The following is a 904,954-nucleotide window of genomic DNA, read 5'->3' as shown; positions in this document are numbered from 1 at the left end:
ATCGGTTCAGCTCCCCAGCATTGCGGCTGCCTGCCGGTACCAGGTGTTGAGATAGGGCGGGATGTAGAGGCCCAGCATCAGCCCCAGGGCGAGGTGCGCGAACACCGGGACCAGCGCTGGCGGATGCGCCAGCGGCTTGAGCGTGGTGTCGCCGAAGACCATCGGTTGCACCCGGCTGAACACCGCGGCGAACGCCAACCCGAGGGCTATCAGCAGGAAGGGCGTGGCCCACGGCTGCTCGCGCATGGCGGTGGTGACGATCAGGAACTCGCTGGCGAAGACCCCGAACGGTGGCATGCCCAGGATGGCGAGTGCGCCGACCGTCAGGCCCCAGCCCACGGTGGGGCTGACACGGATCAGTCCGCGGATGTCGTCCATGACTTGCGTGCCCGCTTTCTGCGCGGCGTGGCCGACGGCGAAGAAGATCGCCGACTTGACCAGCGAATGCACTGTCATGTGCAGCAGGCCGGCATAGCTGGCGATCGGTCCGCCCATGCCAAAGGCGAAGGTCATCATGCCCATGTGCTCGATGGACGAATACGCAAACATGCGCTTGATGTCGCGCTGCCGGATCAGGAAGAAGACCGCCGCAACCACCGATACCAGGCCGAACCCCATCATCAGGCGGCCGGTGAGATGGTTGCCCAGTGCCCCATCGGTCAGCACCTTGCAGCGCAGCACGGCATAGAGCGCCACATTGAGCAGCAGCCCGGAGAGCACGGCGGACACCGGGGTCGGGCCCTCGGCGTGGGCATCAGGCAGCCAGTTGTGCAGCGGGACCAGCCCGACTTTGGTGCCATAGCCGATAAACAGGAAGGCGAACGCCAGCGTGATGATGTTGGGATCGAGCTGGCGCTTGACCGCGTCCAGATTGGTCCACAGCAACGCGCCCCCCTCCGGGCCGATGACTTTCTCGGCGGCCATGTAGAGCAGCACCGTGCCGAACAGCGCCTGTGCAATCCCCACCCCGCACAGGATGAAATACTTCCATGCCGCCTCGAGGCTGGCGGCAGTGCGGTAGACACTGACCAGCAGCACCGTGGTCAGTGTAGCGGCCTCCATCGCAACCCAGACGATGCCCATATTGTTGGTCGTCAGCGCCAGCAGCATGGTAAAGGTGAAGAGCTGATACATGCTGTGGTACAGGCGCAGCCGCGGCGGCGTCATCTTGCCGTGGTCATGCTCCACGCGCATGTACGGCCGCGAGAAGATCGAGGTGGTCAGGCCCACGAACGCAGTCAGCGCAACGAGAAAGACGTTCAGGGAGTCGATGTAGAACTCCCGGCCCCATGCCAGCATGGGGCCATCGGCAACGATCTGCCCGGTAAGCATGCAGGCGGCGAGGAACGTGCCCAGGCTGAAGGCAACATTGATATCGCGTGCGCGCTCGCGATGTCCCACCAGCGCCAGCACCAGCCCGCCGGCGAGCGGAATTGCGAGCACTAGTGCCAGCGCAATCAACTCAATCCTCCTTCAGCTTCTCAAGGTGACGGATGTCCAGGCTGTCGAACTGCTCACGGATCTGGAACATGAACACGCCCAGGATCAGCACGCCGATCAGCACATCCAGCGCGATGCCCAGCTCGACCACCATCGGCATGCCATATGTTGCGGCGGTGGCGGCGAAGAAGAGGCCGTTCTCCATCGCCAGGAAACCGATGACCTGTGGCACCGCCTTGGAGCGCGTGATCATCATCAGGAAGGACAACAGCACGCAGGCCAGCGCAATGCCCAGCGTGCCGCTGGCCAGCTTCAGCGACAGCCGCGAGATCGGCATGGTGAGATTGAAGGCAAAGATCACCACCAGGATGCCGATCAGCATGGTGGTGGGAATGTTGATCAGCGTCTCGACGTCCCGGCGGATCTGGAGACGATCGATAACGCGGTGCAGCAGGTAGGGGATGAGCAGCACCTTGAGCATGAGGGTCAGGCCGGCCGACAGGTAAAGGTGCGGCTGGCCCGTCACGTAGCCGACGACGGCGGTGGCCACTGCCAGCGTCGCACCCTGTAGCGTGAACAGGTTAATCAGCGACAGGATCCGTCGCTGCGAGATCATGGCGAAGGCGAGGATCAGCAGCACCGCGCCGAGCAGGTTGACGAACTGGGTGAGGAGCGCAGTCATTGCCTTGTTCGTCAGCGCGTCGTCAGTGAGCCAGCAGCAGATGGACCAGCATGCCGATCACCGCCAGCAGAAAGGCGGTGGCGAGGAACTCAGGCACGCGGAAGATGCGCATCTTGGCGCTCGCCGTCTCCAGCGCCGCGAGCAGGATTCCACCCACGATGAGCTTGAACAGCAGCGCGGGCAGTGCCAGCAGCATGGCCAGGGGGGCTTGCGCTTCAGCGATTCCCCACGGAAAGAAGAGCGCCAGGCCCATGCAGGAATAGGCAAACAGCTTCAGGCTTGCCGCCCACTCAAGGAGTGCCAGATGCCGGCCCGAGTATTCCAGGATCAGCGCCTCGTGGATCATTGTCAGCTCGAGGTGGGTGGCGGGGTTGTCGACCGGTACACGGGCGTTCTCCGCCAGCGACACCATGGTGAACGCAACGCCTGCAAATGCCAGTCCCGGGTAGATGGCCAGGTCGCGGTGAGCAATCGTCTCGACAATGGTGGTGAGCGAGGTCGACTTTGAGACCAGCGAGGCGGAGAACAGCACCATCAGCAGCGCCGGCTCCGCCAGGAAGCCGATCAGCATTTCGCGCCGCGCACCCAGGGTTCCGAAGGCGGTGCCGACGTCCATCGCCGCCAGTGAAATGAAGACCCGCGCCAGGGCGAACAGGCCGACCAGGGCGATCGCGTCGGCGGCCGGTGCCAGTGGCAGATCGGTGGACACGGTAGGGACGATCGAGCAGGCCAGCGCCATGCAGCCGAACACGACGTACGGGGTGGCGCGGAACAGTGGCGACGCGTTGTCTGCGACCACCGATTCCTTGTTGAAGAGCTTGTGCAGCATTCGATACGGCTGCCAGACGCTGGGCGCCGATTTGTTCTGCAGCCAGGCACGCCACTGATTGACCCAGCCGGTCAGCAGCGGCGCCAGCGTGATCGAGATCACGATCTCGAGTAGCTGTGACAGGGCCCCGGTCAGGATCATGCAACCCTCATCGCATCACGGCCATCAGCGTGGCGGCCAGGGTCAGGAAGCTGTACAGCAGGTACGCCGAGATGCGTCCCTGCTGCAGCAGGCCAATCAGCCGGGCCAGATACGACGCCAGATCGATCACCGGGACGTACAGCCAGCGCCAGAAATGGTCCGCCACCGTGACCCGGTAGCCCGGCTGTTCATCGAATGGCGTCGGCAAGTCACGGCGCATCAGGAAGAAAGGTTCAAAGATCTGGCGGATCGGCTGACCGAACCCCTCGGCCGTGTCCTGCATGCGTGCAGTGCCCCATGGGAAGCCGCATGCCCAGGGGGGGCTGCGGCGAACGCGGCCATGATAGAAGCGGCGCACCAGCAGGTAGGCAAGCGCAAAACTGGCCAGGATGCCCAGCAGGAAAATGACCGGCCCATAGCTGGCCTGTGCCAGGCTGCTCGGCGCCAGCAGCCAGCCGCTGGCCGCGGTCCGGGCGCCGAGTCCGCTCGCCACCAGCTGCTGCGTCACCGGATCGATCAACTGGACGAATTGGGTCGGTAGCAGGCCAAGCGCGAGGCAGCCCAGCGCCAGCCACAGCATGCCCGCTCGCTCCCAGCCGCCGGCGTCGTGCGCGCGGGCCAGCTTGGGCTCACGGGGCTGGCCGAGGAAGATCACGCCAAAGAACTTGACCATCGTATAGCCGGCCAAGGCCGCCACCAGCGCGATCAGCGCGGCGACCACCGGGATCAGCATGGTCAGTATCGGCTCCGGAAGACCCGGCGTGAACAGGAAGCTTTGCAGCAGCAGCCACTCCGAGACGAAACCGCCGAGCGGAGGCAGCCCCGCGCTGGCCAGCGCGCCCAGCAGCGTAAGCCAGCCTACCCATGGCATATAGCGAATCAATCCGCCCAGCTTGCCGAGGCTTCTCTCCTCGGTGGCATGCAGCACGCTCCCGGTTCCCAGAAAGAGCAGGCTCTTGAAGAAGGCATGGCTGGCGACATGGTAGAGCGCGGCCGTGAGGGCCAGGGCGGCGATTGGCTTCATGCCGTAGGCCGAAAACAGCAGCGTCAGGCCCATGGCAACGAAGAGCAGGCCCATGTTCTCGATCGACGAATAGGCCAGCAGCCGCTTCATGTCGGTCTGTACCGCGGCGAAGACCACGCCGAACAGTGCGGTGGCCAATCCGAGGGCCAGCAGCAATGCGCCCCACCACCACAGCCGCATCTGCAGCAAGTCGAAGGACACGCGCAGCAGGCCGTAGATGGCAGTGTTGAGCATGACGCCGCTCATCATGGCCGATACCGGCGACGGCGCTGCCGGATGCGCCTCCGGTAGCCAGATGTGCAGAGGCAGGATGCCGGCCTTGGCACCGAACCCGAACAGGGCCAGCAGGAAGCCGGCGGAGGCCCAGAACGGCGTCAGCCCCTGGGCGCGCATGTTGGCAAAGGTATAGTCGCCGGTGTTGGCCTGCAGCACGCCAAAGCACAGCAGGATCGCGATCGCCCCGATGCGCGCCATCGTGATGTAGAGATAGCCGGCGGCGCGCACTTCGGCGATGCGGTGGTTGGCGGTCACCAGGAAGAACGAAGACAGCGCCATGGTTTCCCACATCACCATGAACGAGTAGGCGTCGTCCGCCAGGATCACCCCGGCCATGCTGGCGAGAAAAAGGTGGTACTCAAGGCAGAGGAGGCCCGGCGGCGTGCCTTCCCCCTTGCGGAAGTAGCCTGCGGCAAACGCCGAGATGCCGGCCGCCGCCCCGCCCATGACCATCAGGAAGTAGGCGGACAGGCTGTCGAGGCGGACGTGGAACGGCAGCGCGGGCAGGCCAATGGGCAGTACGGCGGCCTCGGGCGTGCCGAACACACCGTGGAGCGCCAGACCGAACAGCGCCAGCCCCGACAATCCGCCAATCGGGAACAGCACGCGGGATACCAGGGCGAACCGATGCAGAGCCAGCACACCTGCCACGCCGACAAGCAGCCAGGCCCCAACCACAACAAGCATCCAGTCCAGATGGAGCCATTGCGTGAGAGGGGGCACGCTGCTCATGGATCAGGCTCCGCGGCGGGTCGCACGACGCTTGGCAGGAGGTTTCGCGTCGCGCCGCGACGGCGCGCTCACCGGTGCCTTCTCTTTGCCCATGGCGTCCGCTTTGTCCGTGCCCACGCCGCTGGGGACGTAATGGACGCCATGCTGGGCGAGGTATTCGCGGATAAAACGCCGTATCACCTGCGAGGCAGTCAGATCCTGCTGTGCGCAAAGGCGCTCGAAAGCGGCCTTCTTGTTGGGATCGATGAGCAGCGTAAGCCGGGCGGTCTTTTGCTCCATGGGAGCCTCAGGATGTCAATACGATGATGACATGAATCACATCATAGATGATGGGCATGTGAATCCAAAGGGCGAGACCCTGGCTCCTGACGTCACTAGGTCTGCTGCCGCAGCGGCCGGTCCTGCAAAGTCTTCCCGCCAGTTGGCATTCGATGAGCGTAGCGCGCAATCGGGAAGTCGAAGGTGCCGCGGCACGCCAGGCCCAGGCTCGGCCCTGTCGCAGTAACGGTCGGAGCCGGGTACAAACCGCCTCAACCCGTATAATGTCCCCCCGTTTCACCCCAATCCCTCCCGCCACCATGCCGTCGCCCTCCGAATCCGCCCCGCTCCGCCCTGAACCGGACCACGGCACCACGGATTCCGCGCTGTCCGAGCGTCCGGACAGCCCCTGCATCGGCATCTGCTCGACGCTGTTCGACGAGATCTGCCAGGGCTGCGGCCGCACCGCGGCCGAGGTCAGCAATTGGGTCTTCTTCAGCGATGAGGAAAAACAGGTGGTTTGGGAACGCATCACGCGCGAAGGCACAGGGAAGCGTTTCCGCCAGGGCTGAAGCCGCAGCGCTCAGCCGCCCGCCAGGCGCCGCTCCATATCCTCGGTTTCGCGCCGCTCCACACGCTGCCGGGCGAGCTTGCGCCAGTTCTCGGCCAGCGGCGCCAGCGCTGACATTTCCGCAAGCGCGGCATAGTCCAGCCGGTCGACATAAAGCACCTGCAGCAGGCGCTGCAGCGACCACAGCGGACAGGGACGCGCCACCAGTTCCAGCGTATCACCCGCCGCCACCTCGCCAGTCTCCAGGACACGGTAGTACCAGCCGGTGCGCAGGCTTTGCTGCACGGCGCGCGACATGCCCGCATGGCCGAAGCGATGATTGAGCTTCCAGCACGGCTGGCGTGCCTGCGATACCTCCACCAGAGCCGTGCCCAGCCGGAAGCGGTCGCCGATGCAGACATCGGCCTCGGTCAGCCCGGTGGTGCTCAGGTTCTCGCCGAAAGCACCCGGCCCGTCGAGGACGCCGTTGCCTGGCGCGCCCTGCGCGGCCAGTTCCTCGCGCCATGCCGGGTAGTAATCGAAGGCGTAGTGGTGCAACGCCTTTTCCGGACCGCCGTGATGGCGTGGATCGCCCTGCCCGTCGCCGTCGAGTCCAAGCGTGGTCACTCGGACCCGCGCGTGAGCCGCGGTCTTGGCAATGCCGCTGGGCACGCCGTTGGGCCCGAACGGGCGCACCTGTCCTGTCAACACGGCGCCGATCACCGCGCGCACAGCGGATACCGGCTGGCTCATAGCCCGGCTTCCTCCAGCCAGCGCGCGAACATGCGCTCGCCGGCGGCCGCCACCGTGGCACCGACTTCGGCCGTACGCGCGCGGATGGTGCGGGGATCGATGCCGGCCTTGGCCAGTTCAACCGTATGGCCGATCAGCCAGGTTTCGATATCGCGGGGCATGACCTCGGGGTGGAATTGCAGCGCCAGCACCTGGTTGCCGATCGCATAGGCCTGGTGCTGCACCGCCGCGGTGGAGGCAAGCAATTGCGCGCCGGGTGGCAGGTCGAAGGTATCGCCGTGCCAGTGCAGCACTTCCCAACGGGCCGCCGCCAGTTCGGCTAGCGCCGAGTCCTGCCCGGCAGGCGTTGGCGAGATCGGCGCCCAGCCGATTTCGCGCGTGCCCGGGTAGACCCGCGCGCCGGCGGCGCGCGCGATCAGTTGCGCGCCCAGGCAGACGCCGATCATCTTGCCGCCCGCCGCGAGGCGCTGGCGGATCAGGGCAATCTCGGCCTCCAGCCAGGGGTAGGCTTCGGTTTCATAGACGCCGATGGGGCCGCCGAGGACCAGCAGCAGGTCGGCGGGTTCGTTGTTAACGGGCGCCAGATCGTCGACACCGGCCTGGAACACCTGCAATGCGTGCCCGCGCGCGCGCAAGGCGTTGCCGATCACGCCCGCATGCTCGAATGCGACGTGCTGGATCACATGGGTGGTACGCGTTGCCATCGGGGACTCCTGTCGGTCGAAGGGTCAGGAACGTCAAAAGGGTCCCCATAGTAGCGTCAATTGCCGAATCCTGCGAAGACCACGGCAGGATATCGCCAATTTATGAATTTTCTCAGCACAGCCTGTCGTGGCCCGCGCTATTTTGCCGCAGCAGGAACCAGCACCAGCGCTGCCGCCGCGGCCTGCGGCGGCAGCGATGGCATGGGCGGGATGGTCACGTACTCGACCGCCGCCCATTTGCCGGTCCAGTCGCGGTAGCGCGGCAGCAGTGCATTGCCGGACTGCCCGGTGGAGTCCATGAAACGCGACGCCGCCAGGTCGGACAGGTCATAGAGCGCGCGCACGCTGGCGGCGTGGGTGTTCTCGAACGGTGCCTTGTCGTCGCGCAGGTTGTGCCGGCCAACGTTGACCGTGTAGGTATCGCCGCCGGTCGGCACGCGCAGGTTGAACAGCGGCGCCAGGTACGCGACCTTGCCGAAGGGCTTGTGCTCGGAACGGGCCGTGTGCGCCTTGCCCCAACGCCAGCGCGAGGGATTGTCCCCGTACCGGCGTGACAGATCGGCCATGGCCTGCGTCCACGCGTCGGCAATGGCGTCGTCGCAGGTCTCCACCGGACGCGTGTGGGGACGGTCGCACCAGAACGCGCCCAGCGTGCGTGGATCGCGCAGGATGTTGAGCATGGGCTGCTGCACGTTGCGCTGGTCCCACAGGCGGACAAAGATCGCCTCCCCCGTCCTCTCTTCGAACAGCCGCCGCGACAGCTCGCGCAGCCAGGCAGTGACCACCAGCGGCTCGGCCCGGTCCGGGTCCATGGTGCCATCCCAATTGCGCAAGGCATCCAGCAAGGCGCGCTCGCGCTCCGGCCGTGCGGCATCGTGGCTGACGGGCGCGGCCAGCAGCAGCGGCAAGGCATCGCGCACGGCCAGCGAGACCACGTCTTTCTGGATCGCCGCGAAGCTGTCGAGCGTGTGCTTCGGCGTGGCGGCCAGCAGCGTCCGGATCCGGTCGAACCGATACGGCACCGTCCATTCGCTGGTGATGAAGTACGGGTAGTCCGGCGCCACGATGCGCTGGTTGGCCGTCACGATCACGCCCGCGGCGGGGTTGTACTGGTGCGGCAGCGCCTCGAACGGGATAAAGCCGGTCCAGTCGTAGCGCGCGTCCCAGCCGGGCGCCGGGGCCAGCCCCTTGAGGTCGTTGTCGGCGCGGCGCAGCGGCACGCGGCCGGGCGCGTAGAAGCCGATATTGCCGTCGACGTCGGCATAGACGATGTTCTGCTGCGGCGAGTGGAAGTCGCGCAGCGCTGCAGTGAAACTGGCCCAGTCGCGCGCCTCGTTCATGCGCAGCCCGGCCTGGAACGTGCGGTCGTCCGTGCGCAGCGCCGTCCACTGGAAGGCAACGACATACTGTGCGCCCAGCGGTGCCGCGGCGGCCGACAGCGGCTCGGCCACGTCGGAGATCACCGGGCCGTGGCGCGTCGTACGGATCTTCAGCACCACGTCCGGGGCGCCCTTGACGCGGATGGTCTCGGTACGGGTCTCGAGCGCGGCCCACCCGCCGGGAGTCAGGTACTGGGTGTCGTTGCCGGGCCGCAGCCGTTCGATATACAGGTCCTGCACGTCCGGAGCCGTGTTGGTCAGCCCCCACGCAATGCGGTCGTTATGTCCCAGCACGACCAGCGGCATGCCGGGCAGCGTGGCGCCGGTCACGTCGAGCCCGGGTGCGGTCATGCGCGCGAAATACCATAGCGCCGGCGCCTGCAGGCCCAGGTGCGGGTCGTTGGCCAGCATCGGCTTGCCCGATTGCGTGTGCGCACCCGACACTACCCAGTTATTCGAGCCCATACCCTCGACATAGCCCGGCGGCGCCTTGTCGCCGACGCTGGCCATCGCGCTCGCCAGCGGCGCCAGTTGCCGGTACAGATGGCCGTAGTCCATGGTGCGCACCGGCTGCTCGCCCGGATACGGCGCCAGCAGCTCGCTGATGCGGGCCACCGGCAGCACTTGCGCCAGCCGCATGCGCAGGGTCTCCTGGGTCCAGTTGCCGCCCAGGTCCCACGCCATCATGGTCTGCCAGCCCAGCGTATCGGCCGGCTCCCAGTGCTCGGGCTGCGTGCGCAGCAGCAGGAATTCAGGCGGCAGCGGGCCCTTGCGATGGTCGATCCAGGCGTTGACGCCGTCGGCGTAGGCCTGCAGCGCGGCACGCGTTTCGGGCGAGGCCTGCGCCAGGATGGCCTCGGCGTTGCGCCGCACGCCCAGCGTGCGCAGGAACTTGTCGGTATCGAGCGCGGACCGGCCCAGGATCTCCGCAAGCCGGCCGGCCACGACACGCTTGTTCATCTGCATTTGCCACAGCCGGTCCTGCGCGTGGACGTAGCCCAGCGCAAACCAGGCATCCGCCTTGCTGGCCGCGCGGATGTGCGGCACGCCGTGACCGTCGCGCACCACCGTGACCTTGTCGCGCAATCCCGCCAGCGCCTCCTGACCGGAGCCAGGCGGTTGTGCCGCATGGCGATACCAGGCCAAGGCCCCCGCGGCGACGGCCACCGCCAACACCAGCAGTGCCATCACAAGCCTGGCCAGCCGACCGATCCAGCGCATCGTTGCCCCCTATTACCCTTATCGTTATGTTGTGCGTGTTGCCCGCGAAAGCGCCGCACGAGAAAATGCCCGGACCAGCCGGGCATTTCCAATTTTGCACCAACGCCGCGTCAGGCGGCCGGCTTCTTCAGCTGCAAAGACTTGTACTCGAGGAATTCTTCCAGGCCGTACTTGCCCGCTTCGCGCCCGTTGCCGGACTGCTTGTAGCCGCCGAACGGCGCCTGCATATTGAACGGGCCGCCGTTGATATCGACCTGGCCGGTGCGGATGCGGCGCGCCACGCGGATCGCGCGTGCCTCGTCGCCCGACCAGACCCCGCCACCGAGACCGTAGATGCTGTCATTGGCGATGCGCACCGCGTCTTCCTCGGTGTCATAGCAGATGATGGACAGCACCGGCCCGAAGATCTCTTCCTGCGCCACGGTGGCGCGCGGCTCCACGTTGCCCAGCACGGTAGGCTTGACGAAGAAGCCCTTGTCCAGCCCTTCCGGGGTCTCCGGTCCGCCGGCCACCAGCTCGGCGCCCTCGTCCAGCCCGCGGCGGATATAGCCGGTCACGCGGTCCTTCTGCACGGCGGAGATCAGCGGTCCCAGCCTGCTGGTTTCCTGCAGCGGGTCGCCCACGGTAAAGCCCTCGACCACCTTCTGCGCAATCGCCTTGACTTCGGCGTAGCGGGTGCGCGGCACCAGCATGCGGGTGTGCGCCGAGCAGGTCTGGCCGGAATTCAGGAAGCAGGCATTGATGGTGCCCTTCACCGCCGCCGGCAGGTCGGCATCGTCCAGGATCACCGAGGCCGACTTGCCGCCCAGCTCCAGCGCCACGCGCTTGACGGTCTGCGCGGCCAGTTCCGACACACGCTTGCCGGCGCGAGTCGAACCGGTGAACGACACCATGTCGACTTCGGGATGGCTGGCCAGGACCTCGCCCACCACCGGGCCATAACCGGTCACCAGGTTGAACACCCCCGGCGGCAGGCCGGCGGCCTCGATCACCTCGGCCAGCACGAAGGCATTGAGCGGCGCCACCTCGGAGGGCTTGATCACCACGGTGCAGCCGGCGGCCAGCGCCGGCGCCACTTTCAGCGTGATCTGGTTGAGCGGGTAGTTCCACGGCGTGATGGCGCCCACCACGCCCACCGGTTCGCGCACCACCAGCGAGTTGCCGACCTCTTCCTCGAAGCGGAAATCGCCCAGCATCTTGGCCGCCTGGCCCCAGTTGTAGACCGGCCCGCCCACCTGGATCGCGCGCGCCAGCTTGATCGGCATGCCGACTTCGCCGGCGATCAACTGGGCCAGCTCTTCGCTGCGCGCCTTCAGCCCTTCGGCGATCCTGGCGATATAGCCGGCCCGCACTGCCGGCGGCGTTGCCGACCAGCCGTCGAAGGCCGCGCGGGCAGCCTGGATGGCATCCTCGGCATCGCGTGCCGAACCTTCGGGAATCGTCCCCATCACCGCTTCCGTGGCGGAATGGATGACCTCGATCTTGCCGTTGCCGTGGGGAGCGACCCACTTGCCGTTAATAAAGAATTTGTCTCGTTGTTGCATGGCCACAGTTCTCGGTTTGGTGAATTGGCAATTGCAATTTTTTTGTTACTTTTATGGTGCACGCACATTGTAGAGCGGATTCGGGACTATGTTTTTGCGCCGCGGAAAGCGGCGCATGCCGCTCTATACACGAAAATGGCGATAATCGGCCGCCCGCAACAGGCGGCCGGACATAACAAGGGGGGAGACATGGTCGATCCGATCTACCGCAAGACGGAGGCGGGACAGGACGAGATCCGGACGCGTGCACGCAAACTCGACCAGAAGCTGCGCGCGCTGCTGCTGATGGTCAATGGGGAGCGCCGCCGGCAGGAATTGCTGGCACAGGTAGCCGGCATGGGGGTGGGCCCCGAGGCCATGGCGGCACTGCTGGCACAAGGCCTGGTCGAAGCCGTGCCCGAGCCGGCACAGTCCCGCACTACCCCGATTCAGGCACCGGCACGTGCCACCCCGGCGGCGGCCGACACCAATATGTTCTCCGTGTATGCGATGCGGCACGCACCGGCCACCGAGGTGCCGAAGGTGGCGCAGGTGCCGCAACCGGCCGATGCTGCGATGTTTTCTCCCGCGGACATCGCGGCCTTCGAAAGCCTGTATCACTTCTACACTGACGTGATCGGGCAACACCTTGGCCTGCGCGGCTACATGCTGCAGGTGAAGGTCGAGAAGGCCACCGACCTGCCCGCGCTGCTGGCGCTGCGCGACCCGCTGCATGCGGCGCTGCTCAAGGCCAAGGGCGACATCACCGCGCGTGCCATCACGAACCAGCTCGACCAGCTCGCCGATCGTATCGCCGCCGGCTGAGTAGGGTCTGTTCACATATAAAACGTACGCGCGCACGCTAGACCCTAGGCCTGGCGCCGCATCTCCTGCAGCAGCGTCGGTACCAGTTCCGATACCGTGGGATGGATGTGCATCGCACGGCTGATGGTTGTATAGGGCGTCTTGGCATACATGATGTCGAGCAACGCATGGATAACCTCGTCGCCGGTCAGGCCCAGGATCGCGGCACCCAGGATCATCCGGGTGTCCGCGTCGACCACGACTTTCATAAAGCCCAGGCTCTCGCCCTTTTCCACGGCTCGGCCGACGCGGCTCATGGGGCGAGTGCCGACCAGCAGCTGGCGCCCGGATTGCCGGGCTTCTGCTTCCGTCATGCCGGCGCGGCCAAGCGGAGGATCGATGAACATGGCATAGGCTACGATGCGGTCACTCAGCTTGCGGGGATCGCCGTCGAGGAGGTTGGCAGCGACAATCTCATAGTCGTTATACGACGTATGCGTGAACGCACCGCGGCCATTGCAATCGCCCAGCGCCCAGATGCCGGGGACGTTGGTGCGCAGCTGTTCGTCCACCTTGATATACCCGCGCGCGTCAGTTTCGACCCCAGCCTGGTCCAGCCCCAGGTCTTCCGTATTGGGCACGCGCCCGACCGCCAGCAGCAGGTGCGAACCGTGAACGTCGCGCGACCCATCCGTGCAATCCAGTCCGACGGCAATGTGATCGCCCTCCCTGCGCGCGGTCAGGCAGTTGGCATTCAGCCGGATTTCGATCCCCTCGGCCTCCAGGATCTCGCGCACGGCTTGCGACACATCCTCGTCTTCGCGCTGGATCAGGCGCGGGCCTTTTTCGATAACGGTCACCCTGGCACCAAAACGCCGGTACATCTGGCCGAACTCGAGGCCAATGTAGCTGCCGCCAACGATGATCAGGTGCTCCGGCAGGAAATCCACCTCCATCATGCTGGAATTGGTGAAGTACGGTACCTGATCCAGCCCGGGCATGGGCGGGACCAGGGCCCGGCCGCCAACATTCACAAAAACCTGGTCGGCCTCCAGCAGTTCGCCATTGACCCGCACGCCGTGTGCGCTCTCGAAGCGGGCATGCCCCCGATAGACCGTGCTGTTCTCCAGGTTGCGCATCCACTGTTCCACACCGTGGCTGGATCGGCCGGAGATCTCGTCCTTGCGCGCCTTCACCTGCTTCATGTCGACAGCGACCGGCCCGCCGATCGTGACACCGTACTCACTGGCCCGCCGCGCCAGATGGGCTGCGTACGCGCTCGCGATAAGCGTCTTGGTGGGAATGCAGCCCGTGTTCACGCAGGTACCGCCAAAACGCGCGCGCTCGATGACGGCCACTTTCATGCCCGCGCCGGCCAGCCGCGCGGCAAGTGCGGGCCCGGCTTGTCCGGTGCCGATAATGATCGCGTCGAAACGTTGAGCCATCACCGATCCTCCTTGCCTGATACCGTGCGCATTGCAATACGCATGACAGGAACCACAGCCACAAGCTACTGTAGGTGGTCAGACGCTGCCCTGCCAGCTACGCGTAGGCGTCGGCGCCCGGTACCAGCAACCTGGCCAGGCGCAGCGCCAGGAAACAAAAAGGGCCGCCCGAAGGCAGCCCTGATTGTTTGCAACGGTTCCCGCCGCTCAGCCGTCGATACCCTGCGACTGCAGGTACTCGTCATACGTACCCAGGTAGTCGGTCAGCGTGCCGTCGGTGCGCACTTCAATCACGCGCGTCGCCAGCCCGCTGATTAACTCGCGGTCGTGCGAAACGAAGATCAGGGTGCCCTGGAATTTGTCCAGCGCGATCTGCAGCGATTCGATCGACTCCATGTCCATGTGGTTGGTCGGCTCGTCCATGGCCATCACGTTATGGCGGCCCAGCATCAGCTTGCCCCAGATCATGCGGCCCTTCTCGCCGCCGGACAGCACCTTGACCGACTTCTTGATGTCGTCGGCCGAGAACAGCAGCCGGCCCAGCGTGCCGCGCAGCGAGGTTTCGTCATCGCCCGCCTGCGTCCACTGGCTCATCCAGTCCATCACGTCGCGAGCTTCCGGGAATTCCTCGTACGTGTCCTGCGGCATGTAGCCGACGTTGGCGTTCTCGGCCCACTTGACCGTGCCGCGGTCCACTTCCACGCCGCGCTGCACGCCGGTCTGCACCGCGCCGTTGAGCAGGCTGCGCAGCAGCGTGGTCTTGCCCGCGCCGTTTTCGCCGATGATCGCCACGCGCTCGCCGGCCTGGATCGCCAGCGACAGGCCGTCGATGATCTTGCGGTCGTAGGTCTTGGTGATGTTCTCCACTTCCACGGCCAGGTTGTGCAGCTTCTTTTCGAACTCGAAGCGGATGAACGGGTTCTGGCGCGACGACGGCTTGATGTCGTCGACCTTGATCTTCTCGATCTGCTTGGCGCGCGAGGTGGCCTGGCGGGCCTTGGACTTGTTGGCCGAGAAGCGGCGCACGAAGTCCTGCAGCTCGCTGATGCGCTCCTTGGCGCGCGCGTTGGCGGCCACCTGGCGCTCGCGGGCCTGCATCGACGCTTCCATGTAGTCGTCGTAGTTGCCCGGGTAGACCTTGAGCGTGCCGTAGTCCATGTCGGCCATGTGGGTGCAGACCGAGTTCAGGAAGTGGCGATCGTGGGAGATGATGATCATGGTGGAGTTGCGCTCGTTGAGCACGGCCTCCAGCCAGCGGATGGTGTTGATGTCCAGGTTGTTGGTCGGTTCGTCCAGCAGCAGCACGTCCGGGTTCGAGAACAGTGCCTGCGCCAGCAGCACGCGCAGCTTCCAGCCCGGGGCGACGTCGCTCATATTGCCCTGGTGCTGGCTGGTGGGGATGCCCACGCCCAGCAGCAGTTCGCCGGCGCGCGCCTCGGCCGTGTAGCCGTCGTATTCGGCGTACTTGGCCTCCAGCTCGGCGGCCTTCATGTAGTCTTCGTCGGTGGCCTCGGGGTTGGCGTAGATCGCGTCGCGCTCCTGCGCGGCGCCCCACATCTCGGTGTGGCCCATCATCACCACATCCAGCACGCGCATGTCTTCATAGGCGAACTGGTCCTGGCGCAGCTTGCCCAGGCGCACGCCCGGCTCCAGCATGACGTTGCCCGCCGACGGCTCGAGGTCGCTGCCCAGGATCTTCATGAAGGTGGACTTGCCACAGCCGTTCGCGCCGATCAGGCCGTAGCGGTTGCCCTCGCCGAACTTGACCGAGATATTCTCGAACAACGGCTTGGGGCCGAACTGCATGGTGATGTTTGCGGTAGAAAGCACGTCTGGAACCTTGTCTGGAGATTGTGGCGCCGCGGCGCTGGCCGCGGCTTGCCGGTTTTGCACTCGGGGCGCACCCCCATGCCGCTCAGGATCGCTCAGGGACGGGCCTTGCCGGAGATGCATCGCGCTGGCCAGGGATACTCCGGCGGCCATTGCTGGCGATGCGGCTTGGGCCGCGCCCGGTTCATGCGTGAACCCGGCAGGAAGTCAGGAAATAACCGCACATTCTATCATCCGGACGCATTCCTTGCGACCCGGATGCGCGGTATACAGCCGGCAGCCGCTCAGGCCAGCGCCGGCAGCACCGGATAGTCCGAGAACGCCATGCTGAAGCCGTCGGCACGTGCGGCCAGCCGCACCTGGGCACCGACCGGCAGCGTCAGCTTGCGCGCGCAATGCCCGAACGGCAGCCCGGTCAGCACCGGCACCGTCAACTGGTCGCGCAGGTAGTCCACCACGGCGTCCATGTCGTAGCCGTTGTCGTAGTCGGTGACCCGGTAGTTGGAGAAGTCGCCCAGCACGATGGCGCGCTGCTCGCCCAGCACGCCAGCCTGCTGCAGCTGGACCAGCATGCGCTCCACCCGGTACGGCGGCTCGTTGATGTCCTCCAGGAACAGCACCCCGCCCTCTAGCTGCGGCATGAATGGCGTGCCCAGCAGGCTGCACAGCATCGCCAGGTTGCCGCCCCAGAGCGTGCCTTCCACACTGCCGGAGAACGGCTGGCCGCCCGACTGCGGGGCGGCGATGTCGACGCTGTAGGCAGGGTTGCGCAGGATGCCTTCGAAATGCTCCCACATGAAGGCATCGACCAGCTCGGCGCCAAAGTCAGCCAGCAGCATCGGCCCGGCAAAGGTGACGCCGCCGGTGGCGGCCAGGTAGGCCAGCTGGAACGCGGTGAAGTCGCTGTGGCCGACGATGGGCGTGCCACTGGCGCGGGCCTGGTCGGCAATGCGGGCAAAGTCCAGCTGCGCCAGCAGGCGCGCGATGCCATAACCGCCGCGCACGGCCAGCGTCAGCTCATGCGGCGCGCCCGTGCCAATGGCGTGCAGGTCGGCCAGCCGCTCCGCATCCGTGCCGCCGAAGCGCAGATAGCGCCGCGCCAGCACGTCGGGGTTGGTCATGTGGTAGCCATGATGCTTGAGCCAGGCACACCCGCGCGCGGCGATGGCGATGTCGTGCGGATACCCGGACGAGGCGATCAGTCGGACTTCGGTATGCGGCGGCCTGCTGTTCGGCGTGCTCATGCTTCGGTGTCGTTGTCGTTGTTCTTGCCGGAATCGGTGACTGGCGCGGCGGCGCCTTGCTGCGCGGCCTTCTGCGCCGCCTTCTGGACGCGGCGCCGGGCGCCGAAGAAATCTTTCAGCATCTGGCCGCAGGTGTCGGCCAGCACCCCGCCGGCGATGGTGGTCTGGTGGTTGAGCTGCGCCTGTTCGAACAGGTTGAGCACGCTGCCGGCGGCGCCGGTCTTGGGATCGGTCGCGCCGAACACCACGTGGCGCAGCCGCGCGTGCAGGATCGCGCCGCTGCACATGGCGCACGGTTCCAGGGTCACGTACAGCTCGCACTCGGGCATGCGGTAATTGCCGATGACCTGGGCGGCGGCGCGCAGGGCCCGCATCTCGGCATGCGCGGACGGGTCGACCGAGCGGATCGGCAGGTTGTGGCCGCGCGCGATGATGGTGTCGTTCCAGACCACCACCGCGCCCACCGGCACTTCGCCGGCGGCTTCGGCCAGGCGGGCTTCTTCCAGCGCGGCGCGCATGTAGCGCGCATCGCGCTCGGCGGCCTCGGCCGGGTCGTCAGGCAGCGCGCGCGGCGCGCGCACGGGCAGCGGCGGCGTTTCTGTCATCGTCCCCGCTCAGTCCTGCGCCGGCGGCACGGCGGGCGCGCTGACTTCGGCCCAGCAATTGGGTGTTTCGAACAGCACCAGCCTGGTCAGCTGCAGGTGGTGGCCGAAGCAGTCCTTGAACACCGGCGCCAGGATGTCGAACGCGACCTGCGCCAGGTTCTCGACCGTCGGGATCGCGTCCAGCACCACGGTCTTGTGCCCTTCCATCGATTGCAGGAAGTTCAGCAGCGCGGTGTCGCCGCGGTAGATCAGGAAGGCATGGTCCCACTTGTTGACCAAGTGCTCGTTGGCGAGCGCCTTGATGTCGCCGAAGTCCAGGATCATGCCGTCATCCGACGCGCCTTCGCGATGCAGGACCTCGCCCGACAGCGTCAGGTCCAGCCGGTAGCGGTGGCCGTGGATATTGCGGCACTGGCCACAGTGGTTCGGGATGCGGTGGCCGGAGTCGAACTCCAGCCGGCGGGTAATGGAAACTTGTTTGCTCATGTGTAGCGGCGCCATGCCGGCCGCCTGCGTTGGGACGGACGCCGCGCGCGCGTCCGAAGCCTGTATTGTGTACGTTTTGCCGCCCGTTGGGCGAGCAATGGATGCCTGCCGCTCAGCGGATGCCCAGCAGCTTGTGGGTCTGCAGCGACAGCCGCCAGCGCGGATGGCGCTGGCAGAACGCCACCGCGGCGGCGGTATTTTCCCTCGCCAGCGGGCCATCCATGGCTTGCACCAGGAAATGGCGGAAATCAAGCTTCTCGTATGCGGCAAAGTCCTGCCCGTCCTGCGGGATCACCACCTTCAGCTCGTCGCCGCGCGTGACCACCAGTTCCGAGCCCATCTTGGGGCTGACGCAGATCCAGTCGATACCCGGCGGCACGGCGATGGTGCCGTTGGTCTCGATGGCGATCTCGAAGCCCTGCGCATGCAGCGCGTCGATCAGCGGCGCATCGAGCTGCAGCAGCGGCTCGCCGCCGGTGCAGACCACCAGCGGCTTGCCGCCGGCGCCCTGCGGCCATTCCGACGCGACCACGGCAGCCAGCTCTTCGGCAGTGCGGTACTTGCCGCCGCGGGTGCCATCGGTGCCGACAAAATCCGTATCGCAGAACTGGCATACCGCACTGGCGCGGTCTTCCTCGCGGCCGGTCCACAGGTTGCAGCCGGCAAAGCGGCAGAACACCGCGGCGCGGCCGGCGTTGGCGCCTTCGCCCTGCAGCGTATAGAAGATTTCCTTGACGGCGTAAGTCATGCGTGGGGTCTCTCTGGGACCGTAAACGGACAATCGGCAGCGCTTTGCTGGCCGGGGTTCAGTAAAGGGTGGGCAGGGCCGGTGCCGGATCTCGCGTCTTGCCGCGTCCTTGGTCGCGTCTCGATGTGGACCGTTGGGTATCGATCGGGCGGCATTGCTGACGGCACGCACGGATTGCATCCGTGCAAGGCTCCGGGCGCTGCCGGAGGGGCCGTCCTGGCCTGTCGCAGGCTGCGTCCGGCACGGGACCGAACGTACTGCAAGTATACCAGAGGGCTCAGGGTTTTCGCTTAGCCGCCATCGGGGCACGGTCGGGCTCGCCTGCCAGGTTGGCGGCCAGGAAGTCCAGGAAACAGGCAATCCGTGCCGACAGCTGCGTATTCAGGTAGTACACCGCGTGGATCGATTGCCGCACCTCCACGGTCGGGTCCACCAGCACCTGCACCAGGTCACCCGCGCGGCGGTCGGCCTCGGTCATGAAATCGGCCAGGCACACCAGCCCCTGGCCCGCCAGCGCCAGGTGGCGCAGGGTTTCGCCGCTGGAAGCCGCCAGATGTGGCCGAATCGGCAGCTCCATGCCAGCTTCGGTCCGCAGCGGCCAGCGGTTCAGCCCCTCCGGCTGGGTGAAGCCCAGCAGCGTATGCCCGGCCAGGTCGGCCACCCCGCGCGGCCGCCCGTGCGCTTTCAGGTAGGCCGGGCTGGCCAGCACCCGCAGCCGCGAGGTGCCCAGCGCACGCGCATGCAGCGTCGAATCGCGCAGCACGCCGATGCGGATGGCGACGTCGGTGCGGTGCTCGATCAGGTCGATGATCTGGTCGTTGGTATTCAGTTCCAGCTCGATGTCGGGATACAGGCGCCGGAATTCTCCGACCAGCGGCACCACCGCGTGCAGCATGAACGGCGATGCCGCATTGACACGTAGCTTGCCGGCCGGGCGCTGGCGCCGCAGCGCCATCTGCTCTTCAGCCAGGTCGGCCGCGGACAGGATGCCGCGCGCATGCGCCAGCATGGCGCCGCCCTCTTCCGTCAGCTCCAGCCGGCGCGTGGTCCGGCGCAGCAGCGTGGTTTCCAGCTTGTCTTCCAGGCGGCTCAATGCGCGGCTGATGCCCGAAACAGTCTGCCCGAGCTGCTCGGCAGCGGCCGTGATCGAGCCGGTATCGACCACGGCGACAAAGGCGGCAAGTTCTTCCAGGGTCAGCTTCATTCTTGAATTTTAGTCAAATATCTTCTGCAGATCACCGGGTTTTTCTGCAAGAACACCCACGGCACACTGCGCCCTGTTCCTGATTCCTTTTTCCGTTGTTGCCCGCTACCGGAGGCTGCATCATGCCCATTGCCCTGTTCGCGCTGACCATCAGCGCGTTTGCCATCGGCACGACCGAGTTCGTGATCGTTGGCCTGATCCCCACCATTGCCGCAGACCTGCGCGTATCCCTGCCATCGGCCGGGCTGCTGGTCAGCCTGTATGCGCTCGGCGTCGCCGTCGGCGCGCCCGTGCTGACTGCGCTGACCGGGCGCATCCCGCGCAAGCTGCTGCTGCTGTCGCTGATGGCACTGTTTACGCTCGGCAACCTGCTGGCGTGGAAATCACCCGGCTACGAATCGCTGGTGCTGGCGCGCGTGCTGACCGGCCTCGCCCACGGCGTGTTCTTCTCGATCGGCTCGACCATCGCCACCGGCCTGGTGCCGCGCGAGAAGGCCGCCAGCGCGATCGCCATCATGTTTACCGGCCTGACCGTGGCGCTGGTGACCGGCGTACCGCTGGGCACCTTCATCGGCCAGCACCTCGGCTGGCGCGAGACCTTCCTCGCCGTCTCGGCGCTGGGCGGCGTGGCCTTTGTCGGCAGCCTGCTGTTCGTGCCGCGTACCATCGCGCATACGCCGCCGGCGTCGCTGCTGCAGCAGGCGCGTGTGCTGGCCGAGCCGCGGCTGCTGCTGGTGTACGCCAAGACCGCGATCGGCTATGGCGGTTCGTTCATCCCCTTCACCTTCCTCGCCCCGATCCTGCAGGACGTTTCCGGCTTTAGCGCCGGCGCGGTCGGGCTGGTGATGCTGGTGTATGGTGTCTCGGTTGCCGCCGGCAATATCTGGGGCGGCCGCCTGGCCGACCGCCGCGGCCCGATCCCCGCGCTGAAGCTGGTGTTCCTGCTGCTGTCCCTGGTGCTGTTCGTGCTGACCTTTACCGCGCCGCATCGCTGGCTGGTGGTAGCGACCGTGCTGGCCTGGGGTGCCGTGGCCTTCGGCAACGTGCCCGGACTGCAGGTCTATGTGGTCAAGCAGGCGGAGCGCTTCACGCCTGACGCCGTGGATGTGGCCTCCGGCCTGAACATCGCCGCCTTCAATCTGGGCATCGCCGGCGCGGCCTGGGCCGGCGGCCTGATCGTGACCCACCTGGGTCTGATGCAGACCCCGTGGATCGGCGCGCTGGTGGTGCTGGTGGCGCTGGCCCTGACCGAACTGAGCGGGCGCCTGGACCGCGCCGCGGGCTTCGATGCCCGCAGCGGCAGCATGCCGCCCAGTGCCATGACGCATTGATCCGCGCCCGGTACCGACTCTTCCCGAACACCCTGCAAGCCAAGGAGAACATCATGCAGATTCCCGCCATCGGCCTCGGCACTTTCCGACTCAAGGGCCAGCAAGTCATCGACTCGGTGCGCACCGGCCTGGAACTGGGCTACCGCCATGTCGACACCGCCCAGATCTACGACAACGAGGCCGAAGTCGGCCAGGCCATCGCCGCCAGCGGCGTGCCGCGCCAGGACCTGTTTGTCACCACCAAGATCTGGACCGAAGCACTGGGCCGCGACCGCCTGCGCGCCAGCCTGGAGCAAAGCCTGGAAAAGCTGCAACTGGACCAGGTCGACCTGACGCTGATCCACTGGCCGTCGCCCGGCGATGCCATCCCCGTGCAGGAATACATGGAGGCACTGGCCGAAGCACGCGCCGCCGGCCTCACCCGCGCCATCGGCGTGTCGAACTTCACCATCGGCCACCTGCAGCAGGCTATCGACGCCATCGGCGCCGGCCAGATCGCCACGCAGCAGATCGAGATGCACCCGTTCCTGCAGAATCGCAAGCTCGCCGATTTCACCCGCGCGCAGGGCATCCACATCACGGCCTATATGCCGCTGGCCTACGGCAAGGTGATGCAAGACCCGGTGCTGCAGCGGATTGCCCAGGCGCACGGCGCATCACCCGCGCAGGTCGCGCTGGCATGGCTGCTGCAGCAGGGCTATGCGGTGATCCCGTCGTCGACCAAGCGCACCAACCTGGAGAGCAACCTGGCGGCGGCGTCGCTGCGCCTGTCGGAGCGGGAGATGGCAGCCATTGCGGGACTGGACCGCGGCGAGCGGCTGGCAAACCCGGGCTTTGCGCCGGAGTGGGACTGAGCGCGGACCCCGCCCCAAATGAAAAGCCGGGCGCGCATGACTAAATCTTGATAATCGGACTTCGAGTAGATAATCCCCCGATTCTTACATTCGAAAGAGATCCCTTTCTCCGCGACGCCCCCTCCGAGGGGGCGAGTCCACTGGGTGGGCTGAGTGGTCTGCGCGGTGGTGCGTAGATTTTCGTCTGAGAAAAGCAGATAGTTATTAATGTAGCGATGCTGGCGTGGTACGAATTGCAATCTGCCTGATCTGCCCGCGCGCACGAATCGTTCGAGTCACTTGAAGGCTACTAGCGGACCGCAGCGCTACCTCTCGCCACGGCAACAATAAGCGCTGTTTGTGTAGGCTAGGGAATCGCTGATCAATGAGGTTTGCGCTTGATGTTGCACAAGCCAAGGATTTCGGTTTTCGCAACGCGGGAGAGATGGGCCGATTCAAGCCATTTTTCTCTCGTTTGGCACCATTTCTGGCGCGCTTTGCGCGCTCAGGACGGATTGCTCCCCTGTGAGGCCAACAACAGCTTCCTGCCGAGCACCAGATTCGCCAGACCAAACAGGCTGAACAACTGTGCCGTGTTCTTGACCAGGCCCTTGTAGCGAACCTTGCGATGACCAAACAGATTCTTGATGACGTGGAACGGATGCTCGACCCGCGCCCGAATCTGGGCCTTGGCCCGCTCGACAGCGATCAGCAAGTCCTTGACCGCACCGTCACGCATTGCCTTAATCTTGCCGCGCTTGACGGCCACGTGCCACTTCACGGACTTGCCTTGCATCTCCTTGCGCTTGTCCACGCCCGTGTAGCCCGCGTCGCCAAACGCGTGCTCTTCGTAGCCATGCAGCAAGGCATGCGCCTGCGACACATCCGACTCGTTGGCCGCCGTGCCCACCACGCTGTGCACCAGCCCCGAAGTCGCATCCACGCCGAGATGCGCCTTCATGCCAAAGTGCCATTCATTACCCTTCTTGGTCTGGTGCATCTCCGGGTCGCGGCTCTTCTCCTTGTTCTTGGTCGATGGTGGCGCCTCGATGATGGTGGCATCCACAATCGTGCCTTCCTTCATCATCAGCCCCCGCTCGCACAGCATGATGCCGATCTCGTCAAACAGCTTTCGCGTCAGTTCATGCTCGACGAGCAGGCGGCGAAACTTCAGCAGCGTGGTCGCGTCTGGCACCGCTTCGACCGCCAAGTCGATCCCGGCAAATGCCCGCATCGCCATGCTGTCGTACAGCGCGTCTTCCAGCGCCTCGTCCGACAGCCCGTACCACTGCTGGAGGAAGTAGATGCGCAGCATCCGCTCCAGACCGATCGGCGGCCGTCCACGTTTTCCCTTGGGGTAGTACGGCTCGACCGCCTCAATCAGGCGCGACCACGGCACCAAACTCTCCATCTCCGTCAGGAAGCGCTCGCGTCGCGTCACCCGCTTCTTGCCGTGGCTCTCGGCTTCCGCAAAACTGATCTGTCGCTTCATCTCCGACTCATATCGTGGGCATGCACATGACAACGCTTGCACGCCAGTCAACGATGACTGCCGCGCTGATTAAATCAGTCTTTCCCTAGAGAATGCCGCGCGAAGATTGCGACGGCGTCCACGCCTTAGCCCACCTCCCAACTTCCAGTGCCGCGTCAGGGACCGTAACGCCTGGTCGACACGACTCTACGCGGGGACGCCATGGAAGACGAAAAAGACGGACGAACCCCACAGCGAATACCGAGACACCTGTGGGCGATGTTGCGAGTGCGGGTCAGCGAATGGTTCATTGGCGGCGTCCTCCTGGCGATCACCGGCTTCGCGCCGCAGGAATTCATCGCTCAACTGATCCGCTCTATTGCGGCGCCGGAGAGGGTGGAGCATTTGTCGCGCCTGGCGCTCGATGCCCGGCCGGTGATTGTCCTTGTTGGCATCGCAATCATCGTGGCTGACGGGCTGTATCGGAACCGGCACCGACCGGTCACCGCTGTCCCGGGAAGGCCGCCGCTCACCAAGGATGGCGCGGAGCGTTTGCAACCTGACGGCAGGGCGCCGGTGGAAAGCGAACCGAGTGAACCGGAAGCATTACCGCGCCCAAATAATCCACAGCTACCGGAGGGGCGATTGATACTGGTCGTGCTTCCGTTCGAAAGTCTCGGTGGCGGCGACAAATATGATTACTTCAGTGAGGGCTTGACTGAGGACATGATCACCCAGCTTGCCCGGCTCAGCCCGGAGCGCCTGGGTGTAATCGCCCGGATTTCGGCGATGCGCTACAAATCCACGACCAGGACCATTCATCAGATCGGCCAGGACCTCGGGGTGTCCCACGTGCTTGAGGGAAGCGTGCGGCGTGCCGGAGACCGGGTACGGGTTGCGGCGCAGCTGATCCGGGTAAGCGACGAAACGCACCTTTGGGCCGAGACCTACGAGGGAAACCGGCATGACATCCTGGCACTCCAGATCGAGGTGGCGAAGGCAATTGCCCGCGAAATTGAGATCAAGCTCACGCCGCACGAGCAAGGGCGTCTGGACCGCACTCATGCCATCGATGCGCAGGCGCACGAAGCGTATCTCAAGGGGCGTCACTTCTGGTCCACGCGCACCGAAGAAGGAATGCGAAAGAGCATTGAGTATTTTGAGCTCGCTATAGAACACCAGCCGGACTTTGCGGCCGCCTATGATGGCGTGGCCGATGCCTACACGATGCTTGCATGTCGCGGCGTGAGCCCTGCGCGCGAAACGTTTCATAAGGCAAAAATGGCAGCCAGGAAAGCGCTGCAGATTGAGCCTGATTTGGGTGAAGCTTATGCGTCACTGGCCCATGTGCGTTTGCACGATTGGGATTGGGTCGATCTGGAACAGGATTTCCTGCGCGCCATTGAACTGAATCCAGGACACGCGATCGCCTATTACTGGTACGCGGAATATCTCATGATGGCAGGCAGAGCCGACGAAGCCATTGCCAGGGTCAGGCAGTCCCAACAGATGGATCCGTTGAATTCAGTGCTGAATTCATCTGTTGCCATCATCTTGTACCTTGCTCGGCGATACGACCAGGCACGGGAAGAACTCCGTAAAGCCCTGGAAATCGATCCAAACCACTTTCTGCTTCACTTCAGGCTGGGATTGGTTTACCAGCAACAGAAGTTGTTCCATGACGCAATCGAGGAGATGCAGAAGGCTGTAACGCTTTCCGGGAGGAGCACAGAGGCGCTGACGGGGCTGGCCCAGACCTACGCTGCCGCCGACATGAGAGCGGCCATGCAGCAGATCGTGGATGCGCTGGAGACGGAATCCGAAAAGCACTACGTCCACCCCTACAACATGGCGAAAGTATTTGGTTCGCTCGGGGACAAGGAGCAGACCCTCGCCTGGCTGGAAAAGGCCTACGTTGAGCACAGTCCTGACTTCATCGAGCTCAGGACAGAACCTGCCTTCGACAGCGCTCGTTTCGATCCCAGATTCTCTGGACTGCTATCCCGCGTCGGGTTCAACCAGATCTGAACGACGACGCTGATGGGCGCCAGGGCAAGTGGCTGCGCATGACTCCGGCTGCAGTCGCTGAATCGGCGTCTCCCCCTGACGCTGTCGCGTCGGGGGGAATGGCTGGGAGCCATGCGCGCATGGATGTTGCTAACGGCCAGGCGCGAAGCCCGGCTTTTTCCTCTCCGGCCTGCCGGTCTTACTTGAGCCCCAGGTAATCGCGCTTGCCGATCTGCACCCCCTTGTGGCGCAGGATGTCGTAGGCCGTGGTCACGTGGAAGTAGAAATTGGGCAAGGCAAAGCCCAGCAGGTAGGACTTGCCGTCGAACCGCACCGCCCCTTGGCGCAGCTTCAGTTCGATCACCCGCTGTTCGCTGCCCTCCAGCTGCGCGGGCGTGATCTGCTCCAGGAACACGATGGTGCGCGCGATGCGGTCCTGCAGCTCGGCAAACGTGACCTCGGTATCGGCAAAGGAAGGCGCCTCGATACCCGCCAGCCGCGCGGCGCAGCTCTTGGCGGCATCGCTGGCGCGCTGCACCTGCGCCGACAGCGGGTCCATATCGGCAATCAGCCGGGTCTGGATCAGGTCGGCCGGGTCCATCCCCTGTGCCTGCGCGTGCGCCGCGCCCTTGACGAGGATCGCGTCCAGGTTGCCGAATGCGCGGATAAACGGGGGAATCGAAACGTCGTACATCGAGAGTGCCATGGGGGTCTCCTGTGCAGGGCTTGGCTGGCTTGTCGTGGGGGCTCCGGTTTTCGGGCCACACCGCAGCCGCGAGCATAGACCGGATCGGCAATTGCTGCTGGACCAGGCCGGCTCCATTTGCCCTGACTGCATCGGCCCATGTCGAGCCACTGGGCTGAACCCGGCGCCGCGGGCAGCGGGAAGGCCGGCGCACCGGCCGGGGGAAACCTGATTTAACATATCCGGCCATCGCCCCCGCTATCTTGCGGCCTTGTGACCGCGCCCCACATGAACGCGCCGTTCCCTCTTCGCACGGAATGCCCGCCTGGCGCCTGCATCTGCGGGCGCGAAGCGCTGCTGAGTGACCCCGACGCCGACTTGCGCGTGCTGCGGCTCACCCGTGCCGAGGAAAAGCGGCTGGTCGAGCGACTGGAAAGCCTGACCAGCCTGGCCGAACTGCAGCGGATGGAAAGCCTGATGCAAACCCAGCTGGGCATCGTGCTGACCATCACGCCGAGCGCGCGCGGCGTGCGCACGGTGCGCGGCATCAGCATCCAGGTGCAGGAACAGCCCGGCCTGTGCCGCAAGATCCGCCAGTCGATCCCGGCCGCCATCCGCCGCAGCATGGAAGAGCATCCCGAGATCGCCTACGCGATCGTGGATGCCCACGACCTGCTGGGCGGCATCTGAGCGGGACGCCGAAACCGGTCAGGCGTTGCTGTCCGCAAGGCGCAATGCGTGATCGCGGACATCCACGGGCCATGCCGCGATCCGCTGTGCAAAGCCCGCCACATCGCCCGCGAACAGCGACCGCGCGGCTTCCTCGAAGCCGGGCAGATCCCCGGCCATCGCCACCATGAAGTGATAGGCCCGCTCGCTTGCAAGGCGGCTGCGGTCCTTGTCGGCGTTGTCGCGGCGCGCCTGCTCGACCAGCTTGCGCAGGGCGACGGACGCCCCGCCCGGCTGGGCCGCCAGCCATTCCCAATGGCGCGGCAGCAGCGTCACCTCGCGCGACACCACGCCCAGCTTCGGGCGCCCGCGGCCCCGGGGTCCGGCGATATCCGCCGCGTCGTCCTTTTCGTCGTCCCTTTTGCCTGCCGGCTGCCTCGCAGACTCAAGCTGGGCAGCGCGCTCAGCAGTCCGCGCCAAGACGGCCGCCTCCGTCCCGCTGGTATCCAGGTCGATCGCCCGGCCCGTGCCGTCGTCGAAGACCAGCACCGGCCCGGCCGCGCCAGCCTCCAGCGCTCGCTTGAGCGCCAGCGCATTGGATTGCAGCGAACCCGAGGCGATGCGCCGGTGGCCGTCAAAGGTCGAGTAGGTATGAGACGTTGCGTTGGTCATGGGAATGCTCCTGAGAGACGATCCCCAAATATTACCCGGATAAAATAAATTGTCAATATTACCTGGGTATAAATGTACGGCTGCCACCCATCCCTTCAGGCACCCCGCCCTGTGATCCGCGCCAGGGTCTGCTCCAACTCGCGGCGATCCGCCTGCCGCTTGGCTGCGGAGCGCTGGGCCAGGTTATGCAGCTTGCGCCGCACGCCCGGCAACTCACCTGCGTGCGGAAACCCTATGAGCGCGAAATCCGGCTTCTCGTCCTCCACCGACCCGAGAAACGCACAGGATGGTTTGTCCAGCCACCCCGCCACCCTTGCCAGCAGGCGCTCGCGGCTTGCCAGCAGGGCTTGCGCACTGACCGGCTCGGCGGTCATGCCCTTGAAATGCGCGTCGAACGTTGCCGCAAAATCCGCTGGGACCCGAGGGGCCAGCATCTCCCAGGCAGGTTTGGGGCTGCACGTCAGGTACACGAGGAAAGTCCGCCAGAGCCGCTCATCCGCGCGCTCGTCCTCCAGCAGCAGGCTGACGTCGAACAGATCGCGCGGATGCTGCCGCGACAAGGCGGCGGCCAGCTTGCCGGCATAAAGATCGGCGAAATCCAGCACCTGCATGGAGGCAAAGCCGAACGCCTCTTCCACCTTCGGCCTGACCACCATGCTGCGCACCGGATGCACTGTGCCGCGCATGACCGGTGTGGTCTCGATCTGCACGCGCGCGCGGCCACGGCTGGCCACCAGCCGCGTCACCGACCGCGTCCCTTCGCCGGCCGACGACTGCACCTGCAGTTGCAGCGGCCTGGCGCGCAGCGCATCGGCCAGTTGCTCCAAGGCCGCAGCGATCAGGGCCGCGTCCTCGGCGAAGTCATGTACTGGCAACCACGCCAGGTCGATGTCCACCGACAACCGCGGCAGGTCATGCTCGAACAGGTTGATCGCCGTGCCCCCTTTAAGCGCGAAGCGCGGCTCTTTCGCCAGGACCGGCAGGATCTCGACCAGCAATTGCACCCGGTCGGTATAGCGCTTATCCCAGATGCTCATCCAGGTCTACAGGCAAAGTAATCTGATAGGTCGGGTGCAGGCGCCCACCGGGCACCAGCGCGCGCTTGCCTCGGCCCAGATCGACCCCGTCGAGCGGGACATGCGCCAGCCATGCATGCCGGTGGCGTTCAGCGAGCGCCAGGAACAGGCGCTTGGCCTTGATGCTGCGGCAATGGCGCAGCAGCATGCCGACGCGCTGCGGCCGCAGCGTCGTCATCGCCTGCATCAGCGCATCGACCTCATAGACCAGGGCCGCATTTGCCACGCCATCGCATAGTTCCAGCATGGCCCGCTCGGGCGTGGCACAAGCCAGGGCATCGGTGCCCGGACTGATCTCGTGCCACGTCAGTCCATGATCGAGCAACGCCTGCTCCGGCAGGTCGGGCGTGAAGCGCAACGCCGGCAGGTCGAAAGGCCCCTTGCCGTGAAATTTGAAGTGCTCGTTCAATGGCAGCTTGCCCACCCAGCCCGGCAGCCGTTCCGGCCCGTAGAGCGTGATCGTGGCGGCTTCGCCCAGGCGCAGGTAGTGCTCATGCCCCTGCATGGCCAGCGCAAAGCGCCCGCCAACGTGCAGCGGCAATGCCTCGTTGGCCTGGAGGCTATGGACCACGCCTTGCCATTGCAGGCGGCCACCCTGCCTCATGTAGACGCCGCGCGCTGGCGAAACCATCCAGCCGCTGGCCACATAGCGCGCGACAAGGCTGTTGGAATACCCATGCGCCCGCAGCCACCGGCTGGAGACCAGGGTGGTGTCGCCTAGCGTTGCGAGGAGCTGGTTTAGTTTTCCGTGATTTTGATCACCCATAGTGTTCAAAATACACATTTGGCAAACCCTTGCCAAGTAGAGGTTTAGCCAGGGGCCAATATGATCACTTTCAATGTTCTTTTTTCAACAAAATTAAACCTGGCCGCCGGCGCCTGTCATTGCCAGTGCCGCCGCAATGCCCGCCCACCGCGCCGCGCCAGCCAGGTCGTCCCCCGCGGCCAAGCGCGCAAGCCATGCGCCATCCAAACAATCCCCTGCGCCGGTTGCATCCAGCCACGCTATCGAAGCGCCGGGTACTTGCCATGTCAGCCAGCCGGGCCAAAGTCGAGCAGCACCTTGCAGCATTCGCGCGGATTGCGCTCGGCCAGCGCGAAGGCGTCGGCAACATCGCGGAAACCGACGTGGTGCGTGACAATTTGCCCGGGATTGACCAGGCCTTTCGCGATCCAGTCAAGCACCGTCGGGAACATCGCGCAATTCAGCCGCGAGGCATACAGCGTCAGTTCCTTCTTGGTGAGTTCCTGCTGCGGGATCGCCGATGGGGTTGATGAAAAGCCCAACACACCGATACGCCCGGCCGGTGCCGCGATGCGCACGGCCTCCTCCAGGATTGCCGGATGGCATACGGCGTCATAGATCAGCGTTGGCCCGCCTGCCACGCCTCGCGCCGCCAGCGCCTGTTCGATCGGCTCGCGCGCGGTGTTGATGACCTCGTCCTCACCGGCACCGCATTGCCGCGCGAGCGCCAGGCGCTCGTCGAGGTGATCCGTGATGTAGGCGCGGATGCCATGGACTCGCTTGAGGACCTGCATCAGATTGAGCCCGACTGCCCCCGCGCCATAGATCAACGCCACATCCTGCGCGAGCACGCCGGTGCGGTGCGTCACATTGGCGGCCACGGCAAACGGCTCGATCACCGAAGCGCTGGCTTCCGGCATGCCGTCCGGGATCACATAGGCATTGCCGGCCGGCACGCAGGCGTACTCGCTGAAGCCGCCGTCGCGGTGCACCCCGATCACCTGGAGCCGGCTGCACACGTTCTGGCGGCCAATCCGGCACGCGTGGCATTGCCCGCAACTGATGACCGGATCCGCCACCACGCGCTGACCGATGCGTGACGCGTCGACGCCGGCACCGACGGCATCGATGGTGCCGACGAACTCATGGCCGATGACGCGCGGATACGCCACGAACGGATTGTGACCGCGGAAAATATGCAGGTCGGAGCCGCAGATGCCGGCATAGCGCACGCGCACGCGCACCTCGCCAGCGGCAGGCTCCGGCATCGGCCGCTCGCAGACGGCCATGCTGTTGGGTTCTTCGACAACAATGCTGAGCATCGGAAACTCCGGCTACCAGTGCCACATGGAGCCATCCGCCAGCCGGGCGACCGGCAGGTAGGCACGTTCGTACGGATACTTCGCGGCCAGCGCCTCGTCGATATCGACGCCCAGGCCCGGCACCTCGTCCATGACCAGGTAGCCGTCTTCGAAGCGGTAGTTGTGCGGAAAGACCGCATCGGTCAGTTCGCTGTGCGGCATCAACTCCTGGATGCCGAAGTTGGGCACCCACAGCCCGAAGTTCACCGCGGCCGCCATGCACACCGGCGAGAGGTCGGTCGCCCCATGGAACCCTGTCCGTACCTGGTACATGGCTGCGAAGTCCGCGATGTGCCGCACGTGGGTGATGCCGCCCGCATGGACGATGGTGGCGCGGATGTAGTCGACCAGCTGCTCGCTGATCAGCGTCTTGCAGTCCCAGACCGAGTTGAAGATCTCCCCCACGGCCAGCGGCGTGGTGGTGTGCTGGCGGATCAGCCGGAACGCCTCCTGGTTCTCTGCCGGGGTGGCGTCTTCCAGCCAGAACAGGCTGAAGGGCTCAAGCGCCTTGCCGAGCCGCGCGGCCTCGACCGGCGTCAGGCGGTGGTGGGCGTCGTGCAGCAGGTGGGGTCCGAAACCCACGGCGTCGCGCACCTTGCGGAACAGTTCGGGCGTATGGCGCAGGTAGAGCGAGGTATCCCAGGGCTCTTCCGGCGGCAGGCCTTTCTCGGCGGGTTCGTAATGGCCGCCCCCCTTGCCCACGCCATACACCTTGCCCAGACCCGGCACGCCGGACTGCACGCGGATGGCCTTGTAGCCCTGCTCCACGTGACGCTGCACGGCCTCCACGGCCTCGGCATGGTCGCGCCCGTTGGCGTGGCCATACACCATCAGTCCCTGCCGGCTCCTGCCACCCAGCAACTGGTACACCGGCATGCCGGCCAGCTTGCCCTTGATATCCCACAGCGCCATGTCGATGGCGGCGATGGCCGTCATCGTCACCGGGCCACGGCGCCAGTAGGCGCCGCGATACAGGTATTGCCAGATATCTTCGATATTGCGGGGATCGCGCCCGATCAGGCACGGGATCACGTGCTCGTCCAGGTAGGCCTTGACCGCCAGTTCCCGCCCGTTGAGCGTGGCATCGCCCAGGCCGTAAACGCCTTCATCCGTCATCACCTTGACCGTGACAAAGTTGCGCCCCGGACAGGTGACAATGGTCTGTACTGATTCGATCTTCAAGTCGCGTTCCCCCCGCGAGGTCAGTCAGTGAAATAGCTCTCCGGCGCTTGCTTGCGCAGCGCCTGGAGATGCTCGGTGATGTGGTTGATATGCGAGGCGACGCTGGCCCCGAGGCCCGCGACATCGCGCGCCGCCATCTGCGCCAGCATCTGTTCGTGCTCCTGCAGCGCGCGGCTGGCGTGGTCGGCCACCCGGCCCAGCAGCAGCCAGCGCACCCGGTCGAAATGCCGCTTGATGGGCTCGAGCATGGCCCAGACATTGTGCCGGCCCGCAAACTCGAACAGCCTGCGGTGCATCAACTCATCCAGCTCCGAGAACAAATCCGTCTGGTTGCCGGCGACCGCAGCGCGCTGGCGCGCGACGATGCTGCCGAACTCGGCCAGCTGCTCGCTCGTGATGGACAGCGCCAGTTGCACGTGATTGGCACATTCCAGCGTGCAGCGCACGAAACGCCCCTCTTCGATCAGTGCGGTGCGTACCGGCGCGACGATCGTGCCGACCTGCCGGTAGATCTGCACCAGTTGTTCGTCGGCAAGCATGGCCAGGGCTTCGCGCACCGGTGTGCGGCTGACTTCGATCGCCTGGGAAATTGCCGCCTCGGACAGCGCCATGCGCGGGGGCAGCGTGCCGCGCACGATGGCGCGCTGGAGCACCGCGTGGACCTGGGCGGTATAGGAACGGTCCTTTTCGAGCTGGAACCCGGCCAGCGCACGGGCCAGGATCTCATCGGGATTCAGGGCTTCCTGGGAGTTTTCGCGGACGAGCGAGATACGGGAGGCGCGCATTTGGGGTCGGATATTTGAATGTTACTGCCATGGTAGCACGTCAATGTTTTGGACATGTTTCGGCGTAAACCCGCATGGATTCATCGAAACGTCACCGCTACAGTGCATAACACCGCCGCACTACCATGGTAGATTGCAAGGGAATGTGATTCTTTATAGATATGCAACCGACTTCCGCCATGGCAGCAAGCCATCTTCGCCTGTCACAACGCACCCTCCTCAAGGTGCGTGCCAGGGTCGAGCGTCCTCGCTACGAGCGCGCCCGCCTGAGCGCAGGCATCGTGCATCTGGGTCTGGGCGCATTCCACCGCGCCCACCAGGCGCTGTACACGGAAGCTGCCCTGGCACAGGGCGACCCCCGATGGGGCATTGTCGGCGTGAGCTTGCGCAGCCCCGCCACGGGCAACATGCTGCAAGCCCAGGACCATCTCTATTCCGTCACCGAGCGTCACGGCGATAGCAGCCACACCCGGATCGTCGGCGCTGTCGTCGCATCGCTGTATGCGCCGCAGGCCCTGCAGCAGGTCATCGACGCCATCGCTGACCCGGCGGTCTGCGTCGTCACCAGCACCGTGACCGAGAAGGGCTACAGCCAGCACCCGTCCACGGCCGGGCTCGACCTGGACGATGCCGACATCCGCCACGATCTGGCCAACCCGGAGCGCCCCCGCAGCACCCTCGGCATCCTCGCGGCGGGCATCCGCCGCCGGCCGCGCGGCGCCCCGCTCAGCGTGGTGTGCTGCGACAACATGGCGGACAATGGCGACACCCTGCGTCGGCTGCTGATGCAGTTCGCCGAATTGTCCAACCCGGAACTGGCCCGGCGCATCGAAGACAACATCGCGCTGCCCAACTCCATGGTCGACCGGATCGTGCCGGCCGCCAGCGCCGCATCGCTCGACCTGGCCAGCCAGCATCTCGGCGTGCGCGACGAAGCCGCCGTCGTCTGCGAGCCCTTCACGCAATGGGTCATCGAAGACCGTTTTGCCGGGCCGCGGCCCGCATGGGAAGCCGGTGGCGCGCTGCTGACGGCCGATGTCCGGCCCTATCAGGCGATGAAGCTGCGCCTGCTCAACGGCACCCATTCGGCAATGGCTTATTCCGGACAGCTGTGCGGATTCGCCAGCATCGCGGATGTCATGGCAAATCCCGCTGCCGCAGCCTTTGCGCGGGGCGTGATGGCAGACTTGCGCGCCACCGTTGCGGCACCGCCAGGCTATGACGTCGAGCGCTACTGCCGCGCACTGCTGCATCGCTTCGAGAACACCGCGCTGGCGCACCTGACCGCGCAGATCGCAACGGATGGCACGCAGAAGATCCCCGTACGCTGGCTTCCCGCCTTGCGCGAAAGCTGCAGCGCAGGCATCGAACGCCCATTCCTTGAGCGTGCGCTGGCGATGTGGCTGCATTACCTGCGAACCGGCCGCAGCGACCACGGCGACGTACTTGTAATCGGCGACCCTGGCGCCGCTGCATTGGCCTGTCGCCTGCGCAGCGCAGGCAGCGACGCCGAGGCTGTCCGCCAGGCGCTGGGGCATGCCGCCGTATTCGGCACAACGCCGTGGCCGGCGCCCCTTGCCGCCCGCCTTGCCGCTTACCTGGCGGTACTGGCACACCGGGGCGCGTCCGCATTGCTGCCCAGGCCGCCAGGTCAGTAGAGCGACCAACCTTCTGATACAGGAGCGAACACCACCATGACTATTTCCCTGACACGCCGCCAGTTCGGCGCGCTGGCAGCCGGCAGTCTCGCGCTCGCGTTGCCGCTGCGCCATGGCCTGGCCCAGGCCACCATCCGGCTCAAATACGGCACGGCGTTTCCGGCGGACCACCCCGGCACCTTGCGCATCAAGGAAGCCGCGGAAGCGATCCGCAAGGATACCGGCGGCAAGGTGGACCTCCAGGTCTATCCGGCGAGCCAATTGGGCAGCGAGCCCGACATGATCTCGCAGACCCGCGCCGGGGCCATGGATTTCATGTCCACCGCCGGCACCAACCTGCAGACGCTGGTGCCGACCGCCGGCATCAACGGTGTCGCCTTTGCCTTCAAGGATTACGCCACGGTCTGGGCGGCCATGGATGGCGACGTCGGCGCGCACGTGCGGGCCGCGCTGGGCAAGGTCAACCTGCACGTGTTCGACAAGTGCCTGGACAATGGCTATCGCAATATCACGTCGGCCAGCAAGCCCGTCCAGACCCCCGCGGACCTGAAAGGATTCAAGATCCGCGTGCCCGGCATCCCGCTCTGGATCTCGATGTTCAAGGCGCTTGGGGCCTCACCGACCGCGATTCCGTTCGGCGAGCTCTACTCCGCGCTGCAGACACGCGTGGTGGACGGCCAGGAGAATCCGCTCGCCCTGATCCGCAGCGCCAAGCTCTATGAAGTCCAGAAGTTCTGCTCGCTCACCGCGCATACCTGGGATGGCCACTTCATCTTCGGCAACGCAAAGAAGTTCCAGGCACTGCCCAGGGAAGTGCAGGCGTCCATCGCCACCCATTTCAACAGCGCGGCGCTGCGCCAGCGCGAAGACATCGCCAGGCTGAATGTCGACGCGCAGGCGGAACTGAGCAAGCTGGGCATCACACTGAACCGGCCCGATCCCGCGCCCTTCCGGCAGTTGCTGCAAAGCGCCGGCTTCTATACCGAGTGGAAGAAGAAGTACGGCGAGGAAGCCTGGGCCAAGCTCGAGAAATACGCGGGCCGCCTGGCCTGATGCCGCAACACCAGACCGCACGAGACGCCGCGCATCAGCGCGTGCCGCATGGAGACACGACGATGGAGCACACTGCCGAAACCTTCGCTGCCGCGCCGCGCAAACCAGGCGCCGCCCTTGCCTGCTGGGGCCGCGCCATGCGCTGGGCCGTGGAGATTCCGGCCGCGCTGATCGTGCTGGCGGAGATCGCCATCCTGGGCGGCGGTGCGTTCGCGCGCTATGTCCTGCATGCGCCAATCCCCTGGACCGATGAACTGGCCAGCATCCTGTTCCTCTGGCTGGCGATGCTGGGTGCCATCATTGCGCTGCAGCGCAGCGCGCATATGCAGCTGACCACCTTCATCAAGGACCTGGCGCCGGCCAGGCGCGCGTGGCTCGATGCCTTCGGCATGTGGCTGGTGGTCGCGTTCCTGCTGCTGCTGGTCTGGCCGGCCTGCGAGCACCTGAGTGAACACATCGACGTCTCGTCGCCAACGCTGGAGATCAGTGAAGGCTACCGCTCCGCGGCAGTGCTCGCCGGCACCCTGCTGATGCTGGCGACGGCCGTCATCCGGCTGGTCGCGCAGGCCGACTGGAAGCGGGTTCTCGTCAGCGGCGTGGCGGTGGGCGTTGCGGGGGCAGTGTTGTGGGCCCTGTCCCCGGTGCTGGCGGAACTCGGCAACATCAACCTGGTGATCTTCTTCCTGATCATGCTGGTCGTCTGCGTGGCCATTGGCGTGCCGATCGCCTTTGCCTTCGGCCTGGCCACCATGTGCTACCTGGCCTTCACCACCACGACCCCGCTGTCGATCGTCCCGAACCGCATGCAGGAAGGCATGTCGCACCTGATCCTGCTGGCCGTGCCGCTGTTCGTGTTCCTGGGCGCGCTGATCGAGATGACCGGCCTGGCGCGCGCCATGATCAGCTTCCTCGCCAACCTGATCGGGCACGTGCGCGGCGGCCTGCAGTATGTGCTGCTCGGCGCCATGTATATCGTGTCCGGCATATCCGGCGCGAAAGCCGCCGACATGGCAGCAGTCGCGCCCGCGCTGTTCCCCGAAATGAAGCAGCGCGGCGCCAGGGACGGCGACCTGATCGGACTGTTGTCGGCATCCGGCGCAATGTCCGAAACGATCCCGCCCAGCATCGTGCTGATCACGGTGGGATCGGTCACCGGCGTGTCGATCACCTCGCTGTTCATCGGCGGCCTGATGCCGGCTGTCGTGGGTCTGGTCATGATGGCCTGCGTGGTCTGGTTCCAGACGCGCAAGGAAGACATGAGCGCGGTGGTGCGCCCGTCGCGCGCCGTGATCGTGAAATCGCTGCTGGTAGCCCTGCCGGCGCTGGCCTTGCCTGTGATCATCCGCACCGCCGTGGTTGAAGGCGTGGCCACGGCGACCGAGGTGTCGACCATCGGCATTTTCTATGCCGTGCTGGCCGGCATTCTTGTCTACCGGCGCTTCCACTGGCGCAGCATCTACCCGATGCTGGTCGATACCGCCGCACTGTCCGGCGCGATCCTGCTGATCGTCGGCTGCGCCACCACCATGGCATGGGCGCTGACGCAGTCGGGCTTTGCCGACGACCTGGTGAAGATCATGTCCGCCGTGCCGGGCGGCAAGACCGGCTTCCTGCTGGTGTCCGCGCTGGCCTTCGTATTACTGGGCAGCCTGCTGGAAGGCATCCCGGCCATCGTGCTGTTCGGCCCGCTGCTGTTCCCGATCGCAAAGATCGTCGGCGTGCATGAAGTCCACTACGCCATGGTGGTGATCTTCGCCATGGGCCTGGGGCTGTTTGCGCCGCCGTTCGGCGTCGGCTTCTATGCGGCTTGCGCGATTGGGCGAGTGTCGCCCGACGTGGCCATGCCCCGGGTCTGGCCGCATATGGCGGCGCTGCTGGTGGCCTTGCTGCTGCTGACGCTGGTGCCGTGGTTTTCGATTGGGTTCCTGTAAAACGCCAGATGGCCGATAAACAATATCCGCGCCAAGGCGCGGCCACTTGCACCGACGGTGAACGTGGCGTCTGGATCACTACTTGACCAGCCGCTTGCCGCGCACGCGCTTCGGCGCGGCAGAGACGCGCTCACAACGTGCAGGCCTGAACCGAATCCCGGCTATGCCATTTCTGCATAACCATGCACTGCACCCCGACACCCCATGAAATCTTGGCATCGGACGTGGTGCAGGCGCGGCCGATTCCCTAGACTCCGGCAGAATTGCTGATACCAATTTACGCGAGGAGCGTAACCATGACTGCCGGAATCTTCAGAACCGAACATGACCTCCTGGGCGACCGCGAGGTCCCTGTCGAGGCCTACTACGGCGTGCATACCTTGCGCGCCGTCGAGAATTTCCCGATCACGGGCACCCCGATCTCCATCTACCCGGAGCTGATCAAGGCGCTGGCCGCGATCAAGCAAGCCGCGGCGCAGGCCAACCATGAGCTGGGCCTGCTCGACAAGGCGCGCTGCGACGCAATCGCCGGTGCCTGCCAGGAGCTGATTGCCGGGAAGCTGCACGACCAGTTCGTTGTCGATGTGATTCAGGGCGGTGCGGGTACCTCGACCAACATGAACGCCAATGAGGTGATCGCCAACCGCGCGCTCGAACTGCTTGGCCATCAGAAGGGCGAGTACCAGCACCTGCACCCGAACGAGCACGTCAACATCGGCCAGAGCACCAACGATGTCTACCCGAGCGCGCTGAAGGTCGCTACGTGGTTCGGCATCGCCGGCCTTGTGGACGCCATGGCAGTGCTGCGGCGGGCCTTTGAGGCGAAGGCCGACGAGTTCGCCCACATCATCAAGATGGGCCGCACCCAGCTGCAGGATGCCGTGCCGATGACGCTCGGCCAGGAGTTCAGCACCTACGCCGTGATGCTAGGAGAGGACGAGGCGCGCCTGCGCGAAGCCGCGATGCTGATCTGCGAGATCAACCTCGGTGCCACCGCGATCGGCACCGGCATCACCGCGCATCCGTCGTATGCGCCGGTCGTGCTGCGGCGCCTGCGCGAGATCACCGGCATTCCGCTCGAAACCGCCCCCAACCTGATCGAGGCCACGCAGGACTGCGGCTCGTTCGTGCAGCTCTCCGGCGTGCTGAAGCGCGTTGCCGTGAAGCTGTCGAAGACCTGTAACGACCTGCGGCTGCTGTCCAGCGGTCCGCGCGCCGGCCTGGGCGAGATCAACCTGCCGCCGATGCAGGCCGGCTCCAGCATCATGCCCGGCAAGGTAAATCCGGTGATCCCCGAAGTCGTGAATCAGATCGCCTTCGAAGTCATCGGCAATGACATCACCGTCAGCTTTGCGGCCGAGGCCGGCCAGCTCCAGCTCAATGCCTTCGAGCCGATCATCGCGCACAGCCTGTTCAAGAGCGTCAGCCATCTGCGCAACGGCTGCCTGACGCTCGCCGAGCGCTGCGTCAAAGGCATCACCGCGAATCCCGACCGGCTGCGCGCCACGGTCGAGAACTCGATCGGCATCGTGACCGCGCTCAACCCCTACATCGGCTATGCGAACGCGACCGCTGTTGCGCAGGAAGCGCACGCCACGGGTGGCAGCGTCTATGAAATCGTCCTGCGCAAGGGCTTGCTGTCGAAAGAGGAACTCGACCGCATCCTGCGCCCCGAGACGCTGACCCAGCCGGTGCCGCTGGACGTGCATGGGAAGCCGCACTGAGCGGCGGACCCGCGCCGCAGGTCAACGCCGACCGCTTCGATCCGACGCCACCATCGCCTGCGTCGCCACGCCGATATGGTCGGCGAGCCGGCTCGCGACTGGCTGGCGGCTGTGCCGGGCACGTTCGACCAGCCCCACCTCGCGATAGAAGGTGTCGTCGCCCAGCGGCAGTGCCGTCACGCCCGGCGGCCGCGCGCCACCGGCCAGCATGCGGGGCAGCAGGCCCACGCCGAGCCCGCGCGCCACCAGTTGCACGATGCCTTCGAGTTCGTCGAGCTCGATGGCTTCCTGCGGCACGATCCGTTGCTTGCGCAGGAACTGGTCGACCAGCCTGCCGCCGAAAGAAGCCCGGTCATAGCGGATAAAGGGTGCCGTGGCGATTGCGTCCCGCCAGTCCATGCCGGCCTGGCCGGCGGGCACCAGCAGTTCGAAAGGCTCCTCCAGCAGCGGGCGCCACTCCAGTTCGGCGGGCAAGGCATAGGGCGGCCGGATCATGACGGCGATGTCGATCTCGCCGGCGTCGACCTGGCCGAGCAGGTTGAGCGAGACGCCAGGCACCATGCGCACACGGCAGCCGGGCAGTTCAGCCCGGAATGCGGCAATGGCATCGGCCAGGAAGGTGGCTTGCGCCGAGGCGATGGCACCGATGCGCACCATGCCCGAGCCCTGGATGTCGAGGCCCTGGTGGCCGATCCGCTCGTACAGCACGACCAGCTCCTCGGCCAACGCCAGGGTTTCGCGCCCGGCCGTGTTCAGGCGCGCCGAACGGCCGGTGCGGTCGAACAGCGCGAAACCAAGCTCTGACTCCAGCCGCTGGATCTGCGCGCTGACGGCCGACTGCGTCAGGCCGATATGCGCGCCGGCGTTGGCGAAGGTGCCGTGGCGGGCAACGGCGATAAAGGTGCGCAGTTCTCGCAACATTTCGATTCATCAATTTTCGTGGAGCTAATGTCAAAAATATATCGCTTTTATTAATTTTTCACCATACATAGACTCTGGTTCCAGGGCGGTACGTTGCTGCGTGCCGCACGCCCCAACCCCATATCCATTGCCAAGAGTCTCCACACCATGAGCGAATCCACCGCAGTCCTGCCCCCGTTCCACCTGGCCTTCCCGGTCCACAGCATCGCCAGCGCGCGCGAATTCTATGGCGAGCTGCTGGGCTGCCCCGAAGGCCGCAGCTCGGAAGACTGGGTCGACTTCAATTTCTATGGCCATCAGATCGTGGCCCACCTGGCGCCGGAAGAATGCGGCCACCGCAAGACCAGCGCGGTGGACGGCGATGCCGTGCCGGTGCGCCACTTCGGCGTGGTGCTGCCGATGCACGACTGGCAGGCGGCTGCCGACAAGCTCCAGGCCGCCGGCATGCAGTTCATCATCGAACCGCATATCCGCTTCAAGGGCGAGGTTGGCGAGCAGGCCACCATGTTCTTCCTGGACCCGTCGGGCAATGCGCTGGAGCTGAAGGCGTTTGCGAATATCGCCTCGCTGTTCGCCAAGTAAGTCTGAAAAAGCGCGGCCACACCGCGCCTCGACCGGCCCGCAGGCCGGCACTGCACGCGGCGCCGAACCAGCGCCGCGTGTCCGCCCCCAAAGCAGCAAGAGTCTGACATGCGAAGAATCCTGGTAGCCAATCGCGGCGAGATTGCCTGTCGCATCATCCGCGCCGCGCAGGCGCTTGGCATCGAGACCGTGGCCGTGTATTCCGAGGCCGACGCCGGTGCACTGCATTGCCAGATGGCCGACGTGGCCGTTCCCATCGGCCCGGCCCCCGCGGCACAAAGCTATCTGAATACCGAAGCCGTCCTGGCAGCTGGGCTGGCGCATGGCGCCGGCGGCGTGCACCCGGGCTATGGCTTCCTCTCCGAGAACACGGCCTTTGCCCGGGCCGCCGAGGCCGCTGGCATGCGCTGGATCGGCCCTTCGGTCGAATCGATCGAGAACATGGGCGACAAGAACCGCGCGAGAGAGATCGCTGCCGCCTGCGGGGTGCCGGTGCTGCCGGGCAGCATCCGCTTCCTGCCCGGTGAGCTGGCCGGGCTGGAAGACGCCGCGGCGCAAGTGGGTTATCCGTTGCTGGTCAAGGCCGCGGGCGGTGGCGGCGGCATCGGCATGAAATGCGTCGACGGCCCCGACACGCTGGCAGCCACCGTCGCCTCCACGCAGGCGCTCGCGCTCAAGGCCTTTGGCGACGGCAGCGTTTACCTGGAACGCTACGTCGCACGCGCACGCCATATCGAAGTCCAGGTCTTCGGCTATGGCGACGGCACGGCCGTGCATCTGTTCGAGCGTGAATGCTCGGTGCAGCGCCGCTTCCAGAAGATCATCGAAGAAAGCCCGGCGCCCGGCCTGCCGCCCGAGGTGCTGGCACGCATGACCGCCGCGGCCGTCGCGCTGGCCGAATCGCAACGCTACCGCGGCGCCGGCACGGTCGAGTTCATCGTCGATGCCGACAGCGGCGAATTCTTCTTCCTCGAGATGAATACCCGCATCCAGGTCGAGCACGGTGTCACCGAGATGGTCACCGGCTGGGACCTGGTGCAGGCGCAGATCCGGCTGGCGGCCGGCACCCTCGCGCCCGTGGCGCAAGCCGACATCCGCCGCCAGGGCGCGGCGATCGAGTGCCGGCTCTATGCCGAAAACCCGGCACGCCACTTCATGCCGTCGCCGGGCAAGCTGTCGGCCTTTGCGCTGCCAGCGATGCCGGCGTTGCGCGTCGACACCGGCGTGCGCGCGGGCGACACCATCACGCCCTACTACGACCCGATGATCGCCAAGCTGATCACGCACGGCGCCGGGCGCGAGTCTGCGCGCCAGGCGATGCTGGGCGCGCTGGCACAGACGCGCATTGAAGGGATTCGCCATAACGTCGAGTTCCTTGGCAACGTGCTGGCGCACCACGACTTCCGCGCGGGCCAGGTCGATACCGGCTTCGTCACGCGCGAAATCGCCCAGCTGATCGGCACGAGCGCGGCGCCGCACGCGGCTACGCCCGCCGTCGCCGGCGAGGTGCAGCCCGAGGTGCAGCCATGAGCGCGCTGCCTGTCGACCTGGCACCCGCCGCGGCCATCCCGTGGCGCATTGAACCGTCTGGCGACCGCCTGCTCGTGGTGGCATTCGACGCCGGCCGCGATGCCGCCGCATTGCGCATTGCCAACCGACAAGCGTGCGCCGCGGCGGCGCGCATTGGCGCGGCCGCACTGCCGGGCGTGACCGATGTCGTGCCCGCGCTGGCGACCGTCGGCATCCACTACCACCCGTCCGCCGTTGGCGCCGCGCCAGGCACGGCACCGTTCCAGGCGCTGAGCGCAGCGCTGTCCATGCTGCTGGCCGAGCCACTCGGCGCGTTGGCCGCCTCCGCTCGCGTGGTCGACATCCCGGTCTGCTACGGCGGCGACCACGGGCCTGATCTCGACGAGGTGGCCGCAAGTTGCGGGCTCGCACCCGAGGCGGTGATCACGCTGCATAGTGCGGCGCCGGTCGATGTGCTGATGCTGGGTTTCGCGCCCGGCCACCCGTACGTGGGCAAGTTCGACGCGCGCCTGGCCCCGCCACGGCGCACCACGCCGCGCACCGCCGTGCCCGCTGGCTCGATCGGGCTGGCCAACTGCCAGTCCGTGATCTATCCGATGGTGCTGCCCGGCGGCTGGAACCTGATCGGGCGTACGCCGCTGACCTTGTTCGATCCGCACCGCGATGCGCCTTGCCTGCTCAATGCAGGCGACCAGGTGCGCTTCGTGCCGGTCTCGGCCGCGCAGTTCGACGACATTGCCGCATCGCAAGGCACCCTCTTACCGGCCCATGGAGCGATTCGATGACCACGATACCGGTACCACCGGGCGGCGCCGCCATCGCGGTGCTAAAACCCGGGGCGCTGAGCACGTTCCAGGACCTCGGCCGCGTCGGCTATCAACAGCTCGGCGTGCCCGCCAATGGCGTCATGGACGAGCGCGCGCATCGGCTGGCCAATGCGCTGGTCGGCAATACGCAGGACACCGCGACGCTGGAGATCACGCTGATGGGGCCCACGCTGCGCTTTGACGCGGCCACTGCCGTGGCGGTCTGCGGCGCCGATCTCGACGCCAGCATCGACGGCACGCCGCTGCCCACCGCGCAGGCATGCGTGGTGCCGGCTGGCGCGACGCTGAGCTTCGGCAAGCGCAAGAGCGGGCTGCGCGCCTACCTGGCGGTGGCCGGCGGCTTTGCGCTGGACCCGGTCATGAACAGCCACAGCACCTTCGTGCGTGGCGGATATGGCGGCATGCAGGGCAAGCCGCTGCGCAAGGCCGATGTGATCGGCTTGTGCGTCCCGCGTGCCGCGCTGCCCCAGGCCCTGCCGCAGGCGCGCTTCGCCGCCGGCATCGTCGCAGCCCCCGACGCCCCGCTGCGCGTGGTGCGCGGGCGCGAGTGGGATGCTTTCAGCGCCGCCGCGCAGGCGGCATTCACCAGCGCGGCGTTCAGTATTGCCGCCCAGTCCGACCGCATGGGCTACCGCCTCGAAGGTCCCGCGCTGGCCCTGTCCTCACCGCGCGAGATGTGGTCCGAAGCCGTGGCATTCGGCACCATCCAGGTGCCGCCCGACGGCCAGCCGATCGTGCTGATGGCAGACCGCCAGACCACGGGCGGCTATCCGAAGATCGCCCACGTCTGCGCCGTGGACCTGCCGCGGCTGGCGCAACGCATGCCCGGCGAGAGCGTGCGCTTCACGGTGGTCGAGATGGAGGAGGCGCAACGGCTCGCGCAGTTGCAGGATGCTGCCTTCGCGGCGCTGGAGCGCGGCCATGGCTGAGATCGATTTCAACAGCGACCTGGGCGAGAGCTTTGGCATTTACCGCCTTGGCGATGACGCGGCGGTGCTGCCCCATATCAGCTCCGCCAACATCGCCTGCGGCCTGCACGCCGGCGATCCGCAGACCATCGCCGCAACGGTGCGGGCGGCGGTGGCGCAGGGCGTGGCGGTAGGCGCGCATCCCGGCTTTGCCGACCTGCAGGGCTTCGGCCGCCGCGCCATGACGCTGTCGGCGGGCGAGATCTACAACCTGACCGTCTACCAGGTCGGCGCGGTGCAAGCCTTTGCGCGCGCCGCCGGCAGCCGCCTGGCCCATGTAAAAGCCCATGGCGCGCTGTACAACATGGCGGCGCGCGATGACGGCATGGCGCGAGCGCTTGCCGAAGCCGTGCGCGATGTGGATCCTGCCCTGGTGTTCTTTGGCCTGGCCGGCTCTGCCTTGGTGCGCGCCGCGCGAGAGGCCGGCCTGGCGGTCGCCGAGGAAGTATTTGCCGACCGCAGCTACCAGGCGGACGGATCGCTGACGCCGCGCGGACAGCCCGGCGCCATGATCACCGACGTCGGCACCGCGGTGGCGCAGGTGCTGCGCATGGTCCGCGACGGCGTGGTGCGCTCGCAGCAAGGCACCGACGTGCCGGTGCGCGCCGGCACGCTGTGCATCCATGGCGACCAGCCCGGCGCCGCCGGCTTTGCGCGCGATATTCGCACCGCGCTCGAGGCCGAAGGCATCACCGTCCGCGCCCCGCGTACCACCGCGCTTCGCTGACGTTTCCCGCCCCATCCACATCAACAAGACCAGAGCCCCCATGCCAGACCAACCGAACGCCTTGCCCATCGTCGCGGAGACCACCGGTACCTTGTGGAAGATCGTGGCCGCGCCAAATGTTGCGCAATCGCGCGATGCCACGCTGGTGATTATTGAATCGATGAAAATGGAAATTCCCGTGGAAGCGCCCGCCGACGGTTATGTGGCCAGCTACCTGGTCGATGAAGGCGAGCCGGTCGAGGAAGGCCAGATATTGGGCGCTTTTATTCCGGCAGGCTGATTTTCAAGGCAAGCCTTGCCCGGCAATGGCTCGCGATTAATCCAGGACACGATCATCGCTGGCGGCCAAAAAGCCGCGCAAGACCTCGAAATTAATATGCTGCCCGTGCTTTGGCGAAATGAACAGGCAGCAATAAGACAGTAGCGGCGGCAATAGTGCATGCCGTGCCCCGCAAGGGAACACGGTATGCACCGGGCCAGCTCATTCTGGCGCAGCCGAATAAAAGGAGACAGCAAAATGCATGGTCATCACCGGCCAGGACAAGTCGCGTTTATTCCCACGGATTTTCACAGTTGATTTTGACTGGCACGCTTGTTGCTCAATAAAAATCAGAGCTTCCAGGCGTGCATTAACGCTGTGAATGCAGCAAGGACTGACCTGAAAAAACAGGCAGTCGATTAACAACAACAGGTACGCAGCCGCAATGACCGCGGCGCAGCGTACCGGGTATTCATGCTCAGACCCCGGGACCCGCCGGCTGCCACCCGCAGCCGGCGCGGCTTCTTTCACCCTGCTTCTGGAAACGTGACCATGTCCAACGCCCCCACTTCCACCCTGCCGCTGGCGGATGCCCCCGCCTCGGCTCCCGCGACCGGCAACGTCGCCGTGGCCCGCAAGGCCGCGGTAGCCGCCGCTGCCGGCACCGCCATCGAGTACTACGAGTTCGGCATCTATGGCTACCTGGCCGCCACCATCGGGCCGCTGTTCTTTCCGGGCGACAACGCCACCGCGTCGCTGCTGGCGATCCTGGCGGTGTTCGGCAGCGCCTTCCTGATGCGCCCGATCGGCGGCATCGTGCTGGGGCGGCTCGGCGACCGCATCGGCCGCCGCGCCGTGCTGCTGGTCACCGTGATCGGCATGGGCGTTGCCACCGCCGCCATCGGCGTGCTGCCCGTTGCCGCGAGCGCGGGCCTTGCGGCCCCGCTGTTGCTGTTGCTGATCCGGCTGGTGCAAGGGTTCTTCGCCGGCGGCGAAGTCACGGGCGCGGCGGCGTACGTGGCCGAATCGGCGCCATCCGGCAGGCGCGGCTTCTTCGGCGCGTTCACGCCGGTGGGCGTGGCCATCGGCGGCGCCCTGGCGGCAACCGTGTGCGGGCTGACCACCTCCATCCTGGGCAGCGAAGCCATGACCGCATGGGGCTGGCGCATCCCGTTCCTGAGCGCCATCCCGATGGTGATGATCTCGTTCCTGGTGCGCAGGCGCGTGGAAGAGTCGGTGGCGTTCCAGCAGTTCCAGCAACACAACGAACCGCCCAAGGCACCGCTGAAGGAGGTGTTCAGCCAGCACACGCCCGCGGTGCTCAAGGTGCTGGTGTTGTCCTTCGGGCAGAACGTGGGCTACTGGGTGGGCCTGGTGTTCATGAACATCTACATGACCACCTACCTCAAGTACGACAAGGCCACTGTCTACTGGATCATGGCCCTGGTCAGCCTCACCATGGCGGTGCTGATGCCGTTCTGGGGCGGCCTTTCCGACCGCCTGGGCCGGCGCAAGGTGCTCGCCATCGGCTTTGTCGGCTATACCGTGCTGGTGGTACCGATGATGATGCTGATGGACCAGCGGAGCATCGGCCTGGCCTTCCTCGCCATGCTGATCGTGGCGCTGCCGATGCCGATCGTGCAGTCGGTCGGCTATCCCACCTACGCCGAGCAGTTCCCGACCCGCGTGCGCTATTCCGGCATGGCCTTCAGCTTCAACCTTGGCGCCATCCTCGGCGGCGGCGTGACGCCATACGTGGCGACCGCGCTGATCGGCGCCACCGGCAACCTGCTGTCGCCCGCGTACCTGCTGATGGGCGGCTCGGTCATCGCATTGCTTGGGCTGCTCAGCGTCAGGGAAACCGCGCGCGAAGCGCTGCGCTAAAGCGACACCGGCCTGGAGCGACCCGACATGCATGACGCTACCGTTGCACTGCCCGGCTGGGCAGCCAGCCCCGCCACCGCGCGCGCCGCCATCCGCAGCGGCGCCTGGCGCGGGCACACTGCCGGCATGGCGCCCGGCCGGGTGCAGGGCAACCTGATGATCCTGCCGCGCCAGTGGGCCGACGATTTCCTCGGCTACTGCCGTGCCAACCCCGTGCCCTGCCCGCTGATCGGTATGACCGAGCCTGGCTCGCCGCTGGTGCCGGCGCTGGGCGAGGATATCGACCTGCGCACCGACCTGCCGCGCTACCGGGTCTGGCGCGATGGCAAGCTGGCCGCAGAGTGCGGCGACATCGCCGCGTTATGGCGCGACGACTTTGTCGGCTTCGTGCTGGGCTGCTCGCTGTCCTTCGAAGACGCGCTGCAGCGCGCCGGCCTGCCCGTGCGGCACGTCGACGAAGGCAAGGTGGTGCCGATGTACCGCACCAGCATTGAAACCACGCCGGTGGGGCCGTTCCGCGGACCGATGGTGGTGTCGATGCGCCCCTATACGCCGGCGCAGGCCGCACGCGCCAGCGAGATCTGCGCCGCATTGCCGGCAGCGCATGGCAAACCCGTGCACGCCGGCGATCCGGCAGCGATCGGCATTGCAGACGTCAACCGTCCCGACGAGGGCGAGCCCACCGTCATCCTGCCAGGCGAGATCCCGGTATTCTGGGGCTGCGGCGTGACACCTCAGGCCGCGGCCGTGCAGGCGCGGCTGCCGCTGTGCATCACGCATGCGCCCGGCTACATGCTGGTGGGCGACGTGGCGATCGAGGATGTCACGCTTATCTGAGGTCTCTGCCGGCGTTTCGCCGCTTGCCGCCCCGGGGGCCTTGCGGAACGCTCAGCCCTCGGCGCGCGGTCGACCGCGGAGATCCTTTGGCTACATCGCTTCCTGAGCGCTGATGGCGCCGCTGCTGAGGATCTGCTCCATATGCAGCTTCGAGATACCGGCATCGAAGCGGGCCCGGTTGCCGCCGAGAATCTCGGTTGCCTGCCCGGCGGCCTTCAGCAGCGTTGCCACGGCCGCGAACATGGTCGGCGCGGCGCCGAGCCTGAGCTTCGGCCCGGACAATGTCAGGGCGCCTACCAGTTCGCCGGTGGCACCGAATACAGGCGCCGAGGCAGCGGCGGTTTCGGCATCCCGCTCGCCATATGACACGGCCCAAAGGCCCTCGCGCACCTCGCGCCAGCGCTGGTCGTCGGGCTCGCTGAAGGCGAGCAGCACCTTGCCCGAGGCGCCGCGGTCGATGGGAAATTCATCGCCGACACCGATTGACACGCGCACGGCGCGCGCCGGTTCGACGCGGTACAGCACAAGTCGCCGATCCCCCTGCCGGACGTAGAACGACGCGGTCTCGCCGAGCTCGCGGCTGAGTTGCTCCAGCAGGTGCTCGATGACGGGACCGACACGGAACGAGCGCTGATAGATGGCCGCCAGCCGCAGCGGCTGCGGGCCGATCGCATATTGCCCGTCTTCCAGCTTGCGGATAAAGCCACCGTGCTCCAGGGCCGCCAGCAGTCGCAGCACCGTGCTCTTGTAAAGATTCGTGCGGCGCGACAGCTCCGTCAGCGTCAGGCGCTCATCGGCCGGGCCGAAGGCGCCAAGGATGGCGAAGGCGCGGTCCAGGACCGCGACGCCGCTGGAACTCTCGGGTGCCGCAGCGTCGGCCCTGTCAGGCGACCCGGATACCTGGTTCTCGTCCATGGGAATGCTCTCCAACTAGTTCTGCCTAGTAGAACACAAGTCCACGATGGTCGTAAGACGCGGGTATACCCTGCTACTCACCGTCGACACGTGGCACTAAAGTTCTCCTCCATAGAATCATGTTCTATCTGAAAGAACTACAAGGCAGAATCTCCGGGGCAGGCGGCAGACTGAAGCCCCTTCCGGCCGGCAAACCGCGCAGCGCGCCATCCCAAGCATTTTTTAACCAGAGCGAACGCTCGCCGGACGGACACATGGGGCCGTCTGAACAGGAGACGACATGAACCACGACTTCTCTTATCACCGGATCGCCGCGGCGCCTGGGCCTTCCCTTGCCCGCGCCCTGCTTGGGTGCGCCTTGTCGGCGCTGCTCGCGGCTGGCGCCACGGGAGCGGTCGCGGCCGATGCCTATCCCTCGCAGCCGGTCCGCCTGATCGTGCCATTCCCGCCCGCCGGCGGCACCGACGTGCTGTCGCGGCTGGTGTTCAACAAGGTCGGCATGGCCACCAGGTGGAACGTGGTGGTGGAGAACCGCGCCGGCGCCGGCGGCAATATCGGGCTCGATAGCGTGGCCAAGGCAAAGCCCGACGGTTACACGCTGGGCATGGGCCAGACCGCCAACCTGGCGATCAACCCCACGCTGTACCCGAAGATGCCCTACAACGCGCAGAAGGACTTCACGCCGGTGGCGCTGGTGGCGGCACAGCCGGTGGTGCTGATCGTGCGCAATGACGCGCCCTACAAGAACGTTGCCGACCTGGTGGCCGCGGCCAGGGCGAAGCAGCTGTCGATGGCATCCGCCGGCACCGGCACGGTCGGGCACCTGACCGGCGAGATGTTCGCGCGGCGCGCCGGCATCAGGATGCTGCACGTGCCATACAAGGGCGCCTCGCCCGCGCTGACCGACCTGCTGGGTGGGCAGACCGATTTCTATTTCGCCACGCCGCCGATCGCCATGCCCATGATCAAGGCGGGCAAGGTCCGCGCGCTGGCGGTGACCTCGGCCAAGCGCCTGCCATTGCTGGCGGCTGTGCCTACCATTGCCGAATCAGGCTACGCCGGCTTCCAGGCAGAAGACTGGAAGGCACTGGTGGCACCGGCCGGCACGCCGCCGGAAGTGGTGGCGCGCCTGAATGCCGAGGTCAACAAGGCGCTGGCGCAGCCGGACACCGTCAGCAAGCTGCGTGAAGAAGGCAGCGAGCCGCGCGGCGGCTCGGCCAGGGACCTCGGCGCCTTTATCCAGACCGAGAACACCCGCTGGGGCGAAATCGTGCGCCAGTCCGGCGCGCGTGTCGAATAAGCGATCCCATCGGAAACCTGTCATGCAAAAGCCCCTGCGCAATATCCGCGTGCTCGACCTCACCAACGTGCTGGCCGGGCCCTTCTGCTGCCACCAGCTTGCCCATATGGGTGCCGAGGTCATCAAGGTCGAGAGCCCCGGCACCGGCGACCTGGCGCGCCAGCTCGGCGCCGATGCCGAACTGAACCAGCGCCTGATGGGGGTGTCGTTCCTGGCGCAGAACCCCGGCAAGCAGTCGATCACCATCAACCTCAAGCATGCGCGCGGCAAGGAAGTGTTCCGCAAGCTGGTGCGCAGCGCCGACGTGGTCGTCGAAAACTTCCGGCCCGGCGTGATGGACCGGCTTGGCCTGGGCTACGAAACACTGAAGCAGGACAACCCGCGCCTGATCTACTGCGCGATCTCCGGCTTCGGCCAGGACGGACCGCTGGCGGAACTGCCGGCCTACGACCAGATCATCCAGGGCATGGCGGGCGTGATGAGCATCACCGGCGATCCGCAGACCGCACCGTACCGGGTCGGGTATCCGGTGTCGGACACCATCGGCGGCCTGACTGCGGCCTTTGCCGTGGCGGCGTCGCTGGCGGACCACCAGCGCACCGAGGGCTATTTCGTCGACGTGTCGATGCTGGAGGCCACGCTGGCCACCATGGGCTGGGTCGTCTCCAACCACCTGATCGCGGGCAAGGACCCGGTACCGATGGGCAACGAGAACATGACCGCGAGCCCGTCCGGCACGTTCCGCACCGGCGACGGCCTGCTCAATATCGCCGCCAACAAGCAAGAGCAGTTCGAGGCCGCGTGCCGCGTGGTGGGCAAGCCCGAGCTGGCCACCGACGAACGCTTTGCCCAGCGCCAGGCGCGGCTGGCCAACCGCGCTGCGCTGACCGCGGCGCTGGAGGCGGAACTGGCCAGGAAGCCGGCCACGGACTGGTGGCCGCTGCTGAACGACGCCGGTGTGCCGGCAGGCCCGGTCCTGAGCGTGCCTGACACGCTGGCGCACCCGCAGGTGCGCGACCGCGGCATGATCGGTGGCTTCGCCAATGCCCCCGGCGTCGGCCGCGACATCCGCGTGGTGCGCACCGGCTTCAAGCTCAACCGCGAGGCGCCGGCAGTCGACACGCCGCCGCCCGAACTGGGCCAGCATACGCGCGAGATCCTGGGCAACCTGGGATACAGCGACGCCGATATCCACCAACTCAGCGAGGAGCGCGCGATATGAGCAACGAGATGCGCGGCATCGACCAGGACGCCAACGCCGGCGACAGCACCATGGACCCGGGCCAGCGCCTGTCGCAGGACTGGTGGCGCACCGAAATCATCGACATGCGCCCGGGCGAGATCCGCTACCGCGGCTATCCCATCGAGCAACTGATCGGCCGCGTCTCGTTCGCGCAGATGATCTGGCTGATGCTGCGCGGCGAGCTGCCCGGCCCGGGCCAGGGCGAGCTGCTCGACGCGGCGCTGATGGCCGCGGTCGACCATGGTCCGCAGGCGCCCAGCATCGCCATTGCGCGCATGGCCGCGACCTGTGGCGTCGGGCTGAACAATGCGATGGCCTCGGCCGTCAACGTGCTGGGCGATGTGCATGGCGGCGCCGGCGAACAGGCGGTGGCGCTGTATGAGGACGTCGCTGCCCGCATCGACGCCGGCAGCGCGCTGGGCGATGCCGTCGCCGCCGCACTGCAGCACTATCGCGACCATCATGGCAAGTTCGTCTCGGGCTTCGGCCACCGCTTCCATCCGGTCGATCCGCGCGCTCCGCGCCTGCTCGCACTGGTGGAGCAGGCCGCGGCCGACGGCGTCGTGAACGGGCGCTACGCGGCCATCGCCCGGGCCATCGAGGACGCGCTGGCGGCGGGCCGGAGCAAACCCATCCCGATGAATATCGACGGCGCCACCGCCGTCATCTACGCCGAACTCGGCTTCCCCGCGCCCCTGGCGCGCGGCCTGTTCTGCCTGTCGCGCTCGGTCGGCATCCTGGCGCATGCCTGGGAGCAGACCAACCAGGGCGGCCGCAACAAGGGACCGATCCCGCGCCAGTTCCTGTGGACCTACGACGGTACGCCGCAGCGCGATATGCCGGAAGTGCCGCCGCGCCAGGAGCACGATGACCTCTCTCGATGAGCGAGACGGCAGCATCGCTATGTATTGAAGAAAAGCCTGGGAATCCGGCGCAAGGAAGTATCGACTTCAAGTCATTGGTCAATTGCATCCGGAAAAAGCACGAATGTTCGTTACCCCGGCATGGAACGATTTTGGTTGCCTTTCGCGCTCTCCTCGTTATTTCTCTCACAACAAAGGACTGATCCCAAGTATCGTTAACCGGGCGCTGGCACGTCATCCAAAAATGGACGTGAACGGTGAGCGCCAGCCGAGCAGTCGCGATAGCCCAGAGTTTCCAATCATCCACTAACAAGGAAAGTGTTATGAAGATGAAATGGATTGCCACCATCGCTGCACTGGCCGCTGGCGGTGCATATGCCCAGTCGAGCGTGACGCTGTACGGGATCGTTGACGCCGGTGTCGAATATCAGAATAACCAACCCGGGGGCGGCCACAGCGTGACCCGCCTGACCTCGGGCAACCTGTCGGGCAGCCGTTGGGGCCTGCGTGGCGCGGAGGATCTGGGCGGTGGCCTGAAGGGCGTCTTCGTGCTGGAAAGCGGTTTCAATATCGACACCGGCACCTCGGCCCAAGGCGGCCGCCTGTTCGGTCGTAACGCTTTCGTCGGTCTGCAAAGCCCGTGGGGCGCCCTGACCCTGGGTCGTCAACAGACCCCGCTCTATGACTTCGGTCTGCAGTTCGACCCGATGGCCATCTCCACGAACTACTCGATCATCGGCCAGGACGCAGGCTTCACCAGCCGGGCTGACAACTCGGTCAAGTACGTCGGCACCTTCCGCGGCCTGACCGCCAGTGCCCTCTACAGCTTCGGCTCAAACACCGGTGCCGGCTCTTTTGGTGAGGTCCCCGGCAGCCCCAGGATTGGCCAGGAGTACAGCGCCGGCCTGACCTACGCAGCCGGACCGTTAGCCGTCGGCGGTGTCTACGACGAAACCAACCTCGGCCTGGCCACGTCCGGTGCCCTGACGGGTGCCAAGATCCGCCGCGCCACCCTGGCTGGTTCGTACCTCTTCGGCCCCGCCAAGATGTACGCCGGTTATCGTTGGGCCAAGGCTCTGGACGGCGCCACGCTGCCGGGCAACCTCGGGGCCAACAACGTCTCGAACCTGTACTGGCTGGGCGTGGGCTATCAGCTGATCCCGGCACTCTCGCTGACCGGCGTTGCCTACTACCAGGACTTCCGCGGCACCAAGGCTGATCCGTGGAGCTTCGTGGCATCGGTTGACTACACATTGTCCAAGCGCACCGATGCCTACCTGAACCTGGGTTACGCCAGGAACAAGGACGGTTCGAACCTGGGTCTGACCGCGGGCGGTACCGGCGCGATCCAGGGCAGCGGCTTCGGCACGGTCAGCGGCTCGGAGAACCAGTTCGGCGCGGTCCTTGGTATCCGTCACAAATTCTAAGCTGAGGTGCCCTGTCTGCCGAGGACACCTCAGTCCGTGGGCACCCGGACTGCGTTGTCCATCGACAACCATCCTTCCGGCATAGCGGCGTGGAAATCCCCAGGTAATGACAGGGGTCCGACATAGTCGAGTACGCCAAAGAGAGCGACCGCGCTCCCGGCAAATCCCCCATGCTCGACAGGCCGCTGGTGTCAGTCCACTAGGGAAATTCAGCTCATACCGCATGGAAAGTCCAGCGCCCTGTCCGCTCGCCGCCGGCCAATAGCTTCACACCGGCTTCACGCGCTTACGTTCCCGGGTCTAATATTCGAGACCGAACGCAGCCGGCTAGCTTCGCGCAAGCAGCCAAGGTGGCGGGGCAGACCTGCCAAGACCAACCATGGAGCGGATCCCGATGGAGACAACCGTAGCAACCACGGCAGGAATGACGCTGCCCCGTATCCTGCAACGCCTGGCGGCAGCGGGCGCGCTTGCCGCCATCGCCGTGACGATGGCGGTCCCGGCCATCGCCCGGGCCGAGGACTGGCCAGCCAAACCGGTGACGCTGATCGTGCCCTATGCGGCGGGCGGCACGGTCGACAAGGTCGCCCGGCAGGTCCAGGACGCCTTGCGCAAGCGGCTGGCACAGCCTGTGATGATCGACAACCGCGCCGGCGCGGGCGGCACCATCGGCACCGGGCAGATTGCGCGCAGTCCGGCGGATGGCTATACCGTCGGCATGGTGTTCGATGCCTTTGCCACCGAGCCCTTTATCTATCCCAGGCTGCCGTACGCCTCGCACAAGGACCTGACCGGCGTCTCATACATGGTGCGCTCGCCGATGGTGCTGGTCGTCCCCGCTGCTTCGCCTTACAAGACCCTGCAGGACTATGTTGCCGCGGCAAAGAAGCCGAACACGGTGTCCTACGCATCCGTGGGTGCGGGCAGTTCCAACCAGCTGGTGGCCGAGCTGTTCCACGAAGCGGCCGGCACCAGCGGGATCCACACCCCTTACAAGGGCGGCGGACCCGCGCTGAATGACCTGCTGGGCGGCCATGTCGATTCGATGATCGCCAGCCTGCCGCTGGTGTTGCCTTACGTGCAGGCCGGCAAGCTGCGCGCGCTGGCCGTCACCGCGCGGCAACGCGATGCGCGCCTGCCGGCCATACCCGCAGTGGCCGAGACCTACAAGGGATTCGAGGCATACTCCTGGGTGGCGATGATCGCGCCCGCAAAGACGCCGCCCGACGTGATCGGCAAGCTTGCGGCCAGCGTCAATGCCACGCTGCGTGATCCGGCGATCGCGAAAGTCCTTGCCGACAGCGGCTTCGAGGTGATCGCGGGCGATTCCGCACAGGCCAACAAACTGATCCGCGACGAGGCGGCACGCTGGGGCCGGTTGATCAAGGACCGGCATATTTCAACCGACTGAGCACGCATCGATCATGCAGCCCTTTATCTACCAGACTCACCCGCAACGCATCGTTTTCCGCTCCGGCGCGCTGGCGGCGCTGGCGGATGAAGTCGATTTGCTTGGTGCCGGCAAGGCGCTGGTGCTTTGTACACCGGGGCAGCGCGGCCTGGCCGAGCGTGCCGCGGCGGTGCTGGGCGCGCGCTGCGCCGGCATCTTTGACGGCGCCGTCATGCATGTGCCGGTGGAACAGGCGCGCCTGGCAAGGTCGACCGCGGCTGCGCTGGGCGCGGATGCGGTGGTGGCGATCGGCGGGGGCTCCACCATCGGGCTTGGCAAGGCCATCGCCCTCGAATCGGAACTCCCGATCGTTGCCATTCCGACCACCTATGCCGGATCGGAGATGACGCCGATCTACGGCATGACCGAGGGTGGGCTCAAGCGCACCGGCCGCGATGCGCGCGTGCTTCCGCGCACCGTGATCTACGACCCCGATCTGTCCCTGGGCCTGCCGGTGCCGGTCAGCGTAACCAGCGGGATCAATGCCATCGCGCATGCCGCCGAGGGCCTGTATGCCACGGACCGCAGCCCGGTCAGCGAATGGATGTGCCGCGACGGCATCGCCGCACTGGGCCGCGCCCTGCCCGTCATCGCGCGCGGCAGCGGGCCGGCAGTGCTGGCGGCGCGCGGCGATGCGCTCTACGGGGCCTGGCTCTGTGGCGCCGTGCTGGGCAGCGTCGGGGTGGGCCTGCACCATAAGCTTTGCCACACCCTCGGCGGCACCTACAACCTGCCCCATGCCGAGGTCCACACGATCGTGCTGCCGCATGCGCTGGCCTATAACGCACCGGCAGCGCCGCAGGCCATTGCAACGGTCGCGGCTGCGCTGGGGCGCGAGGATATCAGTGGCGCCAAGGCGGTGTTCGACCTTGCGGCGTCGCTTGGCGCACCGGTTGCGCTGCGCGACATCGGCATGCGCGAGGAAGATCTCGATCACGCCTGCGAACTGGCGCTGCGCGACCAGTATCCCAATCCGCGTCCGCTGGACGCGCACGGCATCCGGCAATTGCTGGACGATGCGTTCCACGGGCGGCGGCCGGGGTGAACCGGACAGGATCCGCGGCGCGATTTAATCTTCAAAAAATCTGAATAACTTGTCCGGAAGCTCTCCGTGTATCCGCTGGATGGCGATCCTATAGTTTTGAACATGGACACGACTCAAGCAGCCAAGTCAATGTCCATCACCGTTCAAATCAACTAAACGATTGCCCCCGGAGAGAAATCATGACCAACACTTCCGCCCTGAAGAAGCTTGCTTCCACCGTTGTCCTGTCCCTGGCCGCGCTTGGCGCCGCCCACGCAGGCACCGCGCCCGCCGACAAGTACGGCTATGATTTCCGCAGCGGCGTGCCGGCGGATCAGTACGGCTACCAGTTCCGCTCGAGAGTGCCCGGAGACCAGTACGGCTACGAGTTCCGCTTCCACGATACCTTCACCGACGGCGCGCGCGCCGGCAGCCCTGCCCCGTTTATCGACGGCGCCGGCAAGGTGGCGGGCCTGGACAAGGTCGGCGTGTCCGCCGAGCCGGCCCGCTCGTTCGACCTCTATCTTGACGGTGCCCGCGCATGACCGGTGACCCGCGTCGCAAGCAAGGCGTTACGTAGTCCGTAACGCCTTTTTTGTTGTCAGCGGTCGGCCTTGCACAGGCCGAGTTGCTGCGCCATCAGCACCAGATCGGCAAACGTCCGCGCCTTCATCTTGCGCATGGCCTGTCCGCGGTGGATCTTGACAGTGACTTCGCTGATGCCGATCTCGCCGGCAATCTGCTTGTTCAGCAGACCGGACACCGCCATGGCCATGACTTCGGCTTCACGCGGAGACAGCATGGCGTAGCTGGCGCGAATTTCGTCGACCCGGCTCATCGCCTGCCGACGGTGGCGGTCCTTCTCCAGCGCCGCGGACACGGCGTCAAGCAGGTCCTGGTCGCGAAAAGGCTTGGCCATGAAATCCTCGGCACCCGCCTTCATGGCCGCCACACTCATGGCAATGTCGCCATAGCCGGTCATGAAAATGATGGGAATGTGAACGCCCATCTGCGCCAGGCGCGCCTGCAGATCCAACCCGCTCTGGCCACGCAGCCGTACGTCCAGCACCAGGCAGCATGGCGCGTCGGGCAGCTTGTACTCAAGCAGCTCGGCGGCCGAACCGAGCAGCGCTACCTGCATGCCCACCGAACGGAACAGGTTACCCAGCCCGTTGCGCAGCATGGCGTCGTCATCGACGATCAGCACCAGCTGCTCATCCTCCGCACTGGTCCTGGCAGGTTCGCCACTGGTGGCGGTCACGGCTGACTCTCCCCTTGCTCTTGCTGGCATGATTCGTCGGTAAGCTCACCGGTGTTCCGGCGATGATATTTGGCTGGATTGACTGCTCAAAGGTGTGGCGGGCCGACCCGCACTGTTCCTCGCCGCAAGCGTTTCTAGCACAGTCGGCCGCCGCTTGCTACTCATATCGTTGGGTAACCGGACTGCACCATCATGCCTGACGATATTGCCCCGACCGCGCAGCGCCATTCGTTGTTGAGCTTATTCCCGCACCGCCTAGAATGACAAGCAGTGCACAATGCCTCCGGCGGTGATAGTATTTTCGCCCGGCGCGTCACCTGACTGCCGGAGGGCTGGCGACGTCCCGGAGGCAATGCATTTTCAGTGAAATCAGTGAAGTAAGCCGCCCTGTCGTGCCTGGCCTGGCGCAACGACCTCGATCACCGCATGCAATTGCCCCCTTCCCCCCACGAACCTGCCGGGCCCGCCCTGTTGCGCGACTCATTGGGCTGCGTGTCGGAGGCCTTGCGCTACGACCACGCGCTTGCCGCCGGCGACCTGTGCTTCTTCCGCAAGGGCTCAATGACCGAGCGGGTGAGCCAGGTGATAACGCCGGCCTCGGCAAGAGGGTTCCTGGCGGGCGTGTCCCTGGTGGAAGGCCATCGGCGCCGCATCTTCCATCTGAATCAGGCCGACACCCATCTGTTCGAGGCGGGCTCCATCTATGTGCGGAACTTCCAGGATGACTACAAGGCCGACCTCTCCGGCGCGTTTGATTTCGTACTGATCGAACTGCCGCCCCAATTCATCGAGCGGACGGCGCTGGAACTGGGCTGTTCGCCAAGTCTCGAGCTGCGCCACGCGGCAGCGCAGCGAGATCCGGTGCTGGCCCATCTCGCCCAGGCACTCCTGCCGGCCCTGGCGCAGCCCCACAGTGCCAGCAGGCTGTTTGTCGATCAGCTCGGACATGCGATCGGCACACACCTGGTCGAACACTATGGCGGCGTCAATCCTGGCCGCATTCGCCGCACGGGCCGGCTTCCCCCTCGGATACTGGCGCGGGCGCAGGATTATCTGGCGGCGCGGCTGGACGGCACCGTGTCCATTGCCGACGTCGCTGATGCCTGTCACCTGTCCCGAAGTCATTTTTCCCGGGCATTTCGGCAGAGTACGGGCAAGACACCACATGAATGGCTGCTGGAGCGTCGCCTCGAACGCGCGGTCGGGCTGCTGCGCACCACGGATCTGCCGATCGCCGGGATTGCCATTTCCTGCGGCTTCGCCGACCAGAGTCACCTGACGCGCAGTTTCTCGAAGAAGCTTGGCCTGACTCCGGGTGACTGCAGGCGCACTCGAGGGGATTAGGGCCTGTTCCCATATAAAACGTACGCGCGTTGGCCCGAGCCGGGGTCAGCTACGCGAAGGGCGTCGCCGCAAAGGGTCATTCCCTTTGCAAGGCGCCCGACAAAGTAGATGGCCCCGGCTCGGGCCAACCCGCAGGGCAAGGGGGATACGCGGCGCATGGCGTCGTTGCCAGCCGCTTGCTTGGAATGACCAAGCGGCGCGACTGGCGCCTAGCCCTGCGCCGCGTATCCCCCTTGCGCGCGCACGTTTTATATGTGAACAGGCCCTAGGCCTCCCGGTTTTCCGGTTGGGCTTTTGTGCGCCGCGCCATTGCCTGAATCCGTTCTGCACACAATCGGACAAACGAGAGCACAGGCGTTCAAGCCAATGGACTGACCGTGCACGTACATTGGTGCAGGGGCGCGGTACAACTCCAGCTCGGAGTCAGTACAACCTGCGCCTTCCACGAATCCCAAGTAAAGGCCCCCCGTGACTGCCACCCTGCGCGGACTGACCCCGGTCTTCGGCTCATCCAATGATGCCAGCTTCGACGAGGCGCACTTTGAGCGCTATTCCGACCAGGCGCCCGGGCCCGCGTTCGCGCCCCGCTGCGGCGAGGCGCAAGCGCCCGCCCCGACGACATCGCCAGGGGTACCCGTCGAACACCTGGACCTGGCCACCGTCATTGCCGTGTCGCAGGCCGTGTCGGGCGAGGTCGAGCTGGACAAGCTGCTCGACAGCCTCATGCGCACCGCGATTGAACTGGCCGGCGCGCAGCGGGGATTGCTGATCCTGCCCCGGGGCACCGACCAGCGCGTCGTCGCCGAGGCGGCGACCTGTGGCGATGCCGTCGCTGTGCATCTGCGCGACCAGAGCGTGACAACAACTGAGCTGCCGGTATCGATGCTCCGGCATGTGCTGCGCACCCGCGAGAACATCAACCTTGACCATGCCACGGCACTGAGCCCGTTTTCAGCCGATCCGTACATCCTGCGGCGTCACCCCCGATCGATGCTTTGCCTGCCATTGCTGATCCAGGCCAGGCTGGTCGGGGTGCTCTACCTGGAGAACTTCCTTGCGCCCCAGGCCTTCGCGCCGAAACGGACCGCGGTGCTGAAGCTGCTCGCCTCGCAGGCGGCGATCGCGCTGGAAAATGCCTATCGGTACCGCGACCTGAGGCAACGCGAAGCCACGATCCAACGCCTGGTCAAGGCCAACTTCATCGGGATCTTCATCTGGCGCCTGGATGGCCGCATTCTCGAGGCCAACGAAGCCTTCCTCGACATGCTGGGCTACGACCGAGATGACCTCGCGTCGGCTGGCCTCAGTTGGGCAGACCTGACGCCCCCGGAATGGCACGAGCGCGACGCAAGGCTGGCGCAGGAATTCAAGCTGAACGGGGCTGTGCCGCCGTTCGAGAAAGAATTCGTCCATAAGGATGGCAGCCGCGTGCCGGTGCTGATCGGATCGGCAACTTTTGAAGCGGGTAAGGACCAGGGCTTGTCCTTCGTGCTCAATCTCACCGAGCGCAAGCGTGCCGAGGATGCGTTGCATCAGGCGCAGGCGCAGCTCGCCCATGTCACGCGCGTGACCACGCTGAGCGCGCTGACCGCCTCGATCGCCCACGAGGTCAACCAGCCCCTGGCCACCATCGTCACCAACGCCAACTCGGCCCTGCGCTGGCTCGACCGCCAGCCGCCCGATCTTGCCGAGGTACGGGACGCGGTGGGAAGCATCGTCCAGGCCGGGCATCGGGCCGGCTCGGTGATCGGGGGAATGCGCGCGCTGTTCAGGAAGACGACCGCCGCCACTGTGCGGCTGGACCTGAACGGGCTCATCGAAGACGCCAGGGCCCTTGTCCACGGCGAGTTGATTCGCCATCAGATCCTGGTTCGGACCGAGCTGGCACCTGACCTGCCGTCGGTGGCCGGCGATCGGGTGCATTTGCAGCAGGTGCTGCTGAACCTCATGTTGAATGGCATCGAGGCAATGAAAGAGGTGACGGGGCACCCCCGGGAACTGCTGATCCAGTCGCGGCGCGACGCCTCCGGGGCCGCGCTGGTCGCGGTTCAGGATACCGGCATCGGGCTCGCGCCAGAGTCCCTGGAGCGGATGTTCGAGGCGTTCTACACCACGAAGGCGGAAGGCCTGGGCATGGGCCTGGCGATCTGCAGATCGATCGTAGAGGCGCACCGGGGCCGGCTGTGGGCGCGCGCGAATGCGCCGTTCGGGGCCGTCTTCCAGTTCGTCCTGCCGGCTCAAGAGGACCAGATCTGACACGAACCACGGAGCGGCCGGACCCTGCCCCTCCCGCCGGCGCCCCTTGTCTCAGGGCGGCGGCTCGCCCCCGCGCGCCAGCAGGGCTTGCTCAATGCATCGGATGATGTCCGTATCCTGAAACGGCTTCCTGAGAAAGCAGGCCGCGCCCGCTGCCAGCGCGCGCTGCTCGGAGCCCTCTTCAGCAAAGCCGGTCATGAAAATGACCGGCTTGTCGAAGCCGCGTGCGCGCAATGCTTCGAAGAGTGCGAAGCCGTTCATGCCGGGCATGACCACATCCGTGATCACGCAGGCGATTCTGTCCAGCGCGGCAGACTGCAACAGGTCCAATCCGCCACTGAATAGTTCGGCGCCGAAATCATAAGAGCGCACCAGCCGTCCCATGGCATCTCTGACGGAAGCATCGTCGTCAACGATCGCGATCACGGGTGTAGCAGTCACACGAAATCCTCACTTGGTCATCGCGGTGACGGGAAACGCCGAGCCCTGGCCACCGCTAGCCTTCAGCATACTGCCGTCGACCGCGGCGCCCAATAGTACTGAAGTATTGTCCAATACCGCCGTACCTAGAAATTGTGCCGCATGCCCAGCGCCAGCGTCTGCGGAACGGCACCAGCGTGAATGCCCAGCTGATTGATGGCAAAGTCGTAGATCGCATTCTTCTTGTTCTCGATCCGGCTGTAGTACGTGTACAGCGCCGTGCGCTTTGACAACGGATACTCGTACCCTATCGTGAACTGAATGGCGCCTGTTTGCGCTCCGCTGCGGAAATTGCCGATGGTCTGCGTCGATGTACCGGTGCCATTGGCCGCATAAGCGAAGCCAATGCGCGCACTGCCGGTACCAAGTTGCTGCACCAATGAGGTATAGAACGCATTGCGCTGGAGGCTGCCGGTGTCGGTTCGGTAGTGCAAGTGTTCGTAGACCGCGGCGACACGCGTGCCGGAAAATATCTGGTAGGCCAGGCCAAACTTCAGGGCATCGTCGTTGCGGCCGGCAGCCTGGTAATTGTGGTGGACTTCGTACGCCACGGTTGCATTCAGAGGACCGCGGTCGAGGACAAGCGCAGCTGAATACAGCGCGGGATTGCGCGGGACCGTGAGTTTTTCCTCCGGCACCCCGACGCCCAGCCAAAGGCTGGCGCCTGCCAGCCGTGGTGAACGGTACTGCACAATGTTCTGCTGGCGGCGGTCGAACGAGCTGGTGTCCTGCACGTTGTTGGAGCTCGACGTGGAACCGTTCCCGATCAACGCCATGTAGCCGGCCGTGGTCGGGTAGTACGGATCGTAAGCCATGGTGGCCTCCGTATACGGTGTATGCCAGTGCCCCATGAAAAAGAGGCCATAGTCGCCTTGCAGGCCGATGCGAGAGTTGCGGCCGGCGATCTGGCCCTGGCCCGTGTCCAGGGACAGGTTGCTCTCGATCTGCCAGACCGCCTTCAAGGAGCCACCCAGCCCTTCCTCGCCGCGCAGGCCCCACACCGAACGATAATTGGTCTGCCGAACGACACTACCTGACGACGTGCCATCGGTGGCGGTGCTGGCACGCGAGTATTCGAGCGCAGTGTTCAGGCGGCCATAGATGGTCACGGTACTTTCGCCGAATGCAGATGTGCTCAACAGGAAAAGCACCGTGCAAAGGCAGGGTTGCAGACTAACGCGCGGCATTCTCGCCATTCGTATTGCTCTCAGCAGTCAGAGTCGGACCAGGCGTGCCGGTGATCTTTGGCATGCATTCCTTGTGGAACCATGCCACGGTAACCGGCTCGCCGGCGATCATGCGCTTGATCGGCGGCACCACCTGCTCGCCGATCAGCATGCCGAGCAGGCCGATCAGCGCCACAACGGGCGGGGCCGGCGAGCGGACCTGCATCAGCGCATAGATGATGCCGACCAGAATGCCGGCAGCCAGGGAAACAAGATAGAGCTTCATACGGGCCTCTCACTACGGAAACGGAAACATGATCAGGAGGTTCAGTGCTTGTCCGGGGGCAGTCCTACGCCCAGCAGATGCCGTACGCGCGGGGGCTCGGCGCCGGCGTGAAAGCCAGTCACTTCGCGCTGCAGATCGGCGTCGGCGTTCGGTACGCGCCGGTGCTGGCGCAAGTGCTCGGCCCATGACTCGACCAGGAACCACTCCGTCATGAGCTCGGGATTGCCCGGATCCTCCATCACGCCCCAGCTGAACGCGCCATCACGCAATCGCTCCTCGGAGAGCTTGTGCACGGCGTGCAGGAATCCGTCGCGATTGGCCGCAGGAATGCGGTACTCGATCAGGATCATCACCGGGCCGCGATCGTGCCCGATCTCGTCGGCCATTTCCGGCTCGGGCCAGTGGCGCGCGGGGCCGAGGTCTTCCTCGCCACGCGGCAGCCGCAGGCGGTGCAGCGCCAGGGCCGCGACAACCAGTCCGGCGCCGGCGATCAACAGCGCCTGCGGGGTGCCGAGCCCCTGCGCGACAAAGCCCCAGAGCAGGCTGCCGCCAGCCAGCGCACCGTTGAAGACCATCTGGTAGACCGCCAGCGCGCGACCGCGCACCCAGTTGGGCAGAATCGCCTGCGCGACGCCGCCGAATGTGGTCAGCGCCATGATCCACGCGGCGCCCAGCAGCAAGAGCAGCAGCAGCGCCAGCCACACCGGCGGCGCCAGGGACAGCGCCGCCATCACCAGTGCCGTCGCGATGGCGGACAGCAGCACCAGCCCGTCGGCGTCGAGTCGTCTCTGCAATGCCGGCATCGCCAGCGCGCCGAGGATGGCGCCCGCACCCACGCCCCCGAGCATCACGCCATAGAGTCCGGCGCCGCCGTGAAGCAACTGCCGAGCAACCAGTGGCAACAGCGCCCACACGCTGCTGCCGAAGGCGAAGTGCACGGCGGTGCGCGCCAGCACCACGTGCAGTTTGCGGTGCGCGCGCGTGAAGCGCATGCCGGCACGGAAGGCGCTGAAGAAGTGCTCGCGCAACGGATCGACCGGCCGCTCCGGGCGCCGCCACCAGATCAGCGCGGCGATCACGAAAACATAACTGAACAGGTCGACGCCGTAAGTCGTTGCCGCGCCGAATGCCGCGAGCAGCAGGCCGCCCGTTGCCGGCCCGATCGCACGCGCGATGTTCACGCCGAGCGAGTTGAGCGCCACGGCCTGGCGCAGCGCATTCTGCGGGACCAGTTCCGGCACGATCGACTGCCAGGTCGGCCCCATCATCGCCGCGCCGATGCCGCCCGCAAACGCCAGCGCGACCAGGACCTCGATGGTCAGCGCCTGACGCCAGGCCAGCAGCATCAGCGTGCCGCTGACCAGGGCCAGGCCGATCTGGATCACGATCAGGAAGCGGCGGCGGTCGAGGATGTCGGACAACACCCCGGCGGGAATGGCGAGCAGGAACACCGGCAGCGTCGATGCGGCCTGGATGGTGGCGACCGCAGCCGGCGAACTCGACAGGTCGGTGGCCAGCCATGCGCTGGCCACGTCGCGCATGAAGCTGCCGACATTGCCGAGGATCGTGGCGACCCACAGCACAGCGAAGGTGGGCCGGGCCAGCGGGGCGAAGGTGCCGCCCGGTGCCTGGTCCAGGGTGGTCGCAGCGGATTGCGTCACGGCCGCCCCGGTGCGCGCAGGTCTTCCCACGCCACCAGCACGAAAGCGCCGACCAGGCCCAGGTGCTCGAAGAACGCATTGGCCAGCATGAACCGGGCTTCGGGCGGCGCGCTCCAGAAGCGGTTGGCCATGAACGTCGCCGCCAGCGTGAACGCGGCCAGCGCCAGCGCGCCAAGCCAGCGCCAGCGGCCGAGCAGGATCATCACTGAGGCGCCGAGCTCCAGCACAATCGTTGCCGCGGCCAGCGGCGCCGCCGGTGACAGGCCGAAGTGCTGCATCTCGGCCACCGCGCCCGGGAAGTCAAACAGTTTGACCAGGCCGCCCTGGAGGTAGGCCGCGCACAGCAACAACAGCGCGATCCAGCGCAGCCAGCCCGGCAGGTGCCGTGGTGCTTCGCCGACGGTTGCCAGTGAAGGCGTCGAAGGTTGCATGCCCGGTCTCCGTTCAGGTTGGCGCGCGCTCAGAATGCCCAGCAGGAGCAGCCCAGCGCGCCCCAGAACGTGCTTTCATCCGAGGCCGGCACGTTCGAGGTCCAGGCTTTCGCATGCGCATGGCCATGCACGCCGCACGAGGAAGCACAACCGCAGGCCGTATTCAGCGCCAGTGCGCGGGCCTGGGCCTGTGGGCGCGGCTGGTACTGGCTGCCGTGGCGGGCCGGCGACCAGTCCGGCATCGCCGGCGGGATCTGCGGCGAATGCCTGCCAAACTCGCTGTCGCCGTAGACGACCTTGCCGCCGAGCACGGTCAGCACCGACGTGATGTCCTGGATGTCGTCGCCGGGCACCGCGAAGTAGTCGGCGGACAGCACCGCCAGGTCGGCCAGCTGGCCCGCCTTGATCTGGCCCTTCTTGCCGGTTTCGGACGAGAACCAGGTATTGGCCTCGGTCCACAGCCGCAGCGCGGTCTCGCGGTCGAGCAGGTTGGCCTGCGGGTACATCGCCATGCCGCCCACGGTCTTGCCGGTGGTCAGCCAGTAAAGCGACACCCACGGGTTGTAGGAGGCCACGCGCGTGGCGTCGGTGCCGGCGCCGACCTTGACGCCCTTCTCCAGCATTTTCTTCACCGGCGGCGTCGCCTCGGCGGCGCGCGCGCCATAGCGCTCGACGAAGTATTCGCCCTGGTAGGCCATGCGGTGCTGCACGGCGATACCGCCACCAAGCGCGGCGATACGGTCGATATTGCGGTCGGAGATGGTTTCGGCGTGATCGAAGAACCAGTTCAGGCCGCTGAACGGGATGTCGCGCGCCACCTTCTCATAGACATTGAGCGCACGCGAAATGGTCTCGTCATAGGTGGCATGCAGCCGCCACGGCCAGCGCTTCTCGGCCAGCAGGCGGATCACCGGCTCCAGATCCGCCTCCATCGACGGGGGCATGTCCGGTCGCTCGACGCGAAAATCCTCGAAGTCCGCGGCCGTATAGACGAGCATTTCCCCGGCGCCGTTGTGACGATACAGGTCGTCGCCCTGGCCCGGCCTGACCGCCGACGTCCACGTCTTGAAGTCATTCAGTTCCTCCTTGGGCTTCTGCGTGAACAGGTTGTACGCGAGCCGCACCGTGAGCTGGCCTTCCTTGTGCAGTTCCTCTATGACGCTGTAGTCCTCGGGGTAGTTCTGGTAGCCCCCGCCGGCATCGATCACCCCGGTAACACCAAGGCGATTCACCTCGCGCATGAAATGGCGCGTCGAGTTCTTCTGGTACTCGAGCGGCAGCTTCGGGCCCTTGGCCAGGGTGGCATAGAGGATCGTTGCGTTGGGCTTGGCCAGCAGCAGGCCGGAGGGATTGCCGCTTGCGTCCCGCACGATCTCGCCGCCCGGCGGATTGGGCGTGTCCTTGTTGTAGCCCACCGCGCGCAGCGCGGCGCCGTTCAGGATGGCGCGGTCGTACAAGTGCAGGATGAACACCGGCGTGTCCGGCGCCACCGCGTTCAGTTCCTCGATGGTGGGCAGGCGCTTCTCGGCGAACTGGTGCTCGGTGAAGCCGCCCACCACGCGCACCCATTGCGGCGCCGGAGTGCGATCCACCTGGGCCTTGAGCATGCGCATGGCGTCGGCCAGCGACCGCACGCCGTCCCAGCGCAGCTCCATGTTGTAGTTCAGGCCGCCGCGGATGATATGCATATGGCTGTCGATCAGCCCGGGAATGACCCGCCGGCCATTCAGGTCGATCACCGTGGTCTGCTTCGACGCCAGCTTCATGATCTCCTGGCGCGCGCCCACGCTGACGAAACGGCCTTCATGGATGGCGACGGCGTCGGCTTGCGGATTGGCGCGGTCCAGCGTGGTGAACTTGCCGTTGACAAGGATGAGATCGGGAGTCGGGGTCGGTGACATGGCGAGAAGCTCCGAAGAGGCTGCCGCGCCGATGGCGGCGGCCGAAGCGATGAATTGCCGGCGGGTGACTGACATTGGCTTATGCGTTCAGGAAGGCCAGCAGGTCGGCGTTGACCTGGTCGGCGTTGATCACGCACATGCCGTGCGACGCGCCCGGGTACACCTTGAGCGTGGCGTTCCTGACAATCTTTGCCGACAGCCGGGCCGAATTGTCGATGGGCACGATCTGGTCGTCATCGCCATGCAGGATCAGCGTTGGCACCGTGATCTTCTTCAGGTCCTCGGTGTAATCCACCTCCGAGAACTCCTTGATGCACGCGTACTGGCCCAGGATGCCGCCAGCCATGCCTTGCGCCCAGAAGGTATCGATGGTGCCCTGCGAGACCTTGGCGCCCGGGCGGTTGAAGCCGAAGAACGGCACGGCCAGATCCTTGTAGAACTGCGACCGGTTCTCGGCCACGCCCTTGCGGATGCCATCGAAGACGTCCAGCGGCAGGCCGTTGGGGTTGGCCGCTGTCCTGGCCATGATTGGCGGCACGGCGCCGATCAGCACGGCCCCGGCAACCCGCTTGGTCCCGTGGCGGCCGATGTAGTGCGCCACCTCGCCACCGCCGGTGGAATGGCCGACCAGCGTGGCACCCTTCAGGTCGAGTGCGTCCATCAGCGCGGCCAGATCGTCGGCGTACGTGTCCATATTGTTGCCCTGCGCCGGCTGGCCCGAACGGCCATGGCCGCGACGATCGTGCGCGATCACGCGGAAGCCCTTGCCCACGAGAAACAGCATCTGGGCATCCCACGCATCGGCATCGAGCGGCCAGCCGTGCGAGAACACGACCGGACGCCCGGAGCCCCAGTCCTTGTAGAAGATCTGGGTACCGTCCCTGCTGGTGATGTAGTTCATCTGTCCTGGTCCTCCGGAATGGCGAGGCGCGCCCGTCTTGCCGGCTGCATTGGCATCGGGGGCGCCGAAAGTCGTGACGGCGGCCACGGCGGCAGCACCGACCGTGCCCGCGCCGGAGACGAGCACCTTGCGCCGCGACGGCGAGTGTCCCGCTTCCTGTGTGTTCTTGTCTGCGTTCATGCAAATGGCTCGTTTGGCGTGCGAATGATCAGCGGGCCGGGACCGGGGCCAGCGACTCGTGCGGTGTGGCGGTGCGCTGCGCCGCCTTGTGGACCATCGTGTAGGCGTAGTCCACGCCCATGCCGTAGGCACCCGAGTGCTCCTTGACCAGCTTCATCACGGCATCATACGTATCGCGGTGGGCCCAGTCGCGCTGCCATTCGAGCAGCACCTGCTGCCAGGTCATCGGCGCGACGCCGGCCTGCACCATGCGCTGCATCGCGTAGTCGTGCGCTTCCTTGCTGGTGCCACCCGAGGCATCGGCCACCATGTAGATCTCGTAGTTGCCTTCCAGCATCGCGCACAGGGCGAAGGTCGTATTGCAGACTTCGGTCCACAGCCCGGCCACGACGACCTTGTTGCGGCCGTTGGCTTTCAGCGCGTCACGTACCTTCTGGTCGTCCCACGAGTTCATCGAGGTCCGCTCGAGCGTCTTCGCATTCGGAAAGACATCGAGGATCTCCGGGTATGTGTAGCCCGAGAACGACTCGCTTTCCACCGTCGTGATGGTGGTCGGGATATTGAAGATCTTCGCGGCCTTGGCCAGCCCCACCACGTTGTTCTTCAGCGCCTGGCGGTCCATCGACTGCACGCCGAAGGCCATCTGGGGCTGATGGTCGATGATGATGAGCTGGCTGTTTTGCGGGGTCAGGACTTCGAGCTTGGGGTTCGACATGGTCTGATTCCTCTATCACGGTTGGGGGCGAAGAGCGGGCGTCGCAGCATGCGCTGGACGGTCCGCCGGATGGCTTCGAAGCGCGGTCTTCCCGTCAGCGGGAATCGCACGATGCCACCGGGTGCAAGACTAGACAGCCCTCGCCGCGGCGGCCATCAGCCTTTCGTATTAGTTGCCGGTACGTTCCGCTGATTGATGCGAATGCTCAGCGTATGCCGGCGCGGCTTTCAGTTGCGTGGTGTAGTTCGCGGGAAGCCACTGGAAGCCGTGCGCATTGGTGGCGATATGGCCAAGGCCAGGGAAAGCGATATGCGCCGCCGCAACCCAGTAGCCTCGCTGCGCGGCGTCCGCGAATAGCCGCAGGCGCTGTTGCGCGGCCTGTGCAGCGTCGCTGTCGTAGCGCACAGTCACGCCCGGATCGGGAAACTGCACCGGCGCTACATGCACAGTGTCGCCCCAGACCAGCAAGACCTGTCCCGTACTCGTTACCCGATAGATGCTATGGCCCGGCGTGTGGCCGGGATCGGCTTCCGCGCGGATGCCGGGTACGATATCGGCGTCGGCATTGAATGTCTTCAACCGTTGCGCCGCGACATAGGGCCTGAGCGACGCCATGGCGCCATCGAACATCGGCAGCAGAAAGGCTGGCGCGTTCGCGCGAATGGCCGGGCTCAGCCAGTAATCGGCATCGCGCTGGGCAACATGGATCGTGGCATTGGGAAATGCCATGCGGCCATCCTTGACGATACCGCCGACATGGTCGGCGTGCAGATGAGTCAATAGCACGTCGTCTATCTGCCCCGGCAGATAGCCCGAGGCCTCGAGGCTTGCGAGAAGATGCCCGCCTTCTGCGCCATACAATGTACCGGCGCCGCTATCAATCAACACCAGGCGCCTTCCGGTGTTGATCAGGAAGGCGTTGATCGATCCTTCGACCGGTGCGGACAGATGCGCCGCGGCCAGCAGTGCCTCGGCCTCGCCTGGGCTCGCCTGCGCCAGCGACACCTGCGCACGGCTGTCGGGAGCGCCCGAAGGCCGGCTCAGCACCTGCTGTGCCGGAAACGGGTGGGTGCCGTCGAGCAGTGCCGTGATCTCAAAGTCGCCGAGCATCATGCGGTAGAAGCCAGGGGCCTGGAAGCGGGCCTGTGGCGCGGCTGCGCACACGATGCCAGGCGCAAGCAGGTCTGCAAGCCCGGCGACGATCAGGAGAATTGCGCGGACGCACATGAAACGGGGGCGGGCCATTGGCGTAATCTCATTGGTTGGAAGCGCACGTGGCGCAGATGCCCGATTGCGACTTCGCCATAGACACCCCTACAGGGTCGTCGCCAGGCTCGCATCCAGGGGATGATCGCGCCTTGCCAGGTCGCTGGCATTAACACCATGGTATGGGTGGTATGCCTGCGGGAGCTGTGCTCCAATTCGCGCGATCGGGAATGACGGGCAGCGCCACCAGTGAACTGGGACGACACACGCATCTTTCTGGCGATACATCGCCAAGGCACGCTGCGCCGCGCCGGGAAAGCGGCGGGTGTGGACCAGGCCACGGTGGGGCGAAGGCTGGTCGCGCTGGAGCACGCGCTGGGCGCCACGCTGTTCTTGCGGACATCGGGGGGCTATGTGCTGACGCCGGCCGGCGAGAAGGTGCTGCGTTCGGCGCAGAAGATCGAAGAATTCGCCAACGAGTTGGTGCGCCAGGCCCAGGGCGGGGACAACCGGCTGGCCGGCGAGGTCAAGGTGACCACCACTGACTCGCTCGCGCTGGAGTTCGTGATTCCGGCCATCGCCCGACTGCATGCCGGGCACCCGGAGGTGCGCATCATGCTCAATACCTCCACGCAGATGCTCAGCCTTGCCAGGCGCGAGACCGACATCGCCATCCGCAATATAAAGCCCGAGAGCCCCGATCTGGTGGCGAGGCGGCTGGCGCGTTGGCCGATCGGGCTCTATGCGTCGCAAGAATACCTGGCGCGCCACGGCGAGCCGACGCCCGGCGAGGGTTTCGCAGGACATGACCTGGTCTTCTACGAACCGTACCTGGCAACCAGCCGCCCGCCCACGCTGGTGGGCGAGTCCATTCATGCGGGGCGGCTGGTCTCTGGCGTCAATTCGAGCCTGATGCTGCGCACGATGATTCGCACAGGCATGGCAATTGGGGAAGTACCGACGGCGCTTGCCGAGCGCGACGGGCTGATCCGGATCTGGCCCGGACACGAGCGCACGGGCGGATATGAGGTATGGCTTGTGACTCACCAGGACCTTCGACATACAGCGCGGGTCCGCGCCGTCATGGACGTCGTGGTTGAGGCCTTCCGCAACACGCCGTGATGCAAATTTGCATTGGACCTCCGGCAAAGTGCCGCATCCAGACCGTTTCGGGCATTCCTATACTGGCCACATCGTGACCTTTGATGGTCGCTTCTGGAAAAGTAAAGGTGCCCAATGAGATTCCGTACCGCCCCTGCGGCGCTGGCGGCTACGCCGGACGCTCCGCGCGTGTGGCAATACATCATGGCTGGATTTGCCGCCAGCCTGGTCAGCATCGGCCTGGCCCGTTTTGCCTATGCACCCCTGGTGCCGCCGCTGATTGAGGCGCACTGGTTCTCGCCGTCGAAAGTTGTGTTCCTGGGTGCCGCCAACCTGGCGGGTTACCTCATTGGTGCGCTGATCGGCCATCCTTTGGCGCGGCGTCTGTCAAGCGTATCCGCGCTGCGCTCCATGATGGTGATTGTCACGATTGCGTTCGTTGCCTGTGCCTGGCCGTTGTCTGTCCCATGGTATTTCACGTGGCGACTGCTCTCGGGGATCTCCGGAGGCGCAATCATGGTGCTCGTTGCCGCTACAGTGTTGCCCCATGTACCCCGTGAGCGGCGCGGCGTCGCCGGAGGCGCCATCTTCCTCGGCATCGGCGCAGGCATCGCCGGTTCGGGCACCATCGTGCCCGTCCTGCTCGATTTTGGCCTGCGCACCACCTGGCTCGGCCTGGCAGCGATTGCCGCTGCCTTGACCGCTGTCACGTGGTTTGCCTGGCCCGAGCATCATGCCCGGCAGCGTGCCCCGCATGGCCCGCAACGCGGCGCCGCCATGGACGCAAAAGTCGTGCTGCTGTTTGGACAATACGGACTGATGGCAGTCGCACTGGTGCCGGCGATGGTGTTCCTGGTGGACTTCGTGGCGCGGGGTCTCGGAGCAGGCGCCCATGCCGGTGCGCGCTTTTGGGTCATCTATGGCGTGGGCGCGATGATGGGCCCGCCGCTCTATGGCTGGCTGGCGGATCGCCTCGGTGCGCGCGCGGGCTTGCGGATCGTGTTGCTGGTACAGTCGGCGGCCGTGGCTGTGCTCTGGCTGGCAAATCATCAGACCTGGCTGGCCATTGCCACCTTGTTTATCGGCACGTTTCCGCCGGGCATCGTACCACTGGCGCTGACGAGGATTCACGAGCTGATTCCGCACGATGAGCATGCCCAGAATCAGGCTTGGAGCCGCGCGACCATAAGCTTTGCGACATTCCAGGCCGTGGCTGGCTATGCCTACTCCGGGATCTTCGCGGCAACGGGCGGCCACCATCGCGTGCTGTTTGGCATAGCCGTGGCGGCACTTGCGATCGCACTGCTGGCAGAACTGGCTGGCCTGAAGCGCTTTACGCGCGGCGCTCGCGACACCCGACCGTGACGCTTGTCCTGTTCCGGATCTGGAGGAGACCATCTGATGGCGGCGGGCAGGGGCGCTAATATCTCGGTATTATACGAAGCGCAGTCCGACGGGGCTATGCTGTCCAGGCGGGCAGTGGACGCGTTGGAATCCCTGTCATCGGCCATGACTATTGAAAGATTTCGCGTGACAGCCATTCCCGTGTTCGCCATTGTCACCGACGACGTTTGCGTCAGCCATGCCACAGGACAACACGTGCGCCTCCTCGACCTGGCCACCCTCAGCGCCGCACCATGACGACCGACAATATCGGCCAGCCAGACGCTATCGCGTTATCCGACTATCGTTTCGAGACGATCCATCAGGATGGCATCGTCGCCTTCTCGCGCGGCATTCATGCATCCACTGGCGGGAGCGTATTGATCGCGCATGCCGCGTCGAACCAGGTGGAATGCGATGCCGCGCACCGTATCCGAAACGAATACGCGCTGCGCACGCTGCTGCGCGATGACTGGGCGCTGGTTCCGCGCGGCATCAGCCACTACCGGAGCGGCATAGCCTCGCTTTATGACGATCGCGCCGACGACCCTTTGGTCAGGTTGCTGCCAGGGCGCCAGACCGTGGGACGCGTACTGGGCATTGCACTCGGCGCCACCGCCGCGCTGAAATCCACGCATGAGAGCGGCCTGATCCACCGGGCGGTGACCCCGTCCAGCCTGTTCATCGATGCGGCGGGTCAATGCCGTATCGGCCATTTCGGCTTTGCGGTGCGCCAGTCCGGTGGGCCGGGTCACCATGACGCCAGCCACGCGCAGCCCGCGGCGATGATGATGGGTGGCGAAGCGCCGGCCTACATGTCGCCAGAGCATACCGGCCGTACACGCCATGCCATCGATGCCCGCAGCGACCTGTACTCGCTTGGCGTGATCCTCTATCAGTTGCTGACCGGGCAGTTGCCGCTCGTCGCCAGGAATCCGGGCGACCTGGCTGAATGGATCCACAGCCATGTGGCCAGTGCGCCGGTGCCGCTCCACAAGATCGTCCCGGAGATTCCGGAACCCCTTTCCCGCGTCGTGCTCAAGCTGCTCGACAAGAACCCGAGCCGCCGCTACCAGTCGGCCGCCGGGCTTGAGGTCGACCTGCGGCGCTGCATGGCAGCGTGGCAGGCGACCGGGGACATCGCGCCTTTCGCGCCCGGCGAGCGCGATCAGCCCGCCGGCCTCGACCTGCCCGATGGCCTGTTTGCGCGCGATGCCGCCTTGCACCAACTGTCCGCGGCGTTTGGCCGCGTGATCACCGCCAAATGCTCCACGGCGGTGGCGCTGACGGGCCCGTCGGGGATCGGCAAATCCGCGCTGATGCAGGCCTTCGCCAGGTCGCTGCGGCCGCAGCGCGCATGGTGCGCCCTTGGCAAGGCCGACCAGTTCCGCCAGGACGTGCCATACGCGCCAGTCGCCGAGGCCTTCCAGGGGCTGGTCCACCAGATCCTTGGCCTGCCCGAGGACGAAGTCCGCGCGTGGCAAGGACGCCTGATGCATTGCCTGGGCGCCTACGGTGAACTGGCGTGCAGCATTGCGCCGGCGCTGCGACTGCTGGTGAACGATTTCCCGCCGCTGCCCGCCTCGGAAACCACCGACGCCGATGTCCATGTCGATCTTGCGATGCGCCAACTGGTGAGCGCATTCTCGCGCCCGGACTGCCCGTTCGTATTGCTGATCGACGATTGCCAGTGGCTGGACACACCGTCGCGGCATCTGCTTGCCCGGCTGGTGCGTCACCCTGCCCCGCCGCCGCTGCTGCTGGTCTGCAGCGCACGAGCCCCCGGGGCCGATGCGCTGGTACGCCTGCGGCAAAGCGTGCCGGTACACGACGTGGTGCTGGACGGGTTTTCCGAGGCGACCGTGGCCAACCTGCTGGCGGAGACCTTGCGTACGCCGGCGCGGGCACTTCTGCCGCTGGCCCGGCTTGTACATGACAAGACGCTAGGCAACCCCTTCTTCGTCATCCAGTTCCTGACCACGCTGGTCGATGACCGGCTGCTCGTGTTTTCGTCCGATGCGGATGGCTGGCAGTACGATCTCCCACGCATCGCGCAGCATGCGCTGACCGATAACGTGGCGGCGCTGGTGCTGCAGCGCCTGGGCCGCCTGCCCGATGCAACCCGCCGATTGCTGGGCGGCATGGCTTGCCTGGGCCGTCGCGCCGAAATATCCCTGCTGTGCGGAACCTTCGCCCTCAACGAACGCGCGCTGCACGCCCGGCTGGCGCCGGCCCGTGCCGCCGGCGTGGTATTGCTGGCGCAAGACGGCGCCTATGCCTTTGTGCACGACCGCGTCCAGGAAGCGGCGCACGCCGGACTGGCGGCCGCCGAGCATGCCGATGTCTGCCTGCGCGCCGGCCGGCTGCTGGCGGCCCGGGTGCGCGACGATGTCGGCGACGAGGTGCGCGACGACGTACTGTTCCGTGCCAGCGGCCTGCTGGCGCAGGCCGAGGCACTGGTCACGACGCCGGAGGAGGCGCTGGAAGTGGCCTGGTTGTTCCACACGGCCGCATTGCGCGCCCGGCGCGCGGCGGCGTATGGTGCGGCGCTGGGCTATGTGGAAGCCGGCATGGCCTTCGTGCGCAAGGCCAGCGCACAGCCGGATGCTGGCCAGGTCCTGCACTTTGCCTTGCTCGAACAACAGGCGACCTGCTGGTTCCAGCTAGGACGCCTCGATGAGGCGCTGGCGCTGGCCTCCCGGCTGATCCACCAACCGGCGAGCCTGCTGCAGCAAGCCGGCGTCTACCGGCTCAAGATCGAAATGCATACGCGCCGCTCGGAGAACACGCTTGCCGTCGAGACCGCGATCGCCAGCCTGCGTCCGCTCGGCATCGCGCTGAGCCCGCACCCGGGCGCGGCGGTATGCGACGCGTCGTACAACGCGATCCGCCCGCTGCTGGCGCCGGACCAGCTGCCCGGGATCATCGCGCTGGCACAGGTTCGCGATGCAGAGACCGAGGCCGCGATGAGCCTGCTGTCCGCGCTGCTGGTACCGGCCAGCTTCACCGACGAGAATCTTGCCTTTCTCGGCCATTGCGAAATGCTGCGGCTCACGCTCGCGCACGGCATGGCCGCACCCTCCACCGCATCACTGGCGTGGCTGGGGGTCATGGTCTGCCACCGCTACGGCGCCTTTGCCGACGGCTTCCGCTATGGGGAAATGGCCCGCCGGCTGGTCACGCATCATGGCTACGCCGCCTACGAAGCCCGCACGCTTCTGCCCCTGGACCAGCTCAGCGTATGGACCCAGCCGCTGTCGTATTCGATGGAGTGCGCGCGCGCGGGCCTGGCCTCGGGCATGGCCCACGGCGACCTGACCACGGCATGCTACGAGTGCTGCCACATCGTCGCCATCATGATGGTTCGCGGGGACCGCCTGGACGAAATCCAGGCCGAGATCGGGCGCGGGCTGGAAGTGGTGCGCCGTGCCGGCTTTCATGACGTCGAGCAGATCCTGCAGTTGCAGCAGCGCTATGTCGATGGCCTGCGCACGGCGGGATTTCCATCCCAGGACGCCCCCGCGCTCGATTTCGATGCCGCGGACGGCGCTGCCGGCGAACGACTTTCGACGTCCGTGTTCTGGCACTGGCTCTATCGTGCCACGATCCTGTTTCTCGCGGATCAGCCTGAGCTGGCAGCACAGTGCCTGGACCGGGCAGCGCGCCTGGCCTGGTCGGCGCCGGGCCACATCCACCAGCTCGACTTTCACCTGTACCGCGCGCTGGCCATCGCCACCCTGCCCGGCTCGCCGGACCCGGCGGCATGGCAGACGCTGCGCGCCGATGCACGCCAGATCCGTACCTGGGCCGATGCCAACCCGGCGATGTTCAGCGACAAGGCGCTGCTGGTAGAGGCGGAACTGGCAAGGCTGGAAGGCGACGCGCTGGGCGCCATGGCCGGCTACGAAGCGGCGATTGCGCAAGCGGCGGCACAAGGATTCGTGCAGATCGCCGCCCTGGCCTATGAGCGGGCGGCGCGGCACTGCAGCACGCTGGGACTGGGATCGGCGGCACGGGCGCATCGGCGCGCTGCCCGGGATCACTATCTGCGCTGGGGCGCCACCGGCAAGGTCGCGCAGATGGAGGCGCAGCATCCCGATCTTGTCGACACCGCAGCGCCGCGCACCTGGTACCTGGGCGGCGGTCAGCAGTCAGTTGACGCCGAAAGCGTGATCAAGGCGTCGCGGGCGTTGACCGAAGAAATCCGGCTGGACCGCCTGATCGACAAGCTGATGACGGTCGCGCTGGAATATGCGACCGCGCAGCGTGGGCTGCTGATACGCATCCAGCCCGAAGGACCATTGGTGGAGGCGTGCGCCGACACCTCGACAGAGGGCATACGCGTGCATCTGGTGCAGGACCGGCTGGCGCCGGACGCGCTGCCGCTGTCGATGTTCCATACGGCCATCCGCTCGGGCCAGGTAGCCATGCTGGGCGGGCCTCAACCCGCTGACGCGTCCGTCATGGATCCCTACCTCCTGGCGCATCCCGAGTGCTCGGCCGTCTGCATTCCGATGCTGCGGCACAACGAAGTGATCGGCGCGCTCTACCTGGAAAACCGCCTGCTCCGCGACGCCTTCACGCTGGATCAGACGCGGCTGCTGGAGCTGATCGCCGCACAAGCGGCGATTTCGCTGCGCACCGCGCGTCTGTACGACGACCTGCTCTCCGAAAACGAACGGCGCAAAAGCGTGGAGCGTGATTTGCGGGCCAGCGAGGCTTCGCTGGTCATGGGCGAGAAAGTGAGCCACACCGGCAGCTGGCGCTGGGACCTGCGCCAGGATCGCTTCCATTGCTCGGAAGAGCTGCGGCGCATCTATGAGCTCGACCCCGCGCAGTCCGAGATCGCCTTCGAAGACTTCGTCGCACGCATGCATCCCGAAGACAGGGCTGCGATCCGCAAGGTGGTGACGACGCATGTCGAACAGTGGCTGCCGATCCGCGTCGAGCATCGGATCGTCCGCACGGATGGTTCCATACGCCACCTGGAAGCCGTGGGCGAGCCCCTGCCGGCGGAAGACGGCACGCTCGTGTATGTCGGCACGGTCACCGATATCACCACACGCCGGGAAGCCGAAGACGCCGTGCGCAGCGCGCAGGCCGACCTGGCTCGCGTGGCCCGTGCCACCACAGTCGGACAGCTTACCGCGTCGATCGCGCACGAGATCAACCAGCCGCTGATGTCGATCGTCTCCAACGCCGGCGCCGGGCTGCGGTGGCTGACCCGCCCCGTTCCCGATATTGCCAATGCACGCGAAAGCCTGGAGGCCATTGCCAGCGAAGGCCAGCGTGCCGGCGACATGATTCGCAGCTTGCAGTCGCTGACGCGCAATGCCGCGCCCGTGCTTGCACCGGTGGACATCCACGAGGCCGTGCGGCATATCCTGGTCATTTCGCGCAGCGAGATCGAGCGGCGCCACATCGCCGTCAAGCTGGCGCTGCATGCCGAACATCCGACCGTGTTCGGCGACGGCATCCAGCTCCAGCAGGTGATCCTGAACCTGGTGGTGAACGCCCTGGACGCAATGAGCGAGCGGAACGACCGTCCGCGCGTGATGCATATCGTCACGCGCCTCGTCGACAGTGCCGCGCTGGAGCTGAGCGTGGCCGACACCGGCGTGGGCATTGGCGACAACCTGATTGAACAGGTCTTCCAGCCCTTCTACACGACCAAGGCCAACGGCATGGGCATGGGGCTGTCGATCTGCCGGTCGATCATCGAAAACCACAAGGGACAACTGCGCGCGGCGCCGCTGGTGCCGTACGGCAGCATGTTCGCGTTCACCATACCGATCCACGGCGGAGTCTAGCTTTCCGCCCGAGACCGGGGTACATGCCGCAATATGGCGTAAGCCGCGCCGGATCGGTCTCAGGGCGGCCAATCAGCCGGCCCCTGCGCCTATTGCGAACTGGAAAGCGCCACTGCCGCGCCCGGCCCTGGTGCTTTCTCGGCCGCCTCTCGCGTGTGCGTGCTGCCTACGAACATGTACATCGCCGGCACCACAAACAACGTCAGCAGCGTGCCGATGCCAAGGCCCGCGAAGATCACCAGCCCCATGTCGTGGCGGCCCGCGGCGCCGGCGCCGGTCGCCCACACCAACGGCGCCACACCCAATACCATGGCTGCCGTGGTCATGAGGATGGGGCGAAGGCGCACTGCCGCCGCCTCCTGGATCGCCTCACGCTTGCTTCGGCCGGCGCGCTGCAGTTCGTTGGCAAACTGCACGATCAGAATCCCGTGCTTGGTAATCAACCCAAGCAGGGTGACCAGGCCGACCTGGGTGTACACGTTGATCGAGGCGAATCCCGTGGTAATGAAGGCGAGCGCGCCAAAGAGCGCCGGCGGCACCGAGAACAGGATGACCACGGGATCGCGGTAGCTCTCGAACTGGAAAGCAAGTGCCAGGTAGACGATCAGGACCGAAAACAGGAGCAGACCCAGGAAGCCACCGGACTCCTGCACAAACTGACGTGATTCTCCCGCGTAGTCGGCCGAATAGCCTTTTGGCGCAACCTTGCTCAGGATGGCTTGCAACCTGGGCAGCAACTCGCCCTGGGAGAGCCCGCTGACACCCGAGATCGTGGCTGAATTGAGCTGCTGGAAGTGATTGATCGACTGCGGCTGGACCGACGTCTCGACATGGGCCACGGTGCGCGCGGGAACCATGGCTCCGGACGGCGTGCGGATGTAGTTGTCGAGGACTTGATCCGGATTGAGCCGGTCGACCTGCAGGATTTGCGGAATCACCTTGTACGAGCGCCCGGCAATCGAGAAATAGTTCACGTAGTTGCCACCGAGCGCCGCTGACAGCGCAGCACCAAAATCCGCCTCCGTCATTCCCATGGCGGCGAGCTTCTCACGGTCGACAACCACCTTCGCCTGAGGCTTGTCGAGCTTGAGATCGAGGTCCGAGAACCAGAAGAGTTGCTGATTCTGCGCCTCTGCCATCACCGCCCTGGCGACCTCGTTCAGGTTCTCGATCGGCTCGGTCGTGGTGATGGCGAACTGAACCGGCAACCCCTGCGACCCGGGCAACGAGGGCAGCGGAAACGCGGCAATCTGCGCGCCAGGGACGTTGTTCCACTTACGCTGGAGGTCAAGCACGAGGTCAGCCTGCGTGCGGTCACGTTGCGCCCACGGCTTGAGCAAGACCCCTCCCAATCCCTGATTGAGCGAAGGTACGCCCGTCAACTGGAACATCTGGCTGTATTCGGGTTCCTTGCGTGCGATCTGATAGGCCTGGTCAGCGATCCGCTGCATCTGCCCGGGCGAAGCATTGGCCGCACCCTTGATCTGCATGAACACCAGGCCCTGGTCTTCGGTTGGAGACAGTTCGCTCTTCGCGGTGAGCGCGGCCGCCCCCGCCAGCAGAAAGAGGATGAATCCGAATGCGACCAGAACCGGCCAAACGCCGACCGCTTTGGCAAGAATGAAGTGATAGCCGCCGCGAAGCCGGTCGAAGTAGCGGTCCAGCAGCAGCGCGAAGCGCCCCTCCTCCTGACCGCTCCTGAACATGCGCGACGTCATCATCGGGGAGAGCGTGAGCGCCACGACAGCGGAAACAACGACCGCGCCCGCGAGGGAGAAGCAAAACTCCTTGAACAACGCGCCAGTCAGGCCGGTTCGCAGGCCGATGGGAACGTACGCCGCCACCAGGACCACGGTCATGGCGACAATCGGGCCACCGAGTTCGCGAGCCGCAATGAGTGCCGCTTCAAGTACACCCTTGCCTTCCTCCTTGATATGGCGGTCGACGTTCTCCACCACGATGATGGCGTCGTCCACGACGAGCCCGATCGCAAGCACCAACGCAAGAAGCGTCAGCAAATTGATGGAATAGCCGAGAACGAACATGATGAAAAACGTACCGACCAGCGAAAGCGGTATCGCCACCAGCGGAACGATGACGGCGCGGAACGAGCCAATGAACAGGTAGATCACGATCGTGACGATGACCAGCGCTTCGGCCAGCGTCTTGACCACTTCCTCGATCGACGTATTGATGTATTCCGTCGAGTCGTAGACGATGGCGCCGGTAACGCCGGAGGGTAGCTGCGATTGAAGCTCCGGGAAGATCGAGCGGATCTTTGCGGCGACAGTCAGGATGTTGGCGTTCGGGGCAACCTTGATGCCGACGAATACAGAGCGCTTCCCGGAGAAGGCCACGCTGGTGTTGTAGTCCTCGGCCCCGAGCGTCACGGTGGCCACATCCTGGAGGTGCACCAGCGCGTCCCCGCTCTGCTTGACGATGAGCTGCCTGAATTCTTCAACGTTATGCAGGTCGGTGCCGGCCGTCAGATCCACCGTGACCATCTGGCCCTTGGTCGAACCGAGCGCAGACAGATAGTTGTTGCTCGACAACGCGGCATAGACATCCTGCGCGGAAACGTTGTGGGCCGCCAGCTTGGCCGGATCCAGCCAGGCGCGCAGGGCGAACTGGCGCCCTCCCAGGATCTCGGCTGTCTGCACCCCTTCGATCGAATCGAGCTTGGGTTTTACGACCCGGACCAGGTAATCGGTGATGTTGTTGGTGGGCAGAGTGTCGCTATAGAAGCCGATGTACATGGCATCGGTGGTCTGGCCGACAGCGACGGAGAGCACCGGCTGCTGCGCCTGGGCCGGCAACTGGTTCCGAACCGAAGTGACCTGGGTGTTGATCTCCGTCAGGGCCTTGGTTGCATCGTAATTGAGCCGCAGCGTCGCGGTGATCGTCGAAACGCCCAACACGCTCGACGAGGAGAGATAGTCGATCCCCTGAGCCTGGGCAATCGCGGATTCGAGCGGCTGTGTAATGAATCCCGCGACGGTCGCCGCATCGGCACCGTAGTAATTGGTCGTAATGGTGACGACCGCATTCTCGGTGCGTGGCCACTGCGCGACGGGAAGGCTGGAGATGGCGCGCATGCCCAGAATCAGGATCAGCGCTGAAATGACGACTGCCCAGACCGGCCGCCTGATGAAGATGTCTGTGAATTTCATGGCAGCCTCACTTTTCCTGCGGCGTTGGGGTCGCCTCATTCGCCGGCTGGTTGCTGTTGTCGATCTTCACCGGCGAGCCATTCTTGAGCTTCATCTGGCCACTCGTGATCACCATGTCGCCTTCCTTCAATCCGCTCAGTACGGCGACCTGATCGCCGCGCGTCGCCCCGGCCTGGATGAAGGTTTGCTGCGCGGTCAGCACGCCTTGCCCCTGCGCATTCCTTTTCATGGCGGCGATGAAAACGGTGGTGCCATAGGGGTTATAGGTCACGGCCGTCTGCGGAACGGTCAGATGGCGCTGAGGGGATCCCGATGTGACGACGGCACGGGCAAACATCCCGGGCAGCAACAGCTGCTGCGGATTCGGGACGGTCGCCTCCACCGTCACGTTCCGCGTGGTCTGATCGACTTTCGTGTCGATGGCCGTCACCTGGCCAGAGAACATCTGCCCGGGAAGCCCTTCCGTGCTGACAGAGACGGTCTGTCCCAACGCAATCTGGGACTTCTGACCCTGGGGCACGTTGAAGTCGATGTAGATCGGATCGAGCGTGGTCAGGGTCGCAATCTTGTCGCCGGGATTGAGGTATTGGCCAGGGTTGATGCTGGTGATGCCGATACGTCCTGCAAATGGCGCGGTGATCGACTTTTTTGCGATCAAGGCACGTTGCTGCTCGACCGCGGCGTGCCTGGATTTCCAGTCGCTCTCATCGGCATCGACCTGTGCCTGGGAAATGGCGTTTTCCTTGAGCTGCGCCCTGTCCCGCTGCAGAACCGTGGCAGCCAGATTGGCCGTCGCCTCCAGCGAGCGTAGTTGAGCAAGATCCGTGTCTGCATTGAGTTGCAGGAGGACCTCGCGGGCGGAAACGTCCTGCCCCGATTTGAAGGCGATGGCGCGGACAATGCCCCCGACTTCGGTGGTCACGTCAACGCCACGGTAGGCCTTCATGGACCCCACGGCTGAAACACTGGGCTGCCAATCGGCGAACCGGGCAGCCATGGCGGTCACCGCAGCCGGAGGCTGAGGGGCCTTCGCCTGCGCGATCACCCTGGAGATCTGGACAAATTTTGTTCCGGCGATGATCAGCACAATGACCAGGACCGCGCCGAGCATGATCAACACTGGCCGCAGCAGGCGGCGCCTGGAACGTGCGCCAGAGGTTTCCACCCGGGCGGAGGGATTAAGCGTGTTATCTGACATGGGTATTCTCACGGATTCCGTTGCTCAACGCGGGGCGAAGAAGTCGTTTCGCTTGCCACCTGTGCAAGCGCTTCGGTACGGTTCCACCAGCCGCCGCCCAACGCCTGGAACAGCGCAACGGTGTCGCTGTAGCGGCTGGCCTGAGCCCGGACGCGTGCCAGGATGGCGTTCTGGTAGGTTTGCTGGGCGTTCAGCAGATTGACGTAACCCACCGCGCCGAGCCGGTACTGGGTCTGCGTGAGGTTCAGGCTATCGCGCGCCGCGCGCTCGGCTGCCACCTGTTCCTTGAGGGATTCCGCATCGGTTTCGAGTGCTCGCAGTGCGTTGGCGACGTCCTGGAATGCACTGATGACCGTGCCGCGGTACTGCGCCGCGGATGCGTCGAAAGCGGCGTCCGCCGCCAGCTTGCGATGCCTGAGCGCTCCCGCATCGAAGATCGTTTGCGTCACCGAGCCGACCAGGCTCCAGATGCCGGTCCCGGACGAGAACAGATTCGCAAGACTGGATGCATTGCTTCCCAGCGAGCCGGTAAGGCTGAACTGCGGCAACTGGTTGGCGATGGCAACGCCGACGTTGGCGCTGGCCTGGTGCAAATGCGCTTCCGCGGCGCGTACATCGGGGCGCTGCTCCACGATCGCCGATGGCAGGCTGACAGGCAGCTCGTCCGGCAGATGAAGCCCCGCCAGTTCAAAGTGCTCGACCCGCTCCTGGTTGGGGAAGCGCCCCAGGTAGGCGGTCATCTGGTTGCGGGCCTGGTCAAGTTGCTTCTGCAGCGAAGGAAGGGTCGCCCGCGTTTGCGCTAACGCGGCTTCCTGCGCAAGGACGTCGACATTGGATACTGCCCCCAGTCGAAGACGCGACTTCACCAGGTCGAGCTGCGCTGTCTGGAGACGCACGATTTCCTGCGTCGCGGCAATCTGATCCCGAATCGATGCGAGTGTCACCGCGGTATTGACGACATTGGCCGTCAACGTAAGGTACGTCGCCTCCAGCTGAAACCACTCGTACTCTGCCTGCGCCGACGCTGATTCGATCTGGCGGCGCGTGCCGCCGAACACGTCTGGCGCATAGGAGACACTCAGCGATGCGGTGTGAACGGTCAGTAACTGGGGGGCAAACCCGCCAAAGGAGGTCTTTTCCCTGGTGGAGGACGCGCTTGCACCCACCGTCGGAAAGAGCGACGCGCGATCGGCGTACACCAGTTCGTTTGCCTGACGCAGCGAAGCCTGCGCGGCCGCGACGTCCGGGTTGGCGCGCATCGCCTCTTCCACGAGTTCATTCAGCGCGGGCGACCGGAACAAGGTCCACCAAAGCCCCGGAATGTCCTTGCCGGCGACCAGGCGCTGGGAATTGCCGCCCGACACATCGGCGGATGCGGTGGCGACCGGAAGCTCGTCGCGCGAGTAACCGGCGCCTTGCGCGGTCGTCGGCCGGACGTAGTCGGGCCCGACAGCGCAACCCCAAAGCAGGATGGCGCCCAGCAGGCTCAATCGTGGTGTCCAGAGACGCGGTGCGGAAAACTTCATTGCGGGGCCTTGTCAGGAGTGTCAGACTGCTTTGCGGCGAGGCCCGCCATCAGGAGCGCGCTGGTACGGGCCTCGATCTGATCACGGCCTGGGCTAGGGTGAGCCCTTGACGCGCACACGCGCTGGGCGCAGGCGACCTGACGAATGGATCGGTTAGTTCGTTCTGAGTGGGAAAGCTTCGCTACCCCGGGCGTTATGCGAACCGCCGGCGCGCGGGTAGCCGATATTTCTGGACGAGTCCCATGCGGAAACCCGACAGGACTCGCGGTTCATGTTCGGTCAGTAGGGCTCTGTCGCCGCCGCATTGCCGGTTGTGGCCGCGGGGCCGGCTGTCGTCACGCCGTGACCCTCAGCAACCGGTCGCACGCCGGCGCCGCCTGGCTGCCCAGGACGCAACAGCAAACCACCCAGCACGCCCGCCGCCGCCGCGAGGACCGCGCCGAACAGAAAGGCCACGTGATAGCCGCTGTTGAGCGCCGCCGTGGCGCTTCCGGAAGCCTGCATCGCATCGCTGCGCGCGGCCGCGAGACTAGCGAGCACCGCGAGGCCGAGTGCGCCCCCCATCATCAATGAGGTATTGACGATACCGGACGCAAGGCCCGAATCGCCCGGATCGACGTCGCTCATGGCAGCCAGCAGCACGGCATTGAATGCAATGCCAGCACCGAAGCCGAACAGAATCATGCCGGGCAGCACGTCAAGCACGAAGATGGCGTTCTCCGGTGCGCGTGCGAACAGCGCGAGGCCACACGCGGCGACGAGCAGCCCGACGGCAAGCGGAAGGCGCAGACCGAAGCGCATCACCAGGCGCGCCGACAGGCCCAGCGAACAGAAAGCCATGAGCAGACTGGCTGGCAAGAATGCGAGCCCGACCTGCAGGGGCCCGTAGCCGAGCACGCGCTGCAGATACAAGGCGGAGATGAAGAACCACGCGAACATCGCCCCCGCCCAGAGTACGCCGACCACATTGGCAGTCGCGACATTGCGCAGGCGGAACAGGCCGAGCGGCATCAACGGATGCCGCACGCGCGCTTCGATCACGAGAAACACGGCCAACAGCGCCAGCGCGGCGACCAGCAGGCCCAGCGTCTGCGCCGAAGTCCAGCCCGCTTCGTTGCCGTTCACGACCGCGTACACGGCGAGCATCAGCGAAGCCGTCACCGTGGCCGCGCCGGCCACGTCGAGGCGTTCGCCATGTGCATGGCCGCGTGCTGACGGCAAGAGCGAGACGCACAGCGCATAGACGGCAATGCCGATGGGCAGGTTGACGAGAAAGATCCAGTGCCAGCTCAGCAGGTTGGTCAGCAGACCGCCGAGCAGTACGCCGATGGTGCCGCCCCCCGCGCAGACGAAGCCGTACACGCCCATCGCCTTGGCCCGCTCGCCGGGCTCGGTGAACAGATTCATGATCAGCGACAGCGAAACCGCGGAGACGACCGCGCCGCCAAAGCCCTGCACGGCACGTGCGCCGACCAGCAGGATCTGCGAATTCGCCATGCCGCATGCGAGCGACGCCAGCGTGAACAGCGTAATGCCGCCGAGGAACAGCTTGCGATGGCCGTAAAGATCGCCCAGCCGGCCGCCCAGCAGCAGGCAGCCCCCGAAGGTCAGCATGTAGGCATTGACCACCCACACCAGCGAGGTCTCGCTAAAGCCGAGGTCCGCGGCGATCGACGGCAAGGCAACATTGACGATCGTCGTATCGAGCACGATCATGAGCACGCCGAGGCACAGAACGATCAGCGCCAGCCAGCGTTTGTCGCCGTGGATGGAATGGGTCATGCCGGGGCTCCTTTGTCCTGGTCAATCGGGTGCGGCCGGTGCTATGTCACGCAGCGAGCGCGGCGGTCTCTTTCTTCGCCGAGGCAATGGCCCCGCTGCGTGCCTCCGGACCCATCGCCACACCTTCCGCGCGAATGAAGGTGATATCCGTGATGCCCAGAAAGCCGAAGGCCGCCTTCAGATAGGTCTCCTGGTGATCGAACATGGCGGCGGGCGAGCCTTCGCTGTAAACCCCACCGCGCGACGAGGCGATGATCAGCTTCTTGCCGCCACACAGTCCCACCGGGCCGTGCTCGCCGTAGCGGAACGTCTTGCCGGCGACAGAGATGCGGTCGATCCAGGCCTTCAGTTGAGACGGCACGCCAAGGTTGTACATCGGCGCACCGATGACCACGGTGTCGGCGGCCAGGAACTCCTCGAGCGCGGTCTGGCCCACGGCGATGTCGGACTTCAATGCCTCGTCGACCGGAGCGCCTTGCGCGGCCGCGAGGTGCGCTGCCGTCAGATGGCCGATCGGTGTGGCGGCAAGATCGAGACGCGTGATGACAAGGTCAGGCTGGCTGGCCCGGAAGGTGGCGACCACCTCTGCCGACAGATCGCGGCTGACGGAACCTTGCCCGAGGATGCTGGAATCTACGTGTAGCAATTTCATGAGATTTATCTCCGAAGTGGCAGACGATGCGTTTGCCGGAAACCCGCGCGACAGGCTTTGACTAACCATTCAGCGCTGATGCAGGTGATGATTTAAATGCTAGATGGACAACGATCTCTTGCATATGTCCTATGATCAAACGCATCATTGCCATCAATAGAACGATAAGAAGATATTGAGTCCTGCCCATGCGCGCAATCCGTCACCCGAGAACCCATTTCCTCACGGGTTTTGCTGCAATAGCGCGGTCCGCGATAACGTGCGGAACAGAATGGACAACTAAAGTCGCGAGGACGGCGCGCGCCGCAAAGCGGTGGTTTACTGCTTGAGCGCTTCGGCCGTAATCAGCAGCTTGGTCTTCATATTGAAGCCGTACGCCTTGCCGAAATCGACGCCGAAGTCGGCGCGATCGAATTCACCCGCCGCGTCGACGCCGCATACCTCGCGCTTGAGCATCGGGTGCGGCATGCATTTGAACGCGTTGATCTTGAGTGTCAGCGGCCTGGTCACGCCGTGCAGCGTCAGGTTGCCGACGACCGAGGCCGGCTTGTCGCCGTCGAACTTGATCGTGCCCTTGTAGGTCGCTTTCGGGTATTTCGCCGCATCGAAGAACTCGGCCGTCTGCAGCTGCTCGTCGAGCGTGGTGTTGCCGGTGCCGACCGACGCGATGTCGGTCGTGACCTCGACAGCGCCGCTCTTCGCCGCGCGATCCAGCGTCACCGAGCCCTGCGACTTGTCGAACTTGCCGCGCCAGACCGACAGGCCGCCGAGGTGGTCGGCCTCGAAACTCGGGTACGTGTGGGTCGAGTCGAACTGGTAGGTCGCGACATCGGCGAATGCCGGGAACGACAGCGAGGCGGCGAGCGCACTCGCCGCAATCACAAGATGCTTCTTCAAGTCAATCTCCTTGGAATCATTGCCGCGCTCGCGCGCGGGTCCGATGATGTGACGTTGCCGCGCTTATTTCGCGGCGACGATATGAAACCTGATCTGCACCTCGTCGGCGACCACCGCGGTGTCTTTCCACTCGCCCGTGCCGATGTTGAATGCCGAGCGTTTGATCGGCAGCACGCCGTCGAAGGTCTGCGACGCACCGCTCTGGGTAATGGTGACCGGCATCGTGACGGTCTCGGCCTTGCCTTTGATCGTCAGCTTGCCGGTCACGCTGTACTTGTTGCTACCCGCGGGCGCGATCGCCGACGACACAAAGGTCGCCTGCGGATACGTCTTCGCGTCGAACCAGTCCTTGCCGGCGACCTGGTCGTTGTACATCTTGTCGCCAAGGTCGTAGCTGGCGACGTCGATCGTCACCTGCGCGCTGCCCTGCGCGGCCGCCGCCGGATCGAACCTGACCTGTGCCGCGAATTTCTTGAACACGCCCTCTGTCGGCACGTTCATCTGCTTCGATACGGCGGACACCTTGCTCTTCGCCAGATCGACGTCGGCCAGCGCCGCGCCCGACGCGGCGAACGCGACCGCGGCGAAAGCGGTCAGCATGGAGCGGGAAAGAGACACCTTCATAAAACCCTTCTCATTTGGCAAAAGGAAGCATCCGCGACAGCAGGCCATCACGGTCCAGCAGCTGGTGCTTGGCGGCGGCGAGCATATGCACCGCGACGAGCGCAAGCAGAACGTAATTCAAGGACATATGGAGCGTCTTGAAGCTTTCCTTCAGCACCGGATCGGGATCGATCAGGCGCGGCAGCGGCAAGATGCCGAGGTACACGACAGGAATGTTCGACGCCGAGCTGTACACGTAGCCTGTCGCCGGGATCGCGAGCATCAGCACGTACAGCAGCCCGTGCACGCCATGGGCGCCGATCCGCTGCGGCAGCGACATGCCGGCCGGCAGCGGCGGCGGCATATGGGTCGCGCGCCATAGCACACGCACGATCGCAAGCGCGAACACGGTCACGCCGATCCACTTGTGCCATGAGAAGTACCTGAGCTTCGCCGGCGTGAAACCGGGAATGTCGGTCATCACCCAGCCTAGTGCAAAGCCGCTGACGATCAGCAGCGCGATCAGCCAATGCAGCGTAACCGCGGTCCGCGTATAGCCGCGCGGCGCGGCCGGCAGAGCATTCAATGCCATGGGTTCCTCAGTACAGCGCAAGTTCCAGTGGCCGAAATATAGATGGCGGCAGATTCGATTACCAGACGGTATAATGGGATGCACTCGTGCAAAAATGGGTGGAATCGATGATGGATCTGAATGACATCGCGCTGTTCGTGGAGGTTGTGCGCGCCGGCAGCTTCGCCGAGGCCGGTCGGCGACTCGGGATACCGCCCAGCACCGGCAGTCGACGGATCCAGCAGCTCGAGCGCCGGCTCGGGGTCCGGCTGATGCAGCGTTCGACGCGGCGTCTGGCGCTCACGGATGCGGGACATACGTTCTTCACGCAGTGCGCCGAACAGGTCGACGCACTGACGCAATCGGCACAGGAACTGATCGACGCCGGCAAGGCGCCGGCAGGAAAGGTTCGCGTTGCCGTGTCGGTCGACTTTTTCAGCTGGTTCCCCCTCGATCTGATCGCCAAATTCCTGGCGGAGCATCCGGGCGTGCGCCTGGAATTCGAGTTGAGCGACGCGCGCGCCGACCTGCTCCGCGATGGCATCGACGTGGCGCTGCGCGCAGGGAAGACCGTCGAGCCGTCCCTGGTCGCGCGGCAGATCGCCTCGGGCCGAGTGACGATGGTGGCAAGTCCGGCCTATCTGGCGGCACACGGGGCGCCAACGGCGCCGCAGGAGCTCTCCGGGCATGACTGCATCACACAGCCGACGCGTACCGGGGCGCCCGCCATCTGGCGGCTCGACGGTCCGGATGGAAGCACGGAGGTGTCGGTCAGCGGCCGTTTTCAGGCCAACACGACCCAGGCACAGGTCGGCGGCGCAGTCGCCGGACTGGGTATCGCGCTGCTGCCGACATTGATGACGGCCCCCTATGTTCAGCAAGGCGAGCTGCTGGAGGTACTGCCCGGCCACGGACTCGAAGACGTGGGCGTGTATTTCGTCTACCTGAGCCGAAAACAGATACCGCGTGCCGTGCGCGCCTTCACCGAATTCGCGATGGCGGCCATGCTCCAGCGAAAACTGACGCCCGCGGCGTCCACCAAGGGCGTCAAACCGGCCGGAGTCGGGCGCTCGGGCCGTCGGCATCGCGCCTGACCGGCAAGCGGGCCTGGCGACGCCGAGTGTCTGAACCGGCCCGGAACTTGCCGCCAGGCACCACGGCATTGCCCGCGCTGCCCGGTCGCGACCCGCGGCGGGCACCCGCTGCTCGGGGCATCCCACTCATACCAAGGTCTGACAGGGCACCCACCACCCGGTAATTGCCGGCACCCCACCCCCCTCCTACGCTTCCCATCAACAAGCGTGAACGCCGGGGAGGCCCGAACCATGAAGGTGCAAAATCGGTGGATCCCCATGCTGGCGGTCGCCGTCGTGGCGGTGGCGGGCGTTGCGCTCTACCTGATGTGGGAGACGGCGATGGCCCCCATCAAGCCACCGGCACCGTCCTCCTTCGACGAGCCGCTGACGCTGCGCGGTGCGCGCGTGGTTGCCCTGGGAGACTGCGCGGTCTGCCATACCGCCCGCGACGGCAAGCCCTATGCCGGCGGGCTGCCATTGTCGACGCCGTTCGGCACCCTCTACTCCACCAACATCACGCCCGATCCTGCAACCGGCATCGGCACGTGGTCGCTGGAAGCCTTCACGCGCGCCATGCGCCGCGGCATCTCGCGCGATGGACATCAGCTCTATCCCGCCTTCCCGTATATCCATTACACGCGCATGCCCGACGAGGACATCGCTGCAGCCTATGCCTACCTGATGCGCCGCGACCCGGTGGTTGCCAAGGCCCCGCCCGACGATCTCATCTTTCCGCTGAACTTCCGGCCGCTCGTGGCGTTCTGGAATGTCCTGTTCCTGCGCACCGGCCCCGAGGCCCCGGACAGCTCGCGCAGCGCGCAGTGGCATCGCGGCCGCGAACTCATGAACGGCCTCGGCCACTGCGCCGCCTGCCATACGCCGCTGAACCTCATCGGCGGCGAGACATGGGGCAAAGCCTTCGAAGGCGGTGTGATCGACGGCTGGGAGGCACCGCCCCTGACCCGCCTGGCGCATGGCCCGGTGCCGTGGACAGAGGCGCAGCTTGTCACTTACCTGCGCACTGGCATTTCGTCCGCGCATGGCGCCGCCGCCGGGCCAATGCTACCGGTCACGCAGGAGCTGGCGACCGTGCCGCAGGCCGACGTGGAAGCCATGGCCACCTATCTGTTCTCGCTCCAGCAGCCCGCCCGCGCCGAAAGCGCCGTTGCCGGCGTGCCGGCGGCGGACCAGGCGGCGATCCGGCGCGGCAGCGTGCTGTTTGCCGGCGCCTGTGCCTCCTGCCATGGCGACAGGGCACCGATGCAGGGCATCGGCAACCGTCCCGGCCTGGCGACCAGCAGCGCCATCCATGCCGCCACACCGCGCAATGCGATCCAGATGATGCTGGCAGGCGTGCCCTGGCAAGGCGAGCAAGCGCTGCATTACATGCCCCCATTCAATGAAGCCATGGACGACGCGCAGATCGGCGACCTGGCAGCCTACCTCAGGGCCACCTATTCCCGTTTGCCGCCGTGGGATGGCGTCACGCAGGCGGTGGCCGGTATTCGCCAGGGAGACGCAGCGAAATGATCCAGCTCACAGTCAATGGCGTCAGCCACTCGCTCGACATCGATCCTTCGACCCCTTTGCTCTATGCGCTGCGCGAGGACCTGGACCTGCATGGCGCCAAGTTCGGCTGCGGACTGGGTCAATGCGGCGCCTGCACCGTGCTGGTGGCCGGCAAGCCCACCTTCTCATGCCTGTTGCCGGTATCCGCGATAGGCAAGCGGCCGGTGCGCACGATCGAAAGCCTGGGCACGGCCGAACGGCCCGGCCCGCTCCAGAAAGCGTTCATCGAGCACCAGGCGGCCCAGTGCGGCTACTGCATCGCCGGAATGATCATGCGTGCGCAAGCGTTGCTGGAAGCCAACCCGCATCCCACCGATGCCGAAATCCGCAAGCATATGGAGCCGAACCTGTGCCGCTGCGGCACCCACATGCGCATTCTTGCCGCGATCCGCGCGGTCAGCGGAACCCCCGCCGGCACAGGCAAACCCGCGACGGAGACCGTGCGATGAGCCCCGACGACAAGAGACTCCCGGACAACCCCGCGCGCCGGGCCTTCATGGTTTCCGGCTCGCTCGTGGTGGGCTTCACTTTGCTGCCGGGCAGGCAGGCGCTGGCCGAGATGGTCCTGGCCGACGAAGGCGCCGCCGTGCGCGTGGCCAGGGATTTCGAGAAGCTGACTGGCAGCCTCAAGACCAACCCCTATCTGGATGCGTGGATCCGGGTGGCACCGGACAACCGCGTCACGGTCTGCACCGGCAAGGTCGAACTGGGCACGGGCGTGCGTACCGCGCTGCTGCAGGTGGCCGCCGAGGAACTGCAGACCGACCCTGGCCAGATCACCTTCCTGACCGCCGACACGGGGCGCTCCCCGGATGAAGGCCTGACCGCGGGCAGCCATACGATGGCGGACAGCGGCAGTGCACTGCTCCATGCCGCCGCGCAGGTAAGGGGCCTGCTTACCGACGCGGCCGCGCGTACGCTGCACACGGACCGTGCGACGCTTACCGTGCGCAATGCGCGTGTGCATGCCGCTGACGGCCGCTCGAAGTCATTCGCCGAGTTGCTTGCCGACGTCAACCTGCACGTCGTGGCGCGGCCCACGTCCGCGCTGCGGGACCCGGCTTCGTTCACGGTGATCGGCACCGCGCTGCCCCGGCTCGACATCCCGGGCAAGGTCACTGGCGGCGCCAGCTACGTGCAGGACCTGAAGATGCCCGGGATGGTGCACGCACGCGTGGTGCTGCCACCCGCCTATGACGCGCCGCTGCAGTCCGTTGACGAATCCGGCGCGCGGGCCACGCCGGGCTTTGTCGCCATCGTGCGCGATGGCAACCTGCTGGCCGTGGTGGCGCAGCGCGAATGGCAGGCGGTGCAGGCCCAGCGCGCACTTTCCGCCGCATGCCGCTGGGGGAGCGGCCGCGCACTGCCGCAGCCCCGCCAGGTGACCACGCAGCTCAGGCAGATTGCCACCGAGCGCATCGTCATCGCCGATACGCGCATGCAGCGCGTGCCGATGGCTGCGCCGGTCAGGACCCTCGAAGCCACCTACACCAAGCCATACCTGATGCACGGGTCGATCGGGCCGTCGTGCGCGGTAGGTCATTGGCAGGACGGCGTGCTGACCGTATGGACGCATTCGCAGGGGGTCTATCCGCTTCGCGACGGGCTGGCCGAGATGCTGTCGATGCCCAGGGACAAGATCCGCTGCATCCACGTGGAAGGGTCCGGCTGCTATGGCCACAACGGCGCCGACGATGCGGCGGCGCACGCGGCCTACCTGGCGCGCGCGCTGCCGGGCCGGCCGGTGCGCCTGCAATGGATGCGCGACCAGGAGAACCTGTGGGACCACTACACCCCGGCAATGGTCGCGCAGGTCAGGGCCTCGCTGTCGGCCGACGGCACCATCGTCAACTGGGATTACGCGCTCTGGAGCAGCTCGCACAATGAGCGCGTGGTCAACGCCGGCCGCCTGCTGCCCGCCACGCATCTGGCCAGGCCCTTCACGTCAGCGCCGTCGGTGCCGATGACGCAGCCCGAGGGCGGCGGCGACCGCAATGCCATTCCCCTCTACCGTCTGCCAAACCGCCATATCGTCAACAACTTCTCGCCGACGATGCCGCTGCGGACCTCGGCCATGCGTTCGCTGGGCGCGCACCTGAACGTGTTCGCGATCGAAACCTTCATGGACGACCTGGCCCACGCCGCAGGCGTGGACCCGGTGCAGTTCCGCCTGCGCCATATGGACGAGCCCCGCGCGCTGGACGTGATCCGGCTGGCGGCGCGCAAGTTCGGCTGGCCGCAGCGCGCCCGCAAGCCGAGGCACGGCGCCGGCTTCGCCTTCGCCCGGTACAAGAACCTGATGGGCTACGTGGCGATGGCGGTGGAAATCTCGGTGGAGCGCGACACGGGCCTGGTGCGCCTGGAGCGCGCCGAAGTGGCTGTCGACTGCGGCCAGGTCGTGAACCCCGATGGCGTGCGCAACCAGATCGAGGGCGGCATCCTGCAATCGGCCAGCTGGACGCTCTATGAACAGCTGCGCTTCGACGCGGCCGGCATTCGCGGTTTCGACTGGGGAAGCTACCCGATCATGCGCTTCTCCACCGTACCCGCGCAGATCAATGTGCATCTGATCGACCGGCCGGGTACGCCATTCCTGGGCGTGGCGGAAGCCGCCATGGGCCCGACCGCCGGCGCCATCGGCAACGCCTTGTTCGATGCCACCGGCGTGCGCGTGCGCGACATGCCGCTCGGCGGCGAACGGCTGCGGGCCAGGATCGCGCCCTGAGCAGCCCGCCGGGGCAACCCGATTCACCCTTGCAGGAGCTCCCATGACCTCATCGCAACGACCCCGCGCCCTTGTCATCGGCGGCTCGCTCGGCGGGCTGTTCAGTGCCGTCTGCATGCGCGCGATCGGCTGGGACGTCGACATCTTCGAGCGCTCGCCCCAGGAGCTGGACAGCCGTGGCGGCGGGCTGGTGCTGCAGCCCGCCGTGCTCGACGCACTGGACTTTGCCGGTGTGCCGCACGGCGACGATTTCGGCGTGCCGTCGCGCGACCGCGTCTTCATCGAGCGTGACGGCACGTTCCGGCGCGTGTATATGCCGCAGACGCAGATCGCGTGGAATGGCCTGTACCAGCGCATGCGGCGCCACCTCGGCGATCTGGCGCTTCATGCGGGCGAGATGCTTACCGGATTCGAGCAGGACGGCAGCCGTATCACTGCGCAATTTGCTTCCGGCCGCACGGCGCAGGGCGACCTGATGATCGGCGCCGACGGCCCGGTATCCGGCGTGCGCGCCCAGCTGCTGCCCGGCCAGGTGCCAGCCTATGCCGGCTATGCCGCATGGCGCGGCGTGTTGCCCGAACGTCTGCTGTTTGCATCCACCCGCCAGCTCCTGCGGGACGCGTTTGCATTCCAGGATGGCAGTGCCCACCAGTTCCTGACCTACCGGATCCCCGGCGAAGACGGCAGCGTCCGCGAGGGTGAGCGGCGCCAGAACTGGGTCTGGTATCGCAGGATCGCATCGGGCCCCGCCCTCGATGCGCTGCTGCAGGACCGCACCGGCAACCGGCACAGCTACTCGCTGCCGCCAGGCGCGATGCAGGACACCGAGATCCGCGCGCTGAAGGTCGCCGCGCTCGACGTCCTGGCGCCCGCGCTGGCTGGCCTGGTCACGGCGACGCCCGATCCGTTCCTTCAGCTGATTCACGACTATGAGGCGCCGCGGATGGTATTCGGCCGCGTGCTGTTGCTCGGCGACGCGGCCTTTGTGGCGCGCCCGCACACCGGCGCGGGGGCCGGCAAGGCCGCCGCCAATGCGCTGACCCTGGCGCGCGCGCTGCAGGGTCACGCCGCCGATATCGACGCCGCGCTGCTGCAGTGGGAACGCGATCAACTGCCGGCGGACCGGCGCCTGGTGCGCTGGGGCATCGCGCTTGGCCACCGGATCATGGACGTGGCCCCTGGCCTGTAATTGCCATCCCCGAGCGCGGTGGCGCAGAGATCCCCAAGTGGAAATCCAGCCGCTTCCCGAGAAAAAACTGCCCTGCGCAGCACTCCCTGCACGGACGGCGTTGCGCGCCACGCAACGCTGACTTGCTCCCCGTTGTGATTCAAATTGCTCTTTCGCGCGCCTAAGCTTTGAGCACCCCAACCTGACACCCGAAGCCATGAAAACCACCCTCTCTCCCACCGCCAGCAGCGTCGGCCATGAGGCCGCGCCAATGTCCGCCGCGCTGGTCGCCCTGTTCTCCCTGTGCGCCGGGGTACTGGTCGCCAACCTCTACTACGCCCAGCCGATCATCGAGCTGATCGCGCCGGCCGTAGGCCTGTCCGCCCAAAGCGCCAGCGTGATCGTGTCGCTGACCCAGATCGGCTATGCCGTTGGCCTGTTCTTCCTGGTGCCGCTGGCCGATCTGCTCGAGAACCGGCGCCTGCTGATGATCAGCGGCGCAGCCGCCGCCATCAGCCTGGTGGGCGCCGCCGTCTCGTCGCAGCCAGGCGTATTCCTGCTGGTCTCGCTGCTGCTGGGCCTGAGCTCGGTCAGCGTGCAGATCCTGATCCCGCTGGCGGCGCACCTGGCGCCCGAAGCGCTGCGTGGCCGTACCGTCGGCACGATCATGGGCGGCCTGCTCTCGGGCATCCTGCTGTCGCGGCCACTGTCGAGCATGCTGGCGCAGTACTTCGGCTGGCGCGCAGTGTTCTATATCGCCGCCGCGATGACGCTGGCCACCGTGGCCATCATCGCCACGACGCTGCCGCGCCGCGTGCCGGAGCATCGCGCCACCTATGCCAGCCTGCTGAGCTCGCTGTGGCATCTGTTCACGCGCTACGCGGTGCTGCGCCAGCGATCGCTGTACCAGGCGCTGCTGTTTGCCACGTTCAGCCTGTTCTGGACTGCCGCACCGCTGGAACTGGCCAGGCACTATGGCCTGTCGCAATCGCAGATCGGCATCTTTGCCCTGGTCGGCGCGTTGGGCGCGGTGGCGGCACCGATCGCCGGCCGGCTGGCAGACGCGGGCCGCACGCGCATTGCCTCCTATGTGGCGATGATCGCGGCAGCCCTCAGCTTTGCGCCCGGACTTGTCGGCGGCACGGGCGGTGTGTACTGGCTCGCACTGACCGGCATCGTGCTCGACTTCGCCGTCCAAATGAACATGGTGCTGGGCCAACGTGAGATCTATGCGCTGGATGCCGCCAGCCGTGCACGCCTGAACGCGCTGTACATGACCGCCATCTTTGCCGGCGGCGCGGTGGGATCCGCACTGGCCAGCGCGCTCTACACGCACTTCGGCTGGTCCGGCGTCGTCGCTACCGGCAGCGGCCTGGCCCTGGTCTCGCTGGTGGCCCTGGTGCTCGCTTCGCGACGCTGAGCCAGTCAATGTTCAGAATCCGTCAACAGGAGTCGCTGTCATGACATCCCATCTTTTTGCGCCCATCCAAATCGGGCCATTGCATCTGAACCACCGGGTCGCCATGGCGCCGCTGACGCGTTCGCGCGCAGGCCAGCCAGGCAACGTGCCCACCGCCATGAACGTGGAGTACTACCGGCAACGTGCATCCGCGGCCCTGATCATTTCCGAAGCCACGCAGATTTCCCAGCAAGGCCAGGGCTACGCCTGGACCCCAGGCATCCACACCGCCGAACAGATCGAAGGCTGGCGTGCCGTGGCCGACGCCGTGCATGCCGAAGGCGGCCGGATCTTCCTGCAACTGTGGCATGTCGGCCGTGTTTCGCACCCGTCATTCCAGCCCGGCGGCGCGCTGCCGGTAGCGCCCAGCGCGCTGCCGGTGCCCGGCAAGACGTTTATCGCCGACGCCGAAGGCAACGGCGTATGGAGCGAAATCCCGACACCGCAGGCGCTGACGGCCGACGGTATCGCCGCGATCGTGCACGACTACCGCCAGGCCGCGCGCAATGCCATCGAAGCGGGCATGGACGGCGTGGAAATCCACGCGGGCAATGGCTACCTGCTGGACCAGTTCATCAACTCGGAAAGCAATCACCGCACCGACGCCTACGGTGGCAGCATCGAGAACCGCGCGCGCTTTCTGCTGGACGTGGTGGAAGCCGTGACCGCAGAGATCGGTGCGGGACGCGTAGGCGTACGGCTCACGCCGATGGGCCGCTTCATGGGTATGGGCGATGCCACGCCCGAAGCCACCTTCGGCTACATCGCACGCAGCCTCGGCGCCTCGCCGCTGGCCTACCTGCACCTGGTGGAGCCCGCGATGGTCGGCACGGTCAGGGACGAAGCTGCCGACCCGCGCTGGGACAGCATGATCCGCACGATGCGTGCCGAATACCGCGGCGTGCTGATGCTGGCGGGCGGCTACGATGGCGCCTCCGCGGAGCGGGCGATTGCCGACGGGCGCGCCGACATGATCGCGTTCGGACGGCCGTTCATCGCCAATCCGGATCTGCCGCACCGCCTCAGGACCTCGGCTGCGCTCAATATGCCCGATCCGGCCACCTTCTTCGGCGGCGCGGCAACGGGCTACACGGATTATCCTGCGCTCGCCTGAGTACTGAAGCTGGCTTGCCCGGACCGCCGTGGCAATGTTCGTGGGGCGCACCGCGCCGGGTGTCATGAGTCATGACGTCCGGCGCGGTGCGCCCTTGCTTCTTGCGCGTGGCCTGGCCCCGGTGGATCGTCGCGGGTGCCAGGCTTCGTTGCCTGCTGCACAGGCCATACAGATGGCCGATCAGTCCGGTGAGGGCGCGTCGAGCAAACGGGCGGCATCGCTAATCACCGGGCTGGACGCGATTGGCGAGTTCCTCGACGATCGATGCCTGCAGTCTGTCACGGGACATCCTGAGCGGATTGCGAGCCGCGGGCGATACCATCCGGCGCTTGCAGTCGGCGCTTGCAGTCGGCGAACGCAGTTGGACTGCTTGTCCGCGTCCGAGCAATCCGAGCCGGAATCCATCTTGTTTCAGTACAAGACAGCCATATGCCTGTTTGATACTGAAACTCTCAAATGCGCTTCCGGCGGCGCAGGTAGCGCGAGTCCGCGGGCACGCCCGCAATGCAAGCGGGCGGCGCCAAAGGCGCCGCCCGACCGTCAAACCTGACACCGGGCAGACTCCACTGCCCGATCCTGCGTCAGGATCAAGCCTGCCCCGGCGTGGTCCGAATCAGGACTGCCGGATACCCATGATGCGATCGCCCATGCCGATGCCCCACTGAGTCATCTGCATGCCTTGCGCCAGGCGGTCCTGCTGCCAGTTCGCCAGAGCGCCATCGAGATCCGGCGCCCCTGCCAGGGCCTTGGCGAGAGCCACCGCGTCGGCGGCCGCCTTGGCCGTACTGCCGGCAGTATGGGGGCGGGGAATGAACGCGGCGTCGCCGGTCAGCAGGACTCGCCCAAAGGTCATGCGGGGAACCTGCAGGTCCAGGATCTGCTGGACAAAGATATCGTCGGTGTTCTCGATCAAGGCCTGGAACGCCGGGTTGGCGTGCGCCGCCCCCATCTGGCGAATCCAGCTGTCCTGCCCGACAGCGAGCGAGCCCGGCGGAACGGAATGGCTGCGCCGCTTGCCGTCGCGGTCTGTCAGCACGCGGTCAAGCTCGGCACCGGGCGCTGCCTTCAGGTACCAGAGCCAGTTGAAGCGGCGGTGACCGGGGGTGGTCGAGCCATCGGCACCGGGAACCATGTACTGCAGCATCAGGGACTCCGGCTCCTGCTGGAACACGAAATTCTCATAGAGCAGCGGCCGGGCGGCATCGGGCAACTGATGCTCTTCGATCAGCCCACGCCAGACCACGTAGCCCGCATAGGTCGGCGAGACGTCGGGGAGCATGAGCTTTCGTACCGTGGAGTTCGCCCCATCGGCACCGACCAGCAGATCGCCCTGTAGCCGCCGGCCATCGGCAAGCGTCGCAATGACGCCGTGATCGTCCTGTGCCACGCCGGTCAGCCGCGCATCCCGGTGATAGTTTTCCATCGGAAAGCGCCTGAGCAGCGCGGCATAGAGCGTATTCCAGGAAGTCTGGGTCTGCGGCATATGTTCGCGGTGGCGGATACCGCCGCTACGGTCCAGATAGAGCCTGTCGTGCGAACGCACGCCAAGGGCACCACCCGGGTCGATCCCGGCGAACGAGAATGCACGGATAACCTCTGGCTGCAGAACAATGCCGCCGCCACGGCTGGTGAGGCTGGAGGGCGAACGCTCGAACACCTCCACCTCCCACCCGACCGCGCGCAGTGCGGTTGCCGCAAACAGTCCGGCCAAAGACCCCCCGACGACCAGTGCCTTGCCCGGGCCTGCAGCGGCAGGCCGGGCGCCTGTGACGGGGGCCATCGATTGGGCATCGAGGGCTTGATTCGCTTCCATGTCGTGCTCCGATATGCGAGTAGATGGAGGCATGGTAGAAGGCCCGGTGCGATCGCTGAATGGGGCGGCCATGCAACAGCGCTTTGCGGAGCAAGCAACGGGACGGGCAGGCGGCCTGATCAGTGTCCCCTCTGCTTCACGCCACGTTGCGTCAGGCGCAACGCCGGGTTGCGTGGGCATGCCATTCAGATTCCGCCCGGTTCAACCTAAGCTTCCTGCATCGAAAACGCATCGCGTTGAACCTGGAGAACCAATATGGACAAGCAAGCGACCCTGCACTACGTCTATGACCCGTATTGCGGATGGTGCTACGGCCTGGCGCCGCTGGTATCGGTCGCCGGCGAGATGGAAGGCCTGAAGGTGGTGGCGCACTGCGGCGGCATGCTCGCCGGCGCGCAGGCGCAGAGGATGTCCGCCGAGTGGCGCGACTTCGTCCGTCCGCATGAAGAACGCATTACCGCGCTCAGTGGCCAGAAGTTCAGCGAGGCGTACCAGGAAGGAACCCAGTTCGACTACGACGTGCAGCTCGATTCCGGCCCGCCGACGGCGGCGATGCTCGCAGCGGAGTCATTGGCCGGCGCGGGCCTGGACATGCTCAAGCGGCTGCAGACCGCGTACTACGTCGAAGGCCGCCACATCTCCGAACGCGAGACGTTGCTCAGCATTGCCATCGAACTCGGGCTGGATGCGCAGGCATTTTCGACGGCCTATGACCAGGCCGTGCTCGATCTCGGGGAACACTTCAGCCATACGCAGGAGTTTCTCGCGGCATTGGGTGGCCGAGGCTACCCGACGCTGGCGATTGAACAGGATGGCAAGCTGTCGCGGCTACCCCTGGGCCGATACTTCGGCAAGCCCGAGCTCTTCCGCAAGGCGCTCGCGGACCTGCTGGCGCCAGCGCAGGCAGCGCAGTGAGCTGGCATGGCGGCGGACGCGGAGGCTGGATTGCCCGTATCCGCCGCCAGCGGGTCAGTCCTGGCGCCGTGTCGGCCCCGGCAGCGTGGCCAGGAATTCCAGGAACGCAGCAATCCGCCGCGAGCCGCGCTGGTTCGGCAGGTACAGCGCGGAGATCGCGGAGCTTGCCTGGTCGGGATTGACTGACCATGCGTCAAACAGCGCCGTCAGCCGGCCAGTGTCGATATCGTCGTCGACAAGCCAGTCGGGCAACAGGCCGACGCCTGCGCCCGCCAGCGCGATCTCACGCAATACCTCGGCGTTGTTGCTGCGGAAACGACCGCCGACCGGAACCGTTGTCTCGCTGTCGCCCTGGCGGAAGGTCCAGATCTGGTCCCGTGCGCCATAGCTGAAGCGCAGGCAATGATGATTGACCAGTTCAACCGGATCGGCGGGGATACCCTGGCTGTCCAGATAGGCCGGGCTGGCGACCACACGACGGCGGAAGCGGCCGATCTCCCGCGCCACGACGTTGTCATAGGATGCGGGGCTGCCCAGCCGTACGGACAGGTCGATGCGCTCGCCGATCAGGTCGACGATGTCGTCGGTCAGCGTGACTTCGACCTCGAGCTGGGGATACTTCGCGAGCCAGTTGCCGAGATACGGGGCAATGCAGCGGCGCCCGAAGGCCACCGGCAATGACACCCGCAGCTGCCCGACCGGCACCTCGCCCCGATCCGCGATCAACGCGTCGGCTTCTTCCACTGCATCCAGGATCTTGCGGGCCCGCTGATAGTAGGTTGCGCCGGCTTCCGTGACGGTAATGACCCGTGTCGAGCGATTCAGCAGGACCGCCCCAAGCGAAGTCTCAAGCCCGTCGAGCGCGCGCGTGACAGACGAGGTGGCCAGGTCCAGGCGTCGCGCCGCGGCAGAGAAGCCCTTGGCATCCACGGTTTCCACGAACATCTTCAATGCAAGCAGCTTGTCCATCTTTGCTGTAACCCCTGGTTCGCCCGGATCTGGCTCATGACCGCGCGAATGCGGCGTTCAGGAGCGCGTTTCCTTCTTCCGGCTTGAGGCCTGTGCCTGACGGCACATTATGCCCGCAAACCCGCTTGCGGCGTCCTGACAGCGGCGTCATCCGGTCGATGCCCCGGACACGATCATCTGGCGTCATTCGCATGAAAGGCGGGCAGAACCGTCGCGGCGAGTTCGTCCAGCACTTCCGGCACCGGCCGCTGCGAATCGGTGATATTGAAGGCCACGTGATGGACGCCGGCGGCGCGCATCTCTTCGAGGATCGCCACCAGATGCTGCGTTCCCGTCCTGTAGCCAAGGTTCAGCGCCGTGGGCGGCTCCGATGCGCGCTCGCTCAGCTCCAGGCGCACAGCCACCCCAAACGCGCGGAAGCTGCCCGGCGCCGCGCGATCGCACGCTGCGCGCCACATGCTGTGCCGGTCGTGCTGGGTTGCCGGATCGCGGTGATAAGTCATCCAGCCGATGGCGTGCCGGGCAATCCAGTCGACGCTCTGCCCGGCCGAGCCAACGGCAAGCAACGGCACCGCGGTGCGCTGGCGCGGCAGCATGTAGAACTCGGTCCCGTCGTCGGGCTGCCGATCCGCGATGACACGCGACGGCACGCCTACCGCCGCGCTCACGACTTCCCAATGGTCGCGGAACAGGTCTCGCCGCGCATTGCCGTCCTGCCCGAACGCGGCATACTCCGGCGGCCTGTCGCCCGAGCCCATGCCCAGCACGAAGCGCCCTCCGGACAGTTCATGCGTGGAAATGGCCGCCTTGGCGATATGCAAGGGATGGCGCAGGGTAAGGACCACCGCCCCACTTACCAGTGCGGCGCGCCGCGTGCGCACGGCAAGTCCGCCCAGCAACACCCACGGGTCGAGATGGCCGACAGGGTCGGGATAGCCGGCACTGTTGAGCGGTACGTCGCGTACCCACAGGGCACGGAAGCCGGCCGCGTCCGCGCGCTGGGCCAGGTCGAGCTGCGCGGCATAGTCCACCACCGTCTGGCCGGCGCCGAGCAGCGGCAAGACCAGGCCGATGGATAGCTCATGCTCGCGAAACAGCGCGGGGGCCGCGCTGGGCTGTGCGCTGGGATGTGATAGCGGAGTGCTGAAGTTCGACATGGTCCATTCGACACGATTGCATTCCGGCAGATGATGCCATTGCCCGTTCCGCGCTGCTGTGCGCAGCCAGGAGCGATGTCATGCCGCCTTGTATCCGCAGCATCACTTTCCGGTGGCGCGGCGCCAGAACTCCGCATCAGGGTAAATACCACCCTTCACGACCTTGGCCTGCCGAGGCTTCCGCCCTATTATTTATCAACCGATCACTGATCGATCGATAATTTAAGGAGGCAGCGATGGCACTGACCAGGCTTGCACATTTTTCCATCCGCACCACCGACCTGGAGCGGTCCTGCGCGTTCTACGAACGCATCCTGGGCTTGCGGCGTGGTTACCGGCCACCGTTCGACTTTCCCGGCGCCTGGCTCTATCTGGGCGACGACGAGCGTGACTACGGAACGGTGCACATCATCGGCGTCGATCCCGCCAACCCTTCGGGGCTGTCCGCTTACCTGGGCGACAAGTCCCTGCCCGCGTCCGGCACCGGGACGCTCGACCACATCGCCTTTCTGGCCACCGGCGTCAGGCAGATGTGGGAAACCCTGCGCGCGGAGGGAATCCCCTGGCGCGACCGCACCGTCCCGAGCCTCGGCCTTCACCAGGTATTTATCGAGGACCCCTCGGGCGTCACGATCGAACTCAATTACCCCGCCACCGAAGTCGCAGGCCTGGACTTGCCGAACGGGGCGCAAGCAAGCACCGGAGTGATGGCATGAAAACCGTACTGCATCAGCAAGCAAAGGCGATCGTCGTGGGCGGTTCTCTTGGCGGGCTGTTTGCCGCCAATATGCTCAGGCGTGATGGCTGGAACGTCGAGATCTTCGAGCGCACGCCCGAAGCACTGGCCGGACGCGGCGCCGGCATCGTCACGCATCCGGAACTGTTTGACGCGCTGGCCGCCGCCGGCGTAGTGGTCGATGACAGCATTGGCGTGCACGTCAACACCCGGATTACGCTCTCGCGCGACGGCTCGACAGTCTCCGATCGCGAAATGCCGCAGACACTGACCGCTTGGGGCAAGATGTATGACGTGCTGAGCAGGGCGTTCACCGGCACCTATCGCACCGGCGCCACGGTGACCGCAGTCGATTCGCACGCCGACCATGCGGTCGTCACGCTCCAGGACGGCTCGACGCACCGCGCCGACCTGGTCATCGCCGCCGACGGCTTCCGCTCGGGTGTGCGCGAACGGCTGCTGCCTTCGGTCGGCCTGGAGTACGCCGGCTACATCGCCTGGCGCGGCCTGGTCGATGAAGCGCAGGTTTCATCCGCCACGCACGCGGCGATCTTCGACAAGTTCGCCTTCTGCCTGCCGCCCAGCGAGCAGATCCTCGGCTATCCGGTGGCGGGGGATGGCAATCGCACCGAGCCCGGCCACCGCCGCTACAACTTCGTCTGGTACCGCGCCACGCGCGAGCACGACGAACTCCCCGACCTGCTCACCGACGCCAGCGGCAAGCATTGGGCCAACGGCATCCCGCCCGGCCTGATCCGCCCCGACGTGCTCGCCAACATGGAAGCCGCTGCAACGGAACTGCTTGCGCCGCAGTTCGCCGAGATCGTCGCAAAAACCGCCCAACCGCTGTTTCAGCCGATTTTCGACCTGACCGTGCCGCGCATGGCCTTCGGCCGGATCGCACTGCTCGGCGATGCCGCCTTTGTCGCGCGCCCGCATTGCGGCATGGGCGTGACGAAAGCCGCGGGGGATGCCATCGCGCTCGCCCGGGCGCTTGCCGGGCATCAGTCCGTCGAGGCCGCACTCGACGCGTACAGCGCCGAACGCGTCCAGGTGGGACAAGCCGTCGTCGAGCACGCACGTCATCTCGGCGCCTATATGCAGGCGCAGCTAAGGAGCGAGCACGATCGAGAGATGGCCGAACGCTACCGCACGCCCGAGGCGGTCATGCGCGAGACCGCCGTGTCGCGCCGGTTCTGACCGCCCCGGGAAACCACCACACGGAGACATCACCATGCCCCAAGCCGCCCCCTACCCGGCGAATCTCGGCCTTGCCGAGATCGACCCGCCAGTGGTTCCACACCCGATGCTCAGCCAGCCGCGCTTCGAGCACCTGCAACGCGCGCGCCGCCGCTTCTCGTGGTCGCTCACCGCCGCCATGCTGCTGGTCTACTTCGGCTTCATCCTCACCCTGGCGTTCCGCCCGGATCTGCTTGCCCTGCCCCTGACACCGGGCCAGCCCATGAGCATCGGCATCCCCATCGGGTTCGGCATGTTCGCCTTCACCTTCGCACTGGTGGCCGTCTACGTGCATCGCAGCAACACCGTCTACGACAAGATGATCGCGGAGATCCGCAAGGGAGAACAGCCATGAAGCGCGTACTAGCCGGGGTTGCCCCCCTTGTCGCTGCCACCCCTGCCCTGGCGGCCACGCCGCTGGTCGGCCAGGGCCTGAACCTGATCGCCATTGCCATGTTCGTGGTGTTTGTCGCCGCCACGCTGGTCGTGACCCGCTGGGCGGCCAGGCGCAACCACAGCGTGGCCGACCACTACGCCGCCGGCGGCAAGATCACGGCCTTGCAGAATGGCTGGGCGATCGCCGGCGACTACATGTCCGCGGCGTCGCTGCTCGGCATTTCGGCACTGGTCTTCACCAGCGGCTACGACGGCCTGATCTACTCGATCGGCTTCCTGGCCAGCTGGCCGATCATCCTGTTCCTGATCGCCGAGCCATTGCGCAACCTGGGGCGCTACACCCTGGCCGATGTCCTGTCATACCGTCTCAGGCAACGGCCCATCCGGGCCTTCTCGGCATCGAGCTCGATCGTGATCGTGCTGCTGTACCTGGTCTCGCAGATGGTCGGCGCCGGCAAGCTGGTGGAGCTCCTGTTCGGCTTCAACTACACCTCCGCCGTGGTCCTGGTCGGCGTGCTGATGGTCGTCTATGTGTTCTTTGGCGGCATGCTGGCCACCACGTGGATCCAGATCATCAAGGCGGTCATGCTGCTGGCCGGTTGTGCGTTCATGGCCTTCATGGTCATGAGCCGCTTCGGCTTCAGCCTGAACAGCCTGTTCGAGCACGCCATCGCCGCCCACGGCAAGCACGACGCGATCATGCGCCCCGGTGGCCTGGTTTCCGACCCGGTGTCGGCCGTTTCGCTGGGCCTGGCACTGATCTTCGGCACCGCGGGCCTGCCGCATATCCTGATGCGCTTCTTTACCGTCAATAGTGTCAAGGCTGCACGCAAGAGCGTGCTCTACGCCACCGGCATCGTCGGCGCAGGCTATGCCATGATCATCGTGATCGGCTTCGGCACGATCGCGCTGGTGGCCCAGGATCCGCTTTACCACAACGGCGCCGGCGCCGTGATCGGCGGGGTCAACATGGTCGCCGTGCACCTCGCGCACGCGGTTGGCGGCAACGTGTTCCTCGGCTTTATCTGCGCCGTGGCCTTCTCGACCATCCTCGCCGTCGTCGCCGGGCTGACCCTGGCGGGCTCTTCCGCGATCTCGCACGACCTGTATGCAACGGTGATTCGCCAGGGCAAGGCATCCGACAAGGACGAGATGCGGGTGTCGCGTATCACCACGCTGGTGCTGGGCGTCCTGTCGATCCTGCTCGGCATCCTGTTCGAGAAGCAGACCATCGCCTTCATCGTCAGCCTGACCTTCTCGATCGCCGCCAGCTCCAACTTCCCCGTGCTGCTGCTGTCGATCTACTGGCGCGGGCTGACCACGCGCGGCGCGGTGCTCGGCGGGATGATGGGGCTCGTCACAGCCGTCGTGCTCACGATCCTGAGCCCCACGGTCTGGGTGCAGGTGCTGGGGCATGCCGCGGCGATCTATCCCTACGAGTATCCGGCCCTGTTTTCGATGCTGGTGGCGTTTGCCGGGATTTATGTGTTCTCGGTGACGGACCGTTCGGCACGGGGTGAGTGGGAGCGCGCGGCCTATCAGAACCAGCGCGTGGATTGTGAGCTGGGGATCGGCCACCAGAGCGCCAGCTAGCGCTTGCAGCCCCCGTCGGGAACGGGCGACGCAGACGCTCTGCGGGCGCCCGTCTTCTCATTTATCGGGCGATTGGTAGAATCCGGACATGATCCCCATCGCAACCGCGAGAGAGAACGTCATGGAGTCAGGCACCGCACCGGCCAGAGAGGACGCCGCCGTCAAGGGCACCCGACGGCTGCTGCCCGAAGAACGCGAGCAGCAGATCGTCGACAAGGCGATCGAACACTTCACCCGGAATGGCTTTGGGGGCAGTACCCGAGAGCTGGCCCGGCAGATCGGTGTGACGCAACCCCTGCTCTATCGCTATTTCGAGAGCAAGGAAGCCCTCATCGAGCGCGTCTACAACGAGGTCTTCCAATGGCGCCCTGACTGGGACCGGCAGATCACCGACCGCTCGATGCCCCTGACGGAGCGGCTCTATGCCTTCTACCTCGACTACTCGTCGGTGATCCTCCGCGAAGAATGGATCCGGCTGTTCATCTTTGCCGGCCTGACCCACGAAGGCATCAACAACAAGTACCTCAGCAAGCTGCGCAGCAAGGTCTTCCTGCCGGTGCTGGCCGAGGTCAGGGACGCCTTCGACATTGAAGCACCGCGCAATGCGGCAGAGACCGAGGCCGAGATCGAGATGATCTGGAGCCTGCACGCGGCCATCTTCTATATCGGCATGCGCAAATGGGTCTATGGGCTCAAGGTGCCGACCGACATGGAAGCCGCTATCCGCCAGAAGGTAGACATGTTCCTGCATGGCGCACCGGCGGCGATACGCGCCATGCGCGCGGGTGCCCGCTAAGCGCCGGCCACACACACGCAAGCTTCAGCACGGCGGCCTCTTCGGCGCCAGCCGGCCATTGCCGCCGCGCCGCCTTGCGTCGGATGCAACGCTGGGTTGCGCTGCGCCCCCATTCTAAATCCCGGACCGGTGCCTTACCTTTGGGTCATCGCTGATTCAGCGTGCAACCGGAGTCTTTCATGGCACCCATTGACATCGATATCACCTATGACTTCATTTGCCCCTGGTGCTGGATCGGGCATCAATCCCTGAAGGCTGGTCTCGAGCAGGCAGGGATGGCCGACCGCGCCAGGTTCCGCTACATACCCTACGAACTCAACCCGGATATGCCGGTACCCAGCGTTGACCGCAAGGAATATCGCAGTCGCAAGTTCGGAAGCTGGGCACGCTCGCAAGCCCTCGACGCAGACGTCGCCGCGGCCGGCAAGCGCGCAGGCCTGACGTTCAACTATGACCGCGTGCAGATCACGCCGAATACGCGGCGCGCGCACCGTCTCATGCGCTACGCACAGGAGCAGCAGGATGCCGCACGTGCGGACCGCCTGTTCGACGCGGTGATGCAGGCCTACTTTACGCAAGGACAGGACATCGGATCGATCGAAGTCCTTGTCGACATCGCGGCAGGGCAAGGCTATGACGCAGCCAGGGCACGCGAATACCTGAGCGGCACGGCAGGCGAGGCGCAGGTTGTCGCGCAGGAACTTGAGGCGCAACTGGACGGCATCCGGTCGGTGCCTTCGTTCCTCATCGGCAAGCATCGCGTGAGCGGTGGTCAACCGGCAGAGCACTTCACCAGGGTGTTGCAGGCCGCGGCCACCAAAGCCGGAAATGTGTGAATGGCCGCCAGATATCGGCTGCCTGCGCCGGAATGCCCTATGCAGCACCCCGCAGTCCGAGGATTGGCAGCCGATCCCCAACGCGCCTGAGACAGTGCCTCAAATGCAGGTCAGCGCAGTGCCGAAGGATCCACAATCGCGCCTGCAACTAGTGCTTCCCCCAGAGCACGCCAACGAATCCGGAGGTATCATGGGTGTTTTGCAAACGTTTGCATTATATGGACAGCCCCCAATGAGGATTCAGGAGATACATCTATGGCCAAGGATCGACTCATTCGCATCGTTCATGGCAGTTTCGGACGCGCCACGCTTCATCTGATCGAAGGAGCGCTTGTCGCACACGCTCATGCCGAATTTCATCTGATCTTCAAGCTGGGCGGCTCGGACGCTCGCTTCAGGGTGGATGACAGTACGGTCACGGTGTCTGACAACCGCGCACTGCTGATCAATCCGTGGTCGACACACGCCAAGCTGGATCAAGGCCCCGAACCGTCCCTACTGCTGGCGCTCCTGCTCGACCCCGGCTGGCTTGGCACCACCCTGGACATCGAGAATGCTGCGACCGGGCTGCAGTTCAAGGAACTCGCCGCTGCCGTGGATGGCGAGATCGCGACGGCACTCGCCGCGCTCAGCGGTTGCCTCGCGCACGGTGAAACCAATGCGACCACTAGTTGCGAGATGGCCGTGGCCCAACTGGTCAGGGCAACCTCGGCACGGTATGCCAGGCTTCGTTCCATGACCGAGGTCCTGGCCACATCAAAGCCGCTTGACTATCGAATCAAACGCGCTGCGGAGTTCATCCGGAACCATGCGTGGGACAACCCGAATGTGGAAACCGTGGCAAATGCAGTGGGCATGTCGCGAAGCCGTCTGTTTGACCAGTTCAAGGCTTGCATGGGGATCTCGCCCCAGCAGTACCTCGACTGGGTCCGCGTGAGTCATGCCACCCGGCTGCTGACAGAGCGCCACACCAGCATCGGCGAAGTGTCGCACCAGTTGGGCTTCAGCGCGCAAAGCCATTTCACGCGCTTCTTCGTCCAGCATCTGGGGATCAGCCCATCGGAATTCCGTCGTACGGGTATCGTCGCTGGCGTGCAATCCGAGTAGGAGTGCGCGCCAGCCATCCGCAAGCGGCGGTCAGGATCGCAGGGAATCCGAGATCTTTAGCCTGATTCCGGCTTCGAACACGGATTTCGGCAGCATCCCATGCACGGTCTTGGCCGGGATGGAACTGTAATTGCTGGCGGTCTGGTTCGAATACTGGGTAATGCGGAAGTTCGCGGCGATACTGGCAAGCGAGTAGACATCCTGCGCATCCATGCCGGAAGCTGCGCTCAGCCAGTTGATCATCTGGCGCAAGCACGCCGTCAGGGCATCGTCCAGGTTCTTGCCGAATCCCAGCGCAATCCAGTGTGACGGCGTCTCTGCCATGGGCAGCGCGAGGGCATTTCGCTTGTGCAGGAAGTATTGGATCTGCATGTCCTCCATCGCGGTTTCAATCGCAGTCTGGTTGACTACGCCATCGCCTTGCGCCGCATGAGAGTCGCCGGTCCAGACCATCCCGCCCGGGCGCTGCACCGGCAAGAACAACGAGGTGCCCTCGACGAGTTCCCGCAACACCAGGTTGCCGCCATACGGTCCGCTGAGGATGCCGCTGACGGGCTCTTCTGAAGCGGGCTGGACTGCCATGACGCCTTGAAACGGCGCGAGCCTGATGCGAATGCCCGGCGCGAATTCGGTGTATTTGCGCGACTCGTCAAACTGGAAGTAGCGCAGGTATGGCTTGTCAAAGTCATTCGGCAGCGCACCCACCCCCTTGGGCGCCGAGTTCCAGCCCCACCCGATCGGGCGCAGCCGGACCATATGACATTCGATCACGTCTCCGGGCATGGCATCCTTGATTTCGACCGGACCAATGTTCGAGTAAGGTCCTTGCGGAAACCGCTTGCGCACCGGTTCCCGATCCGCATAGCTCATGCCATAGCTGGCGCCGTTGGCCCAGTTCACCCAGGTATTCGGGTATGCGACCAGATCACCCGATTCGATGGTTGCGACGGGCGCGACCTTCGGATCCAGTATGCCGACCTTCACGGTGTCCGATGTCGAAACGATACGATGAATCCGCCCGGGCTTGCGTACGGGGAGAGGGAAACCCGCCGCATTGTCCCCTACCCCTTTTTCCACTGGCGGCACGGTGACTGGCGCCTTGGCCAATGCCCTTGCCGATCCCGCACCGATTCCGGCGAGGGCGGCTGCCTTCAGTAATTGCCTTCTGTCGATCAACATCTTCTATGCTCCTCCTTATGGAAACCCGGACCTTCGTTCTTGCCAACAAGCGGCTTTCCGCCTCAATGCAGTTGCGCGACATACTGGGCAACGGCCTCGATCTCCCCATCGCTCATCAACGGCACAATCAGGCTCATCAACTTCCCCGGCCCGCCTCGCAAGCCCGTCCTCCAGGCGTGCAGCTGCTTTGCCACGTACTCGGATTGCTGACCACCGATCCGCGGAAAATCGGGAGCAATGCCTTCGCCGCCCGGCCGATGGCAAGAGACACACGCCGGCAATCCATTGGCCGGATTACCCTTCCAATAGATCACGCGACCCGGCTCAACCAGGTCCGCGGAGACCGGTTGGCTTCGTGCCGGCGGCCGCTGGCTGAAGTAGCGGGCGAGATCCTGCATGGCGCTGTCATTGAAGGGCTCCATCACCGCGCGCATCACTTCGTTATTACGTAGCGGCTTCTCACCAGGGGTCCCCCTGAATTGCCGCATTTGCTTAAGCAGATAGTCGGCATTCTGTCCCGCAAGGCTGGGATACGCTCCCTGGCTGCTTTGTCCGCCCACGCCATGGCACGCCGCGCATACCTGCTCCGCGACACGCCGCGCCTCCGACAGGTCCCGCGCTCCGGATTCAGGTTCGCCCCGGGCCTGCGAGGCGAGCACAAGCCAGGCCGCGATCAAGGCAGCGTGGGTTCGGCGTGTCGGACGGCGTCTCACGATGATGCTCCCCGGAACATTGACTGGTTCAATTCAGATAGGCCCCGGTCTTGGCAACAATGCCCCTGGCGCGCTCGGTCTCGCTGGACAAGCGACTGGACAGGGCGTTGGCGCCAGACTGGCTGAAGGCGATATCGACACTCAGTTCAGCCATGTGCTTGCGAACTTCAGGATCATTCATGATGGTCCTGGTTGCTTCGCGCAGCCGTTCCAGGACTGGCGCGGGAGTGCCCTTGGGTGCGAACAAGCCATACCAGACCGTGATGTCGTAGCCCGGGATGGCTTCGGCGATCGTTGGCACATCGGGCATGGACTTCAGACGAGCCGGGGTTCCGACTGCGAGCAGCCGCAATTTGCCGGACTTCACATGGGGCATGTATTCCAGCAGCGGGCCGGTTGCCAGGTCAATGTGGCCTGCAATCATGTCGTTGATGGTTGGACCGCTACCCTTGTACGGGATATTGGTGATATCAACGCCAGCCATGGTCTTGATCATCTCGAGCGGGTAGCTCGTGGGGCCTCCGTAGTTCACCTTGCCTGGGTGCGCCTTGGCAAACGCAATCAACTCCGGAACAGACTTGTACGGCGCGTGTGGATTGGTCGCCAGTACCAGCGGAGATTCCCCAAGCGGGGCCACAGGGGTCAGATCGCGCGTGACGCTATAGGGCAGCTTCCTGTAGAAGGCAGCGTTGACTGCATGAATGCTGTTGAGAATGCCAATCGTCTGCCCGTCCGGTGCGGCGCGCACAATGGCCTCGGCACCGATGTTCCCACTTGCGCCGGGCCTGTTCTCCACCACAACGGGCTGGCCGAGCACATTCGACAAGCGCTGCGCCAGCGTTCTGGCCAGCACGTCATTGATGCCGGCGGGAGGGAACGGAACAATGAAGGTAACGGGCTTTGCAGGCTTCCAGACGGCCGACGCAGGTTCGGCAGCCGATGCCGCGCTCTTGCTGCCAGGCAGGACACCAAGCAGCGCCGCTGCCAGACCTGCAAGTACGGCCAGCCTGCCTGATGCCACCCGCGGCGCCGGGGTTTTAAGACTCAACATATGATCATGTCTCCTTGATTTCGTGATGCCTGTACGCACCGGTTACGTCTTGCCCCCACTTTACCGACCTGATGAAATGGCGTTTCCCTAACCGGCTAGCCATTTACCAGGAAGTCCACCCATTTTTGCCTGGCAGGCTTTCCCGGACATTTACCGAATCCTCCGCAAAATGCGCCGTGCGCGCTCGCAGGCGATATCTGCTGGTGCAGGATTCAGCTCTGTCCATCAGGAAAAGAGGAAAATAAATGGATACGAAAGACCTTGTGTTAGTTGGCCATGGCCCCATCCATGTGATCGCCTTGCATGGCTGGTTCGGACATGCCCGAAGCTGGGGACATTTTCCAGGTGAAATCGATGTAGAGACCTTCACCTACGCTTTCATCGACTATCGCGGCTATGGCTCCCGTCGCGATCGTGAAGGCACCTTCAGCATCGGCGAAATCGCCAGGGACACGCTGGCCCTCGCGGATGAGCTTGGATGGCGCCGCTTCGCCCTGCTCGGCCATTCGATGGGTGGGAAGGCAATGCAGGCCGTCGCCCTGCTGGCCCCCGAACGCATTACGGCACTGGTGGGTATCACACCAGTGCCACCAACCCCAGTCGAATTCGACGCCCCCACGCGAGCGCTATTCGAGAGCGCCGCCTCCAGCATCGAAGCCAGGATCGGGATTATCGACACCACCACCGGTAACCGGCATGGGCGGGCCTGGCTCGCGCGCATGGCGCGGGATTCCTTCGAGCACTCCGAGGTCGCGGCGTTTGCGGCCTACTTTCGGGCATGGGCGGACACGGACTTGTCCACCCGCATTGCAGGCATCGACATTCCCACACTCTTGCTGGTCGGCGAGCATGACCCCTCGCTGACCGAGGCGGTGATGGAGCAAACCTATGGCAGGCTGTTCCTGAACGCGGATATCCAGGTCATTGATAACGCGGGCCACTACCCCATCAATGAAGCGCCAGTCGATCTGGCTACGCGCGTCGAGAGCTTTCTAGCCTGTTTTTCTGGCAGGAACTAAGGCCAGAAACGCCGGCCGCATGCAGTACGGCCGGCGCCCTGGCCAATCACAGGCTTCGCGACGTCTGCCTTATGGCGTTTCGGTTGCACCGATCGCAGCGATGCCACGCCGCCCCGCCTCCTCGTCCATATCCGACGGCCCCCCGCTGACACCAACCGCACCAGCGAGTTTCCCGCCGATGTAGATCCCGAGGGAGCCTTGCGACGGAAACAGGGGACCTCCATAGACCAGGGAACTCATCTGCCCGAAGACAATGGGATTGGCCCGATAGCGCTGGGCCAGTTCAGCACCGGATGCCCCGCCGGTGGCCGCCGTCGCCAACGCCTTGCCGCGCGCGACATCGAAGGTCCCAAACGGAGCTCCGTCCATCCGCACGCCAGCCACAAAGTGGCCCGCGGCATCCACCACCACAATGCTGACGGGTGTCTTCTTCTGCTCGGCGAACTGCGCCGCCGCACTGACGAGATGACTGGCGCTTTCCAGGCCAAATCCCTTTCCTTGTACCGCGAGCTCCGCAGCAGCCGGAAAAGCGCAGCACAGCTGCACCGCAGCCGTCGCCAGCAATAGGTATCGCATCGTTTGTCTTCCCCAACGGGCAAGGCTGCCGAAAAGAGGCAGCCGGTCAGCATCAAAAAGCTCGCAAAGGCCGAACGGATGGCTGGAGCGGCTTCGTCCAGTCGGCCACGCCAGGGCCAACTATCTCCCTGGCTGCGAGAAGCGTTTTATCGGATCGTCCAGTTTTTGCGTCAGAACAGCTGGCGCATGCCAAGCATCACGCCCTGCGGGTTGGAAGCGCCTGCGGGGGAGACGTCATTGGGGAAGTTCGAGAACGTGTAGTTGGCCTGGCCCTTGTTCCAGATCTTGCTGGCGTTTGCATACAGCGTCGTGCGCTTGGACAGATTATGCTGGTAGCCCAGCGATGCCTGGTCGCCCCGGTTCGACGTACCAACCGTACGCTGCATGCCATACGCCAACAGCACCAGCCCGCTTGGACCCACAGGCACGGAAACGCCGACATGGAAGCCGCGGTCCTTGATCGTGGCCTGCCCTGGATTCCAGCGCGTTGCCTGGCGTCCGTTGACGAATACCTTCAGCCACGGAAACTCATACGTTCCCCCGATGGCACGCTCGTCCCGATCGGCGTCCGCGACACCGCCCATGCTGTAGGTTTTCTCATAGGCCAGGCCGAGCCAGAGCGGCCCTCTGCCATAGGTAAGTCCGACCGCCTTCAGCCAGTCAGCGTCGCGCGGTGGCGCCGTGCGCTCGGCCCCGAACGAGAACAGCAGGCTACCCTGGAACCCCGCCAGGTCCGGGCTCTCATACCGGATGGAATTGTCGGCCCGGGCGGTCAGGCTGCTGCCGGCGGGGCCGCTGTTCTGCAAGCGCCCAAGCGGGCCATACGGCGAGAAGCCAAAGGCCGATGCCTGCCCCTCGATGTAGTAGATGGGAGTATTCTGCCGGCCAAATGTCACCGCCCCCCATTGCGTGCTGCTCAGGCCCACCCAGGCCTGCCGGCCAAACAGCCGGCCACCCTGCTGGACCGTGCCGGTGTCCAGCGCGAGGCCGGTTTCAAGGGTAAAGACGGCGGACATGCCGGAACCCAGATCCTCCTTGCCACGCAAGCCCCAGCGGGACTGGTAGAGGCCACCGTCCTCCACGCGCGCAGCGTGCTTGCTCCCGGACTTGACGTATTCCATATACTGGTCGGCCACGCCATAGAGCGTGACGCTGCCCTGTGCGCTTGCCAAACCCGGTGTGGCAGCTGCTCCCGCCAACAACAATGCTCCCAGCTTCTTCATGCTCTCTCCTTGTCCCAGCCACCGTGCGCAGCGGTGTGGTAGTTCACGCGGTCAATTGCCGCGCTGCAAGGGTACGAGCCAGAGGAATGGAGGTATTAACCCAATCGTCCCGCCAATTGCAATCAAGTCCGGAAAGGCACTGGGGCAGGCAAAAGGTCAGGCAAAGACGTTAGTCGTGCAACGCGCAGGCAGTGCTGCACCGGCAGGTGTACTGCCAGTCCCGACTTCGGCTCCCGGCGGGCGCCTGGCATTTTTAGCAAGCAAATCCCTCCCGCGGGCCGCAAGGACCCGCCAGGAGCACGAGGGTGCGGCCTTCAGCGCCGCACGCTAGAGATTTTTGCTCAGCTCATAGTTGTACGGATCGCTCGTGAATCGTTGCGATTGCTCTGCGCTGACAATATGGCTTGCGCAGCCAAGCACGCCAAGCGTCAGTGCGGTGAGGATCGCTGCCGCGAGAATTCTTGTCATGATATTCCTCGGCGAGGGAGTGCCCTTGCGGGCGGGAGTTCCAAATTTAATTCTAGTTCTTGCGGCTCCTGATGCGATGCCTCCGTCTGACCTCCCGCCATGCAGCCCAAATAGTCAAATTCTTTGAATGATATTTCCCCCAAGTAACCGGCAAAGGAGCGCTGCCTCTGGAAGATACCTGGTCGAGCGCTCCATTGGAGACAATCAGGGAACAAGGATCATCGCGCCGGTGCGCAGCCGTGCTTCGATGTCTTCGTGGGCTCGCGCCGCCTCCGAGAGTGGGTAGCGAGCCACTTCAGGCTCTCCCAACACCCCCGTCCGATAAGCATCAAAGACGGCAGCGATGGCCACCTCCCGCGCGCGGCCATCAAGATACTGTGCCATGGGTCCGCCGACGACCCTGATCTGGCGCGCCTCGAGCGCCGCCTGGTCAATGGCGGGTTGGCCGGAAGCGGCGCCGATCGTTACGATCGTTCCGCCGTCGCGGACCCCTGCCACCGATGCTCCGAAGGTAGCCTTGCCAACGAATTCGTACACCACGTCAACGCCATCCGGCGCGATCCGCCGGATCTGGCCGGGCAGCGCCAGATCGCCAGACAACAGTGCGTGATCCACGGATCCGGTCAGGCGGCCGCGCTTTGCTTCCGAGCCGGCGGTCCCGATCACCGTAGCGCCGAGCGACCTGGCCCAGCGTGCGAGCAGCAAGCCGACGCTGCCGGAAGCGCCTTGCACCAGCACCGTGTCGCCCGCCTTCACCCGATGGAATCCGTGCAGGCCCGCCCAGGCCGTCAGGCCCTTGGTCAGAATCGTGGCTGCCTGTTCGAACGTGATGTCGTCAGGCAACGGCACCAATGCTTCGGCGGAAATCAGGCGCACGTCAGCGTAGCTGCCGGGAGCAAGGTAATAGGCAACGCGGTCGCCGGCCTGGAAGTCAGCCACGCCCGCACCGACTGCCTCGACAACGCCAGCCCCTTCCACACCCGTGACGCCCGGCAACGGCATCGGGAAGACGCCCTTGCGGAACATCGTGTCGATGAAGTTCACACCGATCGCCGCGTGACGAAGGCGTACCTGCCCCGGCCCGGGGGCGCCAACGGTGTCTTCTTCGACCTTGAGGACAGCTGGTGCGCCGTACTGATGGAAACGAATGGTGGTAGTCATGATTTTCTCTAGAAACGGTTATCGGTTTGCCCGATCGGCTCATATCGCCGCGCGGGTCTGGCAACGGGATTGGTTGGGTACCTGGACAGGGCCAGGGCTTAGCGGATACGGCCTTGCGCCCGAAGCTGCTCGCCGATCTGCGCAATCCGCGACTCGCCCTGGTGCAGTGCCTCGGCATGGGTGTGCACGGAGTAGTGACCGAGCACCAGGTCATGGTCGTGTTTGCGTGCCGATGCAAGGATGAATTCGGCAGCATCGTGCGCCACGATATCGATCGCGCCGTCGGACTCATCGAATACTACGAGCTCGTTCTGCACCAATGTACCGGCCATGCGCGGCGCACCCGCGCTGACGTGCGCCCAGGCGACGGTGTGGCCAGCGGGTGGGACATAACGCCAGCGTTGCCCGGCTTCCAGCCGGACATGCAGGCACGCCATCCCGGCAGGTGCATGCACCGGGCTGCGGACCCCGCCGTACTGCCCCAGAATGACGCGTGCAGGTCCGACCGAGGCCACTGCCTCGGGAGGCAGGTACTGGCTTGAAGGGGGGCTATTCTCCATCTCCGGCGGCAAGGCGACCCACAGCTGGTAGCCGCGAAAGCGAGTGCGGTCGAAGGGCGATGCATCATGCCAGACCCCGCCACCGGCGTTCAGCCATTCGATACTGCCCCCCTCGAGTACACCGCTGGCGCCCGTGGTGTCTTCATAGACCATGTTGCCCGACAGCAAGATCGTGGTTGTCGCGATACCCGAGTGCGGATGCATCGGAAACATGGCATCGCCTTCCGGCGCGAAATCGAAATAGTCGAGGAATACAAACGGTCGCGTCAGGCCGCCGATGTCCCCCGGACTCATAAGCCGGGTGACCGGTCCATGCTGCCTGCCCTTTGTACGCATCACAACGCGTCGCGGTGAGTCCGGGGCCGCGGCATCAGCCGCTGCGGCGCCGCTGTGTTTGCCCGGCAATTGCGTGACGTCAGTCATCTCGCTTCCTTTCGTTCAGTTCCATGCAACGAAGTCTAGGATGCGGAGATGTAGCGGGATAGCCTATATCTTTCGATGGGATCCATCAGTCGGAGCGATGGATCGCAGCTCCGGCGCAGAGAATGACTGGCCTGCAAGCCCGGGCAAAAAAGCCGAGCGCTGCCCTGTGCAGCCATGGCAAACAACGCCATGCGCAACCGGCTGAACCGCTCAGACCTGGTCAGCCAACGCGCGCGTTGGCTCGTTGCTTGAAGAGATCGACCAGCCAGCGCCCTGCCGGACCGGGGGGAGAATCCTTCCGGTACACGGCAAACATGGCAATGGGCGGCGTCGCGGGCTGAAAGTTCTCGATCCGGAGCGGCACCAGTTCCCTGGCGTCGATATCCTTGCGGACCATCGCTACCGGCATGTGCCCCCAGCCGAATCCGGCCCGAAGAAACGCATGTTTCGCGCCCAGGTCCGCAAGGCGCCAGATCAGCGGCGAAAGCACACCAAAGCTCTGGCCGTCCGTCAGCGCCGTACGATCGGTCAGCACCAGTTGCACATGCCGTTCGAGTTCCCGCGTCCGGATCACGCCTTTACGTGACGCCAGCGGATGATTCGGCGCAGCCACCGTGATCATGGGAACGTCGAGCAGCTTTTCGGCGTCCACCTCATCCGGAACCGCGGGCATCGAACCGACAATGCCGAGCCGGCAGACACCGTCGATGACCGGCTTGACCACCGCGCCGAGCGCCTCCACATAGAGCCGCAATGGGGTATGCGGAAACGCCTCGCGGAATGCGCCGACCGCGGCGATGAGTGAGTCCATCGGATACATCACGTCGATGGCGACCGACAGTTCCGGCTCCAGGCCCTCCGCGATCGTTCTCGCACGCGCCTTGAAGCCATCCATCCCGTGGACGACCGCGCGGGCTTCTGGCACCAGTGCGCGTCCCTGTTCGGTGAGTTGCGGATAGCGCCCGCTGCGGTCAAACAACTGCACGCCAATCTGACCCTCGAGATTGGCAAGCGTCTGGCTGACCACGGATTGCGCGCGCCGAAGGCGGCGGCCGGCGGCGGAGAAGCTTCCTTCGTCGACCGCGGCGATGAACGTCCGCAACTGGTCCATGGAAATCGCATCTAACACCTATCGCTCCCGGCGATGGATTTCAACTGAATATATAGGCTCCTTCCGGGGTTCGCAAGGATCGACCCTTTGCATGCCCGCCGCCTCAGTCCAGCGTGGCGCGAGCCAGGAAGGGAGCGAGTTGCTCGCGGGCCATCTCCGGCGTCACGACGTCGGCCGGGGCAAGCTTCTCGTAGGTGTAGCTCTCCGGGTCATCGTAGATACGCTCGGCAATAAGCTTGGGTCTTGGCTCGTTTGTGTAGGTGAATATCTGGAACAGGTGGTGCGTCATCAGGTAGTGCGCCGCGGGGTCTGCGTCGATGTCATGGTCCTTCAGGCACACCCCGGGGATGACGTGGGTCCATACCGCTTCGGTGGTGATGCCATAGTCGTCGACCCCCATGTTCATGGTCCGTGCGCCCATCACATTCTGACGCGTTTCAGCGACTTCGCGATAGAAACCTTCGACAGCTTCCTTGCCAGTCAGAACCAGCATCTGGCGGCGGTCGCCGACACGGTACATAGGCTCATCGACGGTGAGCTCGGGAACGATGATCTGGTCCCAGTAGCCTGCCACTTCCAGCAGCAAGTGGCGGAGGTAATTCTTCAGCATGGCCCGGTGATGGGGATTGGTGGTCTTCTGTAGAAACGCCTCGACCTCCCCAGGCCATTTTGTCACGTCGAACTTCGCGGGGACGTGCATCAGTGTCAGTGCGTCAGCGGTGGGCATTTCCCGGCCTTCGACCGCCAAGGTAGCGTACTTCATAACCAGCTCCGATAAATTGTAGAAACGTGGATCAAATTACGTGTGGCCTTGAAGACCAGCGACGTCCTCCCCCTTCTTGTGACGCAGCCGCGCGGGAGCCGTTTCCTTTAGCGCCATGACTGCGATGGCTCCGATGCCGATCGCCCACAGCGGCATGGTCACCGCATGCTCAATGCCGAAATGCTTGGCCAGATAACCGGCGAACGCTGGCGCCACGCCCCCGCCGAAGATCTCGCCGATACCTATGATCATGCCCGAGGCAGTCGACATCAGCCGCCCCGGCACTGCCTCCGCGGCAACCGGACCGACCGTCAGTGTGATCAGGCTATACAGGCAACCCATCGCAACCATGAGGCACACGAACAAGGGGATCGGTGCCGCGCCGGTTCGCAGGAAAAACCAGAGTGAAAGAAATACGCCAGCGGCTGACAGAAGCATGACCGGCTTGCGACCGACCCGATCAGACAGTGCCGGCAGCACGAGCGCACCGATCGCCCCGCCAAAACCGAGCGACGACAGCACGAAGCCCATCTGCTGCATGTCGAGATGAAGGTAGTCGAACAGATAACTGGGAAACAGCGCCGCAATCACGATCTGGCAGGCAAGCCAGCACAGCATGCAGATGATGCCAAGCGGCACGTTGCGATAACGGAATACCTCATACCAGCTATGTCGCCCGGTATCATGCGTCACCGTGTGCTTTGCGATGTCAGCTGGCGACGGCCGGCGCAGCACCCGCTGCGCAAGAAATGCCACGATGAAGCCAGGCACTGCCACGAGCAGGAAAATCCACGGCCAGTCCATCACCTTGAGAAGCTGCGTCACCACGATTGGTGTGAGACCAAGCCCGAGCAAAGCCGGCATCATCTGCTGAATGCCGACATTGCGGCCATGCCGGCCCGGTGGCGACGCATCCATGGTGGCGATGATGCTCGCGGGCGTAAAGGCGCCTTCAGCCACGCCCATCAGTGCACGGATGGCGATCAGGCTGCCTACGCCTGTCGCCAGTCCACCTAGTCCTGCCAGCAACGAAAACCCGATCATGGCCGGTACGATCACTCTCTTGAAGCCGATCCTGTCCGAGAGATTTCCCGTCAGCAGCGCCGACAGACCCCATGCAAGGGCCAGGGCGCCGGTGATATGCCCGAGATCCTGGTAGTCGAGCTTCAGGTCTCGCATCAGCACCGGCATCAACGGCACAATCAGGAAGCGATCAATACCTACCAGCCCCATGCCAAGGGCCATCAGCGTCACGGCTTTCCATTCATAGCTCGTGGACGGCTCGGCGTGTGATGGCGCAACCGTTGTGGGCGCCGCGGGGGGTACGACATTCATTCGAAGTCCTTTTGTTTAGCCCGCATTGCGCGTGGGAATGCTGGCATGGTGAGCGCAGGACCCGCAACGATTGGATCGGTGTCTCCTGCTGGTATTCTTGTTTTTTGCTTACTATCGGCTCGGGCCTGATCGAAGTCCAACGATAAAAATAGACCAGGTGATCTCGAAAACTGATCACCAATCCGATCCACATATCACGCGACGGCGCAGAGTGATCACCGACTCGCTAATTCACCGCCCATTGCGTACAGCGGCGCAGTTGTTATGAACAAGTCACAGCAATAGCGTAGTTTTTACCTCGCACGCAGGGAGCCTCGATGGCTTTACCATTTGCCCCAAAACCGCAACGGTCTGTCCTGATCAGCGCCGCTAACCCGTACTGGTTTTCCCTATATACTGCATTCGTGAGTTGCACACATGCGATGTCTGCAGCATTAACCGGAACCCCGAGGAATTCATCATGAAATCCCTGATCAACGCTTTAATCGCGGCCTCAGTCGTGGCCATGCCTGCTGTAGCCTTCGCCGAACAATCGAGTGCGCCGTTGACGCGCGCGCAAGTGCGCGCCGAGCTTGCCCAACTCCAGAAGGCCGGCTATCAAGCCGCCGCCCCTGGCCCGTATTACCCCGCCAATCTTCAGGCTGCGATGGCGCGGGTCGCCGGGCAGAGCAGCATCGAAAAGGAGGCAACCGGCAAATCCGATTCGTCTGCGGTCGCCCCCTCGCGGCAGTGAGGGCCGCTGAGCTCGATTCATTCGCGCGCTACTGCTGATCTATCGAATACACACTGAGCCTGTTTTCTACCGACGAAACGCCAGCAACACCTTTCGCAACGTCACCAGCGCGATCTACCTGGCTCTTATCTGGCACCGCTCCGGACAAGGTCACTACGCCGTCATTCGCGTAGACGAACAGGTGTGTCATCGGAATTCCTTTTGCTTTCACCAGGGCAAGACGCACGCTCTTCGCTAACATGCGATTGGCCGCCCTGCTCTCCCTGGGGTTCGATGCGCGGCCCTCAGTCGACGATCCTGTCACTGCATGGCTGCTATCGTCTTGCGCGGCGGCCAGAACTGACACGATAGCCAAAGCCAGAAGGACCGAAGCGCCAATCAGACGGATTCTTTTCATTTCATTTCTCCTTCGGTCCTAGAACAAGTGGCGAATGCCGATCTGCGCACCAGTCTGACCACTGCCTGGCGCCGCCGTTTTATAGGCAGCAGCCGTGCCGTTGAACGAATCAAAGTTAAGTGCCGAGTGATGCGAATAGCCGGCAACCAGATACAGGGCCATCCGCTTCGACAGCAAGTAGTCAGCGATAGCCATGACCTGGTATGGACTGGCAGGATTTGTGACTTCGCCGTTCATCCCGGTTGCACGGTGAATGTGATCGTAGTAGTAGGCAATCGTCAGTAGCTTGTCGACTGCAAACTGATAGCGAGCACCCGCCCAAAAGAAATCATCGCGCGCGGCATGCCCCGGGGCCGGATCGTTCTGGCCGAAGCGATAGCCACCCATCACCTTGAGCCGGGCAGTTGAATACGTGACAGCGATTGCCGCCTTTTCGAAACGCGCATAGCTGCTGCCGACGCCAGTGGGGCTATGAAAGTTGTCATAGGCCGCGCTGACAGTCGCAGTGCCGTTATCGTATAGCGCGGCCGCACCGTACCCGGATCCGTTTGAAAACTGGCCCACGGCATTGCTAAAGGCATAGTCGCCAATGACGGTGAGTGGCCCAAATGCGTTCTTGTATTTGACAACGTTGCTTTCCCACAGGTTTGCACCGGTCTCAGCAACGACCGGCTCGTACGTACCTGCCAGGTCCGTCGGTGACGAGGGATACAGGGCATCCAGGAGCGATGTGTACTGCCGACCGAAGCGAAGCGTGCCCGCCTGGGGTAACGTCAGGCCGATCCATGCCCCACGGCCAAACAAGTTCTGCGAAAGCGCGCCGTTTGCAGCCAGAAACCCGCTCTCCAGCACGAACTCCGATTTCATACCGCCCCCGAGATCCTCCTTGCCCGTCAGGCCCCAGCGCGAGCCCCCGGAGCGAGCCCCGTCCGACATCGACCAGCGGTTCCCCGTCGCCCCTGGGTTGGTGGGACTGGCCGGCCAATGGTTGGTGAACTCGATCCCGGTGTCGAGAATGCCGTAGAGCGTTACACCCTCACCATGCGCACAAGCCGCAATCGTCCCCACTACCAGTCCGGCGAACATCTGCCTCTTCATTGAAAGTCTCCTCCACTTGAAATCCTTCCGATCGATCAAGCAATCTGCCCACCCCACGTCTGGTCGCGCTTCCCGGGGCGGGACACTCGTTCCGTTACTCAGTCGGCTCATGCACAGCAAGGGCTACACAGACCCCGGAGGCGTGGCGCCCCAACAAGACATCGGATACCCACCGCACACACGCAGTCATCCGCCGCCAGACGGGGTCGCCTGGCGTCCTTGATTTCCAGATCGCTGAGTGCCCACCGACAATGGGCAAATGAAGTCGCCGGGATCGTCCGGCCTCAGGCAAGGCGATAGCGCAGGCCTGAATAACAGCGTCGTCACATGATGGCCACCGATCTTCTTTGCGTTGCCGCAAACTATCGGCACAGCTGTGATCGCTGTCTAATGATTAAAAATATCCACGCAATCTGAAATCGCAATCACGGTGCAGTCGTCCTCGACGCAGACTCCGTCGTCGGCAGGGACAGGTCTCGCCGTCGGTCACCCAATCCCCAGCCACCGTGCACGCAGCCGTCGGCAGACCGCGCAGCTTGTTGCGGGCCAGAACCCCGACGAAGGGACAGTTGGACGATTTTGCTCACCAGCTGTGGATAGTGGTAATGCGCAGCCATCGCCGCTCACGGAGATGCCGCCGGATCATCCATCGCTCCGGACGATGGATTCCATCTAAACATATAGGCTTCCGCTGAGGGCAGTCTGCTCCTAACCTTCATCCGAGTCACCCCCGAAGGAATTCTCCAAGGCAGCCGACGCAACTGATGTTCTTGATGCGGCCAGCCTTGTTGTCCGGGCAACCGATCTATCGCGCAGCATTGTTGTGCGCATGCGGGGGCGTCGCCAGCTGTCCAGCAAATCCTTAAAACCTTTTAATCGAGTGCCAACGAATCCACCATGAACTCAATCTCTTTCAACTCAAATCAGACCCTTCCGCTGATCGGCCGCATTCTTATCGCCGCCATCTTTCTCGTCAGCGGTCTCGGCAAACTTGCAGCGCCGGGGGCGACCATCGGCTACATCGGATCACTGGGACTGCCCGCTCCAATGCTTGGCTACGTGGCCGCAATGACGCTCGAACTGGCTGGCGGCGTGCTGCTGATCATCGGCTATCGCACGCAACTCGTTGCCGCATTGCTGGCCGCCTATTCGCTCATTACGGCGCTGATCTTTCACCACGCGCTCGGCGACCAGAACCAGATGTTCCACTTTCTCAAGAACCTTGCGATGGCCGGCGGGTTGATCCAGGTCGTGGCCTATGGTGCGGGCGCATTCAGCCTCGACAGCCGTCGCATGACATCTGTCGCACCCGCCACCCGGTAACCACACTCAGGACGGCGCTGAAGTCGTCCTGGGCGTCATCGCCCGGCGCGATTCGCGCGCAGATCACTCACCAGCCAATCCCCGGCATAAGTACGCCAGATGAAGGAATGTCATGACAGATGATTTCAACGGCAAGGTTGTGCTGGTGACCGGCGCTGGCTCCGGCATCGGTCGGCACGCCGCACAGGCCTTCGCCAGCCGCGGCGCACTTGTCTACGCCGCCGACATCAACGAGCAGGGCCTCGCCGGGACACGGGAGTTGATCGTCAAGGCCGGTGGGAAGGCCACGGTCGCGCGGATCGATGTGGCACGCGAGGACGACATCTCGGCGCTGCTCGCGCGTATCGACAAGGAAGCCGGCCGGCTGGACGCGGCGTTCAACAACGCCGGCATCACCGGCGGTACCCACCGGATCGAAGACTATCCCACGGAAGACTTCGACAGGGTTCTCAGCGTCAATCTTCGCAGCGTATTCCTCGGCATGAAGTACGAGTTGCCGCTGATGAAGCGAGGCGGTGGCGGCGCCATTTGCAATACCGCCTCCGTCGCCGCGCTGACCGGTCCCGGCGGAATGAGCGCGTACGCGGCATCGAAGCACGGCGTGCATGGACTGACCCGTGTCGCGGCCATGGAAAACGCCGCGCATGGAATCCGCGTCAACGCATTGGCCCCCGGATGGACCGAGACGCCGATGGTGGCCGCGAACAGCATCCAGAATCCTGCCTTCGCCGAACTCGCCCGCACCGCGATCCCCGCGAAGCGCGGAGCCCAGCCAACCGAGGTCGCCAATGCGGCGGTCTGGTTATGTTCTCCGGCGGCGAGCTATGTCATCGGCCAGATGCTCGTGGTCGATGGCGGGATGACCATTGGCGGCTTCGAGCTGCCGTGACCGGCCAATACTGTTTTGAACTGACAACCCCTCTATCTTCATCCGTTCTGGAGCATGACATGACCCACAGCACTGCCAGTGAAGCCGCGAAAGCCGTCGTCCGCCGTAATACCGAAGAGGTTCAGGGTGGTGGCAACTTCGACTTGTTCGAAGAGCTGTTTGCGGACGATTTCCTCGACCATACACCGCAACCGAACTGCAGCCCGGACAAGGATGGCGCGCGCGGCCTCTACCACGCGCTGCGCGCCGCATTTCCGGATTTCCACGCGGACATCCATTGGCAGACTGCCGACGGGGATCTGGTGACGACCTACAAGACGTATCACGGTACGCATGAAGGGACATTCCTGGGTGTCCCCCCGACCGGTCGAAAAATCCACTTTGAAACTGTCGACGCAATGCGCGTGCGCGACGGCAAGATCACCGAGCACTGGGGTGTCGCCAATCTCTTCTCCCTGATGCAACAGCTCGGCGCATTGCCCGCCGGGGCCAATGGCGCTTGAAGAAAAGGGATCCGAAAATGAGCGACATCCTCAAGGACAAGGTCGTGCTGGTCACAGGCGCGGCGAGCGGCATCGGCCGCGCCATAGCGATTGCCTCGGCACGCCATGGTGCGAAAGCAGTGATCGTCTCCGACGTCACCGAAACGCCCCACGAGGGCGGCACGGCGACGACTGCAGCAATCGAAGCACTGGGTGTTCCCGCACGGTTTCAGCGCGCCGACGTGACGCAGCACGCGGAGGTCGACGCACTGGTCGAGGCAGCGGCCGAGTTCGGCGGCGTCGACGTGATGGTTTGCAACGCAGGCATCACGCTGCGCGAAGATGGCCCCGACGTTGCCGAAAGCGACTACCGGCGCCTGATGGCGGTCAATCTGGACGGCGTGCTATTCGGTGCGCAGGCCGCGGCACGGCAGATGAAGGCGCGCGGCAAGCCCGGCAGCATTGTATTGATGGCAAGCATGGGCGGCATCGCGGGCGCGGGCATGACGATTGCCTACTCGACCAGCAAAGGGGGCGTCGTGTTGATGGCCAAGGCCCTCGCCGACGCGCTCGGCCCCGACGGCATCCGCGTCAACGCGGTCTGCCCCGGCACGATCGATACGCACTTGCTGCGCACGAATCCCGGCATTGCCGCGGCTTCTGAAGGCTTCCGGCAACGCACCCCCCTGCGCCGCCTCGGGAAGCCATCCGAAATCGGTGACGTCGTCGCGTGGCTTGGCTCGGACATGTCGAGCTATGTCACCGGCATCGCCTTGCTCGTTGACGGCGGCCTGCTTTCCGTCATCTGAGATCGAACCCTCGCCCAACCGGCTTGTCGCCGCAGCACTCGTCTATCAAGCGAACTGTCGACTTCAACAGTCGCCCGGACAATGATTGGATACGGCGCCGAAACCTGGCTAGCGCAGCAGAATAGTTGAGTACCGATCATGGATCTGCGTAGACTTCGATACTTCGCCGCCGTCGCTGAGGAATTGCATTTTGGCCGGGCCGCTGAGCGCATGCATGTTGTCCAGTCAGCGGTGAGCCATCAGGTCAAGCTTCTTGAAGAGGAGCTGGGGTTTCCGCTTCTGGAGCGCTCACGCCACAAGGTTCGGCTGACGGTTCCGGGCGAGATCTTCCTGCCCGAGGCGCTCGATCTTCTTCGTCGGACTGATGAAGCCGTGCATCGTGCGCGTTCGTCGGCCGAAGGCGCGGTCGGCCGCCTGGCCATCGGCTTCGTGGACAACGTGCTCTGGTCGATGTTGCCGCCGATGCTTCGGGACTTCCGCAAGCAGTGGCCGAACATCAAGCTGACGTTGCACCCGCTCGACCGGGCGGAACAAATCGAGGCACTCCGCGCTTCAGTCATCGATTTCGGAATCATCCCTTCGCCCTCGCCCGGTCATCCGCTCAAGACTGTCGCACTCGGAGCGGCCCCCTTGATGGCGGCAATCCCGGACGGCCATCCGCTCGCCTCACGGTCCGCGCTGTCCATTATCGACCTCGCCAACGAACCGTTTGTTCTGTTCCCCCTGAGGATGAACAGCCGGATCCTGGAAGTCATCATCGCGTGCTGCGCTTCTGCCGGATTCACGCCACGAGTCGCTCAGGAGGCCGGACAGCTCCATACCCTGCTTGCGCTCGTCAGCGCGGGCCTTGGGGTTACGCTGGTGCCGCAGTGGGTGGCACGCGTCCGGCAGCCCGGGGTCACCTACATGACCGTCAATGACCTGTCGACGCCTTATGAGTTGATCGCGGCATGGCATGCCGGCACGGACAATCCGGCGGTTGCGAATTTTCGAGAGATTGCGACCTCTATCGCCGGCCAGGCGCTGCACCAGCCGGCAGGCTGATAGCCAGCGTCACGCAAAGCCGGCTCGAAAGGCAATTTTCACTGCCCAGCGAATCAGCTTATCGTCTTCCTGGCAAAAAATAAGGCGCCGCGAAGGCGCCCTGATTGCTCGATCGGGAATGACTGTCAAGTCACTCCCACTCGATCATCAACAGATCTCGCAAACCCGCATGGTTAAAGGGTTTCGCTGTGATCGACATTGGCCTTTACCGTCGCTTTTACCGTCTGAAGCGCGCATCTTTTGCTGGCGCGGGAGATGGAGCGATTTGCGGGGCGTCAACACTTTCAGGCTGATTATCGATCTGAGTACATCTTAGCGCGCAGCAGACCGCCTGGAAACGACCAGGCTTTCCAGCTACGCTGCCATCCTGCCGAGTGCCTTTGCGGCCTCCTCAAGCCCGCCCAGAATGGCGTCGGCGACACGCGGTGAGAAATCCCGCGGCAGGTCGGCTTGCACTTCGGCAATGACCGCTGGCGTACGGGCAAGGAGTTCTTCAACGATCGGCTCAGCGGTCGGGGCAAAGCCGACTTGCTGTGCGGTGCTGTTGAAGTGCCTGCGCTGGATGCCGTGCATCTCGTAGTGTCGGTTCTTGCCGAGCAAAGCCATCGCCAATTTGATTTCGTACGGCGACCACTGGCTGGGGCCGTCTCCCAATACCGGATAGGCCGACATCACGTCGTACAGTCGGGTTAACTGAAAGCGGCCACGCGGCAGAAGCTGGATGCTAAAGTTCTTGGCGTGACCATCGGGCGCTCGCAGCAACCAGAACAGCACCTGCGCCGCCATCAACGTTTTCATGTCGGCCTCGGCGTTCATTGACTGCCGTAGCGTGGCGAACATGGCCTTGAGTCCTGGACCACCCTCGTTCTCGTACTTGCGAAGCGGCGAACAACCCTCGACCTGGCAGAAATCTTCCTGTGGCAGACGCATGAGCCACTGTCCATTAGGCGCGACGCGTCGGTCGAAGCGCTCCACCACGAGCACGCGCTGCTGGCCGAAGGTCGCGATACGGGCGTCGGCGACATTCAGCCCATAGGCTTTCAGCAGCCGCAAGCACAGCCATTCGTTGTCGACGGAAGTGCTGAAATCTGCACGCCGCCCGCCCATCAAACCCAGCGGGAGTTTGCAGATGTGGCTCGTCGGCGTGGCGCCACGTGGTGCGAGCCACTGCCCGCCCCACCACAGGAACGCTGTTTTCTCCTGCGCACCGGCCAGAGAGATTCGGAAGTCCTCATCCGGGTCCCGGCCCGCAGCGAAGGCTTGCAGCGAGACGGTTTCGATCAGGTGCCGCTCGATGTCCTCTTCGGACAGGGGCACGCCCTCGATACGATCGAAGTCCTTCGGTACCTCGTCCTCGTCCAGGATCTGCACTGCCCCCACGCAATCGCGCCCAATGGCTTTCAGCAGATCGAAGGGGGCGGTCGATCCTGTCTTGAATCGCTCGGCCACTCGCCTGCGAATGGCATCGCTGTCCGGAAGCAGGTTGTCGAAGTAGTTGGCAACCCTCTCGCCCTTGAGCGGCAGGTTCTGCAAGTTGAATGGCAGCGACAACGAAAGCGGTCGGCCAATGTCGGCACCGACCCAATCCGCTTCGTAGCGCAGTTCCATCTCTCCGCGAGCAGGAATCGTCCATCGCCCGACGCGAACGCCGTTGGTCCAGATAGACAAGCTGCGGCTGTGCGATTGACGGCCCATGTCACCAGTCCATCTGCAAGGTGGAGGACGCCACAGGGCTGCCGCGGGTCCCAATGGTCAACTCCAAGCCCAACGCAGCGCACCAAGCCAGGAGTTGCCCCACGCTCAACTCCTCGGCGTTCAGTTCCAGATGGGAGACCCGCGACTGGCTCAGGCCGATACGTCCGGCCAGCGCCGATTGGGTCAGGTCTTGCGCCTTGCGCGCCGCCTGCAGTACCGAGCCAAGTTGGACGGTAGTGATCAGCACATGTGATGTTGGCAGCATATAGAATACTCGAAATTCAGCTAAACGTACAATAGCTGAAACACAGATATTCGTCAAATATCTGGAAAACAACTATAAGCGCAATGCTAGGTCTTCATCCCACCCAAACTCGTTCCACGGGCGACAACGCCGGTCCGCCCCCTCATTCTTCCGCTGTGGGCCTTACTTGCGGATATGTCTGGCAGCTAAAGCTAATATCATGACGGGGCGTAACAGAGCGTAATGCGTGTTACGACAGGGGGCACCACCAAGGGATTCCATGGACGAGACACAACCAGAAGGTTCGGCCACGGCTGCCGAACTGAAGATCGACATTACCCTGATCGCCAAGTTGAACTTAGCGGACTTTCAGAATGCGATCCCGCTGGTCCGGGACCTCTGCCTAATCAACGAGACCGACCAGACGCATGAGCAGGTCGAGTTGATCCTGAATTCCGACCCGCCCTTTCTCAAGCCGCATCGCTGGCGTATTGATGCGCTGGCAGCGGGCTGCCGATATCCGATCCGCGATCTGGATCTGAACCTGGACGGCGGATTGCTGGCTCGGCTGACCGAAGCCGAGACGGCCACGGTCTCACTACCACTGCGCTCCATGGGCGCGGATGCGTCCACCCCTGCCCTCGCACAACACGACAGCCATCCGGAGTTATTGCCACGCAATCAATGGGGCGGCATCTCGCATCTGCCCGACTTGGTCGCGGCCTTAGTCGCCCTTGCCCAGCGTGGCTGGCAAGTCCAGCCGCAGATCGGAGCCTCCTCGTTCTGCGTCGACCTCGGCATCGTCGATCCCGACGCACCAGGGCGCTACCTGGCGGGCGTGGAATGCGATGGCGCCACTTACCATCGCAGCGCAACCGCGCGCGACCGGGACAAAATACGCGAGCAGGTCCTGCGCGGCCTGGGATGGGAAATCGTGCGGGTCTGGTCCATCGACTGGTGGATCGATCCAGCCGGTACGCTCGACAGGCTGGACGCACGGATGCAAGCCTTGCTCACAGTCCAGCGCGAGCGGCGTGCCGAACAGGCCAAGCGCGAAGCCGAGGCCGAGCGCTTGGCGCAAGCTGCTATCGAGCAAGCCATGGCGTCAGCAACGGAGCTAGACAAAGGCCCCACCGCGCCCATCTCGGCTACAGCCCCGATCGCACCGAAAGCTCCTGCGAAAGTTCGATCGCAGCCAGCGGAGGAAGTCTTTGCGCGACAAGCCTCTGCAGCGCCAGTCAATAGCGATGCTGCGGAAACAGCGCCATCAAAAGAATCACGCTATCAGGTCACCAATCCCGCCGAAGCTGTCGCGGGAGCAGATCCCGATCGCTTCTTCGACAGTAATTACACCGACATCCTCTCGGCCATGATTGCCTCATGTCATCGATCATGAGGGGCCTGTGCTTGACCCCCTCCTGGCTCGCCGCATCGCCCGCGCCCACGGCTGGCTGCGCACCGGTGGACGCATCCGCGAGCGCGTGTTTCAAATCACTCGGGCCCGCTATCGGACGACAGATGAAGAAGTTGGTACGTTCTACTGGCCCGAACATCTTGATCCCGCAGCGGAACCTCCTTTCCGGGGCGCCTGCCGATGAGGACAGCGTGCGGGCGGCCGACGAGATCAGTCTTCCGGAACTGGCTTCGCTGGCCCGCACAGTAATCACACAAGAGACGGAAGGCGAAGCAGTATATTACGCAATGGCGCGGAAACTGGGCCTCCAGCAGCCGCGTGCCTCCAGCCGAACGCGCTTGGAGCAAGCCTTGCAGTCGACAGGGCACTAAGTAGACGTTCTCAGGAGGGAGCAGTGCCGCACCAGGAAGCGACATCGTTGGACTCGAAACAGGACCTTGCGTCGCACGAGATAGTCCCGGCTGAGCCTGGACCACTGGCATCCTCCGAGGGCAGAGTGCGATTGAATGGTGGCTCCGCAGACCTGCTGGACTTATCGCGTCAGCAGCGCAACCTGCTGCTCCTCCGGCCCATCTTCCAACTCGAGCGCTATAAGACGATGCTTGGTGACGAGGGCGGAGCGGACAGGACACTGTTCCACGGAATCGACACCCACTACCTCGCATTATCTGCCCTTGACCTGATGATGGAGGCGACGACAGTCTCCGGCGGGAGCACCTCGGTCGAGGTTGTGACCCACCTGGGGTACGTCGCCGGTCGCATGAAGCCTAGCCTCACGTCGCCTCAAGCGCGCCGCATCGCGGAAGTTGTCCTCGACGCGCTCGACAACAAGGCCAACAACCACAGGGAGTTCACAGCGGAGTTCTTCGACGCGTCTACAGGCACAACTAAGTCGGTCCGATACCGACTGGTCCGCTTCGAACCAGACGCTGATGACATCTACCGCTACCGACCCACCGCCGAAGGCTACCTCGTCTACTTGGGGATGCTCGACCTCGCGCCGGAGGACTCGCAAGAGCTGATGGAGAAGATGCTCGACCTGCTTGTGCGCCGCGGCCGGTTCGAAGCAGCCGTCGAGATTGCCCGGCGAGCCCGGAAGTACTCCATCGAGTACCGCCAACTGATTCGTGACCGGCTCTATCAAGCCTATCGAGCGCCAGGCAGCGTCAACTGGAGCCGCGACATGGCTGGGCGGCTCGACGAGGCACGAACGCACGTGCGTCAGCGCCAAGCCGAAGACGCCCGGATGGAGGAGGCCGTTGGCGAGGCCCTGCTTGGCGCCGATGAACCGAAGACGCGCGAGAGCCTCGTGCAGTTGAAGGAAACCATCCGTAGCGCCAGCCTCATCCGACTGCAGCTTGTCACTGACATCAACGTAGCGCCCGAGCGTTTCATCGAGGCGCAGCGCGCCGTCTTCCGTGCACGCAAACCCACCGGTCTCCCAGACCTTGAGCCGCAGCTCCTTCCGCAGCTCGTCAACCTTCCGACCCAAGTGCTCTCGGCAGAGGCGGACGTCTTTATTAGTGCACTGTATCCACCGGTTTGTCCGAGGGTGTACGACCTGAACTCGGTGTTCGCCCTGCTACTGGAGCAGCGTGGGGAAGACGCAGAGGTCGAAACTGACCCAGGCTCCATTGAGAAGCTCGAACCCCTGCCCGACCAGTTTTCAAAGGAGCTCGTGCAACGCGCCAACTACTGGCTGACAGGCAAGTTCTCCACGGGTCAACGGCAGCGCATCGACCAACTGCTGGATGCCGCGGAGGATGAAGGCCTGGACCGGACGACGCGGCGGTGCCTCGTTCTCATTCTGTTCCGCTCGTTCGCGCGGTCCGAGAGCGAGTTCAAGAACGTGAGCGTCGAACTCACGGGAGACACCTTTCATCTCGATATCGCCCAAGGCAGTACCCTCGAGTTCGTTCCCCAGGGAGAGTCCGAATGAACACTGAATCTAACGTTCGCAACGCTGCGCGACTGACCTACAAGGCGCTGCACACGACGCTGTCGCCCATCAACGACTCGGAGTACCGCGAGCTACTTGCCCTGTGCAGGGCGGACCCGATGTTCAGACGACACGTCGAGGATATCGCGGCCGGCATGGAGCTGCAGATTCTCGACTTAAGCGAGCAGCGCGGGCTCATCGTAGTTCCGGCCTCCAAGGACAGCCGCTTCGCAGTGCGTCTCACAGATATCCGCAGCGGCATGACTCCAGACCAGAAGGCCGCACTCGTGCTTGCCCACATCGCCATCGCCTCGGTCTTCTTCCCAACGACTGATGGACTGGACGACGACAACTACTCCCCGCCCCCGGCGTCCGTAGCCACCTGCCGCGACACGCTCTATGCACTGGCGCGACGCCTGAAGGAGACTTCCGACCTCCCGCCAGACGTGCCACCTGAGCTCGCTCCTGGCTGGGAGACGATTTCAGCACTGCCAGTAGCAATCCCGTCCGGTCAACGGGCGTCGCACGCTTCGGTCGTCGGCGTCGTCAAGATTGCGCTGAACCAGATGGCGCAGAACGGCCTTGTTCGGCTTGACCGCGACGCGGAAGACGAGGCGGCAGCGACCTACACGCCCACCTTTCGCCTGCGTGTGCAACTGCGAGAACTGGCACTGCGGCGACTCTACGAGATGGCGCAATTGGCCACGACCGAGCGCAAGGTGGCGTGACCATGCAGAAGATATCCCGCATCCACCTGGGCAACTGTGGTTACCGCACCGCATGGTACGAAGGGATGACCTTCGAGCTGACTGACCCGGACAGTGGCCAACCCACCGACACGCTCATCAACCTGGAGAACGGCGGCGGCAAGACCACGCTCATCGGTCTTGTGTTCTCGTGCTTCGAGACCGCTCAAGAGAAGTTTCTCAAGCATATCCAGAGCAAGCACAACACGTTCTCTCAGTACTTCACTCACGATGGCGCGCCTGGTTTCATCATCGTTGAATGGCTCATGCCGTCCAGAACGGCAGGGGGCAAGTCCTACCGCCTGGTGACCGGTCAGGCGGTCGCGGTAAGGTCGCACACCGAGCCACCTGAAGTCGACCGCATGTTTTTCTCATTCGAGGAGCACGCCGACCTCGGCCTGGCGGACATCCCGGCTCCCAGTCTGGCGCAGCCCACGCCGACCTCCATGCAGGAGTTTTCGCGCTGGCTACACGCGCAGCAGAAGAAGTACCCGGGTGATGTCTTCATCAGCCACAACCGCCAAGCAGAGTGGCAGCGGCACCTGAAAGACGAGCGGCTCATTGACCTGGACATGCTGCGCATGCAAGTCAACTTCTCGGCCCAGGAAGGCGGTTTTGACACGGGCTTCCTCGACTTCAAGACGGAAGGCGAGTTCCTGCGCAAATTCCTGCATCTGACTAGCGACACCACGAAGGCCGACGAGGCGCGCAAGCTCGTGGTTGCGGTATGCGAGAAGCATCGCCGCAAGCCTCAGTTCCAGAGGCGTCGTGATGAGCTGACCAAGTTCCGGGCGTCGCTGAACGCTTTCGCCGAAGCTGCCCAGCTGTACCTCGAGACGCTGACTGCGCAGCGCTCAATGTTGATTCGGGGCGCTCAGATGGTCCAGGCTCTGCAGGCCCGCGCCGTCTCATTGCGCCTCGACCACGCCCGAGAGGCGGAATTCGAGCAGACCCAGCGACAACTGGCTTCGGCTGCGCTTGCGGACTCGGCATTCCACACGAAGGAGCAGGCGACGGTCACCTGGGCTTGGCATCAGAAGCGCAGTGCGCAGGCAAAGGCGCGCAAGGAGGCTGCAGATGGCCGGGTAAAAGACCTGGAGCGGGACGAACGGCTCATCCGGGCCGCACGGCTTCAGACGGAAATCGTCGGCATCGACGAAGAGCTCAAGGAGCTTGACGCGCTGGCCGAAGCCGAACGGGCAAATCTCAAGCCAACGAAGGATCATGCCGAGATTCAAGGAGCGCTGCTCCGTCGTGCACTGTTCAACGAAGAGCAACGGCTTAAGGCGGCACTCCAAGCACTCGACGAAAGGGCTCGCGTACGGGACAACGAGCGAACATCTCTTCGCAACCAGCGGGCCAACGCCGAAGCCGAAGAGATTCGCTACGTGGAGGAACGCTCAAAGCTTCAAGCGGCTGAGGAATCCTATGCCCGGCGCCGTGAAGCATTGGAAGCGGACAAGACATTTCGGGGACCAGAAGAGACGACGGACGAGGCGCTCGAACGCCTTGATACTGAAGCTGCGACTGCGGCTGCTGAGCGTGACGTGCATCGAGCATCCCGGGAACGCTGCGCCAAGGAGGCGCGGGAGCATCGACAGTCCGCCGCAGCGGAACACGTGCGTGCAGCCGAGTTGTCTGGCAAGGCTCGGGCACTCGGCGAGTTCATCGCACGAGGAGAGACCGAACTCGAACGACTGGCTCAGTTGCCTGCCCTTCTGAACGCCGTCGAATCCGACCGCGTCGACCCGCTGTCTCTAGCCCTGCCTGCTCGCCTGCGCGAAGTCGTCGCTGATTCGGCAAAGCAGGTATCGCAGGGAGACGTTCGGCTTGCGGAGTTGCGCGCCGCCAAACAGGCTATTGAGGAGACCGGGGTTGCCGGCTACAGCGCCGACGTCGCACTCGTCGTCCAGGCGCTTCTACAGGCAGGAGTGCGCTCGGCGAAAGCCTATAACGAGTACATCTCTCGTGCGCTGCCGGATGCCTCCAAAGCGCGAGCGCTCGTAGCGAGCGACCCAGCCCGCTTCCTTGGTGTCTCCGTAGCGTCCACGGAACTTGACAAGGCCAAGGCCGTCGCCTGGGCGACGCGCCTGCCCACGCGCCCCGTGGTCGTAGCTGCGGCAACACTTGAACCAGCAGCGCATATAGCGGAGCGCGTGGTCGTCCCTGCCGAGGATGATTCGGCCTTCAACGTCGAGGCTGCTGCGAAGCTGAGCGTTTCCCTCGAACTCCGCGTCGCCGACGAAGATGAGCGCCGGTCCGCGTATCGGGAACGCCACGACCAAACGCTGCGGGCAACTCACGAGCTGGATGCGTACGCGAAGGAGTTCGGCGACGGCAAGCTTGGGCAGGCGCGAGCGGACAAGACAGCCCTGGAGGAAGACGTCGCCACGGCGAAGGAACGGGCCGAGTCCCTCGAGTCGCTGGCCCTTGAACTCGATGAGAAGGCGCAAGGGCTGGAGCAACAAGCACAGGCAGCCGATATCCGACGCCAGGCCGCAGTCCTGTCCACGTCAGCAGTCAGCAGCTTCCAGAATGAGCACGAATCCGGCCATGCAGAGCGCGTCCGGCGAATGGCGGAGGTAGTGCAAGACATCAGCGCAGCGCAGGCGAGAAAGTCGGCAGCGGACGAGAACCTCGAACAGCTGCAGGAGGAACACGACCGCGACCAGGGCTTGCGCGTGAGCACGGACCATGAGCTCAGGCTCGCCGGCGAAGAGCGGGCGGGCGTCGCTCACTATGACAAGGACTATCCGGCCCAGGAACAGTTACTGCAGAACCCACGGCCAATGGAGACATTGCGCCGCATTTATCGCGACGCCCAAGCTGCCTACTTGGCCGAGGAAAAAGAGCGACTAGGGCTGTTGGCGCACAAGCTGGAGGATACGCGAAAGCGCCGCGAGGACAAAGCCAAGGAGTTCACCCGCGAGTTCAAGGGTGTGCAGATGGCGGACCTTAGGCCCTTCATGAATGCGAACCATGAAGAAGCATTGGCCAACGTCACGGCAGCGCTGGAGGCGGCCAAGCCAGAGCAAGTAAACGCCGCTTCGAATCTGCAGGTCGTGAACGGCGAGTCAAAAAAGTGGTTCGACTCAAACAAGACGAACGTCGGACCTGTGGTACCCGCTCACGAGGCTTTGGACCTGGATGCCCTGGCCGCGCTCATGGACGAGGCCGCGAACCGCGTGAACGAGGCGCTGGAGCGAATGCGAAGAGCCAACGAAGTTGCAAACCAGGCTGCGGACCGAGCCAATCGGCAGCGCGCAGCAGCGGAAGCCGACGGGAAGATTGAGGTGCTGCTGCGCAGCAGCATGGGGTTTGAAGACAAGCCCGATCCTGTGCTCATCGCAGCGGAAATCGGCGCCCAAGTGGGAATGACCTTGGAGGTGCCGGACCCCGACAGCCTTGTTCTCGAGACCGACGCCAGCAACCAAGTCAACGCGCTGCTGCAGGACTACACAGGGAAGAACCAAGGCGTCAGCAAACTGCAGACGAAGGCCCGCGCTGCCTTCGACCTCGTCAAGGTGGCTGCGTCGGAGCAAGCGTTCCGCGAGGTTGACCCCGATGTTGCGCAGCAGATGGTCGCCAACGAGTTCGGTGCCGCGTGCACGGATGCCAAACGCCTACTGGAGCACCTGGACGACCGCATCGCGACGACGGAGGCAACGCTGAGGTCGATGCAAGCCGACTTCGACGCCTGCGTCGAGGAGGTGCTCGCCGTTGTCCGCTCGGCCATCGCGACGCTCAATCGCGCGACGAGCAAGGACAAGTCAGTGCCGGTGGGCGCCCCATACGTCGGTGGCAAGCAAGTCCTGAAGATGCGGGCAAACTTCGGCACGGTCCCAGTCGAGACGCGACGCCAGACCCTCGGCGCCTACCTCGACACGTTGGTTGATACGAACGTGTTCCCTCAGCGCGGTACAGACCTCATCGCCGACGCTGTGGCGCGCGTTTATGGGCGTCCGCTGGGACTGCAAGTCCTGAAGATGTCCATTGAGGAGACCGAGCAGTACGTACCGGTTGAGCGGGTTTCGAACTCCGGGGGCGAAGGCGTCGTCATGGCGATGTTCCTGTACCTGGTCATCAACCAGTTGCGGGCTGAGAACCACGCACAGGTACATCGTATCGCCGGTGGACCGCTCATCCTCGACAACCCGTTCGCGAAGGCCACCAGCCCCGCCATGTGGCGCGCCCAACGACTGCTGGCCGAGGCCATGAACGTCCAGTTGATATTCGCCACGGCACTTCAGGACTTCAACGCTCTCGGCGAGTTCCAGCGGTTCATCCGCCTGCGCCGCGCCGGACAGAACAGCAGGACGAGACGCTGGCACCTCGAGTTCGCGAACTTGAAGCTCAACGACGTACCCGAGGAGTTGACGGCTTGAGCGCGTTCCTTGAAGCGCTGCTGTCGTCGCCGCGCAAGCGTGTGCCGCTCGACGAGCTGCGCCGGCACTATTTCTCGCTGTACCCAGATGTCCAGAACAGCCCAGACCGCGGTGCGATGCTGCTGAGGGCGCTGAAAGAGCTGGAAGCTGGCGGCGCCCTCTCGCTGCCGGCTGCCGGAAGTTGGGAACAGGCTGGCTCGCCCGCTCTTCCACTTTGGGTCACGCTGAAGAGCTCACCTCGTTCCAAGGTTGCTGTGAACCATGCCGACGTGACCTGGGCCCCGGAGCTGGGGTTCTGGCCGGAATTGAGACCATCGCAGTTGTCAGCACTACAGCCCATCAACGACTTCCTACTCCGACGCCGAGGGGCTTTCTCGTCGGTTCCCATCAAGGAGCGTTCCTTGGAAATCTTCGGCGATGAGAAGCGGCTCGACAACATGTGCGCCGGAGACTTCCTCTTTGGCGGGCGGCTTCCACTCTCCGTCATCGGTTGCTTCCGGGTACCCCAGCCGCTGCCGTATCGCAAGGTTGACGCACCTGGAAAGTCCGTACTCATTGTCGAAAACCACAACACGTACTGGAGCTTCGCCGAATGGAACGAGGCCACGCGACGATACACGGCGGTCATCTATGGCGGAGGTGAAAACTTCAGGCTCACTGGGCGAGCGCTGCACCAAGCGATTCAGGAAACAGGAGCGTCTTCAGCGGAATACTTCGGCGACCTGGATCCGAAGGGCTTAGCGATTCCAGTGGACTTCAACCGTTCCGTCGAGCCAGGCTATCCGACCGTTTCTGCGGCGCTTCCGTTGTACCGCTGGTTGCTTGCAAACGGGATACGGCGAGACAAGCCCGAGTGTGCAACATATGCAACTGGACTGGCGGCCGCCTGGCTCGGAGCCGAGCTGGCAGCAGAACTAGAAGCAGTTTGGTCTGCGGGCACGTGGCTACCTCAGGAGGCGCTGGGCACTGAGCAACTCCACGCTGGAGCCATTAGCACCGTGGCGGCTCAGCAGGCCGCTACGATAAAGCTCGCCTAGCTACGCTGTAACCCTCCGGCCCACTCCATCATCAACAGGCCTTCCAAACCCGCACGGTTAAAGGGAATGGCTATGATCGACAGGGGGCCTTGCCGTCGCTTTTACCGTCAACCGCGCAGGGCATTTGCTGGCGCGAGAAATGGAGAGATTTGCGCGGCGACGACTCTGGCAACACCATTGTCAATCAACTCAAAGGATACAGAAAGCCAGGCGCCTCGTCCGCTCGCTGCTGGGATCAGTGCTTTACGGCGCGTTCGACAACGAGACCGCAATCGCCGAAACTGTCGGACCAGGCGAGAACCGACGTTATGCAACACTAGGACACTTTCGAGCTTTGCGAGAGCTACGCGTGATCGATCTCACGACTTTCCCGAGGCTACATAGCATCTTCGAGGAAAACACGCGAGTGCGACGAGAGGGCATCCAGTTCTTACGCGAGTTCCTGGGTGACTTTCGAAAGCCTGTGAAAAAAGACGGGAGAGAGCATATCGAGTACGTTCTCTACGCAAGTAGTCGCCGAGTACGGTGGGCCCATTGCCCTATGCGCTCGCCAGACTCGGCCTAAGCGTTCCGGCTAGCTCGGCGACAGGAAGGGATTGATAACCGTTAGCCGGTCGAATATGACCTGGCCGTGCTGCATGTCCTCGCTATAGAGCACCTCACATTGCTCGCTCAGCGCGAACGCCACGATGCACGCGTCGTAAAACCGAAAACCGTATTGCTCAGCTATGCGCCGGGCTTCCTTGTGGATTTCCAGCGTAACTGGCACGACCTCGCAGAACTCCTCGACATCGCTCATCAAAGCGTTGATCTCAGGCCACTCAAGGCTCATCTTCCGTCGCAGCACGAGCGTGACCTCGTTCATGACTTGTATGCTGATCACCGGCTTAGGCTCAGTCAACAGAATCGCCTCTGCCCTATCCGCCTTCGCCGCGTCACCTGAGAAGAGGTACGCGATGACATTGCTATCGACTGCAAACCGCGTGGGAATCTCAACGCTCATTCAACGATTCCCGGTCGAATTTGAAGTCCGCGGGTAGACGCCCCCGATAGCTGCGCAGCCGCGCGATACGCTCGCCCGCAGTGGGTTTCTTGCTAACAGAGAACGCGCCGGACTGATCGGCGCAAATTTCGATGTCATCGCCTTCTTTCAGGCCGAGCGCCTCGACGACGCTCGCGGGTAGCCGGACGGCAAGGCTATTGCCCCACTTCGCCACTTGCATGATCCACTCCTTTGATATACATCCATTAAATTGTATATCCGGACAGGAAAAATGCAAGCTTGCGGCCCTCGCCGGAGAGGCAGGATTAGTCACTCGGCGCCTGAATTTACCCCACAAAATGAACGTGATCTGCGGACTGCGCCGCAGGACGCGCCTTCCTTGGACCGGGGAAGGTGCAGCAATTTATGGGCGAGCGGCTCCGTTCGCCCAGGAAGAGTCGTTCGATGAGGGCGTGCTCTGACATTCAGGCGTCAGTTCCGCAAACGTCAACTGGGGCAACAAGCCGTAATTTGGAGGCGTTACCGGCCCGGTGCGATTTCTGTTGCATCGCGCTTCGGCGCGTCGGAGTCCTCCGTGCCGTTCATCCGCTCCACACGCCCCTTCGCCGGGCTCGAATTGGCGCTCAGGATATTCGAACAGCGCGCGCCCGAACTGCGTGCAGCCGCGGCCTTCGGCGCTGTCTTTGGCGTTGACGCGGAAGATGCCGGCCTTGTCGGAATAGAACGCCAGTGGCTTGCCGTGGCGCTCGACATAGGTGCGCGTAGCGGCGAAATACGCCGGTGTCGACTCGATCGGTACGAAGAGCAGTTGCATCAGCTGCCCGGTCGCGTCATCGACAAACACCAGCGGCGTGCAGGCCGGTGCCCGGTCCTCGAACCAGGCGTGGTCGGAGCCGTCGATCTGCACCAGCTCGCCCAGGCAGGCGCGACGGTTGCGCGGCTGGTGGACCTTGGGCGGGCGTAGCTTGCGCGGCACCCAGAAACCGGAGTCGATCATGATGCGGCGTACGCAAGCCGGCGAGATCTCGATGCCGTGGCGCTCCCGTAGCTTCTCGCAGGCCAGCGTGGGCCCGAAGTCGGGATCGCTGTCACGGATCAGGCCGCGAACACGGGATTCCAGGCCGGGCGGCAATTGCCGGTTACTGGGACGGCCGCGCTTGCGAGAGACTAGTCCGCTGGCACCGTCCTCCAGAAGCCGCAAAACGAGCCGTCCGACATGCCGTGCACTGATACCCAGGCGCTCAGCTCCTTGCCAACGCGCCAAATGTCCACCGGCTACAGCCTGAATCACCTTCATGCGGTCAACTTCGCGCATGCTCATGGTCACCAATCCCTGTTCGTGCATGGCTGCCTCCCCGTAGCGCCCGACGAAACTCGGAGCGTACGAGGAGTCAGCCTCAGGTGACATCTCTAATCATCGCAAAGGTGACATTACTAATAACGGTCGACAGCCTTTTTTCTGAGATTAAGGATTGTGTTAATCATTGATTCCTCTGAATCTGACAACCGACGCTCCTGCGTATCCGCTACTCGGTCGCGCGGGCCTCTCAGAGGGACCTTGAACAAGGTCCAATAGATCCGCGCCGATTTCTGCAGGAACCGCATCACGTGCTCGCGCTTCGGGAACGTGCGCGCCGCGTGCCTTCCGGGTGCCGCTGCTAGCGCTGCGGCGCCGAACGCAGCACGGCTGTGGCGATCTCGCCGGTCAGTTGTCCCACTGCGGCCAGTTCGGCATCGGTCAGTCCGCCGACTATGCGCGTTGTACCCCAGTCGCCGCAGATCATGGCGACGCAGCGGTTGCGAACCTTGACTGGTACCAGCAGCACAGAACGCGTGTCCGGCATGGCGTCGCGATACCAGCGCGGGACGCGATGCGACACGGCCTTGTCGCGCAAGTCCTCGATCAGCAAAGGCTTCGGCGCGATCATTGCGAAATGGAACATGTCCGGCACGAAGCCTTCTTCGAACGACAGCTGCTCGAGCTTGTCGCGCATGCCGTCGCCAAAGCCGAGGCGCGCGCCGAAGCGCTTGGTCGTCGGGTGCAGCAGCATCAGGAAACAGTGCGAACAATTCAGCGCGCGCATGGTCGACTCGAGCACCAGCGGGGCAAGCTGGGATACGGTCATCCCAGCGCCCTCCTGTCGGACTTCTTCCAACGCCCGCTGCAGCCGCGTCAGCGTATCGGCCGGCTTGCCATCCTCGTCAAGAAGGCTGCCCCCCTCTGAGTCCGGCGTTTCCGAGCGCGCCATCGACGTCTTCAGCGTGCCGGCCTGCTGGATGGCCACGTTGACGTGGGATGGCTCCAGCCCCAGCTTTTGTGCATGGGCCAGCAGCGGTTCCAGGACGACTTCCTCGGGCTGCTCGGCGAGGATCGACGCTGCCGCGTCGGAAGACAGGCGCGCAACGGCACCAAGCCAGTCGGCATGGGTCTCCAGCACGGTCTCTTCGTCAAGCTCGCGCCCCAGCATGCCGTCCGCGATCAGGGCCGGCAGGCGCCACCGGAAGGCGGCCGCCTTGGCGATTTCGTCGAACGAAATGCCGATGACTTCGCGGCAGGCGTCGCTTTCGCTCATGGCGCCATCCGCCGCCAGCGCCGCGATGCGGTCCCATTCGTCCGGGAAATAGAAGATCACGAGCAGGCGGCTGACATGGTGCATCAGCGTGCAGACGACGCCCTCCTCCCCGCCGAGGATGCCGCGCGCATCGTTCAGCGCGCGCGTGATCTCGCCGGCCATGATGGCTTGCTTGAGCGCCCTCGCCGCCTGGGGACGGTTCGGCGCGACGCCCTGGAAAAAGTCGAGTACCTGGACGCCCAGCGTCAGGTGCGTGATTGTGTCCACGCCCAGCACCATGATGGCGCGGGATACGGTGGTAACCTCGCCTCCGAACGAGCGGTACATGGCGGAGTTGGCCAGCCGGATAACTTTCTGGGACAGGCTGAAGTCCGACAGGACGGTACTGGCCATTTCGCCAACGCTCAGGTCGCTGTTCAGCGTCTTGAAGACATTGTCGATGCAGTACTGGAGCGTCGGGAAATCGCCCTTCTGGGCCATCCTGGCCCACAGTTGATCGAGGAACTGTTTCTTTGCCATGGACTCAATCACGCGGACAATGCGTCCGCGGCGTCGATCTGGAACCTGCCCGTGCGGACAGCGTTCTCGAAATCATTGGGACCCATTGCCCGGGCGAAGCGCCAGCCCTGTGCCAGCTCGCAGCGTTGGGCAGCCAGCAGGTCGCATTGCACCTCGGTTTCGACGCCTTCCGCAATCGCCACCAGCCCGAGTTCGCGCGCCAGCGACAGCACTGCGGAGACAATGGTCCGGGCGTGCGGGGAATCGACCATGTCGGCCACGAAGCTGCGGTCGATTTTCAAGGCCGACAAGGGGAAACGGCGCAGGTAGGACAAGCTGGAATAGCCCGTGCCGAAGTCATCGACGGCAAAGCGGATGCCCAGTGCCCGGAGTTCGGTCAGCAGGTCGCCTGCCGCCTTGGGGTCGGTCATCAGCGCGCCTTCGGTGATCTCCAGCACCAGCCGGTGCGGGCTGATGCCGGTGTCGCGGATGGCAGTGCGCACGCTGTCGATAAAGCCGGGATGCCTGAACTGCACCGGCGATACATTGACGGAGATGTAGCCAAGGTCCACCCCGTTTGCATCCCAGGCCGCCAGTTGCGCGCACGCGCAGCGTATGGCCCAGGCGCCGAGATGGTTGATCAGCCCGTTGCTTTCGGCCAGCGGCACGAACACCTCGGGGGAAATGGAGCCAGCCGGATGTTCCCACCGCATCAGCGCCTCGACCGCGCAGACGGTGTCCGGGCCGACCCGGAAGATCGGCTGGTAGTGCAGGAACAGTTCGCCGTTGAGCACAGCCTCGAACAGGTCCTGCTCGATGCGGAACTGCTCGTTCAGACGATGATCGAGTTCCGACGAATACAGGCAATAGCGGTTGTTGCCCTGTGCCTTGGCCTCGTACATGGCCCGGTCGGCCCGCCGCAGCAACTGCGCCTCGGTCTCTCGCACGCCCGACGCGAACGCCAGCCCGATACTGGACGTGACACGGACCTGGCAGCCGGCGAGATGGAAGGGCTGTCTGCAGACGCGCATGATCTGCTCGAGTATCCCGACCGCGGCGTCTTCCGAGCTCACGTCATCAAGCAGAATCACGAACTCGTCGCCGCCAAGGCGTGCCACGGTGTCGCGCGAGCGCACGGTTCCGGCAAGGCGCAGGCTCAATTCCTTCAGCAGGATGTCGCCAACCTCATGGCCGAGCGAATCGTTGACCTTCTTGAATCCGTCAAGATCCATCAGCACGATGGCAAAGGGCCCGCGCTGCGTGGCATCGCCGGTGAAATACGCTTCCACCCGGTTTCGGATCAGTGCGCGGTTTCCGACGCCTGTCAGCTGATCGGTGAGCGACTGTTCCGTCAATCGATCGAGTTTCTGGGCCCATTTGGTAACGTCGGCACCAAACAGCAGCAGCAAAGCCCTGCCATCCGCAGTAACATGCCGGCAAATGCGCAGGTCGATCCAGCGCGTGCCGGTAATGGCGTTGGCAAAACGGATTTCGGCTTGTTTAGGCAGGCCGTCGCGAAAACAGGCTTGCAACAGATGGGCTGCACGCTCGCGTTCGTCGAAGGCAATAATGTCCTTGATCGAAGCATGCAGCAGATATTCGCGCGGAAAAGCCAGCAAATCGGCCGAAGCGCTCGTGGCCTGGAGAATATTTCCGCTCTCGCTGACCTGCAGCGCCAGCCCGCCCCATGCCTCCAGCAGCGCCCAGGCACTCCTGTTGCTGGCAGGAGCCGTCGCTCCGGCAACGCCGCCGGAACGGACCGGTTCCGCCGCATTGCCTGCCTGCACAGCATCATACGTGAACGACGTCATGTGGTCTTTGGCCTAGCCTGTTTGGCGACTGCACCTTGCCGATCCCTGTGGGTCGGCGGTACCGCAGGGAAACCCGGTAAAAAAGACAGCATTAATGGTCCGAAAACACGCTTTGCCGCCATGCGTGGATCGACGGGAATCCAATTCTATTACGGCCGCGAAGGATCACGCTGCAAAAAAGCAGTCACGGCATTGAAATTCACAACGCATCATCCCGTGTTACTAGCGCGTGGGGTAGACAAAACCCTTGATCTATGGAAGCGCCTAGTTATCACGCTGCCCGGGCAAGGGTAAAGATTTCGGTACAAGACACCGTTATCGTGTCTTATCGCCGCTTCCCGGCAACGCCGGTCTCCCGTTCTTCCTGGCCCACACGCTGCGGCTCACCGTTGCTGGCCAGGATGGCAGAAGCGCAACGGCGGTAGCCGGCCAGTACAGGCACGTGGCAAATCGAAGCGAACGTGATGCAAAACGTCATCGAACCGGGCATCTCCGTCATCTCAGGCTGGCAAGGGGTCTCTAGATTGGTGTCCGCCTCTGCCTCCAGTCCGGTCGTTGGCAAACGGAGTGCGATCGTATGAGAAGGCTCGCCAACGACCCTCTCAGCGAGGTTTGCCATCATCTCCTAATCGAGGACTTGCCAACCAACTTGACGAGGCGAGCGGCGGTTCCCTCGTGCAAGCGGTCGTTACGGTGGCGCGAGTCCAAACGGCGGTTTAGGGTCAAGCGCCGTTCGCGTCGACGAGCAGCAGACGTGCATCGGCCCGCTATGCCGTCTGCGGCAGGCTCTTCATTCCGCACAATCGAGGTCATGCATTGACGAACTCGTCGCCGGCCATTTTGTCGAATTAACGTGGCTGGAGTTCATCTCATGAGACCCTTTCGCACTACCGTTGCCCTGGTCGTGCTCGCTGCCGGGTGCTCGTCGGCGCCCACCAACAAGCAGATCGCCCAGCATATCCCGCCAGACACGCATACATGCGTCCTGCGCGCTGACTCCACGTCAGGGCCACCGGTGCTCAGCGTCGGTGTTAGCGATCCCTATACGCAATTGATTCTGCCTTGGTTCCTCACTGACATCATCAACGCAGTTAACACGCACGAATCTGTCAGCGACTTGCTGCACACGATAAGAAGCGGCTTCTGACCACCCTCTTTCAGGCGGGCGATGCGAATCCAAAGATCTCCCAGAACGTTGGAATGCGACAAGGACGGGATGGCACAAGCCCGGTCGCATTGCCAGCAGGAATGAAGGGAAACGTGGTCGAGGGTAATGCCACCGGATCAGTGAACGTGGTGAGCGAGAGCGCGCCAAATCGGGGGCTGACTAAGCGGCAAGGCGGTGGCCTTCTTCTGCGGCGATGGACGGATTCCAGCGCTCAACGTAAGACCGGAGTTGGTTATTGAGCACGGCGGTCCGGATTTGCAGCAGGTTGTGCGCGTGCCGAGGCCACCAGGCCATCTGCCGTTTGACGAATCGCTTGCTGACCACCTGGTTGACGGCCGACTCGACAAAACCTGATGCAATGGGCTCCCCATGCCGATAGCGGTCACCGTAGTTCACGATGAAGCGCCGATTGTTGTCGAGGTAGACAATGAACTCCTCGAGCTTGCCAAGGAGTTTGGCTTCCTCGGGGCTGGCCTCAGCTTGCAGATCCCAACCCAGGCTTTCCAGTCGGCGCAACGCCGGATGGGGGCAGTCGTGCCACAGGTGCCACTTGGCGCCATGCAGCGCCTTGATCAAGGCTGCGTTGCCAGGACCGTCACAGTGTGCCAGCCGGCCCTTGATCATCTGTTCGAGGTTCTGTACCCGCATGGCGATGTGGAGCCAATCGAGAACGTACTCAGCGCGGCAGTCCGGTCGTCAGCCCCCGCTTTGGCGCGGTCTCCGGCTAGCCCTACCTTAAGGCGGCGCAAGCTTCGGCGTCGAAATAAAAAGGGCCGGTAGCTTGTCGGCTTCCGGCCCGCCTGGTGCGATCGGGTCAATCAGGCTTGATTCAGCGCGTCAGTGAATCTGCATGCCACGCATGGCGTGGATGCGTTCGTGATACTTATGCACGCCCTGGTACTGACGCAAGAGCACCGAGCGGATTTCCTCTGGCATGTCTTTCGTCAGCGCCGAGCGGTACTCGCGCCTGACGGCCTCTTCCTCGCGCTCGCACAACTGCAGCACCGCGTCATCGTTGTGCGGCGCAATGATGTGCATCACCTCCATCCAGCCGCGATGCATCGTGCCGGCTATGGAGCCACGGTCGCGCGGCACCGCGCCCAGGGAGCTGACCAGGGCCTGCAATTCGGTCACCGAATTGCGGCAGGTCTCTGCGGTGCCGGTCAGGATGCCGCGCATATCGGCGTCGTACACTTCACGGGCGCCGGTCATGCAAGTGAGTTCGCCGTCCTTGCCGACTTCGATCAGGTGGTTCAGGGTGAAGACGAGTTGTCCTTGAGCATTGGCCATTGAAAATCTCCTTGCCCGAATCGAGGCAAATGTGAAGCTGCGAGGACATCCACGCCGGGCGGGTGGTGCCGGGCTGGCTCACGTGGGATTGGCCAGGATTAAGGTCTCGATTCCCGCTATTGGCGTGCACCACCGTGGACCGCGAGTCTCGCACTGTCGTAATGTCAGTATAGAAGCGCAGCAGGGCCGGCCAGTGATGCTAGTGGAGAAGCACTTCAGCTTTTGGCGAACAAACCATGTGCCAGGCAATAGAATCCCTTCTTTTGCCCCTGTCCGGGCGCACGCGCGGGATCGCGCATTGGCAACTTGCCCCGAGCCCACCAGCGTGACCACAACGAAATTGCTTGTGCAAAGCGCGATCGCTCAGCGAACGGCCGTTCAACCAGAAACTGGCCTCCGAGGTCATGACAAGTTGTATGGCTGCAACGGGTCGATCTGGGCCCGCCGCAGTTTCGCGGCGGGCATCCGTCCGAGACCGGCCATTCTCCGCCGTCGCGCACCCGCAGTGCGGACGTCCGTTTCCGCCCCCCCCTAACGGCCAACCACTTAATGCTCATTGAGCTAGTGGCGTCCCTCGCGACGTGCGGCGCCGGTCCCATCGTATCGGCCAATTTGGAGCGGATCGTCGCAAGTCGAGCGCCGACGTTGTCGAAGCTTCGAATTGCTGAGGTGTCGGAGGCTCACCGTGCGATGCACGGCATGTCAGATGTACACACCTATTTCATTTCAAGTACGACTTGATCACTTGCATGACTGCATCGAGATCCTGCTGGCGCTGCTCTTCCGCAGGCTCCTTGACCACGTGATCGGTCAAATGGCCCTCAATCACGGCCGCCATCAGTCCGTTCACCGCCCCACGGATCGCAGCGATTTGTTGCAACACTGCCGTGCAATCCTCCTCTCCATTGAGTTGCGTCTCCAGGGCAGCAGCTTGTCCCTGGATGCGCCGCACGCGCGCCAACAACTTGGCCTTGTCACGAATGGTATGTGGCATGAATCGGGGATCGATGTGGTTCGTCAGCGACGGAGGGTAGCATCAATATACTAGGGGGGAGTATAATTCGCCGGCGCAAAATGTCTAGCGATCGTCGACCATGACTGAGTTCTCCCCCCTATTGCAGCAGGGCAACGCCTGGCTGTTCATTCCCAGCGCCATCCTGCTTGGCGCATTGCACGGCCTGGAACCTGGCCACTCGAAGACCATGATGGCGGCGTTTATTGTGGTTATCCGGGGGACGCTGACGCAGGCCGTTTTGCTTGGGCTCTCGGCAACGATCTCCCACACAGCCGTGGTCTGGGCAGTCGCCATGGCTGGCCTGTACTTCGGTCGGAACTGGAGCGCAGAGACAACTGAGCCGTATCTCCAGGTCGCCTCCGCCGCTCTCATCATCGGTGTTGCGGTGTGGATGGTCTGGCGAACGTGGCAGGGGCAGCGACTGGCGCACGCCCATGACCATGACCACGATCACGACCATGACCACCGGCGCGACGACGCCAAGTCAATCGACACGGGTCACGGCGTGGTCCGGCTGGAAGTGTTTGAGGACGATGTGCCACCTCGCTTCCGGCTCTATCCCGAGAGTCCGCATGGCCATGTCTGGCCGGCGAGCGATGTGCGCATCGAGACCGAGCGCCCTGACGGTGCCCGGCAGTCTTTCACGTTTGAACAGCGCGATGGATTCCTGGAATCCGCACAGACGATCCCTGAACCGCACGAGTTCGTTGCGCGCCTGAGTCTGGGACACGGCCACCACAGCCACGACTACGACGTCGAGTTCGTCGAGCATGATCACCATCATCACGTGATCAAGGACTATGAAGCCCTGGATGTCTCCGCGCCCGGATACCAGGATGCTCATGAACTAGCGCACGCGAACGACATCCGCCGTCGCTTCGCCAACCGGCAGGTAACAACTGGCCAGATCATCGTCTTTGGCCTTACCGGCGGCCTGATTCCGTGCCCCGCATCCATCACGGTGTTATTGCTCTGTCTGCAACTCAAGAAGATCACGCTGGGCGCCACACTTGTACTGTGCTTCAGCATTGGCCTGGCCATGACGATGGTCGCATCCGGAGCCTTGGCCGCGCTGAGTGTCAAGCATGTATCCCGACGCTGGGGCGGCTTCGGTGACTTTGCGCGCAAGACGCCGTACTTGTCCGGCGCCCTGATCGTGCTGGTCGGACTGTATGTAGGTTGGCAGGGTATGCAGGGACTCAACAAGCCGACTGCCACACCGGCACTGGCGCACACGACTAAGCTGCAGACTGCTAGCCGGCCTTGGCAATCATGAAGCGCCTCCCGGCTTTGGCCAGCCAACTTATGGCAGCCGCTGCGCTATGTGCGATTGTGCCCGCTGCGTCGCACGCACATGGCATCGCCGGCAACCGCTTCTTTCCAGGAACGCTGACGTTCGACGATCCTGCCGTGGCCGACGAGTTTGCCGTCACGCCTGGATTCTTGCGTCAATCCGCCAATGGCAATGCCGTCACAGACCAGAACGTGACAGTGTCATTTGCCAGGCTGCTGACATCGGACCTATCCATCGGGTTCGATAGCGGCTTTACGCGACGCACTTGGGATGGCGCCCGACAGTCGGGGGCATCCAGAACCAGCATCACACTCAAATCCAGACTTTACGAAAACGATCTCAATGAGACCCTCGTCGCGGGATCGCTGATCTTCGCCTTGCCGCACTGTGGAGCCCAGCGGATCGGCGCAAATGCACCTGCCATCATTGCACCAAGCCTTTACGTAGGCCAGGGTTTTGGCGCGTTGCCAGAATCCCTGTCGTGGCTGCGCCCGTTCGGCGTGACAGCGGGCGTCAGCGTTGCCGTCCCTACTGGCAACGAGTCCGACAACTTGAACTACAACCCCACTGCTCGCCAGTTCAACAGTGTCAGAACGAGTAACGTCACCACCGTCCATTGGGGTTTTGCAGTCGAGTACAGCACGCTTTACCTGACCGATCGCTTCGTTCCAGGTGTGCTGCCAAAGGAAGAACCGCTTCACCAGTTCATTCCACTCGTGGAATTTGCATTTGACTCGCCGGTTGGCCAACGGACCAGAGGCACGGTCAACCCTGGCATCGCCTACGTGAAGGATACCTGGCAGGTCGCAGCGGAGCTAGTTCTTCCGCTGACCCACGGATCGACTCGCGGAGTCGGCGCAAACATCCAGGTACTGTTCTTCCTGGATGACTTCTTGCCCTCATTGTTCGGCAAGCCACTGCTGGATCGATAGCAAACGGCTGAAGCGGCCGAGCCACGGTCGCCTGCTGACCGCTTTGGTGGGGTAACCGGCCTATCGATCAGCAGTAGCGAACGGCGCAAACGAGCGGCCATCGCCTCCAATAGTCGGCCCACTCCTGCAGCATGTGGCGCCGCTGGTCTGCGTACTCGCCTTGTTGTAGACCGAGCGCGACGAACGTCCCTCTTCGTGCGCCAGGCACTTCTCGATCCAATCGCAGTTGAAGCCGACCTCATTCAGCAGCGTTGAGCCGGTACGGCGTAGGTCGTGGACGGTGAACGGCTCCAGCGGCAGGCTGCGGCCTTCGCACGCTCGGCCACAACTGCGTAGTTGCCGTCGACATGCAGGGTTGGCATCGTAGCGCGACGGCAAGACGAACTTGGAGCCGGCTGCGCAAGTGTGCAGCGCTACCAAGATGTCCAACGCCGGGCGCGGAGGCAGGCGAGATGCCGCCGAAACCATAGCGGCCGATGGTCAGCATCTCGCGCCGGCCATTGATGCGATAGTCGTACCGGAAAGAAATGGACCCGGTCGGTCAGATGGCCACATACACACCATCGCGATCTGCGACCTTGTAAAGGATCGTGCGAGGCTTGAGGTTCCGAAGGGCGAGGTCTGTGAGCATGGAACTGGTCTCCTGATCGAGACGCCGATTGCCGTCACCCATCACGAGACCCAAATATTTCGCGAACCCGCATGAAACCCAGCTTCTGAGATCGATCTCTACCGTCACGGCCGGTATTGCCGTAGCGGCATTAGCTAGGCCTTGCCGGAAGAGCTCGTTCGTACCGTCAGCTATACCGTCAAATTCGTCACTCGAGGGCAACGAAAGAGTAAAACCCCATATACAAAGCCATTTGGAATCAACAACTTAGAAGAATCGCTTTCCAATTAACTATCTTCGAGCGTTTTTCTAAGCTGTTGATTTTTATGAGAAAATCCCTGCCCCTCACTCCCACTCAATCGTCGCCGGCGGTTTCCCCGACACGTCATACACCACCCGGTTCAAACCACGCACTTCGTTGATGATCCGGTTCGAGCAACGCCCCAGCAGCGCATACGGCAGGTGCGCCCAGTGCGCGGTCATGAAGTCGGTGGTCTGCACCGCGCGCAGCGCGACGACGTAGTCGTAGGTGCGGCCGTCGCCCATCACGCCCACGGACTTGACCGGCAGGAACACGGCGAAGGCCTGGCTGGTCAGGTCGTACCAGCTCTTGCCGACCTGGTCCGGCTCGCACAGGCCCGCGGCGGCGTCCTGTTCGGTGGCGATGGTCTTGCGCAGTTCCTCGATGAAGATGGCATCGGCGCGGCGCAGCAGGTCGGCGTAGTCGCGCTTGACTTCGCCCAGGATGCGCACGCCCAGCCCGGGGCCCGGGAACGGGTGGCGGTAGACCATTTCCGGCGGCAGGCCCAGGGCCACGCCGAGTTCGCGCACTTCGTCCTTGAACAGGTCGCGCAGCGGTTCCAGCAGCTTCAGGCCCAGCGTTTCGGGCAGGCCGCCGACGTTGTGGTGGCTTTTGATGGTGGTGGCCTTCTTGGTCTTGGTGCCGCCCGATTCCACCACGTCCGGGTAGATGGTGCCCTGCGCCAGCCACTTGGCGTTGGTCAGCTTCTTCGCCTCCGCCTGGAACACTTCAACGAACTCCCGGCCGATGATCTTGCGCTTCTGCTCGGGGTCGGTGACGCCGGCCAGGTGGCCGAGGAACTGGTCTGACGCGTCCACATGCACGACCTTGGCGTGCAGGCGGCCGACGAACATTTCCATCACCAGCTTGCCTTCATCCTGGCGCAGCAGGCCGTGGTCGACGAACACGCAGGTGAGCTGGTCGCCGATGGCCCGATGGATCAGCGCCGCGGCCACGGACGAATCGACACCGCCGGACAGGCCAAGGATGACTTCTTCATCGCCGACCTGTTCACGGATCCTGGCGACCGCTTCCTCGATATGGTCGCGCATGACCCAGTCGGGCTCGCAGCCAGCGATCTGCAGCACGAAGCGCTCCAGCATCTGGCGGCCCCTGACGGTGTGCGTGACCTCCGGGTGGAACTGCACGGCGTAGTAATGGCGCGCCTCGTCGGCCATGCCGGCGATCGGGCAGCTCGGCGTGGAAGCCATCAGCTTGAAGCCCGGCGGCAGGCCGGTGACCTTGTCGCCGTGGCTCATCCAGACCTTGAGCATGCCGTGGCCTTCCGGCGTGCGGAAATCCTCGATGTCCTTGAGCAGCTCGGTATGGCCGTGGGCGCGCATCTCGGCGTAGCCGAACTCGCGCTGGTCGCTCCACTCGACCTTGCCGCCCAGTTGCACGGCCATGGTCTGCATGCCGTAGCAGATGCCCAGCACCGGCACGCCCAGGTCCCACACAGCCTGCGGCGCGCGCAGCTGGTGGTCTTCATAGGTGCTGGCGTGGCTGCCCGACAGGATGATGGCCTTCGGGGCGAACTCGCGCACGAACGCGTCGGTGACGTCGTTCGGGTGGATCTCGCAATAGACGTGCGCCTCGCGGACGCGGCGGGCGATCAGCTGCGTGACCTGCGAGCCGAAATCAAGAATGAGGATTTTGTCGTGCATGATGGGCCGATGGCGTGTCTTCCGGGATGGGCTCGGTCACGACTTCCGTGCCGGGGCCATAGCCCGGCGGCGGCGTGATGACCGGCTCGCGCCGGTATTCTGGGGTATTCGTTTGGCGCGCCGCGGGGGCGACGCCGGGTTCCTTGCGGACTTCTTTCCTGTTTTCCTGTGCCTGCAGTGCGCGTTCGGCTTTCAGCTGCCGTTCGCGGTCGCGCACGCGCCTGGAAGCAGGGATCTGCACCAGCGCGAAAAACGCCAGCACCGCTGCCATCACCGGCAGCCAGATCTTGCCTGCGCCTGCCAGCGGCAAATCCATGAACACCATCCAGGCAATGATCAGGATGGCGCTGGCCAGGTTCACGTAGCCGGCGGTGCGCGCCACCGGCACGGTCAGCTGGCCATTGAACGCGGCCTGCCACAGCAGCACTGCCAGGCCGACCAGCGCCACGCCCAGCAACTGCCCGAACAGGGCGGGCTGTGGCTGCGGCAACTGCAGCGCAGCGTACAGCGTGGTAAACGGGGACATCAACAACAGGATGCCCAGCAGCAGATCCACCAGGGCATCGAAAAACAGCACGGCTCGCAGCAATACCTTCATTGGCGCTCCTCGTCATGGGCCCGGCCAATGGTGCGGCTGGCTGGTGCGGCCCACTGCAGGCGGCCCACTGTCAGGCAACACCGGCTTGGCGAGCGGCCGGGCCGGATGGCATTCCGGTCAGGCGAAGGCGCCGCCCGCGGCAGTGCGCCCTCGCCCCGACGATCTCGCGGCGGCGCACCGCCGCGAGGCGACGGGCGCAACCGCTGCGCGTCAGTCGATATGGTAGTTCGGCGCTTCCTTGGTGATCTGCACGTCGTGCACGTGCGATTCGCGCATGCCGGCTGCCGTGATCTGGACGAACTGGGCGCTCTCGTGCCAGTCGGCAATCGACTTGCTGCCGCAATAGCCCATCGAGGCACGCACGCCGCCGGTCAGCTGGTGGATGATCGCCATCACCGAGCCCTTGTACGGCACGCGCCCTTCAATCCCTTCGGGAACCAGCTTGTCGACGTTGGCGGTGTTGTCTTCCTGGAAGTAGCGGTCTGCCGCGCCATCCTTCATCGCACCCACCGAACCCATGCCGCGGTAGCTCTTGAACGAACGGCCCTGGAACAGGAACGTTTCGCCCGGCGCTTCCTCGGTGCCCGAGAACATGCCGCCCATCATCACGGTGTGAGCCCCGGCCGCCAGGGCCTTGGCCACATCGCCGGAGTAGCGCACGCCGCCGTCCGCGATCAGCGGCACGCCGGTGCCCTTGAGCGCTTCGGCCACATTGGAAACCGCCGTGATCTGGGGCACGCCCACGCCGGCAACGATACGCGTGGTGCAGATCGAGCCCGGGCCGATACCGACCTTGACGCCGTCGGCGCCATGCTCGACCAGTGCGCGCGCGGCATCGCCGGTGGCGATATTGCCGCCAACCACTTGCACCTGCGGGAAGTTCTGCTTGACCCAGCGCACGCGGTCCAGCACGCCCTGGCTGTGGCCGTGTGCAGTATCCACCACAATCACATCGACACCGGCCTTGACCAGCAGTTCCACGCGCTCGTCGTTGTCCGGGCCCACGCCGACTGCCGCGCCGACGCGCAGCTGGCCGTGGTCGTCCTTGCTGGCCAGCGGATTGTCCACTGCCTTCTGGATGTCCTTCACCGTGATCAGGCCGCGCAGCTCGAAGGCCTGGTTGACCACCAGCACGCGCTCGAGGCGGTGGCGGTTCATCAGGCGCTTGGCTTCTTCCAGCGGGGCGCCTTCGGCCACGGTCACCAGCTTTTCGCGGGGCGTCATCTTGGCGCGCACGGGGGCGTCGAGCTCTTCCTCGAAACGCAGGTCGCGGTTGGTGATGATGCCGACCACGATCTTGCCTTCCAGCACCGGGAAGCCGGAAATACCGTGTTGCTGCGACAGGGCCATCACATCGCGGATCTTCATGTCCGGCGAAATGGTGATCGGATCACGCAGCACGCCCGACTCATAGCGCTTCACGCGCGCGACTTCGCGGGCCTGGTCAGCGGGCTTCAGATTCTTGTGGACGATGCCGATACCGCCGGCCTGCGCCATGGAGATCGCCAGGCGGGCTTCCGTCACTGTATCCATCGCCGCGGATACCAGCGGGATGTTCAGTTCGATGGAGCGGGTCAGGCTGGTGCGGAGGGAGACATCCCGGGGAAGGACGGCCGAATAGGCCGGGACGAGCAGCACGTCATCGAATGTGAGTGCTTTCTGGACAAGACGCATAGCAAATCCTCTAGGCGCAAAACCGAATTATACAGGAATGCGCGCTTTGCTGATGCACCGCAACGGTCTTTCCCACTTGGCGTCTGCTATGCTCGACGTCTTTTTCCGCGGGCGAAGCAAAGCATGGGAATCGGCGTATTGTGCGGGCTGCTGGCAGGCGCCTTCTGGGGCATGGTCTTTATCGCCCCCAAGCTGCTGCCCGTGTTTTCGCCGTGGGAGCTGGCCATCGGCCGCTACCTGGCCTACGGGCTGGTCGCTATCGTGGCCGCCCTGCCGCTGATGAAGCGCATCGCCCGCAAGCTGACCCGGGCAGACTGCGTGGCGCTGCTGCGCCAGGCCTTTACCGGCAACCTGCTCTACTACGTGCTGCTGGCCTTCGGCGTGCAGCTGGCCGGGGTGGGCCCGACCTCGCTGATCATCGGCATCCTGCCGATCTCGGTCACCATCATGGGCCGGCGCGACCACGGCGCGGTGCCGCTGGCGCGCCTGGTGTGGCCGCTGCTGGTGGTGGCCGCGGGCATCGCCTGCATCAATATCGACCTGTTCGGCGGCGGCCAGAGCGCTCATGCGGCGGCAGCCGGCGCGGCGGTGCGGCCGGTCTGGCAGAAGCTTGCCGGGGTCTGCTGCGCGGCGGGCGCGCTGGTTTGCTGGACGCTCTACGCGGTGGACAACGCGCGCTACCTGCAGCGCAACCCGCACTACAGCGGCAATGAATGGTCGGCCCTGTACGGCTTGTCGACCGGCGCGGTATCGGCGGTACTGGCCGGGCTCGGCTGGCTGCTGGCGGGCGACACCCTGACCGCGGCCGACAGCGGCCGCGACTGGCAGTGGTTCTGGATGGTCAATGCCGCGGTGGCGCTGGGCGCGTCGCTGATCGGCAACAACCTGTGGAATATCGCCAGCCGGCGCCTGCCGCTGACGCTGTCGGGCCAGATGATCGTGTTCGAGACACTGTTCGCGCTGGCGTATGGCTTTGTCTTCGACCACCGCTGGCCCCGGCCACTGGAAATCGCCGCCATTGTGTTGCTGATGGTCGGCGTGGCCTGGTCCGTGCGCTTGCACGCCACCGACAAGTCTGCGTAGACTAGCGAACGATGGCGCGGGGGTCACACGCGCCACGAAAAACAGCATCACCCAGGGTCAAACCGGCGCCACGCACCTGATACCAGGCGGGCGCCCAGCCATCGCCGCGGCTGTCCTGCCGTGGCATTGCCATGCGCGCAGCCGGCGGCCCAGCACGATTCCAGCCGCATCAGTAACGTCTGAGTCACTTTGAGACGCCTCGCCATGAAACGATTGTCCGCGCTGTGCCTGCTAGCCGCCGCCACCGTCGCGGTTCCCATCCACGCCCTTGCCTACTGGCAATGGCGCGACGCCAACGGCCGCATGGTTTACAGCGACTTGCCGCCGTCGGCGGAGGCCGCCAGTGCGCTGCGCGCCCCGGGCCGCTCCGCCGGCGAGTTCCAGCCGGTGCAAGCCGCCAGCGCCCCGACGGCAGCCCCTGCCGCCCCGGCTCCGGCAAAAGCCCTGGCAAAGCCCGCCGCGGCTCCGCCACCGACGGCCGAGGAAGCCTTCCGCAAGCGCCGCGAGGCCAGCCTGAAAGCCGCCGCCGAGGAAGCCCGCAAAGAAAGCGAGGCAGCCGAGCGCGAGGCCCGCTGCGCGCAGATGCGCAATTACGCCTATGGCCTGCAGCAAGGCATGCGCGCGGCTGTCGCTGGCCCGGACGGTTCGCTGCAGCGCCTGACCAGCGAACAGCGCGAGGCCGAGCTCCTCAAGACCAACGCCAGTCTCGAGCAGAACTGCAACTGAAGCCAAAGAAAAACGGGGTGCATGCACCCCGTTTTTCCTGACCGGCAATCCTGGCTCACGTGCTGCCGCGCAACCATTTCTGGCCTTCGCGGGTGCCGCCCGCGCGCTGCTTCTGCACCCGCCTGCGGCGCGCCTGCTTGGGATCGGCCGTCAGCGGCCGGTAAACCTCGACGCGATCACCGTCACGCACCACCGTCTCCGGCGTCTTGAGCTTGCCGAAGATGCCAACCCGCATGGTGGACGGGTCCACCTCCGGACAGGCCTGCTGCAGCCCGGAACCGACGATGGCCGCGGCGATCGTGGTTCCCGCCGGCACGTCGATCTCTTTCAGGAAGACGGTATCCGGCCGCGCATAGCAGACCGCGACATGCACCGTCCCCGCGCCGGCTTCAGTTGGTGCCATACACCACCTCGGCCCGCTTGACGAAGGCATCGACGAAGGTATTGGCGATCATGCTGAAGACCGGGCCGATGAGCTTTTCCAGCAGCAGGCTGGAAAACTCATAGTGCAGATGGAATTCGATCTTGCAGGCGTCTTCGCGCAGCGGTGTGAAGCGCCACGCGCCGTTGAAGGTCTTGAACGGCCCGTCGGCAAAGGTCATGTCGATGCGCGTGGGGCGTTCCTGCGTATTGCGCGTGTGGAAGAACTGCTGGATACCTTTGAAGTGGATATGGATCTTGGCGTCGAGCATGGTATCGGTCTGCTCGAACACCTCCACGCCGCCGCACCATGGAAGGAACTTGGGGTAGTCCTCCACGCGCGTGACCAGGTCGTACATCTGCGCGGCGGAGTAGCCGAGCAGTACGGATTTATGGACGTCTGCCATGTATGGGAAAATCTGGCTTTCGGCCATGCTGCGCGCGATGCGCGGCGGGCATGCGCCGGTGCCGGGGCTGGTTTGCTAGAATCCCGATTTTAGCCGACACGCGCGCCCCGCGGCATTCCGCCATGTGGCGCTGCAGCGAATCGGCCGAATTCCACCCTACCGCACCCCACCCGCACGCATGACCATTGCAGATAACAAAAAGGCCTTCTTCGACTACTTCATCGAGGAACGCTATGAGGCCGGGATCGTGCTGGAAGGCTGGGAGGTCAAGGCGATCCGCGCCGGGCGGGTCCAGATCAAGGAAGGCTACGTGGTGGTGCGCGACGCCGAGATGTTCCTGATCGGCGCCCATATCAGCCCGCTGCAAAGCGCCTCCACCCACGTCACGCCCGACCCGGTGCGCACCCGCAAGCTGCTGCTCAAGGCCGACGAGATCAAGAAGCTGATCGGCAAGGTCGAGCAGCGCGGCTATACGCTGGTCCCGCTGAACCTGCACTACACGCGCGGCCGCGTCAAATGCGAGATCGGCCTGGCCAAGGGCAAGAAGCAGTTCGACAAGCGCGAGACCGAGAAGCAGCGCGACTGGCAGCGCGAGAAGGCCCGCATCATGAAGGGCGACGCCAAGGACTGAGCCCCGGCGCCGCGCTGGCCGCGGTGTGCCCTCAATCCATTCAGGCAGCCTTCTGCTGCCCCTTCACGATCTGCAGGGCGGACGCGATCATGCTGCTCATCTCGCCCATATTGCCCGGCACGATCAGCGTATTGCCCTGCTTGGCCAGGTTGCCGAAGGCGGCCACGTATTCCTCGGCCACCTTCAGGTTGACCGCATCCATGCCGCCTTCGGTGCGGATCGCGTTGCCGATCTTCTGGATGGCCTGGGCATTGGCCTCGGCCACTGCGAGGATCGCGGCCGCCTCGCCCTGCGCCTTGTTGATCGCGGCCTGCCGCTCGCCCTCCGACTTCTGGATCGCTGCCTCGCGCGCACCCGTGGCCAGGTTGATCTGCTCCTGGCGCTTGCCCTCCGATGCCGCGATCAGCGCGCGCTTTTCGCGCTCGGCGGTGATCTGCGCCTGCATCGCATGCAGGATCTCCTTGGGCGGGGTCAGGTCCTTGATCTCGTAGCGCAGCACCTTGACGCCCCAGTTGGAGGCCGCTTCATCCAGGGCGTTGACCACGCTGTGGTTGATGAACTCGCGCTCCTCGAAGGTCTTGTCCAGCTCCAGTTTGCCGATCACCGAGCGCAGCGTGGTCTGCGACAGCTGCGTGATGGCGACCACGAAATTGCTGGAGCCATACGATGCCTTCATCGGGTCCGTGACCTGGAAATACAGCACGCCATCGACCTGCAGCTGCGTGTTGTCCTTGGTGATGCAGACCTGGCTGGGCACATCCAGCGGGATTTCCTTGAGCACGTGCTTGTAGGCGACGCGGTCCACGAACGGCACCACGATCGACAGCCCCGGCGTCAGCGTGGCGTGGTAGCGGCCCAGGCGCTCAAGCACCCAGGCATGCTGCTGCGGCACGATCTTGATGCCCTTGGCAATCAGCACGATAACGGCGATGAGGATGATCAGCGGCAGCAAACCAAGCTGAGATGCGAGCATGTAACGACCCTCCAGACAGAACACAGCAGGACGGAGCCGCCAGGCGGCGGCAGGCGAATCGCAGCGCGGCAATTGCCGCGCTGCGCAACAAGAACCGGATTCAGCGGGGAGATACCACCAGCGTGCTGCCGCGCACCGCAACGATGCGGTAACGACCCGGCGCGGCGGCGCAATCGGGCGCCAGCTCGACGTTCCAGTCCGCGCCGCGGTATGGCACGCGGGCGCACCGGTTGACATCCCAGGCCGGCACGTCGAGCTCCTGGCCGATATCGATATTGACGTCGGGATCAGAGGCGGCAGTGCTGCGCCGCAGCTTGCCGAAGCGCGTGCGGCGCAGCCCGGCGATCAGCACCGCCGCGACCAGGGCCGCGACCAGCGTCTGCGCGCCCGGCGACAGGCCCAGGAGTGCCCCCACCCCGCCGGCGGCCAGCCCCACCGCCACCATCAGCAGATAAAACGTGCCGGTGTTCAGTTCGACGATCACCAGCGCGACCGCTGCCACGAACCAGATGTAGTACGCCATCCAAGCTCCCGTTCGTCCAGAGACATCCCGAAATGCAAAAACCCCGCAGCGCCTTGTAGCGTCTGCGGGGCAGTAGCAACACCTGACGCAGGGCCGGTGCCTGCCGGCTGCCAGAAGGCGCCGGCAATATCGTTATTGTGACGTCAAATGCTTCAGGAAGCCAGCTTTTGCCAGGTCTCGACCACCGAGTCAGGGTTCAGCGAGATCGACTTGATGCCTTCCTTGGCCAGCCACTCGGCAAAGTCCGGATGATCCGAAGGACCCTGGCCGCAGATGCCGACGTACTTGTCCAGGCGGATTGCCGTGGAGATCGCACGCTGCAGCATGAACTTCACCGCCGGATCGCGCTCGTCGAAGTCCTTGGCCAGCAGCTCCATGCCCGAGTCGCGGTCCAGGCCCAGCGTCAGCTGGGTCAGGTCGTTCGAGCCGATCGAGAAACCGTCGAAGTACTGCAGGAACTCTTCAGCCAGGATCGCGTTGGACGGCACTTCGCACATCATGATGATGCGCAGGCCGTTCTCGCCGCGCTTCAGGCCGTGCTTGGCCAGCAGCTCGATGACCTTGGCAGCCTGGCCGAGCGTACGCACGAACGGCACCATGATCTCGACGTTGGTCAGGCCCATTTCGTCGCGCACGCGCTTCATGGCCTTGCATTCCATCTCGAACGCTTCGGCGAAGTCGTCGGCGATGTAGCGCGAGGCGCCGCGGAAGCCCAGCATCGGGTTTTCTTCGTCCGGCTCGTAGCGCGAGCCGCCGATCAGCTTCTTGTACTCGTTGGACTTGAAGTCCGACAGGCGCACGATCACGGGCTTCGGGTAGAAGGCCGCGCCGATGGTGGCGATGCCCTCGGCCAGCTTGTCGACGTAGAACGCACGCGGGCTGGCATGGCCACGGGCCACGCTTTCCACGGCCTTCTTCAGGTCGGCATCGACTTGCGGGTAGTCGAGGATGGCCTTCGGGTGGACGCCGATGTTGTTGTTGATGATGAATTCCAGGCGGGCCAGGCCGACGCCGCAGTTCGGGATCTGCGCGAAGTCGAACGCCAGCTGCGGGTTGCCCACGTTCATCATCAGCTTGACGTCGATTTCCGGCATGTCGCCACGCTGGACTTCGGTCACTTCGGTTTCCAGCAGGCCGTCATAGATGCGGCCTTCGTCGCCTTCGGCGCACGACACCGTCACCAGGGTGCCGTCCTTGAGCATGTCGGTGGCGTCGCCGCAGCCGACCACGGCCGGCACGCCCAGTTCACGCGCGATGATGGCCGCGTGGCAGGTACGGCCGCCACGGTTGGTAACGATGGCCGAGGCACGCTTCATCACCGGCTCCCAGTTCGGGTCGGTCATGTCGGCCACCAGCACGTCGCCGGGCTGCACCCGCTCCATTTCGGACGGGTCGTTGATCACGCGCACCGGGCCGGTACCGATCTTCTGGCCGATGGCGCGGCCGCTGGTCAGCACGGGGGCGGTGCCCTTGAGCTTGAAGCGCAGTTCGGCCTTGCCGGCGGACTGGCTCTTCACCGTTTCCGGGCGGGCCTGCAGGATGTAGATCTTGCCGTCCTTGCCGTCCTTGCCCCACTCGATGTCCATCGGGCGGCCATAGTGCTTCTCGATGATCATCGCGTACTTGGCCAGCTCGGTCACGTCGGCGTCGGTGATCGAGTAGCGGTTGCGCAGTTCGCCCGGCACGTCGACGGTCTTCACGCGGCCGGCTTCGCCCGGCTTGGTGAATTCCATCTTGATCAGCTTGGAGCCGATCGAGCGGCGGATGATCGGGTACTGGCCGGCTTGCAGCGTCGGCTTGAAGACGTAGAACTCGTCCGGGTTGACCGCGCCCTGCACCACCGTTTCGCCCAGGCCGTAGCTGGAGGTGATGAAGACCACGTCGGGGAAGCCGGATTCGGTGTCGATGGTGAACATCACGCCCGAAGCGGCCAGGTCCGAACGGACCATGCGCTGGATACCGGCCGACAGCGCCACCACGTCGTGGGCGAAGCCCTTGTGCACGCGGTAGGAAATGGCGCGGTCGTTGTACAGCGAGGCGAACACGTGCTTGATCTTGTCGAGCACGTCGTCGATGCCGCTGACGTTCAGGTAGGACTCCTGCTGGCCGGCGAACGAGGCGTCGGGCAGGTCTTCGGCGGTCGCCGACGAACGCACCGCGAACGAGGCTTCGGCGCCTTCGCGCTCGGCCACGCGGGCGTACGATTCACGGATTTCCTGTTCCAGGCGCGGCTGGAACGGTGCGCTGGCGACCCAGCCGCGGATCTCGGCACCGGCCTCGGCCAGGGCCTTGACGTCGTCGACGTTCAGGGTCTTCAGGCGCTGGGAGATGCGCTCGGTCAGTTTGTTGTGGGCAAGGAAGTCGCGGAAGGCGAGCGCGGTGGTGGCAAAGCCGCCGGGAACCCGGACGCCGGCTTCCGCCAGCTGGGAGATCATCTCGCCCAGCGACGAATTCTTGCCGCCGACGATTTCCACGTCAGCCATGCGCAACTGCTCGAACGGCAGCACATAGGCGCCGTTATCTGCCTGGTTAGTCATGAGAGCCTCAAAACAAAGTAGAAAACTTGTCGCGCGTGACCGGTATGTTCTTGGTGTTCTGTTCCCGGACTGATCGCTTGGCTAAGCAACCCCGAACTGGCGCTGCGGACCTGGCGCTACGGCTCTCATCGCGTAGCGCGCATTGTCGACAATTCCGGGCCCGGATTGTTGCACCGGCGGGCACCCAGCGGAATTGCTTAGCGAAAAGATCGCCGCTATTCTACCGTGCTGCGCCGCACTTTTCTGCGGAAGATTGAATCTATTTATTAAATGCGCCATTCCCATGTGCGCCACCCCCATGTCCCTGCCAGAAGCGCCCGGAACGGCGACACCCGGGCCTCAGCCTGGAACGCAGCCTGAATCCCCCTCCGCTGCCGCACCCCATGCCAACGAGCGTCCCGCGATCCGCACCGTGTTCATCGTCTCGGATGGCACCGGCATCACGGCGGAGACCTTCAGCCACTCCATCCTGGCCCAGTTCGAGATGCGCTTCCGCAAGGTGCGCATGCCTTTCGTCGATACCCCGGAAAAGGCACATATCGCCGTCGGCAAGATCAACGAAGCGTTCCACAACGAAGGCGTGCCGCCCATCGTCTTCACCACCCTGGTCAACCAGGAAGCGAACAAGGCACTGCGCCGCGCCAAGGCGATGATCCTGGACATGTTCCAGACCTTCATCGAACCGCTCGAGAAAGAACTGGGCCTGAAGTCCACCCATGCCATCGGCCGTTTCCACCAGAATGCGGACACCGAGGCCTACAAGAACCGGATCGAGGCGATCAACTTCTCGCTGGCCCATGATGACGGCCAGTCACACAAGAACCTGGAAGAAGCGGATGTGATCCTGGTGGGCGTGTCGCGCAGCGGCAAGACCCCGACCAGCCTCTACCTGGCCATGCAATACGGGCTGAAGGCAGCCAATTACCCGCTGATTCCCGACGATTTCGAGCGCGGCAAGCTGCCGTCGGCGCTGTATGCGTTCAAGTCAAAGATCTTCGGGCTGTCGATCGATCCGCACCGCCTGACCGAGATCCGCAACGAGCGCCGTCCCGGCAGCAAGTACGCTGCGCTGGAGAACTGCCGCTACGAGGTCAACGAGGCCGAGGCGATGATGCGGCGCGAAGGCATCAAGTGGCTGTCTTCGACGCACAAGTCGATCGAAGAGATCGCGACCACGATCCTGCAGGAGATCAAGGTCGATCGCGACAACAATTACTAAAAAAAAAAGCGGCCGCCGGGTAGGACCGCTCAGAAGCCGTATTAAGGACAAGCGAGGCCATTCCCGGGGAGTGGTCCCGTTTGTTTTTTCCGATGCCGGAATCAGGTGTCGTTCAGTGAGCGAGTGCGCTCTTGGTAGGAAGTTGCAACGATCGTGCCTGCCGGGCACTGGTGCAGTATTGCGCACGGCGCCGGGCTGGCGTGATGCCAACACCGCCGGGCGAGCGACGTGGTGTTGGCCGGGGCCGTTCACCCGCGCCCAAAGGGATGGCGCCGGACCAACACCGGCGCGCTGTCTCGCAGCCGGCGTCGCTTCAGCCGGCGCGCCGCTGGCGTACTGCCTCGAACAGGCAGATCGCGGTCGCCGCGGCCACATTCAGCGATTCCAGCCCACCGGGTTGCGGGATGCCGACCTTGCGCGTGACATGCGCCATCCAGCCATCGCTGACCCCTGCCCCTTCGTTTCCAACCACCCAGGCCACCGGCCCGCGCAGGTCGGTATCGAATACGGCCGCATCCGCGTGCGACGACGTCGCCAGCAGCGGCACCGCCAGACGCGGCGCCAGCGACTCCAGCGTGCAGTGCTCGACGATATTCAGGTGGAAGTTCGCGCCCATGCCGGCGCGCAGGGTCTTGACCGACCATGCAAAGGCGCACCCCGTGGCCAGGAAAGCATGCCGGATGCCCGCCGCGGCGGCGCTGCGCAGGATCGAGCCGACGTTGCCCGCGTCCTGCACACCGTCCAGGATGATGCAGTCTTCTTCAATCCGCGCCGGCAGGTGGCCGACCGGGGTCTCGATCACCAGCATCAGGTCGATGCCATTGACCACGCCGCTGATCTGCGTGAACAGCGTATCGGCCAGCACCACCACGCGCTCGGCGTCGACCTGCGCCAGCAGCGGCGCCACCTCGGCGTGGTCGTAGTGGCGCTCCGACACGATGCAGGTGACGGGCTGGCCGCGCGCGGCCACGTAGGCCTGCGCCAGGTGCACGCCGTCCAGCAGCGACTGGCCGGCCTTGCGGCGCTGGTGCGTGGAACCGGCAAGCGCCTTCAGGTGCTTGAACAGCGCGTTGTCGCGCGAGGTGACGTGCTTCACGATGCGGAGAGGGTCAGGGTACGCTTCACTGCGCGGCCGCGGCAGTGGCCGTGGTCATGGCGACAAACATGGGCCGCTGGGCCAACGCCTCGCGCACGGGCCTGAACGACCGGCGATGGTGCGGCGAGGCGCCGAACTGCGCCAGCGCTGCCAGGTGCTGCGGGGTGGGATAGCCGGCGTGCGCGTCAAAGCCGTACTGCGGGTAGGTCTCGTGCAGCACCAACAGCTCGCGGTCGCGCGCCACCTTGGCCAGGATCGATGCCGCCGAGATGGCCTTGACCAGGGCATCGCCCTTGACGATGGCTTCCACCGGAAACGGCACCTCCGGGCAACGGTTGCCGTCGACCTGCACCAGGTCCGGCACCGTGCCGCTGGCGGCGAGGCCCCGCACGGCTCGCTGCATCGCCAGCATGCTGGCGTGCAAGATGTTGATCGTATCGATTTCCTCGACCGTGGCGAAGGCAATATGCCAGCCCAGCGCGCGCTCGCGGATCTCCTCGTACAAGGCCTCGCGCTTCGCGGCGGTCAGGATCTTGGAGTCCGCCAGGCCACGGATCGGCCGGGCCGGATCCAGCACCACGGCGGCGGCATAGACCGGCCCCGCCAGCGGGCCGCGGCCCGCTTCGTCGACGCCGCACAGGCGCTGCACGGCCGATGCGGCCGGCGCCAGGTCCAGGCCCATCTGCGGCGAAGCTGCGTTGCGGCGCGCCATCAGACGGTCCCCCGGCTGTGCATCAGGTCCACCACCACATCGGCGGCCAGTTGCGCGGTATTGCACTTGAGCGTCTCGTGCATGCGGGTGAAATGCTCGTACAGGAAGGCTGTGTTGCCCTCGTCGTTGAGCTGCAGCAGCGTTTCGCGGGCCAGTGCCTCGGGCGTGGCGTCGTCCTGCAGCAGCTCGGGCACGACAAAGCGCCCTGAAAGGATATTAGGCAATCCAACGTAAGGCAGATAACCCTGACGCTTCATGATCTGCGCGGTCAGCCAGGGCACCTTGTACGAGATCACCATCGGCTTCTTGTACAGCGCCGCTTCCAGCGTGGCGGTACCGCTGGCCAGCAGCACCACGTCGGCGGCTTCCATTGCCTGGTGGGACTTGCCGTCGACGATGGTCAGGCGCAGTTCCGGATACTGCGCGTGCAGGTCTTCGACAATGGCGCGCAGCGGCGCGCTTGCCGCCGGCAGCACGAACGCCAGGTTCGGGTCCATGCGCTGCATGCGCGCCATCGCCGCAAAAAAGGTCGCGCCGAGATTGCGTACCTCGGACTGGCGGCTGCCGGGCAAAACGGCCACCACCCGATGCCCCGCGGGCAGGCCGAGCTCGGCGCGCGCACCGGCCACGTCAGGCACCATCGGGATCACGTCGGCCAGCGGATGGCCCACGTAGGTGGCCGGGATGCCGGCCTTGGCGTAGATCTCGGGCTCGAACGGGAACAGGCACAGGATGTGGTCCACCGCGCGCGCGATGGTGCGGATGCGTCCGCCGCGCCAGGCCCAGATCGACGGGCTGACAAAGTGCACCACCGGAATGCCGGCACGGCGCAGCGGCACTTCCAGGCCGAAATTGAAATCCGGGGCATCAACCCCGATAAAGCACAGCGGCGGATTGGCCAGCAGCCATTCGCGCACCGCGCGCCGCGTCGCCAGGATCTCGCGCAGCGAGCCCAGGACCTCGACATAGCCGTTGACCGACAGCGTTTCCATCGGCCAGCGCGAGGTGAAGCCCTGCGCCATCATGCGCTTGCCGCCGATGCCGGCGTATTCGACCGTATCGCCCAGGCGGGACTGCAGCCCGCCCATCATCAACGATGCCAGCAGGTCGCCCGAGGCCTCGCCGGCCACCATGGCGATGGTGCCGCGCGTGCCCGCGGCGCTACCGTTGCCCGTGGGCAAGCCACCCCGAATCGCGGCGTCCACCATGTGCGCCCGGTCTCAGCGCACGATGCCGCGCTGGGTGGCGGCAAGGAAGTCGACAAACGCCTGCAGCGGAACCGCCGTGCCGGCATCAACCTGGGCCAGCAAGGCGGCGATCTCGCTGCGCGCCTCGTCGAAGCTGAGGTCGGACTTGTACAGCAGCTTGTAGGCTTGCCGCAGCGCGGCGATCTGGCCGGCGTCGAAGCCGCGGCGGCGCAGCCCTTCGACGTTGACGCCATGCGGCGTGGCCTTGTTGCCGTTCTTGTCGCTGGCCGCGATCACGAACGGCGGCACGTCCTGCACCAGCGCCGAAGCGCCGCCCAGCATCGCATGGGCGCCGATGCGCACGAACTGGTGCACGCCGCTCATGCCGCCCAGGATGGCCCAGTCGCCCACTTCAACGTGGCCGGCGATCTGCGCGTTGCTGGAAAACACGGTGTGGTTGCCGACCATGCAGTCATGCGCGATATGCACGTAGGCCATGATCCAGTTGTCGTTGCCGATGCTGGTCAGGCCACGGTCCTGCACCGTGCCGGTGTGGATCGTGGTGAATTCGCGGATGGTGTTGCGGTCGCCGATCTCGAGCCGGGTCGGCTCGTTGCGGTACTTCATGTCCTGCGGCACGCCGCCAACCGACGCATAGGGACCGATCTGGTTGCCCGCGCCGATCGTGGTATGACCCTCGACCGTCGTATGCGAGCCGATCCGGGTGCCGCTGCCGATCCGCACATTGGGGCCGACGATGGAGAACGGGCCGACGCTTACGTCGGCTGCCAGTTCTGCCTTCGGGTCGACCAGTGCGGTGGGGTGGATTTGCGTCATGCGTCCTGTCCTGTGGTGGGTCTGGTGAAGGATGGGCCAATGCGCGGGGCAAAGGTTCCCGTCCGGGCCGTCAGCCCCCGCTTGCACGGGAGCGCGGCAGTCAGCCGGCGGCGCCGCCGCCGGCCGCGGGCGGCCTCACTCGGCCTGCTTCACGGTGCACATCAGCTCCGCCTCGCAGGCGACCTTGTCGTCGACCGTGGCAAACGCCTTGAACTTCCAGATGCCGCGGATATAGCGTTCGACCGTCACGTTCATGTGCAGCTGGTCGCCCGGGTACACCACCTGCTTGAAGCGGGCGCCGTCGATGCCGACGAAGTAGTACAGCGCGCCTTCCTTGCGCTCCATGTCGGCGCCGAAGGTGAGCAGGCCGGCAGACTGCGCCAGCGCTTCCAGGATCATCACGCCAGGCATCACCGGCTGTTCCGGGAAATGGCCCTGGAAATACGGTTCGTTGATGGTGACGTTCTTCAGCGTCTTGATCCGCTTCTGCGCCTCGAACTCCAGCACGCGGTCCACCAGCAGGAACGGGTACCGGTGCGGCAACAGCTTGAGGATCTTGCGGATATCGATTTCGGCCGCGCTCATGATGATTTCTCTTTAGTCTTGTGAGGTTTGGGACCCGGCGGCCTGGCCGCGCAGGCGGCGCTCCAGCGCCACCACCCGTTCGCGCAGCTTGCTCAGGCCGCGCACGATGGCTGCATTGCGTTCCCACTCGCCATGCGGCAGGAACGGAAAGACGCTGGTGAAATGCCCCCCGGGCTTGGTAATGGATTTGGTGATCGAGGTGCCGCCCGACACCGTGGTGCGGTCGGCAATGTTCAGGTGGCCGGCGAAATTTGCCGCACCGCCGATCACGCAGAAGCGCCCGATGCGCGTGCTGCCCGATACCGCCGCACAGCCTGCAATCACCGTATGGGCCCCGACCCGCACGTTGTGCGCGATCTGGACCTGGTTGTCGATCTTGCAGCCGTCCTCGATCACGGTGTCGGCCATGGCGCCGCGGTCGATCGCGGTATTCGCGCCGACCTCCACGTCATTGCCCAGCACCGCGCGTCCCGTCTGCGGGATCTTTACGTATTCCACGCCGGTCGCGCTGATGTCCGGCGCAAAGCCGAAACCATCGGCACCGATCACCACGCCGCTGTGCAGGATGGCGCGGGCGCCGACCACGCAGTGGTGGTAGACCGAAACGTTGGCATAGAGCAGCGAATCGTCACCGATCTCTGCGTGTGCGCCGACATAGCCGTTGGCCAGGATGCGCACGCGCTCGCCCAGGCGCGCACCGGCTTCAATGACCACGTTGGGGCCGATGTAGCACGACGCCGGCACCACCGCGCCAGGCGCCACGGTGGCGCGCGCATCGATGCCGGTGCGGGTATCGGTGTTGGCCGCGCGGTCGAAACGCTGCGCCACGCGGGCAAAGCAAACATAGGGATTGCGCGCCACCAGCCAGTTGCGGCCATCGGCCCTGCCCTCGGCGCGCACGCGCTCGAGGTCGGCGGCCGAGACGATCACGGCACCGGCCCTGGAATCCAGCGCCTGCTGCAGGTAGAGCGGATTGGACAGGAACGAGAGCTCGCCCGGTCCGGCCTGGTCCAGGGGGGCCAGGCCCGAGATCGCCAGGTCGGGGTCACCCACAACCTGCGCGCCGTTCTCGGTGGCGAGCTGACCCAGTGTGGGTGTCTGCATGGCGGTACTTCCTGATGAAAAAACGGGAACGAAGAAACGGCGGCGGCTTACTTGCTGCCGGCGTTCAGCGCCTTCATCACGTCGTCGGTGATATCGATGCGCGGATTCACGTACACCGCTTCCTGCACGATCAGGTCGTACTTGCGCTGCTCGGCCAGCTGGCGGATCACGCGGTTGGCGCGCTCCAGCACCTGGGCCAGTTCCTCATTGCGGCGCTGGTTCAGGTCCTCGCGGAACTCACGCTGCTTGCGCTGGAACTCGCGGTCCTGGTCAGCCACTTCGCGCTGGCGGCGCTGGCGGTCGGAGTCGGCCAGCACGGCCGTGTCCTTGTCCAGCTTGTCGGCCATGGCCTTGATCTTCTGGGCCAAGTCCTGCAGCTCGCGGTCGCGCTTGGAGAATTCCTGCTCCAGCTTGACCTGGGCCGCCTTGGCCGGCTGCGAATCGCGCAGGATGCGCTCGGAGTTCACGGCGGCAATGCGCGCCTCCTGGGCCGAAGCCGGCACCGCGGCGCAGATGGCAGCGGTAGCGAGCGCGGCGGCGCCCAGGGATTTGACCAGTTTGAATTTTGTAGTCATGAAAACAGATCCTTTTTCAGAATCAGAATGCCGTGCCGATCTGGAACTGGAAGCGCTGAACCTTGTCGTTCACGTCCTTCTTCAGCGGGAAGCCCATGCTGATCTTGAGCGGCCCGATTGGCGACAGCCACGACATGCCGACGCCAGTCGAGTACTTCAGCTCGCTGAAGAGCAGCGGCTGGCCTTCCTGATAGACGTTGCCGAAGTCAAAGAACGTGAACAGGCGCAGCGTGCGGTCCACGCCCGAGCCTGGCAGCGGGAAGATGAATTCGACGTTGCCGATCATCTTGGAGGCGCCGCCCACCGGGTTGCCGTTCTGGTCCTTCGGACCCAGCGTGCTGGTCTGGTAGCCGCGCACCGAGCCGATACCGCCGGCGTAGAAGTACTTGAACACCGGGAACGGCGTATTGCCGTAGCCGTGGCCGTATGCGACTTCACCATTCAGTGCCAGCGTGAAGGACTTCGAGATCGGGTAGAAGTACTGCTGCTGCAAGCTGGCGCGGTAATACTGCGTATCGCCGCCCGGAACGCCGACTTCCAGGTTGGCCTGGGTGTACGGGCCCTTGGTCGGGACCAGCGCGCTGTCGCGGCGGTCACGTGCCCAGCCGATCGTGAACGGGATGTTGTTGATGCCGTCGCCGCTGCCCTTGCCGATCTTGCTGAGCCAGTTGGTGTACTGGCTCGGCGTGTTGACCGACGTAAACACCTGGGTCCGTTCATAACCGATGCCGAAGAACACCGTATCGACTTCCGAGAACGGCACGCCGAACTTGAAGCCGCCGCCCATCGACACGATCTTGTAGTCCTGGTCGCCCGTGTAGTACAGCGGGCGGGACGTACGGTAGTAGACGTCGGTCGAGCGGCTGATGCCGTCCACCGTGAAATACGGGTCGTACTGCGTCAGCGCGATGGTACGGAACGACTTGGCGGTGTTCACGTCCAGGCCCAGGCTGGTGCCCGAGCCGAACACGTTATCCTGGCGCAGGCCAGCCTGCAGCACCAGCTTGTCGGTGGACGAGAAGCCCACGCCCAGGCTGATCTGGCCGGTCGGCTTTTCAGTCACGTTGACGTTCACATCGACCTGGTCGGGCGCGCCCGGCACGTCCTCGGTGGTGATGTTGGTGTCGGTGAAGTAGCCGGTACGGTTGATACGCGCCTGCGACTGCGTCAGCTTCTCGCTGTCGAACCACGAGCTTTCCATCTGGCGCATCTCGCGGCGCACCACTTCGTCGCGGGTCTTGCTGTTGCCCACCACGTTGACGCGGCGCACATAGACACGACGGCCCGGGTCGACCATCAGGGTCAGCGCGACTTCACGCTTTTCCTTGTCGATCTGCGGTTGCGGGTTGATGGTCGTGAACGCGTAGCCGTAGGTGCCCAGCAGGTCGGTGATGGCCTTGGTGCTCTGCGTCAGCTTCTCGGACGAGAAAATATCGCCCTTCTTCAGCTGCAGCAGTTTGTCCATTTCGTCCTGCTTGCCCAGCAGCTCGCCCGCCAGGCGCACGTCGGATACCTTGTACTGGTCGCCTTCCTTGATGTTCAGGGTCAGGAAGATGTCCTTCTTGTCCGGCGTGATCGACACCTGGGTCGACTCGATCGCGAACTCGAGGTAGCCGCGGTTCAGGTAGAACGAGCGCAGCGCTTCCAGGTCGGCGGTCAGCTTCTGCTTCGAGTACAGGTCGTTCTTGGTGTACCAGGACAGCCAGTTCGGCGTGGACAGCTGCATCTCGTCGCGCAGCGTGCCTTCCTTGAAGGCCTTGTTGCCGACGATATTGATCTGGCGGATCTTGGCGACCGGGCCCTCGTCCACGTTGAACACGACCGAGACTCGGTTGCGGTCCACCGGCGTGATCGTGGTCTGCACGTCGGCGGCGTAGTAGCCGCGCGCGACGTACTGGCGCTTGAGCTCCTGCTCGGCCTTGTCGATCAGTGCCTTGTCGTAGTACCGGGCTTCGGCCACGCCGACGGCACGCAGCGAACGGCGCAGCGTGTCCTTGTCGAATTCCTTGATGCCGACGAATTCGAGCTGCGAGATCGCCGGCCGCTCTTCGACCTGGACCACCAGCACGCCTTCCTCGGCGCGGATCTGCACGTCCTTGAAGAAGCCGGTATTGTAGAGGGCACGGATGGCGTCGGCGCCTTTGTCGTCGGTGAAGGTTTCACCAACGCGCACTGGCAGGTAGCCAAACACGGTACCCGGTTCGACGCGTTGCAGTCCCTCAACGCGGATGTCCTTGACCACGAACGGATCGGCAGCCCAGCCCGCCGGGCTCCAGGCTGCAATAACGGCACTCGCCAGCAAGCCCAGCGAAATGCGCTTATGTCTGATCAATGTTGATCCCCTCTTTGATTCCATCCAGGATTGCGCTCCGATGCCTCATTGGACTGCGCCTGGCAAATGACGTCCCTGGCGACGGTGTCCGACGACACCACCGCCCCCTTGCCGACACACGTTTCTAGCCGTTCGCCAGAAACATTCGGCTGACGTCATTGAACAAAGCGAGCGAAGTCAGGAGCAAGATGCAGGCGATGCCAACCTTCTGCAGCATTGCCTGCCAGTGGTCTGGGACGGGCCGGCCAGTCAAAAATTCCACGCAATAATACAGCAAATGCCCCCCATCCAGAACCGGAATGGGTAACAAATTGAGTACGCCAAGGCTGACGCTGACCAGTGCCAGGAAGCTGACAAAGGCCTGCAGGCCAAGGTTGGCGGCGCGCCCGGCGTAGTCCGCCACGGTCAGCGGCCCGCTCAGGTTCTGCAGCGAAGCCTGCCCCACCAGCATCTTGCCCAGCAGCTTGAGCGACAGCGCGCTGGTGTCCCAGACCTGGCCGACCGCGCGCGCCAGCGCCTCGTCAGGACGGTAGCGCACGGTTTCCATCTGGACGGCCTGGCTCAGCGCCGCGCCCAGTTTGCCCGACGGCGCCGGGCTGGCGCCGCTCGCGTCCCTGGCGCCGTCCTTGGTCGCGGCGGTATCGAGGGTGACCGGCACGTCCAGGCGCTTGCCGTCGCGCTCGATGCCCAGGGTCACGCTCTGGCCCGGCTGGCTGCGCACCGCCTTGATCAGGGTGCCGGCCTGGGTGAGCGGGCTGCCCTGCCAGGCCACGATACGGTCGCCCTTTTTCAGTCCGGCGCGCTCGGCGGCCGAGTCCGGCAGCACCTCGGTAATCGTCACCGGCCCGCCTTTCAGGCTCAGGCCGAGCGTGGCCAGCGGATCCTGTTCCGGATTGCCCCCGGTATTGGGCAGGCGCGGCAGCGTCACGTCGCGCTCGGCCCCGTCGGCGCCGCGCACACGCAGCACCGCGCGGGCATCGCCAAAGCCTTCGGCAAAGACGGCCATGCGCAGGTCGTTCCAGGAACGCACCGCCTCGGTATGGCCGCCGGCGGTCAGCGACAACACCCGGTCGCCTTCGCGCACGCCGGCCTGCGCCGCCATGGTGCCGGCCGCGGGCGCGGCCACCACCGGCGCGGGCTCGCGCATGCCACCGGCGAACAAGGCGAAATACAGCACGATCGCCAGCGCAAAATTGGCCAGCGGGCCGGCTGCCACGATCACGAAGCGCTTGCCCACCGGCTGGCGGTTGAAGGCCCGCGGCAGCTCGGCCGGATCGATAGGCGCGTCGCGCTCGGGATCGATCTCGCGCTCGTCCAGCATCTTGACGTAGCCGCCCAGCGGAATCGCCGCCACCGTCCACTCGGTCCGGTCGCGGCCTTTCGAGATCCAGCGCAGCAGGGGCCGTCCGAAGCCAATGGAGAAACGCAGCACCTTCACGCCGCAGGCGCGCGCGGCAAGGTAGTGCCCCATTTCATGCACATAGATGAGCACGCACAGGGCAACGACGAAAGCGAGTACGGTTTGCATGAGGCGTCGGGACGTCGGTAACGATGGCTGGGCTGGCGCGCCGGCTCCGAAGGGACCGCAGCCAGCGTAAGCGCTATTGTCGCAGATGCGGCAGGCCGCCCCGCCGCTTTAGCGCACCGTTGCCCGCGCGGCCACGCCGGCGCGGGCCGCCTCGCGCGCCATGGCATCGGCCGCCAGCACGGCTTCAAGCGTATCCGCGGAGCCATTGGGTGATGCCTCAAGCACCTCACGGACGATGCCGGCAATATCGGTAAAGCGCACCCGGCCGTCCAGGAATGCCTCGACCGCCACTTCGTTGGCGGCATTGAGCACCGCGGGCGCCACGCCTGCGGCGCGCAGCGCGTCAAAAGCCAGCCCCAGGCACGGGAACCGCACCAGGTCCGGCTTCTCGAAGTGCAGGCCGCCGGCCACCGTCAGGTCGAGCGGCGTGACGCCGGCATCGATCCGGTCCGGGTACGCCAGGCCATAGGCAATCGGCGTGCGCATGTCCGGGTTGCCCAGCTGCGCCAGCACCGAGCCGTCGGTGTAGGCCACCATCGAATGCACGATGCTCTGTGGGTGGATCAGCACCTCGATGCGCTCGGCGGGAGCGGCAAACAGCCAGTGCGCCTCGATGACCTCGAGGCCCTTGTTCATCATCGTGGCCGAGTCGACCGAGATCTTGCGGCCCATGACCCAGTTGGGATGGGCACAGGCCTGGTCGGGGGAGATATCGTGCAGCGTGGCCGGGTCGCGCGTGCGGAACGGCCCGCCCGACGCGGTCAGCAGCACCTTGGCCACGCCGCGCCCATAGCGCGGATCATCGGCCGGCAGGCACTGGAAGATGGCATTGTGTTCGCTGTCGATCGGCAGCAGCGTGGCGCCGTGCTCACGCACCGCATCCATGAAGATGCGGCCGGACATGACCAGCGCTTCCTTGTTGGCCAGCAGCACGCGCTTGCCCGCGCGTGCCGCCGCCAGGGTCGGGCGCAGGCCGGCGGCGCCGACGATGGCGGCCATCACCGCATCGGTCTGCGCATCGGCCGCCACCGATTCCAGCGCGGCTTCGCCGTAGCTGACCTCGGTCTTCACGCCGGCGTCGCGCAGCAGCATTTCCAGTTCACGCGCCGCCTCGGCCGTCCCCACCACGGCGCGCGCCGGGCGGAACTCGATGCACTGGTCGGCCAGCTTGCGTACCTGCCGGTGGGCGGTCAGCGCATGCGCCGCGTAGCGGTCAGGATGGCGCCTGATCACGTCCAGAGTGCTTTCGCCGATGGAGCCGGTGGCGCCGAGAATGGTAATGCAATGCATAGCAGACGGCTTCAGAGAAAAATGAGCATCAGGGCGGCCAGCGGGAACACCGGCAGCAAGGCGTCGATACGGTCCAGCACACCGCCATGCCCGGGCAACAGCCGGCTGCTGTCCTTCATGCCGACCTGGCGCTTGAGCAGCGATTCGAACAGGTCGCCGACCACGCTCGCCGCGACCAGCAGCGTGGTCAGCACCGCCACGTAGGCCAGGCCGCCACGGTCGCCGGCGCGATCGCCCATCGCCGAGAACCACGTCGGTGCAAAGGCATGGGTGGCGCCCAGCGCCAGGCCGATCACCAGCGCCAGCAACCAGCCGCCGATGGCGCCCTCCCAGGACTTGCCCGGGCTGATGCCAGGCGCCAGCTTGCGCCGGCCGATGGCCTTGCCGGTGAAATACGCGCCGATATCGGCCGCCCACACCAGCACGGCCGCGGTCAGCAGCACGCCGATGCCGGCACCGCGCAGGATCATGGTGGCATGGGCGAAGGCGGGCAGCATCACCAGGCCCAGCACCGCGCCCAGCGCCGTGAACGCCGGCGTCGCGGTACGCACGCCGCGTGCCAGCAGCATCACCGCCACGCCCCAGCACACCACCGCCGCTTCCAGCAACCAGGTCGTGGCGTGGCGCAGCGGCAGGTCATGCCAGGCAATGGCGGCGATCAGGCAGGCCAGCGCATAGACATAGGGCCACGGCCCGCGCAGCCCGATCAGGCGGCCGAATTCCCAGCCGCCCAGCAGCACGATCACGCCAACCAGCCCGGCCAGCGCCGCGGGCGGCGCCAGGAACAGGATCGGCAGGATCAGCAGCAACAGGCACAGGGCAGTGATGACGCGGGTGAGGAGCATGCGCTGCAAGTCCCGTGAGAGGTTGGAGTAACCAGGCTCAGGCCGTACCCGAAAGTCCCGGAGCAACCAGCTGCGCGCTGGTGCGGCCAAAACGGCGTTCGCGATGGCGGTACGAGGCAAAGGCCTTGTCGAGTTCCGCGGCGTCGAAGTCCGGCCAGAAAACGTCGGTGAAATACAGCTCGGAATAGGCCAGCTGCCACAGCAGGAAATTGCTGATGCGCTGTTCGCCGCCGGTGCGGATGAACAGGTCCGGCTCAGGCGCGTAGGCCATCGCCAGGTGCGGCGCCAGCATCGATTCGTCGATCGATGCCGGGTCCAGCATGGGCGAGCGCGCCAGCATCTTGCGCATGGCTTGCAGCAGGTCCCAGCGCCCACCGTAGTTGGCGGCGATGGTCACGGTCAGGCCGGTATTGCCGGCGGTGCGTGCCTCGGCATCGCGGATCATTTGCTGGATGCGCGGGCTGAAGCGGCTCAGGTCGCCAACCACCCGCAGGCGGATGTTGTTGGCGTGCATCTTCACCACTTCGCGCCGCAGCGCCATCATGAACAGCCGCATCAGGAACGAGACCTCGTCGACCGGACGGCGCCAGTTCTCGGAGCTGAACGCGAACAGCGTCAGGTACTGAACGCCCCGGGCGGCACTGGCTTCCACCACCGCGCGCACCGCGTCCAGCCCCCGGGTATGCCCGGCAACGCGCGGCAGGTGCCGCTGGGTCGCCCAGCGGCCGTTGCCATCCATGATGATGGCAACGTGGCGGGGCACGTAGGAGGTATCGGGAACGTCGAGCGTTGAACTGATGTGCTGCATGATGGCAGACGGTCACTGACTGTCCCGGCTATGCCGGGACAGGGTCAGACCGTCATGATCTCCTTCTCTTTCTCGGCGACCATCTTGTCGATCTCGGCCACGTACTTGTCGGTCAGCTTCTGCACGTCGTCCTGGCCGCGGCGCTCGTCGTCCTCGGAGATGGTCTTGTCCTTGACCAGCTTCTTGAACTGCTCGTTGGCATCGCGGCGCAGATTGCGCACGGCAATCTTGGCGCCTTCGGCCTCGCCCTTGACGACCTTGGTCAGCTCCTTGCGGCGCTCTTCGGTCAGTGCCGGCATCGGCACGCGGATCACCTCGCCCATGGTGGCCGGGTTCAGGCCCAGGTCGCAGTCGCGGATGGCCTTCTCGACCGCGCCCACCATCTTCTTTTCCCAGGGCTGCACCGAAATGGTACGCGCATCGGCCAGTCCGACCGCCGCAACCTGGCTGATCGGCACCATCGAGCCGTAGTAGTCCACCTGGACATGGTCGAGCAGGCCGGTGTGGGCACGGCCAGTGCGGATCTTCGCCAGATCGGCCTTGAAGGCTTCGATCGACTTCTGCATTTTCTGCTCGACGCTCTTCTTTGTGTCGGCGACGCTCATTTTTACCTCCGGAAATCAGCCAACCATGATCCCGCTGGGGGATCGAAAATGAATCATTCTACTCTTTGCCCGGCCGGATACCAGCGCGGCGGCGCAGCATCCGTTGCCGGACTCACACATGCACCAGGGTACCCTCGTCCTCGCCCAGGATCACCCGCTTGAGCGCGCCCGGCTTGACGATCGAGAACACCTTGATCGGCAGCTTCTGGTCGCGGCACAGCGCGAAGGCGGTGGCGTCCATCACCTGCAGGTTGCGGGAGATGGCCTCGTCGAACGTGATGGTGGTGTAGCGCGTGGCGCTGGGGTCCTTCTTCGGGTCGGCGGTGTACACACCGTCCACCTTGGTGGCCTTCAGCACGATCTCGGCCCCGATCTCGGAGCCACGCAGCGCGGCGGCGGTATCGGTGGTGAAGAACGGGTTGCCGGTGCCGGCGGCGAAGATCACCACCTTGCCCTCTTCCAGCTGGCGGATCGCGCGCGGGCGAATATAGGGCTCGACCACCTGGTCCATGCGCAGCGCGGACTGCACGCGGCCCTCGATATTGGCGTGGCGCATCGCGTCCTGCAGCGCCAGCGCGTTCATCATGGTGGCCAGCATGCCCATGTAGTCGGCCGTGGCGCGGTCCATGCCGGCGGCGCCGCCCGCGACGCCGCGGAAGATGTTGCCGCCGCCGATGACCACCGCCACCTGCACGCCGAGCTTCACGATCTCGGCAATGTCGTTCACCATCGCTTCGATGGTGGAGCGGTTGATGCCGAAGGCATCTTCGCCCATCAGGGCTTCACCGGACAGTTTCAGAAGGACGCGCTTGTAGGCTGGCATGTTCACCCTCGGACAGGAGCAGATCGCTCGGTTGAGACAATCTTGAGACGTATGTTTTGGCACCGGCGGCACGGATCATCGTGCCGCCGGCGGAAGAAAGCCGGTTTTCGTGGTACCCCGGCCTGCGCCTGGACCACCACGAAAACAGGCTGCTGCAGCGCAGCGCGACTTTCGCCGCGCCCCACTACTTGTGCAGAGGGGCACCTTACGGCGCCCCTGCGGCATTATAGGCGCCCGGACCAGCCCGAATGGGCAGTCCGCGGCGCCCCGGACATCAGCCCTTCTGGGCAGCGGCCACCTGGGCGGCCACTTCAGCGGCGAAGTCGTCCTGCTTCTTCTCGATGCCTTCGCCCACCACGAACAGGGTGAAACCCTTCACGGTCGTGTTGGCGGCCTTCAGCATCTGCTCAACCGTCTGCTTGTCGTTCTTCACGAACGGCTGGTTGAACAGCGAGACTTCCTTCAGGTACTTCTGCACCGAACCCTCGACCATCTTGGCGACGATCTCGGCCGGCTTGCCCGACTCGGCAGCCTTCTGCTCGGCGATGCTGCGCTCCTTGGCGATCAGGTCGGCGGGGACCTGTTCGGCGGACAGCGACACCGGCTTCATGGCAGCCACGTGCATGGCCACGTCCTTGGCGGCGGCTTCGTCGCCGTCGAACTCGACCATCACGCCGATGCGGGTGCCGTGCAGGTACGAAACCAGCTTGCCGCCGTTGGCGTAGCGGGCAAAGCGGCGGATCGTCAGGTTCTCGCCGATCTTGCCGATCAGGGCGGTACGGGTGGCTTCGACGCTCACGCCGTCGATTTCCAGCGCGGCCAGGGCAGCCACGTCGGCCGGGTTCTGCTTGGCGATCAGTTCAGCGATCTTGGCCGAGAAGGCCAGGAAGTCGTCGTTCTTGGAGACGAAATCGGTCTCGCAGTTCAGTTCGACCAGCACGCCGTTGGTGCCGTCGATGAACGACGCGACCACGCCTTCGGCGGTCACGCGCGAGGCGGCCTTGCTGGCCTTGTTGCCCAGCTTGACGCGCAGCAGCTCTTCGGCCTTGTTCAGGTCGCCGTCGGCCTCGGTCAGGGCCTTCTTGCATTCCATCATCGGCGCGTCGGTCTTCGCGCGCAGTTCTGCAACCATGCTTGCGGTAATTGCCGCCATTTGTCACTCCTTGAATGGTTCGCGCCGGCTGCCGTCAGTCGCCCGCGGCACCCGGTCGGTGGGTCTACAGCACACCCGCGGCAGATGCTGCCTGCGGCGGATGACAACAATTCAATATTCAAAAAAAGGGGGCGCCAGATGTGCCCCCTTTTTTATTGCCCTTCCTGCCGGCTGCCGGCGTACCCCGGCTTTCGCCTTGCACGCAGCCCGTCGTAACGGGCTGCAAGCGTTGCTTGCCTGTCTGGTGACGATGCGCGCTATCGGTTCCTTTCCGGCAACGGGGCGGCGGGCAATCAGCCTTCCTGCACTTCGACGAATTCGTCGTCGCCGCGGGCGGCTTCAACCACTTCCTGCACCGCATTGGCACGGCCTTCCAGGATCGCGTCGGCCACGCCACGCACGTACAGGGCCACGGCCTTGCTCGAGTCGTCGTTGCCCGGGATCACGTAGTCGATGCCTTCCGGCGAGTGGTTGGTATCCACCACGCCGATCACCGGCACGCCCAGCTTGTTGGCTTCGGTCACGGCAATCTTGTGGTAGCCGACGTCGACCACGAAGATCGCGTCCGGCACGCCGCCCATGTCCTTGATGCCGCCGATCGACTTTTCCAGCTTCAGCATCTCGCGCTCGAACATCAGCGCTTCCTTCTTGCTCATGGTTTCCAGCGCGCCGGCTTCCTTGGCGGCTTCCATGTCCTTCAGGCGCTTGATCGAGGTCTTGACCGTCTTGAAGTTGGTCAGCATGCCGCCGAGCCAGCGGGCGTCGACGTAGGGCATGCCGGCACGGCCAGCTTCTTCAGCCAGGATTTCGCGCGACTGGCGCTTGGTGCCCACGAAAAGGATGGTGCCGCGATTGGCTGCCAGCTGACGCACGTACTTCATTGCGTCCTGGAACATCGGCAACGTCTTTTCGAGGTTGATGATGTGGATCTTGTTGCGATGGCCGAAGATGAAGGGGGCCATCTTCGGGTTCCAGAAGCGGGTCTGGTGGCCAAAGTGGCAACCGGCTTCCAGCATTTCGCGCATGGTAACGGACATGTAAATCTCCATAGGGTTAGGTCTGAAGCCCGCCCCGACATTCCTGAAAAGGAACACCCCGGATAGGCGGGCCAGCGATTTCAAACGACAGCAGGAAAATCCTGCAAAATAGCCGAGCTGGCGGGTGCAATGCTGCGCCGCAACCAGATCAGCCCGCTATTGTAGCAACAAAAGTGCCGCCCGCTCAAGCCGCCCCCTGGGGCCGCCCGGCGCCCCGCCGGCCCGCGAACCCGGCTGAACGCGGCCCCGCATAAGCTGCGGTCTGGTCCCGATGGTGCGATAATCCCACATTGATCTTTCGATTCCGGCGCGGCCAGTGGCCTCGCCATCACTTTTTGGCGACGCAGCATGAGCATTTACCTGAACACCGCCGAAGACATCGCCCAGATGCGCGTGGCTTGCCGCCTTGCCTCCGAAGTCCTCGACTACATCACGCCCTTCGTGCAGCCGGGCGTCACCACCGGCGAACTGGACCGCCTGTGCCACGCCTATATGCGTGACGTGCAAGGCACCGTGCCGGCGCCGCTGAACTATGCGCCACCGGGCTACCCGCCCTTCCCCGGCGCGATCTGCACCTCGGTCAACGACGTGATCTGCCACGGCATCCCCGGTGAGCGCGTGCTCAAGAGCGGCGATGCCATCAACCTGGACATCACCGTCATCACCAAGGAAGGCTACTACGGCGACACCAGCCGCATGTTCATCGTCGGCGAGGGCTCGATCCTGGCCAAGCGCCTGGCGCAGGTGACGTATGAATGCATGTGGAAGGGCATCGCACAGGTTCGCAACGGCGCCCGCCTGGGCGACATCGGCCATGCCATCCAGGTGCACGCCGAAGCCGCCGGCTACAGCGTGGTGCGCGAGTACTGCGGCCACGGCATCGGCAAGAACTTCCACGAAGACCCGCAGATCCTGCACTACGGCCGCCCCGGCACCGGCACCGAAATCAAGGCCGGCATGATCTTCACGGTGGAGCCGATGATCAACGCCGGCAAGCGCGATATCCGCACCATGCCCGACCAGTGGACGGTGAAGACCCGCGACCGCAGCCTGTCGGCGCAGTGGGAGCACACGGTGCTGGTTACCGAGACCGGCTACGAAGTGCTGACGGTGTCGGCCGGCACGCCGGCCCCGCCGGCCTTCGCCACCGATTCCGTGGCGGCCTGAAGCCGCACTGAAGCCAGGGGCGCCTGACCGGGCGCCCTTCTTTTTCCAGCCGTGCCCACGAACCTTTCCGCGACCCCCATGGACACCACGCCGGAACTGCTGCTGGCCGCGCGCGTGCGCGACAAGCTCAAAGCCGACAAGCAGGCGCTGTTTGCCGCCTTCAACGCCAGCGCCAACGTCGGCACGCTGATCACGCGGCTGCGCCGCGCGGTCGACGCCGCGCTGATCGAGGCGTGGCGCGGACTGGAAATGCCCGCGGGCGCGGCACTGGTGGCGGTGGGCGGCTACGGCCGCGGCGAACTGTTCCCGTATTCGGACGTCGACGTGCTGCTGTTGCTGCCCGCCGAGCCCGACCGCGACACCGCCAGCCGGCTGGAGCGCTTTATCGGCCTGTGCTGGGACCTGGGCCTGGAGATCGGCTCGGCCGTGCGCACGGTGGACGACTGCGTGCGCGAATCGCGCCAGGACGTCACCATCCAGACCTCCCTGCTGGAAGCGCGGCTGCTGACCGGCAACCGCAAGCTGTTCGACGCGCTGCGCACCCGCTACCAGGCCGACATGGACCCGGCCGCCTACTTCCAGGCCAAGCTGCTGGAAATGCGCCAGCGCCACGCCAAGTACCAGGACACGCCCTACTCGCTCGAGCCCAACTGCAAGGAAAGCCCCGGCGGCCTGCGCGACCTGCAGGTGATCCTGTGGATGACCAAGGCCGCGGGCCTGGGCGACAGCTGGAAAGAACTGTTCGAGAAGGGCCTGCTCACGCGCCGGGAAGCCCAGGAACTGGCCCGCAACGAGCGCCTGCTGAAGACCATCCGCGCGCGCCTGCACCTGGTGGCAGGGCGCCGCCAGGACGTGCTGGTGTTCGACCTGCAGACCGCGCTGGCCGAGTCCTTCGGATACCGGCAGAACGCCAACAAGCGCGCCAGCGAACAGCTGATGCGCCGCTACTACTGGGCCGCCAAGGCGGTCACGCAGCTCAACAGCGTGCTGCTGCTCAATATCGAGGCGATGCTGTTCCCGAGCGAGTCGCAGGTGACGCGCGTGCTCAACGAGCGCTTTGTCGAGCGCCAGGGCATGCTGGAAATCACCAGCGACGACGTGTACGAGCGCGATCCCCACGCCATCCTGGAAACCTTCCTGCTGTACGAGCGCACCCCCGGCGTGAAGGGCCTGTCGCCGCGCACGCTACGCGGGCTCTACAACGCGCGCACGGTGATGAACGCAACCTGGCGCAACGACCCCGAGAACCGGCGCCTGTTCCTGGCGATCGTGCAGGAGCCGCAGGGCATCACTCACGCGCTGCGCCTGATGAACCAGACCAGCGTGCTGGGCCGCTACCTGATCAACTTCCGGCACATCGTCGGCCAGATGCAGCACGACCTGTTCCACGTCTATACCGTGGACCAGCACATCCTGATGGTGGTGCGCAACATGCGCCGCTTCGCCATCGTCGAGCACACCCACGAGTTCCCGTTCTGCAGCCAGCTGATGGCCAGCTTCGACAAGCCCTGGGTGCTGTCGGTGGCGGCGCTGTTCCACGACATCGCCAAGGGCCGCGGCGGCGACCACTCGAAGCTCGGCACCGTCGATGCGCGCCGCTTCTGCAAGCAGCACGGCATTGCGCGCGAGGACACCGACCTGATCTGCTGGCTGGTCGAGCACCACCTCACCATGAGCCATGTGGCGCAGAAGCAGGACCTGACCGACCCGGAAGTGGTCCACGCCTTCGCGCGCCTGGTCGGCAACGAACGCTACCTGACCGCGCTCTACCTGCTGACCGTGGCCGATATCCGCGGCACCAGCCCCAAGGTGTGGAATGCGTGGAAGGGCAAGCTGCTGGAAGACCTGTACCACATCACCCTGCGCGTGCTGGGCGGCGCGCGCGTGGATTCGCATTCACTGTGGTCGCAGCGCAAGGAAGACACCATCTCCGAGCTGCGCCTGAAGGCATTCGACCCGGCGCTGGGCAAGTCCTTGTGGGCGCAACTCGACGTGGCCTTCTTCCTGCGCCACGATTCGCACGATATCGCCTGGCTCACGCGTCACCTGTACAACAAGGTCGACAGCCCCACGCCGGTGGTCAAGGCGCGCGTCTCGCCCGCCGGCGAAGGCCTGCAGGTGGCGGTCTACGTCAAGGACCAGCCCGACCTGTTCGCGCGCATCTGCGGCTACTTCGAGCGCAAGGCGTTCTCGATCCAGGACGCCAAGATCCACACCACGCGGCACGGCTACGCGCTGGACACGTTCCAGGTCACCGACCCGGGCATGGCCGGCGACGGCGGCAACTACCGCGACATCATCGCGCTGGTCGAGCACGAACTGTGCGACCGCCTGCATCAGCAGGGCGCCCTGCCCGAGCCCACGCAGGGACGGCTGTCGCGCCAGTCGCGCAGCTTCCCGATCAAGCCGCGCGTCGACCTGCGCCCGGACGAGCGCGGCCAGTATTACCTGCTGTCGCTGTCCGCCAACGACCGCACCGGCCTGCTGTACGCCATCGCCCGCGTACTGGCACGGCATCGCGTGTCCGTGCATACGGCACGCATCAACACCCTGGGCGAACGCGTCGAAGACGTGTTCCTGGTCGACGGCAGCCGCCTGGCCGCCGACAACCGATTGCAGATTCAGCTTGAACAGGACTTGCTCGCCGCCCTCGCCATCTGAGGCGGGCGGGCAGCATCAACATATGACCGACAGCAATTCGCCGAAGCGCAAGACGCTAGGCATCAAGGCCGCCAGCGACACCGGCACGGCCGCGCGCAAGACCGGCACCCGCCCCGTGCGCGTGTCCGACCTGAACCGCAAGCGCGTGCAGGCCGTCTCCGAAGGCATCAAGCGCGCCCAACAGCGCGCCGGCGGCAAGACTGGCGGCCGTCCGGCCCAGGGCGAACCGCAAGCCGGCGCCGGCGAGCCGCGCAAGCCCCGCGCGCCGCGTCCCGCTGACGGTGAACGCCAGGCACGTCCGCGCCGCCCCGAAGGTGGCGAGGCACGCCCGCGCCGGTTTGAAGGCGGCGAATCGCGCCCGCCGCGCCGCTTTGGCGACGACGACAACCGTCCCCGCCGTTATGGCGACGATCGCGGCGAGGCACGCCCGCGCCGGTTTGAAGGCGGCGAGTCGCGCCCGCCGCGCCGCTTCGGCGATGACGACAACCGTCCCCGCCGCACTGGCGACGATCGCGGCGAGGCACGCCCGCGCCGCTTCGAAGGCAGCGACTCGCGCCCGCCGCGCCGCTTCGGCGACGATGACAACCGTCCCCGCCGCACTGGCGACGATCGCGGCGAGGCCCGTCCGCGCCGTTTCGAAGGCGGCGAATCGCGCCCGCCGCGCCGCTTCGGCGATGACGACAACCGTCCCCGCCGCACCGGCGACGATCGCGGCGAGGCCCGTCCGCGCCGTTTCGAAGGCGGCGAATCGCGCCCGCCGCGCCGCTTCGGCGATGACGACAACCGTCCCCGCCGCACCGGCGACGATCGCGGCGAGGCCCGTCCGCGCCGTTTCGAAGGCGGCGAGTCGCGCCCGCCGCGCCGCTTCGGCGATGACGACAACCGTCCCCGCCGCACCGGCGACGATCGCGGCGAGGCCCGTCCGCGCCGTTTCGAAGGCAGCGAATCGCGCCCGCCGCGCCGCTATGGCGATGACGAGAACCGTCCCCGCCGCTTCGAAGGCGCCGACTCGCGTCCGCGCCGCTATGGCGATGATGACAAGCGCCCGCGCCCCGCGCCGTCGGGTGAGCGCCGCCGCGAAGGCACCGCGCCGGCACGCCGCTTCAGCGACGCCGCCGACCGCGTCCGCACTGCCGGCCCGGCACGCCAGCAGGCACCGGCCGCGCGCCAGGAAAAGCTCGCCCCCGCCCGCGCCGAGTCCAGCCACGACGACGGCCTGGTGCGCCTGTCCAAGCGCATGTCCGAACTGGGCCTGTGCTCGCGCCGCGAGGCTGACGAATGGATCCCGCACGGCTGGGTGCTGGTCGACGGCAAGCCCGTGACCGAACTGGGCAGCCGCATCCGCCCCGACGCCGAGATCGAAATCATGCAGGAAGCGCGCTCGGAACAAGGCGAGCGCGTCACGGTGCTGCTGAACAAGCCGGTAGGCTACGTCTCCGGCCAGGCCGAAGACGGCTACGAGCCCGCCGCGGTGCTGTTCACCGCCGAGAACCAGTGGGAAGGCGACGCCACGCGCAAGCGCTTTGCCCCGTGGCAACGCAAGAGCCTGGCCCCCGCCGGCCGCCTCGATATCGACTCGACCGGCCTGCTGGTGCTGACGCAGGACGGCCGCGTCGCGCGCGCGCTGATCGGCGAAGATTCGACTGTCGAGAAGGAATACCTGGTGCGCGTGGTCTGGCACTCGCCGCAGGGTCCGGTCGAGCGCAACATCAGCGCGGAATTCCCCGCCGATGATCTGGAACTGCTGCGCCACGGCCTGTCGCTGGACGGCGTGCCGCTCAAGCCGGCCAAGGTGAGCTGGCAGAACGAGGAGCAACTGCGCTTCGTGCTGCGCGAAGGCCGCAAGCGCCAGATCCGTCGGATGTGCGAGCAGGTCGGGCTGCAGGTGGTGGGCCTGAAGCGCGTGCGCATGGGACGTGTCGTGCTGGGGGACCTGCCGCCGGGCAAGTGGCGGTTCCTGGGGCAGTTTGAGAAGTTCTAATGTGAAGGGCGGCCGGAATGGCCGCCCTTTTTGGTTAACGCGACCGTGCGCGCTGACTGCTCCTGGATTCCGCCCGGCCTGCCATTGGAGCGGACCCACATCAGGTCCTTCAATCGCGCATTCCGCGCCCTGCATTCTCGATCTCCGGCGGAAACTTCGGCTCCACGCAGAGCAGCATCGCAATCCAATGTAGAAGTGCCCGCAGCAAGTCGAACGGCGCTAGTGCAGGAAGGATCAGCCACCACAGCGGACCACCGTGAATCAGGCGCTCGGGATAGAGGTAAAACATATTGAGCAGCGAATACTGCGGCCAGGCGCCCTTCCACAAGCGCGGGAATGGCTTCGGCACGATGTCCGGACCTTCCTCCATATAGCGGCGGATGTACTCCCACCAGGCTCGCCCCTTGGCGGCGTTGCCCGCTGGCCGGCCAACGAATACGAGGCCCAGTGCCTTGCGCGCCTCAACATCGAGCCACCCCATAATCAGGCGCCCGCTACCGCAGTTCGCCTCAGCTTCGCTCACAGGAACTGGGGACATGGCCGCCTTGTTATCTAAAGTGGCCTGCGTTGAGTCCCAGTTGAATCGCTTGATGCCCCCGGCAAATTGGGGGGTATGAAGGTACACCTTTCGTGTAATGCGGTTGAATCGAATCAGTATTCTGCGGCTTGAAGTAGTCCTTGCGCAGAAGAGGCATTGCTATCCTTCTGAAAAGCCATAGTAGAAACATCAGCATTCCGCCAACAAACGGAATACCTATATACGTCGACATATCGTTAGGTGCACCGCTAGCACTGGAGCCCCGAATCACATCGCGCATCACAAGACAGAACATGAAAGTGACAAACAACAATAGAGCAATAGGAATGATCGCCGTCGCAAAACCCAGAAGACCCCGCTGCGCCTCGAACTGCCCGCACACCTCGAGAAAGACTTCGTTCTTCTGGTAGACGGAATAGTTGCTAATCGCCCGATCTGACGCACGCTCACCAAGAGGCATCCCCCCCGCGACCGATTCATCGTCCTTGAGGTAGAACCCTGCCTCCATACCTTCGTTGATTGCCTCCTCAACCCACATCAAAGGCTCCTTACCAATGCAAGATCAAACGCCTTCATTTCCTCATCCAGGCTCAAATACGAATTTCCCGCATCCTTGTCGTGAACAACAGTCCCCCAAAATCCGCCGTATTCCGCTTTTGACTTTCTGAACTTGCAGCGCGTCAACCACACCTGCAGTAAATTGTCCGACACGCCCAAAACAGCTAGCTCACCTATTTGCTCAACAATCAAGGCCCAACCCACAAAGCCCATTACGGCCTCTGCCGCGACGCGCACAGTCGCCTTTACACCGAAGATCACCGCTTCAGCAGCTGCGCGCCTAGCCACCGCGACCCCCAATTCGGCTACAGCTCTTCCAGACCAACCCTCACCAATGATCATGCCGATTCTCTGGAGCAACGGGCCACTGTACAAGACGCCGATATAACCGGAGCCCACAGCGGCAACAGCGTTCAGCGCAGCTTTACTCATCAGAAAGTAGGCTGCGTAACGGCGATCACTCTGAAATGCAGCGTTTGCATCGATGCCGCTTTCAATTGCCATGACTCCTGCCGAGAATGCTCCCAACACACCGCTAGGGAAAGACTGATTTAATCAGCGCGGCAGTCATCGTTGACTGGCGTGCAAGCGTTGTCATGTGCATGCCCACGATATGAGTCGGAGATGAAGCGACAGATCAGTTTTGCGGAAGCCGAGAGCCACGGCAAGAAGCGGGTGACGCGACGCGAGCGCTTCCTGACGGAGATGGAGAGTTTGGTGCCGTGGTCGCGCCTGATTGAGGCGGTCGAGCCGTACTACCCCAAGGGAAAACGTGGACGGCCGCCGATCGGTCTGGAGCGGATGCTGCGCATCTACTTCCTCCAGCAGTGGTACGGGCTGTCGGACGAGGCGCTGGAAGACGCGCTGTACGACAGCATGGCGATGCGGGCATTTGCCGGGATCGACTTGGCGGTCGAAGCGGTGCCAGACGCGACCACGCTGCTGAAGTTTCGCCGCCTGCTCGTCGAGCATGAACTGACGCGAAAGCTGTTTGACGAGATCGGCATCATGCTGTGCGAGCGGGGGCTGATGATGAAGGAAGGCACGATTGTGGATGCCACCATCATCGAGGCGCCACCATCGACCAAGAACAAGGAGAAGAGCCGCGACCCGGAGATGCACCAGACCAAGAAGGGTAATGAATGGCACTTTGGCATGAAGGCGCATCTCGGCGTGGATGCGACTTCGGGGCTGGTGCACAGCGTGGTGGGCACGGCGGCCAACGAGTCGGATGTGTCGCAGGCGCATGCCTTGCTGCATGGCTACGAAGAGCACGCGTTTGGCGACGCGGGCTACACGGGCGTGGACAAGCGCAAGGAGATGCAAGGCAAGTCCGTGAAGTGGCACGTGGCCGTCAAGCGCGGCAAGATTAAGGCAATGCGTGACGGTGCGGTCAAGGACTTGCTGATCGCTGTCGAGCGGGCCAAGGCCCAGATTCGGGCGCGGGTCGAGCATCCGTTCCACGTCATCAAGAATCTGTTTGGTCATCGCAAGGTTCGCTACAAGGGCCTGGTCAAGAACACGGCACAGTTGTTCAGCCTGTTTGGTCTGGCGAATCTGGTGCTCGGCAGGAAGCTGTTGTTGGCCTCACAGGGGAGCAATCCGTCCTGAGCGCGCAAAGCGCGCCAGAAATGGTGCCAAACGAGAGAAAAATGGCTTGAATCGGCCCATCTCTCCCGCGTTGCGAAAACCGAAATCCTTGGCTTGTGCAACATCAAGCGCAAACCTCATTGATCAGCGATTCCCTAGACAACATCAAATGCTCAAACCACGCCGACGCCGACTTGACCACCTTGCTGAAGTTCGCAACGGATACCGAAATAGCAGCCGCCGTCGACGCGCAAGCGGCGTACAGCTCCCAGTTCTCCCGGCTGCCACGCAACTTGCCGTCCGCCGCGTTGTACTTGCGCACGAGATTCCAACTCTCTATCGCCGCCAGGACGACGCCAAACCGCATCGCCACAAACTCGCTCCTGTTCGCGGCCATCGCGTTCTTGAGCGCCTCGCGCTGTCGCTGCGCCTCAGCGACGGATAGCTGGCGTTGAAGATGCCGATCACGGCATCGGCCGATCCCTGCAGGAACGCCCTGGCGCCGCCGCGCATGTACAGGACAAAGGCATACAGCTTGTCCACTGCCGCGCTCGTCGTGGTGAACGCTGCCTGGCCCAAGGTGGAGACGAACAAGGCACCGCCCAGCAGCTTGGCCGGCGCGCCGGCAGCTAGTGCCGGTACGCGTCCGTTCTCAGCCAGTTGCGCAATGGCATTCGACTTATCCATCACGCCGACGGTGTTCGCCACCATTTGTTGCAGGACGGCGGTGTCGACGTCAGCCTTATCTTTTAGCTTGCTCGCGGCCTTCCTGAATTCTTCGATGGCCGCCTTCTGATTGAACAGCATCTGCCGGATCAGCAGGTTGGCGTTCGTCGCTTCGGCGTCCCGCGCCCAATCACGCAGCAGCGCTTCACCGCCCTTTGACGTCGCCAGCGCATATGTGCATAGCGACGCCTGGTATTCAAACAGCAAGCCGCATTCGATATTGTCCGAGTGGTAATGTTCGAATGCGCTGGTCAGCGCCCAGCTGGTCAACCACGCCTTGAGATCGGCGAAGCGCTTCTCGACGTCCGCAAACCAAGGGGCGAGTTTTGCCTCCACCGTCCGGACGGCCATCGCCCGCTTCTCTTCGTCGTAGCACGACACATAGCGTCCCCAGGCCGACTCCTGGTTGCGCTTCACCCAACTCTGCGGATCGCGCTGCCATGTCAGATACTCCGGATTGATGCCAACCTTGCTCAGGAGCACGGGATTGGTAGGCAGCTTCTGCGGCGGTATGGCAGCCTGGCTCATCACACGCTGCTTCAGCCCCACGATCCGCGAGGATGTCTCCAGTTCCCACTCGTGTGGCTTCATCGCCTGGCGCAATTGCACATCCAGCGAGCGATGGCGGAAGTTCAGCTCCTGCGTGATGCCGATCGCGTCCCACAGCACGAATGCCGGGCTCTTCATTTCCCCGAGCCTCTTGACCAGTGCCGTCAGCCGCTGCTGGTGCGGGTCGAAGCGGGGAGACTTTTCACCGGGACCGCCCATCAACGGGAACAATTGCTGTGTAAAAGGTGCCCGGCCGGCGATCTTGGGGTCGCTGACCGATATCGTGCCCATGCCGTCCGTATTGAGCTTGAACTCGGCTACCCATTGCTGCAGCTCCTGCGCCGCAAGCACATGGGGCTGCCCGCGCCAGTTGTGCGCGGGCAGCGCCTGCATGCCGCGCCTGTCCTTCTCCCGCTGCTCCAGAATCTCGACCGCCAGCACGTCGGGAGAGAACAGCACATGGATCGACCTGACCTGCTCGATCCGTTCAATCGCGACGAATGAAGCGCCCACGCCGTCCGTTGCCAGATCGCACGTAAACACCGGCGGCACAGGGAGTGGATTGCCAATCGGGAAGCTGACCAGCATCCCGCCAGCCGTCACCGCATAAGCCTGCCACTGTGGACTGCATCCCTTGCGCTCGACCAGCACGTATACGAAGCCTTCGCGCAGCATGCGTACGGTGTAATGCGACGTGACGAGTTTCTTGTCCGCCACGCCTTCGCCGAGCGGGTATGCCAGCGCGGGCCACATCGACGCGTGGGCTGCGTCCACGCCACACACGACCGCGTAGCGCAGGGGCAGGAACTTGAAACCCTCAGGCTTGCAGAACGTGCAGTCCTTCTTTCCCGTCGATGTCTTCGACGGGGCCATCAATCGGATCGTCTTGTTGATTTGCTGTGGGGTAATCATGCGCCAACGGTCTCCGGCTTAAGGTCCTTCAAACCACCAACGGTGCAGTGGCAGTAGCCGCCGCAAGGTAACCGTTATTCGTTGAGGCCGGAATCCCTCTTCGTCAAATATGGCGCTCTATTGAAGTCAATAGAAATTTCCCAAAGAAATTCAGGCAATGCCTATATCGCTGGATTATCAAATATGATTGGAAATCGCATCCAGGTGGCTTACTGAGGCAAAAAGAAACGGGCCGGTTCAGTGAACCGGCCCGTTTCCTTTCCGCTGCTACGGCAGACTTCAATCGTCACTATTCGGCGGCAAATCCGGAAACAGCACCTCCGTAAACCCAAACTGCCTGAAGTCCTTGATCCGCATCGGATACAGGATCCCCAGCAAGTGGTCGCACTCATGCTGCACCACGCGTGCATGGAAGCCCTCAGCCACGCGCTCGATGCGGTTGCCCGTCAGGTCGTAGCCGCTGTACTTCAGACGCAGGTGGCGCGGCACCACGCCGCGCAGGCCGGGGACTGACAGGCAGCCTTCCCAGCCGTCCTCCATTTCGTCGGACTGCATTTCCAGCACCGGGTTGATCAGCACCGTCTTGGGCACGGTGGGGGCGTCCGGGTAGCGCGGGTTGCGGTCGAAGCCGAAGATCACCACCTGCAGGTCCACGCCGATCTGCGGGGCGGCCAGGCCGGCGCCGTTGGCGTGGTCCATGGTGTCGAACATGTCTTCGATCAGCGTGCGCAGCTCCGGCGTATTGAAGCGCTCCACCGGCCTCGCCACCTGCAGCAGGCGCGGATCGCCCATCTTGAGAATCTCGCGGATCATGGTTGTTTCCCCGGTTATTCCTGGGCCGGCGCGGCGCCGGCCTCAGCCAGCAGTGCCAGCATGCCGGCCTCGTCCAGCACCGGCACGCCCAGTGCCTCGGCCTTGTCGAGCTTGCTGCCTGCCTCTGCGCCCGCGACGACGTAGTCGGTCTTCTTCGATACCGAACCCGCCACCTTGGCGCCAGCGGCTTCCAGCATTTCCTTGGCGTCCTCGCGCGACAGGGTGGGCAACGTGCCCGTCAGCACGAAAGTCTTGCCCGACAGCGGCGCCGGGGCCTTGGCCACGGGCTCGCTTTCCGTCCAGTGTACGCCCGCGGCGCGCAGTTGTTCGATGACCTCGACGTTGTGCGGCTCGGCGAAGAAGTGCGCGATCGACTGCGCCACCACCGGGCCCACGTCGTTCACCTCCAGCAGCGCCGCTTCGTCGGCCGCCATCAGCGCATCCAGCTTGCCGAAATGCTTTGCCAGGTCCTTGGCGGTGGCTTCGCCCACATGGCGGATGCCGAGCGCGAAGATAAAGCGGTTCATGGTGGTCGCGCGCGACGTGTCAATCGCCGCCACCAGGTTGGCTGCCGACTTGTCGGCCATGCGCTCCAGCGCGGCCAGCTTGGCCACGCCCAGCTTGAACAGATCTGCCGGCGTGCGCACGATGCCCTGGTCGACCAGTTGTTCGACCAGCTTGTCGCCCAGCCCTTCGATATCCATGGCGCGCCGCTGTGCGAAATGCAGCAGCGACTGCTTGCGCTGCGCCGCGCAGATCAGGCCGCCGGTGCAGCGGGCGATGGCTTCGTCCTCGAGCTTCTCGATATGCGAGCCGCACACCGGGCAGGCGGTCGGCATCACGAAGGCGCGCGCGTCGGCCGGGCGGCGCTCGGTCACCACGCCGACCACTTCGGGAATCACGTCGCCGGCGCGGCGCACGATCACGGTGTCGCCGATATGCACGTCCTTGCGGCGGATCTCGTCCTCGTTGTGCAGCGTGGCGTTGGTCACGGTCACGCCGCCGACGAAGACGGGCTTGAGCCGCGCCACCGGCGTGATCGCGCCGGTGCGGCCGACCTGCACCTCGATGTCCTCGACGATGGTGGTCATTTCCTGCGCCGGGAACTTGTGCGCCAACGCGAAGCGCGGTGCGCGCGAGACAAAGCCCAGGCGCTCCTGGTCGGCCAGTGCATTGACCTTGTAGACCACGCCGTCGATGTCATACGGCAGCGCGTCGCGGCGCTGGCCGATATCGCGATAGAAGTCCAGCAGCCCCTGCGCGCCCTTCACCACCGCGCGGTCCTTGCACACCGGCAGGCCCAGCGCGGCAAAGCCGTCGAGCATGGCGCTGTGGGTGGGTGGGCGGTCCACGCCCTGCAACTCGCCCAGGCCGTACGCAAAGAACGACAGCGGCCGCCTGGCGGTGATGCGCGGATCGAGCTGGCGCAGGCTGCCCGCGGCGGCGTTGCGCGGGTTGACGAAGGTCTTCTCGCCAGCTTCTGCCTGGCGCTCGTTGAGCTTGTCGAAGTCGCGGCGGAACATGAAGACCTCGCCGCGCACTTCCAGCACCGCGGGCGCCTGGCCGCGCAGCTTCAGCGGAATCGCCTTGATGGTGCGCACGTTGACGGTGACGTCCTCGCCGGTCTCGCCATCGCCGCGGGTGGCGGCCTGCACCAGGCGGCCATCCTCATAGCGCAGCGACATGGCCAGGCCGTCGAACTTCAGCTCGCAGGCGTACTCGACCGCGTCGGCGGAGCTGAACAGGTCCGGCTCGCCGGTGGCGGGCGCGGTGCGCCCCAGGCCCTGCGCGCAGCGGCGGTCGAAGTTCAGCACGTCCTCGTCGGCGAAGCCGTTGTTGAGCGACAGCATCGGCACGCGGTGGCGCACCGAGTCGAAGGCTGACAGCGGCTCGCCGCCGACGCGCTGCGTGGGCGAGTCCGGCGTCTGGAGTTCGGGATGCTCCAGCTCAAGGCCCTGCAGTTCGCTGAACAGCGCGTCATATTCCGCATCCGGAATGGTCGGCGCGTCGAGCACGTAATACTGGTAATTGTGGCGGTCGAGTTCGTCGCGCAGCCAGGCCACGCGCCTGGCTGCGGCTTCGGGCGGCAAGGCGCCGACGGGCGCGGAGGCATCTGCCTGCGCGCCGCGGTGTGTTGCGGTCATGGCAGGCTCCGGCTAGTTGCTGAACAGGCGCAGCGCCACCGACGACCCGGCCGGCATGCCGCGCGCTTCCAGCTTGTTGTACAGCGTTTCAAGCTGGCTGAAGATCGCGACGAACGAGGCTTCGGTCAGCGGCCGCATATTGTCGTCGACCAGCTGCGCGCCCATGCGCTGGGCCAGCGTGTGGCCGTACTCGCACACCGTCTTGAACGGCTTGGCGGCCTGGTCGGCCACCGGCACGTCGAGCAGCAGCGTGATCTGGCGGCCAGCCTTGACGGTCAGGTCGTCGCGCAGGAAGTTGGTGTCGCCGAACTGCAGCGTGAACAGCGGACGCTGCACGCCCTCGGCGTTGGCCTGGTAGCGGATAAAGCGGGTGCCGTCGCGCGACAGCACCAGCCCGTCCTGCGTGGCTACGTTCTGCACATAGGCCGCCGACCACGGCGCGCCATCCGAGATCACGTTGACGCCCAGCTGCACGTCGCAGCCGGCGGCAAAGCCATCCAGCTCGCGTGCATTGGCCACGGTCTCGCTCATGTCCGGCAGGTCGGCGGAGGCGTCGAGCGATTCGGCCAGCGACTCCACCGCAGTGACGAATTCCGAGAACTCGAGCGCGTTGAGCGGGCCGCCGCGGTTGGCCAGTTGCACGCCGACCTGCAGGTCTTCGTACTGATGGCCGGCGGTCACCGGCTCCCATGCATTGGCTTCGATGCGCAGGCCCTCGATATGGACCGGCTTGGTGCCGGCGCGGCGCAGCCGGCCGGTCAGCGGCAGGATGCGGTCGCCGGAAGCCTTGCGCTCCAGGTGCAGCGGCACGATGCAGTCGATCAACGGATCGACCACGGCCGGCGCGGGCTGGCCGTCCGGCACGGCCGCGACCGGAGCCGGCGCGGGGGCTGGGACAGGCGCTGGCGTGGGCGCCGGGGCCGCTGCAGATTCAGCGTCGCCTTCGTCGTCACCCACGTGCGACGCGGCGGCCGCGACCGCCACTTCTTCGGCGACGGTTTCGTCGGCATCGGCCGTGCTTGCGGCGGCCGCAGCGGCGGCGGCCACACGGTTGTTGTCAGTCACCGCCGCGGCGCTGGCCTTGGCTGTCGCCTGCGACAGTGTCGGCTCGCGCCGCGGTGGCTGCTCGGCAGCGGCTTCATGCAGGCGCGCGGCGGTTTCCGGCGCGGTGCTCTGCCCGACCACCGGCTCGCGCATCGGCGGCAGGTCGTCTTCTGGGCTCAGCTCGCGCGGGCGGCGCGCCTTGCGGATCTGCCACTGGTTGTAGCCGAACACCAGTACCACGAAAACCACGCCCGCGACGATCAGTGCGGTCTGCAGGTCCATGTTCAGGTTCATGCTGCCTCCGCCATCGAAACCGCCGCGTCCATATCCACGGCCACGATACGCGAAACGCCTTGCTCCTGCATGGTCACGCCAATGAGTTGATGAGCCATTTCCATGGCAATCTTGTTATGTGAGATGAAAACGAATTGAGTCTTGTCCGACATGCGCGCCACCATATTGGCGTAGCGTTCGGTGTTGGCGTCGTCCAGCGGTGCGTCCACCTCGTCCAGCAGGCAGAACGGTGCCGGGTTGAGCTGGAACATGGCGAACACCAGCGCGATCGCGGTCAGCGCCTTCTCGCCGCCCGACAGCAGGTGGATGGTCGAGTTCTTCTTGCCCGGGGGCTGCGCCATCACCTGCACGCCGGCGTCGAGGATTTCCTCGCCGGTCATGATCAGGCGCGCCTGGCCGCCGCCGAACAGCGACGGGAACAGCTCGCCGAAATGGTGGTTGACCTGGTCGAAGGTGCCCTGCAGCAGCGCGCGGGTTTCCTGGTCGATCTTGGCGATCGCGTCTTCCAGCGTGTTGATGGCGTCGTTCAGGTCGGCCGACTGCGCATCGAGGAAGGTCTTGCGCTCGCGCGCCGCGGCCAGTTCGTCGAGCGCGGCCATGTTGACGGGGCCCAGCGCGTTGATGGCGTTGTTGATGCGCGTGACTTCGCCCTGCAGGTACGACGGCTTCAGGTCGCCGGTCAGCTTGTCCGCCAGCGCAGCCTCGTCCACCTCGGCCGTGGTCAGCTGCTCGCTGAACTGCTCCTGGTTCAGGCGCGCGGCCTGCTCCTTGAGTTGCAGTTCGGTGATGCGGTCGCGCAGCGGCTGCAGGCTGCGCTCGGCGGCCAGGCGCTGTTCGTCGAACTGGCGCAGCTGTGCCGACAGCGCATCCAGCTCGGTGCGCGCGATGGTGAGCTTTTCTTCCTTCCCGGCGCGGCGCTCCAGCGCTTCCTGCAGGCCGGTATGCGCGGTCTGCTCGTTGATGGTCTCCAGTTCGGCGCGCGCGTTTTCCAGCGATTCGGCAATGCGTTCGGCCTGGTCGGCGGCGACCTGGATATTGCGGCGCAGCTCGTCGATGCGGCTGGCCAGGTTGCGCTCGGCAAAGAGTGCTTCCTGCGCGGCGCGTTCGAAGTCGCGCAGCTGGTGGCGCGCGCCCGAGAGCTTGCTGTCCAGCGCCTCGAAGGCCATCTGCTGGTCTTCGTGGGTGGCCTGCATCTCGGCCAGCGCGGCGTCGTGCTGCTCGAAGCTGGCTTCTGATTCGGCGCGGATGGCGCGTTGCTCTTCGATCTGCGCGTGGATCTCGTCCAGTTCCTCGCGGATCTGGCCGCTGCGCGCGGAATAGCGCTCCATTGCCTGCGACAGCTTGAGCACGTCCATCTGCAGCGCGTGCACGCGGCGGGTGGCCTGCTCGGCGCGGCTGCGGGCATCGCCCAGGCCCTGGCTGGCCTGAGTGTAGGCCGCTTCGGCACGCACGGCCTGGGTCTTGGCTTCGTCGGACAGCAGCAGTTGCGCGCGTGCCTGCTTCTGCAGGTTTTCGATTTCCTGCTCGCGCGCCAGCATGCCGGCCTGTTCGGAATCGGCGGCGTAGATCTGGATGGCGTTGCGGCCCACCACGTGGCCCTCGGCCACGACAAACGACGCACCGTCAGGCAGCGTGTTGCGCGCGGCCAGTGCCTGCGCCATGTCGCTGGCGACGTAGATATCGGCCAGCCAGTCCTGCATCACCGCGCGGATGCCCGGCTCGGTGATCTGCACCAGCGACATCAGCGGGCGCAGGCCGGCAGGGGTCTCCAGCGGACGGGCCGCGGACGGCGGCGAATAGAACGCCAGCTTGGCGGGCGGCGCGTCGGACAGGAAGGCCTTGACCCAGTCCAGGTTCGACACTTCCAGCGCGGCCAGCTTCTCGCGCAGCACGGATTCGAGCGCGTTTTCCCAGCCCGGCTCGATATGGACCTTCTTCCACAGGCGCGGCAGCTCGGCCAGTTCATGCCTGGCCAGCCACGGCTGCACCTTGCCGTCGGTCTGCACGTTCGCCTGCAGCTGGCGCAGCGCCGACAGGCGCGCCTCCAGCGTGGCGATGGCGGCGGCTTCGCTGTGCACGCGTGCCTGCGCGGCGCGGCGCTCTTCGTCCAGGCGCGGCACGCTCTCTTCAGCATCGGCCAGCACGGCCTGTGCTTCTTTGACCAGCGCTTCCTGCTCGGCCAGCTCGGCGCGGGCCTGCTCCAGGCGGGTCTCGTCGGGGCGGTCCAGGCCCTTTTCTTCCGCCGACAGGCGTTCGCGGCGCTGTTCCAGCTGCTGCAGCATCTGGTCGGCGCTGCGCTGCTGCGCGGCTTCCAGCTTCAGCGCCTGCTCGGCCTGCATGATGCCGGCACGCTGCTCGTTCAGCAGTTGCTGGGCATCGCGCCATTGGGATTCCAGCGTCGGCAGTTCGTCGTTCTTGTGGGCGACGGCTTCCTGCGCCTCGACGGTGCGGCCTTCGGCCACGGCCAGGTTTTCCTCGGCCTGCGCCAGTTCGTCGGTGGCCTGTTCGGCCTTGCCCTGCCACTGCTCGCGTTGCGCGGTCAGCGCGGCGATCTGGGCCTGCACGCGGTTGCGCGATTCCACCACGTAGCGGATCTCGGCTTCCAGCTTGCTGACTTCGGCGTTGGCTTCGTACAGCGCGCCCTGCGCGGCGTGCATGCCGTCGGATGCGGCGTAATGCGCGGCGCGCATGGTTTCGAGTTCGGCCTCGACATGGCGCAGCTGCGCGGTCTGCGCTTCCAGGTCGATCTGGGCCTGCTCGATGGCGCGCTGGTGGCGTTCCTGCTCCTGCAGAGCCTCGCGCTTGCGCAGCAGCCACAGCAGGTGCTGCTTCTCTTCGCCGTCGGCCTGCAGCGTCTTGAAGCGCTGTGCCACCTCGGCCTGGCCTTCCAGTTTCTCGAGGTTGCTGCCGAGTTCGCGCAGGATGTCTTCCACCCGGGTCAGGTTCTCGCGCGTGTCGGACAGGCGGTTCTCGGTCTCGCGGCGGCGTTCCTTGTACTTGGACACGCCCGCGGCTTCTTCGAGGAAGATGCGCATGTCATCGGGCTTGGCCTCGATGATGCGCGAGATCATGCCCTGCCCGATGATGGCGTAGGCGCGCGGCCCCAGGCCCGTGCCCAGGAAGATGTCCTGGATGTCGCGCCGGCGCACCGGCTGGTTGTTGATGTAGTAGGACGAGGTGCCGTCGCGGGTCAGCACCCGCTTGACCGCGACTTCGGCGTACTGGCTCCACTGGCCGGCTGCGCGGCCCTCGGCGTTGTCGAACACCAGCTCGACGCTGGCCCGGCCGGCCTGCTTGCGCGCGGTGGAGCCGTTGAAGATGACGTCCTGCATGGATTCGCCGCGCAGCTCGGACGCGCGTGACTCACCCAGCACCCAACGCACCGCATCGATGATGTTCGATTTGCCGCAGCCGTTGGGACCTACGATGCCGACCAGTTGGCCGGGTACTTGAAAATTGGTGGGATCGACGAATGACTTGAAGCCCGCCAGCTTGATCGAGGATAGTCGCACGGTTTCTCGTGTGGTATCGGCCATCCGGTATAGGAACCGGACCTGGCCTGGTATCGGGGCTATTGCACTGTTCAGAAAGCCGGGCTGCGCGGAAGCCGGCGCGGCGTGACGCCAGCACCTCAAAATACCCCTCGAGCCCGAGAATTGGGGCTAATCATACCATCGCAGATGCCTTCGCCGGCCCGTTTGCCGGTCGCCCCGGCGTCATATCCCATGGCGGATTTCCCTTGCTATTCCGCCCCTTACAAGCGATTGCGCAAGCACTTTGGCAGGCGCCGCAAGCAACGTCAGCCGACATCGCCCGTCAATCGTTGGGAAACTAACTAGGGTAAATGCTAGTCTGTGATCAGACGGCGTGACTTCGGATGCCCTCCTAAGCCGCACGCCCGTCAATGCGCCCCTCGCAGCCTTTGGCCAACCAGGAGGACAGAGCATGAGTGAACCGTCAGCGGCCGCCCGGCCGTGGTCCGTCAGCGACATCGATTACCAGGCGATCGACGTGGAGCGCGTGCGCGGCGACCGCGACCTGTTCTACCTGCTGGTGTCGGCCTCGTTTATCGAGAGCGGCTCCGACACCTATGCCGGTAACCTCGCCACTTACTACGCCCGGGTGCCGGACGCCGCCGGCTGGCTTGCCGAGCACTGGGAAGCCGAGGAATTGCAGCACGGGCTGGCGCTGCGGCGCTATGTCGAGCATGTCTGGCCGGAATTCGACTGGGAGCGCGGCTATGCGCGCTTCTTCGACGAGTACAGCAAGACCTGCTCGATCGACCAGTTCGAGCCGACCGAGGCGCTGGAAATGGCGGCCCGCTGCGTGGTGGAAACCGGCACAGCCGCGTATTACCGCGCGCTGGAACAGGCCAGCGACGAGCCGGTGCTGCGCGACCTGACACGGCGCATCGCCAACGACGAGGTGCGGCACTACAAGCATTTCTTCCAGTTCTTCAACCGTTTTGCGGCATCGGAGCGGCTTGGCCGGCTGCGGGTGCTGGGCGCACTGGCGCGCCGGCTGCTGGAGATCAAGAACGAGGACGCCGCGATCGCACTGCGCAACGTGCTGCGCATGGAGCGCGGCGTGGAGACGGTATCGGAAGCCGAGGTGCGCGCGCTCAATACGCGCGTGTCCGGCGTGATCCGGCGCAATATCCCCATCGAGATGACGGTGAAGATGCTGCTGCGGCCGCTGCATCTGCACCGCGGCGTGGAGCGCGCGGTGCGGACACCGCTGGTGGCGATGGTGTCGCGGGTCATGCTGCACTGACCCGCGCGAGATTAGTTACACGCAGCTGCCTCGACATGCACCAGGGCCGGCGCCGAGGAGCGGCTGCGGTGCACCAGCCCCGACAAGGCGCCGGCGGCGATGATGCACAGGCCGCCGGCGGCCTCCTTCCAGCTCAGCACCTCGGTCGCCAGCCACCACGACGACGCCGCGGCAATCACGATCTCGAACAGCATCAGCAGCGACACGCGGTTGGCCGGCAGCCGCTGCAGCCCGTACTGCACCACCGAGTTGCTGACCACCAGTACCGCCGCCAGGCCCAGCACCAGCAGGCCCACGCTGACCTGCGCCCCCGGGACGATCGCCACCGACGGGCCATCGAGCAGCAGCGCGGCCGGCACCCCGACCACCGTGCAGCCCAGATAGACCACCACCGTGCGCACGCGCGCGTCCATCTCCGGAAAGCGCTGGCCGGCGCGGCGCGACAGCACGTTGTTGACGGCAAAGCCCATGCCGCCGATCAGGCCCGACCATTCGGCGGGGGAGCCCGGCAGCGGCACGCCGACCTCGGGCGTCCACAGCATCAGCCCGGCGCCGAACAGGGCCAGCGCCACCAGCGACAACCCGGCCGCCGACAGCCGCTCGCCCAGGAACAGCCGGGCGAACAAGGCGGTCCACACCGGGGTCAGGTAGAACAGCAGCAGCACGCGCATCACATGGCCGTTGACGCTGCCCCAGACGAAGCCGGCATTGGTCACCCCCGCGGCCAGCCCGATCGCGACGAACAGCCAGTGCGGGCGCAGGCCTGCCAGGTGCCGGCGGAAGGCCAGCAGCGACAGGACCGCCGCGACCGAGCTGACCAGCGCCGCCGCGTGCATGCCGCCAAGGCCCCAGCCCGCCAGCACACGGTATGGGAACCAGGCGATGCCCCAGACCGAGGCGCCGATCAGGATGGAAAGCGATGCCTTGACCGCATGGCGGTCGGCCAGCGCATGCTGCGCCGCAACAGTATTTGTGCTCATGAAGGGAATCCGTACGAGGCGAGCCGGGCCGCCGGCCAATGGCAGGCAGGGTCCGGACGGCGCCGGCGGCATCACCAGGGCGTGATGCCCGCCATCCATGCCCGCGGCCGGCCCCGCGGGCCTGGCCGGCGCACGGAAACCCGCGCCGTTCCTCTATAATGCGTCGTTTTAACCGGCCCCGACTGACACTGTGAATCCGCGCCTCGACCTGCTCCAGCCCTACCCGTTCGAGAAACTGCGGGTGCTCTTTGCGCAGGTGAAGCCTGCCGACAAGCCGGCCATCGGCTTTGGCATTGGTGAACCCAAGCACCCGACGCCTGAATTCATCAAGCAAGCGCTGGCAGAGTCGCTCGCGGGGCTGGCGAATTATCCCACAACCGCCGGTTCCGATGCACTACGACAGTGCATTGCCAGCTGGCTGGAGCGCCGCTACGGCCTGCCCAAGGTCAACGCCGCCACCGAGGTGCTGCCGGTAACCGGCTCGCGCGAGGCGCTGTTCGCCTTTGCCCAGACCGTGGTCGACGGCACCCGCCCGGGCGCGCTGGTGCTGTGCCCCAACCCGTTCTACCAGATCTATGAAGGCGCGGCGCTGCTGGCCGGCGCCACCCCGGTATTCGCCAACAGCGACCCGGCGCGCAACTTCGCCCCGGCCTTCGACCGCATCGCCGACGAGGTCTGGCAGAAGGTGCAACTGCTGTTCGTGTGCACCCCCGGCAACCCGACCGGCGCGGTGCTGTCGCTGGAAGACTGGAAGCAGCTGTTTGCACTGTCGGACCGCTACGGCTTTGTGATCGCCTCGGACGAGTGCTATTCCGAGATCTATTTCGACGAAGGCCGCGCGCCGCTGGGTGCGCTGGAAGCCGCGCACAAGCTGGGCCGTGGTTTTGAGCGGCTGGTGATGTTCTCCAGCCTGTCCAAGCGCTCCAACGTGCCGGGCCTGCGCTCGGGCTTCGTCGCCGGCGATGCCGCGCTGCTGAAGAAATTCCTGCTATACCGTACCTATCACGGCGGCGCCATGAACCCCGCGGTGCAGAGCGCCAGCATCGCCGCCTGGAACGACGAGGCCCACGTGCGCGAGAACCGCGCCGCCTACGTGCGCAAGTTCAGCGAAGTCACGCCGATGCTGGCCGAAGTGCTGGACGTCGCGCTGCCCGATGCCGGCTTCTACCTGTGGGCCGATGTCTCGCGCACCGGCCTCACCGATACGGAATTCGCCGCGCGCCTGCTGGCCGGGCAGAACGTGACCGTGCTGCCCGGCAGCTACCTGGCGCGTGAAGCCGACGGCATCAACCCCGGCGCCAACCGCGTGCGCATGGCCCTGGTGGCCACGCCCGAGGAATGCCTGGAGGGTGCGCGCCGGATTGTCGAATTCTGCCGCGCGCTCGGCTGAACGCCATCCAAAATCCGCGGCGCGGCCTGACCGCTGCGCCTTTATCCGATAACCACTGAAGAAACGCATATGACGCAAGCTCTGCAAGCCCTGATCGACCAGGCCTGGGAAGACCGCACCAGCCTGTCGCCCAAGTCCGCCCCCAACGACATTCGCGAAGCCGTCGCCAACGTCATCAGCCAGCTGGATTCCGGCGCGCTGCGCGTGGCCGAGAAGCAAGGCAAGGACTGGATCGTCAACCAGTGGATCAAGAAGGCCGTGCTGCTGTCGTTCCGCCTGGAAGACAACGCGCCGATGAGCGCCGGCGGCTTTGCCCAGTTCTACGACAAGGTGCCGACCAAGTTCGCCAACTGGAGCGCCGACGACTTTGCCAAGGCCGGCTTCCGCGTGGTGCCGCCGGCGGTGGCCCGTCGCGGTTCGTTCATCGCGAAGAATGCCGTGCTGATGCCGTCGTACGTCAATATCGGCGCCTACGTCGATGAAGGCACCATGGTCGACACCTGGGCCACCGTCGGTTCGTGCGCGCAGATCGGCAAGAACGTCCACCTGTCCGGCGGCGTGGGCATCGGCGGCGTGCTGGAACCGCTGCAGGCCAACCCGGTCATCATCGAAGACAACTGCTTTATCGGCGCCCGCTCGGAAGTGGTCGAAGGCGTGATCGTGGAAGAGAACTCGGTGATCTCGATGGGCGTGTACCTGGGCCAGTCGACCAAGATCTACGACCGCGAAACCGGCGAGATCCACTATGGCCGCGTGCCGGCGGGCTCGGTGGTGGTGGCGGGCAACCTGCCGTCCAAGGATGGCAAGTACAGCCTCTACTGCGCCGTGATCGTGAAGAAGGTCGACGCGCAGACCCGCGCCAAGACCAGCCTGAACGACCTGCTGCGCGGCGACTGATCGCGCCTGGCGCAGCCCGCAACGGCTGCGCCGCCCGCCCCGGGGCCCGGCTCCGGGGCAGTATTTCCGTTGTCACCCCGCCTGGCCAGGCTGAACATGCCTTCCCTCCGCAAGCGACTCATGGCCCTGGATCCCACCACCGTCAGTACCGTGCTCTCCCTGCTGCCCACCATTCTCGAGCAGGCCAACAAGACCATCGAGAAACTGAAGAAGAACAAGCGCAAGGATGGAATGCCGGAAGGCGCGGTGGCCGACACGCGTGATCCCGCCGCCCGCATCGCCGAGCTGGAAGCCGCCGCCGTGCAGCAGGCCGAGGCCGTCAAGCTGCTGGCCGAGCAACATGCCATCACCATCGATGCGCTGCGCAAGGAAGCCGCCCGGCTGGACCGCCGGCTGCGCCTGATGACCGCGGTGGCGATGGGCGGCGTGGCACTGGGCCTGGGCGGCCTGGTGATTGCGCTGAATTTGTTGTTCCGCTGATTCCACTCCATCAAGACTAGCCATGACCGTCCTGCTCTACGGCATTCCCAACTGCGATACCGTCAAGAAAGCCCGCACCTGGCTGGATGCCAACGGCGTGGGCTATACCTTCCACGACTTCAAGAAGCAGGGCGTGGATGAAGCCATGCTGCGCGGCTGGCTCAGGCACGTCCCGCTGGCCACGCTGCTCAACCGCAAGGGCACCACCTGGCGCGCGCTGTCGGATGCCGACAAGGCCCGTGCCGAGCAGGAAGCCGGCGCAATCGCGCTGATGCAGCAGAGCCCGTCGCTGATCAAGCGCCCGGTGCTGGCCCACGATGGCAAGGTGATGGTCGGCTTCTCGGCCGACCAGTACGCCAGCCAGTTCTGATTTCCCTTCCCGTAGTCCCATGACCGCCACCCCCGCCGCCACCCTCGCCGCCACCCTCGCCCTCACCGAAGACCTGATCCGCCGCCGCTCCGTCACGCCCGCCGACGAAGGCTGCCAGGCCATCCTGGAAACCCGCCTGAAGGCGCTCGGCTTCGACTGCGAAGCGCTTGTCAGCGGCCCCGACGATTTCCGCGTGACCAACCTGTGGGCGGTGAAGCGCGGCACGCTGGGCAAGGACGGCAAGCTGCTGGTCTTCGCCGGCCATACCGACGTGGTGCCGACCGGCCCGCTGGAGCAGTGGCATTCGGACCCGTTTGCGCCGACGCACCGCGACGGCAAGCTCTACGGCCGCGGCGCCGCCGACATGAAGACCTCGATCGCGGGCTTTGTGGTGGCGGTGGAAGAGTTCGTCAAGGCGCATCCGGCGCATGCGGGCTCGATCGCCTTCCTGATCACCAGCGACGAAGAGGGCCCGGCACACGACGGCACCATCAAGGTGGTCGAGGCCCTGTCCGCGCGCGGCGAGCGCCTGGACTACTGCGTGATCGGCGAGCCGACCTCGGTCGACACGCTCGGCGACATGGTCAAGAACGGCCGCCGCGGCTCGCTCTCGGGCAAGCTCACGGTCAAAGGCATCCAGTGCCATATCGCCTACCCGCACCTGGGCCGCAACCCGATCCATGAAGCCGCCCCGGCGCTGGCCGAGCTGGCCGCCGAGGTCTGGGACCACGGCAACGAGTACTTCCCGCCGACCAGCTGGCAGATGTCGAACATCCACGGCGGCACCGGCGCCACCAACGTGATCCCGGGCCACGTCACCATCGACTTCAATTTCCGCTTCTCGACCGCCAGCACGCCCGAAGGCCTGAAGGCGCGCGTGCATGCGATCCTGGACCGCCACCAGCTCGAATACACGCTGGACTGGACCCTCGGCGGAGAGCCCTTCCTGACCCCGCGCGGCGAGCTGTCCGATGCGCTGTCGTCGGCAATCGAGGCCGAGACCGGCGTCAAGACCGAGCTGTCGACCACCGGCGGCACCTCGGACGGGCGCTTTATCGCCAGGATCTGCCCGCAGGTGATCGAGTTCGGCCCGCCCAACGCCAGCATCCACAAGATCGACGAGCACGTTGAAGTCCGCTTCATCGAGCCGCTGAAGAACGTTTACCGCGGCGTGCTGGAACGCCTCGTCGCCTGATTGATTTCCCGCCGAAAGACACCCTACATGGCAACGCCCTCCCCCCTGCGCACCGTGCGCGACCTGCTGCGTCTCGCAGTCTCGCGCTTTACCGCCGCGCGCCTGTCCTTCGGCCACGGCAGCGCCAACGCCTATGACGAAGCGGCCTACCTGGTGCTGCATACGCTGAACCTGCCGCTCGACACGCTCGATCCCTTCCTGGATGCACGCCTGCTGCCCGAGGAAGTCGATGCGGTGCTGAAGGTCATCGACCGCCGCGTCAACGAGCGCGTGCCGGCCGCCTACATCACGCACGAGGCCTATATGCATGGCCTGCGCTTCTACGTGGATTCGCGCGTGATCGTGCCGCGCAGCTTTATCGGCGAACTGCTGCAGGAAGGGCTGGAGCCGTGGGTCGGCGAGACCGACAGCATCGGCCCGGTGCTGGAGCTGTGCACCGGCTCCGGCTGCCTGCCGATCGTGGCCGCGCACGTCTGGCCGAACGCCAGCATCGACGCCGTCGACATCTCGCCCGACGCCCTCGCCGTGGCGCGCCGCAACGTGGCCGACTACAAGATGGACGACCGCATCCGGCTGTATGAAGGCGATCTGTACGCGCCGCTGCCGCATGGCGCCACCTACGACGTGATCCTGACCAACCCGCCCTACGTCAACGAATCCTCGATGCAATCGCTGCCGCCGGAATACCTGGCCGAGCCGCGCATCGCCCTGGCCGGCGGCGACGACGGCATGGACGTGGTGCGGCGGATCATCGCCGGCGCCAAGGCGCGCCTGAACCCGGGCGGCGTGCTGGTGGTGGAGATCGGCAACGAGCATGCCAACGTGGAGGCTGCGTTCCCTGAGCTGGAAATCGTCTGGTTGCCGGTCAGCGCGGGGGATGAGCAGGTATTCCTGCTGACGTATGACGCGTTGCCGGGGTAGTTCCCCGGCCAATGCTTTGCTCCCCTATCCCGCTAGCGCGAGAGGGGGGCAAACAATCAGCAGTCGTGCTGCTTGCACCACGCGCAAATTGGGCGAACACCGGCCATCCCACGGCCACGAATAGCGCGCCCGCTCTACACTGGCTGCAGATACAGCCCTCGGCACGTGAAGTGCCCGCCAGGGTATTCCCCCAACCACAGCGCCTTCGCCCCGCAGCCAGTGCGGCGGCAAACCCCGAAGCCGTGACCGCCAGCAACACCCGCCACCCCGGTTCGCCCGATGCCGTGCCCGCCGATGCCCCGGCAATGCAGGCCGCGCGCGGTATCGCCCTGCTGACGTTCGCCTTCGCGCTCAGCCAATTCTTCCGCTCCTGCCTGGCGGTAATGGCGCCCGAACTGCAGCATGACTTCGGGCTGTCGCCGGCGGGCTTTGGCGCGTTGTCTTCGTCGTTCTTCCTCGCCTTTGCGGTGGCGCAAATCCCGGTGGGCATCGCCTTCGACCGCTATGGCGTGGGCCGGCCGACCGCGCTGCTGCTGGCGGTGGGCGCAGTGTCGTCGATCCTGTTCGTGCTGGCGCCCAACGGCGCGGCGGCCACGCTGGCGCAGGTGGGACTGGGGCTGGCGTGCGCGCCGGTCTTCATGGGCCTGCTGCATTTCGCCTCCGAGCAACTGTCCGAGCGCGACTACACCCGCGTGGTCAGCCGCTCCAATGCCATGGGCATGATCGGCGCGCTGTGCGCCACGGCACCGCTGGGCTGGGCCATCTCGGTGATCGGCTGGCGCCCGTCGATGGCGGTGTCGGCCCTTGGCATGGTGGCGGCCTGCTATGGCGTGTGGCGCTTCGTGCGCGACCAGGGCCATGCCGAGGCGCGCAGCGCATCATGGCCGGCGATGCTGTCGGAAAGCATGCAGCTGCTGAAGCTGGCGCCGCTGTGGACGCTGATCCCGCTGTGCGTGGCGATGTCCGCCGGCACGGCCTTCCGTAACGCCTGGAGCGGCCCTTACCTGGCCGACGTGTTCGGCCTGGGCTCGGCGCCGCGCGGCGTGGCGCTGACGCTGCTGAGCCTGGCCGGCTTCCTGACCGCGTTCCTGCTGCCGGTGCTGGTCCGGCGCAGCAGCCTCAAGACCACCATCGCCGGCTGGTCGTGCTTTGCCATGTCGGGCTCGGCCCTGCTGACGCTGTGGCCGGACAACGGTATCGGCTACGGCGTGGCGATGATGGCGCTGCTGTCGACCATCGGCATGCTGCACCCGCTGGTGATGGCACAGGGCCGCGGGCTGATCCCGCCGTCGCGGCGCGGGCGCGGGCTGGGACTGCTCAATACCTTTGTGTTCCTGGGGTCGGCGCTGACATCATGGGGGTTCGGGCTGATCGCCAATGCCGGCCATGTGCGCGGCTGGCCGCAGCCTTCCACCTATGCGGCGATCTTTGTGTCAGCGGGCTTGCTGATCGCCGCCGCGCTGGTGCCCTACTGCTTCAGCCCGCCGCATCCCACCAATCCATAGGAACAGGCGGATTCAGGCCCTGGACAGTACCCGCATGTGATGCTGGCCACCAGCACCCGCTCAGCCATGCTGGCCGCCTCCCGCAGCGGCGGCGCGCCGGTTGTGGCTGCGCGCGTCACGCCGTACCGCTTCGCCGGAAAAAAGCCAGACTTATCGAATTAAGAATTCCGCTGACGGGCTGACACCTTTACCGTTTGTGACACCGAAGCCCCAGTCCAACCATCCCCCTCGCTCATCCTGCGCCATCAGGCCGGCGCCCGCCCCCTGCCGAACATGACCCCACCGACCCCGCTCCAACGCCCCTTCACCACCATGTCCGTGCTCGTGCGCGAGCACGCCGCGCAGCGCCCCGCGCAGCACGCCCTGATGCATGGCGAGCACGTGCTCGACTATGCCGGCCTCGACGCCGCCATGGACCGCATCGCCGCGGCGCTGGCCCGTGACGGCGTGCGCCCCGGCGAAGCCATTGCCATCTGCGCATCGTCCTCGATCGAATACGCCGCGGTGTACCTGGGCGCGGTACGCGCCGGCGTGGTGGTGGCGCCGCTGGCGCCGTCGTCCACGCCGGACAGCCTGGCCGGCATGATTGCCGACGCGGGCGCGCGCATCCTGTTCGCCGACGCCACCGTGGCCGACGTGCTGCAGCCCGTGCGCGGCAAGCTGGCCGCCACGCCCATCGTCACGCTGGACGGCAGCGACGCAGGCCAGCCTTACCAGGCCTGGCTGGCGCCCGCCGGCACGCCGGTGTCGGAGCCAGAGATCCGCCCGGAGATGCCGCTCAATATCATCTATTCGTCCGGCACCACCGGCGCGCCCAAGGGCATCGTGCAGTCGCACGGCATGCGCTGGGCCCATGTGTCGCGCGGCGCCGCCACTGGCTACGGCACGCATGCGATCACGCTGCTGTCGACGCCGCTGTATTCCAACACCACGCTGGCCAGCTTCTTCCCGACCATCGGACTGGGTGGCACCGCCATCCTGATGGCCAGGTTCGATGCGGGCCAGTACCTGGCGCTGGCGCAGCAGCATCGCGTCACGCATACCATGCTGGTGCCGGTGCAGTACCAGCGGCTGCTCGCTCATCCGGAGTTCGACCACCATGACCTGTCGTCCTTCCTGCAGAAATTCTGCACCAGCGCGCCGTTCAACCCGGCCCCGAAGGCCGAAGTGCTGCGGCGCTGGCCGGGCGCGCTGACCGAGCTGTACGGCATGACCGAAGGCGGCGGCAGCTGCCTGCTCTGCGCCGACCAGTTCCCGGACAAGCTGCATACCGTCGGGCGCCCCGCCACCGGTGCCGACGTGCGCATCATCGACGACGAGGGCCGCGAACTGCCGCCGGGCAGCACCGGCGAAGTGGTCGGCCGCTCGGCGGCAATGATGAACGGCTACCACAACCTGCCCGAAAAGACGGCCGAGACCGAATGGCACGACGCGCAGGGCCAGCGCTTTATCCGCACCGGCGATATCGGCCGCTTCGATGAAGACGGCTTCCTGGTGCTGATGGACCGCAAGAAGGACATGATCATCTCCGGCGGCTTCAACATCTACCCCAGCGATCTCGAGGCGGTGGTGCGCGACCACCCGGCAGTGGCCGATGTGTCGGTGGTGGGCGTGCCTTCGGAGCGCTGGGGCGAGACCCCGGTAGCCTTCGTCGTGCTGCGTGCCGGCGGCGGCGCCAGCACGCAGGACGTGCTGGCCTGGGCCAACGAACGCCTGGGCAAGACCCAGCGGCTGGCCGCGATCCATGCGGTGGAGAGTCTGCCGCGCAGCGCCATCGGCAAGGTGCTCAAGCGCGAACTGCGCGACCGCATCGCCAGCGCCTGACGCGCTGCGCACGGCACAAGCGCAGGCAACCACGCAAAAAGTTCGCGGGGGTGCTTGCGCAATCGAAAAGGCGTCTCTATAATTCGCGCCTTCGCTAGGCTCGTAGCTCAGCTGGTTAGAGCACCACCTTGACATGGTGGGGGTCGTTGGTTCGAGTCCAATCGAGCCTACCAACGCACAACGGAATACGGACGGTACGCATCGCGCACCGTCCGTTTTTCTTTTTGGCCGCGCCAGCGGCTGCTCCGGGGCCGGTACGCGTACCGGCCCGCGTTACCGCCAGGGTTCAGGGCAGCAAGTGCGTATCGCCGGCAGCCTGCGGCGGCAGCTTGATTGCCAGCGCCTTGAATTCCCCGCTGGTGGCGACCGAACCCGCATGCGCGGCGCCCTTCGGGATGATGATCAGGTCGCCGGGGCGGACCTCGCGCTGTTCGTTGCCCAACCAGAATGTGCCCGTGCCCGAGATGACGTACTGGATCTCGTCGGCGCTGGTGTGGTAGTGCTTCGGCACGTTGCCCGATTGCACGGCAATGGTCCCGTTCGGCGTCGCCACCAGTCCTTTCGTGCGCAGCGTGCCCATGTTGGGAACCTGTGGCCCGATGTCTTCACTGGTCATGGCGGCCAGGTTGATGATCTGCGGCGCCAGCGCGGCCGGCGGGGTCTGGGCGTGGGCCAGCGGCAGCCCCGAGTGGGCGGCAAGGTAGCCGCAAGCAAAAGCGACCGGGACTGCAGCAAGGACGGCAAAGCGATGCATGTCTTTCTCCCTTCGGTTGGCCTGCGGTCATGGCATCGCCACGAAGCCTGAGCCGTGCGACACGGCTGGATTGTCTCACCGCGAGCCACGCTCAGAAGTGGGGAAAACCCGTCCCGGAGCCAGCCTTCCGGGGCATGCCGCGCGCTCCTGTCTCCCCCCGCCCCCCTTATGGCGCCGTTGCGCCCGCGATGCCGAATTCCGCCAGCACCGCATCCGTATGTTCGCCCAGCAGCGGCGCCACACCGAGCGGCCGCGCGGCGCGGGCCTGCCCGGGCAGGTTCGCCCAGGGCAGCTCCCCCAGTCCGGCCTGCGCCACCTGCGCAAAAACACCCGCCTCCGTGCACTGCGCGCTGCCGCGCAAATCGCGCGGATGGCCGATGCGCGCAAACAGCACATCGTGTTCGGTGAAGATGGCCTCCCAGTGCGCCAGCGGATGCGTGCGCAATGCCGCCGCCACGCGCCGGCTCAGCTCCGCCGCGCGCGGCAGGCGTCCGGCACTGGTGCGCAGCCCGGCATCCGCCAGCCAGTCGTCAAACCCGAGCAGCGCGGCAAGCCGGCTGAACATCGCATCGTTGAGCATGCTGAGATAGAGCTGCCCGTCGGAGGCCTCGAACATGCCCGTCGGCGCATTGGCCGCGGCGAGTTCCGCATCCGGGAACATCGCGTCATCCAGCACCAGGTATGACTGCAGCGCGGCGCTCGCCTCCAGCAACGACACCTGCACATGCCGCCCCTTGCCGCTGCGGGCAGCCTTGTACAGCGCTGCCGAAGCACTCTGCGCCGCGTACAGGCCGGTGCTGAGATCGACCAGGAAGAAGCCGATCCGCCGCGGCTGGCCGGCGCTGTCGCGGTTGATATGCATCAGGCCGCTGAACGCCTGCATGGTGGTGTCTACCGCCGGCATCGCCGCCATCGGCCCGGTGCGGCCATAGCCCGAGATCGACACATAGACCAGCGCCGGATTGCGCGCGGCCAGTTCCTGGTAGCCCAGGCCCATCCGCTCGGCCACACCGGGACGGAAGTTCTGGATCACCACATCGGCACGTTCGGCGAGCGCACGCATGGCCTTGCGCCCGCTTGCAGTGCGGGCGTCGAGCACCACGCTCTCCTTGCCGGCGTTGTAGGCAATCGAAATCGCGGTCTGGCCTGCGCGCGCTCGCCCCATCTGCCTGGCCCAGTCGCCGACCGGCGGCTCTGCCTTGATCACGCGCGCGCCCTGCTGGCGCAGGATCAGGCCGCAGTACGGGCCGGCGATGCCCTGGCTCAGGTCCAGCACGGTCAGTCCATCAAACATGGCATCGTCGCTTGCCGCTAGTGCATGGTGCATGTCGTTCGCTCCGTTCAGATATCCAGCATGACCTTGCCGATGGCGCGGCGCGACATCGTGGTGTCGACGGCGTTGAGCCAGTCGCTCAGCGGGAAGTGCTGCAGCACCGGCGGCGCCAGCTTGCCGCTGGCCGCCGCCTGCATGATCTCGGCCACCATCGCCTGCACCGGCTGCGCAAAGCGCCGGCGCTCGTCGGTCAGGCCCCAGCCGATGTAGTAGCCATAGTTGAAGCCGATCAGCGTCAGGTTCTTCACCAGCAGCAGGTTGGCCGGCACCTCCGGGATGTGCCCGCTGGCATAGCCGATCGACAACAGCCGCGCGCCCGGCGCCGCGCAGCGCAGCGAGGCGTCGAACAGGTCGCCGCCGACCGGGTCGAACACCACGTCGGCGCCGCCCGCCGGGCACAGCGCCTTGACCGCTGCCGCCAGCGTGGCCGCGTCGGACGGCAGCGCATGCGCGGCACCGTTACGCAGCGCCGCCTCGCGCTTGGCCTCGGTACTGGCGGTGGCGACCACGTGCGCGCCCATCAGGCGGCCCACTTGTACCGCGGCCGTGCCCAGCGCGCCGCTGGCGCCGTGGACCAGCATGGTTTCGCCTGGCTGCAGCGCGGCGCGCCAGGCCAGCGCGGCCCAGACCGTGCCATAGGTGATGGGCAGCGCGGCCGCCTGCGCCAGCTGCAGCCCGTCGGGCACCGGATAGACCGTGTCGGCGGTGGCCACCGCTTCCTCGGCAAAGCCGCCCCAGTCCAGCGCCGCGGCCACGCGCTGGCCCGGGTGCAGCCGCGTGACATCAGGCGCCACCTCGATGATCTCGCCCGCGGCCTCGGTGCCGGGGGTAAACGGCAGCGGCGGCTTGCGCTGGTACTTGCCCGAGACAAACAAGCTTAGCGCAAAGCCCACGCCAGCATGCCGCACGCGGATCCGCACCTGGCCCGGCGCCAGCGGCTGGCGCGGGATGCGTTGCAGCGCCAGCTCGCTCCAGTGGCACCAGCGGGAGCAGACCAGCCCCAGGTAATCGTTGGCTTGCATCGGGACTCCTGTCATTCCAGCGTGATGCCGACAGCGCCGATGATGCGGCTCCATTTGTCGCGGTCGTTCTTCATCACGGTGGCGAAGGCTTCCGGCGTGCCGCCCACCGGCACCAGGTTCAGGTCCTGCATCTTCTTCGCGATCTCCGGCAGGCGCACGATGCGCGCGACCTCGCGCGACAAGGCATCGACCCGCGCCTTCGGCACGCCGGCGGGGAACAGCAGGCCCATCCAGGCATCGGGCTCGAAGCCCTTGTAGCCGGCTTCGCGGAAGGTCGGCACCCCGGGCAGCAGCGCCGAGCGCTCCGCGCCGGCAATTGCCACCGGCACCAGCTTGCCGCCCTGCAGCAGCGGCATGGCCGTGCCCACGGCGATAAAGCCCAGCTTCACATGGCCGGCCGCCAGGTCGGTGGCCAGCGGCGCGCCGCCCTTGTAGGCGACGTGCTCCATCTGCAGCCCGGCCTCGCGCCTGAGCAGTTCGCCCAGGATATGACCGGTCGTGCCCGCGCCATACGACCCGTACGGATACTTGCCGGGATTAGCCTTGAGCAGCGCCACAACCTCCGGCAGCGTGCGCGCCGGAAAGTCCGGCGACACCGCCAGGATGGTAGAAGAGATCGCCACCTCGCTGACCGGCGTGAAGTCCGCGATCGGGTCATAGCCGATGCCCCGGTACAGCGACGGGTTCTGCACGTGCGCGGTGAACGTCAGCAGCGCCGTGTAGCCGTCCTTTGCCGCGCGGGCGACGTACTTGGTACCCGTGGTGGTGCCCGCGCCGGGCTTGTTGTCGACGATGACCGGCTGGCCCCAGGTCTTGGTCAGTTCCTGCCCGATCAGCCGCGCCACGGCATCGTTCACATTGCCCGCCACCGACGGCACCACGATGGTGAGCGGGTGCGACGGATAGGGTTCGGCAGAGGCGGAATCGGCTGCGGAAGCTACCGCCGGGATCGCCGCCAGCAGGATGGCGGCCACGGCTGCGCGCAGCCGTGCGGAACGGTGTTGCATGGGTGTGTCTCCTGTTCTGGCCCCTTCTGTGGTGCCCGCGGAAGTGCGGTGCGCGAGGGATGCAACGCAGTCTAGGCCAGCCCCCCGCCCGGCGCGATTCCCGCGCGGCGCGGGCCAAGTCCTGTCAGGCATGGCGCAGTGCCGCATTGCCCTACCCCTGCCCGCTGACACGGCGCCGGTGTTGGGCGGCGCTACAATGGCCCGCACCTTCCCCGTGCCATTGCCGAGCCGTCACGCCCCCATGCGATTCGAGGATCTAGAAGCCTTCCTGGTTGTCACCGAGCACGGCAACCTGCACCGCGCCGCCGACACCCTCGGCATGACCCAGTCGGGCCTGTCCAAGACGCTGGCGCGGCTGGAAGGCGAAGCCGGCATGCCCTTGTTCGAGCGCACCCCGCGCGGGCTGGTGCCGACCAGCGTGGGCCGCACCCTCGCCGCCCACGCGCGCCGGATCTCGCTGGCTGCCGGCGACATGCGCAACGAACTGGCCGAGCAGCGCGCCGCGCGCGCGGGCTCGGTACGGCTGGGCGCCATCCCCTATCTGCTGCCGTCGCTGCTGTCGCCGCTGCTGGCCCGCTTCTTCCTCGACCGCCCGCTGGCCACGTTCTCGATCGAAACCCACCTGAGCGCGCGCCTGATGGCAATGCTGCAGGACGGCGACGCCGACCTGATCCTGGGCGCGCGCCCGACCAGCCTGCCGGCGGACATCGCCTGGCTGCCGCTCGGGCCCCTCACCATGCAGATTGTGTCCCGCTGCAGTCATCCGCGCCGCGAGAGCTTCCGTACGCTGGCCGACCTGAGCGGCGAGCGCTGGGTGGTGCCGGCCAGTTCGCTCTACCTGCGCCAGTGGCTGGAAGAACGGTTTACCTCGGTCGGGCTGCCGCCGCCGCGCGTGGCGGTGGAAAGCACGGCGTCGCCGGTGGCCTTTGGCGAACTGCTGCGGCACTCCGACCTGCTCGGCATCATGCCGCCGCGCATGCTGCGCCAGGCCGAGGGCCAGGGGCTGGCGGCGATCGAGGCGCCGGGCATGTCGTGGCAGCACGAGCTGGCCGTGCTGTGGCGTGCCGATGGCTACCTGTCGCCGATCTGCCAGGACTTTCGCGATGCAGTGGTGATGTGGTGCGAGGAGATGGAACTGTAAACCCGCTGGGGCTCAGGGCACCCACTAGCATGTGATATGGAAGAACACCGGCGCGGCGAACACCGGCCATCATGGGTCTCGAATTGCCGCTCCAGCGACCGGCGCATCGACACTCGCTCCATCGTGCTACTCCACAGAGCGGGACTTGGCCTCGGCAATGCCACGGCGCACCCGGTTGGCAATCGTGAACAGCGACAACAGCGACAGCAGCAGCCACAGCCAGCTCGCGGCCGCGCCAAAGCCCAGCCCGAGGCCGGCCCACAGCGCAATCGCGCCGACCGCGAAGGCGCGGTCGCTCTTGCCAAGCGGACCGTCATAGCGCCGGCTGGCGCCGACCTGCGGGCCGATCAGGCCGGCGGCCTCGACAATGACCGCCAGCAGCGCGAAGGTGCCGACCTGCCCCAGGCTGAAGCCCGGCAGCGCGGCCAGCGGCAGGATCAGCGCCAGGTCCGAGACAATGTCGCCAAGCTCGTTCAGGTAAGCACCCAGCACGCTCTGCTGGCCATGCTCGCGCGCCAGCATGCCGTCGATGGCATTAAGCGCCATGCGCAGGAACAACCACAGGGGGAACAGCAGGAACAGCACCGGGGCCGCTGCCACCAGCATGGCCAGCGCGGCCAGCACGCCCACCGCCAGCGAGCCCCCGGCGGCGGCCAGCGTGACCTGGTTGGCGGTCACGCCGCGCTGCGCCAGGTCCTCCACCATGGGGCGCAACCAGGCCTGGAACCTGGGCTTCAGTTCGTAGAGCGTCATCACACCGGCCTCCCTGCCGAGCTGATGCCGGAAGCGGCGTTGTGCGCCGGGTCGCGGCGGTGCATGCGGCCGCGTGTCCTGGCCTGCCCCGACCTCTTCCGTCTTGTTCCTGGTTATATGCTGACTGCTGCCCGGCTGCGGCCGATGCCGGCCAAGGCATGGCGGCAGTGTGCCTGGCTCGGCACTCTACCGCCAACATCGAGACATTACCAGACGGCGCTTGCTGCCTGAGTGCTTGCCCAATCGTCCGCCAGGGTCTGTGAGCGGACCCTAGGCCGAGGCAATGGTGTCCCGCACCGCGTCGGTCACCTGTGCCACCACGCCGTCGCGCCAGTCGTCGGCATCGCCATAGAAGGCGCACCACATGGCGTGGCGGACCAGCGAGCGCTGGTTCTCGTCGGCTTCGGGGTGCTGGTGCAGCCAATGGTCGCCGCGCAGCGCGTCCAGCACCTCGCCCACCGGCAGCGTGCCGAACTCCAGCGCGATGCCGGCATAGTCCACCGTGGGCAGCGTCTGCGACACCGCTTGCCAGGCCAGGCCGGTAAGGTTGGGCGAGGTCGACGAGCCATCGTAGATCGAGGTCACCCGTTTGCCCCAGATCGCGCGCGTGCGCGTGATCGACTCGGGCGTGTCCGGCCCCATGTGGATGGGCTCGCCATAGCCCCACGGCCCGAGGCCGGTATGGACGTCGATCCAGCGCAGCGCCTCGCGCCCGGCGCCGAAGCGCGCCAGGATGCGGCATAGCGTGTAGTTGCTCCAGGTGGCCTTGTCGCCGCCGTAGAACATGCCCACCGGGTCCTGGTACTGGCCGCGGCTGACCGCCGCCTGGTACCACGCCATGCCGCGCTCGGCCACGGCCTTCATCAGTTGCGCCTGGTCGGTGTCGGACGGCGGCCATTGCGGCGGCAGCAGCAGCGGTGCGATCTCGGCATAGGCCGCGTTCTCCGGCAACGGCTGCGTGAAATCCATGAAATTGCGGTTCAGGTCGACGTTGTCCTCGTTGACCCGGCGCAGGTGGGAAAAACCGTAAGGATTGATCGCATGCACCAGCAGCAGGCCGGTGTCCGCGGCGGCGCAATCGGCAAGCAGCGCGGCGTCGTGCAGCAATGCCACCTGCGCCCCGGAGCCGGCAAAGCCCTCGGCGCCATGCGTGCCCGAGGTCACCATGATGCAGCGGCGCGCCTCAGCCGGGCCCGCCAGCGCCACGTCGATCGCCAGGTCTTCGCCGGCACTGCCGCGCTTGGTGGGATGGGGGAACTGCGCCAGGGCGGCGCCCGCCATGCGGGCGGCGTCCAGGAACTTCTTGCGGGCTTCGGCGTAGCTGCGAGAGAAATGGCTCATGGCGTCATCAGCGGATGCGATGCAGGCATTAGACGCCAAATCCGCGGGTCTCGCCAGTCGCCACTAGAACAGCGAGCCCGACTGGAATCCCGCCGAGGCCGGCGGCGGCTCTGTGTCAGGCCCCCAGATGCCGGACGACGTAAACGCCTGCGGATGCATCTCGATCCCGGCCGCGGCCAGCTGCCCGGCGGTCAGCACCAGGTGACGGGCCAGCCAGTCGTGCAGGCTGCGCAGGAAGCGGATGTTGTCCACGCTGTTGGATGCCGCGATCAGCCGCTCCAGCTTCACATGCGCGGTATAGACATCCAGCAGGTTGGTCGCGCGCAGCCGCGGCGGCGTGGACGGGCTGCGCTCGATCGCCAGGATGCGGCGTACCTGCGCCATGCCGATGTCGCCGGTGCGCTGGTACTGTTCGTAGACGCCCTCAAGCGCCGGGAAGCGCACTGTCGGTTGCACGCGCGGCACTGCGGCCACCTTCTCCATGCGCAACACCAGGTAGCGGATCGCGGCGGCGCGCTCGGCGGCTTGCGCCTGGGCCGGATCGCGCCGGCGGGCCGGGGGCGGCACCTCGGGCAAGGCCGTGCGCGGCACCACATCGCGCTCGGTATAGTCCGGCACCTGCAGCAGCAGGCCCGGATGCGGCACCGCCGCACGCGCGCAGTCGTCGCCAAAGGGATATTCGTGTCCCGCGGCGTCGCGCAGGATATAGGCCTGCCCGGAGGGAAAGCCATGGTGGCGGCGGCTCGCGCCCCGCGCATGGCAGCGCGTGGCGAGGTCGACGAAGTCCTTGCGTACGGGGATCCAGCCCCCGTCGTGTGCCTGGGTCATGCGTTGCAGTATTGCCTGGGTATTGCTCGACCCGCCATTGTCGCCGATCCGCGCGATCGCCCCATCAATCCGCCCCGCCCCCGGGACTACTTCAGCATGAACGACATCGCCGACAGGCAGTTCAGCATGCGCACCGCTGCCTGGACCGAATCGGCCTGGAAAGACAGCGTGACGCCGTCGCACCGCTCCAGCGTCGGCCACTGGCAGAAGAGGTCGGCGTGCGCGGGTGTCAGTGTCTGCAAGGTGCAAGCCACCGGCGCGCCGATGCGCAGGCATTGCGCCTGCGCGCGTTCGCGCACCGCGGTTGCGGCCGCCGCGGCAATGGCCTCGCGCGCCGCCGCCGGCGACAGCGAGGTGCCGCTGCCGAAGCCGCCCGCCGACTTGGTTTCGACAAAGCGCACCCACCGCATCAGCACGCGGGTCTCCTGCACGAAGACGTCGTCGCCGCTGGCCATCAGCACCGGCGCGCCAAATTCGCCCGCCAGCGCGGCGTACAGCCCGGCCTCGCCGAGTTCCGTGTCGTTGAGCCAGACCCGCGCAAAGGCGCCACTGTTGATGGTGTGCGCCAGCACGCCGCGGCTCTGGGCGCGGCCGTGGTAGCCGATCATCAGCACGCCGTCGACGCCCGCCTCGACGCCGGCCATCATGCCGAGATAGCGCGGCTTGCCCAGCACCACCCGCGCGCGCGGATCGAGCTGGTCGGGCAACAGGTTGCGGAAGCCGCCGTGCGAGTCATTGACCAGCACCTCGGTGGCCCCGCCGGCAAACGCTCCTTCAATCGCGGCATTGGCTTCGCCGGTCATCCAGGCCCGGGCGCGTTCGTATTCGCCGTTGCCGGGGCGCGTCTGTTCGGCGTGGAAGACGCCGGCCACGCCTTCGATATCGGTGGAAACAAGGATCTTCATCAGGCGGTCAGGCCCAGTTCGGGCATCACATCGAGGAGTGCGCGCCGGCCGTGGCCGTCGCGGCCCGGCACCGATGCGGCATGCCACAGGGCATGCAGGATGGCTTGCTCGACGCTGTCGGCCGCGGCGCGGAACATCGGGTCGAGCCGGGTTTCATGGAGCATGGCGACGGCGGGCATCGGCCGGGCGGCGTCGTGCGGCACGGTATACGCGGTCGAGAACGCGAGTGCGATATCGCCCGAGCCATGCCCGAACACCGAGCCCGTGCGCGCCAGCCCGGCGCCGGCGCGCAACGACAGCCGGCGCAGCTGGCGCGCGTCCAGCGGGGCGTCGGTGGCGAGGATCATGATGATCGAGCCCTTTTCCGGTTGCGCCACGGTGTCGGGCTGCGCGAGCCGCCGCACCAGCTCCGGGCCGACCAGCCGGCCGGCCACGGTCAGCGACTCCGGCGTGCCGAAATTGGCCAGCACCAGCGCACCCACGCAGTAGCCGCCGGCCAGGCGCGAAGCGGAGCCGATGCCGCCCTTGACGCCGAATGCCGACATGCCGCGCCCGGCGCCGACCGCGCCCTGCACGACGTCCTGCCCGGCACCGGCCAGCGCCGCCTCATAGTGAGCGCTCTGCACCGCCATGCGCTGGATATCGTTCAGGTAGCCGTCATTGCATTCGAACACCAGCGGATTGACCGTGGGCAGCGCGCGGCCGATCTCCGGATTGGCCGCCACCGCCGCGCGGATCTGTGCCTGCGCTACCGCACCGACCGAAAAGGTATTAGTCAGCGCCACCGGCGTTTCCAGCACACCCAGCTCGTCCACCTGCACCAGCCCGATGCTCTTGCCGAAGCCGTTCAGCACGGTGGCCGCGGCGGGCACCTTGTCGCGGTAGGGATCACCGGCGTGCGGACGGATCACGGTGACGCCGGTCTGCACGGCGCCGTCGGCCAGCGTGCAGTGGCCGACGGTCACGCCGGCCACGTCGGCAATGCTGTCCAGCGGCCCCGCCGGAAGGCTGCCGACGCGCGGCAGGCCCGTTGTCGATGCGGTCATGTTCAGCGGCCCGGGTTCAGCGGCGGTCGATCTTGGGGTCGAGCGCGTCGCGCAGGCCGTCGCCCAGCAGGTTGAAGGCCAGCACGGTCAGGAAGATCGCCAGGCTCGGGAAGATCGCCACGTGCGGAGCGGTCACCATGTCGGCGCGGGCTTCGTTGAGCATCGCCCCCCATTCCGGCGTCGGCGGCTGCGCGCCCAGCCCGAGGAACGACAGGCCTGCGGCGGTGATGATCGAGGTGCCGATACGCATCGAGAAATACACCACGATCGACGACACCGTGCCCGGCAGGATATGGCGCATCAGGATGGTCCAGTCCGACGCGCCGATGCTGCGCGCGGCTTCCACATAGGTCAGCCGCTTGAGCATCAGCGTATTGCCGCGCACCAGCCGCGCGAACGCGGGGATGCTGAAGATGGCCACGGCAAAGATCACATTGGTCATGCCGTTGCCCAGGATGGCCACGATGCCGATCGCCAGCAGGATGCCGGGGAAGGCAAAGAGCACGTCGGAGATGCGCATCACGATGCGGTCCCACCAGCCCTCGTAGTAGCCCGCCAGCAGGCCCAGCACGGTACCGATCACCGCGCCGAGGATCACCGACAGGAAGCCCGCGGCCAGCGAGATGCGTGTGCCGGCCAGGATGCGGCTGAAGATATCGCGCCCGAGCGAATCCACGCCCATCCAGTGCGCGGCCGACGGGCCCGCGTTGAGCGCGTCGTAGTCGAAGAAGTTCTCCGGGTCGTAGGGCACGATATGCGGCGCGACGATGGCAATCACCACCAGCACCAGCACGAATGCGCCGGCGCCCAGCGCCAGGTGCTGCTTGCGGAATTTGCGCCAGAACTCGGTCCAGGGCGTGCGCACGGCCTCCGGCACGGGGGCGGTGGCGGTTGCCGCTTGCGCTGCGGTGGGCGTGGAAAGCTCAGTCATGCCGGCCTCACTTGTAGCGGATGGTTGGGTTGATCACGGTGTAGAGCATGTCCACGACCAGGTTGATCAGGATGAATTCGAGCGAGAACAGCAGCACCTCGGCCTGGATCACCGGGTAGTCGCGCATCTCGACGGCATCGACCAGCAGGCGCCCCAGGCCCGGCCAGTTGAATACCTTCTCCACCAGGATCGAGCCACCCAGCAGGAAGCCGAACTGCAGCCCCATCATGGTCACCACCGGGATCATGGCGTTGCGCAGGCCGTGCTTGACCACCACCAGCGTCTCGCGCACGCCCTTGGCCCGGGCGGTACGGATAAAGTCTTCCTGCAGCACCTCGATGAACGAGGCGCGGGTAAAGCGCGCCATCACCGCCGCCACTGCGGCGCCCAGCGTGACCGACGGCAACACGTAGTGCTTCCAGGTGTCCGCGCCGATCGACGGCAGCCAGCCCAGTTGCACCGAGAACACCTCCATCAGCAGCATGCCCAGCGCAAAGGCGGGAAAGGAAATCCCCGAGACCGCCAGCGTCATGCCGAAACGGTCCGGCCAGCGGTTGCGCCATACCGCCGAGCCGATGCCGATGGCCATGCCGAACACCACCGCCCACACCATCGACGCCACCGTCAGCAGCAGCGTGGGCATGAAGCGGTCGCCGATCTCCTCGCTGACCGGGCGCTTGGTGCGCAGCGAATTGCCGAACTCGCCGCGCAGCGCATTGGAAAAGAAGTGGACAAACTGCTCGTGCATCGGCCGGTCCAGGCCCAGGTCCTTGCGCACCAGTTCGACCGTGGCCGAGTCAGCTTCAGGCCCCGCAGCCAGCCGCGCCGGATCGCCGGGCAGCAGGTGGACGAACAGGAACACCAGCACTGCCACGATCAGCAGCGTGGGGATCACGCCCAGCACACGTTTGAGGAAGTAATTCAGCATCACACACCATGAGGAAAGACCGCAGGCCGCCCGCCTGCGACCCCGCGACGCGGGCAGGCGGCCACCTCGGCTTACTGCTTTACTGCTTACTGCTCGTTGAATGGGACAACGTAGATCGGGCCAGGCCAATGCATGCGCCGTCCCTCACCTCACCCCCCATTACTGCTTGATATCGATGTCGTCGAAATTGAACGACCCGTCCGGCATCACATAGGCACCGGACAGCCGCTTGCTGCGCGCAAACAGCACCTTCTCGGTCACCAGGAAGGCCCACGGCGCATCCTTCCAGATGCGTTCCTGAGCGTCCTTGTACAGCTTCGCCTTTTCTCCACGATCCGTCGTGCGCAGCGCGCCCGCGATATCGGCGTCGACCTGGTCGTTCTTGTAGTACGCGGTATTCAGCAGCTTGGGCGGCATCGATTCCGAAGCCAGCAGCGGGCGCAGCGCCCAGTCCGACTCACCGGTCGACGACGACCAGCCCACGTAGTAGATGCGCACGCCAGCGTCTTCGGGCTTGGGCACGCTTTCCACGCGTTCGACGCGCTGGCCGGCTTCAAGCGCCTGCACCGAGGCCTTGATGCCCACCTGCTGCAGCTGCTGCTGCACGAACTGGATCACCTTCTGCGCCGTGGTGTGGTTATAGGCCGACCACAGCGTGGTCTCGAAGCCATTGGGGTAGCCGGCTTCCTTCAGCAGCGCGCGCGCCTTGGCCGGGTCATACGGCCACGGGCCCAGCTTCTCGGCATAGTCCACGCCCGGCGGCACTACGCCCTCGGACGGCACCGCGAAGCCGGAGAAGGCCACCTTGGCAAGCGCGTCCTTGTTGATGGCGTAGTTGATGGCCTGGCGCACCTTGGGGTCGTTGAACGGCTTGACCATGGTGTTCATGGACAGGTAGCGCTGGATGATCGACGGCGCGGCGATCAGCTCCACCTTCGGGCTGCTCTTCAGCACCGCAGCCTGCTCGAACGGGATGCTGAAGGCAAAGTCGGCCTCGCCGGTCTGCATGATCGCGGCGCGGGTGTTGTTGTCCACCACCGGCTTCCAGGTGATGGTGTCGATCTTCGGGTAGCCGGTCTTCCAGAAGCCGGCGAATTTCTTGCCCTTCAGGTGATCGGGCTGCTTCCATTCGACAAACTCGAACGGGCCGGTCCCCACCGGGTGGAAGGCAATGTCCTTGCCGTACTTCTGCAGCGCGGCCGGCGAGATCATCACCGCCGACGGGTGCGCCAGCACATTGATGAATGGCGAGAACGGCTCCTTCAGCGTGACCTTGACGGTATTGGCGTCGACCACGTCGGTCCTGGCCACACGGTTGAACAGCGTATAGCGCTTGAGCTTGTTGGCCGGATTGGTGACGCGGTCCAGGTTGGCCTTGACGGCGGCGGCGTCAAAGGTGGTGCCGTCGTGGAACTTCACGCCCTTCTTCAGCTTGATCGTGTACGTCAGCCCGTCCTTGCTGACCTCATAGCTTTCCGCCAGCACGTTGACCAGCTTCATGTCCTTGTCCATGCCGAACAGGCCCTGGTAGAAGGTCTTGCCGACGGCCTGCGACAGCGTGTCGTTCGCATCGTACGGATCGAGCGAGGTGAAGGTCGAATATACGGCCATCACGGCATCCTTGGCCGCAAAAGCCGGGGCCGAGACCAGCATGCCCAGCGCGCCGGCGGCAAACGCGCCAGCGAACATTCGGGGCGAAACCATACGTGCAGACATCGTCGATTCTCCTTGGTAACTGCTGTAGTTCCAGAACATCAATAGGCGCCGCCGACGGCGTGCCGGGCGACATAGTGGCCGAGCGACCCGCTGCCGGCGACGGGCACCAGCGGCTGCACCACCGGCTCATCGCCGACCGCGCGGATCGGGCTGGGGATTTCGTCATTGAGCGGCTCGCGCCGCAGGTGGCGCCGCGCCGGATCGGCGATCGGCACCGCCGACATCAGCTTCCTGGTGTACGGGTGCTGCGGGTTTTCGAAGATCGCGCGGCGCGGGCCGATCTCGACGATCTGGCCCAGGTACATCACCGCCACGCGGTGGCTCACGCGCTCCACCACCGCCATGTCGTGCGAGATAAACAGGAAGGCGATGCCCAGCTCGCGCTGCAGGTCCAGCATCAGGTTGACGATCTGCGCCTGGATCGACACGTCCAGCGCCGAGACCGACTCATCGGCCACCACCACCTTGGGGTTCAGCGCCAGCGCGCGCGCAATGCAGATGCGCTGGCGCTGGCCGCCGGAGAACTCGTGCGGATAGCGCGCCGCGTGCGACGGGTCCAGCCCCACCTTGTCGAGCAGCCAGGCCACGCGCTGCTCCGCCTCCTTGCCGCTGGCGACCTTGTGCACCAGCAGCGGCTCCATGATCGAATAGCCCACCGGCACGCGCGGATCGAGCGAGGCGAACGGGTCCTGGAAGATGAACTGGATATTGCGGCGCAGGGTCTGCAGCGCCTGGCCTGCCAGCTTGCTGATGTTCTGCCCGGCAAACTCGATGGTGCCGCTCTGGCTTTCCACCAGGCGCAGCAGCGAGCGGCCCGTGGTGGACTTGCCGCAGCCGGATTCGCCGACCAGCGCCAGTGTCTCGCCGGGATAGAGGTCGAAGCTGACCTGCTCGACCGCATGCACGCGGCGCGTCACGCGGCCGAACAGGCCACCCGGCACGTCGAAGCGCGTCACCAGGTCCTGTACACGCAGGATGGGAGGAACGCCCGGGGCCACGGTATCCTGCGGCGCGACCGGTTCGGCGTTGGCGCTGTCCAGCTGCAGCAGCGGGAACTTGGCCGGCAGGTCGGTGCCGCTCATGGCGCCAAGGCGGGGCACCGCCGACAGCAGCGCGCGCGTGTACGGGTGCGCGGGGGCACGGAAGACATCGTCCGAGGTGCCCTCTTCCACCTTCTCGCCGCGGTACATCACCAGCACGCGGTCGGCCACTTCGGCCACCACGCCCATGTCGTGGGTGATGAAGACCACACCCATATGCATCTCGGCCTGCAGGCCGCGGATCAGTTGCAGGATCTCGGCCTGGATGGTCACGTCCAGCGCCGTGGTGGGCTCGTCGGCAATCAGCAGCGCCGGCTTGCACGACAGCGCCATGGCGATCATCACGCGCTGGCGCATGCCGCCGGAAAGCTGGTGCGGGTAGCGCTCCAGCACGCGGCGCGCTTCGGGAATGCGCACCAGTTCGAGCATGCGCAGCGCCTCGGCGCGCGCCGCCGCGCGGTTCTTGCCCTGGTGCAGGCGGATCGATTCCGCAATCTGCTCGCCCACCGGGAACACCGGGTTGAGCGAGGTCATCGGCTCCTGGAAGATCATCGCCACATCGGCGCCGCGCACGCCGCGCAGCGTGGCGTTATCCGCGCGCGCCAGGTCGATCACCTCGCCGCCGCGCCGGCGCAGCGCCATGCTGCCGGAGACGATCTTGCCGCCGCCATGCTCCACCAGCCGCATCAGCGCCAGCGACGTCACCGACTTGCCCGAGCCCGACTCGCCCACCACCGCCAGGGTCTCGCCGCGGTCGACATGGAAGGACAGGTTGCGCACGGCCTCGACGGTGCGCTCGGATGTGGCAAAACGCACGGTCAGCCCGTCGACCGATACCACCCGCTGCGGCGGCAGCACGATGCCGGACCGGGAGGCTTGCATAGGGGATGTAGCCACTGGAACTCCTTGTAATACCGGGTGATGCGGGGAGATGGTGCTCAGCCGTAGATCGATACGTTCACGGCCTCGCCCACCCGGGCAAAACCGCGGTACATGCCTTCGGTATTGAATGGCAGCGTGACGTTGCCGGCGCGGTCCACCGCAATCAGGCCGCCGCGGCCCTTGATCGCGGGCAGCTTCTCCATCACCACGCGCCGCGCCGCTTCCTCGAGCGGCAGGCCCGCATAGCGCATCTGCGCGGCCACGTCGTGCGCGGCCACGGTGCGGATAAACATCTCGCCGGTGCCGGTGGCGGACACCGCCGCCACGTCGTCCGCATAGCAGCCCGCGCCGATCACCGGGGTATCGCCCACGCGGCCCACCTGCTTGTTGGTCACGCCGCCGGTGGAGGTGGCCGCGGCCAGGTTGCCGCGGCTGTCGCAGGCGACTGCGCCAACGGTGCCGAACTTGTTGTCGGGGTCGATCGGGTCGCCCAGCCGGATCTCGCCTTGCGCGGCCAGCGCGGCGGCGTCGTGGTCCAGCAGCGCCATGCCGGCGTTGCTGAGCGCGCGCTGCCACTGGTCGTGGCGGGCCTGGGTGAAGTAGTACTCCGGCGCCACCAGTTCCAGCCCGTGTGCCTGCGCGAAAGCCTCGGCACCGGCGCCGGCAAAGAGCACATGCTCGCTGTGGTCCAGCACCGCGCGCGCGGCCAGCACCGGGTTGCGCAGGCGCGTGACGCAGGCCACCGCGCCGGCGTCACGCGTGGCGCCGTCCATCACCGCGGCATCGAGTTCATAGGTGCCGGCATGGGTCAGCACAGCGCCCTTGCCGGCGTTGAACAGCGGGCATTCCTCCAGCAGGCGCACGGCCTCGGTGACTGCGTCGAGCGCGCTGCCGCCCTCGGCCAGGATGCGCTGGCCGGCTTGCAGCACGCGCTGCAATGCTTCGATGTATTCGCGTTCGCGGGTGGGATCCATCGCCGCGCGGGTGATGGTACCGGCGCCGCCGTGGATGGCAATGACTGCTGATTGCATAAGGTAAGGAGGCTCAGGACTTCCGGGTATTGGTGGATCGGCCGCGCGCGGCGCCGGCCTTGACTTCGGTGGGCTGCACGGTCGCGGGCGCGGACCGCCGGGCCGGTTCGGCGTCCGGGGTGCCATACAGCCATGGCAGCAGGAATTCGGTCATTTCGGCGGCGGCCTTGACCGGGCGTTCGGCCCGGTGCGCCACCGCGCCGCACAGCGCCTCGATCAGCGCCAGCACGGTGGCATCCGAGTTGGCGGATAGGCGGTTGCCGGCCTGTGCATACAAGGCGATATCGGCCAGCGGCGCCAGCGGCGAGGTCGGTCCGTCGGTCAGCGCCAGTACCTGGCCGCCGCGCGACTTGACGCGTTCAGCCAGTTCGATGCTGTCCGTCACATAGCGCGGGAAGGCAATCACGATCAGCAGGTCGTTCGGCTGCAGCTTGAACAGCTGCCGCGCCGCATGCGAGGCGCCGCCGACACTTGCCACCGAGGTCACCATGCGGCAATGCATTTCCAGCCCGTGCTGCAGCAGGCCTGCCAGGAAACCGCTGGCGCCGAAGCCGGCCACGTACACGCGCTGCGCCGCCAGGATCGCCGAGACTGCGCGCTCGCAGGCGTCCGGGTCAATGCCGCGCAGCGTGGCTTCGGCATTGGCCGCGGCATCTTCCAGCGAGGCCGCGAAGACCTCGGCCACGGTTGCGGGCCGCTCCAGCTCGCTGCGCAGCCGCTCCACCGGCGCCAGCGTGGCCTCGAAGCCGCGCACCAGCTCGGCCCGGAACTGCGGATAGCCGTCGAACCCCAGCGCCCGCGCAAAGCGGTTGGCCGTGGCCACCGACACCTCCACCGCCGCGGCAAATTCGTCGATGCGCATGGTCGCGGCGCGGAACAGGTTGGCCAGCACGTATTCCGCCATGCGGCGGTGCGCCGGCGTCAGCGCCGGCAGGCTGCGCGCAATGCGGTCTGAGATCGAATGGCCCTTAGGCATGGTGAAAGCGGTTGGCCAGGACGCCGTGTCGTGGCCGTCGTCATGGCGGTCGTTATCGTGAAAATGAATTTACACGTAACGAGCGCACAAGAAAATAGAGTTTTGCGAGACCAAGGGTAATCCCTGAATACGCGCGCCATGAAGGCACATTGGCGGTGCAGGTTGCCGGGCCGTCCTGCACCGCGACGGCGTGCGCCGCACCGGAAACGCTACAATGCCGGCCAGCGCACCAGACCCGGCGGTTGCCCGCTTTCTCTGCGCTTTTTCTGTTTTTCACTCAGGCATTTCCCCTCTCGTGATCCGAATCGACCAGCTAGTCCTCCAGCGCGGCACCAAGGTGCTGTTCGACCACACCAGCGTGACGCTCAACCCGGGCGAGCGCGTGGGCCTTGTCGGCGCCAACGGCAGCGGCAAGTCGACGCTGTTCGCGCTGCTGCGCGGCGAGCTGCATCCGGACGGGGGCGATGTCAGCGTGCCGGCGCAGTGGCGCGTCGCCCATGTGGCGCAGGAAACACCCGCGGTCAACCGCACCGCGGTTGACTATGTGATCGATGGCGACACCCGCCTGCGCGAGATCGAAGCCGCCATCGCCGCCACGCAGGCCAGCGGCGACGGCAGCGCCGAGGGCGAAGCCCACGCCGCCTATGCCGACGCCGACGGCTACACCGCTCCCGCGCGCGCCGAGGCCCTGCTGCTGGGCCTGGGCTTCACGCTGGCGCAGGTATCGCAGCCGGTGGCCTCGTTCTCGGGCGGCTGGCGCATGCGCCTGAACCTGGCGCAGGCGCTGATGTGCCCGTCCGACCTGCTGCTGCTCGACGAACCGACCAACCACCTGGACCTTGATGCCATCGTCTGGCTGGAAGACTGGCTGGCGCGCTATCCCGGCACACTGGTGATGATTTCGCACGACCGCGAATTCCTCGACGCGATCTGCAACGTCACCGTGCATATCGAGAACCAGCAGTTGCGCCGCTATGGCGGCAACTACACGCTGTTCGAGACGTTGCGGCTGCAGCAGATGGCGCAGCAGCAATCGGCCTACGTGCGCCAGCAGAAGGAGATCGCGCACCTGGAGTCGTTCATCACCCGCTTCAAGGCCAAGGCGACCAAGGCGCGCCAGGCGCAGAGCCGGGTCAAGGCGCTGGAGAAGATGGAGCGTCTGGCGCCGGTGCACGTGGCCGCCGGCTTCGCCTTCGAGTTCCGCGAGCCCGACGCCGCGCCCAATCCGATGATGGTGCTCGACGGCGTGGACTGCGGCTATGCCGAGGCCGAGCCGCCCGTCACCATCCTGCACAACCTGGCGCTGTCGATCCAGACCGGCCAGCGCATCGGCCTGCTGGGCGCCAACGGCCAGGGCAAGTCGACCCTGGTCAAGACCCTGGCCGGCACGCAGGACCCGCTCACGGGCAAGCTGCGCCTGGGCAAGGGCCTGCAGATCGGCTATTTCGCCCAGCACCAGCTGGAAACGCTGCGCGACCACGATTCGCCGCTGCAGCACCTGGCACGCCTGGCGCCCGACACGCGCGAGCAGGAGCTGCGCGACTTCCTGGGCAGCTTCAACTTCCGCGGCGACATGGCCACCGCGCCGATCGAGCCCTTCTCCGGCGGCGAAAAGGCCCGCCTGGCGCTGGCGCTGATCGTCTGGCAGAAGCCCAACCTGCTGCTGCTCGATGAACCGACCAACCACCTGGACCTCGATACCCGCGAGGCGCTGACCATGGCGCTGGCGCAGTTCGAAGGCACGCTGATCCTGGTCTCGCACGACCGGCATTTGCTGCGCGCCACCGCCGACCAGTTCATGCTGGTGGCCGACGGCACCATCAAGCCCTTCGACGGCGACCTGGACGACTACCGCGACTGGCTGCTGCAACAGGCCGCGGCCAAGCGCAATGCCGCCACCGCCGCGCACCAGGCGGAGAGCGCCGGCGATGCCGCGGCTGCGGTCAACCGCAAGGACCAGCGCCGCGCCGAAGCCGACGAGCGCCAGCGGCTGTCGGCGCTGCGCAAACCGCTGACCAAGGAACTGGAGAAGGTCGAAAAGCGCATGGCGGTGCTGCAAACCGCCAAGGAGGAGATCGACCAGTTCATGGCCGATGAAAGCAGCTATGCCGAGGCCAACAAGGCGAAGCTGATGGACATGCTCAAGCGCCAGGGCGAGGTCAACGGCGAGCTGGGGACGCTGGAAGAGAAATGGCTGGAACTGCAGGAGCAGATCGAGCAGATTGCGTGAGGGGATGACGTCAGCCGTCGGTCTGTGGGCCTGTGGACTCTGCCGCGCGCGTCATAGCCTGCGTCGCCCCTGGATCGATGGCAACCAGAACGCTGCATGGCACCTTGTCCAGCAGCAAGCCGTGGCCCTGGCCTGCCCACCAGCGCTCCAGCAATCCACACCGCCGATGCCCCAACACGATCAGATCCACATTTAGCTGCGTTGCCACCTGAGAGATCCGGTCAATCGCATTACCGGTCGCCAGGTGCCCAACTGCTGCCACACCGCAGGCCTGGAGTTTGCTCACGCCTTCGGTCAGGATTTCACGGGCGGATTGTTCTTCTATCGATGCTGCTTCTGCCGCGAGGGCATCGAAGCCGCGGATCCAGTAGGCATTGTCGAGCACCGCCAGCAGATGCGTCTCCGCCTGGCGTTCCCGCGCCAGCTCGGCGCCGTAGAGCAGTGCCCTGCGTCCTTCCCGCGTCCCGTCGTAGCACAGCAGAATTCTCGAAAAAATGGCCATCATCTGTCTCCTCGCCTGTCATCGGTGCGCGCCCTTGGCTCACGAGAGTCAAGCTACGGTGACCTCGCCAGCTTCGCAACGCTGAAGACCGAACCCAACAACTTGAGTTCGGACTTGTGCAGCGCTGCCAGACGCGCCAGGCATCGTTCGCCCCGCTCGCTCAAATGCACTTCAACCTGACGGTGGTCGGCCTCGTTCTGCAGCCGGATGACCAGGCCGGCAGCCTCACAACGCGACACCAGTGCGACGACGCCATTTGGGGCGGCCTGCAAGCGTTCCGCCAGTTCACCGATCGTGGCCCAGTCGCGGCCAGGGAACCCCTTGATATGCAATAGCAGCAAATACTGCAAGAGCGTGATCCCCTCCGCGCGCGCTGCCACTTCGGAGAATCGCAGGAAGCGGCGTAGCTGATAGCGGAACTCGGACAAGGCTTCAAAGTTTTGCTTCGTTACGTCGTCGCCCCTGGCAGGATGCATATGCGACTCCTGGCTGGTCAAGCGTTGCCCTGCAATCGGCCCGAAACCTGCGTCCTGAGCAGCAGCAAGGGGGATGCCGGGCCAGGTCATCGCGTGGATTTGCGTTGCACCAGATTGCCCAGCTTGTTTCCGAGCTTCATATAGGTAACGCCGGCCACCAGTCCGAACACGAGGTGTGTCATGAGGCTGGCAGCGCCGCGTGCATCGCCGAACCAGGGGAACACCCGAGTCATGCCGTAGAAATCAAGCCAGTAGACGGCCAGACCGAAGATGACCCCGGCTAGCGCATTCGCTTATACACAAGTCATGACTCTTCCCGCAGTGCTTGAATGGTGAGCGCGGCGTCCATGGTTCGCTGCATGCCGATCCAGATCGTCTTAGCGCCGGGCTCGCCGTCGCTCTTCCGCCCAAGGAACCCACCCAGGGAAGCAACCAACCGAATCATCTGATTGAGTGTGACCGGTGTCTTCGGGCGGGCCTTCTTGGCGAGCACGTATGCTCCCCGAATCTCGTCGGCGTCGAAGAATAAGGACGCATCCAGATCCGGACAAGTTCTACCCAGTCGCATCAGGCGGGCAATGCGCCACGCCACCACCATATACAACGCCAAGGCCCGCTCCACACGATCCATGTGCGATAGCTGCAGCGCTTCGACCTTGCAGCCGGTCTTCAGGACATGGAAAAACATGGCTCTTTTGAAAAATGAGTGGGTTATGCGGCATGCGGGTTGATCGAGGAAAAGTCGAGCTTTCCGGCGATCAGGAAGATCACGGTGCGCATGGTTTTGAAGCTCACATAACCGCGGGCCTTGCGCTTGGCGGCTTGGAACAGGCCGTTGAGCGCCTCCAGGAAGCCATTGGTCTGGCGCGTCTGGGTCCAAGCAACGATGCCGTCGAAATGCTTGCGGATCATGCGCGCGACCTCCTTCATTGGCTCGACCTTGGATCGCATGACGTTGGTGCACCACTGCTCGAGCATTGCGGAAACAACGTTGATCTGCTTGCGCCCAAGGATGTCGCGCAACTGCTCGCGATACAGCCAGGCACGGGCGGTGCGTTTGGTCGTGACGTTGGCGATCAACGCGTCGAGATCGGCACGCTGTGCGGCTGGCAAGCCGTCCCGATCCTTGAGCAGCGTCCAGCGCAGGCCTTTGAGGCTTGGATCGGTCTTCTGTTCGATACGCCGGGTCTTGTCCACGGCTGCCGAAGCGTGCGCCACGACATGGAACTTGTCGAAGGTGATGCGCGCGTTGGGCAAATGCTCGCTGACGCCCTTGATGAACGCCGGCGACATATCGATACTGACCACGCCGATCTGCTCAGGCGCAGCGTTGTGCTCGCGCAGATGTTCAGCGAACTTGCCAACCGTGGCAGCATCCTTGCCTTCGGTCACAAACACGACGTTACGCGCGTCGGCATCAGCGACAAGCGTCAGGTAGTTGTGACCGCGCCTGTAGGACGTTTCGTCAACGGCGGCAGCGGTCATGCCGGCCAGATCGAGTTCGGCCACCGCGAGGTCGACATAGCGCTCGCAGATAGCGTACACGCGATGCCACGACTCCCCCACCGTTCTGGCCACAGCAGAAAACGGCATCTGCTGCGCAAGCGCCACCACCATGGCTTCAAACAGCAACGTGAAGCCAGAGAGCTTGCCAGCCCAGTCCGGCTCGACCAACGCCACGCGGCCGTCGGGAAGCTTCACGCGTGGCGTGCGGACTTCCAGATAGCAGTCGTGCTCGAAGAAGTTCAGGTGCCGATAGCGTTTGGTCACCGTGTCGTGAACCGGGTGCCCACCGGCGATCTCCGGGTGGGAAAAGCGGCTGCCGGCGACAAAGTCAATCTGGATCGTCAACGTCTTGGTTTGCGCGTTGAAGTCGACCTCCCGGACGAACCACGGATCGCTTACGCCAAGGGCTGCTTCAAACAGTTTGCTATGCATCGCTCGTGTTGCTCTTTACCTGAAACCCGCCACGATACCACCCACTTGAAATTCAAAAGAGGCAAAAACATCTCCACCTCCCATCGGGCTCGGTACCAGTCGACGAGTTCGATGACAGCATCGGCGTCCTGCGCTTCTCGGTTCGTCAACAACCGCCAAACCACTGGCTTGACGCCTGCGGGCGCTCCGATCTCCCTGGCCTCTACACAGGTGAGCTCCGCGCCGACCAGACCCGGCAGCTTCACACGTTTTGCGCGTAGCTCCTGTTTGACCTCGCGCGCCTTCTGCCCTGCACGCCCTGGCAAGATAAAGGTAATTTTCCCGAGCACCGGGCTGGCGCCGACGCTATCCCACAACTTGCCGCTCTCAGCAAGGTTGCGGTTGTGTTGGCTGCGGATCAACCAGTCGGCTGGCTGGCCGAGTTCCTGGGCGCGCACCATCAACTCGGCAATATCACCCTCGCGGTCCGTCACATACACCAGCCGTGTCTTGGGCAATAGCGCGGCTTGCTCCGCCACCCGTTCATACCCTTCAATCCAGCGTACGCTTTCCTTGATCCCGCCGCGGTTGCCGTCGGCGTCCTTCGGTTCCCGAGCCCACATCCAGGCATCGATCACCCCAAGCGGTTCACGGTCAGGCGTCACCGCGTAGGTCGGATGCAAAAACATGCCCCGCTGGGCTTCGTAGCTCAGCGGCCCCAACCCCTCCATCTCCTGGCCATTAAAGTTCAACTCGGTCGAATCAGCGATGCACAGCACTACCGGAAACTGCGCGGCTCTGTCCGCCGTGCGCTCCCAATGCGGCTGCATCACGTCCCGCCAATCGATCTGCTCATTGCCGAGAAACCGATATGCCCCAATGGTTTGCGACCAGTCATCGCATGCACCGGGGATGCTCGCCGTGGGCAGGGCCGCAAACCGCTTGAGCAATTCCTTGGCGCGCCGATCCCGCCGCGGATCACCAAGATCCAGACCCTCAAATTCCTCGTCCACCCATGCCCCCGACTCGTTGCTCATTGCTGCGCGAAAATCCAAGAGTAAACGCGAGTCTGGCGAAGTTAACAACCCCTTACCTCGAAATTCCGCAGCCTCCGGCTACATGCTCCGCTGCCGAGACGGTCCTACTTGTGTATAAGGGAATGCGGCTAGCGTGGCCATCCCGATACTCGAGTCAAAGCTGAACATAGCCATGATGGCCGCCAGGACCAGACCAAACAGCACTGACAGAGAAAAGTGCACCACCAGCGCTACCAGCGCGATGCCCGGGCCGATGGTGGTCGCCGGTGATGCGACACCGTGCCCCATGAGAATGGCCGCCGTCATGCGCAACGGCTCCCATGGGCTAGCTCCCATCATCCAGGTCGCAGACACCTCCAGTATCAGGAAAAGCCCCCCCGCGACAAGGCCCGCAAAAGCGGCCGCGCACCAGTCCGGCGCCCTGCGCGCAAAGTGGTGCGAATGCAGATGAAGATCCATGGTGTCCTCCAACAGTCAAAGCAATGTGGCGGCACCGTATCCGGTCAACATGCCAGAAAGCACAATGAATCCCGCCAACGCAGACAGGTTCAGCCTTCCGAAATCAAACTCAAGTACCCGTTTCCCGCAGCAGGCAGAGTCCGTCCTTGCAGTTAAATTTATATCATGTCGTGATATATTCAAGTTACCAGGCGATGAACCTGACAGGTCAGATCGGCAGCAGCATGTCGGTATTTTTTCGCGCTGCACGTATTCAGACTGGCAACAGGTTGCAGCCCGCTCAGGCAAGGAACTGCGAGCGCTGGTAGCGAAGGCCGGAGAACAGGTGGCGCTGCTAATCCTGCGTGACAACACTCGAACCTTTACTCTGCTTGAGCCTGGATGAACTGACTGTTATCCGCCGGACGAGTGATGCGTGAGAGGTCGCACGATGAATGCCATGGACGAAGGGTTCAGCCTGCGCCGTTGGAAGTTCGAACATTGGTTCATCACCACATGCTCGGGCGATCCGGCGCAAGGTGTTATGCGCGCGCCCGATGGGAACTATTCTGATCCGCGAGCCGCCCTTGCCTGGCAGGCGTGGCGGGAAGCCATCGAGACTGTCACGGACATCCCCCCGGAGTGGGAACTGAGCGTTGCCGCCGACAGCCAGCTTGCTTATGAGTTCAAATGGCTCTTCGGCATCCACACCGCCGCTGAACTGGCGCGCAGACTGGCGCGCAGACTGGCGCACGAGCCCAGACTTTTCGAAATGGCGATTCGTCGAGGATACTTGCACCTGAAAGAACCCACAGTGGCGGGCAGCGACGTTGCGAATTCAGGCTTCAACGTGGCGCGGTAAGCGCAGGTCGCGCATTGTTGCGATCCGCCAATCGCCCGCGATTGGAAGGATGGGGGGCTGGTGCAAATCGGAAGATCCGGCAGGCTGCGCTCGGCGCTCGATTTACGCATCAACATCGTCTGCAGCCGCAAACAAAAACCGGCGCCAATGGCGCCGGTTCGCAATTGAATACCCGCAAGCCTCAGCGGAAATTCTTCTCCCGCCGGATCAGGCCCACCGCCAGCGTCAGCGTCAGGACAAACAGCCAGATCAGCGACCACACCGGCACCGACAGCCCCAGCACCGGCGGCAGCGGCGCGGTGCACAGGCCGTCGGCATAGAACACCTGCGGCAGCACCTTGGCCGTCGGCAGCGCGTTGACCCAGTTCTCCAGCGGGTCGATGCCGCAGCTGGCCTTGGGATTGAGCAGCAGCGATACATGGTAGACCGCCACCGCAATGCCGGCGATGCCCGACAGCATTCCCAGCCCCTGCCACAGCGAGCGCGTGTTCTGCGCCACCACGGCCAGCAGCGAGAAGATGCCGATGCCGATAAAGGCAAAGCGCTGCATCACGCAGAGCGGACAAGGCTGGTAGCCCTTTTCAAACTGCAGGTAGAGCGCAACGCCGACCAGGCCAAAGGAGACGATGGCGATCAGCAGGAAATAGGCGCGGGAGTTGGCTTGCATAGTTGGTGATCAGGTGTTCCGGCAAATGGTGCCGTCAGGGTGCCGTCAGTGGATGGCGCGGCGTTGCTGCGCATTATTACCTATTTTGCAGCGCCTGCAGTTGGCGCCACACGCAGCGCAAGCCCCCTGCCCTGTGGCGGATTGACGCAGGGGCCTCAGGCGCCGGATGCCTGCCACGCCGTGCGCGGCAGGCGATACAGGCAATGGGGCCGCAACGGATGTCCCGGCGGCAAGGCGGGATGCTCGAAGCCCTCGCGAGCCTCACGCATGCCGAGCCGTTCCATGACCGCCCGCGAGCGGAGATTGGCGAGTGCCGTGAAGGACACGATCTCGTCCAGCCCCAGGTGGCCGAAGCCATAGGCGAGCGCGCCACGTGCCGCCTCGGTCGCATAGCCGCTACCCCAGGCGTGCCGCGCCAGGCGCCAGCCGATCTCCACGCACGGCGCGAACGGCAGTGCGGCAGCGGGTTCGTGCAGTCCGACAAACCCGAGGAAAGCACCGTCGGCCTTGCGCTCGGCAACCCAGAAGCCCCAGCCCTTTGCCGCGATCAGGCTGCGGCAGCGGTCGGCCACCGCGTCGCTTTCAGCACGCGTCAGCGGCGCAGGGAAATAGCGCATCACCCCCACGTCGGCATTGAGCGCGGCGAACGGCGCATAGTCCGCCTCGCGCCACTGGCGCAGCCGCAGGCGTTCCGTTTCGACGGCGATGCCTGCGCCCATGGTCAGTCCAGGTGGCGCACGCGGTCGATGGCCTGCTCGATGCGTTCCACCGCGATCACTTCGAGCCCGTCGATCTTCTGCTTGGGCGCATTGGCCTTCGGGATCACGGCCAGCGTGAAGCCCAGCTTGGCGGCTTCCTTCAGGCGCTCCTGCCCGCGCGGGCTGGGGCGGATCTCGCCCGCCAGGCCGACTTCGCCGAACACCACCAGGCCGCGCGGCAGCGGCTTGTTGCGCATCGACGAGTGGATCGACAGCAGCACCGCCAGGTCGGCGGCCGGCTCAGTGATCTTGACGCCACCCACCGCATTCAGGAACACATCCTGGTCAAAGCAGGCGATCCCCGCATGCCGGTGCAGCACCGCCAGCAGCAGCGCCAGCCGGTTCTGCTCCAGCCCGACCGCCAGCCGGCGCGGGTTGGGCACGTGGGCGGTATCGACCAGCGCCTGGATCTCCACCAGCAGCGGGCGCGTGCCTTCCTGCGTCACCAGCACGCACGAGCCCGGCACGGTCTCTTCGTGCTGCGACAGGAACAGCGCGGACGGGTTGCTGATGCCGCGCAGGCCCCGTTCGGTCATGGCAAACACGCCCAGCTCATTGACCGCGCCGAAGCGGTTCTTGAAGGCGCGGATCAGCCGGTGCGACGAATGGGTATCGCCCTCGAAATACAGCACCGTATCGACGATATGCTCCAGCACGCGCGGACCCGCCAGGCTGCCTTCCTTGGTCACATGGCCGACCAGGATGATGGTGATGCCGCTGCTCTTGGCAATGCGTGTGAGCTGCGCCGCGCATTCGCGCACCTGCGCCACCGACCCCGGCGCCGAGGTCAGCGCCTCGGAGTACAGCGTCTGGATCGAGTCGATCACCGCCACTTCGGGCTTTTCCACTTCCAGCGTGGCCTGGATCTTCTCCAGCTGGATTTCGGCCAGCAGCCCCAGCGACGGGCTTTCCACGCCCAGGCGCTGCGCGCGCAGTGCGATCTGCGCACCGGACTCTTCGCCGCTGACATAGAGCACGCGGCGCTGGCCGGCCAGGTTGGCCAGCGCCTGCAGCAGCAGCGTGGACTTGCCGATACCGGGATCGCCGCCGATCAGCACCACGCCACCCGACACCAGGCCGCCGCCCAGCACGCGGTCGAACTCGTCGATACCGCTGGAGAAGCGCGGCACGTCGGCGGCATCGATCTCCGACAGCTTGCGCACCGTGGCCGATGCGGCCAGCGGCTGGAAGCGCTTGTTCGCGGCGGACTCGGCCACCGTCTCCACCAGCGTGTTCCACTGCTGGCAATGCGGGCACTGGCCGGCCCAGCGCGGCGTGGTGCCGCCGCATTCGGTACAGGTATAGACAGTCTTGGTCTTGGCCAACGGAATGTCCTTGCAGGAAAAAACGGGCCGGGCCCTGAAGTGGCCCGGCCGGCAGATGATGGCAGAGGGTAATCCGCGCGGGCCTGTGCCCGCACCAACCGCTCGGATCAGGCCACGGCCGGCGCGGCGCTGTCCGACGCGGTGATGGTCGCCACCGTGGTCGGCACGCGCGGCGCCAGCGCGCACATCAGTTCATAGCCGACGGTACCGCTGGCCTGCGCCACTTCGTCGATAGGCAGGCCCTGGCCCCACAGCGTGACCGCGCTGCCAACCCTGGCCTTCGGGCACGGGGTCAGGTCCACGCACAGCATGTCCATCGACACACGCCCCACCAGTTCGGTACGCACGCCGTCGACCAGCACCGGCGCGCGCTGCTCGCCCCAGCCCGACGCATGGCGCGGGTAGCCGTCGGCATAGCCGCAGGCCACCACGCCGATGCGCATCGGCCGCTCGGCGGTGAACAACGAGCCATATCCGACGGTATCGCCCGCCTGCAGGTCCTGCACCGAGATCAGTTCGCTGTGCAGCGACATGGCGGGCTGCAGGCCGGTGCCGGCGATATCGGCGTCGCGGCCCGTGGGCGAGGCGCCGTACAGGATGATGCCCGGACGCACCCAGGCGCGGTGCGCCTGCGGATGCCACAGCACCGCGGCCGAATTCGACAGGCTGGCCTCGCCCGGCAGGTTGGCCGTGGCGGCATCGAATGCCTCGACCTGGTGGGCGATGCCGCGGGCACCATCCGCATCGGAAAAATGCGTCATATGGACAATGCTGCCCACGCAGGGCATGGCGCGGGCGCGCTCCCAGGCGGTGCGGTACGCCGCCGGCTGGAAGCCGAGCCGGTTCATGCCGGTGTTGAGCTTGAGTTGGATCGCCAGCGGCCCCTTGGGACGTGCGCTTTCCAACATCCGCAGCTGCTCGTCGCAATGGACTGCGGTGGTCAGCCGGTATTGTTCAATCACGGCGACATCCTGCGGCTGGAAGAAGCCCTCCAGCAGCAGGATCGGGCCCTGCCAGCCGAGGTCGCGCAGCAGCACGGCCTCGTTCAGGTCCAGCAGGCCGAAGCCGTCGGTACCCCGCAGTGCAGCAAAGACGCGGCGGATACCGTGGCCGTAGGCGTTGGCCTTGACCACCGCCCAGATGCGCGAATCCGGCGCCTTGCGGCGGATGACGTCAAGGTTGTTGGCCAGGGCGGGTTGATGGATGACGGCTTGGATGGGTCTTGGCATGGGAGTCACATCTCGGAAGCAGACGAGCACGCAGGCAGCGCGGGCGGCATGTGCGGCCGGCGCGGGCGCTGGCAGGACGGCTCGGTCTCAGTGTCGATGGCGCAAACGTCACCTGTCGGTGTGCCGCAGCACGTTGGGGCGACTGGCATGCGGGATGCCCACAATTGGCACGCCCATGTTTCCCAGTCACCATATATCGGTCAGGCCGCGCACCAGATCAGGGAAGACCCGGTCGACCGGCGGCGGCCGCAGCCGTTATTTGAACACATTCGGATGCTGTTGCCGGAGGTCATCGGGGAATCGGCACGGCAATTTGCTGTCAAAAAGAGCCCATGCCGGGGTTCGGGAATGTCATGTTTTCGTGATATAAAGCCGGACGCTCGGCCATGTTCTAAAAGCGAAGCATTATGTCAATGACTGTCAGGCAGGCCTCACGGCGCCGCCGCGTAGCACCACCGACACAATTCGACACGGCTGCGGCACCGGGTTCCCTGCAAACCATGGCCTCGCCGGCGGACACCAGCCTGGCCAACCTGAGCGGAGCTCGTGATGGAGAGAAAGTCGACAGCATGAAGAAGGGTTTTTACACCATCATGGCCGCGCAGTTTTTTTCTTCGCTGGCCGACAATGCCTTACTGATCGCCGCCATCGCCCTTCTTACCGAGCTGCATTCCCCGCAGTGGATGACCCCGCTGCTCAAGCTGTTCTTCGTCCTCTCCTACGTCGTTCTCGCCGCCTTCGTCGGCGCCTTTGCCGACTCGATGCCCAAGGGGCGGGTGATGCTCATCACCAACGCCATCAAGGTGGTCGGCTGCGCCATCATGATGTTCGGGCTGCACCCGCTGCTGGCGTATGGCATCGTGGGATTCGGCGCGGCGGCGTACTCGCCGGCCAAGTACGGCATCCTGACCGAGCTGCTGCCGCCCGAGAAGCTGGTGATGGCCAACGGCTGGATCGAGGGCCTGACGGTGGGCTCGATCATCCTGGGCACCGTGGTGGGCGGCGCGCTGATCTCGGTGCATATCTCCAGCATCCTGCTGCGCTTTGACATGCCCTATATCAATACGGGCATCGACACGCCGGCCGAGGCCGCGATGGTGGTGATCATGCTGTTCTATGTGGTCGCTTCGGTCTTCAACCTGTTTATTCCCGACACCGGCGCCCGCTATCCGGCGCAGGAAAAGAACCCGATCAAGCTGATTGCCGAGTTCGGCGACTGCTTCGTCGCCCTGTGGCGCGACAAGCTGGGCCAGATCTCGCTGGCGGTGACCACGCTGTTCTGGGGCGTGGGCGCCACGCTGCAGTTCATCGTGCTGAAGTGGGCAGAGAAATCGCTGGGCCTGAACCTGTCCCAGGGCGCGCTGCTGCAGGCTGTGGTGGCCGTCGGCGTGGCCGTGGGCGCGATCCTGGCCGCTGCGCGCATCCCGCTGCGCAAGTCGCTGTCGGTGCTGCCCTTCGGTGTGGCGATGGGTGCCACCGTGATGCTGATGGCGTTCTACACCAAGGACGCGATGCCCCAGGTCACGCTGGACGTGCTGGGCATGCACATGCCGCTGTACATGGCCATCGCCTATGTGTTCCTGATGGTGGTGGGCGCCATGTCGGGCTACTTCGTGGTGCCGATGAACGCGCTGCTGCAGCATCGTGGCCACGTGCTGCTGTCGGCCGGCCACTCCATCGCGGTGCAGAATTTCAATGAGAACGTCTCGGTGCTGCTGATGCTGTGCCTGTACGCGCTGCTGATCAAGGTGAACGCGCCGATCGGCCTGGTCATCATCGCGCTGGGCCTGTTTATCGTTGTAACCATGGCGCTGGTGCTCAAGCTGCACAAGTACAACGTGCGCACCTTCAACTCGCTGGCGATGATCGGCGAGGACAAGCACCACTAGTCCTGCCTTCCCTGCCTGGCGCAGCCAGGCTCAGGCCGCATCCTGCGCGGCCTGCGGTCCCGGCCTGGGCGGCTCCGCCGCCCGCGCCAGCGCCCGTTCTTCCCACCCCGGCGGCACCACGAACCCGCGCGAGCATTCGCGCCACCAGCCCGGCGCCTGCGGCCCGGCGGGCTCCAGTTCGCACAGCATCACCGGCGACTCGCGCCGCCAGCCGTGGTCGTGGCGCGGATCGGCGAAGCGCTGCGTCAGCATCGCGTGCAGCGCGGCCACATCCTCCGTGCCCGACTCAGGCACCTGTGCGCCAGACAGCCACCCGGTACGCGGCAGGCGGCACCAGCGCAAGCCCGGCCGCGCCGCGGCGCGGGCGGCCCAGCCGTCGAGCGTGGTCCACCAGCCGTGCAGATGGTCTGGCGCGATGCCGAGCACATCCAGCCCCAGGGGCACCCGCCCGTCGCGATAAAACAGCCAGCCTAGCAGGTAGACCTCGCTGCGGTCGACCGTATGCCCCAGCAAGGCCTGCGCCTCCGCCGTGCACCCCAGCGGAAGCTGCCGGTGCACGATGTGGCCCAGCTTGTCGCCAAGGCGGTCGACCAGGTTCGGGCCGACAAAGTCCTGGGCGCGCGCAGCCTCGCTGTCGCCGGGGGCCATCAGGTAGAACTTGGCCGCCATCTCCCAGTGGACCACCGCACCGGATGCCTGCTCGCGCCAGACGAAGTCCAGCTCGCCCAGCGTGCGCACGCCGTGCCGGCCCGCGCGCCGCACCGGCACGTTGGCGGCGAGCAGCGACAGACCCTGCATGTGGCGCAGTGCAAAATGCAGCAGCCGCTCGGCGTGGCGGCCCAGGCGCAGGCTGCGGCTGGCGGGGTCCTGGTCGGGATCGTCGGCCGAAGGGGCGGCGTTGCCGTCGGCCAGTTCGTCGATGGTGGCGGGCAGCGTGGCAGGGTCCGCGGTTTCCAGCCAGTGCTGCCAGGCGGCCAGCGTACCGGCAGGCCAGCGCGCCAGGGCGGCGCCCGGCACCTCTGCCAGCAACGGCGGCGACAGCGTGGTCCAGGCCAGGTCGCGCGTGCGCGCCGACGCGGCGCGGCGCCACAGCGGCGGGCCCGACGGCCCATGGCCGTCGCCGCCGCGGGTCAGAGAGAGGTCAGGCCCCAGCTCCCGCACGATCATGGACCTCCCGGGCCAGGCACAGGTCTTCCCAGGCGCGCGCCTTGTCGGTCAGGGTGCGCAGCAGGTAAGCCGGATGGTAGGTCACCACCACGGGGATGCCTTCATAGGTATGCACGCTGCCACGCAGCTTGCCGATGGGCGTGGTGGTGCGCAGCAGCGACTGCGCCGCGAAGCGGCCCAGCACCACGATCACCCTGGGCCTGACCAGCGCGATCTGCCGGCGCAGGAAGGGTTCGCACTGCGCCACCTCTTCCGGCTCCGGGTTACGGTTGCCGGGCGGGCGGCACTTGAGCACATTGGCAATGAACACATTGCGCCCGCGCGCCAGCCCGAGTGCGCCCAGCATATTGTCGAGCAGCTTGCCGGCCTGGCCCACGAAGGGCTCGCCCTGCAGGTCCTCGTTCTCGCCGGGGGCTTCGCCCACCAGCATCCATTCGGCCTGCCGGTCGCCCACGCCGAACACGGTATTGGTGCGGGTCTGGCACAGGCCGCAGGCGGTGCAGCCGGCCACGGCGGCATCCAGCGCCGGCCATGCCATCGCGGCGATGGCCGCTTCGCGGTCTGCTTGCGCCGGGTTGGGCGCCGGATTCGCGGGAACCAGCGACGGGACGACGGGCGGCCGGGAGACAGTCGGCGCCACTGGCGCCGGCACGGCCTCAACGGGATCGGCGACCGCTGCGGCAACCGCTTCGGCAACCGGAACAGCCGTTTGCGCCACAAGCGCCTCGACCACAGGCACTACTGCCTGCGCCGCCGCCATCTCAGGCGCGGCTTCTGTCTGGGCGTCCTTGCCCTCCCGCGGCACCCACTCGGTCGAGATGCCCAGCACTTCCAGGAACTGTGCGCGGCGGCTCATGCCTTGCCCTCCGTGCCTTCATTGGCGGCGGCCTGCTCCGGCCAGGCGCGGCGCAGCACCAGCGCGTCTTCACGCTTGCCGCCGTGGGCCGGGTAATAGCCCTTGCGGCGCCCGATCTCGGCAAACCCCGCGGCCTGGTACAGCGCGATCGCCCCGGTATTGGACGGCCGCACTTCCAGCAGCATGGTGTGGATGCGGTGCGCGTGCGAGGTGGCCAGCACCACCGCCAGCATCAGCCGCCCCAGCCCCTGGCGCTGGCGCCGCGGCTCCACCGTGATATTGAGCAGGTGCATTTCATCGACCACCGGCATCAGCACGGCGTAGGCCACCAGCGTGCCCGAGGGGTCGCGCAGCGTCAGGCCGAGATGCCCGGACTTGACCGAGTTCTCGAAATTGCCGCGCGTCCACGGATGGCTGTAGGCGCGCGCCTCGATGCCCGCCACCGCTTCCAGGTCCAGCGCGCTCATGCGGCCCAGCGCCCAGCCGTCCGGCAGCGCCGGCATGGCGGGCACCGCCGGCCAGTGATTGCGCTCATCGAGCGGATAGGCCGCGCTCACGATGCGCTCCCGGCTTGTGCCGCGGCACGTGCGGCAGCGGCGGCTTCGCGTTCGGCGATGGTCTGGGCGACCTTGTCGCGCAGGTAGATCGGCATGGCCTGGTCGGCGTCGATGGCCGCGCCGCGCGCCAGTGCGCGCAGTGCGATGGCGACCATCGGCTGCGCATGGGGCATTGCTTCCGGCAGCACGCGCGCGGCGCGGGCCAGGCCCGCCAGGCGCTCGCCAAAGACGGTGGCGGCATTGCCGGCCAGCCAGAACCCGCCGTCGGGCAGCGGCACGGTTTCCGGCGCGCCGACCTGCATCGGCGTGAGTTCCGCCCATTCGCCCGCACCGGCATGCCAGCGGAAGGCCGCGGAATAGGCCTCGTCCATGCGCGCGTCCAGCGCCACCAGCACAGCGGTATCTTCCGGCAGCGCCGGCGTCGCGGCACGCGCGCGCTCGGCGCAGGTCATCAGGGTATTGACCGGAACCACCGGCAGCCCGGCGCCGAACGCCAGCCCCTGCGCCACGCCGCAGGCGGTGCGCAGGCCTGTGAACGAGCCCGGCCCGGCGCCAAAGGCGATGGCGGCGCAGTCGGCCAGCGCGATGCCGGCTTCGGCCAGCAATTCACCGGCGGCCGGCAGCACCCGTGCCGACGAGCGTGCGCCGGTGTGCTCATGGCGCACCAGGCACTCGATTCCGGCACCGGCCGCACGTCCGAGCGCGACCGAGCACCACTCCGTAGAAGTTTCAACAGCAAGAATCCAGGACATGCCGCGATTGTATCCGGTGATGCCCGGAATCGAGGGCTTCTTCGGTTTTATACGGACGGCGCGGGGCCGCCGGGCGGCTATCATCGGCCTCTCACTTTCGCAATCCAGACAGCACATACGGAGGAACCCCATGAGCGACCTGCAGGCACGCTTCGACCAGGCCCAGATCGAAGTCAAGCAACTGAGCGAGCGCCCCAGCAATATGTCCCTGCTGCGCCTGTACGCCCTGTTCAAGCAAGGCAGCGAGGGCGACGCCCACGGCGACAAGCCCGGCATGACCGATTTTGTCGGCCGCTACAAGTTCGAAGCCTGGGAAGCCCTGCGCGGCACCGCGCGCGAACAGGCGATGGAGCAATACATCGCGCTGGTGGAAGAGCTGCGCAGCGGCGCAGCCAGCTGACCAGGCAGACCCGGCGCCGTCAGGCCGCCGGCACCGGCCGCGGCCGGATCCGCCATGCCGCGAGCATTGCAGCGGCGATCACCACGCCCACGGCCAGGAAGGTTTCATCGAAGGCACGGATGCGCGCCGCCTGCACGGCGGCGTCAACGCCGTGGCCCAGCACCGCGCCGTGCTCGGCCAGCCGCCATTGCAGCCCCACGCCGGCCAGGCTGACGCCGATGGCCCCGCCCAGCTGGCGCAGGAAGTTGATGCAGCTCGATCCCTGCGCGATCAGCGTGAAGTCCACACCCCGCATCGCCCCCAGTGTCAGCGATGGCAGGATGCAGCCCAGCCCGATCCGCCCCAGCACCGCCAGCGCCACCAGCAATAGATAAGGCGTGGAGCGCGAGCCCAGCGCCATCAGCAGGAACGACAGCGACAGCAGCGACAGCCCGAACGACACCTGGATATGCGGCGAGATCCGCTGCGTGAAGCGCCCCGCCACGGCGATCGTCAGCGCCAGCACCACGCCCGCCGGGAACAGCACCAGGCCAGCGCGCGACGGCGTGTATTCCAGCGCCATCTGCATGTAGACCGGCAGCAGGTAGGTCGAGCCGAACAACCCCGCGCCGTAGATAAAGGCCACCACCGCCCCGGCCGCGAACTGCCGGTAGCTGTAGAGCCGCATATTCATCAGCGGATAGGCCGCGCGCAGCTGCCACATCACGAACGCCGCCAGCATCAGCACGCCGAAGCCCAGCAGCGCCATGCCCGCCGGCACGCTCTCGCGCATCTCCACCACGCCATTGAGCAGGCTCACCGTGGCAATGCCGGCCAGGCCCAGACCGCGCCAGTCCAGCGGCTGGCGCTCGCCCATCATGGTCGAATCCACCGCCATGAAGCGCCGCGCCATCAGCACGCCGACCAGCGTCAGCGGCACCACCACGAAGAAGATCGAACGCCAGCCGAAGGCCTCGACCAGGAAGCCGCCCAGGCTGGGCCCAAGCGCCGGCGCCAGCACCACGCCAAAACCGAACATGCTGACCGCCTTGCCCTGCTCGCGCTCTTCGAACACGCGCAGGATCAGGATATTGGGCAGCGGCTGCATGATGCCCGCGGCAATGCCCTCGACCACGCGCATCGCGATCATCACGCCGTAGGTCGGTGAAAAGCCGCCGAACAGCCCGCCCGTGCCCAGCAGCACCAGCGCTCCCAGGAAGGTGCGCCGCAGCCCGTAGCGGTTCAGCAGCCAGGGCGTCAGCAGCATCGACAGCGTCATCGCGATCATGAAGCTGGCGGCGACCCATTGCGCGCGCTCCTGCCCCAGCACGAAATGCCGGCTCAGGTCCGGAATGGCGACATTGATAATGGTGGACGAAACGATCGACGAGACCGTGCCCAGCATCAGCGTCACCAGCACCAGCCAGCGCAGCCGGTCGCCGTAGCGCGCACGCAGCGCCTGCCGGGTCGGCAGCCCCGACCGCTGGCCGGAACCCTCCGGCGTGACGGAGCCCTCGCTCACCCCAGCCGCCCGGTGTCGGCGATCTCGCGGATCTTGCGGACGGTGTCGATGTCCGCCGCGTGGTAGGCAGACTTGACGATCTCGGCGTAGCGGTCGTCGCCGCGGTCATCGACAGCCGGCATGGTGGTGTCGTAGATAAAGCGCAGCAGCAGCGCACCCGGTCCCGGGGTCTCGATTGCCATGGTCAGCGTGCCGCCGGCATGGTCGGCGGTGGCCGCGGTTTCATAGCGCACCAGCCGGCGCGGCTCGTAGACCACGCGGTCCTCGATCGACGCTTCGCCAAAATGCAGCACACGGTCGATCCAGTTGTCGCCGCGGCCCACCACCTCGGCGCGGTCCAGCCCCAGCACGAAGAGTTCGGGAGACTCGGCGCGCAGCACCAGGCCTTGCCACAACTGGTCAGCCGTCAGCGGATCCAGTTGTGGATTGCCCGGATCGTTGATCTCAACCAAGTGCTCGAAACGCAACTTCATTCTCCCTGTCTGCAATAACTCGATATTATGAAGTCTCCGCGTATTCGGGAGACCTTTTTGTCTACGCGGTGCAACACGGCTTGACACGGGCCGTTGCCCTTTATCGACCAATAATGACGCCGACTGGAGTCCCGCATGAGCACCGCGCCGCTGGCTGAAACTGATCCCCTGCAGGTCCTCGTCTACGCCGATTCGCTGTCATGGGGCATCGTGCCCGGCACGCGCCGGCGCCTGCCGTTCCCGGTGCGCTGGCCCGGCCGGCTGGAGTTGGGCCTGAACGCCGACGGCGGCGCTCCGGTGCGCATCATCGAAGACTGCCTGAACGGCCGCCGCACGGTCTGGGACGATCCTTTCAAACCCGGCCGCAACGGCCTGCAAGGGTTGGCGCAACGCATTGAAATCCACTCGCCGCTGGCACTGGTGGTCCTGATGCTGGGCAACAACGATTTCCAGTCGATGCACCCGCACAACGCCTGGCACGCCGCCCAGGGCATCGGCACGCTGGTGCAGGCCATCCGCGCCGCGCCGATCGAGCCGGGCATGCCGGTGCCGCCGGTGCTGGTCGTCACCCCGCCCCCGATCCGCACCCCGAGCGGCCCGCTGGCGCCCAAATTTGCCGGCGGAGAACATAAATGGACGGGCCTGCCGCAGGCCGTGGCCGAGGTCTGCACGCAGCTGAATTGTCCGCTGTTCGACGCCGGCACCATCACCCAGAGCAGCGGGGTCGACGGCGTGCACCTGGATGCCGACGCCCACCTGGCGCTGGGCGACGCGCTGCGCCCGGTCGTGCGCCAGTTGCTGCACGGCTGAAGCGCCGTCCCTGCCCCCCCTGCCTGACGCCGGCTGAAACATCACTCCTGACGGCAGTTGTCAGGAGACCCGGCGCACAATGCGGCCGCTCTCACACGGAACGCCGCCAGGAGGCTGTCATGGAGTTGCTGATCAATATCGATGTCGATGACCTGCCGCGCGGCATCGACTTCTACGCGCAAGGGCTTGGCCTGAGGCTGAACCGCAAGCTGTTCGACGGCACCGTCGCCGAGATGCTGGGCGGCAATACCCCGATCTACCTGCTTGCCAAGCCCGCCGGCACGCGCCCCACCACCCGCGCCGATACCCGGCGCGACTACCGCCGCCACTGGACGCCGGTCCACCTCGACTTTGTCGTCGCCGACCTGGAACAGGCCATCGAACGCGCGCTGGAAGCCGGCGCCGAGATCGAGGACTGGCCGCAGGACTTTGCATGGGGGCGGCAGGCAACGCTGTCGGACCCGTTCGGGCATGGGTTGTGTTTTATCGAGTGGAAGGGGCAGGGGTATGGAGCGGGGACTGCCTGAGCCTGCTGCGCCGGTGCGGGCCGCGCTCGCGGTTTTCGGACTATTCGCGTTTCCCCGGCGTCCCCAGGATGTCACATTTCCATGCGGCATCGCGCTTGCCTGTTTCTTTGACGCCCGCCTTGTAATAACATTGTGCTGACGCCAATACTGGTCACCACCATGAGGGACAAGAAATGAAAGCGACGATCCGCAAGATGGGCAACTCACAAGGTGTCCTGATCCCCAAGGCAATCCTGGCACAGCTAGGTCTGGAGAATGAAGTGGAAATGGAAATCGTGAATGACGCACTGGTGCTCCGGCGCCCCAAGCAAGCACCGCGGCAAGGCTGGGCGGAAGCCAGCCAGGCGATCGCCGCGGCCGGTGACGACACCCTCGTATTGGGCGACTTCCCCAACACCGACGACGCAGAGCTGAAATGGTAGCGCGCGGCGACGTCTGGCTGGTTGCGCTTGACCCGACGGTCGGCAGCGAGATCAAGAAGACACGCCCCTGTGTCATCCTCTCGCCGCCGGAGATGCACGACTACCTGCGCACGGTCACCGTGGCGCCAATGACGACCGGCAGCAGGCCGGCGCCGTTTCGGGTCCCGGTGACTTTCCAGCGCAAGACTGGCCTGATACTGCTCGATCAGCTCCGGACCGTGGACAAGTCCCGGCTGGTCAGGCGGGCGGGCGGCCTGAGTGACAGGGTTGTCGAAGACACCTTGCGGACATTGCGCGAAGTCTTTGCAGACTGAGCCGTGGGACAGAAGCATTTAATGCCGGCATTCTGGCGTCACTTGGATTCATAAGCTTATGAAAAAGAAATAGACGCCAGATTCATTCCCGCTGCGCCATCTGGACGCAATTGCGTTAATCTGTGGCCCTCGCCCCGGTCAGGCGATCCCTGCCCAGGCGACTGTCTCACTCGCCACATAACCAGAATATTTCCAGAACTCCTATGCGCAGCACGTCTCTCATCAAGCGTCTGGCGGTCGCAGTATCCGCCCTTGGTTTTATCGCCGCCGGCAGCGTCTCGGCCCAGGAACAGACCATCCGCGTCGGCACTGTCAGCGGCCCCGACGCCGAGGTCTGGCAAGTCGTCCAGAAGGTGGCCAAGCGCAATGGCCTGAACGTCAAGGTCGTGGAGTTCAACGACTACGTGCAGCCCAACGCGGCGCTGGACGCCGGCGACCTGGACGCCAACAGCTTCCAGCACCAGCCTTACCTGGACAGCCAGGTGAAGCAGCGCGGCTACAAGATGCAGAGCGTGGGCTACACCTATATCTCGCCGTTGGGTATCTACGCGAAGAACCTCAAGTCAGCGAAGGACCTGCCGCAAGGCGCCAAGGTGGCCGTGCCCAACGACCCGTCGAATGAGAACCGCGCCCTGCTGCTGCTGCAGGCGCAAGGCGCGATCAAGCTGAAGGCCGGCGCCGGCACCAACGGTGTCAACGCCACCCCGCTGGACGTGGCCGAGAACCCGAAGAAGCTGAAGATCGTGGAACTCGACGCCGCCCAACTGGCCCGCGCCCTGCCCGATGTCAGCGCCGCCGTGATCAACACCAACTACGCGCTCGCCGCCGGCCTGCAGCCGACCAAGGACGCGATCGCGCTGGAAGACATCCACAGCCCGTACGCCAACATCATCGTCGTGCGCACGCAGGACAAGGACAAGCCGTGGGTCAAGAAGCTGGTGGCTGCGTACCAGTCTGAGGACGTGCGGCAGTTCATGAAGGCGCAGTACAAGGGCGCGATGGTGCCGTCGTTCTGATCGCCGTGGGCGCGGCCGGATCGCTGCTGACAGCGGTCCCGCAAATTTTTTTGTGCGATGCCCTCGCAGGGGCTTGCAAATTCCGCCGCCTTCGGTAGAATTCGCGGCTCACCACCGGCCCAGGTGGCGGAATTGGTAGACGCACTAGGTTCAGGTCCTAGCGGTGGCAACACTGTGGAGGTTCGAGTCCTCTCCTGGGCACCAGAGTTTCAAGCAGAAAGCCCGCACGAAAGTGCGGGCTTTTTGTTTTTGCCACAGCGAATGCTTCAATCATCCGCGCGCAGCTTTCCTGCCGTCTGGTCCAACCGCGCCTTCACCATGGCCAGCAGCGAATACACGTTGTGGCAGCCCTCCGAACGCTCGCTCTCGATTTCAACCAGCAACAGGATGGCACTGAGCCCGGCGCTGATCTGCTCAAAGGATTCGATCGTGCTGGCCGGAACGATATGCCGGGCATCGGCAGGGTGATGGGTAGACATTTGCATCGTGTTATCTCCTACTAACCAGAGAAAGCCCGCCTGCCCGGATGAGATAAAGGTGGCGGGCCTGAAAACGGGAGTGACATACCGGGGAACCTCAGGAAAAAGACCCGGCCAGCTTCGCAGCTGCCCCGCCCGGCCCGCCATGGAAACAGCTTGTCCGTGCGACTCTGAATAGAACGAGATCAAATTTCCTAAGGTTCTTTCGGGTTGTCACCCCCGCTCACCGAACCCTTCGGTGAGGTCTGCAGTTTCCCGCTTCCGCCATCGTGCGGCGATAAGACCTTTCGCATTCGCCACTGCCGCACCGATCGCGTACAGTATCCCCACCAATCACAGCAATCGCACGGGATGCCGAAGGAGACTGGCACATGAATCACTGGCTGACAAAGTTCGTTGGCGCGCTTGGCTGCGCACTGGCATTCCTGGCAGGTCCGGCGTGCGCCGCGGACCCGGCAACCCTGACCATTTCGGCAGGCACGCAGCAGCGCAGCTGGACCCGCGACGAGTTGCTGCGCGATCCACGCCTCGCCGACGTGACGGTGGATGACGACAACCTGAAGCGCCGCCTGACATTCAAGGCCATCGCCCTGACAGCCCTTCTGCGCGGCATGCCGGTCAACGACAGTGCCAGTGCCACGACCGCGGCCAGCGATGGCTATGTCTCCCACTTGCCGATGCGCCTGCTGCTGGCCGAGCGCGCCGACGGGCCACGCGCGTGGCTGGCGGTCGAGAACCCTGCCGCGCCGTGGCCAAGGCTCAAGGACCAGGATATCGGCCCGTTTCGCCTGATCTGGACAGTGCCGACCGGAGGTGCCGCCACGACGATCAACGAGAGCCACTGGACCTACAGCATCGTGCGCATCGATATCACCGCGTCGCCCGCCGAGCGCTATGCAGCCATCCGGCCCGCCGCCGGACAGCCTGCCGATGGGCCGGTCATGCGCGGCTTCGCGACCTTCCAGCGCGTCTGCTTCTCGTGCCACTCCCTCAACCGGGTCGGCGATGCCAACCTTGGCCCGGACCTGAACGTGCCGTACAGCCCGGTGGAGTACCTGGGCGACGACAAGCTGGCCAGGCTGATCCGCGACCCGCAGTCATTGCGCTGGTGGCCCAACTCACGCATGTCGGCCATCGACGAACAAACGCTGTCCAACGCGGACATGAAGGACTTGCTGGCCTACCTGCGTCATATGGCCGGACGCAAGGCGGCAGCACCCGGCGGCGGGTCCTGACGCCTTGCGGGCAGACGCCGCCGGCTACTCGATGGTCACCTTCCCATCCTTCACCAGCCTGGCGAACTTGACGGTCTCGTCCTGGATGCGCCTGGCAAACTCCTGCGGCGTGCTGGCCATCGGTTCCGCGCCCACCGCCAGCATGCGCTGCTGGAAGTCCGGCGATTTCACGATCCTGACGATCTCGGCATTCAGCCGCGTCACGATCGGCGCGGGCGTGGCGGCCGGTGCCAGTACGCCGAACCACGTGCCGATATCAAAGCCCTTGAGCCCCGACTCCTCCAGCGTGGGCACATCGGGCAGGACGGTGGAACGCCGCGCGGTGGTCACAGCCAGGGCGCGCAGCTTGCCCGACTTGATATGCTGCAGCACCGGCGTCATGGTGTCGAACGACATCGTCACCTGTCCGCCGAGCAGGTCGGTCGTCAGCGGGCCGCTGCCCTTGTAGGGCACGTGCAGCAGCGGCGCACCCGTCGCGGTCTGGAACTGGGTGCCGATCAGGTGCTGCGCGGTGCCGTTGCCATTGGAGCCATAGGCAAACTCCGGCGACGCCTGCTTCGCCAGCGCCACCAGTTCCGTGACGTTCTTCGCCGGGGTCCTGGCGGCATTGATGACCAGCACGTTGGGGACCATGGCGACCGTGGCGATGGGCGCCAGGTCCTTCTGGAAGCTGTAGGGCAGCTTCTTGTAGACGCTGCTGGCAATGGTATGGTGGACCGCGCCCATCAGCAGCGTGTAGCCATCGGGCTTGCTCTTGGCGACATAGTCCGCGCCCACGGTGGCGCCGGCGCCGGGCCGGTTCTCCACGATCACGGGCTGGCCCAGGCTCTTCGACAACTGGTCGCCCAGCGCGCGGGCCAGCACGTCGGTGGTGCCGCCAGAGGGGAACGGCACCACCAGGGTGACCGGCTTGGCCGGCCACTCCTGCGCCAGGCACGTGCCGCTGAAGATCACCCCCGCAGCCAGCAAGGCCGCCCCAAAAGTACGACGCCCGAGTTCAGTACCACGCATGTTTTGTCTCCTGATTGTTCTATGTTTTGCAGCCGGCTCCCGGCTGTCTGAAGCCCTACTTTCCCTGCGAAATCGCCTGCCTTCCGGCAAAGGTTGCCGCGCAACCCAGCTCCGCTTCGATAAACAGCAGCCGGTTGTACTTGGCCACGCGGTCGGAGCGGCTCAGCGAGCCGGTCTTGATCTGCGTGGCCGCGGTGCATACGCTCAGGTCGGCAATGGTGGTGTCCTCGGTCTCGCCGGAGCGGTGTGACATCACCGATGCGTAGCCGGCGCGCTCCGCCACCGCAATGGCCTGCAGGGTCTCGGTCAGCGTGCCGATCTGGTTCGGCTTGATCAGGATGGCGTTGGCCACGCCTTGCGCGATGCCTTCCTCAAGGATCGCGGCATTGGTCACGAACAGGTCGTCGCCCACCAGCTGCACGCGCGCACCCAGGCGCTCGGTCAGCAGGCGCCATCCCTGCCAGTCCTGCTCCGCCATGCCGTCCTCGATGGTGACGATGGGGTATTGGCGCACCCAGCTGTCGAGCAGGTCGACAAAGCCTTGCGCGTCGTAGCTGCGGCCCTCGGACTGCAAGGCATAGCGACCCTCTTCATGGAACTCGGAGCTGGCCACGTCCAGGCCCAGCGCGATGTCGCGGCCGGCCCGGAAGCCCGCGGCTTCAATGGCCTGCATGATGACCTCGAGCGCGTGCTCGTTTGAAGCGAGGTCCGGCGCAAATCCGCCTTCATCGCCAACGGCGGTGGCAAACCCTCGCGCCTTCAGCACACCCTTGAGCGTATGGAATACCTCCGCGCCCCAGCGCAATGCTTCGGAGAAGCTGGGCGCGCCGAGCGGCAGGATCATGAACTCCTGCATGTCGACACTGTTGTCGGCATGCGCACCCCCGTTGATGATATTCATCATCGGCAGCGGCAAGCGGGTCTCGATCCTGCCGGCGCTGAGCGACCGGTACAGCGGCAAGCCGGCCGAAGCCGCCGCGGCCTTGGCGCTGGCCAGCGAAACGGCCAGCAGCGCATTGGCGCCAAGGCGCGACTTTTCCTGCGTGCCATCGAGGCGGATCAGGCAGGCATCCACCTCGGCCTGGTCCGTGGCGTCCAGGCCATTGAGCGCGCGCGCGATATCGACGTTGATGTGCTGCACCGCCTTCTGTACACCCTTGCCGAAATAGCGTCGCTTGTCGCCGTCCCGCAACTCCAGCGCTTCACGCGATCCTGTCGATGCACCGGACGGTGCGGCGGCGAAGCCCTCCGCGCCATCGGCCAGCACCACCTGGGCTGCCACCGTCGGGTTGCCCCGGGAATCGAGCAACTCGTAGCCGCGGATTTCCCTGATTGCAGTCATGTGTGTCCCCTTACTGGACCTGCGCGATGCGCAGCAGGTTGGTGGTGCCGGCCACGGTGAACGGCAGGCCGGCCGAGATGACGATCTGCTGCCCGGCCACGCCGAACTGCTCCTTCAGCACGGTGCGGCTGGCCAGGTCGGTCATCTCCAGCACATCGACCACTTCATGGCAGAGCACCGCATGCACGCCCCAGGCCAGCGCCAGCCGGCGCGCGGTAGCGACGCGCGGCGTCATGCCCAGGATCGGCACTTCGGGCCGTTCGCGCGCCATGCGCAGCGCCGAGTAGCCTGAGCTGGTGTAGGTGACCGCTGCCGGCACGCGCAGCAGGCTGGCCACATGCCTGACGGCATAGCCGATGGCGTCGGCGGCTTCGGCGCGCGGTTCCGAGTGCGAGGCCTGGATGGCTTCGTGGTAGTGCGGGTCCGCTTCGGTGCGCGTGATGATGCTGTCCATCATCCGCAAGGCTTCCACCGGGTAGCTGCCCGACGCCGATTCGGCGGACAGCATCACGGCGTCGGCGCCGTCGTAGACGGCGGTCGCCACATCGGAGGCCTCGGCGCGCGTCGGCACCGGCGCGCCGACCATCGATTCCAGCATCTGGGTGGCAACGATCACCGGCTTGCCGGCCTTGCGGCAGGCGCGCACGATGCGCTTCTGCAGCGACGGCACCTGCTCGGCCGGCATCTCCACGCCCAGGTCGCCGCGCGCCACCATGACCGCATCCGATGCCGCCACGATCGCTTCCAGGCTCTGGATGGCGGCGGGCTTTTCCAGCTTGGCGACGATGCCGGCGCGGCCGTCAACGATCTGCCGGATCTCTTCGATATCCTCGGCGCGCTGCACGAACGACAGCGCAATCCAGTCCACGCCCAGCGACAGGCCAAAGTCCAGGTCGCGCCGGTCCTTCTCGGTCATCGCCGACAGCGGCAGCACCACGCCCGGCACGTTGACGCCCTTGCGGTCGGACAGCGTGCCGCCGTTGACCACGGTGGTTTCGGCGTACTCCGGGCCGCACCGCTCCACGCGCAGCCGCACACGCCCATCGTCAACCAGCAGTTCCGCGCCCGGCTGCAGCGCCGCGAAGATCTCCGGATGCGGCAGGCTGACCCGCTGCGCCGAGCCCGGCACGCTGGCATCCAGATCGAGCCGGAATGCCGCCTGCGCGGCCAGTTGCACCGGGCCGTCGGCAAAGGTGCCGATACGCAGCTTGGGCCCTTGCAGGTCCAGCAGCACGCCGATGGGCCGGCCGCGTGCCTGCTCGATGGCGCGGATGCTCTGCAGCCGCTGCTGGTGGTCGGCATGGGTGCCGTGGCTGAAGTTGAGGCGGAACACATCGGCGCCCGCGTCAAAGAGGCGTTCGATGGTGGCCGGGTCTGTGCTGGCGGGACCGAGCGTGGCCACGATCTTGGCATTGCGAAGGCGTCTCATGCGGAGGCTCCAGAAGCGCGCGTCAGCAAGATCGCGCGAAAGTCGTTGACATTGGTCAGCGTGGGACCGGTGATGACGGCATCCCCCAGCGCCTCGAAAAATCCATGGCCGTCGTTGGCGGCCAGCGCATCCTGCGGACGCAGGCCGGCTCGCCAGGCACGGTCCAGCGTGTCGGGACCGATCACGGCCCCTGCGATCTCCTCCTGGCCGTCGACACCATCGGTGTCGCCCGCCATCGCATGGATGCCGGGTTCGCCGCGCAGCGTCAGCGCCAGCGACAGCAGGAACTCCACGTTCCTGCCGCCCCGCCCGGCGCCGCGCACCGTGACGGTGGTCTCGCCACCGGACAGCAGCACGCACGGCGCGGCAAACGGCTGGCCATGCCTGGCGGCTTCCAGCGCGATGCCGCCCAGGACCTTGCCGACATCGCGGGCTTCGCCTTCGATGGCGTCGCCCAGCATGTGCACGGCATAGCCTGCGTCGCGGCCCACCTGCGCGGCGGCTTCCAGCGCCAGTCGCGGCGTGGCGATGAACTCGGTGCGGATGCGCGGCAGGCGCGGGTCGCCGGGCTTGAGTGTCTCGGCAGCATCGGACGCCAGCACTGCCATCACATTGGCCGGCAGCTCGATTGCATACCGTTTGACAATGGCCAGCGCATCGGCGCGCGTGGTCGGGTCGGGCACGGTCGGGCCCGATGCGATATCGATCGGGTCATCGCCCGGCACGTCGGAAATCAGCAGGTTCAGCACCCGCGCCGGATAACACGCCGCGGCCAGCCGCCCGCCCTTGATGGCGGACAGGTGCCGGCGCACGCAATTCATCTCCGCAATCGTGGCGCCGGACTTCAGCAGCGCGCGGTTGACGCGCTGCTTGTCGTCGAGCGTGAGGCCGGGAAGCGGCAATGGCAGCAGCGACGAGCCGCCGCCCGAGACCAGGCAGATCACCAGGTCGTCCTCGCCCAGGCCCGCCACCATCTCCAGCATGCGCTGCGAAGCGGCCAGCCCGGCGTCGTCCGGAACGGGGTGCGCGGCCTCCACGATCTCGATGCGCGAGCATGGCACCGCATAGCCGTAGCGCGTGACGACCAGGCCTTCAAGCGGCCCAGGCCATGCCGCTTCCAGCGCGCTCGCCATGGCCGCCGACGCCTTGCCGGCGCCAATGACGAGGGTGCGTCCGCGCGGCGGCGGCGGCAGGTGCCGCGCCAGGGTCCTGGCCGGCTGGGCGGCGGCGACCGCCGCTTCAAACATGCGCCGCAGCAGCACGGCGGGCTCGGAATATGGCTTGGTCACGTCGGCCCCTCAGTGCATCAGGTTGGCGTGAGCATCCGCCGCAGGGCCGATGCGTGCGCGTACCGGGTTGTCATCCTTGTCCTGCGGCACCACCGCGGCAGCTTCGTCATCGAGCTTGCCGTCCAGCGCATCGGCCAGTTGCTGGCGATCCACCGCCCCCACCCATCGTGCAATGGCCAGCGTGCCCACGGCATTGCCGATGGTGTTGGTGATGGCGCGCGCCTCGGACATGAAGCGGTCGACACCCAGCAGCAGCACCATGCCGGCAACCGGGATCTTGCCCAGCGACGCCAGCGTCGCCGCCAGCGTGATGAAGCCGGAGCCGGTCACGCCCGCCGAGCCCTTGGAGGTCAGCAGCAGCACGCCAAGCACGATCAGCTGGTCCATCAGCGTCAGCGGCGTGTTGGTTGCCTGGGCCACGAAGATCGCAGCCATGGTGTAGTAGATGCACTGCCCGTCCGGGTTGAAGGTCAGGCCGGCAGGCACCACCAGCCCCACCACCGGCTTGCTGACGCCGGCGTTCTCCAGCTTGCGCATCAACTGCGGCACCACCGATTCCGACGAGCTGGTGCCGAGCACGGTGAAGAGTTCGTCGCGGATGTACTTCAGGAACTTCCACAGGCTGAATCCGGACAGCCGGGCCACGCCGCCCAGCACGATCACCACGAACAGGACGCAGGTGATGTACATGGTGCCCATCAGCTTGCCCAGCGACACCACCGAGCCCAGGCCGTACTTGCCCACGGTAAAGGCCATGGCGCCGAACGCCGCGATCGGCGCCAGCCGCATGATCATCCCCACCACCGTGAAGATGCCGTGCGTGAACGAGTCCAGGAAATCCACCACCGGCCTGGCGCGCGCCCCGATATGCGACAGCGCAACGCCGAACAGCGTGGCAAAGACCAGGATCTGCAGGATGTCGTTCTTGGCCAGCGCATCGACAATGCTGGTCGGCACCAGGTTCATCATGAAGTCGATGAACGTATGCGGTTTCTCCGCGGCATGCGTGTAGCTGGCGATGGCCTTGGTGTCCAGGTGCGCCGGATCGATATTCATGCCATGGCCCGGCTGGACCACGTTGACGACGAGCAGCCCCAGGGCCAGCGCAAACGTCGACAGCACCTCAAAGTAGATCAGGGCCCGCACGCCGACGCGGCCGAGCTCCTTCATGTTCTCCATGCGCGCGATGCCGAGCACCACCGTCGCAAAGATGATGGGCGCGAACACCATCTTGATCAGCTTGATGAATATGTCGCCAAGCGGCTTCAGGTCACTCGCGATATCGGGCGCCCACACGCCCAGGGCAACGCCGGCGCTGACGCCTAGCAATACCTGGACGTAGAGCTTGCCTAGCAGCCTGTGAATCATTGCTGTCTCCTGCTATGTCTTTAAGGCAAAGCGCTCCCGGCGCAGCTCTGGATGGCTGCTCTCCATGCCGGAAGGCGGTGCGGGCCGGGCAGGCCCGCGGGGTGTGGCCCGGCCGTGGCCGGGCTCATGTGGCCTGGCCGTCAGGCCGCCTTAGCCTGCTGCCCGGCGGCGAGGAGGTCGCAGACCGCCTTGGTCACTTCAGCGGTGGTCGCCTTGCCGCCCAGGTCGCCGGTATGCAGCGCCGGGTTGGCGGTCACGGCTTCGACCGCCTGCATCACGCGCTGCGCCGCCTCGTTCTCGCCGAGGTGTTCCAGCAGCATGACCACCGACCAGAAGGTGCCGACCGGGTTGGCCAGGCCCTTGCCCATGATGTCGAAGGCCGAACCGTGGATCGGCTCGAACATCGACGGGTAACGGCGCTCCGGATCGATATTGCCGGTCGGGGCGATGCCCAGGCTGCCGGCCAGCGCCGCGGCCAGGTCGCTCAGGATGTCGGCGTGCAGGTTGGTGGCGACGATGGTGTCGAGCGACTTCGGACGGTTCACCATGCGCGCCGTGGCGGCATCGACCAGCTCCTTGTCCCAGGTGACATCCGGGAACTCCCTGGCCACTTGCACGGCCACTTCGTCCCACATCACCATGGCGTGGCGCTGCGCGTTGGACTTGGTGATCACGGTCAGCTGCTTGCGCGGACGCGATTGCGCCAGCTTGAAGGCGAAGCGCAGGATGCGCTCGACGCCGACGCGGGTCATCATGCTGACGTCGGTGGCTGCCTCGATCGGGTGGCCCTGGTGCACGCGGCCGCCCACGCCCGAGTACTCGCCTTCCGAGTTCTCGCGCACGATCACCCAGTTCAGGTCTTCCGGGGCGCAGCGCTTGAGCGGCGCATCGATGCCGGGCAGGATGCGCGTCGGGCGCACGTTGGCGTACTGGTCAAAACCCTGGCAGATCTTCAGGCGCAGGCCCCACAGCGTGATGTGATCGGGGATATGCGGGTCGCCGGCCGAGCCGAACAGGATGGCGTCCTTGTCGCGCAGCGCATCCAGGCCGTCGGCGGGCATCATCACGCCGTGCTGGCGGTAGTAGTCGCCACCCCAGTCGAAGTCTTCGAATTCAAAGCGGAAGTTTGCGCCGGCGGCCGCCAGAGCCTCCATCACTTCACGGCCGGCCGGCACCACCTCCTTGCCAATGCCATCGCCCGGGATCGTTGCAATGCGGTACGTCTTCATCTGTGTCTCCTGGTCTGAATCGCGTTGAGTGCGTGGGGCGGATTCTGGGCCGTGGACAAGGTTTTGGATCGCTTGTAGAGTTAAACCATTCTTAACCTGAAATTAAAGATGGAATGGCGTCTTCGTCGGGTATCCAGCCGTCCGAACTGGGCTTTTTCACCTCTGTCGCCACTGCCGGCAGCCTGAGCGCGGCCGCACGCGACCTCGGGATCACAACGGCCGCGGTCAGCAAGCGGCTGGCGCAGATGGAGGCGCGCATCGGCATGCCGCTGGTAACCCGCACCACGCGGCGCATGAGCCTGACGCCGGAGGGCGAGGTCTACCTGGAGCACGCCCGGCGCATCCTCAGCGAGATCGACGACCTGGACCAGATCCTGACCCGCTCCAAGGGCCGGCCGAGCGGCCTGCTGCGGGTCAATGCCACGCTCGGGTTCGGGCGCATGCATGTGGCGCCGGTGATCTCCGAGTATGTCGCTGCCTACCCGGAGGTCGACGTCCAGCTCCAGCTGTCCGCCGACCCGCCCCCGCTGACCGAAGACGCCTTCGACGTCTGCATCCGCTTCGGCCAGCCGCCCGACGCGCGCATCGTCGCCAGGAAACTGGCGCCGAACCGGCGCCTGCTGTGCGCCTCGCCCAGATACCTGCGCAGCCACGGCACGCCGCATACGCCCGCCGACCTGCGCAAGCACAACTGCATCGGCATCCGCCAGGGCAGCGACGCCTACGGCGTATGGCGCCTGACCTCCGGCAAGGGGGCCAAGGCGCGGACCGAATCGGTCCACGTGCGCGGCAACCTCACCACCAATGACGGCGAGATTGCGGTGAACTGGGCGCTGGAAGGCCACGGCATCGTGATGCGCGCCGAGTGGGATATCGAGCGATTCCTGCGCAGTGGAAGGTTGGTGCAGGTACTACCGCAGTACGCAACGCCGGAGGCGGACATCTATGCCGTCTACCAGCAGCGGCACCAGTTGTCGTCGCGCATCCGGCTGTTCGTTGAATTCCTGGCGGCGAAGTTCAGTGAGTTCGGGAAATAGAGGCTGCGAGTAGTCGGGCGTTGACGGCAGCGAAAGAGGCTCAACGCCAGGCACGACAAGAATCATGATGACTTTTCTCTTGCTGACTTTAAAGGTCTCCAGGGGATTCCTTGCCTGGTGGACGGACTCTGCCCTGTTGACTCTCGATCCACTGAATGGCGAACCGCATCAGCGCCTTGTCGTTACGCAATATCCAGCATTTCCTTGACGTTGGCCAAATGTGCCTACGGACCTTCCGCAATGGCTGCAAATCCTTGCCAATTTACAGGCTGAAGACGTGGGCGAATCGCGTTGAGCGTGGCCGGCTTGCCTTAGGGCAACAGAACCTTCTTCATTGATGGTGCGGGATGTAGCATATAGTTCTCTCGCTCATAGAACGGAATGGCGTCCGGCCGCGCGTCAAGAAATATCGCGGTCATACCACGAGCACGGGCGTCGGCTTCGGCATATTCCATCAAGGATCGGCCAACACCACTCCCTCGGCCCGAGGCATCGACCACGAGGTCATCGATATGAAGGTGTGCCCCGCGCGCCAAGGTGTGGACGGGTCTCATGCCTATCACTCCGATAATTTTCCCATCATGGAATGCTGCCACCAGCTCGTAGCCCGAATACGATTGCAGGCGGGTCCGCTCCAGGAATTCGGGTTCTTCAAGGGACCGAAGTTGAGCGATGACAGGGTATGCCTGCATCCATTCGGGCGGCGACAACCTTCTGATTTCCAACCTGCTGCAGCGATGTTCAGTCATGGCTCAAGTCGATCCTCATTCGAAAGATCCAGATTGTTGCACGGAGCCGCGTAGCGAGGTTTCTCGATGGGTTGGGAATTCGAAGGTCCGCTTCCGAGAATAACGACTGGCGGCTCCGGGTCGGGAAGTGCCGGCAGGCGCCATCCCCCTCGGGTAACCCATGCCGGCCATCTCCTGTCGTTCGCCGGCGCATTCGAGCAGTCACCCTAACGTCTGGTCCGCCCAGACGGCGGTCATGTGCAAAAGTGATTAGCGTCGTCGTATTCAACGTTGCTGTAGTTGGGCAGTTGCGCCGTCCATGTAGCCTTCCAGCGACGTGGCGCCTTACCTCCGGCACGCCCTAAGGGAACATCGCATTACCCGCCCCATAACACGTTAGGCCACACAAACAGCACCGACCTCAACCGAAGGACCGAACGATGACGAAATACCTTATCTCCTTTCCTGGAAGTGCGATGGAAGTCCCAGCCGAGGACTTCGCCGCCGTGGGCGAAGCTGCGCACGAGGTCATTCGCGAAGCGAAGGCTGCAGGCGTATACGTGTTCGGTGGCGGTATCAACGAGGATGTCGCACCACTCATGGTCGCCTCAGACGGCACGGTCACAAACGAGACCTATCCCCAGACGAAGGAGTTCGACGGCGGCTTCTGCGTCCTGGAGCTCCCGTCGCGCGAAGCCGCCATCCTGTGGGCTGCAAAGATCGCCAAGGCTTGCCGCTGCTCGCAGGAACTCCGCGAGTTTGGGTATGACCCCGAGAGCTGACTGGCAGGGCCAGTACCCACTGCGATCGATGACACTCTCCCGCATCTACTTTCTTCATCGCCATGATCTTCAATCAGGAAACAGTCATCTCCGGCCTCCTAACCGGCTGCCTACTTGCTCAAAGCCTGCCTCGTCCTCGGGGGCGTCGTGAGGCCTAACTAACCGCTGCAGCCGACGCCGCTACGCGGCGCGGCTGAGCTTGCTCGTTGAACGGCAGCTTTGTGACAAAGCGAATTTTCGCTATGGGTCGATCAGGAAACGCGCGCTGTCATCGAACAGTCGCACACCGATCTGGCCCTCCAGGTTGGCAAGCGTGTGGCTAACGACGGACTGCGCCCTCCGTAACTTGCGGCCCGCCGCGGAAAAGCTCCCTTCGTCTGCGGCAGCAATGAAGGTACGGAGTTGATCCAGCGAAACGGCGTCGAGTATCTATCTATTCCGTAGATGGAAAGGATCTAGAAATATAGGCTACCGAGGTGGATCTCGCCCGCTCTGGCGCGGAGCATGGGCGGCCATGTAAGAGGAAAAGTGATTCTGGATGTGGCCGCGCAGGACGTGCCTATGTGCCGAAGCGGACCGCCGGCGAGAGCGTGAACGACTCCCGCATGTCGCGCACTTCTTCGACCGGCGTCCGGCCAAACAGGCGCTTGAACTCCCGGCTGAACTGGGACGCACTCTCGTAGCCGACGCGCCCTGCCGCCGCTGCAGCGGTCACACCATCGCGGATCATCATCAATCGCGCCTGATGCAGGCGGGTGGACTTGATGTACTGGATCGGCGATGTCTGCGTCACCGTGCGAAAGTTGGCATGAAACGCCGGCACGCTCATGCCGGCTTCCTCGGCAAGACGCGCGACATTAAGCGGCGTGGCGTAGTCGGCGTGAATCCGCTTGAGGGCCCGCGCCACACGTCCGAACCTGCCGTGATGAGCCAGCGCGGCACGCAACGCCCCGCCCTGCTCGCCCGTCAGCACGCGATAGCAGATCTCCCGCACGATAGCCGGCCCCAACACCTGCGCATCGAGTGGCATCGTCAAAGCTTCCAGCAACCGTATCGTGGCGTCGGCCAGGTCGCCCTCCAGCAGTGTGGACACCATGCCTGCCGGCGGCCCTTCGGGATGGTGCCCGGCGTCACCGATCTGCGTAATCAGGTCGCTCAGCTCGATCAGATCCAGACGGATGGATATCGCGAGCATGGGCTCCTCTGGCGAGGCCTGCGTCTCTGTCGAGAATGGCAATGGCACCGACAGCACGAGGAAGTGTTGCGCGTCATAGACATATACCTCATTGCCCAGGAACCCGAGCTTTCTCCCTTGACAAACGATCACGATGCTTGGCTCGTAGAGCACGGGGGTGCGCCCAAGCGGGCGATCCGAACGCATCAGACGCACGCTGTCGAGCGCCGATTGGGTGTAGCCCTCGTTGGGCGCCAGTCGTTTCAGCAGACGGACCATCCGAGTTGAGGCGGCATTGCGGACATTCGACACCGCTTTCTCCTGTTGTCGCGACGGCCCCCATTCTAGCCCTGCGAAATCCTCGCCACCATCCAAATCAATAGAAATAGGCAATAACGGCATCGGACCGTGTATTCGCCTCGGGGCGTGTCGTCCCTACCATTCATTCACCTGCCGACGAAACCGTATCACTTCATTGCAGGCCGCAACCGGCAAGTCCGATCCGCTCGCAATCGCGGACAGAGGCTGCCAAGTCCGAACCAACAATAGGAGTATGCAAGATGGCAATCCCATCCACCGAATCGAAGGTCATCCTGATCACCGGCGCCAGCAGCGGTATTGGCGAGGGCGCCGTTCGTCTGCTCGCCGCACAAGGCCATCGGCTTGTGATTGGCGCGCGCCGCACCGACCGGCTCGCCGAGCTGACCGATGCGCTGCAGGCCACAGGCGGCAAGGTCCGCTATTGCGAACTCGATGTCACCTCGGCGGATGATGTCGCGGCATTCGCACGCTTCGCGCTCGATACCTTCGGCCGCATCGACGTGCTCATCAACAACGCTGGCGTGATGCCGCTCTCGCCGCTGAACGCACTGAAGGTCAGCGAGTGGAACCGGATGATCGACGTGAACGTCCGCGGCGTACTGCACGGCATCGCTGCCGTCCTGCCGACGATGGAGCAGCAAGGCCAGGGGCAGATCATCAATATCTCGTCGATCGGTGGCCTTTCCGTATCGCCGACCGCAGCGGTCTACTGCGCCACCAAGTTTGCCGTGCGCGCCATTTCCGATGGGCTGCGCCAGGAGACGGACAAGATCCGCGTGACGGTGATCTGCCCGGGGGTCGTGGAGTCCGAACTGGCCGACTCGATCTCCGACGATACCGCACGCACGGCCATGCAGGAGTTCCGCCGCGTCGCTATCACGCCCGATGCCATCGCTCGCGCCATCGCCTACGCCGTGGAGCAACCGTCCGACGTCGACGTCAGCGAGATCGTCGTACGACCCACCATCAGCCCGTTCTGAATACCTGCCACGTATCACGCAACCCGAGCAAGGAGACCATCATGACAACACGCAATCCAGCCACCGGCGCCTTCGCAGGCAAGGTCGCCATCGTTACCGGCGCGGCCAGCGGCATTGGCCTGGCCACGACGGAGCTGCTACATGCCGAGGGGGCGAACGTGATCGCCGTTGGACGCAGCGCCAATGTCGAGGCCCTCGGCCGCCCCGGCATCATCCCCCTTGTGGCCGATGTGGCACGCGAGGACAGCGCAGTGCGGGCCGTAGCGACCGCGATCGACCAGTTCGGCAAGCTCGACATCCTCGTCAACAACGCGGCGATCATCATCAACAAGCCCGTTGTGGACATGTCGCTCGAAGACTGGAACAGCATCCAGGCGGTCAACGCCACGGGCGCGTTCCTGTTTTGCCGCGAAGCCATGCGCGCGATGGTGCCGGCCAGCTCTGGCGCCATCGTCAACGTGGGTTCATACGCGTGCTATCAGGCGTTCCCGTTGATCGCGGCCTACGCGGCTTCGAAGGGTGCACTGGCCCAGTTGACGCGGGCGTTGTCGCTCGAAGCCATCGAACACGGCATTCGCGTCAATGCGGTGGGTTCCGGTGACGTCATCACCAACATCACCAACCACATCCATGCCGACGGCCAGGCATTCCTGGAGGAGCACGGCAAGAAGGCACCCATCCGACGGGCAGCCCAGCCGAAGGAGATCGCCGAAGTGATTGCGTTTCTGGCATCGGAAAAGGCCAGTTTCGTCGTCGGCGCAGTCGTCATGGCGGACGGTGGCATGAGCGTCGCGCTGCCCTGAAAGCGTTGCCTGACCTGACACCAACCCACAACCCCTAAAGGATCCCTATCATGAAAACAGCATCCCGTACCTGGTTTATCACCGGCGCATCGAAGGGCGTCGGCCAGAAGCTCGTCAAGCACCTTCTTGAGCAAGGCCATCGCGTCGCGGCAACATCGCGCACCGCGGCTTCACTGAAGAAGGTATTCGGTCATGAATCTGACAGCTTTCTTCCGCTCGAGGTGGACCTGACCAGTGACCAGAGCGTCCAGCATGCCATCGCGAAAGCCGTGCAGACGTTCGGCGCCATCGACGTGGTCGTAAACAACGCGGGCTACGCGCAGCAGGGGACCGTCGAGGCATTGTCCGACGACGAGCTTCGCCAGAATTTCGAAGTCAACTTCTTCGCGCCGATGTTGGTACTGCGCCATGCACTGCCGCACCTTCGCGGCCAGCGCAGCGGGCACATCATCAATATCTCGTCCATCGTCGGCTACCAGGGCGGTTACGCTGGCTGGGGCAGCTACGTCGCGAGCAAGTTCGCGCTGGCGGGCCTCACCGAGTCGCTGGCCGCGGAAGTCGCCGAATTTGGCATCCGCGCCACGGTGGTATATCCCGGCCCGGTCCGCACCGATTTCCTGTCGAGCGGCGCGCTGGCAGTCGCCAAACGCCAGATCGGCGAGTACTCGGAGGCCAAGGCTTCGCTCAACTTGCACCTTGACACACTTCACGGTCATCAGGCCGGGGATCCAGACAAGCTGGCACTGCTGATCATCCAGGCCGCCAGTGTCGAGTCGCCACCGTTGCATCTGTTTGCTGGCAAGATCGCCAATGAACTTGCTGCAGACAAGGCCAAGGCCGTCGCGAAGGATCTCGACGCGTGGAGGGGTTCTTCCGAAGCCACCGATTTCGTGGATTGAACTCGCCAATTGGTTGAGACGTATGCAAATGCCCCGGCTAACTGCCGGGGCATTTCCTCGGAAGCGCCAGAACATAGCGTGCGTGCTAGATGGAGTACGCCCCGGTTCTCAATATAGCCATCATGGATGGGCACCATAACGGGCGCCGGACTGGGGCGGCAGCTCAGGGCTCGGCTTCGGCCATTCGCCGCGATCACTTCAGGCGTCCCTAATGGGTCGGTCAGAGATGGCCGCAGTTTCCGGCGGACATCCGACCGAGACCGGTAAAGCAGGGATGTGGCGCGTGACGCGCCGCGCCTTTAACGACTTGCCTTCGCTTGAGCGATGTCGCGCCTCACCGAACTAGCCGTCGCGCTTCCGAAAAGCGGCCTCTCCGGCATCTGACACCTCGACCCACTTCGGGTCGGGCGCTGCGTCGGGGACGTAACTGTCGTTCCAGTTCCACCACTTATACGGTTGGCTCTGAGGGTAGCCCTCCGGCGAGTCCTCCCACGCCTCCTGACGCCCGAGCGCCGTCATGTCGAGGTAGCTCCAGGTAGTGCCCATCGCCTCGTCGCCGCGGCTGTTGATGAAGTAGGTGCGGAACACGCTATCGCCGTCGCGGATGAACGCGTTGTGGCCGTGCCACTGGTCTACGCCGAAGTCGGCGTCGAAACTGTCGGTGATCGTGTACCAGGGGATCTCCCAGCCCATCCGAGCCTTCAGGCGCGCGATGTCAGCCTGCGGCGCACGTGAGGCGAAAACGAGGGTGGTGTCGCGGGCGTTCAAATGGGCAAGGTGGGCGACGTGGTCGGCCACCATGGAACAGCCGATGCAGGCATGCTCGGGCCAGCCGTGCACGCCAGGTTCGAAGAAGGCGCGATAGATGATCAGTTGGCGGCGACCGTCGAACAGGTCGAGCAGGCTCGCCTTACCCTCGGGCCCGTTGAACACATAGGCTTTTTCAACGGCAACCCAGGGCATCCGCCGTCGCTCGGCGGCCAATGCGTCACGGGCGCGGGTCAATGCCTTCTCTTTGACGAGAAGCTGCTCGCGCGCAGCGTCCCACTCTTGTGGCGACACAATCGGCGGCGTTTTCATGGCGTGCCGCCCTTCCTTACCGCCCTTTTCGGGTGACGTAGTCGTGGTCATTGCTACCTCTGAATTAGAGCGAGCTCGCATGTTCTCGGGCCGGAGCGCAATACGTTCACTGCCGATCGCTCGCTGTTGGTCATGAGGTAGTTTTAGTCGCCCGACGTCAAATGGTGGGAGTGACAAGTGTGGCGCGATTCAGTCTGGGCTTGAGCGACCGCTTACCCGGTGCGGATTCAACCGGGCTAGCCGTCGCTTCCCGGCCAGATATTGTCGTTCGATCGTTCGCGTTCCAATGGCGGCCTTGTGGCCGGTTTCAGCCACTATCCGTGGCCGGCCGCTCAATGGGAGCGTTGCCGGTCCTCTGTGCTCTATAGATCGCGTCTGCATCTAAACGCTTGTTTGCGTGGCGACGCCTTGCCCATGAGCATTAGGAATGGAATAGCCAATCAGAGACGGTCGCGTCGCTAACCTGGGGCGGGCACTGACTGAGGCCGGTCGGCCAGGAGCCGTCATTCACCGCTATGTTCGCTGGCCCCGCAGCCGAACGCCGGGTGCGCCAGGGGCCCCTTGCTTTGTGGCCAGTGTTCGCCGTAAAGCGTTGCGGCCAGAAAAGAGACAGCCCTGCACGTCCGGTCGGCTATCATGCCAATCCCCTCCGAAGTGGCTCCCTATGATTTCCGTCCGTAATGTCACGCTGCGTCGCGGCGTCAATGCCGTGCTCGACCGCGCGTCCGTCACCTTCAACCCCGGCGAAAAGATTGGTCTTGTCGGCCGCAATGGCGCCGGCAAGTCGTCCTTCTTCGGCCTTCTCAACGGCACGCTGCACGAAGACAGCGGCGAGTTCTCGATTCCCGCTGCGTGGAAGATGGGCCAGGTCGCGCAGGAAATGCCGGAGACCGAGCAGAGCGCGACGGACTTCGTAGTCGAGGGTGACACCGTGCTGTTGGCCGCGCAGGCCGAAGTAGCCGCCGCCGAGGCCAGCGACGACGGCATGCGCATGGCGCACGCCTACATGGCCCTGCACGACGCCGGTGCACACGATGCCCCCGCACGTGCTCAAGCGCTGATCCTGGGCCTCGGCTTCAGTGCGGCGCAGCTTAGCCAGCCGGTCAACAGCTTCTCCGGCGGCTGGCGCATGCGACTGCAACTGGCGCGCGCGCTCATGTGCCCGTCCGACCTGCTGCTGCTCGACGAGCCGACCAATCACCTCGACCTCGACGCGCTGGTCTGGCTGGAAGCCTGGCTCAAGCGCTATCAAGGAACCCTGGTCGTGATCAGCCACGACCGTGAGTTCCTCGACGCGGTGACGCAGGTGACGGTGCATGTCGACAACGCCAAGCTTGTACGTTATGGCGGCAACTACAGCAAGTTCGAAGACATGCGCGCCGAGCAGCTCGTATTGCAGCAGGCCGCGGTGGCCAGGCAGGCCGACAAGATCGCCCACCTGCAGAAGTTCATCGACCGTTTCAAGGCCAAGGCCTCGAAGGCGAAGCAGGCGCAGAGCCGGGTCAAGGCGCTCGAACGCATGGAGAAGATCGCACCGGTGCTTGCCGACGCAGAGTTCAACTTCGAGTTCAAGGAGCCGCTCAACGTCCCGAATCCGCTCTTGTCGATGCTGGACGCGAGCTTCGGCTACCCGGCGCCGACCGGCGCACTGCCGGGCACGCCGCCCACGGTCATCGTGCGGGGCATCAACCGTTCCGTGCTGGCCGGGCAACGCATCGGCATTCTCGGTGCCAACGGCCAGGGCAAGTCCACGCTGGTGAAGACGGTGGCGCACGCGCTGGCGCCGATTGCCGGCGAAATCAGCGAAGGCAAAGGCCTGAATATCGGCTACTTCGCACAGCAGGAACTCGACGTGCTGCGCCCGCTCGACACGCCGATGGAACACATGATCCGCCTTGCCAGGGACACGCCGGCTCACATGCGCGCCCCCGGCCAGAGTGGAACCGAACAATCGCTTCGCACCTTCCTCGGCACCTTCAACTTCAGTGGCGACATGGTCCATCAAGCGGTTAGCACGATGAGCGGCGGCGAAAAGGCGCGGCTCGTGTTGTGCATGATCGTGTGGCAGCGCCCCAACCTGCTGCTGCTCGACGAGCCGACCAACCACCTCGACCTGGCCACACGCGAGGCGCTAGGCATGGCGCTCAACGAATTCGAAGGCACGGTGATGCTGGTCAGTCACGACCGGGCCCTGCTGCGCGCCGTATGTGACGAGTTCTGGCTGGTTACCAAGGGCGGCGTCGAGCCCTTCGACGGGGATCTGGACGATTACCAGCAGTTCCTGCGCGACGAAGCCCGTCGCATGCGCGAGCAGCCTGCCGCAGAGGACAAGGTCATCGCCTGAATCAGCAGGATTGCGGTGGCGTCGGCCGCCGCCACGCGCCCGGTCCCCGTGCGCGGACCAGCGTCTTCACTTCCTGGCGGGCGCCGCATCCAGGCTACGCGCGTTTTGGACAAGCCCGAATCCGCGCTGTTATATTGCGTGCATCGCTCCTGCTCCGACTGTTATGGCACGCACGCTTTTGCCCGCCGCGCTGGCGGCATCGCTCTATGGCTGCGCCGGCGCTCCGTCCTTCAGCCTGTTCGGGGCCTATTTCCCGCTCTGGCTCCTGAGCGCGGTGCTCGGCATTGCCGGCGCTGTCGTGTCTTATCGGATCTTTATCAAGACGGGCTGGGCGGAAACGGTCCGCTACCAGCTTCTGGTCAACACGGCGATCGGCGTCATGATTGCTGAAATCGTCTGGCTACTGGGTACGGGACACTTCCTATGAAAATGGCCGGCCTCCGCAAAAGCCCCCTGCGCGGCAAACTGATTGCCCTGGCCATCGTCCTGCTGGCCGCCCTGCTGTCCTTCTACGCCTACCATCGCACGCTGAGCTTCCCGGCCTCGGACGATGCCTCGCTCGATGCCGACCTGGTCCACGTAGCGTCGCCGGTCGGCGGCCGGATAGCGCGCATCCATGTCACCGACAACCAGCAGGTGGCCAAGGGCGATGTCTTGTTCGAGATCGACCCGGTACCCTACCAGCTGGCCCTGGCCCAGGCCCGCGCCGACCTGGAGCTGGCGCAGGCCACGCTTGGCACGCGGCGGCGCACGATTACCACCGAGCAGGCTACGGCGGCGGTGGCATCGGACCAGATCGCGCGGGCCGAGCAGAACTACGCGCTTACGGCGCGCACGGTGGAACGCTTGCGCCCGCTGGCGGCGGACGGCTATGTGCCCAAACAGCAGCTCGACCAGGCGCAGGTGGCACAGCGCGACGCCGCGGTGACGCTGAAGCAGGCCAACATACAGCGCGCCGCCACGGCAAAGGCGGTCGGCGATGAAGCCGGCGCCATCGCCACCGTGCATGCGCGCGAGGCGGCGCTGGCGCTGGCGCAGCGCGCGCTGGACGACACCGTGGTGCGCGCCCCGCATGCCGGCCGCGTCAGCGGGCTGACGGTGCTGTCCGGCGAAGTCGTGCTCCCCAACCAGTCGCTGTTCCTGCTGGTGCATACCGGCGAATGGTTCGCGGTGGCAAACTTCCGCGAGACCTTCCTGGCGGATATCCATGCCGGCGATTGCGCCACGGTCTACTCGATGATCGACCGGCGCCAGGCCATCCGCGGCACCGTCGAGAGCATCGGCGTCGGCATCACCGATACCGACCGCATCAACCTGCCGCGTTCGCTGCCCTATGTCCAGCCGTCGGTGAACTGGGTGCGCGTGGCCAAACGCTTCCCGGTGCGCATCAAGCTGGCGGATCCGCCGGAGGCGCTGGCCAGGGTGGGCGCGAGCGCAACCGTCGAGATCCGGCATGGCGCAGCCTGCCGCTGACAAAGTGCGCCTGGGCCTGGCGGACATCCGCGCCCTGCTGGCGCCGATCCCCGGCCGCGCGGCGGCCACCACGCGCATCACGGTGGCCTGCACCCTGACGGTGCTTGTGACCAGCATCTACGGCACCCCTGAGGCGGCCATCTCCGCCTACGTGGTCTTCTTTGCCAACCGGGCCGACCGCACCTCCAGCATCGTCATGAGCGTGGCCGCGCTGGTGCTGGTCAGCCTGATCATCGGCCTGGTGCTGTGGCTGGCCGATCTCAGCGTGGACGACCCGATGCGCCGCGTGGCGTGCATGGCGGCGGTGTCGGCAGCCATGCTGTTCCTGACCTCGGCCAGCAAGCTGCGGCCGATCGGCGGCATCGTGGCGATGATCATCGGCTTTGGGCTCGATGAACTCGGACTGGTGCCGTCCGGCGAAATCGCCACGCGTGCCCTGCTCTATACCTGGCTGATGGTGGCGATTCCCCTCGGCGTCAATGTGGTGGTCAACCTTGTGCTGGGCCCGTCTCCGCGCCGGCTGGCGACCGACCGCCTGGCCCATTGCCTGCGGCTGGCATCGCGCAGCCTGCGGGCACCCGATGGCGACCCCGATGCGCTGCATGAAGCGTTGCGCGGCGGGGTCCAGCCCATCGCAGGCTGGCTGAAGCTGGCCAGGATCGAAGGCAGCGTCAATGCGCAGGATCTGCCGGCATTGCGCCAGGCAGCGGCATCGACCATGGCCATCCTGCTGGCGGCAGACGTCGCCCGCCGGCAACCCGGGGCGCAACTGCCGGCAGCCATTGCCGCGCCGATCGCCACCACGCTCGACGACATGGCGCGCATGCTCGATGCCGGCGGCTATCCGGTGGAAATCGGGCTGAGCCTTGCCGGCCTGGAAGCGCTTGCGCCCGTGCAGCAAGCGGTTGCCGCGGCACTGGCCAGCGCCATCAACCGCTATGCGGAGCCGCACGAGTTGGACGAGCAGGCGCCGCAAGCGCATGCCGACAAGGCGCACGGCGGCTTCCTCGATGCCGACGCGTTCTCGAATCCGCTCCATGTCCGCTACGCCCTCAAGACCACCGGCGCGGCCATGTTCTGCTACTTCCTGTACCAGCAGCTGAACTGGCCCGGCATCCATACCTGCTTTATCACCTGCTACCTGGTATCGCTTGGCACCGCGGCGGAAACCGTCGAAAAGCTGTCGCTGCGCCTGGCGGGCTGCATGGTCGGCGCGGTGATCGGCACGGCGGCCATCGTCTACTTGGTCCCCTCGCTGACGTCGGTGGGCGGGTTGCTGCTGCTGGTGTTTGCCGGCACGTGGATCTCGGCATGGGTGGCGCAGGGCTCGCCGCGCATTGCCTACGCAGGCTTCCAGATCGCGTTTGCGTTCTACCTGTGCGTGATCCAGGGCGCTGGCCCGGGTTTCGACCTGACCATTGCGCGCGACCGGGTGATTGGCATCTTGCTGGGCAATCTGGTGGTGTACCTGGTCTTCACCCGGATCTGGCCGGTCAGCATTGCCGGCCGCATCGAGGCGGCACTGGCGGCACTCGTCGCGCAATGGCAGCAACTGACCACCGCGGGCCAGCCCGGCGCACGGCGCGGCCATGCCGCAAGCGCCATGGCATTGCACGGCGAGATCACCCAGGACCTGATCCTGGCAAACTATGAACCGGCCCCGGTCGGCCCGGCGCGGGACTGGATCGACGACCGGCGCCGGCGCCTGGCCGTGCTGGATGCGATTGCGGGGCCCATGTTCCTGCTGGCGGAACGCGTTCCGGGCGACCCCGAAATGGCAAAGCGATTGCATGCGCTGCAGGCAACCGGAGCCGTACCGCCATCCGCGCAAGCTGCCGAGGGTACCCCCGATAGTCAGGCCGACAAGGTCCGCCAGGCCCTGCTGGCCATTGTCGACCGGCGACTGGCGGAAACCCCGGCCGACGCCCCGGTTGCGACCTCTCCGACTTCCATCCATGCGCAAACCTGATTCGCTGGCGATCCCGCTGACACTGGCGACCTTGACGCTGGCCGGATGTGCCACCGCGTCGCTCGACCTGGCCCCGCCGGCCTCCGACCGGCCCTGGCAGCCCGAGACCACCGCGTCCGGCGAGATTGTGCCGGGCGCGGCCAGCAAGCCGGCGCCGGCAACCCGGCCCTCCGACTACACGCTGCCGGCCAACTCCGCGCTGGCATCCGTGCCCCCGCCCGCCGCACTCGATGCCGCGCACGCCTACACGCTGCCCGAACTGATCGACCTGGCCGAGTCCACCAACCCGCTGACCCGCATTGCCTGGAACGACGCGCGCAATGTCGCGCTGGCCGCCGGCATCGCCAGGAGCAGCTACCTGCCGTACATCTCGGCGGCGGCAATGGGCGGCTATCAGAACGGACATAGCGCCACGTCCACGCCGCTGGGCACGCTGGGCGCCAATGCGTCGACGCATGGCGCGGTCTCGGTGCTGTCGCTGCAGTGGCTGCTGTTCGATTTCGGCGAGCGCGCGGGCATTGTCGATGCCGCTGAACAGGCATCAGTTGCCGCGAACATCGGCTTTACCGCGGCACACCAGAAGATCATCCACGAAGTCAGCATCGCGTTCTATCGCTACCAGGCCGCGCGTTCGCGCGCCACCACCGTGCTACAGGCGATGCGCAACGCCGATGCCGTGCTTGCCGCGGCCAGGGCGCGCTACCAGCGCGGCATTGGCACCGTGGTGGAAGTCGCCCAGGCCACCCAGAACCGTGCCCAGACCAACCTGGCCATGGTCCAGGCGCAAGGGGCCGAGACCGATGCCTACCTGGCGCTGGTCACGGCCATCGGCATCTCCCCGCTTTCCAAACCCCGCATTGCCGAGATGCCGCTGCGGCCATTGTCGCCAGCCATGCGCAGCTCGATCGAGCAGATCGTCGAACGCGCGATCGCAAGCCGGCCTGACGTGCTGGCAGCCTATGCCATGGAACGCGCCAGCCAGGCCAAGGTAAGGGCCGCCGAGGCCGGCTTCATGCCCAAGGTATTCCTGTCGGCATTCACGTCGTACGCGTCCGGCGGCTCGGCCATCACCGCGATTCCGCCGATCGGCCAGCAGCCGCCCACCGTCAACCTGAACGGCTACCGCTACGGTGCCAGCGTGTTCCTGGGCGTGACGGTGCCGATCTACGACGGCGGGGTGCGCTCGGCGGTGCTGGCACAGGCGCGCAACGATGCCGACAGCGCGTCGGCCAGGCTGACGCGCGCCAAGGAAGAGTCGGTACGGCAGGTCGTGGTCAGCCAGAGCGCGCTCGAATCGAGCCTGGCCGCCTACGATGCCGCCAGGGCACTGGCCGAAGCCGCGCAGACCACTTATGACGCAGCCTTCGCCGCCTATAGCAAGGGCGTGGGGTCTGTCACCGAAGCCAACCTGGCGCAGAACCAGTTGCTGCTGGCACGGAATGCATCGGCCGACGCCTATAACGGCGCGCTGGCCGCGGCGGCGACATTGGCGCTGGCGACCGGGTCGGTTGGCGCGGCGACCGATGGGGGTGGCTGGCCGGTGCGGTGACGCGCGCCGCCCTGGCCGATCTGGCGCGCCGTTCTGCGGCTACCACGCTGCGTCGGGCTTCCGTCGGCCATTAACAATAGCTTACATACCCGGAGATCCGGTTGAATTATGCTCCCGCCCTATTGATGGCCCCCGGGCCTTACAACTCAGAAAGCAGGCGCCCATGAAAATCCTCCACCCGATCTCCCTGATGGCCTTGGCCATGCTGACTGCCGTCTCAGGCGCTGCCCACGCGCAGCATGTTGTTGGCGGGATGGGTGAGGAAGTCCGGATCGGCGCATTCTCCGGCCCGACGCACCGCATCAACGGCCGGGATGCGGGCGAAGGCCGCAGACTTGATTCGTCAAAGCCGGGCAAAGGCCTCCGGCAGAGCGCCACCCAGCATGCCGCGCGCCCGGGCGGCGCGCGCGGACCTGTACCGACATTGCCTGGCAGGCATTTGCCCTGAGCGGCAGAGGCGCTACGGAATCGCGCCAGGCAGCTCCGATGCCCGTATCCGACCCGGCTTTACGCCCGAGGGGGATACATAACCCGCCAGCTATGATCAACTCGGATAATGCGCTACCCAGGACGGGTGTCGCAGCCCGCCCTCGTTGCTAGCTGGAAGTGACAGGCTCTTCTTGACTTCCACAGATCGGGCTGCTTATATGTAGATCCATAGCCAGCCAGTTATCAATGCAAGATGCCGATCGCTCACGACGTGCTTTTCAGAACGCTCGGCGACCCGACCCGGCGGGCCATCTTCGAGCGGCTGTGCCGCGACGGAGAGCAGACCGTGGGGGCGCTGACGGCACGGGCCGGGATTTCGCAACCGGCCGTCTCCAAGCATCTCGGGGTCCTGAAGCAAGCCGGGCTGGTGCGCGACCGCCACGAAGGCCGCCAGACGCACTATAGCGCCCAGCTCGGTGCCCTGGCCCCGCTGATCGACTGGACCAGCCAGATGGCCGGCTTCTGGCAAAGCCGGTTTGATCGTCTCGAAGACCTGCTGAAGAGGATGGATCAATGAACAAAGCATCGGACGAAACCCTTTCCGTCGTGGTCGAACGCGACCTGCCTCATCCGCCGGAGAAGATCTGGCGCGCGCTCACGCAACCGCAGCTGATCCAGGAGTGGCTGATGGCGAACGACTTCCAGCCTGTCGTGGACCACCGCTTCAAGCTGAGCGCTGACTGGGGCGCCGTGGATTGCCAGGTCCTGGCAGTCGAGCCGCACAAGACGCTGACTTACACCTGGGACGCGTATGGCCTCGAAAGCGTCGTCACCTGGACGCTTACCCCGACGGGCACTGGCACCCTGCTGCGCATGGAGCAAGCGGGCTTCCGCCCCGACCAGCGCCAGGCCTACCAGGGCGCCAAGGGCGGATGGCCGAAGTTCCTTGCGGCCCTGGAGCAGGTCTTGGCGCGCATCGAATGATGGCGGAACATCCCGCGAAAACAATTCGAGGAGCAAGCATCGATGAATCCGTCCGAACATATCGACGAGCTGATCGCAGGACTCGCTGACTGGCGCGGCAAGACCCTCGCCAGCCTGCGCAAGACCTTCCTTGAGGCCGATGGCGAGATCGTCGAGGAATGGAAATGGATGGGCAGCCCGGTATGGGCTCGCGACGGCATGATCGCCGTCGCCAACGCCCACAAGGAGAAGGTGAAGGTCACCTTCACCAACGGCGCCAGCCTGCCGGATCCCGACAACCTCTTCAACGCCGGCCTTGACGGCAACAAGTGGCGAGCGATCGATCTGTTCGATGGCGACAAGGTCAACACGCGCGCGCTGAAGAACCTGGTCCGTGCCGCGATTGCATTCAATCAGAGCAAGCTGAAGAAGAAGGCGGCTGCGGGCGCTCGGACGAAAGTCAGCAAGCGTGCAGCGGCATGAGGCAATAGCTGTATCGCGCTTTCAGCAACGGATTGGAATCAGCTTCGGCCACTGCGTCAATCCACCCCCCGGTCATCCACGGACGGCGCCCCCCCCGGCGCCGGATGAACACAGCCAATCACCTCCCACCTGGGTCGTCATCGCCATCGTCGCCGCGCGCGGCCGGCCACGGCAAAAATGCGGCGTTGCCACTTGCGTGAAGTAGCCGGGCACCGTCTTTGCTGGCTATATTTCAAGAACGATTTTCCGCCGTCCCCCAGCCTGCCGACGGCGAAGTCCATGTGACGCGTACCAAATCCGCTCAGCGCCGGGAGGTGGATCATGAGCGCCGTGCCAGAGCCGCAGATCGCCGACCGCACTTCGGCCCGAAGGGAACGCATCGCCACCTCCACCCGGCACGTGTGGACCCGCTTCTGGGTCATTGCAAAACCCTACTGGGTCTCGCACGAACGATGGACGGCCGCTGGCTTGCTGTTGCTGCTGGTCCTGCTACTGTTCGGCCAGACCCAGGCCGAAGTACTGATCAACGAGCAGACCGGCGAGTTCACCTCGGCATTGGCGGCCGGGGACGCTGACCGCTTCTGGGCCTCGATCCGGCTCTGCCTGTACATCCTGATCGTCGCAATCCCCCTCTACGCGGTCTACCACTACATCAGAAACCGGCTGGGGCTGCTCTGGCGGCGCTGGATGACCCACCATTACCTGGACGGGTATTTCAAGAACCGCATTTTCTACAAACTCAACTCGGATACCGCGATCGACAACCCCGACCAGCGGATCGCCGAGGATATCAACACCTTCACACGGCAATCCCTCTTCTTCCTGTCGATCGCCATCGGCGCACTGCTGCAGCTCATTGCCTTCAGCGCCGTCCTCTGGCTGATTTCCAGGGAGCTGGTCTACTTCCTGGTGGTCTACGCCATCGCCGGCACCTTTGTATCGATCTTCTTCTTCGGGCGCGTGCTGATCGGCCTGAACTTCTTTCAGCTGAAGCGCGAGGCGGATTTCCGCTTCAGCCTGATCCGCGTTCGCGAGCACGCCGAATCCATCGCCTTCTATCGGGGTGAACCGCAAGAGTCTTCGCACGTGCTGGGCCGTTTTGCCAGGGCGTTCCAGAACTTCAACCGGCTCATCAGGTGGCAGCTGGGCCTGAATATGTTCCGGTACGGATATGCCTTCCTGACCATTCTGCTGCCCAGCGCCATCGTCGCCTCACGCGTGCTGGATGGCGAGCTCGAAGTCGGCAGCGCCATCCGCGCCGCCGGGGCGTTTACAGCCGTGCTCAACGCGCTGACGGTAATCGTCGACAACTTTGAAGACCTGAGCCGGTTCGTGGCAGGGCTGGACCGCCTGGACACGTTCGCCAACACCCTGACCGGCAAGCCGGCAGCATCGCTGAAACCAGCCAGCACGATCGAAGCCATCCGTGATTCCCGCCTGGCGCTGGAACACGTCACCCTGCGAACGCCGAACCAGGAGCGAACGCTGGTCACCGACCTCAGCGTGTCGATCAACCCGGGCGAAGGGCTGCTCATCGTCGGCGCCAGCGGCGGCGGCAAGAGTTCACTGATGCGGGCCATCGCCGGATTGTGGAACAGCGGCACGGGCTGCATCGTGCGGCCCACGCCACAGGAGATGCTGTTCCTGCCGCAGCACCCTTACATGGTGGTCGGCAGCCTGCGCAGCCAGTTGCTATACCCGAACCACCTTGGCCGGAAGATCCCTGACGATGACCTTGTGCAGCTGCTGGAGACGGTCAACCTGCGGGACATTGCCGGCAGGTTCGGCGGCCTGGACACGGAAGTGGACTGGAGCAAGGTGCTGTCCCTTGGCGAACAGCAACGGCTGACCATCGCGCGCGTGCTGCTCGCAAAGCCGCGCTATGTAATGCTGGACGAAGCCACCAGTGCCCTGGATATCAGCAATGAGGAGGCCCTGTACCAGTTGCTGGCCGACACGCAGGCCACGCTGGTCAGCGTCAGCCACCGGCCCACGTTGCTGAAGTATCACCACCAGGTGCTGGAACTGCCCGGCAATGGCAAATGGTGGCTGCATCCGACCAGGGACTATCGCTTTGGCTGGTAGCCGTCGCGCTGCTACCCACGGGAATCCCCGGCGCCGATGGCGTAATCCTCAACCATCACCGTGGTGTGCTAACGTCACGCGAAGCACATTGGATGGGGAGGAAGTTTGCATGCAAGCGGGCATTGTCGAGTCCGGCTATGGCTCGGATCCGGTCGGTCTGGTCAGCGGTTTCCTGTTCGAGCCCGGCGCTCCGGTGCGCGAGATCGATTCCCATGCCGCGGCAGCGTGGCTGCGGCAGAATCCGTCGGCAGCGCCGGACCAGGCACACCAGCGCCCCTTTCTGTGGCTGCACTTCAACCTGTCGCACAGCGCCTGCGAACGCTGGATGAAGGGCCAGCTGGCCCTGCCGGAAGAATTCTTCGAGGCCCTGCGGCAGGGCTCCCGTTCAACGCGGATCGAGCGCCTGGACGCCGCGCTGCTGGCCGTCGTCAACGACGTGATCTATAACTTCGGCGTCACATCCACGGACATCTCCACCTTGTGGGCTCACGCTGACCACCGCCTGCTGGTGACGGCCCGCGCCCGGCCACTGCGTTCCGTGGACCGTCTGCGCGAGGCGGTGCGGCGCCGCGAGGCCTTCCGCTCGCCGCTGGACCTGGTGGTGCACCTGTTGCGCGACCAGGCTGATGTGCTGGTGCAGATCGTGCGCGAGACGGGCGTGAACGTCGACCAGATCGAGGACCAGTTGCTGTCGCAGCGCCTGCAAGGCAACCGGGCCGACCTGGGTTCGATGCGGCGCGGACTGGTGCGGCTGCAACGGCTGCTGGCGCCCGAGCCCGGCGCCCTCTTCCGCCTGCTGAACCGGCCGCCGGCCTGGCTGCAGGAAACGGACCTGCAGGAGCTGCGCGAATCGACCGAGGAATTCTCGCTCGTGCTCAACGACCTGGCCGCGCTGGTCGAACGCATCAAGCTGCTGCAGGAAGAAATCGCCGCCAAGCTCAACGAGCAGACGAACCGCACGTTGTTCACGCTGACGCTGGTCACGGTCCTGGCACTCCCGATCAACATCGTGGCCGGCTTCTTCGGCATGAACGTGGGCGGCATCCCGCTGTCCGATCACCCGCACGGCTTTTGGGTGCTGGTGGCGCTGGTAGCCAGCTTCACGGTGCTGGCCGGGCGCTGGGCGTTCCGCAAGCAGGCCGGGTAGGCAGCGCCGGGGCGACGCACTGCCCCGCGCGAAGTAAGCTATGCTGAACTAGTTCGCATCCGCCGCACTTTCCGGAGTCCGATCATGCGCCATCGCCTGTCCTTCTGGCTGGCCGCCACGGCCGCAACCCTGCTGTGCGCTTGTGCCATGCTCCAGCCCGTGGAAACCGCCCAGAAGATGCTCGGCAGCCCGCAAAGCGCCGTGCGCGATACCTTCGGTACGCCATCCGAGACCTACCAGCTCGCCAACGGCGCCAGCCGGTGGATCTACTCGAAGCAGCCGCTGGGCTTCGAGGTCTATGCGGCAGACTTCGACGCCGGCGGCAAGCTGACCAACTTCCGCCAGATGCTGACCGAGAAGGAAATCTACGAGGCCCGCCCAGGCGTCTGGACCAAGCAGGACGTTGCCGAGCACTTCGGCAAGCCGCGCGAGCCGGTCCAGTACTATCCCCTGATGAAACGCGAGGCATGGTCCTACCGGCTCTACGCCGGCGCGTATCAGCCGGCGCACTTCAGCGCGTACTTTGACGACCGGGGCGTGCTGGACCGGACCATGATCATCGTCGATCCGCTTGGTGGGGACGCGCGCGACGGCAGCAAGTAAGCGCTGCCGGCCAAGGTCAGTCCGCCGTGATTTTCCCCACCTCGATGACCTGCTTCCAGCGGGCGAACTCCGAGGCCTGGAACGCGGTGAACTGTTCCGGGGTATTGGCCACAATCTCAAAGCCGACGTCGAGCAATCTTGACTTGACTGCCGGATCATTGAGCGCGGCCACGGTCGCGGCATGCAGCTTCGCCTTGATCTCCGCGGGAAGGCCTTTGGGCGCAGCAACCGCCTGCCACGAATAGACCGTCACCCCCTTGATGCCGGACTCGTCCATGGTGGGCACGTCGGGCAGGATCGGCGATCGCTTCGCACTGGTAATGGCGAGCGCGCGCAGCTTGCCTGCCCGGATATGCGGGACCGCGGTATTGATGTTCATGAAGGTGGCGTCGACCTGTCCGCCGAGCAGGTCGTTCATCGCCGGCGCGCCGCCCTTGTATGGAACGTGGACACCGGTCGTGCCGGTTTGCTGCCAGAACAATGCTGCGGTGAGGTGGTCACTGGTGCCGTTTCCGGCGGAGGCGAACGTCATCTTGTCGGGATTGGCCTTCTCGAAGGCGATGACGTCCTGGATGGTCTTGAAGCGGGAACTGGCAGGCACCGCCAGTACATTCGGCGCCTGCACCGCGACACTGATGTAGTCGAAGTCCTTGAGCGGATCATAGCCGGCGTTCTTCGACAGATGCGGGCCGATGACCAACGGCCCCAGCGACGAGACGAAAACGGTGTAGCCATCGGCCGGCGCACGCCTGACGGCAGCGGCACCGATCATGCCGGCCGCTCCGGGCCGGTTGTCGACCACGAAACTGCCGCCGAACTGCGCCTGGAACTTTGCGCTCAATATGCGTGCGACATTGTCGGTTGAGCCGCCTGCGGGGAAAGGGACCACCAGGGTGACGGGCTTCTCGGGCCACGCCGCCTGCGCCCCGGTCATGGCTACCGTCATCAGCATGGACGCAATCAGCTTTTTCATGTTTTGTCTCCTTTGTCTGGGGGATGGCGGCGCCCGTCAGGCGCGGTCACCGAATTCGGCCTGGTGGCGCGTCCAGGCGCGGGCCTGCTCATTGATGGTGACGCCCAGGCCCGGCCGTGTCGGCACGACGATCCGGCCGTCCCGGATCTCCAGCCGCTCGTTGAACAGGGGCTCCAGCCAGTCGAAGTGCTCCACCCACGGCTCGCGGGGATAGGCCGCGGCAAGGTGCACGTGCAGCTCCATGGCAAAGTGCGGCGCGATCATCAGTCCGGCATGTTCGGCCAGGGCCGCGACCTTGAGGAACGGGGTGATGCCCCCCACGCGCGGCGCATCCGGCATCAGGTAATCGGCGGCGCGATGGCGGATCAGGTCCCAGTGCTCGGCCGCGCTCGTCAGCATTTCGCCGGTGGCGATCGGGGTATCGAACTGCGCCGCCAGCGCGGCATGGCCCTCGTGGTCATAGGCGTCGAGCGGCTCCTCGATCCAGACCAGGTTGAAGGACTCGAAGGTCCGGCACATGCGTTGCGCCGTGGGGCGGTCCCACTGCTGGTTGGCGTCGACCATCAGCGGCACCGCATCCCCCAACTGCTCGCGCACGGCCGCCACGCGCTTGATGTCGAGTGCCTGATCGGGCTGGCCCACCTTCAGCTTGATGCCGCCGATACCGCGCTCGACCGAGGCTGCCGCATTGACCAGCAACTGGTCCAGCGGCGTGTGCAGGAAGCCACCGGACGTGTTGTAGCAGCGCACGGCGTCCCGGTGGGCACCCAGCAGCTTTGCCAGCGACAGGCCAGCCCGCTTTGCCTTCAGGTCCCAGAGCGCCACATCAAACGCCCCGATCGCCTGCGTCGACAAGCCGCTGCGCCCGACCGAGGCGCCGGCCCAGCACAGCTTGTCCCACAGCTTGGCAATGTCATTGGGATCCTCGCCGATCAGCGCCGGGGCAATTTCACTGGCATGCGCAAACTGCCCCGGACCGCCGGCGCGCTTGGAATAGCTGAAGCCGATGCCTTCATGGCCCTGCGCCGTGCGGATTTCGGCAAACAGAATGGCCACCTCGGTCATTGGCTTCTGCCGACCCGTCAGGACCTTGGCGTCGCTGATCGGCGTGGCCAGCGGCAGGTAACACGATGAGAGCCGGATCCAGGCAATGGCGTCGGCGGATTGAGCGGTAGGAGTGGTCATGGCATGCCCTGCAAAGGAAAAGATGTGTCGCGCCAGCGCTGCCGCCTACATCAGAATGACAACGTTATCATTCTTGGGCGAACAAGATTGATATAATCCATCCGTCATACGCTATTTCGGGCAGCACCAAGTTCCTGTCAGGCAAGGAATCGCCCTTGCCGTGAAGAATGGACGAATGCTAACGTTGTCATTTTGGCGCGTCAACGGTCCGGAGCGACGTTGCCGCTAGCGATTTACCCTGAGTCAGAACCCGCATGACGAATACCACCCCGCCGAAATCCGTGACCTTGCATGACGTCGCACGCGAAGCCGGTGTCTCACTGATCACCGCTTCGCGCGCACTCAGCAATCCCGGCATGGTGTCGGAGAAGACCATCGCGCGGGTGCGGCAGGCCGTGGAAGCGACCGGCTACATCCCCAACCTGCTCGCCGGCGGCCTGAAGTCGAAGCGAAGCCTGATGGTGGCCGCGCTGGTGCCGAATATCGCGGTGGCGCAGTTCCTGCCAACGGTCAAGGCGCTGACCGACGCGCTGGACGCGGCCGGCTACCAGTTGATCCTGGGGCAGACGGGCTACGACCACGCACGGGAAGAAGCCTTGCTGGGCACCATGATCAGCCGCCGCCCGGACGGCATCGTTGTCACCGGGCTGGTCCACTCCCCGGCTGCGCGCGAGCGCTTGCGCCGGGCGGGCATCCCGGTGGTCGAAACCTGGGATCTCAGTGACCGCCCGGTCGACATGACCGTGGGCTTTTCGCACGTGAAAGTCGGCAGCGCCATTGCCGGCTATTTCCTCAGCAAAGGCTGGCGCCACCTGGGCATTGCCACCGGCGACGATCATCGCGCATCCGTGCGGCGCGAAGGCTTTATCTCGACGGTTGGGCATGACGTCCCCACCGTGGTCGTGCCGGCACCGAGCAGCCTGGCCCTGGGCCGCCAGGCGCTGGCCGGGCTGCTGGAACAGGATCCGCGCATCCAGGCCATCTACTGCAGCTCCGACCAACTCGCGCAAGGCGTCATGGTCGAGGCGCTCGCGCGCGGCCTGCGCATTCCCCAGGACCTGGCGATCTGCGGCTTCGGCGATGCAGATTTCGCGGCACACCTGAATCCGTCGCTGACGACCGTGCACGTGGACGGGGCCGCCATCGGCGCACTGGCGGCGCGCCTGTTGCTGGACCGTTGCCACGGCAAGACCGTTTCCCAGCCCGTTATCGACGTCGGCTTTCGCATCATCGAACGCGGGTCGACGTGAGGCGTCGTCGACGCTGGCCTGGAAGACGGGTCCATCAACGTCGAGTCCTGGGAAGTGCCTGGCTATCTACGCAAGCGCTGCGCCCCCCAAATGAATACTCAATGGCCGGACTAACGGCCCGGCCATCTTCAGCATTCGCACCATCCCACCAATATCCCGATAGCGCTGATCCTCGCTATCGCGGCCCTCGCGCACCCGCGCAATTTGTAAATCTGAAATTTCAGCACGTATTTGCGAATTAATCCTATCGACTAACCACGGCCCGTGTCGATAGGCTCGCTGGTGTATGTGGATGCGCGGCTTTCTGCCGGATCAAGTCTCCCGAAATATCGCGGTGGAATCGCGAGATTTAGGACAAATCCTAGAGACATAACGGCAAACGAGGTCGTTAAATCCTGCACTCTGGGCATCGCCTTATGTTCTAAATTTCGCCCCGATGGTTGACCCCACTCGTTTGGATTCCCGCCTGCTGTTGCCTGCTGCGTGCGATCTGAATTCAAAGAAAAATCAGCGTGAACACCAAGCTCTATCGTCTCGTCTTCAATGCCGTGCGTGGCATGCTGGTCGCCGTACAAGAATGCGCCACTGGGCGCGTCAAGGGCCACCACGCCAGCGCGTGCGGCGGCTCGGCGACCATATTCCTGCCGGTGCTGTGGTTCACCACTTTGACGGCGGCGATGATGGGGCTGCCGGTGCTGGCGCAGACGCTTCCAATCCAGGTGGACAAGAGCGCGCCAGGCGCGCATCCCTATGTCACCAGCGCCGCGAATGGAACGCCCATTGTGAACATCGCACCACCGAACCGTCCCGGTGGTTCCAGCGTTAACAACTTCATTCAGTACAACGTCGGGCCTTCCGGCGTGGTGCTGAATAATTCGGGGGGAAATAGCCAGACGCAGATTGCCGGCTGGGTGCAGGGAAACATGCAGCTAGGAAATAGCTACGCGGGGACCATCGTGCAGCAGGTCACCGTACCCAACCCGTCGCAGATCCTTGGCATGCAAGAAATCGCCGGGAACCGGGCCACGCTCGTGATCGCTAATCCTGCCGGTATTACCTGTTCGGGATGTGGCACGATTGGCGCCGACCGCTTCACGCTTTCAACCGGGCGCGCCTTGTACGGCCCCGATGGCAGCCTTGCAGGCTTTGATGTGAAGCAGGGCAATATTGCCATTGACGGCCAGGGCCTGGCCAGTCCGCAGGCGCAGGTAGACCTGCTCTCACGCTCGATTACGATCAACGCGCAGGTGTGGGCTGACCACCTGAACGCGATCACGGGTGCCAACCAGATCGACCATCAGAGCCTGACCACCACACCGCAGGCGGGCAACGGCTCCGCGCCGGTGCTGGCGCTCGATGCCTCGGCGCTGGGGTCGATGTATGCGGGCGCGGTGCGCCTCATCGGCACGGAAAAGGGCCTTGGTTTCAATATCGGCGGAAATGTGGTGGCAAGCACCGGCGACATCCTGCTCGACAACAACGGCGAAGTGCGTATCGTGCCGAGCGGTCGCCTGCAAGCACAGGGCAATGCCTCGGTATCGGGGACCAACGTCGACAACGCCGGCACCGTCACCACGCGCGGGGGCATCAGCACCAGTACGCCGGGGCAGTGGACGAACAGTGGCGTCATCGCCGCCGGCACCGATCTGCTGGGCATGGCCGACCGCATTGCCAACCATGGCACGATCGGCGCCGGAGTGGACGCCAACGCCAACGTGACCGGTCCCGGTACGGCCAACATCGCCGCGCGCATTGCCATCCAGTCCGCCGGCACCATCGTGAGTGGGGCCGATTCGAACCTGTCGGCACCGAACCTGAACCTGGCCAACGGCAGCATTGTTGCGCACGGCACGGCCAACCTGTCGGCCTCAGGTGACATCCAGCATCAGAATGCGCGCCTGGAAGGTAATGCCGTGCAGGTCCAGGCCGGCGGCACACTCGACAACCGCAATGGGAGCATCGTGGCGGGCGCTGGTGGCGGCACGATCCAAGGCGCCAACCTACTGAACCAAGGGGGCACGGCCACCAGCGGCGCTGGCCTGGTGGTCGATGCGACGCAAACCGTGCACAACACCGGCGGCACGATTGCCGGCACTGGCGCCACCAGCATATCAGGGGCCAGCATCATCAACCGGGGAGGCTCTCTGGGCTCGACACAAGGCAGCCTGACGGTTCAGGGCGCATTGGACAACACCGCCGGCAACGCACTTGCCACGGGCGATCTCAGCGTGGCCGGGGGCGCCGTCACCAACGACCAGGGCCAGATGACAGGCCAGAACGTCTCGCTCGACGCGGGCAATCAGGCACTCAGCAATGCCGGCGGCAAAATCCAGGGCGGCACCGGCGCCACGTCGATTGCCGGCGCCAGCCTTCAGAACGCGAGCGGCTCAGTCACCAGCGCCGGTACGCTGGACGTGCATACGCTCGGCACCGTGAATAACCAGGGGGGAACGCTCGCCGCCAACGGCGCCACAATGGTCGGCGCTACCCAAGTCAACAACCAGGGCGGCAACATCGGCTCAGCACAGGGCAGCCTGACGATTCAGGGGCCATTGGACAACACGAACGGCAAGACGCTGGTGGCCACGGACATGACGCTGACCGGCGGGCTGATTACGAACACTTACGGCCAGATCGAGGCGGCCCAGAACCTGTACGTCGACATCGGCGGGCAGGCGCTGGTGAACTCCCATGGCGTCATCGCAGGCACCAACGTGCAAGCCAGCACCGGCACCATCAATAACCAGGCAGGCGTCGTGCAGGCGACCGGCACGATGGCAGTCGATACCCACGGCCAGACCTACGACAACAGCCAAGGCGGGCTAACGGTGGCCAATGGGGCCATGAGCCTCAACACCGGCGCCCTCAACAATGCGGCGGGCATGATCTCTGGCCAGCAGGCAGTCACCGTGACCGGAACAACGCTGGGCAACACCGGCGGCACGGTGGTGGCTGGCGGACTGCTGGCGCTCACCGGCGACAGTCTGGCTAACGTAGGAGGCAAGGTCGCTTCCAATGCCGACGCCACATTGCGCATCACGAACACCCTGAACAATACTGCCGGCTTCACCCATGCCGGCGGCACGCTCGATGTGCAAGCCGGCACGGTCATCAACCGCAACACACTGGCTGGTACCGACACAAATCGGCTCGGCATGGAAGGCGGCACGGTCAAGGTGGCCGCCAACAGCATCGACAACACCCAGGGCGCCTTGCGCGCCGATACTGGCCTCACCGCCACGACCAACAGCCTGGACAACACTGGCGGCGAAGTCACGTCGGGCGGTACCGCGCAGCTCAACGTGGGCGCCACCACCAACACCAACGGCCTGTTATCGGCCAATCAGACGCTCGGCGTGACCGGCACGAGCCTGACCGGCGACGGCACGGTACGGTCGCAAGGCGACGTGAACGTCAAGCTCGTCAGCGACTTCAACAATACGCAGACCATTACCGCCGGCAAGAACCTGACGCTGGGCACCACGGGTGACGTGAACAATGCCGGCACCATCGGCGCCGGCCAGGCCCTGGACGTGCACGGGCGCAACCTCAGCAACTCCGGCGAGTTGTACGGCCAGTTGTCGAATACCCTGCGGGCCGATCAGGCGGTCTCCAATAGCGGGCTGATCGACGGCGGCGCGGTGCGCATCGAAGCCGGCACGACGGTCACCAACTTGTGACCGCATCTTCGGCGATTCGGTCTCCGTCGGCGCCGGCCAGGAGATTCTCAACGACGTGAACCCGGCTACTGGCAACGGTGGCGTCATCGCCTCGCGCTCGGGCGACGTGAATCTGGGCGCCCCCGATATCGTCAACCGCGAGCACGCGCTGATCTATTCGTCGCAGGACCTGAACGTGAGCGGTGCGCTCGATGCCAGCGGAAAGGTGGCGGGCCAGGCCAACACGCTAACCAACGCTTCAGCCACCATCGATGTGGCGCGGGACGCCAACATCAACGTCGCGGCCCTCAGCAACCTGAACAACCACTTCAGCACGACGGTGACCGATACCGGCACCATCACTGCTCTCACCTATCGGCTGAACGGCTCGACGCAAGATGTCGCCGCCTCCGACGTCATCTTCTACCAGTACAACAACGGCACCTGGTCGCCTGGGGCTGATCCCAGCTTCCTCGGCGATGACGACAAGAAGGTCATGGTCCTGCCCTCGGCACGGTACCCGTTCTCGCAGTTCGGACCGCCCTTCGACTGGTCGCGCACACCGCCCCCGAACGTGCCGATGTGGTTCGGGATGCAGAAGCCCATTGGCGCCGCCTACTATCCGTACAGCTATGTGCCGGATGCCAACGGGGACGTGCAGTTTGGGCCGGAGGTCTTTGTGTATCAGCCCGGCGATGCTATCTGGAGCAAGCTCGGCGTGCAGTCGCCGACCGCGGCACCGCCGCAGCCCGTGCCGTGCGACGCCATGGCGCCGCCCGCCTGCAAGACCCAATACAACGCCGACCAGGCGGCATACGATACCTGGCGAGCCGCCGCCAAGCCGCTCTACAACCAGTTGGATGTCAAGATCACAGCATTCAATAACGACTTCAATGGCCGACAGGTCAAGGAATGGTGGATCTACAAGACCAACACGCAGATCCAGGACGAAAAGGTAGCCAGCACCGACCCGGCCAGGATTCTGGTCGGCGGCAATGCCAGCTTTGGCGGTGCCGTGACCAACGACAAGAGCCAGATTCTGGTGGGCGGCAACCTGAGTATTCCGGCCCCGGTGCAGAACCTGGCGTACAACGCGACCGAAATCCAGACCGTCACCGGCACGCGCGATTGGACGTATATCAAGAGCCACACCTTCAGCGGCGATGACCGGCGTTACGACACGTATGCGCTGGACCCGGTGAATATCAACATTCCAAAGACGCTGGAGGCGGCGGTCTCGCAGTCCAACCTTGGCACCATCGGCCATGACGGCAGCGCGCCGGCCACCGGCCCCGGCCTGGCGCCGATCCCGACCGCGCCGACCATGGTCGAACTGCCGTTGCCCGGCAAGGCGGCGGGCAACGGCGCGGCGCTGGCGGCCAATACGCCGGGTGCCCACCTAGGCGGCGACTCCATCCGCGTGGTAACTGCGGCGCTGGCGATGCCGCGTAATACCCTCTTCACCGTCAACACCCAGCCCGGTGCGCACTACCTGATCGAGACTGACCCTCGCTTCACCGACCAAAGCCAGTGGCTGTCGAGCGACTACTTGCTGACGCAGCTCGGCCAGTACCCCGACAACGTGCTAAAGCGCCTGGGTGACGGCTTCTACGAGGCCCGCCTGGTAGCCGATGCGGTGATGCTCGGCACCGGACAGCGCTTCGTCGGGGACTACACCGACAACGAAAAGCAATACATCGGCCTGATGAACGCCGGGGTGCAATTCGCGCAGCAGTATCACTTGAACGTCGGCTCCGAACTGACCGCCGAGCAGATGGCTGCCCTCACGAGCGATATCGTCTGGCTGGTTAAGAGGACCGTGACCCTGCCGGACGGCACGACACAGGAGGTGCTGGTGCCGCAGGTCTACCTGATGACCCGCGTGGGCGATCTCAAGGGCGACGGGACGCTGATCGCGGCCAACAACACGGTCATCCAGACCACGGGGGACATGACCAATACCGGCACGATTGCCAGCCGTAACGTGGGCCTGATCGATGCCAACAACATCAACAACAACCGTGGCACGCTCAATGGCGCCACGCTGGTACTCAATGCCCAGCAGGACATCAACAACCTGGCCGGCAAGATCTCAGGCGGCACAGTGTTTGCCCAGGCGGGCCGAGACCTGAACCTCAACAGCACCACGTCTACCGGCAGCAGCAAGACCGGCAGCAACACGGTGCTGGCGGGCGTATCGACTATCGAGGCGGACAACGCCACCCTGCTAGCTGGCCGGGACGTCAACGCCGATGCAGCCAGCATCCAAACCACCGGCAAGGTGGGCATCGGGGCGAGCGGTGACATCAACCTGGGCGCGGTGACGGTGGCGCAGGATGAGCACTTCGGGAAGGATGCGCAGAACAACAGCAGCCTGTCGCGCTCAACCCAGATCGGCACTCAGATCAGTTCGGGCGGCGACACCACCATGGTGGCGGGCCGTGACGTCAATGCCACGGCAGCCTCTGTCAATGCGGATGGCGCGCTCGGCGTCGGCGCAGGCCGTGACATCAACGTCAACGCCGGCCAGGGCTCGGCCTCGGTGCGCGACGAGCACCACACGCAGTCCGCTGGCATTCTCTCGTCCAAGTCCACGCACTCTATCGATGAAAGCGCGGGCACCGAGGCGCTAGGCAGTACCTTCTCCGGCGACACTGTGACCATGAACGCCGGCCGGGACCTGACGGTGGCCGGCAGCACCGTGGCGGCCACGCACGACGTGAACCTGTCGGCCACGCGCAATCTGGACATCACGACAACCGAGACGCAATCGTCTGCCTATAGCTTCAAGGTAGAGAAGAAATCCGGCTTTGGCGCGACCGGCAATGGCATCTCCTACGGCAACCGCGACCAGAAAGACACTACGCATGATAGCGGGACGCAACAGCTGGGCAGCCTCGTCGGCTCGACCGACGGCAGCGTGCTCCTGAATGCGGGCAGCACCCTCACGATCAAGGGCAGCGACCTAGTCGCCAGGCAGGACATCACGGGCATGGGCGCGGACGTCAATATAGAAGCCGCGCAGAACGCGCAGCACCACGATGAAACCCATGAAGTGAAGCAAAGCGGCTTCACACTGGGCGTGTCGGGTGGTGCCGTTGGCGCAGCGGTGAATGCCGCCAACAAGGTCGAATCGGCCAGCAAGAGCCAGGACGGGCGGGCCTCTGCCCTGTGGGGCATGGCCGCCGGCCGGGATGCGGCCGATGCGGGCATGGCAGTTGCCAAGGATGGCCTGACCGGCGGTGCCGCAGTCACGCTGTCGTTCGGCAGCAGCCAGAGCAAGCAGACCCTCACGCAGGACAGCACAAACCACAATGGCTCGAATGTGCGGGCCGGCGGCACTGCCGCCTTCGTTGCATCCGGGGTGGACGCCAACGGCAATGCGATGAAGGGTGACCTGAACATCGCAGGCTCGAACATCGATGCCAACAAGGTCGCGTTGGGCGCAAAGCACAACATCAACATCGTGTCGGCCACCGATATCGACGAAAGCCACAGCACCAACAAGTCCAGCAGCGCGAGCGTTGGCGTCTCGTTGGGTACCCAAGGCTTTGGCGTCTCGACCTCTGCCTCCCAGGCCAAGGGTAATTCGGACAGCCAGGGCACGACGCAGGCCAACAGCCATGTCACGGGCAAGGAATCGGTCACCTTCGTGTCGGGCAACGATACCAACATCCTGGGCGCAACGGTCGGTGGCGGCAAGGTAGTTGGCGACGTGGGCGGCAACCTGAACATTGCCAGCCGGCAGGACACGGAGGAGATGCGGGCCAAGCAAGGAAGCATGGGCGGTGGCTTCAGCATCAGCCAGGGCGGCGGCTCGACCAGCTTCTCGGCCTCCAAGGGCAACGCCAGCGGCATCCATGCGAACGTCGGCGAGCAATCAGGCATCTATGCCGGCCAGGGCGGCTTCGACATCAATGTCAAGGGCAATACCGACCTGAAGGGCGCGGTGATCACCAGCGACGCCACCAAGGACAAGAACAGCCTGACCACGGGCACTCTGACCTTCAGCGACATTCAGAACCACTCGGACTACAGCGCCACGTCGATGGGTGTTTCTGCCGGAGGTGCCATGGGCAGCCCGGTCGGCCAGTCCAACAGCGGTTCCACCTCGGGCAAGAACACCGGCGGCATCAAACCGACTATCCCGCAGCACGAGAGCGGCAGCCAGGACCGGACCGCGCACAGCGCCATCGCGAACGGCACCATCACGATTCGGGACCAGGCCAACCAGAAGCAGGACCTGGCGGACCTCAAGCGGGACACGGCGGGCAGCAACACCACGGTGGGCAAGACTCCCAATCTGAAGAACGTCCTTGACAAGCAATCAGACATGATGACCGCTGCCCAGGCGGCGGGTGAGGCGGTTGCCAAGACAGTAGGCCAAGTCGCTAATACAAAGGAGCGTGAGGCCCGCGCAGAAGCCCAACAGGCGCACGATGCAGGTAATCTGGAACTTGCAGCGCAGTATGAAAATGACGCCAAGAAGTGGGAGGAAGGCGGTGCGTATCGGGCGGCGCTCCACAGCGCTGGCGGAGCACTGGTCGCTGCCCTGGGTGGCGGCAGTGCCGTTGCAGGTGCAGCAGGAGCTGGCGCTGCATCGCTCGCGGCCCCTCTCGGCGACAAAATTGCAGTTGCAGGATCGGGCGGCGCCGGCACCGGAAACGCCAACCTGGATGAAGCCATCGGCAATGTGGCAGCTAACATTGCGGCAGGTGGAATTGGCGCCGTCGTTGGTGGCGGTTCTGGCGCAGCGACCGCGGCAAATGCGGACAGGTTTAACCGCGAGTTGCGCGTCACCGAGAAGAATCTGATTCAGGCAGCCGCCGCAGATGACAATGACAAGGCAGACCGACTGACCAAAGCGGCATGCTATGAAGTGAAATGCTGGTCGCAGTACCCGGAAGGCAGTCCGCTGTACAACGCTAACTTCGTGAGTACGCCAACCGCTGCGTCGCTCGCAAGTGAACGGGCCTGGATCAAGGATCAGCAGGCACAGGGGTTCTTTACGTATACGACGATGGATAGCATAGCCGACAAGAAATCCGTGTTCTTTGGGATGACCAGAGATGCTTACAACGGCTTACCTTGGGAGCGCGCCAATGATCCGAAGCCTGGTCAAAGCGGTATGAGTGACTTGGTGCCGACTCGTGGTGGTTGGGCAGATGATCAACACAAGAACGCGGTTCGTGAAGGCGCGGCTGATACTGCTGGCTTCATTGGGAGTCAGGCGGGTCGAATCTCTGCTGCTGCAACAGCTGCTGCAAGCATTCCTGGCCCGCATGTGCCGCTTGCGGAAGCCGTCGCCCTTGGCGGAACGACGGTGAACCTCGGATCGATAGCTGTCACCCAAGCACTAAAGCCAAACACCGGTCAAATGGTGGTGGAAACAGCAACTTCGCTTGGCGCGGAACTTGCCAACAAGATTCCAATCGTCGGCCCTGTCCTCGTCCCTGGAGTCAATGAGACAATGGAATTATTTAAAAACTCGAAACCCGCAAATAACTTCCAAGATTGGATAAATAAATAGTCATCAACCGCTATGAAATGGTTAATTAAGAACGACAATCTCACCGGCTTCGGATGCGGTCTATTTTTTGCGGCAGGCCTATGGATAATTTATCTCTCAGTGGAATATTCCAGTAACTACTCCACAAAGATGATTGGCCTGTCCCTAGGGATGGCGTTGATGGCTATTGGAGGATATTCGGCAAAAGCGGCGACCCTTCATCTCCGTCCCTTCGGAAAGTCCCCGGGGCGGATTGCAAAGGAAACCTACAAGGATTCCCCCAAAGAAGCTCCTGATTCGAGCAAGTCCGACTCGGACGACCACAAGTCGTAACACCGCAAACGAATGTTCTACAGTTCAATGAACGCGCGCCGCAAGGCGCGCGGTGTCTCCCCTTTTGTCCCGTTCATCCTGACACTGCCCTCGCTGGCGGTCGCCCAGGCCATGCCCTTCTTCCCGCCGGTGACTCCGAACGCCGCCATCGAGCGCCGCCAGGAACAGCAGCAGGAGGCCGCGCGCGAGCGCGCCATGGCCCGCCCCGATGTGCTCACGGCTTCGCCCACGGAGCCTGCCAGTGCGGGACCGTTGATCCTGCCCGCCGAGTCGCCCTGCTTCCCGATCAAGACCGTGCGCTGGGAGAGCGCCAAGGATTTCGAATGGCTGCAGGCCGAGGCTGGCATCCTTCCTACCCAGTGCGTGGGCGGCAAGGGGCTGGAAGCAATCAAGGACTACTTCTCTGCACGCCTCGTCGCCCAGGGCTACGTGACCACCCGTGTGCTGATCCCCGAGCAGAACCTGTCCACCGGCACGCTGCGCCTGCGCGTGGTGGCCGGGCGCATTACCGGCATCAAGGCCGACGGCACGCCCGGCTGGTGGCGCACGGTGCTGCCGACCGGCCCCGGCGGAATGGTGAACCAGCGCGACCTCGACCAGGGCATGGAGAACATGCGCCGCCTGCAAGGCCAGGCCGATGCCAGCATCGACCTCGTGCCCGGTGAGACACCGGGCGCCACCGATGTCGTCATCAGGCCCGGCACCGGCAAGCGCTGGCACGCCCTCGTCACGGGGGACAACGCCGGACTGGAGAACACGGGCAAGTACCAGATGGGCGGTACGCTGACGGTGGATTCGCCGCTGTTCCTCTATGACAGCCTGACCGTCTCCGGCAACACCAACGCCAATGTCGGCAACGGCTCGGCCGGCACGCGTTCGTCAGCCATCAACTACAACATCCCGTTCGGCTACTGGAACGCCTTCTTCAACGCCAACCAGTCGCGCTACAAGCAGACCGTGGCGGGCTTCGACGGTGATCTCGTCTACGGCGGGCGCAACACGCAGATTGAGGCGGGGCTTGGCTACGTGCCGTTTCGCAACGCGTCGGGCAAAACCAGCCTTTACGGCAAGGTGTTCCGCAAATCCGCCAGCAGCAGCATTGATGGGCTGGACCTGGCCGTGCAGCACCGCGATTTCGTCGGCTTCGAACTGGGCGCCTCGCATCGTCAGTACTTCGGCAGCAGCATCTTCGATATAGGAGCGGCCTGGCGCCAGTCACTGCCAGACCATTCCAAGGCACCAGGCTTCGTGCTGAGCGATCCGAGCTGGGATGGCCGTTCGCAGATCCTGCTGGGCAATGTTGGACTCATTGTCCCCTTCCAGATGGCCGGGCAGCGACTGCGCTTTCAGGGCTCGGTACGCGGCCAATACGCGCCCACGCGTATCCTGCCGTCAGATTACTTCGTCATCGGCAACCGTTATTCGGTACGCGGCTTCGATGAACAGTTGACGCTGGCCGCCGAGAACGGCGTCACCATGCGCAACGACCTCGCCTGGCAGATCGGCAACACCGGCCAGGAGGCGTTCGTCGGCTTCGACATGGGACACGTCAGTGGCCCATCCGCCGCCTTCCTGGTAGGCCAAAGCCTCATGGGCGCCGTGATTGGGGCGCGCGGTCGCTGGCGCCTGGGCAGCCTGGCGGCGCTGTCATATGAGGTAACCGTCGGCACCCCCGTCAGGAAGCCGGACCACTTCCGCACGCACAGCACCAACATCGCGGCACAACTTGGATTGGAGTTCTGACAGCCAAGAAGTCACTGAAGTCCCTCGCGGGAATTGGCATGCTCGCCGCCGGGCTTATCATGCAAGCCTGCGGCCTCAAGGCGCCGACCTGGTCAGGTCGGCTTCGCCTGCCCCGCCGTCGCCGCACCAGGCTTGCGCAGCATCTTCTCGACCTCACCCGCATGCAGTTCCTCCAGCTGGATCAGCTGCCGCGCATACTCCTCCAGTGCGACGGAGCGGCCTTCGACCAGGCCCAGCAGTTCACGGTACAGCGCCAGGGCCTGCATCTCCGTCGCCAGCGATTCGCGCAGGATCGTGCCAATATCGGTAGTGTGGCTGTCCAGCAGTTCGCCGATGCCAAGCGATGGATAGGCGCCGAGGGTCGTGATCCATTCCCCCGCCTGGTGCGCATGCAGCAGCGACTCATTCGCCTGCTCGCGCAGCCACGACACGATGGGAATGCGGCCGAAGCCGAAGATCAGGAATGAGTAGTGCGTGTAGCGCACAACCCCGGCAAGCTCGGCCTCGAGTATCCGATTGAGCACGCCGACGACCTTGTCCTGTTCGAGTTCCGTCATGGCATTTTCTCCCTTAGGTAGGGTTCGACGGCAAGCCTTGCACCGTGGCCGGAGCGCTGCGCGCTCCCGTCGCTAGCGGTAGACGAGAACAGGGATCCGGCAGTGCGTGAGCACCTTCTGGGTTTCACTTCCCACCAGCAGGCCCTCCAGCCCCCTGCGGCCGTGCGACGCCATGAAGATCACGTCACACCCGTGCCTCGCGGCGGCATCGATGATGCCTCTGTACGGTATGTTTGTCGTCATATCCGTTTCGCAGGTCACGCCTGCCGCCTTGGCTGCTGCGACAACCTCCTGCAGCAGCGTGCTTGCCCGCTCGGCCTCGTGCTCCTCGAAGACCTTGCGCCTGGGATGGCCGGCATCGCCTGTCACCAGGTAGGGATACTCCTCCATGCACGTATAGACAGTCAGCCTGACGCCACCGGCTTTGACAAAACCGATAGCCGCCTCCATCGCCATTTTTGAAAGTTCTGAGCCGTCGGTGGCCAGCAAGATGTGCTTGAACACGATTACCCCTCCATACGCGGTTGTTCCCGGCGGAATGCGTCTGTCCGCCAGTCAAAGTTCAGTATGGACAATAATCCGTGTCCCGGCAGGGATGCTGCGACGGCACCGGGCCCGGCGCTTGCGCCTCGCCGCTTCGGGGGAACAGGTTCGCCGAAGCGGCGAGCACGATGCCGGTCAGCCTTACTGCATGTGCTGCCCGCCGTTAATCGCAATATTGGACCCGGTCACGTAGGCCGCATCCTCGGAGCACAGGTAGGCAATCAGCGCCGCGACTTCTTCCGGCTTGCCGACGCGGCCAACCGGAATCTGCGGCAGGATCTTGGTTTCCATGATTTCCTTGGGCACGGCGTTGACCATCTTGGTGGCAAGGTAGCCCGGCGAGACCGTGTTGACCGTCACGCCCTTTCTTGCCACTTCCAGCGCCAGCGACTTGGTGAAGCCGTGCATCCCGGCCTTGGCGGCGGCATAGTTGGTCTGGCCGAAGGCGCCCTTGGAGCCATTGACCGACGAGATGTTGATGATGCGGCCCCAGCCGCGTTCGACCATGCCCTCGCAAAGCGGCTTGGTGAGGTTGAATACCGAATCCAGGTTGGTCCGCATCACGGCATCCCAGTTCGGCTTGTCCATCTTCTTGAAGGCCATGTCGCGGGTAATGCCGGCGTTGTTCACCAGGATATCCACGCGGCCCACGTCAGCCAGGATCTGCGCCGCGCAAGCCTGGCACGCGTCGTAGTCGGATACGTCGACCTCGTAGGCACGCATCTCGCGGCCGGTGGCGGCGATCGCGGCCAGCCAGTCCTGCGCGTTGGCGTTGCCCGGCGAGTACGTCACGACCACGGCATAGCCAGCGTCGTGCAATTTGATGCTGATGGCTTCTCCCAGCCCACCCATGCCACCTGTTACCAGTGCGATTCTCTTCGTCATGCTGCGTGTGTCTTAGTCGTAAGGTTAAAAGGCCCGTGCCTTGCCGGAATGGGCCTCTCCCCCGATTGTTACTGGCAATTTCCCGTTGCCCTGGCGCGAAAAAAGCGCGGGCCAGCCGGACCGGATAATCCGGTCCGGCTTTGCAGATGTCTTCGGGAAGGTTGGCGTCGCGGTGCCGCAAGCCAGGGAACCTGACGTCCCCGGCCGGCAAAGCCCGCGATTTCTGTTCAGCGCGCTGGCATGGCCTGCATGGCCAGCGGTACGCCGTTACTGCTTGGAAGCGCGGGACGCTGCCTGCTGTGCCGCGCCGCTGGCGGCCGCGGCTGTCGTGGCAAAGTTGGCCTTGGCAACTTCGGCCGTCTGCTTTGCCGCGTTCTGGAAGGACTGATAGGTGCTGCTGGCAGTCGCCACGCTGGATTGCAGCAGCGCAGTGAGCGCTTCCGAGCCCGCCGGGGCGTTCTTCACGAAGGTGTCAACGAAGGCCTGCACATTGCGGTTGTGCTGCTCGTACTGGGCCTCGACCGCCTTGGACAGTTCCGCCTGCGTGTTCGACGCGATTTCGTACACATTGCGCGCATAGGCAACGGCCTTCTCCGCGGCAGGCTGACCCAGATTGCTCTGCACGGCGAGCACTTCACGCAGGTCCTTGCCGGCCAGCACCGCCTGGACATTTTCCTGGCCTTCGGCAAGCGTCGTCCTGGCTGCCTGCAGGTTCAGCTCGGTCAACTTCTGGAAGCCGTCAAAGGCCATGTTCGTCAGCGCGAACAGGTGATTCAGATTCGACTTCTGCACCGCAGCAAATTGATCGGGCGTAAAAGGTGACATGCGTATCTCCTTTGGATTGATCGCACGGATTGCCGCAGCAGTGCTGGCAATCCGGCAAGGTCAGGGTTTCCGGACTGGCAGCGCCGCCAATCCTGCAGCGCACCATCCGAGTACGAATCCTAGAGGGTTTCCTCTAACTTAATCCCTAGGTACAAACCCAAAAAGTATTAAAAATAGAACATCAAAAGTGACTTATGAGACATTAAATTTACATGTACTTACGTAGAAATGGTGCAATGCATAACAGATGTCAGGCAGGCTTAACTCGGCAGATCGGACTATCCCGTCAACCAGCGAAACATCGTTGCGGGCTGGAAACAGTACCTGTGCCGTCGACCGACGTGCAGACCGGGACGGGAACCTTGCGGGAACTGGCCGCCCCCGGCTGCGCCGCGCACCGGTGCGACGCGCTGCCGCAGTGGTGAAGCTGCCGGGTGGCGCCGAACACTGCTATATTGCTCGCCAAAACAGGCACCGCTCTCGTGGGTAAATCGCATCGCCGGCCATGGTTCGCCGGCCTTCTCCTCGTTGTCTTCCTGGCAGCTCAACTGGCAGCGGCGGCGTACGCCTGTACCGGCAGCCGCTACCAGATGGAGCACAACGACACGATGGCGGCGATGACCGGGTCCTGCGCCGATATGGCGGCCAGCGACGGTGACAAGGGTCTCGACCAGAGCGGACTTTGCCTCGCGCATTGCCAGGCCGATTCCAAGCACGCCGACCATGCTTCACCGCAGCTTCCGGCCTTCATGCCGGTGCTGATGCGCGTGATCGAGCCAACGCGCGTGGCCATGGCAGAGGTTCGCGTTGCGCTACGCACCGAGACAGAGCCGCGCGGCCCGCCACCGCTCAACATCCTTCACTGCAGTTTCCAGACCTAGCCTCCGGTCCGACGTCATCTCGTCCTGCCCGCTTCCATGCGGGCAGCAGTCGTCGTTCCTGGAGGCTTTATGTTTTTTCTACGTCACCTGACCGTGGCGCTGCTGAGCGCGCCCGTGGTCGGCCTGGCAGCGCCGCAAGAGGCGCCCGGGCAATCCGGCCCGTCCCTTTCCCTTGAGGAAACCGTCGCGATCGCGAGCGCCCATGCCGGCGATGCCGAATCGTCGCGCGGCGCGGTCGAAGCCGCCGGGCAATTGGCGGTCGCCGCCGGCCGTCTGCCCGACCCCGTACTCAAGCTCGGCATCAACAACGTGCCGGTCAATGGCCCGGACCAGTTTTCGCTGAGCCGGGATTTCATGACCATGCGCTCGATCTCCGTGATGCAGGAATTCACGCGCGCGGACAAGCGCCGCGCCAGGGCCGCGCGCTTCGAAGCCGAAGCCGCCGCTGCCGACGCGCAGCGCGCGGTGGGGCTGGCCGGCGTACAGCGCAATGCGGTCAATGCCTGGCTCGACCGATGGTATGCGGAGCAGGCCGGCGTTCTGCTCGGCCACCACGGCCATCCGCTTGAGCTGGCGCTGCAGGCAGCCACCGCGGCCTACCGCAGCGGGCGCGGCTCGCGCGCGGACGTGCTGGCGATGGAGCTGGAAATCCAGAAGCTGCACGACCGCGAGGACGAGAACCGCGCCGCGCTGGCAACCGCCACGCTGAACCTGGAGCGCTGGATCGGCGCCGCGGCCGGGCGCCCGCTGTCGGAGCGGCCGCCGCTTGAAGTGCCGCCAGGCGCCCGGCAACTGGCCAAGGGAGAGTTCGATGCCGTTCCCGAACTGTCGGCAGCGCAGCGCGACGTGGCGCTGGCCGAATCGGAGATCCAGGTGGCCACGGAAGCCCGCAAGCCGGACGTGACGGTCGAGCTGATGTACAGCCAGCGCGGCTCGGCCTACTCGAACATGGGGTCGCTCAATGTCAGCTTCCCGCTGCCGTGGGACCGGGGCAACCGCCAGGACCGCGAAATCAGTGCGCGGCTGGCGCAGGCCAACGACGCGCGGGCCAGGCTGGAAGTGGTCCGGCGCAACACCCAGGCCATGGTCGGCGCCAGGCTGGCCGAGCTGCAGCGCAACCTTGACCGGCTGCGGCGCTACGACGACAAGACCTTGCCGCTCGCCCGGGCGCAGGCGGATGCGGCGCTGACGGCTTACCGCGCCAACACGGGTTCGTTGCTGGCCGTCGCCGAAGCCAATCATCGCGCCATCGACACGGCCATGGAACGGCTGCTGCTTGAGGCAAAGACCGCGAAGCTGTGGGCGGACCTGAACTACCTGGTTCCGCTTCCTACCGCCCAGACCGAAGTCGCAGTGAAGGAGGCAAAATGAAGAAGCACGCCATGGCAGCAGCGGCCGGTCTGGCCATCGTCTGCCTCGCCCTCTACGGCGCATACCGCTTCGGGATCTCGCGCGGCGCGCAGGTTGCGCAACCGTCGAGCACGGTTCGCTCGGAATCCACCGCGCTCAAGGCCGGTGACATCGATCAGCAGACCGGCAAGAAGATCCTGTACTGGCACGATCCCATGGTGCCGGGCCAGCGCTTCGACAAGCCCGGCAAGTCGCCCTTCATGGACATGCAGCTGGTGCCGGTCTACGCGGACGGCGATGGCAGCGGGAGCGGCGTCACCGTCGACAGCCGCGTCGCGCAAAACCTCGGCATTCGCACGGCCGAGGCAAAGCCCGGACGGCTGGCCGCGATGCTGCAGGCGCCAGGCAATGTCGCCATCGACGAGCGCAGTGTGCAGATCATCCAGGCGCGTACCAATGCCTTTGTGCAGCAGGTTGGGGTCAGGGCAACGCTTGACCCGGTCCGGCGCGGCCAGGCGCTGGTCACCCTGTATTCGCCCGACTGGGTGGCGGCGCAAGAGGAATACCTCGCCGTATCGCGCATGCCGGGAAGCGAGCATCTGGGCGATCTGCGCGGTGCCGCCAGGGCGCGCATGCTGCAGGCCGGCATGACGCCGGGCCAGGTCAGTGCGGTCGAAAGATCCGGCAAGCTGCAGGCCAGTGTTGCCATCGCGAGCCCGGTCGATGGCCTCGTCACCGAGGTGGCGGTGCGCGAGGGCATGACCGTATCGCCGGGCGTGACCCTCTTCCGCCTGGCTGACCTCAGCCAGGTCTGGGTGATTGCCGAAGTGCCGGAGGGCCAGGCCGGCACCATCCGTCCCGGCATGGCGGCGACGGTGCTGCAGAGCGCCGCGCCCGGGCCCATTGCCGGCAAGGTCGACGCCATCCTTCCCGACGTCAACCCGGCGACACGCACCATCAAGGTCCGCATCGTCCTGCCCAACCCGGGCAGGCGCCTGCTGCCGGGCATGTTTGTCACGGTCAGCTTCGACAGCGGCGTACAGAGGGAAGCATTGCTGATCCCCTCGGAGTCGGTCATCCGCACGGGCCAGCGCAATATCGTCATGGTCGATGGCGGGCAGGCAGGGTTCGTTGCGACCGATATCAAGACCGGCCGCGAGGCCGACGGCATGGTGGAGGTGCTGGACGGGCTGGCGCCGGGGCAGAAGGTGGTCACGTCCGGCCAGTTCCTGATCGACTCGGAGGCCAGCCTGCGCGGTAGCGCGGATCGGATGACGGCAACGCCCACGGCGCCTGCTCCCGCCGCACCAGCCGCCGAGCATGAGGGCACCGGCCGCATCGAAGCCGTGAACGGCAGCGAGAGCCTGACCATCTCGCACGGCCCCATCCCCTCGGCACAGTGGGGCGCGATGACCATGGACTTTGCCGCGCCACCGGAGGGCCTGCCCAAGGGACTGAAGCCCGGCGACCGCATCCGCTTCCGCTTTCACCTGGACCGCGATGGCGCGGCCACGCTGTCGTCGGTCGAGCCCGCCGGCAACGCCCAGGGAGCCCGGCCATGATCGCGCGCCTCATCCTGGCTTCGATCCGCCACCGCTTCCTGGTCCTGCTGGCCACGGTGATGCTGACCGCATGGGGCCTGTGGGCGGTGCGGAGCACGCCGCTCGATGCCCTGCCCGACCTGTCCGATGTGCAGGTGATCATCCGCACGCCATTCCCCGGCCAGGCACCGCAGATCGTCGAGAACCAGGTCACGTATCCGCTGACCACCACCATGCTGTCCGTACCCGGCGCCAGGACAGTTCGGGGTTACTCCTTCTTCGGCGATTCCTTCGTCTACGTGCTGTTCGACGATGGCACCGACCTGTACTGGGCGCGCTCGCGGGTGCTGGAATACCTGAACCAGGTGCAGTCCCGCCTGCCCGCCGCGGCCAGGCCGGCGCTGGGGCCGGACGCCACCGGCGTTGGCTGGATCTACGAGTACGCGCTGGTGGACAAGACCGGCCAGCATGACCTCGGCCAGCTGCGTGCGCTGCAGGACTGGTTCCTGCGCTTCGAGCTGAAGTCCCTGCCCAATGTGGCCGAGGTCGCATCGCTGGGCGGCATGGTGAAGCAGTACCAGGTGGTGCTGATGCCGGACCGGATGCGCGCCTACAACCTGTCCCAGGGCAAGGTGCTGGCCGCACTCAAGGGCGCCAACCAGGAGGCCGGCGGGTCGGTGCTGGAAATGGGCGAAGCAGAGTATATGGTCCGCGCCAGCGGCTACCTGAAGACACTCGACGATTTCCGGCAGATCCCGCTGGCGACCAGCGATGCCGGCATTCCGGTGCGGCTGGGCGACATCGCCACCGTGCAGCTTGGCCCGGAGATGCGGCGCGGCATCGCCGAACTCGACGGCCAGGGCGAGGTCGCCGGCGGCGTGATCGTGATGCGCTCGGGCAAGAATGCGCTGGAAACCATCGAGGCGGTCAAGGCAAAGCTCGCCACGCTGCAGAAGAGCCTGCCGGCGGGCGTGCAGATCGTCACCACCTACGACCGCTCCGCCCTGATCAACCGGGCGGTGGAAAACCTGACGCACAAGCTGGCCGAGGAGTTCATCGTCGTCGCGCTGGTGTGCCTGCTGTTCCTGTTCCACCTGCGTTCCGCGCTGGTGGCCATCGTCTCGCTGCCGCTGGGCGTGCTGGCCGCCTTCCTGGTGATGCGCTACCAGGGCATCAACGCCAACATCATGTCGCTGGGCGGCATCGCCATTGCCATCGGCGCCATGGTCGATGCCGCGGTCGTCATGATCGAGAACGCGCACAAGCACCTGGAGCATTGGCATGCGGACCATCCCGGCCGCGAGCTGAGAGGGAACGAACGCTGGGGTGTGATCGGCCGGGCCGCCAGCGAGGTCGGGCCCGCGCTCTTCTTCTCGCTGCTGATCATCACGCTGTCGTTTATCCCGGTCTTTACGCTGGAGGCGCAGGAGGGCCGGCTGTTCTCGCCGCTGGCCTTTACCAAGACCTACTCCATGGCGGCGGCGGCGGGCCTGTCGGTGACGCTGGTGCCGGTGCTGATGGGCTACATGATCCGCGGCAGGATTCCTTCGGAGCAGTCCAACCCCTTGAACCGATGGCTGATCCGCGCCTATCGGCCGGTGCTGGCGCGGGTGCTGGCCTACCCCAAGACCACCCTCGCGATCGCCGCGCTGCTGCTGGCCGCGACGGCGTGGCCGGTGATGCGTACCGGCGCCGAATTCATGCCGCCGCTCGACGAGGGCGACCTGCTCTATATGCCGTCGGCCCTGCCGGGCCTTTCGGCCGGCAAGGCGACGCAACTGCTGCAACAGACCGACCGCCTCATCAAGACCGTGCCCGAGGTGGCGACCGTGTTCGGCAAGGCCGGCCGTGCCGATACCGCGACCGATCCGGCGCCCCTGGAGATGTTCGAAACCACTATCCAGTTCAAGCCGCGCGACCAGTGGCGTGCCGGCATGACCCCCGACAAGCTGGTGGAAGAGCTGGACCGTGTGGTCAGGGTGCCGGGCCTGTCCAACATCTGGGTGCCGCCGATCCGCAACCGCATCGACATGCTGGCCACCGGCATCAAGAGCCCGGTCGGCATCAAGGTGGCTGGCGCGGACCTGAAGGAGATCGATCGCCTGGCAACGCGCATCGAGGAAGCCGTCAGGACGGTGCCGGGGGTGACGTCTGCGCTGGCCGAGCGGCTGAGCGGCGGGCGCTATGTCGACATCGACATCGACCGCGTCGCTGCCGGCCGCTACGGGCTGAACGTGGCCGATGTGCAGAGCGTGGTGTCATCGGCCATCGGCGGCGACAATGTGGGTGAGGTGGTCGACGGGCTGGCGCGCTTCCCGATCAATGTCCGCTACCCGCGCGATTACCGCGACTCGGTGGAGCAATTGCGCAGCCTGCCCATCGTCACCGACCGGGGCCAGCAGATCGTGCTGTCCGACGTGGCGCGCATCCAGGTGGTGCAGGGGCCGCCGATGCTGCGCAGCGAAAACGGGCGGCTGTCGGGCTGGGTGTATGTCGACATTCGCGGGCGCGACCTGCGCTCAGCCGTCCGGGACATGCAGGCCGCTGTCGCGAAAGCGGTGCCGATTGCGGCCGGTTATTCGCTGAGCTGGTCTGGGCAGTTCGAATACCTGGAGCGGGCCGCTGCAAAGCTGAAGGTGGTGGTGCCGTTCACGCTGCTGATCATCTTCGTGCTGCTGTACCTGGTGTTCGGCCGTCTCGACGAAGCCCTGCTCATCATGGGCACGCTGCCGCTGGCGCTGATCGGCGGCTTCTGGCTGCTCTACCTGCTGGGCTACAACCTGTCGGTTGCCGGCGTGGTCGGTTTCATTGCGCTGGCAGGCGTGGCGGCGGAATTCGGCGTGATCATGCTGCTCTACCTGAAGCAGGCATGGGCCGCGCGCGAGATCCACGGCGACGCCAGCACGTCCGCGCTGCTTGAAGCCATCCAGGAAGGCGCGGTGCTGCGCGTGCGTCCCAAGGCAATGACCGTCGCCGTCATCCTTGCCGGCCTGGTGCCGATCATGTGGTCGCATGGCACCGGCTCCGAAGTCATGCAGCGCATTGCCGCGCCGATGGTGGGCGGCATGCTCACCGCGCCGTTACTTTCACTGTTCGTGGTGCCGGCGGTGTATTTGCTGATACGCAGGCGCCAGACCAGGCCTCAACCTGTTTCCACCCACCCCTCACTTCAGAAGGAACCGCAATGAAACTCATCAAGACACTCGCCCTCTTGCTTGCTTTCTCGACCACTCCAGCCGCCTTCGCTGCGGGCTCGATGGACGGCATGGACATGAAGCCGTCCGCACCCTCGCAGCAGGCGCCGCAACCCGTGGCGGCCGAGATCAGGAAGATCGATGCGCAGGCGGGCAAGGTCACGCTCAGGCACGGACCGATCACCAACCTCGGCATGGGTGCGATGACCATGGCGTTCCCCGTCAAGGATCGTGCATCGCTGAAGGATTTCAAGGAGGGCGAAGCGGTCTCCGTGACGTTCGACAATGTTGATGGCAAGCCTACCGTCGTGGAAATGCGGCGCAAGTAAGGCGGACCTTCGCGGCAGGTGATGGCGCGTTCGATGCGCAATCACCTGCCGGTCCGCAAGCGACGCGAGCGAGCAGGCAGCCCCGGCGGGTTGGACCGGGGCTGTCAGATTGCTTAGTGCAGTTGGCGCTTCAGATCGGCAAGTTCCGAATGCATCGAACTGACTGCATCCTTGACCTTTGCATCGAGACCGCCGGCCTGCTGGCAAGCGCGGTCTGCACGATCACCGATCCGTTCGAGATCATCGACCCACTGCCGGATCCGATCCTGATCCTTGGAGGACGCGACCTTCGATGCCGATTTGCACTCCTTGTCGAGTTCATCCACCCAGTTCATCAAGTCTTGTGGAATCCTCGCATCGGCATGACATGCCCGTGATGTCTCGCTGATGGTTTGCTGCAGATGACTAAAACGTTGCTGCATTTCACTGGTTTGCAACATGATGCCCCCTTCGTGAACATCAATCCACATGAATTCAGGCAGCAGATAATTGTGTGTTGCCTGTGCCATTGTCATTCGCCGCCTCAACCGGCTGCCAGTGACGTTGCATTGCGCAGTCTCGAAGCGCGCGAAGGGCACTTTTTCAGTCTAGGTCAAAATCGACTACGCGCTCTGATGTGATCCCCGGGGTTCCTGTTGCTAAGGCAGCTCGGCGACGAAAGATCTGCGGCGGCCGGACGGCGCGTCTTCTGCGCCTGGCGGGGATGGCGGTGTTCGTGGAGATTCTGGCATGCCGTGCAGCGCATGGCGGTCGGGTACGCCTGCAAGCGGGCGAACGGGATGTCCTGCAGGCAGTCGATACAGACGCCGGCACGGCAAATGTCACGTGTCCCATGCGAGACTCGCACGTATCACTGCCGTACCGGCGCCGCAGTCACGAATGCCTAGCGGTGGCTGGCAGCCAGCGCGACGATAGCGCCTGTGGTTGCCGCGATGGCGGCCACGGTACCCATGCTTTGCCACGGATGCTCATGAACGTAGCGATCGGTCGTTGTCGCCCACTCGGAGACCTTGGCGCGGCTATCTTCGCGCAGCGTAACGAGGCGCTCCTGCAGCGCGCGCTGCCGGGCCTTGAGTGCATGGCGCTCAAGGCTGGCCCCTACGCCGGTTTCAGCCTCGACATCATGAAGAAGTGCCTGCACGTCAGCCATCAGCGTATCGACGTCGCGGGCCAGTGCGTCCTTGCGCATAGAGAAATCGGATCGGATGTCGTTCATCTTGCCCTCCTGTCAGTGAAATCATCGCGGTGCGTCGCGCAGCACGATTGGCGCTGTGTCAAATATAGGATTGGGTTGACGGCCCGGCATGACAAAGAGCAAGCCATGACGAAGCGGCCTCGAAGGGGGCAGAGGACCGTGGAACCAACGCGGCGGAAGTATCGCCGCGCTTGCGCCCCGAAGGCCTCTTGTCGCCGAGGAGGGCTATCGCTTGCCCGTCTTCCGGACGTGCCGCGCGCCGTACATCCGGTCGGGGATCGGATCCTGGTGAAGGACAGGTGCCAGATACGGTACTGCGGACGCTGCCCGGCCCCGTCCCAGCGGGACTGTACGCGGCGCTGCGCATGCAGGGAGCGATGGCGCGGCACTGGATCACGGCTTTCGCGTCGCGTCGCCTTATCCGCTCCAAATATTTTCCTGAAACGACCTCAATTCGCACCGCGTCCCCTTCCTTGACGAACTGAGGAACGAGAACTTCCATGCCGTTCTCCAGCGTGGCAGTCTTGAAGGTTGAGGTTTCATGCTCGTGCAGCCCCGGCGGCGTGGACGTGACGGTTAACTCGACCGCAGGCGGAAACGCGATGGTGACTGGCTCGCCCTCATAAAGCTGCACCGGGATTCGCATATTGGGGTGAAGAAACTTCTGGTATGCGCCCATGGTTTCCGCAGGAAAACTGATCTGCTCGAAGGTGTCGGGATTCATGAAGAAAAAGGCGGCACCATCGGTGTACAGATATTCCATCTCCTGGTGATCGAGCGCGGCCTCTTCGAGCTTGTCGCTCGGGTGTAGCCGCAACTCCCTGATGTGACCAGTCTTAAGGTTCTTGAACCTGGCGAACACTGCGCTCCCCTGTTGGCCGCCGCCGGCGTGGTACCCGGCGCTGATAACGCTATGCAGTTCGCCCTCAAGCATGATGACCATGCCCGACTTCAGTCCGGAAGCTTCGACCATTGATGTCTCCACCTGGGTGGCAGGAATTCGCCTTCAGCCTAGCACCGCAGCGCCCCTTCATCACCCTGTTCCGCTGATCGGAGGGTCGGGGAGCACGTCACGCCAGCCTGGGAACTATTGTCGTACCATTAAGTTCATAGCGCGTGCCAAGGGAGCCAGGGCGGATGCCCCGGCCGGCCACGAGGAGGCCAACATGTTTCAGCATATCTTGGTGCCCACCGATGGAACGGCACTCTCCGACGCCGCCGTTCGCATGGCGGTGACACTCGCCAGGGCATTTGAGGCGAGGATCACGGGATTGCATGTCATCCCGGAATTCCATGTCTTCACGCATCGGCCTGACATGCTGGAGGATAGCCAGGAGCGCTACGCGCAACTTGCCGAAATGCACGCGGAGCGATACCTGGCAGTGATCGCTCAAGCGGCAAAAGAAGCGGCGGTGGCATGCGAGACGCTCAGCGTTACCCACAATCACCCCTATGAGGTGATCATCCGGACCGGCGAGGAACGCAACTGCGACCTCATTGTCATGGCGTCGCATGGCCGGGCCGGCCTGCAGGGGCTACTGATCGGCAGCGAAACTCAGAAAGTCCTGACGCATTGTCGGATCCCGGTTTTCGTGTTTCGCTAGTCAATCCTGCAGACCAACCGCACGCGACGCTGCGGCGTGCGTCAGCCCAGGCCACCGTTGCGCCCGAATACCCGGAAAGAAGAACCGCAGCCGAAGCTGCGGCCTTCCATCCTGGCAACCCCTTGATTTCATCCGGAGCAATGAGCGTTTGACTACCGTTATATACGGCTCTATATTTCGCTAATGAATCGCTCCCTTCTCCTGCTCGATGCCTTTGCCGCTCACCCCGGCGACGCCGTGTCGCGCGCGCTGTCGGGTGTGCTGGAAAGCGCCGCCGCCGGCTGCCTGCCGCGCTTCGCCCAATGGCTGGGGCTGCCGCCAGGCGAATTCCGGTTGATGCTGGATGCCTGCTTCCCAGGCGCCGCAACGGCGGGCTGGCAGCCCGACGCGCCACCAGCTGATCCCGGCGCCCTGCCCTGCGAGTTTGGCGACCTGGTGGAGATGCTCTGGAGCGGACGGTCGGCCGGGGCCGATCCCCGTCTCGTCCGCTGGGCCGCGCATGCGCTTGCCTGCGGGTGCTTTGGCCGAACGCACTTGTGGCAGGACATGGGGCTGTCAGGACGCGAGGACGTTTCAAGCCTGCTGCGCCAGATGTTCGAGCCGGTCTTCCTTGCCAACACGACAGACATGAAGTGGAAGAAGTTCTTCTACCATCGTGTTTGCGAACGGCTGGACCTGCATCCGTGCCCTGAGCCGTCCTGCAGTGGCTGTGACCAGTTCGAGAATTGTCACGGGCCGGAAGCTCGCGTGAGCGCATCGCAGCAGGTTTCAATGCTGCCCTCCGCGAAGCGCTGAGGCGTCGACGCCGTTCGCTGGCAGGCTATGTCTCATCCGGCATGGCATGAGCGCCGGAGCCATTCGCAATCTTCCTTAGCCAAGGTCGCCGGGCACCTCCAATAAGGCCTTAGCTCCGGCCGGGCTGCCGGCGGTGGTCGCCAGATCCGGCGCGGTCAAAACGGAGCACCCTCCCCCTTGTGGTCGGGCCACGCCAGACGTTTGCCGCTCGGCAGCAACACGATCACCAACCGGGTATAGAGATACGCGGTGGCGTAAAGGGACAGGAAACGATTGAGCATCTCCCCAAACAGCTCGTTGTCCTGGGTGGGATGGTTCATGAGACGGATATTCGGGTCGCTGGTCAGGAACGGCCACGGCGCGCGCCGGGCCGATGGCGGTCAGCGCATGGTGCTTCCGTCTCTACTTCCGCGGGGCGGGGGTGGCACGCGCCAGAGCCTGCGGCTCCCGGCCCAAGAAGATGCGCGACGGCAGCACGAAGCCCCGCAGCGCCAGCATCTCCAGCGGCCCCTGGCCAGCTTCGGTGCGCATCTGATAGCTGAGCGGATAAACCACTTCCGCCGGCGGCGGCAGCCTCGCGGTGCGGGCCGTCAGGCTGTCGGGATCGGCACCGTCCTGGTCATGCCCTTCGGCCGGACTCTCGTTGCCACCGGCCTTTGGCCCCCCGGTGTCCGCGCGTGTATCCGGCACCCCCTGCCAGGTCAACTGGTAGGTCGCGCTGTCGAGCGGCTCGATGCGTGCGCGCTCCAGCATCCGAACCCATCCCCAACGGCCGCCGAACTCGTAGCTCTTGTTGGTGCCGGCCTTCTCGGACTGCCACTGCAGGCGGGTGCCCAGGTCCTGTGCATTGCTGGCTGGCCATGTCAGCACTTGCCAGGTCTCGCGCTGGTTGTAGTAGTGGAGCTTCTGGCCATCGAGGGTCAGCAGCGTGTCGGTCAGGCCCGGGGTGGGAATGGGCTTGACCTCGAAGCGGTACCGGGGCTCGCCTTGCGCCAGCATGCGAGTGGCGACGCGTTGCAGGATATTGACCGACTTCAGGAAATCCGGATCGAAGGCCAGTGCCTGGCCTCCAGTAGCCGCCGGCACCCATTGATCGCCCTGCAACTCCAGCACGCCGGCCAGTTGCGTGCCAAGGAACGTTCCGATCAGCCCCGTCTGCGGGCGCAGGAAGCGCGCCAGTTCGGGCAGCGAGGCATCATTGGCACTGTCCGCAAACGGATAGCGCCCGGCGAACGCGCGGCCCCACGCCATGACAATGCCTTGCCGCCAGGCGTCGTTCAAGCTCGCCTGCGCGGGCTGCAGGACAGTCTGCGTGGCCTGGACAATCGGGCGCACGAACAGCGCGTCGCCCATGCCGGCCCATTGGCTGCCAAGGCTGGCGGCCACCAGTTGGGCGTAGGCCCGGGTATCGGCGAGCTCCGAGCCCTTGCCCTGGAACAGCGCCTGCGCCATCTGGCGGGCCTGCGCGTCGGCATCGGCGCTGTTGCTGACTTGCTGCAGGCGCAGGCGCAGCGCCGTGGCGCGATCGAGGAAGCGTTGCAGGCTCAGGTCGCCGATGGCGCCCGTATTGGCGCCGGCGCCCTGACCCTGCCCCACCAGCCGCAGCACCGGGCCGAAAGCGGCGCCCAGCGGCCCCGCTGCGTCCGCCTTGATCGCTTCCGGACCCGCCGCCTTCTTGCCCAGCAAATCCTGAGCCTTGGCCACGAATGTGTCGGACAGGGAGTCCCTGCGCGCACCAGCGCCGCCCTGGTATTCGAGCGCCTTCATCAGCGCGATCACCGGCGACTGGCTCGCGTCGGCCATCAGCTTGAGCTGGTCGATCGCGGCAGGCAGCGTCGGCGCCGGTTCCCACTGCAGGCTGTTCATGAAGCGCTGCCAGCGTTCCGCATAGTCGGCGAAGTACTGTTCGGTCAGGGCCGCCTGCAGGGCTTCGGCCGAGCGGCGCGCCGTCTGTGGAGCGCCCTGCGGCTTGTCGTCGGTCAGCACCCAGTCGCTGGCGATCTCTGTCCGCCTGGCGGCCGCCTCGATCGCGGGAGCGACATAGCCCTCGTAGGCCTGGCGGGTGAAGACGCCGGGCACGATCGCGGCAGTGCGTACCAGCCCGCGGGGATCCGTGCCTGCCGTGAGCGACACCAGGTTCTGGTCCGGGTACTTGTTGCCGCCGTTGTCACCGAAGGCGTCGATGATGCCCTGGTAGACCGTGGCTTCGGCATTGCGCTCCCCGATGACCTCAAGCAGGGTCTGGCGCGCGCCGGCCACCAGTTCGGGCCGGGGCTCGATGCGCCAGGCCGGGTTGGCCTTCAGGTGCTGTGCATAGAACTTGAGCAGGCGTTCGGCGAGATCCTGCTGCTCGCCCGGCGTGATCCGCGCGTCGGTGGACCAGTGCTGCATGAGTTGCGGGGCCAGGAAGGCGGGGTCGGCGCGCTCGGGGTGGGCCAGCATCAGGTAGGTCTTGAGGCCCTGGTGACCGCCCAGCGCCCAGCGACTGGTCTGATCGTCCAGCGAGTCGGTGCGCATTTGCGCGAGATCTGCCAGCGAGGCCTCCAGGTCCTGCTGCACGGGCGTGGCGAGCAGTTGGCGGCTGGCCTGCGTGTATGGCTTCCACAAGGCGTCGAGGACCGCCGCATCGCGATTGAGGCCGAAACGCGCCGCGAGCGGAGCGTGATGCCCGGTGCGGTACTCGTAACGCTCGATCTGTTGCTGCAAAGCAAGGAGCGCACGCAGGCGCATGGCGGTGTTGGGGGCCGTCCGGATGTCGATGACAGCCTGCTGGGCGGCATGCACATCCCGCCCGTTCAGCGCGCCCGATACCAGCATGCCGGCGCACCAGATACCGATGGCCGTCAGCCCCAATGTCGAGAATACCGTGACCGGATGCCAACCGACCCGCCGGCCTGGATGGCGGCGGGCGGCGTCGCCCAGGTACTGCCAGAGGGGCAGGTCGGCACTGGACTCGGAGTCCACATCTGCTGTACTGCCCGGATATGGGGCGAACACGATACCGCTGAACGGGATACGCCAGCGTCGATGGCTTGCCATACCGCCAATCCATTCGGCAAGCGCCTTGGCACGGGTGTCGAGCCGCGCGGAAAGCTCGCCCATGTAGCGATCACGGTTGTCGCGAATCAGGTGCTCGACGCTACGCACTGCCAGGCGGTCGCGCACGGACTGCAGCGCGGCGTGGATCGCGGAGGTGTCCGCCTGCCATGGCAGTTCGCAACCAATTACCGGGGTGTTGCCGCTTGTCGTCGTGTCCGTTTGCGCGACGTCCAGCACGTACACCGGAGCCGACCAGCGTAGTACCTCGGCAATGCGCGCCAGGCTCATGCCTTGCGGGATCGTGCCGCGACCCTGCGCCGGCAGGTCAGTCTCCCCGTTGGTCACGACGACTATCGCATCCACGGGCCGGCGCCGGCGCAGTTTGTAGAGTTGCCTGAGCCACGCAATGTCCAGCTGCCCATCCTTGCCGGTCCGGCTCCACAGCAGCAACGCTTCCGACGTTTCAAGCCAGCCGGTGCCGATCAATTCTGGCAATAGCCGGCCAATGGCGGCATCGTCGCCCGTCATCAGCAGGCGGGGCAGGCGGCGGCAGTGCCGGTCGCGCAACGCGAACTTGAGGTTCGCATACAGCAGCGCCGTCAGATCCACGTTGGCGGCAGGGCTCTTGCCCGCGCGCGCAACCGGATCGCGCTGGTGCCGCTTTCGGTCCCCCGAGCGGCGTGCCACTGCGTTCCACGCTGCAACAACGGGACCGCGCAGCAATATTGCCGCCACTCCAACCAGCGCCGCGATCTCCGCCTGTCTCAGGGCCGCGTCGCCGCCGGCACCCCGGAAATACAGCGTGGCGGCCGCTGCCGCCGTGATAGCGATGACCGCGATCCTGTATCCCAGACTCTTCCGCTTTTCCATCAAGTCGTTTCCGTTCCGCTATGGTGTGCAACGGGGCGCGCCACCGCCAGCCGCAATGCGTGCTCCCGGCAGGCAATCAACTGCGGCGACTGGGTCTGCTGTGCCTGCTCGATGGCCAGCGCGGTGGCAAACCAGCCCGCCGCCGCGCCCGGGTTGCCAATGGCCGTATCAATGTCGTGCACACCAGGCAATGCGTCCTCCCGCGCGGCGCCCAAAGCCACCTCTGACCCGGCCTTGAGCAGCGCCGCCTTGTCCGGCCTGGACAGGCCGGATTGCCAAAGGTGAGGAAGCTCCTCGGGCTTGGCTCGTCCACACAGGGCAGCAGTCGTCATGGCCTCAGCGATCCCATCGGTTTCGCATGCCACGGGGCGATGCAACATCGCGATGGGTGCCAGGTCTCGCCGCTCCGCCAACGGTGCCCAGCCGAGCAGCAAGGCCGCGGCGGTCTCGCCACTGTTCTCCGGCGGCCTGTCGTGCAACTGGACGGCGATGAACAGGGTGAATTTTTCCAGCGCAGGGCCGCCGTATTCATCCAGCCAGGCATCCAGCGTCATCAGGCCTTCGTTAGCCGGCACCAGCCTTGCCTCGGCCGAACGCAGGTCGCGGCCGTCCCAGCATGTCTTCCATACCGTCAGCAATGACTCCGGATCGGCCTCCCCTGGCAACTGTAGCTGCACGTCGAAAGGCACCCTTGGCGGCAAGGTGCGTAACGGTGCTTCGATGGCCTGCAGCAGCGCCTGGAACGCCTGCCGGTAGCGGTCGATGCTTCCGCCGCCTTCACCCAATGCCAGCCGCGTATGCCGAACCGCCGGCATGCGCCGTTCCAGCGTGCGCGCCTGGAGTGCCGCTTCCTTTTGTGAAATCCGGCCCGGCACGCCATCGGTCCCCAGGGCGCACAGATACACGGCGCCGAGCACCGCCAATGGCTCGGTACCAAAGGCAATGGCTTCCGCGCGATCCGCCTGCCGGATCTCCTCCCTCGCCGCCAGATGATTGCTGTCTTCCTCATGGAAGTGCAGACGAATGCCGAACAAGGCGGCCCACGCCAGGGTGGGATACCCGAGCAGCCGCATCCAGAACCACGGCGTGCCCGTCGGTTGGCCCTTGGGCCAGGTGAGCAAGGTCCAGGCAATACCGCCGGCGAGGCACCCCGACAGGAGCACCAGCCAGACGATCGGATTCAGCGGCGTGGGCCGTTCCTTATCCGAGGACGCCTCCGGCAATTCAATGGGCATCGGATGCGTTCAGAGAAGGCTTGAAATCAGCTTGCAGCCGCACATGGCGCGATAGCCATGGCGGGCGACGGGCACGCCGTCGTCTTTCGTGGTGTCATCGCCATCAATAATCAGGTTGGGGAGTACATTGGGATGCCTGGGGCACGAGACTTGGTCGCCCTTACGGGCGACCGCGCGGCCGTCATACCGCATCGTGGACGAAGCCGTGATGACCTTGCCGCCGTGGTCGGTCGCGTCACCCAGGCGAATGAGATCCGGCAATTCGCTCTCCTCAACATCGTGAAATCTTGCATGCTTGCATCAGACCTGATTGCCGTAGACAAGTGACAGAAGCTTCTGCTCGGCTTCCGAGGGTGTCGTCGGTGCGGCCTTCGCCGAGGTGGCCAACGGCAGGCCCGTGGCCGGGTCGAGGCTCTTGGCCTTGCTCAGGCGATTAATGAGTTCTTCCGAGGGCTTTTCGGGCGGGACCGCCGCGTCCTGTTCCTTCTGCCACTGGAAGGTGCCGTCCCAGGGCGGCAGCTTGGCCGGGGGCAGCGGCACGATCTGGTCGATGTCGGGCACTTTCGGATTGCGGCCGTCGTTGTCGTCGATGAATTTGCCAATCAGCTCGTATCGCCTTGTGCGTTCGGGGTCGTTAGGGAGCGCAAGATAGTTCAATCGGTCTGACGACGGAGGCCCCTTGAAGCCAGTTTCCAGACTGAAAGCTGCCTGTGTATTGCCAGCGGCCACTCCCTTCTGGAACGCCTTGACCGCTTCGGTGAAGAGCGAGGCGTTCTTAAGATTGATGCCCAGCGAACCGGCAGCATCACCATGGCCTTGATCCGTCGCACACTGGCGCATTTGCCTGGCAATGTCTGGCGCCATGTCGGCTGGGGCAAGCAAATTAGCAACGTAATACTGCGCATCGGCATTGCCCAAGTCGGCCGCCTTCCGAATGAAACGCCGTGCCACGTCCTCATCCTGCTTGAGGCCATAGCCGTGCAGCAGGTAGTGCCCAATGTCATAGTAGCCGCTTGGTACCCCGGCCTCGATCAGTTGTTCGGCCAGAACGATGCTTTCCTTCTCGGGGGCAGGCGACGCGGCCGACCCTTCCGATACAAGCAATTGCAGATTGTGATTGGCCTTGTAATGGCCGTGGGCTGCCGCAATCCGGTAATAGCGCGCGACTTCATTGAAGTCCTTCGGTCCCGCCTTCTTTTCCAGGTACCGTCCGTACTGAAAAAGGGCGTCGGCTTGCGGGTCGAGTGGCGGGAGATGATCGGCCTCGTGGAGGCAGGTGAAAACTAGATTGGCGCGCACGGCGCTCAGGTCATGTAGCGAAGCCAAGGGATTCTCCCTGGAACAATCGGCGACGGCGAGGGCCGCCAGCAATACAGCGAGTGCGGTGCGCATTGGTCGGTTTCCTTTGCTGCTTCGCGTCATGTCCGATCGCTGTAGGCGACCAGCTCCCACGTCACCGCTACGGAACGCTGACGCACACCCAGCAGGTCATCCATCCACGCGAAGAGCCGCGGGTCGTAGCCGGTCAGCGGCGGCAGGATGTCCCCCTGTGCGAAGCTCCGCCTGGCGCCGGGGAGCTTGCCAACGGCTTCCTGCACGCACCAGACGCCGCTTTGCGGACAGCGCTCGCCCGAGTCCATCCTGGTGCCCAGCGGCAGTGACGCCACGTCAGCCTGCTGTGTATTTGCCTGAGCGGTCTTCGCCAAGGCGGCCAACGGCAGGCCCGTGGCCGGGTCGAGGTTCATGGCTTTGCTCAGGCGATTGATGAGTTCGTCAGAGGGCTTTTCGGGTGGTACCGCCGCATCCTGTTCCTTCTGCCACTGGAAGGTGCCGTCCCAGGGCGGGAGTTTGGCCGGGGGCAGCGGCACGATCTGGTCGATGTCGGGCACTTTGGGATTGCGGCCGTCGTTGCTGTTCAGAAACTGCCAAATCAGCTCGTAGCGTCGAGAACGATCGGGATCATTGGGAAGTGCGAGGTAATAGAGCCCATCCGTTTGTGGTGGCCCGTTGAAGCCATGCTCCAAGAAGGAGGCGGATTGCGGATTGCCGGCCGCCACCCCCTTTTGGAATGCCTTCACGGCCTCGATATAGAGTGAATTGTTCTTCAGATTGACACCTAGCGCACTGGCCGCTTCGCCATGACCTTGATTGGCCGCACACTGGCGCATCTGTCTGGCAATCTCGGGGGCCATGTCTGCGGGCGCGAGCAGGTTGGCGATGTAGAACTGCGCATCGGCATTACCCAAGTCGGCGCTCTTGCGGATGAAGCGCCGAGCCATGTCCTCGTCCTGCTTGAGACCGTAGCCATACAGCAGGTAGTGCCCAATGTCATAGTAGCCGCTCGGCACACCGGCCTCGCTCAGCTGCTCGGCAAGGACAATGCTTTCCTTCTCCGGGTCGGGCGACGAGGCGGAGCCTTCCGACACGAGCATCTGGAGGTTGTGATTGGCCTTGTAATGGCCGTGGGCGGCAGCAATGCGGTAGTAGCGCGCGACTTCGTTGAAATCCTTTGGGCCGTCCTTCTTTTCCAGGTACCGGCCATACTGGAACAGGCTATCTGCCTGCGGATCGAGCGGCGGCAAATGGTCGGCCTCGTGTGTGCAACTGAACGCAAGATTGGCGCGCACGGCGCTCAGGTCAGGTAGCGAAGCCATGGGATTCTCCTTGTTCGAGCAGGCACAGATGAGGAGGGCAAGCGAAAGCGTCAGGGCGTTCTTGCGCATGGGTCAGTCCAGCCGGCTGCGTTTCGTGGAGTCGCGGTAGAAGCCGACAAGGGAGGCGCATGGGGGCTGGTTCTTGCTTGCCTGGCGATCTGAATTGTCCGAGATGACGTCGCTCCACGCTGCAAATGCCTTCGCCGGATCGTCCTGCGCCCCCCGTCCGCTCGTATGGATATTCCACAAGCGCTGTCGCAACGGCTGCGTCACATTCCCATTTTCATGGCAGATATTCAGCTCGCTATCCACCTCCATGCTGCGCGTGTTGATATTGGCCGATCCGTGGGTCAGGAACACGTCATCGATAATCATGACTTTGCTGTGCACGTAAACCGGCATCCAGTTGTCCGCCGGCGAATCCGGCGCCACCAGCGTACACACATGAATCTTCAGGCCGGGGATCTCCCTCGGCAAAATCAGCTTCCTGGGATCTTGGTTGTCTTTGAGTTTCTGCCTGATTTCGTCAAGTTTCTGTTGCGCGGCCTTCCTTCGTGCCAGCGCGTCAGCGTCTGCTGCGCCACTCACGCCACCGCCAATGCCAGGAAACGCGGGCTCGTTCATCCCCAGGAGCTCCTGCAACAGCTTGTCCCTGCGCTCCAGTCTCGCAACACCCGGCATCGTGTCTGGTCGTCCCAGGCTGTCCAGCATCTTGTAGGTGCTGACGGTGCCATCCCCCATCCCTTCGTCGCTTGAATTCGTCACGACGAACAGATGAATGGGCCCGTGCTTGCCCGAGTCTCGTCCCCACTCGGCATGCCGTTGCGCGACCTCCTTGATGGCGTCCGCGAGCGGCTCCCATCGGAAGTACTGGTTCTCGATATAAATGAACTGCGCCACATTGCGCACAGATTGCAGGTAGAGCGCCTTAATGTCCTGCCTGTGCTCCTGCGACTGGGTGCGGGTGATCTGTGCCATCACCACAGTGCCCTTGTCGCGCCGCACTTTCAGGCTGGAAGCGTAACCCTTGCGCTTTGCCAACAGATCCACCTTTGCACTGCGCTGCCATGCGCGGCAGAAGTTCTCATTCAGGTGCTCCAGCACCGGCCCTGTCACGATGCTTGAAATATCCTGACGTGGCGTCGCGCCGTTGCGTCCGAAGCGGGCGTTCATCCTTGCAAAGCGATGCGCGTCGTCATCCCAGTAGGCATCGAGCATGTTGTGGCCCATCACAAAGCCCACGGCATGTTCCGGCGCCTCGTAGTCAACGAGCACCATCTTTTGGTGGTGCGATGGCTCCGCGCCAAAGCCAATCACCACGGCCTTGTTGCTCAAGTCTGTGTCCGCACGCGACATTAGCTCCCTGTACACGATCTCAGCGCGGCTCTTCAGGGAGAAGTCCCTGGTAACAAGCTGGATGTTTGCGAGTGGCTGTTCGCCCACCAATGGGCGGCTGGGCGGTGACACCGTGCTCTTCGACTGGGACCTCAGGTTGTCAGCAAGCTCCTGTTGCTGCGGCGACGGTCCAATGCTGGCCAGGTAGTACCATTTGCGGTCGTACTCGCGCTGGGTATTGTTCTCGTTCTGCGTGGACAAGCTCCGCAGCAAGCCCAGCCCAGGCGTCGAATTTTCGCTGAGCTGAGCAAGGTGAAGCGAATCGGCCCAGCAGAGGATGCGGATCTTTACGCCCTGGCGTCCCTTCTGGATAAGCAAGTCGCCGATGCACAGCGCGCCACCCTCGCCTCGCTTGAAGTACATGGATGGCTGGAAGCCCCAGCAAACGATATCGACCGTGTGCCGGGCGGCGAGTATCGCGTCGTAGACCGCACCGAAGGCCTCTTTACCATTGACCAGCGGCTTGTAAGAAGCCTCCATGGGCCGATATTCCGCAAGTCCCGATGGCGTGTGCTGCACGAACCATGGCAAACAGATCGTTGCTGTCGTGGTTCGATTCAACGCAATCGGCGTAACGATTGGGGGATGTTTGCTCACGATTTATCCTTCCGATCCTGGATTAAGAAGGTCCTGGTATCGCTGCCGGTGCAGGGCACGGTCCCCCGGCGGCGTAACTTCGCCGGATGGCCTGCTCTCATGAAAGTGGAAGCCCCGATTCGCCAGTTCGCCGTTTGCCGGGTCGCCCCGGTATTCTTCGGCCACGGGCACGGCGTATGAGACGCCCCCTGCAAGCTCCAGCTGGTATGCATGGGTGGTGGCGTGGTGATCGACCGGAATCAGGCCTGTTGCGTCCATCACGCCTTGTTTGACCAACACCCCGTCCGCCAGCAGCCTGTATGGTGTCCCGGCTGGCAGCCTGTTCCTGGATGCCGGCGAGGCCGCGGCATTGAGCATCAGGGGCTGCGTGGGCAACCCGCTGCCGAGGTTCGTTACGACCTGCATGGAAGCGGCGCCTTGCTTGTCCCAGGCCGCGCACTTCTCGCGGATATCGCCGGGCGTGCCGTTCTCGATGCCCTCCGGGGTGATGCGTATATAGGAACCACCCGCGCCAAGCCAGACTTCCTTGTCGGCTGAGAGGATCAGCTTGCCATCGATGCTGATGATCTTCAGGTCCTTCAGCGCTGTCAGGTGCATCTCATCGCTCTGCGCCTGGATTTCGATCTTTCCCTTGGCGGCAAAGAGCTTCATGCCAAGCTTCTGTACAAACAGTGACAGGCCATTGCCGACTGCAACGGCAAGCTGCCGGAGCACGCTGATGTCGGCGTTGCCGCCTGCCGTCGCGATCAGGTTCTTGTTGGCGCTCAGCTGCAGGTCCGCGCCGGATACCAGCGCCATGCCGGCCGGCGCGCTGGCGAGCAGGCCCGCTGCCTTCAATTGATTCAGGGTGTCGTGCAGCAGCGCCTTCTGCCGCTCGCAATCCGCGGCCATTGCCTGGGCGGCCTTGGCGGCATCGGCCAATGCCCCGCTTTGCTGGAGGGCCTGCTCCAGCAGCCGTAGAGCCGCCTGCATGTCGAGCTGCTGCCCGGCGGCATTCGGCTGGTCATCCGCCGAAAGGAAGAGCCCCTTGCCGCCCCGGATCGCCCCCCCAGCCCGAGGTGCGCAGCTCGAAGCCGTCCCCGCGCTTTTGCTTCTTGTGATCCACGAGATAGCCTAGGTTGAGCTGGCTCTTGCCCCCATACTCGGTGGACAGCTTGATGCTCTCGTGCCCCTTCCAGTCCTCCATGCGCAGCTTGTTGTTGCTCTGCGTCCGGATCACATTGCGCGACAGCCACCCTTCCTGGTTCGTGATCAGGTCCGCGTGCTGGCTGTTGTGCTGCACGTGGGCGATATACGGCTTGTTCGGGTTGCCGTCGCGGAAGGCCACGTCCACATAGGTGCCATCGATCAGCGGGAAGTGGAAGCCTGTCTGCAACGCCCCCGCGAACGGCTTGGCCAGCGCCAGCGGTACGCTCTCGGCGCCCTTTGGCCATTCCTCGAAATCCACATCGAAGCGGACCGTGTAATGCCCGTGCTGCGTCAGGTAGGCGTACTTGTACTGGCCGGGCGAAGTAATCCGGGCGCTCAGCGTTCCATGAATCCTCGGCCAGTTGTCCTCGTCCATCGGCAGCCGGTAACGCCGGTCCGAGGGAATGGCCTTGAAGGTATTGCGATAGGCCGCGTCACGCGCCCCGCTGTGAATGACCTCGGTGATCACCTGCCCGTCGGGCGCATCGGGCAGCGCCTGGTCCATGCGCAGGATGCGCGCCGGACGCAATTCCAGCACATTGCTTTCGCCCGCGAAGATCAACTGCTCGGCAAACTTTGCCTCATGGCGCAGTTGCGCCTCCCATCTGGCCCCCTCGAAGTCCAGGTGGTGCGTGCCATAGACATACGACTGGCCGTAGGTCGTCTTCTCCTTGCGTGCGACGTTCGCTTCGCCGGTCAGACGCTCCCAGGCCTGGTCGGGATTGAAGTCCGCGACTCGGAACGATTCGGGCACGGTCTTCGCATGGGTCTCGAGCGAGAACACTGCTTCCTGGCCCGATTCCAGCCCGGCTGTCTCCCGGTAGGGCACCCGCAGTTCCGGCTGGTAGATGTAGTGGTCAATATCATCGCCAAACACCACCATCTCGCCAAACTTGCCGAGGCTGGAATAGAAATAAATCCCCTCCTGTTCGCACAGCAGCCGGACGTACGCCAGATCAGACATCTGATACTGAAAGCGGAACTTGTGTTGGGGGTATTTCCGGCGCAGCTTGAACACGAACTGGTGCCCCTCCAGGCCATGGCGCCGCAGGATCGCCTCGATGATCTGCGGGGCGGTCTGGTGCTGGTAAATGCGGCTGGCGCGTGTGAGCCGCAGCCGCGCAACGAGTGGCTCCACCACGATCTCGTAGCTGCAGAAGTCGTGGGTCTGGCGAGTCTTGCTGAACCGTGTGATCCATCCGGCAAACTTGCGCGGCTCCACGCCGTCGGCGGTATCGATCAGGAAGGTTGCTGCCTTGCCCAGATAGTCGGCTCGATCCAGCTCAAGTGGGTGGGTGATCTGGATGGTGACGGTATAGGGCTCGCCCATCCGCTCCGCGGCCTCGAAGGAGACCACCGACAGGGCCGCGGCGCTCGCCGTGCCGGGCACCTCCACGAAATACGCCTGCCGCCCGGTCAGTCCCTTGAGCGGCGCGGCGCCGTAATTCCTCCGTTCTCCCATCAGATCCGCCATTGCCCGTGCTCCGTTGTCAGCGTATTCAAAGCTGCAGCAGTGGCGACACATCGCTCGACGCACGCGCTGCGCGTCGCACGTTAATCGCTTTCTCCTACGGCAAGAACCCCCGTTGCAGCGGTTCTCGCGTTAATTCACGACCTGGATCAACAGTCGATACAGATTCAGAAGCCTCCTATTTTCTCTCAATGCTTGTTGTGGTAGTGACCAGAAGCAAGCGCCGTAATGATCGCTGTTGAGGACGTTTAAAAATTGACAATCACTGAAGTGAGAATTAGAAAGAAATAGAAGATGACCCATGCGGACCATCTCAGCAGGGTCACAGGCCGCTCATCTGATTCGGCAGCCGGCGTCTCATCTGGCGTGGACACGAGCGCCGGCACCATCCCTTCCGCGATCTATTTCCCGAAACGGGCCGCCTCTTCCGATCCTTTCGTAGCATTCCCCGCGCTGTATGAATGCGCGCCAACGCCGGCCAGCTTGCCGTCCTTGACGATCAGGTATTCATCGCGGATCGGCCGCCCCTCGAAATAGCACTCAAGGATCTCGCGCGTCCCGGCCGCGTAGCGCGTCTGAGCCGACAGGCTGGTGCCAGAGATATGCGGCGTCATGCCGTGGTGCGGCATATGGCGCCAGGGGTGGTCCGCCGGGGCAGGCTGGGGGAACCAGACGTCGCCAGCGTACCCTGCAAGCTGGCCGCTCTCCAGTGCCGCGACCACGGCGTCGCGATCGCACAGCTTGCCGCGCGCGGTATTGATCAGGTAGGCGCCGCGCTTGAACTTGGCCAGCGACTCCGCATTGATCATATGTTCGGTCTCCGGATGCAGCGGACAGTTCAGCGTGACCACGTCGCAGACCCGCGTCAGGCTTTCCAGGCTGGCGTGGTGGGTAAGGTTGAGTTCCCGCTCCACTGCCTCGGGCAGGCGGTGTCGGTCCAGGTAGTGCAGCCTCATGTCGAACGGCTTGAGCAGCCGCAGCACGCGCACGCCAATGCGCCCCGCTGCCACCGTGCCCACGCTCATGCCTTCGACATCATACGAGCGCGCCACGCAGTCGGCGATATTCCATCCGCCCTTGAGCACCTGGTTGTACGAGGGGATGTAGTTGCGCACCAGCGCCAGCGTCATCATCACCACGTGCTCGGCAACGCTGTTGCTGTTGCAGTAGGTCACCTCGGCCACGGTCACGCCGGCGTCCATGGCGGCCTGCAGGTCGGTGTGGTCGGAGCCGATGCCAGCCGTGACGATCATCCTCAGCTTCTTCGCACGCTTGATGCGCTCGGCGGTCATGTACGCCGGCCAGAACGGCTGCGAGATCACGATCTCGGCGTCCTCCAGCTCACGGTCGAGCACGCTGGCGGCGCCGTCCTTGCTGGATGTCACCACAAGCTGGTGGCCGTTCGCTTCCAGGTATTTGCGCAGCCCCAGCTCGCCGGACACGCTGCCGAGCAACGTACCGGGCTTGAAGTCGATGTAGCGCGGGCTCGGCAGCGTCTGTCCATCGGGGTAGCGTTCAAGCACGGGCAGGTCGTCCCGGGCATAGGTCTTCGGATACCCGGTCACGGGGTCGTCGTACAGCACGCAGATAATCTTCGCCATGGTGTCATCTCCTCTTCGTGGATTCCGCTGCGGAACCCTGTTGGCGCCCGGCCTTGCGGGCGGCTGCAGCGTCGTGCTGCATTGAGAGGAATCATGGATGAACGCCGGCAGGATCGAAAATCGTCTGTGCTGATGGCGTGATCGGCCGAAGCTATCAAGCAGACGGCTTCAAAGCTGCAGCAGTGCGTCCAGGCGTGTCTGCAGGTCGACCTCGCGGAACAGGCGGATCGCCGCCTCCAGCAGCGGCGAACGGGGCTGGCGATCCAGCAGCACCAGCCCGATGTCCCGATGCAATGCCGGCGTCAGCGGTACGGCCTTCAGCTCGTCGCGCATCTCCGCCAGGCACAGCACGCTGTGCGGCACGATGCTGAAGAGCCCCGCGCAGCGCACGTGGGCATAGAGCGCCATCAGCGAGTCGGTTTCCACGCGCGGCGATGCCGACACGCCGACCGCCGCCAGCGCCGCGTCGATACCCCGCCGGCACTGCATGTTGGCTGTCAGCAGGCACAACGGCAGTTCGGCCGCTTCGGTCCACGTGATGGCGGTGCGCCCGTCAAGCCGCGCCTCGTCGCGCACGATCACGACATACTGCTCGCGGAACAGGCTGATCTTCTCAAAGCTGCTCAGGCGCTTATCGTCGAGGTAGCTCAGGCCGATATCGAGATCGAGGTCCAGCAACTGCTTGAGTGTCTGCGCGGCCGAAAGGGTGTAGACCTCGTGCCGCATGCCGGGGTGGTGATGCAGGCAGGCGTCGGTCAGCAGCGGCACCAGTGGCAGCGCCGTGGGAATCGCGCCAATGCGCAGGCTGCCGGCAAGGCCGGTACGGCTGGCACTGGCCTCCTGCCGCAAGCCCTCGCAATCCGCCAGCACCCGGCGCGCCCACGCCAGCACCCGCTCCCCTTCCGGTGTAAAGCCCTCGAAACGCCGGCCACGCCGCACGATCGGCAGCCCGAACTCCTCTTCGATGCTGCGCACCGCGCCCGACAGCGTCGGCTGGGAAACATTGCAGAGTTCGGCTGCACGGCCGAAATGGCGCGTCTGCGCGAGCGTGACGAGGTAAGTCAGTTGCCGGATGAGCATCATCCCTCCTTAGCGATATGTCCACGTGGACATAACCCTTAACTTTCACCAAAGCTTGCCACCGTTATATCCGGTAGTATATTTCGGTGTCCGGACTCACAGTGCGGCGTCCGACTCAGGGCGCCGCTGACGATATGCAAAACCCACCGTTCCGACTCGCCCGTGTGAACCTGCTTGCTGACGCGGCGCCGGCCCCTGCCGGCCCTGCCCTGCGGCCAGCGATCCGACGACGCGCCACGCTGGCCGAACTGGATCCGCACTACCATTGCTCGCTGATCGGAACCTGCCTGACAACCAGCGAGTTGCGCAAGCTGGTGCTGCGCACCTCCGATATCGCGCAGCAGTCCGACGACATCGAGATCCATCACGAGGCGGTGACCCTGGCCAGGCCGGGCGCGGCCGGCTGCAAGGCCATCCAGAAGGCGCTCGACGAGCGCCACGCGCTGTCGATCCGCCGCTTCGGCGCCGCACGCAACGCCGATGAAGTGAGCGCCATGTGGAAGGAGGCGCTGGCCAGCGGGGACATTCCGGGCGCGTACTGGGCGCTGATGACGCATCCCGACGCCACGCAGGCGCTCCGGCGCACTGCGTTCGGCGAGATACACATGCTGTCGCACCTCGTTGGCGCGGCAAACCGTGCCGATATTCGCCGGCTGGTTGCGCTTGAAGCAGAAAACGCCGAGCTGCGGGACAAGGTTGATCGTCAGCAGCAGCGTATGCAGCGGATGGGTCAGCAGCACCAGGAAGCCCTGCGCGAGGCCAACGCGGAGATTGCGACCTTGCGGGGACGGCAGGTGCACTATGAACGGGATGATGCCCCCCATGCCGAGGACACCTCCACGCTCAGCGCGCTGGTGACGGCGCAGGCCCTCCGCATCGCCGCGGCGGAGCAGCGTGCGGAACAGACGCGCGAGGAAACCATTGCCCTGCATGGCACGATCGCTGAACTGCGCGCACAACTTGCGCAGAGCGTGGCCGAATTGCAGGCACTGGAAGCGCTGGTCGCGACTTCATTTGACAACGCCGGCGCGAAGGCTGGCGTGATGCCCCGGCTGGCGGGCCAGCGGATCCTGTATGTGGGTGGCCGCCGCAACGCAAACAAGGCACTCAGGACGCTGGTCGAAGACGCCGGCGGAGAATTCAAGGGACACGACGGCGGACTGGAACAGCGCAAGGGCCTGCTACCGGCGATGGTGGCAGGCGCGGATGTTGTCGTCTTCCCGGTGGACTGCGTCGACCACGATTCAGTCAATATGTTGAAACGCGTATGCCATCAGCAGGGCGTCGGCTATCACCCTGTGCGAAGCGCAAGCGTTGGCAGCTTCGTGGAACTGGCGGTACGGCTGTTCGGCGGTGAGGGGGCGAATGTCGCGCCGCTCGTCGATGCCTGCAGACCATAGTCACTGCCAGCCGACAATGGCTGGCGCAACGCCCAAAAGAAAAAACCGCAGCCAGAGCTGCGGTTTTTTTCATCCTACCAAGAGCCCGACTCCCGCTCAGACTTCCTCATACAGCGGCAGCGTCAGGAACTCGGCAAAATCCTCCGACGTCGACATCTGCTCGAAAATCTCGGCAGCACGGTCATACGTCCTGGTCTCGCCGCCAACCAGTTCCTTCACCTTGGCCAGCTCTTCCGGAATCAGCTTGCGCACCAGCTCAGCCGTCACCTTGGTGCCGTCTTCTAGCTTGCCCTTCGGCGAACGGATCCACTGCCACACCTGCGAGCGCGAGATCTCGGCGGTAGCAGCATCTTCCATCAGGTTGTGGATCGGCACGCAGCCGTTACCGTCCAGCCAGGCGCCCAGGTAGTGGATGCCGACGTTGATGTTCATGCGCAGGCCATGCTCGGTGATCGGCGTTTCCGGCTGGAAGTTCAGCAGGTCGGCGCCCTTCACTTGCACGTCCGGGCGTTGCTTGCCGAACTGGTTCGGCTTGTCGCCCAGCACTGCCACGAATTCCTTCATGGCCGGCTCGACCAGGCCCGGGTGGGCCACCCAGCCGCCGTCGTAGCCGTCGGTGGCGTCGCGGCGCTTGTCGCTGATGATGCCTTCCATGGCGATGGCGTTCTTCTCCGGATCGTTCTTGATCGGGATCAGCGCGCTCATGCCGCCAATGGCGGGGGCGCCGCGGTGGTGGCAGGTCTTGAGCAGCAGCAGCGCGTACGAACGCATGAACGGCGCGGTCATGGTGACCTTGGCGCGGTCGGCCAGGCAGAAGTCCTTGTCGTTCTTGAACTTCTTGATGCACGAGAAAATGTAGTCCCAGCGGCCGGCGTTCAGGCCAGCGCTGTGCTCGCGCAGCTCATACAGGATTTCGTCCATCTCGAACGCCGCCAGGATCGTTTCGATCAGGACGGTGGCCTTGATGGTGCCTTGCGGCAGGCCGATTTCGTTCTGCGCCATCACGAAGATGTCGTTCCACAGGCGCGCTTCCAGATGGCTTTCCATCTTGGGCAGGTAGAAGAACGGGCCGGCGCCGCGGGCAATCTGCTCCTTGGCATTGTGGAACAGGAACAGCGCGAAGTCGAAGATGCCGCCCGAGACGCGCTTGCCGTCGATGGTGACGTGCTTCTCGTCCAGGTGCCAGCCGCGCGGACGCACTTGCAGGGTGGCGATCTTGTCGTTCAGCTTGTATTGCTTGCCCTTGGATTCCAGGGTCAGCGTGCGGCGCACGGCGGCCTTCAGGTTGACCTGGCCCTGCAGCTGGTTGTGCCAGTTGGGGGTGTTGGAATCCTCGAAGTCGGTCATGTAGCTGTCAGCGCCCGAGTTGAAGGCGTTGATGACCATCTTGGCTTCGACCGGGCCGGTGATTTCCACGCGGCGGCATTCCAGGGCCTGGGGCACCGGGGCAACCTTCCAGTCGCCTTCACGGACGCTCTTGGTTTCCGGCAGGAAGTCGGGGAGCTCACCGGCGTCCAGGCGCTTGGCGCGCGCCACGCGCGCGGCCAGCAGCTCCTGACGGCGCGGTTCAAAGGCGCGGTGCAGCTTGTCTACCAGGGCCAGGGCTTCCGGCGTGAGGATATCTTCGTAGGCCGGCAGGATCTCGCCGGTAATCTTCATGCCCGCGGGCAGCGTGATAGCCATCAGTCTTCTCCTGTGTTCGATAGCGATAAGGCTTGGTTGAAGGGATCCTGCTACACCGCCACGCCACGGGCGCGGACGAATTCCAGCAGGTCGCTCATGTCGTGCCCGGTGCCGGAGGGGGCTACGTCGAGCCGCTCCGCCGGATGGCCGGCACGGTTGATCCAGAATGTGGTGTAGCCGTACCAGGTGGCACCGCAGGCGTCCCAGCCGTTGGACGAGACAAAGAGCATCTCGTCCGCGGGCAGGCCGAAAGCTTGCGGCCCCAGGGCGTAGGCGGCCGGCGCGGTCTTGTACTGGCGCACGGCATCCACCGACAGCACGTGGTCGAACAGGCCATGCATGCCGGCGCTCTTGACCGAGATGTCGAGCATCTCGGCGTTGCCGTTGGACAGGATGCCCAGCGGCAGCCCGGCGCGGCGCAGGCGCTTGAGCGCACCCAGGTTCTCCGGGAACGCCGACAAACACGCGTATTCCTTGAGCAGCTGCGCCTCCGCGGCGTCATCCAGCGTCAGGTTCAGGCGCTCGGCGGCGTAGCGCAGCGCGTCCACGGTGATCGCCCAGAACGGCTTGTAGCGCGAGCCATCGGGGGCGGCCATGGTGCGGATGCGCGTGTAGTCGATCTGCCGGTCCCGCCACAGCAGCGCCAGCGCCTCGCCGCGGCCCGGGAACAGTTGTTCCGCGCGCGCGGTGACGGAATACACGTCGAACAGCGTGCCATAGGCATCGAAGACGACTGCGCGGATCTTGTTCATGAGGGCCTGGGCAACCTGCAACGGTACGGGCGACTGGGTGGATGGACGGCCAGGCCACAGCTGCGTGGCTCTGTACACCATTGAATGCATCGAATTGTAGGGAGACGCTGCAGTGCGGCAAAGTGGTCGTGGGTCACTTGATCTTTTACTTTTACACCACTAATCTTGGCTGACTAAAACAAAACTCCGCACCAAATCCGCCTCACTGCCGGCAAAATGCCCCCCACGCCACCGATTGCGTGGCCACGCCGGCACACTGCGGGGCAGTCGCGGGCACATCAGGCGAACATTTGTGGACCATTTCAAACAACTGGAGACCTTTGTATCCGTCGCGTCGCGCGGCAGCCTGTCCGCCGCGGCGGCGGCCGAAGGCGTGGCGCCGGCCATCATCGGGCGGCGCATCGACGCGCTGGAAGAGCGCCTGGGCGTCAAACTGCTGGTTCGCACCACGCGCAAGATCAGCCTGACGTTCGAGGGCTCCGCCTTCCTGGAAGACTGCCAGCGCATCCTGAACGACCTGCACAACGCCGAGGCCAGCGTCTCCGCCGGCGGCGTCAAGGCCAGCGGACACCTGCGCGTGACCGCCCCGGCGGGCTATGGCCGCAAGCATGTGGCGCCGCTGGTGCCGCTGTTCATTGAGTCGCACCCGGACGTGTCGATCACACTGGACCTGTCCGACCGCGTGGTCGACCTGGTCAACGAAGGCTTCGACTGCGCCATCCGCCTGGGCGACCTGCCCGATTCCAGCCTGGTCTCGATCCGGCTGGCCGAGACCCGCCGCGTGGTGGTGGCCTCGCCCGAGTACCTGGCGCGCGCCGGGCGCCCCAAGATGCCCGAAGACCTGCAGCGCCATAACTGCCTTGCATTTGGTGCCAGCGCCAATATGCAGCGCGGCTGGGTGTTCCAGGAAGAAGGCCGCGCGGTTACGGTCAAGGTGGGCGGCACCATGGAATGCAGCGACGGCGCGGTGCTGCATGAGTGGTGCCTGCAGGGCAACGGGCTGGCGTGGCGCTCCTGGTGGGAGGTGGGCAACGAGATCGCCAGCGGGCGGCTGGTGACCGTGCTCGACGAGTTCCAGGCGCCGCCGATCGGCATCCATGCCGTGTTTCCGCAGCGCAAGCACCTGCCGCTGCGCGTGCGGCTGTTTATCGACCATCTGAAGAACACCTACGGCAACCCGTCCTACTGGCGCCGGGCCGAGCAGGCGGCGGCCCTGCCGGTGGCGGAGGCCCTGGCGAACTGAAGCAAGCGGCTGCAGCCGGCGTGCTGAGACACTTTCATTGCAATTGACATTGCGCAATGACCTTCTCGGCACACTGACTACAATGGATTCAAGACAGGCGCTTACCGATGCCCCGGTGTCCCCGATGCCGGCTGGCTGCCCTGCCCCGACCCCTAGTCAGAAAAGGAGCCCCGCATGTTCCAACACATCTTGCTACCCACCGACGGCTCGGAACTCTCCAAGAAGGCCATCAACGGCGGGCTCGAGCTCGCCAAGACCATCGGCGCGCGCGTCACGGCCTATGTCTGCCTGGAAGAGTATCCCTACACCCCGTTCAGCGAGATCGTGGTCGAAGCCCCGCAGGCCTTCAAGGACCGCATCGAGAACCAGGCCAAGCTGTACCTGAAGGAAATCGAGAACCTGGCCGCGGCGGCCGGCGTGACCTTCGACACCGACATGTCGACCTTTGCCGTGCCCTACCTGGGCATCATCGACGCGGCCGAGCGCCATGGCTGCGACGTGATCTTCATGGCCTCGCACGGCCGGCGCGGGCTGTCCGGCCTGCTGCTGGGCAGCGAGACGCAGAAGGTGCTGACGCATACCGACATCCCGGTGATCGTCTACCGCTGAGCCTTGACGCACCGCGCCAAAGCAAAACCGCCCGCACCGGCAGGACCGGTGCGGGCGGTTTTTTGCTTGCGCAGGCCGCTTACGAAGCCCTGCTGATGCGCTGCTCGATATGCTTGGCGCGGTCTTCCGAGCCCGGGTGCGACGAGAACATGCTGGACTTGCCGCCGTCCAGCCTGGCCAGCTTCTGGAATGCCGTCACCAGGCCGCGCGTGTTGGCCTTGTTCCTGGTCAGCAGGTCGAACGAGTAGTCATCCGCCGCGCTTTCCTGCGACTGCGAGAACTGCGCGTTGATCAGCTTCTCACCCAACTCGCCCAGTTGCGATTGCGACAGCGCCGCCACCGCGCCGTTGCCGGCCGCTGCCGCCGCGCCGCGTGCGGCCGTGGCGGTGTAGGCAACCTGCATCGCCTTCTTCGTGTGGCCCAGCGCCACGTGGCCCAGTTCATGACCCAGCACGCCGCGCACTTCGTCGTCGGTCATCATGTCCATCAGGCCGCTGTAGACGCGCACGCAGCCGTTGGCCATGGCCCAGGCGTTGACGTCCTTGGTCATGTAGACCTTGGCGTTGACGTTGGGCACGTCGCTGTTCTTCAGCCCGCCCATGATCTTGACCAGGCGCTTGCTGTAGGTGGTGTTGGCTGCCGCGATCCGGTTGGTCTTGTCGGACTCGGCGCAGGCCTGGTCGGACAGGCTCTTGACGTCGGCGTCAGACAGCGTGGCGGCCTTGGCCAGCGACGTGCCGGCACTCATCAGGCCATCGACATTGGTCGGCATGCCGCCGGAGCAGCCAGCCAGCAGTGCCGCCGCGACGGCGCAGGAAGCGAGCGAGAGAGTTGCTTTCATGATGTTGTTCTGGGAGGAGTGGCTCGGGAAAGTGCCGATAAAGGCCACGGCACTTTAAGGCATCTCTCCTACGGATGGAATCACCCAAATGCTAGAAGTCGCCAAAAATGACAATTTATTGCATTTCGGCAGATTCTTCCTGCCGCATGCGACGGCGCGAAGAGCCTCCAGCCGAGCCTACATTCGTCTACCACTGCAGTACTTGCAGATGACGCCAGGTGCCACGTGCCCAGCCTGACCGGAGGCTACGCGGGACACGATAGCCTGCGAACGCGCCGCGGCGCATGGCTTGCCCCGGCTCTGTCAATGGGTCTCCTAAGCGGCCTTTGCTTTCGCGATGCACGAAAGTAGGACGGCCCCTGACACCGGTATTTTTTTCAGCGAACTAGAACCAACGCATGAACCACTCTATCGAAGGTGCGCACATGACGATCACCACCGTCCAGGTAGTGCCGACCGAGGAATCGCGCTGGGTCGTGGAAACCGATGATCCCAGCATTACGTGCCTTACCTATGCCAGCCGACGCGCGGCAATTGCGGCTGGCGTGCACATGGCGATCGAGCAGGACGCCGTTCTTATGATTCAGGGCACAGGGGAACCATGCGGACTGGACTTCAGGGGTTGCGATGCCAACGTGCTGAGCTGAGAACTGTGGATCAGCCAGGCCAATTCACAAAGGAGCGGGCGAGCGCATACCATGCGCCAAACACCAAAAACAAGGTTCCAGAGGCCGCAGGATGACTCCTTCCGGTCTTTCAAGAGCCCGCCGAAAAGCGGGCTTTTTTGTCGGACGGCGTCCGATACCGTCGCCCGCGTCCCTGGTCTATCACAGAGGCATAGCCATTGGCGGAGGTCATCATGCAAGCGGCATCAGAGGTCACGCGCAGCATAGAGGCGGACCTTGAAGACCTGGACGAAACAGATCAGGCCATCGAGCGACTAGGAAAACGCCTTGAAGCGCAGGAACGGCGGATCGCGCAGTTGACGCGTGATGGCATCGACAGCACAAGCGCCGCGCAGATCAGAGCCAGCATACGCGACAGCCTCAAGGAACTCATCATGCACCGTGCGCTTATCATGCACGCCCTTGCTTGGCGGGACGGAGTAAGCGCCTAACACTGAGGCCTGCACCAGGGGCCGCGTGCCGCCATCACCACAACGCGTTTCTTTACCCCACGTTCGTATGCCCCAAACTCTTGGGGGGTACCGATCATGCTGCTGCGCATCAAAATGAAGCCAGGCAAATCTGACCCTTTGCCGACTTACAGGGTGTAGGCGCTTCCTCGTCGCCTACACCCTTTTTCTCTTATTGCGACCAGGCGCCCACCGCCTGCCGATGACGGGCCGCGCAATCCCCATGGGTTTTGAACGAATCTTGAACAGGTTTTGAACAGCTACCCGCTAACCCGCTCCAGCATTGACAAAAAAATCCGCGCCGTCCCTGAGAGAGAACGGCGCGGCGCCTAAATCAGAAAGCGTGATGGTCGCACGCCTTCCTTAACCGCCGGACCCACGTCCCGGCGGGGGTGACCAGGAGAGTCAGGCCACTTTCTTGTCTTCGAAGAACTGCTCGTCTTCGGTCGAACCCTTCAGTGCGGTCGTCGACGACTGGCCGCCTTCGATGGTCTGGGTCACGGCGTCGAAGTAGCCGGTGCCGACTTCGCGCTGGTGCTTGACCGCGGTGAAGCCCTTCTCGGCGGCTTTGAATTCAGCTTCCTGCAGTTCCACGAACGCGCTCATCTGGTTGCGGGCGTAGCCGTAGGCCAGGTTGAACATCGAGTAGTTCAGCGAGTGGAAGCCGGCCAGCGTGATGAACTGGAACTTGTAGCCCATGGCACCCAGTTCCCTCTGGAACTTGGCGATGGTGGCGTCGTCGAGGTTCTTCTTCCAGTTAAACGACGGCGAGCAGTTGTAGGCCAGCATCTTGCCCGGGAACCTGGCGTGCACGGCTTCGGCAAACTTCTTGGCGAACTCGAGGTCCGGCTTGCCGGTTTCGCACCACACCAGGTCCGCCACTTCAGCGTAGGCCAGGGCGCGCGAGATCGACTGCTCCAGGCCGTTGCGGACACGGTAGAAGCCTTCCACGGTGCGCTCGCCGGTGCAGAACGGCTTGTCGTTGTCGTCCACGTCCGAGGTCAGCAGGTCAGCGGCTTCGGCATCGGTACGGGCAATCACCAGGGTCGGCACACCCGAGACGTCGGCGGCCAGGCGGGCAGCGGTCAGCTTGGCGACGGCTTCCCGGGTCGGCACCAGCACCTTGCCACCCATGTGGCCGCACTTCTTCACCGATGCCAGCTGGTCTTCGAAGTGCACGCCGGCGGCGCCCGCTTCGATCATGGACTTCATCAGTTCGAACGCGTTCAGCACGCCGCCGAAGCCGGCTTCTGCGTCAGCCACGATCGGGGCGAAGAAGTCGGTGTCGCCCGTGCCTTCGCTCCACTGGATCTGGTCGGCGCGCTGGAAGGTGTTGTTGATGCGCTTCACCACTTGCGGCACCGAGTTGGCCGGGTACAGCGACTGGTCGGGGTACATTTCGCCGGCCAGGTTGGCGTCGCCCGCGACTTGCCAGCCCGACAGGTAGATGGCCTTCAGGCCGGCCTTCACTTGCTGCATGGCCTGGTTGCCAGTCAGCGCGCCCAGCGAGTTGACGAACGGCTCAGTGTGCAGCAGGTTCCACAGCTTTTCGGAGCCCCGGCGTGCCAGGGTGTGCTCGACCTGGACCGAACCACGCAGGCGCACCACGTCTTCGGCGGTGAAGTTGCGCTTGATACCCTTCCAGCGGGGATTGGTATCCCAGTCTTTCTGCAGAGCCTGGATCTGTTCTTGGCGGGTCATGGTCATTCTCCTGATGATTGGGCGATGGCTGAGAATCTCTTGATCACCTGGCCTGGGCTGCGTCGCGGTGCTGCTGCGTGGGCCGCTGTTTTTCGCGCTTCATGTCATGTGTCTTATATAAGAGTGTAGAGAACCGTCCCGCGTTGCAACAACCCTGATCGATGGTTAGCGCACAGATTTTTTATTTTTAAAATTCAATAACTTAGCAATTTATTTTCACGATGCGGGACATAATCTTCCATCATGAGAAATGACGTTGTGCTATGCAAACCACGTATTTTTGCGGTCCAAAACATCTTTCCACATCGTGAAAAATGAGCAGGATGCGCTGCGGCCGCTATTGGACGCGCGCGGCAAGCAGCGCCGTCGAGGCCGGCTGCCCCTCCATATGCTCGACAAATTCCCGGACCATGGACGCGAACCCCGGCGCATCGGCCAGCGGCAGCCAATGGTGCGCTGGCACTGTCCGGCGCCAGAGTTGCCTGGTCCAGCGTTGCAGGTCTTCCGTCAGGGCCGGCTTCACATAACGGTCATGCAGCGGCACGATCACCTGCACTGGCGCATGGGCATGACGCTGGCGTGGTGCGTGCAGCACAGGCAGGAAGTTGGCGCGGTACAAGCGCACGCCGTGGCAGCCGTCGGCGGTTTGCGTGGCACTGGGTCCGGCATACAAGCCCTCGGTCAGCCACAGGTAGCGCGGCCAGGCCCGGCCCAGCCACAGCCGCCATGTCAGCTCCGGGAGCCATGGCAGGTGGAAGACGCCGATGTACCAGGACGCCGCCAGTTGCCGCAGCGTCTTGCCCAACGCCGCCAGCGAGCGCTGCCCACGCAGCTCGCGCAGGCCGATCGCGGCGTGGTCCAGGCATGGGCCGGAGCAGGAGGTAAATGAGGCGATGCGCCCTTGCAGCCGTGCATCGGTAACGAATTCCCAGCTCTGGATCGAACCCCAGTCGTGCCCGACCAGATGCACGGGGCGCCGCGGCGAGACCGCGTCGATCACGGCGATAAAGTCGTCGGCCAGCTTCTGCAGCCGGTAAGCGCTGGTCGCGCTTGGCGCGGTCGAGCGCCCTGCTCCGCGCACGTCATAAGCCACCACATGGAAGCGCCCCGCCAGTTGCGCCGCCACGCCGTGCCAGACTTCGCTGTTGTCGGGGTAGCCATGCACCAGCACGATCGTGGGCCGCTCGGCGCCCGGCTCGCCCCAACTGGTAGCAGACAGCCGCACCTCGCCGGCATCAATAAAGAACTGCTGCGGAAGAAGCTGCGGCTGCGGGGATTGCGGAGCGTTCATGGCGGTCGATTCCATTGGTCGATGTCATCGACGGCCATGCTACGCAAAAGCAAACGGTGCCGCGAATGGGTGCCGTCTGTTTGAAACGAGCCGGGGCTCAGGCCGCAGCCGTACCGCGCGCGCGCCGATAGGCCACCCAGTCACCACTGTCGATACGCGGCAGCGTCGCCACGGCGGATTCGGCCACCGGATACAGCAGGCAGGCGACCGGCTGGCCGTTGTGCAGCACGGCCTGTTCCTCGCGCACGAACAACGAAGCCTGGCCGGGATAGACCTCCTCGATCTCGTCCAGTACCGGCAACAGCGCGTCAGGAATCTCGTAGATGTCGCCCACGACCTGCCCGCTCCCGGCATCCAGCACCAGGCCCGGATAAGTGCCGAAGTCATAGAGCCTGCCCGCCACCGTTCCCGTGCCCAGCAGCGTGGGCGCGGCAATGCCGTGGCGCCGGGCGGCGGCGTTCAGGTCGTTGACCTCGCCGGCACGGAGCGTGCCGTAGACAAAGACGCGCGGCATAGTCAGCCCTCCAGCTTTTCGTCCGAGACCAGCACGCCGTCGGCGTCGACGTAGATCCAGTTGCCCGGGCGCACGAAGGCGCCGGGCATCTGCACGGCGACGTCGCTCTCGCCCACGTTGCGCTTCTGGCTTTTCTGCGGATGGACGGCCAGCGCGCGGATGCCGATGTCGCATACCTCCAGTTCGGCGGTATCGCGAATGCAGCCGTTGACGACAATGCCGACCCAGCCGTTCTTCTCGGCCAGCAGGCCCAGGTTGCCACCCACCAGCGCGCAGCGCAGCGAGCCGCCGCCGTCGATCACCAGCACGCGGCCCTGGCCCGGCGCTTCCAGCGCGGCACGCACCAGCGAGTTGTCTTCGAACACCTTGAGCGTGGCGGCGGGGCCGGCAAAGGCATCCTGCTTGCCGAAGGCGCGGAACACCGGTGCCATCACGCGCAGGCTGCCGTCGGCAAGGCGGTTTTCATGCGCGTCGCACAGGTCGGTGGTGACGGGCTTCATCGATAGTCTCCTGATAGATAGGAAGGAATCCGGTCCGGCCGCGCGGCCTCACTGTTGCCGGCTGGCCAGCGCCTGCGCGCGGATCGCGCTCAGCGTGGTGCGCGGCGTGATCACGTCCGGGTCCACCTGGATCTCGATCAGCGTCGCCACCGGCGCGGCCAGGGCCTCGCGCAATGCGGGGGCAAAGGCTTCGGTCGTGGTCACGGTGGCGCCGCGCGCACCATAGGCGCGCGCCAGCGCGGCAAAGTCGGGGTTGTGCAGCTCGGTGCCCGATACATGGGTCGGGTATTCGCGTTCCTGGTGCATCCGGATGGTGCCGTACATGCCGTTATTGACGACGATGAAGATCACCGGCGCCTGGTATTGCATCGATGTAGCAAGTTCCTGGCCATTCATCAGGAAGCAGCCGTCGCCGGCCAGCGCCACCACGGTGCGCTGCGGGAACGCGATCTTGGCGCCGACCGCGGCCGGCACGCCGTAGCCCATGGCGCCGCTGGTCGGCGCCAGCTGGCCGCGGCCGCCGCTGGTGAACGGGCGATAGTGGAAATAGCGGTGCAGCCAGCTGGCATAGTTGCCGGCGCCATTGGTCACGACCGCATCGGCCGGCAGCATCTGGTCCAGCGTGCGGATGACCTCGGCCATGTCGACGCCCTGCCCCGTGAACGGGGGCGGCTGCAGGTAGCGTTCATAGTCGGCATGCGCGGCAGCAGTCCACGCCTGCCAGCGCGGCGCGGCGACGGGCTGCAGGCCGGCCAGGCGCGCGGCGATGGCCGGCATCGACGCCTGGATCATCAGGTCGGCCTGGTAGACGCTGCCCAGCTCCTCGGCGCCGGCGTGCACGTGGATCAGCTTTTGCGCGGGCCGCGGCGCGGCGATCAGCGCGTAGCCGCCGGTCGTCATCTCGCCCAGCCGCGGGCCGATGGCCAGTACCAGGTCGGCGTTGCGGACGCGCTCGGCCAGCGCCGGGTTGATGCCGATGCCGACATCGCCGGCGTAGTTGGGATGGCGGTTGTCGAACAGGTCCTGGCCGCGGAAGGCGCAGCCCACCGGCAGCGCGAAGCGCTCGGCGAAGGCCTGCAGGTCCGCGCAGGCCTGCGGCGTCCAGCCGCTGCCGCCGGCCAGCACAAAGGGGCGCTCGGCGGCGTTGAGCATTTCAGCCAGCCGCGCCAGGTCGGACTCGCCCGGCCAGCTCATGACGCGCTGGTAGGCCTGCAGCTGCGGCACTACCGCGGTCTGTGCCAGCATGTCTTCGGGCAGCGCCAGCACGACCGGGCCCGGACGGCCCGAGGTGGCGGTCTGGTAAGCACGGGCAATGTATTCGGGGATGCGTTCGACCCGGTCGATCTGCGCCACCCACTTGGCCATCTGGCCGAACATGCGGCGGTAGTCGATTTCCTGGAAGGCCTCGCGGTCCATGAAGTCGGTGCCGACCTGGCCGATGAACAGGATCATCGGCGTCGAGTCCTGGAAGGCGGTGTGCACGCCGATGCTGGCATTGGTGGCGCCCGGCCCGCGCGTGCAGAAGGCGAGCCCGGGGCGGCCGGTCAGCTTGCCATAGGCCTCGGCCATCACGGCAGCCCCACCCTCCTGGCGGCAGATGATGAAGCGCATCTGGTCGCGGCGGCGATGGAAGCCGTCGAGCACAGCCAGGTAGCTTTCGCCCGGCACGCCGAAGGCCAGTTCGGCGCCGTGCGCGAGCAGCGCATCGACCAGGATATGGCCGCCCGGCAGCGGCGTGCCGTGTTCGGAATCGTCAGGCTGGGTGGCGTTGGCCGGCGTCATAGACATGAAAGCGTCCTCAGGCAATCGAATTCGGAAAGCGTTGGCCAGGCATCCCTGCCAGGGTCAGGGGAACCAGGCGCGCTAGGCGGCCTCCGCCCGGCCCGCCGCCGCGCCGCGGCGCGAGCGGTTGCCGTTGCCCACGGTCACCGCGGTAAAGATCGACAGCAGCTGGAAGCCGCCGATCATGAAGAACACCCAGGCCGGCAGCTTCGCATCCATCAGCGCGCCAAAGAACAACGGGCCGCAGGCCAGGCCGATATCCAGGCCCGAGTAGACCACGCCATAGACACGCCCGGTAGCGCCGGCGGGCGCGGCGGCGCGCACCAGCAGGTCGCGCGACGGCCCGGCGGTACCGGCGCCAAAGCCAATCACGCCCATCAGCACCGGCACCAGCAGTGCCGGCACCAGGTTCAGCCCGACCAGCACCGCCATCAGTCCCGATACGGTGAAGCTCACCGCGATCAGCCGGTCATGGTTGCTGGTACGGCTGGCGGCAAAACCGCCGACGACCATGCCGCCGGCGCTGCACAGCATGTAGATGGTGTACGACGCGGTGGCGAGCGTGAACGGCATGCCGTACAGGTAGGTCAGCGCGGTCGGGGCAAAGCTCTGGATGCCGGCGGCGGAGAATGTGGTCAGCAGGAAGAAGGCCCAGCACACCCATACCTGCGGCAGGCGCAGGAAGCCAAGCAGGCTCCCGCCCGCGCCCGCAGCCTTGGCCGCGGGCCGGCCCACGGCGCCCTGCAGTTCGCGCGGGTCCAGCACGTGGCGCAGCACCACCAGCACGCCCAGCACGACAAAGGCCACCGCCGAAGCCGCCGCCAGCGCCACGCGCCAGCTGGCCAGGTTGGCGATCGCCACCAGGAACAGCGGCGCCGCGGCCCAGCCCAGGTTGCCGGAAATACCGTGCACCGAGAACGCATGGCCCAGGCGCGGCTGCGACACATGCTTGTTCAGCAGCGTGAAGTCGGCCGGATGGAACACGCCGTTGCCCAGCCCCGCCACGGCCGCGCCGAACAGCAGCGCGGCGTAACCGGAACTGGTCGACAGCAGCAAGGCTGCGGCGCCCAGGAAGGCCAGTCCGCCGAACAGGACCGGCCGCGCGCCGAAGCGGTCGACCACAAAGCCGGACGCGGTCTGCACCACCGCCGAGACCGCGAAGAACACCGTCATCAGCAGGCCCAGTTCGGCATAGCTCAGGCCGAATTCCGCCTTGATCCACGGGAACAGCGGCGCCAGCAACAGGTGGTAGAAGTGGGAGACCCCGTGGGCCAGCCCGACCAGGCCGATCACCTGGGCATCATGACGAAGGGGATTGCGCGTGGGATCGAGTGCGGCGGTGGACATGGCGCTGGCGGTAGGGGCTATGCAGGACAGAAGGCGGCAGCCCCAAGGAAAATACGGGCCGAAGTCCGCATCATAGAGGAAAACCCCTGCCCCCTGCAGCCAGGTGGCGGCCACGCCGCCCGCGGGCCTGCCTTACATCTGCTTGAACAGGTGCGCGTACTGGCGCGCCACCGGCAGCAGTTCGGGGCGGTCGCGCAGCCGCAGCGACAGCCGGCCCAGCGACTGGTTGACCGCGCTGGCCACGCAGGTGATGTTGACCACGGTGCCGCGATGGACCTGCCAGAAGCGCTCCGGGTCCAGCTGCTGCGTCAGCTCGCGCAGGCTGGTGCGGATCAGCGCCTCGCCGGTGCCGGAGACCACATTGACGTACTTGTCCGTGGCTTCCAGGTAGATGACTTCGTCCACGGGGATGATGCGCACCTCCTGCCCCACCAGCGCCTTGATAAAGCGCAGGTACTGCCGCTGCGGAGCGCCGGCCGTGCCTGGCGCGGCGTTCTCCAGCGATTCCAGGCGCGCCAGCAACTGGCCGAGCCGGTCGGTGTCCGGGATCGAGGCTTCGGATTCGGTGTCTTCCTCGTCGGCGGGGCCGGCCAGCCGGTCCTTCAGCCGCTGTACCGTCGCCTCCAGCCGTTCGCGCTGCACCGGCTTGAGCACGTAGTCCACGGCGGCGCGCTCGAACGCCTCCAGTGCAAACTGGTCGTAGGCGGTGACGAAGACCACCAGCGGCGGGGTGTCGAATTCGATCAGCTCGCGCGCCACGTCCATGCCGCTCATGCCCGGCATGCGGATATCCAGGAAGGCCACGCGCGGCTGGTGCTCGCGCGCCGCCGCAAGCGCGGCCACGCCGTCGTGTACCACGGAAACGATCCGGGCCTCCGGCCACAGCGACTTCAGTTCGGATTCCAGCACGCGCGCCAGCAGCGCTTCGTCGTCGGCGATCAGCAGGGTCGGGGTCATGGGGGCGTGGGGACGGTAGCGGGTTCCTGGCGCTGCTGGCGGCACCGCCACGGGCGCCGCCGCCAGCTCTTCTTGTCAGGGCTAATGGCAGGCAATGCGCCTCAGGGCCGTGGCATGGCCGGTGTCGATATCGGCATGCCCTCCGGCACGCCCGTGGTGGTTGTCTGGGTGACGGTGGGCGCCTCGGCGGGCCGCTCCAGCGGCAGCGTCAGCCGCACCACCACGCCGCGCGGCGTGTTCTCTTCCATTTGCATGGTGGCCGCCGCACCGAAGATGCGGGCCAGCCGCTCGCGCACGTGCGTGATGCCCAGGCCCGAGCCCTTGCCCAAGGCATGGCCGAAGCCCACGCCGGTATCGGCGATGATGACCTGCACCGCATTGTCGCCGGCCGCGCGCGCCGACAGCCGGATATGGCCGCCGATCATGCAGGGCTCGATGCCGTGCGTGACCGCGTTCTCCACCAGCGGCTGGATCAGCATGGGCGGGATCTCCACCTTCGCCAGTTCGCGCGGCAGGTCGATGTCGAACGAGAGCCGCTGGCCGAAGCGCATCCCCTGGATATCCAGGTAGCTGCGCAGCAGCTCGAACTCCTGCCGCAGCGTGCATTGCTCGGCGCGGGTATGCGCCAGCGACATGCGCAGGAAGCCGATCAGGTGCTGCAGCAGCTGGCGCGCGGCGGGCGGATCGGTGGCGATCAGCCCGTCGAGGTTGGCCAGCGAGTTGAACAGGAAGTGCGGCTCGATCTGCGCCTGCAGTGCCATCAGCTGCGCGCGCACCAGCTGCTTTTCGGCTTCCTCGCGCTGCAGCGCGTCCAGCGCGGCCTGGCGTTCCAGCGACGCCAGCTTTTCGCGCGACCAGTAGAAATAGATCATCGAGGCGGCGGCCAGCATGCCAACCACCAGGCACATGCGCAGCATGCCGCCGACTTCGTCCGCCGATTTGGGCGGCAGGTCCAGCACCACGCGCGTGGCCCAGCTGCCGAATACCACGCCCGCAGGCACCGCGGCGGCGGCCAGCAGCAGGAAGGGCCAGCGGCGCGGCCGGTCGTTCCACCAGATCACCACGCGCGGGATGTCGATCAGCACCCAGATCGACAGACCGATCAGCTGGCTGTAGACAAAGTTGTGCCACAGGCTGCCGCCGGTCTGGAAGCCGTAGTTCAGGCTGATGGCGATCACCGAGTTCATGCACAGCACGAACAGCAGATCGCGCCCGAGGATATTGAGCCGGGACGGGATGGCGGTGGCGACGTGTAAGCGGCAGCGGTCCATGGTGTCCATGTTAGCGCGGCTTGAGCCTGGCGCAATACGTAGGTGATGTGACGGTGACACAGGTTGCGTCAGCCACCCTGCCCGGTTGGCCCGCCGGAGGCCGCAGGCGCCGCTCTCCGCCCGGCCAGCGCGCGCCACCACTGCCCGGACAGCACGTAACGGGGGAATGTGATCCACTGCTCGGCCAGGATGCGCCCGGCGATGTCCGCCGGCCCCGCGAAGGGTTCCGGGGCGTGGGCCTCCAGCCTGTGGCCTCGGCCCTGCAATGCCATCGACATGCCCATGCACACCAGCCCCAGCGCCACCGCCGGCAGGCTCAGGCGCAGCAGGCCATAAAGACCGAGCACGGTGCCGGCCATGAACATCGGCACCGCCACGATATGCAGCAGCAGGTTGCGGGGATGCTGGTGGTTGCGGGCATAGCCGCGCCACTGCCAGCGCAGCAGCGGTTCGTTGTCGCGCATGATCGTCTCTCTCTCCCTTGTCCGGCCGTTGCCGACCGGCGGCCGTGCGCAAACTCTGTTGCGCTGCGGTACCCGTGCAGGACCCGCCGAACGGCATATGGCGGGCACGTGCAGGGAATGTACCTCTCGGCGGGGCGTGAAGAAAGTCTCTTGCGACGAACGGCGGGCACGGGGCGCGAACGGCACCGTGCGGGAGCGGACAGCGCGGGGCGGCGGCACGCAAGTGCCGCCTGCGCCGCCCGCCGGGATCAGGCCGCCAGGGCCTGCCGGTCCTGCTCGGACAGCGCGCTGGTCACGGTGTCGCGCGACAGGTGCGGCGCGAACATGTTGATGAAGGCGTGCGCATAGCCGCGCAGGTAGGCGCCGCGGCGCACCGCCACGCTGGTGGTGTTGGGCGCGAACAGGTGGTCGGCCGAGATCCGCACCAGGCCGGAATCCTTGCGCTCGTCGTAGGCCATCGAGGCGATGATGCCCACGCCAAGGTCCAGCTCGGCGTAGGTCTTGATCACGTCGGCGTCCAGCGCGGTCAGCACGATTTCGGGCTGCAGCCCGGCCTCGGCAAAGGCGCTGTCGATCTTGCGGCGGCCGGTAAAACCGGCGTCATAGGTGATGAGCTGGAAGCCGGCCACGTCCTCGAGCGTCGGTTCGGGCAGGCGCGTGAGCGGATGGTCGGGCGAGACCACCAGCACGTGCTGCCAGCTGTAGGCCTCGAACGAAGTCAGCCCCGCCTCGGTGGCCAGTGCCTCGGTGGCGATGCCGATATCGGCCTGCCCCGTCAGCAGCAGCTCAACGATATGCGTGGGAGATGCCTCCTGCAGCGCCAGCGTCACATGCGGGTACTCGCGCCGGAACGACTGCACCACGCGCGGCAGCGCATAGCGCGCCTGGGTGTGGGTGGTGGCAACGGTCAGGCGGCCGGTATGGCGGCCGGCATATTCGTCGCCGGCCTGGCGCAGGTTCTCGGCCTCGAGCAGCAGGCGTTCGACGATGCGCACGATCTCGCGGCCGGGCTCGGTCAGCCCGGTCAGGCGCTTGCCGTAGCGTTCGAAGATCTCCACGCCCAGCTCTTCCTCCAGTTCGCGGATCTGGCGCGACACGCCAGGCTGCGAGGTGTAGAGCGCGTTGGCGACCTCGGTCAGGTTGAACTGGCGGCGCACCGCCTCGCGGATGGAACGGAGCTGCTGGAAATTCATGGCGCGGCCTTTTCTTGTTGGCGGGACGCGTGGCCGCTGGCACCGTTGGCGCGCGGCTGCGTGAACACGCGCAGCTGGCGCGGGCGCACCGCCAGCAGTTCGCCTTCGCGAAAGCCCGCATGGCGGAAGCGCTCCAGCGGCAGTGCGACTTCGATCACGTCCCGGTTATCTTCACGTTCGAGTTCAAGCTGCGCCACCGGGCCCAGCGTCAGTGCACGGCGCAGGGTGACGGCGATGCCGTCGGCGCCGGGCGAATAGCGTTCCAGGTCGAGGTCATGGGGGCGGACGTAGGCCACCGCATCGCCGGCGGTCTCATGGCCACTGCCCACCACCGGCAGCACGGCCTCGCCGGTATGGAGCAGGCCGCCGGTCTCGCCCACTTCCAGCCGGCCGTGGAACAGGTTCACGTTGCCGAGGAAGCCGAATACGAAGGGAGTGGCCGGATGGTTGTAGACCGCCTCGGGCGAGCCGTACTGTTCGACATGGCCGCGGTTCATCAGCACCACCTGGTCGGCCACTTCCAGCGCCTCTTCCTGGTCATGGGTGACGAACACGCTGGTCACGTGCAGCTCGTCGTGCAGGCGGCGCAGCCAGCGCCTCAGCTCCTTGCGCACCTTGGCGTCGAGCGCGCCGAACGGTTCGTCCAGCAGCAACACGCGCGGCTCCACCGCCAGCGCGCGTGCCAGCGCGATACGCTGGCGCTGCCCGCCCGAAAGCTGCGACGGGTAGCGGTCGGCCAGCCAGTCAAGCTGCACCAGCTCCAGCAGCGAACGCACCTTGTCGCGGATCTGCGCTTCGCCGGGGCGCTCGGCGCGCGGCTTGACGCGCAGGCCGAAGGCCACGTTCTCGAACACGCTCATATGCTTGAACAGCGCATAGTGCTGGAACACAAAGCCCACCTGGCGCTGGCGCACATGCTGGTCCGAGGCGTCGCGCCCGGCCAGCACGATCTGGCCCGCGTCGGCGCGCTCCAGGCCGGCGATGATGCGCAGCAGCGTGGTCTTGCCGCAGCCAGACGGCCCCAGCAGCGCGGTCAGCTCGCCTTCGTCGAAATCGAGCGATACGTTGTCCAGCGCGACAAAGTCGCCAAAGCGCTTCTCTACGTTCTTGACCTGGATGCTCATGATGCTTGTCCTTGCAAACTTGCCAGCGGCCGCTCGGCGGCAGCCGCTTCGGTTTCCCTGCGGGCGCGCAATTCCACCAGCGTCTTGATCCCCAGCGTGACCAGCGCCAGCAGCGTCAGCAGCGAAGCCACCGCGAAGGCCGCCGCGAAGTTGTACTCGTTGTAGAGGATCTCCACATGCAGCGGCATGGTATTGGTCAGCCCACGGATATGGCCCGACACCACCGACACCGCGCCGAACTCGCCCATCGCCCGCGCATTGCACAGGATCACGCCGTACAGCAGGCCCCAGCGGATATTGGGCAGCGTGATATGGCGGAAGGTCTGCCAGCCCGAGGCACCCAGCACGATCGCGGCCTCTTCCTCTTCGCTGCCCTGCGCCTGCATCAGCGGGATCAGCTCACGGGCAACAAAGGGAAAGGTCACGAAGATGGTGGCCAGCATGATGCCCGGCACAGCGAACATGATCTTGATGTCGTGCGCTTCCAGCCACGGGCCCAGCCAGCCCTGCGCGCCGAACAGCAGCACGTAGACCAGGCCGGAGATCACCGGCGACACCGAGAACGGCAGGTCGATCAGCGTGACCAGCAGGTTCTTGCCGCGGAAGTCGAACTTGGCGATGGCCCAGGCCGCCGCCACGCCGAACACCACGTTCAGCGGCACCGCGATCGCCGCCACCGTCAGCGTGAGCTGGATCGCGGCCAGTGCGTCGGGCTCGGCCAGCGCTTCCCAGTAGGTCTGCACGCCCTTGCGCAAGGCTTCATAGAACACCGAAGCCAGCGGCACGAACAGGAACAGCGTGAGGAACAGCACCGCCACCGCGATCAGCGTGTAGCGCACCCAGGGGGCCTCGCCGGTGGCGTCGAACCTGTGATGGACCCTGGCGTTGCCCTGCCCGCCCAGGCGCCCCGAAACGGCGCCGGCCATGTCAGAACTCCTTGCCCGTGGCGGGCGCTTCAGGTGCCAGCGCAGCGCGCGCACCGGATTGATGGCGGCGCGTCCAGGCCTGCAGCAGGTTGATCAGCAGCAGCAGCCCGAAGGAGATCACCAGCATCACCACCGCGACCGCGGTGGCGCCGGCGTAGTCGTATTGCTCCAGCTTGGAATAGATCATCAGCGGGGCGATCTCCGACACCATCGGCATATTGCCGGAGATAAAGACCACCGAGCCGTACTCGCCGGTGGCGCGCGCGAACGACAGCGCAAACCCGGTCAGCAGCGCCGGCAGGATGGCGGGCAGGATCACGCGCCGGAAGGTCTGCAAGCGGTTGGCGCCGAGGCTGGCCGCGGCCTCCTCCAGTTCCTGCTCCACGTCTTCCAGCACCGGCTGCACCGTGCGCACCACGAACGGCAGGCCGATAAAGGTCAGCGCCACCACCACGCCCAGCGGCGTGAACGCGACCTTGATGCCAAGCGGCTCCAGGTATCGGCCGATCCAGCCGTTGCCGGCAAACAGCGCGGTCAGCGCGATACCGGCCACCGCGGTGGGCAGGGCGAACGGCAGGTCCACCAGCGCGTCGACCAGGCGCTTGCCGGGGAAGCGGTAGCGCACCAGCACCCAGGCCACCACCAGCCCGAACACGGTGTTGACGATGGCCGCCACCAGCGACGCGCCAAAGCTCAACTGCAGCGACGCCACCACGCGCGGCGCCGTGACCGTGGTCCAGAACGCGTCCCACGTCATCGTGAACGTCTTCAGGAACGTGGCCGACAGCGGGATCAGGACGATCAGTGTCAGGTAGAACAGCGTGAAGCCCAGCGCCAGGCCGAAGCCGGGCAGCACGGTGAAGCGCTGGCTGGACGGGTTGCGCGGCGCGCGCCTGGCGGCGGAGTCAGGCGCGCGGGGAGCGGATGGCGGCGGCGTGTCCGCCAGGGAAATGGATGGAGGCATGTCGTCTCGTCTGTGAGCGGTGCGCCGCCGGGCCCTGATGGCAGGCCCCGGCGGGCCGTTCCTTATGACGCCGGCGCCTGTTGCGCCGGCCTACGAGACAGATTCTGCAGAGTCGCCCTTATAAACAGAACGAATCTTTATGAATTTTCTTAGACGATTTAGATATAAGGGACAGCGGACGTCACTTCCACACCCGCCTCCCAGGCGGCGGATGGTTCACTTATGGATCCGTCGTCGCCCACATGCGCGATGCGCTGGACCAGCGTATCGAGCAGCGCGAGGCCTTCAGGCCACTCGCCAAGCCCCGAGTCGGCATTGATATGGCCCACGTTGCCCACGTCGACCAGTTCGCTTCCCCACAGCGTGCCCCAACTGAAGGCGGTGCGCTGCGGCATCCAGGGATCGTTGCGGCTGGCCACCAGGATGGTCGGAAACGGCAAGCGGTAAGTCGGCACCAGCGCCGCCACGCCGAACTTGTCGGGATCAGCGGGTGCCACCAGCAGCGCGCCGGCAATGCCGGCCGGATCCAGCGCTGCCTGGCGCAGCGTGGCCAGGCAGCCGAAGCTGTGCGCCACCAGCACCGCGCCGCGCGCGGCCACGCGCCGGGCGCGCATCACGCCTTCGGCGACACGCTCAGCCCACAGCGGCAGGCTCGGGCGCGACCAGTCATGCTGCTCGACCCGCTGCCAGTCCGGGAACTGCTGCTCCCAGCGGCTCTGCCAGTGCCCGGGGCCGCTGCCATGCAATCCGGGCACGGTCAGCACCTGCAGGTGGCGCGGAATCTCCAGCCGCGTGGCGCGGCTGGCGGCGGTCCTGTTCGATTGCGTCATACCGGCTCCTCGCTAAGTACATTGGCGGTCGCGGCCCCGGATGCCCGTCGCGGCCGGTCCGCGCGCAGACTGGCCGCGCTCACCAGCCCGCCGGCAAAGGCGCCCTGCCCCAGGCCGATGCCCGCGGCCTGCAGGCGCTCGATGCTCTCGGCATTCTGCAGGCGCCGGCCGATCAGCGTCACGCCCGCGCTGGCAGCGCTGGCGCGCAGGCCAGACAGTTGCCGGTCGGTCCAGGTGCGGCGCATGTCGAGCTTGAGCCAGTCCGGCAGCGCATGCGCCATCAGCGCGCCAGCTTCCGCCGGGTCCGAGGCCTGCAGGCTTACCGCGAAGCCATTGCGCCGATAGTTGCCGACCACATGCAGCAGCAGCCCGAGATCGTCGTTGGCACTGGCCGGCACCTGGATCACAAAGCGCTCCAGCGGCAGCCCCAGCGACTGCAGCGCGCGCCGGAAGGCCGCGCCGTGATCGTCCGCCACCGCGGCCAGCAGCCGGTTGTGCACGTTCAGCACCAGCTTGTGTTCGCCATCGGCGGCAAAGTAGTTGATGGCATGCAGCAGGCGCGAGAGCCGGTCCAGCGAGATCAGCGTGTGATCGTCGGCTGCCATCGCAAACAGCTTCCAGGCCGCCAGGCCGACGCCGTCGTCCGCGTAGGTGTGGATCGCGCCTTCGTGAGCCACCACCTGGCGGTCGGCCAGTGTCACCAGCGGCTCGAACGCGCTGGTCAGCGAGCAGTTGAAGAACTGCCCCTGCACCTGCCCGCGCGTATCGCGCCACAGCTGCCGGTCAGCCAGCGGCTGGCGCGGCAGCGATTCCAGATAGCGTTGGAGCGCGGACGCCGCGCCCGTGGGTTCATGCACGCCTGGCATGGCAATCCTTGGGTTGACCGGGCCGCTCGGCCTCAAGGTCTGATTGGTATGGATGATGGCGGACGCAGTGCGCACCGTTGCAGCGCGTCCGCCTGCCTGCTCATGATAGGAGTTCGGCGGGCGCGAGCGTATGAAGATTACGTGCTGTCGATATGTGCCCCATCAGCGATGCGCCGCGTGCGCCGCGGCACGCATGCAATCACGTTGCCCAGTTCACATTCAGCGGCATGGGCGCGGTAGCGCGATTCGCTTGCGTACCGGCTGGCCCGGGCGCGTGCGGCGCCTGCCGCATCACCCGCTGCAGCACCCTGGCCTCCAGTTGCGCAAAGCCCGCCGCGCCGCGTTCGCGCGGACGCGCCAGCGCCACGCGTTCATCCATGGCGATGCGGCCGTCCTCGATCAGCACGATGCGGTCGGCCAGCGCCACCGCTTCGGACACATCGTGCGTGACCAGCAGCGCCGTGAAGCCAAGGCGGCGCCACAGCGATTCGATCAGCCCCTGCATCTCGATGCGTGTGAGCGCATCCAGCGCGCCCAACGGTTCATCGAGCAGCAACAGTTGCGGGTGGTGGACCAGCGCGCGCGCCAGGGCCACGCGCTGGCGCTGGCCGCCGGACAGCCGCGCGGGCCAGGCCTGGGCGCGGTCGGCCAGGCCCACCTGCGCCAGCACGTTGGCGGCCTCACCGCGGCGTGCGCGCGGCAGGCCCAGCGCTACGTTGTCCAGCACGCGCTTCCACGGCAGCAGCCGTGCGTCCTGGAACATCACGCGCACGTCGGCCTGCCGCGCGCGGCCCCTGGCAGCGGCCTCGCCATCGACGGTAATGCTGCCGCCATCGGCCGCCTCCAGCCCCGCCACCAGCCGCAGCAGCGTGCTCTTGCCGCAGCCGCTGCGCCCGACGATCGCCAGGAACTCGCCCGGCGCCACGTCCAGTGCCACGTTGTGCAGCACTTCGCGGCCGTCGTAGCGCTTGACCACCTGGCGCACGTGCAATGCGACGCCGCCTGCCTTGCGCGGCGCCTCGGCCACCGGCCGGGCAGTCTCGCGGCGCGCCAGGCCCGCTTCCAGTCCGGCCAAAGCCGCTTGTTCCACCGGATACATCTGCATCTCGATCTCCTTGCCTAGATTGGGGCGCCGCGCCGGTCAGGCCGCGGCGTAGCCCGGATGCCAGCGCAGCCAGTAGCGCTCCAGCCCGCGCGACAGCCAGTCGGCCAGCTTGCCCAGCAGCGCATAGAGCAGGATGCCCACCAGCACCACGTCGGTCTGCAGGAACTCACGCGCATTCATGGTCATGTAGCCGATGCCCGATTGCGCGGAGATGGTCTCCGCCACGATCAGCACCACCCACATCAATCCCAGCGCAAAACGCACGCCCACCAGGATGCCCGGCAGCGCGCCGGGCAGGATGACCTCGCGATACAGCTGCCAGCCGGACAAGCCGTAGCTGCGTGCCATCTCCACCAGCCCCGCATCGACCGAACGGATGCCGTGATAGGTGTTCAGGTAGACCGGGAAGAACACGCCCAGCGACACCAGGAACAGCTTGGCGGCCTCGTCGATGCCGAACCACAGGATCACCAGCGGGATCAGCGCCAGCGCCGGAATGTTGCGCACCATCTGCAGCGTGCTGTCGAGCAGCGTGGCCGCGGTGCGGAAGGTGCCGGTCAGCAGCCCCAGCAGCAGGCCCAGCCCGCCGCCGATGGCAAACCCCACCAGCGCGCGCCAGGTGCTGACCGCCACGTGCTTCCACAGCTCGCCCGAGCGCGCCAGCTCCCACGCGGCCTGCATCACGGCCAGCGGGGCCGGCAGCACGCGGCTGGAGAGCCAGCCGTTCTGCGAAGCCAGCTGCCATGCGACGATCAGCAGCACCGGCACGATCCACGGGGCCAGCGCGCGCGCCAGTGCCCGGAGTGCCTGGCGCAGCGGCGGTAACCGAGTCGTGTTCATGGTTGCCCTCCCCTTCAACTCTGCGCCGCGCGCGGTACGATCCCGGTCGCCATCACTTCACCGAACGGGCCTGACAGCACCTTGCCCGGCAACTTGTCGCGCACCGAGCGCGGCAGCAGCGGGAACACCAGTTCGGCAAAGCGGTAGGCCTCTTCCAGGTGCGGGTAGCCGGACAGCACGAAGGTGTCGATGCCCAGTTCCGCGTATTCGCGCATGCGCTCGGCCACGGTGTGCGGGCCGCCCACCAGCGCGGTGCCGGCACCGCCGCGCACCAGGCCAACGCCGGCCCACAGGTTGGGGCTGATCTCCAGCGCCTCGCGCGTGCGGCGCGTGCCGCCGGCGTGCAGCGCGGCCATGCGGCGCTGCCCTTCGGAATCCATCTTCGCAAACACGCTTTGCGCACGCGCCACGGTCTCGTCATCGAGCCGGCTGATCAGGTCGTCCGCCGCGGCCCAGGCAGCGGCATCGGTCTCGCGCACGATCACATGCAGGCGGATGCCGAACTTCACCGTGCGGCCATGGCGCGCGGCGTGGCGGCGCACGTCGTCAAGCTTCTGCGCCACGTCAGCGGGCGGCTCGCCCCAGGTCAGGTAGGTATCGACTTGTTCGCCAGCCAGCGCGTGCGCCGGCGCCGACGAACCGCCGAAATACACGGGCGGATGCGGCTGCTGCAGCGGTGGATAGAGGACGGTGGCGCCCTTCACGCTCAAATGCCTGCCTTCGTAGTCCACCTTGTCGCCGTCATGGCTGGCGGCCAGCACCTGGCGCCAGATGCGCAGGAACTCGGCCGAGGCCTCGTAGCGCGCGGCGTGGTCCAGGAACAGGCCGTCGCCTTCCAGCTCGGCGGTATCGCCGCCGGTGACCAGGTTGATCAGCAGCCGGCCGTTGGAGATGCGGTCGAAGGTTGCCGCCATGCGCGCGGCCAGCGTCGGCGCCATCAGGCCGGGGCGCACCGCGACCAGGAACTTGAGGCGCCGCGTCACCGCTGCCAGCGCCGATGCGGCCACCCACGGGTCTTCGCACGAGCGACCGGTCGGGATCAGCACCCCTTCATAGCCCAGCGTATCGGCGGCCACGGCGACCTGCTTCAGGTACTCGAAGTTGACCTCGCGCGCGCCTTCGGAAGTGCCGAGGTAGCGGCTGTCGCCGTGGGTCGGAATAAACCAGAAAACTTGCATGTCGTTGTCCTTTCTTCTTGGCGATGGCTGGCTATCGCTTTGCCTGCTGCTGCGGCGCGTCCCAGCGCGCATCGGCCACCTTGACCGGTTTGGGGATCAGCTTGAGCGCGTGGAAGGTGTCGGCGATGCGTTGCTGCTCGGCCAGCACCGCGGCGCTGACCGGCCGTGCGCCATACGAGAAGCGCGAGATCGCAAGCTCAAGCACGTCGGCCGGCAGCCCGGTTTCGCCGGTCAGCACCGTGGTGGCTTCCTTCGGGTTCTTTTCCGCCCACGTGCCCAGCGTGGCCAGTTCGTCCAGGATCAGGCTGACGATTTCCGGCCGGGCCTGTGCATAGGGGCGCGAGGCCAGATAGAACTGGTGGTTGCTGACCACGTTCTTGCCGTCCGCGCCGCGGCCATCGGCCAGCACGCGCGCGCCCAGCTGCTTCTCGGCCGCCGCCAGGAACGGGTCCCAGATCACCCAGGCATCGACCGCGCCGCGCTCGAACGCGGCGCGCGCGTCCGCCGGCGGCAGGTAGACCGGCTGGATCTCGCTGTAGGGGATGCCGGCCTTCTCCAGCTGGCGCACCAGCAGGTAATGCACGTTCGAACCCTTGTTCAGCGCGACGCGCTTGCCGCGCAGCTCCGCCACCGAACGGATCGCCGAGCCCTTGGGCACGACGATGGCCTCGGCCACCGGTGCCGGCGGCTCGTTGCCGACATAGACCAGCTGCGCGCCCGCGGCCTGCGCAAAGATCGGCGGCGCCTCGCCGACGGTGCCGAAGTCGATTGCGCCGACGTTCAGCCCTTCGAGCAGTTGCGGCCCGGCGGGGAACTCGGTCCATTTGACGGAGATGCCTTGCGGCGCCAGGCGCTTTTCCAGCGTGCCGCGCGCCTTCAGCAGCGTCAGCGTGCCGTACTTCTGGTAGCCGATGCGCAGCACCTTGGGGTCGACGTCCTTCGACTGCGCCTCGGCGCGCCCGGGCAGGAGTCCGTAGGCCAGGCCGGTGGCAAGCACCAGCGCGGCGGTAATCAGGCGGCGGCGTTGGCTGGCCGTGCGCAGCGGGTTGATCAGTGTCATGCGATGTCCTCCATGGCCCGGGGCAATGCCCTGCGGGCCGGATTGATGTCCAGGTCGGTTGCGGCGGCAAGCGTCCCTGCCGACCCCGCGTGGCGGGTGGCATGGCGTCGCTGCGGTTGCGCCGGGCTGGCCGGCGCCACTTCAGTCAGTCAGTTCAGGCGGAACATCGCTCGGCCATCGCGAGCGCGGCGGCGCGCTGGACAAGGGCGCCGGGCGCTACGTCGAGCGGCACCTCGATGCGGGAATGCGCCAGCGCATCGCGCACGCGCAGCACGCCTTCATCCAGGCGGGCCGACAGCGCGGCATCGAAGCGCGCCTGGCGTACGCCGGCGGCATCAACGTATTCAATCTGCTGGTCCACGGCAAAGATGCCGGGCAGGACCTGGCGCGAGCCCAGCGCCGACAGCACCGGGCGCAGCGCATAGTCGATCGCCAGCGCATGGGCCAGGCTGCCGCCGGTGGCGATCGGCAGCACGATCTTGTCGCGCAGGCCAGCCTGCGGCAGCAGGTCCAGGAAGGCCTTGAGCAGGCCGCTGTAGGCGGCCTTGTAGACCGGCGTGGCCAGCGCCACCACCTGCGCCTCGGACACGGCATGCGTGGCGGCGGCGATGACGGGGTCGTCCACGCGTGCCGCCAGCAGCGGACCCGCCGGCAGGTTGCGCAGGTCGAGGTGGCGGGTGCGCTCGCCGGCAGCCTCGAGCGTGGCACGCAGGTGCGCCAGCACCAGGCCGGAGCGGGACTGGACCGACGGGCTGCCGGAGAGCGTCAGGATGGACATCGGGCTTCCTTCTTCTGATGGGACCAGTCGGCGCCGCGGCCGCCCCACGCGGCCCGGCGCGCCGGTCTCGTGGTTTATTTCTTGCCGGGCTGGTAGATCTGGTCGAACGAGCCGCCATCGGCAAAGTGGGTCTTCTGGGCCTTCTGCCAGCCGCCGAAGACTTCATCGATGGTGAACAGCTTTACCTTCGGGAAGTTGGCCGCGTACCTGGCCGCCACCTTCTCCGAGATCGGGCGGTAGTAGTTCTTCGCCGCGATTTCCTGGCCCTCTTCGGTGTACAGGAACTGCAGGTAGGCCTCGGCCGCCTTGCGTGTGCCCTTCTTGTCGACCACCTTGTCGACCACGGCCACCGGCGGTTCGGCCAGGATCGACACCGACGGCGCGACGATATCGAACTTGTCCGGACCCAGCTCCTTGACGGCCAGGATGGCTTCGTTCTCCCACGCGATCAGCACATCGCCCAGGCCGCGCTCGACAAAGGTCGTGGTGGCGCCGCGCGCGCCCGAATCCAGCACCGGCACGTGCTTGAGCAGCTCGCCCACGAACTCGCGCGCCTTGGCGTCATTGCCGCCCGGCTGGCGCAGCGCATAGCCCCACGCCGCCAGGTAGTTCCAGCGCGCACCGCCCGAGGTCTTGGGATTGGGGGTGATCACCTGCACGCCCGGCTTGACCAGGTCGCCCCAGTCCTTGATGCCCTTGGGGTTGCCCTTGCGCACCAGGAACACGATGGTCGAGGTGTACGGCGAGGCGTTGTGCGGCAGGCGCTTCTGCCAGTCCGGCTTGATCAGACCCTTCTCCGCAATGGCGTCGATGTCATAGCCCAGCGCCAGCGTGACCACGTCGGCGTCAAGCCCGTCGATCACCGAGCGCGCCTGCTTGCCCGAGCCGCCGTGCGACTGGCGCACGTTCAGGGTGTCGCCGCCCTGGGCCTTCCAGGCCTTGGCAAAGGCCGCGTTGACATCGACATACAGTTCGCGCGTCGGGTCGTAGGAAACATTGAGCAGGTTGGCAGCCGCCGCGGTCTGCGCCGCGGTCAGGGCGCCAAGTACGGCCAGGCTGATAGCCAGTTTGCGGATCATCTTGTGTTGCTCCCGTCAGTGTCGTGAATCGGCGCCAGGCGCCTGTTTGCTTGTGTCCGCCTGGGTTGGCGGACTTGTGTCAGGAGCTAGACTACCGAGGGGCCTATCTGAACGGAACGAATGGTTTCGCCGATCCTTCGCCGGTTTTTGCATAAGATCGGACAGAAATATGGGCATGCCCGCGAGCGCAGGCGCGGCGCGCCAGGATGGCGCAAGCAGGTGGTGCAATCGGCACGTACAAAAGAAAACGCCCGCACCGGCAAGCCGGTGCGGGCCAAGTTTCCATTCAGGAAACGGGTAGACAAGTCATGAAGAGCGCCCCCGCATCTCCATGACAGGACGAATCTTATCGGGCAGGCCGCTGGCGCGGCTTGACCAATATCAAGTGCCCAGCGATCCGGTCAGCCGCCGGGCCTTCGCTCAATGCAGCATCCGCCCAAACGTGAACTCGCCATCGACATAGTCCACCGGCACCACATCCTTGGCGGCGAACTTGCCTTCCAGGATGGCGCGCGCCACCGGGTTCTCGATCTGCTGCTGGATCGCGCGCTTGAGCGGGCGCGCGCCAAACACCGGGTCGTAGCCTGCGCTGGCGATCTTCTCCAGCGCCGTCTCGCTCACCTTCAGCGTCATGTCCATGCGGGCCAGGCGGCTCTGCAGGCGTTGCAGCTGGATGCGCGCGATCGACTCGATATGCTTCTGGTCCAGCGCGTGGAACACCACCACTTCATCGATCCGGTTCAGGAACTCGGGCCGGAAATGCGTGCGCACCTCCTGCCAGACCGCGCCCTTCACCGCTTCCTGCGGCTCGCCGGCCATCGACTGGATGATCTGCGAACCCAGGTTGGACGTCATCACGATCACCGTGTTCTTGAAGTCCACCGTGCGGCCCTGGCCATCGGTCAGGCGGCCGTCGTCCAGCACCTGCAGCAGCACGTTGAAGACGTCCGGGTGGGCCTTCTCGACTTCATCGAGCAGCACCACGCTGTACGGCTTGCGGCGCACGGCTTCGGTCAGGTAGCCGCCCTCCTCGTAGCCCACATATCCCGGCGGCGCGCCGATCAGGCGGCTGACGCTGTGCTTCTCCATGAATTCGCTCATGTCGATGCGGATCAGGTGCTCTTCCGAATCGAACATGAACTCGGCCAGGGCCTTGCACAGCTCGGTCTTGCCGACGCCGGTCGGGCCCAGGAACAGGAACGAGCCGTAAGGCCTGTTCTCGTCGGCCAGGCCGGCACGCGAACGGCGGATGGCATCGGACACCAGCCGCACGGCTTCGTCCTGGCCCACCACGCGCGCATGCAGGCGGTCTTCCATCTTCAGCAGCTTCTCGCGCTCGCCCTGCATCATCTTCGATACCGGGATACCGGTGGCGCGGCTCACCACTTCGGCGATTTCCTCGGCGCCCACCTGCGTGCGCAGCAGCTTGTTGGGCTGCTTCTGCTCGCTGGCTTCCGCAACGGTTGCGGCCTTGAGCTTGCCTTCCAGGCCCGGCAGCTTGCCGTATTGCAGCTCGGCCACCTTGTCGAGCTTGCCTTCGCGCTGCAGCTTGGCGATTTCCAGCTTGACCTTCTCGATCTCTTCCTTGAGCGCGGCCGTGCCTTGCGCGGCACCCTTCTCGGCCTTCCAGATCTCGTCGAGGTCGGCGTACTCCTTCTCCAGGCGCGTGATTTCCTGCTCGATCAGCTCCAGGCGCTTCATCGAGGCCTCGTCGGTCTCTTTCTTGACCGCCTCGCGCTCGATCTTGAGCTGGATGGTGCGGCGCTCGAGCTTGTCCATCGACTCCGGCTTGGAATCGATTTCCATCTTGATGCGCGCGGCCGCCTCGTCGATCAGGTCAATCGCCTTGTCGGGCAGGAAGCGGTCGGTGATATAGCGGTGCGACAGCTCCGCCGCGGCGACGATGGCCGGGTCGGTGATCTCCACGCCGTGGTGCAGCTCATACTTTTCCTGCAGCCCGCGCAGGATGGCAATGGTGGCCTCCACGCTGGGCTCGTCCACCAGCACCTTCTGGAAGCGGCGCTCCAGCGCGGCGTCCTTTTCGATGTACTTGCGGTATTCGTCCAGCGTGGTCGCGCCGATGCAGTGCAGCTCGCCGCGCGCGAGCGCCGGCTTGAGCATGTTGCCCGCGTCGATCGCGCCCTCGGCCTTGCCGGCGCCGACCATGGTGTGGATCTCGTCGATGAAGACGATGGTCTGGCCTTCGTCCTTGGCGACGTCGTTGAGCACCGCCTTGAGGCGTTCCTCGAACTCGCCGCGGTACTTGGCGCCGGCCAGCAGGCCGGCCATGTCCAGCACCAGCACGCGCTTGTTCTTCAGGCTCTCGGGCACCTCGCCGTTGACGATGCGCTGCGCCAGGCCTTCGACAATGGCGGTCTTGCCCACGCCCGGCTCGCCGATCAGCACCGGGTTGTTCTTGGTGCGGCGCTGCAGGATCTGGATAGCGCGGCGGATTTCGTCATCGCGGCCGATCACGGGATCGAGCTTGCCGATGCGGGCGCGCTCGGTCAGGTCGATGGTGTACTTCTTCAGTGCCTCGCGCTGGCCCTCGGCCTCGGCGCTGTTGACCGAATCGCCGCCGCGCACGGCCTGGATGGCCGATTCCAGCGACCTGCGGTTGAGGCCGTTCTCACGCGCGATGCGGGCGGCCTCGCCCTTGTCGTCGGCGACGGCCAGCAGGAACAGTTCGCTGGCGATGAACTGGTCGCCGCGCTTGATGGCTTCTTTCTCGGTCGCATTGAGCAGGTTCACCAGGTCGCGGCCGATCTGGACCTCGCTGGTGCCCTGCACTTGCGGCAGGCGCTTGATGGCGGCGTCCAGCGCCGTCTGCAGGCCCTGCACGTTGACGCCGGAGCGCGCCAGCAATGCCTTGGCGGCGCCGTCGTCCTGCGACAGCAGCGCGCGCAGCACGTGCTGCGGTTCGATGTATTGGTTATCGTTGCCCAGCGCCAGGCTTTGCGCATCAGCCAGCGCTTCCTGGAACCGGGTGGTCAGTTTGTCTAGACGCATAAGGAATCCCTCTCTCGGATAGGTCGTGTCCTGATGCGGGGGCGTCGGCTCCGGTCGTGGTTGCCGGAGCGCCCGTATGCCCTGCCGGACACTGGATGTCTTTCCGAAAGATAAGGCTTTGTCGCGACATTTCAAGGCCACGCCGGAACGCAATGATCCTGGTCGGGCTCAGTGTCGGCAGCCCCGGCCCCTATGCTCGCAAGTGCTGCAAGCGATACGCGGCTAGGCGGCTCCGGCCGTGCCCTTGTCGGCAAGATTGCGCACCAGCACCAGTGATTCACCCTGCACCACCACGCGCCCGTCCGCGCCCGTGACCACGCTGGCCAGGTTGACCAGGTCCTTGCCGGCGCGCAGCCGCACGATGCGCACGCGCGCCGTCAGCGGCTCATCCAGCCGCGCGGCCGAGGCCAGCCGCAGCGATTGCTTCATCCAGCCCGTGCCACGCCCCGGCAACCGGGTGCCGAGCAGGTCCGAGAACATGCCGGCCAGCAGCGGCAGCGGCACCACCGGGCCGTCAAACCCGCGCGCGCGGGCAAAGCCCGGATCGGCGTGGTACGGGTTGGCATCGCCGCTCAGGGTGATGTATTCGTCCAGGTCCGCCGCCGTGAAGGCCCGGCTCGCACTGGCTTCCTGCCCGGGGCGCAGGCGGTACAGGCCGGCATCCCCCGCCTCCGGCGCCTGGCCCGCCTCGGCAGGCGGCGGGTCCAGTCCGGCAAGACCGGCATCCGGCAGCCACAGCGACTCGCCCACGGCCGTGACGCGCGGCGCCTCGCCCGGCTCGCCCGCACTGCCCACGGTGGTGCCGTAGGCCACCAGCCCCGCTGGCGCCGCCTGCGGCGCCAGCGCGACCTGCACCGCATCGCCAACGAAGGCAGGCGTCGGGAACATCAGCGTCTGCCCGACCGGCAACGCCGGTCCGGGCAGTTGCCGCCAGGTATGGGCGCACAGCAGCGAAAACAGGAACATGCCGTGCGCCACGGTGGCACCGAAATGCGTGCCACGGGCAAAGGCCGGATCGCAGTGGATCGGGTTGTCGTCGCGCGACAAGGCGGCAAAGCGGTCAAAATCGCGCTGCGACAGCACGGGCGGCAGGGCGTGGTTCATCAGTCTGGTACCTGTACGGTGTTGGCGTTGATGGAAATCACGTTGCCGGCCGCCGGGGTGGCGGCGATCGGCGGCACGTTGGACAGCAGCAGCGCCGGCGCCGGGGTGTTGAAGGTGCCGCCACGCGGCGTGGTCCGCACCACTTGCGACGGCGGCAGCGCCTTGCCCGCGGTGAGGTTGTCGTAGACCGCGTCCAGCGCCCGGTTCAGGTAGACGTGCAGTGGCACATAGCGGTTGCTGTACCCCGCCACCAGTCCGATGAAGGCATCGAAGTGCTGGGCATTCTCGACCTCGACATACGACAGCTTGCTGTTGACGCCCTCCTGCTGCCGGTTCAGGCCAAGGTAAGGGCGCGAGGTATGGTTGACCGGCAGCAGCCCGTCGCTGCGCCCGTGCACGATCACCGCAGGCTTGCCGCGCAGGTTGCCGTTGCGCAGCGCCAGCGCCTGGCCGGCCTGCAACGCACGCGCGGTGGCGTCGGCGCCGGTCAGCAGGCTGCGCAGGCAGTTGGCGCCGTCGAAGTTGAGGTCGGCGCGACCGGTCGAGCCGGAAATCGATGCCAGGTTCAGGAACGGCCCATTCTGCGGGTCGCGGTCATTGATCAGCTGGACCGGCGCCTGCGGCGGCACGCCGTTGCCGGTGGCGTACATCGACGCCAGCGCGGCGGGCGCGATTGCCGCAGGCTTCAGGTCGGTCAGTGTGCTGGCAAAGCTGTAGCCGCACAGCCGGTCGGTGACGCTTGCCTGGGCATAGGCGTTGGCGTAGGTGACCGAGATCGCGGCGGCCACGTCGAACGCGGCCAGGGACGGGTGCAGGTCGTCCGATTCCGCTTCCCAGCCCGCGGCATGCAGCGCCTGCAGGGCGCTGGCGCTCTGCTCGTCCGTGTTCGCGCCGCTCACCAGGCCCTTGTCCGCCAGCGTCTGGCAGCGGTTGGCGAAGATCGATGCCATGCTGGGGTTGGTGTAGAACGGTGCCTGGGTCAGCGCGGTGGACCGCGAGGCGCAGTGCTGCAGCAGGTTGGCCGTGGTGGTGTAGTCGTACAGCGTGCGGCCCGAGGCCGCCACCGGCGTTGCGCCACGCTGCACCACGATGCCGGTATTGGGCGGCATATTGAGGTTGGGCTCGCCTACCGCCACGCCGTCGATAAGCCCGTCGGCATCCTGCTCGGCCGCCGCCACCGCGGCACCGCCGCCGTTGGAAACGCTGGACGCGATCACCACGATCTTGCCCTTGTCCAGGGTGCGCTGGCGGGTGCCGTTGGCCGACACCGCGCCAAAACGGTCATTGATCGCCCAGATCGCAAACTGCACCGCCTGCAGCGTGAACTTGCCCCAGTCCTTCTCCGGGTTGCGCTGCGAATGCGCGTGCTTGAACGCCAGCCGGTGCGGGTTGGCAGCGGTGAAGTCGGCCAGCGAGGTAGCCCCCGCCGGCGCGGCAAACTGCGCATTCTTGCCCGCCGCCGCGCGCGCGGCGCGGGTGCCGTCGATCAGCGGCACGGTGTCGGTATCGAGGTCATGCGGCGCGGCGCCGGTGCCCTTGTCGGTGTAGGCCACTGCGCAGCCGCGCTTCAGGCCCCATTCGCCGGTGGCAATGGCGCCATAGACGCCGCGCGAACCGGACGAAGTGGCCGTGATCACGCACGGCTTCGACGTGTTGAACGTGGCGGGGATCTGCACCAGCATGGTCACGTTCTGCTGGCCCGAACCGTCGTCCGAATAGGCCAGGTACTCCACCCCGGCCACCTTGCCGTCCGATCCGGTGACATTGCCCTGCGCATCGACGTTGGGGCCGAAGAGCGAACCGTAGCCGCCGCTGGCGGTGGTATCGACAATGGCGCGATAGTTGGTATAGATCGCGTAGCGCCGCAGCTCGGCCGCCGTTGGCGCGGCGGGATTGGCCGGCAGCGGCGCCGTGGCGCTGGCCAGGCCGTCCTTGCCCAGGCCCGCGGTGAGCAGGTCGTCGGTGGTGCCGTTGTAGCTGTTGATGGCGACCGTGCCGATATTCGCCGGCCTGGTATTGGGGTTGCTGCCGTTGCCGTTGTTATCGTCGCCCGAACCGCAGGCGGCGGCCAGCATCGATGCGGCGACCGCGAGCACGGTGCGCCCGAGGCGGCGTTGCCGCTGCGGCGGGAATTTCGTGGAATGCATGTCAACCTCCTCCTGTCGCGACCGGGTAGCCGGCGCGGTCGAGTTATTCTCAGATCGAGGACTGCGGAGACTGCGGAGACTACGGAAACTGCGGGTTACGGCGGTAATCCATGCAAACGGCAACGGCTGGCGCGGCCACGCGCTTCAGGCTGAGAACGTTGTGCGCAGCTTGTGCTTCTCGACCTTGCCGGACGGCGTGCGCGGCAGCGCATCAAGAAAGCGCACATGGCGCGGCACCTTGTAGCCGGCCAGCTGCGCCTTGCAGTGGGCAATCACGGCGTCGGCGTCCAGCGTGGCGCCAGGGCGCAGCACCACCAGTGCCATGCCGACCTCGCCCCAGCGTGCATCCGGCGTGCCGATCACCGCGGCCTCGGCCACGCCCGGCAGCTGGAACAGCACGTTCTCGACCTCGGCCGGATAGACGTTTTCGCCGCCCGAGATAAACATGTCCTTGGCCCGGTCGACGATGTAGTAGTCGCCGTCCTCGTCGCGATAGGCGATATCGCCGGAATGCAGCCAGCCGTCGCGGATCGCCAGCGCGGTGGCCTCGGGCAGGTTCCAGTACCCCGGGGTCACGCCAGGGCCCTTGATCAGCAGCTCGCCGCGCTCGCCCGGGCCTGCGTCCACGCCCAGCGGGTCGACGATGCGGGTCAGCATTGACCCCACCGGCTTGCCGATGGTGCCGATCTTGCGGCGCGCGGTGTCCTCGTCGCAGACAAAGACCGTGGGGCCGGTCTCGGTCATGCCGAAGCCGAAGCAGATGGTCACGCCCTTGGCCAGGTAGGCCTCCAGCAGCGGCCCGGGTACCGGCGAGCCCCCCGCGGACATATTGCGCACGCCGGCGAAGTCCGCCTGCGCGAAGCGCGGGTGCTGGCTCAGGAACAGGTACACCGCCGGCACCGCGAAGAACATGGTGATACCCTCGCCGCTGGCGCGGTCAAGCTTGCCCAGCACCACCTGCGGATCGAACTGGCGCATGATGTGCACCGTGCCGCCCGCGTGCAGCACCGGGTTGGCATAGAGGTTCAGTCCGCCGGTATGAAAGAACGGCAGCACGCTGAGGAACACGTCGTCGCGCGTGATCTTGTTGGCCAGCATCGCGTTGACGGCATTGAAGAAGACCATGCCGTAGGTCTGGATCACGCCCTTGGGCTTGCCGGTGGTGCCGGAGGTATAGAGCAGGTGCCAGACCTCGGACTCGTCGCGGCAAGGCATCTCGATGATGCGGCCGGAGGCGGCGTCGAGCACCGCCTCGTATTCGGTCCAGCCGCCGGGCACGTCGGCGGCCTCGTCGTCGGCCAGATGCAGCACCGCGCGCAGCGGCACGGCGCGTGCCAGTTCGGCCGCCACCGCCAGGAAGCCATCACCGGCGACCAGCACCTCGGGCGTGCAGTCCTGCAGGATCGGCAGCAGCTCCGCTGCCGGCAGGCGCCAGTTCAGGCACACCATCACCATCCCGGCCTTGGCGCAGCCGTACAGCATCTCGAAGTAGTCCGAGCTGTTGTGCGCCAGCACCGCCACGCGCGTGCCCGGCGCAAGGCGCAGGTGGTCGCGCAGGTATTCGGCGAAGCGGCTGGCGCGTTCGTCGAAGTCGCGATAGGTCACGTGGCGGCCGCTCTCCACGTCCACCAGCGCGGTCTTGTCGGGGAATTGTTGCGCGTTCTTGTGCAGCCAGTCGATGACGTACATGGGCCAGTCTCCGCTACTCAGGTTGCCACGTCCTGCACGGGCCCGGTGCCGCGCAGCCGTCCCACCACGCCCTGCGGGAAGTAGTAGACGCTCAGGATGAACAACAGGCCCAGCCATAGCAGCCAGCGGTCCGGATGCAGCAGCGACGACAGCAGCGGCAGCGCGGCCGTGGCGTCGCTGGCCAGCTTCATCACGTCCTGCAGGTAGGTCTGCGCCACCAGAAACAGCACCGTGCCGATCACCGCGCCGTAGATCGTGCCCATGCCGCCGATCACCACGATCAGCAGGATGTCGACCATGATCTCGAACGACAGCGAGGTATCGGGCCCGTTGTAGCGCAGCCAGATCGCCATCAGCACGCCCGCCAGCGTGGCGAACATCGCCGACAGCACCGTCGACACGGTGCGGTACACCACGGTGCGGTAGCCGATCGCCTCGGCGCGGAAGTCGTTTTCGCGGATCGCCTGCAGCACCCGGCCAAAGGGCGAGTTGACGATGCGCAGCAGCACCAGAAACAACGCCAGCGCGCCGGCGAATACCAGGTAGTAGCTCAGCAGCTTGCCGTTCAGCGGCACCCCCAGCCACTCGGCGTCGCCCAGCGTAAAGCCGGGGCGCAGCACCTCAGGCACCTTGAAGGTCAGCCCGTCTTCGCCGCCGGTCCATTCCGACAGCTGCGACACCAGCGTGGCAAAGGCGGTCGCCACCGCCAGTGTGATCATGGCGAAGAAGATCGCCCGCACCCGCAGCGAGAACAGCCCGATCAGGAAGGCCAGCAGCGCCGACACCGCCAGCGCACCGGCGGTGCCCACCAGCAATGCTCCCCAGCCAGGCTCCATGCTCGACATGGCGATGGCCACCCCATAGCCGCCAATGCCGAAGAACATGGTGTGGGCAAAGGAAACAATGCCCGTGTAGCCCAAGAGCAGGTCATAGCTGGCCACCAGCACCACGAAGATGCAGATCTTGGCCGCCATATTGAGCGCACGCGCGCCGGGGAAGGCAAACGGCGCGCACGCCAGCGCCACCAGGATCAGCAGCAGGATCACGGTCAGCACGCGGCTGCGCGGCAGGTCGCCGGAAAGTAGTCGGATCATGGTCGTTGCCCTCAGCGCCGTGCCACCGGGAACAGGCCCTGTGGGCGCCACAGCAGCACCAGCATCATCAGCAGGATGTTGGAGAACAGAGCCACCTTCGGGAACAGGAAGCCGGTGTAGTTGGCCATCAGCCCGACCAGCAGCGCCCCGACAAAGCAACCGGTGGTCGAACCCAGCCCGCCGATGATGATCACAATAAAGATCAGCACATTCACCTGCGCGCCAATCGCCGCGGTGATGTTCTGCTGGTACAAGCCCCACAGCACCCCGCCCAGCCCGGCCAGCGCCGCGCCCGCGACGAACACGCCGACAAACAGGCGCCGCACGCGGTAGCCAAGGGCCTCGACCATCTCGCGGTTCTCCACGCCGGCGCGGATCAGCAGGCCGATGCGGGTGCGGTTAAGCAGCAACAGCATGGCGACAAAGATCACCAGCCCCAGCGCCATCGCGATCAGCCGGTATTTCTCGATCGCCGCGTCGCCCAGCAGCACCGCGCCGCGGAAGGTGGTGGGCAACTGCAGCGCGATGGTCTCCGGGCCCCAGATGGCCTTGATCAGCTGCTCGGCCACGATCATGCCGCCCATCGTGATCAGGATCTGCTTCAGGTGCTGGCCATAGACCGGGCGCACCACCACGCGCTCGAAGAACAGCCCGACCGCGCCCGCGGCCACCATGGCCGCCGCGATCGCCAGCGCGAACACGGCCAGGTTCTGTGTCAGGCTGTCCGCCTCCACCCAGCCCGCCATCGGCAGCAGCACCGATGCTGCCACGTAGGCACCCAGCGCGATGAACGCGCCATGGCCGAAGTTGAGCACGTCCATCAGGCCGAAAACGAGCGTCAGGCCGGACGAGACGACAAAGATGATCATGCCCATGGCAAGCCCGGCAATCGTCAGCGTCAGCCAGGTCGACGGGCTGCCGACCAGCGGATACGCCAGCAGCATCAGCAGCGGCGCCAGCGCCAGCGGGGTCCAGTCAAGCCGGACCCTGGGCAGCTCCGACGGCGCGGCGGCCGGCAAAGTCGTTGAAGTGGTCATGTGTCTTGTCCCGCGTTACTGGTGCGCCGCCAGCGACAACCCCAGCAGCTTCTGCTGCAGCGCGTCGTCCCCGGCCAGCGCCCCCATCGCCCCGGTATGCACCGTGCGCCCGTCGTCCATCACCGCCACCGTATCCCCTACCGACTTCGCCATATGGAAGTTCTGCTCCACCAGCAGGATCGACACCTCGGTCTGCTTCAGCTCGCGGAACACATGGATCATGTTCTGGATGATGGCCGGCGCCAGGCCCTTGGTGGGCTCGTCGACAATCAGCAGCTGGCGCGGCTCGATGATGGCGCGCGCCACCGACAGCATCTGCTTCTGCCCGCCCGACAGCACCCCGGCGCGCTGGTGCCAGAAGGTCTTCAGCGCCGGGAACATGCGGAACACCCAGTCCAGCCGGCGTTCGTCGATGGCGCCGGTGCGGGCGGCCAGGCGCATGTTCTCGGCCACGGTCAGGTCCGAGAACACGCTCATGTTCTCCGGCACATAGGCAATGCCGGCCTGCGCGATGGCGGGGGTGCTGCGGCGCGTGATATCGGTGCCGTCAAAGGTCACCGTGCCGGCGCTGGCCCGCCACAGGCCCATGATGGTGCGCAGCGTGGTGGTCTTGCCGGCGCCGTTGCGCCCCAGCAGCATGGTCACACCGCCGCGCGGCACCGCGAAGCTCACGCCGTGCAGGATGTGGTACGGGCCGATATGGGTCTGCACGCCCTGCAGGCGCAGGATCGGTTCCGTCGCTGTTGCCTCAGCCATGGCTGCCCTCCTCGTCCGGCATGCCCAGGTAGGCCTGCTGGACCACCGGCGAGGCAATCACCTCGGCGGGGTCGCCGTCGGCCACCAGCGTGCCGTTGTGCAGCACGATGATGCGGTCGGCCAGCGAGCGCACCACGTCCATCTTGTGTTCGACCAGCAGCACCGTCTTGCTGCGGTCCTGGCGGATCTCGCGGATCAGGTCCAGGATCACCGGCACCTCGTCCACGCTCATGCCCGCGGTAGGCTCGTCGAACATGAACACGCGCGGCTGCAGCGCCAGCAGGATGCCGACCTCCAGCTTGCGCTGGTCGCCGTGCGGCAGCGACGCTACCGTCAGGTGGCGCTTGCCGGCCAGCGCCACGCGCTCCAGGATCACCATGGCCTGCGCCTGCACGTCGCGGTGGCTGGACCACATCGAGAACAGGTCGATGCCGCGCTGCTGGCGCGCCTGCACTGCCAGCCGCACGTTCTCCAGCACCGACAGCTGCGGGAACAGGCTGGTCAGCTGGAAGGCCCGGCCGATGCCGCGCCGGGTCTTCTGCGATACCGGCAGCCGCGTCACATCCTCGCCGTCCAGCAGGATCTGCCCGGCCGTGGGCGGCAGCTGCCCCGAGACTAGGTTGAAGTACGTGGTCTTGCCGGCGCCGTTGGGGCCGACGATGCAGGTCAGCTCGCCGGGCCGGAACGCGCACGACACCGCATTGACGGCCACGTGGCCGCCAAAGCGGATGGTCAGGCCGCGCGTTTCCAGCAGCGGCCGCGCGCCGGAGGCGGCGGCACTGGCGTGCTGGCCGGCCCGCTGCGACGCAGCCGGCGCGGCCCTGGCGAAGGAGGCTGGCGCGTCCATCAGCGGTGGTTGCGCACGGGCACGTTCATCTCTTCGGGCTTGATCTCGCGCACGAGCTCAGGCACGCCCCAGGCGAAGGCCGGATCCACTTTGATCCTGAAGTGGTACATCGACTGCATGGCCTGGTGGTCTTCCTTGCGGAAGGTCATCTTGCCCTTGGGCGTGTCGAACGACATGCCTTCCATGGCCGTGATCAGCTTCTCGGTGCCGGTGTCGCCGCCGGTCTTCTTCAGCGCCTCCACCAGCGCAATGCCAGCGGCCATGCCGCCGGCGGTGAAGAAGTCGGGCGGCGTCTTGAACTTGCTGTAGTGGTTGGACACCAGCCACTCATTGGCCTTGTTCTTGGGAATGCCGAAGTAGTAGTACGTGGCCCCTTCCATGCCCGGGAAGTTCTTGTAGCTGGCCATCGCCGGCAGGATGTTGCCGCCAGTGGCGATCTCGATGCCGTAGCGCTTGGGATCGAGGTCGGCAATCTTGAACGGATTGCCGGCGCCGGCCCAATGATGAAGATCACCTTGCGGCCGGGCTTGTCCTTGAGCGAATCGAAGAGCCGCTGCGCACCGGCGGTAAAGTCCGTGGTGTTGGTCGGCAGGTATTCCTCATGCACGATCCTGGCGTTCTTCAGCGCGCCCTTGAAGGCCTTGACGCCGTCGCGGCCGAAGGCGTAGTCCTGCGCCAGCGTGGCGATCTGCACGCCCGGCTTGTCCAGCGCCACCGCGTTGGAAATTGCGTCCTGCGACGAATTGCGGCCGGTGCGGAAGATATAGCGGTTCCACTTGTCGCCGGTGATGGAGTCAGCCACCGCGGGCTCGACCAGCAGCACCTTCTTGTATTCCTCGGCCACCGGCAGCATGGCCAGCGCGGTGCCGGAAGACGTGGGGCCGACGGCGATATCGGCACGGTCGTCGCTGTAGGCGGCGGCCAGCTGCGCCTTGGCCACGTCCGGCTTGCCCTGGGTGTCTTTCTCGATCACCACCAGCTTGTTGCCGTTGACGGCCATGGTGCCGCTGGTGGCGTACTCCAGGCCCATCATCAGGCCGGTCTGGGTCTGCTTGGCATAGGCCTCGAGCGCGCCGGTCTTGTCATAGACGTGCGCGATGCGGATGTCCTTGGCCTGCGCGGCGCCAGCGGCGAGCAGACCGGCGGCCACGACCAGGGCACGTACGGCGGGTGGGTTGCGTTGCATTGCTGTCTCCTGTTTTCAGTTTCGTTTGTGTTGGTCTTACTGAAACCTGCTGCAACTGCTTGGGAATGCTAGACGGCCTGTTCTCGCGCGCGTTCCGCCAGGAAGCGCCGGATGCCTTCGGCAGTCTCGGTGCTGGCGATCTGTGCGACAAAGGCCGCGCGCTCGCGCTCAAGCCCGGCCGCCAGGGTGTGGGGGTCCCAGCGCAACAGCGCGCGCGTGCGGGCGACGCTGCCCGGCACCTTGCGCGTCACGCCGCGCGCCAGCGTCACGGCCTCGGCTTCGGCCAAACCCGGTGCGGCCAGCGCGGTCGCCAGCCCGAGCGCCGCCGCCTCCGGCGCGGTAACGATCGTATTGTTCAGCTGCCACGCGCGCGCCCGCGGCGTGCCGATCAGCTGCGGCAGCATCGCGGTCCAGCCGCCGTCGGGGCTGAAGCCCACGACTGTGTAATACGGTGCGATGCGCGCATCCCGCGCCAGCACCGCCATGTCGCACGCCAGCACCAGGCCAAGCGAGCCGCCTGTCAGCCAGCCCTCCACCGCGGCCACCACCGGGCAGCGCAGCGCCGCCAGGCGCAGGATCGAACGGTTCAGCACGGCCAGCAGCCGGTCGGCGTAGCTGGCTATCGCGTCACCCTGCGCGGCAAATGCCGCGACATCGCCGCCGGTGGAGAAATTCCTTCCGGCATGCGTCAGCACCACGGCATGGATCGCGGCGTCGGCGTCGATCTCGTCCAGCGCGGCCAGCAGCGCTTCCAGCAACTCTGGCACCAGGCTGTTGTGCCGCCGCGGCCGGTTCAGGCGCACCAGCGCCACGCCATCGGCGCGCTCCCACTGCACCAGGGGCTCAGCGTAGGCGCTCATCGCGGCTGCAGGCCGTGCGCAATCAGGTCGAAGGCGGTATCGACCACCTTCTCCATCGAAGGCGGGCGCTTCCAGCGCGAGTAGCGCATGCCCAGGAAGTTGCTGATGCCGATCAGGCACCAGGCGCGCACCTCGGCATCGCCGGGCACGATCTCGCCCTGCTCTTCGGCGCGGGTCAGGCGCCGGCTGTAGAGCTCGGCAAATACCTGGAAGTAGCTGCTGTAGATGGTCTCGTCCACCGAGTACGAATCCAGCACGATGCGGTACAGGTTCTTGTGGCGCGAAACGAAAGAGAGAAACGCCTTCAGGCCCAGGCGCTCGGCGTCCATCTGGGTTTCGGCGGCGGCGACGTGCTTGCGCAGGTGCGCGCGCACCAGGTCCAGCATATGCGCGACCAGCGCGCGGAAGATGTCTTCCTTGTCCTTGAAATACAGGTAGAAGGTGCCCATCGCGACCTTGGCTTCCTGCGTGATCTCGGAGATCGATGCGGCGTAGTAGCCTTTCTCGCCGAACACCTTCTCCGCGGCGCGCAGCAGCGCTTCGCGGGTCTTCTGCCCGCGCGCGGTCTTGGGCGGGCAGATGCCGCCGGCCGGGCCGGTGGCGTCGGCTGCGTCAGTCTCGCCAGTCTGGATGGGGGACATCTTGTCTCCGGTGGCGCTGCGCGCCTTGTCATTGGAATGCCAGCCGCTTCATGTGCTGCCGACGGCGGCAGGCGCCTCCTCCGCCCCTGCCGTCGCCCTGAATCGACACTCAGGCAAAACCTGATATCTGATTCATGTTTCATCGTATAAATTGAGCACGGTGGATGTCAATAGAGGGGCACCCTCACCCGGTGGCATTCAGGCCGCTTCCCTTTACCCTCCTGCCAGGAGAAACCCGCCGTTGGACGCTCCCGATTCGGCGCCTGCCAGCCCTGCTGCCCCGGAATTCGCCTGCCATCAGGCGCACGGCGATTTGCCTGGCTGGCGTGAAACCGGCCAGGGACGGCCGCTGCTGTTGCTGCATGGCTGGTCCGTCAATGGCGAAGCCTTTTACGGCCAGCGCGCGCTGGCGCTGGCGGGATTCCGCGTGATCGCGCCCGACCATGCCGGCCATGGCCTGTCGCGGCTGCGCGACGGCACCACGATCGCGGCGCTGGCGCGGGACGTGGCCGCACTGGTCGCGCACCTTGGGCTGACCGATGTCGTGGTGGCGGGCTGGTCGATGGGGGCGATGGTGGCATGGGCGCTGCTGCGCGACCACCCGGCGCTGCCCCTGTCGGCGGTCGGCAGCATCGACATGACGCCCAGGCTGGTCACGGGCCCGGACTGGCCGCATGGGCTGCACGGACACTACGACGTGGCGCAGGCCGCGCAGATGGCGGCGCGCATCCGGGCCGACTGGGCGCGGCTGGCGCCGTCAGTCGCATTGGGATTGTGGGCCGTGGGACGGCGTCCGGAAGGTGCGGCAATGCAGCGCATCGCGCACATGGCGGACCAGTGCGACGCGGCAGCCCTGGCCGCGTTGTGGGAAGACATGGCGCGGCAGGATTTCCGCGACGCCCTGCGCCTGGCCCGCCTGCCCTTGTTCCACCTGTATGGCGAGGCCAGCCGGCTTTATGCGCCGTCAGTCGGCATAGCGACCCACGCCCTGCACCCGGCCGCAGGGTTCAGCGTGGTCGCCGGCACCGGCCATAGCCCGCATATGGAGCAGGCGCCGGCCTTCAATGCCGCGCTGCTGGCCCTGGTCCGGCAGGCGGGATCAGGCCAGCAAGCGGTAGGTCCAGAGCCCGAACGCGGTCAGCAGCAATGAGCCGCCCAGGTGCAGCAGCAAGTGCATCGCCGCCCAGCCGTAGTCGCCGGCAAGCAGGTTCGCCAGCACCTCGCTGGAAAAGGTCGAGAACGTGGTCAGGCCGCCCAGGAAGCCGGTGATGGCCAGCAGGCGCCATTCCGGCGGCAGGCTGGCGTGCGTATCGAAGAAGCCGACCGCCAGGCCGATCAGGTAGCCGCCCAGCAGGTTGGCCGCCAGCGTGCCGTAGGGAAGCGCGGGATTGATCGCATTCCACAGCACCGCAAAGCCCCAGCGCAGCCAGGCACCCGCCGCGGCGCCCACGCCCACGGCGACAAAGCCGAGCGGCCCCATCAGGGCTGGCTCCCGTCGGCATCCGCCTCGGGCTGCGCATCGTCCCCGCTGGCATTGAACGACGTGATCCCCCAGCGCTTGAGCGCGGATTCGTCGGTCACGCGGGCATCGACCCAGCGCGCGCCGTCCGGGGTGTCTTCCTTCTTCCAGAACGGCGCTTCGGACTTGAGGTAGTCCATGATGAACTCGCACGCGGCAAAGGCGTTGCCGCGGTGGGCCGATGCCACCGCGACCAGCACGATCTGGTCCAGCGGCTGCAGCGGGCCCACGCGGTGGATGATGGTCACCCCCAGCAGCGCCCAGCGTGCGCACGCGGCCGCCTCGATCTGCGCCAGCGCCTTCTCGGTCATGCCCGGATAGTGCTCCAGCTCCATCGCGCTGACCGCGCTGCCGTCGCTGACGTCGCGCACGGTGCCGATAAAGCTGGCGACCGCGCCGACCGCCGGATTGCCGGCACGCAGCGCCGCGACTTCCGCGCCGAGATCGAAATCCTCACGCTGCACCCTGACGCTCATCTCAGCCTCCGGTCACTGGCGGGAAAAACGCGACTTCGCAGCCATCGGCAACGGCCGTATCGGCGCGCGCCACCGCATGGTCGACGGCCATGCGCAGCGCGCGGCCTTCGGCCAGGGTCTCGGCCCAGGCGCCGCCGCGCTGGCGCAGCCACTGGCGCAGCTCGCCCACGGTGCGCACCTGCGCCGGCACCTCGGCGCGCTCTTCGGTCACACCCAGCTGCTCGCGCACGCTGGCAAAGAATCGGAGTTCGATGATCATCACAGCTTCTGTGTCCAGGTAATACGGGCCGGCTATGCGAGCAGGCCGTCAAACGGAATGAACTGCACGGTATCGCCGCGCGCGATCGCCTGGTTGGGCGGATTGTCGATCAGGCCGTCGCCCCAGACGGTGGAGGTCAGCACGCCCGAGCTCTGGTTGGGGAACAAATCCAGGCCACCCCCGGCATTGATGCGCGCGCGCAGGAACTCATTGCGGCGGTCGCCCTTGTTCAGTTCGAAATCCGCGCGCAGCGGCAGGCGCCGCGGCGTCACGTCGGCCACGCCCTGCAGGCGCAGGATGAACGGGCGCACGAACAGCAGGAAGGTCACGAAGCTGGACACCGGGTTGCCCGGCAAACCCAGGAAGAACGCCGGCTCGCCACCCTTGTCGACCTGCCCGAACGCCAGCGGCTTGCCCGGCTTGATCGCGATCTGCCACATGTCGAGCCGTCCTTCGGCCTCGACCGCGGGCTTGATATGGTCTTCCTCGCCGACCGAGACCCCGCCCGAGGTAATGATCAGGTCATGGCCCTGCGCCGCGCGGCGCAGCGTCTCGCGCGTGGCAGCCAGCGTATCGGGCACGATGCCGAAGTCGCTCACCTCGCAGCCCAGGTTTTCCAGCAGGCCGCGCAGCGTGAATCGGTTGGAGTTGTAGATGGCGCCCGGCCTGAGCGGCTCGCCCGGCATCGCCAGCTCATCGCCGGTAAAGAACACGGCCACGCGCACGCGCCGTACCACATCCAGCTTCGCCTGCCCGACCGATGCGGCCAGCCCCAGCGCCTGCGGCGTCAGCCGCGTGCCGGGCGGAAGGATCACGCTGCCGGCCTCGATATCCTCGCCCGCGCGCCGAACCCATTCGCCGGCTTGCGGCACATGGTTGACGATCACGTCCTCGCCCTCGGCGGCGCATTGTTCCTGCATCACCACGGCATCGGCACCAGGCGGGATCAGCCCGCCGGTGAAGATGCGCGCGGCGGTGCCGGCTTCCAGCGCCGTGCCGACATGGCCGGCGGGAATCCGTTGCGACACGCGCAGACGCGTGCCGGCAGCGGGCACATCGGCGGCGCGCATGGCATAGCCATCCATCGAGGTATTGTCGGCCGGCGGCACGCGCAGCGAACTGGTCACGGGCGCGGACAGCACGCGGCCGTTGGCGTCGAGCGTATCGACCGACTCCACCTGCGCCAGCGGTCGGGCGGCGCCGAGCAGCGCGTCGAGCGCCTGGGCCATGGTCAGCATCGGGGGGCGGGAAGGTGCTGCGGCTTGGGTCATGGTGCGATGTGGGAAAGGGTTGGCCCATGAAAAACGGCCCGCGCATTGCCGCCGCGCAGCATGCTGGCGGCAGGCAATCCGGGGGCCGAAGATCGGGCCCGCAGCCTGATTGTAGCGAGTTGGCGCGGGCCCGGCATGCGGCAGCGCCGCAGCCGGGTTCGTGCCGGCGCGCTTACAGGCCGGTGTGGCCGGCGATATAGGCCTTGACCTGCGCGGCGTCGGCCGGCATCACTTCAAAGCGCTGCGGCAGGCTCTCGATGCCCTCGAACCTGGCCGGGCGCTCCGGCTCGTGGCCGAGCGCTTCGCGGATGGTGTCGGCAAACTTGGCGGGCAGCGCGGTTTCCAGCACCACCATCGGCACGCCGGCGCTGAGATGCTCGCGCGCCACCTTGACGCCATCGGCGGTGTGGGTATCGATGGTGATGCCGTAGCGCGACGACAGGTCGCGGATGGTGGCCAGCCGGTCCTCGTGCGTGCTGCGGCCCGAGACAAAGCCGAACTGGCGGATGCGGTCGAATTCCGGCGTGCCCGACAGGTCGAAGCCGCCCTTCTCTTCCACGTCGCGGAACAGCGCCACCAGCTTGCTCGCATCCTGCCCCAGCAGGTCGAACACAAAGCGCTCGAAGTTCGAGGCCTTGGAGATATCCATGCTCGGGCTGGAGGTGTGGTACGTCTCGGCCGACTTGCGCACGCGGTAGGCGCCGGTGCGGAAGAACTCGTCGAGCACGTCGTTCTCGTTCGTGGCCACCACCAGCTTGTCGATCGGCAGGCCCATCATGCGCGCGATATGGCCGGCGCAGACATTGCCGAAATTGCCCGACGGCACGCAGAACGACACCTTCTGGCCCGGGCCATCCGTCGCCAGCAGCCAGCCCTTGAAGTAGTACACCACCTGGGCCACCACGCGCGCCCAGTTGATCGAGTTGACCGTGCCGATCTTCTGGCGCGCCTTGTACTCCAGGTCGTTGGAGACTGCCTTGACGATATCCTGGCAGTCGTCGAACACGCCATCGACCGCAAGGTTGAAGATATTGGCGTCCTGCAGGCTGAACATCTGCGCGGTCTGGAATGCGCTCATCTTGCGGTGCGGGCTCAGCATGAACACGCGGATGCCGCGCTTGCCGCGCATGGCGTATTCCGCGGCGCTGCCGGTATCGCCGGAGGTTGCGCCCAGGATGTTCAGCTCCTGCCCGGCGCGGCCCAGCGCGTACTCGAACAGGTTGCCGAGCAGCTGCATCGCCATGTCCTTGAAGGCCAGCGTCGGGCCGTTGGACAGGCCCAGCAGTTGCAGCCTGGTGCCGCCCTCTTCGCCCAGCGTGCGCAGCGGCGTGATGTCGGCGGTGTTGTCGCCGGCGCGCGCGTTGCAGTACACCTCGGGCGTATAGGTCTTGCGCGTCAGCGCGCGCAGGTCCTCGGCGGGAATGTCGTCGCAGAACTTGCGCAGGATCTCGTAGGCCAGGTCGGCATACGACAGCTTGCGCCAGGCTTCGAGTTCATCCGCGGTGACTTGCGGGTACTGCGCGGGCAGGTACAGGCCGCCGTCCGGCGCCAGGCCGCCCAGCAGGATCTCGGAAAACGATTGCGGCATCTCATGGCCGCGGGTCGACTGGTATTTCATGTGAATCGGCAGGTCCGGCCCTTAGTTCAGTTCTTCCATGCGCAGGCGCGTCACCGCGGACAGCACGGTCGGCAGCGCCTCGATCCTGGCGATGGCCGCGTTGACGTGCTTCTCGCGCGTGATGTGGGTCAGGATGATGATGTCGGTCTGCGGCTCGCCTTCACGCGATTCCTTCTGCAGCATGGCATCGATCGAGATGCCGCCCTCGGCCAGGATGCGGGTGATCTCGGCCAACACGCCGGTCTCGTCCGCCACGCGCATGCGCAGGTAGTACGAGCTGTTGATCTCCTCGATCGGCAGCACCGGCACGCTCGACAGCTCGTCGGGCTGGAACGCCAGGTGCGGCACGCGATGGTTGGGGTCGGCGGTATGCAGGCGGGTCACGTCGACCAGGTCGGCGATCACGGCCGAGGCGGTCGGCTCGGCGCCGGCGCCCTTGCCGTAGTAGAGCGTGGCGCCCACGGCGTCGCCCTGCACCAGCACGGCGTTCATCGCGCCTTCCACGTTGGCGATCAGGCGCGCGGCCGGCACCAGCGTCGGATGCACGCGCAGCTCGACGCCGTCGTCGCGGCGGCGGGTGATGCCCAGCAGCTTGATGCGGTAGCCCAGCTCCTCGGCGTACTTGATGTCGGTGGCGGACAGCTTGGTGATGCCTTCCACGTGCGCCTTGTCGAACTGCACCGGCATGCCGAAGGCGATCGCGCTCATCAGCGTGACCTTGTGCGCGGCGTCGACGCCCTCGATGTCGAAGGTCGGGTCGGCCTCGGCGTAGCCCAGCTGCTGCGCTTCCTTCAGGACCACGTCGAAATCCAGGCCCTTGTCGCGCATCTCGGACAGGATGAAGTTGGTGGTGCCGTTGATGATGCCGGCGATCCACTGGATGCGGTTGGCGGTCAGGCCTTCGCGCAGCGCCTTGATGATGGGGATGCCGCCGGCCACCGCGGCCTCGAAGGCGACGATCACGCCCTTCCTGCGCGCTGCTTCGAAGATCTCGTTGCCGTGCACGGCCAGCAGCGCCTTGTTGGCGGTGACCACGTGCTTGCCGTTCTCGATGGCCTTGAGCACCAGCTCGCGCGCGATGCCATAGCCGCCGATCAGCTCGATGACGATATCGATGTCGGGGCGGTTGACCACCTCGTTGGCGTCGCTGACGATCTCCACTTCCCCGTTGGTCAGTTCGCGCGCGCGTTCGGTGTTGAGATCGGCCACCACGGCAATCTCGATGCCGCGGCCGGCGCGGCGACGAATTTCTTCCTGATTGCGCTTGAGCACGTTGAACGTGCCGCTACCGACGGTACCGATGCCGAGCAGGCCAACTTTGATGGGGTTCATGGACAATCTTCTGAGTTGCTAAGGATGAGTTGCGGTGCGGCCCGCGATTCAGGCCGCTGCCTTGCCGTGGCGTTTCCGGTACGCCTCGAGGAAACGCGCGATGCGGCTGATGGCCTCGCGCAGGTCTTCCTCGTGCGGCAGGAACACGATACGGAAATGGTCGGGACTGGCCCAGTTGAAGCCCGAGCCCTGCACCAGCAGGACCTTGGACTCCTGCAGCAGTTCATAGATGAACTCCTGGTCGTCCTGCACCGGGTACATCGACAGGTCGAGCTTGGGGAACAGGTACAGCGCCGCCTTGGGCTTGACGCAGGTGACGCCCGGGATCGCGGTGATCAGCTCGTAGGCCAGGTCGCGCTGGCGGCGCAGGCGCCCGCCTTCGGCGACCAGGTCGTTGATGCTCTGGTAGCCGCCCAGCGCGGTCTGGATCGCCCACTGGCCCGGCACGTTGGCGCACAGGCGCATCGACGACAGCATGTTCAGGCCTTCGATATAGTCGATGGCCGGACGCTTGTCGCCCGACACCACCATCCAGCCCGAGCGGTAGCCGCACGAGCGGTAGTTCTTCGACAGGCCGTTGAAGGTCACGGTCAGCACATCGGTCGACAGCGAGGCGATCGACGTGTGGGTGTTGCCGTCGTACAGGACCTTGTCGTAGATCTCGTCGGCAAAAATGATCAGGCCATGCTCGCGCGCGATGGCGACGATCTCGAGCAGCAGCTCGTCCGAATACAGCGCCCCGGTGGGGTTGTTCGGGTTGATGATGACGATGGCCTTGGTATGCGGCGTGATGCGGGCGCGGATATCGGCCGGATCGGGCATCCACTCGTTGGACTCGTCGCAGATATAGTGCACCGGCGTGCCGCCCGAGAGGCTCACGGCGGCGGTCCACAGCGGGTAGTCGGGCGCCGGCACCAGCACTTCGTCGCCGGTATTGAGCAGCGCGTTGACCGCCATCACGATCAGCTCGGAGGCACCGTTGCCCACATAAATATCGTCCAGGCCAACGCCTTCGATATTTTTTTGCTGGGTATAGTGCATGATCGCCTTGCGCGCGGCGAAAATACCCTTGGAATCAGAATAACCTGCCGAATTCGGCAGGTTTCGCATCATGTCCTGCTGAATCTCTTCCGGCGCGTCAAAGCCGAACACGGCCAGGTTGCCGATATTCAGCTTGATGATCTTGTGCCCTTCTTCCTCCATCTGCTTGGCCTTTTCCAGCACCGGCCCGCGGATGTCGTAGCAAACGTTATTGAGTTTGTTGGATTTCTGGATGGGTTTCACGGCGATGTCGGGCGAGCGTAGCGTGCCGCGTCGGCGGCACCGGACAGGGAATCTGGGCGAATCTGAATTAATGCCGAAGCCCCGTGCGGAAGCCCCGCGCGGAGGCGTCGTCCGCTGCAATGCAACGCGAACGTGGCAGACAGGGAGGCAAAAGCTATAATTTATCGGATTATGACAGACTTCGGCAGGGATTCTTGCATTGCAGCGTGCGCTACCCGCGCGCACCGCAGCCGCCTGCGGGCTGTCGCCCATCCACCGCCCGCCCGGGCCGCCGGCCATCCGCCCCAGGAACGCGCCTGCCAGCCCGCGGCGGCCGCCGCAGAGACTTCCAAGTGAAACTCCACGCCGACCAGCCCCAGTCGCTCAATACCGTCACGGCCTATGGGCCGGGGTATATCGAAATCAACCTAGTCCGCCACACCACCTCGATCCTGGTCATGCCCGAGGGCGAAGTCCGGCCCTGGCCGGTCAGCCGCTTCGAAGACCTGGAACCGGCGCATTTCGAGCAACTGGCCGAACTCGGCCCCGAGGTGGTGCTGCTCGGCACCGGCTCGCGGCTGCGCTTTCCGCACCCGCGCCTGACCGCGTCGCTGTCGCGCCGCCATGTCGGGGTGGACGCCATGGACATGCAGGCCGCCTGCCGCACCTACAACATCCTGATGGCCGAGGGCCGCAAGGTGGCGGCGGTGCTGCTGCTCGAGCCCGAAGCCGCCTGAGGCAGGAGCATCCCGGCAAAAGTTGAGCCGGCGCCACGCTTGAAGTCCGGGCAGGCGCCCCAATCTGCTCGCGCTGAGGCGGCAGCACCCTCTCCCGAATCCAGCGATCTCACCGATCCCCCTGCCCCTCCTCCAAGGAGCCCCAAGCATGACCGTCAGTCTCAACAAGGCCATCCCCGACTTCAGCGCGCCGATGACCGGCGATGCCACCTTCCGCCTTGCCGACTACCGCGGCAAGACGGTGGTGCTGTACTTCTACCCGAAGGACAACACGCCGGGCTGCACCACAGAGGCCATGAACTTCCGCGACCAGTACGCGGATTTCCTGAAGGCCGGCGTGCAGGTGTTCGGCATCTCGCGCGACAGCATGCGCTCGCACGAGAACTTCAAGACCAAGCTCGAACTGCCCTTCGAGCTGATCTCCGATGCCGACGAAGCCGTGTGCGCATTGTTCGATGTCATCAAGATGAAAAAGCTTTATGGCAAGGAGCACCGCGGCATCGAGCGCAGCACCTTCATCATCGACGGCAAGGGCATCCTGCGGCACGAGCTGCGCGGCATCAAGGTGCCGAACCATGTCGACGACGTCCTGGAAATCGTGCGCGGGATCTGAGGTATCGCATGGGTACCGGCGCCGCCGCAGCACGGACCGCAACCCGGACGTGCTGTGTTGCAACAAGCCGTTGGCAAACCCAATTGCCAAACCCAAAACCTTCGGATACATTGGCCCGTAATGAGTTCAGATTCCGGATGCCACGCTGTTTCGACTCCCCGGCCCAGGCGGTTCTCGCCACAGGCCGGTAGCGGACCTGCCGTGTCGGCAGTCTGCCAAAAGAGCCGCCGGATCCCAGCCGCCAACCCTGTTCTGCAGGCATGGCGGCTTTTTTGTTTGCAGCCGCGTCTGTCCTCATTCCTGTCCGCGCCGGGCGCCTCGCGCATGCATGCCCCGGCCATGGTCCGCCACGCGATCCCTGACGGTTCGCGGCGGCGCGGCACGGACTCCCTCGCCCCCTTCTTGTCCCCCTGAAAGGAAAGCCAAGCATGCCGCTGCCTACCATGCCCGCCAAGCCTGCCCAATTGCTGGATCCGAGCGAGTTTGCTCCGGTCTCCGCGGTGCCCAAGGCCAAAGCCGCCACACAGGGCAAGAAACCTGTGCCGGCGCTCGAGCGTGTGGCATTGCTGGAAACCGGCGACACCGAGGTGCCCGAAGTCCAGGCCCGCGCCGCCGGTGGCACCCGCGCCCGCAGCACCGAAACCCCGGCCGTATCGACGCCCGCGGTCAGCTCCGCGCCGGTCAGCCTGGTCAAACCCTCCACCGGCCCCACGCGCCGCGCCCGCAAGTCCGAAGGCCCGAGCAAGCTGTTCGTGCTCGACACCAACGTGCTGATGCACGACCCGGCCTCGCTCTTCCGCTTCGAGGAACACGACATCTATCTGCCGATGATGACGCTCGAAGAACTGGACAACCACAAGAAGGGCATGAGCGAAGTCGCGCGCAACGCGCGCATGGTCAGCCGCACGCTCGATTCGCTGGTGGGCGGCACCGACGGCGTGCTCGACGAGGGCCTGCCGCTGGCCAAGCTGGGCAACCGCGACGCGCAGGGCAAGCTGTTCTTCCAGACGCGGCTGAACGACATCAAGCTGCCTGAAGGCCTGCCGCAGGGCAAGGCCGACAACCAGATCCTGGGCGTGGTCAGCGCGCTGCAGCAGCAATACCCGGAGCGCCAGGTGGTGCTGGTGTCGAAAGACATCAACATGCGCATCAAGGCGCGCGCACTGGGCCTGCCGGCCGAGGACTACTTCAACGACCAGGTCCTGGAAGACAAGGACCTGCTCTACGCCGGCGTGATGCAGTTGCCCGGCGACTTCTGGGCCAAGCACGGCAAGGGCGTGGAAAGCTGGCAGGACCCCAAGTCCGGGGCCATGTTCTACCGGCTCACCGGTCCGCTGGTGCCGTCTTTCCTGGTCAACCAGTTCGTCTACCTCGAGCCGGTCGACGGCAGCCTGCCGCTGTACGCGCAGGTCAAGGAGATCAACGGCAAGACCGCGCTGCTGCAGACGCTCAAGGACTACACGCACCACAAGAACAATGTGTGGAGCGTGACCGCCCGCAACCGCGAGCAGAACTTCGCCCTGAACCTGCTGATGAACCCGGACATCGACTTCGTCACGCTGCTTGGGCAGGCCGGTACCGGCAAGACCCTGCTGGCGCTGGCCGCTGGCCTGGAGCAGGTGCTGGACCAGAAGCAGTACAACGAGATCATCGTCACCCGCGCCACCGTGCCGGTGGGCGAGGACATCGGCTTCCTGCCCGGCACCGAGGAAGAGAAGATGCAGCCGTGGATGGGCGCGTTCGACGACAACCTCGAGGTACTGCAGAAGAGCGACGACAGCGCCGGCGACTGGGGCCGCGCCGCCACGCAGGAGCTGATCCGCTCGCGCATCAAGGTCAAGAGCATGAACTTCATGCGCGGCCGCACCTTCGTCAACAAGTTCGTCATCATCGACGAGGCGCAGAACCTCACGCCCAAGCAGATGAAGACGCTGGTGACGCGCGCCGGCCCCGGCACCAAGATCATCTGCCTGGGCAATATCGCGCAGATCGACACGCCTTACCTGACCGAGGGGTCATCGGGCCTGACCTACGTGGTCGACCGCTTCAAGGGCTGGAGCCACAGCGGCCATATCACGCTGGCGCGCGGCGAACGCTCGCGCCTGGCCGACCACGCCGGCGACGTGCTCTGACACCGGCAGCGCGCGGGCGCGCCCTGCCAATGGCGGGACGCGCCCGTTGTCTTCTGGCGCTGTCGTCAACAGCAAGCACTTTGGGGCTATGATGGCCCCGTGTTTGCCGTTGTCCCGCATCCCGACTGGAGGCGTCGATGAATTTCCAGGATCTGCCCGGCAGGCATGCACCTGCCGCCCGCTGTCGCACCGTCACCGGCGCCGGCACCGCCATTGCCCGAGGCCATCCCAGGCAGCGACTTGCGCTGGCCATGCTGGCCGCGGCCAGCATGGCGCTGGCCGCCAGCTGGCACCCGGCTCATGCCGCCGCCGACGAAATGGTGATCCGCACCATGGGCCCGGTCAGCTACGTCTGCGGCGGCGTGGCCGAGGACGAACGCCAGGCGCTCGCCGCGAAAGAGAAGGACTTCAATATCGGCATCCAGTTCACGCAAGGTGCGAACGGTGAATTCCTGTCCGACGTGGAGGTCAAGCTGGTGCGCGACGAACAGGAAATCGCCACCTTCCGCGCCGCCGGCCCGCGCTGCCTGATACGTGTGCCCGAAGGCAGCTACAATATCGAGGCCAGTTACAAGGGCCAGGCCAAGTCCATCAAGGTCAGCACCGGTACGCGCAACGCCCAGCTACGCTGGTAGCGGCAAGGCTTCCGGTGCGCCGGCAGGCCGGCGACCGGAAACTCAGGATGCCATTGCGCCGTACCCGTCTTGCTTCCCATCCGCCGCGCCCGCTTGCCCGGGCGCGGCTGCCGCTACTGTGCGCCACCGCCCTGCTGCTGGCGGCCTGTGCCAGTTCCCCGCCTTCGCGCTACGCCGGCTTGCCGCGCACGCCGGGCAAGCCCATGGTCGACCCCAGCGCCGGGCTGGAAGAAATTTCGATCCAGGCCATGTCGCTGGTGGGCACGCCCTATCGCTACGGCGGAAACACGCCGGATTCCGGCTTCGACTGCAGCGGCCTGGTGCGCTACGTGGTATCACGCGCGGCCAGCGTGAACCTGCCGCGCACCACCGAGGCGATGGGCACCCGCGGCAGTTCGCTGGACCGCAGCGAGGTCGCGTCCGGCGACCTGGTGTTCTTCAACACCACCGGCCACGCCAATTCGCACGTGGGTATCTACGTCGGACAGAACCGCTTTGTCCATGCGCCTTCTTCCGGCGGCACGGTCCGGCTGGAGGACATGGGCAAGCCCTACTGGGCCTCGCGCTACAACGGCGCGCGCCGCGTGGTGGCGGCTGTCAATCAGCCGCCGGCGCCGGCCCAGCCTCCGGCTGCCGCACCCGCGCCCGAGCCGGCCCCTGCCCCGGTCCCGGCCGACGACGACCCCATCGCGGCCTTCGCCAACCAGTGAAGCGCCCAAACAAAAAGCCAGGCACGGCCTGGCTTTTTGCTTGGCACGGTTGCTCCTGCGTTACAGGATATGCCGCCCGATCCACCATGCGATCGCCGCCATGAAGGCCGATGCCGGAATCGTCAGCACCCAGGCCCAGACGATATTGCCAGCCACGCCCCAGCGCACCGCCGACATCTTCTGCGCCGAGCCGACGCCGACGATGGCACCGGTGATGGTATGCGTGGTCGATACCGGCACGCCCAGCGCCGAGGCAAAGAACAGCGTCATGGCCCCGCCCGTCTCGGCACAGAATCCGCCGACCGGTTTGAGCTTGGTGATCTTCTGGCCCATGGTGCGCACGATGCGCCAGCCGCCGAACAGCGTGCCCATGCCGATGGCCACGTAGCAGCTGACGATCACCCAGGTCGGCGGCTGGCCGCCGGCTACCACGTGGCCGCTGGCGATCAGCAGCATCCAGATGATGCCGATGGTCTTCTGCGCGTCATTGCCGCCATGGCCCAGGCTGTACATCGAAGCCGAGATCAGCTGCAGCCGGCGGAACCAGCGGTCCACGCGCGACGGCGGCGTGCGGAAGAAGGTCCAGCCCACGATCACCATCATCATCGAACCGAGGATGAAGCCCAGCAGCGGCGAGATCAGGATAAAGGCCACGGTCTTCAGCAGGCCGCTGCCGACCAGCGCACCGGTACCGGACTTGGCCACGGCCGAGCCCACCAGCCCGCCGATCAGCGCGTGCGACGACGACGACGGGATGCCGTAGTACCAGGTGATGACGTTCCAGGCGATGGCCCCGACCAGGGCCCCGAAAATTACGTAATGGTCGACGATCGCGACATCGATGGTGCCGGTCCCGACGGTCGCGGCCACCTTCAGGTGGAAAATAAAAATCGCGACGACGTTGCACATTGCCGCCATCGCCACCGCATGGTGCGGCTTGAGCACGCCAGTGGACACTACCGTGGCAATCGAGTTGGCCGCGTCGTGGAAGCCGTTCATGAAGTCGAACAGCAGCGCGAGCGCCACCAGCAGGGCGATCACCCACAGGCTCATTTGTATGGTCTGCATGCCGATTGCCGCCTCAGGCGTTTTCCAGGACGATGCCTTCGATGATGTTGGCGACGTCCTCGCACTTGTCGGTGATCGTCTCGAGCTGTTCGTAGATGGCCTTCAGCTTGATCAGGCGCTTGACATCGGTCTCGTCGCGGAACAGCTTGGACATCGCCGATCGCATCACGCGGTCGGCTTCCGATTCAAGCTGGTCGATCTGCTGCGCGGTCTTCAGGATGGCGCTGGCGTTGCCCATGTCCTCGAGCAGGCCCACCGCGATCTTGACCTGGTCGCAGCACTGCACGCAGATGGCCGCCAGGCGCAGGGCCTCGTCGGTCAGGTTGGTCACGTCGTACAGCGAGATGGTCTCGGCCACGTCTTCCATCAGGTCCAGGATGTCGTCCATGGTCGTGATGAGCTTGTGGATCTCGTCGCGGTCCAGCGGCGTGATGAAGGTCTTGTGCAGCAGGTCGATGGTGTCGTGCGTGATCCGGTCGGCCTTCTTTTCGGTGGCCTGGACACGGCGGGCATGGGCCTCGGCGTTGGGCAGGTCGTTGACCAGTGCCTGAAGCTCATGGGCGGCGGTCACCGCGCAGTCGGCGTGCTGGTTGAAATATTCGAAGAACTTGCCCTCCGTGGGCATGAATCGGCCGAACATGGAATGTTCCTTGTGGCAGCGATCTGGCGCTGCGGATTGTGTTGCTGGATTGAGCGGACGCGTCTGATGACAGCCGCTGGTGGCGGCTGTCATCAAAGCGCAATATTTTACAGGGTTACAGGGACATTGCCCGCGAATTCGGCACAAACGAGACGGCGCAGCACCGACTATTGCAGGCTGGCTTGACTTCGTCAGGTGTCGTTGTCGAAGAAAGCCGGGCCGCCGCTGAAGTTGTCGAACTTCGTGAACTGGCCGAGGAAGGTCAGGCGCACCGTGCCGATCGGCCCGTTACGCTGCTTGCCGATAATGATCTCGGCGGTGCCCTTGTCCTGCGAATCCGCGTTATAGACTTCGTCGCGGTAGATGAACAGGATCACGTCGGCATCCTGTTCGATAGCGCCGGATTCGCGCAAATCGGACATGACCGGCCGCTTGTTGGGCCGCTGTTCCAGGCTTCGGTTCAGCTGCGACAGGGCGATCACCGGGCAGTTCAGTTCCTTGGCCAGGCCCTTGAGCGAACGGGAAATTTCGGAGATTTCCGTGGCGCGGTTCTCGCCGCCGCCGGAACCCGACATCAGCTGGAGGTAATCGATGATGATCAGGCCAAGCTGCCCGCACTGGCGCGCCAGGCGCCGCGAACGGGCACGGAGCTCCATCGGGTTCAGCGCCGGCGTTTCGTCGATAAACAGCTGCGTGTCGTTCATGCGCTGGATCGCATGCGTCAGCCGCGGCCAGTCCTCATCCAGCAGGCGGCCGGTACGCAACCGGTGCTGGTCAAGGCGGCCGACCGAGCCAAGCATACGCATGGCCAGCTGGGTGCCCGCCATTTCCATCGAGAACACGGCTACCGGCAGGCCCTGCTCCACCGCCACGTGCTCGCCGATGTTCAGCGAGAACGCCGTCTTGCCCATCGACGGGCGGCCGGCCACGATGACCAGGTCGCCCGGCTGCATGCCACTGGTCATCTTGTCCAGGTCGATGAAGCCGGTCGGCACGCCCGTGACGTCGGTGGTGGAATCGCGGTGGTACAGCTCGTCGATGCGCTCGACCACCTGGGTCAGCAGCGGCTGGATTTCCTGGAATCCCTTCTGGCCACGCGAGCCCTCTTCGGCAATCGCGAATACCTTGGATTCGGCCTCGTCGAGCAGCTCGCGCACCTCGCGGCCCTTGGGCGCGAACGCGGCCGAGGCGATATCGTCAGCTGCCGTCACCAGCTTGCGCAGCACCGAGCGTTCACGCACGATCTCCGCGTAGCGGCGGATATTGGCCGCGCTGGGTGTGTTCTGCGCCAGCGAATTCAGGTACGCCAGGCCGCCTACCTCCTCGGCCTTGCCGGCGACCTGCAGCATCTCATAGACCGTGATCACGTCGGCCGGCTTGGTGGCCGAGATCAGCCGGGCGATGCTCTGGAAGATCATCCGGTGGTCAAAACGGTAGAAATCCGCCTCGGAGATGAAATCCGCGATGCGGTCCCAGGCGGCGTTGTCCAGCAGCAGGCCACCCAGCACCGATTGCTCGGCTTCGATGGAGTGCGGCGGGACCTTGAGGTTCTCGAGTTGGGGATCGGCGACGGGCGCGTTCATGGGGAGGGATTATAACGGCGGGCGGACGCACTTCGCCGGACATTTGGCGACTGGGCCTGCAAAGACAAGCGGGCAACAAAAAAGGCAGGAGCTAGGGCTCCTGCCTTTTTTGCTTGCAGTGCTTGCGGTGCTTCAGCCGGCGCAGCGCGCCGGCGAGGCGGCACGTCCTTAGACGCTTTCGCCCACGACCGACACGGTCACGTCGACCACGACGTCCGTGTGCAGTGCAACGCTGACCGGGTGGTCGCCCACCATCTTCAGCGGGCCGTTCGGCATGCGAACCTGGGCCTTTTCCAGCTTGTAGCCTTGGCCAGCCAGGGCTTCAGCGATGTCGGCGTTGGTCACCGAACCGAACAGGCGGCCGTCCACACCCGACTTCTGGGTGATCTGGACGGTCAGGCCGTTCAGCTTCTCGCCTTCGGCTTGCGCGGCGGCCAGCTTCTCGGCAGCGGCCTTTTCCAGCTCGGCGCGCTTGACTTCGAATTCGGCGATCGCGGTTTGCGTGGCGCGGCGGGCCTTCTTGCCCGGGATCAGGAAGTTACGGGCGTAACCGTCCTTCACCTTGACGATGTCACCGAGGTTGCCCAGGTTGACGACTTTTTCCAGCAGAATGATTTGCATCGTGTTCTCTCCTTGACGGACCTAGGGCCTGATCAGTTCTTGTGCAGGTCGGTGTACGGCATCAGCGCGAGGAAACGCGCGCGCTTGATGGCCGTATCCAGCTGACGCTGATAGTGAGCCTTGGTGCCGGTCAGGCGGGCCGGCGTGATCTTGCCGTTGTCGCCGATGAAGTCCTTCAGGGTGTCCAGATCCTTGTAGTCGATCTGTTCCACGCCAGCCACGGTGAAGCGGCAGAAGCGCTTGCGCTTGAACAGCGGGTTCTGTTGCTGGAAGCGCTTCTTGTTCTTGTTGTCACGTTTGACGAATGCCATGATTCAATCCTTTTCGAATGCTTTACATCCAGTGATGTGAAAGACGAGAGCCTTGCTGTTGCGGTGCTTGCGAGCCAGGAATCCTTCGCAGTCGAGCAGCGTGCCGAGCGGTAGCCGCTCCAGACGCTGGCCAACCTGGCCGATCCCCATCGCCGCGATTGCAAACTCGACCTGCCGCGGCGTTTGCGCCTCGACGGCCTCGCCGCTGTACTGCAGGATGCAGTTCACGACGGGGACCCCGGCCGGGGTATAGCGCAGGGCATCGCGTTCCGCCAGGGTGGCGGCAAGCCGAAGCTGGTTCAACGCGGGGCCTCTTGCTGGTTGCAATCCATGCGACCCTGGCCGACGCTGTCAGCCACGGCGCGCACCGCAGTCCGCACTCAGGCGGCCTGGCCTTCGGTGGTCGTTTGCGCGGCCTTGCGGGCTTCTTCGCGCTGCACTTCCTTCATCATCGGCGAGGGTGCGGTCTCGGCCTTCTTGGTCTGCACGATCAGGTGGCGCAGGACGGCGTCGTTGAACTTGAACGCGTGTTCCAGTTCAGCCAGCGTTTCCTTGCCGCATTCGATGTTCAGGCAAACGTAGTGAGCCTTGGCCAGCTTCTGGATCATGTAAGCCATCTGGCGACGGCCCCAGTCTTCCACGCGGTGAACGTTGCCGTTCTGCGAGGTCACGAGCTGCTTGTAGCGCTCGATCATGGCCGGCACTTGTTCGCTCTGGTCCGGGTGGACGATGAAGACGATTTCGTAATGACGCATTGACGCTCCTTTTGGATTAGCCACCCGGGCGTCACGAGTCCGGTGTGGCAAGGTTGAATAGCCTTAAATTATAGCCCGCATCCTGACAAGTGCGCAAGCCAATGATTACACAGGCAAATCAGGCGTTGGCGAATACCGCCTGCAGCCGCGCCGGATCGCGCGCCAGCCCCGGGTCCGCAGCCAGCGCCAGGGCCAGCAGCACGCGTGCCTTATAGGGATTGAGGTCCGTGGCGGAAACGAACAGCCCGTCGGTGGGGCTGGGCTGAGGCGGAATCGACACATGGCCGGCACCGGTACGCGAACTGCGCACCACCGCCACCCCGGCGGCCGCGGCATCGGCCAGCGCGCCGGCCAGCACTTCGTGCACCGAGCCATTGCCGGCAGCCGCCACCACCAGCCCGGCAACCCCCGCCTGCACCAGCGCATCCACGGCCACCCTGCCCGGCTGGGCGTAGCTCGCAACGATTTCCACCACCGGCCACGCCGTGGGCATCGGCCCGATCGTACAGGCCGCGCGCGGCGCGCGGGCGAAGCGCACATAGTCGTCCTGCACGAAACCCAGCGGCCCGCAGGCAGAGACAAAAGCGTCCACCGCCGACGTATGGGCCTTGGCCACATCCCGTGCCGCGTGGATCTGCTGGTTCAGCACCACCAGCACCCCCTTGCCGCGCGCCTCGGCGTTGGCGGCCACGCGCACCGCATCCAGCAGGTTCAGCGGCCCGTCCGCCGACAGCGAGGTCGACGGGCGCATCGCCGCCGTCATCACGACGGGCACCGGACAAGATTGCGTCAGGTGCAGCGCCATCGCGGTTTCTTCCAGCGTGTCCGTGCCATGCGTGATCACGATGCCCGCGACATCGGGCTGCGCCGACCAGTGCTGCACCCGCGCCGCCAGCGTTTGCCAGAGCGCAAAGGTCATGTCCTTGCTGTCGACCTGGGCCACCTGCTCGGCTTCGACCCGGGCCACCGACTGCAACGCGGGCACCGCCGCCAGCAACGACGACACCGGCACGGTCGCCGCCTGGTAGCGGGCGCTGCTGGCGGGATTGCCGGCCGCTCCGGCAATGGTGCCGCCGGTGGCAAGTACGACGATGCGAGGCAATTGGGTCATGGGGAGCGCAAGGAACAGGGAACGATGAGTGGCGATTGTAGCGGGCGCGCCCCGCCTTGCCGCGGACTGGCCCTGCCAACGCGCCTCTGGTCCATGCGAGCCGCCCCAAAAATTCTGCTTGCGCTCAGGCCGATACTGTATAAAATCACAGCATACTGTTTAAACATACAGTGCCTGGCCCGCCGGATGCAGGATAAAGGATCGCCAGATCCATGACCCGACATCCCCCGCGGCCCTGCACGGAACGGCGATCCCATGGCGACCCTGACACCCCGGCAGCAGCAGATTTTCGATCTGATCCGCAACACGATCCGCCGTACCGGCTTCCCGCCCACGCGCGCCGAAATCGCCGCGGAGTTCGGCTTCTCCTCCCCCAATGCCGCCGAAGAACACCTGAGGGCGCTGGCTCGCAAGGGCGTGATCGAACTGACGCCGGGCGCCTCGCGTGGCATTCGCCTGAAGGTGGCGCGCAGCGATTCGGAAATGCCTGACCAGTTCTCGTTGCCGATGGCCGGCGTGATGCAACTGACGCTGCCTCTGGTGGGCCGCGTGGCTGCGGGCAGCCCCATCCTGGCCGCCGAGCATATCGACCGCCAGTACCAGGTCGACGCCTCGGTCTTTGACGAACGCCCCGACTACCTGCTGCGCGTGCGCGGCCTGAGCATGCGCGACGCCGGCATCCTCGATGGCGACCTGCTCGCGGTGCGCCGCGCCAGCGAAGCCGCCAACGGCAAGATCGTGGTGGCGCGCCTGGGCGATGACGTCACCGTCAAGCGCCTGCAGCGGCGCGGTGGCCATATCGAACTGATTGCAGAGAACCCGGACTTCACCAACATCATCGTGGAGCCGGGCGAAGAGTTCTCGCTGGAAGGCATCGCCGTCGGGCTGATCCGATCTTCCGGTTTCTAGCCGGGCACCGCAGGCCATCCGCCTGCGCGGGCCCACCCGCTTCCATCGCTTTGCAGACGCCGCCCGGCTTGCCGGGTGTTGACCCCGCTTTGCCTAAAAGAGGTGCCACCATGCCGCAAATCCACAACGTCGCCGCCCGTCGCCCGGTCAAGCCCGTGCCGTTCCGCCAGAGCAAAGGTGTACGCGTCTACCAGGGTACGCAGCGCCGCACCATGGTCGGCAGCATGGCGGCGATCTGCCGTATGCTTGAACTCGAAACCGCCGACAAGCTGGCCGCCTGAAATCCGCGGGCGCGTTCCGCGCGGCTGGGGGCCCTGCCCTCAGCTACGCGCGCACGCCTTGGTTTCGGCTTCCAGCTCCGTCGGTGTCAGTTGCGGGAACCATGTATCGCTCTTGCGCAACTCCAGCGCCGTACCATCCGGCTTCGCGGTCAGCGAAATCAGGTAGGCGTATTGGTATTCACCACCAGACGCAATCTGGCCGATGCGGATCTCAGTCTGGTTCTTTGCCGGATAGCTGACGACCGCGGCATCATCGCCCAGGTTGTTGCGAAGGCATTTCGCAACATCGCCCATCTTGGCGGGCGTGAACAAGCGAATGGGCGCACGCGCGCGAATCTCCTTGTCAGAAGTACCGCTGGCGCACCCTGCCACCATCGTTGCCATCGCTACGCCAAGAACTGCCGCTCGAACAGACATAACACCCCCGGGGAATGCAAAACGGCGCCCTTGGTAGGCGCCGTTTTGAAGAATGCTTTGGGGTGGCTGATAGGACTCGAACCCACGACGACAGGAATCACAATCTTAGCCCCCAAGCTAATAACTGCGCGGGTTCCCGGGTAGTTCGTGGGAATACTGGAAGCCCGCATACGGCTCTAGGTCGGGGATTATATATCGAGTATTCCCACCGGCACACCGCAAATTAGTGCCGCATGCCCCACACCATTAAATTTCCCATGCGAGCCAATTCCGTAGCTTCGACACGGTAGCTATACGGTATATCCATACAGTATTCATCCACGTCCCGCCATGTCGCCAGAACCTGCAAACTGCCCCATCTGCGGCGCTGCCGCCGAGCGAACGCGCGCCGCTTCCCGTGGCTATCTTTACACCTGCCCAAGCTGCGGCGCCTTCCATATCAGCAGTGGCGCACTGACCTGTCGGAAGAACATCCCGGCTTCTGCCCGGGACGAAGTCCGACTGTTACGCTCCCATGGCCACCAACCTCAGATCGAGGTTTCTCGGGAAGGCGTGCGCGTCGTTCCCGGTCGGAATTGAGCATGGGAAACAACAAATTGGCAGCGCGCCGCCACCTGCCAGCGGCAACCTCCGAGACCTACCCGGTGACCGGAGCGAATGGCATTCTTGGGCAAGTGCAGGGACACTACATTGCCGCTGGTCTTCAATCACTGCCACGGGCTACGCACGACTCGCCCAGCCACCATGAGGTCCTGGTTGACGCAGGCCACCTTGGTACCGTCCGCCTCTTCATCGAGAAGAAAGTGGCCCGTCACAACCGGAACAGCCACTACTACTGGTCCGCCTATCGGGCCGAGCCCGCCGACCAGTAGTTGCGCCTCGTATTCAGCAACCATCGCGCCTCTACCGCGCCGAGGCTTTCGCCCCCCCAGGTAGACGATGGTGCTGACGTTCACGTCTCCACCTCGGCCACCGAGCATGTTGTCGGGAATAATGCGGCCAGGCGCCTCTGGCACGAACAGTTCGGGTCGTCCGCCACGCTCGCCAACAAGATAGGGAAATCCGGCTTCGACAACCCCACCACTTGCGCGAACTGGCACCCCCACAGGAGTGCTCATGTCAATTGGAGTTCCAGCCATGTCGGTACTGCCCTGGATGCCGCCATAGGAAGACTGCATGGCCCGACCAATCAAGCTTCCTGCGAAGTTGATGCCCGTTTGCACCAGTCCGGAGATCGCCGCCCGCGCTTGAATGCGAGCCAAGTCGGCAATGACGGATTTGGCGAAATCCTTGAAGCTCAGCTTGCCGTTCACCACGAAGTTGACCAATGCGTCTTCCATGGCGGTGAATCCGTTGGAGCAGAGACCCTCGACCTGACCGGCGACGTTCGCTGCAGCGTCCCGATAGTTCTCCAGCGCGCGGGTTGCGCCACGGGGAGCTTGTTGCCGCACACTTCCTGAACTGCGATGTTGCCGGCTTCGTCGTACTTGAATGGCATGGTGACTTTCCTTGGAGCATCCGCCGCAATGCGCCCCGCGGCATCCACCGCGTTGGGCAATGAATAACGCCCGCGAGGCAGAGCCAGGCAGGTGTCGGTAGAAACAAAAAAGCCCGCCGAAGCGAGCTTGTGTGGGGCTTTGGAAGATCAGGCGTCGGCTAGGCGGTCCGCGAAGTCAGGCCCAATGGTCTCGACTCCGAGGTCACGCAATGCCATTTCGTCGGTGTTGTCCGCGATCTGCGAGACGCCGAGCAGACGAAATTCCATCGAGGTCATGGTGTACTTCTGCTTGTAGACGTCGCTGTAGCGCTTCAAGAGCCGCAGCGCTGTGGTCAAATCGAGCAGCGTGGAGAAGGCCACGGTGCGCGTGCGCGAGCTCACGAAGCGGTTTGAGTGCGGCTCCTCTCTCGTCGCCAAGCACTCCTCAACGGTCAACAGAAGCATTTCAACCTCACTGGTACTTGGCCCTCAACCGCTCCAGTGTAAGCGGATTGCCACGCTGGTCAAGCAGCTGCTGCTGCGTCATCTTGCCTGCGCGCCACAGGTCTGCCTCGCCCTTGCCCTGCACCTCGTTCTGGAAGGCGTTGCCCTTCCTGGCGAGGAAGTCGGCAAACGTCAGATCAGCCGCCACCTGGCCGTCCATGCTGGCCCTGGTGCTGGGCGTGAACTCTGGTCGTTCGCCTCCCGGGTCAGCTTGCGCGCCCGGGCGCTGATCGTCTGCGTTGCCGTGCGCACGAGCGCTTCGGCATTGCGCCGGCTGGTCTCCACCACGCCGGTCAGGCCATTGCGCGCCGCCTGCGACGCGGAGGAGACGCTGACCATCAGCCGCCAAGCGCACGCCGTCATGACGCTGCAACTGGCCCAGCTCGAGAAGCTGGCGCACGAACTAAAGCGCGCCGCGGCGAAGCACCCGCACCAGCCGCTGTCGCGCTGGGTGAAGTTCGGACCGATGGCCTCTCTCCTCGCATCGATCAAGGATCAAGCATGACCGAGAAGAACGAACTTTCCGCTTCTGGCGCGTCAATCGTTGCCACGATCGCCGCCGCGGCCCCTACCGCCGTCGCCGCCGCGGTTCCCACCACGGCCATTGCCTCGGTCTTCCCCGCGGTCGCCACCGCGACCCCAACCGCGATTCTCTGCACGGTCACCACCGCGATTCCACCCGCGCTTTTCACCGCGATTCTCCCCTTGGTCTCTGCCCCGGCTCCAGCCGCGGTAGCCGCCGTCGTTCCAACCGCGGCTCCAGTTGCGCTTCTCGCCCCGGTCCCAGTCTCGGTCCCAATCGCGGTGGCCACCGTAGTAACCTCCGCCGTTCCAATCGAAGTACCCACCGTAGTATGGGCGCGAGTAGCCGCCCTGGTAGGAGTAGCCATCATCGTAGGGAACAACGGCACAGCCGGTAAGAAGTGCTGCCGTGGCGACGGTAAGCACAAGAAGGGGTTTCATGGTGACCTGCGTTTGCAGTTGGCAAATTTGCCGCAAGGATACCGACGGGCACCTCCCCCAGTTGTAAGAAATCGTGTCCCGCTGAGCGAGGTGGCAGCATGATCCGGCGCGAATACAGAACCTTCAGCTTCTGCTGCGGCCTCGGCGGCGGCGCCAAGGGCTTCAAGAAGGCCGCCTCGCAGGTCGGCAACATGATCGCGACCTGGAAATGCATCGGCGGCATTGACGTGGACCAGGCCGCAGCGCGCGACTTCGAAAAGCTGGTGGGGGTGAAGCGCCCGAGCCGAGGCTATTTGATCGCGTCCGCCGCAATTGCAAGCGCCCACCCGGCAAAGAGGCAGACAACAACCCAGCCGGAGGTGATGGCTGCAATTTCACGCCAACTCATTGCTTTGCTCCTTCAGCTGTCGATCGCAATAGGGTTAAGCGTAGTATCGATCACCAAAAAATCATGCGGTGAGATGTAAAGAAATATTGCGATGCACCCAAGTCGGGGCCTAGCAAGTCGGCGAGCTCTTTGAAAAATTTTCTTTAGCGTCCATGACTGCGATATCGGCAGCGGGCGGGAAACCTTGAGGCATCTGGCATGAGCGAAACCGCAAAAATCGAATGGACCGACGCCACTGTCAACCCCTGGATCGGCTGCACCAAGGTGTCGCCCGCGTGCGACCACTGCTATGCCGAGGTGTCCACTCCGGAGCGCGCGCCGGGCGTGAACTGCAGCACCAAGGAAGCCCGACATCGCACGTCGGCCGCCAACCGGAAGCAGCCGCTGCGCTGGAATTGCGCCATGGTACCCGCCATCCTGGACGGCGTTGAACTAGAAACCGCCCTCCTCCAAATGGATCTGGAAGGCAGCAGGCACGTCGACTCTACCGATGGGATCGTAGTTGGCCAGATTGGCATCAAGTATTTCTACGGCCCTATCGAAAATGCGATTTTGCTCGCGGGCACTGGCGCCGTCCCAGCAATCGATGAGCGCTGGATCGATGACGATAACGAGCGGTGCATTCCGTCGCTGCTCGTGAGAATCGCGAACAGTCCAGGTAACCCTAACGTGTCGGTCATCCCCCGAGTCATCAAATTCGACATCGTTCGGGAAGACATCCGTTCCTTCGACTGCACCTTCAAGCCACTCTGCGGCGCGACCCATGGTCATCTCCCATCGCTTAGTTGCATGAGCAATGAACGGCCCAACCTCTTTCGCCGCGCCATGGCGCGCGCAATCGCCCACAACGAGCTAGGCATCATGCGGGCCTTCAAGCTGATCAACATACCTCCGGGCCCACGAGATGCCTTCACTCTGGGCGTGTCCATCCCTTTCGTGAAGCCCAAGCACGTCAGACTCCTTGATGGTATTGCCGCCGCTGATCACCCGCCCCAAGGATGCGAATACTCCGTTCCCAGCAGGTTTTGCGAACCCCTCGACTATGTAGCCTCGATACCTTGCAATAGACATCGTGAGCACCCCTCATATCGACCACCTAGGATCCGCCGCAGTCAATTCAACGGCCATTTAATACACCCTAGCATACGGCGCGCTGGTGCACAGGTTGATGACCGAATTCGCCGCCCCCTCGTTTTGGGGGTAGCGATTAAGGAGATCGAGGCATGAAACACCTGACCACCCAGACCCTCGACGGTGAGGCCGGCTGCATCTTCTCCGACTGCGAGCAATACCGCTATCGCCTCTGGCGCGAGTGGGATGCCAGCCGGCCGACGCTGGGGTTCATCATGCTCAACCCGTCGACGGCCGACCACCAGGCCAACGATCCGACGATCGCCCGCTGTCTGCAGCGCGCGCTGGCCGGCAAGTACGGCCGGCTGGAGGTGGTGAACCTGTTCCCGCTACGATCGACGGATCCAGACGGGCTGCTGACTCATCCGGCGCCACTCGGGCGCGAGGACACCGCCAACGGCGCCGTCATGGACGCGATTGACCGCTGCTGGCTAGTCATCTGCGCCTGGGGCGCGCACAAGGCGGCGCCGGCGCGCGCGGCAGAGGTGCTGCGGATCGTGCGCATGTGTGGTCGCGGCAATCGGCTCTACCACCTTGGGCTGAATCAGGACGGCAGTCCGAAGCACCCGCTCTACATCGCGGTCAAAGTTCGACCGCAGCCATACACAGCATGACCGAAGCAGCAGCACGTATCATCGAGAAATCCCGGCAGCATTGGGAGAACACAGTGATCCTCACCAACCCAGCGACGCTGCGCCGCGCCTTGCCGGAGGCCTCCGGTGAGTTCGATCAGTTGATCGGATCCGGAAGCAGCTCGGCATCGAAACGCCCGTGAAGATTGACGGGCACCCCAAGATCACCGGCCCGTCGGCGGCAAGCCGATCAACCTCGGCACCGACCGTATTAAGGCGATCCGACAGGTGCTGGACAGCTCGGCATAGGTGACAACATCGGGACGGTGGGTCGCCTGTGGAAGCAGTACCAGGACACGGATGACCGGCGCCGGCTGGCCGACGGCACGCGCGCCGACTACGCGCAGTGCAGCACCCCGCTGCTGGCAGTATTCTGGGAAGTCCGAGCAAGCGAGATCCGGGCAACTGACGTGGCGCGCTACCTCCGGATCGAGCGCAAGGACGCGCCCGTGCGGGCAAACCGTGGCGAAAAAATGGAGGCCCCCGCCTACGACCAGCACCTTGGTCAGTTGCTTAGCCCATTCCATGAGGGCGAGGCGATTCGCGAAGCTCTTCTCAGGGACCTTGGCGCGGCCGCCAACGCACCATTCAGGCCGTGGAAGTAGCTGGGTAGCGAGCGCCGATATTCCCACCATGGGAATATGGCGGGATCCAAATGCTGCATGGATGTCCACAAAGCAAAACAGCGCCCGTTCTAAGGCGCTGTTTTACAAGGAAATTCTGGGGTGGCTGATGGGACTCGAACCCACGACGACAGGAATCACAATCCTGGACTCTACCAACTGAGCTACAGCCACCGTAGAGGTCATCAGCGAAGCGCTGATCGACGAAAAACAAGATTATACAAACAGTTTTCCGAGATGGCTAGTATCCCGCACAAAATTTTTTCAACGGGATCGCTCAGGGCCGGGACGGGCTCCATTTCGCCTCCAGCAGCACTGCCTGCTTGATGGCTTCAATGGTCTCGGCCTCGGTATCGAACTGGCCCAGCAGCCGGCGTGACTTGCCGTTCAGCACGGCCTCGTGCAATGCCTTCCCTGCCGCCTCCGAGGTACCGGGGTGCCAGCAGTAGCGTGCCGTCCATTTGCCGTCCTGCAGTTGCTCGGCCACCCAAACCACCCTGAAGTCTTCATAGACGACGCCGAACGGCGCTTCGTTTTCCACGTTGTCGTTTTCCATGCTGCCCCCCCCCCGCCGGCACGGTCCGCATACCCTGCCCTATCTCGCCCTGGGGCAGTGCGAGGAATCGTATCACGGCCGCTGGGCAGGTCGCTCTGACCAGCAGGTGCCAGATTGCATCAGACCATCGGCAGCGCAAATATGCTGTGCGCAGCCCCTACCTCCGCAGGGTTCATGCCGCGCGTGCCCGAAGCGATACTCGTGTTTGAGGGACATTGACCCCCCTCGACCTTCCCGTCAGGCGGCCCGCCCCATCGGGTCGCCTGCCTCTTTTTGCCCCCCCTCCCAGCCGGAGCTTCCGCGCTGCCAGCCGCTGGCGGCGGAACCTTGCGCCCATGCGCGAGCCCAACCGACGTTATTGAACGCGGGGAGCAGGCATGCAGATCAAGTGTAGATGGCCGGCGAGGATTGTTGCCGTGGCGGCCCTGGCGGCGATGCTCGCAGGCTGCGCGGCCGGCGGGGCCGACGGCAGGGAATCGAGCATTACGACGTATGGCACGGTGGACGTGGGCATCAGCCATACGAGATAAGCAGCGTGACCGATGGAACTCTCTATGACGATGGCCGTCTAATCCCCTCGTCTGGCGCATGCAAAACGAGGGCGCAAAAAAAAAGAGTCCGCAGCGCGGACTCTTAACTTTAGCGATCTCAAATGCCCTGAAGGCCGTTGCACTGTAACTGCCATCCCGGGAATGCACCATTCGGGTAAACGAAGAGCGGCGAGCGACAACAACGCCGACGAAAAAAAAGCCCGCCGAAGCGGGCTAATAATCAGTTGAAGAAAGCCCTGTATTCGAGGGCAGGCACAGTGTAAGAAAGTGCCCTGCCTCAGCGAATTAGGGGAATCCCTTTCCTGGCGCAGGTTTCCGGGAAATCAGGCATGGCAAGTGCGGCGCGCGGTACCCCTCGCGCCGCCATGCATACTTTCACGATTCGGAGTTAGAGCGCGGCCTCGGCAGCGCGCGCGCTGGCCGATAGCGCTTACGCGGCCAGCGGCTCCTGGGCCTGCGGCCGCAAATGCGTGCGGGCCTCTTCGAACAGCGCATCCACATCTGCCCGCGTGCGCGCCGCGTTCATCCGCTTCGCATCCGACAGTACGCGGCGCCAGCCACGTCCGCCGGCAATGCCGCGATGCAGGCCAAGCATGTGCCGCGTCACGGCCCCCATATACCCGCCCCGCTCCACCAGGTCGCCGATGTAGCGCTGCATCGCCAGTTCGACATCGAGCCGCGACGGCACCGGGGCGCTCGCATCGCCATAGAAGCGCGCATCCATTTCCGCCAACACATAAGGTTGGTGATAGGCCTCGCGCCCGATCATCACGCCATCGACGTGCTCAAGATGGGCCGCCATCTCGTCATAGCTGGCGATGCCGCCGTTGATCAGGATTTCCAGATCGGGAAACTCCTGCTTCAGCTGGTAAGCGACTTCGTATCGGAGCGGCGGAATCTCGCGGTTTTCCTTCGGGCTCAGGCCCTTCAGGATCGCATTGCGCGCATGGACGATAAACGTGCCGCAGCCCGCCTCGGCCACCTTGCCGACAAAGTCGCGGACGAAATCGTAGTGCTCGATCTTGTCGATGCCGATGCGATGCTTGACCGTGACCGGGATGTCCACCGCGTCGCGCATCGCCTTCACGCAGTCGGCCACCAGTTGCGGCTCGGCCATCAGGCAGGCACCGAAGGCGCCGCGCTGCACGCGCTCGGACGGGCAGCCGCAGTTCAGGTTGATTTCCGCATAGCTCCACTGCTGGCCCAGCTTCGCCGCCATGGCGAGGTCGGCCGGCTCGCTGCCGCCCAGTTGCAGGGCGACCGGGTGTTCAGCCGCATCGAAATCCAGGTGGCGCGGCACGTCGCCATGCAGCAGCGCGCCGGTGGTCACCATCTCGGTGTACAGCCAGGTGTGGCGGCTGAGCTGGCGGTGGAGCATGCGGCAATGACGGTCGGTCCAGTCCATCATCGGCGCGACCGAAATGCGTCGGGGATTTACGTTCATGGAAATACGGCAGTTTGGGGCGGTCCGGACGGGGAAGCGTCGAGCCCCGGGGCGCATGGCGATGACATATGCCGATCACGGCACCCCAGGGTCACAAGGACCGCGCGCGAGGCAGGCGGCCCGCGAGAAGAGGAGAGTATAGGCTACGTCGTCAAGGTTCGCTGCGCTCCGCCCCGGCTGTATCAGCGCGGCGCGGTCCGCTCGATCCAGCTGGCAAACGTCGCCAGGAACTTGCCAAGGAAGCCCTTGGTCGACTCATTGGCAATGCCACCCTGCTCATCAAACAGCTTGTCGACGCCGCTGATATACGCTTCAGGCTGCTGCAGCGTCGGGACATTGAGGAACACCATCGACTGGCGCAGGTGCTGGTTGGCACCGAATCCGCCGATGGCCCCGGGCGAACCACTGATGATGGCGCCAGGCTTGCCATCCCAGACGCTGCTGCCATAAGGGCGCGAACCCACGTCGATGGCGTTTTTCAGCGGGGCGGGCACGGAGCGGTTGTATTCCGGGGTCACGAACAGCACGGCGTCGGCACGGCGGACGCGGTCGCGGAAAGTGGTCCAGGCCTGGGTCGGATTGCCATCGAAATCCTGGTTGTATAGCTCCAGGGCACCGATTTCGACGATCTCCAGCTTGAGCTGCGGCGGCGCCAGCGCGATCAGCGCCTTGGCCAGCTTGCGGTTGTACGACTCCTTGCGCAGGCTTCCCACCAGTACAACGACATCGCGAGGATTACTCATTGCGGCTCCCTTGACTGTGCGAACGGAATGGCACAGACGGCGCCCGCGGCCAGGAATGCCCGGGCCGCGGGCGCCAGTCCAGCCGTCACTCTACCCGAGTCGGAGCCGGCATGTCCTGCGCAGCGGATCTCAGGCAGTCTTGCCGAGCGCCACCAGCGGGTGATCCCCGGCATGCCACGGGCTGCCGAAGAACGACATCACCTTCTCGCGGCTGACTTCATCGAGCCGGGCGTGTTGCCAGCGCGGCTTGTGATCCTTGTCGACGGCCAGCGCGCGGATGCCTTCGACGCCGTCGCCCTTGCGGAACACGTAGTGCATCATGTCCAGCTCCATGCGCAGTTCGTCTTCCAGCGTCATGCTGCGTGCGCGGCGGATCTGCTCCAGCGTCACGCACAGCATGAGCGGCGAGCGGCTGCGCAGCATGGCGGCGGTCTGCGCGGCCCAGTCACCCGGGGCGTCGCTGACGGCGGCAAGGATGTCCGGCATGGTGTTGCCGGCGAACAGGGCGTCGATCTGCGCCGACAGCCCGGCCAGCGTGCTTTGCGCCGGCACGCAATCATCGCGGTGCGGGGCGGTGAAGCCTTCGATATGCGCCAGCACGGCGTCGCCGCTGGCAAACTGCAGCGTGCGCAGCGAATCGACCAGTTCCGCCAGGCGGTTGCCCGGCAGGTAGGTGTCGGCCAGCCCGGCGTGAAGCGCGTCGGCGGCGTGGATCACGGTACCGGTCAGGCCCAGGTACTCGCCGATGCGCCCCGGCGTGCGCGCCAGGAACCAGCCGCCACCGACATCCGGGAACAGACCGATATTGGTTTCCGGCATCGCCATCCTGGTGCGATCGGTGACCAGGCGCAGCCTGGCGCCTTGCGAGATGCCCATGCCGCCACCCATCACCACGCCGTCCATCAGCGCGATATAGGGCTTGGCGTAGCGGTGGATGAGGAAGTTGAGCGCGTATTCCTCGACAAAGAACTGGTCGAGCAGCGGATCGCCTGCGTGCGCGGCCTGGTGGAAATAGCGGATATCGCCGCCGGCGCAGAACGCCTTGCCGCCGGCACCGGCGACCACCACCGCCACCACCTCGGGCGCGGCGGCCCAGGCCTGCAGCGCCTGGGTGATGGCGCGGATCATGTCGAGCGACAGGGCGTTGAGCGCCTGCGGGCGGTTCAGCGTCAGGTACCCGATGCCACCGCGGACCTCGGTCGTGACGAATTCAGTCATGTCGTACTCCTCCAATGCAACTCGCGATTTTACGCCAGTCGCATTGGCAAGCGCACCCATGTGGGCAGCTTGCGGCGCATGCGCGAACGCTGCGCCTGCGCTCCGCCCCACCCTTGCTCATCAGGCCAGCCGGAACGTCGCGACCAGCGAGGTCAGGCGCTGTGCCTGGTCTTCGAGCGACGCGGCCGCGGCTGCCGCCTGCTCCACCAGCGCAGCATTCTGCTGCGTCATGCTGTCCATCTGCGACACGGCCACATTGACCTGCTCGATGCCGTTGGACTGCTCGTCGGAGGCCGAGCTGATATCGCCGATGATGGCACTGACACGCCGCACCGCATCGACGATGTCCTGCATTGCACGGCCCGCGTTATCGACCAGCTCCGAGCCTTCGCGCACATTGGCCACCGAGGCGCCGATCAGCGTGCGGATTTCCTTGGACGCACCGGCGCAGCGCTGCGCCAGGTCGCGCACGTCGCCGGCCACCACGGCAAAGCCGCGGCCATGCTCGCCGGCACGCGCGGCTTCCACTGCGGCGTTCAGCGCCAGGATATTGGTCTGGAACGCGATCTTCTCGATCACGTCGATGATGTCGACGATCTTGCCCGAGCTGGCGTCGATCGACTGCATCGTATCGACGACGCGCAGGACCGCATCGCTGCCGCGCCCGGCCAGGGTCGCGGCATCCGTTGCCAGCGCGCGCGCCTCACGCGCGCTGTCGGCATTCTGGCGCACGGTGCTGGTCAGCTCCTCCATGCTCGAAGCGGTCTCTTCCAGCGAGGCCGCCTGCTGCTCGGTGCGCTGCGACAGGTCGGCATTGCCGCTGGCGATCTGCTTGCTGGCCGCGGCAATCGAGTCCGCGCCGCCGCGCACGTCGCCCACCATGGCCACCAGGCTGGCCTGCATCCGGCCCAGCATGCCGAGCATGCGCGCGGTCTCGTTGCGGGCCGCTTCGTCGGCGAGCACGTCGCCACTGGATGCCGCCACACTCAGGTCGCCGCCGGCGATCTTCTCGAAGCGCGCAATCGCCGTATCCAGCGGCTGCACAATCGACCGGCGCAGGCGCCATGCCACCACCGTGCTGAAGACCAGGCCCACCACCAGCACGCACACCGATAGCATGAACAGGTTCTGGTAACGCTGTTGCGACGTCTCGTAGACCTGCTTCGCGCTGGCAACCTGCAGCTTGTTCAGCCCGGTGTTGACGGCGGTGAAGGCGATGTCGAGCTTCGGGATGGTTTCGAGCACGGCCTTCATCACGCCATCGCGGTCGCCGGCATGCAGCGCGGCGATCATCGGCGTCACGCCCTGCCCGAACAGCGCATCGCGCTTGGCGCTGACATCCTCCACCACCCTGGCCTCCTCAGCCGGGCGCGGCAAGGCCAGATAGGCCTTCCAGGCTTTCTCCGAATCGCGCGCAAAGCCTTCCGCGGTCGCGGCGCGCGCTTTCGCATCGGCGGGGTCGGTGGCAAAGGTGGCCTGGTCGAGCAGCACACGAACCAGCAACTGGTTCGAGCGCGCTTCGGCCAGATTGACCGCCGCCGACAGCTGGTGCTCATAGATCTGGTGCGTGGCCTCGTTGCTGCGCGACATGCCTAGCCAGCCGACCGCGCCGACAATCAGCAATAGCAAATTCGTGACGATGGTGAGGAACCACAATCTGGCTCCGATAGTCGCGTTCTTGAACATTAAGGCTCCGGGGGAAGAGGAACTGTGGAAATCAGCGACGCGCGCCGCGCCGCTGCCCTGACCAACTACGGCGCGCAGGCCGCATCCTTTACCGGTATTGACCGCCTTCACACGCGTGACAGAATTGCATGGTGGTACATCATCCCCCGATGTGCCGGATGCGCCGCGCAAGCTGCGCACAACGCCGTTTGGAGGAAGCCCTCGTAGCAATTCCGCACGGAATATGCAAACTGGCGGAATGAACACTGAATCGCTCGATCCCGGACTCGTGCTGCTGGCGTTCGCGCCGGTCTTCCTGCTGACCATCGGCGCCGAAGCCTGGTACTGGGCGCGCCGCGACGCACGCGTCTACAGCCTGCGCGATACCGTATCCAACGCGGCGCTGGCGCTGATGCACCAGGCCTCGGATGCGTTCTTCCTCTGGCTGATGATCCGCACGGTCTATACGTGGTGCTACCAGCATGGCCTGCGCGCCATGCCGCAGACCCTGTGGTCATTCGCACTGTTGTTGCTGCTGCAGGACTTTCTCTACTACTGGTTCCATCGCGCCAGCCACCGCGTGCGCTGGCTGTGGGCCTCGCACGTGACGCACCATTCGTCGGAGGGCATGAATTTCTCCACGGCGTTCCGGCAGAGCCTGACGTATCCGCTCTCGGGCATGTGGCTGTTCTGGGTTCCGCTGGCGTGGATCGGCTTCACGCCGGACTGGGTGATCCTGGCGGTGGGCCTGAACCTGGCGTTCCAGTTTTTCGTGCATACGCGGCTGGGACAGCGCTGGGCGCTGGTCGAGTCGCTGCTGAATACGCCGTCGGTCCATCGCGTGCACCATGCGAAGAATCCGCAGTACATCGACCGCAACTACGCCGGCGTGCTGACGATATGGGACCGGCTGTTCGGCACCTTCGTCCCCGAACGCGAGGCGCCGGTGTACGGCATCACGCGCCAGGTGCGGACCCATAACCCATTGACGCTGACCTTCCATGAATGGCGCGACATGTTCACCGATGCCTGGCGCGACCGTGACCCGCGCTATCTGTGGAAGCCGCCCGAGTGGCGCAGCCCGCGCGCGCCGGCACTGGAGCCGCTGCCCGGCACGCAATAAAAAACCGCGCCTGAAGGCGTAATGCCGTTCAGTTAAGGTCCCTATTGAGGAAGCGAACGGCATAGCGTGAAGGGCGGGACTTGACGACCCGGTCGCATGAGCGACCGGGTCGTTTCACATTGGGCAGCGACTTTAGGCGCTCGCGTAGGCGCTGCAGGCAGGCGGGCAATTTCGCGTAGGCTGGCGTGACAGCTGCCCACATCATCTCGTGCTGGATGACATGGAAGGCACGCACGAAGCTCATGTCAGTCGGCGCGAGCTTCGCTTCTCGGGCGGCGCTGGCCATCTCGCGACGAATCAGGTTGTAGGCGATCAAGGCGCCCCAGATTTCCTGGCATACCCCATCGACGGTTCGGCTACGCAGGGTCAGCTCCATGCCGAGCATCGACTGCTTCAGTTCCCGGTAGCTCGTTTCGATCTGCCAGCGCCGCTCGTAACTGGCGACGATGTCAGCAGGTTTGAAGCGTCGGCGATCGAGCAGCGACGTCAGCAGAATTCGGCTACGTCCGCGTGCATCGATCGTTCGGATTGCCCGCGCCTGCCAGAACTCCGGCAGTGCCGGACACTTCTTGCGTGCCTGCGGCGAGACACGCATGCGTACCGTGGCGTCCTCGGCCGTGCCGGCCGTCACCTCCCAGCGCGTGTTGGACTTGGCCGGAATCAGGAAGTGGCGGTTGTGCCCGCCCATCGTCAGACCGCACAGGATCTCGGCAGCCAGGAAGCCTTTGTCGAATACCGTCAGCGAATCATCCGGTATCTGCGGCAACAAGCCTTTGGCGTACACCATCTCATTGCTGTCATAGCGACCGAAGCTGGCACCTGCCACCAGGTGCGTGGGGATCGCAGTCAGCGTCACCATGCGCACCTGCGGATAGCTGGCGACCCTGCGAGCGTAAGCTTGGGCGCCAAAGTGCTCGCGGTTGGCAGGGCTGTCGGCTGTGCGTAGCGTCGTGCCATCCATCGCCCACAGGCTGAGTCCCTTGAGGGCGTAGTCGCTGGCGTCCTGCAGACTCCAGGCGCGCGCTGTTCGTTCGAACAGCCAGGCCAGCGGCGCCTCGCCAACGCGCTGGCGGGCTTGCGTCGCCGCGCTCTTGCTGACGAACGGCGCCACCTCGTCAGGCAGGGCCAGTTCCAGATTGTCGAGCACTTCGCTGATCGACCAATGGCGGTACATCGCCAGCGCAATCACCAGCCAGACCACCTGTTCAGCGGGCAATCGACGGCGACGGATACTTGCCGCTCCCGTCGCCTCTACCGCACGCTCAATCCACTCATATGGAAGATGTTCGGCCAGCCGACTCAAGTCGGCTGGCTGTTGCGCTTCGAGCAGGAACGTCAGGTGACTGGAGAGCATCGCGCCCGAAAGTTAACACCTCGGCGCACGGTTTACAACTCCCTCTGACGCTACATACAAAAATGCCGCTCAGCTCTTAACTGAACGGCATTAGGCGCCAGGCGCCGGTTTTTTGTGTCCGGCGTCGGCGTTTATACGCCTTCGCGGGAAGCGCGCTTGCGCTCGTGTTCCTTCAGGTGGCGCTTGCGCAGGCGGATGCTCTTGGGCGTGAGCTCGACCAGTTCGTCGTCGGCGATGAATTCCACCGCATATTCGAGCGACATCTGGATCGGCGGCACCAGGCGTACCGCTTCGTCGGTACCCGAAGCGCGCACGTTGGTCAGCTGCTTGCCCTTGATCGGGTTGACCACCAGGTCGTTGTCGCGGCTGTGGATGCCGATGATCATGCCTTCATACAGCGCATCGCCGGGCTTGACGAACATGCGGCCGCGGTCCTGCAGCTTCCACAGCGCGTAGGCCACGGCATCGCCGTCGTCCTGCGAGATCAGCACGCCGTTGTGGCGCTCGCCCAGGCCGCCTTCGCGCACCGGTGCGTAGTCGTCGAAGATATGGCTGATCAGGCCGGTGCCGCGCGTCAGCGTCAGGAACTCGCCCTGGAAGCCGATCAGGCCGCGGGCCGGGATGCGGTATTCCAGGCGGGTACGGCCCTTGCCGTCCGACGCCATGTCGAGCAGTTCGCCCTTGCGGCGGCCCAGCTCTTCCATCACGCCGCCCTGGTGGCTGTCTTCGACGTCCACGGTCAGCAGTTCGTACGGCTCGTTCTTGACGCCGTCGATTTCCTTGAACACCACGCGCGGACGCGACACGGCCAGCTCGTAGCCTTCGCGGCGCATGTTTTCCAGCAGGATGGTCAGGTGCAGTTCGCCGCGGCCCGACACTTCGAAGATGGTGTCGTCGCCGGTATCGGCCACGCGCAGTGCCACGTTCGACTTCAGTTCGCGGTCCAGGCGCTCGCGCAGCTGGCGGCTGGTCACGAACTTGCCTTCACGGCCGGCCAGCGGCGAGGTGTTGACGCAGAAGTTCATGGTCAGCGTCGGCTCGTCCACCTTCAGCATCGGCAGCGCGTCCTGGGCGTCCGGCGCGCACACGGTGCAGCCGATACCCAGTTCTTCGATGCCGTTGATCAGCACGATGTCGCCGGCTTCGGCCTCGGACACGATCTCGCGCTCGAGGCCCTGGAACTTCAGCACCTGGTTGATGCGGCCCTTGATCGGGTTGCCTTCCGGGCCGAACTTGACCACCACGTCTTGCAGCGGACGGGCGCGGCCACGCGAGATGCGGCCCACGCCGATCTTGCCGACGTAGCTGGAGTAGTCCAGCGAGATGATCTGCAGCTGCAGGGGGCCGTCGCGATCGTCGTCACGCACCGGCACCTTGTCCAGCACGGTTTCGAACAGCGGCTTCATGTCGCCGTCGCGCACGTCTTCGGTCAGGCCGGCAAAGCCGTTCAGGCCCGAGGCGTAGATCACCGGGAAGTCCAGCTGCTCGTCGGTGGCGCCCAGCTTGTCGAACAGGTCGAAGGTCTGGTTGATCACCCAGTCCGGGCGCGCGCCCGGGCGGTCGATCTTGTTGACCACCACGATCGGCTTCAGGCCCAGCGCCAGCGCCTTGCGCGTGACGAAGCGGGTCTGGGGCATCGGGCCCTCGACCGCGTCGACCAGCAGCAGCACGCCGTCGACCATCGACAGCACGCGCTCCACTTCACCGCCGAAGTCGGCGTGGCCCGGGGTGTCGACGATATTGATATGGGTGCCGTTGTATTCGACGGCACAGTTCTTCGCGAGAATCGTGATCCCGCGTTCCTTTTCCAGGTCGTTCGAGTCCATCACCCGTTCGGCGACTTGCTGGTTGTCGCGGAAGGTGCCTGCCTGGCGCAGGAGCTGGTCGACCAGGGTGGTCTTGCCATGATCGACGTGGGCGATGATGGCGATATTTCGGATGGCGCGGGTCATTGCTGCGTCTCGCTTTGGAGAATCTGAGGTAACCCGACATTCTAGCATGCTGCAGCGCAAGACGCGTTGACCGGAACCGTCACTTCCCCAGTAAAAATTATTGCGAATAGTGGAATAACAAATTTCCGTTCTTGCGCATCGTTAAACGTGAACATATATTTGCCACAGCAAAGATTGCAAAGGCAAAGATGTCACCGCTCCCTCCCTCCGATCAGCCAGCCGTATCCACGGCCGGCCCGTTCGATCCCCACCGGTACCAGATGTCCGAAAGTGTCGGCTACCTGATGCAGCGCGCCAAGAATATGCTGGCGCACGGGGTCGAACAGGAGGTAAGCAGCCTGGACATCACACAGGCGCAAGCCAGTTGCCTGATGATGCTGGCCACCGGCCGCGCCGCGACCGTCACCGACCTGGGCCGCGAGCTGAATACCGACATGGGTTCGGTCACGCGCCTGCTCAGCCGCATGGAAAAGCGCGGCCTGATCGAGCGCCGCCGCCGCGACGCCGACCGCCGCGTGGTCGACCTGTCGGTCACGCCGCAAGGCCAGGAACTGGTGGAACGGCTGCCAGCCGTCTTCTGCAAGGTACTCAGCCACCACTTTCGCGGGTTTTCCGAGGACGAAATCCAACTGCTGCGCAGCATGCTGCGACGGATCATCGATAACAACAGCGGATAGCGGGCATGCGCGCCGGCCTCCGGCACGCCAGTTTGTCCGCTCAAGCGGACACCGTATCAGCCCGTAGAAACCGTATGGCTCCAGTCACGGAGCAACCACATGAAACAAGCTCTCTCTTCCCAATCCCCCCGGCCCGCACGCTCGCGCGAGCTGGTGCGCCGTGCCGGTTCGCTTGCGCTGACCGCCGTGGCCGCGGCAGTACTGGCCGGATGCGCGGCGCTCGGCAATTCACACAGCACCCAGACCGTGGCCGATCCGGCCGCCATGGCAACTTCGCAAACCCTGCCCGGCGAGCACGGCCAGTGGCCCTCGCAGGACTGGGTCGCCCAGTTCAATGACCCGCAGCTGAGCGCCCTGGTCGATGAGGCGGTCAAGGACAACCCCAACCTGCAGGCCGCGTTCGCCCGCGTGGAAGCGTCGCGCGCCATGGCCGATGCCACCCGCAGCGCGCTCTATCCGCACGTGGAGTTCGAAGGCAGCCTGTTGCGCCAGCGCTTCTCCAACAACGACCTGTTCGAAGGCACACCGCTGGCCGGATCGTGGCAGAACCAGTCGCGCCTGCAGGCAGGCCTGTCCTATGACTTCGACTTCTGGGGCAAGAATCGCGACGAGCTTGAAGCCGCGCTGTCCGACGACCGCGCCGCCGAAGCCGAAAGCCAGGCCTCGCGCCTGATCCTGGCCACGTCGATCTCGCGCAACTACGCGCGCCTGGCCGCACTCTATGCCCAGCGCGACGTGGCCGAGCGCGCCATCGCCCAGCGCCGCGACCTGACCGAGCTGTCGCGCCAGCGCCTGGCCGCCGGCCTGGATACGCAGGTCGAAACCACGCAGGCGCGCGGCACCGTCGCCGCATCGCAGACCGACCTGCAGCGCGTGGACGAAGACATCGCGCTGGCACGCAACCAGCTGGCGGCGCTGCTGGGCAAGGGCCCGGACCGCGGCCTGCAGATCCAGCGCCCGGTGTTGCTGGCCCAGGCCACGCCCACGCTGCCCGACAACCTGACCATCGGCCTGCTGGGCCGCCGCCCGGACCTGGTGGCGGCACGCTGGCGCGTGGAAGCAGCATCGAAGGACATCAATGTCGCCAAGAAGGAATTCCTGCCCGACGTCAGCCTGACCGCGTTCGCTGGGCTGGCCGCGCTGGACCCGTCCAAGCTGCTGATGGGCATCAGCCGCACCTTCGGCATCGGCCCGACCATCCGCCTGCCGATCTTCGAAGGCGGCAAGCTGCGCGCCAACCTCAAGGGCAAGTACGCCGGCTATGACATCGCCGTGGCCAACTACAACCAGACCCTGGTCGATGCGCTGCGCGAGACCGCCGACACCATGACCAGCATCCACAGCGTCGACAAGCAGATCGAGACCCAGCGCGAAGCCCTGGACCTGGCCGAGCACGCCTACGCGCTGGCCACCATGCGCTACAAGGCCGGGCTGGGCACGCAGCTGACCGTGCTCAACGCCGAAAGCAACGTGCTGCAGCAGCGCCGCCTGGCGACCGACCTGCAGGCACGGCGGCTGGACCTGCAGATGGGCCTGATGAAGGCGCTCGGCGGTGGCTACCAGGAGCCCGCCGAAGGCCAGGCGAGCGCCGGCCACGACCATGCCCAGCAACAGGACAACACCCAGGCGGGCGCCCGCGGCTGATCCGCGCACCCAGTGATCGCAGACAAGATTCTTCAGAAAACATCATGAGCAACAACCAGCAAGCGGCCGGCACCAACAATCCCCAGCATCCCGCCCAACCCACTCCGGCCACCAGCAACAACGGCAAGCGCAAGCGCATGCTGCTGTCGCTGACCGCGGCGCTCGTCGTCGCCGGCGTCGGCTACGGCGTGTATTGGGGCCTGTACGCCCGCCATTTCGAAAGTACCGACGACGCCTATGTCGCCGGCAACGTGGTCCAGGTCACGCCGCTGGTGGGCGGCACCGTGGTGTCGATCGCCGCCGACGACACGCAGCTGGTCACCGCCGGCCAGCCGCTGATCCAGCTCGACCGCGCCGATTCGCAAGTCTCGCTGGAACAGGCCGAAGCCCAGCTCGCGCAGGCCGTGCGCGAAGTGCGCACGCTGTACGTCAACAACGGCTCGCTCGCCGCCAACGTGACGCTGCGTGAGGCCGACGTGACCAAGGCCCGCGACGACCTGCGCCGCCGCCAGGCCATCGCCGGCTCGGGCGCGGTCTCCAATGAAGAGATCTCGCACGCGCAGTCCGCGCTCCAGGGTGCCGAGTCGGCGCTGCTTGCCGCGCGCGAGCAGCTGGCCTCGAACAAGGTGCTGACCGACCAGACCACCGTCGAGAAGCACCCCAACGTGCAGCGCGCCGCCGCCAACCTGCGCTCGGCCTACCTGGCGTTCGCGCGTTCGTCCATGCCTGCGCCGGTGACCGGCTACGTCGCCAAGCGCTCGGTACAGGTCGGCCAGCGCGTGGCCGCCGGCGCGCCCCTGATGGCCGTGGTGCCGCTGGACCAGGTCTGGGTCGACGCCAACTTCAAGGAAGTGCAGATCACGCATATGCGCATCGGCCAGCCCGTGACGCTGGAGGCCGACGTGTATGGCTCCAGGGTGGAGTACCAGGGCAAGGTCGCCGGCTTCTCGGCCGGTACCGGCTCGGCCTTCTCGCTGCTGCCGGCGCAGAACGCCACCGGCAACTGGATCAAGGTGGTGCAGCGCCTGCCGGTGCGCATTGCGCTTGATGCGCAGCAGCTCAAGGACCACCCGCTGCGCGTGGGCCTGTCGATGACCGTCAAGGTCGACGTGCGCCACGAGGAAGGCGCCGCCATGGCCGCCGCCGCGCCGGCCAAGCCGATGCAGACCGATGTCTATGACAAGGTCGCGCAGGACGCCGACCAGCTGATCGAGCGCATCATCGCCGCCAACAACGGCGGCCGCAGCACCGGCCTGCCCTCGGCCAGCGCCGCCAACGCCAAGCCTGCCAACACCTGACCATGGCGAACTCCCCTACCGCCGCGCACGGCACGCAGCCTGGCGCCAGCCCGGCGCGGGCCGCGCCGCAGCAGCCGCAGCCGCTCTCCGGCGGCAAGCTGGTGATCGGCACCATCGCCCTGTCGCTGGCCACGTTCATGAACGTGCTGGACTCGTCGATCGCCAACGTGTCGATCCCGGCGATTTCGGGCGACCTGGGCGTGGCCCCCAACCAGGGCACCTGGGTCATCACCTCGTTCGCGGTGGCCAATGCGATCTCGGTGCCGCTGACGGGCTGGCTGACCACGCGCTTTGGCGCGGTGCGGCTGTTCATCACCTCGATCCTGCTGTTCGTGCTGGCATCGTGGCTGTGCGGCGTCGCGCCCAACCTGGAAACGCTGCTTGCCGCGCGAGTCCTGCAGGGCGCGGTGGCCGGGCCGATGATCCCGCTGTCGCAGTCGCTGCTGCTGTCGAGCTATCCGCCGCAAAAAAGCACCATGGCGCTGGCGCTGTGGGGCATGACCACGCTGGTGGCGCCGATCATGGGCCCGCTGCTGGGCGGCTGGATCTCGGACAACATGACCTGGCCGTGGATCTTCTACATCAACGTGCCGGTGGGCATCGTCACCGCCTACGTCACCTGGGCCATCTACAAGGACCGCGAGACGCCAACCAAGATCCTGCCGATCGACCGCATCGGCCTGGCGCTGCTGGTGATCTGGGTAGGCTCGATGCAGCTGATGCTCGACAAGGGCAAGGAACTGGACTGGTTCCACTCGACCGAGATCTTGGTGCTGACGCTGGTGGCGATCGTGGGCTTCCTGTTCTTCCTGGCATGGGAAACCTATGAGAAGCATCCCATTGTCGACATCAGCCTGTTCAAGGGCCGCAACTTCAGCTCCGGCGTGGTGGCGATCTCGGTGGCCTACGGGCTGTTCTTCGGCAACCTGGTGATCCTGCCGCTGTGGCTGCAGACCATCATCGGCTATACCGCGACGGATGCCGGCATCGTGATGGCGCCGGTCGGGATCTTCGCGATCCTGCTGTCGCCGGTGATCGGGCGCAACCTGCCGAAGATGGACGCGCGCTGGGTCGCCACCGCGGCCTTTATCACCTTCGGCATTGTCAGCCTGATGCGCTCGGGCTTTACCACGCAGGTGGATACCTGGACGCTGATGGTGCCCACGCTGATCCAGGGCGCGGCCATGGCGATGTTCTTCATCCCGCTGACGTCGATCATTCTTTCTGGCCAGCCGCCAGAGAAGATCCCGGCGGCCTCGGGCCTGTCGAACTTCGTGCGGATCACCTTCGGCGGCATCGGCGCGTCGATCTCGACCACCATCTGGGAAAACCGCTCAGCCCTGCACCACGCGCAGCTGGTGGAACAGGTCAACCCGTACAACCCGGCCTACCACGATCAGCTCAACCACCTGATGCAGATGGGCATGGGCCAGGCCCAGGCGATAGGTGTGATCGAGCGCAATATCACGCAGCAGGCGGCCATGCTCGGCGCCAACGATATCTTCTGGATCTCGGGGGTGCTGTTCTTCGCGCTGATCGGCTTTGTCTGGCTGACGCGGCCGGCCAGGGGCGGCGGCGGGTCGGCGGATGCGATGGCGGCGCACTGACCCAAGCTCTCCGGCATGCAAGATCTGGCCCCTCTTCGGGGCCATTTTTTTTGCCTGGACGACCGGTTGCTCGCGGGGAAATACCCCCTTGTGCTCCCGCCTTCGTCGCTCTAATATTTGCAAACCGAATTACGGAACCATGGCTCCGAAAAACGGAACCGATACAAACAGGGGCGATGTGGATCGCGAGGTGAGGAAGTGAGCATTCTCGAAGGCGTGGAAAGCGTGCTGGACCTGTTCGGGCATGACCGGCACGAAATCACGTTCAACGATGTCCTGGACGAACTGGGCCTTGCCAAGAGCTCGGCCTCGCGCCTGCTCGCCCAGATGGTGCGCTACCGTCTGCTGGAATTGCAGCCGGCCACGCGGCGATATCGCCCGGGCACCCTGGTGATCCGCGCGGCACAGGCGGCCACGCAGGCGCATCCCTTCGACGAGCAATGCCGCGAGATCCTGGCGGCGTTGTCCGATGCCACGGGCTTCACTGCCTACCTGTCGATGCTCGACGGCACCGACACCGTCGTGCTGCAGCGCCTGAACGGGAGCAACCCGGTGCAGGTGCTGTCGCCGCCCGGCGCACGCCGGCCGGCCTTCACCACGGCAATGGGCCGGGTCCTGCTGTCGCGCCTGCCTGAGACTGAATTCAGCGCGCGCTACGCCGGTGCCCGCAAGCTGCCGGATGCGCCCGCCGGCTGTCCCGCCACCGTCACCGAACTGCGCGAACGCGTGGCCACGGCCCGCCGCGAGCGCAGTGCCATCGCCGTGAACGAAGGCATGCCAGGCATCGGCGCCGTCGCCACCACGCTGGCAGACCCGCTCTCTGGCGACGTGCGCGGCCTCTGCCTGTCATTCACCGCGATGCAGGTCAGCCAGGCCCAGGCCCAGGCGCTGCGCGAAGCGCTGGTGCAAGCCGTGGCACCGGTGGGACAGCGCCTCGGCGACCCGCTCTGGCTCGACGCCGCCTCGCTTAACTAGACACCGCCAGACACCGCCGCAAGGTCCCATGGAACTCCTGTTACTCAGCAACTCCAGCAGCGACGCCGGCTACCTGGTCCACGCCCAGGCGGCAATCCGCGAACTGGCCGATGGCCGCCAGACTGCCTGCTTCATCCCTTTCGCTGGCGTCACACGCGACTGGGACACCTACGAAACACTGGTCCGCGATGCCTTCGCGCCGACCGGCATCGCGGTGCAATCGCTGCACCGGCTGGCCGGGCCGGCTGAGGCCGTGCGCGCCATCGAGGCGGCCGAACTGATCGTCGTTGGCGGCGGCAACACCTTCCGCTTGCTGCAATGCCTGCGCGAGCGCGGCTTGCTGACGGCCATCGCGGCTCAGGTGCGCTCGGGTGCGGCGCGCTATATCGGCTGGAGCGCCGGCGCCAACCTGGCCTGCCCCACCATCAGCACCACCAATGACATGCCGGTGACCGATCCCGGCGGCCTGGACGCGCTCGGGTTGGTTCCCTTCCAGATCAACCCGCACTACTTCAACCTGGTGGTACCCGGCTTTCGCGGCGAAACACGCGACCAGCGCCTGGCCGAATTCACCGTGCTGAAGCCAGAAGTGCCGGTGCTGGGCCTGCCCGAAGGCAACTGGCTGCGCATCTCGGACGATCGCATCGAGATGGGCGGCGCCCATGCCGCGCGATGGTTCAAGGGCGCGGACATCGCCGACGTCCGCCCCGGCGCGCTGTCACTGCCGCGCTGAATCTGCCGGCCCGAACCCGGCGCACGGCTCCCTCCCAGCCCCAGGATGTAAAACAATATGTCTATGAAGCAGGTGATTGAATCGATCGAGCTGCTGTCGGCGGCGAATGTCGACGGCGAAGCCGTCGCCTCCCTGCTGCGCGCGCGCGGTCTCGGCGATGTCAGTGTGACACGCGTGGAAGAGAACGGCCTCTACACCGACTTCCTCGCCTGCACGGTGCCCGGGCAGAACCCGGACGCGCCCGCGCTGGGCGTTGTGGGCCGGCTGGGCGGCGTCGGTGCGCGCCCAGCCGTGACGGGCCTGGTATCCGATGCCGACGGCGCCATCGTGGCGGTCGCCACCGCCCTGAAGCTGGCCGACATGGCCGCCGGCGGCGACGTGCTGGCCGGTCCGGTGCGCATCCATACCCACATCTGCCCGCACGCCGCCACGCGGTCGCACCAGCCCGTGCCGATGATGAAATCGCCCTTCGCGATGCGCAAGATGATGTCGCACGAGGTGCACCTGCGCATGGCGGCGATCCTGTCGGTCGACACCACGCGCGGCAACCGCTTCGTCAACCGCCGCGGCGTGGCGCTGACGCCGGTGGCCAAGGAAGGCTGGCTGCTGCGCCTGCCGGAGCGGATGCTGGACCTGATGGGATGGGTCAGCGGCGAGCTGCCGATGGTATTGCCGCTGACCACCCAGGACATCACGCCGTACGAGAACGGCCTGTGGCATGTCAATTCGATCATGCAGCCCGCCATCGTGACCCCTGCCCCGGTCGTGGGCGTGGCACTGACCGCGCAGACCACGGTGCCGGGGTGCGCAACCGGCGTCACCAACGCCTTCGACATCGACGTGGCGACACGCTTCTGCATCGAGGTGGCGAAGCTGTTTGGCCAGGGCCAGTGCGACTTCTTCGACGCGGCCGAGTGGGCCGAGCTGCAGCGCCGCTATGGCTCATTGGCGCACCTGCAGACCGTGGGGACCGAGGCATGAATGCCGCTGCCCCACGCCTGCCGCGCGTGGCCTTCGTCACCATCGGGCAGTCGCCCAGGACCGACATCGTCCCGCAGATGGTTGACGACCTGGGCCTGGCGGCGACGGTGGAAGAGTTCGGCATCCTGGACGCGCTGAGCCGGGAAGACATTGCCGCGCTGGCGCCCGCGCCCGGCGAATACCGCTTTGCCAGCCGCCTGCGTGACGGCACGCAGGCGGTGATGGGCAAGCCGGTGGCCGAGGCCATGCTGGCCCGGCTGATGACCTCGCTGGACGACGGCCGCTTCGACGCGCTGGTGCCGCTGTGCACCGGCACCGCGCTGCCGCCGATGCAGACACTGGTCATCGAACCGCAGCAGGTGGTGGATCACCTGACCGTGGCGCTGGCGCAGGGCTGCAAGCGGCTAGGCATCGTGTTGCCGCTGGAGGCACAGGTGAGCGGCTTCCACCTGATCCGGCCCGTGCCCTGCGAACTGCGCGTCACGCATGCCTCGCCTTATACCGATGCAAGCACCGGGCGCTTCGCGCAGGCCGGCGAGACCCTGCGCGGCTGCGACCTGGTGGTGATGCACTGCATGGGCTACACCGAAGCCATGCGGGCCGAGGTGGCGCGCCATGCCGGCGCCCCGGTGCTGCTCTCCAACCGCATGGTGGCAACGCTGCTGCGTCAGGTCCTGGCTGGTGCCACCGGCTGACTCACGGCAACAAGCGCATGCATTTCCGGGTAAGGGCAAGCCCGCTGACAGATTGCCCATGACACTGCTGGGGTGGAAGCAACAATGGAAAAGGTAGCGAAGTGGATGGGGCCGCTGGCACGCGGCGTGATGTGGATGAGCCTTGGCGCGGCGGCGATGCCCGGCGCGCAGGCGCAGGAGTGGAAGCCGACCAGGCCGGTGCGCCTGCTGGTGGGCTTTGCGCCCGGTGGCTCGGCCGATCTGCTGGCGCGCCTGGTGCAGGCGCCGCTGTCGGAAAGCCTCGGGGTGCCGGTCGTCGTGGAGAACGTGCCGGGCGCGGGCGGCAATATCGCCGCCGACAAGCTGGCCAAGGCACCGGCCGACGGCTACACCATCGGCATGGGCGCCGCCGGCGCAATGGCGGTGACGCACCTGCTCAACCCCAAGGGCACGCCGTACAAGGCGGACGATTTCACGCCCGTCGTCATGCTGGCCACCCAGCCCAATGTCGTGATCGTCAGTCCGGCCCTGCCGGTCAAGACCATGGCTGACTTCGTCGCCTACGTCAAAAAGACGCCGCAGGTCACCTATGGCACCGCCGGCGTCGGCACGTCGAATCACCTGATTGCCGAAACCATGCTGCACGGCCTTGGCATCGACATGGTCCACGCGCCGTACAAGGGCGCCACCCCGGTGATCACCGACCTGATGGGCGGCCATATCGCCATGACGGTCGACAACATCACCACCGCGGCGACGCTGGCCAAGACCGGCAAGGTCAAGGCCCTGGCCGTCACCGGCAGCAAGCGTTCGCCCTTGTTGCCGGAAGTGCCGACGCTAGCCGAGAGCGGCCTGAAAAACTTCAACATGCCGACCTGGCAAGGCATCTTCGGACCGAAGGACCTGCCCAAGGCGATCGTGACCCGCTACAACCAGGCGCTGGTCAAGGCGCTGGCGAACCCGGAAGTCAGGAAGAAGATCGCCGAATTCGGCTCCGAACCCGTGGGAGATACCCCGGAGCATTTCGCCGGGTTCCTCGCCCAGGACCGGAAGATGTGGGCCGACGTCATCAAGACGGCCAAGGTCACGCTCGAGTAATTGCCGACGGGGCGCGCTGACGCCCCTCGCACGTTACAGCTTGACCAGCCGCTCCGGCCGCAACGCGCCTTCGCGCATGCGCGCCACGCCCAGCAGGCGGGCCGGCGTGCCGGCGTAGACGCGTGCCAGCGCATCTTCGGCCAGTTGGGTGCCGGCCGGCAGGTCGCGCTGGGCGATGCGCTGGCCCTGCAGGAAACGCCCCGCCGCGGCATCGTCCAGATGCACCGGCACGCATTTCTGCAGCAAGGCATCCACCGGGGCCAGCATGGCCGGGCGTTGCGCGTCGTCCTGCTGTTCGATCTGCTCCAGCGTCACCGCGCCGTCCAGCGTCAGGTCACCCACGGCGATCCGGCGCAGGCCGGTCAGGTGCGCGCCGCAGCCCAGCGCCTCGCCGATGTCCTCGGCCAGCGTGCGGATATAGGTGCCCTTGCTGCATGTCACCCGCATCGTGAACGACGGGGCCTCGGGCAAGGCGCAGTCCAGCAGTGCGATCGCATGGATGGTGATACGGCGCGCCGCGCGCTCCACGGTCTGGCCGGCGCGCGCGTATTCGTACAGCGGGCGGCCATCCTTCTTCAGCGCCGAATGCATCGGCGGCACCTGCTCGATTTCGCCCAGGAAGCTTGCCAGCGCCTGCTCCACCGCGGCGCGGTCGCAGCTGACCTCGCGCACGTCGAGCAGTTCGCCTTCGGCGTCGCCCGTGCTCGAGCGCGCGCCCAGGCGCACCTCGGCGTCATAGGTCTTGTCCGCTTCCAGCAGGTCCTGCGAGAACTTGGTGGCCTCGCCGAAGCACAGTGGCAGCAGCCCGGTGGCAAGCGGATCGAGCGTGCCGGTATGCCCGGCCTTGGCCGCGCGCAACAGGCGCTTGGCGCGCACCAGCGCGTCGTTGGACGACAGGCCCAGCGGCTTGTCGAGCAGCAGCACACCATGGACCTCGCGGCGCGGCAGGCGCGGCGGACGGTTGGCGTTCGAATCGGTCATCGGGAGAAAGCCGGAGAAAGCGGGAGGCGACGATGCAGCGCGGATGGCGCCCGCGGCGAGGGTAGCCCATGCCAGTCGGCACGGGCGCCGGCATCAGTCGTCTTTCGAACGCGTGGCGTTCGCTTCGTTGATCAGCTTGGACATCTCGATCGCATGTTCGACCGAGGTATCGTGGAAGAAGCGCAGCGTCGGCACGGTATGGATATGCAGGCGCTTGTACAGCAGCGAGTGCAGATAGCCTGACTTTTCGTTCAGGATGGCTTCCGCTTCGGCGGCTTCGGCGCCCAGCACGGTGAAATACACCTTGGCGTGCGCATAATCAGGCGTCAGCGTGACCGACTGCAGCGTGACCAGGCCGAGGCGCGGGTCGCGCAGTTCGCGCTGGATCATCTCGGCCAGGTCCTTCTGGATCTGGTCGGAGATGCGGAGATTGCGGGAGGAGATATTGCCTTTCTTGGCCATTCAATACTGTCTAGTCGAGATGACAACGGCAGGCCGAAGCCTGCCGTTGCTTGCGACGCCTTACAGCGTACGCGCCACCTCTGTGATTTCGTACACCTCGAGCTGGTCGCCTTCCTGAACATCGTTGAAGTTCTTGATCGACAGACCGCACTCGAAGCCTTGCTTGACTTCCTTGACGTCGTCCTTGAAGCGCTTGAGCGAATCCAGCTCGCCGTCGTGGATGACCACGTTGTTGCGCAGCACGCGCACCAGCGAATTGCGCTTGACCAGGCCGTCGGTAACCATACAGCCGGCCACCGCACCGATCTTCGGCACGCGGAACACCTGGCGCACCTCGACCTGGCCGATGGTGGTTTCGCGCTTCTCCGGCGCCAGCATGCCCGACATCGCCGCCTTGATCTCGTCTACCGCATCGTAAATGATGTTGTAGTAGCGGATATCGATGCCGTTATGCTCGGCTAGCTTGCGCGCACCCGCATCGGCACGCACGTTGAAGCCGATGATGACCGCCTTCGAAGCCGTCGCCAGGTTGACGTCGGATTCGGAGATGCCGCCCACGCCGCCGTGCACGATCTGCACGCGCACTTCGGCAGTCGACAGCTTCTGCAGTGACTGCACCAGCGCTTCCTGCGAACCCTGCACGTCGGCCTTGACGATCAACGGCAGCGTCTGCACTTCGCCTTCGGCCATCTGCTCGAGCATGTTCTCGAGCTTGGCGGCCTGTTGCTTGGCCAGCTTCACGTCGCGGAACTTGCCCTGGCGGAACAGCGCGATTTCACGTGCCTTGCGCTCGTCCGGCAGCACCAGCACTTCCTCACCGGCGGCAGGCACTTCCGACAGACCCTGGATTTCCACCGGGATCGACGGACCGGCTTCCTTGGTCGCCTTGCCGTTCTCGTCCAGCATGGCGCGCACGCGGCCGTAGGCGCTGCCAGCCAGGACCACATCGCCACGCTTGAGCGTGCCGCTGCTGACCAGGATGGTTGCGATCGGGCCCTTGCCCTTGTCCAGCTGGGCTTCCACCACCAGGCCCTTGGCCGGGGCATCCACCGGTGCCTTCAGTTCCAGCACTTCGGCCTGCAGCGAGACCTGCTCCAGCAGGTCTTCGATGCCTGCACCGGTCTTGGCGGACACCGGCACGAACGGCGAATCGCCGCCGTATTCTTCCGGCACCACCTGCTCGGCCACCAGTTCCTGCTTGACGCGGTCCGGGTTGGCATCGGGCTTGTCGATCTTGTTGATCGCCACCACGATGGGCACGCCGGCAGCCTTGGCATGCGCAATCGCCTCCTTGGTCTGCGGCATCACGCCGTCGTCGGCCGCGACCACCAGGATCACGATGTCGGTTGCCTTGGCGCCGCGGGCACGCATGGCCGTGAAGGCCTCGTGACCCGGGGTGTCCAGGAAGGTGATCACGCCGCGGTCGGTTTCCACATGGTAGGCACCGATATGCTGCGTAATGCCGCCGGCTTCGCCCGCGGCCACCTTGGTGCGGCGGATGTAATCCAGCAGCGAGGTCTTGCCGTGGTCGACGTGACCCATCACGGTCACCACCGGCGGACGCGGCAGCAGTTCGGCGTCTTCGTGTTCCTCGCCGTCCACCACCAGCAGGGCTTCCGGATCGTCCAGCTTGGCGGCGTACGCCTTGTGGCCCATTTCTTCCACCACGATCATGGCGGTTTCCTGGTCCAGCACCTGGTTGATCGTCACCATCTGGCCGAGCTTCATCATCTGCTTGATGACCTCGGATGCCTTCACCGCCATCTTGTGGGCCAGGTCGGCCACGGAGACGGTTTCAGGCACGTGCACTTCACGGATCACCGGCTCGGTCGGCGCCTGGAAGTTGCTGCGGCTGTCGTCGTGCTGCTGCTGCCTGCTGCCGCGGCCACGCGGGCCACCGCGCCAGCCGCCCACGCCGCCCGACGAATCGCCGCGCGTTTTCAGGCCGCTGCCCTTCTTGCGGCTGCCTTCGTCCTGCCACGTCGACGAGGTGCCGGCCTTGACGACCTTGCCCTTCTTGTCGGCGGTGGTGGTGGTGGCGGTCGCGGTCACCGGTTTCTTCTCGCCCGGCTTGGCTTCGGTCGCACCTGCCGGCTTGACCGGCTTGTGCAGCGTACCGGTCTGCTCGGCCTTCTTTTCCTCGGCCTTGCGCTCGGACGGCGCCTTCAGCACGCGTGCCGGTGCGTTCAGCATCTGCTGGATCGCGCGGGCTTCGGCTTCGGCGGCTTCGCGGCGCTTGCGCGCAGCGATTTCCTGCTCGGCGCGGGCCTTGTCGGCGGCGGCCTTGGCCTCGTCGGCAGCCTTCTGCGCCTCGGCGCGCTCGGCGGTGACGCGGGCCTTCTCGTCCTCGGCCTTCTTGCGCGAGGAGTCCTCGTTGGCTTCGGTCACGGCGCGCGAAGCGGCAGCCTCTTCCTCCGCCTTGCGGGCGGCGAGTTCGGCCTGGCGGCGCTGTTCAGCCTCCAGTGCTTCCTGGCGGGCGCGGCGCTCGGCTTCCTCGCGCTCGGCTGCCTCGCGGGCGGCCTTGGCTTCGGCTTCCTGGCGCGCCAGCTGCTCGGCCTGGCGGCGTTCTTCCTCTTCGCGGTGCGCCTCATCGGCAGCGTCCACGGCCGGGGCTTGTGCCTCGACACCGTCGGCCTGGGCATCATGCGCAGCTTCGTCGCGCTTGATCAGCACGCGCTTCTTGCGCACTTCGACCTGGACCGTGCGGGTCTTGCCGGCGCCATCCGACTGGCGGATCTCGGAGGTTTCGCGCTTGGTCAGTGTGATCTTCTTGCGGGCGCTGTCGTCGGCCTGGCCGTGCGAGCGCTTCAGATAGTCCAGCAGCCTGGTCTTATCCGATTCCGTGATGATGTCCTCTGGCGTCGCTTTGCCCACCCCAGCCGCCTGCAATTGTTCCAGCAGGGCAGCTGCGCTGCGACTCAGTTCTGCGGCCAGTTGGGCAACTGTTGTGCTTGCCATTCAAACCCTTTCAATGCTTGGTTTCTACGTCGGGACAAATTGTTGCGGAAAGCGCGCCCGGGCCAGGTGTAGGCCGGCCCGGCCGTGTCCCTCAGGTGAACCAATGTTCCCGTGCTTTCATGATCAGCGACTTGGCTTCTTCCTCGCTGACACCGGTCATCTCGACCAGCTCGTCCACGGCCAGTTCGGCCAGGTCGTCACGCGTATGGATATCGCCTTCGGCCAGCTTGCCGATCAGTTCCGGGTTGAGGCCGTCGAGCGAGCGCAGGTCCTGCGACACCTCTTCCACCTTTTCTTCCCGGGCCAGTTCCATCGTCAGGAGCGCATCACGCGCGCGATTGCGCAGCTCGTTGACGGTGTCTTCGTCAAAGGCCTCGATCTCCATCATTTCACTGATGGGGACATAAGCCACTTCTTCCAGCGTGGAGAAGCCTTCCTCGATCAGGATGTCGGCAACTTCCTCATCCACGTCCAGCTTGGACATGAACAGCTTGCGCACGACATCGCTCTCTTCGGCCTGCTTCTGCGCCGATTCTTCCTGGGTCATGATGTTGATCTGCCAGCCGGTCAGCTCGGACGCCAGGCGCACGTTCTGACCACTGCGGCCGATCGAGACGGCGAGGTTTTCCTCGTCGACCACCACGTCCATGCTGTGCTTCTCTTCATCCACGACGATCGACTGCACTTGCGCCGGCGCCAGCGCGCCGATCACAAATTGCGCCGGGTCTTCCGACCACAGCACGATGTCCACCGCCTCGCCGCCGATCTCGTTGCGCACCGCGGTGACGCGCGTGCCACGCACGCCCACGCAGGTGCCGATCGGGTCGATGCGCTTGTCATGCGCGACCACGGCAATCTTGGCGCGCACGCCCGGATCACGGGCTGCCGCCTTGATCTCCAGCAGGCCCTGCTCCATTTCCGGCACTTCGTTCTCGAAGAGCTTGATCAGGAACTCGGGCGCGGTGCGCGACAGTTCGATCTGCGGGCCGCGCGCGGCGCGGTCCACATTCAGGATATAGGCACGCACACGGTCGCCCGTGCGCAGGTTTTCCTTGGGGATGATCTGGTCGCGGGCCAGCAGCGCTTCCACGCGGCCGGATTCGACGATCAGGCCCTTCTTGTCGGCGCGCTTGACCGTGCCGGTCATGATCTTCTCGCCGCGATCCAGGTAGTCGTTCAGGATCTGCTCGCGCTCGGCGTCGCGGATGCGCTGCAGGATCACCTGCTTGGCAGCCTGCGCACCAATGCGGCCGAACTCGACCGACTCGATCTGCTGCTCGATAAAGTCGCCCAGCTCGATGCCGGGGTTTTCATCGCGGGCTTCGAACAGCAGGATCTGCTTGTCCGGCTCCTGCAGGCCCAGCTCGTCGGGAACGACCAGCCAGCGGCGGAAGGTTTCATGCTCGCCCGACTCGCGATCGATCGCGACACGGATATCCACGTCTTCCTCGAAACGCTTCTTGGTGGCCGAGGCGAGCGCCGCCTCCAGGGCACCGAATACCACATCTTTGTCGACGTTCTTCTCACGCGCAAGCGCATCGACGAGCAACAGAACTTCGCGGCTCATTGCTTGTTCCCTTTTCTTTGATTTCCTTTGAAGTCGATCACCGGCACCAGGCGTGCCTTGTCGACATCGGATACGGCAAATTCCAGCAGCGCCGGGCCATCTTTGCCCTCGAACTCCAGGCCAATCTTCTCCTCGCCCGCCGCGCCGGTGGGCTCGCGCAGGATGCCTGTGAAGTTCTTCTGTCCGTTGACGGGCAGGCGCAGCGTCACGCGCGCCTCCTCGCCGGCAAAGCGGATGAAGTCGGCCAGCTTCTTCAACGGCCGGTCCAGTCCGGGCGACGAGACCTCGAGGCGTTCGTAGTCGACGTTCTCGACCGTGAACACGTGGGTGAGCTGGCGGCTCACCTTTTCACAATCCTCGATGGCAATGCCGGTTTCAGGCTGATCGATATAGACACGCAGCAATCCAGCCGGGGCACGCTCGAGCTCGACCAGCTCATATCCCATGCCGCTAAGGGTGGTTTCGATCAAATCTGCCAGATGCACTGTTATCCCGAGTAATGGCCATCAACACCGTGGCAGGCAAACCCGCCGGTGCCGTCCGGGACGACCCTGCTGCAGCCCTGCCTGTCCGCCACCCCCCCGCCCCAGCGGAGAGAACCGAAAAACGGGCGAACCAAAAAAAAATGGGCGCAATGCCCATCATTCGCCCATCCTCGACGAGGATGGCTTTTTGAATAGACTTGAATTATACGCGGATTATGTCGAAAAGGCAAAAGCCAGACATTTCCGCACACTGCATGCGGCGCCAGGCGGCGTTCTGCCCGCCGAGCGCCGCAATCAGCGCTTATCGGTTGCCGCCGCGGTTGCCACCGCGATTGCCGCCACCACCGCCTCCGCCGCTGCGCGGGGAACGGTTACCGCCCGGCTTCGCCGCCTTCGGCATGACATTGCCATTGGCTTCGCCACCGCCGCGGCGCGGCTTGCCCTGGCCCTGGCCCTGGCCCTGGCCGCCTTGACCGCGCATGCCGCCCATGCCACCCATACCAGCGCCACCGCGGCCCTGGCGCGCACCGGTACCGCGCCCACCGCCCAGGTTGGCCGCGTGCGAGGTCAGCAACGTCGGACCGTGGCTGATATAGCCCATCGACGTCTTCATCGGATCCGGCTGGCCGCTGCGGCCGCTGCCGCCGCGGGCACCGCCCTGGTCGAAGCGCGGCAGGCCGTCCATGCCCGTGGGCATCGGCATGCCGGCAATCGCGGCTTCGGTGCGCTGCTTGCGTCCGCCCACCTTGGTGGCGCCCTTGGGGGCCTGCTCGCCCTTGCCCGGCACCTTCAGGCCGACACCGGTCATCAGCGCCTTGACGTCATTCGGCTCCACTTCCTGCCAGCGGCCGCGCTTGAGGCCGCGGGGCAGCAGGAACTGGCCGTAGCGGGTCCGGATCAGGCGCGACACGGTCAGGCCGACCGCCTCGAACATGCGGCGCACTTCACGGTTGCGGCCTTCGGTCAGGGCCACGTGGTACCACTGGTTGACGCCTTCGCCACCGCCGTCGGCAATGCGCAGGAAGTTGGCCTCGCCGTCGTCCAGCTTGATGCCGTGCAGCAGGCGCTGGCGGTCGGCTTCGGCCAGCTCGCCCAGCGTGCGCACCGCGTACTCGCGCTCCACGCCGTAGCGCGGGTGCATGAAGCGGTTGGCAATATCACCCGACGTGGTGAAGATCAGCAGGCCTTCGGTATTGAAGTCCAGGCGGCCCACCGCGACCCACTTGCCGGTCTTGATGCGCGGCAGGCTGTCGAACACGGTCGGACGGCCTTCCGGATCGGACTGGCTGACGATCTCGCCGGCGGGCTTGTGGTACAGCAGCACGCGCGGCGGCTTGGTCGACACCTTGCGGTGGATCAGCTTGCCGTTCACGCGGACCTGGTCGGCCGGCAGGATGCGCTGGCCGATGTGCGCCGGCAGCCCGTTGACCGAGACCCGGCCCTGCAGGATCAGTTCTTCCATCTCGCGGCGCGAGCCCAGCCCGCCCTCCGCCAGCACCTTGTGCAGCTTGGGCGCGTCGTCGTCGGCCGACAGCTCGCGCACCGGCTTGGCCTTGGTGCGCGGAATGACGGTGTCTTCGCTGTCGTACTGCTCGGAGATCACGAAGCGGAACAGGTCTTCGCTGCTCGCCGCAGTCTTTTCACCGCCGCCCTGGCCCGGGCCCTTGCGCGGCGCCTGCGGCTTGCCACCTTCCTTGCGGCGGCCCTGCTGGCGCGCGCCGGCGCCCTGGGCCTCGCCAGGCGTTGCCGGCTTGCCGGCGCGCTGGCCCGGCTTGCGCTTGCGGCCGGGCTGCTCGGGCTTGTCGGTGCCTTCGGCCCTGGCCGCGCGGTCAACCTTGTCGGCCTTGCTGTTGCCCTGGCCGCCCTGGCCGCCCTGGCTTCCCTGGCCGCCCTCGCCCTGACCCGTCTTGCGCTTGCCGCGGCCACGCTGGCCACCGCGCCCGCCGCCAGCCGCCTGTGCGGCGCCCGGCTCACCGGCATCGCCCTGGCCGCCGGCGCTGGCGCCTTCGGCGCCCTCGGCACGGTCCTGCGCCGCCTGGCGGCGCGATGCCACCAGGTTCCTCAGCCCGCGGCGCAGCCCCTTGCGGCGGGGCGCGGCTTCGCTGCCCGATCCGGGTTCTGCGGCGCCGGTGTCGGCGGATGCGCCCGCATGGCGGGTGTCTTGCTCAACGGAATCAGACAAGGTATTCACTATCGGATGTTGCATGTTGTTCAGTTCGGCACGCGCTCGTCGTGCTCGCTCGGGTGCGGCGGGTTGCCGTCTTCGGGCAGTTCGCCCCGCGCCCCGTCCGGATTGGGTACGGCTGGTTCGGTGGAATCGTTCGAATCAGCCTCGGCAGCCACCGGCTGCAGCGGCTGCACATCGAAGCCATTGGCGCCTGCGTCGACCGGACCGGTCTCGTCGGCTTCATTCTCGCCAGACGCTTCGGCCGCGGCCGCGCTGTCAGCCTGGCTGGCCGGCTCGGCAAAAGCTTCTTCGTCGGCGCTGGCCGGCTTGTTCGCCGCCAGGTCTTCAAAATTGATCGCCTGCTGCTCCAGCAAGGCTGCCTGCGCCTGTGCCTGGGCGTCTTCCAGCGGCGGCAGCTCATCCAGCGTGCGCAGGCCAAGATCGTCCAGGAACGCCTTGGTGGTGGCATACAGCGCGGGCCGGCCGGGCACGTCGCGGTGACCGATCACCTCGATCCAGCTGCGGTCCTCCAGCTTCTTGATCACTTCCGTGCTGACGGTCACGCCCCGGATTTCCTCGATATCGCCCCGGGTCACGGGCTGGCGGTAGGCAATGATCGCCAGGGTCTCCATGACGGCGCGCGAGTATTTTGGCGGTTTTTCCGGATTCAGGCGGTCGAGGTATTCCCGCATTTCCGGCCGGCTCTGGAAGCGCCAGCCGCTTGCCAGCGCCACCAGTTCCACGCCGCGCGGCCGCCAGTCCTGGCGCAGTTCCTCGAGCAGCACGCGGATGGTGTCTGCACCGACGTCGTCGTCAAACAGTCGCCGCAGATCATTGACGCGCAACGGTTCCTGCGCGCAGATCAGCGCCGTCTCGAGGACGACCTTCGCCTCTTGGGTATTCATGTTGATGGTGTGCAGCCTGTCTTTGCACCTGCTCCCGGACGGATCCGGGGCACCGGAGATTTTGGATACAGCGGTGCGAAAGCCACCGCCATCTCATTGCGCAGCGAGCCGGATACCTGCTGTATCCAAGCCGTGCACTTCCCTTTCTTTGCATCGAGTTGCCGGGTCGTTCCGGCAGGAGATCGTCCGCACGCCGCCATGAACCGGCCAGCGGACCTCTTGCGTCGCGCATCCGCACACTACGGACGTCGCTGTCAGCGAACTGAACGCCTCGGACGCAAGAAAAAACGGGTATCGGGAGCTAGGCCGGCATCTACAACACCACGGTGCCAGCCGGACTTTTGAACCAGATCTTTTGAACCGGATGGACCGCGGGGGCGGGACGGGCATCGAAAACCTTCCGCTTCCCTTGTCCTGAGCGCGCCTTCTGGTAGGAAGGCCGCCTGGCGCTGCTCGCCGCTGCTTACCGCGGCCTGTCTGACTCCGCGCGATACCGCAATGTTGGCGATTGTATGGCATTCCCGCCTCTGCCTGCAACCATCATCCGTTGTCCAAGCGGCGCCAACGCCTCAGAAAAGTCCCAGACGGCATCAAAACACCAGACAGAACCCCTGCCCGGCCAGCGAATGTGGCAGCAGCACCGCTCGCGCAATACCAAGGCCGCCAAACGCCATCACCGCGAGGCCGGCCCCCAGCCGCACGCCGGGACGCCTCGACAGCAGCCGCAAATAGCCCGACAGCCCCGACAGAACCAGCAGATTCGGCAGCGTGCCGAGCCCGAAAACCCCCATGACCAGCGCCCCAGAGCCCGCGTTGCCTGCCAGCAGCGCCAGCGTCAGCGCGCCATAGACCATGCCGCAGGGTACCAGGCCCCAGGCCAGCCCTACCCCATAGCGCCGCGCCAGACCGCCGCGCGCCCGCACGAATGCCGGCATGCCGCCCGCCAGGCGGCCCAGCCGCCGCGCCGCGGCGGCACTGCCACGCGCTGCCAGCCGTTCCAGCCGGTTCACGCTAAAGGTACTGCCGTGCAGCAGGCGCCAGCCCGACCACAACAGCATCACGCTGCCCGCGCCGAACAGCCAGCGCTGCACCGGCAAGTAATCCTGCTTCCATGCCGAGGCGCCGGCGGCACCCAGCGCCGCGCCCAGCAGCATATAGGTCGAAATCCTGCCCATGTGCATCACCAGCAACTCACCAAGCCAGGCGGCGCGGCTGCGCACCAGGCTGACCGTCGCGGGCATCCCGCGCCGCTGTTCCACCGCCAGGGCCACGCCACCACACATTGCGGCACAGTGGACACCGCCCAGCAAAGCCAGCAGGAAAACGCTGATCAGCACTCCAAATGTCAATTCTGTCTCCCTGCAGGATCACATCGCACGTTAAAATGTACCAATCGCGCCCTCGCTGCCATTTCTAGCAGGTTCCAATTGCTCACCTCCATTCCCATTACCGAGATGTCGCCCCGTTGCTCCACTTGTGCGATGGGGCAGCTGTGCCTTCCGGTTGGCATGTCGCAGCAAGACCTCGCCAAGATGGACACGCTGGTGCAAGAGCGCATTCGCGTGCACAAGGGTGAAACCCTGTACCGCATGGGCGATCCACTCACCGCCGTCTATGCCATCCGCTTCGGCACGCTCAAGACCCACGTCACCACCGAAGACGGCCGCTCGCAGATTACCGGCTTCCATCTGCCCGGTGAAATCGTCGGGCTCGACGGACTCGGCGAGATGCAGCATGCCTCCGATGCCGCCGCGCTGGAAGATACCGAGGTATGCGTGGTCCGCATGAACGAGCTGCAATCGCTGTCGGCCGACCTGCCGTCGCTGCAGCAGCAGTTCCTGCGCCTGATGGGCAAGGAGATCACGCAAGACCAGCTCATGCTGGTCACGCTGGGTTCGATGCGCGCCGAGGAACGCCTTGCCGCCTTCCTGATCAACCTGTCGGAGCGGCTGTCGGCGCGCGGGTATTCGGCGTCCGAGTTCGTGATGCGCATGAGCCGCGAAGAAATCGGCAGCTACCTTGGGTTGAAGCTGGAAACCGTCAGCCGCCTGTTCTCCCGCTTTGCCGAAGCGGGCCTGATCCAGATCCGCCAGCGCCATGTCAAGCTGGTCGACATCGACGGCATCAAGCAACTCTACAGCCGCACTTGCTGAGCCATCGCCTCTGTCGGCGCCGCATGTGGCGCCGGCAGCGACGATGGCCGCGCCAGCCTCATTCCAGTTCGTCAGTATCGGCCAGCCGCGTCGGCATGGTGTAGAGCGTCAACCCGCTCGACAGCGCGCAGAACACCCAGGCCAGCAGAAAGCCGACGGTGTAGACCGACTCGCGCGACGATTCGATCGGGTGGCCGAAGAACTTCAGGTCACCGGGATCGACAACCGAAAAGACCGTCGCGGTCGCAAAGCCGGCCATCAGGAACCCCGGCCAAAGTACCCACATCAGCCAGCGCAACCTCATGGCTGCCTCGCTGTGGCAGGCCTGGGCGGCGTGGCCCCGGGCTTCTCCACCACCAGGCCATGGCGCGTCGCGCCCTGCACAGGCATGTCGGGATGCGTTGACGCCAGCCAGATCGTCACGCCGCACGCCACCATGGCCGCCAGCGGACCGCTCATCAGCAGCCACGGCCACGGCTCCTTCCACCACGGATTGCCTTGCTGATTCATCTTGCCCCCTTCGTCTTGGCGACTACGTCCGAGTCCCCTGGCTTCACAAATCGCGCGGCACGATAAAACTGGTGGATTGCCGGATTTCGGCATGCCCCCGCTCCGTGCCTTCGCTCGTTACTGTCACGCTGATCTTGTGCGTGCCCTGCGCCGCGGCCTCGACCGGCACGCGGATCCGGATCGGCAGCAACCGGTTGGAGGTCGGCGCCAGCAATTCGGCCTGCTTGTCGTACTCCACCGTCAGGTTCTTCAGTTCATCGCTGTCGGCGCTTACCCGGATCCGCACCGGCGCTTCGGTCGTGTTGATCAGCTGCAGGCGATAGACGTTCTCAATCCAGCGTCCTTCCACTTCCCGGCCGAGCGCGCCGCGGTCGCGGATGATGTCGACCTTCAACGGCGTGCGCAGCGCGATGGACGCCAGGAATCCGGCCAGCAGCGCGACCCAGATCACTGAATAGATGATCACGCGCGGACGCAGCAGCCGCTTGCGCGACGCCACGGCAGACAAGCCTTTGCGCATCGCGTTCTCGGACGTGTACCGGATCAGGCCGCGCGGGTAGTCCAACTTGTCCATCACCTGGTTGCAGGCGTCGATACACGCGCCGCAGCCGATGCATTCGTACTGCAGGCCATCGCGGATATCGATGCCCGTCGGGCACACCTGCACGCAGATGCTGCAGTTGACGCAATCGCCCAGGCCCGCCTTGTGGTGGTCGGTCTTGCGCGAGCGGCTGCCGCGCGGCTCGCCGCGGCCGACGTCGTAGGTCACGACATAGGTATCGCGGTCCACCATCACGCTCTGGAAACGCGCATACGGGCACATGTACTTGCACACCTGCTCGCGCATGAAGCCCGCGTTGCCCCAGGTGGCGAACGCATAGAACAGCATCCAGAACGCCTGCCAGGGCCCCAGCGACAGGGCCAGCACCTCGCCGCCCAGTTCACGGATCGGGGCGAAGTAGCCGATAAAGGTAAAGCCGGTCCAGAGCGCGATCAGCACCCACAGCAAGTGCTTGGTCGCTTTGATACGGAACTTGCGCAGGCTCCATGGATCGCCGTCGAGACGGATGCGCGCGATGCGGTCACCTTCGACCCGCCGCTCGATCCACATGAAGATCTCGGTGTAGACCGTCTGCGGACACGCGTAGCCGCAGAACAACCGCCCCGCGATCGCCGTGAACAGGAACAGCGCCAGCGCGGAGATGACCAGCAGCACCGCCAGGTAGATGACGTCCTGCGGCCACAGCACCAGCCCGAAGATATAGAACTTGCGCTCGCCAAGGTCGAACAGCACGGCCTGGCGGCCATTCCATTGGAGCCAGGGCGTGCCGTAGTAGATCAGCTGGGTCAGGATCACCAGCCAGACCCGCCAGCTGGAGAAGGCGCCCGTCACCGAGCGCGGATAGATCTTGCGGCGGACCTCGTAGAGCGTTTCGTCCGAGGTCTCGCCCGGCGCAGCGGCCGACCGTTGCAGGTCGGCCGCGCGGGCCCTTTCCTCAGTCCCGGGTGCGTTCATGGGCATGCTCTCCCGCGAGCCACCAGCGCCCGCTCACATGAGTCGTCGGTCATTTCCCGGCTCCGCCCCCGGTATTGGACAAACCCCAGACATAGGCGGTCAGCATGCGGATGCGCTCGGGGGTCAGGATTTCCTCATGCGCCGGCATATGGTTGTTATGGCCCTTCAGGATGGCATCGACAATGCTGGCTTCCGAGCTGCCATAGAGCCAGACGTTGTCCGACAGGTTCGGCGCGCCGAGCGCCTGGTTGCCCTTGCCGCCGGAGCCGTGACAGGCCGCGCAGGTCGTCTTGAAGGTGCCCTCGCCGCGCGACGCGCGGATCGGATCCGACGACAGCCCGGACAGCGAGCGCACGTACTGCGCCACATCGCCCGCCTGCTTGCCATCGATTGTTGAAGCGAACGACGGCATCACGCCGTTGCGGCCCTTGGTGATGGTCTGCTGGATCGTTTCCGGGTCGCCGCCATACAGCCAGTCATTGTCGGTCAGGTTCGGGAAGCCGCGGCTGCCGCGCGCGTCCGAGCCATGGCACTGCGCGCAGTAGTTCAGGAACAGGCGTTGGCCGATCTCACGCGCCTGCGGGTCCGCCGCCACCTGCTTGACGTCCATCTTCAGGTACTTGGCGTAGATCTCGTTCTGCATCTGCTCCTGCGCCGCGCGGTGCGCGGCCAGTTCGCCCTGCGTGGAGAACTTCAGCACGCCGGCATATGAACCGAGGCCCGGATACAGCACCAGGTAGACCAGGCTGAAGATGCAGGCCAGCAGGAACATCCACATCCACCATCGCGGCAGCGGGTTGTTGAGCTCGCGCAGGTCGCCGTCCCAGACGTGCCCGGTATCTTCGGTGCCACCGGCAGTCTTGGTGATCTTGCGTTGCGAGAACAGCAGCCACACGCACCAGACGATGCCGATGAGCGCGATGCCGGCAATGTAATAACTCCAGAATTCGGAAATGAAATCGCTCATGGCTAGGTGTTCCGGCTCGATGTTGTCGTAGGTTCGTCAGGCAGCGCGAACGGCAGCATGGCGGATTCCCGGTTGGCGGCCTGCCGGCCGGCCGACCAGGCCCACCAGCAGATCCCCAGGAAGACGACCATCGACACGACGGTCGCAATGGCAGTGATCATGGCCATGGTTACTCCTTGGGCGCCGCTGCCGCGGCGGAATCCACGCGCACATTGCGGCGGTTGGTGCCCAGGCCCTGCAGGTAGGCAACCAGCGCGTCCTCTTCGGTCTTGCCCTTGAGCGCTTCCGGTGCCTTGCCGATCTCGGCGTCGGTGTAAGGTACGCCCAGGCGGACCAGCGCGCGCATGCGGGCCTGGATATCGTTGGTGGGCAACTCGGCCTTTTCCAGCCACGGGTACGACGGCATCACCGATTCCGGCACCACGTCGCGCGGATTGCGCAGGTGGATGCGCTGCCAGTCATCCGAGTAGCGCCCGCCCACGCGCGCCAGGTCGGGACCGGTACGCTTGGAGCCCCACAGGAACGGGTGGTCGTAGACCGACTCGCCCGCCGTGGAGTAATGGCCATAGCGCTCGGTCTCGGCCTGCAGCGTGCGCACCTGCTGCGAGTGGCAACCGACGCAGCCTTCGCGGATATAGATATCGCGCCCCATCAGCCGCAGCGGCGAATACGGCGTGATGCCCGGATCCGGCTCGGTGGTGGAGTGCTGGAAGAACAGCGGCACGATCTGGACCAGACCCGCAATGCTGACCACGAGGATCGTGCAGATGATCAGCCAGCCGATGTTCTTCTCCAGCGTTTCGTGGGAAAAGAAGCGTTGTTTGTCGGACATCTTTCTATCCTGGATTGATCAGTGGGCAGAGGCAGTGATGCTGGCCGGGATCGGCGCATCCACGGCGCGCTTGCCGACGATGGTCTTGAGCACGTTGTAGGCCATCAGCAGCATGCCGGACAGGAAGCACAGGCCACCCAGCAGGCGAATCAGGTAGAACGGGTACTTGGCCTTGACCGCCTCGACGAAGGCATAGGTCAGCGTGCCGTCAGGCTGCGTGGCGCGCCACATCAGGCCTTCCATCACGCCGGCGATCCACATCGAGGCGATATACAGCACCACGCCAATGGTCGCGATCCAGAAATGCCACTCGATCAGGCGGACGCTGTACATCTGCTTTTCGCCAAAGAGCCGCGGGATCAGGTAGTAGAGCGAGCCGATCGAGATCATTGCGACCCAGCCCAGCGCGCCCGAGTGCACGTGGCCAATGGTCCAGTCGGTGTAGTGCGAGAGCGCGTTGACCGTCTTGATCGACATCATCGAGCCTTCGAACGTGGCCATGCCGTAGAACGACAGCGCCACCACCAGGAACTTCAGGATCGGGTCGGTGCGCAGCTTGTGCCAGGCACCCGACAGCGTCATGATGCCGTTGATCATGCCGCCCCAGGACGGCGCCAGCAGGATCAGCGAGAACACCATGCCGAGCGACTGCGCCCAGTCCGGCAGCGCGGTGTATTGCAGGTGGTGCGGGCCAGCCCACATATAGGTGAAGTTCAGCGCCCAGAAGTGGACAATGGACAGGCGGTAGGAGTAGATCGGGCGTTCGGCCTGCTTGGGGATGAAGTAGTACATCATCCCCAGGAAGCTGGTGGTCAGGAAGAAGCCCACGGCGTTATGGCCGTACCACCACTGGATCATCGCGTCCTGCACGCCGGCATAGGCCGAGTAGGACTTCCACATCGACACCGGCATCTCGATGTTGTTGACGATGTGCAGCAGCGCGATGGTCAGAATGTAGGCGCCGAAGAACCAGTTGGCGACATAGATGTGCCGGGTCTTGCGCTTGACGATGGTGCCGAAGAACACGATCGCGTAGGCCACCCAGACCGCGGTGATCAGCAGGTCGATGGGCCATTCAAGCTCGGCGTACTCCTTGGAGCTGGTGATGCCCAGCGGCAGCGTGATGGCGGCCGCGACGATGACCAGTTGCCAGCCCCAGAACGTGAACGCGGCGAGCGGGCCGCAGAACAGGCGGGCCTGGCAGGTGCGCTGGACCACGTAGTAGGAGGTCGCGAACAGCGCGCTGCCGCCGAAGGCGAAGATCACCGCATTGGTATGCAGCGGGCGCAGCCGGCCGAACGACAGCCAGGGCGTGTTGAAGTTGAGTTCGGGCCAGATCAGCTGTGCTGCCAGCAGCACGCCGACGGCCATGCCGACGATCCCCCAGACTACCGTCATGACAGCGAACTGTCTTACGACGCCGTAATTGAAGGTGTCGACGCGTGAAGACGCGGCAGTGACATCCATTCAGACCCCCAAAGCTTAGAGAAGAGAAAAAACCTACTGACAGCGTGACTTTAGGAAAACTGTGCCGCGGGCGCGTTGATCTTTATCAAGTCGCTCCGGACACGCGTTGAACCTGCATGCGAGGCCCCGGTCGGAGGCCCGCTTTTGCCGCGGATTCAGGGCTTGTCGTTGTCCAGCAGGATCGATTCGGCGGGCCGGTCCAGGTCGTCGTACTGCCCGGCATGAAGGGCCCACCACAGCGCGCCTGCGATGACCACCACGAGCACCAGGCTCATCGGCACCAGCAGGTAAAGCGTTTCCATCGTCAGGCTCCCTTGTGGCGCGGCTTGCCCGCGCGCAGCAGGCGCCAGGCATTGGCGACCACCAGCAACGACGACAGCGACATGCCGACGCCGGCCATCCATGCCGTGACCAACCCTGTCGCCGCCAGCGGAATGGCGACCACGTTGTAGAAGAAGGCCCAGCCCAGGTTCTGGCGCACCACGCGGCGCGTCTGGCGCGATACCGCGAGCGCGGTGGCGATCTCGGCCACACCCCCATGCGTCAGCACCGCATCCGCGCCGGCCTGGGCCAGCGGCGCGCCGCTGCCGATGGCAATCGACACCTGCGCTTGCGCCAGCACCGGCGCGTCGTTGATGCCATCGCCCACGGCCAGCACCACCGCCCCGCCCTGCTGCAGCCGCGCCACGTAGTCGCGCTTGCCTTCGGGCGTGACCTCCGCGGCCACGCGGCTGATGCCGAATTGCGATGCCCACCAGTGCACCGCCGCGACGTTGTCGCCCGAGACCAGATGGCAGCGCACACCCAGTGCGTGCAGGCGTGCAAGCAACTCGGGGGTCTGCGGCCGCTCGACATCGGCCAAGATGAAGCGCGCCAGAAGCCCGGTTTCGGCACCGAGCCAGACGACGGTCGCACCGGGATGGGTGGGGTCGCTGGACACTGCGCGCGTTGGCGGGCCGTCGGCCACCAGCGCCGCGACATAATCGGCACGGCCCAGGCGCAGCCGGCGGCCGGCCACGACCGCCTCCAGGCCCTGGCCCGGGACATTGCGCATGCCGCTGACCTGCAGCGGCATGCCGGCGCTGTCCTGCGCCGCGGCCACCAGTGCGCGCGCGATCGGATGCTCGCCGCCGCGCTCCATCGCCGCGGCCAGTGCCAGGCATCGGGCCCGATCGGCGTCGGCCAGCGGCTCGACCGCCGCTACCGCAAAGCGACCTTCGGTCAGCGTGCCGGTCTTGTCGAGCACCACGTCGGTGACGCGCGCCAGTGTTTCCAGCGCATGGCCGCGCGTCAGCAGCACGCCACGCCGCGACAGCGCCGCACCGGCTGCAGCCAGTGCTGCCGGCGTGGCCAGCGACAATGCGCAAGGGCAACTGACGACCAGCACCGCGATCGTCACCAGCAAGGCGCGCGACGGATCGATCCAGAGGCCCCACACCACGCCCGTCAGCGCCGCCAGCGCCAGCAGCGTCGCCACGAACCAGCCCGCGACGCGGTCGGCCAGTGTCGCCAGGCGCGGCTTCTCCGCCAGCGCGCGGTCCAGCACCGCGACGATCTCGGCGAGACGGGTGCCGGCGCCGACGCGGGTCACGCGCAATTCGAGTGGACTGGCCGTGTTGAAGCTGCCGGCCAGCACGGTTTCGCCTGCCGCGCGGCGTACCGGGCGGCTCTCGCCGGTCAGCATGGATTCATCGAGTTCGCTGGCGCCTGCCACCACGGCCCCATCGGCCGGGACGATCTCGCCGGCCTTGACGCGGATGAGATCACCCGTGCGCAGGCGCGCGACCGGGACGCGCTCACCGGCGGCACCGGTCGCGGCCAGCCGCTCGCAGGTGGCCGGCAACTGGCGCGCCAGCATCTCGGCGCCGCTGCGCGAGGCCTGGCGTACGCGCAGCTCCAGGTAGCGGGCCAACAGCAGGAAGGCGACGAACATCGTCACCGAATCGAAATAGACCTCGCCCACGCCGCGCACCGTGGCCAGCGCGCTGGCGGCAAAGCCCGCGCCGATGCCGATCGCCACCGGCACGTCCATGCCCATATGGCGCTGGCGCAGGCTGCGCCAGGCGCCGGCAAAGATCGGCGAGGCGGCATAGAACACCACCGGCAATGTCAGCGCGAAACTGGCCCAGCGCATCAGCTGGAGTTGCCCGGGGTCGATGGTGGCTTCGTGCGTGTAGATCGGCCACGCATACATCATGACCTGCATCATGCCGAGCATGGCCACGGCCATGCGCATCAGCAGCCCGCGGCGCGCGCGCCGGTCCTGCTGGTCGGTACGCGAGACTTCGAACGGCCAGGCCATGTAGCCGATGCCGGCCAGCGCGGCCAGCAGCCCCGCCACCGACTGGGCGCCTTCGCGCCAGCGCACCACCACGCGGCGCGTGGCCACGTTGGCGACCGCGGACTCCACACCCGGCTGGCGGCTCAGGTGTTGTTCGATCAGCCAGGCGCAGGCGGCGCAACGGATATTCTCGGGCGCCAGCGTGATCTCGGCGCGGCCGCCGTCGAGCGGGCGGACAAACTGGGTGCGCAGTTCCGGGGTGTCGTAAGCGGCCCAGATCGGCTCGGCCTCGCGCCGGGCGTCGTCGTCGATGGGGCGGGCGAAGCGGGCTTCATCCCCATAGAGATGGGCAAAACCGGCTGCATGGAGGGTCTGCGCCAGGGCCTGGCACCCGCCGCAGCAGAACACCCGGCGGCTGCCGTCCAGCTCGGCGGCAAGCGGCTCGACGTCGGTGACGGGCAGGCCGCAATGGAAGCAGGCCAGCCGCGCGCCGGCGCCGGCCGCGGCCGTGCCCACGGCATCGCGATCGATGGCCGGCGGGAATGGCGCCAGCAAGCTGGCCGAAGGACTGGTGACTGGGGGCGGCGACATGGGAACCTTGTTCTACCCAGTGGAGGGTATATGCGGGTCCCCGAATCGACCTTGATATTGGTCAATGCGGCCCGGCTATCGTCATGCCGGGCAGTAAAACAACGCTCAGGTGAGCGTCGTGTCAATGACGCGGCGCTCGGATTCAAGGTATTCGCGCGATTGCATCTCGATGATGCGCGATACCGTCCGATGGAACTCATTGGCCATCTGGCCTTCGGTATAGAGTTCGTCCGCGGGCACTTCAGCCGACATCAGCAGCTTGACCTTGTGGTCGTAGAACACGTCGATCAGCCAGGTGAAGCGGCGTGCCTCGGACGACATGCGCGGCGTCATGTGCGGCACGTCGGACAGGATCACGGTGTGGAACTGGGAGGCCAGTTCCAGGTAGTCGTTCTGCGAGCGCGGGCCGCCGCACAGCGTGGCAAAGTCGAACCACACCACCCCGTTGGCCTTGCGCAGCGCGCGCAGCTCACGGTGCTCGATATGGAGCAGCGGCGATTCGTCGGCCACGCCGGCGATCGAGGTGAAAGCGTCGCGCAGCGCCGAGTTGGCCTTGGCATCCAGCGGCGTGTGGTAGGCCTGCACCTGTTCCAGCGCACGCTTGCGGTAGTCGATGCCGGCGTCGACGTTGAGCACGTCCAGCTTCTGCTGCAGCAGCGCGATGGCGGGCAGCACGCGGTCGCGGTGCAGGCCATCCGGGTACAGCAGGTCCGGGCGGTAATTGGAGGTCATCACGAACTGCACGCCGTTCTCGAACAGTTGCTGCAGCAGGCGGTGCAGGATCATCGCATCGGCGACGTCGTTGACGTGGAATTCATCGAAGCAGATCAGCCGGAAGCGGCGCGCAATGCGTCTGGCCAGCTCGTCCAGCGGATCGGGACGCCCGCGCAGCTCTTCCAGCTGGCGGTGCACCTCGCGCATGAACTCGTGGAAGTGCAGCCGCGTCTTGCGCACCACCGGCACGCAGGAATAGAAGCTGTCCATCAGGAAGGACTTGCCGCGCCCTACCCCGCCCCACATGTAGACCCCCTTGGGCACATCGGGATGGACCAGCAGCTTCTTCAGCGCGTTGTTGCGGCGACTCTTGTAGGCCACCCATTCGTCGTAGCACTGCTGCAGCCTGGCCACGGCGCGAAGCTGCGCTTCGTCGGACTGGTAGCCGCGCTCCTTCAGTTCCTTCTGGTAGTACTCGGTGACGTTCATGCTGGCGGGTTCAGGCTGGCGGGTTCAGGCTGGCGGGTTCCCCGGGGGCACCCCGCAAGTGAAAACGGCGCGCCGCAAATGCGGCGCGCCGGTACTCAGGCAACGCAAGACATCTGTCTTACATGTTGAGCTGACGCTTGTCGACGGCCAGCGCTGCTTCGCGCATGACTTCCGACATCGACGGGTGCGGATGGCAGACGCGGCCGATATCCTCGCTGGCGGCCTTGAACTCCATCGCCACCACGGCTTCGGCGATCAGGTCCGAGGCGTTGGCGGCAACGATGTGCACGCCCAGGATCTCGTCGGTCCTGGCGTCGGCCAGCATCTTGACGAAGCCGTCGGCATGGCCCATGCCCAGGGCACGGCCGTTGGCCATGAACGGGAACTGGCCGGCCTTGTACTCGCGGCCTTCGGCCTTGAGCTGTGCTTCGGTCTTGCCTACCCATGCGATTTCCGGGAAGGTGTAGATCACCCACGGTACGCAGTTGTAGTCGATGTGCGGCTTCTGGCCGGCGATGCGCTCGGCCACGGCCACGCCTTCGTCCTCGGCCTTGTGCGCCAGCATCGGGCCGCGCACCACGTCGCCGATGGCCCACAGGCCCGGCACCTTGGTGGCGCAGTGGTCGTCCACCTCGATAAAACCGCGCTGGTCCGCGGCCAGGCCGACGGCGTCCAGGCCCAGGTTGTCGGTATTCGGCACGCGGCCGACCGACACGATCAGGCGATCGACTTCCAGCGTCTGCGCGGCGCCGTCCTTGTCGGTGTACTTGACGGTGACGCCGTTCTTGCCGGTCGTCACTTCATTCACGTTCACGCCGAGGCTGAACTTCAGGCCCTGCTTGGTCAGCTGCTTCTGCGCTTCCTTGGCCACGCCTTCATCGGCGGCGCCCAGGAAGGCGGGCAGCGCTTCCAGCACGGTCACGTCGGCACCCAGGCGGCGCCACACCGAGCCCAGCTCCAGGCCGATCACGCCGGCGCCGATCACGCCCAGCTTCTTCGGCACTGCGGGGAACTTGAGCGCGCCCTCGTTATCGCTGACGAGGTCGTTGTCGACCTTGATGCCGGGCAGGTGGCGGGCCTTCGAGCCGGTGGCGATGATGACCTGCCTGGCGGTCACGACTTCACCGGCGACGTCGACCTGGAAGCCTTCGGCGGTCTTGCCGACGAACTTGCCGTAGCCCTTGAGCAGCGTCACCTTGTTCTTGCGGAACAGGAACTCGATGCCCTTGGTCATCTTGCCGACGATATCGTCCTTGCGCTTGAGCATCTTGGCCACGTCGACCTTGACGTCGCCCACGGTGATGCCGTGGTCGCCCAGGTGGTGCTGGACGTTCTCGAACTCTTCCGAGGAAGCCAGCAGCGCCTTGGAGGGGATGCAGCCCACGTTCAGGCAGGTGCCGCCCAGGCGGGCTTCGCCCTTGGGATCGTCATACGGATTGCCTTCGCAGCAGGCCACGTTCAGGCCCAGCTGGCCGGCACGGATGGCGGCGATGTAGCCGCCGGGGCCGGCGCCGATCACCAGCACGTCGAATTGTTTGCTCATGGGAATTCCTTGTTGGGCGCCGGCGGCAGCTTGTGCCGGCGCGCCGTCATCACGGGGGAGCGCGCCCCGCGCACGGCACAGCGTGCGCGGGGGGACCGGTTGATTACAGGTCCAGCAGCAGGCGGGCCGGATCTTCCAGCGCGTCCTTCATGGCGACCAGGCCCAGCACGGCTTCGCGGCCGTCGATGATGCGGTGGTCGTAGGACATCGCCAGGTAGTTCATCGGGCGGATCACGATCTGGCCGTCTTCCACCACCGGGCGGTCCTTGGTCGCGTGCACGCCCAGGATGGCCGATTGCGGCGGGTTGATGATCGGGGTCGACAGCATCGAGCCAAACACGCCGCCGTTGGAGATCGAGAACGTACCGCCGGTCAGCTCTTCCAGCGACAGCTTGCCGTCACGGGCCTTGACGCCGAATTCGGCGATCTTCTTCTCGATGTCGGCCAGGCTCATCTGGTCGGCATTGCGCAGGATGGGCACCACCAGGCCGCGCGGCGAGCCCACGGCGATACCGATATCGAAGTAGCCGTGGTAGACGATGTCGTTGCCGTCGATCGAAGCGTTGATCAGCGGGAACTTCTTCAGCGCGTGCACCGCGGCCTTGACGAAGAACGACATGAAGCCCAGCTTCACGCCGTGTTCCTTCTCGAAGCGGTCCTTGTACTTGTTGCGCAGGTCCATCACCGGCTTCATGTTCACTTCATTGAAGGTGGTGAGGATGGCGTTGGTGGCTTGCGATTGCAGCAGGCGCTCGGCGATACGGGCGCGCAGGCGGCTCATCGGCACGCGCTCTTCCGGGCGGTCGCCCAGCGCGGCGAAGTCGACCGGAGCCGAAACCTGCTGCAGCGCCGGCTTGGCGGCCGGAGCCGGGGCAGCCTTGGCGGCGGGAGCCGGAGCGGCGGCCGCGCCCAGCACGTCGCCCTTGGTGATGCGGCCGTCCTTGCCGGTGCCGGCAACCTGGCCAGCCGACAAGCCAGCTTCGGCCATCAGCTTGGCAGCAGACGGCATTGCCACGGCGCCGGCGGCGGCCGGAGCGGCAGCAGCCGGTGCCGGGGCGGCAGCGGCCGGGGCGGGGGCAGCCGCGGCCGGCGCGGCGGCGCCAGCGGTGGCTTCGGTGTCGATCTTGGCGATGATCTCATCGGCCACGACGGTGTCGCCGTCGTTCTTGACGATAATCGACAGGACACCTGCCGACGGGGCCGGCACTTCCAGCACGACCTTGTCGGTTTCGATTTCGATCAGGATTTCGTCCTGGGCAACAGCTTCACCTGGCTTCTTCTTCCAGTTGAGCATGGTCGCTTCGGCGACCGATTCGGAGAGCTGCGGAACCTTGACGTCAACGATAGCCATGGTTGTGAATTCCTCGTGTTATGCGTGTTGTCTTTATGCTGGCAATGCCACGGCGGTCGCCTGCGCGCGCCGCCGTGGCTGCCGCGGGATTACTTGGTCAGAACAAAGCCCTTGAGCTTGGCGAAGGCAGCATCCAGCAGTGCCTTCTGTTGCTCGTTGTGCTTTGCGTAGTAGCCCACCGCCGGCGAAGCCGACGCGGGACGACCGGCATAACCGAGCTTCTGGCCATCCGTCATGTTTTCCATGATGTAGTGCTGCACGAAGAACCAGGCGCCCTGGTTCTGCGGCTCATCCTGGCACCACACGATTTCGGTGGCGTTCGGGTACTTCTTCAGCTCCGCGGCCACGGCCTTGTGCGGGAACGGGTACAGCTGTTCCAGGCGGATGATCGCGGCGTCGTTGGCCTCGCGTTCCTTGCGCGTGTTGACCAGGTCGTAGTAGACCTTGCCCGAGCACATGATGACGCGCTTGACCTTGCTGGCGTTGAGCTCTTCGTGGTCGGCGATGACCGTCTCGAAGTGGCCCTTGGCCAGGTCCGACAGCGGCGACACGGCGTCCTTGTTACGCAGCAGCGACTTCGGCGTCATGATCACCAGCGGCTTGCGGAACAGACGGATCATCTGGCGGCGCAGCAGGTGGAAGATCTGGGCCGGCGTGGTCGGCTGGCAGACCTGCATGTTGTGGTCCGCGCACAGTTGCAGGAAGCGCTCGATACGGGCCGAGCTGTGTTCCGGGCCCTGGCCTTCGTAGCCGTGCGGCAGCATCAGCGTCAGGCCGGAGGCACGGCCCCACTTCACTTCACCCGACGAGATGAACTGGTCGATCACCACCTGGGCGCCGTTGACGAAGTCGCCGAACTGGGCTTCCCAGATCACCAGCGCGTTCGGTTCGGCGGCCGAGTAGCCGTATTCGAAGCCGAGCACGGCTTCTTCGGACAGCACCGAGTCGATCACCGTGAACGGTGCCTGGTTCTCCGACACGTTCTGCAGCGGCACGTAGCTGCCGGCATCCCAGCGCTCGCGGTTCTGGTCGTGCAGCACGGCGTGGCGGTGGGTGAAGGTGCCGCGGCCGGCGTCCTGGCCGGTGATGCGCACCGGGTAGCCCGAGGACACCAGCGAGGCGAAGGCCAGGTGCTCACCCATGCCCCAGTCCAGCGGCTGGTCGCCGCGGCCCATGTTGGCGCGGTCCTTGACGACCTTTTCCACCAGCGGGTGCAGCTTCAGGTGTTCCGGGGTGGTGGTGATGCGTTCGGCCAGGCGCTTGAGCTCGGTCACCGGCACGGCGGTGTCGGCGGCATCGGTCCACTTGCGGTTCAGGAACGGCATCCAGTCCACGGCGAACTTGTTCTTGAAGTTCGACAGGACGGGGTCGGCGGTGTGCTTGCCGGCGTCCATCGCGGCGCGGTATTCCTTGACCTTCTCGTCGCCGAACTCGGCCGGGACCAGGCTCTGCGCGGCCAGCTTGTCGGCGTACAGCTTGCGCGTGCCGGGGTGCTGGGCGATCTTCTTGTACATCAGCGGCTGCGTGACCGCCGGGGTGTCCTGCTCGTTGTGGCCCAGCTTGCGGAAGCAGATGATGTCGACCACGACATCCTTCTTGAACTCCATGCGGAAGTCCACGGCCAGCTGCATGGCGTACACCACGGCTTCGGGATCGTCGCCGTTCACGTGCAGCACCGGGGCCTCGATCATCTTGACCACGTCCGTGCAGTACAGCGTCGAACGGGCGTCGCGCGGGTCGGAGGTGGTGAAGCCGATCTGGTTGTTGATGACGATGTGCATCGAGCCGCCCGTGCCGTAGCCGCGGGTCTGCGCGAGGTTCAGCGTCTCCATCACCACACCCTGGCCGGCAAAGGCCGCGTCGCCGTGCACCTGCACCGGCAGCACTTCCTTGTGGCCGACTTCGCCGCGGCGTTCCTGGCGGGCCTTGGCCGAGCCTTCGACCACCGGGTTGACGATTTCCAGGTGCGACGGGTTGAATGCCAGCGACAGGTGGACCGGGCCGCCTTCGGTCGAGACATCGCTCGAGAAGCCCTTGTGGTACTTGACGTCACCGGCCGGCAGGTCGTCGACGTGCTTGCCTTCGAATTCGGCGAACAGGTCGGCGGGCATCTTGCCCAGGGTGTTGACCAGCACGTTCAGGCGGCCGCGGTGGGCCATGCCGATCACGATTTCCTGCACGCCCTTGCTGCCGGCGTGCTGGATCAGTTCGTCCATGGCGGCGATGAAGCTTTCGCCACCTTCGAGCGAGAAGCGCTTCTGGCCGACGTACTTGGTGTGCAGGAAGCGCTCCAGGCCTTCAGCCGCGGTCAGGCGGTCCAGGATGTGCTGCTTCTTTTCCAGCGTGAATACCGGCTTGGAACGCGTGGTTTCCAGGCGCTCCTGCCACCAGCGCTTCTGCGCCTGGTCGCTCACGTACATGAATTCGAAACCGATGGTGCCGCAGTAGGTTTCGCGCAGGTTGTTGAGCAGCTCGCGCAGGCTCATCGACTCCTTGCCAAAGTAGGTGTTGCTGGCATTGAAGACGATATCGAGGTCTGCTTCGGAGAAGCCGTAGAACGCCGGGTCCAGATCCGGCAGGGGCGGACGCTCCTGGCGCTTGAGCGGGTCCAGGTCGGCCCAGTGCGAACCGATGTTGCGGTAGGCGGCGATCAGCTGGGTGGCAGCGACGCGCTTGCGGCCCATGTCGGAATCGGCCGAGGCAACGATGGTCTTGATGGGGCCTTGCTTGGCGCGCTCGGCGAACGAGGCAACGATGGGGGCGTGGGCGATATCCCGGGCGCTGGTGCCGTCGACCGCAGGAACGTTCTGCATGGCGTCGAAATACGCGCGCCAATTGTCGGGAACCGAGGCGGGGTTCTGGAGGTAGGCTTCGTACAGTTCTTCGACATACGGGGCGTTACCGCCGAAGAGGTACGAGTTGCTCTGATACTGCTGCATCATGGGGACGCTCACTTTTCTCCGGGAATGCCGGAGTTCAGCGGGTTATTCAACCTTCCGCGACACGGCTTGACCGGTTAGCGGATCGCAAACAACTCTTGGGAGCCCGACTGAAGCGCCTACGCAAACGGCACCGCCTGGGTGCCGCGTGTGATGGCTTCCTCACAGGGCCCGAAAGGGCAAGTTGTGCGGGGAAGGACCTAAAGTCTTCACGACGGTAAGGATAGCACGAATTGCGTTTGACCAATGTGGGCTTTTCGCGATGCGAAACACGCCGAAGCGACAATTCCTTGCGTATTCAGCGAATTAGCAACACCCTCGCAACAATATGAATCACGGCGCAATCTGGTCGACCGCGTCGGTGATCAGGCCGTCCAGGCCCCAGGCCAGCAATTGCGCGGCACGCTCAGGGTCGTTGACGGTGTAGCTGAGGACCCGGAAGCCGGCGGCGTGCGCGTCGGCAATGACCTTGGCATTGAGTACGCGGTGGTTGGCGTCGAGCGCCACGCAGTCGAGTTCGCGCAGCCGCTCCAGCCAGTCCGCGGGGAGCTTGTCGAGCAGCAGCGCCCGCGGCAGGTCCGGCGCAACCCGGCGCGCCGCCGCCAGTGCCTCTTCGGAGAACGACGACAGCAACGGGGGCACGGGCGCGCCGCGCCAGAGGCTCTGCGCGTCCAGCGCCACGGCCGCGCCGGTCAGCGTCTCCCGGCCGGGGACGGGCTTGATCTCGATGTTGATGCGATACCCGTTGGCGCAGGTGTAGTGCGCGATCGCCCTCAGCGTTGGCACAGGCTCGCCGGCAAAGGTTGGACTGTGCCAGCTGCCGGCATCCAGCAGCGCCACTTCACCCAGGGTCAGGCTGTCCACGCGCCCGTTGCCGGAGGTGGTGCGGTCCAGCGTGGCGTCATGCATCAGCACGGGCTTGCCGTCCGCCGTCAGCTTCACGTCGAACTCGAACATCCGGTAGCCGAAGGACGCGCCTAGGCGGAAGGCCGCCAGCGTATTCTCCGGCGCCAGCTTGCCCGCGCCACGGTGCGCGATATGGCGCGGATACGGCCAGTTGTCGGGGGTCACCGCGCCTGGCCAGCTTGTCGGTTCGTCTGCCATGATCAGGCCTCGATGCGCTTGCCCGTATCGGGCGCAAAGAAATGCAGATGCTCGGCCGACGACGTCACCGGCAGCCGGTCGCCGGCGCGCACCTGCGCATGGCTGTCCAGCCGCACCACCACCGTCTGCCCGCCGAGCGAGCCATAGGCGAAGGAATCCGCGCCCAGCGCCTCGACCACGCGCACATCGACTTCGGCGATGGCCTCATGCGCGGCGCACGGCTCGATATGCTCCGGGCGTAGTCCCAGCAGCGCCTGCTCCGGCAGGTGCAGTCCCATCGGCAGGTGCCCCAGCGTCGCGTTGGCGGCCTCGCCTTCCTTCGCCACCACGCGCATCTGCGCGCTGGTATTGCCGCCGGCATTGCGCGCCACCGGGATCAGGTTCATCGGCGGCGAGCCGATAAAGCCGGCCACGAACGTACTGGCCGGCCGCGAATAGACCTCCAGCGGCGTGCCGATCTGCTCCACCTGCCCGGCGTTGAGCACCATCATGCGGTCGGCCAGCGTCATCGCTTCGACCTGGTCATGGGTCACGTACAGGCTGGTGGTGCCCAGGCGCCGGTGCAGCTCCTTCAGCTCCAGCCGCATCTGCACGCGCAGCTTGGCGTCCAGGTTGGACAGCGGCTCGTCGAACAGGAACACCGCGGGCTCGCGCACGATGGCGCGGCCCATGGCCACGCGCTGGCGCTGCCCGCCGGAGAGCTGGCGTGGCTTGCGGTCCAGCAGCGGCGCCAGCTCCAGGATGCCGGCGGCATGATTCACGCGCTGCGCGATCTCGGCCTTGGACATGCCGCGGATCTTCAGGCCGTAGGCCATGTTGTCGTACACGCTCATATGCGGATAGAGCGCGTAGTTCTGGAACACCATGGCGATGTCCCGCTCGGCCGGCTCCAGCCCGTTGACGACCTTGTCGCCGATATGGATCTCGCCGCCGGTGATGGTTTCCAGCCCGGCCACCATGCGCAGCAGCGTGGACTTGCCGCAGCCCGAGGGCCCGACGATGACGATGAACTCGCCGTCGGCGATCTCCATGTCGATGCCGTGCACGACCTTGACGTTGCCGGCGTAGGTTTTCTGAACGTTGCGTAGCGACAGTTTTGCCATTGCTGTAGTCCTGCGTGCGCGCGGGTGGCGCGCCACGCCTTATTTTTCCGTTTCGACCAGGCCCTTGACGAACCACTTCTGCATCAGCAGCACCACCACCGCGGGCGGGACCATCGCCAGCATCACCGTGGCCATCACCAGGTTCCAGTCGGTGGCGGCATCGCCCGAGCGCGAGATCATCTGCGTCACCCCCACCACCACCGGCGTCATCGACTTCTGCGTGGTGATCAGCAGCGGCCACAGGTACTGGTTCCAGCCGTAGATGAACTGGATCACGAACAGCGCGGCGATGCTGGTGCGCGACAGCGGCAGCACCACGTCCCGGAAGAAGCGCAGCGGCCCGGCGCCGTCGATGCGCGCGGCCTCGGCCAGCTCGTCGGGAATGGTCAGGAAAAACTGCCGGAACAGGAACGTTGCCGTCGCCGACGCGATGATCGGAACGGTCAGGCCGAAGTAGCTGTCCAGCAGCCCCAGGTCCGACACCACCTTGTAGGTCGGCAGGATGCGCACCTCCACCGGCAGCATCAGCGTGATGAAGATCAGCCAGAAGAAGGTCTTGCGCAGCGGGAACTTGAAGTAGACGATGGCAAAGGCCGAGATGATCGAAATGGCGATCTTCCCGAGCGCGATGCCCAGCGCCATGATCAGGCTGTTCTTCATCATGGTCGAGACCGGCGACGCGGCATTGCCAACGCCATCGATCAGCACGGTCCGGTAGTTCTCAAGCAGGTGGCTTCCGGGCAACAGCGTCATGGGGGCCTGCAGCACCTCATCCGCGGTCAGCGTGGACGCCACGAACGTGACATAGACCGGAAACGCCACCAGCCCCACGCCCAGCAGGAGCACCAGGTGGGAAAGCACATCAAGGAAAGGTCGTCGCTCTACCATCTTGCCCGCCTTCAATATTGGACCTTGCGTTCCACGTACCGGAACTGCACCACGGTCAACACCATCACGATTGCCATCAACACCACTGACTGCGCAGCCGAGCCGCCGATATCGAGCCCGCGGAAACCGTCGTGGTAGACCTTGTAGACCAGGGTATTGGTCGCATTGACGGGGCCGCCATGCGTGACCGCATCGATGATCGCAAAGGTGTCAAAGAAGGCATAGACAACATTGATCACCATCAGGAAGAAGGTGGTCGGCGACAGCAGCGGAAACACGATCGACCAGAACCGCCGCCAGGGCCCGGCACCGTCGATCGCCGCCGCTTCGATCAGCGATTTCGGAATGCTCTGCAGGCCGGCCAGGAAGAACAGGAAATTGTAGCTGACCTGCTTCCATGCGGCGATGATCACCACCAGCGTCATTGCCTGCGCACTGTCGAGCAGGAAGTTCCAGTTCACGCCAAGCGCGTGCAGTGCATAGGACACCACGCCCAGCGTAGGATTGAACAGGAACATCCAGAGCACGCCGGCCACCGCCGGGGCCACCGCATAGGGCCAGATAAGCAGAAGCTTGTAGCCGGCTGCGCCGCGCACCACGCGATCGGCAAAGTAAGCCAGCAGCAGCGAAACCGACAAGCCCAGCAACGTCACGCCGACCGCGAATACCGCCGTCACCCGAAACGAATTCAGGTATTCGGTGTCGCCGAGCAGCGTGCGGAAGTTGTCGAGCCCGACAAACTGCAGTTCAATGCCGAACGCATCCTGCTGAAACATGGATTGATACAGCGCCTGCGCCGCCGGCAGGAAGAAGAAAATCAACGTCACGGCCATCTGCGGCAAGACCAGCAGGTATGGCAGCCACGAGGAGCGGAATACGACCCGTTTTTCCATAGCGCATCCAGTGCCGCGACAGCGAAAGCGCTGCCGCGCCCAAGAGATCGGGCGCAGGCCGAGCAGGTTCTCAGCCATGCGCCCGCCTGACAGAGATTACTCGCGCACGGTCTTCTGGAATCGCTCCAGCAGTTCGTTGCCGCGCGCCACGGCGGCGTCCAGTGCCTCCTTGGGCTGCTTCTTGCCCGACCAGACCGCCTCGAGTTCCTCGTCAATCACGCTGCGGATCTGCGGGAAGTTGCCCAGGCGAATGCCGCGCGATTTATCGGTGGTCTTGACGATCATCTGCTTGACTGCCACGTCGGCCCCCGGATTCTTCTCGTAGAAACCTGACTTCTTGGTCAGCTCGTAAGCCGCCAGCGTCACCGGCAGGTAGCCGGTCGACTGGTGCCAGTCGGCCTGGACGTCCGGGCGCGACAGGAAACTGAAGAACTTGGCTACGCCCTTGTATTCCTCCGGCTTGCGCCCGCCCATCACCCACAGCGAGGCACCGCCGATGATCGTATTCTGCGGCGCCCCCGGCACGCCCTGCTCGTACGGCAGCTGGGCCACGGTGAAATCGAACTTCGCGTTCTTGCGAATGTTGGCAAGCGCCGCGGACGAGCCCGTCAGCATGGCGCACTGGCCGGCGATGAACTTGGCCTTGGGCTCGTCCTTGCGGCCGCCATAGACGAAGTAGCCCTTCTGCGACATGTCGAGCAGGTTGGCGATGTGCTTGACGTGCAGCGGCGAATTGAACGCGAGGCGCGCACCCGGTCCGCCGAAGCCGTTGTTCTCGGTGGCGAAGAGCACGTTATGCCAGGCAGAGAAGCTCTCGAGCTGCACCCACGACTGCCAGTCCGTGGTGTAGCCGCACGACACGCCGGCTGCCTTCAGCTTGGCGGAGTCGGTTGCCACTTCCTGCCAGGTCACCGGCGGCTTGTTCGGATCCAGGCCCGCCTTCTTGAAGGCATCCTTGTTGTAGTACATCACCGTGGTCGAGCTGTTGAACGGGAACGACATCATCTCGCCCTTGCTCGACGTGTAGTAACCCGCCACGGCAGGAATATAGGCCTTGGCGTCGAACTTCTCGCCAGCCTCCTTCATGACCGTCGCCACCGGCTTGATGGCGCCCTTGGCGTTCATCATGGTGGCCGTACCCACCTCGAAGACCTGCAGGATCGCCGGCGCATTGCCCGAGCGGAATGCCGCAATCCCGGCAGCCAGGGATTCGTCGTACTGCCCCTTGTAGACCGGCACGATCTTGTAGTCGGACTGGCTGGCGTTGAACTGGCCGGCGATGGCATTCACCTTGTCGTTAAGCGCCCCTTCCATCGAGTGCCACCACTGGATCTCGACGGCGGCATATGCCGGGGCGGTACCGGCCAGCAGGGCAAAGGCCATCAACGACAATGCAGTGCGCTTGGTGATCATGAGAGATTCTCCGGTTATGCGCTTCGGTGTATCGGACAAAAGCAACGGACTCTATGCACTTTTTGTGACAGCGGCATGTTACGCCTCTCATTCGCACAAGCAAACCGGGCAAACCCTCCAGAACACCACATCTTGCGGTGCAATAGCGACAATCGAGCCGCTACAATGCTTGCCATGCAAGCCATCACCAGTCTTCCCGCGCCCGCCCTGCGCCGTGTTCGTGGCGTGCTGACCGATATCGACGGCACCCTGACCACCGACGGGCGGCTGCCGGCCTCGACCTACCTGGCGCTCGACGGCCTGCGCCGTGCCGGCCTGCACGTGATCCCGGTCACCGGCCGCTGCATCGCCTGGGCCGAGATCCTGACCCGGCTGTGGCCGGTCGACGCCATCATCGGCGAGAACGGTGCGTTTTACTCGCACCTGCACAACGGCCGCCTGCAGACACGCTTCCTGGACGATGCGCCGACGCGCGCGCGCAACCTGGAACGCATCCATGCACTCGGCCAACGCATCCTGAGCGAGGTGCCCGGCTGCGCGCTGGCTTCGGACCAGGCCTGGCATGCCGCCGACCTGGCCATCGACCATGCCGAAGACGTTGCCCCCCTGCCCGAAGACGCCGTCGCCCGCATCGCGGCCATCATGCGCGAGGCCGGCATGACCGCCACGGTCAGCTCGATCCACGTCAACGGCTGGTTCGGCCTGCATGACAAGCTGTCGATGAGCAAGCTGTGCGTGGCCGAACTGCTGGGCGAAGACCTGGACGCGCGCCGCGATGAATGGTTGTTTATCGGCGATTCGGCCAACGATGCCAGCATGTTCGCCCACTTTCCGCTCTCGGTGGGGGTGGCCAATGTGCGGGATATCCTGCCCCGGCTGCCGGTGCCGCCGGCTTACATCACCGCGGCCGCCGGCGGCGAGGGCTTTGCCGAGATGGCCCGGCGGCTGGTCGAAGCGCGCGGCTGAATACGCCACGCAAAAAGAAAACCGGCCGGGAACATCCCGGCCGGTTTGCTTGATCGCCCGCCCCGCCCTGCCCTGGCTCAGTCGAACCCCAGCTCCTGCAGCTTGCGGGTGATGGTGTTGCGCCCGATCCCGAGCCGGGTCGCGGCCTCGACGCGGCGGCCGCGCGTGACCCCGAGCGCGGCTTCCAGCACCGCCTTCTCGAAGCGGCGCGTGAGCGCGTCCATGACTTCCGGCTGGCCGGATTCGAGCATGGCCCGTGCCTCGCCGGCAAGCAGGGTTTCCCAGCCGGCCGACGCCGGCGCCGGAGCCACCGTGGCCACGGAAGCCGGCCGCACCGCGGTGGCCGTGTCGCCTTCCGCCACCGGCACCGCATACCCGCCGTAGTCGGCAAGGTCAGGTGCGTTTTCATACTCAGGGGCGCGCACGTCGGCAACCCGCTCGGGCCGCGGCGCATTGACCGGTTCGCTGGTACCCGCCTCCAGCATCTCGCGCGGCAGGTCCTTGACCTCGATGGTCTGTGCCGGCGCCATCACGGTCAGCCAGTTGCACAGGTTTTCCAACTGGCGCACGTTGCCGGGGAACGGCAGCGTGCTGACATAGGCCAGCGCCTCGTCGGACATGCGCTTGGGCTCGACGCCCAGTTCCTTGGCGCTCTTCTGCAGGAAATGACGCGCCAGCAACGTGATGTCCTCAGGGCGTTCGCGCAGCGGCGGCAGGCGCAGCCGGATCACGTTCAGGCGGTGGAACAAGTCCTCGCGGAACAGGCCCTCCTTGACGCGCAGCTCAAGGTTCTGGTGCGTGGCGGCAATCACGCGCACATTGGCGCGCAAGGGATTATGGCCGCCGACGCGATAGAAGTTGCCATCCGACAGCACACGCAACAGGCGCGTCTGCAGGTCGAACGGCATGTCGCCGATTTCGTCGAGGAACAGCGTGCCGCCCTCGGCCTGCTCGAAGCGCCCGCGCCGCATGGTCTGCGCGCCGGTGAAGGCGCCGCGCTCATGGCCGAACAGTTCGGATTCGAGCAGGTCCTTGGGAATGGCCGCGGTATTGAGCGCGATAAAGGGACCGTTGGCGCGCGGGCTGTGCTTGTGCAGCGCGCGCGCGACCAGCTCCTTGCCGGTGCCGGACTCGCCGGTGATCATCACCGTCACGTTGGACTGCGAGAGCCGGCCGATGGCGCGGAACACGTCCTGCATCGCCGGCGCCTGGCCGAGGATCTCGGGCGCGTCGACCAGGCGGTCTTCCAGTTCTTCCTCGCGCAGGCTTTCTTCCAGTGCGCGGCGGATCAGCTCGACCGCCTTGTCGACATCGAAGGGCTTGGCCAGGTATTCGAAGGCGCCGCCCTGGAACGCGGCCACGGCGCTGTCCAGGTCCGAGTATGCCGTCATCACGATGACGGGCAGGCCCGGGTGCCGCGTCTTGATGGCCTGCAGCAGGTCCAGGCCCGATCCGCCGGGCATGCGGATATCCGATATCAGCACCTGCGGCTGGTCGTCTTCCAGCGCGGCCAGCGCGTCCCGCACATTGGTGAAGCTGCGCGAGAGCAGGCTTTCACGGGCCAGGGCCTTTTCCAGGACCCAGCGGATTGATTGATCGTCGTCGACTATCCAGATCGGCTTCATGTGCGTCGCTTGTCTGCTCGGTGTCATTTGGTCTTCCGCATGCCCCGGCCACGGCAATGCACGCGCTCGCGGACGCCGGCAAAAGCTAGTGCAGCGGCAGCAGGATGCGGAAGTCGGTACAGCCCGGCCTGCTCTCGCATTCGATCAAGCCCTCGTGCTGCTGCACGAAGGTTTGAGCGAGTGTGAGACCGAGTCCGCTGCCGCCATCCCTGCCCGATACCAGCGGATAGAAGATGCGTTCGCGGATGTCTTCGGGGATTCCCGGGCCGTTGTCGATCACATGCAAGTCCAATGCCAGCTTGAACAAGCGCTTGGCAATCGTGACCTGCCGCGCGACACGCGTGCGCAGCACGATCTGCGCATCGCCGCGCGCCATGCGGTCGGCCAGCGCCTGCGCGGCGTTGTGCACGATGTTGAGCACGGCCTGGATCAACTGCTCCTTGTCGCCCTGCAGCTCGGGCAGACTGGCGTCGTAGTCGCGCACGATCTCCAGCCCGTTGGGAAACTCGGCCAGAACCACCGAGCGCACGCGCTCCAGCACCTCGTGGATATTCAGGCTCGACACGATATGCGGATGCCGGTGCGGCTCCAGCAGCCGGTCCACCAGCGTCTGCAGCCGGTCCGACTCCTTGATGATGACCTGCGTGTATTCGCGCAGCGAACGCTCCGGCAGCTCGAACTCAAGCAGTTGCGCCGCGCCGCGGATGCCGCCCAGCGGGTTCTTGATCTCGTGGGCGAGGTTGCGGATCAGCTCCTTGTTGGCCGAGGTCAGGTCCAGGATGCGCTCTTCGCGCTCGCTGCGCACCTTCTGCTCATTGGGCAGGATCTCGACCACCACCGTGTCGGCCACCGCCTCAAGCACGGCGATCACCACGTGCACATGGACCGGCTCCTGCAGCGGCGGGTGCAGGATCAGGTCCTGCCGCCGCACGTCGAACTGCCGCGTGACCACGGTGTCGACCATGCCGTGCAGCTCGTCGGAACGACCGAACAGGTCCGGCAGTGTCAGTTCCACCATGCCCTTGCGCGACACGCCGAAGGTGGCCTCGGCGGCCGGATTCGCATAGATCACGCGCTGTCCCGGCTGGCGCACCAGCAGCACCGGGTTGGCCACCACGTCCAGGCCGGCATGGAACGCCAGCGCACCCATGGTCAGCACCTGGGCGCTGCCTTCGGCCGCGGGCGATTCGGCGCGGGCGCCATCGGCACCGCTGACCTTGCGTGACACTCCGCGAATCAGGCGACGCATAAGACTAGTCCTTCAAATTGCCAAGCTCGCGCCGCAAAGAGGCCGCGTTGGCCTCGCTGCGGGCGATATCGTCGCGCAACGCCGCCGTGCGATCGAGGTATTTCTGATAGTTGCGCTCATTGCCCTGGCGCTCCGGCTGGCCGTTGTTGTACTCGGCACGCAGCGCCTGCAGCTTGGCCTCTTCGGCCTCCAGCTCCTGCATCAGCACGGTACGGCGCTCGCTGTCGCGGCTCTTCTGGGTGGCGCTGTCCACGCGCGGAAAGCTGGTACTGGCGGCAGTGCCCGCGGTGCCGCCGGCACTCCTGGCAGGCGCGGCGATGCGCCCGCCCGGCACCGTCACCACCTCGGGCAGGTTCAGCTTCTTGCAGCCCTTGCCGGCATTGCCGTTGCGGTACTCCGGCACGCCATTGGGCCCGGAGCAGAGATAGACATCCGAGGACTGCGCGCGCGACTGCCCGGCCCATGCGCCCAGCGTCAGCGCCACGGCACTCACCAGAACGGGGAATCCGAATCGAATTTGGTGCAGAGAACGGGGCAAGGTCAGGATCCGGCGAGCCGAGCGTGAAGAAGCGTCCATGGACATGGCGTAAGGTTTGAACAGGGTTGGGACACGATTCCCCATTCTAGCGAGCAAAGCAGAAAGGGGCAGCCGAAGCCGCCCCTTTCTGGTGCAACTGTTGCCCGGTCACAACCTGCGTCATGGCCGGGCAAACGCCGCTTACAGCGAGTAGTACATCTCGAACTCGACCGGGTGCGTGGTCATGCGGAAACGCGTGACTTCTTCCATCTTCAGTTCGATGTAGGCATCGATCATCGAGTTCGAGAACACGCCGCCGCGGGTCAGGAACTCGCGGTCGTTGTCCAGGTACTCCAGCGACTGGTCCAGGCTCGAGCAGACGGTCGGGATCTTTGCATCCTCTTCCGGCGGCAGGTCATACAGGTTCTTGTCGGCGGCTTCGCCCGGGTGGATCTTGTTCATCACGCCGTCCAGGCCGGCCATCAGCAGCGCCGAGAAGCCCAGGTACGGGTTCATCAGCGGATCCGGGAAGCGGGTCTCGATGCGGCGGCCCTTCGGGTTGGCCACGTACGGGATACGGATCGAAGCCGAACGGTTGCGGGCCGAGTAAGCCAGCTTCACCGGAGCCTCGAAGCCCGGCACCAGGCGCTTGTACGAGTTCGTGCCCGGGTTGGTGATGGCGTTCAGGGCGCGGGCGTGCTTGATGATGCCGCCGATGTAGTACAGCGCGAATTCCGACAGGCCGGCGTAGCCGTTGCCTGCGAACAGGTTCTGGCCGTCCTTCCACACGGACTGGTGCACGTGCATGCCCGAACCGTTGTCGCCAACGACCGGCTTCGGCATGAACGTGGCGGTCTTGCCGTAGGTGTGGGCGACGTTCTGGATCACGTACTTCTGCAGCTGGGTCCAGTCGGCGCGCTGCACCAGCGTGCTGAACTTGGTGCCGATTTCGTTCTGGCCCTGGCCAGCCACTTCGTGGTGGTGGACTTCAACAGGGATGCCCAGCGATTCCAGGATCAGGCACATTTCCGAACGCATGTCCTGGAAAGTGTCGATCGGGGCAACCGGGAAGTAGCCGCCCTTCTTGCCCGGACGGTGGCCGCTGTTGCCGTGCTCGAATTCCTTGCCCGACGACCACGGGGCTTCTTCGGAATGGATCTTCACGAAGCAGCCTTGCATGTCGACGTTCCAGGTCACGCCGTCGAAGATGAAGAACTCGGGTTCCGGGCCGAAGAAGGCGGTGTCGCCCAGGCCGGTGCTCTTCAGGTAGGCTTCGGCGCGCTTGGCGATCGAGCGCGGGTCGCGGTCATAGCCCTTGCCGTCCGACGGCTCGACTACGTCGCAAGTCAGCACCAGCGTGGGTTCTTCATAGAACGGATCGACGTTGGCGGTATTCGGATCCGGCATCAGCAGCATGTCAGAAGCTTCGATACCCTTCCAGCCGGCGATCGACGAACCGTCGAAGGCGTGGCCGCTTTCGAACTTGTCTTCATCGAAGTGCGACACGGGCACGGACACGTGTTGCTCCTTGCCTTTGGTATCGGTGAAACGGAAATCGACGAACTTGACGTCGTTTTCCTTCACCAGCTTCATCACGTCTGCAACGCTGTGGGCCATGCCAATCTCCTGGATATTCGGCGGAAGTCTGAGAAAGCCAATTCTTGGGCCTGTCGTCACCGGCGCCCGGGCATGGAGGCATGCCTTGCCGCGCCGTCCCGACCAGCCACGAAAGGACGAGGAATGTTAGCAGAAAGCGTGCCAAGCAAACGCCCTCTGCTGCCGATGGCTCGAAAAATGTGCAACGTCGTCGAACCGCGCACCGCACCGGCGACAGGCTCCGGTTTAGCGCGGGCGGCTTCGTGGCCGAGTGGCGCACCGATAACACACATCCCGGTGCATCGCCCCTCAATAAAACACCACAATGGTGCATACAGCAAGCATCAGCACACTAATAGTGCAGACGCACCAAAACGAGTCATCCACCGGGCGGCCAGGGCAAGCAATTTGCGCCGGCGCCTGGCTATCCGGCTTCGAACCATGCCGGCGCTATAGAATAATGGGTTACGGCGTCGCCGTCCTTATTCCATTCCTCAAATTTGTCACGCAGATGACCACCCGAGAAGATCTCCTCCAGGCCGCCCGCCAGCGCCAGCAACAGAACCAGCTCCCGTATTTCGGCGCGCTGTCGCCGCAGGAAGCCTATGCGCTGCTGCAGGACGACCCGTCGGCCGTACTGGTCGACGTACGCACGCAGGCCGAGCTGGACTGGGTGGGCGGCGTCGACGTGCCCGACGCGCAGTTCGCCCATGTCGAATGGATGTCCTACCCGGGCGGCGCGCAGAACGCCCGCTTTGTCGAAGAACTGAAGGCACGCGTGCCGGCCGACGTGCCGGTGCTGTTCCTGTGCCGCAGCGCGGCGCGCTCCAAGCACGCCGCGCGCATCGCTACCGAAGCCGGCTACCACTTCGCCATGGACGTGCTGGAAGGCTTCGAGGGCAACCGCGACGACCACCACCACCGCAAGACCGTGGAGGGCTGGTGTGTGCGCGGCCTGCCGTGGCACGGGGCCTGATCCCGGTCGGGCCTGAATAAAGGAAGGGGCAGCCATGGCTGCCCCTTCTTCTTTCCTGCGACCCCTGGTGCTTACGCTTGCGCCGCTGCGCGCGGTGGCTGCTCCACAGTCTCGAACCCCATCGCCTGCACGCCTTCGAGCAGCATCGCATAGGCCGGCGCCAGCAGGTCGGCCGGCCCCTTGACGCCCAGGTCGATATGGCGGCGCGCGAAGCGGTCGCCGCGCTGCACGTCGCCGACCGACGGCAGGCTGAACACGCGGATGCCGGGGTGCGCCGCCTCGACCTTCTCCATCAGCGGCGTCAGCGTGGACTCCGGCGCCTCGAACACGTAGAAGGCCCGCTCCTGCTGCTGCACCTGGTGGAACAGGTGCGCATAGTCGCGGTCCAGCACCCATTCCATCATCGGCCACGCCATCACCGGAAAGCCCGGCATGAAGTGGTGGTGGCCGACCGAAAAACCCGGGATGCGGTTGTAGCTGTTGGGAATGATGCGCGCGCCCTCGGGGAACTCGCCCATCTTGAAGCGGTGCTGGTTCTCGGGCAGGTTCAGGTCGCCCTTGACCGGGTCGCCGCCGGCGGTCTCGGCAATGCGCAGCGCGATCAGTTCGCGCGCCTCGGGATGCAGCACCAGCGGCACGCCCAGCGCCGCGGCCGCGCACTGGCGGGTGTGGTCATCCGGCGTGGCGCCGATGCCGCCGGTGCAGAACACCACGTCGGGGCCAGCCAGCGTGCGGCGCAGCGTGGCGGTGATGCGGGCGCGGTCGTCGCCGACGTACTCGGCCCAGTCCAGCGCCAGGCCGCGCACCCCCAGCAGTTCGATGGTGCGGCGCAGATGCTTGTCTTCACGCCGTCCCGACAGGATCTCGTCGCCAATGACGATCAGGCCAAAACCCATATTGCCCTCGCTTCAGGAATTTTCGATGCGGCGCACGTCGGTCGGCGCCAGGTCGATGACTTCGCCACCGGTCGATGGAGCGGCAGGCCGCCGGGCCGCCACCGCCGCGCGCTCAGCCCGCAGTTGCGCCAGCGCGCGCAGGCAGAAATGGCCGAACCACAGCGCCGAGAAGATGAAGATCAGCACATAAAGCCACAGCGTGCCGGCCAGCACGAACGGGAACAGGAAGATCACCGCCGCCGACGACACCCACAGCAGCGTCGGCGCCGAGCCCAGCAGCCCCACCGCCACCCCGATCACCAGCAGCGGCGTGCGGTGGCGCCGCACCAGCGTCTTGCGCTCCTCGGCGCTGGCGTGGTCGGCGAGCGCGTCGTAGGTCATCACGCGGTAGGTCAGCCAACCCCACAGCACTGGCGGAATCAGCGCGAAGAACGGCGGGATCAGCCACAGCGGCAGCGTCACCAGCACCAGCACCAGGAACACCAGCGTGCTGCCCAGCGACTGGAACACGCTGCCCAGGATACTGCCCCCATGGGCCTTGGCCAGGTCCGGGTAGCTGCGCTCCAGGTGGCGCACCACTGCCGGCACCGAGAACAAGCCGATGAACAGCAGCATGGAGGCGATCACCAGCGGGATCGCCAGCGCCGCCACGAACAGCGGCGCCACGATGGTACGCATCGATTGCAGGCCGAACCAGTCCAGCGCGCTGTAGATCCAGCTGGTCAGGACGGAGGTTTCCAGGAAGCTGCGCGTGGCGCCCATGATCGGGTCCCAGCCCCACCAGAGCAGGCCGCCCCATAGCAGCGTGGCCAGGACGAAAGGCAGCACGGTCAGCATCAGCATGCGGGGATGCAGCTGACTGACCAGCGCGCGGCCAAACGAGCGGAAGATATCGTTCATGCAGTCGGTGGCAAACAGGAGGAAAGGCGCCGGGCGCGGCAGCAGTCACAAAAGTCAGACTGGGCCGGACCGGCGGCAACCCGAAACACTAGCATACGCCGCTTGCCGCCGCGGCGCGCCCTCGCTCGCCGCCGGTGGAGGACTGTCTCGATTGCCGGGTTCAGGGCAGCCGCAGCAGCCGCTTGATGCCGTACCACTGGTGGGACAGGAAGCCCGTGCCGTAGTCGCGGCCCTTGCCCAGCGGAGGCGGCAACTGGTCGCGGATGCCAGTCGGGTGGTAGGTCCCGGTGAAGACCGCGGTGCCGAACAGCATGTCCCACCACGGGAAGATCACGCCGTAGTTGCAGCCGCCCAGCCTGGCCGGTGCGCCGTTGGCCTCATGGCCGATGCCCACGGCGTGATGGGTGCGGTGAAAACGCGGCGAAATCAGCAGCCGCTCGCCGAGGGCGCCGAAGTGCAGCCGCACGTTGGCGTGCTGCAGGCTCTGCAGCAGCTGCGACAGGGCCACCAGCAGCACATACTGCGACGGCTCCACGCCCACCCCCAGCGCCACCAGCGCAAACACCAGGTCGCGCAGCATGTCGTCCAGCAGGTGGTTGCGGTTGTCGCTCCACAGCGTCATCTGGCGCTGGCTGTGGTGCACCGCGTGCAGCTGCCACCACCAGCGGAAGGTGTGCGACAGGCGGTGATACCAGTAGTCGAGCAGGTCGAACAGCAGCAGGTAGACAAAGAAGCTGACCAGCGGTACCGAGGTCACGCCCGGCCACCAGTCCTCGACATTGACACGGTGCCAGCCCAACAGCCGCAGGTGGCCTTCCAGCGCGTCGGTCAGCGGCGCCAGCAGGAAGAACATGGCCAGCCGGAACAGCCCGAGCCGGTGGATCACGGTGTAGAAGATGTCGGTGCGGATCGCGGCGCGGTCGGCCACCGGCTCGACCGGGCGCCACTTCTCCAGCGGCCCCAGGATCAGCACCATCACGGCGATCTGCACCAGCCCCACCAGCAGCCACTCGGTGCCGGTGAAGGCGTCTTCGGCATAGCCGCCAAACCCGAGGTGGTAGACCACGGGCAGCACCACGTCCTGGAACAGCGTGCCTTCGACCTGGCCGATCCAGCCGTTCAGCGTGTCCCACATTACCGCCTGCCCTCCTTGTTCGCGGCCGGCTGCGGCCTGGCGATCCAGTCGCGGTAGGCCGGGTGCTCGCGCAGCGTGGCAAAGCAGAATCCCTTGCGCTCCAGGCCGGCGAGCAAGGGCTCCAGCACGCCAGGCGCCCACGGGTCCCTGCGCGACCAGATGCCCAGGTGCGCCATGGTGATATCGCCATCGCGCAGGCTGGCCAGCGCACGCTCCAGCAGCGCCGCGTTGGGGTAGCGGTCGGACGACAGCTCATCGCCCAGGAATCCCGCCGGCGCCCAGCCGACATGGCGGAAGCCGCACTGCTCGGCCCACTGCACCGTCTGCGGCGCGGTGCGCCCGCCCGGGGCGCGCCACAGCGGCACCATGTCGGCGCCGGTCATGCCATGGAAGGCGTCGGCGCTGCGCCGCAGCTCCTGACAGAAGGCTGCCGCGCCCATGGCCACGTCCTTGCCGGCCTGCGCGCCGAACTGCGGCCGCATGGTGACCTGGCCGGCGCGCACGCTGCGCAGGTAGACATGGTCGAAGGTATGCGTGCCGAAGGCGTGGCCGTCGGCCACCAGCCCCTTCCAGTATGGCGCCCAGGACGGGTCGAGTGAATTGTCCTGGCGCACCGTCGGCTCATTGGCCAGGAAGAAGGTGGCGCGGATATGGTGGCGGCGCAGCGTGTCGGCAATCAGCTGCGCCTGGCTCATGCTGCCGGTGTCGAAGGTCAGGTAGAGCGTGCCGGCCGGGCATGCCTTGGCGGCAGGCCTGGGGGCATCCGCCGCCTGCAGCGCGGACGGCAGGCCGCAGGCAAGCGCCAGCGCAGCCAGCAGCTTCCCCAGCCGTCCCGGTCGCGATGCCTTGGTCTCATGCATGGTCCCTGCCCTGCCCGGTTCAGTACAGCGGCGCGCGCGTGCGGAAATAGATGCCGTGCGGCGAGCGCCCGACGCGCACGGTCTTGACCAGCTTGCGGCTGGCCACGTCGATCAGCCCGACCGAGCGCGCCCAGCGGAAGGTCACCCACAGGGTCTTGCCGTCGGCGGTCAGCTCCATGTCGTCCGGGCCCGGCGGCAGGCCGGTGATGTCGCCGACCTTGGTCAGCGTCTGCTGGTCGATGATGCTGATGCTGCCCGTGACGCGGTTGCTCAGGAACAGGTGGCGCTTGTCGCCGACGGCGCGGAAGTTGTGCGCACCCTTGCCGGTCTGGATCTGCTTGACCACGGTGCGCGTGCGCCAGTCGATCACGGCCACGTAGTCGGCCCCGGTCATGCCCACCAGCAGGTATTTCTGGTCTGGCGTGACCCAGACGCCGGCCGGCGACGAGCCGGTTGCCATGCGCCACATCACGTTCTGCGTGACCAGGTCGATGGCCACCACCTCGTTGGAGTCCTGCAGCGTGATGAAGGCGATGCGGCTGTCGGCGGTAAAGGCGATATGGCTGGGAGTCTTGGCCAGCGGGAACTGCTTGGCCAGTTTCAGCGCCTTGCCGTCCCAGCGGTAGAGATCGACGCGGTCAAGCCGGTTGCCGGTGGTGATAAACCATTTCTGGTCCGGAGAGAAGCCGATCTGGTAAGGGTCGTCGATATTGGGCACGCGCTGCTGGACCTTGCCCGTGACCGGATCCAGGAACACCAGGTCGTTGCCGACCGCGTTGGCCACGATCAGCGACTTGTCGTCCGGCGTGGCGATCAGGTGATGCGGCTCCTTGCCGATCGGGAAGGTCTCCAGCACCTTCTGCGAATCCTTGTCGATCAGCGTGACGGTTGCATCACCCGAATTAAGGATTACCACCACTTCCGCCGATGCTGGTGCAGCCAGCAGACCCAGCGCCAGGGCGCCCGCCGTGATCCCACCAGCCACAACACGGCGCCACGCAAACTGCAATGCAAACATAAGACCTGCCAGAATAAGACTGAATCGGCGATTCTAACGGTTGAGCGTGGCAATCCGCTGACGTCGCGACTGATGGCAATCAAGAATTAGGCAAATTGTTGCGCCTTGGCGACCAAACCCGGCCCGCCCCGGCATTGCGCCGCATGCCTGCCTGTATTTGCCGTCAGCGCTGCATGGATTCCCACACCTTCTGCAGCCGCTTGACCGACATCGGCACCGGCGTGCGCAGCTCCTGCGCGAACAGCGCAATGCGCAGTTCCTCCAGCATCCAGCGGAATTCCTCCAGCCGCGCATCCTCGCCGCCGCGGCCCTGGGTGCGCAGCTGCTTTTCGGCCCGCTGCCATTGCTGCACCAGCGGTGCCATCTCCTGCATGCGCTGCGTGTCGCGCGCCGGGTCGCCCTTGAGCTTGTCCACCCGCATGGCGATGCCTTTCAGGTAGCGCGGGAAATGGACCAGCTGCGTGTACGAGGTTTCGTCGACAAAGCGCTTGCCCATCAGCCGCCCGAGCTGGGCCTCCATGTCGGCATGGGGCCCGGCGAACGGCTTGGCCTGCAGCAGCTTGCGCGGCAGCCCGGCGTATTCGGCCAGGATGGTCCCCACCAGCCGCGCGATCTCCTGCGCCAGCAGCGACAGCCGGGTGCGCCCCTCGTCCTTGCGGGCATTGAACTCGGCCTCGTTGCGCGGCAGCGGCGCCTGCATGCAGGCGCGCTCCAGCGCCAGCATCACGATCTGCTCGCGCAGCATCTCCTGCGTGCCCAGCGTCATGTACTGCATCGCCATCTGCTGCAGGCCCGGGATGTTCTTCTCGATGAACTTGACCTGCTCGCGCAGCTGCAGCGCGAACAGCCGGCGCAGGCCCAGGTGGTGAACGCGGGCGGCTTCCTGCGGGTCGTCGAACACTTCCACGTCGCAGTGCGTGCCGCGGTCGACCAGCGCGGGGTAGCCGAACAGGGTCTGGCTGCCCTTGCGGATCTCCAGCAGCTCGGGCAGCTCACCGAAGGTCCAGCCGGTCAGGCCTTCGTACTTGCCGGGCTCGGCCGCCACCAGCGGCGCCGCCTGCTCCGGGGCCTCGGTTGCCGCCTGTGCGGCCTGCGCCGCGGCCTGCGCGGCCACCCGCTGGAACGACTGCTGCGCCTGCCCGCCCAGCTCGGCGCGCAGCTGGGCCAGGTTGCGGCCCATGTCGAGCTGGCGGCCGTGCTCGTCGATCACCTTGAAGTTCATGGTGTGGTGCGCGGGCAGCGTTTCCAGCTTGAAGTCGGCCCGTTTGACCATGGTGCCGGTCTGCTCGCGGATATCGGCGATCAGCACGTCCAGCAGCTCGCCCTCGGCAGACGGCTGGCGCGCGACAAAGCCGGCTGCATAATCCGGCAGCGGCACGCAGTGGCGGCGCAGCTTCTGCGGCAGCGACTTGAGCAGCAGGTGCACCTTCTCCTTGATCATGCCCGGCACCAGCCAGTCGGCCCGCTCCTGGCGCACCTGGTTGAGCGCGTACAGCGGCACGGTCAGGGTCACGCCGTCGCGGTGGCTGCCGGGCTCGAAGTGGTAGGTCAGCCCCATGTCGACCCCGGCCACGTTCATGGTCTTGGGGAACAGGTCGGTGGTGATGCCGGCCGCCTCGTGCCGCATCAGCTCGTCGCGGTTCAGGTACAGCAGCTTGCGGTCCTTGGCGCTCTCGGCCTGGTACCACTGCTCGAAGGTGGCCTGCTGGCAGATGTCGGCGGGAATCGCGCGATCGTAGAAGGCGTAGATCAGTTCGTCGTCGACCAGCACGTCCTGGCGCCGCGACTTGTGCTCCAGGTTCTCGATCTCGCGCACCAGGCGCTGGTTGTGCGCGTAGAACGGCAGGCGCGTGTCGAACTCGCCCTCGACCAGCGCACGGCGGATAAAGATCTCGCGCGCTTCCTGCGGGTTCATCGGGCCGTAGTGCACGCGGCGATGCTGGTAGACCACCAGCCCGTACAGCGTGGCACGCTCCAGCGCCAGCACCTGGCCGGCCTTCTTTTCCCAGTGCGGATCGCTCCAGCTGACCTTGAGCAGGTGGCGGCCCACCTGCTCCAGCCATTCGGGCTCGATGCGCGCCAGCGTGCGCGCGAACAGCCGGCTGGTCTCGACCAGTTCGGCCGCGACGATCCAGCGCCCGACCTTGCGCGCGATCAGCGAGCCCGGCCACAGGTGGAACTTGATGCCGCGCGCGCCAAGGTATTCGCGGCCCTTGCCATCGCCATCCTCGATGCGGCAGCCGACATTGCCCAGCAGGCCGGTCAGCAGCGCCTTGTGCACCTGCTCATAGGTGGGCTCGCTGTCGTTCAGGCGCCAGCCCTGCTCGGTCACCGTGGTCAGCAGCTGCGAATGCACGTCGCGCCACTCGCGCAGCCGCAGATGCGACAGGAAGTGGGCGCGGCACTGGTCCTGCAGCTGGCGGTTGGATTTCTTGTGCGCCACCGCGTCCTCGAACCACTTCCACAGCCTGACCCAGCCCAGGAACTCGGACTTCTCGTCCATGAACTTGCGATGGGCCTGGTCGGCGGCTTCCTGCGCCTCCTGCGGGCGGTCGCGCGGGTCCTGCACCGACAGCGCGCTGGCGATGACCAGCACTTCGCGCAGGCACTGGTGCTCGCGCGCGGCCAGGATCATGCGCGCCACGCGCGGGTCCAGCGGCAGCTTGGCCAGCTGGCGGCCGGTGCCGGTCAGCTGGTTGGCGTCGTCGACCGCGCCCAGTTCCTGCAGCAGCTGGTAGCCGTCGGCCACGGCGCGGCCCAGCGGCGGCTCGATAAAGGGGAACGATTCGATGTCCGTCAGCCGCAGCGCCTTCATGCGCAGGATGACGGCGGCCAGCGACGAGCGCAGGATCTCGGGGTCGGTAAAGCGCGGCCGGCCGGTGAAATCGGTTTCCTCGTACAGGCGGATGCAAATGCCGTTGGCAACCCGGCCGCAGCGGCCGGCACGCTGGTTGGCGGCCGCCTGCGAGATCGACTCGACCTGCAGCTGCTCGACCTTGTTCCGGTACGAATAGCGCTTGACCCGCGCCAGCCCGGTATCGACCACGTAGCGGATGCCCGGCACCGTCAGCGAGGTTTCGGCGACGTTGGTCGCCAGCACGATGCGCCGTGCATTCGACGGCTTGAACACGCGCTCCTGCTCCTGCACCGAGAGCCGCGCAAACAGCGGCAGGATCTCGGTATGCGGCGGATGGTGCTTGCGCAGCGCCTCGGCGGCCTCGCGGATCTCGCGCTCGCCGGGCAGGAACACCAGCACGTCGCCGGGGCCGGCGCGGCACAGTTCGTCGACGGCTTCGACGATGCCGTCGTACAGGTCGCGTTCGCGCGCCTGCGGGCTGCGCGGCGCGCCGGCGGCGGCCACGTCCCCGGTGATCGGGCGGTAGCGCACTTCCACCGGGTACAGGCGGCCGCTGACCTCGATCACCGGCGCCGGCTTGTCGCCCGAGGCGAAATGCCGGGCAAAGCGCTGCGCGTCGATGGTGGCCGAGGTGATGATTACCTTCAGGTCCGGCCGCTTTGGCAGGATCTGGCGCAGGTAGCCGATCAGGAAGTCGATGTTCAGGCTGCGCTCGTGCGCCTCATCGATGATCAGCGTGTCGTAGGCACGCAGCAGCGGGTCGTTCTGGGTCTCGGCCAGCAGGATGCCGTCGGTCATCAGCTTGACCGACGCACCCGACGACATGGTGTCGTTGAAACGCACCTGGTAACCCACGTGCTCGCCCAGCGGCGTGCCGAGTTCCTGCGCGATGCGCTTGGCGGTCGAGGTGGCGGCAATGCGTCGCGGCTGGGTGTGGCCGATCAGGCCTCCGCCCTCTCGCCCCGGGCCGCGCCCGATCGACAGGCAGATCTTGGGCAGCTGCGTCGTTTTCCCCGAACCGGTCTCGCCCGAGACGATCACCACCTGGTTGGCCAGCAGCGCCGCGGCGATCTCGTCGCGGCGGGCCGATACCGGCAAAGCCTCGGGGAAAATGATCGGCGGCAGCGGGTTGATCGGCCTTGGCGCACGCGGCGGGCGCGGGCCGCGCGGCGGCCGCTGTCCGGCTTCAGCGGCCGGCCGCGCAGCGACGGGCTGCGCACGGACGTCCGGCTGCCTGGCCGGGCCTGGGGCCGGCCGGGACTGGGTTGGGGAGGCGGACTGACCGGCACCGGCACGCTGGCGCGGCGCGGCGGGTGGTTTGGGCTTGACGGGGCGTTGTTCTGACATTGGCCGGGATTATAATCCGCGGGATGAACGCCAGAACCGACGCGCCGCAGACGGCGCCTGCCTCCCCGTCACCCGCCGCCCCCGTGCCGGCGCAGCCGCCCGCCGCGGCTGAACTCCCCTCGCCCGCCTCCGCCTTGCCCGCCACGGCGGATGACCCCGAGCGCAGCGGCCCCGACCACCAGCAGTTCGTCGACTGGCTGCGCATGGTGGCACCGTATATCCATGCCTTCCGCGGCAAGACCTTCGTGATCGCCTTCGCCGGCGAACTGGTCAAGTCGGGCGTGCTCAACGCGCTGGTCAACGACGTCGCGCTGCTGCACGCCATGGGCATGCAGATCGTGCTGGTACACGGCTCGCGCCCGCAGGTGGAAGAACAGCTCGCGCTGCGCCATGTCGAGTCGCAGTTTGTCGAGGGCGTGCGCGTCACCGACAACGCCGCGCTCGAATGCGCCAAGGAAGCCGCCGGCGAACTGCGCCTGGACATCGAGGCCGCCTTCAGCCAGGGCCTGCCCAATACGCCGATGGCCGGCGCGCAGTTGTCGGTGATCTCAGGCAACTTCGTCACCGCGCGCCCGATCGGCATCGTCAACGGCACCGATTACCAGCACACCGGCCTGGTGCGCAAGATCGACGCCGAATCCGTGCGCATGTCGCTGTCGCACGGCAAGGTGGTGCTGCTGTCGCCGCTGGGCTTCTCGCCCACCGGCCAGGCCTTCAACCTGTCGATGGAAGACGTGGCCAGCGCCACCGCCACGGCACTCAAGGCCGACAAGCTGATCTTCATCACCGAGGTGCCGGGCGTGCCCGACCCGGTCGGCAAGATGATGCAGGAAATGTCGCTGCGCACCGCGGTAGAGCGCCTGCAGAACAAGCACCTGCCGCCGGACGTGGCCAACTACCTGCAGCATCTGGTCAAGGCGCTCAAGGGCGGCGTGCCGCGTGCGCACCTGATCCCCTATTCGCTCGACGGCTCGGTGCTGCTCGAACTGTTCCTGCACGACGGCGTCGGCACCATGCTGTCCGACACCGACCTGGAAAGCCTGCGCGAAGCCACGCTCGACGACGTCGGCGGCATCGTGCAGCTGATCGCCCCGCTGGAGCAGGACGGCACGCTGGTGCCGCGCGGACGCCACCTGATCGAGCGCGATATCGCCAACTTCTCGGTGATCGAGCACGACGGCGTGCTGTTCGGCTGTGCCGCGCTGTACGACTACCCGCGCGAAAACATGGGCGAGATGGCCTGCCTGACAGTCTCGCAGGAAGCCCAGGGCACCGGCGACGGCGAGCGCCTGCTCAAGCGCATCGAGCGCCGCGCCCGCGCGCTCGGCCTGGACAAGCTGTTCGTGCTCACCACCCGGACCGAACACTGGTTCCTCAAGCGCGGCTTCGTCCACGCCAACGTCGACGACCTGCCCGAGGACAAGCGCAAGCTCTACAACTGGCAGCGCAAGTCCATGGTGCTGATGAAAAAACTGTGACGTCGTAGGGGCAATCGCCGCCGCGCCGCGGCCGGCCGCCCCGCTTGGCTACAATAGCGCCAGCGCCGAAGCTCTAACGAACATATCAAGGAGTCCCCATGGCCCGCATGGTCCAATGCATCAAGCTGAACAAGGAAGCCGAAGGCCTCGACTTCCCGCCGCTGCCCGGCGAACTGGGCAAGAAGATCTGGCAAAGCGTGTCGAAGGAAGCCTGGGCTGGCTGGCTCAAGCACCAGACTATGCTGATCAACGAAAACCGCCTGAACATGGCCGATGCGCGCGCGCGCCAGTACCTGCTCAAGCAAACCGAGAAGTACTTCTTCGGCGAAGGCGCCGACCAGGCCCAGGGCTACGTGCCGCCGCAGTCCTGATCCGGACCGCCGCATGACAAAAAGGGGTGCCTGAGGCACCCCTTTTTGCTTGGTGTCGCGGAAGACCCGGCTCAGTAGTCCGTGCGCTGCACGCCGTCGCCGGTGCCCAGCAGCAGCACATCCGCGCCGCGCAGCGCGAACAGGCCCACCGTGACCACGCCCGGCACCTGGTTGACGGTCTGCTCCAGGCCGCGCGGATCGTCGATCTTCAGGCCGACCACGTCCAGGATCACATTGCCGTTGTCGGTCTTGTAGATGCCGCCTTCCTTGGTCATGCGCAGGCGCGGCTGGCCGCCCAGGGCCTGCAGCTTGCGCGCCACCGCGGCACGTGCCATCGGGATCACCTCGACCGGCAGCGGGAAGGTGCCCATGGTCTGGACCAGCTTGCTGCCGTCGGCGATGCAGACAAAGCGCCTGGCCACCGAGGCGACGATCTTCTCGCGCGTCAGTGCGCCGCCGCCGCCCTTGATCATGGCGCCGCTGGCGTCGATCTCGTCGGCGCCGTCGACATAGACCGGGATCTCGTCGACCTCGTTCAGGTCCAGCACCTTGAAGCCGTGCTGCTGCAGGCGGCGCGTGGAAGCCTCTGAGCTGGACACCGCACCCGCGAAACGCTCCTTGAACGCCGCCACGGCGTCAATGAAGAGATTAGCGGTCGAGCCGGTGCCCACGCCGAGCACGGCACCTTCGGGCACTTCCTGCTTGACATAGTCCGCGGCGGCTTGCGCGACCAGCGCCTTGAGTTCATCCTGAGTCATGACAACAGCCAGATTGCGTTGGGGAAACGCGTAGTGTAGCGGATTGCGGCGGCAGGTCATCCAGGCGACGGTACAATGGTCCGGACCGGCGTGCCGGGTGCGACCCGCGCGTCCCCGGAAGCCCGCGAACGATTTTGCAGACGCTCAAGCAGACGACCAAGCGACCATGAACCAGCTCGAACAACTCAGGCAGTTCACCACGGTGGTGGCCGATACCGGCGACTTCCAGCTGATGAAGCAGTACACCCCGCAGGACGCGACCACCAATCCGTCGCTGATCCTGAAGGCGGTGCAGAAACCCGAATACCGCCACCTGCTGGAGCAAGCCGTGCGCGACCACCACGGCAACGGCGGCGTCGATGCGGTGATGGATGCCGTGCTGATCGCCTTCGGCTGCGAGATCCTGGCGATCGTGCCGGGCCGCGTGTCGACCGAAGTCGATGCGCGCCTGTCTTTCGACACCGCAGCCAGCGTGGCCAAGGCGCGCCACCTGATCCAGCTGTACGAGCAGCGCGGCATCGCGCGCGAGCGCGTGCTGATCAAGATCGCATCCACCTGGGAAGGCATCCGCGCGGCCGAGATCCTGCAGCGCGACGGCATCCGCTGCAACATGACACTGCTGTTCTCGCTGGTGCAGGCGGTGGCGTGCGCCGAGGCCGGCGCGCAACTGATCTCGCCCTTCGTCGGCCGCATCTTCGACTGGTACAAGAAGCAGGCCGGCGAGCAATGGGACGCGGCCGCCAACAGCGGCGACAACGACCCCGGCGTGCGCTCGGTGCGCCAGATCTACGACTACTACAAGAAGTTCGGCTACCCCACCGAGGTGATGGGCGCCAGCTTCCGCAGCACCGGGCAGATCCTGTCGCTGGCCGGCTGCGACCTGCTGACCATCAGCCCCGAGCTGCTGGAGCAGCTGGCCGCCGGCCAGGGCCCGGTGGCGCACAAGCTGTCGGTGGACCAGGCCCAGGCCGCGAATATCGCCCGCATCACGGCGGACGAGCCGTCCTTCCGCTGGCAGCTGAATGAAGATGCCATGGCCACCGAGAAGCTGGCTGAAGGCATCCGCCTGTTCGCGGCCGATGCGGTCAAGCTGGAAAAGCTGATCGGCGAAATCGCAAAGTAAGCGCAGGTCCGGGCCGCGCGGCCCGGACACAGGCTCAGCCGGCTGCCGGCGCCAGTTGCGGCCACAGCAGCGGCAGGCAGGCGCCGGCCGCTGCGCTCAGCACGATATCCGCGGTCTGGTCCAGCGCCGACGGCTGCGGATTGACCACGATCACCGGCGCGCCATGCTCGCGCGCCAGTCCCGGCAACCCCGCCGCCGGATACACCAGCCCCGAGGTGCCGACCACCAGACACAGGTCGCAGGTCTGCGCCGCATGCTCGGCGCGGTAGCGCGCCACGCGCGGCAGGTCCTCGCCGAACCACACCACGCCCGGACGCATCAGCGCGCCGCACAGGTTGCAGCGCGGCGGCATGCCCGGCAGCGCGGTCGCTTCGTTGCAGCGTCCGCACCCATCCAGCCATTTGTTGGCGAACAGGTTGCCGTGCAGTTCGATCACGCCCTCGCTGCCGGCGCGCTGGTGCAGGCCATCCACGTTCTGCGTGACCAGCGTGAAGGGCTTCTGCGCAGCCAGCGCCACCAGCGCACGGTGCGCCGGGTTGGGATGCACGGCCGCGACCAGCTCGCGCCGGTGCAGGTACCACTCCCAGACCAGCGCCGGCTGGCGGCGGTAGGCGTCCTCGCTGGCCAGCTCTTCCGGGTTGAACTGCTCCCACAGCCCGGTCATGGCGTCGCGGAAGGTTGGTACCCCGGACTCGGCGGAAATGCCGGCACCGGTCAGCACGAAGATGTTGCTGGCGGCGGCGAGCAGCCGGCGCGCTTGCTCAAGCCCCGGCAATGCAGAGAGACCGGTATCCGCGGCCACAGGCTTAGCGCGGCAGGCGCCGCTGGCGCACGGCCTCATACAGGCACACGCCGCTGGCCACGGAAACGTTGAGGCTTTCCACGCCGCCCGCCATCGGGATGCCGACCAGTTCATCGCAGGTCTCGCGCGTCAGGCGGCGCATGCCCTCGCCTTCGGCGCCCATCACGATCGCGGTCGGGCCCTTGAAATCGATGTCGTACAGCGACTTCTCGGTGCCGTCGGCGGTGCCGATGACCCAGATGCCGCGTTCCTGCAGTTCACGCAGGGTGCGGGCCAGGTTGGTCACGGTGATATATGGCACGGTCTCGGCGGCGCCGCTAGCGACCTTGGCCACGGTGGTATTGAGGCCGACGCTGCGGTCCTTGGGGGCGATCACGGCATGCGCGCCGGCACCGTCGGCCACGCGCAGGCAGGCGCCCAGGTTGTGCGGATCGGTCACCCCGTCCAGCACCAGCAGCAGCGGCGTGCCTTCGATGCCGTCGAGCAGTTCATCCAGGTTCAGCGCCAGTGCCACGTCTTCGGCACGTGCCACCACGCCCTGGTGGCGGTCGGTGCCGGCCATGCCGCGCAGGCGCTCGGCGTCGACGGGGTGCAGGCGCACGCCCAGGCTTTCGGCCAGGCGCACGAAGTCCTGCATGCGCCGGTCGCGGCGGGCGGATTCGATATAGACATCGGTCACGCCCTTGGCATCTTGGCGCAGGCGTGCGGTGACGGCGTGAAAGCCGATCAGGAGTTTGTTTTTAGCCATGGCGCGATTGTACTCGCCCTCTCGCCCGCGTCCGCAGCCGCGCGAGGTACGGCAGCGGACGGGGGGGCGAAAGGCGGCGGCGGCCATGGCGGCCGCCGCAGGCTTCAGCGCTTGCGCGGCGTGCGCGGGCTCTTGACCGGGGCCTTGCCCGCCGGCTTGGCCTGGCGCGACTTGGCGGCCGGCTTGCGCGGCTTCTCCAGGTGCGAAGGCTTGGGCTTGGCCGCGCGCTTGGCCGGCTTGCCGCCGGTCTTCAGATGCGGCTTGAGCGGCGTGATCACGGCCTCGAACACCGGCTGCTCTTCGATCACGCGATCCAGCGTCTCGTCGAACGACTCTTCCGGCTTGGATGAGCCGCCCAGCAGCGCCGCCAGCTGGCGGCCCTTCTTGCGCGCCGGCACCGCGTGGGCGGCGGGCACGCGCGGCTGGGCCTCGGTGCCGCCGGTGCGGGCACGCAGGGTCTTCGCCGACGGCTCCTGCACCAGGCGGAAGTCGATCTTGCGCGCATCCAGGTCCACGCGCGACACCTGCACGCGCACGCGGTCGGTCAGCCGGTAGCGGATGCCGGTGCGTTCGCCACGCAGTTCGTTGCGGGCCTCGTCGTACTGGAAGTAGTCGCTGCCCAGCTCGGTCACGTGGACCAGGCCTTCCACATACAGTTCGTCGAGCTGCACGAAGATGCCGAACGAGGTCACTGCACTGATGGTGCCGGCGAAGTCGCTGCCCAGCTTGTCGCGCATGAAGTAGCACTTGAGCCAGGCCTCGACATCGCGCGAGGCCTCGTCGGCACGGCGCTCGTTGGCCGAGCAGTGCAGGCCGAGCTCGTCCCAGATGGCCTCGTTGCGCTTGGCGCGCGCCGCGGTCAGCTCAGCCTTCTGCTCGGCGTCCTTGGCCTGCAGCTTGCGCGCCTTGGGCGAGATCGCCGTATTCAGCTCGGTGCCGTGTGCAAACGCCGGCTGGTACTTGGTATGCGCCAGCACCGCCTTGATCGCGCGGTGCACCAGCAGGTCGGGGTAGCGGCGGATCGGGCTGGTGAAGTGCGCGTAGGCCTCGTACGCCAGGCCGAAGTGGCCGATATTGTCCGGGCTGTACACCGCCTGCTGCATCGAGCGCAGCAGCATGGTCTGCAGCATCGGCGCGTCCGGGCGGGACTTGATCTTGTCCATCACCTCGGCGTAGTCCGACGCCTGCGGCTTGTCGCCGCCGCCCAGCGACAGGCCGGCGGTGCGCAGGAACTCGCGCAGGTTCTTCAGCTTCTCTTCGCTGGGGCCCGCGTGGATGCGGTACAGCGCCGGGTGCTTGAAGCGTTCGAGGAAGTCGGCTGCGCACACGTTGGCGGTCAGCATGCATTCCTCGATCAGCCGGTGCGCGTCGTTGCGCGTACGCGGCAGGATCTGCTCGATCTTGCCTTGCGCGTTGCAGACGATATAGGTCTCGGTGGTGTCGAAGTCGATCGCGCCGCGCGCGCGCCGCGCCTTGAGCAGGACCTGGAACAGCTCGTACAGGTTCTGCAGGTGCGGCACCAGCTCGCCGCGCTTGTGCGCCTCGGGGCCCTTGGTATTGGACAGCACCGACCAGACCTCGTTGTAGGTCAGTCGCGCCGTCGAATGCATCACGGCCGGATAGAACTGGTAGCCCTTGAGCTCGCCCTTGGCGGTGATCACGGCATCGCACACCATGCACAGCCGGTCCACGTGCGGGTTGAGCGAGCACAGCCCGTTGGACAGCTTCTCCGGCAGCATCGGGATCACGCGGCGCGGGAAGTAGACCGAGGTGGCGCGGTCCAGCGCGTCGGCATCCAGCGGCGTGCCCGGACGCACGTAGTGCGACACGTCGGCAATCGCCACGATCAGGCGCCAGCCCTTGGCGCGGCCGATCCTGACCGGCTCGCAATAGACCGCGTCGTCGAAGTCGCGCGCGTCTTCGCCGTCGATGGTCACCAGCGGGATGTCGCGCAGGTCGATACGGTGGTCTAGGTCGGCCTGGCGCACCTCGTCGGGCAGCCCGGCGGCTTCCTGGGCGGCCGCCGGCGAGAACGCGTGCGGCACGCCGTACTTGCGCACGGCGATCTCGATCTCCATGCCGGGATCGTCGATATCGCCCAGCACCTCGACCACGCGGCCCACCGGCTGCGCGTAGCGGTCGGGGTATTCGATCAGCTCGACGCTGACCACCTGCCCCACCCGTGCCTTGCCCTGCGCCTTGGGCGGGATCAGGATGTCCTGGCTGATGCGCTTGTCTTCGGGCGCCACCACCAGCACGCCGCCCTCGCTGAGCAGCCGGCCGATGACATAGCGGTTGGCGCGCTCGATGATCTCGACGATCTGCCCTTCGGGGCGCCCGCGCCGGTCATAGCCCATCACGCGCACCTGCGCGCGGTCGTTGTGCATGGCCTTCTGCAGCTCGCGCTCGGGCAGGAAGATATCGTCCTCGCCGTCGTCGCGGATCAGGAAGCCGAAGCCGTCGCGGTGGCCCTGCACCCGGCCGGTGACAAAGTTGGGCTGATGGGCCAGCTCATAGCGGCCCTTGCGGTTCAGCTCGATCTGGCCGTCGCGTTCCATCGCCGCCAGGCGCTTCTGAAAGCCGTCGTGTTCCTTGCGCGTGACGGCCAGGGCCTTGGCGATATCGCCGGCCGACTGGGGGGATCCCGACGTTCTCAGTACGCCCAGGATTTCTTCCCGGCTGGGGATCGGATAGTTGTTCTGATTCAATTTTTTCTGGAAACTATTTGACAAAATTCTCGCGCTCTCTATAATGAGCGCTTCGGTTGTTTCGACACCTGCCCAGGTGGCGGAATTGGTAGACGCACTAGGTTCAGGTCCTAGCGGTGGCAACACTGTGGAGGTTCGAGTCCTCTCCTGGGCACCAGATCAACGGAAAACCCGCAGCGCTTTCAAGCCCTGCGGGTTTTTTGTTTTTGACGCCTGTTTTGCGCATCAGATCCGGCAACTTGCACTCCTTGCTTGGCGGCCTTGCCGCGATGTCATCACTGCGAGCGTACGGGTTTTTTCCCGTCCGTGAAACCGCGCACCGTACCCCGCGCGGCAGCCGAACCACAAGGGTACGGCAATGTCGAGGAGTGTAACAGCTTCAGTGGCGATTCCGGCATTCCACCGGCCACTCGCGGCCACTTCGGCGTATCACTGACTCCCCTGCCTGCATTCCTGCCCCTTGCCCCTTGCTTGACAAGCGCGTCGATGTGTAACTATCATGGTTTCACATTGACCCCGACATCCTGAGTCCAAGCAGTGAGCACCAGCAGCCGGTTCGCCGTGGCGGTCCATATCCTTACCCTGCTCGCCAGTTCGGCGCAGCCGGTGCCGTCGTCGCTGATCGCCGGCAGCGTTGGCACCAACCCGGCGCTGATCCGCCGGCTGGTGAGCCAGCTCGCCGAGGCTGGCCTGGTGACGACCACCATGGGCAGCACCGGCGGCGCCACGCTGGCGCGCCCGGCAGCCTCCATCACGCTGCTGGACGTGTTCCGCGTGGTCGAGACCACTGCGCTGATCACGCTGCACCAGAGCGCGCCCAATCCGGCCTGCCTGGTCGGACGCGAGATCACCGGTGCGCTGCGCAAGGTCGCTGACCGCGCGCAGGCGGCCATGGACGATACCCTTGCCGGCATCACCATTGCCAGCATGCTCGCCGATGTCGAAGGCAGCAGCCAGCGCCGCAAGCGCTGATTTTTTTATCCCGATATGTAACCACATTGGTTTCATATCAACCCGACCCGAAAGAAGGAGTGACCATGAAGATCGCAATCATCGGCGCCACCGGCCGCGTTGGCACGCGCCTGACCGACGAAGCCGTGCGCCGCGGCCACCAGGTGACCGCCATTGCGCGCCAGGCCAGCAAACTGCCCGCACGCACAGGCGTGACCAGCAAGGACGTCGATGCGACCGACAGCGTCGCCCTGGCCGCTGCCCTGGCCGGCAGCGACGTCGTCATCAGCAGCGCGCGCTTCGCCCAGCTGAACGCGCAGCAGGTGACCTCGGCCGTGCGCCAGGCCGGCGTGCCGCGCCTGCTGGTAGTGGGTGGTGCCGGCAGCCTCTATGTCGCACCGGGCGTGCAGCTGGTCGATACCCCGAACTTCCCCGATGCCTACAAGCCCGAGGCACTCGCAGGCCGGGATTTCCTGAACGCGCTGCGCGGGGAACAACAGATCGACTGGACCTTCCTGTCGCCATCGGCGCTGTTCGAACCGGGCGAGCGCACCGGCAAGTTCCGCATCGGCGAGGAAAACCTGCTGAGCGACGCAGCAGGCAAGAGCTGGATCTCGATGGAAGACTACGCCATCGCGATGCTCGACGAGATCGAGAAGCCGGCGCATTCGCGCCAGCGTTTCACGGTCGGCTACTAAGCCGGCCACCGGGGCCCCGCCAGCCAGCGGCGGGACCCGGCGCAAGCGCATCAGGCCTGCGCGCCGTCGTCCTGGGCAGCGCGCTTGCCGCGCTTGAGCCAGGCGGCCAGGTTGTGCGGACGCAGCGTGTCGTACTCTTCGAACGGCTGGTGGATCCAGGGGTTCGACGGCAGGAAGGTCACGTGATAGTCCGGCTCGATCTTCGAGCAGGCCTTGTACCACAGCACCGCCGAACGCACTTCGGTCACGGCCGGATAGCGCTCCTTCAGGTGGCGGCCCACGCGTTCGAGCGTGATGCCCGAATCCACCAGGTCGTCGACCAGCAGCACGCGGCCGGTCAGCTCGCCGCGGGTCATGGTGATGTACTGCGCGATATCCAGGTCGCCCTGCTGCGTGCCCGCGGCCTCGCGGTAGCTGCTGGTGGCCAGGATGGCCAGCGGCACGTCGAAGATGCGCGACATCTGGTCGCCCACGCGCAGCCCGCCGCGCGCCAGGCACAGGATCTTGTCGAACTTCCAGCCCGACTCATGCACGTTCAGCGACAGGCGTGCGATCAGGCGATGGTATTCGTCCCAGGAGACCCACAGGTTCTCGTCATCGTTCGTTGGCAGGTTCATCGTTCTACTCTTTGTATCTTCGGGTCGATTGACCGATATGGCTCGGCCCGCTTGCGCGGGCCGATTTATTTCTGGCGGGCCGCAGCGCTCGTGGCGCGCGGCCTTGTGGGGGTACTGCCGGCGGGTCAGGCCTTGTACGGGTGACGCAGCAGGATGGTCTCGTCGCGGTCCGGGCCGGTCGAGATCATGTCGATCGGAATGCCGACCACTTCTTCCACGCGCTTCAGGTAGACGCGGGCCGGCTCGGGCAGCGCGTCCCACGCCTTCACACCGAAGGTCGACTCGTTCCAGCCGGGGAATTCTTCATAGACCGGCACGCAACGCGCCACCGCGTCGGAGCCGCGCGGCAGGATGTCGACGGTCTTGCCGTCCAGCTCGTAGCCCACGCACAGCTTGATGCTTTCCAGGCCATCCAGCACGTCCAGCTTGGTCATGCACAGGCCGGACACGCCATTGATCTGCACCGAGCGCTTGAGCGCGGCAGCATCGAGCCAGCCGGTGCGGCGCGGACGGCCGGTGACCGAACCGAATTCCTTGCCGACATTGGCCAGGCGCACGCCGACCGGGTCCTGGCGCGACGCGTTGTCGTTGTCGTACAGTTCGCTCGGGAACGGGCCCGCGCCGACGCGGGTGCAGTAGGCCTTGGTGATGCCGAGGATGTAGTTCAGGCGGCCCGGGCCCACACCGGCGCCCGCTGCGGCCGCACCGGCCACGCAGTTGCTCGAGGTCACGAACGGATAGGTGCCATGGTCCACGTCCAGCAGCGTGCCTTGCGCGCCTTCGAACATCAGGTTGCCGCCGGCGGCGTTGACCGCGTACAGCTCGGCCGACACGTCGGCCACCATCGGCGCCAGGCGCGGCGCGTAGGCCAGCGCTTCGTCCAGGGTCTGCTGGAAGTCCACGGCTTCGGCGCCCAGGTACTGGGTCAGCATGAAGTTGTGGTAGTCCAGGTTCTCGCGCAGGCGCTCGGCGAACTGCTGCGGATCGAACAGGTCCTGCACGCGCAGCGCGCGGCGGGCCACCTTGTCTTCGTAGGCCGGGCCGATGCCGCGACCGGTGGTGCCGATCTTGGCGGCGCCACGGCGGGCTTCGCGCGCCTTGTCGATGGCAACGTGGTACGGCAGGATCAGCGTGGCGGCCTCGGAAATGCGCAGGCGGCTCTGCACCTGCAGGCCGGCGCCTTCGAGTTCTTCGATTTCACGGAACAAAGCTTCGGGCGACAGCACCACACCGTTGCCGATGTAGCAGACCGTGCCTTCGCGCATGATGCCCGAGGGGATCAGACGGAGAATGGTCTTCTTGCCACCGATGATCAGCGTGTGGCCGGCGTTGTGGCCACCCTGGAACCGCACCACGCCCTTTGCATGGTCGGTAAGCCAATCGACGATTTTTCCTTTGCCTTCGTCACCCCACTGGGTGCCGATCACGACGACATTGCGTCCCTGGCCTACTGCGGATGCGGACATATTGCTTTGGTCAATAGGTTAAAAACGTATTCTACTCTTGTTGCCGGGCGATTCTCGATTTTTGGGCACGCCCGGCGCACAGGCGTCAGCGCGGCACCACGGCCCAGCCGGCGTCCTGGCGCACCAGTTGCCGGTCGCAGTTGAATTCATCCAGCTCGTGGGTGTGGCCGGGCAGCGACTGGATCACGATCTCGCCGGACGCACGCAGCGCGGAGATCACGGCCCGGAGTGCCGGATCCGCATCCCAGGGCGCAAAAATGGCCAGGGCGCGCACCTCGATGGGCGACAGCGCCGCCACTTCACGCAGATCCAGCGAGAAACCCGTGGCCGGACGTGCACGGCCGAACGCCTCGCCCACCTTGTCATAACGGCCGCCACGCGCCACGTAGTTGGGCAATCCAGCAACATAGGCCGCGAACATCACGCCGCTGTGATAGTGGTAACCGCGCAAATCCGACAGGTCGATATTCACGCTGGCACCGCGCACCTGCACCGCCAGTGCCGCCAGTTCATCAAGGGCGCGGCCGATGGCCGGGCTCGCCGGCAGGGTCGCGCGGGCGCGCTCGATCACGTCGACACCGCCGTATAACGTCGGCAGCGCCAGCAGGGCATCGCGCTCGGTCTGCGGCATGCCCACGGTCAGCTCGCGCAGCGCCGGCACGTCCTTGGTTTCCAGCGCGGCAAAGAGCGCGTCCTCGATCTTGCGGATCGACGGCAGGCCCGCCAGCAGCGCCTCGAGGATGCCGGCATGGCACAGGTCGATGCGGATCTCCGACAGCCCCGCCGCCGTCAGTGCGGCCAGCATCAGTTCCTGGATCTCGACGTCGGCTTCCAGGCCGGCATGGCCATAGATCTCGGCGCCGATCTGGATCGGCTCGCGCGTGGCGTGGAAACCCGCCGGGCGCGCATGCAGCACGTTGCCGGCGTAGCACAGGCGGGTCACGCCCGGGCGGTTCAGCAGGTGGGCATCGATGCGCGCGACCTGCGGCGTGATATCGGCGCGCAGACCCATGGTGCGGCCCGACAGCTGGTCCACCAGCTTGAGCGTGCGCAGGTCCAGGTCATGGCCGGTACCGGTCAGCAGCGACTCCAGGTATTCCAGCATCGGCGGCATCACCAGCTCGTAGCCGTAGGTGCGGAACAGGTCGAGCATGCGGCGGCGCAGTTCTTCGATCTTGCGCGCTTCCGACGGCAGCACGTCGGCAATGTTTTCTGGCAGCAGCCAATGATTGGACATGGTGAATCTCTTCTCGGTCATTCGGTTGCCCGCGGGCCCAGGGCCCGCAGGTGCCGGGCCTTGCCCGGAAACTCAATGTTGCGGGCGCCGCGCGCCCGCGCCATCACTCGGCGGTGACGGCTCCAGCCGGACAAAACCCCGGCAAGCCGGGGTTTCGTCAATTCGCCACACGGACAAGCGACGGTGCTAGCGCTTGCCTCCGGCGCCGCCCGGTGCCGCCGCGGCGGCACCGCCGCTGGAGCGCATGTAGCGGAAGAAGTCAGAATTGGGCTCCAGCACCAGCACATCGCGCTTGTCGCGGAAGGTGTTGCGGTACGCTTCCATGCTGCGCCAGAACTGCGCGAACTGCGGATCGCGGCCGAACGCATCGGCATAGATCTGCGATGCCTTGGCATCGCCCTCGCCCTTGATCACCTGGGCGTCGCGATAGGCCTCGGCCAGCACCACTTCGCGCTGGCGGTCGGCATCGGCGCGGATCTTCTCGCCCTCGGCGGCGCCGGTGGAGCGCAGCTCGTTGGCCACGCGCTTGCGTTCGGCCTCCATGCGGCGGTACACCGATTCGCTGATCGCGGGCAGCAGGTCGACGCGCTTCAGGCGCACGTCCAGGATCTCGACGCCGACCGACTTGGCGTATTCGCTCATGCCGTTGCGGATGGCCTGCATCACCTGCTCGCGCTCGCCGGCAACCACGTCGGCCACGGTGCGCTTGCCGAACTCCTCGCGCGCCACCGAGTCGATGCGCTGGGTCATGCGGTCCTGTGCGCCGCGCAGGTTGCCGCCGAAGGCGACGAAGAACTTGCGCGGATCGGTGATGCGCCATTTGACGAACCAGTCCACCACCATGCTCTTCTTCTCGGCGGTCAGGAAACGCTCGTTGGCGGCCGCATCGATGGTCTGCAGGCGGCGGTCCATGAACACCACGTTCTGGAACGGCGGCGGCAGCTTGAAATGCAGGCCCGGCTCACGCACCACCTGCTTGATCTCGCCGAAGGCGAACACCACGGCGAACTGGCGCTGGTCGACCACGAACAGCATCGAGGACACCACGGCCAGCAGGATGAAAAGGCCAATCGCGAAGGAAATCAGTCGGTTCATGACGGTCTCCTCAGCGCGAGTCGCGGTCGCGGTTGCGCAGCGATTCGCGCGAACGGATGTCCGTCGATGCATCCGGCGTCGGTGCCGGCGTGCTCGCTGCACCCGGCTGGCCCGGTTGCGGCGCGGCGCGGCTGTCGGCCTGTGCCATCAGCTTGTCCAGCGGCAGGTAGAGGAGATTGTTGCCCTGGCGCGAGTCGACCAGCACCTTGGTCGAGTTAGAGTAGATCTGCTGCATGGTTTCCAGATAGATGCGGTCGCGCGTCACCTGCGGCGCCTTGGCGTATTCGGTCTGCACCGAACGGAAGCGCGAGGCATCGCCCTCGGCCTGTGCCACCACCCGTGCGCGATAGGCTTCGGACTCTTCCTTCAGGCGCGCCGCGGTACCCTTGGCGCGCGGGATGACGTCGTTGGCATAGGCCTGGCCTTCGCTGATCGCGCGCTCGCGGTCCTGGCTGGCCTTGTTGACGTCGTCGAACGCGGCCTGCACCTGCTCGGGCGGCTGCACGCTCTGCACGTTGACGGAAATCACGCGGATGCCGGTCTTGTACGCCGTCAGGATGGCCTGGATCGACTTGGCCAGCCCCTGCGCGATCTGCTCGCGGTTCTCGTACAGCACCGCGTCCATCTTGTTGCGGCCCACGATCTCGCGCACCGAGGTCTCGGCGGCCTGCGTCACCAGTTCTTCATCGCCACCGCGGTCGGTCTTGTTGTAGAACAGGAATTCGGTAGCGTCCTGGATCACGTACTGCACGGTAAAGCGCACGTCGATGATGTTCTCATCCTGCGTGAGCATCGACGCGTCCTTCAGGTTGCTGTCCTTGATCGAGGTGGCGCGCCCCACCTCGACCGAACGCACGGCCGACAGGTTGACGATCTCGGCCGACTGCAGCGGCCAGGGCATGCGCCAGTTGATGCCGGGGCCGGTGGTGTACTTGAACTTGCCGAACTGCAGGATCACCGCGGTCTGGCCTTCCTGCACCATGAAGAAGCCGCTGGCCAGCCAGATGCCGACCACGGCCGCCACCAGCACGCCGGCGCCCACGCCCGAGCCCTTGCCCGGCGTGCGCGGGGCGCCGAAGCCCTGGTTGCCGCCACCGCCGTTTTCCTTGCGGCCGAGCAGGCCGTTCAGGCGGCGGTTGAAGTCGCGCCACAGTTCATCCAGGTCAGGCGGGCCGCCATCCTGCTGCGGACGCTGGTTCTGCTGGCGGTTGTCGTCGCGGCCATCCTTCTTGTCATCGTCCTGACCGTCCCGACCCCAGCGCGGATCGTTCAGCGAGAAGATGGCGCGCAGGCGCCGCCAGCCCGCGCTCAGCGCGAAGCGGCCGCCTGGTGTCAGGCTCGAATCAGCATTCCGGGGAAACTGGGGCATGAAGTGCACGGGTCCGGGGAAGTTTGTAACAGGGGGATTCTAGCAGTCATCTGCGCCACTTTTGGCCAATTCGCGCAATCCGGGCAGTAATCGCACCGGAATTGGGCAGAACCGCCACCGAACTTGCGCCGATCTTGCGACGCACGTCCGCCGGGCTAAGGCCTGCCCGAATCCCCGGCGTCGGCGGCGTCGCCACCGTCATCCGCGCCGGCATCGTCGTACTGCGACACGTCACCCAGGCGCGGGTCGTAGGGCTCCGGTTCGGGCGGGCGGCTGGCCAGCCATTGCGCCAGTTCGACCACGGCCTCGCGCAGCGAGTCCAGCCCCAGCCCCTCGCGCGCGCTCAGGAACACGCGGGTGGGGACTCCGTCCTCGTCGCGCTCGATCAGCGGGCCCTGGTCCATCAGCTCGGGCGCCGCGTCGATCTTGTTCATCACCACGATCTGCGGGATGTCCAGCGCGTTGATTTCCGCCAGCACGCGGTTGACCTGCTCGATCTGCTCGTGGCGCACCGGGCTCGATGCATCCACCACATGCAGCAGCAGGTCGGCATGCACGGTCTCGTCCAGGGTGGCGCGGAACGCCGCCACCAGCTGCGTCGGCAGGTCGCGGATAAAACCGACCGTGTCGGACAGCACCACGTTGCCCAGCCCGTCCAGGAACAGCCGGCGCGAGGTCGTGTCGAGCGTGGCGAACAGCTGGTCGGCCGCATAGGCGCCGGCCTTGGTCAGCGCGTTGAACAGCGTCGACTTGCCCGCGTTGGTATAGCCCACCAGCGAAATGCTGAGCGTGTCATTGCGGGCGCGGGCGCGCCGCTGCGTGCTGTGCTGGCGCTGCAGCCGCGACAGATCCGACTTGAGCCGCTTGGCGCGCTCGTCCAGCATGCGGCGGTCCAGTTCGAGCTGGCGCTCGCCGGGGCCGCCGCGCATGCCGATACCGCCCTTCTGCCGCTCAAGGTGGCTCCACGCGCGGACCAGCCGCGAGGCGCGGTACTGGACCTGCGCCAGCTCCACCTGCACCTTGCCGACGTGGCTCTGCGCGCGTTGCCCGAAGATATCCAGGATCAGGCCGGTACGGTCGATCACGTGGCGGTTCAGGAATCGCTCGAGGTTGCGCTGCTGGGCCGGGCTCAGGGCGTGGTTGAAGACGACCACGTCGGCGTCCAGCGCGTCGGCGGCCTCCTTCAGCTCCTCGGCCTTGCCCGAGCCGATGAACAGCGCCGGGTCCGGCCGCGAGCGGCGGCCCGTCAGCGTATGCACCGGCAGCGAGCCGGCGGTTGAGGTCAGCAGCGCCAGTTCGCTGAGGCTTTCCTGGAAATCATGCTTGCCGAAGTCGACGCCGACAAGGATCGCGCGCGAAGGGGCGGTATTGGAAGTGGCTCTGGGGTCCAAGGGAGGGCGCGAATGCGCAGGGAAATACGGGTTCAGGGGGAAGGCTGGCGGATGTCGGACACTGTCCTGGCCCCTGCCGGGACAGGCCGCCGCATGGTGCGGAACGTGGCGGCAGCGGCGGCTGCACTGGCAACCGCCGGACCGCTCAGCACCGGGCGCATTGGCACACCGGTGCCGGGCATCGGGGCGGCGCCGCCTGGCGCCCGCGCGATGCCCTCGGGCAGATCGGTCAGATCAGGCCTCGGCGGAATCATCCACGCGGAAATTGACCGCGCGCGCCGGAACGACGGTGGAGATCGCATGCTTGTAGACCATCTGCGTCACGGTATTGCGCAGCAGGACGACGTACTGGTCGAACGATTCGATATTGCCTTGCAGCTTGATGCCATTGACGAGGTAGATGGAAACCGGCACGTGCTCTTTGCGCAGCGCGTTCAGGAACGGGTCTTGTAGCAGTTGCCCTTTGTTGCTCATGGCACACTCCAAATTTATAGGTTTAGTGGTGAATGATGGGGATGGAAATCCCCGGTTCAAGTCAGTCGGCGCAAAAACGCGCCAGAAAAAAGATCAAAAACGGTACCAAGTCGGCGTCAATGCGCAGGGAACCCCCTGCTACCGTGAATTTAGCCGCAGTTCCAAACGAACGCAAACGAAAACTGGCCCCGCCAGGGATCCGATTCCGGACTCAATCCTTCGAGTCCGCGTACGGATTTTTGTTCGTGCGAAATTCGATGCGAAGGGGCGTGCCCTTGAGCTTGAACGCCGCACGAAAACGGTTTTCCAGGTAGCGCCGGTAGGTTTCCGCCACGCCCGACAGCGCATTGCCGTGGACCACGATGATGGGCGGGTTCGAGCCGCCCTGGTGCGCGTAGCGCAGTTTCGGGCGCGACGCGCCGACGCGCTTGGGCTGCTGGAACTCCACGGCCTCCTGCAGCACGCGCGTCAGTTGCGGCGTCGGCAGCTTGACCATGGCCGCGGCAAAGGCGTCATCGACGGAACGCATCAGCGCGCCGATACCGGTGCGCTCGCGTGCCGACACAAAATGGAAGTTCGCGAAGCTCAGGAATTGCAGCTTGCGTTCCAGGTCATGCTTGATGCGGTCGCGGGCATGGCCGTCCAGCCCGTCCCATTTGTTGACGCCCACCACCAGCGCGCGGCCGGATTCCACGATAAAGCCGGCGATGTGCGCATCCTGCTCGGAAATATCCTGCTGCGCATCGAGCAGCAGGATCACCACGTTGGCGTCCGCGATCGACTGCAGCGTCTTGACCACCGAGAACTTCTCGATCGCCTCGAACACCTTGCCGCGCCGGCGCAGGCCGGCGGTATCGATCAGCGTATAGGGCTTGCCGCCGCGCTCGAACTCCACGTAGATGGCGTCGCGCGTGGTGCCGGGCATATCGAACGCGATCACGCGCTCTTCGCCGATCAGGGTGTTGACCAGCGTGGATTTCCCCACATTGGGGCGCCCGACGATGGCGATCTTGACGCCCTTGCCCTCGTCGGAGACTTCCTCGGCCAGCTCGGGGCGTTCCTGGACTGCCAGCTCGATGGCCTCGTCGACCAGTTCGCGCACACCGTCGCCGTGGGCAGCGGAGATCGCGTACGGATCGCCCATGCCCAGTTCGTAGAAATCGGCCGCCACCGAGGTGTACTTCATGCCCTCGGCCTTGTTGACCGCCAGCATGATGCGCCGGCCGGTCTTGCGCAGGTAGTCGGCAATGGCGCGGTCCTGCGGCGCCAGGCCCAGGCGGCCGTCGACGATGAAGATCACCACGTCGGCCTCGACCACTGCTTGCTTGGTCTGCTTGGCCATCTCGGCGACGATGCCTTCCTTGACCACCGGCTCGAAACCGCCGGTATCGATGGCAATGAACGGACGTTCGCCGATGCGCCCTTCCCCGTAATGGCGGTCGCGCGTCAGGCCCGGCAGGTCAGCGACAAGGGCGTCGCGCGAGCGGGTCATGCGGTTGAATAGCGTCGACTTGCCCACATTGGGGCGGCCGACAAGTGCGATAACTGGTTTCATGCAATAAACGGAAACGGGGGCCGGCACGCCGCCCCCCGGTAACTCCGGAGTCAATGGATCCGACGGCAGTGCGCGCCACCTGGGCGCGAATTACCGCTTGTCCTGTCGGGCGCGGCGCCGGGTCAACGGACCCGCTGCAATTGCCGCGCTAAGGATCATGCTACCGGATTCGGCGCTGACCGTACCGACAGGTGTACGGCAGCGCGCATTAGCGTCCTGTCAGCCAGGCTGGAAACCGTAGACGTCGCCGTCGCGGGTCTGGATGATCAGGGTCTGCCCCGCCACGACGGGCGCGGCGGTGATGGCACTGCCATCGGTCTTCATGCGCGCGACGACCTGGCCGTCTTCGCGCGACATGAAGTGAACATAGCCTTCGAAGTCGCCCATCACCACCGAGCGGCCCAGCGCCAGCGGCGCGCCCAGGCGGCGGTTGCGCAGGTCGGCGTTCTTCCAGCGTTCGGCGCCGTTCTGGCGGTCAAAGGCATGCAGCACCGACTGCTCGTCGCTGGCGTAGATCGCATTGTCATCCTGCGCGGGGCCACTCGGCGACGAAAAATCCTTGCCCCACTGCGGCTGGCCGCTGGCCAGCTCCAGGCAGGCGATCCGGCCCTGGAAGGTGGTGGCACACACCTGGCGGCCGCTGACCATGGGCTGGCCGGTGACGTCGTTCAGGCGCTCGATCTCCGACACACCCTTCGGGTACGACACCGCGCTTTCCCAGCGCAGCACGCCGTTGCCCGGCGTCAGCACGCCCAGCTTGCCGCCGGGGAAGCCCATCACGATGCCGTCGCCGGCGAATACCATCCCCATCGCCGCACGCAGGTTCAGCGGGGTCTGCGAACGCTGGTAGATCCAGCGGCGCTCGCCGGTCTCGGCGTCCAGGCCGAACACCCGCGTGTCGGTGGTGCGCACCACCACCAGGCCGTTGCCGACCAGCGGCGCCGACAGCACCTCGCCGTTGACCTGCTTCTTCCAGATCTGCTTGCCGCTGGCGTCAAAGGCATAGATCGCGCCCTTCTCGCCCGCGACCGCGGTCACCGAGCCATCGCTGCCCGGGCCGGAGGTCAGGTCGACATCGGTCTTGGCCTTCCACAACACGCGCCCGCTGGCGCCTTCCAGCGCCATCACGTTGCCGTTGTTGGACGACACGTAGACATTGTTGCCCGCCGCGGCCGGCTGCATGGAATAGGGGCCGCTCTTGCCGACATCGGCCTTCCAGGCCTGGCGCACCTGCAACGTGGCCGAGAGCGGCTTGAGTGCGGCGGGCGGGTGCTTGTTTTCCTTGCCGAACAGCGAGCAGCCGCCCAGTGCGGCCAGGCAGGCAGCTACCACCAGCGCACGGCTCATGGTGCGGGCGGGCTGGCGATGTACGGCACGGGAAAGCACTGACGTCATAGAGTTAAGGTCCTGTTATTCGATCCGCGGGATAAACGGTGTTGCACGAGTTCGGGAGCGGCCGGATCAGGCCATGCCCAGCGCATCGAGCTTGAACTGGATGATCTGGCGCATCGCCGGCTCGGCCTGGTCCAGCTTGTCCAGCGCCTTGCGATAGGCGGTGCGGGCATCGTCGCGCTTGTCCTGCGCGGCGAGCAGGTCGCCGCGGCGGTCGGCATACAGCGCGGCGAACGCCGCCGGCGGCTCGTCCTTGAGCAGCGCCAGGCCCTGGTCATAGGCCTTCTCGTCGAGCAGCACGCCGGCCAGGCGCACGCGCGCCAGGTGCGAATAAGCTTCGTCGCCGTGGTCGATGGCCCATTGCAGCTGGCTCTTGGCCGCCGCCAGGTCGCCCGCATCGTACAGCACGCGGCCTGCGACCAGCGCGCTCATCTGGCCGTAGGCGGTGCGGCCGAACTTGCCTTCCAGGTCGGTCGCGGCGCGCTTGATGCGTTCGACATCGTGCGCCTCGGCGGCCTTGAGCACCTGTTCGTACAGCACCGCGGCTTCGCCGGCCTGCTTGCGCTCCCAGTACTTCCAGCCGTTCCAGCCGGCAAACGCCAGCAGCGCAATGATCAGCACCCAGGTCAGCGCATTGCCATACTGGCGCCACCAGGCCTTCAGATTCTCAAGCTGTTCCTGTTCTTCTAGATCGTAAGCCATGTCGAGGCAATCACCTGCGTTGGTTGGATACTCGGGTACTGCGGTGGCGGCGCGCCGTTATTCGCTGGCGCCGACCATGGCGTCGATCAGGTAATCGACCAGCCCTTCGGCCGGCACCGTGGCCTGTTGCCCACCGCCTTCGGCCTGCTCGCGCTGGCGAAGTTCCTTGACCTGGACCACACCGGCGGCGACTTCGTCGTCGCCAATGATAACGGCATAGGCCGCGCCGCTTGCATCGGCGCGCTTCATCTGCGACTTGAAGCTGCCGCCCTTGCCGTCGGGGCTGGCATGCAGCACCACGTCCAGGCCGGCGTCGCGCAGGCGCTCGGCGGCCACCATCGCCTGCTGCGCGGCGGCCTCGCCCTGGTGCACCAGGTAGACGTCGCAGCCCACCGCCTCGGGCACCACGCCCTCTTCGCGGATCAGCTCGATGATGCGCTCGATGCCCATGGCCCAGCCGCAGGCCGGCGCCGGCTTGCCGCCCATCTGCGCGATCAGCGGGTCATAGCGCCCGCCGCCGGCGATGGTGCCCTGCGCGCCCAGCTTGTCGGTGATCCACTCGAACACCGTCAGGTTGTAGTAGTCCAGGCCGCGCACCAGGCGCGGGTTGATCTTGAACGGGATGTTGTTGGCCTTCAGCAGGCGCTGCACGCCCTCGAAGTGAGCCAGCGACTCTTCGCCCAGGAAGTCGATCAGCTTGGGCGCGTTGGACGCCATCTCCTGCAGCGCCGGGTTCTTGGTGTCCAGCACGCGCAGCGGGTTGGTGTACAGGCGGCGCTTGCTGTCGTCGTCCAGGATGTCCTGGAAGCCTTCCAGGTACTTGATCAGCTGTTCGCGGTGCGCGGCGCGTTCATGCGCCTGACCCAGCGAATTGAGCTCCAGGCGCACGCCAACCAGGCCCAGGTCGTCCCACAGCCGCTGGCACATCAGGATGATCTCGGCGTCGACATCCGGACCGGCAAAGCCCAGCGCCTCGGCGCCAAGCTGGTGGAACTGGCGGTAGCGGCCGCGCTGCGGGCGCTCGTGGCGGAACATCGGGCCGGTGTACCACAGCCGCTTGGGGCCGTCGTACAGCAGGTTGTGCTCGATGGTGGCGCGCACGGCGGCGGCGGTGCCTTCCGGGCGCAGCGTCAGCTGCTCGCCGTTGAGCGAATCGGTGAAGGAGTACATCTCCTTCTCGACGATGTCGGTGACCTCGCCGATGCCGCGCACGAACAGCTGCGTTTGCTCGACAATCGGCGTGCGGATCTGCTGGTAGCCGTAGGCGCGCAGCATGGCCCGGGCGGCATTCTCGAAATGCTCCCACAGCGGCGCGTCGGCCGGCAGCATGTCGTTCATGCCCTTCACGCCCTGCAGGGCCTTGGCGGGGCGTACCTTCGATTCGGTCTTGGCGCCTTCGGCGGCCACGTTCTCGGATTGCGTCATTCTGTTCTTGTCAGGCTGCTGGCACCCGGCCGGTCCGGCTCAGGCTGCCACTTCTTTGTCGGTCCGCGCAGCGCCCGGGCCGTAATGCGTGCGAACGTACTCGTCTACGATCGCCTGGAACTCTTCGGCAATGCGCTCGCCGCGCAGCGTCTTCACCTTGACGCCATCGACGAACACCGGCGCCGCGGGCGATTCGCCCGAGCCCGGCAGCGAGATGCCGATATTGGCGTGCTTGCTCTCGCCCGGACCGTTGACGATGCAGCCCATCACGGCCACGTCCATTTCCTCGACGCCGGGGTAGGCGATCTTCCATTGCGGCATCTGCTCGCGCAGGTAGGTCTGGATGCTGGCCGCCAGCTCCTGGAACACCGTGCTGGTGGTGCGCCCGCAGCCCGGGCATGCAATCACCATCGGGGTGAAATTGCGCAGGCCCATGGTCTGCAGGATTTCCTGCCCCACGTACACCTCTTTCTCGCGCGGCGCGCCGGGTTCCGGCGTCAGCGAGATGCGGATGGTGTCGCCGATGCCCTCCTGCAGCAGCACCGACAGCGCCGCGGTCGAGGCCACGATGCCCTTGCTGCCCATGCCGGCCTCGGTCAGCCCGAGGTGCAGCGCGTAGTCGCAGCGGCGCGCCAGCTCGCGGTACACCGCGACCAGTTCCTGCACCTGCGACACCTTGCACGACAGGATGATCTGGTCGCCCGGCAGGCCGATTTCCTCGGCCTTCTTCGCCGAATCGATGGCCGAGGTGATCAGCGCCTCGATCATCACGCTCTGCGCCGGCCACGGCTCGGCGCGCCCGGCGTTCTCGTCCATGATTCGCGCCAGCAGGTCCTGGTCCAGGCTGCCCCAGTTCACGCCGATGCGCACCGGCTTGTTGTAGCGGCACGCCATCTCGATCATCTGCGCGAACTGCGTATCGCGCTTGGCGCCCTGGCCGACGTTGCCCGGGTTGATGCGGTACTTGGACAGCGCCTCGGCGCAGGCGGGATAGTCCTGCAGCAGCTTGTGGCCGTTGTAGTGGAAGTCACCCACCAGCGGCACATCGACGCCCATGCGGTCGAGCTGCTCGCGGATCGACGGCACCGCGGCCGCCGCCTCGGGCGTGTTCACCGTGATGCGCACGATCTCCGAGCCGGCGCGCGCCAGTTCCTTGATCTGGATTGCGGTCCCGATCGCATCGACCGTGTCGGTATTGGTCATCGACTGCACGCGCACCGGCGCGCCGCCGCCAATGGTCACGACGTTGTCGCCCCACGCGACGCGCGCCTGGCGCGTCTGGCGGCGCGGCAGCGGGCCGGCCAGGACCGGGAGACAGAGCTGTTGGTTCATAGCGTTACCACCTTGCAAAGACTCACCTTGAGCACTCGGCGCCTGCCTCACGGCAGCGTCAGGCGCGCCACGTTGTTGCGGTTGGCTGCCTTCAGGTCAACCGGCGTGCCATTGCGCGTCAGCGACTCGACGCCCTTGACGTTGCCGATCACCACCTTGTACGGAGCGGTGCCGCCGCCGGCCACGGTCTGGCCAGCCTTGGCGGTACCGCCCATGACGATCTTGCCGCGACTGTCCCGGATTTCATACCAGGTATCGGCGGCAAAACGGATCTGCAGTTCGCCCTCGCCCGCTGCCGCGGCAGGTGCCGTGACGGGAGCCACGGGTGCCGTGGCGGCAGCGGGCGCCGAGGCCACTACCGGGGCGGCCGGCGCGGCCGTGGCCGCGGGGGCAGCCGCGGCACTGGCCGGGACGGTTTCGGCGGATGGCGCCGGCGCATCGCTGGCAGCCATCACGGGCGGCAGCGCCGCGGTCACGGTGCCGGCTTCCGTGCTCTGGATCTCGGCGGCGGGCGCTGCGGCCTTCACCGTTTCGGCAGCGCTGCTGCGCGCATCGATCCATGCGCGGATATGGTCGAACCCGAACCAGGCGCCCGCGGCCACCACCACCGCCACCAGCGCCAGCCAGACCCAGCGGCCACCGCTGCCGCCCGAGCGGAAGCGGTTGCGGTCGTCGAAGGCCGCGTTGATGCCGCCTTCGCGCTGGCGGGCGATTTCCGCCACCTGCGCCACCGCGCGCGGCTGGAAGCGCGCCAGCAGCGGGTCGATATCGACATGCAGCATGCGGGCATAGGCACGCATCACGCCCTTGGCGAAGGTCACGTCGGGCAGCGCCTGCAGGTCGCCGGCCTCGATCGCGCGCAGCTTGCCTGCCGCCACCTTCAGCCGTGCGCTGACGTCTTCCACCGTCATCCGCTGCGCCTCGCGCTCGCGCGTCAGCGCTGCGCCGATCTCGCGCGCGGCAGCTTCGCGGTCTCCTTCGTGCGCACCGCCGCCGACTTGTTGTGTCGGTACGGCCTGGCCTGCGGCGCGGTCGTGCTCACTCATCCCATGCTCCTTGTTCGTAGGCGGTCAACTCACGCGAGTCGGGGAAGCGGCTGCGCAGCTGCGCCCCCAGCGCATCCTGCGTGCGGCCGTCGCCCTCGCGGTGGGCAATGCGCGCTCCCAGCCAGAGGGACTGCGCACTGACAAATTGGCTGTTGTTGACGCGCTGGACATACTGCCGGGCCTGCGCAAAGTCGCCGCGCCGGTAGAACACCAGCGCGAGGTTGGTGTTGGCCACCGGGTTGTTGCGGTCATAGCCGAGCGCGGCCTTCAGGTTGTTCTCCGCCTCGGCACTGTGGCCCTGGCGCAGTTCGCACGCGCCCAGGCTGATCAGGGGCTTGGCCGGGCCGCCGGCCGACGGCGCCGACACCGCGCGCTGCAGCATCGGCACGGCCTCGCCGTAGCGCCCTTCCTGGCACAGGAACCAGCCGTAGTTGTTGAGCAGGTCGCCGTCGTTGCCGCGCATCGACGCCGCGGTGCGGAAGCTGTCGTCGGCCAGCGCCCGCTCGTTCATGTTCATGTAGATCAGCGCGCGCACATGGTAGGCATCGGCGAGCGACGGATCGATGGCGATGGACTGCTTGATCTCGTCAAGCGCGACCGCGTTCTGGCCGGCCTCGAGATAGTTGGTGGCCAGTTGCAGCCGGATGCCGGCGCGGCGCCTTGCATCGGTCTGGTCAGAAGCGGTCTGGAGATCCTGCGCCGGCGCATGCGGCAACTGGCAGCCGGACAACATCAGCAGCCCGAGCAGGGCCGCAGCGATCAGACGGATCATGCAGGGCGAACCTCCCGAGGCTGGCCGTTGGCATTGACCGGCACCAGTGGCGTGATCTTGCCGAACTTGCCGCGTTCGGCCAGGCGCGTGCGGTCCTTCACTTCCCCGGCCAGCTGGCCGCAGGCGGCGTCGATGTCGTCGCCGCGGGTCTTGCGGATGGTGGTCACGATGCCCGCGTCCATCAGCACCTGCGCGAAGCGCCGGATCTGCTCGTTGTTGGAACGCTTCAGGCCCGATTCGGGGAAGGGATTGAACGGGATCAGGTTGAACTTGCACGGCACGTCGGCCACAAGCTTCAGCAGTTCCCGCGCATGCTCGACGCCGTCGTTGACGCCATCCAGCATGCAGTATTCGAAAGTAATGAAATCGCGCGGCGCGAATTCCAGGTAGCGGCGGCATGCCGCCATCAGTTCGGCCAGCGGGTACTTCTTGTTCAGCGGCACCAGCACATCGCGCAGGGCGTCGTTGGACGCATGCAGCGACACGGCGAGCGCCACCGGCAGGTCCCTGGACAGCCGGTCCATCATCGGCACCACGCCGGAGGTGGACAGCGTCACGCGGCGGCGCGACAGGCCGTAGGCATTGTCGTCGAGCATCAGCCGCATGGCCGGCACGACGGCGTCGTAGTTCAGCAGCGGCTCGCCCATGCCCATCATCACCACATTGGAGATGACGCGGTCATCCTTGGGGCCGCGGCCCAGTTGTTCGCGCATGGCGAACTCGGCCATCCACAGCTGGCCGATGATTTCACCGGTGCTGAGGTTGCGCGAAAAGCCTTGCTTGCCAGTGGAACAGAACCGGCAGTTGACGGCGCATCCCGCCTGCGAGGAAACGCACAGCGTGCCACGCGTTTCCTCGGGGATATAGACCGTTTCCACCGCGTTGCCCTCGCCCACGTCGAGCAGCCACTTGCGCGTGCCGTCGGCCGACAGGTTGTCGGTAATGGCGGCGGGCGCGCGGATCTCGGCCCGCGTCGCGAGCTTTTCGCGCAGCGACTTGGCGAGATCCGACATGGCGTCGAAGCGGCTGGCACCGTAGTGGTGGATCCAGCGCTGGAGTTGCCGCGCACGGAACGGCTTCTCGCCGAGCTCGCCGCAATAAGCGGTGAGCGCGTCCGCGTCGAGGTCGAGCAGGTTGACGAGAGCGTTCATGACGGCAAACTCAGCTTCGGTATCTGTCTAGTCCAGCAGCGCCAGGCAATCAGCGGCTGTAGACGTTCATGCCCGGGAAGAAGAACGACACTTCCACGGCAGCCGTTTCAGCAGCGTCCGAGCCGTGCACGGCGTTGGCATCGATGCTGTCGGCGAAGTCGGCGCGGATGGTGCCCTTCTCGGCCTTCTTCGGGTCGGTGGCGCCCATCAGGTCGCGGTGCTTGGCGATGGCGTTCTCGCCTTCCAGGGCCTGGATAATGACCGGGCCGGAAACCATGAAGTCCACCAGGTCCTTGAAGAACGGACGCTCCTTGTGGACGGCGTAGAACTGCTCGGCTTCGCCGCGCGACAGGTGCACCATCTTGGCAGCAACGATCTTCAGGCCGGCGGCCTCGAAACGGGCGTAGATCTGGCCAATGACGTTCTTGGCCACGGCATCCGGCTTGATAATCGACAGGGTGCGTTCGATCGCCATGAAAAACTCCGAAAAATGAAGGGGTTACAAATGGATTAAACATGCGATTCTAGCACGAAGACTATGACCCTTTCGAGGGTCTTCCCTGTATCGGCCAGCGTCCGGTCGCCCTTGCGGCACAAGCCGGAGCCAGGTATCCCAAGACGCACATTACAACCTTGTCATGCCCGGAACACCGCGCCCCGGCTACCATCCAATGTAAGCGGCGTCGAACGGACGTAAAAGCAGTGCGGAGTGCCCTTTGAATTACTCCGCCCTTGCAATTCGGCCTACCCGATGCCACATTGACGATGGTTCCGTCCGGGGTCCATGCGAATCTTCGCAACTGAAGCCTCGAATCCCCGGCGCCTCACCGTTTTGAGACAGGAGTCACCATGGATAACAAGCTGAACACCTACGGTTTCGGCAATAGTGCATCGGGCGTCACTGACGTCGTCGTTCGCAACCGGGTCTTGCGCAACACTTACTGGCTGCTGGCCATCTCGATGATCCCCACCGTGCTCGGCGCGTGGATCGGCGTGGCCACCGGCTTCAGCCTCATGGCGGGCAGCCCCGGCCTGTCGCTGATCCTGTTCCTGGGCATCGCGTTCGCGTTCTTCTACGGCATCGAGAAGACCAAGAACAGCGGCATGGGCGTGGTCCTGCTGCTGGCGTTCACGTTCTTCATGGGCCTGATGCTGTCGCGCCTGATCGGCGCGACGCTGCAGTTCTCGAACGGTCCGGCGCTGATCATGTATGCCTTCGGCGGCACGGCGGCGGTGTTCGGCACAATGGCCACCATCGCAACGGTCAGCAAGCGCGATTTCTCCGGCCTGAGCAAGTTCCTGTTCGTCGGCGTGATCCTGCTGATCCTGGCCAGCGTTGCCAATATCTGGCTGCAGCTGCCGTCGCTGATGATCACGGTGTCGGTGATCGCGATCGGCATCTTCTCGGCGTACATCCTGTTCGATGTGCAGCGCGTGGTGAACGGCGGCGAGACCAACTACATCACCGCCACGCTGGCGATCTACCTGGACGTGTACAACGTCTTCGTCAACCTGCTGGCGCTGCTGGGCATCTTCGGCGGCAGCCGCGACTGACGGCAACCGCCCCCGCGGCATGAAAAAACCGGCCTGATGGCCTAATGCCGTTCAGTTAAGAGCTGAGCGGCATTTTTGTATGTAGCGTCAGAGGGAGTTGTAAACCGTGCGCCGAGGTGTTAACTTTCGGGCGCGATGCTCTCCAGTCACCTGACGTTCCTGCTCGAAGCGCAACAGCCAGCCGACTTGAGTCGGCTGGCCGAACATCTTCCATATGAGTGGATTGAGCGTGCGGTAGAGGCGACGGGAGCGGCAAGTATCCGTCGCCGTCGATTGCCCGCTGAACAGGTGGTCTGGCTGGTGATTGCGCTGGCGATGTACCGCCATTGGTCGATCAGCGAAGTGCTCGACAATCTGGAACTGGCCCTGCCTGACGAGGTGGCGCCGTTCGTCAGCAAGAGCGCGGCGACGCAAGCCCGCCAGCGCGTTGGCGAGGCGCCGCTGGCCTGGCTGTTCGAACGAACAGCGCGCGCCTGGAGTCTGCAGGACGCCAGCGACTACGCCCTCAAGGGACTCAGCCTGTGGGCGATGGATGGCACGACGCTACGCACAGCCGACAGCCCTGCCAACCGCGAGCACTTTGGCGCCCAAGCTTACGCTCGCAGGGTCGCCAGCTATCCGCAGGTGCGCATGGTGACGCTGACTGCGATCCCCACGCACCTGGTGGCAGGTGCCAGCTTCGGTCGCTATGACAGCAATGAGATGGTGTACGCCAAAGGCTTGTTGCCGCAGATACCGGATGATTCGCTGACGGTATTCGACAAAGGCTTCCTGGCTGCCGAGATCCTGTGCGGTCTGACGATGGGCGGGCACAACCGCCACTTCCTGATTCCGGCCAAGTCCAACACGCGCTGGGAGGTGACGGCCGGCACGGCCGAGGACGCCACGGTACGCATGCGTGTCTCGCCGCAGGCACGCAAGAAGTGTCCGGCACTGCCGGAGTTCTGGCAGGCGCGGGCAATCCGAACGATCGATGCACGCGGACGTAGCCGAATTCTGCTGACGTCGCTGCTCGATCGCCGACGCTTCAAACCTGCTGACATCGTCGCCAGTTACGAGCGGCGCTGGCAGATCGAAACGAGCTACCGGGAACTGAAGCAGTCGATGCTCGGCATGGAGCTGACCCTGCGTAGCCGAACCGTCGATGGGGTATGCCAGGAAATCTGGGGCGCCTTGATCGCCTACAACCTGATTCGTCGCGAGATGGCCAGCGCCGCCCGAGAAGCGAAGCTCGCGCCGACTGACATGAGCTTCGTGCGTGCCTTCCATGTCATCCAGCACGAGATGATGTGGGCAGCTGTCACGCCAGCCTACGCGAAATTGCCCGCCTGCCTGCAGCGCCTACGCGAGCGCCTAAAGTCGCTGCCCAATGTGAAACGACCCGGTCGCTCATGCGACCGGGTCGTCAAGTCCCGCCCTTCACGCTATGCCGTTCGCTTCCTCAATAGGGACCTTAACTGAACGGCATTATGGCCTGATGGCCGGTTTTTCTTTTGGCGCATCTGCGCGATCAGCCGCGATCGAATACCGCGATCGACTCCACATGCGAGGTATGCGGGAACATGTTGACCACGCCCGCGCCGCTCAGCCGGTAGCCCGCCTCGTGCACCAGCAGGCCGGCGTCGCGCGCCAGCGTGGCCGGGCTGCACGAGACATAGACGATGCGCTGCGGCAGCACGTCGCTGCCCTGCTGCGCCAGTTCGCCCAGCGCCTTGCACACGGCCAGCGCGCCTTCGCGCGGCGGATCGACCAGCCAGCGGTCGAAGCGGCCCAGCGCGGCAATGTCCTCGGCCGTGACCTCGAACAGGTTGCGGCATGCAAACCCGGTCCTGGCCGCCAGCCCGTTGTATTCGGCGTTGGCCAGCGCGCGCGTGGTCAGGGCCTCGCTGCCTTCGATGCCCATCACCGACTTGCCCTGCGTGGCCAGCGGCAGCGTGAAATTGCCGATGCCGCAAAACAGGTCGAGCAGGCGGTCCTGCGGCTGCGCGTCCAGCAGGCGCAGCGCGCGGCCGATCAGCACACGGTTGATCTGGTGGTTCACCTGGGTGAAGTCGGTTGGCTTGAACGGCATGCGGATGCCGAATTCCGGCAGCGTGTAGGCCAGCTCGGCATCGGCCGGGTAGAACGGGTAAACCGTGTCCGGGCCCTTGGGCTGCAGCCAGAACTGCACCTTGTACTCGTCGGCGAAGGCGCGCAGCAGGTCCTTGTCGGCATCGGTCAGCGGTTCCAGGATGCGCAGCACCAGCGCGGTGACCTCCTGGCCCACGGCCAGTTCGATCTGCGGCATGCGGTCGCGGATCGACAACCCGCCGACCAGTTCGCGCAGCGGCACCAGCATGGCCGACACATGCGGCGGCAGGATCTCGCAGCGGGTCATGTCGGCCACGTAGCTGCTCTTGCGCTCATGGAAGCCGACCAGCACCCCGCCCTTCTTGGCCACATGGCGCACGGTCAGGCGCGCGCGGTAGCGATAGCCCCAGTCCGGGCCGGCGATCGGGCGGAACACCACGTCCGGCTTCACCTTGGAAAGGTGCCACAGGTTGTCTTCCAGCACGCGCTGCTTGATCGCCAGCTGCGCGCGCGAGTCCAGATGCTGCATCGAGCACCCGCCGCAGACGCCGAAATGCTGGCAGCCGGGCGTCACCCGCATCACCGACTCCTGCCGGATCTCGGCCAGGTGAGCCTGCTCGTAGCTGGGCTTGCGCCGGTAGCTGCGGTAGCTGACGGTTTCGCCGGGCAGCGCGCCCTCGACGAAAATCACCTTGCCAGGCGTGCCGTCCTCGTTCACCAGGCGGCCGACACCGCGGGCCTCCATGTCGAGGCTGTCGATCGATACCACGGGATCGGCCGCGGGGGCGCCAGCATCGGCGGCAGCGCGGACACGGGACTCTTTTGCGGCGGGAGCAGCACCTGAATCGGCAACAGCGGCCGGGGCTGCCGGCGTTTCTTGGGGGGAGGACACGGCTTGGGACACCAGACGAAACCTGACGTATTGTTTTGCGAAAGCGGGATTGTATGCCAGACCGGGCTGCCACCGGTGGCAGCGTCCCGGCGATGTGACGGAGACGGCAAATGGAACTGATCTCGTGGAATATCCAGTGGGGCCGCGGCGCCGACGGGCATGTCGACCTGGCCCGCCAGGTCGACACCCTGCGCGGCATTGCCGAAGCCGACGTCATATGCCTGCAGGAGGTCACGCGCGGGTTCGGCGAACTGCGCGGCAGCCCGGGTGAAGACCAGGTGGCGGAACTGACCGCCCTGCTGCCCGGCTACCACCTGCTCTACGCGCCGGGCGTCGACCGGCGCACCGCCACCGGAGGCCGCAAGCAGTTCGGCAACCTGATTGCCACGCGCCTGCCGGTGCGCGAAGCCTTCCGCCATGCACTGCCCTGGCCGGCGGACCCGCAGGTGGCGTCGATGCCGCGCGTGGCCCTGGAAGCCACGGTAGAGGTCGGCACCCGGCGGCTGCGCGTGATCTGCACGCATCTTGAGTATTATTCGTCACACCAGCGCGCCGCCCAGGCCGAGGCCTTGCGCAACTGGCACGCCGAAGCCTGCGGCCATGCGCGCCACCCCGGACGCAGCGAGCAATGGCCGGGCCCGTTCACCCCGGAGCCGCGCCCGTCCGAGGCCGTCCTGTGCGGCGACTTCAACAGCAAACCCGACGATATCGCCTATCGCCGCGTGCTCGAGCCCTTTGACGATGCAACGCCGCTCTGGCGCGATGCCTGGCTGCACACGCATCCCGGCCAGCCGCATGCGCCCACCTGCGCCCTCTACGACAAGGAGCAATGGCCCGAGCCGCCGTTCGCCTGCGATTTCATGTTCGTGACAGAGAACCTTGCCGCGCGCATCCTGCACTGCGAGGTCGATGGGGATACCGCCGGCTCGGACCACCAGCCGATCCTGTTGTCACTGGATCTGTGAATCCGTACCGGCGGGACGCCGCCGGCCTCAGTCTTCGAGATCTTCGGCTTCGGGCGTGAGACGCTGCAGCCGAAACGCCTGCAGGTATTCCATCCACTGCTCGCCCGGCAGCTCGGCCAGCGATTCCTGGACGAACTCCATCTCGACGTCGAACTCGCGCGGCGAGAGCCCGCCGCGCATCAGCTGGAAGCGGCAGTACATCAGGTAGGTGTTGACGACATCGGTCTCGCAATAGGCGCGGATCTCGTCGAGCTGGCCCGACTGGTAAGCCTGCCAGACCTTGCTGCCGTCCATCCCCATCTTGCCGGGGAAACCGCACAGCTTGGCCAGGTCATCCAGCGGCGCACTGGCGCGGGGCTGGTACATCGCCAGCAGGTCCATCAGGTCCAGGTGCCGCATGTGGTAGCGGCTGATGTAGTTGTTCCACTTGAAGTCGCGGCTGTCGTCGTCGCGGCCCTCGCCCATCTCCCAGTAGCGCGGCGCCGTGACGCCGTTGACCAGGCCGCGGTAGTGCAGCACCGGCAGGTCGAAGCCGCCGCCGTTCCATGAAACCAGTTGCGGGCTGTAGCGCGCGATCAGTTCATAGAACTTCTGGATCAGCGTGGCCTCGCCGTCTTGCGGGGTGCCGAGCGAGCCGACATGGAACACCGCCGAGCCGTCGCGGTGCGTGCGGCGCAGCACGCAGGAAATCGCGGCAACGCGCTGCAGGTAGTGCGGGAGGAAATCGCTGCCGGTCTTTTCGCGGCGGGCGGCAAACGCATGCTCGGCGACTTCGGCGTCGCTCATCGCATCGGGGTGGTCGTGCAAACGGCGCAGGCCGGCGACATCGGGAATGGTCTCGATGTCGAATACCAGCACAGTGGTCATAAAACGGCGTCCTTCCTGACACCTTGCGAAGCGAAATGCCGCTTGAGCTTGACCAGCGCCTCCTGCTGGATCTGGCGCACGCGCTCGCGCGTCAGGCCCATCTCCTCGGCGAGCTCTTCCAGCGTGGCGGGCTCGATATGGTTGAGGCCGAAGCGGCGCTCCACCACATAGCGATGCTTTTCCGACAGGCGCGCCAGCCAGAGCTTCATCAGCCCTTCCAGCTCGCGGTGCGCCACCTCCTGGTCGGGGGCGGCGTTGTGCTCGTCGGAGAGGAAATCCAGGAGGCTCGAGCCCGGATCGAGATCGAACGGCGTATCGAGCGAGGTGGTATGTTCGTTGAGTGCCAGGACGTCCTGCACTTCGTCCGGCGTCTTGCCCAGCAGGTGGGCGATGTCTTCAAGGCTGGCGTCGCGCCCGTCGGTGCCGCCCTTCTCCAGATGGCGCTTGGCGCGCAGCACCTGGTTGAGCTCGCGGATCACGTGGACCGGCAGGCGGACCGTGCGCGCCTGGTTCATGATGGCGCGCTCGATGCTCTGGCGGATCCACCAGGTCGCGTAGGTCGAGAAGCGGAAGCCGCGCGACGGATCGAATTTCTCGATCGCGTGCATCAGGCCGAGGTTGCCTTCCTCGATCAGGTCGAGCAGCGGCACGCCCCGATTGAGGTAGCCCTTTGCGATGCTGACCACCAGCCGCAGATTGCGCTCGATCATGACCTGGCGCGCGGCAAAGTCGCCGTCCTTGGCCAGCGTGGAGAAATGCAGTTCTTCCGGCGCCGACAGCAGCGGCTTGATGCTGATGCGGTTCAGGTAATGCTGGACCGTGTCCGCGGCCAGCTCGGTATGCAGCACCGTGCGGAAATCGTCATGCTCGGCGGCGGCGCCATCGGTGCCATTCTCCGCGCCGTCCTCTTCCTCGTCCTCCGACTCGTCCTCGTCGTCGTCGCGCAGATGGCGCTCGTTGCGCTCGCTGTCGTCGGCAAGCAGGTCGGCCTCGCGCAGGCCCACTGAGGCGGACGTGGCGATCGGTTCGTCGGTCACGGGAATCAGCTCGGCCGCGAGATCAGGCTCGAAGCCTTCCGCATCGGCGCGCTCGTCGGGATGTGCCACACCAGCCTTCACTTCCGGCTGCTTGGGACGGCGTGCCCTGCTGACGGTTCCGGAGGAGACAGTTTTCTGGCGTGGCATGAACCCTCACTGTGGCGGCAGGTACCGCATCGGATCAACCGGTTTGCCGTTCTTGCGGACTTCGAAATGAAGCTTTACCCGGTCGGTATCGCTGTTGCCCATCTCCGCAATCTTCTGGCCTTTTCGGACCGTGGATTGCTCAGTCACAAGCACCTTGTCGTTGTGCCCGTAAGCAGTAAGAAATGTCTCGTTGTGTTTGATGATGACAAGATTCCCGTAGCCGCGCAAGGGGCCTACGTGAATCACCCGACCGTCATCCGCGGCCAGCACCGCATCACCCTTCTTGCCCGCAATATCGATGCCTTTATTGCCCTTGTCGTCGAATTTAGCGACCATCTGGCCGGTTGCCGGCCAGGCCAGCTTCATCGAACCGTCGGCGACCGGCGCCGACGGGGCCGCGGCCGCGCCAGGCGCTGCCGCGGGCGCCGGCGCGGCGGCCGGCGGGGTCACCGGCGTGCCCGCCGGGCGGGCCTGGTCGATCGGCTGCGCCTGCACCGTACCCGGCGCCACCGGCATGGTGGCCACGCCAGGCGCAGTGTTGACGTCGGCACCCGGCGGCACGATGCGCAGCAGCTGGCCGACCTCGATCTGGTTCACATTGCTCAGGTTGTTCCACGCTGCCACATCGCGGTACGACTGGCCGTTTTCCAGCGCAATACGGTAAAGGGTATCGCCTCGCTTGACCCGATAGTATCCAGGGGGGGCCGGTTCCTGCGTCGCGGCCGTGGTACCGGAAGTGGAGGTACGGTCAACGACCGGCGCCGGCATCGGCGAATTGGCGCAGGCGGCCAGCAGGGCCGTCAGCGCCGAGGCCGCAAAAAATTGTCCGGCGCGTGCGAAATATTGCGATTTCACGATGTTGTGCATAGTTCGACTCAGATGGTGCCCGATTTTAAGGGCACAAAGAAAACGGCTTCAAGCGCGGTTCTGTGAAAGCGATGGCGGTTGCGTCGCTCGATCAGCAACAGCTGCTGGGTAACGGTCTGGCCCGGCACGCCCGCCGGCGGCACCACCGCCACCGGGGCGATCAGGCGCCCGCCCACGGCCAGCTGCTCGAGCAGCGCCTCGGGCACCTCCATGCCGGCGGCGGCAAGGATGATGGCCGAGAACGGCGCGGCCTGGGGCAATCCCAGCATGCCGTCGCCGTAATGCAGGCGCAGGTTGGGCACGCGCAGCGGCCGCAGGTTCGCCTTGGCCTGCTCATGCAGCGGCCGGATGCGCTCGATCGAGAAAACCTCGCGCGCCACCTGGCTCAGCACCGCGGCCTGGTAGCCGCAGCCGGTGCCGATCTCGAGCACCCGCTCCAGCGGCATATCGGCGGCCAAGCCCTCGCGCAGCAGCTCGATCATGCGCGCCACCACCGACGGCTTGGAGATGGTCTGCTGGTGGCCGATCGGCAGCGCGGCGTCTTCATACGCCTGCGATGCCAGCCCCGGCTCGACGAACAGGTGGCGCGGCACGGTGGCAATGGCCGACAGCACGCGCTCGTCGCGGATGCCCGCGGCGCGCAGCCGCGCCGCCAGCGCAACCCGTGCCCGTGCCGAGGCCATGCCGCCGCCACCGGCGGTAGCCGCCGAGGCGCGCTGCTCGACCGCGCTCGCAGGCACCGGCGCGGGCGCCGGTGCCTGCGAGCGCGGCAGGCGCGCCTTGGCCGGCTTGGGTGCAGGCGCTGCCGGCCGCGGCGCGCCCACGGCAGGCATGCCGGCGGTGCGGGCAGGCGCGGGCTTGCGTTCGACTACCGCATCCAGCGGCAGCGGAAACTTGTTGCGGGGGGGCGTGGGACTCATCGGGGGCGCGATACGGCGACTCTGCGGCTCAGGACAGGCGGCCTACTTCAGCCACTGTTCGAGCGCGTCGAGCTGCCCGCGGTGGGTCAGGTCGAGCTGCAACGGCGTGAGCGAGACATAGCCCTGCGCGGTCGCGTGGAAATCGGTGCCCTCGCTGGCATCGCGCGCATCGCCAGCCGGCCCGATCCAGTAGTTGGTGTCGCCGCGCGGATTGACCTGCGTGATCACCGGCTGCGACGGATGGCGCTTGCCCAGGCGCGTGGCGCGGTAGCCCTTGATATGTTCGAACGGCAGGCTCGGGATATTGACATTGAGCAGGAAGGGCTCGGCGGGCGGCGTGCCGATGATGCGCTCCACCACGGTGCGCGCCACGCGCGCGGCGGCGTCCAGGTGTTCCCAGCCCTTGTCCACCTGCGAGAAGGCCACCGACGGAATGCCCAGCAGGTAGCCCTCGATGGCGGCGGCGACGGTGCCGGAATACAGCACGTCCTCGCCCATGTTCTGTCCCTGGTTGATGCCTGACACCACCAGGTCGGGTTTTTCGTCGAGCAGCCCGGTCAGCGCGATATGCACGCAGTCGGTCGGCGTTCCGTTGACGAAGCGAAAACCTTTTTGCACGCCTTCGCGCGCTTCGTAGATCGACAGCGGGCGCTGCAGGGTCAGGGAATTGGAGGCGCCGCTATGGTTCTGCTCCGGCGCGATGACCGTAATCCGGCCCAGCGGCGCGAGCGCAGCATGCAAAACGGCCAGTCCCGGCGCGAGATAACCGTCGTCGTTGGCGAGAAGGATGTGCATGGCGCGATTGTACCTGAGCGCGCGGGTGCAAGCGGCCCGCGCGCCGCCCTGAAAGCGCGTTTCTGGCGCGGTATGCAGGCCGCAAATAACCACCTCCACAGCTTCGGCATGGAACAGAACGACCGTGCTATTTCTGCGCTACACTTTCCCTGCCCGTCCGCATAAGCTTGACTGGCGCGGAATGCCACCAATATCACCGGAGACAAGATGAAAGCCGTACTGTGCAAAGCCTGGGGCCCGCCCGATTCGCTGACCATCGAAACCCTGCCCGACGTGGTGCCGGCCAAGGGCGAAGTGGTCATCGACGTCAAGGCGGCCGCCGTCAACTTCCCGGATGTGCTTATCATCCAGAACAAATACCAGGCCAAGCCTGAACTGCCGTTCAGCCCGGGCTCGGAACTGGCCGGCGTGGTCAATGCGGTGGGCGAAGGCGTCACCCACGTCAAGCCGGGCGACAAGGTGATTGCCTACCTGGGCAATGGCGCATTCGCCAGCCAGGCCAAGGCGCCGGCGGCGTCGGTGGTGCCGATGCCCCCGGGCATCGACTTCGAGACCGCGGCGGCCTTCACGCTGACCTACGGCACGTCGCATCACGCGGTCATCGACCGGGGCGAACTGAAGGCCGGCCAGACCATGCTGGTGCTGGGCGCGGCCGGCGGCGTCGGCCTGGCGGCAATCGAGATCGGCAAGGCCATCGGCGCGCGTGTGATCGCGGCCGCCTCGACCGACGAAAAGCTGGCGGTGTGCAAGGAGCACGGCGCCGACGCGTTCATCAACTACAGCACCGAGGACCTGCGCGAGCGCGTCAAGGCGCTGACCGACGGCAAGGGCCCGGACGTGATCTACGACCCGGTGGGCGGCATCTATGCCGAACCGGCCTTCCGCTCGATCGGCTGGCGCGGCCGCTACCTGGTGGTGGGTTTCGCCAACGGCGAGATCCCCAGGCTGCCGCTGAACCTGGCGCTGCTCAAGGGCGCCTCGCTGGTGGGCGTGTTCTGGGGCGACTTTGTGCGGCGCGAGCCCAAGGCCAACCAGGCCAATATGGCGCAGATGCTGGGCTGGATGAAGGAAGGCAAGATCCGCCCGCATATCTCGGCGCGCTATCCGCTGGAGCAGGCTCCGCAGGCGCTCAAGGACATGGAAGCGCGCAAGGTCACCGGCAAGATCGTGATCGTGCCCTGAGCGGCACGCACGCCGGCGGCGGTTCGCTCACGGGCAGGCCCGCCGGTAAAAGAATGGGCGCAAGGCGTGCGGCTACGCCCTGCGCCCGGCTGAGGCAACACGCCTCAAGCTGCCGGCCACCCTGGATGGCGCACACCCATGCGCCAGGCGGCTGGCAGTTCCCAATCAGACAAAGCAGGCCAACGAGGCCGTCCTACCCTCAGAAGCGATGCTGCAGGCCGGCCATCACGCCGGTCTGGTTGCTGCCGAAGCCGACCAGGTCGCGCGAGACGCTGACCTTCTGGCCGTTGCGCGCTTCGGCATAACCCACCGACAGATAAGCCAGCGTGCGCTTGGACAGCGCGTACTGGCCGCGCAGCGAGTACAGGATCGGGTCGGCATTGCTGCCGCCCTTGATGTTCTGCTTGTAGACCGCGCCGTACAGCGTGAACGCCGGCGTGAAGTCGTAGCTGGCGCCGCCCCAGTACATGTCGCTGCGGTCATCCGGCGCGCCAGTGGTGAAGGTGCGCTTGTAGTTGCGGTAGCCGGCGAACAGCGCCAGGTTGCCGAAGTCGTAGCTGGCGCCGGCATGGATGCCCTGGATGTAGTTGGTGCTGTCGGCCGGCGTGGTGCTGCTGCCGGCGCCGTTCTGGCGGTCCCAGGTGGCAGCCGCGGCAAACTTGCCGGCGTTGTAGCCCACCCCCAGCGCGTACTTGGACGAGCTCTTGAAATCCCCCGCCACTTCGCCCATCGCAACGGTCGCGCCCAGCTTCAGGCCGCCGAACGTGCCGTCATAGCGAATCGCATTCGAGGCGCGCGAGAACAGCCCGTCCTTGCGGCCGCCGGTCGCGGTCGACGAGGTGGCCCACGAATAAGCCGGCGCGTAGCCCATCGGGTCGAACGGCAGCATGAAGTCGTAGGTCGTGGTGAAGGTGCGGCCCAGCACCACCTGGCCGTAGCGGCTGGACAGGCCCACCGTGGCGCGGCGGTCGAACAGCGTGTTGTCGGTGTCCAGCCTGCCGGTGTCGATGGCGATGCCGCTTTCCAGGGCGAACACCGCCTTCAGGCCACCGCCCAGGTCTTCGCTGCCGCGAATGCCCCAGCGCGAGGTGTTCTTGCCGCCCGAGGTCAGCTTGACCGCCGAGCCGTTCGGGCCCGCGTGGCTGACATATTCGATGCCGGCGTCCACCAGGCCATACATGGTCACGCTCGATTGGGCGGATGCCGACCCGGCCGCAGCCAGACCCATCGCTGCGAGTGCCATTGCCGTACGCTTCATGCTCTCTCCTTGCTTGTGCTTGTTGTGGTAATCGTTAGCCGGCCGGATGGTAGGGGACACGCACTTTCAGTTCGCTTTCGGAATGCAGGCTTTTCGCGGGCACGCGCCGCCGCGGCGTTGGTGGTTTCCCTAGCTTCAAAGCGGGCGCGCTTCCCTGTATGAGTCTGGCCTCGGCCGTTGCGGCCGTTTTTCCCGTATTGCCGCCTGACTGCCCTGCCCCATGCGTATCCTGCTTGCCGAAGACAATGTGATGTTGGCGAACTCCCTGAGCCAGGCCCTGGGCCAGGCCGGCTTCACGGTCGACTGCATGCACGACGGCCGCAGCGCCGACAACCTGCTGAGCACGCAGGACTACGCGCTGCTGATCCTGGACCTGGGCCTGCCCGGCCTGGACGGGCTGGAAGTGCTGCGCCGCCTGCGCCAGCGCCGCAACCCGCTGCCGGTGCTGATCCTGACCGCGCACGGCTCGGTCGAGGACCGCGTGCGCGGGCTGGACCTGGGCGCCGACGACTACCTGGCCAAGCCCTTCGACCTGTCCGAGCTGGAAGCGCGCGCCCGTGCGCTGATCCGCCGCGCCCATGGCCACGACAGCACGCAGATCGCCTGTGGCCCGCTGCACTACGACAGCATCAGCCGCGCCTTCCTGCTCCATGGCGAGCTGCTGCCACTGACCGGGCGCGAGCGTGCCGTGCTGGAAGTGCTGCTGCTGCGCGACGGCCGCGCGGTCAACAAGGGCGCCCTGTCGGAGAAGATCTTCGGCATCGACGAATCGGTCAATCCGGACGCGATCGAGATCTACGTGCACCGGTTGCGCAAGAAGCTCGACGGCAGCGGCGTGGCCATCGTCACGCTGCGCGGGTTGGGCTACCTGCTCGAAGCGCGGCCGGCGGCATGAAGCCGCGCCGGGCGCCCAGCCTGCGGCTGCAGCTGTCGCTGTGGCTGCTGCTGCCGCTGATGGGCCTGCTCGCGCTGGACGCGTGGATGACCTATGAGCGCGCCATGTCGGCCGCGCATATCGCCTTCGACCGCACGCTGGAGGCGTCGCTGCGCGCGATGCGCGAAGGCATCAGCCTGCGCGAGGGGCGGCTTGACGTCGACGTGCCCAACCTGGCGCTGGAACTGTTCGACGACCAGACCGGGCCGCACATCTACTACCGCATCCGCGACGAGCACGGCGCCACCGTGACCGGCTACGACGACCTGCCGATGCCGGCCGAGGCGCCGCTGCGGCTGTACCGCACCGTGTTCTATGACACCGTATTCCGCGACCAGCCGCTGCGCATGGCGGCCCAGCCGCTGCCGGTGCACGACGTGGGCTCGGCGCATGCGCGGCTGGTATGGGTACTGGTGGGCGAGACCATCGAGCCGCGCCAGTTGGTGGCGCGCGACATCCTGATCGGCTCGCTGCTGCAGGAGCTGATGCTGGTGACGCTGGCGCTGGGCATCGTCTGGCTCGGGGTGCGGCGCGGGCTGCGGCCGCTGAACCGGCTCTCCGACACCGTGGCACAGCGCGGCACGCAGCTCGACCCGATCGAACAGAAGGACCTGCCCGCCGAGATGAAGCCGCTGGTGCAGGCGCTGAACCAGTATATGGGCCGGCTTCATGGCATGGTGCAGGCGCGCAAGCGCTTCTTTGCCGATGCCGCGCACCAGCTCAAGACACCGCTGGCGATCATCCAGGCACAGTCCGAGCTGGCGCTGCGCGAGCGCGACGGCGAACGCGTGCGCGAGCATATGCGGCTGCTGCACGGCACCGTGCGCCACGCGTCCAAGGGCGTGCAGCAGCTGCTCTCGCTGTCGCGGCTGGAACCCGACGCGGGCTATATGCCCGCGCTCAGGCCCCTGCGGCTCGATACGCTGGCGCAGGGCGTGGCGCTGGACTGGGCGCCGGTGGCGCGTGGCAGCGAGGTGGACCTGGGCTTCGAGCAGGAAGGACCGGTCGAGGTCGCGGGCCAGGCCGAACTGCTGCAGGAACTGACGGGCAACCTGATCGACAACGCGATCCGCTATGCGGGCCGCGGCGCGGTGGTGACGGTGCGCGTGGCGCTGGATGGCGGCGTGCCTCGGCTGCAGGTGATCGACAATGGCCCCGGCATTGCGCCGGCCGAACGCGATGCCGTGTTCAGGCGCTTCTATCGGGGCGAACGCGGACAGGCGGTGGATGGCACGGGCCTGGGATTATCGATCGTGCGGGAGATCGCGCGGCTGCATGGTGCGACGGTGATGCTTGGCGACACGCCGGGAGGCGGGCTGACGGTGTCGGTCTGCTTGGATGCGCCGGAGGCAGGGGCCGCAGGCTGAGCGCGACCGGCAAAGCAAAAGGGCGGCCGCAGCCGCCCTTTTGCTTTGCAGCGGCGCTTCAGTTCAGAGTTTCTCCGTCTCCCCGCTCTTCGGCTGCCACTTCATCAACCGCTTCTCACCCGTGCCGACCATCCAGTCCAGCACCAGCGCAAACGCCGTCAGCACCACGATGCCGGCAAACACGGTATTGATGTCGAACGTGCCTTCGGCCTGCAGGATCAGGTAGCCCACGCCGCGCGCCGAGCCCAGGTATTCGCCCACCACCGCGCCCACGAAGGCCAGGCCCACCGAGGTATGCAGCGACGAGAACACCCAGCTGGTCGCACTCGGCAGGTAGACATGGCGCAGCAGCTGCTTGTGGTTGGCGCCCAGCATGCGCGCGTTGGCCAGCACCACCGGGCTCACTTCCTTGACGCCCTGGTAGACGTTGAAGAAGACGATGAAGAACACCAGCGTCACCGCCAGCGCTACCTTCGACCAGATGCCCAGGCCGAACCAGACCGCGAAGATCGGCGCCAGGATCACGCGCGGCATCGAGTTCATGGCCTTGACGTAGGGATCGAGGATGGCCGAGGTCAGCGGGCTCAGCGCCAGCCACAGGCCCACGCCCAGCCCCGCCACCGTGCCGATGCCGAAGGCCAGCACGGTTTCGATCAGCGTCACGCCCAGGTGCAGGTAGATATCGCGCTCGACGATAAACCAGTTCCAGATGCGCTGCGCCACCATCAGCGGCTCGCCGAAGAAAAAGGCAACCTCCTGCGAGCGCGTGGCCAGGTGCCACACGCCGAGGATCACCACCAGGACGAGCAGCTGCCAGACACGCAGCATGCCCTTGGAGTCAGTACGGAATGCCATCGGGATTCAGGTCTTGTTTGTTGGATGGCTCAGGCCACCTTGCGCTGCTGGGCGTAACCCTTGAGCACTTCCTCGCGCAGCACGTCCCAGATCGCGGCGTGCAGCTCGACAAAACGCGGATGGTTGCGGATCTCGGCCACGTCGCGCGGGCGCGGCAGGTCGATCTCGAACTCGCCGATCGGATGCGTGCCGGGGCCGGCCGACAGCACCACCACGCGGTCGCTCATGGCGATGGCCTCGTCCAGGTCGTGGGTGATGAAGAGCACGGCCTTGCGCTTGGCGGCCCACAGTTCCAGCACCTCGTTCTCCATCAGCTGGCGGGTCTGGATATCCAGCGCCGAGAACGGCTCGTCCATCAGGATGATGTCCGGGTCCAGCACCAGCGTCTGCGCCAGCGCGACCCGCTTGCGCATGCCGCCCGAGAGCTGGTGCGGATAGCGGTCGCCAAAGCCGCCCAGGCCCACGCGGCGCAGCCATTCCTCGCCCTGCTGCACGGCCTCGGCACGTGCCACGCCGCGGAATTCCAGGCCGGCGACGACGTTATCCAGCGCGCTGCGCCAGGGCATCAGCGCCTCCGCCTGGAACATGTAGCCGGCGCGCCGGTTGATGCCGCGCAGGGGCTCGCCAAATACGCGCACCTCGCCGCTGGAAGGCTCCAGCAGGCCGGCGCCGACGTTCAGCAGCGTGGACTTGCCGCAGCCGGTCGGGCCGACCACGGATACGAATTCGCCGGGCTGGATCGACAGCGTGACATCCTTGACCGCGGTATAGCGCTGGCTGCGCTCATCGCGCGAGACAAAGGTGCAGGTGACCTGGTCGAGGGAAAGTGCGGGAGTGCTCATGGTGTACCGTCTCGGTCCCGCGGCGTCGGCGCCGGGGGGCGCGGCACGGGCGGGTGATGATGGATTGGCCATCGATGCTGCGAAGCATAGGCCCGCTGCGGACAGCGGGCCGGTGGCACCGGCGGCAGGGGTCTTACTTGTACTTGGCGTTGGCCTTCTGCACGAAGGCGTTGGTGTAGGTCTCTTCCAGCTTGACCGGCTTGCCCTTCAGCTCGGCGTCGAACTGGCTCAGCGCGTTGAACGCGGTGCGCGGGCCATCGGCCGGCATGGTGCCGTCCGGCGAGATGGCTTCCCTGACCTTCTCCCACGCGGCCAGGTACAGCGCGCGGTCACCCAGCAGGTAGCTTTCCGGCACGGTCTTGACGATATCCGACGGGCCCGCCTTCTGCAGCCACTTGAGCGCGCGCACCATGGCGTTGGTCAGCGCCTGGGTGGTGTTGGGGTTCTGGTGGATAAACGCCTGCGAGGCATACAGGCAGCCCGACGGCATGCTGCCGCCGAACACGGCCTGCGTGTCCTTGAGCGTGCGGGTATCCGAGGCGATGCGCACCTCGTTCTTCTGGGTCAGCATCGACACCACCGGGTCCAGGTTGGCCATGGCGTCGATCTGGCCCGAACGCATCGCCGCCACCGCGCCGGCACTGGCGCCCACGCCGATGAAGGATACGTCAGACGGCTTCAGGCCGGCCTTGGCCAGCACGAAGTTGGCCATCATGTTGGTCGAAGAGCCCGGCGCGGTCACGCCGATCTTCTTGCCCTTCAGGTCGGCGATCGACTTGTAGTTGGGCATGGTCTTGTTCGACACCACCAGCACGATCTGCGGGGCGCGCCCCTGCAGCACGAATTCCTGGTAGCGCTGGCCCTTGGCCTGCAGGTTGATGGTGTGCTCATAGGCGCCCGAGACCACATCGGCGCTGCCGCCCACCACGGCCTGCAGCGCCTTGGCGCCGCCGGCGAAGTCGACGATCTCGACGTCCAGCCCTTCGTCCTTGAAGTAGCCCAGGCGCTCGGCGATGGTCAGCGGCAGGTAGTAGAACAGGTTCTTGCCGCCGACCGCGATGGTGACCTTGGTCTTCTCGGGCTTGCCCTGCGCCTGTGCCTGGCCGAAGGTGAACCAGCCAGCCAGGAACAACGCCAGCGCGATCAGGAATTGCTTCCAGAATTTCTTGTTATACATGTGGATCTCCTACCCGTTTGGACTGGCGCTGCGGCAACGTGCCCTTGAAAGGGGGCGCGCCGCGGTGCGGCAATTTGCGATGCTACCGGACCGTGCGATACACCGCATCGGTATCAATACTTAGCAGACGCGTCAGCTTAGCGCCCTCACCTTTCGATCACCTTGATCCAGCCCTCGCCATCATTCCGCGTGGATGTCGGCGGACTTGATCACCTTGGCCCAGCGCACCAGTTCCGCCTGCTGGTATTGCGCCAGCTGCTGCGGGTTCATGTACTTCGCCTCGGCGCCCAGTTCCTCGGCCTTCTTGCGGAAAGCTTCGGTGCGCATGATCTTCTCGATCTCGCCGGTCAGCTTGTCGATCACCGGCTTGGGCGTGCCCGCCGGCGCGTACATCGCGAACCACGACGACACGTCCAGGTCGGGATAGCCGGCCTCGGGCGCCGACGGCACGTCCTTCAGGCTGGGCAGGCGGGTCTTGCTGGTCACCACCAGCGGGCGCAGCTTGCCGGCGGCGATATGGCCCATCAGCGGCGGCGGCGTGGTGATGGTCAGGTCGACCGAGCCGCCCAGCAGGTCGGTCATGGCCGGGCCCGTGCCCTTGTAGGGCACGTGCGTGATCTTCGTGCCGGCCATCTGGTTCAGCAGCTCGGTCGACACGTGCTGCAGCGAGCCGTTGCCCGACGAGGCGTAGTTGAGCTTGTCCGGATGGGCCTTGGCATAGGCCACCAGCTCCTTCAGCGTCTTGACCGGCAGGCTCGGACGCACCACCAGCACCTGCGGCGCCGACAGGATATTGGCCACCGGCGCGAAGTCCCTGACCGGGTCCCACGACAGGTTCTTGAACAGCAGCGGCGTGATCACGTGGAAGCCGGAGTACTGCAGCATCAGCGTGTAGCCGTCCGGCCTGGCGCGCGCCACCAGTTGCGCGGCAATGCCGCCATTGCCGCCGGGGCGGTTGTCCACCACCACCGGCTGGCCGAGGGCCTTCGACAGCGGTTCGGCAATCATCCGCGCCGCGAGGTCGGTGGTGCCGCCGGCCGCGGCCGATACCACCAGCGTCACCGGACGGTTGGGATAGCTGCCGTCCTGCGCCAGCGCTGCGGGAGCGAACCACGCCGCACCGAGCGCCGCCAGCGCGGCAGCCACGGCCCTGCGCCGTGCGGGCATCGCGGCCATGACTGGCTTGTGTTGAAGGGCTTTCTTCATGAGGGTCTCCGTTATCTTGTGATTGTTTTGTTCTTGTACCGGCGGGCCGTACTAGACCTGCCCGGCGAAATGCTCCGCCATCCAGGCCGGCGGCTGGTGCGTGCGCAGGCGCGGGCCGGCGCTGAGCAGCTGGCTGTGGAGGTCGCGCCCGACCAGCGCCGGCATGCCGGCCACCACGTCGAGCAGCGCGCCCAGGTCGACGCCGGTCTCGACGCCCATGCAGTCGAACATGTGGACCAGGTCTTCGGTGCTGACATTGCCGCTGGCACCGGGGGCGTACGGACAGCCGCCGAGGCCGCCGGCGGCCGCGTCGAAGCGCGTCACCCCGGTCTGCCAGGCAGCGAGGGCATTGGCCAGGCCCATGCCGCGGGTGTTATGCAGATGGATGGTCAGGCCGGTACGCGGCAGCGCTGCCTGGAAGGTCTCGCACAGTGCCGCGACCTGGTCCGGATAGGCCATGCCGGTGGTGTCGCACAGCGTGATGCCGGCCGCGCCGGCCTCGGCAAAGCGCGTGGCCAGCGCCATCACCGCGGCGCTATCGACCTCGCCCTCGAAGGGGCAGCCGAACACCGTCGACAGCGAAATATTGACCGGTACCCCGGCGCCGCGCGCCGCCCCGATCATCGCCAGCAACTGCTCTTGCGACTGCCGGCGCGTCATGCGCAGGTTGGCGCGGTTGTGCGTCTCGCTGGCCGACATCACCAGGTTGACCTCGTCCGGGCGGCACGACAGCGCACGCTCCAGCCCGCGCAGGTTGGGCACCAGCGCGGTGTAGCGCACGCCTGCGTGACGCTGCATGCGGTGCATCAGCGCCTCGGCATCGGCCAGCGCGGGAATGGCGCGGGCCGAGGTGAACGAGGTGGCTTCGATGCGGGCGAAGCCGCAGGCCGAGAGCGCATCGAGGAAGGCCACCTTGGCGTCGGTCGGCACCACCACCGGCTCGATCTGCAGGCCGTCGCGCGGCGCGACTTCGTTGATCTCGACGCGCGCGGGGCCGCGCAACCGGCTGGCGGCGCTCATGCGATCACCTTGCGCGCGCGCAGGTCGGCGATAGCCGCGTCATCGAAGCCCGCCTGCTTCAGCACGTCATCGGTATGCTCGCCGAGCGTGGGCGCGCGGTCATGGATGGCGCCGGGGCTGGCCGACAGTTTGGGCACCACGCCCGGCACTTCCACCGTCAGGCCGCCGGCCGAGGTCACCGATTCGATCACGCCACGGGCGCGGTAGTGCGGGTCTTCGGCGATGTCCTTGACGGTATAGATGCGGCCTGACGGCACCTGCGCGTCGCGCAGCACCGCCAGCGCCGCGTCCACAGTCTGCGTGCGGGTCCAGTCGGCGATCGCGGCATCGATCTCGTCGACGCGCTGCACGCGGCCGTCGTTGCGCGCCAGCGCGGGATCGTCAGCCAGGTCGGCGCGGCCGATGGCCAGCATCATGCGCTTGAAGATGGCGTCGCCGTTGGCCGCCACCAGCACGTATTCACCGCTGGCGCAGGGGTAGGCGTTCGACGGCGCGATCCCCGGCAGCGCGCCGCCGGCGGGCTGGCGCACCGCACCGAAGGCCGAGTATTCCGGCAGCAGGCTTTCGCTCAGGTTGAACAGCGACTCATACAGCGCCACGTCGATGACCTGGCCTTCGCCGCCGCGCGCGTCGCGCTGATACAGCGCCAGCAGCACGCCCATGGCGCCGTGCAGGCCGGCGATGGTATCGCCCAGCGACAGGCCGGCGCGCACCGGCGCGCGGCCCGGCTCGCCGGTCAGATGGCGCAGGCCGGCCATGGCTTCAGCCACGGCGGCAAAGCCGGGCTCGTCCTTCTTCGGGCCGGTCTGGCCGTAGCCCGACACACGCAGCATGATCAGGCGCGGGTTGTCGGCATGCAGCACGTCCCAGCCCAGGCCCCACTTCTCCATGGTGCCGGGGCGGAAGTTCTCGATCAGCACGTCGGCCTCGGCGGCCAGCTTGCGCACCAGCGCCTGGCCTTCCGGCTGGCGCAGGTCGATGCAGATCGATTCCTTGTTGCGCGACTGCGCTTCCCACCAGACCGAGGTGCCTTCGTGCAGCATGCGCCATTTGCGCAAGGGGTCGCCCTGCCCCGGCGGCTCCACCTTGATGATGTGGGCGCCAAAGTCGGCCAGGGTCTTGGCGGCGAAAGGGCCGGCGATGAGTTGTCCGAGTTCGAGGACGCGAATGCCCTCGAGGATCTGTTGCGCCATGGGGTGTCTCCGTGCGATGCGGCTGTCTTGTTGCAGTGCGGCAAGGCCAATGACTGGCGTGCCATACATTGCGTTCGGACGGAGTGTGCCCCAGCACGGGGCTTGCCAGGAATCGGCAATCGGTGAAGCGGGCTTTCTCGGAACGCGAAAGGGCTGGGGAAAGCCCTAGGCAGCAAGCGTCAGAACGGCGCCCGGTCCCCGCACAGGTGGGTGATCAGCAAGCGTGCGGAGACGGTCAGCCCGGCCGGGTCGCGCAGCCCGATCAGCAGCGAGCGGCGCGCCCACGCGTCCTGCAGCGACACCAGCGACAGCCCCATCGACTTGACGTGCGGCTCGGCCGCGATGCGCGGCAGCACGCCCACGCCCAGCCCCGCCATCACCATGCGGCACATGGCATCGAAGCTGCGCACCTGGATGCGCAGCCGGAACGGCCGGTCCAGCCGGCTGCTCTCCTCCAGCAGCCGCGCAGCCAGCGAAGTCTCCTGCGGCAGGCTGACGAAGTCGAATTCCAGCGTATCGGCGTAGCGCACCGGGCCGCGCGTGGCCAGCGGGTGGTTGGGCGGCGTGATGATGACCAGCTCGTCCTGCCGGTACTCGATCGTCATCAGCCCGGCGGCGGGAGTGCGGTCGGCAAAGATGCCCACATCGGCGCGGTTCTCGACCAGCGCGGCGACGATGTCGCGGCTGTTCTGCTCTTCCAGCTCGATGCGGATGGTGGGATGGCGCTGCATGAACGACGCCAGGTCGTCGGGCAGGAACTGCGTGATCGCCGAGGTATTGGCGCACACCCGTACCTGCCCGCGCACGCCCGAGGCGTAGTCCGACATCACGCCGGCCATGCGCTCCACATCCTGCAGGATGGTCAGCGCGTGGTGGAAGCAGGCCTGGCCGGCTTCGGTGAGCTGCACGCCGGCGGCATGGCGGAAGAACAGCGGCGCGCCGACCGAGGTTTCCAGGTCGGAGATGCGCTTGCTGGCGGCCGCCACGGCCAGGTGCGACTGGCGCGCGCCGGCCGAGATGCTGCCCTGCCGGGCCACGGCGACGAACAAGCCAAGCGTGACAAGATCGAAGCGGGCCAGGTTCATGGGGCGGGCAAGAAGGCGTAGAAATCCGAAGACCGGCGCGCGGGCAAGCGGCCCCGCGCGATCGTGCTCAGAGGTTGCGGCGGTCCATTACCGCGCGGGCGATGGTGCCGGCATCGACGTATTCCAGCTCGCCGCCCACCGGCACGCCGCGCGCCAGGCGCGACACCTTGAGGCCGCGCGCCTTGAGCATCTCGCCGATATAGTGCGCGGTGGCCTCGCCCTCGCTGGTGAAGTTGGTGGCGACGATGACTTCGCCGACCGGGCCGCCCAGCTCGGGCTCGGTCGCGCGCGCGAGCAGCCGGTCCAGGTGGATCTCGCGCGGGCCGATGCCGTCCAGCGGCGAGAGCCGGCCCATCAGCACGAAGTACTTGCCGCGATAGGTCAGGGTCTGTTCGATCATGACCTGGTCGGCCGGGGTTTCCACCACGCACAGCACCGACGCGTCGCGGCGGTCGTCCAGGCAGGTCTCGCAGATCTCCTGCTCGGTGAAGGTATTGCAGCGCTGGCAGTGGCGGATATGGTCCGCCGCGCCACGCAGTGCATCGCCCAGCTTGCGCGCGCCCTCGCGGTCGTGCTGCAGCAGGTGGTAGGCCATGCGCTGGGCGGACTTGGGCCCGACGCCGGGCAGCACCCGCAGCGCTTCGACCAGTGCCTGCAGCGAGGTCGGGGACGATGCCTTCACGGTTGGTTGTCTTTAGAACGGCAGCTTGAAGCCCGGGGGCAGAGGCAGGCCGGAGGTCATCGAGCCCATCTTTTCCTGCGTGGTGGCTTCGGCCTTGCGCACGGCGTCGTTGAAGGCGGCGGCGACCAGGTCTTCCAGCAGGTCCTTGTCCTCGCCCTCGGCCAGCAGGCTGGGGTCGATGGTGACGCGCTTGACGTCGTTCTTGCAGGTCATGAGCACCTTGACGAGACCGGCGCCGGACTGGCCCTCGACTTCGATCAGGGCCAGCTGCTCCTGCATCTTCTTCATGTTTTCCTGCATCTGCTGGGCTTGCTTCATCAGCCCGGCGAGTTGACCTTTCATCATGATGGAATGCTCCTGGATTCGGTAAGAAATTCGGTGACGGTAATTCGGTTACGCAAATGGCCGCCGATCAGGCGGCGCGCGGCTGGATCGAGCCCGGCACGATCTGGCCGCCGAAATCGCGCAGCAGCCCCTGCACGAAGGGATCGGCCTCGATCACGGCCTCGGCCTGCCGCTGGCGTTCGGCGCGGGCCTCGGCATCGGCTGCCGCCGCGGTGATGGAAACCCCGCCCACCTCGCAGACCACGCGCACGGGTTCGCCGAAGTGGTCGCACAGCGCCTGCTGCAGCCGCTCGGCCACGCCGTTCTCGCCCAGGGCCGCGACCGGGATGCGCAGGTGGAAGGTACGCCCGACCACCTGTGTCAGTTCGCTCTGGTAGGCCAGCTGCTGCGCCAGGCCCTTCAGGGGCAGGCCGGCGGCCAGCACCGGCCATTCGCCGGTGAAGGCCGGCGGGGTGCCATCCTCGCCCGCCGCAGGCGGACGCGGGGCGACGAATCTGGCGGACTCTGCGGGCGCCGCGGCCGGCTGCGTGGCAGGGGCAGCGGCCTCGCGGGCCGGCTCGGCCTCGCGCGCGGGCACCCTGGCCGGCCGGGCCGCGCCGCTGCGCGGTGCGGCGGCGCGTGGTGCCGGTTCGCTGAAACCGTGGTCGCTGTAGCCGGGATCGGTGTCATAGGGGCCGATGACCGGCAGGTCAGGCGGCAGTTCTTCCCACGGCGGCACGTCGCTGCCACCCGCCAGCTCCCAGGGTGGCACGGATTCCGGCTCCGGCTGCCGCGCGGCGGGTCGTGCCGCCGCTGCAGGCGGCTGGGCCGGCGCCGGCACGGGCGCCTTCGCAACCGGCGCCGGCGCTGCCGGCGGGCGGCTCACGGCTGCCGCGCCGGGTGCGCGCAACGGTTGGGCCGGCGGGCGCTGCGCGGCGGCCGGTGCGGCCGGCATGGCCGGCGGCGGGGTCTTGCGGGCACCGCCGCCGCGCGCGGCGGAAGCCTGGCGGGCAGCGGCCAGCGCGGCGGCGGCGGGCGACATGGCGCCGCTGCCGGCGGCCGGCCGGGCTGGCCCGGTTTCAGGGAATGCGGTGGCCGTGGCCGGCGCTGCGGCAGGTTCAGCCTCGGGCGCGGGCGGTACCGCCCGTGCCGGCATCGGGGCGGGGGCAGACGCCGGTGCCGCCGCAGCCGCGGCCTTGGCCTGCGCGACGGGACTGGCTGCAGCCGCCGCGTAGCGGCTGTCGACGGGCTGGGCCGCTTCAAGCGCCGCGGCGCCGCGCTGGCGCGCAGGCGCGGCACCGCCGCCCTGCCCCTGCGTCGTGGTCGGCTCGGACGACGGCCGGAACGCCAGCATGCGCAGCAGCGTCATGGTGAAGCCGGCGTATTCGTCCGGCGCCAGCGCCAGCTCGCTGCGGCCCAGGTTGGCGATCTGGTAGAACAGCTGCACTTCCTGCGCGTCGAACACGCCGGCCAGGCGCCGCACCTCATCGGCTTCGGGCCATTCGTCCTGCACCGAGGCCGGCACGGCCTGCGCCAGCGCGACCTTGTGCAGCAGCGAGCCCAGGTCCTGCAGCGCGCCCGCAAACGACAGGCTGCGGTCGGCCATGGCATCGGCAATCGCCAGCATGGCGGCGCCGTCCTCGGCGGCCAGCGCGTCGAGCAGCTGCACCAGGTAGCCCTGGTCGATCGCCCCCAGCATGCCGCGCACCGCGTCTTCGGACACCTGGCCCGCGCTGTAGGCGATGGCCTGGTCGGTCAGCGACAGCGCATCGCGCATCGAGCCGTGCGCGGCCTGGGCCAGCAGCCGCAGCGCATTGCCGTCGTGGGCAATGCCTTCCTGCGCCAGGATATGGTCCAGGTGCGAGACGATATGCCCCGGCGGCATCTGCTTCAGGTTGAACTGCAGGCAGCGCGACAGCACCGTGACCGGGATCTTCTGCGGGTCGGTGGTGGCGAGGATGAACTTGACGTGCCCGGGCGGCTCTTCCAGCGTCTTCAGCATGGCGTTGAAGGCGTGGTTGGTCAGCATGTGCACTTCGTCGATCATGTAGACCTTGAAGCGCCCGGAGGTCGGGGCGTAGACCGCCTTGTCCAGCAGCTGCGCCATCTCGTCGACGCCGCGGTTGGAGGCCGCATCCATCTCGATGTAGTCGACGAAGCGGCCGCTGTCGATCTCCTGGCAGGCCTTGCACTGCCCGCACGGCTGGGCGGTGATGCCGCCGTTGCCGTCAGCGCCGGTGCAGTTCAGGGCCTTGGCCAGGATCCGCGACAGCGTGGTCTTGCCGACCCCGCGCGTGCCGGTGAACAGGTAGGCGTGATGCAGCCGCTGTTGTTCCAGCGCGTGCGTGAGCGCGCGGACCACGTGCTCCTGGCCGACCAGCGTGGTGAAATCCCTGGGGCGCCATTTGCGCGCTAGAACTTGATAACTCATGGCGGCGATTGTAGCAAAAGGCGGCCCCCCTCCGGCCGCCGCCGCCCCGGCCCCGGGGTCTTTATTCGCCACGCGCCGCGCGGGCCGGCCCCGGTGGCCGCAACCCGCGCGCGGCGGGGCTCAGCCGCACTCGCCCACGTAGCCGCAATTGGCGCATTTGGCGCAGCCATCGACCTTGTGCAGGGCGTGCGCGCCACACTCCGGGCAAGGCTTGCCGGTGCCGACACCGGGGGTGCCAGGGGCGCGGGACTCGCTGGCGAGACCCGCGCCGGCGTCCAGCGCCGGCGGCGCGCCCTCGCGCTGCGCCAGGCGTGCCGCCAGCGCGGCCACCGGCACCTGGCCGCCCTCGGCATCGAGGAAGCCGCGCTTGACCAGGATGCGCTGCAACGCATAGCTGAGCGCTGCCACTTCGGAGTCATGGAAGCGCGGCACCTCGGTACCGTCCTGGCGCAGCAGCGTGCCGTAGCGCACCGTGCCCTTGTCCCACACCACGTTGCGCATGTCCGCCAGCGCCTTGGCCACCGACCCGCCCGAGCGCGCCACCATCGACAACAGCCGCATGGTCGAGGTGATCCACTGCTGGCCCTCGCTGCGCTGCCCGGCCGGCATGAAAAATTCCACCGGACGCTCGATCTCCACCGGCTTGCCGTCGGCCACGCCGGCGACGCGCATGAAGTTGACGGTCAGGTAGACGGTCTTGCGGCCCTCGTAGGTCAGGTATTCGACCTTGGACGTCACGCCCTCGAGGTCGCCCACCGGCCGGCTGCCGAAGGGCCGCGCCAGCGGGTTGTCGTCGGCCACGGCAGCGGGCGCCGCCGGCGCCTCCACCGACAGCACGGCCCCCAGCACTGAATTCGGGCGATAGGTCGCCAGCCCCTTCAGGCCGGCCTTCCAGGCCTCCAGGTACAGGTTGCGGAAGGCTTCGTACGGGTAGTCCTCCGGCACATTGACGGTCTTGCTGATGCTGGTGTCGATATAGGGCTGCACGGCCTCCAGCATCCGCATATGATCCAGCGCCGACATCTGCAGCGCGGTGACAAAGGCATCCGGCAGCTGCGACATGTCGGCTCCCATGTGACGATAAAGCCGCCAGGCATGGTCCGCCACCTCGAAAGTGCGATAGCCGTTGTCCGGCATGCGCTTCCTGCGGTTGTAGGTCCACGAGAAGGCCGGCTCGATGCCGTTGGAGGCATTGTCGGCAAAGGCCAGCGTGATGGTGCCGGTCGGCGCGATCGACAGCAGGTGCGAGTTGCGCAGCCCGCTGCGCGCAATGGCATCGCGCACGCGTTCCGGCAGCCGGCTGGCAAACCCGCTCTGCAGGTAGGCACTGGCATCGAACAGGGGGAAGGCGCCCTTCTCCGCTGCCAGCCCGGTCGACGCCAGGTAGGCATCGTCGCGCATGCGTTCCGAGATCCGCGCCGCCAGCTGCCGCGCCGGCTCGGTGTCATAGCGCAGGCCCAGCATCACCAGCGCACTGCCCAGCCCCAGAAAACCCAGCCCGACGCGGCGCTTGGCGTGGGCCTCGGCCTGCTGCTCCGGCAACGGCCAGAAGGTCACGTCGAGCACGTTGTCGAGCATGCGCGTGGCCACGCGCACCACCTCGGCAAAGGCATCGAAATCGAATTCAGCCTGCGGCGTGAACGGCTGGCGCACGAAGCGCGTCAGGTTGACCGAGCCCAGGCAGCAGCAGCCATAGGACGGCAGCGGCTGCTCGGCGCAGGGGTTGGTGGCCTCGATGCGCTCGCAGTAATAGAGATTGTTGTCGGCGTTGATCTGCGACAGGAACAGGATGCCCGGCTCGGCATGGTCGTAAGTGGCCTGCATGACCTGGTCCCACAGGTTGCGCGCCGGCACGCGCTGGTACACCCACTGGCCATCGTCGCGGCGATAGGCCCCGGCGGCAATCATGTCGGCACCCGGCTCGGCCTCATGCACCAGTTCGACCTCGCTGTCGGCCTGCACTGCCTGCATGAAGGCATCGGTGACGCCGATGGAGATATTGAAGTTGCTGAGCTCGCCCTTGTCCTTGGCGTGGATAAAGCTTTCGATATCCGGATGGTCGCAGCGCAGCACGCCCATCTGCGCGCCGCGCCGGGCGCCGGCGGATTCCACGGTGGCGCACGACGCATCGAATACCTTCATGAACGACACCGGCCCCGAGGCGCGCGAATGCGTGGCCCGCACCAGTGCGCCGGCCGGGCGGATCGCCGAGAAGTCATAGCCCACGCCGCCGCCGCGGCGCATGGTTTCGGCAGCCTGCGCCACGGCCGTGTAGATGCTGGGGAGGCCTTCGCGCGGCTCCGACACCGAATCGCCCACCGGCTGCACGAAGCAGTTGATCAGCGTGGCCTGGATGCCGGTGCCCGCCGCCGAATTGATGCGCCCGGCCGGGACGAAGCCGTTTTCCTGCGCCCACAGGAAGCGCGCGCTCCAGGCGTCGCGCTGCGCCTCGGGCTCGGCCTGCGCCAGCGCGCGCGCCACGCGCTGCCTGACCTCGGCGATGCTGCCCTCTTCGCCCTTGGCGTATTTCTCGATCAGGACTTCGGTGGAGATTTCCTGCGGCGCCAGCGTGCCGCGAATGATCTGGTCGTTTGCGTTCATGTATTGGCTCACCACGTATGCGGGTTCATGAATGGTCGGGCCGGCGCGGCCCGCATCGCCTGCGCCAGATCAAGCCAGCGCCATGCCGCGGGCAATGACCCGCGTTCGCAAAGGGCATTCGACGCAATTTCTCCGCGATATTCTCCGCGACCTCGCGGTCTGGGTTACAATGCCGCTCGGACGGGCCTCCTCGCATGGTGGCGCGGTCAACCTGGTCAGGTCGGGAACGAAGCAGCCACAGCCGTTTTCCGCCAGTGCCGAGGGTCAGGCTCGTCCACCTCACACCCCCTCCTGCTGTACCCCTGTTTCACCCCACCCCCGGCAATACCCCACCGCACGCACGAGCCGCTTGCAGCGCAGTCCCTGTCACTTTAGTACAGCCGGGCCGCCATCGCGCGCGCCGGACACCCCATTTTGCGCCGATTCTGGCACCCTGTGCGGGCGCCATGCCGGCGCTCAGAACAGCGTGCCCTGCTGCGGTACCGGCGGCGCCAGGCGTTCGGCGGGAATCCATTCGCCATCGGCGGTGGCCACGCCGGCCTCGATACGCTTGCCCGGGAACATCGGCGCAATCGCGGCCGCGTAGCGGCCCAGCTGCGCGCGATACGACGCGTGCTCCTGCGGCAGCAGGCGCAGCTTGTAGTCGACGATCACCACGCGGTCGTCGAACTCCACCAGCCGGTCGATACGCAGCAGCCGGCCACGCGCGTCGTAAAGTTCGACTTCGTTGCGCGCGCTGCAGGCTTCACCCGCCCCCAGCAGCGGCGCCAGCGCCGGCGCACGCAGCATCGCCCCCACCGCCTCCAGCGCGTCTTCCACCTGTTGCCGCCACGCCTGCCGCGCCGCCTCGGTGTGTGCGCCCGTCAGCGGGAACCAGCGCAACACGGTGTCGGTCGCGGGCACGCCGGCAAAGGCCTCGGGATAGCGCGTCAGGCGTTCCAGCAAGGCATGCACCAGTTCGCCGTGGCGCGCGGCCGCGGCGTTAAAGACGATGCCATCGGATTCATCGTCGGCATCCGCCCCGTCTTCTTCAAATGCCATTCCCTGCCGGTCATCCACCGCATCGCGGTAGCGCAGCCGGAAGTCAGTAAAGCGCACGGGCTCGCTCAGGCGCGCGAGCTCGGGGGTCCGCGCATCGACCCCATCGGCCAGCTCGCCCGGATAGGCCGGCACCAACTCGCCGACGCCCGCGGCCTGCAGCCGCACGTACCAGCTGCCGGCGATCTCGGTATTGCCCTCGCCGGCACTGCTGCGGCTGGCGCGGCCCTTGACCCCGCTGACCAGCAAGCCCTGCTGCGCGCGCGTCATGGCCACATACAGCAGGTTCCAGTTCTCGCGCTCGCCGAGCGCCGCTTCGGCCTCGAACAACGGCGCGCGCGCCAGCCCGCGCTCGCTGCGCTTGCCGTAGGCCGAGAAATGCCGCGGCACCGGCGACGACGGCGGCCAGTCGACCAGGATGCCGCCCCGGTCCGCGGCGGGCTCGCTGTGGTTGGCATCGAGCAGCACCACGAACGGCGCCTCCAGCCCCTTGGCCGCGTGCACCGTCAGGATATGGACCGCGTCGAGGCCGGCATACGCCGGATCGTCCTCGGCCGGCTCCACGTCTTCGGCGCTCTCCCCCATGCCGCCTTCGTCGGGGCTTTCGCCCTCGTCGCCACGGCGGATTGCCTGCAGTTCGTCGATAAACTTCGGCAGGCTCGGATAGCGCCCGCCGTCGAGGTCCAGCGACAGCTTGAGGAAGGCATCGAGGTTGGCCAGCACCTGCTCGCGGATATCCGGCGGCGCGGCCTCGGCGTAGCGGCGCCGCACTTCGCCGCCGTGGAAGATCTGGTCGATCAGGTCATGCACGGGCCGGTGCGGTGCCACGCGCAGCCACTGGCGCAGCCGCGGCACGCCTTCGCGCAGCGCGTCGGACACGTGCGCGGGCAGGCCGCCGGCCTCGATGCGCGCCCACCAGCCGCCCTCGCCCTCCATTTGGGCCAGGGCCAGCAGGTCGTCGTCGGTCGCCCCCACCAGCGGGCTCTTCAGCACGTGCGCGAGGTCCAGGTCCGATTCCGGCGTCATCAGGAACGCCAGCAGCGCCGACAGGTCGAGCGCCTCGAGCGTGGCCAGCAGGCCGCCGCGGCGCGGACTCAGGCACGGGATGCCGGCCTCGCGCAGCGCGCGCTCATAGTCGGCCAGATGCGTCTTGCGGCGCACCAGCAGGTGCATGTCGCTCCAGCGCGCGGGGCGCTGCCCGCCGCCGTCGTGGACCGGCACGGTGTCGCGCACCAGGCGCAGCCACGCGGCCACGCGCCGGCCCTCTTCCAGCCGCAGCGAATCGCCGGCCTGCCGGCGCGGTTGCAGCAGCGTGTCGCGATGCGCGGAGGCGGCTTCGGCGGGCTCATCCTCGGCAGCACCGTCCACGGTGTCTGCGGCCTTGTCCTCGGGCTCCACCAGCGGCAGCAGCCAGACCGGCCCATTGCCTCCGGCCAGTGCCGTGGTCTGGGTCGCGTACAACGGATAGCGGCCCTCGGCGCGCGCGCTGTCGAACACGGCATTGACCCAGTCGAGCACTTCGGCACGATTGCGCCGGGTGCGATTGGTGCGCAGCACGGTGGCGCCGAACGCATCGCGCAGCATCTCGCCGGCGGCGCCGAACAACCGTGCATCGGCGCGCCGGAAACGGTAGATCGACTGTTTGGGATCGCCCACCAGGAACACCGTCGGCCGCTCGCCCAGGCCGGCGTAGCCGGCCAGCCAGCCCTGCAGGATGCGCCACTGCAGCGGGTTGGTGTCCTGGAACTCGTCAAGCAGCAAATGGCGGTAGCGCGCATCGAGCCGGACCTGCAGGTAGGTGGCGGTCTCTTCGTCCGACATCAGCCGCGCGGCCTGCCATTCCAGGTCGGCGAAGTCCATCGCGCGCTGTTCATCCTTGTGCTGCTGGTAGCGCCGGAGCAAGGCATCGCCGATGCGGAACAAGGCCTGGTTGATCGCCAGCACCGCGGCCTCGCAGCAGCGTGCGCTGATGTCGTCGAGCATGGCGCAGATCGCGGCATGCTCGTCCAGCAACGCGTCGACCATGCCTTCGCCCCCGGCGGCCCTGGCCAGCGCCGCGGTGCGCCGCAGGGAACGCGGGCCGCCGGTGGTGGTGAAGAACGCGGCGCGCAGTTGCGCGAATACGCGCTCGGCGGGCTTGCCCGGCGCGGCGCCCGCTTCACGCCAGGCGGTGATCGCCATCAGCGCATCGGTGATGCGGGCGGCGTGGGTCTGCTCGGTCTTGCCGGCAGCGCCCAGGCGCAATGCCAGCGACTCGCAGGCATCGCGCCAGCCTTCGTCGGCCAGTGCCTGCAGCAGTACGTCGCCCTGCGCATCTTCACCCAGGCACTCGGACAGGGCCTGCAGCGGTTCGCCGCCCTCCTGCATCGCCCACCATTCGCTGCGGGCGTGGAACATCGCGTCCAGCAGCGCGCGTGCCTGGAAATCGCCCACGGTATCGACCAGCGTTTCCCACGCGGCGCGCAGGTCGGTGTATGGCTCCGTGGCCAGCGCGCGCCAGACCGGGGCCCAGGCTTCGCGCTTCATGCGCAGCGCATCTTCGCGCAGCGCCGCGCCCGGCACGATGCCCGAGGCCAGCGGCGCGCCGCGCAGCAGCGTGCCGAACCAGCCGTGGAAGGTATCGATGGCCATGCGCCCGGGCGCGGCCAGCACCTGCGCATGCAGGCGGCGCGCGCGCGGCAGCGCCTCGCGCGCGGCGTCGGGTGCCAGGCCACGCTGCACCAGCGCCGCGATCACGTCCTCGTCGCTGTCGCGCGACAGCTGTGCCAGCACCTCCAGCAGGCGGTCGCGCATTTCCTCGGCGGCCTTGCGCGTGAAGGTGATGGCCAGGATTTCGTGCGGCGCGGCGCCGGCCAGCAGCAGGCGCACCAGCCGCGCCACCAGCAGCCAGGTCTTGCCGCTGCCGGCGCAGGCTTCCACCACGACCGAGCGTGCCGGATCGCAGGCGGCGCGCGTGAAGTCGGCCTCGGATACAGGCTGGCCGTCGCGCTGGTAAGGCTGGACGTGGTCCAGGTCGTGAGGCGTCATGATGTCAGCGCCGGCACGGCGGTGGATTCCCAGAAGCCCTTGCGGCACAGGCCGCGGGCGGTGCAATACAGGCAGGCCGAGGCATCGCCGAAGGCCGGCAGCTTCGCGCCCTGGCGCAGGCGCATCACGTCGTCGCGCATCTGCCGTTCCAGCCAGGTGACGGCGGCCTCGAAATCCGGCAGGCCGACTTCGCGCTGCGCCGCCGGTGCGCCCTCGCGCGCGCCTTCGAGCGACACCCAGCTGCCCGCTGCCGCATCGGCGCGCAGCAGGCCATAGAACGGCAACTGGCAGTCTTCCTCGACCTCGGCCAGCTTGCGCTTGAGGCGGGTGGCGCTCTGCGTCTTGTAGTCGAGCACGGCATGCGCGCCGCCCGGCCCCTGGTCGAGCCGGTCGATGCGCCCGGTCAGGCGCAGCGGCTGGCCGTCGGGCATCGGCAGGTCGATGCCGGCATCGAGTTCGCCGCCGCGCCAGAACCAGCCCTCGGCCTCGCGCGCGGACTGCCAGGCAACGTAGGACGGCAGCACCTCGCGCCAGCGCCGGTAGTAGGCAATGGCATTGCCGTCCTCGGCCATCAGCGCGCCGAAGACCTCGTCGGAAATCTCGGCCAGGCGGGCCTGGCGCTGGTCTTCGGCCAGCGTCTCGCCGCGCTCGCGCCGCGCCTGCAGGTCCTTGTGGTAACGCAGCAGCACGTGGTGCAGGGTCTCGCCGATCTCGCGCTTTTCCAGCTCGTCGCTGACCGTCTCCAGCCCGGCCAGGCCCAGCATGCGGCCGGCAAAGAACTGGTAGGGGCAGCGGCGCAGCATGTTGTAGGCCTGCGCGCTCCAGCGCTCAGGCACCAGCGCGGGCTCCGCCGCCGGCGCCGGCATGCCGTGCGGATCGGCAAAGGTCTCGTGCGCCTGCGGCGCGGCGACGGCTTCGATGCTGACGCCGGCGCGCGCGCAGCACGCCGCCAGCCGCTCGATCCAGCCCGACACATGGTGCGGCTCGCCGCGGCCGCCGTAGCGCTGCCAGGTCAGCACCACGTCGTCATTGTTCAGCAGCACCTCGGCCAGGTCGCGTGCCTGCTGCGCAAAGCGCGCCTCGCGGTCTTCGAGGTCCAGCTCGCGCCGCATCTGGTTGGAGAAGAACATCAGCTCGGCGGCGCTGGACGGCAACTGCGCGTCATCGCAGCCGACGATCACCACGCCCTCGAAGCGGCGCATGCGCGCCCCGTTCAGCGGCAGGATCGTGATGCGCGCCGGGCCGCTGGCAGAGGGCTCCTTGTAGGCGACCGACTCCAGCAGCGCCGACAGCATCGCGCGGAACTCGCCCTGCGACAGCGTGGCATGGCCGCCGGTCTCGTCCCGCGGCAGTTCCTGCAGCCGCGCCAGCGCATCGAGCAGCTGGCTGCCGGCATCGTCCGCGGCCAGCGCGGCGCGCATGCCAAGGCCGTCGAGCATGCCGTCGAGCCGTTCCAGCCAGGTCGCCAGCGGATGCTGCGCGAGGCCGCGCGGCCAGCGCGCGGCTTCGTCGGCAAGCAAGGCAATCAGGCCGTGGGCCGCCCGGCGCGGCCCTTCGCCCGCATCCTCGTCATCACCGCGCGCCTGCTGCGCGGCGCTCGGAGCCTGGCCGAACAGCTGGCGCAGCCGCGCCCAGCCGCCGGTAATGCCTTCGCGCCGCACCTGGCGCTCGAGCAGGGCGATGGCCACGCCGCGCTCGGCAACTCCCGGCAGGCAGAACGGGCTCTTGAGCAGGTCCAGCAGCGCGGCGGTGTCGCCATCGCGCACCAGCAGGTCGAACCAGCGCATCAGCGCCGCGGCGGCGCGCGTGGTGGAAAGCTTCCAGCCGGTCTCGTCGCGCACCGGCGCGCCGGCGCGCGCCAGCAGCGCGCGCGCGCGCCGCGCCACCACGCGGTCGTGCGCGACCAGCGCCACCTGGCGGCGGCCCTCGTTGAGCCACTGCACCAGCTGCGCGGCCGCGGCGGCGGCCTCATCCTCGAAGCGCGCGCTGCCAATCACGCGGACCGACGGGCGCTGCGCCGGCAGCGCAGGCATGGCCGGGGGCATGGCGCCGGCTTCCGCATCGTCGGCAATCCTCGCTTCCGGCCATAGCGCCAGCAGCGTCTGGTACCAGTCGGCATCGCTCTCGCCGTGCCCGCTCCAGTCATAGCCAACCTGCAGCACCGGCACCAGCTCGGCGGCGTCGCGCAGGAATGCGGCTTCAAGCGGCGTGGGCGGGGTCGGCGCGATCCAGATCACCGGGCCGCGCAACTGCTGCGACAGCTCGCGCAGGCCGCGGCGCCGCGCCGGCAGCGGATCGTCCGGCCCGGACAGCGCCTGCCAGAAGGCCAGCACGATGCGCGCCTCTTCGCCGAGGAAGCGTTCGGACAAATGCGAATAGGTCCGCTCCAGCGCGCCCTGCAGCAGGCCGCCGCGATCGTCGCCGTCGATCTCGTCATCGTCGCGGATGGCGGCGTCTTCAAGCCAGCGCGCGTTGAGTTCATCGCAGACCGACAGCAGCGTCTGCGACAGGCCCCATGCGGCGGTCTCGTTCTGGGCGCCGAAGGCTCGGCGCAGCCAGTCCTGCCCGCGCACCGCCTGCTGCACCGCGAGCAGGCGCGCGGCCGGGCTGCGCACCGGGGTGCCTTCGGGCGGCAGGTCGAGCAGCCAGTGGCCCAGCGTCAGCACGCGCGGCAGCAGCCGCGGGCGGCCCGCGGCGCGCGCGGCCGCGTCCAGCGCCTGGCGCACGCCCGGGATCTGCGCGGCGGTCGGCACGACCACGTGCGCGCCCGCCTCCGGCGCGCCGCAGCGGTCGAGGAAATACCAGGCAGCGGTGGCGGCCTGGTCGAGGAAATCAGGGCCAGGGCGGAAACGTAGCGACGTCATGGGCGCGTGGGGCGCAGCCCGGAATGGCTGCGTGAACTGCGTCGGTCGGCGAAAGCGTCAGGTAGCAACGGAACAAGCGGGAACAAAACGGGCGCCGCCGGCCTGGGCGGCAGGCGGCAAGCGCGATGCGGACCAGCCGCTGCCGGCTTAGTCTGAACCGCTTTCCAGGCGGGAGCGGATCTCGCGCGCGGTTTCAAGCAGGCCTTCATAGCCCGAGCGCGCATGCTCGGGCAGGTCAGGATCGCCCACCAGGGTACCCAGGGTCTCGATGATGCTGTAGACCAGGCCGCGGGCGGCACCGCTGGCAATGCTGTTGGTCTCCACGGCGCTGCTGATATGGTCCAGCGCATCGCTCAGGTGCTCCACGTCGGGCCCCTGGCCGGGCTCGGGCTGCGAAGGCTTGCGGGGATCGGTGTTCATGTCGATGACCTAGTCGGTGGCACAGGATGCATGGATGGTCCGCCGGCGGCGCCTGCGAACCGCTTTCTATTCTACCCGCACGCCCCACGCATCCGGCACCGCGCGGCGCACGCATAAGTGCATTCTATGACACACCCGTTCGCACACCGCAAGCGATTGGCCGAATCTCTCGGCGCCATAGAAAATAAGCATTTCAATGAATCCCCCGATTGCAGCAGAATCATTTCCATGCCGGCGGTCTTCCGAGTGTATGCCGGGTCAGTCTTGAAAATCGGCAAACTGGTAACATATCAGCAGCACCGGGCGCGGCAGCGGCCACCACAGTCTGTTTTCAGGCTGCAGTGGCTGCCCGGCGAGTCCGCGCAATCTCGTGTAAGGTAACGGTTCGGCCCTCCGAAGTCTCCAGCCTTCAACATAAACAGAGCGAAACCAGAGGTTTTCCGCCATGAGCGAACAAATCAAGTATGTGAGCGACGCCTCGTTCGACGCTGACGTCCTCCAGTCCGACAAACCCGTCCTGCTCGACTTCTGGGCGGAATGGTGCGGCCCCTGCAAGATGATCGCGCCGATCCTGGACGAAGTCGCCAAGGACTACGGCGACAAGCTGCAGATCGCCAAGATCAATGTCGATGAAAACCAGCAGGTGCCGGCCAAGTTCGGCATCCGCGGCATCCCGACGCTGATCCTGTTCAAGAACGGCGCGGTCGCGGCCCAGAAGGTCGGCGCCCTGTCCAAGTCGCAACTCACTGCCTTCCTCGACGGCAACCTGTAAGCTGCGCGCCGGGACCTGAACAACGGTCCCGGTTTCGTCACGATCCGACGTGCGTGCGCCACACCCTGGCGCGCCGGTCGGATTGTGCTAAGATGCCACCAACAACTCCCCGAGCGTTCGCTCATTTTCTCCCCCTTCCTTTAGGTCTCGCCCGTCCGGGCCCATCTGTACCCCTCGTCTATGCACCTGACAGAACTCAAATCGCTTCACGTGTCTGCGCTTCTCGAAATGGCGGCTACGCTCGAGATCGACAACGCACAACGGATGCGCAAACAGGAACTGATGTTTGCGATCCTGAAGAAGCGCGCCAAGATGGGCGAAACCATCTTTGGAGACGGCACGCTCGAGGTGCTGCCCGACGGCTTCGGCTTCCTGCGCTCGCCCGAAACCTCCTATCTGGCCAGCACGGATGACATCTACATCAGCCCGTCGCAGATCCGCCGCTTCAACCTGCATACCGGCGATTCGATCGAGGGTGAAGTGCGCACGCCCAAGGACGGCGAACGCTACTTTGCACTGGTCAAGGTGGACAAGGTCAACGGGCAGCCGCCCGAAGCGGTCAAGAACCGCATCATGTTCGAGAACCTGACGCCGCTGCACCCGAACCGGCCGCTCACGCTCGAACGCGATATCAAGGCAGAAGAGAACATCACCGGCCGCATCATCGACATGATCGCGCCGATCGGCCGCGGCCAGCGCGCGCTGCTGGTGGCCTCGCCCAAGTCCGGCAAGACCGTGATGCTGCAACATATTGCACACGCGATCGCCAACAATCATCCGGAAGCCGACCTGTTCGTGCTGCTGATCGACGAGCGCCCGGAAGAAGTGACCGAGATGCAGCGCTCGGTGCGCGGCGAAGTGGTTGCGTCCACCTTCGATGAACCCGCCATCCGCCACGTGCAGGTCGCCGAAATGGTGATCGAGAAGGCCAAGCGCCTGGTCGAACTGAAGCGCGATGTGGTGATCCTGCTGGACTCGATCACCCGCCTGGCACGCGCCTACAACACGGTGGTGCCGGCCTCGGGCAAGGTGCTGACCGGTGGTGTGGACGCCAACGCCCTGCAGCGCCCCAAGCGCTTCTTCGGTGCGGCCCGTAACCTGGAAGAAGGCGGCTCGCTGACCATCATCGCCACCGCGCTGATCGAAACCGGCAGCCGCATGGACGACGTGATCTACGAAGAGTTCAAGGGCACCGGCAATATGGAAGTGCACCTGGAACGCCGCCTGGCCGAAAAGCGCGTCTATCCGTCGATCAACCTGAACAAGTCCGGCACGCGCCGCGAAGAGCTGCTGATCAAGCCGGAAATCCTGCAAAAGATCTGGGTGTTGCGCAAGTTCATTTCCGACATGGACGAAGTGCAGGCGATGGAATTCATCATGGACAAGATGAAGGCCACGAAGAACAACGCCGAGTTTTTCGATATGATGCGCAGAGGCGGCTAAGCCTCGCTGCGGCATTGCCGCAACGCAGACAGGAAGGCGTGCCGCGGCACGCCTTTTTTGTTTCCTGACGATTTCACGCGCCGGGCCAACCGGCGCCCCGCCATGTTCGGCAAACTGACCGCATTCCTGCGCACCCGCTCCCGGGCCCGCAAGCTGGAGCACTACGCGATCCCCGACGCGCTGTGGACGCAGACCGTGGCCACGCTGCCGTTCGTGCAGCGCTACGGCAGCGCCGACCTGGCGGCGCTGCGCGAACTGGCCACGCTGTTTATCGCCGAGAAGGAATACTCTACAGCGCACGACCTGCCGCTGACCGACGACATGGTGGTGAGCGTCGCGGTGCAGGCCTGCGTGCCGATCCTGAAGCTGGGGCTGCCGTGGTATCGCGGCTGGCATGGCATCGTGCTCTACCCGGGCGAGTTCGTCATCCGCCGGACCGTGGAGGATGAAATCGGCCTGGTGCACGGCGTGGTCGAGGAAGCCAGCGGCGAGGCATGGGAGCACGGACCCGTGATCCTGTCCTGGCCCGACGTGCACACCCCCGGTGCGGGCATCGGCAGCGATCACGACCTGCCGGCCGACACCTACAACGTGGTCGTCCACGAATTCGCCCACAAGCTGGACATGCTCGATGGCGAGCCTGACGGCGTGCCGCCGTTTTCGCGCGTGCTGCATCCGGACATCGACGCCGAGGCCTGGGCCGAAACCTTCCTGACCGAGTATGACCGCTTTGCCGAAGCCTGGGACGCGCGCGACGAAGCCGACTGGGAGCACCCCGAACGGCTGCCGCCAGCACTGCGCATCATCGACCCGTATGGCAGCGAAGCGCCGAGCGAGTTCTTCGCCGTGACGTCCGAGGCATTTTTTGTCGAGCCGTCCGGACTGGCACGGCACTGGCCGGTGGTTTACCAGTCACTGGCCGCGTTCTACCGGCAGGATCCGGCCGCGATGTGACGTTTTTGCTGCATTTGCGCGCAACACTTTCTGTGTCCGACACTGCGCGGCCCCTTCCCCAGGCCCTTGTTTTTCTGCCATAATCCCAGTTTGCCCGTTACCGGCAAGTGGTTCGTTCGTCGCCGCGCCATGCCCTCTCGCCATCTGGCGGAGCACTGCGGATTGCAACGGACTGGCTACCCAACCAGAAAGGACTCATCATGAAAGAAGGCATTCACCCGAATTACCGCGAAGTCGTGTTCCAGGACATGTCCAGCGACTTCAGCTTCATCACGCGCTCGACCATCCAGACCAAGGACAAGATCGTAAAGGACGGCAAGGAATACCCGCTGGCCAAGATCGAAGTCTCGTCGGAATCGCACCCGTTCTACACCGGCACCCAGAAGATCATGGATACGGCCGGCCGCGTGGAAAAGTTCCGCCAGAAGTTCGGCAACAAGCTGGGCAAGGCTGCGAAGTAATCGCTTTCGGCGACCCCCGCTTTGCAAGGCCCGCGGACAGATGCTCCGGGGCCTGTGCGAACCAGCAAAGAGGCAGCATCGGCTGCCTCTTTGCTTTTGTGCCGGACGATTGGCCGGCACTGCTGCACCCTGGGATTTACCCCACACCCCGTGTGGCTTCCACGCCATGCCACAGCCCGCGCGGCCGCCGCATGCGCGATACTGTGGCCTTCGCGCCATGGCGCCACGGCCCGACCTGAGCATCGATGCGTCAAGCCAATACCTCACCCGTCCAGTTGACCGCTGCCGCAACCGGCGCCCTGCCGCGCGCGCTGCTGCTGGCGATCTGCATCATCTACGGCCTGGTCGGCCTGTTCGGCCGCGACCCGTGGAAGAACGAGGACGCCGCCGGCTTTGGCGTGATGTGGCAGGTGGCGACCGGCAGCCTGCACGACTGGCTGATGCCGAATATCGTCGGCCGCCCGTACAGCGAGGACGGCCCGCTGGTGTTCTGGATCGGCGCGCTGATGATCCGCGGCTTCGGCGGCTGGCTGGGCGCGGCCGACGCCGCGCGGCTGGCCACGGCGCTGTTCTTTTTCGCGACCTGCGCCTGCATCTGGTACACCACCTACCTGCTGGGCCGGCGCGACGAGGTCCAGCCGTTTGCCTATGCCTTCGGCGGCCAGCCCAATGCGCGCGATTACGGCCGTACCCTGGCCGACGGCGCGCTGCTGATCTTCCTGGCTTGCGTGGGCCTGGCCATGCGCGGGCACGAGACCACGCCGCAGGTGGGCCAGGTCGCGTTCATCGCAATGGCCCTGTACGGCATGGTGCGCAGCCTCGACAAGCCCGTCCAGGGCAGCCTGATCTATGGCGCCGCGCTGGGCGGGCTGACGCTGGCCAGCGGGCCCCTGCTGCCGCTGGCGCTGCTGGGCGGCAGCGCGGTCTGCGCGCTGGCTTGCAAGCCGCTGCCGTGGCGGCGCCTGGGTGCCATCGGCATTCCGCTGGCGCTGCTGATCGTGCTGGCATGGATGGCGGCCGCCTATTTCGGCGCAGCCGACCGCAATGAGGCCGTGACCTTTATCCGCGACTGGTCGCGCTATGACCGCCGCAGCTACGGCGCGCCCAATATGGCGACCTTCGGCTTCAACATGCGCAACCTGTTCCTGTACACCTGGCCGGTGTGGCCGATCGCGGGCTGGGCCTGGGTTGCGTGGACAGGCATGCGCCGGGCGCCCCACGTCGCGGCACCGCTAGCGCTGCTGTTGCCGGTGCTGATCCTGCTGTTCCTGCAACGCAATGCGGGCGATGCGCAGTTCATCCTGCTGCTGCCGCCGATGGCCGTGCTGGCGGCCTTTGCGCTGCCCACGCTGGCGCGCGGCGTGATCAATGCCATCGACTGGTTCGCGCTGCTGTTCTTCACCATCTTCGGCGGCACGGTCTGGTTCATGTGGATCGCCAAGACCACCGGCTGGCCCCCGCGTATCGCGCGCAATGTGTTCCGGCAGTTGCCGGGCTTCCAGCATGAATTCACCGTCGCCGCAGTGGTGTTCGCGCTGGCGGCCACGGTCGCGTGGGTGCTGATCGTGCGCTGGCGCCTGTCGCGCGCGCCCAAGCAGATCTGGCGCCCGGTGGTGATCTCCGCCGCCGGCACCACGCTGATGTGGGTGATGGCGATGACGTTGTGGCTGCCTTCGATCAACTACGGCAAGACCTACCGCGACGTGGCCCAGGCCGCGGCCATGGCGCTGCCCCCCGCGTACCAGTGCGTGCAGCCGATCCGCATGGGCGATGCGCAGCTGGCCTCGTTCGCCTACTTCGGCCATATTCGCTTTGGCGGCCCCAACGACGGCTGCGATGTGCTGCTGCGCCATGACGGGATCGATTACGGCGAACCGGGAAATATCTCGCACTTCGAATGGCGCCTGATCTGGGAAGGCCGCCGCCCGGCGGACCGCGACGAACGCTTCCGCATGTATCGTCTGGTCGATACCTCGCGCGCCGTCCACCCGCGCCCGGACCTGCCGTGGCATCACCTGCCGCGCCAGCCCTGAGCCGTAGCCACCCACCCCGCAACGTACGCAGCGCCTGACGCGCCATCGAACCATTCCGGCCGCAGGCAGCTGCGGGGCTGAAGCGCCAGCCCCGACCGAGCCTGCAGAGCCCTGAATGACCCTGTTCCAAGACCTTCGCCGCATTACTAGCCTCGCCGCCCCGGTGCTCGCCGGCCAGCTCGCCGTGATCGCCTTCGGCGTGATCGATACCGTGATGGCGGGGCGCGCCTCCGCCACCGACCTGGCCGCGGTGGGCCTGGGCGGCTCGATCTACGTCACCATCTATATCAGCCTGATGGGCGTGCTGCAGGCGCTGTCGCCCATCGCCGGGCAACTCTATGGCGCCGGCCGCGTCGAGGCGATCGGCGCGGAGGTCCGGCAGGCCGCGTGGCTGGGGGCAGCGCTGGCGCTTCCCGGCGTGCTGCTGCTGGCCTTCCCCGGACCGTTGCTGGCTTTCGCCAAGGCCCCGCCCGAACTGGTCGAGAAGGCCACCGCTTATCTGCATTTCGGCGCGTTCGGCTTGCCGGCGGCACTGGCCTTCCGCATCTACTCCGCGCTGAACAATGCGTTGTCGCGCCCGATCATGGTGACGGTGCTGCAGATTGGCGGCCTGGCGCTGAAGGTGCCGCTCAATGCGTGGTTCATCCACGGCGGCCTGGGCGTGCCGGCCATGGCCGGCCCCGGCTGCGGCCTGGCCTCGACGCTGATCAGCTGGGCCTGGTGCATCGCCGGGCTGCTGATCCTGCGCTATGGCAGCGGCTATCATCCGCTGCGGATCTTCAGTACGTGGAGCTGGCCGGCCGCCGCACCGCTGCGCGCGCTGCTGCGCCTGGGCGTGCCGATGGGCCTGACCTACCTGATCGAGATCACCTCGTTCACGCTGATGTCGATCTTCATCACGCGCCTGGGCACGGTAACGCTGGCCGGGCACCAGATCATCGCCAACCTGGGCGCGGTGGCCTACATGCTGCCGCTGTCGCTGGGGATCGCCACCTCGACACTGGTGGCGCAGCATCTCGGCGCGCGCGACCTGGCCGGCGCCAGGCGCCTTGCCTGGCGGGGTATCCGCACGGCGGTGACACTGGCCGTGCTGACCGGCGCCCTGCTGTGGCTGCTGCGCAAGCCGGTGCTGCACGCCTATGCCAGCGACCCCGCCGTGGTCGCGGCGGCGCTGCCGCTGGTGCTGTTCGTGGCGTTCTACCAGGCCTTCGACGCGGTGCAGGTGATGACGGCCTTTATCCTGCGTGCCTACAAGATCGCGCTGATCCCGACGCTGATCTACGCCGGCTCGTTGTGGGGCATCGGACTTGGCGGGGGGTATGTGCTGGGCTTCGGGCTGATCGAGGGCATGCCGGCTTTCACGCGCGGCGCGAGCGGCTTCTGGCTGGCCAACAGCATCAGCCTGGCGATTGCGGGCGTGCTGCTGGTGCGGTATTTCAGCCGGGTCAGCCAGGCTCCGGAACACTGAAACAGGTAAGACCCTTGAATGACTTGCCGGATGCTCCCCCCCCGCACGCGGAACAGGGAGCGAATCCAAGGCGTGCAATTTGCGCACGCACAAAGAAAAACGCCCGCTTGCGCGGGCGTTCTAATATGGTGGAGTGGACGGGACTCGCCCACATGCTGCGGGCCGCGGCTGCGCTTGCAAGCGCAGCCCTTCGAGTTCCCGCCGGAAGCCGCGCAGGCGGCTTCCTCCACTCCGAAAAGAAAAACGCCCGCTTGCGCGGGCGTTCTAATATGGCGGAGTGGACGGGACTCGAACCCGCGACCCCCGGCGTGACAGGCCGGTATTCTAACCGACTGAACTACCACTCCTTAGTCGGCTGCCGTTTCAAGCTAATGCTTGAGACGACATGCTGGGCGTCTGATTACGCCCTGCTGTTATGGCGTCCCCTAGGGGATTCGAACCCCTGTACTCACCGTGAAAGGGTGATGTCCTAGGCCTCTAGACGAAGGGGACAGAAACTTGTTTTACAACGCGTTTTCTGCCTTGCGCTGGAAAGTCCGCCATCATAGCAGGCTTTTTCGCGCCTGGGAAGCTTCTTTTCAGACGCTTCCCAAATTCTGGTGGAGCTAAGCGGGATCGAACCGCTGACCTCTTGCATGCCATGCAAGCGCTCTCCCAGCTGAGCTATAGCCCCGTATCCGGTACTGCTGGACGGTTACTGCTGGAACTACCTTCGCTGTCTGCCGCTTACCGCAGCATTTGCAGCGAAGACAGGATTATATAGCGAATTTCGCAACGAATGCAACATTTTTTATTGCGTTTGCAGCGATTAACGACATAATCCCTCACCCAAAGAAAAACCCGCATGGCGCGAACCATGCGGGTCTAGTTTTGGCGGAGTGGACGGGACTCGAACCCGCGACCCCCGGCGTGACAGGCCGGTATTCTAACCGACTGAACTACCACTCCTTAGTCGGCTGCCGTTTCAAGCTAATGCTTGAGACGACATGCTGGGCGTCTGATTACGCCCTGCTGTTATGGCGTCCCCTAGGGGATTCGAACCCCTGTACTCACCGTGAAAGGGTGATGTCCTAGGCCTCTAGACGAAGGGGACAGAAACTTGTCTTGCAACACGTTCCGTCTGGTGCCACCCGATACCGCCTGGATGACGCCGAAATCTTGGTGGAGCTAAGCGGGATCGAACCGCTGACCTCTTGCATGCCATGCAAGCGCTCTCCCAGCTGAGCTATAGCCCCATGGTACTGCCATTTACTGCAACTTGCTGCGCTTTCGCCTGATTTAACTACCGTTTCAAGCGAAGCCAAGATTATATATCAACCACTAATCTTTGCAAGCTCCCATTTTGATTTTTTTCGCATTCTCTTTCGCCGTAAAACCAGCTCCGGAGACCGCGAGAACCCTTTCGGATTCGTCAGCCCGCTTGATCAGTGACCGCGCTGCAGGGAGAACGAAATTATGCGCAAGTCCGGCCCGAAGCGCAAGCCCCCGGCGCGGACTTTTGCATGATTTTTTACGCGTTGGACACCGCGCCCAGGCGGCGCAGCACCGTGTCGCGGCCGAACAACTCCAGCACCGCGTCGATGCCGGGGGTCTGCAACTGGCCGGCCACCAGCAGGCGCACCGGCATGGCGAGCTTGGGCATCTTCAGACCGAACTCGGCCAGCACCGCCTTGAAGGCGGCGCCGATGGCCTCACGCTTCCACTCCGGCAGCGCTGCCAGCTGGGTCGCCAGCGCGGCCACCGCAGGCTGGATCTCCGGCGTCAGGTGCTCGGCCTTGAGCGCGGCGTCGGCCTGCGGCTCGCCACGATAGAACAGCAGCGCGGCCTGCGCGACTTCCTTCAGCGTATTGGCGCGGTCCTTCACCAGTGCCACCACACCGACCAGATCGGCGCCTTCCACCTTGCCGCCGAGTGCCTCGATGAACGGCTGCGTCAAGGTGGCCAGGCGCTGGTTGTCGCCGGTCTTGATGTAGTGGTTGTTCAGCCAGGCGAGCTTCTCGGGGTTGTACTGGGCGGGCGACTTGCCCAGGTGATCCAGGTCGAACCATTCCACGAACTGCTCGCGCGAGAAGATCTCGGCGTCGCCGTGGGCCCAGCCCAGGCGCGCCAGGTAGTTCAGCACGGCCTCGGGCAGGTAGCCCTCGTCGCGATAGCCGGTCACGGCCATCGCGCCATGGCGCTTGCTCATCTTCTCGCCTTGCTCGTTGAGCACGGTCGGCAAGTGGGCGTAGACCGGTGGCGTGCCGCCCAACGCGCGGATGATGTTGATCTGGCGCGGCGTGTTGTTGACGTGGTCGTCGCCGCGGATCACGTGGGTGATCTGCATGTCGAGATCGTCCACCACCACGCAGAAGTTGTAGGTGGGGGTGCCGTCAGGGCGCGCGATCACCAGGTCGTCGAGCTCATCATTGGAGATCTCGATGCGGCCCTTGACTGCGTCGTCCCACACCACGCTGCTGCCGATAGGGTTCTTGAAGCGGATCACCGGGTCCACGCCGGCCGGCGGCTCGGGCAGGACCTTGCCCGGTTCCGGACGCCAGAAGCCGTTGTAGCGCGGCTTCTCGCCGCGCTCGCGCTGGGCTTCGCGCAACGCGTCCAGCTCTTCGGTGCTCATGTAGCAACGGTAGGCCAGCCCGGCCTCGACCATCTGCGCCACCACCTCGCGATAGCGGTCCATGCGCTGCATCTGGTAGAACGGGCCCTCGTCGATGTCCAGCTCCAGCCAGGCCATGCTTTCCAGGATCACGTCGACCGCCTCCTGCGACGAACGCTCGACGTCGGTGTCTTCGATGCGCAGGATGAAGTCGCCCTGCATGCGGCGGGCGAAGGCCCAGGGATAGAGCGCGGAGCGGATGTTGCCGAGGTGGATGAAACCGGTCGGGCTCGGCGCAAAGCGGGTGCGGACGCGTTGGGTCATGGTCAGGGGCAGAAACAAGAAAGCCCGCGCGCAGCGGCGCGCAGGCTGGTGTATGTGCAGGCCTTGCATTATACCAACGCGTATCGCCCGCCCCGCGCGGCCTGCCGGCGCCGTGCGGAATCATTTATGCTTGCGCCGGTCTGAGGTGATGCCGGTGATTCAGGCAATGCGGCGCCACCCCCAGGGAGGTGCGCCCGCGTCACATCCCCGTATCCGCCGGCCCCACCTGTTTACTGATCCCGCTTCATGCAACGACGTCATTTCCTCGGCATTTCCGCCGCCGCCCTGCTGGCTGGCTGCTCGTTCGGCCCGCGTCCCGCGCCGCCGGTCGCCACCACGCCGCCAGCGCCGCGGCCCATCAAGATCGGCCTGGCGCTGGGCGGCGGCGCGGCGCGCGGCTTTGCCCACATCGGCGTGATCAAGGCGCTCGAGGCCCAGGGCATCCACGTCGACCTGGTCACCGGCACCAGCGCCGGCGCGGTCGTGGCGGCGCTGTACGCCAGCGGTTTGAACGGCTTCCAGCTGAACAAGCTGGCGCTGACCATGGACGAGGCCGCCATCGCCGACTGGGCCCTGCCCTTCGGCACCCGCTTCGGCGGCTGGCTCAAGGGCGAGGCGCTGCAGAACTACGTCAACCGGCTGGTGCAGAACCGGACCATCGAGGCCATGAAGCTGCCGCTGGGCATCGTCGCCACGGACCTCAAGAGCGGCGAGAAGATCCTGTTCCGCCGCGGCAACACCGGCCAGGCCGTGCGCGCGTCGAGCAGCGTGCCCGGCGTGTTCCAGCCGGTGTCGATCCAGGGACGCGATTATGTCGATGGCGGCCTGGTCGAGCCGGTGCCGGTGGATTCCGCGCGCAGCATGGGCGCGGACTTTGTCATCGCGGTCAATATCTCGGCCGAGCCGTCGGCGCAGAAGAACGCCGGCCAGAGCGGCGTGCTGCTGCAGACCACCGCGATCATGGGCCAGTCGATCAACAAGATGGCGCTGGCGCGCGCCGACGTGGTGATCCGGCCGGAATTGCCCGACATGGGCGGCAGCGACTTCAACGCACGCAACCGCGCCGTGCTGGCGGGCGAGCAGGCCACCGCGGCGGTGATGGCAACGCTGCGCCAGCGGCTGGAACAGGCCCGCCTGACGCCGCCTGGCGCGGTCGCCGCGCAATAGCCCGCGAGGCCGGATCCGGCCAAAGCAAAAAGGACTGCCGCGGCAGTCCTTTTTGCTTGTAGGGCAGCGAAACCTCAGCCGCCGTACATCGATGCGCGGGCGGCGTTGGGGTCGTAGCGCTTGAGCGTCTCGACCATGTCGCCGAGGCCTTCGACGCGGCTGCTGCCGTCCTTGCCATCGTCGATGCGGCGGGCACCGTTGTAGCGGGTCACCCAGTACGTCGCGCGCATGTCGTCGACACGGATCTTGCTGCCCGTGGACGGGGCATGCACGAACTTGTTATCGCCGATATAGATGCCGACGTGCGAGAAGGTCTGGCGCATGGTGTTGAAGAACACCAGGTCGCCCGGACGCAGGTCGCTGGCTGCCACGGTGGTGCCGACACGGCTGATTTCGACAGAGCGGCGCGGCAGCATGAAGCCGAAGGTGTCCTGGAACACGTAGCGGACAAAGCCGCTGCAGTCCAGGCCGGATTCGGGGCTGTTGCCGCCGAAGCGGTAACGCACGCCGATCAGGCCCAGCGCATTCATGACCAGGTCGCCAGCCTTGCTGGCAACAGTGCTGGTGGAATTCACCACCGACGACAGCAAGCCGCGCTTGCCTTCCGGATGCGCGTCCGCGGCCTGGGCCGTGGCATCGATACGGGTGTCGGCATCCTTGAATACCGTGTCCGCCAGCACTCCATTCGACACAGTCGCACCGCAGGCAATGGCAATTCCGACAGCGGCGCGCGCCAGGGAATGAAGCACCGATCGCTGCATTGGTTCTCCCGTTGAACGTTCCAAAGCAAGCCCCGGCACAAAGTCCGGGGCGTCTGGGTATCTCTGAGTTTCGCGTGAACGTTTCAGGAACGTCGCGTGAAAATCCTGTGAACTACGGGGGGAATCTTATGCAACATCCGCGCCAGCCAATCTGGCCGGTCTTGCACCGCAAACGTGCAGAGCACGCGTCGATGCATCGGACGGACCACCCCCAAAAATAGCTCTGGCGGGATGTTAAAGGGTTGTCATTCACATGTCAAAGTTCGTTACAAATTCCGCGGATTTAGCTTCCGAATCAAAGATATAGGCGGGTTTTCGCATCTTCTTTATCGGATTTATCCTATCGATCGGTGCTAGCCGGCCGGCGCTGATGCGCCGCGGTACCCGCGCCGGCCATTCAAGCCGCGCCGACCTGCGCTGCCGCCATCAGCTTGCGCGTATAGGAATGCTGCGGTGCGCCCAGCACCACTTCGGTATCGCCGGCCTCGACCACCTCCCCCGCCTTCATCACGATGACCCGGTGCGCCATGGCACGGATCACCGCCAGGTCGTGGCTGATAAACAGGTAGCTGAGGTTGTACTTGTGCTGGAGCTGGGACAGCAGCGCCAGCACCTGCTGCTGGATCGACACGTCCAGCGCCGAGGTCGGCTCGTCCAGCACCAGCACCTGCGGCTTGAGGATCAGGACCCGGGCAATGGCGATGCGCTGGCGCTGCCCGCCCGAGAATTCATGCGGATAACGCCCCAGCGCGGTGCGGTCCAGGCCGACTTCGCGCAGCGCCTCGATCACGCGCTGGCGCGTGCCCTCGCGCGACAGCCCGGGCTGGTGCAGCGCCAGGCCTTCGCCAACGATCTGCTCGATGGTCATGCGCGGCGCCAGCGATCCGAACGGATCCTGGAACACCACCTGCATGCGTGCACGCAACTGGCGGCGATCGTCGCGGGTGGCGGTATCGAAGCTGCGCCCGAGGAAATGGATGGTGCCCGCGCTCTTGCGCTGCAGGGCCAGCACAGTATGCGCCAGCGTGGTCTTGCCCGAACCGGACTCGCCGACGATGCCCAGGGTCTCGCCCTCGCGCAACTGGAAGTCCACGTCCTTGACCGCGGCGAACTGGTCCTTGCCGAACCAGCCGGCCAGGCCACGGCGCTTGCGCGCATAGTTGACCCCCAGCTTGCGCGCCTCCAGCAGCACCGGCGCCAGCGGTACCAGGGGCAGCACCTCGCGCCGGGGGCGGCTGTCGATCAGCTTGCGGGTATAGGGATGCTGGGGGGCGGCGAACACCCTGGCGGTCTCGCCGGTCTCGACCAGCACGCCCTTCTCCATCACGCCCACGCGCTGCGCAAAGGCGCGCACCAGATTCAGGTCGTGGGTGATCAGCATCACCGCCATGCCGAACTCGGCCTGCAGGTCGCGCAGCAGGTCCAGGATCTGCGCGCGGATGGTCACGTCCAGCGCCGTGGTGGGCTCGTCGGCCAGCAGCAGCTTGGGGCGGCACGCCAGCGCCATGGCGATCATGGCGCGCTGGCGCTGGCCGCCGGAGAGCTGGTGCGGAAAGCTGTCGAAGCGGTGGGTGGCGTCGCTGATGCCGGTGCGCTCCAGCAGTGCGATGGCGCGTTCGCGCGCGGCGCGGCGGTCCAGGCCTTCGTGCAACGCCAGTGTCTCGACGATCTGGTTGCCGATGGTGTACAGCGGGTTGAGCGCGGTCATCGGCTCCTGGAAGATCATCGCGATCTCGGCGCCGCGGATGCCGCGCATCTCGCGGTCCGATACCTCCAGCAGGTTCTTGCCCTCGAAGCGGATCGCACCGTCGTAGTAGGCGTCTTCCACCAGCCGCAGCATGGCCAGCGCGGTCACGGTCTTGCCCGAGCCCGACTCGCCCACCAGCGCATAGCGCTCGCCGGCGCGCAGGTCGAAGCTGATCTCGCGCACGGCGCGGGTGGCATGCTCGCCATGGCCAAAGGTGACGGACAGCTTGTCCACGCACATCAGCGTGGAACCGGGTGCCGGCACCGCCGCCGGCACCAGATCCGGCTGGATCACGGGAGACACCGCGGTCATGGCGTGGCCTCCGGTGCCGCCCCGGTGGGCGCGCCCGCCGGGACCTTGGGTTCAACACGGCCGCGCAGCGCGGCCAGGCCCAGCCGGGTATCGAAGGCATCGCGCAGCGCATCGCCCATGAAGGTCAGCAGCAGCAGCGTGACCACCAGCACCGCGAAGGTCGACAGCGAAATCCACCACGCATCCAGGTTGGCCTTGCCCTGCGCCAGCAGTTCGCCCAGGCTGGGCGTGGTCGGCGGCACGCCCAGGCCGAGGAAGTCCAGGCTGGTCAGCGCCAGGATCGCGGCGCTCATGCGGAATGGCAGGAAGGTGATCACCGGCGTCAGGCTGTTGGGCAGGATATGGCGCCACATGATCTGCACGTTGGACAGCCCCAGCGCGCGCGCCGCCTTGACGTAGTCGAGCGAGCGGTTGCGGTAGAACTCGGCGCGCACGTAGTCGGACAAACCCATCCAGCCGAACAGCGACAGCAGGATGATGAGCAGCGCCAGGCTGGGCTCGAAGATCGAGGCGAAGATGATCAGCAGGTACAACTCGGGCATCGAGCTCCAGATCTCGATGGCACGCTGCGAGAACAAGTCGAAGCGCCCGCCGAAGAAGCCCATCAGCGCCCCGCTCAGCGTGCCGACCAGCATGCCGATCACCGTCAGCGCCATCGCGAACAGCACCGACACGCGGAAGCCGTACAGCAGCCGCGCCAGCACGTCGCGGCCACGGTCATCGGTGCCCAGCCAGTTCTCCGCCGACGGCGGCGCCGGATTGGGCTCCTTGGCAAAGTAGTTGAGCGAGTCGTACGAATACTGGTTCAGCGGAAACACCGCGAAATTGCCGTTGCTGGTGATGCGGTCGCGGATATACGGGTCCAGATAGTCGGCGGGCGTGGCGAAATCGCCGTCAAAGGTGGTTTCGGGATAGACCTTGACGATGGGGAAATACCATTCGCCCTTGTAGTGCACCACCAGCGGCCGGTTGCTGGACAACACCTCGGCGCCCAGGCTCAGCACGAAGATGGCGACAAAGATCACCAGGCTCCAGTAGCCGCGCCGGTTGCGGCGAAAGCGCTGCCAGGCGCGCTGGCGCGGCGAGGGCGAATGCGGCAGCCCGTTGGGGGCCGCGTGCGTGAAGGGTTTCATCGGTGCAGGCCTTCGAAATGGATGCGCGGGTCCACCAGCACGTAGCAGACATCGGAGATCAGGCGCGTGACCAGCCCGATCAGCGTGAACAGGTAGAGCGTGCCCAGCACCACCGGATAGTCGCGCCGCAGCACCGCCTCATAGGACAGCAGGCCCAGCCCGTCCAGCGAGAACAGCGTCTCGATCAGCAGCGAACCGGTGAAAAAGGCGCCGATGAACGCCGCCGGGAAGCCGGTCACCAGGGGAATCAGGGCATTGCGGAACACATGCTTCCACAGCACGCGGCGCTCGCCCAGGCCCTTGGCGCGCGCGGTCAGCACATACTGCTTGCGGATTTCCTCGAGGAAGGCGTTCTTGGTCAGCATGGTCACCACCGCGAAGCTGCCCACCACCGACGCCGTGATCGGCAGCACCAGGTGCCACAGGTAGTCCATCAGCTTGCCCATCAGCGACAACTGCTCCCAGTCGTCGGAGGTCAGCCCGCGCAGCGGGAACCACTGCACGAAGGTGCCGCCGCCGAACAGCACCAGCAGCAGCACGCCCAGCACGAAGCCCGGAATGGCATAGCCCACCAGCACGATGATGCTGGTCACCACGTCGAAACGGCTGCCCGCCCGGATCGCCTTGGAGATGCCGAGCGGCACCGATATCAGGTAGGTCAGGAAGAAGGTCCACAAACCGATGCTGACTGATACTGGCAGCTTGGACTTGACCAGCTCCCACACGCTGCGGTGCTGGAAGTAGCTCTGCCCCAGGTCGAATCGCGCAAAGCGCTTGAGCATCAGGAAGTAGCGCTCCAGCGGCGGCTTGTCAAAGCCGTACAGTGCCTGGATCTCCTTGATCTTGTCGGGGTCGACGCCGCGCCGCCCACGGTATTCGGCACCGCCGCCGCTGGCTTCGCTGGCGGCGCCGCGCCCTTTCAGTTCCATCATCATCTGTTCGACCGGACCGCCCGGCACGAACTGGATCACGACGAAGGTCAGCGTGATGACCCCGATCAGCGTCGGGATCATCAGCAGGATGCGCTTGAGCAGATAGGCAAGCATGGCCCGTTCCTTCCTTTTTCCTTGCCGGGCGCGTCAGCGCCCGTGCGCCTCAACGGGCCTGCGCCGGCAGGTCCGTGCGCCACCAGTGGCTCAGGATCCAGCCTTCAGCCGTGTAGTAATACGGAAGCCGCTCCGGATAAGCCAGCGTCTTGCGGTATGCGACCCGGTGCGAGGCGCTGTACCAGTTCGGCACGATGTAATAGCCATGCATCAGCACCCGGTCCAGCGCACGCCCGGCGGTGACCAGTTCCTGCCTGGTGTGGGCGTGCAGCACATTGTCCACCAGCTTGTCGACCACCGGCGACTTCAGTCCGAACAGGTTGTCCGAGCCCGGCGTGCCGGCCGCCTCGCTGGAGAAGCGGTCGCGCAGTTCGTTGCCGGGGCTTTGCGAGTCGGGGAAGCGGATCGACACCATGTCGAAGTCGAAGTCTTCCAGCCGCTTCTGGTAGAGCGCGAAATCCGTGGTGCGCTGGTGCACCTGGATGCCGAGCTTCTCCAGGTTGCGCACATAGGTGGTGATCACGCGGCTCATGGCGCCGCCGTCGTCAAGGAACTCGAACACCAGCGGCTCGCCCTTGGCATTGCGCAGCGCGTCATCCGTATAGGTCCAGCCGGCCTGGGCCAGCAGGCGCCGCGCCAGGCGCAGGTTGTCGCGCAGCGAGCGCGGCGCCGCAGTGCTGGGCTGGACCACGTCGGCACCGAACACCTCAGGCGGCAGCTGCGCGCGCATCGGTTCCAGCAGCTGCAGCTCGCCCGGGCCGGGGCGGCCATCGAAGGTGGCGCTGGCGGCCAGTTCGCTGTTGGAGAACCAGCTGTCCAGGCGCTTGTAGGCGCCATAGAACAACTGCCGGTTCAGCCATTCGAAGTCCAGCGCAAGAATCAGCGCCTGGCGCACGCGCACGTCCTGGAACACCGGCTTGCGCAGATTCATGACGTAACCCTGCATGCCGGCGCCATTGCGGTGCGGGAACTCGGTCTTGAGCAGCTCGCCGTTGCTGAAACGCGTGCCCTGGTAGCTCTTGGCCCAGTTCTTGGCCTTGTATTCGACGATGGCGTCGAACTCGCCGGCCTTGAAGGCCTCCAGCCTGGCAGTCTCGTCCTTGTAGAGCCGGTAGACCACGCGCGCGAAATTGAAGGAGCCGCGCCGGACCGCCAGGTCCTTGCCCCAATACTTCGGGTCACGCTGGAAGATGATGCCGCGGCCGGCGTCGTAGCGCTCGATCAGGTAGGGCCCGCTGGTGACCGGCGGCTCGAATGTCAGTTTTTCAAACGAGACCTTGTCGGTCCACTTCTTCGAGAACACCGGCAGCGAGCCAACGATCAGCGGCAGTTCACGGTTGCGCTGCTTGAAATCAAAGCGCACCGTGCGCTCGCCGGTGACGACCACCGCCTTCACATCGGTACACATGCTGCGGTAGCCCGGGCTCGAAGCCTTGCTCATCAGCATGTCGTATGAATATTTGACATCCGATGCGAGCACCGGGTCGCCATTGGAGTAGCGCGCCTGCGGGCGGATCGTGAACGTGACGGACAATTCGTCCGGTGCCACGGTGACATCCTCTGCCAGCAAGCCATAGGCGCTGGCGCTCTCGTCGGCGCTGCTGATCAGCAGCGACTCGAACATCAGCGCGTTCAGGCCGGGCGCGGCCGTGCCCTTCAGCGTGAACGGATTGAACTTGTCGAAACTGGTGCGCCGGTCCGGATTGGCGAGCGTCAGCGTGCCGCCGACCGGTGCATTAGGGTTGGCATAGTCGAAATGGTGGAAATTCTCGGGGTACTTCAGGTCCCCGTGCAGGGCGAAGCCATGCGCCGCCAGCGCCGGACCGGAGAACAGTGAGACCCCCGCCGCCAGCGCCGTCGCCAGCCCCATTGCCACCCACCCGCGCAGTACTGCATCCCGCCGGAAGCACTGCCATGCCGCCTGAAGCGGCCAACGTGCTTGAATAGGCATCCCGTTGGATTCCTCCACTATGACCTGTCGGGCCCGGCATTCTGCGGCCGGGCCAAGTATGAGACAATTTTACATGCGTCCGGGGTGGCCCCAGCCATCCGGACATTCCCTCTGCGCGGCGCAATAAAAGGGCCGCAGGACAGCCCGGCACCCGCACGGCCGCACGGCGGACGCACGAAGCGTGCCTGATACACCACCTTGGAGAATTTATGGGATTTCTGGCAGGTAAGCGGATCCTGATCACCGGCTTGCTCTCAAACCGCTCGATCGCCTACGGCATCGCCTCGGCGTGCAAGCGCGAAGGCGCCGAACTGGCCTTCACCTACGTCGGCGAACGGTTCAAGGACCGGATCAGCGACTTTGCCAAGGAATTCGGCAGCGACCTGGTATTCGAATGCGATGTCGGCAGCGACGAGCAGATCGAAGCCACCTTCGCCGCGCTGGGCCAGCGCTGGGAGAAATTTGACGGCCTGGTGCACTCGATCGGCTTCGCGCCGCGCGAAGCCATCGCCGGCGACTTCCTGGAAGGCCTGTCGCGCGAAGGCTTCCGCGTCGCCCATGACATCTCCGCCTACAGCTTCCCGGCACTGGCCAAGGCCGCGCTGCCGCTGCTGTCGGACAAGGCCTCGCTGCTGACGCTGACCTACCTGGGCGCGGAGCGCGTGGTCCCCAACTACAACACCATGGGCCTGGCCAAGGCCTCGCTGGAAGCCAGCGTGCGCTACCTGGCCGCCTCGGTCGGCCCGCGCGGCATCCGCGCGAACGGCATCTCGGCCGGCCCGATCAAGACCCTGGCCGCCTCGGGCATCAAGGGCTTCGGCAAGCTGCTCGGCCACTTCGAGGACGCCGCGCCGCTGCGCCGCAACGTCACCATCGAAGAAGTCGGCAATGTGGCCGCCTTCCTGCTGTCCGACCTGGCCAGCGGCGTGACCGGTGAAATCACCTATGTCGACGGCGGGTTCAACGTGGTCGGCGCAAGCCTCGCGGACGCGGAGTAAGCCCGGCCCGCTTGCGGGACGCGGATGAAGAAGGGGTGCCGGTGTGGCACCCCTTTTTTTGTTCCTTGCAGATGTGCGGGCGCTCCAGGTGCGCCAGCATGCCTTACGCCGCGGCGGGCGCCCCCTGCCGGCCCATGCTCAGCATCGACCAGGCATAGACCACCAGTCCGCCCAGCGCCAGCAGCAGGCCCACCCAGCCGGTCGATTCCCAGCCATAGCCGGCGGCAATGGTGACGCCGCCCAGCCACGCGCCGAGCGCATTGGCCATGTTGAAGGCCGAATGATTGAGCGCCGCGGCCAGCGTCTGCGCATCGCCGGCCACATCCATCAACCGGATCTGCAGCGCCGGCCCCAGCGCCACCGCGGTGCCCACCAGCAGCACATTGAAGGCCGCCAGCCAGGCATGCGGCGCGGTGAAGGTGAAGGCGCCCAGCACCAGCGCTGTCCAGACCAGCACGCCGCCGATGGCAGGCATCAGCGCCTTGTCCGCCAGCTTTGCGCCGGCCAGGTTGCCCGTCACCATGCCAATGCCGACAGCACCACCGGGATGCCCGCCGCCGGCATATGCGCCAGCTCCAGCATGGTCGGCTTGATGTAGCTGAACACCGAGAACATGCCGCCGAAGCCGATCGCGCCGATGCCCAGCGTCAGCCACACCTGCTTGCGCCCGAGCGCCGACAGTTCGCGCAGCGGGCTGGCGCGGCGGTCGGCCGGCACGAATGGCACCCAGCGCCATACCAGCAGCGCCGTCAGCGCGCCGAGGGCGCCGACGATCAGGAAGGCCGAGCGCCAGCCCAGCCAGGTGCCGACGGTGGCCGCGATCGGCACGCCCACCAGCGTGGCAGTGGTCAGGCCCAGCATCACCAGCCCCACCGCCTGCGCACGCCGCTCGCGCGGGACCAGGCTGGCGGCAACCAGCGCCGCCACGCCGAAGTACGTGCCATGCGGAAAGCCCGTGAGCAGCCGTGCCACCATCATCGACAGATAGGAAGGTGCCAGGGCGCTGGCGACATTGCCGGCGGCAAACACCGCCATCAGCGCGATCAGCAGGTTGCGCCGCGGCCAGCGCGCACCCAGCACCGCCAGCAGCGGCGCGCCGATAACCACGCCCAGCGCATAGGCGCTGATCAGGTGGCCGGCTTGCGGGATGGAGATGGCGAGATCGCTCGCGGCATCGGGCAGCAGGCCCATGATGACGAACTCGCCGGTGCCGATGGCGAAACTGCCGACGCCGAGCGCCAGCAGCGGCAGGCGGCCGGATGGATTGCCATCGCGGGAAGACAGGGAAGCGTCGGCGCCGCGGACGGGATCCGCGGGCGATTGTTCATGTGGGGCGGCCATGTACAGGATTGCAGGATGTTCAACAAATGCCGCCCGCTGACGGGCGAGGTCGGTGCCCTCGCCTCTGATCGATCCAGCGTGCTCCTGTGCGGCGCGCAGGCGGTATTGTGCGGCAAAACCGTAAAATCTGCCGGAGCCGCCCCGGTTCAGCCCTGCAGCTGGTACCGCTCCAGCCAGTGCGCATAGGGCGCCGGCAGCACCCACGACGGCTTCTGCACCTGCAGGCGCTTCGCGGCGTGATAGGGCCAGTGCGGATTGGCCAGCAGCGCGCGGCCGACCATCACCAGGTCCATCTGCCCGTCCGCCACCGCGCGATCCGCAAGCTGCGGATCGTCGATGCCCCACGAGGAAGCGACCGGCAGCCGGGCTTCGCTGCGCACGCGGCCGGCAATCGGCGCAAGGAATGCCGGCGCCCAGGGGATCTTCGCCTCCGGCGTGGAGAAGCCCACGCTGACATTGAGCAGGTCCAGCCCGCCCTCGCGCATGGCGCGCGCCAGTTCGACGGATTCCGCCAGCGTCTGCTCGTCGTGCCCGTCGAACTCGACCACGCCGAAACGCGCGGTCAGCGGCAGGTGTTCGGGCCATACCTCGCGCACCGCAGCCAGCGTCTCCAGCAGGAAGCGGCTGCGGCCGGCGGCATTGCCGCCATATGCGTCAGTGCGCTGGTTGGCGTGGCGCGAGAAAAAGCTCTGCGCCAGGTAGCCGTGGGCAAAATGCAGTTCGAGCCATTCGAAGCCGGCTTCACGCGCCCGGCGTGCCGCATCGACAAAGTCGCGCTGGACCCGGGCAATATCATCCAGGGTCATGGCCCGGGGCACCTTGGGCAGGTGCGCGCCAAAGGCCACGGCCGACGGCGACAGCGTGTCCCAGCCGCGCGGGTCACCTTCGGCGATATGATCGTCCCCTTCCCAGGGCCGGTTGGCGCTGGCCTTGCGCCCGGCATGCGCGATCTGGATGCCCGGTACCGCGCCACCGGCCTTGATCGCGGCGGCGATGCGGGCCATGCCGGCCATCTGCGCATCGTTCCACAGGCCGGTGCACCCCGGCGTGATGCGGCCATCGGCGGACACAGCGGTCGCTTCGACGATGACCAGGCCGGCGCCGCCGCGCGCCAGTCCGGTGTAGTGGGCCAGGTGCCAGTCGTTGGTCAGGCCATCGACGGCGCTGTACTGGCACATCGGCGGAATTGCGATGCGGTTGCGCAGGGTGACATCTTTCAGTTCGAACGGGGTAAACAGGGCGGACATGCTCTTGGATTCCTGCATTGCGGAGGTTGGCATGACCGCTATGCTAGGCCCCCGCCACTATAATGAAAACCACCAACCAGTTATGATCGTGATAAATATTCATTATGGTGCACCCACAGTGGCTCCGCTCGTTCGCCACGCTTGCCGAACTGGGCAACTTCACCCGTACGGCTGACCAGCTTGGGCTGACCCAGGCCGCCGTCAGCCAGCATGTGCGCCATCTGGAGAGCGAGTTCGGGCCGCTGCTGATCCGCCGCCCGCGTGCGCTCGAGCTGACACCCGCCGGCAACGCGTTGCTGGACTACTGCCGCGAACTGGACAAGGCCGACGAGCGGCTGCGCACGCGCCTGTCGGATGCGGACGGCACCAACGGCGAGGTCTCGCTGATCACGCCGGGCAGCATCGGGCTGTACCTGTACCCGGTCTTGCTGGCGTTCCAGCAGGCCAACCGCGGCGTGGTCGTGCGCCACCGCTTCGCCCCGGACCAGGAGGTGGTGGAGGCCGTGCTGCAGAACCGTTATGAACTGGGCCTGGTCACGCTGCCGCCGGACGATGCGCGCCTGACGGCCAGCCCCTTCACCGCGGAGTCGCTTGAACTTGTGATCCCCGCGCAGGAGACGGTTCACACGTGGGAGGACCTGGCACGCATCGGCTTTATCGACCACCCCGATGGGCAGGCAATGGCGAGCCGGCTGCTCAGCCGGCGCTTCCCCGCCAACCCCGGCGTGGGCAGCCTGCCCTGCCGCGGCTTCTCCAACCATATCGGTCTGATCCTGGAACCGGTGGCGCGCGGGCTGGGCTTCACGGTGATCCCGCGCTACGCGCACCAAGCCTTTGCCCGCGCGGATGCGGTCAGGGTGGTCGATTGCGGGGCGCCGGTAGTCGACACGCTGTGGCTGATCCACCGGTCGGAGTGGCCGCTGTCCGCCCGCGCGACGCGGGTGCTTGACTACCTCCGCCAACATGTCTGGGGGTGCGCGACAACACCTTTCCCGGCGCCGGCCTGACTGGCCTGCGTTGTGCACCTGGCTCGGCTACCTGGTCACGTGGGCCAGCCGGTGCCACCAGTACCGCAGCGAATGCTTCGCCATGCCGAACACCGGCTTGTGGTGAATGCCCACCCGGATGATGTAGCCGTAGAGACCAAGCAATACCGCGAGGAAGGCAAGGGACCAGAGGGTCCCTGTGCCGCCGGCTTCAATCATTTTTTCTTCTTGGCGACATCATCGTGCCCGCCCCGGGCCTGGGCCGTGCTGAAGGGTGAAGCCGGCGCGGATGGCTTCTTCGGTTGCTTGGGTTTCTTGGCTTCGCGGCTGCTGCGTAGTTGACTCTTGGCCATGATGGACTCCTGAGTGGCTTGCCTGGAGGTAATGGCAACCCCAGCATACGCGCTAAATCGCCGGCCAAGTAGATATCTTTCCGGGAAGGGCAGCCATGGGCCGCGGCAAGCGACGGCGAACAGATGCCCGGCTTCCGGCAAACAGGCGCATACTAGGGCTGGCAGCACCCGCCGGCGCCTGCAACCAACCTTGCACGGCGTTCCTGCACCGGACAGGAGTCTGCAATGGCACTGAACTTTCCCAATCCCAGCCGCAGCTACGATGCAGCGCATCACTGCGTTTGTTTCTGGGGCTACGACAACGCGCGCGAAGTGGCATTCCAGGTCACTGACGATATCCTTTTGCGCCTGAGCCACCAGGGCGCCGCTGAAGAAGCCGCCCTTCTCGCCACCTTCGACGATCATCGGGACCAGATCCTGGCACTGGCCAGGGAGCTCTACAACCCTGGCGAGCGGACCACCTACACGATCTGCTGAACCCGGCAAGGCAGCGCGGCGGTGGCAGCCCACCGCCGCGCTGCCTTGTACTGCCGGCTACACTTGCGCCCGATCCGTGCAAACCCGCTAGACCAGCTTGGTTTCGATCTGGATGTTGCCGTGCAGCGCCTTCGCGTACGGGCACGTCCGGTGCGCCGTATCGATCAGTCCCTGCGCCACCTCGCGATCGATCCGTGGCACACCGGATTTCCCTGTTTCCAGGCTTACCGCTGGACAGCAAGTAGCGCGGCCCGCTCAATCACGGCCTCCAGCTTTCGATCGAGTGTGAGGCCGATCGCTGTAACGGCCGGTTTGCCGAACTGGCCGAACAACGTGGAAGGCTGGTCGAAGTCGACGTTCACGACGCCGGGTTCCGCTTCATAGACCAGCACGGACAGTGGTGCATAGAGGCCGGCGCGGATATCGAGCCTGGTCATCTGCAGCGCAATCCTCGGGTTTCCGACGTGATAGCGCTTGGCTTTCCTGGGCGAGCCAGTCATGGCGAACAGCGCGCCATGGTTCTGCGCCGCGAAAATCATCAATCCCTGCTCGCCCTCCATGCGCGCAATGCGCGCGTCCGCTGCACCGGGGTCGCTGGCCAGCAGCGAAGCCAACGCGGCGGGATCGAACCTGCCAAGAATGGCCTCGAAGCTGCGCGTGAAGTCTTCGTAGTCGACGTGCAGCGCCAGGGTCTTGTGCACGATGCTGACAGGCTGTGAACCGGCCTGCGCCAGGCTGGGTCCCGTCTGTCTTGTTGCCGCTTCGCTGCCATGTGCCGCGGCATGTGTCAGCACCAGCGTGGCCGACATAGCAAGCGCGAATGCGCGGTTCAGTTCTTGTCTCATTTCACCTCCGCCAGCCTGGCGATGCCGCAGTTCATTGAACATCCCTCGATCACGATCACCGAATGTATCCGGCGTCTACATCCTAGGCAGGGGAACCGGCAGGGTCAAGCAAGATCACGCCCGCTCCCCTCGGTGCTATCCCTAAGGGCAGGCTCGGGAGTGCGGGATACGCGCCAATGCGCGTCATTGCGCGCTGACATCCAGGAGGAATCGGATGCCATGATGATCGTAATGCTATATATTGCAGAGACCCCTGCGCTCTTCCACTCTTCCCGCCCTGACCATGCGTTATTCACACGACCAGAAAGCCGAGACCCACCAGCACATCGTCAAGGCGGCTTCGACGCAATTCCGCAAGCACGGTGTCAATGGCATCGGCGTGGCGCAGTTGATGAAGAGCGCGGGCTTGACGCATGGCGGCTTCTACGCACACTTCGAGTCCAAGGATGCCCTGATTGCCGAGGCGATCGATGCCGCCTTCGACCAGACCATGGAGTTTCTCGGGCAGGCCGCGCAAGCGGCGCCGCCCCGGCAGCGCAAGAGCGCCATCGTTGGCGCCTACGTGAACAAGAAGCACCGCGACAACCCTGGAGCGGGTTGCGCCATCGCGGCGCTCGGCACCGATGTCTCTCGCCTTGACGCCAGGACGCGGCGGCGCTTCGAGGCGCGGGTCGTGTCGCTGATCGAACTGGTCGCCGGGAGTAATGATGAGGCTTCGCGCAAGGACGCGATCGTTACGCTTGCAGCCATGGTCGGCGGCCTTGTGCTGGCCCGCGCCGTCCGCTCGGAAGCGCTGTCCACCGAAATCGTGGATGCCCTCCAGTCTTCCCTGTAGCGCAATGCCCTGCGGCCGCTGACCGGCCATGCGTGCGCTCTCCCGGCTTGCGGCAAGTCCAGGGGCAGGAGATGGTTGGCGCTAATATGGAGGCCTGACGACACCGCAAACCGCACTCATGACTTCCTCCCCAGCCCGCCCGGCCCGCCCGGCCCGTCAAAGCTATCACCATGGCAATCTGCGGGAGGAAATGATCCGCTGCGGCAGGGAGATCCTGGCCGACAAGGGCGTCCACGGGCTGACGCTGCGCTCCGCGGCCAAGCTTGCGGGGGTGTCCCACGGCGCGCCGCGCAACCAGTTTGCCGACAAGGAGGGCCTGCTGGCCGCGATCGCAGCCGACGGATTCCGTGAACTGGTCGCTGTGCGGCGGGCCCGGCTATCGCCCGAGATGACGGCCGAGGCCCGGCTGCTCACCGTCATGGATGGCTATATCGAGTTCGCCGTCAGGCATCCGGCCCTCTTCTACCTGATGTTCGGACCACAGATCGAGGACAAGGTGAAGTACCCCGACCTGCTCGAAGCTGGCAGCGCCTCTTACCAGCTGTTGTCCGGTGCGGTCCAGGACTACTTCCGGGAAAACCACCTCGCCGAGCAGTTCGATGACATGATGGTGCGCTGCGCATGGTCGGCCATGCATGGCGTCAGCATGTTCTTCAGTGCCAGGCCGACCGGCCCGAGCCCGCGCCCGAAGGTCGCGCTGGCCCAATGGCGGCAGAGCGTCCAGCAGTTCGTGCTGACCGGCCTGCTGGCGGCAGGAAAGAAAAAAGCGGCGGCAGTCGCTCCGGATGCCGCCGCAAGCAAGCCAAAGGCAAGGCCACGCAGCGCCGCGCAGTCGTAGCCCCCTGGCTTTGCAGCACTTCAGCCTCGCGGCTCGAGGGCTTCGCGGAGCGCCCGCTTCAGCATGACCCGGCCCAGCTGAAGCCGGTAGGTGCCATCCGCGAAGTTGTCTTCCAGCGGCGTCACGCCGGCGAATGCCGCGTCGACAATGGCTTCCAGCTTGTCCGCGATGTCAGCGAGGTTGCCTTCCAGCAATGCCTCGGCCGATTTTGCGCGAAATGCCGTATCGGCGACGCCGGTAATACCGATCCGCCCCCATGCATAGCCATCGTTGACCACGCCGATCGCCACCGCCGCGGCAGCCACCGCGTAGCCTGACGAAGGATGCCGGAACTTGTGGTAGGCGACCCGCGTTGCGGCCGGCGATGGCACATGGATGCGCGTCAGGACTTCGTCCGGCTGCACCGCCGAAGACATGAAGCCGACAAAGAACTCGTGCGCGGGGATGCGCCTGGTGCCCTGCGCGCCCACTATTTCCATCTCGGCGCCGGCCGCAAGCACTACCGCCGGCCAGTCCGCCGAAGGGTCGGCGTGTACCAGCGCGCCGCCGATCGTGCCGCGGTTCCTGACCGTCGGATCGGCAATCACGCTCGCGGCGAGCGGAAACAGCGGCGCGAGTTGCTTCAGTTCCGCGCTTGCCTCCAGTTCGGCGTGCGTGGTCGCGCTGCCGATCGAGATGCCGTCCTGGCCGACCGTGATGCCACGGAGTTCAGGCAGGCGGCCGATATCGACCAGCAAGGCCGGCCTGGCCAGCCTCAGTTTCATCATTGGCAGCAGCGTATGGCCGCCGGCCAGGATCTTGGCGTCGGGGTTCTGCGCCAACATGGCAAGTGCCTGCTGCACACTGCCCGCCCGGACGTACTCGACTTCATAGGGAATCATGTCGCGCTCCGGCTTGTCTCGTGGATCGCACGCCAGACCTTCGGCGGCGTCAGCGGCATATCGAGATGGGATATGCCGAATGGCTTCAAGGCATCGCATACCGCCGCGACGATCGCGGGCGGCGCACCGACGCAGCCGGCTTCTCCGATGCCCTTGGCGCCCAGCGGGTTCGACGGCGCCGGAGAGACATGGAAACCGGTACGCATGCGCGGGATCTGCTCGATGCGCGGGAAGCCATAGTCGAGCAGCGAACCCGAAAGCAATTGCCCGGCCTCGTCATACTTTGCCTCTTCGAACAGTGCCTGCCCGATGCCTTGCGCGATCCCGCCGTGCATCTGGCCGTGGCACAGCATGGGATTGATCATGACGCCAACGTCATCCACGGCCACGTAATCAAGAATGGCCACTGTGCCGGTCTCCGCATCGACCTCCACGACCACTGCATGGCAACCGTTCGGCGCTCCCATGGAGACCGGCTCATAAAAGACGCGCTCATCCAGGCCGGCCTCAAGATCCCTGGGCAGCTTGTGCGCAAGATATGCCATTCTTGCGACCCGCGCGAAGGGAATGACGGTGGCATTGGCTGCGCTTGTGAACTGGCCATCCGCATAGCGGACTTCCTCTTCAGGAACCTCCAGCATGAGGCCGGCGATCCGGCGTGCTTTTGCGAGGATCTTGCCCGCCGCCATATAGGCAGCGCTGCCCCCTACTGGCATGGATCGCGAATTGAAGGTGCCATGCCCTGCCAGCACGCGGTCGGTGTCGCCCTGGACGACATCGATATCGTCCATCGGCAGTTGCAGGACTTCCGCGACGATCTGCGCAAAGCTGGTGGCGTGGCCGTGGCCTTGCGGCATCGATCCGCTGAACAGCGTGACCTTGCCATCGGAATGCACGCGCACATGCGCGCTCTCCCAGCCGCCCCGGTCGAAACCGACCTTCTCCAGCATCGGTGAAATGCCCATGCCCACCAGCTCGAGATAGCAGATCACCCCGATGCCGATGTATCTGCCCTGCTGGCGCAGCGTGGCTTGCTGCTCCCGCCAGCTCTGGTAGCCGATCAGCTCGGTCGCCTTGGCCAGGCATGCTTCGTAGTCGCCGGAATCCCATTTGCCGCGCGCGCCGTCGTGCGGCTGGTATGGAAACTGGTCCGAGCGCACCAGGTTGCGGCGGCGCAGTTCAACCGGGTCGATGTCGAGTTCGCCGGCCGCCGCATCCATCAGCCGCTCGATGATATAGGCGGCTTCCGGGCGTCCGGCGCCCCGGTAGGCGTCGACCGGCGTGGTGTTGGTCGTCACCAGATTGACCTCCGTGTCGACCGACGAAATCTGGTAGTTGCCGGTGATGTAGTTGGCCGTGTTGATGGTGGGGATACCCGTTGCCATATTGGAGAGATAGGCCCCGAGATTGGCGAACGAGCGCAGCCTGATCCCCAGCACCTTGCCGTCATTGGTGACGGGAGCTTCCACGTACTCCGTATGCGCACGGCCGTGCGTGGTCGCCACACAATTCTCGCTGCGCGTCTCGGTCCAGCTGATCGGAAAGCCGAAGTGCCGGGATGCGAACGCCACCAGCACCTCTTCCGCATAGAAGTGCATCTTGGCGCCGAAGCCGCCGCCGATATCCGGCGCCACCAGCCGGATCCGGTGCTCCGGCCACCTGAGCGTTTCCGCCAGCCAGCGCCGCGACATATGCGGAACCTGCGTGGGAACGATAAACGTCAGGCGCTCCTCAACGGGATCGAAATTCGCGCAAAGCGCCCGAGGCTCAAGGGGACTGGGTATCAGCCGCTGGTTGACCAGCCGGATCGACACGACCCGGTCAGCCTGCTTAACCGCCTCCTCGTAGTTGCCGCCCTTTTGCCGGAAGACGCCAATGTGGTTGCCGGGGACGTTGTCGTGCAGCTGGGGCGCCGTGTCCGCCAGTGCCGCTTCGGCATCGACGACGGCCGGAAGCTCGTCGTAGTCGACCGCGACGAGCTCTGCTGCGTCCGCCGCGATCTCGCGCGTTTGTGCCACCACCATCGCCACGGCCTCTCCGACGTACCGCACACGATCGGCGGCAAGCGGAGGATGCGGTGGCACCTTCGAGTTGCCCACCACCCAGTTCGGCCGTATGTCGCCGACCTTGCCCTCGATATCGGCATAGGTCAGCACGCCGATCACGCCAGGCAGCGCGCGCGCCTCCGCCGTATCGATACCGCGTACGTTGGCGTGGGCAAACGGCGACCTGACGAAGGCCGCGAACACCATGCCCGGGAACTGATGGTCATCGGTGAACTTGCCCCGGCCGCTCATCAGTCGCTTGTCCTCGCGGCGCCTGACCGACTTGCCGATGTACCTGGTTGCACTACTGCTCTGTGCGTCGCTCATCTCAAGCCTCCTCACGGGCAACGGACTGCAATCTCGTCGCGGCGAGCAGCACTGCGTCGACGATGTTCTGGTACCCGGTGCAGCGGCACAGGTTGCCGTGCAGCGCTTCCCTGACTTCGTGTTCCGAGGGCGCGGCCTGACGCGCAAGGAGCGCGCGTGCCGCCAGCAGCATTCCCGGGGTACAGAACCCACACTGGAGGCCATGAAGCTCGTTGAAGGCTTCCTTCAGGACGGTCGTCGTGTGATCGTTGTCCATCCCCTCGATCGTATGGAGCTCGCAGCCGTCGGTCTGGGCGGCCAGCACGGTGCATGACTTCACGGTCGTTCCGTCGATCAGCACCGTGCAGGCGCCGCACTGCGAGGTGTCGCAACCGATATGGACGCCGGTCAGTCGCTTCTGGTCCCGCAAAAAATGCACCAGGAGCCGCCTCGGCTCTATCTCGGTTGTGCCGCTCACGCCATTGATAGTGTTCTCTATTTTCACTGTCACCTCTCTATCCCCGTTTGACCGGCGGCCATCAGTGCCGGGCCTCACGCTCATAGTATTATGATCATCATACTAAAGAAGAAAAAAAAGAGCAGGCCTACCCTTGCCGGCCGAGGTCTAGTCAGAGGAAGGTGCCAGGGAGCTGCCCCTATCTCCGTCAAGACTCACCAGCTTTTCAAAGCGGGAAAAGAACTCCGCCAGGAACTTGTTCGCCACGGCGCCGACCAGACGGGATCCGATCTGTGCCAGCTTCCCTCCCATCTGCGCCGCGGCAACGTAATGCAGGGCAGTGCCGCCTTCGACGTCTTCCAGCCGGACATCGGCGCCCAGCTTGCCGAAGCCTGCGACGCCACCGCTGCCGCTGCCTTCGATGTGATAACCAATGCCCTCCTGGTGGTCCGAGAAGCGGGCCGTGCCCTTGAAACGCGCCTTGATCGGCCCGACGGCCGCGACGATGACCGCGTCATAGCCGCCGTCATCGACCTGCAGGTATTGCTCGCATCCCGGCAAGCATCGCTGGAACGTAGCCGGATCATTCAACCGCTTCCAGACCTCCTCCCTGGAAGCCTTGATGACTTGTGCACCAGTGAATTCCAATTTCTGTCCCTCCGGTTCTATGTCGTCCCTTTCGGCCAACGTCAATCTAGCCAGTGTCTATATCCTAGAGAGCGTGTCGGGTACCGTCAAGAAATGCAGAGGCAGGTAAACCCGAACAATGCCCACGAGTTCTTGACGTCTTCAAGATCGTCCGCCTAGGATGTAGACAGTGGATACACTGAGCGCACCCGGCGAGATCCTGAGCCAACGGTACGAGCGATACGCCTCACACCTTCATCGCTGCCGCCTGCTCGTTCATTCCCATGGACGATGCTTCACTCAATGTATCCACCGTCTACATTTGTGGCCTGGCAGGCCCATGACGTCTGCATCCATCAACTCCAAAGGAGAACCCATGTCTCGCGCAGTCATCGTTTCGTACGCCCGCACCCCCATCGGCAAGGCCAGCCGTGGCGCCTTCAACATGACCCATGGGGCGACCATGGCCGGCCATGTCATCCAGCATGCCGTCCAGCGCGCGGGAATCGACGGAGGGGAAGTCGAAGACATCATCTTTGGCTGCGGCCAACCCATCGCCGCCACCGGCGGCAATGTTGCCCGCGCGGGCGCTATCCGCGCTGGCCTGCCCGTGACCGTGAGCGGCACCACGCTGACGCGCTTCTGCGCGTCCGGGTTGCAGGCGGTGGCCTTCGCCGCGCAGCGCGTCCTGATCGACAAGGTGCCGGTGATGGTGGCGGGTGGCGTCGAATCCATCAGCCTGTCGCAGCCGGTCACGCTGAAGGTTGCCCAACAAGAGGCCTGGCTTGCAAAGAATCGGCCCGATGTCTATCTGCACATGATCGATACCGCCGAGATCCTGGCCAAGCGCTATGACATGTCGCGCGAGCGCGCCGACGAGTTCTCGGTGCGCAGCCAGCAGCTCACCGTCGCAGCCCAGCAAGCAGGCCGTTTCGCGGACGAGATTGTTCCGCTCGCATCGCTCAAGTCGGTGACGAACAAGGACACCGGCGAGACTTCCATGGTCGAGTTCCTGCTCGAAGCCGACGAAGGTGTTCGTGCCGACACCACGCTGGAGAAGCTGCGCGTGCTGCCCGCCGTCAAGGGCGAAGGTTACCAGGTGACGGCCGGCAATTCGAGCCAGTTGTCGGACGGCGCCGCGGCGCTGGTCGTGATGTCCGAGCGCGAGGCGGAACGGCGCGGCCTCGAACCCCTGGGGTACTTCGTGAGCCTGGCCACCGCGGGCGTGGAACCGGATGAAATGGGTGTCGGCCCGGTCCGTGCGGTCCCGCGCCTGCTGGAGCGCAACGAGCTCTCCATCGACGACATCGACCTGTGGGAGCTCAACGAGGCCTTTGGCTGCCAGGCGCTGTATTGCATCGACCAGCTGGGCTTGCCGCTGGAGCGCGTCAATGTCAACGGCGGCGCCATCGCCATCGGACATCCGTATGGCATGACGGGTGCGCGCCAGGTCGGCCACATCCTGCTCGAAGGGCGCCGCCGCAAGGCCAAGTACGGCGTGGTGACCATGTGCGCCGCCGGCGGCATGGGCGCGGCCGGGCTGTTCGAGTTCATTCACTAAGAGACGCCGGAACAACAGGAGACAACCGATGAGCAATATCACCGAGTACGAAACCGTCTTCGTGGACCGGGATGGCCCGTGTGCCGTCGTCACCATGAACCGGCTGGAAAAATACAACGCACTCAACACGGCACTGCGCAGCGACCTCTACGCGGCCCTGTCTTCGCTGATGGCCGACCGGACCGTTCGCGGCATCGTCCTCTGGGGCGGTACCAAGGCGTTCGTCGCCGGGGGCGACATTCCCGAGATGCTCGCGCGCCGCCCGATCGAGGCCTTCGTCCCGACCAGCGGCGCGCCCGACCTGTGGGCGCTGATCCACCACAGCACCATCCCCGTGATCGCGGCCATTGCAGGACCGTGCTTCGGCGGCGGCCTGGAGCTGGCGATGGCGTGCGACCTGCGCGTCGCCGCGGACAACGCCTTGCTCGGACAGACCGAAACCAATGTGGGCCTGATTCCGGGACGCGGCGGCACCCAGCGTCTGACCCGGCTGGTTGGGGCGACACGCGCCAAGGAAATGATCTTCACCGGCGAAATCATCAAGCCGGACGAGGCCTACCGCATCGGGCTCGTCAACAAGGTGGTGCCCGCCAGCGAGGTACTGGAGGAAGCGAAGGCGTATGTGCGACGCATCGCAGAGAAATCTCCGCACTCCATTGCCATGGCCAAGCTGATGATCAACAACGGCCAGGACGCGACGCTCGATACCGCGCTGATGCTGGAGCAGCTTGCCTTTGCCACGCTGTTCAGCACGGACGACATGCATGAAGGCGGTGAGGCGTTCCTGAACAAGCGCCGTCCGGTCTACCAGGGAACCTGATCATGACCCAGCTCAACACACGGATTCCGGCCAGCCCGGGTCGGGCCGATCCCTACCAGCCGCGGCTGAAGGTCACGACGCTTGCCGATATCAGGCATTTCGAGCAGACGCCGCTTGCCGAACGGCAACTGCCTGACAGCACCTACGCGCTGCTGCGCCTGGCGCGCGACCGTGCGCCGGAAGCGCCCGCCCTGCACTACTTCGCCTCCGGCGACGAGCTGGACAAGGCGTTCACCATCACCCATGCGCAGCTGTTCGGGCGCATCACGCAGACTGCCAACCTGCTGCACTCGCTGGGCCTGGGCCCCGACGACGTCATCGGGGTTCTGATGCCGGTGACACCGGAGTCCCAGTACGCGCTCTGGGGCAGCGAGGCGACTGGCATTGCCTGCCCGGTCAACTGGATGCTTGAGCCGGAGATCATCGCAGCGCTGCTGCGCAATGCCGGCGCCAAGGCGGTAATCGCCTATGGCCCCGACGCGGATATCGAGGCCTGGAACAAGGCCATGCTGGTGCGGCGCGAGCTGCCCGGCGTACAGCACTGGATCAAGGCCGGCGGCGGCACCGCGAGCGAGGCAGGGATTGTCGACCTCGATGCCGGGCTTTCCCGCTTCCAGGGCGAGGCGCTTGACAGCCAGCGGGTGTTCTCGCCGCAGGATACCGCCTCGATGTTCCATACCGGCGGCACCACCGGCACGCCCAAGCTTGCCCTCCACACGCACGGCAACGAAGTGGCCATGGCCTGGGTGAGCGCGATGCAGATCGACGTCCAGCCCAACGACGTGCGCGTCTGCGGCGTGCCGATGTTCCATGTCACGGGCGTGCTCACCAATTGCCTGATGCCGCTGGCCCGTGGCGCATCGGTCGTGCTGCTGACGTCCAGCGGTTGGCGCGATCCGTCCGTCATCCGCAATCTCTGGCAGATCGTCGAACATTTCGGGGTCACCGGGTTGGGCATGGTGCCGAGCGTGGTGAACATGGCCCTGAACATTCCGATCGGGGACGCCGACATCAGCTCTCTCAGCGCGGCGAGCTGCGGCACGGCGCCGCTGTCAGTGGCCGTCGCGGAGGCGTTCGAGCAGAAGACCGGGGCGAAGATCTTTGAAGGCTACGGTCTGACCGAGGGTACCGCGCTGAGCGCAACCAACCCGCGCTATGGCGAGCGGCGCATCGGCTCCATCGGCCTTCCCATGGCCTACCAGGAGATGAAGGTCGTCAAGGCTGCCAATGGGCACATCCAGCGCGACTGCGCGCCGGGTGAACCCGGCATTGTAGTGGTGCGCGGCCCCAACATCTTCGCCGGCTACCTGAACCCGGAGCAGAACAAGAGCATCTGGTTCGAGGGCGGCTGGTTCAATACCGGCGACCTGGGCTATGCGGACGAGGATGGCTACTTCTGGCTGACCGGCCGGGCCAAGGACCTGATCATCCGCGGCGGCAACAATATCGATCCGCGCATGATCGAAGAGGCGCTGTATCGGCACCCCGAGGTATTCGATGCCGCCGCCGTCGGCCTGCCGGACGCGCATGCCGGGGAGCTGCCGGTCGCCTATATCGCGCTCAAGCCGGGCAGCACCTACCCGATCGGCCGCATCAAGCACTACGCCTATGAGGTGATCCCGGAACGCGCCGCCGTGCCCAAGCAGTTCTACGTGGTCGAAGCCATCCCGAAGACCGCAGTCGGCAAGATCCAGAAGAACACGCTGCGCACCGACGCCGTACTGCGGGCGCAGCGGCAAATGCTTGCCGAGGTCAAGGCGGATACGCCGGTTCCGCTTGTCGATATCCGCATCGAAGACCGTGGCGACCAGGGCATCCTGTCCACGCTGGTGCTGCCCGCCGCCCTGAGCCACGAGCAAAGGGAGGCCGCGCTAGCCACCATCGGCAAGGCGTTCACGACGCTGACGATCAAGTACGCGGTGGCCTACGAGTAGCCCGTTCCCAAAAAAGCAGGGTCTCGCCAGAGGCCGTGCGAGCCGCATGCCGGCAGCGCCTCACGCCTGGCGCACGGCATGACGGCTCGCAGCATCCATCAAGGAGACAACCATGACCATCCAGCTTTCGCGTCGGCGCCTGTTGCAGGCCGCCTGCGGCGCCGCGCCGGCGCTGCTTGCGCCGTCCTGGCTGTGGGCGCAGGCGCCCTATCCGAGCAAGCCGATTATCGTCAAGGTCGCATTTCCCGCCGGCGGCCCGGCGGACGAATCGATCCGCGCGGCAGCCGTGGTGATGAAGCGCAGCCTGGGGCAAAGCATCATTGCCGACAACCTCCCCGGCGCAAGCGGCTCGATCTGCGCGATGAACGTGCTGCGCAGCGCCAGCGATGGCTACACGTTGCTGGGCACGACCGGCATCGACTTCCTGGTCGCGCCGCTCACCATTGCGTCGGCGAGGTATGCGCCGGAGAAGTTCAGGCTGGCGGGCTTCACCGGGATATCGGACTTCATCCTGGTCTCGAATCCCTCGTTGTCGTTCAAGAACGTCGACGAGGTCATTGCTTACGCAAAGAACCCGAAGAACCGCCCACTGTCGCTGGCTCACTGGGGCCCCGGTTCGGCGCCCCACCTGGTAGGCGCCGACTTCCAGGCCCGTACCGGCGTGCGCTTCCTGGAAGTGCCCTACAAGGGCGCGGCCCCGGTCACCAACGACATCGCCGGAGCACAGGTAGACCTGACCTTCATTCCCATGGGGGGGCCGACCTACGGCATGATCAAGGCCGGCCGCTTCAAGCCGATCGGAGTCGCCAGCAAGGCCCGGCATCCGTCGTTGCCCGATGTGCCCGCGCTGTCTGAAAACAAGGCCCTGGCCGATTTCGAGTACAGCCAGTGGGCAGGCGTGCTGGCCCCGCCGGATACGCCGGACGCCGTGACGGCACGCGTGGTGGAGGCCATGAACGCCTGGGTGACCAGCCCCGAGAACCGGACCCGCCGCAGCGTCAACCTTCAGCGCGCGATTGAGCCAATGACCATGGCCCAGGCGCAAGCCTTCCTGAACGGCGAACACGCCAAGCTGACCCGCATTGCCAAGAACCTGAAGCTGGCCGGCCAGTAAGGCGTGGTCGGGGGCCTCCTGGTGGAGGCCCCCGTGGCCATGCGCTCAGCCAGCCGCGCCGCGGCGCAGGCTGGCAAAATCGGCGGGCCGCTTCCCAAGAAATGCAGCAATGCCTTCGGCAGCTTCGGCACCGCCCTGGGCCACGGCCATCGCAATCCGTTCGGCTTCGAGCTGATCGCCGAGCGTGCGCTCATGGGCATGCCGGCACAATGCCTTGATCGATGCCATGGCCTGCTGTGGCCCTTGCGCAAGCCGCTCCGCCAGCGCGATCGCCACCGCGCCGGCCTGTCCCGCGTCCACCAGCTGGTTGACTACCCCGAAGTGCTGCAACTGCTCCGCCGTGATGCGATCACCGGTCAACGCAAGTTGCGTCAGCACCTGCCGCGACAGGCTCTGCGCCAGCAGGCCCGTAATGCCGCCGTCCGGAGTCAGCCCCACCTTCACATAGGCGATCGAAAAGGCGGCACCGGCGGACGCCACGAGCAGGTCGCAGGCCACTGCCAGCGAGAAGCCCGCGCCCGCCGCCCCGCCTTCGACCGCTGCCACGATCGGCTTGGGAAAATCGCGCAGCTTGCCTACCACGTCGTGCAGGTGCCCGAGGCGCTCGATGCGCTCCTCGTAGGTCAGTTCCCGCCGCTTGCTGATCAGTTCCAGATCGCCGCCCGCACAAAAGTAGTTGTCGGCGCCGGTCAGCACGATCGCGCCAATCTCGGGATTGTCGGCAGCAGCGGCCAGTGCGGCGCGGATATTGTCATAGAGGTCGGCCGCGATGGCGTTGCGCTTGCCGGGATTGTTGATGGTGAGCACCAGCACGCGGCCTTCCGTGTGCTGCAGCAAAGAAGAAAAAGTGGTCATGTCGTGAAGTCTGTCAGTGGGGCGAGGTCCGATCAGCCGGCGTTCTGTTGCGCAGCGCGCTGACCCTCATAGACTTGCAGGTGGCAATAGGCCGCGCGGCTCAACGGGAGATCGCGCCCGTGCCTGGCTGCGCGTGCGATAAGATCGCCGACGATGGCATCGGCTTCAATGCGTGGGGCGCCCTGGGCAATATCCCGCGCCATCGAGGCCGCCCAGGTCGAGGCACGGTCCAGCAGGCGGCCCCGCATGGCATCGGCAACGGGTTCCGGGATGGCGTGGCCGCATAGCTGGGCCACCGTCCGGCACTCCGCGATCGCGTCAAGCATCAGGCGCTGACCGTCCTGCGTCTTCATGATGTCCGCGACGGTCCCTCGCATCAGGCATGTCATGACCGCGCCTGCGGCGATCATGGCCCACTTGTTCCAGAGTTCCTGCTCGATCGCGCCCGATACCTCGCGCGTGCCCGCTGCCCCGGATACCAGCGCATGAAATTCCGTGGCCAGCGCCGAGGTCTGCGCGGCGCGCGCGCCGACCACCAGCCGGTCCATGCGGCCAGCGTGCAGCACGGGTCCGTCCGCTGCCAGCGTTGTCGCGATATAGGAGACCCCGCCCAGCACGCGCTCCCTGCCAAAGCGCTGGTCGAGCCGGTCATAGGCAGCCAGGCCATTGAGCAGCGGCAGTACCGCGGTGCCGGTGCCAACGGCCGGGCTGATCGCTGCGATCGCGTCATCAAGGTCGTAGGCCTTGCAGGCCAGCAGGATGAGGTCGTACTGCGGGTCATACTGCGCATCGACCTCGCCCGCCAGAACCGTTCTTACCGGACGATGGAAGTCGCCAAGCTCACTGCGCACCGCCAGCCCATGGCGTTCCAGCGCCTGCGCGCGGCCAGGCCGCACCAGGAACGTGACATCCGCGCCCGCCTCGATCAGTCGCGCGCCGTAGTAGCCACCCATCGCACCGGCACCGAGTACCAATATCTTCATGGCGCCCCCGTCTATGCGTTGCCAGCGGGACGGGACTGCACGACCAGGTTGACGACGCCGGCCTGCACGGGTTCGTCATGCTGGTTGAAGGTTGTGATGCGCACCTTCGCGATGCCTTGATCGGGACGCGACTTCGACGTCCGCACCTCCAGGATCTCGCTCTCCACACGCAACACATCGCCGGGCCGCACCGGCTTGGGCCAACGCAACGCCTCGAAGCCTGCCCCGATGATGCCGCCGGCCGGCCGGAGTTCACCGTCGACCAGCAGGCGCATGGTCAGCGCCGCCGTATGCCAGCCGCTCGCGGCCAGGCCGCGAAACAGCGTGCCGCGCGCAGCCGCTTCGTCGAGATGGAAAGGCTGCGGGTCGAACTCGGCAGCGAAGGCTTTGATCTTGTCCGGCTCGACGGTCAGCCGCCCCGAACCATACTTCTGGCCCGGCGCCAGGTCCTCGATGTATTGGATGCTCATGCTTGTTCCTTCAGGCCAGCGCCTCGAGCGCCAGCGCAATCCCCTGGCCGCCGCCAATGCACAGCGTGACGATGCCGCGCCGGATGCCGTCCGCGCGCATGGCATGCAGCAGGCGCGTCGTCAGCACCGCACCGGTCGCTCCGATCGGATGGCCGTGCGCAATGGCGCCACCATCGACATTGATGATGTCGTGGGGCAGGCCAAGCTCCGCGGCCACTGCCAGGGGAACCGTGGCAAAGGCTTCATTGATCTCGATGCGTTCAATGTCGCCCAGCTGCCAGCCGGCGCGCTGCAGCACCTGCCGCACCGCCGGGACGGGCCCAAGCCCGAACAGGCCGGGCTCCACCGCGCCCACCCCATAGGCCACCAGCCGCGCCATCGGCGCCAGCCCCTTGCTTTCGGCCAGCGAACGTTCGGCAACGATCATGGCCGCCGCCCCGCTGTTCAGCCCCGGCGCATTGCCGGCGGTGATGGTGCCGTCCGGGCGAAACGCCGGCTTGAGGCGGCTGAGCGCGTCGAGGCTGGTATCGGGCCGGTTGGCTTCATCCACCTCGAACAGGGTCGCGCCGCCCTTCCCCTTGACCGGCACCCCGGCGATCTGGCCGGCGAAGCGCCCCTTGGCCTGTGCCAGCGCGAAACTCCGCTGCGAGCGTTCGGCCCAGCGATCCTGCGCCTCGCGGCTGAGCGCATAGCGCGCGGCAAGGTCCTCGGTATGCCAGCCGGAGTGCTGGCCGGAGAAGGCGTCGAGCAGTCCGTCGTACAGCATGCTGTCATGCAGCACGGAATCGCCCATGCGTTGTCCCCAACGGGCGGAGGGCATCAGGTAAGGCGCGCGGTCCATGTTCTCCATGCCGCCGGCAATGGCGATGTCGACATAGCCCAGCCGGACCTCGTCCGCAGCCGTCGCGATGGCCTGCGCCCCCGAGCCGCATACGCGGTTGACGGTCATCGCCGGAACAGAAACCGGCAGGCCCGCCCCGATGGCAGCCTGCCGGGCCGGATTCATCCGGTTGCCCGCCTGGATCACATTGCCGAACACCACGCTGCCAACCTCGCCGGGGTCGATTCCCGCGGCCTGCACCGAGGCACGGATCACCGCGGCACCGAGCTCCGTCGCCGGGATGGATTTCAATGAACCGTTGTAGGCGCCGATCGCGGTTCGCAATGGCTGGCACAGCACGACATCTCTTGCATTCATCTCATACTCCATGACAAAACTCAGCATCGATCCGTCGCATGCGCGTCAGGCGACACGCCGTGCGGAATCGGCCTGGCGGCAGGCTCCCGGACCCTGCGATGGGCCTTGGCGGCGCGGGGTTCGGGAGGATTCGGGTCAGGCCTCGGCCGAGTGGTCCAGCCGCCGCCGCACGCCGTCGCTGGCCGCCGGGCCGGGAATGATGTGGAAGTCGGGGCCGGTGACGGGGCGGCCGCTGGCGGCATCGACCAGCACCGGCTCGACGCGCGCGCCGGTACGGCGGTTGGCCAGGTGCACGCTCTCGCCCTCGGGCGCGAGATGCTTGTTGCCCCAGGCCAGCATCGCCAGCAAAACCTGGCGGAAGTCGCGCCCGCGCTCGGTCAGGAGGTACTCAGAGCGGGGCGGCCGGTCGCAGTACTGGCGCCGCTCCAGCATGCCCTCGTCCACCAGCGAGTTCAGGCGGCGGGTCAGCATATTGGGGGCGATGTCCAGGTTCTGCTGGAACGCGTCGAAGCGCGTGACGCCGTAGAAGGCTTCGCGCAGGATCAGCACGCTCCAGCTGTCGGCCACGCGGGCCGCGGTGCGGGCGATCGGGCACGGGGTTTCACCAAGCGGCTTTCTCTGCATGATGGGTGGCCTTGGAAAGTGATGTTGCTATCAATTTGATAGTTAGTCTAGAGTAGTTGCTATCATCACGCAAGTTGGATTTTGAGGCTGTGCTGACCCTGGCGCTAAGTGGTGCTGCAAGGGCGAGGAGTTAGCCGTGGAAGTGGATGTAGGCGCCGGCGTCCTAACCCCAGCGTTTCCCGCAATACTTGCTCGGTATGCTTGTCAAGACCCGCAACAGTTGGATGGGCTTCCGATGGCGTCGCTGAAAGAAAAACGGCGAATTCGGAACCTTATAGCCAGAGCGCCACCGGCTACTTTGCCGAAAGCACCTGGCTGACACGCTCGGCCGCCGGCATCGGAATCGAGAGCACAAGGGACGTGGTAATCGTGCCAAAGCTGCCAATTCTGTCAATAACGGCCTCCAATTCCGCGCTGGACCGGGTCAACACATGGAGAATGTAGCTGTCCGACCCCGTGACCCGCATGACCTCCACCACGTTAGGGGTCTCGCGGAACGTCTTCAGAAGACTGTCCCCTCGCTCCGCGGATGCCCCAATGCGGATGATGGCGTTGATCGGGAAACCCAGGCGCGTCCAGTCCACTTCGGCCCGATACCCCTTGATCACGCCGCGCTCTTTCAAGCGTCGGACGCGCTCTGCGCATGCCGGCGCCGTCAGCCCGACTTCTGCCGCGAGCGACTTGTAGGGGGCCCTGCCGTCGCGCAGCAGCATCTGCACCAGCTTCAGGTCAGTTGCGTCGAGAAAGCTTCGGTCCGTATTTTCCACGGAAATAAAAGATGAGCCGCCTGTCTACTTTCGATTCTAAAGCCCTGACCACATCAATATAAAGCAAACTTTCTCCAATCCTGATTTGTATGTGGAGTGGAGCATGAGTACCGTAACGACAGCAGGTTTCGCCTTCGTCGAGTTTGTCTGCCCAGAGCCAGAAGTGCTGGTTGCCCTGTTCGGGAAGCTCGGATTCAGGGCATTGGGTCAGCACGCGCAAACGGGGGCGGTTCTATTGCGCCAGAATGAAGCTGCCCTGATCGTGAATCCCGCGCCCAATCCTTTCCGGGACGTTCACGGGGCGTCCGCACGCGCGATCGCGATCAACGTCGGCGACGCCGCAAATGCCCTGGCACAGGCGCTGGAGGGCGGAGCCCGTCTGGCGACCCCGGCTGAGTTTGGCGCCTTCGTCGTCGACGCGCCGGCGATCGTGGGGATCGGCGACAGCCTGGTCTATTTCGTCGATCACGGCATCGAGACAGTGTTTTCGACCCCCTATCGCCCGGGTCAGCCTGTCGAGGTGGCAAGTGCCGCCATCCAGGCAATCGACCACACCTCGAACATCGTCAAGCCCGAGAACCTCGACCACTGGGCCGACTTCTACCAAGACACGTTCGCCTTCGTCCAGAAACAGTACCTGGATGTGAAAGGCAGGCAAACGGGGATGCGGGCCCGGTCGATGGTGAGCCCATGCGGGAAGGTGTCGATTCCGATCGCCGCCGCGGCGCACGATCAGCCTGGCGTATTGAATCAGAACGACGAATTCATCCTCGACTACCGTGGCGAGGGCATCCAGCACATCGCTTTCCTGTCCTCAAACATCGAGCAATCCATCGCGGCCATGGAGGCTGGCGGAATCGACTTCATGGATACCCCGCCAAAGACCTATTACCAGAGCGTGGACGCCCGGGTACCCGGTCATGGGCAGAACCTCGACAACATTGAGCGTCTGGGCATTCTCCTCGACGGCAAGGGCAACGGCAGGATCCTGCTGCAACGCTTTACGCGCCGCCAGATCGGTCCAATCTTCTTTGAAATCATCGAGCGACGCGGCGAGGACGGCTTTGGCGAAGGCAATTTCAAGGCGCTCTTCGAATCCCAGGAGCAGGATCAAGTTCGGCGCGGGTCGCTGGAAGCTTCGTAGTCGCGCCCGTTCGGCATTCTCACGTTCTCAAGGTACTCACCATGCAATCATCCAAGACGACAATCGCCCTTTCGAATCCGCACCCCGTTTTCGGCAGCACCGACGTTTTCAGTACGTTCAACTATGCCCCGGCCGTTGCGGCGGGCGGCTTGCTGTTCATCGCCGGCCAGATCGGCATCCGTGCCGATGGGACCGTCCCCACCAGTGTGGAGGAGCAGATCGATCTCGCATTCCAGCGGCTGGGAGCGATCCTGCACGCGGCAGGGCTCGGCTTCGAGGATCTCGTCGAACTGGTCAGCTATCACGTCGATATCGACAGCCAGCTCGCGGCGTTCCGCGAGATCAAGGATCGCTACATCAAGGCGGATGCTCCGGCCTGGACCATCCTCGGCGTGGCCGCATTGGCAAGGCCGACGCTTGTGGTCGAAATCAAGGCGGTGGCTGTGGGACGCGCCGTGTGATCAGCAGTGGACAGGCTTTCCGGCGATGCTTCCGTGGGCCGGACAGGGGGCGCGGGCGATCGCCCGCAAACCGTGGCGCGTCCTAGAGGACTCGAACCTCTGACCGCTCGCTTAGAAGGCGAGTGCTCTATCCAACTGAGCTAAGGACGCGAAGGCCAGCATTCTACCGCAGCGCCGCATCGTAGTGACAAGCCGCAAGTGTCAGGACGCCACCCGCGGCTGGCCGCGCGTGATGTAGCGGCCATCGGGCGCGGGGTCGGCAGCGCCATCGGCCCCCGCCGGGTGCATCGACACGCAATTGCGCCCCTTCAGCTTGGCGTCATACAGTGCGCGGTCGGCGCGCCGCATCAGGGCATCGGCGCCCTCGCCGGGCTGGCGCGCCGCCACGCCGATGCTGACGGTATAGGCGATCGGGTCAGGCTCGGACGGGCACGGTGTGGCGCGCACCGCCGTGGCCAGCTGCAGGCAGGCCAGCCGGCCCTGCTCCAGCGCGGTGTCCGGCATCACGATGGCAAATTCCTCTCCGCCCAGGCGCCCCACCACATCGACTTGGCCACCCGTCTTGCGCAGCAGCCCGGCGAAATGGCGCAGCACGCTGTCGCCCGCGAGGTGGCCGTAGACATCGTTGATGGCCTTGAAGTGGTCGAGGTCGACAAAAGCCACCGTCAGCGGCTTGCGTTGCCGCTCGGCGCGCAGGCATTCCGCCTCGAGCGCTTCCCAGAATGCGCCACGCAGCAGCACGTCGGTCAGGTCATCATGCCGCGCGCGCCGCTCCAGCATGCGGCGCAACCGGTCGTGCGCCATCAGCGCAAAGCTGACCGACACGCCCACCAAGACAAAGACATTGAGCATGGCGAGCTCGCCGTCCCACGGCATCGGCCGCGGCCAGGCGCCGTCCCGTGCCACCGCCGCCAGCGGCAGCGACACGGTCCATGCGTTGATGGCCGCCGCGGCGATCACGATCAATACCAGCGACAACGCCGCCAGCCGGCCTGTACCGCGTGTGGCCGGGACCGACCGCACAACACTGCGCGCCAGGTCCAGCAGCAGCACGATATGGCACGCGCTCAGCAGCGGCGCCAGCTCCGGCAGCGTCACAGGCACCGCCAGGTACCGCGGCGCCAGGTCATGCCAGGCCACCGCTGCCGCGGCGGCCAGGTTCAGCGCCAGCAAGGACGCGGCACGGCCGGGCCGTCCCGCGAAGTGACGCGCGCCCACCACCATCACCGAGAGCGCCGCCAGCAGCGCAAGGCCTGTCGACTCCGGCACCAGCCACATCGGGCGCAGTTCCTGCACCGCCGCCAGGGCCGCGGCAACCGCCGCCAGCACGCTCCCCAGCGCCCACGACGTCAGGCCGCTGCGATCCATGCCCGACGACCGGCGCAATACGACGCAAACCACCCCCATCTGCAGGGCAAACAACCCCGCGATGAGCACAACTATGTGCGACTGAAACATCTTTATTCCCGTCCAAGGCAACAAGCGGCGCTCAGCTTGGCACCGCGCTTCCCTGCTTCTTTGCCGGTCCTGTACCGGACCGTTGTGATCAATTGCCGCACATCCTGCTCCAGGCCGCCTGGCGCCGCCAGCCGGCAAACGCAAGCGCACCGAGCCGCTCTCCGGGGTCGGGAGCGCCGTTCTTGTTCTGGTGATCAGGTCAGTCCGGAAGGAAATACGCAAACCGGGCGTTCCCAACAGCACGCCGGTCGGACTTGAGCGGTGTGCGGGATTATCGCAGCGCGCAAACCCAAGTCAAGCCAAAGGGCCCCCGCCAGAAGGGGGAGCCCGGCAACAGGGTGATGGGGGCCAAACCGGCCTGCATCACTTCAGATTGACCGCGATCCCGGGACCGGGCTACAATCGCGGGCTTCGGAGCGTAGCGCAGCCTGGTAGCGCATCTGATTTGGGATCAGAGGGTCGTAGGTTCGAATCCTATCGCTCCGACCAGAAATATGTAGTGGAAACAACGGCTTGGATCGAAAGATCCAGGCCGTTTTTCTTTCCTGACCGGCTTCCATTACCCATGGCTACCTTGGCGGGTCGACCCGGGATATGGTTCTGCAGCACCTGTGAGACGAGCCTGAGCCGGCGCTCGTCGCGCGGCGGCCGAAGGCTACGGCAGTGGATGCGGCACTTCCACTGTCGGGCGGCACCCGATACCGAACGGGCGCGCCTTGTGATGACAGGGCGCCACATGCAGCCTCGGCCTCCCAAGCCAAAGGCCATTTTCAGAACCAGCGCCCATCTCGTTCTTCCGGTCGATAGCGCACCAAGCCGCATCTGGGACTCAGTTTGCCCTACCAGGCCAACTGAGAGCCTCCGATAATGAAATTCCAATCGCTGCAAATGCTCCGGGGGATTGCGGCCATGTGGGTTGTCGTTTACCACATGCAGGGTCACTTCGGACCCGCTGGCCGCGGCATTGCCGTTCAGCGCATCTGACCTGCAGCCGCGCCACTCACCACGGCAATAAATCCGGCCAGATCAGCGCCCCCGCGAACAACATCAATGCCACGGCTGCAATGACCAGCCCCCGGCTGGGGCCATCGGGGCTGGCATCGACCTGCGGCATCCAGGATGGGACGGCGCCCGGACGATCCGTCGCCGCGGACGCGGCGGCAGCTTGCGCGGACGCGCTGATGGCCGCGCGCGGCACGAAATCGGACTCGGCCAGCAGGAAGCCCATGGGGGTTGGCTGGCCGGCGCTCCCCATCGGCTGGAACAGCAACCTGGACAGCGCAAGGCAATCGTCGAGGGCCACCTGCGGGCGCGGCCGGAAGATATGCAGGTGCTCGCACAGCGTATCGAGCTTGTGGTTGGGGACGTGGAATAACCGGGACCAGCGCACCTGCCGCACCGAGCACCGCCAGGGCCTGCACCGGATGTCGGGCAGCACCTTTTCCAGCATCCTGAGGTTGAAATCCGCACCGTGGGCGACCAGCACGTCGGCGTCGTCGACGATGGCACGGATGGCGTCGACGTCAAAGCGGCGGCCGCGCAGCATCTCCACGGTCAGCCCGTGAGCGCCGGTGGCCGCCGCGCTGATCGGCACAGCGGGCTCCTGCGAGCCGTAATAGCTGGTGACCTCCCGCAACAGGCTGCCCGCGCGCGGCGCCACCTCGACCAGCAGCAAACCGATGCTGACGGGCTCATCCGCTGGCATGGGCCCGGTGGTTTCAGTACTGACGATGGCGACCCGCATGGGCACTCCGGTGTGGCCGTCCGCAGGCCTGGTTGGCGGCAGCCGCTGTGATCGTTTCCCTCTAGGTTAGTGCGAGCGCGTTGGACGTCATATCGACCAGATGGGTTAAACGGTTCAGGCGGGATGCTGGGCCGCCGCATCGTTGCGCCGCCGCTCAAGGTTGCAGTAGACATCGGCCGCCACCAGCCCGAACAGCGCATGGGCGAACAGGCTTTCCCAGCCGCGGGCCTCGTCGAACCAGTTCAGGTAGCGCCCGAGCACGTAGAAATTGACCAGGTACACCAGTGCGCCGAACACGATGCCGACGAGCGAGGCCAGGCCCAGGCTGGAATCCAGCCGGAACGACGACAGGATCAGGGCCAGCCCCGCCGCCAGGATGATGGACAAGCCGAAGTGCACCGTACCCGCGGCCAGCACGACGGTCCAGTTGAAGGCATCCGCCGACAGCGCCTCGCGCCCCAGGATGATGGCCGCGACCATTTTCACGGTCCCCCAGGCGCCCTGGTACAGCAGGAAGCGCGCGGTCAGCAATTCCAGCACCATGTAGACCGCGCCGGCAATCAGCCCCGCCAGCACCGCTGCCCGCCAGTCGGGCCGGCAGCGGACATAGCGATGCGATTCCAGATGGAGTTCCATGGCAGTCTCCTTGCGAGATCCGGCCCGACAAGGCCGTACGAGTTAGTTCTAGCTCATATGAGGCAAATACCAAGCCGTCCGGACTTCATAAAGTCGTGCTTTGAGCACATTGATTGCCGGCCCGCAACGAAGGTGCAACCGACGAAGTGGCCATGCTGCAACTGCGTACGTGGTACAATGTTGCAGTAGCCCCCGGGGTGTCCGAGCATCCCTGTAACCGGGCGTTCTCACCAGCGCGCTCTTGCGAGCGAACAGCAGCCGCCGGCGCGGGCCATCCGCGACGACAACAAACTGGCGAACCACCGGGTACACCTGCCCGCCTGCTCCGCGAAGCACACGGTCTCTCCGGCCGTCAGCGGCAAGGTAATCGCCCAAGCTATCCGCGCCCGTCGGGCAATACCGCTGACACCGAGCAATCAGGCGCCACGCGCCGCAGTCCGCGTGAGCCTGCCCCGAACAACCCCAAGGCGCGGTTCGCCGCAATGGCGACATGTGCCGCGGTTCCGCTCCGTACCGGGCGAACCGAACCGGATTTTTGATAACGCAACCATGCAGCCTTCGCGGGCTGCCGAAAAGGAAGACAGATTGGCTAAGGAAGAACTCATTGAATTTGGCGGCGTGGTGTCGGAAGCCCTGCCTGACAACCGCTATCGTGTCACGCTGGAAAACGGCGTCGAAATCTGGGCATACGCTTCGGGCAAGATGCAGAAGCACCGCATCCGTATCCTGGCCGGCGACCGTGTCACCCTGGAAATGTCGCCCTACGACCTGACCAAGGGACGCATCAACTTCCGCCACAAGTCCTGAGTTTCCGAGCGGCCCCGGCGACACCGCATTCGCGCCTGTCGCCCGCGCCGCTGCCGTTGTGCGCCGACGCGCTGTCACGCCGCTGACACCGCGCCCGGACACACTTGCGGGCTGCCCGACCGGCAGCCTGTTTTCGTTTACGCGTCGCCAGCACCAGGCATGCCGCTACCGGCGGAACGGGCAAGCTGGCGCTTGCGCCGGTCGGGCCGCTTCACCATACTCGAACCACCGCCATCGCCCAGCCCGACATGAACCTGATCCTGTGGCGCCACGCCGAAGCCGAAGACCTCCCCAATGCGCTCAGCCTGAGCCGCCATGCCGACCTGCAGCGCCCGCTGACGCGCCGCGGCCGCAAGCAGGCAGAGGTCTCTGCCAAATGGCTGCGCGCGCATCTGCCGGCCGATACCCGCGTATTGTGCAGCCCCGCCTTGCGCACCCGTGAAACCGCGGCGGCGCTGACCAGCGAGCCTGAAATCGTCGATGCCCTGGCACCCGGCGCCGATGTCAGCGCCGTGCTTGCCGCCATCGAATGGCCGGAGCGCCCCGAGCATGTGGTAGTGGTCGGGCACCAGCCATGGATCGGCCGCGTCGCCAGCCTGTTGCTGGCCGGCTCTGAGATGAACTGGAGCGTGCGCAAGAGCGGCATCTGGTGGCTGACCGGCCGCACGCGCGAGAGCGAGGCCCAGACCGTGCTGCGCGCAGTCATCAACCCCGAGTTCCTCTGAGCCCTGCCTGCGGCCTTGCTGGCGCCGGCTGACGGCGCCTGGCCCGTCCTGGCCCGCCAAAATCAGAAATGGCTGATGGCGGGCGGAATTCCCTGCCACTAAAGTGACCGAGGCGCTACTTTCGGCGTCGCTTGCAGGTGTCACGGAGATTCCCCATGCATGACCCCGCCGCTCGCCAGATTGCTGGCGAGGACCGCAATACGCTGCCCGGTGCGCCACTGGAAACATCCCGGCGCCCCGCCCTGGCTAACGCCGTCACGGAACCGTCATCGCCGGGTCACGGCAATGTCACCCGCCCTCACTACATTGCATCGCAACAGTTTCGTCACCAAAAGGACATACTGATGCGAGATCTGCCGACGCCCACCCAGCCGCTCTTCGACTCTCTGCCCAATGGCCTTGGCGGCCAGACGGCGCGGAGGCGTCTTCATCGCCAATCAGATACACCGGCAAATGAGTCGCCTGTTCTCAGCGTGGCGTGGGCGCGCCACCAGGACGAAGTAGTCGAAGCCCAGCGCCTGCGCTACAAGGTCTTTGCCGAGGAGATGGGCGCACGCCTGACGTCCTCGGTGCCGGAGCTGGACATCGACATGTTCGATGCCTACTGCGACCACCTGATCGTGCGCGACCTGACCACGCTGCGCGTGGTCGGCACCTACCGCGTGCTGCCGCCGCACCAGGCCAAGCGCCTGGGCTGCCTGTACGCGGAATCGGAATTCGACCTGGTGCGCCTGGCCCACCTGCGCCCCAAGATGCTGGAGCTGGGCCGCTCGTGCGTGCACCGCGACTACCGTTCCGGCAGCGTCATCATGGCGCTGTGGGGCGGGCTGGGCGAGTACCTGCAGCGCTGGGGCATCGAGTCGATGCTCGGCTGCGCCAGCGTGCCGATGAGCGACGGCGGCCACTACGCGGCCAGCCTGCACCGGTTGTTCAGCGAGCGCTCGCTGGCGCCGATCGAATACCATGCCTTCCCGCGCCTGCCGCTGCCGGTGGAAGACCTGAACCAGCAACTGGACGTCGAGCCGCCTGCGCTGATCAAGGGCTATCTGCGCCTGGGCGCGAAGATCTGCGGCCAGCCGGCGTGGGATCCGGACTTCAACGTGGCGGACTTCCTCACGCTGCTGCGCGTGAACGACATGAACCCGCGCTACGCCCGCCACTTCCTGGGCCTGAACAACGGCGCCTGAGCGGCGTCCCGCCACCCCCCTTCCTTCTGCGGCCGCCTCATCGGCGGCCGCCCCTCCCTGCTCAGTCGTATATCACCTTGTAGCGCTTGCCGATCCGCTGCCATTCGTCAGCTTCCTGCGCCAGGCTGTACTCGATCAGCGGATTGGCCTCGATCCACACCTTCGGCAAGCGCACCGTAAAGCCTTCATCCAGCGCTTCGGTCAGCTGGCTTACGCGGATATCGGGCAAGCCCACGTCCGAGCGGCGGCGGCACAGCACAAAGGCCAGGCGCAGGCTGAACAGCATGCGCCAGTCGACAAACTTGCCGCTGCCAGACAGCTTGCCGAGCTTGCCCGCATGGCCCAGCAACAGCGTCGCCAGCCGCGCCTGGTCGGTCTTGGAGAAGCCCGGCATGTCGGCATGCGTGGCGATATAGGCCGAATGCTTGTGGTAGCCGCTGTGCGAGATCGACATGCCGATCTCATGCAGGCTGGCGGCCCAGCCCAGTAGCGCCAGGTTGTCCTCGCGCCGTTCGTTGGCCGGCTCCGGAAACTGTGACAGCAGCGTCTGCGCGGCGCGGCGCACCCGGCTGGACTGGGCCCGGTCCACGCCATAGCGGCGCATGAACTGGTCCACCGTGACCGTGCGCATGTCCTCGTGGTGGCTGCGTCCGAGCAGGTCGTACAGCACGCCCAGCCGCAGCGCGCCGTCGGTCACGTCCATGCGCTCGATATCGAGTTCGGCAAATACGCCCAGCATGATCGAGAGCCCGCCCGGCAGCACCGGGATGCGGTCCGCCTTGAGGCCGGTCAGCTTGACGCGGTTGGTGTTCTCGGCCTTGATCAGCGCGCGCTTGAGGCGCTCCAGCCCTTCGCGCGTGATGCCGTGCTCGGAGGTGCTGTCGTTCATGCCGTTCAGCTCGATCAGCTCGGCCAGCGCGCGCGCGGTACCCGACGAGCCCACCGCCTGCTGCCATCCCGCGGCACGGTACTGGCGCACCAGCACCTGGATTTCGCGGCGCGCGGCCAGCTCGGCCTGCTTCATCGCGTATTCATCCACGTTGCCGCTGGGGAAGAACTGCCGGCTGTGCGATACGCAGCCGATGTACAGGCTTTCCATCAGCTTGGACTGGTAGCCGCTGCCGATGATGAACTCGGTCGAGCCGCCGCCGATATCGACCACCAGGCGGTTGCCCTGGCAGGCCGGTGCATCGTGCGAGGCCCCGAGGTAGATCAGCCGCGCTTCTTCGCGCCCGGCGATCACCTCGATCGGGAAGCCAAGCGCGCTTTCGGCCTCGATCAGGAATTCGGAGGCGTTCTTGGCCACGCGCAGGGTGTTGGTGGCCACGGCGCGCACCTGGCCCGGCGCGAACTCGCGCAGGCGGTCGCCGAAGCGCCGCAGCGCATCGATGCCGCGTCGCCGCGCGGGCTGGTCCAGGTATTTGTCGGGGGTCAGGCCGGCTGCCAGCCGGACCGGCTCGCGCAGCGCATCAACCTGGAAGATCTGGCTGGCCGGGCCATTGGCCGTGGGGGTCTCGTCCACCCGCCCGATCATCAGGCGGAAGCTGTTCGAACCCATATCGACGGCGGCCAGCAGGCGTGGAGTGTTGTTCATCGTGTGCTTGGAGGGCTGATTCGCGTTGGCGTTGCGTGGCGCGGCAGGCGCAATCTGGTACCTTGGCCCGCCGGCGTTCGCGCCCGGGCAAAATATGTCGTTGTCATGTCTGCATCATGACAAAATCAAACTGTCATAAAAGTGACACGCATTTATGAAAAAGTCGCCACATTACCAAAAGAAGGCCATGCTCATGTCGACGACTCCGTCCAGTACGCTGCTCAACCGCGAACTGGGCATCCTGGAATTCAATGCCCGCGTGCTGGCGCAAGCCGCGGACCCGAAGATCCCGCTGCTGGAGCGGCTGAAATTCATCTGCATCGTGTCCAGCAATCTGGACGAGTTCTTTGAAATCCGCATGGCGGGCCTGAAGGAACAGATGCGCGACAACGCGTCGGGCCTGACGCCGGATGGCCTCTCGTTCCAGCAGACCTACCAGCTTGTCACCGAGCGCACGCAACGGCTTGTGGCTTCGCAGTATGACATGCTGCAGAACACCATTTTTCCACTACTTGAAAAAGAAGGGGTCTTTTTCCACCTGACCACCACCTGGACCGACGCCCAGCGCGAATGGGCGCGCGAGTTCTTCCAGCGCGAACTGGCGCCGGTGCTGACGCCGATCGCACTGGACCCGGCCCACCCCTTTCCCCGCGTGCTCAACAAGAGCCTGAACTTCGTGGTGGAGCTGTCCGGCAAGGACGCCTTCGGGCGCGACGCCGACCTGGCCATCGTGCAGGCGCCGCGGGCGCTGCCGCGCGTGGTCAAGATGCCGGAAAAGCTGTCAGGCTACCCGTACGGCTTCGTGATGCTGTCGTCGTTCATGCAGGGCTTCGTGCATGAACTGTTCCCCGCCATCGCCGTGCACGGCTGCTTCCAGTTCCGCGTCACGCGCAACTCCGACCTGTTCGTCTCCGAGGACGAGATCACCGACCTGCGCGAGGCGCTGCAGGGTGAACTGCCCACGCGCCATTTCGGCGACACGGTGCGGCTGGAAGTCTCGTCCGACACCCCCGCCCCACTGGCGCGCCGGCTCCTGCTGGAATCGGGCCTGTCGGAGCAGGACCTGTACCGGGTTTCCGGCCCGGTGAACCTGGTGCGGCTGATGCAGATCCCCGACATGGTCGACCGGCCCGCACTGAAGTTCGCGCCGTACCTGCCGGCCCCGGTCAAGGTCTTTTCCAGCGGCGCGTCGATGTTCGACGTCATGCGCCAGCAAGACGTGCTGCTGCACCATCCCTACGAGAGCTTCAGTTCCGTGCTCGACCTGCTGCAGCTGGCGGCGGCCGACCCCAACGTGGTCGCAATCAAGCAGACGGTCTACCGCACCGGCAACGAATCGCTGGTGATGGAAGCGCTGATGACCGCCGCGCGCAATGGCAAGGAAGTGACGGTGGTGGTCGAGCTGCTGGCGCGCTTTGACGAGGAAACCAATATCAACTGGGCCGAGCGCCTGGAGTCCGCCGGCGCCCACGTGATCTACGGCGTGGTCGGCCACAAATGCCACGCCAAGATGCTGCTGATCGTGCGGCGCGAGCCCACCGGCCCCAAGGCCAAGCAGGTCAAGCTGCGGCGCTACGCCCACCTTGGCACCGGCAATTACCATCCGCGCACTGCCCGGCTCTATACCGACTTCGGCCTGCTGACGGCCGACGAGGCGATCTGCGAAGACGTGCACCATGTGTTCCAGCTGCTGACCGGCACCGCCGGCACCATCCGGCTGAACCACCTGTGGCAGTCGCCCTTCACCATGCAGAGCAACCTGGTTGACCATATCCGTGCCGAGGCCCGCAACGCGCGCGCCGGCAAGCCCGCGCGCATCATCGCCAAGATGAACGCGCTGCTGGAACCGTCAATCATCGACGAGCTGTACAAGGCCTCGCGCGCGGGGGTGAAGATAGACCTGATCGTGCGCGGCGTATGCGCGCTGATGCCGGGCGTGCCGGGCATGTCCGAGAACATCTCGGTGCGCTCGATCATCGGGCGCTTCCTGGAACACCACCGGGTCTACTACTTCCGCGCCGGCGGCGAGGAGGTGCTGTACCTGTCCAGCGCCGACTGGATGGACCGCAACCTGTTCCGGCGCGTGGAAGTCGCCTTCCCGGTGCTGGACAAGACGCTGAAGGCGCGCGTCATCAAGGAAAGCCTGCAGGTGCACCTGCGCGACAACGCCTCGGCGTGGATCATGCAGCCGGACGGCAACTATGAGCGCAAGCAGACGCGTTCCAAGCATCCGCATGTGAGCCAGAACGATATGCTGGTGCTGTTCGGCGGCACGCCCTGAGGGACACCTCGCAGGCAAACAAAAACCCCGCCAAGGCGGTAATGCCGTTCAGTTAAGAGCTGAACGGCATTTTTGTATGTAGCGTCAGAGGAAGTTGTAAACGCTGCGCCGAAGTGTTAACTTTCGGGCGCGATGCTTTCCAGTCACCTGACCTTCCTGCTCGAAGCGCAACAGCCGGCCGACTTGAGTCGGCTCGCCGAGCATCTTCCGTACGAGTGGATCGAGCGCGCGGTAGACGCGACGGGAACGGCAAGTATCCGTCGCCGTCGATTGCCCGCTGAACAGGTGGTCTGGCTGGTGATTGCGCTGGCGATGTACCGCCATTGGTCGATCAGCGAAGTGCTCGACAATCTGGAACTGGCCCCGCCTGACGAGGTGGCGCCGTTCGTCAGCAAGAGCGCGGCGACGCAAGCCCGCCAGCGCGTTGGCGAGGCGCCGCTGGCCTGGCTGTTCGAACGAACAGCGCGCGCCTGGAGTCTGCAGGACGCCAGCGACTACGCCCTCAAGGGACTCAGCCTGTGGGCGATGGATGGCACGACGCTACGCACAGCCGACAGCCCTGCCAACCGCGAGCACTTTGGCGCCCAAGCTTACGCTCGCAGGGTCGCCAGCTATCCGCAGGTGCGCATGGTGACGCTGACTGCGATCCCCACGCACCTGGTGGCAGGTGCCAGCTTCGGTCGCTATGACAGCAATGAGATGGTGTACGCCAAAGGCTTGTTGCCGCAGATACCGGATGATTCGCTGACGGTATTCGACAAAGGCTTCCTGGCTGCCGAGATCCTGTGCGGTCTGACGATGGGCGGGCACAACCGCCACTTCCTGATTCCGGCCAAGTCCAACACGCGCTGGGAGGTGACGGCCGGCACGGCCGAGGACGCCACGGTACGCATGCGTGTCTCGCCGCAGGCACGCAAGAAGTGTCCGGCGCTGCCGGAGTTCTGGCAGGCGCGGGCAATCCGAACGATCGATGCACGCGGACGTAGCCGAATTCTGCTGACGTCGCTGCTCGATCGCCGACGCTTCAAACCTGCTGACATCGTCGCCAGTTACGAGCGGCGCTGGCAGATCGAAACGAGCTACCGGGAACTGAAGCAGTCGATGCTCGGCATGGAGCTGACCCTGCGTAGCCGAACCGTCGATGGGGTATGCCAGGAAATCTGGGGCGCCTTGATCGCCTACAACCTGATTCGTCGCGAGATGGCCAGCGCTGCCCGAGAAGCGAAGCTTGTGCCGACCGACATGAGCTTCGTGCGCGCCTTCCATGTCATCCAGCACGAGATGATGTGGGCAGCTGTCACGCCAGCCTACGCGAAATTGCCCGCCTGCCTGCAGCGCCTACGCGAGCGCCTAAAGTCGCTGCCCAATGTGAAACGACCCGGCCGCTCATGCGACCGGGTCGTCAAGTCCCGCCCTTCACGCTATGCCGTTCGCTTCCTCAATAGGGACCTTAACTGAACGGCATTACCGCCAAGGCGGGGTTTTTGTTTGGGCTCAGGCGGCGCGCCGCGACGTATCCGGCGCCTCTGGCGGTAACGTGGGGCCCGCGCCTGGCGCTGGCGTGTCCGCGCCCTCGCCAGCAAAACGCAGGCTGCGCTCGAGCGGGAAGATCACACGGAACACGCTGCCCCGGCCTACTTCGCTGGTCACACGCAGATCCGCATGGTGGCGCGACAGCACGTGCTTGACGATGGCCAGCCCCAGCCCGGTGCCGCCGGTATCGCGCGAGCGGCTGCGGTCTACGCGGTAGAAGCGTTCGGTCAGCCGGGGGATATGCTCGGGCGCGATGCCCAGGCCGGTGTCGGCCACCGAAAACACCGCGTGGCCGTCTTCCCAGGCCAGCCTGATGGTGATGCGCCCGCCGTCAGGCGTGTAGCGCACCGCGTTCGACACCAGGTTGCCCAGCGCCGACAGCAATTCAGTCTCGGCGCCGCGCATGCCCACGGTCGGGTCGACCTCGGCCGCGACCTGGTGCCGGCCCTGCGACAGGGCTTCGGCGTCGTGGGTCAGGTGCGCCACCATCGCGCGGATCGGCACGATGTCATTGCCGGGCGGCTGGGCATCGCTTTCCAGCTTGGCCAGGGCCAGCAAGTCTTCGACGATGCTCTGCATGCGCACCGACTGCGCCAGCATCATGTCGATGTAGCGGCGCCGGTCGTCTTCCGATACCGGCAGGTCACGCACGGTTTCGAGGAAGCCGGTCAGCACCGTCAGTGGCGTCTTCAGTTCATGCGAGACATTGGCGACGAAGTCGCGCCGCATCGCCTCGGTGTTCTCGAGCTTGGTGATGTCCTGCGTGATCACCAGCTTGCGGTTATCGCCATAGGGCAGGATCTGCACCGCGATCACGCTGTGCTTGTGCTCGCCCATGTCGCGCATCACCAGCGGATCGTCGAAACGCTGCCGCGTCAGGTAGTGGACGAACTCGGGGCGGCGGATCAGGTGGGTGATGCGCTGGCGCACGTCGCGCCGCGCGTTCAGGCCGAAATGCTGCTCGGCGACGTCGTTGCACCACTCGATCTGGTCGACGTCATCCAGCATCAGAACGCCGTTGGGCGAAGCCTGGATGGCCTGGATAAAGCGCGTATGCTGCTGCTCGACCTGCAGCACCTGGGTGCGCCAGCGCTTGACCAGCCGGTGCAGTCGGTAATACACCTCGCCCCAGAGGCCGAGCGCACTGGGGATCTCGCCGTAGACCGGCGCGTCCAGCACTTTCCACAGGCGGTTGATCTGGTACAGGTAGTAGGCCAGCAGCCCGAACAGCGAGACGCAGGCCAGCGCCAGCCCCGGGACCGGGCCCACGGCCAGGTAGATACCGGCGGACAGCACCAGCAGGATGATCAGGATGGCCGCGGAACGGGCCCAGATGACGTTCATGCGCAGGGTTCAGGCTCGCAGCCGGCCAAGGGATGCCGGCTGCAGGATTGCGACGGAGTGTGCCACGATTTCGCCGCGCCCTGCCAGCAGCGTGGGCCTGGCCGGCGCCTCAGGCGCCGGGCGTGCGCGCCAGCCGGTAGCCGCTGCCGCGTACGGTTTCGATCATATTGCTGTAGCCGCCGGGGGTCAGCGCGGCGCGCAGGCGCTTGATATGGACGTCGACGGTACGCTCCTCGACAAAGACATGATCGCCCCAGACCTGGTCGAGCAATTGCGACCGGCTGTGCACGCGCTCCGGATGCGTCATCAGGAAGTGTAGCAGGCGGAACTCGGTGGGGCCCAGGTCCAGCTTGATCGGGCCGCTGTCGTCCTGGCCGGTGACACGATGCGTGGCCGGGTCCAGCCGCAGGCCGTTGATGGCCACCACGTCGTCGGTCAGCTGCGGCGCACGGCGGCGCAAGACGGCCTTGATCCGCGCCAGCAGTTCCTTGGGCGAGAACGGCTTGGTGACGTAGTCGTCAGCGCCGGCTTCCAGCCCCATCACCTTGTCCTGCTCTTCGCCGCGCGCGGTCAGCATGATGATGGGGATCTGGCGGGTGCGGTCGTTGGCCCGCAACTCCTTGGCGAAGTTCGCGCCCGACTTGCCCGGGAGCATCCAGTCCAGCAGCACCAGGTCGGGCAGCACGTCGCTCATCAGCGACAGCGCCTGCTCGGCGTTGTAGGCCCGGATCGGATAGTGCCCCGCGTGCTGCAGGTTCACGGCGATCAGCTCGGCGATCGCCGGTTCGTCTTCGACAACGAGAATACTGCTTGGCATGTGTATTGTTCTCCGTGGGCGGCTGAGTTCAGCTCAGCGCTTCGCGCTCCATGTCCTCGCGCGAGACATGGCGGACGTCCGTCCCCTTGACTATGTAAATGATGAATTCGGCGATGTTCTTGGCGTGATCGCCAATGCGCTCCACGGCCTTGGCGATAAACAGGAAATCCAGCGCGACCGAGATGGTGCGCGGGTCTTCCATCATGTATGTGATCAGCTTGCGCACGAAGCCGCGGAATTCCTCGTCGATGGCCTTGTCGTCCTTGACGATGCGGGCCGCCGCCACGGTATCCAGGCGGGCAAAGGCGTCCAGCGCCTGGCGCAGCAGCGAGATCGCCATCTCGCCCGAGAGCTTGACCTCGGCGTAGTTGATGCTGTGCGCCGACGCGTCTTCCATGATGTGCTTGGTGCGCTTGGCGATCTTCTCGGCCTCGTCGCCGGCACGTTCCAGGTTGGTGATGGTCTTGGAGATGGCCATCACCAGGCGCAGGTCGCGCGCGGTCGGCTGGCGCCGGGCAATGATGTTGCCGCAGTCGGCATCGATCTCGACTTCCAGCGCGTTGAGCTGCACCTCGCGGGCGATGACCTGGTCGGCGGTCTCGCCGTCGAAGTCAGCCAGCGCACGCATGGCGAGCTCGATCTGCGACTCGACCAGCCCGCCCATCTGCAGCAGCTTGGTGTTGATCGCGTTAAGGTCTGCGTCGAACTGGGTCGACAGGTGCTTGTCAGTCATGGAATTCTCCTGGCCGCCTATGGATATGCTACGCCCTGCGGGAACAATCAGCCCGAATCAGCCAAAGCGGCCGGTAATGTAGTCTTCCGTTTCCTTGCGGTGCGGCTTGATGAAGATTTTTTCGGTCTCGCCAAACTCGATCAGCTCGCCCAGGTACATATAGGCGGTGTAGTCCGAGCAGCGCGCGGCCTGCTGCATGTTGTGCGTGACGATGACCACGGTGTACTCGTCCTTCAGTTCCGCGATCAGCTCCTCGATGCGGCCGGTGGAGATCGGGTCCAGCGCCGAGCACGGTTCGTCCAGCAGCAGCACTTCGGGGCGGATGGCGATGCCGCGCGCGATGCACAGGCGCTGCTGCTGACCGCCGGACAGGCCGTAGCCGGACTGGTGCAGCTTGTCCTTGGCCTCGTTCCACAGCGCAGCCTTGGTCAGCGCCCACTCCACGCGATCGTCCATCTCCGAGCGCGACAGCTTCTCGAACAGGCGCACGCCGAAGGCAATGTTGTCGTAGATCGACATCGGGAACGGCGTCGGCTTCTGGAACACCATGCCGACCTTGGCGCGCAGCAGGGCGATGTCCTGGCGCGCGGTCAGCAGGTTGTCGCCGTCCATGTTGATCTCACCCTCGGCGCGCTGCTCGGGATAGAGCGCGTACATCTTGTTGAAGGTGCGCAGCAACGTCGACTTGCCGCAGCCCGACGGCCCGATGAAGGCCGTGACCTTGCGGTCCGGGATCGACATGTTGATGTCTTTCAGCGCATGGAACTGGCCGTAGTAGAAGTTCAGGTTGCGCACATCGATCTTGGCGCGTACCGAATCGGGAATGTCGATGACGGTGGAGGTCATTGCGTTCTCTCGCTTGCAGTCTTTTGGGCGGGGCGGATCAGCGGCCGCGCCGGTTATTTCTTGAACAGGATGCGCGCCAGGATATTCAGGGCCAGCACGCCGATCGTAATCAGGAACACACCCGCCCAGGCCAGCTGCTGCCATTCGGTGAACGGGCTCATGGCAAAGCGGAAGATCGTCACCGGCAGATTGGCCATCGGCTTGTTCAGGTCGCTGGTCCAGAACTGGTTGGACAGCGCGGTGAACAGCAGCGGCGCGGTCTCGCCGGCGATACGGGCCACGGCCAGCAATACGCCGGTCACAATCCCCGCGTAGGATGACTTCACCGTGATCGACAGCACCATCTTCCACTTGGGCGTGCCGAGTGCGAAGGCGGCCTCGCGCAGCGCGTTGGGCACCAGGTTCAGCATGTTCTCAGTGGTGCGCACCACGATCGGCACCTGCAGCAGTGCCAGCGCGCAGATCCCGGCCCAGCCAGAGAAGTGGCCCATGCGGGTCACCACCAGCGCATAGACAAAGAGGCCGATCACGATCGACGGCGCCGACAGCAGGATGTCGTTGATAAAGCGGATAAAGCTGGCCAGCGCCGAGCTCTTGCCATATTCGGCTAGGTAAATGCCTGCCAGGATGCCCAGCGGCGTGCCGCACAGCGTGGCCATGCCAACCATCACGAAGCTGCCGAAGATGGCGTTGGCCAGGCCGCCGCCGGCGGTATTGGGCGCCGGCGTCATCTGCGTGAACAGGTCCAGCGACAGGCCGCCCACGCCCAGCGTGACGGTGGTCCACAGGATCCACGCCAGCCAGAACAGGCCGAAGCCCATCGCCACCAGCGAGGCGGTCAGCGCATACAGGTTGGTGCGGCGGCGGCGCGCCTGCAGTCTGGTGCGGATGGCATCCGCATCAGGGCGGACCGCCGGGATCGATGCAGTAGACACGGCGTGACTCACGTGGCTCATTTGGTTCCCTCATTCTTTGCCAGTCGCAGCAGCAGCAACTTGGACAGCGCCAGGACGACGAAGGTAATGAAGAACAGGATCAGGCCCAGCTCCATCAGCGCGGCGGTGTGCAGGCCGGCGCCGGCTTCGGCAAATTCGTTGGCGAGCGCCGAGGTGATGCTGTTGCCCGGCGAGAACAGCGAGGCGCTGTCCAGCAGGTTGGTGTTGCCGATCACGAAGGTGACGGCCATGGTCTCGCCCAGCGCGCGGCCCAGGCCCAGCATCACGCCGCCGATCACGCCGGCGCGGGTGTAGGGCAGCACCACGTTCCACATCACTTCCCAGGTGGTGCAGCCCACGCCGTAGGCGGATTCCTTGAGCAGCACCGGGGTAACTTCGAACACGTCGCGCATCACCGAAGCGATATACGGGATGATCATGATCGCCAGGATCACGCCCGCGCACAGCAGGCCGATACCCAGCGGCGCGCCCTGGAACAGCTTGCCGATCACCGGCAGCTGGCCCACCGTGGCGGCCAGGGGCTTCTGGAAATACTCGCCGAAGATCGGCGCGAACACGAGCAGGCCCCACATGCCGTAGACAATCGACGGCACCGCGGCCAGCAGTTCGATGGCGGTGCCCAGCGGGCGGCGCAGCCAGGCCGGCGACAGCTCGGTCAGGAACAGCGCGATGCCGAAGCTGACCGGCACCGCGATGATCAGCGCGATCAGCGAGGTCACGATGGTGCCGTAGATGGGCACCAGCGCACCGTAGACATCAGCGGGAGGATCCCATTCCGCAGTCCACAGGAAGCGCGCGCCGAAAGTCTGGATGGAAGGCCAGGCGCTGATCGCCAGCGAAACGATGATGCCGCCCAGCAGCAGCAGCGTCACGATGGCGGCGCCACGCGTCAGGCCGCCGAACAGGATGTCGCCAAGCCTGCTGGGGGGCTGCACGTTGCGGAACTCGGAGGGGGTAGTCGCCATGTCGGGAATTCAGGGGGGTCGCCGCTCCCGCCTGGGCGGAAGCCCGGTGTCCGGGCCAGTTTCGGGCTGCCCGGACACCGGCCCCGCACGCAGCGGGGCCGGCGATACCGTCAGATCAGTACAGCGCCTTGCCCGAGGCGTCCTTGACGCTGGTCTTCCAGGTCGAACGGATCTGGTTCACGACGCTTTCCGGCAGCGGCACATAGTCCAGGTCGGAGGCCATGTTGGCGCCGCTCTTGTAGGCCCAGTCGAAGAACTTCAGCACTTCGGCGCCCTGCGCGGGCTTTTCCTGGTGCTTGTGGACCAGGATGAAGGTGGCGCCGGCGATCGGCCATGCGGTCTTGCCCGGCTGGTTGGTCAGGATCTGGTAGTAGGTCTTGCTCCAGTCCGCACCGGCGGCGGCGGCCTTGAAGGCGTCATCGCCCGGCTGCACGACGGCACCCGAAGCATTCTTCATGTTCAGGTGGGTCATCTTGTTCTGCTTGGCATAGGCGTACTCAACGTAGCCGATGGCGCCGTTCAGGCGCTGCACGAAGGCGGCCACGCCTTCATTGCCCTTGCCGCCGGTGCCGCCGCCCGGCCAGTTGACCGTGGTGCCCTCGCCCACCGAGTTCTTCCAGTCCGGGCTGACCTTGGACAGGTAGTTGGTGAAGATGAAGGTCGTGCCCGAACCGTCGGCACGGCGCACCGGCAGGATGTCCTGGTTCGGCAGCTTGGCGTGCGGGTTCAGCGCCTTGATCGCGGGATCATCCCACTTCTTGATCTTGCCCAGGTAGATGTTGGCCAGCACTTCACCCGTGATGGTCAGCTCGCCCGGCTTCACGCCCTGCAGGTTGATCACCGGCACCACGCCGCCGATCACGGTCGGGAACTGGACCAGGCCCTGCTTGTTCAGGTCTTCGTCCTTCAGCGGCGCGTCCGAGGCACCGAAATCGACCGTCTTGGCGCCGATCTGCTTGATCCCGCCCGACGAGCCGATGGATTGATAGTTGACCTTGTTACCCGTTGCTTTTTGGTATGCGTCGGCCCACTTGGAATACACGGGCGCCGGGAAAGAAGCGCCTGCACCAGTAATTTCCGCCGCGAACGCAGTACCCGCCACCACCATCGAAACGATGCCTGCCACGGCAGTCTTGACCAGCTTCATATGTCCTCCAGAGAACATTGGTTGGGAATGACAAATTTTTGACAAGACGAACTCTATGCTCCCTGTATGACAATTCCGTGACATCTTTAAATCTTCTTGAAACCCGCCTCCAGCAAGGGTTCGTCGTCGCCATGCGCCTGTCATGCCACCGAAATATGACGGCGGTTAATTGCGTTAACGGACAAAAAAACGCCGGGACGAACCCGGCGTTCCTGGCAAGGATGGGCCGTATCAGGCGCCCAGCGCGTCCGCCAGCGTCCTGGCCGCGCGCTCGGCCATTTCGGCCTGTTCGGCCTCGACCATCACACGCACCACCGGCTCGGTGCCGGAGGCACGGATCAGCACCCGGCCGCGGCCTTCCAGTTCCGGCTCCACCGCCGCGCGTGCCGCCTGCAGGCCGGCATGGGTCTGCCAGTCGAAGCCCTTCTGCACGCGCACATTGATCAGCGTCTGCGGGAACAGCTTCACGCCGTCGAGCAGCTGCGCCAGCGTCTTGCCGCTGCGGCGCAGCGCGCCCAGCACCTGCAGCGCCGACACGATGCCGTCGCCAGTGCTGTGGCGGTCCAGGCACAGCAGGTGGCCAGAGCCCTCCCCGCCCAGCGTCCAGTTGCGCTTGTTCAGCTCTTCCAGCACATAGCGGTCGCCCACCTTGGCGCGCACGAATTCCACGCCCTGGCGCTTGAGCGCCAGTTCCACCGCCATATTGGTCATCAGCGTGCCGACGGCGCCCGGCACCGCCTGGCCGGCGGCCTGGCGGTCACGCACGATCAGATACAGCAGCTCGTCGCCGTTGTAGAGGCGGCCATCCGCATCCACCACCTGCAGGCGGTCGGCATCGCCGTCGAAGGCCAGGCCCAGGTCGGCGCCATTGGCCCTGACCGCCTCGATCAGCTTCTCCGGCGCAGTCGCGCCATAGCCGGCGTTGATATTGCGGCCGTCCGGCTGGTTGCCGATCGCCACCACGTCGGCGCCCAGTTCATGGAACACCGGCGGCGCGATGTGATAGGCCGCGCCGTGGGCGCAGTCGACCACCAGCTTCAGGCCATGCAGGTCCTGTTCATACGGGAAGGTGCTCTTGCAGAATTCGATATAGCGGCCGGCGGCATCGTCGATGCGGCGGGCGCGGCCCAGGTCGTCGGACGGCGCGCACACCATCGGCTCGTCGATGGCAGCCTCGATCGCGGCCTCGACCGCGTCGGGCAGCTTGTCGCCGTTGGCCGAGAAGAACTTGATGCCGTTGTCGTAGTAGGGATTGTGGCTGGCCGAGATCACCACGCCAGCGGACAGCCGCAGCGCCCGCGTCAGATAAGCGATGCCCGGCGTCGGCAGCGGGCCGGTCAGCAGCACATGCACGCCCGCCGAGGTAAAACCGGCTTCCAGTGCGGCTTCCAGCATATAGCCGGAAATGCGCGTGTCCTTGCCGATCAGCACGGTCGGCTTGCCCTGCCCGGTCTTCGCGCCGTAGGCCAGCACCTTGCCGGCGGCATGACCCAGCCGCATCACGAAATCCGGTGTGATCGGTGCCTCGCCGACCTTGCCCCGCACGCCATCTGTCCCGAAATACTTGCGCGTCATTCGCTGTTTCCTTCTCTGTTCTGTGTTCTATGTTCTGTAATCGTCGTGCCGCCCGGCTGTGCTGGCTGGCTTCCAGGTTCAGCCCGCGCCGACGGATTCGTTGCGCACGGCCCACCAGGTCTTCACGGCGTCCACGGTCTGCTCCACATCGTGCACACGGACAATGAACGCACCGCGCTCCACCGCGCAGACCGCCGCGGCAATGCTGGCGGCTACGCGCTGCTGCGGCGGCCGGCCACCGAGGATCGCGCCGAGCGTCGATTTGCGCGAGATACCCGCCAGCACCGGAAGGCCCGCCAGCGCCAGCCGCGGCAATTGTCCGAGCAGGCGCAGATTATGATCCGGCGTCTTGCCGAAGCCAAACCCCGGATCGAGGGATATGCGCGCGGCGTCGATGCCGGCAGCGCGCAGCACATCGATGCGTTCGGCCAGGAACCGCGCCACCTCGGCGACCACGTCGTCGTAGTGCGGATCCTCCTGCATGGTCTGCGGGTCGCGCTGCATATGCATCACGCACAGGCCCGCCTGCCCCGCCGCCACGGCCTCGACCGCGCCCGGCATGCGAAACCCCCAGATATCGTTGATGAGATCGGCGCCGGCCGCAAGCGCGGCGCGCATGACCTCGGGCTTGTAGGTATCGATCGACAGCGGCTTGCCGCAGTCGCGCAGCGCTTCCACCACCGGGATCACGCGCGCCAGTTCATCTTCCAGCGGCAGCGCCGCCGAACCGGGCCGGCTCGATTCGCCGCCGATGTCGATGATGTCCACGCCCTCGGCGATCATCTGTTCGGCATGGCGCAGCGCGGTGTCGCGGCTGGCGTGCTGGCCGCCATCGGAAAAGGAATCAGGCGTGACGTTGAGAATGCCCATCACCAGCGGGCGCTGGCCCAGGGCAAAGCGGAAACGGCCGCACTGGAAATACCGGGTCTGAGAAGTCTGCTGCAAGGTAGGAATGCTTGAATCAATCCGGGCACGAAGGTGCCGCGCAAAAGGAAAAGCCGGTGCACCAGGCACCGGCTTCAGGGACAGATACTACTCAGCCATCATGACAGCGTCGTCAGTGGGACGATCGCAGGATCAGGCCGTCGCGGGCGCGTTGGTCGGCGCCACCGGCGAGCCGCCCGAAGGCGTGCTGCCGCCACCGTTCGGGCCCGACGCGCTGCGCGGCGGGCGCGGCGGCTTGCCGGCCATGATGTCGTTGACCTGGTCGGCATCGATGGTTTCCCATTCCATCAGCGCGTTAGTCATGGCCTCGACCTTGTCGCGGTTCTCTTCGAGCAGGCGCTTGGCCAGCGCATATTGCTCGTCGATGATGCGGCGGATCTCGGCGTCGACCTTCTGCTGCGTGGCTTCCGACACGGTCTTCGACGACAGCTTGCCGAACATGCCGTCCTGCTCGGTATCCACGTACACCATGGCACCCAGCGAATCGCTCATGCCGAAGCGGGTCACCATATCGCGGGCGATCTTGGTGGCGCGCTCGAAGTCGTTGGAAGCGCCCGTGCTCATGGCGTTGAGGAAGACCTCTTCCGCCGCGCGGCCGCCGAAGAGGATGGCAACCTCTTCCAGCATGCTGTCCTTGTACTTCGAATACTTGTCATGCTCCGGCAGCTGCCAGGTCACGCCCAGCGCCCAGCCACGCGGCATGATGGTGACCTTGTGCACCGGGTCGGCCTTGGGCAGCAGCTTGGCCACCACCGCATGGCCCGACTCGTGGTAAGCCGTGGCCCGGCGCTCTTCCTCGCGCATGACCGTCGACTTGCGCTCCGGACCCATGTAGATCTTGTCCTTGGCGTCCTCGAAGTCCTGCATGTCGACCACGCGCTTGTTGCGGCGGGCGGCAAACAGCGCGGCCTCGTTGACCAGGTTGGCCAGGTCGGCGCCCGAGAAGCCCGGGGTACCACGTGCGATCACCGAAGCGTCGACGTCGTTGCCGATCGGCACCTTGCGCATATGGACCTTCAGGATCTGCTCGCGGCCGCGGATGTCCGGCAGGCCCACGTAGACCTGGCGGTCGAAGCGGCCCGGACGCAGCAGCGCCTTGTCCAGCACGTCGGCACGGTTGGTCGCGGCGATCACGATCACGCCCGAGTTGGCCTCGAAGCCGTCCATCTCGACCAGCATCTGGTTCAGGGTCTGCTCGCGCTCGTCGTTGCCGCCGCCCATGCCGGCGCCACGATGGCGGCCGACCGCGTCGATTTCATCGATGAAGACGATGCAGGGCGCCTGCTTCTTGGCGTTTTCGAACATGTCGCGCACGCGGGCCGCGCCCACGCCGACGAACATTTCGACAAAGTCAGAGCCCGAGATGCTGAAGAACGGCACCTTGGCCTCGCCGGCGATGGCACGCGCAAGCAGCGTCTTGCCGGTACCCGGAGGGCCGACCAGCAGCACGCCGCGCGGAATGCGCCCGCCCAGCTTCTGGAATTTCTGCGGGTCCTTGAGGAAGTCGACCAGCTCGACCACTTCTTCCTTGGACTCGTCGCAGCCGGCCACGTCCTGGAACGTGACGGCGTTCTGGTTCTCGTCGATCAGGCGCGCACGCGACTTGCCGAATGAGAATGCGCCGCCTTTTCCGCCCCCCTGCATCTGGCGCATCATGTAGAACCAGAACACGATGATCAGCAGGGTCGGTCCGAGGTAATACAGGGCCTGGACCAGCACGTTGGGTTCGTCGTCCGCCTTGCCGGTCACCTGGACGCCGTACTTCATCAGGTCGCCGACCATCCAGATGTCGCCCGGCGAGATGATGGTGTACTTGGCGCCTTCCTTGGGCGAGACCACCAGGTTGCGGCCCTGCACGTCAACACGCGACACCTTGCCGTTCTTGGCGTCATCCATGAACTGCGAATAGGTGACGCTGTCCTGCGCACGGGGCTTGTCGAACTGCTTGAAGACGGTAAACAACACCAGCGCGATCACGAGCCAGATTGCCGCCTTTTGAAACAGGTTGTTATTCAAGGCCGAACTCCTTTGCAATTGCCTTGCCAACGGATAGCTGCATTGTAATGCAGTGCCCGCCCTCGAGGGGAAACAGAGAAACTATGATGCCGATAGCACCGGGTGGGGGCACTTTCCCCTACATTTCCGCTTCCGCCATGGCTTATATCGAGATCGGTCAATCCACCGCCTTGAGGTAGCGCCCAAGGATAAAGGTCTCGGAAGACTTGTCACGCGACGCCTTGGGCTTGCGCTTCGCGACCACTTTGAAGTGCCGTTTGAACTTTTCCACGATCTGGCTATAGCCGCTCCCGTGGAAACACTTTACCAGCAATGCCCCCTCGGGCTTAAGGTGGGCCTGCGCAAATTCCAGCGCCAGGTCGCACAGGTACTCGATCCGGGCAGCGTCGGCGAAGGCCACACCGGACAAGTTGGGGGCCATGTCGGACAAAACAAGATCGATCTTGTTGCCCCCGGACGCGTCCAGCACCACACTTTCCAGCTCGCGGAAAACCGATTCCTCACGGAAATCGCCCTGAATGAAAGTGACGTCGGCGACAGGTTCCATCGGCAGCAGGTCAATCGCCACCACGGCGCCGTCAATCTTGCCGTCCTTGGCCCGGGGCGAGTCCGCCAGCTTGTTGCGGGCGTACTGGCTCCAGCTGCCGGGCGCCGCACCCAGGTCCACGATTACCTGGCCCGGACGGATCAGCTTGTCCTGCTCGTCGATCTCCTTGAGCTTGTAGGCCGCGCGGGCGCGATAGCCCTCGCGCTGCGCCATTTTCACGTACGGATCGTTGATGTGGTCGTGCAGCCACGAATGGTTGAACTTGTTTTTTGCCATGCCAGATACCAGCCTGTTCCCTGCCTCCGGCCGCTGCTCAGTGCCGCGCACGAAGGTTTTCCTACTGTTTTGATGATTTTGCTGCCCGACAGTGCCGGATTGACGGATAATACGCGCCAATCCGCATCCCGACCGCCGGCGCGCCTTGATCAGCCACCGGCTTGCCGCCTCCGGCGGCCGTCGGCAGCCTGTTTTTGCCCGACCCGCCGTGTCACGACCGGCGCGGGCTGCAGCGCCCGATTTTCCAGCGCCCAGCGCTCTATCACTATTTCAAGCGCCTAATACCAGCGCCAACCTATGCCCGCTCTACAACTAGTCCCTGCCCAGCGCTCTGACCTGCGCTCCCGTGCCCATGCCCTGAACCCGGTCGTGATGGTCGGCGCCGAAGGCCTGACCCGTGCCGTGCTGGCCGAGATCGACCGCAGCCTCGCTGCCCACGACCTGATCAAGATCCGCGTGTTCGGCGACGACCGCGAAGCGCGCATCGCCATCTACGAAGAAATCTGCGACCAGCTCAGCGCCGCGCCGATCCAGCATATCGGCAAGCTGCTGGTGGTCTGGCGTCCGGGCGAAGCCCGCCTGAAGGAAAACCAGGCGGAAGACCTCGGCCGCCACACTCCCGCCCGCCGCGGCGGCGCTGCCCCGCGCACGGTGACGGTGAAGAAGCCCAGCGCCGCGCCGAACCGCCGCCCGACCCGCAAGGAAGTCACGGTGCTTGGCAACGAGCGCGTCACCGCCGGCGGCAATGTGAAGCGCTCGCGCGCCCGCCCGACCAGCCAGAAGAAGAAGGCACTGGGCTGAACGCCGCCAGCTGAAGCATGAAGGGGCCGCCGCCAGGCGCCCCCGATGCCGGCACGCCACGCCTGTGGCGGCGCCGGCGACCGGGCTCACTCTCCGGCCGAACGCGGCGCCGAAGCGCGCCACACCAGCGCCAGTGCCAGCAGGCTCTGCAGCAGGTAGAAGCCGCTCGACACGCCGTGCAGCATGCCGAACTGCCCCTTGTAAGGCGATTCCGAAACGCCGACGCCCAGCGCCAGCGCCTTTTCCTTCAGGCCGGCCATGAACGGCTGGGTACCGAAGTAACCCGCCAGCACGCAGCACAGCATGCCCAGCACCAGCCAGCGCAGGCCACGGTAGCGATGGGCGCCGCGCCGGATCATCACATTGCACAGCACCAGCTGCAGCACGCCGATGGTCACTCCGACGATGGCTTCGGTGTGGAACAGGTGCCCGGCGATCATGCCTGCCGTCTCGCGGCTGGGCAGCACCGAAAACAGCGTCGGCGCCACCATGTAGCCGACGGTCCACAGGCTGCCCGCCCACACCACCGTCAGCAACAGGAAGATGCGGTGCGGCAGCGGTGGCAGGTTGTTATAGGAACTGGAGAACACGAGCCGGTCTTTCCGGTGGCCGGGCCAGGCGCCACGCCTGCCGGCCGCGCCGGCGTCAGATATAGCGTACGGTAATGACTTCGTACTCGCGCTCGCCGCCAGGGGCCAGCACGGTCGCGACGTCGCCTTCGAACTTGCCGATCAGCGCACGCGCGATCGGCGAGCTGACCGAGATCTTGCCGATGTCGATGTCGGCCTCGTCATCGCCCACGATCTGGTAGCTGACGGGACTGCCAGACTCCAGGTCTTCCAGGTCCACGGTCGCGCCAAAGACGATACGGCCGTCGGTATCCAGCTGGGTCGGGTCGATGACCTGCGCCGCCGACAGCTTGGCCTCCACTTCCAGGATGCGGCCTTCGATAAAGGCCTGCTTTTCCTTGGCGGCGTCGTATTCGGCGTTTTCAGACAGGTCGCCCTGGGCGCGGGCTTCAGAGATCGCATTGATCACCGCCGGACGCTCGACAGCCTTCAGGCGCTGCAGCTCCTCCTTCAGGAGCTCTGCGCCACGCTTGGTAATCGGAATGGTGCTCATGTCTTCGTTCAACAAAAAAATGAGCCGCAGCGGAGCTGGAGCCATCCCTGGCAAACCCCGCCAGGGCACTTCCGCTCAACCGCGGCTTTCAGACAGGATCGAATGCGGGCACGCCGCACCGATCGACGAATTTGACGTAGTTTAGGCCAGGAAGCCCGCCGGCAGCAACTCCGGCGGGCTTCCTGGGGTGGCCGGGCGCGGCGCGCCCGGCCTTTTGCGATGTGCTGTCGCCTTACCTTGCGGACATCAGGCCAGCGAAGCGTGCAGGCCCTGCAGGTCGTAGACCTCCAGGCTCTGCATGTGCTTCAGGCCTTCCACCGCGGCGCGGGCGCCGGCGATGGTGGTGTAGTAAGGAATGCGGTGCGCCAGCGCCGAGGTACGGATCGAGCGCGAATCGGCAATCGCGGTGCGGGTCTCGTCCACGGTGGTGAACACCAGCGCCAGTTCGCCGTTCTTGATCATGTCCACGATATGCGGACGGCCGTCCTTGACCTTGTTGACCACCCTGACCGGGATGCCGGCGGCCTCGATGGCCGAGGCGGTGCCGCGGGTGGCAACGATCGGGTAGCCCATGTCGTGCAGCATGCGGGCCACGCCGACGGCGCGCGGCTTGTCGCTGTCCTTCACGGTGATCAGCACGGTGCCCTTCTCGGGCAGGCGCGAACCCGCGGCCAGCTGGCTCTTGAACAGCGCCTCGCCGAAGGCCTTGCCCACGCCCATCACTTCGCCGGTCGAACGCATTTCAGGTCCGAGGACCGGATCGACGCCCGGGAACTTGTTGAACGGGAACACCGCTTCCTTGACGCTGTAGTACGGCGGGATGACCTCTTCGCCGATGCCCTGCTCGTCCAGCGACTGGCCGGCCATGCAGCGCGCGGCGATCTTGGCCAGCTGCATGCCGGTGGCCTTGGACACGTAAGGCACGGTACGCGAGGCGCGCGGGTTCACTTCCAGCACGTAGACGGTGTCGACACCGTTGTTCTGCTGGATCGCGAACTGCACGTTCATCAGGCCGATCACGTTCAGGGCCTTCGCCATCGCAGCGGTCTGGCGCTTCAGTTCGGCCACGGTCTCGGCCGACAGCGAGTACGGCGGCAGCGAGCAGGCGGAGTCGCCCGAGTGCACGCCGGCCTGTTCGATGTGCTCCATCACGCCGCCGATGAACACGCGCTTGCCGTCGCACAGGGCGTCGACGTCGCACTCGATGGCGTCGTTCAGGAAGCGGTCCAGCAGCACCGGGGAGTCGTTCGAGACCTTGACGGCCTCGCGCATGTAGCGCTCGAGGTCGCGCGGCTCATGCACGATTTCCATGGCGCGGCCGCCCAGCACGTAGGACGGGCGCACCACCAGCGGGTAGCCGATCTCCTCGGCCAGGCGCAGCGCTTCGTCCTCGGCACGCGCGGTGCGGTTGGGCGGCTGGCGCAGGCCCAGCTCCTGCAGCAGCTTCTGGAAGCGCTCGCGGTCTTCGGCCGCGTCGATCATGTCGGGGCTGGTACCGATGATGGGCACGCCGTTGGCTTCCAGGTCCAGCGCCAGCTTCAGCGGGGTCTGGCCGCCGTACTGCACGATCACGCCGACCGGCTTTTCCTTGTCGACGATTTCCAGCACGTCTTCCAGCGTCAGCGGCTCGAAGTACAGGCGGTCCGAGGTGTCATAGTCGGTCGACACGGTTTCCGGGTTGCAGTTGACCATGATGGTCTCGTACCCGTCTTCGCGCAGCGCCAGCGCGGCGTGCACGCAGCAGTAGTCGAACTCGATGCCCTGGCCGATCCGGTTCGGGCCGCCGCCCAGCACCATGATCTTCTTCTTGTCGGTCGGCTGCGCCTCGCACTCGCCATGCTCGGCCTCGTAGGTCGAGTACATGTAGGCGGTGTTGGTGGCGAACTCGGCCGCGCAGGTGTCCACGCGCTTGTAGACCGGGCGCACGTTCTGGGCGATGCGCGCCTCGCGCACCGCCTTGGCATCGGTCTTCAGCAGTTTGGCCAGGCGGCGGTCCGAGAAGCCCTTCTGCTTCAGGTAGCGCAGCTCGGCGGTCGACAGGCTGTCCAGCGTGCGCGACTTGACCAGGCCTTCAGTCTTGACGATGTCTTCGATCTGGGCCAGGAACCAGGGGTCGATGTCGGTCTCGGCATGGACCTCTTCCAGCGACATGCCCAGGCGGAACGCGTCGCCCACGTACCAGATGCGGTCGGGGCCGGCTTCGCCGATTTCCTCGACCACCTCATCGCGGTCCGATGACTTTTCGTCCAGGCCGTCGACGCCCACTTCCAGGCCGCGCAGGGCCTTCTGGAACGATTCCTGGAAGGTGCGGCCCATGGCCATCACCTCGCCCACCGACTTCATCTGGGTGGTCAGGTGGCTGTCGGCCTGCGGGAATTTCTCGAAGGCGAAGCGCGGCACCTTGGTGACCACGTAGTCGATCGAGGGCTCGAACGAGGCCGGGGTCGCGCCGCCGGTGATTTCGTTCTTGAGTTCGTCCAGCGTGTAGCCCACGGCCAGCTTGGCCGCGACCTTGGCGATCGGGAAGCCGGTGGCCTTGGACGCCAGCGCCGACGAACGCGACACGCGCGGGTTCATCTCGATGACGATCATGCGACCGTCCTTCGGGTTGATCGAGAACTGCACGTTGGAGCCGCCGGTATCGACGCCGATCTCGCGCAGCACGGCCAGCGAGGCGTTGCGCAGGATCTGGTATTCCTTGTCGGTCAGGGTCTGGGCCGGGGCCACGGTGATCGAGTCGCCGGTGTGGATGCCCATCGGGTCCAGGTTCTCGATCGAGCAGATGATGATGCAGTTGTCCTTCTTGTCGCGGACCACTTCCATCTCGTACTCTTTCCAGCCCAGCAGCGATTCTTCGATCAGCAGCTCGCGCGTCGGCGACAGGTCCAGGCCGCGCTTGCAGATCTCTTCGAATTCTTCGCGGTTGTAGGCAATGCCGCCGCCGCTGCCGCCCAGCGTGAACGACGGGCGGATCACGATCGGGTAGCCGCCGCTGCCGGTTTCCTGGGCAATGCGCGACTGCACGGCCATGGCTTCGTCCATCGAGTGGGCGATGCCCGACTTGGCCGAACCCAGACCGATCTTGGTCATGGCGTCCTTGAACTTCTGGCGGTCCTCGGCCTTGTCGATGGCTTCGGGCGAGGCGCCGATCAGTTCCACCTTGTACTTGTCCAGCACGCCATGGCGATGCAGGTCCAGCGCGCAGTTCAGCGCGGTCTGGCCGCCCATGGTCGGCAGGATCGCATCAGGACGCTCCTTCTCGATGATGCGCTCGACCACTTCCCAGGTGATCGGCTCGATGTAGGTCACATCGGCCGTGTTGGGATCGGTCATGATGGTCGCCGGGTTGGAGTTGACCAGGATGACCTTGAAGCCTTCCTCGCGCAGCGCCTTGCAGGCCTGGGCGCCGGAGTAGTCGAACTCGCACGCCTGGCCGATGATGATGGGGCCCGCGCCGATGATCAGGATGCTCTTGATGTCTGTGCGTTTTGGCATTGCACGCTCTCTTTATGGGCCGGTCCGCCTTGCCTGCGGACCGCGCCGGTAATCAGGGAATCCTTCCGGATTCAAAAATATCGTCTGGCTCAGTTCATCGTGGCCGTCGCCAGCTTGGCGCCGAAGCCGATGAACATCGCGCCTACCCCGCTGGACATGCCGGCCGACAGCCGGCGGCGGCGCCGGAACGCTTCGGCCAGCTTCGCGCCCACGAAAATGATCGTGGTCAGGTAGGCAAAGCTGCAGATCTGGCACACCAGCCCCAGCACACCGAACGACAGCACCGGGTACGCAAAGGCCGGGTCGACGAACTGGATGAAGAACGAGATGAAGAACAGGATGGCCTTCGGGTTCAGCAGGCTGATCAGCAGCGCCTTGCGGAACGGGTTGGACTGGTCGGGTGCGGGTGCGGGCGCGCTCGCCGTGGCAGGCGCGGCTTCGCCGCGCGCCGCCCAGTTGCGCAGCGCGCCGCGCAGCATGTTGAATCCAATCCACGCCAGGTAGGCCGCGCCGATGTACTTCACCACGTAGAACAGCGCCGGGCTGGCCTTGAGCAGCGACGCCACGCCCGCCGCCGACAGCACCATCAGCACGAAGTCGCCCAGGAACACCCCGCACGCGCCCTTGTAGCCGGCGCGCACGCCGCGCTGCGCCGCCACCGACAGCACATACATCGAGTTCGGCCCCGGCAGCAGCACGATGAAGATCGTGCCCAGCACGTAGGTCCAGAAATCGGTGATGCCGAAAGCGGTATGCATGAAGGCGTTCATGGGATGTCCCTGTGTCTGCGCTGTTCCCGGCTGCGCTTACTTGCGCGCGTCGGTCATCAGCTGGATAAAGCGGTCGAACAGGTAGGCCACGTCGTTCGGGCCGGGCGATGCTTCCGGGTGGCCCTGGAAGCAGAACGCCGGCTTGTCGGTCAGCGCGAAACCCTGCAGCGAACCGTCGAACAGCGACTTGTGCGTGACGCGCACGTTCGACGGCAGCGTGTCGGCGTCGACCGCGAAGCCGTGGTTCTGCGACGTGATCACCACGCGGCCGTCGTCCAGGTCCTTGACCGGGTGGTTGGCGCCGTGGTGGCCGAACTTCATCTTCAGGGTCTTGGCGCCAACGGCCAGGGCCATGATCTGGTGACCCAGGCAGATGCCGAAGGTCGGGATGCCGCGCTCGATGAACTCGCGCGTGGCGGCGATGGCGTAGTCGCACGGCTCGGGGTCGCCGGGGCCGTTGGACAGGAACACGCCGTCCGGATTCAGCGCCAGCGCGTCGGCGGCGCTTGCCTGGGCGGGCAGCACCGTGACCTTGCAGCCGCGCTCGGCCAGCATGCGCAGGATGTTGTACTTGACGCCGTAGTCATAGGCGACCACGTGGAACTGCGGCTGGTCCTGCTTGCCGTAGCCTTCGCCCAGCTTCCATTCGGACTGGGTCCACTGGTACGGTTCCTTGACCGAGACCACCTTGGCCAGGTCCATGCCGGCCAGGCCGGGGAACGAGCGGGCCAGGTCGATGGCCTTCTGGACATTGTCCTCGCCGGCCAGGATGCAGCCGTTCTGGGCGCCCTTCTCGCGCAGGATACGCGTCAGCTTGCGCGTATCGATGCCGGCGATGGCCACCACCTTTTCCTGCTTCAGGTAGTGGCCAAGGGTGTGTTCCTTGCGGAAGTTGGAGGCCAGGATCGGCAGATCCTTGATGATCAGGCCGGCGGCATGGACTTTCGTGGCTTCGACATCCTCAGGGTTGACCCCGTAGTTACCGATATGCGGATACGTCAGCGTGACGATCTGCCGCGAGTAACTCGGGTCGGTGAGGATTTCCTGGTAACCGGTGATGGCGGTGTTGAACACCACTTCACCGATGGTATGGCCGGAAGCGCCAATGGAATAGCCACGAAAGACCGTGCCGTCTGCTAGCGCGAGAATGGCGGACGGAAAAGACGGTAACACGGGTAGGCTCCTGCTGGACTCACCCCGTGACCGACCAATCGACGCCTCGTGCCTCCCAGGCCGGATCCGTGACGGCGGCAGCGGCATTGCGCCGATGCGGTCGGATCCGGTCGCGACATGCTCTTTGCGTCACATCAAGTGCGGACAGCAAAGGCGGCGCGGATGGGGGCGGCGGAAGGTGGAAAGCGGTAGGCGCTAGGGTGAAGGGTTCTGAAAGCGAAACTTTCGAATTATATCCCGCGCCACCCAATTTCTCAAGTTTTCAAGGACTTGCGCGCGGCAGGCGGCCGCACCGCCACGCCGGCGGCCCCCTCCCTGCCCTGCGCCAGCTGCATTACGCCTGCGGCGGCACGACCGCCGTGACCTCGATTTCCACCTTGGCGCGCGGCTCCACCAGGTCCGCGACCTCGACCGCCGTCATCGCCGGGAAGTGGCGGCCGATGATGGCTCGGTAATGTTCGCCGATCGCCCTGTAGGCACCGACATATTCCGCCTTGTCCTTCACATACCAGGTCATGCGCACGATATGCTCCGGCCGCGCGTCGCCGGCCGCCAGCACCGCGACCACATTGCGCAGCGCCTGCGCCACCTGCAGGCCGAAGTCGTCAGTTTCGAATTCACATTTGCCGGTCCAGCCGATCTGGCCGCCGACAAAGAGCAGGCGGCTGCCGACCTGCATTTCGGTCATGGTGCCGTTGGCGTAGCCACGCGGGGGGGCCCAGTCGGGCGGCTGCAGGATCTTCATGGTGTGTTCCTGTTGATATCTGTATCTGTCAGTAGATGGGGATGGAAACCGGGGTTCAGGCCTCGGCGACCAGATAAGCCGCCATGGCCTCGCGCACGGCATCGGGCAGCGGCTGTGGCGCGATTGCGCCGGTATCGACACAGACCAGCCGCTGCGTCACTTCCATGCGGGTATCGTCGTGCGGTCCGGCAAAGCGAATCGCCAGGGTGAAGCTGGATTGCCCGAGCTTCAGCACACGCAGTTCACGCGTCAGCACCTCGCCCAGCCGGCTGGGCGCCAGGAAGCGGCACTCCAGTTCGGCGGTGGGCACGCCGGCGCGGCCCTCTCCATGCATGGCATCGAACGGCCAGCCCAACGCCTCGCTGAACCAGTCTTCGATCAGGTCGTTGAGCATCTCGAAATAGCGCGGGTAGAACACAATGCCGGCGGCGTCGCAGTGCTTGAAGCGCACCAGCACGGTGCTGCGGAACACGGGACTCATGGCTTCCCCCCGTCGTTGTTGTCGCGACCGTTGCCGTTGCCCTGCTCCGCCATCTGCCGCAGCCGGAAGCGCTGCAGCTTGCCGGTTTCGGTGCGCGGCAGCGCCGGCACGAACACGATGCGGCGCGGATACTTGTAGGGCGCGATCTGGCGCTTGACGTAGTCCTGCAGCGCGGTGCGCGTGGCGTCGTCCGCGGCCGTGCCCTCGCGCAGCACCACATAGGCGGTGACCACCTGCCCGCGCTCATCGTCGGGGGCGCCGACCACGCCGCATTCGGCAACGGCCTGGTGCTGCATCAGCGCGCTTTCCACCTCCGGCCCGGCAATGTTGTAGCCGGCCGAGATGATCATGTCGTCCGAGCGCGACTGGTAGAAGTAGTAGCCGTCCTCGTCGGCCACGAAGGTATCGCCCGGCAGGTTCCAGCCCGCTTTCACATAGTTGGCCTGGCGCGGATCGTCCAGGTAGCGGCAGCCGGTCGGGCCCTGCACCGCCAGCTTGCCGACCTGGCCCGGCGGCAAGGGCTGCATGTTCTCGTCGACGATCTGCGCCACATAGCCGGGCACCACGCGCCCGATCGCGCCGGGCTTCACGTCGGCGCCGGCGCTGGAGATAAAGATATGCATCATCTCCGTGCCGCCGATGCCATCGGTCATCTCGATACCGGTGGCTGCCTTCCAGCTCTGGCGCGTGGCATCCGGCAGGGCCTCGCCGGCCGACACGCTCTTCTGCAGGCTGGACAGGTCATAGCGCGGTGCCAGCGCGGCCATCTGCCGGTAGAAGGTCGGCGCGGTAAAGACGATGGTGGCGCGGAAATCCTGGATCAGTTCGAGCAATGTCTCTGGCGTCAGCTTCTCGGCCAGCACGGCGCTGGCGCCGATGCGCAGCGGGAAACACAGCATGCCGCCCAGCCCGAAGGTAAAAGCGATCGGCGGCGTGCCGCAGAACACATCGTCCGGCTGCGGGCGCAGCACCTGGCGCGGGAACAGGTCGCACATGGCCAGCACGTCGCGGTGGAAGTGCATGGTGCCCTTGGGCTGGCCGGTGGTGCCGCTGGTGAAGGCGATCAGGCAGACATCGTCGCTGGCGGTGTCGCAGGCGTCGAAGGTCTGCGGCTTGCCCGCCATCGCCGCCTCGAGCGAACCCTCGCCTTCACCGTTGAAGTACAGCGCGCGTGCCAGGCTCGGGCAATGGAACTCGCCGCCCGCCTGCTGGTTGGCATCGAGTTCCTCACGCAGCCGCGCATCGCACAGCGCGGCGCTGACGTGGGCCTTGTCGATGATCTGCTTCAGTTCCTTGGCGCGCAGCAGCGGCATGGTCGGCACCGCGATCAGCCCGGACTTGACGGTAGCCAGCCAGCTGGCCGCCATCATCAGGTTGTTGGGTCCGCGCAGCAGCACGCGGTTGCCCGGCACCAGCTTCATGTCCTCGACCAGCACATGGGCGATGCGGTTCACCAGCGCCGCCAGCTGCGCATAGGTGACCGTCTCGATCTTCCCTTCGCGGCGATGGCGGATGGCGATGCGCTCGCCGCGGCCCTCGCGCACGTGGCGGTCGACCAGCTCCACCGCGGCGTTCATCCGCTCCGGGTAGTCGGTGTCGGTATTGAAGCGGAACACCGGCCACGTGTCGGGCGGCGGCAGGCGGTCGCGCGCGAAGGTATCCAGGTGGGCTGTGGTCGCCATGACTTGTCTCCTGTCTGCTCTGTATCGGTACGGCAGTTCGTGGGCAGCTCGCGGGCGCGTCAGGCCTTGCGCCCGGCCAGCGTCTCGCGCGCAATGATCAGCTTCTGCACTTCGGTGGCGCCTTCATAGATGCGCAGCGAGCGGATCTCGCGGTACAGGCTCTCCACCCGCGTGCCGACCTTGACGCCAAGGCCGCCGAACATCTGCACCGCGCGGTCGATCACCTGCTGCGCGTTCTCGGTCGCCACCATCTTGGCCATGGCCGCCTCGCGCGTGGTGCGCTGGCCCTTGACATCGCGCAGCCAGGCCGCGCGGTAGGTCAGCAGCGCCGCGGCGTCGATGGCGGTGGCCATGTCGCCGATGGCGGCCTGCGTGAGCTGCAGGTCGGCCAGCACGCCGCCGAACATCGGGCGCGCGCAGGCGCGTGCCAGCGCGTCGTCCAGCGCGGCGCGGCCGAAGCCCAGCGCAGCCGCCGCAACCGACGCACGGAAGATGTCGAGCGTCATCATCGCCACCTTGAAGCCCTGCCCCGCCTCGCCCAGCCGGTTGCCCACCGGCACGCGGCAGTTGTCGAAACGCAGCGTGGCCAGCGGATGCGGTGCCATCACGTCGATGCGTTCGGCGATGGTCAGGCCCGGCGTATCCGCGTCCACCACGAAGGCGGAGATGCCGCGCGCGCCCGGCGCCTCGCCGGTGCGCACGAACACGCAGTAGAAGTCGGCGATGCCGCCGTTGGAAATCCAGGTCTTGGCGCCATCGATCACATAGTGGCTGCCGTCATCCGACAGCCGTGCGCTGCACTGCATCGCGGCGACATCGGAGCCGGCCTCCGGCTCCGACAGCGCAAACGCTGCAATCGCCTCGCCGCGGGCCACGCGCGGCAGGTAGTGCGCGCGCAGCGCGTCGCTGCCGGCCAGCGAGATCGCCCCCGAGCCCAGCCCCTGCATGGCAAAGGCGAAGTCGGCCAGGCCGTCGTGGCGCGCCAGCGTCTCGCGCAGCAGGCACAGCGAGCGCGAATCCAGCGCGGGCAGCGCACCGCCGTGCGCGGCCGGCACGCAGTAGCGCAGCCAGCCGGCCTCGCCCAGTTGCCGCACCAGTGCGCGGCAGGCGGCATCGGTATCGCTGTGGTCGACATGCAGGTGCTGCGCGCACCAGGCGTCGAGTTCGCGCTCGAGCGTGCGGTGCGCGTCGTCGAACAGCGGCAGGTCCAGATAGGTCTTGTCGGACATGGCGGCTCAGTCCCCTTCGAATACCGGCTTCGTCTTGGCGACGAAGGCCTCGTAAGCGCGGCGGAAGTCGCGCGTCTGCATGCAGATGGCCTGGGCTTCAGCCTCGGCTTCGATGGCCTCGTCCAGCCCCATGTTCCATTCCTGGTGCAGCAGCTTCTTGGTCACACCGTGGGCAAAGGTCGGGCCGGCGGCCAGTTGCGCGGCCAGCGCCTGCGCCTGCGCCAGCACCGCTTCGGACGGGTGCAGCGCGTTGAAGAAGCCCCACTGCAGGCCCTCTTCCGCGCTCATCGCGCGGCCGGTGTAGAGCAGTTCGCTGGCGCGGCCCTGCCCGATCACGCGCGGCAGCAGCGTGCACGCGCCCATGTCGGCGCCGGCCAGGCCGACGCGCGTGAACAGGAACGCGGTCCTGGCCTGCGCCGTGCCCAGGCGCATGTCGGAGGCCAGCGCCATCATCGCGCCGGCACCGGCGCAGATGCCGTCGACCGCGCTGACCACCGGCTGCGGGCAGGCGCGCATCGCCTTGACCAGGTCCCCGGTCATGCGCGTGAAATCGAGCAGCTCCGGCATGGTCATGCGCGTCAGCGGGCCGATGATCTCGTGCACGTCGCCGCCCGAGCAGTAGTTGCCGCCCGCGCCGGTCACCACCACCGCCTTGATGTCGCTGGCGTAGCACAGGCCGCGGAACAGGTCGCGCAGCTCGGCATAGGAATCGAAAGTCAGCGGGTTCTTGCGCTCAGGACGGTTCAGCGTCACGGTGCCGACCTTGCCGTCGCCGGACACCGACCACAGGAAGTGCTTCGGCACATAGCCGGCAAAGCTGCGCTTGTGGTGGCGCATGTCGAGTGCGATGTCTGTCATGGGTTTCTCTCGTTGTCTGTTGCAGTCGGTCTGGTTCAGCCCGCCATCACTTCGCCGCCGGCGACGGGAATCGCCTGGCCGGTGATCGCAGCAGCGGACGGCTGGCACAGCCAGGCCACCGCGTCGGCCACTTCCTCGGGCTGCACCAGCCGGCGTTGCGGGTTGCGCGCGGCCAGTTCGGCGCGCGCCTGTTCCTCGGTGCGGCCGGTCTTGCCGACGATATTGGCGACCGCGTCGCGCACGATGTCGGTTTCGGTATAGCCCGGGCAGACCGCGTTGACGGTCACGCCCCTGGCCGCGGTTTCCAGCGCCAGCGCGCGCGTCAGGCCGATCACGCCGTGCTTGGCCGCGCAGTACGCGCTGACGTAGCCATAGCCGATCAGCCCCGCCGTGCTGGCCACATTGACGATGCGGCCCCAGCCCGCGTCGAGCATTGCCGGCAGCGCCGCCTGCGTGCACAGGAAGGTGCCGGTCAGGTTCACGTCCAGCATGCGCTGCCACAGCGCGGCATCGGTCTTCAGGAACGGTGCGCTGTGCGCCTGGCCGGCATTGTTGACCAGCATCGACACCGGCCCGGCCTGCTCGGCGGCGGCGGCAAAGGCATGCGCCACGCTGTCGGCATCGGCGATATCGGCCGTGACAAAGGAGACGGCGGCGCCTGCGGGGGCAACCTCACGCAGTGTCTGCACGGTCGCCTGCAACGCGCCGGCATCGCGCCCCAGCAGCGTCACGCTGGCGCCATCGGCCAGCAGCCGGCGCGCGATCGCCGCGCCGATGCCGCGCCCGCCGCCGGTGACCAGCGCGTGGCGTCCTGACAATGAACCCGTGCTGCGCGTCATCCCTGCTTCTCCTGCGCCGCGGCGCGTTCCAGGTTGGTTTCGAGTTGCCGCTTGCCGGCCTGGTACTGCTTGGGCCAGGCGATATCGCGGTAGCCGATGCGCGCCGCTTCCTGCAGCGTCCAGGCCGGGTTGGCCAGGTGCGGCCGCGCGATCGCGCACAGGTCGGCGCGGCCTGCGGCGACGATCGAGTCGACATGGTCGGCCTCGAAGATCGCGCCCACCGCGATGGTGGCGATGCCGGCCTCGTTGCGGATGCGGTCGGCAAACGGGGTCTGGTACATGCGGCCGTAGACCGGCGCCTGGTCGGGGCTGACCTGCCCGGACGAGCAGTCGATCATGTCGGCGCCGGCGCCCTTGAAGGCGCGCGCGATTTCGACCGCGTCGTCGGGCGTGATGCCGCCTTCCACCCAGTCGTGGGCCGAGATACGGACCGACATCGGCTTGTCTTGCGGCCAGACCGCGCGCACCGCGGCAAACACCTCGAGCGGGTAGCGCAGCCGCGCCGCCAGCGAGCCGCCGTACTCGTCCTCACGCGTATTGGCCAGCGGCGAGATAAAGCTCGACAGCAGGTAGCCGTGCGCGCAGTGCAGTTCCAGCCAGTCGAAGCCGGCCTCGGCAGCGCGGCGCGCGCTGGCGACGAAGTCATCGCGCACGCGGTCCATGTCTTCGCGTGTCATCTCGCGCGGGGTCTGCGATTCGCCCGGCAGGTAGGGCAGCGGCGAGGCCGACATCACCGGCCAGTTGCCTTCCGGCAGCGGATGGTCCATCGCCTCCCAGCCGAGCTGCGTCGAGCCCTTGCGGCCCGAGTGCCCGATCTGCATGGCGATGCGTGCGTCGCTGTTGGCATGCACGAAGTCGACGATGCGCCGCCAGGCATCGCGCTGTGCGTCATTCCACAAACCCGGGCATCCGGGCGTGATGCGCGCATCGGGCGAGACGCAGGTCATCTCCGCCACCACCATGCCGGCGCCGCCGAGCGCGCGCGAGCCCAGGTGGACCAGGTGGAAGTCGCCCGGCACGCCGTCGGTGCACGAGTACATCGCCATCGGCGATACCACCACGCGGTTCTTCAGCGTGACCCCGCGCATGCGGAACGGCGTGAACATCGGCGGCAGCGGCTGGTGCTCGCGCAGGCGCAGGCTGTCTGCCGGCACGCCGGCCTGCTGCCCCAGCCAGTGTTCGAACTGCGCCACGTAGTCGGCGTCGCGCACGCGCAGGTTCTCATGCGAGATGCGCTGCGAGCGGGTCAGCAGCGAGTAGGCGAATTGTTCCGGCGGCAGGCTGCCGGCATAGCGCTCGACGTTCTCGAACCATTCGGTCGAGTTGCGCGCCGCGTTCTGGATCTTCAGCACCTCCACGCCGCGCGTGGCTTCGTAGCGCGACAGTGCATCGGGCAGGCCGTCATGGCCCTTGCCGCGGATCTCTGCGGCCAGGTCGATGGCGTCTTCCAGCGCCAGCTTGGTGCCCGAGCCGATCGAGAAATGCGCTGTGTGCGCGGCATCGCCCATCAGCACCACCGGCACGCGGCGGCCGTCGGGCAAGGTGTTCCAGTGCACCCACTGCCGGCAGATCACACGCGGAAAGCGGATCCAGATGGCCGAGCCGCGCAGGTGCGCCGCATTGGTGATCAGCTTGTTGCCGTCGAGGTAGCGCGCGAACAGATTCTCGCAATAGGCCACGCCCTCTTCCTGGCTCATCTGCTCGATGCCCGCGGCGCGCCAGACCGATTCCGGCGCCTCCACGATAAAGGTCGAGGTGGTGTCGTCAAAGCGGTAGGCATGCGCCTGGAACCAGCCGTGCTCGGTCTTCTCGAAGGCAAAGGTGAAGGCGTCGAAGAGCTTGCGCGTGCCCAGCCAGACAAAGCGGCACTGGCGCGTATCGATATCCGGCTGGAACGTGTCGGCGTAGCGGGTGCGGATGCGGCTGTTCAGGCCGTCGGAGGCGATCACCAGGTCGGCCTGGTATTGCATCGCCAGCGCCTGGTCGTCGGACACATCGGTCTCGAACACCAGCTTCACACCCAGCGCCTCACAGCGCGCCTGCAGGATATTGAGCAGCCGCTTGCGGCCGATGCCGATAAAACCATGGCCGCCGGAGCGGATGGTGCGCCCGCCGATATGGATGTCGATATCGTCCCAGTGGTTGAAGGCCGCGTTGATCTCGGCGGCACTGACGGGGTCGGCTTCCTTCAGGTTGTCCATGGTGGCGTCGGAGAACACCACGCCCCAGCCGAAGGTGTCGTAGGGCCGGTTGCGCTCGACCACGATGACCTCGTTGGCCGGGTCCTGCAGCTTCATCAGCAGGCCGAAATACAGGCCTGACGGGCCACCACCAATACAAAGCACTCGCATTTTTTGCCTCCTGCCGGCTGCGCCGCGGCACCTTGCCGAGGGCCGCATCGTGATCTACATCATGTCTAAATATTTTATGCTTCAAATATTAGTCTGCATCACGACCGATGGCAAGGACGCGATGCAGTGTGCCCTGCAAGGCACCCCATCGCCGCCCGAGCCGCCCCGCTCAGCGCAACCTAGCCCTTCAGCGCCGCCTGCAACTGCTCCAGGGCGCCCGGATCCTCAATCGTCGTGAGATCGCCGGGATCGCGCCCTTCGGCCACGGCTTGCATGGCGCGCCGCAGCAACTTGCCCGAACGCGTCTTGGGCAGCGCATTCACAAAGAAGACGCGTGCCGGCCGGGCCACGGCGCCCAGTTGCTGCTCCACCGTTCTCATCAGCTCGCCCTCCAGCACCAGCCGCGCTTCGGGCGTGGCCGTGCGCGCCGGATCACGTGCGATGCAGAAGGCCATCGCCACCTGCCCTTTGAGCGCGTCGTGCACGCCCACCACCGCCACCTCGGCCACGGCGGCGTTGGACGACAGGCTTTCCTCGATCTCGCGGGTGCCCAGGCGGTGGCCGGCCACGTTGATCACGTCGTCGGTGCGGCCCAGGATAAAGACGTAGCCGTCCGCGTCGCGCACGCCCCAGTCGAAGGTCGAATAGCACAGCCGGTTGGGCACCGCCTGCCAGTAAGTGCGCACGAAGCGATCGTCGTCGCCCCACACCGTGCTCATGCATCCGGGCGGCAGCGGGCCGTCGATGGCGACCACGCCCTTCTGCCCCGGCGGGCATTCCGCACCGGTGTTCTCGTCGACGATCTTCAGGTCATAGCCATAGGCCGGCACGCCGGGCGAGCCCAGCTTGGGCGGCAGCGGCTCGATGCCGCGCTGGATCGCCAGGATGGGCCAGCCGGATTCGGTCTGCCAGTAGTTGTCGACCACCGGCTTGCCCAGGCCGTCCTGGATCCAGCGCGCGGTGGGCTCGTCCAGCGGCTCGCCGGCCAGGAACAGCAGGCGCAGGCTGGACAGGTCGTAGTGGCGCAGCCAGGCTGGGTCCTGCTTCTTCAGCACGCGGATGGCGGTCGGCGCGCTGAACATCAGGTTGACCTGGTATTGCTCCACCAGCCGCCACAGGATGCCGCCGTCCGGGCGGATCGGCGTGCCTTCGTACATCAGCGTGGTCATGCCGGCCAGCAGCGGCCCATAGACGATATAGCTGTGCCCCACCACCCAGCCGATATCCGACGCGGTGAACATGGTGTCGCCAGGCTTGCCGCAGAAGATGTATTCCATCGACGTGGCCAGGGCCACCGCATAGCCGCCGGTATCGCGCTGCACGCCCTTGGGCTTGCCGGTGGTGCCGGAGGTGTAGAGCACGTACGACGGCTCGCTCGATTCCAGCCACACGCACGGCACCTGCGTGCCGGCCACGCGCTCGCGCCAGGCGGCATAGTCTTCGTCGCGTCCTTCGGTGCGCGGCATGTCCGCCAGTTGCCGGTCCACCAGCAGCACCTTTTCGGGCTGGTGCGACGACAGCCGGATGGCCTCGTCCAGCAGCGGCTTGTATGGCACCACCTTGCCGCCACGCGAGCCGGCGTCGGCGCTGACCACCACGCGCGGGCGGGCATCCTCGATGCGCGCCGCCAGGCTGACCGAGGCAAAGCCCCCGAACACCACCGAATGGATCGCGCCGATGCGCGCGCACGCCAGCATCGCAAACGCGGCCTCCGGGATCATCGGCATATAGATCAGCACGCGGTCGCCCTTCCGCACGCCCAGGCCCTGCAGGATTGCCGCCATGCGGCTGACCTCGTCGTGCAGTTCGGCATAGGTATAGGTGCGCGCCTGGTCGGTCTCGGTCGAGACCCAGTGCAGCGCCGGCTGGCTGGCGCGGGCCGCCAGGTGGCGGTCGACCGCGTTGTGGCACAGGTTGGTGCGCCCGCCCACGAACCACCGCGTAAAGGGCGCGCGGCTGTTGTCCAGCACCTGGCTGAACGGGGTTTCCCAGTCAATGCGTGCCGCCTGCCCGGCCCAGAACCCCTCGGGGTCGGCCAGCGAACGGGCATGCACGGCATGGCTTGCCGTCATGTCTGTCTCCTCCGCGTCTGCGGTCATTTGTGATATGGCCGTAGTTTGCCACCGGCGCGGGTGCGCGTGGATACAGTTTGGGAGGGGCGCCGCACGGCGGCGGAGCCGGCACATGAAAAAAGGGGCGTGCCGAAGCATCGCCCCTTTTTTACCCGGTGCGCCGGACCAGCCGGCGCCCGCTTGCGTCAGTGGGTCTTGGCCTTGGTGCCGGCCTTGGCCGACGCCTTGACGGTCGGGCCGGCCTTGGCCTCGCGCGTCACGCGCGCCGGCGCCGTCCTGGTGGTGTGCCGCGGCGCGGCCTCGACCACAACGCGCTTGCGCGGCTCCGCCTTGCCCTTGGCGGAAACCCGGACGATGCCGCCCTTGCCGGCCTTGCTGCCATGTTCCGGGCGCTCGGAAATCTCCGCGCGCTCGGCCCGGTCAGCCTGCTCGGCACGTGCCGCCCGCACCGCGCCGGCGCCGCGCACCGGCACCATCAGCACCAGGCTCTGCCCGGCGACCAGCTTGGTGCCGGAGAGCTTGTTCCACGACTGCACCTGCCCCGCCGACACGCCATAGCGGCGCGCCACCGAGGCCACCGTGTCGCGCCGGCTGGCGCGCACCACCACGCGGCGCGCATCCGGCAAGTCGGGCTCCATCGCCAGCATGGCGCTGTCGGCCAGGGTCGCGCTGATGTCCTGGTCGTGCGGGCCCGAACGCGGGATCATCACGGTCGAGCCCGCCTTCAGGCGCATGCCCTTCGGGATGCTGTTGATCTCGCGCAGCGTATCGGCGTCGACGTTCAGGCGCGCCGCCAGGGATTCAACGCGCTCGCGGCTGTCCACCGTCACCGCGGACCAGCTCGACAGCCCGCCGCGATAGGTGTTCAGGTTGTATTGGAAGCGCTCGGCGTTATCGAACGGCAGCAGGATCTGCGGGTTCGACGCGCCCAGGATCACCGGCCGGTTGAACGACGGGTTGAGCGCCTTGAACTCCTCCAGCGACATGTCCGCCAGCCTGGCCGCCAGGTTCACGTCGATATCGCGCGACGTGGTCACGGTGACAAAGTACGGGTGGTCGGGGATCTCAGGCAGCTTGACGCCGTACGCCGCCGGGTTGGCGATGATGTTCTTGACCGCCTGCAGCTTCGGCACGTAGTAGCGCGTCTCGTTGGGCATGGGCAGGCTGGCGTAGTCGGTCGGCAGCCCGCGCGCCTGGTTGCGCGCGATCGCGCGCGACACCGCGCCCTCGCCCCAGTTGTACGCCGCCAGCGCCAGCTGCCAGTCGCCGAACATGTCATAAAGCCGCGCCAGGTAGTCCAGCGCGGCGTCGGTCGAGGCCAGCACGTCGCGACGCTCGTCGCGGAACATGTTCTGCTTCAGGTTGTACGTCTTGCCCGTGCTCGGGATGAACTGCCACATCCCGGCCGCCTTGGCGGTGGACTGCGCCTGCGGGTTGAATGCGCTCTCGACGAACGGCAGCAGGGCCAGCTCGGTCGGCATCTTGCGCCGCTCCAGTTCCTCGACGATGTGATAGAGGTAGCGGCTTGAGCGCCCGACCATCCGCTCCATGTATTCCGGCCGCTGCGCATACCACTGGGTGCGGTCATCGACCAGCGTACCCTCCAGGTCCTGCATGGCAAAGCCGCGCCGGATACGGTCCCAGATGTCGTTGGAAGGGCCGCGCATCCAGTCCAGGCCACCCCGGTCGGCATTGATCGTGGCAGAGGACGGCAGCGCCGACTTGTCGCTGAGCGAGTTGAGCGGATCCTGGCGCTTGGCAGTCTGGGCGGTCGCGGCGCCGTTGGCGCCATCAGGCGGCGTGGGGGTGCTGGCGCACGCTGCAAGCAGCGCGGCGCACGCGACCACCGCCAGTAATCGACCAATTTTCATTAAGTTCTCGAATCGTGACGCTAAAAAGATGCGTGATGCTAAAAAAAACCGCGTATCGCGTCAATCAGATTTTCCACATATCGCGTCTCCGGCGAGCCGCCGCGAGGCCTTGTGGCGCAAGGCATTGCAGCCCTGGCGAGCCTAGCGGAAATTATCCTTCCAGCCGCGCAGCGCACCGAACGCCTGCGCGTCGCCCGCGGTGGCGCCGCCCTGGGCCGACACAGCGGCACGCACCGCCGGCTCGCGCGAGCGCAGGAAGGGGTTGACCTCGCGCTCGTGGGCAATGGTGGTCGGCAGCGTCGGCTGGTCCGCCGCGCGCAGCGCCTCGACGCGCTGCTCCCACGCCGCCAGCGCGGCATTGCCCGGCTCGACCGCGCGCGCGAAGCGCACATTGCTGCGCGTGTACTCGTGCGCGCAATAGACCCGGGTATCGCCCGGCAGCGCCGCCAGCTTGTCGAGCGAATCCAGCATCTGCGCCGGCGTGCCTTCGAACAGCCGCCCGCAGCCGCTGGCGAACAGGGTATCGCCGCAGAAGACCGCCGGGCCGGCTGCGCCCAGGTCGCCCACGTAGGCGATATGGCCGGCGGTGTGCCCCGGCACGTCCAGCACGCGCAGGGTCAGCGCCGGCGCCTTGAGGGTCACCACATCGCCCTCGCGCAGGGCCTGGGTGCGCGCGCCGATACGCTCGCCGGCCGGCCCCAGCACCGGCATCGGCTCGCCCGCCGGCGTGCGCGGGTGCGCCGCCAGCAACTCGGCCACGCCGCCCTGGTGATCGCCGTGGTGATGGGTGATTACAATAGCGCCCAGAGCCAGACCGCTTTGCGCCAGGAAGCGCTCCACCGGCGCGGCCTCGCCAGGATCGACCACGGCCGCGCAATGGCCGTCGTGGATGGCCCAGATATAGTTATCCTGGAACGCCGGGATCGGCTCAACCTTCAACATGCGCATGCTCCTATGTCCAATCGTCCCAAACATCCGATTGTAAGCTGGGAAGACTGGCTGGCCTCGCCTCCCGGCGAGTACATGCTGCGCTGGGAGGCGCTGCAGTACGACCGGATCGTGACCGACATCTTCGGCTACCACGCCGTGCAGATGGGCCTGCCCTTTATCGATACCCTGCGCGAAAACCGGATGCCGTTCTCGGCGCTGGCGCTGGACCCGTCCAGCGGGCCGCACGGGCCGCGTGCCGCACATCCGGACGCGCGCCAGCTGCTGTGCCGCTTCGACGAACTGCCGTTCGACACCCAGAGCATCGACCTGGTCACGCTGCCGCACATTCTGGAATTCGCCGAAGACCCGCACGAGGTGCTGCGCGAGGTCTCGCGCGTGCTAATGCCAGAAGGCCGCGTGGTCGTCACCTGCTTCAATCCGATGAGCCTGTGGGGTGCCCGCCAGGGCATGAACCGGCTTGGCGCCACGCCCTTCCTGCCCACCGACGCCCAGCAGATCGGCTTCGTGCGCATCAAGGACTGGCTCAAGCTGCTGGGCTTCGATATCATCCGCGGCCGCTTCGGCTGCTACTGTCCGCCCTACCGCACCGACCGCTGGCTGCAGCGTGCCGCCTTCATGGAAAAGGCCGGCGACCGCTGGTGGCCGATCTTCGGCGCGGTCTATATGATCTCGGCGATCAAGCGCGTGCGCAATATCCGCCTGGTCGGACCGGCCTGGAAGAGCAAGCCGGCGCTGGCCCCGGTATCGTCACCCGTGGCCACACCCACCGGCACGCACGGCAAGACCCCCCGCGAAGAGCGCTGACGCGGTCCTGCGCCCTTCCCCTGACACCTCAATGCGCCACCCGCCATGCGGGTGGCCACTACGGAATCACATGCAAGAAGTCACGATCTACTCCGACGGCGCCTGCAAGGGCAATCCCGGCCGCGGCGGCTGGGGCGCGGTGCTCGTCGCCGGCACCAGCGAAAAGGAACTGTTCGGCGGCGAGCCGAACACCACCAACAACCGCATGGAAATGACCGCCGTGATCGAAGCGCTGCGCGCGCTCAAGCGGCCCTGCGTCGTGCGCGTCTACACCGACTCGCAGTACGTCCAGAAAGGCATCAGCGAATGGCTGCCCGGCTGGAAGGCCCGCGGCTGGAAGACCGCCGACAAGAAACCCGTCAAGAACGCCGACCTGTGGCAGGAGCTGGACACCCTGGCGCAGCCGCACCAGATCTCGTGGCACTGGGTGCGCGGCCACAATGGCCACCCCGGCAATGAGCGCGCCGACGCGCTGGCCAACCGCGGCGTCGAATCGATCGGCCGCTGACCGGATTCTTCATCACAAGCAACAAGAACCGCGGAAGGCCCGCGCCGCTCCGCTAGAATGCCCGCCATGCGACAAATCGTTCTCGATACCGAAACCACCGGCCTGAATGCCGCCACCGGCGACCGTCTGATTGAAATCGGCTGCGTCGAGTTGATGAACCGCCGCCTGACGGGGCGCCACCTGCACTTCTACGTCAATCCGGAACGCGATATCGACGAGGGCGCAATCGCCGTCCACGGCATCACGGTCGAGTTCCTGGCCGACAAGCCCCGCTTTGCCGAAGTTGTCGACGACATCCGCGAGTTCGTCCAGGACGCCGAACTGATCATCCACAACGCGCCGTTCGACCTGGGCTTCCTCGACATGGAATTCCAGCTGCTGGGCCTGCCGCCATTCCGCCAGCATGCGGGCAATGTGATCGATACCCTGCGCGAAGCCCGCCAGATGTTCCCCGGCAAGCGCAACTCGCTCGACGCCCTGTGCGACCGCATGGGCATCAGCAACGCCCACCGCACACTGCACGGCGCACTGCTGGATGCCGAGCTGCTGGCCGAGGTCTACCTGGCCATGACGCGCGGCCAGGATTCGCTGGTGATCGACATGCACGACAGCAGCGCAAGCCACGGTGGCGCGGTTGCGGCGGCCGACCTGTCGCGCCTCGCCCTGCCCGTGCTGCGCGCCACCGACGAGGAACACCAGGCTCACCTCGACCTGCTCAAGGGGCTGGACAAGGCCAGCGGCGGCAAGACGGTGTGGCAGGAAGCCCCCGCGGCGGCGCCCGGAAACCTGGCCGCCTGACAAAAATCAAAAAAGGGCTTTACAAGATACAAGAACCTCTGCATAATCTCACTTCTCCGCTGCACGACGGCAACGACGGCGCAGTAAGGGGTGGTTAGCTCAGCGGTAGAGCACTGCCTTCACACGGCAGGGGTCACAGGTTCAATCCCTGTACCACCCACCAGACAAATGGCTAGCAACTGCCTACGTTGCCAAGGAACCCAGACGGCGTAAGGCCTTCTGGGTTTTTTGTTGTCCAGCGTTTGCCACGGTTTGCCACCGACAGCCACCCTTCTTGAGGGTACGTATTCAGGGTGGGCACGAATGGAGATCGCACTGTGAAATACCTGAAGATCCCGGCGGCGATGGCCTGCCTGGTGTTTGCTGCCTGCACCACCACAGCGCCGCCCTATTCCGGCCGCCAGATGTCCACCTACGATATGGCGACGGAGTACACGGTGGAATACGTGCCGGACGGCTTTACGCTCATGGTCAACTACCGTTACCAGCGGTTCACGATGCTGCCCGGTACCGCGGCGGCCGAGTGCAAGACCGCCGCTATCAATGTGGCCAACAGCCTGGCCGAGCGAAGGCACAGGCAGATCGAACCAGTGGACGACCGACGCTTCAAGCTGAATACCAGCAGGAACTGGTTCGGCAAGGTAATCGATTGCTCCGCCATCGCGCCGATTGTCTGGAAACGCTGAGATGATGGCGCCAGGCCATCATGGCGCTCCCACCTGTCCCTGGCCTCAGCTTCAGCGTCTGCCTGCCACGGCCGCTGGTAATCTTGCCTGGCGCGCCCCGCATGGGGTTCCTCAGAGCCATAGCCGGTGCAACAGATCAGAACCCAGCTGCACGAGTTGCCCCGCCATCTCGGTAATGCTCGAATTCATGCCCAACGTGCTTGCCAATGCATAAAGGGCCCCCCCCAGCAGGGCCAGGGACAGAATGCCCATCTTGACTTCGCTCACGACGCCTCCTCGCTATCTGCTGACGTGAGTCCGAGTTCCCCCGGCATGGCTGCAGCGAGCAGCGGCGTTGTTTTTATCTGGACCCGTCACGTTTCTTTATAGAAACATTGGCACACCAGGATGCGGCCACTCTGTGCGGCATCGCGCTCAGCATGGATGCTCGTCAGCGCTCACCTTCCGACTGGCTGACGGCGTCCTGCGCACGCAGGTAGCTGCGCCGGGCATAGAGCGCGCCCGCAAACTTGGTCTTGGTCAGGCCCGGGAGCAGTGCGTTCACGCGAATGCCGTACGGCCCGTACTAGCGGCAGGTGTTGATCAGGCGTACGGCCTGCTCCGCCAGCAACCCAGCCATGTCGCCAACCTTGCCGGCCTGAGTGTTTGATGCGTTGCCATGGAGCGCGCGCTTCTTGACGCCCTGCGCGATGGCCGCCAGGCGGAAGAAGCTGAACGCGAGGTAGAAGAGCCAGTTCTCGATTGCCGCAAGGCGACGCAGCTCGCAGTAGCGCGCCACCATCTCGGCTTCTTCAGACCGCCTTGGCCATGTCCTCGACCACTTTCTTGGCATCGCCAAAGACCATCATGGTCTTGTCCATGTAGAACAGGTCATTGTCCAGCCCGGCATAGCCGGCGTTCATCGAGCGCTTGTTGACGATCACGGTCTTGGCCTTGTAGGCCTCGAGGATAGGCATGCCGGCGATGGGGGACTTGGGGTCGGTCTTGGCCGCCGGGTTGACCACGTCGTTGGCACCCAGCACCAGCACCACGTCGGCCTGACCGAATTCGCCGTTGATGTCCTCCATTTCGAAGACCTGGTCGTAGGGCACCTCGGCTTCCGCCAGCAGCACGTTCATGTGGCCCGGCATGCGGCCCGCCACCGGGTGGATCGCGTACTTGACTGTCACGCCCTTCTCCGACAGCAGTTCGGTGAGTTCCTTGAGCGCATGCTGGGCGCGTGCTACCGCCAGACCATAGCCCGGCACGATGATCACGCTCTCGGCATTGCCCATCACGAACGCCGCGTCGTCGGCCGACCCGGCCTTCACCGGGCGCTGCTGCTGCGCGCCGCCCGGCGTGGCGGATGCAGCCTCGCCACCAAAGCCGCCCAGGATCACGTTGAAGAATGACCGGTTCATCGCGCGGCACATGATGTACGAGAGAATCGCACCAGACGAACCCACGAGCGAGCCCGCGATGATCAGCATCGGGTTATTCAGCGAGAAGCCGATACCGGCCGCCGCCCAGCCCGAGTACGAGTTCAGCATCGACACCACCACCGGCATATCTGCGCCACCGATCGGGATAATGATCAACACCCCAAGCACAAAGGCAATTGCCAGCATCAGCACGAAGTGCAGCCAAGCCTGGGACATGAAGAAGGCCACACCCAAGCCGATCATGGCCACCGCCATCAGCAGGTTGAGCCAATGCTGCCCGGCAAACTGCACCGGTGCCCCCTGGAACAGCCGGAACTTGTACTTGCCCGATAGCTTGCCGAACGCAATTACCGAGCCCGAGAAGGTGATGGCACCGACAAAGCAGCCGATGAACAGCTCGATACGGTTGCCCAGCGGGATTTCATGCGAACCAGCCGGTGCAATGCCGAAAGCGGAGGGTTCCGCCACGGCAGCCACCGCAATGAACACCGCCGCCAGGCCGATGAGCGAGTGCATCGCCGCCACCAGTTCCGGCATCTTGGTCATTTCCACCTTGCGGGCAACGTAAGCACCAAGACCACCGCCCACCACCAATGCTGCGAGGATCAGCGCCAGCCCGGAAGCCACCGATGCCTGCGCCGCGCCGGCCGCGAGCAACGTCTCTTTGAGCCGAACGATCAGCGCAATGGTGGTGAGCCCGGCAATGGCCATGCCCGCCATGCCGAAGGCATTACCGCGCCGCGCCGTGGCCGGATGGGACAGCCCCTTGAGTGCCTGGATGAAGCACACCGAGGCCACCAGGTACAGCAGCGTTACCAGATTCATGCTGACGAGCCCGCTCATGACGCCCGCTCCTTGGTCCTGGCTTCCTTCTTCCTGAACATCTCGAGCATCCGCTGGGTTACCAGGAACCCGCCGAACACGTTGACTGCGGCCAGCGCCACCGCCGCCACGCCCATGACGCGCCCGAGACCGCTTTCGGTCAGACCGGCAGCCAGCATGGCACCCACGATGACGATGGCCGAGATGGCGTTGGTCACCGCCATCAGCGGGGTATGCAGCGCCGGCGTGACCGTCCAGACGACGTGATAGCCGACGTAGATCGCCAGCACCAGGATGATCAGATTGATCACCGTGTGATTGATGACTTCCATCCTTGTCTCCTTATGCTGCCCGCAGAATCGCCCCATCACGGCAGACGAGGCACGCGGCAACGATGTCATCGCTGGTGTCGATCGCGAGTACGCCGTCCTTGTCGACGATGAGCTTGAGGAAATCGAACACGTTGCGGGCGTACAGCGCCGAGGCATCGGCCGCAACCATGCTGGCCAGGTTGGTGTACCCGACCAGCGTCACGCGGTGCCGATGAACCACCTCGTCGGGCACGGTCAGCGGGCAGTTTCCGCCTTGCGCGGCGGCCAGGTCGACCACCACGGAGCCTGGCTTCATTTGCCGCACCGTCTCTTCATGCAGTAACGTGGGCGCGCGCCGGCCGGGAATCAGCGCCGTGGTGATGACGATGTCGGCCTGCTTGGCCCGCTCGTGAACCAGCTCGGCCTGGCGCTTCATCCAGTCCGGCGGCATCGGGCGGGCATAGCCGCCCACGCCCTGGGCGATCTCGCGCTCTTCGTCGGTCAGGAACGGTACGTCGAGGAACTTGCCGCCCAGCGATTCGATCTGCTCCTTGACCGCGGGGCGCACGTCGGAGGCTTCGATCACCGCGCCCAGCCGCTTGGCCGTGGCAACGGCCTGCAGGCCTGCCACACCCGCGCCCAGGATCAGCACGCGCGCGGCCTTGACGGTGCCGGCGGCGGTCATCAGCATCGGCATGAAGCGCTGGTAGTGGTGCGCGGCCACCAGCACGGCCTTGTAGCCGGCGATGTTGGCCTGCGACGACAGCACGTCCATGCTCTGCGCGCGCGTGGTGCGCGGAGCGGCTTCGAGGGCGAAACCGATCACACCGGCGGCGGCCATGCGCGCATTGCTCTGCGCATCAAATGGATTGAGCATGCCGACCAGCACGGCGCTCCGCTTCATCTGCGCAAGCTCCATGGGATCGGGGCCGCGCACCTTCAGCACCGCGTCGGCCCCTAACGCCTCCGCACTGCTGCCAACGCGCGCTCCGACTGCCTCATAAGCAGCATCAGGCTGGCTCGCCCGCTCGCCGGCACCTGCCGCAACGATGACGTCGTGGCCCTGTGCCACATACTTCTTTACGGTCTCCGGTGTTGCGGCGACACGCATCTCCCCTGCCCGCGTCTCTTTCGGGATTCCTATCTGCATGGTCTGACCCTTGTCTGGCGATGCGTCATTCATCGTGAAGTCTGCTCCAGGCCGCGAAGTGCGTGGCCTGGATCAAACCGCAGCGCACGTTTCTGCGCACGCTCCAAAGCAGAGTAGGCGTAATAGAGTGCCGGCATGAGGTAAGCCCAGGTGCATAGCGCAAGCGTGAAGAAATTGAACACGACATTCGTTTCTTCTCCGGGGATCTTGTAAAAGTCATAGATCGATGCGATCGCTTGGCAACTCACCAGGGCCAACAACAAGGCCATCGCTTGGAAAGTCGCCCCAATGCCCAGCAATCTCTTGATGACATAGGCGAGATAAATCGACAGCAGCACCGACATCACGACAAAGAAGTAAGGCAAGATCCCTTCGATGAAATGCACCCCAATCAGAACGAATGTAGCCGCAAACGAAACCACAAACGCCACCACGTCCACGCGGGTCGACGGCTTAAAGCCGTGCGTGATGGTCATCATGCCTGCGACCGCGATGACCGGCATGCCGAACCCTCGCGAGAAGGCGTCGAAGAAATGGGAAATCGCATAGGAGACCCGTGACTCGGTCGCAAAGAATACGACGGCGTTTGAGGAAGACACACCGACGACCCACATCTCGACCCCGAGAAGGTAATTGCGCTTCTTGACAAACTGCCAGCCATAGACAAACGAACTCAACGCCAGCAAGACGGCGGAGAGCACAAGAACGAGAGACCTGAGATCCATGATTCAACTCCAATACCGATGATCGATTGCGCCTGATGCGTCAATGTTGTTTCGGTTCAAGACTTGCAAGGTAGTTGGCAATCGCCTTGCGGTCTTCCGGTGACGTGCGTTCAGCAATGCTCTTCATCATGCCGGTGGGCTCGCTGCGCGTCCCGGAAGCGAAGGCATCGAACTGCGCCAGGATGTAGTCGTAGCCTTGGCCGGAAAGACGCGGAAACTGGTCATGCCCCATCAACCGAGCACCGTGGCATGCAGCGCAGTTTCCGGTCATCACCAACTGCTGCCCTTTTCCGCGTAGTTGGGGGTCCGGCTTGAAGTAGCCGTTCGCCGCGGGCGTCACCTTCGAGAAGTAATCCGCCAGCTCCTTGATCTGGGCGTCGCCCATCGTCATGGCCAGCGGCCCCATACTCGGATTGCTCCGCGCCCCGCTCGCAAAGTTGTGCAATTGCGTTTCCAGGTAAGCGGCGGGCTGCCCCGCCAGGCCCGGATAGCCTTGATGGAGCGAATTGCCCTTGACGCCGTGGCAACCAAAGCAGACATCATTGACGTGTGGCCAGGGGCCCCCGTCGGCCTGATAGGCCTCGGCAGAGGCGTCGATATAGCGGTCAAGACGATAAAGATCGAGAAGGTCCGGGCCAAAGATCACCAGAAGAATCGCAGCGATGGCAAGAACCGCAGCAAGGATGAGTTTCTTCATTTCCGCCTCCTATGCCCGACGCAGTGCGTTCAGCACCTGGAGGGATGCCTGGTGGCCGGAGCGCACGGCGCCGTCCATATAGCCTGCCCAGATCTCTGCGGTCTCCGTTCCAGACCAGATCAGGTTGCCGCATGGGGGGCGCAGCGCTTCGCCATGCGTTGTCCAGAAGCCCGGTGGGATGGCGGAGACGCAAGTGATGCTCCAAGGATCAACCCGGCTCCAGTCTTGATCGTGGTAGGCCACCGGAGACAATGCCTCGCGGCCCCATGCCCTGGCATAGAGTTCCGTCTGCATGGCCTTTGCCGCCTCAGGCTCCGACGGGAGCATCGCGTTCACGACAAAGGCGTTGATGACGCCGATTTCCGCGCCCGGCGGAGAGTTGTCGAAGGCCCAGATCACCGGCCCACCGACCTGAAGAACGTGTCCATTCAGGCCCTTGTCGCGCCAGAACGGGCGGCGATACACCAAGGCAGTCTTGCGCGCAGGCGAATGCGCGGGCCACGCACGCTGCAGGGCGGCACGCTTTTCAGGCAGCGGCGGGTTGAACTGCACCTGATGACACAGGGCTGGGTGGATCGCCATGATGACTTTGCGCGCACGCACTTCACCACGGTCGGTATGCAGGGTGACGACATCGCGGTCCCAACCGGAAATCTGACGCACCGGCGTTGACAGTCGCACCTTGTCGCCCAGTTGCCGCGCCATCTTGATGCTCAGAATTTGCGAGCCGCCAACGAACCGGGTTTCCTGGGCGCTGTGCTTTATCGAGTCAAGCTGCGAATAATCGCGGTCGGCCGAACTGATCATGGAAAGGAAATGCAACAGCCCCATCTTGGCCGGTGCCGCGCCGCCGGAGAGCAAGACGCTGCTGTTCCATCCCATCTGGTCTTCAGGCTTGATGTTCTGTTTGGCCAGCCAGTCACCGATCGAAAGCTGGTCCAGCTCAGCGGCTCTCGGGGATTGCCACGGCGCGCCCGAAGGCACATCGCGGGAGAGCTTGCTCAAGCGCGCGCCAACGGCCTCGTCTGTGCCGAACGTCCCCTTCAGATCGATTTCCACCCGGCCGTTACCGCCAATAATGACCGTCTTGCCGGTGTAGTAGCTCGGGAATGTGCCGACCTCCAATTCGCGAGCAAGATCCGCCACGGCTGTCTGACCGGGGCCGATCCACTGCCCGCCGACCTCGGAGACATAGCCGCCCGCGATGTTGTAGTTGAGCGTCCGACCGCCGACACGGTCCCGCGCTTCCAGCACCATGAATGACTGGCAACCTGCCAGCTGCAGGTCGCGCGCCGCGGTCAGGCCTGCCAGCCCCGCGCCGATAATGGCGACGTCAAGGACGCCGTCTGATTTCTGTTTGGCCATGGCGGCACCGGCACTTGCCTGCCGGGCGCCAATCGCCAAACTGCCCGCTGCAGCCGCGGCGCCGGCGCATTTTAGCCATTGCCTGCGCTGCAGGTTGGCTGCGCTGTCTGGGGGAGATTTCTCTGCCATGTTGTCTCAGTAGCTGCTATGAACGAGATGCTTCGTGCGTGTCTGGCGCCGCGGCCTCACTGTGCATCGATCGTGAATCGCGCGGACGTTGCGCCCGCCGCGCGGCTGCCCACATCCGTTCGCGACGCCTATTCCTTCGTCCACCCGTTCTGGTAGAGCTGGCTTGCCAGCACACCCAGGCGTGACGTGAGGACATAGTTTTCGCCATCCTCGATCAGCGCCGAGCGGCAGTCGCGGAAGATCTTCTCGATCGGATACTCGCGGGTGGTGCCGTTACCGCCGAAGAGCTGGAATGCCTCGTGGGCGATCTTCATCGCTTCTTCGGTCACGCTGACTTTGGCCTGTGCACTTGCGTACGGGTGGGTCCGCGGCGACAGGCGTGAGTACGCCAGGCTGCGGCGGGAGATGGCACGCGCCATCTCGAGCCGGCGCAGCATCTCACCCAGCCGCAACTGCGTCATCTGATGTTCGATGAGCAGCCCGCCGCCCTGCTTGCGCTCGTGGCAATAGGCAAGCGCCAGCTCGAATGCGGAACGGGCCACACCGGTGAAAACCTGACACATGTTCGTCCCGGCGTGTGACCATGCCGAAGCGATGTTGCCGAGATAGTCGTCCTCCAGCGCGATCGCGAAGCGCTTCGGCACCCTGACGTTGTCAAAGAAGATCTCACCCTGCGGCAGCGCGCGCTGGCCGATCTTGTCCAACGGCTTGCCGCGCGAGATGCCCGGCAGATCCAGCGGAATGATCATCCCGATGCCGTTCGTGAACGCACCGCGCTCTCCGGTGCCGTAAAACCCATCACCATAATCCGCCGCCATGTACGCGAGCGCCACCTGCGCGACCGAACCGTTCGACACCCACGACGAGTACTGCCCGTTGATGACAACTTCGTCGGTGCCGACCTTTGCAGTGACGTTGCCCAACGACTGCTTTCCGTGCGCACTGACCTCTTCACGATAGAGGACCGCGCCATCCGAGCCGCGATCGGGCTGCGTGTTCGACCAGCAGCCGACCTTGCCGGCGCACATGTCGATCAGTTCCTGATTGCCAACCGACTGAGCCACCATCATCGGCATGACCGACGCGGTGATCGAAACGGCCAGACCCGCATCACCCCAGCCGAGTTCTTCGCTGATGATCGATTCGATCCTGACGGCCATCTCGGGCGGGAACTGCGCGATCAATTGAGGATCGAGCCCGAGCTTGGCCGCCTCGATCATGGCGGTCCAGTACGGGGACCCGGGGGCGATCACCTGCTCCGGCGTCATGCGGTCAAGCTCCCGGCCGATCGGGCGCAGCACGTCACGTGCGAAGCGGTGGACCGTGCTCTGGATCGCACTTTCCTCTTCGCTCAACGGTGTCTCGAAACCGGTCAGCTCGACCGACGGCAACTCCACAGATGTCTTCAGACGAATCATTTCGGCGCTCCTCCTTTCCTGGATACCAACTGGCCTGGCGCTTAACCGCCGGGCCATCTCTTTTGTAGAACTACATACCAAACATAGGTCAATGTACAAAACATAGGGAGAAAAAAAAAGACAGGGTATTCCCCTGTCTTCGTTGATTGCCCTGCCGGTGTTCTGAGGGCTAGCTCTTGCTCGGGCCGGGTACCTTTCCCAGCACAACGTCATTGGCAAATGCAAGGTACCGCTTGTCGAGCCCCTGCAAATAGCCGTGCTTGCGACGTTTCGTTCCGAGTTGAAGTGCCAATCCATCCGCCATCGCGATGAGAAGCGCGGCAACGTGCATGCTCTCGTCCGCTCCATATTTTGGATTGATCGCACGGATGACCTGTGCCAGCTCCTGCGTCAGCGTGTCGTACCACTCATCGAGCAAATTGGCGCACTCGGGGTCGGTGGACGCGAACGAGAAGAAGTGCCGCCACAATGCCACGTACTTGGTATCCCTCGCGTCGGTGATGGCTTTCATCAGGATCGCGTCGTGGGCCTCACGGGGCGACACGCTGCTGTTGAGCGCGCGCCTGAGGGCATCCAGATACGCATTGATCTCGGGCTCCATGACCGCGCGTAACACAGCTGGCCGCGTCGGAAAGTAGTACTGGAGATTGCTGACGCTGACCCCGGCCCGAAGGGCCACTGCGCGCAACGAGAATTCCAGCGGGCCGCCTTCGAGCAGGAGCTTTCTTGCCACGCGAACGATTGCGTTGCGAGTGCGCAAGCCCTGGGCTCGCAAGGTCTCCGGGCTTGCACCTTCGGATGCTGCAGACGCGCGCCGCTTTCTGGGGCTGCGCTGCTCAATGGGCACTGTTGTCGTCTCTGTCATGATTGGGCGTATCGCCTCGCCAGGGTGATCGCGCTAGCAGTTCGCTGAGCGGGCATCAGTATATCGCAGATGCCCTTGCCAGCCTTGGTAACGCCAGGACGTCTGCAGTCTCTGTATCCGGCCGTCAGGCTCGATCCGCTGCCAATTTTCAGGCCTACGCAATAGCCGAACGGCGCACCTTGCGGTTCAACTGCTCATCCAGTGTGTTTGTCACGCCAATCAGCCCGTTGACGGCACACCATCGCAGGGGTTCAGGCAGTGTCGAAGGCGTCTTGTGGCGCAACGCCGACAGCAGCGGATGCTCGGTGCCACGAATCCGTTCGGCAAGCAGATGCCCCATCAGCGACTGGCTGCCAACGCCATGCCCGGAACACCCGGCGGTATAGAAGATGTTCTGCCGCGCCCCCGTTTCACCAACGACGGGAAGGGCGTCACCGGCCATGCTGACGTAGCCGCTCCAGCATGCCTGAATGGCAAGAGCCTTCAACGCGGGGAAACGGTCGTGCAGCGCGACAACCAGCTCACGATACGCGTCGTTGTCAGGCACATGGGGCGTCTGCGAGCCATAGACGTAATGGATCCGCTTGGTCGTCAGCACCAGCGTGTTGCGGGCCGTCAGACGATGGCTCTCCATGGTCCAGTGCACAGTCACAATCCCTTCACGTCGCGGCCAGCCCAGCGCAGCCAACTGCGCCGCCGAGAGGGGTTCGGTTTCGATTGCCGAGACCCGGAACGGCATCACCCTGTCGCCGAGCAGGCCAAGCTGCGGCGTATACGCGTTGGTGGCAAGCACCAGGACCGGGGCACTCGCGCTGCCCCGTTCGGTTTGCACCTTGACGATCGGGCCGTCGGAGTACGACAGCAACGGCGTGTTCTCGTAGAGCTTTACACCGGCACGGATCGCCGCACGCCGCAAGCCCAATACGTACTTGCCAGGATCCAGCGTGCCACCGTTGGCCGAGTAGGCGCCAAACAGAAACGCCGGCGGAATGCCGCGCGCTCGCATCTCCCGCCCATCGAGAAACCGGGATTTGTGACCCAGCTCGGCAGCCATCTGCATGCTCTTGCGCACCTTCTCTTCCTGAGAGGGATGAACCCCCGCGCGGATGATCCCCGATGCGCTGTAATCGCAATCGATCCCGTACTCGTCGAGCTTGCCTTCGACGTAGTTGACGCCCTCATCGTAGAAGCCGACGATCTTTTTCGCCTGCTCGTGACCCACACGCTTGAGGAACAACTCGTACTCGAGCCCCTGGCCACCGGCGAGATAGCCTGCGTTGCGCCCGCTCGCACCAAAGCCGGCAAACTCGCGCTCAAGGACGACCACCTGTGCCCCCGCCGCGGCCAGTTCCAACGCTGTAGACAAGCCTGCGAAACCTGCGCCGACGATGATGACATCTGCGCTGATGTCACCTTCCAGCCGTGGCTGCAGATCATCAGGCTTTTCGAGCCATCCACCAAACGGACGATATGCCTCCAACGCGGCGCGGATCTGCTCTTCCTTCCTCGCGCGCGCTACGGGCGAAGCCGTATTGGCCCCCGCCGACATTGCAGCTCTTGCTGTTGCAGTCGCGCCGGTGGTCTGAATATGCCCAGCACCCCCGGCGTACCCCGGCTCACCGCCCGAGTTCGCATTCGCTCGTTCAATCATGTTTGCCTCATTCAATGCTTGCTCAAAATGTGGATGGCGAGCGCTGCCTCTTCAACGCCCTGCAGGCCGCCTCCGTTCTCCTGAATCGCGTTGTGCGCGCCCTGCACCTGCCGCTCGCCGGCTTCCCCGCGCAGTTGCGTGACCAGCTCGTAGAGTTGCCCGATGCCCGTGGCGCCGAGCGGATGGCCCTTGGATTCAAGGCCGCCCGACGTGTTGATCGGGATGCGCCCGCCGAGCGTGAACTCGCCGCGTTCGGCAGCGGGCCCGCCCTGGCCGAACGGAACGAGCCCCAGGTTCTCGGCCTGGATGATTTCCCCCATCGCCGACGCGTCATGCACTTCCGCAACGTGCATGTCTTCGGGGCCTAGTCCTGCCTGCTCGTATGCCTGCTGCGCCGCGAGGTGGCCGATGCCCTGCTCTGGCGCGTGAACGCCGCGGTGGGTAAAGCTGCGGATCACACTGGCGGCGACCGGGATGCAGCGGCTGCGGTCGATGCCGAGTCGCTCCAGACCTTCTTCAGTACAGAGGATGGCCGCCGCCGCGCCATCGGAGATTGGCGCGCACATCGGCAGCGTGATCGGATACGTGATCGGCGGCGCCGCAAGGACTTCTTCGATGGTGAACGGCTTGCGGAACTGCGAATGCGGGTTGTGTACCGAATGCAGATGGTTCTTGGCCGACACCGCGGCGATCTGGCGCTGCGTGGTGCCATACGTCTTCATGTGGTACCGGCACATCGCAGCGTAGATTTTCATGAAACGGCTGTAGGGCCGGTCGGATTCCGACCCGGGCGGAGGCGTCACACCCTCACCCAGCTTCGTCAGCGTTGCGAAGTTGTCTTCGACACGGGAGACGTCCCAACCGGCCTCGAACAGCGCGAACGACCTGGCCTTGTCTTCGACGTTCATCTTCTCCGCGCCAAGCGCCAGCGCAACGTCGCAAGTGCCTGCCTTGAGCTGTTGCACCGCCAGGTGGACAGCGGCGCTGCCTGAGGCGCAGGCGTTCTCGACGTTGAATACCGGAATACCTTCAAGCCCGATCTTGCTGAACACGACCTGGCCCGGAATCGACAATTGCCCCTGCAACTGCCCGTTGGTAATGCCGGAGTAGAACGCCGCGCCGATGTCCCCGGCGCGGCAGCCAGCGTCCTGCAACGCGCCACGCAGCGCTTCGCTCGCAAGGTCTTCGATGCTGCGCTCGAGGTGTCGGCCGAACACCGTCATGGCGATACCGGCGATATAGATCTTGGTCATAGGTTTCGTTTGAAGTGAATCAGCTCAGATCTTGCGTTGCAGGCCGCGCCAGTACTGCTCGCGCAGATCCTTCTTCAGCACCTTGCCGACCATGCTGCGCGGCAGCGCGGCGACAAAGTCGACACTCTTCGGCGCCTTGACCGAGCCGAGCCTTTCCTTGCACAGCGCGACGATTTCCTCAGCGCTCACGGTCTGGCCCGCATTGAGTTCCACCACCGCCTTCACCGCCTCGCCCCATGTGTCGTCGGGCACGCCGATCACCGCACAGTCCTGCACCGCCGGATGCGCCCAGATGACCTGCTCGACTTCGCTCGGATACACGTTGAACCCGCCGCTGATGATCATGTCCTTCTTGCGGTCGGTGATATGCAGGTAGCCTTCTGCGTCGAGATGGCCGATGTCGCCGGTATGCAGCCAGCCGTCCACGATCGTTTCGGCGGTCTTGTCCGGCGCCTTGTAGTAGCCCTTCATGATGAGATCGCCGCGCACGCAGATCTCACCAGTCGCACCTTGCGGCAGCGCCTCGCCCTGATCGTTCAGGATCTCGACGCGGATCAGCGGGTTCGGACGACCAACCGAGGACAGCCGCTCATCGGACGCGATCTTGCCGTCGGCAAAGTGCTCGGCCGGCGCCATGTTGGAGATCGATGCTGCAGCTTCGGTCTGCCCGTAGCCGCCGGCCATCACCGGGCCGAACACTTCGATCGCGCGTTTGAGCTTCTCCACTGACATCGGCGCGGCACCGTACAGGAAGTACTTGAGCGACGTGAAATCCTGCCGCTCGATGCCCGGAATATCGAGCAGGCGGTAAATGACCGTCGGCGGCAGGAAGAACTCCGTCACCCGATGCTTTGCGATCGCGCCCAGAAGCAGCGCGGGATCGGGCTTGGGCAGCACGACCACCGTACCGCCGCGCGCCGTACACGGCAGCGACAGCATGCCCGCGGTATGCGTCATTGGCGCTGCGGCCAGATTCACCGGGCGCTGCGTTCCGTAGGGGAACGCAATCATGAAATGCGCGAAGTAGGTCTGAAACGCACGGTGCGTGTTCATCACGCCCTTGGGCGCGCCGGTCGTGCCCCCCGTTGCCGAGAGCGTCACGATGTCGTCCATGTCGTAATCGACACTCGGCATGGTCGACGGTTGGCTCGCGCTCCACGCTGCGAGGGACGGCGCCCATGGCAGCTCGGCGTCAATGCACACCCAGAGCCTGACCTTCGGCAAGCTGAAGCGCAGCGCTTCAATGATCGGCGCAAACGCCTGGGTGAAGAACAGCGCTTCGCAGTCAAAGGCGTCGAGAACGTACTGGTTCTCCGCCGGTGCATTACGCCCGTTGACGGGGATGTACACCATCCCGGCACGCCACATGCCGAGTGCACAACCCCACCCGATCACGTCGTTATCCGCCCACACTGCCGCTTTCGCTTCCTTCTCGAACCCGGCCGCGAGCAGCCCATTGGCAATGCGGCAGGAAAGCTCGCCGATCTCCTGGAACGTGAAGCTGCGTTCGTCCTGGATATAGGCGATGCCGTGGGGGTTGATGCGCCACCCACGATCGAAGAAATCAATGATTGCCATCTACTTATTCCTTTGGATCCATATCAGACCGACGAAGGTCTGGGGCGAGCTCTTGTCTGAGCCTTCTGGTTGTGCCCTGCGGGCCTGTCAGACCCGCATCCCCGTCACAGCTGCGTCACCGTCGCACGCGCCAGCCCGCGCTGCTCCAGGAAGCCGAGCAGATAACGGTGGCCAAACGCCTTCGAGCCCGAGGCAAAACCGACCTTGGCGGTCTCGCCATCCAGGAGCTTCATGACGCCGGCAGCGTGAATGGCGCCGGTCGAGATATATGGCGTGATGCCGTGCACGGTTGCGCGCACCGACGCAAGCTGGCCACGCCCGATCGCGAAGTCGACGCTGCGCTGGATCGTCGTGCGCTCGCGCGGCGGCATCACCGGCGTGGTCGAATCGACCACCTGCTTCAGGATCGCGTCCTGATGCTCGCGCGGCAGGTGCTTGTATTCGGCTTCCCATTTCTGCCCGAACTGATGCACCAGTTGCATCACGTTGTTGTCGTAGAAACCGACGCACGAGATGCAGCTGCGCACGCGCGAATCACGCTCGAAGTAGATGGGCAGCGACGTGCCGCCCCACGGCAGGCAGAACACCGGCTGCATGAACTCGGGCGTGGCAACGGTGAACGACGCATCCGGTGCATGCGTGGTGAGTTTCTTCTCCCACAGGTAGCTGGATTCATGGCGCGCACCGTCGAAGATCGTGGCCGTCGAGCCGACGCTCACCCCCGCCGCATTGCGCGGGCCGCGTGTAAGCGTGGCTGTCTCCAGCGCATCGACGCCAGGAGTCTCCAATGCCAGTTCGGCGGCGATCTCGGCAAACGTGTACATGTACGCATTCGACGAGGACACCAGCAAACCGGCCTGCCGATACAGTTCGCCAAACTGATCCCGCACATTGCGGATGTAGGACTGCTCGCCCGTCGTGTCGAGATGGTGGCACCCCGCCTTCAGCGCGGCCTCGACGCCGACGAGCCCGAAGCTGCTGAACGGGCCGACGGTGTTGCACACCACCTTCGCGCCGCGGAACGCCTCGACAAGCGCATCCACGTTGTGCTCCGCCTCAATGATTTCGCAGTTCGCCGACTCGAGGCGCACAACGCGCTGCGCCATCATTTCCTTCGTCCGCGCAGCGTTGCGCGCCACGGCGGTGAAAGGGATGTCCTGGTCGATCAGCCAGTCCATGATCAGCATGCCGGTGTAGCCGCTTGCGCCATAAACGACGACTGGGTTCTTTGCCATGGTTGTCTCCTGATTGTGGGGTTGTCGAGCATTGGTCGATCCAATGCCTGTCGATGCCGGAAGCGCCCCCAGCCTGGGTTGCCCGAAGACGGCGGCGCCGTGAACGTGAGCTTCCTACCTCTTGCCGGTTCCCTTCAAAGATGAAAACCGGGATCCAGGATTTCGCGCGCTACTTTGTAGAACACATATACAAAGTTAGGTCATGATGACAATCAATGGTAGAAAAAAAAAGACAGGGAATACCCTGTCCTTCCAAGAAAAAAATGCCGTGCGGACACGGCATCAAAAGACCCTAGAGGAGACCGGAAATCCAGGGATCTTGGAGGCGGAACCGGCGCACCCGGTCAGCAGCATCGTTGACGATGCCGTGCCATCAGCTTGACGGGTATGCGGGTCTAGTGAGTACCAGCGTTGTCTTGGCTCGGCGGCATTCCAGCCAGATAGCGCGCCACTGCAGGAATGTCTTCGCTCGTCAAAGTTGCAGCCAGGCCGTTCATGGCACCCGTCGGGTCCTTGCGCGCGCCGGACTTGAAGGCGGCAAGCTGCTTCGCAAGATAGTCCTCTCCTTGTCCCGCCAGACGCGGCACATCGTCCTTGCCTGTCAGTTGCGCGCCGTGGCAGGCCTGGCAGTTCCGGGATTGAACCAGTTCCAGCCCTCGCTTTTCGAGCGCCGCATCGGCCGCGACGTCTTCGTTGCGTGCCGGCGCCTGTCTGGCGAAGTAGTCAGCCAATGCATCGATCTGCGCGTCGGTGAGGTCTTTGGCGAGCGGCCCCATGTATGGGTTGGAACGCTGGTCGTCGGCAAACGCATGCAACTGGGCCGCGATGTACGCCTTCGGCTGGCCGGTCAACGCCGGATACCATGCATTGATCGACTGGCCGCGCGGGCCATGACAGACGAAACACGTCTCATGCGGCTGAGGCCAGGGGCCGGCATCGGCCTTGTCCGCTTCGCCAATCTGGTACATGGCTTTCTCGAAGCGCATGCCGTCCAGGAGATCGCGCCCGTATAGGGCGCCCGCACCTATCGCAGCGGCCACCGTAACCGCCACGGTGATGCCCAGGATCATTGCTCGTTTCATTCACGCCTCCTGACCGCGCTTCGCCATACCGCCCAGCGCTTGCAGGGCCGCCCGGTGGCCGGAGCGCACGGCACCGTCCATCGCGCCGGGCCAGATATCGGCGGTCTCGGTGCCCGACCAGATCAACCGGCCCACGGCGGGATGCAGGAACGGCCCCCATTTCGTCCAGAAGCCTGGCGGAATCGGATGGATGCATTGCAACGTCCACGGATCGACCCTGCCCCAGTCGAAGTCATGGAACTGCGTCGGATGCCGCGCCTTGTCCCCAAACGCCTGCGCATAGACGGCCGAGAGCGCTCGCTCGGCGGCTTTCGGCTCCGACGGCAAGGAGCCCGGTGCCACGAAGGCACTCAGCACGCCGATCGAGCCGTCGGGCGGCGAGTTGTCATAGGCCATGAACACTGGGCCGCCCACCTGGAAGATCTGTCCGCTGTTGCCGTCATCCCGCCAGAACGGTCTGTCATAGACGTGCACAGTCTTGCGCATCGGCGCGTTCGCGGGCCAGCGCTGCTGCAGTTGCGAGCGCCCTTCGGGAAGCGGTGGATCAAAGGCGATCTGGTTGCACAGGGCGGGATTGAGCGCAACGATCACGCGGCGCGCGCGCACGACCTTCTGATCCGTATGCAGCTCGACGATGTCGCGATTCCAGCCGACCATCTTTCGTACCGGGCAAGACAGCTTGACCTTGTCGCCAAGCTCTTTCGCCATCCTGATGCTGAGAATCTGCGAGCCTCCGATGAAGCGCGTTTCCTGTGCGCCACCCTTGATGGACTCTAGCCTGTCGACACTGTTTTCAGCACTGTTGATCGCCTGAAGGTACTGCAGCAACCCAAGCTGCGCCGGTGCCCCACCAAGCGACAGCTTGGCAGCGATGGCGAGAAAGTATCCGTCCTTGTACTGCACACCTTGCTGCGCCAGCCACTCGCCGTACGACAGCTTGTCGAGTTCCGCTGCGTTCCTTGCCTTCCAGGGCGCGGCGGCGGGCACGCCACGCGCCAGTTCGTTCAGCCTGGCGGCGATCTTCTCATCGCCACCGCCACCGCCCTGAAAGTCCTGCGCCACCATGGCATCGCCCGCCAGGATCACGGTCTTGCCGGCGTAGTAGGTCGGGAAGGTGTCGACTTCAAGCTCGCGCGCCAGATCGGCAATCGCTGTCTGGCCGGGGCCGATCCACTGACCACCGGCTTCCGAAACGACCCCGCGCCCGAGATCGTGGTTGTACGTCCGTCCTCCCACGCGATCACGGGCCTCCAGCACGACGAACGAATCACACCCCGCGCGCTTCAGGTCCCGGGCAGCCGTCAGCCCCGCGAGCCCCGCACCGATGATCGCGACTTCCAGCACGTCAGCCTGTGCCGATGCCGTAGCGGCAACCGCCCGCGACACTGTTCCCGCAGCCAGCGATGCCGCACCTGCAGCCGCTGCAAAGCCAAGTAGCCGACGCCTGACCGGCGCGGCCGGTTCGTAGTCCCGGGCCGTCTTTGGCATCCCTTTCTCTTTTGTCATGTCTTTTTGCTCCTCTGATTACCGGACCTGCTCAGCGCTCGGCCAGCACCCCATCGTTCGAAAACAGGATCGGCTTCCCCCCCGCATTGAACACGGCAGCGGTCAGCGCCGCCCGGTCCTCACGCTGAGCGATCTCGAGCGGTGCGCCGTCTTCACGCTGTTTCAGCACCAACCCGTCGAGCCCAACGGCAACGAGCCCCTTGCCCGTGGCAACGAGATGGGTGATCGAGCTTTTCGTCTCCGCCTTCAGCGGTTGCCAGTTCGACCCGCCGTCGCTGCTCTGGAACAAGCTCCCAAGCAGCCCGCCGACAACGATCCGGCCATCGGGCATCGACACACCCGACCACAGCGAGCCTTTGCCGCCTGTCGCTAGGTAGCTCCAACCCGCGCCACCGTCCGTCGACTTGAGCACCGTTCCCTGCTCCGCGGAAACGTAAAGGGCTCCGTGGCCGTCGCTAAACACGTGGTACAGGTTGCGGTCGGCCTTGCCGCCGCTGGGCGGCTTGGGCAACGACACCCTGGTCCACGTCTTGCCGCCGTCATGGGTCTGCAGCATCAGCGACCACAGGCCGACGGCGATGCCATCGCGCTCGTTCGTGAACAGCACCGAGAACAACGGCTGGTCGACCGCCGTGTCCATCCTCTGTTTTGCCCAGGTTTCGCCGCCGTCGCTGGTCGCGAGGATCACGCCCCACTGTCCCACCACCCAGCCATGCTTGTCATCGACAAAGGTGACGGCGGACAACGTGGCGGCAACCGGCACGGTGCGCGCCTGCCGATAGGTCCTGCCATCGTCGTCCGACAGCAGAATGATGCCGTGCTCACCCACGGCGACGATGCGCTTGCCGGCGCGCGTGGCATCCAGCAGCATCATGTGGGTCGAGGCGGCCCACCCATGCGCCGGCCTGGCGGCCCAGGTGGCAACCGTGCCTTCGGACGGGGCTTGCGCAAACGCCGCCGTGGCCGCGCACAGCGCGATACTTGCAACGAGAGTCTTGATCATGGCTGAGTCTCTGTAGTGATGCTCTCGCGCATCAATGGCTGAGCAGGCCCGGCGCGCGCGCCGGCTTGCTACGCGGGAACCAGCGCTCCAGTACCGAGGCCAGCGCCGGCAGTGCCGTCATGGCCATCACCAGGTTGACGAGGAACATGAACGCGAGCAGCTTGCCCATGTCGGCCTGGAACTTGAGCGCCGAGAAGCTCCACGTCGCCACGCCGACCGCCAGCGTGATGGCGGTAAAGATCGTGGCCACGCACTCGAACTCGAGCGCACGCTCCATGGCCTTGAGGATCGGATCGCCTTCGGCCAGGTGCCTTTGCAGCCGGTTGTAGATGTACAGCGCATAATCCACGCCGATACCGACCGCGAGCACCATCACAGGCAGCGTAGCCACCGTCAGGCCAATCTTGAGTTCCTTCATGAACCAGTAGCCGATAAACGTGGCCACCGCCAGCGGCACACAGCAGGCCAGCATCGCGCGCCAGTCGCGGTAGGCCAGGAACACGAGAATCACGATGGCCGCATACACATAGAGCATCATCGGCAGCTCGCTCTTCTCCACCTCGTCATTGGTGGCAGCCAGCACGCCTGCATTGCCCGCCGCAAGGCGGATGTTGATGCCAGGGAACGGGTGCGACGCGCGGTATTGCTTCACGTCGTCGAGGATCCGGTTGATCGTCGTCGCCTTGTGGTCGGTCAGGTACAGGTGGACGGCGGTCATGCTGCAATCAGGCGTCATGAAGCCCTTCAGGCGTCCGACATCGACCGACACCGCGCCATAGTTCTCGGGGTCGATCGGCACGACGTTCATCTTGGGATAGTCTTCGTTGTAGCCCTGGTTGTAGGTGCGCAGCATCGCCGAGTACGACTGTGCCGACACCACCCCCGGCTCCGTCCGCATGGCTGCGGTGAACTCGTTCTCATACAAGCCGACGGCCGGGTTGTCGCACGCCTTGCCGCTCGACTCGATGGCTACCGAGAGCCAGTCGAGGCCCATGTCGTAGTGGCCCGCGATGGACGTCGCATCCTGGTTGAAACGTGCGTCCTCACGCAACTCCGGCGCGCCAGGTTGCAGCGTTCCGATCACGCGGTCACGGCTCTGCCAGGCGGATAGCGCAAACACCATCACCGTGATCGCGAGCGTGATGCCTGCAAACTTCGGCTCGGCCACCCGCGACAGCGGACGCAGGAAGGCCGATCGCCGGGCGCCACGCTTGAGTGCGCTGTCGGCGTATCCCTTGGTGAAGTTGAAGCACGATGCGGCAACCGGCAGCAGGATCAGGTTCGTCACGATCTTGTAGGCCACACCCAGCGAGGCGGTGATCGCCAGCTCCCGCACCATCGGGATCGGAATCAGCAGCAGCGTGATGAACGACACGAAGGCGGTCACGAGGGCCAGAACACCCGGGATCAGCAGGCCGCTGAAGCTGTGGCGTGCCGCATCGTACGAGCTGTTCCCGCGTGCAATCTCACGCACGATGAAGTTGACCTGCTGCACGCCGTGCGATACCCCGATCGCGAACACCAGGAATGGCACCAGCACCGCAAGCGGGTCCAGGCCAAAGCCCAGCAGCCTCAACGTGCCGAACTGCCATGCGAGCGACGTCAGCGAGCAGACGATCAGCAGCACCGTGAAGCGCACCGAATGGCAGTACCAGTACACGGCGAGCGCGGTCAGCAGCAACGCGATCGCGCAGAAGCCCAGAACGGCAGTTGCGCCGTCAGCGATGTCACCAATCTGCTTGGCAAAGCCGATGATCTGGATTTCGTACCCCGCATCTTCGAACGGCTTGCGAAGCTTGTCTTCGAGCAGATGGTTGAACGCCACGTAGTCGAGCACCTTGCCGGCGCTGTCACGCTCGTTCAGTTCGGCCGTGATCATGGCGCTGTCTTCGTTGTGCGAGACGAGCGTGCCGACATAGCCACCGAGTGTGGTCGCGCGGCGGATCTGCGCGACGATCTCCGGTGTCAGTTGATCGGGCGTGATCGAGCCGGAGATGATCGGCTCGGCACGAAAGCCCTCATCGGTAATTTCGTTGACGAATGAGTTTGGTGTCCAGAGCGAACGAACACCGATGCGGTCGACATTCGGCAGGTACGTGACCGCCTGGGTCACCTTGTACAGGCGCGTCAGCCCTTGCGGCGTCCAGATGGCGCCGCTCCTGGCCCGCACGACGACGGTGATCCGGTTTGCACCGAGCAGATCGGAGCGGTATTTCTGGAACGTCTGGATGTACTCATGTCCGATCGGCATCTGCTTCTCGAAGCCCGCGTCCATGCGCAACTGCACGGCGAACACCGCCATGACAGCGGTAAACAAGCCGATCACGGCCAGCACGATCACACGGTGACCGAAGAAGGCATTTTCCAGACCGCTGACTAGACGATTCAACACAGCATTACCCCTTCAAGTATTCCAGCGACGCACGACGTGCGCCGCCTCCCACAGGCTCACCCGTCAGAAGTTCCGGGTGACAAACGCGCCGATGAAATTCCGATCCGAGTAAGGCTGCCCCACCGTGTTGTGCCCGCCCCAGAACGCCGTGAAATTGATGCCTGCCTGCCAGTGCGTCGGATTCTGGTTGAACAGCACGTAGACGTTCGCCGATTTCGCGCCCTGCATATAGTTGGCCGAGAACGTCGGCGTATAGCCATAGAGGCCGGCGTTGAATGTCACGCCAGGCGTCACCTGCCAGCCGGGAATCAGCGTGCCGTCATACGTCCAGTTGAAATCGATCGTCGCGCCCGCGGAACTCGACGTACCCTGCGCCATCCCGATCGGATAGCCGGTGCCGGAGTTTGGGTTGAGCCAGGTCAGATATCCGGCCTGTGGCACCTGCATGACCGCTTGTCCGTTGATCGTCCGCGTGACGCCGCGCGAACTCAGGCCGGGGTAATAGATCCATGTCAGCTCTGTCGTCAACGTTGCCGAATCCGCACCAATCAGCTTGAGAAACGGATACTCGCTGCGCGTCAGGGCCAGCAGGCCGTTGATGCCGAACTGGAACTTCTTCCTGTCGATCCACTGTTGGCAATCGACGCCCGCGGCATTCGTGTTCAGGTCGGGCGGACCACCCGCACCGAAGCAGCTCGACAGCGCCACCGCATCACGCGGGCGATACGACAGCTCGGTACCGACCGCCCAGGGGCCGACGGGAAAGTTCGCGCTGACGCCGAAGAGCTGACGGCTCGTGGGATTCGACCACTGCAGCGTGTTGTTCGAGAACGACGTCAACACCGGAGACTTGTCGACATAGTTTTCGTAATAGAACGCGAAGTTCGCGTCGATGGAACGCGGCACATAGTTGAACTTCACGCCGAACTGCGGCTTGTACTTCGGCGGCAGCTTCGTCGAGACAGGAAGGCCGAAAGACTCGGCAAACTCCCCGTTGACGAGGCCATTGTTGATTGCGGCGATCGTGTTCGGGTCATGGCTGTTCAGCCCGTTCATGCCGGCGATCGTGGCCGCGCTCGGGCCGTTCGCGTTGAAGTTGTTCGGGTTGACCGTGAACGGGCCTGCGCCGCGGCCCAGGATGTTCGTGACCGACCAGAACGTTCCCACCGGCGGGTAGCGGTTGCCGTTCCAGATGAACTGGTAGTAGGCCTCGGTGCTCAATCCGTGGGAAAGTTCAGTGGCGAAGCTCACCATCGGGGCCGGGAGCACCGCTTGCTTGAGCTGCGTGCCCGGAATCAGCAACTTCTGGATATCGAGCGAGTTGGTGGCGTTGATGCCGCCCGTGGCGAACATGCTCTCGCCCCAGTTGATCACCTGGTTGCCGACGCGCACGTGGGCGTTCCGGTCGGCAATCGTGAAATCCTTCTCGCCCCACAAGTCGAGAATACGCGCGTCGTAGACAACCTGTGCCTTCGCGTCGCTCGATAGCTCCGTTCTCTCCGTGTTCTTGGCCATGAAGTCGTACATGCCCGTGCCACGGGCCAGGAACTTCAAGCCTTCGCTTGGCATGGTCAACAGCAGCTCGCTGGTCGCACTCAGGTACGTGCTGAATGGCCGTCCCTTGCGGTAGTTCAGGTCACCGCTGTCGCCTGCCCCCCACTGGTCGGTGTTGGCCGACGCCCCGCAGCCGTTCGCGTTCGGATCTCCGGTGAGCGAGCAACTGGGGCTCTTGGTCCGAATCCCCGCGCCGGCCGTGATGTTGCTCACCAGCGAGCCCTTGATGACATCGTCTGCGCCCGCCGTAAAGTCGAAACCGTACGCGCTCGACGCCGCCGCCCCTAACACGGCGAGCGAAATCGTGGTCCGCCGGAACTTCTTTATAGTTTTCATCGCCATTCCTCCATCCCGTTTTGATGCCGACGCGCGCCTCCTACGCGCGTCAGCCCCCGCCCATGCGGTAACCTTCAGCGCTCGCTAACCGACCTCAATGTTTCTGCGGAGAAGAAATCCGACTTGAATCGCGAATCGTTAGTTTGCTCATACCAGCGCAGGTCCTTGCCCTGTCCGATCGTCGACTGATCGAAGACGTAACGTCCGTTGATCACGTCGTACTGCACGAACGGCTGGTTGTCGCACGTGCCGCCCAGCTCCCATACCGGGATCGGGTAGCTTTCACGCACCTTCCACAGCTTGCCCTGCGCGTCGTAGTCTTCGCCGACGAGCGCGAGCCAGCTGTCCTCGTCCAGGTAGAAGACCTTCTTTGACGTAACATGGCGTGCACTGGACTTGACCGTCGCTTCGACAACCCAGACGCGATGCACCTCGTAGCGCCGGTTATCGGAAGCAATGCCGTCTGGCGTTGCAACGTCGTGCAGCTTGCTCTTGTACTTGTACATGCCGAACGCGTTGTACGGCACGATCATTTCGCGCTTGCCGGCGAGCTTCCAGTTGAAGCGGTCGATGGTGCCGTAGAACATGTTGGCTTCATCGATCAGGTACTGGTTCTCCATGCCGATGATCGGTGCATCGTGTGTATAGGCCGGCATGCGCCTTACGCGGCGCTGCCCGGGGAAGTAGTAGAACGTCTCCGATGCCTTGTTGAAATACTGACGCTGCACGAAAGCCTGCCCGGCCAGCGCCGGCGGCGATTCGACCTTGAAGAACGCTGCGTTGCTCATCTGATCGACGTCCTGCGGCGTCGTCTTGCCCGGCTTGCCCCACGGGAAGTACGCGTGCTGCGGAGCGATCGCATCGATCCATTCGCCACCACCCGGATTCGGGGAAACAACGGTCACCATCCTCGGCCATTCCAGGCCTTCACCGTGGTAGCGGTAGATGTAGTTCAGGATCGCTTCAGCACCATTCTTCGGTTGCGGAAACGCAACGCCCGGGAGGTTCGCAGTCTGCAATTGCTCGCCGGTCGAATCGAGCTTCGCCGCCGTGAGGTTCGCCTTGGAGTTCTGTGCAACGAAGTCCGGCAGCTGGCATTCGCGATGCGACGGGTACACGTCCATTCGGTAGCCTTTCTTCTGCTTGATCAATTGAATCTGACCCGGCGTCAGCTGCGCGGCGTACTTGTCGACATTCGATGCGTCGATCGTATAGACCGGTTTCTCGGTCTTGTGCTTCCAGAAATCACCCCGAACCTTGCCCCACTCCCAACCCGGTTCGGGCGACTGCTTCCCTGCATAGGCCGGCACGGCGCCGTCTTTGCTCGCTGCGCGGTCACCGCCCTCCGGCGTGAGGTCCTCCGCCATGGCAGCCGTGCCGATCGCCAGCAATACCATCGCCGCGACAGCAGACACGGCTCCGATTCTGTGCTTCTTCATCATGGTTCCCCTTTCGATTCCACCTTCACACACCGGTCATGCCACCCTCGGGCAGAACACACTCATTTCGACACGTTGATCCACTACTCGGCCAGGCTGGCCCTGACTCCCCGTTTCCCCACGCGCGTTGCGGGTGCGCGTGGCGGCTGACTCAGCGCTTGCCGGACCCGGCCACTGCCACTGCCCGAACCTCGACGCAGAACTCCGGCAGCGCCAACTGCGTCACGCCAACCGCCGTCCACGATGGATAGCGGTCCGGAAAGTACGCGTCCTTGACGGCTGCGAACGCCTCCATCTCGCCGCGCAGGTCGGTGTGGAAGGTCGTCAGTTCAACCACATCGGCCAGGCTTGCTCCCGCCGTTTCGAGAATGCCCTTCAGGCACTCGAAAGCAATCTGGGCCTGCGCCCGCATTCCCTCGGCGGGTTTCATATCCGCGCCGATGCCGACCTGGCCGGACACCCAGATCGTGTCGCCCACACGAGTGGCCGGCGAGAAGTGATAGGTGTCGTAGAACGGCTGGAACGGGGCCGGAACGATCGATTGACGTTTGTTGGCGATAGTCATGAATAAGCCTCTCTTGGTTTGCTCAGACGATTTGACGGAAACAGGAAGCGCGGAACGGATCGCCCGCGTTCAAATGCGAGATCTCGTCGGCGAAAAGAACACCCGCTGTGCTGTAGCCCGATCGGCTGTTTTCAGGCAACGGGCTGTAGATCGCGTCGTCGCCGAAGAAACGCAGCACCAGCGTGTGGCGGTCCGGGAACTCGGCGTCAGTCGGCGCTCCGCCATGCAGCGTGCCCGGATGCAGCAGCAGGACATCGCCGGGCTGCGTTGCCCACGAGAGGATGTCGTAGGCACTCGGATCGACGCGGCGCTCAGCCTCGATATCCGGCATCCGCGGCCAGTGCGGCACGGCGGCGTCGCCGTGCAGCGGGTCGGTCGGATCGTCGAGGTTCTGGAATGTGGTGCCGTCATGGCGCGTGCCGCGATGCGAGCCGCGAACAATCTCCAGCGCGTTGCGCTTGGGGACGGCCTGGAAGCTGATCCACGCATTCGCCCAGTGCTTGCCGGCCCACGGCAGGTACGAGGTGTCCTGGTGCCAGCTCGAGCGCGCGGCCTTGCCACCGGCCTTGAGGAAAAGCTCCTCGGCAAAGTACCAGACGTGCCTGGAGCCCCACAGGTCGGCGAGCAGGTCGCCGAACGGCAGCTTGCCGACCAGATCGTCCAGCCGCGCCTTCGCAAACGGGTTGGCGTTGTCAACGTGCGATTTCTGCTCGGTGCCGTTGAAGAGGGCGCTCGCGCCCGGACCGGGATTTTCAATACCCCAGTCAAAGGCTTCCTGGCACAGGGCCAGCTGCTCCTTGTTGAGACAGCCTTCCATGACAACAGCGCCGTCCTCGGCGAAGGCCTTGCGCTTCGATTCATTCATCGTTGATCTCCCGATTCGTCAGTTGCATCGCGGCGGCCATGAGCACTTCCAGCCACGTCTTAAGTAGAACAAAGCACCAAAGTTAGGTAACTATGATAAAGATATGACAAAAGGAAAAGACAGGGATTTCCCTGCCTTTGTGTCATGCGTCAGGGGGACAAGGGGAAGCAGGCCTTGCAGGAGACGATTGCGTGCCCTCAACGCCCCATTCTGGAGTCGGCATGCACCAAATCAGGCCTGCGCTGCGTGCGTGTCGATGCTAACGCTGGCAAGCGGCGCCGTTCATCCAAGCCGGTAGACACCCCGCTCGTCGACCTCTACCCGTCCGTCAGCCAGGAGTTCATCCAGATGCCGCGAAATCGTGCGGGTTTCGGCGTCTGCCACCCACAAGCCTTCATAGCCTTTCGGATACAGCAGCCGGTGCTGGACCAGTTGCTCCAGCGTCTTCGGAGACTCGCGCAGCCACGCCAGCAGGCGCTGTTCCCGCTCGTCGAGCCTGGCCGTGTAAGCGGCGAGATCGTGCAGGAAGTGCGCTCGATCGGTATAGACACCGCGGTGGTGGGACGTGATCCACACCTTCGCCGGAATCTCCGGCAGCCGCGCCAGGCTGCGGCGGAAGTCACGCAGGCTCGAGCCTGCATCACCGTAGTACGGCCCGAAGCCCGTCAGATCGATATCGCCGGTGAAGGCCACGCCTTCAGGCTCGACCAGCAGAACGCAATGACCCGCGGTGTGACCCGGCATATGGAACGCGCGAATCTGCGTCTGACCAAGGTCCCAGCACGCGCCGTCCCCATACCCCCTCGCGTCGGGTCTCGGCGCATAGAAGAAATCGCGCTCGAATTTGGCCAGGATTGCCGAGGCTTGTGCTTCGGTACTGCCAAAGGCGGTAGCCATGCCATGCCAACTGCGCACCGCTGGCAGGTCGTCCTTGTGCACGTGCACCGATGCGCGAGGCAGTCGGTGCAGGCCGGCCATGTGGTCTTCGTGTACATGGCCCATCACCACCAGTTCAGTCGCGTCGAACTCCGGGCCGATGAAATTCGAGACAACTGGCGTATCGAAGGCTGCTCGTGTTTCCGAACCCCGGATGAGCACCTGGTTTCCGTCGGGGTACTTCCCGTTCTTTTCACCAAAGAAAACCGAGACGCGGCCAAAGTCAACACGCTGGATTGGATCCCGGGAGTGAGGCTGATTGCCAACGAGGTTCATGCTGATCGTCCTTCTTCAGACCGTTTCAATGCTGGCGACGGCCGTGGTCGCGTCCGTTGCGCAACGGCCGAAAAAGGGGGCGAGAAGCGGGTGGAAAGCTTCTCCGCGGCGACAAGGGCAAGCCAGGAAGCCACCACCAGGGCCGCCGAGGCGCCAAGCAGCCTCGCCGGCGTATACCGAGCCAGTAGAAAGCCGGCGAAAGCCGTACCGACAGCAAGGCCAAGCGCTTGCATCGCCGGATAGGCAACGTAGATGCGGTTTGTGAAATCGAGGCGCCGTACCGCGCCGAGGTAGTACGTATAGACCAGCGTTGCGACGAGCCCGTGGAGAATGAAGCCAATGCCAAAGGCCGTTGCCGAGTGGGTCGCCATGGCCGGGTAAGTCAAGACGACAACGATGGTCGCCACGCCGATGATCATCGTGGTGGGAATACGCTCCGCCAGAATCGAAGGCAGAATCGAACCGATGATGGAGCCGATGAGAGACATCGCGACAATCGGCCCCACCGCTTGCGCTTGAACACCGCCTGCCGTGGCGATCGAGTCGGCAAAGTTGTAGATGCCACCCATGAACACCCCCGTGAATACCGATCCAGCCACGGCGGCCAGTACCGGTGCGGCAAGCGCCAGGCGATATCCGGCGGGGCGTGCGGGGTTGCGTGGCGCGTCAGCATGCGCGCGTGGTGCAGAGGCTGGCTGGAGCCGAACACCGGACAGTGCCAGCGCACAGGGCGTTGCCAGGGCGAACAACGCGGCGATGGCCACCAGTACACCCTGATCTCCGTGTGGCGGCACCGCCGCGAGCGGCAGCAAGAATGACGCCATGGCCGCGATCACGAGCGATGCAAAGATTGCAAGGCTATAGGCTCTCAGCGGGTTCGCCGCGTAACCAAGCGCTGTAAACGACGGCGTCGAAATGCAACCGCTTGCCAGGCCGATGCCGAACCACCAGTACGTCAGGTTGCCGGCGTCGGAAACGAACGCGACACCCAGGAGGCCAAGGCCGGCGACAAGCAACGACCCGATGCTCACGCAGGTGAGATTGGATCGATACACCCAGAAGGGACCGCTCGCAGACGTCATACCCGATCCCAACACGAAGGCCGTGCCCAGCGCACCGAGCTGGCTTTCGCTCAGGCCGCGGCTCTGGTGCAGAGACTGGAACACGACCGGCAGAATATTGACGATCAGTGTCCCCAGCGACCACAGAAGCCCGGCACAAAGAAACGCGGCGCCACTAGCCTTGCGTGTTGGCGGCGATGTTGTCGCCATAGCAACCCCTTGAACGAATGCATTGTAGAACCGGCTGCGTCTTGACTGCCTTCAGTTGCGACGGGCACCGACGCCTTTGAGCGTTGAACCTTCCAGATCACCCAGCAGGTGGATCGGATCGATCATCTGCCCGTCGACCTCGACCCACCCCATGTGGTTGTCGCCTGCGGACCAGCCCAGCAGCCGCCGGATCTGCTCGGGGTAGCTCGCCACCTCTTCGGATGTCATTGACAGATACATGTTCTCTTCCTGCCGGACATTTGCTGCGTCGAGCGCCATGCCCGCGGCGGTCCGGTACTCGCCTTGCGTGGTATTCGCGCCGCCCGCATGGAAGGTCGAGCCGAGGAAAATCAGCGCAGAGCCGGCCTTCATGACGGTCGGACGCGCCTCTGACAGATCCGGCTTGCGATCGTCGTCCCAGAGGTGGCTGCCCGGAACGACGAGGGTTCCACCGTTCTCGGCAGTGAAGTCGGAGACGGCACAGATGATCTGCAAGCGCCCTTCCCTGCCGCCTGTCGGGTGGCGCCACATGAAGGCCGTATCGTCCCGGTGCAGCGGCTGTGCGGCCTGCCCCGGCCCGATCTGGATCGCCTGAGTCACCCCGATGCGAACGCCTGCCGTGAGCGTCACGCGGCGCTCACCTACCCAGACTTCGCGCGGCCTGCACAGAAAGTGCTCGGCCACAGGCAGATAGAGCGGATGCGTGGCGATCTCCGCACAGTGGCGCGTCCGGGCAAAGAGGCGTGACAAGCGTCGCGTGCAGTTGCCGGAGAAGCTGTCCCGCCCGACCGGCTGGCATTCGATGAGGGGAAGCAGATCACTACTGAGGCCGTCCAGGGTCTCGCTTGCGAGAAAGTCCTCGATGATCACGCCACCATCGCGCTCCAGGGCAGCAATCACGTCATCGGCGGTGGCCTGCCGGCCGGAAAGTCTTGTCATCTCTGTCATCGGATTCCTTTTTCAGGCTCGCTCCGGGGTCTTCGCCCCCCTGGTCAAAGGCAGCCCGGCGCACGCCAATTCACGACTGCATCGGGTAAACCTTTTGTAGAACAACATACCAACGTTAGGCAATAATGACAAAGATAGGGGCAAAGAAAAAGGCAGGGATTTCCCTGCATCGTTGAACGCGTGCGCCTCTGCCTCGATTGATGTAACCCAGACCCCGCGAAGGATTCGCGCGTAAGCCGATGAAACCGAACGATCCGACTCTTGCGCACCATGGGGGCCGCCGCAAGAAACTGGCAGCAAGCGTGGCGGCTGTCCTCATGCTCTGCATGGCGGCCGCCACGGGCGTGGCCCCGCGCAACGCCTACCTTGACCCCAGGGCGCCTCGCCGGCAAGAACGCCTGCGCCTGCCGGACCTGCGCGCGCAACTCGAAAAGCTGACCGACGCCACCGCCACCTATATCCGCGAGGAACCCATGCTACGCGGCGACACCATCGCCTCGCTGCTCAAACGGCTCGGCGTGGACGACCCCGACGCGCAGGAATTCATCCGCGGGAATGCAGCCGCCCGCAATCTCTTCAGTCTCGAGCCGGGCCAGGTCGTGCTGGCCGAGGTCGACCAGGACAACTTGCTGGTCTCGCTACGTGCCACCCTGGACGGCAACGTGTCCGCCTCGCGCGAACTGGTGATCGAGCGGGCCGGCGACCTTGACGAGCCGGCCTTCAAGGCGATCGTGCGCGCGGTCGGGAACGAGCTGCGCCATGAGATGCGTTCCGGCATCATCACGGCCGGCGGGTTCTTCAGGACCATGGACGCCGCGGATGTGCCCGACGAGATCGTCCGGCAGATGCTGTCCATCTTCTCCGGCGTGATCGACTTCCACCACGATATCGTCGCCGGCGACCGCTTTCGCATGGTCTATGAGGCCGGCTTTCGTGACGGCGCCATGGTGCGCAACGGGCGCGTCGTGGCAGTCGAGCTGATCAACCGAACCCAGCCTTACCAGGCCTTGTGGTACCCCGCCGACGGCGGCCACGCCGGCGCCTACTACACCTTCGACGGCCGCAGCATGGCGCGTCCGTTTCTGCGCTCGCCCGTCGAGTTCTCGCGCATGTCATCGGGCTTCGGCTGGCGCAATCATCCCCTGCATCACCGGTGGGTCCAGCACAAGGGGATCGACTTTGCCGCCCCGACCGGCGCCAGGGTCCAGGCCACGGGCGACGGGACAGTCGACTTTGTCGGCCAGCAGAGCGGCTACGGCAATACCGTTATCCTCAGGCATGACGGCGGCTACTCGACTTGCTACGCGCACTTGTCGCAATACGCTGGCATTCACCCTGGTCAGTACATCACGCAAGGGCAACTGATCGGCTATGTCGGGCAAACTGGCTGGGCAACCGGACCGCATCTGCATTACGAGCTTCGCTTTCATGACGTGCCGCAGAACCCCCTGAGCGTGATGCTGATGGAACCGGAAACGCTGGCCGGGCCAACGCGCCAGCGGTTCCTGAGCTATGCCGGTGACCTGCTGAACAGAATCTCGGTGCTACGCAGCATTGATGTGGCATCCGGCGGCAATCGCAACCTGGCCAGCTGAAAGTGGCGCATTGCCGACCCACCATCCGCCTGGCGGGCTCTCCACGCGTGCCGGGTTGCGCTGGCGAGGGCAGCGCGTATTCTGGTTAGTGGTTCCCCATCCACGCTGATTTCAGCCGGTCGCGAGTGGCCTCTCCTGTCACGCAGACGTCAGGGCGATCGCGCCGACTGCAGGTGGAAAATCATGCGCGAGCAGCCTTTTGACAGACCGGCAGAGGATCGTCCTTCAGCCCCCTACTTCAGGGAGGGCGAGCCGCACTTCAGATTGCTCGCCGACGGCATACCTCACGTGGTAATGACCGCCGACCCGGATGGCCGGATCGATTACTGCAACCAGCAGTGGTCAACCTATACCGGACTCAGCCTTGAGCAAACCCAGGCCGGCGCCTGGCGATCTGTCGTACACCCGGAAGACCTGAAGAACAACATCGAGCGCTGGGCGGACTCGGTGGCGAACGGCCGTGAGTATGAGATTGAATACCGCTTGAAAAGAGCATCCGATGGTGTTTATCGATGGCACCTTGAGCGCGGGGCACCCCTCAAGGACGCCGAAGGGAATATCGTAAAGTGGTTCGCCTCCTGCACTGACATCGAGGAGTTGAAACAGGCGCAGGGCGCGGCGGAAAGTGCCAACCGTGCCAAGTCGGAATTCCTGTCGAGCATGAGCCATGAGTTGCGGAATCCCTTGAACGCCATTCTGGGCTTCGCGCAGCTGATCGCCTCGGAATCGCCGCCACCGCCGCCCTCGCAGCAAGCCAGCATCGACCAGATCCTGAAGGCGGGCTGGCATTTGCTGGAACTGATCAATGAGGTACTTGACCTTGCCAGGATTGAGGCCGGGCAGGCGTCTCTGTCCCCTGAGCCCGTATCGGTCGCTGAAGCCCTGCATGAATGTCGCGCGATGCTTGAGCAACAAGCGCTGAGGCGTGAGGTTCGCATGCGCTTTCCCCTGCCCGACTCCACGTGTTTCGTCCGCGCTGACAGGACCCGGCTGAAGCAGATCCTGCTCAACCTGCTTTCCAATGCCATCAAGTACAACCGGGAACGAGGCACGGTCGATGTGCAGGTGACGACGGGGGATCGCGTTCGCGTCAGCGTGCGCGACACCGGCGCAGGCCTGGCACCGGAACGGCTGGCGCATCTGTTCCAGCCGTTCAACCGCCTTGGACATGAGGGTGGCCCCGTGGAAGGCACGGGCATCGGCCTCGTGGTGGCCAAGCGGCTGGTCGAGCTGATGGGAGGTGCCATCGGCGCCGAAAGCACGCCTGGCGTGGGCAGCGTATTCTGGGTCGAACTGCCCGTTGCGCGCCCTCCGGAAATGACTGGCGAGGGCGCAGAGCCAGCGGCGTCCGCCAGGGCGCAAACGGAGGCTCCCTCTTCGGCACATACCCTGTTGTATGTCGAGGACAACCCCGCCAATGTGAAGCTGGTTGAGCAGCTCATCGCGCGCCGGGCCGATGTGCGGCTGCTGACCGCGGCCACTGGGACGCTCGGCGTCGAACTGGCGCGCACTTCCCTGCCGGATCTGATCGTGATGGATATCCATCTGCCCGACATCAACGGCATCGAGGCACTGCGGCGACTGCGCGAAAACCCGAAGACGGCGCACATTCCGGTGATCGCCCTCAGCGCCAATGCAATGCCGCGCGACATTGAGAAAGGCATGAAGGCGGGGTTCTTCCGGTATCTGACCAAGCCGATCCGGCTCAATGCATTCATGGACGCGCTGGATGGCGCCCTGGCGCAGCCGCGAGACGGGACTGCCCGGGACTGATGAAGCCAGGCGCTCGCCATGATCGACGCATCGAACATCCTGGCAGCAAGAATCCTGGTCGTTGACGATCTGGAGGCCAATGTCCTGTTGCTCGAACGGATGCTGCGCGGGGCCGGCTATGCTTGCATCGAGTCAACCATCAATCCGCGCGAGGTCTGCGAGCTTCACCGCAAGCACCACTATGACCTGATCCTGCTTGATCTGCAGATGCCAGGCATGGACGGGTTCGAGGTCATGGAGCGCCTCATGGAAGTCGAGACGGACAGCTATCTTCCGGTGATTGTCATCACTGCCCAGCCCGATCACAAATTGCGCGCACTGCAATCCGGCGCGAAAGACTTCGTCAGCAAGCCATTTGATCTGGCCGAAGTGCTGATGCGGGTTCGCAATATGCTGGAAGTGCGTCTGCTGCACGGGGAATCCTTGAAATACGGCAAGGAACTTGAGCGGAAGGTGCGTGAACTGGAAGCGAGCCGAGAGACGATCGTTCACCAGAGTCATGAACTCAGGCGCCTTTACGAGAAGCTCGTTTGCGAGCAGCAGGTAACCGAGCGGCTGCTCCTCAATGTGCTGCCAGCCCCCATCGCCGAGCGTTTGAAGCAGCGCTCCGATCTCATCGCCGCCGCCCCGCCGGAAATCATCGCCGACAAGTTCCAGGAAGTGTCGGTGTTGTTTGCAGACCTCGTGCAGTTCAGCCGTTTTTCACCCAGCATGGACCCCGAACGGCTGGTGGCGGTACTGAACGAGATATTTGCCGACTTTGACAATATCGCCGACAGCCGGGGACTCGAGAAGATCAAGACCATCGGCGACGCTTACATGGCGGCCGCAGGCCTGCCCGTCCCGGCGGACGATCACGCCGCCCGCGCCGCCCATATGGCCTTGGACATGCTCGAGTCACTGGGCCAGTTCAATCAGCGACGCGGCTACAACCTGCAATTGCGGGTGGGCATCCACAGCGGGGCTGTCGTAGCCGGCGTGATCGGGAGGAGAAAGTTCATCTACGACTTGTGGGGCGACACCGTCAATATCGCCAGCCGGATGGAGTCGCAAGGGGTAGTCGGTCGCGTTCAGGTAACGGATGCCACGCGCCGGCAACTTGGGGAACCATTCCTGCTTGAAGAGCACGGTTTGATTGCTGCAAAGGGGATCGGTGACCTGCATACATGGCTTCTGGTTGGCAGAATGAGCGACGCAGGCGAAACCTTCCCGTAGCCGGCGACAAGGCTCGTCTCATTTCCGGCGAACTGCCCGCCGGGTACCTTGAGCGCTCCGAACAGCACCGGCGCGCGCCTTGCCATCCTCCAGCCTCCCACCCCTCAATGACACAGAACCCGCCCTGCCCTGGACCGGGCGCAATCCGGTCAGTGCCGGCTGGTTCGAGATGCGCCCGGTGCGCGTGCCGCGCGATGCGCGGCCGGTCTATGACGAAGACATGGATTGCATCATCGGCTACCACCGCAGCTTTGCCGCGGTGGCGTCCACCTATGACCTCGCGGGCCAGGTCATGGCGCTCGATGCATGTCCGGATGAGGATGGCGCGGCGCGTGCGCCGCTGCTGGTCGCCGGCACGCTGTGGCAGCCGCGCGTGCGCGGCATGACGCGCAGCGGCGCCGAAGGGGAAGGGCTGGCGGCGCCCGCGGCAACGCTCGCGCGGCTGCGCGGGCGCTTCATCGCACTGGCCCGGCAGCCACTGTATTTCACGCTCGCCGCGCTGGCAGACATGCACGAGCCGATCCGGTTCGTGCCGCTGCATATCCTGCGGCTGGCGATACGCTGTGGCACGCGGCTCGCCGTGGGTGGTGTGGCCGGGGCGGACACCGCCCGCTTCATTGCCCAGATCACGCGACGGGGCGTACCGACCGCCCTGGAACTGACACTGCGCCCGCGCGACCAGACAGTGCTGCGCGTGCGCACCTGGCCGGTCGCGGGCTAGCGGCGCCAGGCGCCTGCGTCGGCGACGAGTCGTGCATGTGAAGCTTGCGGCAGTTCAGCCCGCTTTCCGAGCAGACAGTAATGCACATTTTGCGTGCCGTGCACTCTTTTGGTTGCAAACAGTTGCGAAATAGCCCTTGACATCTGCTAACCTTCAAAGCACGCCACTGGACGTCGGGGACCGACCGCCCGGTGCCGAGGGACGGGAACAACGGGTCAGTGCGCACAAGAAAGACGTCAATCATGCAGCACTCTTTGAAGTATCGGATGGCGTTCGCCACGGCGGGTGTGGTGACGGTGATCATCGTGATGCGCGCCCTCTACGCCCAGTACTACGCCTACGATGGCCTGAAGGAGCTGCTGCAGGCCCAGCAGGACACGCTGGTCAAGATGGAGGCCGAGCAGCTCGATGAAAAGCTGCAGAGCCGGGCCGCCGTCCTGCGCCGGGTGGCACGCCAGCTCTCCCCCATGGCGGCGGCAAAGCCGGCCGACCTGCGCCGGGCCGCGGAGAGTCTGGTGGAAATACCCGAGACCCTCAACGCCGTCTTCCTGGCCGCGCCCGACGGGCAAGTGGTGTTCAGCACCGCCGTGCCGGATGGCGTACACATGCGCGTGGATGACCGCGACTATTTCCGCGATGTCCTGCGCGGCCAGGCGTTCGCGGTGTCGGACCTGATCCAGGGCAGGCAGACCAACTCCCCCGGCGTGGTGCTGGCAGTGCCGATGCGCGGGCCGGGGGGAGAGTTGCGCGGCGTGGTCGGGGGCGTGCTGAATCTCGCCGACAGCAATTTCCTGCGCGAACTTGCGCACAGCCGCGTCGGCACCACCGGCACCTTCTGCCTGGTCTCCGGCGGCAGCAACCCCCGCTATGCGATGCATTCGGACGTTAGCCGGGTGCTGACCCCCGCACTCGCCCTCGGCGAAGCCTGCGGCGCCGACCACGCCCCCTCCCTGCTGGAAGTCCTGACACCGACGCAGCCGATTGTGGCGCGCTACCTGCTGGAATCCAACGGCTGGGAAGTCGTGGCGGTCCTGCCCGCCGCCGAGGCCTATGCGCCACTGGTCAAGGTACGCGAGCGCACCTTCGCCATCGGCGCCCTCACCATGCTGATCGCCGCCGCGCTGATGTGGCTGGTCATGCGCCAGCTGCTCGAGCCGCTGCAGCGGCTGCACCGCGCGGTGCGCCAGATCGGCACCAACCCGGCCGCGGTGGCGGACCTGCCCGTCGGCCGCGCCGACGAGATCGGCGAGCTGGCCGTGACCTTCGCCGAAGTGGTGGCGCAGTTGTCGGAGCGCGAAGCCGCCCTGAAGGCGGCCAAGGACCGCGCCGCCGCAAGCGAGAAGCGCATCGAGGCCATTGCCAACCATGTGCCGGACTTCGTCTCGTTCATCGACATGCAGCAGCGCTATGTCTTCGTCAACCAGGCCTATGCGCAACGCTACGGCGTGCCGGCGCAGCAGATCGTGGGGCTGTCGCTGCGCGAGCTGTGGGGCACGCAGGAATACCTGGCCTGCCACCCATACCTGGAGCAAGCCCGCGCCGGGCAGGCGGTGACCTTTACGCGCGAGAGCGCGGACGGCACCGAATGCATCGAAATCACCTGCCAGCCCGCCTGGAACGATGCCCAGGACACCGTCATCGGCCTGCACATGTTCGGGCGCAACGTCACGCATGAGCGCGAGAAGCTGCGCAGCCTGGAAGCGCAGACCATCTCCGACTACCTCACCGGCCTGCTCAACCGCAAGGGGTTCGACCGGCGCCTGGCCGAATCCATGGCGCGCGCCAGCACCGGCGCGCGGCCGCTGGCGCTGCTGCTGGTGGACCTGGACGACTTCAAGGGCGTCAACGACAACTTTGGCCATCCGGTGGGCGACCAGCTGCTGGTGGCCTTCGCGCAGCGGTTGCGCGCCTGCGTACGCAAGGGCGATGCGGTCGCGCGCATCGGCGGCGACGAATTCGCGGTGATCCTGGATGGCATTGCCGACCGCAATGCCCTGACATCGGTCGCCAACACCATCGTGCAGGCGGCGCGCATGCCCTTCATGATCGAAGGCCACACGGTGGCGGCATCGGCCAGCGTCGGCTCGGCCATCCATGACGCGCGCCATGCCATGACCGTCAGCGAGCTGTTCATGCATGCCGACATAGCGCTGTATGAGGCCAAGCGGCATGGGAAGGCGTGTTATGCGGTGCAGTCAGGAGCGCAAGAGGCTAGCTCCGAAACGTCAGACTTGGCAACGTAGAAGAACGCGCGCCGAATTCAGGGCCCTGATGTCCCATTGGATGCTCCCCTCTCCCGCAAGGGAGAGGGGAGCAAACCGGCAGCCTTCAACCGTTGCCGGCAACCCAATACACATCAGCACATCAGCACATCCGCGCCTCAGCGCACCTTCCCTTCCTTCCACGCCTGCAGCAGCTTGTCGTAGGCAATGGTCTCGCCCTTCGGCTTCTCATCGCCCAGCTTCTTCCACGGTGCGTGATCGCCTGACAGCCACTTGCCGGGATCGCCCTTCGGGTTGAGCTTGGGCGCGCAGTTGCTCATGCCGGCGCGCTGCAGTCGCGCCATGACCTGGTCCATTTCCTCGGCCAGCGTGTCCATGGCGGCTTGCGGGGTCTTTTCGCCGGTTACCGCGGTGGCCACGTTCTTCCACCATAGCTGGGCCAGCTTCGGATAGTCAGGCACGTTGGTGCCGGTCGGCGTCCAGGCCACGCGCGCGGGGCTGCGGTAGAACTCGATCAGCCCGCCGTACTTGGCCGCATTCTTGGTCAGGTAGTCGTGGTGGATGTCACTGTCGCGGATAAAGGTCAGCCCGGTCAGCGACTTCTTCAGCGATACCGTCTTGGAGGTCACGAACTGCGCGTACAACCAGGCGGCCGCCAGCTTGTCGGGATCGGTGTTCTTGAAGAAGGTCCACGAGCCCACGTCCTGGTAGCCGTTCTGCATGCCTTGCTTCCAGTACGGGCCGTAGGGCGACGGTGCCATGCGCCACTTGGGCGAGCCGTCGGTATTGACCACTGGCAGGCCCTTCTTGGTCATGTCCGCGGTGAAGGCGGTGTACCAGAAGACCTGCTGCGCCACCTGGCCCTGCGCGGGCACCGGGCCGGCCTCGGAGAACGTCATGCCCATGGCCTGCGGCGGGGCGTACTTCTTCATCCAGTCGACGTACTTGGTCAGCGCGTAGACCGCCGCGGGGCTGTTGGTGGCGCCGCCGCGCGACACCGAAGCGCCCACCGGCGTGCACTTGTCCTCGGCCACGCGGATGCCCCACTCGTCCACCGGCATGCCGTTGGGCAGGCCCTTGTCGGCGGCACCGGCCATCGACAGCCACGCGTCGGTGAAGCGCCAGCCCAGCGACGGGTCCTTCTTGCCGTAGTCCATATGGCCGTAGACCTTCTTACCGTCGAGCTCCTTCACGTCATTGGTGAAGAAATTGGCAATGTCCTCGTAGGCCGACCAGTTGGTCGGCACGCCCAGGTCGTAGCCGTACCTGGCCTTGAACTTGTCCTGCAGGTCCTTGCGCGCGAACCAGTCGGCGCGGAACCAGTAAAGGTTGGCGAACTGCTGGTCGGGCAGCTGGTACAGCTTGCCGTCCGGCGCGGTGGTGAACTTGGTGCCGATGAAGTCCTTCACATCCAGCCCGGGGTTGGTCCACTCCTTGCCCGCACCGCTCATGTAATCGGTCAGTGGCAGGATCGAGCCATAGCGGTAGTGCGTGCCGATCAGGTCGGAGTCGGAGATCCAGCCGTCGTAGATCGACTTGCCGGACTGCATCGAGGTCTGCAGCTTCTCCACCACGTCGCCTTCCTGGATCAGGTCATGCTTGACCTTGATGCCGGTGATCTCCTCGAACGCCCTGGCCAGGGTCTTGGATTCGTACTCGTGCGTGGTGAGGGTCTCCGACACGACGCTGATCTGCGTGACGCCCCTGGCCTTGAGCCTGGCCGCGGCATCGATAAACCATTTCATCTCCGCCGCCTGCTTGTCCTTGGCCAGCGACGAGGGCTGGAACTCATTGTCGATCCACTTCTTCGCTTCCGCTTCGCCCGCCCAGGCGGACCCGCAAGCCAGCGCAGCCGCGCAGGCAAGGGCTGACATCCCCAACTTCACGTGCACTTTCATCCGTGTCTCCTCAAGAATTCCCCTCCCCGGCTTGTCGTCTGGATGGCGGCCCCGGGACAGGGATAAGCCGCAAGTCCTGTTCATGCCTGCCCGATAGCGCTAGCCTTTGCGCAAGACCAGCGCCAGCACCAGCATGGACACCACGAAGCTGATCCACACCGAGGGCTCTTCCGCCAGCGACAGCCACGCCGCAACCTTCTCGCCCAGCCCCACCCACGCCAGGTTGACCCAGGCCGCGCACATCAGCCCGATAAACAGCCGGTCGCCGCGCGTGGTGGCGATCGGCAGGAAGCCCTTGCGCAGCACCGACGGCAAACGGACTTCCAGGATCGTCATGCCGATCAGCATGACCACGATGCAGGCAAAGAACACCGCCACCGGTGTGGTCCACACCATCCAGCTCAGCATTGCGCCGTCTCCTAGCGTTGGCTTCAGGAACTACAAGGCAGGGATTACACGCGGCCCATCGCGAAGCCCTTCGCGATGTAATGCCGCACGAACCAGATCACGATGCCGCCGGGAACGATGGTCAGCACGCCGGCCGCGGCCAGCACGCCCCAGTCCATGCCCGAGGCCGACACCGTGCGTGTCATGGTGGCCACGATGGGCTTGGCGTTGACCGAGGTCAGCGTGCGCGCCAGCAGCAGCTCCACCCAGCTGAACATGAAGCAGAAGAATGCCGCCACGCCAACGCCGGCCTTGATCAGCGGCAGGAAGATGGCCACGAAGAAGCGCGGGAACGAGTAGCCGTCGACATAGGCCGTTTCGTCGATCTCGCGCGGCACGCCCGACATGAAGCCCTCCAGGATCCACACCGCCAGCGGCACGTTGAAGACCAGGTGCGCCAGCGCCACGCCCAGGTGCGTATCCATCAGCCCGATGGTGCTGTAGAGCTGGAAGAACGGCAGCAGGAACACCGCCGGCGGCGTCATGCGGTTGGTCAGCAGCCAGAAGAACACATGCTTGTCGCCGATGAACTGGTAGCGCGAAAAGGCATAGGCCGCCGGCAGCGCCACGCTGATCGAGATCACCGTGTTCATCGCCACATAGATCATCGAATTGACATAGCCCGAGTACCACGACGGATCGGTGAAGATGGTCCGGTAGTGCTCCAGCGTGAATTCGGCCGGCCACAGCGACAGCGTGGAGACGATTTCCTCGTTGGTCTTGAACGACATGTTCACCATCCAGTAGATCGGCACGATGGCGAACAGCAGGTAAGCCAGCAGGAAGCCGGCGCGCCACCAGGTGGCGCGGCTGGCCTGCGCAGGGATCACCGCAGGGACCACGGAAGGGATTACGGAAGCCATCTCAGCCATGGGGCATGTCCTCGCTGCCGGCGGTGCCCGCGCGCTGCATCCAGTTGTAGAGGATGAAACACATGAGCAGGATGATCAGGAAATAGACGATGGAAAACGCCGCCGCAGGGCCCAGGTCGAACTGGCCCACGGCCTTTTGCGTCAGGTACTGCGACAGGAACGTGGTGGCGTTGCCGGGACCGCCGCCGGTCAGCACGAACGGCTCGGTATAGATCATGAAGCTGTCCATGAAGCGCAGCAGCACCGCGATCATCAGCACCCCGCGCAGCTTGGGCAGCTGGATAAAGCGGAACACCGCCAGGCGCGAGGCGCCGTCGATCTGCGCGGCCTGATAGTAAGCGTCGGGGATGGCGCGCAGGCCAGCGTAGCACAGCAGCGCCACCAGCGGCGTCCAGTGCCAGACGTCCATCACCAGCACCGTGACCCAGGCATCGAAGGCGCTGCCGGTGTAGTTGTAATCGAAGCCCATCGCCGCCAGCGCGGCGCCCAGCAGGCCGATATCGGTGCGCCCGAAGATCTGCCAGATGGTGCCGACCACGTTCCACGGGATCAGCAGCGACAGCGCGATGGTCACTAGCACCGCCGACGCCTTCCAGCCCTTTGCCGGCATCGACAAGGCCAGCAGGATGCCGAGCGGGATCTCCACCAGCAGCACCGCCAGCGAAAAACCGAGCTGGCGCAGCAGCGCGTCGTGCAGCTCGCCGTCGCGCAGCACGGTGCGGAACCATTCGGTGCCGACGAACACGCGCCGCTCGGGCGAGATGATGTCCTGCACCGAATAATTGACGATGGTCATCAGCGGCAGGATGGCGGAGAACGCCACGCACGCCACCACCGGCAACACCAGCAGCCAGGCCTTCTGGTTGACGGGCTTCATGACACCAGTTCCTCATTGACGTAGTAGCAGGTATGCCGGTTGAACACCGACAGCCAGGCCGTGTCGCCCGCGCGCAGGCCGGCCGCCTCGACGCCCAGCCGTGCGCGCAGCGTGCCGGCCAGTGCGCCCGCCTCCTTCACGCCGCTGGTCAGCAACCAGTAAGTGCCGATGTCCTGCGCGCGCTCCACCCGCACCGGCACCGCCTGCGTGTCGCGCTCCGGTGCCAGGCGCAGGTATTCGGGCCGCACGCCGATGCGGAAGCTGCCGGCCTCGCGCAGCGCCGCTCCGACCGAGGCCGATAGCTCCGGCGTGTAGCGGCGCCCGGCCAGCTCGATCGCGCCGTCGCGCCATTGCCCGGGCAGGAAATTCATGCCCGGCGAGCCGATGAAGTGCCCGACGAAGGTATGCGCAGGCCGCTCGAACAGCGCATCGGCCGGCCCCACCTGCACCGCCTTGCCGCGCGACATCACCACCACCTGGTCGGCAAAGGTCAGGGCCTCGGTCTGGTCGTGCGTCACGTAGATCAGCGTCAGGCGGAACTCGTGGTGGATTTCCTTGAGCTTGCGCCGCAGCTGCCATTTGAGCTGCGGGTCGATCACCGTCAGCGGCTCGTCGAAGAGAATGGCCGACACGTCCTGGCGCACCAGCCCGCGCCCCAGCGAGATCTTCTGCTTGGCGTCGGCGGCCAGGCCGCTGGCGCGGCGGTCGAGCGTTGCCGACAGGTCCAGCATCTCGGCAACGCGCCCTACCCGCTCGCGCACCTGGGCTTCCGGCACGCCGCGGTTGCGCAGCGGGAAGGCCAGGTTCTCGCCAACGGTCATGGTGTCGTAGATCACCGGGAACTGGAACACCTGGGCGATATTGCGCGCCTGCGGCGTGGCCGCGGTCACATCGCGGCCATCGAAGGCGATGGTGCCGTGCGAGGGCCGCAGCAACCCGGAAATGCAGTTCAGCAGCGTGGTCTTGCCGCAGCCGGACGGGCCCAGCAGCGCATAGGCGCCGCCGTCTTCAAAGGTGAAGCGCAACGGCAGCAGCGCGTAGTCTTCATCCGTACGCGGGGTTGGCACATAGGAGTGCGCCAGGTCCAGGTCGATGCGCGCCATCTCAGCCCCCTGCCCCGGCAGCCGCGACCGTGCCGCCCGGCACCTCCGCCGCCAGCCCGCCCGGCCGGCGCGGCGCGTGGATGCGGCGGCCGTCGGCGTCGAACAGGTAGATCTGCTCGGGCAGCAGGTGCAGCGACACCGGCTCGCCCAGCTGCAGGTCGAGCACGCCGGCGAACTGCGCCACCAGGTTGCCCACCGGGGTATCGGCGTGGACGAAGGTGTCGGACCCCGACAGCTCGGCCAGCGCCACGCGCCCGGGCACCGCCACCGCGCCAGGCTCGCCGGCCAGGCGCAAGGCCGACGCCCGCACGCCCATCGTGACCGGGCCATCCTGCCCGTCCGCGCCGGGCACCGGCACCGAGATCTCGCCGGCCAGCGTGACCCGGCCGCCCTGCAGCCTGCCTTCGACCAGGTTCATCGGCGGATCGTTGAACGCGCGCGCCACGCGCAGTGATTCGGGATAGTGGAAGACCTGCGGGGTCGGGCCGTACTGCAGCAGCTCGCCCGCATCCAGCACCGCGGTATGCCCGCCCAGCAGCAGCGCTTCGCCGGGCTCGGTGGTGGCGTAGATCACGGTGGCGTCGCCATGCGCGAACAGCTGGGCCAGCTCCTCGCGCAGCTCTTCGCGCAGCTTGTAGTCAAGGTTGACCAGCGGCTCGTCCAGCAGCATCAGCGGCGCCTCCTTGGCCAGCGCGCGCGCCAGGGCCACGCGCTGCTGCTGCCCCCCGGACAGTTCCGACGGGTAGCGGTCCAGCAGGTGATCGATGTGCAGCCGCGCCGCCAGCTCGCGCACGCGCGCGCCGACCTCGCCGGCCGGGGCCTTGCGCCGCAGCTTCAGCGGCGAGGCGATGTTGTCGAAGACCTTGAGCGACGGGTAGTTGATGAACTGCTGGTAGACCATCGACACATTGCGCTCGCGCACCGGCATGCCGGTCACGTCGTGGCCGTCGACCAGCACGCGGCCGGCGCTGGGCCGGTCCAGCCCCGCCATCACCCGCATCAGCGAGGTCTTGCCCGCCTGCGTGGCGCCCAGCAGGATGGTCACCGCGCCGGGGACCGGGGCCAGCGTCATCGGATAGAGATACGCCTGCGAACCTGCCTGCTGTGCGACGCCTTCCAAACGTAGCTGCATCCGGTCTCCATGTTCGATATGCTTCCCGCATCACAGCTATCGCTCGATGCGGGCGCACAAATCTTGGCTTGCGTTCGTTTTAGCAACAAAACGAACATAAAACAATAGTGCACTGCATCATTTGTTTTCGTTTCTGTTTGAACTAGAATCCCGGCATGACCCTGAATCCCCGCCAGACGGCCCTGCTTGAAGAAGTCCGCACCCAGGGCTTTGCCTCCATCGACGAACTTGCGCGCAAGTTCGGCGTCACGCTCCAGACGGTGCGCCGCGACGTCAACCTGCTGGCCGAGAACGGCATGCTGGCGCGCTTCCATGGCGGGGTGCGGGTGGAGGGCTCCACCACCGAGAACATTGCCTACCGGCAGCGGCAGGTGCTCAATGCCGAGGGCAAGGCGCGCATCGCGCGCGCGGTGGCGGCCGCGGTGCCCGAAGGCTGCTCGCTGATCCTGAATATCGGCACCACGGTGGAAGAAATCGCGCGCGGGCTGATGCACCATCGCGGGCTGCGCGTGATCACCAACAACCTCAACGTAGCCAACATCCTGGCCGACAATCCCGATTGCGAGGTCATCGTCGCCGGCGGCGTGCTGCGCTCACGCGACCGCGGCATCGTGGGCGAGGCCACGGTGGAGTTCATCCGCCAGTTCAAGGTCGATATCGGGCTGATCGGCATCTCGGGCATCGAGACCGACGGCACGCTGCGCGACTACGACTTCCGCGAGGTCAAGGTGGCGCGGACCATCATCGAGCATTCACGCGAGGTATGGCTGGCGGCGGATATCAGCAAGTTCAACCGCCAGGCGATGGTGGAGCTGGCGCATGTGTCGGAGGTCGACCGGCTCTTTACCGACGAGCCGCTGGCGGCGCCGTTCGACCAGATCCTGGCCGACAGTGGGGTGCAGTGTGTGGTGGCGGAGCGGGATTGAGCGCGGCGTGGGCCGTCATGTCGCTGCCGCGTGGGCGGTGGAGCCGGAGGGGATGCCGGGTGCGCGGGCAGCGCGTGGCGCGTTGGTCCTGACACACGCCTGCCCTCTCCCCCGGCCCCTCTCCCGCAAGCGGGAGACGGGAGCAAACCCCGGGGGAAACGAAGGATTACTTGAACACCACGGTCTTGTGGCCGTTCAGCAGGATGCGGTGTTCGGCATGCCACTTGACCGCGCGCGCCAGCGCCACGCATTCCACGTCGCGTCCCACGGCGGTCAGTTGCTCCGGGTCCATGCTGTGGTCCACGCGCTCGATCTCCTGCTCGATGATCGGACCTTCGTCCAGGTCGGCGGTGACATAGTGCGCGGTGGCGCCGATCAGCTTCACGCCGCGGTCATGGGCCTGGTAGTACGGCTTGGCGCCCTTGAAGCTGGGCAGGAACGAATGGTGGATATTGATCGCGCGGCCGGCCAGCTTGCGGCACAGGTCGTCGGACAGCACCTGCATGTAGCGCGCCAGCACCACCAGGTCGATCTTCTGCTCCTGCACCACGTCGAAGACGCGCGCTTCCTGCGCGGCCTTCTGCTCGGCCGAGGCGTTCATCAGCGGCAGGTGGAAGAACGGCACGTCATACGACGCCGCCAGCTGGTAGAAGTCGCGGTGGTTCGAGACGATGGCCGCGATCTCGACCGGCAGGCCGCCCACCTTGGCGCGGAACAGCAGGTCGTTGAGGCAATGGCCGATCTTGGACACCATGATCATCACGCGCGGCTTGACCGTGGCGTCGTTCAGCTCCCATTGCATGCCGAACTGGTCGCCCACCGGCGTGAACGCTGCCTTCAGCGTGTCCAGGTCCGGACCGCCGGCGGCCGGCGTGAAATGCACGCGCATGAAGAAGCGGCCGGTGAATTCGTCACCGTATTGGTCGGAATCGACGATATTGCAGCCGCGCTCGGCCAGCATGCCCGAAACGGCATGGACGATGCCCGGCTGGTCGGGGCACGAGAGGGTCAGGATGAATCCGGTGTTGCTCATGGTGTGTGGTTCTGTCGGAGTGGCGCGGCGCAGGGCCGGGGAAACCAGGTCGGCAAGGTCGGCTCGGTCGGTACGCGAACAGGCGGGGGCTCAGGCGCGATGGCCGGCACCGAGCCAGCCACGCCGTCCAAGGGCATCCAGCGTCACCATTGTCGCATCGACCGTCATGGCGCCGGCCGACATGATAGCAAGCAATGCCGCCACGCCGACGCGCCGGTGCTCGCTGACCTCGCCGTCCTGGTTATGCGGCGTGAAGCCGGGCGGCAGCAGCAGGTCGTAGACATAGACCTGTTCCCACTGCACGCCTTCGGGCAGGTCGCGCAGCACCTCGATCACGCCGTGGGCCTGCGCGCCCCGCGCCAGTTCGGGCGGGATGCCGGACTCTTCCTCGCACTCGCGCACCAGCGTCGCCAGCGGATCGCTGCCGTGCGGCATGCCGCCGGCCACCAGGTTGTCCCACATGCCGGGGTCGACGGCCTTGGCCGGGCTGCGCCGCGAGATCCACAGCGCGGGGACGCCCTCGGGCTGTGCACCCATCCCGCCATCGACAATGCCGTTCATGTGCGAGGCAAAGGTCAGCAGCCCCAGAAAGCGCGCCGCGGCGCGCTCCACCACCGCGACCGCGGGCGCATCCAGCGCCGGGGTCACCGCGAACAACTCATCGCGCCAGCCGCGCACATGGCCGGCATCGGCCAGCTGGCGGGCCAGCGCCTGCAGCGCGGCGCTGCGCGCGTTGAAATCGTCGCGCCCCGGCAGCAACGCCACGGCGGCGGTGCCATCGGCCAGGCGCTCGTCCGGCCCGAGCACGCCGCCCATGCCGCGCAGGATGCCGGCATGCGCGCGCGGCAGCCAGCCGACCTGCAGGCCGGACACCATCAGGCGCAGCTTGGTGGCGGGATCGAAGCCGCTGCGCGCCGCCAGCGAAGCGGCAATCCGCGCCGCCGGGGTGCCGGCGGCATCGGCAGCCGGCAGGAAAGACATTTCAGCCATCAGGAATCCATGCGCCGGCCAGGCCGGCGCGCTTTGTCATTGTCAGGATCGAACGCATGAACCAGCCAGCCGCGCAGGCCCAGCGCCCTGCATCGTCCCAGCTTCCCACCGAGCCGCAATATGTGCTGGCGCTCGACCAGGGGACCAGCAGCTCGCGGGCCATCCTGTTCGACCATGCCGGCAGCGTGGTGCGGCTCGCGCAGCGCGAGTTCCGCCAATATTACCCACATCCCGGCCATGTCGAGCACGATCCCCACGAGATCTGGCAGACGCAGCTGGCGGTGGCGCACGCGGTGCTGGCCGATGCCGGCATCTCGGCCTCGCAGGTGCGCGCCATCGGCATCACCAACCAGCGCGAGACCACCGTGCTGTGGGACCGCAACACCGGCGAGCCGGTCGGCCGCGCGCTGGTCTGGCAGGACCGCCGCACCGCGCCCATGTGCGAGGCACTGCAGGCCGCCGGGCACGGCGAGCTGTTCCGCGAGAAGACCGGCCTGATCATCGACGCGTACTTCTCCGGCACCAAGCTGCGCTGGATGCTCGACAACATCGAAGGCGCGCGCGAACGCGCCCAGCGCGGCGAGCTGGCCTTCGGCACCGTCGACAGCTGGCTGATCTGGCAGCTGACCGACGGCGCGCGCCATGTCACCGATGTGTCAAATGCCTCGCGCACGATGCTGTTCAATATCCACAGCTTCGAATGGGACGACACGTTGCTGGCACTGCTCGACATCCCGCACGCGCTGCTGCCCGAGGTGGTTGAGTCCAGCGGCGAGGTGGCGCGCACGTCGGCGCGGCTGTTCGGCATGCAGATCCCCATTGCCGGCATCGCCGGCGACCAGCAGGCGGCTACCTTCGGCCAGGCCTGCCTGTCGCCGGGCATGGCCAAGAACACCTATGGTACCGGCTGCTTCCTGCTGATGAACACAGGCTCGCAGCCAGTGGTCTCGCGCAACCGGCTGCTGACCACGGTCGGCTGGCAGATCGGCGGCCAGACCCGGTACTGCCTGGAGGGCGGCGTGTTCATGGGCGGCGCCACCATCCAGTGGCTGCGCGACGGCCTGAAGATCATCAACAGCGCGCCCGAGGTCGAGCCGCTGGCGCGCCAGTGCGACGACACCGGCGGCGTGGTGCTGGTGCCCGCCTTTGCCGGGCTGGGCGCGCCGCACTGGGACGCCTTTGCGCGCGGCACGCTGGTCGGCATGACGCGCGGCACGGGCCGGCCGCAGATCGCGCGCGCGGCGCTGGAGTCGATCGCGCTGCAGAGCGTCGACGTGCTCGAGGCCATGCAGAAAGACGCCGGCATCTCGCTGGCCGAGCTGCGCGTGGACGGCGGCGCCTCGCGCAGCGACCTGCTGATGCAGATGCAGGCCGACCTGCTCGGCACCCCGGTGGTGCGCCCGCGCGTGACCGAAACCACCGCGCTGGGCGCCGCCTACCTGGCCGGGCTGGCCACCGGCTACTGGAGCGATCCGGCGCAGATCGCGCAACAATGGCAGGTGGAGCGGCGCTTTGAGCCAAACCTGTCGGCCGACGAACGCAGCCACCGGCTGGCACGCTGGCACCGCGCCGTCGACCGTGCGCGCGACTGGGCGCGCGAGGACGAAAGCAACGGCGGCCACGCCTGACCAGGGCCGCAGAGCACACATCGAGCACACACCTGAAATCAGCGTCATGCAAAGAATTCCCCCCCCGATCCAGCCACCTGAGCGCGCCGCCCTGCTCGCCACGCTTGAGCGCGAGCCGCGCTGGGACGTGATCGTCATCGGCGGCGGCGCCACCGGCCTGGGCACGGCGGTCGATGCCGCCTCGCGCGGCTACCGCACGCTGCTGGTCGAAGCCGCGGACTTTGCCAAGGGCACCTCCAGCAAGGCCACCAAGCTGGTGCATGGCGGCGTGCGCTACCTGGCCCAGGGCAATATCAGCCTGGTACGCGAGGCCCTGCACGAGCGCGGCCTGCTGGCGCGCAACGCGCCGCACCTGGTGTGGCCGCTGGGCTTCGTGGTGCCGGCCTACCAGATGTTCGACCAGCCCTTCTACGGCATCGGCCTGAAGGTCTATGACATGCTGGCCGGCAACCTCAACCTGGCCGGCAGCCGCTGGCTGAACCACCGCGAAGTGCTGGCCGCGGCGCCCAACCTGGCCGAGCATGTCGGCGGGCGTGCGCTGCGCGGCGGCAACCTGTATTTCGACGGCCAGTTCGACGATGCGCGGCTGGCGGTGGCGCTGATGCGCACCCTGTTCGACGTGGGCGGCACCGCGATCAACTACATGCGCGTGACGGGCTTGAGCCAGCAAGGCGGCGTGATCAGCGGCGTGACGGTGCAGGATGCGCTCGGCGACGCCAGCTTCCGGCTGCGTGCGGACTGCGTGATCAATGCTACCGGCGTGTGGGTCGATGCGATCCGCCAGATGGAAGACGGCCACGCCCGCGCCATGGTCGCGCCCAGCCAGGGCGTGCACCTGACGCTGCCGCGCAGCTTCCTGCCGGGCGAGCGCGCCATCCTGATCCCCAAGACCGACGACGGCCGGGTGTTGTTCGTCGTGCCCTGGAATGGCCATACCATCGTCGGCACCACCGACACGCCGCGCCGCGACCTGCCGCTGGAGCCCGACGCCGGTGCCGACGATGTCGATTTCATCCTGGAAACTGCGTCACGCTACCTGGCCAGGGACCCGACCCGCGCCGACGTCACCAGCGTCTGGGCCGGCCTGCGGCCGCTGGTGCGGGCCACCGGCGAGGCCTCGACCGCGTCGCTGTCGCGCGAACATACGATCCTGGTGTCCAGGGCCGGGCTGATCACCGTCACCGGCGGCAAGTGGACCACCTACCGCAAGATGGCCGAAGACGTGATCGAGACCGCGATCCAGCGCCAGATGGTGCGCGCGGCCCCGTGCGTGACTGCGGAGTTGCCGCTGCACGGCGCCGCGGGCTTGCCCGCCGAACTGCCGCCGACGGATACAGGCTCACCGGACCGCTACTACGGCAACGAGTTGGACGTGCTGCGCGCGCTGCCGGGCCACGACCGCATGCTGGCGCCGGCATCGGGCCTGACCGAGGCCCATGTGCGCTTTGCCGCCCGGCATGAACTGGCCCGCCGGGTCGAGGACGTGCTGGCCCGCCGCAACCGCGCGCTGTTCCTGGACGCCCGGGCGGCTGTCGACGCCGCCCCGGCCGTGGCCGCGATCCTGGCCGATGAACTCGGCGAGGACGACACCTGGCAGGCGCGCGAAGTCGAGAGCTTCCGCACGCTCGCCGCCGGCTACATGCTCGGCTGATACACCACGCATCGACCAAGGCTGATGCAGGCCGAAAACGCCGCGCCGGCGCTGGCCAACTGCCACGCAAGGCCCTGAGCGGGACCCAAACGGCGCCGTTACGCCACGTCACCTTTTGAGGCAGCGCCGTTCCGGGCGATAATGCGAGGATTGAATCAGGGAGAACACCATGGACGAGATTGAAGATCTGTCCGATCTGCCGATGCCCCGCTTTATCTGGGGCTTCGCCGTTATCGCAGGCAAAGGCGGCGAGGTCATGCACGACGAGTTCGAGTATCTGACCCACACCCGCAGCCCGCGCTTCACCTGCCGCGTGGTCGAGCTGGAAGACATGCCGGCGGAAAGCGAGGAAGACGCCATCGATGGCCGCATCGTCCATGATGACGATCCGAGCCGGATGTTCTACATCACCGATGCCGGCATGGCGCTGGTCAATTTCCAGCTGTTCGACAAGATGCCGGACAAGCAGAAATTCAAGCGCGTCTGCGACGAAGCCATCGCCAACTGGATGCTGCGCCGCGAATTCCTCGACGACGAGGAAGACGACTAAGCCAGGCAGTCAGGCAAGCGGCGGCCGCGGCCGCCGCGCAAGCACTCAGGCCTGGCCTGGCTCCGGCGGCAGTGCGCCGGTCAGCAGTTCATTGAGCAGCCCGGTCATGCCACCGGGGTGATCGACGGCAAGCGCCTGCAGGCGCTTCACCAGCGTGCCATCGAGCTTGCACGCAAAGGGCACCAGACCCTGCTCCTGGTCCAGCCGGCGCTGCTCGCGCCGGTCCGGGCGCGCCGCGCCGCCAGGCATGCCGCCCCGCCCCGCCGCAGCCTGCTTGAGGCTGTTGGCGATCTTCAGGCCCTTGTTCTTTTCCAGGTCCGTTTTTTTCACGGCAATATCCGAAAGTCTGTAGAGGCCGGTATTGTACGCACCTGCGGCTGCCCCCGGCCGCCCGGCGGCTGGCGCCCCGCGCCGGTTGCGCCATCCGGTTGTGCTAGGCGTTGCTGACTTCGATCAGTTCGGCAGCCACCCGCTGGATTTCCGCATAGACCGCGATGGCGTCCATCGGGCCGGTGCAGCCCACTGCCGTGGCCTGGCTGGCATCGGCGCCGGGCGGCAGGAACACAAAGGCCATGCCGGGCTGCCAGCCGGGATGCTTGCGCAGGCTGTCGTTGAGGATGTCGAGATACTGCGCGCGCGTGAAGACGTGCTTAGCCATCACTACCTCCGGGTATGCGCTGCCGATGCGCCGCGCGGGCGTGGTTGTCATGGCGGGGATCGTAGCATGGCAGGACTGCCCGGCGTCACCGCGTGACGCCGGGCGGCGGGCACATCAACACTCGCCCTTTTTGGCGTGGCCGGGCGGGCAGTGGTAGCCCTTGTCCTTGTAGCCCTTGTCCCTGTACCCGCCCTGGTCCCAGCGCCCCGGCACCAGCACCCAGCCGTCGCGCGACTGGATCCAGCGCGGCGACTCATAGATATAGCCAGGGCGTTCGCGTTCCCAGCGGCCCTTCTTCCACGCATGCTTATGGTAGTGGTCGTCCCAGTCCCAGTAACCCGGCACCCAGACATAGCCGCCGCGCGGCGCGGGCACGACCTCATAGACCGGGGCCGGCGGTGGCACGCCGATGGCAACATTGACCGACACCTGGGCCATCGACGCGGCACTGAAGGTCAGGCCCGAACCCAGCAGGGCCGCCATCAGGAGAGCCCTGGCCGGGCGTAGCGCACGATCACTCATGGGAGTCCTTTATTGTGGAGGAACATGCCCACAGTCTAGCGCTCCCTGGTCACCGGGAATTGTAAGAATGGGTATCGGACCATTACAGAGATGCCCGCACGCAACACAAGCAAAGCACCCGCCAGCGTGCGCGCGACGCTAATGATCCTCGGCCATCGCCTTGAGCTGGGCCTCGCCGGCGACCCGCGCGGCATCCGAGGTGGTGAAGGTGTCGTCCGAGACGATGGCGCGCCGGACCTGCTGCGCGCCGAAGTCCACCAGCGCGATCACCCACACATAGCGTCCCGCCTGGGGCGCGGTCTGCACGAAAGCTTTCAGGTTGTTCCGCGATTCACTTGCCATGATCCATCTCCTGGTGAGACGTGCCGCAGCACAGGTGTCTGAGAACTCTAGCACAAGCCCCGCCAGCTCACCGGGCGGCAGCCTCGCTGGCAAAGGCATGCAGTTCGCGCACCCGTGCGGCCGTCATCTGCAGCATGCAGGTCGCACCGGCCACCCGCGCAGCCGTGCCGCCGCCCAGATTGGCCACATAGGCGCAATTGGCCTGGCGAAATTCAAGCCAGGTACGCTGTGCCACCCGCAACTGGCCGGTGCGTGGCGCTTCCAGCCGCCGCAGCAGGGCCTGGTAGGAAGTGTTCAGCGCCGAGTCCTGGACCCGCGATTCCATTGCGGCACAGTTGAGCATGTCGGCGGTCGACACCGCCTTGGCCATGCAACGCTCGTATTCGGCGCTCAGGCCGTCGGTATCAGCGGCGCGAACCGGCGCGGCCGCCACGGCAAGACCCAGGACGGCAAGACATGCGATCACGCGCATAGCGGCTCTCCCTTTTGCTTGGTAGTAACAATAAGAACCCATTTCATAATGAAATGGGTTCTAAGTGCGAGGCCATGGCGGGACGTCTGCCCGGCTCAGGCCAGCCAGCGTCCCAGCGTGGCCACGGCGATATTGGCCAGCCCGAGCACTAGGTTGGTCCCCACGGCCTGCCGGATGCGGTTCAGCGCGGCACCGGCAGCCGGCCAGTCCTGGGCCTGCACGGCCTGGCCCAGCACGCGATACGGCCCGAACCACACGTAGCAGAATATCAGGGCCATGACGAGGCCGATCCCCAGCATCAAATGCCAGTTGCGTGGGGCACCGGCCATGCCCACCGCGGCCATCATCGCCGCCCCGCTCAGCAGGATCGCGATCACCGCTGCCCACACCCACGGGAAGAACCGGGCAAACACGCCACGCCACAAGCGCAGCCGCGGCGGTGGTTCCAGCACGCTGCCGGCCACGGGCCGCAGGCACAGGTAGGCGAAGAACATGCCACCCACCCAGACGGCGACGCCGGCCAGGTGCAGGAAGCGGAAAAGCGGGTCGGCAATCATGGTGGCAGGCGGCGGCGAGGCGCGCGTTGGGGACGATGGCCTCATTCTAAGTGTTGTGTCCGCCACGGCGAAGCGCTGCACGCTTGCAACACCGCTTTCGCGTGCTTCAGGAAATCGACGCGGAACCGATAAACATTTCGTATCAAGCCACGCCACTCGCGGGCCTCCACGGATTACTGCTCATGCCCACCGTTTCGGGCCGATTAACGCCCGTTCGGAACACTTGACCGCCAGGAATCCGCACCCAGACAATACCCGCGGCCAGGCAGACAACAACACCGCGCCCGGCCGCCCCGTCTCATTCACCCCTGAACATGGCTCCAGCCCCAGCCAGCCCCCCTCCGAATACCGTCCCTGTCCGGCAACGCCCGCTGCTGCGCCGTGGTCTGACAGCGCTGCTGCTCGCCGTGACGCTGGCGGTGCTGCCGGCCATGCTGCCGCCGGTCGTGACCGCGCAACCCGCGCCGCAGCGTACCGACCTGGTCGCGCGCGTGGTGCTCAGCCTGCTGGGCTACGCGCGCTGGCCGGTGGAGCGCGACCCCGTGCGGCTGTGCGTGGACAACGCCAGCCGCTATGCCGCGCGGCTGATGGAAGGCGGCACGCTCACCAACGGGCGGACCGTGCAGACCCGCCAGGTCGATGTGCTGGCCGACATGCTGCACCCGGCATGCGATGCGCTGTACGTCGGCACCATGAACGAACCGCGCCGCAAGCGCCTGTCGACCGAACTGACCGGCCGCCCGGTGCTGGTGATCGCCGAGGAAGACTTCGAGTGCGAGATCGGCAGCATGTTCTGCCTGAATATCCGCGACAACCAGGTCTCGTTCCGCGTCAACCTCGATACCCTTGCCCGCAGCGGCGTGCACATGCACCCCGGCGTGCTGCAACTGGGCCGACGCAAGGGAGCCCCAACATGAGCGCGCGCGAGCCGGTGCGCGGCAATGGCGCACGCCCCACCCTGTACAGCGTGCTGCGCCGCATCCACCTGGGCGTGGCGCTGATCGCCGTTTGCACCGCCGGGCTGTCGCTGAGCGCGATCGGTGTGACGGCGCTGCGTGTCTACGCCGAGCACAACGTGCGGCTGCTGGCCCGCTCCATCGCCTACACGCTGGAGGCGCCGGTCGTATTCCGCGACCAGGCGGCCACCACGGAAACGCTGGCCGCGATCGCCGCGTCCGAAGACATCGCGGCCGCCACCGTCTACGACCTCGACCACCATGTCCTGGCCGAGTGGCAGCGCGCCGGCCAGACACCGCCGACCGGCCTGCGTCACGTGCTGGGAGAATGGCTCGCCATGGATGCCGTCGAGCAACCAATCCTGCACCAGACGCAGCAGGTAGGCATGCTGCGCGTCAGCGGCGACCCGCGCAACCTGTTGCACTTCCTGCTGCAGGGCGCGCTGGGCCTGCTGGGCTGCCTGCTGGTGACCGCGGTCGGCGCCCACTACCTGGCCAGCCGGCTGCTGGTGCAGATCGTCGAGCCAATGCGCAACCTGATGCGCGTGGCCCATGCGGTACGCTCCCAGCGCGACTTCGCGCAGCGCACACCGCCGGCCAGCATCGCCGAGCTCAATGCGCTCAGCGAGGACTTCAACGGCCTGCTCGACGAACTGCAGACCTGGCAGAACCAGCTGCAGCACGAGAACCGCTCGCTCGCCCACCGTGCCAACCACGATGCGCTGACCGGGCTGCTGAACCGCGCCGCCTTCGTCGAAGCGCTCGAGCGCGCCGTGCGCCACGCGGCCGCCAATGACGAGTACACAGCCGTGCTGTACCTGGACAGCGACGATTTCAAGCGCATCAACGACCGGCACGGCCATGCGGGCGGCGACGCGGTGCTGGTAGCCGTGGCCCAGCGCATCCGCGCCAGCCTGCGCGCCGGCGACACGGTGGCGCGCATCGGCGGCGACGAGTTCGCCGTGCTGGTCGCGGCGCTGCGCGCGCCGCGCGACGCCATCCATGTCGCCGAACATATCCTGCGGGCCATGGCCGCCCCCGTCGACCTGCCCGACGGCAACACGGTGCGGGCCTCGCTCAGCATCGGCGTGGCCGTCTTCCCTGTCCACGCGCAAGGCAGCCAGGCACTGCTGCACGCCGCCGACGCCGCCATGTACGGCGCCAAGCGGCGCTCCGGCGGCATCTGGCAAAGCGCCGAGCCACGCCTGGACGTCACGAAGTGAGAACCCGCATGCCCGAACACTCTGCCCTGCCCGATTGGAAACCCCTCTGGAAACCCTGTCTGGCCGCCCTGATGCTGACCAGTCTGATGCTGGCCGGCTGCCAGACCGCGCCGCCCGCCGGCAGGCTGTCGCCGGCGCAGCTTGCCGTACTGCAGCAGGAAGGCTTCAGGCTGACCGACCATGGCTGGGAACTTAGCCTGTCGGACAAGGTATTGTTCGGCTTCGATGAGGATCTGATCGACGGCGAGCGCGCCAGCAACGTGCAGCGCCTCGGGCGGGCCTTGCGCAGCGTGGGGATCGAGCGCCTGCGCGTGGACGGCCATACCGACGAAGCCGGCACTGCCGACTACAACCTGTCGCTGTCAGTGCGGCGCGCCGATGCAGTGGCCAGGCTGCTGGAAGGCGCCGGCTTTGCACGGGACAACATCGAGGTGCGCGGACTGGGCAAGACCCGCCCGGTGGCGGATAACCGCACCGCGGCGGGACGCGCCGAGAACCGGCGCGTAGCCATCATCGTCTCCGTCGATTGAGACGGCCCGGTCAGTCCCCGAAGGGATTGGGTGCGCGGTTCTCGACGGCATCGTTCAGGTCGAACTCGTCGCGCACCTTGTCGACCGCGGCGCGCACGCTGGCCTCGTAGCCATACACATTGCCGAAGCCGGTCATGTCCCAGTTGCGCCCGCGGGCATCGCGCGGATGCGGCACCGGCGCCGGCACCCGGATCTTGGCGCCGTCTTCGCCGATTTCATAGATTTGCTGGATGCGCCGGCTTACCTCGTCCTGCAGGGCACGCCGGCCGCGCTCGCGCTTGGCCATGAAAGTCTCCTAGCTGAATTCCAGGGCATCCTAGCACGCACGCAGGTGCGCTTGAAGAGGACTCAAAGGGCTGCCTTGGCAGCCTGGTAAGCCGCGTAGAGCCGTGCGAAAACCGGCCCTGGCACCCCCTTGCCGATGGTGCGGCCATCGATGCTCACCACCGGCAGCAACTCCTTGCTGGCCGACGACAGCAGCACCTCATCGGCCGCAAACACCTCTTCCTTCGCGATCCGGCGCGACGCCAGCGGAATCTCCATCGCCGCGCAGATCTCTTCCATGAACCCGTAGCGGATCCCTTCCAGGATCAGGTTGTCCTTGGGCGGTGCCATCACGCGGCCATCGCGCACCACCCACACATTGGACGCCGACGCCTCGGTCAGCCAGCCGTCCCGGAACTGGATCGCCTCGGTCACCCCGTGCTCCGCCGCATGCTGCGCCGCCAGCACGTTGCCCAGCAGCGAGGTCGACTTGATCTGGCAATTCAGCCAGCGCCGGTCCTCCATCGTCACGCACGCCACGCCCTGCTCAAGCATCTGCGCCGACGGCAACGCCATCGGATTGGTCATGATCAGCACCGTCGGCACGACCTCTTTCGGAAACGCATGCGTGCGCCTGGCCACGCCACGCGTCACCTGGATATAGACCAACTGATCCGACAGGCCATTGGCCTGGACCACTTCGCCAACCCGTTCCAGCCACTGCGCAGCGCTATACGGATCGGGAATGCCGATGCCCTCCAGGCTGCGGTGCAGGCGCGCCAGGTGCTGGGCGCCACGGAACGGCTTGCCGTTGTAGTACGGAATGACTTCGTAGATGCCGTCGCCGAAGATGAAGCCGCGGTCCAGGACGGGGATGCGGGCTTCAGAAAGAGGGATCAGGGTGCCGTTGAGGTGGACGATGGGTTCGGACATGGGCCTGCTGCGAGAGAATCGAAGGAGATGCCTGATTCTTTCACGGGAGCGCAAGCGAGGTCATGCAAATTGTGCATAAGGCTGGCCAACACCGCAGCCGAACGTGCCGGCGTTCGGGATAGCCGGGGTGTGGAGGGACTGCCCTCAGAGCACCAACCCCGGCCGAGGGCTTTTCATTGCCCGATTGCGCCAGCATCAATCATCGTCGTCATCATGCCCGTGGTGCCACCTGCGATGGCGTTCCCGCCACTCGTGCTCTCTCCACCGCTGCTCGCGCCACTGTTGCTCACGCCACTGGCGTCCTTGCCAGTCATCGTAATAGCCAGGCGCCACGACTACCGGGCGCGGCGCCACATAAACAGGGGCCGGCTCGTAGTACACGGGGGGCGGAGGCGCGGCGACGACGACACCGGGAAGACCGATGCCAATTCCCACATCTACTCTTGCCTGCGCGGCGCCAGAGGCAAGCAGGGTTGCCGCTGCAATTGCACAAACTGCCAGGATCTTTTGCATGATGCTGTTCCGTCGATTGGTGCCAATACCTTAGGGCCTTATTGTCCCGTTTGGTATGACCAGAACCTAAAGCTGGTTACCTCGTGTAACGGGGGGAGGTTGTGACGGTTGACCCCCGCGCTTGAGAGTCTTGTAAGGCTTTGTATCCGCGCCTTCACTGGCTCACGCTGCTGCCGCGCCGGAAATCCTGGCGATCAGTGCCGTCTGCCCGTGCCTGCCCGAGGAAATCGGGCCTCAGCAGGCCACCCCTCCTAGGCAGGGAAGTAGCCATCTGGCCCGGCTGCGAAAATCCCTGCGGGAGGATCCTATGCTGAGATTTCTGCTTCTGGCGCTCTTTGCCACCAATGCCGTTGGCCAGACCATCTACCAATGCCGCGCAACCAACGGAAAAGTGACGCTCCAGGACCAGCCCTGCCCTGACAGCGCAACGACCGAACTGTCCCGGAAGACAATCGGCCAGCAGAACGCTGAGTACCGGGCACAGCCGTTTGTCATAGGGGATCAGCGCTCAGCGGAGCGGCTCGCCAGCGGCATCATCTGCCCATCGCTGCGGCAGCAGTATCAGAGCAACCTGGCCTGGTCGGAGCGCGCCATGCTGCGGAAGGACCCGGCAGAGATTCAGCGGGCTGCCGAGGCAGTAAGGTCGACCGGCGCGCTGGTATCGAAGCACCGATGCGAATAGCGCGGCAAATGGAGACGGGTACCGCTGCTTCGCCCGTCGCACTGCAGCGACACCTCTATTTAGAAGGATGCGCGATCACGATGCCCTGTACGACCATTACCCAGGGGCGGTTCCGCGACTCGCCCCACACCATTTCAGCCCTCGCCTACCCTGGCCGAGGGCTTTTCTTTTAAGACCTCCAGGCGTCGGAGCACCGTTGGACCTCTCGCACGCAAGACCTGTTCACTTGCCCTGCCCCGAACCCTCGGCCGTTTGCACTTTCGTGCCACCATGCCGTGACAGGTCTTTTCGGAACAGCGCATAAGGCACCCCCCGCTCCGGATGCGCGGTGGTTTCGTCAATCACGCGCTCGACATCAGGCACCTCGCGCAACGCGGCCATGAACGGCGCCACAGGAAAGCCCGGTGCCACGCAGCCCTGCAACAGTATCCAGCGTTGCCACACCGTCACCCACAAGGTGCTCTGCCGCCACGCAGGCAGGTTGACCGACAGCCATTGCAGCCGGCGGCGCGTGCTGTCGGCGATCTCCTCATCGTAAGCGAAGGCATTCGGCAGGCGGCAGCGCCCTTCCAGCCAGCAGTGGTTGCCGTGCTCGATGCGATGGTGCGAGTCGCGCTTCCACTCGGCTTCACTCACGCGTGGGCCGGCGGGCTCGGGGCAGTCTGGAATTGCCGAGGAGACCTGGAAGAACGGGTCATGACCGCGGTTCTGCAGGTCGTCATCGGCATGCGTGCCCGGCGGCAGGAGCAGCAGCGCGCAAACGATGCCCCATCGCATCCTTGAGACAGAGCGCCGGCGGGGGGAGGTCGACGTTGTGATCGCCATGGTTCACCTCGTTTCTTGCCCGGTGAAGTCTAGGATGTTCCGGCACCATCCGGCATTTGCTGATGCGATGGATGATGGGCTGGGAATGGGCCGCGCACTCACGGCCAGTGCCTGGCGAGAGCTTATCGAGGCGCTGCAGACAAACAAAAAGCGCCAGGGGAATGACCCACATGGCGCTTTCATGACCCAGCGGTTAGCTCTCACTAACCCGCAAAGCCTTACAGAATAAGTGGCGGAGAGAGGGTCCGACCCACCAAGCTCCGACATACTCCGACAGCATCCACATACTTCCTTTTGTTTCAATCAGTTAGCCTCGCTAGCACTCCGACCTCAACCGGCAAGGTCCGGAGAAATCCACTATTCTGATGTGGGTAGCAATGTGGGTAGGAGCTAGCAACATGGCAAAGAAGGCTGATGGGTTGACCGCTCGCCGCGTACAGACGGAGAGCAAGCCGGGGTATTACTGCGACGGCAAAGGACTGTATCTGCAGGTCAGCGGTGCAGGGACGAAATCTTGGATCTACCGATTCAAGAGCCCGACCACAGGCAAGACACGGGAGATGGGCCTGGGGGCGCTGGACACCCTCACGCTTGCTCATGCCAGAGAGGTCGCAACGGCGCAGCGCCGGCTGCTGCTGGATGGCGTAGATCCCATCGAAGCCCGGAATGAGTCAAGGTTGGAGCGCAGGGCCGCCGCCGCTAGGCAGTTGACGTTTGAGCAGGCAGCTAGCCAGTGCATCGGCGCGAAGCGTCATGAATGGACGAATGAAAAGCACGCCGACCAGTGGACAAACACCCTCAAGACATACGCCTATCCGGTCTTCGGGGCGCTGCCCGTAAACGCTCTGGATACGGCGCTGGTCATGCAGGTACTTGAACCAATCTGGGTATCCAAGGCGGAAACTGCCAGCCGGTTGCGTCAGCGGGTGGAGACCGTCTGGGATTGGTGCAAAGCGCGGGGGTATGCTCAAGGGGAGAATCCGGCACGACTAAGGGGACACCTGGACAAGCTGCTGCCCAAGACTACTAAGGTCAAGCGCGTACAGCACCACCCTGCCCTCCCTTATCGGGAAATTAACCCCTTCGTAGCCCTCTTGCACGCGGAGCACGGCGTAAGCCCGCTTGCCCTTGAGTTTCTTATCCTGACTGCCGCTCGCACGGGAGAGGTAATTGGTGCTCGGTGGCGCGAGATGGATCTGACTGGGAGTATCTGGACGGTTCCAGCCGAACGTATGAAGGCGAAACGCGAGCACCGTGTGCCACTGAGCGCCCGAGCAACTGAAATACTGACCTCATTGAGTGGCGATGCTGGTGCAGAACCCGAGTCGGACGCATTCGTATTTCCCGGTTGGAAGGCGGGAACTGGTCTCAGCAACGGTGCCATGCTGGCCCTTCTAAAGAAGATGGAACGGACTGAGATCACCCCACACGGCTTCCGCTCGACGTTCCGTGACTGGGCGGCAGAGCAAACGCATTTCCCCAACGAAACCGTAGAACAGGCACTGGCCCATACCATCAAGAGTCAGGTTGAGGCTGCCTACCGGCGCGGCGATCAATTGGAAAAGCGCCATAAGCTGATGGACGCATGGGCACAGTACGTGGTAACTAAGCCAGCCGAGCGAGGGAATGTCCGAACACTTAAGGGGAAGGCTGCATGAAGGGCCAAAGCAAAGAACGGCAGATACTGCGAGAGATTGCGGGCAGGCTGCGCACTGGTAAGCTACCCGTGACGGCAGCCCAAAATCTTGCGAAAGCGCTGGAGCTTGTCGCAGACGGGGAAGATGCCAACGTTGCCCTCGGCGTGAAAGCTCCCCCACCTCCCACACAGCGGAAACTTGCAAAGGCCCGGCAGAAATGGATTGTCCGCATGGTTAGGGACTTGCGCCGGCCTCAACCGGATGGGGGCGAAGGACTTACCCTGGCTGAGGCACTCAACAAAACAGCGAAAGATTTCCGCCTCGGGGTTGATACCGTTGAACGATACTGGGATGCTGCGGAAAACATGCCCTACCGCAAGGATGGGGGCTGACCCCTGATCGAAAATATCAATATTCAATCAGGTTCCGGACAAGCCGCACTCCAAATAAAGTCATAACCATCCGAGCAAATCCACGCCCGGATCGGAGAAAAGGTTATGACGGTTCAAAACAGAATTCTGCGCATGCGCCCCGCCCAAACGGGGCTTCCCGCGAAGGTAAATCTCGCGCCCTCGACCATCTACGAGCTTATCCAAAAGGGATTGTTCCCTCGTCCGTTTAAGCTAGTGCCCGGTGGTCGCGCATCCGGTTGGCTCGAATCGGATATCGACGCGTGGCTAGAACAGCGCGCCAATGGGGACGGCGAATGAGCTACAGGCGAATCCCTCAAAACCAGCAGACTGAGCTTACTGCGGAAGCTCGCCACGACGAATTGATCTACGAATTGATTGTGGACCGGATAGTTCGTACTGAGGTAGCGGTTTTCCAGGCACTACTTGCGGAACGGGAAAAGCTGTATCCGCGCCTAGAGATCCACCAACTGCTGCCCGAGGCCAAAGAAATTGCCTCGCAAATCATTGACGACGCGGAAGAGCGGGCACATTCCGCCATCTACCGCTACAACCGGAACTAAAAATAATCCCCGCGGCAGCGGGGAAAGGATCATGTCATGGTTATTGTACAGCAAGGGACGAGCGCCCCAGATATTCCTTCGCCCGTCACCGAGAATATCCCACAGTTACTGAAAGACAAGGCGCAGTGGGTTGTTTGGAAGGCCGGCGCCGTTAATGCTGAAGGGAAGTTTGGGAAAATCCCCATAGACCCCACCACTGGCAAACCTTGTAGCGCACACGAAAGGGGGAACTGGCTTCCGTTTGACGATGCTGTACAGGCACAGCGCCTGAAAGGCTATGCAGGGATCGGGTTCGACCTTGATGGACAGCCTTTCTCGTATGAAGGGGGCGGTACGCCGCTCTACTTGATCGGCATTGACATAGACCAGTGCGAAGCGGAAATGGACAGCCTGTACCGGGTTTGGCTACGCTTGGGCAAGCCATATCTTGAAGTATCACCCAGCGGGAAAGGCGTGCGCATGTTCGCGCTTAGCCATGTACCGTTTAAGAGCCGCAGCGTCGGAAGACGAGAGGTTTACTCGTCCGGGCGCTTCCTGACTGTCACAGGGCACAGTGCGCGGGGCACCATCAAAGATGCGACCGAAGCTCTTAGCAGCGTCTACGAAGAGTGGTTCGGTTCTGCCCCCACCCCGCAAGCGCCCATACCCGGGCAGAGCATTGACGGCACGACGCGTAGCCTGATGGGCAACATACCCCCGCCAGCCGAAACACCCGATCAGGTAGCAAGGGTCCGCGCTATGCTGGACTGCATCAACGCCGACTGCGAACGCGAAAAATGGCGCAACGTCATCTGGGCATTGGAGAGTATTGGATGGGACTGCGCCGAAGAACTGGGCAGGACATGGAGCCAGACCGCACCACACCGATTTGACGAAAGCGCGCTGCAAGCCGTTCGCAAATCATTCAACTCGGGCGGCATCACTTTCGGGACGTTGGTTCATCATGCGCGTGAGGGGGGCTACGTGGAGCCCCCTGGGGGCCTGGTTCCAACGGGAGTGGGGGCTGGGATCGAATCAAAGCGCTTCGAGCTACTGTCTTCGGACAAGCTCAGGGCGCTCCCCCCGATGGAATGGCTGATCAAGGGCGTACTGCCGCGGAGGGGGCTTGGGGCTATCTACGGGCCAAGCGGAAGCGGGAAGACGTTTCTGGCCCTTGATATGGCGGCGGCTGTAGCTGCCGGCAATGACTGGTTCGGCTACAAGACCAAGCAGGTTCCCGTCTGCTATGTAGCGCTCGAAGGCGAGGCAGGTATCAGGGCACGTGTGATGGCATGGGAAACGCACAATGGGATCAGCACCAGCGCCTGCACCGTGCTTCAGCCCTTCTCGCTGCTAGAAATGGGGGACATCGATGGATTGGGTGGCGCTTTGCTCGACGCGCAATCTCAGGGTGGTTTGGTCATCATCGACACTTTGAATCGGGCAGCGCCCGGTGTGGATGAAAATGCTTCCGCAGATATGGGCCGAATCATTGAGGGGGCGAAGCGCCTACAAACGGTGATCGGCGGGTTGGTCGTACTGGTCCACCACACTGGCAAGGACGTATCACGAGGCTTGAGGGGGCACAGCAGCCTGTTCGCTGCGCTCGATGGTGCGATTGGCGTTGAAAGAAGCGCAGATAGGCGCCTATGGTCCGTTGATAAGGCCAAGGACGGGCAAGATTCCGGACGGCACGCATTCAAGCTACAAGTGATTGACCTAGGGCCGGATGCTGACGGTGGACGCGTAACTAGCTGCGTAATTGAGCGCGACACATCCGCAGTGATCATCAAGCAGTCGGCACCCCTGCAAGGTAGCAATCAGAAACTGGCACACGAAGCGCTATCCGACGCGCTGGCGGCGACAACTCACACGGGTATGGGCATGTGCCCGGCTGGCACCCGGTGCCTCCGACTAACGGATGCCATCAGTCAGGTAGCGTCGCGCTTAGTTTCTGGTGGCAGGAAACACAAGACAACTCGCGCCAAAGAGACAATCACCAGCTTGACGGGGCGCGGGCTGTATGTCGTGCGTGACGACTGGTTATGGGCTGCCTGACCCCACAAACGCCCGCCAGTGTTTCCCGGAAGCCCCCGCTTTATATAGCGGGGGCGGGACTTTCCGGGAACGAAACACACTGGAATCACCCGTTTTCGGTGCTTTCCGAGACTTTCCGGGCACCCCCCTCAGACGATCGAAGGCTTGGGACATGGGGTGCTGTGGTACCAAACTTGGACTGTCGGGAAATGCCGCCAACTGCCGACCGCCATGACCTCTTCTGGTTGTCCAGCGACTCCAAAGTATTGACTATGGCAAGCTTTAACGCGCCGTGATTCTTTGAGGCTGGGTCGTTTTCCTGCCACTCCCTAACTAGCCGCTCCAGCAGTTCCGCTGTAAGGACTGCATACGCTGGGAAGTTCCTTAGCTCATAGATATACGCAAGCTGGCTGACAAGTTTGTGCGGTTGGCCTTGCTCATCTTTGCCACGGCTTATCTCGGCAATCAGCTTGTGATAAAGACGAAACTGCTCCCTCGCACGCTCCTCCTCTCCTTCACGGACGAATCGCGCCGCCGAAAACGCTATGCTCGCCAAGGGCAGTGAAACTCCAAGCACGGCAATAAGTAAGCCGAGGGCGGCGATAAATAGGCTGGCCACCGTAGCGAAGGACGCCAAATCACCAAGCGAGAGTTTGGCCAATTGGTCAAGCCATTGCATTTAGTTCCCCGTCCTATGCGTTATCATGGGCCATAATAAGCCACTTCAGTGCAGGCGCGCCTTCGACAATCTGATCCAAGTTCCCGACCCCTTCTCCTTACGGCCCTTCACATGCACTCACACGACTACACGGCAACCTGTACCGGATGCGATTGGGCGCAAAGCATGTCGGTAGGTGGTGAAGCAACGCGCCATGCATACCTACACCCCTCAGGAAGCCTGATTGAGGCGGTCACACACTATGCATTCTGCCCTACTTGTGACTTGGTTACGCGTTTTGAGGCTGCTGATTTCGGCTTACCTTCCCCTACTAGGCGGAACTGGCTTCAGCGGGTTTTCCAACGCCCTGAAGCACCAGCCCCCACGTCACCCGCATGGACTCAAGCGATGAAGGAAATTCTGGCGTTGCGCACCCGCCCCCCTCACTGCCTGAAGTGCGGCAACGTCGATGCGCAAGACCTACCGCCGATTGGGGTCGGACTAACGGCGCCCCACCGAACGCACTGGCGTCACCACTGTGCAGGGCAATTACAATTTCCGGGCGCCAACACTCTATTTTTCACCCCTGAGCAAATCCCGTACTGGTCGCTTGCGATTCTGGACTGCAATGGGACGGTGGTTGAGACCATCCCCCCGGGGGATCAGCATATAGGAAGGGTAGTGGGGCAGCGTCCACTGTGAATACTGGCAGTCCTATTTTCGACGCGGCACCTTGCAGAGTATTTCTCTAAGTGCATCCGTCGCAGTTTCAGGCGCTATCGCGATAGACGTATTTTCAGGGTTCCCGTCAAATCCGCCTAACGGCCTCCCACCCGCGTCGTAGTTCGTAGCACTCATCGGGTAGTAGCGACGAGCAGAGCAATCAATAACCGCACTTCCAACAACAAGAACAATACGCTCTGAATTCGGCGCGCCAGCCCCAAAGCTCTTACGCATCTCGTCCGTTTTCGGGGCGATCCTCTCCCAATAGGACACGCGCGCGCCCGCACGCGTCACTGAACCTTTGTCATAACTCCATACCGCATTCTCGGTCTCCGCATACGTCACCCAATTGGCTGCATCGGTTAGGGAATCGCTGATCAATGAGGTTTGCGCTTGATGTTGCACAAGCCAAGGATTTCGGTTTTCGCAACGCGGGAGAGATGGGCCGATTCAAGCCATTTTTCTCTCGTTTGGCACCATTTCTGGCGCGCTTTGCGCGCTCAGGACGGATTGCTCCCCTGTGAGGCCAACAACAGCTTCCTGCCGAGCACCAGATTCGCCAGACCAAACAGGCTGAACAACTGTGCCGTGTTCTTGACCAGGCCCTTGTAGCGAACCTTGCGATGACCAAACAGATTCTTGATGACGTGGAACGGATGCTCGACCCGCGCCCGAATCTGGGCCTTGGCCCGCTCGACAGCGATCAGCAAGTCCTTGACCGCACCGTCACGCATTGCCTTAATCTTGCCGCGCTTGACGGCCACGTGCCACTTCACGGACTTGCCTTGCATCTCCTTGCGCTTGTCCACGCCCGTGTAGCCCGCGTCGCCAAACGCGTGCTCTTCGTAGCCATGCAGCAAGGCATGCGCCTGCGACACATCCGACTCGTTGGCCGCCGTGCCCACCACGCTGTGCACCAGCCCCGAAGTCGCATCCACGCCGAGATGCGCCTTCATGCCAAAGTGCCATTCATTACCCTTCTTGGTCTGGTGCATCTCCGGGTCGCGGCTCTTCTCCTTGTTCTTGGTCGATGGTGGCGCCTCGATGATGGTGGCATCCACAATCGTGCCTTCCTTCATCATCAGCCCCCGCTCGCACAGCATGATGCCGATCTCGTCAAACAGCTTTCGCGTCAGTTCATGCTCGACGAGCAGGCGGCGAAACTTCAGCAGCGTGGTCGCGTCTGGCACCGCTTCGACCGCCAAGTCGATCCCGGCAAATGCCCGCATCGCCATGCTGTCGTACAGCGCGTCTTCCAGCGCCTCGTCCGACAGCCCGTACCACTGCTGGAGGAAGTAGATGCGCAGCATCCGCTCCAGACCGATCGGCGGCCGTCCACGTTTTCCCTTGGGGTAGTACGGCTCGACCGCCTCAATCAGGCGCGACCACGGCACCAAACTCTCCATCTCCGTCAGGAAGCGCTCGCGTCGCGTCACCCGCTTCTTGCCGTGGCTCTCGGCTTCCGCAAAACTGATCTGTCGCTTCATCTCCGACTCATATCGTGGGCATGCACATGACAACGCTTGCACGCCAGTCAACGATGACTGCCGCGCTGATTAAATCAGTCTTTCCTTAGTTGAACCCAGCCCAATAACGCAACAACGACCGCATACCGCACTGATCGCCCCGTTCCCATTTACTTCCCCTCTGTCCGTTCACCCAGGCAGCCGCTAACCACCCTCATACAGCCCATGCCCTGAGGCACCCTCTCTTCACCCTCGGCGCAAAGGCCACCCTAGGATTGTAGCTTTAAATCCGTGGCCTGATAGCCGTGGCTCAAAAAGTCCAACCACCCAACACTTTAGCTTTTTACCGGGGGTTGCGGCATGCAGGAATCCGAGTTTCCTGAACTCAAGTCACGACTGAGCGAGAACATCAAGCGCTTCAGGAAGACGAAGGGCTTTGCGCAGGAACGTCTGGGACTGGAAGCCGGTGTGGACCGAACCTTGGTAAGTAAGATTGAGCGGCAGATTGCAAACCCCACGCTGGAAATACTGGCGAAGCTCGCCAGTCACCTTGATGTGACTGTGGTTGATCTGCTGTCCCCTGTACGCCCGACAAAGCGCGAACGCTAGTCGCTCACGCCAACCGCAACAGCGCAATCAGTTCGGCCAGTTCCTTCAGCTTCTTCGCCCGTTGCGCGCGTATGGCGCGAGTTTCTCGTCCATGTATGGTCTTAGCCTGAGCGCAGCGCGCCCTGCCCCCCTCAGTCTTTGGCCCAGTGCTGAGGCCGCCGTGGAACCGGCAAACCCGCTTACCCTTCATCGCTGGCTGCCGGCACTGCACGCCTGAGCGCTTGGACCTTGCAGCGCACTGGGCGCACTCTATCTGACCACCGGCTGCTTTCATACTTCTCCTCAGTTGGACACTACTACTGATTCAGGCGGTAATCTCATACAAGCCCACGCAATGCCCAAATCAAGCGCGCGGGGGCGACGATTTCTCATACAATGAGATCACTTTCCCACACATTCCCAATTACACAGTCATAAAGCATGAGCCAATCGCTTGGATTCTTCGAAACACCGCACACGCGGGAAATTATACGTGACTTTCTTCAGGCAGCGAAAGCAACACCAGTCCCTGAAGAGCAAAAAGCGATTCCCCATCACCTGGTCAATATTTTAGATTCCATGCTGGGCACCGCAAAGGAATGGTCAGAAAATTGCTCCCTCAACATCAATTGGATTGGCGATTCGTTCCGCAACAAACTGGCCAATCTCGACGGCATCAACAAACCGGATGAGCTTGGCATTATTTTCGCCATGGCCTTTCGATTTCTCCTAGAACTCGATTTATCCTTGATGGGAAATCTCAATTTTGAACTAGCGGCCGCAAAGACCTTCGCCATGGATAAAGGCCACAACCTTCCTGGCGAGGCAGCATCACACATCGATTTTGCGATCCGCGGAATGCCGATTGCCCTTATCAAGGAACTAATAAATCATGAGAATATTACATCTATCCGCAATTTCAATACTACCGCAGCATCGATAGAAAGAAAGGAAGCGGATTGGAAGGAAGCGCTTGAAGCGCGGGAACAGCGCGTCAGCACGTTACAGAAGAAACTGGACGATCAGAAAGATGCGTTCAATTTTGTGGGCCTACATCAAGGCTTCGCAGCATTGACCACTCAAAAACAATCAGAATTAAAAACCACCCGCTTCTGGATGATCTTTTTCGGCGCAGCCATTCTGGTACCAGCCGCAACGGAACTGATGGCAGTATTAACGCACCTCCAAAATTTGGATTCAATAAAGAACGCGCTACTACTCTCCATCGCCCCAGCAGTATCAATCACCGCAATCCTTATCTACTTCTTCAGAATATTCCTAATTAATAGCCGAGCAACAGAATCCCAGCTTCTACAACTAGAACTAAGAAAGACGCTTTGCGCATTCATTCAGAATTACGCAGATTACTCGGCCACCATCAAGGAAAAGGATAAAGAGGCACTCTCCAAATTCGAAAACATCATCTTCTCCGGACTGGTTTCAGATAATGAGAAACTCCCAAGCACTTTCGACGGCCTAGAACAAATTGCGGGATTAATTAAAACAGTTAAACAATAACAGCCACAAAATACCTCACCCCCTCAAAAAAAAATACTCTCGTTTGAAATTCCCTGCGCAAGGGTCCCGTCGCAAACCCGATTTTGGCGGGATGCTCATCGTTCGTCCAAATTCCACTGTAAGGGGAACGATAGGGATCCTAATCTGAATTGGGGGGGGGTGGGGGGACCGCCCCCGGGGGGCTGAGACTATTGAAGGGCTTCCCCCTCATTGATCGCGCAAGGACAACGATCGCGTACGGACAAGGGACTCCGCCTACTGGCTGAGCCCTATCCTGAGCCTGCGGGTTCAGCACGCACTGTGGGTAGAGAAGTGGGTAGCGGAAGCAGAAAAACAAAAAGCCCTGAAAAATCAGGGCCTTATGAGCAATTCTGGCGGAGAGAGGGGGATTCGAACCCCCGATAGGCTATTAACCTATACACGCTTTCCAGGCGTGCGACTTAAACCACTCATCCATCTCTCCGGGAAGTCCGAGATTATAGCAGAGTTGTTCGACGAATCCAGTGCTTCGTCGCCGTAATCCGCCTTACGCAACAGCCCCCCGCCCTACCCCTTGCGCAGGTAGCTGACCAGCCGGTCGATCACCGGTGCGTTGCGTGGCGTCAGCAGGCTGACGAGGATCGCCACGGCGAAGCCCGCCGGCACGCCAAAGGCGCCGGAGGCGATGGGGTCGACGCCGAACCAGCGGTTGCCGAAGATGCCGGTCATGCGCGTGAAGAACGGATAATTGACGAAGATGTAGTACACCGCCACGCCAAGCCCGGCCAACATGCCGGCGACGGCGCCGGCCGCGGTGGTGCGGCGCCAGAAGATGCCGAGGACCAGTACCGGGAAGAAACTGGAGGCAGCCAGCGAGAAGGCGGCGCCGACCAGGAAGAGGATGTTGCCAGGGCGCAGCGATGTGACGTAAGAGGCGAAGAGCGCTACGGCCAGCAGCACGATCTTGGCGGTGGTGACGCGGCGCTGGTGGCTCGCCTCGCGGTCGACCATGTGATAGAAGACGTCGTGCGAGAGCGCGTTGGCGATGGTCAGCAGCAGGCCGTCGGCAGTGGACAGCGCCGCAGCCAGCGCGCCGGCGGCGATCAGGCCGGAGATCACGTATGGCAGGCCGGCGATTTCCGGGGCGGCCAGCACGATCATGTCGGGCTGCAGCAGGATCTCGGCCCACTGCACGATGCCGTCGCCGTTGACATCGCGGATGCTGAACACCGGTGGATCGACCTTGCGCCACTGCACCACCCACTGCGGCAGTTCGGCATAGGGGGTGCCAACCAGGTGCTGGAAGAACTCGTATTTCACCAGCGCCGCCAGCGTGGGCGCCGACACGTACAGCAAGGCGATGCAGAACACGGCCCAGGCCACGGAGTTGCGCGTTTCCTTGACCGACGGCGTGGTGTAGAGCCGCGTCAGAATGTGCGGCAAGCTGGCGGTGCCTACCATCAGACAGAACACCAGCAAGACGAAATTGAGCCGCTTGGTCTTGCGTTCCTGCTCGGAAGCCGCGGGATAGGGTTCGGTGGACGACAGCGAATTGCGACTCCGCGCCAGCGCATCTTCGCGCTGCTGGTTCCATTGCTGCTGCGCGGCCGCGGCGTCGCGCGGGAATTCCAGCCGTTCCCGCTCCAGCGACTTGATCTCTCGCAGCGGGGCGTTGCGCGCGCGCAGGTCCTGCAGGCGCGCGTCGAGCGCGTCGCGCTCCTGCGCGAAGGACTCGGGCAGCCGGGCGATGCGCTCCTGCAGCAGGATGGCCTGCTGCCGGTAATACTCGCGCACGGCCTGCTCGGCGGGCTCGCGCTCCAGCTGCTGTTCGCGCGCGTCGAGCTTCGACAGCAGCGTGCCGTAACTCAGCTGCGGCAGCGGTTCGTGATGATGCTTCCAGGCGATCATCGATACCGTGACCAGGAAGGCCACGATCATCATGATGTACTGCGCCACCTGCGTCCACGTGACCGCGCGCATGCCGCCCAGGAACGAGCAGACCAGGATGCCCGCCAGCCCGAAGAAGATCCCGACGGCGAACTCCACGCCGATAAAGCGCGTCACCACCAGCCCCACGCCCTGGATCTGCGCCACCAGGTAGACGAAGGAGCAGAGCGACGCCGCCAGCACCGCGATCGCGCGCACCGGCAGGTTGCCGCCCGGCTTGCCGTTGCCGTAGCGCGCGGCGAGAAAATCCGGAATGGTGTAGCCGCCGTACTTGCGCAGGTACGGCGCCAGCAGGAAGGCCACCAGGCAGTAGCCGCCGGTCCAGCCCATCACGTAGGCCAGCCCTTCATAGCCGGACGAAAACAGGATGCCGGCCAGGCCGATGAAGGACGCCGCGCTCATCCAGTCGGCGGCGATTGCCATGCCGTTGAACAGGGCCGGCACGCGCCGCGCCGCAACGTAGTACTCGCTGAGATCCGAGGTACGGCAGATCAGCCCGATGCAGGCATAGATCGCGATGGTGACGAACAGGAAGACGTAGCCCAGCCACAGCGCATCGGCATTGGATTTCTCCAGCAGCGCCATCATGCCGACGAAGCCGAACAAGCCCAGCGTGAACAGGCCGTAGTACAGCAGCAACCGTCGGCGAAAGCGCGACTGGGCTTCAGGCATGGGGACGGTCCGTGGTCGGTGGGGGGCTATCGTAACAAACCCGCCGGCGCGCTGGAGCGCGGCGGCGGGTTCAGGGTTGCGCTCAGGCTTGCGCTACCGGATCACTGGGCCTGCTTGAGCTGCTCCAGGATGGCCGGGTTCTCAAGCGTCGAAGTATCCTGCGTGATCTCCTCCCCCTTGGCCAGGGACCGCAGCAGGCGGCGCATGATCTTGCCCGAGCGCGTCTTGGGCAGGTTGTCGCCAAAGCGGATGTCCTTGGGCTTGGCGATCGGGCCGATCTCCTTGCCGACCCAGTTGCGCAGCTCGGTGGCGATCTTGACGGCCTCGTCGCCATCGGGGCGCGAGCGCTTGAGCACGACGAAGGCGCAGATGGCTTCGCCGGTCATGTCGTCGGGACGGCCCACCACGGCGGCTTCGGCCACCAGCGGGTTGGCTACCAGCGCCGACTCGATCTCCATCGTGCCCATGCGGTGGCCCGAGACGTTCAGCACGTCGTCGATGCGGCCCATGATGGTGAAGTAGCCGGTGTCCTTGTCGCGGATCGAGCCGTCGCCGGCCAGGTAGAGCTTGCCGCCCAGTTCTTCGGGGAAATAGCTCTTTTTGAAGCGCTCCGGATCGCCCCAGATGGTGCGGATCATGGCCGGCCACGGGCGCTTGACCACCAGGATGCCACCGTTGCCGTTGGACACGTCATGGCCGGTTTCGTCGACGATGGCGGCCATGATGCCCGGCAGAGGCAGCGTGCACGAGCCCGGCACCAGCGGCGTGGCGCCCGGCAAGGGCGTGATCATGTGGCCGCCGGTCTCGGTCTGCCAGAAGGTGTCGACGATCGGGCAGTTCTCGTTGCCGATGTTCTTGTAGTACCACATCCAGGCTTCCGGATTGATCGGCTCGCCCACGGTGCCCAGCAGGCGCAGGCTGGACAGGTCGTATTGCCTGGGGTGGATCTTCTCGTCGGCCTCGGCGGCCTTGATCAGCGAGCGGATCGCGGTCGGCGCGGTGTAGAAGATGCTGACCTTGTGGCGCGCGATCATGTCCCAGAAGCGGCCGGCGTTCGGGTAGGTCGGCACGCCCTCGAACACCACCTGAGTGGCGCCGGCGGCCAGCGGGCCGTAGGCGATATAGGTGTGGCCGGTGACCCAGCCGATGTCGGCGGTACACCAGAACAGGTCGTCGGGCTTGATGTCGAAGCTCCACTTCATCGTCAGCAGCGCCCACAGCAGGTAGCCGCCGGTGCTGTGCTGCACGCCCTTGGGCTTGCCGGTGGAGCCGGAGGTATAGAGCACGAACAGCGGATGCTCGGCGCTGACGGGTTCGGCCTCGCAGGTGTCCGGCTGGTTGGCGCTGACGTCTTCCATCCAGCGGTCGCGGCCTTCAGCCCACGCAACCTTGCCACCGGTGCGGCGGTAGACGATCACGTTCCTGACGGCCTCGCAGCCGCCCAGCGCCAGCGCGTCGTCGGCGATGGCCTTCAGCGGCAGTGCCTTGCCGCCGCGCATCTGCTCGTCGGCGGTGATCAGCGCCACCGCGCCCACATCCACCAGCCGCTCCTGCAGCGACTTGGCCGAGAACCCGCCGAACACCACCGAGTGCGTGGCGCCCAGGCGCGCGCAGGCCTGCATCGCGACCACGCCTTCGACCGACATCGGCATGTAGATCACCACGCGGTCGCCCTTCTTGACGCCGAGCGACTTCAGGCCGTTGGCGAAGCGGCAGACCTTGCCGTGCAGCTCGCGGTAAGTGACACGGGTGACGGTGCCGTCATCGGCCTCGAACACGATCGCGACCTTGTCGGCGTTGCCGTTCTGCAGGTTGCGGTCCAGGCAGTTGTACGAAGCATTGAGCTCGCCGTCCTCGAACCACTTGTAGAACGGCGCGTCGCTCTCGTCCAGCACCTTGGTGAAGGGCTTGTTCCAGTGCAGCAGTTCGCGCGCGTGGCGGGCCCAGAAGCCTTCGTAGTCGCGCTCGGCTTCGTCGCACAGGGCGCGGTAGGCCTCCATGCTGGGGATCGCGGCCTGGCTGGCAAATGCCTCGGGCGGGTTGAACACGCGATGCTCTTGCATCACCGATTCGATGTTGGACATGGACTTGTCTCCTGACTTTGGACTGGCTTTGGCTGCCAAGGTACGCCCGACGGCTTACTTAAACCTGACGGTCGGCGCGGATATACGCCCGCCCCGACGCCTACCCCGACGCTCACCCGCATGCTGCAGTGCAACAGGAAAGTCCCGCCGCCCAGCGCGAATGTGCTGCCTTCTCCATTAGGCTAGCACAGCTATAATGCCGCGGACCGTGCGACACGCACCAACGTGTCCGGGTAGCTCCAACGTAAGGAGCATCGACCTTTGTTGAGACAAGGAGAAGGCTTCGGCCCGAACCGTCCAATCTCAACCATTTCTTGCTAGACAAACCCGGCCAGTAAAGCCGTGGGGCGTCCGATGTGTTGTGAGAAAGCCGGAGTACTGGCTGACTTGCAGCTTGCTTTTCGCTGGATGAACTTCCAGCCATTGCCCAAGGGCGGGGACGCTCGCCTTTGGGCGAGTTCTCTGTAAACGCCCCTCCACGGAGGCGGCGGGCGCCAATGCAACGGTAATTTTGTTGCGAAAGCGCCACATAGCATTCAACCGGTCCGGATGGATCGGCGCTACGTTCTTTGGGGCGATGACCGATACTCGCAAGAGCCCGTCATTGTCAAGCGCTCGCCCATACGGGAGCACGCGAATAAGGAAGTGAGGTCCCGGAGCGCAAGCTCTGTGCGTTATGGTTCGGTCAAACACGCCTGTGAGGGCGCTTTGATAGAGAACCTGCTATGCGACTAGCAGTAGCCTAGGGAGACATGCGTCACTGGTAACGGTGGGGTGTGAAGCTCTCCTGACAACGTAGCCCCCGCAAGGGTGCCCACGGACCGTGAGGTCGGTGAGCAGACAACCGAAGCAGCATCGGTTTAGGAGCTAGGCTGGCTGGTATGAGTAATGAAAGTGAACCGCTGATAAACGTCGTAAGCATTGCTGTGCCAAAGCTGATGATAGGCACTAACCAAAAGGTACGTGGTTGGATACTTCGGTGGTCCGTCGGAGTACGTCGTCAAACAACCACCGGCGGAGAGGCGGACTCTAACCCAGTCTTGTAACGCGCAGGGAACGTGGTAAGCCCGTATGGCTGCCGGGCCGCAGTATGGCTCAGGCAGGCGAACCGCAAGGGACGCTGTCGGCTGTGCGGGTATGGGAGGTTGGAAAAAGCGAATGCCGGGCTGTAATGGCTCGGATAGGGATTGAAACATCATCCCACGCGAAAGCGGGCAGACTTCCAACTGGTCTTCTCGTCGCAAGACGGCTGACTGAACTCGCTTGTTTAACTTTTCTTCCCTTGAGGGACAACCTGTCCCTCAAGGGGCATGTTGTCTCTCGATGTTGGGGAAGATCCTCAAGATTGGAGGGCAGCATGGAAGCATTGATCCGCAAGGATGAATCTGCGCCTTCCGGCGTACCGCAAAGATGGGGCGACATTGATTGGCGCCGCGTCGACCGGAACGTTCGGGTAATGCAGATTCGAATTGCGAAGGCAACACAGGAAGGGGATTGGCGCAGGGTGAAAGCCTTGCAGAGGTCTCTGACCCGCTCGTGGTCCGCCAAGGCATCGGCGGTGCGGCGAGTGGCGATGAACCAGGGTGCGCGGACGGCGGGAGTCGATCGCGTAAAGTGGGAAACGTCTGAAGCCCGGTGGGAAGCCATCGGGCGGTTGAGGCGCCGGGGGTACCGACCTTTGCCATTGCGGCGGGTCTACATCCCCAAGGCGAACGGGAAGAAGCGCCCTCTGGGCATTCCGACCCTGCACGACCGAGCCATGCAGGCGCTGTATCTGCTGGCGCTGGAACCGGTGTCCGAAGGGACGAGCGATCCGAACTCTTATGGGTTTCGGATCAATCGCTCGACTCACGATGCCATGTCTCAGCTATTCGTATCCCTATCCCAGAAGGCCTCGGCCCAATGGGTGCTGGAAGCGGATATCAAGGGGTGCTTTGACTATATCAGTCACGACTGGCTGGAGCGCAATGTCCCGATGGACAAAGCAATCCTTCGGAAGTGGTTGAAGGCTGGCGTGGTATTTCAGGGCCAGCTTCAGGCGACCGACGCTGGAACACCACAGGGGGGCATTATTTCCCCGACTCTGGCAAATGTGGCACTGAACGGGTTGGAACGATCACTGAGCAAGGCTCTTGAAGCCAAGTTCGGTGTCAAGAAGACGCGGACGCTGAAGGTAAACGTTGTGCGCTATGCGGACGACTTCGTGATCACCGGCAACACGCCGGAGGTGTTAGAGAACGAAGTGAAACCGTGGGTGGAGCAGTTCCTAGCATTACGGGGACTGACGCTATCAACGGAGAAAACGCGGATCACCAACATCGCCGACGGTTTTGACTTTCTGGGGTGGAATTTCCGGAAGTACTCGGGAACGCTGCTCATCAAGCCGAGCAAGAAGAACGTGAAAGCGTTCTACTGCAAGGTGAAGGAGGTCATCAGTGCAAACAAGACGGTAAAGCAGGAGAAGTTAATTCGACTGCTGAACCCGATGCTAAGGGGCTGGGCGCAGTATCACTGCCCGGTGGCAGCGAAGGCGGCGTTCACCCGAATGGAGCATCTGATATTTCGTGCTCTATGGAGGTGGGCAAAACGGCGACATCGAGGAAAGAACTCAGGATGGGTGCGGAAGAAGTATTTCGCCTCAGTCGGAAATCGGAACTGGGTGTTCGGAACCACGGCTGTGAACAAGGCAGGTGAAGGCTACTGGATGGAGTTGTATTCGATTGCGGGTACGCTCATCCGGAGGCACAAGAAGGTGCGAGCGGACTACCATCCGTTCGACCCGGCGCAGGAGATGTATGGCGAAAAATTGCGGCAGGAACGCATGGCAGATCGCATGTCGTACCGAAAGCAGTGGGCAAAGCTGTACGTTTCTCAGCGCGGCTTGTGCGTGGTGTGCCAAGGCGAGCTTACCGACGAGACTGGATGGGATGACCATCACATCGAACCTCGGATTCTTGGGGGCTCAGATGCTCTAGGAAATCGCGTATTGTTGCACCCCGATTGCCATGTCCAAGTTCATCACTACGGAAAAGTCGCTGTGAAACCGGTGTTTGAATAAGTTCAAGCACTTTGCAAAGGCTTGAGCCGTATGCGGGGAAACTCGCACGTACGGTTCTTAGGGGGGAGAGGTCCAGGAATGGATTTCTCCTACCCTCCCGATACCCGAACGCGGCGCTCTCCCTTGCCGCCTTCGACCGGCACCGAGGCTGCCGCGCCAGACGCCCGCCCGCCGGACCACCAAGGCAAGGTTCCCGTGCCCGCCAATGCGCCAGTTTTCGCACCTGTCTACGCCCTGTTCCTGATTGCCTCGATGGCGCTGGTCGGCAGCAATGTCGGGCTCGGCAAATCGATCATCGCGCATGTGCCGGTACTGCTGTTCGCGCTGCTGCGCTTTGCCATTGCCATCGTCTGCCTGGCGCCCTGGTACCGGCCCGCGCGCATGCGCCGGGTCTCGCGCGGGGAATGGCTGAACCTGTTCCTGCAGGCGTTCTTCGGCACCTTCCTGTTTACGCTGCTGATGCTCAACGGCGTGCGGCTGACCAGCGCCATGGCCGCCGGCGTGATCACCAGCACCATCCCCGCCACGGTGGCAATCCTGTCGTGGCTGCTGCTGCGCGAACGCCTGTCGCGGCGTACGGTGCTGTCGGTGCTGCTCGCCGTGGCCGGCATCGTGGTGCTCAACATCGCCCGGGGCGATTCCCACGGCGCCGGCAATGGCGGCCAGGCATGGCTGGGCAACCTGATGATCATGGGCGCGGTGGTATGCGAATCGATCTACGTGATCCTGTCGCGCCGGCTCACGCAGACCCTGGCCGCGATCGAGATCTGTGCCTATACGCATCTGATCGGCGGGCTGCTGATGCTGCCGCTGGGGCTGGTCCCGCTGCTGAACTTCGATGCCGCCGCGGTGCCGGCGCAGACCTGGCTGATGGTGCTGTGGTACGCGCTGTCGGCCAGCGTGTTCTCGTTCTGGCTGTGGATGAAGGGCATCCGCCATGTGCCGGCGCAGCTGGCGGGGGTATTTACCTCGGTGCTGCCGGTGGCGGCTGCCACCTATGGCATCGTCTTCCTGGGCGAGCAGCCGGGCTGGCCGCATGGGGTGGCGCTGGCGTGCGTGCTGGCCGGGATCGTGCTGGCCAGCTGGCCGGGGCGGCTGGCGCGCGCCGCCTGGCGCAGCAAACCCGCCGGCGCGGACGGCGGAGCCCCTGGCTGAGGGTAACTGCGGGCAAGATACAGGGCGTTTTGCCCTTGCCAGGCCGCGGCCATGTGCCGCGGTTTTTGCTTTCCGGCCGGCCACCACGCACCTGGCGGCGCTTGCCGCACATTATCGCTTGTGGACGGATGTATGCAGCCGGGCAGAGCGCCCCGGCTCAGTGTATGATTTCAGGCTGTGTTTCACCGCTGCCCTCCCCCACAAAATGACTGTCATCAAGCAAGAAGACCTCATCCAGAGCGTCGCCGACTCCCTGCAGTACATCAGCTACTACCACCCGATGGACTACATCACCAGCCTGGGCCGCGCCTATGAGCTGGAGCAGAGCCCGGCGGCCAAGGACGCGATTGCGCAGATCCTGACCAACAGCCGCATGTGCGCCGAGGGCAAGCGCCCGATCTGCCAGGACACCGGCATCGTCACGATCTTCGTCAAGGTGGGGATGGACGTGCGCTGGGACGGCGCCACCATGGGCCTGACCGACATGATCAACGAAGGTGTGCGCCGCGGCTACACGCACCCCGACAACGTGCTGCGCGCCTCGATCGTCAGCCCGCCCGAAGGCGCCCGCAAGAACACCAAGGACAACACCCCGGCCGTGATCCACTATGAAGTGGTACCGGGCAACACCGTCGACATCCAGGTCGCGGCCAAGGGCGGCGGCTCGGAGAACAAGTCCAAGTTCGTGATGCTGAACCCGTCCGACTCGATCGTCGACTGGGTGCTCAAGACCGTGCCGACCATGGGCGCCGGCTGGTGCCCGCCGGGCATGCTGGGCATCGGCATCGGCGGCACCGCCGAGAAGGCGATGGTGATGGCCAAGGAATCGCTGATGGAGTCCATCGACATCCAGGACATCATCGCCCGCGGCCCGAAGGACTGGGTCGAGGAACTTCGCGTCGAGCTGTACGAGAAGGTCAACGCGCTCGGCATCGGCGCCCAGGGCCTCGGTGGCCTGGCCACCGTGCTGGACGTCAAGATCATGGCCAGCCCGACGCACGCCGCGTCCAAGCCGGTCGCCATGATCCCCAACTGCGCCGCCACCCGCCACGTGCATTTCACGCTGGACGGCAGCGGCCCGGCCAAGCTGGAAGCACCTGACCTGTCGCAATGGCCGAAGGTGGAGTGGGCACCGAACACCGAGACCTCGAAGCGCGTCGACCTGAACACGCTGACGCCGGAAGAAGTGGCCTCGTGGAAGCCGGGCCAGACCCTGCTGCTCAACGGCAAGATGCTGACCGGCCGCGACGCTGCGCACAAGCGCATCGCCGACATGCTGGCCAAGGGCGAGAAGCTGCCGGTGGACTTCAAGAACCGCGTGATCTACTACGTCGGCCCGGTCGATCCGGTGCGCGACGAGGCGGTCGGCCCGGCCGGCCCCACCACCGCCACCCGCATGGACAAGTTCACCGAGATGATGCTGGCCGAAACCGGCCTGATCTCGATGATCGGCAAGGCCGAGCGCGGCCCGGTGGCGATCGAGGCGATCAAGAAGCACAAGTCGGCCTACCTGATGGCCGTGGGCGGCGCCGCCTACCTGGTGGCCAAGGCGATCAAGGAAGCCAGGGTGGTCGGCTTCGAGGACCTGGGCATGGAAGCCATCTACGAGTTCGACGTCAAGGACATGCCGGTGACCGTCGCCGTGGACAGCGAAGGCACCTCGGTGCACAAGACCGGCCCCGCCGAATGGCAGGCCAGGATCGGCAAGATCCCGGTCGCCGCGCTGTAAAGCCTGCAAGACGGTAGAATCTGCCGTCGCGCTCGAAAAAGACCGGGTTCCGACCCGGTTTTTTTCTGCCTTTCTTCTTGTCGTCCTCGCATCCCCGCATCCTCGTGAACCCCGCACCCATCGGCGTCTTCGATTCCGGCCTTGGCGGCCTGTCCGTGCTGCGCGAGATCCGCGCGCAGCTGCCCCATGAATCGCTGCTGTACCTGGCGGATTCAAAATATGCGCCCTATGGCGAGAAGCCCGAGGCGTTTGTCGAGGCGCGCACGCTGCAGGCCTGCGAATGGCTGCTCGGCCAGGGTTGCAAGGCGCTGGTGATCGCCTGCAATACCGCCACCATGCATGCGGTGCAGACGCTGCGCGAACGGCTGGCGGTGCCGATCATCGGCGTCGAGCCGGGCCTGAAGCCCGCTGCCGCCGGCAGCCGCAGCAAGGTCGTGGGCGTGCTGGCCACCGCCAATACCCTCAAGAGCGCCAAGTTCGCGCGGCTGCTGGCTTCGCTGGAAGGCGAAAGCCGCTTCCTGTGCGAGGCGGGCCTGGGCCTGGTGTCGCTGATCGAACAGGGCGAGACCGACGGCCCGGCCGTGCGCCAGCGCCTGGACGCCTACCTGACCCCGATGCTGGAAGCCGGCGCCGACACCCTGGTGCTGGGCTGCACCCACTACCCTTTTCTTTCCGGCACCATCCGCGCGATGGTGGGCGACCAGCTGGCGCTGGTCGATACCGGCAGCGCCATCGCGCGCCAGCTGGCGCGCAAGCTGGCCGAGCACAAGCTGGCCGCCGCGCCCGATGCCACCCCGCACGACCGCTTTGCCTCCACCAAGGACGCCGCGCACCTGCGCGCGATGGCAGCCACGCTGCTGCAGGTGGAAGCGGATACGGAAACGGTGGTGATCGAGCCGGCGCCGGCCCTCTGACCGGCGCCTTCCCTTACTGCAGGAAGCCCAGTGGCCGGTGCTCGCGCACCTCGGGCTTGATTGCATGCTCCTGGCGCAGCTGCGCCAGGAATTCATCGGGCGTCAGCGCCTCGCCCAGCAGCACGCACTGGCGCTTGACCGTGGCGAAGTCGCCCGGTGTCAGGCAATCCATTGCGTCCAGTTCGCGCCGCATGGCATCGGTCAGGCCGGCGGCGTCGCCGTCGAGCGCCTCGTCGACAAACATCGCCACGCGCTGCGCGGGCCTGAGTGCCAGGAAGCGGATCTTGAACGAGAAACGGCGCAGCGCGGCCTCGTCGATACGGTCGAACAGATTGGTGGTGCAGATAAAGATGCCGTTGAAGCGCTCCATGCCCTGCAGCATCTCGTTGACCTCCGAGATCTCATAGTTGCGCACCGCCTGCTGGCGGCTCTGCATGAAGGTGTCGGCCTCGTCCAGCAGCAGCACGGCGCCGTCCTCTTCGGCGCGCGCGAACATGGCGGCGATCTGCTGCTCGGTCTCGCCCACATACTTGCTCATCAGGTCCGAGGCGCGGCGGATCATCAGCGGCAGGTCCAGTTCCGCCGCCATATGCTCCGCCAGCGCGGTCTTGCCGGTGCCGGGCGGGCCGTAGAAACACAGCGTGCCGCGCTGGCGCACGCGCAGCGCGTCGACCATCTTGACCACCTCGTAGCGCGTTTCCAGATGCAGGTTCTCCAACCGGTAGTGCGTAACCACCGGACGCGCCTCGGCCTCGGGGCGCAGCCCCATGGCGCGGTCGGCGTGTTCCAGCTGGCGCAGGATCAGCGCCTCCACCGGCTCTTCCACATCGGGACGCGCCAGCTCGACAAAGCGCGCGGCCGACTGCACCTGCGCCGGCGTCAGCGTCTTGCGCCCGGCCAGGCCGGTGATAAAGGCATCGCTGACATCCAGCCCGCCCAGGTGCTTGCGGATGATGTTCTCGCGCACCAGCGGCGGCGGGATCTTCAGCTCAAGATGGAACTGGAAGCGGCGCAGGTAGGCGGGATCGATCTGCCGGATCGAATTCGAGATCCAGATCACCGGCACCGGGTTCTGCTCAAGCGTCTGGTTGACCCAGGCCTTGCCGTTGACCGAGGCGCGCGTGTCTTCCTGGCCAAACAGGCTCATCAGCTCGCGCGCGCTGCCGGGGAAGACGTCCTCCACCTCGTCGAACAGCAGCGCGGTATGGGCACGCCCGCGCAGGAAGGCCTGCGACACCTGCAGCGAGCGGTAGCGGTCCTTGCCCGACAGGCTGTTGCCGTCGCGGTCCAGGCAATCCACCTCATACAGCTCGCAGCCGGCCTCGCGCGCCAGCAAGCGCGCGAACTCGGTCTTGCCGGTGCCGGGCGGGCCGTAGATCAGCACGTTGACGCCGCTGGCATGCTGGCGCGTGGCATTGGCCAGCAGCGCGCACAGGTAGCGGGCATCGGTCTCGACATGCGGGTAGTCGGCGGTGGTCAGCGTGGGCGGCGCGGCCGGACGCGTGAACACCGCCATCATCTCGGCCTCGTTGGCATAGTTGCCGAGCAGCACGTGCAGCAGGCGGTCGGACAAGCGCATCAGGTCGCCCAGGTCGGTCACGCTGTTTTCCGGCAGCGGCTGTTCGATCAGGTTCAGGGTCTCCAGCCGCGAGCCCGGCCGCAGCGAGGCGGCCACGTCGGCCGCGCCGGCGCCGGTCAGGCCGGCCAGGATCTGGAACGCCTCCTGGCTGTGCGCCACCTTGCAGTCGACCATCACCGCGCGCAGGTCGCGCTTGTACTTGGCCAGCGCCGCATACAGCAGCAGCTTGCGCTCGTGGTCGGGCAGGTCCAGCACATGGCTGAGCATGTCGATATTGCGGACCAGCAATACGCGTTCGCCCTCCAGGCGCTGGGCGATGGCGGCGGCCGACGCGTCGAACACGGCGAACATGTCCTTGGCATGGTGCTTGACGTACTCGTCCAGGTAATAGAACAGCGCGCTTTCGTCGAAGGCGCTGTTCCACTGGCCGTGGCGGTCCAGGAACTCTTCGGGGGTCAGGCGGGCGGTGCCCTTCCAGGCAGGCATGTCGGCGCAGCGCGCGGCCAGGAAGCGCTGCACGCGCAGCACCACCCCGTACGGCCACACCATTTCCTGCGCGCTGACGGTCAGGACATCGTTGATATTGCTGCGCAGGTTGAAGCGAGGGCCCAGCGCGCAGACCACGCGCAGGGCAAACTGGGCGCACATCCAGTCCAGCGCTGAACTGGACGACGTGCCAGGCATGGAGCGCAGAATCGTCGATCGGTCATCTTCAGCAAAACGTGTGAAGTCCATGGACGGGTCCCTGAATGCGCTATGCGCGATGGCGGGGCCGCGACCGGCGCACCGCCACGTCTGCTGTGTCTTCCTATGCTAGCGCGCTTTGATGCCACTCGCGCATGACTGTGCACTACGGGCGCCGGCGACTGTGGCCTGGGGCACCGAAGCGCGCCAAAGTGCCAGGGCGCCAACGCGCACGCACCACGACTGCCTCACCTCCGAAAACGCTGTCTGGACTGCCGGTATAACGTGCCAGGGCCGAAAATTCCAGTTGCGACGCACAAATCACAACAAATAAGAATCATTATCGTTTATACTCGCCAGCTGACACGCTGCCCCAGAGTGGCGCTCCCCCGGCAACCCAGTTGAAGGAGCGTTTATCATGGAATTGCTGCTTAGCCTGCTGGTCGGTTGCGGCATCTCGCTGATTCTGTTCTATCGCAAGTGACGCGCACAGCCGCCGCGGTGCCGCCGCCGGCAGACTTTTGTTGTTGACACATGTTCGACCAACGCTTCTTCAAAGTTACGCTCGCCGTACTGCTGTTCCACGTCGGCCTGCTCTACCTGATCCAGAGCGGCCTGGGCCGCAAACTCACCGAAGCCGTGATCGCGCCCGAGATCATCGCGCGCATCATTCCGCTGGAGCCTCCCAAGCAGGAAGCCCCGCCGGAGCCGCCCAAACCCACGCCCAGGCAGGAAACCCCGCCCAAGCAGGTAAAGGTGACCACGCCCAAGCCAACCCCGCCGCAGCCCAGGCCGACCCCGCAGCCGGTGGCCAGCCTGCCGCCGACGCCGAATGCGCCCGAGGCCCCGCCCGCGCCGCCGGCACCTCCGGCGCCTGCCCCGGAACCCGCCCCGGCACCGGTATCCGCCGCGCCGCGCGCGGTCGGCATCGGCGAAATCCAGTGCACGCCGCCGCAACCGAAGTATCCTTCCCAGTCACGCCACATGGGCGAGACCGGCAAGGCCGTGGTGCGCCTGACCACCGACGAGAGCGGCAAGGTCGTGAAGACTGCCGTGGTGTCGTCGAGCGGTTCGTCGCGGCTGGACCAGGCCGCGGTGGAAGCCGTGCAGGGCATGCGCTGCAAGCCATACATGGACAACGGCCGCGCCGTTGCCGTGACGGCGCAGCAGCCGATCGGCTTTGAACTGAACTGACCCCGATTTCCGATCTCTGATCGATCTGAATGATCTGACCTAAACCAAGCGAACTCACCAGGAACCAACACATGCAGGACCTCGGACTCTCCCACCTCTGGACGCAAGGCGACTTCGTCATGCGTGCGACCGCGATCATTCTGCTGATCATGTCGCTCTCCTCATGGATCGTGATCCTTACCAAGGCATGGGATCTGGTGCGCCTGAAGAAGATGGCGCAAGGCGCGGAAAAGCGCTTCTGGCACTCGGACGACTTCGACCACGCGCTCGAAACCCTCGGCGCCAGCGATGCCAACCCATTCCGCACCCTGGCCGTCGCCGGCAAGGAAGCAGCCCAGCACCACCGCGCCAGCCAGCCGCAGCTGCACGACGTGATGGACATCTCCGACTGGCTGACCCGATCGCTCAAGAGCTCCATCGATGACTCGGTGGCGCACATGCAGTCGGGCCTGGCAGTGCTGGCCTCGGTGGGCTCGACTGCACCGTTCGTCGGCCTGTTCGGCACCGTGTGGGGCATCTACCATGCGCTGATCGGCATCGGCGCCTCGGGCGTGCCGACCATCGACAAGGTTGCCGGCCCCGTGGGCGAGGCGCTGATCATGACCGCCTTCGGCCTGGCCGTGGCAATTCCCGCCGTGCTGGGCTATAACGCCCTCACCCGCGGCAACAAGTCGGTGATCTCGAAGCTCAACCGCTTTGCCCACGACCTGCACGCCTATTTCGTCACTGGCGCGCGCGTGCGCCCCAGCGGCGCCCGCGCCGAGGACGGCACCGTGCGCCTGGCCGCGGCACAGCGCTAAACCGCCAGCAAGGAAGTCATCATGGCATTCGGTACTCTCGACGGCGACGACGACGAGGTGATGAGCGAGATCAACATGACGCCGCTGGTCGACGTCATGCTGGTGCTGCTGATCATCTTCATCATCACCATTCCCGTGATCAACCACGCGGTGAAGATCGACCTGCCGCGCGCCTCCAACACCCCGAACGACCCGAAGCCGCAAAGCATCAACGTCTCGATCGACGCTAGCGGCAAGGTCTTCTGGAACGAGGTGGAAGTGAACCAGGCCACGCTGGAAAGCAATATCGCGCTGGCCGCGCAACAGCAGCCGCAGCCCGAGCTGCACCTGCGCGCCGACCGCGATGTGCGCTACGAGCGCGTAGCCGAGGTCATGGCCGCCGCGCAGCACGGCGGCCTGGGCAAGATCGGCTTTATCACCGAACCCAAGCACTAAACCCGGCGCCTCCAGGCGCTTGCGAACGACAAAGGGCACCTCAGGGTGCCCTTTGTCGTTCAGCGTGCCAGCGCGCGCCACATCACCGCTGCGCCTCGTTCCAGCCGGCTTGTAGCCGTTGTCCGAATCCTGGTCGAAGGCTATTGTAATGATAACAATTCTCATTTAATATCACGCCATCGACTGCGCCATGTGCGGCGCGCCCTTCCCTGATCGCCCCCTCCCTTATTGCAGAATGGAGCCAGATGATGAGCACACTTTCCCTGCCGCTGTCGCAACCGCGTGAAGTCACCCGCCGCCGGCTGTCGCTGCGCCGTGTCGAGGTGGCCGCGCAACCGCGCCGCGAGGCCAGCGCGAAGGCCGCGCCGTCGGCCATCGCCTCCGTGAAGTCCGCGGTGGCGGCCCTGCCGGCCCGCCTGGAGGCACTGGTGCGCGACAGCCTGTCGTCGGCACCGGCCGGCGAGCCCGTGGCACTGGACGCCATCATGCGCGGCGCCAATACCCTGCCGATCCTGCATAACGGCGAGGTCTACACGCTGCGCGTGACGCGCTATGGCAAGCTGATCCTGACGAAATGACGCGGCTCTGCGGCGCTACTGCGAAGTGGAGGCCAAAGGGAAGTGAACGAGATCCGCGCCGGGCGCGGGCGCCACGCAGGTGGCAGTAAAGACTTTTGTGGGGACCACCTCGAAACGAGGTGTTGGGTAGTAGCTAGGTAGTGTTCGCGGGCGGGATTCAGACCCCACGCCAGGTCGACCGTACCCAGCCATGCCCTCTTTTAATCCGCCCCGCAGGCCATGCCTGCGGGGCTTTTTCATACGCCTGCGCGATGCCTTACAGGCCCAGCGCAGCGATGCCGGCACGCGCGATCTGCGCGTCTTCGGTCGACTTCACGCCCGACACGCCTACGGCACCGACCACCTGGTCGTTGCACACGATGGGCACGCCGCCCTCCAGCATGCCTTGCAGCAGGGGCGCCGTCATGAACGACTGGCGGCCGTTGTTGATCATGTCTTCATAGATCTTCGACTCACGGCGGCCCAGCGCCGAGGTACGGGCCTTTTCACCGGCGATATAGGCCGAGATCGGCGCGGCGCCGTCGAGGCGCTGCATGGCCAGCATATGGCCGCCGTCGTCGACCACGACGATGGACACGGCCCAGTGATGGTTCTTCGCCTCGGTTTCCGCTGCGGCCATGACCTTCTTCACGTCGTCTGCCGTCAGAACCGTCTTTTGCTGCATACCACTCTCCTGGTCATTCATTTGGTTGAGGCCGAAGTATAGCGCCGCACCCCTGTCATCGTCATGGCAGACACACCGCTGCGGCCTGTGCAGGGGTGCGCTCCACAGCAAAATGGCCCGCGCAAGGCGGGCCATTTGTCATGCGGGCACAGTCCCGGGATCAGGCGCCGTCGGTAAACGGATCGGGCTTGCCCAGCTTGGCGCCGTCGGTGTACGGGTCGGCCTTGCCGACGCGGGCACCATCGGTGAATGGATCCGGCTTGCCCACTTTGGCGCCGTCGGTGTACGGATCGGCCGCGCCGATCCTGGCGCCGTCCAGATACGGGTCGACCTTGCCGACAGCGGCGAACGAGGCGTTGGATACAGTGGCCAGCACCGCCAGCGCGGCGGCGGCAACAACGGCTTGTTTGATCTTCATGAAATTCCCCTTGCTACTTGGTTGGTCGAGGCACCGCGGAGGCCCACGAAACAGGCGTCATCACGATGTCATGGGCGTAGTTTAGGGGAAAACCCTTATGTCGACAGAGGTGATCCTTTGAGCAGTCCGTTCAAATATTTTGACGACGATCAGAAAGACGTAGGTTTCCCGGAACCGGCCTGTGGTCTTCATGTCGCAGTGCGGCAAGAAAAAGAGAAGGGGCCCCGGAGGGCCCCTTCTCTTTCAAAAAGCTTGGTTCGTACGCGCGACCCTCAGTCGTCGCGCCAACGGCCGTGACCATGACCACGGCGCCATCCCGGCGGGCCATAGTAACCACGGTAACCACCGTAATAGCGCGGCGGGCCGTAATAGCCCGGACCGTAATAGACCGGACGCGGGGCATAGTAGACCGGAGCCGGGGCTACGACCACCGGCGGCGGGGCATAGTACACCGGAGGGGGCGGATAGTAGGCCGGCGCGCCGATCACCACGCCCGGCACGCCAATCGCCACGCCGACGCTTACATGGGCCATTGCTGCCCCAGACGCCAACCCGGCCGCGATACCGAATGCTGCGAGCCACCAACGTTTCATATCCGCCTCTCAATGTGAGATTTCTCTTAATTGGTATTGTAGAGGTTCGGAAATTTCCAGGTGCAACGGCGCGCACGACATTGTTACCAGCCGTAACAATGTCGTCACTTTTGTGCGGCGGGGCCCGGCTTGCGCCACTTGCCGGTGCCATCTCCTGCTGCGCGCTTGCATCCGGGATGCGGAGCCACCACAATACCGGGCTTGCCATGCGGCCGTGGAGAAATTGGTAGACTCAGCAGACTTAAAATCTGCCGCCTTTCCAGGCTTACGGGTTCGAGTCCCGTCGGCCGCACCAGTAAATTCCGTTGCTCTACCTCTGGGGTACCGGAACGATAGCGTGGCAGCAGCCCTCTGACCACCTCGTAGGCTAGGCAAGCCCCCTCAGCGCGGAGCCAGCCATTCAACCAGCCGCTTCCCATACCGCCCCCCCAGCGCCAGAAATAGCGCGGCCACACCGAAATTCCATAGCAATATCATGGCCGTGGCCTCGAGCGAGTGCAGGATCGACAGAGCCACGGCGGTCATTGCGGCAACCGCAAGGCTGCCTACCATCGTGATCGGAACCGGCGACAGTCGAGCGACGTGACGCAGCATGATCAGCATCACAAGCGATAGCGGCATGGCAACCAATGCCAATGTCGCAAAGCAACGAGCCGTCTCTCCGGCAGACATTCCGTCCGGCCCGATGACGACCCAGTTGGTAAGACATCCATAGCCAACCGTGGCAATCCATACGAGAGCAGCCGGAACCGGCAGCAGAAGCCAGCGGCGTGCCATACCTGGAATGCTGGCGAAAAACACACCCACTGCGGCCAAAACACCGGTGGCCGTCGCTGCAGTCAGGCTGACGATAAAGGCTGGCTGGCGCAGCTTAAACGCCAGGTCTGCGCGCACGCCATGGGCGATACCGACGCAGAGCACAACCAGTGCGGAGAACAGAATCCAGCACGCAGCTCGCGTCGCGGGTGCGCGAAGCCGTCGGACCGGCGTTGCGTCCCCAACCAGGCGTTCAATCAAGTCGGAAGTCCGTGTCATGACTTGCTACCCCGCTGCCGCAACAGCTCCCGCAGCCGTTTCATTGCCCGGTGGGTGGCCACCTTCAATGCGGCGACTGACATCCCGCTAGCCGCAGCGGCCTCCCGCAAGGACATTTCCTCCAGCTTAAGCATGCGCACCGCATCGCGCTGCCCCGCAGACAGCTGCTCGATGGCCTCACGCACAAAGCGGGCGTCCATTGCCTCTTCTTGCAAGTTCGCTCCGGTGGCAACAAAGGTTTCGTGCTCCGAATCCAATGGCGTCTCATGCAGGCCAGCGCGCCCATGCCGGCGCAATACGTCGACAATCCGCCGATTCGCGATAGCAACCAGCCAGGGACCGAACGGGCGCTCCGGGTCGTATGTGCCGCGCACTGAATGCACCGTCAGCAGCACATCCTGAACCACGTCCTCGATGTCATCGCCGCTGCGGAAGTGGCGCGCCGCAAGTGCGCGGAGGTAAGGCGTGATGCCTTCAAGCAGCTGGCGATAGGCGCCCTGGTCACCCTCCTGCGCCCTGGCCATGGCGACGGACCAGTCCAGCCTGCCATCACCTCGCCTGACCAAGGGGTCAGTCTCTCGGCCCGTCGCAGGGGGCACCTGGGCGTTTCCCTCGGGGGCCGAGGCAGATGTCAGTGAGGGTGAATGCCTGGGCATGCCGGAATTTTGCGACAGGCAAGACGATTTGTCGCGCAAAAAAAAAATCGCTATGCGTTGTAACCTCCGGCGGCACTTCGCCGAACTTGGATACACGGCCAGACTCCCGGCCGCACCCTCAGGAGGACGCAAGATGAACAAGCATGTTTTGGCCGCCTCAACGCTATCGTCAGCAATCGGCCTTGCGCTCGCCATGCAGGCCTTGCCAGCTCAGGCCCAGGCCCAGGCGATGAAAGACATGAGCGGCATGCCGCAAGTTGTCAAAGACAACATGGCCCGGATGGAGAAGAACAAGCTGGAGAAGTGCTATGGGATAAACGCCGTGGCGAAGAACGACTGCGCGGAGGGGGCTCACTCCTGTGCGGGCCAGGCGACCCAGGCGCGCGATGCCAAGTCATTCGTTCTCCTTCCCGCTGGGGATTGCAGCAAAATTCAGGGCGGCAAGCTGAAGCCAGCTTAAGCGATGGGTTATCCGATGCATGCCGCTTCATCGCCGCGCTCGCTCAGCCCGATTCCGGCGCGCGCCGGAATCGGGCTGCGCTTCCGGCACCATCAGGCGGTGCTCGAAGAACGCCCGCCAATCGCGTGGTTTGAGGTGCATACCGAGAACTACATGGGTGGAGGCAGCGCGCCAGGCTACCTGGACGCCATTCGACTAGACTATCCCGTCTCGCTGCACGGCGTCGGCCTGTCCCTGGGCAGCGCGGAAGGGCTGGACGCCGGGCATCTCGAACGGGTGCGCAGGGTTATCGAGCGTGTCGAGCCCGGACTGGTCTCCGAGCATCTTTCCTGGAGCATCAGCGGCGGCACTTATCTCGCCGACTTGCTGCCATTACCGCTAACCGAGGAAGCACTGGTCATCGTCTGTCGGCACGTTGACCAGACCCAGACCTGTCTGAAGCGCCGCATTCTGGTTGAGAATCCGTCCACCTACCTGCGCTTCGGGCACTCAGTCATTCCCGAGTGGGAGTTCCTCGCCGAGGTGAGTCGACGCACGGGGTGTGGCATCCTGTGCGACGTTAACAATATCTACGTCAGTGCCAGCAACCACGGTTGGAATGCACTGACTTATCTGGATGCCTTGCCGCCATCGGCAGTTGCCGAGGTCCATCTGGCGGGCCACAGCGTGCGGCCGCTCGACCAGGGACGCGTACTTCGCATCGATGACCACGGCTCGCGCGTCGCACCACCGGTGTGGGACCTGTTTGAACAGGCCCTCAGGCGCTTTGGCACGGTTCCCACACTGATTGAATGGGACACCAATGTGCCGGCTCTCGAAGTTCTCATGGAAGAATCGGCGATTGCCCAGGCAGCGATGGAGAGACAGCGAAATGACAGCCTCAGCGCCAACGCTGCTTGAACTGCAACGCGCGGTCCAGTCGGACTTACTCGGCCTTAGCGATGGCAGCGCTTCCAGGTATGTGTTGCCCGATGGCTTGGACCCGAAGGCAAGACTCGGTATCTATCGGAACACGGCAACTGGTGCGCTACTGACGGCGCTACGGCTTTCCTATCCGGCCGTGGAGGCGCTGGTGGGGCCAGAGTTCTTCGAAGGGGCAGCCAGACAGTTCATCACCTGCAAGCCGCCCGCGAGCGCGCAACTCGATAGCTATGGCGCTGAGTTCCCGGAGTTCCTGGCGCAGATGCCGCAAGCGGCGTCGCTGGTCTACTTGCCTGACACTGCGCGACTGGAATGGGCGGTGAATGAAGCGCTGCACGCTCCGGACACGAACCCACTCGACTTGAGTCGCCTGGAGCAGCTGGACAAAGCCGAACTGCACCTTGTCACGTTCTTGCCGAACCCCGCCGTGCGGCTTCTTCGGTCTTCTTATCCAGTGGATGCCATCTGGAATGCGGTGCTGACACGTGATGACCGCTCATTGGCTAGCATCAGCCTGAGCGCTGGCCCTGTCTTTCTGTACGTCAGCCGAAGCGCTTCCGGAGTGGACATTAAGCGAATAGGCGAATGGCAATGGTCATTTGCAACAGCATTGCTCGAAGGCCACGTCTTGAGCGATGTACTTGTCGAAGTGCCAGGTGACGAAGCGCCTGTATGGCTCGCTTCTCTGCTCGCATCAGCATGCTTCGCCGATGTCTGCCTTTGCGGCCGACCATGTCATCCAGCAATGGGGAGTCCAGCCAGATGACGCAGGTATCTCAATCCGAGTCACGAAAGTCAATGCTGAACGACCGCGTCCTGCGGGCAATCGGATGGCTGGAGCGCGTGCCCTATACGCTTCTGGCGCTTCCGCTGCGGCTCGCTGTCGCCACGGTCTTCTGGAACTCGGCCATGACCAAATTGGCCAACTGGGACGCTGCGCTCGAACTATTCAGGGAAGAGTACCGAGTGCCACTGCTTGCACCCGAGGTAGCTGCCTATCTGGCGGTGTCAATCGAACTGACCGCACCGGTGCTGCTGATGGTGGGCCTGGCGACACGCCCCGTGGCAACTATCCTGCTCGGCATGACCACCGTCATCGAGATATTCGTGTATCCGCAGGCCTGGCCCACCCATATCCAGTGGGCGGCCATGCTGTTGGTTCTGCTTTGCCGTGGAGCCGGGAACTGGTCATTGGACCATCTCTTATATCGGCGACTAAGCAGTTCGAACCGGGCGAAGTGATTTCGCGTGACAGAAACGAGGCCACCGCACTATCGAGGCGGAGCTACCGCTGCGTATGCTGCACTGGCAGATTTATCGACACGGATGCCGCGCATATCGTAGCGTCGGTGTTGCCGCTCTCCCAGCCTCAGTCGTCGTGATCTTCGTGGTGCCGATGGTGCCCGTGGTATCCATCGCCCCAGTATCCATACGGACGATAGCCGTATCCGCTATCGTACGGCACCACGACACAGCCGCCGAGCAGCGTGGAAGCGGCAATCAGCAATGCAAGAATGGGTTTCATGGCGACTCCCCAAAGGTGACAAACGCGGAGAGGCCAGGCTGGATTTCCAGCTAACCCGCGCTCTCCGCAAAGCTCCAGCACTCAGGCTACGTTGCAGCGGCCTTCGCCCCCGGCAACGCCCCCTCGGTTCGCCCGATGGGAGCGGCTTACTGCTTCTTCGTCTTGTCCACGCTGGCTGCGGCCTTCGCGGCTTCGGGCTGCGCCTCGGGCTTCGCCACCTCTGCCTTGGCCTTCACCTTGTCGGAATCATTCTTTGCTTCAGACTTCGCCATACCAGCCTCCGTATGGGTGGCCTTGGCCTTGCTCGCCTTGTGGTGGGTGCCCTTGGCGGCGGACTTATTGGCATCCGCCTTTACGTCAGCCTTCTCCTTATTGGCGCTGGCTTGAACCTTTCCTTCATCGCCCGGCACGCTGGCGCCCTTCTTGTCCTTGTCGGCTTTTGCCGGCGTGGAGCTCTTTTCCTTGACGACCTTTACCTGGTCTTTCGTCGCCTGTGCTTGCGGCGGAGTCGCGGAAGCTGGCACACCAGTCTGCGCGAAAACGGTACCGACAAGGGCTGCAGAGGCGAGAGCAACGAACAGCTTCTTCATGACGTGAACTCCTGAGGAATTTTTGGCAGCTCGGCAATGCGCCGTGCTTACCCGCTAAAACGGCACCGCCGCGAGCCAAGTTGACTCAGAACCCGTGACAATCCGTAAGTTCTGAAACAGGCAAACTCAATTCGCGAGCAGGGCCGGATATGCCTACACCTGCAGCACGGGCCCTCGCCCTTTCGGAAGAATTTCGACTCCGGTCCACGCTGCAAAATGCCCGGTCGTTTTATAGCCCCAACAGTACCGCCGGACACCCGGTGCATCGACGTCGCGTTACAGAAAGTCACCGCTGTGCGAATCCGCTAATACACTGTCGCCCCATGCTGACCTAGAGTCTCTGCAAGAGAAAAAGGAGAAAATCATGCGAAAGGCCGCATCGCTCTTGCTTCTGGTCGGCGTTACCGCGCTCGGCTCCAACATGGCTGAGGCGCGGGTGGACGTCGGCATTGGATTTGGCATCCCTGTGCCAGCGGTTGTCGCCCCGCCGCCCGTCTACTACGAGCCGGCTCCCGTGGTGGTTCAGGCGCCGCCCGTGGTAGCGGCTCCGGCCTACTATTACGACGACTGGCAGGGCCGCGCCTGGAGAGAGCGCCAATGGCGCGAACAACGATGGAGGGAGCACGAATGGAGGGAGCACGAATGGCGGGAGCGCCGGCGGGAATGGCGGCGCTGGCATGACGACTACGATGACTAGCATGTGCGAGCGCTCGTCGCTTGCGGGTAACAGTCGGAACGCCGAGGCGCTCGTCATCACCCATCAGATTTGCAGGTAACAGTATGAGGCCGCGTCATGCGACCAAGGCAGACCTGCGCGATGTGGAAGCATTGCTCCGGTCGTGTTCACTACCCGTTGGCGGAATATATAGCGAAGCGGTGCAATTTCATGTCAGCCGGGACAAGACTGGCCTCCTCGGCTGCGCCGGTATCGAGGTGTTCAGTGACAGCGTTGGCCTGTTGCGAGGCGTCGCTGTCGCCGAGCGCGCGAGACGGGCAGGACTGGCCGCCTTGCTGGTGTCCGCACTGGTGGCCGACGTACGTTCGCGCGGTATCGAATCCCTGGTCGTCCAGACTGAAACTGCCGCTGGCTATTTCACTCGTCTTGGCTTCACGGAAATGGAGCATTCGGCCATACCACCAGAATTGCGGGCTTCCCGCGAATTCTCCGACCCCGGTGCCCGAACGGCGGCAATCATGAAGGCTGATCTCTAGCTACACAGCACAGTGGGCTAGTCCTGCTGCAGCACGACCGAACCGCCCAGAGCGACGACCGACAGATGCCGAGTCATTGCCGCTTACGGTTTGCATTGAAGTACCCCCCGGAGCATCACCGTTCTCGCTGGCCAGGCAACGCCCCAAAAGCAAAAAAGGGGGCCATCGCCCCCTCTTCCGGTGATCGCACGCGCGCCTTACGCCATCGCGTAGCACATCAGCGCACCCGCACTCATCAGGAACACGAACAGCACCCCGGCCAGCGCCAGCGGCTTGCGCCCGGCGCGCAACAGGTCGCCGATGCGGGTGTGCAGGCCGATCGCCAGCATGGCGCAGGCCAGCAGCCAGTTATCCAGTGCGATCAGCGGCGCCTTCCAGGCGGTGGGCACGGTGCCGGCCGAATTGACCGCCATCACCGCGACAAACCCCACCGCGAACCACGGTACCGATTTCAGGATGCCGCGCAGACGGTTGCCACCGGCGGCGCCTTGCTCCGCTTGCGACCCGCCTTGCGGCCACAGCGCCATCACCAGCAGCAGCGGCCCCAGGGCCAGCACGCGCACCATCTTGGCCACCACGGCAGCGTCGGCGGTCGGTTCGCTGATCATCTTGCCGGCGGCGATCACCTGCGCCACTTCATGCAGCGTCGCGCCGGTGAAAATGCCGAACATGCGCTCGCTGATCGCCCAGTGCCAGTGGCCGGTCGCCAGCTCATACAGATAGGGGTAGAGCAGCATGCCGACGGTGCCGAACAGCACCACCGTCGCCACCGCCACCGCGGTCTGCTTGTCGTCGGTGCGCACCACCGAGGACACGGCGATGGCCGCGGCCGCACCGCAGATGGCGCTGCCCGAGCTGACCAGGATCGCCTCGCGGCGGCTCATGCCGAAGAACGTCGTGCCCACCCAGGTGCCGAACAGCAGCGTGGCCACCAGCATGGTCAGCGGCACCACGATGCCGGGCAGGCCCAGCGCGACGATCGAGGCGAAAGTCAAACGCAGACCATACAGCGCCACACCCGTGCGCAGCAGGTAATGGCGGGCGACCTGCATCCCGGGTGCCAGCGGCGCCAGCCAGTGGCGCGGCAGCGTATTCGCAGCGACCATGCCAGCGCACATGGCCAGCGTCAACGCGCTGAGGCCATAGCGCGACACGGCCGGATGATCGGCCAGCACCATCGCCAGCCAGGCGATGCCGCCCAGCGGGACCAGCGTCAGCAAGCGCTGCGACCAGGGCGGCGGCAAGGCCGGTGCGGCGGCGGGGGCGGTGCGGGGGGCGGAGACGGAAGTCATGGCGGGCTCGGGTCGTGTGCTTTGGTGACTCAAGCGTACTGGCGCCCACCTAACCCGTAAAACGGGTAATATCGTTATGCATTATTTATTTTATCGATATGGATTCCCGCCCAGACTTCCACCACCCCTCGCCGCGGCCCGAACACCGGCCCCTGCGCCTGACCCTGCGCCAGCTCTCCGTCTTCGTGGCCGTGGCCCAGCATGGCAGCACCATGGCGGCGGCGCAGGCGCTGGCAATGTCGCAATCGGCCGTGAGCGCCTCGCTGGCTGAACTGGAGCGCGCCCTGGACAGCCCGCTGTTCGACCGCGTTGCGCGCCGCCTCAGCATCAATGAAACCGGGCGCCAGTTCTTCCCGCGCGCGCTGTCGCTGCTGGACCAGGCCCAGGAACTGGAGCGCTTTGCGACCCAGACCGGGGTCCAGTTGCGCATTGCCGCCAGCAATACCATCGGCAGCTATATGCTGCCGCCGCTGCTGGCGGGTTTCCGTCACTCGCGCAGCGGCCCGTGCACGCTGGACCTGCGCATCGGCAATACCCGCGAAGTGCTGCAGTCGCTGCTGCAGTTCGAAGCCGATATCGGCCTGGTGGAAGGCGCCAGCCATGAGCGCGACCTGCGCAGCGTGCACTGGTGCGACGACGAGATGGTGGTGATCGTCGGACCGTCGCATCCGCTGGCCGCCGCGCCGCACGACCTGGTGGCGCTGCGCGACGCCGAGTGGATCGTGCGCGAGCCCGGCTCGGGCACGCGCGAAGTGATCGAGGAACGGCTGGTGCCGCTCTTGGGCGAACTGCGCTTCGCGCTGGAACTGGGCAACGCCGAGGCCATCAAGCGCGCCGTGATGAGCGGCTTCGGCGTCAGCTGCCTGTCGCTGCACGTGGTGCGCGACGAACTGGAACGCGGCACGCTGGTCGCGATCCGCGACGGCCTGCCGCGCATCGTCCGGCCGCTGCAGCTGGTGGTGCACCAGGACAAGTTCCCGACCCAGGGCTTGCTGGCCTTTACCGAATATCTGCGTACCATGGCGCCGCGGATAGGCGCCTGAGCGTGGCCCAGGCGCACATCAGGCCGGCTGCGGGTCTGCGCTGGGATTGCGCCGCGCCGTGTAGAGGTCAAGCAAGCGGAACAGCACCGGATTGAGCAGGATCGACAGCAGCGCGCCGGCCAGGATCAGCGCCTGGCCCCGCTCGGGCAGGATCTTCAGGTAGACGCCAAGGCTGGCGAGAATGAACGAGAATTCGCCGATCTGCGCCAGGCTCACGGCGATGGTCATGCCGGTCTGCCCCGAATGCCCGAAGGCGCGCACGATGCCCAGCGCCGCCAGCGACTTGCCAACCACGATGATAAACACCGTCGCCAGCACGCCCCACGGGTCGTTGACCAGCACCATCGGGTTGAACAGCATGCCCACGGAAACGAAGAAGAGCACGGCGAAAGCATCGCGCAGCGGCAGCGACTCCTCGGCCGCGCGATGGCTGAATTCGGATTCGGCCAGCACCATGCCGGCGAAGAATGCGCCCAGCGCGAACGACACGCCAAAGAGTGCGTAAGCCCCATAGGCCACGCCCAGCGCCGTCGCCAGCACGCCCAGGCGGAACATCTCGCGGTTGCCGGTCCAGACGATGCGCTCCAGCATCCACGGAATAAAGCGCCGGCCGATCACCAGCATTACCGCGACAAAGGCAGCCACCTTGCCCAGCGTCGTGAAGATCGCAACCACTACGTCACTGGTACCCGGCGCGGCCTCGCCGGAAACTTCGCCCGGGGTTGCGCCGGAACCGGCCAGCAGGCCCGCCAGCGCCGGCAGCAGCACCAGGGCCAGCACCATCGCCAGGTCTTCCACGATCAGCCAGCCGACCGCGATGCGGCCCTGCGGCGATTCCACCAGGTCACGCTCCTGCAGGGCCTTGAGCAGCACCACCGTGCTGGCCACCGACAGTGCCAGCCCGTACACCAGCCCCTGCCCCCATGACCAGCCGAAGCCCCAGGCCACCAGCATGCCCATCAGCGTGGCAATGCCGATCTGCACCACCGCGCCCGGGATGGCGATGCGCTTGACCGCCATCAGGTCCTTGATCGAGAAATGCAGCCCCACGCCAAACATCAGCAAGATCACGCCAAGCTCGGCCAACTCCGGCGCCAGCGCCTGGTCAGCGGTGTAGCCGGGCGTGTGCGGCCCGACCACGATGCCCGCGCACAGGTAGCCGACCAACGGCGGCAGGCGCAGCCGGCTGGCGACCGCGCCAAGGATAAAGGCCAGGACGATGCCGCCGACGATGGTACTGATAAGCGGGGTGGCGTGATGCATGCGTGCGGGATTCCTCGTGTCAGGGGCTGAACGGCTAACCCGTTCCCTGCCCTGGCAACCACAACAGCGCATCCGGCGCGCACCAGCGGTCAGCGCGGGACAGTCGCCGCAACAATCGGCAGCAGCATCGGAACGGGGAAGAACGGAAAGTGCCGCAGCGGCCCCGGACACGCCGGCGGCGCGTCACGGATCGGGGATGGCGATTGACATGCTGCTCCGCAATCCATCACGCGGAGCCCCCCGAAAAGCGTACGACAGGAGTAATGTAACATGCCCGCCACGCGCCAGCGCCAGGGAGATAGCGGGTACCCTGGTGCCTGCTTGGTGTATGGAACGAGAGATGTGCCCGAAGCAGGCGCGGAAAACAAAAACGGCGCCGCGAGGCGCCGTTCTGCATGCAACTGGAGGCGGAGGTCGGAATCGAACCGGCGTACACGGCTTTGCAGGCCGCTGCATAACCACTCTGCCACCCCGCCAGGTGACGTGCTGCTGGATTGTATCCGCATTCAGCCGATGCTGCCGGAGCGCATCTTGCGGCAAACTGCTTGCGGCCTGTTGCTTGCCGCAATTCAACCCAAACAAAAAGGGAAGCGTTGCTTCCCTTTGGGGATTGGAGCGGGAGACGAGTCTCGAACTCGCGACCTCAACCTTGGCAAGGTTGCGCTCTACCAACTGAGCTACTCCCGCATACAACTTTTACTGCCAGCCCCGCATCGCGTAACCACGCTGCCGGACCTTCTTTAACCTGGAGCGGGAGACGAGTCTCGAACTCGCGACCTCAACCTTGGCAAGGTTGCGCTCTACCAACTGAGCTACTCCCGCAGGGCACTGCTAAAAATCAAACTAAGGCGATTTATGCCGCAACACGCTGCCAACTCACAACATCTTGCGTCAAACCAACCTTATCTCGCTGCTTTCGTTTGCGTCGTCAGCAACGAGAATGAGATTATGCAAAGAACTGCTCTCGCCGTCAACACCTTTTCGAAAATTCTTTTCACTTCGGTGCGCCGGCGCGCGCCACCATCCCACTGCGCTCGCGGATCTGCGGCCAGGCGAGCTTCATGTAATAGAACATCGACCACAGCGTCAGCACCGCCGCTACATAGATCATCCACGTGCCGAGCAGACGGGCATCGAAAACGGGCAGGCGGTCGCTGTACAGCAGCAGCGGGATCGCAATCATCTGCACGGTGGTCTTGAGCTTGCCGAGGAAGTTCACCGCGACGCTCTTGGAAGCGCCGATCTGCGCCATCCATTCGCGCAGCGCTGAAATGGTGATCTCGCGCCCGATGATCACCAGCGCGATCAGGTCGGTGACCCGCCCCAGCGCCAGCAGCGACAGCAGGGCCGCCGTCACCATCAGCTTGTCGGCGACCGGGTCCAGGAAAGCGCCGAACGACGACGTCTGGTTCCAGCGCCGCGCCAGGAACCCGTCCAGCCAGTCCGTCACCGCGGCGATGATGAAGAACGATGCCGCCGTCAGGTTCTTGGTGTGCATCGGCAGCCATGCGTCCGGCAGGTAGAAGACCCCTACCACCAGGGGAATCATGGCGACGCGAAGCCAGGTCAGCAGGATCGGGATATTGAAGGGCATGGAACTCGGGCGGCGGGGACGGTAACCAATCTTGCGATTGTCGCCGATTTCCAGGCCAATCGACCATCATTGGCCATTTTCCCGCACGCCCGCCGCAAGGCGCGGCCGGCGCGATCAGTGCAGCTGCCGGTAGATCTCTTCGGCAAGACCGCGTGAAATGCCCTCGACGCTGGCCAGTTCATCGATGCTGGCTGCCATCACGCCGCGCAGCCCGCCGAAACGGGTCAGCAGCTTCTGGCGCCGGCGCGCGCCAATGCCCTCGATCTCTTCCAGCCGCGAGGTGGTGCGCGTCTTGGCGCGGCGCGCGCGCATGCCGGTGATGGCAAAGCGGTGCGCCTCGTCGCGGATCTGCGCCACCAGCATCAGCGCGGCACTGCCCTGCCCCAGCTCCAGCGACGGACGGCCATCGGCGAACACCAGCGTTTCCAGGCCGACCTTGCGGCCCTCGCCCTTGGCCACGCCGACCAGCAGGCCGATATCCAGCCCCAGCTCCTCGAATACCTGCCGCGCCACCTCGACCTGGCCCTTGCCGCCGTCGATCAGCACGATCTGCGGCACCAGGGCCGCGGCTTCGCCGCCGGCCTCCATGCCACCGTCTTCCTGGATCTGCTCGACCAGCTTCTGGTAGCGCCGCGTCAGCACCTGGCGCATGGCCGCGTAGTCATCGCCGGGAATGATGTCCTGGATGTTGTAGCGGCGGTATTCGCTGTTCTGCATGTCATGGTGGTGGTACACCACGCACGACGCCTGGGTGGCCTCGCCGGCGGTATGGCTGATGTCGAAGCACTCCGCGCGCAGCAGCGCTAGGTCTTCCAGGTCCAGCCCGATGGTTTCCGCCAGCGCACGGGTGCGGGCTTCCTGGCTGCCCTGCTCGGCCAGCCGGCGCGACAGCGCCAGCGCCGCACCCTGCTGCGCCATCTCCAGCCAGACCTTGCGCTGGCCCTGCGGCTGGCGCACCAGCGTGACCTTGCGCCCGGCGTGCAGCGCCAGCGCCTCGAGCACCGTGGCATCGTCCGGAACATGGCTGACGACGACGATGGGCGGCGCCGGCTGCTCCAGGTAGTGCTGCACCATGAAGGCCGACAGCACGCGCGTGGCGATGCGGTCGACAGTCAGCGGCGGCGCGGCCCGGGCGCTGTCCGCCCCCTCCGCGCGCTCATCCGCACCAGCCTCCGCGCGCTCATCGGCATCCTCGACGATCATCGCCGCTTCGTCGGCATGCGCCGGAAAGTACGCCTTGTCGCCCAGATGGCGGCTGCCGCGCACCATGGCCAGGTTGACGCAGGCACGGCCGCCCTCCACCGCGACGGCCAGCACGTCGATGTCGCGCGCCTGCCCGCCCACCTCTTCCACCGCCTGGCGCTTGAGCACGGTCGACAGCGCCGCGATCTGGTCGCGCACCGCCGCGGCCTGCTCGAATTCCAGCCGCTCGGCGTGCTGCTCCATCTTGCCCTGCAGGCCTTCCAGCACCTCGCTCTGCCGGCCTTGCAGGAAGCGCGCCGCGTTGGTGACATCGCGCGCGTAGTCCTCTTCGCTGATGGCATTGACGCACGGCCCGGTGCAGCGATGGATCTGGTGCAGCAGGCACGGCCGCGTGCGGTTGTTGAAGACGGTGTCCTCGCAGGTGCGCAGCTGGAACACCTTCTGCAGGATCTGCATGCTCTCGCGCACCGCGTAGGCGCTCGGGAACGGCCCGAAGTACTGGTGCTTGCGGTCGGTCGCGCCGCGGTAGTACGCCATGCGCGGGAAGCGGTGCCCGGTCAGCTTGAGAAACGGGTACGACTTGTCGTCGCGGAACAGGATGTTGTAGCGCGGCGCCAGCGCCTTGATCAGGTTGTTCTCGAGCAGCAGCGCCTCGGCCTCGGTGCGCACCACCGTGGTGTCGATGCGGGCAATGCGCGCCACCATCATCGCAATGCGCGGCGACAGCTGGGTCTTGTTGAAATAGCTCGATACCCGCTTCTTCAGGTCGCGCGCCTTGCCCACGTACAGCACATTGCCGCTGGCGTCGAAATAGCGGTAGACGCCAGGCAGGCCCGGCAGGCGGGAGATGACCGGGCGGGCGTCGAACGGTTCGGCCGGCGCCTCGGCCTGCTTGTCTTCGGGCTTATCGGCGGACCTATCTGCCGGCACGTCGGCAGGCGCCTTGGCCGGTACCTCGTCGGCGGGATTCGGGGAATCGGGTTGCTGGTCTGACATGTGGGGGACGGTGACCGCTGCGGGCCGGCGCGCACCAAAGCAGCGCGACCTCTAAAATCGCAAGTTTAGAGCAATTCAGCCGGCGCCCTGCCCGCCTGCCCTACCTGTACACCTACCTCACATGCTTATCCGCTCCTGGGACATCTTCTGCACCGTGATCGACAACTTCGGCGACATCGGCGTCTGCTGGCGGCTGGCCCGCCAGCTGGCGCAGGAGCACGGACACGCGGTGCGGCTGTGGGTCGATGACCTGCCAAGCTTCGCCCGGCTTGCGCCGGAGATCGACCCTGGCGCCGCCGTGCAGCACCTCGCCGGCGTCGAGATCCGCCCATGGCAGCCCGGCGCACCAGACAGCACCGGCGACGCCACGCCCCACGACGCCGTCATCGAAGCCTTTGCCTGCCACTTGCCGCAGGCCTTCCTCGAGCGCATGGCGGCACGCCAGCCCAAACCCGCCTGGATCAACCTGGAATACCTGAGCGCCGAGCCCTGGGTGCGCGAACACCACGCGATGCCCTCGCCCCATCCGCGGCTGCCGCTGGTCAAGCACTTCTTCTTCCCCGGCTTCGAGCCCGGCACCGGCGGCCTGTTGCGTGAATCGATGCTGGGCGCGCAACGCGAGGCGTTCCTGGGCGGGGCGGCGGCGCAGGCCGCACTGTGGCACCAGCTCAGCGTGACGCCGCGGCCCGATGCGCTGCGCGTGAGCCTGTTCGCCTACCGCAACCCGGCCCTGCCGGCGCTGCTGGAACAATGGCGCGACGGCGCCGAAGCCATCCACTGCCTGGTGCCAGCGGGCCTGGCCGCCAGCCAGGTGGCCGAATGGCTGGGCGTGCCGCTGCAGCCTGGCGCGCCGGTGGAGCGCGGCAGCCTGTGCGTGCAGGCCATCCCCTTTGTGCGGCAAGAGCACTATGACGAACTGCTGTGGGCCTGCGACCTCAATTTCGTGCGCGGCGAGGATTCCTTCGTGCGGGCGCAATGGGCGGCGCGGCCGCTGGTCTGGCATATCTACCCGCAGGACGACGCCGCGCACCGGGTCAAGCTGGACGCCTGGCTCGGCCTGTTCGGCCAGGGCGGCGTGCCCCCGGACGCGGCGGCTGCGCTGACGGATTTCTGGCACGCCTGGAACGGCTACGGCAACGCCGTCGACTGGCCGCGCCTGCGTGCGCAGCTGCCGGCACTTGCGGCGATCGCACCGCGCTGGGAGCGGCGTTTGCAGCATCCCGGCGACCTTGCCGCCAACCTGGTGGCGTTCTGCGAAAATCAGGTAAAATAACCGGTTGATCCAAATGGCGACCGGGCCGGAGAACCAGGGTCTTGTCCAGGCGATGAAACAACCCTGGGCAAAGACCTGAAAGCAAGCTGGGCACGGGGTCGCGAGCGCGTGGATCCTGGCTCTCGCGGGCTTACCGCGGGAACGCCGGCAGCGCGCCTTCGCCATTCCAAATTCCTAGACTTTATTTTTCAGGAAATCAGTTCAGATGAAAATCGCACAGGAACTCCGCGTCGGTAACGTGTTCATGATCGGCGGCGATCCGATGGTCGTGCAGAAGGCCGAATACAACAAGTCGGGCCGCAACGCCGCTGTGGTCAAGATGAAGTACAAGAACCTGCTGACGGACGCACCGGGCGAGTCGGTGTTCAAGGCCGACGACAAGTTCGAAGTGGTTGTGCTCGAGCGCCGCGAATGCACCTACTCGTACTTCGCTGACCCGATGTACGTGTTCATGGACACTGAATACAACCAGTACGAAGTCGAGAAGGACAGCATGGGTGACTCGCTGAACTACCTCGAGGACGGCATGAACGTCGAAGTGGTGTTCTACAACGACAAGGCCATCTCGGTCGAAATGCCGACCACGCTGGTCCGTGAAATCGTCTACACCGAGCCGGCCGTCAAGGGCGACACCTCGTCGGGCAAGGTGCTCAAGGGCGCCAAGATCAACACCGGCTTCGAACTGCAGGTACCGCTGTTCTGCAACATCGGCGACAAGATCGAAATCGACACCCGCACCGGCGAATACCGCAGCCGCGCCAACTAAGGCGCTTGCTTCGTCCCGCCTCAGCGCGGGGCCGGTCAACAAAAATGGCAGCCTCGGCTGTAATGCCGTTCAGTTAAGAGCTGAGCGGCATTTTTGTATGTAGCGTCAGAGGGAGTTGTAAACCGTGCGCCGAGGTGTTAACTTTCGGGCGCGATGCTCTCCAGTCACCTGACGTTCCTGCTCGAAGCGCAACAGCCAGCCGACTTGAGTCGGCTGGCCGAACATCTTCCATATGAGTGGATTGAGCGTGCGGTAGAGGCGACGGGAGCGGCAAGTATCCGTCGCCGTCGGTTGCCCGCTGAACAGGTTGTCTGGCTGGTGATTGCACTGGCGATGTATCGCCATTGGTCGATCAGCGAAGTGCTCGACAACTTGGAACTGGCCCTGCCTGATGAGGTGGCGCCATTCGTCAGCAAGAGCGCGGCGGCGCAAGCCCGCCAGCGCGTTGGCGAGGCGCCGCTGGCCTGGCTGTTCGAACGAACAGCGCGCGCCTGGAGTCTGCAGGACGCCAGCGACTACGCCCTCAAGGGACTCAGCCTGTGGGCGATGGATGGCACGACGCTACGCACGGCCGACAGTCCTGCCAACCGCGAGCACTTTGGCGCCCAAGCTTACGCTCGCAGGGTCGCCAGCTATCCGCAGGTGCGCATGGTGACGCTGACTGCGATCCCCACGCACCTGGTGGCAGGCGCCAGCTTCGGTCGCTATGACAGCAATGAGATGGTGTACGCCAAAGGCTTGTTGCCCCAGATACCGGATGACTCGCTGACGGTATTTGATAAAGGCTTTCTGGCCGCCGAGATCCTGTGCGGCTTGACGATGGGCGGGCACAACCGCCACTTCCTGATTCCGGCCAAATCCAACACGTGCTGGGAGGTGACGGCCGGCACGGCCGAAGACGCCACGGTACGCATGCGTGTCTCGCCGCAGGCACGCAAGAAGTGCCCGGCGCTGCCGGAGTTCTGGCAGGCGCGGGCGATCCGCACGATCGATGCACGCGGACGTAGCCGAATTCTGCTGACGTCGCTGCTCGATCGCCGACGCTTCAAACCTGCTGACATCGTCGCCAGCTACGAGCGGCGCTGGCAGATCGAAACGAGCTACCGGGAACTGAAGCAGTCGATGCTCGGCATGGAGTTGACCCTGCGTAGCCGAACCGTCGATGGGGTATGCCAGGAAATCTGGGGCGCCTTGATCGCCTACAACCTGATTCGTCGCGAGATGGCCAGCGCTGCCCGAGAAGCGAAGCTTGTGCCGACCGACATGAGCTTCGTGCGCGCCTTCCATGTCATCCAGCACGAGATGATGTGGGCAGCTGTCACGCCAGCCTACGCGAAATTGCCCGCCTGCCTGCAGCGCCTACGCGAGCGCCTAAAGTCGCTGCCCAATGTGAAACGACCCGGCCGCTCATGCGACCGGGTCGTCAAGTCCCGCCCTTCACGCTATGCCGTTCGCTTCCTCAATAGGGACCTTAACTGAACGGCATTACAGCCTCGGCTGCCATTTTTGTTTCTGCACGAGACCCGGTCAGGCGATCAGGTCGTGCTCCTTCAGCGTGCGCAGCGCGGCGCGGTACTCGCCTTCCTGGTGCAGCTTGTTCCAGTCCAGCGGCTTCCTGCGCGCGAACAGCTTGCGGATGCGGCGCTGCGAGGTCTTGCCGATGCCCACGTCCAGCTCGGTCAGCAACTGGTCGGCGCGGTCCGGATGATTGCAGATCAGCACCATGTCGCAGCCCGCGGTCAGCGCGGCACGCGCGGCCTCGGTGACGTTGCCGGCCACGCTGGCGCCTTCCATGCTGAGGTCGTCGCTGAAGATCACGCCCTCGAAGCCCAGCTGGGCGCGCAGCACGTCCTGCAGCCAGTAGCGCGAAAATCCGGCCGGGTTCGGGTCGACCTTGGGGTAGATCACGTGCGCCGGCATCACCGATGACAGCGACAGGCCCAGCCATTCGTACGGGCGCGCATCCTGGCCGAGAATCTGGTCCAGCGGGCGCTGGTCGACCGGGATCGCCACGTGCGAGTCGGCCTCGACATAGCCGTGGCCGGGGAAGTGCTTGCCGCAGTTGCTCATGCCGGCCAGCAGCAGGCCATGGTTCAGGTGGCCGGCCAGCATCGACACCACGCGCGGATCGGCATGGAAGGCGCGGTCGCCGATCACGGCGCTGCGCCCGTAGTCCAGGTCCAGCACGGGGGTGAAGCTCAGGTCGATATCGCAGGCGCGCAGCTCGGCGGCCAGCACGTAGCCGCAGGCGACTGCCGCCTTGGTCGCGGCCAGCACGTCGCGCTCCCACAGCTCGCCCAGGCGGTGCATCGCCGGCAGGTGGGTGAAGCCGTCGGTCTTGCAGCGCTGCACGCGCCCGCCTTCATGGTCGATGCAGATCAGCACGTCGTCGCGCACCGCGCGGATCGCGCGCGTCAGCGCCTGCAGTTGCGCGCGCGACTCGAAATTGCGCGCGAACAGGATCACGCCGCCGGTCAGCGGATGCGCGATGCGGCGCGCGTCTTCCGCGTCGAGTTGCTTGCCGACGACGTCGAGGACCACCGGGCCCGGCCGCTTGCCGGAGTTCTTCTTGGACATGAAAGTGGTTGGATTCACAAAGCTGTAGGTTGGGACGTCGCCCCGCCCGTGCGCTCGGCAATGGCGAAGGCGACTGCGTAATCATGTTCGTCACTGACACTGACCCGCACGGCGAGCCCGCGTTCCGCCAGCCATGCAGCCAGTTCGCCATGGCACACCGGCGTCGGCTCGCCCGACGGCAGGTTCATCAGTTCCATGGCGCGCCACGTCATCGGCCAGCGCATGCCCAGGCCGATGGCCTTGGAAAACGCCTCCTTGGCCGCGAAGCGCGTGGCCAGGAAGGCCAGTCCGCGCTTTTCGGAACGCGCCTTGCGGGCATGGTACTTGGCCAGCTCATCGGGGCCCAGCACCTTCTCGGCAAAGCGGCCGTTGGTGCGTTCCATCACGCCCTGCACGCGGGCGATCTGGATGATGTCGGTGCCGACGCCGTAGATCACGCCGGGGTGCCCACGGCAGGGTATTGCGTGCCCAGGCGCGCGGCGACCATGATGGCCTTCATCTCGCGCACCGCGTTCTCCCAGCCCGCGAACACCGCGTGCGCGACGATCGCGTGGCCGATGTTCAGCTCCTTGATCCCGGGCAGCGCGGCAATCGGCTGCACGTTGGTGTAGTGCAGGCCGTGGCCGGCGTTGACCACCAGGCCGTGCTTCTGGCCGGCATCGACGCCATCGGCGATGCGGCTGAACTCGATCGCCTGCTCGTCGGGCGTATGCGCATCGGCATAGCGACCGGTATGCAGCTCGATCACCGGCGCGCCGCACGCGGCCGCAGCGGCGATCTGGTCGGCATCCGGATCGATGAACAGCGATACGCGGATGCCGGCACCGGCCAGCTGCGCGCACGCCGCCTTGACCTGCTCGAAGCGCCCGGCCACATCCAGCCCGCCTTCAGTGGTCACTTCCTCGCGGCGCTCCGGCACCAGGCACACGTCCTGCGGGCGGATCTCGCAGGCGATGTCGAGCATCTCCTGCGTGATCGCGCATTCCAGGTTCATGCGCGTGGCCAGTTGCGGGCGCAGCGCGCGCACGTCGGCATCGCGGATATGGCGGCGGTCTTCGCGCAGGTGCAGCGTGATCAGGTCGGCGCCGGCCTGTTCCGCCAGCAGCGCGGCACGGATGGGATCGGGATACACGGTGCCGCGCGCATTGCGCAGCGTGGCGACGTGGTCGATATTGACGCCAAGGTCGATGACGCCCGGATTTGCGTGGAAGATCATGCGAGCAGGAGCAGGAGTAAGTCGAAGGGTTCTTGTATCAGAGATACTGCAGGTCGATCAGTATCTGGCGCGTCTTCAGCGGCGCGCCTTGCAGATAATAATGCAGCAGGAAACGCATCAGCGCGCGGCTTTGCGCGGCGGTCTGCGCGCGGCTGTAGTCGTCCTGCGCCATGTCCAGCAGCGTCTGGCCCGACACCACCGGCCACGACGACGGGTCGCTCGGCTGCGCGCGGCGCACGCCGCGTTCAGGCTGGTAGACATAGTCCAGGCCCGGCAGGACCCGCTCGCCGGTGCTCAGGCACTGGTCGAAGGCCACCGCGAAGCCGGTTTCCTGCAGCAGCACGCGTTCAAAGCCGCGCAGCACCAGCCCGGCCTGCTCGCCATGCGCCAGCCGCGTCAACGTCGCCAGGTAATGGCGGAACAGGACCGGATGCGCATCCTCGCGCGGACAGAAGCGCATCACCAGTTCGTTCAGGTAGAACGCCGACAGCAACGCATCGCCGGCCAGCGGCGGCATGCCGCCGACCCACTCGGCCTTGGTCAGGGTCTTGACCTCGCCGCGCCCGCTCCATGACACCGAGACCGGGTGGAAGTGCTGCAGCACCGCGCGCAGCGCCGAGTGCGGGCGCTTGGCCCCCTTGGCCACCATCGAGATGCGGCCGTAGTCGCGCGTGAACAGGTCCAGGATCAGGCTGGTCTCGCGATACGGCCAGGCGTGCAGCACGAAGCCCGGCTGTTCGGCCACGCGTGACTCGGGGCGCGCCGGCACGATGCGCATGGCGCGGTCCATCATCGCCCGCGCGGCGGCGTCGGCCATGCCCGGCAGCGCCTTGCTGTCGAGTAGTTCGGCGGCCTCGTCGACCACGGGGTCGGCGCGGCGGGACCGGGGTGCCGGCGCCGGAGCGCGCGCGATGTCAGCCGTCTTGCTCACTGGTCGCTCGCAGTTGTGCTCACTCGTAGCCGTACGCGCGCAGCCCTGCTTCGTTGTCGGCCCAGCCGCTCTTCACCTTGATCCACATTTCCAGGTAGACCTTGCCGTCGAACAGCTTCTCCATGTCCAGCCGCGCCTCGGTGGAGATCGTCTTGAGCTTGGCGCCCTTGTTGCCGATGATCATGGCCTTGTGCGCATCGCGCTCGACCAGGATGGTGGCAAAGACGCGGCGCAGGCGGCCTTCGGTCTCGAACTTGTCGATGATCACGGTGCTGGTGTACGGCAGCTCGTCGCCAGTCCAGCGGAATACCTTCTCGCGGATGATCTCCGACGCCAGGAAGCGCTCGCTGCGGTCGGTCATGGCGTCGGCGTCGTACATCGGCTCGCCTTCCGGCAGGTAGGGCCGGATGATCTCGAAGAGGCGCGCGATATGGTCGCGGGTCTTGGCCGTCATCGGCACCACTTCGCGGAACGGGAACTGCTGCCCCATCTTTTCCAGGAAGGGCATCATCACTTCCGAACGGTTTTCGCCGTTGACGCGGTCCAGCTTGTTGGCGATCAGCAGCACCGGGGTGTTCTTCGGCAGCAGCGACAGCACCTTCTCGTCGTCGGCGCCGTAGTAGCCGGCCTCGACCACGAACAGCACCAGGTCCACCGACGACAGCGTGGACGTGACCGCGCGGTTCAGCGAACGGTTCAGGGCGCTGGCGTGGCGGGTCTGGAAACCCGGCGTGTCGACGAACACATACTGCGCGTCGTCCGTGGTCTGGATGCCGACAATGCGGTGCCGCGTGGTCTGCGCCTTGCGCGAGGTGATGCTGATCTTCTGGCCGACCAGCGCGTTCATCAGCGTGGACTTGCCCACGTTGGGGCGGCCGACGATGGCCACGGTGCCGCAGCGGAACGCCGCGGCCTGGGTATCCGCCGCGTCTTGCTGCGGATGGGTAGATTCGGTCATTCCTTCAACCTGAGAGACAGCTGTGGGTCTTGCGGCACGGGTTGCTTGCGGGTCTTGCCGGTACGCTCGGCGCGGCTGCGCTTGAGCAGCTGCGGCACCAGCTTCTGGACTTCATCCAGCGCCAGCTTGGCGGCGGCCTGCTCCGCGGCACGCCGCGAGGCGCCGGTGCCGAACACCCGGACTTCCAGTTTAGGCACCGTGCACTCGACTTCAAACTGCTGGCTGTGCGCGGCCCCGTGTGTGGCGATTACGTTATATTGCGGCAGGGCAATCTTGTGGCCCTGCAGGTATTCCTGCAGCAGGGTCTTGGCGTCCTTGCCCAGCGTGCGCGGATCGACCTGCTCCAGGATCGGGATATAGAGCTTGCGGATCAATGCGCGGGCGGCATCGAAGCCGGCGTCCAGGAACACCGCGCCGACAATGGCTTCGAGCGCATCGGCCAGGATCGACGGGCGGCGAAAGCCGCCGCTCTTCAGTTCGCCCTCGCCCAGGCGCAGCGTATCGGACAACTGCAGCATCTGGGCGATCTCGTACAAGGCCTGCTGCTTGACCAGGTTGGCCCGCACGCGCGACAGGTCACCCTCGTCGAGCTTGCCGAACATGCCGTAGAGCATGTCCGCCACGGCGCAGTTGAGCACCGAGTCGCCCAGGAATTCAAGGCGTTCGTTGTGCTGGGCGCTGTGGCTGCGGTGCGTCAGCGCCTGTTGCAGCAATTCGGGCTTGCTGAATCGGTAGCCGAGTCGTTGCTGCAAGGCGTCGAGGTTCATATCAGTGCTGCGTTCCTGAATAGGTAATCAACAGGCTCAGGGGTCCATAGACGGGCACCTCGGCCCGGTACGAGAAATCGACCGACTGGATGGTGCCGTTCTCGTCTTCCCGGACCAGGAGATCCTCGCCCTTTACTGCGGTAATCTGGTCGATGATTGCCTGCTTCTCAAAGAATTCGACCACTTCACGCTTGTTGGTGGCGCGCTGCTTGGCATAGCTGGCGGCGCGCTTGACCGAAAAATACTCCACCAGGCTCGGGATCGCGCGCAGGGCCGGCAAGGCCACGCCGATCACGAACACCACGATCACCAGCAGCGTCCAGACGGAAAAAAACCCGCCCATGCGCGCCCGGCGCCGCGCCGGATTCCTTGCCCCCACCTTCCCAAATCGACCCATCGCGCCTGCCCTCTTTTTGTGTTGAGTGTTCTTGCGCCGCGGAGATTCTTATTTGAACGATCCCACGCGTCCGAAATTGCCCAGGTTCATCCAGATCACAAACGCCTTGCCGACGATATTCTCGTCCGGTACGAAGCCCCAGTAACGGGAATCCAGGCTGTTGTCCCGGTTGTCGCCCATGACGAAATAATGACCCGCAGGCACCTTGCAGGTCACACCCTGCTGATTGTATGTGCAGTTTTCCCGATACGGGAAATCCGGGTCCGCGCCGGCGACAAACGCCGGGCGGTCGGCGTCGTTCAGGATGCCATGATCGACGCCGTTCGGCAGCTTTTCGCGGAAATGCCTCGAATACGCCAGGCGCTCCTCGTCAAGAAAGTCCGGCAGCGCGGTGTATTCGGCCGGCTTGCCGTTGATGGTCAGGCGCTTGTTGGCGTACTGCACCACATCGCCCGGCACGCCGATCACGCGCTTGATGTAGTCGAGCGACGGGTCCTTCGGGTAGCGGAACACCATCACGTCGCCACGCTGCGGCTGGCCTGTCTCAACGACCTTCTTGTTCACCACCGGCAGGCGGATGCCGTACTCGTACTTGTTGACGAGGATGAAGTCGCCGATCAGCAGCGTCGGGATCATCGAGCCGGACGGGATCTTGAACGGCTCGACCACAAACGAGCGCAACACGAACACCGCCAGGATCACCGGGAAGAAACTGGCCGAATACTCCAGCCACCACGGCTGGCGCAGCTTTTCCTCGGCCAGGCGCTTGCGTGTAGCGTCAGCGTCCGCCGCGCCGAAGCTGCCCTGCAGGCTGGCCTGGCGCGAATCGAACTCGGCCAGCGCCAGCCGCGCCGAAGAGCGGCGCTGCCGCTCGAACACGAGCTTGTCCGCAACCCACGCGACGCCCGTAATCACCACCAGCACAAAAAGGATCAGTGCAAAATTCATGACGGCTTCTGGTTCTTTGAAATCCTGGTACAGCCTGTTCTGTCGCCACGGCGGCAAGCCGCCGCGCGTGGCACTGTCACTGCCCGCCGCAGCGCCTTACTTGTCGTCCACCTGCAGGATAGCCAGGAAGGCCTCCTGCGGGATCTCGACCGTACCGACCTGCTTCATCCGCTTCTTGCCGGCCTTCTGCTTTTCCAGCAGCTTCTTCTTGCGCGTGATATCGCCGCCGTAGCACTTGGCCAGCACGTTCTTGCGCAGCGCCTTGACGTTCTCGCGCGCAATGATATTCGAGCCGATGGCCGCCTGGATCGCCACGTCGTACATCTGGCGCGGAATGATCTCACGCATCTTGGCTGCCACCTCGCGGCCGCGGTACTGCGAATTCGAGCGGTGCACGATCACCGACAGCGCATCGACCTTGTCGCTGTTGATCAGGATATCGACCTTGACCACATCCGACGGGCGATATTCCTTGAACTCGTAGTCCATCGACGCATAGCCGCGCGACACCGACTTCAGGCGATCGAAGAAGTCCATCACGATTTCCGCCATCGGGATCTCGTAGGTCAGCTGCACCTGCTTGCCGTGGTAGCTCATATTGATTTGCGAGCCACGCTTCTGCGTGCACAGCGTAATCACCGAGCCGACATATTCCTGCGGCATGTACAGGTTGACGGTGACGATCGGTTCCAGGATCGCCTCGATCTTGCTCGGATCCGGCATCTTCGCCGGGTTTTCCACGGTGACCATGGTGCCGTCGCGCATCTCGACCTGGTACACCACCGTCGGCGCGGTGGTGATCAGGTCCATGTCGAACTCGCGCTCCAGGCGCTCCTGCACGATTTCCATATGCAGCAGGCCCAGGAAGCCGCAGCGGAAGCCGAAGCCCAGTGCCTGCGACACTTCCGGCTCGAACTGCAGCGAGGCATCGTTCAGCCGCAGCTTTTCCAGCGACTCGCGCAGCGCCTCGTACTGGTTGGCCTCGACGGGGTACAGGCCGGCGAACACCTGCGGCTTGACTTCCTTGAAGCCCGGCAGCGGTGCTTCGGCCTTGCGCTGCATGGTGGTGATGGTGTCGCCCACCTTGGCCGCCTTCAGTTCCTTGATGCCGGCAATGACAAAGCCCACCTGGCCCGCCGTCAGCGCGTCGCGCTGGATCGACTTGGGCGTGAACACGCCCACCTGCTCCACCAGGTGTTGCGAGCCGGTGGCCATCAGCAGCACCTTGTCCTTGGTGCGCAGCGTGCCGTTGACCACGCGCACCAGCATCACCACGCCGACGTAGTTGTCGAACCACGAGTCGATGATCAGCGCCTGCAGCGGTGCCTCGGCGTCGCCCTTGGGCGGCGGCACCTTGGCGATCAGCGCCTCGATCACATCCTGCACGCCCTGGCCGGTCTTGGCCGAGCACGGCGTGGCGTCCTGCGCGTCGATGCCGATCACGTCCTCGATTTCCTGGATCGCGTTGTCCGGGTCGGCCTGCGGCAGGTCGATCTTGTTGAGCACCGGCACCACTTCCACGCCCAGCTCGATCGCGGTGTAGCAATTGGCCACGGTCTGCGCCTCGACGCCCTGCGAGGCGTCGACCACCAGCAGCGCGCCTTCGCAGGCGGACAGCGAGCGGCTCACTTCATAGCTGAAGTCGACGTGCCCCGGGGTGTCGATCAGGTTCAGGTTGTAGACCTGGCCGTCGCGCGCCTTGTAGCTGAGCGCGGCGGTCTGCGCCTTGATGGTGATGCCGCGCTCTTTTTCGATATCCATCGAATCGAGGACCTGCGCTTCCATCTCCCGATCCGACAGCCCTCCACAAAGCTGAATGATCCGGTCGGCCAGGGTGGACTTCCCATGGTCGATATGGGCAATGATCGAAAAATTACGGATATGGTCCATCTAGTGTTCAGGGGAGCGCCGGCATGAGGGCCCGGGCGGCAGCAAGCGGTTGAGCGGCCCGGCGCCGCGCGCCGCAAGGCGTGCGCGGGCGTACCGCAGGTTTGGGGGGTGCAATTTTTTGCGCCAATCCGCAATTTTACCGGATTTTCAATGACTTCCGGGTCATCAAATGGCGGCGTGACGCGGTTGCCGGCCGTTGCCGGAGGGGGTCAGCGGGTGGCGCGTGCGGTGCCATGTGCGGCAAGCCACACCCTTACCGCCACCTCGTCAAGGAAATAGTGGCAAAGTGGCGCGGCGCCGGCCGTCAGATCTGCCGGTGCCCCGGGCATCAGCACCGGCACCAGTTCGCCGAAGCGGTCTTCCAGCCCCGCATCGGCATCGACATCCACCTCAAGCAGGGTGAAAGAAAAATCGCGCCGGAGCGGCTCCAGCGCGACCTTCATGTCTTCGCAAAGGTGGCAGTATGCCCGGCCGTACAGCGTCAGCGCGGGCATGGCGGCCACGGTGGCTCAGCGGCTGGAGCTGGACGTGGCGCCCGGACGCAGCGTCAGCACCTGGGTGGCGTCGCCGCGCCGCACGAACACCGCGGCAATCCGGTTCTTGTCCAGGCTACGCACCAGCTCGTTGAACTGGCGGGCGTTGGTCACGTCGGTGTCGCCCAGGCGCAGGATGATGTCGCCCGGCCGGATGCCGGCACGCAGCGCCGGGCCGTCGGCGACTTCCACCTCGACGCCGGACTTGAGCTTGAGCTCCTTCAGGCGTGCATCGGGCAGGTCGTTGACCACCAGCCCCAGCGCGTTGGGCTTGCTGGCCTGTGCCGCGCTGTCATCCTTGGGCGTGGCGTTGCCGCGCGCCTTGGTCTTGCCGTCCGGTTCCAGCTCGGTAACCGTGATCGTGACGTCGCGGGTCGCACCCTTGCGCCACAGCTGCAGCGGCACGCGCGTGCCCGGCTTGGTCTCGCCCACCATGCGCGGCAGGTCCGAGGCGCGTTCGATATCGCGGCCGTTGAACTTGAGGATGATGTCGCCGGGCTCGATGCCCGCCTTCTCGGCAGGACCGCCCGGTTCCACGCTGCCGACCAGCGCGCCGCGCGCACGGCCCAGGCCCAGCGAATCGGCCACCTCCTTGGTGACGTCGCCGATTGCCACGGCAATGCGGCCCCGCGTCACGCGGCCCGTGGCCTTGAGCTGCTCGGTCACGCGCATGGCCTCGTCGATCGGGATCGCGAACGAGATGCCCATATAGCCACCGCTGCGGCTGTAGATTTGCGAGTTGATGCCGATCACCTCGCCTCGCAGGTTGATCAGCGGGCCGCCGGAGTTGCCGGGGTTGACCGCCACATCGGTCTGGATGAACGGCAGGTAGTCGCCGGTATCGCGGCCCTTGGCCGAGACGATGCCGGCGGTCACGCTGTTGTCCAGCCCGAACGGCGAGCCGATCGCCAGCACCCATTCGCCGGCGCGGACCTTGTTGGAATCGCCCAGCGGCAGGCGCGGCAGGCCGGTGGCGTCGACCTTGAGCAGCGCCACGTCGGTGCGCTTGTCGGAGCCGATCAGCTTGGCCTTGAATTCGCGCTTGTCGGGCAGCGTCACATAGATGGTTTCAGCGTCGGCTACCACGTGCGCGTTGGTCATCACGTAGCCGTCCTGGCTGATGATGAAGCCCGAGCCCACGCCGCGGCTCTGCTCTTCCGGCTGCGGCGGCTGCTGGCCGCGGCGGGGGGCGCCCGGCGCCGGGGCACCGGGCATCGGCACGCCGAAGAAGCGCCGGAAGAATTCCGCCATGTCGTCATCGCCACCGGGCGCGCCGCGCTGGCGCACGAGTTCGGTGGTGCGGATATTGACCACGGCCGGGCTTGCCTTTTCCACCAGGTCGGTGAAATCGGGCAGGTTGTAGGTGGAAGCGGCAGCCTGGGCATGGCTGACTTCGGCAACGGTAGGGCCGAGCAGCATCATGGCAGCCATGACCACGGCCCGCGCCAGGGCTGGAGATCTGAACATCATCGACAACTCCCGGGATTCAGCGAAAAGAAGAAAAACCGACTGGATATGATCCCGTGGCGGGGGACCCCTGCACAGGTTTCATGGAGCCGGCGCCGGGACAAAGTCCGGCGGCGTCGGCTGCACCTGCGTCAAGCTCAGTGTACCGCCTTGGGAGGGCGATATTCCACGGCCGTCGCAAACTGGCGGACGGTGCTCGCCGGCACCTCGCCCACCACGGTGATCCAGTAGTCGGCAACCCGGCGCACCACGACCTGGGTCGCGCCGAGCGCGGCCACGCCTTCGCGGCGCACACGTTGCTCGGAAACCGGCTCGATGAAGACCGACAGGCCTGTCAGCCCGTCGCTGTAGACGACCTGCAGCACTTCGAAGACCTGCCCGCGCGCATTGCCCGGGGCCGGCGCGCGCAACTCGCCAAGCGGCCGGCGGACTTCGCGGATCTTCTGGAAACCCTTGAGCGGCACGGTGATCGACCAGCCCTCGTCGGCGATATTGGCCGGCTGGTAGGTCACCTCATAGTGATTCCAGCCGTTGGAATTCTTGATTGCGCCCAGGATGCGCTGCTTCTCGGACGGCACGCCGATCTGCACCTGCGAAAACGCCACCTGTTCCAGCACCTTGCCGCCTTCGCCGATGGTCTGCGCGCGCATCAGCAGGCCGGAGTTCTTCTCCGCCCACAGGCGCACCGCGTAGCGCGCGGCATCATGCGGCTCCAGCGCAAAGACCTCGCACTCCATGCCGGCCACGCGCTCGGCGGGCATCTTGCGCATGTCGTACAGGTCCAGCACGTCGTTCTTGTTGGTGGCGAGCAGCGCGGGGAAGCGGTCCTTGGCTTCCTGCTTCTCCACCACCACCAGCTTGGCTTCCGGAATCAGGCTGTGCACCACGTCGTTCTGCCGCAGCACCTCGCGCGGCTTGCCGTCGAGCGTTTCCAGGCGTTCGTACTCGTTGTGGACGAGATCGCTGTAATGCTGGATACGCGAGGCGTGCATGACACTGCCGCGCTGATAGATCAGCGTGCCGACATAGTTCTCGTGCTGTGCGGCTTTGTGGATCTTGTTGAGCCAGGCGGTGGCGTCGCGTCGGTTCAGCGTACTGTCCGAAGGCTGCGCGGTCGCCGCGGCAGCGCTCAGACACAAGGCCAGAAAAAAGGACCTACGCAGGGCCCTGATTTTCTGGGCGCCCGCTACATGGGCGGGCGACCCTCCTTTATGCATGTCCGGCATTATTCCTGCGTATTTTCCTGAGTGAAGTTTGCACCGTTGGCAACCGTGCGCATGGTCGGCACGAATGCTTCCGTTGCCACCGATGTGCGATGGGCACGCAGGTATTCGTCCAGGCGCGGGTCGCGGATCATCTGGGGCGCTTCGGCGGCCACGGTGACGATGCCGGCGCCCTGGCCTGCAGCGGGCTGGTCGGCACGCGCCACGACGGCGTCCGGCGTGCCCAGCGTGACGGGGCCGCGCATCTGCGGCACGACCACCCAGCTGACCGCAGCGACCGCGGCGGCGATCGCGGTGCCAGGCATCACGCGGCGCACCCACGACGGCCTGACCAGCAGGCGGTGGCGGGCACTGGCCTGCGCCACGGCCGGCACCAGTACATGCGGCTCGGCTTCCAGGCGTGCGGAGAAACGAGAGAGGAAATCGGCGGTGGAGCCCGCATGCGTCAGTTCTTCCGAACGCAGCGTGTCGCCGATCAACTGGTACGTGGTCCAGTCGGACATGCCGGCATCGCTTTTCGCCAAGCCCAGCACGGCATCGACTTCATGCGGCGCCAGTTCGCCATCCATCAGTACGGAGATCTGCTCCGCTGCTTCCACTACATGAACCGACTGCTTATGAGCCTGACCCATTTCCCACCCCAAGACATTCCATTGAACACCGATAATCCCGTTACTTCTGTCGCTTATCGATGCAGGAATAGGCTGCAACGCTGGCCGCACGACATTCTTCTTTACTGCCAACAACTAGCGAACCACTACCACCGCTTGCCCTCTGCCGTTCCCAGCAGCGGGCGCAATTTCTCGGCAATCGCCTCGCGCGCCCGGAAGATCCGCGAGCGCACCGTGCCGATCGGACATCCCATCGCCTCGGCGATTTCCTCATAGCTGAGGCCTTCGATCTCGCGCAGCGTGATGGCGGTCCGCAATTCTTCCGGAAGCGCCTCCATCGCGCGGTTCACCGTCTCGGCGACCTGGCGCGTGTGGAGCATCGACTCCGGCGTATTGATATCCCTTAGTTGCTCACCGTCCGCAAAAGTTTCAGCCTCTTCCGCATCGATATCGCTGGACGCTTCCGGGCGGCGGCCCTGGGTAGCCAGGTAGTTCTTGGCCGTGTTGACGGCGATCCGGTACAGCCACGTGTAGAAGGCCGACTCCCCGCGGAACTGGGGCAAGGCGCGGTATGCCTTGATAAAGGCATCCTGCGCCACATCCTCGACTTCAGCGGGATCCCTGACCAGGCGCGAAATCAGGCGAATGATCTTCCGATGGTATTTGGTCACCAGAAGTTCAAAGGCCCGCTTGTCGCCCTGCTGGACGCGTTCAACTAGGAGCTGATCGGCTTCGCGTTCGCTCACGTATGGCTCACCTGCAGTGTATCTCTTGGTTTGGTCGTCACGACAAACGTTGTATTTTACCTACGATTCTCAGCCCGCCCGGTGAAGCAACGCGCATCCTGTGACCGCAAGCTAACAAAATCGTTCCCTGTCGACAAGTCAGGTTGCACCTGCAGTGCAACTCTGGCGGCACGTTGCAACTGCCGCGCCTTCTCGGGGGCAGCCGCTTGCCAGGGAAGAAAGATGGCGCCCGGCATGCCGGGCGCACCAGGAACAAGACGCACGACAGCGGCGCCGCCGGCCTGCCAGCACTGCCGGACGACGGCCTCGTACCGGGCACCGCCCGGCCCTTCCAGGCGGATCCGCAATGGTCCGCTGCCGTCAGCCATATCCTGAATGGCCGTGCAGCGCCAGCGCAGGCCTTGCCACCGCGCCGGCCAGGCCCGCACCGTTGCCAGGGTGGCAAGCGCAAGTCCCGGCGCGGCGGCGGCATGCCACCACAGGATCCCGGCCTGGCTACCGGCGATGGCGTCGGCCAGCGTCCGCGCCAGCAGCGCGAGCGCCAGCAATTCGCCGGCACAAAACACGAACAGGGCCCATCGCAACGGGTGGACCCTGCTCTGGCGCAGCCCGCGAAGGGCCCGCCTCAACCACGGATCAGGCGCGGCGGAAAACAAGCGTGCCGTTGGTGCCGCCGAAACCGAAGTTGTTCTTCACCGCCACGTCGATCTTCATCTCGCGTGCCGTATTGGCCACGTAGTCCAGGTCGCACTCCGGGTCCTGGTTGTCGAGGTTGATCGTCGGCGGCGATACCTGGTTGTGCAGCGCCAGCACAGTGAAGACCGATTCCAGGCCACCGGCGCCGCCCAGCAGATGGCCGGTCATCGACTTGGTCGAGTTCACCACCATCTTGTAGGCCTGTTCGCCGAATGCCGCCTTGATGGCATCGGATTCGTTCTTGTCGCCCAGCGGCGTGGACGTGCCATGGGCGTTCAGGTAGTGCACCTGGTCGGCATTGATGCCGGCGTCCCTGAGCGCGTTGACCATGCAGCGGCGCGGGCCGTCCATGTTCGGCGCGGTCATGTGGTAGGCGTCGCCGCTCATGCCGAAGCCGATCAGCTCGGCATAGATGCGCGCACCGCGGGCCTTGGCCGACTCGTACTCCTCCAGCATCATCACACCGGCGCCCTCGCCCAGCACGAAGCCGTCGCGGTCCTTGTCCCACGGACGCGAAGCGGCGGCCGGGTCGTCGTTGCGCGTCGACAGTGCGCGCGCAGCGGCGAAACCGCCGATGCCCAGCGGCGACACGGTCGACTCGGCGCCGCCGGCCAGCATGGCGTCGGCATCGCCGGCCTGGATCAGGCGGGCGGCCAGGCCAATGCTGTGCAGGCCGGTCGTGCAGGCCGTCACGGCAGCCAGGTTCGGGCCCTTGATGCCATGGATGATCGACAGGTGGCCCGCGATCATGTTGATGATCGACCCCGGCACGAAGAACGGCGAAATCCGGCGCGGACCACGCTCGGTCAGCACGGCATGGGTGTCTTCGATCATCGGCAGGCCGCCGATGCCCGAGCCCACCAGCACGCCGATGCGGTCGGCGTTGGCTTCGGTCACTTCCAGGCCGCTGTCTTTCAGCGCCTGCGTACCGGCCGCAATGCCGTAATGGATGAAGGTATCCATATTCCGGGCTTCCTTGGCGGGGATGTAATCCTCGGCATTGAAGCCCTTCACTTCGCCGGCAAAATGCACGGAAAGCGCGGAGTGATCGAATTTGGTGATGGTGGCGATGCCGGACTTGCCGGCTACCAGGTTGGCCCAGCCTTCGGCAACCGTGTTTCCGACCGGAGACACAAGGCCAAGCCCAGTGACGACGACGCGACGACGGCTCACTATGTTTTCCTACGGGTGCGTGAAACGGGAACGGAACGCTGAGCTACCCGCCGCCGGCCCTCCGGGCCGCGCGGCGAAGCGCATTCCATTCTGCTTCTTCGAACAGACGAAAGCCACAGAAAACAGCAAGGCGAGGCCGAGACGGCCCGCCCACCTGCCTTCTGTGGCTCGGAATGCAGAGACGACGGGCTTAGGCCTTGACGTGCGCGGTGGCGTAGTCGATAGCCTGTTGCACGGTCGTGATCTTTTCGGCTTCCTCATCGGGAATTTCCATGCCGAATTCATCTTCCAACGCCATCACGAGTTCAACCGTGTCCAGCGAGTCCGCACCGAGATCGTTCACGAACGACGATTCGTTCTTGATGTCTGCCTCGGCCACGCCAAGCTGTTCTGCCACGATTTTCTTGACGCGTTGTTCGATATTGTCCATGTAACCCTCCAGGGAAGTTCGACAAAAAGTGGGCGCATTTTAGCAGGTTTGAGGCGACAGATATGCCGCCTGCCAACCTTTGCAAGAATCGCGCCCGTTTGGTTCGGAAAACTACTACTTCAGACAGCTTCTTCGGGCTTCTTCCCCGAAACCAGCCACCCGAAAACCTATTAATTCATGTACATCCCGCCGTTCACATGCAACGTCGTGCCGGTGATATAGGCGGCTTGCGGACCGGCCAGGAAGGCCACCGCATTGGCGATATCTTCCGGCTGGCCCAGCCGCCCCAGCGGAATCTGCGTCTTGAGCGAAGCATGCTGCGCTTCGGACAGCGCCTTGGTCATGTCGGTATCGATAAAGCCCGGCGCGACGCAGTTCACGGTCACGTTGCGGCTGCCGATCTCGGCGGCCAGCGAGCGGGTCATGCCCGCCACGCCGGCCTTGGCGGCGGAGTAGTTCATCTGGCCGGGGTTGCCGACCGAGCCCACCACCGAGGTGATGTTGATGATACGGCCCTGGCGCGCCTTCATCATCGGGCGCAGCACCGCGCGCGACAGGCGGAACACCGAAGTCAGGTTGGTCTGGATCACGGCCAGCCAGTCCTCGTCCTTCATGCGCATCGCCAGCTGGTCCTGCGTAATGCCGGCATTGTTGACCAGCACGCCGATGCCGCCGTGGGTCTTGACGATCTCGTCGATGAGCGCGTCGCAAGCGGCCGCGTCATTGACGTTGAGCACGGCGCCCTTGCCCTTCAGGCCTGCGGCACCGAGGTAGTCGGTGATGCCGGCTGCGCCGGCCTCGCTGGTGGCGGTGCCGATCACGGTGGCGCCCTGGCGGGCCAGTTCCAGCGCGATGGCGCGGCCGATGCCGCGCGAGGCGCCGGTGACCAGCGCAACCTGGTTGTCGAGAAGTTTGGTCATGCAGATGTCCTCTTGCTTACTTCAGGAGTGCCAGCGTGTCCTGCAGCGAGGCCGGATCGAAGATCGCGCCGCCGGTCAGGTTGCCGTCGATGCGCTTGGTCATGCCGGCCAGCACCTTGCCCGGGCCGCATTCGATCACGTGCGTGATGCCTTCGGCTGCCATCTTCTGCACGCACTCGACCCAGCGCACCGGGGCGGCGGCCTGGCGCACCAGCGCGTCCTTGATCGCATCCGGATCGTTGACGATGGCAACGTCGACGTTGTTCACCAGCGGGATCGACGAGGCCGCGAAAGCCAGCCCGGCCATGCGCTCGCGCAGGCGGTCCGAAGCGGGCTTGAGCAGCGAAGAATGGAACGGCGCCGACACCGGCAGCGGCAGCGCGCGCTTGGCGCCCTTGCCCTTGGCGATCTCGCAGGCTTTCTCGACCGCGGCCTTGTTGCCGGCGATCACCACCTGCGACGGCGCGTTGAAGTTCACGGCCTCGACCACGCCAGCGGCCGCTGCCTCGGCGCACGCGGCGCGCACATCGTCGTCGGCCAGGCCCAGGATCGCGGCCATGGCGCCCTCGCCCACCGGCACGGCTTCCTGCATGGCCTGCGCGCGGAAGCGCACCAGCGGCACCGCGTCGGCAAACGGAATCACGCCCGCGGCCACCAGCGCCGAGTACTCGCCCAGGCTGTGTCCGGCCACCAGCGCCGGCGCCGAGCCGCCGGCATCCAGCCAGGCGCGGTAGATCGCCACGGCGGCGGTCAGCATCACCGGCTGCGTGTTGGTGGTCAGGTTCAGTTCTTCGGCGGGGCCTTCGGCGATCAGGCGCCCGAGGTCCTGGCCGAGCGCGGCCGAGGCTTCTTCCACGGTGGCGCGTACCACGGCGTTATCCGCGAAGGCATTGAGCATGCCGACCGACTGCGAACCCTGGCCGGGAAATACGAAAGCGAATTTCATCGGATGGAAACCCTAACAAGAAATCGGTGGCCGGCGCCGCGGCAGGTTCTGCCTGCGCGGCACGCCCGGGCGCCGGCCGCGTATTACATGCGCAACAGCACCGCGCCCCAGGTAAAGCCGCCGCCCACGCCTTCCATCAGCACGGTCTGGCCCGGGCGGATGCGGCCGTCGCGCACGGCGACGTCCAGCGCCAGCGGGATCGACGCGGCCGAGGTGTTGCCGTGCTCGTGCACGGTGGCGACCATGCGCTCCGCCGGCAGGCCCAGCTTCTTTGCCGTGCCCTGCATGATGCGGATATTGGCCTGGTGCGGGATCAGCCAGTCGACCTGGTCCGGCGTCACGCTGGCGGCCTCCATGGCTTCGCGCGCGACCTTGTCCAGCACGTTCACGGCCAGCTTGAATACAGCCTGGCCGTCCATGCGCAGGAACGGGTTACCGGTGATATTGCCGCCGGCGACGTTGCCCGGCACGCACAGGATATCGACATGGCTGCCGTCCGAGTGCATCGCGCTTGACAGGATGCCCGGCTCCTCGGACGCCGACAGCACCACCGCACCGGCGCCGTCGCCGAACAGCACGCAGGTGGTGCGGTCGTTGAAGTCCAGGATGCGCGAGAACACTTCGGTGCCGATCACCAGCACGTTGCGGTGCGAGCCGCTGCGGATGAACTTGTCGGCGGTGGCCAGCGCGTAGACAAAGCCGGAGCACACCGCCTGCAGGTCGAACGCCGGGCAGTGGTTGGTGATGCCCAGCTTCTCCTGCACGATGCAGGCCGTGCTGGGAAACACGAAGTCCGGCGTCGAGGTGGCGACGATGATCAGGTCGATGTCCTGGCGGTCGATGCCGGCGGCCTCGATGGCCTGCTCGGCGGCCTTGACCGCAAGCTCGCTGCTGGCCACATCGGGCTCGGCCCAGTGGCGCGCCGAGATGCCGCTGCGCGAGACGATCCACTCGTCGCTGGTCTCGATGCCCTTTTCGGCAAGCTGAGCGGCCAGGTCATGGTTAGTCACGCGCCGCGGAGGCAGGTAGCTCCCGGTACCGATGATTTTTGCGTACTTGGTCATGTGTTGTCGGATCGTATGGCCCGCTGGCACCCGCGACCGGCGCACGTGGCGCTCAGGCGACGTGGGGGCTGGGATGCGCGCCAGGCGCCTCTGTCTCCGTGGCGGGCTGTGCAGCGCCTGCGGCGCTGGATTTATCGGCAAAAGCCCGGGTGATGCGGGCGATCACGCCATTCTTGGCGGCATCATACCCGCGTTTGATAGCCCACTCAAAGGAATGGGCATCGGCCGAACCGTGGCTCTTGATCACCAGCCCGCGCAGCCCCAGCAGCGAGGCGCCGTTGTAGCGCGCCGGGTCGAGCCGCCTGGCCAGGCGCGACAGCACCGGCATGGCGACCGCGGCCAGCAGCTTGGTGAACCACGAGCGGGTGAATTCTTCCTTGATCATACTGCCGATCATCTTGGCCAGGCCCTCGGTGCTCTTGAGTGCCACGTTGCCGACAAAGCCGTCGCAGACCACGATGTCGGTAGTGCCCTTGAAGATGTCGTTGCCTTCCACGTTGCCGTAGAAGTTCAGCTCGGAGGCACGCAGCAGTTCACCCGCGCGCTTGACCACCTCGTTGCCCTTGATGACTTCCTCGCCGATGTTCAGGAGGCCCACCGTGGGGTGATCCTTGTGATCGACGACGGCCACCATGGCTTCGGCCATGCGCGCGAACTGCAGCAGGTGCTCGGGCTCGCAGTCGGCATTGGCGCCCAGGTCCAGCACCGTGGTGCCCCAGCCTTGCTCGTTGGGAATGGTGGTGGCGATGGCCGGCCGCTCGATGCCTTCGAGCGTCTTCAGCACATAGCGCGACACCGCCATCAGCGCGCCGGTATTGCCGGCGGAGATGCAGGCACCGGCCAGGCCTTCCTTGACCTGCGTGACGGCGACGCGCATCGAGGAGTCCCTCTTCTTGCGCAGCGCCACCTCTACCGGGTCATCCATGGTGATGACCTCGGTGGCCTCGACGATGCTGACGCGCGGATGGTCCAGCGCGTGCAGCTTCTTCAGCTGCGCCCGGATGGCGTCGGGCAAGCCGACCAGCACCATCTCGGCATCGTCGTGGCGGGAAAGAAAACTGATCGCCGCAGGCACCGTCACGGAGACACCGTGATCGCCGCCCATGCAGTCGATAGCGATTTTGATCGTCATTGTTCCTGGTACGGATAGCGCGGCGGCGCACGCCGCGCCCGGCGGGAATCCCGAGCGCCCAACAAAAAAGCGGCAACGATCTTGCCGCTTTTCTGTCTCTGACCTTTAAGTGTCCGACCTACAGGCATGCACGAGCGAGACGCAACGTCACGCCTGGCGAAGCTATCAGTCGTTCTTGGTCTTGATGACCTTGCGGCCACGGTAGTAGCCGTTCGGGCTCACGTGGTGACGCAGGTGGGTTTCGCCGGTGGTCGGCTCAACTGCCAGCGGCGCGGCCGACAGGTGATCGTGCGAACGGTGCATGCCGCGCTTGGACGGCGACTTCTTGTTCTGTTGAACAGCCATGATGACTCCTTCGAGAATTTTTCAATATTAACACACGCATCCCGCCCAAGGCGTAGCCGGGGCCCGGCCGGATGCTTCAGATTCACCTGCAAGACCTTGCGCACCGCCTGCCGGCGGCTCAATGCTTGGTCTTCAGGCCGGCCAGCGCCGCAAAGGGCGAAGGCCGCTTTTCTTCCTCAGGCTCAGCCTCTGGCTGTGCCTCGCCGTCCGAACCGGTCACGAGGCTTTCGTGTACCGTCGGGCAGACGTCATGCTTGGGTGCCACCGGCAGCGCCAGCAGCACTTCATCTTCAATCAGGTCCAGCAGCGAAAAACGCTTCGAGCCGGCGATCACGTCGACTTCGTCGTCGTCCATCGGCGCGGCGTCCGCCGCTTCCTCGCTTTCCACTACCTCGAAACGCGTTGCAGTGTCGATCGGCTCCGCATAGGGCGCCAGGCAGCGCTGGCAATCCAGCCATACCCGGCCCTTCACGGTCACGTCGAGGAACAGCCGGCGCGCCACCGGGGCGCCCGGCTCGGCCGCCTCTTCACGCATGAAGCCGGTGGCCGTATAGGCAAACGTCTCATCGGGTGCCGAGGCTGGCGCTTGCGCGGCGGTCTCGGCTAAGATGCGCGGCAAATCCCGCACCGCCACGTCGCCGGCCAGGCTTTCACCCTTTCGGCACATGGCGAAGAGATCAAGCGCGCGCAGGTCAATCGGCTGGGTCATGTGCGTGGCTCCTGTCGCAATACAATGACTGGTTCGCCACATTCCTCGCCTGACGGACTACTGGCCGCGCACTTTGGCGGCACTGCGCCCGGGTGCGGATGCGGCAAAACGCGCGATTATACGACGTAAACCTTTCCGAGGTCAAAGGGCTTGCTTCCCAAGCCACATGGCTTCCTGTTCCGATTCAACGACATATGCCCCCAGATTCCCGCCCCCGGCTGATCCTCGGCTCCGGCTCGCCCTACCGACGCGAACTGCTGGAGCGCCTGCGCATCCCGTTCGAGGTGGCCGTGCCCGACATCGACGAAACCCCGCTTGCCGGCGAAGCACCCGAGGCCACCGCGCTGCGGCTGTCGCAGCGCAAGGCCGAAGCCATTGCCGCGCGCCACCCGGGCGTGCTGGTGATCGGCTCGGACCAGGTGCTGACCCTGGACGGCGAACAGATGGGCAAGCCCGGCACGCACGACCAGGCCGTGGCGCAGCTGCGCCGCATGCGCGGGCGCACCGCCACCTTCCATTCAGCCCTGTGCCTGCTGGATGCGCGCACCGGCACCGCTCAGCTGGCGGACGTGCAGACCCGCGTGACCATGCGCGACCTGACCGACGCCGAGATCGAGGCCTACCTGCAGGCGGAACGCCCCTACGACGTCGCCGGCAGCGCCAAATCCGAGGGCCTCGGCATTACGCTGCTGGAACGCGTCGAGTCCGACGACCCGACCGCGCTCATCGGCCTGCCGCTGATCGCGCTGACCGGCATGCTGCGCCAGGCCGGCTACCCCCTCCTTACCGCATGACCCGCACGAGCCCACCATGAGCGGCACTCTTTACCTGATCCCCAATACACTCGGCAAACGCGACGAAGCCGACCCGCTGGCCGATGTGATCCCGGCCGGCGTGCAGCAGATCGCCGCCAGCCTTGACTACCTTGTCGCCGAGAACGCCAAGACCGCGCGCGCCTTCCTGAAGAAGCTGGGCGAAACCACGCCGCTGGCGCGCCCGATCCAGCAGATCGAGATCCGCGAACTGAACGTCAATACCCGCGCCGACGCCCTGGCCGCGCTGCTGGCCCCGCTCGAAGCCGGCCGTGACGGCGGCCTGCTGTCCGAGGCAGGCGTGCCGGCGGTGGCCGATCCGGGCGCCGACCTGGTGCGGCTGGCCCATGCGCGCCGCATCCGTGTGCGGCCGCTGGTCGGGCCCAGCTCGATCCTGCTGGCGGTGATGGGCTCGGGCCTGAACGGCCAGAGCTTTGCCTTCAACGGCTACCTGCCGGTCGACGCCGGCGAGCGCGCGCAGCGGCTGCGCGAACTGGAACAGCGCTCGCGCAAGGCCAGCCAGACCCAGGTGTTCATCGAAACGCCCTACCGCAACGCGGCCCTGCTGGAGGCCATGCGCCAGCACTGTGCCGGCACCACGCTGCTGTCCGTGGCAGTGGACCTGACGCTGCCCGGCGAGACCATCGTCACGCTGCCGCTGTCGGACTGGCGCCCCGAGCGGATCGAACTGCACAAGCGCCCGGCGATCTTCTCGCTGCTGGCCATATAAGAAGCGACCGCGCAGCAAACGACAAAGGGGACGCGAACGCCCCCTTTGTCATGGCCGCTGCACCAGCCGTTGTCAGCGCATGCCCTGCATGCCGGTGCTCCACAGCATGGTCTTCATCGCCGCCGTGCCCACGGCCGCGCCAAAGCGCTTGGCCACGCGCTCGGCAATGTTCTCCTTGACCGTGTAGTCGACGATGTCCTCGGCCTTGAACAGGTCGCGCGCCACATAGTCGGTGCTGCCCAGCCCGTCGGCCAGGCCCAGCTCGACGCTGCGCTCGCCCGACCAGAACAGGCCGGAGAACAGCTCCGGATCGTCCTTGAGCCGGTCGCCGCGCCCTTCCTTGACCACGTCGATGAACTGCTGGTGGATCTGCTTGAGCATGGCTTCGGCAAAGGCCTTCTGCCTTGGCACCTGCGGCGAGAACGGGTCCAGCATGCCCTTGTTGGCGCCCGAGGTGTACAGGCGGCGCTCAACGCCCAGCTTGTCCATCAGGCCGGTAAAGCCGAAACCGTCCATCAGCACGCCGATCGAGCCCACGATGCTGGCCTTGTCGACATAGATCTTGTCGGCCGCGGCGGCCACGTAATAGCCACCCGAGGCGCAGATCTCTTCCACCACCACGTAGAACGGCTTGGACGGATAGAGCTTGCGCAGCCGATGGATCTCATCGTTGATCATGCCGGCCTGCACCGGCGAGCCGCCCGGCGAGTTGATCTTCAGGATCACCCCGGCGGCGTTGCTGTCCACGAACGCCGCCTGCAGCGCGGTATTGATCGAATCCGCGCTGGCCGGCGTGCCGGCGGCGATCTCGCCTTCCAGCGTGACCATCGCGGTATGGCGGCCCGAGGTGCTGATGGCGCCGTCGCCCTTGAAGTCGAATATGGCGAGCAGGATCAGCACCAGAAGGGCCAGGCCGACAAAGCGGAAAAAGATGCGCCAGCGCCGCGCCGCGCGTTGCTCGCGCAGCGACGCGGTCAGCACCCTTTCCAGTACATCGCGCTCCCAGCCGCCGCCCGAGCCGCCTGTCGAGCCGCCAACCGGACCGCCGCCGGCCGCGCCGGCCATGCGCGCCTTGCGCTCGCGCGCTTCGCGCCGTGCGGCGTCCTCTCCCGCGCGCAGTTCATCGTCCAGCGGATAGTCAGCGTGCGTAGCAGTGACCAGGCGCTCGGACTCGGGCTGGCGCCCTTCGTCGCCAACCCGTTCGCCCGGTGCGCCCTCGCCAGCTGGCTTGCGCTCGTCTGACTGACCCGACGCACCCGATTCACCCGTTCCGCCCAAAGGCGGTTTCTGTTGTTCTGTCATGCAACTCGCTCGTGGAAATCCAATTAGGCACCGCCGGCGGGTTCAGCCATCCGGTACGGCGCCTCCGGCAGCCAGTAGACCTGGCCGTCGCGTTCTTCGATGCGCAGCTTGGCCAGCGAAGCCCCGCGGCAGGGGCCGCCGACGCACTCGCCGCTGTCCGGTGCATAAACCGCGCCATGTGTCGCGCACATCAAGTATAGGCCCGAGGCATCGAAGAACCGGCCCTCCTGCCAGTCCAGCTCCATCGGCACATGGGCGCACTGGTTCAGGTAGCCATGCGCGGCGCCGTCGAAGCGCACCACGAAGGCGCCGATCTCGCGCCGGTCCAGCGCCACCGAGAAACGCACGCCAAGGCCGCCCTCCTCCAGGTCGGCCGCTGCGCACAGCCGCACCGGCACCTGGCCGGACAGTGCCTCAGGCATGAGCCAGCAGCCACTCGGTCAGGTCGGCGACCGAGGTGGCGCAGTGCACGGGCGCCATCGCGCGCAGCGAATCGGCGGGATGTGCCCCGTAACACACCCCGATCCCCTTGGCGCCGGCATTGGCCGCCATCTGCAGGTCGTGGGTGGTATCGCCGATCATTACCGTTCGCTCCACGTCCTGGCCCAGTTCGCGGGTCAGTTCGTGCAGCATGGCCGGATGCGGCTTGGAGAAGGTCTCGTCGGCACAGCGCGTGGCGTCGAACAGGCGGGTCAGGCCGCTGGAGGCCAGCGCGCGCTGCAGGCCCACGCGGGTCTTGCCGGTGGCCACGCCGAGAAAATAGTGCTCGCCGCGCAAGGTCTCGAGCATTTCGCGCACGCCGTCGAACAACACCAGGTCGGCGTCGCGGGTCAGGAAGTGGTAGCGGTAGCGTTCGGCCAGGCGCGGGTAGTCAGCGGGGTCGAGCGTCGGCACCGCATAAGACAGCGCGTCCTTCAGGCCCAGCCCGATCACGTGGCTGGCAGCGCGGTCGTCCGGCACCGGCAGGCCCAGGTCGCGGCTGGCAAGCTGGATGCACTTGGCGATGGTCGGGGTCGAGTCCATCAGCGTCCCGTCCCAGTCGAATACGATCAGGTCAAATTGTTGCCTGGACATGGCAGTCCTTGTGTCGTTTGATGCACTACCCTACTCTGGGGCACGCAGTTCACGCAATTGTTGCAGGAATCCGACGCATTCGTCGGGCAGCGGCGCTTCCACGGCCAGCGGCTCGCCCGTGTCCGGATGGATGAACACCAGCCGGTGGGCGTGCAGGAACATGCGCTTGAGGCCGGGCCTGGCGCCGGAACGCGCCAGCGCCTTGTTCAGCGAGAAGTCGCCATATTTTTCGTCACCGACGATCGGGAAACCCGAATGCGCCAGGTGGACGCGGATCTGGTGGGTGCGGCCGGTCTTCAGTTCGGCCTCCAGCAGGGTGAACCCGGAAAAGGCCTCGACCCGGTTGAACACGGTGTGCGAAGCCAGCCCGTCGGCCTGCACCCGCACCCGGCGCTCGCCGTCCGGCGTGCTGTACTTATATAGAGGCAGCTTCACATGCTGGCGCGCGTTGGGGAATTCGCCGGCCACGCAGGCGAAATAACGCTTGTCCATGGCGTTGCCGCGGATCTGCTCATGCAGGTGGACCAGTGCCGAGCGCTTCTTGGCCAGCACCAGGATGCCGGAGGTTTCGCGGTCGAGCCGGTGCACCAGTTCCAGGAACCTGGCCTGCGGCCGCGACCGGCGCAGTTGCTCGATCACGCCAAAGGCCACGCCGGAGCCGCCATGGACCGCCACGCCAGCCGGCTTGTTGATAACCAGCAGGTGCGTGTCCTCGAACAGCACCGGGAATTCTCCCGCCGGCACATGCTGGGCCTTGGCCGATTGCGCCGGACTCGCCACCCGCATCGGCGGGATGCGCACCACATCCCCCGACTGGAGCCGGTAAGTGGCATCGATCCGCCCCTTATTGACGCGAACTTCCCCCGAACGGAGCACCCGATAGATATGGCTCTTGGGCACGCCCTTGGCGACTTTCAGCAGGAAGTTGTCAATGCGCTGACCTTCCGAGCCTTCGTCAATCGTGACATACGCCACCTGTGGGCTGGCCGGCGCAGCTTCGGCAACCTTTTCAATTTGATGGCGTAACTCATTCATTTTCAATATAATTTCCTCGCTGTCCCGGCTTGTGGCCGGCAGCGCAAGACCTGTGTAAGCGATTAGTCTTCGAGTTTCTTCGATTTTTCGCATTCTACACTTGGGGTTGCCGCCAACCCCGCCCGTCTCCCGCAACTTCGCGTGATCCGCAAGCGCCCCAGACGGGCAAATGGCAGTAAAAGCAGCACGCACGGTGCCGCCGGCATGCAGGAAGTCGCCCAAAGGTGGCTTCGGCACGGGCAGGCGGTGACGTGGGAACTGAGTGTTCAGGTAAAACAGAATTTAAAGGCGGATGCCGCAGCCGGCATCCGCTTCGGTGAGAGAAGTCCCGCCCGCACCGGGAAACGGTGCCGGCCGGCAGGTTAGCCTGCCGCCTGACTGGAAGTTACCGGCGCCCGGTCGCAGAACTCCAAGAAGTAGTAGGTGCGCCCGCCAGGAGAAGTCAGGCAGCAACGGCAACCAGGCCGTGTCCGAAAAATTTGCTCTTTGACGCGTCTAGGCCTTCCGCGGCCGGCCGCGATGCCGCCGGCGCCGGTTGCGCCGGCGTCCTGCATCGCCTCCGGCACGGGAATGCGCCGGATGTCTGCGCAAGAGCAGCCTCCGGTGTTCTCTCCCGCCCGCGGACGTTACCCCGACGTCATCGCTCTCTTTCACCCGCGCCCAGCCGCTCGCATGTCTCGCGCAGCGGCGCTTTCCGGCAATTCTCGCGCCTCGCTCGCTCCCTCGCGTGCTCCATGGATCGCCGCGGACACCGCCCAGACGGTGCCACCCGCGACACTGGAGTGAGGTATTGCGATGAAACGCATGCTGTTCAACGCGACGCAACAGGAGGAATTGCGCGTCGCCATCGTCGACGGTCAGAAACTGATCGATATCGACATCGAGACTGCCGGGCGCGAACAGCGCAAAGGCAACATCTACAAGGGCGTCATCACTCGCATCGAGCCTTCGCTGGAAGCCTGCTTCGTCAATTACGGCGAAGAGCGCCACGGCTTCCTGCCGTTCAAGGAAGTGGCCCGCGCCTTCTTCAAGGAAGGCATCGACGTGCGCAACGCGCGCATCCAGGACGCCCTGCATGAAGGCCAGGAACTGATCGTTCAGGTCGAGAAGGAAGAGCGCGGCAACAAGGGCGCGGCCCTGACCACCTTCATCTCGCTGGCCGGCCGCTACCTGGTGCTGATGCCGAACAACCCGCGCGGCGGCGGCGTGTCGCGCCGCATCGAAGGCGAAGACCGTCAGGAACTGCGCGAAACCATGGCGCAGCTGACCGTGCCGGACGGCATGAGCATCATCGCCCGCACCGCCGGCATCGGCCGCTCGGCCGAGGAACTGCAGTGGGACCTGAACTACCTGCTGCAACTGTGGAAGGCCATCGACGGCGCCGCCGGCGACAACAAGGCCCCGCTGCTGATCTACCTGGAATCGAGCCTGGTCATCCGCGCCATCCGCGACTACTTCCAGCCGGATATCGGTGAGATCCTGATCGACACCGACGAGATCTACGAACAGGCCCGCGCCTTCATGAGCGTGGTGATGCCTGACAACATGAACCGCGTGAAGAAATACCGGGACGACGTGCCCCTGTTCTCGCGCTTCCAGATCGAACACCAGATCGAGTCGGCCTATTCGCGCATGGTGATGCTGCCCTCGGGCGGCGCCATCGTGATCGACCACACCGAGGCCCTGGTCTCCGTGGACGTGAACTCGGCCCGCGCCACCAAGGGCGCCGACATCGAGGAAACCGCGCTGCGCACCAACCTCGAAGCCGCCGACGAAATCGCCCGCCAGCTGCGCCTGCGCGACCTGGGCGGCCTGATCGTGATCGACTTCATCGACATGGAGTCGGGCAAGGCCCAGAAGGACGTGGAAACGCGCCTGAAGGACGCCCTGCGCCACGACCGCGCCCGCGTGCAGATGGGCAAGATCAGCCGCTTCGGCCTGATGGAGCTGTCGCGCCAGCGCCTGCGCCCGTCGCTGTCGGAGGGCTCGCACATCACTTGCCCGCGCTGCAACGGCACCGGCCACATCCGCGATACCGAATCGTCCGCCCTGCAGGTGCTGCGCATCATCCAGGAAGAGGCGATGAAGGAAAACACCGCCGCCATCCACTGCCAGGTGCCGGTGGAGGTCGCCGCCTTCCTGCTGAACGAGAAGCGCCAGGAAATCAACCTGATCGAGCTGCGCTTCAAGGTCAACGTGCTGCTGATCCCAAACAAGCACCTGGAAACGCCGCACTACAAGCTGGAGCGCCTGCGTCACGACGACCCGCGCCTGGAAGACAGCACCGCCAGCTACAAGATGGCCGAGGCTGCCGCCAAGGAACTGGAAGCCGACACCAGCTACAGCAGCCGCCGCAAGGAAGAAGCCAAGCCGCGCCAGGAAGCCGCAGTCAAGGGCATCACCCCGGAACAGCCGGCCCCGGTCTCGGTGCCGCGCCCCGAGCGCGCCCCCAAGCCGGAAACCCCGGCCGCCCCGCCCGTGCCAGCCACCCAGCCGGTGGTCAGCGGCGGTTTCATCGCCTGGCTGAAGGGCCTGTTCGGTGCCCGCCCGGCAACCCCGCCGGTGGTGGAGCCGGCCAAGCCGGCAGCCGCCGCGGAAGCCCGTAGCGCCGAAGGCCGCCGCGAGCGCGGCCAGCGCGGCGAAGGCCGTGGCCAACGCGGTGAGCGTGGCGATCGTGCCGAGCGTGGTGATCGCGCGGAACGTGGCGAGCGTGGCGAGCGCCAGGGCCGTGGCCAGCGTGGTGAGCGTGCCGAGCGCACGGAACGCGGCGAACGCGGCGAGCAACGCGAAGGCCGTGGCGAACGCCAGGCCCGCCCGCCGCGCCAGCAAGGTGAAGGCCAGGCCACTCCGGCCGTCGCCCGCCAGGGCGAGGCCGTGCAAGCCGAGCGCGCCCAGGGCGAGCGCGTCGAGGGCCGCCAGGAAGGCCGCCGCGACCGCAACCAGGAACGCCGCGAGCGCCAGCGTGAACGCCAGCGCGAGCGCAGTGAACTGCGCGAAGCCGAAGCCGGTGAAGCCCCGCAGCCGGAGGCCATCGCCGCCGCCCAGGCCCTGGGCGTGCTGCCGCAGGCCGTGACCGAAGAGACGCAAGCCCGCGCCGAGCTGCCGGAAGGCGCCGAAGGTGTAGCCGAGACCGCTGAAGGCGAAGAGCGCCGCCGCCGCAACCGCCGTGGCCGCAACCGCTATCGCCGCGAGCGCGACGAGTCGGCGCAAGGCGCGCAGGGTGAAGGCGAAGGCGAAGGCGAAACCGCTGCCGAAGGCTTTGCCCCCGCAACGGCTGAGGCCGGCGTGCAGGCCGAGCCGGCACCGCAAGCGGCCGTGGCCGTGGTGGCCGCAGCCGAGGCCGTCGAAGCGATCCGCATCGCCGTGCCGGAAGACGTGAAGCCTGCCCCGGTTGCCGAGGCCGCACCGGTGGCCCCGCAGGTTGCCGAGCAAGCCGCCCCGGTAGCCGTCGCCGTCACGGAAACCGTTGCCGCCGAAGCCATCGCCGAGCCCGCCGTGAGCGCGGCCGCTGAAGCTGTTGAAGCCGCTCCGGCCGTGCCGGCGCCTGTCGCCGCCCCTGTGGCTGCACCTGCCGCCGAGACCGCACCGGCAGCCGAGCCCGAGGTCTTCGTTCCGGCAGTGGCCGCAGCGCCCTTCGCACCGGCAGCACCGGCGGCACCCGCCACCCCGGCAGTGCTGGAGAACCTGGAACCGATGCTCGCCACCGCCGGCCTGCAATGGGTCCACACCGACAGCGACAAGCTGCGCTCGGCCCAGGAGGCCGCCGCCCGCATCGTGCCCGCCCCGCGCGTGCCGCGCGAGCGCAAGCCGCTGCCGCCGCTGCCCCAGGGTCCGATGATCCTGGTGGAAACCGGCGGCCGCGAAGTGGAGATGGCATCGCAGCAGTAAGCGACGCCGCTGCACCGCAGCCAAAGCAGGAAGGGGACGGCCAGGCCGTCCCCTTTTTTTATGGGCAGCCGGCCGGATGAATCCCCGCCATCACCGGGGGATGCGGGTGCCCCGCCCCCGCCTCGGCTAGAATGGCAGCAGAATGCATCCGCGCCCCGAGCGTCCTGCCGCACCGCCTTCGCGGGCCATCGCGCCAGGCTGCTCCCCGGATGCCGTGCCCACCCACAGGCCATGACCGAATCCGTCATCCCGATTTTCGACCTGCGCGACCATCGCTACCGCTCGATGACGCCCAGCATTCCCGGCAAGCTGGTTGCACCCACTGGCCTGGTGGCCGATACCCGCGGCCGGCCGCTGCATGACCTGCGCATCTCGGTGACGGACCGCTGCAACTTCCGTTGTGTCTACTGCATGCCGAAGGAAGTGTTCGACAAGGACTATACCTTCCTGCCGCATTCCGAACTGCTGAGCTTCGAGGAAATCGAGCGCACCGCACGCCTGTTCGTCGCGCACGGCGTCGAGAAGATCCGCCTGACCGGCGGCGAGCCGCTGCTGCGCAAGAACATCGAGCACTTGGTCGAGATGCTGGCGAAGATCGAGACCGTCTCGGGCAAGCCGCTGGACCTGACGCTCACCACCAACGCCTCGCTGCTGGCGCGCAAGGCACGCTCGCTGCGCGATGCGGGCCTGACGCGCGTCAGCGTCAGCCTGGACGCGATCGACGACGCCACCTTCCGCCGCATGAACGACGTGGACTTCGCGGTGGCCGACGTGCTGCACGGCATCGAGACCGCGCAGGCCGTCGGACTGTCACCGATCAAGGTCAATATGGTGGTCAAGCGCGGCACCAACGACCAGGAAATCGTGCCGATGGCGCGCCACTTCCGCCACAGCGGCATCATCCTGCGCTTTATCGAGTTCATGGACGTGGGCGCCAGCAACCACTGGCAGATGGACGAAGTGCTGCCGTCGGCCGAAGTGGTGAAGCGCATCGAAGCGGAGTTCCCGCTTGAACCGGTGCTGGCCAACTACTCCGGCGAAACCGCCGAACGCTGGCGCTACCGCGACGGCAGCGGCGAGATCGGCGTGATCTCCAGCGTCACACACGCCTTCTGCGGCGACTGCAGCCGCATCCGGCTGTCCACCGAAGGCCGGCTCTACCTGTGCCTGTTCGCCACCGAGGGCTTCGACCTGCGCGCGCTGCTGCGCGGCGGCTACAGCGACCTGGAAATCTCCAACGCGATCGCACAGGTGTGGCAGGGCCGCACCGACAATTACTCCGAGCAGCGCAGCGACCCGGCGGTGCGCGCCAGGCGCGCCGAGCGCAAGATCGAGATGTCCTATATCGGTGGCTGATCCCGCCGACACACCAAAATCCATGATCGCACGCGACGACATCACCGGCCTGATCCTCGCAGGCGGCAAGGGCAGCCGCATGGGCGGCACCGACAAGGGCCTGCAGCCGCTGCACGGCACGCCGATGGCCATGCACACCATGATGCGCCTCACGCCCCAGGTGGGCGGCCTGATGATCAATGCCAACCGCAACCTGGCCGCCTATGAATCCTTCGGCGTGCCGGTCTATACCGACACCGTGCCCGACTTCGCCGGCCCGCTGGCGGGGATGCTGGCCGGCCTGGAGCAATGCGCCACGCCGTGGATGGTGACCGCGCCCTGCGACTCGCCCTTCCTGCCGATCGACCTGGTGGCGCGCCTGGCGCAGGCCATCGAGGCCGAAGGCGCCGAGATGGCGATCCCGGTCACGCTGGACCAGGACGGCCGGCGCCAGACCCAACCCGTGTTCTGCCTGATGCCGGTCAGTGCGCTCGACAGCCTGGTGGCTTATCTTGCCGGCGGCGGCCGCAAGATCGAGACCTGGGCCGCCTCGCGCCGGCTGGCCGAAGTGCTGTTCGACGACGCCGCGGCCTTTGCCAATATCAATACCCTGGACGAACTGCGCACGCACGAGACGCGCTGAGCCTTCTTCGAGCCACCGCCGAGCCAACATGCCCTCCCTGCAATCCGTCATTTCCTGCCTTTCCGATTACGATCCCACCGCGCTGCCGGTGGACCAGGCCAACCGCATCATCGGCGAGGTGGTCGAGCCGGTGCGCGGCGTCGAACAGGTGCCGATCCGCAGCGCGCTGGACCGCGTGCTGGCCGAGGACATCGTCTCGCCCATCGACGTGCCCGCGCATGACAACTCGGCAATGGACGGCTACGCCTTCCAGGGCGCGGCGCTGGCTGCCGCGCAGACCGAGACGGTCGAGCTGGAAGTGATCGGCAGCGCCTTCGCGGGCGGCGCCGGCGAGCTGGCTCCAACTGCCGTGCAGGCGGTGCGCATCATGACCGGCGCGGTGATGCCGGCCGGCTGCGATACGGTGGTGCCGCAGGAGTTCGTGGAAACCGCGGCCGACGGCGCGCGCATCCGCTTTGCCGCCGGCTGCGTGCGCACCGGCGACAACCGGCGCCTGCGCGGCGAAGACCTGGCGCGCGGCCAGTCCGCGCTGCAGGCCGGGCGCATCCTCCAGCCGGCCGACCTGGGCCTGCTGGCCTCGCTGGGCGTGGCCGAGGTGCGCGTGCGCCGGCGCCTGCGCGTGGCATTCTTCTCCACCGGCGATGAGCTGCGCTCGATCGGCGAGCCGCTCGATCCCGGCTGCGTCTACGATTCCAACCGCTACACGCTGCACGGCATGCTGCGCCGGATGAACGTCGACCTGCTCGACATGGGCGTGGTGCGCGACGACCCCGACGCACTCGAGGCCGCCTTCCGCACCGCCTGCGAGACCGCCGACGCGGTCATCACCTCCGGCGGCGTCTCGGTGGGCGAGGCCGATTACACCAAGCAGATCATGGCGCGCCTGGGCGATGTCACGTTCTGGAAGATCGCGATGCGCCCGGGCCGGCCGATGGCCTTTGGCCGCATCAACTCCAATGGCCGCGACGCGCTGCTGTTCGGCCTGCCGGGCAACCCGGTGGCGGTGATGGTCACCTTCTACCACTTCGTGCGCGCCGCGCTGCACCGCCTGATGGGCGCCAGCGTGCCGCCGCTGCCGCTGCTGCGCGTGCGCAGCGCGCAGGCCATCCGCAAGAAACCCGGCCGCACCGAATACCAGCGCGGCATCCTGGCCCGCGCAGAAGACGGCCAATGGGAGGTGCGCATCACCGGCCAGCAGGGCTCGGGCGTGCTGCGCTCGATGAGCGAGGCCAACTGCTTTATCGTGCTCGGCCACGAACAGGATTCGGTCAAGGCCGGCGATGCGGTCGAGGTGCTGCTGTTCGACGGGCTGGTCTAGCCGCTCCGGCGGGGTCTGCGCGCAACGATTCGCTACGCGGCGGTATCAATGTGTCGTTTTTGTGCCGCACATTTACGGTAACCGCACGCCTGGCGCGGGGCTTTCGCCCACCCCGCGGACGCCGGACTATGCTTGGGATCGGCCAATCGTTACACTTGGCGCACGATTCAGAAACAATTGAGTAATTCCCCGTCATGAATCAGGAGATCGCCTACCTCCACCCCGTCAAGACCGCCCGCGCGCTGGTGCTGGTCTACCTGTGCTTCTCGCTGCCGATCGTGTCGCTGGGCCTGTTCGTCACCTTCGTCCGCTATGGTGACCTGCCGGCCATCACGGTCTTCAGCGCGATCATCCTGAATGCGCTGATCGGTTTCGGCCTGCTGTGGCTGGCCTGCAAGGCCTACAACTGGGTGGCCGCGCGCTTCGGCGGCATCGAAGTCCACGTACGCGAACTGGCGCCCGAAGAAGAGGTCTGAGCGGCGCGCACCAATTCAGGCCGGCGGCATGCCGGCCGCCCCCTCCCGCCCTGCGCCTTCCCGGCAGCGCGGTCACCCCCCGCCGCTCTCCGCACTGTCTTCCGTGCTGTCCGCGGCGGCATCCGCCGCGTTCAGGCCAAGCACCTGCTGCGCGGCCTCGCCCGGCAGCGCTTCCACCGTGCGCAGCTTGCGCGCCATCTGGCGCGTGCGCACTTCGGCCTGCTCGATATTGCGCGCCGCGCGCTCCAGCGTATCGCGGGTCTTGGCCAGCACGTCGCCGAACTTGCCGAATTCGGTCTTGACCGCCCCCAGCACCTCCCACACCTCGCTTGAGCGCTTTTCCAGCGCCAGCGTGCGGAAGCCCATCTGCAGGCTGTTCAGCAGCGCGGTCAGCGTGGTCGGCCCGGCCACGGTCACACGGTAGTCGCGCTGCAGCAGGTCGGTCAGGCCGGGCCGGCGCAGCACCTCTGCATACAGCCCCTCGGTCGGCAGGAACAGGATGGCAAAGTCCGTGGTCTGGGGCGGCGACAGGTATTTCTCGGCAATGGTCTGGGCCTCGCGCCGCAGGGCCACTTCCAGTTCGCGGCCGAAGGCGAGCACGCCGTCCGGATCGCCCCGCTCCTGCGCGTCCACCAGGCGCTCGTACTGTTCCTTGGGGAACTTGGCGTCGACCGGCAGCCAGACCGGCGCGCCGTCGCCGTTTTCGCCACCCGCGGCCTTGCCCGGCAGCCGGATCGCAAACTCCACCCGCGCGCCCGAGTTGCGCACGGTTTCCACGTTCTTGCCATACTGCTCCGGCGTCAGCATCTGCTCCAGCAGCATTTCCAGCTGGACTTCGCCCCAGGTGCCGCGCGACTTCACATTGGTCAGCACCTTCTTCAGGTCGCCCACGCCCTGCGCCAGCACCTGCATCTCGCCCAGGCCGCGATGCACCTGCTCGAGCCGGTCGGACACCAGCCGGAACGACTCGCCCAGGCGCTGCTCCAGCGTCGCATGCAGTTTCTCGTCGACGGTGCGGCGCATTTCCTCCAGCTTGGCGGCGTTGTTGGCCTCAATGTCCTGCAGCTTCTTCTCCAGCGTGGCGCGCACTTCGGCCAGGCGCCGCTCGTTGGCTTCGGACATCTGTGCCAGCTGCTGCTGCAGCCCGTCGCCGAAGCGACGCAGCGTGCCGGCCTGCTCGTCGCGCGCCTGCTGGCCCTGCAGCATCAGGTGCTGGCGCACCTGCTCGAGCTGCTGGGTGTTGGTCTCGGTCAGCTTGGCCAGCTGCTGCGCGAAGGTGTCGATCTGGTTGTTCTGCAAGGTGGCGATGCCGGTCAGCTGCGACGACAGCGCCTGCTGGAAGCGCAGCATCTGCTGCGCCGACTCGCCGCGGCTGCCGCGCGCGGACTCGGTCACCTCGGTACGCACTTCGCGCTCCAGCCGCTCCATGCCGCGCGCGTTCTCCACGCGCATCTCGTCCAGTTGCCGCGCCATGCCGGCGCCGGGCGAGGCAGCCTGCGGGCGCAGCAATACGATTACCAGTAGGACGACCGCGAGCAGCGCCACGGCCAGCGTCAGGAACGGAATCAGGGTCATGCAGCAGAAATCAGGTTGGATGAAGCGCCGCGGCCGCCTCAGCGGCGATGCGGCATCACTTCAGGATTGATCACGGTGGGCGGATGGCCGGCCTGCGGCCCCTGGTCGAGCGCGGCGATCAGGTTGTCGGCGGCCAGCATCGCCATGGCGCGGCGGGTCTTCTCGGACGCGCTGGCGATATGCGGCGTGAGCACGACGTTGGGCACCGTCAGCAGGTCCGGATGGACGCTGGGCTCGCCTTCGAACACATCCAGGCCGGCGCCAAAGATACGTTTATCGTGCAGCGCCTGCGCCAGCGCGGCGTCGTCGACGATGCCGCCGCGCGCCAGGTTCACCAGCGTCGCGGTGGGCTTCATCAGCGCCAGCTCGGCGGCGCCGATGGCGTGGTGGCTGTGCGGGCCATAGGGCAGCACCAGCAGGAGGTGGTCGGACTGGCGCAGCAGGTCTTCCTTGCTGACATAGCGCGCATTGAGCGCGCGCTCGGTGTCCGCCGGCAGCTGGCTGCGGTTGTGGTACAGCACGTTCATGCCAAACCCGCTCGCGCGCCGCGCCAGCGCCTGGCCGATGCGGCCCATGCCCAGGATGCCGAGCGTGCTGCCGTACAGGTCCATGCCGACCAGCATGTCATAGCTCCAGCGCTGCCACTTGCCGGCGCGCAGGTAGTGCTCGGCTTCGGTCACGCGGCGCGCGGTGGCCATCAGCAGCGCCCAGCCGAAGTCGGCGGTGGTCTCGGACAGCACATCCGGCGTATTGGTGGCGACAATGCCCGCCGCCGTCAGCGCCGGCACGTCCAGGTTGTTGTAGCCGACCGCCATATTGCACACCGCGCGCAGCGACGGCAGCCCCGCGACCACGTCGGCGTCGATGCGGTCGGCGGCGTTGGCCAGCACACCGGCCTTGCCCGCCAGGCGCGCCTTCAGCGCGGCGGCGTCGAGCACGGCATCCTGCTGGTTGTCGTCGACATCGAAATACTGCGCCAGGTGCGCGATGACGTCGGGATAGATGGCGCGGGTGACCAGGACGGACGGCTTCATGGCATCAGATATGGAAGAAGAGGAAGGTCATGATGACGAACAGCGGCATCAGGAAGATGCCCGAGTACAGCATGTAGCCGAAGAAGCTCGGCATGCGCACGCCGCGGCTCTCGGCAATGGCCTTGACCATCAGGTTGGGCGCGTTGCCGATATAGGTGTTGGCACCCATGAACACGGCCCCGGCCGAGATCGCCGCCAGCGTCGGGGCATCGCGCGTCATCAGTGTGGCCGCGTCGCCGCCGGCGGTGTTGAAGAACACCAGGTAGGTCGGCGCGTTGTCCAGGAACGACGACAGCAGGCCGGTGGCCCAGAAGTACATGCTGTCGACCGGCTGGCCATTGCTGTCGCTGACCGCGCGGATCACGCCGGAGAAGGCGCCGTCCGTACCCGCCTTGAGCATGGCGATGACCGGGACGATGGTCAGGAAGATGCCGGCAAAGAGCTTGCCGACTTCCAGGATCGGCTCCCAGTTGAATTCATTGCCGGCGCGCGCCGTGTGCGGCGTCACCAGCAGCGAAACCACCGCCACCACCACCAGCAGCGCATCGCGTACCGCGGCCTGCAGCGGCACCTCGGTGCCCAGGATATCGAACGATATGCCCGGCTGCCACAGCCCGCTCATCAGCACCAGGCCGATCACGGCCAGCAGCAGCACGAAGTTGAACTTGCCTTCGATCGCGATGCCGCCGGAGTCCGGCGTCGGGTCGCTGCCCGGCGGCAGTTCCTCTTCCTTGTTGTGGTAGTAGTGGCGGTCGACCAGGTAGAACAGCGCCAGCAGCACCACGCAGATAAAGAGCGTCTCCGGGAAGATGTTGCGCATGGTCCAGAAGAAGTCCACGCCCTTCAGGAAGCCCAGGAACAGCGGCGGGTCGCCCAGCGGCGTCAGCGCGCCGCCGGCATTGGCCACCAGGAAGATGAAAAACACCACCACGTGCGCCACGTGGCGGCGGTTGTCGTTGGCGCGCAGCAGCGGGCGGATCAGCAGCATGGCCGCGCCGGTGGTACCCATGAAGCTGGCCAGCAGCGTGCCCAGCGCCAGGATGCCGGTATTGAGCCCGGGCGTGCCGTGCAGGTTGCCACGCACGCAGATGCCGCCGGCGACGATATACAGCGCGGCGATCAGTGCGATGAACGGGATGTACTCGGCCAGCAGTGCGTGCACCGCGCTGGCGGCAGCCGCATGCGCGCCGAACACGGCCGCGAACGGCAACAGGAACAGCAGCCCCCAGCCCGCAGCGATCTTGCCATAGTGGTGGTGCCAGAACCTGGGCGCAAGCAGCGGCCACAGCGCGATCGACAGCAGGATGCCGGCGAATGGCAGCCCCCACAGCGGGGACAGCGAGGCCCCGTCAAGGTCCGCGGCATGGCCCACGGCGGGAAAGGCGGCCAGCATGGCCAGCGGCGGCAACAGCACGGAGGCACGTCGCATCAGGCAGGATCTCCTCGGGAATGCAGCGATCATGGGCGCGCCAGGGCACGAAACCAAGGCACGCAGGCAAGCCTGCAAGTGTAAATCAAGCACCTGCGCCCGCGCCTGCGGCCTGCGCCGAGCGCCGCCTTCCGTGCCGCCAGCGCCCCCGGGCTCAGGCCCCGTCGACCAGGATCACGTGCACGCGGTACGGGCCATGGGCGCCAAGCACGATGGTCTGCTCGATATCGCCCGTGCGCGACGGGCCGCTGATGATATTGGTGGCGCGCGGCAGTTCGCCGCGTTCGCTGCGCACCAGCGCAAAGGCGTCTTCCAGGCCGGCGACGATGCGCGAGCGCGGCACCACCGCCACATGGGTTTCGGGCAGCAGCGCGGCCGAGGCAAAGGTGGCCGGGCCCGACAGCAACATCAGCGAGCCGGTCTCGGCGATCGCGCAGAAGCAGCCGGTGATGCCGACCAGGTCGCCATGGTCGTGGTCGGCCTCGACCTCGCGCACCGGCGGGCGGCACTCCACTGCCAGCCCCGCGGCCTGCCACGGCAGCGGGCCCAGCGCGTCCCACGCCACGGCGCGGTGCACCAGGTTCAGGCTGTCCAGGAAGCGCACTGTGGCGGCGGGCACCTCGTCCATGGTCGCCACGCGGTCAACGGTCGAGGCCATGCGCTGCGCCTGCGCCAGGAAGGCTTCGGCCAGGTCGGCCGCCACCGCCGGACGCGGGCCCTGCGGATGGCGCGCCAGGTAGTCGGCCACGGCCTCGCGTTCGCCCGCGCTTGGCCGGGTCGGCCTGCCCTGGGCGGCACGGATGCGGGCAAAGATGCGGTCGCGGGCGTCGTTGGTTTCCATAAGGCCTGGCTGGGGTGGCAATGCGCGGCAAACACGCGATGCGCCGATTATAGAGGCGCGCGCCGCGCGCAAATCGTGTCGCGACGCGCGCGATATGTTGAATTTTGCTAAGCGGCCGGTTGAACCGAGTACACCTGGCGCAGGTAGGACAGGTAGCCGGCATCGTCGCACATGGTCTTTTCCGGCGTGTCCGACAGCTTGGCCACCGGCTGCCCGTTGCAGCGCACCATCTTGATCACGATCTGCAGCGGCGTGTAGCCGAGATCGTTGGTCAGGTTGGTGCCGACGCCGAACGCCAGCCGGCAGCGGCCATGGAAGCGCTCATACAGTTCGATCACCCGCGGGATGTCGAGGCTGTCGCTGAAGATCAGCGTCTTGGTGCGCGGGTCGACGCGGTTGGCGGCATAGTGGGCGACCATGCGCTCGCCCCACAGCATCGGGTCGCCGGAATCATGGCGCACGCCATCGAAGAGCTTGCAGAAGTACAGGTCGAAGTCGCGCAGGAAGGCGTCGAAGCCGTAGGTATCCGACAGCGCGATGCCCAGGTCGCCGCGGTACTCGCGCGCCCACCGCTCCAGCGCGAACACCTGCGAATCGCGCAGCCGCGGGCCCAGCGCCTGGCAGGCCTGCAGGTATTCATGCGCCATCGTGCCCAGCGGCACCATATTGTGCAGGCGGGCAAAGTGGACGTTGCTGGTGCCGGCCAGCTGCGGGCCCAGCAGGCGCCGCATGGTCAGCAGCACCTCTTCCTGCCAGTCGCGCGAGAAGCGCCGGCGCGTGCCGTAGTCGGCGATCACGCAATCGGCCAGCTCCGGGGTCTTCAGCAACGCCATCTTGTCTTCCAGACGGCGGCGGCCTTCGGCCAGGTCGGGCCGCGGCTGGGTGCGGCGGAAATACACCTCGTTGACGATCGCCAGCATCGGCACTTCGAACAGGATGGTGTGCAGCCACGGGCCGACGATGGAGATCTCGATCTCGCCGTTGCCCTGCGGGGACGGACGCACCGAGACATATTTCTCGTTCAGGTGGAACAGCCCGAGGAAGTCGACGAAATCGCTCCTGATGAAGCGCAGGCCGCGCAGGTAGGCCAGTTCGTCGTCGGTGAAGCGCAGCTGGCACAGGTGTGCCACCTCGGCGCGGATCTCATCGATATAGGGCGTGAGGTCGACACCCGCGTTGCGGCACTTGAAGCGGTATTCCACTTGTGCCTGCGGGAACTGATGCAGCACCACCTGCATCATCGTGAATTTGTACAGGTCGGTGTCGAGCAGAGACTGGATGATCATAACGAGCCAGACGGCGATGCCGGGGTCAGTACGTCATGCTAACCGAAGTCCGGCCACTCCCGGGGCCTCCCGCCCCCGGCTTGCCGCTCAGGCACCATCGAGAAAGAGTTGTCGCTGCCGCAACGCACCCCCGCCCCTTGTCTTGCCCTGCAGGCACCACAGCTGGCGGCCCTGCCCGCCGGGGCACGACACCAGCGTGGCGGCAGCGCGCGGCACCTGACGCGGCAGCGGTTCTGCAAAGGCGCCGTCGCCGGCCATGATGCGCTCGGTATAGACCTGCACGCCCGCGCGCTCGAAGCTCAGCACCTGCACCCGGTCGCCCGGCTGTGGCTGCAGTTGCGGCCCGCACGGCATCAGGCCAGCCCGGCCGCAATGGATAACGCCGTCGCCCGCGGGCGCATCGGTCACGCTGAAGGTGTCCCAGTCGAAGCTGGTCAGCGCCGGCAAGGCGACCGGCGCATCGGTGCGCGCGCGCCAGGCCACCAGGCGCGACACCACGCTGTCAGCCATGGCCGGAGACTGGACCAGCGTTTGCGCGGAAGCGGCGCTGATCGGCGCCAGAAATGCCGTCAGCAGCACAGCGATTGACGCAAATGTCCGGCACATCGCGGCGTGGCGCCGCAAGCTGGCACGGCTGGCAAGGCAAGGCTGGCGTGGCATACGGGTCTCCCGGCACGGATGCAAGTGACTGCTGGCGGCCCTCATCATGCCCTCAGGCGAGCCGACATGCCAGCGGGTTGCCCTGGTTTAAATCAAAAGTACATAAAGAAATAAGAAAACTATCTGATCCGGCTATATAGACCCGCTATCCTTGCCAGAAGGCTCGGCTACAATATCGGTTTCCGAAAGGCCTCGGCCGGCGCTCGCCCAGCCCATGCTGCTCTGCGGCAACATGTGGCAGCCGTGTGGTTGAACCCATGCGGCAGAACCTGTGTGGTAGACACAGCGCGTCCGCCGGCAAGAAGCGGCCCAACAGTTTCCCATTAAAAGCCGACCCGTTTTCCTGGAACCGAAATGACTCACGTTGTCACCGAATCCTGCATCCGTTGCCGCTACACAGACTGCGTTGACGTATGTCCGGTCGATTGTTTCCGTGAAGGCCCCAACTTCCTGGCCATCGACCCGGATGAGTGCATCGACTGCGCCGTGTGCGTGGCCGAATGCCCGGTGAATGCCATCTATGCCGAGGAAGATGTGCCGGGCGACCAGCAGCAGTTCATCGATCTGAACGCCGAACTGGCCCGCAACTGGCCCTCCATCACCAAGACCAAGGCCCCGCTGGCCGAGGCCGAGGAGTGGAAGGACGCCACGGACAAGCTGCAATACCTGCAGCGCTGACAGAACCAGAAGGCCGTCCCCACGCGCTTTCCGCAATACCGGGCACCAGCTGCCCACGCAAACGTATCAGGACGAATATGGACTTGAGCATTCCAAATCCCGTCGCCGACACGACCAGGCAGGTCGACGGCGGCAGCCCCGCCGGCGGCCAGCCGCTGGAAATCGATGCGCTGATCGTCGGTGCGGGTCCGGTGGGCCTGTTCCAGGTCTTCGAACTGGGCCTGCTCGAAATCAAGGCACATGTCATCGATTCCCTGAAGGTGGTCGGCGGCCAGTGCGTGGAGCTCTATCCGGACAAGCCCATTTACGACATCCCGGCCGTGCCCATCTGCACCGGCCAGGAACTGACCGACAACCTGCTCAAGCAGATCGAGCCGTTCGAGCCCACCTTCCACCTGGGCCAGGAAGTCGCCGTGGTCGAGCGCCGTGGAGACGGCCGCTTCTTCGTCGAGACTTCGCTCGGGACCCGCTTCATCACCAGGACCATCTTCATCGCCGCCGGCGTGGGTTCGTTCCAGCCGCGCACGCTGAAGGTCGAGGGCATCGACAAGTTCGACGGCAAGCAGCTGTACTACCGCGTCAAGGACCCGAGCCGCTTCCACGGCCGCAACCTGGTGATCGTCGGCGGCGGCGACTCGGCGCTGGACTGGACCCTGGACCTGGTCGGCAAGGCCGAGTCGGTGGTGATGATCCATCGCCGCGACGGCTTCCGCGCCGCGCCCGCCTCGGTCGCCAAGATGAAGGAACTGTGCGAACAGATGGAAATGCAGTTCCTGGTCGGCCAGATCGGCGGCTATGAAGAGAAGGACGGCGTGCTCACCGAGATCAAGGTGACCGGCGCCGACGGCGTGACCCGCCGCCTGCCGGTGGACGACCTGCTGGTGTTCTTCGGCCTGTCGCCCAAGCTGGGGCCGATCGCCGAATGGGGCCTGGACCTGGAGCGCAAGCAGATCAAGGTGGACACCGAGAAGTTCGAGACCAATATCCCGGGCATCTTCGCGGTGGGCGATATCAACACCTACCCCGGCAAAAAGAAGCTGATCCTGTCCGGCTTCCACGAGGCCGCGCTGGCCGCGTTCGGGGCTGCCCCGTATATCTTCCCCGAGAAGAAAATCCACATGCAGTACACCACCACCTCGCCGAAGCTGCACAAGATCCTCGGCGTGGATTCGCCGGTGTTCGACTGACCCGAGCGAGACCCGCAGAAAAAAACCGCCGCGAGACGGTTTTTTTCTGGCACAAATCCAAAACCGTAGCTATAATGCGGCCTCGCTGTTCAACACGACGGCACGAAGCCAGCAGAGATGCCCTTCGCACCGTACGGCAGACAGCAAGCCGGAAGCTTCCAGACACCTTCTGACAAAAACAAAATGTCGAAAAGGTGTTGACGAAGAAAAGAGAAACTGGCTATAATTTCTTTCTCAGCTGTTCCCCGATAGCTCAGTCGGTAGAGCGACGGACTGTTAATCCGCAGGTCCCTGGTTCGAGCCCAGGTCGGGGAGCCAACCGATACGGAAGCCCGGTGCAAACGCACCGGGCTTTTTCGTTTCCGGCTTCGGCACAAATCGTCGCGGAAAGCATCACGGCACACGCATTGCCGCAACGCCCCCCCCCTTTCTCTCTTACCTCATCCCTGCAGCGAAGCACCGGCAGCCTTCAGTGCCGCGACGATGCTCTGCGCATTGATTTCCACCCGATGCAGCGGTCCCGCGACCGACAGGCCATAAATTGCGCCGCCTATCGTCACCGGAATGGCGATGGCGCCGAGGTCGGGAAACGACTCGCCGAAATTCGGATACCAGCCCTGCTTCTGCCAGCCCTGCATGGCCGCTTCCAGCGCCTGCGCCGAGCCGATGGTGCGCGGCGTGCGCGCGGCAAACGAAAAGCCTGACAACAGCTCGCCGCGCGTGCTGGCCGTCAGCGTGCCCAGGATGGCGCGGCCGATGGAATTGACATGCGCGTCGCGCAGTTCGCCGGGCGCGGCGATATAGCGCACCGGGTTGGCGGATTCACGCGCTTCCAGGTACAGGACGCGCCCGTCATCCTGCAGTTTGCCAAAGACCACGGTCTCGCCGGTGGTGTCGCGCAGCGATTCCAGCACGGGCTGCACGCGTTCGAGCAGCGGGTCGTTGCGCGCGATGCGCTGGGCGATGTCGAGCAGCCGGCGCGTCGGGTAATAGCCCTGGCGGCGGCCGGTCTCGTACAGGTAGCCCAGCGAAGCCAGCGTGCGGATCAGCCCCAGGCAGCTCGACATCGGCGCGCCCAGCAGCCTGGCCAGCTCGGTCAGCGTCAGCGAGCGCCCTTCACGCGCATAGATCTCCATGATCTCGATCACGCGCAGCGCCGTCTTGACGCTGGCGTAACCGGATTTCTCCGCCGCTTCGTTTTCTGCCATCGTTGGCTTCCTCGACTTCAGTTTCCGTTGGCCGGGATTGTACGCGGCGGCGCGGGTCAGTCCTCCTCGCCTTCGGCTTGCGGCAAGGCCTGGGGCCAGCTGCGGATATTGCCCGGCGTGCGCGAGAAGCGCGTGGGAATGCCCACGCCGCGCAGACGCCCTTCGCTCGGGTGGTCGTACTCGAACATCATGCCGGTGGCGCGCAGGTGCGGGTCGTCGGCCAGGCTGTCGAAGTGCGGCACTTCGCTGTGCGGGATATCGGCATCGCGCAGCAGATCCAGCCATTCGGCCGTGGTGCGTTGCGCGACGATTTCGGCCAGCGTGGCGTAGAGCGCATCGATATTGGCGCTGCGCGCGCCCGGCGTGGCATAGCGCGGATCGCCGGCCAGCTGTCCGTGGCCGGACACATCGAAGAAGCGCAGCCACTGCGCGCTGGTGTACGGCAGCAGTGCGACATGCCCGTCGCGCGTGCGGTACGGCTTGCGGTGCAGCGACATCACGCGCGGATAGCCGGCCGGTCCCAGCGGCGGGACAAAGGTCTGCCCGGCCAGTTGCTCGGTGGCAAGAAAGGACACCAGCGTCTCGAACATCGGCACCTCGATGGCCTGGCCCTGGCCGGAGCGCTCGCGCTCGTACAGCGCCATCGGGATCGCATAGGCCACAGTCAGCCCGGCCACCTTGTCGGCCAGGATGGTGTTGACGTACTGCGGCCCTTCATTCGAGTTGGCGCCCTGGAACTGCGCCATGCCGCTGCGCGCCTGGATGATGTCGTCGAAGGCCGGCGCGCCCGCATAGGGGCCCGCTTCCGAATAGCCATAGGCGCCGCAGTAGATCAGCCGCGGATGGTCCGCCCGCAGCGACGCATAGTCCAGCCCAAGCTTGCGCAGCGACTGCGGCCGCACGTTAGAGACAAAGACATCGGCGGTGGCGATCAGGGCCTTCAGCGCGGCGAGGTCGTCGGGCTGCTTCACGTCCAGCACCACGAACTGCTTGTTGCGGTTCAGGTTCAGGAAGCTGGCCCCCATGGCCGCGTGCCGCGCGGGTTCGGCGTGGCGGAACACATCGCCGGCGGGCGGCTCGACCTTGATCACCTCGGCGCCCATGTCGCCGAGGATCTGCGTGGCATACGGCCCCATCGCGACCGAGGTCATGTCGATCACGCGGATGCCGGCCAGCGGCCCGGTGGCCGCTTGCGGCTGCGCTTGCTGGTCTGGCATCGTCGCTCCGCTCAGTACGACTTCGGCAAGCCCAGCACGCGCTCGGCGATAAAGCACAGGATGAGCTGCGGGCTGACCGGCGCGATGCGCGGGATATACGATTCGCGCAGCAGCCGCTCGACGCGGTACTCGCGCGAGTAGCCCATGCCACCCAGTGTGAGGATCGCGGTCTGGCAGGCGTTGTGGCCAGCCTCGGCGGCGAGGTACTTGGCGGCATTGGCCTCGGCACCGCAGGACTGGCCCGCATCGTAGCGCGCGGCGGCCTTGAGCATCATCAGGTTGGCCGATTCCAGCTGCATCCACGCCTGCGCCAGCGGGTGCTGCACGCCCTGGTTCATGCCGATCGGGCGGCCGAACACCACGCGCTCCTTGGCGTACTGGGTGGCGATGGCCAGCGCGGCACGGCCCAGCCCGATGGCCTCGGCGGCGATCAGGATGCGCTCCGGATTCAGGCCGTGCAGGATGTACTCGAAGCCCTTGCCCTCTTCGCCGATGCGGTCTTCCCCGGGGATGAACAGGTCGTCGATGAACAGCATGTTGGTATCGACGGCGGCGCGGCCCATCTTGTCGATCTCGCGGATCTCGATCTTGCTGCGGTCGACCCTGGTGTAAAACAGCGACAGCCCTTCGGTCGGCTTCCTCACCGCCTCCAGCGGCGTGGTCCGCGCCAGCAGCAGCATGCGGTCGGCCACCTGTGCGGTCGAGATCCAGATCTTGCGCCCGCTCACCGAATAGCCGCCCGGCACCTTGCGCGCAAAGGTCTTGAGCTTGGTGGTGTCCAGCCCCGCGTCGGGCTCGGTCACGCCGAAGCAGGCCTTCTCCTGGCCGGCGATCAGCGGCGGCAGGAAGCGCCCCTTCTGCTCGTCGGTGCCGAACACCACCACCGGGTTCAGGCCGAACACATTCATATGCACCGCCGAAGCGCCGGTCATGCCCGCGCCCGACTGCGCGATGGTCTGCATCACCAGCGCCGCTTCCAGGATGCCCAGGCCCGCGCCGCCGAAGGCCTCGGGCATGGCCACGCCCAGCCAGCCGCCTTCACACAGCGTCTTGTAGAACTCGTGCGGATAGGTGGCGGACTTGTCGAGGCGGTCCCAGTACTCCATGTCGAACTGCGCGCAGACCTGCTGCACGGCCTCGACGATGGATGACTGTTCTTCGGAGAGATCGAAATTCATGGCGTTACCTGTTCGCTGTCGTTGTCTTGTTCGCTGCCTGTTTGTTGCCTGCTCGCCGCTTACTCCGGCTGGATGCCTGCGTCCTTCACCAGCCGCGACCACTTCTGCAGCTCGGCCACGACAAACTGGCTGAGCTCGGCCGGCGTGCTGCCGAACGGTTCGAAGCCCAGCGCGTGGAACTGAGCCGCATGTTGCTTGTTGCTGGCAATGGCAACCAGTTCCCGGTTAAGGCGCTCCACCACCGGCGCTGGCACCCCGGCCGGCGCGAACACGCCGTTCCACGAGGTGATGTCAAACCCTTTCAGCTCGGGCACGCTCGCCACCGGCGGCAGGTCGGGCAGCAGCGCGCTGCGCTGCGCGGTAGTCACCGCCAGTGCGCGCAGCTTGCCGGCGCGCACGTTGGCGATACCGGCGGCAAAGTCGACGAACATCGCCTGCACCTGGCCGCCCATCACATCGGTCATGGCCGGCGGCGTGCTCTTGTAGGGCACGTGCAGCATGTTCAGGCCGGCCATCTTGGACAGGGTAGCGCCGGACACGATGCCGGTGCTGTTGCCGCTGGCATAGCTCAGGCCCGGATGCGCGCGGGCGTAGTCGATGAACTCACGCAGCGTCTTCACCGGGAGCGCCGGGTTGACCACCAGCATGAACGGCAGGTTGCCCATGCGCGAGACTGGCGTGAAATCCTTGACCGGGTCATAGCGCAGTTGCTTCATCAGTGACGGGTTGGCCGAATGCGTGGTGTTGGTGGTCATGAACAGCGTGTAGCCATCGGCCGGGGCCTTGGCCACGAACTCGGCGGCGATGGTGCCGTTGGCGCCGGGCTTGTTGTCCACCACCACCGGCTGGTGCAGCGACTCGCCCAGGTACTTCGCGGTCAGGCGCGCCACGGCATCGGTGCCGCTGCCCGCGGCAAACGGCACCACCAGGCGCAGCGGCCTGGACGGGAATTCATCGGCCGACAGCGCCGGGGTGGCGGCCAGCGCCGCGGCGCACCCGATCATCAGGCTGGCAAAGGCATTCTTGAAGGACTTCACGGTGGTTGTCTCCTGTAGTTTTCTGATCCCTTCCCGTGACCGGCCGCGTCTTATGCGGGCCGTATCACGCGCTCGGGGGATTCCTCGTATGGCGGGGAATAAATCACCAGAATCTTGGCCGGCTCGTCGCTGACCACGGTGAACACATGCATCTGGTCCGGCGGGAAGAAGCAGCAGTCGCCCGGCCCAAGTTCCTTGCGCTGGCCGCCTACCTCGGCCACGGCGCGGCCTTCCAGCACGTAGCAAACCTGCTCGATGCCGGGATGCGCGTGCGGCAGCGCGCCCTTGCCCTTCTCGATGGTGCCGTGGATGACTTCCAGGTGGCGCGAGCCCACGGTCTCGGGGCCGATCAGCCGGCGGTTGAGCGTGCCGACATGGTTGGCGGGGTGGTAGCCCTCGACGTCGTCGGCCGAGATGAAATAGACGGGTTGGTCTGGCATGCGTCGCTCCTGCATGAATTCATATTTATGAATGCAAGTTTATACATATGAATTTCACCGTCAAACCCTTTCGATGCCGTTTCGGGTTTACCGGGAGCGGGTGCGGCAGGCGTGCGCCGGCCTCACGCGGCGCGTGACCGACAAAAAGGTGTCCTGGGAGTGGCCTGCCGATCAGCCGGCGAAGCGGTAGCCCACGCCGATCTCGGTCAGCAGAAAGGCAGGCTGGGCCGGGTCGGCCTCCAGCTTGTGGCGCAAGTGGCCCATATAGACCCGCAGGTACTGGCTGCTCTCGGCGTGCGACGGCCCCCACACCTCCCGCAACAGCTCCCGGTGGGTCATGACCTTGCCCCGATGCGCCAGCAGCACCGCCAGCAGCCGATATTCGATCGGCGTCAGGTGCACCAGCTCGCCCGCACGCGTGACCTGCCGGTTGGCCAGGTCGACAGCAATGTCCCCGAACGCCACCTGCGCCCGCGCCTGCACGCCGGAACGCGCATGGCGGCGCAGCAGCACGCGCAGGCGCGCCACCAGCTCGCCCACGCCGAAGGGCTTGGTCAGGTAGTCGTCGGCGCCGGCGTCAAGCGCGCGGATCTTCTCGGCCTCGCCGGTCCGTGCCGACAGCACCAGCACCGGCACCTCGGTCCAGGTGCGCAGGTCACCGATCATTGATACGCCGTCGCCATCGGGCAGGCCCAGGTCCAGGATCACCAGGTCCGGCTGGCGCGTGCCAGCCTCGATCAGGCCGCGCTGCAGCGATTCGGCCTCATGCACGGTGCAGCCCTCGTCCTGCAGCGCCGCGCGCACGAAGCGGCGGATATGGGGCTCGTCTTCCACCAGCAGCACCGTGGGCGAAAACTCGAATGGCATGACGCTTCGGATCCTTGAATGGTTGCCGGGGTCAGGACGGAGGTCGTCGGCTTGGCGCCGCTCGGGCATGGCGGGCGCCCTTACCCCGCAGCGGCGGGAGCGCAGCCAGATTGTGCCACGCAGGCGGCGGCACAAAGTGCGCCAAAAGAGACTGCTGGGACATTTCCGACGCCACACCCGCGCGCGCATTGCACTGCATTCTTGACAGTGGCGTCGTATACATGCCATAGTTACGGGCGTATAGCATTCATGGAAACCGGTACTGTCAGGCTCCAGTTGTATAGGACCTGGCGCTATCACCCCTGACACTGGCTGCACGGACTGAAACGTCCACATCTTTCAGGTTCGCGGGGGCGCACAGGGCATTAGCCCGGCGTGCAATACCAGTCGCTCCGGCGACCGCAGTTTCCCCCCGTGTGAACCAGCCGCTCCTTGCGGCAATCCCCTAAAGGACTGAATTGACTAAGATCGTCTTGAAACCCGGTGAGCCCGTTGAAGTTGCAATGCGGCGTTTCCGTCGCGCCATTCTGCAGACTGGCCTGATCGTTGAACTCAAGAGCCGCACCGCTTACGAGAAGCCGACGACCGAGCGCAAGCGCAAGAAGAAGGCCGCCGAAGCACGTCTGCGCAAGCGCCTGCGCATGCAGATGCTGCCGAAGAAGATGTACTGATTCCAGTACGCTTCGCCGCCTGGTACTGCCAGGCAAGAAGAACCGCCAGTTCGCTGGCGGTTTTTTTATGCCCGCGCGCCAGGCCAGCCCCCGCTCGTTGCGGCCGCGGCTTCTGCTGCACCGCATCACCTGAGCGCGACGCCGATGACCGGCATAATGACAGATATTGCGCCCATGCGGCGCCACACCGGACCCTGCCTTGACTGCCATCCTCGAGTTGCGCAAGGTGCGCAAGCAATACGGCGACACGGTCGTGGTCGACGACCTCGACCTCCAGGTATTTCGCGGCCAGTGCTTCGGCCTGCTGGGCCCCAACGGCGCCGGCAAGACCACCACCCTGCGCCTGCTGCTGGGCCTGACCACGCCCATGGCCGGCACGCTGACGCTGTGCGGCGAGCCCATCCCCGAGCGTGCGCCGCAAGCGCGCATGCGCGTGGGGGTGGTGCCGCAGTTCGACAACCTCGACCCGGACTTCTCGGTGATCGAGAACCTGCGCATCTTCGGGCGCTACTTCGGACTATCGTCGGCCGAGATCGAGCGGCGCGTGCCGATGCTGCTGGAATTCGCCCGGCTCGAGAACCGCGCCGATGCCCAGGTGCGCGACCTCTCCGGCGGCATGCGCCGGCGCCTGACCGTGGCGCGCGCGCTGATCAACGACCCCGACCTGCTGGTGATGGACGAACCCACCACCGGCCTGGACCCGCAGGCGCGCCACCTGATCTGGGAGCGCCTGAAGTCGCTGATGGCCAGCGGCAAGACCATCCTGCTGACCACGCACTTCATGGAAGAGGCCGAGCGGCTGTGCAACTACCTGTGCGTGATCGACGGCGGCCGCAAGATTGCCGAAGGCAAGCCGCACGACCTGATCGACAGCCAGATCGGCTGCGACGTGGTCGAGGTCTATGGCGATGAACTGGACACGCTGCGCGACAGCCTGACGCCGCTGGCGCAGCGCACGGAGATGAGCGGCGAGACGCTGTTCTGCTATGTCCGCGAGCCCGCCCCGCTGCTGGCGGCGCTGCACGGCAGGAGCGGCGTGCGCTACCTGCACCGCCCGGCCAACCTGGAGGACGTGTTCCTCAAGCTGACTGGCCGCGAGATGCGGGACTGAACCGAGGCACTGACATGAGCGAACAGGATCCCCGCGCGGATACCACCGATACCTCCCCCGCCATCGCCGGCCGCACGGCCGCGGTCCCGCGGCAGACCTATCCGCAGCCGCTGCTGCCGCGCAACCTGCGCAACTGGATGATGGTCTGGTACCGCAACTACATGGTGTGGAAGAAGCTGGCCATCCCGTCGATGATCGGCAACCTGGCCGACCCGATGATCTACCTGTTCGGCCTCGGCCTCGGGCTGGGGCTGATGGTGGGCCAGGTCAACGGCGTGTCGTATATCGCCTTCCTGGCGGCCGGCACCACCGCGTCCAGCGTGATGATGTCGGCCAGCTTCGAGTCGATGTATTCGGCCTTCTCGCGCATGCATGTGCAGCGCACCTGGGAAGCGATCATGCATGCCCCGCTTACGCTGGGCGACGTGGTGCTGGGCGAGATTGCCTGGGCCGCCAGCAAGGCAGTGCTGTCCGGGCTGGCCATCATGCTGGTGGCGGGCGCGCTCGGCTATGCGCAAATGCCCGGTGCGCTGCTGGCGCTGCCGGTGATCGTGCTGGCCGGCATTGCCTTTGCCGCGCTGGCGATGATCGTCACCGCGCTGGCGCCCAGCTACGACTTCTTCATGTTCTACCAGACCCTGGTGATGACGCCGATGCTGCTGCTCTCCGGCGTGTTCTTCCCGCTGGAGCAGTTGCCCGAAGGCGTGCAGGCAGCCACCAAGCTGCTGCCGCTGGCGCACACCGTGGCGCTGATCCGCCCGCTGATGCTGGGCCGTCCGGTGGATGGCGCCGGCCTGCATCTCGCGGTGCTGGGCGCCTATGCGGTGGCGGCGCTGGTGGTATGCCTGGTGCTGCTGCGCCGCCGACTGCTGCGCTAAGACTGCCGCATGCCAGGCTCAGGCGCTGCTTATCAGCTTGAGCCCGGCAATTCCGCTCACGATCACGCCCATGCAGCCCAGCCGCGCCGCGGTGGCAGGCTCATTGAAGGGTATGATGCCGGGGATCGCGGTGCCGGCCGCGCCGATGCCGGCCCGGAGGCCGATCACCCACACCACCTCGAACAGCCCCCGCCAGGGCCAGCAGCGTCCATGCCATATCAATTCCTCGGATTGCGTCGTAACGTGCGCAACGATAGCGGAGAATCCGCCACCTTGCAGCGCGCCCTGGCGCTGGCGGCCGCATTCGCGACGGTGTCGCTGGCCGGATGCATGGTGGTGGCGGTGGGCAGTGCCGCGGTATCGACGGTGGCAACCGTGGGATCGGCCGCCGTCAGCGTGGCCACTACCGCGGTCAGCACTACTTACGACATCACGGCTGCTGGCGTGAAGGCCGTGGCCGGCAGCGACGAAGCCGCGCCGCCCCCGTCGCCACCGCCAGCACAGTCGCCACAGCCGGCGCAGTAAGCGCGCTCAGTCGCCCAGGCCGCGCAGCAGGTCGGCCTTCAGGTCCTCGACCGACTCCAGTCCCACCGCCAGGCGGATCAGCCCTTCGCCCACGCCCGCGGCCGCCTTGGCCTCGGGGCTCACGCGCGCGTGCGTGGTGGTGTACGGGTGCGTGATGGTGGTGCGGGTGTCGCCCAGGTTGCCGGTGATCGAGCACAGACGGGTGTTGTCGATCACGCGCCAGGCGTTGGCACGCTGCTGCTCGGGCGTGGCGCCCTTCAGCTCGAACGACACGATCGCGCCGCCGCCGCTTTGCTGGCGCATGGCGATCTCGTGCTGCGGGTGCGATTTCAGCGCCGGATGGAACACGCGCGCCACGGCCGGATGCGACTCCAGGAACTGCGCCAGCGACAGCGCGCTGGCCGAATGGCGCTCCATGCGGATCGCCAGTGTCTCCATGCCCTTGAGCAGCACCCATGCGTTGAATGCCGACAGCGTCGGGCCGGCGGTGCGCACAAACGGGAACACCTTGCCCATGATGTAATCGTGCGTGCCCAGCACTGCCCCACCCAGCACGCGGCCCTGGCCGTCGATATGCTTGGTGGCCGAATGCACCACGATGTCGGCGCCGAACTTCATCGGCTGCTGCAGCGCCGGCGAACAGAAGCAGTTGTCGACCACCAGCAGCGCGCCCGCATCATGGGCGATGTCGGCCACGGCGGCAATGTCGGCCACTTCGGTCAGCGGGTTTGACGGGGTTTCCAGGAAGAACAGCCTGGTGTTCGGGCGCACCGCGGCGCGCCAGGCGTTCAGGTCGCTGGGATCGACGAAGGTGGTCTCGACGCCGAACTTCGAGAAGATATTGCCGAACAGCGTCATGGTCGAGCCGAAGATCGCGCGCGAGCTGACCAGGTGGTCGCCCGCCTGCATCGACGACAGCACCACCGACAGGATCGCGCTCATGCCCGAAGCGGTCGCCATGCAGGCCTGCGCGCCTTCGAGCGCGGCCAGGCGCGACTGGAACATCGACACCGTCGGGTTGGTGAAGCGCGAGTAGGTGAAGCCCTCTTCCGAGTTGGCGAAGCGTTCGGCGGCCTCGGCCGCGCTGCCGAAGCAGAAGCTCGAGGTCAGGTACATGGCCTCGGAGTGCTCCATGAATTCGCTGCGCAGCGTGCCGGCGCGCACGCCAAGGGTGTCGATGCCGAGCGATTCGGGGTTGAGCGGTTCGTTCATGCTGGTGGCGCGGTCGTACCCGCGCGAATGCGATGGTTTCGACAAGCTGCGCGCCGGTCCGGGGAAGCGGCGCGCAGCCATGAAAAAAGCCCGTGCGATCGGGTGGTCGGATCGACGGGCTTGCTGTTCTGCGAATGGCCTTTGGCTTCAGGCTGTGGCGGCCGGCTTCCGGGAATCGCGGTGCCGGGAAGGCACTGGGGACCGGAATTCGTTGCTGACCGCCATCTCTTTAGCTGTTTCGGGCTGTACCCGCGTCCGCAAGCTGACTATCAAATCGACGCCCGGCCATGTTACGGCCGGGCTTCGCGTTAGTCAACGCGCTGGCGCGTGCGGCACGGCTTACTCGTTGCCGCCGGAGCGCTGCAGGTGCAGTTGCGAGCGCTCGGTGTCACCATTAGTGCCATCGCGGTCGGCCTGGCTGCGCGCAGTTTCCAGGCGGTTCAGGTAGGCCTCGTCGATATCGCCGGTAATGTAGCGGCCATCGAAGCACGAAGCATCGAAGTCGTTCAGCGCCGGGTTGATGTCGCGCACGGCCTGCTTCATCGCTTCCACGTCCTGGTACACCAGCTTGTCCGCGCCGATGATCTTCGCGATCTCTTCGTGCGTGCGGTTGTGGGCCACCAGTTCGCTGCGGGTCGGCATGTCGATGCCGTACACGTTGGGGTACTTCACCGGCGGCGCGGCCGAGGCGAAGATCACCTTGTTGGCGCCGGCGTCGCGCGCCATCTGCACTATCTCGAACGAAGTGGTGCCGCGCACGATCGAGTCATCGACGATCAGCACGTTCTTGCCCTTGAACTCCACGCCCATGGCATTGAGCTTCTGGCGCACCGACTTCTTGCGCACTGCCTGGCCGGGCATGATGAAGGTGCGGCCGACATAGCGGTTCTTGAAGAAGCCTTCGCGGTAATTCACGCCCAGGCGGTTGGCCACCTGCATCGCGGCCGGACGGCTGGAATCGGGGATCGGCATGACCACGTCGATATCGCCGGCCGACACTTCCTGGCGGATCTTCTCGGCCAGGTAGTCGCCCATGCGCAGGCGCGCGTCATAGACCGGCACGCCGTCGATGCACGAATCCGGACGGGCCAGGTAGACGTATTCGAAGATGCAAGGCGTCAGCACCGCGTGCTCGGCGCACAGCTTGGTGTGGAGCTTGCCGTCCAGGTCGATGAAGATGGCCTCGCCCGGCGCCACGTCGCGCTCGAGCTTGTAGCCGATGCCTTCCAGCGCCACGGACTCGGAGGCCACCATCCATTCCTTGCCGGTCGGGGTCTCGACGCTGCCCAGGCACAGCGGGCGGATGCCGAACGGGTCGCGCACCGCCAGCATGCCGTAGCCGGCGATCTGCGCGGCGATGGCATACGAGCCGCGCACGCGGCGGTGCAGGCCGCTGACCGCCGTGAAGATCATGTCCGGGTCCAGCGCCATGCCGCTGCTGGCGCGCTGCAGCTCGTCGGCCAGCACGTTCAGCAGCACTTCGGTGTCCGAATGCGTGTTGATGTGGCGGCGATCGCGGCGGAACATCTCTTCGCGCAGCTGCTCCCAGTTGGTCAGGTTGCCGTTGTGCGCCAGGATCACGCCGTACGGCGCATTCACGTAGAACGGCTGCGCCTCTTCCTCGCTGGATGCCGAGCCGGCGGTCGGATAGCGCACCTGGCCGATACCGGCAGCGCCGGGCAGGCTGCGCATGTTGCGGGTGCGGAAGACATCGCGCACCAGGCCGTTGGCCTTGTGCATGTGGAAGGTACTGCCGTTGGCGGTGGCGATGCCGGCAGCATCCTGTCCGCGATGTTGCAACAACAGCAGGCTGTCGTAAATCAATTGGTTGACGGGCGTGGATGACACCACACCGACGATACCGCACATGCCAAGCTCCCAGGAAAGGCTTTGATTCAGGGGGCGCAGCCTGGCCCGGCATATCCTCCGGACCCCAAGGCCTGCGTTACTACCAGCCGGGCAACGTGCCCGGCCTTATGTCTTCACGTACTTCGCCAGCTCCGGCGGCAGCCATGGCCTGACCGATTCCATGGCCTGCATCACGTAGGGGCGGCTTACCGCGTTGCGCCAGAACGGTTCCTCCGGCAGTTTGGTCAGGCTTGCCAGCGTGACCATCACCATCACCAGCAACACGCCGCGCACCAGGCCGAACATCAGTCCCAGCCCGCGGTCGGCGGGCTTGAGCCCGGTGCTCTCCAGCAGCTGCCCGACCACCATGCCGGCCAGCGAGGCCCCCAGCACGGTGCCGATCAGCAGCACCACGAAGCCCAGCGCATGCCGGGCCAGCTCGCCACCGGGCATCGATTCAGGTATCCAGCCCGCGGCCACCGCGCCGTAGCGGAACGCCACCCAGAACGCCACCACCCAGCCGATCAGCGACAGCACCTCGCGCACGAGGCCGCGCAGCACGCCGAGCAGGCCCGAGGCGAGCAGGATGAAGACCACGGCATAGTCGAAGAAAGTCGGCTGCATCGTTGCTGGCGGCCGGGCACAGGCACCGGCCGTGGCTGCCCTTTACTGTTCCACGACCCTGGAGGCCAACCCCACTGCCCGGATGCGCTTGTCGGCGGCGTCGGCAGCATCGCGGTCGCTGAAGGGGCCGGCACGCAGCAGGATGCGTTCGCCATCGGCCAGCACTTTCTTTTCGACATAGGCCGGGACCTTGCTCGCCTTGAGCTTGGCCAGCCAGCCCTTGGCGCGCTCTTCGGAAGAGAAAGCGCCGATCAGGATCAGGTACTTGCCGCTGCCCGGCTTGGCTTCGGGCTTGGCCTCGGCACGCTGCGCGGGCTTGTCGGCGGCAGCGGCCGTTGCCGCGGGCTGCGGCGTGTTGACGATTTCCTCGCCGGCGTCCAGTGCCGCGGCATCGTTGCGCGCGGCCGGTGCAGGCGGCAGCGGATCGGCCTTGCGGGGCTCGACGCGGGGCTTCTGCGCCCCCTGCCCGCCCGTGACCTTGACCGAGACGTCCTCGGACACCGGCCGCGGCTTGGACTCGAACACGATCGGCAGCACGATCACGGCGGCCACCATCAGCACCACGGCGCCGATCAGCCGGCGGCGCGCGCGCTGCTTCTGCGGGAATTCGGGGTCCAGCGTGTCGTCGGCATACTCATCGGCCAGGCGGCGCGACGAGGCGATGCCCGCACCCGTGTCGGTGCGCTGGCGCCGCGCACGCTCGGGTGCCGGGTCGTTGCCCTTGCGGGAAGAAAACAGCGAAAGCAGGCCCATAGATTGGTTCGGTGATACGGCCTCGTGGGCCGCTCGTTGCGTTTGCCGCTCAATGATCGGCCAAGGCCGCCGGGGTTGCCAGGTCAGCGGGCGCCGGGGCGCCTGCTTCAGTTAGCCTGCGTGGCACGATAGGCCATGACGCCGGCGACGGTATAGAACGATCCGAAGACCAGAATTCTATCATTCTCGGTGGCACGCTCGATGGCATCCCGGAATGCCGCCTCAGGGCTGGAAAAGCAGGCCGCGGTGGCATCCGGCCCGGGCTGGAATCCGCCGGCCTCCAGCTTGGCCAGCAGCTCCGCGGCGCTGGCCGCGCGCTCGGTCGGCAGGTCGCACAGGCACCAGTGGTCGACCTTGTCGGCCACATGCTGCAGCACCCCGGCGATGTCCTTGTCCTGCATCGCGCCGAACACCGCATAGGTGTAGCGGAAGAACCCCATGTTCTCCAGGTTCTGCCCCAGCGTGGCCGCCGCATGCGGATTGTGCGCCACGTCCAGGATCACCGCCGGGCGGCCCGGCAGCACCTGGAAGCGGCCCGGCAGTTCGACGAAGGCCAGCCCGTTGCGCACTTCCTGCGCGCTCACCGGCAGGCGCTGGCGCATGGCCTGCAGCGCGGCCAGCGCCGCCGCCGCATTGAGCAGCTGGTTGGCGCCGCGCAGCGCCGGGTAGCCCAGGCCATTGAGCTTGCGCCCGCCGCCGCTCCAGTCCCATTGCTGGCGCTCCTGGCCCTTGGCAGCGTGGAAATGGAAATCGCGCCCCAGCAGCCACAACTCGGCACCGACGGCTTCGGCGTGCGCCACCAGCGACTTGGGCGGCACCGGGTCGCCGCAGATCGCGGGCACGCCCGGGCGGAAGATGCCAGCCTTCTCGAAGCCGATCTCCTCGCGCGTATGGCCCAGGTACTGGGTATGGTCGATATCGACGCTGGTGACGATGGCGCAGTCGGTATCGATCACGTTGACCGCATCGAGCCGCCCGCCCAGGCCGACTTCCAGGATGATCGCGTCCAGCCCGGCCGCGGCGAAGGCATGGATGATCGCCAGCGTGGTGAACTCGAAGTAGGTCAGGCTGATCGGGTCGGCAAAGCTGTTGCGCGCGCGCTCGACCGCCTCGAAATGCGGCAGCAGCTGCGCATCGCTGGCGATCTCGCCGTTGATGCGGGCGCGCTCGTTGAACGAGATCAGGTGCGGCGAGGTATGGCAGCCCACCTTGTAGCCGGCTTCAAGCAGGATGCGCTCCAGCATGGCGCAGGTAGAGCCCTTGCCGTTGGTGCCGCCCACCGTGAACACCACGGCGTCGATGCGCAGCCCGAGGGCCTCCTTCACGCGCGTGATGCGCGCCAGGCCCATGTCGATGCCCACGGGATGGGCGATTTCGAGATGGGCAAGCCATTCGGGGAGCGTATGGAAGACAGGCATGTGGGGTGCGAGGAAAGCTGTTGCTACCAGATTTGGCCAGCCAGCGGCAAAGTCAAGGCCGGGCTTGTGCCCAGTCCGATATGGCGGCCAGGAAAAGTGGCCAGAAAAAGCGAAAGGCGCGTCAACCACCCGCGCCCTTGATCTGCCATGCAGACGTTGTTATGCCACCGCGTCGGCGGGCTGCTTCTGCAGCAGCGCCAGCAGCTGCGCCAGCTCCGCGCGCATCTTGCGGCGGTCGACGATCATGTCGATCGCGCCCTTGGTCAGCAGGAATTCCGAACGCTGGAAGCCTTCAGGCAGCTTCTCGCGCACGGTCTGCTCGATCACGCGCGGGCCGGCAAAGCCGATCAGCGCCTTGGGCTCGGCGATCACCACGTCGCCCAGGAAGGCGAAGCTGGCCGACACGCCGCCCATGGTCGGGTCGGTCAGCACGCTGATGAACGGCAGCCTGGCTGCGCTCAGCTGGTTCAGCATCGAGGTGGTCTTGGCCATCTGCAGCAGCGACAGCAGGCTTTCCTGCATGCGCGCGCCGCCGGTGGCGGTAAAGCAGATGAACGGCACCTTCTGCTCCAGCGCGGCCTGCGCGCCGCGCACGAAGCGTTCGCCCACCACCGAGCCCATCGAGCCGCCCATGAACTCGAACTCGAAGCAGCTCGCCACCACCGGGATGGTGTGGATGGCACCGCCCATCACCACCATGGCATCGGTCTCGCCGGTGTCGTCCATGGCGGCCTTGATGCGGTCCGGGTACTTCTTGGAATCCTTGAACTTCAGTGCGTCGACCGGCACGATCTCCTGGCCGATCTCATAGCGGCCTTCGGCGTCCAGCAGCGCGTCCAGGCGCGCCCGCGCGCTGATGCGCATATGGTGGTCGCACTTGGGGCAGACGTGCAGATTGGCCTCGACGTCGGTCCGGTACAGGGTGGACTCGCACGACGGGCACTTGACCCACAAACCCTCAGGGATGCCCTTGCGGGTGCTGGGGTCGGTCTGTTGAATCTTGGGGGGCAGGAGTTTATCCAACCAGCTCATGAAAGCTCCTTTCGGATGACTGCGGTCCGCCGGCAAGCCCGGTGTCGGGACGCCCGTTGGCAGATGGCAGGGAATCAACCCGCGAATTTACCATGCCGGCCCGGTGACCTCGAAGCGCAACGCGCAATTTGCGCATACTGACGCACTTCCAGGCGACCACCGAGCCGGCATTGCATCACTTCAGCTATCGAGCGCCTGGCGGATCTCGGCGATAAATGCCTGCAGCGTCGCCACCGCCTGCTCGCGCGGCGTGTCCTCGAGCAACTGCACCAGGCGGCTGCCGATCACCACGGCGTCGGCCACGCTGCCGATCGCGCGCGCGGTCTGCGCGTCGCGGATGCCGAAGCCCACGCCCACCGGCAGGTTGGCGTGCTGCTTGATCAGCGGCAGGCGCGCGGCCACGCTGCCGAGGTCGATCGCGGCCGACCCGGTCACGCCCTTGAGCGACACGTAGTACAGGTAGCCGCTGGCCACGCGCGCCACCGCCTCGATGCGCGCATCGGTCGAGGTCGGCGCCAACAGGAAGATGGGGTCCATGCCGTTGTCACGCATCAACCCGGCGAACGACTCGCACTCCTCGGGGGGATAGTCGACCACCAGCACGCCGTCGACGCCGGCTTCGCGCGCGGCGGCGGCAAAGGCCTGCTCGCCCATGCACTCGATCGGGTTGGCGTAGCCCATCAGCACCACCGGGGTGTCGGCGTTGGTCTGGCGGAACTCGCGCACCCACTGCAGCACCTGGGTCAGCGACACGCCCTGCGCCAGCGCGCGCTCGGAGGCGCGCTGGATCACGGGGCCGTCGGCCATCGGGTCCGAGAACGGCACGCCCAGCTCGATCACGTCGGCACCGCCCGCCACCAGCGCGTGCATCAGCGCCACGGTCAGGCCGGGCTCAGGGTCGCCGGCGGTGATAAACGGAATCAGGCCCTTCTTCTGCTGCGCGGCCAGTGCCGCGAACGTCTTCTGGATACGGGACATATCAGGGAATCAGGTGAGGCCGCGGCGCCGGCGAGACATCGTCGTTGGCGGCGGCCAGGGTTGGGGTGGCGGCAGGTTCGGCGGCAGCGTTCGTGACGGCAAGGGCCGCGGCGGCGGCGGAGACACGGCCGCACGCCACCTGCACATACTCCGGATTGATCTCGTAGCCGGCAAAGCGCCGCCCGTGGCGCAGGCAGGCCACCGCGGTGGTGCCGCTGCCGGCGAACGGGTCCAGCACCAGGCCGCCCGGCGGGCAGCTCGACAGCACCATGCGCTCGACGATCTCCAGCGGCTTCTGCGTCGGATGGTTGGCGCGCTCCGGATCCTGGCGGTGGATGCGCGAGACGCTCCACAGGTCCTTCGGGTTGTAGCCCACCTCCAGCCACTTCTTGCCTTCGAAACGCGGGCGGCTGCGTGCCTTCTTGGTCTCGGGGTCGTACGGGATGCGGACCGGGTCGAGATCGAAGTAGTAGTCGCGCGCGCGCGCAAAGAAGCCGATGTTGTCGTGGACCGACGAGAACTTGCGCGTGGTGCCGCCCATGCTGGGCACGCGGCGGTCCCAGATGATCTCGTTGATCATGGTCAGGCGCCGCTTGAGCATCACGAACAACTCGGGCGAGTACTGCCAGGTGCAGAACAGGTAGAGCGTGCCCTTGGGTGCGAGCTTGGGCACGACCGCGTCCATCCAGCGCTCGGACCAGTCCAGGTACGCCTGGCCCGACAGCAGGTCGGAATCGTTGCCGTAGTCCTTGCCCAGCCCGTAGGGCGGATCGGCGACGATCAGGTCGACCGAGCCGTCCGGCAGGCGGGCAATGCCCTCGAACATGTCTTCCTGGAACAGGCGCAACTGGGCGGAATCGGGCGCACCGGACGCATCCGGTGCACCCGCGCCGCCCACGGCAAGTCCGGTCGGAGGCAGCGCGCGCATCAGAGCTTGAGCCCCGCGCGCTCGGCCACGGTGTGCATGTCCTTGTCGCCGCGTCCGGACAGGTTCACCAGCAGCAGCTTGTCCTTGGGCAGCGTCGGCGCCAGCTTGCAGGCATAGGCGATGGCGTGGCTCGATTCCAGCGCCGGGATGATGCCCTCGATGCGGCAGCAGTCATGGAAGGCCTTGAGCGCTTCCTCGTCCGTGATCGGCACGTACTGCGCGCGGCCGCTGTCCTTGAGCCAGGCATGCTCCGGGCCCACGCCCGGGTAGTCCAGGCCGGCCGACACCGAATGGGTCTCGATGATCTGGCCGTTGGCGTCCTGCAGCAGGTAGGTGCGGTTGCCGTGCAGCACGCCCGGCGTGCCGCCGGTCAGCGAGGCCGCGTGGCGGCCGGTGTCCAGGCCGTCGCCGGCGGCTTCCACGCCGATCAGCTGCACGTCCTGGTGCTCGATGTACGGGTAGAAGATACCCATGGCGTTGGAGCCGCCGCCCACGCAGGCGATCACGGCATCCGGCTGGCGGCCGGTCATTTCCGGCATCTGCACCTTGGCTTCCTCGCCGATCACGCACTGGAAGTCGCGCACCATCATCGGGTACGGGTGCGGGCCGGCCACGGTGCCGATGATGTAGAAGGTGTTCTCGACGTTGGTGACCCAGTCGCGCATGGCTTCATTGAGCGCGTCCTTGAGCGTGCGCGAGCCGCTTTCCACCGGCACCACGGTGGCGCCCAGCAGCTTCATGCGGTAGACGTTGGCGGCCTGGCGCTTGACGTCCTCGGCCCCCATGTAGACCACGCACTCCATGCCGAAGCGCGCGGCGATGGTGGCGGTGGCCACGCCATGCTGCCCTGCGCCGGTCTCGGCGATCACGCGCGGCTTGCCCATGCGCTTGGCCAGCAGCGCCTGGCCGATCACGTTGTTGATCTTGTGCGCGCCGGTGTGGTTCAGGTCTTCGCGCTTGAAGTAGATCTGCGCGCCGCCGAGCGTCTCGCTCCAGCGCTGCGCGTGGTAGATCGGCGACGGACGGCCGACAAAGTGCTTCAGTTCGCGGCGGTATTCGGCATCGAACTCCGGATCCTTCTGGTAGTGCGCATAGGCCTCGCGCAGCTCATCGAGCGCGTGGACCAGCGTTTCGGACACGAAGGTGCCGCCATAGGGGCCGAAATGGCCACGGGAATCGGGCAAGTCGTACATGTCTAGACTCTTCAGAACAGCGGCCTTGCCTCATCCGGCAAGGGCGCATGGTTGACTGCGATGCGTGTGCCCGCAAGCGGCAGGTCACGGGCGGCATGGGGAAAGACGCGGGAGACGCGAAAGACGGCCCGGCTCATCCTGCCTCGGTACTGCGCACTGCGCGCACGAACGCGGCGATGCGGGCGTGGTCCTTCACGCCCCTGGCGGCCTCTACCCCGCTGCTGACATCCACAGCGTAGGGCCGCACGCGTTCAATCGCGCCAGCGACGTTTTGCGCGTTCAACCCACCACTCAAAACGATGCGAGGAGCGCCGCTTGCGTTCGGGTTGCCGGTAGCTGGTACCGGGGGAGTAGGCGGAAGCCATGCCGGAGGAATCAGGGTCCAGTCGAAGACGTGGCCGCCACCGCCATAGCCTTCGACGAAGGCGTCGAGCAGCAAGGCAGCGGCATCACGGTATTGATCGGCGAATTCTACCAAATCGAGGCCCGGGCGGACACGGGCGGCGCGCAGGAACGGCAGCCGGCAGCGCTGCGATGCCTGCGAGCAGAACTGGGGAGTCTCGTCGCCGTGCAGTTGCAGCAGCGTCAGCGGCACCCGCTCTGCCACATGGGCGATGTCTTCCAGGTCGGCGTTGACGAACAGCCCCGTGATCGCCACGAACGGGCCAGCGGCCTCGGCCAGCGCCGCCGCGCGCGCCACGTCGACGTAGCGCGGGCTCTTGGGGTAGAACACCAGGCCGATGGCGTCGGCGCCGGCGTCCACGGCGGCGCGCACATCCTCCTCGCGGGTCAGGCCGCAGATCTTGATGCGGGTGCGGGCCGGCATGTGCGTCGTGCTGCCTTTGGCGGCCTCAGGATGCGTCATCGAAGACTCCATGGAACAGGCTTGCGGACGGATCGGCCGCGGGAAGCCGGTAAGGATCAGGATACTTGACGCCGACGAGGTAGAGGCCGTCCGGCATAAACGTCGGCGCCGCCAGCTTGCGCTCGCGCCCGGCCAGCACCTGCGCCAGCCACTGCGCCGGGTAGCGTCCGCGCCCCACCGCCACCAGGCAGCCCATCAGGTTGCGCACCATGTGGTGCAGGAAGGCGCTGGCGCGAAAGCGCAGGAACACCCAGTTGCCGTCGTCCCGGATGGTGACGTCGTACATGGTCTTGACCGGCGACTTGGCCTGGCATTCAGCCGCGCGGAAGGCGGAAAAATCGTGCTCGCCGATCAGGCAGGCTGCCGCCTCGCGCATGGCGTCCACGTCCAGCCGCTGGCCCGGCGGCAGCATCTGGTAGCCGGCGCGGCCATGCACCAGCGGCACGCGGTGCGGGCCGGTGTAGAGCGCGTAGTAGTACATGCGCTCGAACGCCAGGAAACGGGCATGGAAGCCATCGTCGACCGGCAATGCCCACTGCAGCGCGATCGATGGCGGCAGGAAGGCATTGACGCCGCGCACCCAGGAAAAAGGCTCGCGCTCCAGTGCAGTATCCAGGTGGATGACCTGGCCAAGCGCATGCACGCCGGTATCGGTGCGCCCCGCCACCGTGGTCAGCAGGCGCACGCCGGCAAAGCGCTCGATGGCGTCTTCCAGGCGGTCCTGGACGGTGTTGCGGTGCGGCTGCGACTGCCAGCCCGAAAAGGCGGCGCCGTCGTAGTGCAGGCCAAGAGCGATGCGGTTCATGTCAGGGGATCAGGCAAGGCGGCGGGCACGGCTTCAGGCGCAGTGGTTCACGCCAGGCCCGCCGGAAAAGCAAATGCGCCGGAAGGGACGCTTCCGGCGCATCGCTTCAGGCCGCGGCAGCGCGTGCCGCAGCCGGACCGTCAATGATAGCTCAGGCCACTTCCTTGAGCAGGGAACGGGCCTCGGCCTGCAGCGGGTCCTGCGACTGCTCGACCACTTCCTGCAGCAGCTCGCGCGCGCCTTCCTTGTCGCCGATCTCGATATAGGCGCGGGCCAGGTCCAGCTTGATCTGCATGTCGCGCCCGCCGTCCATGCCGTCGGCCGACAGCGTGCTCGGCGAGACCCCATGCGTGAGGACGCCGCCGGTGTCGGGCGCCACCCGCGACAGGTCGATCGGCTCGGCCAGCTTGCCGTCGCGCAGCATGGTGGCGGCCGGCAGCGGCGCGGTGGCCTCGTCCAGCACGGTCTTGCTGCGCGCGTCGTCCAGCGAGGCACCGCCCAGGTCGAGCGACAGCCCGGACATGTCGAACTCCAGCGGACGGCCGCGGGTCGGCGTGTCGAGCGTGGGCACGTCGTCGGCAAGCGGGTCGACGCCGGCCTCCGGCAAGCCAAGGTCCAGGCGCACGGCCTCGCCGGCATCCTGCGCCTCAGCGCCGAACACCATGGCGGCAGAGGCCGGGGCGACGATCGGGTCGCCGGCGGCCGGTGCCGGGAAGGCGTCCAGCGGCAGCGCCAGGTCGCCCAGCGACGGCTCCAGCCGCGGGATCGCGGCCGGGTCATGCGACGGATCCTGAGTGCGCCACTGGTCCATCGTGAGCGACGCCGTCTCGGGACCGGCGGACTCTGGCGTTACCACCAGGAAGAGCGCGTTGCCCGGTTCAAGCGCGCGCCCCATTTCTGCTGCCTTCAGCCATTCCGCCCCTTGTCCGCCGGTCTGGGCGAACATTTCTTCTGCAATCACGCGGAACCCTTCCACATCCTGTCTGTTGCTGTAAATCTCCAGGAGCTTGAGCCGTACCGGCTGCTGCTCCGGGTTTTTCTCCAGGGCTTCGCGCAGGATTTCCTCTGCCTGCACATCGCGCCCATAGGCGATATAGACCTCGGCCTCGGCGATGGGGTCGACCTCGTTGGCTTCCGGCGTGTTGTTGCCGATGCGGAAGTCCGCACCGAACACGCTGTGCTGCGAGGTATCGACGCTCTGCCCGCCGGCCGTGCCGAACAGCGAATTGGCGCCGGCCATCACCGTACTTTCCTGCGACAGGACGCTGTCGCCGAAGCCGGTCGTCTCGCTCGTCTTCTGCTGCTGGCGGCGGCGGTAGATCGCGTAGACGCCCAGCAATGCCACCAGCAGGCCGCCGCCGGGCAGCAGCATGGGATTGGCCAGCAGGCCGTCGACGAACGACGGTTGAGGCACCGGCTCGGGCTGGGCCACCACCGGCGGCGGGCGCTTGGCAGCGGGGGCCGATGCCGCGCCCGCATCCTGCGCGGCCTTGGCAGCCACGGCGGCAGCCGGCTGCGAGGCGGGCGCTGCGGCCACGGCGGAGGCAGCAGCCGGGGCCGCAGCATCCGCGGCGCTGGCGCCGGCCGTTGCCGCGGCGGGTGCGCTGGCTGCCGCAACAGCGGTTGCAGCGGGTGCGGCAACCGTTGCGGCGGCAGCAGCCGGGGCCACGGCATCGGCCTTCGGCGGCTGGGCCGCCACCACGGTCGGCGCCGCCGCCGCGGCCTTGGCCGCTGCGTCAGCCTTTTCCTTGTCGGCCAGCGCGGCCTGGTTGGCCTGGCTCAGCTTGGCAATCTCGGCGTTCTTCAGCTCGAGCAGCTTCTGCATGTCGCCGACGTTCTTTTCCAGCTGCGCCAGGCGCGCTTGCGCCTCCTTGAGCTCGCGCTCGCGCGCGATGCCGGCTTCGGCCTTGGCCGCAGCGTCGGCCTGCGCGCCACGCGCGGCCTTGCTGAGCTTCAGTTCATCGCGCGGGCCGTCGGCCGGGGCGGCCTGCTCCTGCACGCGGGCGGTCACGTTGCCCGATTGCTGGCGCCCGCTGTCGGGCTCGACCGACTTGGCCGCGGCCGCGCTGGCCAGCCGGCTGCGGTAGGCATCGAAGCCCTGCGTACGCGCCACCACCTCGCGGCGGGCGGCCTTCGGCGTCACGGCTTGCACCTGCTGCTGAGTCGGGACCTGCAGCACCGCGCCGCTGCGCAGCCGGTTGATGTTGCCGCCGATAAAGGCGTTGGGGTTGTTGCGATAGAGCGCCACCAGCATCTGGTCCAGCGAGACCGATTCCTGGCCTTGCACGGCCTCGCCGGCAATGCTGGAAAGCGTGTCGCCGCGCTGCACGGTATAGCCGCCGCCGGGCGCCATGTCGGCGCCGCCGCTGGCGGCCGGCGCCGCGGCGCGCTTCGCGCCCTGGCGGGCCGGGCGCACGGGTGCGGCCGGCCTGGCAATCTCGGCCGCGGCGGCAGGCGCAGTCTGCTGCGCGGGCGCGGGCTGCGGTGCGGCCGCTGCCGGCGGTGCATCCGGCGTCGCGGCCGGCACCACCGTCGCCGGCGAGAAAGTCTGGTTGGAAGGCCTGGCCCCGGCCGGGTCAAGCAGGAAGGTATAGGCGCGCGAGACCTTGCCGCTGGCCCAGCTCATGTCGACCAGAAGGTCGACAAAGGGCTCGCTGATCGGCTGGCTGGAGCGGACCCGGGCCACATAGCTGCCGTTCGGGCGGCGCTCGACCTCCAGCCGCAGGCTGCCGACCGCCGGCAGATAGGTCAGCCCGGCCGCGGCATAGGCCGCTGGCGGCGCCAGCTTGACGCTGAGCCCCGCGGCCTCCTCGGCACTGACCCCACTGATGTCGATCTCAGCCTGCAGCGGCTGCCCCAGATTCGACTGTACCCGCAATTGCCCGAACCCCGCGGCATACGCGGCCGGCTGCGCAAGCAGCAGGCCCAGTGCCGTGACGGCCAGCGTTGACCAGCGCTGACGGGCAGTAGGCGCATCTTTCCGGCGATGTTGGCTCACACTCACCTTATGCTCCGTTATGTTTTAGTAGCGATATGAATCGACAAACCGACCCCATAAACCAGGTCCGCCCGGCTGGCGGGACATTCTGAACGGCCCCTTTGCCAGCCCGCGTGCAGGCGCCAGCACCTGCAGGCGCGGGGCGCATGCCGGCGTATTGTGACGCATCGCCCGGGAAAATAGGCGCCCGGATACAACAACGCCGCGCATGGGCGCGGCGTTGTTGACAAAGCGATCCATTCTGTTGCCTGGCTGCAACGGACGCAGCCAGGCAACAGGTGGCAGCCCCGGATCAGGATTCGATCAGGATACGCAGCATGCGGCGCAGCGGCTCGGCCGCGCCCCACAGCAGCTGGTCGCCGACCGTGAAGGCCGACAGGTACTCGCCGCCCATCTGCATCTTGCGCAGGCGGCCGACCGGGATCGTCAGCGTGCCGGTCACGGCAGCGGGGGTCAGGTCGGTCATGCTGGCTTCGCGCGTATTCGGCACCACCTTGGCCCACGGGTTGTGGGCGGCGAGCATGCCTTCGATCTCATCGAGCGGCACGTCGCGGCGCAGCTTGATGGTCAGCGCCTGCGAGTGGCAGCGCATCGCGCCGATGCGCACGCACAGGCCGTCCACGGCGATCGGCGTGGCGCCGGTCGCACCCAGGAAGCCCTCGCCGCGGCCCAGGATCTTGTTGGTCTCGGCGCCGCCCTTCCACTCTTCCTTGGACTGGCCGTTGCCCAGGTCCTTGTCGATCCAGGGAATCAGGTTGCCGGCCAGCGGCACGCCGAACTGCTTCGTTTCCTCGGCGGACAGGCCGTGCTGGGTCGACAGGATGGTGCGGTCGATTTCCAGGATGGCCGAGGCCGGGTTGTCCAGCAGCGGCTTGACCGACGCGTTCAGGGTGCCGAACTGGGTCAGCAGTTCGCGCATATGCTGCGCGCCGCCGCCCGAGGCCGCCTGGTACGTCATCGAGGTCATCCACTCGATCAGGTCGGCCTGGAACAGGCCGCCCAGGCCCATCAGCATGCAGCTGACCGTGCAGTTGCCGCCGATGAAATTCTTGACGCCCTTGGACAGCGCGTCCTTGATCACGCCCTGGTTGACCGGATCCAGCACGATGATGGCATCGTCCTTCATGCGCAGCGAGGACGCCGCGTCGATCCAGTAGCCCTTCCAGCCGGCCACGCGCAGCTTGGGGAAGACCTCGTTGGTGTAGTCGCCGCCCTGGGCGGTCAGGACCACGTCGCACTTCTTCAGCGCTTCGATGTCATTGGCATCTTTCAGCGTGGTTTCGTTCCTGGCCATGGCGGGCGCCTTGCCGCCGGCATTGGACGTGCTGAAGAAGACAGGCTCGATATGGTCGAAATCACGCTCTTCCTGCATGCGTTGCATCAGGACGCTGCCAACCATTCCCCGCCAACCGACGAGACCTACAATCATGACTTACCTCGATGTGATTTGAACTTCCCCGCCATTTTCCTCGCCCGGCGTGGCTGCGCGGGGAAGACGGGCAGGCACGACGAACGGATCTAGGCGATCGCGGTTTTAATAGTGGTTTTAATCGTCGTTGCAGATTGGCCGAGCGAAATCGTGCCGACCGGGCCGCGGGTAGCGGTCAGGGCAACAGCAGCAGTCAGGGTGGACTGGGAAAATCGGGCCATCCGGAAAGTCTACACGATTTTGCGGCGCTGCCGCAGCGTGGAAATAAGGGACAAATAAAACAGGGGCACCGCGCTTGCGGTGCCCCTGTTTGGCGTGTGACTTACAGTGCCGCCAGCACCGCGTCACCCATCTCGCGGGTGCCGACCTGCTTGCAGCCCGGCGTCAGGATGTCGCCGGTGCGATAGCCCTGGGCCAGCACCGTCTTGACCGCGTTCTCGATGCGGTCGGCCTGCTCGGCGCGGTTCAGCGAGTAGCGCAGCATCATCGCCGCCGACAGGATGGTGGCCAGCGGATTGGCCACGCCCTTGCCGGCGATGTCCGGCGCCGAGCCGTGCGACGGCTCGTAAAGGCCCTTGTTGTTGGCATCCAGCGAAGCCGACGGCAGCATGCCGATCGAGCCCGTCAGCATGGCGGCCTCGTCCGACAGGATGTCGCCGAACATATTGCCGGTGACGATCACGTCGAAGCTCTTGGGCGCCTTGACCAGCTGCATGGCCGCGTTGTCCACATACATGTGCGACAGCTCGACCTCAGGGTACTCCTTGTGCACCTCGATCACGATGTCCTTCCAGAACTGGAAGGTCTCGAGCACGTTGGCCTTGTCGACGCTGCACAGCTTCTTGCCGCGCTTGGCGGCGGCCTGGAACGCCACGTGGGCGATGCGGCGGATCTCGGGCTCGCTGTAGCGCATCGTGTCGAAGCCTTCGCGCGCGCCCTTGAACAGGCCGTCCGGCGCTTCGCGCACGCCGCGCGGCTGGCCGAAGTAAATATCGCCGTTCAGTTCGCGCACGATCAGGATGTCCAGGCCGGCCACCAGCTCGGGCTTCAGGCTGGAGGCGCCGGTCAGTTCCGGATAGCAGATCGCCGGGCGGAAGTTGGCGAACAGCTGCAGGTGCTTGCGCAGGCCCAGGATGGCCTGCTCGGGGCGCAGCGGTCGATCCAGGCTGTCGTACTTCCAGTCGCCGACGGCGCCGAACAGGATGGCGTCGGCCTCCTTGGCCAGCTTCAGGGTGTTCTCCGGCAGCGGATGGCCTTCGGCCTCGTAGCCGGCGCCGCCCACCGGGGCGGTTTCGAGTTCGAACTTCTCGTCGAGCGCGTTCAGGACCTTGACGGCCTCCGCGACGATTTCGGGACCAATGCCGTCACCGGGCAGGACTGCGATCTTCATGCTGTGTCTTCCTTGTTTTATGTCCGTACGGCGTTCAGCCGACCAGGCGGTTGTTCAGCCACGGCATCTTCGCCACGCGCTCGGCCTCGTAGGCCTTGATCTTGTCGGCATGGCGCAGGGTCAGGCCGATATCGTCGAAGCCGTTGAGCATGCAGTACTTGCGGAACGGGGCGATGTCGAACTCATACGCCTGGCCGCCGGCCGTCAGCACCACCTGCTTGTCCAGGTCGATGGTCAGCTTGTAGCCGTTGAAGGCGTTGGTCTCGTTGAACAGGTGGTCGACCTGCTGCTCGGTCAGCACCACCGGCAGCAGGCCGTTCTTGTAGCAGTTGTTGAAGAAGATGTCGGCAAAGCTGGGCGCGATCACGGCGCGGAAGCCGAATTGCGTCAGCGCCCACGGTGCGTGCTCGCGCGAGCTGCCGCAGCCGAAGTTGCGGCGCGCCAGCAGGATCGAAGCGCCCTGGTAGCGCGGCTGGTTCAGCACGAAGTCCGGGTTCAGCGGGCGCTTGCTGTTGTCCATGCCGGGCTGGCCGACATCCTTGTAGCGCCACTCGTCGAACAGGTTGGGGCCAAAGCCGGTGCGCTGGATCGACTTCAGGAACTGCTTCGGGATGATGGCGTCGGTATCGACGTTTTCGCGGTCGAGCGGTGCCACGAGACCGCTGTGTACAGTGAACTTGTCCATGTCTCTTTCCTTACTTCTTGGCCGCGCGCTCGAGCGAGCTGCCGGCGGCCTGCGTGTCCTTGCCCAGGCCGGCCATGGTGTTGCAGCCGGCCAGCTGCAGCATGCCCAGGCATGCCAGCAATGCGATCAGGATCCTTTTCATCGCTGCCATCGCGTCCTCAGCCGAGCTTGCGGATATCGACGAAATGGCCTTCGATGGCGGCGGCCGCGGCCATCGCCGGGCTTACCAGGTGCGTGCGCCCGCCCGCGCCCTGGCGGCCTTCGAAGTTGCGGTTCGAGGTCGAGGCGCAGCGCTCGCCCGCATCGAGGCGGTCGGCATTCATGGCCAGGCACATCGAGCAGCCCGGCTCGCGCCATTCAAAGCCGGCGGCCTTGAAGATCTTGTCCAGGCCTTCGCGCTCGGCCTGTTCCTTGACCAGGCCCGAACCCGGCACCACCAGCGCCAGCTTCACGTTCGAGGCGATCTTGCGGCCCAGCTTCTGCACCACCCAGGCGGCCGCGCGCATGTCTTCGATGCGGCTGTTGGTGCAGGAACCGATAAAGACCTTGTCGATATTGATGCTCTCGACCGGCACGTTGGGCTGCAGGCCCATGTATTCCAGCGCGCGCTCCATGGCGTTGCGCTTGTTCGGGTCCTTTTCCTTCTCGGGATCCGGCACGCGGTCTTCGATGCTGATCACCATTTCCGGCGAGGTGCCCCAGGTCACTTGCGGGCGAACATCTTCCGCGCGCAGTTCTACCACCTGGTCGAACTTGGCACCAGCGTCCGAATGCAGCGTGCGCCAGTAGCCGACGGCCTGCTCCCATTCCACGCCCTGCGGCGCGTACGGGCGGCCCTTCACGTACTCCAGCGTGACGGCGTCCACCGCCACCAGGCCGGCGCGCGCGCCCGCCTCGATGGCCATGTTGCAGACCGTCATGCGGCCTTCCATGGTCAGGTCGCGGATGGCCGAGCCGGCGAACTCGATGGTGAAGCCGGTACCGCCCGCGGTGCCGATCTTGCCGATCACCGCCAGCACGATGTCCTTGGCGGTGCAGCCGCGCGGCAGCTTGCCTTCCACCCTGACCAGCATGTTCTTGGCCTTCTTGCCCAGCAGCGTCTGCGTGGCCAGCACGTGTTCCACTTCGGAGGTGCCGATGCCATGCGCCAGTGCGCCGAACGCGCCGTGCGTGCTGGTATGCGAGTCGCCGCACACCACCGTCATGCCCGGCAGCGTCGCGCCCTGCTCCGGCCCGATCACGTGCACGATGCCCTGGCGGTGGTCGTTCATCTTGAACTGGGTGATGCCATAGCTGTCGCAGTTCGCATCCAGCGTATCGACCTGCAGCTTCGACACCGGATCGGCAATGCCCTGGCTGCGGTCGGTGGTCGGCACATTGTGGTCGGACACGGCCAGGTTGGCGCTGATGCGCCATACCGGACGCTGCGCCAGCTTCAGCCCCTCGAACGCCTGCGGGCTGGTCACTTCGTGCAGCAGGTGGCGGTCGATGTAGAGCAGCGTGGTGCCGTCTTCCTCGACGTGGACGGTGTGGTCATCCCAGAGTTTGTCGTAGAGCGTCTTGGCCATGATGCGATGGCGGCCCGACCGACCCGTCCCTGGCAGGAGAGGCCCGCGGAAACCGCGCAGTAGTTTGCAGGGGTTTTATTCGCTTCGGTCGCGGTGGCGAGCGAAGCGGCGTGCCGATACGATGGCAATGCGATAACGCATGATCGCGCCGGAAGCCGCCTGAAGCGAGCGTTATTTCAAGCGTGACTGCGATGCTTGACTGTGCAATCAATTATGCCACAGGGGTGCGGCAGTCAGCCCCCTGCCCGGCCCGGGCGGCGGCTGGAATGTAATGTGATTGGCGAAAGGGGGATTTCGCGGATGGCGAAAACGCGGGGGAAGGAAGGCCGCGGCCCCGCCAGGCGGGACGGCGGCCTGCCAGGATCAGCCGCCCAGGTAGGCGGCCTTGATGCGGTCGTTGGCCAGCAGGTTGGCGCCGGTATCGGCCAGCACCACCTTGCCGGTTTCCAGCACATAGCCCCGGTCCGCGACCTGCAGCGCCTTGTTGGCGTTCTGCTCGACCAGGAACACAGTGACGCCTTCGTCACGAATGGTGCGGATGATGTCGAAGATCTGCGCGATGATCAGCGGTGCCAGGCCGAGCGTGGGCTCGTCCAGCAGCAGCAGGCGCGGCCGGCTCATCAGCGCGCGGCCGATCGCCAGCATCTGCTGCTCGCCGCCCGACATGGTGCCGGCACGCTGGCTGGCGCGCTGGTTCAGGCGCGGGAACAGCTTGAACACGTGCTCGATGCCGGCCTCGATCTCGTCGCGCCTGGCGAAGAACGCGCCCATCTTCAGGTTTTCCAGCACCGTCAGGCTCGGAAACACGCGCCGGCCCTCGGGCGAGATCGCCATGCCAAGGCGCATGATCTCGTGCGTGGACCGGTTGGTGATGTCCTCCCCTTCGAACAGCACGCGCCCGCTCGAGGCGCGCGGCGTGCCGCACACGGTCATCATCAGCGTCGTCTTGCCGGCGCCGTTGCTGCCGATCAGGGTGACGATCTCCCCCTTGTTGACTTCGATCGATACGCCCGACAGCGCCTCGACGGCGCCGTAGTGGGTATGGACCTGTTCCAGCTTCAGCATCAGTCCTCTCCCAGGTAGGCCTTGATCACGCGCGGGTCGTTACGCACGGCGTCCGGTTTGCCGATCACGATCGGCTTGCCGTGCTCCATCACCAGGATGCGGTCCGACACGCCCATCACCAGGCTCATGTCGTGCTCGATCAGCAGCACGGCGATGTTGAACTCGCGGCGCAGCTGGTCGATCAGCTGCTGCAGTTCGATCTTCTCCTGCGGGTTCAGGCCGGCCGCCGGTTCGTCCAGCATCAGCAGGCGGGGCTTGGTGATCATGCAGCGCGCGATCTCCAGCCGGCGCTGGTGGCCGTACGACAGCGTGCCCGCCTCGCGGTTGGCCACCGATGTCAGGTTCATGCGCTCGAGCCAGACCGCGGCGCGCTCCAGCGCTTCGCGCTCGGCACGGCGGTAGGCCGGCGTGGCAAAGAGGCCGCGCAGGATGCCGGTCTGCACCTGGCGGTGCTGCGCCACCAGCAGGTTTTCCACCACCGTCAGCGACTTGAACAGGCGGATATTCTGGAAGGTCCGCACCAGGCCCTTGCGCGCCACCTGGTGGCTGGGCAGGCCGGCGATGGCGTGGCCATCCAGCGTGACCGCGCCGGCGGTGGGCTTGTAGAAGCCGCCGACGCAGTTGAACACCGTGGTCTTGCCGGCACCGTTGGGGCCGATGATGGCGAAGACCTCGTCGCTGCGCACATCGAAATCAATACCGTCCACCGCCAGCAGGCCGCCGAAGCGCATCTGCAGGCCGGAGACTTTCAGCAGTTCCGCTGCTTGCATATTCGTCATCGCGGCAACTCCACGTGGGGACGGCTCGCGGGCAGCAGGCCCTGCGGACGCCACATCATCATCAGCACCATCACCAGGCCGAAGATCAGCATGCGATATTCGGCAAAGCCACGCGCCACCTCGGGCAGCACGGTCAGCAGGATCGCCGCCAGGATCACGCCCAGCTGCGAGCCCATGCCGCCCAGCACCACCACCGCCAGGATCAGCGCCGACTCGATGAAGGTGAACGATTCCGGATTGACCAGCCCCTGGCGCGCCGCGAAGAAGGCGCCGCCGATGCCGGCGAACGAAGCCCCCAGCGTGAACGCCGACAGCTTGATGCGGGTCGGGTTCAGGCCCAGCGAACGGCACGCGATCTCGTCGTCGCGCAGCGCTTCCCAGGCGCGGCCCATCGGCATGCGGATCAGCCGGCCGGTCACGAACAGCGTGAAGCCGACCAGCAGCAGCGCCAGCAGGTAGAGGAAGATCACCATGTGCTGGCCGCTGTAGTCCCAGCCGAGCAGTTCATGGAAGGTCCTGGCGCCCTCCACGCTCGCGCTGCGCGCCATCTCGATGCCGAACACGGTCGGCTTCGGGATGCCCGAGACGCCGTCCGGGCCGCCGGTCAGGCTGGTCAGGTTGTTGGCCAGCAGGCGAATGATCTCGCCGAAGCCCAGCGTCACGATGGCCAGGTAGTCGCCGCGCAGGCGCAGCACCGGGAAGCCGAGAATAAAGCCGAAGGTGGCCGACATCCCCGCGGCGATCGGCAGGCATTCCCAGAAGCTCAGCCCGAAATACTGGTTGAGCAGCGCGTAGGTATAGCCGCCGATGGCGTAGAAGCCGACATAGCCCAGGTCGAGCAGGCCGGCATAGCCCACCACGATATTCAGGCCCAGCCCCAGGATCACGTAGATCAGCGCCAGCGTGGCCACGTCGACCGCGCCGCGCGAGCCGAAGAACGGCCACACCAGCCCCACTGCCAGCAGCACCCATACCGCCACGCGCTGCTGGCGCGCGCCGAGCTGCGGCACCGCCGGCAGGCGCACGGCATTGCCGGCACGCGACAGCATCGGCTTGAACAGCTGGAACAGGAAGACCGCCGCCACGGCGATCCACACCGGCCGCCAGTGCGGCTCAAGCACCACCTTGTAGCCTTCCAGCTTGAGCTGCAGGCCCAGGATGGGGATGGTCAGGATGGCCGTCATCACGGCCGCGGTGATCGCGTTCTTCAGCGACTGGCCCGGCGCCGCAGCGCGTGCGGCTTGCCCGGCGGGTATTGCGCCAACTTTGTTAGTCATGGTCTCGTCCTCCCTCAGACCTTTTCGACATCAGGCTTGCCCAGCAGCCCGGTCGGACGGAACAGCAGCACCAGCACCAGCAGGCTGAACGCAACCACGTCCTTGTATTCGGCCGGCATGTAGCCCGAGGCGAAGGTCTCCGCCAGGCCCAGCAGCACGCCGCCGAGCATCGCGCCCGGGATGCTGCCGATGCCGCCCAGCACCGCCGCGGTAAAGGCCTTGATGCCGGCGATAAAGCCGATGAAGGGATTGAGCTTGCCGATGGTCAGCCCGATCAGCACGCCGCCCACCGCCGCCAGCATCGCGCCCAGCACGAAGGTGAAGGAGATCACCTTGTTGGTGTCGATGCCCAGCAGGTTGGCCATGCGCATGTCCTCGGCGCAGGCACGGCAGGCGCGGCCCATGCGCGAGCGGCCGATGAACAGCGTCAGCGCGATCATCAGCAGCAGCGTCACGCCCACGATCAGCAGGCGCGAGTAAGGCACCGTCACGGTGAAGTCGCCGCCCATCTGGAACTCGATGGCGCCCGAGATCAGCACCGGCACCGACACGTCGCGCGCGCCCTGCCCGATCTGGACATAGTTCTGCAGGAAGATCGACATGCCGATGGCGGAGATCAGCGGCACCAGCCGCGGTCCGCCGCGCAAGGGCCGGTATGCCACCCGCTCGACCGCATAGCCGTAGACGCCGGTGACCAGCACCGAGACCAGCAAGGCGGCGCCCAGCACCAGCGGCAGGGGGTAGCCTGCCTGGGCGCCGATCGCGGTGAGCGTGACCAGGCCGACATAGGCACCGATCATGTAAATCTCGCCGTGCGCGAAATTGATCATGCCGATGATGCCGTAGACCATTGTGTAGCCGATGGCAATCAGCGCATAGATCGCACCCAGCGTCAGGCCGTTGACCAGCTGCTGGGTGAACTGTGGAAGGAATTCATTCATTGGGGAAGCCTCAGGAACTTGAAGCCGGATACCAGAACGCCCCGCCCGGGGCCCGGGCGGGGCGTGTGCGTGGAAAAGCGCCGGCTTAGTTGGCGGCCGTCTTGCTGGCGTCCTTGTGCCAGGTGTAGACCACGAACTTGAAGGACTTCAGGTCGCCCTTGTCGTCGTACTCGACCTTGCCGATCGGGGTCTGGAAGGCGTTCTTGTGCATGTACGCCGCGACCTTGGCCGGATCGGTGCTCTTGGCCCCGGCAATGGCGTCGCCGATGATCTTGACGGCGGCATAGGCCGGCATCTGGAACGGACCGTTGGCGTCACGCTTCTTGTCGGCAAAGGCCTTCACCAGCGCGGCGTTGGCCGGGTCGGCCGAGAAGTCGGCCGGCAGCGTCACCAGCATGCCTTCCGAGGACGGGCCGGCAATCGCCGTCACGTCCTTGTTGCCCACGCCCTCGGGGCCCATGAAGGTGGCCTTCACGCCCTGCTCGCGCGCCTGGCGCAGCAGCAGGCCCATTTCCGGGTGGTAGCCGCCGAAGTAGACAAAGTCCACGCCCTGCGACTTGAGCTTGGTGATGACCGCGGAGTAGTCCGAGTCGCCGGCGTTGATGCCTTCGAACACGGCCACCGGGATCTTGGCGGCTTCCAGGTCCTTCTTCACCGAGCTGGCGATGCCCTGGCCATACGACTGCTTGTCGTGCAGCACGGCAACCTTCTTCGGCTTGACCTTGCTGATGATGTACTGGGCGGCAGCCGGGCCCTGCTGGTCGTCGCGGCCGATGGTGCGGAAGATGAACTTGCGCTTCTTGGTCTCGGTCAGCTGCGGCGCGGTGGCCGACGGCGTCACCATCACGATGCCTTCGTTCTCGTAGATATCCGAGGCCGGGATGGTCGAGCCCGAGCAGACGTGGCCGATCACGTACTTGATGTTCTGGCTGACGATCTTGTTCGCAACCGCCACGGCCTGCTTCGGCTCGCAGGCATCGTCCATCATCACCACTTCGAACTTGTTGCCGCCGGCGCCGCCGGCTGCATTGATCTGTTCGATGGCGGTCAGCGCACCGGCCTTGACCATGTCGCCATACTGCGCCACCGAGCCACTCATCGGGCCGGCAATGGCAATCTTCACGGTTTCAGCGTTGGCGGCGGCGCCAAAGGTGGCCAGCATGGCGGCCAGCGAGATGGACGTAAGACGGGACAGCGTCATCAGGAGCTCCTCGATTTATGTTTGGGTCAACCGGGCAGAAACGGTATGACCTGCGCAATCGAACAACACCCGCGGACTACAGATAAAGACGCCCGAGACGCGGAAGACGGGCCAGCAAGGGAGAGACAGCTTTTGCGGGGCCCGGCATGTGTCAGTCCCGCTGAGGTAATGGGGACCAAGGTTCGGAAAGACAACGATTGATGCGTTCTCTATTGCGCAAGCGATTCGCCTGCCCCGCTTGCCACACCGCATGCCGGAAGGGTGGCCCGGCTGCCGTCGGCAAAGCAGCCCGCATTATAGGGTCAAATTTCCTGACGGATGCTAAATTTGCACAATATATGGCGGACCAGATCGCCAGACTGCGGCACGATTGCCCACAAATTGCTTTTATCACCACTTTTGTGCATTGCGGTACGGATTGGTGTAGGAGGCACTTCTTCTGCTCGTTGGCTTGCTCGGGTATGTCGGTCGGGTTCGATGTTGTCGTAGGTTTAACCGCCTGGTTCCGCCCTGCTGGGCGGGTCACTTTTTGTCCGAGCGACAAAAAGTAACCAAAAAACGCGTCGCCTCTGGCGGCTGGCCACCAATTCCTCGGCGTCGGTGGTGCGGGCGGCGGTGATTTCCGGTCGATGGGGGTGGTGGTTCAGGCCTGCTACGCACCCTGTCTGTGCCCACATCAACGGACTATTGGACGAACCCGACTTTAGGCTATTGGCAGCCTCCTAATCACGGCGTCGGTCGGACGCCTTCGGCTGCGCTACGCGCATGTCCTAACGTGGCAGAACTAGCGGCCACGCCCTGATTTTTTTTCTTTGGCCCGGCATCATTCGCGATAACGCCGTGCGAGCGCAGCGACGCACTCCGTGCCCGAGCCCCCGACCTACGATACTGAGTGCGCGCAGCGCAGCCGTAGGCGTCCTACCGATAACCTGGTTAGAAGGCTGCCAACAGCCTAAAGTCGGGTTCGTCCAATAGTCCCAGGACGCAAGGCACATCCCGGGAGCGTAGCAGGGTCGAACCACCTACCCCATCGAACGGAAATCACCGCCGCTGGAACCACCCCCGCCGAGGAATTGGTGGCCAGCCGCCAGAGGCGACGCGTTTTTTGGTTACTTTTTGTCGCTCGGACAAAAAGTGACCCGCCCAGCAGGGCGGAACCAGGCCGCAAAACCTACGACAACATCAAACCCGACCGCCATACCCAAGCAACCCAACGAGCAGGAAGCCCCGCAAAAAAAAACGCCCCGGCAATACCCGAGGCGTTTCCCATACCGCAACATCAAAGCGGCCAAACAAATCCCAACCGCTTACCGCTTGGCCATATCCGGCACTTCACGGGTAGCCGCACCAACAAACAGCTGACGCGGACGACCAATCTTGTATTCCGGATCGGTAATCATCTCTTCCCACTGCGAGATCCAGCCCGGGGTACGCGCCAGCGCGAAGATGCAGGTGAACAGCGACGTCGGGATGCCCAGCGCGCGCTGGACGATGCCCGAGTAGAAGTCGACGTTCGGGTACAGCTTGCGGCTGACGAAGTACTCGTCTTCCAGTGCGATCTTTTCCAGCTCCATGGCCAGCTTGAACAGCGGGTCGTTGTGCAGACCCAGCTCTTCCAGCACTTCATGGCAGGTTTCGCGCATCAGCTTGGCGCGCGGATCGTAGTTCTTGTACACGCGGTGGCCAAAGCCCATCAGGCGCACGCCCGAGTTCTTGTCCTTGACCTGCTTGATGAACTCATTGATGTTGTCGACGCTGCCGATTTCTTCCAGCATCTTCAGCGCGGCTTCGTTGGCGCCGCCGTGGGCCGGACCCCACAGGCAGGCCACGCCGGCGGCGATGGCTGCGAACGGGTTGGTGCCCGACGAACCGGCCAGGCGCACGGTCGAGGTCGACGCGTTCTGCTCGTGGTCGGCGTGCAGGATGAAGATGCGGTCCAGCGCGCGCTCCAGCACCGGGTTCACGGTGTACGGGGCGCACGGCGTGCCGAACATCATGCGCATGAAGTTGCCCGAGTAGGACAGGTCGTTCTGCGGGTAGATGTACGGCTGGCCGATGTTGTACTTGTACGCCATGGCGACCAGGGTCGGCATCTTGGCGATCAGGCGGATGGCCGAGATCTCGCGCTGGTGCGGATCGTCGATGTCCATCGCGTCGTGGTAGAAGGCGCTCATGGCACCCACCAGGCCGGTCAGCACCGCCATCGGGTGGGCATCGCGGCGGAAGCCGCGCAGGAAGAACTGCAGCTGCTCGTGAACCATGGTGTGGTTCATCACCGAGCTGACGAACTCTTCCTTCTGCCTGGCGTTGGGCAGTTCGCCCTTGAGCAGCAGGTAGCAGGTCTCGAGGTGGTCGCACTTCTGCGCCAGTTGCTCGATCGGGTAGCCGCGGTACAGCAGTTCGCCCTTGTCACCATCGATATAGGTGATCTTGGAATTGCACGAAGCCGTCGACATGAAACCGGGGTCGTAAGTGAACTTACCGGTCTGTCCGTACAGCTTGCGAATGTCGATTACGTCCGGGCCAACGGTGCCCGTGTAGATCGGCAGCTCAACGCTGGGGGAACCATCGGAGAACGATAGCGTGGCTTTCACATCGGACGGCGTCATGTCGGATCCTTCAAATGCTGTGAATAATAATGTTGACCAAAACTCAGACCGTACGCAGCAGGGTGATGACTCGCTGCATCGGGGGCGTGTCGAGCTCACCGTCCAGTTCCTTGCGCGCAAGGAGCAGGTCCATCAACTCGTTGTCGCTGAGTTCGAACAGGGTGCTCAGCGAAGCCACGTCCTCGTCGGACAGGCTCTCCTCGTAACGGTTGAAAAAACGTTCGACGATGATGTCGTTCTCCAGGAGGCCGCGGCGGGCGCGCCAGCGCAGGCGGGCGCGCTTGTGCGGATCGGCCTGATGGGAGAAAGTGGTGGCAGGACTCTCAGTCATGGCTTCCTACTTCCGACACGCCAGCCCGATATAGCCGCTCGGGCTGACGTGTCGCTTACAACTACTGCAGACAGCCGCCGGATCAGACCGCGCGGCGGACCATCAGCTCCTTGATCTTGCCGATGGCCTTGGTCGGGTTCAGACCCTTCGGGCACACATCGACGCAGTTCATGATGCTGTGGCAACGGAACAGGCGGTACGGGTCGTTCAGGTTGTCCAGACGCTCGCTGGTGGCCTGGTCGCGGCTGTCCGCGATGAAGCGGTAAGCCTGCAGCAGGCCGGCGGGGCCGACGAACTTGTCCGGGTTCCACCAGAACGACGGGCACGACGTCGAGCAGCTGGCGCAGAGAATGCACTCATACAGGCCGTCCAGCTCGTCACGCTCTTCCGGCGACTGCAGGCGCTCTTTCTCGGGCGGCGGTTCGTCGTTGATCAGGAACGGCTTGATCGAGTTGTACTGCTTGAAGAAGTTCGTCATGTCGACGATCAGGTCGCGCACCACCGGCAGGCCGGGCAGCGGACGCAGCACGATGCGGTCCGGCAGCTCGCGCATATTGGTCAGGCAGGCCAGGCCGTTCTTGCCGTTGATGTTCATCGCGTCCGAGCCGCACACGCCTTCGCGGCACGAACGGCGGAACGAGATGGTCTCGTCCAGCTTCTTCAGCTTGACCAGCGCGTCCAGCAGCATGCGCTCGTGACCGTCCAGCTCGACCTCGTAGGTCTGCATGCGCGGTGCCGCATCCTTGTCCGGATCGTAGCGGTAGACTTCGAAAATACGCTTCATTTCTGTGGGTCCTGTTTTCTCTACGATGCGGTGCTCAGAAAGTACGGGCCTTCGGCGGAACGCTTTCCACCGTCAGCGGCTCCATCTTCACCGGCTTGTAGTCGAGGCGGTTGCCTTCGCTGTAGAACAGCGTGTGCTTGAGCCAGTTCTGGTCGTCGCGGTTCGGGAAGTCGCTGTGCGCGTGCGCACCGCGCGATTCCTTGCGGGCGGCCGCCGAGATCATGGTGGCCTTGGCCACTTCCACCAGGTTGGCCACTTCCAGGGCTTCCACCAGCGCGGTGTTGAAGACCTTGGACTTGTCCTTCAGGTGGATGTTGTTGGCGCGCTCGGATACTTCCAGGATGCGCTCGACGCCTTCGTCCATCAGCTTCTGGGTACGGAACACGCCGGCATGCGACTGCATGTTCTTGCGGATGTCGTTGGCGACGTCCTGCGTGTACTCGCCCGACGACGTGGCCTGCAGCTTGGCCAGGCGCGACATCGCCAGGTCGGCGGCATCGGCCGGCAGCGGCTTGTGTTCCTTCTGCTTCAGGTTCTGCGCGATGATGTGGTTGCCGGCGGCACGGCCGAACACCACCAGGTCGAGCAGCGAGTTGGTGCCCAGGCGGTTGGCGCCGTGCACCGACACGCACGAGCATTCGCCGATCGCGTAGAAACCGTTCAGGACTTCGTTCGGGTTGCCGTTCTTCGGCACCACGACCTGGCCGTGGAAGTTGGTCGGAATGCCGCCCATCTGGTAATGGATGGTCGGGACCACCGGGATCGGTTCCTTGATCGCGTCGACATTGGCGAACTTCATGCCGATTTCGCGGATCGACGGCAGGCGCTTCATGATGGTCTCGGCGCCGACGTGGGTCAGGTCGAGCAGCACGTAGTCGCCGTTCGGGCCGCAGCCGCGGCCTTCCTTGATTTCCTGGTCCATCGAGCGCGAGACGAAGTCGCGCGGCGCCAGATCCTTCAGCGTCGGGGCATAGCGTTCCATGAAGCGCTCGCCGTCCTTGTTGCGCAGGATACCGCCCTCGCCGCGCACGCCTTCGGTGATCAGCACGCCCGCGCCGGCCACGCCGGTCGGGTGGAACTGCCAGAACTCCATGTCTTCCAGCGGCACGCCTGCGCGCGCTGCCATGCCCAGGCCGTCACCGGTGTTGATGAAGGCATTGGTGGAAGCGGCGTAGATACGGCCGGCACCGCCGGTCGCAAACAGCGTGGTCTTGGCCTCGAGGATGTAGACCTCGCCGGTTTCCATTTCCAGCGCGGTCACGCCCAGCACGTCGCCGTCCTGGTCGCGGATCAGGTCCAGCGCCATCCACTCGACGAAGAAGTGGGTCTTGGCGCGCACGTTGCGCTGGTACAGCGTGTGCAGCAGTGCGTGGCCGGTACGGTCAGCCGCGGCGCAGGCGCGCTGCACGGGCTTTTCACCGTAATTGGCCGTATGGCCGCCGAACGGACGCTGGTAGATGGTGCCGTCGGGGTTGCGGTCGAACGGCATGCCGAAGTGTTCGAGCTCGTACACGACCTTCGGGGCTTCACGGCACATGAACTCGATGGCGTCCTGGTCACCCAGCCAGTCCGAGCCCTTGATGGTGTCGTAGAAGTGGTAGTGCCAGTTGTCCTCGCTCATGTTCCCCAGCGAAGCGCCGATGCCGCCCTGTGCCGCCACCGTGTGCGAGCGCGTCGGGAACACCTTGGACAGCACGGCCACGTTCAGGCCGGCTTCCGCGAGCTGGAGGGATGCGCGCATCCCGGCGCCGCCAGCACCGACGATGACCACGTCGAAACGGCGACGCGGCAATCCAGTCTTGACTGCGACCATTTATTACACCCTCCAGAGAATCTGAGCAGCGTAGCCCGCGCAACCGACGAGCCACAGAATCGTAAGAACTTGCAGCACGAGGCGCACGGCCATCGGCTTCACATAGTCCATCCAGATGTCACGCACGCCGATCCAGGCGTGATACAGCAGCGACAGGATGGTCAGGAACGTGATGATCTTCATCCACTGGTTGGAGAAGAGCCCTGCCCACGCTTCATACGAAGCGCCGTTCGACAGCAGGAAGGCGATGGCCAGGACCACGGTGAAGACCACCATGATGCAGGCCGTGACGCGTTGCGCGAGCCAGTCTTTCAGGCCGTAGTGGGCACCGACGACAAGACGCTTGGGACCGATATTGTTATTTGCCACCTTGATTCTCCTCAGAACAGGCCGTACAGCTTCAGGCCGAAAATCAGGGTAAGCAGCAGGCTCACAACCAGCACGCCGATGGCAGACTTGGCCGAAGCCGGCTTGGAGACACCAACGTGCACATCCAGCAGCAGGAAGCGGATACCGGCGCAGAAGTGATGCAGATAACCCCAGATCAGGGCCAGCACAACCAGCTTGACAAAGCCACCGGACAGAAGGGCCGAGAACTTTGCGAAGCTCAGTTCGGAGGTGATGCTCTGTTCAAACAGATACAGGACGAAGGGAAGGAGGAGGAACATCAGTGCACCGCTCGCGCGATGCAGGATGGATACCTTGCCGGCCCAGGGCAACCGGTATTTCGCGATCTGCGAAATACCGATATTCCGGAACTCCGGCCTGGCTTGTTTGACGGCTTCAGCCATGCGAGACCCCATTAGCGGTAAACAAAGAAACGAAACTGCCATTGCCCTGCATGCAACGGGATGCATTAGGGCAAATCCATGAGATTTTAGCGCCTTTGTTGCGCGCTGCACCAATAATTTTCAGCTATCACACGTCGACAAGTGCCGCCCGACAATCGCACACAAATCACATCCGGCGCACCACGCCACGCAACATCCACATGCGCCGCACAACAGCCCGGATTACCATGACAAAAGCCGCAATAATCGGCGCCGGCGCGGGCATCCCACCGGCTCCGTGACTCAACTCAGGTCGTTCTGGTAATAGTGCCTGGTCGTTACATACAACCCGCGGCGCACCTCTACGGGGCGATCGCCATAAGTGTAGGAAACGCGCTCGACCGACAACAGCGGCGAGCCTACCGGAACGGACAGCAACTCGGCCGCCGTCTCATCGGCGGGCACGGCGCGGATTTTCTCCGAGGCGCGAATCATGCGCGTACCGAATTCGGCCTCGAACAATGCATACATGGGGCCCTTCCACTCCGTCAGCTTTTCAGCGGTGAGGCCCTTGAAGTTCGCGCCGAGCAGCCAGATTTCGTCCAGCACGGTCGATTCGCCCGAGAAATTCAGCACACGGCGAATCTGCACCACGCTGTCGCCGGTGCGGATGTCGAGCAGCCGGGCAATCTCCGCGGGGGCGCGCAGGCGCTTGCATTCCAGCACGTGGCTGGCGCCATAATGGGGTTCGCCTTCGTCGGGGACGAGGCGCAGGAAGCGGAACTTGACCACGTCTTCATGGTGCGTGGTCACGAAGGTGCCCTTGCCCTGCCGGCGCGCCACCAGGTTCTCGGCGGCAAGTTCGTCGATGGCCTTGCGCACCGTGCCCTGGCTGACCTTGTAGCGCGAAGCCAGCTCCATTTCGCTGGGGATCATCTCGCCGGGCTTCCATTCGCCGGACTGCAGGCTGCGCGTGATCAGCGCCTTGATCTGCTGGTAAAGCGGGCTGAAAGTGGGCGATGGCACGGCGTGCGGACCAGGGGCGGAACCAGGTTGCGGGGCGGCCTGCTGGGCAGGCGCAGGCGAAAGCGGCTGCGTCCCGGCGCCAGGCGTGGCGGCGCCAGATTCCTGCGCGCCGGGGGCGGCTGCGCCGGTCAGGGACGTAGGCAGGGAGGACATAGCGGGATTTCACCACAAAAGGGCAAGACACGTCCAGCCTTACGTTAATTGTCTTATGTCTTATATAAGACATATGAATTGACATCACGGGAGGCCCGGCCTACACTCGCGCTGGTCCACGCCCGCGATGGTCCGCCCAGGCCCGCCAGCATACCGGAATGTGCCGGTCCGGCAGCAGCCCGGTCTGGAAATGGCGCCTCGCTTCGCAGTAGACTAACGCTTTGTTGCATCACCATGACCCGTTGTGGCTCTCCCCCACCGGTTCCGCCCCGTGGCCCCGCCACCTGGCCCCGGCGGACTGCCGCTCCCCGCTGTGGCGACAACCAGCACCCGGTGACGCACCGCGCCCCTTTGCATGACAGCGGCGTGACGCCGGCCGGCTTCCCCCCTTCTATCGTTTGGAGATTTACTCATGGCTAAAGCCCCAATGCGCGTCGCAGTGACCGGCGCCGCTGGCCAGATCGGCTACTCCCTGCTGTTCCGCATCGCCAACGGCGACATGCTGGGCAAAGACCAGCCGGTCATCCTCCAACTGCTCGACCTCCCGCAAGCCCAGCAAGCCGTCAAGGGCGTGGTGATGGAACTGGAAGACTGCGCGTTCCCGCTGCTGGCCGGCGTGGTCATCACCGATGACCCCAAGGTTGCCTTCAAGGACGCCGACGTGGCCCTGCTGGTTGGCGCCCGCCCGCGCAGCAAGGGCATGGAGCGCAAGGACCTGCTCGAAGCCAATGCCCAGATCTTCACCGTGCAGGGCAAGGCACTGGACGAAGTCGCCAGCCGCAATGTCAAGGTGCTGGTGGTCGGCAACCCGGCCAACACCAATGCCTACATCGCCATGAAGTCGGCACCGAACCTGCCGCGCGAGAACTTCACCGCGATGCTGCGCCTGGACCACAACCGTGCCCTGTCGCAGATCGCCGCCAAGACCGGCAAGCCGGTGTCGTCGATCGAGAAGCTGTTCGTGTGGGGCAACCACAGCCCGACCATGTACGCCGACTACCGCTACGCCACCGTCGACGGCAAGAGCGTCAAGGACATGATCAACGACCCGGTGTGGAACAACGACGTGTTCCTGCCGACCGTCGGCAAGCGCGGCGCCGCCATCATCGAAGCGCGCGGCCTGTCGTCGGCTGCCTCGGCTGCCAACGCCGCCATCGACCACGTGCACGACTGGGTGCTGGGCACCAACGGCAAGGTCGTTACCATGGGCATCCCGTCCAATGGTGAGTACGGCATCCCGGCCGACACCATGTTCGGCTACCCGGTGACCACCGCCAACGGCAAGTACGAAATCGTCAAGGGTCTGGAGATCGACGCCTACAGCCAGGAAAAGATCAACATCACCCTGAACGAACTGGAAGAAGAAAAGGCCGGCGTGCAGCACCTGCTGGGCTGATCTTCCGCTCGCTCGAGGAAAGACCGGGGTTCCGCAACGATTCAGAATCGACGCGGACCCCGGTTTTTTCGTATGCAGGGGCCAGGCTGGCCCCTGCGCTATCCCCTCAACCCCAACCTGTCTGAATCAACGTGCATCCTTCCGAGGTCTTGTTCCAGGGCGAAGCCATCCCGGTCCAGCTGCCGGTGTGTGACCATTACGCGGGCAGCGAAAAGCTGATGCGCAAATCGCTTGCCCTGCAACAAGAGCTTGGCCCGGTGTTCGACATCACCTTCGACTGCGAGGACGGCGCCGCCGTCGGTCATGAGCGCGAGCACGCCGAGCTGTGCGCGCAGCTGGTCAACAGCCCGCTCAATGCCCACAACCGCGTCGGCGTGCGCATCCACGACCCGGCCCACCCGAGCTGGCGCGAGGACGTCGACGTGCTGGTGCGTGCCGCCGGCGCGCGCCTGGCCTATGTGGTGGTGCCCAAGGTCACCGATGTGGTCGAGGTCGCGCGCGTGACCGACCACGTCAACCAGGTGGCGCGCAATGCCGGCATCGCCCGCCATGTCCCGATCCATGCCCTGATCGAGACCCATGCCGCGCTGGAGCAGGCCTTCGATATCGCCGCGCTGGTGCAGGTGGAATGCCTGAGCTTCGGGCTGATGGACTTTGTCTCGGGCCATCATGGCGCCATCCCGGGCGAGGCCATGCGTTCGCCGCAGCAGTTCGAGCACCCGCTGATCCGCCGCGCCATGCTGGAGATCTCGGCCGCCTGCCATCGCCACGGCAAGGTGCCGTCGCACAACGTCAGCACCGACGTGCAGGCGCCGCAGCGCGCCGGCGACGATGCGCTGCGCGCGCGCAGCGAATTCGGCTACCTGCGCAAGTGGAGCATCCATCCGGGCCAGATCGCACCGATCGTGGCGGCGTTCCGCCCGGGCCAGGAAGAAATCGGCGCGGCCAGCCAGATCCTGCTGGCGGCGCACGAGAACAACTGGGCGCCGATCCGCCACGATGGCCAGTTGCACGACCGCGCCAGCTACCGCTATTACTGGTCGCTGCTGCAGCGCGCGCAGGCCACCGGCACGCCGCTGCCGGCCAACGTGGAAGCGCTGTTCTTCGCCTGAGGCCGATACCCAAACCAATAACCAGTCAGGGCAGCGCCCAAGGAGACACGGATGTCCGCCTCGAAGATCGATGCACCGGCCGCCACGGCCAGCGAGCCGGCCGCACCCCGGGTCAAGAAATCCGTCGCCCTGTCGGGCGTGACCGCCGGCAATACCGCGCTGTGCACCGTCGGCCGCACCGGCAATGACCTGCACTACCGCGGCTACGACATCCTCGACATCGCCGAGACCTGCGAGTTCGAGGAAATCGCCCACCTGCTGGTGCACGGCAAGCTGCCGACCAAATCCGAACTGGCCGCCTACAAGGCCAAGCTCAAGAGCCTGCGCGGCCTGCCCGCCAACGTCAAGGCCGCGCTCGAATGGGTGCCCGCCAGCGCCCACCCGATGGACGTGATGCGCACCGGCGTGTCGGTGCTGGGCACCGTGCTGCCGGAGAAGGAAGACCACAACACCCCGGGCGCGCGCGATATCGCCGACCGCCTGATGGCCAGCCTCGGTTCGATGCTGCTGTACTGGTACCACTACAGCCACAACGGCCGCCGCATCGAAGTGGAAACCGACGATGACTCCATCGGCGGCCACTTCCTGCACCTGCTGCACGGCGAGAAGCCGTCGGCGCTGTGGGAGCGTGCCATGAACACGTCGCTCAACCTGTACGCCGAGCACGAGTTCAACGCCTCGACCTTTGCCGCCCGCGTGATCGCCGGCACGGGCTCGGACATGTACTCGTCGATCGCCGGCGCCATCGGCGCGCTGCGCGGCCCCAAGCACGGCGGCGCCAACGAAGTCGCGTTCGAGATCCAGAAGCGCTACGACAACCCGGATGAAGCGCAGGCCGACATCACCCGCCGCGTCGAGAACAAGGAAGTCGTGATCGGCTTCGGCCACCCGGTGTACACCATCAGCGACCCGCGCAACCAGGTGATCAAGGAAGTGGCGAAGAAGCTGTCGAAGGACGCCGGCTCGATGAAGATGTTCGACATCGCCGAGCGCCTGGAAACGGTGATGTGGGACATCAAGAAGATGTTCCCGAACCTGGACTGGTTCAGCGCGGTGAGCTACCACATGATGGGCGTGCCGACGGCGATGTTCACGCCGCTGTTCGTGATCTCGCGCACCTCGGGCTGGGCCGCGCACATCATCGAGCAACGCATCGACAACAAGATCATCCGCCCGAGCGCCAACTACACCGGCCCGGAGAACCTGAAGTTCGTGCCGATCGGCAAGCGCAAGTGAAGCCGGGCCAACAGCGGCGCCGATTATGTAACCAAAGACCAGAGCACTACGCCGCCTTCGCCAAATCGTAGAGAATAGCGGCGGAAATTGTCCCGGCGCCGCCCCGATCCCAGGGCGGCGAATCAAATATAGATCGATTTCAGTATCAGAAAGGCACTCACAAAATGAAACATCTTGTCCTTGCCGCCTGCATCGGCGCATTCAGCCTGACCACCGCCACCGCCGTGATGGCGCAGGAACCCGTCAAGAAGACCACCGCCAGGAAGTCCTCGAGCAAGAAGAAGGCGGCTGCCGGCACCGCCGCTGCCGCAGGCACCGCCGCCGCGGTCACCCCGAACGGCGAAAAGTGGCAGTGTGAACTGGGCAACAGCATGTATATCGCCGGCGACATGCTGCGCGACGAAGTCCTGACCGTGCACTGGCAAGGCAAGGACTACAAGCTGCCGCGCCAGACCACGGTGACCGGCGCCGACCGCTACTTCGACGCCCGCTCCGGCCTGGACCTGGTAGTGATCCCGAGCAAGGCCATGCTGTTCAACAAGAACCTGGGCCAGCGCCTGGCCGACGAATGCCAGTCCGCCGCGATGCAGGCCGGCGCGGCCGCCCCGACCCAGGCCGGCGGCCTGCGCGCCCCGGCCACCACCCCGCTGCTGGTCACGCCCCCGGGCGGCCCGACGCAGGTGCCGGGCGGCCAGGCGCTGCCCGCAGCCACCCAGCAATCCGCCGCACCCAAGCAGTAAGCCAGTACCAGGGCGCCGGCGGCCGCTGAATTCCGGCCGCCAGCGCCCTTTTTGCCTTGCCGGGCGGTCAATCCCGGACGGGGCATGTTGTCGAGCCGGTGTCGTCGTGGCCGGCTGGATGCCGTACCGGGTGGCGGCGAAGCCGCGCCCCGGTTAGAGTATGCAGTTGCAGTGCGCTGCCGGCCTCGGACCGCGGTCAATCGCCGCGGCAGCGCACCGGGGTCTCGATTCAGGTCCGAGCCAAATGCCATCGCATCATCCTTCGATCGGAGTACGGCAATGCCCCACAACCTCAAGAACACGCTAAAAGAATTCAAGATCGGCTCTTCCGGCAAGGGCCAGTATTACTCCCTGCCCCAGTTGGGCGAGGCGCTGGACCTGGACATCGCGCGCCTGCCGGTGTCGATCCGCGTGGTGCTGGAATCGGTGCTGCGCAACTGCGACGGCAAGAAGGTCACCGAAGAACACGTCAGGCAGCTGGCCGGCTGGAAGCCGAACGCCGACCGCGTCGACGAGATTCCCTTCGTGGTGGCGCGCGTGGTCTTGCAGGACTTTACCGGCGTGCCGCTGCTGGCCGACCTGGCGGCGATGCGCAACGTCGCCGAGAAGATGGGCAAGAACCCCAAGAAGATCGAGCCGCTGGTGCCGGTGGACCTGGTGGTCGACCACTCGGTGCAGGTCGACCACTTCCGCGAGAAGAAAGCGCTGGACCTGAACATGCAACTGGAATTCCAGCGCAACAATGAGCGCTACCAGTTCATGAAGTGGGGCATGCAGGCCTTCGACACCTTTGGCGTGGTGCAGCCGGGCTTCGGCATCGTGCACCAGGTGAACCTGGAATACCTGGCCCGCGGCGTGCACAGGAAGGACGGCGTCTACTACCCTGATACCCTGGTCGGCACCGATTCGCACACCACCATGATCAACGGCATCGGCGTGGTCGGCTGGGGCGTCGGCGGCATCGAGGCCGAAGCCGGCATGCTGGGCCAGCCGGTGTACTTCCTGACGCCGGACGTGGTCGGCGTGGAACTGAAGGGCCGCCTGCGCGAAGGCGTCACCGCCACCGACCTGGTGCTGACCGTCACCGAGATGCTGCGCAAGGAAAAGGTGGTGGGCAAGTTCGTCGAGTTCTTCGGCGAAGGCACCGCCAGCCTGGCCCTGCCCGACCGCGCCACCATCGGCAACATGGCGCCCGAATACGGCGCCACCATGGGCTTCTTCCCGGTGGACGAAAAGACCATCGACTATTTCAAGGGCACCGGCCGCACCGAAGAGGAAATCGCCGCGTTCGAGGGCTATTTCCGCGCGCAGAAGATGTTCGGCATTCCCAAGGCCGGCGAGATCGACTACAGCAAGGTGGTGACGCTGGACCTGGGCACCGTGGCGCCGTCGCTGGCGGGCCCGAAGCGTCCGCAGGACCGCATCGAGATCGGCAACGTCAAGAGCACCTTTGCCTCGCTGTTCAGCAAGCCGGTGGCCGAGAACGGCTTCAACAAGGATGCGGCCGACCTGGACCGCGCCTACACCACCACCGACGGCCTCGAGGTGAAGAACGGCGACGTGCTGATTGCCGCGATCACCTCCTGCACCAACACGTCCAACCCGAGCGTGCTGCTGGGCGCCGGCCTGCTCGCCAAGAAGGCGGTGGAAGCCGGCCTGACGGTGGCGCCGCACATCAAGACGTCGCTGGCACCGGGCAGCCGCGTGGTGACCGAATACCTGAAGGCCGCCGGCCTGCTGCCGTACCTGGAAAAGCTGGGCTTCGGCGTGACCGCCTATGGCTGCACCACCTGCATCGGCAATGCCGGCGACCTGACGCCCGAGCTGAACGAGGCCATCACCAGCAACGACCTGGTGGCCGCCGCGGTGCTGTCGGGCAACCGCAATTTCGAGGCCCGCATCCATCCGAACATCCGCGCCAACTTCCTGGCCTCGCCGCCGCTGGTGGTGGCCTATGCCATCGCCGGCAACGTGACCCGCGACCTGATGACCGAGCCGGTCGGCAAGGGCAAGAAGGGCCGCGACATCTATCTGGGCGACATCTGGCCGACCTCGGAAGAAATCCACGCGCTGATGAAGTACGCAATGGACGCCAAGACCTTCAAGGGCAACTACGAACAGGTCAAGAAGCCGAGCAAGCTGTGGGCCGGCATCAAGGGCACCAAGGGCCAGGTCTATGACTGGCCCAAGTCCACCTACATCGCCGAGCCGCCCTTCTTCCAGGACTTCAGCATGCAGCCGGCCGCCACCAGCGCCAGCGTGCGCGGCGCGCGCGCGCTGGGCATTTTCGGCGATTCCGTGACCACCGACCACATCTCGCCGGCCGGCTCGATCAAGGACACTTCTCCGGCGGGCAAGTACCTGCTGTCGCATGGCGTGCTCAAGGCCGACTTCAACAGCTACGGTTCGCGCCGCGGCAACCATGAGGTCATGATGCGCGGCACCTTCGCCAACGTGCGCATCAAGAACCTGATGATCCCGGCCAAGGCCGACGGCTCGCGCGTGGAAGGCGGCATCACGCTGCATCAGCCCACCGGCGATGAAATGTCGATCTACGATGCGGCCATGAAGTACGTGGCCGAGGGCACGCCCACGGTGGTGTTCGGCGGCGAAGAGTACGGCACCGGCTCGTCGCGAGACTGGGCGGCCAAGGGCACGCAGCTGCTGGGCGTGAAGGCCGTGGTGGCCCGCAGCTTCGAGCGCATCCACCGCTCCAACCTGGTCGGCATGGGTGTGCTGCCGCTGCAGTTCAAGGGCAGCGACAGTGCGCAGACGCTGGGCATCATCGGCGATGAGACCTTCGACATCGAAGGTATCGAGGGTGAACTGAAGCCGCAGCAAGATGTGGTGCTGGTGATCCATCGCGCCAATGGCGACGTGCAGCGGGTGCCGGTACTGCTGCGCATCGATACGCCGATCGAGGTCGACTACTACAACCACGGCGGCATCCTGCCGTTCGTGCTGCGCCAGCTGCTGGCTGCCTGAGCGCTGGCCGCCTGAGCGCCACCTGCGCCATCGGCGCCGCCTGCCTGGCCCCCACCGCGGGGCCGCGGCAGGCGGCGTTTTTCATTGGCGCCCTGCGCCCCCTGAATCACCCGGCACGATGTCCGGCGCGTGTAAGTTCCGCGCAAGCCAGCGCTGCCACACTGTGTCCCACAAGAACAGCGGTCGCACGACCGGAGGCCGGGATCTCCCGGCATCAGCCAGACTCAGGAGACACCGTGGCCAAGATCCTTATCGCATTCATCGTCGTCGCCGGCGCGGCCCTCTACCTGCTGACCAAGGGCGGCAGCGACGTTTCCATCGCCGGCGAGTCGCACAGCGTCGAAAGCCATGCCCCCGCGGCCCCCGCCTCCGCGCCGGCCGGGAAATAAGCCGCACGTGCGGCCAGCGCCGGCGCCGACCGCACGCATATAGCGGCCTGCGTGTCAACGCAGCGAGTAGAATACCGTTTTACGCATAAACGGACGGTTTCTTTCTATGGCAGGTTTTCGCCCCAAGGCTTCCCCACGACTCTCCCCCGACGCCGAGCGTCTGGTGGCCGACGCGCTCGCCCTCGACGCATCGGGCAGCCGCATGGAGGACGGATACTGGGAACGGCGGCTCTCGCAGCGCCTGGGCCGCCTGCTGAAGAACGGGAGCCAGACCGCGCTCGACGCGGCGCTGGAACACCTGTTCAAGCACAATGCAGACGCCTCCGACGTGCTGGCCGAGCAGGCCGAGACACTGGCCGAATCCGCCACCATCGAGGTGGACGGTCAGGTCTATGACGCGCTGCTGATCGCCGCGCCGATCCTGGCGCACACGCGCTACGCCATTCCTTCCGGCGCGCTCAAGCCGGAACTGGCGCAGACGCTGGCCGTGCACCTGCAGGCACATGTGCTGGCCAGCGGCACCAGGGTGTCGCTGTCGCCCTACCTGTACAGCATCGACCAGCTGCCGCGCACGCATAGCGACACCTTCGCGCTGACGCACAAGCTGGCCGCGGCCGCGCTGGCCGGTGCGGTACCCAAGGTCGACCTGCGCGACCTGCCCGAGACCGCGCCCATCCTGGCCGATCCGCGTTACCTGCTGGCCGTGGTGGTGGCCCCGCACGAGCAGGCGCTGTTCCGCTGGCAGGAAGACGCCAAGGAGCACCACGCCGAGCGCTCGATCTGCCTGGAGCAATGGCGCAGCCAGGTGCAACCGTCGGTGGCGCTGCTGCTGCCGGGCTGCGAGTTCGAGCTGTTGCTGCCCGATGCCTTCTTCCTGTCCTGCCGCGAATCCGACAAGAGCATCCGCCCGCTGACCGTGCGCGCCGCCGTCAATTACCTGTGCGGCACGCTGGACATCTCCGCCGGCCAGCTGGCCGCGGTGGTGGCCGCCTTCGGCGAGGAAGTGGTCGAGGAATACCGCGTGGGCTTCACCATGCGCGGCGAGAAGGATGTGATCTACGGCATCGTCTGGCCGGTCTACGGCCGCGAAGCCGGCGAGGTCGATGCCGATGAAAAGGGCAACCCGCTCGACCAGATCTGCGAGGAACTGCGCAACGCCGGCGTGGAAGACATCTTCCGCCATGCCGCGCTGTTCGATCCGGAGTACTGCGAAGACTGCGGCACGCCGCTGTATGCGGACCGCAACGGCGAGATCGTGCACGCCGAACTGCCCGAAGACGCGCCTACGCAGCAGCCGCTGTTCCACTGACGCGCCCTGCACCAGACTTGAGAACGGCCCGCATGCGCGGGCCGTTTCTCATTGGCGGGCCGATCAGGCGGGCGTGCGCTCGCTGACGCAGCGCCACAAGCCGTGGCCCGATGCCCCATATTTGCGCTCGAACGGCGTCATCGCCTGCGCCGGCTCCCAGGCCTCCACCCGCGCCGGGCGCCCGACCTGCTCCAGCGCCAGGGCGAACTCATCGATATAGATGCGCCAGTTGCTGCGGCACTCCAGGTAGTCGCCGCAGGCAGCCAGCGCCGGGAACACCGCGTGCCCCTGCCAGCGCCGCCCCAGGTGGCCGATCTTCGGCCACGGGTTCGGGTACAGCACGTAGTGGCGCGCCACCGGCACCGCCTCGGCCTGCAGCAGGCGCCAGACGTCGACCAGGTCGGCCCGGGCCCAGCAGAAGTTGGCTGGCAAGGGCGCCTCGCCCCACCAGTCCTTGCCGGCGGCCAGGCGCTTCTCGGACTGGTCGATGCCGATCACGAAATGGTCCGGGAACTGCGTCGCCAGGCGCAGCGTGCTTTCGCCCACGCCGCAACCCGCATCCAGGATCAGCGGCGCGCCGCCGGCCTGCTGCCAGCTTTGCAGCGCCGCGCCAAGCTCGCGACGGCTGGGCTCGCCGACCGGCTTGCGGAACGGTTCGGCCAGGTGGCGCGCGACGCGCGCGGCCAGGTGCTCGTGGACATCGGCCTGGGCCGAGACAATGGTGCGGGAATTGGCAAACATGGGCGCCATTTTACCGGTCGGGAACCCGCGCTTCCGCCAAAGGCTGCAACCATGTCACTTTAGCGGCACAATGCGGGACAAACCCGCCTGAGAACCCGTCCGCGCCCGCGCGGACCCGTACGAGGAGCCAGCCAGATGACACCGACCCTTCCGCCCCGCCGCCTTGCCCACCCCATGCGCCGCGCGGCACTCCATGCCGCCGCGGCGCTGGTGCTGGGCAGCACCGCATTCACGCTGCTGCCGGCCGGCGCCGCCCATGCCGAAGACCTGCGCATCGGCCTGTCGGCCGACGTCACGTCGATGGATCCGCACTGGAACAATTCCGGCCCCAACAACGCCATCGCGCTGCATATCTTCGAGTCGCTGGTGTTCCTCGACAAGAACGCCCGCTACATCCCCGGCCTGGCGCTGTCGTGGAAGCCGGTCAACGCCATCACCTGGGAAATCAAGCTGCGCCCGAACGTGAAGTGGCACGACGGCTCGCCCTTTACCAGCGAGGACGTCAAGGCCTCGCTGGAGCGCCCGGAGAAGCTCACCAACAGCCCGGGCTCGTTCACCAGCTACACCAAGCCGATCGCGCGCATCGACACGCCCGACCCGCTGACGGTGCGCCTGACCATGAGCGTGCCCAACTACGCCAACCTGCCCAACGACCTGAACAGCGTGCCGATCATGCCGAAGAAGGTCGCCGCCACGCTGACCCAGGCGGACTTTGACTCAGGCAAGGCGATGATCGGCACCGGCCCGTTCAAGTTCGTGCGCTTCGCGCGCGGGCAGGAAATCGTGATGGAGCGCAATCCGAACTACTGGGGCCCCAAGCCCGAGTGGGACCGCGCCGTGTTCCGCATCATCACCGACAACGGCGCGCGCAGCGCCGCGCTGCTGGCGGGCGACGTCGACGTGATCGAGAGCGTGCCGTCGGCCGATGTGGCCAGGCTCAAACAGAACCCCAATTTCAGGATCGAGCAGCAGGTGTCGTGGCGCACCATCTTCTGGCAGATGGACCAGTCGCGCGACAACCCGCCCTTTGTCACCGACAAGGCCGGCAAGCCGCTGGGCAAGAACCCGTTCAAGGACGCGCGCGTGCGCGCCGCAATCAGCAAGTCGCTGAACCGCGACGCCATCGTCAGCCGCATCATGGAAGGGCTGGCGGTGCCGGCATCGTCGATCGTGTCGCCGCAGATCTTCGGGCATCCCGGCACCCGTCCCGAAGCCTACGACCCGGAAGGCGCGAAGAAGCTGCTGGCCGCCGCGGGCTACCCCGACGGCTTCGGCCTGACGCTGCACGCCACCAACAACCGCTACCTGAACGACGCCGCGGTGGCGCAGGCCACCGCCAGCATGCTGACGCGCATCGGCATCCAGACCAAGGTGGAAACCTTGCCGGTGGCGACCTACTTCACGCGCGCGCGCCAGGGCGAGTTCGCCTTCCAGATGCTGGGCTGGGGCTCGGCTGCTGCCGACGTGGCGCTGCGCTCGATCACCGGCACGCCCAATCCCAAGACCGGCTACGGCACCTGGAACTGGGGCAAGTACAGCAACCCGCAACTGGACCAGCTGATCGAGAAGTCGCTGACCACGGTCAGCAGCGACAAGGCGCGCGAGGAGAATGCCCGCACCGCGGCAAGATTTGCGCTGGCCGACCACGCGATCATTCCGTCGCACAGCCAGCTGGCAATGTGGGCGATGAAGAAGGGACTGAAGTACGAAGCGCGCACCGACGAATGGTCGCTGGCGCAGTTCTTCCATAAGGAGTAAGAGCGGCGGCTTCCCTCTCCTGCGCGGCGGGAGAGGGACAGTTCCTCAGTACCTCAGATCTTCAACCGCTCTTCCTGCCGCGCATTCGCCGCGCGCAGCTTCTGCGCCCAGTCGCGCGCCGGCAGTCCGGTGGACTTCTCCACCACCTCGGCACGCCCCTCCAGCGCTTCCCACGACACATCGATATCCGGCCCGTTGAAGGCCATCGCGATGATGTTGCCGTCATGCACTTCCGGGAACACCAGCACGCGGTTGTCGAAGGCATCGCAGATGCGTTCGATGTTCTTCGGAAAGCTGTCGTGGTCGCCAAACAGGTTGATGGTCATCACGCCGGGTGCCTTCAGCGTGCGGCGGCAGGCGCGGTAGAACGCAGTGGTGTCCAGCACCGGGCCGCGCGCGGTGGCGTCGTACAGGTCCACCTGCAGCACGTCGATGGCGCCGGTGTGGGCGCCGTCCATCACGTAGTCCCAGGCGTCCTGCTCGCGCACGGTCAGGCGCGCGTCGTCCTCGCGCAGGCCGAACATGCTGCGCCCGGCGATGATCACGGCCGGGTTCAGCTCCACCGCGGTCACGCGCGCGCGGCTGAACTGGCGGTGGCAGAACTTGGTCAGCGCCGCGGCGCCCAGGCCCAGCTGGACCACGTGGAACTCTTCGACCGAGGGCGACAGGAACAGCAGCCAGGCCATCATCTGCTGCGCGTACTCCAGCTCGATCGCATCGGGCTTGCGCAGGCGCATCGCGCCCTGCACCCACTCCGTGCCGAAGTGCAGGTAACGCACCCCTTCCATTTCCGAGAAGGTCACCGGCGCGAAGCGCGGCGTCATGCGTTTCTCTTCGCGTGCCGGCGCCTCGCCACGAATACGGGTGCCACGTGCCGGACGGCGCGAAGCCACGGCTTCAATCGATTTGCGTTTCAGTAGGGTCATGTTGTCGAGAATGGCGTTCAGCACCCGATCCAGCATGGAGTTGGGGGCGCGGATTACTTGCCCAGCGCCGCCTGCGCGCGCTGCAGCCATGCGCGGTTGTGTTCGCGGGCGTGGCGCGGCCAGTGGCGGGCGTCGTGGACGATATCGGCATAGAGCTGCTGCGCGCGTTCGCGGTCAGCGGCATCGGGCTGCGCCGCAAGCCAGTCGGCAAACAGGCAGCGCGGCGCGGCATCGCTGGCACTGGTCAGCGCCTGCTCAAAGGCGGCCCGCGTGCCGGCGGCACCGGTGGCTGCCAGGGCCCGCGCGTACAGCAAGGCCGGATCGGGCTGCTGGCGCGACTGCGGATTGGCCGCGAACAGCGTCTCCAGCGTCGCCAGTGCGCCGGCGGCATCGCTGGTGGCGAACTGCGCCTGCGCCAGACCCTGCAGCAGCGCGGGATCGGTCGCAAACGGGCCATTGGCCGCGGCCCGGTAGTGCTGCAAGGCCTCTGCCGGCTCACCGGCCGCCAGCAAGGCAGCGCCCAGGCGCATGCGGTGCGCCACCGTCGGGGCCCGGTCAAAGTCAGAGCGGGCCTCGCGCACCGCGCGGTTCGGATCGACCAGCTGCGTGATGGCACGCGTGGCAGCGCGCGCGCCGCGCGACTGGCGCAGCTCGGGCAGGTAGATCGCAAAGCAATACACCACGCTGCCCAGCCCCGGGAACAGGAACAGGATCAGCAGCCAGTACATGTTCTGGTGCGTGCGCACCGCGTGCACCGCAAAGAACAGTGCGACGATGATATGGATGCTGATGCCGAAGATACGCATAGAAAATTCACCTTTGAATCAATGGCCGGCGCACCAGCCGCCGGCATTGTGACAGAAAGGCACGGCAAACGGTCTCAGCCGCCCCCGGAATGCCCGCGCCGGCCAGTGGCAGGCCGGCCACCCGCCATCGCGTCGATGCCCCTGCACCCATTTTTCTGCTTGACTTTCATTTAACCAATTGGTTAAATGAACCCATGCCTGCCACGCCCGACGCCCTCTCCAGCATCTTCGCCGCCCTGGCCGACCCCACCCGGCGAGCGATCCTGGCCCGGCTGTCGGAGGGCGAGGCCCCGGTGAGCGAGCTGGCGCGCCCGTTCGAGATGTCGGCCCCGGCCATCTCGAAGCACCTGCGCGTGCTGGCCGAAGCCGGGCTGATCGAGCGGGAGATCAATGCACGCTGGCGCATCTGCCACTTGCGCGCCAACGCCCTGCGCGATGCGCACGACTGGCTGGACACCTATCGCCGCCACTGGGAAGGCAACCTCGACCGGCTCGTCGAATTCGTCGAACGAACCCACGCGGCGGCGTCCGCCACGGGTCCGGACGACTCAACCAAGGACTGAGGGAAACCATCATGGACCAAGCTGCCACCTTCCACCTGGAAATGACCCGCCTGATCCGCGCGCCGCGCGAGCGGGTCTTCGATGCCTTTACCAACCAGGCCGCCCTGGCCGCGTGGCATTGCCCGCGCGGCATGAGCGTGCTGGAGGCAAGCGCCGACGCACGAGTCGGCGGCAGCTACCGCATCGTGATGGGCGGACGCGACGGCTCGCAGCATATTGTCGGCGGCGAATACCAGACCATCGACCGCGCCGATTTCCTCGCCTACACCTGGGCCTGGGAGTCAGGCTCGCTGCCGCCCGATCTCAAGACCCTGATCGAAGTCACGCTGACCGAGCAGGAGGACGGCACCCACCTGCACATGCGCCACAGCGGTTTCCCGAACGCGCAGGCGCGCGATTCGCACATGGGCGGCTGGCAATCCGTGTTCAACCGCCTCAGCGATTACCTGGACCCGAAGGGCAGCGCGGGCACCGTGACCGTCTTCGGCGATCCGCGCAGCAGCTACTGCCGCACGGTGCGCATGGCGCTGGAAGAAAAAGGCGTGGCCTACACGCTGGACCCCGTGCCCCCGCATTCGCCTGAGGTACTCGCGCACAACCCGTTCGGCCGCGTGCCGGCGTTCACCGACGGCCCGATTTCGTTCTACGAAACCCGCGCCATCCTTAACTACATCGACGAGGCCTTCGAAGGACCAGGCCTGCAGCCGCAATGGGGCGTCACCGACCGCGCGCGCGGCGAGCAATGGATCAGCCTGATCAACTGCCACGGCTACGATGCGATGGTCCGCCGCTACGTGCTGCAATACGTCTTCCCCAAGGGCAAGGACGGCCACCCTGACCGCGCCGTCATCGAAGCCGCCGTGCCGGAGATCGACAAGCACCTTGCCGTATTCGACGCGGCCTATGGCGACCGCGATTACTTGGTCGGCAGCGTGATGTCGATGGCCGACCTGTTCCTCGCGCCGATCCTGATGTATGTCGGCATGTTCCCGGAGGGTGCGGCGTTGCTGGAGAAGTATCCCAACGTGCGGCGCGGGCAATCCGTCATGCGCGAGCGGCCGAGCTATGCGGCCACGCAGCCGCAGTTGGGCTGAGTAGCCACTCCTCCTTGAGCGGCCTCGCAACACGTTTCAGGCTGCCACGCCAGCGGCCTCACCGGACCCGCTGGCATGGCTGCCGGGGTGCCACGTGAGCGCCACCACCAGCGCGCCCAGCGCGGACACCAGCAATGCCGCGTAGGGCAGCACGTAGGAGCCGGGCACCGCGTCCATCAGCAGGCCGATCAGCGCCGGCGAAATCGCCGCCGCGAGCTGGCCGCCGAAGTTGATGATGCCGGCGGCCGAGCCCACCGATTCATCCGGAATATGCTTGAGCGGGATCGCGAAGACCGTGCCGTAGACTACGGTGTAGCCAACCAGCGCAAGCGTCCACAGCGTGAGCATGGCCGGCAGCGACTCGGCACAGGCCATCAGCGCGATGAAGACGATCATGGCGCAGGCACCCGCCGCCATGAACAGGCGCTCGCGGCCGTGGCCGACCTTGTCGAGCAGCCAGCCCACCGCCAGCAGGCTGAGGAAGGCCACCACATACGGCACTGCCGAGGCCATGCCGGCGTGCAGGATGTCGATGTAGCGCACCCGGACGAGGAAGGACGGCATCCACGACACCAGCGCCACGTACACTATGTTGGCAAAGAAGAAGACCACCATGGTCTTGCGCAGTACCGGCGAGCGCAGCAGCACGCCGAAGGCGGCCTTGCCTGGCGGCTTCGCGCGCAGCGGCGGACGCTTGACGGCAAACCACAGCACCACCGCCACCAGGATTCCGACCAGGCCGAAGACATGGTAGGCAAAGCGCCAGCCGTGGCTGTGGATCAGCGCGGCGATGGCGCCCGAACCGATCGCGCTGCCCAGGAACGAGGCCCCGATCACCAGCGACTTGGCCCGCGCGCGCTCAGGCTTGGGAAAGGCCTCGGCGATGGTCACCGTGCTGGCCGGCGCGAAGCCGCCCTCGCCGATGCCGAACAGCACGCGGATCACGAACAGCATGGCGAAGGTGGTAGCCATGCCGGTGGCCCCGGTGAAGACCGACCAGCACGCCACCGAGAACACCAGGATCACGCGCGAGCCGAAGCGGTCGCCCAGCCAGCCCGCCGCGAGCTGCATGAGCGCGTAGCTCACGTAGAACGCGCTCAGCAACAGGCCGGCCGAACGCGCATCGAGGTGGAACTCGTTCTGGATCGGGACGATCGACACGCTCATCGCCATGCGGTCGGCATTACCGAGGATCCACGACAGCAACAGCATGCCCAGCAGGAACATCTTGCGCGGCCGCGAATACAGCGGTGCAGGCGCGGTGGTCGATATGGGCGGCGCCGACAGCGCGGCCGCAAGGGCGCTCTGCGCGCCCAGGTTGTCGGGATGCTTCACGTGTCTCCTTCGTGTATTGGCTTGTGGGGTGGAACGGCTTGGGGGCGCGTTGAAACCGGCGTATGCCCGGCGGCGCTTCAGTGCCGGGCTGCGCCTGTGCCGGTGCGGCGCCGGATCACATGGCCGGCGTGGACGTCCCGGTTGCGGCCCTGCCCCCAGGCCAGGCGCCCGTTGACGAAGACCGCGTCGATGCCGGTGCTGACTTCGGTGGGCCGCTCGAAGGAAGCGCGGTCGGCCACGCTGCCCTCGTCGAAGACAACCAGGTCGGCAAAATTGCCGGCAGCGATGGTGCCGCGGCGCGGCAGGCCGAAGCGTTGCGCGCTCAGCCCCGTCATCTTGTGAACCGCCGTTTCCAGCGGAAACAGCCCGCGCCGGCGCGCGTAGTGGCCCAGTACGCGCGGGAAGCTGCCCCACAGGCGCGGGTGCGGGCTCTGGTCGTGCGCCAGGCCGTCGGAGCCGACCATGGTGAGCGGGTGCGCCAGGATGCGTTCGACGTCGTCCTCGCTCATGGCGAAGTACACCGCGCCGGCCGGCGCCAGCGCCTGCGCCAGCGTCTCCGGGTCGAGATTGCGCTCACGTGCGAGCTTGAACAGCGACTGCCCTGCCGCGGACGGATCGGCCTTGGACCAGGTCACCAGCACATCGTCGGACTGCCGCACGCGCGAGGCCAGCAGCATCGTCGACGAGGCGTTGTAGGGATAGCAGTCGATGCACACCGGCTGCACGCGCGCGGCGCGCTCCAGCATGGCCAGCGTCTGCACCGAGCGTCCGTGGTTGTTGCGCCCGACCAGCTTGTGGTGCGACAGCACGGTGTCGATGCCCAGTTCACGCCCGATATGCAGGGCCTCGCGCATGGCGTCCTCGATGGCGTCGCCCTCGTCGCGGATATGCATGGTGATGATGCCAGCGGCATGCGCCAGCGGCGCGCCTACGGCAATCACTTCGGCGTCGGTGGCGGCGCGCGCGGGCGGATAGTAGAGGCCGGTGGACATGCCGATGGCACCGGCCGCCAGTGCCTCGGCAAGGGCCTGCGCCATGCGGTCGGTTTCGCGAGCGGTGGCAGGGCGATCGAGCTGCCCCACATGGCGCACGCGCAGGGTCGAATGCCCGACCAGGCAGGCTGCGTTGAGCGCCGGGCGCCCTGACTCCAGGGCGTCGAGGTAGCCGGCGAAATCGTCGAAGCGCCAGGCGTCGTCGCCAAGCAGGTCCAGCGGCGCCGGCGGGTTGTCGGTCAGCAGCGGCGCCAGGCTGATGCCGCAATTACCGGTGATCACCGTGGTGATGCCCTGCGACAGCTTGGGATGCGGCCCCTGCGGCGCATCAAGCAGCAGGCGGTCGTCGTGGGTATGCACATCGATGAAGCCGGGCGCGACGATGCGGCCGGCCGCGTCATGGCGCTCACTCGCCACGGCGCCACGCAGGTCGCCGAGCGCAGCAATCTCGCCGCCGCGGATGCCGATATCGCAGTCCTTCCTGGGCGCGCCGGTGCCGTCGATCACGCTGCCGCCTTCAATAATGAGATCAAACATCAGTCAGTCCGCCAGGTTGGGACACGCGCCGTGCCGGTTGGCAAGACACTGTCGGGAGCAGCCCGAGCGTGATGATCCGGTCCGCAGCGGGCTGCTGGCAAACCACTTTTACTGCGGTATGCATGAGGTTTTCTCATGCAGCGTCTGATAGGATCTGGAACGTTGTGGGAAATGCCTTGCGCATTCCTGTGTTTCTTTCATGACCACCAATGTTCCGCGCACCCTCCACCCAGTCCCTGCTGTGCTTCGAGGCCAGCGCCCGGCTGCGTTCCTTCACCGCCGCCGCGCGCGAACTGAACCTGACGCAAGGCGCGGTCAGCCGCCAGATCCAGACGCTGGAAGAGCGCCTGGGCGTGCCGCTGTTTTCCGGGCGGCGCGATGCCATGGCGCTCACCGATGCGGGGCGCGAATACCTGGCCGAGATTGCGCCGCTGCTGCGGCAACTGGAGCGGGCCACCATGAACGTGATGGCCCTCAAGGGCCGGGGTGGCGCCCTGTCGCTGTCGGTGGCCGCGTCGCTGGGCAGTTACTGGCTGATTCCGCGCCTGCCCGCGTTCACGCGCGCACATGGCGAGATCACGCTGAACCTGCGCACGCGCGTGGGTGCGGTGGACTTCAGCACCGCCCCCGTGGACGCTTCGCTGGAATTCGGCGACGGCCAGCGGCCTGGCTTGCACAATGACTTCGTGCTGCCGCTGCAGTTGTCGCCCTACGCCGCGCCGTCATGGGTGGCGGCGCACGGCAAGGCGGTCAATGCCGGCACGCCGCGCGCGGCGCTGATCCAGCATCTGACGCTGCCGGATGCATGGGAAGGATGGTTCGCGCAGCAAGGCGTCCGGGCCAGCCCGAGCCGCGAAGGTCCACGCTACGAGGTGATGTCGATGGCGCTGAACGCGACCGTGGCGGGGATGGGCGTGGCGCTGCTGCCCGCTTACATGACCGGCGACCTGCTCGCCGCCGGCAAGCTGGAACGCTTGTCTGATGCCGCCTGGCAGCATCCCAAGGGCTATTACCTGGTGTATCCGCCGGCGTCGGCGCCGATGCGGGCGCTCAAGGTGTTTCGCGACTGGCTGCTGCGGCAGCGCGAGGCAGGCGCCTCCGGTTGAGCAGTTACGGTCTGCGGCTCAGGCCAGCAGGGCGCGCCACAGGTCCAGCTTCTGCTCGAAACTACGCGCGGCATGCGCCGGGCTGGATGATGGCAGCACCACCGTCTGATAGCCCTGCGCGGCAAACTGCGGCGCAAAGCGGCCGGAAGTGCCGCCATTGAAGCCGACACGCTGCAGCGCCGGCGCCAGCGCGCGCAGGCGCGTGAAATCGTTGGCCTGCGGCTGGCGGATATTGCTGTCCAGGCTGCCTTCACGCAGGCACGCGCCCAGCACGTCCCACACGCCGATGCGGTGCGCCAGCAGCCGCACCAACCGCTCGGCATAAGGCAGCTCGGGCAGCGGCTCGCCGGTGAGCGCGCCCAGCAGCGGCCAGAACTGGTTGCGCGGATGGGCGTAGTACTGGCGCGCCGCAAGCGACGCGGCACCGGGAAAGCTGCCCAGCACCAGCACGCGTGTCTCGCAGTCGATGACGGGCGGCAGGCCCTGGTGGAGATCGGCGGCAGCCGGCAGGGTGTCTGGCATGGCAAGGCGGTGCGGACGCGTTGCACGGCCGCACCTGGTTGCTGTCAGGCCGTCAGGCCAGCAGCTTGTTGACGCGCTGCACGTAGGCGGCCGGGTCTTCCAGCATGCCGCCTTCGGCCAGCAGCGCCTGGTCGAACAGCACCTGCACGCGGTCGCTGAAGGCATCTCCCTCGGGAAGATCGCGCAGCTTCTGCACCAGCGCGTGCTCCGGGTTCAGCTCCAGGATCGGCTGGGCGTCCGGCGCTTTCTGGCCGGCCTGCTTGAGCAGGCGCTGCAGGTAGCCGCTCATGTCGCCTTCGTCAGAGACCAGGCACGAGGCCGATGCGGTCAGGCGCAGCGTCACGCGCACGTCCTTGGCCTTGCCGTCGAGCACGGCCTTGGCGCGTTCGACCACGTCCTTCCAGTCGGCCTCGGCCTTTTCCTGCTCGGCCTTCTCGGCTTCGTCGGCCAGCTTGCCAAGGTCCAGGTCGCCGCGTGCGACCGACACCAGCTCCTTGCCGTCGAACTCGCGCAGGAACGACAGCATCCACTCGTCGACGCGGTCGGTCAGCAGCACCACTTCGATGCCCTTCTTGCGGAACACCTCCAGGTGCGGGCTGTTCTTGGCGGCGGACCAGGTATCGGCCGTGACGTAGTAGATCTTGTCCTGGCCTTCCTTCATGCGGCTGACGTAGGCGGCCAGCGCCACGTTCTGCTCGGCGGTGTCGTTGTGCGTGGAGGCAAAGCGCAGCAGCCTGGCCACGCGCTCCAGGTTGGCCTGGTCTTCACCGATGCCTTCCTTGAGCGCCTGGCCGAACTGCTGCCAGAAGGTGGTGTACTTGGCGCGCTCGGCTTCCTCTTCGCTATCGGCCAGCGATTCCAGCATCGACAGCACGCGCTTGGTGCAGCCTTCGCGGATAGCCTTGACGTCGCGGCTTTCCTGCAGCAGTTCGCGCGACACGTTCAGCGGCAGGTCGGCGGAGTCGACCACGCCCTTGACCCAGCGCAAGTAGCCCGGCAGCAGCTGCTCGGCGTCGTCCATGATGAAGACGCGCTTGACGTACAGCTTCAGGCCGGCCTTGTGGTTGCGGTCCCACAGGTCGAACGGCGCGCGCGCCGGGATATACAGCAGCTGGGTGTATTCGCTGCGGCCTTCCACGCGGTTGTGGGTCCAGGCCAGCGGCGCCTCGTTGTCGTGCGCGATGTGCTGGTAGAAGGCGGTGTACTGCTCGTCGGTGATATCGGACTTGGCGCGGGTCCACAGCGCGCTGGCCTGGTTCACGCTTTCCCACTCGTCGGTGCGCTTGTAGGTGCTGGACTCGGCGTCCCACACCTCCTTGGGCATGCGGATCGGCAGCGAGATATGGTCCGAGTACTTCTGGATGATGCTCTTCAGGCGCCAGGCCGACAGGAAATCGTCCTCGCCCTCGCGCAGGTGCAGCGTGATGGTGGTGCCGCGCCCGGTGCGGGCGATGGCATCGACGGTGAACTCGCCGTCGCCGGTGCTTTCCCAGCGCACCGCGTCTTCGGCGCCCAGGCCGGCGCGGCGCGTTTCCACCGTGACCTTGTCGGCAACGATAAAGGCCGAGTAGAAGCCCACGCCGAACTGGCCGATCAGCGCGGCGTCCTTCTGCTGGTCGCCGGACAGTTGCTGGAAGAATTCCCTGGTGCCCGAGCGGGCGATGGTACCGAGGTTGCGGATGGCCTCGTCGCGGCTCATGCCGATGCCGTTGTCGGAGATCTTCAGCGTGCGTGCCCGCGGATCGGCCTCGATGCGGATGGCCAGGTCGGCGTCGTTTTCCAGCAGGGACGGGTTCGCGATCGCCTCGAAGCGCAGCTTGTCGGTGGCGTCCGAAGCATTCGAGACCAGCTCGCGCAGGAAGATTTCCTTGTTGCTGTACAGCGAGTGGATCATCAGGTGCAGCAGTTGCTTCACTTCCGCCTGGAAGCTCATCGTCTCGTGCGGTGCGGTCATGGTTCTCCTCTTGGAAACAGGCGAATCTGGAAAGTGGGTGGGGCCACGCCAACGTGGCCGGTGCCGCCAGAAATAGGGCCGCCCGGGCCATTTTTCAAGGCCCGGGGTCCAACGGCGCGTGGCTTACATGCGCTCGAGCTGGCGTGCCAGGAAGGCCAGCATGTCCGGGTCGCCACTGCTGGCCACGTTGAAGCGCATCCAGCCCGACGGCATCTGCGACGGCGAGAACAGGCTGCCCGGGGCGAACAGGTAGCCCTCTTCATGCCCGGCCGTGGCAATTGCGTTGGTGTCGCGGCCGGTATCGGCCCACAGGTACATGCCGGCATGCTGGCCGGGGAAGAGGCGCAGGCCCAGGCGCTCCAGCTCGCGCCGGGTGTCGTCGCGGGCGCGGTCCAGCCGGGTGCGCACGCGCTCGACGTGCTTGCGGTAGTGGCCCTCGGTCAGGACCTTGTACAGCACGCGCTCGTTGATCTCCGGCGTGGCCAGCCCCGCCAGCAGCTTGCTGTCGGTCAGCGCCGACGCCATCTCCGGGTGTGCGGCGATAAAGCCGACGCGCAGGTTGGCCGCCAGCGTCTTGGAGAAGCTGCCCAGGTAGATCACCCGGCGCAACTGGTCCAGGCTGGCCAGCCGGGTGGCGGCGTGGCCGGGCGGGCACAGGTCGCAGTAGATATCGTCCTCGACGATCAGGAAGTCGTACTGCTCGGCCAGACGCAGCAGCTGGAAGGCCTTGGCCGCCGACAGCGAGGTGCCGGTGGGGTTGTGCAGCACCGAATTGATCACGAACAGCCTGGGCCGGCGCGCCTGCACGATGCGCTCCAGCGCCTCCAGGTCCGGCCCTTCGGCGGTGTACGGCACGCCGATCACCTGTGCACCCTGCGCCGCAAAGCGGCCGAACATCACGAACCAGGCCGGGTCGCCCACCAGCACGGCGTCGCCGGGCTGCAGGTAGAGCCGCGCGATCAGGTCCAGCGCCTGGGTAATGCCCGAGGTCAGCACGATCTGCTCCGCGCCGGCGCCGATCTCCAGTTCTTCCAGCCGGGTGCGCAGTTGCTGGCGCAGCGGCAGGAACCCTTGGGGCGTGCCGCTGGCGAGGAAATGGTTGCCAGGCTGGCGGCCCAGCCCGCGCAGCGCGCTGGCGATCAGCTCGCCGTCGAGCCAGTCGTTGGGCAGGAAGCCCAGCCCGGGCGCCTTGTGCGCCTCGGCGGTATGGAACATGCTGCGCAGCAACCAGGTCACGTCGATATTGCGCGCCACCGCCACGTTGCCGGACACCGGCGCCGCGGGCGCGGCCGGGGTCCGTTCGCGCACGTAGAAGCCGGAGCCGCGGCGCGACTCCAGGTAGCCCAGCGCCACCAGCCGCTCGTAGGCCTCGACCACGGTAAAGCGCGAGATGCCCTTCTCCTGCGCCAGCTGCCGGATCGACGGCATGCGCATGCCGGCGCGGAACACGCGCTCGTCGATGCGCATGCGGGCCCATTCGGTCAGTTGCTCGACCAGCGTCATCTGCGCCGAGGGAATCGGGTCCGGCAGGCGCTCGGTAGGCGGCACCACCAGCCGCAGCGCACGGCCGGAGACTTGCCCGGATGTGCTTTGTGCGTCGCCTGCGCTGTCCTTCTGACGGGCAACGGTGGCGGTATCGCTGCCAGTCCCGTCGTCCCTGCTGTTGGCATCCATGTGCTGCTCCCGCAACTGTACTGAATACGATCCGCTGAACTGTACCGGTACTGTACCGACTACCTTGTCTACCATCAAGCCAGGATGAAGCTCGCCCGCCGATCACCTCGTCGTCGCCGCGCCAAGGAGCACGCCAACGGCACGCCCGGGCTGATCGCCGAAACCGAAACCGCGCAGGGCATCCGTACCCTGCGCCAGCCGCACCCATAACAAGCCCACAAGGAGCCCCCCGATGTCCGCCACACGCAAGCGCTTCGACGAAGACCCCTACCTCGACCACTGCACCGCCACCGTGGTGGCGGCCAGCGCCGAAGGGATCGAACTCGACGAGACCGTGTGCTATGCGCGCAGCGGCGGCCAGGCCGGCGACACCGGCACGCTGGCACTGGCCGACGGGCGCACGGTGGCCATTGCCGACACCGTCTACGCCGACGACCGCAGCCGCATCCTGCATGTGCCGGCGCCGGACGCGCCGCTGCCGCGCGCGGGCGAGCGCGTCACCGTGGCCATCGACTGGGCGCGCCGCCACAAGCTGATGCGGCTGCACACCTGCCTGCACCTGCTGGGTTCGCTGATCCCCGTGCCGGTGACCGGCTGCGGCATCTCGCCGGAATCGGCGCGCATCGACTTTGACCTGCCGGAATCGACGCTGGACAAGGCCGACCTGACCGAGCGCCTGAACGCGCTGATCCATGCCAACACCGCGGTGCGCACCACCCTGATCACGCCACAGGAACTGGCCGCCCAGCCCGAACTGGTGCGCACCATCGGCGCCGCGCCGCCGGCGGGCACGGCCAGCATCCGCATCATCGAGATCCCGGGCGTGGACCGCCAGCCCTGCGGCGGCACGCACGTGGCCAACACCAGCGAGATCGGCGCCGTGGTGGTGACCAAGATCGAGAAGAAGAGCCGCACCAACCGGCGGGTGGTGGTCGCGTTCGCGTGATGGCGTCCGGCCTGCTCACCGGCCTGACGGCCGCGCAATTCCTGGCCCTGCTGACCCTGCTGACGGTCGGCCTGTTCACGCCTGGGCCCAACACCACCATCGCCGCGGTCACGGGCGCCAACTTCGGCTTGCGCGCCACGCTGCCGCACTGCGTGGGCGTGGCCTTCGGCTTTGCCAGCATCCTGGCGCTGTGCGCGCTGGGCATGGGCGCGCTGATCCTGGGCCAGCCCGCGCAGGCCGCGGTCGTGCACGGGGCCGGCGTGGCCTACCTGCTGTGGCTGGCGTGGAAGATCGCGCGCAGCACGGCGCTGGCCGAGAAGCAGGTGCTGCGCCCGCTGAGCGTGTGGCAGTCGGCGCTGCTGCAGTACGCCAACATCAAGGCGTGGATGCTGGCGCTGGCGGTCGCGGCCTCTTACATGGCCGGCGCACCCTCGCCTGCGCAGCGCGTGCTGCTGGTGTGCGGCCTGTTCGGCGTGCTCGGCTTTGTCAGCAACGGCGTGTACGGCGTGCTGGGCGCATCGCTGCGGCAATGGTTGCGGCAGGGCCGGCGCGTGCGCTGGTTCAACCGCGCCATGGGCGGGGCGCTGGCGCTGACCGCGCTGTGGATTGCCGTCAGCGCCCGCCCGGGCGTGCAGTAGGACCCTCGCAACCGGATTTCGGACCATGACAACCAACAGGCCGGCCCTGGCCACCCGCCGTCCCCCTTCACCGCCCCTGGCAGCTGCCGCGCCGGCTTCCGGCGGCATGCTGCTGGGCTTTGTCGGCGTCGCCATCTTCAGCCAGACGCTGCCGTTCACGCGCATGGCGGTGGCGGAGCTGGACCCGATCTTTGTCGCGCTGGCGCGCGCCGTGCTGGCAGCGGTGCTGGCACTGGTGCTGCTGGCCTGGCGCGGCGCGCTGTCCGCCAGCCGCCGGCCGCGCGGCGGCCAGTGGCCGCGGCTGGCCGTGACCGCACTGGGCGTGGTGGCGGGCTTTCCGCTGTTTTCTTCGCTGGCCATGCGCGAGGTGCCGGCCAGCCACGGCGCCATCGTGATCGGCCTGCTGCCGCTGGCGACCGCGGTGTTCGCCGCCTGGCTCGGGCGCGAGCGGCCGTCGCCGGCGTTCTGGCTGTCGGCCGTGGCCGGCAGCGCGCTGGTGGTCGGCTTTGCCGTGTGGCAGGGTGCCGGCGGCCTGCAGCATGCGGACTGGTACCTGTTCGGCGCGGTCGTGCTGGGCGCGCTGGGCTATGCCGAGGGCGGCAAGCTGTCGCGCGAGCTGGGCGGGCTGGAGACCATCAGCTGGGCGCTGGTGGTGTCGCTGCCGGTACTGGTGCCGGTGGTGGCCTGGCTGGCGCTGCGCGACCTGCCGGCGATCGCCGCGGCGTCGCCGCACGCCTGGGGCGGCATGGCCTATGTTTCGGTGTTCTCGATGTTTGTCGGCTTCCTTTTCTGGTACGCCGGCCTTGCAAAAGGCGGCGTGGCCCGCGTCGGCCAGATACAATTGCTGCAGCCGTTCCTGACGCTGGCGGGCGGCGCGCTGATGCTGGCCGAGCCGCTTGACGCCCCCACCCTCGCCTTCGCGGTGGCGGTGATCGCCGTCGTGGCACTGGGCCGCCGCGCCGCCGTGCGCCAGACTGCACCCGCCACGGTAACGTCCCCTGTCCTTCCAGGACGCATTCACTGACCAGGAGTCCAACGCATGTCCGTCTACGATACCCTTGCCCGCCTCGGCATCGAACTGCCGGCCGTCAGCGCCCCCGCCGCCGCCTATGTCATGGCCGCGCAAACCGGCAACACCGTATTCCTGTCGGGCCATATCGCCCGCAAGGATGGCAAGGTATGGGCCGGCAAGCTGGGCCAGGACATCGACACCGAGACCGGCAAGGCCGCCGCGCGCGCCATCGCCATCGACCTGCTGGCCACGCTGCATGCGCATGTGGGCGACCTGAACCGGGTCACCCGCATCGTCAAGGTGATGAGCCTGGTCAACTCGACCACTGAATTCACCGAGCAGCACCTGGTCACCAACGGCGCCTCGGAACTGCTGGCAGAAGTGTTCGGCGACAAGGGCAAGCATGCGCGCAGCGCTTTCGGCGTGGCGCAGATCCCGCTGGGCGCCTGCGTCGAGATCGAAATGATCGTTGAAGTGCAGGGCTAAGGACCGCATGCGCATCGACAACCTGCCCTTCGGCACCACCGACTGGTCGGCCATCGCGCCCACCCGCCACCCCGGCGAGCAGGGCGAGGCCACCTGGCGCACGCGCCAGTTCGGCGACATCCGCGTACGCATGGTCGAATACTCGCCCGGCTACCTGGCCGACCACTGGTGCAGCAAGGGCCATATCCTGTTCGTGCTGGACGGCGAGCTCCATACCGAGCTGGAAGACGGCCGGCAGTTCGTGCTCGGCGCGGGCACCAGCTACCAGGTGGCCGACCAGGCGGAGGCGCACCGCTCGTCCTCGCCGCAGGGCGCAAGACTATTTATCGTTGACTGAGCGGCACCAGCCGCTCGTTCCAGAATCCCCCCCAGACCACAAGAGACACATCATGAAATGGGCCATCTCCCGCCGGGCGCAGCAACTGACCAGCTCGGCCATCCGCGAAATCCTGAAGGTCACCGAGCGTCCGGAAGTCATTTCGTTCGCCGGCGGCCTGCCGTCGCCGGCTTCGTTCCCGGTAGCGGCCATGGAGGCAGCGACGGCCCGCGTATTCGCCGATAACCCGCAGGCGGCGCTGCAATATGCCGCGACCGAAGGCTACCTGCCGCTGCGCGAGTTCATCGCCAAGCGCCATGGCGCGCCGGTCGAGCGCGTGCTGATCACCACCGGCTCGCAGCAGGCACTGGACCTGATCGCCAAGGTGATGATCGACCCGGGCAGCAAGGTGCTGGTGGAAACGCCGAGCTACCTCGGCGCCCTGCAGGCGTTCTCGCTGTTCGAGCCTGAATTCGTCTCGATCCCCAGCGACGACAAGGGCCTGTTGCCCGAAGCGCTGACGCCCGAGCTGACCGCCGGTGCGCGCTTCCTGTACGCCCTGCCCAACTTCCAGAACCCGACCGGCCGCCGCCTGCCGCTGGAACGCCGCCAGGCGCTGGTGGCCCGCGCCAGGGAACAGGGCGTGCTGCTGGTCGAAGACGACCCGTACGGCGCACTCAGCTATACCGGCGACCAGCTGCCCAGCCTGCTGTCGATGAACCCCGACGGCGTGATCTACATGGGCTCGTTCTCGAAGATCCTGGCCCCCGGCATGCGCCTGGGCTACGTGATCGCCCCGCCCGAGCTGCATTTCAAGCTGTGCCAGGCCAAGCAGGCATCGGACCTGCATACGCCGACCTTCACCCAGCGCGTGGCCTACGAGACCATCCGCGACGGCCTGCTCGACACGCATATCCCGACCATCCGCGAGCTCTACAGCAAGCAGTGCCAGTACATGCTGGACGCGCTCAAGCGCCATATGCCCGAAGGCGTGAGCTGGAACGCGCCCGAAGGCGGCATGTTCATCTGGATGGAGCTACCGGAAGGCCTGGACAGCATGGTGATCCTGGAGGAAGCGGTGAAGCGCAACGTGGCCTACGTGCCGGGCGCGCCCTTCTATGCCAGCAACCCGAAGCGCAACGCGCTGCGCCTGGCCTTTGTCACGGTGTCGGCCGAGCGCATCGAGCAGGGCGTGGCGATCCTCGGCGAGCTGTTCCGCGAAGTCATCGCCGCAGCCGCCGCCAGGCAGCCGCGCGCGGCCTGAGGCCAGCAGCGATCAGGCGCATATCACTCAGGAGCCGACATGTTGCGTATCTGGGGCCGACTCTCCTCCATCAACGTGCAGAAGGTGGTCTGGTGCGCGCGCGAGCTGCACCTGGACCATGAGCGCGTCGATATCGGCGTGACCAAGGGCGACCTCGACACCGAGGCCTATGTGCGCCTGAACCCGAACCGCCAGATCCCCGTGATCGAGGACTTCCGCGGCACCGATGTCGGCGGCGAGCCGTTCGTGCTGTGGGAGTCCAATGCGATCGTGCGCTACCTGTGCGCGCGCTATGGCGAAGGCACGCTGTGGCCCGAAGACGTCAAGGCACGCGCTTCGGCCGACCGCTGGATGGACTGGCAGACCACCGCCTTCAGCCCGGCCATGGTGACGGCGTTCCAGAACCTGGTGCGCAAACCCAAGGCAGAGCGCGACGACGCCGCCATCCAGGCGTCGTGCGAGCGCACCGAGCCGCTGGCCGCGCTGCTCGACAAGGCGCTGGCCGGACGCGAGTTCATCGGCGGCGACCGCTTCACCATGGCCGACATCTCGCTGGCCTGCGCCGCGCACCGCTGGATGGGGCTGCCGGTCAGCCACCAGCCGCGCCCCGACCTGGAGCGCTGGCTGGGCGCAATGCGCGCCCGCCCCGCCGCAGGCGGCATCCTGGAACTGCCGCTGCGCTGAGCCGCGGCAGTTTTTCTTCCCGCGGTCTTCCCCGCGGTAAAGACCGCTGCCCCGCCCTACTTCGGCGCGCGCGAGCCCGACGTCGCGGTAAATACCCCCAGCCCGATAAACGCCGCGCCCGTCAGGTAGCGCCCGAACGCGCGCGCCCGGCCGGCGCGGCGCAGTGCCGGCATCACCGCGGCGGCGGCCATCACGTAGCAGGCGTCCGTGGTCGCGGCGATCAGCACGAAGGCTACGCCCAGCGCCAGGCTCTGCGTCAGCGCCGAGCCCGCCGGGTTCATGAACTGCGGCAGGAAGGCCGCGAAGAAAATCGTGGTCTTGGGGTTGAGCAGCGCCACCACGAAGCCGTCGCGCACCACCTGGCGCAGGCTGCGCGGCGCCACTTCCGGCGTGTCGCCGCCGGCCGCCGCCCCGCCACCGCGCAACGCGCGGATGCCCAGCCAGATCAGGTAGGCCGCCCCCGCGTACTTGACCACCGTGAACGCCAGCGCCGACACCGAGAACAGCACCGCCAGCCCCAGCGAGGCGCCAATCGCATTGCCCAGGTTGCCCAGCGCCACCGCGCCGATCGAGGCCAGCCCGGCCTGACGGCCCTGCGCCAGCGTGCGCGTGACGATATAGACCACGGCCGGACCAGGCGTGATCGCCAGCGCCAGGCTGGCCAGCACGAACGCGGTCAGCAACGGCCACGGGGGAAGGAATTCGGTCATGGGGAAACCTCGCCTCGAAATGGTCGGCGCGGGCGGCTTGCCCGCGCGCTGGCTGCCAGTATGGCTTGACTGCGACGCCCGCGCCAGCCGGCACCCCATGGCCGTATCGGCCGCTCATGCTGCATCGCAACGCGTGCGCATCCTTTTGCAACAGGCGCCGTTTAGAGTACTCTGGACAGTGTGGCGGAAAGGCCCCACATGCGCTGTCATGCCTCCCCGGGGCAAACCCTGATCCCTGAATGTGGCTCATGGCCGGCATGACGCGATGTACGGCAGCCACGAGGGAACCCGTTCTTAAAATCCCTGTTCTTTGCCGATGCGCGGCGGCAGCCGCGCGCCGGTGCAAAGCGCCTGCGGGATGTCCAGGGCACGCAGATCGCCCGGGCACCCGAGCCAAACCAGAGGAGGATTTCCATCGTGTGGAGTCAAGTCTATGACCCGCTGAGCAATATGGCGCTGTCCACGATTGCAGCGGGGATACCCGTCGCCGTGCTGCTGGTCGCACTGGCGTTCTTTCACATGCAGGCCCATCTTGCCGCCGGCCTGGCGCTGGTGGTGGGCATCGTGGTGGCTTCCACGGTGTTCGGCATGCCGTCGGCCATGGCCGGCAAGGCGGCCGGACTGGGCATCGTTTCCGGCCTGTTCCCGATCGGCTGGATCGTTCTCAACATCATCTTCCTGCACCGGCTCACCACGCTGAACGGATCCTTCAAGGTCTTGCAGACCTCGATTTCCGGCGTCACCGAAGACCGCCGCCTGCAACTGCTGCTGGTGGCCTTCAGCTTCGGCGCCTTCTTTGAAGGCGCGGCCGGCTTCGGCACCCCGGTGGCCGTGACCGGCGCCATCCTGATCGGCCTGGGTTTCTCGCCGCTGGCGGCCTCGGGCCTGGCGCTGATCGCCAACACCGCGCCGGTGGCATTCGGCGCGCTGGGCGCCCCGATCATCGGGCTGTCGTCGGTGACCGGCATCGACCAGGTCACGCTGTCCGCCATGATCGGCCGCCAGCTGCCGTTCTTCTCGGTGCTGGTGCCGTTCTGGCTGATCTGGGCCTTCGCGGGCTTCCGCGGCATGCTCGCGATCTGGCCGGCGGTCCTGGTGGCTGGCGTGACGTTCGCCATCCCGCAGTTCCTGGTGTCGAACTTCCACGGCCCCTGGCTGGTGGACGTGATCTCGTCGCTGGTCTCGATGGGCTGCCTGACCCTGTTCCTGAAGGTCTGGCATCCGAAGGAGATCTGGACCTCGACCAAGATCCTGGGCCGCCACGACGAATCCAGGGTCGACCACCCCGAGGCGCTCGAAGCCGACGCCCGCGCCACCGCCGCCTCGGCCGGCATCTCGGTGGTGAAGGCGTGGATGCCGTGGGTCATCCTGACCGTATTCGTCTTCGTGTGGGGCATCCCCGAGTTCAAGAAGATGATGGACGCCCTGTGGCAGTTCAAATTCCCGGTGCCGGGCCTGGACAAGGCGATCATCAAGCATCCGCCGGTCACGCCGAAGGAAATCGCCGAACCGGCGGTGTTCCTGTTCAATGTGCTGTCGATGGCCGGCACCGGCATCCTGGTGTCCGCCGTGGTGGGCGGGCTGCTGATGGGCTACTCGATCCCGCGCATGCTCAAGGAATACTGGGAAACCATCAAGCTGACCAAGTTCTCGCTGCTGACCATCAGCGCCATGTTCGGCATCGGCTACCTGACGCGCTATTCGGGCCTGGATGCGACGCTGGGCCTGGCCTTTGCGCAGACCGGCGTGCTCTATCCCCTGTTCGGCACCATGCTGGGCTGGCTGGGCGTGGCGCTCACCGGTTCCGACACCGCCTCGAACGTGCTGTTCGGCGGCCTGCAGAAGACCACGGCCGAGCAGCTTGGCCTGTCTCCGGTGCTGATGGCGGCAGCCAACAGCTCCGGCGGGGTGATGGGCAAGATGATCGATGCGCAGTCGATCGTGGTGGCCTCCACCGCAACCAAGTGGTACGGCCACGAGGGCGACATCCTGCGCTATGTGTTCTTCCACTCGATCGCACTGGCGATCCTGGTCGGCATGTTCGTCACGCTGCAGGCCTATGTGCCGCCCTTTACGCATATGGTCATCCACTGACCCTGTCACGACGGCCGCATTGCGGCGCCAGCCAAAGCCCCGCCCCTGGCCAGGCGGGGTCGCTTGACGTCTTGAGCGACGCTTGCGGAATGCTCCTCACCAGGCGGTCGAGGGGCATTTTTTCCGGTAAATCCGGCTTCCCCGCTTTCTCCCCGGTCAGGCCGCGCGCATCGCCAGCGCGTAGTACGACGCGCCGTCCTCGCTGCGCTCCAGCATCGCGCGGACCGTCACCGCCAGCCTGCTTCCGTCCCCCCGTTGCAGCTCGGCGCCGAACTCCGCCTTCGGCCGGGCGCGCGTCATCCTGCGCAGGCGCGCCCCGGCGTCGGCGAAACGATCGGCGAACCCGCCGCCCAGCAACGCACCGGCATCGCAGCCGGCCATCTCCGCCAGCGCCGCGTTGACCGACTCGCAGCGCAAGTCCCCGTCCAGCAATGCCATGCCTTCCGAGGTCAGCTCGAACACCGCCCTGAACCGGGCCTGCTGGTCGCGCAGCGACTGCTCGGCGAGCTTGCGCGCGGTGTTGTCCATGCTGATGCCGACGATCTTGACGATGCGCCCGTCCAGTTCACGCACCGGCGTGGCGCGGGACGAAATCCAGCGGATGCTGCCGTCGGGCTGGTACAGGCGGAAGTCGAACTCGTGCGGCTTGCCGGTGCGCAGCGACTCCTCGTAGGCAGCGTTCATCATGGGAACGTCATCGGCATGCACATGCTTCCAGAAGCTCTCGTTGCTGACAATGCGCCAGCCGTACACGGCTTCGACATTGGACGAGTAGGTCACGTCGTCCGTGATCAGGTTCCATTCCCACGTGACGATGCGCGCGCCCTCCTGCGCCAGCTTCATGCGCGCCTCGCTCTCCATGATCTCGGCCGTGTAGCGGCGACGCATGTCGGTCATGGGGATTTCCACCGCGCTCGAGGTTTCCGCCTCTTGCCGCGCCTGGTCGCCGTAGCGCAGCCAGATCCAGTTGACGCCGAGGAACGCCGCCAGCTTGCGGAGCTTCTCGTAGTCGATCTCACCGCCCTTGGTCCATTTGTGGACGGCCGGGCGCGACACGTCGAGCGCGTTCGCCACCGCCTGCAGCGTGAGTTTCTTGTGTTCGAGCAGTTCCTTGAGGCGGAATGCAAAGCTGTTTTCTGTCATGTCCTGGATTCCCCGGTGGCATCCCCGAGATGCCGCATGAAAAACTCGACGCAGGCGCGCAGCCGTGTGGAGCCGGAAAGGCGCGAAGGATACACCGCCCAGATATCCGCGTCCTGGCGGTAGTCGGGCAGCACCTGCACCAGGCGGCCCGTCTCGAGGTCAGGTTCGACGTCCCACATCGAGCGCAGCATGACGCCATGCCCGGCCAGCGCCCAGCCCGTGACAATCTCACCGTGGTTGGACGACAGGGGCCCGCCGACCTTGACGGTGCGGTCGCCCTCCGGCCCGGTCATGCGCCACACGCCGAAGGGATGGTCGCGCTCCTTGGTGACGAGGCAGTCGTGCTCCGCCAGCGCGTCGAGCGTCTGCGGCATGCCGCGCGCCGCGAGATACGACGGGGCCGCGCACAGCACCCGCCAGTTGCGCGCCAGCCGGCGGGCGATCAGGTGCGGGGCGATGTCGTTGCCGATGCGGATGTCGAGGTCGATCCCCTCGGCCACAAGGTCGACCAGCTTGTCGAACACGTCGAAGCGGATTTCCAGGCCGGGGTACTGCTCGCGCAGCATCGAGATCAGCGGCGCGACATGCCGCCTGCCGAAGCCCACGCTGCTGCCGATCCGCACCAGCCCGCGCGGCGCACCGCCGCCGGCGGAGACGTCGTCCATCAACTGGCCGATCTCGTCGAGCATGTGACGCGCCCAGCGGCACACGCGGTCGCCGTTCTCCGTCAGCGACACCTGGCGCGTGCTCCGGTGCAGCAGTTGCGCGCCCATCGCCTGCTCCAGCGCCTTGACGCGCTTGCTGACATAGGCCGGCGAGCTGCCCAGCTCCTCCGCGGCGGCGACGAAGCTGGCGCGCTGGGCAACCAGGCAGAACACCCGCAGGTCTTCCAGTGGGGGCAGATTATTCACGATTCGTGTTTCCTGTATCCACGGTTGCGCGGATGATCCGCGCGGGGTTTCCCGGCATCCTCGATCGCGTCCTGACCACCAGACACGAGCGAGACACCGCCATGACCAAACCTTTTCGCATTGCCGCCATCGCCGGCGACGGCATCGGCAATGAAGTCCTCCCCGAAGGGCTGCGCGTCGTCGAAGCCGCCGCGCGCAAGTTCAACCTGCCCATCGAAGTGCGTCACTTCGAATGGGCCAACTGCGACTACTACCTTCGTCACGGCAAGATGATGCCGGACGACTGGAAGGCACAGCTCGACGGCTTCGACGCCATCTACTTCGGCGCCGTGGGCTGGCCCGACAAGGTGCCCGACCACGTCTCGCTGTGGGGCTCGCTGCTCAGGTTCCGCCGCGAGTTCGACCAGTACGTCAACCTGCGCCCGGTGCGCCTGCTGCCTGGCGTGCCCTGCCCGCTGGCCAACAGGAAGCCCGGCGACATCGACTTCTACGTGGTCCGCGAGAACACCGAGGGCGAGTACAGCTCGGTCGGCGGCCGCATGTACGAGGGCACCGAGCGCGAGATCGTGATGCAGCAATCGATCTTCAGCCGCCACGGCACCGACCGCATCCTGAAGTACGCCTTCGAACTGGCGCAATCGCGTCCCCGCAAGAAGCTGACTTCGGCCACCAAGTCCAACGGCATCGCCGTCAGCATGCCCTGGTGGGACGAGCGCACCGCCGCCATGGGCGCGCAATACCCCGACGTGAAGTGGGACAGCCAGCACATCGACATCCTCTGCGCCCGCTTCGTGCTCCAGCCCGAGCGCTTCGACGTGGTGGTCGCCTCCAACCTGTTCGGCGACCTGCTCTCGGACCTCGGCCCGGCCTGCACCGGCACCATCGGCCTGGCCGGTTCGGCCAACCTGAACCCGGAGCGCAAGTTCCCCTCGCTGTTCGAGCCGGTGCACGGCTCGGCGCCGGACATCTACGGCAAGCAGATCGCCAACCCCATCGGCATGATCTGGTCGGGCGCGATGATGCTCGATTTCCTCGGGGGTTCCGCAGGAAAGCAAGCGCATGACGCCATCCTCGCCGCCATCGAGACCGTGCTGCGCGAAGGCCCGCTGACGCCGGACGCCGGCGGCAAGGCCGGCACGAGCGACGTGGGCAAGGCCATCGCCGAAGCCATCTGACGCCAGACGCGCGGGAGCACGTGACGCGGAATTCGCGCGACACGTCTCCCACGCCCGGCGCGAGAAGGCCCATCCGGCACACACGCAGTTTTTTTCAGCGCGGAGCTTGTGCATCTCCGGAATTTTGCATAGAGTTTCCGTAAACCAATAGTTACTGTAAACCATTGGTTTACAAAAAGCAAAATAAAAACGCGGACCCAACCGCGCCGGTTAGACAAGTTCCACCACAAAGCACCCATGCGCCAAGACGCATTGGAGGAGATCTACTTGAAAACGTCCACGCCCCGCCGCGACGGATTCCTGACCATCTGCACGCTCACCGCCGTGCTGGTCACCGTCATCGCCATGGTCCGCTGGCCCGCCGCAGCGGCAGCCACCGCCTCCCAACTCTTCGACTGGTCCACGCGCTCCTTTGGCTCGCTGGTCCAGATCTTCGTCTTCGCCTGCGTCATCGCCTGCCTGGTGCTGGCCTTCAGCAAGTACGGCAACGTGCGCCTGGGCGAAGGCAAGCCCGAGTACTCCACGCTGTCGTGGGTCTTCATGTTCATCTGCGCCGGCATGGGGTCGTCGACCATGTACTGGGGCGTGATGGAGTGGGTCTACTACTACCAGTCGCCCGGCCTGAACGTGCCCACCGGCACGCGCGAGGCGCTGGAATACTCCATCAGCTACTCGTTCTTCCACTGGGGCCTGAGCGCCTGGGCGGTGTATGCCCTGCCCTCGCTGGCCATGGCGTACCACTTCCACGTGCGCAAGAACAAGGGGTTGAACCTGGCGTCCATCATCGAGGCCATCACGGGCTTCCGCGCCACCGGGCCGGTCGGCCGGCTGGTGGACCTGATCTTCCTGCTGACGATGTTCGGGGCGCTGACCGTCTCGATCGCGCTGACAGCATCGACCTTCACGCGCGGCCTGTCCGGCCTGTTCGGCGTGCCGGATACGTTCGTCACGCAGTTGATCGTGATCGTCGGCGTGTCGGTGCTGTTCTCCGCGAGCGCCTACATCGGCATCAACGGCGGCATGCAGCGCCTGAGCCATATGGTCTGCTGGGGCGCGCTGCTGCTGGCCGCCGTCGTGTTCGCCATCGGGCCGACCCTGTTCACCGGCAATAACATCGTCAATGGCCTGGGCCTGATGCTCCAGAACTACGTGCACATGAGCCTGTTCACCGACCCGACCGGCGACGGCGCCTTCAGCCGTGGCTGGACGGTGTTCTACTGGCTGTGGTGGGTGTCGTACTCGCCGGGCGTGGCGATGTTCGTGGCACGCGTGTCCAAGGGACGCAAGATCAAGGAAGTCATCTACGCCCTGCTGCTGGGCGGCAGCGTCGGATGCTGGTTCTTCTTTGGCGCGCTGGAAAGCTACAGCATGCACCAGTTCATGTCGGGCGCCATCGACGTGCCGCGCATCCTGAAGGAGCACGGCGGCGAAACGGCGGTGGAAATGCTGCTGAGCGCGCTGCCGGCCGGCAAGGTGTTCCTGGCCGTGTACCTGGCGATCATGATCGTGTTCCTCGCCGCCCACGTCGACGCCGTGGCCTACGCGGTGGCTGCCACCACCACGCGCAACCTGGAGGAAGGACAGGACCCGTCGCCGACCAGCCGCGTGTTCTGGTGCGTGATGCTGACGCTGGTGCCGCTGGCGATGCTGTTCGTCAAGGCGTCGCTGGAGACCATGAAGACTGCCGTGGTGCTGACCGCGATCCCGTTCCTGGTCATTCTTGGCATCAAGCTGTTCGGCCTGTTCCGCTGGCTGCTGCAGGATCATGCCGACACCCCGGCACACCTGATCGAGGCGGCCCGGCCTGAAGGCGAGAACCGCGCCGTGACCACCGACCGCGAAGCCGTCGCCGCCAACGTCTGATGGATTGATGGGCAGGGTGGCGCCTCCGCCGCCCTTTCCTTCCCGACCACACTTTGCCCGCCCCTCGGGCTTTTTCTTCCGCCTTGTTGTTAAACAATATTTAACGCTTAACTACAAATTAACCAAAGGAAACCGAATCATGGAGAAGACCCTGGACAACGCCGCCGTCAAGCTGCCCGCCAACTTCTGCGCCGACGACGAGAACGCCTGGACCCTGCCCGCCTCGTATTACACGAAGGACGCCGTCTTCGAGTACGAGAAGGAAAAGATCTTCGCCAATAGCTGGATCTGCGTGGCCCACCGCAGCGAACTGGCCGAGTCGAACGACTACGTGACCCGCGAGATCATCGGCGAAAGCATCGTCGTGCTGCGCGACCGCGAAGGCGTGCTGCGCGCCTTCTACAACGTCTGCCCGCACCGTGGCCATCAACTGCTGCAAGGCAGCGGCCGCGCGAAGAACGTCATCACCTGCCCGTACCACGCCTGGACCTTCAAGCTCGACGGCGAACTGGCGCTGGCCCGCAACTGCGACAACGTCCCCAATTTCGACAAGAGCAAGTCCACCCTGGTCCCGGTCAGGGTCGAGGAATACGCCGGCTTCGTCTTTATCAACATGAACCCGGACGCCGGCAGCGTCGAGGAACAACTCCCCGGCCTGGAAGCCCGCATGCGCGCCGCCTGCCCGGTGATCGACGAACTCCACCTCGGCGCCCGCTTCGTCACCGAGACGCCGGCCAACTGGAAGTCCATCGTCGACAACTACATGGAGTGCTACCACTGCGGCCCGGCGCACCCCGGCTTCTCGGACTCGGTGCAGGTCGACAAGTACACCCACACGCTGCACGGCAACTGGACGCTGCAGTTCGGCCACGCCAAGTCGTCGGAAAAGTCCTTCAAGCTGGACGAATCGGTGAAGGACCCGAGCTTCAGCGGCTTCTGGGCCTGGCCTTGCACGATGTTCAACGTGCCGCCGGGCGCCAACTTCATGACGGTGATCTACGAGTTCCCGGCCAGCGCCGAAGTCACGCTCCAGCACTACGAGATCTACTTCCTGAACAAGGAACTGACCGAGGACCAGCAGCAGCTGGTCGAGTGGTATCGCGACGTGTTCCGCCCGGAAGACCTGCGCCTCGTCGAAAGCGTGCAGAAGGGCCTGAAATCGCGCGGCTACCGCGGCCAGGGCCGGATCATGGTTGACCGCCAGCGCAGCGGCATCAGCGAGCACGGCATCGTGCATTTCCACCGCAAGGTGGCGAAGGAATACGAGGGCGCGTAAGCCCCGTCCCACCGAAACGGAGACCAGACCAATGCAACTGAAGGACAACGCCCTCTTCCGACAGCAGGCCCTGATCGGTGCCGAATGGACCGATGCCCCCGACGCCGCCACCGTAGCCGTGTCCGACCCCGCCACGGGCGAGCAGGTCGGCACTGTGCCGCTGATGCGTGAGGCCGGCGCCGTCGCCGCCATCGAGGCCGCCAACGCCGCCCTGCCCGCCTGGAAGGCCCGCACCGCCAGGGAGCGCGCCGCGCTGCTGCGCAAGTGGTTCGACCTCATCATCGAGAACGAGGACGACCTCGCCGCCATCATGACCCGCGAGCAGGGCAAGCCCCTGGCCGAAGCGCGTGGCGAGGTGCGCTACGCCGCCTCGTTCATCGAGTGGTTCGGCGAGGAAGCCAAGCGCCTCTACGGCGACGTGATCCCCTCCCCGGCCGCCGACAAGCGCCTGGTGGTGGTACGCGAGCCGATCGGCGTCTGCGCCGCCATCACGCCGTGGAACTTCCCGGCGGCGATGATCGCCCGCAAGGCCGCGCCCGCGCTGGCGGCAGGCTGCACGATGGTGGTCAAGCCCGCCAACGAGACGCCGTTCAGCGCGCTGGCGCTGGCCGAGCTGGCGTTGCGCGCCGGCATCCCGGCGGGCGTGCTGAACATCGTTACCGGCGACGCGGCGGCCATCGGCAGCCAGTTCACCGGCCATCCGCTGGTGCGCAAGCTGTCGTTCACCGGCTCCACGCCGGTCGGCCGCCTGCTGATGCAGCAGTGCGCCGGCACAATCAAGAAGGTGTCGCTGGAACTGGGCGGCAATGCGCCGTTCATCGTGTTTGAGGACGCCGACATCGACGCGGCGGTCGAGGGCGCGATCCAGGCCAAGTACCGCAACGCCGGCCAGACCTGCGTCTGCGTCAACCGCCTCTATATCCACGACGCCGTGTACGACCAGTTCGTCGAGCGCTACGTGAAGAAGGTGGCCGCACTGCGCGTGGGCAACGGCTTCACCGCCGGCAGCGAGATCGGCCCGCTGATCACGGAGAAGGCGGTCGCCAAGGTCGGTGAACTGGTGGCGGATGCCGTGAGCAAGGGCGCGCGCATCGCCATCGGCGGCGGCGTGCATGAGGCCGGTGCGCAGTTCTTCGCGCCGACAGTGCTGGCCGAAGTCACCCCCGGCATGCGCGTGCTGGACGAGGAAATCTTCGGCCCGGTCTCGCCGGTCGTCCGCTTCACCTCGGAAGCCGATGTCGTGCGCATGGCCAACGACACCATCTACGGCCTGGCCGCCTACTTCTTCAGCCGCGACATCGGCCGCGTCTGGCGCGTGGCCGAGCAGCTGGAGTACGGCATCGTCGGCATCAACACGGGCCTGTTCTCGAACGAGGTGGCGCCATTCGGCGGCGTAAAGCAGTCGGGCCTGGGCCGCGAGGGCTCGAAGTACGGCATCGAGGACTACCTCGAAATGAAATACCTCTGCATGGCGCTGTAACGCGCGGCAGCACACCCGGAAGACAGCAGCATGGGCAATACCTACCAGACCCTCCAGGTGCGGGTTTCGCGCATCGAGCACGTGACCCCGCTGATCAAGCGCTTCACCATGGAAGCGATGGACGGCAGCGATCTGCCGCCCTTCACCGGCGGCAGCCACGTCATCGTGCAGATGCGCGACGGCGAGCGCCAGTACAGCAACGCCTACTCGCTGATGAGCTCGCCCGACGCGCTCGGCAGCTACCAGATCGGCGTGCGGCGCGAGGAGAAGTCGAAAGGCGGCTCGGCGTTCCTGCACGACAGGGTGGCCGAGGGCGATGCGCTCACCATCACCACGCCGAACAACCTGTTCGCGCTGGATGATGGCGCGCATCACCACATGCTGATCGCGGGCGGCATCGGCATCACGCCGTTCATGTCGCAGATGCACGAACTGCGCAAGCGCGGCGCGTCGCACGAGTTGCACTACGCGTTCCGTGCAGACGAGCACGGCGCGTTCCGCGATGAGCTGGCCGCGCATACGCAGGCGTCTTCCGGGGGCCACGTCAGCTTCTATGTCGACAGCAAGGGCCAGAAGCTCGACCTGGCCGGCCTGCTGGGCGGCATGCAGGCCGGCGCGCATGTCTATGTCTGCGGCCCGGCCCCGCTGATCGATGCCGTGCGCACTGCCGCGCAGGCCATTGGCCTCGACCCGGCGCGCGTGCACTGGGAACAGTTCGCCGCGCCGGAGCAGGCGGGCGACGCCTTCACCGTGGTGCTGGCGAAATCCGGCAAGACGGTGGCAGTGGCTGCCGGCGAGTCGATCCTGAAGGCCATCGAGCGCGACAGCACCGTCCCGGTCGAATGCCTGTGCCGCGAAGGCGTGTGCGGCACCTGCGAGACCCGCATCCTCGAAGGCGAAGCCGTCCACTTCGACCAGTACCTGAGCGACAAGGAGAAGGCGTCGCAGAAGACGATGATGATCTGCGTGTCGCGGGCGAAGGGCGGCAAGCTCGTGCTCGATCTGTAAATCACAAGAAAGGCCGGCGCAAGGGATGCCGGCCGCCCCCCTCCCGAGGAGACCCCATGAGGAAACCAGCCAGCCTCTGGCTGCTGGCGGGCACGCTGCTGCCTGCCGCTTTGCCTGCCACATCGCATGCACAGTCGAACGTGATGCTCTACGGCGTCGTCAGCACCGCCGTGCGCTACACCTCGAACATCGACGGTCGCCATAACGACCAGACCGAACTCGTTTCCAGCGGCATCGGCGGCAGCCGCTGGGGCCTGAAAGGCAACGAAGACCTCGGCGGCGGCAACAAGGCCGTCTTCCTGCTGGAAAACGGCTTTGGCACCGACGACGGCAAGACCGCCTACAACGCCCTGTTCGGCCGCCAGGCCTACGTCGGCCTCTCCGGCGACTGGGGCGCCCTGACCTTCGGCCGCCAGTACAACGCCCTGAACAACATCGCCTGGGCCTTCGACCCGCTCGACCAGAGCTGGGGCAATTTCTGGTCGGACCCGCTCTACACCGGCGGCGACATCTTCTTCCAGGGCTACCGCATCAACAACAGCATGGTCTACAAGAAGACGGTCGGCCCGGTGAGCATCCAGCTCGACTACGGCTTCGGCGAGCGGCCAGGCAGCACGGCGCGCGGGGCAACCTTCGGCGGCGGCGTGATGGTCCAGCAAGGGCCGCTGGCCATCGGCGTGGCGTATGACCAGCAGCGCCCGGGCACCGGCGACAACACGCTGCATAATTACTCGGTCGGCGCGTCCTATGTCATCGGCAACGCCACCGGCTACGTCGGCTACATGGGCCGCCGCGAGACCCGCCCGGACGCGCGCTTCGGCATCGCCTTCATCGGCCTGGGCTACCAGGTCACGCCGGCCCTGCACCTGTCGGGCGCGTATTACCGCTACAACCAGAGCGGCAACGCAACAACGCAGTTCCAGTCCACGCCCATCCCGCTCGGCGGCGGCAATGCCGACGCGGTGTCGGCCGTGGCGGACTATGCCCTGTCGAAGCGTACCAGCCTGTTCCTGGAGGCCGACGCCACCTTCGCGCGCGGCGGCACGGTCGGGCGGGAGACGGAGTACTGGGGCGGGACGCCGGTGACAGATGCCCACAGCACGACCCGCGTGGGCGTGATGGCCGGGATTCGCCACCTGTTCTGAGGCCCGCACACCGCCCCGTTGTCCCCGCGCCGGCGGGGCCGCTTGCCTGCGCAAGGCGCGTATCATGGTGCGTCTGATCCGCCGCACGCGCGCCCCACCTCCCACAAAGAGACCGGGACGCGCCGGGCACAACGGGAACCTGCCATGTTGCGTCGCCTGGAAAGACTGATCGACCCCTTCCGGGGCATGCCAGACCATGAGCCGCCCGGCCAGGTCTGGCGCTTTTATGCCTGGTACCTGCGTGAAGTCTGGGGCGTGTTCGTGCTGCTGTTGCTGGTGGGCCTGGTCGGCGCGCTGATCGAGGTGGCGCTGTTCAGCTTCCTCGGCCGGCTGGTCGACATGGCGCAGACCACGCCCGGCGCGGAATTCTTCAGCCGGCACCGCAATGAACTGCTGTGGATGGTGGTGGTGGCGGTGCTGCTGCGGCCCATCTTCTTCGGCCTGCATGATGTGCTGGTGCACCAGGTCATCAACCCCAGCCTGGCCAACCTGATCCGCTGGCAGAATCATCGCTACGTGCTCAAGCAGAGCCTGTCGTTCTTCCAGAACGACTTTGCCGGGCGCATCGCGCAGCGCATCATGCAGACCGGCTTCTCGCTGCGCGATTCCGCCGTGCAGGCAGTGGATGCGCTCTGGCACGTGGTGATCTACGCGGTCAGCTCGCTGGTGCTGTTCGCGCAGGCCGACTGGCGGCTGATGATCCCGCTGCTGCTGTGGATCGTCTGCTACGTGGCGGCCCTGCTCCATTTCGTGCCGCGCGTGAAGCAGCGCTCGGTGGTGGCCACGGAATCGCGCTCGCGCTTGATGGGTCGCATCGTCGACGGCTACACCAATATCACCACGCTCAAGCTGTTCGCGCATACCCGGCACGAGGAAGACTATGCGCGCGACGCCATGGCCGAGCAGACCGAAAAGACGCGCATGGCCGGGCGCATGGTCAGCGGCATGGACATCACCATCACCGCCATGAACGGCGCGCTGATCGCCGGCACCACCGGGCTGGCGCTGTGGCTGTGGAGCGAGGGGCATGTCACCACCGGCGCGATCGCGCTCACCACCGGGCTGGTGATCCGCATCAACAATATGTCCGGCTGGATCATGTGGGTGGTCAACGGCATCTTCGAGAACGTCGGGCAGGTGCAGGACGGCATGAAGACCATTGCCGTGCCGCGCAAGGTGACCGACCGTCCCGGCGCGCAACCGCTGGCCGTCACGCAAGGCGAAGTCTGCTTCGAGCAGGTGGGCTTCCACTACGGCAAGGGTTCCGGCGTCATCGAAGACGTGAACCTGACCGTGCGGCCCGGCGAGAAGATCGGACTGGTGGGCCCCTCCGGCGCCGGCAAGTCGACGCTGGTCAACCTGCTGCTGCGCCTCTACGACGTCGAAAGCGGCCGCATCCTGATCGACGGCCAGGACATCGCCGCGGTGACGCAGGAGAGCCTGCGCGCGCAGATCGGCATGGTCACGCAGGACACCTCGCTGCTGCACCGCTCGATCCGCGAGAACCTGCTCTACGGCAAGCCCTCCAGCACCGAGGCCGAACTGGTGCAAGCGCTGCACCGCGCCCGCGCCGACGAGTTCACCCCGCACCTGGTCGACGCCTACGGCAATACCGGGCTGGAGGCGCAGGTCGGCGAGCGCGGCGTGAAGCTGTCAGGCGGACAGCGCCAGCGCATTGCCATCGCACGGGTCCTGCTCAAGAACGCGCCGGTCCTGATCCTGGACGAAGCCACCTCGGCGCTGGATTCGGAAGTGGAAGCGGCAATCCAGGAAAGCCTGGAAACCCTGATGCAGGGCAAGACCGTGATCGCCATCGCGCACCGGCTGTCGACGATCGCGCGTATGGACCGGCTGGTGGTGCTGGACAACGGCCATATCGTCGAAAGCGGCACGCACGCGCAATTGCTGGCGCAGGGCGGGCTGTATGCGCGGCTGTGGGCGCACCAGACCGGGGGCTTTGTCGGCGTGGACTGATCCGCCTGCGCGGCTTGGGCTAGATCAATCCGAGCAGGCCGGCCGCGCCGCCGATCGCCACCAGCACCAGTGGATGCAAGCGCGTCTTCAGCATCAGCAGCACCGTCAGCGCGGTCAGGGCCATGGCGGGCCAGTGATGATCCACGCTGCGGGCAAGCACCCAGCCCGAGGCAAACACCAGGCCAATCGTCAGTGCCGCCAGCCCGCGCCGGATCAGTCCGGGCCAGCGCGCGTGCGGCGCGCGGCCCGAGAAATACTCAAAGCCGAGCGCGATCAGGCTGGATGGGCCGCACATGCCCAGCATGGCCACGAGCGCCCCGGAAAAGCCCGCCGCCTGCCAGCCGAACAGCGAGACAAAGAGGACGTTGGGGCCCGGCGCGGCCTGCGAAATCGCGTACATGGCCGAGAATTGCGCATCGGTCAGCCAGCCGTTGGCTTCAACCAGGTAGCGATGCATGTCGGGCAGCGTCGAACTGGCACCCCCGATGGCCAGCAGTGACAGTGCGCTGAAATGGGCCAGCAGGCTGGCCAGGATTTCACCCGTGCTCATGGCTGCCGGTCCCGGTCCGTGCGCCATTCCCACAGCAAGGCCAGCGGCACCAGCACCGCCATCACCGGCAACAGCGGCCAGCGCAGCAGCCCGATGGTGACAAAGGCAGCGCCGCCGGTCAGCAGCGCGCGTGCCGTCCACGGCAGGCTGCGTGCGAGCCGGACGCCGGTTGCCAGCATCAGCCCCGCTGATACGGCGGTCATGCCCGTCAGCATCCGCTGCACGGCGGCAACGTCCTGGTAGTGCTGGTATAGCAGCAGCAAGCCCAGCACCAGCCCCATCGGCACCATGACCAGCCCGCAGAATGCCGCCAGCGCGCCCTGGAAGCCGGCGAAGCGCAGCCCCAGCATCACCGCCACGTTGATGACGTTGGGACCGGGCAGCACCTGCCCCAGGCTGAGCAGTTCGACAAAGTCGCGGTCGTCCAGCCAGCGGTTGCGCTCGACCACCGCGCGCCGCACGAAGGGCAGCACGCCCCCGAAGCCGGACAGGCCCATGCGGGCGAACTCGATGAAGAGCTTGCGCGGACCGGGCGCTGGGGCGAGATCGGAAAGTGGGAGGACAGACATGCGGGACGCAGCGAGCGCTTCTTGATTCTTGTTATACCTGCCAACTAATTGCTCCCTCTCCCGCAAGCGGGAGAAGGAGCAATCCGGCAGGGACCTCAGTCCCCGGATCAGTTGCCGGCCGGCGGCTCCACGCGGACCGGATCGATGCGCGGCTCCTTGAGCCTGGCTTCGATCGCCTTGCCCTTGCGCGCGCGCTTGCCCACGTAGGCCTGCAAGGCCACGCCTGCCAGCTTCTGCGAGGTCGGCTTGCCGCCGCGCCCCGCGCCCGAGAGCATCAGCCCCGGCGCGCCGACGCCCACGGCCTGCAGCAGCTTCTCCTTGGGCTCCAGCTCCATCAGGATCACGCCGCGTCCGCCGGCGGACAGCACCTTGACTTCATCCAGCCCCACCAGCAGCAGGCGGCCGTTGCCGGACAGGCAGGCGGCGTGGGTGGCCTCGTCGCCCAGCGGCGCCGGCGCCAGCGCCGTGTCGCCGTCGTCGAGCGTCAGGAACGACTTGCCGCCCTTCTGCCGGCTGATCATGTCGCCCACCCTGGTCTGGAAGCCATTGCCGCCAGCCGTGGCAATCAGCATGCGCTGCTCGGCTGCGCCCGCGAAGGTGTGCGCGACCTGGCTGCCGGACTGCAGTTCGATCAGCGTGGTGATGGGCACCCCGTCCCCGCGCCCGCCAGGCAGGCTGGCGACCGGCACGGAATAGACCCGGCCGTTGGTACCGAAGGCCAGCAGCACGTCAACGGTGCGGCATTCGAAGGTGCCGTAGAGCACATCGCCGGCCTTGAAGGTGAACTGCTGCGCATCGTGGCCATGGCCCTGGCGCGTGCGCACCCAGCCCTTCTGCGACATCACCACCGTCACCGGCTCGTCGACCACGCGCACCTCGGCGGCGGCGCGGCGTTCTTCCTGGATCAGCGTGCGGCGCGGGTCCTTGTCTTCCGGGCTGTACTGTTTGGCGTCGGTCTCGATCTCCTTGATGATGCGACGGCGCATCATGGTCTCGGACTTGAGCAGCACGTCCAGGTCGGCCTGCTCTTCACGCAGCTCCTTGAGCTCCTTCTCGATCTTGATCGACTCGAGGCGGGCCAGCTGGCGCAGGCGGATTTCCAGGATGTCCTCGGCCTGGCGGTCGCTCAGGCCGAAGGCCTCGATCAGCGCCGGCTTGGGCTCGTCGCTCTCGCGGATGATGCGGATCACCTCGTCAATATTGAGCAGCACCAGCATCCGGCCTTCGAGGATATGGATACGGTCCTCGACCTTGGCCAGGCGGTGGCGCGTGCGGCGCGTGACGGTGTCGAAGCGGAACGCGATCCACTCGGACAGGATCTCGCGCAGGCCCTTCTGGCGCGGACGCCCGTCGGTGCCGATCATCACCAGGTTGATCGGCGCGCCCGACTCCAGGCTGGTATGCGCCAGCAGCGTCTGGATAAATTCCTGCTGGTCGATGTTCTTGCTCTTGGGCTCGAACACCAGGCGCACCGGCGCGTCCTTGCCGGATTCGTCGCGCACCGCGTCCAGCACGGCCAGCATGGTGGCCTTCAGCTGCTGCTGGTCCTGCGTCAGCGCCTTCTTGCCGGTCTTGATCTTGGGGTTGGTGATTTCCTCGATCTCTTCCAGCACCTTTTGCGCGGACGTGTTCGGCGGCAGCTCGGTCACCACCAGTTGCCACTGGCCGCGCGCCATCTCCTCGATGGTCCAGCGCGCGCGCACCTTCAGGCTGCCACGCCCGCCTTCGTAGATCTGGGCGATGTCGGACGCCGGCGAGATGATCTGGCCGCCGCCCGGATAGTCCGGCCCCGGCATCAGCGCCAGCAACTCGGCCAGCGTGATGTTCGGGTTGCGGATCATCGCCACCGTGGCCGCGGCGACCTCGCGCAGGTTGTGCGGCGGAATCTCGGTCGCCATGCCCACGGCGATGCCCGAGGCGCCGTTGAGCAGCACGAACGGCAGCCGCGCCGGCAGCAGCCTGGGCTCCTGCATCGAGCCGTCGTAGTTGGGGGCGAAATCGACCGTGCCTTCGTCGATCTCATCAAGCAGCAGCCGCGAGATCGGGGTCAGCCGCGCCTCGGTGTAGCGCATCGCCGCCGCGCCGTCGCCGTCGCGCGAGCCGAAGTTGCCCTGGCCGTCGATCAGCGGGTAGCGCAGCGAGAAGTCCTGCGCCAGGCGCACCAGTGCGTCATAGGCGGACTGGTCGCCGTGCGGGTGGAACTTGCCCAGCACGTCGCCGACCACGCGCGCGGACTTGACCGGCTTGGCGTCGGCGCGCAGGCCCATCTCGTGCATCGCGAACAGGATGCGCCGCTGCACCGGCTTCTGGCCGTCGGCCACCTCGGGCAGCGCGCGGCCCTTGACCACGCTGACGGCATAGTCCAGGTAGGCGCGCTCGGCGTAGCGCGCCAGCGTCAGCGAATCGGCCGGCTCTTCAGGTTGAAACGTGATGTCTTGTTGTTCCATGGATAGGCAAGAATTCGGCGCGCCACGATGAACTGCCGGCGCGCCGGGTTGCTTGTTGTTCGGTAGTGCCGGTCAGGGCATGGCACGGCGCCCGCCGATGACCATCTTCACGCGCGGGCCGTCGCCGCTGGCGCTGGCCCGCGCCAGCACCGCGCCCTGCTGCGGCTGGTACAGCCGGTAGAACTGCAGCACGGTGCTGACATACTGCTGGGTCTCCGGGTAAGGCGGAATGCGGTTGTTGTAGCGCTGCACCGCGCCCTCGCCGGCGTTATAGGCGGCCAGCACCAGCTCGAGGTTGTTCGGGAACAGCTGCATCAGCCAGCTCAGGTAGCGCACGCCCGCGGTGATATTGGTGCGCGGATCGGCCAGCTTCTGCTCGACGGTGCGGCGCGCATCGGCGCTCACGCCAAAGCGCGCGCCGGTGTCGGGGATCACCTGCATCAGGCCGATCGCGCCCTTGGGCGACACCGCCGCCGGGTTGAAGCCCGACTCCACCGCCATCACCGCCTTGACCAGCGCGGGATCGACATCCTGCTTGCCGGCGATCTGGTGGATCAGCGGCTCGACCGTCTTGATATTGGGATGGTTGACGACATAGCGGTACAGCTTGTGCTGTTCCAGGTCGATGTCGCCGCCGGCGGCTGCCTGCCCCTGCCGCGCGGCCAGGCGCGAGGTATCGAGCTTGCCGCCTTGCTTCATGAACAGCTTGTAGCGCGCGTCGAGCTTCTGGTCGGCAAAGTGCGCAATGCCGTCGGCATCGATAAAGCCCCACAGCTCGGCATGGGCCGCCGGCACGAAGGCGAGCCCGGCCAGCGCCACGACGGCTGCCGCCGCCTTGCGCCATGGTTTGCCGGGAGTTCTCGTCGTCATCGTGCGTTCCGGATTGCTGTCAGTTGGCGGCCATCGGGAATGACGGCCAGGGAAACTGGCAATTATCTACCCAATCCCCGGCCGACGCTTATCGCCCGGGTGCCGCTTGCTTCCCTCAGATATCGGCCTCGACCTCGTTGCCCTTTTCTTCCAGCCAGCTGCGGCGTTGCGCGGCCTCGCCCTTGCCCATCAGCATGTTCATCATCTCGATGGTCTGCGGCAGGTCGTATTCGCCCAGCGAAACCGGCAGCAAGCGCCGCGTATCGGGGTTCATGGTGGTCTCCCAGAGCTGTTCGGCGCTCATTTCGCCAAGGCCCTTGAAGCGCGAGATCTGCCACGAGCCGTCCTTGACGCCGTCCTTGAGCAGCTTGTCCTGGATGGCTTCGAGTTCGCCCTCATCCAGTGCGTACAGCTTCTGCGCCGGCTTCTTGCCGCGCGCGGGCGCGTCGACGCGGAACAGCGGCGGACGCGCCACACAGACGTTGCCGGTCTCGATCAGCTTGGGGAAGTGCCGGAAGAACAGCGTCAGCAGCAGCACCTGGATATGCGCGCCGTCCACGTCCGCGTCGGACAGGATGCAGATCTTGCCGTAGCGCAGGTTGGACAGGTCGGGCTCGTCGCTGGCACCGTGCGGGTCCACGCCGATCGCCACGGCGATGTCGTGCACCTCGTTGTTGGCAAACAGGCGGTCGCGCTCGGTCTCCCAGGTATTGAGCACCTTGCCGCGCAGCGGCAGGATGGCCTGGAATTCCTTGTCGCGGCCCATCTTGGCCGAGCCGCCGGCCGAGTCGCCTTCGACCAGGAACAGTTCGTTGCGGGTCACGTCGGTGGACTCGCAGTCGGTCAGCTTGCCGGGCAGCACGGCCACGCCGGAGCCCTTCTTCTTCTCGACCTTCTGCGCCGCGCGCGTGCGCGCCTGGGCTTGGCGGATCACCAGCTCGGCCAGCTTCTTGCCGTACTCGACATGGTGATTCAGCCACAGTTCCAGCGCCGGGCGGCTGAAGGTGGACACCAGCCGCACCGCGTCGCGGCTGTTCAGGCGTTCCTTGATCTGGCCCTGGAACTGCGGGTCCAGCACCTTGGCCGAGAGCACGAACGAGGCGCGCGCGAACACGTCTTCGCTCATCAGCTTGACGCCCTTGGGCTGCAGCGCGTGCATCTCGATAAAGCTCTTCACCGCCTGGAACAGGCCTTCGCGCAGGCCGGATTCATGCGTGCCGCCGGCCGGCGTGGGGATCAGGTTGACGTAGGACTCGCGCACCGGTGCGCCGTCTTCGGTCCAGGCCACCACCCAGGAGGCGCCTTCGCCATCGGCAAAGCCTTCCTCGCCGGGATTGGCGTCGGGGTCGGCGAAGTGCTCGCCCTCGAACATCGGGATCACCAGCTCGGCCCCGCTGCCCTGCGCGAGGGCCTCCACGAGGTAGCCCTTCAGGCCCTGGTCGTACTGCCAGGTCTGGCGCTCGCCGGTCTTCTCGGTCACCAGCGTGACTTTGACCCCCGGCAGCAGCACCGCCTTGCTGCGCAGCAGGCGCTGCAGCTCGGCCAGCGGGATCGCGGCCGAGTCGAAATAGCTGGCATCCGGCCACACCTGCACGCGGGTGCCGCTCTTCTTCTCGCCACGCTCGAGCTTGCGCGAGGCCAGCGGCACGGTCACGTCGCCGCCGGAGAAGGTCAGCGTCGAGCACATGCTGTCGCGCCACACGGTCACGTCCAGCTGCGTCGACAAGGCATTGGTCACCGACACGCCGACGCCGTGCAGGCCGCCCGAGAAGGCATAGGCGCCGCCCTTGCCCTTGTCGAACTTGCCGCCGGCATGCAGCCGGGTAAAGACGATCTCGACCACCGGCACGCCTTCTTCCGGGTGAATGCCCACCGGGATGCCGCGGCCGTCGTCCTCCACGCTGAGGCTGCCGTCGCGATGCAGGGTCACCAGGATCTCGGAGCCATGGCCGCCGAGGGCCTCGTCCGAGGCGTTGTCGATCACCTCCTGCACGATATGCAGGGGGTTGTCGGTCCGGGTGTACATGCCGGGACGCTGCTTGACCGGCTCCAGGCCCTTCAGGACCCGGATGGAAGATTCGCTGTACTGACTGGTTTTGCTCGCCATGGAGTCGCTACGAAAGTGATGGTCCCGGCTGCCGCGAGGCGCACAACTGTGCACGCGCCGGGGCACCGGGCACTGCATTGTAATGGAAGCGGGCGACGGCAATCCCGCCAAAAAGCACTCGCCACGCCAGCCCGCGCCAGCACCGGTTTGCCGGGCCAGCGCCACTTTTTGCCGGGGCGCCGGCAAGGCGGACGCCGCCGTACGCGTTTTTCCGAGCCGGAGTAAACTCGCCACCACCCGGCCCCGGCAAGCCTGATTGCCGTCCCGGCACGGACAACAACAAGCACACACAATCCCTGTCGGCGCCGCCCTACCCGGTGGGACTGCCGCACACCGAGCCCAGACATGCAGAACCGACAACTCTCCCTGACCACCGTCCTCGTGTGCGGTGGACTGCTCGTCACACTTTCCATGGGCATCCGGCACGGCTTCGGCCTGTTCAACCTGCCGATCACCCAGGCCCACGGCTGGAACCGCGAGACCTTCGCCTTCGCGCTGGCGCTGCAGAACCTGATGTGGGGCGCCAGCCAGCCCTTTGCCGGGGCGCTGGCCGACAAGTTCGGCGCGCTGCGCATCATGCTGATCGGCGTGGCGCTGTACGTGGCCGGGCTGGTGGTGATGGCGCTGGCCACCAGTGGCACCGCCTTCGCCACCGGCGCCGGCGTGATGATCGGTATTGCCCAGTCCGGCACCACCTACAGCATCGTCTACGGCGTGATCGGCCGCGTGGCCAGCCCGGAAAAACGGGTCTGGGCCATGGGCATCGCCGCGGCGGCGGGCTCGTTCGGCCAGTTCCTGATGATCCCGGTGGAACAGGGCCTGATCTCCGGCCTGGGCTGGCAGAACGCGCTCTACGTGATGGCGCTGATGGCCTGCGTGATGCTGCCGCTGGCACTGACGCTGCGCGAGCCGCGCGAGGCGGCCCACAGCGGCGGCCACCACCAGACCATCGGCCAGGCCATCCATGAGGCCTTCGGCAACCGCAACTTCCAGTTGCTGACGCTGGGCTACTTTGTGTGCGGCTTCCAGGTGGTCTTTATCGGCGTGCACCTGGCACCGTACCTGAAGGACCAGGGCCTGACCGACCCGAAGGTCGCGGTCGTGGCGCTGGCGCTGATCGGGCTGTTCAATGTGTTCGGCACCTATACCGCGGGGGCACTGGGCCAGCGCCTGCCCAAGCGCTACCTGCTGTCCGCCATCTACCTGACGCGCTCGGTGGTGATCGCCGGCTACCTGCTGCTGCCGGTGACGGTGGCCAGCACCTGGGTGTTTGCCGCGCTGATGGGTTTCATTTGGCTGTCGACCGTGCCGCTGACCAACGGCATCATCGCCCAGGTGTTCGGCGTGAAGTATCTGTCGATGCTGTCGGGCGTGGTGTTCTTCTCGCACCAGATCGGCAGCTTCCTGGGCGCCTGGCTGGGCGGCTACCTCTATGACCGCACCGGCGGCTACAGCACGGTGTGGCTGATCTCGATCGCGCTGGGCGTATTGGCCGCACTGGTGAACCTGCCGATCCGCGAGCAGGCGCTGGTGCGCGCGCAGCCGGCCGCGGCATGATGACGGCAGCCCGCGTCCGCGTGGCGAAGGCAGCCGGGCTGGCAGTGCTGGCCGGACTGCTGGCGCTTGGGTTCGTGGGCTACCTGCGGCCGGGATTTATCGTCGACCTGACCAATATGGTGCTGGCGTGGTGCGGGTGAGGCGCGCCCACGGCTGACCCTCAGGCGCCCTCGCCCTTCGACTTCGCTTCCAGCACTTCCCAGCGCTCCAGCGCCTCCAGCAGTTCCATCTCGATCTCGTCGTGCCGCGTGGCCAGCAGCGCGGCCCCGGCCGCATCGCTGACATAGAGCGACCCATCCGCCAGCTGCGCCGAGATCGTCTTCTGCTCGGTTTCCAGCGACGCAATGCGCTCCGGCAGGCCATCCAGCTCGCGCTGCTCCTTGTACGACAGCTTGACGGTCCGGTTGGCGCCGCGCGCCTCGCGCGAGTCCTTGCCGCGGGCCGGCTCCGCCGCCTTCTGCTCCGGCTTGCGCGCGGCCTGCAGCGCCGCGCTGCGGGCCGATTGCTCGACCCAGTCCGAATACCCGCCCACCGATTCGCGCCACACGCCGTCGCCCTCGGCGGCCAGGGTCGAGGTCACCACGTTGTCCAGGAAGGCGCGGTCGTGCGACACCAGGAACACGGTGCCGCCGTAGTCCTGCAACAACTCTTCCAGCAGTTCCAGCGTGTCGATATCGAGGTCGTTGGTGGGCTCGTCCAGCACCAGCACATTGGCCGGGCGCGCGAACAGGCGCGCCAGCAGCAGCCGGTTGCGCTCGCCGCCCGACAGCGACTTGACCGGCGAACGCGCGCGCTCCGGCGCGAACAGGAAGTCGCCCAGGTAGCTCATCACGTGCTTGCGCTGGCCGTTGACCTCGACCCAGTCGCTGCCCGGGCTGATGGTGTCGGCCAGCGACTTCTCCAGGTCGAGCGCGGTGCGCATCTGGTCGAAGTACGCCACCTGCAGGTTGCTGCCATTGCGCACGGTGCCGCTGTCCGGGGACAGTTCGCCCAGGATCAGCCGCAGCAGCGTGGTCTTGCCGGCGCCGTTGGGGCCGATCAGGCCGACCTTGTCGCCGCGCATGATGGTGGCGGTGAAGTCGCGCACGACCACCTTGTCGCCATAGGCCTTGCTGACATCGGTCAGCTCGGCCACGATCTTGCCGGAGCGGTCGGCCTGCGACACTTCCAGCCTGACGTTGCCCTGCACTTCCCGGCGCGCGGCGCGCTCGTTGCGCATCGCCACCAGCCGCTGGATGCGCGACACGCTGCGCGTGCGGCGCGCCTCCACGCCCTTGCGGATCCACACCTCTTCCTGCGCCAGCAGCTTGTCGAACTTGGCCTGCTCGACCTGCTCGGCGGCCAGCATCTCTTCCTTGCGCGCCTGGTAGGCGGCGAAGTTGCCCGGGAAGGACACCAGCCGGCCGCGGTCCAGTTCGATGATGCGCGTGGCCACCCGGTCCAGGAAGGCGCGGTCGTGGGTAATCAGCAGCACGCTGCCGCGGAAGCCCAGCAGCAGGTCTTCTAGCCAGCGGATCGCTTCCACGTCGAGGTGGTTGGTCGGCTCGTCCAGCAGCAGGATGTCGGGCTCGGCCACCAGCGCCTGCGCCAGCGCCACGCGCTTCTGCAGGCCGCCGGACAGTGCCTCGACGCGCGTGTGCGAATCCAGCCCCAGCCGTGCCAGCGTGGTTTCCACGCGGGTGCGCAGCTGCCAGGCGCCGGCAGCATCGAGTCCGGACTGCAGCCGGTGCAGTTCGGCCAGCGCGGCTTCGTCGTCGTGGTTCTCGGCCACGCGCTCGGCGGCGGCCTCGTAGCGCACCAGCAGGTCGTGCGCGTCGCCCATCCCTTGGGAAACAGCGTCGAACACGGTGATGTCCGGCTCGAACTGCGGCTCCTGCGGCACGTAGGCGCTGGTCACGCCGCTCTGGCGCGCGATCAGCCCGTCGTCCGGCGCCGACAGCCCCGCCACGATCTTCAGCAGCGAGGACTTGCCCGAGCCGTTGCGCCCGATCAGCCCCACGCGCTCGCCGGCCTCCAGCGAGAAGTCGGTGTGATCGAGCAGGGCCACGTGCCCGAAGGCAAGCTGGGCGTCGGTAATGGAAAACAGGGCCATGGGAGAAAGACGAGACGACGAGAGAAAGGAGGGACGGCCCCGCAGCCAGGGCTGGCGGGCACGGCAGCCCGCATTGTAGACGACCGGGCGGGGCCAGGGACGGCCCCAAAAAAGAAGGGCCCGCGCACTGCGGGCCCAAGAGTCTCTCCTCGGTGCCCTGCTCGCAAGGCACGAAGCCAGCATAACAACGGCCCTATGTCCCCTCCAGTCGGACAAGTCCGTAAGGGAAAGCCCCGTGAACGACGGTCGCCGGACCATGGCCCGGCGCCGCGGGGACAAGCCTGCTGGCCTGCCACGTGCCGCGCCCGCTCGCGGCCTGATTGCAGGCTGGGAGCAGCGCGCTACAGCAACAGGAAAGCCAGGTCAGACAGGCCGATCTCATTCGGCTGCACGCCTTTGCGGCGCTGGAACAGGATGTGCTGGAGCACGCGGTCCCGGTGCTCGGCGAAGGTATCCGGGTCCAGCCGCAGCGCCACGCGCCCGTAGTGCTCGGCCATCAGCCGATAGACCCGATGCCGCACCACCAGCATCTCGTTCTCGGCATGCAGCCGGCTCATGGCGCTGGCGTGCTCGTCTTCCAGCTGGCGCATGCCCACCACCACCCGGGCGTGCATGCCCCGATACCGGTCGGTCTCCGCGTGCGCCTTGCGCAGCTCCTCGCGCAGCGAGCGCACTTCGTGCATCAGCTTCAGGTTGTGCTGGACACCGCGCTGGATGCGCGCGGCCTCTTCCAGCGCATGATCCGCCGCCGCAATGGTGTCCTGCCATGGATTCGCATCCGGCGCGAAGTCCGCGTCCGCCGACGCAGATGACGTCGAGACGACGGCGTCGTCGATCCCAGTGTGATGCATGCTGCTCCCCTTACCCCGTACCCGCCGCCGGCATCGTCAGGTTCGTGCCGGCTTGGTCGGGCGAACTACCGCGACTGTCTTGTATGACTGTCTTGTCGCGCGGGCCGGCATGCGCCCGCTTCTCTTCGTCTTTATGGCCACATTCAATCCCCCATTGCCGCTTTTCACAACCACCTCAAGGGAGGGGCACGGCTTCGGCGCAACATGCGGGAGCGCTAAGATGCCGGCTTCGGCCCGTTTCGGCCCCCCTCTTCTGCACCTCCATGAACGGATACCTGCTCCTCGCCCTCGCCATCGTCGCCGAGGTCATCGCCACCAGCAGCCTGAAAGCCTCGCAGGGCTTTACCCGGCTGGTGCCCAGCGTGCTGGTGGTCACCGGCTATGTCGCTGCCTTCTACCTGCTGATGCTGGTGATGCGCACCGTGCCGGTCGGCATCGCCTATGCGATCTGGAGCGGTGCAGGAATCGTGCTGGTGTCGCTGATCGCCGTGGTGCTGTACCGGCAGGTTCCGGACCTGGCGGCGTGCGTTGGGATTGGTCTGATTATTGCCGGCGTGGCCGTCCTCCAGCTGTTTTCGAAAACCAGCGCGCACTGATCGTGGGTATGCTCGGCGATGGATCACACTCACCACCCTTGCCGCAGTCCCATTTTGGGACTACCATCCCCACATGCGAATCATAGCGAAGAGGTCTTTGCTGGAATTCAGCAAGTTCCACCCCGATGCCAGACAACCGTTGCTTGCCTGGCATGAAGAAGCCCGTTGCGCGGCCTGGGCCGCGCCCAGGGACATCAAGGCGCGCTACGCCAGTGCCAGCCTTGTTGGCCACAACCGCGTGGTCTTCAATATCGGCGGGAACAAGTACCGGCTCATCGTCGCTGTCGCATACCAGTTGGGCGTCGTCTATGTGAAGTTCATCGGCACCCATCTCGACTATGACCGCATTGATGCCGCCACCGTGGAAACGGAGTGATCACCATGGATATCCGCCCCCTGCACACCGAAGCCGACTACAAGGAAGCGCTGGCCGCGGTCTCCGCCCTGGTCGACGCCGACCCTGCTCCCGATACGCCTGACGGCGACAAGCTCGAAATCCTTGCCATGCTGGTGGAGCAATATGAAGCCGGGCACTTCCCGCTGGACTTGCCCGACCCCCTGGCCGCCATCCGGTTTCGCATGGAGCAGGAAGGCCTGACGCCGCGCGACATGCAGCCCTACCTGGGTAACCTGAACCGGGTCTACGAAGTGCTGAACGGCAAGCGCGCGTTGAGCCTCGCCATGATCCGGCGGCTCACCCGCGAACTGAAGATCCCGGCGCAAGTGCTGATCGCCGAGCGTACCGGCACTTGAGCCTGCGCAGCGGCAGCCGGCCATCTCTGCCCCGCCAGGCCTCGTGCCGGCGGGGCTTTTCTTTTGTGCCGCTACCTAGCGTCCGATCACCACCTGGAAGACCACGCCGGTCGGGACGGCGACCAGGAAGTATTCCCCGCCGACCCCCACCCACTGGTATCCGCGCGGCGGAGGCGACAGCCGATAGGCGCGCCAGTCATCGATCACGTACTGACGGTGACGGTATTCCGGCGGGATCCGTTCACCCTTTTCCCAATGGCCAGGGCCCGGGCGGTCGGCGCGACGGTCAGGACCGTACCCGCCCTCCATCCGCTCCCTGCCCCGGTCGCCTTCCCAGCCTCTGTCACCGTGCCGGTCGCGGTCACCGTCCCGGCCGCGGTCGTAGTAGCCGCGCGAGTTATCGTGATTCTGACCCTGGTCGTGCCCCATGGAGGGCCTTCCGCGGTCATCGCCGCCAGGCCCCCTGTCCTGGGCATAGGCCGCAAGCGAAGTGGCAGTGCACGCCGCCAGCACCAGGCTGGCAAACATCTTGATCTTCCGCATCTTGATCTCCAGAAGCCCATTTGATTGAGGGCCCTGCTGTTCAGTCTATTCTGGGCGCCGGAGCGCACGAGTAACGAAATCGTAATGCGTAAGCATCACATGGCCCCGCGCACCCGCCAGCGAGGCGCTAGTAGCGCTGCCCGCCCTGCCACCGGTCCCTGTCGCCACCGTAGTCCCGGTGGTCGCCCCGGTCGCGGTCGCCGTGATCCCGGTCGTGGTCCCCTCGGCCGTCTCCGCCGTAGTACCCGCCACCGCCCCGGTGCCCATCTCCATAGGGCGCCACAATGCAGCCGCTGAGCAATGCGATGGAAGCGGCAAGCAGCACAAGCATGGGCTTCATCAGGCTCTCCTGTTCAACCTTCGTCCTTTTCAGGATATGTATTGGATTGACGCACAGATGTAGGACATGGGTTCTTCCACAACTGGGATTTCTCCTACAACGCGCGCTGGACAGGCAATGGCCTCGGCGGATTACAAGTTCTTACAGTGCCCAGGGTACAAAGCGCCCTATCCTGCAGCCTGGCAGGGCCAAACGGGCGCAGGGCCCGCGAACGCCTGACGATGCCAGCACATACCGAATAAAGGAGGATCCCATGAGCAAGACCCGCTTACTTTCCCTGATCGCGATCGCCATCCTGGCGACAGGCTCGATGTCCGCTTTTGCGCAGCGTGGCGGTGGCGGCGGCGGTGCGGGCGGAGCCAGGGGCGATTTCGGTGGCCGCTCGGACAGCCACATCAGCAGCCAGGGACTGCGTAACACCAACGGCCCGGACGCGGCAGACCGCGACAAGGGGCGTGCGCGCGCGGGGGACAGGGCCGAGTTGCATACCCGGCATGGCAAACACCATGCGCACAGCAAACATTGATCGTTCGCCCGACTCGCGAGGATTTACGCCACAGGCGTAAATCCGGCGAGAAATATATCGAGCACAGCGGGGTTTTCGGGTGACCGAAAAGGGCGTGAAGTTCCCGGCAAGCCTTATGCTGCGGGACTTTGCGACGAAATGAAGGGATGCGGGGAAAGAGGGGCTGGTCCCGCCGACAGGAATCGAACCTGTATCTAGCGCTTAGGAGGCGCTCGTTCTATCCATTGAACTACGGCGAGGGACAGGACTGCCAGGATCGGCTACCGCGGGCGCGGTGATCCAGGAGACGGGCCGGAGTATATCAAAATCCGCACCCGACCGGCCCGTTGGCGGTAGCGGATCAGTCCCGGCGCCCTCGCCCGGTGTTGCGCCCGGATGACGGCAGGCGTGCCGGCTGGCCGGCGTGGCGCAGGGCCCGGCGCGCCGGGCGGTGGCGGCCGCGGGCGCAACTGGCGGCGGTGGCACAACTGCGGTGGCAGGCTTGTCCGCGCAGGTTGCAGCGCAGTTCCCAGTCGATCAGTCCGGACATGGCAGGCTCCTTGATTCGGTTGCGGTCGCGCGCTCAGGCGAGACGCGCGCTCAGGTTCAGGCCGCCCAGTTCCGCCTGCAGCACCGCGGCCAGCAGCAGCCAGACGGTTTGCAGCGCGGCGCGCGGGTGGCGCAGGCAGGTTTCCACCTGCTCGCTGCGGCTTTCGCCGGACAGGCACCATGAGCAGAAGTGCTCGCAGTTGTTGGTCAGCAGGTGGTAGGCGTTCTCGCCCAGGCGGGAGCGGGCGCGTTCGACGGCTTGCCGGCCGCTGAAACGCGCGCGGGGTTCCGGCTTGACGGCGATGCCGAAGCCGGCGGCGAAGGCCTCGACGGTGGTCTCCTCGACCGGGGCGGCTTGCAGGGCGCGGGCGAAGCCAGCGTAGTGGATGACGCGGCCGGCGCCGATATAGATGCCATGGTGGGCGTAGCCGTGGCGTTCGGTGACCAGGTGCGCGCCGAGGGGCAGCGGGTCGGCGAAATGATCGTCGCTGCCGGTTTCGCGTTCTTGTTGGTTCTGGATGTTCATGGCTGGTCTCGGTGTGTCGGGTGGCTGCAGGCATTGCTGCTTCATGCCAGCCCAACCGCATCAACCATGCCAAAGCCAGCGTGCCACGGCGGCACAGGGGCTCCCGGGAAATCCGAGGGTTTTCGCGGGCATCAACTGTCGGCTGCCAGCCAACCGTGCGGCGGCCATTCTGTTGGCTGACGGCCACCATTCGCGGCGTGCCGCGGGGCCTCGGCAGCCCGACGAGCAGGCTCGCGCCGTGGCGACGCGCTGGTGGGTGTTGCCCGACACTGGCTGGTCAGGGTGTCGGGCAGCCGCCAACGCGGCTGGCCCGCAGGCGGGCAGCGCATCGTCCCCGCCTCACCCGGGAAGCCGCGCCAAGGCTTGGATTCGAGGCATCCCCTCACCCCGCACACCCCGGTGGCACGCGCCTTGCTCACTCCCGGTACCACCCCCGGCGCCCCGCCGCTTCCACCGGAGACCGATCATGGCCACCCTTGCAATCAACGACCTCGCCAGCTGCCGCGAACTTGCTGCCGCCGCCATGGCCCGCGTGCGCGGCGCCGGCGGACAGTGGGTGTTCGGGTGGATCCGTCCATTCGTGCCGGCGTCGCCGTCGCCGCTCGGGTCGGTGATCAACTTTTACGAGATCACCAACAACTTCTATGCTGATCAGATGAACAACCAGTTCCAGAACATCGATATCCGCAACAACGCGCCAAACGCCAATATCAATGTGCGTGGCGACCAGGGCGCAAGGAACGACGGCCGGCTGATCTGATGCGGATCTGAACGCCAGTGCCGCCGTGGCAACGCCCCGGCGCTTCCGGGGCGGACCGGAGAGAAGATTGGGTTTCGACTCGCATTTCCAGTGGACCTCGGCGGCGTGCACGGACGTCGGGCGTGTGCGCGAGCGCAATGAGGACGCTTGCCTGGACCTGCCCGGCCAGGACCTGTGGGCGGTGGCCGACGGCATGGGCGGCCATGCCGTGGGGGACTTCGCCAGCCAGGCCGTGGTGCAGGCGCTGGCCGCGCTGCCGCCACAGGCCCGGCTGGAAGACCGTGTCGAGGCCACGCGCGCGGCGCTGCAGGGCGTGAACCTGGCGCTGGTCGACGAAGCCGCGCGCCTGGGCGTACGCTGCATCGGCAGTACCGTGGTGGTGCTGCTGGCCGGGGACCGTCGCTGCGCCTGCCTGTGGGCCGGGGACAGCCGCCTGTACCGGCTGCGCGGCGGCCAGCTGGCCCGCCTCACGCGCGACCACAACCAGGTCGAGCGCCTGCTGGCACGCGGGCTGATCACCCCGGAGCAGGCGCGCCACCATCCCGCGCAGAACACCATCACGCGCGCCGTCGGCGCAGCCCCGACGCTGGCGCCGGAGCAGTTGCTCACCGACGTGGCCGACGGCGACGTCTACCTGCTGTGCAGCGATGGCCTGAGCAACGAGGTCGACGATGGCGATATCGCGGCGGTGCTGGCGCAGCAGGACGTTGCGCAGGCCGCGCTGACCCTGGTGCAGATGGCGCTCGACGCGGGCGGGCGCGACAACGTGTCGGTCGTGGTGCTCCGCGCGGCCGATCCCTATGGTTCGGACAAGACGCTGGTCAATCCGGAGCTGGACGCCTGAAGCGCTGCCGGCTGCGTGAACGCCCTACCCCTTGCCGCCTTCGGCCTGCCGGCTGGCGCGGAAGTCCTTTGAGTGGATGCCGTGCTTCTTCAGCAGCATCTGCAGGTGCGAGCGGTTCATGTCGAAGCGCCGCGCCAGTTCGGCGACGGTGCCGCCGACCTCCTGCAAGCCCCGTTCGAGGAAGGCGCGCTCGGCCTCGTCGCTGGCGGCACGCTTGGCTTCGCTCAGTGAGGTCGCCATGGTGATGTCCACCGCCGCCGTGCCCGCGCCGACCACCGCCAGCGCGGCGGGTTTCGGCCGGATGTCCTGCGGCAGGTGGGCCAGGTCGGCGGTGTCGCCGGCCAGGCAGCTCAGCCGGTACAGCAGGTTGCGCAGTTCGCGGATATTGCCCGGGTAGTCGTAGTGCAGCAGGAAGTCGCGCAGCCGCGGCGTCAGCCTGACCGGCGCGCGCTTGAGCATGCCCGCGGCCTCGTCGCTGAAGTACGCCACCAGCAGCGGGATCTCGTCGCGCCGCTCGCGCAGTGACGGCAGGCTGACGTGGATCACGCTGAGGCGGTAGAACAAGTCCTCGCGGAAGGTGCCGGCCTGGCTCATCCGGCGCAGGTCCTTGTTGGTCGCCGCGACGATGCGCGTATCGACCGAGATGATTTCATCCGAGCCCACGCGCTGGATCTCGTGCGCCTCCAGCACGCGCAGCAGCTTGACCTGCCCCGTCAGCGGCAGCTCGCCGATCTCGTCCAGGAAGATGGTGCCGGTATGCGCGCTCTCGAACTTGCCGCGCCGGTCGTTGCTGGCGCCGGTGAACGCGCCTTTCTTGTGGCCGAACAGTTCGGATTCGAGCAGGCTGTCGGGGATGGCGCCGCAGTTGACCGAGATGAACGGCTTGTCCGTGCGCGAGCCATTGGCATGGATCACCTTGGCCATCAGCTCCTTGCCGGTGCCGCTCTCGCCGTCGATCAGCACCGGCAGGTCGGTCGGCGCCGCCTTCTCGGCGATCTCCAGCGCTTCCAGCAGCTTGGGATTGTCGCCAAAGGTCCCTTCGAAGATAAAGCTGCGCTCCATCAGCGCCTGCCGGCGCTCGCGCGGCATGCGCTCGACTTCCGGCTGCGGCGGCGCGGCCTCGGCCGACGCCGCCTGCACGAAGCGCTCCTTGTGCGACAGGCCCATCACTTCGTCGCGCAGCGTAGTGGCTTGCTTGAGCAGCTTCTCGATCTCCGGCCGGTCAAGCCGCGACGACCAGCGCAGCGTGGAGCGCAGGATCTCGATCTTCTCGATCAGGCCGGCGAACGACACCGGCGAGGTGACCGAGGCGGGGGTGGCACCCTGGTTATATAGCTTCATGCCGCGCTCAGTTGCTTCTGCACCAGTTGGAAATACATGCCCTTGCGCTCGATCAGCTCTTCATGCCGGCCCTGCTCGACGATGGCGCCCTCATACAGCACCAGGATCTTGTCGGCCTGCATGATGGTGCTGAGCCGGTGCGCGATGATGACCGCGGTGCGCCCGCGCAGGATCTCCTGCATATTGGCCAGGATGTTGCTCTCCGACTGCGTGTCGAGCGCCGAGGTGGCCTCGTCGAACACCAGCAGGCGCGGGTCGTGGTACAGCGCGCGGGCGATGCACAGGCGCTGGATCTGCCCGCCCGAGAGCCCGATGCCGCGCTCGCCCACCACCTGCTCGTAGCCCAGCGGCAGCTTGCTGATAAAGGGATGGGCGTCGGCCATGCGCGCCACCTCCTCGATGCGGCGCCGGTCCGGACTGTCGTCGCCGCACGCGATGTTCTCGGCGATGGTGCCCGAGAACAACAGGTTGGACTGCATCACGTAGCCCACCTGCGCGCGGTAGAAGGCCGCGTCGATCACGTTCAGGTCGTAGCCGTCCACCGTCATGGTGCCCTCGGTGGGCTTGTAGAAGCCCACCAGCAGCTTGGCCAGCGTGGTCTTGCCCGAGCCGCTGCGCCCGACGATGGCCACCATCTCGCCCGGGCGGATGGCGAAGCTGATGTTCTCCAGTACGTAGGGCGCGTCTTCGCCGCCGTAGCGGAAGTACAGGTCCTTCATCACGATCTCGCCCTGCAGGTCGGGCAGCATCACGCGCGACAGCACGTCCTGCGGCTTCTGCTCCGGTTCCAGGTCGAGCACGTCGCCCAGGCGCTCCATCGCCACGCCGGCGTCGTTGAGCTGGCCCCACAACGCCACCAGCCCCATCAGCGGCGCCAGCACGCTGCCCATGAAAGCATTGAAGGCAATGAGCTGGCCGATGGTCAGCTCGCGCTCCAGCACCAGCGTCGCGCCCACCCACAGCACCGCGATGGTGGTCGCGGCATTGAGCAGCTGGCTTGCCAGCCCGACCAGGATATGGAAGGCCTGCGCCTTGTACTGCGCCTCCAGCGCCTTGGTGTACTTGCGCTCCCAGCGCAGCCGCACCGGACGTTCGATGCCCATGCCCTTGACGGTCTCGGCACCGCCCAGCGTCTCCATCAGGTAGGCCTTGGCATCGGTCGAGGCGGCGAACACTTCGCGTGCATAGGTCTTGACCTTGGGGGTCACCACCACCGTCAGTGCCGCGATCGGGATCACGAAGGCGATCAGCAGCAGCGTCAGCTTGACGTTGTAGAGAAACATGATGGTGAAGTAGATAAACACCATCAGCAGGTTCAGCGCCGTGGTCACCGTCGACTCGGTCAGGAAGGCGCGGATGGTCTGGTTCTCCTGGAAGCGCGCAAAGATGTCCCCCGTCTTGCGCTTGGCAAAGAACGACAGCGGCAACGACAGCGTGTGCTTGAAGAAATGCGACATCATGGCGAAGTCCATGTTGCGCACCATGAAGTTGGCAAGATACGCGCGGATCGTCGCCATCAGCTGCGAGAACACGTTGGAGATGATCAGCCCCACAATCAGCAGGTGCAGCAGCCCCACGTTCTGGTGCACCACCACGCCGTCCAGGATGTTCTGGATGATCAGCGGCGGCACCACCCCCAGCATCTGGATCACGAAGGTGGCCAGGAACAGGTGCGCCAGGATCTTCTTGTATGGGGCGAGATAGCCGATAAAGCGCAGCCAGGGCGAGCGCGACACCGACAGCTGGGCCATGCTCTCGCCCGGCGAGAACAGCAGGCAGGTGCCGCTCCAGCCGCGCTCGAACTCCTCGGCGCTCATCTTGCGGAAGCCGATGGCCGGGTCGGCCACCCATACCCAGCGCGAGGAAATTCCGTACACCACGACGTAGTGGTAGCCCTCCCAGTGCACGATGAAGGGCAGCTCGAAACCCATCAGCGAATCGCGCGTGCACTGCACCCCGCGCGTGGTGAAGCCGAGCGATTCCCCCGCGCGCGCCAGGCTGTCGAGCGTGGCGCCCTGGGTGGTCACATTGGCCAGCTCGCGCAGCTTGCCCAGCGTCATCGGGATGCCGTAGTGCCGGCAGATCATCGCCAGGCAGGCCGCGCCGCAATCCATCTCCTCGGCCTGCTCCACCAGCGCGAAGCGGCGGATCAGCTTCTCGCCCAGCTCCGGTTTCGAATGCAGGTCCAGCAGCACCGGGCGCTTGCGCCGTTCGGCCAGCTTCTTCTGCCGATGCAGTTCGCGGTCCAGCACGCGGATGCGCTCTTCCAGCACCTCGCGCAGGCGCGGGTTGCGCTCCAGGATCAGCTGCACGGTCTTCTCGGGGATCACCAGCAGGCGCACGTCGGTTTCGGCAATCGCCGAAGCCAGCTGCTCCTGGCGCATCACGCAGGCACGCTCGCCGAAAATATCGCCCTGTCCCAGCGTGGCCAGCGGGAACTCGCTGCCTTCTTCGCTGCGCACGATGCTCACCGTGCCCTGGCGCACCACGTACAGGCGCCGGTCCTCGCGCCCGTCCTGCTTCAGGATCTCCTTGCCGGCCGCCACGCGCTTGACGCCGACGCTGCGCACCGCGTCTTCCAGCTCCTGCTTGTCGAGCTTGCCGCGCAAATCGAAGAGCCGCGCGACAAAGCCACCGGCCGAGCTGATCGCGACGTAGCTGGTGATAAAGGCCAGCGCGGCAGGGTTGCCCGCCACCACGGGCTCGCTCACGCTGCGCGGGATCATCAGCAGCTCGGTCTTGCCCGAGGCCCGCACCGACGACTCATGCCGGTAGTCGCGCAGCAGCGCGATATCGGCAAAGACCTCGCCGGTCTTGCGCACGCCCATGCTGATTTCCTTGCCGTGCTCCTCGTTGAACACGCGCACCGAGCCGGACCTGACGATAAACAGGCCCGGTGCCGCTTCGCCGGCATTGCACACGGTATCGCCAAAGCCGAAGGTCAGCACCTGCGCGGCGTTGGCCAGGCGCGCCAGCTCCTCCGGCGCCAGCACCGACAGGATCTCGACCGAAGCCAGGAAAGCGGCCAGCGACTGGCCTGCCTCCGGCTTCTGCGCGGCAGCCGCGGCGGCGCCCTCGCCGGCCCCGCCGGACTCGCTAGCGGGCTTCGATGACATGTTCCTGCGCCCTGGCCATCAGCCAGTCCTCGCGCAGCAGGCGGCGCACTTCCACCGCCACGTCGCTGTCGAGCGTGGCCGGGTGCTTGTCGCGCACCAGGAAGACCTCGAAGAACGAGCGGTCGGCCGCCGGGAACGGCCCCAGCAGGTCGCCGGGTTCGGCGTTGAAGACCTTGGCCTCGATATCGGTCTTTAGCGAGCCGCGCAGCACCTTGCCGATCTCGCCGCCGCGCTCGCGCGTGTCGGCGATGGAATGCTCGCGCGCCATCTCGGCAAAGGCCTCGGGATCGTCCTGCAGGTACGAGATCAGTTCCTTGGCCTTGCCCTCGCTGTCGACCACGATATGGCTGACCTCGATGCTGTCGAAGCGCGGCGAGTTGAGCGCAAAGTATTCCTGCACCGCGGCCTCGCTGCATACCTGCTCCATCATCCGCTCCTGGTACAGGCTGTCGGTGATAAAGGCCTCGAACTCGTCCAGGCTGACGTTCAGCGCATCCAGGTAGTGGTTCATGTCGGCGGCACGGTGCAGGCCCTGCACGCGGCGGAACTGGTCGGCGCGCTCCTGGATCTCCTCGGGCGTAACCACCAGGCCCTGCCGCTTTGCCGCGTGCACGGTCAGCTTGTCGCGCACCATCTGCTCGACCAGCCCTTCGAACTGCCCGGTCAGCTTGAGCATGCGCACGAACTCCTCGACGCCAAGCACCTCGTCGTCGATACGCACAATGCCAGTCATTTTCTCGGCTCCTTTGACGCCCGGCGCGGTTGCGCAGCCAGGCTGTCCAGACGTGCTGCCCAAGTCTTCCCCGCGCTAGCCGGCCACTTCGCGGAAGGGGTCCAGCCCCAGGTCGATCAGGCGGCGTTCGCGCACCACGATCTCCGCCGTGGCGGTCATGCCATAGCGCAGCGGATACTTGTTGTTAGCCACGGCGTAGTAGTCGCGTGCCAGCCGCACGCGGCCCTCGTAGACCGGCTGCTTGTCGGGCCCGCCCGGCTTGGTCGCGGGCGAGATGAACTCCAGCGTGCCGTCGATGATCCCGTAGCGCTGGTACGGGAAGGCATTGAACTTGAGCTTGACCGGCAGGCCTTCGCGCAGGAACGCGCGGTCGCGCTCGGCAATCACGATCTTCACCACCGGGCGCGCATCCTTGGGGGCGATGCCGCCCAGTGGCGTATTGGCCTGCACCTTGTCGCCGCGCTGGGTCGAGGTGACGTCGGTGATCACGCCCGACACCGGCGCCAGGATCAGCAGGAAGTTGTCCTTGTCGATATTCTCGAAGCGGATGCGCGCCGCAGCGTCCGCCACCAGGCGCGCGGTCTGCACCTGCAGGCGCAGCTTGTCCTCGGTGTTGGCGATCTCGCGCAGCGCCGCGTCGTACTGCACGCGCAGCCCGGCCAGGTCCTGGCCGCTGCTTTCAAGCTCGGAACTGGCCTGGGTGAGCTCGCGGCCCAGGCGCGCATCCAGTTCGGACAGCCGCGACTGCGCCACGCGCAGGTTGTTCTCGGCGTCCTGCGCTGCGGCGCGCTTGGCGTCGACCTGCGACTGCGACACCCCGCCGCCCCCGGGCAGCGCCAGCAGGCGTACATAGCGGTCCTGCTCCTGGCGCGCGAACTCGCGCGCGCGGCGGGCGTTCTCGAGGTTGCTGCGCGCTTCCTGCAACTGGGCGCGCTGCTGTTCGGCAAGCCGCGTGGTGCCTTCGGCGATGCGGGTCTCGTGCTGGCGCGTAGCCACGTCGATCTGCTGCTTGAGCGCCGCCGCGCGGCGTTCCATCAGCGCCTTCTTGTCAGGGAACTGCTTCCACTCGCGCTCGGAGTCTTCCAGCTTGAGCTGCGCCTCCAGCGCATTGGCCGCGGCCTCGATCGCGCCGCGCGCATTCAGGCGTGCCAGCACGTCGTCCTTGGACACGGGTTGCCCTTCGGCTACGTAGAGGTCGGCGAGCTCGCCGTCCACCGGGGCATAGAAGCGCCGCACCTCGGATTCCGGCGCGAGCGTGCCCTGCGCCGTGACGATGACATCGGCATGCCCGACGAACGACCACACCAGCCCGCACAGCACCAGCGCGAACGTGGTGACGATGGTCAGCAGGCCCAGGCGCGAGGGCTCGGCGCTGAGCAGGCCGATGCCTTCGGCACCGTGGTCTTCCAGCGCCTCCGAAAGCGGCTTGAGGCCGCCCTGGCGTGCATCGTCCTTCATGGCTGCCCCGCTTGTGGTGGCGCCGCGGCTGGTGCGGCTGCTGTGGCTGGCTCCGGTGCCTTGCCGGTGTCCTCGCCGCCGATCAGCTCCAGCTTGGTCTTGAGCACGGCGGGATCGAGCACGGTGCGCAGTTCGCGCAGCGCGTGCCGCTGCTGGTCGGCTTCGGCGCGGATGTCTTCCTCGACCTTGGCCAGCTGCGCGAGGTCGGCGCTTTCCCCCGCACGCAGCTGCGTGAAGATGCGCATGCCCTGGCGCGCATCGTCCTGTGCCTGCGACAACAGCCGTGCCTGCGCGCGGAACTTGGGCGAGATGCCTGCCTCGAGCCGCAGCTCGCCGCCGATCACGCCGTTGCTGCGGTATTGCTTCCACGCCGCGACGGCGCTTGCCATCAGTTCGCGCGCGCGCCGCAGGGCGCTGTCGCGCACGCCGTTGACATCGGCCTCGACGGCCTTGGCGAAATAGCGGTCCTCATCGGCATCGAGCATGGCGTAGAAGCCCAGCAGCCGGTCTTCGTAGCCTTTGGTGCCGCGCGCCGCCTGCAGCTCCGCGTACTGCGCGACCACCCTCTGCTTGTGCGCCAGGTCGCGCGCCAGGTCGTCGGCCCACGGGCCGCCGCGGATCTGCCTGAGGCCCGCGATCGCCGTGGTGCTGTCGCCCTGCTGCCACGCCGTGGCGGCCCTTGCATACTGGCTTGCCATCTCCGGCGGCGGCAGGCGCGCCGCCAGGCTGGCGAACTGTGCCTGGAACGGCGGCGTGGCAAAGCGGCTGTCGGCCAGCCGCGCCACCAGCGGCCCGGGCCGGCGCGCACGCAGCGCCTGCATCAGCGCAGTGTAGCGGTCCAGGTCCGACTGCACGCGGTCCAGCCCAGCCAGGCGCGGATATTTCTCGCGATATTCGGCAATCACCGGCGGCAAGGCCTCCGGGCGGTCCCGGCCTAGTTCGGCAGTGATGGTGGCATTGAGCCGGTCGACCGCCGCCAGGTAGACCGAGGCGTCGTTCTGCAGCCGGCGCACTTCGCTGAGCGCATCGGCATAGAGGTCACGGAAGGCCGGCACCTCGCCCGCGATGCGCCCAAGCGCGCGCTGGTGCGCGGTGGTGTCGTCGTTCCAGTACGCCAGCAGGTGCCGGATCGGCGCCTCGTCGGTATAGAGGCGGACCGGCGCATCGGCGCCGCGCTGCGCGGTGAAGCGTTCGAGCCTGCCGATCCAGTCGAGCTCGGCCACCAGCGGCCGCGCATCGGCATTGTGCGTGCTCAGCTTGCGCATCTGCGCCAGCGCGGCATCCGCACCGGTGACATCGCCAGACTTCAGCCTGGCGGCGAAGTCGGGCACATAAGCCTGCAGCAATGCCCCGGTGCCGATGCCCTGGACCTGGGTATTGTCGGGATGGCGCGCCAGGTAGCTGTCGGCGGCCTGCGCGGCACCCGCGTGGTCGCCGGCGGCGAACCGTGCCTGCACCTCGCGCTCCGGCGCGCCACGCCAGTAGACCACCGCGCCCGCCAGGACCGCGAGCAGCAGCAAGGCGCCACCCCATCGGCCCGCGCGCCGCGTGCGCGCCGGATCGTCCAGGCCGAGCAGCCTGGCCCCCTCCGCCAGCAGCAGCGCGGCACGGCCGCGCTTGCGCCGCCCCTGCGCGCCTTCGTGCGCTGCCGTGGCCGCGGCGGCCAGGGCCTCGGCGTCGGCGTTGACCTCGTCATCCTGATGCGCGGCGTAATCGACGCAGAAGATGTCGAGGAACGAATCGGGCGCGCCGACAAAGGTGGTGCGGTCGTCCTCGTCGCGCGCGGGTGCCGCCGGGGACGCGGGCGGCGCGTCCGGCGCCGAGACGGGCGGCAGCATCGAATGCGTCGCCGTGACCTCGCCATCGCCGGTGCGCTGGAGCTGCGCCTTGTAGACAAAGTGGTTGCCGCCAAAGGCGATCAGGTCGCCGTCGTCCAGCGGCACGCCGTGGTCCGCCAGGCGCTTGCCGTTGACGAAGGTGCCATTGGTGCTGCCCAGGTCTTCCACGAAAGGCACGCCGGCCTTGAGGTACACATGCGCGTGGCGCCGCGACAGGTAGTTGACCTGGTGCGGATAACTGTCGCGATAGCGCGCGAAGGCATCGTCGGCCTTGCTGATCAGGTATGGGAACTGATCCACGTGCAGCGGCTGCAGCCCGACGTCATTGCGCTCCGGCACCAGCGCCAGCGCCACCCGCGGCGGCTCGGGCTGCGGCGCGCGCGGCGACAGCCGGACCCGGAACGACAGGGCCGGCCCGAAGGCCACCTCATCGCCATCGCTGAGCTGCGCCGGCTGGCGCGCCACCGCCGCGCCGTTCACGCGCGTGCCGTTCTTGCTGCCGAGGTCCGCCACGTAGACCGCGCCATGCTCGGCGAAGATGCGCGCATGGCGGCGCGACAGCGGCGCGGCCAGGTCTTCCGGATAGGCGGCGAACGGCAACTCGCTGCGGCCGACGGCGAACAGGTCTTCGTCGATGCGGATCTCGCCCAGCTCGGGGCGCGCCACGGGCGTCAGGAACACATCGAATTCCTGAGCCAGATCCTGAGAGAACTCCCGAGTGAATCCCTGGGCCATTTTCACCGGCATTTCCATGATCAGTGCTTCGTCAGGAGCCATGTTTCCAGCGAGCCAACAGCGCGGCTGCCGCGCCGGCAGGCCAGGGGGGAGAAGCGACTAAGAACATAGTAGGCGACGGCTTAGGCTAGTCAATCGGCCGCGGGGACGCGCGGTTGGCACGGTAGCGGCACATGCGGCGGGGCAAGTGGCCAGGGGGTGCAGACGGTTTGCGCAACACGTTGCATACGCCGGCATCACCTGCACACCGGCGCAGCACCGTGGGCTGCACTTATCGCGGTGGATTCAAGGCCGTGTTGCGCACATCCGCATCGGGCCAGCCGCCGCCAAGCGCCTTGTACAGCGTGACGGTATCGGCCAGGATCTGTTGGTGGACCGCCAACAATTGCAGCTGCGCGGCCAGCAGCGAGCGCTCGGTCTCGAACACCTCCAGTTGCGAGACCACGCCCTCCTTCAGTTGCGCCTCGATCTGCGCGGACACGACGCGCAGCTGCTCCACCTGCTGCTGCAGCTCGATGCGCTGCTTCTTGTGCGCGTCGACGTTGACCAGTGCGGTCTCCACTTCTTCGAACGCGGTCATCACGGTACGGCCATATTCGTTTTCCGCCACGCCCACCTGCGCCTCGGTGGTCTTCACGCGCGCACGCACGCTCGGGTCCAGCATCGGCAGGTTGATGCTGGGCATGAAGCCGAAGGTGAAGGACTTGAGCAGGTCGCTCAGCGCAAAGCTGGCGGTGCCGCCGCGCGCGGTCAGGCTGATGGAGGGCAGTTGCGCCAGGCGCGCCTGGCCGACGATGTTGTAGGCCGCCAGCACGCGGTACTCAGCCGCCACCACATCGGGTCGGCGCGCCAGCAGCTGCGAGGGCAGCCCGGCCGGCACCGCGGGCGGCTGCACACGGTCCTGCAGGCGCCCTGGCGGCACCTTGAGATTGCCGGCAGGCACGCCGACCAGCGTGCCCAGCGCGTTCTCCGCCACATCGCGCGAACGGCGCAGTTCCAGCAGGTCCTTGTTCAGGCGGTTGATTTCCGCCTGCTGCTGCATCACGCGGATCTTGGGCACGAGGCCGTTCTGGTACATGGCCTGGTAGGTCGACAGAATCTGCCCGTTCTTCGCCACGGTGCGCGTCTGCTGCTCGATCTGCTCGTCGAACTGCAGGATCTGGAAGTAAGTGGTCGATACATTGGACACCAGCGTCAGGTAGCCGGCACGCCAGTCGGCCTCGGTGGCACGGAACTCCGCGGCCTGCGCCTGCACGCCCTTCTCCACCTTGCCCCAGATATCGATGTCCCAGCTCAACTGGGTGCCGGCGTTATACGTCCACGTCGACTTCTGCCCGGTGCTCTTATCGAAGCTTGCGCCGGCAGCGACATCGATCACCGGCAGCCCACCGGCACGCGCCTCGCCGATCTGCGCGTTGGCCACGCGGATGCGCGCCGCCAGCACCTTGATGTCGTAGTTGCCGGCAAGCGCCTGGTCGATCAGCTTGTTCAGGTAGGGATCCTTGAATCCCACCCACCAGTTTGGCTGCACCGTTTCCGCCGGCGATACCGTGATCGAATCCTGGCGCGACCATTCCGACTTGGCCGGCGTTTCCGGGCGCTTGTACACCGGCGGCCGGAAGTCGGCGCAGGCTGCCAACAGCGCCGCGCAAGCCGCCAGCGCGGTCAGCCAGGCAGCGCGGCGCGGCGCGGGGGTTGACGCAGCCCCGGTCGAGGCAGTGATGGATTCAGGCACGATGTCTTCCTGCGTGCGACGGCGGCGGGCGGGATGCGCTGGAGATACCCCAAGGCATGCCGGGGCCGCGAAGTCTGTCTGTATTGTGGTGCGCGCCGGCGCGCGCTCCAACCCCGATATGCAAGGGGTCAACAAAAGCGCCGCGGGGACGCCCCCGCGGCGCAGCGCCATCTCAACAACCTTCTCAACGATAAATGTTGTTGCTGGCGTTCTGGTTGGTATCCACATGCGAATTGACATGGTCGAGGAAGGCCGAGCCATTGCCATTCAGATTGGTCACGGACTGCAATTGCGCGATGTCCTGCTTGGCGGTGATGCTGCCGTCGAACGCGAGCTTGATCGGCGCATACACAGCGGCAAAGGGCAGGTAGGCCAGGCCGCCGCGCACAGCGTGCATGCGCTTGCTGTCGAGGGTTTCAGTGGCGGACAGGTCCTTGATGGTCAGCGTGGTCATGATGGTCTCCGGTATCGGTAGTCAGTGCTTGGGTTCAGTCAGCCGGGCGCGAGGGCTCAGCCGTAGATGTTGTTGGAGGCGTTCTGGTTGGTGTGCACGTCGGACTTGACGTGGTCCAGGAAGGCCGAGCCGTTGCCGTTCATGTTGGTGACGGTCTGCATCTGCGCGATGTCCTGCGTGGCGGTGATGCTCTTGTCGAACGACAGGCTCAGTGGCCGGAACACCGGCATGAACGGCAACAGGGCGTAGCCGCCGCGCACGGCGAGCATGCCCTTGCGGTCCAGGGTGTCGATGGTGGTCAGGTCGGTGATGGTCAGCGTGGTCATGGTGGTCTCCTGGTAGAGGAAGGTGTTGCCTTGGGTTGGGTTTCGAGCATCGGGTTGGTGTCGCGCTCGGGATGGACAATCGCAGGGAGCGTGCCAGCAGGGGTGCCTTGACCGGGGGGATTGCGGAAGTGCCTGAAAATATGGGGGTTTTTCTTTTCAGGTCGGGATTTGGGTTGGGGGGTGATGGGGTTGGTGTGCGGCGTGGTGGTGGGGAGGGGCCAACGGATTTTTGTGGTGGTGTTGGTTGGGGGGCGACAGGGGGGTTGATTTCGATGCTGTCGTAGGTTTTACGGCCTGGTTCCGCCCTGCTGGGCGGGTCACTTTTTGTCCGAGCGACAAAAAGTAACCAAAAAACGCGTCGCCTCTGGCGGCTGGCCACCAATTCCTCGGAGGGGGTGGTTCCAGCGGCGGTGGTTTCCGTTCGATGGGGTAGGTGGTTCGACCCTGCTACGCTCCCGGGATGTGCCTTGCGTCCTGGGACTATTGGACGAACCCGACTTTAGGCTGTTGGCAGCCTTCTAACCAGGTTATCGGTAGGACGCCTACGGCTGCGCTGCGCGCACTCAGTATCGTAGGTCGGGGGCTCGGGCACGGAGTGCGTCGCTGCGCTCGCACGGCGCTATCGCGAATGATGCCGGGCCAAAGAAAAAAAATCAGGGCGTGGCCGCTAGTTCTGCCACGTTAGGACATGCGCGTAGCGCAGCCGAAGGCGTCCGACCGACGCCGTGATTAGGAGGCTGCCAATAGCCTAAAGTCGGGTTCGTCCAATAGTCCGTTGATGTGGGCACAGACAGGGTGCGTAGCAGGGTCGAACCACCAACCCCACCGAACGGAAATCACCACCGCCCGAACCACCCACGCCGTGGAATTGGTGGCCAGCCGCCTGAGGCGACGCGTTTTTGGTTACTTTTGTCGCTCGGACAAAAGTGACCCGCCCTTCAGGGCGGAACCGGGCAGTCGAACAACTACCAGATAGATGCAGCAGGAAAGCCCCCCCTTCACTTCACATAAATCGTAATCTTCTTCGAATAAACCGGCGGGTTAGTAGGAATATGCTTGTCATCCCCCATCAGCAATTGCAACGTGTGCTTCCCAGGCGGCAACTCAACCATCGTCTCCGTCTCCCCCGCCCCGAAATGCAGATGATTCCGATCGTTGGGGATTTCCTTGTCCAATGGCGGCAGATCGACGTCGATCAACAGGTGATGGTGCCCGGTATTCGGAAACTTCACATCCTTGGGCGCCACCCCCATATTCCGCAACCCGAACCACACCTTGAACGGCTTGCCCGCGGGCAAGGTCTGCCCGTTATTGGGCCAGCCGATATAGAGATAGGCATTCGGCGGCGCCGGCGTCGAACCACCCTGCACCGCCGCGGACAGCAGCAGGCTGGCGGCAAACACAGCCGCGGCAAGTAGTCTGGACATGACGCTCTCCCCCTGTTTCCTGATCGGCCTCGGTCGGCATGCGCGGCAGCGCACGCACTGCACCGCTATTTCACCGTGACCGTGATCTTCTTCGAATAGATCGGCGGCTCGAACGGCACATGCTTGGCATCGCCTACCAGCAGCTGCAACGTGTGCTTGCCAGGCGGCAGCTCAACGCGCGCGTCGGTCTCGCCCGCGCCAAAGTGCAGGTGGTTCTTGTCCGAAGGGATTTCCTTGTCCAGCGGCGGCAGTTCGGTGTCGATCAGCAGGTGGTGGTGCCCGCAGCGCGGCGATTCGACGCCCTTGGGGCAGACGCCCATATTGCGCAGGCCCATGCGCACCCAGAACTTGCCGCCGCTGATGACGGCGCCGTCGGACGGCCAGATGATGTAGGCCTCGGCATTGGGCGGGGCCGCCGTCGACAATGACAGCGAGGGAGCCGCGGCCAGCGTTGCGGCGGCCAGCAGGCTGAACAGAAATCGTCTGGACATACGCGGCGCCTCCCGGAGATCTGTCCGAAACCCGATCACGTTGTCCCGAAAGCCCGTTCTTGTTGCTTGTTGGCCAGCGCTCGGCGATTCGTCATTCAGGTTAGGACGCAAGCCCGGAAAAAGCGACCCCGGCGTGCCGCGGCGCCAAGGGAATGCTCCGCCGGAGACACAAGTGCTGTGCTATCTTGAAGCAAGCCGGTCGACGTCTCGGCAACACCACAATGCGCCCCCACGCATAGGCTGGCACGTACCAGCATGCGGCGGGATCGCGGCGGCTCCAGCGAGGTGTGAAGATGTGGCGCAATCTACCAGTCGTACGCGTGGCCGCGGTGAGCGCAATGGCCACAATGACCGCGATCCTCGCCGCCGCGCCGTTGCCCGCGCAGGCCGCCGCCGATGCGCCGCGCACGGAGCCGCTGCTGCTCGCCGGCATCATGCCCAAGAACACGGACGAGCAGTACGAACTGACCTTCTGGGAATCGATCAAGAACAGCAACTACGCCGCGGACTATGAGGCCTACCTGAAGCAGTATCCCAACGGGCGCTTCGCGGTGCTGGCCAGGGCGCGCCTGGAACGGCTGGCGGCGAGCGCGTCCGCACCCAAGGCGCAAGCCCCCTCGCCACCGCCACGCTCCCCCACCTCCGCCGGCGGCCAGGTCTCGCGCCCGCCTGCTCCGCCTGCTCCCGCCGCACCCGCCACCGCGGCGCGCCCTGCGGCGCCACCGGCAGCAGCATCGCCGCGCCCGGGCGTGGCCGCGGGCGGCGCGGTCAGCAGCACGCCGCACAACGGCGAGATCCGCGATTGCCCGGCCTGCCCGGTGCTGATTTCCCTGCCGGCCGGCAGCTTCACCATGGGCAGCAGCACCAGCGATCCCGCCGAGAAGCCTCCGCATCACGTCACCATCGGCCAGCCCTTTGCCATCGGCCGCTATGAGGTCACGGTCGAACAATGGAATGCCTGCGCCGACGCCGGCGGCTGCCAGCGCATTGCCACCGTTGCCGAAAGCCCGAAGAGCGCGCCGGTGCGCGATGTCAGCTGGGATGATGCGCAGCAGTATGTGGCCTGGCTCAGCAAGACCACCGGCAAGAGCTACCGGCTGCCGACCGAGGCGGAATGGGAATACGCGGCGCGCGGCGGCACTGCCAGCGCCTACTGGTGGGGCGACCAGATGCGCAAGGGCAATGCCAACTGCAAGGACTGCGGCGAGCCCTGGAACCCCGACGCGCCGGCCACGGTCGGCTCGTTCGCGGCCAACCCGTATGGCCTGTACGACGTCAATGGCAGCGTGTGGGAATGGGTTGCCGATTGCTGGCACAGCTCGTACAAGGGCGCACCGGCCGACGGGCGCGCGTGGAACGAGAACGGCTGCGGCGCGCGCGTGATCCGCGGCGGCTCCTGGCGCGAAGGGGCGAGCTACATGGTTTCGTCGACGCGCTTCAAGTACAGCGCCAGCGTGCGGCAATCGCAGAACGGCTTTCGCGTGGCGCGCGACATGAAGTAGCGGCCGGCGGGATTGGCCGGCCAGAGCCGAACCGCTGTCAGCGCGCGCGCGTGGAAATCTGCACCAGGTCTGCGCTGATGCGGTCCTGGCCGTAGGTGCGCGCCATCTGCGCGAGCGGCTTTTCCAGCGCCCGCAGGTAGTCCTGCCGCGACTCGGCCTCGGCGCGGCGCCCCGCGAACAGCGGCGCCGGCGTGGTCAGCAGTACCACCACCTCGGTGCCGAAGGGCGCGGAGATCACCCAGTCGCCACTGTCGCCAATCGTGGCGCTGTATCCGGGCGGCGCCTGGTTGGCCGGTATGTGCGTGCTCGGCACCATATGCGCCACCTTGCCGTCGGCCGCGAAGTAATCGACGTAGACAAAGGAGTCCTTTGCCGGCGTGTGCAGGTCCAGCACCATTGGCGAGCCCTCGGTCAGCTGCGTGCCCTGGCCGCGCAGGCGCAGTGACGAGGCCGTCCCGCCCTGCCGGTTGCCCGACCAGTACGGCGCGATCATCGTGGCCACGTCGCACTTGTCGGCGGCCAGCGGCTGGGTGTCCACCGCCATGCTCTTCAGCGCCTTGGCGCCCGGCAGGCCGTTGAGCTGTTCGCGCAGGCGCGCGGCGCCCACGCTCTCGGCCAGGAAACCGCGCACGTGCAGCGCCTGGCCCTGCCGCGTAGCGGTGAGCAGCGAGCAAGGCACGGCGGCCAGCAGCTTGTCGACCTCGGCCATCGACAACTCCGCCGGACGGGCTGCCGGTGCGGGCGTCGGCGCGGCTGGCGTCGCAGGCGCCGGCGCTGCCGGGATGACAGGCGCTTCGGCGCGGGAGTCGGTGGCCGGGGCCTGGGCCTGGCGCTGCGAATGCCAGGCGTAGTAGCCGAGCCCCGCCACGCCCGCGAGCACGGCCAGCACGCCGCCCGCCATGCGCGGGTCGGGGCGGCGCATAGGCGCGGCCGGCACGGCACTCATGCCCTGCAGGAAGCACGCGACCGTCGGCGTGCGCGTCTCGCGGTCGAGCGAGAGCGCCTCGCGCAGGGTCTTCCATTGCGTGCGGCTCAACTGCGGCGGCTGCACCGGCTTGAGCGCGGCATCGCGCGCCTGGTTGGCCGAGAGCCGCTGGTAGGGATGCTTGCCGGTCAGCAGTTCGTAGCTCACGCAGGCCAGCGCGTAGATGTCGTCGCGCGGGTCGGGCTCGCGGTGCTCGAACATCTCCGGGCTGGCATAGGCGGGGGTCATGCCGCCCAGCGAGCCGGGATCAAACACAGTGCGGTCGGATTCGTCGGCCGGCGGCAGGAAGCCGCGCGCAATGCCGAAGTCGATCACCTTGACCTCGCCGTTGTCGGTCAGGAAGACATTGGCGGGCTTGAAGTCGCAGTGCACGAAGCCGCGCTCGTGCGCGTACGCCAGCGCGTTGCCCATGCCGTTGATGATCGGCATCGCGCGCGCCATCGGCATGCCGGCAAAGCCCGGGGCCTTGAGCACATGGTTGAGCGACGAGCCCGACAGGTATTCCATGGTCAGGAAGACCACCGGTCCGTCGCGGTCGAAGTCATAAACCGTGACGATGTTCCGGTGCGCCAGCGTCTGCGCCTTGCGCGCCTCGCGCTGCAGCGCCATCAGCGACTTGGGGTGTCCGCTGAACTGCAGGTTCAGCACCTTGATGGCGATATACGGCTTGCGGTCCGAGGCCTCCAGCTTGCGCAGGTCAAGCGCCTTGTAGACCGTGCCCATGCCCCCGACGCCCAGGCATTCCTCCAGCACGAAGCGGCCGTTGAGCGTATCGCCCACGCCCTTGGTGTGCGCCGACTGCGGCAGCGTGCCCGGCTCGGGCGTGGCCACATACATCGAGCCGGTTTCGGTGCCGGCCAGGCGCGTGGCTTCGGTGGTGCCCTCGTACTGGGTGGCGCCGCGGCGCTCGATGCGCCGCATGACTTCGGCGTAGACCGCGGGCGGGAACGGAAAGCGCGTGTTTTCCTCGATGACCACGCGCGCGGCCTGGCTGGGCGTGGTGGGGTCCTGCGCCAGGGCGGTTTCGAACGACGCAACAAACTCGTCGTCGGAGAGACCACCGTTCTGGAACTTGCGGATCAGGTCTTTGAGACTGGCCACGGGATGCCCCGACATGGTTGCTGGCAGGGCTTGGTCCCACCGTGCGGATATGCCCTGCCTTCGATGGATACTAGTGCGCACCCATGGCATGCGCAATCCATGCGAAGCCGGTGTGCAACGCCGCGCGCGGGCCGCACGGGCCAGCCGGAGCCGTTGCGGCACGCCACTGTCGCGGCGGCACCAACACCCGCGCGCCGCCTGTTGGCCGCGGCCCGTCACCCGCGGCCCCCGGCACGCCCCGCGTGCAGTGCGCGCAAGCCGACATCGAAGATAAATCCCTCATGTTTTCAGGCAGTTGCGCGTGCCCGGCGAGGTTGGCCACGGCCTTGGCACAGTCCCTGCGTTAGTACCTCCCGAGCGCGACACCAACCCGATGCTCGAAACCCAACCCAAGGCAACACCTTCCTCTACCAGGAGACCATCATGACCACGCTGACCATCAAGGACCTGTCCTCCACCGAAACCCTGGACCGCAAGGGCATGCACGCCGTGCGCGGCGGCCTTGCCTACCTGCCTTTCGCCGCGGTCTACAGCCCGGTGAAAGTGTCGATCGACAAGAGCATCACCGCCATGCAGGACATCGCCCAGCTGCAGTCCGTCACCAACATGAACGGCAACGGCTCGGCCTTCCTGGACCACGTCAAGTCCGACGTGCACACCAGCCAGAACGGCACCAACAACATCTACGGCTGAGCCCTCGCGCCGCCCGCAGACTGAACCGAAGCACTGACTACCAATACCGGAGACCATCATGACCACGCTGACCATCAAGGACCTGTCCGCCGCCGAAACCCTCGACAGCAAGCGCATGCACGCCGTGCGCGGCGGCCTGGCCTACCTGCCCTTCGCCGCCGTCTACATGCCGATCAAGGTGTCGGTCGACGACAGCATCAAGGCCTCGCAAAGCGTCGCGCAGATGCAGACCGTCACCAACCTGAACGGCAACGGCTCGGCCTTCCTGGACCACGTCAAGTCCGACGTGCACACCAACCAGAACGGCACCAACAACATCTTCGGCTGATAAACGGATGCGCAGCACGCGCGGAGACGCCGCCCCAACGCAGCAATCTTCGCGCCAGCTGCCCCGGCACCCCCCTCAAAGGAGCACCATCATGTCAACCATCCTCGTTCGCGATCTTGCCCTGAGCAAGGAACTCGACCGTGCCTCGCTGTGCACCGTACGCGGCGGCAATTCGTGGCTCAGCCGCGGTATCGGCGACGTCGGCCCGCTGGCCAACGTGACCGTCAACGTCAACCAGAACATCGCGCAGTTGCAGGCCATCAGCGTCAACACGCTCAACGGCAGCTTCGTCGGCCCCGGCGCCGGCCCGGTGCGCGTGAACGTCAACCCGGCGCAATGGGGCGGCAATTTCGCCGCCGTCTGAGCGCACCGCGCGGCGGGCCCGCAGGCAGGAGCGCGGGCCGCCTCGCCTATACTGAAGCGGTCCCGCGGCCGCATGGCCGTGGCCCCGCTTGACCGGAGACAGCCATGGCAGTGATCGTCATCAAGGATTTGCCCGACAGCATGGATCTCGACCGGCAGGCCATGACCACCATCCTCGGTGGCGGGCGCACCGCCGGCAGCCAGGCATGGCATGGCCTGCGGCGCCAGGGCGCCGCGCGCATCGTCGACTACCCGGGAGGATTGCCCGGCAACCGCCTCGCGATGCCGCGCGAGCAGCCCCTCGGCCGGCTGCCGCGCAAGGCCGCGGGCAAGGACGCCGAGGACTGAGCCGCAACCGGCAACGAACCGGGAACGCCCAAATGAAAAGCCCGCCATCGCTGGCGGGCTTTGGATGCGGACGGGCCCGGACCACCTGGGTCACGCGGTCAGCAGTTCGGTCATTCTGTTCCAGGCAGGCTTCCCATGATTCCGCCCATGAAGCGGACGCCCATCCGGACCACCCGGATAGCCGCAGGAAGACCTGGCGCGTGGAGTCAATGACCGCAGTGCTCGCCGCGAACAACGGCCCAATGCCGCTGGAGGAGGTCAAGCGGGAGCGTTTTTCGTCCGCCCCGTGCGGGCATCCTGTGTGCTCGCGCCTCCAGTATAGGCGGGGCTTTCCGGCTTGCAACCAGCATGGCGCGGGCCCAGTCCCCGAGGTGCCGAACGCCTGACATATCCGGTTACGTTTTCGCAGTGCAACAAAAATTCCGGACTCTGCTATAATCCGCGCCGTGAGTTTCGCAACTGTGAGATCCGCCAAGCGCCCGGCTACCTGCCGCGGCGAATCCGCTGCCCTCCCAAGCTCTGTTTCCTCGCTGCCGGACGCCTAATCATCACAACATGGCCCCAGCCGCCCAGCAGAACGCACCGCTCACCTGACGTCGCCTCGTCTCCGATCCTGTTGAACAGCCTGCAACCTGAGCTGTTTGCCTGCCAGGGATTCGGCCGGACCGCCTAGCGGGACCAGCCACCGCCCTGCCTGCCGCCGTACTGCCAGCTGTGTCTGTCGTAACGGCCTCACCGATTGGCGCCGAAGCCTTTTTAAAGACTTTGCACTGCGCCCACCCCATTGCTTTCGGGGTGCCATGCATTTATTTGACCATTCCGACATGACCCAGCACGACATTCGTGCGGAGCAAGCTATTGCCTCCGCGACCGACGCTTCGATCACTTCCGACGCTGCCCAGAGCCCGCTCGACAAGCTCGACGCCCTGCTCAACCCCAGCCCGGCAGTGGAAGCCCCGGCCGTGGAAAGCGGTTTCGCCACGCTTGGCCTCGATCCGGCCATCCTGCGCGCCCTCTCCGAACTGAACTACAACACGCCCACGCCGGTGCAGGCCCAGGCCATCCCGGCCTTCCTGGCCGGCCGCGACCTGCTGGTCTCGAGCCAGACCGGCTCGGGCAAGACCGCCGCGTTCATGCTGCCCGCGATCCAGCGCATCAGCGAGATGCCGGCGCCGCAACGCTCGACCGAGCCCGCCAAGCGCATGAAGGGCAAGCGCCCCCGTCCGGCGCCGGCGCAGCCCGCGCTGCTGGTGCTGACCCCGACGCGCGAACTGGCCCTGCAGGTGACCGAAGCCGCCGCCAAGTATGGCCGCAACCTGCGCCGCATCGTCTGCGCCAGCATCCTGGGCGGCATGCCCTACCCCAAGCAACTGGCCGCGCTGGCCAAGATGCCTGACATCCTGGTGGCCACGCCGGGCCGCCTGCTCGACCATATCGACGCCGGCCGCATCGACCTCTCGGCCCTGCAGATGCTGGTGTTCGACGAAGCCGACCGCATGCTCGACATGGGCTTTGCCGACGACATCGACGCCATCGTCAATGCCACCCCGGCCACGCGCCAGACGCTGATGTTCTCGGCCACGCTGGATGCCCGCATCGCCCAACTGGCCTCGCGCCAGCTGCGCGACCCGCAGCGCATCGAGATCGCCGCGGCCCGCGCCGACCAGAGCCATATCGAGCAGCGCCTGCACTTCACCGACGACATGTCGCACAAGGAGCGCCTGCTGGACCACCTGCTGCGCGACGCCTCGCTCAAGCAGGCCATCGTCTTCACCGCGACCAAGCGCGATGCCGATTCGCTGGCCGAGCGCCTGTCCGACACCGGCTTCTCCGCCGGCGCACTGCACGGCGACATGACCCAGGGCGCGCGCAACCGCACCCTGACCGCCCTGCGCCGCGGCAACCTGCGCGTGCTGGTGGCCACCGACGTGGCCGCGCGCGGCATCGACGTGCCCGATATCACCCACGTGGTGAACTTCGACCTGCCCAAGCAGGCCGAGGACTACGTGCACCGCATCGGCCGTACCGGCCGTGCCGGCCGCTCGGGCACCGCCATCAACCTGGTGAACCACAACGACATGTTCCAGTGGAAGCGCATCGAGCGCTTCACCAACCAGCGCATCGACGCTTCGGTGATCGAAGGCCTGGAGCCGCGCCGCTCGCCCAAGCCGCGTTCGAACTTCGGCGGCAAGCCGGGCGGCGGCCGCGGTGACTTCCGCGGCAATGGCGGCGGCTACCGTGGCGGCGAACGCAGCTTCGGCGACCGCAAGTTCGGCGGCGGCGAGAACCGCACCGGCTTCGGCGAGCGCAAGTTCAGCGGCGAAAGCCGTGGCTTCGGCAACCGCCCGGAAGGCGCGCGCCCGTTCGGTGACGACAACCGCGGCGGCTTCGGCAACCGTGAAGGCGGCTACCGCGGCCAGGGCGGCCAGGGCACCGGCTACCGTGGCGCCAGCGACGGCGCGCGTGGCTTCGGCAACCGCGAAGGCGGCCGCACGTTCGGCGACGACAACCGCGGCGGCTTCGGCAACCGCGACGGCGCCGCGCGCAGCTTCGGCGACGGCAACCGCGGCACCGGCGGCACCGGCGGCGGCTACCGTGGCAACGGCGAAGGCCGCAGCTTCGGCAACCGCGATGGCAATCGCGACGGCAACCGTGACGGCAACCGCGGCTTTGGCGGCGGCTTCGGCGGCAATGGCGGCGGCAACCGCAACAGCCGCTCGCGCTACGAGCGTTGATCGGGTGGTGCGCTGAGCGCACCTGCCAGGCAGCAGAAAGGGCACCCTCGGGTGTAATGCCGTTCAGTTAAGAGCTGAACGGCATTTTTGTATGTAGCGTCAGAGGAAGTTGTAAACGCTGCGCCGAAGTGTTAACTTTTGGGCGCGATGCTTTCCAGTCACCTGACCTTCCTGCTCGAAGCGCAACAGCCGGCCGACTTGAGTCGGCTCGCCGAGCATCTTCCGTACGAGTGGATCGAGCGCGCGGTAGACGCGACGGGAACGGCAAGTATCCGTCGCCGTCGATTGCCCGCTGAACAGGTGGTCTGGCTGGTGATTGCGCTGGCGATGTACCGCCATTGGTCGATCAGCGAAGTGCTCGACAATCTGGAACTGGCCCTGCCTGACGAGGTGGCGCCGTTCGTCAGCAAGAGCGCGGCGACGCAAGCCCGCCAGCGCGTTGGCGAGGCGCCGCTGGCCTGGCTGTTCGAACGAACAGCGCGCGCCTGGAGTCTGCAGGACGCCAGCGACTACGCCCTCAAGGGACTCAGCCTGTGGGCGATGGATGGCACGACGCTACGCACAGCCGACAGCCCTGCCAACCGCGAGCACTTTGGCGCCCAAGCTTACGCTCGCAGGGTCGCCAGCTATCCGCAGGTGCGCATGGTGACGCTGACTGCGATCCCCACGCACCTGGTGGCAGGTGCCAGCTTCGGTCGCTATGACAGCAATGAGATGGTGTACGCCAAAGGCTTGTTGCCGCAGATACCGGATGATTCGCTGACGGTATTCGACAAAGGCTTCCTGGCTGCCGAGATCCTGTGCGGTCTGACGATGGGCGGGCACAACCGCCACTTCCTGATTCCGGCCAAGTCCAACACGCGCTGGGAGGTGACGGCCGGCACGGCCGAGGACGCCACGGTACGCATGCGTGTCTCGCCGCAGGCACGCAAGAAGTGTCCGGCGCTGCCGGAGTTCTGGCAGGCGCGGGCAATCCGAACGATCGATGCACGCGGACGTAGCCGAATTCTGCTGACGTCGCTGCTCGATCGCCGACGCTTCAAACCTGCTGACATCGTCGCCAGTTACGAGCGGCGCTGGCAGATCGAAACGAGCTACCGGGAACTGAAGCAGTCGATGCTCGGCATGGAGCTGACCCTGCGTAGCCGAACCGTCGATGGGGTATGCCAGGAAATCTGGGGCGCCTTGATCGCCTACAACCTGATTCGTCGCGAGATGGCCAGCGCCGCCCGAGAAGCGAAGCTCGCGCCGACTGACATGAGCTTCGTGCGTGCCTTCCATGTCATCCAGCACGAGATGATGTGGGCAGCTGTCACGCCAGCCTACGCGAAATTGCCCGCCTGCCTGCAGCGCCTACGCGAGCGCCTAAAGTCGCTGCCCAATGTGAAACGACCCGGTCGCTCATGCGACCGGGTCGTCAAGTCCCGCCCTTCACGCTATGCCGTTCGCTTCCTCAATAGGGACCTTAACTGAACGGCATTACACCCTCGGGTGCCCTTTTCCGTTGTCGCGTACAACGGTCCGCTACAGCGCGCAGGTACGAAATCCGATAAAGGACAGATCATCCTCCGGCAGCAGCGCCCAGCGTGCCCGCACATGGCGCAGCCGTGCCGGACTGGCGAACGAGACGCCGCGCACCGCCTGGTGCGTGCCGAAGCGCCCCACCATATCCCCGTCGGACGGCGCCGCGGCAAACCCCGCGTAGGGCTCGTACGGCGTGGCAGTCCACTCGCGCAGCGCGCCCCACTGCAGGCCACGGTTCTGCGTCGCCGCGAGCTCCCATTCCGATTCCACCGGCAGGCGCCGCCCTGCCCACAGGCACCATGCCTGCGCCTCGTACAGCGTGACATGGCGCACCGCCTCGTCCGGGTTGAGCGTGCGCAGGGTACCGAAGCGCTCCACCATCCAGGCGCGCGAATCCGGATGCCGCGACCAGTAGCGCGGCGCCGAGCGCTCCTGCATCATCAGCCACTGGCGCCCCGCCGACGACCACCATGCCGGGTGCTCATAGCCGCCGTCCTCGACAAACTCCAGGAACTGCGCGTTGCTGACCGGCGCCATGTCCATTTCAAACGCCGGGACGTAGGTGGGCTGGGGCGGCAACTCGTCCGGCCAGGCAAAGCCGTCGGGATCGCTCCAGCCGAGCGTGAAGCGCCCGCCCGGGAAATGCAGCGTGCCGCCATGACCCGCCGGCTGCACCGGGCCAGCGCCGATGGGCTCCGCCGGCGCCATGCCCAGCGCCTGCAGCAGCGCGGCCACGCCTTCGCCCTGCGCATCCTCGTGCAGCAGCGCGCGGCGGTACGGGTACAGGGTCAGGTCGCTGTCGTCGGGCAGCAGTGCGATCCGGCGCAGCACGCCGTCGAGCACGTCGGCCGCATAGCGCTTGACCACCGCGACGTCCGGCAGCGCGACATCCCAGCGCTCATCCGGGCCGATGCGGTCCGGGTCGAACCATTCGTCGGCGCCGTCCAGCAGCGAGGGCTCGGACGCCACCGGCACCGGCACGCCGCCGCGATCGACCTGGCGCACGCCGCGCAGGCACCACCACTCCGCATGCCAGGCCACATGCCCGAGCGTCCATAGCGGCGGATCGGCATCGTACTGGCGCGGCACGTCCCAGGCGCGGCGCGTCTGCCCGAACGGCGCCAGCCACGCCAGCGTGCGGTTGCGCGCGTCGACCAGCGCCTGTGCCAGGCCTTCGCGCGGCAGCCGGCGCGGGTCGGACCAGGTTGCCTTGCCGCCGGTGAAATAGAGATCGGGAAGCATGGGAAAGCCGCTCATCGGGAGGGTCCGCGCAGGGAATGAACAGTGGACAGGCAGGGATCGAAGCAGGCCGACAGCCACGGCGCGCCGTGGCTGTCGGCCATTATGACACCACCTGCCAACCCTGCCAGGCGCGCCCCGGCAGAGCATCAGCCGCGCGCGTGGAACACAGCGAACCAGCCGCGCGGATCGGTCCAGTACACCGGGTCGTCAAAGCCGGCGGCTTCCAGCAGCAGCGCGAAGTCCTCCGGGCGGTATTTGTACGAATCCTCGGTATGGATGCGGTCGCCGGCGGCAAATTCGCGCGCCCCGCCCTCCCACTGCACGCGCACCTCGCGGCAGGCCTGCAGGTGCATCTGGATGCGCGAGGCCTGGCGGTCGAAGGTCGCCACATGGCGCCAGTCGTCGATCGAGAAGTCCGTGCCGACGATGCGGTTCACGTTGCGCAGCACGTTGCGGTTGAACGCGGCGGTCACGCCCAGCGCGTCGTCATAGGCCGATACCAGCGTGGCCTCGTCCTTGTGCAGGTCCACGCCGATCAGCACGCCGTCGCCGCGCCCGGCAGCGCCGCGCATGCGCTGCAGCAGCGCCAGGGCCTCGAGCGGGGCAAAATTGCCGATGCTCGATCCCGGATAGAAGAACAGGCGCCTGCCACGCCTGACGTTGACAGGCAGGTCGAACGGCGCGCACAGGTCGGCGCCGAGGCCCAGCATCGGGATCTCGGGATGCTGCTGCTGCAGCGCGGACAGCGTCGCGCGCAGGAACTCGACCGAGATATCCAGCGCCACGTACTGCGCCGGACGCAGGCTGCCAAACAGCCGCGCGGCCTTCTCGCAGTTGCCCGCGCCCAGGTCCACCAGCACGCAGCCGCTGCCCGCGCGCGCCGCGATGGCCGGCCCCGCGCTGGCAAAGATCTCGGCCTCGGTGCGGGTCGGGTAGTACTCGGGCAGGTCGGTGATGGCCTCGAACAGGCGCGAGCCCAGCACGTCGTAGAAGAACTTGGGACTGATGGCGGCCTGCCCGGCGCGCAGGCCGGCCAGCACCTGCTCGCGCAGCGCGCCGCTGTCTTCCCGATATTGCTGCACGAATTCCGGCTGTGGCAGCCGCTGCGGGCGTCCATTGACCAGCGCAACCAGCGCCGGCGACGCGGCGGCATGGCCGTTATGGTGGTTGAGAGGCGGGAGAGGTGTCTGCGGGGTTTTGTTCTGTGGGGGCGTGTTCGGCGGGTTCGGGACAGCCGGCATGTTGTTTCCTTGTGTGGTCGCAAATGGGCACTGCGTCACTGCGTATTCCCCAAGGCCGCGCTTGCATGTCGTGCGCGCCAGTCTCCGCAACGCATCCCTGTGCTGTCCGGGACGCATCGGGCGGAGCCGAATTTCAAGGATAGGCCGATCCGGCGGATCGCGCAGCGTCCAATGGCGATATGGAAGGCATACGGACGGCATGGGCTACACATACAAGCCTAATTAGTCACTTTTATTTCTTGCGTCAGTTTCTTTCCTGATGCGGCATGTCCCTTGCAGTTCGTTTATAATCCTGCCCAGCGCGATCCCGAACGGGTCGCGTCCCTCAAAGGGGAGTAGCTCCGGGGCCCATGCCCTTAGCACAATCGTCATTCCGAGGCTCGCGCCTCCGGTTGTGCTGACACTGGTGCGCATACCGCGCCAGCTGTCGAGCAAGACCTTTGCAACCTGGTTCTCATGGTTTGCAAAGGCGGCCCCACCCTCCCGTGCTCCGTGAATCCAGGCGAACCCAACGCGCGCTTGCGCCGATTCGTACCCTGAGGAGAGTTCATGGAGTGGTTTACCGATTTGTTCACGATGCAGTTCCTGACGGCACTGCTGTCCATCGTCGTCATTGACCTGGTGCTGGCCGGCGACAATGCCATCGTGATTGCCCTGGCGGCACGCAACCTGCCCGCCCACTTGCAAAAGAAGGCCATTGTCTGGGGTACCGTCGGTGCCGTGGTGGTGCGCTCGGCCATGACGATCGGCGTGGTCTGGCTGCTGAAGATTCCGGGGCTGATGCTGGTTGGCGGCCTGGCGCTGGTGTGGATTGCCTACAAGCTGCTGTCCGACGAAGGCGACGGCGACGGGCATGGCTCGGGCGCCTCGACCCTGTGGGGCGCCATGAAGACCATCATCATCGCCGACGCGGTGATGGGCGTGGACAACGTGCTGGCTGTGGCCGGCGCCGCCCATGGCAGCTTCCTGCTGGTGGTGCTGGGCCTGCTGATCAGCATCCCCATCGTGGTGTGGGGCTCGAGCCTGGTGCTCAAGCTGATGGCCCGCTTCCCGGTCATCATCTACCTGGGCGCGGGCGTGCTGGCGTTCACGGCGGTCAAGATGATCGTGCACGAGCCCATGATCAAGGCGTTCTTCGAAGCCAACCCGCTGATCAACTGGGGCCTGTACGTGCTGATCGTCGGCGGCGTGCTGGGCGCCGGCTACCTGGTGCAGAAGCGCCGCGTGCAGCAGCCGGCAACCAGTCACTAAGGCCTGCCGCCGCGCCGGGGCGGCAAGCCCCGGCAACCTGCAATAAGGCCCGTCCGGAAGGGCGGTCCTTATTGCTTTAAAATGCCAGCTTTGCGGGTCCAGCGCCCGCGTCACTTCCCATCCCGCCCCGCGCCGATGAAACAGTATCTCGACTTCATGCGCCATGTGTACGAGCATGGCACCGACAAGGCCGACCGCACCGGCACCGGCACGCGCTCGGTGTTCGGCTACCAGATGCGCTTCGACCTGCGCGAAGGCTTCCCGGTGGTCACCACCAAGAAGCTGCACCTGAAGTCGATCATCTATGAACTGCTGTGGTTCCTCCAGGGCTCGACCAACGTGCGCTGGCTGCAGGAGCACGGCGTCACCATTTGGGACGAGTGGGCCGACCAGAACGGCGAACTGGGTCCGGTCTACGGCTCGCAGTGGCGCTCGTGGCCGGCGCCGGACGGCCGCCATATCGACCAGATCACCGACCTGGTGGCGCAGATCCGCGCCAATCCGGATTCGCGCCGCCTGATCGTGTCGGCCTGGAACGTGGCCGACATCCCGCGCATGAAGCTGCCGCCCTGCCACGCCTTCTTCCAGTTCTACGTGGCCGATGGCCGGCTGTCGTGCCAGCTCTACCAGCGCAGCGCCGATATCTTCCTGGGCGTGCCGTTCAACATTGCCAGCTATGCGCTGCTGACCCACATGATGGCGCAGCAGACCGGGCTGGAAGTAGGCGACTTCGTCTGGACCGGCGGCGACTGCCACCTGTACAACAACCATTTCGAGCAGGTGCAGACCCAGCTCGCGCGCGAGCCGCTGGCGCTGCCGCAGCTGAAGATCCTGCGCAAGCCCGACAGCATCTTCGACTACCGCTACGAAGACTTCGAACTGGCCGGCTACCAGTCGCACGCCGCCATCAAGGCACCGGTGGCCGTATGACGCTGCTGACACTGGTTGTTGCCCGCGCCCGCAACGGCACCATCGGCCGCGACAACACGCTGCCGTGGCGCCTGCCGGAAGACCTGGCGCACTTCAAGCGCACCACCATGGGCGCGCCCGTGATCATGGGCCGCAAGACCTGGGACTCGATCGGCCGCCCGCTGCCGGGGCGCCGCAATATCGTGGTCAGCCGCAACCCGGAGCTGCGTATCGAGGGCGCCGAGGTGGCCGCGTCGCTGGAAGACGCGCAACTGCTGTGCGTGGGCGCCGAGCAGATCTTCCTGATCGGCGGCGCGCAGCTCTATGCCGAGGCCATGCCGTGCGCGGACCGGCTGGTGGTGACCGAGATCGACGCGGATGTGGAAGGCGATGCCTTCTTCCCGGCGATCGACCGCACGCAGTGGCTGGAAACCGCGCGCGAGACACATCATTCGGAAGCGAACGGCTTTGATTATGCCTTCGTCACGTATGAGCGGCCGCCGTCAGAAGAATCCTGACCATCGGCGACGGCGGGATTGACAAATCCCGCCACATCGCCCAATGTCATGCATATGGACCGCCGTCACCTCGACATCGCGCAGATTATTCGCACCATTCCTCGAATGGTGGGTTAGCGCGCGTCCAGATCAGTTTTTCGCAGAAACCCGCCCTGATGGCGGGTTTTCTGTTTCCGGCTCAGGGCATCAAGACATCGACCCCGGAGCCCTTCCATGCAGGCAATCGCCGAACCCGCCGCTGACAGCACCAGCAGCACCCACAACACCAACGACCAGGCCGTCGACCAGCGCAGTTACCTCAAGCGCATCCTGAACGCGCGCGTCTACGAGGTGGCGCGCGAGACCGGGCTCGACTTCGCCCGGCAGCTGTCGGCCCAACTGCACAACCGTGTCTACCTCAAGCGCGAAGACACCCAGCCGGTGTTCTCCTTCAAGCTGCGCGGGGCCTACAACAAGATGGCGCACCTCAGCCCCGAAGCGCTGCGGCGCGGCGTCATCACCGCCTCTGCCGGCAACCATGCCCAGGGCGTGGCGCTGTCGGCGGCGCGCCTCGGGGTGCGGGCCCTGATCGTGGTGCCGACCACGGCGCCGCAGGTCAAGGTCGACGCGGCGCGTGCGCACGGCGGCCCGACCGTCGAGGTGATCCAGGCGGGCGATTCCTACACCGACGCCTTTCGCCATGCAATGACATTGCAGGCCGAGCAAGGGCTGACCTTCATCCCGGCCTTTGACGACCCCGATGTCATCGCCGGCCAGGGCACGGTGGCGGCGGAAATCCTCAATGCGCATCGCGGCCCGATCCATGCGATCTTCGTGCCCATCGGCGGCGGCAGCCTGGCCGCAGGCGTGGCGACTTACGTCAAGGCGGTGCGGCCGGAGATCAGGGTGATCGGCGTGCAGACCGAGGACTCGTGCGCAATGGCGCAGTCGATCCGGGCCGGCCGGCGCGTGGAACTGGCGCAGGTGGGATTGTTCTCGGACGGGACCGCGGTCAAGCTGGTGGGCGAAGAGACCTTCCGCCTGTGCCGCCGCTACCTGGATGAGATCCTGATCGTGGATACCGATGCGCTGTGCGCGGCGATCAAGGATGTGTTCGAAGACACCCGCAGCCTGCTCGAACCCGCAGGTGCGCTGGCGGTGGCCGCCGCCAGGCAGTATGCGCAGCGCGAAGGCATCCGCGACCAGGCGCTGGTCGCGGTGACCTCCGGCGCCAACATCAACTTCGAGCGTGTGCGCTTCGTGGTGGACCGCGCCGGCCTGGACTGACCAGCCGGGGCGCGGCGGCCCGGCGCCTCAGTTGCCGGCGATCGTCATCTGCTCAAGCAGAATCGAGCCGGTCTCCTTGGTGCCGCGCACCAGCGCATCCGCGCCGATGGCGACGATCTGCCGGAACATCTCGGCCATATTGCCGGCGATGGTGATTTCTTCCACGGGGTACTGGATCACGCCGTTCTCGACCCAGTAGCCCGAGGCGCCGCGCGAATAGTCGCCGGTCACGTAGTTGACGCCCTGCCCCATCAGCTCGGTCACCAGCAGGCCGGTGCCGAGCTTGCGCAGCATGGCCGGGAAGTCGTCGCCAGGCTCGGTCAGGCTGCTCGACAGCGTCAGGTTGTGCGAGCCGCCGGCATTGCCGGTGGTCTGCATGCCGAGCTTGCGCGCGGAATAGGTCGAGAGGAAATAGCCCTGCACCACGCCGTCGCGCACCACGTCGCGGGCGCGGGTGCGCACGCCTTCCTCGTCGAACGGGGCGCTGCCCATGGCGCCGGGCAGATGCGGGTGCTCATGGATCTGGATGTGCGGGGCGAACACGGCCTGGCCCAGGGAGTCGCACAGGAAGGTGGACTTGCGGTACAGCGCGCCGCCGGACACCGCCTGCACGAAGGCACCCAGCAGCCCCGCGGCCAGCGGCGCCTCGAACAGCACCGGGCAGCGGCGCGTGGACAGCTGGCGCGCCTGCAGCCGCGCCAGCGCGCGCTCGGCGGCGTAGCGGCCGATGTCCTCGGGCGCGGCCAGTGCCAGCGGCGAGCGCTTGGACGAATACCAGTCATCGCGCTGCATGCCGCTGCCGCTGCCGGCGATCGGCGCGCACGAGATGAAATGGCGCGAATACGGGTAGCCGCCCGAGAAGCCGCGCGTGGTCGCCAGCACGAATTGCGAATGCTGCGCCGACACGCTGGCGCCGTCGCTGTTGCGGATGCGCGGCGACACCGCGAAGGCCGCGGCCTCGGCACGGGTGGCGATGTCGATGGCGCGCTCGGCGTCCAGCGCCCACGGGTGGAACAACTCCAGGTCCTGCGGCGCGCGTTCCAGCAGTTCTTCTTCGGCCAGGCCGGCGCAGTCATCCTCGGCGGTGAAGCGGGCGATGTTGTAGGCCGCTTCAGCGGTGGCGCGCAGCGCGGCCGGCGAGAAGTCCGAGGTGCTGGCGTTGCCGCGGCGCTTGCCGATCATCACCGTGACCCCGACCACCTTGTCCCGGTTCTGCTCGATGGTTTCCACCTGCCCCTTGCGCACCGACACCGACAGGCCGCTGCCTTCGGAGATCTCGGTGGCTGCGTCGGTCGCGCCCAGTTCGCGTGCCACGCGCAGCACATCGGCGGCCATCTCGCTGAGCTGGGCCTGGGTGTAGGTGAAATGCGCGGTCTGTTCGGCGATCTGGTCCATGTGGTCCATGCTGGGCGGGTGTCATCAAAAGTCCAAGCGGCAATCATAGCAAGATAAAATGCCGGGCATGACGCGAAATTCCCGTAACCCCCAAGGCTCGCGCTTTCCCGGAGGCTTTGCGCCCGAACCGGAAGACGACGAACCGAAAAGCAAGTCTCAGCGCAAGCGCGACATGACCGCCCTGCAGGACCTTGGCGCCGAACTCGAAGCGCTGGCCAAGGACCGCCTGGCGCGCGTGCCCATGCCCGAAGCGCTGGCCGACGCCATCCACCAGGCGCGCCGCATCAACAGCCACGAAGGCAAGCGCCGCCAGATGCAGTTCGTGGGCAAGATCATGCGCGGCCTCGAGGACGATGAGGTCGAGGTGATCCGGCAAGCGCTGGAAGGCTTCAAGGGCACCAGCAAGGCCGAAACCGCCCGCATGCACCTGATCGAACGCTGGCGCGAACTGCTGCTGGCCGACGACGCGGCGCTGACGCGCTTCCTGGCCGAGCATCCCGGCAGTGACGTGCAGGCGCTGCGCAACACCATCCGCAACGCGCGCAAGGAAAAAGAGCTGGGCAAGCCGCCACGCTATTTCCGCGAGCTGTTCCAGGCGATCAAGACGGCGCTCGACCTGAAGGATGGCAAGGGCGCTGCCACGGAGGACCAATCCCCCACCCCGGAGCCCGAGGCATGACCCAGACCACCCAGCCGGTTGTCCGTAACCATCCCGACGAACTCGTTGTCGGCTTTGTTTCGATCTCGGACCGCGCCTCGGCCGGCACCTACCAGGACGAAGGCATCCCGGCGCTGCGCGAGTGGTTCGGGCGCACGCTGACCTCGCCCTGGCAGGCGCTGGAGCGCCTGATCCCGGACGAGCAGGCACAGATCTCGCGCACCCTGATCGAGCTGGTCGACGTGGCCGGCTGCGACCTGGTGCTGACCACCGGCGGCACCGGCCCGGCGCGCCGCGACGTGACGCCCGAGGCCACGCTGGCCGTGGGCACCAAGGAAATGCCCGGCTTTGGCGAGCAGATGCGCCAGGTCAGCCTGCATTTCGTGCCGACCGCGATCCTGTCGCGCCAGGTGGCGGTGGTCCGCGAGACCGCCAGCCGCGCCGCGCTGATCGTCAACCTGCCCGGCCAGCCGCGCGCGATCCGCGAGACCCTGGAAGGCCTGCGCGACGCCGACGGCAAGTCCGTGGTGCAAGGGATCTTTGCGGCAGTACCGTACTGCATCGACCTGATCGGCGGCCCCTACATGGAAACCGACGAGGCCATCGTCAAGGCCTGGCGCCCGAAAAACGCCGTCCGGGCCAAACCCGCGGCGTAATCGACCCGCCCGCCGGCGAGCGCCGAGCGGGCACCCTCCCCGCGCCTTTCTACGCCTCAGCGCAAGCCCAGGTACAGCCCCACCGGCACGAATACCACCGCGGCGATATTGCCCAGCAGCACGATCGACGCCACCTGGTCCGGCTCCTGCCGGAAGTGGTCCGCCACCAGGAAGTTCAGCACCGCCGGCGGCAACGCGGCAAACACAAAGAGCAGGCCGCGCTGCAGGTCGGTCAACGGCACCCATTGCGCCAGCAGCAGCGCCACCGCGATCCCCGTCAGCGGACACGCCGCGGCGCCCACCAGGCCCATGCCCCAGTTGCGCAGGCTCACGTCCTTCATGCGCACGCCCAGCGCGAACAGCATCAGCGGCACGGTGGCGTCGCCCAGCAGCTTGACCGACTGGTAGACCGGATCGGGCAGCGTGAACCACGGCCGCGCCAGCGCCAGCGCCACGCCCGCCACGGTGGCCAGCACCATCGGGTTGCGCGCGATCTGCGCCAGCGACGCATGCCGGTTGACGATCTTCATGCCGATGGTGAAGTGCATCAGGTTCGACGCCGCGAACAGCGCCACCGCCGGCGCCAGGCCGGCCGGACCGAAGGCGAAGACGGACAGCGGCAGGCCCATGTTGCCGCAGTTATTGAACATCATCGGCGGCACGAAGGTGCGCGGATCGACCTTCAGCAGCCGTGCCATGCCCCAGGCCAGCACGCCCGAGCCCAGCACCACCGCCACTGCGCAGCCCAGCAGCACCAGCTGGTCGGCCAGCACGAAATCCTTGCTGACGAAGGCCGACACCACCAGCAGCGGCGCGATCACGTCCAGCGTGGCACGGTTGATGCCGGCCATGTCCGGGTGGGCCTTGCGCCCGTACAGCCACCCGACCAGGATGATCAGGATGACCGGGGTGATGATGGAGACAATGCGCTCAAGCATGGGCAGGCGGGCGGCGCGCGCCCCTGGCAGCGGCTGGGCGCCCGGCGGCGGCAAGGCGGCCGCCGGGCGGGGACGGCGCGTCGGTTGTGGTGGGCTGTTGTGACGGGAGCGGCTGGCCCCGCTTATTGCGCCGGGGTGTCGGCGGCCGGCGCATCGGCAGCGGGTGCCGCGCCCGGCGCGGTGTGACGGATAAAGTGCGTGCGGTAGTAGCGCAGCTCTTCGACCGACTCCAGGATGTCGGCCAGCGCCGTGTGCAGCTGGCGCTTGATAAAGCCCTTGTGGATGGCCGGCTCCCAGCGCTTGCACAGCTCCTTCAGCGTCGACACGTCCAGATTGCGGTAGTGGAAGAACGACTCCAGCTTGGGCATGTAGCGCGCCATGAAGCGGCGGTCCTGGCAGATCGAGTTGCCGCACATCGGCGACTTGCCGGCCGGCACCCAGCGCTTGAGAAAGGCCAGCAGCTCGGCCTCGGCCTGCTCTTCGGTCAGGGTCGATGCCTTGACCTTGTCGATCAGGCCCGAGCGGCCGTGGGTGCCCTTGTTCCAGTTGTCCATGCCGTTGAGCACGGCATCGCTCTGGTGGATCACCAGCACGGGGCCTTCGGCCAGGATATTGAGTTCGGAGTCGGTAATGACGATCGCGATTTCGATGATGCGGTCGGTATCCGGCTGCAGACCGGTCATTTCCATGTCCAGCCAGATCAGGTTATTTTCACTTTTGACGGATTTGGCGGTGGCTTGGCTTGTCATCGGGACTGCGGAAGAGTGGGATTTCAGGGAAGCGGCCGGGGCGAGGCCGGGCGCGAACAATTTATAATTCTCGCATATCCGTCCGGGATGGCCGTTTGCGCACCAGCGCCGGGCCGTTTTCCGGATATCCCGGACCGCCGCCTGCCCCACCCCGGGATCCGGCGGTCCCAACGGACGCCCGCCGCGCACAATGCCGGGCGCCCGCACCCACAAGGCTCTTGCCGATGTTCACGATTGTCTTTCTCGCCGCCCTGGTGCTGATGGTGCTGATCAAGCTCTGGCTGGCCGCCCGCCAGGTCCGCCATGTGGCGCAGCACCGCAATACGGTGCCGGCGCGCTTTGCCGACACCATCACCCTGGCTTCGCACCAGAAGGCTGCCGACTACACCATCGCCCGCACCCGGCTGTCGATGCTGGAGGTGCTGGCCGGGGCCGCGGTGCTGATCGGCTTCACCATGCTGGGCGGGCTGCAGTGGCTCAACCAGTTCTGGCTGGACACGTTCGGCCCTGGCTATTTCTACGGCGTGGCGCTGGTGGCCAGCGTGGCGCTGATCGGCGGGCTGGTCGACCTGCCCTTCTCGCTGTACGGCCAGTTCGGCATCGAGGAGCGCTTCGGCTTCAACAAGATGACCTTCGGCCTGTGGCTGGCCGACATGGCCAAGATGCTGGTGGTCGCGTGCGCGCTGGGCCTGCCGCTGCTGCTGGCGGTGCTGTGGCTGATGGAGCGCGCCGGCTCGCTGTGGTGGCTCTGGACCTGGCTGGTGTGGATGGCGTTCAACCTGTTCCTGCTGGTGGTGTTCCCGACCTTTATCGCGCCACTGTTCAACAAGTTCGAGCCGCTGACCGATGAGTCGCTGCGCCAGCGCATCGAGGCCCTGATGCAGCGCTGCGGCTTTGCCAGCAAGGGCCTGTTCGTGATGGACGGCAGCAAGCGCAGCGCCCACGGCAATGCATACTTCACCGGTTTTGGCGCCGCCAAGCGCATTGTCTTCTTCGATACGCTGCTGTCGCGCCTGTCGGGCGACGAGATCGAGGCGGTGCTGGCGCATGAGCTGGGCCACTTCAAGCGCCGCCACGTGGCCAAGCGCATTGTCGTCACCTTTGCGCTGAGCCTGGTGTTCCTGGCGCTGCTGGGCTGGCTGGCCACGCGCAGCTGGTTCTACACCGGGCTGGGCGTGGTGCCCAACCTGGGCGTGTCCAACAGCGCGCTGGCGCTGGTGCTGTTCTTCCTGACGCTGCCGGTCTTCACCTTCCTGCTGGGGCCGCTGGCTAGCCAGTCGTCGCGCCGCCATGAGTTCGAGGCCGACGCCTTTGCCGCCGACCAGACCGATGCCGGCCACCTGGTCTCGGCCCTGGTGAAGCTGTACAAGGACAACGCCTCGACGCTGACGCCCGACCCGCTCTACAGCGCCTTCTACTACTCGCATCCGCCCGCCGCGCAGCGGATCGACCGACTGCTGGCGCACGCATGAGCCGCGCCGCGCGTCACCGCAACGCCGGCGGCGGCACCAATGCCGGCACGACCACCGAAACCGCGCTGATCATCGCCGCCCACGGCCGCCACTATGTGGTCGAGCTGGGCGACGGCACGCGCATGCATGCCTTCCCGCGCGGCAAGAAGAGCGACTGCGCGGTGGGCGACCATGTCAGCGTCGAGCGCGCCGCCGCCGACCAGTGCGTGATCACCAGGGCCTCGGCGCGCAAGAACCTGCTGCACCGCTCCGACCAGTTCAAGTCCAAGCTGCTGGCGGCCAATATCGACCAGGTCATCATCGTGCTGGCCACCGAGCCGGGCTTCTCCGAAGACCTGCTGGGACGCGCGCTGGTGTCGGCCGAAGCGCTGGAGATCCGGCCGCTGATCGTGCTCAACAAGACCGACCTGCCGGACCGGCTGGAGGAAGCGCGGGGCCGCCTGGCGCTGTACCGCGAACTGGGCTACGACACACTGGAGCTATCGGTGCGCGCCGACCCGGCGCAAGCGCTGGCCGCGCTCAAGCCGCGCCTGGCGGGACTGGCCAGCATCCTGATCGGGCAGTCGGGCATGGGCAAGTCGTCGCTGCTGAACCTGCTGATCCCGGGCGTCGACGCGCAGACCCGCGAGATCTCGGCCAAGCTCGATTCAGGCAAGCACACCACCACCTTCACCCGGCTCTACCACCTGCCGGCTGACTGGGGCACGGTGGACGGCCGCCCGGGCGCGCTGATCGATTCCCCGGGCTTCCAGGAGTTCGGCCTGTACCACCTCAGCGAAGGCATGCTGGAACGCGCCTTCCCGGAGTTCCGGCCGCTGCTGACCCAGTGCCGCTTCTACAATTGCCATCACGTCAACGAGCCCGGCTGCGGCGTGCTGGCCGCGATGGCATCCGGTGCCATTTCCGAGCGCCGGCACCAGCTCTACACGCAGCTGCTGCACGAATCCAGCCAGCAGAAGCCCTGGTGAAGCCGTGGTAAGGTAAGCGCACCTGGGTTCCCGGTGCGCTGCCATGAAACTGCTGCTGTCCGCCACTTCCCTCGTCTATGCGGCCCATTGCCGGAACGTCCTGCGGGCGGCCGGCATCCGGGCGGAATTGCGCAATACCTGGCTGGCAGGCGCAGCCGGCGAGATCCCGTTCCGGGAGAGTGCGCCACAGGTGTGGCTGGTGGATGACGAGATGGAAGCCCAGGCGTGGGCGGTGCTCAATGCCGCCGCCAACCCGGCGCCGGGGCCCAGCTGGCAATGCCGCCATTGCCTGGAATGGCATGAGGCCCAGTTCGGCGCCTGCTGGCGCTGCGGGGCGGCGCGGGACTAGGGTCTGTTCACATATAAAACGTGCGCGCGCAAGGGGGATACGCGGCGCAGGGCTAGGCGCCGGTCGCGCCGCTTGGTCATTCCAAGCAAGCGGCTGGCAACGACGCCATGCGCCGCGTATCCCCCTTGCCCTCCGGGTTGGCCCGAGCCGGGGCCATCTACTTTGTCGGGCGCCTTGCAAAGGGAATGACCCTTTGCGGCGACGCCCTTCGCGTAGCTGACCCCGGCTCGGGCCAACGCGCGTACGTTTTATATGTGAACAGACCCTAGTGCGGCCGGCCCGGTTCAAGCCCCTGCTCAGCCGATCCAGAGCGCCAGCGACAGCATGGCGAGCAGCAGCATCCACAGCACCACCGCGCGCCACACCAGGCCCACGGCCGACTGCAACGTGCGCACGCCGGGCTCGGCGCCAAATTCTGGCGGCGCAGGTTCCGGACCGCCGCTGCCGTCATCCTCCGCTTCCATGCCGGGCGCGTAGTCCACGGCCGGGCCGGCCACGCTGGCGCGCAGCACCACGGTGGAATCGTCCTCGGCCAGCGGCGTGCCCAGGCGCACGCCCAGCGCCCCGCCCCCACTGGCTAGCAGGATGCCGTTGACGGCATCGTTCCACTTGCGCGCGTGGTTGCGCCAGGCATAGACCGCGTCCTCGAAATTGCCGACGATGGCAAAGCCGATCGACGTCAGCCGCGACGGAATCCAGTCCAGCACATAGAAGGCGCGCGCCGCAAAGCGGCCCAGCGCCGGACTGCGCTCGGTCGAGGGCAGGCTCCAGTGGCGGCCGAGGTATTCGGCGGTGCGATACAGCACCACGCCACCCGGGCCGATCGGCACCAGGAACCAGAAGAACACGCCGAACACGTGCCGGTGCACGGCAATGACTGCCGCTTCCAGCGTGTGCCGCACGATCTCGGAGACCGGCATCTCGACCGTGTCCAGGCCGGTCCACTCGTGCAGCAGCGCGCGCGCGGTATGCACGTCGTCGCGGTTCAGGGCTTCGTGGATATCGGTGAAGTAGTGACTGAACTGGCGAAAGCCCAGCGTCATGTACAGCACCAGCACGTTCCAGGCGAGCGTCAGCGCCACGCTGATCGAGGCCAGCAGGTAGTGCACCACCATCACCGCCAGGGTCAGGGGCAGGACCACGGTCAGCCAGGCCAGCGCCGCGTCGCGCGGGCGGCCGGTGTCGAAGGCGTGTTCCGCGCGGTCGCCGAGGGCGCGCACGATCTCGTGGATCGGGTTGTTGCGGCCCAGGGCGCGGAACTGTTCAGCGATCAGCGCCAGGAGAATGGAAACAAAGGTCATCTTGGTACAGGGTGTTCCCAGGGCACGCCCGGCCCTTCCGGGCATGCCGGCGATGTGCCGGCGCAGGCGCAATGCATAGCGAGAAGATAGCACAGCGCTACCTGCCGGGGCCCTGCGTGCCGCGCAAAATGCAAAAGCCCGCCATCAGGCGGGCCATTGCATGCGGCAATGAACGCGGCTCAGGGCAGGTCGAACACCAGCACCTCGGCGCCATCGCCGCCGGACAGCGCGATGTCGGCCACATCTTCCAGACTGGCCGCGTCGCCGGCCTCGAGCGCCTTGCCGTTGACCGTCACCCGGCCGCGCGCCACATGGACATAGGCGCGGCGGCCCGGCGCGAGCGCCAGCGCGGCGGCCTCGTCGCCATCGAACAACCCGGCGTACAGTCGCATGTCCTGGTGCACCACCACCGAGCCCTCGGCGCCGTCGGCGCTGGCCACCAGGCGCAGCCTGCCGCGCTTGTCGGCCGCGTCGAAGTGCTTTTCCTCGTAGCCGGGGGCGATGCCGTTCTGGGACGGCATGATCCAGATCTGCAGGAAGTGGGTGGTATCGTGCGCAGCGTGGTTGTACTCGGAATGGCGCACACCGGTGCCGGCACTCATGCGCTGCACGTCGCCCGGGCGGATCACGCTGCCGTTGCCCATGCTGTCCTTGTGGGCCAGCTCGCCTTCCAGCACATAGCTGATGATTTCCATGTCGCGGTGGGCATGCGTGCCAAAGCCCATGCCCGGCGCGACGCGGTCCTCGTTGATCACGCGCAGCGGCCCGAACTGCACATGCCGCGGGTCGTAGTAGTCGGCGAATGAGAAGGAATGATAGGACTTCAGCCAGCCGTGATCGGCGTAACCGCGCTCTGCAGACTTTCTGATTTCAATCATTTTGATGGCCCTCCTTGAGCCTTTTTCGCCGGGAGCATCGGCTGGATAACCGTGTCTCGGCATACGTTTTCGCTGTTGATGCTAGGAAGTTTAGGGCTGGAGGCGTATATTTACGGGGATCACCTTAGAAGCAGTCATTCAGAAATTCTGAACATGGCCCTGTCACTAGAATCCCTCGAAGTCCTGGACGCCATCGAACGCAAGGGCAGCTTTGCCGCCGCCGCCCACGAGATGGGCAAGGTCCCGTCCGCGCTGACCTATGTGGTGCGCAAGCTGGAAGAAGACCTGGACGTGCTGCTGTTCGACCGGCGCCGCCACCGCGCCGAGCTGACGCCGGCCGGGCGCGCCCTGCTCGATGAGGGGCGCCACCTGCTGCATGCCGCCGACGATCTGGCCCGGCGCGTCAAGCGCCTGGCCACCGGCTGGGAGGCCACCCTCAGCATCGTGGTCGACGACCTGATCAACTTCCGCGCGCTGCTGCCGGTGATCCACGACTTCTACGCCGAAAACACCGCCACCCGGCTGCGCTTTTCCAAGGAAGTGCTCGCCGGCGCCTGGGACGCGCTGATCAGCAACCGCGCCGACCTGGTGATCGGCGGCGCCTATGACGCGCCCAGCACGCAGGGCTTCCAGATCCGGGCGCTGGGGTCGATGCCGTTCGTGTTCGCGGTGGCCGCGCACCATCCGCTGGCCACCGAGGAAGGCCCGCTCACCACCATCCAGATCGCGCGGCACCGCATCGTCGCGGTGGGCGACACCTCGCGCAACCTGCCGGCGCGCACCCAGGGCGTGCTGGCCGGCCAGGACGTGCTGGTGGTGCCCACCATGCGCGACAAGCTCGAAGCGCAGATCCGCGGGCTGGGCTGCGGCTGGCTGCCGGCGCCGATGGCGCAGCCCCATATCGAAAGCGGCGTGCTGCAGGCGCGCGAGACCGTCGAGGTGCGCGCACCGGGCAACTTCAAGGTGGCCTGGCGCACCAGCAACCGCGGCAAGGCGTTGCAATGGTGGGCCGGCAAGCTGGAAGATCCCCGCCTGGCGCAGGCGCTGCTGCAGCAACCCGACTTCGCCGGCTGAGGGCAGGTTCATGGCAGTGACGGCAGTCCCCACGGTTGCCGCGGCCGGCTATCGCGGCCGCTTCGCGCCCTCGCCCACCGGGCCGCTGCATATGGGCTCGCTGGTCACCGCGCTGGCCAGCTGGCTCGATGCGCGCGCGCATGGCGGGCAATGGCTGGTGCGCATTGAGGACATCGACATGCCGCGCTGCGTGCGCGGCGCCGACGAAAACATCCTGCGCACGCTGGAGCAACTGGGCATGACGCCGGACGAGCCGCCGGTGTGGCAGAGCCGGCGCGAGCCGCTCTATGCCGATGCGCTGCGCCGCCTCGACGCCGCCGGGCAGCTCTACCCGTGCGGCTGCTCGCGCAAGGAGATCGCCGATTCGCTGGTGCACGTGCGCGAGCGGCACCAGACCCTGGGCTATCCCGGCACCTGCCGCCATGGCCTGAACGGCAAGCTGCCGCGCGCCTGGCGCGTGCGCGTGCCGGACGGCCCGGCCGCCACCCTCTGCTTCGACGACCGCTGGCAGGGCCGCCAGTGCCAGAACCTGGAAACCGAGCTGGGCGACTTCGTGCTGCGCCGCGCCGACGGACTGTGGGCCTACCAGCTCGCGGTGGTGGTCGACGACGGCCTGCAGGGCATCACGCATATCGTGCGCGGCGCCGACCTGCTCGACTCCACCCCGCGCCAGATCCACCTGCAGCACCTGCTGGGCCTGCCCACGCCGGCCTACCTGCATGTGCCGGTGGTGGCCAACGACATCGGCGAAAAGCTGAGCAAGCAGAGCGGCGCGCAGGCGATCGACACCAGCGCGCCGCTGGACGCACTGCGCGAGGCCGGCACCCACCTGGGGTTGTCGAACAATGCGGGAAATGCGAAGGACTGGCTTGCGCGTGCCACCGATGGCTGGCGGCAGCGCCTGGCCACGCTGCCGCGCCCCCCGCACGGCTAGCGGGCCCCAAAAAGCAAATGGCCCGCACAGGCGGGCCATTCCAGGCTACGGCAGGATCAGGACTTGCGCGGCGCGCCGCCCAGCAAGGCCGCCACCGGCCGCTTGGGCGCCTGGCGCCCGCGGGTCAGCGCGGCGGCCACTTCGTCGGCCGCCTTGGCCTGCGCGACGCTGGCCGCGCTGGGCTCGTACGGACGCGAGAAGAACGGATCGTCCGAGGCACGGAACACCTGGCGGTTGGCGCTGTGGTCGTGGCGGCGCGGACGTTCCTCGCCGTCGCCGTTGCCGCGCGCGCGGCGCACGTCGCCACGCTCGCGGCGGCGCTCGGTGTCGGCCTGGCGCGCACGCTCGCCGGTCGGGTCAAAGCCCTCCAGCTTGCCGCGCGGGATGCTGCGCTTGATCAGCTTCTCGATATCGGACAGCAGGCGCTCGTCATTGCCCGGCACGTAGATCGACAGCGCATCGCCGCTGGCGCCGGCACGGCCGGTGCGGCCGATGCGGTGCACGTAGTCTTCGGCGCTGTACGGCACGTCGAAATTGATCACGCAGGGCATGGAGGGAATATCCAGCCCGCGCGCGGCCACGTCGGTGGCAACCAGCGCATCGATGGTGCCGCTCTTGAAGCCGTCCAGCGTCTGCATGCGCTCGGTCTGGGTCTTGTCGCCGTGGATGGCGGCGGCATTGACGCCTTCGCGCTCAAGATGCCGCGCCAGGCGCGAGCAGCCGATCTTGCTGTTGACGAAGACGATGCACTGGCGCGACAGCCCCTGCTCCGCACGCTGCTTCAGCAGGTGCACAACCGCCGCCTGCTTGTGGCCGTCTTCGACCTGGTACACCATCTGGCGCACGTTCTCGTTGGTCGAATTGCTGCGCGCCACTTCGATGGTGACGGGGTGCTTCAGGTAGCTGGACGCAAGCCGCTTGATCTCCGGCGAGAACGTGGCCGAGAACAGCAGTGTCTGGCGTTGCGCCGGCAGCAGGTTGATGATGCGCTGCAGGTCCGGCAGGAAGCCCATGTCGAGCATGCGGTCGGCTTCGTCCAGCACCAGCATCTGCACCTGCGACAGGTTGACCGACTTCTGCTGCACGTGGTCGAGCAGGCGGCCGGGGGTGGCCACCAGGATCTCCACGCCGCGGCGCAGGGCGTCGGTCTGCGGGTTCATGTCCACGCCGCCGAACACCACGGTGCTGCGCAGGTCGGTGTGCTGGGCGTAGCGGGCGACATTGTCGTAGACCTGGTCGGCCAGCTCGCGCGTCGGGGTCAGCATCAGCGCGCGCACCGGGTGGCGTGCCGGCGAGGCGCTGGCATTGGCCAGCGGCAGCAGGCGCTGGATGATCGGCAGCGCGAAGCCCGCGGTCTTGCCGGTGCCGGTCTGCGCGGCACCCATCACGTCCTTGCCCAGCAGCACGACCGGGATGGCCTGCGCCTGGATCGGCGTGGGGGTGGTGTAGCCCTGGTCGGACAAGGCACGCAGGATGCGCGCGTCCAGACCGAAGCTTTCGAAAGTCTGAACGGCGGTCTGCCCCGCGGCGGTGGTAGGTTCTGGTGCGTTCGTAGTGGTCATGGGTATCGGTGTTGGCGGGAGGCGAACCCGGCACAAACGGATACGCGTCTGGAACTCATCTCGCCCTGACTCTCGCCTGGCGCCGGGAGGGTTCCGGCGCGGCCATGCCGACTACAGCATTTGGCCAAGAGAATCAAAGACTTACATTTTAGCACCTCTGCCAGCACAGTGGGCAGTATGGCGGGAGCGTGCGCGCGGCGCGACAGCGGCCGGCACTGGCTGGCGGGTTTTCAAGAAACCGTCATATCGGGCACGCATGATGCCGGCGGCGCGGTGGCCACGGCCGGACCGCGCAGCCCAATCACACCGAGACCTACATGGACTTCGAGCTTTTCCGCCAGACCTGCCAGCAGTTCCTGCGCACCTCCAGCCACTTCCTTGGCCTGGCCGCGGCCGTCTGCCAGCCGGCGCTGCCCATGCCGGCGCTGCCGGCCAGCCAGCCGCAAGGGCAGCAGCCCGCCTGAGCCCGGCCGGCGACGCAAGAATCACAGGCGCAGGCTCCCGGCCCGGAACAGCCGCCCATCCATCTCGCGCAGGTCCGGCGCCACGGCCACGGGCGTTGCGCACTGGTCGAGCACGTCGCGCTGCAGGTCCACGCCGGGCGCGATCTCGACCAGCGTCAGGCGGGCTTCGCCCTCATTGCCGGCGCGCATCTCGAACACGGCGCGTTCGGTGATGTACAGCACCGCGATGCCGAGCGAAGCCACATAGGGCCCGTTGAAGCTCAGGTGCGACACCTCCGGCACGATCTTCTTCACGCGGCCTTCGCGCACGATCTGCAAGCGGCCGTCGCCGGCACGGACTTCCAGCCCGCCCGCCGTCAGCGTGCCCATGAACACCACCGCACGCGCGCTCTGCGTGATGTTGATAAAGCCGCCGACGCCGGCAATCACCGCGCCCTCGCCTTCGCCGAACTTGCTGACATTGACGTTGCCGTGGCCATCCAGCTCCGCCAGGCCGAGGATGGCCAGGTCGATGCCGCCGCCCTCGTAGAAATCGAACTGCGCAGGCTGGTCCACCACTGCCTCCGGATACGCCGAAGCACCGAAACTGAGTCCATCCGCTGGCGTGCCGCCGATGGGGCCGGCCTCGACGGTCAGCGTGAAGCCGTCCAGCCCGGCCTGGTGCGCAAGCATGCCGACCGCCGCCGGCATGCCAACGCCCAGGTTGACCACGCGCGGTGCGCGGCGCGCCAGCTCCATCACCGCGCGGCGCTGCACGATGGTGCGCGCGTCGAGCGGCCCGGCGGCGGCCGCAGGCTCGGCCTCGTCGGCATGCGCGCCCTCGCCCTGCCATGGCGTCACGTAGGCCGGATTGAAGGCCTCGGCAAACGTCATCTGGTGGTTGGCGGGGTTGTCGCAGACCACGACATAGTCGACCAGGATGCCGGGCACGTGGATGGCCTGCAGGATCTCGTGGTGGTCGACCAGGCTTTCGACCTGCGCGATCACGATGCCGCCCGAGTTGTGGGCCGCCTGCGCCATCGCCAGCAGTTCATGATGGAAGGCTTCGCGATGCGTGCTGAGGTTGCCGCGGCTATCGGCCGCGGTGCAGCGGATCAGCGCGCAGTCGATCGGGAAGCTCGGGTAGAACAGGTACTCGTCGCCGCGGAAGTCGACCGCATCGACCCAGCATGCCTTGCCCCCGGCAATGGCCTGGCGCGCGCGCTCGTTGATGGCGCCGCCGTGGTAGCGCGCATCCTGCGCGGTGCGCGGGTCGACGAAGGTATGCAGGCCGATCCGGGTCATCACGCCGGGCTTGCCGCCGGCGATGGCGCGGTACAGGTGCGTCAGCACGCCCTGGGGCAGGTTGTAGCCCTCGCACTGCTCGGCCATGGCGAGCGTGGCCAGCCGGGTGGCCGAGCGCCAGTGGCCGCCGACGATGCTGGCGGTCATGCCGGCATTGCCGAAGTGGTTCACGCCGCGCGCACCGCGGTCGCCCTGCCCGGCCGAGTACACCAGCGTCAGGTCGCGCGGCAGCCCGCTCTGCAGGAAGCGCTGCTCCAGCGCTTCGGTCACAGCCTCGGCATGGCCCGCGCCGACAAAGCCCGCGCTGGCCACGGTCCAGCCGTCCTGCACAAGTGCCGCCGCTTCACCTGCGGTGATCACCTTCATCGCTGTCTCCGGTTTCGTTGTGCCGTCCCGCATCGAAGCCATCCTGCAGGCGCGCCGAGCCGCGCGCGCCCCATGTAGAAAAGCCCCGCCTGCCGGGGAGGCAGCGGGGCTCAAATGGTAGCGGGGCAATCTGTTTGACCACCCACGCCTTGATCTTGACGCATCGGGCTACGGCGGGCATCCCCCAAATGTGGGCCATTGCCATGCAGCGTGGCAAACAAGCCGCAAGCGCGCCCTGCAAAGCCTGTCAATCATGATCCTGTCACATTCCTGAAGGAATCCGGGTTTTCGCCGAGCGGGTTTTCGCCAGCTTCCGGCCAGTGGGCGGATGCGGTCTACTGGACCCACATCGACGGCCTGGCACCGCAATCGCCGGATCGCCACAGCCGATGGTGCTGCAGAACAAGTCCAATGACCGGGAGACAGACCATGGTGACGAAGAAAGAAGACGCTTTCGTACTGAAGAACCTTCTCGCCCTCGCAGCAGTGGAAACCCTGGGCAGCGCCATCGCCCTGGGCATGGTCTTCCATCTGATCTGAACTGGCTTGCCTGAGCGCCGGCGCTGCCACGCCGGCGCCTGGCCCGCACACCCGTCGCGCTGACGCCTCGCGCTCACGCGTCGACAATCACCTCGAAGCCGCCATAGATCATCCGCTGCCCGTCGAACGGCATCGGGTCCATCCCTTCCTTCAGGCGCGGGTCCGCCATCGCTGCCTTCATGCCGGCGTCGCGCTTCTCGCGCGAGGGCCACAGGATCCACGAGAACACCACCGCTTCATCGTCCTTGCGCTG

817 protein-coding genes, 20 tRNA genes, 1 other RNA gene and 13 pseudogenes (2 of these 851 only partly in view) are annotated in these 904,954 nt (G+C 65.7%); 306 read left to right on the top strand and 545 right to left on the bottom strand.

Translation table 11 applies throughout. From position 1 onward, the window contains the following. The 6 genes in view from ACZ5MJ_RS08235 to ACZ5MJ_RS08210 are tightly spaced (at most 22 nt apart) and all read right to left on the bottom strand, a layout consistent with a single transcriptional unit that may run on beyond the window. Positions 1–2, bottom strand: a 2-nt sliver of a protein-coding gene (locus ACZ5MJ_RS08235) for a hydrogenase large subunit (protein WP_464223344.1). It extends 1,549 nt beyond the left edge of the window; only 2 of the gene's 1,551 nt are visible here; its start codon straddles the left edge of the window (only 2 of its three bases are visible, at positions 1–2); its stop codon lies off the left edge, out of view. Positions 3–6: 4 nt separating this feature from the next. Further along, entirely contained in the window at positions 7–1,461 is a 1,455-nt protein-coding gene (locus tag ACZ5MJ_RS08230; RefSeq protein WP_464223343.1) for a hydrogenase 4 subunit F, read from the bottom strand. A gap of 1 nt (position 1,462) precedes the next feature. Continuing rightward, positions 1,463–2,122: a formate hydrogenlyase gene (locus ACZ5MJ_RS08225; RefSeq protein ID WP_464223342.1), complete on the bottom strand. Its 660-nt coding sequence runs from the start codon at positions 2,120–2,122 to the stop codon at positions 1,463–1,465. A gap of 22 nt (positions 2,123–2,144) precedes the next feature. After that, positions 2,145–3,092 (bottom strand): respiratory chain complex I subunit 1 family protein, encoded by a 948-nt coding sequence (locus ACZ5MJ_RS08220; protein ID WP_464223341.1) that lies wholly within the window; start codon positions 3,090–3,092, stop codon positions 2,145–2,147. Between the two features lie 7 nt (positions 3,093–3,099). Further along, complete coding sequence (gene hyfB, locus ACZ5MJ_RS08215) at positions 3,100–5,124, bottom strand: hydrogenase 4 subunit B (protein WP_464223340.1); 2,025 nt, start codon at positions 5,122–5,124, stop codon at positions 3,100–3,102. Positions 5,125–5,127: 3 nt separating this feature from the next. Then, the gene (locus ACZ5MJ_RS08210; protein ID WP_464223339.1) at positions 5,128–5,403 is read right to left on the bottom strand and encodes a ribbon-helix-helix protein, CopG family; all 276 of its coding nucleotides are present in this window, start codon (positions 5,401–5,403) and stop codon (positions 5,128–5,130) included. A 299-nt stretch (positions 5,404–5,702) separates the two neighbouring features. Here ACZ5MJ_RS08210 and ACZ5MJ_RS08205 point away from each other — a divergent pair, with 299 nt between their 5' ends. Next, the gene (locus ACZ5MJ_RS08205; protein ID WP_464223338.1) at positions 5,703–5,954 is read left to right on the top strand and encodes a DUF1289 domain-containing protein; all 252 of its coding nucleotides are present in this window, start codon (positions 5,703–5,705) and stop codon (positions 5,952–5,954) included. A gap of 11 nt (positions 5,955–5,965) precedes the next feature. Here the strand turns inward: ACZ5MJ_RS08205 and ACZ5MJ_RS08200 are convergent, their stop codons facing one another. The 4 genes from ACZ5MJ_RS08200 to ACZ5MJ_RS08185 all read right to left on the bottom strand — a co-directional run bounded on the left by ACZ5MJ_RS08200 (position 5,966) and on the right by ACZ5MJ_RS08185 (position 11,533). After that, positions 5,966–6,685 carry an MOSC domain-containing protein gene (locus ACZ5MJ_RS08200; protein WP_464223337.1) on the bottom strand — a complete coding sequence of 240 codons (720 nt, stop codon included), beginning with the start codon at positions 6,683–6,685 and terminating at the stop codon, positions 5,966–5,968. Further along, positions 6,682–7,389 (bottom strand): glutamine amidotransferase, encoded by a 708-nt coding sequence (locus ACZ5MJ_RS08195; RefSeq protein ID WP_464223336.1) that lies wholly within the window; start codon positions 7,387–7,389, stop codon positions 6,682–6,684. The genes ACZ5MJ_RS08200 and ACZ5MJ_RS08195 overlap by 4 nt, the downstream gene beginning before the upstream one ends. A 137-nt stretch (positions 7,390–7,526) precedes the next feature. Beyond that, positions 7,527–9,989, bottom strand: coding sequence for a penicillin acylase family protein (locus ACZ5MJ_RS08190; RefSeq protein WP_464223335.1), 2,463 nt, complete (start codon positions 9,987–9,989; stop codon positions 7,527–7,529). Positions 9,990–10,099: 110 nt separating this feature from the next. Next, the gene (locus ACZ5MJ_RS08185; RefSeq protein ID WP_464223333.1) at positions 10,100–11,533 is read right to left on the bottom strand and encodes an aldehyde dehydrogenase family protein; all 1,434 of its coding nucleotides are present in this window, start codon (positions 11,531–11,533) and stop codon (positions 10,100–10,102) included. A gap of 189 nt (positions 11,534–11,722) precedes the next feature. Between ACZ5MJ_RS08185 and ACZ5MJ_RS08180 the strand changes: the two genes are divergently transcribed. Then, positions 11,723–12,337, top strand: a complete 615-nt coding sequence (locus ACZ5MJ_RS08180) for a hypothetical protein (RefSeq protein WP_464223332.1) — start codon at positions 11,723–11,725, stop codon at positions 12,335–12,337. A 44-nt stretch (positions 12,338–12,381) separates the two neighbouring features. Here the strand turns inward: ACZ5MJ_RS08180 and ACZ5MJ_RS08175 are convergent, their stop codons facing one another. The 7 genes from ACZ5MJ_RS08175 to ACZ5MJ_RS08145 all read right to left on the bottom strand — a co-directional run bounded on the left by ACZ5MJ_RS08175 (position 12,382) and on the right by ACZ5MJ_RS08145 (position 19,878). Further along, entirely contained in the window at positions 12,382–13,761 is a 1,380-nt protein-coding gene (locus ACZ5MJ_RS08175) for an FAD-containing oxidoreductase (protein WP_464223331.1), read from the bottom strand. A 207-nt stretch (positions 13,762–13,968) separates the two neighbouring features. Next, positions 13,969–15,591 (bottom strand): ABC-F family ATPase, encoded by a 1,623-nt coding sequence (locus ACZ5MJ_RS08170; RefSeq protein WP_464223330.1) that lies wholly within the window; start codon positions 15,589–15,591, stop codon positions 13,969–13,971. A 284-nt stretch (positions 15,592–15,875) separates the two neighbouring features. Beyond that, a complete protein-coding gene (gene ldcA, locus ACZ5MJ_RS08165; RefSeq protein ID WP_464223329.1) occupies positions 15,876–16,835 on the bottom strand; it encodes a muramoyltetrapeptide carboxypeptidase in 960 nt (319 codons plus the stop codon). Beyond that, the gene (gene tadA / locus ACZ5MJ_RS08160) at positions 16,832–17,440 is read right to left on the bottom strand and encodes a tRNA adenosine(34) deaminase TadA (RefSeq protein WP_464223328.1); all 609 of its coding nucleotides are present in this window, start codon (positions 17,438–17,440) and stop codon (positions 16,832–16,834) included. Before tadA ends, ldcA begins: the two co-directional genes overlap by 4 nt. 9 nt (positions 17,441–17,449) lie before the next feature. Then, on the bottom strand, positions 17,450–17,926 hold the full coding sequence (locus ACZ5MJ_RS08155; protein ID WP_464223327.1) for a 6-pyruvoyl trahydropterin synthase family protein: 477 nt from the start codon (positions 17,924–17,926) through the stop codon (positions 17,450–17,452). A gap of 112 nt (positions 17,927–18,038) precedes the next feature. Beyond that, positions 18,039–18,674: a 7-carboxy-7-deazaguanine synthase gene (gene queE / locus ACZ5MJ_RS08150; RefSeq protein WP_464223326.1), complete on the bottom strand. Its 636-nt coding sequence runs from the start codon at positions 18,672–18,674 to the stop codon at positions 18,039–18,041. Positions 18,675–18,951: 277 nt separating this feature from the next. After that, positions 18,952–19,878 (bottom strand): LysR substrate-binding domain-containing protein, encoded by a 927-nt coding sequence (locus tag ACZ5MJ_RS08145; protein ID WP_464223325.1) that lies wholly within the window; start codon positions 19,876–19,878, stop codon positions 18,952–18,954. 122 nt (positions 19,879–20,000) lie between these two features. On the opposite strand from ACZ5MJ_RS08145, the gene ACZ5MJ_RS08140 reads away from it, so the two are divergent. Together ACZ5MJ_RS08140 and dkgB are read left to right on the top strand one after the other, a co-directional pair. Continuing rightward, positions 20,001–21,209: an MFS transporter gene (locus ACZ5MJ_RS08140; protein WP_464223324.1), complete on the top strand. Its 1,209-nt coding sequence runs from the start codon at positions 20,001–20,003 to the stop codon at positions 21,207–21,209. Between the two features lie 53 nt (positions 21,210–21,262). Next, complete coding sequence (gene dkgB, locus ACZ5MJ_RS08135) at positions 21,263–22,063, top strand: 2,5-didehydrogluconate reductase DkgB (protein WP_464223323.1); 801 nt, start codon at positions 21,263–21,265, stop codon at positions 22,061–22,063. A gap of 484 nt (positions 22,064–22,547) precedes the next feature. On the opposite strand, the gene ACZ5MJ_RS08130 is transcribed toward dkgB, so the two are convergent. Further along, positions 22,548–23,534: an IS5 family transposase gene (locus ACZ5MJ_RS08130; protein WP_464222743.1), complete on the bottom strand. Its 987-nt coding sequence runs from the start codon at positions 23,532–23,534 to the stop codon at positions 22,548–22,550. 201 nt (positions 23,535–23,735) lie between these two features. Here ACZ5MJ_RS08130 and ACZ5MJ_RS08125 point away from each other — a divergent pair, with 201 nt between their 5' ends. Then, on the top strand, positions 23,736–25,541 hold the full coding sequence (locus ACZ5MJ_RS08125; RefSeq protein WP_464223322.1) for a tetratricopeptide repeat protein: 1,806 nt from the start codon (positions 23,736–23,738) through the stop codon (positions 25,539–25,541). Between the two features lie 178 nt (positions 25,542–25,719). Here the strand turns inward: ACZ5MJ_RS08125 and ACZ5MJ_RS08120 are convergent, their stop codons facing one another. Continuing rightward, the gene (locus ACZ5MJ_RS08120; RefSeq protein ID WP_464223321.1) at positions 25,720–26,226 is read right to left on the bottom strand and encodes a DUF1993 domain-containing protein; all 507 of its coding nucleotides are present in this window, start codon (positions 26,224–26,226) and stop codon (positions 25,720–25,722) included. A gap of 267 nt (positions 26,227–26,493) precedes the next feature. On the opposite strand from ACZ5MJ_RS08120, the gene ACZ5MJ_RS08115 reads away from it, so the two are divergent. Next, positions 26,494–26,895 (top strand): hypothetical protein, encoded by a 402-nt coding sequence (locus tag ACZ5MJ_RS08115; protein ID WP_464223320.1) that lies wholly within the window; start codon positions 26,494–26,496, stop codon positions 26,893–26,895. Positions 26,896–26,913: 18 nt separating this feature from the next. On the opposite strand, the gene ACZ5MJ_RS08110 is transcribed toward ACZ5MJ_RS08115, so the two are convergent. From ACZ5MJ_RS08110 to ACZ5MJ_RS08080, 7 genes and pseudogenes are all read right to left on the bottom strand, one after another. Then, entirely contained in the window at positions 26,914–27,546 is a 633-nt protein-coding gene (locus tag ACZ5MJ_RS08110) for a DUF2239 family protein (RefSeq protein ID WP_464223319.1), read from the bottom strand. 95 nt (positions 27,547–27,641) lie between these two features. After that, complete coding sequence (locus ACZ5MJ_RS08105; protein WP_464223318.1) at positions 27,642–28,583, bottom strand: nucleotidyl transferase AbiEii/AbiGii toxin family protein; 942 nt, start codon at positions 28,581–28,583, stop codon at positions 27,642–27,644. Continuing rightward, positions 28,567–29,388, bottom strand: coding sequence for a type IV toxin-antitoxin system AbiEi family antitoxin domain-containing protein (locus ACZ5MJ_RS08100; protein WP_464223317.1), 822 nt, complete (start codon positions 29,386–29,388; stop codon positions 28,567–28,569). The genes ACZ5MJ_RS08105 and ACZ5MJ_RS08100 overlap by 17 nt, the downstream gene beginning before the upstream one ends. A 93-nt stretch (positions 29,389–29,481) precedes the next feature. Next, positions 29,482–29,646: pseudogene (locus tag ACZ5MJ_RS08095) on the bottom strand (sugar kinase); the annotation flags it as partial. 8 nt (positions 29,647–29,654) lie between these two features. Continuing rightward, the gene (locus ACZ5MJ_RS08090) at positions 29,655–30,689 is read right to left on the bottom strand and encodes a Zn-dependent oxidoreductase (protein ID WP_464223316.1); all 1,035 of its coding nucleotides are present in this window, start codon (positions 30,687–30,689) and stop codon (positions 29,655–29,657) included. Positions 30,690–30,701: 12 nt separating this feature from the next. After that, the gene (manD, locus tag ACZ5MJ_RS08085; protein WP_464223315.1) at positions 30,702–31,910 is read right to left on the bottom strand and encodes a D-mannonate dehydratase ManD; all 1,209 of its coding nucleotides are present in this window, start codon (positions 31,908–31,910) and stop codon (positions 30,702–30,704) included. A 20-nt stretch (positions 31,911–31,930) separates the two neighbouring features. Further along, a complete protein-coding gene (locus ACZ5MJ_RS08080) occupies positions 31,931–32,695 on the bottom strand; it encodes a GntR family transcriptional regulator (protein WP_432260130.1) in 765 nt (254 codons plus the stop codon). 179 nt (positions 32,696–32,874) lie between these two features. Here ACZ5MJ_RS08080 and ACZ5MJ_RS08075 point away from each other — a divergent pair, with 179 nt between their 5' ends. The 4 genes from ACZ5MJ_RS08075 to aspA all read left to right on the top strand — a co-directional run bounded on the left by ACZ5MJ_RS08075 (position 32,875) and on the right by aspA (position 39,061). Next, positions 32,875–34,353 (top strand): mannitol dehydrogenase family protein, encoded by a 1,479-nt coding sequence (locus ACZ5MJ_RS08075; RefSeq protein WP_464223314.1) that lies wholly within the window; start codon positions 32,875–32,877, stop codon positions 34,351–34,353. Positions 34,354–34,389: 36 nt separating this feature from the next. After that, complete coding sequence (locus ACZ5MJ_RS08070; protein ID WP_464223313.1) at positions 34,390–35,406, top strand: TRAP transporter substrate-binding protein; 1,017 nt, start codon at positions 34,390–34,392, stop codon at positions 35,404–35,406. Between the two features lie 62 nt (positions 35,407–35,468). Continuing rightward, positions 35,469–37,337 (top strand): TRAP transporter large permease, encoded by a 1,869-nt coding sequence (locus ACZ5MJ_RS08065; protein WP_464223312.1) that lies wholly within the window; start codon positions 35,469–35,471, stop codon positions 37,335–37,337. Between the two features lie 296 nt (positions 37,338–37,633). After that, positions 37,634–39,061, top strand: a complete 1,428-nt coding sequence (aspA, locus tag ACZ5MJ_RS08060) for an aspartate ammonia-lyase (RefSeq protein ID WP_464223311.1) — start codon at positions 37,634–37,636, stop codon at positions 39,059–39,061. A 21-nt stretch (positions 39,062–39,082) separates the two neighbouring features. Here aspA and ACZ5MJ_RS08055 read toward each other — a convergent pair whose 3' ends face one another. Beyond that, positions 39,083–39,982, bottom strand: a complete 900-nt coding sequence (locus tag ACZ5MJ_RS08055) for a LysR family transcriptional regulator (RefSeq protein WP_464223309.1) — start codon at positions 39,980–39,982, stop codon at positions 39,083–39,085. Positions 39,983–40,129: 147 nt separating this feature from the next. Here ACZ5MJ_RS08055 and ACZ5MJ_RS08050 point away from each other — a divergent pair, with 147 nt between their 5' ends. From ACZ5MJ_RS08050 to ACZ5MJ_RS08025, 6 genes are all read left to right on the top strand, one after another. Beyond that, complete coding sequence (locus tag ACZ5MJ_RS08050) at positions 40,130–40,564, top strand: VOC family protein (protein ID WP_464223308.1); 435 nt, start codon at positions 40,130–40,132, stop codon at positions 40,562–40,564. 108 nt (positions 40,565–40,672) lie between these two features. Next, positions 40,673–42,094, top strand: a complete 1,422-nt coding sequence (locus ACZ5MJ_RS08045; RefSeq protein WP_464223307.1) for an acetyl-CoA carboxylase biotin carboxylase subunit — start codon at positions 40,673–40,675, stop codon at positions 42,092–42,094. Beyond that, positions 42,091–42,879 carry a 5-oxoprolinase subunit PxpB gene (gene pxpB, locus ACZ5MJ_RS08040; RefSeq protein ID WP_464223306.1) on the top strand — a complete coding sequence of 263 codons (789 nt, stop codon included), beginning with the start codon at positions 42,091–42,093 and terminating at the stop codon, positions 42,877–42,879. The genes ACZ5MJ_RS08045 and pxpB overlap by 4 nt, the downstream gene beginning before the upstream one ends. Further along, positions 42,876–43,850, top strand: coding sequence for a 5-oxoprolinase subunit C family protein (locus ACZ5MJ_RS08035; RefSeq protein WP_464223305.1), 975 nt, complete (start codon positions 42,876–42,878; stop codon positions 43,848–43,850). The genes pxpB and ACZ5MJ_RS08035 overlap by 4 nt, the downstream gene beginning before the upstream one ends. Then, positions 43,843–44,616 carry a LamB/YcsF family protein gene (locus ACZ5MJ_RS08030; protein WP_464223304.1) on the top strand — a complete coding sequence of 258 codons (774 nt, stop codon included), beginning with the start codon at positions 43,843–43,845 and terminating at the stop codon, positions 44,614–44,616. Before ACZ5MJ_RS08035 ends, ACZ5MJ_RS08030 begins: the two co-directional genes overlap by 8 nt. Positions 44,617–44,656: 40 nt before the next feature. Further along, positions 44,657–44,896: an acyl-CoA carboxylase biotin carboxyl carrier protein subunit gene (locus ACZ5MJ_RS08025; protein WP_464223303.1), complete on the top strand. Its 240-nt coding sequence runs from the start codon at positions 44,657–44,659 to the stop codon at positions 44,894–44,896. 201 nt (positions 44,897–45,097) lie between these two features. Here ACZ5MJ_RS08025 and ACZ5MJ_RS08020 read toward each other — a convergent pair whose 3' ends face one another. After that, positions 45,098–45,406 (bottom strand): hypothetical protein, encoded by a 309-nt coding sequence (locus tag ACZ5MJ_RS08020; protein WP_464223302.1) that lies wholly within the window; start codon positions 45,404–45,406, stop codon positions 45,098–45,100. Between the two features lie 21 nt (positions 45,407–45,427). On the opposite strand from ACZ5MJ_RS08020, the gene ACZ5MJ_RS08015 reads away from it, so the two are divergent. Beyond that, positions 45,428–46,759: an MFS transporter gene (locus tag ACZ5MJ_RS08015; protein ID WP_464223300.1), complete on the top strand. Its 1,332-nt coding sequence runs from the start codon at positions 45,428–45,430 to the stop codon at positions 46,757–46,759. Positions 46,760–46,786: 27 nt separating this feature from the next. After that, complete coding sequence (locus ACZ5MJ_RS08010; protein WP_464223299.1) at positions 46,787–47,596, top strand: putative hydro-lyase; 810 nt, start codon at positions 46,787–46,789, stop codon at positions 47,594–47,596. Positions 47,597–47,686: 90 nt separating this feature from the next. On the opposite strand, the gene ACZ5MJ_RS08005 is transcribed toward ACZ5MJ_RS08010, so the two are convergent. Then, positions 47,687–48,511: an IclR family transcriptional regulator gene (locus ACZ5MJ_RS08005; RefSeq protein ID WP_464223298.1), complete on the bottom strand. Its 825-nt coding sequence runs from the start codon at positions 48,509–48,511 to the stop codon at positions 47,687–47,689. Positions 48,512–48,791: 280 nt separating this feature from the next. Here ACZ5MJ_RS08005 and ACZ5MJ_RS08000 point away from each other — a divergent pair, with 280 nt between their 5' ends. The 7 genes from ACZ5MJ_RS08000 to ACZ5MJ_RS07970 all read left to right on the top strand — a co-directional run bounded on the left by ACZ5MJ_RS08000 (position 48,792) and on the right by ACZ5MJ_RS07970 (position 56,363). Beyond that, positions 48,792–49,811 carry a Bug family tripartite tricarboxylate transporter substrate binding protein gene (locus tag ACZ5MJ_RS08000; protein ID WP_464223297.1) on the top strand — a complete coding sequence of 340 codons (1,020 nt, stop codon included), beginning with the start codon at positions 48,792–48,794 and terminating at the stop codon, positions 49,809–49,811. A gap of 22 nt (positions 49,812–49,833) precedes the next feature. After that, complete coding sequence (locus ACZ5MJ_RS07995; protein ID WP_464223296.1) at positions 49,834–51,033, top strand: CaiB/BaiF CoA transferase family protein; 1,200 nt, start codon at positions 49,834–49,836, stop codon at positions 51,031–51,033. Next, positions 51,030–51,938: a citryl-CoA lyase gene (locus ACZ5MJ_RS07990; RefSeq protein WP_464223293.1), complete on the top strand. Its 909-nt coding sequence runs from the start codon at positions 51,030–51,032 to the stop codon at positions 51,936–51,938. Before ACZ5MJ_RS07995 ends, ACZ5MJ_RS07990 begins: the two co-directional genes overlap by 4 nt. Before the next feature lie 302 nt (positions 51,939–52,240). Next, a complete protein-coding gene (locus ACZ5MJ_RS07985; RefSeq protein ID WP_464223292.1) occupies positions 52,241–53,344 on the top strand; it encodes a porin in 1,104 nt (367 codons plus the stop codon). A 394-nt stretch (positions 53,345–53,738) separates the two neighbouring features. After that, positions 53,739–54,755: a tripartite tricarboxylate transporter substrate binding protein gene (locus ACZ5MJ_RS07980; RefSeq protein WP_464223291.1), complete on the top strand. Its 1,017-nt coding sequence runs from the start codon at positions 53,739–53,741 to the stop codon at positions 54,753–54,755. A gap of 13 nt (positions 54,756–54,768) precedes the next feature. Next, positions 54,769–55,839: a maleylacetate reductase gene (locus ACZ5MJ_RS07975; protein WP_464223290.1), complete on the top strand. Its 1,071-nt coding sequence runs from the start codon at positions 54,769–54,771 to the stop codon at positions 55,837–55,839. A gap of 179 nt (positions 55,840–56,018) precedes the next feature. After that, a complete protein-coding gene (locus ACZ5MJ_RS07970; RefSeq protein WP_464223289.1) occupies positions 56,019–56,363 on the top strand; it encodes a hypothetical protein in 345 nt (114 codons plus the stop codon). A 56-nt stretch (positions 56,364–56,419) separates the two neighbouring features. On the opposite strand, the gene ACZ5MJ_RS07965 is transcribed toward ACZ5MJ_RS07970, so the two are convergent. Beyond that, positions 56,420–57,079 (bottom strand): response regulator transcription factor, encoded by a 660-nt coding sequence (locus ACZ5MJ_RS07965; RefSeq protein WP_464223288.1) that lies wholly within the window; start codon positions 57,077–57,079, stop codon positions 56,420–56,422. Between the two features lie 426 nt (positions 57,080–57,505). Between ACZ5MJ_RS07965 and ACZ5MJ_RS07960 the strand changes: the two genes are divergently transcribed. Both ACZ5MJ_RS07960 and ACZ5MJ_RS07955 read left to right on the top strand, forming a co-directional pair. After that, complete coding sequence (locus ACZ5MJ_RS07960; RefSeq protein ID WP_464223287.1) at positions 57,506–58,423, top strand: AraC family transcriptional regulator; 918 nt, start codon at positions 57,506–57,508, stop codon at positions 58,421–58,423. 468 nt (positions 58,424–58,891) lie between these two features. Further along, positions 58,892–60,679, top strand: a complete 1,788-nt coding sequence (locus tag ACZ5MJ_RS07955; RefSeq protein WP_464223286.1) for an ATP-binding protein — start codon at positions 58,892–58,894, stop codon at positions 60,677–60,679. 51 nt (positions 60,680–60,730) lie between these two features. On the opposite strand, the gene ACZ5MJ_RS07950 is transcribed toward ACZ5MJ_RS07955, so the two are convergent. From ACZ5MJ_RS07950 to ACZ5MJ_RS07910, 9 genes are all read right to left on the bottom strand, one after another. Beyond that, the gene (locus ACZ5MJ_RS07950; RefSeq protein WP_464223285.1) at positions 60,731–61,120 is read right to left on the bottom strand and encodes a response regulator transcription factor; all 390 of its coding nucleotides are present in this window, start codon (positions 61,118–61,120) and stop codon (positions 60,731–60,733) included. Between the two features lie 125 nt (positions 61,121–61,245). After that, the gene (locus ACZ5MJ_RS07945; protein ID WP_464223680.1) at positions 61,246–62,346 is read right to left on the bottom strand and encodes a porin; all 1,101 of its coding nucleotides are present in this window, start codon (positions 62,344–62,346) and stop codon (positions 61,246–61,248) included. Further along, positions 62,333–62,611 (bottom strand): XapX domain-containing protein, encoded by a 279-nt coding sequence (locus ACZ5MJ_RS07940; protein ID WP_464223284.1) that lies wholly within the window; start codon positions 62,609–62,611, stop codon positions 62,333–62,335. The genes ACZ5MJ_RS07945 and ACZ5MJ_RS07940 overlap by 14 nt, the downstream gene beginning before the upstream one ends. Before the next feature lie 41 nt (positions 62,612–62,652). Further along, a complete protein-coding gene (locus ACZ5MJ_RS07935) occupies positions 62,653–64,272 on the bottom strand; it encodes an MFS transporter (protein WP_464223282.1) in 1,620 nt (539 codons plus the stop codon). Beyond that, positions 64,269–64,703: a DoxX family protein gene (locus tag ACZ5MJ_RS07930; RefSeq protein ID WP_464223281.1), complete on the bottom strand. Its 435-nt coding sequence runs from the start codon at positions 64,701–64,703 to the stop codon at positions 64,269–64,271. The genes ACZ5MJ_RS07935 and ACZ5MJ_RS07930 overlap by 4 nt, the downstream gene beginning before the upstream one ends. 29 nt (positions 64,704–64,732) lie before the next feature. Beyond that, positions 64,733–66,679: an amidohydrolase gene (locus ACZ5MJ_RS07925; RefSeq protein ID WP_464223280.1), complete on the bottom strand. Its 1,947-nt coding sequence runs from the start codon at positions 66,677–66,679 to the stop codon at positions 64,733–64,735. 4 nt (positions 66,680–66,683) lie between these two features. Then, positions 66,684–67,505: an alpha/beta fold hydrolase gene (locus tag ACZ5MJ_RS07920; RefSeq protein WP_464223679.1), complete on the bottom strand. Its 822-nt coding sequence runs from the start codon at positions 67,503–67,505 to the stop codon at positions 66,684–66,686. Positions 67,506–67,713: 208 nt separating this feature from the next. After that, positions 67,714–68,400 carry a hydrolase gene (locus tag ACZ5MJ_RS07915; RefSeq protein WP_464223279.1) on the bottom strand — a complete coding sequence of 229 codons (687 nt, stop codon included), beginning with the start codon at positions 68,398–68,400 and terminating at the stop codon, positions 67,714–67,716. A gap of 168 nt (positions 68,401–68,568) precedes the next feature. Then, complete coding sequence (locus ACZ5MJ_RS07910; protein ID WP_464223278.1) at positions 68,569–69,513, bottom strand: MBL fold metallo-hydrolase; 945 nt, start codon at positions 69,511–69,513, stop codon at positions 68,569–68,571. 342 nt (positions 69,514–69,855) lie between these two features. On the opposite strand from ACZ5MJ_RS07910, the gene ACZ5MJ_RS07905 reads away from it, so the two are divergent. The 4 genes from ACZ5MJ_RS07905 (at position 69,856) to ACZ5MJ_RS07890 (ending at position 77,900) form a co-directional block, all read left to right on the top strand. Beyond that, complete coding sequence (locus ACZ5MJ_RS07905) at positions 69,856–70,728, top strand: LysR family transcriptional regulator (RefSeq protein ID WP_464223277.1); 873 nt, start codon at positions 69,856–69,858, stop codon at positions 70,726–70,728. A 183-nt stretch (positions 70,729–70,911) separates the two neighbouring features. Then, positions 70,912–72,072, top strand: a complete 1,161-nt coding sequence (locus ACZ5MJ_RS07900) for a YbfB/YjiJ family MFS transporter (RefSeq protein WP_464223276.1) — start codon at positions 70,912–70,914, stop codon at positions 72,070–72,072. Between the two features lie 36 nt (positions 72,073–72,108). Beyond that, positions 72,109–72,348 (top strand): hypothetical protein, encoded by a 240-nt coding sequence (locus ACZ5MJ_RS07895; protein WP_464223274.1) that lies wholly within the window; start codon positions 72,109–72,111, stop codon positions 72,346–72,348. Further along, positions 72,345–77,900, top strand: a complete 5,556-nt coding sequence (locus ACZ5MJ_RS07890; RefSeq protein WP_464223273.1) for a trifunctional serine/threonine-protein kinase/ATP-binding protein/sensor histidine kinase — start codon at positions 72,345–72,347, stop codon at positions 77,898–77,900. Before ACZ5MJ_RS07895 ends, ACZ5MJ_RS07890 begins: the two co-directional genes overlap by 4 nt. An 89-nt stretch (positions 77,901–77,989) precedes the next feature. Here the strand turns inward: ACZ5MJ_RS07890 and ACZ5MJ_RS07885 are convergent, their stop codons facing one another. The 8 genes from ACZ5MJ_RS07885 to ACZ5MJ_RS07850 all read right to left on the bottom strand — a co-directional run bounded on the left by ACZ5MJ_RS07885 (position 77,990) and on the right by ACZ5MJ_RS07850 (position 88,320). After that, the gene (locus tag ACZ5MJ_RS07885) at positions 77,990–81,070 is read right to left on the bottom strand and encodes an efflux RND transporter permease subunit (RefSeq protein WP_464223272.1); all 3,081 of its coding nucleotides are present in this window, start codon (positions 81,068–81,070) and stop codon (positions 77,990–77,992) included. A 7-nt stretch (positions 81,071–81,077) separates the two neighbouring features. After that, a complete protein-coding gene (locus ACZ5MJ_RS07880; protein WP_464223271.1) occupies positions 81,078–82,268 on the bottom strand; it encodes an efflux RND transporter periplasmic adaptor subunit in 1,191 nt (396 codons plus the stop codon). Positions 82,269–82,276: 8 nt separating this feature from the next. After that, a complete protein-coding gene (locus ACZ5MJ_RS07875; protein ID WP_464223270.1) occupies positions 82,277–83,758 on the bottom strand; it encodes an efflux transporter outer membrane subunit in 1,482 nt (493 codons plus the stop codon). A gap of 315 nt (positions 83,759–84,073) precedes the next feature. Beyond that, positions 84,074–85,576 (bottom strand): DHA2 family efflux MFS transporter permease subunit, encoded by a 1,503-nt coding sequence (locus tag ACZ5MJ_RS07870; protein WP_464223269.1) that lies wholly within the window; start codon positions 85,574–85,576, stop codon positions 84,074–84,076. Positions 85,577–85,622: 46 nt separating this feature from the next. After that, positions 85,623–86,228 carry an FMN-dependent NADH-azoreductase gene (locus tag ACZ5MJ_RS07865; protein WP_464223678.1) on the bottom strand — a complete coding sequence of 202 codons (606 nt, stop codon included), beginning with the start codon at positions 86,226–86,228 and terminating at the stop codon, positions 85,623–85,625. Between the two features lie 318 nt (positions 86,229–86,546). Beyond that, the gene (locus ACZ5MJ_RS07860; RefSeq protein ID WP_464223268.1) at positions 86,547–87,125 is read right to left on the bottom strand and encodes a YceI family protein; all 579 of its coding nucleotides are present in this window, start codon (positions 87,123–87,125) and stop codon (positions 86,547–86,549) included. A gap of 63 nt (positions 87,126–87,188) precedes the next feature. Continuing rightward, positions 87,189–87,749 (bottom strand): YceI family protein, encoded by a 561-nt coding sequence (locus ACZ5MJ_RS07855; RefSeq protein ID WP_464223266.1) that lies wholly within the window; start codon positions 87,747–87,749, stop codon positions 87,189–87,191. Positions 87,750–87,759: 10 nt separating this feature from the next. Next, positions 87,760–88,320 (bottom strand): cytochrome b, encoded by a 561-nt coding sequence (locus ACZ5MJ_RS07850; RefSeq protein ID WP_464223265.1) that lies wholly within the window; start codon positions 88,318–88,320, stop codon positions 87,760–87,762. 107 nt (positions 88,321–88,427) lie between these two features. Between ACZ5MJ_RS07850 and ACZ5MJ_RS07845 the strand changes: the two genes are divergently transcribed. The 7 genes from ACZ5MJ_RS07845 to ACZ5MJ_RS07815 all read left to right on the top strand — a co-directional run bounded on the left by ACZ5MJ_RS07845 (position 88,428) and on the right by ACZ5MJ_RS07815 (position 97,410). Next, positions 88,428–89,393: a LysR family transcriptional regulator gene (locus tag ACZ5MJ_RS07845; protein ID WP_464223677.1), complete on the top strand. Its 966-nt coding sequence runs from the start codon at positions 88,428–88,430 to the stop codon at positions 89,391–89,393. A gap of 231 nt (positions 89,394–89,624) precedes the next feature. Beyond that, the gene (locus ACZ5MJ_RS07840; protein WP_464223264.1) at positions 89,625–90,905 is read left to right on the top strand and encodes a cytochrome c; all 1,281 of its coding nucleotides are present in this window, start codon (positions 89,625–89,627) and stop codon (positions 90,903–90,905) included. Next, positions 90,902–91,393: a (2Fe-2S)-binding protein gene (locus ACZ5MJ_RS07835; RefSeq protein ID WP_464223262.1), complete on the top strand. Its 492-nt coding sequence runs from the start codon at positions 90,902–90,904 to the stop codon at positions 91,391–91,393. Before ACZ5MJ_RS07840 ends, ACZ5MJ_RS07835 begins: the two co-directional genes overlap by 4 nt. After that, positions 91,390–93,669 carry a xanthine dehydrogenase family protein molybdopterin-binding subunit gene (locus ACZ5MJ_RS07830; RefSeq protein ID WP_464223260.1) on the top strand — a complete coding sequence of 760 codons (2,280 nt, stop codon included), beginning with the start codon at positions 91,390–91,392 and terminating at the stop codon, positions 93,667–93,669. The genes ACZ5MJ_RS07835 and ACZ5MJ_RS07830 overlap by 4 nt, the downstream gene beginning before the upstream one ends. Positions 93,670–93,712: 43 nt before the next feature. Next, on the top strand, positions 93,713–94,858 hold the full coding sequence (locus tag ACZ5MJ_RS07825) for an FAD binding domain-containing protein (protein ID WP_464223259.1): 1,146 nt from the start codon (positions 93,713–93,715) through the stop codon (positions 94,856–94,858). Between the two features lie 196 nt (positions 94,859–95,054). Then, positions 95,055–96,257: an MFS transporter gene (locus ACZ5MJ_RS07820; RefSeq protein ID WP_464223258.1), complete on the top strand. Its 1,203-nt coding sequence runs from the start codon at positions 95,055–95,057 to the stop codon at positions 96,255–96,257. Positions 96,258–96,297: 40 nt separating this feature from the next. Beyond that, positions 96,298–97,410 carry an alkene reductase gene (locus tag ACZ5MJ_RS07815; RefSeq protein WP_464223257.1) on the top strand — a complete coding sequence of 371 codons (1,113 nt, stop codon included), beginning with the start codon at positions 96,298–96,300 and terminating at the stop codon, positions 97,408–97,410. Between the two features lie 613 nt (positions 97,411–98,023). On the opposite strand, the gene ACZ5MJ_RS07810 is transcribed toward ACZ5MJ_RS07815, so the two are convergent. After that, a complete protein-coding gene (locus ACZ5MJ_RS07810) occupies positions 98,024–99,223 on the bottom strand; it encodes an FAD binding domain-containing protein (protein WP_464223256.1) in 1,200 nt (399 codons plus the stop codon). A gap of 255 nt (positions 99,224–99,478) precedes the next feature. Between ACZ5MJ_RS07810 and ACZ5MJ_RS07805 the strand changes: the two genes are divergently transcribed. After that, positions 99,479–100,138: a DsbA family protein gene (locus ACZ5MJ_RS07805; RefSeq protein ID WP_464223255.1), complete on the top strand. Its 660-nt coding sequence runs from the start codon at positions 99,479–99,481 to the stop codon at positions 100,136–100,138. A 54-nt stretch (positions 100,139–100,192) separates the two neighbouring features. Here ACZ5MJ_RS07805 and ACZ5MJ_RS07800 read toward each other — a convergent pair whose 3' ends face one another. Beyond that, positions 100,193–101,107, bottom strand: a complete 915-nt coding sequence (locus ACZ5MJ_RS07800; RefSeq protein ID WP_464223254.1) for a LysR family transcriptional regulator — start codon at positions 101,105–101,107, stop codon at positions 100,193–100,195. 173 nt (positions 101,108–101,280) lie between these two features. Continuing rightward, on the bottom strand, positions 101,281–102,264 hold the full coding sequence (locus ACZ5MJ_RS07795; protein WP_464223253.1) for a TIGR03571 family LLM class oxidoreductase: 984 nt from the start codon (positions 102,262–102,264) through the stop codon (positions 101,281–101,283). Positions 102,265–102,500: 236 nt separating this feature from the next. On the opposite strand from ACZ5MJ_RS07795, the gene ACZ5MJ_RS07790 reads away from it, so the two are divergent. The 7 genes from ACZ5MJ_RS07790 (at position 102,501) to ACZ5MJ_RS07760 (ending at position 108,967) form a co-directional block, all read left to right on the top strand. Then, on the top strand, positions 102,501–102,980 hold the full coding sequence (locus ACZ5MJ_RS07790) for a VOC family protein (protein ID WP_464223252.1): 480 nt from the start codon (positions 102,501–102,503) through the stop codon (positions 102,978–102,980). Continuing rightward, the gene (locus ACZ5MJ_RS07785; protein WP_464223251.1) at positions 102,977–104,200 is read left to right on the top strand and encodes an FAD binding domain-containing protein; all 1,224 of its coding nucleotides are present in this window, start codon (positions 102,977–102,979) and stop codon (positions 104,198–104,200) included. The genes ACZ5MJ_RS07790 and ACZ5MJ_RS07785 overlap by 4 nt, the downstream gene beginning before the upstream one ends. Positions 104,201–104,234: 34 nt before the next feature. After that, complete coding sequence (locus ACZ5MJ_RS07780; protein ID WP_464223250.1) at positions 104,235–104,594, top strand: DUF485 domain-containing protein; 360 nt, start codon at positions 104,235–104,237, stop codon at positions 104,592–104,594. Beyond that, positions 104,591–106,228 (top strand): cation acetate symporter, encoded by a 1,638-nt coding sequence (locus ACZ5MJ_RS07775; RefSeq protein ID WP_464223249.1) that lies wholly within the window; start codon positions 104,591–104,593, stop codon positions 106,226–106,228. Before ACZ5MJ_RS07780 ends, ACZ5MJ_RS07775 begins: the two co-directional genes overlap by 4 nt. 121 nt (positions 106,229–106,349) lie before the next feature. Continuing rightward, positions 106,350–107,024 carry a TetR/AcrR family transcriptional regulator gene (locus ACZ5MJ_RS07770; RefSeq protein ID WP_464223676.1) on the top strand — a complete coding sequence of 225 codons (675 nt, stop codon included), beginning with the start codon at positions 106,350–106,352 and terminating at the stop codon, positions 107,022–107,024. A 179-nt stretch (positions 107,025–107,203) separates the two neighbouring features. Next, on the top strand, positions 107,204–107,860 hold the full coding sequence (locus ACZ5MJ_RS07765; protein WP_464223248.1) for a DsbA family oxidoreductase: 657 nt from the start codon (positions 107,204–107,206) through the stop codon (positions 107,858–107,860). Between the two features lie 255 nt (positions 107,861–108,115). Further along, positions 108,116–108,967: a helix-turn-helix transcriptional regulator gene (locus ACZ5MJ_RS07760; RefSeq protein WP_464223246.1), complete on the top strand. Its 852-nt coding sequence runs from the start codon at positions 108,116–108,118 to the stop codon at positions 108,965–108,967. Between the two features lie 30 nt (positions 108,968–108,997). On the opposite strand, the gene ACZ5MJ_RS07755 is transcribed toward ACZ5MJ_RS07760, so the two are convergent. The 3 genes from ACZ5MJ_RS07755 to ACZ5MJ_RS07745 form a co-directional block, all read right to left on the bottom strand. Next, positions 108,998–110,146, bottom strand: coding sequence for an acetamidase/formamidase family protein (locus tag ACZ5MJ_RS07755; RefSeq protein ID WP_464223245.1), 1,149 nt, complete (start codon positions 110,144–110,146; stop codon positions 108,998–109,000). Positions 110,147–110,208: 62 nt separating this feature from the next. Continuing rightward, a complete protein-coding gene (locus ACZ5MJ_RS07750; RefSeq protein WP_464223244.1) occupies positions 110,209–110,823 on the bottom strand; it encodes a c-type cytochrome in 615 nt (204 codons plus the stop codon). 64 nt (positions 110,824–110,887) lie between these two features. Next, positions 110,888–111,910 carry a Bug family tripartite tricarboxylate transporter substrate binding protein gene (locus tag ACZ5MJ_RS07745; protein WP_464223243.1) on the bottom strand — a complete coding sequence of 341 codons (1,023 nt, stop codon included), beginning with the start codon at positions 111,908–111,910 and terminating at the stop codon, positions 110,888–110,890. Positions 111,911–112,155: 245 nt separating this feature from the next. Between ACZ5MJ_RS07745 and ACZ5MJ_RS07740 the strand changes: the two genes are divergently transcribed. Next, entirely contained in the window at positions 112,156–112,929 is a 774-nt protein-coding gene (locus ACZ5MJ_RS07740) for an alpha/beta fold hydrolase (RefSeq protein ID WP_464223242.1), read from the top strand. A 69-nt stretch (positions 112,930–112,998) separates the two neighbouring features. Here ACZ5MJ_RS07740 and ACZ5MJ_RS07735 read toward each other — a convergent pair whose 3' ends face one another. The 8 genes from ACZ5MJ_RS07735 to ACZ5MJ_RS07700 form a co-directional block, all read right to left on the bottom strand. Further along, on the bottom strand, positions 112,999–113,505 hold the full coding sequence (locus ACZ5MJ_RS07735) for a GlcG/HbpS family heme-binding protein (RefSeq protein WP_464223241.1): 507 nt from the start codon (positions 113,503–113,505) through the stop codon (positions 112,999–113,001). Positions 113,506–113,675: 170 nt separating this feature from the next. Continuing rightward, a complete protein-coding gene (locus ACZ5MJ_RS07730; RefSeq protein WP_464223240.1) occupies positions 113,676–114,728 on the bottom strand; it encodes a porin in 1,053 nt (350 codons plus the stop codon). 327 nt (positions 114,729–115,055) lie between these two features. Then, the gene (locus ACZ5MJ_RS07725; RefSeq protein ID WP_464223239.1) at positions 115,056–115,196 is read right to left on the bottom strand and encodes a hypothetical protein; all 141 of its coding nucleotides are present in this window, start codon (positions 115,194–115,196) and stop codon (positions 115,056–115,058) included. A gap of 204 nt (positions 115,197–115,400) precedes the next feature. Further along, the gene (locus ACZ5MJ_RS07720) at positions 115,401–116,357 is read right to left on the bottom strand and encodes a quinone oxidoreductase family protein (RefSeq protein ID WP_464223238.1); all 957 of its coding nucleotides are present in this window, start codon (positions 116,355–116,357) and stop codon (positions 115,401–115,403) included. A gap of 98 nt (positions 116,358–116,455) precedes the next feature. After that, a complete protein-coding gene (locus tag ACZ5MJ_RS07715; protein ID WP_464223236.1) occupies positions 116,456–117,340 on the bottom strand; it encodes a pirin family protein in 885 nt (294 codons plus the stop codon). A 220-nt stretch (positions 117,341–117,560) separates the two neighbouring features. After that, on the bottom strand, positions 117,561–118,469 hold the full coding sequence (locus tag ACZ5MJ_RS07710; protein WP_464223235.1) for a LysR family transcriptional regulator: 909 nt from the start codon (positions 118,467–118,469) through the stop codon (positions 117,561–117,563). Between the two features lie 85 nt (positions 118,470–118,554). Further along, positions 118,555–119,214 (bottom strand): hypothetical protein, encoded by a 660-nt coding sequence (locus ACZ5MJ_RS07705; protein ID WP_464223234.1) that lies wholly within the window; start codon positions 119,212–119,214, stop codon positions 118,555–118,557. Between the two features lie 36 nt (positions 119,215–119,250). Further along, positions 119,251–120,549, bottom strand: coding sequence for an MFS transporter (locus tag ACZ5MJ_RS07700; RefSeq protein ID WP_464223233.1), 1,299 nt, complete (start codon positions 120,547–120,549; stop codon positions 119,251–119,253). A 460-nt stretch (positions 120,550–121,009) separates the two neighbouring features. Here ACZ5MJ_RS07700 and ACZ5MJ_RS07695 point away from each other — a divergent pair, with 460 nt between their 5' ends. Beyond that, entirely contained in the window at positions 121,010–121,282 is a 273-nt protein-coding gene (locus ACZ5MJ_RS07695) for a DUF4148 domain-containing protein (protein ID WP_464223232.1), read from the top strand. A 28-nt stretch (positions 121,283–121,310) separates the two neighbouring features. Here ACZ5MJ_RS07695 and ACZ5MJ_RS07690 read toward each other — a convergent pair whose 3' ends face one another. Both ACZ5MJ_RS07690 and ACZ5MJ_RS07685 read right to left on the bottom strand, forming a co-directional pair. Beyond that, a complete protein-coding gene (locus ACZ5MJ_RS07690; protein ID WP_464223231.1) occupies positions 121,311–121,679 on the bottom strand; it encodes a BON domain-containing protein in 369 nt (122 codons plus the stop codon). Between the two features lie 18 nt (positions 121,680–121,697). After that, positions 121,698–122,777, bottom strand: coding sequence for a porin (locus tag ACZ5MJ_RS07685; RefSeq protein WP_464223230.1), 1,080 nt, complete (start codon positions 122,775–122,777; stop codon positions 121,698–121,700). A gap of 897 nt (positions 122,778–123,674) precedes the next feature. On the opposite strand from ACZ5MJ_RS07685, the gene ACZ5MJ_RS07680 reads away from it, so the two are divergent. The 5 genes from ACZ5MJ_RS07680 (at position 123,675) to ACZ5MJ_RS07660 (ending at position 127,324) form a co-directional block, all read left to right on the top strand. Further along, positions 123,675–124,100, top strand: a complete 426-nt coding sequence (locus ACZ5MJ_RS07680; protein ID WP_464223229.1) for a DoxX family protein — start codon at positions 123,675–123,677, stop codon at positions 124,098–124,100. A 112-nt stretch (positions 124,101–124,212) separates the two neighbouring features. Next, a complete protein-coding gene (locus ACZ5MJ_RS07675) occupies positions 124,213–124,989 on the top strand; it encodes an SDR family NAD(P)-dependent oxidoreductase (RefSeq protein WP_464223228.1) in 777 nt (258 codons plus the stop codon). Positions 124,990–125,048: 59 nt separating this feature from the next. Continuing rightward, positions 125,049–125,492: an ester cyclase gene (locus tag ACZ5MJ_RS07670; RefSeq protein WP_464223227.1), complete on the top strand. Its 444-nt coding sequence runs from the start codon at positions 125,049–125,051 to the stop codon at positions 125,490–125,492. 17 nt (positions 125,493–125,509) lie between these two features. Beyond that, a complete protein-coding gene (locus ACZ5MJ_RS07665) occupies positions 125,510–126,280 on the top strand; it encodes an SDR family NAD(P)-dependent oxidoreductase (RefSeq protein ID WP_464223226.1) in 771 nt (256 codons plus the stop codon). A 138-nt stretch (positions 126,281–126,418) separates the two neighbouring features. Continuing rightward, on the top strand, positions 126,419–127,324 hold the full coding sequence (locus tag ACZ5MJ_RS07660) for a LysR substrate-binding domain-containing protein (RefSeq protein ID WP_464223225.1): 906 nt from the start codon (positions 126,419–126,421) through the stop codon (positions 127,322–127,324). Positions 127,325–127,678: 354 nt separating this feature from the next. Here ACZ5MJ_RS07660 and ACZ5MJ_RS07655 read toward each other — a convergent pair whose 3' ends face one another. After that, positions 127,679–129,019, bottom strand: a complete 1,341-nt coding sequence (locus tag ACZ5MJ_RS07655) for a type II toxin-antitoxin system HipA family toxin (RefSeq protein ID WP_464223224.1) — start codon at positions 129,017–129,019, stop codon at positions 127,679–127,681. A 1-nt stretch (position 129,020) separates the two neighbouring features. Then, entirely contained in the window at positions 129,021–129,284 is a 264-nt protein-coding gene (locus ACZ5MJ_RS07650) for a helix-turn-helix domain-containing protein (RefSeq protein WP_464223223.1), read from the bottom strand. 259 nt (positions 129,285–129,543) lie between these two features. Between ACZ5MJ_RS07650 and ACZ5MJ_RS07645 the strand changes: the two genes are divergently transcribed. From ACZ5MJ_RS07645 to ACZ5MJ_RS07615, 7 genes are all read left to right on the top strand, one after another. After that, positions 129,544–130,659, top strand: coding sequence for a hypothetical protein (locus tag ACZ5MJ_RS07645; RefSeq protein WP_464223222.1), 1,116 nt, complete (start codon positions 129,544–129,546; stop codon positions 130,657–130,659). Between the two features lie 7 nt (positions 130,660–130,666). Then, the gene (locus ACZ5MJ_RS07640) at positions 130,667–130,861 is read left to right on the top strand and encodes a DUF3320 domain-containing protein (protein ID WP_464223221.1); all 195 of its coding nucleotides are present in this window, start codon (positions 130,667–130,669) and stop codon (positions 130,859–130,861) included. Beyond that, positions 130,782–131,048 carry a hypothetical protein gene (locus ACZ5MJ_RS07635; protein WP_464223762.1) on the top strand — a complete coding sequence of 89 codons (267 nt, stop codon included), beginning with the start codon at positions 130,782–130,784 and terminating at the stop codon, positions 131,046–131,048. Before ACZ5MJ_RS07640 ends, ACZ5MJ_RS07635 begins: the two co-directional genes overlap by 80 nt. 131 nt (positions 131,049–131,179) lie before the next feature. After that, positions 131,180–132,616, top strand: a complete 1,437-nt coding sequence (locus ACZ5MJ_RS07630; protein WP_464223219.1) for a hypothetical protein — start codon at positions 131,180–131,182, stop codon at positions 132,614–132,616. Continuing rightward, positions 132,613–133,344, top strand: a complete 732-nt coding sequence (locus ACZ5MJ_RS07625; protein WP_464223218.1) for a hypothetical protein — start codon at positions 132,613–132,615, stop codon at positions 133,342–133,344. The genes ACZ5MJ_RS07630 and ACZ5MJ_RS07625 overlap by 4 nt, the downstream gene beginning before the upstream one ends. 2 nt (positions 133,345–133,346) lie before the next feature. Beyond that, complete coding sequence (locus ACZ5MJ_RS07620) at positions 133,347–137,747, top strand: coiled-coil domain-containing protein (RefSeq protein WP_464223217.1); 4,401 nt, start codon at positions 133,347–133,349, stop codon at positions 137,745–137,747. Beyond that, the gene (locus tag ACZ5MJ_RS07615; protein ID WP_464223216.1) at positions 137,744–138,784 is read left to right on the top strand and encodes a Wadjet anti-phage system protein JetD domain-containing protein; all 1,041 of its coding nucleotides are present in this window, start codon (positions 137,744–137,746) and stop codon (positions 138,782–138,784) included. Before ACZ5MJ_RS07620 ends, ACZ5MJ_RS07615 begins: the two co-directional genes overlap by 4 nt. A gap of 574 nt (positions 138,785–139,358) precedes the next feature. Here ACZ5MJ_RS07615 and ACZ5MJ_RS07610 read toward each other — a convergent pair. The 5 genes and pseudogenes from ACZ5MJ_RS07610 to ACZ5MJ_RS07590 all read right to left on the bottom strand — a co-directional run bounded on the left by ACZ5MJ_RS07610 (position 139,359) and on the right by ACZ5MJ_RS07590 (position 144,669). Next, complete coding sequence (locus ACZ5MJ_RS07610; RefSeq protein WP_464223215.1) at positions 139,359–139,787, bottom strand: PIN domain-containing protein; 429 nt, start codon at positions 139,785–139,787, stop codon at positions 139,359–139,361. Further along, positions 139,777–140,007: an AbrB/MazE/SpoVT family DNA-binding domain-containing protein gene (locus ACZ5MJ_RS07605; protein WP_464223214.1), complete on the bottom strand. Its 231-nt coding sequence runs from the start codon at positions 140,005–140,007 to the stop codon at positions 139,777–139,779. Before ACZ5MJ_RS07605 ends, ACZ5MJ_RS07610 begins: the two co-directional genes overlap by 11 nt. A 353-nt stretch (positions 140,008–140,360) precedes the next feature. Further along, positions 140,361–141,132, bottom strand: a pseudogene (locus tag ACZ5MJ_RS07600) (ISNCY family transposase); the annotation flags it as partial. Between the two features lie 313 nt (positions 141,133–141,445). After that, positions 141,446–142,879, bottom strand: coding sequence for an HDOD domain-containing protein (locus ACZ5MJ_RS07595; RefSeq protein WP_464223213.1), 1,434 nt, complete (start codon positions 142,877–142,879; stop codon positions 141,446–141,448). 8 nt (positions 142,880–142,887) lie between these two features. Further along, positions 142,888–144,669, bottom strand: a complete 1,782-nt coding sequence (locus ACZ5MJ_RS07590) for a putative bifunctional diguanylate cyclase/phosphodiesterase (protein WP_464223212.1) — start codon at positions 144,667–144,669, stop codon at positions 142,888–142,890. An 871-nt stretch (positions 144,670–145,540) separates the two neighbouring features. Here ACZ5MJ_RS07590 and ACZ5MJ_RS07585 point away from each other — a divergent pair. Beyond that, positions 145,541–145,816 (top strand): hypothetical protein, encoded by a 276-nt coding sequence (locus tag ACZ5MJ_RS07585; RefSeq protein WP_464223211.1) that lies wholly within the window; start codon positions 145,541–145,543, stop codon positions 145,814–145,816. A gap of 180 nt (positions 145,817–145,996) precedes the next feature. On the opposite strand, the pseudogene ACZ5MJ_RS07580 reads toward ACZ5MJ_RS07585, so the two are convergent. The 3 genes and pseudogenes from ACZ5MJ_RS07580 to ACZ5MJ_RS07570 all read right to left on the bottom strand — a co-directional run. Continuing rightward, a pseudogene (locus ACZ5MJ_RS07580) lies at positions 145,997–146,527 on the bottom strand (ISKra4-like element ISBte1 family transposase); the annotation flags it as partial. A gap of 147 nt (positions 146,528–146,674) precedes the next feature. Beyond that, positions 146,675–147,127, bottom strand: coding sequence for a PA2169 family four-helix-bundle protein (locus ACZ5MJ_RS07575; protein ID WP_464223210.1), 453 nt, complete (start codon positions 147,125–147,127; stop codon positions 146,675–146,677). Positions 147,128–147,848: 721 nt separating this feature from the next. Then, on the bottom strand, positions 147,849–148,121 hold the full coding sequence (locus ACZ5MJ_RS07570) for a metal/formaldehyde-sensitive transcriptional repressor (RefSeq protein ID WP_464223209.1): 273 nt from the start codon (positions 148,119–148,121) through the stop codon (positions 147,849–147,851). A gap of 100 nt (positions 148,122–148,221) precedes the next feature. Here ACZ5MJ_RS07570 and ACZ5MJ_RS07565 point away from each other — a divergent pair, with 100 nt between their 5' ends. Both ACZ5MJ_RS07565 and ACZ5MJ_RS07560 read left to right on the top strand, forming a co-directional pair. Then, positions 148,222–149,418 (top strand): nickel/cobalt efflux protein RcnA, encoded by a 1,197-nt coding sequence (locus ACZ5MJ_RS07565; RefSeq protein WP_464223208.1) that lies wholly within the window; start codon positions 148,222–148,224, stop codon positions 149,416–149,418. Further along, on the top strand, positions 149,415–150,368 hold the full coding sequence (locus ACZ5MJ_RS07560; RefSeq protein WP_464223207.1) for a hypothetical protein: 954 nt from the start codon (positions 149,415–149,417) through the stop codon (positions 150,366–150,368). Before ACZ5MJ_RS07565 ends, ACZ5MJ_RS07560 begins: the two co-directional genes overlap by 4 nt. A gap of 67 nt (positions 150,369–150,435) precedes the next feature. Here ACZ5MJ_RS07560 and ACZ5MJ_RS07555 read toward each other — a convergent pair. The 4 genes and pseudogenes from ACZ5MJ_RS07555 to guaB form a co-directional block, all read right to left on the bottom strand. Beyond that, positions 150,436–150,806 (bottom strand): annotated as a pseudogene (locus tag ACZ5MJ_RS07555) (tyrosine-type recombinase/integrase); the annotation flags it as partial. A 517-nt stretch (positions 150,807–151,323) separates the two neighbouring features. After that, entirely contained in the window at positions 151,324–152,943 is a 1,620-nt protein-coding gene (gene guaA / locus ACZ5MJ_RS07550) for a glutamine-hydrolyzing GMP synthase (RefSeq protein ID WP_464223206.1), read from the bottom strand. After that, complete coding sequence (locus tag ACZ5MJ_RS07545) at positions 152,918–153,541, bottom strand: hypothetical protein (RefSeq protein WP_464223205.1); 624 nt, start codon at positions 153,539–153,541, stop codon at positions 152,918–152,920. Before ACZ5MJ_RS07545 ends, guaA begins: the two co-directional genes overlap by 26 nt. 210 nt (positions 153,542–153,751) lie before the next feature. Further along, positions 153,752–155,215, bottom strand: a complete 1,464-nt coding sequence (gene guaB / locus ACZ5MJ_RS07540) for an IMP dehydrogenase (RefSeq protein WP_464223204.1) — start codon at positions 155,213–155,215, stop codon at positions 153,752–153,754. A gap of 123 nt (positions 155,216–155,338) precedes the next feature. Between guaB and ACZ5MJ_RS07535 the strand changes: the two genes are divergently transcribed. Together ACZ5MJ_RS07535 and ACZ5MJ_RS07530 are read left to right on the top strand one after the other, a co-directional pair. Further along, positions 155,339–156,298 carry a DMT family transporter gene (locus tag ACZ5MJ_RS07535; RefSeq protein ID WP_464223203.1) on the top strand — a complete coding sequence of 320 codons (960 nt, stop codon included), beginning with the start codon at positions 155,339–155,341 and terminating at the stop codon, positions 156,296–156,298. A 204-nt stretch (positions 156,299–156,502) separates the two neighbouring features. Then, the gene (locus ACZ5MJ_RS07530; RefSeq protein WP_464223202.1) at positions 156,503–157,024 is read left to right on the top strand and encodes a DUF4124 domain-containing protein; all 522 of its coding nucleotides are present in this window, start codon (positions 156,503–156,505) and stop codon (positions 157,022–157,024) included. A 55-nt stretch (positions 157,025–157,079) separates the two neighbouring features. Here the strand turns inward: ACZ5MJ_RS07530 and ACZ5MJ_RS07525 are convergent, their stop codons facing one another. Together ACZ5MJ_RS07525 and ACZ5MJ_RS07520 are read right to left on the bottom strand one after the other, a co-directional pair. Beyond that, positions 157,080–157,427 carry an RnfH family protein gene (locus ACZ5MJ_RS07525; RefSeq protein WP_464223201.1) on the bottom strand — a complete coding sequence of 116 codons (348 nt, stop codon included), beginning with the start codon at positions 157,425–157,427 and terminating at the stop codon, positions 157,080–157,082. Beyond that, complete coding sequence (locus ACZ5MJ_RS07520) at positions 157,414–157,851, bottom strand: type II toxin-antitoxin system RatA family toxin (RefSeq protein ID WP_464223200.1); 438 nt, start codon at positions 157,849–157,851, stop codon at positions 157,414–157,416. Before ACZ5MJ_RS07520 ends, ACZ5MJ_RS07525 begins: the two co-directional genes overlap by 14 nt. Before the next feature lie 178 nt (positions 157,852–158,029). Here ACZ5MJ_RS07520 and smpB point away from each other — a divergent pair, with 178 nt between their 5' ends. Then, positions 158,030–158,482 (top strand): SsrA-binding protein SmpB, encoded by a 453-nt coding sequence (gene smpB / locus ACZ5MJ_RS07515; RefSeq protein ID WP_306849364.1) that lies wholly within the window; start codon positions 158,030–158,032, stop codon positions 158,480–158,482. A gap of 40 nt (positions 158,483–158,522) precedes the next feature. Here smpB and ACZ5MJ_RS07510 read toward each other — a convergent pair whose 3' ends face one another. The 3 genes from ACZ5MJ_RS07510 to ppsA all read right to left on the bottom strand — a co-directional run bounded on the left by ACZ5MJ_RS07510 (position 158,523) and on the right by ppsA (position 162,515). Further along, positions 158,523–159,455 carry an SPFH domain-containing protein gene (locus ACZ5MJ_RS07510; protein WP_464223199.1) on the bottom strand — a complete coding sequence of 311 codons (933 nt, stop codon included), beginning with the start codon at positions 159,453–159,455 and terminating at the stop codon, positions 158,523–158,525. A gap of 100 nt (positions 159,456–159,555) precedes the next feature. Then, a complete protein-coding gene (locus tag ACZ5MJ_RS07505; protein ID WP_464223198.1) occupies positions 159,556–159,978 on the bottom strand; it encodes an NfeD family protein in 423 nt (140 codons plus the stop codon). A gap of 152 nt (positions 159,979–160,130) precedes the next feature. Then, positions 160,131–162,515 carry a phosphoenolpyruvate synthase gene (gene ppsA / locus ACZ5MJ_RS07500; protein ID WP_464223197.1) on the bottom strand — a complete coding sequence of 795 codons (2,385 nt, stop codon included), beginning with the start codon at positions 162,513–162,515 and terminating at the stop codon, positions 160,131–160,133. A 412-nt stretch (positions 162,516–162,927) separates the two neighbouring features. Here ppsA and ppsR point away from each other — a divergent pair, with 412 nt between their 5' ends. Beyond that, positions 162,928–163,734: a posphoenolpyruvate synthetase regulatory kinase/phosphorylase PpsR gene (gene ppsR / locus ACZ5MJ_RS07495; RefSeq protein ID WP_464223196.1), complete on the top strand. Its 807-nt coding sequence runs from the start codon at positions 162,928–162,930 to the stop codon at positions 163,732–163,734. A gap of 313 nt (positions 163,735–164,047) precedes the next feature. Here the strand turns inward: ppsR and ACZ5MJ_RS07490 are convergent, their stop codons facing one another. The 16 genes from ACZ5MJ_RS07490 to rpsB all read right to left on the bottom strand — a co-directional run bounded on the left by ACZ5MJ_RS07490 (position 164,048) and on the right by rpsB (position 180,251). Then, complete coding sequence (locus tag ACZ5MJ_RS07490) at positions 164,048–164,830, bottom strand: TrmH family RNA methyltransferase (protein WP_432260111.1); 783 nt, start codon at positions 164,828–164,830, stop codon at positions 164,048–164,050. A 25-nt stretch (positions 164,831–164,855) separates the two neighbouring features. Continuing rightward, positions 164,856–165,542 carry a ribonuclease HII gene (gene rnhB, locus ACZ5MJ_RS07485; RefSeq protein ID WP_464223195.1) on the bottom strand — a complete coding sequence of 229 codons (687 nt, stop codon included), beginning with the start codon at positions 165,540–165,542 and terminating at the stop codon, positions 164,856–164,858. Next, positions 165,542–166,750 (bottom strand): lipid-A-disaccharide synthase, encoded by a 1,209-nt coding sequence (gene lpxB, locus ACZ5MJ_RS07480; protein ID WP_464223194.1) that lies wholly within the window; start codon positions 166,748–166,750, stop codon positions 165,542–165,544. Before lpxB ends, rnhB begins: the two co-directional genes overlap by 1 nt. Positions 166,751–166,762: 12 nt before the next feature. Continuing rightward, entirely contained in the window at positions 166,763–167,566 is an 804-nt protein-coding gene (gene lpxA / locus ACZ5MJ_RS07475) for an acyl-ACP--UDP-N-acetylglucosamine O-acyltransferase (protein ID WP_464223193.1), read from the bottom strand. Between the two features lie 135 nt (positions 167,567–167,701). Continuing rightward, a complete protein-coding gene (fabZ, locus tag ACZ5MJ_RS07470; protein ID WP_010809590.1) occupies positions 167,702–168,151 on the bottom strand; it encodes a 3-hydroxyacyl-ACP dehydratase FabZ in 450 nt (149 codons plus the stop codon). A 12-nt stretch (positions 168,152–168,163) separates the two neighbouring features. Next, positions 168,164–169,255, bottom strand: a complete 1,092-nt coding sequence (gene lpxD / locus ACZ5MJ_RS07465) for a UDP-3-O-(3-hydroxymyristoyl)glucosamine N-acyltransferase (RefSeq protein ID WP_464223192.1) — start codon at positions 169,253–169,255, stop codon at positions 168,164–168,166. Positions 169,256–169,302: 47 nt separating this feature from the next. Further along, positions 169,303–169,830 carry an OmpH/Skp family outer membrane protein gene (locus tag ACZ5MJ_RS07460; RefSeq protein ID WP_464223191.1) on the bottom strand — a complete coding sequence of 176 codons (528 nt, stop codon included), beginning with the start codon at positions 169,828–169,830 and terminating at the stop codon, positions 169,303–169,305. A gap of 22 nt (positions 169,831–169,852) precedes the next feature. Next, positions 169,853–172,186: an outer membrane protein assembly factor BamA gene (gene bamA / locus ACZ5MJ_RS07455; protein WP_464223190.1), complete on the bottom strand. Its 2,334-nt coding sequence runs from the start codon at positions 172,184–172,186 to the stop codon at positions 169,853–169,855. A 100-nt stretch (positions 172,187–172,286) separates the two neighbouring features. Next, positions 172,287–173,690: an RIP metalloprotease RseP gene (gene rseP / locus ACZ5MJ_RS07450; RefSeq protein WP_464223189.1), complete on the bottom strand. Its 1,404-nt coding sequence runs from the start codon at positions 173,688–173,690 to the stop codon at positions 172,287–172,289. Positions 173,691–173,798: 108 nt separating this feature from the next. Further along, complete coding sequence (gene ispC, locus ACZ5MJ_RS07445) at positions 173,799–174,980, bottom strand: 1-deoxy-D-xylulose-5-phosphate reductoisomerase (protein WP_464223188.1); 1,182 nt, start codon at positions 174,978–174,980, stop codon at positions 173,799–173,801. 11 nt (positions 174,981–174,991) lie between these two features. Beyond that, positions 174,992–175,825 (bottom strand): phosphatidate cytidylyltransferase, encoded by an 834-nt coding sequence (locus tag ACZ5MJ_RS07440; RefSeq protein WP_464223187.1) that lies wholly within the window; start codon positions 175,823–175,825, stop codon positions 174,992–174,994. A 37-nt stretch (positions 175,826–175,862) separates the two neighbouring features. After that, positions 175,863–176,633, bottom strand: coding sequence for an isoprenyl transferase (locus ACZ5MJ_RS07435; RefSeq protein ID WP_464223186.1), 771 nt, complete (start codon positions 176,631–176,633; stop codon positions 175,863–175,865). 44 nt (positions 176,634–176,677) lie between these two features. Further along, positions 176,678–177,238, bottom strand: a complete 561-nt coding sequence (gene frr, locus ACZ5MJ_RS07430) for a ribosome recycling factor (protein ID WP_464223185.1) — start codon at positions 177,236–177,238, stop codon at positions 176,678–176,680. Positions 177,239–177,350: 112 nt separating this feature from the next. After that, entirely contained in the window at positions 177,351–178,061 is a 711-nt protein-coding gene (pyrH, locus tag ACZ5MJ_RS07425) for a UMP kinase (protein WP_013956959.1), read from the bottom strand. A 274-nt stretch (positions 178,062–178,335) separates the two neighbouring features. Further along, positions 178,336–179,214, bottom strand: a complete 879-nt coding sequence (tsf, locus tag ACZ5MJ_RS07420) for a translation elongation factor Ts (RefSeq protein ID WP_464223184.1) — start codon at positions 179,212–179,214, stop codon at positions 178,336–178,338. A 293-nt stretch (positions 179,215–179,507) separates the two neighbouring features. Continuing rightward, positions 179,508–180,251, bottom strand: a complete 744-nt coding sequence (gene rpsB / locus ACZ5MJ_RS07415; RefSeq protein WP_464223183.1) for a 30S ribosomal protein S2 — start codon at positions 180,249–180,251, stop codon at positions 179,508–179,510. A 348-nt stretch (positions 180,252–180,599) separates the two neighbouring features. On the opposite strand from rpsB, the gene map reads away from it, so the two are divergent. The 3 genes from map to ACZ5MJ_RS07400 all read left to right on the top strand — a co-directional run bounded on the left by map (position 180,600) and on the right by ACZ5MJ_RS07400 (position 186,060). Beyond that, positions 180,600–181,418: a type I methionyl aminopeptidase gene (gene map / locus ACZ5MJ_RS07410; RefSeq protein WP_432260097.1), complete on the top strand. Its 819-nt coding sequence runs from the start codon at positions 180,600–180,602 to the stop codon at positions 181,416–181,418. A gap of 78 nt (positions 181,419–181,496) precedes the next feature. Continuing rightward, positions 181,497–184,079 carry a [protein-PII] uridylyltransferase gene (locus tag ACZ5MJ_RS07405; RefSeq protein WP_464223182.1) on the top strand — a complete coding sequence of 861 codons (2,583 nt, stop codon included), beginning with the start codon at positions 181,497–181,499 and terminating at the stop codon, positions 184,077–184,079. 22 nt (positions 184,080–184,101) lie between these two features. Then, positions 184,102–186,060, top strand: a complete 1,959-nt coding sequence (locus ACZ5MJ_RS07400; RefSeq protein WP_464223181.1) for a pseudouridine synthase — start codon at positions 184,102–184,104, stop codon at positions 186,058–186,060. A 109-nt stretch (positions 186,061–186,169) separates the two neighbouring features. Here the strand turns inward: ACZ5MJ_RS07400 and ACZ5MJ_RS07395 are convergent, their stop codons facing one another. The 3 genes from ACZ5MJ_RS07395 to ACZ5MJ_RS07385 are packed head-to-tail and all read right to left on the bottom strand — an operon-like array spanning position 186,170 to position 187,660. After that, positions 186,170–186,685, bottom strand: coding sequence for a DUF6708 domain-containing protein (locus ACZ5MJ_RS07395; protein ID WP_464223180.1), 516 nt, complete (start codon positions 186,683–186,685; stop codon positions 186,170–186,172). After that, positions 186,609–187,136: a hypothetical protein gene (locus ACZ5MJ_RS07390; RefSeq protein WP_464223179.1), complete on the bottom strand. Its 528-nt coding sequence runs from the start codon at positions 187,134–187,136 to the stop codon at positions 186,609–186,611. The genes ACZ5MJ_RS07395 and ACZ5MJ_RS07390 overlap by 77 nt, the downstream gene beginning before the upstream one ends. Further along, a complete protein-coding gene (locus tag ACZ5MJ_RS07385) occupies positions 187,136–187,660 on the bottom strand; it encodes a hypothetical protein (protein ID WP_464223178.1) in 525 nt (174 codons plus the stop codon). The genes ACZ5MJ_RS07390 and ACZ5MJ_RS07385 overlap by 1 nt, the downstream gene beginning before the upstream one ends. Before the next feature lie 120 nt (positions 187,661–187,780). Here ACZ5MJ_RS07385 and ACZ5MJ_RS07380 point away from each other — a divergent pair, with 120 nt between their 5' ends. After that, a complete protein-coding gene (locus ACZ5MJ_RS07380) occupies positions 187,781–188,767 on the top strand; it encodes an IS5 family transposase (RefSeq protein WP_464222743.1) in 987 nt (328 codons plus the stop codon). Positions 188,768–188,870: 103 nt separating this feature from the next. Here ACZ5MJ_RS07380 and ACZ5MJ_RS07375 read toward each other — a convergent pair whose 3' ends face one another. From ACZ5MJ_RS07375 to smc, 6 genes are all read right to left on the bottom strand, one after another. Next, positions 188,871–189,119, bottom strand: coding sequence for a hypothetical protein (locus ACZ5MJ_RS07375; protein ID WP_464223177.1), 249 nt, complete (start codon positions 189,117–189,119; stop codon positions 188,871–188,873). Beyond that, entirely contained in the window at positions 189,083–190,933 is a 1,851-nt protein-coding gene (locus tag ACZ5MJ_RS07370) for a T6SS effector BTH_I2691 family protein (RefSeq protein WP_464223176.1), read from the bottom strand. The genes ACZ5MJ_RS07375 and ACZ5MJ_RS07370 overlap by 37 nt, the downstream gene beginning before the upstream one ends. 279 nt (positions 190,934–191,212) lie before the next feature. Then, positions 191,213–191,746 carry a peptide deformylase gene (def, locus tag ACZ5MJ_RS07365; RefSeq protein WP_432260094.1) on the bottom strand — a complete coding sequence of 178 codons (534 nt, stop codon included), beginning with the start codon at positions 191,744–191,746 and terminating at the stop codon, positions 191,213–191,215. Positions 191,747–191,760: 14 nt separating this feature from the next. After that, a complete protein-coding gene (gene ligA / locus ACZ5MJ_RS07360; RefSeq protein WP_464223175.1) occupies positions 191,761–193,890 on the bottom strand; it encodes an NAD-dependent DNA ligase LigA in 2,130 nt (709 codons plus the stop codon). Positions 193,891–193,902: 12 nt separating this feature from the next. Then, entirely contained in the window at positions 193,903–195,228 is a 1,326-nt protein-coding gene (locus ACZ5MJ_RS07355; protein ID WP_464223174.1) for a cell division protein ZipA C-terminal FtsZ-binding domain-containing protein, read from the bottom strand. Beyond that, positions 195,225–198,740, bottom strand: coding sequence for a chromosome segregation protein SMC (smc, locus tag ACZ5MJ_RS07350; protein WP_464223173.1), 3,516 nt, complete (start codon positions 198,738–198,740; stop codon positions 195,225–195,227). The genes ACZ5MJ_RS07355 and smc overlap by 4 nt, the downstream gene beginning before the upstream one ends. A gap of 433 nt (positions 198,741–199,173) precedes the next feature. On the opposite strand from smc, the gene ACZ5MJ_RS07345 reads away from it, so the two are divergent. Further along, a complete protein-coding gene (locus ACZ5MJ_RS07345) occupies positions 199,174–200,001 on the top strand; it encodes a ferritin-like domain-containing protein (protein ID WP_464223171.1) in 828 nt (275 codons plus the stop codon). A gap of 11 nt (positions 200,002–200,012) precedes the next feature. On the opposite strand, the gene ACZ5MJ_RS07340 is transcribed toward ACZ5MJ_RS07345, so the two are convergent. Further along, positions 200,013–200,981 (bottom strand): DMT family transporter, encoded by a 969-nt coding sequence (locus ACZ5MJ_RS07340; RefSeq protein WP_464223170.1) that lies wholly within the window; start codon positions 200,979–200,981, stop codon positions 200,013–200,015. A 190-nt stretch (positions 200,982–201,171) separates the two neighbouring features. On the opposite strand from ACZ5MJ_RS07340, the gene dapC reads away from it, so the two are divergent. The 9 genes from dapC to ACZ5MJ_RS07295 all read left to right on the top strand — a co-directional run bounded on the left by dapC (position 201,172) and on the right by ACZ5MJ_RS07295 (position 209,736). Beyond that, positions 201,172–202,371, top strand: coding sequence for a succinyldiaminopimelate transaminase (dapC, locus tag ACZ5MJ_RS07335; RefSeq protein ID WP_464223169.1), 1,200 nt, complete (start codon positions 201,172–201,174; stop codon positions 202,369–202,371). A 69-nt stretch (positions 202,372–202,440) separates the two neighbouring features. Continuing rightward, a complete protein-coding gene (gene dapD, locus ACZ5MJ_RS07330) occupies positions 202,441–203,268 on the top strand; it encodes a 2,3,4,5-tetrahydropyridine-2,6-dicarboxylate N-succinyltransferase (RefSeq protein ID WP_010814179.1) in 828 nt (275 codons plus the stop codon). 96 nt (positions 203,269–203,364) lie between these two features. Then, positions 203,365–203,748 (top strand): hypothetical protein, encoded by a 384-nt coding sequence (locus ACZ5MJ_RS07325; protein ID WP_432260086.1) that lies wholly within the window; start codon positions 203,365–203,367, stop codon positions 203,746–203,748. A 22-nt stretch (positions 203,749–203,770) separates the two neighbouring features. After that, a complete protein-coding gene (locus ACZ5MJ_RS07320; protein ID WP_464223168.1) occupies positions 203,771–204,118 on the top strand; it encodes an ArsC family reductase in 348 nt (115 codons plus the stop codon). 19 nt (positions 204,119–204,137) lie between these two features. Further along, positions 204,138–205,313: a succinyl-diaminopimelate desuccinylase gene (dapE, locus tag ACZ5MJ_RS07315; protein WP_464223167.1), complete on the top strand. Its 1,176-nt coding sequence runs from the start codon at positions 204,138–204,140 to the stop codon at positions 205,311–205,313. Positions 205,314–205,340: 27 nt separating this feature from the next. After that, positions 205,341–206,234 (top strand): 50S ribosomal protein L3 N(5)-glutamine methyltransferase, encoded by an 894-nt coding sequence (gene prmB / locus ACZ5MJ_RS07310; RefSeq protein WP_464223166.1) that lies wholly within the window; start codon positions 205,341–205,343, stop codon positions 206,232–206,234. Between the two features lie 242 nt (positions 206,235–206,476). Beyond that, complete coding sequence (locus ACZ5MJ_RS07305) at positions 206,477–207,739, top strand: MFS transporter (protein WP_464223165.1); 1,263 nt, start codon at positions 206,477–206,479, stop codon at positions 207,737–207,739. Positions 207,740–208,012: 273 nt separating this feature from the next. After that, the gene (locus ACZ5MJ_RS07300) at positions 208,013–209,563 is read left to right on the top strand and encodes a class I adenylate-forming enzyme family protein (RefSeq protein ID WP_464223164.1); all 1,551 of its coding nucleotides are present in this window, start codon (positions 208,013–208,015) and stop codon (positions 209,561–209,563) included. Between the two features lie 96 nt (positions 209,564–209,659). Further along, a tRNA-Val gene (locus tag ACZ5MJ_RS07295) sits at positions 209,660–209,736 on the top strand. 113 nt (positions 209,737–209,849) lie between these two features. Here the strand turns inward: ACZ5MJ_RS07295 and ACZ5MJ_RS07290 are convergent. From ACZ5MJ_RS07290 to ACZ5MJ_RS07275, 4 genes are all read right to left on the bottom strand, one after another. Beyond that, positions 209,850–210,317 (bottom strand): cupin domain-containing protein, encoded by a 468-nt coding sequence (locus ACZ5MJ_RS07290; protein WP_464223163.1) that lies wholly within the window; start codon positions 210,315–210,317, stop codon positions 209,850–209,852. Positions 210,318–210,483: 166 nt separating this feature from the next. Next, positions 210,484–211,644 (bottom strand): CaiB/BaiF CoA transferase family protein, encoded by a 1,161-nt coding sequence (locus ACZ5MJ_RS07285; RefSeq protein WP_464223162.1) that lies wholly within the window; start codon positions 211,642–211,644, stop codon positions 210,484–210,486. Between the two features lie 14 nt (positions 211,645–211,658). After that, on the bottom strand, positions 211,659–212,672 hold the full coding sequence (locus ACZ5MJ_RS07280) for an NADPH:quinone oxidoreductase family protein (protein ID WP_464223161.1): 1,014 nt from the start codon (positions 212,670–212,672) through the stop codon (positions 211,659–211,661). Positions 212,673–212,683: 11 nt separating this feature from the next. After that, positions 212,684–213,679: a Bug family tripartite tricarboxylate transporter substrate binding protein gene (locus ACZ5MJ_RS07275; protein ID WP_464223160.1), complete on the bottom strand. Its 996-nt coding sequence runs from the start codon at positions 213,677–213,679 to the stop codon at positions 212,684–212,686. Positions 213,680–213,920: 241 nt separating this feature from the next. Here ACZ5MJ_RS07275 and ACZ5MJ_RS07270 point away from each other — a divergent pair, with 241 nt between their 5' ends. Further along, complete coding sequence (locus tag ACZ5MJ_RS07270) at positions 213,921–214,820, top strand: LysR family transcriptional regulator (RefSeq protein WP_464223158.1); 900 nt, start codon at positions 213,921–213,923, stop codon at positions 214,818–214,820. A 126-nt stretch (positions 214,821–214,946) separates the two neighbouring features. Here the strand turns inward: ACZ5MJ_RS07270 and ACZ5MJ_RS07265 are convergent, their stop codons facing one another. The 11 genes from ACZ5MJ_RS07265 to ACZ5MJ_RS07215 all read right to left on the bottom strand — a co-directional run bounded on the left by ACZ5MJ_RS07265 (position 214,947) and on the right by ACZ5MJ_RS07215 (position 227,197). Continuing rightward, positions 214,947–215,573, bottom strand: coding sequence for a CDP-alcohol phosphatidyltransferase family protein (locus ACZ5MJ_RS07265; RefSeq protein WP_464223157.1), 627 nt, complete (start codon positions 215,571–215,573; stop codon positions 214,947–214,949). A gap of 270 nt (positions 215,574–215,843) precedes the next feature. After that, positions 215,844–216,914, bottom strand: a complete 1,071-nt coding sequence (locus ACZ5MJ_RS07260; RefSeq protein ID WP_464223156.1) for a M14 family metallopeptidase — start codon at positions 216,912–216,914, stop codon at positions 215,844–215,846. A 63-nt stretch (positions 216,915–216,977) separates the two neighbouring features. Further along, positions 216,978–217,742 (bottom strand): hypothetical protein, encoded by a 765-nt coding sequence (locus tag ACZ5MJ_RS07255; RefSeq protein WP_464223155.1) that lies wholly within the window; start codon positions 217,740–217,742, stop codon positions 216,978–216,980. 86 nt (positions 217,743–217,828) lie between these two features. Then, positions 217,829–218,647 (bottom strand): M55 family metallopeptidase, encoded by an 819-nt coding sequence (locus tag ACZ5MJ_RS07250; RefSeq protein WP_464223154.1) that lies wholly within the window; start codon positions 218,645–218,647, stop codon positions 217,829–217,831. Continuing rightward, complete coding sequence (locus tag ACZ5MJ_RS07245) at positions 218,647–219,693, bottom strand: DmpA family aminopeptidase (protein ID WP_464223153.1); 1,047 nt, start codon at positions 219,691–219,693, stop codon at positions 218,647–218,649. Before ACZ5MJ_RS07245 ends, ACZ5MJ_RS07250 begins: the two co-directional genes overlap by 1 nt. 16 nt (positions 219,694–219,709) lie before the next feature. Continuing rightward, positions 219,710–220,624 carry a glutathione ABC transporter permease GsiD gene (gsiD, locus tag ACZ5MJ_RS07240; protein WP_464223152.1) on the bottom strand — a complete coding sequence of 305 codons (915 nt, stop codon included), beginning with the start codon at positions 220,622–220,624 and terminating at the stop codon, positions 219,710–219,712. A gap of 7 nt (positions 220,625–220,631) precedes the next feature. After that, the gene (gsiC, locus tag ACZ5MJ_RS07235) at positions 220,632–221,552 is read right to left on the bottom strand and encodes a glutathione ABC transporter permease GsiC (protein ID WP_464223151.1); all 921 of its coding nucleotides are present in this window, start codon (positions 221,550–221,552) and stop codon (positions 220,632–220,634) included. 159 nt (positions 221,553–221,711) lie between these two features. Further along, positions 221,712–223,268 carry a glutathione ABC transporter substrate-binding protein GsiB gene (gene gsiB / locus ACZ5MJ_RS07230; RefSeq protein WP_464223150.1) on the bottom strand — a complete coding sequence of 519 codons (1,557 nt, stop codon included), beginning with the start codon at positions 223,266–223,268 and terminating at the stop codon, positions 221,712–221,714. Positions 223,269–223,306: 38 nt separating this feature from the next. After that, entirely contained in the window at positions 223,307–225,190 is a 1,884-nt protein-coding gene (locus ACZ5MJ_RS07225) for a dipeptide ABC transporter ATP-binding protein (protein ID WP_464223674.1), read from the bottom strand. Positions 225,191–225,246: 56 nt separating this feature from the next. Beyond that, the gene (locus tag ACZ5MJ_RS07220; protein WP_464223149.1) at positions 225,247–226,221 is read right to left on the bottom strand and encodes an isoaspartyl peptidase/L-asparaginase family protein; all 975 of its coding nucleotides are present in this window, start codon (positions 226,219–226,221) and stop codon (positions 225,247–225,249) included. Positions 226,222–226,234: 13 nt separating this feature from the next. Next, positions 226,235–227,197: a MurR/RpiR family transcriptional regulator gene (locus ACZ5MJ_RS07215; protein ID WP_464223148.1), complete on the bottom strand. Its 963-nt coding sequence runs from the start codon at positions 227,195–227,197 to the stop codon at positions 226,235–226,237. Positions 227,198–227,492: 295 nt separating this feature from the next. Between ACZ5MJ_RS07215 and ACZ5MJ_RS07210 the strand changes: the two genes are divergently transcribed. Further along, a complete protein-coding gene (locus tag ACZ5MJ_RS07210) occupies positions 227,493–229,427 on the top strand; it encodes an ATP-binding cassette domain-containing protein (RefSeq protein WP_464223147.1) in 1,935 nt (644 codons plus the stop codon). Positions 229,428–229,437: 10 nt separating this feature from the next. On the opposite strand, the gene ACZ5MJ_RS07205 is transcribed toward ACZ5MJ_RS07210, so the two are convergent. From ACZ5MJ_RS07205 to ACZ5MJ_RS07180, 6 genes and pseudogenes are all read right to left on the bottom strand, one after another. Beyond that, positions 229,438–229,932, bottom strand: coding sequence for a universal stress protein (locus ACZ5MJ_RS07205; RefSeq protein ID WP_464223146.1), 495 nt, complete (start codon positions 229,930–229,932; stop codon positions 229,438–229,440). Between the two features lie 50 nt (positions 229,933–229,982). Continuing rightward, a complete protein-coding gene (locus ACZ5MJ_RS07200; protein WP_464223673.1) occupies positions 229,983–230,405 on the bottom strand; it encodes a MarR family winged helix-turn-helix transcriptional regulator in 423 nt (140 codons plus the stop codon). A gap of 304 nt (positions 230,406–230,709) precedes the next feature. Beyond that, a pseudogene (locus ACZ5MJ_RS07195) lies at positions 230,710–231,090 on the bottom strand (IS4 family transposase); the annotation flags it as partial. Between the two features lie 26 nt (positions 231,091–231,116). Continuing rightward, positions 231,117–232,343, bottom strand: a complete 1,227-nt coding sequence (locus tag ACZ5MJ_RS07190; RefSeq protein WP_464223144.1) for an ISL3 family transposase — start codon at positions 232,341–232,343, stop codon at positions 231,117–231,119. Further along, positions 232,334–233,359 (bottom strand): annotated as a pseudogene (locus ACZ5MJ_RS07185) (IS4 family transposase); the annotation flags it as partial. The pseudogene ACZ5MJ_RS07185 and the gene ACZ5MJ_RS07190, both read right to left, overlap by 10 nt. Before the next feature lie 78 nt (positions 233,360–233,437). Further along, a complete protein-coding gene (locus ACZ5MJ_RS07180) occupies positions 233,438–233,818 on the bottom strand; it encodes a hypothetical protein (RefSeq protein WP_464223143.1) in 381 nt (126 codons plus the stop codon). Between ACZ5MJ_RS07180 and ACZ5MJ_RS07175 the strand changes: the two genes are divergently transcribed. Next, positions 233,817–234,203: a hypothetical protein gene (locus ACZ5MJ_RS07175; protein ID WP_464223142.1), complete on the top strand. Its 387-nt coding sequence runs from the start codon at positions 233,817–233,819 to the stop codon at positions 234,201–234,203. The two genes, ACZ5MJ_RS07180 and ACZ5MJ_RS07175, sit on opposite strands and share 2 nt — an antisense overlap. Before the next feature lie 45 nt (positions 234,204–234,248). Then, positions 234,249–234,659, top strand: coding sequence for a hypothetical protein (locus ACZ5MJ_RS07170; protein WP_464223141.1), 411 nt, complete (start codon positions 234,249–234,251; stop codon positions 234,657–234,659). A 181-nt stretch (positions 234,660–234,840) separates the two neighbouring features. Here the strand turns inward: ACZ5MJ_RS07170 and ACZ5MJ_RS07165 are convergent, their stop codons facing one another. From ACZ5MJ_RS07165 to alr, 4 genes are all read right to left on the bottom strand, one after another. After that, positions 234,841–235,326: a disulfide bond formation protein B gene (locus tag ACZ5MJ_RS07165; RefSeq protein WP_432260064.1), complete on the bottom strand. Its 486-nt coding sequence runs from the start codon at positions 235,324–235,326 to the stop codon at positions 234,841–234,843. A 155-nt stretch (positions 235,327–235,481) separates the two neighbouring features. Further along, positions 235,482–236,045, bottom strand: coding sequence for a GNAT family N-acetyltransferase (locus ACZ5MJ_RS07160; protein ID WP_464223140.1), 564 nt, complete (start codon positions 236,043–236,045; stop codon positions 235,482–235,484). 2 nt (positions 236,046–236,047) lie between these two features. After that, the gene (gene radA / locus ACZ5MJ_RS07155; protein WP_464223139.1) at positions 236,048–237,409 is read right to left on the bottom strand and encodes a DNA repair protein RadA; all 1,362 of its coding nucleotides are present in this window, start codon (positions 237,407–237,409) and stop codon (positions 236,048–236,050) included. A 107-nt stretch (positions 237,410–237,516) separates the two neighbouring features. After that, complete coding sequence (gene alr, locus ACZ5MJ_RS07150) at positions 237,517–238,638, bottom strand: alanine racemase (protein ID WP_464223138.1); 1,122 nt, start codon at positions 238,636–238,638, stop codon at positions 237,517–237,519. A 569-nt stretch (positions 238,639–239,207) separates the two neighbouring features. Here alr and lplT point away from each other — a divergent pair. Then, complete coding sequence (gene lplT, locus ACZ5MJ_RS07145) at positions 239,208–240,527, top strand: lysophospholipid transporter LplT (protein ID WP_464223137.1); 1,320 nt, start codon at positions 239,208–239,210, stop codon at positions 240,525–240,527. A gap of 30 nt (positions 240,528–240,557) precedes the next feature. Here the strand turns inward: lplT and ACZ5MJ_RS07140 are convergent, their stop codons facing one another. Genes ACZ5MJ_RS07140 through tsaB form a run of 4 tightly spaced genes read right to left on the bottom strand, consistent with a single transcriptional unit; the run spans position 240,558 to position 243,859 of the window. Beyond that, positions 240,558–241,694 carry a DUF1853 family protein gene (locus ACZ5MJ_RS07140; protein ID WP_464223136.1) on the bottom strand — a complete coding sequence of 379 codons (1,137 nt, stop codon included), beginning with the start codon at positions 241,692–241,694 and terminating at the stop codon, positions 240,558–240,560. Then, positions 241,669–242,550: a uracil-DNA glycosylase gene (locus ACZ5MJ_RS07135; protein ID WP_464223135.1), complete on the bottom strand. Its 882-nt coding sequence runs from the start codon at positions 242,548–242,550 to the stop codon at positions 241,669–241,671. The genes ACZ5MJ_RS07140 and ACZ5MJ_RS07135 overlap by 26 nt, the downstream gene beginning before the upstream one ends. After that, positions 242,547–243,107 (bottom strand): ribosomal protein S18-alanine N-acetyltransferase, encoded by a 561-nt coding sequence (gene rimI / locus ACZ5MJ_RS07130; RefSeq protein WP_464223134.1) that lies wholly within the window; start codon positions 243,105–243,107, stop codon positions 242,547–242,549. The genes ACZ5MJ_RS07135 and rimI overlap by 4 nt, the downstream gene beginning before the upstream one ends. Then, a complete protein-coding gene (tsaB, locus tag ACZ5MJ_RS07125; protein WP_464223133.1) occupies positions 243,104–243,859 on the bottom strand; it encodes a tRNA (adenosine(37)-N6)-threonylcarbamoyltransferase complex dimerization subunit type 1 TsaB in 756 nt (251 codons plus the stop codon). Before tsaB ends, rimI begins: the two co-directional genes overlap by 4 nt. Before the next feature lie 130 nt (positions 243,860–243,989). Between tsaB and ACZ5MJ_RS07120 the strand changes: the two genes are divergently transcribed. Beyond that, the gene (locus ACZ5MJ_RS07120) at positions 243,990–244,259 is read left to right on the top strand and encodes an acyl-CoA-binding protein (RefSeq protein WP_464223132.1); all 270 of its coding nucleotides are present in this window, start codon (positions 243,990–243,992) and stop codon (positions 244,257–244,259) included. A gap of 19 nt (positions 244,260–244,278) precedes the next feature. Here ACZ5MJ_RS07120 and ACZ5MJ_RS07115 read toward each other — a convergent pair whose 3' ends face one another. Both ACZ5MJ_RS07115 and ACZ5MJ_RS07110 read right to left on the bottom strand, forming a co-directional pair. Then, positions 244,279–245,760, bottom strand: coding sequence for a DHA2 family efflux MFS transporter permease subunit (locus ACZ5MJ_RS07115; RefSeq protein WP_464223131.1), 1,482 nt, complete (start codon positions 245,758–245,760; stop codon positions 244,279–244,281). Next, entirely contained in the window at positions 245,757–246,233 is a 477-nt protein-coding gene (locus ACZ5MJ_RS07110) for an SRPBCC family protein (RefSeq protein WP_432260054.1), read from the bottom strand. Before ACZ5MJ_RS07110 ends, ACZ5MJ_RS07115 begins: the two co-directional genes overlap by 4 nt. A gap of 135 nt (positions 246,234–246,368) precedes the next feature. On the opposite strand from ACZ5MJ_RS07110, the gene ACZ5MJ_RS07105 reads away from it, so the two are divergent. The 6 genes from ACZ5MJ_RS07105 to ACZ5MJ_RS07080 all read left to right on the top strand — a co-directional run bounded on the left by ACZ5MJ_RS07105 (position 246,369) and on the right by ACZ5MJ_RS07080 (position 249,526). Next, positions 246,369–247,043 carry an SGNH/GDSL hydrolase family protein gene (locus ACZ5MJ_RS07105; RefSeq protein WP_464223129.1) on the top strand — a complete coding sequence of 225 codons (675 nt, stop codon included), beginning with the start codon at positions 246,369–246,371 and terminating at the stop codon, positions 247,041–247,043. 119 nt (positions 247,044–247,162) lie between these two features. Then, positions 247,163–247,570, top strand: coding sequence for a VOC family protein (locus tag ACZ5MJ_RS07100; RefSeq protein ID WP_464223128.1), 408 nt, complete (start codon positions 247,163–247,165; stop codon positions 247,568–247,570). Positions 247,571–247,743: 173 nt separating this feature from the next. Further along, positions 247,744–247,992 carry an AbrB/MazE/SpoVT family DNA-binding domain-containing protein gene (locus ACZ5MJ_RS07095; RefSeq protein WP_464223127.1) on the top strand — a complete coding sequence of 83 codons (249 nt, stop codon included), beginning with the start codon at positions 247,744–247,746 and terminating at the stop codon, positions 247,990–247,992. Then, on the top strand, positions 247,986–248,306 hold the full coding sequence (locus tag ACZ5MJ_RS07090; protein WP_464223126.1) for a type II toxin-antitoxin system PemK/MazF family toxin: 321 nt from the start codon (positions 247,986–247,988) through the stop codon (positions 248,304–248,306). The genes ACZ5MJ_RS07095 and ACZ5MJ_RS07090 overlap by 7 nt, the downstream gene beginning before the upstream one ends. 203 nt (positions 248,307–248,509) lie before the next feature. Continuing rightward, on the top strand, positions 248,510–249,322 hold the full coding sequence (locus tag ACZ5MJ_RS07085; RefSeq protein WP_464223124.1) for a MetQ/NlpA family ABC transporter substrate-binding protein: 813 nt from the start codon (positions 248,510–248,512) through the stop codon (positions 249,320–249,322). Positions 249,323–249,439: 117 nt separating this feature from the next. Further along, positions 249,440–249,526: transfer RNA gene (locus tag ACZ5MJ_RS07080), tRNA-Leu, on the top strand. A gap of 62 nt (positions 249,527–249,588) precedes the next feature. Here ACZ5MJ_RS07080 and ACZ5MJ_RS07075 read toward each other — a convergent pair. Next, positions 249,589–249,807: a hypothetical protein gene (locus ACZ5MJ_RS07075; protein WP_432260321.1), complete on the bottom strand. Its 219-nt coding sequence runs from the start codon at positions 249,805–249,807 to the stop codon at positions 249,589–249,591. A gap of 365 nt (positions 249,808–250,172) precedes the next feature. Here ACZ5MJ_RS07075 and ACZ5MJ_RS07070 point away from each other — a divergent pair, with 365 nt between their 5' ends. Then, entirely contained in the window at positions 250,173–251,036 is an 864-nt protein-coding gene (locus ACZ5MJ_RS07070; RefSeq protein WP_464223123.1) for a c-type cytochrome, read from the top strand. A gap of 24 nt (positions 251,037–251,060) precedes the next feature. Here ACZ5MJ_RS07070 and ACZ5MJ_RS07065 read toward each other — a convergent pair whose 3' ends face one another. The 6 genes from ACZ5MJ_RS07065 to ACZ5MJ_RS07040 all read right to left on the bottom strand — a co-directional run bounded on the left by ACZ5MJ_RS07065 (position 251,061) and on the right by ACZ5MJ_RS07040 (position 258,704). After that, positions 251,061–252,047 (bottom strand): tripartite tricarboxylate transporter substrate binding protein, encoded by a 987-nt coding sequence (locus ACZ5MJ_RS07065; RefSeq protein WP_464223121.1) that lies wholly within the window; start codon positions 252,045–252,047, stop codon positions 251,061–251,063. Between the two features lie 55 nt (positions 252,048–252,102). Then, the gene (gene eno, locus ACZ5MJ_RS07060) at positions 252,103–253,389 is read right to left on the bottom strand and encodes a phosphopyruvate hydratase (protein WP_464223120.1); all 1,287 of its coding nucleotides are present in this window, start codon (positions 253,387–253,389) and stop codon (positions 252,103–252,105) included. Between the two features lie 10 nt (positions 253,390–253,399). Next, entirely contained in the window at positions 253,400–254,818 is a 1,419-nt protein-coding gene (pyk, locus tag ACZ5MJ_RS07055; protein ID WP_464223119.1) for a pyruvate kinase, read from the bottom strand. Further along, a complete protein-coding gene (locus ACZ5MJ_RS07050) occupies positions 254,815–256,065 on the bottom strand; it encodes a glycerate kinase type-2 family protein (protein WP_464223672.1) in 1,251 nt (416 codons plus the stop codon). Before ACZ5MJ_RS07050 ends, pyk begins: the two co-directional genes overlap by 4 nt. A 51-nt stretch (positions 256,066–256,116) precedes the next feature. After that, a complete protein-coding gene (locus ACZ5MJ_RS07045) occupies positions 256,117–257,475 on the bottom strand; it encodes a dicarboxylate/amino acid:cation symporter (protein WP_464223118.1) in 1,359 nt (452 codons plus the stop codon). Positions 257,476–257,615: 140 nt separating this feature from the next. Then, positions 257,616–258,704, bottom strand: a complete 1,089-nt coding sequence (locus ACZ5MJ_RS07040; protein WP_464223117.1) for a tartrate dehydrogenase — start codon at positions 258,702–258,704, stop codon at positions 257,616–257,618. A gap of 113 nt (positions 258,705–258,817) precedes the next feature. On the opposite strand from ACZ5MJ_RS07040, the gene ACZ5MJ_RS07035 reads away from it, so the two are divergent. Then, positions 258,818–259,741, top strand: coding sequence for a LysR family transcriptional regulator (locus tag ACZ5MJ_RS07035; RefSeq protein WP_432260328.1), 924 nt, complete (start codon positions 258,818–258,820; stop codon positions 259,739–259,741). Positions 259,742–260,052: 311 nt separating this feature from the next. On the opposite strand, the gene ACZ5MJ_RS07030 is transcribed toward ACZ5MJ_RS07035, so the two are convergent. Then, positions 260,053–260,490, bottom strand: coding sequence for a GNAT family N-acetyltransferase (locus tag ACZ5MJ_RS07030; protein WP_464223115.1), 438 nt, complete (start codon positions 260,488–260,490; stop codon positions 260,053–260,055). A gap of 419 nt (positions 260,491–260,909) precedes the next feature. Between ACZ5MJ_RS07030 and ACZ5MJ_RS07025 the strand changes: the two genes are divergently transcribed. Next, positions 260,910–261,251 (top strand): YciI family protein, encoded by a 342-nt coding sequence (locus tag ACZ5MJ_RS07025; RefSeq protein WP_464223114.1) that lies wholly within the window; start codon positions 260,910–260,912, stop codon positions 261,249–261,251. A gap of 255 nt (positions 261,252–261,506) precedes the next feature. Here the strand turns inward: ACZ5MJ_RS07025 and ACZ5MJ_RS07020 are convergent. Then, a pseudogene (locus ACZ5MJ_RS07020) lies at positions 261,507–261,680 on the bottom strand (helix-turn-helix domain-containing protein); the annotation flags it as partial. A gap of 130 nt (positions 261,681–261,810) precedes the next feature. Next, positions 261,811–262,704 (bottom strand): AraC family transcriptional regulator, encoded by an 894-nt coding sequence (locus tag ACZ5MJ_RS07015; protein ID WP_464223671.1) that lies wholly within the window; start codon positions 262,702–262,704, stop codon positions 261,811–261,813. A 281-nt stretch (positions 262,705–262,985) separates the two neighbouring features. Here ACZ5MJ_RS07015 and ACZ5MJ_RS07010 point away from each other — a divergent pair, with 281 nt between their 5' ends. Genes ACZ5MJ_RS07010 through ACZ5MJ_RS07000 form a run of 3 tightly spaced genes read left to right on the top strand, consistent with a single transcriptional unit; the run spans position 262,986 to position 265,428 of the window. Continuing rightward, positions 262,986–263,726, top strand: a complete 741-nt coding sequence (locus ACZ5MJ_RS07010) for an SDR family oxidoreductase (protein WP_464223113.1) — start codon at positions 262,986–262,988, stop codon at positions 263,724–263,726. Between the two features lie 41 nt (positions 263,727–263,767). Further along, complete coding sequence (locus ACZ5MJ_RS07005; RefSeq protein ID WP_464223112.1) at positions 263,768–264,529, top strand: SDR family NAD(P)-dependent oxidoreductase; 762 nt, start codon at positions 263,768–263,770, stop codon at positions 264,527–264,529. A 50-nt stretch (positions 264,530–264,579) separates the two neighbouring features. Beyond that, on the top strand, positions 264,580–265,428 hold the full coding sequence (locus ACZ5MJ_RS07000) for an SDR family oxidoreductase (RefSeq protein WP_464223111.1): 849 nt from the start codon (positions 264,580–264,582) through the stop codon (positions 265,426–265,428). Positions 265,429–265,770: 342 nt separating this feature from the next. On the opposite strand, the gene ACZ5MJ_RS06995 is transcribed toward ACZ5MJ_RS07000, so the two are convergent. Further along, positions 265,771–266,559: a DUF899 domain-containing protein gene (locus ACZ5MJ_RS06995; RefSeq protein WP_464223110.1), complete on the bottom strand. Its 789-nt coding sequence runs from the start codon at positions 266,557–266,559 to the stop codon at positions 265,771–265,773. Positions 266,560–267,172: 613 nt separating this feature from the next. On the opposite strand from ACZ5MJ_RS06995, the gene ACZ5MJ_RS06990 reads away from it, so the two are divergent. From ACZ5MJ_RS06990 to ACZ5MJ_RS06935, 12 genes are all read left to right on the top strand, one after another. Continuing rightward, positions 267,173–268,852: an ABC-F family ATP-binding cassette domain-containing protein gene (locus tag ACZ5MJ_RS06990; RefSeq protein WP_464223109.1), complete on the top strand. Its 1,680-nt coding sequence runs from the start codon at positions 267,173–267,175 to the stop codon at positions 268,850–268,852. Positions 268,853–269,015: 163 nt separating this feature from the next. Beyond that, positions 269,016–269,279, top strand: a complete 264-nt coding sequence (locus ACZ5MJ_RS06985) for a YtcA family lipoprotein (RefSeq protein ID WP_464223108.1) — start codon at positions 269,016–269,018, stop codon at positions 269,277–269,279. Further along, positions 269,276–270,325, top strand: coding sequence for a multidrug transporter subunit MdtN (gene mdtN, locus ACZ5MJ_RS06980; RefSeq protein ID WP_464223107.1), 1,050 nt, complete (start codon positions 269,276–269,278; stop codon positions 270,323–270,325). Before ACZ5MJ_RS06985 ends, mdtN begins: the two co-directional genes overlap by 4 nt. After that, entirely contained in the window at positions 270,306–272,294 is a 1,989-nt protein-coding gene (locus ACZ5MJ_RS06975) for an FUSC family protein (protein ID WP_464223106.1), read from the top strand. The genes mdtN and ACZ5MJ_RS06975 overlap by 20 nt, the downstream gene beginning before the upstream one ends. Beyond that, positions 272,281–273,843 (top strand): TolC family protein, encoded by a 1,563-nt coding sequence (locus ACZ5MJ_RS06970; RefSeq protein WP_464223104.1) that lies wholly within the window; start codon positions 272,281–272,283, stop codon positions 273,841–273,843. Before ACZ5MJ_RS06975 ends, ACZ5MJ_RS06970 begins: the two co-directional genes overlap by 14 nt. Before the next feature lie 163 nt (positions 273,844–274,006). After that, positions 274,007–274,291, top strand: a complete 285-nt coding sequence (locus tag ACZ5MJ_RS06965; protein ID WP_464223103.1) for a hypothetical protein — start codon at positions 274,007–274,009, stop codon at positions 274,289–274,291. A 234-nt stretch (positions 274,292–274,525) separates the two neighbouring features. Beyond that, positions 274,526–274,849, top strand: a complete 324-nt coding sequence (locus ACZ5MJ_RS06960; protein ID WP_464223102.1) for an ArsR/SmtB family transcription factor — start codon at positions 274,526–274,528, stop codon at positions 274,847–274,849. Further along, a complete protein-coding gene (locus ACZ5MJ_RS06955) occupies positions 274,846–275,256 on the top strand; it encodes an SRPBCC family protein (protein ID WP_464223101.1) in 411 nt (136 codons plus the stop codon). Before ACZ5MJ_RS06960 ends, ACZ5MJ_RS06955 begins: the two co-directional genes overlap by 4 nt. Positions 275,257–275,298: 42 nt before the next feature. Next, a complete protein-coding gene (locus ACZ5MJ_RS06950; protein ID WP_464223100.1) occupies positions 275,299–275,718 on the top strand; it encodes a DUF1801 domain-containing protein in 420 nt (139 codons plus the stop codon). A 321-nt stretch (positions 275,719–276,039) separates the two neighbouring features. Then, on the top strand, positions 276,040–277,803 hold the full coding sequence (locus ACZ5MJ_RS06945; RefSeq protein ID WP_464223099.1) for an ABC transporter ATP-binding protein/permease: 1,764 nt from the start codon (positions 276,040–276,042) through the stop codon (positions 277,801–277,803). 109 nt (positions 277,804–277,912) lie between these two features. Further along, positions 277,913–278,950 carry a transporter gene (locus tag ACZ5MJ_RS06940; RefSeq protein ID WP_464223098.1) on the top strand — a complete coding sequence of 346 codons (1,038 nt, stop codon included), beginning with the start codon at positions 277,913–277,915 and terminating at the stop codon, positions 278,948–278,950. A gap of 84 nt (positions 278,951–279,034) precedes the next feature. Continuing rightward, a complete protein-coding gene (locus ACZ5MJ_RS06935) occupies positions 279,035–279,553 on the top strand; it encodes a hypothetical protein (RefSeq protein WP_464223097.1) in 519 nt (172 codons plus the stop codon). A 16-nt stretch (positions 279,554–279,569) separates the two neighbouring features. Here ACZ5MJ_RS06935 and ACZ5MJ_RS06930 read toward each other — a convergent pair whose 3' ends face one another. Further along, a complete protein-coding gene (locus tag ACZ5MJ_RS06930) occupies positions 279,570–280,526 on the bottom strand; it encodes a Bug family tripartite tricarboxylate transporter substrate binding protein (RefSeq protein ID WP_464223095.1) in 957 nt (318 codons plus the stop codon). Between the two features lie 36 nt (positions 280,527–280,562). Next, positions 280,563–281,711, bottom strand: coding sequence for an L-talarate/galactarate dehydratase (locus ACZ5MJ_RS06925; protein WP_464223094.1), 1,149 nt, complete (start codon positions 281,709–281,711; stop codon positions 280,563–280,565). Positions 281,712–281,965: 254 nt separating this feature from the next. Here ACZ5MJ_RS06925 and ACZ5MJ_RS06920 point away from each other — a divergent pair, with 254 nt between their 5' ends. From ACZ5MJ_RS06920 to ACZ5MJ_RS06905, 4 genes are all read left to right on the top strand, one after another. Then, the gene (locus tag ACZ5MJ_RS06920) at positions 281,966–282,961 is read left to right on the top strand and encodes a LacI family DNA-binding transcriptional regulator (RefSeq protein WP_464223093.1); all 996 of its coding nucleotides are present in this window, start codon (positions 281,966–281,968) and stop codon (positions 282,959–282,961) included. A gap of 512 nt (positions 282,962–283,473) precedes the next feature. Then, positions 283,474–286,641: a two-partner secretion domain-containing protein gene (locus ACZ5MJ_RS06915; protein ID WP_464223092.1), complete on the top strand. Its 3,168-nt coding sequence runs from the start codon at positions 283,474–283,476 to the stop codon at positions 286,639–286,641. Between the two features lie 55 nt (positions 286,642–286,696). Further along, complete coding sequence (locus ACZ5MJ_RS06910; RefSeq protein ID WP_464223091.1) at positions 286,697–292,150, top strand: hemagglutinin repeat-containing protein; 5,454 nt, start codon at positions 286,697–286,699, stop codon at positions 292,148–292,150. 324 nt (positions 292,151–292,474) lie between these two features. After that, a complete protein-coding gene (locus ACZ5MJ_RS06905) occupies positions 292,475–294,205 on the top strand; it encodes a ShlB/FhaC/HecB family hemolysin secretion/activation protein (protein ID WP_464223090.1) in 1,731 nt (576 codons plus the stop codon). A gap of 92 nt (positions 294,206–294,297) precedes the next feature. Here the strand turns inward: ACZ5MJ_RS06905 and ACZ5MJ_RS06900 are convergent, their stop codons facing one another. The 4 genes from ACZ5MJ_RS06900 to phaP3 form a co-directional block, all read right to left on the bottom strand. Continuing rightward, the gene (locus ACZ5MJ_RS06900) at positions 294,298–294,762 is read right to left on the bottom strand and encodes a ferritin-like domain-containing protein (protein ID WP_464223089.1); all 465 of its coding nucleotides are present in this window, start codon (positions 294,760–294,762) and stop codon (positions 294,298–294,300) included. 72 nt (positions 294,763–294,834) lie between these two features. Continuing rightward, positions 294,835–295,266, bottom strand: coding sequence for a universal stress protein (locus tag ACZ5MJ_RS06895; RefSeq protein ID WP_464223088.1), 432 nt, complete (start codon positions 295,264–295,266; stop codon positions 294,835–294,837). Positions 295,267–295,446: 180 nt separating this feature from the next. Further along, a complete protein-coding gene (gene phbB, locus ACZ5MJ_RS06890) occupies positions 295,447–296,190 on the bottom strand; it encodes an acetoacetyl-CoA reductase (RefSeq protein ID WP_464223086.1) in 744 nt (247 codons plus the stop codon). Between the two features lie 267 nt (positions 296,191–296,457). Next, positions 296,458–297,015 (bottom strand): TIGR01841 family phasin PhaP3, encoded by a 558-nt coding sequence (gene phaP3 / locus ACZ5MJ_RS06885; protein WP_464223085.1) that lies wholly within the window; start codon positions 297,013–297,015, stop codon positions 296,458–296,460. 482 nt (positions 297,016–297,497) lie between these two features. Between phaP3 and ACZ5MJ_RS06880 the strand changes: the two genes are divergently transcribed. The 5 genes from ACZ5MJ_RS06880 to ACZ5MJ_RS06860 all read left to right on the top strand — a co-directional run bounded on the left by ACZ5MJ_RS06880 (position 297,498) and on the right by ACZ5MJ_RS06860 (position 304,310). After that, positions 297,498–297,896 carry a hypothetical protein gene (locus ACZ5MJ_RS06880; RefSeq protein ID WP_464223670.1) on the top strand — a complete coding sequence of 133 codons (399 nt, stop codon included), beginning with the start codon at positions 297,498–297,500 and terminating at the stop codon, positions 297,894–297,896. A 69-nt stretch (positions 297,897–297,965) separates the two neighbouring features. Then, positions 297,966–299,267: a TolC family protein gene (locus tag ACZ5MJ_RS06875; protein WP_464223084.1), complete on the top strand. Its 1,302-nt coding sequence runs from the start codon at positions 297,966–297,968 to the stop codon at positions 299,265–299,267. Then, complete coding sequence (locus ACZ5MJ_RS06870; protein ID WP_464223083.1) at positions 299,264–300,808, top strand: efflux RND transporter periplasmic adaptor subunit; 1,545 nt, start codon at positions 299,264–299,266, stop codon at positions 300,806–300,808. Before ACZ5MJ_RS06875 ends, ACZ5MJ_RS06870 begins: the two co-directional genes overlap by 4 nt. Continuing rightward, positions 300,805–303,975 carry an efflux RND transporter permease subunit gene (locus ACZ5MJ_RS06865; protein ID WP_464223082.1) on the top strand — a complete coding sequence of 1,057 codons (3,171 nt, stop codon included), beginning with the start codon at positions 300,805–300,807 and terminating at the stop codon, positions 303,973–303,975. Before ACZ5MJ_RS06870 ends, ACZ5MJ_RS06865 begins: the two co-directional genes overlap by 4 nt. After that, entirely contained in the window at positions 303,972–304,310 is a 339-nt protein-coding gene (locus ACZ5MJ_RS06860; protein ID WP_464223081.1) for a copper-binding protein, read from the top strand. The genes ACZ5MJ_RS06865 and ACZ5MJ_RS06860 overlap by 4 nt, the downstream gene beginning before the upstream one ends. A gap of 113 nt (positions 304,311–304,423) precedes the next feature. Here ACZ5MJ_RS06860 and ACZ5MJ_RS06855 read toward each other — a convergent pair whose 3' ends face one another. The 4 genes from ACZ5MJ_RS06855 to ACZ5MJ_RS06840 form a co-directional block, all read right to left on the bottom strand. Next, positions 304,424–304,750 (bottom strand): hypothetical protein, encoded by a 327-nt coding sequence (locus tag ACZ5MJ_RS06855; RefSeq protein ID WP_464223669.1) that lies wholly within the window; start codon positions 304,748–304,750, stop codon positions 304,424–304,426. Positions 304,751–304,902: 152 nt separating this feature from the next. Then, positions 304,903–305,157 carry a TraR/DksA C4-type zinc finger protein gene (locus ACZ5MJ_RS06850; protein WP_464223080.1) on the bottom strand — a complete coding sequence of 85 codons (255 nt, stop codon included), beginning with the start codon at positions 305,155–305,157 and terminating at the stop codon, positions 304,903–304,905. Positions 305,158–305,193: 36 nt separating this feature from the next. Then, positions 305,194–305,526 carry an ElaB/YgaM/YqjD family protein gene (locus tag ACZ5MJ_RS06845; RefSeq protein WP_464223079.1) on the bottom strand — a complete coding sequence of 111 codons (333 nt, stop codon included), beginning with the start codon at positions 305,524–305,526 and terminating at the stop codon, positions 305,194–305,196. A 58-nt stretch (positions 305,527–305,584) separates the two neighbouring features. Next, positions 305,585–306,478: an elongation factor P gene (locus ACZ5MJ_RS06840; protein ID WP_464223077.1), complete on the bottom strand. Its 894-nt coding sequence runs from the start codon at positions 306,476–306,478 to the stop codon at positions 305,585–305,587. Between the two features lie 193 nt (positions 306,479–306,671). Between ACZ5MJ_RS06840 and ACZ5MJ_RS06835 the strand changes: the two genes are divergently transcribed. Both ACZ5MJ_RS06835 and ACZ5MJ_RS06830 read left to right on the top strand, forming a co-directional pair. After that, positions 306,672–307,109, top strand: coding sequence for a universal stress protein (locus ACZ5MJ_RS06835; RefSeq protein ID WP_464223076.1), 438 nt, complete (start codon positions 306,672–306,674; stop codon positions 307,107–307,109). A gap of 237 nt (positions 307,110–307,346) precedes the next feature. Next, a complete protein-coding gene (locus ACZ5MJ_RS06830) occupies positions 307,347–307,904 on the top strand; it encodes a nitrogen fixation protein NifQ (RefSeq protein ID WP_464223075.1) in 558 nt (185 codons plus the stop codon). 155 nt (positions 307,905–308,059) lie between these two features. Here the strand turns inward: ACZ5MJ_RS06830 and ACZ5MJ_RS06825 are convergent, their stop codons facing one another. The 10 genes and pseudogenes from ACZ5MJ_RS06825 to ACZ5MJ_RS06780 form a co-directional block, all read right to left on the bottom strand. Further along, the gene (locus tag ACZ5MJ_RS06825; RefSeq protein ID WP_464223761.1) at positions 308,060–308,224 is read right to left on the bottom strand and encodes a hypothetical protein; all 165 of its coding nucleotides are present in this window, start codon (positions 308,222–308,224) and stop codon (positions 308,060–308,062) included. Between the two features lie 82 nt (positions 308,225–308,306). Further along, a complete protein-coding gene (locus ACZ5MJ_RS06820) occupies positions 308,307–311,813 on the bottom strand; it encodes an ImcF-related family protein (protein WP_464223074.1) in 3,507 nt (1,168 codons plus the stop codon). Next, positions 311,813–313,048: a hypothetical protein gene (locus ACZ5MJ_RS06815; protein WP_464223073.1), complete on the bottom strand. Its 1,236-nt coding sequence runs from the start codon at positions 313,046–313,048 to the stop codon at positions 311,813–311,815. The genes ACZ5MJ_RS06820 and ACZ5MJ_RS06815 overlap by 1 nt, the downstream gene beginning before the upstream one ends. A gap of 9 nt (positions 313,049–313,057) precedes the next feature. Next, the gene (locus tag ACZ5MJ_RS06810) at positions 313,058–313,309 is read right to left on the bottom strand and encodes a PAAR domain-containing protein (protein ID WP_464223071.1); all 252 of its coding nucleotides are present in this window, start codon (positions 313,307–313,309) and stop codon (positions 313,058–313,060) included. A 102-nt stretch (positions 313,310–313,411) separates the two neighbouring features. Beyond that, a pseudogene (locus tag ACZ5MJ_RS06805) lies at positions 313,412–314,440 on the bottom strand (SEL1-like repeat protein); the annotation flags it as partial. A gap of 26 nt (positions 314,441–314,466) precedes the next feature. Further along, positions 314,467–315,771: an SEL1-like repeat protein gene (locus tag ACZ5MJ_RS06800; RefSeq protein ID WP_464223070.1), complete on the bottom strand. Its 1,305-nt coding sequence runs from the start codon at positions 315,769–315,771 to the stop codon at positions 314,467–314,469. Between the two features lie 3 nt (positions 315,772–315,774). After that, positions 315,775–317,694: a phospholipase D-like domain-containing protein gene (locus tag ACZ5MJ_RS06795; protein ID WP_464223069.1), complete on the bottom strand. Its 1,920-nt coding sequence runs from the start codon at positions 317,692–317,694 to the stop codon at positions 315,775–315,777. Between the two features lie 3 nt (positions 317,695–317,697). After that, positions 317,698–320,356, bottom strand: a pseudogene (locus tag ACZ5MJ_RS06790) (type VI secretion system Vgr family protein). A 398-nt stretch (positions 320,357–320,754) separates the two neighbouring features. Then, positions 320,755–321,954, bottom strand: coding sequence for an NAD-dependent formate dehydrogenase (locus ACZ5MJ_RS06785; protein ID WP_464223068.1), 1,200 nt, complete (start codon positions 321,952–321,954; stop codon positions 320,755–320,757). A gap of 168 nt (positions 321,955–322,122) precedes the next feature. Further along, positions 322,123–323,037: a LysR family transcriptional regulator gene (locus ACZ5MJ_RS06780; RefSeq protein ID WP_464223067.1), complete on the bottom strand. Its 915-nt coding sequence runs from the start codon at positions 323,035–323,037 to the stop codon at positions 322,123–322,125. A gap of 299 nt (positions 323,038–323,336) precedes the next feature. Between ACZ5MJ_RS06780 and ACZ5MJ_RS06775 the strand changes: the two genes are divergently transcribed. Then, positions 323,337–324,434 (top strand): DUF2325 domain-containing protein, encoded by a 1,098-nt coding sequence (locus tag ACZ5MJ_RS06775; protein WP_464223066.1) that lies wholly within the window; start codon positions 323,337–323,339, stop codon positions 324,432–324,434. A 96-nt stretch (positions 324,435–324,530) separates the two neighbouring features. Here ACZ5MJ_RS06775 and aceB read toward each other — a convergent pair whose 3' ends face one another. After that, complete coding sequence (gene aceB / locus ACZ5MJ_RS06770; protein WP_464223065.1) at positions 324,531–326,117, bottom strand: malate synthase A; 1,587 nt, start codon at positions 326,115–326,117, stop codon at positions 324,531–324,533. A 50-nt stretch (positions 326,118–326,167) separates the two neighbouring features. Then, the gene (locus ACZ5MJ_RS06765; RefSeq protein WP_464223063.1) at positions 326,168–326,869 is read right to left on the bottom strand and encodes a haloacid dehalogenase type II; all 702 of its coding nucleotides are present in this window, start codon (positions 326,867–326,869) and stop codon (positions 326,168–326,170) included. Between the two features lie 292 nt (positions 326,870–327,161). Here ACZ5MJ_RS06765 and ACZ5MJ_RS06760 point away from each other — a divergent pair, with 292 nt between their 5' ends. Together ACZ5MJ_RS06760 and ACZ5MJ_RS06755 are read left to right on the top strand one after the other, a co-directional pair. Further along, positions 327,162–328,112 (top strand): substrate binding domain-containing protein, encoded by a 951-nt coding sequence (locus tag ACZ5MJ_RS06760; RefSeq protein WP_432257356.1) that lies wholly within the window; start codon positions 327,162–327,164, stop codon positions 328,110–328,112. Positions 328,113–328,286: 174 nt separating this feature from the next. Beyond that, entirely contained in the window at positions 328,287–328,721 is a 435-nt protein-coding gene (locus tag ACZ5MJ_RS06755) for a universal stress protein (protein ID WP_432257357.1), read from the top strand. Positions 328,722–328,800: 79 nt separating this feature from the next. Here the strand turns inward: ACZ5MJ_RS06755 and loiP are convergent, their stop codons facing one another. Continuing rightward, positions 328,801–329,562: a metalloprotease LoiP gene (gene loiP / locus ACZ5MJ_RS06750; protein ID WP_464223062.1), complete on the bottom strand. Its 762-nt coding sequence runs from the start codon at positions 329,560–329,562 to the stop codon at positions 328,801–328,803. Between the two features lie 425 nt (positions 329,563–329,987). Here loiP and ACZ5MJ_RS06745 point away from each other — a divergent pair, with 425 nt between their 5' ends. Continuing rightward, positions 329,988–330,209, top strand: a complete 222-nt coding sequence (locus tag ACZ5MJ_RS06745) for a DUF2188 domain-containing protein (RefSeq protein WP_464223060.1) — start codon at positions 329,988–329,990, stop codon at positions 330,207–330,209. Positions 330,210–330,421: 212 nt separating this feature from the next. Beyond that, positions 330,422–330,679 (top strand): hypothetical protein, encoded by a 258-nt coding sequence (locus tag ACZ5MJ_RS06740; RefSeq protein ID WP_464223059.1) that lies wholly within the window; start codon positions 330,422–330,424, stop codon positions 330,677–330,679. 423 nt (positions 330,680–331,102) lie between these two features. Here the strand turns inward: ACZ5MJ_RS06740 and aceA are convergent, their stop codons facing one another. From aceA to ACZ5MJ_RS06635, 21 genes are all read right to left on the bottom strand, one after another. After that, on the bottom strand, positions 331,103–332,398 hold the full coding sequence (aceA, locus tag ACZ5MJ_RS06735) for an isocitrate lyase (RefSeq protein ID WP_464223058.1): 1,296 nt from the start codon (positions 332,396–332,398) through the stop codon (positions 331,103–331,105). A 337-nt stretch (positions 332,399–332,735) separates the two neighbouring features. Further along, on the bottom strand, positions 332,736–333,689 hold the full coding sequence (locus tag ACZ5MJ_RS06730) for an alpha/beta fold hydrolase (protein WP_464223057.1): 954 nt from the start codon (positions 333,687–333,689) through the stop codon (positions 332,736–332,738). Positions 333,690–333,786: 97 nt separating this feature from the next. After that, positions 333,787–334,203: a gamma-glutamylcyclotransferase family protein gene (locus ACZ5MJ_RS06725; RefSeq protein WP_464223056.1), complete on the bottom strand. Its 417-nt coding sequence runs from the start codon at positions 334,201–334,203 to the stop codon at positions 333,787–333,789. Between the two features lie 2 nt (positions 334,204–334,205). Then, positions 334,206–334,703 (bottom strand): ribonuclease E activity regulator RraA, encoded by a 498-nt coding sequence (gene rraA / locus ACZ5MJ_RS06720; RefSeq protein ID WP_464223055.1) that lies wholly within the window; start codon positions 334,701–334,703, stop codon positions 334,206–334,208. A gap of 48 nt (positions 334,704–334,751) precedes the next feature. After that, positions 334,752–336,491 carry a thiamine pyrophosphate-binding protein gene (locus tag ACZ5MJ_RS06715; protein ID WP_464223054.1) on the bottom strand — a complete coding sequence of 580 codons (1,740 nt, stop codon included), beginning with the start codon at positions 336,489–336,491 and terminating at the stop codon, positions 334,752–334,754. Between the two features lie 75 nt (positions 336,492–336,566). Beyond that, complete coding sequence (locus tag ACZ5MJ_RS06710) at positions 336,567–337,832, bottom strand: MFS transporter (RefSeq protein ID WP_464223053.1); 1,266 nt, start codon at positions 337,830–337,832, stop codon at positions 336,567–336,569. A gap of 132 nt (positions 337,833–337,964) precedes the next feature. Next, the gene (locus ACZ5MJ_RS06705; protein ID WP_464223051.1) at positions 337,965–338,789 is read right to left on the bottom strand and encodes a LytR/AlgR family response regulator transcription factor; all 825 of its coding nucleotides are present in this window, start codon (positions 338,787–338,789) and stop codon (positions 337,965–337,967) included. 101 nt (positions 338,790–338,890) lie between these two features. Then, complete coding sequence (locus ACZ5MJ_RS06700; protein WP_464223050.1) at positions 338,891–340,069, bottom strand: sensor histidine kinase; 1,179 nt, start codon at positions 340,067–340,069, stop codon at positions 338,891–338,893. A 59-nt stretch (positions 340,070–340,128) separates the two neighbouring features. After that, the gene (locus ACZ5MJ_RS06695; protein ID WP_464223049.1) at positions 340,129–340,524 is read right to left on the bottom strand and encodes a terminase; all 396 of its coding nucleotides are present in this window, start codon (positions 340,522–340,524) and stop codon (positions 340,129–340,131) included. Between the two features lie 248 nt (positions 340,525–340,772). Further along, the gene (locus ACZ5MJ_RS06690) at positions 340,773–341,717 is read right to left on the bottom strand and encodes a CysB family HTH-type transcriptional regulator (protein WP_464223048.1); all 945 of its coding nucleotides are present in this window, start codon (positions 341,715–341,717) and stop codon (positions 340,773–340,775) included. Then, positions 341,714–342,841 (bottom strand): sulfate/molybdate ABC transporter ATP-binding protein, encoded by a 1,128-nt coding sequence (locus ACZ5MJ_RS06685; protein ID WP_464223047.1) that lies wholly within the window; start codon positions 342,839–342,841, stop codon positions 341,714–341,716. Before ACZ5MJ_RS06685 ends, ACZ5MJ_RS06690 begins: the two co-directional genes overlap by 4 nt. Next, the gene (cysW, locus tag ACZ5MJ_RS06680) at positions 342,838–343,767 is read right to left on the bottom strand and encodes a sulfate ABC transporter permease subunit CysW (RefSeq protein ID WP_464223046.1); all 930 of its coding nucleotides are present in this window, start codon (positions 343,765–343,767) and stop codon (positions 342,838–342,840) included. The genes ACZ5MJ_RS06685 and cysW overlap by 4 nt, the downstream gene beginning before the upstream one ends. A gap of 1 nt (position 343,768) precedes the next feature. Beyond that, positions 343,769–344,731, bottom strand: a complete 963-nt coding sequence (gene cysT / locus ACZ5MJ_RS06675) for a sulfate ABC transporter permease subunit CysT (RefSeq protein WP_464223045.1) — start codon at positions 344,729–344,731, stop codon at positions 343,769–343,771. Positions 344,732–344,889: 158 nt separating this feature from the next. After that, a complete protein-coding gene (locus ACZ5MJ_RS06670) occupies positions 344,890–345,561 on the bottom strand; it encodes an RBBP9/YdeN family alpha/beta hydrolase (RefSeq protein ID WP_464223044.1) in 672 nt (223 codons plus the stop codon). Further along, positions 345,558–346,427 carry an EAL domain-containing protein gene (locus ACZ5MJ_RS06665; protein ID WP_464223043.1) on the bottom strand — a complete coding sequence of 290 codons (870 nt, stop codon included), beginning with the start codon at positions 346,425–346,427 and terminating at the stop codon, positions 345,558–345,560. Before ACZ5MJ_RS06665 ends, ACZ5MJ_RS06670 begins: the two co-directional genes overlap by 4 nt. A gap of 199 nt (positions 346,428–346,626) precedes the next feature. Beyond that, complete coding sequence (locus tag ACZ5MJ_RS06660; RefSeq protein ID WP_464223042.1) at positions 346,627–347,532, bottom strand: ATP-binding cassette domain-containing protein; 906 nt, start codon at positions 347,530–347,532, stop codon at positions 346,627–346,629. Positions 347,533–347,568: 36 nt separating this feature from the next. Then, the gene (gene ssuC, locus ACZ5MJ_RS06655) at positions 347,569–348,372 is read right to left on the bottom strand and encodes an aliphatic sulfonate ABC transporter permease SsuC (protein WP_464223041.1); all 804 of its coding nucleotides are present in this window, start codon (positions 348,370–348,372) and stop codon (positions 347,569–347,571) included. A gap of 14 nt (positions 348,373–348,386) precedes the next feature. Further along, positions 348,387–349,550: an FMNH2-dependent alkanesulfonate monooxygenase gene (gene ssuD, locus ACZ5MJ_RS06650; protein ID WP_464223040.1), complete on the bottom strand. Its 1,164-nt coding sequence runs from the start codon at positions 349,548–349,550 to the stop codon at positions 348,387–348,389. Between the two features lie 31 nt (positions 349,551–349,581). Further along, entirely contained in the window at positions 349,582–350,610 is a 1,029-nt protein-coding gene (locus ACZ5MJ_RS06645) for a sulfonate ABC transporter substrate-binding protein (RefSeq protein WP_464223039.1), read from the bottom strand. Positions 350,611–350,764: 154 nt separating this feature from the next. Further along, positions 350,765–351,388 carry an NADPH-dependent FMN reductase gene (gene ssuE / locus ACZ5MJ_RS06640; RefSeq protein ID WP_464223038.1) on the bottom strand — a complete coding sequence of 208 codons (624 nt, stop codon included), beginning with the start codon at positions 351,386–351,388 and terminating at the stop codon, positions 350,765–350,767. Between the two features lie 74 nt (positions 351,389–351,462). Next, positions 351,463–352,467, bottom strand: coding sequence for a sulfate ABC transporter substrate-binding protein (locus tag ACZ5MJ_RS06635; protein WP_464223037.1), 1,005 nt, complete (start codon positions 352,465–352,467; stop codon positions 351,463–351,465). Between the two features lie 120 nt (positions 352,468–352,587). On the opposite strand from ACZ5MJ_RS06635, the gene ACZ5MJ_RS06630 reads away from it, so the two are divergent. Next, positions 352,588–352,779, top strand: a complete 192-nt coding sequence (locus ACZ5MJ_RS06630; RefSeq protein WP_464223036.1) for a hypothetical protein — start codon at positions 352,588–352,590, stop codon at positions 352,777–352,779. Positions 352,780–352,887: 108 nt separating this feature from the next. Here ACZ5MJ_RS06630 and clpB read toward each other — a convergent pair whose 3' ends face one another. The 11 genes and pseudogenes from clpB to ACZ5MJ_RS06575 all read right to left on the bottom strand — a co-directional run bounded on the left by clpB (position 352,888) and on the right by ACZ5MJ_RS06575 (position 366,837). Continuing rightward, positions 352,888–355,476 (bottom strand): ATP-dependent chaperone ClpB, encoded by a 2,589-nt coding sequence (gene clpB, locus ACZ5MJ_RS06625; RefSeq protein WP_464223035.1) that lies wholly within the window; start codon positions 355,474–355,476, stop codon positions 352,888–352,890. A gap of 222 nt (positions 355,477–355,698) precedes the next feature. Next, positions 355,699–356,580 (bottom strand): MaoC/PaaZ C-terminal domain-containing protein, encoded by an 882-nt coding sequence (locus ACZ5MJ_RS06620; RefSeq protein WP_464223034.1) that lies wholly within the window; start codon positions 356,578–356,580, stop codon positions 355,699–355,701. Continuing rightward, on the bottom strand, positions 356,580–358,727 hold the full coding sequence (locus ACZ5MJ_RS06615) for a D-(-)-3-hydroxybutyrate oligomer hydrolase (RefSeq protein ID WP_464223033.1): 2,148 nt from the start codon (positions 358,725–358,727) through the stop codon (positions 356,580–356,582). The genes ACZ5MJ_RS06620 and ACZ5MJ_RS06615 overlap by 1 nt, the downstream gene beginning before the upstream one ends. A gap of 144 nt (positions 358,728–358,871) precedes the next feature. After that, positions 358,872–360,416 carry an acyl-CoA synthetase gene (locus tag ACZ5MJ_RS06610; RefSeq protein ID WP_464223032.1) on the bottom strand — a complete coding sequence of 515 codons (1,545 nt, stop codon included), beginning with the start codon at positions 360,414–360,416 and terminating at the stop codon, positions 358,872–358,874. Positions 360,417–360,433: 17 nt separating this feature from the next. Next, on the bottom strand, positions 360,434–361,510 hold the full coding sequence (locus tag ACZ5MJ_RS06605) for a branched-chain amino acid ABC transporter permease (protein ID WP_464223031.1): 1,077 nt from the start codon (positions 361,508–361,510) through the stop codon (positions 360,434–360,436). Between the two features lie 11 nt (positions 361,511–361,521). Next, positions 361,522–362,547, bottom strand: coding sequence for a branched-chain amino acid ABC transporter permease (locus ACZ5MJ_RS06600; protein WP_464223030.1), 1,026 nt, complete (start codon positions 362,545–362,547; stop codon positions 361,522–361,524). A 15-nt stretch (positions 362,548–362,562) separates the two neighbouring features. Continuing rightward, positions 362,563–363,303 (bottom strand): ABC transporter ATP-binding protein, encoded by a 741-nt coding sequence (locus ACZ5MJ_RS06595; protein WP_464223029.1) that lies wholly within the window; start codon positions 363,301–363,303, stop codon positions 362,563–362,565. Then, on the bottom strand, positions 363,296–364,057 hold the full coding sequence (locus tag ACZ5MJ_RS06590; RefSeq protein WP_464223668.1) for an ABC transporter ATP-binding protein: 762 nt from the start codon (positions 364,055–364,057) through the stop codon (positions 363,296–363,298). Before ACZ5MJ_RS06590 ends, ACZ5MJ_RS06595 begins: the two co-directional genes overlap by 8 nt. A gap of 92 nt (positions 364,058–364,149) precedes the next feature. Further along, positions 364,150–365,336: pseudogene (locus ACZ5MJ_RS06585) on the bottom strand (substrate-binding domain-containing protein). A 68-nt stretch (positions 365,337–365,404) separates the two neighbouring features. Beyond that, positions 365,405–366,196, bottom strand: coding sequence for an enoyl-CoA hydratase/isomerase family protein (locus tag ACZ5MJ_RS06580; RefSeq protein WP_464223028.1), 792 nt, complete (start codon positions 366,194–366,196; stop codon positions 365,405–365,407). After that, positions 366,193–366,837 carry a TetR/AcrR family transcriptional regulator gene (locus ACZ5MJ_RS06575; protein WP_464223027.1) on the bottom strand — a complete coding sequence of 215 codons (645 nt, stop codon included), beginning with the start codon at positions 366,835–366,837 and terminating at the stop codon, positions 366,193–366,195. The genes ACZ5MJ_RS06580 and ACZ5MJ_RS06575 overlap by 4 nt, the downstream gene beginning before the upstream one ends. A gap of 241 nt (positions 366,838–367,078) precedes the next feature. Here ACZ5MJ_RS06575 and ACZ5MJ_RS06570 point away from each other — a divergent pair, with 241 nt between their 5' ends. Beyond that, on the top strand, positions 367,079–367,987 hold the full coding sequence (locus ACZ5MJ_RS06570) for an alpha/beta fold hydrolase (RefSeq protein WP_464223026.1): 909 nt from the start codon (positions 367,079–367,081) through the stop codon (positions 367,985–367,987). On the opposite strand, the gene crcB is transcribed toward ACZ5MJ_RS06570, so the two are convergent. The 7 genes from crcB to ACZ5MJ_RS06535 form a co-directional block, all read right to left on the bottom strand. Continuing rightward, complete coding sequence (gene crcB / locus ACZ5MJ_RS06565; RefSeq protein ID WP_464223025.1) at positions 367,937–368,317, bottom strand: fluoride efflux transporter CrcB; 381 nt, start codon at positions 368,315–368,317, stop codon at positions 367,937–367,939. The two genes, ACZ5MJ_RS06570 and crcB, sit on opposite strands and share 51 nt — an antisense overlap. Then, positions 368,317–368,832 (bottom strand): molybdopterin synthase catalytic subunit MoaE, encoded by a 516-nt coding sequence (gene moaE, locus ACZ5MJ_RS06560; protein ID WP_464223024.1) that lies wholly within the window; start codon positions 368,830–368,832, stop codon positions 368,317–368,319. Before moaE ends, crcB begins: the two co-directional genes overlap by 1 nt. A gap of 1 nt (position 368,833) precedes the next feature. After that, the gene (moaD, locus tag ACZ5MJ_RS06555; protein WP_464223023.1) at positions 368,834–369,091 is read right to left on the bottom strand and encodes a molybdopterin converting factor subunit 1; all 258 of its coding nucleotides are present in this window, start codon (positions 369,089–369,091) and stop codon (positions 368,834–368,836) included. A gap of 32 nt (positions 369,092–369,123) precedes the next feature. Continuing rightward, positions 369,124–370,362 carry a molybdopterin molybdotransferase MoeA gene (locus ACZ5MJ_RS06550; RefSeq protein WP_464223022.1) on the bottom strand — a complete coding sequence of 413 codons (1,239 nt, stop codon included), beginning with the start codon at positions 370,360–370,362 and terminating at the stop codon, positions 369,124–369,126. A gap of 172 nt (positions 370,363–370,534) precedes the next feature. Further along, positions 370,535–371,980, bottom strand: a complete 1,446-nt coding sequence (gene thrC, locus ACZ5MJ_RS06545; protein WP_464223021.1) for a threonine synthase — start codon at positions 371,978–371,980, stop codon at positions 370,535–370,537. A gap of 21 nt (positions 371,981–372,001) precedes the next feature. After that, positions 372,002–373,312: a homoserine dehydrogenase gene (locus tag ACZ5MJ_RS06540; RefSeq protein WP_464223020.1), complete on the bottom strand. Its 1,311-nt coding sequence runs from the start codon at positions 373,310–373,312 to the stop codon at positions 372,002–372,004. Positions 373,313–373,360: 48 nt separating this feature from the next. After that, complete coding sequence (locus ACZ5MJ_RS06535; protein ID WP_464223019.1) at positions 373,361–374,596, bottom strand: pyridoxal phosphate-dependent aminotransferase; 1,236 nt, start codon at positions 374,594–374,596, stop codon at positions 373,361–373,363. Between the two features lie 332 nt (positions 374,597–374,928). On the opposite strand from ACZ5MJ_RS06535, the gene ACZ5MJ_RS06530 reads away from it, so the two are divergent. From ACZ5MJ_RS06530 to ACZ5MJ_RS06510, 5 genes are all read left to right on the top strand, one after another. After that, positions 374,929–375,312, top strand: a complete 384-nt coding sequence (locus tag ACZ5MJ_RS06530) for an Mth938-like domain-containing protein (RefSeq protein WP_464223018.1) — start codon at positions 374,929–374,931, stop codon at positions 375,310–375,312. Positions 375,313–375,460: 148 nt separating this feature from the next. Then, positions 375,461–375,925, top strand: coding sequence for a peroxiredoxin (locus ACZ5MJ_RS06525; protein ID WP_464223017.1), 465 nt, complete (start codon positions 375,461–375,463; stop codon positions 375,923–375,925). Positions 375,926–376,353: 428 nt separating this feature from the next. Beyond that, entirely contained in the window at positions 376,354–378,057 is a 1,704-nt protein-coding gene (locus tag ACZ5MJ_RS06520; protein ID WP_115014083.1) for a PhoH family protein, read from the top strand. 137 nt (positions 378,058–378,194) lie between these two features. Further along, positions 378,195–378,692, top strand: coding sequence for a hypothetical protein (locus ACZ5MJ_RS06515; RefSeq protein ID WP_464223016.1), 498 nt, complete (start codon positions 378,195–378,197; stop codon positions 378,690–378,692). Positions 378,693–378,739: 47 nt separating this feature from the next. Next, complete coding sequence (locus tag ACZ5MJ_RS06510; protein ID WP_464223015.1) at positions 378,740–379,402, top strand: C40 family peptidase; 663 nt, start codon at positions 378,740–378,742, stop codon at positions 379,400–379,402. A 60-nt stretch (positions 379,403–379,462) separates the two neighbouring features. On the opposite strand, the gene ACZ5MJ_RS06505 is transcribed toward ACZ5MJ_RS06510, so the two are convergent. The 8 genes from ACZ5MJ_RS06505 to ACZ5MJ_RS06470 form a co-directional block, all read right to left on the bottom strand. Then, the gene (locus ACZ5MJ_RS06505; protein WP_464223014.1) at positions 379,463–380,470 is read right to left on the bottom strand and encodes an anion permease; all 1,008 of its coding nucleotides are present in this window, start codon (positions 380,468–380,470) and stop codon (positions 379,463–379,465) included. Between the two features lie 13 nt (positions 380,471–380,483). Then, positions 380,484–381,110, bottom strand: a complete 627-nt coding sequence (locus ACZ5MJ_RS06500; RefSeq protein ID WP_018309174.1) for a DUF47 domain-containing protein — start codon at positions 381,108–381,110, stop codon at positions 380,484–380,486. 191 nt (positions 381,111–381,301) lie between these two features. Next, complete coding sequence (locus tag ACZ5MJ_RS06495; protein WP_013957138.1) at positions 381,302–382,693, bottom strand: replicative DNA helicase; 1,392 nt, start codon at positions 382,691–382,693, stop codon at positions 381,302–381,304. 168 nt (positions 382,694–382,861) lie between these two features. Beyond that, positions 382,862–383,314 carry a 50S ribosomal protein L9 gene (rplI, locus tag ACZ5MJ_RS06490; RefSeq protein ID WP_464223013.1) on the bottom strand — a complete coding sequence of 151 codons (453 nt, stop codon included), beginning with the start codon at positions 383,312–383,314 and terminating at the stop codon, positions 382,862–382,864. Positions 383,315–383,346: 32 nt separating this feature from the next. Further along, positions 383,347–383,625, bottom strand: a complete 279-nt coding sequence (gene rpsR / locus ACZ5MJ_RS06485; protein WP_006163606.1) for a 30S ribosomal protein S18 — start codon at positions 383,623–383,625, stop codon at positions 383,347–383,349. A 3-nt stretch (positions 383,626–383,628) separates the two neighbouring features. Then, positions 383,629–383,928 carry a primosomal replication protein N gene (gene priB, locus ACZ5MJ_RS06480; protein WP_012353082.1) on the bottom strand — a complete coding sequence of 100 codons (300 nt, stop codon included), beginning with the start codon at positions 383,926–383,928 and terminating at the stop codon, positions 383,629–383,631. Positions 383,929–384,005: 77 nt separating this feature from the next. After that, positions 384,006–384,380, bottom strand: coding sequence for a 30S ribosomal protein S6 (gene rpsF / locus ACZ5MJ_RS06475; protein WP_010809513.1), 375 nt, complete (start codon positions 384,378–384,380; stop codon positions 384,006–384,008). A 118-nt stretch (positions 384,381–384,498) separates the two neighbouring features. Next, positions 384,499–385,491, bottom strand: a complete 993-nt coding sequence (locus ACZ5MJ_RS06470; protein ID WP_464223012.1) for an asparaginase — start codon at positions 385,489–385,491, stop codon at positions 384,499–384,501. A 255-nt stretch (positions 385,492–385,746) separates the two neighbouring features. On the opposite strand from ACZ5MJ_RS06470, the gene lexA reads away from it, so the two are divergent. Then, on the top strand, positions 385,747–386,400 hold the full coding sequence (gene lexA, locus ACZ5MJ_RS06465; RefSeq protein ID WP_013957143.1) for a transcriptional repressor LexA: 654 nt from the start codon (positions 385,747–385,749) through the stop codon (positions 386,398–386,400). A 110-nt stretch (positions 386,401–386,510) separates the two neighbouring features. Further along, positions 386,511–386,681: a hypothetical protein gene (locus ACZ5MJ_RS06460; RefSeq protein WP_164704851.1), complete on the top strand. Its 171-nt coding sequence runs from the start codon at positions 386,511–386,513 to the stop codon at positions 386,679–386,681. Positions 386,682–386,720: 39 nt separating this feature from the next. Here ACZ5MJ_RS06460 and ACZ5MJ_RS06455 read toward each other — a convergent pair whose 3' ends face one another. From ACZ5MJ_RS06455 to ACZ5MJ_RS06445, 3 genes are all read right to left on the bottom strand, one after another. Continuing rightward, entirely contained in the window at positions 386,721–387,065 is a 345-nt protein-coding gene (locus ACZ5MJ_RS06455; protein WP_464223011.1) for a hypothetical protein, read from the bottom strand. A gap of 740 nt (positions 387,066–387,805) precedes the next feature. Beyond that, on the bottom strand, positions 387,806–388,549 hold the full coding sequence (locus ACZ5MJ_RS06450; RefSeq protein WP_464223010.1) for a phage tail tape measure C-terminal domain-containing protein: 744 nt from the start codon (positions 388,547–388,549) through the stop codon (positions 387,806–387,808). A gap of 194 nt (positions 388,550–388,743) precedes the next feature. Continuing rightward, positions 388,744–388,956 carry a hypothetical protein gene (locus ACZ5MJ_RS06445; protein ID WP_464223009.1) on the bottom strand — a complete coding sequence of 71 codons (213 nt, stop codon included), beginning with the start codon at positions 388,954–388,956 and terminating at the stop codon, positions 388,744–388,746. Here ACZ5MJ_RS06445 and ACZ5MJ_RS06440 point away from each other — a divergent pair. Then, on the top strand, positions 388,943–389,584 hold the full coding sequence (locus ACZ5MJ_RS06440; protein ID WP_464223008.1) for a hypothetical protein: 642 nt from the start codon (positions 388,943–388,945) through the stop codon (positions 389,582–389,584). The genes ACZ5MJ_RS06445 and ACZ5MJ_RS06440 overlap by 14 nt on opposite strands. Here the strand turns inward: ACZ5MJ_RS06440 and ACZ5MJ_RS06435 are convergent. After that, positions 389,568–389,771 carry a hypothetical protein gene (locus tag ACZ5MJ_RS06435; RefSeq protein WP_464223007.1) on the bottom strand — a complete coding sequence of 68 codons (204 nt, stop codon included), beginning with the start codon at positions 389,769–389,771 and terminating at the stop codon, positions 389,568–389,570. The two genes, ACZ5MJ_RS06440 and ACZ5MJ_RS06435, sit on opposite strands and share 17 nt — an antisense overlap. A 369-nt stretch (positions 389,772–390,140) precedes the next feature. On the opposite strand from ACZ5MJ_RS06435, the gene ACZ5MJ_RS06430 reads away from it, so the two are divergent. The 5 genes from ACZ5MJ_RS06430 to ACZ5MJ_RS06410 all read left to right on the top strand — a co-directional run bounded on the left by ACZ5MJ_RS06430 (position 390,141) and on the right by ACZ5MJ_RS06410 (position 392,798). Continuing rightward, positions 390,141–390,509, top strand: coding sequence for a hypothetical protein (locus tag ACZ5MJ_RS06430; protein WP_464223006.1), 369 nt, complete (start codon positions 390,141–390,143; stop codon positions 390,507–390,509). Between the two features lie 119 nt (positions 390,510–390,628). Further along, positions 390,629–391,657, top strand: coding sequence for a DUF5131 family protein (locus tag ACZ5MJ_RS06425; RefSeq protein ID WP_464223005.1), 1,029 nt, complete (start codon positions 390,629–390,631; stop codon positions 391,655–391,657). Further along, positions 391,654–392,175, top strand: coding sequence for a DUF1643 domain-containing protein (locus ACZ5MJ_RS06420; RefSeq protein ID WP_464223004.1), 522 nt, complete (start codon positions 391,654–391,656; stop codon positions 392,173–392,175). Before ACZ5MJ_RS06425 ends, ACZ5MJ_RS06420 begins: the two co-directional genes overlap by 4 nt. Further along, positions 392,172–392,336: a hypothetical protein gene (locus tag ACZ5MJ_RS06415; RefSeq protein ID WP_464223003.1), complete on the top strand. Its 165-nt coding sequence runs from the start codon at positions 392,172–392,174 to the stop codon at positions 392,334–392,336. Before ACZ5MJ_RS06420 ends, ACZ5MJ_RS06415 begins: the two co-directional genes overlap by 4 nt. A gap of 123 nt (positions 392,337–392,459) precedes the next feature. Next, on the top strand, positions 392,460–392,798 hold the full coding sequence (locus tag ACZ5MJ_RS06410; protein WP_464223002.1) for a hypothetical protein: 339 nt from the start codon (positions 392,460–392,462) through the stop codon (positions 392,796–392,798). Between the two features lie 116 nt (positions 392,799–392,914). On the opposite strand, the gene ACZ5MJ_RS06405 is transcribed toward ACZ5MJ_RS06410, so the two are convergent. The 6 genes from ACZ5MJ_RS06405 to ACZ5MJ_RS06380 all read right to left on the bottom strand — a co-directional run bounded on the left by ACZ5MJ_RS06405 (position 392,915) and on the right by ACZ5MJ_RS06380 (position 399,014). Next, a tRNA-His gene (locus tag ACZ5MJ_RS06405) sits at positions 392,915–392,990 on the bottom strand. Positions 392,991–393,093: 103 nt separating this feature from the next. Then, positions 393,094–393,372: a hypothetical protein gene (locus ACZ5MJ_RS06400; protein WP_464223000.1), complete on the bottom strand. Its 279-nt coding sequence runs from the start codon at positions 393,370–393,372 to the stop codon at positions 393,094–393,096. A gap of 981 nt (positions 393,373–394,353) precedes the next feature. Further along, positions 394,354–395,367, bottom strand: a complete 1,014-nt coding sequence (gene dusA / locus ACZ5MJ_RS06395) for a tRNA dihydrouridine(20/20a) synthase DusA (protein WP_464222999.1) — start codon at positions 395,365–395,367, stop codon at positions 394,354–394,356. 182 nt (positions 395,368–395,549) lie between these two features. Then, positions 395,550–396,110, bottom strand: coding sequence for an NADPH-dependent FMN reductase (locus ACZ5MJ_RS06390; RefSeq protein WP_464222998.1), 561 nt, complete (start codon positions 396,108–396,110; stop codon positions 395,550–395,552). A 129-nt stretch (positions 396,111–396,239) separates the two neighbouring features. Next, positions 396,240–397,328, bottom strand: a complete 1,089-nt coding sequence (locus ACZ5MJ_RS06385; protein ID WP_464222997.1) for an enoyl-CoA hydratase/isomerase family protein — start codon at positions 397,326–397,328, stop codon at positions 396,240–396,242. Positions 397,329–397,448: 120 nt separating this feature from the next. Then, positions 397,449–399,014, bottom strand: coding sequence for a methyl-accepting chemotaxis protein (locus ACZ5MJ_RS06380; protein WP_464222996.1), 1,566 nt, complete (start codon positions 399,012–399,014; stop codon positions 397,449–397,451). A gap of 238 nt (positions 399,015–399,252) precedes the next feature. On the opposite strand from ACZ5MJ_RS06380, the gene ACZ5MJ_RS06375 reads away from it, so the two are divergent. Then, positions 399,253–400,116, top strand: a complete 864-nt coding sequence (locus ACZ5MJ_RS06375; RefSeq protein WP_464222995.1) for a sterol desaturase family protein — start codon at positions 399,253–399,255, stop codon at positions 400,114–400,116. 28 nt (positions 400,117–400,144) lie between these two features. Here the strand turns inward: ACZ5MJ_RS06375 and ACZ5MJ_RS06370 are convergent, their stop codons facing one another. Together ACZ5MJ_RS06370 and typA are read right to left on the bottom strand one after the other, a co-directional pair. Continuing rightward, positions 400,145–401,470, bottom strand: coding sequence for an IS4 family transposase (locus tag ACZ5MJ_RS06370; protein ID WP_464222895.1), 1,326 nt, complete (start codon positions 401,468–401,470; stop codon positions 400,145–400,147). Positions 401,471–401,601: 131 nt separating this feature from the next. Continuing rightward, the gene (typA, locus tag ACZ5MJ_RS06365; protein ID WP_211951992.1) at positions 401,602–403,422 is read right to left on the bottom strand and encodes a translational GTPase TypA; all 1,821 of its coding nucleotides are present in this window, start codon (positions 403,420–403,422) and stop codon (positions 401,602–401,604) included. Between the two features lie 188 nt (positions 403,423–403,610). Between typA and ACZ5MJ_RS06360 the strand changes: the two genes are divergently transcribed. From ACZ5MJ_RS06360 to ACZ5MJ_RS06320, 9 genes are all read left to right on the top strand, one after another. Further along, positions 403,611–404,099 (top strand): MarR family winged helix-turn-helix transcriptional regulator, encoded by a 489-nt coding sequence (locus tag ACZ5MJ_RS06360; RefSeq protein WP_464222994.1) that lies wholly within the window; start codon positions 403,611–403,613, stop codon positions 404,097–404,099. A 99-nt stretch (positions 404,100–404,198) separates the two neighbouring features. Beyond that, complete coding sequence (locus ACZ5MJ_RS06355) at positions 404,199–405,743, top strand: AdeC/AdeK/OprM family multidrug efflux complex outer membrane factor (protein ID WP_464222993.1); 1,545 nt, start codon at positions 404,199–404,201, stop codon at positions 405,741–405,743. Positions 405,744–405,787: 44 nt separating this feature from the next. Beyond that, the gene (locus ACZ5MJ_RS06350) at positions 405,788–407,041 is read left to right on the top strand and encodes an EmrA/EmrK family multidrug efflux transporter periplasmic adaptor subunit (protein ID WP_464222992.1); all 1,254 of its coding nucleotides are present in this window, start codon (positions 405,788–405,790) and stop codon (positions 407,039–407,041) included. Positions 407,042–407,043: 2 nt separating this feature from the next. Then, entirely contained in the window at positions 407,044–408,648 is a 1,605-nt protein-coding gene (locus tag ACZ5MJ_RS06345) for a DHA2 family efflux MFS transporter permease subunit (protein WP_464222991.1), read from the top strand. 198 nt (positions 408,649–408,846) lie between these two features. Continuing rightward, complete coding sequence (locus ACZ5MJ_RS06340) at positions 408,847–409,623, top strand: IclR family transcriptional regulator (protein WP_464222990.1); 777 nt, start codon at positions 408,847–408,849, stop codon at positions 409,621–409,623. 28 nt (positions 409,624–409,651) lie between these two features. Further along, positions 409,652–410,356, top strand: coding sequence for a dipeptidase PepE (gene pepE / locus ACZ5MJ_RS06335; RefSeq protein WP_464222989.1), 705 nt, complete (start codon positions 409,652–409,654; stop codon positions 410,354–410,356). Positions 410,357–410,413: 57 nt separating this feature from the next. Beyond that, entirely contained in the window at positions 410,414–411,337 is a 924-nt protein-coding gene (locus tag ACZ5MJ_RS06330; RefSeq protein WP_464222988.1) for a DUF1177 domain-containing protein, read from the top strand. Beyond that, a complete protein-coding gene (locus ACZ5MJ_RS06325; protein ID WP_464222987.1) occupies positions 411,334–412,032 on the top strand; it encodes an AroM family protein in 699 nt (232 codons plus the stop codon). Before ACZ5MJ_RS06330 ends, ACZ5MJ_RS06325 begins: the two co-directional genes overlap by 4 nt. Positions 412,033–412,116: 84 nt before the next feature. Continuing rightward, positions 412,117–413,109 (top strand): Bug family tripartite tricarboxylate transporter substrate binding protein, encoded by a 993-nt coding sequence (locus ACZ5MJ_RS06320; protein ID WP_464222986.1) that lies wholly within the window; start codon positions 412,117–412,119, stop codon positions 413,107–413,109. Between the two features lie 33 nt (positions 413,110–413,142). Here ACZ5MJ_RS06320 and truB read toward each other — a convergent pair whose 3' ends face one another. The 8 genes from truB to ACZ5MJ_RS06280 form a co-directional block, all read right to left on the bottom strand. Beyond that, the gene (gene truB / locus ACZ5MJ_RS06315) at positions 413,143–414,090 is read right to left on the bottom strand and encodes a tRNA pseudouridine(55) synthase TruB (RefSeq protein WP_464222985.1); all 948 of its coding nucleotides are present in this window, start codon (positions 414,088–414,090) and stop codon (positions 413,143–413,145) included. Between the two features lie 93 nt (positions 414,091–414,183). Beyond that, positions 414,184–414,552, bottom strand: coding sequence for a 30S ribosome-binding factor RbfA (gene rbfA / locus ACZ5MJ_RS06310; protein ID WP_115014120.1), 369 nt, complete (start codon positions 414,550–414,552; stop codon positions 414,184–414,186). Positions 414,553–414,612: 60 nt separating this feature from the next. Next, the gene (gene infB, locus ACZ5MJ_RS06305) at positions 414,613–417,510 is read right to left on the bottom strand and encodes a translation initiation factor IF-2 (RefSeq protein WP_464222984.1); all 2,898 of its coding nucleotides are present in this window, start codon (positions 417,508–417,510) and stop codon (positions 414,613–414,615) included. Positions 417,511–417,601: 91 nt separating this feature from the next. Beyond that, a complete protein-coding gene (gene nusA / locus ACZ5MJ_RS06300; RefSeq protein ID WP_464222982.1) occupies positions 417,602–419,077 on the bottom strand; it encodes a transcription termination factor NusA in 1,476 nt (491 codons plus the stop codon). Then, positions 419,074–419,562 (bottom strand): ribosome maturation factor RimP, encoded by a 489-nt coding sequence (gene rimP / locus ACZ5MJ_RS06295; RefSeq protein ID WP_306849022.1) that lies wholly within the window; start codon positions 419,560–419,562, stop codon positions 419,074–419,076. Before rimP ends, nusA begins: the two co-directional genes overlap by 4 nt. Before the next feature lie 301 nt (positions 419,563–419,863). After that, positions 419,864–421,768: a 23S rRNA pseudouridine(2605) synthase RluB gene (gene rluB, locus ACZ5MJ_RS06290; protein WP_464222979.1), complete on the bottom strand. Its 1,905-nt coding sequence runs from the start codon at positions 421,766–421,768 to the stop codon at positions 419,864–419,866. Positions 421,769–421,773: 5 nt separating this feature from the next. Then, complete coding sequence (gene scpB / locus ACZ5MJ_RS06285; protein WP_464222977.1) at positions 421,774–422,634, bottom strand: SMC-Scp complex subunit ScpB; 861 nt, start codon at positions 422,632–422,634, stop codon at positions 421,774–421,776. A 590-nt stretch (positions 422,635–423,224) separates the two neighbouring features. Then, entirely contained in the window at positions 423,225–423,983 is a 759-nt protein-coding gene (locus ACZ5MJ_RS06280) for a sulfite exporter TauE/SafE family protein (protein ID WP_464222975.1), read from the bottom strand. A gap of 78 nt (positions 423,984–424,061) precedes the next feature. Here ACZ5MJ_RS06280 and fnr point away from each other — a divergent pair, with 78 nt between their 5' ends. Beyond that, a complete protein-coding gene (gene fnr / locus ACZ5MJ_RS06275; protein ID WP_464222974.1) occupies positions 424,062–424,787 on the top strand; it encodes a fumarate/nitrate reduction transcriptional regulator Fnr in 726 nt (241 codons plus the stop codon). Positions 424,788–424,845: 58 nt separating this feature from the next. Here the strand turns inward: fnr and ACZ5MJ_RS06270 are convergent, their stop codons facing one another. From ACZ5MJ_RS06270 to ugpB, 18 genes are all read right to left on the bottom strand, one after another. Next, a complete protein-coding gene (locus ACZ5MJ_RS06270; RefSeq protein ID WP_464222972.1) occupies positions 424,846–425,091 on the bottom strand; it encodes a hypothetical protein in 246 nt (81 codons plus the stop codon). Continuing rightward, entirely contained in the window at positions 425,088–425,297 is a 210-nt protein-coding gene (locus ACZ5MJ_RS06265; RefSeq protein WP_464222970.1) for a hypothetical protein, read from the bottom strand. Before ACZ5MJ_RS06265 ends, ACZ5MJ_RS06270 begins: the two co-directional genes overlap by 4 nt. Before the next feature lie 43 nt (positions 425,298–425,340). Next, positions 425,341–426,813: a cytochrome c oxidase accessory protein CcoG gene (gene ccoG / locus ACZ5MJ_RS06260; protein WP_464222969.1), complete on the bottom strand. Its 1,473-nt coding sequence runs from the start codon at positions 426,811–426,813 to the stop codon at positions 425,341–425,343. Between the two features lie 49 nt (positions 426,814–426,862). Beyond that, entirely contained in the window at positions 426,863–427,780 is a 918-nt protein-coding gene (gene ccoP, locus ACZ5MJ_RS06255; protein ID WP_464222967.1) for a cytochrome-c oxidase, cbb3-type subunit III, read from the bottom strand. Between the two features lie 2 nt (positions 427,781–427,782). After that, positions 427,783–427,947 carry a cbb3-type cytochrome oxidase subunit 3 gene (locus tag ACZ5MJ_RS06250; protein WP_042886423.1) on the bottom strand — a complete coding sequence of 55 codons (165 nt, stop codon included), beginning with the start codon at positions 427,945–427,947 and terminating at the stop codon, positions 427,783–427,785. A 2-nt stretch (positions 427,948–427,949) separates the two neighbouring features. After that, positions 427,950–428,612: a cytochrome-c oxidase, cbb3-type subunit II gene (gene ccoO / locus ACZ5MJ_RS06245; protein ID WP_464222965.1), complete on the bottom strand. Its 663-nt coding sequence runs from the start codon at positions 428,610–428,612 to the stop codon at positions 427,950–427,952. A gap of 18 nt (positions 428,613–428,630) precedes the next feature. After that, positions 428,631–430,079, bottom strand: a complete 1,449-nt coding sequence (gene ccoN, locus ACZ5MJ_RS06240) for a cytochrome-c oxidase, cbb3-type subunit I (RefSeq protein ID WP_464222962.1) — start codon at positions 430,077–430,079, stop codon at positions 428,631–428,633. A gap of 155 nt (positions 430,080–430,234) precedes the next feature. Beyond that, positions 430,235–430,381 (bottom strand): cbb3-type cytochrome oxidase assembly protein CcoS, encoded by a 147-nt coding sequence (ccoS, locus tag ACZ5MJ_RS06235; protein ID WP_010809469.1) that lies wholly within the window; start codon positions 430,379–430,381, stop codon positions 430,235–430,237. A 2-nt stretch (positions 430,382–430,383) separates the two neighbouring features. Beyond that, positions 430,384–432,951, bottom strand: coding sequence for a heavy metal translocating P-type ATPase (locus ACZ5MJ_RS06230; protein ID WP_464222958.1), 2,568 nt, complete (start codon positions 432,949–432,951; stop codon positions 430,384–430,386). A gap of 105 nt (positions 432,952–433,056) precedes the next feature. Continuing rightward, positions 433,057–434,154, bottom strand: coding sequence for a cell division protein ZapE (gene zapE / locus ACZ5MJ_RS06225; protein WP_464222957.1), 1,098 nt, complete (start codon positions 434,152–434,154; stop codon positions 433,057–433,059). A 118-nt stretch (positions 434,155–434,272) separates the two neighbouring features. Next, on the bottom strand, positions 434,273–435,697 hold the full coding sequence (gene lpdA / locus ACZ5MJ_RS06220; protein ID WP_464222955.1) for a dihydrolipoyl dehydrogenase: 1,425 nt from the start codon (positions 435,695–435,697) through the stop codon (positions 434,273–434,275). 103 nt (positions 435,698–435,800) lie between these two features. Further along, positions 435,801–437,048 carry a 2-oxoglutarate dehydrogenase complex dihydrolipoyllysine-residue succinyltransferase gene (gene odhB, locus ACZ5MJ_RS06215; RefSeq protein WP_464222954.1) on the bottom strand — a complete coding sequence of 416 codons (1,248 nt, stop codon included), beginning with the start codon at positions 437,046–437,048 and terminating at the stop codon, positions 435,801–435,803. Between the two features lie 89 nt (positions 437,049–437,137). Next, positions 437,138–439,990 (bottom strand): 2-oxoglutarate dehydrogenase E1 component, encoded by a 2,853-nt coding sequence (locus ACZ5MJ_RS06210; protein WP_464222952.1) that lies wholly within the window; start codon positions 439,988–439,990, stop codon positions 437,138–437,140. A 330-nt stretch (positions 439,991–440,320) separates the two neighbouring features. Further along, positions 440,321–441,091 carry a glycerophosphodiester phosphodiesterase gene (gene ugpQ, locus ACZ5MJ_RS06205; protein ID WP_464222951.1) on the bottom strand — a complete coding sequence of 257 codons (771 nt, stop codon included), beginning with the start codon at positions 441,089–441,091 and terminating at the stop codon, positions 440,321–440,323. A gap of 2 nt (positions 441,092–441,093) precedes the next feature. After that, the gene (locus ACZ5MJ_RS06200; protein ID WP_464222949.1) at positions 441,094–442,194 is read right to left on the bottom strand and encodes a sn-glycerol-3-phosphate import ATP-binding protein UgpC; all 1,101 of its coding nucleotides are present in this window, start codon (positions 442,192–442,194) and stop codon (positions 441,094–441,096) included. Positions 442,195–442,233: 39 nt separating this feature from the next. After that, positions 442,234–443,082, bottom strand: coding sequence for a sn-glycerol-3-phosphate ABC transporter permease UgpE (gene ugpE / locus ACZ5MJ_RS06195; RefSeq protein ID WP_464222947.1), 849 nt, complete (start codon positions 443,080–443,082; stop codon positions 442,234–442,236). Positions 443,083–443,093: 11 nt separating this feature from the next. Then, positions 443,094–443,975: a sn-glycerol-3-phosphate ABC transporter permease UgpA gene (gene ugpA / locus ACZ5MJ_RS06190; protein ID WP_464222945.1), complete on the bottom strand. Its 882-nt coding sequence runs from the start codon at positions 443,973–443,975 to the stop codon at positions 443,094–443,096. A gap of 96 nt (positions 443,976–444,071) precedes the next feature. Further along, the gene (ugpB, locus tag ACZ5MJ_RS06185; protein ID WP_464223667.1) at positions 444,072–445,358 is read right to left on the bottom strand and encodes a sn-glycerol-3-phosphate ABC transporter substrate-binding protein UgpB; all 1,287 of its coding nucleotides are present in this window, start codon (positions 445,356–445,358) and stop codon (positions 444,072–444,074) included. Positions 445,359–445,562: 204 nt separating this feature from the next. On the opposite strand from ugpB, the gene ACZ5MJ_RS06180 reads away from it, so the two are divergent. Next, the gene (locus tag ACZ5MJ_RS06180; RefSeq protein WP_464223666.1) at positions 445,563–446,354 is read left to right on the top strand and encodes an HAD-IIB family hydrolase; all 792 of its coding nucleotides are present in this window, start codon (positions 445,563–445,565) and stop codon (positions 446,352–446,354) included. A 77-nt stretch (positions 446,355–446,431) separates the two neighbouring features. On the opposite strand, the gene ntrC is transcribed toward ACZ5MJ_RS06180, so the two are convergent. The 4 genes from ntrC to ACZ5MJ_RS06160 form a co-directional block, all read right to left on the bottom strand. Beyond that, positions 446,432–447,979: a nitrogen regulation protein NR(I) gene (gene ntrC / locus ACZ5MJ_RS06175; protein WP_464222943.1), complete on the bottom strand. Its 1,548-nt coding sequence runs from the start codon at positions 447,977–447,979 to the stop codon at positions 446,432–446,434. Between the two features lie 85 nt (positions 447,980–448,064). Continuing rightward, on the bottom strand, positions 448,065–449,228 hold the full coding sequence (gene glnL, locus ACZ5MJ_RS06170; RefSeq protein ID WP_464222941.1) for a nitrogen regulation protein NR(II): 1,164 nt from the start codon (positions 449,226–449,228) through the stop codon (positions 448,065–448,067). Between the two features lie 4 nt (positions 449,229–449,232). Then, the gene (locus tag ACZ5MJ_RS06165; protein WP_464222940.1) at positions 449,233–449,805 is read right to left on the bottom strand and encodes a DUF4124 domain-containing protein; all 573 of its coding nucleotides are present in this window, start codon (positions 449,803–449,805) and stop codon (positions 449,233–449,235) included. Between the two features lie 141 nt (positions 449,806–449,946). Beyond that, a complete protein-coding gene (locus ACZ5MJ_RS06160) occupies positions 449,947–451,362 on the bottom strand; it encodes a 3-hydroxylaminophenol mutase (protein WP_432257456.1) in 1,416 nt (471 codons plus the stop codon). Between the two features lie 490 nt (positions 451,363–451,852). Here ACZ5MJ_RS06160 and ACZ5MJ_RS06155 point away from each other — a divergent pair, with 490 nt between their 5' ends. Continuing rightward, entirely contained in the window at positions 451,853–452,317 is a 465-nt protein-coding gene (locus ACZ5MJ_RS06155; protein WP_464222937.1) for a rhodanese-like domain-containing protein, read from the top strand. 71 nt (positions 452,318–452,388) lie between these two features. Here the strand turns inward: ACZ5MJ_RS06155 and ACZ5MJ_RS06150 are convergent, their stop codons facing one another. From ACZ5MJ_RS06150 to hrpA, 6 genes are all read right to left on the bottom strand, one after another. Then, complete coding sequence (locus ACZ5MJ_RS06150) at positions 452,389–453,213, bottom strand: competence/damage-inducible protein A (RefSeq protein ID WP_464222935.1); 825 nt, start codon at positions 453,211–453,213, stop codon at positions 452,389–452,391. 12 nt (positions 453,214–453,225) lie between these two features. Continuing rightward, positions 453,226–454,113: an EI24 domain-containing protein gene (locus ACZ5MJ_RS06145; protein WP_464222933.1), complete on the bottom strand. Its 888-nt coding sequence runs from the start codon at positions 454,111–454,113 to the stop codon at positions 453,226–453,228. Between the two features lie 160 nt (positions 454,114–454,273). Next, positions 454,274–455,248 carry a sterol desaturase family protein gene (locus ACZ5MJ_RS06140; RefSeq protein WP_464222931.1) on the bottom strand — a complete coding sequence of 325 codons (975 nt, stop codon included), beginning with the start codon at positions 455,246–455,248 and terminating at the stop codon, positions 454,274–454,276. Continuing rightward, complete coding sequence (locus ACZ5MJ_RS06135) at positions 455,248–456,108, bottom strand: polysaccharide deacetylase family protein (RefSeq protein WP_464222929.1); 861 nt, start codon at positions 456,106–456,108, stop codon at positions 455,248–455,250. Before ACZ5MJ_RS06135 ends, ACZ5MJ_RS06140 begins: the two co-directional genes overlap by 1 nt. 19 nt (positions 456,109–456,127) lie before the next feature. Next, positions 456,128–457,126 carry a YVTN family beta-propeller repeat protein gene (locus ACZ5MJ_RS06130; protein WP_464222928.1) on the bottom strand — a complete coding sequence of 333 codons (999 nt, stop codon included), beginning with the start codon at positions 457,124–457,126 and terminating at the stop codon, positions 456,128–456,130. 163 nt (positions 457,127–457,289) lie between these two features. Then, complete coding sequence (gene hrpA / locus ACZ5MJ_RS06125) at positions 457,290–461,330, bottom strand: ATP-dependent RNA helicase HrpA (protein ID WP_464222927.1); 4,041 nt, start codon at positions 461,328–461,330, stop codon at positions 457,290–457,292. Between the two features lie 23 nt (positions 461,331–461,353). On the opposite strand from hrpA, the gene argA reads away from it, so the two are divergent. Continuing rightward, positions 461,354–462,808, top strand: coding sequence for an amino-acid N-acetyltransferase (gene argA, locus ACZ5MJ_RS06120; RefSeq protein WP_464222925.1), 1,455 nt, complete (start codon positions 461,354–461,356; stop codon positions 462,806–462,808). 98 nt (positions 462,809–462,906) lie between these two features. Further along, positions 462,907–463,179, top strand: coding sequence for an oxidative damage protection protein (locus ACZ5MJ_RS06115; protein ID WP_010809445.1), 273 nt, complete (start codon positions 462,907–462,909; stop codon positions 463,177–463,179). 71 nt (positions 463,180–463,250) lie between these two features. Here ACZ5MJ_RS06115 and rpiA read toward each other — a convergent pair whose 3' ends face one another. Then, positions 463,251–463,937 carry a ribose-5-phosphate isomerase RpiA gene (gene rpiA, locus ACZ5MJ_RS06110; RefSeq protein WP_464222922.1) on the bottom strand — a complete coding sequence of 229 codons (687 nt, stop codon included), beginning with the start codon at positions 463,935–463,937 and terminating at the stop codon, positions 463,251–463,253. 166 nt (positions 463,938–464,103) lie between these two features. Between rpiA and tal the strand changes: the two genes are divergently transcribed. Further along, positions 464,104–465,060 carry a transaldolase gene (gene tal / locus ACZ5MJ_RS06105; protein WP_464222920.1) on the top strand — a complete coding sequence of 319 codons (957 nt, stop codon included), beginning with the start codon at positions 464,104–464,106 and terminating at the stop codon, positions 465,058–465,060. A 34-nt stretch (positions 465,061–465,094) separates the two neighbouring features. Here the strand turns inward: tal and ACZ5MJ_RS06100 are convergent, their stop codons facing one another. The 3 genes from ACZ5MJ_RS06100 to rnr all read right to left on the bottom strand — a co-directional run bounded on the left by ACZ5MJ_RS06100 (position 465,095) and on the right by rnr (position 469,318). Further along, positions 465,095–465,901 (bottom strand): SIR2 family NAD-dependent protein deacylase, encoded by an 807-nt coding sequence (locus ACZ5MJ_RS06100; protein ID WP_464222918.1) that lies wholly within the window; start codon positions 465,899–465,901, stop codon positions 465,095–465,097. Beyond that, entirely contained in the window at positions 465,867–466,610 is a 744-nt protein-coding gene (gene rlmB, locus ACZ5MJ_RS06095; RefSeq protein WP_436222096.1) for a 23S rRNA (guanosine(2251)-2'-O)-methyltransferase RlmB, read from the bottom strand. Before rlmB ends, ACZ5MJ_RS06100 begins: the two co-directional genes overlap by 35 nt. 104 nt (positions 466,611–466,714) lie before the next feature. Continuing rightward, positions 466,715–469,318 (bottom strand): ribonuclease R, encoded by a 2,604-nt coding sequence (gene rnr / locus ACZ5MJ_RS06090; protein WP_464222916.1) that lies wholly within the window; start codon positions 469,316–469,318, stop codon positions 466,715–466,717. 70 nt (positions 469,319–469,388) lie between these two features. Between rnr and ACZ5MJ_RS06085 the strand changes: the two genes are divergently transcribed. The 3 genes from ACZ5MJ_RS06085 to ACZ5MJ_RS06075 all read left to right on the top strand — a co-directional run bounded on the left by ACZ5MJ_RS06085 (position 469,389) and on the right by ACZ5MJ_RS06075 (position 470,967). Beyond that, positions 469,389–469,475, top strand: a tRNA-Leu gene (locus ACZ5MJ_RS06085). 380 nt (positions 469,476–469,855) lie between these two features. Continuing rightward, a complete protein-coding gene (locus ACZ5MJ_RS06080) occupies positions 469,856–470,290 on the top strand; it encodes an Rrf2 family transcriptional regulator (RefSeq protein WP_432257470.1) in 435 nt (144 codons plus the stop codon). A gap of 65 nt (positions 470,291–470,355) precedes the next feature. Beyond that, entirely contained in the window at positions 470,356–470,967 is a 612-nt protein-coding gene (locus ACZ5MJ_RS06075; RefSeq protein ID WP_464222913.1) for an NAD(P)-dependent oxidoreductase, read from the top strand. Positions 470,968–471,017: 50 nt separating this feature from the next. Here the strand turns inward: ACZ5MJ_RS06075 and ACZ5MJ_RS06070 are convergent, their stop codons facing one another. From ACZ5MJ_RS06070 to ndk, 16 genes are all read right to left on the bottom strand, one after another. After that, positions 471,018–471,584 carry a phosphoribosyltransferase gene (locus ACZ5MJ_RS06070; RefSeq protein WP_464222911.1) on the bottom strand — a complete coding sequence of 189 codons (567 nt, stop codon included), beginning with the start codon at positions 471,582–471,584 and terminating at the stop codon, positions 471,018–471,020. 125 nt (positions 471,585–471,709) lie between these two features. Further along, on the bottom strand, positions 471,710–473,050 hold the full coding sequence (locus tag ACZ5MJ_RS06065; protein ID WP_464222910.1) for an adenylosuccinate synthase: 1,341 nt from the start codon (positions 473,048–473,050) through the stop codon (positions 471,710–471,712). An 85-nt stretch (positions 473,051–473,135) separates the two neighbouring features. Then, a complete protein-coding gene (locus tag ACZ5MJ_RS06060) occupies positions 473,136–474,287 on the bottom strand; it encodes an ATP phosphoribosyltransferase regulatory subunit (RefSeq protein ID WP_464222909.1) in 1,152 nt (383 codons plus the stop codon). A gap of 186 nt (positions 474,288–474,473) precedes the next feature. After that, positions 474,474–475,382, bottom strand: coding sequence for a protease modulator HflC (hflC, locus tag ACZ5MJ_RS06055; protein ID WP_464222908.1), 909 nt, complete (start codon positions 475,380–475,382; stop codon positions 474,474–474,476). Between the two features lie 10 nt (positions 475,383–475,392). After that, a complete protein-coding gene (gene hflK / locus ACZ5MJ_RS06050; protein WP_464222907.1) occupies positions 475,393–476,751 on the bottom strand; it encodes an FtsH protease activity modulator HflK in 1,359 nt (452 codons plus the stop codon). 155 nt (positions 476,752–476,906) lie between these two features. Further along, complete coding sequence (hflX, locus tag ACZ5MJ_RS06045) at positions 476,907–478,142, bottom strand: GTPase HflX (protein ID WP_464222906.1); 1,236 nt, start codon at positions 478,140–478,142, stop codon at positions 476,907–476,909. A 234-nt stretch (positions 478,143–478,376) separates the two neighbouring features. Then, positions 478,377–478,616 carry an RNA chaperone Hfq gene (gene hfq, locus ACZ5MJ_RS06040; RefSeq protein WP_012353158.1) on the bottom strand — a complete coding sequence of 80 codons (240 nt, stop codon included), beginning with the start codon at positions 478,614–478,616 and terminating at the stop codon, positions 478,377–478,379. 211 nt (positions 478,617–478,827) lie between these two features. Beyond that, positions 478,828–480,171 carry a ribosome biogenesis GTPase Der gene (der, locus tag ACZ5MJ_RS06035; RefSeq protein ID WP_464222904.1) on the bottom strand — a complete coding sequence of 448 codons (1,344 nt, stop codon included), beginning with the start codon at positions 480,169–480,171 and terminating at the stop codon, positions 478,828–478,830. A 219-nt stretch (positions 480,172–480,390) separates the two neighbouring features. Continuing rightward, positions 480,391–481,566, bottom strand: a complete 1,176-nt coding sequence (gene bamB / locus ACZ5MJ_RS06030; RefSeq protein WP_464222903.1) for an outer membrane protein assembly factor BamB — start codon at positions 481,564–481,566, stop codon at positions 480,391–480,393. Between the two features lie 66 nt (positions 481,567–481,632). Continuing rightward, on the bottom strand, positions 481,633–482,265 hold the full coding sequence (locus tag ACZ5MJ_RS06025; protein ID WP_464222902.1) for a tetratricopeptide repeat protein: 633 nt from the start codon (positions 482,263–482,265) through the stop codon (positions 481,633–481,635). A gap of 57 nt (positions 482,266–482,322) precedes the next feature. Continuing rightward, positions 482,323–483,690 (bottom strand): histidine--tRNA ligase, encoded by a 1,368-nt coding sequence (gene hisS / locus ACZ5MJ_RS06020; protein WP_464222901.1) that lies wholly within the window; start codon positions 483,688–483,690, stop codon positions 482,323–482,325. A 39-nt stretch (positions 483,691–483,729) separates the two neighbouring features. Continuing rightward, positions 483,730–485,022, bottom strand: coding sequence for a flavodoxin-dependent (E)-4-hydroxy-3-methylbut-2-enyl-diphosphate synthase (gene ispG / locus ACZ5MJ_RS06015; RefSeq protein ID WP_464222900.1), 1,293 nt, complete (start codon positions 485,020–485,022; stop codon positions 483,730–483,732). 47 nt (positions 485,023–485,069) lie between these two features. Continuing rightward, positions 485,070–486,068 (bottom strand): RodZ domain-containing protein, encoded by a 999-nt coding sequence (locus ACZ5MJ_RS06010; RefSeq protein WP_464222898.1) that lies wholly within the window; start codon positions 486,066–486,068, stop codon positions 485,070–485,072. Further along, positions 486,061–486,840 (bottom strand): type IV pilus biogenesis/stability protein PilW, encoded by a 780-nt coding sequence (pilW, locus tag ACZ5MJ_RS06005; RefSeq protein ID WP_464222897.1) that lies wholly within the window; start codon positions 486,838–486,840, stop codon positions 486,061–486,063. The genes ACZ5MJ_RS06010 and pilW overlap by 8 nt, the downstream gene beginning before the upstream one ends. Beyond that, a complete protein-coding gene (rlmN, locus tag ACZ5MJ_RS06000; protein WP_464222896.1) occupies positions 486,837–487,991 on the bottom strand; it encodes a dual-specificity RNA methyltransferase RlmN in 1,155 nt (384 codons plus the stop codon). The genes pilW and rlmN overlap by 4 nt, the downstream gene beginning before the upstream one ends. Positions 487,992–488,040: 49 nt before the next feature. Next, positions 488,041–488,466: a nucleoside-diphosphate kinase gene (gene ndk, locus ACZ5MJ_RS05995; protein WP_432257486.1), complete on the bottom strand. Its 426-nt coding sequence runs from the start codon at positions 488,464–488,466 to the stop codon at positions 488,041–488,043. Between the two features lie 374 nt (positions 488,467–488,840). Between ndk and ACZ5MJ_RS05990 the strand changes: the two genes are divergently transcribed. Together ACZ5MJ_RS05990 and ACZ5MJ_RS05985 are read left to right on the top strand one after the other, a co-directional pair. Further along, positions 488,841–489,545, top strand: coding sequence for a Bax inhibitor-1/YccA family protein (locus ACZ5MJ_RS05990; RefSeq protein WP_432257487.1), 705 nt, complete (start codon positions 488,841–488,843; stop codon positions 489,543–489,545). A gap of 135 nt (positions 489,546–489,680) precedes the next feature. Beyond that, positions 489,681–491,006, top strand: a complete 1,326-nt coding sequence (locus ACZ5MJ_RS05985; protein ID WP_464222895.1) for an IS4 family transposase — start codon at positions 489,681–489,683, stop codon at positions 491,004–491,006. 49 nt (positions 491,007–491,055) lie between these two features. Here the strand turns inward: ACZ5MJ_RS05985 and rlmD are convergent, their stop codons facing one another. Next, entirely contained in the window at positions 491,056–492,360 is a 1,305-nt protein-coding gene (gene rlmD / locus ACZ5MJ_RS05980) for a 23S rRNA (uracil(1939)-C(5))-methyltransferase RlmD (protein WP_464223665.1), read from the bottom strand. Positions 492,361–492,617: 257 nt separating this feature from the next. Here rlmD and ACZ5MJ_RS05975 point away from each other — a divergent pair, with 257 nt between their 5' ends. Continuing rightward, positions 492,618–493,472, top strand: coding sequence for an endonuclease/exonuclease/phosphatase family protein (locus tag ACZ5MJ_RS05975; RefSeq protein WP_464222894.1), 855 nt, complete (start codon positions 492,618–492,620; stop codon positions 493,470–493,472). A 27-nt stretch (positions 493,473–493,499) separates the two neighbouring features. Here ACZ5MJ_RS05975 and ACZ5MJ_RS05970 read toward each other — a convergent pair whose 3' ends face one another. From ACZ5MJ_RS05970 to surE, 5 genes are read right to left on the bottom strand one after another with little or no spacing between them, the layout of a single operon-like run. Continuing rightward, complete coding sequence (locus tag ACZ5MJ_RS05970) at positions 493,500–494,339, bottom strand: 3'-5' exonuclease (protein WP_464222893.1); 840 nt, start codon at positions 494,337–494,339, stop codon at positions 493,500–493,502. Then, positions 494,336–495,523, bottom strand: coding sequence for an RNA polymerase sigma factor RpoS (gene rpoS / locus ACZ5MJ_RS05965; RefSeq protein WP_464222892.1), 1,188 nt, complete (start codon positions 495,521–495,523; stop codon positions 494,336–494,338). The genes ACZ5MJ_RS05970 and rpoS overlap by 4 nt, the downstream gene beginning before the upstream one ends. A gap of 6 nt (positions 495,524–495,529) precedes the next feature. Beyond that, positions 495,530–496,390, bottom strand: a complete 861-nt coding sequence (locus tag ACZ5MJ_RS05960) for a peptidoglycan DD-metalloendopeptidase family protein (RefSeq protein WP_464222891.1) — start codon at positions 496,388–496,390, stop codon at positions 495,530–495,532. Between the two features lie 8 nt (positions 496,391–496,398). Further along, positions 496,399–497,310: a protein-L-isoaspartate(D-aspartate) O-methyltransferase gene (locus ACZ5MJ_RS05955; protein WP_464222890.1), complete on the bottom strand. Its 912-nt coding sequence runs from the start codon at positions 497,308–497,310 to the stop codon at positions 496,399–496,401. 42 nt (positions 497,311–497,352) lie between these two features. Continuing rightward, entirely contained in the window at positions 497,353–498,105 is a 753-nt protein-coding gene (gene surE, locus ACZ5MJ_RS05950) for a 5'/3'-nucleotidase SurE (RefSeq protein WP_464222889.1), read from the bottom strand. Between the two features lie 207 nt (positions 498,106–498,312). Between surE and ACZ5MJ_RS05945 the strand changes: the two genes are divergently transcribed. Then, positions 498,313–499,287 carry an NADPH:quinone oxidoreductase family protein gene (locus ACZ5MJ_RS05945; RefSeq protein ID WP_464222888.1) on the top strand — a complete coding sequence of 325 codons (975 nt, stop codon included), beginning with the start codon at positions 498,313–498,315 and terminating at the stop codon, positions 499,285–499,287. A gap of 199 nt (positions 499,288–499,486) precedes the next feature. On the opposite strand, the gene ACZ5MJ_RS05940 is transcribed toward ACZ5MJ_RS05945, so the two are convergent. Further along, on the bottom strand, positions 499,487–500,545 hold the full coding sequence (locus ACZ5MJ_RS05940) for a porin (RefSeq protein ID WP_464222887.1): 1,059 nt from the start codon (positions 500,543–500,545) through the stop codon (positions 499,487–499,489). A gap of 220 nt (positions 500,546–500,765) precedes the next feature. Between ACZ5MJ_RS05940 and ACZ5MJ_RS05935 the strand changes: the two genes are divergently transcribed. Beyond that, complete coding sequence (locus tag ACZ5MJ_RS05935; RefSeq protein WP_432257496.1) at positions 500,766–501,440, top strand: response regulator; 675 nt, start codon at positions 500,766–500,768, stop codon at positions 501,438–501,440. Further along, entirely contained in the window at positions 501,437–502,846 is a 1,410-nt protein-coding gene (locus ACZ5MJ_RS05930; RefSeq protein ID WP_464222886.1) for a sensor histidine kinase N-terminal domain-containing protein, read from the top strand. The genes ACZ5MJ_RS05935 and ACZ5MJ_RS05930 overlap by 4 nt, the downstream gene beginning before the upstream one ends. 63 nt (positions 502,847–502,909) lie before the next feature. Here ACZ5MJ_RS05930 and ACZ5MJ_RS05925 read toward each other — a convergent pair whose 3' ends face one another. The 11 genes from ACZ5MJ_RS05925 to ACZ5MJ_RS05875 all read right to left on the bottom strand — a co-directional run bounded on the left by ACZ5MJ_RS05925 (position 502,910) and on the right by ACZ5MJ_RS05875 (position 516,262). Beyond that, positions 502,910–503,701, bottom strand: a complete 792-nt coding sequence (locus ACZ5MJ_RS05925; RefSeq protein ID WP_464222885.1) for an ABC transporter permease — start codon at positions 503,699–503,701, stop codon at positions 502,910–502,912. Positions 503,702–503,730: 29 nt separating this feature from the next. Then, the gene (locus tag ACZ5MJ_RS05920) at positions 503,731–504,543 is read right to left on the bottom strand and encodes an ABC transporter ATP-binding protein (RefSeq protein ID WP_432257499.1); all 813 of its coding nucleotides are present in this window, start codon (positions 504,541–504,543) and stop codon (positions 503,731–503,733) included. 133 nt (positions 504,544–504,676) lie between these two features. Beyond that, positions 504,677–505,720, bottom strand: a complete 1,044-nt coding sequence (locus tag ACZ5MJ_RS05915; RefSeq protein WP_464222884.1) for an ABC transporter substrate-binding protein — start codon at positions 505,718–505,720, stop codon at positions 504,677–504,679. A gap of 180 nt (positions 505,721–505,900) precedes the next feature. Further along, on the bottom strand, positions 505,901–506,926 hold the full coding sequence (locus ACZ5MJ_RS05910; protein ID WP_464222883.1) for a Bug family tripartite tricarboxylate transporter substrate binding protein: 1,026 nt from the start codon (positions 506,924–506,926) through the stop codon (positions 505,901–505,903). Between the two features lie 51 nt (positions 506,927–506,977). Beyond that, a complete protein-coding gene (locus tag ACZ5MJ_RS05905; RefSeq protein ID WP_464222882.1) occupies positions 506,978–507,946 on the bottom strand; it encodes a hydroxymethylglutaryl-CoA lyase in 969 nt (322 codons plus the stop codon). Further along, the gene (locus ACZ5MJ_RS05900) at positions 507,943–509,139 is read right to left on the bottom strand and encodes a CaiB/BaiF CoA transferase family protein (protein ID WP_464222881.1); all 1,197 of its coding nucleotides are present in this window, start codon (positions 509,137–509,139) and stop codon (positions 507,943–507,945) included. Before ACZ5MJ_RS05900 ends, ACZ5MJ_RS05905 begins: the two co-directional genes overlap by 4 nt. A 179-nt stretch (positions 509,140–509,318) precedes the next feature. Then, the gene (locus ACZ5MJ_RS05895; RefSeq protein ID WP_464222879.1) at positions 509,319–510,224 is read right to left on the bottom strand and encodes a LysR family transcriptional regulator; all 906 of its coding nucleotides are present in this window, start codon (positions 510,222–510,224) and stop codon (positions 509,319–509,321) included. Between the two features lie 67 nt (positions 510,225–510,291). Next, positions 510,292–510,906 (bottom strand): recombination mediator RecR, encoded by a 615-nt coding sequence (gene recR, locus ACZ5MJ_RS05890; RefSeq protein ID WP_010814257.1) that lies wholly within the window; start codon positions 510,904–510,906, stop codon positions 510,292–510,294. A gap of 12 nt (positions 510,907–510,918) precedes the next feature. Continuing rightward, entirely contained in the window at positions 510,919–511,251 is a 333-nt protein-coding gene (locus ACZ5MJ_RS05885; RefSeq protein WP_078196851.1) for a YbaB/EbfC family nucleoid-associated protein, read from the bottom strand. Positions 511,252–511,318: 67 nt separating this feature from the next. Next, on the bottom strand, positions 511,319–513,661 hold the full coding sequence (locus ACZ5MJ_RS05880) for a DNA polymerase III subunit gamma/tau (RefSeq protein WP_464222877.1): 2,343 nt from the start codon (positions 513,659–513,661) through the stop codon (positions 511,319–511,321). A gap of 120 nt (positions 513,662–513,781) precedes the next feature. Continuing rightward, positions 513,782–516,262: an adenosylcobalamin-dependent ribonucleoside-diphosphate reductase gene (locus tag ACZ5MJ_RS05875; protein ID WP_464222876.1), complete on the bottom strand. Its 2,481-nt coding sequence runs from the start codon at positions 516,260–516,262 to the stop codon at positions 513,782–513,784. Between the two features lie 179 nt (positions 516,263–516,441). Here ACZ5MJ_RS05875 and ffs point away from each other — a divergent pair. Further along, positions 516,442–516,540, top strand: an RNA gene (ffs, locus tag ACZ5MJ_RS05870) — signal recognition particle sRNA small type. 178 nt (positions 516,541–516,718) lie between these two features. Here ffs and ACZ5MJ_RS05865 read toward each other — a convergent pair. From ACZ5MJ_RS05865 to ACZ5MJ_RS05855, 3 genes are all read right to left on the bottom strand, one after another. Next, a complete protein-coding gene (locus ACZ5MJ_RS05865) occupies positions 516,719–520,327 on the bottom strand; it encodes a UvrD-helicase domain-containing protein (RefSeq protein ID WP_464222875.1) in 3,609 nt (1,202 codons plus the stop codon). Beyond that, positions 520,324–523,191 carry a PD-(D/E)XK nuclease family protein gene (locus tag ACZ5MJ_RS05860; RefSeq protein WP_464222874.1) on the bottom strand — a complete coding sequence of 956 codons (2,868 nt, stop codon included), beginning with the start codon at positions 523,189–523,191 and terminating at the stop codon, positions 520,324–520,326. The genes ACZ5MJ_RS05865 and ACZ5MJ_RS05860 overlap by 4 nt, the downstream gene beginning before the upstream one ends. Before the next feature lie 147 nt (positions 523,192–523,338). Beyond that, the gene (locus ACZ5MJ_RS05855; RefSeq protein ID WP_464222873.1) at positions 523,339–523,611 is read right to left on the bottom strand and encodes a hypothetical protein; all 273 of its coding nucleotides are present in this window, start codon (positions 523,609–523,611) and stop codon (positions 523,339–523,341) included. Between the two features lie 445 nt (positions 523,612–524,056). Between ACZ5MJ_RS05855 and trxA the strand changes: the two genes are divergently transcribed. The 6 genes from trxA (at position 524,057) to ACZ5MJ_RS05825 (ending at position 530,742) form a co-directional block, all read left to right on the top strand. Continuing rightward, the gene (gene trxA / locus ACZ5MJ_RS05850) at positions 524,057–524,383 is read left to right on the top strand and encodes a thioredoxin TrxA (RefSeq protein ID WP_010814265.1); all 327 of its coding nucleotides are present in this window, start codon (positions 524,057–524,059) and stop codon (positions 524,381–524,383) included. Between the two features lie 180 nt (positions 524,384–524,563). Next, positions 524,564–525,826, top strand: coding sequence for a transcription termination factor Rho (rho, locus tag ACZ5MJ_RS05845; protein WP_042886485.1), 1,263 nt, complete (start codon positions 524,564–524,566; stop codon positions 525,824–525,826). A 102-nt stretch (positions 525,827–525,928) separates the two neighbouring features. Continuing rightward, positions 525,929–526,780 carry a M90 family metallopeptidase gene (locus tag ACZ5MJ_RS05840; protein WP_464222872.1) on the top strand — a complete coding sequence of 284 codons (852 nt, stop codon included), beginning with the start codon at positions 525,929–525,931 and terminating at the stop codon, positions 526,778–526,780. Positions 526,781–526,980: 200 nt separating this feature from the next. Further along, positions 526,981–527,241 carry a type B 50S ribosomal protein L31 gene (locus tag ACZ5MJ_RS05835; RefSeq protein WP_010814268.1) on the top strand — a complete coding sequence of 87 codons (261 nt, stop codon included), beginning with the start codon at positions 526,981–526,983 and terminating at the stop codon, positions 527,239–527,241. A gap of 245 nt (positions 527,242–527,486) precedes the next feature. Next, positions 527,487–529,274, top strand: coding sequence for an ArnT family glycosyltransferase (locus ACZ5MJ_RS05830; protein WP_464222871.1), 1,788 nt, complete (start codon positions 527,487–527,489; stop codon positions 529,272–529,274). A gap of 115 nt (positions 529,275–529,389) precedes the next feature. After that, complete coding sequence (locus ACZ5MJ_RS05825; RefSeq protein WP_464222870.1) at positions 529,390–530,742, top strand: MATE family efflux transporter; 1,353 nt, start codon at positions 529,390–529,392, stop codon at positions 530,740–530,742. Positions 530,743–531,012: 270 nt separating this feature from the next. Here the strand turns inward: ACZ5MJ_RS05825 and ACZ5MJ_RS05820 are convergent. The 7 genes from ACZ5MJ_RS05820 to gltX form a co-directional block, all read right to left on the bottom strand. After that, a tRNA-Asp gene (locus ACZ5MJ_RS05820) sits at positions 531,013–531,089 on the bottom strand. 69 nt (positions 531,090–531,158) lie between these two features. Then, a tRNA-Glu gene (locus ACZ5MJ_RS05815) sits at positions 531,159–531,234 on the bottom strand. 105 nt (positions 531,235–531,339) lie between these two features. Continuing rightward, positions 531,340–531,415 (bottom strand) — tRNA-Ala (locus ACZ5MJ_RS05810). A 198-nt stretch (positions 531,416–531,613) separates the two neighbouring features. Then, a tRNA-Asp gene (locus ACZ5MJ_RS05805) sits at positions 531,614–531,690 on the bottom strand. Between the two features lie 69 nt (positions 531,691–531,759). After that, positions 531,760–531,835 (bottom strand) — tRNA-Glu (locus ACZ5MJ_RS05800). Positions 531,836–531,901: 66 nt separating this feature from the next. After that, positions 531,902–531,977, bottom strand: a tRNA-Ala gene (locus tag ACZ5MJ_RS05795). 275 nt (positions 531,978–532,252) lie between these two features. Beyond that, positions 532,253–533,659 (bottom strand): glutamate--tRNA ligase, encoded by a 1,407-nt coding sequence (gene gltX / locus ACZ5MJ_RS05790; protein ID WP_464222869.1) that lies wholly within the window; start codon positions 533,657–533,659, stop codon positions 532,253–532,255. A 246-nt stretch (positions 533,660–533,905) separates the two neighbouring features. On the opposite strand from gltX, the gene ACZ5MJ_RS05785 reads away from it, so the two are divergent. After that, positions 533,906–534,826: a patatin-like phospholipase family protein gene (locus tag ACZ5MJ_RS05785; protein ID WP_464222868.1), complete on the top strand. Its 921-nt coding sequence runs from the start codon at positions 533,906–533,908 to the stop codon at positions 534,824–534,826. A 74-nt stretch (positions 534,827–534,900) separates the two neighbouring features. Here ACZ5MJ_RS05785 and ACZ5MJ_RS05780 read toward each other — a convergent pair whose 3' ends face one another. The 5 genes from ACZ5MJ_RS05780 to ACZ5MJ_RS05760 all read right to left on the bottom strand — a co-directional run bounded on the left by ACZ5MJ_RS05780 (position 534,901) and on the right by ACZ5MJ_RS05760 (position 541,776). Further along, on the bottom strand, positions 534,901–535,587 hold the full coding sequence (locus ACZ5MJ_RS05780; RefSeq protein WP_464222867.1) for a C40 family peptidase: 687 nt from the start codon (positions 535,585–535,587) through the stop codon (positions 534,901–534,903). 397 nt (positions 535,588–535,984) lie between these two features. Beyond that, on the bottom strand, positions 535,985–537,646 hold the full coding sequence (locus tag ACZ5MJ_RS05775) for an ABC transporter ATP-binding protein (RefSeq protein ID WP_464222866.1): 1,662 nt from the start codon (positions 537,644–537,646) through the stop codon (positions 535,985–535,987). Further along, entirely contained in the window at positions 537,643–538,779 is a 1,137-nt protein-coding gene (locus ACZ5MJ_RS05770) for an ABC transporter permease (protein WP_464222865.1), read from the bottom strand. The genes ACZ5MJ_RS05775 and ACZ5MJ_RS05770 overlap by 4 nt, the downstream gene beginning before the upstream one ends. Continuing rightward, the gene (locus ACZ5MJ_RS05765) at positions 538,776–539,825 is read right to left on the bottom strand and encodes a microcin C ABC transporter permease YejB (RefSeq protein ID WP_464222864.1); all 1,050 of its coding nucleotides are present in this window, start codon (positions 539,823–539,825) and stop codon (positions 538,776–538,778) included. Before ACZ5MJ_RS05765 ends, ACZ5MJ_RS05770 begins: the two co-directional genes overlap by 4 nt. A 49-nt stretch (positions 539,826–539,874) precedes the next feature. Continuing rightward, a complete protein-coding gene (locus ACZ5MJ_RS05760) occupies positions 539,875–541,776 on the bottom strand; it encodes an extracellular solute-binding protein (protein WP_464222863.1) in 1,902 nt (633 codons plus the stop codon). A gap of 209 nt (positions 541,777–541,985) precedes the next feature. On the opposite strand from ACZ5MJ_RS05760, the gene fabI reads away from it, so the two are divergent. Then, a complete protein-coding gene (gene fabI, locus ACZ5MJ_RS05755; protein WP_464222862.1) occupies positions 541,986–542,774 on the top strand; it encodes an enoyl-ACP reductase FabI in 789 nt (262 codons plus the stop codon). Positions 542,775–542,877: 103 nt separating this feature from the next. Here fabI and ACZ5MJ_RS05750 read toward each other — a convergent pair. Together ACZ5MJ_RS05750 and ACZ5MJ_RS05745 are read right to left on the bottom strand one after the other, a co-directional pair. Further along, positions 542,878–544,115, bottom strand: a pseudogene (locus ACZ5MJ_RS05750) (MFS transporter). 146 nt (positions 544,116–544,261) lie between these two features. After that, positions 544,262–545,362, bottom strand: coding sequence for an NADH:flavin oxidoreductase/NADH oxidase (locus tag ACZ5MJ_RS05745; RefSeq protein ID WP_464223664.1), 1,101 nt, complete (start codon positions 545,360–545,362; stop codon positions 544,262–544,264). A gap of 104 nt (positions 545,363–545,466) precedes the next feature. Here ACZ5MJ_RS05745 and ACZ5MJ_RS05740 point away from each other — a divergent pair, with 104 nt between their 5' ends. Next, positions 545,467–546,369, top strand: coding sequence for a LysR family transcriptional regulator (locus ACZ5MJ_RS05740; RefSeq protein ID WP_464222861.1), 903 nt, complete (start codon positions 545,467–545,469; stop codon positions 546,367–546,369). Between the two features lie 27 nt (positions 546,370–546,396). Here the strand turns inward: ACZ5MJ_RS05740 and ACZ5MJ_RS05735 are convergent, their stop codons facing one another. Then, positions 546,397–546,567 carry a hypothetical protein gene (locus tag ACZ5MJ_RS05735; RefSeq protein ID WP_464222860.1) on the bottom strand — a complete coding sequence of 57 codons (171 nt, stop codon included), beginning with the start codon at positions 546,565–546,567 and terminating at the stop codon, positions 546,397–546,399. Then, the gene (locus ACZ5MJ_RS05730; protein WP_464222858.1) at positions 546,564–546,701 is read right to left on the bottom strand and encodes a hypothetical protein; all 138 of its coding nucleotides are present in this window, start codon (positions 546,699–546,701) and stop codon (positions 546,564–546,566) included. Before ACZ5MJ_RS05730 ends, ACZ5MJ_RS05735 begins: the two co-directional genes overlap by 4 nt. Positions 546,702–546,926: 225 nt before the next feature. Between ACZ5MJ_RS05730 and ACZ5MJ_RS05725 the strand changes: the two genes are divergently transcribed. Next, positions 546,927–547,178: a DUF1488 family protein gene (locus ACZ5MJ_RS05725; RefSeq protein ID WP_464222857.1), complete on the top strand. Its 252-nt coding sequence runs from the start codon at positions 546,927–546,929 to the stop codon at positions 547,176–547,178. A 224-nt stretch (positions 547,179–547,402) separates the two neighbouring features. Here ACZ5MJ_RS05725 and ACZ5MJ_RS05720 read toward each other — a convergent pair whose 3' ends face one another. After that, positions 547,403–548,023 (bottom strand): DUF302 domain-containing protein, encoded by a 621-nt coding sequence (locus ACZ5MJ_RS05720; RefSeq protein ID WP_464222856.1) that lies wholly within the window; start codon positions 548,021–548,023, stop codon positions 547,403–547,405. Positions 548,024–548,306: 283 nt separating this feature from the next. Between ACZ5MJ_RS05720 and ACZ5MJ_RS05715 the strand changes: the two genes are divergently transcribed. Then, positions 548,307–548,858 (top strand): TetR/AcrR family transcriptional regulator, encoded by a 552-nt coding sequence (locus tag ACZ5MJ_RS05715; RefSeq protein WP_464222855.1) that lies wholly within the window; start codon positions 548,307–548,309, stop codon positions 548,856–548,858. Between the two features lie 118 nt (positions 548,859–548,976). Next, positions 548,977–549,696 (top strand): TetR/AcrR family transcriptional regulator, encoded by a 720-nt coding sequence (locus ACZ5MJ_RS05710; RefSeq protein WP_464222854.1) that lies wholly within the window; start codon positions 548,977–548,979, stop codon positions 549,694–549,696. A gap of 20 nt (positions 549,697–549,716) precedes the next feature. On the opposite strand, the gene ACZ5MJ_RS05705 is transcribed toward ACZ5MJ_RS05710, so the two are convergent. From ACZ5MJ_RS05705 to ACZ5MJ_RS05690, 4 genes are all read right to left on the bottom strand, one after another. After that, the gene (locus tag ACZ5MJ_RS05705; RefSeq protein ID WP_464222853.1) at positions 549,717–550,577 is read right to left on the bottom strand and encodes an FAD binding domain-containing protein; all 861 of its coding nucleotides are present in this window, start codon (positions 550,575–550,577) and stop codon (positions 549,717–549,719) included. Continuing rightward, positions 550,574–552,949, bottom strand: a complete 2,376-nt coding sequence (locus ACZ5MJ_RS05700) for a xanthine dehydrogenase family protein molybdopterin-binding subunit (protein WP_464222851.1) — start codon at positions 552,947–552,949, stop codon at positions 550,574–550,576. The genes ACZ5MJ_RS05705 and ACZ5MJ_RS05700 overlap by 4 nt, the downstream gene beginning before the upstream one ends. Position 552,950: 1 nt before the next feature. Continuing rightward, entirely contained in the window at positions 552,951–553,439 is a 489-nt protein-coding gene (locus ACZ5MJ_RS05695; protein WP_464222850.1) for a 2Fe-2S iron-sulfur cluster-binding protein, read from the bottom strand. A gap of 114 nt (positions 553,440–553,553) precedes the next feature. Then, positions 553,554–554,033, bottom strand: a complete 480-nt coding sequence (locus ACZ5MJ_RS05690; protein WP_464222849.1) for an SRPBCC family protein — start codon at positions 554,031–554,033, stop codon at positions 553,554–553,556. 355 nt (positions 554,034–554,388) lie between these two features. Between ACZ5MJ_RS05690 and ACZ5MJ_RS05685 the strand changes: the two genes are divergently transcribed. The 4 genes from ACZ5MJ_RS05685 (at position 554,389) to ACZ5MJ_RS05670 (ending at position 559,441) form a co-directional block, all read left to right on the top strand. Beyond that, positions 554,389–555,573, top strand: a complete 1,185-nt coding sequence (locus ACZ5MJ_RS05685; RefSeq protein WP_464222848.1) for an acetyl-CoA C-acyltransferase — start codon at positions 554,389–554,391, stop codon at positions 555,571–555,573. Positions 555,574–555,601: 28 nt separating this feature from the next. After that, positions 555,602–556,393: an enoyl-CoA hydratase/isomerase family protein gene (locus tag ACZ5MJ_RS05680; protein WP_464222847.1), complete on the top strand. Its 792-nt coding sequence runs from the start codon at positions 555,602–555,604 to the stop codon at positions 556,391–556,393. Between the two features lie 2 nt (positions 556,394–556,395). Continuing rightward, positions 556,396–558,327, top strand: coding sequence for an acyl-CoA synthetase (locus tag ACZ5MJ_RS05675; RefSeq protein ID WP_464222845.1), 1,932 nt, complete (start codon positions 556,396–556,398; stop codon positions 558,325–558,327). A gap of 112 nt (positions 558,328–558,439) precedes the next feature. Beyond that, positions 558,440–559,441 carry a Bug family tripartite tricarboxylate transporter substrate binding protein gene (locus ACZ5MJ_RS05670; protein ID WP_464222844.1) on the top strand — a complete coding sequence of 334 codons (1,002 nt, stop codon included), beginning with the start codon at positions 558,440–558,442 and terminating at the stop codon, positions 559,439–559,441. Positions 559,442–559,486: 45 nt separating this feature from the next. Here ACZ5MJ_RS05670 and ACZ5MJ_RS05665 read toward each other — a convergent pair whose 3' ends face one another. The 6 genes from ACZ5MJ_RS05665 to ACZ5MJ_RS05640 form a co-directional block, all read right to left on the bottom strand. Beyond that, on the bottom strand, positions 559,487–560,296 hold the full coding sequence (locus ACZ5MJ_RS05665) for an oxepin-CoA hydrolase, alternative type (protein ID WP_464222842.1): 810 nt from the start codon (positions 560,294–560,296) through the stop codon (positions 559,487–559,489). A gap of 32 nt (positions 560,297–560,328) precedes the next feature. Then, a complete protein-coding gene (locus ACZ5MJ_RS05660) occupies positions 560,329–561,279 on the bottom strand; it encodes a 2-dehydropantoate 2-reductase (protein WP_464222841.1) in 951 nt (316 codons plus the stop codon). An 11-nt stretch (positions 561,280–561,290) separates the two neighbouring features. Next, entirely contained in the window at positions 561,291–561,749 is a 459-nt protein-coding gene (locus ACZ5MJ_RS05655) for a MaoC family dehydratase (RefSeq protein ID WP_464222840.1), read from the bottom strand. 10 nt (positions 561,750–561,759) lie between these two features. Further along, on the bottom strand, positions 561,760–562,947 hold the full coding sequence (locus ACZ5MJ_RS05650; protein ID WP_464222839.1) for a thiolase family protein: 1,188 nt from the start codon (positions 562,945–562,947) through the stop codon (positions 561,760–561,762). Positions 562,948–563,082: 135 nt separating this feature from the next. Further along, the gene (locus ACZ5MJ_RS05645) at positions 563,083–563,571 is read right to left on the bottom strand and encodes a winged helix-turn-helix transcriptional regulator (protein ID WP_464222838.1); all 489 of its coding nucleotides are present in this window, start codon (positions 563,569–563,571) and stop codon (positions 563,083–563,085) included. A gap of 293 nt (positions 563,572–563,864) precedes the next feature. Continuing rightward, positions 563,865–564,338, bottom strand: a complete 474-nt coding sequence (locus tag ACZ5MJ_RS05640) for an Lrp/AsnC family transcriptional regulator (protein WP_464222836.1) — start codon at positions 564,336–564,338, stop codon at positions 563,865–563,867. A 103-nt stretch (positions 564,339–564,441) separates the two neighbouring features. On the opposite strand from ACZ5MJ_RS05640, the gene hppD reads away from it, so the two are divergent. Further along, entirely contained in the window at positions 564,442–565,482 is a 1,041-nt protein-coding gene (gene hppD / locus ACZ5MJ_RS05635; RefSeq protein WP_464222835.1) for a 4-hydroxyphenylpyruvate dioxygenase, read from the top strand. A gap of 41 nt (positions 565,483–565,523) precedes the next feature. After that, positions 565,524–565,943, top strand: coding sequence for a RidA family protein (locus tag ACZ5MJ_RS05630; RefSeq protein WP_464222834.1), 420 nt, complete (start codon positions 565,524–565,526; stop codon positions 565,941–565,943). 73 nt (positions 565,944–566,016) lie between these two features. On the opposite strand, the gene ACZ5MJ_RS05625 is transcribed toward ACZ5MJ_RS05630, so the two are convergent. Then, a tRNA-Arg gene (locus ACZ5MJ_RS05625) sits at positions 566,017–566,093 on the bottom strand. Positions 566,094–566,144: 51 nt separating this feature from the next. Beyond that, positions 566,145–567,401 (bottom strand): GGDEF domain-containing protein, encoded by a 1,257-nt coding sequence (locus ACZ5MJ_RS05620; RefSeq protein WP_464222832.1) that lies wholly within the window; start codon positions 567,399–567,401, stop codon positions 566,145–566,147. A 412-nt stretch (positions 567,402–567,813) separates the two neighbouring features. Between ACZ5MJ_RS05620 and ACZ5MJ_RS05615 the strand changes: the two genes are divergently transcribed. Beyond that, positions 567,814–567,890: transfer RNA gene (locus tag ACZ5MJ_RS05615), tRNA-Pro, on the top strand. Between the two features lie 511 nt (positions 567,891–568,401). Here ACZ5MJ_RS05615 and ACZ5MJ_RS05610 read toward each other — a convergent pair. Both ACZ5MJ_RS05610 and ACZ5MJ_RS05605 read right to left on the bottom strand, forming a co-directional pair. After that, on the bottom strand, positions 568,402–569,145 hold the full coding sequence (locus ACZ5MJ_RS05610; RefSeq protein WP_464222831.1) for a DNA polymerase III subunit epsilon: 744 nt from the start codon (positions 569,143–569,145) through the stop codon (positions 568,402–568,404). A 114-nt stretch (positions 569,146–569,259) separates the two neighbouring features. Further along, positions 569,260–569,781 carry a hypothetical protein gene (locus ACZ5MJ_RS05605; RefSeq protein ID WP_464222830.1) on the bottom strand — a complete coding sequence of 174 codons (522 nt, stop codon included), beginning with the start codon at positions 569,779–569,781 and terminating at the stop codon, positions 569,260–569,262. A gap of 585 nt (positions 569,782–570,366) precedes the next feature. Here ACZ5MJ_RS05605 and infA point away from each other — a divergent pair. The 3 genes from infA (at position 570,367) to ACZ5MJ_RS05590 (ending at position 572,500) form a co-directional block, all read left to right on the top strand. Further along, positions 570,367–570,588, top strand: coding sequence for a translation initiation factor IF-1 (infA, locus tag ACZ5MJ_RS05600; protein WP_008641674.1), 222 nt, complete (start codon positions 570,367–570,369; stop codon positions 570,586–570,588). 248 nt (positions 570,589–570,836) lie between these two features. Continuing rightward, the gene (locus ACZ5MJ_RS05595) at positions 570,837–571,313 is read left to right on the top strand and encodes a SixA phosphatase family protein (protein WP_464222829.1); all 477 of its coding nucleotides are present in this window, start codon (positions 570,837–570,839) and stop codon (positions 571,311–571,313) included. Between the two features lie 344 nt (positions 571,314–571,657). Further along, on the top strand, positions 571,658–572,500 hold the full coding sequence (locus ACZ5MJ_RS05590; RefSeq protein ID WP_464222828.1) for a GNAT family N-acetyltransferase: 843 nt from the start codon (positions 571,658–571,660) through the stop codon (positions 572,498–572,500). A 61-nt stretch (positions 572,501–572,561) separates the two neighbouring features. Here ACZ5MJ_RS05590 and ppx read toward each other — a convergent pair whose 3' ends face one another. Then, positions 572,562–574,094: an exopolyphosphatase gene (gene ppx / locus ACZ5MJ_RS05585; RefSeq protein ID WP_464222827.1), complete on the bottom strand. Its 1,533-nt coding sequence runs from the start codon at positions 574,092–574,094 to the stop codon at positions 572,562–572,564. A gap of 154 nt (positions 574,095–574,248) precedes the next feature. Between ppx and ppk1 the strand changes: the two genes are divergently transcribed. Together ppk1 and ACZ5MJ_RS05575 are read left to right on the top strand one after the other, a co-directional pair. Further along, positions 574,249–576,375 (top strand): polyphosphate kinase 1, encoded by a 2,127-nt coding sequence (gene ppk1, locus ACZ5MJ_RS05580; protein WP_464222826.1) that lies wholly within the window; start codon positions 574,249–574,251, stop codon positions 576,373–576,375. A 132-nt stretch (positions 576,376–576,507) separates the two neighbouring features. Continuing rightward, positions 576,508–577,833, top strand: a complete 1,326-nt coding sequence (locus tag ACZ5MJ_RS05575) for an IS4 family transposase (protein ID WP_464222825.1) — start codon at positions 576,508–576,510, stop codon at positions 577,831–577,833. A 36-nt stretch (positions 577,834–577,869) separates the two neighbouring features. Here ACZ5MJ_RS05575 and phoR read toward each other — a convergent pair whose 3' ends face one another. The 11 genes from phoR to ACZ5MJ_RS05520 all read right to left on the bottom strand — a co-directional run bounded on the left by phoR (position 577,870) and on the right by ACZ5MJ_RS05520 (position 590,075). After that, positions 577,870–579,252, bottom strand: a complete 1,383-nt coding sequence (gene phoR / locus ACZ5MJ_RS05570) for a phosphate regulon sensor histidine kinase PhoR (RefSeq protein WP_464222824.1) — start codon at positions 579,250–579,252, stop codon at positions 577,870–577,872. Between the two features lie 109 nt (positions 579,253–579,361). Beyond that, on the bottom strand, positions 579,362–580,069 hold the full coding sequence (phoB, locus tag ACZ5MJ_RS05565) for a phosphate regulon transcriptional regulator PhoB (protein ID WP_022535813.1): 708 nt from the start codon (positions 580,067–580,069) through the stop codon (positions 579,362–579,364). A 28-nt stretch (positions 580,070–580,097) separates the two neighbouring features. After that, the gene (gene phoU / locus ACZ5MJ_RS05560; RefSeq protein ID WP_464222822.1) at positions 580,098–580,802 is read right to left on the bottom strand and encodes a phosphate signaling complex protein PhoU; all 705 of its coding nucleotides are present in this window, start codon (positions 580,800–580,802) and stop codon (positions 580,098–580,100) included. Between the two features lie 57 nt (positions 580,803–580,859). Next, positions 580,860–581,648, bottom strand: a complete 789-nt coding sequence (gene pstB, locus ACZ5MJ_RS05555) for a phosphate ABC transporter ATP-binding protein PstB (RefSeq protein ID WP_010814309.1) — start codon at positions 581,646–581,648, stop codon at positions 580,860–580,862. 53 nt (positions 581,649–581,701) lie between these two features. After that, complete coding sequence (gene pstA / locus ACZ5MJ_RS05550) at positions 581,702–582,604, bottom strand: phosphate ABC transporter permease PstA (RefSeq protein ID WP_464222821.1); 903 nt, start codon at positions 582,602–582,604, stop codon at positions 581,702–581,704. Continuing rightward, complete coding sequence (pstC, locus tag ACZ5MJ_RS05545) at positions 582,601–583,569, bottom strand: phosphate ABC transporter permease PstC (protein ID WP_432257533.1); 969 nt, start codon at positions 583,567–583,569, stop codon at positions 582,601–582,603. Before pstC ends, pstA begins: the two co-directional genes overlap by 4 nt. A 115-nt stretch (positions 583,570–583,684) precedes the next feature. Further along, positions 583,685–584,716: a phosphate ABC transporter substrate-binding protein PstS gene (gene pstS, locus ACZ5MJ_RS05540; protein WP_464222820.1), complete on the bottom strand. Its 1,032-nt coding sequence runs from the start codon at positions 584,714–584,716 to the stop codon at positions 583,685–583,687. A 231-nt stretch (positions 584,717–584,947) separates the two neighbouring features. Further along, entirely contained in the window at positions 584,948–586,291 is a 1,344-nt protein-coding gene (gene glmM, locus ACZ5MJ_RS05535; protein ID WP_464222819.1) for a phosphoglucosamine mutase, read from the bottom strand. Positions 586,292–586,369: 78 nt separating this feature from the next. Further along, positions 586,370–587,236, bottom strand: coding sequence for a dihydropteroate synthase (gene folP, locus ACZ5MJ_RS05530; RefSeq protein WP_464222818.1), 867 nt, complete (start codon positions 587,234–587,236; stop codon positions 586,370–586,372). A 132-nt stretch (positions 587,237–587,368) separates the two neighbouring features. Next, positions 587,369–589,252, bottom strand: coding sequence for an ATP-dependent zinc metalloprotease FtsH (gene ftsH / locus ACZ5MJ_RS05525; RefSeq protein WP_012353229.1), 1,884 nt, complete (start codon positions 589,250–589,252; stop codon positions 587,369–587,371). A gap of 157 nt (positions 589,253–589,409) precedes the next feature. Then, complete coding sequence (locus ACZ5MJ_RS05520) at positions 589,410–590,075, bottom strand: RlmE family RNA methyltransferase (protein ID WP_464223663.1); 666 nt, start codon at positions 590,073–590,075, stop codon at positions 589,410–589,412. A 297-nt stretch (positions 590,076–590,372) separates the two neighbouring features. Here ACZ5MJ_RS05520 and ACZ5MJ_RS05515 point away from each other — a divergent pair, with 297 nt between their 5' ends. Further along, positions 590,373–590,876, top strand: coding sequence for a YhbY family RNA-binding protein (locus tag ACZ5MJ_RS05515; RefSeq protein ID WP_018007828.1), 504 nt, complete (start codon positions 590,373–590,375; stop codon positions 590,874–590,876). Between the two features lie 86 nt (positions 590,877–590,962). Here ACZ5MJ_RS05515 and ACZ5MJ_RS05510 read toward each other — a convergent pair whose 3' ends face one another. From ACZ5MJ_RS05510 to gloB, 15 genes are all read right to left on the bottom strand, one after another. Continuing rightward, on the bottom strand, positions 590,963–591,466 hold the full coding sequence (locus ACZ5MJ_RS05510; RefSeq protein WP_464222816.1) for a DUF4149 domain-containing protein: 504 nt from the start codon (positions 591,464–591,466) through the stop codon (positions 590,963–590,965). 55 nt (positions 591,467–591,521) lie between these two features. Then, entirely contained in the window at positions 591,522–591,998 is a 477-nt protein-coding gene (greA, locus tag ACZ5MJ_RS05505) for a transcription elongation factor GreA (protein ID WP_316150524.1), read from the bottom strand. Positions 591,999–592,244: 246 nt separating this feature from the next. Further along, a complete protein-coding gene (carB, locus tag ACZ5MJ_RS05500; RefSeq protein WP_464222815.1) occupies positions 592,245–595,493 on the bottom strand; it encodes a carbamoyl-phosphate synthase large subunit in 3,249 nt (1,082 codons plus the stop codon). An 89-nt stretch (positions 595,494–595,582) separates the two neighbouring features. Next, a complete protein-coding gene (gene leuE, locus ACZ5MJ_RS05495) occupies positions 595,583–596,263 on the bottom strand; it encodes a leucine efflux protein LeuE (protein ID WP_432257540.1) in 681 nt (226 codons plus the stop codon). Between the two features lie 36 nt (positions 596,264–596,299). Next, a complete protein-coding gene (carA, locus tag ACZ5MJ_RS05490; protein ID WP_464222814.1) occupies positions 596,300–597,436 on the bottom strand; it encodes a glutamine-hydrolyzing carbamoyl-phosphate synthase small subunit in 1,137 nt (378 codons plus the stop codon). A gap of 334 nt (positions 597,437–597,770) precedes the next feature. Further along, positions 597,771–598,181 carry a RidA family protein gene (locus ACZ5MJ_RS05485; protein ID WP_078197003.1) on the bottom strand — a complete coding sequence of 137 codons (411 nt, stop codon included), beginning with the start codon at positions 598,179–598,181 and terminating at the stop codon, positions 597,771–597,773. 55 nt (positions 598,182–598,236) lie between these two features. Beyond that, positions 598,237–598,662: an acyl-CoA thioesterase gene (locus ACZ5MJ_RS05480; RefSeq protein ID WP_464222813.1), complete on the bottom strand. Its 426-nt coding sequence runs from the start codon at positions 598,660–598,662 to the stop codon at positions 598,237–598,239. Then, on the bottom strand, positions 598,659–600,344 hold the full coding sequence (locus ACZ5MJ_RS05475; protein ID WP_464222812.1) for an AMP-binding protein: 1,686 nt from the start codon (positions 600,342–600,344) through the stop codon (positions 598,659–598,661). Before ACZ5MJ_RS05475 ends, ACZ5MJ_RS05480 begins: the two co-directional genes overlap by 4 nt. Before the next feature lie 59 nt (positions 600,345–600,403). After that, on the bottom strand, positions 600,404–601,573 hold the full coding sequence (locus tag ACZ5MJ_RS05470; protein WP_456808381.1) for an acyl-CoA dehydrogenase family protein: 1,170 nt from the start codon (positions 601,571–601,573) through the stop codon (positions 600,404–600,406). 6 nt (positions 601,574–601,579) lie between these two features. Then, positions 601,580–602,431: an enoyl-CoA hydratase family protein gene (locus ACZ5MJ_RS05465; RefSeq protein WP_464222811.1), complete on the bottom strand. Its 852-nt coding sequence runs from the start codon at positions 602,429–602,431 to the stop codon at positions 601,580–601,582. A gap of 35 nt (positions 602,432–602,466) precedes the next feature. Further along, positions 602,467–603,270 (bottom strand): SDR family NAD(P)-dependent oxidoreductase, encoded by an 804-nt coding sequence (locus ACZ5MJ_RS05460; RefSeq protein WP_464222810.1) that lies wholly within the window; start codon positions 603,268–603,270, stop codon positions 602,467–602,469. Then, a complete protein-coding gene (locus ACZ5MJ_RS05455) occupies positions 603,267–605,621 on the bottom strand; it encodes a bifunctional salicylyl-CoA 5-hydroxylase/oxidoreductase (RefSeq protein ID WP_464222809.1) in 2,355 nt (784 codons plus the stop codon). Before ACZ5MJ_RS05455 ends, ACZ5MJ_RS05460 begins: the two co-directional genes overlap by 4 nt. A 179-nt stretch (positions 605,622–605,800) precedes the next feature. Beyond that, positions 605,801–607,693 (bottom strand): propionate--CoA ligase, encoded by a 1,893-nt coding sequence (locus tag ACZ5MJ_RS05450; RefSeq protein ID WP_464222807.1) that lies wholly within the window; start codon positions 607,691–607,693, stop codon positions 605,801–605,803. A 185-nt stretch (positions 607,694–607,878) separates the two neighbouring features. After that, entirely contained in the window at positions 607,879–609,564 is a 1,686-nt protein-coding gene (locus tag ACZ5MJ_RS05445) for a transglycosylase SLT domain-containing protein (RefSeq protein WP_464222806.1), read from the bottom strand. Positions 609,565–609,705: 141 nt separating this feature from the next. Continuing rightward, entirely contained in the window at positions 609,706–610,506 is an 801-nt protein-coding gene (gene gloB, locus ACZ5MJ_RS05440) for a hydroxyacylglutathione hydrolase (RefSeq protein WP_464222805.1), read from the bottom strand. A 12-nt stretch (positions 610,507–610,518) separates the two neighbouring features. Between gloB and ACZ5MJ_RS05435 the strand changes: the two genes are divergently transcribed. The 5 genes from ACZ5MJ_RS05435 (at position 610,519) to ACZ5MJ_RS05415 (ending at position 613,311) form a co-directional block, all read left to right on the top strand. After that, positions 610,519–611,319 (top strand): methyltransferase domain-containing protein, encoded by an 801-nt coding sequence (locus ACZ5MJ_RS05435; RefSeq protein ID WP_464222804.1) that lies wholly within the window; start codon positions 610,519–610,521, stop codon positions 611,317–611,319. A 70-nt stretch (positions 611,320–611,389) separates the two neighbouring features. Beyond that, positions 611,390–611,827 carry a ribonuclease HI gene (rnhA, locus tag ACZ5MJ_RS05430; protein WP_018309325.1) on the top strand — a complete coding sequence of 146 codons (438 nt, stop codon included), beginning with the start codon at positions 611,390–611,392 and terminating at the stop codon, positions 611,825–611,827. A 57-nt stretch (positions 611,828–611,884) separates the two neighbouring features. Beyond that, the gene (gene dnaQ / locus ACZ5MJ_RS05425) at positions 611,885–612,625 is read left to right on the top strand and encodes a DNA polymerase III subunit epsilon (protein WP_464222803.1); all 741 of its coding nucleotides are present in this window, start codon (positions 611,885–611,887) and stop codon (positions 612,623–612,625) included. 88 nt (positions 612,626–612,713) lie between these two features. Further along, positions 612,714–612,788 (top strand) — tRNA-Val (locus tag ACZ5MJ_RS05420). Positions 612,789–612,942: 154 nt separating this feature from the next. Continuing rightward, entirely contained in the window at positions 612,943–613,311 is a 369-nt protein-coding gene (locus ACZ5MJ_RS05415; protein WP_464222802.1) for a hypothetical protein, read from the top strand. A 111-nt stretch (positions 613,312–613,422) separates the two neighbouring features. Here the strand turns inward: ACZ5MJ_RS05415 and ACZ5MJ_RS05410 are convergent, their stop codons facing one another. The 14 genes and pseudogenes from ACZ5MJ_RS05410 to ACZ5MJ_RS05345 all read right to left on the bottom strand — a co-directional run bounded on the left by ACZ5MJ_RS05410 (position 613,423) and on the right by ACZ5MJ_RS05345 (position 627,931). Beyond that, a complete protein-coding gene (locus ACZ5MJ_RS05410; protein WP_464222801.1) occupies positions 613,423–613,578 on the bottom strand; it encodes a hypothetical protein in 156 nt (51 codons plus the stop codon). A 298-nt stretch (positions 613,579–613,876) separates the two neighbouring features. Next, positions 613,877–614,101 (bottom strand): annotated as a pseudogene (locus tag ACZ5MJ_RS05405) (phosphotransferase family protein); the annotation flags it as partial. Position 614,102: 1 nt separating this feature from the next. After that, positions 614,103–615,575 (bottom strand): NAD(P)(+) transhydrogenase (Re/Si-specific) subunit beta, encoded by a 1,473-nt coding sequence (locus tag ACZ5MJ_RS05400; RefSeq protein WP_464222800.1) that lies wholly within the window; start codon positions 615,573–615,575, stop codon positions 614,103–614,105. Continuing rightward, on the bottom strand, positions 615,572–615,886 hold the full coding sequence (locus ACZ5MJ_RS05395; RefSeq protein ID WP_464222799.1) for an NAD(P) transhydrogenase subunit alpha part 2: 315 nt from the start codon (positions 615,884–615,886) through the stop codon (positions 615,572–615,574). Before ACZ5MJ_RS05395 ends, ACZ5MJ_RS05400 begins: the two co-directional genes overlap by 4 nt. Positions 615,887–615,896: 10 nt before the next feature. Continuing rightward, on the bottom strand, positions 615,897–617,015 hold the full coding sequence (locus tag ACZ5MJ_RS05390) for a Re/Si-specific NAD(P)(+) transhydrogenase subunit alpha (RefSeq protein WP_464223662.1): 1,119 nt from the start codon (positions 617,013–617,015) through the stop codon (positions 615,897–615,899). Positions 617,016–617,044: 29 nt separating this feature from the next. Next, positions 617,045–617,740 carry a hypothetical protein gene (locus ACZ5MJ_RS05385; protein WP_464222798.1) on the bottom strand — a complete coding sequence of 232 codons (696 nt, stop codon included), beginning with the start codon at positions 617,738–617,740 and terminating at the stop codon, positions 617,045–617,047. A 40-nt stretch (positions 617,741–617,780) separates the two neighbouring features. Beyond that, positions 617,781–618,437 carry a c-type cytochrome gene (locus ACZ5MJ_RS05380; RefSeq protein WP_464222797.1) on the bottom strand — a complete coding sequence of 219 codons (657 nt, stop codon included), beginning with the start codon at positions 618,435–618,437 and terminating at the stop codon, positions 617,781–617,783. A 9-nt stretch (positions 618,438–618,446) separates the two neighbouring features. Beyond that, positions 618,447–619,931, bottom strand: coding sequence for a flavin monoamine oxidase family protein (locus ACZ5MJ_RS05375; protein ID WP_464222796.1), 1,485 nt, complete (start codon positions 619,929–619,931; stop codon positions 618,447–618,449). 128 nt (positions 619,932–620,059) lie between these two features. Further along, positions 620,060–621,349 (bottom strand): acyl-CoA dehydrogenase family protein, encoded by a 1,290-nt coding sequence (locus ACZ5MJ_RS05370; protein ID WP_464222795.1) that lies wholly within the window; start codon positions 621,347–621,349, stop codon positions 620,060–620,062. 169 nt (positions 621,350–621,518) lie between these two features. After that, a complete protein-coding gene (locus ACZ5MJ_RS05365; protein ID WP_464222794.1) occupies positions 621,519–622,214 on the bottom strand; it encodes a TetR/AcrR family transcriptional regulator in 696 nt (231 codons plus the stop codon). Positions 622,215–622,368: 154 nt separating this feature from the next. Continuing rightward, positions 622,369–623,763: an NAD(P)/FAD-dependent oxidoreductase gene (locus tag ACZ5MJ_RS05360; RefSeq protein ID WP_464223661.1), complete on the bottom strand. Its 1,395-nt coding sequence runs from the start codon at positions 623,761–623,763 to the stop codon at positions 622,369–622,371. Positions 623,764–623,876: 113 nt separating this feature from the next. Continuing rightward, entirely contained in the window at positions 623,877–625,118 is a 1,242-nt protein-coding gene (locus tag ACZ5MJ_RS05355; RefSeq protein ID WP_464222793.1) for a thiolase family protein, read from the bottom strand. A 24-nt stretch (positions 625,119–625,142) separates the two neighbouring features. Next, positions 625,143–626,696, bottom strand: a complete 1,554-nt coding sequence (locus ACZ5MJ_RS05350; protein WP_464222792.1) for a class I adenylate-forming enzyme family protein — start codon at positions 626,694–626,696, stop codon at positions 625,143–625,145. A gap of 104 nt (positions 626,697–626,800) precedes the next feature. Next, a complete protein-coding gene (locus ACZ5MJ_RS05345; RefSeq protein WP_464222791.1) occupies positions 626,801–627,931 on the bottom strand; it encodes a saccharopine dehydrogenase family protein in 1,131 nt (376 codons plus the stop codon). 202 nt (positions 627,932–628,133) lie between these two features. Here ACZ5MJ_RS05345 and ACZ5MJ_RS05340 point away from each other — a divergent pair, with 202 nt between their 5' ends. Continuing rightward, the gene (locus ACZ5MJ_RS05340) at positions 628,134–628,313 is read left to right on the top strand and encodes a hypothetical protein (protein WP_464222790.1); all 180 of its coding nucleotides are present in this window, start codon (positions 628,134–628,136) and stop codon (positions 628,311–628,313) included. A gap of 13 nt (positions 628,314–628,326) precedes the next feature. On the opposite strand, the gene ACZ5MJ_RS05335 is transcribed toward ACZ5MJ_RS05340, so the two are convergent. The 11 genes from ACZ5MJ_RS05335 to ACZ5MJ_RS05285 form a co-directional block, all read right to left on the bottom strand. After that, positions 628,327–629,013, bottom strand: coding sequence for a c-type cytochrome (locus ACZ5MJ_RS05335; protein WP_464222789.1), 687 nt, complete (start codon positions 629,011–629,013; stop codon positions 628,327–628,329). Further along, a complete protein-coding gene (locus ACZ5MJ_RS05330) occupies positions 629,014–630,519 on the bottom strand; it encodes a flavin monoamine oxidase family protein (RefSeq protein ID WP_464222788.1) in 1,506 nt (501 codons plus the stop codon). A 31-nt stretch (positions 630,520–630,550) separates the two neighbouring features. Beyond that, on the bottom strand, positions 630,551–631,522 hold the full coding sequence (locus tag ACZ5MJ_RS05325; protein ID WP_464222787.1) for a WD40/YVTN/BNR-like repeat-containing protein: 972 nt from the start codon (positions 631,520–631,522) through the stop codon (positions 630,551–630,553). Positions 631,523–631,553: 31 nt separating this feature from the next. After that, on the bottom strand, positions 631,554–633,914 hold the full coding sequence (locus ACZ5MJ_RS05320; protein ID WP_464222786.1) for an efflux RND transporter permease subunit: 2,361 nt from the start codon (positions 633,912–633,914) through the stop codon (positions 631,554–631,556). A gap of 63 nt (positions 633,915–633,977) precedes the next feature. After that, complete coding sequence (locus ACZ5MJ_RS05315; RefSeq protein WP_464222785.1) at positions 633,978–635,804, bottom strand: DUF1302 domain-containing protein; 1,827 nt, start codon at positions 635,802–635,804, stop codon at positions 633,978–633,980. Positions 635,805–635,878: 74 nt separating this feature from the next. Then, positions 635,879–637,246 (bottom strand): DUF1329 domain-containing protein, encoded by a 1,368-nt coding sequence (locus ACZ5MJ_RS05310; protein WP_464222784.1) that lies wholly within the window; start codon positions 637,244–637,246, stop codon positions 635,879–635,881. Between the two features lie 148 nt (positions 637,247–637,394). After that, positions 637,395–637,808, bottom strand: a complete 414-nt coding sequence (locus tag ACZ5MJ_RS05305; protein ID WP_464222783.1) for a RidA family protein — start codon at positions 637,806–637,808, stop codon at positions 637,395–637,397. A 22-nt stretch (positions 637,809–637,830) separates the two neighbouring features. Next, positions 637,831–638,673 carry a phytanoyl-CoA dioxygenase family protein gene (locus tag ACZ5MJ_RS05300; protein WP_464222782.1) on the bottom strand — a complete coding sequence of 281 codons (843 nt, stop codon included), beginning with the start codon at positions 638,671–638,673 and terminating at the stop codon, positions 637,831–637,833. A 282-nt stretch (positions 638,674–638,955) separates the two neighbouring features. Next, positions 638,956–639,885 carry an MBL fold metallo-hydrolase gene (locus tag ACZ5MJ_RS05295; protein ID WP_464222781.1) on the bottom strand — a complete coding sequence of 310 codons (930 nt, stop codon included), beginning with the start codon at positions 639,883–639,885 and terminating at the stop codon, positions 638,956–638,958. Beyond that, positions 639,882–641,156, bottom strand: coding sequence for an MFS transporter (locus tag ACZ5MJ_RS05290; protein WP_464222780.1), 1,275 nt, complete (start codon positions 641,154–641,156; stop codon positions 639,882–639,884). The genes ACZ5MJ_RS05295 and ACZ5MJ_RS05290 overlap by 4 nt, the downstream gene beginning before the upstream one ends. Before the next feature lie 51 nt (positions 641,157–641,207). Next, complete coding sequence (locus ACZ5MJ_RS05285) at positions 641,208–642,104, bottom strand: phytanoyl-CoA dioxygenase family protein (RefSeq protein WP_464222779.1); 897 nt, start codon at positions 642,102–642,104, stop codon at positions 641,208–641,210. A gap of 239 nt (positions 642,105–642,343) precedes the next feature. Here ACZ5MJ_RS05285 and ACZ5MJ_RS05280 point away from each other — a divergent pair, with 239 nt between their 5' ends. The 5 genes from ACZ5MJ_RS05280 (at position 642,344) to ACZ5MJ_RS05260 (ending at position 649,651) form a co-directional block, all read left to right on the top strand. Next, a complete protein-coding gene (locus ACZ5MJ_RS05280) occupies positions 642,344–643,699 on the top strand; it encodes a M23 family metallopeptidase (protein ID WP_464222778.1) in 1,356 nt (451 codons plus the stop codon). Between the two features lie 183 nt (positions 643,700–643,882). Beyond that, on the top strand, positions 643,883–645,472 hold the full coding sequence (locus tag ACZ5MJ_RS05275; RefSeq protein ID WP_464222777.1) for an ATP-binding protein: 1,590 nt from the start codon (positions 643,883–643,885) through the stop codon (positions 645,470–645,472). A gap of 18 nt (positions 645,473–645,490) precedes the next feature. Continuing rightward, positions 645,491–646,687 carry an adenylate/guanylate cyclase domain-containing protein gene (locus ACZ5MJ_RS05270; RefSeq protein ID WP_464222776.1) on the top strand — a complete coding sequence of 399 codons (1,197 nt, stop codon included), beginning with the start codon at positions 645,491–645,493 and terminating at the stop codon, positions 646,685–646,687. Positions 646,688–646,766: 79 nt separating this feature from the next. Further along, on the top strand, positions 646,767–647,408 hold the full coding sequence (locus ACZ5MJ_RS05265) for a hypothetical protein (RefSeq protein WP_464222775.1): 642 nt from the start codon (positions 646,767–646,769) through the stop codon (positions 647,406–647,408). Positions 647,409–647,650: 242 nt separating this feature from the next. Beyond that, positions 647,651–649,651, top strand: a complete 2,001-nt coding sequence (locus ACZ5MJ_RS05260; RefSeq protein WP_464222774.1) for a sensor domain-containing diguanylate cyclase — start codon at positions 647,651–647,653, stop codon at positions 649,649–649,651. Positions 649,652–649,788: 137 nt separating this feature from the next. Here ACZ5MJ_RS05260 and ACZ5MJ_RS05255 read toward each other — a convergent pair whose 3' ends face one another. From ACZ5MJ_RS05255 to ACZ5MJ_RS05230, 6 genes are all read right to left on the bottom strand, one after another. Beyond that, positions 649,789–651,516: an ABC transporter substrate-binding protein gene (locus tag ACZ5MJ_RS05255; protein WP_464223660.1), complete on the bottom strand. Its 1,728-nt coding sequence runs from the start codon at positions 651,514–651,516 to the stop codon at positions 649,789–649,791. Between the two features lie 111 nt (positions 651,517–651,627). After that, a complete protein-coding gene (locus ACZ5MJ_RS05250; protein WP_464222773.1) occupies positions 651,628–651,936 on the bottom strand; it encodes a DUF2160 domain-containing protein in 309 nt (102 codons plus the stop codon). 44 nt (positions 651,937–651,980) lie between these two features. After that, on the bottom strand, positions 651,981–652,838 hold the full coding sequence (locus ACZ5MJ_RS05245; RefSeq protein WP_464223659.1) for a carbohydrate ABC transporter permease: 858 nt from the start codon (positions 652,836–652,838) through the stop codon (positions 651,981–651,983). Between the two features lies 1 nt (position 652,839). Further along, complete coding sequence (locus ACZ5MJ_RS05240) at positions 652,840–653,724, bottom strand: carbohydrate ABC transporter permease (protein ID WP_464222772.1); 885 nt, start codon at positions 653,722–653,724, stop codon at positions 652,840–652,842. Continuing rightward, a complete protein-coding gene (locus tag ACZ5MJ_RS05235) occupies positions 653,721–654,827 on the bottom strand; it encodes an ABC transporter ATP-binding protein (RefSeq protein ID WP_464222770.1) in 1,107 nt (368 codons plus the stop codon). Before ACZ5MJ_RS05235 ends, ACZ5MJ_RS05240 begins: the two co-directional genes overlap by 4 nt. 1 nt (position 654,828) lies before the next feature. Beyond that, entirely contained in the window at positions 654,829–655,959 is a 1,131-nt protein-coding gene (locus ACZ5MJ_RS05230) for an ABC transporter ATP-binding protein (protein WP_464222769.1), read from the bottom strand. A gap of 155 nt (positions 655,960–656,114) precedes the next feature. On the opposite strand from ACZ5MJ_RS05230, the gene ACZ5MJ_RS05225 reads away from it, so the two are divergent. Next, entirely contained in the window at positions 656,115–656,885 is a 771-nt protein-coding gene (locus tag ACZ5MJ_RS05225; protein WP_464222767.1) for a DeoR/GlpR family DNA-binding transcription regulator, read from the top strand. A 166-nt stretch (positions 656,886–657,051) separates the two neighbouring features. Here the strand turns inward: ACZ5MJ_RS05225 and purU are convergent, their stop codons facing one another. Then, positions 657,052–657,918, bottom strand: a complete 867-nt coding sequence (gene purU / locus ACZ5MJ_RS05220; RefSeq protein WP_464222766.1) for a formyltetrahydrofolate deformylase — start codon at positions 657,916–657,918, stop codon at positions 657,052–657,054. Positions 657,919–658,008: 90 nt separating this feature from the next. After that, positions 658,009–658,908: an NUDIX hydrolase gene (locus ACZ5MJ_RS05215; protein WP_464222765.1), complete on the bottom strand. Its 900-nt coding sequence runs from the start codon at positions 658,906–658,908 to the stop codon at positions 658,009–658,011. Positions 658,909–658,964: 56 nt separating this feature from the next. Between ACZ5MJ_RS05215 and glpK the strand changes: the two genes are divergently transcribed. From glpK to ACZ5MJ_RS05200, 3 genes are all read left to right on the top strand, one after another. Continuing rightward, on the top strand, positions 658,965–660,536 hold the full coding sequence (gene glpK, locus ACZ5MJ_RS05210; RefSeq protein WP_464222764.1) for a glycerol kinase GlpK: 1,572 nt from the start codon (positions 658,965–658,967) through the stop codon (positions 660,534–660,536). A gap of 46 nt (positions 660,537–660,582) precedes the next feature. Next, the gene (locus ACZ5MJ_RS05205; RefSeq protein ID WP_464222763.1) at positions 660,583–662,187 is read left to right on the top strand and encodes a glycerol-3-phosphate dehydrogenase/oxidase; all 1,605 of its coding nucleotides are present in this window, start codon (positions 660,583–660,585) and stop codon (positions 662,185–662,187) included. A gap of 169 nt (positions 662,188–662,356) precedes the next feature. After that, positions 662,357–662,737 (top strand): hypothetical protein, encoded by a 381-nt coding sequence (locus ACZ5MJ_RS05200; RefSeq protein WP_464222762.1) that lies wholly within the window; start codon positions 662,357–662,359, stop codon positions 662,735–662,737. 45 nt (positions 662,738–662,782) lie between these two features. Here ACZ5MJ_RS05200 and ACZ5MJ_RS05195 read toward each other — a convergent pair whose 3' ends face one another. The 6 genes from ACZ5MJ_RS05195 to ACZ5MJ_RS05170 form a co-directional block, all read right to left on the bottom strand. After that, the gene (locus tag ACZ5MJ_RS05195) at positions 662,783–663,073 is read right to left on the bottom strand and encodes a hypothetical protein (protein WP_464223658.1); all 291 of its coding nucleotides are present in this window, start codon (positions 663,071–663,073) and stop codon (positions 662,783–662,785) included. A gap of 97 nt (positions 663,074–663,170) precedes the next feature. Further along, positions 663,171–663,395: a hypothetical protein gene (locus ACZ5MJ_RS05190; RefSeq protein ID WP_464223657.1), complete on the bottom strand. Its 225-nt coding sequence runs from the start codon at positions 663,393–663,395 to the stop codon at positions 663,171–663,173. 114 nt (positions 663,396–663,509) lie between these two features. Continuing rightward, the gene (locus ACZ5MJ_RS05185) at positions 663,510–663,917 is read right to left on the bottom strand and encodes a YXWGXW repeat-containing protein (protein ID WP_464222761.1); all 408 of its coding nucleotides are present in this window, start codon (positions 663,915–663,917) and stop codon (positions 663,510–663,512) included. Between the two features lie 138 nt (positions 663,918–664,055). Continuing rightward, positions 664,056–664,259, bottom strand: a complete 204-nt coding sequence (locus tag ACZ5MJ_RS05180; protein WP_114132475.1) for a hypothetical protein — start codon at positions 664,257–664,259, stop codon at positions 664,056–664,058. Between the two features lie 67 nt (positions 664,260–664,326). Continuing rightward, positions 664,327–664,731 carry a lysozyme inhibitor LprI family protein gene (locus ACZ5MJ_RS05175; RefSeq protein ID WP_464222760.1) on the bottom strand — a complete coding sequence of 135 codons (405 nt, stop codon included), beginning with the start codon at positions 664,729–664,731 and terminating at the stop codon, positions 664,327–664,329. Positions 664,732–664,826: 95 nt separating this feature from the next. Further along, positions 664,827–665,333: a CopD family protein gene (locus ACZ5MJ_RS05170; protein ID WP_464222759.1), complete on the bottom strand. Its 507-nt coding sequence runs from the start codon at positions 665,331–665,333 to the stop codon at positions 664,827–664,829. Between the two features lie 269 nt (positions 665,334–665,602). Here ACZ5MJ_RS05170 and yfiR point away from each other — a divergent pair, with 269 nt between their 5' ends. From yfiR to yfiB, 3 genes are read left to right on the top strand one after another with little or no spacing between them, the layout of a single operon-like run. Then, on the top strand, positions 665,603–666,205 hold the full coding sequence (gene yfiR / locus ACZ5MJ_RS05165) for a regulatory sequestration protein YfiR (protein WP_464222757.1): 603 nt from the start codon (positions 665,603–665,605) through the stop codon (positions 666,203–666,205). Continuing rightward, complete coding sequence (gene dgcN, locus ACZ5MJ_RS05160; RefSeq protein ID WP_464222756.1) at positions 666,202–667,467, top strand: diguanylate cyclase DgcN/YfiN; 1,266 nt, start codon at positions 666,202–666,204, stop codon at positions 667,465–667,467. Before yfiR ends, dgcN begins: the two co-directional genes overlap by 4 nt. Positions 667,468–667,475: 8 nt before the next feature. Next, positions 667,476–667,997 carry an outer membrane lipoprotein YfiB gene (yfiB, locus tag ACZ5MJ_RS05155; protein ID WP_464222754.1) on the top strand — a complete coding sequence of 174 codons (522 nt, stop codon included), beginning with the start codon at positions 667,476–667,478 and terminating at the stop codon, positions 667,995–667,997. Positions 667,998–668,007: 10 nt separating this feature from the next. Here the strand turns inward: yfiB and ACZ5MJ_RS05150 are convergent, their stop codons facing one another. The 3 genes from ACZ5MJ_RS05150 to ACZ5MJ_RS05140 all read right to left on the bottom strand — a co-directional run bounded on the left by ACZ5MJ_RS05150 (position 668,008) and on the right by ACZ5MJ_RS05140 (position 669,707). Next, on the bottom strand, positions 668,008–668,283 hold the full coding sequence (locus ACZ5MJ_RS05150) for a hypothetical protein (RefSeq protein ID WP_464222753.1): 276 nt from the start codon (positions 668,281–668,283) through the stop codon (positions 668,008–668,010). 62 nt (positions 668,284–668,345) lie between these two features. Further along, positions 668,346–669,194, bottom strand: a complete 849-nt coding sequence (locus ACZ5MJ_RS05145) for a D-amino acid aminotransferase (protein ID WP_464222752.1) — start codon at positions 669,192–669,194, stop codon at positions 668,346–668,348. Between the two features lie 195 nt (positions 669,195–669,389). Next, positions 669,390–669,707, bottom strand: a complete 318-nt coding sequence (locus ACZ5MJ_RS05140) for a PXPV repeat protein (protein ID WP_464222751.1) — start codon at positions 669,705–669,707, stop codon at positions 669,390–669,392. 307 nt (positions 669,708–670,014) lie between these two features. Between ACZ5MJ_RS05140 and ACZ5MJ_RS05135 the strand changes: the two genes are divergently transcribed. Further along, positions 670,015–670,389: a DUF4124 domain-containing protein gene (locus tag ACZ5MJ_RS05135; protein WP_464222750.1), complete on the top strand. Its 375-nt coding sequence runs from the start codon at positions 670,015–670,017 to the stop codon at positions 670,387–670,389. Between the two features lie 222 nt (positions 670,390–670,611). Here ACZ5MJ_RS05135 and ACZ5MJ_RS05130 read toward each other — a convergent pair whose 3' ends face one another. Next, complete coding sequence (locus ACZ5MJ_RS05130; RefSeq protein WP_464223656.1) at positions 670,612–671,166, bottom strand: BON domain-containing protein; 555 nt, start codon at positions 671,164–671,166, stop codon at positions 670,612–670,614. A gap of 446 nt (positions 671,167–671,612) precedes the next feature. Between ACZ5MJ_RS05130 and ACZ5MJ_RS05125 the strand changes: the two genes are divergently transcribed. The 5 genes from ACZ5MJ_RS05125 to ACZ5MJ_RS05105 all read left to right on the top strand — a co-directional run bounded on the left by ACZ5MJ_RS05125 (position 671,613) and on the right by ACZ5MJ_RS05105 (position 675,861). Beyond that, entirely contained in the window at positions 671,613–672,872 is a 1,260-nt protein-coding gene (locus tag ACZ5MJ_RS05125) for a tyrosine-type recombinase/integrase (protein WP_464222749.1), read from the top strand. Next, the gene (locus tag ACZ5MJ_RS05120; RefSeq protein WP_464222748.1) at positions 672,869–673,243 is read left to right on the top strand and encodes a hypothetical protein; all 375 of its coding nucleotides are present in this window, start codon (positions 672,869–672,871) and stop codon (positions 673,241–673,243) included. The genes ACZ5MJ_RS05125 and ACZ5MJ_RS05120 overlap by 4 nt, the downstream gene beginning before the upstream one ends. Positions 673,244–673,348: 105 nt before the next feature. Then, positions 673,349–673,561: a helix-turn-helix transcriptional regulator gene (locus ACZ5MJ_RS05115; protein WP_464222747.1), complete on the top strand. Its 213-nt coding sequence runs from the start codon at positions 673,349–673,351 to the stop codon at positions 673,559–673,561. Beyond that, positions 673,558–673,824 carry a hypothetical protein gene (locus ACZ5MJ_RS05110; RefSeq protein WP_464222746.1) on the top strand — a complete coding sequence of 89 codons (267 nt, stop codon included), beginning with the start codon at positions 673,558–673,560 and terminating at the stop codon, positions 673,822–673,824. Before ACZ5MJ_RS05115 ends, ACZ5MJ_RS05110 begins: the two co-directional genes overlap by 4 nt. Positions 673,825–673,860: 36 nt before the next feature. Then, on the top strand, positions 673,861–675,861 hold the full coding sequence (locus ACZ5MJ_RS05105) for an AAA family ATPase (protein ID WP_464222745.1): 2,001 nt from the start codon (positions 673,861–673,863) through the stop codon (positions 675,859–675,861). Between the two features lie 85 nt (positions 675,862–675,946). On the opposite strand, the gene ACZ5MJ_RS05100 is transcribed toward ACZ5MJ_RS05105, so the two are convergent. The 3 genes from ACZ5MJ_RS05100 to ACZ5MJ_RS05090 form a co-directional block, all read right to left on the bottom strand. Further along, positions 675,947–676,519: a hypothetical protein gene (locus ACZ5MJ_RS05100; protein WP_464222744.1), complete on the bottom strand. Its 573-nt coding sequence runs from the start codon at positions 676,517–676,519 to the stop codon at positions 675,947–675,949. A 693-nt stretch (positions 676,520–677,212) separates the two neighbouring features. After that, positions 677,213–677,566 (bottom strand): surface-adhesin E family protein, encoded by a 354-nt coding sequence (locus tag ACZ5MJ_RS05095; protein WP_464223655.1) that lies wholly within the window; start codon positions 677,564–677,566, stop codon positions 677,213–677,215. 155 nt (positions 677,567–677,721) lie between these two features. After that, positions 677,722–678,708 carry an IS5 family transposase gene (locus ACZ5MJ_RS05090; protein WP_464222743.1) on the bottom strand — a complete coding sequence of 329 codons (987 nt, stop codon included), beginning with the start codon at positions 678,706–678,708 and terminating at the stop codon, positions 677,722–677,724. Positions 678,709–679,047: 339 nt separating this feature from the next. On the opposite strand from ACZ5MJ_RS05090, the gene ACZ5MJ_RS05085 reads away from it, so the two are divergent. Beyond that, a complete protein-coding gene (locus ACZ5MJ_RS05085) occupies positions 679,048–679,296 on the top strand; it encodes a helix-turn-helix domain-containing protein (protein WP_464222742.1) in 249 nt (82 codons plus the stop codon). 4 nt (positions 679,297–679,300) lie between these two features. On the opposite strand, the gene ACZ5MJ_RS05080 is transcribed toward ACZ5MJ_RS05085, so the two are convergent. Beyond that, entirely contained in the window at positions 679,301–679,570 is a 270-nt protein-coding gene (locus ACZ5MJ_RS05080) for an HGGxSTG domain-containing protein (RefSeq protein WP_464222741.1), read from the bottom strand. A gap of 146 nt (positions 679,571–679,716) precedes the next feature. On the opposite strand from ACZ5MJ_RS05080, the gene ACZ5MJ_RS05075 reads away from it, so the two are divergent. Then, the gene (locus ACZ5MJ_RS05075) at positions 679,717–680,793 is read left to right on the top strand and encodes a hypothetical protein (protein ID WP_464222740.1); all 1,077 of its coding nucleotides are present in this window, start codon (positions 679,717–679,719) and stop codon (positions 680,791–680,793) included. A 372-nt stretch (positions 680,794–681,165) separates the two neighbouring features. Here ACZ5MJ_RS05075 and ACZ5MJ_RS05070 read toward each other — a convergent pair. From ACZ5MJ_RS05070 to acs, 3 genes are all read right to left on the bottom strand, one after another. Then, positions 681,166–681,256 (bottom strand) — tRNA-Ser (locus ACZ5MJ_RS05070). Between the two features lie 83 nt (positions 681,257–681,339). After that, a complete protein-coding gene (locus ACZ5MJ_RS05065; protein ID WP_464222739.1) occupies positions 681,340–683,391 on the bottom strand; it encodes a VC_2705 family sodium/solute symporter in 2,052 nt (683 codons plus the stop codon). A 101-nt stretch (positions 683,392–683,492) separates the two neighbouring features. Beyond that, positions 683,493–685,475, bottom strand: coding sequence for an acetate--CoA ligase (acs, locus tag ACZ5MJ_RS05060; RefSeq protein ID WP_464222737.1), 1,983 nt, complete (start codon positions 685,473–685,475; stop codon positions 683,493–683,495). A gap of 1,357 nt (positions 685,476–686,832) precedes the next feature. Between acs and ltrA the strand changes: the two genes are divergently transcribed. The 4 genes from ltrA (at position 686,833) to murI (ending at position 692,331) form a co-directional block, all read left to right on the top strand. Beyond that, positions 686,833–688,533: a group II intron reverse transcriptase/maturase gene (ltrA, locus tag ACZ5MJ_RS05055; RefSeq protein ID WP_078197072.1), complete on the top strand. Its 1,701-nt coding sequence runs from the start codon at positions 686,833–686,835 to the stop codon at positions 688,531–688,533. Positions 688,534–688,728: 195 nt separating this feature from the next. Continuing rightward, the gene (locus ACZ5MJ_RS05050; protein WP_464223654.1) at positions 688,729–689,688 is read left to right on the top strand and encodes a DMT family transporter; all 960 of its coding nucleotides are present in this window, start codon (positions 688,729–688,731) and stop codon (positions 689,686–689,688) included. Positions 689,689–689,893: 205 nt separating this feature from the next. After that, entirely contained in the window at positions 689,894–691,417 is a 1,524-nt protein-coding gene (locus ACZ5MJ_RS05045) for a fumarate hydratase (RefSeq protein WP_464222736.1), read from the top strand. Positions 691,418–691,521: 104 nt separating this feature from the next. Next, entirely contained in the window at positions 691,522–692,331 is an 810-nt protein-coding gene (murI, locus tag ACZ5MJ_RS05040; RefSeq protein WP_464222735.1) for a glutamate racemase, read from the top strand. A gap of 13 nt (positions 692,332–692,344) precedes the next feature. Here the strand turns inward: murI and ACZ5MJ_RS05035 are convergent, their stop codons facing one another. Next, the gene (locus ACZ5MJ_RS05035) at positions 692,345–694,645 is read right to left on the bottom strand and encodes an AAA family ATPase (protein WP_464222734.1); all 2,301 of its coding nucleotides are present in this window, start codon (positions 694,643–694,645) and stop codon (positions 692,345–692,347) included. Positions 694,646–695,128: 483 nt separating this feature from the next. Between ACZ5MJ_RS05035 and ACZ5MJ_RS05030 the strand changes: the two genes are divergently transcribed. The 4 genes from ACZ5MJ_RS05030 (at position 695,129) to ACZ5MJ_RS05015 (ending at position 697,601) form a co-directional block, all read left to right on the top strand. Further along, positions 695,129–695,788 (top strand): energy transducer TonB, encoded by a 660-nt coding sequence (locus tag ACZ5MJ_RS05030; RefSeq protein WP_464222733.1) that lies wholly within the window; start codon positions 695,129–695,131, stop codon positions 695,786–695,788. Positions 695,789–695,859: 71 nt separating this feature from the next. Next, positions 695,860–696,588: a MotA/TolQ/ExbB proton channel family protein gene (locus ACZ5MJ_RS05025; RefSeq protein WP_432257590.1), complete on the top strand. Its 729-nt coding sequence runs from the start codon at positions 695,860–695,862 to the stop codon at positions 696,586–696,588. Between the two features lie 21 nt (positions 696,589–696,609). Next, the gene (locus ACZ5MJ_RS05020) at positions 696,610–697,023 is read left to right on the top strand and encodes an ExbD/TolR family protein (RefSeq protein ID WP_464222732.1); all 414 of its coding nucleotides are present in this window, start codon (positions 696,610–696,612) and stop codon (positions 697,021–697,023) included. A 248-nt stretch (positions 697,024–697,271) separates the two neighbouring features. Then, on the top strand, positions 697,272–697,601 hold the full coding sequence (locus ACZ5MJ_RS05015) for a hemin uptake protein HemP (protein WP_464222731.1): 330 nt from the start codon (positions 697,272–697,274) through the stop codon (positions 697,599–697,601). Between the two features lie 256 nt (positions 697,602–697,857). On the opposite strand, the gene ACZ5MJ_RS05010 is transcribed toward ACZ5MJ_RS05015, so the two are convergent. The 3 genes from ACZ5MJ_RS05010 to ACZ5MJ_RS05000 form a co-directional block, all read right to left on the bottom strand. Further along, positions 697,858–698,265, bottom strand: coding sequence for a heme-binding protein (locus tag ACZ5MJ_RS05010; RefSeq protein ID WP_464222730.1), 408 nt, complete (start codon positions 698,263–698,265; stop codon positions 697,858–697,860). Between the two features lie 160 nt (positions 698,266–698,425). Beyond that, a complete protein-coding gene (locus ACZ5MJ_RS05005) occupies positions 698,426–698,683 on the bottom strand; it encodes a hypothetical protein (RefSeq protein WP_464222729.1) in 258 nt (85 codons plus the stop codon). Between the two features lie 272 nt (positions 698,684–698,955). After that, entirely contained in the window at positions 698,956–699,276 is a 321-nt protein-coding gene (locus ACZ5MJ_RS05000) for a hypothetical protein (protein ID WP_464222728.1), read from the bottom strand. 208 nt (positions 699,277–699,484) lie between these two features. Between ACZ5MJ_RS05000 and ACZ5MJ_RS04995 the strand changes: the two genes are divergently transcribed. Beyond that, a tRNA-Leu gene (locus ACZ5MJ_RS04995) sits at positions 699,485–699,571 on the top strand. Positions 699,572–699,657: 86 nt separating this feature from the next. On the opposite strand, the gene ACZ5MJ_RS04990 is transcribed toward ACZ5MJ_RS04995, so the two are convergent. Continuing rightward, on the bottom strand, positions 699,658–700,311 hold the full coding sequence (locus ACZ5MJ_RS04990; protein WP_464222727.1) for an NrsF family protein: 654 nt from the start codon (positions 700,309–700,311) through the stop codon (positions 699,658–699,660). Continuing rightward, positions 700,308–700,835, bottom strand: coding sequence for a sigma-70 family RNA polymerase sigma factor (locus ACZ5MJ_RS04985; protein ID WP_464222726.1), 528 nt, complete (start codon positions 700,833–700,835; stop codon positions 700,308–700,310). Before ACZ5MJ_RS04985 ends, ACZ5MJ_RS04990 begins: the two co-directional genes overlap by 4 nt. Before the next feature lie 265 nt (positions 700,836–701,100). Between ACZ5MJ_RS04985 and ACZ5MJ_RS04980 the strand changes: the two genes are divergently transcribed. Genes ACZ5MJ_RS04980 through ACZ5MJ_RS04965 form a run of 4 tightly spaced genes read left to right on the top strand, consistent with a single transcriptional unit; the run spans position 701,101 to position 703,590 of the window. After that, entirely contained in the window at positions 701,101–701,427 is a 327-nt protein-coding gene (locus ACZ5MJ_RS04980; RefSeq protein ID WP_464222725.1) for a BufA1 family periplasmic bufferin-type metallophore, read from the top strand. Positions 701,428–701,430: 3 nt separating this feature from the next. Next, a complete protein-coding gene (bufB, locus tag ACZ5MJ_RS04975; RefSeq protein WP_464222724.1) occupies positions 701,431–702,327 on the top strand; it encodes an MNIO family bufferin maturase in 897 nt (298 codons plus the stop codon). Then, positions 702,299–703,114 (top strand): HvfC/BufC family peptide modification chaperone, encoded by an 816-nt coding sequence (locus ACZ5MJ_RS04970; protein ID WP_464222723.1) that lies wholly within the window; start codon positions 702,299–702,301, stop codon positions 703,112–703,114. The genes bufB and ACZ5MJ_RS04970 overlap by 29 nt, the downstream gene beginning before the upstream one ends. A gap of 32 nt (positions 703,115–703,146) precedes the next feature. Continuing rightward, positions 703,147–703,590 carry a DoxX family protein gene (locus ACZ5MJ_RS04965; RefSeq protein WP_464222722.1) on the top strand — a complete coding sequence of 148 codons (444 nt, stop codon included), beginning with the start codon at positions 703,147–703,149 and terminating at the stop codon, positions 703,588–703,590. 127 nt (positions 703,591–703,717) lie between these two features. On the opposite strand, the gene ACZ5MJ_RS04960 is transcribed toward ACZ5MJ_RS04965, so the two are convergent. Together ACZ5MJ_RS04960 and ACZ5MJ_RS04955 are read right to left on the bottom strand one after the other, a co-directional pair. Continuing rightward, complete coding sequence (locus tag ACZ5MJ_RS04960) at positions 703,718–703,873, bottom strand: hypothetical protein (protein WP_464222721.1); 156 nt, start codon at positions 703,871–703,873, stop codon at positions 703,718–703,720. 146 nt (positions 703,874–704,019) lie between these two features. Then, on the bottom strand, positions 704,020–704,463 hold the full coding sequence (locus tag ACZ5MJ_RS04955; RefSeq protein ID WP_464222720.1) for a hypothetical protein: 444 nt from the start codon (positions 704,461–704,463) through the stop codon (positions 704,020–704,022). Positions 704,464–704,827: 364 nt separating this feature from the next. Here ACZ5MJ_RS04955 and ACZ5MJ_RS04950 point away from each other — a divergent pair, with 364 nt between their 5' ends. Continuing rightward, a complete protein-coding gene (locus ACZ5MJ_RS04950; RefSeq protein ID WP_464222719.1) occupies positions 704,828–705,160 on the top strand; it encodes a hypothetical protein in 333 nt (110 codons plus the stop codon). A gap of 83 nt (positions 705,161–705,243) precedes the next feature. Next, positions 705,244–705,675, top strand: a complete 432-nt coding sequence (locus ACZ5MJ_RS04945; RefSeq protein WP_464222718.1) for a GNAT family N-acetyltransferase — start codon at positions 705,244–705,246, stop codon at positions 705,673–705,675. A 197-nt stretch (positions 705,676–705,872) separates the two neighbouring features. Here the strand turns inward: ACZ5MJ_RS04945 and ACZ5MJ_RS04940 are convergent, their stop codons facing one another. Further along, positions 705,873–706,967 carry a YeiH family protein gene (locus ACZ5MJ_RS04940; RefSeq protein WP_464222717.1) on the bottom strand — a complete coding sequence of 365 codons (1,095 nt, stop codon included), beginning with the start codon at positions 706,965–706,967 and terminating at the stop codon, positions 705,873–705,875. Positions 706,968–707,065: 98 nt separating this feature from the next. On the opposite strand from ACZ5MJ_RS04940, the gene ACZ5MJ_RS04935 reads away from it, so the two are divergent. Continuing rightward, a complete protein-coding gene (locus ACZ5MJ_RS04935) occupies positions 707,066–708,010 on the top strand; it encodes a LysR family transcriptional regulator (RefSeq protein ID WP_464222716.1) in 945 nt (314 codons plus the stop codon). Positions 708,011–708,028: 18 nt separating this feature from the next. Here ACZ5MJ_RS04935 and ACZ5MJ_RS04930 read toward each other — a convergent pair whose 3' ends face one another. From ACZ5MJ_RS04930 to uvrC, 6 genes are all read right to left on the bottom strand, one after another. Next, entirely contained in the window at positions 708,029–709,273 is a 1,245-nt protein-coding gene (locus ACZ5MJ_RS04930; protein ID WP_464222715.1) for a cation:proton antiporter domain-containing protein, read from the bottom strand. Between the two features lie 402 nt (positions 709,274–709,675). Next, a tRNA-Cys gene (locus ACZ5MJ_RS04925) sits at positions 709,676–709,749 on the bottom strand. Between the two features lie 135 nt (positions 709,750–709,884). Beyond that, a tRNA-Gly gene (locus ACZ5MJ_RS04920) sits at positions 709,885–709,960 on the bottom strand. 59 nt (positions 709,961–710,019) lie between these two features. Then, a tRNA-Gly gene (locus ACZ5MJ_RS04915) sits at positions 710,020–710,095 on the bottom strand. 172 nt (positions 710,096–710,267) lie between these two features. Next, complete coding sequence (pgsA, locus tag ACZ5MJ_RS04910; RefSeq protein WP_432257608.1) at positions 710,268–710,867, bottom strand: CDP-diacylglycerol--glycerol-3-phosphate 3-phosphatidyltransferase; 600 nt, start codon at positions 710,865–710,867, stop codon at positions 710,268–710,270. Between the two features lie 114 nt (positions 710,868–710,981). Further along, entirely contained in the window at positions 710,982–713,066 is a 2,085-nt protein-coding gene (gene uvrC / locus ACZ5MJ_RS04905) for an excinuclease ABC subunit UvrC (RefSeq protein WP_464222714.1), read from the bottom strand. 121 nt (positions 713,067–713,187) lie between these two features. On the opposite strand from uvrC, the gene earP reads away from it, so the two are divergent. The 3 genes from earP to ACZ5MJ_RS04890 all read left to right on the top strand — a co-directional run bounded on the left by earP (position 713,188) and on the right by ACZ5MJ_RS04890 (position 716,584). Next, positions 713,188–714,339, top strand: a complete 1,152-nt coding sequence (gene earP / locus ACZ5MJ_RS04900) for an elongation factor P maturation arginine rhamnosyltransferase EarP (RefSeq protein ID WP_464222713.1) — start codon at positions 713,188–713,190, stop codon at positions 714,337–714,339. A 205-nt stretch (positions 714,340–714,544) separates the two neighbouring features. Then, positions 714,545–715,105: an elongation factor P gene (gene efp / locus ACZ5MJ_RS04895; RefSeq protein WP_115214478.1), complete on the top strand. Its 561-nt coding sequence runs from the start codon at positions 714,545–714,547 to the stop codon at positions 715,103–715,105. A 153-nt stretch (positions 715,106–715,258) separates the two neighbouring features. After that, entirely contained in the window at positions 715,259–716,584 is a 1,326-nt protein-coding gene (locus ACZ5MJ_RS04890; RefSeq protein WP_464222712.1) for an IS4 family transposase, read from the top strand. Between the two features lie 48 nt (positions 716,585–716,632). Here ACZ5MJ_RS04890 and nagZ read toward each other — a convergent pair whose 3' ends face one another. From nagZ to ACZ5MJ_RS04775, 23 genes are all read right to left on the bottom strand, one after another. Then, positions 716,633–717,682: a beta-N-acetylhexosaminidase gene (gene nagZ / locus ACZ5MJ_RS04885; RefSeq protein WP_464222711.1), complete on the bottom strand. Its 1,050-nt coding sequence runs from the start codon at positions 717,680–717,682 to the stop codon at positions 716,633–716,635. Positions 717,683–717,696: 14 nt separating this feature from the next. Then, entirely contained in the window at positions 717,697–718,119 is a 423-nt protein-coding gene (gene acpS, locus ACZ5MJ_RS04880) for a holo-ACP synthase (protein WP_464222710.1), read from the bottom strand. After that, positions 718,116–718,898, bottom strand: coding sequence for a pyridoxine 5'-phosphate synthase (gene pdxJ, locus ACZ5MJ_RS04875; RefSeq protein WP_464222709.1), 783 nt, complete (start codon positions 718,896–718,898; stop codon positions 718,116–718,118). Before pdxJ ends, acpS begins: the two co-directional genes overlap by 4 nt. Positions 718,899–718,935: 37 nt before the next feature. Next, positions 718,936–719,829, bottom strand: a complete 894-nt coding sequence (recO, locus tag ACZ5MJ_RS04870; protein WP_464222708.1) for a DNA repair protein RecO — start codon at positions 719,827–719,829, stop codon at positions 718,936–718,938. Between the two features lie 19 nt (positions 719,830–719,848). Continuing rightward, entirely contained in the window at positions 719,849–720,787 is a 939-nt protein-coding gene (gene era / locus ACZ5MJ_RS04865; RefSeq protein ID WP_432257616.1) for a GTPase Era, read from the bottom strand. Beyond that, a complete protein-coding gene (rnc, locus tag ACZ5MJ_RS04860; protein WP_010814690.1) occupies positions 720,784–721,554 on the bottom strand; it encodes a ribonuclease III in 771 nt (256 codons plus the stop codon). The genes era and rnc overlap by 4 nt, the downstream gene beginning before the upstream one ends. Before the next feature lies 1 nt (position 721,555). Further along, on the bottom strand, positions 721,556–721,951 hold the full coding sequence (locus ACZ5MJ_RS04855) for a DUF4845 domain-containing protein (protein WP_464222707.1): 396 nt from the start codon (positions 721,949–721,951) through the stop codon (positions 721,556–721,558). Between the two features lie 48 nt (positions 721,952–721,999). Further along, entirely contained in the window at positions 722,000–722,899 is a 900-nt protein-coding gene (lepB, locus tag ACZ5MJ_RS04850) for a signal peptidase I (RefSeq protein WP_464222706.1), read from the bottom strand. Positions 722,900–722,995: 96 nt separating this feature from the next. Beyond that, entirely contained in the window at positions 722,996–724,789 is a 1,794-nt protein-coding gene (lepA, locus tag ACZ5MJ_RS04845; protein ID WP_464222705.1) for a translation elongation factor 4, read from the bottom strand. Between the two features lie 209 nt (positions 724,790–724,998). Continuing rightward, complete coding sequence (locus ACZ5MJ_RS04840) at positions 724,999–725,283, bottom strand: glutaredoxin family protein (RefSeq protein WP_464223653.1); 285 nt, start codon at positions 725,281–725,283, stop codon at positions 724,999–725,001. A 15-nt stretch (positions 725,284–725,298) separates the two neighbouring features. Continuing rightward, positions 725,299–726,792 (bottom strand): DegQ family serine endoprotease, encoded by a 1,494-nt coding sequence (locus ACZ5MJ_RS04835; protein ID WP_464222704.1) that lies wholly within the window; start codon positions 726,790–726,792, stop codon positions 725,299–725,301. 134 nt (positions 726,793–726,926) lie between these two features. Continuing rightward, positions 726,927–728,006 (bottom strand): MucB/RseB C-terminal domain-containing protein, encoded by a 1,080-nt coding sequence (locus tag ACZ5MJ_RS04830; RefSeq protein ID WP_464222703.1) that lies wholly within the window; start codon positions 728,004–728,006, stop codon positions 726,927–726,929. A gap of 8 nt (positions 728,007–728,014) precedes the next feature. Next, a complete protein-coding gene (locus ACZ5MJ_RS04825) occupies positions 728,015–728,644 on the bottom strand; it encodes a sigma-E factor negative regulatory protein (RefSeq protein ID WP_464222702.1) in 630 nt (209 codons plus the stop codon). 125 nt (positions 728,645–728,769) lie between these two features. Next, the gene (rpoE, locus tag ACZ5MJ_RS04820; protein ID WP_010814682.1) at positions 728,770–729,369 is read right to left on the bottom strand and encodes an RNA polymerase sigma factor RpoE; all 600 of its coding nucleotides are present in this window, start codon (positions 729,367–729,369) and stop codon (positions 728,770–728,772) included. Positions 729,370–729,425: 56 nt separating this feature from the next. Then, the gene (locus ACZ5MJ_RS04815) at positions 729,426–729,953 is read right to left on the bottom strand and encodes a hypothetical protein (RefSeq protein WP_464222701.1); all 528 of its coding nucleotides are present in this window, start codon (positions 729,951–729,953) and stop codon (positions 729,426–729,428) included. A 52-nt stretch (positions 729,954–730,005) separates the two neighbouring features. After that, entirely contained in the window at positions 730,006–731,238 is a 1,233-nt protein-coding gene (gene fabF / locus ACZ5MJ_RS04810; RefSeq protein ID WP_464222700.1) for a beta-ketoacyl-ACP synthase II, read from the bottom strand. A 190-nt stretch (positions 731,239–731,428) separates the two neighbouring features. After that, on the bottom strand, positions 731,429–731,668 hold the full coding sequence (gene acpP, locus ACZ5MJ_RS04805; protein ID WP_008644813.1) for an acyl carrier protein: 240 nt from the start codon (positions 731,666–731,668) through the stop codon (positions 731,429–731,431). Between the two features lie 170 nt (positions 731,669–731,838). Next, positions 731,839–732,588, bottom strand: coding sequence for a 3-oxoacyl-ACP reductase FabG (gene fabG, locus ACZ5MJ_RS04800; protein ID WP_464222698.1), 750 nt, complete (start codon positions 732,586–732,588; stop codon positions 731,839–731,841). Positions 732,589–732,604: 16 nt separating this feature from the next. After that, positions 732,605–733,534 (bottom strand): ACP S-malonyltransferase, encoded by a 930-nt coding sequence (fabD, locus tag ACZ5MJ_RS04795; protein ID WP_464222697.1) that lies wholly within the window; start codon positions 733,532–733,534, stop codon positions 732,605–732,607. An 83-nt stretch (positions 733,535–733,617) separates the two neighbouring features. After that, complete coding sequence (locus tag ACZ5MJ_RS04790) at positions 733,618–734,598, bottom strand: beta-ketoacyl-ACP synthase III (protein ID WP_432257628.1); 981 nt, start codon at positions 734,596–734,598, stop codon at positions 733,618–733,620. A gap of 52 nt (positions 734,599–734,650) precedes the next feature. Beyond that, complete coding sequence (gene plsX / locus ACZ5MJ_RS04785) at positions 734,651–735,730, bottom strand: phosphate acyltransferase PlsX (protein WP_464222696.1); 1,080 nt, start codon at positions 735,728–735,730, stop codon at positions 734,651–734,653. A 165-nt stretch (positions 735,731–735,895) separates the two neighbouring features. Then, positions 735,896–736,075 (bottom strand): 50S ribosomal protein L32, encoded by a 180-nt coding sequence (gene rpmF, locus ACZ5MJ_RS04780; RefSeq protein WP_010814675.1) that lies wholly within the window; start codon positions 736,073–736,075, stop codon positions 735,896–735,898. Positions 736,076–736,193: 118 nt separating this feature from the next. Next, positions 736,194–736,784: a DUF177 domain-containing protein gene (locus ACZ5MJ_RS04775; RefSeq protein WP_464222695.1), complete on the bottom strand. Its 591-nt coding sequence runs from the start codon at positions 736,782–736,784 to the stop codon at positions 736,194–736,196. A 194-nt stretch (positions 736,785–736,978) separates the two neighbouring features. Between ACZ5MJ_RS04775 and ACZ5MJ_RS04770 the strand changes: the two genes are divergently transcribed. Both ACZ5MJ_RS04770 and ACZ5MJ_RS04765 read left to right on the top strand, forming a co-directional pair. Beyond that, entirely contained in the window at positions 736,979–737,578 is a 600-nt protein-coding gene (locus tag ACZ5MJ_RS04770) for a Maf-like protein (protein WP_464222694.1), read from the top strand. 16 nt (positions 737,579–737,594) lie between these two features. Then, positions 737,595–738,326, top strand: a complete 732-nt coding sequence (locus tag ACZ5MJ_RS04765) for an SAM-dependent methyltransferase (protein ID WP_464222693.1) — start codon at positions 737,595–737,597, stop codon at positions 738,324–738,326. 72 nt (positions 738,327–738,398) lie between these two features. On the opposite strand, the gene ACZ5MJ_RS04760 is transcribed toward ACZ5MJ_RS04765, so the two are convergent. The 4 genes from ACZ5MJ_RS04760 to ACZ5MJ_RS04745 are packed head-to-tail and all read right to left on the bottom strand — an operon-like array spanning position 738,399 to position 741,737. After that, positions 738,399–739,628, bottom strand: a complete 1,230-nt coding sequence (locus ACZ5MJ_RS04760; RefSeq protein WP_464222692.1) for a S49 family peptidase — start codon at positions 739,626–739,628, stop codon at positions 738,399–738,401. A gap of 23 nt (positions 739,629–739,651) precedes the next feature. Next, entirely contained in the window at positions 739,652–740,050 is a 399-nt protein-coding gene (locus tag ACZ5MJ_RS04755) for a Rieske (2Fe-2S) protein (RefSeq protein ID WP_464222691.1), read from the bottom strand. Beyond that, entirely contained in the window at positions 740,043–740,702 is a 660-nt protein-coding gene (locus tag ACZ5MJ_RS04750) for an HAD-IA family hydrolase (protein WP_464222690.1), read from the bottom strand. Before ACZ5MJ_RS04750 ends, ACZ5MJ_RS04755 begins: the two co-directional genes overlap by 8 nt. Before the next feature lie 30 nt (positions 740,703–740,732). Then, positions 740,733–741,737, bottom strand: coding sequence for an RluA family pseudouridine synthase (locus ACZ5MJ_RS04745; protein WP_464223652.1), 1,005 nt, complete (start codon positions 741,735–741,737; stop codon positions 740,733–740,735). 795 nt (positions 741,738–742,532) lie between these two features. Here ACZ5MJ_RS04745 and ACZ5MJ_RS04740 point away from each other — a divergent pair. From ACZ5MJ_RS04740 to ACZ5MJ_RS04720, 5 genes are all read left to right on the top strand, one after another. Further along, the gene (locus ACZ5MJ_RS04740) at positions 742,533–745,625 is read left to right on the top strand and encodes an Rne/Rng family ribonuclease (protein WP_464222689.1); all 3,093 of its coding nucleotides are present in this window, start codon (positions 742,533–742,535) and stop codon (positions 745,623–745,625) included. A gap of 231 nt (positions 745,626–745,856) precedes the next feature. Next, positions 745,857–746,981, top strand: coding sequence for a GTP 3',8-cyclase MoaA (gene moaA, locus ACZ5MJ_RS04735; protein ID WP_464222688.1), 1,125 nt, complete (start codon positions 745,857–745,859; stop codon positions 746,979–746,981). Positions 746,982–747,003: 22 nt separating this feature from the next. Further along, positions 747,004–747,603: a molybdenum cofactor guanylyltransferase MobA gene (gene mobA, locus ACZ5MJ_RS04730; RefSeq protein WP_464222687.1), complete on the top strand. Its 600-nt coding sequence runs from the start codon at positions 747,004–747,006 to the stop codon at positions 747,601–747,603. Between the two features lie 28 nt (positions 747,604–747,631). Then, a complete protein-coding gene (gene moeA, locus ACZ5MJ_RS04725) occupies positions 747,632–748,921 on the top strand; it encodes a molybdopterin molybdotransferase MoeA (RefSeq protein ID WP_464222686.1) in 1,290 nt (429 codons plus the stop codon). A gap of 194 nt (positions 748,922–749,115) precedes the next feature. Further along, positions 749,116–749,397 carry a hypothetical protein gene (locus ACZ5MJ_RS04720; RefSeq protein WP_464222684.1) on the top strand — a complete coding sequence of 94 codons (282 nt, stop codon included), beginning with the start codon at positions 749,116–749,118 and terminating at the stop codon, positions 749,395–749,397. Between the two features lie 72 nt (positions 749,398–749,469). On the opposite strand, the gene ACZ5MJ_RS04715 is transcribed toward ACZ5MJ_RS04720, so the two are convergent. From ACZ5MJ_RS04715 to ACZ5MJ_RS04690, 6 genes are all read right to left on the bottom strand, one after another. After that, positions 749,470–750,972, bottom strand: coding sequence for a DNA recombination protein RmuC (locus ACZ5MJ_RS04715; RefSeq protein ID WP_464222683.1), 1,503 nt, complete (start codon positions 750,970–750,972; stop codon positions 749,470–749,472). A gap of 38 nt (positions 750,973–751,010) precedes the next feature. Then, on the bottom strand, positions 751,011–752,006 hold the full coding sequence (locus ACZ5MJ_RS04710; RefSeq protein ID WP_464222682.1) for a 2-hydroxyacid dehydrogenase: 996 nt from the start codon (positions 752,004–752,006) through the stop codon (positions 751,011–751,013). 4 nt (positions 752,007–752,010) lie between these two features. Continuing rightward, positions 752,011–753,435, bottom strand: coding sequence for a sodium:proton antiporter (locus ACZ5MJ_RS04705; RefSeq protein WP_464222681.1), 1,425 nt, complete (start codon positions 753,433–753,435; stop codon positions 752,011–752,013). Between the two features lie 154 nt (positions 753,436–753,589). Further along, positions 753,590–754,276 carry a LutC/YkgG family protein gene (locus ACZ5MJ_RS04700; protein ID WP_464222680.1) on the bottom strand — a complete coding sequence of 229 codons (687 nt, stop codon included), beginning with the start codon at positions 754,274–754,276 and terminating at the stop codon, positions 753,590–753,592. Between the two features lie 107 nt (positions 754,277–754,383). Beyond that, positions 754,384–755,562 carry a nicotinate phosphoribosyltransferase gene (gene pncB, locus ACZ5MJ_RS04695; RefSeq protein ID WP_464222679.1) on the bottom strand — a complete coding sequence of 393 codons (1,179 nt, stop codon included), beginning with the start codon at positions 755,560–755,562 and terminating at the stop codon, positions 754,384–754,386. A gap of 87 nt (positions 755,563–755,649) precedes the next feature. Beyond that, positions 755,650–756,222: a hypothetical protein gene (locus tag ACZ5MJ_RS04690; protein ID WP_464222678.1), complete on the bottom strand. Its 573-nt coding sequence runs from the start codon at positions 756,220–756,222 to the stop codon at positions 755,650–755,652. A 354-nt stretch (positions 756,223–756,576) separates the two neighbouring features. Here ACZ5MJ_RS04690 and fdxA point away from each other — a divergent pair, with 354 nt between their 5' ends. The 3 genes from fdxA (at position 756,577) to ACZ5MJ_RS04675 (ending at position 758,405) form a co-directional block, all read left to right on the top strand. Further along, positions 756,577–756,900, top strand: coding sequence for a ferredoxin FdxA (fdxA, locus tag ACZ5MJ_RS04685; protein WP_010814656.1), 324 nt, complete (start codon positions 756,577–756,579; stop codon positions 756,898–756,900). A gap of 77 nt (positions 756,901–756,977) precedes the next feature. Further along, on the top strand, positions 756,978–758,087 hold the full coding sequence (locus ACZ5MJ_RS04680; RefSeq protein ID WP_464222677.1) for an NAD(P)/FAD-dependent oxidoreductase: 1,110 nt from the start codon (positions 756,978–756,980) through the stop codon (positions 758,085–758,087). A 242-nt stretch (positions 758,088–758,329) separates the two neighbouring features. Continuing rightward, a tRNA-Asn gene (locus ACZ5MJ_RS04675) sits at positions 758,330–758,405 on the top strand. Positions 758,406–758,527: 122 nt separating this feature from the next. Here ACZ5MJ_RS04675 and ACZ5MJ_RS04670 read toward each other — a convergent pair. From ACZ5MJ_RS04670 to kdpE, 6 genes are all read right to left on the bottom strand, one after another. After that, positions 758,528–759,295 carry an IclR family transcriptional regulator gene (locus ACZ5MJ_RS04670; RefSeq protein ID WP_464222676.1) on the bottom strand — a complete coding sequence of 256 codons (768 nt, stop codon included), beginning with the start codon at positions 759,293–759,295 and terminating at the stop codon, positions 758,528–758,530. Between the two features lie 56 nt (positions 759,296–759,351). Beyond that, on the bottom strand, positions 759,352–760,512 hold the full coding sequence (locus ACZ5MJ_RS04665; protein WP_464222675.1) for a CaiB/BaiF CoA transferase family protein: 1,161 nt from the start codon (positions 760,510–760,512) through the stop codon (positions 759,352–759,354). Positions 760,513–760,523: 11 nt separating this feature from the next. Beyond that, positions 760,524–761,690: an acyl-CoA dehydrogenase family protein gene (locus ACZ5MJ_RS04660; RefSeq protein ID WP_464222673.1), complete on the bottom strand. Its 1,167-nt coding sequence runs from the start codon at positions 761,688–761,690 to the stop codon at positions 760,524–760,526. A 59-nt stretch (positions 761,691–761,749) separates the two neighbouring features. Then, complete coding sequence (locus ACZ5MJ_RS04655; protein ID WP_464222672.1) at positions 761,750–762,727, bottom strand: Bug family tripartite tricarboxylate transporter substrate binding protein; 978 nt, start codon at positions 762,725–762,727, stop codon at positions 761,750–761,752. A gap of 50 nt (positions 762,728–762,777) precedes the next feature. Further along, on the bottom strand, positions 762,778–763,167 hold the full coding sequence (locus ACZ5MJ_RS04650; protein ID WP_464222670.1) for a cupin domain-containing protein: 390 nt from the start codon (positions 763,165–763,167) through the stop codon (positions 762,778–762,780). Positions 763,168–763,338: 171 nt separating this feature from the next. Next, entirely contained in the window at positions 763,339–764,034 is a 696-nt protein-coding gene (kdpE, locus tag ACZ5MJ_RS04645) for a two-component system response regulator KdpE (RefSeq protein ID WP_464222669.1), read from the bottom strand. 458 nt (positions 764,035–764,492) lie between these two features. Here kdpE and rpsU point away from each other — a divergent pair, with 458 nt between their 5' ends. The 3 genes from rpsU to ACZ5MJ_RS04630 all read left to right on the top strand — a co-directional run bounded on the left by rpsU (position 764,493) and on the right by ACZ5MJ_RS04630 (position 766,694). Next, the gene (rpsU, locus tag ACZ5MJ_RS04640) at positions 764,493–764,705 is read left to right on the top strand and encodes a 30S ribosomal protein S21 (RefSeq protein ID WP_010814647.1); all 213 of its coding nucleotides are present in this window, start codon (positions 764,493–764,495) and stop codon (positions 764,703–764,705) included. Positions 764,706–764,904: 199 nt separating this feature from the next. Then, positions 764,905–765,816, top strand: a complete 912-nt coding sequence (nodI, locus tag ACZ5MJ_RS04635) for a nodulation factor ABC transporter ATP-binding protein NodI (protein ID WP_464222668.1) — start codon at positions 764,905–764,907, stop codon at positions 765,814–765,816. A gap of 14 nt (positions 765,817–765,830) precedes the next feature. Further along, entirely contained in the window at positions 765,831–766,694 is an 864-nt protein-coding gene (locus tag ACZ5MJ_RS04630) for an ABC transporter permease (protein ID WP_464222667.1), read from the top strand. A gap of 18 nt (positions 766,695–766,712) precedes the next feature. On the opposite strand, the gene ACZ5MJ_RS04625 is transcribed toward ACZ5MJ_RS04630, so the two are convergent. Next, the gene (locus ACZ5MJ_RS04625) at positions 766,713–766,862 is read right to left on the bottom strand and encodes a DMT family transporter (protein WP_464222666.1); all 150 of its coding nucleotides are present in this window, start codon (positions 766,860–766,862) and stop codon (positions 766,713–766,715) included. A 42-nt stretch (positions 766,863–766,904) separates the two neighbouring features. Between ACZ5MJ_RS04625 and ACZ5MJ_RS04620 the strand changes: the two genes are divergently transcribed. Next, positions 766,905–767,219 carry a hypothetical protein gene (locus tag ACZ5MJ_RS04620; protein WP_464222665.1) on the top strand — a complete coding sequence of 105 codons (315 nt, stop codon included), beginning with the start codon at positions 766,905–766,907 and terminating at the stop codon, positions 767,217–767,219. Between the two features lie 6 nt (positions 767,220–767,225). Here ACZ5MJ_RS04620 and ACZ5MJ_RS04615 read toward each other — a convergent pair whose 3' ends face one another. The 29 genes from ACZ5MJ_RS04615 to ACZ5MJ_RS04475 form a co-directional block, all read right to left on the bottom strand. Continuing rightward, positions 767,226–768,431 carry an O-succinylhomoserine sulfhydrylase gene (locus ACZ5MJ_RS04615; RefSeq protein WP_464222664.1) on the bottom strand — a complete coding sequence of 402 codons (1,206 nt, stop codon included), beginning with the start codon at positions 768,429–768,431 and terminating at the stop codon, positions 767,226–767,228. Between the two features lie 339 nt (positions 768,432–768,770). Next, positions 768,771–770,300, bottom strand: a complete 1,530-nt coding sequence (purF, locus tag ACZ5MJ_RS04610) for an amidophosphoribosyltransferase (protein WP_464222663.1) — start codon at positions 770,298–770,300, stop codon at positions 768,771–768,773. A gap of 105 nt (positions 770,301–770,405) precedes the next feature. After that, positions 770,406–770,903 (bottom strand): CvpA family protein, encoded by a 498-nt coding sequence (locus ACZ5MJ_RS04605; RefSeq protein WP_464222662.1) that lies wholly within the window; start codon positions 770,901–770,903, stop codon positions 770,406–770,408. Between the two features lie 42 nt (positions 770,904–770,945). Then, positions 770,946–771,656: an SPOR domain-containing protein gene (locus tag ACZ5MJ_RS04600; RefSeq protein WP_464222661.1), complete on the bottom strand. Its 711-nt coding sequence runs from the start codon at positions 771,654–771,656 to the stop codon at positions 770,946–770,948. Positions 771,657–771,763: 107 nt separating this feature from the next. Next, positions 771,764–773,074, bottom strand: coding sequence for a bifunctional tetrahydrofolate synthase/dihydrofolate synthase (gene folC / locus ACZ5MJ_RS04595; RefSeq protein WP_464222660.1), 1,311 nt, complete (start codon positions 773,072–773,074; stop codon positions 771,764–771,766). 159 nt (positions 773,075–773,233) lie between these two features. Further along, positions 773,234–774,106, bottom strand: a complete 873-nt coding sequence (gene accD / locus ACZ5MJ_RS04590; RefSeq protein ID WP_464222658.1) for an acetyl-CoA carboxylase, carboxyltransferase subunit beta — start codon at positions 774,104–774,106, stop codon at positions 773,234–773,236. 180 nt (positions 774,107–774,286) lie between these two features. Beyond that, on the bottom strand, positions 774,287–775,084 hold the full coding sequence (gene trpA / locus ACZ5MJ_RS04585) for a tryptophan synthase subunit alpha (protein WP_432257664.1): 798 nt from the start codon (positions 775,082–775,084) through the stop codon (positions 774,287–774,289). A gap of 1 nt (position 775,085) precedes the next feature. Then, a complete protein-coding gene (locus ACZ5MJ_RS04580) occupies positions 775,086–776,012 on the bottom strand; it encodes a DNA-methyltransferase (RefSeq protein ID WP_464222657.1) in 927 nt (308 codons plus the stop codon). After that, positions 776,012–777,205 (bottom strand): tryptophan synthase subunit beta, encoded by a 1,194-nt coding sequence (gene trpB / locus ACZ5MJ_RS04575; protein WP_010814634.1) that lies wholly within the window; start codon positions 777,203–777,205, stop codon positions 776,012–776,014. Before trpB ends, ACZ5MJ_RS04580 begins: the two co-directional genes overlap by 1 nt. Positions 777,206–777,338: 133 nt before the next feature. Further along, positions 777,339–778,070 (bottom strand): phosphoribosylanthranilate isomerase, encoded by a 732-nt coding sequence (locus tag ACZ5MJ_RS04570; RefSeq protein WP_464222655.1) that lies wholly within the window; start codon positions 778,068–778,070, stop codon positions 777,339–777,341. After that, entirely contained in the window at positions 778,057–778,875 is an 819-nt protein-coding gene (truA, locus tag ACZ5MJ_RS04565; RefSeq protein WP_464222654.1) for a tRNA pseudouridine(38-40) synthase TruA, read from the bottom strand. The genes ACZ5MJ_RS04570 and truA overlap by 14 nt, the downstream gene beginning before the upstream one ends. Before the next feature lie 151 nt (positions 778,876–779,026). Next, entirely contained in the window at positions 779,027–781,879 is a 2,853-nt protein-coding gene (locus ACZ5MJ_RS04560) for a motility hub landmark protein FimV (protein ID WP_464222653.1), read from the bottom strand. Between the two features lie 286 nt (positions 781,880–782,165). Then, entirely contained in the window at positions 782,166–783,302 is a 1,137-nt protein-coding gene (gene asd / locus ACZ5MJ_RS04555; protein WP_464222651.1) for an aspartate-semialdehyde dehydrogenase, read from the bottom strand. Positions 783,303–783,624: 322 nt separating this feature from the next. Next, on the bottom strand, positions 783,625–784,692 hold the full coding sequence (gene leuB, locus ACZ5MJ_RS04550; protein ID WP_464222650.1) for a 3-isopropylmalate dehydrogenase: 1,068 nt from the start codon (positions 784,690–784,692) through the stop codon (positions 783,625–783,627). A gap of 34 nt (positions 784,693–784,726) precedes the next feature. After that, positions 784,727–785,377, bottom strand: a complete 651-nt coding sequence (gene leuD / locus ACZ5MJ_RS04545; RefSeq protein ID WP_464222649.1) for a 3-isopropylmalate dehydratase small subunit — start codon at positions 785,375–785,377, stop codon at positions 784,727–784,729. A 10-nt stretch (positions 785,378–785,387) separates the two neighbouring features. Beyond that, positions 785,388–785,519, bottom strand: a complete 132-nt coding sequence (locus ACZ5MJ_RS04540; protein ID WP_464223651.1) for an entericidin A/B family lipoprotein — start codon at positions 785,517–785,519, stop codon at positions 785,388–785,390. A gap of 16 nt (positions 785,520–785,535) precedes the next feature. After that, entirely contained in the window at positions 785,536–786,945 is a 1,410-nt protein-coding gene (leuC, locus tag ACZ5MJ_RS04535; protein WP_464222648.1) for a 3-isopropylmalate dehydratase large subunit, read from the bottom strand. Between the two features lie 363 nt (positions 786,946–787,308). Further along, positions 787,309–788,010: an ABC transporter ATP-binding protein gene (locus ACZ5MJ_RS04530; RefSeq protein WP_464222647.1), complete on the bottom strand. Its 702-nt coding sequence runs from the start codon at positions 788,008–788,010 to the stop codon at positions 787,309–787,311. Beyond that, positions 788,010–788,780 carry a high-affinity branched-chain amino acid ABC transporter ATP-binding protein LivG gene (gene livG, locus ACZ5MJ_RS04525; RefSeq protein ID WP_464223650.1) on the bottom strand — a complete coding sequence of 257 codons (771 nt, stop codon included), beginning with the start codon at positions 788,778–788,780 and terminating at the stop codon, positions 788,010–788,012. The genes ACZ5MJ_RS04530 and livG overlap by 1 nt, the downstream gene beginning before the upstream one ends. Positions 788,781–788,785: 5 nt before the next feature. After that, positions 788,786–790,066, bottom strand: coding sequence for a high-affinity branched-chain amino acid ABC transporter permease LivM (locus ACZ5MJ_RS04520; RefSeq protein ID WP_464222646.1), 1,281 nt, complete (start codon positions 790,064–790,066; stop codon positions 788,786–788,788). Between the two features lie 14 nt (positions 790,067–790,080). Continuing rightward, entirely contained in the window at positions 790,081–791,007 is a 927-nt protein-coding gene (gene livH, locus ACZ5MJ_RS04515; RefSeq protein WP_432257677.1) for a high-affinity branched-chain amino acid ABC transporter permease LivH, read from the bottom strand. An 85-nt stretch (positions 791,008–791,092) separates the two neighbouring features. Beyond that, positions 791,093–792,208, bottom strand: coding sequence for a branched-chain amino acid ABC transporter substrate-binding protein (locus tag ACZ5MJ_RS04510; RefSeq protein ID WP_464222645.1), 1,116 nt, complete (start codon positions 792,206–792,208; stop codon positions 791,093–791,095). 1,307 nt (positions 792,209–793,515) lie between these two features. Next, positions 793,516–794,817: a citrate synthase gene (gene gltA / locus ACZ5MJ_RS04505; RefSeq protein ID WP_464222644.1), complete on the bottom strand. Its 1,302-nt coding sequence runs from the start codon at positions 794,815–794,817 to the stop codon at positions 793,516–793,518. 43 nt (positions 794,818–794,860) lie between these two features. After that, positions 794,861–795,148 carry an FAD assembly factor SdhE gene (locus ACZ5MJ_RS04500; RefSeq protein ID WP_018309460.1) on the bottom strand — a complete coding sequence of 96 codons (288 nt, stop codon included), beginning with the start codon at positions 795,146–795,148 and terminating at the stop codon, positions 794,861–794,863. 82 nt (positions 795,149–795,230) lie between these two features. Then, on the bottom strand, positions 795,231–795,932 hold the full coding sequence (locus ACZ5MJ_RS04495; RefSeq protein WP_011298473.1) for a succinate dehydrogenase iron-sulfur subunit: 702 nt from the start codon (positions 795,930–795,932) through the stop codon (positions 795,231–795,233). A 34-nt stretch (positions 795,933–795,966) separates the two neighbouring features. Beyond that, positions 795,967–797,745 (bottom strand): succinate dehydrogenase flavoprotein subunit, encoded by a 1,779-nt coding sequence (sdhA, locus tag ACZ5MJ_RS04490; protein ID WP_011298474.1) that lies wholly within the window; start codon positions 797,743–797,745, stop codon positions 795,967–795,969. 3 nt (positions 797,746–797,748) lie between these two features. Then, the gene (gene sdhD, locus ACZ5MJ_RS04485; RefSeq protein ID WP_432257680.1) at positions 797,749–798,114 is read right to left on the bottom strand and encodes a succinate dehydrogenase, hydrophobic membrane anchor protein; all 366 of its coding nucleotides are present in this window, start codon (positions 798,112–798,114) and stop codon (positions 797,749–797,751) included. 11 nt (positions 798,115–798,125) lie between these two features. Further along, positions 798,126–798,536 carry a succinate dehydrogenase, cytochrome b556 subunit gene (gene sdhC / locus ACZ5MJ_RS04480; protein ID WP_432257681.1) on the bottom strand — a complete coding sequence of 137 codons (411 nt, stop codon included), beginning with the start codon at positions 798,534–798,536 and terminating at the stop codon, positions 798,126–798,128. A gap of 282 nt (positions 798,537–798,818) precedes the next feature. Beyond that, positions 798,819–799,694, bottom strand: a complete 876-nt coding sequence (locus ACZ5MJ_RS04475) for a GntR family transcriptional regulator (RefSeq protein ID WP_464222643.1) — start codon at positions 799,692–799,694, stop codon at positions 798,819–798,821. 412 nt (positions 799,695–800,106) lie between these two features. Here ACZ5MJ_RS04475 and ACZ5MJ_RS04470 point away from each other — a divergent pair, with 412 nt between their 5' ends. From ACZ5MJ_RS04470 to ACZ5MJ_RS04440, 7 genes are all read left to right on the top strand, one after another. After that, positions 800,107–801,090 carry a malate dehydrogenase gene (locus ACZ5MJ_RS04470; protein ID WP_464222642.1) on the top strand — a complete coding sequence of 328 codons (984 nt, stop codon included), beginning with the start codon at positions 800,107–800,109 and terminating at the stop codon, positions 801,088–801,090. A 131-nt stretch (positions 801,091–801,221) separates the two neighbouring features. Beyond that, positions 801,222–802,202, top strand: coding sequence for an HpcH/HpaI aldolase/citrate lyase family protein (locus ACZ5MJ_RS04465; protein ID WP_464222641.1), 981 nt, complete (start codon positions 801,222–801,224; stop codon positions 802,200–802,202). A gap of 51 nt (positions 802,203–802,253) precedes the next feature. After that, on the top strand, positions 802,254–803,438 hold the full coding sequence (gene prpC / locus ACZ5MJ_RS04460) for a bifunctional 2-methylcitrate synthase/citrate synthase (protein ID WP_464222640.1): 1,185 nt from the start codon (positions 802,254–802,256) through the stop codon (positions 803,436–803,438). 164 nt (positions 803,439–803,602) lie between these two features. After that, positions 803,603–804,178, top strand: a complete 576-nt coding sequence (locus tag ACZ5MJ_RS04455; protein ID WP_464222639.1) for a hypothetical protein — start codon at positions 803,603–803,605, stop codon at positions 804,176–804,178. A 279-nt stretch (positions 804,179–804,457) separates the two neighbouring features. After that, positions 804,458–807,163, top strand: a complete 2,706-nt coding sequence (gene acnA, locus ACZ5MJ_RS04450; protein WP_464222638.1) for an aconitate hydratase AcnA — start codon at positions 804,458–804,460, stop codon at positions 807,161–807,163. Positions 807,164–807,399: 236 nt separating this feature from the next. Continuing rightward, on the top strand, positions 807,400–807,552 hold the full coding sequence (locus tag ACZ5MJ_RS04445) for a hypothetical protein (RefSeq protein WP_464222637.1): 153 nt from the start codon (positions 807,400–807,402) through the stop codon (positions 807,550–807,552). Between the two features lie 106 nt (positions 807,553–807,658). Beyond that, positions 807,659–808,861: a DUF2863 family protein gene (locus tag ACZ5MJ_RS04440; protein WP_464222636.1), complete on the top strand. Its 1,203-nt coding sequence runs from the start codon at positions 807,659–807,661 to the stop codon at positions 808,859–808,861. Between the two features lie 63 nt (positions 808,862–808,924). Here the strand turns inward: ACZ5MJ_RS04440 and trmB are convergent, their stop codons facing one another. Further along, the gene (trmB, locus tag ACZ5MJ_RS04435; RefSeq protein WP_464222635.1) at positions 808,925–809,611 is read right to left on the bottom strand and encodes a tRNA (guanine(46)-N(7))-methyltransferase TrmB; all 687 of its coding nucleotides are present in this window, start codon (positions 809,609–809,611) and stop codon (positions 808,925–808,927) included. 126 nt (positions 809,612–809,737) lie between these two features. On the opposite strand from trmB, the gene ACZ5MJ_RS04430 reads away from it, so the two are divergent. Further along, complete coding sequence (locus ACZ5MJ_RS04430; RefSeq protein WP_464222634.1) at positions 809,738–811,360, top strand: ABC transporter substrate-binding protein; 1,623 nt, start codon at positions 809,738–809,740, stop codon at positions 811,358–811,360. A gap of 53 nt (positions 811,361–811,413) precedes the next feature. On the opposite strand, the gene ACZ5MJ_RS04425 is transcribed toward ACZ5MJ_RS04430, so the two are convergent. Together ACZ5MJ_RS04425 and ACZ5MJ_RS04420 are read right to left on the bottom strand one after the other, a co-directional pair. Next, entirely contained in the window at positions 811,414–812,286 is an 873-nt protein-coding gene (locus ACZ5MJ_RS04425; protein ID WP_464222633.1) for a class I SAM-dependent methyltransferase, read from the bottom strand. Positions 812,287–812,339: 53 nt separating this feature from the next. After that, the gene (locus tag ACZ5MJ_RS04420) at positions 812,340–813,092 is read right to left on the bottom strand and encodes a tetratricopeptide repeat protein (RefSeq protein ID WP_464222632.1); all 753 of its coding nucleotides are present in this window, start codon (positions 813,090–813,092) and stop codon (positions 812,340–812,342) included. Between the two features lie 194 nt (positions 813,093–813,286). Here ACZ5MJ_RS04420 and ACZ5MJ_RS04415 point away from each other — a divergent pair, with 194 nt between their 5' ends. After that, positions 813,287–813,655: an ArsR/SmtB family transcription factor gene (locus ACZ5MJ_RS04415; protein ID WP_464222631.1), complete on the top strand. Its 369-nt coding sequence runs from the start codon at positions 813,287–813,289 to the stop codon at positions 813,653–813,655. A gap of 11 nt (positions 813,656–813,666) precedes the next feature. After that, positions 813,667–814,749, top strand: coding sequence for an SRPBCC domain-containing protein (locus tag ACZ5MJ_RS04410; protein WP_464222630.1), 1,083 nt, complete (start codon positions 813,667–813,669; stop codon positions 814,747–814,749). A gap of 36 nt (positions 814,750–814,785) precedes the next feature. Here ACZ5MJ_RS04410 and ACZ5MJ_RS04405 read toward each other — a convergent pair whose 3' ends face one another. Beyond that, positions 814,786–816,084: an MFS transporter gene (locus tag ACZ5MJ_RS04405; protein ID WP_464222629.1), complete on the bottom strand. Its 1,299-nt coding sequence runs from the start codon at positions 816,082–816,084 to the stop codon at positions 814,786–814,788. A 77-nt stretch (positions 816,085–816,161) separates the two neighbouring features. Next, positions 816,162–817,613 (bottom strand): N-acyl-D-amino-acid deacylase family protein, encoded by a 1,452-nt coding sequence (locus tag ACZ5MJ_RS04400; RefSeq protein ID WP_464222628.1) that lies wholly within the window; start codon positions 817,611–817,613, stop codon positions 816,162–816,164. Between the two features lie 209 nt (positions 817,614–817,822). Here ACZ5MJ_RS04400 and ACZ5MJ_RS04395 point away from each other — a divergent pair, with 209 nt between their 5' ends. Next, complete coding sequence (locus tag ACZ5MJ_RS04395) at positions 817,823–818,719, top strand: LysR substrate-binding domain-containing protein (protein ID WP_464222627.1); 897 nt, start codon at positions 817,823–817,825, stop codon at positions 818,717–818,719. A gap of 18 nt (positions 818,720–818,737) precedes the next feature. Here the strand turns inward: ACZ5MJ_RS04395 and ACZ5MJ_RS04390 are convergent, their stop codons facing one another. The 3 genes from ACZ5MJ_RS04390 to ACZ5MJ_RS04380 form a co-directional block, all read right to left on the bottom strand. Continuing rightward, positions 818,738–819,241 (bottom strand): DNA-deoxyinosine glycosylase, encoded by a 504-nt coding sequence (locus ACZ5MJ_RS04390; RefSeq protein WP_464222626.1) that lies wholly within the window; start codon positions 819,239–819,241, stop codon positions 818,738–818,740. Positions 819,242–819,293: 52 nt separating this feature from the next. Then, the gene (gene htpG / locus ACZ5MJ_RS04385; protein ID WP_464222625.1) at positions 819,294–821,195 is read right to left on the bottom strand and encodes a molecular chaperone HtpG; all 1,902 of its coding nucleotides are present in this window, start codon (positions 821,193–821,195) and stop codon (positions 819,294–819,296) included. Positions 821,196–821,318: 123 nt separating this feature from the next. Then, positions 821,319–822,869 (bottom strand): aminotransferase-like domain-containing protein, encoded by a 1,551-nt coding sequence (locus ACZ5MJ_RS04380; protein ID WP_464222624.1) that lies wholly within the window; start codon positions 822,867–822,869, stop codon positions 821,319–821,321. Between the two features lie 84 nt (positions 822,870–822,953). Here ACZ5MJ_RS04380 and ACZ5MJ_RS04375 point away from each other — a divergent pair, with 84 nt between their 5' ends. The 8 genes from ACZ5MJ_RS04375 to ACZ5MJ_RS04340 all read left to right on the top strand — a co-directional run bounded on the left by ACZ5MJ_RS04375 (position 822,954) and on the right by ACZ5MJ_RS04340 (position 828,215). Next, positions 822,954–823,079 carry a hypothetical protein gene (locus tag ACZ5MJ_RS04375; protein WP_464222623.1) on the top strand — a complete coding sequence of 42 codons (126 nt, stop codon included), beginning with the start codon at positions 822,954–822,956 and terminating at the stop codon, positions 823,077–823,079. A gap of 22 nt (positions 823,080–823,101) precedes the next feature. Then, positions 823,102–823,815, top strand: coding sequence for an alanyl-tRNA editing protein (locus tag ACZ5MJ_RS04370; RefSeq protein ID WP_464222622.1), 714 nt, complete (start codon positions 823,102–823,104; stop codon positions 823,813–823,815). After that, on the top strand, positions 823,815–824,453 hold the full coding sequence (locus ACZ5MJ_RS04365; RefSeq protein ID WP_464222621.1) for a LysE family translocator: 639 nt from the start codon (positions 823,815–823,817) through the stop codon (positions 824,451–824,453). The genes ACZ5MJ_RS04370 and ACZ5MJ_RS04365 overlap by 1 nt, the downstream gene beginning before the upstream one ends. A 106-nt stretch (positions 824,454–824,559) precedes the next feature. Continuing rightward, entirely contained in the window at positions 824,560–825,477 is a 918-nt protein-coding gene (locus tag ACZ5MJ_RS04360; protein WP_464223649.1) for a DMT family transporter, read from the top strand. 15 nt (positions 825,478–825,492) lie between these two features. Then, entirely contained in the window at positions 825,493–825,951 is a 459-nt protein-coding gene (locus tag ACZ5MJ_RS04355) for a RidA family protein (protein WP_464222620.1), read from the top strand. 7 nt (positions 825,952–825,958) lie between these two features. After that, a complete protein-coding gene (locus ACZ5MJ_RS04350; RefSeq protein ID WP_464222619.1) occupies positions 825,959–826,288 on the top strand; it encodes a DHCW motif cupin fold protein in 330 nt (109 codons plus the stop codon). A gap of 52 nt (positions 826,289–826,340) precedes the next feature. Beyond that, entirely contained in the window at positions 826,341–827,531 is a 1,191-nt protein-coding gene (locus ACZ5MJ_RS04345) for an aminotransferase-like domain-containing protein (protein WP_464222618.1), read from the top strand. Positions 827,532–827,570: 39 nt separating this feature from the next. Further along, positions 827,571–828,215 carry a glutathione S-transferase family protein gene (locus tag ACZ5MJ_RS04340; RefSeq protein WP_464222617.1) on the top strand — a complete coding sequence of 215 codons (645 nt, stop codon included), beginning with the start codon at positions 827,571–827,573 and terminating at the stop codon, positions 828,213–828,215. A gap of 56 nt (positions 828,216–828,271) precedes the next feature. Here ACZ5MJ_RS04340 and ACZ5MJ_RS04335 read toward each other — a convergent pair whose 3' ends face one another. After that, positions 828,272–828,925: a LysE family translocator gene (locus tag ACZ5MJ_RS04335; RefSeq protein ID WP_464222616.1), complete on the bottom strand. Its 654-nt coding sequence runs from the start codon at positions 828,923–828,925 to the stop codon at positions 828,272–828,274. A 417-nt stretch (positions 828,926–829,342) separates the two neighbouring features. On the opposite strand from ACZ5MJ_RS04335, the gene ACZ5MJ_RS04330 reads away from it, so the two are divergent. Then, a complete protein-coding gene (locus ACZ5MJ_RS04330; protein ID WP_464222615.1) occupies positions 829,343–831,019 on the top strand; it encodes an L-lactate permease in 1,677 nt (558 codons plus the stop codon). Positions 831,020–831,175: 156 nt separating this feature from the next. Here the strand turns inward: ACZ5MJ_RS04330 and ACZ5MJ_RS04325 are convergent, their stop codons facing one another. After that, positions 831,176–832,162: a PAS domain-containing protein gene (locus tag ACZ5MJ_RS04325; protein WP_464222614.1), complete on the bottom strand. Its 987-nt coding sequence runs from the start codon at positions 832,160–832,162 to the stop codon at positions 831,176–831,178. Beyond that, a complete protein-coding gene (locus ACZ5MJ_RS04320; RefSeq protein ID WP_464222613.1) occupies positions 832,159–833,073 on the bottom strand; it encodes a LysR substrate-binding domain-containing protein in 915 nt (304 codons plus the stop codon). Before ACZ5MJ_RS04320 ends, ACZ5MJ_RS04325 begins: the two co-directional genes overlap by 4 nt. 101 nt (positions 833,074–833,174) lie before the next feature. On the opposite strand from ACZ5MJ_RS04320, the gene ACZ5MJ_RS04315 reads away from it, so the two are divergent. The 7 genes from ACZ5MJ_RS04315 (at position 833,175) to ACZ5MJ_RS04285 (ending at position 842,994) form a co-directional block, all read left to right on the top strand. Continuing rightward, positions 833,175–834,248, top strand: coding sequence for a tartrate dehydrogenase (locus tag ACZ5MJ_RS04315; RefSeq protein ID WP_464222612.1), 1,074 nt, complete (start codon positions 833,175–833,177; stop codon positions 834,246–834,248). A gap of 267 nt (positions 834,249–834,515) precedes the next feature. Beyond that, positions 834,516–836,111, top strand: coding sequence for a BCCT family transporter (locus tag ACZ5MJ_RS04310; protein ID WP_464222611.1), 1,596 nt, complete (start codon positions 834,516–834,518; stop codon positions 836,109–836,111). A gap of 139 nt (positions 836,112–836,250) precedes the next feature. Continuing rightward, positions 836,251–837,387 (top strand): aromatic ring-hydroxylating oxygenase subunit alpha, encoded by a 1,137-nt coding sequence (locus ACZ5MJ_RS04305; protein WP_464222610.1) that lies wholly within the window; start codon positions 836,251–836,253, stop codon positions 837,385–837,387. Positions 837,388–837,418: 31 nt separating this feature from the next. Next, positions 837,419–838,867: an NAD-dependent succinate-semialdehyde dehydrogenase gene (locus tag ACZ5MJ_RS04300; protein WP_464222609.1), complete on the top strand. Its 1,449-nt coding sequence runs from the start codon at positions 837,419–837,421 to the stop codon at positions 838,865–838,867. A 30-nt stretch (positions 838,868–838,897) separates the two neighbouring features. Further along, positions 838,898–839,875, top strand: a complete 978-nt coding sequence (locus ACZ5MJ_RS04295; protein WP_464222608.1) for a PDR/VanB family oxidoreductase — start codon at positions 838,898–838,900, stop codon at positions 839,873–839,875. A gap of 56 nt (positions 839,876–839,931) precedes the next feature. Further along, complete coding sequence (locus ACZ5MJ_RS04290; RefSeq protein ID WP_464222607.1) at positions 839,932–841,020, top strand: porin; 1,089 nt, start codon at positions 839,932–839,934, stop codon at positions 841,018–841,020. A 144-nt stretch (positions 841,021–841,164) separates the two neighbouring features. Then, complete coding sequence (locus ACZ5MJ_RS04285) at positions 841,165–842,994, top strand: ABC transporter ATP-binding protein (protein WP_464222605.1); 1,830 nt, start codon at positions 841,165–841,167, stop codon at positions 842,992–842,994. A 19-nt stretch (positions 842,995–843,013) separates the two neighbouring features. On the opposite strand, the gene ACZ5MJ_RS04280 is transcribed toward ACZ5MJ_RS04285, so the two are convergent. The 5 genes from ACZ5MJ_RS04280 to ACZ5MJ_RS04260 all read right to left on the bottom strand — a co-directional run bounded on the left by ACZ5MJ_RS04280 (position 843,014) and on the right by ACZ5MJ_RS04260 (position 849,537). Continuing rightward, positions 843,014–843,544: a chromate transporter gene (locus tag ACZ5MJ_RS04280; RefSeq protein ID WP_464222604.1), complete on the bottom strand. Its 531-nt coding sequence runs from the start codon at positions 843,542–843,544 to the stop codon at positions 843,014–843,016. After that, positions 843,541–844,113, bottom strand: coding sequence for a chromate transporter (locus ACZ5MJ_RS04275; protein ID WP_464222603.1), 573 nt, complete (start codon positions 844,111–844,113; stop codon positions 843,541–843,543). The genes ACZ5MJ_RS04280 and ACZ5MJ_RS04275 overlap by 4 nt, the downstream gene beginning before the upstream one ends. A 107-nt stretch (positions 844,114–844,220) precedes the next feature. Continuing rightward, positions 844,221–846,560 (bottom strand): DNA topoisomerase IV subunit A, encoded by a 2,340-nt coding sequence (parC, locus tag ACZ5MJ_RS04270; protein ID WP_464222602.1) that lies wholly within the window; start codon positions 846,558–846,560, stop codon positions 844,221–844,223. Positions 846,561–846,632: 72 nt separating this feature from the next. Beyond that, positions 846,633–847,430, bottom strand: a complete 798-nt coding sequence (locus ACZ5MJ_RS04265) for a lytic transglycosylase domain-containing protein (protein ID WP_464222601.1) — start codon at positions 847,428–847,430, stop codon at positions 846,633–846,635. A 115-nt stretch (positions 847,431–847,545) separates the two neighbouring features. Beyond that, a complete protein-coding gene (locus ACZ5MJ_RS04260) occupies positions 847,546–849,537 on the bottom strand; it encodes a DNA topoisomerase IV subunit B (protein WP_464222600.1) in 1,992 nt (663 codons plus the stop codon). Between the two features lie 345 nt (positions 849,538–849,882). On the opposite strand from ACZ5MJ_RS04260, the gene ACZ5MJ_RS04255 reads away from it, so the two are divergent. Continuing rightward, positions 849,883–851,094, top strand: a complete 1,212-nt coding sequence (locus ACZ5MJ_RS04255) for an MFS transporter (RefSeq protein WP_464222598.1) — start codon at positions 849,883–849,885, stop codon at positions 851,092–851,094. Further along, a complete protein-coding gene (locus ACZ5MJ_RS04250; protein ID WP_464223760.1) occupies positions 851,091–851,234 on the top strand; it encodes a hypothetical protein in 144 nt (47 codons plus the stop codon). Before ACZ5MJ_RS04255 ends, ACZ5MJ_RS04250 begins: the two co-directional genes overlap by 4 nt. 20 nt (positions 851,235–851,254) lie before the next feature. Here ACZ5MJ_RS04250 and ACZ5MJ_RS04245 read toward each other — a convergent pair whose 3' ends face one another. Both ACZ5MJ_RS04245 and ACZ5MJ_RS04240 read right to left on the bottom strand, forming a co-directional pair. Then, positions 851,255–853,186: an ATP-binding cassette domain-containing protein gene (locus tag ACZ5MJ_RS04245; RefSeq protein WP_464222597.1), complete on the bottom strand. Its 1,932-nt coding sequence runs from the start codon at positions 853,184–853,186 to the stop codon at positions 851,255–851,257. Between the two features lie 341 nt (positions 853,187–853,527). Then, the gene (locus ACZ5MJ_RS04240) at positions 853,528–854,037 is read right to left on the bottom strand and encodes a hypothetical protein (protein WP_464222596.1); all 510 of its coding nucleotides are present in this window, start codon (positions 854,035–854,037) and stop codon (positions 853,528–853,530) included. Between the two features lie 263 nt (positions 854,038–854,300). On the opposite strand from ACZ5MJ_RS04240, the gene ACZ5MJ_RS04235 reads away from it, so the two are divergent. The 3 genes from ACZ5MJ_RS04235 (at position 854,301) to ACZ5MJ_RS04225 (ending at position 855,386) form a co-directional block, all read left to right on the top strand. Further along, on the top strand, positions 854,301–854,633 hold the full coding sequence (locus ACZ5MJ_RS04235; RefSeq protein ID WP_464222595.1) for a DMT family transporter: 333 nt from the start codon (positions 854,301–854,303) through the stop codon (positions 854,631–854,633). A gap of 73 nt (positions 854,634–854,706) precedes the next feature. After that, positions 854,707–855,009 carry a type II toxin-antitoxin system HigB family toxin gene (locus tag ACZ5MJ_RS04230; protein ID WP_464222594.1) on the top strand — a complete coding sequence of 101 codons (303 nt, stop codon included), beginning with the start codon at positions 854,707–854,709 and terminating at the stop codon, positions 855,007–855,009. Positions 855,010–855,014: 5 nt separating this feature from the next. Further along, positions 855,015–855,386 (top strand): helix-turn-helix domain-containing protein, encoded by a 372-nt coding sequence (locus tag ACZ5MJ_RS04225; protein WP_464222593.1) that lies wholly within the window; start codon positions 855,015–855,017, stop codon positions 855,384–855,386. Between the two features lie 75 nt (positions 855,387–855,461). On the opposite strand, the gene ACZ5MJ_RS04220 is transcribed toward ACZ5MJ_RS04225, so the two are convergent. Both ACZ5MJ_RS04220 and ACZ5MJ_RS04215 read right to left on the bottom strand, forming a co-directional pair. Next, positions 855,462–855,929: an RcnB family protein gene (locus ACZ5MJ_RS04220; RefSeq protein WP_464222592.1), complete on the bottom strand. Its 468-nt coding sequence runs from the start codon at positions 855,927–855,929 to the stop codon at positions 855,462–855,464. A gap of 127 nt (positions 855,930–856,056) precedes the next feature. After that, a complete protein-coding gene (locus ACZ5MJ_RS04215; protein ID WP_464222591.1) occupies positions 856,057–856,269 on the bottom strand; it encodes a hypothetical protein in 213 nt (70 codons plus the stop codon). A gap of 253 nt (positions 856,270–856,522) precedes the next feature. Here ACZ5MJ_RS04215 and ACZ5MJ_RS04210 point away from each other — a divergent pair, with 253 nt between their 5' ends. Next, positions 856,523–856,795 (top strand): hypothetical protein, encoded by a 273-nt coding sequence (locus ACZ5MJ_RS04210; RefSeq protein ID WP_464222590.1) that lies wholly within the window; start codon positions 856,523–856,525, stop codon positions 856,793–856,795. Positions 856,796–856,959: 164 nt separating this feature from the next. Here the strand turns inward: ACZ5MJ_RS04210 and ACZ5MJ_RS04205 are convergent. The 3 genes from ACZ5MJ_RS04205 to ACZ5MJ_RS04195 all read right to left on the bottom strand — a co-directional run bounded on the left by ACZ5MJ_RS04205 (position 856,960) and on the right by ACZ5MJ_RS04195 (position 857,849). Further along, a tRNA-Arg gene (locus ACZ5MJ_RS04205) sits at positions 856,960–857,034 on the bottom strand. Positions 857,035–857,135: 101 nt separating this feature from the next. Beyond that, complete coding sequence (locus ACZ5MJ_RS04200; protein ID WP_464222589.1) at positions 857,136–857,324, bottom strand: hypothetical protein; 189 nt, start codon at positions 857,322–857,324, stop codon at positions 857,136–857,138. 33 nt (positions 857,325–857,357) lie between these two features. After that, positions 857,358–857,849, bottom strand: a complete 492-nt coding sequence (locus ACZ5MJ_RS04195; RefSeq protein WP_464222588.1) for a lecithin retinol acyltransferase family protein — start codon at positions 857,847–857,849, stop codon at positions 857,358–857,360. Positions 857,850–858,315: 466 nt separating this feature from the next. Between ACZ5MJ_RS04195 and ACZ5MJ_RS04190 the strand changes: the two genes are divergently transcribed. Both ACZ5MJ_RS04190 and ACZ5MJ_RS04185 read left to right on the top strand, forming a co-directional pair. Further along, positions 858,316–858,609, top strand: a complete 294-nt coding sequence (locus tag ACZ5MJ_RS04190; protein WP_464222587.1) for a hypothetical protein — start codon at positions 858,316–858,318, stop codon at positions 858,607–858,609. Positions 858,610–858,676: 67 nt separating this feature from the next. Further along, on the top strand, positions 858,677–859,453 hold the full coding sequence (locus ACZ5MJ_RS04185) for a PP2C family protein-serine/threonine phosphatase (RefSeq protein ID WP_464222586.1): 777 nt from the start codon (positions 858,677–858,679) through the stop codon (positions 859,451–859,453). Between the two features lie 24 nt (positions 859,454–859,477). Here ACZ5MJ_RS04185 and ACZ5MJ_RS04180 read toward each other — a convergent pair whose 3' ends face one another. The 10 genes from ACZ5MJ_RS04180 to ACZ5MJ_RS04135 form a co-directional block, all read right to left on the bottom strand. Further along, positions 859,478–860,794, bottom strand: coding sequence for a sigma-54 interaction domain-containing protein (locus ACZ5MJ_RS04180; RefSeq protein ID WP_464222585.1), 1,317 nt, complete (start codon positions 860,792–860,794; stop codon positions 859,478–859,480). Further along, positions 860,791–863,910: an ABC transporter transmembrane domain-containing protein gene (locus ACZ5MJ_RS04175; protein ID WP_464222584.1), complete on the bottom strand. Its 3,120-nt coding sequence runs from the start codon at positions 863,908–863,910 to the stop codon at positions 860,791–860,793. The genes ACZ5MJ_RS04180 and ACZ5MJ_RS04175 overlap by 4 nt, the downstream gene beginning before the upstream one ends. Next, complete coding sequence (locus tag ACZ5MJ_RS04170; protein WP_464222583.1) at positions 863,891–864,643, bottom strand: peptidylprolyl isomerase; 753 nt, start codon at positions 864,641–864,643, stop codon at positions 863,891–863,893. Before ACZ5MJ_RS04170 ends, ACZ5MJ_RS04175 begins: the two co-directional genes overlap by 20 nt. Before the next feature lie 75 nt (positions 864,644–864,718). Beyond that, positions 864,719–866,101 carry an HlyD family efflux transporter periplasmic adaptor subunit gene (locus ACZ5MJ_RS04165; RefSeq protein WP_464222582.1) on the bottom strand — a complete coding sequence of 461 codons (1,383 nt, stop codon included), beginning with the start codon at positions 866,099–866,101 and terminating at the stop codon, positions 864,719–864,721. Further along, a complete protein-coding gene (locus ACZ5MJ_RS04160; RefSeq protein WP_464222581.1) occupies positions 866,098–868,716 on the bottom strand; it encodes an FHA domain-containing protein in 2,619 nt (872 codons plus the stop codon). Before ACZ5MJ_RS04160 ends, ACZ5MJ_RS04165 begins: the two co-directional genes overlap by 4 nt. A gap of 229 nt (positions 868,717–868,945) precedes the next feature. After that, the gene (locus ACZ5MJ_RS04155) at positions 868,946–870,409 is read right to left on the bottom strand and encodes an efflux transporter outer membrane subunit (protein ID WP_464222579.1); all 1,464 of its coding nucleotides are present in this window, start codon (positions 870,407–870,409) and stop codon (positions 868,946–868,948) included. Positions 870,410–870,593: 184 nt separating this feature from the next. Further along, positions 870,594–870,863, bottom strand: coding sequence for a hypothetical protein (locus ACZ5MJ_RS04150; RefSeq protein WP_464222578.1), 270 nt, complete (start codon positions 870,861–870,863; stop codon positions 870,594–870,596). A gap of 56 nt (positions 870,864–870,919) precedes the next feature. After that, complete coding sequence (locus ACZ5MJ_RS04145) at positions 870,920–871,189, bottom strand: hypothetical protein (protein WP_464222577.1); 270 nt, start codon at positions 871,187–871,189, stop codon at positions 870,920–870,922. 998 nt (positions 871,190–872,187) lie between these two features. Beyond that, positions 872,188–872,616 (bottom strand): DUF4399 domain-containing protein, encoded by a 429-nt coding sequence (locus tag ACZ5MJ_RS04140; protein ID WP_464222576.1) that lies wholly within the window; start codon positions 872,614–872,616, stop codon positions 872,188–872,190. Positions 872,617–872,681: 65 nt separating this feature from the next. Next, positions 872,682–873,107, bottom strand: coding sequence for a DUF4399 domain-containing protein (locus ACZ5MJ_RS04135; RefSeq protein WP_464222575.1), 426 nt, complete (start codon positions 873,105–873,107; stop codon positions 872,682–872,684). A gap of 293 nt (positions 873,108–873,400) precedes the next feature. On the opposite strand from ACZ5MJ_RS04135, the gene ACZ5MJ_RS04130 reads away from it, so the two are divergent. Beyond that, positions 873,401–874,609, top strand: a complete 1,209-nt coding sequence (locus tag ACZ5MJ_RS04130) for a formylglycine-generating enzyme family protein (RefSeq protein ID WP_464222574.1) — start codon at positions 873,401–873,403, stop codon at positions 874,607–874,609. A gap of 37 nt (positions 874,610–874,646) precedes the next feature. Here ACZ5MJ_RS04130 and ACZ5MJ_RS04125 read toward each other — a convergent pair whose 3' ends face one another. Beyond that, entirely contained in the window at positions 874,647–876,710 is a 2,064-nt protein-coding gene (locus ACZ5MJ_RS04125; RefSeq protein WP_464222572.1) for a serine/threonine protein kinase, read from the bottom strand. A gap of 408 nt (positions 876,711–877,118) precedes the next feature. Here ACZ5MJ_RS04125 and ACZ5MJ_RS04120 point away from each other — a divergent pair, with 408 nt between their 5' ends. From ACZ5MJ_RS04120 to ACZ5MJ_RS04095, 6 genes are all read left to right on the top strand, one after another. Then, complete coding sequence (locus ACZ5MJ_RS04120; RefSeq protein ID WP_464222571.1) at positions 877,119–877,388, top strand: hypothetical protein; 270 nt, start codon at positions 877,119–877,121, stop codon at positions 877,386–877,388. A 58-nt stretch (positions 877,389–877,446) separates the two neighbouring features. Continuing rightward, positions 877,447–877,716 (top strand): hypothetical protein, encoded by a 270-nt coding sequence (locus ACZ5MJ_RS04115; RefSeq protein ID WP_464222570.1) that lies wholly within the window; start codon positions 877,447–877,449, stop codon positions 877,714–877,716. Between the two features lie 91 nt (positions 877,717–877,807). Next, positions 877,808–878,080, top strand: a complete 273-nt coding sequence (locus ACZ5MJ_RS04110) for a hypothetical protein (RefSeq protein WP_464222569.1) — start codon at positions 877,808–877,810, stop codon at positions 878,078–878,080. A gap of 104 nt (positions 878,081–878,184) precedes the next feature. Continuing rightward, complete coding sequence (locus ACZ5MJ_RS04105; RefSeq protein ID WP_464222568.1) at positions 878,185–878,427, top strand: hypothetical protein; 243 nt, start codon at positions 878,185–878,187, stop codon at positions 878,425–878,427. Positions 878,428–879,251: 824 nt separating this feature from the next. Next, positions 879,252–881,162 carry a DEAD/DEAH box helicase gene (locus ACZ5MJ_RS04100; protein ID WP_464222567.1) on the top strand — a complete coding sequence of 637 codons (1,911 nt, stop codon included), beginning with the start codon at positions 879,252–879,254 and terminating at the stop codon, positions 881,160–881,162. 147 nt (positions 881,163–881,309) lie between these two features. Next, positions 881,310–882,635: an IS4 family transposase gene (locus ACZ5MJ_RS04095; protein WP_202281445.1), complete on the top strand. Its 1,326-nt coding sequence runs from the start codon at positions 881,310–881,312 to the stop codon at positions 882,633–882,635. Positions 882,636–882,686: 51 nt separating this feature from the next. Here the strand turns inward: ACZ5MJ_RS04095 and ACZ5MJ_RS04090 are convergent, their stop codons facing one another. Together ACZ5MJ_RS04090 and egtD are read right to left on the bottom strand one after the other, a co-directional pair. Further along, positions 882,687–883,943 (bottom strand): SUMF1/EgtB/PvdO family nonheme iron enzyme, encoded by a 1,257-nt coding sequence (locus tag ACZ5MJ_RS04090; protein WP_464222566.1) that lies wholly within the window; start codon positions 883,941–883,943, stop codon positions 882,687–882,689. Positions 883,944–884,074: 131 nt separating this feature from the next. Then, positions 884,075–885,169: an L-histidine N(alpha)-methyltransferase gene (egtD, locus tag ACZ5MJ_RS04085; RefSeq protein ID WP_464222565.1), complete on the bottom strand. Its 1,095-nt coding sequence runs from the start codon at positions 885,167–885,169 to the stop codon at positions 884,075–884,077. A 549-nt stretch (positions 885,170–885,718) separates the two neighbouring features. On the opposite strand from egtD, the gene ACZ5MJ_RS04080 reads away from it, so the two are divergent. From ACZ5MJ_RS04080 to ilvA, 4 genes and pseudogenes are all read left to right on the top strand, one after another. Next, a complete protein-coding gene (locus ACZ5MJ_RS04080) occupies positions 885,719–886,420 on the top strand; it encodes a TerC family protein (protein WP_464222564.1) in 702 nt (233 codons plus the stop codon). A gap of 135 nt (positions 886,421–886,555) precedes the next feature. Beyond that, positions 886,556–887,350: a thymidylate synthase gene (locus ACZ5MJ_RS04075; RefSeq protein WP_464222563.1), complete on the top strand. Its 795-nt coding sequence runs from the start codon at positions 886,556–886,558 to the stop codon at positions 887,348–887,350. Beyond that, the gene (locus ACZ5MJ_RS04070; RefSeq protein WP_464222562.1) at positions 887,347–887,847 is read left to right on the top strand and encodes a dihydrofolate reductase; all 501 of its coding nucleotides are present in this window, start codon (positions 887,347–887,349) and stop codon (positions 887,845–887,847) included. Before ACZ5MJ_RS04075 ends, ACZ5MJ_RS04070 begins: the two co-directional genes overlap by 4 nt. A 213-nt stretch (positions 887,848–888,060) precedes the next feature. Then, a pseudogene (ilvA, locus tag ACZ5MJ_RS04065) lies at positions 888,061–889,101 on the top strand (threonine ammonia-lyase, biosynthetic); the annotation flags it as partial. Between the two features lie 39 nt (positions 889,102–889,140). Here the strand turns inward: ilvA and pmbA are convergent. Continuing rightward, positions 889,141–890,508 carry a metalloprotease PmbA gene (gene pmbA, locus ACZ5MJ_RS04060; protein ID WP_464223647.1) on the bottom strand — a complete coding sequence of 456 codons (1,368 nt, stop codon included), beginning with the start codon at positions 890,506–890,508 and terminating at the stop codon, positions 889,141–889,143. 67 nt (positions 890,509–890,575) lie between these two features. Between pmbA and yjgA the strand changes: the two genes are divergently transcribed. Together yjgA and mog are read left to right on the top strand one after the other, a co-directional pair. Continuing rightward, a complete protein-coding gene (yjgA, locus tag ACZ5MJ_RS04055) occupies positions 890,576–891,187 on the top strand; it encodes a ribosome biogenesis factor YjgA (protein ID WP_464222561.1) in 612 nt (203 codons plus the stop codon). Beyond that, positions 891,184–891,822: a molybdopterin adenylyltransferase gene (gene mog / locus ACZ5MJ_RS04050; protein WP_464222560.1), complete on the top strand. Its 639-nt coding sequence runs from the start codon at positions 891,184–891,186 to the stop codon at positions 891,820–891,822. The genes yjgA and mog overlap by 4 nt, the downstream gene beginning before the upstream one ends. Before the next feature lie 56 nt (positions 891,823–891,878). On the opposite strand, the gene ACZ5MJ_RS04045 is transcribed toward mog, so the two are convergent. Both ACZ5MJ_RS04045 and orn read right to left on the bottom strand, forming a co-directional pair. After that, complete coding sequence (locus ACZ5MJ_RS04045; protein ID WP_464222558.1) at positions 891,879–892,760, bottom strand: AEC family transporter; 882 nt, start codon at positions 892,758–892,760, stop codon at positions 891,879–891,881. A gap of 122 nt (positions 892,761–892,882) precedes the next feature. Next, positions 892,883–893,509, bottom strand: coding sequence for an oligoribonuclease (gene orn, locus ACZ5MJ_RS04040; RefSeq protein WP_464222557.1), 627 nt, complete (start codon positions 893,507–893,509; stop codon positions 892,883–892,885). Between the two features lie 224 nt (positions 893,510–893,733). On the opposite strand from orn, the gene ACZ5MJ_RS04035 reads away from it, so the two are divergent. The 3 genes from ACZ5MJ_RS04035 to ACZ5MJ_RS04025 are packed head-to-tail and all read left to right on the top strand — an operon-like array spanning position 893,734 to position 896,298. Continuing rightward, positions 893,734–894,981 carry a M48 family metallopeptidase gene (locus ACZ5MJ_RS04035; RefSeq protein WP_464222555.1) on the top strand — a complete coding sequence of 416 codons (1,248 nt, stop codon included), beginning with the start codon at positions 893,734–893,736 and terminating at the stop codon, positions 894,979–894,981. Next, positions 894,978–895,949: a ribosome small subunit-dependent GTPase A gene (gene rsgA / locus ACZ5MJ_RS04030; RefSeq protein ID WP_464222554.1), complete on the top strand. Its 972-nt coding sequence runs from the start codon at positions 894,978–894,980 to the stop codon at positions 895,947–895,949. The genes ACZ5MJ_RS04035 and rsgA overlap by 4 nt, the downstream gene beginning before the upstream one ends. Positions 895,950–895,992: 43 nt before the next feature. Next, positions 895,993–896,298, top strand: a complete 306-nt coding sequence (locus ACZ5MJ_RS04025) for a putative signal transducing protein (protein WP_464222553.1) — start codon at positions 895,993–895,995, stop codon at positions 896,296–896,298. Between the two features lie 296 nt (positions 896,299–896,594). On the opposite strand, the gene ACZ5MJ_RS04020 is transcribed toward ACZ5MJ_RS04025, so the two are convergent. Then, the gene (locus ACZ5MJ_RS04020; RefSeq protein WP_464222551.1) at positions 896,595–897,599 is read right to left on the bottom strand and encodes a CobD/CbiB family protein; all 1,005 of its coding nucleotides are present in this window, start codon (positions 897,597–897,599) and stop codon (positions 896,595–896,597) included. Between the two features lie 179 nt (positions 897,600–897,778). Further along, a complete protein-coding gene (locus ACZ5MJ_RS04015; RefSeq protein WP_464222550.1) occupies positions 897,779–898,477 on the bottom strand; it encodes a pirin family protein in 699 nt (232 codons plus the stop codon). A 153-nt stretch (positions 898,478–898,630) separates the two neighbouring features. Here ACZ5MJ_RS04015 and ACZ5MJ_RS04010 point away from each other — a divergent pair, with 153 nt between their 5' ends. Together ACZ5MJ_RS04010 and gluQRS are read left to right on the top strand one after the other, a co-directional pair. Continuing rightward, positions 898,631–899,551, top strand: coding sequence for a LysR family transcriptional regulator (locus tag ACZ5MJ_RS04010; RefSeq protein ID WP_464222548.1), 921 nt, complete (start codon positions 898,631–898,633; stop codon positions 899,549–899,551). Positions 899,552–899,561: 10 nt separating this feature from the next. Next, the gene (gluQRS, locus tag ACZ5MJ_RS04005; RefSeq protein WP_464222547.1) at positions 899,562–900,485 is read left to right on the top strand and encodes a tRNA glutamyl-Q(34) synthetase GluQRS; all 924 of its coding nucleotides are present in this window, start codon (positions 899,562–899,564) and stop codon (positions 900,483–900,485) included. Between the two features lie 56 nt (positions 900,486–900,541). Here the strand turns inward: gluQRS and ACZ5MJ_RS04000 are convergent, their stop codons facing one another. Further along, positions 900,542–902,047, bottom strand: coding sequence for a DEAD/DEAH box helicase (locus tag ACZ5MJ_RS04000; RefSeq protein ID WP_464222546.1), 1,506 nt, complete (start codon positions 902,045–902,047; stop codon positions 900,542–900,544). A gap of 317 nt (positions 902,048–902,364) precedes the next feature. On the opposite strand from ACZ5MJ_RS04000, the gene ACZ5MJ_RS03995 reads away from it, so the two are divergent. Continuing rightward, positions 902,365–902,511, top strand: a complete 147-nt coding sequence (locus tag ACZ5MJ_RS03995) for a hypothetical protein (protein ID WP_464222545.1) — start codon at positions 902,365–902,367, stop codon at positions 902,509–902,511. Between the two features lie 21 nt (positions 902,512–902,532). On the opposite strand, the gene ACZ5MJ_RS03990 is transcribed toward ACZ5MJ_RS03995, so the two are convergent. Then, a complete protein-coding gene (locus ACZ5MJ_RS03990; protein WP_464222544.1) occupies positions 902,533–904,161 on the bottom strand; it encodes an acyl CoA:acetate/3-ketoacid CoA transferase in 1,629 nt (542 codons plus the stop codon). Between the two features lie 613 nt (positions 904,162–904,774). Continuing rightward, positions 904,775–904,954 carry the 3' portion of a DUF1428 domain-containing protein gene (locus tag ACZ5MJ_RS03985; protein ID WP_464222543.1) on the bottom strand. The gene runs 174 nt beyond the window's last position, so only the last 180 of its 354 coding nucleotides appear in the window; the start codon falls outside the window, past its right edge; the stop codon is at positions 904,775–904,777.

This window comes from Cupriavidus sp. LA-1, from assembly GCF_055385985.1.
This window is presented reverse-complemented; position numbering and strand designations above follow the sequence as displayed.

Excerpts from the sequence above, each read along its gene's own strand:
- ACZ5MJ_RS08225 (WP_464223342.1), bottom strand. The coding sequence starts at position 2,122 with ATGACTGCGCTCCTCACCCAGTTCGTCAACCTGCTCGGCGCGGTGCTG.
- ACZ5MJ_RS08220 (WP_464223341.1), bottom strand. The coding sequence starts at position 3,092 with ATGATCCTGACCGGGGCCCTGTCACAGCTACTCGAGATCGTGATCTCG.
- hyfB (WP_464223340.1), bottom strand. The coding sequence starts at position 5,124 with ATGAGCAGCGTGCCCCCTCTCACGCAATGGCTCCATCTGGACTGGATG.
- ACZ5MJ_RS08210 (WP_464223339.1), bottom strand. The coding sequence starts at position 5,403 with ATGGAGCAAAAGACCGCCCGGCTTACGCTGCTCATCGATCCCAACAAG.
- ACZ5MJ_RS08205 (WP_464223338.1), top strand. The coding sequence starts at position 5,703 with ATGCCGTCGCCCTCCGAATCCGCCCCGCTCCGCCCTGAACCGGACCAC.
- ACZ5MJ_RS08200 (WP_464223337.1), bottom strand. The coding sequence starts at position 6,685 with ATGAGCCAGCCGGTATCCGCTGTGCGCGCGGTGATCGGCGCCGTGTTG.
- ACZ5MJ_RS08195 (WP_464223336.1), bottom strand. The coding sequence starts at position 7,389 with ATGGCAACGCGTACCACCCATGTGATCCAGCACGTCGCATTCGAGCAT.
- ACZ5MJ_RS08190 (WP_464223335.1), bottom strand. The coding sequence starts at position 9,989 with ATGCGCTGGATCGGTCGGCTGGCCAGGCTTGTGATGGCACTGCTGGTG.
- ACZ5MJ_RS08185 (WP_464223333.1), bottom strand. The coding sequence starts at position 11,533 with ATGCAACAACGAGACAAATTCTTTATTAACGGCAAGTGGGTCGCTCCC.
- ACZ5MJ_RS08180 (WP_464223332.1), top strand. The coding sequence starts at position 11,723 with ATGGTCGATCCGATCTACCGCAAGACGGAGGCGGGACAGGACGAGATC.
- ACZ5MJ_RS08175 (WP_464223331.1), bottom strand. The coding sequence starts at position 13,761 with ATGGCTCAACGTTTCGACGCGATCATTATCGGCACCGGACAAGCCGGG.
- ldcA (WP_464223329.1), bottom strand. The coding sequence starts at position 16,835 with ATGAGCACGCCGAACAGCAGGCCGCCGCATACCGAAGTCCGACTGATC.
- tadA (WP_464223328.1), bottom strand. The coding sequence starts at position 17,440 with ATGACAGAAACGCCGCCGCTGCCCGTGCGCGCGCCGCGCGCGCTGCCT.
- ACZ5MJ_RS08155 (WP_464223327.1), bottom strand. The coding sequence starts at position 17,926 with ATGAGCAAACAAGTTTCCATTACCCGCCGGCTGGAGTTCGACTCCGGC.
- queE (WP_464223326.1), bottom strand. The coding sequence starts at position 18,674 with ATGACTTACGCCGTCAAGGAAATCTTCTATACGCTGCAGGGCGAAGGC.
- ACZ5MJ_RS08145 (WP_464223325.1), bottom strand. The coding sequence starts at position 19,878 with ATGAAGCTGACCCTGGAAGAACTTGCCGCCTTTGTCGCCGTGGTCGAT.
- ACZ5MJ_RS08140 (WP_464223324.1), top strand. The coding sequence starts at position 20,001 with ATGCCCATTGCCCTGTTCGCGCTGACCATCAGCGCGTTTGCCATCGGC.
- dkgB (WP_464223323.1), top strand. The coding sequence starts at position 21,263 with ATGCAGATTCCCGCCATCGGCCTCGGCACTTTCCGACTCAAGGGCCAG.
- ACZ5MJ_RS08130 (WP_464222743.1), bottom strand. The coding sequence starts at position 23,534 with ATGAAGCGACAGATCAGTTTTGCGGAAGCCGAGAGCCACGGCAAGAAG.
- ACZ5MJ_RS08125 (WP_464223322.1), top strand. The coding sequence starts at position 23,736 with ATGGAAGACGAAAAAGACGGACGAACCCCACAGCGAATACCGAGACAC.
- ACZ5MJ_RS08120 (WP_464223321.1), bottom strand. The coding sequence starts at position 26,226 with ATGGCACTCTCGATGTACGACGTTTCGATTCCCCCGTTTATCCGCGCA.
- ACZ5MJ_RS08115 (WP_464223320.1), top strand. The coding sequence starts at position 26,494 with ATGAACGCGCCGTTCCCTCTTCGCACGGAATGCCCGCCTGGCGCCTGC.
- ACZ5MJ_RS08110 (WP_464223319.1), bottom strand. The coding sequence starts at position 27,546 with ATGACCAACGCAACGTCTCATACCTACTCGACCTTTGACGGCCACCGG.
- ACZ5MJ_RS08105 (WP_464223318.1), bottom strand. The coding sequence starts at position 28,583 with ATGAGCATCTGGGATAAGCGCTATACCGACCGGGTGCAATTGCTGGTC.
- ACZ5MJ_RS08100 (WP_464223317.1), bottom strand. The coding sequence starts at position 29,388 with ATGGGTGATCAAAATCACGGAAAACTAAACCAGCTCCTCGCAACGCTA.
- ACZ5MJ_RS08090 (WP_464223316.1), bottom strand. The coding sequence starts at position 30,689 with ATGCTCAGCATTGTTGTCGAAGAACCCAACAGCATGGCCGTCTGCGAG.
- ACZ5MJ_RS08080 (WP_432260130.1), bottom strand. The coding sequence starts at position 32,695 with ATGCGCGCCTCCCGTATCTCGCTCGTCCGCGAAAACTCCCAGGAAGCC.
- ACZ5MJ_RS08075 (WP_464223314.1), top strand. The coding sequence starts at position 32,875 with ATGGCAGCAAGCCATCTTCGCCTGTCACAACGCACCCTCCTCAAGGTG.
- ACZ5MJ_RS08070 (WP_464223313.1), top strand. The coding sequence starts at position 34,390 with ATGACTATTTCCCTGACACGCCGCCAGTTCGGCGCGCTGGCAGCCGGC.
- ACZ5MJ_RS08065 (WP_464223312.1), top strand. The coding sequence starts at position 35,469 with ATGGAGCACACTGCCGAAACCTTCGCTGCCGCGCCGCGCAAACCAGGC.
- aspA (WP_464223311.1), top strand. The coding sequence starts at position 37,634 with ATGACTGCCGGAATCTTCAGAACCGAACATGACCTCCTGGGCGACCGC.
- ACZ5MJ_RS08055 (WP_464223309.1), bottom strand. The coding sequence starts at position 39,982 with ATGTTGCGAGAACTGCGCACCTTTATCGCCGTTGCCCGCCACGGCACC.
- ACZ5MJ_RS08050 (WP_464223308.1), top strand. The coding sequence starts at position 40,130 with ATGAGCGAATCCACCGCAGTCCTGCCCCCGTTCCACCTGGCCTTCCCG.
- ACZ5MJ_RS08045 (WP_464223307.1), top strand. The coding sequence starts at position 40,673 with ATGCGAAGAATCCTGGTAGCCAATCGCGGCGAGATTGCCTGTCGCATC.
- pxpB (WP_464223306.1), top strand. The coding sequence starts at position 42,091 with ATGAGCGCGCTGCCTGTCGACCTGGCACCCGCCGCGGCCATCCCGTGG.
- ACZ5MJ_RS08035 (WP_464223305.1), top strand. The coding sequence starts at position 42,876 with ATGACCACGATACCGGTACCACCGGGCGGCGCCGCCATCGCGGTGCTA.
- ACZ5MJ_RS08030 (WP_464223304.1), top strand. The coding sequence starts at position 43,843 with ATGGCTGAGATCGATTTCAACAGCGACCTGGGCGAGAGCTTTGGCATT.
- ACZ5MJ_RS08025 (WP_464223303.1), top strand. The coding sequence starts at position 44,657 with ATGCCAGACCAACCGAACGCCTTGCCCATCGTCGCGGAGACCACCGGT.
- ACZ5MJ_RS08015 (WP_464223300.1), top strand. The coding sequence starts at position 45,428 with ATGTCCAACGCCCCCACTTCCACCCTGCCGCTGGCGGATGCCCCCGCC.
- ACZ5MJ_RS08010 (WP_464223299.1), top strand. The coding sequence starts at position 46,787 with ATGCATGACGCTACCGTTGCACTGCCCGGCTGGGCAGCCAGCCCCGCC.
- ACZ5MJ_RS08005 (WP_464223298.1), bottom strand. The coding sequence starts at position 48,511 with ATGGACGAGAACCAGGTATCCGGGTCGCCTGACAGGGCCGACGCTGCG.
- ACZ5MJ_RS08000 (WP_464223297.1), top strand. The coding sequence starts at position 48,792 with ATGAACCACGACTTCTCTTATCACCGGATCGCCGCGGCGCCTGGGCCT.
- ACZ5MJ_RS07995 (WP_464223296.1), top strand. The coding sequence starts at position 49,834 with ATGCAAAAGCCCCTGCGCAATATCCGCGTGCTCGACCTCACCAACGTG.
- ACZ5MJ_RS07990 (WP_464223293.1), top strand. The coding sequence starts at position 51,030 with ATGAGCAACGAGATGCGCGGCATCGACCAGGACGCCAACGCCGGCGAC.
- ACZ5MJ_RS07985 (WP_464223292.1), top strand. The coding sequence starts at position 52,241 with ATGAAGATGAAATGGATTGCCACCATCGCTGCACTGGCCGCTGGCGGT.
- ACZ5MJ_RS07980 (WP_464223291.1), top strand. The coding sequence starts at position 53,739 with ATGGAGACAACCGTAGCAACCACGGCAGGAATGACGCTGCCCCGTATC.
- ACZ5MJ_RS07975 (WP_464223290.1), top strand. The coding sequence starts at position 54,769 with ATGCAGCCCTTTATCTACCAGACTCACCCGCAACGCATCGTTTTCCGC.
- ACZ5MJ_RS07970 (WP_464223289.1), top strand. The coding sequence starts at position 56,019 with ATGACCAACACTTCCGCCCTGAAGAAGCTTGCTTCCACCGTTGTCCTG.
- ACZ5MJ_RS07960 (WP_464223287.1), top strand. The coding sequence starts at position 57,506 with ATGCAATTGCCCCCTTCCCCCCACGAACCTGCCGGGCCCGCCCTGTTG.
- ACZ5MJ_RS07945 (WP_464223680.1), bottom strand. The coding sequence starts at position 62,346 with ATGCCGCGCGTTAGTCTGCAACCCTGCCTTTGCACGGTGCTTTTCCTG.
- ACZ5MJ_RS07940 (WP_464223284.1), bottom strand. The coding sequence starts at position 62,611 with ATGAAGCTCTATCTTGTTTCCCTGGCTGCCGGCATTCTGGTCGGCATC.
- ACZ5MJ_RS07930 (WP_464223281.1), bottom strand. The coding sequence starts at position 64,703 with ATGCAACCTTCGACGCCTTCACTGGCAACCGTCGGCGAAGCACCACGG.
- ACZ5MJ_RS07925 (WP_464223280.1), bottom strand. The coding sequence starts at position 66,679 with ATGTCAGTCACCCGCCGGCAATTCATCGCTTCGGCCGCCGCCATCGGC.
- ACZ5MJ_RS07920 (WP_464223679.1), bottom strand. The coding sequence starts at position 67,505 with ATGAACTACATCACCAGCAGGGACGGTACCCAGATCTTCTACAAGGAC.
- ACZ5MJ_RS07915 (WP_464223279.1), bottom strand. The coding sequence starts at position 68,400 with ATGTCGAACCCCAAGCTCGAAGTCCTGACCCCGCAAAACAGCCAGCTC.
- ACZ5MJ_RS07910 (WP_464223278.1), bottom strand. The coding sequence starts at position 69,513 with ATGATGCTCGGCGACTTTGAGATCACGGCACTGCTCGACGGCACCCAC.
- ACZ5MJ_RS07900 (WP_464223276.1), top strand. The coding sequence starts at position 70,912 with ATGGCTGGATTTGCCGCCAGCCTGGTCAGCATCGGCCTGGCCCGTTTT.
- ACZ5MJ_RS07895 (WP_464223274.1), top strand. The coding sequence starts at position 72,109 with ATGGCGGCGGGCAGGGGCGCTAATATCTCGGTATTATACGAAGCGCAG.
- ACZ5MJ_RS07890 (WP_464223273.1), top strand. The coding sequence starts at position 72,345 with ATGACGACCGACAATATCGGCCAGCCAGACGCTATCGCGTTATCCGAC.
- ACZ5MJ_RS07885 (WP_464223272.1), bottom strand. The coding sequence starts at position 81,070 with ATGAAATTCACAGACATCTTCATCAGGCGGCCGGTCTGGGCAGTCGTC.
- ACZ5MJ_RS07880 (WP_464223271.1), bottom strand. The coding sequence starts at position 82,268 with ATGTCAGATAACACGCTTAATCCCTCCGCCCGGGTGGAAACCTCTGGC.
- ACZ5MJ_RS07870 (WP_464223269.1), bottom strand. The coding sequence starts at position 85,576 with ATGACCCATTCCATCCACGGCGACAAACGCTGGCTGGCGCTGATCGTT.
- ACZ5MJ_RS07865 (WP_464223678.1), bottom strand. The coding sequence starts at position 86,228 with ATGAAATTGCTACACGTAGATTCCAGCATCCTCGGGCAAGGTTCCGTC.
- ACZ5MJ_RS07855 (WP_464223266.1), bottom strand. The coding sequence starts at position 87,749 with ATGAAGGTGTCTCTTTCCCGCTCCATGCTGACCGCTTTCGCCGCGGTC.
- ACZ5MJ_RS07850 (WP_464223265.1), bottom strand. The coding sequence starts at position 88,320 with ATGGCATTGAATGCTCTGCCGGCCGCGCCGCGCGGCTATACGCGGACC.
- ACZ5MJ_RS07845 (WP_464223677.1), top strand. The coding sequence starts at position 88,428 with ATGATGGATCTGAATGACATCGCGCTGTTCGTGGAGGTTGTGCGCGCC.
- ACZ5MJ_RS07840 (WP_464223264.1), top strand. The coding sequence starts at position 89,625 with ATGAAGGTGCAAAATCGGTGGATCCCCATGCTGGCGGTCGCCGTCGTG.
- ACZ5MJ_RS07835 (WP_464223262.1), top strand. The coding sequence starts at position 90,902 with ATGATCCAGCTCACAGTCAATGGCGTCAGCCACTCGCTCGACATCGAT.
- ACZ5MJ_RS07830 (WP_464223260.1), top strand. The coding sequence starts at position 91,390 with ATGAGCCCCGACGACAAGAGACTCCCGGACAACCCCGCGCGCCGGGCC.
- ACZ5MJ_RS07825 (WP_464223259.1), top strand. The coding sequence starts at position 93,713 with ATGACCTCATCGCAACGACCCCGCGCCCTTGTCATCGGCGGCTCGCTC.
- ACZ5MJ_RS07820 (WP_464223258.1), top strand. The coding sequence starts at position 95,055 with ATGAAAACCACCCTCTCTCCCACCGCCAGCAGCGTCGGCCATGAGGCC.
- ACZ5MJ_RS07815 (WP_464223257.1), top strand. The coding sequence starts at position 96,298 with ATGACATCCCATCTTTTTGCGCCCATCCAAATCGGGCCATTGCATCTG.
- ACZ5MJ_RS07810 (WP_464223256.1), bottom strand. The coding sequence starts at position 99,223 with ATGGAAGCGAATCAAGCCCTCGATGCCCAATCGATGGCCCCCGTCACA.
- ACZ5MJ_RS07805 (WP_464223255.1), top strand. The coding sequence starts at position 99,479 with ATGGACAAGCAAGCGACCCTGCACTACGTCTATGACCCGTATTGCGGA.
- ACZ5MJ_RS07800 (WP_464223254.1), bottom strand. The coding sequence starts at position 101,107 with ATGGACAAGCTGCTTGCATTGAAGATGTTCGTGGAAACCGTGGATGCC.
- ACZ5MJ_RS07795 (WP_464223253.1), bottom strand. The coding sequence starts at position 102,264 with ATGTCGAACTTCAGCACTCCGCTATCACATCCCAGCGCACAGCCCAGC.
- ACZ5MJ_RS07790 (WP_464223252.1), top strand. The coding sequence starts at position 102,501 with ATGGCACTGACCAGGCTTGCACATTTTTCCATCCGCACCACCGACCTG.
- ACZ5MJ_RS07785 (WP_464223251.1), top strand. The coding sequence starts at position 102,977 with ATGAAAACCGTACTGCATCAGCAAGCAAAGGCGATCGTCGTGGGCGGT.
- ACZ5MJ_RS07780 (WP_464223250.1), top strand. The coding sequence starts at position 104,235 with ATGCCCCAAGCCGCCCCCTACCCGGCGAATCTCGGCCTTGCCGAGATC.
- ACZ5MJ_RS07775 (WP_464223249.1), top strand. The coding sequence starts at position 104,591 with ATGAAGCGCGTACTAGCCGGGGTTGCCCCCCTTGTCGCTGCCACCCCT.
- ACZ5MJ_RS07770 (WP_464223676.1), top strand. The coding sequence starts at position 106,350 with ATGGAGTCAGGCACCGCACCGGCCAGAGAGGACGCCGCCGTCAAGGGC.
- ACZ5MJ_RS07765 (WP_464223248.1), top strand. The coding sequence starts at position 107,204 with ATGGCACCCATTGACATCGATATCACCTATGACTTCATTTGCCCCTGG.
- ACZ5MJ_RS07760 (WP_464223246.1), top strand. The coding sequence starts at position 108,116 with ATGGCCAAGGATCGACTCATTCGCATCGTTCATGGCAGTTTCGGACGC.
- ACZ5MJ_RS07755 (WP_464223245.1), bottom strand. The coding sequence starts at position 110,146 with ATGTTGATCGACAGAAGGCAATTACTGAAGGCAGCCGCCCTCGCCGGA.
- ACZ5MJ_RS07745 (WP_464223243.1), bottom strand. The coding sequence starts at position 111,910 with ATGTTGAGTCTTAAAACCCCGGCGCCGCGGGTGGCATCAGGCAGGCTG.
- ACZ5MJ_RS07740 (WP_464223242.1), top strand. The coding sequence starts at position 112,156 with ATGGATACGAAAGACCTTGTGTTAGTTGGCCATGGCCCCATCCATGTG.
- ACZ5MJ_RS07735 (WP_464223241.1), bottom strand. The coding sequence starts at position 113,505 with ATGCGATACCTATTGCTGGCGACGGCTGCGGTGCAGCTGTGCTGCGCT.
- ACZ5MJ_RS07730 (WP_464223240.1), bottom strand. The coding sequence starts at position 114,728 with ATGAAGAAGCTGGGAGCATTGTTGTTGGCGGGAGCAGCTGCCACACCG.
- ACZ5MJ_RS07725 (WP_464223239.1), bottom strand. The coding sequence starts at position 115,196 with ATGACAAGAATTCTCGCGGCAGCGATCCTCACCGCACTGACGCTTGGC.
- ACZ5MJ_RS07720 (WP_464223238.1), bottom strand. The coding sequence starts at position 116,357 with ATGACTACCACCATTCGTTTCCATCAGTACGGCGCACCAGCTGTCCTC.
- ACZ5MJ_RS07715 (WP_464223236.1), bottom strand. The coding sequence starts at position 117,340 with ATGACTGACGTCACGCAATTGCCGGGCAAACACAGCGGCGCCGCAGCG.
- ACZ5MJ_RS07705 (WP_464223234.1), bottom strand. The coding sequence starts at position 119,214 with ATGAAGTACGCTACCTTGGCGGTCGAAGGCCGGGAAATGCCCACCGCT.
- ACZ5MJ_RS07700 (WP_464223233.1), bottom strand. The coding sequence starts at position 120,549 with ATGAATGTCGTACCCCCCGCGGCGCCCACAACGGTTGCGCCATCACAC.
- ACZ5MJ_RS07695 (WP_464223232.1), top strand. The coding sequence starts at position 121,010 with ATGAAATCCCTGATCAACGCTTTAATCGCGGCCTCAGTCGTGGCCATG.
- ACZ5MJ_RS07690 (WP_464223231.1), bottom strand. The coding sequence starts at position 121,679 with ATGAAAAGAATCCGTCTGATTGGCGCTTCGGTCCTTCTGGCTTTGGCT.
- ACZ5MJ_RS07685 (WP_464223230.1), bottom strand. The coding sequence starts at position 122,777 with ATGAAGAGGCAGATGTTCGCCGGACTGGTAGTGGGGACGATTGCGGCT.
- ACZ5MJ_RS07680 (WP_464223229.1), top strand. The coding sequence starts at position 123,675 with ATGAACTCAATCTCTTTCAACTCAAATCAGACCCTTCCGCTGATCGGC.
- ACZ5MJ_RS07675 (WP_464223228.1), top strand. The coding sequence starts at position 124,213 with ATGACAGATGATTTCAACGGCAAGGTTGTGCTGGTGACCGGCGCTGGC.
- ACZ5MJ_RS07670 (WP_464223227.1), top strand. The coding sequence starts at position 125,049 with ATGACCCACAGCACTGCCAGTGAAGCCGCGAAAGCCGTCGTCCGCCGT.
- ACZ5MJ_RS07665 (WP_464223226.1), top strand. The coding sequence starts at position 125,510 with ATGAGCGACATCCTCAAGGACAAGGTCGTGCTGGTCACAGGCGCGGCG.
- ACZ5MJ_RS07660 (WP_464223225.1), top strand. The coding sequence starts at position 126,419 with ATGGATCTGCGTAGACTTCGATACTTCGCCGCCGTCGCTGAGGAATTG.
- ACZ5MJ_RS07655 (WP_464223224.1), bottom strand. The coding sequence starts at position 129,019 with ATGGGCCGTCAATCGCACAGCCGCAGCTTGTCTATCTGGACCAACGGC.
- ACZ5MJ_RS07650 (WP_464223223.1), bottom strand. The coding sequence starts at position 129,284 with ATGCTGCCAACATCACATGTGCTGATCACTACCGTCCAACTTGGCTCG.
- ACZ5MJ_RS07645 (WP_464223222.1), top strand. The coding sequence starts at position 129,544 with ATGGACGAGACACAACCAGAAGGTTCGGCCACGGCTGCCGAACTGAAG.
- ACZ5MJ_RS07635 (WP_464223762.1), top strand. The coding sequence starts at position 130,782 with ATGAAGAAGTTGGTACGTTCTACTGGCCCGAACATCTTGATCCCGCAG.
- ACZ5MJ_RS07625 (WP_464223218.1), top strand. The coding sequence starts at position 132,613 with ATGAACACTGAATCTAACGTTCGCAACGCTGCGCGACTGACCTACAAG.
- ACZ5MJ_RS07620 (WP_464223217.1), top strand. The coding sequence starts at position 133,347 with ATGCAGAAGATATCCCGCATCCACCTGGGCAACTGTGGTTACCGCACC.
- ACZ5MJ_RS07610 (WP_464223215.1), bottom strand. The coding sequence starts at position 139,787 with ATGAGCGTTGAGATTCCCACGCGGTTTGCAGTCGATAGCAATGTCATC.
- ACZ5MJ_RS07605 (WP_464223214.1), bottom strand. The coding sequence starts at position 140,007 with ATGCAAGTGGCGAAGTGGGGCAATAGCCTTGCCGTCCGGCTACCCGCG.
- ACZ5MJ_RS07595 (WP_464223213.1), bottom strand. The coding sequence starts at position 142,879 with ATGGCAAAGAAACAGTTCCTCGATCAACTGTGGGCCAGGATGGCCCAG.
- ACZ5MJ_RS07590 (WP_464223212.1), bottom strand. The coding sequence starts at position 144,669 with ATGACGTCGTTCACGTATGATGCTGTGCAGGCAGGCAATGCGGCGGAA.
- ACZ5MJ_RS07585 (WP_464223211.1), top strand. The coding sequence starts at position 145,541 with ATGAGACCCTTTCGCACTACCGTTGCCCTGGTCGTGCTCGCTGCCGGG.
- ACZ5MJ_RS07575 (WP_464223210.1), bottom strand. The coding sequence starts at position 147,127 with ATGGCCAATGCTCAAGGACAACTCGTCTTCACCCTGAACCACCTGATC.
- ACZ5MJ_RS07570 (WP_464223209.1), bottom strand. The coding sequence starts at position 148,121 with ATGCCACATACCATTCGTGACAAGGCCAAGTTGTTGGCGCGCGTGCGG.
- ACZ5MJ_RS07565 (WP_464223208.1), top strand. The coding sequence starts at position 148,222 with ATGACTGAGTTCTCCCCCCTATTGCAGCAGGGCAACGCCTGGCTGTTC.
- ACZ5MJ_RS07560 (WP_464223207.1), top strand. The coding sequence starts at position 149,415 with ATGAAGCGCCTCCCGGCTTTGGCCAGCCAACTTATGGCAGCCGCTGCG.
- guaA (WP_464223206.1), bottom strand. The coding sequence starts at position 152,943 with ATGCACGACAAAATCCTCATTCTTGATTTCGGCTCGCAGGTCACGCAG.
- ACZ5MJ_RS07545 (WP_464223205.1), bottom strand. The coding sequence starts at position 153,541 with ATGAAGGTATTGCTGCGAGCCGTGCTGTTTTTCGATGCCCTGGTGGAT.
- guaB (WP_464223204.1), bottom strand. The coding sequence starts at position 155,215 with ATGCGTCTTGTCCAGAAAGCACTCACATTCGATGACGTGCTGCTCGTC.
- ACZ5MJ_RS07535 (WP_464223203.1), top strand. The coding sequence starts at position 155,339 with ATGGGAATCGGCGTATTGTGCGGGCTGCTGGCAGGCGCCTTCTGGGGC.
- ACZ5MJ_RS07530 (WP_464223202.1), top strand. The coding sequence starts at position 156,503 with ATGAAACGATTGTCCGCGCTGTGCCTGCTAGCCGCCGCCACCGTCGCG.
- ACZ5MJ_RS07525 (WP_464223201.1), bottom strand. The coding sequence starts at position 157,427 with ATGGCACCAACTGAAGCCGGCGCGGGGACGGTGCATGTCGCGGTCTGC.
- ACZ5MJ_RS07520 (WP_464223200.1), bottom strand. The coding sequence starts at position 157,851 with ATGGCAGACGTCCATAAATCCGTACTGCTCGGCTACTCCGCCGCGCAG.
- smpB (WP_306849364.1), top strand. The coding sequence starts at position 158,030 with ATGACCATTGCAGATAACAAAAAGGCCTTCTTCGACTACTTCATCGAG.
- ACZ5MJ_RS07510 (WP_464223199.1), bottom strand. The coding sequence starts at position 159,455 with ATGCTCGCATCTCAGCTTGGTTTGCTGCCGCTGATCATCCTCATCGCC.
- ACZ5MJ_RS07505 (WP_464223198.1), bottom strand. The coding sequence starts at position 159,978 with ATGGCGTACTACATCTGGTTCGTGGCAGCGGTCGCGCTGGTGATCGTC.
- ppsA (WP_464223197.1), bottom strand. The coding sequence starts at position 162,515 with ATGACTAACCAGGCAGATAACGGCGCCTATGTGCTGCCGTTCGAGCAG.
- rnhB (WP_464223195.1), bottom strand. The coding sequence starts at position 165,542 with ATGGCGCGCCGCAACGCAGCTTCGCCGCAGATGGGCCTGGACCTGGCG.
- lpxB (WP_464223194.1), bottom strand. The coding sequence starts at position 166,750 with ATGGTGGACGCCGCGATTCGGGGTGGCTTGCCCACGGGCAACGGTAGC.
- lpxA (WP_464223193.1), bottom strand. The coding sequence starts at position 167,566 with ATGACGCAAATCCACCCCACCGCACTGGTCGACCCGAAGGCAGAACTG.
- fabZ (WP_010809590.1), bottom strand. The coding sequence starts at position 168,151 with ATGAGCGCGGCCGAAATCGATATCCGCAAGATCCTCAAGCTGTTGCCG.
- lpxD (WP_464223192.1), bottom strand. The coding sequence starts at position 169,255 with ATGCAGACACCCACACTGGGTCAGCTCGCCACCGAGAACGGCGCGCAG.
- ACZ5MJ_RS07460 (WP_464223191.1), bottom strand. The coding sequence starts at position 169,830 with ATGACTACAAAATTCAAACTGGTCAAATCCCTGGGCGCCGCCGCGCTC.
- bamA (WP_464223190.1), bottom strand. The coding sequence starts at position 172,186 with ATGGAATCAAAGAGGGGATCAACATTGATCAGACATAAGCGCATTTCG.
- rseP (WP_464223189.1), bottom strand. The coding sequence starts at position 173,690 with ATGCAAACCGTACTCGCTTTCGTCGTTGCCCTGTGCGTGCTCATCTAT.
- ispC (WP_464223188.1), bottom strand. The coding sequence starts at position 174,980 with ATGCATTGCATTACCATTCTCGGCGCCACCGGCTCCATCGGCGAAAGC.
- ACZ5MJ_RS07440 (WP_464223187.1), bottom strand. The coding sequence starts at position 175,825 with ATGCTCCTCACCCGCGTCATCACTGCCCTGTGCCTGTTGCTGCTGATC.
- ACZ5MJ_RS07435 (WP_464223186.1), bottom strand. The coding sequence starts at position 176,633 with ATGCAGCACATCAGTTCAACGCTCGACGTTCCCGATACCTCCTACGTG.
- frr (WP_464223185.1), bottom strand. The coding sequence starts at position 177,238 with ATGAGCGTCGCCGACACAAAGAAGAGCGTCGAGCAGAAAATGCAGAAG.
- pyrH (WP_013956959.1), bottom strand. The coding sequence starts at position 178,061 with ATGCCAGCCTACAAGCGCGTCCTTCTGAAACTGTCCGGTGAAGCCCTG.
- tsf (WP_464223184.1), bottom strand. The coding sequence starts at position 179,214 with ATGGCGGCAATTACCGCAAGCATGGTTGCAGAACTGCGCGCGAAGACC.
- rpsB (WP_464223183.1), bottom strand. The coding sequence starts at position 180,251 with ATGTCCGTTACCATGCGCGAAATGCTGGAAGCCGGTTGCCACTTTGGC.
- map (WP_432260097.1), top strand. The coding sequence starts at position 180,600 with ATGAGCATTTACCTGAACACCGCCGAAGACATCGCCCAGATGCGCGTG.
- ACZ5MJ_RS07405 (WP_464223182.1), top strand. The coding sequence starts at position 181,497 with ATGGACACCACGCCGGAACTGCTGCTGGCCGCGCGCGTGCGCGACAAG.
- ACZ5MJ_RS07400 (WP_464223181.1), top strand. The coding sequence starts at position 184,102 with ATGACCGACAGCAATTCGCCGAAGCGCAAGACGCTAGGCATCAAGGCC.
- ACZ5MJ_RS07390 (WP_464223179.1), bottom strand. The coding sequence starts at position 187,136 with ATGTGGGTTGAGGAGGCAATCAACGAAGGTATGGAGGCAGGGTTCTAC.
- ACZ5MJ_RS07385 (WP_464223178.1), bottom strand. The coding sequence starts at position 187,660 with ATGGCAATTGAAAGCGGCATCGATGCAAACGCTGCATTTCAGAGTGAT.
- ACZ5MJ_RS07380 (WP_464222743.1), top strand. The coding sequence starts at position 187,781 with ATGAAGCGACAGATCAGTTTTGCGGAAGCCGAGAGCCACGGCAAGAAG.
- ACZ5MJ_RS07370 (WP_464223176.1), bottom strand. The coding sequence starts at position 190,933 with ATGATTACCCCACAGCAAATCAACAAGACGATCCGATTGATGGCCCCG.
- def (WP_432260094.1), bottom strand. The coding sequence starts at position 191,746 with ATGATCCGCGAGATTCTCAAGATGGGCGATCCGCGCCTGCTGCAGGTG.
- ligA (WP_464223175.1), bottom strand. The coding sequence starts at position 193,890 with ATGACCGCAACACACCGCGGCGCGCAGGCAGATGCCTCCGCGCCCGTC.
- ACZ5MJ_RS07355 (WP_464223174.1), bottom strand. The coding sequence starts at position 195,228 with ATGAACCTGAACATGGACCTGCAGACCGCACTGATCGTCGCGGGCGTG.
- ACZ5MJ_RS07345 (WP_464223171.1), top strand. The coding sequence starts at position 199,174 with ATGAGTGAACCGTCAGCGGCCGCCCGGCCGTGGTCCGTCAGCGACATC.
- ACZ5MJ_RS07340 (WP_464223170.1), bottom strand. The coding sequence starts at position 200,981 with ATGAGCACAAATACTGTTGCGGCGCAGCATGCGCTGGCCGACCGCCAT.
- dapD (WP_010814179.1), top strand. The coding sequence starts at position 202,441 with ATGACGCAAGCTCTGCAAGCCCTGATCGACCAGGCCTGGGAAGACCGC.
- ACZ5MJ_RS07325 (WP_432260086.1), top strand. The coding sequence starts at position 203,365 with ATGCCTTCCCTCCGCAAGCGACTCATGGCCCTGGATCCCACCACCGTC.
- ACZ5MJ_RS07320 (WP_464223168.1), top strand. The coding sequence starts at position 203,771 with ATGACCGTCCTGCTCTACGGCATTCCCAACTGCGATACCGTCAAGAAA.
- dapE (WP_464223167.1), top strand. The coding sequence starts at position 204,138 with ATGACCGCCACCCCCGCCGCCACCCTCGCCGCCACCCTCGCCCTCACC.
- prmB (WP_464223166.1), top strand. The coding sequence starts at position 205,341 with ATGGCAACGCCCTCCCCCCTGCGCACCGTGCGCGACCTGCTGCGTCTC.
- ACZ5MJ_RS07300 (WP_464223164.1), top strand. The coding sequence starts at position 208,013 with ATGACCCCACCGACCCCGCTCCAACGCCCCTTCACCACCATGTCCGTG.
- ACZ5MJ_RS07290 (WP_464223163.1), bottom strand. The coding sequence starts at position 210,317 with ATGCATCGCTTTGCCGTCCTTGCTGCAGTCCCGGTCGCTTTTGCTTGC.
- ACZ5MJ_RS07285 (WP_464223162.1), bottom strand. The coding sequence starts at position 211,644 with ATGCACCATGCACTAGCGGCAAGCGACGATGCCATGTTTGATGGACTG.
- ACZ5MJ_RS07280 (WP_464223161.1), bottom strand. The coding sequence starts at position 212,672 with ATGCAAGCCAACGATTACCTGGGGCTGGTCTGCTCCCGCTGGTGCCAC.
- ACZ5MJ_RS07275 (WP_464223160.1), bottom strand. The coding sequence starts at position 213,679 with ATGCAACACCGTTCCGCACGGCTGCGCGCAGCCGTGGCCGCCATCCTG.
- ACZ5MJ_RS07270 (WP_464223158.1), top strand. The coding sequence starts at position 213,921 with ATGCGATTCGAGGATCTAGAAGCCTTCCTGGTTGTCACCGAGCACGGC.
- ACZ5MJ_RS07265 (WP_464223157.1), bottom strand. The coding sequence starts at position 215,573 with ATGACGCTCTACGAACTGAAGCCCAGGTTCCAGGCCTGGTTGCGCCCC.
- ACZ5MJ_RS07260 (WP_464223156.1), bottom strand. The coding sequence starts at position 216,914 with ATGAGCCATTTCTCTCGCAGCTACGCCGAAGCCCGCAAGAAGTTCCTG.
- ACZ5MJ_RS07255 (WP_464223155.1), bottom strand. The coding sequence starts at position 217,742 with ATGACCCAGGCACACGACGGGGGCTGGATCCCCGTACGCAAGGACTTC.
- ACZ5MJ_RS07250 (WP_464223154.1), bottom strand. The coding sequence starts at position 218,647 with ATGAAGATCCTTGTTTCCACCGATATCGAAGGCGTGGCCGGCGTCTTC.
- ACZ5MJ_RS07245 (WP_464223153.1), bottom strand. The coding sequence starts at position 219,693 with ATGACCGCATCGACAACGGGCCTGCCGCGCGTCGGCAGCCTTCCGGCG.
- gsiD (WP_464223152.1), bottom strand. The coding sequence starts at position 220,624 with ATGACTGAGCTTTCCACGCCCACCGCAGCGCAAGCGGCAACCGCCACC.
- gsiC (WP_464223151.1), bottom strand. The coding sequence starts at position 221,552 with ATGCTGAATTACTTCCTCAAACGTGTGCTGGGCGTGATCCCCACGCTG.
- gsiB (WP_464223150.1), bottom strand. The coding sequence starts at position 223,268 with ATGTCTGCACGTATGGTTTCGCCCCGAATGTTCGCTGGCGCGTTTGCC.
- ACZ5MJ_RS07225 (WP_464223674.1), bottom strand. The coding sequence starts at position 225,190 with ATGCAAGCCTCCCGGTCCGGCATCGTGCTGCCGCCGCAGCGGGTGGTA.
- ACZ5MJ_RS07220 (WP_464223149.1), bottom strand. The coding sequence starts at position 226,221 with ATGCAATCAGCAGTCATTGCCATCCACGGCGGCGCCGGTACCATCACC.
- ACZ5MJ_RS07215 (WP_464223148.1), bottom strand. The coding sequence starts at position 227,197 with ATGCCTAAGGGCCATTCGATCTCAGACCGCATTGCGCGCAGCCTGCCG.
- ACZ5MJ_RS07205 (WP_464223146.1), bottom strand. The coding sequence starts at position 229,932 with ATGATGGCCATTTTTTCGAGAATTCTGCTGTGCTACGACGGGACGCGG.
- ACZ5MJ_RS07200 (WP_464223673.1), bottom strand. The coding sequence starts at position 230,405 with ATGCATCCTGCCAGGGGCGACGACGTAACGAAGCAAAACTTTGAAGCC.
- ACZ5MJ_RS07190 (WP_464223144.1), bottom strand. The coding sequence starts at position 232,343 with ATGCATAGCAAACTGTTTGAAGCAGCCCTTGGCGTAAGCGATCCGTGG.
- ACZ5MJ_RS07175 (WP_464223142.1), top strand. The coding sequence starts at position 233,817 with ATGGTGTCCTCCAACAGTCAAAGCAATGTGGCGGCACCGTATCCGGTC.
- ACZ5MJ_RS07180 (WP_464223143.1), bottom strand. The coding sequence starts at position 233,818 with ATGGATCTTCATCTGCATTCGCACCACTTTGCGCGCAGGGCGCCGGAC.
- ACZ5MJ_RS07170 (WP_464223141.1), top strand. The coding sequence starts at position 234,249 with ATGAATGCCATGGACGAAGGGTTCAGCCTGCGCCGTTGGAAGTTCGAA.
- ACZ5MJ_RS07165 (WP_432260064.1), bottom strand. The coding sequence starts at position 235,326 with ATGCAAGCCAACTCCCGCGCCTATTTCCTGCTGATCGCCATCGTCTCC.
- ACZ5MJ_RS07160 (WP_464223140.1), bottom strand. The coding sequence starts at position 236,045 with ATGGGCGCAGGCATCGCCGTCGAAACGGAACGCCTGCGGCTGCGCCAG.
- alr (WP_464223138.1), bottom strand. The coding sequence starts at position 238,638 with ATGCCAAGACCCATCCAAGCCGTCATCCATCAACCCGCCCTGGCCAAC.
- lplT (WP_464223137.1), top strand. The coding sequence starts at position 239,208 with ATGAAGAAGGGTTTTTACACCATCATGGCCGCGCAGTTTTTTTCTTCG.
- ACZ5MJ_RS07140 (WP_464223136.1), bottom strand. The coding sequence starts at position 241,694 with ATGATCGTGCGGGAGCTGGGGCCTGACCTCTCTCTGACCCGCGGCGGC.
- ACZ5MJ_RS07135 (WP_464223135.1), bottom strand. The coding sequence starts at position 242,550 with ATGAGCCGCCGCGCACAGTTCCTGGAAGTGCTGGGCATCTCGACCGAG.
- tsaB (WP_464223133.1), bottom strand. The coding sequence starts at position 243,859 with ATGTCCTGGATTCTTGCTGTTGAAACTTCTACGGAGTGGTGCTCGGTC.
- ACZ5MJ_RS07120 (WP_464223132.1), top strand. The coding sequence starts at position 243,990 with ATGAGCGACCTGCAGGCACGCTTCGACCAGGCCCAGATCGAAGTCAAG.
- ACZ5MJ_RS07110 (WP_432260054.1), bottom strand. The coding sequence starts at position 246,233 with ATGAAGTTGCGTTTCGAGCACTTGGTTGAGATCAACGATCCGGGCAAT.
- ACZ5MJ_RS07105 (WP_464223129.1), top strand. The coding sequence starts at position 246,369 with ATGAGCACCGCGCCGCTGGCTGAAACTGATCCCCTGCAGGTCCTCGTC.
- ACZ5MJ_RS07100 (WP_464223128.1), top strand. The coding sequence starts at position 247,163 with ATGGAGTTGCTGATCAATATCGATGTCGATGACCTGCCGCGCGGCATC.
- ACZ5MJ_RS07095 (WP_464223127.1), top strand. The coding sequence starts at position 247,744 with ATGAAAGCGACGATCCGCAAGATGGGCAACTCACAAGGTGTCCTGATC.
- ACZ5MJ_RS07090 (WP_464223126.1), top strand. The coding sequence starts at position 247,986 with ATGGTAGCGCGCGGCGACGTCTGGCTGGTTGCGCTTGACCCGACGGTC.
- ACZ5MJ_RS07085 (WP_464223124.1), top strand. The coding sequence starts at position 248,510 with ATGCGCAGCACGTCTCTCATCAAGCGTCTGGCGGTCGCAGTATCCGCC.
- ACZ5MJ_RS07075 (WP_432260321.1), bottom strand. The coding sequence starts at position 249,807 with ATGCAAATGTCTACCCATCACCCTGCCGATGCCCGGCATATCGTTCCG.
- ACZ5MJ_RS07070 (WP_464223123.1), top strand. The coding sequence starts at position 250,173 with ATGAATCACTGGCTGACAAAGTTCGTTGGCGCGCTTGGCTGCGCACTG.
- ACZ5MJ_RS07065 (WP_464223121.1), bottom strand. The coding sequence starts at position 252,047 with ATGCGTGGTACTGAACTCGGGCGTCGTACTTTTGGGGCGGCCTTGCTG.
- eno (WP_464223120.1), bottom strand. The coding sequence starts at position 253,389 with ATGACTGCAATCAGGGAAATCCGCGGCTACGAGTTGCTCGATTCCCGG.
- pyk (WP_464223119.1), bottom strand. The coding sequence starts at position 254,818 with ATGAGACGCCTTCGCAATGCCAAGATCGTGGCCACGCTCGGTCCCGCC.
- ACZ5MJ_RS07050 (WP_464223672.1), bottom strand. The coding sequence starts at position 256,065 with ATGTTTGAAGCGGCGGTCGCCGCCGCCCAGCCGGCCAGGACCCTGGCG.
- ACZ5MJ_RS07045 (WP_464223118.1), bottom strand. The coding sequence starts at position 257,475 with ATGATTCACAGGCTGCTAGGCAAGCTCTACGTCCAGGTATTGCTAGGC.
- ACZ5MJ_RS07040 (WP_464223117.1), bottom strand. The coding sequence starts at position 258,704 with ATGAAGACGTACCGCATTGCAACGATCCCGGGCGATGGCATTGGCAAG.
- ACZ5MJ_RS07035 (WP_432260328.1), top strand. The coding sequence starts at position 258,818 with ATGGCGTCTTCGTCGGGTATCCAGCCGTCCGAACTGGGCTTTTTCACC.
- ACZ5MJ_RS07030 (WP_464223115.1), bottom strand. The coding sequence starts at position 260,490 with ATGACTGAACATCGCTGCAGCAGGTTGGAAATCAGAAGGTTGTCGCCG.
- ACZ5MJ_RS07025 (WP_464223114.1), top strand. The coding sequence starts at position 260,910 with ATGACGAAATACCTTATCTCCTTTCCTGGAAGTGCGATGGAAGTCCCA.
- ACZ5MJ_RS07015 (WP_464223671.1), bottom strand. The coding sequence starts at position 262,704 with ATGGTCCGTCTGCTGAAACGACTGGCGCCCAACGAGGGCTACACCCAA.
- ACZ5MJ_RS07010 (WP_464223113.1), top strand. The coding sequence starts at position 262,986 with ATGGCAATCCCATCCACCGAATCGAAGGTCATCCTGATCACCGGCGCC.
- ACZ5MJ_RS07005 (WP_464223112.1), top strand. The coding sequence starts at position 263,768 with ATGACAACACGCAATCCAGCCACCGGCGCCTTCGCAGGCAAGGTCGCC.
- ACZ5MJ_RS07000 (WP_464223111.1), top strand. The coding sequence starts at position 264,580 with ATGAAAACAGCATCCCGTACCTGGTTTATCACCGGCGCATCGAAGGGC.
- ACZ5MJ_RS06995 (WP_464223110.1), bottom strand. The coding sequence starts at position 266,559 with ATGACCACGACTACGTCACCCGAAAAGGGCGGTAAGGAAGGGCGGCAC.
- ACZ5MJ_RS06990 (WP_464223109.1), top strand. The coding sequence starts at position 267,173 with ATGATTTCCGTCCGTAATGTCACGCTGCGTCGCGGCGTCAATGCCGTG.
- ACZ5MJ_RS06985 (WP_464223108.1), top strand. The coding sequence starts at position 269,016 with ATGGCACGCACGCTTTTGCCCGCCGCGCTGGCGGCATCGCTCTATGGC.
- mdtN (WP_464223107.1), top strand. The coding sequence starts at position 269,276 with ATGAAAATGGCCGGCCTCCGCAAAAGCCCCCTGCGCGGCAAACTGATT.
- ACZ5MJ_RS06975 (WP_464223106.1), top strand. The coding sequence starts at position 270,306 with ATGGCGCAGCCTGCCGCTGACAAAGTGCGCCTGGGCCTGGCGGACATC.
- ACZ5MJ_RS06970 (WP_464223104.1), top strand. The coding sequence starts at position 272,281 with ATGCGCAAACCTGATTCGCTGGCGATCCCGCTGACACTGGCGACCTTG.
- ACZ5MJ_RS06965 (WP_464223103.1), top strand. The coding sequence starts at position 274,007 with ATGAAAATCCTCCACCCGATCTCCCTGATGGCCTTGGCCATGCTGACT.
- ACZ5MJ_RS06960 (WP_464223102.1), top strand. The coding sequence starts at position 274,526 with ATGCCGATCGCTCACGACGTGCTTTTCAGAACGCTCGGCGACCCGACC.
- ACZ5MJ_RS06955 (WP_464223101.1), top strand. The coding sequence starts at position 274,846 with ATGAACAAAGCATCGGACGAAACCCTTTCCGTCGTGGTCGAACGCGAC.
- ACZ5MJ_RS06950 (WP_464223100.1), top strand. The coding sequence starts at position 275,299 with ATGAATCCGTCCGAACATATCGACGAGCTGATCGCAGGACTCGCTGAC.
- ACZ5MJ_RS06945 (WP_464223099.1), top strand. The coding sequence starts at position 276,040 with ATGAGCGCCGTGCCAGAGCCGCAGATCGCCGACCGCACTTCGGCCCGA.
- ACZ5MJ_RS06940 (WP_464223098.1), top strand. The coding sequence starts at position 277,913 with ATGCAAGCGGGCATTGTCGAGTCCGGCTATGGCTCGGATCCGGTCGGT.
- ACZ5MJ_RS06935 (WP_464223097.1), top strand. The coding sequence starts at position 279,035 with ATGCGCCATCGCCTGTCCTTCTGGCTGGCCGCCACGGCCGCAACCCTG.
- ACZ5MJ_RS06930 (WP_464223095.1), bottom strand. The coding sequence starts at position 280,526 with ATGAAAAAGCTGATTGCGTCCATGCTGATGACGGTAGCCATGACCGGG.
- ACZ5MJ_RS06925 (WP_464223094.1), bottom strand. The coding sequence starts at position 281,711 with ATGACCACTCCTACCGCTCAATCCGCCGACGCCATTGCCTGGATCCGG.
- ACZ5MJ_RS06920 (WP_464223093.1), top strand. The coding sequence starts at position 281,966 with ATGACGAATACCACCCCGCCGAAATCCGTGACCTTGCATGACGTCGCA.
- ACZ5MJ_RS06905 (WP_464223090.1), top strand. The coding sequence starts at position 292,475 with ATGTTCTACAGTTCAATGAACGCGCGCCGCAAGGCGCGCGGTGTCTCC.
- ACZ5MJ_RS06900 (WP_464223089.1), bottom strand. The coding sequence starts at position 294,762 with ATGACGGAACTCGAACAGGACAAGGTCGTCGGCGTGCTCAATCGGATA.
- phbB (WP_464223086.1), bottom strand. The coding sequence starts at position 296,190 with ATGACGAAGAGAATCGCACTGGTAACAGGTGGCATGGGTGGGCTGGGA.
- phaP3 (WP_464223085.1), bottom strand. The coding sequence starts at position 297,015 with ATGTCACCTTTTACGCCCGATCAATTTGCTGCGGTGCAGAAGTCGAAT.
- ACZ5MJ_RS06875 (WP_464223084.1), top strand. The coding sequence starts at position 297,966 with ATGTTTTTTCTACGTCACCTGACCGTGGCGCTGCTGAGCGCGCCCGTG.
- ACZ5MJ_RS06870 (WP_464223083.1), top strand. The coding sequence starts at position 299,264 with ATGAAGAAGCACGCCATGGCAGCAGCGGCCGGTCTGGCCATCGTCTGC.
- ACZ5MJ_RS06865 (WP_464223082.1), top strand. The coding sequence starts at position 300,805 with ATGATCGCGCGCCTCATCCTGGCTTCGATCCGCCACCGCTTCCTGGTC.
- ACZ5MJ_RS06860 (WP_464223081.1), top strand. The coding sequence starts at position 303,972 with ATGAAACTCATCAAGACACTCGCCCTCTTGCTTGCTTTCTCGACCACT.
- ACZ5MJ_RS06855 (WP_464223669.1), bottom strand. The coding sequence starts at position 304,750 with ATGTTGCAAACCAGTGAAATGCAGCAACGTTTTAGTCATCTGCAGCAA.
- ACZ5MJ_RS06845 (WP_464223079.1), bottom strand. The coding sequence starts at position 305,526 with ATGAACGACATCCGATCCGATTTCTCTATGCGCAAGGACGCACTGGCC.
- ACZ5MJ_RS06840 (WP_464223077.1), bottom strand. The coding sequence starts at position 306,478 with ATGGTCGAAGCTTCCGGACTGAAGTCGGGCATGGTCATCATGCTTGAG.
- ACZ5MJ_RS06835 (WP_464223076.1), top strand. The coding sequence starts at position 306,672 with ATGTTTCAGCATATCTTGGTGCCCACCGATGGAACGGCACTCTCCGAC.
- ACZ5MJ_RS06825 (WP_464223761.1), bottom strand. The coding sequence starts at position 308,224 with ATGAACCATCCCACCCAGGACAACGAGCTGTTTGGGGAGATGCTCAAT.
- ACZ5MJ_RS06820 (WP_464223074.1), bottom strand. The coding sequence starts at position 311,813 with ATGGAAAAGCGGAAGAGTCTGGGATACAGGATCGCGGTCATCGCTATC.
- ACZ5MJ_RS06815 (WP_464223073.1), bottom strand. The coding sequence starts at position 313,048 with ATGCCCATTGAATTGCCGGAGGCGTCCTCGGATAAGGAACGGCCCACG.
- ACZ5MJ_RS06800 (WP_464223070.1), bottom strand. The coding sequence starts at position 315,771 with ATGCGCAAGAACGCCCTGACGCTTTCGCTTGCCCTCCTCATCTGTGCC.
- ACZ5MJ_RS06785 (WP_464223068.1), bottom strand. The coding sequence starts at position 321,954 with ATGGCGAAGATTATCTGCGTGCTGTACGACGACCCCGTGACCGGGTAT.
- ACZ5MJ_RS06780 (WP_464223067.1), bottom strand. The coding sequence starts at position 323,037 with ATGATGCTCATCCGGCAACTGACTTACCTCGTCACGCTCGCGCAGACG.
- aceB (WP_464223065.1), bottom strand. The coding sequence starts at position 326,117 with ATGGCTATCACGCTGCCCGCGGGCATGAAGATTACCGGCGAGATCCTG.
- ACZ5MJ_RS06765 (WP_464223063.1), bottom strand. The coding sequence starts at position 326,869 with ATGAACAAGATCCGCGCAGTCGTCTTCGATGCCTATGGCACGCTGTTC.
- ACZ5MJ_RS06755 (WP_432257357.1), top strand. The coding sequence starts at position 328,287 with ATGTTCCAACACATCTTGCTACCCACCGACGGCTCGGAACTCTCCAAG.
- loiP (WP_464223062.1), bottom strand. The coding sequence starts at position 329,562 with ATGAAAGCAACTCTCTCGCTCGCTTCCTGCGCCGTCGCGGCGGCACTG.
- ACZ5MJ_RS06745 (WP_464223060.1), top strand. The coding sequence starts at position 329,988 with ATGACGATCACCACCGTCCAGGTAGTGCCGACCGAGGAATCGCGCTGG.
- ACZ5MJ_RS06740 (WP_464223059.1), top strand. The coding sequence starts at position 330,422 with ATGCAAGCGGCATCAGAGGTCACGCGCAGCATAGAGGCGGACCTTGAA.
- aceA (WP_464223058.1), bottom strand. The coding sequence starts at position 332,398 with ATGACCCGCCAAGAACAGATCCAGGCTCTGCAGAAAGACTGGGATACC.
- ACZ5MJ_RS06730 (WP_464223057.1), bottom strand. The coding sequence starts at position 333,689 with ATGAACGCTCCGCAATCCCCGCAGCCGCAGCTTCTTCCGCAGCAGTTC.
- ACZ5MJ_RS06725 (WP_464223056.1), bottom strand. The coding sequence starts at position 334,203 with ATGCCGCGCGTCTTTGTCTACGGCACGCTCCGTGCCGGCGAGGTCAAC.
- rraA (WP_464223055.1), bottom strand. The coding sequence starts at position 334,703 with ATGAAGCCCGTCACCACCGACCTGTGCGACGCGCATGAAAACCGCCTT.
- ACZ5MJ_RS06715 (WP_464223054.1), bottom strand. The coding sequence starts at position 336,491 with ATGTCTATGACGCCGGCCAACGCCACCCAGCCTGACGATTCCGAACAC.
- ACZ5MJ_RS06710 (WP_464223053.1), bottom strand. The coding sequence starts at position 337,832 with ATGTCCACCGCCGCACTCGATCCCACGCGCAATCCCCTTCGTCATGAT.
- ACZ5MJ_RS06705 (WP_464223051.1), bottom strand. The coding sequence starts at position 338,789 with ATGACCCCGACCCTGCTGATCGCCGACGACGAAGCGCTGCTGGCGCGC.
- ACZ5MJ_RS06700 (WP_464223050.1), bottom strand. The coding sequence starts at position 340,069 with ATGGACACCATGGACCGCTGCCGCTTACACGTCGCCACCGCCATCCCG.
- ACZ5MJ_RS06695 (WP_464223049.1), bottom strand. The coding sequence starts at position 340,524 with ATGCGCGACAACGAACCGCTGCTGCGCTGGCAGTGGCGCGGCTATGCC.
- ACZ5MJ_RS06690 (WP_464223048.1), bottom strand. The coding sequence starts at position 341,717 with ATGAATTTCCAGCAGCTCCGTTCCATCCGCGAGGCGGTGCGCCGCCAG.
- ACZ5MJ_RS06685 (WP_464223047.1), bottom strand. The coding sequence starts at position 342,841 with ATGAGCATCCAGGTCAAGAACGTAGAGAAGCGCTTTGGCGACTTTGTC.
- cysW (WP_464223046.1), bottom strand. The coding sequence starts at position 343,767 with ATGGCCGGCGCCGTTTCGGGGCGCCTGGGCGGGCAGGGCAACGCCAGG.
- cysT (WP_464223045.1), bottom strand. The coding sequence starts at position 344,731 with ATGCCTCCATCCATTTCCCTGGCGGACACGCCGCCGCCATCCGCTCCC.
- ACZ5MJ_RS06670 (WP_464223044.1), bottom strand. The coding sequence starts at position 345,561 with ATGACGCAATCGAACAGGACCGCCGCCAGCCGCGCCACGCGGCTGGAG.
- ACZ5MJ_RS06665 (WP_464223043.1), bottom strand. The coding sequence starts at position 346,427 with ATGCCAGGCGTGCATGAACCCACGGGCGCGGCGTCCGCGCTCCAACGC.
- ACZ5MJ_RS06660 (WP_464223042.1), bottom strand. The coding sequence starts at position 347,532 with ATGCAGATGTATCCGGTGGAACAAGCGGCTTTGGCCGGACTGGAAGCG.
- ssuC (WP_464223041.1), bottom strand. The coding sequence starts at position 348,372 with ATGAACACGACTCGGTTACCGCCGCTGCGCCAGGCACTCCGGGCACTG.
- ssuD (WP_464223040.1), bottom strand. The coding sequence starts at position 349,550 with ATGCAAGTTTTCTGGTTTATTCCGACCCACGGCGACAGCCGCTACCTC.
- ACZ5MJ_RS06645 (WP_464223039.1), bottom strand. The coding sequence starts at position 350,610 with ATGACACTGATCAACCCGCTGCGCACGGCCAGCCAACGCCGCCGCCTG.
- ssuE (WP_464223038.1), bottom strand. The coding sequence starts at position 351,388 with ATGTCCATCCTGACGCTCTCCGGCAGCCCGTCGGTCCAGTCCCGCTCC.
- ACZ5MJ_RS06635 (WP_464223037.1), bottom strand. The coding sequence starts at position 352,467 with ATGATCCGCAAACTGGCTATCAGCCTGGCCGTACTTGGCGCCCTGACC.
- ACZ5MJ_RS06630 (WP_464223036.1), top strand. The coding sequence starts at position 352,588 with ATGGTTTCGCCGATCCTTCGCCGGTTTTTGCATAAGATCGGACAGAAA.
- clpB (WP_464223035.1), bottom strand. The coding sequence starts at position 355,476 with ATGCGTCTAGACAAACTGACCACCCGGTTCCAGGAAGCGCTGGCTGAT.
- ACZ5MJ_RS06620 (WP_464223034.1), bottom strand. The coding sequence starts at position 356,580 with ATGAACCACGCCCTGCCGCCCGTGCTGTCGCAGCGCGATTTTGACCGC.
- ACZ5MJ_RS06615 (WP_464223033.1), bottom strand. The coding sequence starts at position 358,727 with ATGCATTCCACGAAATTCCCGCCGCAGCGGCAACGCCGCCTCGGGCGC.
- ACZ5MJ_RS06610 (WP_464223032.1), bottom strand. The coding sequence starts at position 360,416 with ATGTACGTCATCGACTGGCTGCACAAGAACGCGCAACAATTCCCCGAC.
- ACZ5MJ_RS06605 (WP_464223031.1), bottom strand. The coding sequence starts at position 361,510 with ATGATCCGACTACTTTCCGGCGACCTGCCGCGCAGCCGCGTGCTGACC.
- ACZ5MJ_RS06600 (WP_464223030.1), bottom strand. The coding sequence starts at position 362,547 with ATGACCACTTCAACGACTTTGCCGGCCGCCGCGCCGTCGGAGCTGCCC.
- ACZ5MJ_RS06595 (WP_464223029.1), bottom strand. The coding sequence starts at position 363,303 with ATGGCTGAGGCAACAGCGACGGAACCGATCCTGCGCCTGCAGGGCGTG.
- ACZ5MJ_RS06580 (WP_464223028.1), bottom strand. The coding sequence starts at position 366,196 with ATGAGCGCCTACGCTGAGCCCCTGGTGCAGTGGGAGCGCGCCGATGGC.
- ACZ5MJ_RS06575 (WP_464223027.1), bottom strand. The coding sequence starts at position 366,837 with ATGTCCCCCATCCAGACTGGCGAGACTGACGCAGCCGACGCCACCGGC.
- crcB (WP_464223025.1), bottom strand. The coding sequence starts at position 368,317 with ATGGGGCCGCTCGGCTTTGTCGCCGTGGGCGTGGGCGCCGCGGCGGGT.
- moaE (WP_464223024.1), bottom strand. The coding sequence starts at position 368,832 with ATGAGCGTCAGGGTGCAGCGTGAGGATTTCGATCTCGGCGCGGAAGTC.
- moaD (WP_464223023.1), bottom strand. The coding sequence starts at position 369,091 with ATGATCATCGAACTCCGATTCTTTGCCAGCGTGCGCGAGCAGCTGGGT.
- ACZ5MJ_RS06550 (WP_464223022.1), bottom strand. The coding sequence starts at position 370,362 with ATGACCCAAGCCGCAGCACCTTCCCGCCCCCCGATGCTGACCATGGCC.
- thrC (WP_464223021.1), bottom strand. The coding sequence starts at position 371,980 with ATGAAATACCAGTCGACCCGCGGCCATGAGATGCCGCAATCGTTTTCC.
- ACZ5MJ_RS06540 (WP_464223020.1), bottom strand. The coding sequence starts at position 373,312 with ATGAACCCCATCAAAGTTGGCCTGCTCGGCATCGGTACCGTCGGTAGC.
- ACZ5MJ_RS06525 (WP_464223017.1), top strand. The coding sequence starts at position 375,461 with ATGACCGTCAGTCTCAACAAGGCCATCCCCGACTTCAGCGCGCCGATG.
- ACZ5MJ_RS06520 (WP_115014083.1), top strand. The coding sequence starts at position 376,354 with ATGCCGCTGCCTACCATGCCCGCCAAGCCTGCCCAATTGCTGGATCCG.
- ACZ5MJ_RS06515 (WP_464223016.1), top strand. The coding sequence starts at position 378,195 with ATGAATTTCCAGGATCTGCCCGGCAGGCATGCACCTGCCGCCCGCTGT.
- ACZ5MJ_RS06510 (WP_464223015.1), top strand. The coding sequence starts at position 378,740 with ATGCCATTGCGCCGTACCCGTCTTGCTTCCCATCCGCCGCGCCCGCTT.
- ACZ5MJ_RS06505 (WP_464223014.1), bottom strand. The coding sequence starts at position 380,470 with ATGCAGACCATACAAATGAGCCTGTGGGTGATCGCCCTGCTGGTGGCG.
- ACZ5MJ_RS06500 (WP_018309174.1), bottom strand. The coding sequence starts at position 381,110 with ATGTTCGGCCGATTCATGCCCACGGAGGGCAAGTTCTTCGAATATTTC.
- ACZ5MJ_RS06495 (WP_013957138.1), bottom strand. The coding sequence starts at position 382,693 with ATGAACGCGCCCGTCGCCGATCCCCAACTCGAGAACCTCAAGGTCCCG.
- rplI (WP_464223013.1), bottom strand. The coding sequence starts at position 383,314 with ATGCAAATCATTCTGCTGGAAAAAGTCGTCAACCTGGGCAACCTCGGT.
- rpsR (WP_006163606.1), bottom strand. The coding sequence starts at position 383,625 with ATGGCATTCGTCAAACGTGACAACAAGAACAAGAAGCGCTTCCAGCAA.
- rpsF (WP_010809513.1), bottom strand. The coding sequence starts at position 384,380 with ATGCGTCATTACGAAATCGTCTTCATCGTCCACCCGGACCAGAGCGAA.
- ACZ5MJ_RS06470 (WP_464223012.1), bottom strand. The coding sequence starts at position 385,491 with ATGACCCAATTGCCTCGCATCGTCGTACTTGCCACCGGCGGCACCATT.
- lexA (WP_013957143.1), top strand. The coding sequence starts at position 385,747 with ATGGCGACCCTGACACCCCGGCAGCAGCAGATTTTCGATCTGATCCGC.
- ACZ5MJ_RS06460 (WP_164704851.1), top strand. The coding sequence starts at position 386,511 with ATGCCGCAAATCCACAACGTCGCCGCCCGTCGCCCGGTCAAGCCCGTG.
- ACZ5MJ_RS06455 (WP_464223011.1), bottom strand. The coding sequence starts at position 387,065 with ATGGCAACGATGGTGGCAGGGTGCGCCAGCGGTACTTCTGACAAGGAG.
- ACZ5MJ_RS06430 (WP_464223006.1), top strand. The coding sequence starts at position 390,141 with ATGATCCGGCGCGAATACAGAACCTTCAGCTTCTGCTGCGGCCTCGGC.
- ACZ5MJ_RS06425 (WP_464223005.1), top strand. The coding sequence starts at position 390,629 with ATGAGCGAAACCGCAAAAATCGAATGGACCGACGCCACTGTCAACCCC.
- ACZ5MJ_RS06420 (WP_464223004.1), top strand. The coding sequence starts at position 391,654 with ATGAAACACCTGACCACCCAGACCCTCGACGGTGAGGCCGGCTGCATC.
- ACZ5MJ_RS06415 (WP_464223003.1), top strand. The coding sequence starts at position 392,172 with ATGACCGAAGCAGCAGCACGTATCATCGAGAAATCCCGGCAGCATTGG.
- ACZ5MJ_RS06400 (WP_464223000.1), bottom strand. The coding sequence starts at position 393,372 with ATGGAAAACGACAACGTGGAAAACGAAGCGCCGTTCGGCGTCGTCTAT.
- dusA (WP_464222999.1), bottom strand. The coding sequence starts at position 395,367 with ATGAACGTAAATCCCCGACGCATTTCGGTCGCGCCGATGATGGACTGG.
- ACZ5MJ_RS06390 (WP_464222998.1), bottom strand. The coding sequence starts at position 396,110 with ATGAGTAATCCTCGCGATGTCGTTGTACTGGTGGGAAGCCTGCGCAAG.
- ACZ5MJ_RS06385 (WP_464222997.1), bottom strand. The coding sequence starts at position 397,328 with ATGACTGAATTCGTCACGACCGAGGTCCGCGGTGGCATCGGGTACCTG.
- ACZ5MJ_RS06380 (WP_464222996.1), bottom strand. The coding sequence starts at position 399,014 with ATGTTCAAGAACGCGACTATCGGAGCCAGATTGTGGTTCCTCACCATC.
- ACZ5MJ_RS06375 (WP_464222995.1), top strand. The coding sequence starts at position 399,253 with ATGAACACTGAATCGCTCGATCCCGGACTCGTGCTGCTGGCGTTCGCG.
- ACZ5MJ_RS06370 (WP_464222895.1), bottom strand. The coding sequence starts at position 401,470 with ATGCTCTCCAGTCACCTGACGTTCCTGCTCGAAGCGCAACAGCCAGCC.
- typA (WP_211951992.1), bottom strand. The coding sequence starts at position 403,422 with ATGACCCGCGCCATCCGAAATATCGCCATCATCGCCCACGTCGATCAT.
- ACZ5MJ_RS06360 (WP_464222994.1), top strand. The coding sequence starts at position 403,611 with ATGTCACCGCTCCCTCCCTCCGATCAGCCAGCCGTATCCACGGCCGGC.
- ACZ5MJ_RS06355 (WP_464222993.1), top strand. The coding sequence starts at position 404,199 with ATGAAACAAGCTCTCTCTTCCCAATCCCCCCGGCCCGCACGCTCGCGC.
- ACZ5MJ_RS06350 (WP_464222992.1), top strand. The coding sequence starts at position 405,788 with ATGAGCAACAACCAGCAAGCGGCCGGCACCAACAATCCCCAGCATCCC.
- ACZ5MJ_RS06345 (WP_464222991.1), top strand. The coding sequence starts at position 407,044 with ATGGCGAACTCCCCTACCGCCGCGCACGGCACGCAGCCTGGCGCCAGC.
- pepE (WP_464222989.1), top strand. The coding sequence starts at position 409,652 with ATGGAACTCCTGTTACTCAGCAACTCCAGCAGCGACGCCGGCTACCTG.
- ACZ5MJ_RS06330 (WP_464222988.1), top strand. The coding sequence starts at position 410,414 with ATGTCTATGAAGCAGGTGATTGAATCGATCGAGCTGCTGTCGGCGGCG.
- ACZ5MJ_RS06325 (WP_464222987.1), top strand. The coding sequence starts at position 411,334 with ATGAATGCCGCTGCCCCACGCCTGCCGCGCGTGGCCTTCGTCACCATC.
- ACZ5MJ_RS06320 (WP_464222986.1), top strand. The coding sequence starts at position 412,117 with ATGGAAAAGGTAGCGAAGTGGATGGGGCCGCTGGCACGCGGCGTGATG.
- truB (WP_464222985.1), bottom strand. The coding sequence starts at position 414,090 with ATGACCGATTCGAACGCCAACCGTCCGCCGCGCCTGCCGCGCCGCGAG.
- rbfA (WP_115014120.1), bottom strand. The coding sequence starts at position 414,552 with ATGGCCAAGAAAGGCAATATCTCCTCCCGCAATCTCCGCATCTCCGAC.
- infB (WP_464222984.1), bottom strand. The coding sequence starts at position 417,510 with ATGGCAAGCACAACAGTTGCCCAACTGGCCGCAGAACTGAGTCGCAGC.
- nusA (WP_464222982.1), bottom strand. The coding sequence starts at position 419,077 with ATGAGCCGCGAAGTTCTGTTGCTCGTCGATGCGCTTGCGCGTGAGAAG.
- rluB (WP_464222979.1), bottom strand. The coding sequence starts at position 421,768 with ATGCAACATCCGATAGTGAATACCTTGTCTGATTCCGTTGAGCAAGAC.
- scpB (WP_464222977.1), bottom strand. The coding sequence starts at position 422,634 with ATGAATACCCAAGAGGCGAAGGTCGTCCTCGAGACGGCGCTGATCTGC.
- ACZ5MJ_RS06270 (WP_464222972.1), bottom strand. The coding sequence starts at position 425,091 with ATGAGGTTGCGCTGGCTGATGTGGGTACTTTGGCCGGGGTTCCTGATG.
- ACZ5MJ_RS06265 (WP_464222970.1), bottom strand. The coding sequence starts at position 425,297 with ATGAATCAGCAAGGCAATCCGTGGTGGAAGGAGCCGTGGCCGTGGCTG.
- ccoG (WP_464222969.1), bottom strand. The coding sequence starts at position 426,813 with ATGAACGCACCCGGGACTGAGGAAAGGGCCCGCGCGGCCGACCTGCAA.
- ccoP (WP_464222967.1), bottom strand. The coding sequence starts at position 427,780 with ATGAGCGATTTCATTTCCGAATTCTGGAGTTATTACATTGCCGGCATC.
- ACZ5MJ_RS06250 (WP_042886423.1), bottom strand. The coding sequence starts at position 427,947 with ATGGCCATGATCACTGCCATTGCGACCGTCGTGTCGATGGTCGTCTTC.
- ccoO (WP_464222965.1), bottom strand. The coding sequence starts at position 428,612 with ATGTCCGACAAACAACGCTTCTTTTCCCACGAAACGCTGGAGAAGAAC.
- ccoN (WP_464222962.1), bottom strand. The coding sequence starts at position 430,079 with ATGGATGTCACTGCCGCGTCTTCACGCGTCGACACCTTCAATTACGGC.
- ccoS (WP_010809469.1), bottom strand. The coding sequence starts at position 430,381 with ATGGAAACGCTTTACCTGCTGGTGCCGATGAGCCTGGTGCTCGTGGTG.
- ACZ5MJ_RS06230 (WP_464222958.1), bottom strand. The coding sequence starts at position 432,951 with ATGTCGCCGCCCCCAGTCACCAGTCCTTCGGCCAGCTTGCTGGCGCCA.
- zapE (WP_464222957.1), bottom strand. The coding sequence starts at position 434,154 with ATGAACGTCACCGAGTACTACCAGAAGGAACTGAAGGAGCGCGGCTAC.
- lpdA (WP_464222955.1), bottom strand. The coding sequence starts at position 435,697 with ATGAGCAAACAATTCGACGTGCTGGTGATCGGCGCCGGCCCCGGCGGC.
- odhB (WP_464222954.1), bottom strand. The coding sequence starts at position 437,048 with ATGGCTATCGTTGACGTCAAGGTTCCGCAGCTCTCCGAATCGGTCGCC.
- ACZ5MJ_RS06210 (WP_464222952.1), bottom strand. The coding sequence starts at position 439,990 with ATGATGCAGCAGTATCAGAGCAACTCGTACCTCTTCGGCGGTAACGCC.
- ugpQ (WP_464222951.1), bottom strand. The coding sequence starts at position 441,091 with ATGGCAGACGAACCGACAAGCTGGCCAGGCGCGGTGACCCCCGACAAC.
- ACZ5MJ_RS06200 (WP_464222949.1), bottom strand. The coding sequence starts at position 442,194 with ATGGCAAAACTGTCGCTACGCAACGTTCAGAAAACCTACGCCGGCAAC.
- ugpE (WP_464222947.1), bottom strand. The coding sequence starts at position 443,082 with ATGGTAGAGCGACGACCTTTCCTTGATGTGCTTTCCCACCTGGTGCTC.
- ugpA (WP_464222945.1), bottom strand. The coding sequence starts at position 443,975 with ATGGAAAAACGGGTCGTATTCCGCTCCTCGTGGCTGCCATACCTGCTG.
- ugpB (WP_464223667.1), bottom strand. The coding sequence starts at position 445,358 with ATGGCCTTTGCCCTGCTGGCCGGTACCGCCCCGGCATATGCCGCCGTC.
- ACZ5MJ_RS06180 (WP_464223666.1), top strand. The coding sequence starts at position 445,563 with ATGCAAGCCATCACCAGTCTTCCCGCGCCCGCCCTGCGCCGTGTTCGT.
- ntrC (WP_464222943.1), bottom strand. The coding sequence starts at position 447,979 with ATGAAGCCGATCTGGATAGTCGACGACGATCAATCAATCCGCTGGGTC.
- glnL (WP_464222941.1), bottom strand. The coding sequence starts at position 449,228 with ATGCGTCGCCTGATTCGCGGAGTGTCACGCAAGGTCAGCGGTGCCGAT.
- ACZ5MJ_RS06165 (WP_464222940.1), bottom strand. The coding sequence starts at position 449,805 with ATGGACGCTTCTTCACGCTCGGCTCGCCGGATCCTGACCTTGCCCCGT.
- ACZ5MJ_RS06160 (WP_432257456.1), bottom strand. The coding sequence starts at position 451,362 with ATGGCCCACAGCGTTGCAGACGTGATGAAGCTGGTGAAGGAAAACGAC.
- ACZ5MJ_RS06155 (WP_464222937.1), top strand. The coding sequence starts at position 451,853 with ATGACCACCCGAGAAGATCTCCTCCAGGCCGCCCGCCAGCGCCAGCAA.
- ACZ5MJ_RS06150 (WP_464222935.1), bottom strand. The coding sequence starts at position 453,213 with ATGGGTTTTGGCCTGATCGTCATTGGCGACGAGATCCTGTCGGGACGG.
- ACZ5MJ_RS06145 (WP_464222933.1), bottom strand. The coding sequence starts at position 454,113 with ATGAACGATATCTTCCGCTCGTTTGGCCGCGCGCTGGTCAGTCAGCTG.
- ACZ5MJ_RS06140 (WP_464222931.1), bottom strand. The coding sequence starts at position 455,248 with ATGTGGGACACGCTGAACGGCTGGATCGGCCAGGTCGAAGGCACGCTG.
- ACZ5MJ_RS06135 (WP_464222929.1), bottom strand. The coding sequence starts at position 456,108 with ATGCATGAGACCAAGGCATCGCGACCGGGACGGCTGGGGAAGCTGCTG.
- ACZ5MJ_RS06130 (WP_464222928.1), bottom strand. The coding sequence starts at position 457,126 with ATGTTTGCATTGCAGTTTGCGTGGCGCCGTGTTGTGGCTGGTGGGATC.
- hrpA (WP_464222927.1), bottom strand. The coding sequence starts at position 461,330 with ATGTCAGAACAACGCCCCGTCAAGCCCAAACCACCCGCCGCGCCGCGC.
- argA (WP_464222925.1), top strand. The coding sequence starts at position 461,354 with ATGAACGCCAGAACCGACGCGCCGCAGACGGCGCCTGCCTCCCCGTCA.
- ACZ5MJ_RS06115 (WP_010809445.1), top strand. The coding sequence starts at position 462,907 with ATGGCCCGCATGGTCCAATGCATCAAGCTGAACAAGGAAGCCGAAGGC.
- rpiA (WP_464222922.1), bottom strand. The coding sequence starts at position 463,937 with ATGACTCAGGATGAACTCAAGGCGCTGGTCGCGCAAGCCGCCGCGGAC.
- tal (WP_464222920.1), top strand. The coding sequence starts at position 464,104 with ATGAACCAGCTCGAACAACTCAGGCAGTTCACCACGGTGGTGGCCGAT.
- ACZ5MJ_RS06100 (WP_464222918.1), bottom strand. The coding sequence starts at position 465,901 with ATGAGGCCGTGCGCCAGCGGCGCCTGCCGCGCTAAGCCTGTGGCCGCG.
- rlmB (WP_436222096.1), bottom strand. The coding sequence starts at position 466,610 with ATGGCTAAAAACAAACTCCTGATCGGCTTTCACGCCGTCACCGCACGC.
- ACZ5MJ_RS06075 (WP_464222913.1), top strand. The coding sequence starts at position 470,356 with ATGAAGATCGCAATCATCGGCGCCACCGGCCGCGTTGGCACGCGCCTG.
- ACZ5MJ_RS06070 (WP_464222911.1), bottom strand. The coding sequence starts at position 471,584 with ATGAACCTGCCAACGAACGATGACGAGAACCTGTGGGTCTCCTGGGAC.
- ACZ5MJ_RS06065 (WP_464222910.1), bottom strand. The coding sequence starts at position 473,050 with ATGTCCGCATCCGCAGTAGGCCAGGGACGCAATGTCGTCGTGATCGGC.
- ACZ5MJ_RS06060 (WP_464222909.1), bottom strand. The coding sequence starts at position 474,287 with ATGTCCAATCATTGGCTGCTGCCAGAAAACATTGCCGACGTGCTGCCG.
- hflC (WP_464222908.1), bottom strand. The coding sequence starts at position 475,382 with ATGAACCGACTGATTTCCTTCGCGATTGGCCTTTTCATCCTGCTGGCC.
- hflK (WP_464222907.1), bottom strand. The coding sequence starts at position 476,751 with ATGCCCCAGTTTCCCCGGAATGCTGATTCGAGCCTGACACCAGGCGGC.
- hfq (WP_012353158.1), bottom strand. The coding sequence starts at position 478,616 with ATGAGCAACAAAGGGCAACTGCTACAAGACCCGTTCCTGAACGCGCTG.
- der (WP_464222904.1), bottom strand. The coding sequence starts at position 480,171 with ATGAAACCAGTTATCGCACTTGTCGGCCGCCCCAATGTGGGCAAGTCG.
- bamB (WP_464222903.1), bottom strand. The coding sequence starts at position 481,566 with ATGACGTCAGTGCTTTCCCGTGCCGTACATCGCCAGCCCGCCCGCACC.
- ACZ5MJ_RS06025 (WP_464222902.1), bottom strand. The coding sequence starts at position 482,265 with ATGGCTTACGATCTAGAAGAACAGGAACAGCTTGAGAATCTGAAGGCC.
- hisS (WP_464222901.1), bottom strand. The coding sequence starts at position 483,690 with ATGACGCAATCCGAGAACGTGGCCGCCGAAGGCGCCAAGACCGAATCG.
- ispG (WP_464222900.1), bottom strand. The coding sequence starts at position 485,022 with ATGAACCAACAGCTCTGTCTCCCGGTCCTGGCCGGCCCGCTGCCGCGC.
- ACZ5MJ_RS06010 (WP_464222898.1), bottom strand. The coding sequence starts at position 486,068 with ATGAGTGAGCACGACCGCGCCGCAGGCCAGGCCGTACCGACACAACAA.
- pilW (WP_464222897.1), bottom strand. The coding sequence starts at position 486,840 with ATGATCCGTCTGATCGCTGCGGCCCTGCTCGGGCTGCTGATGTTGTCC.
- rlmN (WP_464222896.1), bottom strand. The coding sequence starts at position 487,991 with ATGAACGCTCTCGTCAACCTGCTCGACCTCGACGCGGACGCGCTCACC.
- ndk (WP_432257486.1), bottom strand. The coding sequence starts at position 488,466 with ATGGCGATCGAACGCACCCTGTCGATTATCAAGCCGGATGCCGTGGCC.
- ACZ5MJ_RS05990 (WP_432257487.1), top strand. The coding sequence starts at position 488,841 with ATGGATAACAAGCTGAACACCTACGGTTTCGGCAATAGTGCATCGGGC.
- ACZ5MJ_RS05985 (WP_464222895.1), top strand. The coding sequence starts at position 489,681 with ATGCTCTCCAGTCACCTGACGTTCCTGCTCGAAGCGCAACAGCCAGCC.
- rlmD (WP_464223665.1), bottom strand. The coding sequence starts at position 492,360 with ATGGAGGCCCGCGGTGTCGGCCGCCTGGTGAACGAGGACGGCACGCCT.
- ACZ5MJ_RS05975 (WP_464222894.1), top strand. The coding sequence starts at position 492,618 with ATGGAACTGATCTCGTGGAATATCCAGTGGGGCCGCGGCGCCGACGGG.
- ACZ5MJ_RS05970 (WP_464222893.1), bottom strand. The coding sequence starts at position 494,339 with ATGACCACTGTGCTGGTATTCGACATCGAGACCATTCCCGATGTCGCC.
- rpoS (WP_464222892.1), bottom strand. The coding sequence starts at position 495,523 with ATGCCACGCCAGAAAACTGTCTCCTCCGGAACCGTCAGCAGGGCACGC.
- ACZ5MJ_RS05960 (WP_464222891.1), bottom strand. The coding sequence starts at position 496,390 with ATGCACAACATCGTGAAATCGCAATATTTCGCACGCGCCGGACAATTT.
- ACZ5MJ_RS05955 (WP_464222890.1), bottom strand. The coding sequence starts at position 497,310 with ATGAGTCCCACGCCCCCCCGCAACAAGTTTCCGCTGCCGCTGGATGCG.
- surE (WP_464222889.1), bottom strand. The coding sequence starts at position 498,105 with ATGCACATCCTTCTCGCCAACGACGACGGTTATCTCGCGCCGGGACTG.
- ACZ5MJ_RS05945 (WP_464222888.1), top strand. The coding sequence starts at position 498,313 with ATGAAAGCCGTACTGTGCAAAGCCTGGGGCCCGCCCGATTCGCTGACC.
- ACZ5MJ_RS05940 (WP_464222887.1), bottom strand. The coding sequence starts at position 500,545 with ATGAAGCGTACGGCAATGGCACTCGCAGCGATGGGTCTGGCTGCGGCC.
- ACZ5MJ_RS05935 (WP_432257496.1), top strand. The coding sequence starts at position 500,766 with ATGCGTATCCTGCTTGCCGAAGACAATGTGATGTTGGCGAACTCCCTG.
- ACZ5MJ_RS05930 (WP_464222886.1), top strand. The coding sequence starts at position 501,437 with ATGAAGCCGCGCCGGGCGCCCAGCCTGCGGCTGCAGCTGTCGCTGTGG.
- ACZ5MJ_RS05925 (WP_464222885.1), bottom strand. The coding sequence starts at position 503,701 with ATGGCATTCCGTACTGACTCCAAGGGCATGCTGCGTGTCTGGCAGCTG.
- ACZ5MJ_RS05920 (WP_432257499.1), bottom strand. The coding sequence starts at position 504,543 with ATGAGCACTCCCGCACTTTCCCTCGACCAGGTCACCTGCACCTTTGTC.
- ACZ5MJ_RS05915 (WP_464222884.1), bottom strand. The coding sequence starts at position 505,720 with ATGTATAACAAGAAATTCTGGAAGCAATTCCTGATCGCGCTGGCGTTG.
- ACZ5MJ_RS05910 (WP_464222883.1), bottom strand. The coding sequence starts at position 506,926 with ATGAAGAAAGCCCTTCAACACAAGCCAGTCATGGCCGCGATGCCCGCA.
- ACZ5MJ_RS05905 (WP_464222882.1), bottom strand. The coding sequence starts at position 507,946 with ATGAGCGCCGCCAGCCGGTTGCGCGGCCCCGCGCGCGTCGAGATCAAC.
- ACZ5MJ_RS05900 (WP_464222881.1), bottom strand. The coding sequence starts at position 509,139 with ATGGCGCAACAGATCCTCGAGGGCATTCGCGTCCTCGAACTCGGACAA.
- ACZ5MJ_RS05895 (WP_464222879.1), bottom strand. The coding sequence starts at position 510,224 with ATGAACCTGGCCCGCTTCGATCTTGTCACGCTTGGCTTGTTCGTCGCC.
- ACZ5MJ_RS05885 (WP_078196851.1), bottom strand. The coding sequence starts at position 511,251 with ATGATGAAAGGTCAACTCGCCGGGCTGATGAAGCAAGCCCAGCAGATG.
- ACZ5MJ_RS05880 (WP_464222877.1), bottom strand. The coding sequence starts at position 513,661 with ATGAGTTATCAAGTTCTAGCGCGCAAATGGCGCCCCAGGGATTTCACC.
- ACZ5MJ_RS05875 (WP_464222876.1), bottom strand. The coding sequence starts at position 516,262 with ATGAACGCAAACGACCAGATCATTCGCGGCACGCTGGCGCCGCAGGAA.
- ACZ5MJ_RS05865 (WP_464222875.1), bottom strand. The coding sequence starts at position 520,327 with ATGACGCCTCACGACCTGGACCACGTCCAGCCTTACCAGCGCGACGGC.
- ACZ5MJ_RS05860 (WP_464222874.1), bottom strand. The coding sequence starts at position 523,191 with ATGACGTCGCTACGTTTCCGCCCTGGCCCTGATTTCCTCGACCAGGCC.
- ACZ5MJ_RS05855 (WP_464222873.1), bottom strand. The coding sequence starts at position 523,611 with ATGAACACCGATCCCCGCAAGCCTTCGCAGCCCGAGCCCGGCCAGGGG.
- trxA (WP_010814265.1), top strand. The coding sequence starts at position 524,057 with ATGAGCGAACAAATCAAGTATGTGAGCGACGCCTCGTTCGACGCTGAC.
- rho (WP_042886485.1), top strand. The coding sequence starts at position 524,564 with ATGCACCTGACAGAACTCAAATCGCTTCACGTGTCTGCGCTTCTCGAA.
- ACZ5MJ_RS05840 (WP_464222872.1), top strand. The coding sequence starts at position 525,929 with ATGTTCGGCAAACTGACCGCATTCCTGCGCACCCGCTCCCGGGCCCGC.
- ACZ5MJ_RS05835 (WP_010814268.1), top strand. The coding sequence starts at position 526,981 with ATGAAAGAAGGCATTCACCCGAATTACCGCGAAGTCGTGTTCCAGGAC.
- ACZ5MJ_RS05830 (WP_464222871.1), top strand. The coding sequence starts at position 527,487 with ATGCGTCAAGCCAATACCTCACCCGTCCAGTTGACCGCTGCCGCAACC.
- ACZ5MJ_RS05825 (WP_464222870.1), top strand. The coding sequence starts at position 529,390 with ATGACCCTGTTCCAAGACCTTCGCCGCATTACTAGCCTCGCCGCCCCG.
- gltX (WP_464222869.1), bottom strand. The coding sequence starts at position 533,659 with ATGACCCAACGCGTCCGCACCCGCTTTGCGCCGAGCCCGACCGGTTTC.
- ACZ5MJ_RS05785 (WP_464222868.1), top strand. The coding sequence starts at position 533,906 with ATGCAACGACGTCATTTCCTCGGCATTTCCGCCGCCGCCCTGCTGGCT.
- ACZ5MJ_RS05780 (WP_464222867.1), bottom strand. The coding sequence starts at position 535,587 with ATGCAGCGATCGGTGCTTCATTCCCTGGCGCGCGCCGCTGTCGGAATT.
- ACZ5MJ_RS05775 (WP_464222866.1), bottom strand. The coding sequence starts at position 537,646 with ATGACCGCGGTGTCTCCCGTGATCCAGCCGGATCTGGTGCCGGCGGCG.
- ACZ5MJ_RS05770 (WP_464222865.1), bottom strand. The coding sequence starts at position 538,779 with ATGAAACCCTTCACGCACGCGGCCCCCAACGGGCTGCCGCATTCGCCC.
- ACZ5MJ_RS05765 (WP_464222864.1), bottom strand. The coding sequence starts at position 539,825 with ATGCTTGCCTATCTGCTCAAGCGCATCCTGCTGATGATCCCGACGCTG.
- ACZ5MJ_RS05760 (WP_464222863.1), bottom strand. The coding sequence starts at position 541,776 with ATGCCTATTCAAGCACGTTGGCCGCTTCAGGCGGCATGGCAGTGCTTC.
- fabI (WP_464222862.1), top strand. The coding sequence starts at position 541,986 with ATGGGATTTCTGGCAGGTAAGCGGATCCTGATCACCGGCTTGCTCTCA.
- ACZ5MJ_RS05745 (WP_464223664.1), bottom strand. The coding sequence starts at position 545,362 with ATGTCCGCCCTGTTTACCCCGTTCGAACTGAAAGATGTCACCCTGCGC.
- ACZ5MJ_RS05740 (WP_464222861.1), top strand. The coding sequence starts at position 545,467 with ATGGTGCACCCACAGTGGCTCCGCTCGTTCGCCACGCTTGCCGAACTG.
- ACZ5MJ_RS05735 (WP_464222860.1), bottom strand. The coding sequence starts at position 546,567 with ATGATTGAAGCCGGCGGCACAGGGACCCTCTGGTCCCTTGCCTTCCTC.
- ACZ5MJ_RS05730 (WP_464222858.1), bottom strand. The coding sequence starts at position 546,701 with ATGGCCAAGAGTCAACTACGCAGCAGCCGCGAAGCCAAGAAACCCAAG.
- ACZ5MJ_RS05725 (WP_464222857.1), top strand. The coding sequence starts at position 546,927 with ATGGCACTGAACTTTCCCAATCCCAGCCGCAGCTACGATGCAGCGCAT.
- ACZ5MJ_RS05720 (WP_464222856.1), bottom strand. The coding sequence starts at position 548,023 with ATGAGACAAGAACTGAACCGCGCATTCGCGCTTGCTATGTCGGCCACG.
- ACZ5MJ_RS05715 (WP_464222855.1), top strand. The coding sequence starts at position 548,307 with ATGCGTTATTCACACGACCAGAAAGCCGAGACCCACCAGCACATCGTC.
- ACZ5MJ_RS05710 (WP_464222854.1), top strand. The coding sequence starts at position 548,977 with ATGACTTCCTCCCCAGCCCGCCCGGCCCGCCCGGCCCGTCAAAGCTAT.
- ACZ5MJ_RS05705 (WP_464222853.1), bottom strand. The coding sequence starts at position 550,577 with ATGATTCCCTATGAAGTCGAGTACGTCCGGGCGGGCAGTGTGCAGCAG.
- ACZ5MJ_RS05700 (WP_464222851.1), bottom strand. The coding sequence starts at position 552,949 with ATGAGCGACGCACAGAGCAGTAGTGCAACCAGGTACATCGGCAAGTCG.
- ACZ5MJ_RS05685 (WP_464222848.1), top strand. The coding sequence starts at position 554,389 with ATGTCTCGCGCAGTCATCGTTTCGTACGCCCGCACCCCCATCGGCAAG.
- ACZ5MJ_RS05680 (WP_464222847.1), top strand. The coding sequence starts at position 555,602 with ATGAGCAATATCACCGAGTACGAAACCGTCTTCGTGGACCGGGATGGC.
- ACZ5MJ_RS05675 (WP_464222845.1), top strand. The coding sequence starts at position 556,396 with ATGACCCAGCTCAACACACGGATTCCGGCCAGCCCGGGTCGGGCCGAT.
- ACZ5MJ_RS05670 (WP_464222844.1), top strand. The coding sequence starts at position 558,440 with ATGACCATCCAGCTTTCGCGTCGGCGCCTGTTGCAGGCCGCCTGCGGC.
- ACZ5MJ_RS05665 (WP_464222842.1), bottom strand. The coding sequence starts at position 560,296 with ATGACCACTTTTTCTTCTTTGCTGCAGCACACGGAAGGCCGCGTGCTG.
- ACZ5MJ_RS05660 (WP_464222841.1), bottom strand. The coding sequence starts at position 561,279 with ATGAAGATATTGGTACTCGGTGCCGGTGCGATGGGTGGCTACTACGGC.
- ACZ5MJ_RS05655 (WP_464222840.1), bottom strand. The coding sequence starts at position 561,749 with ATGAGCATCCAATACATCGAGGACCTGGCGCCGGGCCAGAAGTATGGT.
- ACZ5MJ_RS05650 (WP_464222839.1), bottom strand. The coding sequence starts at position 562,947 with ATGAATGCAAGAGATGTCGTGCTGTGCCAGCCATTGCGAACCGCGATC.
- ACZ5MJ_RS05645 (WP_464222838.1), bottom strand. The coding sequence starts at position 563,571 with ATGCAGAGAAAGCCGCTTGGTGAAACCCCGTGCCCGATCGCCCGCACC.
- hppD (WP_464222835.1), top strand. The coding sequence starts at position 564,442 with ATGAGTACCGTAACGACAGCAGGTTTCGCCTTCGTCGAGTTTGTCTGC.
- ACZ5MJ_RS05630 (WP_464222834.1), top strand. The coding sequence starts at position 565,524 with ATGCAATCATCCAAGACGACAATCGCCCTTTCGAATCCGCACCCCGTT.
- ACZ5MJ_RS05620 (WP_464222832.1), bottom strand. The coding sequence starts at position 567,401 with ATGTTTCAGTCGCACATAGTTGTGCTCATCGCGGGGTTGTTTGCCCTG.
- ACZ5MJ_RS05610 (WP_464222831.1), bottom strand. The coding sequence starts at position 569,145 with ATGCGGGTCGCCATCGTCAGTACTGAAACCACCGGGCCCATGCCAGCG.
- ACZ5MJ_RS05605 (WP_464222830.1), bottom strand. The coding sequence starts at position 569,781 with ATGGAACTCCATCTGGAATCGCATCGCTATGTCCGCTGCCGGCCCGAC.
- ACZ5MJ_RS05595 (WP_464222829.1), top strand. The coding sequence starts at position 570,837 with ATGAACCTGATCCTGTGGCGCCACGCCGAAGCCGAAGACCTCCCCAAT.
- ACZ5MJ_RS05590 (WP_464222828.1), top strand. The coding sequence starts at position 571,658 with ATGCGAGATCTGCCGACGCCCACCCAGCCGCTCTTCGACTCTCTGCCC.
- ppx (WP_464222827.1), bottom strand. The coding sequence starts at position 574,094 with ATGAACAACACTCCACGCCTGCTGGCCGCCGTCGATATGGGTTCGAAC.
- ppk1 (WP_464222826.1), top strand. The coding sequence starts at position 574,249 with ATGAAAAAGTCGCCACATTACCAAAAGAAGGCCATGCTCATGTCGACG.
- ACZ5MJ_RS05575 (WP_464222825.1), top strand. The coding sequence starts at position 576,508 with ATGCTTTCCAGTCACCTGACCTTCCTGCTCGAAGCGCAACAGCCGGCC.
- phoR (WP_464222824.1), bottom strand. The coding sequence starts at position 579,252 with ATGAACGTCATCTGGGCCCGTTCCGCGGCCATCCTGATCATCCTGCTG.
- phoB (WP_022535813.1), bottom strand. The coding sequence starts at position 580,069 with ATGCCAAGCAGTATTCTCGTTGTCGAAGACGAACCGGCGATCGCCGAG.
- phoU (WP_464222822.1), bottom strand. The coding sequence starts at position 580,802 with ATGACTGACAAGCACCTGTCGACCCAGTTCGACGCAGACCTTAACGCG.
- pstB (WP_010814309.1), bottom strand. The coding sequence starts at position 581,648 with ATGACCTCCACCGTCATCGACATTCCCGATTCGGTACGCGCCAAGATC.
- pstA (WP_464222821.1), bottom strand. The coding sequence starts at position 582,604 with ATGAGCCACGTGAGTCACGCCGTGTCTACTGCATCGATCCCGGCGGTC.
- pstC (WP_432257533.1), bottom strand. The coding sequence starts at position 583,569 with ATGGCGACTACCCCCTCCGAGTTCCGCAACGTGCAGCCCCCCAGCAGG.
- pstS (WP_464222820.1), bottom strand. The coding sequence starts at position 584,716 with ATGAAGCTGGTCAAGACTGCCGTGGCAGGCATCGTTTCGATGGTGGTG.
- glmM (WP_464222819.1), bottom strand. The coding sequence starts at position 586,291 with ATGACGCGCAAGTATTTCGGGACAGATGGCGTGCGGGGCAAGGTCGGC.
- ACZ5MJ_RS05520 (WP_464223663.1), bottom strand. The coding sequence starts at position 590,075 with ATGGCAAAAAACAAGTTCAACCATTCGTGGCTGCACGACCACATCAAC.
- ACZ5MJ_RS05515 (WP_018007828.1), top strand. The coding sequence starts at position 590,373 with ATGCCCGCTCTACAACTAGTCCCTGCCCAGCGCTCTGACCTGCGCTCC.
- greA (WP_316150524.1), bottom strand. The coding sequence starts at position 591,998 with ATGAGCACCATTCCGATTACCAAGCGTGGCGCAGAGCTCCTGAAGGAG.
- carB (WP_464222815.1), bottom strand. The coding sequence starts at position 595,493 with ATGCCAAAACGCACAGACATCAAGAGCATCCTGATCATCGGCGCGGGC.
- leuE (WP_432257540.1), bottom strand. The coding sequence starts at position 596,263 with ATGAACGCCTTCATGCATACCGCTTTCGGCATCACCGATTTCTGGACC.
- ACZ5MJ_RS05485 (WP_078197003.1), bottom strand. The coding sequence starts at position 598,181 with ATGAAGATCCTGCAGCCGCCCGACTGGGCCCCCCCGCGTGGCTACGCC.
- ACZ5MJ_RS05480 (WP_464222813.1), bottom strand. The coding sequence starts at position 598,662 with ATGAGTCCCGTGTTCCGCAGCACCGTGCTGGTGCGCTTCAAGCACTGC.
- ACZ5MJ_RS05475 (WP_464222812.1), bottom strand. The coding sequence starts at position 600,344 with ATGGCGACCACAGCCCACCTGGATACCTTCGCGCGCGACCGCCTGCCG.
- ACZ5MJ_RS05470 (WP_456808381.1), bottom strand. The coding sequence starts at position 601,573 with ATGTCCGACAAGACCTATCTGGACCTGCCGCTGTTCGACGACGCGCAC.
- ACZ5MJ_RS05465 (WP_464222811.1), bottom strand. The coding sequence starts at position 602,431 with ATGACAGACATCGCACTCGACATGCGCCACCACAAGCGCAGCTTTGCC.
- ACZ5MJ_RS05460 (WP_464222810.1), bottom strand. The coding sequence starts at position 603,270 with ATGACGCGCAGCACGGGTTCATTGTCAGGACGCCACGCGCTGGTCACC.
- ACZ5MJ_RS05455 (WP_464222809.1), bottom strand. The coding sequence starts at position 605,621 with ATGCGAGTGCTTTGTATTGGTGGTGGCCCGTCAGGCCTGTATTTCGGC.
- ACZ5MJ_RS05450 (WP_464222807.1), bottom strand. The coding sequence starts at position 607,693 with ATGACGGCAAGCCATGCCGTGCATGCCCGTTCGCTGGCCGACCCCGAG.
- ACZ5MJ_RS05445 (WP_464222806.1), bottom strand. The coding sequence starts at position 609,564 with ATGAAAATTGGTCGATTACTGGCGGTGGTCGCGTGCGCCGCGCTGCTT.
- gloB (WP_464222805.1), bottom strand. The coding sequence starts at position 610,506 with ATGTTGAAGGTTGAGCCGATCCCGGCGTTCCAGGATAACTATATCTGG.
- ACZ5MJ_RS05435 (WP_464222804.1), top strand. The coding sequence starts at position 610,519 with ATGTCCAATCGTCCCAAACATCCGATTGTAAGCTGGGAAGACTGGCTG.
- rnhA (WP_018309325.1), top strand. The coding sequence starts at position 611,390 with ATGCAAGAAGTCACGATCTACTCCGACGGCGCCTGCAAGGGCAATCCC.
- dnaQ (WP_464222803.1), top strand. The coding sequence starts at position 611,885 with ATGCCCGCCATGCGACAAATCGTTCTCGATACCGAAACCACCGGCCTG.
- ACZ5MJ_RS05400 (WP_464222800.1), bottom strand. The coding sequence starts at position 615,575 with ATGAGCGGGCTCGTCAGCATGAATCTGGTAACGCTGCTGTACCTGGTG.
- ACZ5MJ_RS05395 (WP_464222799.1), bottom strand. The coding sequence starts at position 615,886 with ATGGAAGTCATCAATCACACGGTGATCAATCTGATCATCCTGGTGCTG.
- ACZ5MJ_RS05390 (WP_464223662.1), bottom strand. The coding sequence starts at position 617,015 with ATGCAGATAGGAATCCCGAAAGAGACGCGGGCAGGGGAGATGCGTGTC.
- ACZ5MJ_RS05385 (WP_464222798.1), bottom strand. The coding sequence starts at position 617,740 with ATGGATCTCAGGTCTCTCGTTCTTGTGCTCTCCGCCGTCTTGCTGGCG.
- ACZ5MJ_RS05380 (WP_464222797.1), bottom strand. The coding sequence starts at position 618,437 with ATGAAGAAACTCATCCTTGCTGCGGTTCTTGCCATCGCTGCGATTCTT.
- ACZ5MJ_RS05375 (WP_464222796.1), bottom strand. The coding sequence starts at position 619,931 with ATGGCAGAGAAATCTCCCCCAGACAGCGCAGCCAACCTGCAGCGCAGG.
- ACZ5MJ_RS05370 (WP_464222795.1), bottom strand. The coding sequence starts at position 621,349 with ATGATTCGTCTGAAGACATCTGTGGAGTTGCCGTCGGTCGAGCTGACC.
- ACZ5MJ_RS05365 (WP_464222794.1), bottom strand. The coding sequence starts at position 622,214 with ATGACAGAGACGACAACAGTGCCCATTGAGCAGCGCAGCCCCAGAAAG.
- ACZ5MJ_RS05360 (WP_464223661.1), bottom strand. The coding sequence starts at position 623,763 with ATGTCGGCGGGGGCCAATACGGCTTCGCCCGTAGCGCGCGCGAGGAAG.
- ACZ5MJ_RS05355 (WP_464222793.1), bottom strand. The coding sequence starts at position 625,118 with ATGACCAAGATCTATATCGCCGGTATCGCCATGACGGTGTTCGGCCGA.
- ACZ5MJ_RS05350 (WP_464222792.1), bottom strand. The coding sequence starts at position 626,696 with ATGGCAATCATTGATTTCTTCGATCGTGGGTGGCGCATCAACCCCCAC.
- ACZ5MJ_RS05345 (WP_464222791.1), bottom strand. The coding sequence starts at position 627,931 with ATGGCAAAGAACCCAGTCGTCGTTTATGGCGCAAGCGGCTACACCGGC.
- ACZ5MJ_RS05340 (WP_464222790.1), top strand. The coding sequence starts at position 628,134 with ATGATGACAATCAATGGTAGAAAAAAAAAGACAGGGAATACCCTGTCC.
- ACZ5MJ_RS05335 (WP_464222789.1), bottom strand. The coding sequence starts at position 629,013 with ATGAAACGAGCAATGATCCTGGGCATCACCGTGGCGGTTACGGTGGCC.
- ACZ5MJ_RS05330 (WP_464222788.1), bottom strand. The coding sequence starts at position 630,519 with ATGACAAAAGAGAAAGGGATGCCAAAGACGGCCCGGGACTACGAACCG.
- ACZ5MJ_RS05325 (WP_464222787.1), bottom strand. The coding sequence starts at position 631,522 with ATGATCAAGACTCTCGTTGCAAGTATCGCGCTGTGCGCGGCCACGGCG.
- ACZ5MJ_RS05315 (WP_464222785.1), bottom strand. The coding sequence starts at position 635,804 with ATGAAAACTATAAAGAAGTTCCGGCGGACCACGATTTCGCTCGCCGTG.
- ACZ5MJ_RS05310 (WP_464222784.1), bottom strand. The coding sequence starts at position 637,246 with ATGATGAAGAAGCACAGAATCGGAGCCGTGTCTGCTGTCGCGGCGATG.
- ACZ5MJ_RS05305 (WP_464222783.1), bottom strand. The coding sequence starts at position 637,808 with ATGACTATCGCCAACAAACGTCAATCGATCGTTCCGGCCCCGTTCCAG.
- ACZ5MJ_RS05300 (WP_464222782.1), bottom strand. The coding sequence starts at position 638,673 with ATGAATGAATCGAAGCGCAAGGCCTTCGCCGAGGACGGCGCTGTTGTC.
- ACZ5MJ_RS05295 (WP_464222781.1), bottom strand. The coding sequence starts at position 639,885 with ATGAACCTCGTTGGCAATCAGCCTCACTCCCGGGATCCAATCCAGCGT.
- ACZ5MJ_RS05290 (WP_464222780.1), bottom strand. The coding sequence starts at position 641,156 with ATGGCGACAACATCGCCGCCAACACGCAAGGCTAGTGGCGCCGCGTTT.
- ACZ5MJ_RS05285 (WP_464222779.1), bottom strand. The coding sequence starts at position 642,104 with ATGACAGAGATGACAAGACTTTCCGGCCGGCAGGCCACCGCCGATGAC.
- ACZ5MJ_RS05280 (WP_464222778.1), top strand. The coding sequence starts at position 642,344 with ATGAAACCGAACGATCCGACTCTTGCGCACCATGGGGGCCGCCGCAAG.
- ACZ5MJ_RS05275 (WP_464222777.1), top strand. The coding sequence starts at position 643,883 with ATGCGCGAGCAGCCTTTTGACAGACCGGCAGAGGATCGTCCTTCAGCC.
- ACZ5MJ_RS05270 (WP_464222776.1), top strand. The coding sequence starts at position 645,491 with ATGATCGACGCATCGAACATCCTGGCAGCAAGAATCCTGGTCGTTGAC.
- ACZ5MJ_RS05260 (WP_464222774.1), top strand. The coding sequence starts at position 647,651 with ATGCAGCACTCTTTGAAGTATCGGATGGCGTTCGCCACGGCGGGTGTG.
- ACZ5MJ_RS05250 (WP_464222773.1), bottom strand. The coding sequence starts at position 651,936 with ATGCTGAGCTGGATGGTGTGGACCACACCGGTGGCGGTGTTCTTTGCC.
- ACZ5MJ_RS05245 (WP_464223659.1), bottom strand. The coding sequence starts at position 652,838 with ATGGCTTCCGTAATCCCTTCCGTGGTCCCTGCGGTGATCCCTGCGCAG.
- ACZ5MJ_RS05240 (WP_464222772.1), bottom strand. The coding sequence starts at position 653,724 with ATGAAGCCCGTCAACCAGAAGGCCTGGCTGCTGGTGTTGCCGGTGGTG.
- ACZ5MJ_RS05235 (WP_464222770.1), bottom strand. The coding sequence starts at position 654,827 with ATGGCGCGCATCGACCTGGACCTGGCGCACTCCTATGTGCCAACCCCG.
- ACZ5MJ_RS05230 (WP_464222769.1), bottom strand. The coding sequence starts at position 655,959 with ATGCAGCTACGTTTGGAAGGCGTCGCACAGCAGGCAGGTTCGCAGGCG.
- ACZ5MJ_RS05225 (WP_464222767.1), top strand. The coding sequence starts at position 656,115 with ATGACCCTGAATCCCCGCCAGACGGCCCTGCTTGAAGAAGTCCGCACC.
- purU (WP_464222766.1), bottom strand. The coding sequence starts at position 657,918 with ATGAGCAACACCGGATTCATCCTGACCCTCTCGTGCCCCGACCAGCCG.
- ACZ5MJ_RS05215 (WP_464222765.1), bottom strand. The coding sequence starts at position 658,908 with ATGGCTGAAATGTCTTTCCTGCCGGCTGCCGATGCCGCCGGCACCCCG.
- glpK (WP_464222764.1), top strand. The coding sequence starts at position 658,965 with ATGAACCAGCCAGCCGCGCAGGCCCAGCGCCCTGCATCGTCCCAGCTT.
- ACZ5MJ_RS05205 (WP_464222763.1), top strand. The coding sequence starts at position 660,583 with ATGCAAAGAATTCCCCCCCCGATCCAGCCACCTGAGCGCGCCGCCCTG.
- ACZ5MJ_RS05200 (WP_464222762.1), top strand. The coding sequence starts at position 662,357 with ATGGACGAGATTGAAGATCTGTCCGATCTGCCGATGCCCCGCTTTATC.
- ACZ5MJ_RS05190 (WP_464223657.1), bottom strand. The coding sequence starts at position 663,395 with ATGGCTAAGCACGTCTTCACGCGCGCGCAGTATCTCGACATCCTCAAC.
- ACZ5MJ_RS05185 (WP_464222761.1), bottom strand. The coding sequence starts at position 663,917 with ATGAGTGATCGTGCGCTACGCCCGGCCAGGGCTCTCCTGATGGCGGCC.
- ACZ5MJ_RS05180 (WP_114132475.1), bottom strand. The coding sequence starts at position 664,259 with ATGGCAAGTGAATCGCGGAACAACCTGAAAGCTTTCGTGCAGACCGCG.
- ACZ5MJ_RS05175 (WP_464222760.1), bottom strand. The coding sequence starts at position 664,731 with ATGCGCGTGATCGCATGTCTTGCCGTCCTGGGTCTTGCCGTGGCGGCC.
- ACZ5MJ_RS05170 (WP_464222759.1), bottom strand. The coding sequence starts at position 665,333 with ATGAGGCCATCGTCCCCAACGCGCGCCTCGCCGCCGCCTGCCACCATG.
- yfiR (WP_464222757.1), top strand. The coding sequence starts at position 665,603 with ATGGCTCCAGCCCCAGCCAGCCCCCCTCCGAATACCGTCCCTGTCCGG.
- dgcN (WP_464222756.1), top strand. The coding sequence starts at position 666,202 with ATGAGCGCGCGCGAGCCGGTGCGCGGCAATGGCGCACGCCCCACCCTG.
- yfiB (WP_464222754.1), top strand. The coding sequence starts at position 667,476 with ATGCCCGAACACTCTGCCCTGCCCGATTGGAAACCCCTCTGGAAACCC.
- ACZ5MJ_RS05150 (WP_464222753.1), bottom strand. The coding sequence starts at position 668,283 with ATGGCCAAGCGCGAGCGCGGCCGGCGTGCCCTGCAGGACGAGGTAAGC.
- ACZ5MJ_RS05145 (WP_464222752.1), bottom strand. The coding sequence starts at position 669,194 with ATGTCCGAACCCATCGTCCACCTCAACGGCACCCTGATCCCTCTTTCT.
- ACZ5MJ_RS05140 (WP_464222751.1), bottom strand. The coding sequence starts at position 669,707 with ATGCAAAAGATCCTGGCAGTTTGTGCAATTGCAGCGGCAACCCTGCTT.
- ACZ5MJ_RS05135 (WP_464222750.1), top strand. The coding sequence starts at position 670,015 with ATGCTGAGATTTCTGCTTCTGGCGCTCTTTGCCACCAATGCCGTTGGC.
- ACZ5MJ_RS05130 (WP_464223656.1), bottom strand. The coding sequence starts at position 671,166 with ATGCGATGGGGCATCGTTTGCGCGCTGCTGCTCCTGCCGCCGGGCACG.
- ACZ5MJ_RS05125 (WP_464222749.1), top strand. The coding sequence starts at position 671,613 with ATGGCAAAGAAGGCTGATGGGTTGACCGCTCGCCGCGTACAGACGGAG.
- ACZ5MJ_RS05120 (WP_464222748.1), top strand. The coding sequence starts at position 672,869 with ATGAAGGGCCAAAGCAAAGAACGGCAGATACTGCGAGAGATTGCGGGC.
- ACZ5MJ_RS05115 (WP_464222747.1), top strand. The coding sequence starts at position 673,349 with ATGACGGTTCAAAACAGAATTCTGCGCATGCGCCCCGCCCAAACGGGG.
- ACZ5MJ_RS05110 (WP_464222746.1), top strand. The coding sequence starts at position 673,558 with ATGAGCTACAGGCGAATCCCTCAAAACCAGCAGACTGAGCTTACTGCG.
- ACZ5MJ_RS05105 (WP_464222745.1), top strand. The coding sequence starts at position 673,861 with ATGGTTATTGTACAGCAAGGGACGAGCGCCCCAGATATTCCTTCGCCC.
- ACZ5MJ_RS05100 (WP_464222744.1), bottom strand. The coding sequence starts at position 676,519 with ATGCAATGGCTTGACCAATTGGCCAAACTCTCGCTTGGTGATTTGGCG.
- ACZ5MJ_RS05090 (WP_464222743.1), bottom strand. The coding sequence starts at position 678,708 with ATGAAGCGACAGATCAGTTTTGCGGAAGCCGAGAGCCACGGCAAGAAG.
- ACZ5MJ_RS05085 (WP_464222742.1), top strand. The coding sequence starts at position 679,048 with ATGCAGGAATCCGAGTTTCCTGAACTCAAGTCACGACTGAGCGAGAAC.
- ACZ5MJ_RS05080 (WP_464222741.1), bottom strand. The coding sequence starts at position 679,570 with ATGAAAGCAGCCGGTGGTCAGATAGAGTGCGCCCAGTGCGCTGCAAGG.
- ACZ5MJ_RS05075 (WP_464222740.1), top strand. The coding sequence starts at position 679,717 with ATGAGCCAATCGCTTGGATTCTTCGAAACACCGCACACGCGGGAAATT.
- ACZ5MJ_RS05065 (WP_464222739.1), bottom strand. The coding sequence starts at position 683,391 with ATGCCTGAAGCCCAGTCGCGCTTTCGCCGACGGTTGCTGCTGTACTAC.
- acs (WP_464222737.1), bottom strand. The coding sequence starts at position 685,475 with ATGTCCAACATCGAATCGGTGATGCAAGAGCATCGCGTGTTCAACCCG.
- ltrA (WP_078197072.1), top strand. The coding sequence starts at position 686,833 with ATGGAAGCATTGATCCGCAAGGATGAATCTGCGCCTTCCGGCGTACCG.
- ACZ5MJ_RS05045 (WP_464222736.1), top strand. The coding sequence starts at position 689,894 with ATGACTGTCATCAAGCAAGAAGACCTCATCCAGAGCGTCGCCGACTCC.
- ACZ5MJ_RS05035 (WP_464222734.1), bottom strand. The coding sequence starts at position 694,645 with ATGGACTTCACACGTTTTGCTGAAGATGACCGATCGACGATTCTGCGC.
- ACZ5MJ_RS05030 (WP_464222733.1), top strand. The coding sequence starts at position 695,129 with ATGTTCGACCAACGCTTCTTCAAAGTTACGCTCGCCGTACTGCTGTTC.
- ACZ5MJ_RS05025 (WP_432257590.1), top strand. The coding sequence starts at position 695,860 with ATGCAGGACCTCGGACTCTCCCACCTCTGGACGCAAGGCGACTTCGTC.
- ACZ5MJ_RS05020 (WP_464222732.1), top strand. The coding sequence starts at position 696,610 with ATGGCATTCGGTACTCTCGACGGCGACGACGACGAGGTGATGAGCGAG.
- ACZ5MJ_RS05015 (WP_464222731.1), top strand. The coding sequence starts at position 697,272 with ATGAGCACACTTTCCCTGCCGCTGTCGCAACCGCGTGAAGTCACCCGC.
- ACZ5MJ_RS05010 (WP_464222730.1), bottom strand. The coding sequence starts at position 698,265 with ATGCAGCAAAAGACGGTTCTGACGGCAGACGACGTGAAGAAGGTCATG.
- ACZ5MJ_RS05005 (WP_464222729.1), bottom strand. The coding sequence starts at position 698,683 with ATGAAGATCAAACAAGCCGTTGTTGCCGCCGCCGCGCTGGCGGTGCTG.
- ACZ5MJ_RS05000 (WP_464222728.1), bottom strand. The coding sequence starts at position 699,276 with ATGAAACGTTGGTGGCTCGCAGCATTCGGTATCGCGGCCGGGTTGGCG.
- ACZ5MJ_RS04990 (WP_464222727.1), bottom strand. The coding sequence starts at position 700,311 with ATGACACGGACTTCCGACTTGATTGAACGCCTGGTTGGGGACGCAACG.
- ACZ5MJ_RS04985 (WP_464222726.1), bottom strand. The coding sequence starts at position 700,835 with ATGGCCAGGGCGCAGGAGGGTGACCAGGGCGCCTATCGCCAGCTGCTT.
- ACZ5MJ_RS04980 (WP_464222725.1), top strand. The coding sequence starts at position 701,101 with ATGAACAAGCATGTTTTGGCCGCCTCAACGCTATCGTCAGCAATCGGC.
- bufB (WP_464222724.1), top strand. The coding sequence starts at position 701,431 with ATGGGTTATCCGATGCATGCCGCTTCATCGCCGCGCTCGCTCAGCCCG.
- ACZ5MJ_RS04970 (WP_464222723.1), top strand. The coding sequence starts at position 702,299 with ATGACAGCCTCAGCGCCAACGCTGCTTGAACTGCAACGCGCGGTCCAG.
- ACZ5MJ_RS04965 (WP_464222722.1), top strand. The coding sequence starts at position 703,147 with ATGCTGAACGACCGCGTCCTGCGGGCAATCGGATGGCTGGAGCGCGTG.
- ACZ5MJ_RS04960 (WP_464222721.1), bottom strand. The coding sequence starts at position 703,873 with ATGAAACCCATTCTTGCATTGCTGATTGCCGCTTCCACGCTGCTCGGC.
- ACZ5MJ_RS04955 (WP_464222720.1), bottom strand. The coding sequence starts at position 704,463 with ATGAAGAAGCTGTTCGTTGCTCTCGCCTCTGCAGCCCTTGTCGGTACC.
- ACZ5MJ_RS04950 (WP_464222719.1), top strand. The coding sequence starts at position 704,828 with ATGCGAAAGGCCGCATCGCTCTTGCTTCTGGTCGGCGTTACCGCGCTC.
- ACZ5MJ_RS04945 (WP_464222718.1), top strand. The coding sequence starts at position 705,244 with ATGAGGCCGCGTCATGCGACCAAGGCAGACCTGCGCGATGTGGAAGCA.
- ACZ5MJ_RS04940 (WP_464222717.1), bottom strand. The coding sequence starts at position 706,967 with ATGACTTCCGTCTCCGCCCCCCGCACCGCCCCCGCCGCCGCACCGGCC.
- ACZ5MJ_RS04935 (WP_464222716.1), top strand. The coding sequence starts at position 707,066 with ATGGATTCCCGCCCAGACTTCCACCACCCCTCGCCGCGGCCCGAACAC.
- ACZ5MJ_RS04930 (WP_464222715.1), bottom strand. The coding sequence starts at position 709,273 with ATGCATCACGCCACCCCGCTTATCAGTACCATCGTCGGCGGCATCGTC.
- pgsA (WP_432257608.1), bottom strand. The coding sequence starts at position 710,867 with ATGCCCTTCAATATCCCGATCCTGCTGACCTGGCTTCGCGTCGCCATG.
- uvrC (WP_464222714.1), bottom strand. The coding sequence starts at position 713,066 with ATGTCAGACCAGCAACCCGATTCCCCGAATCCCGCCGACGAGGTACCG.
- earP (WP_464222713.1), top strand. The coding sequence starts at position 713,188 with ATGCTTATCCGCTCCTGGGACATCTTCTGCACCGTGATCGACAACTTC.
- efp (WP_115214478.1), top strand. The coding sequence starts at position 714,545 with ATGAAAATCGCACAGGAACTCCGCGTCGGTAACGTGTTCATGATCGGC.
- ACZ5MJ_RS04890 (WP_464222712.1), top strand. The coding sequence starts at position 715,259 with ATGCTCTCCAGTCACCTGACGTTCCTGCTCGAAGCGCAACAGCCAGCC.
- nagZ (WP_464222711.1), bottom strand. The coding sequence starts at position 717,682 with ATGTCCAAGAAGAACTCCGGCAAGCGGCCGGGCCCGGTGGTCCTCGAC.
- pdxJ (WP_464222709.1), bottom strand. The coding sequence starts at position 718,898 with ATGATCTTCCACGCAAATCCGGGCGTCATCGACCTTGGCGTCAATATC.
- era (WP_432257616.1), bottom strand. The coding sequence starts at position 720,787 with ATGACCGAATCTACCCATCCGCAGCAAGACGCGGCGGATACCCAGGCC.
- rnc (WP_010814690.1), bottom strand. The coding sequence starts at position 721,554 with ATGAACCTCGACGCCTTGCAGCAACGACTCGGCTACCGATTCAGCAAG.
- ACZ5MJ_RS04855 (WP_464222707.1), bottom strand. The coding sequence starts at position 721,951 with ATGGGTCGATTTGGGAAGGTGGGGGCAAGGAATCCGGCGCGGCGCCGG.
- lepB (WP_464222706.1), bottom strand. The coding sequence starts at position 722,899 with ATGAATTTTGCACTGATCCTTTTTGTGCTGGTGGTGATTACGGGCGTC.
- lepA (WP_464222705.1), bottom strand. The coding sequence starts at position 724,789 with ATGGACCATATCCGTAATTTTTCGATCATTGCCCATATCGACCATGGG.
- ACZ5MJ_RS04840 (WP_464223653.1), bottom strand. The coding sequence starts at position 725,283 with ATGCCCGCGCTGACGCTGTACGGCCGGGCATACTGCCACCTTTGCGAA.
- ACZ5MJ_RS04835 (WP_464222704.1), bottom strand. The coding sequence starts at position 726,792 with ATGATGTTCAGATCTCCAGCCCTGGCGCGGGCCGTGGTCATGGCTGCC.
- ACZ5MJ_RS04830 (WP_464222703.1), bottom strand. The coding sequence starts at position 728,006 with ATGCATAAAGGAGGGTCGCCCGCCCATGTAGCGGGCGCCCAGAAAATC.
- ACZ5MJ_RS04825 (WP_464222702.1), bottom strand. The coding sequence starts at position 728,644 with ATGGGTCAGGCTCATAAGCAGTCGGTTCATGTAGTGGAAGCAGCGGAG.
- acpP (WP_008644813.1), bottom strand. The coding sequence starts at position 731,668 with ATGGACAATATCGAACAACGCGTCAAGAAAATCGTGGCAGAACAGCTT.
- fabG (WP_464222698.1), bottom strand. The coding sequence starts at position 732,588 with ATGACCAAACTTCTCGACAACCAGGTTGCGCTGGTCACCGGCGCCTCG.
- fabD (WP_464222697.1), bottom strand. The coding sequence starts at position 733,534 with ATGAAATTCGCTTTCGTATTTCCCGGCCAGGGTTCGCAGTCGGTCGGC.
- ACZ5MJ_RS04790 (WP_432257628.1), bottom strand. The coding sequence starts at position 734,598 with ATGACCAAGTACGCAAAAATCATCGGTACCGGGAGCTACCTGCCTCCG.
- plsX (WP_464222696.1), bottom strand. The coding sequence starts at position 735,730 with ATGACGATCAAAATCGCTATCGACTGCATGGGCGGCGATCACGGTGTC.
- rpmF (WP_010814675.1), bottom strand. The coding sequence starts at position 736,075 with ATGGCTGTTCAACAGAACAAGAAGTCGCCGTCCAAGCGCGGCATGCAC.
- ACZ5MJ_RS04775 (WP_464222695.1), bottom strand. The coding sequence starts at position 736,784 with ATGACCCAGCCGATTGACCTGCGCGCGCTTGATCTCTTCGCCATGTGC.
- ACZ5MJ_RS04770 (WP_464222694.1), top strand. The coding sequence starts at position 736,979 with ATGCCCCCAGATTCCCGCCCCCGGCTGATCCTCGGCTCCGGCTCGCCC.
- ACZ5MJ_RS04765 (WP_464222693.1), top strand. The coding sequence starts at position 737,595 with ATGAGCGGCACTCTTTACCTGATCCCCAATACACTCGGCAAACGCGAC.
- ACZ5MJ_RS04760 (WP_464222692.1), bottom strand. The coding sequence starts at position 739,628 with ATGACAGAACAACAGAAACCGCCTTTGGGCGGAACGGGTGAATCGGGT.
- ACZ5MJ_RS04755 (WP_464222691.1), bottom strand. The coding sequence starts at position 740,050 with ATGCCTGAGGCACTGTCCGGCCAGGTGCCGGTGCGGCTGTGCGCAGCG.
- ACZ5MJ_RS04750 (WP_464222690.1), bottom strand. The coding sequence starts at position 740,702 with ATGTCCAGGCAACAATTTGACCTGATCGTATTCGACTGGGACGGGACG.
- ACZ5MJ_RS04745 (WP_464223652.1), bottom strand. The coding sequence starts at position 741,737 with ATGAATGAGTTACGCCATCAAATTGAAAAGGTTGCCGAAGCTGCGCCG.
- ACZ5MJ_RS04740 (WP_464222689.1), top strand. The coding sequence starts at position 742,533 with ATGAAACGCATGCTGTTCAACGCGACGCAACAGGAGGAATTGCGCGTC.
- moaA (WP_464222688.1), top strand. The coding sequence starts at position 745,857 with ATGACCGAATCCGTCATCCCGATTTTCGACCTGCGCGACCATCGCTAC.
- mobA (WP_464222687.1), top strand. The coding sequence starts at position 747,004 with ATGATCGCACGCGACGACATCACCGGCCTGATCCTCGCAGGCGGCAAG.
- moeA (WP_464222686.1), top strand. The coding sequence starts at position 747,632 with ATGCCCTCCCTGCAATCCGTCATTTCCTGCCTTTCCGATTACGATCCC.
- ACZ5MJ_RS04720 (WP_464222684.1), top strand. The coding sequence starts at position 749,116 with ATGAATCAGGAGATCGCCTACCTCCACCCCGTCAAGACCGCCCGCGCG.
- ACZ5MJ_RS04715 (WP_464222683.1), bottom strand. The coding sequence starts at position 750,972 with ATGACCCTGATTCCGTTCCTGACGCTGGCCGTGGCGCTGCTCGCGGTC.
- ACZ5MJ_RS04710 (WP_464222682.1), bottom strand. The coding sequence starts at position 752,006 with ATGAAGCCGTCCGTCCTGGTCACCCGCGCCATCTATCCCGACGTCATC.
- ACZ5MJ_RS04705 (WP_464222681.1), bottom strand. The coding sequence starts at position 753,435 with ATGCGACGTGCCTCCGTGCTGTTGCCGCCGCTGGCCATGCTGGCCGCC.
- ACZ5MJ_RS04700 (WP_464222680.1), bottom strand. The coding sequence starts at position 754,276 with ATGGAAACCAACGACGCCCGCGACCGCATCTTTGCCCGCATCCGTGCC.
- pncB (WP_464222679.1), bottom strand. The coding sequence starts at position 755,562 with ATGATCATCCAGTCTCTGCTCGACACCGACCTGTACAAATTCACGATG.
- ACZ5MJ_RS04690 (WP_464222678.1), bottom strand. The coding sequence starts at position 756,222 with ATGCCACGCCAGCCTTGCCTTGCCAGCCGTGCCAGCTTGCGGCGCCAC.
- fdxA (WP_010814656.1), top strand. The coding sequence starts at position 756,577 with ATGACTCACGTTGTCACCGAATCCTGCATCCGTTGCCGCTACACAGAC.
- ACZ5MJ_RS04680 (WP_464222677.1), top strand. The coding sequence starts at position 756,978 with ATGGACTTGAGCATTCCAAATCCCGTCGCCGACACGACCAGGCAGGTC.
- ACZ5MJ_RS04670 (WP_464222676.1), bottom strand. The coding sequence starts at position 759,295 with ATGGCAGAAAACGAAGCGGCGGAGAAATCCGGTTACGCCAGCGTCAAG.
- ACZ5MJ_RS04665 (WP_464222675.1), bottom strand. The coding sequence starts at position 760,512 with ATGCCAGACCAGCAAGCGCAGCCGCAAGCGGCCACCGGGCCGCTGGCC.
- ACZ5MJ_RS04660 (WP_464222673.1), bottom strand. The coding sequence starts at position 761,690 with ATGAATTTCGATCTCTCCGAAGAACAGTCATCCATCGTCGAGGCCGTG.
- ACZ5MJ_RS04650 (WP_464222670.1), bottom strand. The coding sequence starts at position 763,167 with ATGCCAGACCAACCCGTCTATTTCATCTCGGCCGACGACGTCGAGGGC.
- kdpE (WP_464222669.1), bottom strand. The coding sequence starts at position 764,034 with ATGCCATTCGAGTTTTCGCCCACGGTGCTGCTGGTGGAAGACGAGCCC.
- ACZ5MJ_RS04630 (WP_464222667.1), top strand. The coding sequence starts at position 765,831 with ATGAGCGAACAGGATCCCCGCGCGGATACCACCGATACCTCCCCCGCC.
- ACZ5MJ_RS04620 (WP_464222665.1), top strand. The coding sequence starts at position 766,905 with ATGCCATATCAATTCCTCGGATTGCGTCGTAACGTGCGCAACGATAGC.
- ACZ5MJ_RS04615 (WP_464222664.1), bottom strand. The coding sequence starts at position 768,431 with ATGAACGAACCGCTCAACCCCGAATCGCTCGGCATCGACACCCTTGGC.
- purF (WP_464222663.1), bottom strand. The coding sequence starts at position 770,300 with ATGTGCGGTATCGTCGGTGTGGTGTCATCCACGCCCGTCAACCAATTG.
- ACZ5MJ_RS04605 (WP_464222662.1), bottom strand. The coding sequence starts at position 770,903 with ATGCAGCCGACTTTCTTCGACTATGCCGTGGTCTTCATCCTGCTCGCC.
- ACZ5MJ_RS04600 (WP_464222661.1), bottom strand. The coding sequence starts at position 771,656 with ATGGGCCTGCTTTCGCTGTTTTCTTCCCGCAAGGGCAACGACCCGGCA.
- folC (WP_464222660.1), bottom strand. The coding sequence starts at position 773,074 with ATGCCTGTCTTCCATACGCTCCCCGAATGGCTTGCCCATCTCGAAATC.
- accD (WP_464222658.1), bottom strand. The coding sequence starts at position 774,106 with ATGAGCTGGTTGGATAAACTCCTGCCCCCCAAGATTCAACAGACCGAC.
- trpA (WP_432257664.1), bottom strand. The coding sequence starts at position 775,084 with ATGTCCCGTATCCAGAAGACGTTCGCGGCACTGGCCGCGCAGCAGAAG.
- ACZ5MJ_RS04580 (WP_464222657.1), bottom strand. The coding sequence starts at position 776,012 with ATGCGCGCGCTGCCTCCGACCGGACTTGCCGTGGGCGGCGCGGGTGCA.
- trpB (WP_010814634.1), bottom strand. The coding sequence starts at position 777,205 with ATGTACGACTTGCCCGATTCCCGTGGCCATTTCGGCCCCTATGGCGGC.
- ACZ5MJ_RS04570 (WP_464222655.1), bottom strand. The coding sequence starts at position 778,070 with ATGACGCATCCTGAGGCCGCCAAAGGCAGCACGACGCACATGCCGGCC.
- truA (WP_464222654.1), bottom strand. The coding sequence starts at position 778,875 with ATGAACCGCATCGCTCTTGGCCTGCACTACGACGGCGCCGCCTTTTCG.
- asd (WP_464222651.1), bottom strand. The coding sequence starts at position 783,302 with ATGATTGTAGGTCTCGTCGGTTGGCGGGGAATGGTTGGCAGCGTCCTG.
- leuB (WP_464222650.1), bottom strand. The coding sequence starts at position 784,692 with ATGAAGATCGCAGTCCTGCCCGGTGACGGCATTGGTCCCGAAATCGTC.
- leuD (WP_464222649.1), bottom strand. The coding sequence starts at position 785,377 with ATGGACAAGTTCACTGTACACAGCGGTCTCGTGGCACCGCTCGACCGC.
- ACZ5MJ_RS04540 (WP_464223651.1), bottom strand. The coding sequence starts at position 785,519 with ATGAAAAGGATCCTGATCGCATTGCTGGCATGCCTGGGCATGCTGCAG.
- leuC (WP_464222648.1), bottom strand. The coding sequence starts at position 786,945 with ATGGCCAAGACGCTCTACGACAAACTCTGGGATGACCACACCGTCCAC.
- ACZ5MJ_RS04530 (WP_464222647.1), bottom strand. The coding sequence starts at position 788,010 with ATGCTGAAGCTGGAACAGGTCCATACCCACTACGGCGCCGTCGAGGCG.
- livG (WP_464223650.1), bottom strand. The coding sequence starts at position 788,780 with ATGCAAGCAGCGGAACTGCTGAAAGTCTCCGGCCTGCAGATGCGCTTC.
- ACZ5MJ_RS04520 (WP_464222646.1), bottom strand. The coding sequence starts at position 790,066 with ATGACTAACAAAGTTGGCGCAATACCCGCCGGGCAAGCCGCACGCGCT.
- livH (WP_432257677.1), bottom strand. The coding sequence starts at position 791,007 with ATGAATGAATTCCTTCCACAGTTCACCCAGCAGCTGGTCAACGGCCTG.
- ACZ5MJ_RS04510 (WP_464222645.1), bottom strand. The coding sequence starts at position 792,208 with ATGACGCTGTCCCGTCTTACGTCCATCTCGCTGGCCGCCATGCTGGCC.
- gltA (WP_464222644.1), bottom strand. The coding sequence starts at position 794,817 with ATGACGCCGTCCGATGTGAAAGCCACGCTATCGTTCTCCGATGGTTCC.
- ACZ5MJ_RS04500 (WP_018309460.1), bottom strand. The coding sequence starts at position 795,148 with ATGACTGAGAGTCCTGCCACCACTTTCTCCCATCAGGCCGATCCGCAC.
- ACZ5MJ_RS04495 (WP_011298473.1), bottom strand. The coding sequence starts at position 795,932 with ATGAAGCGTATTTTCGAAGTCTACCGCTACGATCCGGACAAGGATGCG.
- sdhA (WP_011298474.1), bottom strand. The coding sequence starts at position 797,745 with ATGGTCGCAGTCAAGACTGGATTGCCGCGTCGCCGTTTCGACGTGGTC.
- sdhC (WP_432257681.1), bottom strand. The coding sequence starts at position 798,536 with ATGGCTGAAGCCGTCAAACAAGCCAGGCCGGAGTTCCGGAATATCGGT.
- ACZ5MJ_RS04475 (WP_464222643.1), bottom strand. The coding sequence starts at position 799,694 with ATGTCCTCCCTGCCTACGTCCCTGACCGGCGCAGCCGCCCCCGGCGCG.
- ACZ5MJ_RS04470 (WP_464222642.1), top strand. The coding sequence starts at position 800,107 with ATGGCTAAAGCCCCAATGCGCGTCGCAGTGACCGGCGCCGCTGGCCAG.
- prpC (WP_464222640.1), top strand. The coding sequence starts at position 802,254 with ATGTCCGCCTCGAAGATCGATGCACCGGCCGCCACGGCCAGCGAGCCG.
- ACZ5MJ_RS04455 (WP_464222639.1), top strand. The coding sequence starts at position 803,603 with ATGAAACATCTTGTCCTTGCCGCCTGCATCGGCGCATTCAGCCTGACC.
- acnA (WP_464222638.1), top strand. The coding sequence starts at position 804,458 with ATGCCCCACAACCTCAAGAACACGCTAAAAGAATTCAAGATCGGCTCT.
- ACZ5MJ_RS04440 (WP_464222636.1), top strand. The coding sequence starts at position 807,659 with ATGGCAGGTTTTCGCCCCAAGGCTTCCCCACGACTCTCCCCCGACGCC.
- trmB (WP_464222635.1), bottom strand. The coding sequence starts at position 809,611 with ATGGCGCCCATGTTTGCCAATTCCCGCACCATTGTCTCGGCCCAGGCC.
- ACZ5MJ_RS04430 (WP_464222634.1), top strand. The coding sequence starts at position 809,738 with ATGACACCGACCCTTCCGCCCCGCCGCCTTGCCCACCCCATGCGCCGC.
- ACZ5MJ_RS04425 (WP_464222633.1), bottom strand. The coding sequence starts at position 812,286 with ATGACCCTACTGAAACGCAAATCGATTGAAGCCGTGGCTTCGCGCCGT.
- ACZ5MJ_RS04420 (WP_464222632.1), bottom strand. The coding sequence starts at position 813,092 with ATGCGTATCTTCGGCATCAGCATCCATATCATCGTCGCACTGTTCTTT.
- ACZ5MJ_RS04415 (WP_464222631.1), top strand. The coding sequence starts at position 813,287 with ATGCCTGCCACGCCCGACGCCCTCTCCAGCATCTTCGCCGCCCTGGCC.
- ACZ5MJ_RS04410 (WP_464222630.1), top strand. The coding sequence starts at position 813,667 with ATGGACCAAGCTGCCACCTTCCACCTGGAAATGACCCGCCTGATCCGC.
- ACZ5MJ_RS04400 (WP_464222628.1), bottom strand. The coding sequence starts at position 817,613 with ATGTTTGATCTCATTATTGAAGGCGGCAGCGTGATCGACGGCACCGGC.
- ACZ5MJ_RS04395 (WP_464222627.1), top strand. The coding sequence starts at position 817,823 with ATGTTCCGCGCACCCTCCACCCAGTCCCTGCTGTGCTTCGAGGCCAGC.
- ACZ5MJ_RS04390 (WP_464222626.1), bottom strand. The coding sequence starts at position 819,241 with ATGCCAGACACCCTGCCGGCTGCCGCCGATCTCCACCAGGGCCTGCCG.
- htpG (WP_464222625.1), bottom strand. The coding sequence starts at position 821,195 with ATGACCGCACCGCACGAGACGATGAGCTTCCAGGCGGAAGTGAAGCAA.
- ACZ5MJ_RS04380 (WP_464222624.1), bottom strand. The coding sequence starts at position 822,869 with ATGGATGCCAACAGCAGGGACGACGGGACTGGCAGCGATACCGCCACC.
- ACZ5MJ_RS04375 (WP_464222623.1), top strand. The coding sequence starts at position 822,954 with ATGAAGCTCGCCCGCCGATCACCTCGTCGTCGCCGCGCCAAGGAGCAC.
- ACZ5MJ_RS04370 (WP_464222622.1), top strand. The coding sequence starts at position 823,102 with ATGTCCGCCACACGCAAGCGCTTCGACGAAGACCCCTACCTCGACCAC.
- ACZ5MJ_RS04365 (WP_464222621.1), top strand. The coding sequence starts at position 823,815 with ATGGCGTCCGGCCTGCTCACCGGCCTGACGGCCGCGCAATTCCTGGCC.
- ACZ5MJ_RS04360 (WP_464223649.1), top strand. The coding sequence starts at position 824,560 with ATGCTGCTGGGCTTTGTCGGCGTCGCCATCTTCAGCCAGACGCTGCCG.
- ACZ5MJ_RS04355 (WP_464222620.1), top strand. The coding sequence starts at position 825,493 with ATGTCCGTCTACGATACCCTTGCCCGCCTCGGCATCGAACTGCCGGCC.
- ACZ5MJ_RS04350 (WP_464222619.1), top strand. The coding sequence starts at position 825,959 with ATGCGCATCGACAACCTGCCCTTCGGCACCACCGACTGGTCGGCCATC.
- ACZ5MJ_RS04345 (WP_464222618.1), top strand. The coding sequence starts at position 826,341 with ATGAAATGGGCCATCTCCCGCCGGGCGCAGCAACTGACCAGCTCGGCC.
- ACZ5MJ_RS04340 (WP_464222617.1), top strand. The coding sequence starts at position 827,571 with ATGTTGCGTATCTGGGGCCGACTCTCCTCCATCAACGTGCAGAAGGTG.
- ACZ5MJ_RS04335 (WP_464222616.1), bottom strand. The coding sequence starts at position 828,925 with ATGACCGAATTCCTTCCCCCGTGGCCGTTGCTGACCGCGTTCGTGCTG.
- ACZ5MJ_RS04325 (WP_464222614.1), bottom strand. The coding sequence starts at position 832,162 with ATGACAGAAAACAGCTTTGCATTCCGCCTCAAGGAACTGCTCGAACAC.
- ACZ5MJ_RS04315 (WP_464222612.1), top strand. The coding sequence starts at position 833,175 with ATGACCAAACCTTTTCGCATTGCCGCCATCGCCGGCGACGGCATCGGC.
- ACZ5MJ_RS04305 (WP_464222610.1), top strand. The coding sequence starts at position 836,251 with ATGGAGAAGACCCTGGACAACGCCGCCGTCAAGCTGCCCGCCAACTTC.
- ACZ5MJ_RS04300 (WP_464222609.1), top strand. The coding sequence starts at position 837,419 with ATGCAACTGAAGGACAACGCCCTCTTCCGACAGCAGGCCCTGATCGGT.
- ACZ5MJ_RS04295 (WP_464222608.1), top strand. The coding sequence starts at position 838,898 with ATGGGCAATACCTACCAGACCCTCCAGGTGCGGGTTTCGCGCATCGAG.
- ACZ5MJ_RS04290 (WP_464222607.1), top strand. The coding sequence starts at position 839,932 with ATGAGGAAACCAGCCAGCCTCTGGCTGCTGGCGGGCACGCTGCTGCCT.
- ACZ5MJ_RS04285 (WP_464222605.1), top strand. The coding sequence starts at position 841,165 with ATGTTGCGTCGCCTGGAAAGACTGATCGACCCCTTCCGGGGCATGCCA.
- ACZ5MJ_RS04280 (WP_464222604.1), bottom strand. The coding sequence starts at position 843,544 with ATGAGCACGGGTGAAATCCTGGCCAGCCTGCTGGCCCATTTCAGCGCA.
- ACZ5MJ_RS04275 (WP_464222603.1), bottom strand. The coding sequence starts at position 844,113 with ATGTCTGTCCTCCCACTTTCCGATCTCGCCCCAGCGCCCGGTCCGCGC.
- parC (WP_464222602.1), bottom strand. The coding sequence starts at position 846,560 with ATGGAACAACAAGACATCACGTTTCAACCTGAAGAGCCGGCCGATTCG.
- ACZ5MJ_RS04265 (WP_464222601.1), bottom strand. The coding sequence starts at position 847,430 with ATGACGACGAGAACTCCCGGCAAACCATGGCGCAAGGCGGCGGCAGCC.
- ACZ5MJ_RS04260 (WP_464222600.1), bottom strand. The coding sequence starts at position 849,537 with ATGGCGAGCAAAACCAGTCAGTACAGCGAATCTTCCATCCGGGTCCTG.
- ACZ5MJ_RS04255 (WP_464222598.1), top strand. The coding sequence starts at position 849,883 with ATGCAGAACCGACAACTCTCCCTGACCACCGTCCTCGTGTGCGGTGGA.
- ACZ5MJ_RS04250 (WP_464223760.1), top strand. The coding sequence starts at position 851,091 with ATGATGACGGCAGCCCGCGTCCGCGTGGCGAAGGCAGCCGGGCTGGCA.
- ACZ5MJ_RS04245 (WP_464222597.1), bottom strand. The coding sequence starts at position 853,186 with ATGGCCCTGTTTTCCATTACCGACGCCCAGCTTGCCTTCGGGCACGTG.
- ACZ5MJ_RS04240 (WP_464222596.1), bottom strand. The coding sequence starts at position 854,037 with ATGCATCACACTGGGATCGACGACGCCGTCGTCTCGACGTCATCTGCG.
- ACZ5MJ_RS04235 (WP_464222595.1), top strand. The coding sequence starts at position 854,301 with ATGAACGGATACCTGCTCCTCGCCCTCGCCATCGTCGCCGAGGTCATC.
- ACZ5MJ_RS04230 (WP_464222594.1), top strand. The coding sequence starts at position 854,707 with ATGCGAATCATAGCGAAGAGGTCTTTGCTGGAATTCAGCAAGTTCCAC.
- ACZ5MJ_RS04225 (WP_464222593.1), top strand. The coding sequence starts at position 855,015 with ATGGATATCCGCCCCCTGCACACCGAAGCCGACTACAAGGAAGCGCTG.
- ACZ5MJ_RS04220 (WP_464222592.1), bottom strand. The coding sequence starts at position 855,929 with ATGCGGAAGATCAAGATGTTTGCCAGCCTGGTGCTGGCGGCGTGCACT.
- ACZ5MJ_RS04215 (WP_464222591.1), bottom strand. The coding sequence starts at position 856,269 with ATGAAGCCCATGCTTGTGCTGCTTGCCGCTTCCATCGCATTGCTCAGC.
- ACZ5MJ_RS04210 (WP_464222590.1), top strand. The coding sequence starts at position 856,523 with ATGAGCAAGACCCGCTTACTTTCCCTGATCGCGATCGCCATCCTGGCG.
- ACZ5MJ_RS04200 (WP_464222589.1), bottom strand. The coding sequence starts at position 857,324 with ATGTCCGGACTGATCGACTGGGAACTGCGCTGCAACCTGCGCGGACAA.
- ACZ5MJ_RS04195 (WP_464222588.1), bottom strand. The coding sequence starts at position 857,849 with ATGAACATCCAGAACCAACAAGAACGCGAAACCGGCAGCGACGATCAT.
- ACZ5MJ_RS04190 (WP_464222587.1), top strand. The coding sequence starts at position 858,316 with ATGGCCACCCTTGCAATCAACGACCTCGCCAGCTGCCGCGAACTTGCT.
- ACZ5MJ_RS04180 (WP_464222585.1), bottom strand. The coding sequence starts at position 860,794 with ATGAAGCTATATAACCAGGGTGCCACCCCCGCCTCGGTCACCTCGCCG.
- ACZ5MJ_RS04175 (WP_464222584.1), bottom strand. The coding sequence starts at position 863,910 with ATGTCATCGAAGCCCGCTAGCGAGTCCGGCGGGGCCGGCGAGGGCGCC.
- ACZ5MJ_RS04170 (WP_464222583.1), bottom strand. The coding sequence starts at position 864,643 with ATGACTGGCATTGTGCGTATCGACGACGAGGTGCTTGGCGTCGAGGAG.
- ACZ5MJ_RS04165 (WP_464222582.1), bottom strand. The coding sequence starts at position 866,101 with ATGAAGGACGATGCACGCCAGGGCGGCCTCAAGCCGCTTTCGGAGGCG.
- ACZ5MJ_RS04160 (WP_464222581.1), bottom strand. The coding sequence starts at position 868,716 with ATGGCTCCTGACGAAGCACTGATCATGGAAATGCCGGTGAAAATGGCC.
- ACZ5MJ_RS04150 (WP_464222578.1), bottom strand. The coding sequence starts at position 870,863 with ATGACCACGCTGACCATCAAGGACCTGTCCGCCACTGAAACCCTCGAC.
- ACZ5MJ_RS04145 (WP_464222577.1), bottom strand. The coding sequence starts at position 871,189 with ATGACCACGCTGACCATCACCGACCTGACCACCATCGACACCCTGGAC.
- ACZ5MJ_RS04140 (WP_464222576.1), bottom strand. The coding sequence starts at position 872,616 with ATGTCCAGACTACTTGCCGCGGCTGTGTTTGCCGCCAGCCTGCTGCTG.
- ACZ5MJ_RS04135 (WP_464222575.1), bottom strand. The coding sequence starts at position 873,107 with ATGTCCAGACGATTTCTGTTCAGCCTGCTGGCCGCCGCAACGCTGGCC.
- ACZ5MJ_RS04130 (WP_464222574.1), top strand. The coding sequence starts at position 873,401 with ATGTGGCGCAATCTACCAGTCGTACGCGTGGCCGCGGTGAGCGCAATG.
- ACZ5MJ_RS04125 (WP_464222572.1), bottom strand. The coding sequence starts at position 876,710 with ATGTCGGGGCATCCCGTGGCCAGTCTCAAAGACCTGATCCGCAAGTTC.
- ACZ5MJ_RS04120 (WP_464222571.1), top strand. The coding sequence starts at position 877,119 with ATGACCACGCTGACCATCAAGGACCTGTCCTCCACCGAAACCCTGGAC.
- ACZ5MJ_RS04115 (WP_464222570.1), top strand. The coding sequence starts at position 877,447 with ATGACCACGCTGACCATCAAGGACCTGTCCGCCGCCGAAACCCTCGAC.
- ACZ5MJ_RS04110 (WP_464222569.1), top strand. The coding sequence starts at position 877,808 with ATGTCAACCATCCTCGTTCGCGATCTTGCCCTGAGCAAGGAACTCGAC.
- ACZ5MJ_RS04105 (WP_464222568.1), top strand. The coding sequence starts at position 878,185 with ATGGCAGTGATCGTCATCAAGGATTTGCCCGACAGCATGGATCTCGAC.
- ACZ5MJ_RS04100 (WP_464222567.1), top strand. The coding sequence starts at position 879,252 with ATGACCCAGCACGACATTCGTGCGGAGCAAGCTATTGCCTCCGCGACC.
- ACZ5MJ_RS04095 (WP_202281445.1), top strand. The coding sequence starts at position 881,310 with ATGCTTTCCAGTCACCTGACCTTCCTGCTCGAAGCGCAACAGCCGGCC.
- ACZ5MJ_RS04090 (WP_464222566.1), bottom strand. The coding sequence starts at position 883,943 with ATGAGCGGCTTTCCCATGCTTCCCGATCTCTATTTCACCGGCGGCAAG.
- egtD (WP_464222565.1), bottom strand. The coding sequence starts at position 885,169 with ATGCCGGCTGTCCCGAACCCGCCGAACACGCCCCCACAGAACAAAACC.
- ACZ5MJ_RS04080 (WP_464222564.1), top strand. The coding sequence starts at position 885,719 with ATGGAGTGGTTTACCGATTTGTTCACGATGCAGTTCCTGACGGCACTG.
- ACZ5MJ_RS04075 (WP_464222563.1), top strand. The coding sequence starts at position 886,556 with ATGAAACAGTATCTCGACTTCATGCGCCATGTGTACGAGCATGGCACC.
- ACZ5MJ_RS04070 (WP_464222562.1), top strand. The coding sequence starts at position 887,347 with ATGACGCTGCTGACACTGGTTGTTGCCCGCGCCCGCAACGGCACCATC.
- pmbA (WP_464223647.1), bottom strand. The coding sequence starts at position 890,508 with ATGGACCAGATCGCCGAACAGACCGCGCATTTCACCTACACCCAGGCC.
- yjgA (WP_464222561.1), top strand. The coding sequence starts at position 890,576 with ATGACGCGAAATTCCCGTAACCCCCAAGGCTCGCGCTTTCCCGGAGGC.
- mog (WP_464222560.1), top strand. The coding sequence starts at position 891,184 with ATGACCCAGACCACCCAGCCGGTTGTCCGTAACCATCCCGACGAACTC.
- ACZ5MJ_RS04045 (WP_464222558.1), bottom strand. The coding sequence starts at position 892,760 with ATGCTTGAGCGCATTGTCTCCATCATCACCCCGGTCATCCTGATCATC.
- orn (WP_464222557.1), bottom strand. The coding sequence starts at position 893,509 with ATGACAAGCCAAGCCACCGCCAAATCCGTCAAAAGTGAAAATAACCTG.
- ACZ5MJ_RS04035 (WP_464222555.1), top strand. The coding sequence starts at position 893,734 with ATGTTCACGATTGTCTTTCTCGCCGCCCTGGTGCTGATGGTGCTGATC.
- rsgA (WP_464222554.1), top strand. The coding sequence starts at position 894,978 with ATGAGCCGCGCCGCGCGTCACCGCAACGCCGGCGGCGGCACCAATGCC.
- ACZ5MJ_RS04025 (WP_464222553.1), top strand. The coding sequence starts at position 895,993 with ATGAAACTGCTGCTGTCCGCCACTTCCCTCGTCTATGCGGCCCATTGC.
- ACZ5MJ_RS04020 (WP_464222551.1), bottom strand. The coding sequence starts at position 897,599 with ATGACCTTTGTTTCCATTCTCCTGGCGCTGATCGCTGAACAGTTCCGC.
- ACZ5MJ_RS04015 (WP_464222550.1), bottom strand. The coding sequence starts at position 898,477 with ATGATTGAAATCAGAAAGTCTGCAGAGCGCGGTTACGCCGATCACGGC.
- ACZ5MJ_RS04010 (WP_464222548.1), top strand. The coding sequence starts at position 898,631 with ATGGCCCTGTCACTAGAATCCCTCGAAGTCCTGGACGCCATCGAACGC.
- gluQRS (WP_464222547.1), top strand. The coding sequence starts at position 899,562 with ATGGCAGTGACGGCAGTCCCCACGGTTGCCGCGGCCGGCTATCGCGGC.
- ACZ5MJ_RS04000 (WP_464222546.1), bottom strand. The coding sequence starts at position 902,047 with ATGACCACTACGAACGCACCAGAACCTACCACCGCCGCGGGGCAGACC.
- ACZ5MJ_RS03995 (WP_464222545.1), top strand. The coding sequence starts at position 902,365 with ATGGACTTCGAGCTTTTCCGCCAGACCTGCCAGCAGTTCCTGCGCACC.
- ACZ5MJ_RS03990 (WP_464222544.1), bottom strand. The coding sequence starts at position 904,161 with ATGAAGGTGATCACCGCAGGTGAAGCGGCGGCACTTGTGCAGGACGGC.